The 903,224-nt window shown below is 59.3% G+C and carries 847 protein-coding genes, 25 tRNA genes, 3 rRNA genes, 17 pseudogenes, 4 riboswitches and 3 other annotated features (2 of these 899 only partly in view); of the genes and pseudogenes, 404 read left to right on the top strand and 488 right to left on the bottom strand.

What is annotated here, in order from left to right:
• The 19 genes from hcp to AACX78_RS06705 all read right to left on the bottom strand — a co-directional run.
• On the bottom strand, positions 1-844 hold the 5' portion of the coding sequence (gene hcp, locus AACX78_RS06795) for a hydroxylamine reductase (RefSeq protein WP_159167469.1). The gene continues 806 nt to the left of window position 1, outside the view; only the first 844 of its 1,650 coding nucleotides appear in the window; the start codon lies at positions 842-844; its stop codon lies beyond the left edge, outside the window.
• 218 nt (positions 845-1,062) lie between these two features.
• Complete coding sequence (locus AACX78_RS06790; RefSeq protein ID WP_159165743.1) at positions 1,063-1,530, bottom strand: Dps family protein; 468 nt, start codon at positions 1,528-1,530, stop codon at positions 1,063-1,065.
• Between the two features lie 131 nt (positions 1,531-1,661).
• Positions 1,662-2,204, bottom strand: coding sequence for a DUF3833 domain-containing protein (locus tag AACX78_RS06785; RefSeq protein ID WP_192896222.1), 543 nt, complete (start codon positions 2,202-2,204; stop codon positions 1,662-1,664).
• A 14-nt stretch (positions 2,205-2,218) separates the two neighbouring features.
• Positions 2,219-2,761, bottom strand: a complete 543-nt coding sequence (locus tag AACX78_RS06780; protein ID WP_201302801.1) for a chalcone isomerase family protein — start codon at positions 2,759-2,761, stop codon at positions 2,219-2,221.
• A complete protein-coding gene (locus AACX78_RS06775; protein ID WP_005311934.1) occupies positions 2,718-2,936 on the bottom strand; it encodes a TIGR02450 family Trp-rich protein in 219 nt (72 codons plus the stop codon). Before AACX78_RS06775 ends, AACX78_RS06780 begins: the two co-directional genes overlap by 44 nt.
• Positions 2,933-3,412 carry a DUF2878 domain-containing protein gene (locus AACX78_RS06770; RefSeq protein ID WP_159165742.1) on the bottom strand — a complete coding sequence of 160 codons (480 nt, stop codon included), beginning with the start codon at positions 3,410-3,412 and terminating at the stop codon, positions 2,933-2,935. The genes AACX78_RS06775 and AACX78_RS06770 overlap by 4 nt, the downstream gene beginning before the upstream one ends.
• Before the next feature lie 2 nt (positions 3,413-3,414).
• Complete coding sequence (locus tag AACX78_RS06765) at positions 3,415-4,671, bottom strand: SAM-dependent methyltransferase (protein WP_005311930.1); 1,257 nt, start codon at positions 4,669-4,671, stop codon at positions 3,415-3,417.
• A gap of 121 nt (positions 4,672-4,792) precedes the next feature.
• On the bottom strand, positions 4,793-5,545 hold the full coding sequence (locus AACX78_RS06760) for a DUF1365 domain-containing protein (protein WP_059112955.1): 753 nt from the start codon (positions 5,543-5,545) through the stop codon (positions 4,793-4,795).
• Positions 5,542-6,801: an NAD(P)/FAD-dependent oxidoreductase gene (locus tag AACX78_RS06755; protein WP_159165741.1), complete on the bottom strand. Its 1,260-nt coding sequence runs from the start codon at positions 6,799-6,801 to the stop codon at positions 5,542-5,544. The genes AACX78_RS06760 and AACX78_RS06755 overlap by 4 nt, the downstream gene beginning before the upstream one ends.
• Positions 6,798-7,532: an SDR family NAD(P)-dependent oxidoreductase gene (locus AACX78_RS06750; RefSeq protein ID WP_201302800.1), complete on the bottom strand. Its 735-nt coding sequence runs from the start codon at positions 7,530-7,532 to the stop codon at positions 6,798-6,800. Before AACX78_RS06750 ends, AACX78_RS06755 begins: the two co-directional genes overlap by 4 nt.
• A complete protein-coding gene (locus AACX78_RS06745) occupies positions 7,529-7,957 on the bottom strand; it encodes a nuclear transport factor 2 family protein (RefSeq protein WP_159165740.1) in 429 nt (142 codons plus the stop codon). Before AACX78_RS06745 ends, AACX78_RS06750 begins: the two co-directional genes overlap by 4 nt.
• 1 nt (position 7,958) lies before the next feature.
• Positions 7,959-9,380: a deoxyribodipyrimidine photo-lyase gene (phrB, locus tag AACX78_RS06740; RefSeq protein ID WP_159165739.1), complete on the bottom strand. Its 1,422-nt coding sequence runs from the start codon at positions 9,378-9,380 to the stop codon at positions 7,959-7,961.
• Positions 9,377-10,276, bottom strand: coding sequence for a MerR family transcriptional regulator (locus tag AACX78_RS06735; protein WP_159165738.1), 900 nt, complete (start codon positions 10,274-10,276; stop codon positions 9,377-9,379). The genes phrB and AACX78_RS06735 overlap by 4 nt, the downstream gene beginning before the upstream one ends.
• A 292-nt stretch (positions 10,277-10,568) precedes the next feature.
• The gene (locus AACX78_RS06730) at positions 10,569-11,513 is read right to left on the bottom strand and encodes a YbgA family protein (protein WP_159165737.1); all 945 of its coding nucleotides are present in this window, start codon (positions 11,511-11,513) and stop codon (positions 10,569-10,571) included.
• A gap of 174 nt (positions 11,514-11,687) precedes the next feature.
• A complete protein-coding gene (locus AACX78_RS06725) occupies positions 11,688-12,317 on the bottom strand; it encodes an outer membrane beta-barrel protein (RefSeq protein ID WP_159165736.1) in 630 nt (209 codons plus the stop codon).
• Between the two features lie 189 nt (positions 12,318-12,506).
• Positions 12,507-13,055 (bottom strand): DUF3157 family protein, encoded by a 549-nt coding sequence (locus AACX78_RS06720; protein WP_159165735.1) that lies wholly within the window; start codon positions 13,053-13,055, stop codon positions 12,507-12,509.
• 105 nt (positions 13,056-13,160) lie between these two features.
• On the bottom strand, positions 13,161-14,033 hold the full coding sequence (locus AACX78_RS06715) for a hypothetical protein (protein ID WP_017412863.1): 873 nt from the start codon (positions 14,031-14,033) through the stop codon (positions 13,161-13,163).
• Positions 14,034-14,077: 44 nt separating this feature from the next.
• Positions 14,078-14,356: a DUF6482 family protein gene (locus AACX78_RS06710; protein WP_005311907.1), complete on the bottom strand. Its 279-nt coding sequence runs from the start codon at positions 14,354-14,356 to the stop codon at positions 14,078-14,080.
• A gap of 31 nt (positions 14,357-14,387) precedes the next feature.
• A complete protein-coding gene (locus AACX78_RS06705) occupies positions 14,388-14,984 on the bottom strand; it encodes an HAD family hydrolase (RefSeq protein ID WP_159165734.1) in 597 nt (198 codons plus the stop codon).
• A gap of 170 nt (positions 14,985-15,154) precedes the next feature.
• Positions 15,155-15,278: a sequence feature (Phe leader region), on the top strand.
• Positions 15,279-15,314: 36 nt separating this feature from the next.
• On the opposite strand from AACX78_RS06705, the gene pheA reads away from it, so the two are divergent.
• A complete protein-coding gene (gene pheA / locus AACX78_RS06700; protein WP_058393536.1) occupies positions 15,315-16,487 on the top strand; it encodes a prephenate dehydratase in 1,173 nt (390 codons plus the stop codon).
• A 70-nt stretch (positions 16,488-16,557) separates the two neighbouring features.
• On the opposite strand, the gene AACX78_RS06695 is transcribed toward pheA, so the two are convergent.
• Together AACX78_RS06695 and AACX78_RS06690 are read right to left on the bottom strand one after the other, a co-directional pair.
• Complete coding sequence (locus AACX78_RS06695) at positions 16,558-16,983, bottom strand: LPP20 family lipoprotein (RefSeq protein WP_159165733.1); 426 nt, start codon at positions 16,981-16,983, stop codon at positions 16,558-16,560.
• A gap of 16 nt (positions 16,984-16,999) precedes the next feature.
• Positions 17,000-17,620: a FlgO family outer membrane protein gene (locus AACX78_RS06690; RefSeq protein ID WP_201302799.1), complete on the bottom strand. Its 621-nt coding sequence runs from the start codon at positions 17,618-17,620 to the stop codon at positions 17,000-17,002.
• A 194-nt stretch (positions 17,621-17,814) separates the two neighbouring features.
• Here AACX78_RS06690 and AACX78_RS06685 point away from each other — a divergent pair, with 194 nt between their 5' ends.
• The 3 genes from AACX78_RS06685 (at position 17,815) to AACX78_RS06675 (ending at position 20,419) form a co-directional block, all read left to right on the top strand.
• Entirely contained in the window at positions 17,815-18,969 is a 1,155-nt protein-coding gene (locus AACX78_RS06685; protein WP_159165731.1) for a flagellar assembly protein FlgT, read from the top strand.
• A 50-nt stretch (positions 18,970-19,019) separates the two neighbouring features.
• Positions 19,020-19,096: transfer RNA gene (locus tag AACX78_RS06680), tRNA-Arg, on the top strand.
• Positions 19,097-19,360: 264 nt separating this feature from the next.
• Entirely contained in the window at positions 19,361-20,419 is a 1,059-nt protein-coding gene (locus tag AACX78_RS06675; RefSeq protein ID WP_159165730.1) for a PQQ-dependent sugar dehydrogenase, read from the top strand.
• On the opposite strand, the pseudogene AACX78_RS06670 reads toward AACX78_RS06675, so the two are convergent.
• Positions 20,416-20,544: pseudogene (locus tag AACX78_RS06670) on the bottom strand (integrase core domain-containing protein); the annotation flags it as partial. The gene AACX78_RS06675 and the pseudogene AACX78_RS06670 sit on opposite strands and share 4 nt — an antisense overlap.
• 150 nt (positions 20,545-20,694) lie before the next feature.
• Here AACX78_RS06670 and AACX78_RS06665 point away from each other — a divergent pair.
• The 5 genes from AACX78_RS06665 (at position 20,695) to AACX78_RS06645 (ending at position 26,761) form a co-directional block, all read left to right on the top strand.
• Positions 20,695-20,820 carry an entericidin A/B family lipoprotein gene (locus tag AACX78_RS06665; RefSeq protein ID WP_021140529.1) on the top strand — a complete coding sequence of 42 codons (126 nt, stop codon included), beginning with the start codon at positions 20,695-20,697 and terminating at the stop codon, positions 20,818-20,820.
• Between the two features lie 100 nt (positions 20,821-20,920).
• Complete coding sequence (locus AACX78_RS06660) at positions 20,921-21,823, top strand: DMT family transporter (RefSeq protein ID WP_159165729.1); 903 nt, start codon at positions 20,921-20,923, stop codon at positions 21,821-21,823.
• 95 nt (positions 21,824-21,918) lie between these two features.
• Entirely contained in the window at positions 21,919-23,862 is a 1,944-nt protein-coding gene (locus AACX78_RS06655) for a methyl-accepting chemotaxis protein (RefSeq protein ID WP_159165728.1), read from the top strand.
• Positions 23,863-24,370: 508 nt separating this feature from the next.
• Positions 24,371-25,816, top strand: a complete 1,446-nt coding sequence (locus AACX78_RS06650; RefSeq protein WP_021140526.1) for an OprD family outer membrane porin — start codon at positions 24,371-24,373, stop codon at positions 25,814-25,816.
• Between the two features lie 114 nt (positions 25,817-25,930).
• Positions 25,931-26,761 (top strand): SDR family oxidoreductase, encoded by an 831-nt coding sequence (locus tag AACX78_RS06645; RefSeq protein ID WP_021140525.1) that lies wholly within the window; start codon positions 25,931-25,933, stop codon positions 26,759-26,761.
• Positions 26,762-26,879: 118 nt separating this feature from the next.
• On the opposite strand, the gene AACX78_RS06640 is transcribed toward AACX78_RS06645, so the two are convergent.
• Positions 26,880-27,212: a DUF1904 family protein gene (locus AACX78_RS06640; protein WP_159165727.1), complete on the bottom strand. Its 333-nt coding sequence runs from the start codon at positions 27,210-27,212 to the stop codon at positions 26,880-26,882.
• 70 nt (positions 27,213-27,282) lie between these two features.
• Between AACX78_RS06640 and AACX78_RS06635 the strand changes: the two genes are divergently transcribed.
• The 4 genes from AACX78_RS06635 to AACX78_RS06620 all read left to right on the top strand — a co-directional run bounded on the left by AACX78_RS06635 (position 27,283) and on the right by AACX78_RS06620 (position 30,862).
• Complete coding sequence (locus AACX78_RS06635) at positions 27,283-28,161, top strand: TraB/GumN family protein (protein WP_021140524.1); 879 nt, start codon at positions 27,283-27,285, stop codon at positions 28,159-28,161.
• 157 nt (positions 28,162-28,318) lie between these two features.
• Positions 28,319-28,504, top strand: coding sequence for a DUF3149 domain-containing protein (locus tag AACX78_RS06630; RefSeq protein WP_085941496.1), 186 nt, complete (start codon positions 28,319-28,321; stop codon positions 28,502-28,504).
• Between the two features lie 164 nt (positions 28,505-28,668).
• Positions 28,669-29,250 carry a DNA endonuclease SmrA gene (gene smrA / locus AACX78_RS06625; RefSeq protein WP_159165726.1) on the top strand — a complete coding sequence of 194 codons (582 nt, stop codon included), beginning with the start codon at positions 28,669-28,671 and terminating at the stop codon, positions 29,248-29,250.
• 133 nt (positions 29,251-29,383) lie between these two features.
• The gene (locus AACX78_RS06620) at positions 29,384-30,862 is read left to right on the top strand and encodes a carboxypeptidase M32 (protein ID WP_201302798.1); all 1,479 of its coding nucleotides are present in this window, start codon (positions 29,384-29,386) and stop codon (positions 30,860-30,862) included.
• A gap of 69 nt (positions 30,863-30,931) precedes the next feature.
• Here the strand turns inward: AACX78_RS06620 and AACX78_RS06615 are convergent, their stop codons facing one another.
• Positions 30,932-31,333, bottom strand: coding sequence for a VOC family protein (locus tag AACX78_RS06615; protein WP_058393543.1), 402 nt, complete (start codon positions 31,331-31,333; stop codon positions 30,932-30,934).
• Between the two features lie 170 nt (positions 31,334-31,503).
• On the opposite strand from AACX78_RS06615, the gene AACX78_RS06610 reads away from it, so the two are divergent.
• A complete protein-coding gene (locus AACX78_RS06610; protein WP_407704425.1) occupies positions 31,504-33,090 on the top strand; it encodes an AlkA N-terminal domain-containing protein in 1,587 nt (528 codons plus the stop codon).
• The gene (locus AACX78_RS06605; RefSeq protein ID WP_159165723.1) at positions 33,077-33,571 is read left to right on the top strand and encodes a methylated-DNA--[protein]-cysteine S-methyltransferase; all 495 of its coding nucleotides are present in this window, start codon (positions 33,077-33,079) and stop codon (positions 33,569-33,571) included. The genes AACX78_RS06610 and AACX78_RS06605 overlap by 14 nt, the downstream gene beginning before the upstream one ends.
• On the opposite strand, the gene AACX78_RS06600 is transcribed toward AACX78_RS06605, so the two are convergent.
• From AACX78_RS06600 to AACX78_RS06575, 6 genes are all read right to left on the bottom strand, one after another.
• Positions 33,544-34,209, bottom strand: coding sequence for a class I SAM-dependent methyltransferase (locus tag AACX78_RS06600; RefSeq protein WP_201302797.1), 666 nt, complete (start codon positions 34,207-34,209; stop codon positions 33,544-33,546). The genes AACX78_RS06605 and AACX78_RS06600 overlap by 28 nt on opposite strands.
• A 124-nt stretch (positions 34,210-34,333) precedes the next feature.
• Positions 34,334-34,585, bottom strand: coding sequence for a DUF1272 domain-containing protein (locus AACX78_RS06595; RefSeq protein ID WP_159165722.1), 252 nt, complete (start codon positions 34,583-34,585; stop codon positions 34,334-34,336).
• A gap of 39 nt (positions 34,586-34,624) precedes the next feature.
• Entirely contained in the window at positions 34,625-34,954 is a 330-nt protein-coding gene (locus tag AACX78_RS06590) for a DHCW motif cupin fold protein (protein ID WP_159165721.1), read from the bottom strand.
• 180 nt (positions 34,955-35,134) lie between these two features.
• Positions 35,135-37,003, bottom strand: coding sequence for a peptidase U32 family protein (locus AACX78_RS06585; protein ID WP_159165720.1), 1,869 nt, complete (start codon positions 37,001-37,003; stop codon positions 35,135-35,137).
• 190 nt (positions 37,004-37,193) lie between these two features.
• On the bottom strand, positions 37,194-37,802 hold the full coding sequence (locus tag AACX78_RS06580; protein ID WP_159165719.1) for a LysE family translocator: 609 nt from the start codon (positions 37,800-37,802) through the stop codon (positions 37,194-37,196).
• A gap of 129 nt (positions 37,803-37,931) precedes the next feature.
• Complete coding sequence (locus tag AACX78_RS06575) at positions 37,932-38,873, bottom strand: LysR family transcriptional regulator (protein ID WP_159165718.1); 942 nt, start codon at positions 38,871-38,873, stop codon at positions 37,932-37,934.
• Between the two features lie 238 nt (positions 38,874-39,111).
• Between AACX78_RS06575 and AACX78_RS06570 the strand changes: the two genes are divergently transcribed.
• From AACX78_RS06570 to AACX78_RS06520, 11 genes are all read left to right on the top strand, one after another.
• Complete coding sequence (locus AACX78_RS06570; protein WP_159165717.1) at positions 39,112-40,200, top strand: ketoacyl-ACP synthase III; 1,089 nt, start codon at positions 39,112-39,114, stop codon at positions 40,198-40,200.
• A gap of 303 nt (positions 40,201-40,503) precedes the next feature.
• Positions 40,504-41,721: a methyl-accepting chemotaxis protein gene (locus AACX78_RS06565; protein WP_159165716.1), complete on the top strand. Its 1,218-nt coding sequence runs from the start codon at positions 40,504-40,506 to the stop codon at positions 41,719-41,721.
• A 9-nt stretch (positions 41,722-41,730) separates the two neighbouring features.
• On the top strand, positions 41,731-42,099 hold the full coding sequence (locus AACX78_RS06560; protein WP_021140510.1) for a response regulator: 369 nt from the start codon (positions 41,731-41,733) through the stop codon (positions 42,097-42,099).
• 14 nt (positions 42,100-42,113) lie between these two features.
• Positions 42,114-42,440, top strand: a complete 327-nt coding sequence (locus AACX78_RS06555; protein WP_159165715.1) for an STAS domain-containing protein — start codon at positions 42,114-42,116, stop codon at positions 42,438-42,440.
• 26 nt (positions 42,441-42,466) lie between these two features.
• Positions 42,467-44,680: a chemotaxis protein CheA gene (locus AACX78_RS06550; protein ID WP_159165714.1), complete on the top strand. Its 2,214-nt coding sequence runs from the start codon at positions 42,467-42,469 to the stop codon at positions 44,678-44,680.
• A 15-nt stretch (positions 44,681-44,695) separates the two neighbouring features.
• Positions 44,696-46,618, top strand: coding sequence for a methyl-accepting chemotaxis protein (locus tag AACX78_RS06545; protein WP_159165713.1), 1,923 nt, complete (start codon positions 44,696-44,698; stop codon positions 46,616-46,618).
• A gap of 12 nt (positions 46,619-46,630) precedes the next feature.
• Complete coding sequence (locus AACX78_RS06540) at positions 46,631-47,203, top strand: chemotaxis protein CheW (RefSeq protein ID WP_159165712.1); 573 nt, start codon at positions 46,631-46,633, stop codon at positions 47,201-47,203.
• A 72-nt stretch (positions 47,204-47,275) separates the two neighbouring features.
• Positions 47,276-49,447, top strand: a complete 2,172-nt coding sequence (locus AACX78_RS06535; RefSeq protein ID WP_159165711.1) for a methyl-accepting chemotaxis protein — start codon at positions 47,276-47,278, stop codon at positions 49,445-49,447.
• Between the two features lie 61 nt (positions 49,448-49,508).
• Complete coding sequence (locus AACX78_RS06530; RefSeq protein WP_059169776.1) at positions 49,509-50,312, top strand: CheR family methyltransferase; 804 nt, start codon at positions 49,509-49,511, stop codon at positions 50,310-50,312.
• A 10-nt stretch (positions 50,313-50,322) separates the two neighbouring features.
• Complete coding sequence (gene cheD / locus AACX78_RS06525) at positions 50,323-50,793, top strand: chemoreceptor glutamine deamidase CheD (RefSeq protein ID WP_005311846.1); 471 nt, start codon at positions 50,323-50,325, stop codon at positions 50,791-50,793.
• A gap of 10 nt (positions 50,794-50,803) precedes the next feature.
• Positions 50,804-51,865: a protein-glutamate methylesterase/protein-glutamine glutaminase gene (locus AACX78_RS06520; RefSeq protein ID WP_005311844.1), complete on the top strand. Its 1,062-nt coding sequence runs from the start codon at positions 50,804-50,806 to the stop codon at positions 51,863-51,865.
• 53 nt (positions 51,866-51,918) lie between these two features.
• Here AACX78_RS06520 and AACX78_RS06515 read toward each other — a convergent pair whose 3' ends face one another.
• Entirely contained in the window at positions 51,919-53,151 is a 1,233-nt protein-coding gene (locus AACX78_RS06515) for a cysteine desulfurase-like protein (protein ID WP_159165710.1), read from the bottom strand.
• Between the two features lie 345 nt (positions 53,152-53,496).
• Here AACX78_RS06515 and AACX78_RS06510 point away from each other — a divergent pair.
• From AACX78_RS06510 to AACX78_RS06495, 4 genes are all read left to right on the top strand, one after another.
• A tRNA-Tyr gene (locus AACX78_RS06510) sits at positions 53,497-53,581 on the top strand.
• Between the two features lie 39 nt (positions 53,582-53,620).
• A tRNA-Tyr gene (locus AACX78_RS06505) sits at positions 53,621-53,705 on the top strand.
• 44 nt (positions 53,706-53,749) lie between these two features.
• A tRNA-Tyr gene (locus AACX78_RS06500) sits at positions 53,750-53,834 on the top strand.
• A gap of 138 nt (positions 53,835-53,972) precedes the next feature.
• Complete coding sequence (locus AACX78_RS06495; RefSeq protein ID WP_125606018.1) at positions 53,973-54,248, top strand: hypothetical protein; 276 nt, start codon at positions 53,973-53,975, stop codon at positions 54,246-54,248.
• Here AACX78_RS06495 and AACX78_RS06490 read toward each other — a convergent pair.
• A complete protein-coding gene (locus tag AACX78_RS06490; RefSeq protein WP_159165709.1) occupies positions 54,234-57,674 on the bottom strand; it encodes a response regulator in 3,441 nt (1,146 codons plus the stop codon). The genes AACX78_RS06495 and AACX78_RS06490 overlap by 15 nt on opposite strands.
• 123 nt (positions 57,675-57,797) lie before the next feature.
• On the opposite strand from AACX78_RS06490, the gene AACX78_RS06485 reads away from it, so the two are divergent.
• The gene (locus AACX78_RS06485; protein ID WP_159165708.1) at positions 57,798-58,436 is read left to right on the top strand and encodes a response regulator; all 639 of its coding nucleotides are present in this window, start codon (positions 57,798-57,800) and stop codon (positions 58,434-58,436) included.
• Here the strand turns inward: AACX78_RS06485 and AACX78_RS06480 are convergent.
• The 4 genes from AACX78_RS06480 to AACX78_RS06465 form a co-directional block, all read right to left on the bottom strand.
• Complete coding sequence (locus tag AACX78_RS06480; RefSeq protein WP_159165707.1) at positions 58,433-59,698, bottom strand: hypothetical protein; 1,266 nt, start codon at positions 59,696-59,698, stop codon at positions 58,433-58,435. The two genes, AACX78_RS06485 and AACX78_RS06480, sit on opposite strands and share 4 nt — an antisense overlap.
• Complete coding sequence (locus AACX78_RS06475; protein WP_236556293.1) at positions 59,668-61,950, bottom strand: TcfC E-set like domain-containing protein; 2,283 nt, start codon at positions 61,948-61,950, stop codon at positions 59,668-59,670. The genes AACX78_RS06480 and AACX78_RS06475 overlap by 31 nt, the downstream gene beginning before the upstream one ends.
• Before the next feature lie 196 nt (positions 61,951-62,146).
• On the bottom strand, positions 62,147-62,635 hold the full coding sequence (locus tag AACX78_RS06470) for a CS1 type fimbrial major subunit (RefSeq protein ID WP_321167801.1): 489 nt from the start codon (positions 62,633-62,635) through the stop codon (positions 62,147-62,149).
• A gap of 93 nt (positions 62,636-62,728) precedes the next feature.
• Entirely contained in the window at positions 62,729-63,433 is a 705-nt protein-coding gene (locus AACX78_RS06465) for a hypothetical protein (RefSeq protein ID WP_159165704.1), read from the bottom strand.
• A gap of 235 nt (positions 63,434-63,668) precedes the next feature.
• On the opposite strand from AACX78_RS06465, the gene AACX78_RS06460 reads away from it, so the two are divergent.
• The 3 genes from AACX78_RS06460 (at position 63,669) to AACX78_RS06450 (ending at position 66,257) form a co-directional block, all read left to right on the top strand.
• Positions 63,669-64,406: an EAL domain-containing protein gene (locus AACX78_RS06460; protein ID WP_099991711.1), complete on the top strand. Its 738-nt coding sequence runs from the start codon at positions 63,669-63,671 to the stop codon at positions 64,404-64,406.
• A gap of 239 nt (positions 64,407-64,645) precedes the next feature.
• The gene (trhP, locus tag AACX78_RS06455) at positions 64,646-66,007 is read left to right on the top strand and encodes a prephenate-dependent tRNA uridine(34) hydroxylase TrhP (RefSeq protein ID WP_005311829.1); all 1,362 of its coding nucleotides are present in this window, start codon (positions 64,646-64,648) and stop codon (positions 66,005-66,007) included.
• 1 nt (position 66,008) lies between these two features.
• Positions 66,009-66,257: a YfhL family 4Fe-4S dicluster ferredoxin gene (locus AACX78_RS06450; RefSeq protein ID WP_021140912.1), complete on the top strand. Its 249-nt coding sequence runs from the start codon at positions 66,009-66,011 to the stop codon at positions 66,255-66,257.
• A gap of 163 nt (positions 66,258-66,420) precedes the next feature.
• Here AACX78_RS06450 and alr read toward each other — a convergent pair whose 3' ends face one another.
• From alr to dnaB, 3 genes and pseudogenes are all read right to left on the bottom strand, one after another.
• The gene (gene alr / locus AACX78_RS06440) at positions 66,421-67,494 is read right to left on the bottom strand and encodes an alanine racemase (RefSeq protein WP_159165703.1); all 1,074 of its coding nucleotides are present in this window, start codon (positions 67,492-67,494) and stop codon (positions 66,421-66,423) included.
• Between the two features lie 172 nt (positions 67,495-67,666).
• A pseudogene (locus tag AACX78_RS22170) lies at positions 67,667-67,813 on the bottom strand (replicative DNA helicase); the annotation flags it as partial.
• A gap of 28 nt (positions 67,814-67,841) precedes the next feature.
• Positions 67,842-69,236 carry a replicative DNA helicase gene (gene dnaB, locus AACX78_RS06435; protein ID WP_021140911.1) on the bottom strand — a complete coding sequence of 465 codons (1,395 nt, stop codon included), beginning with the start codon at positions 69,234-69,236 and terminating at the stop codon, positions 67,842-67,844.
• A gap of 437 nt (positions 69,237-69,673) precedes the next feature.
• Between dnaB and AACX78_RS06430 the strand changes: the two genes are divergently transcribed.
• The 6 genes from AACX78_RS06430 to AACX78_RS06405 all read left to right on the top strand — a co-directional run bounded on the left by AACX78_RS06430 (position 69,674) and on the right by AACX78_RS06405 (position 76,207).
• Positions 69,674-70,528: a Tim44 domain-containing protein gene (locus AACX78_RS06430; RefSeq protein ID WP_087756369.1), complete on the top strand. Its 855-nt coding sequence runs from the start codon at positions 69,674-69,676 to the stop codon at positions 70,526-70,528.
• A gap of 198 nt (positions 70,529-70,726) precedes the next feature.
• Complete coding sequence (locus AACX78_RS06425; RefSeq protein WP_159165702.1) at positions 70,727-72,292, top strand: EAL domain-containing protein; 1,566 nt, start codon at positions 70,727-70,729, stop codon at positions 72,290-72,292.
• Between the two features lie 225 nt (positions 72,293-72,517).
• A complete protein-coding gene (locus AACX78_RS06420) occupies positions 72,518-74,356 on the top strand; it encodes a bifunctional metallophosphatase/5'-nucleotidase (RefSeq protein ID WP_159165701.1) in 1,839 nt (612 codons plus the stop codon).
• A gap of 86 nt (positions 74,357-74,442) precedes the next feature.
• Positions 74,443-74,781, top strand: a complete 339-nt coding sequence (locus AACX78_RS06415; RefSeq protein WP_159165700.1) for a DUF2956 domain-containing protein — start codon at positions 74,443-74,445, stop codon at positions 74,779-74,781.
• A 107-nt stretch (positions 74,782-74,888) separates the two neighbouring features.
• Complete coding sequence (locus AACX78_RS06410) at positions 74,889-75,224, top strand: hypothetical protein (protein ID WP_017412614.1); 336 nt, start codon at positions 74,889-74,891, stop codon at positions 75,222-75,224.
• Positions 75,225-75,337: 113 nt separating this feature from the next.
• The gene (locus AACX78_RS06405; RefSeq protein WP_159165699.1) at positions 75,338-76,207 is read left to right on the top strand and encodes a tetratricopeptide repeat protein; all 870 of its coding nucleotides are present in this window, start codon (positions 75,338-75,340) and stop codon (positions 76,205-76,207) included.
• A 95-nt stretch (positions 76,208-76,302) separates the two neighbouring features.
• Here AACX78_RS06405 and AACX78_RS06400 read toward each other — a convergent pair whose 3' ends face one another.
• Both AACX78_RS06400 and fkpA read right to left on the bottom strand, forming a co-directional pair.
• On the bottom strand, positions 76,303-77,709 hold the full coding sequence (locus AACX78_RS06400) for a sigma-54-dependent transcriptional regulator (RefSeq protein WP_159165698.1): 1,407 nt from the start codon (positions 77,707-77,709) through the stop codon (positions 76,303-76,305).
• Positions 77,710-77,861: 152 nt separating this feature from the next.
• The gene (gene fkpA / locus AACX78_RS06395) at positions 77,862-78,668 is read right to left on the bottom strand and encodes an FKBP-type peptidyl-prolyl cis-trans isomerase (RefSeq protein ID WP_011899028.1); all 807 of its coding nucleotides are present in this window, start codon (positions 78,666-78,668) and stop codon (positions 77,862-77,864) included.
• Between the two features lie 119 nt (positions 78,669-78,787).
• Between fkpA and AACX78_RS06390 the strand changes: the two genes are divergently transcribed.
• Complete coding sequence (locus tag AACX78_RS06390) at positions 78,788-79,756, top strand: WD40 repeat domain-containing protein (protein ID WP_099991706.1); 969 nt, start codon at positions 78,788-78,790, stop codon at positions 79,754-79,756.
• 14 nt (positions 79,757-79,770) lie between these two features.
• Positions 79,771-79,986, top strand: coding sequence for a SlyX family protein (locus AACX78_RS06385; protein WP_005311800.1), 216 nt, complete (start codon positions 79,771-79,773; stop codon positions 79,984-79,986).
• 74 nt (positions 79,987-80,060) lie between these two features.
• On the opposite strand, the gene slyD is transcribed toward AACX78_RS06385, so the two are convergent.
• On the bottom strand, positions 80,061-80,684 hold the full coding sequence (slyD, locus tag AACX78_RS06380) for a peptidylprolyl isomerase (RefSeq protein WP_155602803.1): 624 nt from the start codon (positions 80,682-80,684) through the stop codon (positions 80,061-80,063).
• 153 nt (positions 80,685-80,837) lie between these two features.
• Positions 80,838-81,044, bottom strand: a complete 207-nt coding sequence (locus AACX78_RS06375) for a YheV family putative zinc ribbon protein (RefSeq protein WP_034523471.1) — start codon at positions 81,042-81,044, stop codon at positions 80,838-80,840.
• 39 nt (positions 81,045-81,083) lie between these two features.
• On the opposite strand from AACX78_RS06375, the gene AACX78_RS06370 reads away from it, so the two are divergent.
• The 3 genes from AACX78_RS06370 (at position 81,084) to AACX78_RS06360 (ending at position 83,910) form a co-directional block, all read left to right on the top strand.
• A complete protein-coding gene (locus AACX78_RS06370) occupies positions 81,084-81,770 on the top strand; it encodes a hypothetical protein (RefSeq protein WP_159165697.1) in 687 nt (228 codons plus the stop codon).
• 182 nt (positions 81,771-81,952) lie between these two features.
• Entirely contained in the window at positions 81,953-82,852 is a 900-nt protein-coding gene (locus AACX78_RS06365; RefSeq protein WP_005311791.1) for a chemotaxis protein, read from the top strand.
• 71 nt (positions 82,853-82,923) lie between these two features.
• Positions 82,924-83,910, top strand: a complete 987-nt coding sequence (locus AACX78_RS06360) for a hydrolase (RefSeq protein ID WP_159165696.1) — start codon at positions 82,924-82,926, stop codon at positions 83,908-83,910.
• Here the strand turns inward: AACX78_RS06360 and AACX78_RS06355 are convergent.
• Positions 83,889-85,040, bottom strand: a complete 1,152-nt coding sequence (locus AACX78_RS06355) for a GGDEF domain-containing protein (protein WP_159165695.1) — start codon at positions 85,038-85,040, stop codon at positions 83,889-83,891. The two genes, AACX78_RS06360 and AACX78_RS06355, sit on opposite strands and share 22 nt — an antisense overlap.
• Positions 85,041-85,133: 93 nt before the next feature.
• Between AACX78_RS06355 and AACX78_RS06350 the strand changes: the two genes are divergently transcribed.
• The gene (locus AACX78_RS06350) at positions 85,134-85,376 is read left to right on the top strand and encodes a YheU family protein (RefSeq protein WP_159165694.1); all 243 of its coding nucleotides are present in this window, start codon (positions 85,134-85,136) and stop codon (positions 85,374-85,376) included.
• Positions 85,377-85,879: 503 nt separating this feature from the next.
• Here the strand turns inward: AACX78_RS06350 and AACX78_RS06345 are convergent.
• Positions 85,880-87,226, bottom strand: coding sequence for a UDP-glucose dehydrogenase family protein (locus AACX78_RS06345; RefSeq protein ID WP_159165693.1), 1,347 nt, complete (start codon positions 87,224-87,226; stop codon positions 85,880-85,882).
• Between the two features lie 280 nt (positions 87,227-87,506).
• Here AACX78_RS06345 and arnB point away from each other — a divergent pair, with 280 nt between their 5' ends.
• The 9 genes from arnB (at position 87,507) to AACX78_RS06300 (ending at position 96,653) form a co-directional block, all read left to right on the top strand.
• Complete coding sequence (gene arnB / locus AACX78_RS06340; RefSeq protein ID WP_159165692.1) at positions 87,507-88,643, top strand: UDP-4-amino-4-deoxy-L-arabinose aminotransferase; 1,137 nt, start codon at positions 87,507-87,509, stop codon at positions 88,641-88,643.
• Positions 88,644-88,649: 6 nt separating this feature from the next.
• Positions 88,650-89,627 carry an undecaprenyl-phosphate 4-deoxy-4-formamido-L-arabinose transferase gene (gene arnC / locus AACX78_RS06335; RefSeq protein ID WP_017412056.1) on the top strand — a complete coding sequence of 326 codons (978 nt, stop codon included), beginning with the start codon at positions 88,650-88,652 and terminating at the stop codon, positions 89,625-89,627.
• A complete protein-coding gene (gene arnA, locus AACX78_RS06330) occupies positions 89,624-91,615 on the top strand; it encodes a bifunctional UDP-4-amino-4-deoxy-L-arabinose formyltransferase/UDP-glucuronic acid oxidase ArnA (protein ID WP_159165691.1) in 1,992 nt (663 codons plus the stop codon). Before arnC ends, arnA begins: the two co-directional genes overlap by 4 nt.
• Positions 91,608-92,507 (top strand): 4-deoxy-4-formamido-L-arabinose-phosphoundecaprenol deformylase, encoded by a 900-nt coding sequence (gene arnD / locus AACX78_RS06325; protein WP_159165690.1) that lies wholly within the window; start codon positions 91,608-91,610, stop codon positions 92,505-92,507. Before arnA ends, arnD begins: the two co-directional genes overlap by 8 nt.
• 68 nt (positions 92,508-92,575) lie before the next feature.
• On the top strand, positions 92,576-94,219 hold the full coding sequence (gene arnT / locus AACX78_RS06320) for a lipid IV(A) 4-amino-4-deoxy-L-arabinosyltransferase (protein ID WP_159165689.1): 1,644 nt from the start codon (positions 92,576-92,578) through the stop codon (positions 94,217-94,219).
• Positions 94,219-94,563 (top strand): EamA family transporter, encoded by a 345-nt coding sequence (locus AACX78_RS06315; RefSeq protein ID WP_059113079.1) that lies wholly within the window; start codon positions 94,219-94,221, stop codon positions 94,561-94,563. The genes arnT and AACX78_RS06315 overlap by 1 nt, the downstream gene beginning before the upstream one ends.
• Positions 94,560-95,006 carry a 4-amino-4-deoxy-L-arabinose-phosphoundecaprenol flippase subunit ArnF gene (gene arnF / locus AACX78_RS06310; protein WP_159165688.1) on the top strand — a complete coding sequence of 149 codons (447 nt, stop codon included), beginning with the start codon at positions 94,560-94,562 and terminating at the stop codon, positions 95,004-95,006. Before AACX78_RS06315 ends, arnF begins: the two co-directional genes overlap by 4 nt.
• Positions 95,007-95,234: 228 nt before the next feature.
• Positions 95,235-96,104 (top strand): phosphoribulokinase, encoded by an 870-nt coding sequence (locus tag AACX78_RS06305; protein ID WP_005311770.1) that lies wholly within the window; start codon positions 95,235-95,237, stop codon positions 96,102-96,104.
• A gap of 15 nt (positions 96,105-96,119) precedes the next feature.
• Positions 96,120-96,653, top strand: coding sequence for a DUF4136 domain-containing protein (locus tag AACX78_RS06300; protein WP_021138329.1), 534 nt, complete (start codon positions 96,120-96,122; stop codon positions 96,651-96,653).
• A 67-nt stretch (positions 96,654-96,720) separates the two neighbouring features.
• Here the strand turns inward: AACX78_RS06300 and AACX78_RS06295 are convergent, their stop codons facing one another.
• Together AACX78_RS06295 and AACX78_RS06290 are read right to left on the bottom strand one after the other, a co-directional pair.
• Entirely contained in the window at positions 96,721-97,017 is a 297-nt protein-coding gene (locus AACX78_RS06295; RefSeq protein ID WP_021138330.1) for an MliC family protein, read from the bottom strand.
• A 48-nt stretch (positions 97,018-97,065) separates the two neighbouring features.
• On the bottom strand, positions 97,066-97,470 hold the full coding sequence (locus AACX78_RS06290; protein ID WP_005311765.1) for an OsmC family protein: 405 nt from the start codon (positions 97,468-97,470) through the stop codon (positions 97,066-97,068).
• Positions 97,471-97,779: 309 nt separating this feature from the next.
• On the opposite strand from AACX78_RS06290, the gene crp reads away from it, so the two are divergent.
• Complete coding sequence (gene crp / locus AACX78_RS06285) at positions 97,780-98,418, top strand: cAMP-activated global transcriptional regulator CRP (RefSeq protein WP_005311762.1); 639 nt, start codon at positions 97,780-97,782, stop codon at positions 98,416-98,418.
• A 122-nt stretch (positions 98,419-98,540) separates the two neighbouring features.
• Positions 98,541-99,341 carry a putative RNA methyltransferase gene (locus AACX78_RS06280; RefSeq protein ID WP_021138331.1) on the top strand — a complete coding sequence of 267 codons (801 nt, stop codon included), beginning with the start codon at positions 98,541-98,543 and terminating at the stop codon, positions 99,339-99,341.
• Between the two features lie 61 nt (positions 99,342-99,402).
• Here the strand turns inward: AACX78_RS06280 and AACX78_RS06275 are convergent, their stop codons facing one another.
• The 4 genes from AACX78_RS06275 to AACX78_RS06260 form a co-directional block, all read right to left on the bottom strand.
• On the bottom strand, positions 99,403-101,325 hold the full coding sequence (locus AACX78_RS06275) for a glycoside hydrolase family 19 protein (RefSeq protein ID WP_276529316.1): 1,923 nt from the start codon (positions 101,323-101,325) through the stop codon (positions 99,403-99,405).
• A gap of 76 nt (positions 101,326-101,401) precedes the next feature.
• A complete protein-coding gene (locus AACX78_RS06270) occupies positions 101,402-103,777 on the bottom strand; it encodes a M66 family metalloprotease (RefSeq protein WP_159167465.1) in 2,376 nt (791 codons plus the stop codon).
• A gap of 87 nt (positions 103,778-103,864) precedes the next feature.
• On the bottom strand, positions 103,865-106,477 hold the full coding sequence (locus AACX78_RS06265; protein ID WP_159165686.1) for a glycosyl hydrolase family 18 protein: 2,613 nt from the start codon (positions 106,475-106,477) through the stop codon (positions 103,865-103,867).
• Positions 106,478-106,588: 111 nt separating this feature from the next.
• Positions 106,589-106,676: riboswitch (cyclic di-GMP riboswitch) on the bottom strand.
• A 173-nt stretch (positions 106,677-106,849) separates the two neighbouring features.
• Positions 106,850-110,350 (bottom strand): hybrid sensor histidine kinase/response regulator, encoded by a 3,501-nt coding sequence (locus tag AACX78_RS06260; protein WP_159165685.1) that lies wholly within the window; start codon positions 110,348-110,350, stop codon positions 106,850-106,852.
• 223 nt (positions 110,351-110,573) lie between these two features.
• Between AACX78_RS06260 and AACX78_RS06255 the strand changes: the two genes are divergently transcribed.
• From AACX78_RS06255 to AACX78_RS06245, 3 genes are read left to right on the top strand one after another with little or no spacing between them, the layout of a single operon-like run.
• Positions 110,574-111,194 (top strand): DUF2975 domain-containing protein, encoded by a 621-nt coding sequence (locus AACX78_RS06255; RefSeq protein WP_159165684.1) that lies wholly within the window; start codon positions 110,574-110,576, stop codon positions 111,192-111,194.
• Positions 111,195-111,201: 7 nt separating this feature from the next.
• Positions 111,202-111,411, top strand: a complete 210-nt coding sequence (locus tag AACX78_RS06250; protein ID WP_159165683.1) for a helix-turn-helix domain-containing protein — start codon at positions 111,202-111,204, stop codon at positions 111,409-111,411.
• Between the two features lie 17 nt (positions 111,412-111,428).
• Positions 111,429-112,637 (top strand): hypothetical protein, encoded by a 1,209-nt coding sequence (locus AACX78_RS06245; protein WP_201302796.1) that lies wholly within the window; start codon positions 111,429-111,431, stop codon positions 112,635-112,637.
• A gap of 72 nt (positions 112,638-112,709) precedes the next feature.
• On the opposite strand, the gene AACX78_RS06240 is transcribed toward AACX78_RS06245, so the two are convergent.
• On the bottom strand, positions 112,710-113,849 hold the full coding sequence (locus AACX78_RS06240; RefSeq protein ID WP_159165682.1) for a 3-phenylpropionate MFS transporter: 1,140 nt from the start codon (positions 113,847-113,849) through the stop codon (positions 112,710-112,712).
• Between the two features lie 279 nt (positions 113,850-114,128).
• Positions 114,129-116,222: a TonB-dependent hemoglobin/transferrin/lactoferrin family receptor gene (locus AACX78_RS06235; protein ID WP_159165681.1), complete on the bottom strand. Its 2,094-nt coding sequence runs from the start codon at positions 116,220-116,222 to the stop codon at positions 114,129-114,131.
• 187 nt (positions 116,223-116,409) lie between these two features.
• Here AACX78_RS06235 and AACX78_RS06230 point away from each other — a divergent pair, with 187 nt between their 5' ends.
• Genes AACX78_RS06230 through AACX78_RS06220 form a run of 3 tightly spaced genes read left to right on the top strand, consistent with a single transcriptional unit; the run spans position 116,410 to position 118,409 of the window.
• On the top strand, positions 116,410-117,393 hold the full coding sequence (locus AACX78_RS06230; RefSeq protein WP_159165680.1) for a ChaN family lipoprotein: 984 nt from the start codon (positions 116,410-116,412) through the stop codon (positions 117,391-117,393).
• A gap of 20 nt (positions 117,394-117,413) precedes the next feature.
• Positions 117,414-117,965 (top strand): cysteine hydrolase family protein, encoded by a 552-nt coding sequence (locus AACX78_RS06225; protein WP_159165679.1) that lies wholly within the window; start codon positions 117,414-117,416, stop codon positions 117,963-117,965.
• 39 nt (positions 117,966-118,004) lie between these two features.
• On the top strand, positions 118,005-118,409 hold the full coding sequence (locus AACX78_RS06220) for a hypothetical protein (protein ID WP_005311736.1): 405 nt from the start codon (positions 118,005-118,007) through the stop codon (positions 118,407-118,409).
• Between the two features lie 72 nt (positions 118,410-118,481).
• Here AACX78_RS06220 and hutZ read toward each other — a convergent pair whose 3' ends face one another.
• Together hutZ and hutX are read right to left on the bottom strand one after the other, a co-directional pair.
• Positions 118,482-119,039 (bottom strand): heme utilization protein HutZ, encoded by a 558-nt coding sequence (hutZ, locus tag AACX78_RS06215; protein ID WP_005311733.1) that lies wholly within the window; start codon positions 119,037-119,039, stop codon positions 118,482-118,484.
• A complete protein-coding gene (gene hutX, locus AACX78_RS06210; protein WP_021138344.1) occupies positions 119,036-119,548 on the bottom strand; it encodes a heme utilization cystosolic carrier protein HutX in 513 nt (170 codons plus the stop codon). The genes hutZ and hutX overlap by 4 nt, the downstream gene beginning before the upstream one ends.
• A gap of 168 nt (positions 119,549-119,716) precedes the next feature.
• Between hutX and AACX78_RS06205 the strand changes: the two genes are divergently transcribed.
• The 3 genes from AACX78_RS06205 to AACX78_RS06195 are packed head-to-tail and all read left to right on the top strand — an operon-like array spanning position 119,717 to position 122,387.
• Positions 119,717-120,556 carry a heme/hemin ABC transporter substrate-binding protein gene (locus AACX78_RS06205; RefSeq protein WP_159165678.1) on the top strand — a complete coding sequence of 280 codons (840 nt, stop codon included), beginning with the start codon at positions 119,717-119,719 and terminating at the stop codon, positions 120,554-120,556.
• On the top strand, positions 120,553-121,584 hold the full coding sequence (locus AACX78_RS06200; RefSeq protein WP_201302795.1) for a FecCD family ABC transporter permease: 1,032 nt from the start codon (positions 120,553-120,555) through the stop codon (positions 121,582-121,584). Before AACX78_RS06205 ends, AACX78_RS06200 begins: the two co-directional genes overlap by 4 nt.
• Before the next feature lie 14 nt (positions 121,585-121,598).
• Positions 121,599-122,387 (top strand): heme ABC transporter ATP-binding protein, encoded by a 789-nt coding sequence (locus AACX78_RS06195; protein ID WP_159165677.1) that lies wholly within the window; start codon positions 121,599-121,601, stop codon positions 122,385-122,387.
• 252 nt (positions 122,388-122,639) lie between these two features.
• On the opposite strand, the gene AACX78_RS06190 is transcribed toward AACX78_RS06195, so the two are convergent.
• Positions 122,640-123,266: a YitT family protein gene (locus AACX78_RS06190; protein ID WP_159165676.1), complete on the bottom strand. Its 627-nt coding sequence runs from the start codon at positions 123,264-123,266 to the stop codon at positions 122,640-122,642.
• A 332-nt stretch (positions 123,267-123,598) separates the two neighbouring features.
• Between AACX78_RS06190 and AACX78_RS06185 the strand changes: the two genes are divergently transcribed.
• From AACX78_RS06185 to AACX78_RS06165, 5 genes are all read left to right on the top strand, one after another.
• On the top strand, positions 123,599-124,609 hold the full coding sequence (locus AACX78_RS06185) for an NAD-dependent epimerase (RefSeq protein ID WP_159165675.1): 1,011 nt from the start codon (positions 123,599-123,601) through the stop codon (positions 124,607-124,609).
• Positions 124,610-124,885: 276 nt separating this feature from the next.
• Entirely contained in the window at positions 124,886-125,743 is an 858-nt protein-coding gene (locus AACX78_RS06180) for a lytic transglycosylase domain-containing protein (RefSeq protein ID WP_159165674.1), read from the top strand.
• A 391-nt stretch (positions 125,744-126,134) separates the two neighbouring features.
• Positions 126,135-127,802: an energy-dependent translational throttle protein EttA gene (gene ettA, locus AACX78_RS06175; RefSeq protein ID WP_159165673.1), complete on the top strand. Its 1,668-nt coding sequence runs from the start codon at positions 126,135-126,137 to the stop codon at positions 127,800-127,802.
• 93 nt (positions 127,803-127,895) lie between these two features.
• On the top strand, positions 127,896-128,225 hold the full coding sequence (locus AACX78_RS06170; protein ID WP_159165672.1) for a hypothetical protein: 330 nt from the start codon (positions 127,896-127,898) through the stop codon (positions 128,223-128,225).
• Positions 128,226-128,493: 268 nt separating this feature from the next.
• On the top strand, positions 128,494-129,837 hold the full coding sequence (locus AACX78_RS06165) for an NCS2 family permease (protein WP_159165671.1): 1,344 nt from the start codon (positions 128,494-128,496) through the stop codon (positions 129,835-129,837).
• Between the two features lie 68 nt (positions 129,838-129,905).
• Here the strand turns inward: AACX78_RS06165 and djlA are convergent, their stop codons facing one another.
• From djlA to AACX78_RS06150, 3 genes are read right to left on the bottom strand one after another with little or no spacing between them, the layout of a single operon-like run.
• Positions 129,906-130,742 carry a co-chaperone DjlA gene (gene djlA, locus AACX78_RS06160; protein WP_058393605.1) on the bottom strand — a complete coding sequence of 279 codons (837 nt, stop codon included), beginning with the start codon at positions 130,740-130,742 and terminating at the stop codon, positions 129,906-129,908.
• Positions 130,743-130,761: 19 nt separating this feature from the next.
• The gene (murU, locus tag AACX78_RS06155) at positions 130,762-131,430 is read right to left on the bottom strand and encodes an N-acetylmuramate alpha-1-phosphate uridylyltransferase MurU (RefSeq protein WP_159165670.1); all 669 of its coding nucleotides are present in this window, start codon (positions 131,428-131,430) and stop codon (positions 130,762-130,764) included.
• Complete coding sequence (locus AACX78_RS06150) at positions 131,427-132,440, bottom strand: aminoglycoside phosphotransferase family protein (RefSeq protein WP_005311710.1); 1,014 nt, start codon at positions 132,438-132,440, stop codon at positions 131,427-131,429. Before AACX78_RS06150 ends, murU begins: the two co-directional genes overlap by 4 nt.
• A gap of 174 nt (positions 132,441-132,614) precedes the next feature.
• On the opposite strand from AACX78_RS06150, the gene lptD reads away from it, so the two are divergent.
• Genes lptD through AACX78_RS06120 form a run of 6 tightly spaced genes read left to right on the top strand, consistent with a single transcriptional unit; the run spans position 132,615 to position 139,383 of the window.
• Positions 132,615-135,047: an LPS assembly protein LptD gene (gene lptD, locus AACX78_RS06145; RefSeq protein WP_159165669.1), complete on the top strand. Its 2,433-nt coding sequence runs from the start codon at positions 132,615-132,617 to the stop codon at positions 135,045-135,047.
• A gap of 30 nt (positions 135,048-135,077) precedes the next feature.
• A complete protein-coding gene (surA, locus tag AACX78_RS06140; RefSeq protein WP_159165668.1) occupies positions 135,078-136,376 on the top strand; it encodes a peptidylprolyl isomerase SurA in 1,299 nt (432 codons plus the stop codon).
• Entirely contained in the window at positions 136,376-137,371 is a 996-nt protein-coding gene (gene pdxA / locus AACX78_RS06135) for a 4-hydroxythreonine-4-phosphate dehydrogenase PdxA (RefSeq protein WP_159165667.1), read from the top strand. Before surA ends, pdxA begins: the two co-directional genes overlap by 1 nt.
• Positions 137,361-138,188: a 16S rRNA (adenine(1518)-N(6)/adenine(1519)-N(6))-dimethyltransferase RsmA gene (gene rsmA / locus AACX78_RS06130; RefSeq protein WP_011899041.1), complete on the top strand. Its 828-nt coding sequence runs from the start codon at positions 137,361-137,363 to the stop codon at positions 138,186-138,188. The genes pdxA and rsmA overlap by 11 nt, the downstream gene beginning before the upstream one ends.
• Before the next feature lie 4 nt (positions 138,189-138,192).
• Positions 138,193-138,555: a Co2+/Mg2+ efflux protein ApaG gene (apaG, locus tag AACX78_RS06125; RefSeq protein ID WP_159165666.1), complete on the top strand. Its 363-nt coding sequence runs from the start codon at positions 138,193-138,195 to the stop codon at positions 138,553-138,555.
• Between the two features lie 6 nt (positions 138,556-138,561).
• Positions 138,562-139,383, top strand: coding sequence for a symmetrical bis(5'-nucleosyl)-tetraphosphatase (locus tag AACX78_RS06120; RefSeq protein WP_099991687.1), 822 nt, complete (start codon positions 138,562-138,564; stop codon positions 139,381-139,383).
• Between the two features lie 102 nt (positions 139,384-139,485).
• On the opposite strand, the gene AACX78_RS06115 is transcribed toward AACX78_RS06120, so the two are convergent.
• From AACX78_RS06115 to AACX78_RS06105, 3 genes are all read right to left on the bottom strand, one after another.
• Positions 139,486-139,986 (bottom strand): 2TM domain-containing protein, encoded by a 501-nt coding sequence (locus AACX78_RS06115; protein ID WP_021138360.1) that lies wholly within the window; start codon positions 139,984-139,986, stop codon positions 139,486-139,488.
• A 231-nt stretch (positions 139,987-140,217) separates the two neighbouring features.
• Positions 140,218-140,535, bottom strand: coding sequence for a VOC family protein (locus AACX78_RS06110; protein WP_236556292.1), 318 nt, complete (start codon positions 140,533-140,535; stop codon positions 140,218-140,220).
• A gap of 3 nt (positions 140,536-140,538) precedes the next feature.
• Entirely contained in the window at positions 140,539-141,528 is a 990-nt protein-coding gene (locus AACX78_RS06105) for a luciferase-like monooxygenase (RefSeq protein WP_159165665.1), read from the bottom strand.
• Between the two features lie 311 nt (positions 141,529-141,839).
• On the opposite strand from AACX78_RS06105, the gene AACX78_RS06100 reads away from it, so the two are divergent.
• The 3 genes from AACX78_RS06100 (at position 141,840) to AACX78_RS06090 (ending at position 145,795) form a co-directional block, all read left to right on the top strand.
• Complete coding sequence (locus tag AACX78_RS06100; protein ID WP_021138363.1) at positions 141,840-142,280, top strand: DUF1842 domain-containing protein; 441 nt, start codon at positions 141,840-141,842, stop codon at positions 142,278-142,280.
• Between the two features lie 143 nt (positions 142,281-142,423).
• Positions 142,424-145,312, top strand: a complete 2,889-nt coding sequence (locus tag AACX78_RS06095) for an HD domain-containing phosphohydrolase (protein WP_201302794.1) — start codon at positions 142,424-142,426, stop codon at positions 145,310-145,312.
• Positions 145,313-145,444: 132 nt separating this feature from the next.
• Positions 145,445-145,795: a hypothetical protein gene (locus AACX78_RS06090; protein ID WP_159165664.1), complete on the top strand. Its 351-nt coding sequence runs from the start codon at positions 145,445-145,447 to the stop codon at positions 145,793-145,795.
• A gap of 63 nt (positions 145,796-145,858) precedes the next feature.
• Here AACX78_RS06090 and AACX78_RS06085 read toward each other — a convergent pair whose 3' ends face one another.
• The 5 genes from AACX78_RS06085 to rplU form a co-directional block, all read right to left on the bottom strand.
• Positions 145,859-147,553 (bottom strand): AMP-binding protein, encoded by a 1,695-nt coding sequence (locus tag AACX78_RS06085; protein WP_159165663.1) that lies wholly within the window; start codon positions 147,551-147,553, stop codon positions 145,859-145,861.
• A gap of 174 nt (positions 147,554-147,727) precedes the next feature.
• On the bottom strand, positions 147,728-149,098 hold the full coding sequence (locus AACX78_RS06080) for a YjiH family protein (RefSeq protein WP_159165662.1): 1,371 nt from the start codon (positions 149,096-149,098) through the stop codon (positions 147,728-147,730).
• Between the two features lie 408 nt (positions 149,099-149,506).
• Positions 149,507-150,709 (bottom strand): Obg family GTPase CgtA, encoded by a 1,203-nt coding sequence (cgtA, locus tag AACX78_RS06075; protein WP_159165661.1) that lies wholly within the window; start codon positions 150,707-150,709, stop codon positions 149,507-149,509.
• Positions 150,710-150,901: 192 nt separating this feature from the next.
• A complete protein-coding gene (rpmA, locus tag AACX78_RS06070) occupies positions 150,902-151,159 on the bottom strand; it encodes a 50S ribosomal protein L27 (protein WP_005311678.1) in 258 nt (85 codons plus the stop codon).
• A 17-nt stretch (positions 151,160-151,176) separates the two neighbouring features.
• Entirely contained in the window at positions 151,177-151,488 is a 312-nt protein-coding gene (gene rplU / locus AACX78_RS06065) for a 50S ribosomal protein L21 (RefSeq protein WP_005304210.1), read from the bottom strand.
• Between the two features lie 242 nt (positions 151,489-151,730).
• Between rplU and ispB the strand changes: the two genes are divergently transcribed.
• A complete protein-coding gene (gene ispB, locus AACX78_RS06060) occupies positions 151,731-152,702 on the top strand; it encodes an octaprenyl diphosphate synthase (RefSeq protein ID WP_005311674.1) in 972 nt (323 codons plus the stop codon).
• Between the two features lie 93 nt (positions 152,703-152,795).
• On the opposite strand, the gene AACX78_RS06055 is transcribed toward ispB, so the two are convergent.
• The 10 genes from AACX78_RS06055 to AACX78_RS06010 form a co-directional block, all read right to left on the bottom strand.
• Positions 152,796-152,984, bottom strand: coding sequence for a DUF2065 domain-containing protein (locus AACX78_RS06055; RefSeq protein WP_005311672.1), 189 nt, complete (start codon positions 152,982-152,984; stop codon positions 152,796-152,798).
• A 102-nt stretch (positions 152,985-153,086) separates the two neighbouring features.
• Positions 153,087-153,971, bottom strand: a complete 885-nt coding sequence (gene hflC, locus AACX78_RS06050; protein WP_021138371.1) for a protease modulator HflC — start codon at positions 153,969-153,971, stop codon at positions 153,087-153,089.
• 3 nt (positions 153,972-153,974) lie between these two features.
• Complete coding sequence (hflK, locus tag AACX78_RS06045; RefSeq protein WP_021138372.1) at positions 153,975-155,126, bottom strand: FtsH protease activity modulator HflK; 1,152 nt, start codon at positions 155,124-155,126, stop codon at positions 153,975-153,977.
• A 92-nt stretch (positions 155,127-155,218) separates the two neighbouring features.
• Positions 155,219-156,505, bottom strand: a complete 1,287-nt coding sequence (hflX, locus tag AACX78_RS06040) for a ribosome rescue GTPase HflX (protein ID WP_021138373.1) — start codon at positions 156,503-156,505, stop codon at positions 155,219-155,221.
• 63 nt (positions 156,506-156,568) lie between these two features.
• Positions 156,569-156,832, bottom strand: a complete 264-nt coding sequence (gene hfq / locus AACX78_RS06035; RefSeq protein ID WP_005311664.1) for an RNA chaperone Hfq — start codon at positions 156,830-156,832, stop codon at positions 156,569-156,571.
• Positions 156,833-156,902: 70 nt separating this feature from the next.
• On the bottom strand, positions 156,903-157,820 hold the full coding sequence (gene miaA / locus AACX78_RS06030; protein WP_080697378.1) for a tRNA (adenosine(37)-N6)-dimethylallyltransferase MiaA: 918 nt from the start codon (positions 157,818-157,820) through the stop codon (positions 156,903-156,905).
• A gap of 98 nt (positions 157,821-157,918) precedes the next feature.
• Complete coding sequence (mutL, locus tag AACX78_RS06025) at positions 157,919-159,802, bottom strand: DNA mismatch repair endonuclease MutL (RefSeq protein ID WP_159165660.1); 1,884 nt, start codon at positions 159,800-159,802, stop codon at positions 157,919-157,921.
• A 72-nt stretch (positions 159,803-159,874) separates the two neighbouring features.
• Positions 159,875-161,566 carry an N-acetylmuramoyl-L-alanine amidase gene (locus AACX78_RS06020; protein WP_236556291.1) on the bottom strand — a complete coding sequence of 564 codons (1,692 nt, stop codon included), beginning with the start codon at positions 161,564-161,566 and terminating at the stop codon, positions 159,875-159,877.
• Positions 161,567-161,589: 23 nt separating this feature from the next.
• Positions 161,590-162,063 (bottom strand): tRNA (adenosine(37)-N6)-threonylcarbamoyltransferase complex ATPase subunit type 1 TsaE, encoded by a 474-nt coding sequence (gene tsaE, locus AACX78_RS06015; RefSeq protein WP_005311656.1) that lies wholly within the window; start codon positions 162,061-162,063, stop codon positions 161,590-161,592.
• An 8-nt stretch (positions 162,064-162,071) separates the two neighbouring features.
• Positions 162,072-163,583: an NAD(P)H-hydrate dehydratase gene (locus tag AACX78_RS06010; protein ID WP_159165658.1), complete on the bottom strand. Its 1,512-nt coding sequence runs from the start codon at positions 163,581-163,583 to the stop codon at positions 162,072-162,074.
• Positions 163,584-163,773: 190 nt separating this feature from the next.
• On the opposite strand from AACX78_RS06010, the gene queG reads away from it, so the two are divergent.
• Together queG and ppgK are read left to right on the top strand one after the other, a co-directional pair.
• Positions 163,774-164,928: a tRNA epoxyqueuosine(34) reductase QueG gene (gene queG / locus AACX78_RS06005; RefSeq protein WP_159165657.1), complete on the top strand. Its 1,155-nt coding sequence runs from the start codon at positions 163,774-163,776 to the stop codon at positions 164,926-164,928.
• Between the two features lie 92 nt (positions 164,929-165,020).
• Positions 165,021-165,770 (top strand): polyphosphate--glucose phosphotransferase, encoded by a 750-nt coding sequence (ppgK, locus tag AACX78_RS06000; protein ID WP_159165656.1) that lies wholly within the window; start codon positions 165,021-165,023, stop codon positions 165,768-165,770.
• Between the two features lie 80 nt (positions 165,771-165,850).
• On the opposite strand, the gene AACX78_RS05995 is transcribed toward ppgK, so the two are convergent.
• Complete coding sequence (locus AACX78_RS05995; RefSeq protein ID WP_059113136.1) at positions 165,851-166,306, bottom strand: hypothetical protein; 456 nt, start codon at positions 166,304-166,306, stop codon at positions 165,851-165,853.
• A gap of 461 nt (positions 166,307-166,767) precedes the next feature.
• Here AACX78_RS05995 and metN point away from each other — a divergent pair, with 461 nt between their 5' ends.
• From metN to rfaH, 4 genes are all read left to right on the top strand, one after another.
• Positions 166,768-167,811, top strand: a complete 1,044-nt coding sequence (gene metN / locus AACX78_RS05990) for a methionine ABC transporter ATP-binding protein MetN (RefSeq protein ID WP_021138381.1) — start codon at positions 166,768-166,770, stop codon at positions 167,809-167,811.
• Positions 167,812-167,887: 76 nt separating this feature from the next.
• Positions 167,888-168,541 (top strand): methionine ABC transporter permease, encoded by a 654-nt coding sequence (locus tag AACX78_RS05985; RefSeq protein ID WP_159165655.1) that lies wholly within the window; start codon positions 167,888-167,890, stop codon positions 168,539-168,541.
• A 26-nt stretch (positions 168,542-168,567) separates the two neighbouring features.
• Positions 168,568-169,368, top strand: a complete 801-nt coding sequence (gene metQ / locus AACX78_RS05980) for a methionine ABC transporter substrate-binding lipoprotein MetQ (RefSeq protein WP_005311642.1) — start codon at positions 168,568-168,570, stop codon at positions 169,366-169,368.
• 95 nt (positions 169,369-169,463) lie between these two features.
• Complete coding sequence (rfaH, locus tag AACX78_RS05975) at positions 169,464-169,961, top strand: transcription/translation regulatory transformer protein RfaH (RefSeq protein WP_005311640.1); 498 nt, start codon at positions 169,464-169,466, stop codon at positions 169,959-169,961.
• A 180-nt stretch (positions 169,962-170,141) separates the two neighbouring features.
• Here the strand turns inward: rfaH and AACX78_RS05970 are convergent, their stop codons facing one another.
• The 6 genes from AACX78_RS05970 to arcB form a co-directional block, all read right to left on the bottom strand.
• Complete coding sequence (locus AACX78_RS05970) at positions 170,142-172,118, bottom strand: methyl-accepting chemotaxis protein (RefSeq protein WP_159165654.1); 1,977 nt, start codon at positions 172,116-172,118, stop codon at positions 170,142-170,144.
• Between the two features lie 38 nt (positions 172,119-172,156).
• Positions 172,157-173,368, bottom strand: coding sequence for an EAL domain-containing response regulator (locus AACX78_RS05965; protein WP_058393629.1), 1,212 nt, complete (start codon positions 173,366-173,368; stop codon positions 172,157-172,159).
• Entirely contained in the window at positions 173,349-177,629 is a 4,281-nt protein-coding gene (locus tag AACX78_RS05960) for an ATP-binding protein (RefSeq protein WP_159165653.1), read from the bottom strand. The genes AACX78_RS05965 and AACX78_RS05960 overlap by 20 nt, the downstream gene beginning before the upstream one ends.
• A 147-nt stretch (positions 177,630-177,776) precedes the next feature.
• Positions 177,777-177,980 (bottom strand): hypothetical protein, encoded by a 204-nt coding sequence (locus AACX78_RS05955; RefSeq protein WP_005311635.1) that lies wholly within the window; start codon positions 177,978-177,980, stop codon positions 177,777-177,779.
• Positions 177,981-178,302: 322 nt separating this feature from the next.
• A complete protein-coding gene (dgt, locus tag AACX78_RS05950) occupies positions 178,303-179,667 on the bottom strand; it encodes a dGTPase (RefSeq protein WP_159165652.1) in 1,365 nt (454 codons plus the stop codon).
• A gap of 55 nt (positions 179,668-179,722) precedes the next feature.
• Positions 179,723-182,035: an aerobic respiration two-component sensor histidine kinase ArcB gene (gene arcB / locus AACX78_RS05945; RefSeq protein ID WP_005311630.1), complete on the bottom strand. Its 2,313-nt coding sequence runs from the start codon at positions 182,033-182,035 to the stop codon at positions 179,723-179,725.
• Positions 182,036-182,242: 207 nt separating this feature from the next.
• Between arcB and AACX78_RS05940 the strand changes: the two genes are divergently transcribed.
• Entirely contained in the window at positions 182,243-183,241 is a 999-nt protein-coding gene (locus AACX78_RS05940; RefSeq protein ID WP_034283655.1) for a DUF2860 family protein, read from the top strand.
• Between the two features lie 69 nt (positions 183,242-183,310).
• Here the strand turns inward: AACX78_RS05940 and AACX78_RS05935 are convergent, their stop codons facing one another.
• The 4 genes from AACX78_RS05935 to AACX78_RS05920 all read right to left on the bottom strand — a co-directional run bounded on the left by AACX78_RS05935 (position 183,311) and on the right by AACX78_RS05920 (position 186,220).
• Positions 183,311-184,009 carry a DUF3334 family protein gene (locus tag AACX78_RS05935; protein ID WP_159165651.1) on the bottom strand — a complete coding sequence of 233 codons (699 nt, stop codon included), beginning with the start codon at positions 184,007-184,009 and terminating at the stop codon, positions 183,311-183,313.
• 98 nt (positions 184,010-184,107) lie between these two features.
• Positions 184,108-184,545, bottom strand: coding sequence for an HIT domain-containing protein (locus AACX78_RS05930; protein ID WP_159165650.1), 438 nt, complete (start codon positions 184,543-184,545; stop codon positions 184,108-184,110).
• A 71-nt stretch (positions 184,546-184,616) separates the two neighbouring features.
• On the bottom strand, positions 184,617-185,249 hold the full coding sequence (locus tag AACX78_RS05925) for a DUF2057 domain-containing protein (protein WP_159165649.1): 633 nt from the start codon (positions 185,247-185,249) through the stop codon (positions 184,617-184,619).
• Positions 185,250-185,320: 71 nt separating this feature from the next.
• Positions 185,321-186,220, bottom strand: a complete 900-nt coding sequence (locus AACX78_RS05920) for a LysR family transcriptional regulator (RefSeq protein ID WP_085941500.1) — start codon at positions 186,218-186,220, stop codon at positions 185,321-185,323.
• A gap of 97 nt (positions 186,221-186,317) precedes the next feature.
• On the opposite strand from AACX78_RS05920, the gene AACX78_RS05915 reads away from it, so the two are divergent.
• On the top strand, positions 186,318-186,920 hold the full coding sequence (locus tag AACX78_RS05915; RefSeq protein WP_159165648.1) for a short chain dehydrogenase: 603 nt from the start codon (positions 186,318-186,320) through the stop codon (positions 186,918-186,920).
• Between the two features lie 131 nt (positions 186,921-187,051).
• Here the strand turns inward: AACX78_RS05915 and AACX78_RS05910 are convergent, their stop codons facing one another.
• The 3 genes from AACX78_RS05910 to dapA (AACX78_RS05900) form a co-directional block, all read right to left on the bottom strand.
• Complete coding sequence (locus AACX78_RS05910) at positions 187,052-188,155, bottom strand: phosphoribosylaminoimidazolesuccinocarboxamide synthase (RefSeq protein ID WP_201302793.1); 1,104 nt, start codon at positions 188,153-188,155, stop codon at positions 187,052-187,054.
• Between the two features lie 143 nt (positions 188,156-188,298).
• Positions 188,299-189,423 carry an outer membrane protein assembly factor BamC gene (gene bamC / locus AACX78_RS05905; protein ID WP_159165646.1) on the bottom strand — a complete coding sequence of 375 codons (1,125 nt, stop codon included), beginning with the start codon at positions 189,421-189,423 and terminating at the stop codon, positions 188,299-188,301.
• Entirely contained in the window at positions 189,416-190,303 is an 888-nt protein-coding gene (dapA, locus tag AACX78_RS05900) for a 4-hydroxy-tetrahydrodipicolinate synthase (protein WP_021139756.1), read from the bottom strand. The genes bamC and dapA (AACX78_RS05900) overlap by 8 nt, the downstream gene beginning before the upstream one ends.
• Before the next feature lie 273 nt (positions 190,304-190,576).
• On the opposite strand from dapA (AACX78_RS05900), the gene AACX78_RS05895 reads away from it, so the two are divergent.
• From AACX78_RS05895 to AACX78_RS05885, 3 genes are all read left to right on the top strand, one after another.
• Complete coding sequence (locus AACX78_RS05895; protein ID WP_005311611.1) at positions 190,577-191,110, top strand: glycine cleavage system protein R; 534 nt, start codon at positions 190,577-190,579, stop codon at positions 191,108-191,110.
• Between the two features lie 22 nt (positions 191,111-191,132).
• The gene (bcp, locus tag AACX78_RS05890) at positions 191,133-191,597 is read left to right on the top strand and encodes a thioredoxin-dependent thiol peroxidase (RefSeq protein WP_159165645.1); all 465 of its coding nucleotides are present in this window, start codon (positions 191,133-191,135) and stop codon (positions 191,595-191,597) included.
• A 443-nt stretch (positions 191,598-192,040) separates the two neighbouring features.
• Positions 192,041-192,541, top strand: coding sequence for a YfbU family protein (locus AACX78_RS05885; protein WP_017412149.1), 501 nt, complete (start codon positions 192,041-192,043; stop codon positions 192,539-192,541).
• Positions 192,542-192,601: 60 nt separating this feature from the next.
• On the opposite strand, the gene yfbV is transcribed toward AACX78_RS05885, so the two are convergent.
• Positions 192,602-193,042, bottom strand: a complete 441-nt coding sequence (gene yfbV / locus AACX78_RS05880) for a terminus macrodomain insulation protein YfbV (protein WP_159165644.1) — start codon at positions 193,040-193,042, stop codon at positions 192,602-192,604.
• A 302-nt stretch (positions 193,043-193,344) separates the two neighbouring features.
• Between yfbV and AACX78_RS05875 the strand changes: the two genes are divergently transcribed.
• Together AACX78_RS05875 and pta are read left to right on the top strand one after the other, a co-directional pair.
• Complete coding sequence (locus AACX78_RS05875) at positions 193,345-194,547, top strand: acetate kinase (protein ID WP_159165643.1); 1,203 nt, start codon at positions 193,345-193,347, stop codon at positions 194,545-194,547.
• Positions 194,548-194,617: 70 nt separating this feature from the next.
• Complete coding sequence (gene pta / locus AACX78_RS05870) at positions 194,618-196,771, top strand: phosphate acetyltransferase (RefSeq protein WP_042467240.1); 2,154 nt, start codon at positions 194,618-194,620, stop codon at positions 196,769-196,771.
• Positions 196,772-197,176: 405 nt separating this feature from the next.
• Here pta and ilvN read toward each other — a convergent pair whose 3' ends face one another.
• The 6 genes from ilvN to AACX78_RS05840 all read right to left on the bottom strand — a co-directional run bounded on the left by ilvN (position 197,177) and on the right by AACX78_RS05840 (position 202,420).
• Complete coding sequence (gene ilvN, locus AACX78_RS05865; protein ID WP_005311605.1) at positions 197,177-197,671, bottom strand: acetolactate synthase small subunit; 495 nt, start codon at positions 197,669-197,671, stop codon at positions 197,177-197,179.
• A 91-nt stretch (positions 197,672-197,762) separates the two neighbouring features.
• Positions 197,763-199,481 carry an acetolactate synthase 3 large subunit gene (locus AACX78_RS05860; protein ID WP_159165642.1) on the bottom strand — a complete coding sequence of 573 codons (1,719 nt, stop codon included), beginning with the start codon at positions 199,479-199,481 and terminating at the stop codon, positions 197,763-197,765.
• A gap of 390 nt (positions 199,482-199,871) precedes the next feature.
• A complete protein-coding gene (locus tag AACX78_RS05855) occupies positions 199,872-200,024 on the bottom strand; it encodes a hypothetical protein (protein WP_010673158.1) in 153 nt (50 codons plus the stop codon).
• A gap of 36 nt (positions 200,025-200,060) precedes the next feature.
• Entirely contained in the window at positions 200,061-201,170 is a 1,110-nt protein-coding gene (locus tag AACX78_RS05850) for an MJ1255/VC2487 family glycosyltransferase (protein ID WP_159165641.1), read from the bottom strand.
• Positions 201,167-201,670 carry a phosphatase PAP2 family protein gene (locus tag AACX78_RS05845; RefSeq protein ID WP_021139762.1) on the bottom strand — a complete coding sequence of 168 codons (504 nt, stop codon included), beginning with the start codon at positions 201,668-201,670 and terminating at the stop codon, positions 201,167-201,169. The genes AACX78_RS05850 and AACX78_RS05845 overlap by 4 nt, the downstream gene beginning before the upstream one ends.
• Before the next feature lie 126 nt (positions 201,671-201,796).
• Positions 201,797-202,420, bottom strand: a complete 624-nt coding sequence (locus tag AACX78_RS05840; RefSeq protein ID WP_021139763.1) for a TetR/AcrR family transcriptional regulator — start codon at positions 202,418-202,420, stop codon at positions 201,797-201,799.
• Between the two features lie 407 nt (positions 202,421-202,827).
• On the opposite strand from AACX78_RS05840, the gene leuA reads away from it, so the two are divergent.
• From leuA to AACX78_RS05815, 5 genes are all read left to right on the top strand, one after another.
• On the top strand, positions 202,828-204,402 hold the full coding sequence (leuA, locus tag AACX78_RS05835; RefSeq protein ID WP_159165640.1) for a 2-isopropylmalate synthase: 1,575 nt from the start codon (positions 202,828-202,830) through the stop codon (positions 204,400-204,402).
• Positions 204,403-204,404: 2 nt separating this feature from the next.
• The gene (leuB, locus tag AACX78_RS05830) at positions 204,405-205,490 is read left to right on the top strand and encodes a 3-isopropylmalate dehydrogenase (RefSeq protein ID WP_005311590.1); all 1,086 of its coding nucleotides are present in this window, start codon (positions 204,405-204,407) and stop codon (positions 205,488-205,490) included.
• A 32-nt stretch (positions 205,491-205,522) separates the two neighbouring features.
• Complete coding sequence (gene leuC / locus AACX78_RS05825) at positions 205,523-206,920, top strand: 3-isopropylmalate dehydratase large subunit (protein WP_159165639.1); 1,398 nt, start codon at positions 205,523-205,525, stop codon at positions 206,918-206,920.
• Positions 206,921-206,932: 12 nt separating this feature from the next.
• Positions 206,933-207,532: a 3-isopropylmalate dehydratase small subunit gene (gene leuD, locus AACX78_RS05820; protein ID WP_005311585.1), complete on the top strand. Its 600-nt coding sequence runs from the start codon at positions 206,933-206,935 to the stop codon at positions 207,530-207,532.
• Positions 207,533-207,677: 145 nt separating this feature from the next.
• On the top strand, positions 207,678-208,607 hold the full coding sequence (locus AACX78_RS05815) for a transglutaminase domain-containing protein (protein ID WP_159165638.1): 930 nt from the start codon (positions 207,678-207,680) through the stop codon (positions 208,605-208,607).
• A 132-nt stretch (positions 208,608-208,739) separates the two neighbouring features.
• Here the strand turns inward: AACX78_RS05815 and AACX78_RS05810 are convergent, their stop codons facing one another.
• Positions 208,740-209,030 (bottom strand): PilZ domain-containing protein, encoded by a 291-nt coding sequence (locus AACX78_RS05810; RefSeq protein ID WP_021139767.1) that lies wholly within the window; start codon positions 209,028-209,030, stop codon positions 208,740-208,742.
• 92 nt (positions 209,031-209,122) lie between these two features.
• Positions 209,123-209,213: riboswitch (TPP riboswitch) on the top strand.
• A 105-nt stretch (positions 209,214-209,318) separates the two neighbouring features.
• On the opposite strand from AACX78_RS05810, the gene thiB reads away from it, so the two are divergent.
• Genes thiB through thiQ form a run of 3 tightly spaced genes read left to right on the top strand, consistent with a single transcriptional unit; the run spans position 209,319 to position 212,585 of the window.
• Entirely contained in the window at positions 209,319-210,299 is a 981-nt protein-coding gene (gene thiB / locus AACX78_RS05805; protein WP_159165637.1) for a thiamine ABC transporter substrate binding subunit, read from the top strand.
• Entirely contained in the window at positions 210,296-211,903 is a 1,608-nt protein-coding gene (gene thiP, locus AACX78_RS05800) for a thiamine/thiamine pyrophosphate ABC transporter permease (protein WP_159167460.1), read from the top strand. The genes thiB and thiP overlap by 4 nt, the downstream gene beginning before the upstream one ends.
• Entirely contained in the window at positions 211,890-212,585 is a 696-nt protein-coding gene (thiQ, locus tag AACX78_RS05795) for a thiamine ABC transporter ATP-binding protein (RefSeq protein ID WP_159165636.1), read from the top strand. Before thiP ends, thiQ begins: the two co-directional genes overlap by 14 nt.
• A gap of 84 nt (positions 212,586-212,669) precedes the next feature.
• Here the strand turns inward: thiQ and AACX78_RS05790 are convergent, their stop codons facing one another.
• The 10 genes and pseudogenes from AACX78_RS05790 to clcA form a co-directional block, all read right to left on the bottom strand.
• On the bottom strand, positions 212,670-214,040 hold the full coding sequence (locus AACX78_RS05790; protein ID WP_159165635.1) for a PhoH family protein: 1,371 nt from the start codon (positions 214,038-214,040) through the stop codon (positions 212,670-212,672).
• A gap of 304 nt (positions 214,041-214,344) precedes the next feature.
• Positions 214,345-214,494 (bottom strand): annotated as a pseudogene (locus AACX78_RS05785) (transposase domain-containing protein); the annotation flags it as partial.
• Between the two features lie 122 nt (positions 214,495-214,616).
• Positions 214,617-215,285, bottom strand: a complete 669-nt coding sequence (locus tag AACX78_RS05780; RefSeq protein WP_159165633.1) for a TSCPD domain-containing protein — start codon at positions 215,283-215,285, stop codon at positions 214,617-214,619.
• Between the two features lie 9 nt (positions 215,286-215,294).
• Positions 215,295-217,442, bottom strand: coding sequence for an adenosylcobalamin-dependent ribonucleoside-diphosphate reductase (locus tag AACX78_RS05775; protein ID WP_159165632.1), 2,148 nt, complete (start codon positions 217,440-217,442; stop codon positions 215,295-215,297).
• 209 nt (positions 217,443-217,651) lie between these two features.
• Positions 217,652-218,101: a pullulanase gene (locus AACX78_RS05770; RefSeq protein WP_034523914.1), complete on the bottom strand. Its 450-nt coding sequence runs from the start codon at positions 218,099-218,101 to the stop codon at positions 217,652-217,654.
• 301 nt (positions 218,102-218,402) lie between these two features.
• Positions 218,403-218,517: ribosomal RNA gene (rrf, locus tag AACX78_RS05765) — 5S ribosomal RNA — on the bottom strand.
• Between the two features lie 207 nt (positions 218,518-218,724).
• Positions 218,725-218,800, bottom strand: a tRNA-Glu gene (locus AACX78_RS05760).
• A 225-nt stretch (positions 218,801-219,025) separates the two neighbouring features.
• Positions 219,026-219,294, bottom strand: a sequence feature (16S ribosomal RNA rRNA prediction is too short).
• Between the two features lie 594 nt (positions 219,295-219,888).
• Positions 219,889-220,239 (bottom strand): iron-sulfur cluster insertion protein ErpA, encoded by a 351-nt coding sequence (gene erpA / locus AACX78_RS05755; RefSeq protein WP_005313135.1) that lies wholly within the window; start codon positions 220,237-220,239, stop codon positions 219,889-219,891.
• A gap of 90 nt (positions 220,240-220,329) precedes the next feature.
• Complete coding sequence (locus AACX78_RS05750) at positions 220,330-221,013, bottom strand: DUF6776 family protein (protein ID WP_059169863.1); 684 nt, start codon at positions 221,011-221,013, stop codon at positions 220,330-220,332.
• An 87-nt stretch (positions 221,014-221,100) separates the two neighbouring features.
• Positions 221,101-222,495 carry a H(+)/Cl(-) exchange transporter ClcA gene (gene clcA, locus AACX78_RS05745; protein WP_159165631.1) on the bottom strand — a complete coding sequence of 465 codons (1,395 nt, stop codon included), beginning with the start codon at positions 222,493-222,495 and terminating at the stop codon, positions 221,101-221,103.
• 235 nt (positions 222,496-222,730) lie between these two features.
• Here clcA and hemL point away from each other — a divergent pair, with 235 nt between their 5' ends.
• Positions 222,731-224,017 carry a glutamate-1-semialdehyde 2,1-aminomutase gene (gene hemL, locus AACX78_RS05740; protein WP_159165630.1) on the top strand — a complete coding sequence of 429 codons (1,287 nt, stop codon included), beginning with the start codon at positions 222,731-222,733 and terminating at the stop codon, positions 224,015-224,017.
• Between the two features lie 208 nt (positions 224,018-224,225).
• The gene (locus tag AACX78_RS05735) at positions 224,226-225,041 is read left to right on the top strand and encodes a hypothetical protein (RefSeq protein WP_011898378.1); all 816 of its coding nucleotides are present in this window, start codon (positions 224,226-224,228) and stop codon (positions 225,039-225,041) included.
• Here the strand turns inward: AACX78_RS05735 and AACX78_RS05730 are convergent.
• Positions 224,956-225,858 (bottom strand): sulfite exporter TauE/SafE family protein, encoded by a 903-nt coding sequence (locus AACX78_RS05730; RefSeq protein ID WP_058395893.1) that lies wholly within the window; start codon positions 225,856-225,858, stop codon positions 224,956-224,958. The two genes, AACX78_RS05735 and AACX78_RS05730, sit on opposite strands and share 86 nt — an antisense overlap.
• Before the next feature lie 262 nt (positions 225,859-226,120).
• Positions 226,121-226,831 (bottom strand): phosphatase PAP2 family protein, encoded by a 711-nt coding sequence (locus AACX78_RS05725; protein WP_159165629.1) that lies wholly within the window; start codon positions 226,829-226,831, stop codon positions 226,121-226,123.
• 210 nt (positions 226,832-227,041) lie between these two features.
• Between AACX78_RS05725 and AACX78_RS05720 the strand changes: the two genes are divergently transcribed.
• Complete coding sequence (locus AACX78_RS05720) at positions 227,042-227,569, top strand: DUF2937 family protein (RefSeq protein ID WP_017411649.1); 528 nt, start codon at positions 227,042-227,044, stop codon at positions 227,567-227,569.
• A gap of 83 nt (positions 227,570-227,652) precedes the next feature.
• Here AACX78_RS05720 and AACX78_RS05715 read toward each other — a convergent pair whose 3' ends face one another.
• Both AACX78_RS05715 and AACX78_RS05710 read right to left on the bottom strand, forming a co-directional pair.
• Positions 227,653-229,233, bottom strand: coding sequence for a DUF3369 domain-containing protein (locus AACX78_RS05715; RefSeq protein ID WP_159165628.1), 1,581 nt, complete (start codon positions 229,231-229,233; stop codon positions 227,653-227,655).
• Positions 229,234-229,357: 124 nt separating this feature from the next.
• Entirely contained in the window at positions 229,358-230,239 is an 882-nt protein-coding gene (locus tag AACX78_RS05710; RefSeq protein ID WP_005313161.1) for a LysR family transcriptional regulator, read from the bottom strand.
• Positions 230,240-230,397: 158 nt separating this feature from the next.
• Here AACX78_RS05710 and AACX78_RS05705 point away from each other — a divergent pair, with 158 nt between their 5' ends.
• On the top strand, positions 230,398-230,802 hold the full coding sequence (locus tag AACX78_RS05705) for an SMR family transporter (protein WP_063639046.1): 405 nt from the start codon (positions 230,398-230,400) through the stop codon (positions 230,800-230,802).
• Positions 230,799-231,119, top strand: a complete 321-nt coding sequence (locus tag AACX78_RS05700) for an SMR family transporter (RefSeq protein WP_058395897.1) — start codon at positions 230,799-230,801, stop codon at positions 231,117-231,119. The genes AACX78_RS05705 and AACX78_RS05700 overlap by 4 nt, the downstream gene beginning before the upstream one ends.
• Before the next feature lie 83 nt (positions 231,120-231,202).
• Here AACX78_RS05700 and gloA2 read toward each other — a convergent pair whose 3' ends face one another.
• The 3 genes from gloA2 to hrpB all read right to left on the bottom strand — a co-directional run bounded on the left by gloA2 (position 231,203) and on the right by hrpB (position 236,581).
• Positions 231,203-231,601, bottom strand: coding sequence for an SMU1112c/YaeR family gloxylase I-like metalloprotein (gene gloA2 / locus AACX78_RS05695; RefSeq protein ID WP_159165627.1), 399 nt, complete (start codon positions 231,599-231,601; stop codon positions 231,203-231,205).
• 45 nt (positions 231,602-231,646) lie between these two features.
• Entirely contained in the window at positions 231,647-233,962 is a 2,316-nt protein-coding gene (mrcB, locus tag AACX78_RS05690) for a penicillin-binding protein 1B (RefSeq protein ID WP_159165626.1), read from the bottom strand.
• 153 nt (positions 233,963-234,115) lie between these two features.
• Positions 234,116-236,581: an ATP-dependent helicase HrpB gene (hrpB, locus tag AACX78_RS05685; RefSeq protein ID WP_159165625.1), complete on the bottom strand. Its 2,466-nt coding sequence runs from the start codon at positions 236,579-236,581 to the stop codon at positions 234,116-234,118.
• A 230-nt stretch (positions 236,582-236,811) separates the two neighbouring features.
• Between hrpB and thpR the strand changes: the two genes are divergently transcribed.
• The 9 genes from thpR to AACX78_RS05640 all read left to right on the top strand — a co-directional run bounded on the left by thpR (position 236,812) and on the right by AACX78_RS05640 (position 243,999).
• The gene (thpR, locus tag AACX78_RS05680) at positions 236,812-237,339 is read left to right on the top strand and encodes an RNA 2',3'-cyclic phosphodiesterase (RefSeq protein WP_201302792.1); all 528 of its coding nucleotides are present in this window, start codon (positions 236,812-236,814) and stop codon (positions 237,337-237,339) included.
• Positions 237,340-237,385: 46 nt separating this feature from the next.
• Positions 237,386-238,129, top strand: a complete 744-nt coding sequence (gene sfsA, locus AACX78_RS05675) for a DNA/RNA nuclease SfsA (protein ID WP_111587954.1) — start codon at positions 237,386-237,388, stop codon at positions 238,127-238,129.
• 119 nt (positions 238,130-238,248) lie between these two features.
• Complete coding sequence (gene dksA / locus AACX78_RS05670) at positions 238,249-238,698, top strand: RNA polymerase-binding protein DksA (RefSeq protein ID WP_005313182.1); 450 nt, start codon at positions 238,249-238,251, stop codon at positions 238,696-238,698.
• A 114-nt stretch (positions 238,699-238,812) separates the two neighbouring features.
• A complete protein-coding gene (gene gluQRS, locus AACX78_RS05665; protein WP_201302791.1) occupies positions 238,813-239,724 on the top strand; it encodes a tRNA glutamyl-Q(34) synthetase GluQRS in 912 nt (303 codons plus the stop codon).
• Positions 239,725-239,845: 121 nt separating this feature from the next.
• A complete protein-coding gene (gene pcnB, locus AACX78_RS05660) occupies positions 239,846-241,321 on the top strand; it encodes a polynucleotide adenylyltransferase PcnB (RefSeq protein WP_159165624.1) in 1,476 nt (491 codons plus the stop codon).
• Between the two features lie 11 nt (positions 241,322-241,332).
• Positions 241,333-241,830, top strand: a complete 498-nt coding sequence (folK, locus tag AACX78_RS05655) for a 2-amino-4-hydroxy-6-hydroxymethyldihydropteridine diphosphokinase (RefSeq protein ID WP_159167457.1) — start codon at positions 241,333-241,335, stop codon at positions 241,828-241,830.
• Positions 241,831-241,845: 15 nt separating this feature from the next.
• Complete coding sequence (gene panB, locus AACX78_RS05650; RefSeq protein WP_058395902.1) at positions 241,846-242,640, top strand: 3-methyl-2-oxobutanoate hydroxymethyltransferase; 795 nt, start codon at positions 241,846-241,848, stop codon at positions 242,638-242,640.
• Between the two features lie 127 nt (positions 242,641-242,767).
• Positions 242,768-243,622 carry a pantoate--beta-alanine ligase gene (gene panC / locus AACX78_RS05645; protein WP_159165623.1) on the top strand — a complete coding sequence of 285 codons (855 nt, stop codon included), beginning with the start codon at positions 242,768-242,770 and terminating at the stop codon, positions 243,620-243,622.
• A gap of 23 nt (positions 243,623-243,645) precedes the next feature.
• On the top strand, positions 243,646-243,999 hold the full coding sequence (locus tag AACX78_RS05640; RefSeq protein ID WP_021139408.1) for a putative quinol monooxygenase: 354 nt from the start codon (positions 243,646-243,648) through the stop codon (positions 243,997-243,999).
• 50 nt (positions 244,000-244,049) lie between these two features.
• On the opposite strand, the gene AACX78_RS05635 is transcribed toward AACX78_RS05640, so the two are convergent.
• The 3 genes from AACX78_RS05635 to hpt all read right to left on the bottom strand — a co-directional run bounded on the left by AACX78_RS05635 (position 244,050) and on the right by hpt (position 246,379).
• On the bottom strand, positions 244,050-244,823 hold the full coding sequence (locus AACX78_RS05635) for an ABC transporter permease (RefSeq protein ID WP_005313201.1): 774 nt from the start codon (positions 244,821-244,823) through the stop codon (positions 244,050-244,052).
• Entirely contained in the window at positions 244,820-245,737 is a 918-nt protein-coding gene (locus tag AACX78_RS05630; RefSeq protein WP_005313204.1) for an ABC transporter ATP-binding protein, read from the bottom strand. The genes AACX78_RS05635 and AACX78_RS05630 overlap by 4 nt, the downstream gene beginning before the upstream one ends.
• A 111-nt stretch (positions 245,738-245,848) precedes the next feature.
• Entirely contained in the window at positions 245,849-246,379 is a 531-nt protein-coding gene (hpt, locus tag AACX78_RS05625; protein WP_005313207.1) for a hypoxanthine phosphoribosyltransferase, read from the bottom strand.
• A 200-nt stretch (positions 246,380-246,579) separates the two neighbouring features.
• On the opposite strand from hpt, the gene AACX78_RS05620 reads away from it, so the two are divergent.
• Positions 246,580-247,194 carry a TetR/AcrR family transcriptional regulator gene (locus AACX78_RS05620; protein ID WP_011898368.1) on the top strand — a complete coding sequence of 205 codons (615 nt, stop codon included), beginning with the start codon at positions 246,580-246,582 and terminating at the stop codon, positions 247,192-247,194.
• An 82-nt stretch (positions 247,195-247,276) separates the two neighbouring features.
• Here the strand turns inward: AACX78_RS05620 and AACX78_RS05615 are convergent, their stop codons facing one another.
• Positions 247,277-247,888, bottom strand: a complete 612-nt coding sequence (locus tag AACX78_RS05615; RefSeq protein WP_021139410.1) for a flavin prenyltransferase UbiX — start codon at positions 247,886-247,888, stop codon at positions 247,277-247,279.
• A 58-nt stretch (positions 247,889-247,946) separates the two neighbouring features.
• Positions 247,947-249,317, bottom strand: a complete 1,371-nt coding sequence (mpl, locus tag AACX78_RS05610) for a UDP-N-acetylmuramate:L-alanyl-gamma-D-glutamyl-meso-diaminopimelate ligase (RefSeq protein ID WP_159165622.1) — start codon at positions 249,315-249,317, stop codon at positions 247,947-247,949.
• A gap of 234 nt (positions 249,318-249,551) precedes the next feature.
• On the opposite strand from mpl, the gene ppa reads away from it, so the two are divergent.
• Entirely contained in the window at positions 249,552-250,082 is a 531-nt protein-coding gene (ppa, locus tag AACX78_RS05605; protein ID WP_005313216.1) for an inorganic diphosphatase, read from the top strand.
• Positions 250,083-250,170: 88 nt separating this feature from the next.
• Here ppa and hemE read toward each other — a convergent pair whose 3' ends face one another.
• The 5 genes from hemE to AACX78_RS05580 form a co-directional block, all read right to left on the bottom strand.
• The gene (gene hemE / locus AACX78_RS05600; RefSeq protein ID WP_005313219.1) at positions 250,171-251,238 is read right to left on the bottom strand and encodes a uroporphyrinogen decarboxylase; all 1,068 of its coding nucleotides are present in this window, start codon (positions 251,236-251,238) and stop codon (positions 250,171-250,173) included.
• Between the two features lie 163 nt (positions 251,239-251,401).
• Positions 251,402-252,181, bottom strand: a complete 780-nt coding sequence (gene nudC / locus AACX78_RS05595; RefSeq protein ID WP_159165621.1) for an NAD(+) diphosphatase — start codon at positions 252,179-252,181, stop codon at positions 251,402-251,404.
• 193 nt (positions 252,182-252,374) lie between these two features.
• Positions 252,375-255,539: a bifunctional proline dehydrogenase/L-glutamate gamma-semialdehyde dehydrogenase PutA gene (gene putA, locus AACX78_RS05590; RefSeq protein WP_159165620.1), complete on the bottom strand. Its 3,165-nt coding sequence runs from the start codon at positions 255,537-255,539 to the stop codon at positions 252,375-252,377.
• 268 nt (positions 255,540-255,807) lie between these two features.
• The gene (locus tag AACX78_RS05585; protein WP_159165619.1) at positions 255,808-256,413 is read right to left on the bottom strand and encodes a TIGR04211 family SH3 domain-containing protein; all 606 of its coding nucleotides are present in this window, start codon (positions 256,411-256,413) and stop codon (positions 255,808-255,810) included.
• A 152-nt stretch (positions 256,414-256,565) separates the two neighbouring features.
• Positions 256,566-257,318 (bottom strand): potassium channel family protein, encoded by a 753-nt coding sequence (locus tag AACX78_RS05580; RefSeq protein WP_169046745.1) that lies wholly within the window; start codon positions 257,316-257,318, stop codon positions 256,566-256,568.
• Positions 257,319-257,418: 100 nt separating this feature from the next.
• Here AACX78_RS05580 and AACX78_RS05575 point away from each other — a divergent pair, with 100 nt between their 5' ends.
• Positions 257,419-258,669 (top strand): methyl-accepting chemotaxis protein, encoded by a 1,251-nt coding sequence (locus AACX78_RS05575; protein ID WP_159165617.1) that lies wholly within the window; start codon positions 257,419-257,421, stop codon positions 258,667-258,669.
• Between the two features lie 167 nt (positions 258,670-258,836).
• Here the strand turns inward: AACX78_RS05575 and msrB are convergent, their stop codons facing one another.
• From msrB to malQ, 4 genes are all read right to left on the bottom strand, one after another.
• Entirely contained in the window at positions 258,837-259,223 is a 387-nt protein-coding gene (gene msrB / locus AACX78_RS05570) for a peptide-methionine (R)-S-oxide reductase MsrB (protein ID WP_059113056.1), read from the bottom strand.
• Between the two features lie 56 nt (positions 259,224-259,279).
• Positions 259,280-261,427, bottom strand: a complete 2,148-nt coding sequence (gene glgX, locus AACX78_RS05565; protein ID WP_159165616.1) for a glycogen debranching protein GlgX — start codon at positions 261,425-261,427, stop codon at positions 259,280-259,282.
• On the bottom strand, positions 261,427-263,604 hold the full coding sequence (gene glgB, locus AACX78_RS05560; RefSeq protein ID WP_159165615.1) for a 1,4-alpha-glucan branching protein GlgB: 2,178 nt from the start codon (positions 263,602-263,604) through the stop codon (positions 261,427-261,429). Before glgB ends, glgX begins: the two co-directional genes overlap by 1 nt.
• Before the next feature lie 82 nt (positions 263,605-263,686).
• A complete protein-coding gene (gene malQ, locus AACX78_RS05555) occupies positions 263,687-265,876 on the bottom strand; it encodes a 4-alpha-glucanotransferase (RefSeq protein WP_201302790.1) in 2,190 nt (729 codons plus the stop codon).
• A 345-nt stretch (positions 265,877-266,221) separates the two neighbouring features.
• On the opposite strand from malQ, the gene gap reads away from it, so the two are divergent.
• Both gap and AACX78_RS05545 read left to right on the top strand, forming a co-directional pair.
• The gene (gene gap, locus AACX78_RS05550; RefSeq protein WP_005313250.1) at positions 266,222-267,217 is read left to right on the top strand and encodes a type I glyceraldehyde-3-phosphate dehydrogenase; all 996 of its coding nucleotides are present in this window, start codon (positions 266,222-266,224) and stop codon (positions 267,215-267,217) included.
• A gap of 115 nt (positions 267,218-267,332) precedes the next feature.
• On the top strand, positions 267,333-268,199 hold the full coding sequence (locus AACX78_RS05545; protein ID WP_159165614.1) for a D-hexose-6-phosphate mutarotase: 867 nt from the start codon (positions 267,333-267,335) through the stop codon (positions 268,197-268,199).
• Positions 268,200-268,286: 87 nt separating this feature from the next.
• Here the strand turns inward: AACX78_RS05545 and nadA are convergent, their stop codons facing one another.
• Positions 268,287-269,360 (bottom strand): quinolinate synthase NadA, encoded by a 1,074-nt coding sequence (gene nadA / locus AACX78_RS05540; RefSeq protein ID WP_005313257.1) that lies wholly within the window; start codon positions 269,358-269,360, stop codon positions 268,287-268,289.
• A 141-nt stretch (positions 269,361-269,501) separates the two neighbouring features.
• Between nadA and AACX78_RS05535 the strand changes: the two genes are divergently transcribed.
• The gene (locus AACX78_RS05535; RefSeq protein WP_159165613.1) at positions 269,502-271,607 is read left to right on the top strand and encodes a methyl-accepting chemotaxis protein; all 2,106 of its coding nucleotides are present in this window, start codon (positions 269,502-269,504) and stop codon (positions 271,605-271,607) included.
• A 48-nt stretch (positions 271,608-271,655) separates the two neighbouring features.
• On the opposite strand, the gene AACX78_RS05530 is transcribed toward AACX78_RS05535, so the two are convergent.
• The 17 genes from AACX78_RS05530 to ruvA all read right to left on the bottom strand — a co-directional run bounded on the left by AACX78_RS05530 (position 271,656) and on the right by ruvA (position 283,648).
• Positions 271,656-271,731: transfer RNA gene (locus AACX78_RS05530), tRNA-Val, on the bottom strand.
• 101 nt (positions 271,732-271,832) lie between these two features.
• A tRNA-Lys gene (locus AACX78_RS05525) sits at positions 271,833-271,908 on the bottom strand.
• A gap of 24 nt (positions 271,909-271,932) precedes the next feature.
• Positions 271,933-272,008, bottom strand: a tRNA-Val gene (locus AACX78_RS05520).
• Between the two features lie 17 nt (positions 272,009-272,025).
• Positions 272,026-272,101: transfer RNA gene (locus AACX78_RS05515), tRNA-Lys, on the bottom strand.
• A 174-nt stretch (positions 272,102-272,275) separates the two neighbouring features.
• Positions 272,276-273,076 carry a tol-pal system protein YbgF gene (gene ybgF, locus AACX78_RS05510; protein WP_159165612.1) on the bottom strand — a complete coding sequence of 267 codons (801 nt, stop codon included), beginning with the start codon at positions 273,074-273,076 and terminating at the stop codon, positions 272,276-272,278.
• Positions 273,077-273,162: 86 nt separating this feature from the next.
• Entirely contained in the window at positions 273,163-273,687 is a 525-nt protein-coding gene (gene pal / locus AACX78_RS05505) for a peptidoglycan-associated lipoprotein Pal (RefSeq protein WP_005313284.1), read from the bottom strand.
• Between the two features lie 49 nt (positions 273,688-273,736).
• Positions 273,737-275,062, bottom strand: coding sequence for a Tol-Pal system beta propeller repeat protein TolB (gene tolB / locus AACX78_RS05500; RefSeq protein ID WP_096119680.1), 1,326 nt, complete (start codon positions 275,060-275,062; stop codon positions 273,737-273,739).
• A gap of 77 nt (positions 275,063-275,139) precedes the next feature.
• The gene (gene tolA / locus AACX78_RS05495; protein WP_159165611.1) at positions 275,140-276,303 is read right to left on the bottom strand and encodes a cell envelope integrity protein TolA; all 1,164 of its coding nucleotides are present in this window, start codon (positions 276,301-276,303) and stop codon (positions 275,140-275,142) included.
• Positions 276,304-276,308: 5 nt separating this feature from the next.
• On the bottom strand, positions 276,309-276,755 hold the full coding sequence (tolR, locus tag AACX78_RS05490; RefSeq protein ID WP_005313291.1) for a protein TolR: 447 nt from the start codon (positions 276,753-276,755) through the stop codon (positions 276,309-276,311).
• Entirely contained in the window at positions 276,755-277,444 is a 690-nt protein-coding gene (gene tolQ / locus AACX78_RS05485; RefSeq protein ID WP_005313294.1) for a protein TolQ, read from the bottom strand. The genes tolR and tolQ overlap by 1 nt, the downstream gene beginning before the upstream one ends.
• A complete protein-coding gene (gene ybgC, locus AACX78_RS05480; RefSeq protein WP_005313296.1) occupies positions 277,434-277,841 on the bottom strand; it encodes a tol-pal system-associated acyl-CoA thioesterase in 408 nt (135 codons plus the stop codon). The genes tolQ and ybgC overlap by 11 nt, the downstream gene beginning before the upstream one ends.
• Before the next feature lie 105 nt (positions 277,842-277,946).
• Positions 277,947-278,258 carry a cyd operon YbgE family protein gene (locus AACX78_RS05475; protein ID WP_005313299.1) on the bottom strand — a complete coding sequence of 104 codons (312 nt, stop codon included), beginning with the start codon at positions 278,256-278,258 and terminating at the stop codon, positions 277,947-277,949.
• A complete protein-coding gene (cydX, locus tag AACX78_RS05470) occupies positions 278,245-278,361 on the bottom strand; it encodes a cytochrome bd-I oxidase subunit CydX (protein WP_005313303.1) in 117 nt (38 codons plus the stop codon). The genes AACX78_RS05475 and cydX overlap by 14 nt, the downstream gene beginning before the upstream one ends.
• Positions 278,362-278,375: 14 nt before the next feature.
• A complete protein-coding gene (gene cydB / locus AACX78_RS05465; protein ID WP_159165610.1) occupies positions 278,376-279,512 on the bottom strand; it encodes a cytochrome d ubiquinol oxidase subunit II in 1,137 nt (378 codons plus the stop codon).
• Positions 279,513-279,524: 12 nt separating this feature from the next.
• Positions 279,525-281,081 carry a cytochrome ubiquinol oxidase subunit I gene (locus AACX78_RS05460; protein WP_005313307.1) on the bottom strand — a complete coding sequence of 519 codons (1,557 nt, stop codon included), beginning with the start codon at positions 281,079-281,081 and terminating at the stop codon, positions 279,525-279,527.
• A gap of 933 nt (positions 281,082-282,014) precedes the next feature.
• Entirely contained in the window at positions 282,015-283,025 is a 1,011-nt protein-coding gene (gene ruvB, locus AACX78_RS05455; RefSeq protein ID WP_005313309.1) for a Holliday junction branch migration DNA helicase RuvB, read from the bottom strand.
• 8 nt (positions 283,026-283,033) lie between these two features.
• On the bottom strand, positions 283,034-283,648 hold the full coding sequence (gene ruvA, locus AACX78_RS05450; protein WP_005313314.1) for a Holliday junction branch migration protein RuvA: 615 nt from the start codon (positions 283,646-283,648) through the stop codon (positions 283,034-283,036).
• 239 nt (positions 283,649-283,887) lie between these two features.
• Between ruvA and AACX78_RS05445 the strand changes: the two genes are divergently transcribed.
• Together AACX78_RS05445 and AACX78_RS05440 are read left to right on the top strand one after the other, a co-directional pair.
• Positions 283,888-285,897 (top strand): methyl-accepting chemotaxis protein, encoded by a 2,010-nt coding sequence (locus AACX78_RS05445; protein WP_159165609.1) that lies wholly within the window; start codon positions 283,888-283,890, stop codon positions 285,895-285,897.
• Between the two features lie 136 nt (positions 285,898-286,033).
• The gene (locus AACX78_RS05440; RefSeq protein ID WP_159165608.1) at positions 286,034-287,758 is read left to right on the top strand and encodes a proline--tRNA ligase; all 1,725 of its coding nucleotides are present in this window, start codon (positions 286,034-286,036) and stop codon (positions 287,756-287,758) included.
• A gap of 108 nt (positions 287,759-287,866) precedes the next feature.
• On the opposite strand, the gene AACX78_RS05435 is transcribed toward AACX78_RS05440, so the two are convergent.
• Complete coding sequence (locus tag AACX78_RS05435) at positions 287,867-288,433, bottom strand: TetR/AcrR family transcriptional regulator (protein ID WP_159165607.1); 567 nt, start codon at positions 288,431-288,433, stop codon at positions 287,867-287,869.
• Between the two features lie 187 nt (positions 288,434-288,620).
• Between AACX78_RS05435 and AACX78_RS05430 the strand changes: the two genes are divergently transcribed.
• Together AACX78_RS05430 and AACX78_RS05425 are read left to right on the top strand one after the other, a co-directional pair.
• Positions 288,621-289,658, top strand: coding sequence for an alkene reductase (locus AACX78_RS05430; protein ID WP_201302789.1), 1,038 nt, complete (start codon positions 288,621-288,623; stop codon positions 289,656-289,658).
• Positions 289,659-289,863: 205 nt separating this feature from the next.
• The gene (locus AACX78_RS05425; protein WP_159165605.1) at positions 289,864-290,778 is read left to right on the top strand and encodes a bifunctional helix-turn-helix transcriptional regulator/GNAT family N-acetyltransferase; all 915 of its coding nucleotides are present in this window, start codon (positions 289,864-289,866) and stop codon (positions 290,776-290,778) included.
• Between the two features lie 85 nt (positions 290,779-290,863).
• Here AACX78_RS05425 and AACX78_RS05420 read toward each other — a convergent pair whose 3' ends face one another.
• The 4 genes from AACX78_RS05420 to AACX78_RS05405 form a co-directional block, all read right to left on the bottom strand.
• Positions 290,864-291,130, bottom strand: a complete 267-nt coding sequence (locus tag AACX78_RS05420) for a GNAT family N-acetyltransferase (RefSeq protein ID WP_236556290.1) — start codon at positions 291,128-291,130, stop codon at positions 290,864-290,866.
• 32 nt (positions 291,131-291,162) lie between these two features.
• Positions 291,163-291,306, bottom strand: coding sequence for a hypothetical protein (locus AACX78_RS05415; RefSeq protein WP_236556289.1), 144 nt, complete (start codon positions 291,304-291,306; stop codon positions 291,163-291,165).
• Positions 291,307-291,517: 211 nt separating this feature from the next.
• Complete coding sequence (gene prfC / locus AACX78_RS05410) at positions 291,518-293,107, bottom strand: peptide chain release factor 3 (RefSeq protein ID WP_159167455.1); 1,590 nt, start codon at positions 293,105-293,107, stop codon at positions 291,518-291,520.
• Between the two features lie 250 nt (positions 293,108-293,357).
• The gene (locus AACX78_RS05405) at positions 293,358-295,238 is read right to left on the bottom strand and encodes a tetratricopeptide repeat-containing diguanylate cyclase (protein ID WP_201302788.1); all 1,881 of its coding nucleotides are present in this window, start codon (positions 295,236-295,238) and stop codon (positions 293,358-293,360) included.
• 241 nt (positions 295,239-295,479) lie between these two features.
• On the opposite strand from AACX78_RS05405, the gene AACX78_RS05400 reads away from it, so the two are divergent.
• The gene (locus AACX78_RS05400) at positions 295,480-296,484 is read left to right on the top strand and encodes a sensor domain-containing diguanylate cyclase (RefSeq protein ID WP_021138621.1); all 1,005 of its coding nucleotides are present in this window, start codon (positions 295,480-295,482) and stop codon (positions 296,482-296,484) included.
• 6 nt (positions 296,485-296,490) lie between these two features.
• Here the strand turns inward: AACX78_RS05400 and AACX78_RS05395 are convergent, their stop codons facing one another.
• Entirely contained in the window at positions 296,491-296,943 is a 453-nt protein-coding gene (locus AACX78_RS05395; RefSeq protein ID WP_021138620.1) for an Lrp/AsnC family transcriptional regulator, read from the bottom strand.
• Between the two features lie 138 nt (positions 296,944-297,081).
• Between AACX78_RS05395 and AACX78_RS05390 the strand changes: the two genes are divergently transcribed.
• Positions 297,082-298,020 carry a DMT family transporter gene (locus tag AACX78_RS05390; RefSeq protein WP_159165604.1) on the top strand — a complete coding sequence of 313 codons (939 nt, stop codon included), beginning with the start codon at positions 297,082-297,084 and terminating at the stop codon, positions 298,018-298,020.
• On the opposite strand, the gene viaA is transcribed toward AACX78_RS05390, so the two are convergent.
• Entirely contained in the window at positions 297,967-299,421 is a 1,455-nt protein-coding gene (gene viaA, locus AACX78_RS05385) for an ATPase RavA stimulator ViaA (protein ID WP_005313338.1), read from the bottom strand. The two genes, AACX78_RS05390 and viaA, sit on opposite strands and share 54 nt — an antisense overlap.
• A complete protein-coding gene (locus AACX78_RS05380) occupies positions 299,422-301,047 on the bottom strand; it encodes an ATPase RavA domain-containing protein (protein WP_159165603.1) in 1,626 nt (541 codons plus the stop codon).
• Between the two features lie 238 nt (positions 301,048-301,285).
• Between AACX78_RS05380 and AACX78_RS05375 the strand changes: the two genes are divergently transcribed.
• Together AACX78_RS05375 and rimI are read left to right on the top strand one after the other, a co-directional pair.
• On the top strand, positions 301,286-301,702 hold the full coding sequence (locus AACX78_RS05375; protein WP_236556287.1) for a DNA polymerase III subunit psi: 417 nt from the start codon (positions 301,286-301,288) through the stop codon (positions 301,700-301,702).
• Between the two features lie 97 nt (positions 301,703-301,799).
• A complete protein-coding gene (rimI, locus tag AACX78_RS05370) occupies positions 301,800-302,249 on the top strand; it encodes a ribosomal protein S18-alanine N-acetyltransferase (RefSeq protein ID WP_159165601.1) in 450 nt (149 codons plus the stop codon).
• 9 nt (positions 302,250-302,258) lie between these two features.
• Here rimI and AACX78_RS05365 read toward each other — a convergent pair whose 3' ends face one another.
• Positions 302,259-302,813: a thioredoxin family protein gene (locus AACX78_RS05365; RefSeq protein ID WP_265422223.1), complete on the bottom strand. Its 555-nt coding sequence runs from the start codon at positions 302,811-302,813 to the stop codon at positions 302,259-302,261.
• Positions 302,814-302,995: 182 nt separating this feature from the next.
• Here AACX78_RS05365 and AACX78_RS05360 point away from each other — a divergent pair, with 182 nt between their 5' ends.
• Complete coding sequence (locus AACX78_RS05360) at positions 302,996-304,786, top strand: AMP-dependent synthetase/ligase (protein WP_159165600.1); 1,791 nt, start codon at positions 302,996-302,998, stop codon at positions 304,784-304,786.
• Between the two features lie 82 nt (positions 304,787-304,868).
• Here the strand turns inward: AACX78_RS05360 and AACX78_RS05355 are convergent, their stop codons facing one another.
• From AACX78_RS05355 to AACX78_RS05335, 5 genes are all read right to left on the bottom strand, one after another.
• Positions 304,869-306,083, bottom strand: a complete 1,215-nt coding sequence (locus AACX78_RS05355) for an aldose 1-epimerase family protein (protein ID WP_159165599.1) — start codon at positions 306,081-306,083, stop codon at positions 304,869-304,871.
• Positions 306,084-306,364: 281 nt separating this feature from the next.
• Positions 306,365-307,963 carry a glutamate--cysteine ligase gene (gene gshA / locus AACX78_RS05350; RefSeq protein ID WP_159165598.1) on the bottom strand — a complete coding sequence of 533 codons (1,599 nt, stop codon included), beginning with the start codon at positions 307,961-307,963 and terminating at the stop codon, positions 306,365-306,367.
• Positions 307,964-308,022: 59 nt separating this feature from the next.
• Entirely contained in the window at positions 308,023-310,836 is a 2,814-nt protein-coding gene (locus AACX78_RS05345) for a M16 family metallopeptidase (protein ID WP_159165597.1), read from the bottom strand.
• Between the two features lie 26 nt (positions 310,837-310,862).
• Positions 310,863-311,300 (bottom strand): YqaA family protein, encoded by a 438-nt coding sequence (locus tag AACX78_RS05340; protein ID WP_021138609.1) that lies wholly within the window; start codon positions 311,298-311,300, stop codon positions 310,863-310,865.
• Between the two features lie 68 nt (positions 311,301-311,368).
• Positions 311,369-312,367: an NADP-dependent oxidoreductase gene (locus AACX78_RS05335; RefSeq protein ID WP_159165596.1), complete on the bottom strand. Its 999-nt coding sequence runs from the start codon at positions 312,365-312,367 to the stop codon at positions 311,369-311,371.
• A gap of 44 nt (positions 312,368-312,411) precedes the next feature.
• Between AACX78_RS05335 and AACX78_RS05330 the strand changes: the two genes are divergently transcribed.
• Entirely contained in the window at positions 312,412-312,579 is a 168-nt protein-coding gene (locus tag AACX78_RS05330) for a hypothetical protein (RefSeq protein ID WP_162096735.1), read from the top strand.
• A gap of 52 nt (positions 312,580-312,631) precedes the next feature.
• On the opposite strand, the gene AACX78_RS05325 is transcribed toward AACX78_RS05330, so the two are convergent.
• Positions 312,632-313,630, bottom strand: coding sequence for a Preprotein translocase subunit SecY (locus tag AACX78_RS05325; protein WP_201302787.1), 999 nt, complete (start codon positions 313,628-313,630; stop codon positions 312,632-312,634).
• 258 nt (positions 313,631-313,888) lie between these two features.
• Here AACX78_RS05325 and AACX78_RS05320 point away from each other — a divergent pair, with 258 nt between their 5' ends.
• Both AACX78_RS05320 and AACX78_RS05315 read left to right on the top strand, forming a co-directional pair.
• Positions 313,889-314,182, top strand: coding sequence for a hypothetical protein (locus AACX78_RS05320; protein WP_201302786.1), 294 nt, complete (start codon positions 313,889-313,891; stop codon positions 314,180-314,182).
• Positions 314,183-314,201: 19 nt separating this feature from the next.
• Positions 314,202-314,564: a hypothetical protein gene (locus AACX78_RS05315; protein ID WP_201302930.1), complete on the top strand. Its 363-nt coding sequence runs from the start codon at positions 314,202-314,204 to the stop codon at positions 314,562-314,564.
• A gap of 51 nt (positions 314,565-314,615) precedes the next feature.
• Here the strand turns inward: AACX78_RS05315 and AACX78_RS05310 are convergent, their stop codons facing one another.
• The 4 genes from AACX78_RS05310 to rpsF all read right to left on the bottom strand — a co-directional run bounded on the left by AACX78_RS05310 (position 314,616) and on the right by rpsF (position 316,606).
• Positions 314,616-315,359, bottom strand: a complete 744-nt coding sequence (locus AACX78_RS05310; RefSeq protein ID WP_113720925.1) for a ferredoxin--NADP reductase — start codon at positions 315,357-315,359, stop codon at positions 314,616-314,618.
• Between the two features lie 100 nt (positions 315,360-315,459).
• A complete protein-coding gene (gene rplI / locus AACX78_RS05305; protein WP_005313386.1) occupies positions 315,460-315,906 on the bottom strand; it encodes a 50S ribosomal protein L9 in 447 nt (148 codons plus the stop codon).
• Between the two features lie 49 nt (positions 315,907-315,955).
• Positions 315,956-316,186 carry a 30S ribosomal protein S18 gene (rpsR, locus tag AACX78_RS05300; RefSeq protein ID WP_005313392.1) on the bottom strand — a complete coding sequence of 77 codons (231 nt, stop codon included), beginning with the start codon at positions 316,184-316,186 and terminating at the stop codon, positions 315,956-315,958.
• A gap of 30 nt (positions 316,187-316,216) precedes the next feature.
• Positions 316,217-316,606: a 30S ribosomal protein S6 gene (gene rpsF / locus AACX78_RS05295; RefSeq protein WP_005313395.1), complete on the bottom strand. Its 390-nt coding sequence runs from the start codon at positions 316,604-316,606 to the stop codon at positions 316,217-316,219.
• Positions 316,607-316,843: 237 nt separating this feature from the next.
• Here rpsF and AACX78_RS05290 point away from each other — a divergent pair, with 237 nt between their 5' ends.
• Positions 316,844-318,067, top strand: a complete 1,224-nt coding sequence (locus AACX78_RS05290) for an Nramp family divalent metal transporter (RefSeq protein ID WP_021138602.1) — start codon at positions 316,844-316,846, stop codon at positions 318,065-318,067.
• 107 nt (positions 318,068-318,174) lie between these two features.
• Positions 318,175-319,023, top strand: coding sequence for a hypothetical protein (locus tag AACX78_RS05285; RefSeq protein ID WP_159165595.1), 849 nt, complete (start codon positions 318,175-318,177; stop codon positions 319,021-319,023).
• Positions 319,024-319,068: 45 nt separating this feature from the next.
• Here AACX78_RS05285 and AACX78_RS05280 read toward each other — a convergent pair whose 3' ends face one another.
• From AACX78_RS05280 to rnr, 6 genes are all read right to left on the bottom strand, one after another.
• Complete coding sequence (locus tag AACX78_RS05280) at positions 319,069-319,905, bottom strand: DMT family transporter (protein ID WP_159165594.1); 837 nt, start codon at positions 319,903-319,905, stop codon at positions 319,069-319,071.
• Positions 319,906-320,042: 137 nt separating this feature from the next.
• Positions 320,043-320,903 carry a DMT family transporter gene (locus AACX78_RS05275; RefSeq protein WP_021138599.1) on the bottom strand — a complete coding sequence of 287 codons (861 nt, stop codon included), beginning with the start codon at positions 320,901-320,903 and terminating at the stop codon, positions 320,043-320,045.
• Between the two features lie 217 nt (positions 320,904-321,120).
• Positions 321,121-321,570 carry a GNAT family N-acetyltransferase gene (locus AACX78_RS05270; RefSeq protein ID WP_005313409.1) on the bottom strand — a complete coding sequence of 150 codons (450 nt, stop codon included), beginning with the start codon at positions 321,568-321,570 and terminating at the stop codon, positions 321,121-321,123.
• 55 nt (positions 321,571-321,625) lie between these two features.
• A complete protein-coding gene (locus AACX78_RS05265; protein WP_059111720.1) occupies positions 321,626-322,192 on the bottom strand; it encodes a Crp/Fnr family transcriptional regulator in 567 nt (188 codons plus the stop codon).
• Between the two features lie 9 nt (positions 322,193-322,201).
• Positions 322,202-322,951 carry a 23S rRNA (guanosine(2251)-2'-O)-methyltransferase RlmB gene (gene rlmB, locus AACX78_RS05260; RefSeq protein ID WP_159165593.1) on the bottom strand — a complete coding sequence of 250 codons (750 nt, stop codon included), beginning with the start codon at positions 322,949-322,951 and terminating at the stop codon, positions 322,202-322,204.
• Positions 322,948-325,341, bottom strand: coding sequence for a ribonuclease R (rnr, locus tag AACX78_RS05255; RefSeq protein WP_021138596.1), 2,394 nt, complete (start codon positions 325,339-325,341; stop codon positions 322,948-322,950). Before rnr ends, rlmB begins: the two co-directional genes overlap by 4 nt.
• Before the next feature lie 134 nt (positions 325,342-325,475).
• Here rnr and AACX78_RS05250 point away from each other — a divergent pair, with 134 nt between their 5' ends.
• Positions 325,476-326,498 carry a GGDEF domain-containing protein gene (locus AACX78_RS05250; protein WP_201302785.1) on the top strand — a complete coding sequence of 341 codons (1,023 nt, stop codon included), beginning with the start codon at positions 325,476-325,478 and terminating at the stop codon, positions 326,496-326,498.
• 61 nt (positions 326,499-326,559) lie between these two features.
• Here the strand turns inward: AACX78_RS05250 and luxS are convergent, their stop codons facing one another.
• The 8 genes from luxS to AACX78_RS05210 form a co-directional block, all read right to left on the bottom strand.
• Positions 326,560-327,069 (bottom strand): S-ribosylhomocysteine lyase, encoded by a 510-nt coding sequence (gene luxS, locus AACX78_RS05245; protein ID WP_159165591.1) that lies wholly within the window; start codon positions 327,067-327,069, stop codon positions 326,560-326,562.
• Positions 327,070-327,087: 18 nt separating this feature from the next.
• Positions 327,088-327,681, bottom strand: a complete 594-nt coding sequence (locus tag AACX78_RS05240) for a transglycosylase SLT domain-containing protein (RefSeq protein ID WP_005313426.1) — start codon at positions 327,679-327,681, stop codon at positions 327,088-327,090.
• A gap of 61 nt (positions 327,682-327,742) precedes the next feature.
• The gene (glnB, locus tag AACX78_RS05235) at positions 327,743-328,081 is read right to left on the bottom strand and encodes a nitrogen regulatory protein P-II (protein ID WP_005313429.1); all 339 of its coding nucleotides are present in this window, start codon (positions 328,079-328,081) and stop codon (positions 327,743-327,745) included.
• 9 nt (positions 328,082-328,090) lie between these two features.
• Entirely contained in the window at positions 328,091-329,713 is a 1,623-nt protein-coding gene (locus AACX78_RS05230; RefSeq protein ID WP_159165589.1) for an NAD+ synthase, read from the bottom strand.
• Between the two features lie 73 nt (positions 329,714-329,786).
• On the bottom strand, positions 329,787-331,886 hold the full coding sequence (locus tag AACX78_RS05225) for a type IV pilus modification PilV family protein (RefSeq protein WP_159165588.1): 2,100 nt from the start codon (positions 331,884-331,886) through the stop codon (positions 329,787-329,789).
• 12 nt (positions 331,887-331,898) lie between these two features.
• Positions 331,899-332,996, bottom strand: a complete 1,098-nt coding sequence (locus AACX78_RS05220) for a PilX N-terminal domain-containing pilus assembly protein (RefSeq protein WP_159165587.1) — start codon at positions 332,994-332,996, stop codon at positions 331,899-331,901.
• Between the two features lies 1 nt (position 332,997).
• Entirely contained in the window at positions 332,998-333,621 is a 624-nt protein-coding gene (locus AACX78_RS05215; RefSeq protein WP_159165586.1) for a PilW family protein, read from the bottom strand.
• On the bottom strand, positions 333,612-334,148 hold the full coding sequence (locus AACX78_RS05210) for a GspH/FimT family pseudopilin (RefSeq protein WP_021138590.1): 537 nt from the start codon (positions 334,146-334,148) through the stop codon (positions 333,612-333,614). The genes AACX78_RS05215 and AACX78_RS05210 overlap by 10 nt, the downstream gene beginning before the upstream one ends.
• 93 nt (positions 334,149-334,241) lie before the next feature.
• Between AACX78_RS05210 and AACX78_RS05205 the strand changes: the two genes are divergently transcribed.
• Positions 334,242-334,628: a type IV pilin protein gene (locus AACX78_RS05205; protein WP_159165585.1), complete on the top strand. Its 387-nt coding sequence runs from the start codon at positions 334,242-334,244 to the stop codon at positions 334,626-334,628.
• A 21-nt stretch (positions 334,629-334,649) separates the two neighbouring features.
• Here AACX78_RS05205 and tppA read toward each other — a convergent pair whose 3' ends face one another.
• From tppA to murJ, 12 genes are all read right to left on the bottom strand, one after another.
• Positions 334,650-335,051 carry a type IVa pilus pseudopilin TppA gene (gene tppA, locus AACX78_RS05200; protein ID WP_034523553.1) on the bottom strand — a complete coding sequence of 134 codons (402 nt, stop codon included), beginning with the start codon at positions 335,049-335,051 and terminating at the stop codon, positions 334,650-334,652.
• An 8-nt stretch (positions 335,052-335,059) separates the two neighbouring features.
• Complete coding sequence (locus AACX78_RS05195; RefSeq protein WP_159165584.1) at positions 335,060-338,413, bottom strand: pilus assembly protein; 3,354 nt, start codon at positions 338,411-338,413, stop codon at positions 335,060-335,062.
• Between the two features lie 11 nt (positions 338,414-338,424).
• Positions 338,425-338,901 (bottom strand): pilus assembly PilX family protein, encoded by a 477-nt coding sequence (locus tag AACX78_RS05190; RefSeq protein ID WP_111588082.1) that lies wholly within the window; start codon positions 338,899-338,901, stop codon positions 338,425-338,427.
• Positions 338,902-338,912: 11 nt separating this feature from the next.
• Positions 338,913-340,007, bottom strand: coding sequence for a PilW family protein (locus tag AACX78_RS05185; protein WP_159165583.1), 1,095 nt, complete (start codon positions 340,005-340,007; stop codon positions 338,913-338,915).
• Positions 340,004-340,417: a type IV pilus modification protein PilV gene (gene pilV / locus AACX78_RS05180; protein WP_159165582.1), complete on the bottom strand. Its 414-nt coding sequence runs from the start codon at positions 340,415-340,417 to the stop codon at positions 340,004-340,006. The genes AACX78_RS05185 and pilV overlap by 4 nt, the downstream gene beginning before the upstream one ends.
• Positions 340,414-340,917: a type IVa pilus pseudopilin TppE gene (tppE, locus tag AACX78_RS05175; RefSeq protein WP_159165581.1), complete on the bottom strand. Its 504-nt coding sequence runs from the start codon at positions 340,915-340,917 to the stop codon at positions 340,414-340,416. The genes pilV and tppE overlap by 4 nt, the downstream gene beginning before the upstream one ends.
• A gap of 260 nt (positions 340,918-341,177) precedes the next feature.
• A complete protein-coding gene (gene ispH / locus AACX78_RS05170) occupies positions 341,178-342,113 on the bottom strand; it encodes a 4-hydroxy-3-methylbut-2-enyl diphosphate reductase (RefSeq protein WP_059111730.1) in 936 nt (311 codons plus the stop codon).
• The gene (gene fkpB / locus AACX78_RS05165) at positions 342,113-342,565 is read right to left on the bottom strand and encodes an FKBP-type peptidyl-prolyl cis-trans isomerase (RefSeq protein ID WP_159165580.1); all 453 of its coding nucleotides are present in this window, start codon (positions 342,563-342,565) and stop codon (positions 342,113-342,115) included. The genes ispH and fkpB overlap by 1 nt, the downstream gene beginning before the upstream one ends.
• Complete coding sequence (gene lspA / locus AACX78_RS05160) at positions 342,562-343,062, bottom strand: signal peptidase II (RefSeq protein WP_159165579.1); 501 nt, start codon at positions 343,060-343,062, stop codon at positions 342,562-342,564. The genes fkpB and lspA overlap by 4 nt, the downstream gene beginning before the upstream one ends.
• On the bottom strand, positions 343,062-345,923 hold the full coding sequence (ileS, locus tag AACX78_RS05155; protein ID WP_159165578.1) for an isoleucine--tRNA ligase: 2,862 nt from the start codon (positions 345,921-345,923) through the stop codon (positions 343,062-343,064). The genes lspA and ileS overlap by 1 nt, the downstream gene beginning before the upstream one ends.
• Positions 345,923-346,897: a bifunctional riboflavin kinase/FAD synthetase gene (ribF, locus tag AACX78_RS05150; protein WP_059111817.1), complete on the bottom strand. Its 975-nt coding sequence runs from the start codon at positions 346,895-346,897 to the stop codon at positions 345,923-345,925. The genes ileS and ribF overlap by 1 nt, the downstream gene beginning before the upstream one ends.
• Before the next feature lie 139 nt (positions 346,898-347,036).
• The gene (gene murJ, locus AACX78_RS05145) at positions 347,037-348,605 is read right to left on the bottom strand and encodes a murein biosynthesis integral membrane protein MurJ (protein ID WP_159165577.1); all 1,569 of its coding nucleotides are present in this window, start codon (positions 348,603-348,605) and stop codon (positions 347,037-347,039) included.
• A gap of 191 nt (positions 348,606-348,796) precedes the next feature.
• On the opposite strand from murJ, the gene rpsT reads away from it, so the two are divergent.
• The gene (gene rpsT / locus AACX78_RS05140; RefSeq protein WP_005892298.1) at positions 348,797-349,060 is read left to right on the top strand and encodes a 30S ribosomal protein S20; all 264 of its coding nucleotides are present in this window, start codon (positions 348,797-348,799) and stop codon (positions 349,058-349,060) included.
• A 49-nt stretch (positions 349,061-349,109) separates the two neighbouring features.
• On the opposite strand, the gene AACX78_RS05135 is transcribed toward rpsT, so the two are convergent.
• From AACX78_RS05135 to rppH, 8 genes are all read right to left on the bottom strand, one after another.
• Positions 349,110-349,412, bottom strand: a complete 303-nt coding sequence (locus AACX78_RS05135; protein WP_005313481.1) for an ArsR/SmtB family transcription factor — start codon at positions 349,410-349,412, stop codon at positions 349,110-349,112.
• 49 nt (positions 349,413-349,461) lie between these two features.
• Positions 349,462-350,394 (bottom strand): transcriptional activator NhaR, encoded by a 933-nt coding sequence (nhaR, locus tag AACX78_RS05130; protein ID WP_021138578.1) that lies wholly within the window; start codon positions 350,392-350,394, stop codon positions 349,462-349,464.
• Positions 350,381-350,788 (bottom strand): hypothetical protein, encoded by a 408-nt coding sequence (locus tag AACX78_RS05125; protein ID WP_021138577.1) that lies wholly within the window; start codon positions 350,786-350,788, stop codon positions 350,381-350,383. Before AACX78_RS05125 ends, nhaR begins: the two co-directional genes overlap by 14 nt.
• Positions 350,785-351,975: a Na+/H+ antiporter NhaA gene (gene nhaA / locus AACX78_RS05120; RefSeq protein WP_159165576.1), complete on the bottom strand. Its 1,191-nt coding sequence runs from the start codon at positions 351,973-351,975 to the stop codon at positions 350,785-350,787. The genes AACX78_RS05125 and nhaA overlap by 4 nt, the downstream gene beginning before the upstream one ends.
• A 207-nt stretch (positions 351,976-352,182) precedes the next feature.
• Positions 352,183-352,977: a thymidylate synthase gene (gene thyA / locus AACX78_RS05115; RefSeq protein ID WP_159165575.1), complete on the bottom strand. Its 795-nt coding sequence runs from the start codon at positions 352,975-352,977 to the stop codon at positions 352,183-352,185.
• Positions 352,977-353,801 carry a prolipoprotein diacylglyceryl transferase gene (gene lgt / locus AACX78_RS05110; RefSeq protein ID WP_159165574.1) on the bottom strand — a complete coding sequence of 275 codons (825 nt, stop codon included), beginning with the start codon at positions 353,799-353,801 and terminating at the stop codon, positions 352,977-352,979. The genes thyA and lgt overlap by 1 nt, the downstream gene beginning before the upstream one ends.
• A 67-nt stretch (positions 353,802-353,868) precedes the next feature.
• Complete coding sequence (gene ptsP / locus AACX78_RS05105; protein WP_159165573.1) at positions 353,869-356,148, bottom strand: phosphoenolpyruvate--protein phosphotransferase; 2,280 nt, start codon at positions 356,146-356,148, stop codon at positions 353,869-353,871.
• A gap of 12 nt (positions 356,149-356,160) precedes the next feature.
• Positions 356,161-356,688, bottom strand: coding sequence for an RNA pyrophosphohydrolase (gene rppH, locus AACX78_RS05100; protein ID WP_005313497.1), 528 nt, complete (start codon positions 356,686-356,688; stop codon positions 356,161-356,163).
• A 273-nt stretch (positions 356,689-356,961) separates the two neighbouring features.
• Between rppH and AACX78_RS05095 the strand changes: the two are divergent.
• Positions 356,962-357,135 (top strand): annotated as a pseudogene (locus AACX78_RS05095) (IS3 family transposase); the annotation flags it as partial.
• Positions 357,136-357,721: 586 nt separating this feature from the next.
• Here the strand turns inward: AACX78_RS05095 and AACX78_RS05090 are convergent.
• Positions 357,722-358,054: a hypothetical protein gene (locus AACX78_RS05090; RefSeq protein WP_159165572.1), complete on the bottom strand. Its 333-nt coding sequence runs from the start codon at positions 358,052-358,054 to the stop codon at positions 357,722-357,724.
• 130 nt (positions 358,055-358,184) lie between these two features.
• Between AACX78_RS05090 and AACX78_RS05085 the strand changes: the two genes are divergently transcribed.
• Complete coding sequence (locus AACX78_RS05085; protein ID WP_159165571.1) at positions 358,185-358,700, top strand: ClbS/DfsB family four-helix bundle protein; 516 nt, start codon at positions 358,185-358,187, stop codon at positions 358,698-358,700.
• A gap of 306 nt (positions 358,701-359,006) precedes the next feature.
• Positions 359,007-360,179 carry a CD0519/CD1768 family membrane protein gene (locus AACX78_RS05080; RefSeq protein ID WP_059113481.1) on the top strand — a complete coding sequence of 391 codons (1,173 nt, stop codon included), beginning with the start codon at positions 359,007-359,009 and terminating at the stop codon, positions 360,177-360,179.
• 101 nt (positions 360,180-360,280) lie between these two features.
• On the opposite strand, the gene AACX78_RS05075 is transcribed toward AACX78_RS05080, so the two are convergent.
• Positions 360,281-360,973, bottom strand: coding sequence for a B3/B4 domain-containing protein (locus AACX78_RS05075; protein WP_159165570.1), 693 nt, complete (start codon positions 360,971-360,973; stop codon positions 360,281-360,283).
• Between the two features lie 334 nt (positions 360,974-361,307).
• Positions 361,308-362,321 (bottom strand): chemotaxis protein, encoded by a 1,014-nt coding sequence (locus AACX78_RS05070; protein ID WP_005314079.1) that lies wholly within the window; start codon positions 362,319-362,321, stop codon positions 361,308-361,310.
• 208 nt (positions 362,322-362,529) lie between these two features.
• On the opposite strand from AACX78_RS05070, the gene AACX78_RS05065 reads away from it, so the two are divergent.
• Positions 362,530-363,249, top strand: coding sequence for an SDR family NAD(P)-dependent oxidoreductase (locus AACX78_RS05065; RefSeq protein ID WP_159165569.1), 720 nt, complete (start codon positions 362,530-362,532; stop codon positions 363,247-363,249).
• On the opposite strand, the gene AACX78_RS05060 is transcribed toward AACX78_RS05065, so the two are convergent.
• A complete protein-coding gene (locus AACX78_RS05060; protein WP_159165568.1) occupies positions 363,236-365,302 on the bottom strand; it encodes a tRNA(Met) cytidine acetyltransferase TmcA in 2,067 nt (688 codons plus the stop codon). The two genes, AACX78_RS05065 and AACX78_RS05060, sit on opposite strands and share 14 nt — an antisense overlap.
• Entirely contained in the window at positions 365,299-365,613 is a 315-nt protein-coding gene (locus AACX78_RS05055) for an HlyU family transcriptional regulator (protein ID WP_159165567.1), read from the bottom strand. Before AACX78_RS05055 ends, AACX78_RS05060 begins: the two co-directional genes overlap by 4 nt.
• A 138-nt stretch (positions 365,614-365,751) precedes the next feature.
• Between AACX78_RS05055 and AACX78_RS05050 the strand changes: the two genes are divergently transcribed.
• The 4 genes from AACX78_RS05050 (at position 365,752) to AACX78_RS05035 (ending at position 369,437) form a co-directional block, all read left to right on the top strand.
• Positions 365,752-365,958, top strand: coding sequence for a bacterioferritin-associated ferredoxin (locus tag AACX78_RS05050; protein WP_005314070.1), 207 nt, complete (start codon positions 365,752-365,754; stop codon positions 365,956-365,958).
• A 145-nt stretch (positions 365,959-366,103) separates the two neighbouring features.
• A complete protein-coding gene (bfr, locus tag AACX78_RS05045) occupies positions 366,104-366,583 on the top strand; it encodes a bacterioferritin (protein WP_005314068.1) in 480 nt (159 codons plus the stop codon).
• Between the two features lie 201 nt (positions 366,584-366,784).
• Complete coding sequence (locus AACX78_RS05040) at positions 366,785-368,890, top strand: DUF885 domain-containing protein (RefSeq protein ID WP_159165566.1); 2,106 nt, start codon at positions 366,785-366,787, stop codon at positions 368,888-368,890.
• Positions 368,891-368,978: 88 nt separating this feature from the next.
• Positions 368,979-369,437 carry a methylglyoxal synthase gene (locus AACX78_RS05035; protein WP_021139003.1) on the top strand — a complete coding sequence of 153 codons (459 nt, stop codon included), beginning with the start codon at positions 368,979-368,981 and terminating at the stop codon, positions 369,435-369,437.
• Positions 369,438-369,509: 72 nt separating this feature from the next.
• Here AACX78_RS05035 and AACX78_RS05030 read toward each other — a convergent pair whose 3' ends face one another.
• Positions 369,510-370,097 (bottom strand): superinfection exclusion B family protein, encoded by a 588-nt coding sequence (locus tag AACX78_RS05030; protein ID WP_159165565.1) that lies wholly within the window; start codon positions 370,095-370,097, stop codon positions 369,510-369,512.
• A 204-nt stretch (positions 370,098-370,301) separates the two neighbouring features.
• Positions 370,302-370,409, top strand: a riboswitch (yybP-ykoY riboswitch).
• Positions 370,410-370,497: 88 nt separating this feature from the next.
• Here AACX78_RS05030 and AACX78_RS05025 point away from each other — a divergent pair.
• On the top strand, positions 370,498-371,484 hold the full coding sequence (locus tag AACX78_RS05025; protein WP_165484331.1) for a sodium:calcium antiporter: 987 nt from the start codon (positions 370,498-370,500) through the stop codon (positions 371,482-371,484).
• A 101-nt stretch (positions 371,485-371,585) separates the two neighbouring features.
• Here AACX78_RS05025 and ansB read toward each other — a convergent pair whose 3' ends face one another.
• The 9 genes from ansB to AACX78_RS04980 form a co-directional block, all read right to left on the bottom strand.
• Entirely contained in the window at positions 371,586-372,644 is a 1,059-nt protein-coding gene (ansB, locus tag AACX78_RS05020; protein WP_159165564.1) for an L-asparaginase 2, read from the bottom strand.
• A 131-nt stretch (positions 372,645-372,775) separates the two neighbouring features.
• Positions 372,776-372,970, bottom strand: coding sequence for a heavy-metal-associated domain-containing protein (locus tag AACX78_RS05015; RefSeq protein ID WP_159165563.1), 195 nt, complete (start codon positions 372,968-372,970; stop codon positions 372,776-372,778).
• A gap of 62 nt (positions 372,971-373,032) precedes the next feature.
• Positions 373,033-373,995, bottom strand: a complete 963-nt coding sequence (locus AACX78_RS05010; RefSeq protein ID WP_159165562.1) for a LacI family DNA-binding transcriptional regulator — start codon at positions 373,993-373,995, stop codon at positions 373,033-373,035.
• 132 nt (positions 373,996-374,127) lie between these two features.
• Complete coding sequence (locus AACX78_RS05005) at positions 374,128-375,267, bottom strand: carbohydrate porin (protein WP_201302784.1); 1,140 nt, start codon at positions 375,265-375,267, stop codon at positions 374,128-374,130.
• Between the two features lie 241 nt (positions 375,268-375,508).
• Positions 375,509-376,438, bottom strand: a complete 930-nt coding sequence (locus AACX78_RS05000; protein WP_159165560.1) for an ROK family protein — start codon at positions 376,436-376,438, stop codon at positions 375,509-375,511.
• A gap of 11 nt (positions 376,439-376,449) precedes the next feature.
• Complete coding sequence (gene chbA / locus AACX78_RS04995) at positions 376,450-376,761, bottom strand: PTS N,N'-diacetylchitobiose transporter subunit IIA (protein WP_059111934.1); 312 nt, start codon at positions 376,759-376,761, stop codon at positions 376,450-376,452.
• Positions 376,762-376,833: 72 nt separating this feature from the next.
• Positions 376,834-378,219: a glycoside hydrolase family 1 protein gene (locus AACX78_RS04990; protein ID WP_159165559.1), complete on the bottom strand. Its 1,386-nt coding sequence runs from the start codon at positions 378,217-378,219 to the stop codon at positions 376,834-376,836.
• 53 nt (positions 378,220-378,272) lie between these two features.
• On the bottom strand, positions 378,273-379,601 hold the full coding sequence (locus tag AACX78_RS04985) for a PTS sugar transporter subunit IIC (RefSeq protein WP_042467704.1): 1,329 nt from the start codon (positions 379,599-379,601) through the stop codon (positions 378,273-378,275).
• Between the two features lie 40 nt (positions 379,602-379,641).
• Positions 379,642-380,022: a PTS sugar transporter subunit IIB gene (locus tag AACX78_RS04980; protein ID WP_407704414.1), complete on the bottom strand. Its 381-nt coding sequence runs from the start codon at positions 380,020-380,022 to the stop codon at positions 379,642-379,644.
• 189 nt (positions 380,023-380,211) lie between these two features.
• Between AACX78_RS04980 and AACX78_RS04975 the strand changes: the two genes are divergently transcribed.
• Complete coding sequence (locus AACX78_RS04975) at positions 380,212-381,504, top strand: PTS sugar transporter subunit IIC (protein ID WP_159165558.1); 1,293 nt, start codon at positions 380,212-380,214, stop codon at positions 381,502-381,504.
• Between the two features lie 9 nt (positions 381,505-381,513).
• On the opposite strand, the gene AACX78_RS04970 is transcribed toward AACX78_RS04975, so the two are convergent.
• Positions 381,514-382,464 (bottom strand): AEC family transporter, encoded by a 951-nt coding sequence (locus tag AACX78_RS04970; RefSeq protein ID WP_159165557.1) that lies wholly within the window; start codon positions 382,462-382,464, stop codon positions 381,514-381,516.
• A gap of 140 nt (positions 382,465-382,604) precedes the next feature.
• Here AACX78_RS04970 and treR point away from each other — a divergent pair, with 140 nt between their 5' ends.
• The 5 genes from treR (at position 382,605) to AACX78_RS04945 (ending at position 388,230) form a co-directional block, all read left to right on the top strand.
• Positions 382,605-383,552, top strand: a complete 948-nt coding sequence (gene treR / locus AACX78_RS04965) for a trehalose operon repressor TreR (RefSeq protein ID WP_159165556.1) — start codon at positions 382,605-382,607, stop codon at positions 383,550-383,552.
• 191 nt (positions 383,553-383,743) lie between these two features.
• Positions 383,744-385,174, top strand: a complete 1,431-nt coding sequence (treB, locus tag AACX78_RS04960) for a PTS trehalose transporter subunit IIBC (RefSeq protein WP_058394550.1) — start codon at positions 383,744-383,746, stop codon at positions 385,172-385,174.
• A gap of 70 nt (positions 385,175-385,244) precedes the next feature.
• Positions 385,245-386,906, top strand: coding sequence for an alpha,alpha-phosphotrehalase (gene treC / locus AACX78_RS04955; protein WP_159165555.1), 1,662 nt, complete (start codon positions 385,245-385,247; stop codon positions 386,904-386,906).
• Positions 386,907-386,909: 3 nt separating this feature from the next.
• A complete protein-coding gene (locus AACX78_RS04950; RefSeq protein ID WP_159165554.1) occupies positions 386,910-387,521 on the top strand; it encodes a maltose acetyltransferase domain-containing protein in 612 nt (203 codons plus the stop codon).
• A gap of 376 nt (positions 387,522-387,897) precedes the next feature.
• Positions 387,898-388,230, top strand: coding sequence for a hypothetical protein (locus tag AACX78_RS04945; RefSeq protein ID WP_017412399.1), 333 nt, complete (start codon positions 387,898-387,900; stop codon positions 388,228-388,230).
• 216 nt (positions 388,231-388,446) lie between these two features.
• Here AACX78_RS04945 and AACX78_RS04940 read toward each other — a convergent pair whose 3' ends face one another.
• Positions 388,447-389,952 (bottom strand): histidine-type phosphatase, encoded by a 1,506-nt coding sequence (locus tag AACX78_RS04940; RefSeq protein WP_407704531.1) that lies wholly within the window; start codon positions 389,950-389,952, stop codon positions 388,447-388,449.
• Between the two features lie 466 nt (positions 389,953-390,418).
• Here AACX78_RS04940 and AACX78_RS04935 point away from each other — a divergent pair, with 466 nt between their 5' ends.
• Positions 390,419-390,751 carry a hypothetical protein gene (locus AACX78_RS04935; protein ID WP_017412399.1) on the top strand — a complete coding sequence of 111 codons (333 nt, stop codon included), beginning with the start codon at positions 390,419-390,421 and terminating at the stop codon, positions 390,749-390,751.
• Positions 390,752-390,842: 91 nt separating this feature from the next.
• Here AACX78_RS04935 and nhaC read toward each other — a convergent pair whose 3' ends face one another.
• Positions 390,843-392,252, bottom strand: a complete 1,410-nt coding sequence (gene nhaC / locus AACX78_RS04930; RefSeq protein WP_159165552.1) for a Na+/H+ antiporter NhaC — start codon at positions 392,250-392,252, stop codon at positions 390,843-390,845.
• Positions 392,253-392,553: 301 nt separating this feature from the next.
• Here nhaC and AACX78_RS04925 point away from each other — a divergent pair, with 301 nt between their 5' ends.
• Positions 392,554-392,763 (top strand): hypothetical protein, encoded by a 210-nt coding sequence (locus AACX78_RS04925; RefSeq protein ID WP_005314021.1) that lies wholly within the window; start codon positions 392,554-392,556, stop codon positions 392,761-392,763.
• On the opposite strand, the gene AACX78_RS04920 is transcribed toward AACX78_RS04925, so the two are convergent.
• The 9 genes from AACX78_RS04920 to rsmC form a co-directional block, all read right to left on the bottom strand.
• Entirely contained in the window at positions 392,758-393,030 is a 273-nt protein-coding gene (locus AACX78_RS04920; RefSeq protein ID WP_170946462.1) for a late competence development ComFB family protein, read from the bottom strand. The genes AACX78_RS04925 and AACX78_RS04920 overlap by 6 nt on opposite strands.
• Positions 393,031-393,139: 109 nt before the next feature.
• A tRNA-Leu gene (locus AACX78_RS04915) sits at positions 393,140-393,225 on the bottom strand.
• Positions 393,226-393,296: 71 nt separating this feature from the next.
• Positions 393,297-393,382: transfer RNA gene (locus tag AACX78_RS04910), tRNA-Leu, on the bottom strand.
• A gap of 44 nt (positions 393,383-393,426) precedes the next feature.
• Positions 393,427-393,512 (bottom strand) — tRNA-Leu (locus AACX78_RS04905).
• A 44-nt stretch (positions 393,513-393,556) separates the two neighbouring features.
• A tRNA-Leu gene (locus tag AACX78_RS04900) sits at positions 393,557-393,642 on the bottom strand.
• Positions 393,643-393,695: 53 nt separating this feature from the next.
• Positions 393,696-393,781, bottom strand: a tRNA-Leu gene (locus AACX78_RS04895).
• A 116-nt stretch (positions 393,782-393,897) separates the two neighbouring features.
• On the bottom strand, positions 393,898-395,358 hold the full coding sequence (gene glgA, locus AACX78_RS04890) for a glycogen synthase GlgA (protein ID WP_113721519.1): 1,461 nt from the start codon (positions 395,356-395,358) through the stop codon (positions 393,898-393,900).
• Entirely contained in the window at positions 395,348-396,607 is a 1,260-nt protein-coding gene (gene glgC / locus AACX78_RS04885; protein ID WP_265342334.1) for a glucose-1-phosphate adenylyltransferase, read from the bottom strand. The genes glgA and glgC overlap by 11 nt, the downstream gene beginning before the upstream one ends.
• 107 nt (positions 396,608-396,714) lie before the next feature.
• Positions 396,715-397,743 carry a 16S rRNA (guanine(1207)-N(2))-methyltransferase RsmC gene (gene rsmC, locus AACX78_RS04880; RefSeq protein ID WP_159165550.1) on the bottom strand — a complete coding sequence of 343 codons (1,029 nt, stop codon included), beginning with the start codon at positions 397,741-397,743 and terminating at the stop codon, positions 396,715-396,717.
• Between the two features lie 279 nt (positions 397,744-398,022).
• Here rsmC and dapA (AACX78_RS04875) point away from each other — a divergent pair, with 279 nt between their 5' ends.
• From dapA (AACX78_RS04875) to AACX78_RS04860, 4 genes are all read left to right on the top strand, one after another.
• Positions 398,023-398,895 (top strand): 4-hydroxy-tetrahydrodipicolinate synthase, encoded by an 873-nt coding sequence (gene dapA, locus AACX78_RS04875; protein WP_159165549.1) that lies wholly within the window; start codon positions 398,023-398,025, stop codon positions 398,893-398,895.
• A gap of 94 nt (positions 398,896-398,989) precedes the next feature.
• A complete protein-coding gene (locus tag AACX78_RS04870) occupies positions 398,990-400,630 on the top strand; it encodes a GGDEF domain-containing protein (RefSeq protein ID WP_159165548.1) in 1,641 nt (546 codons plus the stop codon).
• A gap of 4 nt (positions 400,631-400,634) precedes the next feature.
• Positions 400,635-401,738 (top strand): EAL and HDOD domain-containing protein, encoded by a 1,104-nt coding sequence (locus AACX78_RS04865; RefSeq protein WP_159165547.1) that lies wholly within the window; start codon positions 400,635-400,637, stop codon positions 401,736-401,738.
• 65 nt (positions 401,739-401,803) lie between these two features.
• The gene (locus tag AACX78_RS04860; protein WP_201302783.1) at positions 401,804-402,394 is read left to right on the top strand and encodes an HAD family hydrolase; all 591 of its coding nucleotides are present in this window, start codon (positions 401,804-401,806) and stop codon (positions 402,392-402,394) included.
• Between the two features lie 134 nt (positions 402,395-402,528).
• On the opposite strand, the gene hfq (AACX78_RS04855) is transcribed toward AACX78_RS04860, so the two are convergent.
• Positions 402,529-402,888: an RNA chaperone Hfq gene (gene hfq, locus AACX78_RS04855; protein WP_005313994.1), complete on the bottom strand. Its 360-nt coding sequence runs from the start codon at positions 402,886-402,888 to the stop codon at positions 402,529-402,531.
• Between the two features lie 175 nt (positions 402,889-403,063).
• On the opposite strand from hfq (AACX78_RS04855), the gene AACX78_RS04850 reads away from it, so the two are divergent.
• From AACX78_RS04850 to AACX78_RS04840, 3 genes are read left to right on the top strand one after another with little or no spacing between them, the layout of a single operon-like run.
• Complete coding sequence (locus AACX78_RS04850; protein ID WP_159165545.1) at positions 403,064-404,341, top strand: paraquat-inducible protein A; 1,278 nt, start codon at positions 403,064-403,066, stop codon at positions 404,339-404,341.
• Positions 404,334-405,980: an intermembrane transport protein PqiB gene (gene pqiB / locus AACX78_RS04845; protein WP_159165544.1), complete on the top strand. Its 1,647-nt coding sequence runs from the start codon at positions 404,334-404,336 to the stop codon at positions 405,978-405,980. The genes AACX78_RS04850 and pqiB overlap by 8 nt, the downstream gene beginning before the upstream one ends.
• Entirely contained in the window at positions 405,980-406,567 is a 588-nt protein-coding gene (locus AACX78_RS04840) for a PqiC family protein (protein WP_159165543.1), read from the top strand. The genes pqiB and AACX78_RS04840 overlap by 1 nt, the downstream gene beginning before the upstream one ends.
• A 75-nt stretch (positions 406,568-406,642) precedes the next feature.
• Here AACX78_RS04840 and ompA read toward each other — a convergent pair whose 3' ends face one another.
• A complete protein-coding gene (gene ompA / locus AACX78_RS04835) occupies positions 406,643-407,674 on the bottom strand; it encodes a porin OmpA (RefSeq protein ID WP_159165542.1) in 1,032 nt (343 codons plus the stop codon).
• A gap of 233 nt (positions 407,675-407,907) precedes the next feature.
• Between ompA and AACX78_RS04830 the strand changes: the two genes are divergently transcribed.
• Positions 407,908-408,642, top strand: a complete 735-nt coding sequence (locus AACX78_RS04830; protein ID WP_201302782.1) for a substrate-binding periplasmic protein — start codon at positions 407,908-407,910, stop codon at positions 408,640-408,642.
• Positions 408,643-408,701: 59 nt separating this feature from the next.
• Here the strand turns inward: AACX78_RS04830 and AACX78_RS04825 are convergent, their stop codons facing one another.
• Positions 408,702-409,709, bottom strand: coding sequence for an SGNH/GDSL hydrolase family protein (locus AACX78_RS04825; RefSeq protein WP_159165541.1), 1,008 nt, complete (start codon positions 409,707-409,709; stop codon positions 408,702-408,704).
• Between the two features lie 239 nt (positions 409,710-409,948).
• Between AACX78_RS04825 and AACX78_RS04820 the strand changes: the two genes are divergently transcribed.
• Complete coding sequence (locus tag AACX78_RS04820; protein WP_005313975.1) at positions 409,949-410,329, top strand: YgiW/YdeI family stress tolerance OB fold protein; 381 nt, start codon at positions 409,949-409,951, stop codon at positions 410,327-410,329.
• Positions 410,330-410,397: 68 nt separating this feature from the next.
• On the opposite strand, the gene mltC is transcribed toward AACX78_RS04820, so the two are convergent.
• From mltC to AACX78_RS04795, 5 genes are all read right to left on the bottom strand, one after another.
• The gene (gene mltC, locus AACX78_RS04815; protein ID WP_159165540.1) at positions 410,398-411,498 is read right to left on the bottom strand and encodes a membrane-bound lytic murein transglycosylase MltC; all 1,101 of its coding nucleotides are present in this window, start codon (positions 411,496-411,498) and stop codon (positions 410,398-410,400) included.
• An 89-nt stretch (positions 411,499-411,587) separates the two neighbouring features.
• Positions 411,588-411,860 carry an oxidative damage protection protein gene (locus AACX78_RS04810; RefSeq protein ID WP_005313967.1) on the bottom strand — a complete coding sequence of 91 codons (273 nt, stop codon included), beginning with the start codon at positions 411,858-411,860 and terminating at the stop codon, positions 411,588-411,590.
• Positions 411,861-411,868: 8 nt separating this feature from the next.
• Positions 411,869-412,930, bottom strand: a complete 1,062-nt coding sequence (mutY, locus tag AACX78_RS04805) for an A/G-specific adenine glycosylase (RefSeq protein WP_159165539.1) — start codon at positions 412,928-412,930, stop codon at positions 411,869-411,871.
• A 101-nt stretch (positions 412,931-413,031) separates the two neighbouring features.
• Complete coding sequence (gene exeB / locus AACX78_RS04800) at positions 413,032-413,712, bottom strand: GspB family T2SS assembly factor variant ExeB (RefSeq protein WP_021140562.1); 681 nt, start codon at positions 413,710-413,712, stop codon at positions 413,032-413,034.
• Positions 413,712-415,355, bottom strand: coding sequence for an ExeA family protein (locus tag AACX78_RS04795; protein WP_201302781.1), 1,644 nt, complete (start codon positions 415,353-415,355; stop codon positions 413,712-413,714). Before AACX78_RS04795 ends, exeB begins: the two co-directional genes overlap by 1 nt.
• 291 nt (positions 415,356-415,646) lie before the next feature.
• Between AACX78_RS04795 and AACX78_RS04790 the strand changes: the two genes are divergently transcribed.
• A complete protein-coding gene (locus AACX78_RS04790; RefSeq protein ID WP_159165538.1) occupies positions 415,647-416,888 on the top strand; it encodes a multifunctional CCA addition/repair protein in 1,242 nt (413 codons plus the stop codon).
• 65 nt (positions 416,889-416,953) lie between these two features.
• On the opposite strand, the gene AACX78_RS04785 is transcribed toward AACX78_RS04790, so the two are convergent.
• Positions 416,954-418,219 carry an inorganic phosphate transporter gene (locus AACX78_RS04785; RefSeq protein ID WP_021140559.1) on the bottom strand — a complete coding sequence of 422 codons (1,266 nt, stop codon included), beginning with the start codon at positions 418,217-418,219 and terminating at the stop codon, positions 416,954-416,956.
• A 25-nt stretch (positions 418,220-418,244) separates the two neighbouring features.
• Positions 418,245-418,925: a TIGR00153 family protein gene (locus AACX78_RS04780; RefSeq protein ID WP_021140558.1), complete on the bottom strand. Its 681-nt coding sequence runs from the start codon at positions 418,923-418,925 to the stop codon at positions 418,245-418,247.
• 169 nt (positions 418,926-419,094) lie between these two features.
• Here AACX78_RS04780 and AACX78_RS04775 point away from each other — a divergent pair, with 169 nt between their 5' ends.
• Positions 419,095-420,063 carry a CYTH domain-containing protein gene (locus AACX78_RS04775; RefSeq protein WP_159165537.1) on the top strand — a complete coding sequence of 323 codons (969 nt, stop codon included), beginning with the start codon at positions 419,095-419,097 and terminating at the stop codon, positions 420,061-420,063.
• A gap of 94 nt (positions 420,064-420,157) precedes the next feature.
• Here AACX78_RS04775 and AACX78_RS04770 read toward each other — a convergent pair whose 3' ends face one another.
• Together AACX78_RS04770 and lpxL are read right to left on the bottom strand one after the other, a co-directional pair.
• The gene (locus AACX78_RS04770; RefSeq protein WP_159165536.1) at positions 420,158-420,625 is read right to left on the bottom strand and encodes an energy transducer TonB; all 468 of its coding nucleotides are present in this window, start codon (positions 420,623-420,625) and stop codon (positions 420,158-420,160) included.
• Positions 420,626-420,779: 154 nt separating this feature from the next.
• Positions 420,780-421,703 carry an LpxL/LpxP family Kdo(2)-lipid IV(A) lauroyl/palmitoleoyl acyltransferase gene (gene lpxL, locus AACX78_RS04765; RefSeq protein ID WP_159165535.1) on the bottom strand — a complete coding sequence of 308 codons (924 nt, stop codon included), beginning with the start codon at positions 421,701-421,703 and terminating at the stop codon, positions 420,780-420,782.
• 309 nt (positions 421,704-422,012) lie between these two features.
• Here lpxL and hldE point away from each other — a divergent pair, with 309 nt between their 5' ends.
• On the top strand, positions 422,013-423,440 hold the full coding sequence (gene hldE / locus AACX78_RS04760; RefSeq protein WP_058394529.1) for a bifunctional D-glycero-beta-D-manno-heptose-7-phosphate kinase/D-glycero-beta-D-manno-heptose 1-phosphate adenylyltransferase HldE: 1,428 nt from the start codon (positions 422,013-422,015) through the stop codon (positions 423,438-423,440).
• Positions 423,441-423,608: 168 nt separating this feature from the next.
• On the opposite strand, the gene tolC is transcribed toward hldE, so the two are convergent.
• On the bottom strand, positions 423,609-424,934 hold the full coding sequence (tolC, locus tag AACX78_RS04755) for an outer membrane channel protein TolC (protein WP_159165534.1): 1,326 nt from the start codon (positions 424,932-424,934) through the stop codon (positions 423,609-423,611).
• Positions 424,935-425,240: 306 nt separating this feature from the next.
• On the opposite strand from tolC, the gene nudF reads away from it, so the two are divergent.
• From nudF to parC, 8 genes are all read left to right on the top strand, one after another.
• Entirely contained in the window at positions 425,241-425,882 is a 642-nt protein-coding gene (gene nudF, locus AACX78_RS04750) for an ADP-ribose diphosphatase (protein ID WP_005313918.1), read from the top strand.
• A 108-nt stretch (positions 425,883-425,990) separates the two neighbouring features.
• Positions 425,991-426,437 (top strand): DUF1249 domain-containing protein, encoded by a 447-nt coding sequence (locus tag AACX78_RS04745; protein WP_159165533.1) that lies wholly within the window; start codon positions 425,991-425,993, stop codon positions 426,435-426,437.
• A gap of 26 nt (positions 426,438-426,463) precedes the next feature.
• A complete protein-coding gene (cpdA, locus tag AACX78_RS04740; protein ID WP_011898312.1) occupies positions 426,464-427,282 on the top strand; it encodes a 3',5'-cyclic-AMP phosphodiesterase in 819 nt (272 codons plus the stop codon).
• A gap of 12 nt (positions 427,283-427,294) precedes the next feature.
• Entirely contained in the window at positions 427,295-427,882 is a 588-nt protein-coding gene (locus AACX78_RS04735; protein ID WP_159165532.1) for a YqiA/YcfP family alpha/beta fold hydrolase, read from the top strand.
• A gap of 2 nt (positions 427,883-427,884) precedes the next feature.
• A complete protein-coding gene (locus AACX78_RS04730; RefSeq protein WP_159165531.1) occupies positions 427,885-428,508 on the top strand; it encodes an NUDIX hydrolase in 624 nt (207 codons plus the stop codon).
• A gap of 37 nt (positions 428,509-428,545) precedes the next feature.
• Positions 428,546-428,947: a GFA family protein gene (locus AACX78_RS04725; protein WP_159165530.1), complete on the top strand. Its 402-nt coding sequence runs from the start codon at positions 428,546-428,548 to the stop codon at positions 428,945-428,947.
• 228 nt (positions 428,948-429,175) lie between these two features.
• Positions 429,176-431,071, top strand: a complete 1,896-nt coding sequence (gene parE, locus AACX78_RS04720) for a DNA topoisomerase IV subunit B (RefSeq protein ID WP_021141154.1) — start codon at positions 429,176-429,178, stop codon at positions 431,069-431,071.
• 240 nt (positions 431,072-431,311) lie between these two features.
• A complete protein-coding gene (parC, locus tag AACX78_RS04715) occupies positions 431,312-433,603 on the top strand; it encodes a DNA topoisomerase IV subunit A (RefSeq protein ID WP_159165529.1) in 2,292 nt (763 codons plus the stop codon).
• A gap of 57 nt (positions 433,604-433,660) precedes the next feature.
• Here the strand turns inward: parC and AACX78_RS04710 are convergent, their stop codons facing one another.
• Positions 433,661-435,442 (bottom strand): anti-phage dCTP deaminase, encoded by a 1,782-nt coding sequence (locus tag AACX78_RS04710; protein ID WP_159165528.1) that lies wholly within the window; start codon positions 435,440-435,442, stop codon positions 433,661-433,663.
• A gap of 192 nt (positions 435,443-435,634) precedes the next feature.
• Positions 435,635-436,522, bottom strand: a pseudogene (locus AACX78_RS04705) (IS4-like element ISAeme3 family transposase); the annotation flags it as partial.
• An 82-nt stretch (positions 436,523-436,604) separates the two neighbouring features.
• Here AACX78_RS04705 and AACX78_RS04700 point away from each other — a divergent pair.
• Together AACX78_RS04700 and AACX78_RS04695 are read left to right on the top strand one after the other, a co-directional pair.
• On the top strand, positions 436,605-437,555 hold the full coding sequence (locus AACX78_RS04700) for a transposase (RefSeq protein WP_159165527.1): 951 nt from the start codon (positions 436,605-436,607) through the stop codon (positions 437,553-437,555).
• Between the two features lie 462 nt (positions 437,556-438,017).
• Entirely contained in the window at positions 438,018-438,341 is a 324-nt protein-coding gene (locus tag AACX78_RS04695; RefSeq protein WP_159165526.1) for a hypothetical protein, read from the top strand.
• A gap of 299 nt (positions 438,342-438,640) precedes the next feature.
• Here AACX78_RS04695 and atcC read toward each other — a convergent pair whose 3' ends face one another.
• The 8 genes from atcC to AACX78_RS04655 form a co-directional block, all read right to left on the bottom strand.
• Entirely contained in the window at positions 438,641-439,546 is a 906-nt protein-coding gene (atcC, locus tag AACX78_RS04690) for a cold adaptation protein AtcC (RefSeq protein ID WP_159165525.1), read from the bottom strand.
• A gap of 11 nt (positions 439,547-439,557) precedes the next feature.
• Entirely contained in the window at positions 439,558-440,319 is a 762-nt protein-coding gene (atcB, locus tag AACX78_RS04685; protein ID WP_005313872.1) for a cold adaptation protein AtcB, read from the bottom strand.
• Positions 440,320-440,332: 13 nt separating this feature from the next.
• Positions 440,333-440,875, bottom strand: a complete 543-nt coding sequence (gene atcA, locus AACX78_RS04680) for a cold adaptation protein AtcA (RefSeq protein WP_159165524.1) — start codon at positions 440,873-440,875, stop codon at positions 440,333-440,335.
• Between the two features lie 6 nt (positions 440,876-440,881).
• Positions 440,882-441,166 (bottom strand): cold adaptation protein ActJcold adaptation protein ActJ, encoded by a 285-nt coding sequence (gene atcJ, locus AACX78_RS04675; RefSeq protein WP_005313867.1) that lies wholly within the window; start codon positions 441,164-441,166, stop codon positions 440,882-440,884.
• A gap of 254 nt (positions 441,167-441,420) precedes the next feature.
• Positions 441,421-441,945: a protein disulfide oxidoreductase gene (locus tag AACX78_RS04670; RefSeq protein WP_159165523.1), complete on the bottom strand. Its 525-nt coding sequence runs from the start codon at positions 441,943-441,945 to the stop codon at positions 441,421-441,423.
• A 2-nt stretch (positions 441,946-441,947) separates the two neighbouring features.
• Positions 441,948-442,679 carry a DsbA family protein gene (locus AACX78_RS04665; protein WP_159165522.1) on the bottom strand — a complete coding sequence of 244 codons (732 nt, stop codon included), beginning with the start codon at positions 442,677-442,679 and terminating at the stop codon, positions 441,948-441,950.
• Positions 442,676-444,718: a protein-disulfide reductase DsbD family protein gene (locus tag AACX78_RS04660; RefSeq protein ID WP_159165521.1), complete on the bottom strand. Its 2,043-nt coding sequence runs from the start codon at positions 444,716-444,718 to the stop codon at positions 442,676-442,678. Before AACX78_RS04660 ends, AACX78_RS04665 begins: the two co-directional genes overlap by 4 nt.
• A 50-nt stretch (positions 444,719-444,768) precedes the next feature.
• Positions 444,769-445,146 (bottom strand): hypothetical protein, encoded by a 378-nt coding sequence (locus tag AACX78_RS04655; RefSeq protein WP_159165520.1) that lies wholly within the window; start codon positions 445,144-445,146, stop codon positions 444,769-444,771.
• 176 nt (positions 445,147-445,322) lie between these two features.
• Between AACX78_RS04655 and AACX78_RS04650 the strand changes: the two genes are divergently transcribed.
• From AACX78_RS04650 to pspG, 4 genes are all read left to right on the top strand, one after another.
• Positions 445,323-446,051, top strand: a complete 729-nt coding sequence (locus AACX78_RS04650; protein ID WP_159165519.1) for a 1-acylglycerol-3-phosphate O-acyltransferase — start codon at positions 445,323-445,325, stop codon at positions 446,049-446,051.
• 210 nt (positions 446,052-446,261) lie between these two features.
• Positions 446,262-446,924, top strand: coding sequence for a phage shock protein PspA (gene pspA / locus AACX78_RS04645; RefSeq protein WP_021139707.1), 663 nt, complete (start codon positions 446,262-446,264; stop codon positions 446,922-446,924).
• 2 nt (positions 446,925-446,926) lie between these two features.
• Positions 446,927-447,133 (top strand): PspC domain-containing protein, encoded by a 207-nt coding sequence (locus AACX78_RS04640; protein WP_021139706.1) that lies wholly within the window; start codon positions 446,927-446,929, stop codon positions 447,131-447,133.
• A gap of 46 nt (positions 447,134-447,179) precedes the next feature.
• On the top strand, positions 447,180-447,398 hold the full coding sequence (pspG, locus tag AACX78_RS04635; RefSeq protein WP_005313840.1) for an envelope stress response protein PspG: 219 nt from the start codon (positions 447,180-447,182) through the stop codon (positions 447,396-447,398).
• Here pspG and AACX78_RS04630 read toward each other — a convergent pair.
• Positions 447,395-447,805 (bottom strand): GIY-YIG nuclease family protein, encoded by a 411-nt coding sequence (locus tag AACX78_RS04630; protein WP_159165518.1) that lies wholly within the window; start codon positions 447,803-447,805, stop codon positions 447,395-447,397. The two genes, pspG and AACX78_RS04630, sit on opposite strands and share 4 nt — an antisense overlap.
• 44 nt (positions 447,806-447,849) lie before the next feature.
• Between AACX78_RS04630 and AACX78_RS04625 the strand changes: the two genes are divergently transcribed.
• Positions 447,850-448,581, top strand: coding sequence for a substrate-binding periplasmic protein (locus tag AACX78_RS04625; RefSeq protein ID WP_159165517.1), 732 nt, complete (start codon positions 447,850-447,852; stop codon positions 448,579-448,581).
• Here the strand turns inward: AACX78_RS04625 and rarD are convergent.
• Entirely contained in the window at positions 448,563-449,465 is a 903-nt protein-coding gene (gene rarD / locus AACX78_RS04620) for an EamA family transporter RarD (protein ID WP_159165516.1), read from the bottom strand. The genes AACX78_RS04625 and rarD overlap by 19 nt on opposite strands.
• A gap of 102 nt (positions 449,466-449,567) precedes the next feature.
• Between rarD and AACX78_RS04615 the strand changes: the two genes are divergently transcribed.
• The gene (locus AACX78_RS04615) at positions 449,568-450,149 is read left to right on the top strand and encodes a uracil-DNA glycosylase family protein (RefSeq protein ID WP_159165515.1); all 582 of its coding nucleotides are present in this window, start codon (positions 449,568-449,570) and stop codon (positions 450,147-450,149) included.
• Between the two features lies 1 nt (position 450,150).
• On the opposite strand, the gene AACX78_RS04610 is transcribed toward AACX78_RS04615, so the two are convergent.
• Positions 450,151-451,008: a DMT family transporter gene (locus AACX78_RS04610; RefSeq protein WP_159165514.1), complete on the bottom strand. Its 858-nt coding sequence runs from the start codon at positions 451,006-451,008 to the stop codon at positions 450,151-450,153.
• Between the two features lie 91 nt (positions 451,009-451,099).
• Between AACX78_RS04610 and AACX78_RS04605 the strand changes: the two genes are divergently transcribed.
• A complete protein-coding gene (locus AACX78_RS04605) occupies positions 451,100-452,008 on the top strand; it encodes a LysR substrate-binding domain-containing protein (protein ID WP_159165513.1) in 909 nt (302 codons plus the stop codon).
• Between the two features lie 108 nt (positions 452,009-452,116).
• Here AACX78_RS04605 and znuB read toward each other — a convergent pair whose 3' ends face one another.
• Both znuB and znuC read right to left on the bottom strand, forming a co-directional pair.
• The gene (gene znuB, locus AACX78_RS04600) at positions 452,117-452,896 is read right to left on the bottom strand and encodes a zinc ABC transporter permease subunit ZnuB (protein ID WP_005313824.1); all 780 of its coding nucleotides are present in this window, start codon (positions 452,894-452,896) and stop codon (positions 452,117-452,119) included.
• A gap of 20 nt (positions 452,897-452,916) precedes the next feature.
• Positions 452,917-453,681, bottom strand: coding sequence for a zinc ABC transporter ATP-binding protein ZnuC (znuC, locus tag AACX78_RS04595; RefSeq protein ID WP_159165512.1), 765 nt, complete (start codon positions 453,679-453,681; stop codon positions 452,917-452,919).
• A gap of 94 nt (positions 453,682-453,775) precedes the next feature.
• On the opposite strand from znuC, the gene znuA reads away from it, so the two are divergent.
• Together znuA and AACX78_RS04585 are read left to right on the top strand one after the other, a co-directional pair.
• Positions 453,776-454,711 carry a zinc ABC transporter substrate-binding protein ZnuA gene (gene znuA, locus AACX78_RS04590; RefSeq protein ID WP_159165511.1) on the top strand — a complete coding sequence of 312 codons (936 nt, stop codon included), beginning with the start codon at positions 453,776-453,778 and terminating at the stop codon, positions 454,709-454,711.
• A 75-nt stretch (positions 454,712-454,786) separates the two neighbouring features.
• Complete coding sequence (locus AACX78_RS04585; RefSeq protein ID WP_017411535.1) at positions 454,787-455,461, top strand: transglutaminase-like cysteine peptidase; 675 nt, start codon at positions 454,787-454,789, stop codon at positions 455,459-455,461.
• On the opposite strand, the gene AACX78_RS04580 is transcribed toward AACX78_RS04585, so the two are convergent.
• Together AACX78_RS04580 and AACX78_RS04575 are read right to left on the bottom strand one after the other, a co-directional pair.
• Positions 455,456-456,397 carry a TAXI family TRAP transporter solute-binding subunit gene (locus tag AACX78_RS04580; RefSeq protein WP_159165510.1) on the bottom strand — a complete coding sequence of 314 codons (942 nt, stop codon included), beginning with the start codon at positions 456,395-456,397 and terminating at the stop codon, positions 455,456-455,458. The genes AACX78_RS04585 and AACX78_RS04580 overlap by 6 nt on opposite strands.
• Positions 456,394-457,692, bottom strand: a complete 1,299-nt coding sequence (locus AACX78_RS04575; protein ID WP_159165509.1) for a LapD/MoxY N-terminal periplasmic domain-containing protein — start codon at positions 457,690-457,692, stop codon at positions 456,394-456,396. Before AACX78_RS04575 ends, AACX78_RS04580 begins: the two co-directional genes overlap by 4 nt.
• 260 nt (positions 457,693-457,952) lie before the next feature.
• Here AACX78_RS04575 and mepM point away from each other — a divergent pair, with 260 nt between their 5' ends.
• Positions 457,953-459,290, top strand: coding sequence for a murein DD-endopeptidase MepM (mepM, locus tag AACX78_RS04570; RefSeq protein ID WP_159165508.1), 1,338 nt, complete (start codon positions 457,953-457,955; stop codon positions 459,288-459,290).
• A 71-nt stretch (positions 459,291-459,361) separates the two neighbouring features.
• Here the strand turns inward: mepM and AACX78_RS04565 are convergent, their stop codons facing one another.
• Entirely contained in the window at positions 459,362-460,306 is a 945-nt protein-coding gene (locus AACX78_RS04565; protein ID WP_159165507.1) for a D-2-hydroxyacid dehydrogenase, read from the bottom strand.
• Positions 460,307-460,468: 162 nt separating this feature from the next.
• On the opposite strand from AACX78_RS04565, the gene AACX78_RS04560 reads away from it, so the two are divergent.
• Positions 460,469-461,050, top strand: coding sequence for a YjaG family protein (locus AACX78_RS04560; RefSeq protein WP_005313805.1), 582 nt, complete (start codon positions 460,469-460,471; stop codon positions 461,048-461,050).
• Positions 461,051-461,128: 78 nt separating this feature from the next.
• Here AACX78_RS04560 and AACX78_RS04555 read toward each other — a convergent pair whose 3' ends face one another.
• Positions 461,129-461,608, bottom strand: a complete 480-nt coding sequence (locus AACX78_RS04555) for a MarR family winged helix-turn-helix transcriptional regulator (RefSeq protein ID WP_005313803.1) — start codon at positions 461,606-461,608, stop codon at positions 461,129-461,131.
• A 161-nt stretch (positions 461,609-461,769) separates the two neighbouring features.
• Here AACX78_RS04555 and AACX78_RS04550 point away from each other — a divergent pair, with 161 nt between their 5' ends.
• Complete coding sequence (locus tag AACX78_RS04550; RefSeq protein ID WP_159165506.1) at positions 461,770-462,297, top strand: hypothetical protein; 528 nt, start codon at positions 461,770-461,772, stop codon at positions 462,295-462,297.
• Between the two features lie 9 nt (positions 462,298-462,306).
• Positions 462,307-463,905: a BCCT family transporter gene (locus AACX78_RS04545; protein ID WP_159165505.1), complete on the top strand. Its 1,599-nt coding sequence runs from the start codon at positions 462,307-462,309 to the stop codon at positions 463,903-463,905.
• Between the two features lie 80 nt (positions 463,906-463,985).
• Here AACX78_RS04545 and mutS read toward each other — a convergent pair whose 3' ends face one another.
• On the bottom strand, positions 463,986-466,541 hold the full coding sequence (mutS, locus tag AACX78_RS04540) for a DNA mismatch repair protein MutS (protein WP_159165504.1): 2,556 nt from the start codon (positions 466,539-466,541) through the stop codon (positions 463,986-463,988).
• A gap of 370 nt (positions 466,542-466,911) precedes the next feature.
• Between mutS and AACX78_RS04535 the strand changes: the two genes are divergently transcribed.
• The 5 genes from AACX78_RS04535 (at position 466,912) to arsC (ending at position 471,192) form a co-directional block, all read left to right on the top strand.
• Positions 466,912-467,280: an ArsR/SmtB family transcription factor gene (locus AACX78_RS04535; RefSeq protein ID WP_021139691.1), complete on the top strand. Its 369-nt coding sequence runs from the start codon at positions 466,912-466,914 to the stop codon at positions 467,278-467,280.
• Positions 467,281-467,284: 4 nt separating this feature from the next.
• Entirely contained in the window at positions 467,285-467,728 is a 444-nt protein-coding gene (arsD, locus tag AACX78_RS04530; protein ID WP_099991548.1) for an arsenite efflux transporter metallochaperone ArsD, read from the top strand.
• Positions 467,729-467,803: 75 nt separating this feature from the next.
• Positions 467,804-469,591: an arsenical pump-driving ATPase gene (gene arsA, locus AACX78_RS04525; protein ID WP_159165503.1), complete on the top strand. Its 1,788-nt coding sequence runs from the start codon at positions 467,804-467,806 to the stop codon at positions 469,589-469,591.
• Positions 469,592-469,687: 96 nt separating this feature from the next.
• Entirely contained in the window at positions 469,688-470,758 is a 1,071-nt protein-coding gene (gene arsB, locus AACX78_RS04520) for an ACR3 family arsenite efflux transporter (RefSeq protein ID WP_201302780.1), read from the top strand.
• A gap of 2 nt (positions 470,759-470,760) precedes the next feature.
• Positions 470,761-471,192, top strand: coding sequence for a glutaredoxin-dependent arsenate reductase (gene arsC / locus AACX78_RS04515; protein ID WP_159165502.1), 432 nt, complete (start codon positions 470,761-470,763; stop codon positions 471,190-471,192).
• Between the two features lie 161 nt (positions 471,193-471,353).
• Here arsC and ppc read toward each other — a convergent pair whose 3' ends face one another.
• Positions 471,354-473,987: a phosphoenolpyruvate carboxylase gene (gene ppc, locus AACX78_RS04510; RefSeq protein WP_021139685.1), complete on the bottom strand. Its 2,634-nt coding sequence runs from the start codon at positions 473,985-473,987 to the stop codon at positions 471,354-471,356.
• Positions 473,988-474,199: 212 nt separating this feature from the next.
• Positions 474,200-475,345, bottom strand: coding sequence for an acetylornithine deacetylase (argE, locus tag AACX78_RS04505; RefSeq protein WP_021139684.1), 1,146 nt, complete (start codon positions 475,343-475,345; stop codon positions 474,200-474,202).
• A 278-nt stretch (positions 475,346-475,623) separates the two neighbouring features.
• Between argE and argC the strand changes: the two genes are divergently transcribed.
• The 5 genes from argC to argH all read left to right on the top strand — a co-directional run bounded on the left by argC (position 475,624) and on the right by argH (position 481,248).
• A complete protein-coding gene (gene argC / locus AACX78_RS04500; protein WP_021139683.1) occupies positions 475,624-476,631 on the top strand; it encodes an N-acetyl-gamma-glutamyl-phosphate reductase in 1,008 nt (335 codons plus the stop codon).
• A gap of 16 nt (positions 476,632-476,647) precedes the next feature.
• Positions 476,648-477,427: an acetylglutamate kinase gene (argB, locus tag AACX78_RS04495; RefSeq protein WP_058395388.1), complete on the top strand. Its 780-nt coding sequence runs from the start codon at positions 476,648-476,650 to the stop codon at positions 477,425-477,427.
• Between the two features lie 25 nt (positions 477,428-477,452).
• Positions 477,453-478,364: an ornithine carbamoyltransferase gene (locus AACX78_RS04490; protein ID WP_201302779.1), complete on the top strand. Its 912-nt coding sequence runs from the start codon at positions 477,453-477,455 to the stop codon at positions 478,362-478,364.
• Positions 478,365-478,433: 69 nt separating this feature from the next.
• Positions 478,434-479,669, top strand: a complete 1,236-nt coding sequence (locus tag AACX78_RS04485) for an argininosuccinate synthase (RefSeq protein ID WP_005313759.1) — start codon at positions 478,434-478,436, stop codon at positions 479,667-479,669.
• 193 nt (positions 479,670-479,862) lie between these two features.
• Complete coding sequence (gene argH / locus AACX78_RS04480) at positions 479,863-481,248, top strand: argininosuccinate lyase (protein ID WP_111588055.1); 1,386 nt, start codon at positions 479,863-479,865, stop codon at positions 481,246-481,248.
• Positions 481,249-481,371: 123 nt separating this feature from the next.
• Here the strand turns inward: argH and AACX78_RS04475 are convergent, their stop codons facing one another.
• Positions 481,372-482,265 (bottom strand): LysR substrate-binding domain-containing protein, encoded by an 894-nt coding sequence (locus AACX78_RS04475; RefSeq protein WP_159165500.1) that lies wholly within the window; start codon positions 482,263-482,265, stop codon positions 481,372-481,374.
• Positions 482,266-482,361: 96 nt separating this feature from the next.
• Between AACX78_RS04475 and AACX78_RS04470 the strand changes: the two genes are divergently transcribed.
• From AACX78_RS04470 to AACX78_RS04455, 4 genes are all read left to right on the top strand, one after another.
• The gene (locus AACX78_RS04470) at positions 482,362-482,688 is read left to right on the top strand and encodes a carboxymuconolactone decarboxylase family protein (RefSeq protein ID WP_059168822.1); all 327 of its coding nucleotides are present in this window, start codon (positions 482,362-482,364) and stop codon (positions 482,686-482,688) included.
• Entirely contained in the window at positions 482,679-483,071 is a 393-nt protein-coding gene (locus AACX78_RS04465; RefSeq protein ID WP_159165499.1) for a tautomerase family protein, read from the top strand. Before AACX78_RS04470 ends, AACX78_RS04465 begins: the two co-directional genes overlap by 10 nt.
• Entirely contained in the window at positions 483,068-483,592 is a 525-nt protein-coding gene (locus AACX78_RS04460) for a DUF4865 family protein (RefSeq protein ID WP_159165498.1), read from the top strand. The genes AACX78_RS04465 and AACX78_RS04460 overlap by 4 nt, the downstream gene beginning before the upstream one ends.
• Before the next feature lie 252 nt (positions 483,593-483,844).
• Positions 483,845-484,480: an FMN-binding negative transcriptional regulator gene (locus tag AACX78_RS04455; protein WP_159165497.1), complete on the top strand. Its 636-nt coding sequence runs from the start codon at positions 483,845-483,847 to the stop codon at positions 484,478-484,480.
• A gap of 73 nt (positions 484,481-484,553) precedes the next feature.
• Here AACX78_RS04455 and AACX78_RS04450 read toward each other — a convergent pair whose 3' ends face one another.
• The 5 genes from AACX78_RS04450 to AACX78_RS04430 all read right to left on the bottom strand — a co-directional run bounded on the left by AACX78_RS04450 (position 484,554) and on the right by AACX78_RS04430 (position 487,870).
• The gene (locus tag AACX78_RS04450) at positions 484,554-485,009 is read right to left on the bottom strand and encodes a hypothetical protein (RefSeq protein ID WP_159165496.1); all 456 of its coding nucleotides are present in this window, start codon (positions 485,007-485,009) and stop codon (positions 484,554-484,556) included.
• Positions 485,010-485,211: 202 nt separating this feature from the next.
• A complete protein-coding gene (locus AACX78_RS04445) occupies positions 485,212-485,424 on the bottom strand; it encodes a hypothetical protein (protein WP_099991557.1) in 213 nt (70 codons plus the stop codon).
• Positions 485,425-485,599: 175 nt separating this feature from the next.
• Positions 485,600-485,941, bottom strand: a complete 342-nt coding sequence (locus AACX78_RS04440; RefSeq protein ID WP_059111779.1) for a DUF1294 domain-containing protein — start codon at positions 485,939-485,941, stop codon at positions 485,600-485,602.
• The gene (locus AACX78_RS04435) at positions 485,938-486,528 is read right to left on the bottom strand and encodes a sugar O-acetyltransferase (RefSeq protein WP_005313735.1); all 591 of its coding nucleotides are present in this window, start codon (positions 486,526-486,528) and stop codon (positions 485,938-485,940) included. The genes AACX78_RS04440 and AACX78_RS04435 overlap by 4 nt, the downstream gene beginning before the upstream one ends.
• Before the next feature lie 79 nt (positions 486,529-486,607).
• Complete coding sequence (locus AACX78_RS04430; protein WP_059111778.1) at positions 486,608-487,870, bottom strand: MgtC/SapB family protein; 1,263 nt, start codon at positions 487,868-487,870, stop codon at positions 486,608-486,610.
• Positions 487,871-488,078: 208 nt separating this feature from the next.
• Here AACX78_RS04430 and AACX78_RS04425 point away from each other — a divergent pair, with 208 nt between their 5' ends.
• The 6 genes from AACX78_RS04425 to cbl all read left to right on the top strand — a co-directional run bounded on the left by AACX78_RS04425 (position 488,079) and on the right by cbl (position 494,017).
• The gene (locus tag AACX78_RS04425) at positions 488,079-489,080 is read left to right on the top strand and encodes a sulfate ABC transporter substrate-binding protein (protein WP_159165495.1); all 1,002 of its coding nucleotides are present in this window, start codon (positions 488,079-488,081) and stop codon (positions 489,078-489,080) included.
• A 68-nt stretch (positions 489,081-489,148) separates the two neighbouring features.
• Positions 489,149-489,724, top strand: coding sequence for an RBBP9/YdeN family alpha/beta hydrolase (locus AACX78_RS04420; RefSeq protein WP_159165494.1), 576 nt, complete (start codon positions 489,149-489,151; stop codon positions 489,722-489,724).
• Between the two features lie 277 nt (positions 489,725-490,001).
• The gene (gene cysT, locus AACX78_RS04415) at positions 490,002-490,841 is read left to right on the top strand and encodes a sulfate ABC transporter permease subunit CysT (protein WP_192896063.1); all 840 of its coding nucleotides are present in this window, start codon (positions 490,002-490,004) and stop codon (positions 490,839-490,841) included.
• Positions 490,838-491,731: a sulfate ABC transporter permease subunit CysW gene (cysW, locus tag AACX78_RS04410; protein WP_159165493.1), complete on the top strand. Its 894-nt coding sequence runs from the start codon at positions 490,838-490,840 to the stop codon at positions 491,729-491,731. Before cysT ends, cysW begins: the two co-directional genes overlap by 4 nt.
• A gap of 85 nt (positions 491,732-491,816) precedes the next feature.
• On the top strand, positions 491,817-492,884 hold the full coding sequence (locus AACX78_RS04405) for a sulfate/molybdate ABC transporter ATP-binding protein (RefSeq protein ID WP_159165492.1): 1,068 nt from the start codon (positions 491,817-491,819) through the stop codon (positions 492,882-492,884).
• Positions 492,885-493,069: 185 nt separating this feature from the next.
• Positions 493,070-494,017, top strand: a complete 948-nt coding sequence (gene cbl / locus AACX78_RS04400) for an HTH-type transcriptional regulator Cbl (RefSeq protein WP_058395371.1) — start codon at positions 493,070-493,072, stop codon at positions 494,015-494,017.
• 259 nt (positions 494,018-494,276) lie between these two features.
• Here the strand turns inward: cbl and gbpA are convergent, their stop codons facing one another.
• Together gbpA and AACX78_RS04390 are read right to left on the bottom strand one after the other, a co-directional pair.
• A complete protein-coding gene (gene gbpA / locus AACX78_RS04395; protein ID WP_159165491.1) occupies positions 494,277-495,701 on the bottom strand; it encodes an N-acetylglucosamine-binding protein GbpA in 1,425 nt (474 codons plus the stop codon).
• Between the two features lie 66 nt (positions 495,702-495,767).
• Positions 495,768-495,853, bottom strand: a riboswitch (cyclic di-GMP riboswitch).
• A gap of 263 nt (positions 495,854-496,116) precedes the next feature.
• Positions 496,117-497,814, bottom strand: a complete 1,698-nt coding sequence (locus tag AACX78_RS04390; RefSeq protein ID WP_159165490.1) for a methyl-accepting chemotaxis protein — start codon at positions 497,812-497,814, stop codon at positions 496,117-496,119.
• 281 nt (positions 497,815-498,095) lie between these two features.
• Here AACX78_RS04390 and AACX78_RS04385 point away from each other — a divergent pair, with 281 nt between their 5' ends.
• The gene (locus AACX78_RS04385) at positions 498,096-499,946 is read left to right on the top strand and encodes a M3 family metallopeptidase (protein ID WP_159165489.1); all 1,851 of its coding nucleotides are present in this window, start codon (positions 498,096-498,098) and stop codon (positions 499,944-499,946) included.
• A 68-nt stretch (positions 499,947-500,014) separates the two neighbouring features.
• Here the strand turns inward: AACX78_RS04385 and AACX78_RS04380 are convergent, their stop codons facing one another.
• On the bottom strand, positions 500,015-502,204 hold the full coding sequence (locus tag AACX78_RS04380) for a glycoside hydrolase (RefSeq protein WP_159165488.1): 2,190 nt from the start codon (positions 502,202-502,204) through the stop codon (positions 500,015-500,017).
• A 668-nt stretch (positions 502,205-502,872) separates the two neighbouring features.
• Between AACX78_RS04380 and pgaA the strand changes: the two genes are divergently transcribed.
• From pgaA to AACX78_RS04355, 5 genes are all read left to right on the top strand, one after another.
• A complete protein-coding gene (gene pgaA, locus AACX78_RS04375) occupies positions 502,873-505,257 on the top strand; it encodes a poly-beta-1,6 N-acetyl-D-glucosamine export porin PgaA (protein WP_236556285.1) in 2,385 nt (794 codons plus the stop codon).
• Positions 505,257-507,221, top strand: coding sequence for a poly-beta-1,6-N-acetyl-D-glucosamine N-deacetylase PgaB (pgaB, locus tag AACX78_RS04370; RefSeq protein ID WP_159165486.1), 1,965 nt, complete (start codon positions 505,257-505,259; stop codon positions 507,219-507,221). Before pgaA ends, pgaB begins: the two co-directional genes overlap by 1 nt.
• Positions 507,218-508,468, top strand: coding sequence for a poly-beta-1,6-N-acetyl-D-glucosamine synthase (pgaC, locus tag AACX78_RS04365; protein WP_159165485.1), 1,251 nt, complete (start codon positions 507,218-507,220; stop codon positions 508,466-508,468). The genes pgaB and pgaC overlap by 4 nt, the downstream gene beginning before the upstream one ends.
• Positions 508,455-508,769 carry a hypothetical protein gene (locus AACX78_RS04360; protein WP_159165484.1) on the top strand — a complete coding sequence of 105 codons (315 nt, stop codon included), beginning with the start codon at positions 508,455-508,457 and terminating at the stop codon, positions 508,767-508,769. Before pgaC ends, AACX78_RS04360 begins: the two co-directional genes overlap by 14 nt.
• Before the next feature lie 178 nt (positions 508,770-508,947).
• Positions 508,948-510,243 carry a ferredoxin reductase family protein gene (locus AACX78_RS04355; protein WP_159165483.1) on the top strand — a complete coding sequence of 432 codons (1,296 nt, stop codon included), beginning with the start codon at positions 508,948-508,950 and terminating at the stop codon, positions 510,241-510,243.
• Here the strand turns inward: AACX78_RS04355 and AACX78_RS04350 are convergent.
• Complete coding sequence (locus tag AACX78_RS04350) at positions 510,226-513,375, bottom strand: S41 family peptidase (protein ID WP_159165482.1); 3,150 nt, start codon at positions 513,373-513,375, stop codon at positions 510,226-510,228. The genes AACX78_RS04355 and AACX78_RS04350 overlap by 18 nt on opposite strands.
• A 264-nt stretch (positions 513,376-513,639) precedes the next feature.
• On the opposite strand from AACX78_RS04350, the gene AACX78_RS04345 reads away from it, so the two are divergent.
• The 7 genes from AACX78_RS04345 (at position 513,640) to AACX78_RS04315 (ending at position 520,382) form a co-directional block, all read left to right on the top strand.
• On the top strand, positions 513,640-514,116 hold the full coding sequence (locus tag AACX78_RS04345; RefSeq protein ID WP_201302778.1) for a L,D-transpeptidase family protein: 477 nt from the start codon (positions 513,640-513,642) through the stop codon (positions 514,114-514,116).
• 136 nt (positions 514,117-514,252) lie between these two features.
• Positions 514,253-514,972, top strand: coding sequence for an AzlC family ABC transporter permease (locus AACX78_RS04340; RefSeq protein ID WP_159165480.1), 720 nt, complete (start codon positions 514,253-514,255; stop codon positions 514,970-514,972).
• A 2-nt stretch (positions 514,973-514,974) separates the two neighbouring features.
• Positions 514,975-515,316, top strand: a complete 342-nt coding sequence (locus tag AACX78_RS04335) for an AzlD domain-containing protein (RefSeq protein ID WP_125597591.1) — start codon at positions 514,975-514,977, stop codon at positions 515,314-515,316.
• Between the two features lie 116 nt (positions 515,317-515,432).
• Positions 515,433-516,959, top strand: coding sequence for a YjjI family glycine radical enzyme (locus AACX78_RS04330; protein WP_159165479.1), 1,527 nt, complete (start codon positions 515,433-515,435; stop codon positions 516,957-516,959).
• Positions 516,949-517,869, top strand: a complete 921-nt coding sequence (locus AACX78_RS04325; RefSeq protein ID WP_159165478.1) for a YjjW family glycine radical enzyme activase — start codon at positions 516,949-516,951, stop codon at positions 517,867-517,869. Before AACX78_RS04330 ends, AACX78_RS04325 begins: the two co-directional genes overlap by 11 nt.
• Positions 517,870-518,068: 199 nt before the next feature.
• Complete coding sequence (locus AACX78_RS04320) at positions 518,069-518,392, top strand: DUF1820 family protein (RefSeq protein ID WP_005313662.1); 324 nt, start codon at positions 518,069-518,071, stop codon at positions 518,390-518,392.
• A gap of 328 nt (positions 518,393-518,720) precedes the next feature.
• Positions 518,721-520,382, top strand: a complete 1,662-nt coding sequence (locus AACX78_RS04315) for a cation:proton antiporter (protein WP_159165477.1) — start codon at positions 518,721-518,723, stop codon at positions 520,380-520,382.
• On the opposite strand, the gene AACX78_RS04310 is transcribed toward AACX78_RS04315, so the two are convergent.
• The 3 genes from AACX78_RS04310 to AACX78_RS04300 form a co-directional block, all read right to left on the bottom strand.
• On the bottom strand, positions 520,351-521,316 hold the full coding sequence (locus AACX78_RS04310; protein WP_059111761.1) for a LysR family transcriptional regulator: 966 nt from the start codon (positions 521,314-521,316) through the stop codon (positions 520,351-520,353). The genes AACX78_RS04315 and AACX78_RS04310 overlap by 32 nt on opposite strands.
• Positions 521,317-521,374: 58 nt before the next feature.
• A complete protein-coding gene (locus tag AACX78_RS04305; protein ID WP_058394907.1) occupies positions 521,375-522,571 on the bottom strand; it encodes an amino acid aminotransferase in 1,197 nt (398 codons plus the stop codon).
• Positions 522,572-522,771: 200 nt separating this feature from the next.
• A complete protein-coding gene (locus AACX78_RS04300; RefSeq protein WP_021138847.1) occupies positions 522,772-523,047 on the bottom strand; it encodes a metal/formaldehyde-sensitive transcriptional repressor in 276 nt (91 codons plus the stop codon).
• A 71-nt stretch (positions 523,048-523,118) separates the two neighbouring features.
• Here AACX78_RS04300 and dmeF point away from each other — a divergent pair, with 71 nt between their 5' ends.
• A complete protein-coding gene (gene dmeF, locus AACX78_RS04295; protein ID WP_125608098.1) occupies positions 523,119-524,069 on the top strand; it encodes a CDF family Co(II)/Ni(II) efflux transporter DmeF in 951 nt (316 codons plus the stop codon).
• Between the two features lie 69 nt (positions 524,070-524,138).
• Here dmeF and AACX78_RS04290 read toward each other — a convergent pair whose 3' ends face one another.
• Positions 524,139-524,549, bottom strand: a complete 411-nt coding sequence (locus tag AACX78_RS04290) for a hypothetical protein (RefSeq protein ID WP_059111759.1) — start codon at positions 524,547-524,549, stop codon at positions 524,139-524,141.
• 266 nt (positions 524,550-524,815) lie between these two features.
• Here AACX78_RS04290 and pulA point away from each other — a divergent pair, with 266 nt between their 5' ends.
• Positions 524,816-528,850 (top strand): pullulanase-type alpha-1,6-glucosidase, encoded by a 4,035-nt coding sequence (pulA, locus tag AACX78_RS04285; RefSeq protein WP_159165476.1) that lies wholly within the window; start codon positions 524,816-524,818, stop codon positions 528,848-528,850.
• Positions 528,851-529,057: 207 nt separating this feature from the next.
• Here the strand turns inward: pulA and AACX78_RS04280 are convergent, their stop codons facing one another.
• Positions 529,058-531,469, bottom strand: coding sequence for a zinc/cadmium/mercury/lead-transporting ATPase (locus tag AACX78_RS04280; protein ID WP_201302777.1), 2,412 nt, complete (start codon positions 531,467-531,469; stop codon positions 529,058-529,060).
• 238 nt (positions 531,470-531,707) lie between these two features.
• On the opposite strand from AACX78_RS04280, the gene tpx reads away from it, so the two are divergent.
• Positions 531,708-532,208 carry a thiol peroxidase gene (gene tpx / locus AACX78_RS04275; protein ID WP_131731649.1) on the top strand — a complete coding sequence of 167 codons (501 nt, stop codon included), beginning with the start codon at positions 531,708-531,710 and terminating at the stop codon, positions 532,206-532,208.
• A 69-nt stretch (positions 532,209-532,277) separates the two neighbouring features.
• On the opposite strand, the gene AACX78_RS04270 is transcribed toward tpx, so the two are convergent.
• Positions 532,278-533,090: a transporter substrate-binding domain-containing protein gene (locus AACX78_RS04270; protein ID WP_159165474.1), complete on the bottom strand. Its 813-nt coding sequence runs from the start codon at positions 533,088-533,090 to the stop codon at positions 532,278-532,280.
• A 149-nt stretch (positions 533,091-533,239) separates the two neighbouring features.
• On the opposite strand from AACX78_RS04270, the gene AACX78_RS04265 reads away from it, so the two are divergent.
• Positions 533,240-534,460: a DEAD/DEAH box helicase gene (locus tag AACX78_RS04265; protein WP_159165473.1), complete on the top strand. Its 1,221-nt coding sequence runs from the start codon at positions 533,240-533,242 to the stop codon at positions 534,458-534,460.
• Positions 534,461-534,462: 2 nt separating this feature from the next.
• Here the strand turns inward: AACX78_RS04265 and AACX78_RS04260 are convergent, their stop codons facing one another.
• The 5 genes from AACX78_RS04260 to AACX78_RS04240 form a co-directional block, all read right to left on the bottom strand.
• Positions 534,463-535,254: a hypothetical protein gene (locus AACX78_RS04260; RefSeq protein ID WP_159165472.1), complete on the bottom strand. Its 792-nt coding sequence runs from the start codon at positions 535,252-535,254 to the stop codon at positions 534,463-534,465.
• A complete protein-coding gene (locus tag AACX78_RS04255) occupies positions 535,251-536,567 on the bottom strand; it encodes a sphingomyelin phosphodiesterase (protein ID WP_159165471.1) in 1,317 nt (438 codons plus the stop codon). Before AACX78_RS04255 ends, AACX78_RS04260 begins: the two co-directional genes overlap by 4 nt.
• Before the next feature lie 203 nt (positions 536,568-536,770).
• Positions 536,771-537,601 carry a CPBP family intramembrane glutamic endopeptidase gene (locus tag AACX78_RS04250; RefSeq protein WP_159165470.1) on the bottom strand — a complete coding sequence of 277 codons (831 nt, stop codon included), beginning with the start codon at positions 537,599-537,601 and terminating at the stop codon, positions 536,771-536,773.
• A 176-nt stretch (positions 537,602-537,777) separates the two neighbouring features.
• Positions 537,778-538,077, bottom strand: a complete 300-nt coding sequence (locus AACX78_RS04245; protein WP_005313598.1) for a hypothetical protein — start codon at positions 538,075-538,077, stop codon at positions 537,778-537,780.
• A gap of 50 nt (positions 538,078-538,127) precedes the next feature.
• The gene (locus tag AACX78_RS04240; RefSeq protein ID WP_005313595.1) at positions 538,128-538,502 is read right to left on the bottom strand and encodes a YacL family protein; all 375 of its coding nucleotides are present in this window, start codon (positions 538,500-538,502) and stop codon (positions 538,128-538,130) included.
• A gap of 208 nt (positions 538,503-538,710) precedes the next feature.
• Between AACX78_RS04240 and AACX78_RS04235 the strand changes: the two genes are divergently transcribed.
• From AACX78_RS04235 to AACX78_RS04205, 7 genes are all read left to right on the top strand, one after another.
• A complete protein-coding gene (locus AACX78_RS04235) occupies positions 538,711-539,826 on the top strand; it encodes a sugar diacid recognition domain-containing protein (protein WP_087756516.1) in 1,116 nt (371 codons plus the stop codon).
• Positions 539,827-539,945: 119 nt separating this feature from the next.
• Positions 539,946-541,208, top strand: a complete 1,263-nt coding sequence (locus AACX78_RS04230; protein ID WP_159165469.1) for a GntP family permease — start codon at positions 539,946-539,948, stop codon at positions 541,206-541,208.
• Positions 541,209-541,217: 9 nt separating this feature from the next.
• Positions 541,218-542,351 carry a glycerate kinase gene (locus tag AACX78_RS04225; RefSeq protein ID WP_159165468.1) on the top strand — a complete coding sequence of 378 codons (1,134 nt, stop codon included), beginning with the start codon at positions 541,218-541,220 and terminating at the stop codon, positions 542,349-542,351.
• 212 nt (positions 542,352-542,563) lie between these two features.
• Complete coding sequence (locus tag AACX78_RS04220) at positions 542,564-543,127, top strand: NnrU family protein (RefSeq protein ID WP_159165467.1); 564 nt, start codon at positions 542,564-542,566, stop codon at positions 543,125-543,127.
• 67 nt (positions 543,128-543,194) lie between these two features.
• Complete coding sequence (locus AACX78_RS04215; RefSeq protein WP_159165466.1) at positions 543,195-543,728, top strand: glutathione peroxidase; 534 nt, start codon at positions 543,195-543,197, stop codon at positions 543,726-543,728.
• Between the two features lie 82 nt (positions 543,729-543,810).
• A complete protein-coding gene (locus tag AACX78_RS04210) occupies positions 543,811-544,746 on the top strand; it encodes a LysR family transcriptional regulator (protein WP_059111818.1) in 936 nt (311 codons plus the stop codon).
• 182 nt (positions 544,747-544,928) lie between these two features.
• Positions 544,929-546,125 carry a NupC/NupG family nucleoside CNT transporter gene (locus AACX78_RS04205; protein ID WP_059111745.1) on the top strand — a complete coding sequence of 399 codons (1,197 nt, stop codon included), beginning with the start codon at positions 544,929-544,931 and terminating at the stop codon, positions 546,123-546,125.
• A 320-nt stretch (positions 546,126-546,445) separates the two neighbouring features.
• Here the strand turns inward: AACX78_RS04205 and AACX78_RS04200 are convergent, their stop codons facing one another.
• Positions 546,446-546,940: a methylated-DNA--[protein]-cysteine S-methyltransferase gene (locus AACX78_RS04200; protein ID WP_159165465.1), complete on the bottom strand. Its 495-nt coding sequence runs from the start codon at positions 546,938-546,940 to the stop codon at positions 546,446-546,448.
• Between the two features lie 43 nt (positions 546,941-546,983).
• Positions 546,984-547,400 carry an alternative ribosome rescue aminoacyl-tRNA hydrolase ArfB gene (arfB, locus tag AACX78_RS04195; protein WP_005313563.1) on the bottom strand — a complete coding sequence of 139 codons (417 nt, stop codon included), beginning with the start codon at positions 547,398-547,400 and terminating at the stop codon, positions 546,984-546,986.
• Positions 547,401-547,601: 201 nt separating this feature from the next.
• Between arfB and glnK the strand changes: the two genes are divergently transcribed.
• The 5 genes from glnK (at position 547,602) to AACX78_RS04170 (ending at position 552,966) form a co-directional block, all read left to right on the top strand.
• The gene (glnK, locus tag AACX78_RS04190; RefSeq protein WP_005313561.1) at positions 547,602-547,940 is read left to right on the top strand and encodes a P-II family nitrogen regulator; all 339 of its coding nucleotides are present in this window, start codon (positions 547,602-547,604) and stop codon (positions 547,938-547,940) included.
• A 251-nt stretch (positions 547,941-548,191) separates the two neighbouring features.
• Complete coding sequence (locus AACX78_RS04185; protein ID WP_021138827.1) at positions 548,192-549,199, top strand: Fe(3+) ABC transporter substrate-binding protein; 1,008 nt, start codon at positions 548,192-548,194, stop codon at positions 549,197-549,199.
• Between the two features lie 39 nt (positions 549,200-549,238).
• Positions 549,239-550,864 (top strand): ABC transporter permease, encoded by a 1,626-nt coding sequence (locus AACX78_RS04180; protein WP_159165464.1) that lies wholly within the window; start codon positions 549,239-549,241, stop codon positions 550,862-550,864.
• Positions 550,865-550,937: 73 nt separating this feature from the next.
• Positions 550,938-551,972, top strand: coding sequence for an ABC transporter ATP-binding protein (locus AACX78_RS04175; protein ID WP_159165463.1), 1,035 nt, complete (start codon positions 550,938-550,940; stop codon positions 551,970-551,972).
• A gap of 88 nt (positions 551,973-552,060) precedes the next feature.
• The gene (locus AACX78_RS04170; protein ID WP_099991596.1) at positions 552,061-552,966 is read left to right on the top strand and encodes a Dyp-type peroxidase; all 906 of its coding nucleotides are present in this window, start codon (positions 552,061-552,063) and stop codon (positions 552,964-552,966) included.
• A gap of 103 nt (positions 552,967-553,069) precedes the next feature.
• On the opposite strand, the gene argR is transcribed toward AACX78_RS04170, so the two are convergent.
• The gene (gene argR / locus AACX78_RS04165; protein WP_005308670.1) at positions 553,070-553,540 is read right to left on the bottom strand and encodes a transcriptional regulator ArgR; all 471 of its coding nucleotides are present in this window, start codon (positions 553,538-553,540) and stop codon (positions 553,070-553,072) included.
• 201 nt (positions 553,541-553,741) lie between these two features.
• On the opposite strand from argR, the gene AACX78_RS04160 reads away from it, so the two are divergent.
• The 7 genes from AACX78_RS04160 (at position 553,742) to AACX78_RS04130 (ending at position 558,798) form a co-directional block, all read left to right on the top strand.
• Positions 553,742-554,482 (top strand): ATP-binding cassette domain-containing protein, encoded by a 741-nt coding sequence (locus AACX78_RS04160; protein WP_159165462.1) that lies wholly within the window; start codon positions 553,742-553,744, stop codon positions 554,480-554,482.
• A 25-nt stretch (positions 554,483-554,507) separates the two neighbouring features.
• Positions 554,508-555,245, top strand: a complete 738-nt coding sequence (locus AACX78_RS04155; protein ID WP_005313547.1) for a transporter substrate-binding domain-containing protein — start codon at positions 554,508-554,510, stop codon at positions 555,243-555,245.
• 3 nt (positions 555,246-555,248) lie between these two features.
• The gene (gene artQ / locus AACX78_RS04150; protein WP_017411605.1) at positions 555,249-555,899 is read left to right on the top strand and encodes an arginine ABC transporter permease ArtQ; all 651 of its coding nucleotides are present in this window, start codon (positions 555,249-555,251) and stop codon (positions 555,897-555,899) included.
• Positions 555,900-555,901: 2 nt separating this feature from the next.
• Positions 555,902-556,027 carry a hypothetical protein gene (locus tag AACX78_RS04145; protein ID WP_265342325.1) on the top strand — a complete coding sequence of 42 codons (126 nt, stop codon included), beginning with the start codon at positions 555,902-555,904 and terminating at the stop codon, positions 556,025-556,027.
• A gap of 2 nt (positions 556,028-556,029) precedes the next feature.
• Positions 556,030-556,692 carry an arginine ABC transporter permease ArtM gene (gene artM, locus AACX78_RS04140; protein ID WP_005313537.1) on the top strand — a complete coding sequence of 221 codons (663 nt, stop codon included), beginning with the start codon at positions 556,030-556,032 and terminating at the stop codon, positions 556,690-556,692.
• Positions 556,693-556,913: 221 nt separating this feature from the next.
• A complete protein-coding gene (mdh, locus tag AACX78_RS04135; protein WP_017411604.1) occupies positions 556,914-557,849 on the top strand; it encodes a malate dehydrogenase in 936 nt (311 codons plus the stop codon).
• A gap of 358 nt (positions 557,850-558,207) precedes the next feature.
• A complete protein-coding gene (locus AACX78_RS04130) occupies positions 558,208-558,798 on the top strand; it encodes a tetratricopeptide repeat protein (protein ID WP_021138821.1) in 591 nt (196 codons plus the stop codon).
• A gap of 96 nt (positions 558,799-558,894) precedes the next feature.
• Here AACX78_RS04130 and hmpA read toward each other — a convergent pair whose 3' ends face one another.
• Positions 558,895-560,088, bottom strand: a complete 1,194-nt coding sequence (gene hmpA, locus AACX78_RS04125) for an NO-inducible flavohemoprotein (protein WP_159165460.1) — start codon at positions 560,086-560,088, stop codon at positions 558,895-558,897.
• 111 nt (positions 560,089-560,199) lie between these two features.
• Between hmpA and AACX78_RS04120 the strand changes: the two genes are divergently transcribed.
• A complete protein-coding gene (locus AACX78_RS04120; protein ID WP_034523613.1) occupies positions 560,200-560,673 on the top strand; it encodes an Rrf2 family transcriptional regulator in 474 nt (157 codons plus the stop codon).
• A 30-nt stretch (positions 560,674-560,703) separates the two neighbouring features.
• Here the strand turns inward: AACX78_RS04120 and AACX78_RS04115 are convergent, their stop codons facing one another.
• Both AACX78_RS04115 and AACX78_RS04110 read right to left on the bottom strand, forming a co-directional pair.
• A complete protein-coding gene (locus tag AACX78_RS04115; RefSeq protein WP_021138818.1) occupies positions 560,704-561,984 on the bottom strand; it encodes an HlyC/CorC family transporter in 1,281 nt (426 codons plus the stop codon).
• Between the two features lie 39 nt (positions 561,985-562,023).
• Positions 562,024-562,815 (bottom strand): cytochrome C assembly family protein, encoded by a 792-nt coding sequence (locus tag AACX78_RS04110; protein ID WP_034523623.1) that lies wholly within the window; start codon positions 562,813-562,815, stop codon positions 562,024-562,026.
• A 299-nt stretch (positions 562,816-563,114) separates the two neighbouring features.
• Here AACX78_RS04110 and ffh point away from each other — a divergent pair, with 299 nt between their 5' ends.
• From ffh to rplS, 5 genes are all read left to right on the top strand, one after another.
• Positions 563,115-564,494, top strand: coding sequence for a signal recognition particle protein (gene ffh, locus AACX78_RS04105; RefSeq protein ID WP_113720986.1), 1,380 nt, complete (start codon positions 563,115-563,117; stop codon positions 564,492-564,494).
• A 179-nt stretch (positions 564,495-564,673) separates the two neighbouring features.
• Positions 564,674-564,922 (top strand): 30S ribosomal protein S16, encoded by a 249-nt coding sequence (gene rpsP, locus AACX78_RS04100; RefSeq protein ID WP_021141082.1) that lies wholly within the window; start codon positions 564,674-564,676, stop codon positions 564,920-564,922.
• A 24-nt stretch (positions 564,923-564,946) separates the two neighbouring features.
• Complete coding sequence (gene rimM / locus AACX78_RS04095; protein ID WP_005313510.1) at positions 564,947-565,468, top strand: ribosome maturation factor RimM; 522 nt, start codon at positions 564,947-564,949, stop codon at positions 565,466-565,468.
• A gap of 34 nt (positions 565,469-565,502) precedes the next feature.
• Positions 565,503-566,252: a tRNA (guanosine(37)-N1)-methyltransferase TrmD gene (gene trmD, locus AACX78_RS04090; RefSeq protein ID WP_005313508.1), complete on the top strand. Its 750-nt coding sequence runs from the start codon at positions 565,503-565,505 to the stop codon at positions 566,250-566,252.
• 32 nt (positions 566,253-566,284) lie between these two features.
• A complete protein-coding gene (rplS, locus tag AACX78_RS04085; RefSeq protein WP_005313505.1) occupies positions 566,285-566,632 on the top strand; it encodes a 50S ribosomal protein L19 in 348 nt (115 codons plus the stop codon).
• Positions 566,633-566,760: 128 nt separating this feature from the next.
• Here the strand turns inward: rplS and AACX78_RS04080 are convergent, their stop codons facing one another.
• Both AACX78_RS04080 and mutH read right to left on the bottom strand, forming a co-directional pair.
• Positions 566,761-567,084, bottom strand: coding sequence for an isoamylase early set domain-containing protein (locus AACX78_RS04080; RefSeq protein ID WP_096119716.1), 324 nt, complete (start codon positions 567,082-567,084; stop codon positions 566,761-566,763).
• Between the two features lie 83 nt (positions 567,085-567,167).
• Entirely contained in the window at positions 567,168-567,842 is a 675-nt protein-coding gene (gene mutH, locus AACX78_RS04075; RefSeq protein WP_159165459.1) for a DNA mismatch repair endonuclease MutH, read from the bottom strand.
• A 1,293-nt stretch (positions 567,843-569,135) separates the two neighbouring features.
• Here mutH and rapA point away from each other — a divergent pair.
• Entirely contained in the window at positions 569,136-572,003 is a 2,868-nt protein-coding gene (gene rapA / locus AACX78_RS04070; RefSeq protein ID WP_159165458.1) for an RNA polymerase-associated protein RapA, read from the top strand.
• Positions 572,004-572,197: 194 nt separating this feature from the next.
• The gene (gene rluA / locus AACX78_RS04065; protein WP_159165457.1) at positions 572,198-572,854 is read left to right on the top strand and encodes a bifunctional tRNA pseudouridine(32) synthase/23S rRNA pseudouridine(746) synthase RluA; all 657 of its coding nucleotides are present in this window, start codon (positions 572,198-572,200) and stop codon (positions 572,852-572,854) included.
• Between the two features lie 72 nt (positions 572,855-572,926).
• Here the strand turns inward: rluA and AACX78_RS04060 are convergent, their stop codons facing one another.
• From AACX78_RS04060 to AACX78_RS04040, 5 genes are all read right to left on the bottom strand, one after another.
• Complete coding sequence (locus AACX78_RS04060; protein ID WP_021140099.1) at positions 572,927-573,115, bottom strand: hypothetical protein; 189 nt, start codon at positions 573,113-573,115, stop codon at positions 572,927-572,929.
• Positions 573,116-573,173: 58 nt separating this feature from the next.
• Complete coding sequence (locus tag AACX78_RS04055; RefSeq protein ID WP_159165456.1) at positions 573,174-575,105, bottom strand: putative bifunctional diguanylate cyclase/phosphodiesterase; 1,932 nt, start codon at positions 575,103-575,105, stop codon at positions 573,174-573,176.
• Positions 575,106-575,128: 23 nt separating this feature from the next.
• A complete protein-coding gene (locus AACX78_RS04050; RefSeq protein ID WP_201302928.1) occupies positions 575,129-575,626 on the bottom strand; it encodes a molybdopterin-binding oxidoreductase in 498 nt (165 codons plus the stop codon).
• 95 nt (positions 575,627-575,721) lie between these two features.
• Positions 575,722-577,356, bottom strand: a complete 1,635-nt coding sequence (groL, locus tag AACX78_RS04045) for a chaperonin GroEL (RefSeq protein ID WP_021140096.1) — start codon at positions 577,354-577,356, stop codon at positions 575,722-575,724.
• Positions 577,357-577,397: 41 nt separating this feature from the next.
• Positions 577,398-577,691, bottom strand: coding sequence for a co-chaperone GroES (locus AACX78_RS04040; protein WP_005318973.1), 294 nt, complete (start codon positions 577,689-577,691; stop codon positions 577,398-577,400).
• Between the two features lie 216 nt (positions 577,692-577,907).
• On the opposite strand from AACX78_RS04040, the gene AACX78_RS04035 reads away from it, so the two are divergent.
• Positions 577,908-579,278, top strand: coding sequence for an MATE family efflux transporter (locus AACX78_RS04035; protein WP_043151501.1), 1,371 nt, complete (start codon positions 577,908-577,910; stop codon positions 579,276-579,278).
• Positions 579,279-579,302: 24 nt separating this feature from the next.
• On the opposite strand, the gene AACX78_RS04030 is transcribed toward AACX78_RS04035, so the two are convergent.
• Positions 579,303-579,779, bottom strand: coding sequence for an FxsA family protein (locus AACX78_RS04030; RefSeq protein WP_005318970.1), 477 nt, complete (start codon positions 579,777-579,779; stop codon positions 579,303-579,305).
• 450 nt (positions 579,780-580,229) lie between these two features.
• On the opposite strand from AACX78_RS04030, the gene aspA reads away from it, so the two are divergent.
• The 3 genes from aspA (at position 580,230) to AACX78_RS04015 (ending at position 584,405) form a co-directional block, all read left to right on the top strand.
• Entirely contained in the window at positions 580,230-581,672 is a 1,443-nt protein-coding gene (aspA, locus tag AACX78_RS04025) for an aspartate ammonia-lyase (protein ID WP_159165455.1), read from the top strand.
• Between the two features lie 127 nt (positions 581,673-581,799).
• On the top strand, positions 581,800-583,119 hold the full coding sequence (locus AACX78_RS04020; RefSeq protein WP_021140093.1) for an anaerobic C4-dicarboxylate transporter: 1,320 nt from the start codon (positions 581,800-581,802) through the stop codon (positions 583,117-583,119).
• A 200-nt stretch (positions 583,120-583,319) separates the two neighbouring features.
• A complete protein-coding gene (locus AACX78_RS04015; protein WP_159165454.1) occupies positions 583,320-584,405 on the top strand; it encodes a porin in 1,086 nt (361 codons plus the stop codon).
• 62 nt (positions 584,406-584,467) lie between these two features.
• On the opposite strand, the gene mdtH is transcribed toward AACX78_RS04015, so the two are convergent.
• On the bottom strand, positions 584,468-585,661 hold the full coding sequence (gene mdtH / locus AACX78_RS04010; RefSeq protein ID WP_159165453.1) for a multidrug efflux MFS transporter MdtH: 1,194 nt from the start codon (positions 585,659-585,661) through the stop codon (positions 584,468-584,470).
• A 209-nt stretch (positions 585,662-585,870) separates the two neighbouring features.
• Between mdtH and AACX78_RS04005 the strand changes: the two genes are divergently transcribed.
• Positions 585,871-586,770 (top strand): LysR family transcriptional regulator, encoded by a 900-nt coding sequence (locus tag AACX78_RS04005; protein ID WP_201302776.1) that lies wholly within the window; start codon positions 585,871-585,873, stop codon positions 586,768-586,770.
• Positions 586,771-586,820: 50 nt separating this feature from the next.
• Here AACX78_RS04005 and AACX78_RS04000 read toward each other — a convergent pair whose 3' ends face one another.
• Positions 586,821-588,587: a M4 family metallopeptidase gene (locus tag AACX78_RS04000; RefSeq protein ID WP_159165452.1), complete on the bottom strand. Its 1,767-nt coding sequence runs from the start codon at positions 588,585-588,587 to the stop codon at positions 586,821-586,823.
• Positions 588,588-588,937: 350 nt separating this feature from the next.
• On the opposite strand from AACX78_RS04000, the gene AACX78_RS03995 reads away from it, so the two are divergent.
• Positions 588,938-589,492, top strand: coding sequence for a GNAT family N-acetyltransferase (locus AACX78_RS03995; RefSeq protein WP_159165451.1), 555 nt, complete (start codon positions 588,938-588,940; stop codon positions 589,490-589,492).
• A gap of 65 nt (positions 589,493-589,557) precedes the next feature.
• Positions 589,558-590,109 (top strand): GNAT family N-acetyltransferase, encoded by a 552-nt coding sequence (locus tag AACX78_RS03990; RefSeq protein WP_159165450.1) that lies wholly within the window; start codon positions 589,558-589,560, stop codon positions 590,107-590,109.
• Positions 590,110-590,134: 25 nt separating this feature from the next.
• On the opposite strand, the gene AACX78_RS22165 is transcribed toward AACX78_RS03990, so the two are convergent.
• Positions 590,135-590,275, bottom strand: coding sequence for a hypothetical protein (locus tag AACX78_RS22165; RefSeq protein WP_201302775.1), 141 nt, complete (start codon positions 590,273-590,275; stop codon positions 590,135-590,137).
• Between the two features lie 19 nt (positions 590,276-590,294).
• Positions 590,295-590,435: a hypothetical protein gene (locus AACX78_RS22160; RefSeq protein WP_201302774.1), complete on the bottom strand. Its 141-nt coding sequence runs from the start codon at positions 590,433-590,435 to the stop codon at positions 590,295-590,297.
• 31 nt (positions 590,436-590,466) lie between these two features.
• Between AACX78_RS22160 and AACX78_RS03975 the strand changes: the two are divergent.
• Positions 590,467-590,589 (top strand): annotated as a pseudogene (locus AACX78_RS03975) (30S ribosomal protein S5 alanine N-acetyltransferase); the annotation flags it as partial.
• A 132-nt stretch (positions 590,590-590,721) separates the two neighbouring features.
• Here the strand turns inward: AACX78_RS03975 and AACX78_RS03970 are convergent.
• The 3 genes from AACX78_RS03970 to AACX78_RS03960 all read right to left on the bottom strand — a co-directional run bounded on the left by AACX78_RS03970 (position 590,722) and on the right by AACX78_RS03960 (position 593,598).
• Positions 590,722-590,967, bottom strand: a complete 246-nt coding sequence (locus tag AACX78_RS03970; protein WP_005318949.1) for a hypothetical protein — start codon at positions 590,965-590,967, stop codon at positions 590,722-590,724.
• Between the two features lie 310 nt (positions 590,968-591,277).
• Positions 591,278-592,327, bottom strand: a complete 1,050-nt coding sequence (locus tag AACX78_RS03965) for an oxidoreductase (RefSeq protein WP_159165449.1) — start codon at positions 592,325-592,327, stop codon at positions 591,278-591,280.
• Positions 592,328-592,434: 107 nt separating this feature from the next.
• Positions 592,435-593,598 carry a multidrug effflux MFS transporter gene (locus tag AACX78_RS03960; protein WP_201302773.1) on the bottom strand — a complete coding sequence of 388 codons (1,164 nt, stop codon included), beginning with the start codon at positions 593,596-593,598 and terminating at the stop codon, positions 592,435-592,437.
• Between the two features lie 234 nt (positions 593,599-593,832).
• Between AACX78_RS03960 and rdgB the strand changes: the two genes are divergently transcribed.
• Together rdgB and hemW are read left to right on the top strand one after the other, a co-directional pair.
• Positions 593,833-594,429 carry an RdgB/HAM1 family non-canonical purine NTP pyrophosphatase gene (gene rdgB, locus AACX78_RS03955; protein WP_021140084.1) on the top strand — a complete coding sequence of 199 codons (597 nt, stop codon included), beginning with the start codon at positions 593,833-593,835 and terminating at the stop codon, positions 594,427-594,429.
• Between the two features lie 85 nt (positions 594,430-594,514).
• Positions 594,515-595,660, top strand: coding sequence for a radical SAM family heme chaperone HemW (hemW, locus tag AACX78_RS03950; protein ID WP_159165448.1), 1,146 nt, complete (start codon positions 594,515-594,517; stop codon positions 595,658-595,660).
• Positions 595,661-595,885: 225 nt separating this feature from the next.
• On the opposite strand, the gene AACX78_RS03945 is transcribed toward hemW, so the two are convergent.
• The 3 genes from AACX78_RS03945 to zntR form a co-directional block, all read right to left on the bottom strand.
• A complete protein-coding gene (locus AACX78_RS03945; RefSeq protein WP_159165447.1) occupies positions 595,886-596,122 on the bottom strand; it encodes an alternative ribosome-rescue factor A in 237 nt (78 codons plus the stop codon).
• 131 nt (positions 596,123-596,253) lie between these two features.
• On the bottom strand, positions 596,254-596,793 hold the full coding sequence (locus AACX78_RS03940; protein ID WP_111589076.1) for a dihydrofolate reductase family protein: 540 nt from the start codon (positions 596,791-596,793) through the stop codon (positions 596,254-596,256).
• An 81-nt stretch (positions 596,794-596,874) separates the two neighbouring features.
• Positions 596,875-597,315, bottom strand: coding sequence for a Zn(2+)-responsive transcriptional regulator (gene zntR, locus AACX78_RS03935; RefSeq protein ID WP_111589075.1), 441 nt, complete (start codon positions 597,313-597,315; stop codon positions 596,875-596,877).
• Between the two features lie 431 nt (positions 597,316-597,746).
• Here zntR and purH point away from each other — a divergent pair, with 431 nt between their 5' ends.
• The 6 genes from purH (at position 597,747) to AACX78_RS03905 (ending at position 605,237) form a co-directional block, all read left to right on the top strand.
• Entirely contained in the window at positions 597,747-599,354 is a 1,608-nt protein-coding gene (gene purH, locus AACX78_RS03930) for a bifunctional phosphoribosylaminoimidazolecarboxamide formyltransferase/IMP cyclohydrolase (RefSeq protein ID WP_159165446.1), read from the top strand.
• 116 nt (positions 599,355-599,470) lie between these two features.
• Positions 599,471-600,760: a phosphoribosylamine--glycine ligase gene (purD, locus tag AACX78_RS03925; protein ID WP_155603097.1), complete on the top strand. Its 1,290-nt coding sequence runs from the start codon at positions 599,471-599,473 to the stop codon at positions 600,758-600,760.
• Between the two features lie 299 nt (positions 600,761-601,059).
• Positions 601,060-601,434 carry a cytochrome b562 gene (locus tag AACX78_RS03920; protein ID WP_159165445.1) on the top strand — a complete coding sequence of 125 codons (375 nt, stop codon included), beginning with the start codon at positions 601,060-601,062 and terminating at the stop codon, positions 601,432-601,434.
• A complete protein-coding gene (locus tag AACX78_RS03915) occupies positions 601,415-601,966 on the top strand; it encodes a cytochrome b/b6 domain-containing protein (protein WP_159165444.1) in 552 nt (183 codons plus the stop codon). Before AACX78_RS03920 ends, AACX78_RS03915 begins: the two co-directional genes overlap by 20 nt.
• Before the next feature lie 345 nt (positions 601,967-602,311).
• Positions 602,312-604,576 carry an alpha amylase C-terminal domain-containing protein gene (locus AACX78_RS03910; protein WP_159165443.1) on the top strand — a complete coding sequence of 755 codons (2,265 nt, stop codon included), beginning with the start codon at positions 602,312-602,314 and terminating at the stop codon, positions 604,574-604,576.
• Positions 604,577-604,766: 190 nt separating this feature from the next.
• On the top strand, positions 604,767-605,237 hold the full coding sequence (locus tag AACX78_RS03905; RefSeq protein WP_159165442.1) for a tetratricopeptide repeat protein: 471 nt from the start codon (positions 604,767-604,769) through the stop codon (positions 605,235-605,237).
• A gap of 48 nt (positions 605,238-605,285) precedes the next feature.
• Here the strand turns inward: AACX78_RS03905 and AACX78_RS03900 are convergent.
• From AACX78_RS03900 to rpsU, 5 genes are all read right to left on the bottom strand, one after another.
• Positions 605,286-605,362 (bottom strand) — tRNA-Ile (locus tag AACX78_RS03900).
• Between the two features lie 193 nt (positions 605,363-605,555).
• Positions 605,556-607,421, bottom strand: a complete 1,866-nt coding sequence (rpoD, locus tag AACX78_RS03895) for an RNA polymerase sigma factor RpoD (protein ID WP_081100716.1) — start codon at positions 607,419-607,421, stop codon at positions 605,556-605,558.
• Between the two features lie 213 nt (positions 607,422-607,634).
• On the bottom strand, positions 607,635-609,422 hold the full coding sequence (gene dnaG, locus AACX78_RS03890) for a DNA primase (RefSeq protein ID WP_159165441.1): 1,788 nt from the start codon (positions 609,420-609,422) through the stop codon (positions 607,635-607,637).
• A gap of 88 nt (positions 609,423-609,510) precedes the next feature.
• The gene (locus tag AACX78_RS03885) at positions 609,511-609,954 is read right to left on the bottom strand and encodes a GatB/YqeY domain-containing protein (RefSeq protein ID WP_159165440.1); all 444 of its coding nucleotides are present in this window, start codon (positions 609,952-609,954) and stop codon (positions 609,511-609,513) included.
• A 15-nt stretch (positions 609,955-609,969) separates the two neighbouring features.
• Positions 609,970-610,185 carry a 30S ribosomal protein S21 gene (gene rpsU, locus AACX78_RS03880; protein WP_005309452.1) on the bottom strand — a complete coding sequence of 72 codons (216 nt, stop codon included), beginning with the start codon at positions 610,183-610,185 and terminating at the stop codon, positions 609,970-609,972.
• A 179-nt stretch (positions 610,186-610,364) separates the two neighbouring features.
• Between rpsU and tsaD the strand changes: the two genes are divergently transcribed.
• Complete coding sequence (gene tsaD, locus AACX78_RS03875; RefSeq protein WP_159165439.1) at positions 610,365-611,378, top strand: tRNA (adenosine(37)-N6)-threonylcarbamoyltransferase complex transferase subunit TsaD; 1,014 nt, start codon at positions 610,365-610,367, stop codon at positions 611,376-611,378.
• An 84-nt stretch (positions 611,379-611,462) separates the two neighbouring features.
• On the opposite strand, the gene rpoS is transcribed toward tsaD, so the two are convergent.
• From rpoS to rlmD (AACX78_RS03805), 14 genes are all read right to left on the bottom strand, one after another.
• Positions 611,463-612,446 (bottom strand): RNA polymerase sigma factor RpoS, encoded by a 984-nt coding sequence (gene rpoS / locus AACX78_RS03870; RefSeq protein WP_017411567.1) that lies wholly within the window; start codon positions 612,444-612,446, stop codon positions 611,463-611,465.
• Positions 612,447-612,493: 47 nt separating this feature from the next.
• On the bottom strand, positions 612,494-613,537 hold the full coding sequence (locus tag AACX78_RS03865) for a LysM peptidoglycan-binding domain-containing protein (protein ID WP_159165438.1): 1,044 nt from the start codon (positions 613,535-613,537) through the stop codon (positions 612,494-612,496).
• 9 nt (positions 613,538-613,546) lie between these two features.
• A complete protein-coding gene (locus AACX78_RS03860; protein WP_201302772.1) occupies positions 613,547-614,128 on the bottom strand; it encodes a YqaA family protein in 582 nt (193 codons plus the stop codon).
• Positions 614,125-614,742, bottom strand: a complete 618-nt coding sequence (locus AACX78_RS03855; protein WP_005318888.1) for a protein-L-isoaspartate(D-aspartate) O-methyltransferase — start codon at positions 614,740-614,742, stop codon at positions 614,125-614,127. Before AACX78_RS03855 ends, AACX78_RS03860 begins: the two co-directional genes overlap by 4 nt.
• 4 nt (positions 614,743-614,746) lie before the next feature.
• Entirely contained in the window at positions 614,747-615,493 is a 747-nt protein-coding gene (surE, locus tag AACX78_RS03850; protein ID WP_021139209.1) for a 5'/3'-nucleotidase SurE, read from the bottom strand.
• A complete protein-coding gene (gene truD, locus AACX78_RS03845) occupies positions 615,474-616,532 on the bottom strand; it encodes a tRNA pseudouridine(13) synthase TruD (RefSeq protein ID WP_159165437.1) in 1,059 nt (352 codons plus the stop codon). Before truD ends, surE begins: the two co-directional genes overlap by 20 nt.
• Positions 616,532-617,008: a 2-C-methyl-D-erythritol 2,4-cyclodiphosphate synthase gene (gene ispF / locus AACX78_RS03840; RefSeq protein ID WP_005318882.1), complete on the bottom strand. Its 477-nt coding sequence runs from the start codon at positions 617,006-617,008 to the stop codon at positions 616,532-616,534. The genes truD and ispF overlap by 1 nt, the downstream gene beginning before the upstream one ends.
• Before the next feature lie 133 nt (positions 617,009-617,141).
• Entirely contained in the window at positions 617,142-617,831 is a 690-nt protein-coding gene (ispD, locus tag AACX78_RS03835; RefSeq protein ID WP_159165436.1) for a 2-C-methyl-D-erythritol 4-phosphate cytidylyltransferase, read from the bottom strand.
• Positions 617,824-618,141, bottom strand: a complete 318-nt coding sequence (ftsB, locus tag AACX78_RS03830; RefSeq protein ID WP_005318876.1) for a cell division protein FtsB — start codon at positions 618,139-618,141, stop codon at positions 617,824-617,826. Before ftsB ends, ispD begins: the two co-directional genes overlap by 8 nt.
• A 179-nt stretch (positions 618,142-618,320) precedes the next feature.
• Entirely contained in the window at positions 618,321-619,622 is a 1,302-nt protein-coding gene (eno, locus tag AACX78_RS03825) for a phosphopyruvate hydratase (protein ID WP_005318874.1), read from the bottom strand.
• A gap of 89 nt (positions 619,623-619,711) precedes the next feature.
• Positions 619,712-621,349 carry a glutamine hydrolyzing CTP synthase gene (gene pyrG, locus AACX78_RS03820; protein ID WP_005318871.1) on the bottom strand — a complete coding sequence of 546 codons (1,638 nt, stop codon included), beginning with the start codon at positions 621,347-621,349 and terminating at the stop codon, positions 619,712-619,714.
• A gap of 141 nt (positions 621,350-621,490) precedes the next feature.
• A complete protein-coding gene (mazG, locus tag AACX78_RS03815) occupies positions 621,491-622,288 on the bottom strand; it encodes a nucleoside triphosphate pyrophosphohydrolase (protein WP_159165435.1) in 798 nt (265 codons plus the stop codon).
• A gap of 96 nt (positions 622,289-622,384) precedes the next feature.
• Positions 622,385-624,595, bottom strand: coding sequence for a GTP diphosphokinase (gene relA / locus AACX78_RS03810; RefSeq protein ID WP_159165434.1), 2,211 nt, complete (start codon positions 624,593-624,595; stop codon positions 622,385-622,387).
• 239 nt (positions 624,596-624,834) lie between these two features.
• Positions 624,835-626,157: a 23S rRNA (uracil(1939)-C(5))-methyltransferase RlmD gene (rlmD, locus tag AACX78_RS03805; protein ID WP_058406572.1), complete on the bottom strand. Its 1,323-nt coding sequence runs from the start codon at positions 626,155-626,157 to the stop codon at positions 624,835-624,837.
• A 230-nt stretch (positions 626,158-626,387) separates the two neighbouring features.
• Here rlmD (AACX78_RS03805) and barA point away from each other — a divergent pair, with 230 nt between their 5' ends.
• The 3 genes from barA to AACX78_RS03790 all read left to right on the top strand — a co-directional run bounded on the left by barA (position 626,388) and on the right by AACX78_RS03790 (position 630,630).
• The gene (gene barA / locus AACX78_RS03800; RefSeq protein WP_159165433.1) at positions 626,388-629,099 is read left to right on the top strand and encodes a two-component sensor histidine kinase BarA; all 2,712 of its coding nucleotides are present in this window, start codon (positions 626,388-626,390) and stop codon (positions 629,097-629,099) included.
• A 130-nt stretch (positions 629,100-629,229) separates the two neighbouring features.
• Positions 629,230-629,709 (top strand): YehS family protein, encoded by a 480-nt coding sequence (locus AACX78_RS03795; RefSeq protein WP_005318863.1) that lies wholly within the window; start codon positions 629,230-629,232, stop codon positions 629,707-629,709.
• A gap of 3 nt (positions 629,710-629,712) precedes the next feature.
• On the top strand, positions 629,713-630,630 hold the full coding sequence (locus AACX78_RS03790; protein WP_159165432.1) for an N-acetylmuramoyl-L-alanine amidase: 918 nt from the start codon (positions 629,713-629,715) through the stop codon (positions 630,628-630,630).
• Positions 630,631-630,716: 86 nt separating this feature from the next.
• On the opposite strand, the gene pdxJ is transcribed toward AACX78_RS03790, so the two are convergent.
• From pdxJ to rpoE, 10 genes are all read right to left on the bottom strand, one after another.
• Complete coding sequence (gene pdxJ, locus AACX78_RS03785; protein ID WP_159165431.1) at positions 630,717-631,454, bottom strand: pyridoxine 5'-phosphate synthase; 738 nt, start codon at positions 631,452-631,454, stop codon at positions 630,717-630,719.
• A gap of 140 nt (positions 631,455-631,594) precedes the next feature.
• Positions 631,595-632,302, bottom strand: coding sequence for a DNA repair protein RecO (gene recO, locus AACX78_RS03780; protein WP_159165430.1), 708 nt, complete (start codon positions 632,300-632,302; stop codon positions 631,595-631,597).
• Positions 632,303-633,202, bottom strand: a complete 900-nt coding sequence (gene era / locus AACX78_RS03775) for a GTPase Era (protein WP_005318854.1) — start codon at positions 633,200-633,202, stop codon at positions 632,303-632,305.
• Positions 633,203-633,260: 58 nt separating this feature from the next.
• Positions 633,261-633,932, bottom strand: a complete 672-nt coding sequence (gene rnc / locus AACX78_RS03770) for a ribonuclease III (RefSeq protein ID WP_159165429.1) — start codon at positions 633,930-633,932, stop codon at positions 633,261-633,263.
• The gene (gene lepB / locus AACX78_RS03765; protein WP_005318850.1) at positions 633,933-634,856 is read right to left on the bottom strand and encodes a signal peptidase I; all 924 of its coding nucleotides are present in this window, start codon (positions 634,854-634,856) and stop codon (positions 633,933-633,935) included.
• A gap of 3 nt (positions 634,857-634,859) precedes the next feature.
• Entirely contained in the window at positions 634,860-636,653 is a 1,794-nt protein-coding gene (gene lepA / locus AACX78_RS03760; protein WP_159165428.1) for a translation elongation factor 4, read from the bottom strand.
• A gap of 118 nt (positions 636,654-636,771) precedes the next feature.
• Positions 636,772-637,233, bottom strand: a complete 462-nt coding sequence (locus AACX78_RS03755) for a SoxR reducing system RseC family protein (protein ID WP_159167444.1) — start codon at positions 637,231-637,233, stop codon at positions 636,772-636,774.
• 93 nt (positions 637,234-637,326) lie between these two features.
• Positions 637,327-638,307 carry a MucB/RseB C-terminal domain-containing protein gene (locus AACX78_RS03750; RefSeq protein WP_021139198.1) on the bottom strand — a complete coding sequence of 327 codons (981 nt, stop codon included), beginning with the start codon at positions 638,305-638,307 and terminating at the stop codon, positions 637,327-637,329.
• 21 nt (positions 638,308-638,328) lie between these two features.
• On the bottom strand, positions 638,329-638,922 hold the full coding sequence (locus AACX78_RS03745; RefSeq protein ID WP_058395229.1) for an RseA family anti-sigma factor: 594 nt from the start codon (positions 638,920-638,922) through the stop codon (positions 638,329-638,331).
• Positions 638,923-638,943: 21 nt separating this feature from the next.
• Positions 638,944-639,525 carry an RNA polymerase sigma factor RpoE gene (gene rpoE, locus AACX78_RS03740; RefSeq protein WP_021139196.1) on the bottom strand — a complete coding sequence of 194 codons (582 nt, stop codon included), beginning with the start codon at positions 639,523-639,525 and terminating at the stop codon, positions 638,944-638,946.
• 182 nt (positions 639,526-639,707) lie between these two features.
• Here rpoE and nadB point away from each other — a divergent pair, with 182 nt between their 5' ends.
• On the top strand, positions 639,708-641,315 hold the full coding sequence (gene nadB, locus AACX78_RS03735; protein ID WP_005318835.1) for an L-aspartate oxidase: 1,608 nt from the start codon (positions 639,708-639,710) through the stop codon (positions 641,313-641,315).
• A gap of 162 nt (positions 641,316-641,477) precedes the next feature.
• Here the strand turns inward: nadB and AACX78_RS03730 are convergent, their stop codons facing one another.
• Entirely contained in the window at positions 641,478-641,855 is a 378-nt protein-coding gene (locus tag AACX78_RS03730) for a protein YgfX (RefSeq protein ID WP_159165427.1), read from the bottom strand.
• Positions 641,856-641,873: 18 nt separating this feature from the next.
• A complete protein-coding gene (gene sdhE / locus AACX78_RS03725) occupies positions 641,874-642,143 on the bottom strand; it encodes an FAD assembly factor SdhE (RefSeq protein ID WP_159165426.1) in 270 nt (89 codons plus the stop codon).
• Between the two features lie 113 nt (positions 642,144-642,256).
• Between sdhE and ygfZ the strand changes: the two genes are divergently transcribed.
• Positions 642,257-643,168 carry a tRNA-modifying protein YgfZ gene (ygfZ, locus tag AACX78_RS03720; protein ID WP_201302771.1) on the top strand — a complete coding sequence of 304 codons (912 nt, stop codon included), beginning with the start codon at positions 642,257-642,259 and terminating at the stop codon, positions 643,166-643,168.
• 6 nt (positions 643,169-643,174) lie between these two features.
• Here ygfZ and AACX78_RS03715 read toward each other — a convergent pair whose 3' ends face one another.
• On the bottom strand, positions 643,175-644,056 hold the full coding sequence (locus AACX78_RS03715) for a LysR family transcriptional regulator (RefSeq protein WP_159165425.1): 882 nt from the start codon (positions 644,054-644,056) through the stop codon (positions 643,175-643,177).
• 136 nt (positions 644,057-644,192) lie between these two features.
• Here AACX78_RS03715 and AACX78_RS03710 point away from each other — a divergent pair, with 136 nt between their 5' ends.
• Positions 644,193-644,630, top strand: coding sequence for a PACE efflux transporter (locus AACX78_RS03710; protein WP_159165424.1), 438 nt, complete (start codon positions 644,193-644,195; stop codon positions 644,628-644,630).
• Positions 644,631-644,725: 95 nt separating this feature from the next.
• Here the strand turns inward: AACX78_RS03710 and AACX78_RS03705 are convergent, their stop codons facing one another.
• Complete coding sequence (locus AACX78_RS03705) at positions 644,726-645,067, bottom strand: hypothetical protein (RefSeq protein WP_005318822.1); 342 nt, start codon at positions 645,065-645,067, stop codon at positions 644,726-644,728.
• A 193-nt stretch (positions 645,068-645,260) separates the two neighbouring features.
• Between AACX78_RS03705 and cutA the strand changes: the two genes are divergently transcribed.
• The 4 genes from cutA to AACX78_RS03685 all read left to right on the top strand — a co-directional run bounded on the left by cutA (position 645,261) and on the right by AACX78_RS03685 (position 648,336).
• The gene (gene cutA / locus AACX78_RS03700; protein ID WP_159165423.1) at positions 645,261-645,578 is read left to right on the top strand and encodes a divalent-cation tolerance protein CutA; all 318 of its coding nucleotides are present in this window, start codon (positions 645,261-645,263) and stop codon (positions 645,576-645,578) included.
• A complete protein-coding gene (locus AACX78_RS03695) occupies positions 645,575-647,371 on the top strand; it encodes a protein-disulfide reductase DsbD (protein WP_159165422.1) in 1,797 nt (598 codons plus the stop codon). Before cutA ends, AACX78_RS03695 begins: the two co-directional genes overlap by 4 nt.
• Positions 647,361-647,852: a GNAT family N-acetyltransferase gene (locus tag AACX78_RS03690; protein WP_159165421.1), complete on the top strand. Its 492-nt coding sequence runs from the start codon at positions 647,361-647,363 to the stop codon at positions 647,850-647,852. The genes AACX78_RS03695 and AACX78_RS03690 overlap by 11 nt, the downstream gene beginning before the upstream one ends.
• A gap of 70 nt (positions 647,853-647,922) precedes the next feature.
• Positions 647,923-648,336, top strand: a complete 414-nt coding sequence (locus tag AACX78_RS03685) for a hypothetical protein (RefSeq protein WP_159165420.1) — start codon at positions 647,923-647,925, stop codon at positions 648,334-648,336.
• 58 nt (positions 648,337-648,394) lie between these two features.
• Here the strand turns inward: AACX78_RS03685 and AACX78_RS03680 are convergent, their stop codons facing one another.
• The 6 genes from AACX78_RS03680 to AACX78_RS03655 form a co-directional block, all read right to left on the bottom strand.
• On the bottom strand, positions 648,395-649,699 hold the full coding sequence (locus AACX78_RS03680; protein ID WP_159165419.1) for an NAD(P)/FAD-dependent oxidoreductase: 1,305 nt from the start codon (positions 649,697-649,699) through the stop codon (positions 648,395-648,397).
• Between the two features lie 239 nt (positions 649,700-649,938).
• A complete protein-coding gene (gene fbaA, locus AACX78_RS03675; protein ID WP_005318811.1) occupies positions 649,939-651,018 on the bottom strand; it encodes a class II fructose-bisphosphate aldolase in 1,080 nt (359 codons plus the stop codon).
• 116 nt (positions 651,019-651,134) lie between these two features.
• On the bottom strand, positions 651,135-652,298 hold the full coding sequence (locus tag AACX78_RS03670; RefSeq protein WP_005318809.1) for a phosphoglycerate kinase: 1,164 nt from the start codon (positions 652,296-652,298) through the stop codon (positions 651,135-651,137).
• Positions 652,299-652,359: 61 nt separating this feature from the next.
• Complete coding sequence (gene epd, locus AACX78_RS03665; RefSeq protein ID WP_159165418.1) at positions 652,360-653,370, bottom strand: erythrose-4-phosphate dehydrogenase; 1,011 nt, start codon at positions 653,368-653,370, stop codon at positions 652,360-652,362.
• A 49-nt stretch (positions 653,371-653,419) separates the two neighbouring features.
• The gene (locus tag AACX78_RS03660; RefSeq protein WP_159165417.1) at positions 653,420-654,349 is read right to left on the bottom strand and encodes an ROK family protein; all 930 of its coding nucleotides are present in this window, start codon (positions 654,347-654,349) and stop codon (positions 653,420-653,422) included.
• A gap of 362 nt (positions 654,350-654,711) precedes the next feature.
• Positions 654,712-655,059: a hypothetical protein gene (locus AACX78_RS03655; protein ID WP_159165416.1), complete on the bottom strand. Its 348-nt coding sequence runs from the start codon at positions 655,057-655,059 to the stop codon at positions 654,712-654,714.
• A gap of 140 nt (positions 655,060-655,199) precedes the next feature.
• Here AACX78_RS03655 and AACX78_RS03650 point away from each other — a divergent pair, with 140 nt between their 5' ends.
• From AACX78_RS03650 to AACX78_RS03595, 12 genes are all read left to right on the top strand, one after another.
• The gene (locus tag AACX78_RS03650; RefSeq protein ID WP_159165415.1) at positions 655,200-656,078 is read left to right on the top strand and encodes a hypothetical protein; all 879 of its coding nucleotides are present in this window, start codon (positions 655,200-655,202) and stop codon (positions 656,076-656,078) included.
• A gap of 223 nt (positions 656,079-656,301) precedes the next feature.
• A complete protein-coding gene (locus tag AACX78_RS03645; protein ID WP_005318797.1) occupies positions 656,302-656,844 on the top strand; it encodes a YtfJ family protein in 543 nt (180 codons plus the stop codon).
• Positions 656,845-656,887: 43 nt separating this feature from the next.
• Positions 656,888-657,193, top strand: coding sequence for a hypothetical protein (locus AACX78_RS03640; RefSeq protein WP_081097863.1), 306 nt, complete (start codon positions 656,888-656,890; stop codon positions 657,191-657,193).
• Positions 657,194-657,213: 20 nt separating this feature from the next.
• The gene (locus AACX78_RS03635; RefSeq protein WP_159165414.1) at positions 657,214-657,798 is read left to right on the top strand and encodes a DUF2796 domain-containing protein; all 585 of its coding nucleotides are present in this window, start codon (positions 657,214-657,216) and stop codon (positions 657,796-657,798) included.
• A 4-nt stretch (positions 657,799-657,802) separates the two neighbouring features.
• Positions 657,803-658,492, top strand: a complete 690-nt coding sequence (locus tag AACX78_RS03630; RefSeq protein WP_159165413.1) for an ABC transporter ATP-binding protein — start codon at positions 657,803-657,805, stop codon at positions 658,490-658,492.
• A gap of 76 nt (positions 658,493-658,568) precedes the next feature.
• Positions 658,569-659,816: an ABC transporter permease gene (locus AACX78_RS03625; RefSeq protein WP_159165412.1), complete on the top strand. Its 1,248-nt coding sequence runs from the start codon at positions 658,569-658,571 to the stop codon at positions 659,814-659,816.
• Positions 659,817-659,838: 22 nt separating this feature from the next.
• Entirely contained in the window at positions 659,839-660,312 is a 474-nt protein-coding gene (locus AACX78_RS03620) for a DUF3299 domain-containing protein (RefSeq protein ID WP_159165411.1), read from the top strand.
• A gap of 207 nt (positions 660,313-660,519) precedes the next feature.
• On the top strand, positions 660,520-661,386 hold the full coding sequence (locus AACX78_RS03615; protein WP_159165410.1) for a TIGR03899 family protein: 867 nt from the start codon (positions 660,520-660,522) through the stop codon (positions 661,384-661,386).
• 266 nt (positions 661,387-661,652) lie between these two features.
• Positions 661,653-663,290, top strand: a complete 1,638-nt coding sequence (locus tag AACX78_RS03610; RefSeq protein WP_159165409.1) for a methyl-accepting chemotaxis protein — start codon at positions 661,653-661,655, stop codon at positions 663,288-663,290.
• A gap of 403 nt (positions 663,291-663,693) precedes the next feature.
• On the top strand, positions 663,694-664,053 hold the full coding sequence (locus AACX78_RS03605) for a hypothetical protein (protein ID WP_159165408.1): 360 nt from the start codon (positions 663,694-663,696) through the stop codon (positions 664,051-664,053).
• A gap of 268 nt (positions 664,054-664,321) precedes the next feature.
• A complete protein-coding gene (locus AACX78_RS03600) occupies positions 664,322-665,338 on the top strand; it encodes a hypothetical protein (RefSeq protein ID WP_159165407.1) in 1,017 nt (338 codons plus the stop codon).
• On the top strand, positions 665,335-665,805 hold the full coding sequence (locus AACX78_RS03595; protein WP_159165406.1) for a Panacea domain-containing protein: 471 nt from the start codon (positions 665,335-665,337) through the stop codon (positions 665,803-665,805). Before AACX78_RS03600 ends, AACX78_RS03595 begins: the two co-directional genes overlap by 4 nt.
• A 187-nt stretch (positions 665,806-665,992) precedes the next feature.
• Here the strand turns inward: AACX78_RS03595 and cysC are convergent, their stop codons facing one another.
• From cysC to cysG, 5 genes are all read right to left on the bottom strand, one after another.
• Positions 665,993-666,583 (bottom strand): adenylyl-sulfate kinase, encoded by a 591-nt coding sequence (gene cysC, locus AACX78_RS03590; protein WP_159165405.1) that lies wholly within the window; start codon positions 666,581-666,583, stop codon positions 665,993-665,995.
• 171 nt (positions 666,584-666,754) lie between these two features.
• Complete coding sequence (locus AACX78_RS03585; RefSeq protein ID WP_021140965.1) at positions 666,755-668,479, bottom strand: SLC13 family permease; 1,725 nt, start codon at positions 668,477-668,479, stop codon at positions 666,755-666,757.
• 4 nt (positions 668,480-668,483) lie between these two features.
• Entirely contained in the window at positions 668,484-669,914 is a 1,431-nt protein-coding gene (cysN, locus tag AACX78_RS03580) for a sulfate adenylyltransferase subunit CysN (RefSeq protein ID WP_159165404.1), read from the bottom strand.
• A 24-nt stretch (positions 669,915-669,938) separates the two neighbouring features.
• Positions 669,939-670,883, bottom strand: a complete 945-nt coding sequence (gene cysD, locus AACX78_RS03575) for a sulfate adenylyltransferase subunit CysD (protein ID WP_257982474.1) — start codon at positions 670,881-670,883, stop codon at positions 669,939-669,941.
• 80 nt (positions 670,884-670,963) lie between these two features.
• The gene (gene cysG / locus AACX78_RS03570) at positions 670,964-672,406 is read right to left on the bottom strand and encodes a siroheme synthase CysG (protein WP_159165403.1); all 1,443 of its coding nucleotides are present in this window, start codon (positions 672,404-672,406) and stop codon (positions 670,964-670,966) included.
• Positions 672,407-672,603: 197 nt separating this feature from the next.
• On the opposite strand from cysG, the gene AACX78_RS03565 reads away from it, so the two are divergent.
• Positions 672,604-673,527 (top strand): SPFH domain-containing protein, encoded by a 924-nt coding sequence (locus AACX78_RS03565; protein ID WP_005318765.1) that lies wholly within the window; start codon positions 672,604-672,606, stop codon positions 673,525-673,527.
• Entirely contained in the window at positions 673,524-673,979 is a 456-nt protein-coding gene (locus AACX78_RS03560; protein ID WP_005318764.1) for an NfeD family protein, read from the top strand. Before AACX78_RS03565 ends, AACX78_RS03560 begins: the two co-directional genes overlap by 4 nt.
• Before the next feature lie 76 nt (positions 673,980-674,055).
• Here AACX78_RS03560 and AACX78_RS03555 read toward each other — a convergent pair whose 3' ends face one another.
• Positions 674,056-674,466, bottom strand: coding sequence for a CBS domain-containing protein (locus AACX78_RS03555; RefSeq protein WP_021140960.1), 411 nt, complete (start codon positions 674,464-674,466; stop codon positions 674,056-674,058).
• Between the two features lie 154 nt (positions 674,467-674,620).
• Here AACX78_RS03555 and AACX78_RS03550 point away from each other — a divergent pair, with 154 nt between their 5' ends.
• From AACX78_RS03550 to AACX78_RS03540, 3 genes are read left to right on the top strand one after another with little or no spacing between them, the layout of a single operon-like run.
• Complete coding sequence (locus tag AACX78_RS03550; protein ID WP_021140959.1) at positions 674,621-676,531, top strand: ABC transporter ATP-binding protein; 1,911 nt, start codon at positions 674,621-674,623, stop codon at positions 676,529-676,531.
• Complete coding sequence (locus AACX78_RS03545) at positions 676,524-676,985, top strand: DUF2390 domain-containing protein (protein ID WP_059168304.1); 462 nt, start codon at positions 676,524-676,526, stop codon at positions 676,983-676,985. Before AACX78_RS03550 ends, AACX78_RS03545 begins: the two co-directional genes overlap by 8 nt.
• Complete coding sequence (locus AACX78_RS03540) at positions 676,979-677,833, top strand: 23S rRNA (adenine(2030)-N(6))-methyltransferase RlmJ (protein WP_159165402.1); 855 nt, start codon at positions 676,979-676,981, stop codon at positions 677,831-677,833. The genes AACX78_RS03545 and AACX78_RS03540 overlap by 7 nt, the downstream gene beginning before the upstream one ends.
• Before the next feature lie 66 nt (positions 677,834-677,899).
• Here AACX78_RS03540 and AACX78_RS03535 read toward each other — a convergent pair whose 3' ends face one another.
• Complete coding sequence (locus AACX78_RS03535; RefSeq protein WP_201302770.1) at positions 677,900-678,109, bottom strand: hypothetical protein; 210 nt, start codon at positions 678,107-678,109, stop codon at positions 677,900-677,902.
• Positions 678,110-678,292: 183 nt separating this feature from the next.
• Here AACX78_RS03535 and AACX78_RS03530 point away from each other — a divergent pair, with 183 nt between their 5' ends.
• Together AACX78_RS03530 and AACX78_RS03525 are read left to right on the top strand one after the other, a co-directional pair.
• Entirely contained in the window at positions 678,293-678,655 is a 363-nt protein-coding gene (locus AACX78_RS03530; protein ID WP_159165401.1) for a DUF2061 domain-containing protein, read from the top strand.
• A gap of 118 nt (positions 678,656-678,773) precedes the next feature.
• Entirely contained in the window at positions 678,774-679,370 is a 597-nt protein-coding gene (locus tag AACX78_RS03525) for an MliC family protein (RefSeq protein ID WP_159165400.1), read from the top strand.
• Positions 679,371-679,408: 38 nt separating this feature from the next.
• On the opposite strand, the gene AACX78_RS03520 is transcribed toward AACX78_RS03525, so the two are convergent.
• The gene (locus AACX78_RS03520; protein ID WP_159165399.1) at positions 679,409-680,587 is read right to left on the bottom strand and encodes a retropepsin-like aspartic protease; all 1,179 of its coding nucleotides are present in this window, start codon (positions 680,585-680,587) and stop codon (positions 679,409-679,411) included.
• A 656-nt stretch (positions 680,588-681,243) separates the two neighbouring features.
• On the opposite strand from AACX78_RS03520, the gene AACX78_RS03515 reads away from it, so the two are divergent.
• The 7 genes from AACX78_RS03515 (at position 681,244) to AACX78_RS03485 (ending at position 686,585) form a co-directional block, all read left to right on the top strand.
• On the top strand, positions 681,244-681,870 hold the full coding sequence (locus tag AACX78_RS03515) for a hypothetical protein (RefSeq protein ID WP_201302769.1): 627 nt from the start codon (positions 681,244-681,246) through the stop codon (positions 681,868-681,870).
• Positions 681,871-682,203: 333 nt separating this feature from the next.
• Positions 682,204-682,911, top strand: a complete 708-nt coding sequence (locus AACX78_RS03510; protein WP_201302768.1) for a hypothetical protein — start codon at positions 682,204-682,206, stop codon at positions 682,909-682,911.
• A 99-nt stretch (positions 682,912-683,010) separates the two neighbouring features.
• Complete coding sequence (locus AACX78_RS03505) at positions 683,011-683,808, top strand: hypothetical protein (RefSeq protein ID WP_159165398.1); 798 nt, start codon at positions 683,011-683,013, stop codon at positions 683,806-683,808.
• Positions 683,809-684,105: 297 nt separating this feature from the next.
• Positions 684,106-684,543, top strand: a complete 438-nt coding sequence (locus tag AACX78_RS03500; protein WP_011789173.1) for a GNAT family N-acetyltransferase — start codon at positions 684,106-684,108, stop codon at positions 684,541-684,543.
• Positions 684,544-684,847: 304 nt separating this feature from the next.
• Positions 684,848-685,306 carry a hypothetical protein gene (locus AACX78_RS03495; protein ID WP_111589027.1) on the top strand — a complete coding sequence of 153 codons (459 nt, stop codon included), beginning with the start codon at positions 684,848-684,850 and terminating at the stop codon, positions 685,304-685,306.
• Between the two features lie 161 nt (positions 685,307-685,467).
• Positions 685,468-685,845 carry a MerR family transcriptional regulator gene (locus AACX78_RS03490; RefSeq protein ID WP_159165397.1) on the top strand — a complete coding sequence of 126 codons (378 nt, stop codon included), beginning with the start codon at positions 685,468-685,470 and terminating at the stop codon, positions 685,843-685,845.
• A 137-nt stretch (positions 685,846-685,982) separates the two neighbouring features.
• A complete protein-coding gene (locus tag AACX78_RS03485) occupies positions 685,983-686,585 on the top strand; it encodes an NAD(P)H-dependent oxidoreductase (protein ID WP_159165396.1) in 603 nt (200 codons plus the stop codon).
• 45 nt (positions 686,586-686,630) lie between these two features.
• On the opposite strand, the gene putP is transcribed toward AACX78_RS03485, so the two are convergent.
• The 9 genes from putP to AACX78_RS03440 form a co-directional block, all read right to left on the bottom strand.
• The gene (putP, locus tag AACX78_RS03480) at positions 686,631-688,151 is read right to left on the bottom strand and encodes a sodium/proline symporter PutP (RefSeq protein ID WP_159165395.1); all 1,521 of its coding nucleotides are present in this window, start codon (positions 688,149-688,151) and stop codon (positions 686,631-686,633) included.
• A 288-nt stretch (positions 688,152-688,439) separates the two neighbouring features.
• On the bottom strand, positions 688,440-689,366 hold the full coding sequence (locus tag AACX78_RS03475) for a L,D-transpeptidase family protein (protein WP_159165394.1): 927 nt from the start codon (positions 689,364-689,366) through the stop codon (positions 688,440-688,442).
• 177 nt (positions 689,367-689,543) lie between these two features.
• The gene (locus AACX78_RS03470) at positions 689,544-690,794 is read right to left on the bottom strand and encodes a mechanosensitive ion channel family protein (protein WP_159165393.1); all 1,251 of its coding nucleotides are present in this window, start codon (positions 690,792-690,794) and stop codon (positions 689,544-689,546) included.
• 133 nt (positions 690,795-690,927) lie between these two features.
• Entirely contained in the window at positions 690,928-692,127 is a 1,200-nt protein-coding gene (locus AACX78_RS03465; RefSeq protein WP_159165392.1) for an acetate kinase, read from the bottom strand.
• A gap of 217 nt (positions 692,128-692,344) precedes the next feature.
• Positions 692,345-692,815: a YhcH/YjgK/YiaL family protein gene (locus AACX78_RS03460; protein ID WP_159165391.1), complete on the bottom strand. Its 471-nt coding sequence runs from the start codon at positions 692,813-692,815 to the stop codon at positions 692,345-692,347.
• A 302-nt stretch (positions 692,816-693,117) separates the two neighbouring features.
• The gene (locus AACX78_RS03455) at positions 693,118-694,224 is read right to left on the bottom strand and encodes a 1-acyl-sn-glycerol-3-phosphate acyltransferase (RefSeq protein ID WP_021139500.1); all 1,107 of its coding nucleotides are present in this window, start codon (positions 694,222-694,224) and stop codon (positions 693,118-693,120) included.
• A 122-nt stretch (positions 694,225-694,346) separates the two neighbouring features.
• Positions 694,347-695,045 carry an aspartate/glutamate racemase family protein gene (locus AACX78_RS03450; RefSeq protein WP_159165390.1) on the bottom strand — a complete coding sequence of 233 codons (699 nt, stop codon included), beginning with the start codon at positions 695,043-695,045 and terminating at the stop codon, positions 694,347-694,349.
• Positions 695,046-695,198: 153 nt separating this feature from the next.
• Positions 695,199-695,789, bottom strand: a complete 591-nt coding sequence (locus AACX78_RS03445) for a LysE family translocator (protein ID WP_021139498.1) — start codon at positions 695,787-695,789, stop codon at positions 695,199-695,201.
• Between the two features lie 115 nt (positions 695,790-695,904).
• Positions 695,905-696,501 carry a LysE family translocator gene (locus AACX78_RS03440; protein WP_159165389.1) on the bottom strand — a complete coding sequence of 199 codons (597 nt, stop codon included), beginning with the start codon at positions 696,499-696,501 and terminating at the stop codon, positions 695,905-695,907.
• A 116-nt stretch (positions 696,502-696,617) separates the two neighbouring features.
• Here AACX78_RS03440 and AACX78_RS03435 point away from each other — a divergent pair, with 116 nt between their 5' ends.
• The 5 genes from AACX78_RS03435 (at position 696,618) to AACX78_RS03415 (ending at position 703,131) form a co-directional block, all read left to right on the top strand.
• Positions 696,618-697,994, top strand: coding sequence for an aminotransferase-like domain-containing protein (locus tag AACX78_RS03435; protein ID WP_159165388.1), 1,377 nt, complete (start codon positions 696,618-696,620; stop codon positions 697,992-697,994).
• 67 nt (positions 697,995-698,061) lie between these two features.
• Positions 698,062-698,526, top strand: coding sequence for a hypothetical protein (locus AACX78_RS03430; protein ID WP_159165387.1), 465 nt, complete (start codon positions 698,062-698,064; stop codon positions 698,524-698,526).
• Between the two features lie 111 nt (positions 698,527-698,637).
• The gene (locus AACX78_RS03425) at positions 698,638-700,698 is read left to right on the top strand and encodes a hypothetical protein (RefSeq protein WP_159165386.1); all 2,061 of its coding nucleotides are present in this window, start codon (positions 698,638-698,640) and stop codon (positions 700,696-700,698) included.
• Positions 700,668-701,393, top strand: coding sequence for a DUF3142 domain-containing protein (locus tag AACX78_RS03420; RefSeq protein WP_159165385.1), 726 nt, complete (start codon positions 700,668-700,670; stop codon positions 701,391-701,393). Before AACX78_RS03425 ends, AACX78_RS03420 begins: the two co-directional genes overlap by 31 nt.
• 112 nt (positions 701,394-701,505) lie before the next feature.
• Positions 701,506-703,131, top strand: coding sequence for a hypothetical protein (locus AACX78_RS03415; protein WP_159165384.1), 1,626 nt, complete (start codon positions 701,506-701,508; stop codon positions 703,129-703,131).
• 42 nt (positions 703,132-703,173) lie between these two features.
• On the opposite strand, the gene AACX78_RS03410 is transcribed toward AACX78_RS03415, so the two are convergent.
• Entirely contained in the window at positions 703,174-704,487 is a 1,314-nt protein-coding gene (locus AACX78_RS03410; RefSeq protein ID WP_111589744.1) for a sodium-dependent transporter, read from the bottom strand.
• A 367-nt stretch (positions 704,488-704,854) separates the two neighbouring features.
• Between AACX78_RS03410 and AACX78_RS03405 the strand changes: the two genes are divergently transcribed.
• Positions 704,855-705,622: a substrate-binding periplasmic protein gene (locus AACX78_RS03405; protein WP_159167439.1), complete on the top strand. Its 768-nt coding sequence runs from the start codon at positions 704,855-704,857 to the stop codon at positions 705,620-705,622.
• Here AACX78_RS03405 and AACX78_RS03400 read toward each other — a convergent pair.
• Positions 705,584-706,897, bottom strand: a complete 1,314-nt coding sequence (locus AACX78_RS03400; RefSeq protein ID WP_159165383.1) for a sodium-dependent transporter — start codon at positions 706,895-706,897, stop codon at positions 705,584-705,586. The genes AACX78_RS03405 and AACX78_RS03400 overlap by 39 nt on opposite strands.
• Positions 706,898-707,110: 213 nt before the next feature.
• A complete protein-coding gene (locus AACX78_RS03395; RefSeq protein ID WP_159165382.1) occupies positions 707,111-707,950 on the bottom strand; it encodes an isopenicillin N synthase family dioxygenase in 840 nt (279 codons plus the stop codon).
• A 205-nt stretch (positions 707,951-708,155) separates the two neighbouring features.
• Here AACX78_RS03395 and AACX78_RS03390 point away from each other — a divergent pair, with 205 nt between their 5' ends.
• Positions 708,156-708,719 carry a DUF2799 domain-containing protein gene (locus AACX78_RS03390; RefSeq protein WP_159165381.1) on the top strand — a complete coding sequence of 188 codons (564 nt, stop codon included), beginning with the start codon at positions 708,156-708,158 and terminating at the stop codon, positions 708,717-708,719.
• Between the two features lie 140 nt (positions 708,720-708,859).
• Here the strand turns inward: AACX78_RS03390 and AACX78_RS03385 are convergent, their stop codons facing one another.
• Together AACX78_RS03385 and AACX78_RS03380 are read right to left on the bottom strand one after the other, a co-directional pair.
• A complete protein-coding gene (locus tag AACX78_RS03385) occupies positions 708,860-709,681 on the bottom strand; it encodes a Cof-type HAD-IIB family hydrolase (protein WP_159165380.1) in 822 nt (273 codons plus the stop codon).
• Between the two features lie 140 nt (positions 709,682-709,821).
• On the bottom strand, positions 709,822-711,060 hold the full coding sequence (locus tag AACX78_RS03380) for an MFS transporter (protein WP_159165379.1): 1,239 nt from the start codon (positions 711,058-711,060) through the stop codon (positions 709,822-709,824).
• Positions 711,061-711,243: 183 nt separating this feature from the next.
• On the opposite strand from AACX78_RS03380, the gene AACX78_RS03375 reads away from it, so the two are divergent.
• Complete coding sequence (locus tag AACX78_RS03375; RefSeq protein ID WP_087757181.1) at positions 711,244-711,867, top strand: helix-turn-helix transcriptional regulator; 624 nt, start codon at positions 711,244-711,246, stop codon at positions 711,865-711,867.
• Between the two features lie 308 nt (positions 711,868-712,175).
• The gene (locus tag AACX78_RS03370; protein WP_005318665.1) at positions 712,176-712,652 is read left to right on the top strand and encodes an Lrp/AsnC family transcriptional regulator; all 477 of its coding nucleotides are present in this window, start codon (positions 712,176-712,178) and stop codon (positions 712,650-712,652) included.
• A 167-nt stretch (positions 712,653-712,819) separates the two neighbouring features.
• Here the strand turns inward: AACX78_RS03370 and AACX78_RS03365 are convergent, their stop codons facing one another.
• The 3 genes from AACX78_RS03365 to AACX78_RS03355 all read right to left on the bottom strand — a co-directional run bounded on the left by AACX78_RS03365 (position 712,820) and on the right by AACX78_RS03355 (position 713,970).
• Positions 712,820-713,137 (bottom strand): hypothetical protein, encoded by a 318-nt coding sequence (locus tag AACX78_RS03365; RefSeq protein ID WP_159165378.1) that lies wholly within the window; start codon positions 713,135-713,137, stop codon positions 712,820-712,822.
• A 145-nt stretch (positions 713,138-713,282) separates the two neighbouring features.
• The gene (locus tag AACX78_RS03360) at positions 713,283-713,510 is read right to left on the bottom strand and encodes a hypothetical protein (protein WP_159165377.1); all 228 of its coding nucleotides are present in this window, start codon (positions 713,508-713,510) and stop codon (positions 713,283-713,285) included.
• Between the two features lie 34 nt (positions 713,511-713,544).
• On the bottom strand, positions 713,545-713,970 hold the full coding sequence (locus AACX78_RS03355; RefSeq protein WP_159165376.1) for a MarR family winged helix-turn-helix transcriptional regulator: 426 nt from the start codon (positions 713,968-713,970) through the stop codon (positions 713,545-713,547).
• A 143-nt stretch (positions 713,971-714,113) separates the two neighbouring features.
• Here AACX78_RS03355 and AACX78_RS03350 point away from each other — a divergent pair, with 143 nt between their 5' ends.
• The 4 genes and pseudogenes from AACX78_RS03350 to AACX78_RS03335 form a co-directional block, all read left to right on the top strand.
• Positions 714,114-714,560 (top strand): organic hydroperoxide resistance protein, encoded by a 447-nt coding sequence (locus AACX78_RS03350; RefSeq protein ID WP_201302767.1) that lies wholly within the window; start codon positions 714,114-714,116, stop codon positions 714,558-714,560.
• Complete coding sequence (locus AACX78_RS03345) at positions 714,557-715,561, top strand: NADP-dependent oxidoreductase (protein ID WP_159165374.1); 1,005 nt, start codon at positions 714,557-714,559, stop codon at positions 715,559-715,561. The genes AACX78_RS03350 and AACX78_RS03345 overlap by 4 nt, the downstream gene beginning before the upstream one ends.
• 203 nt (positions 715,562-715,764) lie before the next feature.
• Positions 715,765-716,208, top strand: a complete 444-nt coding sequence (locus AACX78_RS03340; RefSeq protein WP_159165373.1) for a nucleotide triphosphate diphosphatase NUDT15 — start codon at positions 715,765-715,767, stop codon at positions 716,206-716,208.
• Between the two features lie 98 nt (positions 716,209-716,306).
• A pseudogene (locus AACX78_RS03335) lies at positions 716,307-716,867 on the top strand (chromate transporter); the annotation flags it as partial.
• 8 nt (positions 716,868-716,875) lie between these two features.
• Here the strand turns inward: AACX78_RS03335 and AACX78_RS22155 are convergent.
• The 4 genes and pseudogenes from AACX78_RS22155 to rrf (AACX78_RS03320) all read right to left on the bottom strand — a co-directional run.
• Positions 716,876-716,950: pseudogene (locus tag AACX78_RS22155) on the bottom strand (leucine zipper domain-containing protein); the annotation flags it as partial.
• A 150-nt stretch (positions 716,951-717,100) separates the two neighbouring features.
• Positions 717,101-717,601, bottom strand: coding sequence for an NUDIX hydrolase (locus tag AACX78_RS03330; RefSeq protein WP_159165372.1), 501 nt, complete (start codon positions 717,599-717,601; stop codon positions 717,101-717,103).
• A 409-nt stretch (positions 717,602-718,010) separates the two neighbouring features.
• Positions 718,011-718,087 (bottom strand) — tRNA-Asp (locus AACX78_RS03325).
• Between the two features lie 97 nt (positions 718,088-718,184).
• Positions 718,185-718,299 (bottom strand): 5S ribosomal RNA (rrf, locus tag AACX78_RS03320).
• Positions 718,300-718,406: 107 nt separating this feature from the next.
• Here rrf (AACX78_RS03320) and AACX78_RS03315 point away from each other — a divergent pair.
• From AACX78_RS03315 to glnE, 3 genes and pseudogenes are all read left to right on the top strand, one after another.
• Positions 718,407-718,988, top strand: a pseudogene (locus AACX78_RS03315) (chromate transporter); the annotation flags it as partial.
• Between the two features lie 71 nt (positions 718,989-719,059).
• Positions 719,060-719,506, top strand: a complete 447-nt coding sequence (locus tag AACX78_RS03310) for a GNAT family N-acetyltransferase (protein WP_125608748.1) — start codon at positions 719,060-719,062, stop codon at positions 719,504-719,506.
• Positions 719,507-719,749: 243 nt separating this feature from the next.
• A complete protein-coding gene (gene glnE / locus AACX78_RS03305; protein WP_159165371.1) occupies positions 719,750-722,632 on the top strand; it encodes a bifunctional [glutamate--ammonia ligase]-adenylyl-L-tyrosine phosphorylase/[glutamate--ammonia-ligase] adenylyltransferase in 2,883 nt (960 codons plus the stop codon).
• Between the two features lie 234 nt (positions 722,633-722,866).
• Here the strand turns inward: glnE and srlR are convergent, their stop codons facing one another.
• The 6 genes from srlR to srlA form a co-directional block, all read right to left on the bottom strand.
• A complete protein-coding gene (gene srlR / locus AACX78_RS03300; RefSeq protein ID WP_159165370.1) occupies positions 722,867-723,631 on the bottom strand; it encodes a glucitol operon DNA-binding transcriptional repressor SrlR in 765 nt (254 codons plus the stop codon).
• A gap of 88 nt (positions 723,632-723,719) precedes the next feature.
• Positions 723,720-724,076, bottom strand: a complete 357-nt coding sequence (locus AACX78_RS03295) for a transcriptional regulator GutM (protein ID WP_005318643.1) — start codon at positions 724,074-724,076, stop codon at positions 723,720-723,722.
• 82 nt (positions 724,077-724,158) lie between these two features.
• On the bottom strand, positions 724,159-724,938 hold the full coding sequence (gene srlD, locus AACX78_RS03290; protein ID WP_021139477.1) for a sorbitol-6-phosphate dehydrogenase: 780 nt from the start codon (positions 724,936-724,938) through the stop codon (positions 724,159-724,161).
• A gap of 81 nt (positions 724,939-725,019) precedes the next feature.
• On the bottom strand, positions 725,020-725,382 hold the full coding sequence (locus AACX78_RS03285; protein ID WP_159165369.1) for a PTS glucitol/sorbitol transporter subunit IIA: 363 nt from the start codon (positions 725,380-725,382) through the stop codon (positions 725,020-725,022).
• 27 nt (positions 725,383-725,409) lie between these two features.
• On the bottom strand, positions 725,410-726,399 hold the full coding sequence (gene srlE, locus AACX78_RS03280; RefSeq protein ID WP_099994345.1) for a PTS glucitol/sorbitol transporter subunit IIB: 990 nt from the start codon (positions 726,397-726,399) through the stop codon (positions 725,410-725,412).
• 20 nt (positions 726,400-726,419) lie between these two features.
• Positions 726,420-726,977 carry a PTS glucitol/sorbitol transporter subunit IIC gene (gene srlA, locus AACX78_RS03275; protein WP_005318636.1) on the bottom strand — a complete coding sequence of 186 codons (558 nt, stop codon included), beginning with the start codon at positions 726,975-726,977 and terminating at the stop codon, positions 726,420-726,422.
• Positions 726,978-727,384: 407 nt separating this feature from the next.
• Here srlA and AACX78_RS22150 point away from each other — a divergent pair.
• Both AACX78_RS22150 and AACX78_RS03265 read left to right on the top strand, forming a co-directional pair.
• Positions 727,385-727,605: pseudogene (locus AACX78_RS22150) on the top strand (hypothetical protein); the annotation flags it as partial.
• 516 nt (positions 727,606-728,121) lie between these two features.
• Positions 728,122-729,213, top strand: a complete 1,092-nt coding sequence (locus tag AACX78_RS03265; protein ID WP_005318631.1) for a type I restriction endonuclease — start codon at positions 728,122-728,124, stop codon at positions 729,211-729,213.
• 60 nt (positions 729,214-729,273) lie between these two features.
• Here the strand turns inward: AACX78_RS03265 and AACX78_RS03260 are convergent, their stop codons facing one another.
• The 6 genes from AACX78_RS03260 to AACX78_RS03235 all read right to left on the bottom strand — a co-directional run bounded on the left by AACX78_RS03260 (position 729,274) and on the right by AACX78_RS03235 (position 738,697).
• Entirely contained in the window at positions 729,274-730,008 is a 735-nt protein-coding gene (locus tag AACX78_RS03260) for an SDR family oxidoreductase (protein WP_159165368.1), read from the bottom strand.
• A 72-nt stretch (positions 730,009-730,080) separates the two neighbouring features.
• The gene (locus tag AACX78_RS03255; RefSeq protein ID WP_125608751.1) at positions 730,081-730,620 is read right to left on the bottom strand and encodes a GNAT family N-acetyltransferase; all 540 of its coding nucleotides are present in this window, start codon (positions 730,618-730,620) and stop codon (positions 730,081-730,083) included.
• Between the two features lie 174 nt (positions 730,621-730,794).
• Positions 730,795-732,948 (bottom strand): AsmA family protein, encoded by a 2,154-nt coding sequence (locus AACX78_RS03250; RefSeq protein ID WP_159165367.1) that lies wholly within the window; start codon positions 732,946-732,948, stop codon positions 730,795-730,797.
• Positions 732,949-733,162: 214 nt separating this feature from the next.
• Positions 733,163-735,310, bottom strand: coding sequence for a prolyl oligopeptidase family serine peptidase (locus tag AACX78_RS03245; RefSeq protein WP_159165366.1), 2,148 nt, complete (start codon positions 735,308-735,310; stop codon positions 733,163-733,165).
• Between the two features lie 280 nt (positions 735,311-735,590).
• On the bottom strand, positions 735,591-737,540 hold the full coding sequence (locus AACX78_RS03240) for a MacB family efflux pump subunit (protein WP_159165365.1): 1,950 nt from the start codon (positions 737,538-737,540) through the stop codon (positions 735,591-735,593).
• Positions 737,541-737,542: 2 nt separating this feature from the next.
• The gene (locus AACX78_RS03235) at positions 737,543-738,697 is read right to left on the bottom strand and encodes an efflux RND transporter periplasmic adaptor subunit (protein WP_159165364.1); all 1,155 of its coding nucleotides are present in this window, start codon (positions 738,695-738,697) and stop codon (positions 737,543-737,545) included.
• A gap of 149 nt (positions 738,698-738,846) precedes the next feature.
• On the opposite strand from AACX78_RS03235, the gene AACX78_RS03230 reads away from it, so the two are divergent.
• Both AACX78_RS03230 and AACX78_RS03225 read left to right on the top strand, forming a co-directional pair.
• A complete protein-coding gene (locus AACX78_RS03230) occupies positions 738,847-739,527 on the top strand; it encodes a response regulator transcription factor (RefSeq protein WP_159165363.1) in 681 nt (226 codons plus the stop codon).
• The gene (locus AACX78_RS03225) at positions 739,524-740,813 is read left to right on the top strand and encodes a HAMP domain-containing sensor histidine kinase (RefSeq protein ID WP_201302766.1); all 1,290 of its coding nucleotides are present in this window, start codon (positions 739,524-739,526) and stop codon (positions 740,811-740,813) included. Before AACX78_RS03230 ends, AACX78_RS03225 begins: the two co-directional genes overlap by 4 nt.
• Here AACX78_RS03225 and AACX78_RS03220 read toward each other — a convergent pair.
• From AACX78_RS03220 to AACX78_RS03190, 7 genes and pseudogenes are all read right to left on the bottom strand, one after another.
• Positions 740,810-740,992 (bottom strand): annotated as a pseudogene (locus AACX78_RS03220) (integrase core domain-containing protein); the annotation flags it as partial. The gene AACX78_RS03225 and the pseudogene AACX78_RS03220 sit on opposite strands and share 4 nt — an antisense overlap.
• 106 nt (positions 740,993-741,098) lie before the next feature.
• A 5S ribosomal RNA gene (rrf, locus tag AACX78_RS03215) occupies positions 741,099-741,213 on the bottom strand.
• Between the two features lie 132 nt (positions 741,214-741,345).
• Positions 741,346-741,444 (bottom strand) — a sequence feature (23S ribosomal RNA rRNA prediction is too short).
• Between the two features lie 146 nt (positions 741,445-741,590).
• A tRNA-Glu gene (locus AACX78_RS03210) sits at positions 741,591-741,666 on the bottom strand.
• Positions 741,667-742,164: 498 nt separating this feature from the next.
• Positions 742,165-742,240 (bottom strand) — tRNA-Glu (locus AACX78_RS03205).
• A 651-nt stretch (positions 742,241-742,891) separates the two neighbouring features.
• A complete protein-coding gene (locus AACX78_RS03200) occupies positions 742,892-743,938 on the bottom strand; it encodes an NAD(P)H-dependent flavin oxidoreductase (protein ID WP_159165362.1) in 1,047 nt (348 codons plus the stop codon).
• Between the two features lie 2 nt (positions 743,939-743,940).
• On the bottom strand, positions 743,941-744,219 hold the full coding sequence (locus AACX78_RS03195) for a helix-hairpin-helix domain-containing protein (RefSeq protein WP_159165361.1): 279 nt from the start codon (positions 744,217-744,219) through the stop codon (positions 743,941-743,943).
• Between the two features lie 72 nt (positions 744,220-744,291).
• Complete coding sequence (locus AACX78_RS03190) at positions 744,292-744,942, bottom strand: ribonuclease T2 family protein (RefSeq protein ID WP_201302765.1); 651 nt, start codon at positions 744,940-744,942, stop codon at positions 744,292-744,294.
• A gap of 236 nt (positions 744,943-745,178) precedes the next feature.
• Here AACX78_RS03190 and AACX78_RS03185 point away from each other — a divergent pair, with 236 nt between their 5' ends.
• The 3 genes from AACX78_RS03185 (at position 745,179) to AACX78_RS03175 (ending at position 746,618) form a co-directional block, all read left to right on the top strand.
• On the top strand, positions 745,179-745,739 hold the full coding sequence (locus AACX78_RS03185) for a gamma carbonic anhydrase family protein (RefSeq protein ID WP_005320532.1): 561 nt from the start codon (positions 745,179-745,181) through the stop codon (positions 745,737-745,739).
• A 146-nt stretch (positions 745,740-745,885) separates the two neighbouring features.
• The gene (locus tag AACX78_RS03180; protein WP_201302764.1) at positions 745,886-746,176 is read left to right on the top strand and encodes a hypothetical protein; all 291 of its coding nucleotides are present in this window, start codon (positions 745,886-745,888) and stop codon (positions 746,174-746,176) included.
• Between the two features lies 1 nt (position 746,177).
• Positions 746,178-746,618: a DUF6515 family protein gene (locus AACX78_RS03175; RefSeq protein WP_159165360.1), complete on the top strand. Its 441-nt coding sequence runs from the start codon at positions 746,178-746,180 to the stop codon at positions 746,616-746,618.
• Between the two features lie 53 nt (positions 746,619-746,671).
• Here the strand turns inward: AACX78_RS03175 and AACX78_RS03170 are convergent, their stop codons facing one another.
• Positions 746,672-747,580: an SAM hydrolase/SAM-dependent halogenase family protein gene (locus AACX78_RS03170; protein WP_159165359.1), complete on the bottom strand. Its 909-nt coding sequence runs from the start codon at positions 747,578-747,580 to the stop codon at positions 746,672-746,674.
• A gap of 179 nt (positions 747,581-747,759) precedes the next feature.
• Here AACX78_RS03170 and AACX78_RS03165 point away from each other — a divergent pair, with 179 nt between their 5' ends.
• Entirely contained in the window at positions 747,760-748,218 is a 459-nt protein-coding gene (locus tag AACX78_RS03165; RefSeq protein ID WP_159165358.1) for a hypothetical protein, read from the top strand.
• 19 nt (positions 748,219-748,237) lie between these two features.
• Here the strand turns inward: AACX78_RS03165 and AACX78_RS03160 are convergent, their stop codons facing one another.
• Positions 748,238-749,470 (bottom strand): MFS transporter, encoded by a 1,233-nt coding sequence (locus AACX78_RS03160; RefSeq protein ID WP_159165357.1) that lies wholly within the window; start codon positions 749,468-749,470, stop codon positions 748,238-748,240.
• 224 nt (positions 749,471-749,694) lie between these two features.
• On the opposite strand from AACX78_RS03160, the gene AACX78_RS03155 reads away from it, so the two are divergent.
• Both AACX78_RS03155 and AACX78_RS03150 read left to right on the top strand, forming a co-directional pair.
• Positions 749,695-750,564, top strand: a complete 870-nt coding sequence (locus AACX78_RS03155) for a LysR family transcriptional regulator (RefSeq protein WP_159165356.1) — start codon at positions 749,695-749,697, stop codon at positions 750,562-750,564.
• 196 nt (positions 750,565-750,760) lie between these two features.
• A complete protein-coding gene (locus tag AACX78_RS03150) occupies positions 750,761-752,011 on the top strand; it encodes a DEAD/DEAH box helicase (RefSeq protein ID WP_159165355.1) in 1,251 nt (416 codons plus the stop codon).
• 89 nt (positions 752,012-752,100) lie between these two features.
• On the opposite strand, the pseudogene AACX78_RS03145 reads toward AACX78_RS03150, so the two are convergent.
• Positions 752,101-753,055, bottom strand: a pseudogene (locus tag AACX78_RS03145) (hypothetical protein); the annotation flags it as partial.
• 4 nt (positions 753,056-753,059) lie between these two features.
• On the opposite strand from AACX78_RS03145, the pseudogene AACX78_RS03140 reads away from it, so the two are divergent.
• Positions 753,060-753,284: pseudogene (locus AACX78_RS03140) on the top strand (aromatic amino acid transport family protein); the annotation flags it as partial.
• Between the two features lie 49 nt (positions 753,285-753,333).
• On the opposite strand, the gene AACX78_RS03135 reads toward AACX78_RS03140, so the two are convergent.
• Positions 753,334-754,233, bottom strand: a complete 900-nt coding sequence (locus tag AACX78_RS03135; protein WP_265342324.1) for a LysR family transcriptional regulator — start codon at positions 754,231-754,233, stop codon at positions 753,334-753,336.
• Between the two features lie 106 nt (positions 754,234-754,339).
• On the opposite strand from AACX78_RS03135, the gene AACX78_RS03130 reads away from it, so the two are divergent.
• From AACX78_RS03130 to AACX78_RS03120, 3 genes are all read left to right on the top strand, one after another.
• Positions 754,340-754,933 (top strand): cysteine hydrolase family protein, encoded by a 594-nt coding sequence (locus tag AACX78_RS03130; RefSeq protein ID WP_159165353.1) that lies wholly within the window; start codon positions 754,340-754,342, stop codon positions 754,931-754,933.
• A 157-nt stretch (positions 754,934-755,090) separates the two neighbouring features.
• A complete protein-coding gene (locus AACX78_RS03125) occupies positions 755,091-756,008 on the top strand; it encodes an IS5-like element ISAs4 family transposase (RefSeq protein ID WP_159165352.1) in 918 nt (305 codons plus the stop codon).
• Between the two features lie 546 nt (positions 756,009-756,554).
• Entirely contained in the window at positions 756,555-757,322 is a 768-nt protein-coding gene (locus AACX78_RS03120) for an FUSC family protein (protein WP_159165351.1), read from the top strand.
• A gap of 98 nt (positions 757,323-757,420) precedes the next feature.
• On the opposite strand, the pseudogene AACX78_RS03115 reads toward AACX78_RS03120, so the two are convergent.
• The 4 genes and pseudogenes from AACX78_RS03115 to aguA all read right to left on the bottom strand — a co-directional run bounded on the left by AACX78_RS03115 (position 757,421) and on the right by aguA (position 761,303).
• Positions 757,421-758,025, bottom strand: a pseudogene (locus AACX78_RS03115) (transposase).
• Between the two features lie 61 nt (positions 758,026-758,086).
• Positions 758,087-758,313 (bottom strand): annotated as a pseudogene (locus AACX78_RS03110) (IS1-like element transposase); the annotation flags it as partial.
• Between the two features lie 62 nt (positions 758,314-758,375).
• Positions 758,376-760,079, bottom strand: coding sequence for an amidase (locus AACX78_RS03105; RefSeq protein WP_159165350.1), 1,704 nt, complete (start codon positions 760,077-760,079; stop codon positions 758,376-758,378).
• A gap of 126 nt (positions 760,080-760,205) precedes the next feature.
• Positions 760,206-761,303 (bottom strand): agmatine deiminase, encoded by a 1,098-nt coding sequence (aguA, locus tag AACX78_RS03100; RefSeq protein ID WP_159165349.1) that lies wholly within the window; start codon positions 761,301-761,303, stop codon positions 760,206-760,208.
• Positions 761,304-761,520: 217 nt separating this feature from the next.
• Between aguA and AACX78_RS03095 the strand changes: the two genes are divergently transcribed.
• A complete protein-coding gene (locus AACX78_RS03095) occupies positions 761,521-762,432 on the top strand; it encodes a LysR family transcriptional regulator (RefSeq protein WP_099994364.1) in 912 nt (303 codons plus the stop codon).
• Between the two features lie 224 nt (positions 762,433-762,656).
• On the opposite strand, the gene AACX78_RS03090 is transcribed toward AACX78_RS03095, so the two are convergent.
• From AACX78_RS03090 to AACX78_RS03080, 3 genes are all read right to left on the bottom strand, one after another.
• Complete coding sequence (locus AACX78_RS03090; RefSeq protein ID WP_005320501.1) at positions 762,657-763,334, bottom strand: SDR family oxidoreductase; 678 nt, start codon at positions 763,332-763,334, stop codon at positions 762,657-762,659.
• Positions 763,335-763,355: 21 nt separating this feature from the next.
• The gene (locus AACX78_RS03085) at positions 763,356-763,985 is read right to left on the bottom strand and encodes a TIGR04219 family outer membrane beta-barrel protein (protein WP_059112536.1); all 630 of its coding nucleotides are present in this window, start codon (positions 763,983-763,985) and stop codon (positions 763,356-763,358) included.
• Between the two features lie 92 nt (positions 763,986-764,077).
• Positions 764,078-764,518 (bottom strand): copper chaperone PCu(A)C, encoded by a 441-nt coding sequence (locus AACX78_RS03080; protein ID WP_021140449.1) that lies wholly within the window; start codon positions 764,516-764,518, stop codon positions 764,078-764,080.
• Between the two features lie 89 nt (positions 764,519-764,607).
• Between AACX78_RS03080 and AACX78_RS03075 the strand changes: the two genes are divergently transcribed.
• Positions 764,608-765,357 (top strand): enoyl-CoA hydratase-related protein, encoded by a 750-nt coding sequence (locus AACX78_RS03075; protein WP_059169410.1) that lies wholly within the window; start codon positions 764,608-764,610, stop codon positions 765,355-765,357.
• A gap of 3 nt (positions 765,358-765,360) precedes the next feature.
• Here the strand turns inward: AACX78_RS03075 and AACX78_RS03070 are convergent, their stop codons facing one another.
• Entirely contained in the window at positions 765,361-765,789 is a 429-nt protein-coding gene (locus tag AACX78_RS03070) for a DUF2753 family protein (protein WP_159165348.1), read from the bottom strand.
• Positions 765,790-766,094: 305 nt separating this feature from the next.
• On the opposite strand from AACX78_RS03070, the gene AACX78_RS03065 reads away from it, so the two are divergent.
• Positions 766,095-766,757: a CatB-related O-acetyltransferase gene (locus AACX78_RS03065; RefSeq protein ID WP_159165347.1), complete on the top strand. Its 663-nt coding sequence runs from the start codon at positions 766,095-766,097 to the stop codon at positions 766,755-766,757.
• A 55-nt stretch (positions 766,758-766,812) separates the two neighbouring features.
• Here AACX78_RS03065 and AACX78_RS03060 read toward each other — a convergent pair whose 3' ends face one another.
• Positions 766,813-767,520 carry a ParB-like protein gene (locus AACX78_RS03060; protein ID WP_159165346.1) on the bottom strand — a complete coding sequence of 236 codons (708 nt, stop codon included), beginning with the start codon at positions 767,518-767,520 and terminating at the stop codon, positions 766,813-766,815.
• 181 nt (positions 767,521-767,701) lie between these two features.
• Between AACX78_RS03060 and AACX78_RS03055 the strand changes: the two genes are divergently transcribed.
• Both AACX78_RS03055 and AACX78_RS03050 read left to right on the top strand, forming a co-directional pair.
• Positions 767,702-769,306, top strand: a complete 1,605-nt coding sequence (locus AACX78_RS03055) for a peptide ABC transporter substrate-binding protein (RefSeq protein ID WP_159165345.1) — start codon at positions 767,702-767,704, stop codon at positions 769,304-769,306.
• A 109-nt stretch (positions 769,307-769,415) separates the two neighbouring features.
• Positions 769,416-769,715, top strand: coding sequence for a hypothetical protein (locus AACX78_RS03050; RefSeq protein ID WP_159165344.1), 300 nt, complete (start codon positions 769,416-769,418; stop codon positions 769,713-769,715).
• A gap of 68 nt (positions 769,716-769,783) precedes the next feature.
• Here the strand turns inward: AACX78_RS03050 and AACX78_RS03045 are convergent, their stop codons facing one another.
• From AACX78_RS03045 to AACX78_RS03025, 5 genes are all read right to left on the bottom strand, one after another.
• The gene (locus tag AACX78_RS03045; protein WP_005320482.1) at positions 769,784-770,203 is read right to left on the bottom strand and encodes a DUF4426 domain-containing protein; all 420 of its coding nucleotides are present in this window, start codon (positions 770,201-770,203) and stop codon (positions 769,784-769,786) included.
• A gap of 18 nt (positions 770,204-770,221) precedes the next feature.
• Positions 770,222-770,521, bottom strand: a complete 300-nt coding sequence (yggU, locus tag AACX78_RS03040) for a DUF167 family protein YggU (RefSeq protein WP_005320479.1) — start codon at positions 770,519-770,521, stop codon at positions 770,222-770,224.
• Positions 770,521-771,072, bottom strand: coding sequence for a YggT family protein (locus AACX78_RS03035; RefSeq protein WP_159165343.1), 552 nt, complete (start codon positions 771,070-771,072; stop codon positions 770,521-770,523). Before AACX78_RS03035 ends, yggU begins: the two co-directional genes overlap by 1 nt.
• A gap of 28 nt (positions 771,073-771,100) precedes the next feature.
• Positions 771,101-771,925 carry a pyrroline-5-carboxylate reductase gene (proC, locus tag AACX78_RS03030; RefSeq protein ID WP_159165342.1) on the bottom strand — a complete coding sequence of 275 codons (825 nt, stop codon included), beginning with the start codon at positions 771,923-771,925 and terminating at the stop codon, positions 771,101-771,103.
• A gap of 90 nt (positions 771,926-772,015) precedes the next feature.
• Positions 772,016-772,717 (bottom strand): YggS family pyridoxal phosphate-dependent enzyme, encoded by a 702-nt coding sequence (locus AACX78_RS03025; protein WP_159165341.1) that lies wholly within the window; start codon positions 772,715-772,717, stop codon positions 772,016-772,018.
• Between the two features lie 39 nt (positions 772,718-772,756).
• On the opposite strand from AACX78_RS03025, the gene tapT reads away from it, so the two are divergent.
• The 3 genes from tapT to yaaA are packed head-to-tail and all read left to right on the top strand — an operon-like array spanning position 772,757 to position 775,741.
• Positions 772,757-773,791 carry a type IVa pilus ATPase TapT gene (gene tapT, locus AACX78_RS03020; RefSeq protein ID WP_005320466.1) on the top strand — a complete coding sequence of 345 codons (1,035 nt, stop codon included), beginning with the start codon at positions 772,757-772,759 and terminating at the stop codon, positions 773,789-773,791.
• 35 nt (positions 773,792-773,826) lie between these two features.
• A complete protein-coding gene (tapU, locus tag AACX78_RS03015) occupies positions 773,827-774,936 on the top strand; it encodes a type IVa pilus ATPase TapU (protein ID WP_159165340.1) in 1,110 nt (369 codons plus the stop codon).
• 31 nt (positions 774,937-774,967) lie between these two features.
• Positions 774,968-775,741, top strand: coding sequence for a peroxide stress protein YaaA (gene yaaA, locus AACX78_RS03010; RefSeq protein ID WP_159165339.1), 774 nt, complete (start codon positions 774,968-774,970; stop codon positions 775,739-775,741).
• Positions 775,742-775,929: 188 nt separating this feature from the next.
• Here the strand turns inward: yaaA and srmB are convergent, their stop codons facing one another.
• Positions 775,930-777,153: an ATP-dependent RNA helicase SrmB gene (gene srmB, locus AACX78_RS03005; RefSeq protein WP_005320462.1), complete on the bottom strand. Its 1,224-nt coding sequence runs from the start codon at positions 777,151-777,153 to the stop codon at positions 775,930-775,932.
• 128 nt (positions 777,154-777,281) lie between these two features.
• Here srmB and AACX78_RS03000 point away from each other — a divergent pair, with 128 nt between their 5' ends.
• Positions 777,282-777,992 (top strand): tRNA1(Val) (adenine(37)-N6)-methyltransferase, encoded by a 711-nt coding sequence (locus AACX78_RS03000; RefSeq protein ID WP_159165338.1) that lies wholly within the window; start codon positions 777,282-777,284, stop codon positions 777,990-777,992.
• Positions 777,993-778,176: 184 nt separating this feature from the next.
• On the top strand, positions 778,177-779,490 hold the full coding sequence (gene brnQ / locus AACX78_RS02995) for a branched-chain amino acid transport system II carrier protein (RefSeq protein ID WP_265342323.1): 1,314 nt from the start codon (positions 778,177-778,179) through the stop codon (positions 779,488-779,490).
• 75 nt (positions 779,491-779,565) lie between these two features.
• Here brnQ and AACX78_RS02990 read toward each other — a convergent pair whose 3' ends face one another.
• The 3 genes from AACX78_RS02990 to zur are packed head-to-tail and all read right to left on the bottom strand — an operon-like array spanning position 779,566 to position 780,710.
• Positions 779,566-779,796, bottom strand: a complete 231-nt coding sequence (locus AACX78_RS02990) for a hypothetical protein (RefSeq protein WP_021140462.1) — start codon at positions 779,794-779,796, stop codon at positions 779,566-779,568.
• A gap of 4 nt (positions 779,797-779,800) precedes the next feature.
• Entirely contained in the window at positions 779,801-780,262 is a 462-nt protein-coding gene (locus AACX78_RS02985; RefSeq protein WP_005320452.1) for a chemotaxis protein CheX, read from the bottom strand.
• Complete coding sequence (gene zur, locus AACX78_RS02980) at positions 780,252-780,710, bottom strand: zinc uptake transcriptional repressor Zur (RefSeq protein ID WP_005320451.1); 459 nt, start codon at positions 780,708-780,710, stop codon at positions 780,252-780,254. The genes AACX78_RS02985 and zur overlap by 11 nt, the downstream gene beginning before the upstream one ends.
• A 138-nt stretch (positions 780,711-780,848) precedes the next feature.
• On the opposite strand from zur, the gene dusA reads away from it, so the two are divergent.
• Both dusA and AACX78_RS02970 read left to right on the top strand, forming a co-directional pair.
• Positions 780,849-781,835 carry a tRNA dihydrouridine(20/20a) synthase DusA gene (gene dusA / locus AACX78_RS02975; protein ID WP_059112468.1) on the top strand — a complete coding sequence of 329 codons (987 nt, stop codon included), beginning with the start codon at positions 780,849-780,851 and terminating at the stop codon, positions 781,833-781,835.
• Between the two features lie 2 nt (positions 781,836-781,837).
• On the top strand, positions 781,838-781,987 hold the full coding sequence (locus tag AACX78_RS02970) for a hypothetical protein (RefSeq protein WP_021140465.1): 150 nt from the start codon (positions 781,838-781,840) through the stop codon (positions 781,985-781,987).
• 85 nt (positions 781,988-782,072) lie between these two features.
• On the opposite strand, the gene AACX78_RS02965 is transcribed toward AACX78_RS02970, so the two are convergent.
• Entirely contained in the window at positions 782,073-782,498 is a 426-nt protein-coding gene (locus tag AACX78_RS02965; protein WP_159165336.1) for a hypothetical protein, read from the bottom strand.
• Between the two features lie 101 nt (positions 782,499-782,599).
• Positions 782,600-782,872 (bottom strand): nucleoid-associated protein HU-alpha, encoded by a 273-nt coding sequence (gene hupA, locus AACX78_RS02960; RefSeq protein WP_005305063.1) that lies wholly within the window; start codon positions 782,870-782,872, stop codon positions 782,600-782,602.
• Positions 782,873-783,213: 341 nt separating this feature from the next.
• Here hupA and AACX78_RS02955 point away from each other — a divergent pair, with 341 nt between their 5' ends.
• Both AACX78_RS02955 and AACX78_RS02950 read left to right on the top strand, forming a co-directional pair.
• On the top strand, positions 783,214-783,696 hold the full coding sequence (locus AACX78_RS02955; RefSeq protein ID WP_005320446.1) for an Rsd/AlgQ family anti-sigma factor: 483 nt from the start codon (positions 783,214-783,216) through the stop codon (positions 783,694-783,696).
• A gap of 102 nt (positions 783,697-783,798) precedes the next feature.
• Positions 783,799-784,179: a PilZ domain-containing protein gene (locus AACX78_RS02950; RefSeq protein ID WP_005320440.1), complete on the top strand. Its 381-nt coding sequence runs from the start codon at positions 783,799-783,801 to the stop codon at positions 784,177-784,179.
• A gap of 92 nt (positions 784,180-784,271) precedes the next feature.
• Here the strand turns inward: AACX78_RS02950 and radA are convergent, their stop codons facing one another.
• On the bottom strand, positions 784,272-785,636 hold the full coding sequence (gene radA / locus AACX78_RS02945; RefSeq protein WP_159165335.1) for a DNA repair protein RadA: 1,365 nt from the start codon (positions 785,634-785,636) through the stop codon (positions 784,272-784,274).
• A gap of 100 nt (positions 785,637-785,736) precedes the next feature.
• Between radA and AACX78_RS02940 the strand changes: the two genes are divergently transcribed.
• Positions 785,737-788,112 (top strand): PilZ domain-containing protein, encoded by a 2,376-nt coding sequence (locus AACX78_RS02940; RefSeq protein ID WP_159165334.1) that lies wholly within the window; start codon positions 785,737-785,739, stop codon positions 788,110-788,112.
• A gap of 45 nt (positions 788,113-788,157) precedes the next feature.
• Here the strand turns inward: AACX78_RS02940 and AACX78_RS02935 are convergent, their stop codons facing one another.
• Positions 788,158-789,063: an alpha/beta hydrolase family protein gene (locus tag AACX78_RS02935; RefSeq protein ID WP_159165333.1), complete on the bottom strand. Its 906-nt coding sequence runs from the start codon at positions 789,061-789,063 to the stop codon at positions 788,158-788,160.
• Between the two features lie 54 nt (positions 789,064-789,117).
• Positions 789,118-790,128 carry a phosphoserine phosphatase SerB gene (gene serB, locus AACX78_RS02930; RefSeq protein ID WP_159165332.1) on the bottom strand — a complete coding sequence of 337 codons (1,011 nt, stop codon included), beginning with the start codon at positions 790,126-790,128 and terminating at the stop codon, positions 789,118-789,120.
• 119 nt (positions 790,129-790,247) lie between these two features.
• Between serB and AACX78_RS02925 the strand changes: the two genes are divergently transcribed.
• Positions 790,248-790,865 carry an AhpA/YtjB family protein gene (locus AACX78_RS02925; RefSeq protein ID WP_021140887.1) on the top strand — a complete coding sequence of 206 codons (618 nt, stop codon included), beginning with the start codon at positions 790,248-790,250 and terminating at the stop codon, positions 790,863-790,865.
• Between the two features lie 73 nt (positions 790,866-790,938).
• On the opposite strand, the gene deoD is transcribed toward AACX78_RS02925, so the two are convergent.
• From deoD to AACX78_RS02890, 7 genes are all read right to left on the bottom strand, one after another.
• The gene (deoD, locus tag AACX78_RS02920) at positions 790,939-791,655 is read right to left on the bottom strand and encodes a purine-nucleoside phosphorylase (protein ID WP_005320418.1); all 717 of its coding nucleotides are present in this window, start codon (positions 791,653-791,655) and stop codon (positions 790,939-790,941) included.
• 77 nt (positions 791,656-791,732) lie between these two features.
• Positions 791,733-792,941, bottom strand: a complete 1,209-nt coding sequence (locus tag AACX78_RS02915) for a phosphopentomutase (protein ID WP_021140886.1) — start codon at positions 792,939-792,941, stop codon at positions 791,733-791,735.
• Positions 792,942-792,955: 14 nt separating this feature from the next.
• Positions 792,956-794,287: a thymidine phosphorylase gene (gene deoA, locus AACX78_RS02910; RefSeq protein WP_159165331.1), complete on the bottom strand. Its 1,332-nt coding sequence runs from the start codon at positions 794,285-794,287 to the stop codon at positions 792,956-792,958.
• 106 nt (positions 794,288-794,393) lie between these two features.
• Complete coding sequence (gene deoC, locus AACX78_RS02905) at positions 794,394-795,167, bottom strand: deoxyribose-phosphate aldolase (RefSeq protein WP_059112476.1); 774 nt, start codon at positions 795,165-795,167, stop codon at positions 794,394-794,396.
• Positions 795,168-795,570: 403 nt separating this feature from the next.
• Positions 795,571-795,741, bottom strand: coding sequence for a XapX domain-containing protein (locus AACX78_RS02900; RefSeq protein WP_005320410.1), 171 nt, complete (start codon positions 795,739-795,741; stop codon positions 795,571-795,573).
• Positions 795,742-795,864: 123 nt separating this feature from the next.
• Entirely contained in the window at positions 795,865-797,139 is a 1,275-nt protein-coding gene (locus tag AACX78_RS02895; RefSeq protein ID WP_021140884.1) for a NupC/NupG family nucleoside CNT transporter, read from the bottom strand.
• 213 nt (positions 797,140-797,352) lie between these two features.
• A complete protein-coding gene (locus AACX78_RS02890; RefSeq protein WP_159165330.1) occupies positions 797,353-798,141 on the bottom strand; it encodes a TatD family hydrolase in 789 nt (262 codons plus the stop codon).
• Positions 798,142-798,181: 40 nt separating this feature from the next.
• Here AACX78_RS02890 and tppF point away from each other — a divergent pair, with 40 nt between their 5' ends.
• Positions 798,182-798,796 carry a type IVa pilus pseudopilin TppF gene (gene tppF / locus AACX78_RS02885; protein ID WP_276529319.1) on the top strand — a complete coding sequence of 205 codons (615 nt, stop codon included), beginning with the start codon at positions 798,182-798,184 and terminating at the stop codon, positions 798,794-798,796.
• A gap of 236 nt (positions 798,797-799,032) precedes the next feature.
• Here tppF and AACX78_RS02880 read toward each other — a convergent pair whose 3' ends face one another.
• From AACX78_RS02880 to AACX78_RS02865, 4 genes are all read right to left on the bottom strand, one after another.
• Complete coding sequence (locus AACX78_RS02880) at positions 799,033-799,545, bottom strand: GNAT family N-acetyltransferase (RefSeq protein ID WP_159165328.1); 513 nt, start codon at positions 799,543-799,545, stop codon at positions 799,033-799,035.
• A 118-nt stretch (positions 799,546-799,663) separates the two neighbouring features.
• Positions 799,664-801,016 carry a 23S rRNA (uracil(1939)-C(5))-methyltransferase RlmD gene (rlmD, locus tag AACX78_RS02875; protein WP_159165327.1) on the bottom strand — a complete coding sequence of 451 codons (1,353 nt, stop codon included), beginning with the start codon at positions 801,014-801,016 and terminating at the stop codon, positions 799,664-799,666.
• Between the two features lie 191 nt (positions 801,017-801,207).
• The gene (gene amt / locus AACX78_RS02870) at positions 801,208-802,650 is read right to left on the bottom strand and encodes an ammonium transporter (RefSeq protein ID WP_159165326.1); all 1,443 of its coding nucleotides are present in this window, start codon (positions 802,648-802,650) and stop codon (positions 801,208-801,210) included.
• A 1,741-nt stretch (positions 802,651-804,391) separates the two neighbouring features.
• Positions 804,392-806,533: a nuclease-related domain-containing protein gene (locus AACX78_RS02865; protein ID WP_159165325.1), complete on the bottom strand. Its 2,142-nt coding sequence runs from the start codon at positions 806,531-806,533 to the stop codon at positions 804,392-804,394.
• 447 nt (positions 806,534-806,980) lie between these two features.
• Between AACX78_RS02865 and AACX78_RS02860 the strand changes: the two genes are divergently transcribed.
• A complete protein-coding gene (locus AACX78_RS02860) occupies positions 806,981-808,546 on the top strand; it encodes an LA2681 family HEPN domain-containing protein (RefSeq protein ID WP_159165324.1) in 1,566 nt (521 codons plus the stop codon).
• Positions 808,547-809,253: 707 nt separating this feature from the next.
• On the opposite strand, the gene AACX78_RS02855 is transcribed toward AACX78_RS02860, so the two are convergent.
• From AACX78_RS02855 to AACX78_RS02810, 10 genes are all read right to left on the bottom strand, one after another.
• Positions 809,254-811,518 (bottom strand): DUF927 domain-containing protein, encoded by a 2,265-nt coding sequence (locus AACX78_RS02855; protein ID WP_159165323.1) that lies wholly within the window; start codon positions 811,516-811,518, stop codon positions 809,254-809,256.
• On the bottom strand, positions 811,515-811,871 hold the full coding sequence (locus AACX78_RS02850; protein ID WP_159165322.1) for a hypothetical protein: 357 nt from the start codon (positions 811,869-811,871) through the stop codon (positions 811,515-811,517). The genes AACX78_RS02855 and AACX78_RS02850 overlap by 4 nt, the downstream gene beginning before the upstream one ends.
• Complete coding sequence (locus tag AACX78_RS02845) at positions 811,864-812,022, bottom strand: hypothetical protein (RefSeq protein ID WP_159165321.1); 159 nt, start codon at positions 812,020-812,022, stop codon at positions 811,864-811,866. The genes AACX78_RS02850 and AACX78_RS02845 overlap by 8 nt, the downstream gene beginning before the upstream one ends.
• A complete protein-coding gene (locus AACX78_RS02840) occupies positions 812,015-812,275 on the bottom strand; it encodes a hypothetical protein (protein ID WP_159165320.1) in 261 nt (86 codons plus the stop codon). Before AACX78_RS02840 ends, AACX78_RS02845 begins: the two co-directional genes overlap by 8 nt.
• A complete protein-coding gene (locus AACX78_RS02835) occupies positions 812,272-812,430 on the bottom strand; it encodes a hypothetical protein (protein ID WP_159165319.1) in 159 nt (52 codons plus the stop codon). Before AACX78_RS02835 ends, AACX78_RS02840 begins: the two co-directional genes overlap by 4 nt.
• Positions 812,427-813,011 (bottom strand): ash family protein, encoded by a 585-nt coding sequence (locus tag AACX78_RS02830; RefSeq protein WP_159165318.1) that lies wholly within the window; start codon positions 813,009-813,011, stop codon positions 812,427-812,429. Before AACX78_RS02830 ends, AACX78_RS02835 begins: the two co-directional genes overlap by 4 nt.
• A gap of 14 nt (positions 813,012-813,025) precedes the next feature.
• Positions 813,026-813,439 carry a hypothetical protein gene (locus AACX78_RS02825; protein ID WP_159165317.1) on the bottom strand — a complete coding sequence of 138 codons (414 nt, stop codon included), beginning with the start codon at positions 813,437-813,439 and terminating at the stop codon, positions 813,026-813,028.
• A gap of 10 nt (positions 813,440-813,449) precedes the next feature.
• The gene (locus AACX78_RS02820) at positions 813,450-813,659 is read right to left on the bottom strand and encodes a helix-turn-helix transcriptional regulator (protein WP_111588970.1); all 210 of its coding nucleotides are present in this window, start codon (positions 813,657-813,659) and stop codon (positions 813,450-813,452) included.
• 256 nt (positions 813,660-813,915) lie between these two features.
• Positions 813,916-815,124, bottom strand: a complete 1,209-nt coding sequence (locus tag AACX78_RS02815) for a tyrosine-type recombinase/integrase (RefSeq protein WP_005902375.1) — start codon at positions 815,122-815,124, stop codon at positions 813,916-813,918.
• A gap of 260 nt (positions 815,125-815,384) precedes the next feature.
• Positions 815,385-815,470: transfer RNA gene (locus AACX78_RS02810), tRNA-Leu, on the bottom strand.
• A 143-nt stretch (positions 815,471-815,613) separates the two neighbouring features.
• On the opposite strand from AACX78_RS02810, the gene AACX78_RS02805 reads away from it, so the two are divergent.
• Positions 815,614-816,135, top strand: coding sequence for an RDD family protein (locus tag AACX78_RS02805; RefSeq protein ID WP_021140994.1), 522 nt, complete (start codon positions 815,614-815,616; stop codon positions 816,133-816,135).
• Positions 816,136-816,207: 72 nt separating this feature from the next.
• Here AACX78_RS02805 and lptG read toward each other — a convergent pair whose 3' ends face one another.
• A complete protein-coding gene (lptG, locus tag AACX78_RS02800; protein WP_059112534.1) occupies positions 816,208-817,278 on the bottom strand; it encodes an LPS export ABC transporter permease LptG in 1,071 nt (356 codons plus the stop codon).
• A 25-nt stretch (positions 817,279-817,303) separates the two neighbouring features.
• Positions 817,304-818,416 (bottom strand): LPS export ABC transporter permease LptF, encoded by a 1,113-nt coding sequence (gene lptF, locus AACX78_RS02795; protein ID WP_201302763.1) that lies wholly within the window; start codon positions 818,414-818,416, stop codon positions 817,304-817,306.
• 172 nt (positions 818,417-818,588) lie between these two features.
• Here lptF and pepA point away from each other — a divergent pair, with 172 nt between their 5' ends.
• The 6 genes from pepA to pbpG all read left to right on the top strand — a co-directional run bounded on the left by pepA (position 818,589) and on the right by pbpG (position 826,784).
• Entirely contained in the window at positions 818,589-820,097 is a 1,509-nt protein-coding gene (gene pepA / locus AACX78_RS02790) for a leucyl aminopeptidase (protein ID WP_005315741.1), read from the top strand.
• Between the two features lie 174 nt (positions 820,098-820,271).
• Positions 820,272-820,727, top strand: a complete 456-nt coding sequence (locus AACX78_RS02785; RefSeq protein ID WP_021140996.1) for a DNA polymerase III subunit chi — start codon at positions 820,272-820,274, stop codon at positions 820,725-820,727.
• A 65-nt stretch (positions 820,728-820,792) separates the two neighbouring features.
• Positions 820,793-823,657 (top strand): valine--tRNA ligase, encoded by a 2,865-nt coding sequence (locus tag AACX78_RS02780; protein WP_159165314.1) that lies wholly within the window; start codon positions 820,793-820,795, stop codon positions 823,655-823,657.
• A gap of 184 nt (positions 823,658-823,841) precedes the next feature.
• A complete protein-coding gene (locus tag AACX78_RS02775; protein WP_159165313.1) occupies positions 823,842-825,134 on the top strand; it encodes a hemolysin family protein in 1,293 nt (430 codons plus the stop codon).
• 18 nt (positions 825,135-825,152) lie between these two features.
• Positions 825,153-825,818 (top strand): DedA family protein, encoded by a 666-nt coding sequence (locus AACX78_RS02770; protein WP_021140999.1) that lies wholly within the window; start codon positions 825,153-825,155, stop codon positions 825,816-825,818.
• Positions 825,819-825,956: 138 nt separating this feature from the next.
• Positions 825,957-826,784, top strand: a complete 828-nt coding sequence (pbpG, locus tag AACX78_RS02765; protein WP_059114191.1) for a D-alanyl-D-alanine endopeptidase — start codon at positions 825,957-825,959, stop codon at positions 826,782-826,784.
• Between the two features lie 327 nt (positions 826,785-827,111).
• On the opposite strand, the gene AACX78_RS02760 is transcribed toward pbpG, so the two are convergent.
• The 12 genes from AACX78_RS02760 to pncC all read right to left on the bottom strand — a co-directional run bounded on the left by AACX78_RS02760 (position 827,112) and on the right by pncC (position 834,733).
• A tRNA-Arg gene (locus tag AACX78_RS02760) sits at positions 827,112-827,188 on the bottom strand.
• 26 nt (positions 827,189-827,214) lie between these two features.
• Positions 827,215-827,291, bottom strand: a tRNA-Arg gene (locus tag AACX78_RS02755).
• 26 nt (positions 827,292-827,317) lie between these two features.
• Positions 827,318-827,394 (bottom strand) — tRNA-Arg (locus tag AACX78_RS02750).
• A 27-nt stretch (positions 827,395-827,421) separates the two neighbouring features.
• A tRNA-Arg gene (locus AACX78_RS02745) sits at positions 827,422-827,498 on the bottom strand.
• Between the two features lie 100 nt (positions 827,499-827,598).
• A tRNA-Arg gene (locus AACX78_RS02740) sits at positions 827,599-827,675 on the bottom strand.
• Positions 827,676-827,678: 3 nt separating this feature from the next.
• Positions 827,679-827,771: transfer RNA gene (locus AACX78_RS02735), tRNA-Ser, on the bottom strand.
• Between the two features lie 213 nt (positions 827,772-827,984).
• Complete coding sequence (gene csrA / locus AACX78_RS02730; protein WP_005315760.1) at positions 827,985-828,173, bottom strand: carbon storage regulator CsrA; 189 nt, start codon at positions 828,171-828,173, stop codon at positions 827,985-827,987.
• 93 nt (positions 828,174-828,266) lie between these two features.
• Positions 828,267-829,514, bottom strand: coding sequence for an aspartate kinase (locus AACX78_RS02725; protein WP_058395347.1), 1,248 nt, complete (start codon positions 829,512-829,514; stop codon positions 828,267-828,269).
• Between the two features lie 16 nt (positions 829,515-829,530).
• Entirely contained in the window at positions 829,531-832,155 is a 2,625-nt protein-coding gene (alaS, locus tag AACX78_RS02720) for an alanine--tRNA ligase (RefSeq protein WP_021139425.1), read from the bottom strand.
• Positions 832,156-832,554: 399 nt separating this feature from the next.
• Entirely contained in the window at positions 832,555-833,064 is a 510-nt protein-coding gene (locus tag AACX78_RS02715; RefSeq protein WP_159165312.1) for a regulatory protein RecX, read from the bottom strand.
• Between the two features lie 35 nt (positions 833,065-833,099).
• Positions 833,100-834,161, bottom strand: a complete 1,062-nt coding sequence (recA, locus tag AACX78_RS02710; protein ID WP_021139427.1) for a recombinase RecA — start codon at positions 834,159-834,161, stop codon at positions 833,100-833,102.
• Between the two features lie 80 nt (positions 834,162-834,241).
• Complete coding sequence (gene pncC / locus AACX78_RS02705; RefSeq protein ID WP_058395350.1) at positions 834,242-834,733, bottom strand: nicotinamide-nucleotide amidase; 492 nt, start codon at positions 834,731-834,733, stop codon at positions 834,242-834,244.
• Positions 834,734-835,338: 605 nt separating this feature from the next.
• Between pncC and AACX78_RS02700 the strand changes: the two genes are divergently transcribed.
• The 3 genes from AACX78_RS02700 (at position 835,339) to ybaK (ending at position 838,421) form a co-directional block, all read left to right on the top strand.
• Positions 835,339-836,829, top strand: coding sequence for a SulP family inorganic anion transporter (locus AACX78_RS02700; RefSeq protein ID WP_021139429.1), 1,491 nt, complete (start codon positions 835,339-835,341; stop codon positions 836,827-836,829).
• A gap of 19 nt (positions 836,830-836,848) precedes the next feature.
• Positions 836,849-837,700, top strand: coding sequence for a universal stress protein (locus tag AACX78_RS02695; protein WP_159165311.1), 852 nt, complete (start codon positions 836,849-836,851; stop codon positions 837,698-837,700).
• Positions 837,701-837,947: 247 nt separating this feature from the next.
• Entirely contained in the window at positions 837,948-838,421 is a 474-nt protein-coding gene (gene ybaK, locus AACX78_RS02690) for a Cys-tRNA(Pro) deacylase (protein ID WP_021139431.1), read from the top strand.
• On the opposite strand, the gene AACX78_RS02685 is transcribed toward ybaK, so the two are convergent.
• The 3 genes from AACX78_RS02685 to AACX78_RS02675 form a co-directional block, all read right to left on the bottom strand.
• On the bottom strand, positions 838,422-839,204 hold the full coding sequence (locus tag AACX78_RS02685) for a GNAT family N-acetyltransferase (protein ID WP_159165310.1): 783 nt from the start codon (positions 839,202-839,204) through the stop codon (positions 838,422-838,424).
• A complete protein-coding gene (locus AACX78_RS02680; RefSeq protein ID WP_113720610.1) occupies positions 839,194-839,631 on the bottom strand; it encodes a rhodanese-like domain-containing protein in 438 nt (145 codons plus the stop codon). Before AACX78_RS02680 ends, AACX78_RS02685 begins: the two co-directional genes overlap by 11 nt.
• Positions 839,632-839,716: 85 nt before the next feature.
• Positions 839,717-840,205 carry an OsmC family protein gene (locus AACX78_RS02675; protein WP_159165309.1) on the bottom strand — a complete coding sequence of 163 codons (489 nt, stop codon included), beginning with the start codon at positions 840,203-840,205 and terminating at the stop codon, positions 839,717-839,719.
• Positions 840,206-840,336: 131 nt separating this feature from the next.
• On the opposite strand from AACX78_RS02675, the gene pdxR reads away from it, so the two are divergent.
• Positions 840,337-841,764 (top strand): MocR-like pyridoxine biosynthesis transcription factor PdxR, encoded by a 1,428-nt coding sequence (gene pdxR, locus AACX78_RS02670; protein ID WP_159165308.1) that lies wholly within the window; start codon positions 840,337-840,339, stop codon positions 841,762-841,764.
• A gap of 48 nt (positions 841,765-841,812) precedes the next feature.
• Here pdxR and AACX78_RS02665 read toward each other — a convergent pair whose 3' ends face one another.
• Positions 841,813-842,688: a LysR family transcriptional regulator gene (locus tag AACX78_RS02665; protein ID WP_159165307.1), complete on the bottom strand. Its 876-nt coding sequence runs from the start codon at positions 842,686-842,688 to the stop codon at positions 841,813-841,815.
• Between the two features lie 126 nt (positions 842,689-842,814).
• On the opposite strand from AACX78_RS02665, the gene AACX78_RS02660 reads away from it, so the two are divergent.
• The 4 genes from AACX78_RS02660 (at position 842,815) to AACX78_RS02645 (ending at position 845,833) form a co-directional block, all read left to right on the top strand.
• Entirely contained in the window at positions 842,815-843,216 is a 402-nt protein-coding gene (locus tag AACX78_RS02660) for a CidA/LrgA family protein (RefSeq protein WP_017412989.1), read from the top strand.
• Positions 843,209-843,898: an LrgB family protein gene (locus AACX78_RS02655; RefSeq protein ID WP_005315798.1), complete on the top strand. Its 690-nt coding sequence runs from the start codon at positions 843,209-843,211 to the stop codon at positions 843,896-843,898. Before AACX78_RS02660 ends, AACX78_RS02655 begins: the two co-directional genes overlap by 8 nt.
• A 58-nt stretch (positions 843,899-843,956) precedes the next feature.
• A complete protein-coding gene (locus AACX78_RS02650) occupies positions 843,957-844,871 on the top strand; it encodes a hypothetical protein (protein WP_159165306.1) in 915 nt (304 codons plus the stop codon).
• A 77-nt stretch (positions 844,872-844,948) separates the two neighbouring features.
• Positions 844,949-845,833 carry a hypothetical protein gene (locus AACX78_RS02645; protein WP_159165305.1) on the top strand — a complete coding sequence of 295 codons (885 nt, stop codon included), beginning with the start codon at positions 844,949-844,951 and terminating at the stop codon, positions 845,831-845,833.
• 86 nt (positions 845,834-845,919) lie between these two features.
• On the opposite strand, the gene AACX78_RS02640 is transcribed toward AACX78_RS02645, so the two are convergent.
• Together AACX78_RS02640 and metB are read right to left on the bottom strand one after the other, a co-directional pair.
• On the bottom strand, positions 845,920-848,373 hold the full coding sequence (locus AACX78_RS02640) for a bifunctional aspartate kinase/homoserine dehydrogenase II (RefSeq protein ID WP_159165304.1): 2,454 nt from the start codon (positions 848,371-848,373) through the stop codon (positions 845,920-845,922).
• Entirely contained in the window at positions 848,373-849,545 is a 1,173-nt protein-coding gene (gene metB / locus AACX78_RS02635; RefSeq protein ID WP_159165303.1) for a cystathionine gamma-synthase, read from the bottom strand. Before metB ends, AACX78_RS02640 begins: the two co-directional genes overlap by 1 nt.
• A gap of 295 nt (positions 849,546-849,840) precedes the next feature.
• On the opposite strand from metB, the gene metJ reads away from it, so the two are divergent.
• From metJ to AACX78_RS02620, 3 genes are all read left to right on the top strand, one after another.
• Positions 849,841-850,164: a met regulon transcriptional regulator MetJ gene (gene metJ / locus AACX78_RS02630; RefSeq protein ID WP_005315809.1), complete on the top strand. Its 324-nt coding sequence runs from the start codon at positions 849,841-849,843 to the stop codon at positions 850,162-850,164.
• Between the two features lie 39 nt (positions 850,165-850,203).
• A complete protein-coding gene (locus AACX78_RS02625) occupies positions 850,204-850,962 on the top strand; it encodes an AraC family transcriptional regulator (RefSeq protein WP_159167433.1) in 759 nt (252 codons plus the stop codon).
• 84 nt (positions 850,963-851,046) lie between these two features.
• On the top strand, positions 851,047-851,385 hold the full coding sequence (locus AACX78_RS02620) for a tRNA-binding protein (protein ID WP_005315814.1): 339 nt from the start codon (positions 851,047-851,049) through the stop codon (positions 851,383-851,385).
• A 72-nt stretch (positions 851,386-851,457) separates the two neighbouring features.
• On the opposite strand, the gene AACX78_RS02615 is transcribed toward AACX78_RS02620, so the two are convergent.
• From AACX78_RS02615 to nudE, 3 genes are all read right to left on the bottom strand, one after another.
• Complete coding sequence (locus tag AACX78_RS02615; protein ID WP_125597580.1) at positions 851,458-852,729, bottom strand: aromatic amino acid transport family protein; 1,272 nt, start codon at positions 852,727-852,729, stop codon at positions 851,458-851,460.
• Between the two features lie 412 nt (positions 852,730-853,141).
• On the bottom strand, positions 853,142-853,954 hold the full coding sequence (gene cysQ, locus AACX78_RS02610; RefSeq protein ID WP_005315821.1) for a 3'(2'),5'-bisphosphate nucleotidase CysQ: 813 nt from the start codon (positions 853,952-853,954) through the stop codon (positions 853,142-853,144).
• A 17-nt stretch (positions 853,955-853,971) separates the two neighbouring features.
• Complete coding sequence (nudE, locus tag AACX78_RS02605) at positions 853,972-854,604, bottom strand: ADP compounds hydrolase NudE (RefSeq protein WP_201302762.1); 633 nt, start codon at positions 854,602-854,604, stop codon at positions 853,972-853,974.
• A gap of 148 nt (positions 854,605-854,752) precedes the next feature.
• Between nudE and yrfG the strand changes: the two genes are divergently transcribed.
• Entirely contained in the window at positions 854,753-855,421 is a 669-nt protein-coding gene (yrfG, locus tag AACX78_RS02600) for a GMP/IMP nucleotidase (RefSeq protein ID WP_159165302.1), read from the top strand.
• An 82-nt stretch (positions 855,422-855,503) separates the two neighbouring features.
• On the opposite strand, the gene tyrS is transcribed toward yrfG, so the two are convergent.
• On the bottom strand, positions 855,504-856,772 hold the full coding sequence (tyrS, locus tag AACX78_RS02595) for a tyrosine--tRNA ligase (RefSeq protein ID WP_159165301.1): 1,269 nt from the start codon (positions 856,770-856,772) through the stop codon (positions 855,504-855,506).
• A gap of 146 nt (positions 856,773-856,918) precedes the next feature.
• On the opposite strand from tyrS, the gene AACX78_RS02590 reads away from it, so the two are divergent.
• Positions 856,919-857,740 carry a helix-turn-helix domain-containing protein gene (locus AACX78_RS02590; RefSeq protein ID WP_159165300.1) on the top strand — a complete coding sequence of 274 codons (822 nt, stop codon included), beginning with the start codon at positions 856,919-856,921 and terminating at the stop codon, positions 857,738-857,740.
• Between the two features lie 62 nt (positions 857,741-857,802).
• Here the strand turns inward: AACX78_RS02590 and exeN are convergent, their stop codons facing one another.
• The 13 genes and pseudogenes from exeN to exeC all read right to left on the bottom strand — a co-directional run bounded on the left by exeN (position 857,803) and on the right by exeC (position 869,703).
• On the bottom strand, positions 857,803-858,561 hold the full coding sequence (exeN, locus tag AACX78_RS02585) for a GspN family type II secretion system protein ExeN (protein ID WP_058394896.1): 759 nt from the start codon (positions 858,559-858,561) through the stop codon (positions 857,803-857,805).
• Between the two features lie 97 nt (positions 858,562-858,658).
• Positions 858,659-859,150 (bottom strand): GspM family type II secretion system protein ExeM, encoded by a 492-nt coding sequence (exeM, locus tag AACX78_RS02580; protein WP_021139450.1) that lies wholly within the window; start codon positions 859,148-859,150, stop codon positions 858,659-858,661.
• Positions 859,147-860,331 carry a GspL family type II secretion system protein ExeL gene (exeL, locus tag AACX78_RS02575; protein WP_099994854.1) on the bottom strand — a complete coding sequence of 395 codons (1,185 nt, stop codon included), beginning with the start codon at positions 860,329-860,331 and terminating at the stop codon, positions 859,147-859,149. Before exeL ends, exeM begins: the two co-directional genes overlap by 4 nt.
• Before the next feature lie 120 nt (positions 860,332-860,451).
• Positions 860,452-861,477, bottom strand: coding sequence for a GspK family T2SS minor pseudopilin variant ExeK (exeK, locus tag AACX78_RS02570; RefSeq protein WP_159165299.1), 1,026 nt, complete (start codon positions 861,475-861,477; stop codon positions 860,452-860,454).
• 89 nt (positions 861,478-861,566) lie between these two features.
• Positions 861,567-861,641: pseudogene (locus AACX78_RS02560) on the bottom strand (type II secretion system protein GspJ); the annotation flags it as partial.
• Positions 861,642-861,766: 125 nt separating this feature from the next.
• Positions 861,767-862,426: a GspJ family T2SS minor pseudopilin variant ExeJ gene (exeJ, locus tag AACX78_RS02550; RefSeq protein WP_058394978.1), complete on the bottom strand. Its 660-nt coding sequence runs from the start codon at positions 862,424-862,426 to the stop codon at positions 861,767-861,769.
• Positions 862,427-862,488: 62 nt separating this feature from the next.
• Positions 862,489-862,848: a GspI family T2SS minor pseudopilin variant ExeI gene (gene exeI / locus AACX78_RS02545; protein WP_058394892.1), complete on the bottom strand. Its 360-nt coding sequence runs from the start codon at positions 862,846-862,848 to the stop codon at positions 862,489-862,491.
• A complete protein-coding gene (exeH, locus tag AACX78_RS02540; RefSeq protein ID WP_159165298.1) occupies positions 862,845-863,408 on the bottom strand; it encodes a GspH family T2SS minor pseudopilin variant ExeH in 564 nt (187 codons plus the stop codon). The genes exeI and exeH overlap by 4 nt, the downstream gene beginning before the upstream one ends.
• 44 nt (positions 863,409-863,452) lie before the next feature.
• Positions 863,453-863,884: a GspG family T2SS major pseudopilin variant ExeG gene (gene exeG / locus AACX78_RS02535; RefSeq protein WP_005315859.1), complete on the bottom strand. Its 432-nt coding sequence runs from the start codon at positions 863,882-863,884 to the stop codon at positions 863,453-863,455.
• 115 nt (positions 863,885-863,999) lie between these two features.
• Positions 864,000-865,220, bottom strand: coding sequence for a GspF family T2SS innner membrane protein variant ExeF (exeF, locus tag AACX78_RS02530; protein WP_021139456.1), 1,221 nt, complete (start codon positions 865,218-865,220; stop codon positions 864,000-864,002).
• 71 nt (positions 865,221-865,291) lie between these two features.
• Positions 865,292-866,797, bottom strand: coding sequence for a GspE family T2SS ATPase variant ExeE (gene exeE, locus AACX78_RS02525; protein ID WP_159165297.1), 1,506 nt, complete (start codon positions 866,795-866,797; stop codon positions 865,292-865,294).
• Positions 866,797-868,833, bottom strand: a complete 2,037-nt coding sequence (gene exeD / locus AACX78_RS02520) for a GspD family T2SS secretin variant ExeD (RefSeq protein ID WP_159165296.1) — start codon at positions 868,831-868,833, stop codon at positions 866,797-866,799. Before exeD ends, exeE begins: the two co-directional genes overlap by 1 nt.
• A 21-nt stretch (positions 868,834-868,854) precedes the next feature.
• Positions 868,855-869,703 (bottom strand): GspC family type II secretion system variant ExeC, encoded by an 849-nt coding sequence (gene exeC / locus AACX78_RS02515; protein WP_276529315.1) that lies wholly within the window; start codon positions 869,701-869,703, stop codon positions 868,855-868,857.
• A gap of 214 nt (positions 869,704-869,917) precedes the next feature.
• Here exeC and hslR point away from each other — a divergent pair, with 214 nt between their 5' ends.
• From hslR to AACX78_RS02470, 9 genes are all read left to right on the top strand, one after another.
• Positions 869,918-870,316, top strand: coding sequence for a ribosome-associated heat shock protein Hsp15 (hslR, locus tag AACX78_RS02510; RefSeq protein WP_005315870.1), 399 nt, complete (start codon positions 869,918-869,920; stop codon positions 870,314-870,316).
• A gap of 108 nt (positions 870,317-870,424) precedes the next feature.
• On the top strand, positions 870,425-871,309 hold the full coding sequence (hslO, locus tag AACX78_RS02505) for an Hsp33 family molecular chaperone HslO (protein ID WP_058394888.1): 885 nt from the start codon (positions 870,425-870,427) through the stop codon (positions 871,307-871,309).
• A gap of 149 nt (positions 871,310-871,458) precedes the next feature.
• Positions 871,459-873,084 carry a phosphoenolpyruvate carboxykinase (ATP) gene (gene pckA, locus AACX78_RS02500; protein WP_159165294.1) on the top strand — a complete coding sequence of 542 codons (1,626 nt, stop codon included), beginning with the start codon at positions 871,459-871,461 and terminating at the stop codon, positions 873,082-873,084.
• A gap of 178 nt (positions 873,085-873,262) precedes the next feature.
• The gene (locus AACX78_RS02495) at positions 873,263-873,928 is read left to right on the top strand and encodes a GntR family transcriptional regulator (RefSeq protein ID WP_021139462.1); all 666 of its coding nucleotides are present in this window, start codon (positions 873,263-873,265) and stop codon (positions 873,926-873,928) included.
• Positions 873,929-873,961: 33 nt separating this feature from the next.
• Positions 873,962-875,764 carry an aminopeptidase P family protein gene (locus AACX78_RS02490; protein WP_021139463.1) on the top strand — a complete coding sequence of 601 codons (1,803 nt, stop codon included), beginning with the start codon at positions 873,962-873,964 and terminating at the stop codon, positions 875,762-875,764.
• A gap of 78 nt (positions 875,765-875,842) precedes the next feature.
• Positions 875,843-876,247 (top strand): nitrous oxide-stimulated promoter family protein, encoded by a 405-nt coding sequence (locus tag AACX78_RS02485; RefSeq protein WP_407704397.1) that lies wholly within the window; start codon positions 875,843-875,845, stop codon positions 876,245-876,247.
• Between the two features lie 65 nt (positions 876,248-876,312).
• Positions 876,313-876,699: a DUF6559 family protein gene (locus AACX78_RS02480; RefSeq protein WP_159165292.1), complete on the top strand. Its 387-nt coding sequence runs from the start codon at positions 876,313-876,315 to the stop codon at positions 876,697-876,699.
• A gap of 13 nt (positions 876,700-876,712) precedes the next feature.
• Positions 876,713-877,165 (top strand): GNAT family N-acetyltransferase, encoded by a 453-nt coding sequence (locus AACX78_RS02475; protein WP_159165291.1) that lies wholly within the window; start codon positions 876,713-876,715, stop codon positions 877,163-877,165.
• Between the two features lie 139 nt (positions 877,166-877,304).
• Positions 877,305-877,781 carry an outer membrane lipoprotein gene (locus AACX78_RS02470; protein ID WP_005315904.1) on the top strand — a complete coding sequence of 159 codons (477 nt, stop codon included), beginning with the start codon at positions 877,305-877,307 and terminating at the stop codon, positions 877,779-877,781.
• 74 nt (positions 877,782-877,855) lie between these two features.
• On the opposite strand, the gene AACX78_RS02465 is transcribed toward AACX78_RS02470, so the two are convergent.
• The 3 genes from AACX78_RS02465 to AACX78_RS02455 form a co-directional block, all read right to left on the bottom strand.
• Positions 877,856-879,835 (bottom strand): bifunctional 2',3'-cyclic-nucleotide 2'-phosphodiesterase/3'-nucleotidase, encoded by a 1,980-nt coding sequence (locus tag AACX78_RS02465; RefSeq protein WP_201302926.1) that lies wholly within the window; start codon positions 879,833-879,835, stop codon positions 877,856-877,858.
• Positions 879,836-879,962: 127 nt separating this feature from the next.
• The gene (gene lysE / locus AACX78_RS02460) at positions 879,963-880,583 is read right to left on the bottom strand and encodes an L-lysine exporter (protein WP_059113733.1); all 621 of its coding nucleotides are present in this window, start codon (positions 880,581-880,583) and stop codon (positions 879,963-879,965) included.
• Positions 880,584-880,785: 202 nt separating this feature from the next.
• The gene (locus AACX78_RS02455; RefSeq protein ID WP_005315931.1) at positions 880,786-881,568 is read right to left on the bottom strand and encodes a LuxR family transcriptional regulator; all 783 of its coding nucleotides are present in this window, start codon (positions 881,566-881,568) and stop codon (positions 880,786-880,788) included.
• A 62-nt stretch (positions 881,569-881,630) separates the two neighbouring features.
• Here AACX78_RS02455 and AACX78_RS02450 point away from each other — a divergent pair, with 62 nt between their 5' ends.
• The 11 genes from AACX78_RS02450 to AACX78_RS02400 all read left to right on the top strand — a co-directional run bounded on the left by AACX78_RS02450 (position 881,631) and on the right by AACX78_RS02400 (position 894,708).
• Entirely contained in the window at positions 881,631-882,254 is a 624-nt protein-coding gene (locus AACX78_RS02450; RefSeq protein WP_058394881.1) for an acyl-homoserine-lactone synthase, read from the top strand.
• Between the two features lie 265 nt (positions 882,255-882,519).
• Positions 882,520-883,419 (top strand): LysR family transcriptional regulator ArgP, encoded by a 900-nt coding sequence (locus AACX78_RS02445; RefSeq protein WP_159165289.1) that lies wholly within the window; start codon positions 882,520-882,522, stop codon positions 883,417-883,419.
• Between the two features lie 100 nt (positions 883,420-883,519).
• Positions 883,520-885,571, top strand: coding sequence for an exoribonuclease II (locus AACX78_RS02440; RefSeq protein WP_087757103.1), 2,052 nt, complete (start codon positions 883,520-883,522; stop codon positions 885,569-885,571).
• 393 nt (positions 885,572-885,964) lie between these two features.
• Positions 885,965-886,558 carry a TetR/AcrR family transcriptional regulator gene (locus AACX78_RS02435; RefSeq protein ID WP_159165288.1) on the top strand — a complete coding sequence of 198 codons (594 nt, stop codon included), beginning with the start codon at positions 885,965-885,967 and terminating at the stop codon, positions 886,556-886,558.
• A 34-nt stretch (positions 886,559-886,592) separates the two neighbouring features.
• Positions 886,593-887,639 (top strand): DUF418 domain-containing protein, encoded by a 1,047-nt coding sequence (locus tag AACX78_RS02430; RefSeq protein WP_159165287.1) that lies wholly within the window; start codon positions 886,593-886,595, stop codon positions 887,637-887,639.
• Between the two features lie 455 nt (positions 887,640-888,094).
• Positions 888,095-890,017, top strand: coding sequence for a PTS mannitol transporter subunit IICBA (locus AACX78_RS02425; RefSeq protein WP_059111577.1), 1,923 nt, complete (start codon positions 888,095-888,097; stop codon positions 890,015-890,017).
• A 37-nt stretch (positions 890,018-890,054) separates the two neighbouring features.
• Positions 890,055-891,197, top strand: a complete 1,143-nt coding sequence (locus tag AACX78_RS02420; RefSeq protein WP_201302761.1) for a mannitol-1-phosphate 5-dehydrogenase — start codon at positions 890,055-890,057, stop codon at positions 891,195-891,197.
• Between the two features lie 133 nt (positions 891,198-891,330).
• Positions 891,331-891,852, top strand: a complete 522-nt coding sequence (locus AACX78_RS02415) for an MltR family transcriptional regulator (protein WP_159165285.1) — start codon at positions 891,331-891,333, stop codon at positions 891,850-891,852.
• Between the two features lie 181 nt (positions 891,853-892,033).
• Positions 892,034-893,821 (top strand): cation:proton antiporter, encoded by a 1,788-nt coding sequence (locus AACX78_RS02410; RefSeq protein ID WP_159165284.1) that lies wholly within the window; start codon positions 892,034-892,036, stop codon positions 893,819-893,821.
• Entirely contained in the window at positions 893,818-894,402 is a 585-nt protein-coding gene (locus tag AACX78_RS02405) for a DNA-J related domain-containing protein (RefSeq protein ID WP_159165283.1), read from the top strand. Before AACX78_RS02410 ends, AACX78_RS02405 begins: the two co-directional genes overlap by 4 nt.
• A 57-nt stretch (positions 894,403-894,459) precedes the next feature.
• Positions 894,460-894,708 (top strand): hypothetical protein, encoded by a 249-nt coding sequence (locus AACX78_RS02400; RefSeq protein ID WP_159165282.1) that lies wholly within the window; start codon positions 894,460-894,462, stop codon positions 894,706-894,708.
• 42 nt (positions 894,709-894,750) lie between these two features.
• Here AACX78_RS02400 and AACX78_RS02395 read toward each other — a convergent pair whose 3' ends face one another.
• Both AACX78_RS02395 and zntB read right to left on the bottom strand, forming a co-directional pair.
• Positions 894,751-895,269, bottom strand: coding sequence for a mechanosensitive ion channel domain-containing protein (locus AACX78_RS02395; RefSeq protein WP_017412795.1), 519 nt, complete (start codon positions 895,267-895,269; stop codon positions 894,751-894,753).
• Between the two features lie 9 nt (positions 895,270-895,278).
• Positions 895,279-896,271 carry a zinc transporter ZntB gene (zntB, locus tag AACX78_RS02390; protein ID WP_201302760.1) on the bottom strand — a complete coding sequence of 331 codons (993 nt, stop codon included), beginning with the start codon at positions 896,269-896,271 and terminating at the stop codon, positions 895,279-895,281.
• A gap of 105 nt (positions 896,272-896,376) precedes the next feature.
• On the opposite strand from zntB, the gene AACX78_RS02385 reads away from it, so the two are divergent.
• The 7 genes and pseudogenes from AACX78_RS02385 to AACX78_RS02350 form a co-directional block, all read left to right on the top strand.
• On the top strand, positions 896,377-896,829 hold the full coding sequence (locus AACX78_RS02385) for a YaiI/YqxD family protein (RefSeq protein WP_005315979.1): 453 nt from the start codon (positions 896,377-896,379) through the stop codon (positions 896,827-896,829).
• Between the two features lie 119 nt (positions 896,830-896,948).
• Positions 896,949-897,218, top strand: a complete 270-nt coding sequence (locus AACX78_RS02380; protein WP_159165281.1) for a PepSY domain-containing protein — start codon at positions 896,949-896,951, stop codon at positions 897,216-897,218.
• 48 nt (positions 897,219-897,266) lie between these two features.
• Entirely contained in the window at positions 897,267-897,824 is a 558-nt protein-coding gene (locus tag AACX78_RS02375; protein ID WP_159165280.1) for a cytochrome b/b6 domain-containing protein, read from the top strand.
• 91 nt (positions 897,825-897,915) lie between these two features.
• Positions 897,916-898,422 carry a metal-dependent hydrolase gene (locus tag AACX78_RS02370; RefSeq protein WP_021140117.1) on the top strand — a complete coding sequence of 169 codons (507 nt, stop codon included), beginning with the start codon at positions 897,916-897,918 and terminating at the stop codon, positions 898,420-898,422.
• Between the two features lie 110 nt (positions 898,423-898,532).
• Positions 898,533-899,912: an ATP-dependent RNA helicase DbpA gene (gene dbpA / locus AACX78_RS02365; RefSeq protein WP_021140116.1), complete on the top strand. Its 1,380-nt coding sequence runs from the start codon at positions 898,533-898,535 to the stop codon at positions 899,910-899,912.
• A 114-nt stretch (positions 899,913-900,026) separates the two neighbouring features.
• Positions 900,027-900,317, top strand: coding sequence for a YkgJ family cysteine cluster protein (locus AACX78_RS02360; protein ID WP_005315990.1), 291 nt, complete (start codon positions 900,027-900,029; stop codon positions 900,315-900,317).
• Between the two features lie 183 nt (positions 900,318-900,500).
• Positions 900,501-900,605: pseudogene (locus tag AACX78_RS02350) on the top strand (YkgJ family cysteine cluster protein); the annotation flags it as partial.
• A 21-nt stretch (positions 900,606-900,626) separates the two neighbouring features.
• Here AACX78_RS02350 and AACX78_RS02345 read toward each other — a convergent pair.
• Positions 900,627-900,995 carry a hypothetical protein gene (locus AACX78_RS02345; protein ID WP_249217753.1) on the bottom strand — a complete coding sequence of 123 codons (369 nt, stop codon included), beginning with the start codon at positions 900,993-900,995 and terminating at the stop codon, positions 900,627-900,629.
• Positions 900,996-901,297: 302 nt separating this feature from the next.
• On the opposite strand from AACX78_RS02345, the gene AACX78_RS02340 reads away from it, so the two are divergent.
• On the top strand, positions 901,298-902,725 hold the full coding sequence (locus AACX78_RS02340; protein ID WP_021140114.1) for a PepSY-associated TM helix domain-containing protein: 1,428 nt from the start codon (positions 901,298-901,300) through the stop codon (positions 902,723-902,725).
• Positions 902,726-902,808: 83 nt separating this feature from the next.
• Here AACX78_RS02340 and AACX78_RS02335 read toward each other — a convergent pair whose 3' ends face one another.
• The gene (locus tag AACX78_RS02335; RefSeq protein ID WP_005315999.1) at positions 902,809-903,027 is read right to left on the bottom strand and encodes a DUF6500 family protein; all 219 of its coding nucleotides are present in this window, start codon (positions 903,025-903,027) and stop codon (positions 902,809-902,811) included.
• Between the two features lie 108 nt (positions 903,028-903,135).
• Positions 903,136-903,224, bottom strand: partial view of a 1,4-dihydroxy-2-naphthoate polyprenyltransferase gene (locus AACX78_RS02330; protein WP_058394859.1) — the final stretch only. 817 nt of this gene lie beyond the right edge of the window; the window shows 89 of its 906 coding nt (coding positions 818-906); the start codon falls outside the window, past its right edge; it ends in the stop codon at positions 903,136-903,138.

The following is a 903,224-nucleotide window of genomic DNA, read 5'->3' as shown; positions in this document are numbered from 1 at the left end:
AGAAGGGGTAGGCCAGCGCCGGCAGCATCTCGCCGTGGGTGTAGACATGGATGCCAGTGCCTGCGGTCTGCTCCAGGATCAGCTTGAGATCCACCATGTCGTGGCCGGAGACCAGGATGCACTTGTCAGGCACAGGGGTGACCCTTGCTTGAGTCGGCTCGGGGTGGCCAAACGCCGTGGTTTCGCCCAGATCCAGCATCTCCATGACACGGAAGTTGAGCAGACCAATCTCCATGGCGCAGTTGAACAGGGGATCCAACTCGCTCGGGTCAGTGCTGAGCCAGCTCATGATGCGATGGAACTCGGCGGCTACCTCGCTATCCTGCTGACCCAGTACCCGGGCATGTTCCATGTAGGCGGCAGCCCCCTTGAGGCCGTAGAGGCAGAGCAGACGCAACCCCATGATGTCTTCGTGCACCTCGCTCTTGCCGCGATTGACCGCGGTTTGCGGCGCATGAGCCAGCTGGGCGAGCAGCTCGTCACCCGGCTCGAAACCGGCGGCCTCGGGCAAGCCGGTGACTTGCACCGCCAGTGCAGTCAGACGGTCGGCCAGCTGCTGACGATGAGCCAGCGCCTGGTTGACATAGCCAACGATGCGGGCGGAGTCGAAGTTGACGTTGGTGAGGGTGGCGAAGAAGGCCTTGGGCACGAAGGCATCGATCTCGTTGTCGATGACACCGTGCTCGCGGGCAGCCAGCGCCCAGGCGCTGAGGCCCTGCAGCGCATAGATCAGCACATCCTGCAGATCCGAGGTTTCGGCCGTCTTGCCGCACATGCCTTGTGCATAAGCACAGCCATTGCCTGCCGGGGTACGAATTGTCTGTTCACATTGCACACAAAACATCATGCCTCTCCTAATTGGACATTTCAGTTGCTTGTTTTGTGGCGATTCTATGCCCCTCGCCAAAAACTTAATAGGCATTCAATTTGCCAATTAAGTTTTCATTGATGCAGATCAAAAACAAAAAAGCCGCCCAAACAGGGCGGCAAGCGGGTGGATAAAAGGAGAGACAACTCAGGTTTACAACAAAGGTTTACAACAAAACTCACATCAACAAGCGGTCAGGCCAGATAGGCGCGCAGCATCCAGACCAATTTTTCCTGCTGCTGCACATAGTCGGAGAGGATGGATGCCGTCCCCTCGTCACCGGCCTCGGCGGCTTGACCCAGGATCCGGCGCTGGGCGACCAGCAGCTCGCGGAAGCTCTCGAGCAGGGATTCGACACAGGCACGACCGTCATGCAGCCCCTTCTGCTCCGGGATGGCAGAGACTTTCAGGTAGTCGCTGAAACTGTGCATGGGTACCCCATCCAGGGTGAGGGTGCGCTCAGCCAAGGCATCGACCTTCAGCAGCAGATCGTTATAGATCTCTTCAAATTTCAGGTGCAGTTCGAAGAACTGGTTGCCGCGGATATTCCAGTGGAAGCCACGGACGTTCATGTAGAGGATCTGGTAGCTGGCCAGCAACTTGTTCAGCTCGGCGGCCAGGGTTTGTGATTGAACGGTATCAAGACCAATCGGACTTTTCATGTTTCACCTCCAGATTTGACGACGGAGCCAGATTAACGCCATCCAGACTCAAGAGGTAATCGTTGCTACCTGAGTGATTGATAGGGAATGACTATCGCCTGGTGTGACAACTCGCTGATTATCCAGATTTATCACCCTTGAATGCGTTCGATATAGAGGATCACCTCGCCCAGATGAATGCCGAACTTGCTGATCTCGGCCCGATTGATCAGGCGATCTTCATCCAGCAGGTACATCCAGTCATCAAAGCTCACCCTCACCACCTGCTCATCCGGCAGTACCAGATCGAGCTGATAGCGCCAGTTGAGAGCAAAACCTTCCGTCTTGCCTACCGCCTCCCCCACTACGTCGGATGCGGTACCGCGCCAGTGACCATCGGCCCCCTTGCTCAAAAACCAGGTCCGGGTCTGCTGACGGCCGTCATCAAAGTAGAACTGCTCAAACAGTTCGCCCTTGCCATCCTGCCAGCGCCCCACCATCTCGACCCGAAAGCGACTGGTCACTTCGCCGCTGCGGTCTGTCACCAGGCCATGAGCCACCAGTTTGCCATTGAAGAAACGGGCGAGATCCCAGTTCGGCCCCTGACCGCGATAGTCATCCAGGCTGGCGCCACAGCCAGTGAGCAACAGGAGTGGCAACAAGAGCAGAAAACGACAGCAACGATAGAAAGACATTGAGTACTCCAGCATCAGAGTTGACCGCGCAGGCGGCGGGTAAGGGCAGGATCGCGACTGTTGTCGGCAAGCCAGATGGCCAGAAAGGCGACGGCAAATTGTGGATCAGCAAGGGTGCCGAGGGGTTTGTCCTGCCACCAGAAGTGGCCAACCCCGGCTTCATCCACATAGAAGGTCAGTGTGTCCCCAGCCGCCACATCAGGCCAGAAGGCTGCCAGTTGCCCAAGCCACTGCTGGCGCTGCGTTTCGCTGCCAAGCCCCAGCCGTTGCCACTCCTCTGCGGTGGCGGTCAGAAGGTCATCCCGCTCGATATCTCTGGCGTAGGTGAGGGTCAGTGCCTGGGGATAGTGGCCCGGCTGATAGCGGCCACTCTGGCTGTAGAGAGTGGCATCATAGAGTTTGAACCAGAGCCAGTTCATCTCCCCCTGTCCGACCGTGCGCAGCTGTTGCCAGGGGGCGGCAGAGGCCTGCACAGAGAGTGCCGTCATGGCGCCAAGCGCGGCAATCAGGAGGCTAATTCCACCCCATGTGCCAATTCGCGGGATCTTCCAGTTCATGCCAATCCATCTCCTGTTCCAGCAAGGTGTTGATATCCTGCATCACCACGCGCGCCAGTCGCCCCTGCGCATCACGCTGGCAGGCAACCACCAGATAGTAACGCTCGGTCAGCTCATGCTGGCTCTCTTTGGTCCACTTGGAAAACAACAAGGCGTCGGTCGAAAAGGTGTTCATCTTGATTCACCCTCAAGCTTGACCGTTACCCACAGGAGTACGGGTAACCACCACATCCAGATCACCGCCAATAGTGCTGTGCTGATCCAGATGCCCCAGGGTAAGTGTACTGCGCCCATGGCCGCTCCCGCCACATAGGAGGAGGCGCCACCTACCATGCCAAACAGCGCCTGCTGCCAGCGGGGCAAGGGGCGCAACCAGCGCAGTCCATGGCTGAGGCTCAAGGCAAATCCCAGCCACAGCAGCACCAGCCAGAGAGGAAAGCCGGCCGGGAATTGAAACAGCCCCAGTTGCCAGAGCAGGCCATCAAGCAGACAGCCGGCCAGAGCCACCGGCAATAGCCACAGATCCCCCTTGCGGCTTGGAGAGAAGATGAAGTGGAGCAGCAGCATCAGCAGCAGCGGACCCGGCTGCTGCCATTTCACCGCCAGCAGCCAGTAGAGGTTGAACCCCAGCAGATGGGCCCACTGCCACATGGTCAGTGACCGCTCACTGGCACATCACCCCGCCAGCCCGTTGGTCCTGGTTTGGCCGCCTCCAGCTGGACCAGACTGATGGCCCGCTCCCAGAAGCCCCCCTCGCAATAGGCGAAATAGAAGTGCCACAACCGGATGAAATCCTGGCTGTAACCCAGCTTGGGCAGCTCGGGGGCCAACGCCAGAAAGCGCTCGCACCAGTGCGCCAGGGTGCGGGCATAGTGATGACCGTGATCATGCAGCCGCACCAGCTGCATGTCGGTCTCGCGGGCAATCAGTCCCGCCATCTGGGAGACACTCGGCAGGCAGCCGCCCGGGAAGATGTAACGCTGGATGAAGTCGACACTGCGCACATACTGGGCGTGACGCTGATCGGCAATGGTGATGGCCTGAATAAGCAGGCGGCCACCGGGTTTGAGCAACCGTGACAACTGGCGGAAGTAATCGGGCAGGAAGGCGTGGCCCACCGCCTCTATCATCTCGATGGAGACCAGCTTGTCGAAGGTCCCCTCCAGTTTGCGATAATCCTCCAGCAGCAAGGTGATGCGATCCCCGAGTCCCTCACGCTCGATCCACTCGCGCGCATAGTCATGCTGGGCCTGGGAGATGGTCGTCGTGGTCACCCGGCAGCCATAGTGACGGGCCGCATAAATGGCCAGCCCGCCCCAGCCTGTGCCTATCTCCAGCAGGTGATCGTCCGGTCCCAGCTCCAGGCGCTCGCAGATGGTATGCAGCTTGGCCTGTTGTGCCTCCTCCAGAGTGGACTCTGTCCCCGGATAGATGGCACTCGAATACTGCATATGGCTGTCGAGAAAACCCTGATAGAGGGTATTGCCCAGATCGTAGTGGGCGGCGATGTTGGATCGTGAACCTGTCAGGGTATTGCGATTGAGCCAGTGGCGCGCCTTGTTGAAGGGGAAACTCAGCCAACTGAGCCGCCGCTCCAGGCTGTCGAGCAGTGACATGTTGCGGGCCAGCAAGCGCACCAGCGCCACCGGATCCGGGCTGGTCCAAAGCCCTTCTACCCAGGTTTCACCGGCGGCAATGCTGCCTCCCAGCAGCAAGCGGCGATAGAAGGCCGGATCCTTTACCACCACTTCGGCGTGCAGGTCAGTGCCCGCCACCCCGAAACTATGACGATCGCTGCCGTCCCGCAGCAGCAGTTGACCGTGCTCGAGACGCCCCAGCAGCTTGAGCAGCAGTTGCCTTGCGCCTTTGTCGATGAAAGAGGCCGAACTTGTTGATTGCACCAGTTCCATTAGCGAGTCTCCGGATGGCTGAAGAATAAGTGGCAGAGAGTCTGAATTGAATCTGCTTCATGAATTGAGCTGGCCTCCGGATAGGAAATTGAGGCTGCGGAAGTGGATTGTATCTGCTCCATTAGCGCGTCTCCGGATGGCTGAAAATAGGTGTTCGCTTGATAAAAAGACGCAGGGCCTGCCAGTAGATACCAAGCAGCACCTTCAGGGTCATCCAGGGCCAGCGAGCGAGCAGCGCCATCAGTCCCTTGCGGGACAGGGGCTCGCGGCTCAGCGCCAGGGTGGCGTCAAACAGCTTGGCCTCGCCGGACTGGGGATGACTCTCTATGTGGATCAATGTCTCCTGCTCCGGTGGGCGAATGCGCCAGTGGTAGCGCATGGCCAGTCCCATAAACGGGGAGACGTGAAAATCCTTGTCGTGGGGCGCCAGTGCCGCCAGATCCAGCAGGTAATAGTGACGCTCGTTCCAGGGAGTGTTCGACACCTCGGCCAGCAGGTAACGCGCCTCACCCTGTCGGTAGCAGAAGTAGAAGTTGACCGGGCTGAAGTAAAAGCCCATGCAGCGTACATTGCCGAGCAGCAGCACTCGCCCGTCCTGCTCGGCTGTGCCCCCCAGCTCTGCCACCTTGTGCCACACCGCCTGCTTGAGGCTCCCTTCGCTGCCTTTGAGATAGTCTTTGCGATGAAAGGAGAGCAACCCGGCCCGCTCCACGCCGAACCAGCGCCCTTGGCTGAGGCTCGGCAGCTCATCCAGATCCAGCCCCAGCATGAAGAGGCTGTAGGAGAAGGCGTGGGCCCTGGGTGCGAAGCGGCGATGGCGCACCGAGCCCTGCCAGATGGCGCTGACTGTCTGAGCCATGGTGACAGCACTCATAGCTCGGCTCCGAAGCGTCTGGCGACGTCCAGGGCGCTGCGCACCCCGTCTTCATGAAAACCGTTGTACCAGTAGGCACCGCAAAAGTGGGTGTGATGCTGACCACAGATCTCCAGGCGTGCCTGCTGCGCCTGGATGGATGCCTGATTGAACACAGGGTGGTGATAAACGAAGCGGCGCAGCACCTTGCTCTCATCCACCTTTCCTTTGGGATTGAGGCTGACGCAGAAGGGCTGCGGTGAGTTCACCCCTTGCAATATGTTCATGTTGTAACTCACCAGCGGCCGCGCCTCGTCGTCCCCGTCCAGCTGATAGTTCCAGCTGGCCCAGGCCTTGCGGCGAGTGGGCAAACAGCTGACATCGGTATGGAGCCAGACATCGTTGGCCTGATAGGCCATGTCGCCCAGAATCGCCTGCTCCCGCTCGCTGACATCCTGCAACAGGGCCAGCGCCTGATCGCTATGGCAGGCGAGGATCACCTCGTCAAACTGCTCCTCGCCATAGCTGCTTTGGATCAGCACCCCCTCGGCCAGCCGCCGGATCCCCTGTACCGGGCAGGCGAGGCGGATCTGCTGTTGCCAACCTGCGGTCAGCGGGCCTATGTACTCCCGCGAGCCGCCGGGGATCACGTACCACTGAGGGCGATTGGCCACATCGAGCAGGCCATGGTTGGCAAAAAAACGCAGGAAAAAGCCAAGGGGAAAGGCGCGCATGTCCGCCAGGGTGGATGACCAGATGGCCGCCCCCATGGGCAGAATGTAATGGCGGGCGAAGTAGTCACTGAAATCCCCCACCAGCAAGAAATCCCCGAGTGTCAGCTCAGGACTGTCTTGCTGCCGTTGACTGTCGGCCAGCCAGGCACGCGCTTCCCGGTTGAAACGCAGGATCTCGGCGACGAAGCGGTAAAAACCCGGGCTCAGCAAATTGCTGCGCTGGGCAAACAGGGTATCCAGGTTGTGGCCGTTGTACTCGAGCCCCTCCGGGCTTTTCACCGAAAAGCTCATCTCGGCGTCCTGGCGCGCCACGCCGATCCGCTCCAGCAATTTGAGGAAATTGGGATAGGTGCGATCGTTGAATACGATAAAGCCGGTGTCGATGGCATAGCTGCGCCCCCCCTGGCTCACATCGACGGTCGCTGTGTGGCCGCCCAGAGTGGGCGCGGCTTCAAACAGGGTCACGTCGTGCAACCTGTGCAGCAGAAAACCGGCGGTGAGGCCCGAGATACCCGAGCCGACGATGGCAATCTTTTTCTTCATGAATGGCGTCCTTTCGAAACAAGCGAGCTGCCAAGGCGCAGCCACAACCACACCGGCAGCGCCCCCAGCGCACGCAGCAGCCAGATAAAGCGGCGGGGGAAATGGATCTGATGCCGACCCGCAGCAAGCCCTGTCATGATGACCCGGGAGGCTTGCTCCACCGGTACCAGACAAGGCATGGGAAAGTCATTCTTGGCGGTTAGCGGCGTCCGTACAAAGCCGGGGCGGATCAGGGTTACCGCGATTCCCCTGGCCTTGAGATCGAGTCGCAGGGTAGCGGCCAGATAGTCGAGTGCCGCCTTGGAGGCGCCATAGGCTTCGGCCCTTGGCAGCGGCAACCAGCTCACTGACGAGCTGACGATGGCGAGCCGCGCGCCCTCGCCAAGCAGCGGCAAAAAGGCGGCAAGCGCATGGCCGGTAGCGATGAGGTTGGTCTCGATCACCCTGGCGAACAGTTCGCCGTCAAAGCCATCCGCCACATCCATGTACTCGCAGTTGCCCGCATTGAGGATCAGCAGATCGAGGGGTGGCAAGCTGGCCGCTACCTCTGCCATGGCAGCCGCATCCCGTGCATCGAACTGCAAGGGGGTGATGCCGTCCAGGGCCAACTGCGCCAGCCGCTCGCCATCGCGACCACAACCCCATACCTGCCAGCCCGCCTGCCGGTAATCCATCGCCAACTGGCGACCCAGCCCGGAGCTGGCACCCGTGATCAACACACGTCCGCTCATGATCCCAACCTCCCCTTGATGGTGCGCACCAGGGCGCCCAGCAGCGGCAACTGCTCGTAGAGCATGGCCCCGAGATCGAAGTAGTCGCGATGCAGACACACCTTGTCTTCGGCATCGAACTCAAGCCGGGTGGCCCCCTCCACCCTCACCGGCTGACCCGCGGCCAGTCTTGGGTGAGAGAAGGTCATGACCCAACTAATCCAGGCCTCACGACCCTGTTGCTGCTGGCTGGTTATCTCGAAGCGGCAATGAGCGAGGCGCTGGTACATGGCAGCAAAGTAGTCGGTGAGCGCGGCCAGCCCGTCGATGCGGTGCGCCGGATCGATGAAGATCACCTGCTCGGCATAAACCTCTGGCAAGCGGTGCAGTTGCTGCTTGTCCAGTTGCTGGTAAAGGGCAATAAAGCGGGCCAGCGGCTCCTTCATCCTATTTCTCCAGATTTCGAAACATCTCGATGGCTCTCACCCGTGCAAGGGCGTGATCCACCATGGGGGCAGGATATCCCCTTCCTCCTTTGAGTCGCAACCAGTCATGGGGCTGATGCGCATAAGCAGAGGGAATATCGGCAAGTTCAGACACCCAGGTACGGATAAAGTCTCCTTGTGGATCAAATCGTTGCCCCTGAGTGGTGGGATTGAACACCCGAAAGTAGGGGGCCGCATCGGCGCCTGTGCCTGCGGCCCATTGCCAGCCACCGTTGTTGGCCGCCAGATCCCCGTCAATTAGCTGGCTCATGAAGTAATCTTCCCCAAGGCGCCAGTGAATATGCAGATCCTTGGTGAGGAAGCTCGCCACTATCATCCGCAACCGGTTGTGCATCCAGCCGGTGGCATTGAGGCAGCGCATGGCCGCATCGACGATGGGATAACCGGTACGTCCCTCGCACCAGGCGGCAAAGGCCACGGGATCCCAGCTCCAAGGCAGAGCCGCGGTCTCGGGTTTGAAGGGCAGGTTCATGGAGAGGGTTGGCACCAGCACCAGCAGATGACGATAAAATTCGCGCCAGACAAGCTCGTTGAGCCAGACGAAACCGGGTTGTGCCTTGGATTGAGGCCGGTGGCCTAGCCGTTGTTGCAGCGCCCCGACGCACTGGCGCGGACTTATGATGCCAGCGGCCAGATAAGGCGAGAGGATGGAGGTGCCTGCCTGCGCCGGAAAGTCCCGGGTCTCCCCATAGCCAAGCACCGCCTGTTCCAGAAAGGCGTGTAGACGGCGCAGTGCCTCGGCCTCCCCCACTGGCCAGCGCGGATCCGGCGTCACTTCACCGAGATCTGCATCGACAAATGCCCTGTCGGCCAGCGGCTGCCACGGCAGCAGCTCGCCCCGTGGCGCGGGGGCTCTGTGAATGACGAAGCCGTCCTCCTCCAGCGCCTTGAGCCAGGCGCGGCTGAAGGGGGTAAAGACCTTGAACATCTCCCCCGACCCGGTCAGCACCCGCCCCGGTGGCAGTACGCAGCAGCCGTTGAACCAGTGGCAGCTCACCTCCTGTTCGGCCAGCATGGCACTGACGGCCTGGTCGCGGCGCTGCTCGTCGATCTCGATGGCCTGATTGGCATACAGCTGGCTGACACCCAGCTCACTGCTGAGGCTCGCCAACGCCGTTGGCATCTCGGCAAAGGTCTCCACTCGAAGTAGATGGAGCGGGATGCCGAGCGCCGCCAGCGCCCTGCCCAGCTCATCCACCTGCGCCAGCAGGAACTGCTGACGGATAGGGGCCATCTTGTGCTGCTGCCACTGGGTCGGAGAGATGACAAACAGGGCGGCCACCTCTCCCGCCTCGGCGCAAGCGTGTCGCAAAGCCGGATTGTCGGCGAGGCGCAAGTCATTGCGAAACCAGACCAGCTTCATGATGCCTTCCTCCCGCGAGTGCGCTTGCCCTGGACTGGCGTCTCTGCCGACTGTGCAGCCAGCCAGTCGGCAAGGGTGGGCTGCCACCCCTGGGTCGCCAGCCACTGGGCGTCATAGAGACTGCCCAGCTCACCAAACAGACAAGTACCATCGGGCCAGCTGGCAGTCAGCTCCTGCTTGCCAAGTCCGGCACCCAGCAACACCAGCCAGGGCGTCACGGCACGCCCTTCGAGCAAGGTGGTCAGCCTGGGCTCGACGGCCCCCAGCAGTTGCACCTCATAACCCTGGCTTACCAGCTCATAGGCGCTCCAGACCAAGTCGAGGGGACCAAGCTGCCCCCAGCTTGCGAGGGTAACCGGGCGTCCCTTCTCTTGTTCGATGAGGTGGCGAGCGAAGCGGGTATGGAGCCAGCCCAGCCAGACCTGTTGCAGCAGCTCGCCATCGAGCCGCTCACGCCACAGGCCGAGCAGTTGATCCACCAAGGGTTGCAGCACCCGGCTGCGCACCAGCTCGAACGGGTAGCTCGCCAGCAGTTCGTTAAGCTGCGCTTCGACCTTGCGCTGATTGAAACCAAGCACAGCCTGGCCGATCTGCTCCAGGGTCTGCTGCCAGTGATCGCTGACCAGTTGGGTCTGAGGCTCACTCAACAGTCCCTTGACCTGACCTATGCTCACCCCCCGCTCCAGCCAGCTCAGGATCTCGCCGATCTGGCGAATATCCTGCTCGCTGTAGAGGCGGTGCCCCTTCTCGGTACGGGCCGGTTGCACCAGACCATAGCGGCGCTGCCAGGCACGCAGGGTGACGGGGTTGACACCGGTCAGGCGGGAAACGTCGCGGATGGGATAGATCCCCTCATCCGGCTGGGTGACATCATCTTGTTTGGGTAGGTCAGACATAACGACTTCCATCAATCTATGGGGCGCCCCGGCCCAAGGGGCCGGGGTCGCAAAACAGGGATCAGAGCCCGTAGCGCAGCTTGAGCGTATCGGGATGCAGGTCGGGATAGACCTGCTCGACCATACCAAGCCGCACTTTCAGAGCCCGTAGCGCAGCTTGAACGTATCGGGATGCAGGTCGGGATAGACCTGCTCGACCATACCAAGCCGCACTTTCAGAGCCCGTAGCGAAGCTTGAGCGTATCGGGATGCAGGTCGGGATAGACCTGCTCGACCATACCAAGCCGCACTTTCAGAGCCCGTAACGAAGCTTGAGCGTATCGGGATGAGGATTGAGATAAACCTGCCCGGACAGATAGGGATTGGGGTATTCGCGCAGGTAGTGGCGGATCAGGGTCAGCGGCACCAGCAGCGGGAAAATGCCGGTGCGGTACTTGTCGATGGTCTCGGCCAGCTCCTGCTTCTGGGAAGGAGTCAATACCCGCTTGAAGTAACCCTGCAGGTGCATAAGCACATTGGTGTGGCTGCGGCGATTGGCTCTCAGGGTCAGCGCTGTCATCAGCCCCTTGATGTAGCTGTCGGCCACCTCCTGCAAGTTGGCCTTGCCGAGGTTGCCAAGCAGTTTGCCCAGCGCCCGATAGTGGGTAGTGGCATGGGAGAGCACCAGATACTTGTAACGGGAGTGAAAGCGGATGAGCGCCGCGGAACTGAGCCCCTGGGCGCAGAGTTGCTGCCAGTCGTGGTAGGCGAAGACCCGCAGCACGAAATTTTCCCGCAGTATGGGATCGCACAGCCGACCGTCTTCCTCCACCGGCAGCAGGGGATTGGCTTCCATCAACGCCTTGGCGAACAGACCAATCCCCTCCTTGGCACTCCCCTCGTTGTTGGAGCCATAGATGCGCACCCGCTCCATGCCACAACTGGGTGACTTGGCGCAGAGGATATAGCCGGAGATGAAGTCGAGCTGGCGAGCCTTCTGCTCGCTGAAGGCGATCAGCTGCTCGGTGACATCGAAGCTGCCGTTGCTCGCCTCGGCGCGTATTTCGCCGTTGCGCTTGACCAGCCGGATGGCGGCGCGGGGCGATCCCAGACCAATGGCCATCTCGGGACAGACGGGGTGATAGTCAAAGTGAGCGCCAAGATCCCGTTCGCAAAAACTGGAGCGCTTGTGGCCCCCATCGAACCGTACTTCCTGTCCCAGCAAGCAGGCACTGATACCGACTTTAATCTTGTACATGTTGGCGCTCCTTGTATAAGCCTTGATTCAGTTATAGCAGTTATACAAAAAAATGGAAGCTGTATAACTATTGCGGACTGAATACGGCACAAGGGCGACATCTGGATCACCAGAAACCAAAAAGCCCATGACTGACGTCATGGGCAAACAATCAAGACACTACGGGAGGGAAGATCAGAAGCTGTACTTCACACCCAGGCTGGAGATGGAACCTTTTTGCAGATCCCAGTTGCGATAGGTGTAGTCGGCGGTAAGGGCCAGGTTCTGGCTCACCTTGTAGGCGGCGCCCACTTTGAAGTCCTGCATGTCGTCGGTCATGTTGGCGTAACGGTAGCCGGTGGAGAGCTCGACGGCGCCAATGTCATAGCGCAGGCCCACTTCACCATACATGCTGCCGCTGTTCTTACGGGTGATCAGGTCCCAACCGCTGTCCCTCACGTTGGCGGCCACTTGGCGCTCCATGGTGTAACCCATCAGACCCGCTTCACCGTACAGGTTCAGACCCGTGCTGAGCGGGGTGTAGACACCCAGACCCAGGCTGGAGATGCCCATGCTGTCATTGCCGTCGTTGCGGGAGGTGTATTCACTGCCCATGCGGCCATAGAAATTGGAACCGAAGCTCTTGGAGACGTCCAGGTTCAGACCACCGAAGTCGCGGTTGTTGCTGTCTTTGCCACCGATGTAGTCGGATTTGGTGTGGGCCCAGGTCAGGCCGCCCTTGGCGTAGCTGAAGGCATCCTGTGCCAGAGCGGAAGTAGAAGCGAAACCGGCCAGAACCAGAACAGAAAGTGCAACTTTTTTCATTTTGATGACTCCTCGTGTTGAGCTAGTTGAGACCTAGCTGGAATGGAGTCATTGTGCCGAGGGGCGTGCAGAATGCCGAGCGGCAAGCTGTTGCCAAATCATGTCAGATGTAAGCAACTGTTGCTGGCGGTTACCGGGTTAACAATTGAGCTGAAACAGGCTCCGTAACGGAGCCTGTTTGGCAAGGGCTTAGCGAAACTCCACTTCCTCAATCTCGACCCGCACCAGGGGTTTGCCGGTCAGGCCGGCCGGGCGAGGCATTTCGAGCACCAGGGAGGGACGCTGCTGCCCCTTGCGCAGATAGGATTCCGGCAGGCGGTTCTCGCCCACCCAGAAACGGGCCTCCTGTCTGGCCAGCTGCACACCCTGTTCGCTGAACAGGGTGACAGTGCCACGCACCCGAACCACGCTGCGGGTGCCGGTGTTGCTCACGGTAAATTGCAGCAGCAAGGGATCCGAGCCCTCGACCTTGTCGAGCTTGACGCCGATGCCGTCCTTCACCGCCTGAGCCAGCAGGTCCGGATTGGTTATCGCCTGCTCGGTCAGCACAGGCACGGCAACCGCACCCGTGACCCTCTCGCCGCTCGCCGTCGGCTTGATCAGCAGATATTCCCAGGTGAAGTCATCGTTGAGCTGCACCTGGCGGCCATCCGGCAGGGTCACCTGGGTCATGGGGGCGGCCTGAGCCAACAAGGGGGACAGGCAAAGGGCAACCAGCAGGCGGGACAAGGGGTTCATAGGGTGATGGCTCGGCGTCGATGGAAAAGGGTGTCAGTATAAAGAGTCGGCTTCGGCTTGCCTATGACCCGACTCACGTTCTTGCCCTCTGCCGTGGCGCTCGTCTCAGCGCAGAGACTCCTGTCGCTCCTCTTCCTGCACCATGTCCAGGGTCACCAGATCGAACTCTGTGCTCTTGAGGGCATTGAGGATATCCGGTTGCAGATCAAAGGCCTGAGCACGAAGCTTCGGTGGCACCCTCACCCGAGCCAGTGTGGTCGCCTGATCGGAGAGGGTATGAAAGAACACCTGCGCCTCCTCCAACCCCATGTCGGCCAGCATCTGCTCCGCCATGTCCACCATCCGCAGATGATGCTTGTCCACCAGTTCGGGATCGGAGAAACGGCGGCTCAAACAGCCATAGGCACTCTTGCCCCAGCGCCCCAATTGTCGCTTGTTGAAACCATAGCGAAAATCCCTGTGGGTCATACCCTGCTCGGCAAACAGCCAGAGGGTGTTGGCCGGCAGGCTGCCAAAACGACGCAGGTACTCCTGTTGCTCCTCGACCGGTGCGGGCAACAGCATGGGCAGATGGCTCCAGTCGGTTTCCTGCGCCATAAGGTGGCAGATGTAGCGCACAGGGTCGATGACCTCGTTGAGGTGACGCAGGTGATCGCAGAAGATCATCTCGTCGGTCTTGATGACGATCTGCTCGATACCGTAGCGCTGGCAGTAGCGCTTGGCCCGCGCTATCTCCTTGCGATGGCGGGTCGGGCTGTCCAGGGTGATGGCCCGGATCCGGACGCCGCTGGCACGGCACAAATCCATGCTGTAGCAGGATTCCAGTCGGCCAGAAAAGGAGACCACCAGCTCGCCGTAACTGGCCAGGGTCTCGATAAGTGACTGTTCCCTGGTCTGAAAGGTCTGATCGTATCCTCGATTCAGCACAACTATATTGGCAGCCATAACGACAGCACCGGATGATGAATTGGCGGCCATTGTGCCGCTGCAATCCTGAATACACCCTTAAAAAACAAGTTTAATCAGAATTTAATTATAATTTCATGACAGTTATCTTCATTTTCATCTTGGATGGAGTCATAAATCCGCAGTTTCGCCTGATGCACTCTGTGTGCTCGCAAAAAGCCTTCGGCCTGTTCGAGGGAGCCGAATGTCAGCCGTGCCCCCTCACTGTCGGTGAGACATTGCATCTCGCCATCCACATCGACGCAGAGCTGGTAACCGCTGCCATCCTTGCAGGCAATCAGCAGGCCGGCATCCGGATAGTGACTCAACCAATTGCGAAACCGGCCATGCTCCATAACTTCTCCTCGAGCATTCCTGACAGTCAACTCAACCGGGCAGATAGCCCAGCGATACCAGCTGCTGACGACAGCTGTGCGCATCGGTAAACACCATACCCCTGATCCCCAGCGCTTCGGCAGCGGCCACATTGGCGGGGCTGTCATCGATAAACAGACACTCATCGGCCTTCAAATCAAACGACACCAGCAGGTAGCGGTAAATATCCGGCTCCGGCTTTATCATCCGCACCCGCGCAGATACCACCTTGCCGCTGAAGAAGCGCCAGAACGGCTGCTGCTCCAGCCAGTCGATGCTGGCATGACCCATATTGGAGAGCGCATAGAGAGTGTGGCCTGCGCCATGCAGCTCGGCTATCAGGGTCAGCATAGCGGGATCCGGCAAGAGCGAAGCGGGCACAGCCTGCAAAATGGCCAGATTCTCTGCCGCTGACAAACCTGTACGCTCCTGCGCCTGACGGGCCATGGTATGCAGTGACAGCGTGCCCCTGTCCACTTCCAGCCAGTCCGGGTGGTTGAACAGCCGATCCGCCAGCGCCTCAGCGCCATCCGGCCCCCTGACCGAGCGCACTATGGCCACAGGATCCCAACTCACCACTACCCGCCCCAGATCGAAAATAATCGCCATGTTCACTTCCTCCATATGCCTCTGCCGCCAGGCTGACAGTGCCAATCCAGCTCTTTAGCGCCCCGGCCAGCGCCAGCAAATACCCTGCTCCGTTCGCACCCCACGGGCAAGTTTTACTTGCATCCCGGGTCCAAATCCCTTAATGGTTATGACGATATTTTCAGGACAAGACCCATGCACGCACCATTCTTCTTTGCTTTCTCGTTTATCCGGCCCACATGAGGGAAGGCCCTGTCGTCGCGTGAACAGCAACCAAAGACGAATCGAGCCTCCCCTAGTGGAGGCTTTTTTTGCAGCTACAACAATCGATTACTTGGATAGGGAACAATCATGGCTACGCTCGACGAGATCAGACAAGACATCACCCGGTTGGATCAGGAGCTGCTTGCCCTGCTGGCCAAGCGCAAGACTCTCAGTATCGAGGTCGCCCGTGCCAAGCAGGCCAATCCCCGTCCCATTCGCGATACCCAGCGCGAGCAGGACTTGCTGGTCGCCCTGATCCAGCAGGGCCGGCTGCTGGGGCTGGATGCCCAGTACATCACCCGCATCTACCACACCATCATCGAAGATTCGGTGCTCTCCCAGCAGGCCTATCTGCAGAGCTTGATCAACCCGGAGCAGCAGGAGCCCATGACCAGCGTCGCCTATCTGGGCCCGCGAGGCTCCTACTCCAGCCTGGCGGCCCGCAAGTATCTGGCCCGCTACAAGGATCAGGTGATAGAGGTGAATTGCCAGAACTTCCGCGAGGTGCTGGATGCGGTGGAGTCAGGGCGCGCCGCCTTTGGCGTCTTGCCCATCGAGAACACCAGCTCGGGCTCCATCAACGAGGTGTACGATGTGATGCAGCACACCAGCCTCTCCATCGTCGGTGAGCTGACCTACCCCATAGAGCACTGCATCCTCACCGCAGTGCCGACAGAGCTGGGTCGCATCAAGACCTTCTATGCCCACCCCCAGGTATTCCAGCAGTGCTCCCACTACCTCAGCAAGCTGGAAGGGGCACGCCACGAGATCTGTGATTCTTCTTCCAGCGCCATGATGAAGGTGAAAGAGCTGGCCAGCCCCGATGCCGCCGCCATCGGCAGCGCGGCCGGCGGTGAGCTCTATGGCCTGAACGTGCTGGCCGAACAGCTCGCCAACCAGAAGGAGAACTACAGCCGCTTTATCGTAGTGGCGCGCAAACCCATCGACGTAGCGCCGCAAATTCCGGCCAAGACCACCCTCATCATGTCCACCTCCCAGAAACCGGGTTCCCTGGTAGAGGCGCTGCTGGTGCTGCGCAACAACGAGATCAACATGACCAAGCTCGAATCCCGGCCGGTACAGGGCAACCCCTGGGAAGAGATGTTCTATCTGGATGTCTCCGCCAACCTGCAGACGCCGGCCATGCAAGCCGCATTGATCGAGCTGACCAAGCTCACCCGCTACATCAAGGTGCTGGGCTGCTACCCGAGCGAAGACGTCAAGCCGACCACAGTGCCGCCGGTCCTGATGGGCAACTGACCGTAACTGCAAACAAAAAAGGCGAACATCATGTTCGCCTTTTTTGTTTTTACCTCAGCTCGGCACGCCGTCAGAACTGACCCGCCATCAACTGGTTGATGTTGTAGAGGGCACGGGTATCGAGCTCCATCTCGGTGGCATAGGTATTGCCACGGGGATAGGAGGCCACGACCCGGGCGCCGCGCACCATGCCGGCCACGGACACATCCAGCGAGTTGGAGGTCTGGGTCAGGTCCTTGTAGCTGCTCTGCCCCCGCACCTGCTGGCCATTAAGCTGTTCAGCCAGCTCGCGGTAGGCATCCATCTTGGAAGCCCGGATGGCTTGCAGCATCTTCTCAGACTGGGACGGGCCAGGCTGGATATCGATCACCGCATAACCGACCGCCTTGAGCACCGGGAAGTCATCGGGCTTGTTGTTGCCACCGTAGTTGACCACCCGATTGCCACTGCATGCGGTCAGCAGCAGGACCAGCAGGCATCCAAACAGGATTTTCATTGTGCTCACTCCTATATCAGGGCGTCAGGTTGACCAGATGGCCGCCGGGACGCGCCTGACTATCGCGCATCAGATAACCACGGTTGATGGAGGCCCGGCCGAACGAATTGTTGGCGCCAAACAGGTATTTTTGCGGTATCAGGCTCTGGGCTGTGGTCTCCACCATCTTGGTCCGCAGATCTATGATGCGGGCATTGACCAGGATCCCCTTGCCATTGCGGCTGAAGGTGCCGGTCAGGATGCGGGAGATGGGCAGACGGGGGGAAAGGTCCTTGTAATTGCGGCTCATCACGAAGTCACCCTGAGGGGTTACCTTGATGCTGCCGGTCATCTTGAAGTCCACCACCACTTCCCCACGGCGGTTCAGCTCGTAAATAAAGCTCTCCTCAATCTGCTGCCCCATCCAGTTGGTGTCCTGCAGGGTATCGAGATCGACGAAGGAGGAGACAGCGATGGGCTCGGTCAGGGTCGTGAGCGACTTGCGCTCCATCAGCTGATCGGTCATGCGGGCCACCAGCCAGTTGAGCTCCATGCCAGCAACGGCCTGGCGAGGGTCACCCTGATCCCGGTTGATGGGGTCGGAACTACAGCTGGTCAGGGCCAGCGCAAGGGCCAACGCCGTGATGAGTTTGTTCATGGATACCTTTCCTGTATCTGCACCTGATTCGTTATCGGTTCGACCGGCCAAAGCTTGAGTCAGGAATGAGGCATGAATCTTGCTTTTGATTTGCAGTGTGCTGTGCAACTGACACGGTTCTGTGGTCTGTATCGGCCGGCGCCGTCACTTCGACAGGAGTGAATGCGCCGACCCGCATATTCAAGGTGTTTGTCATGAAATTACCGCTGCTGTTAATCCTGCTGCTGGCCAGCCTGTCAGCCCGGGCCGAGCTTATCGAAGCCCAGGGCAGTGCCGCCATTTTGGGGGGCGACGAGGCCTATGCCCGTGAGCAGGCGACCCGCGACGCCCTGCGCCAGGCCCTGCTGGCGAGCGGCGCTGCCGTCTCCAGCATACAGCGCCTGGAAAACGGCAGCCTGCGCTCCGAGCAGATCCAGATCCGCTCCGGCGGCGACATTCGCCAGTACCGGCTCAAACGGGAAGAGGTGCGCAACGGCCGCATGTACATCACGGTACAGGCCGATATCCAGGCCGAGCGCCAGATCTGCCAGACCCAGCATTACGCCAAGGATTTGACACTGGCCAGGCTGCGGCTGCGCTATCCGGATCAGGCGAGCTATGGCGCCCTCGATGACATGCCTGCCAACCTGTCACGCCGCATGTTCGAGACGCTGGCCAACGCACCGCAAGGCGTGGCAGCCCGTCAGTGGCTGGACGAGAACCTGCGCATCGACCCGCTCCACCTGCAACAGGGAGATCGCAGCGCCCTGGAGGAGATCAAGGCCCTCAGCCTGCGCACCGACAGCCAGTATCTGGTGCTCGGCAGCATAGACGACCTCTCCCTCGAGCCTCAGGGCAACCAGCTGACCAGCTGGTATGAAGACCCCATCCGCAATTTTCGCATGCAGCTCTACCTGTTCGATGGCATCAACGGCAGCCTGATCAGCCGCAAAGAGTATCAGGGGCGTGCCAACTGGACCTTCGGCAAGCGGGATCAGGTCGGCAGCAGCAGCGGCCAGTTCTGGCAATCGAGCTATGGCCAGGAGGTGAATTATCAGTTGCAGGAAGCGGTGCAGGATCTGGTTGCCCAGCTGAACTGTGCCCCGGTTACCGCCCGGGTGATAGGTCAGAACGAGCGGGGCCCCCACATCAATCTCGGCCGACGCAACGGCGTCAGGCTGGGGGATCAGTACCGGATCCAGCACAGCGCCGACTTCATCGATCCTTACGGCAAATCCCGCATGATGCGCAACCCGGCCGACGGCCTGTTCGAAGTGGTACAGGTGTTCGAGGATGGCGCCATCATCAGCAGCCAGAACAAATATTCACCGTTTAACATCCAGATCGGGGATCTGGCAGTATTGGAATAAGAATCAAGGGTTTAAAAGGGAGCTGCTTCTTGTATAATGCCCGCCACAAGGCTCCCGTAGCTCAGTAGGATAGAGCGGTCCCCTCCTAAGGGACAGGCCACTGGTTCGACTCCAGTCGGGAGCACCATATAAAACAAGGGGTTGGCATCGTCATGGTGCCAACCCCTTGTTTTATGAACTCTTCATCGTTAACCCAAAAGCACAAACCTTTCACTCCCCTTCTTCGTCAACACACACCAGACATCTGACAGACACTCCCGAATCCCGGCTCGTACAGGGGCGCATTGCTCCTGATTCTTCTGTCACGTCTCTCTATACTTCAGCGATCTTCAGCGATATTGACCCAACCCGGAAACCTGTATTTTGACCGCTCATTGTAGAGGAGGCCCACATGTTCAGGCTGCTGGTAGTGTTGCTCTGTCTGATATCGCCCGTCCGGGCCATCACCCTGATCCCGTTGGTCGAGGGGCTTTCTCATCCCTGGGGTCTGGTGCTGTTGCCTGGCGGGGAGTTTCTGATCAGCGAACGAACAGGCCGTTTGCTGCGCATCGACCCGCAAGGGAAGCGCCATACAGTGCAGGGACTGCCTCCCATCGCCAGCTCCGGCCAGGGGGGATTGCTCGACCTGGCCCAGGACAAGGAGGGCTGGATCTATCTGAGCTACAGCGAACCGGGTCAGGGCGGTGCTGGCACGGCAGTGGCCCGTGCCAGATTGCAAGATGACCGGCTGCACCAGTGGCAACTGCTGTTTCGCCAGCAGCCGAAAATGGGCGGGAGTGCCCACTTTGGTTCCAGGCTGCTGACGGGGGACGATGGCTACCTCTATATCACGCTGGGAGATCGCTATCGGGGGCGGGATCAGGCCCAGTCCCTCGATAACCACCTGGGCAAGACCATACGCCTGCATCTCGATGGCCGGGTGCCACAAGACAACCCCTTTGTGCAGCAAGCCGGTGCCCTGCCCGAGATCTGGAGTCTGGGTCATCGCAACATGCAGGGGGCTGCCCTGCACCCCGTCACAGGCCAGTTCTGGGCCCACGAACACGGTCCCCAGGGCGGCGATGAGGTCAACCTGATCCAGCCCGGCCGCAACTATGGCTGGCCCAGCGTCAGTTTTGGCGAAGAGTATGGCGGCGGCAAAATTGGTTCGGGCACTGCGGCCCCCGGCATGGTGCCGCCGAAGTGGATCTGGGTCCCCTCCATCGCCCCCTCCGGCATGACGTTTTATCAAGGCACCCTGTTCAAGGCGTGGCAGGGAGACCTGCTGGTCGGTGCCTTGCGAAGTCAGGCCCTGTTGCGCCTGAAGATGGAGGGAGACAAGATAGTCTCGCAAGAGCGTTTGCTGACCGAGCTGGGTGCCAGGATCCGCACCGTCAAGGAAGGACCGGATGGCGCCATCTATCTGCTAACCGATGCCCCTGACGGACGCTTGCTGAAACTGATGCCCTAGCTGTGTAAACCCACCAGGTTGTTCACAGATTGAAGACGGCTGATGGGGGGCTTATAGCCCAGACTTGCATGAGGACGATGCCAGTTGTACTCATGCAGCCACGGTTGCAGGTGTTCTGCCCGTTGTCGACCAAAGACGGTTAATCGGGCATTTTTATGGTTGTTCACTGGGGCACCTCGGATGATTGGTTTGGTTGGCGCCTCCAGTTTTCCGGGAATGCCCCGAGTGAACAACCTACAGAGAGATCACACCTAGCTCACCCGGGAGGAGACAAGATGAAACAGATGAAATATGGGCTGCTGCTCTGCTGCGCCCTCTTGATGGGCTGCAACACCGTCAGTGGTGTCGGCAGGGATATCGAAAAAGCGGGGGAAGTGATCCAGCGCTCCGCCAGTAAATAGTCGACAACCAGACCAAAACAGGGATGGTCAGGATGGAGGGTCGGTCTGCTAGACTGGCCCTCTTTTTATCCATCTTATTCATCTTGCAAAGGAGTGTTGGATGTCGGGTTCTTCGTGGTGGGACAAGTCCACCGGCCTTGCGCTGTTGACCATACTGCTGTGGGCCTCGCTGGCGGCGCTCACCTCCCGGGTCACCAGCGTGTCGCCACTGGTGCTGGTGGGCCTGGTGCTGTTTTTCTGTGGTGTCGGCGCCCTGCCGTTCTGGCGCCAGTGGCGGGCCCGTCCGGTCAGCTGGCTGGTGACCATCACAGCGCTGCTGCTCTATCACCTGCTGCTGTTCATGAGCTTTCGCCACGCCCCCGTGCTGGAGGCGAACCTCATCAACTACCTCTGGCCCCTGTTCATCATATTGTTCACCCCCTTGCTGCTGCCCGGTCACCCGCTGCACAGCCGTCACTTGCTGGCCGGCGCGCTCGGTCTGGCCGGATCCGTACTGGTGATGGTCAACGGCGAGTTGCAACTGCAGGTCGCCTATCTGCCGGGCTACCTGCTGGCACTGGGTGCCGCCATCATCTGGGGGGCCTATTCGGTGCTCTCCCGCCGTCTGCCACCTGCACCGGCCGTGGTGACGGCGGCGGCCTGCCTGCCCGCCGGGCTACTGGCGTTGCTGCTCGCCTGGTGGCTGGAAGGGCCGCTGCCCATTGCGCAGATCCCCGCCGACGACTGGTGGCTCATCGTCGGGCTCGCCCTCGGCCCCATGGGTGCGACCTTCGTTACCTGGTATCTGGCATTGCGGGACGGGGATCCGCGCCGCATCGGGGCGCTTGCCTACCTGACACCGCTGCTGAGCACACTGTTGCTGGTGCTGCTCAACGGAGAGGAGCTGACTTCCCGCCACCTGCTGGCCGGTGCCTTCATCATGGGTGGGGCCCTGCTTGGCATGCTGGGCAAGTCGCCTGCGGCCCGCAAGCAGGAGGAGCCCGCAGCAGCATCATTGTCATAACTTCGCAGCCATGAACCGGATGTCATAAAAACGCCATCTTTCCTGCTTAAGCTCACGGCGACTTCCAGTCCCCTGGCTCAAGCAGGAATTCTGACGTGAAAATTGCCCACTATGCCTCCCTCTCCTCCCTGGTACTGCTGCTGGTCGCTGGCGTACAGGTCGGCGCCCTGTTTCATGGCTGGCAACAGCTGGATCAGGCCGAGCAAGCCCAGCATCAACATGAACGGCTGCAACAACGGCTGACCGATACCCTGCAAGGCACCTTGCGCGACTACCTGAGCAGCGGCGATCCCCTGCGCCTGGCCGAAGCCCAGACGGTGCGCCAGCTGGCGCTCGGCCAACTGGCACAGCAGGACGAGCAGCTGACAGCCCCGCTGCGCGCCCTGCTCGAGAAGATGGGAGAGCGCATCAATGGCGATTATCTGGCGGCAGGCAAGCTCTCTGGCAACAGCCAGTGGCTGTTGCAAAATGCCGAGAACGAACTGACCACCCAGGCCAGGGCGCTGCTGCGCTACGGCCAGCAGGGAGCCATGGATCCGAGTGCGGATCAGGCCAGTGCCGAGGCTTACCGCAAAGGGGCGGCCGATCTGCTGGCTGCCCTGCCGGGGCTGGGCCACCTGCGCCAGAACTACATGGAGCAGGCCAGCCCCAAACTGCTGGAGGGGCTGCAATTCGAGCTCGCCGCCTTGCAAAAACAGGCTGAGCAATTGGCCGCCCTGCCGCCGCTTGGCCTGTTTGAGGCCCCCCCTGTCGACGAGTTCACCCTGGGCGAGCCGGTGCGCAAAGAGCTCGGCACCCAGCCGCGCAGCGAACTGCTCTCCCTGCTCAAGCGCTATCCGCAAGAGCTGGAAAACAGCCGCAAGGCACTGCAACAACAACAGGCGGCCCACCAGGCAGTGCAACAGGACATCACTCGCATGCTGCAAGCAAGCGGGGAGATGGGAGAGCAGCTCACCGCCGGGCGGCAGGCCGTCAACCAGGAGCTGGCTCTCATCCTCGGCAGTCTGGCGCTCTGTCTGGTACTGGTCGCCCTGCTGTTTGCACTGGTGCAGCGTCGCTGGCTGGTCAAACCGCTGCTGCGGCTGCGCGGTGCTTTTCTGCAACTTGACGAAACAGGCCAGGCCGAAACCCTGCCACCGGGGCGCGAGCGCAACGAACTCAGCGACATAGTCGAGAGCTACAACCGGCTCATCGTTCGCCTGCAACTGGATCAGCAGCAGAAAGAGGGCCAACTGTCGGCGGTCTCATTGAGCCTGCAGGGCATGGTCAATCAGGTCGAAGAGATCCACCACAGCACCCGCACGACCGAGCAGGCGGTGGACGAGAGCGACCTGATGATGAGCGAGTTGAACCAGCTGGCCGGCGAAGTCCATCAGGTGGCCGCCGAGATAGCGCAGCATGCCCAGCACAACGAACACTCCATGAGCCAGAGCGAGCTGCTGGTGGGGGGCATGTTGCAGGCCACCGCCCAGACCGGTCTTGCCATCGATGAAAGCGACGGCGCCCTGACCCAGCTCAAGCGTTCGGTGGATGACGTCACCGCCATCGTCGACGTGATCGGCCACATCGCCCAGCAAACCAACCTGCTGGCACTCAATGCGGCCATCGAAGCGGCCAGGGCGGGCGAGCAGGGGCGCGGTTTTGCGGTGGTGGCCGACGAGGTACGCCACCTCTCCGCCGATACCCAGCGCTCACTTGGCCAGATCACCGAGATCCTGGTGCGACTCACCCAATCCGGCGATCAACTCGGCACTGTGCTGGCGCGGATCACCACAGAAGCAGCCGCCCAGCGCCAGCAGGCGGAGCAGTTGCGCCAGACCACCCAGGCGGTGAGAGAGATGGCGCGCAGCACCGCCGTCATCGCCCTGCAAGGGGCGGACAATGCCAAGAGCCAGGAGCACAAGCTGGCCAGCTTCGCCGACCTGATTGCTCGCATCAGCCAGCATGCCCGCCAGGGCAGCCGGCTCTCGGTTCAGGTGTCTGAACACATCCATCATCAAGCCAGCCAGATCCCCCGCATCCTCGGCCATCAGGCCTGAATCAGCCGCTGGACTCCCCTCCCAAACGCCCTGCCCCCGCGTCCCGACGCGGGGGCATATCTTTTTTTGTGCCACAAAATTATCTGTTGCATACAGGTTAACGAAAAAAGTTATGCCCCTTGTAAGAGATCCGCCCACATCGGCAGGTCATTTCACTTGAAAACGCTATCAGCGGCGATATGAGCGGGCTGGGAGTGTCCACACCAAGATCCATGATTATTTGCACTCGGTCATATTTTTGAAACTTGGTGGGAACTTTCCATTGATATTTCGCACCGCGAACGTACTCTTGGGATTGTCCGATAGCCAAGAATCGGAACATAAAAAATAAATGATGTGATGAACAGAACTGCACCACCGCAGATGTGCCAAGACGTCGCGGCCGCAGCAGACATAGAAAGAATTTTTTGCCCTACGGGGTCTTGATTGCAATGCCAATACCGAGCGGCGGGCCCTTGCCTGACTGCCGGACAAAAAGCTAAGTCCATAAAATCAGGAGCAATACAAAATGGAAAAAGTGATCTTCAAGCGTGCCGCATTGAGCGCAGCTGTTGTTGCCGCCTTGGTCGCCCCCGGTATGGCATTTGCTGCCGACGAAGCCGGTCCTGCCTATGCTGCCGCCGCCAGCAAATTCTATGAAGAAGGCAAACTCAACGGTGGCCTCTTCTACTTCCAGCGTGATCGTCAGCGTATCGATGGTGACCCGACTGCCGCCAAGAAAGAAGGCAAGTACCAGTCCAACCTGAGCCACGCCACCACTCAAGCCGCTCTCAACTTCAACTCGGGTTATGCCTGGGATATCGTCGGTATCGACGTGGGTGGTTTTGGTGCCTATGACCTGGCCGTGACCGAGAACCATGCGGTCAACCAGGAGAACGAATTCTCCTTCGCCGGCAACAAATGGGGCGAAAACTACAAGGATGGCTCCCCCAAAGGGGGCTTCAGCCTGGCCAATGCCTCCCTGAAACTGAAAGCACTGGACGGCGCCGTCACCGCCAAGGGCGGTCTGACCCAGCTCTACGTACCGGGCGTGATCGGTGTGAACTGGTCATATCAGCCGGGTACCTACCGTGGCGGCCAGATCGAGGGTAACGTCGGTGGTCTCTACCTGACCTACGCCATCGCCGACGAATACAAGTCCCCCTGGTACAAGGAGACCCAGAAGTTCTCCCGTGCCAAGGCATGGATGGATCCGTTCGCCGATGAAAACGTCATCGACTACATCCAGGGTGTAGCCGCACGTTATACCTTCGAAAACGGCACAGCCGTGACCGGTTCTTACGGCAACTCCGAAAACTACATGGACAGCTACCACTTCAAGCTGGCCCACAAGTTTGACGTGCTGAACGGTCTCTCCACCAGCTACCAGTTCTACGGTTCCGAAACCGACACCTATCAGAAGGGTGGTGCCGACATCGAAACTTATGACGGCATGGCATGGCAGCAAGCCCTGACCGCCGCCTGGGGCATGGGTCCGTACGGCTTCCGTGTGGAAGGGCTGTGGACCAAGGCCGAGGGTAGCGAAGGCAACTACCTGCCCCGTCTGACCCGTGGCTACGGCAACTCCCAGGGCGCGAACGAAATCTGGTGGGACTCCCGCTCCGACTGGAACGCGAACAACGAAAAAGCCCTGTTCTTCGGCGTGACCCGTTCCCTGGATGATCTGGTGGGTGCACCAGGCTGGTCCGTCGGTGTCTCCGGCGCCTACGGCTGGGATATCCAGAAAGGCGACGGCACCAAGGCCACCAACGGTGAAGATACTGAATGGGCAGCCAACTTCGACGTCATGTACACAGTGCAAGATGGCAAGCTGAAAGGCACCCTCTTCAAACTGCACTACACAGATTACAACAACGACATCAGCCAGGGCGGCGGTTGGACCGAATACCCCAACATCTTCGCCTCCGAGCATGACGTCAAGTTCCACATCATAATGCCGTTCACCATACTGTAAGCAGGCGGTGCAACCTCAGCAAACCGGGCCCCTTGGCCCGGTTTTCTTTTTGGTCGCACTCAGGCTACCATGCCCACCTTGGCCACACTCAGGCCGCCACCATGGATGATTTTTATGCCCAACCCCTTCGTGCTCATCACCGGCTGTTCCAGTGGTATCGGCCTCGCCGCCGCCAAGGCGCTCGGTGACCACGGCTTTACCGTGATCGCCTCCGCTCGCAAGGCCGACGATGTAGCACAGCTGCAACAGCAGGGTTTACTGGCTGTACAACTGGATCTGGCCGATACCGCCAGCATTGAGCAGGGTGCCGCCGAGGCACTGGCGCTGGCCGGAGGCCGTCTCTACGGCCTATTCAACAACGGTGCCTATGGCCAGCCTGGCGCACTGGAAGACTTGCCCACAGAGGCGCTGCGTGCCCAGTTCGACACCAATCTGTTTGGCTGGCATCACCTGATCCGCCAGATACTACCGACCATGCTGGCAGCCCGGGAGGGGCGCATAGTGCAGAACAGCTCGGTACTGGGGCTGGTGGCCATGAAGTATCGCGGCGCCTACAACGCCAGCAAGTTTGCCCTTGAAGGCTATACCGACACCCTGCGCCTCGAACTTGAGGGAAGCGGCGTGCACATCAGCCTGATCGAACCCGGCCCCATCGATACCCGCTTTCGTGCCAATGCCCACGCCGCCTTCGTGCGCCATATCGATCCGGCCCAGAGTCGTCATCAGGGCGCCTATCGCCAGACCCTGACCCGGTTGGAAAAAGAGGGGGCCACCAGCGGCTTCACGCTGCCAAGCGATGCCTGCATTCCGCCACTGCTCCATGCACTGCAGAGCAAGCGCCCCAAGCATCGCTACCCTGTCACCTTCCCGACCCGGTTGTTTGCGATACTGCGCCGCCTGCTGCCAAGCAGCTGGCTTGACCGGATCCTCTCCAAGTCGGCCTGATCCTTGATTCACACAGGGTGAGTGGCACCGCCTGCTCGCCCTGCGGTTGATGATGTGGCCCCCGTCTGCCACTTGTCCGCCATCTGTCCCGCAGCCAGGATGAACGTCGATACTCCCCTCAATAGTGCTGGCCGTTGCTGTAATAGTGACTTTTTACGATGGGCAGCACCTGCACCACCACATAAGTCTGCTCCCCCAGCACCGCCTTCAGATGGCGTGTGATGAGCGCAGCGGCGGCATCTTGCATCGCCTGCGGCCGCTCGAACCAGACCAGCTCCACGAACGGGAAGCCAGCTTCGATAGCACCATTGCGCACCCAGCTGCTGTCGACACACTCCAGGGTGACAAATTCAGGCTTGCCGCCAGTGAGGGCGCACAGCTCAGCCAACAAAGGGGTGCTGATCTGCAGGAGGGTATCGACTGAAACGGCCCTAAAACGAAGATGGGGCATGGGAAACCTCTTGGCTGTGACGAATGAGGACTTATCATAGAGAACTCAATCCGCTCACATAAGGTGCCTCATGAGATTTCATCGCACTCTGATTTCCTTCCTGCTCTGCCTGTTGCTGCCTTTGACCGCCTTTGCCGATCCCGCCTTCTATCGGGTGAACAAGGGTGACCAGCAGCACTGGCTGCTGGGCTCCATCCATGCGGGCAAACCCTCCCTCTATCCGCTGCCCGACCCCATAGAGCGCGCCTGGCAACAGAGCCATGCCCTGGTGATGGAAGCTGACCTGACCCACATAGGTGAGGAGCAGTGGCAGGATATGGGCACCATCACCCGCCTGACCGATGGCAAGACGCTCAAGGATCATGTCTCAGCCGATCTCTACCGACGCACCATCATAGCAGCCGGTCAGAATGGCCTGACCGAGACCATGCTCTCCCCGCTGCGCCCCTGGTTTGCCGCCATCACCCTGACCCAGGCCGCGCTCGAGCGCACCGGTTTCAGCAGTGCACTCGGGGTTGATCAGCACTTTGCCAAACGTGCCACCGAGAGTGGCAAGCCCATAGTGGGCTTCGAGACCCTGCTCGAACAGCTCGGCTATCTTGCCAGCGTCGGCGACAACCAGACGCTGATGCTATCCACCACCCTGGATGAGCTGCCCCAGCTGGAAACCGGCTTTCGCGATGTGATGAAAGCCTGGCAGGACGGGGATCAGGCCGCCCTCGTCAGCCTGCTGAAAGCGGAGATGGCGCCGCCCAAGCTGCAAGCCTGGCTGGAGCAAACCCTGCTGGCGGAACGCAACCACAACTGGCTGAAAAAGTGGCCAACCCTGCCAAACGAGAGCTTTATCGTGGTAGGTGCCCTGCACCTTTACGGCGACCAGGGCCTGATCGCCCTGCTGGAGCAGCAAGGGTGGCGCGTGACGCCGCTCACCAATCCAGCCGCTAAGTAAACGACCAGTACATGACGTGAAGGCCCTGCCAAACCGGGGGAGTGTCCCCACACGTACTGGGCCGAATGGGAGGCGGCTCACAGATCAGGCTGCCGATTAAATAACCGCAAGGGGACTTGATCGAGATCATCCCATCAGGCCCAAAGAGGTATCTATCATGCCTGTCATCAATGGGATGACAGGAGTGTGTGAGATGGAATTCTGGATGAACCTGATGTTCGGCAACAGCGTGGGACTCATGTCCATGTTGGTGATTATCGGCACCTTCCTGCTGATCAGTTCCTATGCGGTCTATTTCATCTACAAGGTGATGAGCGCCAAGCCGCCGAAAGAAGAGCAGTAACGCCCCTGCGGCAGGCGATCCCCCGATCGCCTGCCCATGTCTCTTGGCTGGCATTGTCTATCGGCCAATAGTGCCTGCCTGTCGGCCGGCTGATGTTGGTTGCCATTTTCTGACTCGCCCCCGCCCGCTATAATGCCCGCTCATTCCAATGCGGGGAGCCTGCCGTGTCTTGCAACGACGAACTCTCACTGTTTCGCAATGAAGTGGCCGATGTGCGCCCCATTCGCAGCGACAATATCCATTCCCCTGCGGGCAAGCCCGTCCCGACGGAAGCGCAACTGGCCCGCCGTCAGGCGGCTACCGCCGAGCAACTGGCACTCGACCACCTCACCATGGAGGCGGTGGAGATGCGTGATCCCCATGACATCATCGGCTTCAAGCGCGATGGGGTGCAGGAGGGGGTCTACAAGAAGCTGCGACTCGGTAAATATGAGTTGCAGGCGAGCCTGGATCTGCATCAGAAGACCCTCAATGAGGCGCGTCAGGCGCTGGTGCAATTCATTGCGGATTGCGAGGTGCGGGACATCCGCTGCCTGCTGATCCTGCACGGCAAGGGGGAGCGCAGCACGCCGCGTGCCCTGCTCAAAAGCTATGTCAGCACCTGGTTGCCGCAACTGCCCGCCGTCATGGCCATCCACAGCGCCGAGCGCCGCCACGGCGGCAGCGGTGCCCTATATGTGCTGCTGCGAAAAAACGAGCGCCAGAAGGCGGAGAACCGCGAGCGACACCAGAAGCGGCTCGGCTAGTCCGCAACCGTCATCTGGTCAGGCCCCTTCAGCCAGGGTGGTAAAACGCGCGATGGCAGTGTTAGCATCGATCGGCCCCGATCATGCCAGGTACGGGGTGCATACCATCAGGGACGATAACAAGGACAATCCCATGTCATATCAAAAACTTGAACAACATCAGCAACAGCTGCACCGGCTCTCCCACCTCAGCGCCATCTGCGGCTGGGATCAGGCCGCCATGATGCCGGAGGGCGGCAACGAGGCACGCGCCGAGGCCATGGCCGAACTCGGCGTGCTGATCCACCACAAACGCACAGCCCCCGAGCTTGGCGACTGGATAGCCAAGGCCGAAAGCGAGCCGCTGGATGACGTTCAGCGCGCCAATCTCGCCGAGATAAAACGCCACTGGCAGGATGCGAGCCTGCTGCCCACGGATCTGGTAGAGGCCTTGTCCCTCGCGGGCAGCAAGTGCGAGCACGCCTGGCGCAGCCAGCGCAAAAATAACGACTGGGCAGGCTTCGCCCCCAATCTGAAGGAAGTGGTGGCCCTGTCGCGGGAAGTGGCGCGCCTTCGCGCCGAGGCACTTGATGTGCGCCCCTACGACGCCATGCTGGCGCTGTACGAACCCGGCATGACGAGTGCGCGGCTCGATCAGATCTTCGGCGATCTCACCGGCTGGCTGCCCGGCCTGATCCAGCAAGTGAGTGAACAGCAGAAACATGAATCCATCTTGATCCCGCAAGGTCCCTTCCCCATCGCAAATCAGCAGGCGCTCGGCCAGGAGGTGATGGGGCTGCTCGGCTTTGATTTTGCCCACGGCCGGCTCGATGTGAGCAGCCACCCCTTCTGTGGCGGCGTGCCGACCGATGTGCGCATCACCACCCGCTACAACGAGCAGGAGTTTGTCTCCAGCCTGATGGGCATAGTGCATGAAACCGGTCACGCCCGTTACGAGCAGGGGCTGCCGCGTCAGCTGCTGGGCCAGCCGGTGGCCGAAGCGCGCTCCATGGGCATTCACGAGAGCCAGAGCCTGTTTTGCGAAATGCAGCTCGGCCACGATACGGCCTTCCTGGCTCTGCTGGCGCCGCGCATTCGCGCCCACTTTGGCGAGCAGGCGGCGTTTGACCCGGCGAACCTGGCGAAGATCTACAACCGGGTCGAGCCTGGCTTTATCCGGGTCGATGCGGACGAGGTGACCTACCCGGCTCACGTGATCCTGCGCTACGAGCTGGAGCGTGACCTTATCGAAGGGCGCATCGAGGTGGCGGATCTGCCCGAGCTGTGGGATGCCAAGATGCAGCAGTGGCTCGGCCTCTCCACCCAGGGCAACTACCAGAATGGCTGCATGCAGGACATTCACTGGACAGACGGCTCGTTTGGCTACTTCCCGAGCTACACGCTCGGCGCCATGTATGCGGCGCAGTTGCGTTTTGCGCTCGAGAAAGAGCTGGGGAACATGAGCAGCGTGATCGAGGCGGGTCGCCTGCCGGAGGTGCTCGCCTGGCTTGGTCGCCACATCTGGTCACAGGGCAGCCTGCACAGCACGGATGAGCTCATCCGCCGCGCGACCGGTGAGGCACTGAACCCGCGCTGGCTGCGCCAGCATCTGGAGCAGCGCTATCTGAAATAACGGATGCGGCGACAGCAAATGAAGAGGGCAACGGGGCAGCGAGACTGCCCCGTTTTTATGGGCAATCCATCACAGCGGGTCGGGGGTGGTGAGAAGCTCGCGCAATTGCAGGATATTGCCTTCCGGATCGAACGCATTGCGCAGCACCAAACCCGGTCCCGGCCACTGCTGCGGCAACAGGCCGCCACCGAGGTCGGCCGCCTTCGCCTCGGCCCAGGCGAGGCTTGGCACGGTAAAGAACAATTTGATCGCCCCCTCTTCCCGCAGGATCGGTGGCACCTGGATATCGATATCGCAGGCAATCGACTCGGGGATCGCGTGGATCAGCAACTGGATGTCGTGATTTTCCATCACCACTAAGCCAGCTTCCTGACTGCGAATATCCATCTGCAGCAAGGTGCGATAGAAATGGGTCAGCAGGCCGAGATCCTTGGCGTAGATCAGGGCGCCGGCGCGAGCGGGTCCGGGCATGGTGCAATCCTCCTTGGATGTTGTCACCCCAGATTCTCACACTTGCCCGCCCGGTTCGACCGCTTTCAACCTCGTCATCGGGTCTCTCCCGACGATAATTTTATTTCAATTCCTGTCCGTTTCTGGCTAGTCACTGCGTCCCCTCCCCCTTACTCTCAGCCATACACCCAATGCAGAGCTTGCATCCCATGACCCCACAGCCCGTCAGTGACAACCCTCAGGATGAGGGGATCCCGAGCCTCAGCCGCGAACAGTGCCATGCTGCTCGCCTCGCCCGCGATGCGCGCTTCGATGGCCGTTTCTTTACCGGCGTGCTCTCCACCGGCATCTACTGCCGCCCCGTCTGCCCCGCGCGGCCACCGCACGAGCACAACGTGCGCTACTTCCGAAGCGCAGCCGCCGCCGAGCAGCATGGTCTGCGCCCGTGTCTGCGCTGTCGCCCCGAGCTGGCCCCTGCCGCCAGCGGCGATCTGCCGCCCGGACTCGCCCGTTTGCTGGCGCGGATCGAACGTGGCGAGCTGGCAGACACAACGCTCGCAATGCTCGCGCAGCAGGCCGGGATCACGGAGCGCACGCTGCGCCGCCAGTTCGAACAGCACCTTGGTGCCTCGCCAAAACAGGTGGAGCAGACGCGCCGCCTGCTGCTCGCGAAACGGCTGCTGACCGAAACTGCACTGCCCATCACGGATATCGCATTTGCGGCAGGCTTTGCGAGCATCCGCCGCTTCAACGATGCCTGGAGCCAGGCGTATGGCCTCGCGCCCCGTGCACTGCGGCAGCAGCAAGGGAATGAGGGGGCGGCAGAAGGTGGCGCTGCACTCACGCTGCAATTACCGTATCGCCCGCCCTACGATGTGGCGGCCATGCTGGCGTTCTACCAGCTGCGAGCGATACCCGGGCTGGAGCGGGTTGATGGAAATGTGTATGAACGGCGCCACAGGGTCGGCGATCAGTCTGGATGGATCCGCATCGAGCAGGGCAAGGGCCATAGCATCAGGCTCACAGTGCATGATCTGCCGCCCGCTGCACTGCCTGATCTCTTGTATCGCGTGCGCCGCATGTGGGATCTCGATGCCGACATGCAGCGTATCGGCGAGCGGCTCGGCCAGGATCCGCTGCTGGCCCGCTTGCAGTCACGCTGGCCCGGGGTGCGATTGCCCGCCGGTTGGGATGAGTACGAAGTGATGCTGCGCGCCATCGTTGGCCAGCAGGTATCGGTCAAGGGCGCCATCACCATCATGGGTCGGCTACTGGCGCGTACCGAGGCGCAATTCGGCGTGGCCCAGCTGCCCACACCGGCGCAGCTGTGTGCACTGGATTTGGATGGCATCGGCATGCCCGGCAGTCGCATCCGCACGCTGCAAGGGCTCGCCGCTGCGCTCGCGAGCGGTGCGCTTTCCCTGACCACGGCCAGCGACGAGCAATTATTGGCCTTGCCGGGCATAGGCCCCTGGACTGTCGCCTACTGGCGGCTGCGCTGCGGGCAGGATCCGGACGCCTTCCCCGCCTCCGATCTGGTGCTGCAAAAGGCGCTGGGGGGCGGCGACAAGCTGCCGGTGAAGGAGGTATTGGCGCAAAGCGCAGCATGGCAACCCTGGCGCGGCTATGCCGCGAGCTGGCTGTGGCACGCCATGAGCGAACAACCGGCACTGCTCATCAAGCAGCCATCGACCCCCACTGCGAGCCTGGTTTCACCCACAACGGGGAGCAATGCGCCCCAAAGCCATGACGAGGAGATAACCCATGATCCGCTATGACGTGTTGCCAACAGACTGCGGCGATCTGCTGGTCGCCATCAACGCCCGCGGCCTGGTGCACGTTGACTTTGTGGCTGGCCTGCGAACACTGCCCGATATGAGCGGCTGGCAACAAGACAGTGAGGCGCTCGCCCCCTATCTTGCCGAATTTGCCGCCTATTTCGCCGGGCGTCTGCAGCGCTTTACCCTGCCGCTCGCCGCCCACGGCACGGCTTTTCAGCAAGCGGTATGGCAGGCGCTGTGCGACATTCCCTATGGCGAGACCCGCAGTTACGGCGATATCGCCCGCGCCATCGACAAACCGGCGGCGGTACGGGCAGTGGGCGCTGCGAACGGGCGCAATCCGCTCTCGATCATAGTGCCCTGTCATCGCGTGATAGGCCAAAACGGCAGCCTGACCGGTTATGCGGGCGGCCTGCCCATCAAGCAGCAGTTGCTGGCGCTGGAATGTGATCAGTCACGTTCAGCCAACCAGCCATGAAAACCGAGCGCCTGAAAATAGCGCCAGCCAGTGCCAAACCCGGCGGCCCCCAGCAGTTGCCGGGTTTGCTCCTCATTCAAGGGGAAAAAGTCCCGATCCAGACGCTGTACCATCTGCTCGCTGGCCGAGAGCGGTAAGCCGGCCAGATGGGCATGCAGGCCCATAACCGCTCGCTCGGTGTCATCTTGCGCCGCCATCAAGTCGGCCATCAGCAAGGGAGATCCCGCCCTGAGCTGACGGGCAATATCCCGCAGTAGCGCCGTTTTTTGCTCAAGGGGAAGGAAGTGCAGCACCAGCAGACAGAGCGCACCGTCACACCCCAGGCTCTGCACCGGTAGCGGCCCCTCCCACCATGTGACCCGCTCGGCCATGTCTGCCAGCTCCGCCCGCTGGCGGGCCTGTGTCAGCATGTCCGCCGAAATATCCTGGGCAATAAACTGCCATTCGGGACAGGACTGGCCCAGCAGCAAGAGTTCACTGCCGGTGCCGACCCCCACCAGCAGCACACGGGCGCGAGGGCCAAGCCTCGTCATCAGCTGGGCCGCACTGAGCTGATGCAGCAGCGCATAACCGGGTACCAGCCGCGAGATGCGCTGATCATAATCTTGTGCCCCGTCACCTTTGAATCGTTCCACCATCTGCCCCTCCTTGCTCGTTGAAACCCTTGATACGGGCTCCTGTCGGGAGAAGGTAAAGCGCCATGATGACGCCAGGGTTCAGACCTTGTACGCCGCCCACGAGACGACCCGGGGACGGCGACCGCTAGCTATCTCTCTTGTTTCTCAGGGTTGGATTGAATATTCGCTTGATGGAAGCCGGACTGTTCGCCAGCTTGGCCGTGGGGCGGCGGGGACGCCTGACCAGTTCACCGCCGCAGTTGGGGCAAGTCAGTTGCAGATAGTGCTCGCTGCAATCGGCGCAGAAGGTGCACTCGAAAGAGCAGATATAGGCAAGCCCGGTATCGGCGGGCAGATCCTGGTCACAACATTCACAGTTGGGCCTGAGTTCGAGCATGGTGGTTGACCTCAGTGGCAGCGGAAGAAGGTGAGCGGCTCAGTCGACGATAAAGAGCTTGGCACCCAGCTCGGTGAAGGATCGATGGGGCTCGGCGTTGTCGGCCACCTGATAGCTCATGCCCGCCGTCAGGGTGAAAACCCGGCCATCCTGCAACTCTGTGTGCAGCTCCCCCTCGATGCAGAGCAGGACGTGCCCCTTGCTGCACCAGTGATCCGCCAGGTAGCCAGCAGAATATTCCACCATCCGAACCCGCAGCGCACCAAAGGTTTGGGTATGCCAACGGGCAACGCCGGTTTCCCCCTTGTGCTCGGTCGGCGCTATATCGGCCCAGCGGGTCGTGCAAAACGGCAGGTCTTTGATTTCCATCACAACTCCATTTGTCGAAAAAACGGGGATCCCAAGGACGACTCGCTTGCCCCCACAGAAGGCATCGTCATGCCAGCCGTTGACCGCGGCATCTCGGGCAAGCGGGCCCTCTCTCGAGCGTCTTATACTGCCATCAAACCCACTCCTGTGGCATGCCCCGTCTGGTCCCTTGATGGGCCATTAACGCTTGAGGCTCCCCATCACCTGCATTTCGCAGCGGTGGCAGTCAAAGCGCAGGCGGAAGCTGTCCTTGCCCATCTTGAGCTCCAGCGGTTCGGCCTTGAGGCCGGGCACCTCTTTCGGGCAGAGGTTCTGGCTGTAGCGGATGCAGTGCTTGGTGATCATCAGTACCACTTCTCCCTCCTCCCTGTTCGCCTCATAGGCGGGGGCGATGCGCTCGACCCCGTGCTCGCGGAAGAACTGCTCGGTGGCACTGTTCAGCACATTGCCAAGGTAGGAGAGGCGGTGCTGGGGATAGCTGACATCCCGCAGGGCAATGCGCCGCTCGGGCCTCTGGTAGCTGGCCACACGTGCGGCCTCCAGCGCGGCTATGCCGTCCCGACGAAGACCGTTGAGCATGGACGCGGCGATGAATAGCGGGTAAGTGAATGCCAACTCAATCTTGCGCGCCACAAACAAGGTATTGCCGAGTTTGCCGAGTTGATCCCGCGCCTGTTGTAGTGCCCGCTCCGGATTGTCGGCAGGTTGTTTGTCACAGGGAAGCGTCACCGCGGCGCTGATGCCCTGCTCGTCAGTGAGCATGAGGCACAAGCCCTCATCGCATTCAGAGAGCTGCATATCGACCCGAATGCGACGATCCGCACTGGCCTTCTCTAGTATCTTGCTGAATGCCTGATCGTGGTTGCGATATATCTCGGTGCCCACTTTCAGACCAGGAATGGACTCGGAGAAGAGTAACTGCTTACGTCCTGCCCTCTCTCCCACCTTGTTGAGGCGCATCCCCACCAGCTCCTTGTTCAGCTTGAAGAAGCCCAGACCGTCGCCGTTGTTGAGGGTGAGCTGCTTGCCGTCTATCTCGATACCGTCACGAGTCACCTTGGTGACTCGCCCCAGCGGCTCACCCACGTATTTCGGACTTTGGGTGGAGTCGATCCCCTGTTGGCGACCATGGAGGAAATAGTCGGTAGCGCCACGGTTGAAGCTCTTTTTCGGATCCGGCTCGAAGCTGTAGCTGCAACGACCCGCCGAGGCGGCCACCAGATCGGAGCGGCTGTCGAGAATGGCGTCGAGCTTCTTGCGATACCAGGCGGTGACGTTCTTGACGTAATCGAGCCCCTTGAGGCGCCCCTCAATCTTGAAGGAGCGAATACCTGCCGCGATCAGCGCCTCCAGATTGTCGGTCTGATCCATGTCCTTGAGCGACAACAGGTGACTGTCAGCCACCAGCACTTCCCCATCGGGCTTTTGCAGCGAACAGGGCAGCCGGCAGAGCTGGGCACACTCGCCACGATTGGCGCTGCGGCCGGTACGGGCATGGCTGATATTGCACTGGCCGCTGTAAGAGACACAGAGCGCACCGTGGATAAAGAACTCCAGCTGCACATTGGTCGCAGCGCTTATTTCTCGGATCTGCACAAGGGACAGTTCGCGCGCCAACACCACCTGAGAGAAGCCCACATCCTGCAGAAACTTCACCTTCTGTGGCGTGCGGTTGTCGGTCTGGGTACTGGCATGGAGCGCTATGGGAGGCAGATCGAGCGCCAGCAGCCCCATGTCCTGCACGATAAGTGCATCGGCCCCCGCTTGGTAGATCTGGTGGGTCAGGCGCCGGGCCTGCTCCAGTTCGTGATCGTGCAGCAAGGTGTTGAAGGCAACAAAGACCTGGGCGCCAAAACGGTGGGCATGGCGCGCCAGCGCTTCGATATCGTCGAGGGAGTTGCCCGCCGCGCTGCGGGCACCAAAGGCAGGGCCGCCTATATAGACGGCATCGGCGCCATGGTTGATCGCTTCGATGCCGTAGGCGAGATTCTTGGCCGGAGCCAGCAGTTCGAGGCGGTTCAGGGTGTGGTGATGAGTCTGTGGATGCATGGTCTCTGAATCTATCGGCAGACAGAAAATGCCCGTCACTCTAGGCCAGTCACCCTGGGTTTGCCTTGATCCCGCTTAAGATCACCGCGACATACAGGATTGAACGTCTGGCGCTCGCAGTCCCGCCCATGGAGCCGGGAATTCGTTCAGCGGCCCTGCCCTCATGGCGCGAGCCGCTGACAAGCGAACCTCAGAGCACCACTTTGAGCGCCAGCCCCAACAGCACCAGACCACTCACCTTGTCGATGACAAAGGACTTGGCCTTGAGCCAGGCCAGCACTGGACCGCGGGAGAGTACCAGCGCCACCAGCACGTACCAGACAGCATCTATGCCGCCAGCGGTGAGCATCATGATCCCCCCCTCGTTCCAGCCAGTGTCGGCCCGCACAAACTGGCTGAACAGGGCGATAAAGAAGATGGCAAGCTGGGGGTTGAGAAAGGCCACCATAAAGCCTTCGAATGCCCCCTGACGGCCACGCAGTTGATGAACCACCTCCTCGGTCTTGGCGCTGACGGGCTTGGCAAGCAACGCCTTGATGCCGAGCCAGGCGAGAAACGCGGCGCCGCCGTAGCGGATCAGATCAAACAGCAGCGGCGTCTGGGTGATCAGCACCGACAGCCCCAGCGCAGTAATGAGCGCATAGATCCCCACCCCAAAGCCGTGACCGAGGGCGGTCGCCACCCCGTGCTCCTGCCCACCCTGCACAGTGTTGCGAATGATCAACGCCAGACTCGGCCCCGGGCTGATGGCCCCCATTACACAGATCGCGGCCAGTGCCAGCCAGCTCGTCAATTCCATACCCTTTCCTTGTCTGCACGCTGAATGTAAATACCTAGGCTCAGGGTAAGGGGCGGCGTGTTATGCCAGAAGTGAAAGTTGTGAATAGACCCCATAGTCAATGGCTATAGTCTGGTACAACTGACTGGGCTAGCGGGCGCGAACCAGCAGCTTGCGGCTCTCGGCAACGGTGCGCTGCAGGTGCTCCCTCAGGAAGGGGTAAGCCAGCTCGCGAAACCACTTGTGGGCAGGATCCTGATGATGGCGCTGATGCCACAGCAGATGATACTGCTGGGATCGAGTCGCAAACGGCAGATCCTGAAAGGTGAGCCCGTGCTCGCGGGAGAGCTGCCAGGCAATATGGGCAGGCGTCGTCATCAGGCAATCGGTGCGCAGCAACACCTCCACCGCAGCCTGAAAGAAAGGCACACGGGCAAACCAGCGCCGAAGCAGCCCCTGCGGCGCCAACACCTGCTCTACCGGGCTGTCCTTGTCTCCGCCGCCGCTCACCTGCAGATGGGGCCAGGCGAGATACTCATCCAGGCCTAGAGGATTGCCTGCCAACGGGTGGTGGCTGCCCATCAACACCACCAGCCGATCTTCTCCCTGATGCAGACCACGGATCTGCTCAGGCACCAGATCTGTGATAGTGGAGACCAGATCCAGCTCGGATTGCCACAACTGTGGCAGCTGGCGCTTGTCCCACAGACTGTATTCCAGCGCAGCCAGGGGCGCTTCCCTGGCCAGTGCCGCACAGATATCCGGCAAAATATGCTGGGCCACGTAATCGGACGAGGCGAGTCTGAATACCCGCTCACAGTGGCCAGGGTCAAACCCGGGCGCCTCATAGAGCCGCTCCAGCGCACAGAGGGAGTCAGACAGCTGAGCCGCCAGCGTCTCGGCCCTGGGCGTCAGCAGCCAGCGCTGCCCTTCACGCACCAGCAGTTCATCACCAAACTCGTTGCGCAACTGGCCGAGCTGCTTGCTGATGGAAGGTTGGCTCAGGTGCAGCAGCTCCGCCGCCCGGCTGATGTTGCGAGTCTCCAGCAACACCTTGAGGGTCGGCAACAGGTTGAGATTGGCTTTGTGCAAGGGGTGACCCCATCCATGGTGGAAAGCCCTATCTTAGGGCAGAGGCGTCTTTCGTTTTAAGCAAAATTTCCCGCTATTTTCGGCCACAGACGCCACCTGTCGAGCCGCCTTGCAGCCAGATGACCACTCAGGTAACCCTTCAGATAACGATGACCACAAGATGACAGTGGTTGTCTCGTGCGGCATAATTGCGCGATTTTCCGCCCGCGGGCGATCCACTTTGAGAAGCGGTAACAAGATGAAATACGCCAATATCACCGGTTGGGGCAAATGTCTGCCTCCCTCTGTGCTGACCAACGATGACCTCAGCACCATCATGGATACGTCGGATGAGTGGATCTATCCGCGTACCGGTATCAAGGCCCGCCGGATCTCCCATGTCAGCACCTCGGATCTCGCCACCCTGGCCGGTCGGCGCGCCCTCGCCTGTGCCGGTCTCGACGCCAGCGATCTCGATGGCATCATACTGGCCACAGCCACCCCGGATAATCTGCTGCCGAGCGCGGCCTCTGCGGTGCAGAAGAAGCTCGGCGCCGTCAACGCCGCCGTGTTCGACCTCAACGCCGCCTGTACCGGTTTCGTCTACTCCCTCTCCGTAGCCACCTCGCTGGTACAGACTGGCATGATGAAGAGGGTGCTGGTGATCGGCGCCGAGCGCCTGACCTATCTGCTGGACTGGGCACGCCGGGACACTGCCGTGCTGTTTGGCGATGGAGCAGGTGCCGTGGTGATCGAAGCAAGCGAGCAGGAGTGCGGCCTTATCGCCAACAAGCTCGGTTGTGACAGCGAAGCGCGGGAAATACTGCACGTCCCGAACTTTGGTACCGATCGAGTGCGTTTTGCCGATGTCGATGGCCTCTTCACCTTCAACTTCGAAGGCCCTGAGATCTTCAAACGCGCCGTGCGCGGCATGGGAGAAGCCACCAGCTCAGTGTTGGCTCAAGCTGGCATAGACCCAGAACAGGTCGATCTCATAGTGCCGCACCAGGCCAACATCCGCATCATCGAGACTCTGGCCAAGCGCATGAACGCCCCCATGGAAAAGGTGATGGTCAACATCGAAAACTACGGCAATACCTCCGCCGCTACCGTGCCCATCGCCCTGTGCGAAGCGCTGGAGCAAGGCCGCGTCAAGCCGAACTCCTACCTGCTCACCGCCGCCTTCGGTGCCGGTCTGACCTGGGGCGCCGCCATCATCAAATGGGGCGATCGCGTCACTCCTCTCGGCCAATGCGATGCCGAACTGCCCCCATGCGACAAGAGTGCGCTGGAGCTGATTGCCCATGCCGTCGAAGGCTGCCAGAAGGCCCACGCCAACCAGGCCTGATCCTCATCGGGAGCCTGATCATCAGGCTCCTTTTCATCTGCGTTTGTTTCGCGCTAGCCTGCCGTGAGGTTCTTCGCCTCCGCACACCCTTCTCACTCAGTCAAATCTCCCTTCGCAACGTCTATATTCCAGTTTTCTCAGTAGTCCCCCCCGAATAAGACCGATTCGCAACCAAGTACTTTTTTTGCGCTAACCTTACTGAGCCATTTGTAACTATGGGTTCAGGCGCAGCTCATCCTTCTTGTCACCAGCGGGAGAGCGGCGGGTTCCCATCTCAACTCACGTGCAGGGATGAGTTCGCGTATGACAGATCACAAGACGGCAGAGACCACTGCATTCTGGGACCCGGTGAGCTGGGCATCTTGCCTGGGCATAGGCCTGCTCAGCACCCTCTTGCTGGTGCTGGCCGGCAGCCCCCTGCCTTATCTGCTTGCCAACGGCGTGCTGGCGCTGGGCGCCGCCGTGTGGAACTCACACCACTATCACAGCAAGCAGGAGTCAGGACCCCACGAAGAGGAGCAGGCTCATACTTGGTCAGCAGCCCAGCTCAACCACTCCATCATCGGGCTCGAGCAGGTGTGTGAAAAGGCCGTCCCCATCTGGTCACAACAGATTGAAAACTCTCGGCTGCAAACCGAAGAGGCCATGATCGATTTGACCCAGCGCTTTGCGGGGCTCACCACCAAGCTGGAAGAGGCAGTAGCCGCCTCACACGATGCTGCCGGGGATCTGGGGGGGGCAAAGTCGGCAGGTATGGCTGCCGTACTGGCCGAGAGTCAGGCCCAGCTCAATCAGGTGCTCACCATCATGCATTCGGCGCAGGCCAATCGCGACGCCATGCTGGCAGAGATCAAGACCCTTACTGCCTACACCATAGAACTCAATACCATGGCGCTCGACGTGGCCAAGATAGCCTCCCAGACCAACTTGCTGGCGCTCAATGCCGCCATCGAAGCCGCGCGGGCCGGTGAGGCAGGTCGTGGTTTTGCCGTGGTGGCCGACGAAGTCCGCACCCTCTCACGCCTCTCCAGCGAGACGGCGAAAAAGATGACGGACAAGGTGGACACCATCAACACAGGTATTGGTCGCGCCTTCCAGATCGCAGAAAGCGCCGCCGCCCGGGACCAGGCAGCGGTCAGCGACTCTGAGCGTGCCATCGAGCAAGTGCTGGAGCGCTTTCACATGGCCACCACCAGCCTGGCGGAGTCGGCCGCCCTGCTGCAGAGCGAAAGCGCAGGGATCCACAGCGAGATCTCCGATGTCATAGTGTCGTTACAGTTCCAGGATAGAGTCAGTCAAATTCTCAGCCACGTACGCCAGAACATGGACAGTCTCTATGGCCACCTGGTTTCTTCCCGCAACAGGTCCCATCAATCCGGTCCCCTCCAGATTGATGCAGACAGCTGGCTGGCGGACATGGAGCTCTCCTATGCCACCGATGAACAGCGCAATATTCACCACGGCCACCGCCAAACCGCTGCGGTCAACCCATCCAGCAATGCAGACGTCACTTTTTTCTAGGAGACAACTATGCCCAAAACAGTCCTGATCGTGGATGACTCGGCAACCATTCGCCAAGTGGTCGGCATGACACTCAAGGGAGCCGGATACGAGGTGATGGAAGCCTGCGATGGCAAGGATGCCCTCAGAAAACTCGACGGCAAGAAGATCAATCTCATCATCAGCGACGTCAACATGCCGAACATGGACGGCATCAGCTTCGTCAAGGAGGCCAAGAAACTGGCCAGCTACAAGTTCACCCCCGTCATCATGCTGACCACGGAATCCCAGGACAGCAAGAAGCAGGAAGGGCAAGCAGCCGGGGCCAAGGCCTGGGTCGTCAAGCCGTTCCAGCCAGACCAGATGCTGGCAGCCGTCGCCAAGCTCATCATGCCCTGAGCCTGGAGGCGACCATGCCGCTGCACATAGAGACGGGTGAGCAAAAGACCCTGGTCAAAGTATCAGGGGAGATGACCATCTATACCGCCGCCGAGCTCAAGCAGGCACTCACGCCCCTGCTCTACCGCCAGCAGGCGCTGGAGCTGGATCTTTCTGGGGTATCCGAGATGGATAGCGCCGGGCTGCAACTGCTGCTGGCCGCCAAGAAAACGATGCTGCAAGGGGGTTATCCGCTGCATCTGGTCATGCACAGCCATGCGGTGCTCGATGCGCTGGAGCTGTGCCAGCTGGCTGCTTTCTTTGGCGATCCCACCCTTATTCCCCACGCAGATCACGCCTAGGCAGTCCCAGTGACAAGGAGGCATTCGTGAGCATCAATCTTGATCAGGCCCTGCAAACCTATATAGCCGAGGCACGCGAACTGCTGGAAGAGATGGAGTCTTCCCTGCTGACCCTGGAAAACGACCCGGAGAACAGCGAGCTGATCGGTGCCATCTTTCGGGCGGCACATACCATCAAGGGCTCCGCTGGCCTGTTCGGCTTGCAGCCCATCGTCAGCTTTACCCACATAGTCGAGGATCTGCTCGATCAGGTGCGCAATCAGCAACTGGGGATCACGACTGCGCTCATCAAGGATCTGCTGGAGAGCCGGGATCATATCGAGCGGCTGGTCTATCTGGTTGCAGAGCTAGGGTCGGCGCCAGGGGACGATGAACTGGCGCAAGACGCTCAACTGAGGCTCAACCTGGCCAGGCATCAGACTGCCAGCCAGAGCCGGCTGCCGGAGCGCACTGCGTCAACCACCCCGGACCCGGTCAGCAAGGAGGAGGGGCACACCAGCGCCACTTCCCTCTGGCACATCTCCCTGCGCTTTGGCCCGGATGTTCTGCGTAACGGCATGGATCCCACCTCGTTTTTACGTTATCTCGGCACCATGGGTACCCTCTGCGCCATCGAAACCCTCCACGATGCCCTGCCCGACTGGGAACATTTTGATCCGGAAACCTGCTACCTCGGCTATGAGCTCGATGTCGATACCCAGGCCGACAAAAGCACCCTGAGCGATGTGTTTGAATTCGTGCGTGACGACTGCCGCATCACCATACTGCCCCCGCATAGCAAGATTGCTGAATACATAGACCTCATCAATGAATTGCCGGAAGACAACGACATGCTGGGGCAACTGCTGGTCAAGACAGGAGCGTTGACGGCAAGCGAACTGGCTCTGGGCCTGCAAACTCAGCATGACGACCAGCGAAAAGAGAACAGCAAGCTGGGAGAAATACTGGTCGCTCAGGGCGCAGTCGACGGAGTCGTGGTGGACGCGGCGCTCAAGAAACAGAACCAGAACAAGGAGAACAAAAACAAGGAGGGACGCTACGTTCGGGTGCACGCCGACAAACTGGATGAGCTGATCAATCTGGTCGGCGAGCTGGTGGTCGCCAGCTCGGGTGCCAGCCTGCTGGCACAGCGCTCGCGGGACAGCCAGCTGCAGGAGGCCAACTCCACCATCGCCATGCTGGTTGAAGAGATCCGGGACGGGGCCTTGCACCTGCGCATGGTGCCCATCGGCGACACCTTCAACCGCTTCCAGCGGGTCGTGCGGGATGTCAGTCACGAGCTGAACAAGGACATTGCGCTGGTCATCACGGGCGGAGATACCGAGCTCGACAAGTCAGTGGTGGAGAAGATTGGCGATCCCCTGATGCATCTGGTTCGCAACTCCATGGATCACGGCATAGAGTCGGCCGAGCAGCGCCTCGCGGCCGGCAAACCGGCAAGAGGCACCTTGACCCTCAACGCCTATCACGACTCCGGTAGCATCGTCATCGAGATCCTGGACGACGGTGCCGGACTCAACAAGGCAAGGATCCTGCAAAAGGCGCAGGAGCGAGGGCTGGTGGCCGCCGGCGCAACATTGACGGATCAGGAGATCTATCAGCTCATCTTCGAGGCAGGCTTCTCAACCGCCGAGGCCGTTACCAACCTCTCGGGCCGGGGCGTCGGGATGGACGTGGTCAAACGCAACATCACGGCCCTGCGCGGCAGCGTCGAGCTGGACAGCAAGCCGGGACAAGGCACCCGGGTTCAAATCAGACTGCCACTGACTTTGGCCATCATCGACGGCTTCCTGGTTCGAGTCAGCACCACCCATTACGTCATCCCGCTCGACATGGTGATCGAATGCGTGGAGCTGACCCAGAGTGCACTGGCTGACACCCAGGGACGCAACTACATCAATCTGCGTGGCGAGGTGCTGCCATTTGTCCGGCTTCAGCACTACTTCGACGTCGAGGGGGCAAGAGGACGCAGGGAAAACATCGTCGTCGTCAGTCACGGCGGCAAGAAGTCCGGGCTGGTGGTCGACGAGCTGCTGGGGGAGTTCCAGACCGTCATCAAGCCGCTCGGCAAGCTGTTTCAACGCCTGCAGGGGATCAGTGGCTCCACCATTTTGGGGGGGGGCGAGGTCGCCCTGATCCTGGACATCCCCTCCCTCATTCAACATGCCATCGATCAGGAGCTGGGTCAGCTGAGCCAGTACGCCATTCCTCGCATGCAAACCCAACCAAGAGCCAATTAACGCCAGGAGCCAGTCATGTTCAAAAACTCCACCATTAAAATGCGCCTCACCATCTTGCTCTGCCTGTTATGCGTGCTGCTGCTGGCGGTGGGCGGGCTGGGACTTTACAACATGCAGAGCAGCAATCAGGGCCTGCAGCGGGTGTATAACGACCGGGTGGTACCGCTCAAACAGTTGAAAACCATCTCCGACAATTACGCCGTCGCCATCATAGACAACGTCAACAAGGCCAATGCCGGTCTCATCAATGCGGAAAAGGCGCTGCAACATATCCAGCAAGCCCAGCAGCAGATCAAGCTGGAGTGGCAGCGCTACCAATCCACAGACCTGACCGACGCTGAACAGACACTGTCGGCGGAAGCCGGCAGCCTGTTCAGCGCGGCGGATCGCGATATCGCCCAGCTGGATCAATTTCTCTCAACCCAGAGCGGCATCATCACAGGTGCTCTCAATGAGTTTGACGGCAAGCTTTATGGCTCCATTGATCCCATCGGCAACAAGATAACCGAGCTGGTCAACCTGCAACTGGATGTCGCCAAATCCGAATATGAGCAGGCCCAATCCTGGTATGACACCATGCTGCTCACCATGATGGGGGTGATAACAGCAGGCATAGTGGCAGCGGCCTGGTTTGGCATCGTCCTCATCCGCAGCATCATTGCCCCCATCAATCAGGCGCTGCAGGTAGCCAACCACCTGGCAGAAGGCAATCTGGATGTCACCATCACCATTGGTGCCCATGATGAAGCAGGCCAACTGCTGATGGCCATGCAGAACATGGTCAACAAGCTGACCTCTCTCATCAATGACATTGAAACTCTGGTCACAGCGGCCGTCGAGAAGGGGGATTTCAGCTACAAGATAGCGCTGGACAACCGGCAGGGGTACATCAAGCGCCTGTCCGAGTTGCTGAACCAGTTGTCCAATGTTACCGACACCAGCCTCAAGGATGTGATGCGCATCGCCACCGCCCTGTCTCAGGGAGACCTGACCCAGAAAATTGAGCAACCCTACCCGGGCATTTTTGGTCAGACCAAGGATGGCCTCAACAGCACCATAGACGCCTTGACCGCCATTATCGAAGAGGTGCGCAACGCCGCCGACAACCTCACCAACGCCTCCAATCAGGTCAGTACCACGGCCCAATCCCTGAGCCAGGCCACCAGCGAACAGGCCGCAAGCGTCGAGGAGACCAGCGCCTCCATCGAACAGATGAGTGCCAGCATCAACCAGAATACCGACAACGCCAAGGTCACCGACAACATGGCGAGCGGCGCCGTGCTTGAGGCCACCGAAGGGGGTCGCTCGGTGCAGCAAACCGTGGCGGCGATGCAACAAATCGCCCGCAAGGTGAGCATCATCGATGACATCGCCTACCAGACCAATCTGCTGGCACTCAATGCCGCCATTGAGGCGGCACGGGCCGGTGAACACGGCAAGGGATTTGCCGTGGTGGCCGCCGAGGTGCGCAAACTGGCCGAACGCAGCCAGATAGCGGCGCAGGAGATAGGCGAGCTCTCTTCCAGCAGCGTCGATACCGCGGAAAAGGCGGGCAGCCTGCTCGACAAGATAGTGCCTTCCATCCGCAAGACATCCGATCTGGTGCAGGAGATCAATGCGGCATCCGGCGAACAGGCCAGCGCCGCCAACCAGATCAGCATGGCCATGAGTCAACTTAATCAGGTGACCCAGCAGAACGCGGCCAGCAGCGAAGAACTCGCCGCCACCGCCGAGGAGATGAGCTCCCAGGCCAACGAGCTGCAGCAAACCATGGATTTCTTCTCGCTGGCAAACCTGGCCAAGCCCTCAAAGCCGAGTGACAATTCGCACAGAGGCTCGGCCCCCAGAGGCAAGTTTGTCATGCCTGCCCAACACCCGCTGCACGGCAACACGGCGCCGCAACCCCTGGTTGACGAAGCCGACTTTGTCCGCTTTTAACCGGAGAGACCCATGAGCATGTCAACCGAAGTGGCCGCGCCCCCCAGCATACTGGCCCATGACAATCAGGGCGACGCCCAATACCTGACATTCCTGATCAATGGCGAGATGTTTGCCATCAATATTCTCGGGGTCAAAGAGATCATCGAGTACGGCAACATCACTCCTATCCCCATGATGCCAAGCTTCATCCGGGGCGTGATCAACCTCAGGGGAGCTGTGGTATCAGTGGTGGATCTCAACGCCCGCTTTGGCAACGCCCCCTCCAGCATCACTCGCCGCAGCTGCATCGTCATTATCGAAGGAATACATCCGGATGACTCGGAGCATGGCAATCAGGACATCGGCGTCGTGGTGGATTCGGTATCTGAGGTGCTGACCATTCCCTGCGACGAGATAGAGCCGCCCCCCAGCTTCGGGGCTCACATCCGGGCCGACTTCATCAGCGGCATGGGCAAGGTGAATGGCAAGTTCGTCATTCTCATCAATACCGAGAAGGTGCTCTCCATCGACGAAATGGCACAACTCAGCGAACTGACCCAGCAGCAGGAACGGCAGCTGGAGCACAGAGTGCAAACCCCTTGAGCAGGGTATTAAAAACAGCAAGGGTGACGCTCACACCACACAGCAATGGCATGTCGCACAAGGATAAGGCTCATGACTCAATCATTCTTTGGCAATCTCTTCGGCAACGGCAGCGCGCATGCCTTGCTGCAAACAGAACTGACCCAGCTGATAGGCGCCACACGCACCCTGCAGCAAGGGATAGCGCAGGGTGACCTGCCAGCCCAGCTTGAACTGGGCACACTCAGCGGCCCACTGCGAGAGCTCTGTCAGGAGTTCAATGCCGTGATCACGCTGCTCGGGCAGCGACTCAGCAGCAGCCTCACTACCATCAGTGACAATCAGGCACTCTATGACGAGAACCTGCGAGTACGCAAGGCGCTGGATGGCGCCTCGACCAATGTGATGATCGCCGATAACAACCTCGACATCGTCTACATGAATGAAGCCGTGCTCGCCATGCTGGGGCAGGCGGAATCCGACATCCGCAAGGATCTGCCCAACTTCGACACCAGACAACTGATGGGCAAGAACATAGATACCTTTCACAAGGATCCGTCCCACCAGCGCAGCATGCTGGCCAAGCTGGACAAGACCTACCGCGCACAGATCTCGGTCGGTGGCCGCATCTTCTCCCTCATTGCCAACCCTGTCTTCAACGACAGCGGGGAGCGGCTCGGTTCAGTGGTGGAGTGGGCCGACCGGACCAAGGAAATCGCCATCGAAAACGAGGTGAAAGCGGCAAACACAGCGGCCAAGCTCGCCGCCGCCGAAAGCCTGCGGGTCAAGAAGGCGCTCGATGGTGCCACTACCAACGTGATGATTGCCGACAAAGACCTCAACATCATCTACATGAACGAGTCTGTCAGGGCAATGCTGAGCGAGGCCGAATCAGACATTAAAAAAGAGCTCTACAGCTTCAACTCCGCCACCCTGATGGGTGCCAACATCGACAGCTTCCACAAAAATCCCGGCCATCAACGCAGCATGCTGGCCAAGCTGAACAACACCTACCAAACCCAGATACTGCTCGGCGGGCGCACCTTCTCCCTCATCGCCAACCCTGTGTTTGGCGACGATGGCGAGCGGTTGGGATCCGTGGTCGAGTGGTCGGATCGCACCAAAGAGGTCGCTATCGAGCGGGAAATGTCGGAGATAGTGCAGGCAGTGATCAAGGGCGAGCTGCACCGCCGCATGGATCTGACCGGCAAGAGCGGCTTCTTCCAGACACTGGGGGAAGGTATCAATCACATTGCCGAGGTAATAGACACCAGCCTCAACGACGTCATCAGGGTAGTGCAATGCCTGGCCAGGGGCGATCTGACCCAGACGATCGAGGCCGACTATCCTGGTGTGTTCGGCACCACCAAGGACTCCCTCAATCAGACCATAGTCTCGCTGACCAACATAGTCACAGAGGTAAGGGGGGCTTCTGACAACCTGTCCAGCGCCTCTGAGCAAGTCAGCGCCACCGCCCAATCCATCAGCCAGTCGAGCAGCGAGCAGGCATCCAGCATGGAGCAGACCAGCGCCTCCATAGAGCAGATGAGTGCCAGCATCAACCAGAACACAGACAACGCCCAGATCACGGATGGCATGGCCAGCAAGGCCGCCAAAGAGGCGATGGAAGGGGGTGAAGCGGTCAAGCTCACGGTCGATGCCATGAAGCAGATCGCCAAGCGGATCGGCATCATAGATGACATCGCGTACCAGACCAATCTGCTGGCCCTCAACGCCGCCATCGAGGCGGCGCGGGCGGGAGATCATGGCAAAGGCTTTGCGGTGGTTGCCGCCGAGGTACGAAAGCTGGCGGAGCGCAGTCAGGTAGCCGCCCAGGAGATAGGCGAGCTGGCGTCCAGCAGCGTCGACATGGCGGAGAAAGCGGGTCGCCTGCTCGACCAGATGGTGCCCTCCATCAACAAGACCTCGGATCTGGTGCAGGAGATCAGCGCCGCCTCCGCCGAACAATCCACCGGCGTCAGCCAGATCAACATCGCCATGAATCAGTTAAGCCAAGTGACCCAGCAAAATGCTTCCTGCAGCGAGGAGCTGGCCGCCACCGCAGAGGAGATGAGCAGCCAGGCCGAGCAACTGCAACTAGCCATGGAGTTCTTCACCCTGGAGCAACACAAAAGCGGCGCGAGTCAGAAAGCCGCGCCCCCCCGTGCTGCTACGCGAGGACGATTCATGACTGACGGCAATGGGCAGGATGGATTCGGCGCCTCCCCTCGCCCCCGCAACGATGGGGATTTTGTCCGGTTTTAATCGAAGGGTCGGGTGAGCATGGCTCCCCCGACCCGACCCTATCACCACAGGGAGTCCGACCGTGTATCAGACCCAGTTGCATGATGATGAATTTACGCAGTTTCAACGCTGGATCCACCAGACGGCGGGCATTGATCTGTCACCGGCCAAAAAAGCCCTGGTCGCCAGCCGGCTGTCAAAACGGCTCTGTCACTATGAGCTGGAGAGCTATGGGGACTATTTCAGCCTGATCATGAACCAGAGGGGGGCAGAGCTGCAGGTCGCGCTGGATCTGCTCACCACCAACGAGACCTACTTTTTCCGAGAGCCAAAGCACTTCGAGTTTCTCAGCGAGAAGGTACTGGCACGACTGCCAAAAGAGAGGGGGGTGAGAGTCTGGAGCGCGGCCAGCTCATCGGGCGAAGAGCCTTACAGCCTGGCCATGACCCTGGCCGAGACATTGAGCCAGGGCAATTGGGAAGTCATCGCCTCGGATATTTCGACCAGGGTGCTGGAACAGGCGAGAGCGGGGCAATATCCCATGGAGCGAGCCCACAATATTCCGCTCTCCTTCCTGATGAAGTACTGCCTGAAGGGCGTAGGCTTTCAGGAAGGCACCTTCATCATCGATCGCAAGCTCAGGGACAAGGTACAGTTTCGTCACATCAATCTGAATCAGGAACTGCCCGACATCGGCATGTTCGACATTATTCTGATCCGCAATGTGATGATCTATTTCAACCGTGATACCAAGGGACAAGTGCTGCAGCGTCTGGTGCCGCGCTTGAAGAAGGGGGGCTACCTCATCGTCAGCCATGCGGAAAGCCTGAACGGCCTGCCCCACGGCTTGCAACTGGTGTCGCCGTCCATCTATCTGAAACCATAAGGGTTTCAGAATGAAAGAGATCATGCTGCAACCAGGAGAGTTCTTTTTTGGCCAGGATGACACCATCATTCGCACCCATCTGGGCTCCTGTGTCGCCATTACCATGTGGCATCCGGAGCAGAAACGGGGTGGCATGTGCCACTACATGCTGCCAAGCCGGGCTCGCAGCGATGACCCACTGGATGGCCGCTATGCCGATGAAGCAATCCAGTTATTTATCAATGAAATAAGCAAGTACCCCGCCCCCATTCACGACTATGAGGTCAAACTGTTCGGCGGCGGCAACATGTTTATCGAACAGCAGACACTCACCACCATGAATGTGGCCATCAAGAACATCAAGGCAGCCTGGCAACTGACGCAGCACCTGGGCCTGACCATCAAGGCCCATCATCTCGGACATGCAGGACACAGAAGCCTGATCTTTGAACTGGCCAGCGGCAATGTCTGGGTTCGTCATCATCGGCTGCCACATCGTTAAGGGAACGGGAATGAAACAGATCAAGGTCATGCTGGTGGACGACTCCGCCGTGGTCAGGCAGGTGTTACAGGCCATTCTCGAACAGGAGCCGGATATCAAGGTGATAGCCACCGCCTCGGATCCGCTGTTTGCACTGGAAAAACTGAAAAAAGAGTGGCCCGACGTGATAGTGCTGGACGTGGAGATGCCACGCATGGATGGCATCACCTTCCTCACCAAGATCATGGCCGAACACCCTACCCCGGTAGTCATCTGCTCGTCCCTGACAGAGAAAGGCGCGGAAACCACGCTGCAGGCCATGGCCGCCGGAGCGGTGGACATCATCACCAAGCCCACGGTCGGCCTCAAAAGCTTCTTGCAGGAGTCGGCACAAGCCTTGGCCATGGCGGTGCGCGCAGCCGCCCAGGCCAATGTCAAACGGCTGGGCAAGGCGCCCCCGTTAATCGTGGCGGCCAAACTCAGCGCCGATGCCATCATGCCGCCAGCCAGCCAGCATGCCATGGCCCAAACCACGGAGCGGATCGTGGCGATCGGTACCTCTACCGGCGGTACCCAGGCACTTGAAGCCGTGCTGACGAACCTGCCGCGGGTCTGTCCCGGCATCGTCATAGTGCAGCACATGCCGGAGAAGTTCACCGCCTCCTTTGCCGAGCGGCTCAACAACCTGTGCCAAATCGAGGTAAGAGAGGCCAAAAGCAACGACAGGGTCATTCCGGGTCTGGCACTCATAGCCCCCGGCGGCAAGCACATGCTGCTCAAGCGCAGCGGCGCCTATTATCACGTCGATGTCATGGATGGCCCCCTCATCAACCGCCATCGCCCCTCGGTGGACGTACTGTTTCGCTCGGTCGCCAAGTTTGCCGGCGGCAATGCCACCGGCATAATAATGACGGGCATGGGAGATGACGGCGCTCGCGGGTTACGGGAAATGCTGGAGGCGGGGGCCAACACCTTCGCCCAGGATGAGGCGTCCTGCGTGGTGTTCGGCATGCCCAAGGAGGCCATCAAGCTCGGGGCCGCCCGCCACATACTGCCGCTGCAGGATATTCACCACGCCATAGTGGGTCGATAAAGCGCGCGTTCAATCACTTGCGAGCTGTGCCCGGCCTGCCGGGCACAGCTGTTTCAAGCGGGCATGTCGTCGAGCAGGGCAAACAGCCGGTCGATCTCGGCCGACGTGTTGTAGTGCATGCAACCTATCCGCAAGACCCCCTCGCTCACCCCCAACTGTTCCACCAGCGCCAGCGCATAGAAGTGGCCGGCCCAGCTACAGACCTGATGCTGACCGAGAAATTCCGCCATCTCGACCGGCGTATGGCGGTTCGAGGTGAGGGCGAAGGTGGGGGTGCGCCCCTTGCTGTCGTTGATGCCATGCAGGGTAAACCAGGGACGCTCGGCCAGCTTGGCCAGCAGATGGGCGCTGAGCTGTTGCTCATGGGCATGGCTGCGGGCAAATGCCAGATCGAGACGGGCCTCCAGATCATGTTCGGCCGCATCCAGCCCGGAGAGGGAGGCCAGATACCCTATGGTAGCCTCGACCCCGGCCAGTGCTTCCCAGCTCTGGGTGCCGGTTTCCCACTTGCCGGGCGCCACATTCTTCGCAGGCTCCACCTTGTAAGGGGTGAAATGCTCCAGATGGCGGTGCTTGCCATACAGGATACCAAGGTGCGGACCGAAGAACTTGTAGGCGGAGCAGCCGAGAAAGTCACAATCCCAGGCCTGCACGTCGATGCGCTCGTGAGGGGCAAAATGAACAGCGTCCACATAGAGCAGCGCCCCGACCCCGTGCACGGCATCGGCGATGCGAGGGATATCGACCAGAGTGCCAGTCGTATTGGAAGCCGCCGTCACCGCGACCAGCCGGGTCTTGGGGCCCAGCAGGCTGAACAGATGCCCGTAGTCGAGCCCGCCGTTCGCCACATCCACCCTCACCTGATGCACCACAACGCCGCGATCAGCCGCCGCCTGCTGCCAGCTCGACACATTGGAGTAGTGATCCAGCCCGCTGACGATGATTTCGTCCCCCGCCTGCCACTCACGTGACAGAGCACGGCTGACCGCAAACGTCAGTGTGGTGAAGTTGGCGCCAAAGACGATCTCCTCAGCTCTGTCCGCCCCAAGCAGGGTCGCCACTGCCTCTCTGGCTCGCTGTGCCTGCTGCTCCGTGGCTCGGGCCGAGAAAAAAGGCCCCCCCAGATTGGCGTTGAAGTGGCCGAGATAGTCAGTCATGGCGCTGAGCACTGAGTGAGGCACCTGGGCGCCGCCCGGGCCGTCGAAGAAGATGGGGGTCTTGCCATCAACCAGTTGATTGAGGGCGGGAAACTGGCCGCGCAACACGGCAATATCGAGAGGCTGCATAGAAGAGTCCACAGTCCATGTTAACAGTTGAATAACATGGTGAGAGTAAAATGGCGCAGCAGCAATGTCCATCCATGAACCGGTCAGCCATCACAGTTACATGATGAGGCCATATTTTCAGTATAAAATGCTGGCAAGCTCTCCATGGCATGCTTCTCCATCAAGGCTGGGACGCGCGGGCGACTCGCCGCTTTCATGCCGGTAATCAGCGTAGAAGTCGTTGATAAGGATGAAAAATGAGCGAAAGATATCAAAAAATGACCGACTCGCACTTTTTTGTCGCCAGATATCACCAGAAGGGGTTCACAAAGCTGCCGGATCTGATAGTATGCGCCTCGCACTTGGGGAGGGGTTCCCGAGCGGCCAAAGGGATCAGACTGTAAATCTGACGGCTCTGCCTTCGAAGGTTCGAATCCTTCTCCCTCCACCATTCAAGTGCAAATGTAGTGACAATCAGGAAATACCCCGTGGAGGGGTTCCCGAGCGGCCAAAGGGATCAGACTGTAAATCTGACGGCTCTGCCTTCGAAGGTTCGAATCCTTCTCCCTCCACCATTTTCCCGATTGCAATGGCTGAATAACCTATGCTTTACCCCTGTGGAGGGGTTCCCGAGCGGCCAAAGGGATCAGACTGTAAATCTGACGGCTCTGCCTTCGAAGGTTCGAATCCTTCTCCCTCCACCATCATTTAGAAGACCCGGCCTGGTGCCGGGTTTTTGCTTTTTAAAATTGCATCCATTTGACACTGTCAGATCTGACAATTGCATCATCCGCTACTTTTAGAAACAGTAGCCTTCATACCTTTCAGGGACATAGCACGCCATGTTTGAGATTTGGGATGAGACGGGACAAGCAAGCGGCTTGACGCTGCCACAGCTGCAACAGCGGCTGGTCAGCTATCAGGGCGACGTCATGGTGCGCTACACCAACCGCATCGGCCTGCCGACCACGCTGTTCCTGACCATAGCCAAGGGTCAGGCCTACCAGCGCTTCAAGGCGAATACCCCCCTGCTCGACTGGTCGTGGCTGGCACAAGCCGTGCACCCGGATGTCATCCATGAGCCCCGGTTCTCCTATCTAAGCTCAGTCTCTTCCTGATCCCTCTTCCCGGGGACTGGCCAGCAGTAGAGTCAACTCATCGACTATCTGCTGCAACACAGCTCTGAACCCGGCCAATTCGGCCCCACACAGCTCGGCCCCCTCCTTGCGGATCTTCTCCTCCAGATGCCAGGCCTGCTGCGCCAAGTCCTCTACCATCATCATGGAGATGGTACCGGCCTGACGGTGCACCCAGTTTGCCAGCCCCTTGTCGTCGTCATGTACCAAAGCAAGGGATTGTTCCAGCTCCTGGCGAAACAGCGTCATCATCTGCTCAAAAGGCTCCCCAACTCCGAAAAACGTCTGCAGTGATGTCACATCAAGCCGTTTGGAGGCGGACAATATGCGCCACTTCATCAACATCTGGCGAAGCCCGTCCAACAGCACGGGTTTGCCCAGCACATCATTCATGCCTGCCGCCAGGCAGCGCTGCGCCTGCTCCGGCATCACATTGGCGGTCATGGCGATGATGGGGAGCTGCGCCAGTCCCTCGACAATGCGCACCTGGCGGGTAAAGTCGTAGCCATCCATCACCGGCATCTGGCAATCACACAGGATCAGGTCGTAACTGTGCTGTGCCAGCATGGCGAGCGCCTGCTGGCCATTCTCGGCCAGATCGCACACCAGATTCAGCTGCTTGAGCTGGCGCTGCACCAATACCTGATTAAGATGATGATCCTCGACCACCAGCAGCCGGTATGGCAAAGGCCGGGAAGTTGGCTCCACGGGAATATGATCGGGCAGCAGTTGCTCACCCTGGTCCAGCTGGCGATAGCACACCTCCCGCACCGCCTGCCAGGTCAAGGGATTGCTGTTGAGCCAGTAACACCCTTCACGCAACTGATAACCCAGCGCATTGCTCAGTGGGGCAACAGAGATGCAGGGCTCAGAGAGATCCGCCCCATCGGCAAATAGCAAGTCGACCCCCTGCCGTTCATCGCTTATCTGCACGCCCAACGACAGCAGGTGCAGGCGCAAGGTATGGCGCAGCTTGCCATCCTCCAGTTCCATAAAGGCACACAACCCCATGAGAATGGGGTCATATTCATGGCGCAGCTCAAGGGGCAAGGTGACCGAGAGTCCGATGAAAGTCCCAAGCCCGGGGGCGCTTTCCAGCCTGAGTTCTCCCCCCATCAATTCGGCTAGGGTATGACTGATGCTAAGACCAAGCCCAGTCCCGCCATAACTGCGGGTGGTGGCGCCATCTGCCTGCTCAAAGGCGTTGAAGATACGGGCCTGCGCCTCGGTACTCATGCCGATGCCGGTATCCTGCACCCCGATCAGCAGCTGCTGCTCCCCGTCTGTTTGCGCCTCCAGCTTGATGGAGAGTTCGATAAAGCCGCGCTCGGTGAACTTGATGGCATTGCTGACCAGGTTGAACAACACCTGCTTGAGTCGCAGCACATCCCCAGTGAAGCGGGCACCCACCTCATCATCGACGCGCAGGTAACACTGCAGCCCCTTGCGCTGTACCTCGCTGCTGAGCATGGTCAACACGCAGTCACTCAATTCGCGCAGCAAAAAAGAGCTCGGCGCCAGCGCCATCTTGCCCACATCCAGCTTGGAGTAATCGAGCACATTGCCGATCAGTTGCAACAGTCCCTCGGCCCCCTGGTTGATGATGGCAACCATCTGCCGCTGCTCCAGGTCGAGGGACGTAAAGCTCAGCTGCTCCGCCATGCCGACGATGCTGTTCATGGGGGTACGGATCTCATGGCTCATGGTGGCCAGAAATTCAGCCTTCTTGCTGGCCGCATGCTCGGCGCACTCCTTGGCCCGCGCCAGAGCCTCCTCCACCTGACGGCGGTGCAGGATCTCCTGGCGCAAACGCCAGTAGGCGATGGAGAGTGCGAGAATAAACAAGGTGACACCCGTGCCAATGGGGATCAGAGTTTGTATCAGCCTTTGCCACGGGATCCCCTCGCTGTAGTTCACCGCCAGCCAGCTATTGCGGATCTGCTGCTTCTCCTTGTCACTCATGCTGGCCAGCACCCGATTGATCAGCGGCAGCAGGGGAGCATAGGTGTCACGCACAGCAACCGCCAGTTCATCCTGGAAGGGGGTGGGCGCCACTATATGCAGGCTGTCATCGAACCGCTCATTGATAAGCCGTGATATGACGGCCAGATTGCCCATATAGGCATCCCCTGACCCTGCGGCTACCATGGCCAGACCGGCTTGTGGACCTGATACCACACTCACCCTGATATCGGGAATGCGATTCTTTAGCTCGGCAACGAGCATGCTGTCGGTCACGATCAGATGCTTGCCAGCCAGTTCTGCAAAACCAGCGACAGTGCTACTGCCACGAGCCATGGCCATAACCACAGGGAAAGAGGCAATGGGCTGACTCAACTGCCAACCCACCATCTGCTGGTTGATCCGGGTGGGAATAATGGTCAGATCGACCTCCTGATGCAGCAACGCCTGCAACAGCTCGGGCCAGCTTTGATCCGTATCGTAGAGATACACCAGCCCCAGCGTCTCCTTGAACAGCGCAAGATAGTCACCGACAAGACCTGCCACCTTGCCTTGGCTGTCCGTATAGGAAAAAGGCATCCAGCCCTGAATAAAGCCCAATCTCAACGGTGGTAAATGAGAAAGCCACTCCCGTTCATCAGGCCTCAAGAGAAAGGCACTGTGGCCTTGAAAACTCAGACTGTTGTCACCCAGCCAGCGCTGCTCCAGGATGCTGCGCGCTTCCACCGTCAGCGCCTGAATGGCAGTATCAAACCGAACCCCCAGCCTGGACTTCTGCTTGCTGATGCCCAGATAGAGGCTCTCCATCAGCAAAGGGGACTGGGCCACCACGGCCAATTCGGGGTGCGAGGCAATAAATTGATTGCTGACATGCAGATTGCCGATATAGGCATCGGCCTGCCTATCGAGCACCGCCTGCAAGGCAGCACTGGAGTCCTGAAACAGAATACGGGAGACATCGGGATAATGAAGCTTAACCAGTTTTTCGGTAAGGACTCCAGCTTCAATGGCGATCTTGGATTGATTCAAGCCACTGACATCACGAAAGAAAGGGGAATCATGGCGTACCACGACCACGGTCGGTGACGAATAATAAGGGCGGGTGTATGAAATACACTCCCGTTCTTCCGAGCGAAAGGCATCCAGTAAAATATCGACCTCACCTTTGCAACTGGCCGCATATAACCGGTTCCAGTCGGGGTATGCTTTCCACTCAATCTGGTAGTCAAGGTTCTTGGCCAAGATACTTATCAGCTCGACACTGAAGCCGCTGCCATTATGGCCATCCCACTGCTGAAATGGCCCCCAGCCGCCCACCAATAACCCGACTTTTATTACCGATATGGGGGATTTATTTGCAGCGAGGAGTGGCTGGCAGAATATACATATATTAAATGCCAATATGACGACGGTGCATCTAAATATCGCCACGAGAGGACACCTCATAGCACCAATCCTGAAGGAAATGACATCATATTAACGCTCGAAAAAATGCGGGGCGCAAAGTAGTATAGAAATGAGATGTTTGATAGTTTAAATATTATTCACTGTTTTATATGGGGCTCACCTATGTCTTTCAAGATCATTCTTGCCGACGACCACCCACTCATACTAACCGGGATCCGCAGCCTTATTGCACATAACCAACCTGGTTGCGAGATTGTTGCCGAGGCGCATCAAGTCTCTGAACTATTAAACACATTGCAGCAACATAGCTGCGATCTGTTGATCACCGATTTCAGCATGCCAGGGGATAAACGCAGCGATGGACTGAGCATGATCCAGCAATTGAAACGGGATTATCCCACTCTGCCTATTCTGGTGCTGACCCAGATCCACAATGCCGGTATTTTGCAGTCACTGATCCAGCTGGGAGTGAGCGGTGTCCTACTCAAAAAAGCGGTGATCAGTGAATTGTCCGATGCCATTCGTCAGATATTATCCGGGCACAGCTATATCGGCAGTTCGGTGAAAACCCTGCTGGCCGAAGCCGGACTGGATCATCACACCACATCGATTCAACTCACCCCCAAGGAGAGCGAAGTGATACGGCTCCTGGCCGGTGGCATGTCCGTCACTCAGGTGGCCGAGTACCTGCACCGCAGCGTCAAGACCATCAGCACCCAGAAAAATAGTGCTATGACTCGACTGGGAATTAGTAGCGATAGCGCTCTTTTTGAGTATGCCAAAAGCAGTGGACTCTGCTAGTCGATAGCGGCATCAAAAACTAGAGTGACATCTCCTTGATACGTGGAACCAGGGTTTCGAAGCATTTCTCGAACAGGGTTCCCATCTATCTGAAAAAGAATACTTTTTTGTATATTTACTTGCGGCGCACCTGATTGCACAACAAAACGAGTTGCGTTAATAGATAATTTAGTCTTATCTCTCGGTCCATTTACATAGTAAGTATTTAACCCTACAATATGATTACGATTGTTTTTTAATGCGCAACCATTATTAGACATATACTGACAGTAAAGTTTAATTGTAAAATCAGCACTCGAAGATTGTCGAAATTTCATCTCATGCTCTAGCACAGTTAAGTTATCACCCTGTTTATGATTTAATGAATCCCATCCATTAGGCGGTAACAAAAAAACTCTTTGCCACCCCTCCTCAACCCTCTCAAAATCAATTTTTAATTGATGACGAACCGTAAGAGTTAAATTAATTGTCAAACTAGGATCACTACTGTAGTTGCCATTGCCAAAGCTGATATCTCCAGTAGGGTTTATCGAAAATTTTATTGTTCCATTATACACGCCATTCGGCATATTTAGTGGTGAAGGGTGCTTTATTTTAAAACCCAAAAACATACCCACAATGTTGACTCTGCGATCAACCGAAAGCGGGGTGTAACATGAATTACCAGCAACATTACCAAATAATACCTGAAAAGCCTTAATCCGGTCTGCAGTAGGGCCACCTCCCAGACTATCCAGATATGTACACCCACCTACTGGATGTTTAAAAGATTCCCAAATCAATCCCGATTGAGGTGGAAATAAGTCTAGAAACTCTATGTGAACACCCAATTTATCTGGAGTAAATAGTACCGGATATTGTGTTCCTCTTTCTGATTTTAACAGCATAATTTTATCAGTAGGTGCTTGCATAAAAATAAAATTATCGCGTGGATTCGTTGGCTGAGCCCGAACGTCACGTATACCTCTTCGACTAACATAAAAAAGAACGCTATCTAATCTAGATGTAGGCGTAGCACATGATTGAATTGACATAAACGGAGCAGGTACACTGCACGTTGTCGTGTTGACAAATGTTCCATTGTCAAAATCGTTTGATTCATATGGTGCAGGCTTATACTCTGCAGTTACATCAATACTTTGTGAGCAAACATTACCTGAAAGTAAAAAAAATGATAAAAGCATCACCTTGCTTAAAAAAACTCCCCCCTTCTCCCCCAGATAACATTCAATTATTTTTTTACGATTGCTCGGACTGAACATTTTAGCTCCCCTAATATAATGACATCTGATTCTTGTATGTCACCCAACTCTTTATTCAAATTCTCACAATGGAGGGAACCATTATATTCCACGTTAAATTCTGGCTGTCGTCGGCTTGCCTCCAGCGCAAAGAAACCATCATTTTCAGTAAATGCCCGCCCAATAGGGCTAATAACCATGGCACCACCCAGCGGCCGATTTTGTTCATCCAACAGACGGCCTATCACAGTGACGGTACTCACAGCGTTTACATGACCATAACCCACACCACCACGATTAAGGTGATAGGGAAGCACGGCAGGTTTGATGGTGAGCGGCGTCCCATTTTGCTCGACCATCCCCAATTGCAAGGCGCCACTTTGCAAGGCGGGTACAGAGACCAGATGGCGACCGGGTCCCAGAGTCTGCGTCTGCACACCGCCCTGATCGTTGCTGACCCGAATACGCGCCGCCTCATCATCGGCATCGATATCAAGGATCATCGCCGCCTCATTGCCCAAGCCGTACATATTGCGGGAGCCGAGTGCCAGCTCCCCTTCCTGCCCAAGTGCCACCACGCTCTCCAGATTGATGCCACCGGTCACCTCTGCGTTATAGGAAGAGTGCTGGGCAAACATGTCGCCTCCCAACCAGGGCGACGCGAAACGGCCATAGCCTGACAGACCGGTGCCATAGTTGTCATGAGTGCTACCCACACCTATCTGGCGCAGGGGTCCCAAATCCACCTCCTGCTGATAATTGAGATAGGCGCTGCGCTGGGCACCGCCCGAGCGTGAGGTATTGCTGCCCAACCCCAGCGACAACTGGCCATCGTCTCCCCCCAGATTAACTGTGAGGCTCAGGACACTGCCGCGATCCCGCTGCTGCGCCGTGCTCTCGTTGCCTGGGCGATCGAACAAACTCACGCTCCAGGTTACCTGGCGCCCCCACAACCGATCGCTATAGTGCCACCCCAGATCAACACCGTTACCACTATTAGATTGGTGAGACAGATAAACACCGAGGGAGCCCCACTTTTCCAGCGACTGCTGCAGTGACAGGCTGGACACCGAACTCGCTTCCCCCTGTTTGTGTAAATCGCGCGAATAGCTGGCCACAAAGCTACTGTTACCGTGCCAATAAACCCCTTGCAAATCATATCCCCCCCCCTTTCCGACGCTCTGGTTCACGGAAGCAAAGCCCTGCAGCTGGCTGGTTGCCTGCCAATCGAGTGAGAGGAAATATTGGGCACCTCTGTCCAAATACTGGCTACCCGCCCCCACCACCAACGAGGGGAACAGCAGGTGGTTCACAGCCGCGCCGCCACTAATAACACCATCAAGGTCACTATCTCCCTGTCGCACCAACCAACGGGTCTGGCGCCCGGCAAACAGGTTGAAGCGCCACGGCTCCTCCGGCGTCTGCCAATTGGAAGGCTTGTAGATCCACTCGCGCCAACGGCGGGTCTCCTGACCATCCTCCAGTAGCCGCAGATCCACCTCGTAGATGCCATCGGGCAGCGATCTGGTATCGAGTGCCTGCAAACCGGCTACAACCGGCTGGGACTGGATCAGGTTGCCGTCACGGTAGATCTCCACCATGCCCGGCCTGGCTGGCGCCACCTGGATCGGTGCCAAGCTGGGCTGCCCGCGCTCCTGGCGCAGCAGATCCGAACTACCCCACATCATCCCGAGCACGGTAGGCGTCGCGCCACTGTAGTAGTTCGGCTGACGTACCAACCCCTGCGCCGAGGGGAAAAAGAAGCCAAGACGATAAAAGTTGGCCTCATGGAGCCGTTCTCCATAGATCTGGGCCATCCCCAGCTCGGTTGACTCCCCTTCCTGCCAGGTGGCATCCCCCTCCATAAAGGGGGTCCACTGCCCCCAGCTGCCCTCCAACTTCAGGTTGTAGTGTCCATTGCGCTGAGTGCCCTGCACCAGGTTCAACTGGTTCTGGACCAGCAGCCCCTTGCTCTCTTGAGGCAATGTCATAAAGCGCTGATCCCGCGCCGCCTGCTCCACCTCACCGGTCAGTACCGAGAGCTGTGACTCCTCCAGACTGTATTGCAGGCCTACAATGCCTTCAGGACAGGCTCGACCACACTCGCCGAGCTTCAGTTTTGTGCCTAGCCTGCTCAACCAGCGTTCACGCGCCCCCTCATCAAACTCGCTCTCCTGCACATCCACCAGTGAAAGCAGCTGTACCGAGTTATCCCGCCCAAGCATTACTTCACCATCCCCCAGCAGGCGACTGTCAACAGTGACACTCACCATTAGTGGCACTCCAAAAAAATGCTCTTCAAACCCCTCTGGCAACTGCTGAGCTTGTTGCTGCAACAATGCTGAGTCCGCAGCATTTAAGGGAGCAGAAAAAATCAACCACAACAAAAAGAGATGCTCTCGAACCATAAATAAACAGCCTTGACAACAAGGGGCTGAGCAGCCCCTTGTGTCTTAATTTTCCTTGAGCTTAAGTTTGCGGAGGTGCTGGTGGAGCTTCCGATTCAAAAATCATACTAACTATTCCTTGATAATTTCCTGGAATATAACCTCCTGTGGGCCCAGCAGCGGGAATAAATTCAATGCTACCCTGCCGCCCAACTCGAGCATCAGCCAAGTTAAGTAATTCCGTTGAAGTCGTTGTCAGTTCTACTCCAGCAACCTTTATGGTCAACCCAATATTATTGGCACCACTAACAATGACTGGAGGGTAGGAAAGAAACCCTTTAATTGGACCAATAGTGCTTTTCATATTAAGCTCTTTCACTATAGGTTCTAGCTTCTGACTAGATGGGTTAACAGATAGTTTTAGCTGACTACTCATCCAATCACCAACTGGTAATACATAGAAAGTTCCAGTTGGAATCTGAGCTGTCACTGTCACTGTATGTGTTACACGCTCAGCAGCTAGTGACGACAAGCTTACCAACAGCGTAGTAATAAAAAACATAGATTTCATATGCATACTCCATGGATGGCATTAAAATCGACGATAAGAAGTAAAAAAATAAAATATTTTTTTAGCTTAATTAATTTATAGATAGAACTGCTTTTAGCTTGACAGTTCTTTATCTACGTGCTTTTTTCCCTCGACCAGTTCAAATCTAACTATTTTAGTACCTCCTTTACTAATTTGTTTTTTAACCCCAGGTAATATATGTATTATTTCGGGCTCACTACACCCACCACCATTAATATCGCACCGTTCCAGATAGTCTAAAACTACGGTTGAATTACCTCTATTTTCTACATAGATCGAACCATTTTCCCGGATGAATCTGGTGTCATAGTTTGCTTTTTTTGGGGCAACGAACAGGATCGAGCCAAAACCTGTCATAATATTAACACCCGCACTAATCTGATTTTTAAATGGCAATGCTTCTATATCATTACTTTGTGGCTTAACCGGTATAAAACGCACCCTAAAGTATCGCTCAGTATCTCGTTCACCCATATAGATAAATCTAGAAGACTGTGAACCACCTGCTGGAATAATAAGTCGTGATGGACTTGTTACCAACTGACGTAAACCCTCTTCCTGCAGTTGCCGCTCTTTTGGCACTCCATCAGCCCCATATACGATCTCGGCCAGCGTTATTTTGACAAAAGCAGTTTCATCTCCAAAATTCCTCACACGCTTAAGCAGTGTATTTTTTTCTGCAAACATATAGTCATATAAGGTGCCAACACTGATATCGGCAAATGCAAACACGTGACCGCTGAACATCAGCAGCAGGATGAGATATATTCTTTTCATTTTTATTCCAGACTGGTTTTCACATGCCGACGTTCATTTAATAAATGCCATTTATTAAAAAAGGAGTCAGTTGCATATCGCTGGAGCCAGTCTAGGTAGAATGACGGGGGAAGTTAATCAGAATAGTCCTATATTGACTACGCCAAATCACGCCAATTATCAGACTATTCCTACGGTGTTTTGATCTTTCCCTCCTGTATTATGCGCAGCCATATCCGTCTATCAGGTGAGTGCCATGTTTGCGTTCAAAGAAGAGTATCCGATGAGTGACATGGCAACCGTGGCGGTGGCCGAGGTAGCCGTGCCCTTTTATCAGCCGATCATAGGTCGCGACCGTCAGGTCAAGGGTTATGAAGTTCTGGCCCGACGCTGGGATCCACAACGTCAGAGCTATCAGGGCATCGACTTTCTCTCCCTCAGCCAGGATGAGTCCTTGCATGTGGATATCGTCATGCTCAGGGCCATCATGCGCGATCTGCCAACCCTGGCGAAGGGCGGGCCCTATGCCCTCTCCATCAACCTCAACCCCATGCTGTGCAGCCCGACCTATCAGAATCTCTTGCTGCTGGTGCTGCTCCAGGCGCGCAAGGCAGGGATCGAGATCTGGTTCGAGGTGTTGGAACACGCGCCACTGCACAGCCAGCACAGAGCCTTGATCGAAGTGCTGCGGGATCATGGCGCCCATATCGCCTGCGATGATTTCGGCACTCTGGAATGCAACTTCCAGCGGGTGATGGCGTTGCCTTACGAGATCATCAAGCTGGATCGCTCCCTGCTGCTGCAGGCGGCGCGCACGCCCCATGCCCTCAAGATGTTGACCGGTCTGGTGGAATACCTGCAGCGACTCGGCATGAAGGTGGTGTGTGAAGGGGTGGAAACCCTGACCCATATCGAGGTCGCCAACCGGCTGGGCTGCGATTATCAGCAGGGCTACGCCTACGCCATGCCCTCCCCCCTCTCCCGCTGGGCCTGATCGGGCTCACACATTCATTGCGACTCGCACTGGTATCAGCTACCTGCCAAATTGCATGATGGCGTGGGGGCGAGTACAATCTCGCACCCCGTATATCAGGTGCATCCCCTGTGATCCTGCATAATGATGTACGCCATCGGGTAGTTGTGACGCGAGCGCCGTCTCGCACCACGACTCAACCAATCCGGCGCCATCAGGTGGCGTCGTCCTGATTTGCAATCAGATACTAAGAGTCCAACATGTTTAGACCAGAATTGCTCTCCCCCGCCGGGACCCTCAAGAATATGCGTTACGCCTATGCCTATGGCGCCGACGCCGTCTATGCGGGCCAGCCGCGCTACAGCCTGCGGGTGCGCAACAACGAATTCGATCACGAGAATCTGCAGCTCGGCATCAACGAGGCCCACGCATTGGGCAAGCAGTTCTATGTGGTGGCCAACATCCAGCCCCACAACTCCAAGCTCAAGACCTTTATCCGCGACATGCGCCCCGTGGTGGAGATGAAGCCGGATGCGCTGATCATGTCAGACCCGGGCCTTATCATGATGATGCGCGAAGCCTTCCCGGACATGCCCATTCACCTCTCGGTGCAGGCCAACGCGGTCAACTGGGCGACGGTGAAGTTCTGGCATCAGATGGGCCTGACCCGCGCCATCCTGTCACGCGAGCTGTCGCTTGACGAGATCGAAGAGATCCGCATGCAGGTGCCGGAGATGGAGCTGGAAGTCTTCGTCCACGGCGCCCTGTGCATGGCCTACTCGGGTCGCTGCCTGCTCTCCGGTTACATCAACAAGCGCGACCCCAACCAGGGTACCTGCACCAACTCCTGCCGCTGGGAGTACAAGGTGCACGAAGGCAAGGAAGATGACGTGGGCCAGATAGTCCACCGCCAGGAGCCCATCGCCGTGCGTCCTGACAACACCCTGGGCCTTGGCAAACCGAGTGATGCGCTGGTGCTGCTGGAAGAGTCCAACCGTCCCGGTGAATACATGACGGCGTTCGAGGATGAGCACGGCACCTACATCATGAACTCCAAGGATCTGCGCGCCGTCGAGCACGTGGAGCGCCTGACCAAGATGGGCGTGCATTCGCTGAAAATTGAAGGCCGCACCAAGTCCTTCTACTACTGCGCCCGCACCGCCCAGGTCTATCGCAAGGCCATCGACGATGCAGTCGCAGGTCGTCCGTTCGATCCGACCCTGATGGGTACCCTCGAAAATCTGGCCCACCGTGGCTACACCGAGGGCTTCCTGCGCCGTCACAACCACAGCGAGTACCAGAACTACGATTACGGCTACTCGGTTTCCGACACCCAGCAGTTCGTCGGCGAGATCACCGGTCGCCAGGGCGACATGGTGGAAGTGGAAGTGAAGAACAAGTTCCTGGTGGGCAACAGCCTGGAGCTGATGACGCCGCAGGGCAACGTCAGCTTCAATCTGGAGCAGATGCAGAACCGCAAGGGCGAGCTCATCGACACGGCGCCGGGCAACGGCCACGTTGTCTATGTGCCAGTCCCCAAAGAGATCGACATCAACTACGGCATATTGCTGCGCAACCTCGGCGATCGCCAGGACACCCGTCAGCCGCACTCGGCGGCCTGATATGTCCCTGCTCATCACCGACAAGTGCATCAACTGCGACATGTGTGATCCCGAGTGTCCGAACCAGGCCATCAGTCTGGGTGAGGAGATCTACGAGATAGACCCCAGTCGCTGTACCGAGTGCGTCGGTCACTATGAGAAGCCGACCTGCATCAGTGTCTGCCCCATCGATTGCATCATCTGGGATCCCGCCCATGTGGAGACCGAGGAGCAATTGCTGGAGAAGTTTGTGCGGATGCACCGGCAGTAGCGTCTGCGTCTCACAGACTGCATCATCCGGGATCCCGCCTACGTGGAAACCGAAGATCAGTTGCTGGAGAAGTTTGTGCGGATGCACAGGCAGTAAAACTCCTACAGACAGTCGTAAAAAAGCCCCGCATGCGGGGCTTTTTTACGTTTGGTGCTGGCCGAGCCTAGACGTATTCCATAAAGACGCGGGAAGTAAGCTTGGTGATGAGCTCGTAGGGGATGGTGCCAATCTCGTCGGCGACCCGCTCCACCGGCAGTCCCTCACCCCAGAGCACGGCTTCGTCACCGGCCTTGTCGGTGGCGCCCGGTCCCAGATCCACTGTGGTCATGTCCATGGAGACGCGGCCCACCAGCGGCACTATGCGGCCATTGACCAGCACTGAGGTGCCGTTGGGCGCCATGCGCGGATAGCCATCACCGTAGCCGATGGCGATGACGCCGAGCCGGGTATCCCGGTCAGACACCCAATTGGCGCCGTATCCCACAGGCTCGCCCGCCTTGTGATCCCGCACCGCGATGAGCTGGGTCTTGAGGGTCATCACAGGCTGCAGGTCATAATCCGCCGCCACCGTATTGGGGAAGGGGGATACGCCGTACAGGATGACGCCGGGGCGTACCCAGTCGCAGTGGGAATCGGGCCAGGCCAGAATGCCCGCCGAGTTCGCCATGGCCCGCTCGCCCAGGAGCGGTGCCGTGAGGCGACTGAACAAGTCGATCTGCTCGCGGGTGGTCGATTGTTCAAGCTCATCTGAGCGGCTGAAGTGGGTCATGATGTTGAACGGCTGCACCACGTTATTGCACTTGGCAAGACGCGCGATAAAGGCGGGCATCTCATCGGCGCGCACCCCGAGCCGGTGCATGCCGGTGTCGAGCTTGAGCCAGGCCACCACGGGAGCCGGCAGTTCGGCCTGCTCCAGCGCTTCGAGCTGCTCCCAGGTGTGCACCGCCGTTTGCAAATTGTTGGCCGCAAGCACCGGCAGATCGGCGCTCGAGAAGAAGCCTTCCAGCAGCACTATGGGCTTGACCACGGCGCAGGAACGCAGCATCAGCGCCTCTTCGATGCGGGCAACTGCGTAGGCATCCGCATCCACCAAGGTACGGGCGACCGGCAGCAGACCATGGCCATAGGCGTTGGCCTTGACCACGGCAATGATCTTGCAATCGGGGGCATGCCGTTTGACCACGGCGAGGTTGTGGCGCAGGGCCGCTGTATTGATTTGGGCAATAGCCGCTTTCATCTGTTTTCCCTTACGAGGACATGATGGCGCGTGAATGCACCAGGCACCGTGTGGTGTCAGCCCTTAATTGTCATCATCGAAAGCCGGACCGGCATAATTGTCGAACCGGGAAAACTGTGTCTTGGAGCTGGGGGACCCAGGCACCGATATGGGTGCGCAGACCGACCCCTACTTAGTAATCGTCATCAAACGCCGGACCGGCGTAATTATCGAACCGGGAGAACTGCCCCTGGAAGGTAAGGCGCACGCGGCCCTATTGGCACCGTTACGCGGTTGACCGATGAGAACTCGGCTACCTTTCAGGGCTTTCGTGGTGGTATCTAATCCGCCATCACCACGGGTTTTCATCAATAGTCGTCATCAAACGCCGGGCCGGCGTAATTATCGAACCGGGAGAACTGCCCCTGGAAAGTGAGTCGCACTCTTCCGATGGGGCCGTTACGCTGCTTGCCGATGATGATCTCGGCAATCCCCTTGTCGGGACTGTCATCGTGATACACCTCATCACGGTAGATAAACATGATCAAATCCGCATCCTGCTCGATGGAGCCGGATTCCCGCAGATCCGAGTTGACCGGGCGCTTGTCCGCACGCTGTTCCAGGCTTCGGTTTAGCTGGGAGAGCGCCACCACAGGGCACTGCAACTCTTTTGCCAGCGCCTTGAGAGAGCGGGAGATTTCACCTATCTCCAGGGTCCGGTTATCGGAGAGCGCGGGCACCCGCATCAGCTGCAGGTAGTCGATCATGATCATGGAGAGGCCGCCGTGCTCACGGGCGATACGGCGCGCGCGGGAGCGCACGTCGGTCGGGGTGAGGCCGGAGGCGTCATCGATATACATCTTGCCCTTCTCGAGCAGCAATCCCATGGTGGAGGAGAGGCGTGCCCAATCCTCGTCGTCAAGCTGACCGGTACGCACCTTGGTCTGGTCGATACGCCCCACCGAGGCGAGCATACGCATGATGATCTGCTCGGAGGGCATCTCCAGCGAGAAGATGAGTACCGGTTTCTCGGCGGTGAGGGCCGCGTGCTCGCACAGGTTCATGGCAAAGGTGGTCTTGCCCATGGAGGGACGGGCTGCCACGATAATCAGATCCGAGCGCTGCAGACCGGCTGTCATCTTGTCCAGATCCCCATAACCGCTCGACACCCCGGTCACGCCGTTGTGAGGGGTCTTGAACAGCTCTTCAATCTTGTCGACCGTCTGCTCGAGGATCAGCTTGAGCGGCTGCGGCCCCTCGTTGGCGCTGGTACGCTGTTCGGCGATCTGGAACACCTTGCTCTCGGCCAGATCGAGCAGATCGCCCGAGGTGCGCCCCTGCGGCTCGTAGCCTGCTTCGACTATCTCGTTGGCGACCGAGATCATCTCCCGCACGACCGCCCGCTCACGCACGATTTCGGCGTAGGCATTGATGTTGGCGGCACTCGGGGTGTTCTTGGCGATCTCCACCAGATAGGCGAAACCACCGGACTCCTCCAGCTGCTCCGAGCGCTCCAGCTCCTCCTGCAGCGTGATGAGATCGATGGGATTGCCCGCGTTGGAGAGGCGGGTCATAGCCTGGAAGATCAGCCGGTGAGGGCGGCTGTAGAAATCCTTGTCGATCACCCGTTCGGCAACCCGATCCCAAGCCTCGTTATCCAGCATCAGGCCGCCCAGTACGGACTGTTCGGCCTCAAAAGAGTGGGGAGGAACTTTCAGCTGTTGTGTCTTGGCGTCTTTTTTCGCCGTCACTTGCTCTGCCATACACATAAAAACCGCAGCGGGAAGGGGACGGGAATTTTACAAAAGAAACCCCGCCATCGCGAGTGCTAATGCACGCTATTCACTTCTGTCTGACACAAGCGCCCTCCTGATGGTCAATGGCGCCGCTTGCTGATGAAATATGCCGCTGTCTCATACCATGATGAAGGGCCAGACCAGGGTCTGATCCTGCTGCTTGGCTCTCGTTTTGTTGCGCAGCTTGCGCTCCTTGCGGCTCGGTCGTCGATTTTTCATTGCCATTCTCTCCTCTGATTGCCCCGGAATGGGGTGTAATCTGTTCATGAATAATTCATGCCAACGATGTTAATCATAGCCGCAAGCTGCACTACAACGAGGGACAGGCAGCCTGTCATGCACCTCGCTGAGCTTGCTAAAGCAGACCATGTCCCCATCCACTGATGAGAGTGAAAAGAGTCAAAATGAAAAAGATGCTGACCCTGTTTGCCGTGATCCTGGCCATTGGCCTGGGGGCACCCATTGCCGAGGCCAAGAAATTTGGCGGCGGTAAATCCTTTGGCAAGAGCTACAAAACAGCTCCGGCCCAACCGGCGGCCAAACCCGTCGACACCAAGAACCCGGCGGTCGGGGCTCAGGCCGCACCGAAGAAAGGCGGCATGATGGGCGGCCTGCTCGGCGGCCTGCTGGCCGGTGGTCTGTTCGCTTACCTGCTGGGTAGCGGCGCCTTCGAAGGTCTGCAAGGCATGGACATGCTGCTGATCGCGCTGCTGGCGTTGGGCGCCGTCTTCCTGTTCCGCGCCATGCGCAAGAGCAAGGCCCCCTCGCCTCAACCACAGACGGCCTACGCCGGCTATCAGCCGCCATCGGCTGCGCCGCAGCAGTTCGAACAGAGCAGCAGTGCGCCGCAAGCGACCGGCTTTGCCGACAGCGACGTGCCGTTCCGTCTGCCGCCAGGTTTTGACATGAACAGTTTCCTGTCCGGTGCCCGCGATCACTATCGCACTCTGCAAGAAGCCTGGAACACAAACGATCTCGAAAAAGTGCGTGAGTATGTGAGCCCTGAGTTGTTCGAACAGCTCAAAGCCGAACGCGCTGAGCTGACCGGCGAGCAGCATACCGAAGTCATGTATGTGGATACCCAGCTGGTGCGTGCCGACTACGGCAGCGACTGGGCCCAGGTCAGCGTACGCTTCAGCGGCCGTTACATGGACCGTCAGGAGCAGGTCGAGGAAGACATCAAAGAGGTGTGGCACCTCGAGCGTAACCTGGCCAAGGACAATGCACCCTGGCACATTGTCGGTATCGAGCAGCTGTAAACGCTCTTTATCCTGCGAAGACTACAGAGGCGGCCCAAGGCCGCCTCTGTTATTTTTAACTCCCTGCGTGCCCTCTCCAACCCCCTCCCCTGCAAGTCCAGCCACAGCCCCTCAATATGGTCGCTATGAGAATGGTTCGTGATTGTGTAGTATGACCGCCCTTTTTTTGTTCAATTTCCGTTCACCGAGGCGTGGTTCATGGCTCTCTCTTTTCTGCGTAGCGGCAACATGCCTCGTTTGCTGGCCAGCCTGCTGTGCTGCGCAACCCTGATCCTGGTTTCCCTCGCCACTCTCTATTGGCAGACCTGGTCCATGACCCGCCAGCAGGCGCAAAATGCCGCCGAGCGTGCCATGGTGCAGATAGACAGCGCCCTCTACCACTCTACCCAGGCGGCCCGGGCCGCACTGCCGCTGGTGGGCCGCCCCTGTCACGAGGTTGCCCGCGAGCTGAGAGTACTGGTTGCCACCTCCCCCTATGTACGCTCGGTCAACCTCTCACGCCATGGTCGCCTCTACTGCTCTTCCATCTTCGACGAGATCAACCTGAAAGATGAGCTGCAAAACGGCCAGCACCAGCAGCTCAAGCTCAAAGCCGTCACCCGGCTCGGACTCAAGCCCTCGCTGCTGTTCTATCGCCTGAGCGAAGGCGATCATGGGGTAGTGGTTGCCATCAACCCCTACCACCTGAGCAAACCGCTGCAATGGCGACTTGGCGGGCCCAACAGCTGGGTGCAGATAGGTGAGCAGTGGCTCGATATCAAAGGCCGGATCCACAACGGTATCGCCCCTGTTTTTCGGGGGTTCAACTACCCGCTCAGTTCGACGGTATTCGGCTACAGCCTCAATCAGGGATTCCCGCTGGAAGCCGTGTTGCTGCTCACGCTGAAAAAGCAGAGCACCGTCATCATCTTGATCCTGACTCTGGGCGGGCTGGCCGGCCTTGCCACCTATCGCTGGTGGAGCCATATCTCCACCCCGACCCAGGAGCTCAAGCGCGCCATCATCAAGCAGGAGTTCATTCCCTACCTGCAACCCATCGTTTACAGCAAGAGCGGTCAGCTCCATGGCTGCGAGGTGCTGATGCGCTGGCAGCACCATCGTCAGGGGTTGATCCGGCCGGATCTCTTCATCCCGCTGGCGGAGGAGAGCGGCCTCATCATACTGATGACCCAGACCCTGATGCAGCAGGTTCGTCTGGAGTTTGCCCCCCATGTGGCGCAACTGCCGCCCAGCTTTCACTTCGGTTTCAACATCTGTGCCCAGCACTGCCAAGAGATGAGCCTGATCGACGACTGCCGCCGATTCCTGGCTGCCTTCGCCAGCAATCCGGTCACGCTGGTGCTGGAGCTGACCGAGCGGGAACTGATCACCCCCTGCCAACTGACCGACCAGCTATTCGGCGAGCTGCGCCAGATGGGGGTCAAGATAGGTCTGGACGACTTTGGCACAGGCCACTCCAGCCTCACCTATCTGCAACAGTTTCACGTGGACTACCTCAAGATCGACCAGAGCTTCGTCGCCATGATAGGCACCAATGCCCTCTCTCGTCATATTCTTGACAGCACCATCAGTCTGGCCACCCGGCTGGGACTGGAAACCGTCGCCGAAGGGGTCGAAACCCAGGAGCAGGCTGACTTCCTGACAGAGCGCAACGTCAACTACCTGCAAGGCTACCTCTATGGCCGTCCGCTCACCCCGGCCCAGTTCCTGCGGCTGCTGCCCGCCCCGGTGCCGGAGCAGACAGACCCCTATCAAGCGGCATGATCCCTCAGCGACGCTCGGGTGCCGATGCAACAATGTGAAACTTGTCATTAGTCTGTGGCAATGGCGTTAAACAATCTGGCAAACGTTTGTTTGCTTTATTAATGTGCAGTAGCTCAAAGGAATCAGCTCTCTTTATTTCCAATTACTGCTTTTTGCCTAGAATCGCCACACTCCTGTCATACAGGAACGATATACAGGACAATAACAACAAGAGGATTATTACCAATGAAGAAGACGTTACTGGCCGTCACCGTCTCTATTACTCTGCTCGGGCTGACCGCCTGCAATTCAGAAAACAGCAGCAAGGAGCATATTCCGCTGGATCTGACCATTGCCCATATCAATGATACCCACGCCCACCTCGACCCGACCGAAAATGCGCTGGCCATCCAGCCCACCGGCCAGGAGCTGTTCAAATTCTACGCCAAACTGGGCGGCTATCCCCGTCTGAAGTTCAAGCTGGACGAGCTGCGCAGCCAGGCCGCCAATGAAGGCCGCAACTTTATGGTGCTCAACGGTGGTGATGCCTTCCAGGGCACTCTCTACTTCACCCAGTTCAAGGGGGAAGAGGAGTCTCGCCTGCTCTCCGACATGGGTATCGATGCCATGGTGCTGGGCAACCACGAATTTGATTTGGGCAATCAGGCCATTAAAGATTTCGTCTCACGGGTGAATTTCCCTGTATTGGCTTCCAACATGGTGAAATCCAGTAGCGCCACCCTGAAAGACAGTGAAAATATTCATGAATATGTCATTAAAGAAATAAATGGCGAGAGCGTGGGTATTTTCGGGCTGGTGCTGGAAAATATGCATGATATCTCTTCACCGGATACCGATACCCAATTCCTGCCGATGATTGAAACCGCCCAGAAAATGGTCGACACCCTCAAGTCAAAAGGCGCCAACAAGATCATCATGGTCACTCATATCGGTCTGCAAAATGACCAGGCCGTCGCCAAGGCGGTCAACGGTATCGACCTGATTGTCGGCGGTCACTCCCAGACCTTCCTCGGTGACATCAACGAGATCAACACCATAGGCTACACGGCCCACAACCAGAATCCGGACGACGACAACACCTATGCCCAGCTGGTCAGTAATCCGGACGGTGGCAAGACCTGTATCGTGCAGGCCGGTGAATGGGCCAAAGGCTATGGCCTGGTCAACGTCTCCCTGAGCAAGGAAGGCCAGATCACCAAGTGTGAGGGGCGCAATACCCTGATGACGGGCGACGATTTCACCAAGGACGTGGCCAAGAAGAAAGAGCCCCTGAGCGGCAGCGAGCAGACCAATGTGGTCGACTTCATTACCAAGTCACCCGTCATCGAGATAGTGCCGGAGAACACCGCCATGCGCGATGTGATCGACACAGAGTACAAACCGGCCGTGGCCGAGCTCGAGGCCAAGATCATCGCCGAGGTGCCGACCAAGTTGCCCCATGTGCGCGTGCCGGCCACCCCGGATGGCGCGGGTCTGATCGATCCTCTGGTAGCCGAATCCCTCTACTGGAAGCTCAACAAACTCAATACCAAGGTGGACTTCACCATCCAGAACGCCGGTGGTGTGCGCGCCGATGTGAACGCGGGCCCGCTCTCCGTCGGTTACGTGATGGGCACCTTGCTGCCGTTTGGCAACAAGATCGCCGCCTTCAACCTCAAGGGCAAGGACGTGCGCGCCACCCTGGAGTACGCCGTTGACTATTCCATCGGCCACGAGACCGGGATTGGTGCCTCCAGCGGTGCTTTCCCTTACGTCGGCCACCTGAGCTACACCTATGACGGCAAACTGGCCAAGGGTTCCCGCATCATCAAGCTGGAGCTGCTGGACGCCAACGGCCAGTGGCAGCCGCTGGACGATGACAAGGTGTACCGCGTCGGTGCCAACACCTATATCGCCTCCGGCAAGGATGGCTACAGCGGTCTGCTCAAGCGCGAAGAGCTGCCCAACAAGGGTGACTACGTCGACTCTGGCGTCGGTGAGAACGAGATGTTCATGGAGTACGCCGAGTCCCTGGGCACCCTCAATCCGCTGCCCTATGCGACCGTGACCTACTTCAAGCCCTGATCCGGCTCACACGCTATTGCAACGGCGCCTGAGGGCGCCGTTTTTATGGCATACTCCCCGCCCATCGATGCCGAGGAGAATGTTTGATGGCCAAGTACGACAAGATTTCCCCCGAGACCCAGCAAGAGGCGCAGAAAATTGCTCGCGCCAACCAGAAACCGGGACAGACCAAAGAACAGACCCAGCTGATCGCCCAGGGGATCCAGAAAGGCATAGACGAATACAAGAAGCAGATGAAGGCGCGGGCTCGCGAGGCCAGTCGCCAGAAGAAGTTGCAAACCAAGGCAAAACAGCAGCCGCAAGTCGGACATGAGGAGGAGGGCGACATTGAGCTTGTCGAGGTCTCCCGCCAGCATCCCCTGCCCTGGATCCTGTTGCTGCTGAGCTGGGTTGGCTTTGCCGCTGCCTGGCTAGGGTTGCACTGAGCGCGCAAACCTTTACCTGGGATCCTCTTCACAGGCTGGGGGCAGCATGCTGGTCATCTTCCCTTCCGACTGATTAAATCCCGCCTCTTGTCGTCTGGAGACTTGCCATGAACCCGGCCCCCTTCTATCTGCTGGCACCCCTGGTGCTGTTTATCGTGACCCTGGTGCTCTATCGCATCTCTCCGCTGCGGGCCGTCGCCGCCGGCAGTGCCCGCTGGTTTATCCTGCCCGCCTTCACTCTGTTCATCCTGCTCATAGTGATCAACGGCGCCGCCGATCCCGCCCTGCGCAGCCCAGCCTTTCACTGGCTGATGCCCGGGCTTGGCTTTGCCCTGACCCTGTTTCCGGCCCTGCCCAAGGCGCTGGTGCCGCGTCTTGCCATCAAGGAGGGTGCCTTCGCCGCCCTCGGCCTGATGCTGATGAGCCTCGCCATGGTTTACTGATCGGCTGGCCGCTGGCGTTGACATGACTCAAGGGGCGCTCTGTGACGGGCGTCCCTTGTACAAACAATGGTCCGTAGGCATATTGGTGACAATATCACCGGCAAGGAGGCCAGATGGACAAGTCACACGATTTTATGGCGCAGTGGAATTATCAGGATCCCGCCGCCAGTGCCCTGCGTTTTCATGCACTTCTTCCCGAGGCGCGTGCTGCTGCCGACCTGCAACTCGAGCTGGAGTTGCTGACCCAGATCGCCCGTACCCATTCCCTGCAGCGCCAGTTTGCCGAAGCCCACCAGCTGCTCGACGAGATAGAACCCCGCCTCACCGATGCCACCCCGCGAGCCCGCCTTCGCGCCCTGCTGGAGCGCGGCCGCACCTTCAACTCCGCCGGCGACAAAGCCACTGCCAGAACCCTGTTCGAACAAGCCTGGCAATGGGGGCTCAAGAGCAAGGAGCGCTATCTGGCCATCGATGCCGCACACATGATAGCCATAGCCGCGCCACTGGATGAGCAGAGCCGCTGGCATCAGCTGGCCATGGAGCTGGCGGAACGCAGTCAGGATGAAAAGGTGCGCGGTTGGCTCGCCAGCCTCTACAACAATCAGGGCTGGACCCTGTTCGAGCTGGGACGCTTTGATGAAGCCAGAGTATTCCAGCAAAAGTGTCTGGCCTGGCACGAACAACATAACAATACGGCCAAGGCCTTCATCGCCCGCTGGAGTCTGGCGCGACTGACCCGGGCACAGGGGTTGCACGAGCAGGCGCTGGCCGAGCTGAAGCAGCTGCAGCTGGAAATGACAGAGGCCGGAGAGCCGGAGGATGGCTATCTGTTCGAGGAGCTGGGGGAAAATGCATTGGTGCTGGACGATCCGGCTGCGCCCGAATACTTCTCCCGCGCCTGGTTTCTGCTGTCACAGGATCGCTGGTTCAAGGCCAACGAGGCGGAGCGACTGGCCAGACTCAAGCAGCTGGCCAAGCTCTAGCAAACAGCCTCTAACAAAGCAGCAGGGCGGCCAGTTGGCCGCCCTGCGCACAAGCTCATCTGCCCAAGATGACGGATGCCATCCCGACACCTGCTTCAGACCAGGCTCGTCTCTTCCCAGCCCTGCTTTTTGCGATAGATGGTGGAGGGACTGATCTCCAGCAGTGCCGCTGCCTTGGGGATGTTGCCGTCACAGCTGGCGATAGCCTGCTCTATGGTCTCTTTTTCCACCAGCCAGAGCGGGCGTATCGGCGCGTTGAAAGAAGGCAAGGTGGCACTGCCAGCCGCGGCCAGCGGCGCTGTTGCGGCCAGCATGCTACCCCGACTGCCGTTCAGCGGCGGTGGCAAGATGTCAGGACTCACCAGCTCTCTGTCGTTGAGCACCACTATGTTGCGCACCACGTTTTGCAACTCGCGCACGTTGCCAGGCCAGGGGTAATCGAGCAGCACCCGCGCCGCCTCCACATCGAAATCCTTGAAGCGCTTGTTCTCTTCCTTTGCGTAGCTCTGCAACAGGTTACGCGCCAGCAGCAGTATATCCTCGCCGCGCTCGCGCAGCGGTGGCAGGCTCAGCGGGATCACGTGCAGGCGGTAGTAAAGATCCTCCCGAAAACGTCCCGCCTTCACCTCCACCAGCGGATCCCGGTTGGTGGCGCAGACGAAGCGCACATCCACCGTCTCCAGCTTGCCGCTGCCGACCCGTTGCAGGGTGCCGGTCTGGATGAAGCGCAGCAGCTTGCTCTGCAGGTCGAGATCCATCTCGCAGATCTCGTCCAGGAACAGGGTACCGCCATCAGCCAGACTGGCCGCCCCCTTGCGATCCCCCTGGGCGCCGGTGAAGGAGCCTTTGACGTGACCGAAGATCTCGCTCTCCATCAGGTCATGGGGAATGGCGGCGCAATTGAGCGCTATGAAGGGTTGCTCGCTGCGGGGGCTGCACTGGTGAATGGCCTCTGCGCACACCTCCTTGCCGGTGCCGCTCTCCCCCGTGATGAAGACGGTCGCCTTGCTCGGCGCCGCGCTCTCGATGATGCGATAGACGGCCTGCATCGGCATGGAGGCACCGATAAAGCCGGCGAACGAGCTGCGTTCGAAATTTTCCCGATACTGGGCCACCAGCGAACTGAGTTGCTGATGTTTCAGGGCATTGCGGGCAGTGGCACAGAGCCGCTTGCCGTCGAACGGTTTGGTCAGAAAGTCGAAGGCACCGAGGCGCATCGCCTCCACCGCCACATCCACCGAGCCGTGAGCGGTGATCACCACCACTGAACAGGGCAACTGCTGTTCGGTGATCTGCTGCAAAATGTCCATGCCGGACATGTCGGGCAGTTCAAGGTCGAGCAGTACCACAGGTGGCGGGCTGGTCAGCAGTTGCGCCAACGCCTGCTGACCACAATCGGCCAACAGCACCTCATAGCCATCCTGGGCCAGATACTGTTCATAAACCACCGCCAGACTGCGGGTATCTTCCACCAACAGGACTCGAGGTTTGCTTTCAGCCACGGGAGCCATCCTTGCGATTGATTTTGTTGTCTATTTCAGGTCTTGCCCGCCATGTTACCACAGCTGGCGCGGCCTCTCTTTTATCCCGCCATTCGCAGGGAGATACAAGTAAAAACGGCTCCCTAAGGAGCCGTTTTTTCAACGATGGGCGCTTACTTCTTGGCGTTGTCGCCATCAGCAGCCGGCTTCTCGATCGCCAGCAGCTCAACATCGAACACCAGCACGGCATTGGCCGGGATGGAACCTGCACCGTGCTCGCCATAAGCCAGCTTGGACGGCAGGAAGAACTTGAACTTGGAACCGACCGGCATCAGCTGCACGCCTTCAGTCCAGCCAGGGATAACCTGGTTGAGCGGGAAGGTAGCCGGCTCACCGCGATCGACGGAGCTGTCGAACTTGGTGCCGTCGGTCAGGGTACCGGTATAGTGAACCTTGACGATGTCAGTGGCTTTCGGCTTGGCGCCGTCACCCATCTTCTCGACCAGATACTGCAGACCAGATTCGGTGCTCTTCACACCTTCTTTCTTGGCGTTGGCAGTCAGGTACTCTTCACCCTTCTTCTGGTTATCCACGGCATCCTTGTCAGCCTTGGCCTTGGTCAACTCGTTGATCTTGGCATCGTATTGCTGCAGAACCTTCTGGATCTCCTCGTCAGTCATGCTGGCTTCTTTACCCAGACCGTCGGTCACACCCTTGAGGATGACGCTGTTGTCCAGTTTGATGCCGAGTTCCTGCTGACGTTCCAGGGTATTGGCGATATAACGACCCATGGAGAGGCCAATTGCATAGCCGGATTGCTCTTCAAAGCTCTTGGCATCAGCCTTGGGGGCCTCTGCCGGCTTGCTGGCTTCTGCCTTGACCTCTGCGTTGTTCGCAGCCGGCTTCTCATCTTTTTGGCAAGCAGTCAGACTCACGGCAACCGCCGCAGCCAACAGGGACACCTTCAGAAAATTGTTCATCAGTTTCTCCAAAACTCTAAATACCGCTCTCGGTTCCTTCGTGAAATGAGAGGTTTATCGTGATAAGCGCCTTATACTAACGCCGTGATCGCAGGTAACGAAAGCATGAGACAGGAAAAATGATAAAAAGTGCCATTTATCTCATCGGTATTTGTCTGATACTGACCGGTTGCGAGCGGAGCGCCCAACCGGGCCAGCAAGTCATCCTCGACAGCCAGGGGCTGCTGAGTGCGGACCTTGCCAGTGACGGCAAACAGGCCGTCGTCTCCAGTCTGGACCAGGGCACAGTCGTGTGGGACCTGGAGCAGGGCAAGGAGCGCTGGCGCTGGCGTCAGTCCGACAATCCGGACAATGTCCCCATAGTGACCCGTTTCTCGGCAGACAACAGTCATGCGGTGACCGCTACCCTGGATACCTTCGCCATCTGGCGCCTGCAAGATGGCCAGTCCCAGGGCTACTACTCGCTACCTGAATCCAAACTGAGGGACATAGCGCTGTCGGCCAATGGCCGCCAGGTGTTGATCGGGCGTGAAGATGGCAAGGCGGAGGTGGTCGACACCCAGAGCGGCCGCCGACTGCAATTTCTCGGCCACACAGAGCAGGTCAATACGGTGGATCTCTCCGCCAATGGTCGCTACGCCCTCACCGGCGGCAACGACTACAGCGCCTATTTGTGGGATACCCGCTCAGGTCAGGTGGTATGGCGTTTCAACCACGCCGGTCGGGTGGTAATGGCAAGGCTCGATCCCCAGGGCCGTTTCGCCTTCACCGCCGACAGCCGTCAGGCCAGCATCTGGGATCTCAAGACAGGCAAGGAGGTGAGCCGCTTGCAGTTCGCGCATCGCTTCGAGGTCTACACCAGTGCCCGCTTCGCCAACGACGGCAAATGGCTCATCACGGGCGCCCCCTCCCGCCAGCTCTCCCTGTGGCAGGTGAGCGATGGCACCCAGCTGCAAAGCTGGCGCGTCTCGCCCCATCCCAAGGTGAAACCGCCGAGTGCAGTGGTCTACGGCGTGGCTTTGCGCGACAATAGCCACCTTGTCAGCGCCAGCTCCAGTGGTCTGGCCGAAATCTGGACTATCAAGTAAGGACCTAAAGGCCCATGAGTCAGCAACTTAACGATCGCATCGAAACCCTGGAAAGCCGTCTCGCTTTCGCCGAATACACGGTGGAACAGCTCAACGACGAGGTCACCACCCAGGGCCGTGAGCTGGATCGACTCAAGCACCAGATCCAGCTGCTGGTAGATAAACTGCAAAGCGTACAACCTAGCCAGATTGCCAGCATGGCCGAAGAGACGCCGCCCCCGCACTACTGAGCGGTTGTCTCGGCACCATAAAAAAACCCGCGATAAACGCGGGTTTTTTTATCGGGTCAGGCCCGGGGCAGAGATCAGTGCTGGTGACCCTTGCCACCGCAGCCGCCGCCACCGCAGCAACCGCCATGACCCTGCTCATCGCCATGGTCATGACCGTGATCGTGACCATGGCCACCACCGCAGCAACCACCGTGCTCATGGCCGTGATCGTGGTCATGGTCGTGACCGCAACCACCGGCACCGTGAACGTGGCCGTGAGCCAGCTCTTCGGCAGTGGCGGCACGGACGTCCTTGATCTCGACCTTGAAGCCCAGGGTCACACCAGCCAGCGGATGGTTACCATCTACCTTGACGAACGCTTCGGACACTTCGATAACGGTCACCGGGCGGTGACCATCGTCAGTCTCGGCCACAAAAGTATCCCCTTCAGACACTTCCATGCCGTCAAACAACTCGCCAGGTACTTCTTGCACCAGGGTTTCGTCGTATTCGCCATAGGCCTGGCTCGGTGCCAGAGTAAGGTCGAACGCCTCGCCCACGCTACGGCCTTCCAGCTCGGCTTCGAGGCCGGAGACCAGATAACGGGTACCGTGCAGATACACCAGAGGCTCTTTACCGACAGTGGTGTCGATGACTTCACCATGTTCGTCAGTGACTGTGTATTCCAGCGTAACCACGCTCAGGGGAGCTACTTTCATGTCAGGGATCCTGCGGATAGAAAAAAACGGGCTCAGAATACCTCAAAAAGGTGGCCAAGCATATGGTCGGGGCCCCTCCGTCATGATGAAAAAGTCATCACTGCGAAACGGGATGAGCCTGACTTACGCCCCTTTCTGGTACTGCTGATGACCTCACTCGGGACGAAACACCCCTATGACCTGTTCGGTCTCACGGGTTAGCTTGTCCACCTCGGCCTGAGTCTGCACCTGGGTATCCCCGCAGTCGACACAGGTCACCTTCTCGACTCCATGCTCCATATACAGCATCATGGTGTCCATTTTGCCACATGCTGGGCACACAGCGCCGGCAATGAAGCGTTTTTTACGTCTGGTTTCCATTTTTGTTACCTCCAGGCAGCATCATATCAGGGTTTTTACATGCATCACGCCATCGAATGTCAGCATTTTTCCTCCCCTCACCTGCAGGTTGGCGGCCGCAAACGCGCGCCACTGGGCCAGTTGCTGCGAATAACCTGGGGCGGGGCGCTGCTGCGACTTGGCCAGCATGAATTGCTGCTGACAGCGGGCAACAGTTTCTGGCTCTGCGCCGATGCCCTCGCCGCCTTCAGCCCGCTGGCAGGCTGCCATTATGATTTGCTGACTTGTTCCCCGCGGGTTGCCCAACCTGCACAGGCAGGCTGGTTGCACCCGACACCGCTACTTGATGCCCTGTTCGACAGCCTGACTCAGTGGCAACGCCCACGCGACTGGCAAGGGGCCTATGGTTATCGCCTGCAGGTGATGCTCGACGAGCTGCAGGCCTGCCCGCTCGCGCAACATGGTGACCAGATGCTGCAAGGCGCCTGGCGGGCACTGGCAGGCCAGCAAACGGGCAGTGACGCCGCCTGGCAGGCGTGCCTCTCCCATCGAGGCATGACAGATCAGGGTATCGCGGCCGATGCCCTGAGCGCCCAGTGGCAGCTGCTGCAAGCTGTGCGCCTGCTCAAAAGCGGCAGCAAACGGGAACAGGTGATAGCCAAGCTCGGCTACCGGGACGAAGAGGCTCTCGCCCAAGCGTGTCAGCACTGGCTTGGCGCCAGCCTGGACCAGCAAGTACCCGCCTGATCTCCCCTGATTGCCATGACCCGCACAGACACGCCATAGGGTCAGGAAGGTGAATAAATGGGTGAAATGAGTCCAGTTTTACGGCGCGCGGTCGCTAATAACGGGAGGGCCATTTCGCCTATAATCCTTTATGCTAGGGGCCTGAATTGACTGATACCGTTTTGACTCACAGGACATCTGCCATGAAAAGCAAGGCCAACCAATCCCAGGGCATGTTGCTGTTTCATCTCTCGGCCAAACAATCCTTTGCCATCGGCACCCTCAAGGTGAAGGAGATAGTGCCTTACACCCAGCTCACGGCCATGCCACACTCGCACCCGACCGTGCTCGGCGCCGCCAGCATGCGGGGCACCACAATCCCGGTGATCGACATGGCCATGGCGGTGGGTTATCGCCCTATCAGCAAGGAGGAGATGCCGAGCTGCTTCATCATCATCACCGACTGTCGCCGCACCCTGGTGGGCTTTCTGGTGCGCGGCATCGACAAGATCACCGAGTGCAACTGGCGCGATATCGAGTCCCCTCCCGCGGCTCTCGGCCATAACGTGTTCGTGACCGGGGTGACCCGGGTCAACGACCAGCTGATCCAGTTGCTGGATGTGGAACTGATACTGTCACGGGTCTACCCGGACGACCCCAGCCACCTCTATCCGGTGCTGACCGATGTGCAGCGGGAGCGGATCAAGCCGATGCGGATCCTGCTGGTGGATGACTCCTCCGTCGCCCGCCGCCAGCTGATGGCCGCCCTCGACTACATCAATATTCCCTACGAAGTCTGCACCAACGGCAAGGATGCACTTGCACTGATGCAGGCTCGCGCCAGCCAGAAGACTCCCATCGACATACTGGTGAGCGACATAGAGATGCCGGGACTCGACGGCTATGAACTGGCCTTCGAGGTACAGAGCGACGCGACGCTGGCGGGTGCCTACATCATCCTGCACACCTCGCTCTCCAGCGAGATCAGCGTGGAGCGGGCCCATCAGGTGGGTGCCCACGAGGCGCTGACCAAGTTTGAGGCCAACGAAATGGTCCAGGCCATGTTGCGCGGTGCCGAGCACCACGACAGCCTGCTGGCCTGACCAAAATCGGCGAGAAGCGTCCCTTCTCGCCGTGCTTTTCATTGCCCTGATACCTGCTTCGGATCCCCATCATGCTCATAGAGAGTCACTTCCATGCCCCATGGTGGGCGCGCAATCCCCATCTGCAAACCATATTGCCAAAGTGGCTGCGACGAGCCCCCGCCCGTTTCGTGCCAGAACGTTTTGAACTGGCAGACGGGGACTTCGTCGATCTCGCCTGGAGCGGTGACATCAGCCAGGGGGAGCGGCCACTGATAGTGCTGTTTCACGGCCTGGAGGGGAGCATTCACTCCCACTATGCCAAAGGGTTGTTTGCCCATCTGCAGCGCCAGGGGGACGAGGCGGTACTGATGCATTTTCGCGGCTGTAGCGGCGAGCCCAACCGCCTGCTGCAAGCCTATCACTCCGGTGCCATCGAGGATGCACAGGCGCTGATCGCCGAGCTGGGGCGGCGTTTTCTCGGCAAGCCGATGATCGCCATCGGCTATTCACTGGGGGGCAACATGCTGGTCAATCTGCTGGCGCGGGCCTGCCCGAAGGAATTGAAGGCAGCCGTGGTGATCTCGGCACCGCTACAGCTCGACAGCTGCGCCGATCGGGTCAATCAGGGATTCTCGCGGGTGTACCAAAACTATCTGCTGCGCACCATGCGCCATAACCTGCAAAGCAAGATCCGTCGCCAGGCCGAGGCGGGCAAACGCTGGCAACCCCAGCAAGTACAAGCGATTGCTACCCTGCGCGACTTCGACGAGCAGGTCACGGCTCCCCTGCACGGCTTTGCCAGTGCGGACCACTATTACCAGAGCTGCTCGGGTCTGGGGCTACTGGCACGCATTCCCATTCCTACCCTGGTGATCCACGCCGCCGACGATCCCTTCATGACGGATGCCGTGATCCCGCGGCCGGAGCAACTCTCACCCATGGTGCGTTACGAGTTGAGCCGGCGGGGAGGCCATGTGGGCTTCCTGCACGGCACGCCTTGGCGGCCCCGCTTCTGGCTGGATGAACGGATCAGTCGTTGGATTGCCAAACAGAGTCACTCTGCGACACAGAACTGATTGCGCCCCCTCTCTTTGGCCCGATAGAGCGCCTGATCGGCACGTTCCAACAGCTGGTTCGCCCCTTCGCCGGATACTGTGCCGGCAATCCCCTGACTCACAGTCACCCAGGCGGCAACATCGGAAGCCAGATGTTCCAGCTGCAAGCTCGCCAAGCCATCTTGCAGCCGCTGTGCAACGCTTGCCGCCATCTGACGATCTGCATTGGGCAGCAGCAGCACAAACTCTTCCCCGCCATAACGAGCCACCAAATCAGATGGAGTGCGTATCGCACGGTTGAGCGCTTGTGCCACCTCCTTGAGACAAATATCCCCCATCAGGTGGCCGTAGTGATCATTGAAGCGCTTGAAATAGTCCACGTCGATCAGGATGAGCGAAAGAGGAGCGCCACTTTTTAGGCTATCGGCCAGCGCCCGCTCCAACTCGATATTGAAATGCCGTCGGTTGGCAACACCGGTCAAGGGATCTTGTTTGGCGAGCAGATCAAGTTGCTGCAGCAGCGTCAGATTTTCATGCTCCCGCACGATCGCCAGCTCAAACCAGCGGTGCAGCATCCGGCGGCCAACCTCCAATACCACTAGACCACAACCTAATCCCAGCATGTATAACAGCGGAAAATCAACCCGCAGGTAAATCTCATTCCATATCCCTAACAGCAATGAGCCGAACACGTATCCGTAAAATACCTTCCACGAAGGATAGAAAGCGATCATCGCAGCTAACAGATTGAGCCGCATGATGCCATTTGAAAAACTGAGGCCGCCTCGCAGCTCGACCTGCCCCAATGTATAAAGATGAACAGCCCACACACAACCCCAGCCAAGAGTGACCAGAGAGGCGGCCCGCAACCAGGCCCTGTCATTGAGACAATCACAGAACAGAGAAACAACAGGCAGCAGTAGCAAGACAACAATGAACAAGGCCACTTCATTCTGGAAGCGCCACGGGAGTGCATCCTCAATGGTAAGACCCGCTTGACGATATACTTCATAACGGATCCACAGAAACAGAATGGTCACCCAGTTCAACAACCAGAACCACACCATACCGCGCCAAATCGCTTGACGGCGCGCCTGATCAAGGTGGGCAACCAGCGTTGGCGGTGTACTCAGTTGTGCAGCAGACAGCATGCATGGACTCCAAAGACAATAAAAAGGTTGCACTGACGGGATTCAACACAACAATAGCCTGACGATTACCTCTTTATACTTTGAGACCTTTAAATGATCATTCCCTGGCAAGACTTGGACTCCGATACCCTCAACAGCCTGCTCGAGCACTTCGTCCTGCGGGAAGGCACCGAGTACGGTGAGCATGATGTCAGTCTGGCTGACAAGGTCGACGATGTCAGACAACAGTTGCAACAAGGCCTGGCCGTGATCGTCTACAGCGAGCTGCACGAGAGCATCAACATAGTGTCAAAAGCGACCTTCAGCAGCGCACCGATGGACGATATACCGGAATAGCCAGGTGATTGCCATCCCAATCTGGGCCTTGCCAGCGCAACTGGCATGATGGCGCAACAAACCTGACAGTTCCCGCCCGGGGTCAGGCCTTTATACCGGACATAAAAATGGCCCGCCGAATCATCGACAGGCCATTTGGGGCAAGTATGGGTACCTTTATAAGCATATAATTAAGCGAACCACACCTTCCGAATAAATAAATTCGCACTGATGAAAAACAGATAAATAAGATACCGGTCATCCCGGGATAAACCTGCCCCCATATTTTCCGGTCAGGGGATAATCCATAGCAATTACATGAGTATAAAGAAGGCGCTCACACCACCCTATTTACAAGATGTGAGCATGCCATCACCTCATAGAATTTCACGCTCATAGCGTTATTCAGCCAGGTCAGCTCAAGGTGCGTCTCTGTTTATTTTTGACGGTAAAACCGACTCTGCTGGTTGGTAAAAAGACATGGGTGAGATGAGCGATAAATTTTCATTCAACGCCCGCCTCCATTATCTATTTACCGACTCGCCCCGCCCAATACCATAGTAATGAAAGCCATGATCCCGCATGCGACCCGGATCAAACAGGTTCCGGCCATCCACGATCAGCGGTTGCTTCAATGCCTGCTTGATGGTGGCAAAATTGGGTGCTTTGAAATGGTTCCACTCGGTGCAGATCACCAGGGCATCGGCCCCAAACACGGCGGCCTCCTTGGTCCCCATCAGCCTCAGGTTGTCACAATAGCCATAGAGCTGCTGGGTCTCCTGCATGGCTTCCGGATCATAGGCCTGCACTGTGGCGCCAGCACGCCAGAGGGCCTCCATCAGGGCACGACTCGGGGCCTCGCGCATGTCGTCGGTATTGGGTTTGAATGCCAGCCCCCACAGAGCGATCGTCTTGCCCGCCAGGGATTCCCCCTGGGCGCTGAAGAAGTCTGACAGTATCTCGTAGAGTCGCGATTTTTGCTGCTCGTTGATGCGCTCCACCGCCCGGATCAGCGGCATGTCATATTGCAGTTCCTGGGCTGTTGCCAGCAAGGCTTTGACATCCTTGGGGAAACAGGAGCCGCCGTAGCCACAGCCAGGGTAGATGAACTGATAACCGATGCGCTGATCCGACCCTATCCCCTGACGCACCATCTCGATGTCGGCCCCGACCCGCTCGGCCAGGCCAGCCATCTCGTTGATGAAACTTATCTTGGTGGCCAGCATGCAGTTGGCGGCGTACTTGGTCAGCTCGGCACTGCGCACATCCATGAACAGGATGCGGTCATGGTTGCGATTGAACGGCTCGTAAAGCTCGCGCATCAGCTGGCGGGACGCCTCGTTGCGAGTGCCGACCACGATGCGATCCGGCCGCAGACAGTCCTGGATGGCGGAGCCCTCCTTCAGAAATTCGGGGTTGGAAACCACATCGAAGGCAAACGACTTGTCCAGTTGCTGCTGAACCAGCTTCACCCTGGCTGTCACCTTGTCGGCTGTGCCCACCGGTACGGTCGACTTGTTGACTATGATGACGGGCTCATCACGATGACGAGCTATGGTGTCAGCCACCTCCAGCACGTGGCAAAGATCGGCAGAGCCATCTTCTCCCGGCGGGGTGCCCACCGCCAAAAACTGCACCTCACCGTGCTTGACGGCCAGGATTGCATCCGTGGTACATACCAGGGCACCACTCTTGATATTGCGCTGGAGCAGCGCCTCCAATCCGGGTTCATAGATGGGAACCTGACCAGCCATCAAGTCAGCCACCTTCTGTTCATCGACATCGACACAGATAACCTGATGACCAATATCGGCCAGTACAGTGGCCAACACCAGCCCCACGTAACCACTTCCAAATACAGTAATGTTCATATTGATACAACCAGAATGTCAGAGATGATGCAGTGTTGAAAAATGAGCATTTTTCGGATTTTAAATATTTACCACCCCCCTATAAATGGTCGCAGCGTTTAATTGTTACCAGCTGTTTCTGCCCCCTTGCCACCCCGCTTTTATATGGATTTTGACAGTGAATTGTTACCAGCTGTTGCTGAGCCATTGCGGGGCCAATTTTATATACGCTATGTTGAAATTAATGTTTAAGGCCGCCTGTTCTGATGGGCACTGATTAATATTCATTGTTGGATCTCTTATGCAAGACTTTCTGCCATTTTCGAAGCCAGCCATCGGCGACGCCGAAATAAGTGCTGTCTGTGAGGTGCTGAAATCGGGATGGATCACCACGGGCCCGAAGAGTCACGAACTGGAACAGCAATTCTGTGACACATACGGCTGCCAGCATGCCGTTGCGCTCAACTCTGCCACCGCTGGCATGCACGTCACCCTGATGGCGCTGGGCATAGGCCCGGGGGATGAGGTGATTACCCCGTCACAGACCTGGGTGTCCACCATCAACCTCATCACACTGCTCGGCGCCGAACCCGTTTTCGTCGACGTGGACAGAGACACACTGATGACCAGCGCAGAGCTTATCGCGCCGCTCATCACAGTCAACACCAAGGCCATCATTCCGGTTCACTACGCCGGCGCCCCCGTCGATCTGGACCCTATTCTCAAGCTGGCCAGACAATACGACATCCCCGTCATCGAAGACGCCGCCCATGCCATTGGCACCCGCTATCGGGATCGCTGGATTGGCGCCACCGGCACCGCCATCTTCTCCTTCCATGCCATCAAGAACCTGACCTGCGCCGAAGGGGGCATGCTGGTGACCGATGACAAGGCGCTGGCGGACAAGGTACGCATGCTCAAGTTTCATGGTCTCGGGGTGGATGCCTTCGATCGCATGACGCTGGGCCGCAAACCGCAGGCGGAGGTAATAACGCCGGGCTTCAAGTACAACCTGACCGACATCAACGCCGCCATCGCCCTGGTCCAGCTGGCACGCCTGCCCGAGCTCAATGCCAGGCGCGCCGGGCTGGTCGCCCGTTATCAGGAAAATCTGGCAGGGCTGCCGCTGGCGCCACTCGCCATCCCAACCTATCCCCATCTGCACGCCTGGCACCTCTTCATGGTGCGGGTCGACCCCGAGCGCTGCGGTCTCGACAGGGATCAACTGATGCAGGCGCTGCAGGAGCGCGGCATCGGCACCGGCCTGCACTTTCGCGCCGCCCATACCCAGAAATATTACCGCGAGCGCTACCCCGCCCTCAGCCTGCCTCATACCGAGTGGAACTCATCGCGCCTGTGCACACTGCCACTCTTCCCGGACATGACGCTGGCCGACGTTGACCGTGTGGTCGCGGCACTCACCGACATATTGGAGTAACGACACGTGAACAACACAGATATCAAGCTGGTTTCGGTGATCATCCCCGTTTACAACGAGGAGGCCAGTCTGCCCGTGCTGCTGAGCCGGGTCACCGCCGCCTGTGAGCTCCTGCCCCAGGATTACGAGGTGATCCTGATCGACGACGGCAGCCACGACGGCTCCACCGAGATCATCAGCGAGGCCGCCGCCAACAGTGACAGCAAGCTGGTCGGCGTGTTGCTCAATCGCAACTATGGCCAGCATGCCGCCATCATGGCCGGCTTCGAAACCGCCAAGGGAGACCTGGTGATCACCCTGGATGCGGACCTGCAGAACCCGCCGGAGGAGATCCCCCGTCTGGTGGAGGCCGCCATGCAGGGCTATGACGTGGTGGGCACAGTGCGCCGCAACCGCCAGGACTCCTGGTTTCGCAAGACGGCCTCCCGACTCATCAACAAGTCGGTGCAAAAGGCGACCGGCGTCCACATGAGCGACTACGGCTGCATGCTGCGGGCCTACCGCCGCCACATCATAGACGCCATGCTCTGCTGCCAGGAACGCAGTACCTTCATCCCCATCCTGGCCAACAGCTTCGCCCGGCGCACCATAGAGCTGGAAGTCGGCCATGCCGAGCGGGCTCATGGCGAATCCAAATACGGCCTGATGCACCTCATCAATCTGATGTATGACCTGGTCACCTGCATGACCACCACACCGTTGCGCCTGCTCAGCATCGTCGGCAGCCTGGTGGCGGGACTCGGCTTCACCTTCTCCATACTGCTGGTCCTGATGCGCCTCGTCATGGGTGCCGACTGGGCCGCCGATGGTGTCTTCACCCTCTTTGCCATTCTCTTCACCTTCGTCGGCGTGCAACTGCTGGGCATGGGGCTGCTGGGGGAATACATAGGCCGCATGTACACAGATGTGCGTGCCCGCCCCCGTTACTTCATCCATCAGATAGTGCGCACCGCCACCCCTTCGCAACAGGAAACTGAACAATGAAAGCTGTCGTCTTTGCTTATCATGATATCGGCTGCACCGGTATCGAGGCCCTGCTCGAGGCAGGTTACAAGATCCAGGCCGTCTTCACCCATGCCGACGACCCGGGCGAGAACCGCTTCTTCGGCTCCGTGGCCCAGCTCTGTGCCGAACACGGTCTGCCGGTCTACTCCCCCGAAGATGTCAACCATCCGCTCTGGGTCGAGCACATCAAGGGGTTGGCGCCCCAGGCTCTCTTCTCTTTTTATTACCGCCACATGCTCAAGCAGGAGATCCTGGATATCCCCTCCGCCGGCGCCTTCAACCTCCATGGCTCCCTGTTGCCTGCCTATCGCGGCCGTGCCCCCATCAACTGGTGTCTGGTCAATGGTGAACAGCAAACAGGTATCACACTGCACCAGATGACGATGCGGCCCGATGCCGGCGCCATCGTCGCCCAGCAGGCCGTCGCCATCAAGGAGGCCGACACTGCGCTGACCCTGCACGGCAAGGTGCGCCTCGCCGCCAAAGCCTTGCTGGACGCCGAACTGCCCAAGCTGCGGACGGGCGACATCAGCCTCACCCCGCAGGATGAGTCCAGAGCCAGCTACTATGGTCGCCGCACCCCGGCCGATGGCGAGCTGCACTGGGATAAATCCGCCAGGGATCTCTACAACCTGGTGCGCGCCGTCACCCAGCCCTATCCGGGCGCCTTCAGCTTCGCCGGTGATCGCAAGCTGACGGTGTGGAAGGCAACCCACATAGCCCAGGATAGCGACATGCTGCCCGGCACCATCCTCAGCCAGGATCCGCTGCGCATTGCCTGCGGTGAAGGGGTACTGGAAATCGTGGCCGGTCAGGCGGAAGGGGGACTCTATGTGCGCGGTGCCCAGCTCGCCCGTGAACTGGGCCTGGTGGCAGGCATGCGGCTCGGCGCCAAAGCCAGCAGTGCCCTGCGCAAGGAGCGATTGACCCGGGTGCTGATCCTCGGGGTCAACGGCTTCATCGGCAACCACCTGACCGAGCGTCTGCTCAAGGATGGCCGTTACGAGGTCTATGGGCTGGATATCAGCGCCAGCGCGCTCGGACGCTTCATCGACCACCCCCATTTCCATTTCGTGGAAGGGGACATCAGCATCCACACAGAGTGGATCGAGTATCACATCAAGAAGTGCGACGTGATCCTGCCGCTGGTGGCCATCGCCACCCCCATCGAATACACCCGCAACCCGCTGCGCGTGTTCGAGCTCGATTTTGAAGAGAACCTCAAGATCGTCCGCTACTGCGTGAAGTACAACAAGCGCATCATATTTCCCTCCACCTCCGAGGTGTACGGGATGTGCGACGATCACAGCTTCGATGAAGACGAGTCCCGCCTCATCGTCGGCCCCATCCACAAGCAGCGCTGGATCTACTCCGTCTCCAAGCAGCTGCTGGATCGGGTGATCTGGGCCTATGGCAAGAAAGAGGGGCTCAATTTCACACTGTTCCGCCCCTTCAACTGGATGGGACCGCGGCTGGATAGCCTGGACTCAGCCCGCATCGGCAGCTCCCGCGCCATCACCCAGCTGATCCTGAATCTGGTGGACGGCACCCCGATCCAGCTGGTGGATGGCGGCGCCCAGAAGCGCTGCTTCACCGACATAGAGGACGGCATCGAGGCCCTGTTCCGCATCATAGAGAACAAGGGCAACCGCTGTGATGGCCAGATCATCAACATCGGCAGCCCGGACAACGAGGCCAGCATCCTCCAGATGGCCGAAGTGCTGCTCGGCAAGTTCGAGGCTCACCCGCTGCGCCACCACTTCCCGCCGTTTGCCGGTTTCAAGCGAGTGGAGAGCAAGTCCTTCTACGGTGACGGCTATCAGGATGTTTCCCACCGCCGTCCCAGCATCAAGAATGCCCGTCGCCTGCTCAACTGGGAACCGACCATCGAAATGGAAGAGACCATCGGCAAGACCCTGGACTTCTTCCTGCAAGGGGCGGTCAGCACGGGAGTCGAGCATGATTGATGTGGGTCTGCGGATCGACGTTGATACCTTCAGGGGGACCCGTGACGGGGTTCCCCGCTTGCTGCAAACCCTCGACCGGCATCAGATCAAGGCCAGCTTCTTCTTCTCCGTGGGCCCCGACAACATGGGGCGCCACCTGTGGCGCCTGCTCAAACCCCGCTTCCTGCTCAAGATGCTGCGCTCCAACGCGGCATCCCTCTATGGGCTGGATATTCTGCTGGCCGGCACCGCCTGGCCCGGCAAGTCCATCGGCAAGCAGCTGGGCTCCCTGATGCGCGATACCGACAGCGCCCGCCATGAGGTGGGCCTGCATGCCTGGGATCACCACGGCTGGCAGGCCAATACGGGCCGCTGGAATGAAGCAACGCTTATTCACCAGACAAGGCTGGGGGTGGATGCCCTCAACCAGATCCTGGGGCGGGAGGTGGATTGCTCCGCCGCCGCCGGCTGGCGGGCAGATCCGCTCACCACCCAGGCCAAGGAGGCGTTCGGCTTTCGCTACAACAGCGATTGCCGTGGCAGCGGCCTGTTTCGACCCCTGCTGCAAGATGGCCGACCGGGTACGCCGCAGATCCCGGTCAACCTGCCCACCTTCGACGAGGTGGTCGGCACAAAGGTGACAACGGCGCAGTTCAACGCCTTCATGCTGGACAGGCTCTGCACCCCGCCGCAGGTGGCTCCTCACGTCTACACCATTCACGCCGAGGTGGAAGGGATCGTCATGGCGGATCAGTTCGATGCGCTGCTGGCCGAGGCTAGCGCTCGCGGCATCCGCTTTGTCCCGCTGGGAAGTCTGTTACCCCCTGAACCCGCTCAATTGGATGCCGGACGGCTGGTGCGCGGCACCCTGCCGGGGCGAGAGGGATGGCTTGGCTGCAAGGCCGATGTCTAGACCCTTACTCACATCGCGGACGTCATGATGCGCCATTGCGCTCACCACACAATGCTACAGAGGATGTCATGAAGTTGACCAAGTGGGCCCTGCCCCTGTTCTTTCTCTTGTTTTACCTGCTGCCCCTCGACCAGCGGCCGCTTTGGAGCCCCGACGAGAACCGTTACGCCGAGATAAGCCGGGAGATGGTGAGCACGGGGGATTGGGTCGTGCCCCACTTCCTGGGCTTGCGCTATTTCGAGAAGCCCATCGCCGGTTACTGGTTCAACAGCATCAGCCAGCAGCTGTTTGGTGACACCAACTTCGCCGTGCGCTTCGCCTCGGCCGCCGCCACAGGCCTGAGCGCCCTGCTGATCGTCTGGTTTGCGCTGCAGCTTTGGCAATGCCGGCGCAAGGCCTTCCTTGCCGGGCTCATCTATCTGTCACTGTTGATCGTCTATGGCATAGGCACCTACAGCGTGCTCGATGCCATGGTCACCCTCTGGCTCAACGCGGCCATGGTCAGCTTCTATCTCATCCGGCAGGAGAGTCCGCTGCGAACCCGGGTCGCCGGCTACCTGCTGTTTGGCCTGGCCTGCGGCATGGGCTTTCTCACCAAGGGCTTCATCGCCCTGGCGGTGCCTGTCATCGTCATAGTGCCCTACGTCATTTATCAGCGCCGCCTGCCCGAACTGCTGCGCTTCGGCCCATTGGCGATGGTGAGTGCCGCCCTGCTGGCCGCCCCCTGGGCCATCGCCGTACACCTGCGGGAGCCCGATTACTGGCACTACTTCTTCTGGGTCGAACACATACAGCGCTTCGCGGCGGATAACGCCCAGCACAAGGCGCCGTTCTGGTACTACCTGCCCATGGGGCTGCTCGGCACCCTGCCCTGGCTGGGCCTGCTGCCCGGCGCACTGCGCAAGGGCTGGCAGGATCGCAAGATAAGTCCGGAGACCCTCTATCTGCTGGCCTGGGTGGTACTGCCATTGCTGTTCTTCAGCGTTGCCAAGGGCAAGCTGCTCACCTATATCCTGCCCTGCTTCGCTCCCCTGGCCATGCTGCTGGCCGCCAGCGCCATGGACAAACTCAAGGAGGGGAAAGCACAGCCATTCAGGCTCAACGCCTGGTTGAACGGCCTGTTCGGCCTGCTGTGCATGGGTATCCTCGCCGTGCTGGCCTTCTCCCCCAGCCACGCCGTCTATGGCACCGAAGATAATGGCGCCCTGGCGGTGGCCATGATCATCTTCGCCGGCTGGGCCCTGCTCGGTTTCATACAGTTGAAGGATGTCAGCCGCCGCTGGATCCTGAGCGCGCTCTGCCCCATGGTGCTGGCGGTGGGTCTGCCCTGGGCATTGCCGCAATCCTTGATCGATTCCAAGCTGCCGGAGCGCTTCATCGAGGCCAACCAGGCCGTGCTGATGGACTCCAGCGCCCTGCTGGCCAACGATGTGGGGCTGGCCTCCTCCCTCGCCTGGGGCACCCGGCGCAGCGAGATCCAACTATTCGACAGCAAGGGGGAAGTGCATTACGGCTTGAGTTACCCGGATGCCAAGGAGCGCTACGTGACCCGGGCCGACTTCCCGGCCTGGCTGGCCGAGGCACGTAAAAAAGGTCAGGTGGCCCTGTTGCTGAAAACGGATAAAGACGGCAGCACGGGATCTCTGCCACCGGCCGACGAGACGATAGTGAGCCACCGACTGACCCTGCTTGTCTACCACGGGGCCCGCTGATGGACATGCTGCTGCTTCTGCTGGTGTGCCTGCTGACCTGCGGCGGCCAGATGCTGCAAAAACAGGCGGTCATCAGCTGGCAGCGCCAGCCCTGCAGCCACTGGCAGAAGCTATTTTCACCCTGGCTCATCGCCAGCGTGGCGGCCCTCGGCAGCGGCATGCTGCTCTGGATCTACCTGCTGCAACGACTGCCGCTGAGCATGGCTTACCCCATGCTCAGCATCAATCTGGTGCTGGTGCTGATTGGCTCGCGGCTGTTTTTTCACGAGCAGATCAGCTACCACAACTGGCTGGGGGCCGGTGCCATCATCATTGGCGCCCTCTTGCTGGGAGGCTTGCTATGAAAGGTGACAATACCGGGGTTGGCAAAGAACCTGCGGTGACGGGGAGGCCCGCGATCAAGGGCTATCTCTATGTGCTGGGCAGCATACTGCTGGTGACCCTGGCCCAGCTCGCCATGAAGTGGGGTGTCATGCAGCTGCCAGCCTGGCAGGCCAGCCTCGATATCATGCTGGCTCACCCGGTGCCGCTGCTGGTCATCACAGCCGGAGTGGGCTGCTATGCTCTGTCGCTGCTCTGCTGGCTGGCGGCGCTGCACTTCACCCCGCTCAATATCGCCTACCCCCTGCTCAGCACCAGCTATGCGCTGGTCTACCTGCTGGCTGTCACCATACCGAGCTTTGCCGAACCGCTGGAGCCGGGCAAGGCGGTGGGAGTGATCTTCATCCTGCTGGGAGCCGTGCTGGTGGGGATAAAACCGGTGGGCAGGAAGCGCAACGCCCATTAACCCATCACGGGTTGGGCTCGCTATCCTCCCTGTGCAAGGGCTGCTTCGGCAGCCCTTTTCTTATGATGCGGACCCTCTGCTCACCCGGCTCACCTCCCTTCGTCGCTGCGCGCCTGAGAACAAGTGTCACGCCAGTGAACCAGTCGGGCGGCGGTACTGACAAGCGGCGTACTTGACCGCACTCGGAACATGCCTTTATAACGGAACTCCCAAGGAAGAGAGAATTCTATGTCGGCCAAGCATCCCATCATTGCAGTCACCGGTTCGTCCGGTGCCGGCACCTCCACCTCCACCAACGCCTTTCGCTCCATGTTTCATCAGCTTGGTTACAAAGCGGCCGTGGTGGAAGGGGACAGTTTTCATCGCTACACCCGACCGGAAATGGACGTGGCGATCCGCAAGGCGCGCGAGCAGGGGCGCCACATCAGCTATTTCGGCCCCGAGGCCAACGACTTCGCGCTGCTGGAATCCTTCTTCCAGGAGTACGGCCAGAACGGCAGCGGCCAGTATCGGCGCTATCTGCACAGCTTCGACGAGGCGGTCCCCTTCAATCAGATGCCGGGAACCTTCACCCCCTGGCAAAATCTGCCGAGCGAAACCGATCTGCTGTTTTACGAGGGACTGCACGGCGGCGTGGTCACAGATGACCACAATGTGGCGCGTCACGTGGACTTTCTCATCGGCGTGGTGCCCATCGTCAACCTGGAGTGGATCCAGAAGCTCATCCGCGATACCTCGGAGCGAGGTCACTCGCGCGAAGCGGTCACCGACTCCATAGTCCGCTCCATGGATGACTACATCAACTTCATCACACCGCAGTTTTCCCGCACCCATATCAACTTCCAGCGGGTGCCGACCGTGGATACCTCCAACCCCTTCAGTGCCAAGGTGATCCCGAGTCTGGACGAGAGTATGCTGGTGATCCGGTTTCGTGGCATCAAGCAGGTGGACTTCCCTTACCTGTTGTCGATGATAGATGGCTCCTTCATCTCACGGATGAACACTATCGTGGTTCCGGGTGGCAAAATGGGCTTCGCGATGGAGCTGATCCTGCGCCCGCTGATCCAGCAACTGCTCGAAACCGGCAAGATCACTTAAGCCAAGGAGCTTATGATGCGGTTAGCGTTTATCTCTGTGGTATTGGCCGCCCTGCTGGGCGGTTGCAGCAGCGGCCCGGCCGCTCCGACCCTGGAGTCGGGCACCATGGTGGTGCGACCGGCTGCGAGCTGGCCGTTTGGTGCGACGCCGCGCTACGCGCTGGCCGAGCAGTTCCAGTATGCGGGTGAGAGTGCCGAGGGCTGGCTGGTGCCGGTTCAGCAGGCGGTCAATCAGGAGCTGGGCAGCAAGGGCTGGCAGAGCGTGCCCCTCGATGAAGCGGATCTCTGGGTCGCCATCGGTGTCGCAGGCAGCAAGGACTTGAGCGATGGCGAGATTTTCGCCCGCCTCGGCATGACCCCCGGGCTGCAAGCCAAAGTGGGGGCACGCAAAGGCACCCTGGCCATAGTCCTGCTCGACCGGCGTACCCAGCAGGCGGTGTGGAGCAGTGCCATCCAGCTCGCCAGTGACGTCGCCATCCCCGACGAGTCACGCCGCCAGCTGAGCCAGCAACTGGCCGGCCAGATGCTGGACTCCCTGCCCGCCCGCTAGCACGGGTCTTTTCCCCTTGAAACAAAACGGCCTGCGAGAGCAGGCCGTTGTGATCACACCATGACGATTACTTGCGCTGACAGGTCAGCAGGGTCACATCTTTCTGACTGAGGATGGCCTGTTTCTCCTGATTCCAGAAGGTGGTGACACCATCGGAATACTTGGCGCCAGACTCTGCTTCTACCCGGCCCAGCTTGTGATACACACCGGCGTACGGGAACTGCACCATGTCGGCCTGAGCATCATAGGTAATGGCCAACAGCTCTTCTCCGCACTGGTACTGGCTGTACTGGTACTGGGTCGGCTGGGGCATGCTGCAGGCCGCCAGCCCCAGCAGGGGAAGTAACACTATCAAGTTTTTCATTGCACTTTCCTTATGTCATGGCGTTATCGACGGGACAAATCACAGCTATCAGGCTTCAAGAATTTGATAACTATGGGTAATTTCTACCGCTTTTTCCAACATCAGGGAGACGGAACAATACTTTTCCATCGACAGGTCCACCGCGCGGGCCACCTGCTTCTCGGCCAGCCCCTTGCCGGTGACCACAAAGTTGAGGTGGATCTTCTCGAACACCCGCGGCACCGACTCCACCCGCTGCCCTTCCAGTTCCACATGGCAGGCGGTCACGGATTGACGTGCCTTCTCCAAAATGGAGACAACGTCGATCGAGCTGCAGCCGCCCACCGCCAGCAGGATCATCTCCATCGGGCTGGCACCTTCGCCGGGGTTGGCGCCGTCCAGGGTCACCTGATGACCGGACTCACTCTCGCCGACAAACTTCATGCCTTCCACCCAGCTGACCTTGGCTTTCATCTCACATTTCCTCTTAATGACGACATATCTGACTGACATAGCATACCCCAGACGACGCCCAATCGGCATATGTGAGCCATTTTCGGGAACTTCGGTGCTAACTAGATCAAAATCAACATCTGATGCCCCCAAGTTCCCTAAAATGGCGCAGATAGCGCAGCAGGCATCAAGGGGATCTGGCAAAAGCCCTCAAAGCCTTGTCAGCACAGACAAAGGCTCTTATCCTACTGCGACTAATACAAGGAATGGCAAGGTTGGCAGCTTGCCCGGACGCACGAGTCCATAAAAAGACACTACAGAGGAATTCTCATGGTCATTGGCAAACCGCAAAGCGATCCCACCCTGGAATGGTTCTTGTCGCACTGCCACATTCATAAGTATCCCGCCAAGAGCACCCTGATCCATGCGGGTGAGAAAGCGGAGACCCTCTACTACATCGTCAAGGGCACTGTGGCCGTCTTGATCAAGGACGATGAAGGCAAGGAGATGATCCTCTCCTATCTGAACCAGGGCGACTTCCTGGGCGAGATGGGCATGTTCGAGGAGAGCGAGAATCCAGAGCGTTCCGCCTGGGTGCGCGCCAAGGGCTCCTGTGAAGTAGCCGAGATCTCTTACAAGAAGTTCCGTCAGCTGATCCAGGTCAACCCGGACATACTGATGCGTCTCTCCGGCCAGATGGCGACCCGACTGCAGCACACCAGTCAGAAAGTCGGCAACTTGGCCTTCCTGGACGTGACAGGCCGGATCGCCCAGACCCTGCTCAATCTGGCCAAACAGCCGGACGCCATGACCCACCCGGATGGCATGCAGATCAAGATCACCCGTCAGGAGATTGGCCAGATCGTCGGCTGCTCCCGTGAAACCGTTGGCCGGATCCTCAAGATGCTCGAAGAGCAGGAGCTGATCTCCGCCCACGGCAAGACCATAGTGGTGTTTGGTACCCGCTGACAGGGTTCCCTGACGGCTCAGCACAGAGCCGTTGGATAAAAAAGGCTGCCACGGCAGCCTTTTCTGATCGTCTCCCCTATAATCGCGAACGCCCTTCCCCAGCCTCAATCAAGCGAGTGTGTATGCATCTTCAATGTCCCGTTTGCCGCAGCCCCCTGCATCTTCACGAAGCATCCCGCGGGGTCTATTGCGACAACAAGCACCATTTCGATCCGGCCCCGGAAGGGTATCTGGATCTCATTCCCGGCAAGAAGAATCCCAAGGACAGCGACAGCCGCGCCCTGATGCGTGCCAAGCGCCACTTCCTGGAACAGGGCCATCAGGCGCCGCTGGTAGACGCCATGGCGGCCTTGTTAGCCCCCCTCGGTGCCCATGAACTGATCCACCTCGGCTGCGGCGAAGGTTACTACTGCCGTGCCCTGGCCGAGCGCCTGCCCGAATGGCAATTTGGCGGATTCGATCTGGCCAAGAACGCCATCTTCGCCGCCAACAAGGTACAGCCTGAAGCTCAGTTCATCATCGCCGATCCGGCTCGTGCCCCGCTGCAACCGGGCACGGCCCAGGTGCTGCTGGTCAATGATCTCAAGGTCAAGACAGAGCTGCTGGTCAGCTGGCTGGCACCGGGTGGTTACCTGCTTTACCTGCAGCCAGGCCCGCGCCACCAGTGGCAGCTGAGGGTCAGCCTCAACCCTGTCAGCATGGAGCACCCCCTCAGCTGGCCAGCCCTCGGCGGCCTCAACCCCGTGGGTCAGGAGCGTTGCCAGTTCACCATGACCATGGATCAGAGCCTGCGCAGCTTCATTCTGGAAACCAGCCGACTCGGCTGGCGGGCCAGCGCGGAGCAGCGTCACGCCTTTACCCAGCAGGGACCGGATGAACTGGAGCAGGATCTGCTGTTGAGCCTGTGGCAAAAGCCGCTCTGATTGCGCTCATTCCCATGAAAAAATGCCCTGACGGGCCTTTTTTATTGAACGAATACAGAGGTCACAGCTTGATCCAGGCATCCCCCCAGGCCGTGCCCTTGCCAGGCTCATAGGCCCAGGCCGCGCCCGCACACCAACCGGTATAGGGGTGGGGCTTGCACTGGTAGTTGCCCCCCAGATTGCTTACCTTGTCCCCCGCCTTGTAGGCCGTCCCTGCTTGGTAAGGGGGGTTGCCATCCGGCGGCGTAGTACCGCCACTGCCCTTGATCAGGATCTCGTGGGTCGCACTGCGACTGAGCCCCTGCTCGTCGGTCACCTTGAGCACGAAACCGTAGCGGGTATCGCTGACCGGCGTGGCAGGCAGGGTAGCGCTCAGGGTGGACTGGGTCAGATCCGAGGCGCTGGCCCCGGCGGGCAGGGTCCAGGCATAGCCGAGCGGTTTGCCTTCCGGATCGCTCGACCCCTGGCCGGAGAGCAGCACGGTCGCACCGCCCAGCGCCTCGCTCGGGCCGCTGATGTTGGCCACTGGCGGCAGGTTGGTGCCGCCGCCGTTGTCCTCGATCACCACCTCGGGGAAGAAGTGCTGCACGCACTGGCTGTAGTCCCGCGCCTTGAAGGCACTGAAGCGGGTCTGGTAACCCACCAGCTTGCAGGCGTAGCTCTTGCCGCCATTGGGATTGCCCGGCACATAGCTCCAGTCATTCTCCCAATAGATGGGCAGGGCGCCGGCGCCCGCCTCGTCAAAGTACTTCATGTTCTTGCAACCAAGCACCTCGTCTGCCGGCACGGGTACCCCCAGATACTGGGCCTGGGCCTGGTAGTAGGTGATGCGGTTCTGGGACTGGGCGTGCTCGGCCGTGCCACCGCACTCCACCCCGCCGTTGATGATCTGGGTGGTCACCCCGAAGCCCGGCACCAGACCATTCTGCCTGTCGTGGTCATTGGGCTGCCAGGTGCCGTCGATCACGTGCAGCATGGAGGGCTTGGGCGGCTGCGGATAGACGAAGAAGAAGACGGCGCTGGCGAGGTTGAGCCAGGTGTCCGCCACTTTTTCCGGGTTGTCCAGCAGGGTGCGCACTGTGCCGAACATGGCCTCGGAGAAGGGGCCATAGTTGTAGTTGTAAGAGAGCTGCTTGGCGCCACGACCGAAGTAGCTCTTGAACTCGCCGTTCTCGAACTTGCCGCACGGCCACTGCTGACCCTGCCACACATCCGGCCGACACTCGGCGTTATAGCCACCGCGCATCTGCTCGGTCCAGCCCATCTCCCGCACCCAGACCAGGCCCTGACGCCATTCGGGTTCGGGTCGCCAGCTCTCGTGACCGCCGGTCTCCTGGGCGAAGTGGGCAAACATGATGGCCAGCGACTTGCGGCAGATGGCCTCGGCATTGCGCCCGTCGCTGTAATCACCGCAAAAAGCCGGGAACTTGGCCACCGCCTGCAGGAAGCCGCGATAGGTGTATTCCGGGGCCCGCAGCGGGAACAGGAAGTTGAACTGGGACTCGCTGAGCAATCCCTCGACCCGCTTGACGTTGGCAGGGTTGAGCGCAAGCCCGGGGGCCACCGCCTCGACCACGGCATTGTCGCGGGTCGCGATGGAGGCCTTGACCGCCGCCATGGCAGGGAAGTCGGTGAGCGCCTGCTCCCTGGCGTCCAGCTCGCTCTGGCTCAGGTAGACGGGCGTGCCTTCGGTGGCGCCGCTGCCCCCCTCCACCGGAGGCGTGATGCCAGTGCCACCATCAGGCGGAGTCGCTTCCCCATCCCCCATCAGGGCCCACGGAGAGTCCCATTCATTGGCCACTTGTACCCCCGGGCTCTGGCCCGGATTGGCGTACCACTTGGCTTCATAGATCTTGCCGTTGAAACTGACCTGGCTGCCGCCACTGTAACCCTGATTGATGTCATACAGGGTGGCGGCCCACAGCTGACCGCTCAGACAGAGTCCGGCCAGCAGGCTGGCCACAGAGGACTTTCTTATCATCATCGTTACCTCTTGCTAGATAAAAGGCGGGGCTTGGCCCCCGCCTGTGGTACCTCGCATTGCGCGAGGAAAAAGCGTCTCAGCGCGTCAACGGCATGCCGTTGACCGTGTAGCCGAGACCGGCCGGTGCAGGCGTGAGCAGAGCGTCACTCTGCACCTGATTGCGGCACAGCACGCTGGCGCTGCGCGGCTCACTGGCAGTGGGCACGTTGACGTGGAACTTGTTCATCACGCTGGCGCTCAGGCGATGGTTGGCCAATCTGAAACGCAGCAGCCCATCACGGGTCTCCACCTGCAATTGGCAATCCCCCGTCCCGAGCCGCTCGCTGTCATCGCCATAGGTAAAGCCATAAGCACCGTGCAAGGCCGGATAGAGGTAACCGGGCAGCTGCCTCTGCGGATCGTAGTAACCGACCAGGGTCGTCACCGGCACCCCGAAGGCGTCAGGTTTGCGCTCCACCGCCAGGTCCGCCAGCGGCCCCTCGTTCCAGCGTGCACCGTCCGAGGTGTAACTCTTCTTGAAGCCACGGGAGACGGTGATCTGCTGACCGTTGATGAAGAGGGTACTGTTGTAGCCAGCGTCGTGATCGACAGTGACGATGCGGCCACGATTGACCGCCGAGGCCAACGGCAGCTGGATGTTGCGGGTCCAGTTGCCATCCCACATGGCCACCTTGACCAGGTCGTACTCGGCCAGCAGGGCGGCCAGTTTCACTTCTCCCAGATCACTCACGGGTGCCGTGATCTGCTCGGAAAGGTCGACCTTGTGACGGTAGGGCTCCATTTTGGCGCGGCTCTCGTTCCACTTGCTGAAACCCGTGGCGGAACTGGCATCAAACACTGCCTTGCTCTCGAGGAAGCGCTGGATGATGGCCGCCGAGTTGGGGGTGTAGAGCGTAAAACGGTTGAAACCGGAGAGCGGCGCACCGCCAGCCATGGCATCGAGACCAAAGGTGCGGCTGTGGAACGGCGCCTGACACTGGCCATCCAGACAGGTGCTCTGGCCGCTGCGGGTTGCGAAGAAGTTGGGAATGAAGCGGTTCTTGTCGCCATCCCAGCCCCAGGTGGCATTGTTCTGGTCGGCGCTGCGATGCACAGAGCCGGCAAAGCCCCCCACATAATGACCAAGGCCGTAGTTGTGACCCACCTCGTGGCTGAACTCGTTGCCAAGGGACGCGTCCAGGGTGACTATGCCGCCCCCGCCGGAGCCGCCATGTACCTTCACCCCGTTGGCGTACTTGCCGCGACTGTTGTGGGCAGCCAGCTGGGCCACCACATAGGGGTGGCTGCTCTCCCCCTCCCCCGCCGTGCTGTTGATGCCGTAGTTGGCATTGTCGATGCCATGGGAGATGAGCTCTTTACCGATGCGCTGGCGCATGGTGCCGTCGTGCCAGCCCCCTTCACTCGGATCAAAGTCGGTGAGCAGGGTGCCATCCGGCAGCATCACCTCGGGCAGCGACAGGGGGGCATATTGACTCACGATGAGACGGCTGGCAGGTATGGTCTGGAAGTACTCCCGATGTGCCTCAGGATCCTTGGCAAAGGCAAACTGGTTGCGCGGTGTGGTCAGCATACCGATGTCGATGGTGTGGATCAGCAGCTCCCCCGGTGCCCCCACCTTGAGGCCCGTCAGCTCGCCGTGGAGCTGGTTATGGCTGAACCACAAGCTGAGTCCAGGTACTATCCATTTGGAGGGTAATACCCCGCTCCAGGCATCGCTGGCGTAGGTGATGCCGTTATTTTCCAGCTCACCGTCACGGATCCACTGACCGCGCACAAATTTGAACTGCTGACTCTGACCACGGGAGAGTGTCACCTGACGGCCACTGAAAGTGACAGTCGAGTCGTAGCCGGCATTGGAAGCGAGGCGCACCATCTTGCCTTCCAACGCCGCATCCGTCGGCAAATAAACGTTGCGCACCCAGCGCCCGTCTGCGGTCTGGATGGACACAAGCGCATGGACTCGCAACTTGCTCAGCAGGAAGGCGCCGGCCGGATCACCCAGCTTTGCCAGTTCGCTGCTGCTGTTGATGACGCCTGTGGTACCGGGGCCCGGGGTGAAATCGACCCCCTCTTCGGGGGAACCCTCCAGGTAGTAAGCCGTTTTGGGTAGTTTTGAGGGCAGATTGAGTCCCATTGAGCCGAGCAACTTACCCGTCCCATCATAGGCCATCACCACCATGGGAGCTGTGCTGTCGGCTTGCATCGGCCTGACCAGCAACAGGCTCTTGCGCAGGGCGGTGAGATGGGGCTGATTGTCCCCCTCACGAGGATGGGCGGGCAGGATCTGGCTCTGGGCAAACTGCACCCTGGCCGCCAAGGATCCTTGCAAGTCATTCTGTGGGGTTGTGCCGTCGAATATCAGGGCAGGGACTGCCTGAGTAGCGGCCAGCAGAGAACCGCTTGCCAGCACTGCGGTGATCAGGCTGGCAATACGGGTAGTGTGTATGGTCATCATGACGCTCGCTGTTGTTGTGGGAAAAAGAAGGGGCATGCCAAGCATGCCCCGGTTGGTTCACAGAAAGGCTAGTTGACAAAAAAGTTAATTACAGATGGCAGCGCCCAGGTCCTGCCAGACGTCGTGCTGGCCGGGCTCATTACCCTTGGTCCAGTACTGGGCCTTCCACTGGTGGCCGTTGTGGGTGGTCAGGTCACCGGCGTTGTAGGCTACCCCCGCATCCCAGCCCAGCTGCACCTGGCTTGTCAGCTTCCACTGATCGGCGCTGCGACTCGGCTCATTGCCCTGGGTCCAGTACTTGGCCTGCCACACCAGCTGGTTGTGGCTCACCTTCTCGCCACCGTTGTAGGTGGTCGCGGCTTTCCAGGCCGGCCAGTTGGCCGCATCTGGATCGGTCGCCCCGCACTCGCCTCCCCCGCTGACCGGCGTCACGGTGAGACGGGTCTTGCCCTGGGCATCCAGCACGCCGTCGGTCACTGTGACAGTGAGGTCGTAGCCGGTCGACTCGGTCACGCTGGGACCGGTAACCACCAAAGTGCTGCTGTTCTGACCGCTGGCCGTCAGGCCTGCCGGCACGCTCCACTGATAGCTGAGGGTGTCACCGTTGGGATCGGTGGCGTTGGCAGTGATGCTCACCTGCTTGCCTGCCTGTACCGAGACCTTGTCCTGCACTGTCACCACCGGCGGCAGATTGGGTTGCGGCGCCTTGTTGGTCACCACTACCTGATCCTTGGCACTGAGGTTGTGGTCGTCGGTCACCGTCAGTTCGAACACCAGATTCACGTCCTGGCTGACCGCATCGACGCTCACCTTGGCCTTGGCCAGGTTGGCATCGCTCAGGGTCGCCTTGGGACCCGAGACCTGAGTCCAGTTGTAGCCGAGCACAGCGCCTTCCGGATCGCGGGAGGAGGAACCGTCCAGCACCAGCTCTGCCGGGCCGGTCACGGCAAGATCATTGCCAGCGTTGGCAACAGGCGGCTTGTTGGTGGGCGGCGTTGTGCCTTCCCCGTTGCCCAGCCCCTCGTGCATGGCGTTGAGAATGTCGCCGTTGTCGGCGTCGATTTCCCAGGCAAACAGGCCGCCGAGCTGGTTGGCCAGCACGTACTGTCCCTTGGCCTTGACCGAACGGTCGTCATCGAAGGTGATGAGCTCACCGGTGGATGCCTTGAACACATAGGGTGCCTCGGCAACTTCGTCATAGCTGTACTGCCAGTCACCGGCCATCTTGCCCTTGGCGATGCCACGGTAGTCGATGACCCCCTTCTCCCAGATCCCTTCCGCTTCGGTGCCCGCTATGGGGCCGGTGGCGGTGCCGGTGAAGGGATTGTTGCCCTGATAACCGCTGACGCCGGTCCAGCCACGGCCATACATGGCCGCGCCGACCACCACCTTGCCCGGTTCGACGCCCTGACCCAGCAGTGCCTTCACCCCCTTGTCCGTGGTGTAGCGGGTATCGGGATCCCAGCTAGCGTCATACAAGGCGGTCTGGTGCCCCAGCTCGGTGTTGGTCCAAGCGCCGTTGAAGTCGTAGCTCATCAGGAAGATGTGATTCATGTATTGCTGGGCGGCGCGGTAATCCACCTTGGCAATCTTGTCATCGCCGGCGCTGATGGCGGAGGTGAGCTCGTAGGTGCGGCCCGTCTCTGCGCTCAGCTCGTCGAGCATGGCGCGCAGCTCCTTCATCAATAGCACATAGGTCTCGCCGTCGGAGGCATTACCAAGATCCGGATTGGCTCCCTGGCCACCCGGGAACTCCCAGTCGATGTCCACCCCGTCGAAGAATTTCCAGGTTTGCAGGTACTCTTTCACCGAGGCGACGAAGGTGTCGCGCTTGGTCTTGTCACCAAAGAAGAAGAAGGGGTCGGAGAGGGTCCAGCCGCCGATGGAGGGGAGAATCTTCAGGTCAGGATAGGCCTGTTTGAGCGCCATCAGGTTGCCGAAGTTGCCCTTGTACGGCTCGTCATAGGCGGTGAGATTGCCCTGCCCCATCTGGATGGCAGCCCAGGGATCGTGGATGGAGACCTTGAAGTCCTCCCGCCCGGCGCAGGAGCGTTGCAGCGCCTCGAAACTGCCGGAGATGGACTTGAGACTGTCGTTGATGCCATTGCCGCCACAGATGGGGGTAAAGCCGTAAAGAATGTGAGTCAGGTTCTGGGCCGGGACCTTGTCCACGGTGAACTTGCGGCCATAGACGCCCCACTCCACATAGTAGGCCCCCACCACCTTGCCGGATTTGTTGGCGTAAGGTTTGTTGTTCTCCTGCAACGGCGCCTTGAGCGGCACCAGATGGCTGCCATCTGTGTCGGCCACCAGAATTTCTTTCTTGTCGGAGAGAGTGCAACCATCGGCATTGCACAGGGCCACCTGCATCTGGTAGCGGCCTCCCTTGGTCACCTTGAAGTTGGCGGTGCCAGAGGCTGACGCGGCGCCGGACCACACCTCCTGGCCATCGAGCAGTACCTTGGCCGTCTGGCCGACATCACCGGACCAGAGGTTCCAGCTCACGCTGACCGGCGCGCCATCGGCATGTACCTTGACCAGTTTGTTGTAGGAGGTGGCGGCTTGATCGACTTCGACGATGGCGAACTTGGTTTCGCCCCAGCCGATGGTGGGTTTGCCGGGGGCTGCAGCGAAGGCGGAGGAGGCACACAGACCCCCGACCAACAACGCCAGTACTGAGGGTTTTGGACTTAACATAGTTGAATATCCTTATTTCGTTCTTGGAATTAACAACGAAAAAGGCAACGCCAACCAGACAGGTAACGCAGACAACATCGCGCCATGGCTTGGCCCATGGACGAAACAACCTGTGGTGGCCCCGCTATCTTAGGTACTGCTGACCCTTAGACCGGAAGCTTTGCGTCCCGGACTTTCGTCCGGTTTGCCTTTTGCACAACTTGATTTGCGACAAAAAATAATCGCCGGTTGAATATAAGGAGTTAAAAGAGGAAGGGCAAACCTCTGGCAGGTTATTAATAAGCCACTTTTTATCGAAAAATAGCCCCAAACGAGAAGAAAAGACGCTTTGCTGTGTAAGAAAGCGCCGATCTTGACGTCTCGGGGCTGAGATTAAAAATCAGACGAATTACTTGTTTCGTGATCATCATCAAGTTTGGCCGGCCGCAATATGCTGTTCATCAGCGCACGCAACTTGAGCGGTTTGACCGGTTTGCTGATGTAGCCGTAGCCGTGTTCACGGATCTGCGCCTGCAACTCGCTCTTGCGATCCGCACTGATGATGATGCCGCCAATGTCGTTGCCATGGGCGAGGCGCAGCATGTGCAGGGCCTGCAACCCTGTCTTGCCGTCATCCAGGTGGTAATCGGAGAGCACCAGCTGCGGCAGGAAACCGCCGGCGATGAGATCCTCCGCCTGAGCCTGGCTCTGGGCACACACCACCTCGCAGCCCCAACGCCCCAGCAGGGAGTGCATGGCGATGAGAATATCGCCCTCGTTGTCGATGCAAAGCACCCGAACGCCTTCCAGTTGGCTATCCCGCAGGGCGGGTGCCGCCACTTGCGTCGTTGCGACAGGGCGGGTCGCCAGATTGAGGGTGATGGCAAACACGGATCCCGCCCCCGGCCAACTGCGCAGGGTCAGGTTGTGGCCCAGCACCAGAGCGATGCCGCGGGCGATGGCGAGCCCCAGACCCAATCCCTGCTCCTTGGCGGTGCGGGAGTGATCGAGGCGCGAAAATTCGTCGAAAATCGCTTCCTGCTTGTCGAGCGGTATGCCGGGGCCGTTATCCCACACCTCGATGCGCACCTTGTCCCCCAGCCGACGGCAACCGAGCAGCACACGGCCGCCCGGGTTGTAGCGAAACGCATTGGTGAGGAAGTTTTGCAGCACCCGCCGCAGCAGGCGCACGTCGCTGTACACGGCCAGCTTGCTCTCCACCACCGAGAACTGTATGCCCCCCGCCTGGGCCAGCACCCCGAACTCCGCCTTGAGGTTGTCGAACACGTCGTGCAGGGCGAAATCGAGCTTTTTGGCCTTGAACTTGCCCGCCTCGAGCCGCGAGATGTCGAGCAGATCCGTGATGAGATCCTCGGTCGCCCCCAGCGCATCGTCGATGTGACGGGCGATGCGGGCCGTCTCATCCCGGGGGGGCAGCATCTCCAGCAGGGAAGAGGTAAACAGCTTGGCCGCATTGAGGGGCTGGGTCAGATCGTGGCTCACCGCCGCCAGGAAGCGACTCTTGGAGTGGTTGGCCCGCTCCACCTGCTGGTTCACCAGCAGCAGCTGGCGGTTCAGCTCCGATAGCTCGTGGGTACGCTCGGCCACCCGCGCCTCCAGGTGTTCGTTGGCTTCCCGCAGCACCCGTTCGGCGTCGCGAAACGGGGTGATGTCGGTAAAGGTCATGACGAAACCGCCGGCCGGCATGGGGTTGCCCTGCATCTCGATCACCCGGCCATCGGGTCGCTCCCGCGCCGAAATATGAGGGCTGCCACGCTGCATGAAGGCCACCCGCCGCGCCACCTGGGCCTCGATATCTCCCGGGCCGCACAACCCCTGCTCGGCGTTGTAGCGGATGATCTCCTCGATGGAACGCCCCATCTGGATGAGGCCGGGCGGGTAGTGGAACAGCTCTATGTAGCGCCGGTTCCAGGCCACCAGCTTGAGCTCTCTGTCCACCACGGAAATCCCCTGCCCCATGTGCTCTATGGCCCCCTGCAGCAGGCCGCGGTTGAAGCGAAACACGTCGGAGGCCTCGTCCACTATGGTGGCGATCTCTTCGAGCTGCATGTTGCGCCCCTGCAGGGCCGAGGCCAGCACCAGCCGGGCAGACGAGGTGCCAAATACCCCGGCCAGCAGCCGCTCCGTATGGGCGATAAGCTCAGCCGAGGCCTGCATCTGGGGCGCCAGGGTGCCGCCCCGCTCGCCGGCGAAACGACCGAAGGCGCGCTTGACCCGGCTCGAGCCGACGAAGCGGGCCGCCAGCATCTCCAGCTCCTTGACCGAGACCCGCGCCTGATAGAGGGCCGTGGTATCGCGGCTCGGCTTGCCAACGAAGTTGGCCGCCTGCAGCCGCTCGCTCACCGCCGCCCGCGACAGCAGGGAGCCAGCCACATAACCGAGCAGGTTGAGCAAGAGGCTCAGAAAGATGCACCAGGCCCCCAGGCTCAGATCGCGAAATGCGGGCCAGTCAGGTGGCGCCAGCAGGGATTCCAGCGGCGAGCCGGCCAGCAGGCCGCTCTCCGCCAGCAGGGTCGCAAACCAGAGGCTGACCCCGAGTGCGAGGCCAAGATAGACCCCCTTGCGGTTGCCGTGCCGCCAGTAGAGGCCGAGCAACAGGGCCGGCGCAAACTGGGCCACGGCACCGAACGACAGATAGCCGATGCGTGACAGACTGGTGAGATCCCCAAGCCAGAGGTAGAGCCCCCAGGCCGCCAGCAGGATCAACAGGATGGCGCCCCGGCGTACCTGCAGCAGCAGTCGCACCAGCCGCTCGTCCCGCCCCTGCTGCCAGAAGCGACGCAATAGTATCGGCAGCACAAGGTCGTTGCTGACCATGATGGCCAGGGCGATGGTGGAGACGATCACCATGCCGGTGGCCGCCGAAGTACCGCCGAGAAACGCCAGCATCGCCATGCCGTCGAAGCCGAGCGACATGGGCAGGCTGATCACATAGGTATCGGAGGCCATGCCGGCCCCCACCCACTGCTTGCCCGCCAGCGCCAGCGGCCAGATGAAGAGTCCCATCAGGAACAGGTAGAGCGGAAACAGCCAGCGCGCCCAGTGCAGATCCTGGCCCTGGTTGTTCTCCACCACTGTCACGTGAAACTGGCGCGGCAAGCAGATGACAGCGCACATGGCGACCAGGGTGTAGATGGCAAGCTCCAGCAGGCTGCCCGGCGTCACCGCCACCACGGCATCGAGAAAGTCGCTGGCCACCAGAGTGCGGGCCTGACTCGGCTTGCTGAGGATAAGCCAGAGCGCAAAGCCCCCCACCGCCATGAAGGCGAGCAGCTTGACCACGGATTCGAAGGCGATGGCCACCACCATGCCTCTGTGGTGCTCGGTGGCGTCCAGATGGCGGGTACCGAACAGTATGCTGAACAGGGCCAGCAGCAGGGTGACCCCCAGTGCCAGCTCGGCCGTGTTGCCAGTCGGTCCCGCTGGCACCGAGTTGGCCATCAGCAGATCCAGCCCGGTGACGATCGCCTTGAGCTGCAATACCAGATAGGGCAGCACCCCTATGATGGCAACCAGACTTATCAACATGGCCAGACGCTGGGACTTGCCATAGCGGGCAGCGATGAAGTCGGCGATGGAGGTGATGTGCTCGCGCTTGGCCACCAGGATGAGGCGGGCCAGCAGACGCCAGCCGAACAGGAACACCAGCATGGGGCCCAGATAGATGGGCACCGGCGACCAGGGGGATTCGCTGGCCTGACCGACGGTGCCGAAGAAGGTCCAGGAGGTGCAGTAGACCGCCAGCGACAGGCTGTAGAGCAGGGGTTGCCCCTTGAGACGGCGGCGCTTGCTCTTGTCAGCCACATAGGCGATGAGAAACAGCAGCCCCAGATAGGCGAGCGACAACCCGATCAGCAGCCATCCCTGGTGCATCTGTAACCTCTTGTCCATGTTGAATATTTAAGCGCGGCAGCTGCCAGTCTAGAGAGGAGCCCGGAAAATGTCATCTCCTTCTTGCCAGTCAATCCTTATCGTTTTTCAATAAAAAACCCCTTGACGCAATCTCGAAAAACGATAAACATTGGCGTCAGGTTATCGATAAACAGTAAGCAAACGCCGCCTTGTGCGGCCCATGGCGTCTATCACGAGGTATAGGATGAAATACAACAAGCTCGAACGCATGAGCAGCCTGATCGAATGGATCCTGCTGTTCGCCCTGCTGGCCACCCCGATCATGACAGTGCTGGTTACCTGGTCCCATCTGCTTGGCGGTAGCGACTACCTGCAGGATCAGCTTATCAATGCGCTGGCTCTGGAGGGTGACAAGGTGCTCAATGGCGTGCCACTGACCATGGGGGAGACTACCGCCACCCAACAGGCCGCCCCCACCCCCTCGCTCAGCGACTATCCGCTTGACCTGGGCACGCGCCTGCTGGCTACCCTGGTCATGCTGCTGCCGGATCTGGTGTTCATGCTGATCCTGTGGCAACTGCACCAGCTGTTTCGCGGCTATCGGCACGCCATGCTGTTCACCTTCAGCCAGATCCGCCGCTACCGGCTGATCGGCCTGCTGCTGTGTGCCAGCTTCGTCACCAAGATCATCACGACACCGCTGCTGGACACAGTGCTCACCCTGCCAGGCCCCGAGCTGCACGGCACTATCAACATCAGCTCATCGGACTTCCAGTTGCTGCTGGCAGGCTTGATTGTCTCGGCACTGGCCCTGGTGATGCGCGAGGCCAAACAACTGGCCGACGAACAACAACTGACGGTGTGAGGATCCCATGCCCATCATAATCCGGCTCGATGCCCTGCTGGCCGAGCGCAAGATGACAGCCCGTGAACTGGCCCAGCGGGTCGACATCACAGAGGCCAACCTCTCCATTCTCAAGAACGGCCATGCCAAAGCGGTCCGCTTCTCCACCCTGGAAGCCATCTGCCGCGAGCTGGACTGCCAGCCGGGCGACCTGCTGGGCTATGAGCAAGCGCGCTAACCCGCAGGAACGACGCCATGACCCTTCCACCCGTCATCCAGAGTCTGTTGCTGCTCCCCTTCTGGGGAGCAGCCGTCGAGGCCCCGCCCGGCCCAAGCTATCAGCTCATGGCCAGCGCCAAACCCGACACCCTGCTGATCCGCTTCATCCCGGAAGGGACACAGCCTTTCACTCTTCTGCCTGCCCGTACCTTGCGCGGCACACCACAACAGGGGTTGCCTGCTCTTACCTGCCTGGAGAGCGGCGCCAGGGTCAAGCCGGGCCAGCCCATCCGGTGCCGCGAGCTGAGCTGGCAGGTGACGCTCAAGCCTGTGCCTGCTACCGGGGCCGATGCCTCTGCCCAGCAGAGCCTCTACTTTCCGCAAGGCGGCTGGCTGGTCACCGAATGGGGGAATTTCCCGCGCCAGCAGGGTGCACAACCGGGCCGGGTTTGCCTGCCGGATGGCCAGTGCCACCCCATGCCCCGCATGGACGAGCCGCCACTGATCCTGCCCTTCGCCCTGCCAGCGACAACCCAGTCTCGGCAGGGAGCACGTCTGCAGATCCATCACGACGGGGTGGCCGGGGCGCTGAATATCGCCAGCCTGCAAAAGAAGCTGGAGGCCATCATCGATTACCTCGCCTTTCAGCTCGATGCCCCGCCCCCACGCCAGCCCTGGCAACTGGTGTGGCTGGCGCGCGACATCAGTACCCACTCGCTGGGAGGCGCCGCCGGTGCCGGGGCTTTTGTCGCCAACTATCCGGTCAGCGACAACCAGCCCACTGCCGATGCCCCACTGCGCCTGCTACGCACCAGTGCCCACGAGGCAGTGCACATGCTCGACACCCGGGCCAGACCGACCTGGGTCGCCGAGAGCCTGGCGGAGTACCTTGCCATCAAGTCGCTGCACCGCTTCCGTCTGGACACCACCACGGCCGCCGACGAGCTGGCGCACCGCGAAGACCACCTGCCCCATGCCAAGGCAGGCCTCTATCGGGCCAGTGATGCGGTCAAGGCGGGAGATCTCTCCTACTATCCCCTTTTCCACGTGAAAGGGAGCGCCTTCTGGGAGGCGCTGGATCTGGCCCTGCAACGCCATCACCGTACCCTGTCGGCACTCTTGCCGCATCTCTCCTGGCAAAAGGATGGTCGCTTCGACGCGGCCTCCAGCACCTTGCTGGCGGGCACCCTGGGTGCCGAGGTCTGGCATTCCCTGATCGGCCGCTATCTGAGCGAGCCAGCGTGAGGCGAGCGACATGCAAAAAGGGGAACACATGCTCCCCTTCACTTTGTCTGGCACCTTCATCCTCCACCGGGATCAGGCTGACGCTGCCTCGCCAGTGCGCAGCCGCAGGAAGAAAACGGGCACCACCACCAGCACCATGATGAAGAAGATGCCGCCACCGAGAGGCTCGAACAGCAGGCCAGAGAGTGTCATCAGGGCGGCCACCGTCATGCCGAGACCGAGCGCCGCGTAGAGTGCCTGGGTGGGGATCAGCTGCTCCGTTGGCAACTGACGGGTCATGAAGCGCACGGCGCCTAGGTGGCTGACGCAGAAGGTGACCGCATGGAGCAACTGACCCGCCACCAGCACCACCATATCGGTGGAAGCGCCGAGCAGGCTCCAGCGCATCACGCACCCAATCGCCCCCACCAGAAACAGCGTCTGGGCACCGAAGCGGTTGAGGAAGCGCTTGTCGGCGGCGAACATGCCGATCTCCGCCACCACCCCCAGCGCCCACAGATAGCCTATGGTGGTACCGCTGTAACCTGCCGCCTTCCAGTACATGGCGCTGAAGCCGTAGTAGGCGGCATGGCTGCCCTGCAGCAGGGCCGAGATCAACAGAAAGCGGCGCACCGAAGGGGACTTGAGGGTATCGAGCAGGGAGGCTTTCGCCCGCTCCCCCTGAATGTCGCGGGGCGCCGGATCCAACGGCAACCAGCTGAGCAACAGCATGAGCAGCAATCCCGCCACCATGGTATGCAGCACCCAGTCGCTGCCAAAATTCCCCACCAGCGATCCCACCAAAGTAGATGCAACGATGAAAACGAACGAGCCACACAGCCGCACCTTGCCGTAGTCGAGATGGGCCTGCACCACCATGCGGGTGGCCAGTGCCTCCCCCACCGGCATCAGGGTCGGGTAGATGAAGTTCGCCACCAGGGTCAATCCCACCAGCCACCAGAGGTTATGGCTCAGATAAAAACCGAGGAAAGCCAGCAGACTCAGCAGACAGAGCAGCCGGGTGATGGGCAGCAGGTGCCCCGCCCCCTTGATCTGCCCCATCACCATCAGGTTGCCGGCGAAGCGGATCGCCATCCCGGCTCCCAGCAACAGGCCTATCATCTCGGCGCTCACGCCGATCCCCTCCAGCCAGAGCGACCAGAACGGCAGATAGGCACCATAGACGAAGTAGAAGGCGCCAAAGAACAGGGCTAACCAGGAGAAGGCGGGCATAGATCCTCGACAGCGGGAAGAAGGGGCACAAATGATAACCGATTTGCAGGGGAGGATCCTGCGATCCTGAGGGGAAGCAAAAATGAAAAACATCAATAAAATTGAACTATTGCCACAAGAGCGGAGTCTATTGAGTAACACCACCTCCTGGTTAGTGTTGCAATCTTTCCACCCGCTTCTGGCGGGTTTCTTTTTTTAGTGGTCATGGGCCGGTTTCAGCCCACAGAAAAGGGGCCTTGCGGCCCCTGAGTCATAAGATGTGCGTGCTGCTCACCGGCATTAGAAGACGTACTTGACCCGTGCGCTCAGGTTGCGGCCCGGCTCTGTCTTGTTGCTGGTGTTGGCGGTAGCGCTCTGCCCAGTGATGTTCTCGTAGCTGACATACTCCTTGTCAAACAGGTTGAAGACACCGACGTTGAGCTGCACATCCTGTATGGGCTTGAACTGGGCGTAGAGATCCACCACACCCCAGCCGGCGCTCTTGATGTTGTCGTTGCCTCTGGCATCCTTGCCCACCTTGTCCATGTCATCGGCAAAGCGCAGCGCCGTGTTGATGTTCCAGTTCGCCTGTTCCAGGCGCACACCCACACTACCGTTGAGCGGGCTCAGGCTGTTGATGTAGTTGCCATCCCCATCCTTGCCTTCGATGTAAGCCAGATTGCCCCAGACGTTGACCAGGTCATTCAACCAGTAGTCAGCCTTGGCCTCGACCCCCTTGGTGGTCGCCTTGTCCAGGTTCTGGTACTGATAAAGCGCAGTGCGACCCTCGGTGCCGACCTGGGTCAGCTCGATGAAGTCGTCAAACTTGTTGTAGAAAGTCGCCACTTCGTAGCTGAAGCCGCCTGCATCGCCGCGTACCCCCAGATCGATGCCATCGCTGCTCTCGGGCTTGAGGTTGGCATTTGGCTCGATACGATAGCCATACGCCTGGTGGTTCAGGGTCGAGAAGGCGTTGTCATACATGGGGGTCTTGTAGCCATGGCTGTACTGGGCAAACAGATTGGCCGCCTCGTGTGCCTTGAACACCAGCCCCAGCTTGGGTGAGAACTCCCCTTCGGAGAACTTCTTGAGGTTTTCGCCCGTGTAGGCGGGATCCTGATCCGGGGTCATACGGTAGTAGTCGTAGCGAACACCCGGCGTCAGTACCCAGCGCTCGCCAAACTTCAGCTCGTCGAAGGCCCACAGGGCACCGTGTTCCGTGGTAGTGGACGGGAAGCTCAGCTCGCTGTAGCCAACGAAATCACCCGGCGTGGTCGGCGCTTTGAAACGGGTGCGCTCGTTGTCGGTATGCTCATACTCCAGGCCCCAGGCGAGGCGCTGACTGGCCAGTGCCTTGCTGAATTTCACCTGGGCCCCCAGGCTCTCTTGCTCGAAGCCGTTGCTGTCCAGCGAGTTCTTGGTCACATAGGGGTTGCCAGGTCTGACCGGATACTTGGAAGAGGCGTACTGATCCAGGGTCTGCTTGGTGCGGGCATAATAGACCTTGCTGTCGATGCGATCGACCCAGGGCGCGTTCAGGGCGATGCCGTGATCCAGCATCAGGGAGAGGTTGTCCGTGTCCTTGTCGGTGATCGGCTGATTGAAGACGGAGCCTGCCTTGGTGAGATCGACGGCATCCGGATCCTGCCCTTCGTTGAAGTAGTCGACGGTCAGTTTCAGGAACTGATCGTCGCTCAGGTTCCACTGGCTCTTGAACAGCACGGCCTGGCTGACGATGTCGAACTCCTTCTTGTCGCCATCGTAGTTCTGGGTCACGCCGCCGTCACGCCAGGTGTAGCGCAGCAGGTTTTCGAACTCGCCGCTGCGCAGGGCACCGGTAAAACCGGCCATGTTCTGATGACTGCTGGAGGCGTAACCACTGGTCACGTCCAGATAGCTGTCGCGGCCCCGGAGGAAATCGCTGGCATCCTTGGTGGTGATGGCGATGACGCCGCCCAGGGCATCGGAGCCGTAGGCCGCCGACGCAGGCCCCTTGACCACTTCTATCTGCTTGATCATGTCGGTGTCGAAGTAGCTCTGGCCGACCCCGCCGTTCTTGTAGGCATCGTTCTGGCGCACACCGTCACGCACCATCTTCACCCGGTTTTCACCCATGCCACGGATGACGAAGGTCTGGGCATCACCAGCACCGCCTATCGCAGTCACGCCCGGCTCGTAACGGAACAGGTCGGCAACGTTGCTCACCGCCTGCTCTTCAATCTGCCTGGCCGTGATCACAGTGATGGGACCGGAAACATCTTCCAGTTTTTGCTCCATCCGTGAGCCGCTGACGACCATGACTTCATCTGCTTTCTTGTCCGCCGCAAAAACCGGGGAAGCGAGGCCGGTCGCCACGGCAAGGGCAACCAGCGAGAGGGTGTTGTTGTGCGCCACTGTGAATCCTTATTGAGAACTGTTATCAAACAGCTGGCATATTACTTAGCTCGCAACAAAGATCAACAATAAAAGGAATCATTCTCATTTTCTTTTGTCATAGTTAGGTTCTACACTATTCCCCTCTGTTTTCCAGCTCGCCATGCTGTCATCGTATGGCCCCGGCTCTTCTTCGTTGTGAGATACCATGACCCGACTACTGCCCCTGCTCACCCTTCCCCTGCTGCTGGCCGCCTGCGCCACACCGCCAAGTGACGATGCCGGCACCCTCTACCACTATCAGCTCAGCGCAGGCCAGTCAGATGCAGGCCAAGGTGAGCTGACGCTGACACAGGCGGTGGATCGGGTGGCGGACGCCGACATAGTGCTGGTGGGCGAGCTGCATACCCATACTGCCATACACCTGCTGCAGGCCCGTCTGCAGGCGGGGCTGGAAGAAGCATCCCGGGCCGATGGTCGTGCCCTTGTGCTCTCCATGGAGCAGTTCAGCCGTGCCGATCAAGCCGTGGTGGATGCCTATCTGGCCGGGCGCATAGGTGAGGCGGCCCTCATTCGCGATGGCAACGCCTGGCCCAACTACCAGAGCGACTATCGCCCGCTGGTGGAGTTTGCCAAACAGCACCATCTGCCGGTCATCGCAGCCAACGCCCCCAAGCCGCTGGTGAGCTGTATCGGTCAGGAGGGGCCACAGTGGCTCGACAAGCTCCCCGCCAACCGCCGCAGCCAGCTTGCCCGCGAGCTGACGCTCACCGACGATGGCTATCGCCAGAAATTCATGGCCTCGCTCCACCACGGTGATGCCGACGGCAATGCCCGCCGCTTCGCCGCCCAGACCAGCTGGGATGACACCATGGCCGAAAGCATGGTCGATTATCTCAAGCAGCATCCCGGCCGGCGCATCATGCACATCGCCGGCAACTTCCACGTCGAGGGGGGCCTGGGGCTCGCCAGCCGCATCGCCAGTCGCAACCCTGCGCTCAAAGTCGCGCTGGTGGTGCCAGAGACTCTATCGCAGACGAATGCACAGATCCCAGCCGGGCAAGTTGCCGATATACGGGCCCGGATCACACCTCTGCCAGAACGCTGGCTAAATGCAGATGAAATGAAGCAAGATATGGGCGCACTGCATCAATCCCGAAGCCGTGACTGCAGCCAATGGCTGCAACCCTGAAAATCGCCTAAGGATTCCATATGGATGTGTTACTGGTCATCGACATGCAACAAGGGCTGTTTGCTCATCCCCGCCATCAGGACGCGCAGGTCATTGCCAATATCAATCGCTTGGCAGACAGCGTGCGGGCCAATCAGGGCCGTGTCATCTATGTGCAGCACGACGCACCGGGTTCTGAACTGGAACCCGGCAGTGCAGCCTGGCAGCTTCACGCCGATTTGATCCCGGCGCGCAGCGACAGCAGGGTGAGCAAGACCGCCTGCGACAGCTTCCTCGATACAGAGCTCGGCTTTCTGCTGGCGGAACAGGCTGTGGATCGCCTGCTGATCTGCGGCTGTGCCACCGATTTTTGTGTCGACACCACGCTGCGCAGCGCCGCCGCCCGGGGATTTGACGTATTCGCGGTGACGGATGCCCACACCACGGCGGATCGTCCTCATCTGAGTGCGGAAAAAATCATCGAGCATCACCACTGGATGTGGGAGCACCTGAGCCTGCCAAAGGGCAGAACCGTGACCCTGCTCACGACGGATGCGTTGCTCGAAGCCACCCAGCCCGAGCTGACGTGTTAATCTGCCAGCCTTGAAGTGATCACCGGATTGGAGTCTTGTGTGCGTCTACTGTCTGCCGTTGCATTCATGCTGTTGTTACCAGCAATTTCTGCCTGCTCCGGTTTGCCGGGGCGTCAGCCGGATGGCCCGGCCCCCCTGTTTAGAACCCAGATCAACGAAGAGGGGAGCAAGCGTTTCACGTTTGAAGCCGCACCGTTCGACACCCTGCCTACCCGGCTGGAGGAGAACGACGGCAATCGCCTGAGTCGCAGCAAAAGTCTGCTGGAACGGCGTGAAGCTCTGCAGGATGCACAGTTGACCCAGACCCTGGCCGAACGGAAGTATTGCCACAATGGCTATATCATCCTCAGCCAGACCTCCTGGAAGATCCGGGGCGAGTGCAACGAGACGGCCAGCCAGGCCGATCGCGATGCCTTCCCCAACAAGGCTTCCTGGCAGGACTAGCTCTCTGGCGTGACACGCAATAAAAAAACGGGCAGCCTGGGCTGCCCGTTTTTTTATTGCAAAGGCCTGTCGTCAGACTGGCGCATCGGCCGGGCTGGTCAGCTCGGCACCGTTGTCGACCCGTTTGTGCCCTTCCACCAGATGCACGAAATCCACCAGCTCGTCACCTGAGACGCGAAATGCCTGGCCGAAGCCTTTGACGAACAAACCCTGCTCGGGTTTGAGGCGAAACAGCACGAAATCCTTGAGATTGGACAGCCCTTTGACTATCTCGCCAAAACGCCCTTCCAGCGCGGCAATCGCCTGACTCCAGCGCACGTCGTCACGGGCCACTACTTCGGCCAGTGCATCAAAGGTGAGACGCTTGCGGGCGAACAGCTCACGGGCACCTGTCTCGTCCTCGATCAGCATCAGCGATACCTTGGGTACCTGTTGCAGGTTGCGGGCGTGACGGGCGATTTCAGAGATGAGCACATAGTAGCCATCTTCCTGCAGCACGAAGGGGGCATAGCTGGCGTTGGGGTTGCCTTCGCTGTCCACCGTCGCCAGTTGCAGGGTGCGGCAACCGTCGCGAAACTCGCGGATCTCCGGTTGCAGACGATTCTGCAGACGCTCCTGACGTTCACTCATGCTTTTACTTCCTCTTGGTACTGGTGGCGCAAGGCCATGAAACGCTCCACCTGGGCAGGCAACAGCTTGCGCTGCTCATCACGTCCCAGATAGACCTTGAAAATACAGCGGCCGCTGTGGCCGAAGAACTGGAAAGAGTGGCCTTCTTTACCCATAAACAACTTGCTGACCAGGGCAATGCCGACCACGTTGTCGAGCTTGAGATGGCCGTGCATCTCGCCGTCACGCCCCATCAGGTTGTAGTAGCCGCGGGCGTTCTTGCCCCTGGGAAAGGGCGCCTTCACCTCGAAAATGGAGCCATCGGATTCGACGATGGTAGTCACCTGACCCCAGTCGGCCAGATCCGCCAGCAGAGCTTCAGCCTGCTCGGCGGGGACCAGGGTCACCAGCTCGTCGGGCAGGTGGCGCACCACCTCCCACTCGCTGACCGCCAGCTGAGTGGCAATGCTGGAAGGATGGGCGCTGGGATCTTGCTCCAGCAGCTCATGAATGCGTTGTGCAATGCTCATCGGTTCTCCCTGGGGATGCGTTCTGCATCCCTCTTCTGTCATGGCGAATACTGTAATAAAGCGCCCAAACCAATGCAATTGATAATCGCTTTCATTCTCAGTGCATTTTTTTCACCGACTTGATATTCTCGGCGCAAACCCAACTTCATTCACCCTTCGGAGGTTAGCATGGGTCGTCGTTTTGCCCTCGCACTCACCCTGCTGAGCTGCTCAGCTCTTTCCCTGCCAGCAAGCGCGCAGGAACGTATCGTCAGCATAGGTCCTGCCACCACAGAGCTCATTCTGGCGCTGGGCGGTGAACAGAGCCTCGTCGCCACCGACATCAGCAGCGTTGAACCGAAAAATCTACCCAGGGTCGGTTATCACCGTGCCCTCTCCGCTGAGGGGATCCTCAGTCTGGCGCCGACCCGGCTGGTCGGCAGCGACGAGATGGGGCCGCCGCCTGCGCTGGATCAACTGCGCCGTGCAGGCGTCGCAGTGAGTGTGCTGGAGACGGCACCGACCCTGGCCAACCTCAACCAGCGTATCGATACCCTGGCCAAGCTGCTCAATGACCCGGCCGCCGGGGCGGCACTCAAGGCCGAGATCCAGACCCAGACCGATCAGCTGGCCGCGCAGGCTAAACAGAACAAGCCGCTCAAGGTCGCCTTCCTGCTGCTGCACAAGGGGCAACCCACCAGCATAGCTGGCGGCAACACCACCGCCAGCGCACTGCTCACCCTGGCGGGCGGCATCAATCCGGTAGACCAGCTGAGCGACTACAAACCCGTCTCTGCCGAAGCCCTGATCAAGCTGCAGCCGGACTTGGTGCTGGTGAGCGGCCGCGACTGGCAGCAATATCAGGATCCACAAACCGTGCTGGCACAGGTGCCCGCGCTCGCAGCGACGCCGGCAGGCAAGAATCGAGCCATCCACGCTATCGACGGCCACGCCCTGCAAGGGGGTCTCAGTCTCACCTCGCTGCAACAGGCGAACCAGATCGCCAAGTGGATCAAGCTGGGCTCATGATGCGTCTGCCACTGCCCTGGTTGCTTTGCCTCACCAGCGCCGCGCTGGCACTGCTGCTGGTCGGATCCCTGGCGACCGGCCCAATGGCGCTCTCCCTCGGCGAGAGTCTTCGCGCTCTGTTTGCCGGGCAGGAAAGCGGCATTGAAGCCCACAAGCTGCTGATCGTGCAGGAGATCCGCCTGCCCCGTACCCTGCTCTGCATCGCAGTGGGCGGCATTCTCGGTCTCTGTGGCGCCGTCATGCAGGGGCTGTTTCGCAATCCGCTGGCCGATCCCGGCATCATAGGCGTCTCCGGCGGGGCCGCCCTCGGTGCCGCGCTGGCCATAGTGCTGCTGGCCCCTCTCGGCCAGCAGTGGCAGAGTCTGCTCGGCATCGGCCTGTTGCCGCTGCTCGCCTTCCTCGGCGGGGCGCTCACCACCACGCTGGTATATTTGCTCGGCACCCGGGAAGGGGGCACCTCCGTCACCGTCATGTTGCTGGCCGGTGTGGCCATCACGGCGCTTGCCGGCGCCGTGATCGGTCTGCTCACCTATCTGGCCGACGATCAGATGTTGCGCAACCTGAGTCTGTGGCAGATGGGCACACTGGCGGCAGGCAAACCGGTGGACGTGGCACTGGCGCTGCTGACCCTGGCCGCTCTGCTGCTGCTGTTCATGCGCGATGCCAATCCCCTCAACGCCCTGTTGCTGGGGGAAGGGGAAGCCCGTCATCTGGGAGTGAATGTGCAATCCCTCAAGCGGCGCCTCATCTTGCTCACCGCCGCTGGGGTCGGTGTCGCCGTCGCCGTGGCGGGCATGATCGGCTTCGTCGGCCTGGTGGTGCCCCATCTGGTGCGACTGCTGGCCGGGCCCAACCATGTCAGACTGTTGCCGCTTTCAGCTTTGCTCGGCGCCGCCCTGCTGCTGGGCGCCGACATGCTGGCTCGCACCCTGATGGCGCCGGCCGAGTTGCCGGTGGGCATCATTACTGCCCTGCTGGGCGCCCCCTTCTTTATCTGGCTGCTGGTCAAGGGCCGCCGGACGCTTTAACCAGAGGTCTCACCTTGTCAATATCATCCCCTCTGCTGCGCTGCCACCAGCTCAGCCTCACCCGTGGTTGCCGCCCCATCCTGGACAGACTCGACCTCACACTGCAAGGTGGCACGCTCACCGCCCTGCTGGGGCCAAACGGCGCAGGCAAGAGCTCACTGCTCAAATGCCTGACCGGCGAGCTGGAGTACGAAGGGGAAATCAATCTGTTTGACCGGGAGCGGCAAGCCTGGGCCAGCAGAGAGCTGGCCCACCGCGTCGGCGTGCTGCCGCAGAGCTCCTCTCTCAACTTTCCGTTTCTGTGCGAAGAGGTGGTCGCCATGGGGCGCCTGCCCCACACAGAGCCCGGCAGCCGACGGGACGAGATAGTGCGGGCCGCCATGACCCACGCCGGGGTCGAGCACCTGGCCAGACGTCTCTATCCCGGCCTCTCCGGGGGGGAGCGACAGCGGGTGCAGTTCGCCAGAGTGCTGGCCCAGATCTGGCAAGCACCGGACGATCCCCAGCAGGCGCGCCTGTTGTTGCTGGACGAACCCACCTCGGCGCTCGACCTCAAATATCAGCACCAGCTGCTCACCATGGCTCGTGCCCTGGCCGCCCGCAATACCGCCGTACTGGTGGTGCTGCACGACCTCAATCTGGCGGCGCGCTACGCCGATCGGCTGGTGATGCTGGATCAGGGCAGGCTGATGGCCGATGGTACCCCGGCCGAGGTACTGACCCCGGCCTTGATCGACCGCCTCTATGATTATCCCGCTCAGGTGATCCATCACCCTGAGACAGGCCTGCCCATGGTGGTGTGAAGGGAGGGAGAGATACCGGACTCACAGCCCCAGTGGTATCACGACTCTCCCCTAAGTGATTCGTCACACCGAGACGGCTCTACCCATTGTGGTGGGGGGTGGCTCGGGATCCTGGATAGCAAAAGAGCGCCATCAGGCGCTCTGTTTTATTTGCGAGAAACGTCTCGACTCAGGCTATCTGATAACGGCCCGGCTTGTGTCGTTGAACGTCAACACCCGATACGGATATCGGATGAACGTAATATCGGGTTCTCACGCTATCTGATAGCGGCCCGGCTTGTGATTGAGTGTCAACACCAGGTTACAGATGATGGCCGCCACCACCGAGAGGGCCAGGATCCAGGGCTGCACCACGAAGCAGGAGGCAACGACTATGGTGCAATCCAGCCCCATTTGCAGCTTGCCGGCGCGGATGCCAAAGCGGTCCTGAATAAACAGCGCCAGTATGTTGAAGCCACCCAGGCTGGATTTGTGGCGGAACATGATGAGCAGCCCCATGCCAATCAGGGTGCCGCCGATCAGGGCCGCATAGACGGGCTCAATCTTGCCGATCTGCAACACGGCGTTGAGGTGATCCGTCATGAAGGAGACAGCCGCCACAGAGACGAAGGTATTGAGGGTGAAGCGGGGCCCCATCCTCAGCCAGGCCAGGGCGTAGAACGGCAGATTGATACCGAAGAACAGCAGGCCGAAGCTCAGGCCCGTCACCTGTTGCAGCAAGAGCGCCAGCCCGGCGGTACCGCCGGTGAGCAGGCCAACCTGATGAAACAGGAAGATACCGAGAGAAACGAAACCGGCAGCCGTCAGCAGGGCGAGTACATCTTCATAAAGCGGGTGCACAGAAGCGTGCAGGTCCGCAGAGCCCGGGGTGTTGTCCATAACCTGTATCCAATAGCGAAGTGAAAAGAGTGTTTTTGCCGCCATGGCGGACGCGAGCCCTGTCCGCAGGGCTTCGTTATGGGGTCCAGTCTATTTTTTGCGACCATGATCACAATAGCCCCGGGAAACGCCCCGTTTTGGTGCCTGTCATTCTCCATTGACAGGCCGTGCACCAAGATGCAGCATGCCGCGCCTGACGAGCTCCGCCATCGCCCACTATGTCGCCGGAACGACGTGGCGCCGGCGTGCACACTCTGGTAAAAAGCCGACAGCCACCTTCCAGTCCCCGTTCAGGACCAGAGACCCCCAATGATCAGCACAGGACAACACTCATGAAGTATCTGGTGACAGGCGCCGCCGGCTTTATCGGCTTTCACGTGGCCAAACGGCTATGCGAGGCAGGCCATCAGGTGGTGGGGCTGGATAATCTGAACGACTACTACGAGGTAAGCCTGAAACAGGCGCGACTGGCCCGGCTGCTCCCCTTCCCCCACTTCCAATTCGAACAGCGGGAGCTGGCAGATCGGGATGCCATGGCAAACCTGTTCACCAGCGGCCAGTTCGAGCGGGTGATCCACCTGGGCGCCCAGGCGGGGGTACGTCACTCACTGGAAAACCCGTTCGCCTATGCCGACAGCAATCTCACCGGCATGCTGACTGTACTGGAAGGGTGCCGCCAGCACGGCATAAACCATCTGATCTACGCCTCCTCCAGCTCCGTCTATGGCCTGAGCGATCTGATGCCCTTCTGTGCCGAACAGCGGGTAGATCACCCCGTCTCTCTCTATGCCGCCACCAAGAAGAGTGGCGAACTGATGGCCCACGCCTACTCTGCGATCTATGGTCTGCCTACCACAGGCCTGCGCTTTTTCACCGTCTATGGCCCCTGGGGTCGCCCCGACATGGCCATCGCCAAGTTCACCCGCGCCATCCTGGCGGGCGAGCCCATCGATGTGTACAACCACGGGGATCTCAGCCGCGACTTTACCTATATAGATGACATAGTGGACGGCATACTCGCCATCGCCGAGCTGCCACCCCGCGCCAATCCGCACTGGCATGCCAGCCAGGACTGTCAGGCCGAGAGCGCTGCCCCCTATCGCATCCTCAACATAGGCAACGGCCAGCCAGTGCGGCTGCTCGATTTTATCGAGGCGCTGGAGCAGGCGCTGGATAAGCCCGCCATCAAGCGGATGCTACCCATGCAGGCAGGCGACATGCACGCCACCTGGGCCGACAGCGAGCCCCTTCACACCCTCACGGGCCCCCACCCCGCCACCCCGCTCAGGCAGGGCGTCGCCGAGTTCGTGCGCTGGTATCTCGACTATTACCGGCAGGGGTGAGCCACGGTGACATGAATGTACAATCCTGACTAAATAGCGCGGCGTGGAACATGAGTCATCACAGGCTTCCCCCATCGCAAGCCACTTTTGCTACCCCTTGTGATTGGACTGTCCCTTCCAATGCCCACCGGCATCCCACACGGGCCTGTATTTGCCATTGGTTCCATACCATTTTGATCTCTGGGCAGGTGGCGTCATAACAACAGGATCCACTGGATTAATGGCAGAGAAGGCCATGTTCCCCTATATCTTCTGTACCCCAACAGGAGAGAATCCATGGCGAGCCTCAGCGAAAACAGGCTGTTTTTGCTGCTTTTTTTATCGCTGTTGCTGGCCGGTATTACGCAGGCTGCAGCGCAAAGCAGGGATTTCAGACAAGCCCCCAAGGCGCTCACTGCCCTGAAAAAGGGTCAGGTGGCGCAGAGCCAGGGCAATTTGACCCAAGCCATCCACTTCTATTGTGCCGCCGCTACGACGGGCAACCCGGAAGGCTATTTTCGCATCGGTCGTCTGCTTGCCACCGGCCCGGGCTCGGTGCGCAATCCCAAGATGGCCAACGCCTACCTCGCCATGGCAATGCGCCTTGGCAATCAGCAAGCCGCCCGCTACTACAATGCCCGCATCGGCAACGCCATCATGGGGGATCAGTGTGGCGCCGGCGTCGGCGGGAGAGCAGGCAGTTACTTTGCCGAGATCCCCAATACCCCTTTCAATCTGGATGCCTACCTGGCCCGCCAGTCACCAACCAAACAGAAACTGGCCACCATGTTGCGCCACGCCGCCAAGCACCACAGCCTCGATGAGCGGCTGGTGTTGGCCATCGCCATTGCCGAATCCAACCTCAACAGCCGCGCCGTCTCCCCCAAGAATGCCCAGGGGCTGATGCAACTCATACCGGAAACCCAGCAGCGCTTCGGCGTGACTCGCCCCTTCGATCCGGCACAGAACATCAAGGGGGGCGTGACCTATCTCAAGTGGCTGGATCGCCGGTTTGATGGCAACTGGATACTGATGTCGGCAGCCTACAACGCCGGAGAGAGAGCGGTGGAACAGTACGGCGGCATTCCCCCCTATCAGGAGACCCAACAATATGTGCGGCGAGTGCTCTACTTCGCCGGTCACAAGGGGAAGTAGTCCTCACCCGTTCATGCCCGATCTGGAAATAGACGTCGGCCCCTTCCCAACCCTCGGTCGGCAAAAAGAGCTATACAAAACCCAGTATCTCGCTCGCAGCCAGCAAAAATGTTGCCCGGCAAGGCTGTTCAGCGACGAACAGCCAAATATGGCGGCTTTGGCACAAAAAGAGCCCTCATCATGCCAGGCGTGCCTCCAGCGCACAGCCGGATGTGACGGCTGCGGCAAAGAGGGCTACAAGCCGGGCCCTGCCTTTGCCCCCCTTCCCCCATTGGTTTACAATCGGAGCGTTTTTTGGAACCGGGTTGACGGCGTGTCGACCTGGCCCCACCACGACATCAGTCTGTTAGTGCCAAGACATTAACCTGCTGAATAGGAAGAGAATTAGCCAATGGCTCAATTTATTTACACCATGAACCGGGTCGGCAAGGTAGTGCCGCCCAAGCGTCATATCCTCAAGAACATCTCCTTGAGCTTCTTCCCGGGCGCCAAGATAGGCGTACTGGGCCTGAACGGTGCCGGTAAGTCCACCCTGCTGCGCATCATGGCCGGCATAGATACCGAGATCGAAGGGGAAGCCCGTCCGCAGCCCGGCATCAAGATCGGCTACCTGCCCCAGGAGCCGAAGCTGGATCCGGAGCAGACAGTCCGTGAAGCGGTGGAAGAGGCCGTCGGCGACGTCAAACGCGCCATGGCTCGCCTCGACGAGGTCTATGCGGCCTACGCCGATCCCGATGCAGATTTTGACAAGCTGGCCCGCGAACAGGGCGAGCTGGAAGCCATCATCCAGGCCCAGGGTGGCCACAACATGGAAAACCAGCTGGAGCGCGCGGCCGATGCCCTGCGTCTACCGGCTTGGGACGCCAAGATCCAGCACCTCTCGGGTGGTGAGCGCCGCCGCGTGGCGCTGTGCCGTCTGCTGCTGGAAAAGCCGGACATGCTGCTGCTGGACGAACCGACCAACCACCTGGATGCGGAATCCGTGGCTTGGCTGGAGCGCTTCCTGCACGACTACGAAGGCACAGTGGTGGCCATCACCCACGACCGCTACTTCCTCGACAACGTGGCAGGCTGGATCCTGGAACTGGACCGCGGCGAGGGTATCCCGTGGGAAGGCAACTACTCCTCCTGGCTGGAGCAGAAGGACGCCCGTCTGGCCCAGGAAGCAAGTTCCGAAGCGGCCCGTCGCAAGTCCATCGAGAAAGAGCTGGAGTGGGTGCGTCAAAACCCGAAAGGCCGTCAGGCCAAGTCCAAGGCCCGTATGGCTCGCTTCGAAGAGCTCAACACCAACGACTACCAGAAGCGCAACGAGACCAACGAGCTGTTCATTCCGCCCGGACCGCGCCTCGGCGACAAGGTGCTGGAAGTGGCCAACCTGCGCAAATCCTACGGTGATCGGGTGTTGATCGACGATCTGTCGTTTGCCATTCCGAAGGGTGCCATCGTCGGCATTATCGGCCCGAACGGTGCCGGTAAGTCCACCCTGTTCCGCATGATGTCGGGTCAGGAGCAGCCGGATTCCGGCGCCATCACCCTGGGTGAAACCGTGGTACTGGCCTCCGTGGATCAGTTCCGCGACAGCATGGATGACAAGAAGACGGTATTCGAAGAGGTCGCTGACGGTCAGGATATCCTGCGCATCGGCAACTACGAGTTCCCGAGCCGCGCCTATATCGGCCGCTTCAACTTCAAGGGCGCCGATCAGCAGAAGCGGGTCGGCGAGCTCTCCGGTGGTGAACGTGGCCGTCTGCATCTGGCCAAGCTGCTGCAGACCGGTGGCAACGTGCTGCTGCTGGATGAACCGACCAACGATCTGGACATCGAAACCCTGCGCGCCCTCGAGAACGCCCTGCTGGAGTTCCCGGGTTGTGCCATGGTCATCTCCCACGATCGCTGGTTCCTCGACCGCATCGCCACTCACATCCTGGACTACCAGGACGAGGGTAATATTGCCTTCTTCGAAGGCAACTTTACCGAATACGAAGAGTGGAAGAAGAAGACCTACGGCGCCGAGGCGATCCAGCCCCATCGCGCAAAATACAAACGCATCACCAAATAAGGGTGACGGCGTCACAAGGGGAGCTTCGGCTCCCCTTTCTATTGCCTTTTGGCATACAATCCAAGACGGATGCCTTTGCATGGATGTATCGAAATGACGACCCCAATAGAGAAAAAACTGACCATCCAGATCCGGGTCGAACCCGGCTGCCTCGGACCGGATGGCAAGGAGCACATCGAGACCTTCTGTGTCGCCGCCGCCAAGATTTTCGCCGCCATCTATCCTGAGCTGGTGAGTTGGGTGCTGATCCCGCGCTATGACAAGCAGTTGCCGGAGCAGGAGTTCTTCATCGAGGGACGCAAGTTGACCGAGGAGCAGGCCAGTCTGTTCCTGCGTCGTGTCGGTAGGGAGCTGGGGGAAGTACAAGACAAACTCGACTCCGTGCTGGCCCAGCTGGTGGAGCGTTACTTCAAGACCCTCTGACGCGGCATCTGTCAGTCATAAAAGGTTCTCTATCGAGGACCTTTTTTATTGCTCAAAAAGAAAACGTTTGAATTTTTGCTCTATTCATTGATCCGCTTCGCAGATCCGGGGTTTGTAAACGCCGCCGCCTGTGTGAAAATGTGCGCGCTGTCACGGTAGCAGGACGAGTCTGGTCACTTAGCCACCAGAAAAACAGCCCTCTTGCCCACGCATGGATGGGGTGCCGACTCTCCTGCTGCTTATTTCACGTCACCTATTGGAATCCAACATGAACCAACAACACCAAGCTGCCAATCAGGCCGCCGGGCAAGGATTGCTTGAGCGTCTGTTTGCCCTGCAAGGCCATGGCACTACCGCCCGCACCGAGGTCATCGCCGGGATCACCACCTTCCTGACCATGGTCTATATCGTGTTCGTCAACCCGCAGATCCTCTCTGCGGCGGGCATGGACACCCAGGCAGTGTTCGTCACTACCTGCCTCATCGCTGGCATCGGCAGCATACTGATGGGCCTGTTGGCCAATCTGCCCATCGCCCTGGCCCCGGCCATGGGACTGAACGCCTTCTTCGCCTTCGTGGTGGTGGCCGGCATGGGCTATTCCTGGCAAGTCGGCATGGGCACCATCTTCTGGGGTGCCATGGGTCTGCTGATCCTCACCCTGCTGCGGGTTCGTTACTGGCTGATCGCCAATATCCCGCTCACCCTGCGGGTCGGTATCACAGCCGGTATCGGTCTGCTGATTGCTCTGCTCGGCCTGCACAACGCAGGTATCGTAGTGGCGAGCCCGGCCACCATGGTGACGGTGGGCGATCTCACCTCCCTGCCCTGCCTGCTGGGGCTGCTCGGTTTCTTCCTGATCTGCATCTTCTCAGCCCGCGGCGTTCACTCCGCCGTGCTGATCGCCATAGTGGTGACCACCACCCTGGGCTGGCTGTTTGGTGATGTGACCTTCAAGGGCTTCGTCTCCATGCCCCCCAGCATAGAGCCGGTGTTTGGCCAGCTGGATTTGATGGGGTCGCTCGACATCAGCCTGGCGGGGATCATCTTCTCCTTCATGCTGGTCAACCTGTTCGACTCTTCCGGTACCCTGATAGGCGTCACCAACCGCGCCAAGCTGGCGGACGACAAGGGTCACTTCCCGCGCATGAAGCAGGCGCTTCTGGTGGATAGCGTGAGCTCGGTCGGCGGCGCCTTCATGGGCACCTCCTCTGTCACCGCCTTTATCGAGAGCAGCTCCGGCGTCGCCGTCGGTGGCCGCACCGGCCTGACCGCCATCGTGGTCGGCCTGCTGTTCCTGCTGGCGATCTTCTTCTCCCCCGTCGCGGCCATGGTACCTGCCTATGCCGCCGCCGGTGCCCTCATCTATGTGGGTGTGCTGATGTGCTCCGAGCTGACCCGGGTGAAGTGGGAAGACCTGACCGAAGCTGTGCCCGCCTTCATGACAGCTGTCATGATGCCGTTCAGTTTCTCCATCACCGAGGGGATCGCCATCGGCTTTATCTCCTACTGCGTGATGAAGGCAGGTACAGGCCGCTGGCGCGAGATCAACCCCTGCGTACTGGTGGTCGCCCTGCTGTTCGTGCTCAAGTTTGTCTGGGCCGACAGCCACTAAACCTGACTTTCGCAAACGAAAATGCCCGTCATCGACGGGCATTTTTTATGGCGGACAGATAGCGGCACTCAACGGATGCCGCGGGCCTCGCGGATCCACTCCCAGGCCTGCTGTATCTCCTGGGTCTTCTCCTTCGCCATCTCCATCATCTCAGGTGGCAGCCCCTTGGCGGCCAGCTTGTCGGGGTGATGCTTGCTCATCTCCTTGCGGTAGGCGCGCTTGATGTCCTGATCGCTGTCGCTCTCGCTCACCCCGAGCAACTGGTAGGCATCCTTGAGGCGATCCGCTGACGGCGCCTCCTGCCGATACTGCTGCCCACCGTGCTCACCGCCCTGATACTGGCCGCCATGCGCCCGGTTGAAGAAGTTCATCTGCGCTTCGGCCATCGCCAGGATGCGGGCCAGCTCGATGCGGCTGAAGCCCAGCTCATCGGCGATGGTATGCAAAATGGCGCGCTCGTCGGCCTCGACCTTGCCATCGGCAAAGGCTGCCTGCAGTTGCACCTCCAGGAAGAAGCGCAGTATGTCCCGCTGCCCCAGGCTGGCACGACGGAACTCGGCCAGGGTTTCCCGCAACGGGAACTCGGCCTCCTTGCCCAGACGGAACGACTCCTGGGCGCGCGCTCGCTGATCTCCCACCAGTCGCATCCGATCCATCAGGTTGGAGGCAACCCGGATCTCCTGCTCTGTAACCTGGCCATTCGCCTTGGCGATATGACCCATGACGGCGAAAGTGGCATGGAAAAATACTGCCTGTTGTTGCTGGCTGGGGCCACGCTGAAACGCGCCCCGAATACCCATGCCCCGATCGAAACGATGGCCGATCCAGAGGCCAAGCAGGGCACCAAAGATGTTGCCGAGCAGAAAACCGAAGAAGGCGCCCAGCACCTTACCCCAAATACGCATGGTTCAAGACCTCGTGATGTTAATGAGTGCGCCGTTGCAGCTGATCATCCAGCTCGCGCAGCCGCTCTGTGGTGCCAATGTCGCGCCACTCGCCGGCCAGCATGGCGCCACCGACCCGGCCTTGCGCCATCCAGTCGCGCAGCAGGGGGGCCAGCTTGCGCGCCCCCGACGGCAAATCGGCAAAGGCGGCGGGGTCATAGAGCCCGACACCGCTGAAGGTGAAGGCTGGCGCATCCTGCACCCGACCGGCGTGAAGCGAGAAATCCCCATGAGGATGCTGGGGCGGATTGGGCACCAGCCAGAGATGGGCCAGATCCGTACCCAGTGGCTGGTTGACCAGGGTGCGATAGTCCAGACTGAGCCATGTATCGCCGTTGATCACCAGAAACGGATCGGCGCCAAGCAGGGGCAGCGCCTGCACTATGCCACCGGCGGTTTCCAGCGCACTCACCTCTGCCGACCAGTGAATGCTGACCCCGAACGCACTGCCATCACCGAGCGCTTCCACCAGCTTGTGGCCGAGCCAGGCGTGGTTGATCACCAGTTCAGTCACTCCGGCAGCCTTGAGCTTTTCGATATGGTGCACTATGAGCGGCTTGCCCCCTGCCGCCAGCAACGGCTTGGGCAAGGTGTCAGTGAGCGGTCGCATCCGCTCGCCACGCCCGGCAGCCAGGATCATCGCCTTCATACCGGGGCTCCGGCCACTCGGGCCAGCCCGGGCAACACCACTTGCTGCAACCAGGCACCGAAGCGGGCCAGCTCCGGATAGCTGGCGCCATGTTGCTGGCACACATCCACCACATAGCCCAGGGTGCGGGGAATGTCCTTGAGGTAACCGGACTTGCCATCCCTGTGATAGAGGCGGGTGAAGAGACCCGCCGCCTTCAGGTGACGCTGCATGCCGGTCAGGTCGGCATGACGACGGAAACTGGCATAGTCGAGCCCGCCAAGCAGACCCGCCTGCTGCAGCGTATCGAAGCCATGGCGCATGCCCTGCTCGATCACATCGTCGGGCCAGCGCACGTAACAGTCTTTCAGGAGGGAGACGAGGTCATAGCTGAGGGGACCTATCACCATGTCTTGAAAATCGATGATGGCCAATTCGCTGCCGTTTGGAGTATCACCACCACAGACCATCAGGTTGCGGCTGTGAAAGTCACGGTGCATCACCCCCTGGGGTTGAGCCAGATTGCTGGCAGTGAGGCAGGCAAACATATCATCCAGCAGCTGTTGTTCCGACTCGCTCAGGGCCAGCTGCAGATGATGGCCCAGCAGCCACTCGGGGAAAATACTGTTTTCACGGGCCATAAAGGCAGCGTCGAAGGGCTCCAGCGCCAGTGCTACCGCCCCCAGTCTGGGTAGCAAGGCGATGGCTTTGCCATACCAGGCCAGCACATTCTGTGCATCCAGACAGCTGATAAGCTGGGTATCCCCCAGATCTGTCACAGCCAGCAGGCCATCATCATAGTCCACCCCCTTTACCTCGGGCGCCAGCAGCCCCATGGCATGCAAAGCAGAGGCATTGCGGACAAACTCATGATTTTTTTCGGTTTTTGGATTGGCATCAACCCACACCAAGCCACCGCCACGGTAGTAGCGGCGAAAACTGGCGTCACCGGAAATCAGGGTCAACTCAAGGTTGGCATCACCGGAAATCCGGCGGGCCCATTGCAATAGCAGGGAATCGCGATCGTACATAAGTCGGGGACCGAATTGGAAAGCAGCACTTGGCTGTTAGCCCTGGCCGCAATAATGCTTTATCATTGCCGGCTAACATAAAGCAATGACATGCAATGTCAACTCGATGAATCCTGTCGTAAAATGCATGTCTTGAATCAGCCGTATCTACCACGGATTGCGCGAGTCTTTCACATGACAAAATGGACACTGGGGTACTCATATCCCATCGCCCTGACCATCAGCCTTATCCCAGCCCTGACCCCGGCAATAGTGCAGGCGGCTCCGCTGACGCCGCCGCCCGCCACCGGAATCCTGGACGGGCTCTGCTATGACTATGTACCCAAGGTAGAGAAACTGGCCCCTGGAAAGGATGCCAACGCCCAACCTGTCGAAGTGGATGCCGATCGGCTAGAGGCCAAGCAGGGCGGTACCGCCGTCTATCAGGGCGATGTCAAAGTTCGCCAGGGTGTGCGCAAATTTGACTCGGATTATGCCGAGCTCGATCAGAAGAGCCGGGATGTCATCGCCATCGGCAACATCTATTACAACGATGGCCAGATCACTGTCACCAGTGACAAGACCCTGAAATCCAACCTGGATACCAAAAACTCCGAGCTGGAAGAAGGCAAATACCAGGTTCATGGCTCACCGGTACGCGGCTCTGCCGACCGGGTCACCATGACCAACAACAACCAGAACATCACTCTGGAAGGGGCTCAGTACACCACCTGCCCACCGGGCCAGGAAGTGTGGACCCTGAAAGCGGGCAGCATCGACATCGATCAGACAGAGGTGTTCGGGGAAGCCTGGAACGCCAGTCTCTGGCTCTATGACTATCCGGTGTTCTATTTCCCGTATATCAACTTCCCCATCAAGGATGAGCGCAAAACCGGCCTGCTCTACCCGGGTTATACCCAGAGCTCCAAGAACGGCATGGACATCACCCAGCCGTTCTACTGGAACATAGCGCCCAACTACGATGCCACCATCACTTCCCGTTTCATGGACAGACGGGGCCTGATGGAGCAGGTCGAGTTCCGCTATATGCCGGATCCGGCCCATGTCGGCAGCCTCTATTTCGAAAATCTGGCAGACGACAAACAGTATGATGAAACCCCCAGCCTGAACGAAAAGCTGTCTGACGGGCATCGCTATCTGCTCAATGCGCGCCACACCTCGCGGTTTGCCGACAATGCCATGCGGGTGTCAATCGACTACACCAAGGTCCGGGATCGGGATTACAACTACTTCAACGACTTCTCCCCCAAGGTGGGCACCCAGGTCGAGAACCAGTTGCAGCAATCCCTGATGGCCGGCTACTTCCAGCAAAACTGGAACCTCAACACAGAGGTGCGGACCTACCAGATACTGCTGGCAAGCGCCCAGCAGCCTCACGAACTGATGCCACGGATCAACCACAACTACTACCATCAGGGCAACTGGTACGATCTGGCCTGGAATACCGAAGTCACCCGGTTCGGTTACAACAATACCCAGGCCTCAGCGCAAAACCTGGGGGATGCCTATACCGGCACCCGGGTCTACACGGCGCCGACCCTGACCATGCCGCTCATCGACGAGGCGGGCTACTACCTCGACAGCCAGTACAAGCTGATGTACACCCGTTACGATCAGGAAGTACCGGATAACATGAGCTCCACCTTCACCAAGCGGTTCACTCCTGAAGGTGCGAGCGGCGTCACTCTGGATGAGGGCATCATCACCCGGACCCTGCCTTCCTTCCGCCTAAAGGGCGGCATGACATTCGAACGCAACCAGGACTGGTTTGGTGGCAACGCCAATCAAACCCTGGAGCCCGAGTTCCAGTACCTCTATGTGCCCTACAAGGATCAGGACAACATAGGTGTCTATGACTCCACCACCATGCGTCAGGACTACTACAGCCTGTTCAGCGACCGCCGTTATGCCGGTCTGGACCGCATCAGCGACTCCAACAGGGTCTCACTCGGTGTTACCACCCGGGTTTATGATCAGGCTGGCGATGAACGAATTCGACTGGCCGTTGCCCAAGCCTTCGACTTTGTTGCCCCCAGGGTCAAGCTCTACCCCAGCGAGTCACTGGCGACCAACACCCGCTCCCCGCTCTCGTTTGAGGGGGATGCCAAGATCAACGAGCAGTGGTTTGCCCATGCCGGGGCGCAATATGATATGGATCAGAGCGAGATCAGCTCTGCCAACAGCGCCCTCGAGTATCGCCGCGAGAAGCTGATCAGCCAGCTGAACTACCGCTTCGTGCGCAATGCCAACTACGACCTGTCGAACACCAATCAGGTCGCCGACCTCAATCAAGTCGGCATGCTGTTGACCACACCGCTCAATGATCAGTGGCACCTCTACGGTGGCTACTATCACGACCTTGACCAAGGAGTGAAGGTGGATCGCAAGGTGGGCCTGAAATATGACTCCTGCTGCTGGAGCATCAACTTCAACCTGGAGTGGGTCAATACACCGGATAACGTGACCATGCGTCCGACCTCGGAGCGCAGCCTGGGCATTCAGTTTGAAATGAAAGGATTGGGTAGCGTGGGTACCGGCTCCAAGGGCACCTCCCTGGATACCGAAGCACTGCCTTACATTCGTCCGTTTAACCTGCGAGACCAATAACCGGTCTGGCAAACGCCTTGAGAGATGGATATGAAGAAGACGTTGATTTCCCTGCTGACTGCAGGCCTGTTCGGAGCCATGAGTCAGGGGGCCTTCGCCGCCCCCGAGCTGATGGACAAGGTGCTTGCCGTGGTCAACAAGGACGTGGTGCTGGCCAGCCAGCAGGAAGCCCTGGTACAGAAAGTCAAAAGCTCTGCCCAGGAGAGCGGCCAGTCCCTGCCCGATGATGCCACCCTGCGCAAGCAGGCGCTGGATCGCCTGATCCAGGAGAGCCTGCAACTGCAACTGGCGGATCGCCAGGGCCTCAAGATCAGCGACACCCAGCTGGAGCAAGCCATCCAGAGCATAGCCGCCGACAACAAGATGACCCTGGATCAGCTGCGAGCCCAACTGGCCCGCGAAGGCCTGACCTATGCCCAGTATCGGGAAGAGGTGCGCCGCGAGATCCTGATGGACGAGGTGCGCCGCAACCAGGTGCGCCGTCGCATCAACATCTCCGATCAGGAGGTCAAGCAGGTGGTGGATATCCTCGCCAAGCAGGGCCAGCAGCAACAGCAGTACCATGTCGGCCATATCCAGATTGCCCTGCCGGACAACCCGAGCGCCGAGCAGCTCAACGCAGCCAAGAGCAAGATAGAGCGCATCCTGGCTGCCCTGAAACAGGGCGCCGACTTCCGCAAGCTGGCCATTGCCGAGAGTAATGGTCCGAAGGCACTGGAAGGGGGCGACTGGGGCTGGATGAGCCCGCAAGAGATGCCGACCCTGATGGCCGAAGCGGTACAAGGCGCGGCCAAGGGTGACATAGTTGGCCCGCTGCGCTCTGGCGCCGGTCTGCACATCGTCAAGGTGTTCGATGCCAAGGGTCAGCAGCAGGTGCTGCAGACCGAGGTGAAAGCACGCCACATACTGATCAAGCCTTCCATCATCCTCAGCGAAGAGAAAGCCAAGGGCATGCTGGATGGCATACTGCACGACATCAAGAGCGGCAAGGCGACCTTCGCCAGTCTGGCGGAAAAATACTCCGAAGATCCGGGCTCTGCGGTGCAGGGCGGCGAGCTGGGCTGGTCCGATCCCAACGTCTATGTGCCGGAGTTCCGCGACATGGTCAACCGCCTCAAGCCGGGTGAGCTGAGCGCCCCCTTCCGTACTACACACGGCTGGCACATAGTGCAGCTGGAAGAGCGTCGCAGCCAGGATGCCACCAGCAAGGCCCAGGAGCAGCGTGCCTATCAGCTCATCTTCAACCGCCGCTTCACCGAAGAGTCCCAGGCGTGGCTGGATGAGCTGCGTGACGAGGCCTACATCCAGATCGAAGGCGCTGGCAGCTGATGAGCTGTCGTCGTCTCGCCATTACCCCGGGCGAGCCCGCCGGAATAGGCCCGGATCTGGTGTTGCAGATAGCCCAGCAGGATTGGCCCCACCAGCTGGTGGTGATCGCCGATCCCGCCCTGCTGCTCGAACGGGCGGCCCTGCTGGGGCTGCCCATCGAGCTGCAACCCTATGATGCCGAGGCCCCTGCCAAGCCGCAGCGGGCGGGTACCCTGAGCATCTGTCCAGTCAGCCTCGGCGCCCCTGTGGTGCCGGGTGAGCTGAACGAGGGCAACGGCGCCTATGTGCTGGCAACCCTGCAGCGTGCCTGTGACGGCAACCTCAGCGGTGAATTTTCCGCTGTGGTGACCGGGCCGGTGCACAAGGGGATCATCAATCAGGCGGGCGTGTCATTCAGTGGTCATACCGAGTTCTTCGCCCAGCAGTCAGGTACCGCCGACGTGGTGATGCTGCTGGCGACCGAAGGCTTGCGGGTGGCGCTGGCCACCACCCATATACCGCTCGCCTACGTCGCCATGGCCATCACGGAGGATCGCCTCGGCAAGGTGATCCGTATTCTGGATGCGGATCTCAAAACCAAGTTTGGCATCGCCAAGCCCCGGATTTACGTCTGCGGCCTCAATCCCCACGCAGGGGAAGGGGGTCATCTCGGCCGTGAAGAGATTGACGTGATCGAACCCGCCCTGGCCGGCTTGCGCCAGGAGGGTATCGATCTGGTCGGCCCGCTGCCGGCCGATACCCTGTTCCAGGACAAATACCTCAAGGATGCGGATGCGGTACTCGCCATGTACCACGACCAGGGGCTGCCCGTGCTCAAATACAAGGGGTTCGGCAGTTCGGTCAATATCACCCTTGGACTTCCTTTCATCCGCACTTCGGTGGATCACGGCACTGCGCTGGATCTGGCAGGCAAAAGCCTGGCGGACCCGGGCAGTCTGATCACCGCGATTAACCACGCCATCAAGATGGTAGAGAAAAAAAGATATGAGCAGTAAGGTGCAGAGCAACAAGGTGCACATGGGTCACACGGCCCGTAAGCGTTTCGGTCAGAACTTCTTGCATGACCGCTATGTGATCGATCAGATAGTGGCCGCCATCAATCCGCAGCCGGGTCAGAATCTGGTGGAGATAGGCCCGGGCCTCGCCGCCCTGACCGAACCGGTCGCCTCCCAGATGGACAAGATGACAGTGGTCGAGCTGGACCGGGACTTGGCCGCGCGCCTGCGCGAGCACCCGACCCTCAAGGACAAGCTGACCGTGATCGAGGCCGATGCCATGCGCTTCGACTTCGGCACTCTGATGGGGGAAGGCAAGGGGCCGCTACGCATCTTCGGCAACCTGCCCTACAACATCTCCACGCCGCTCATCTTCCACCTGTGCGATTTCGCCGACCGGGTAGAAGACATGCACTTCATGCTGCAAAAAGAAGTGGTATTGCGGATGTCTGCCGGCCCGGGCAGCAAGGCCTATGGCCGCCTGAGCGTCATGGTGCAGTACTACTGCCAGGTGATCCCCGTGCTGGAAGTGGGCCCTGGCGCCTTCAAACCGGCACCGAAAGTGGATTCAGCCGTGGTCCGTCTGGTGCCGCACAAGAACCCGACCATAGTCGCCAAAGACATCCGCTGCCTGAGCCGCGTCTGTACCGAAGGCTTTGGCCAGCGCCGCAAGACCATCCGCAACAGCTTCGCTAACTTCATCACGGACGCTCAGCTGACCGAGCTTGGTATCGATGGCAACCTGCGCCCGGAGAATCTCTCCTTGGAGCAGTTCGTCATGATCGCCAACTGGCTGGCGGATCAACAACAGGCCTGATCCCGTGGCATACCCGTATATCGTTATCCGCCCATACCCCCATTATGTGGCGGATACCCAGGACCCTTACCAGTTCCACTATCTGATCGAGATCGAGAATCTGGGGCCGGGGCCGGCGCAGTTGCTGCACCGGCGCTGGCTCATCACGGATGCCAACGGCAAGATGCTGGAAGTCGAGGGCCCCGGCGTGGTCGGGGAGCTGCCCGTGATTGCCGAAGGGGAGACCTTTCGCTATCAGAGCGGCGTGCCACTCGACACCCCATTTGGGGTGATGGAAGGGAGCTATACCCTGCAAGATGAGTCAGGGCAGCCGTTCGAGGTGCCCATAGCGCCTTTTACCCTGGCCGTCCCAAACATTATTAACTGAGGTTTCATGGCGAACTGTTTTGTTGGCGATATCCAGGGCTGTTATGACGACTTGCGTCGTCTGCTGGATCTCGCAAAGTTCGATCCAGCCAAGGACGTGCTCTGGCTCTGCGGCGACCTGGTCGCCCGCGGCCCGGACTCCCTGAAGACACTGCGCTACGTCAAGTCGCTGGGCCAGCGGGCCGTCACAGTGCTCGGCAACCACGACCTTCACCTGCTGGCGGTCGCCGATGGCGTTGCGCCGCTCAAGAAGAAAGACAAGCTGCAAGCCCTGATGGAAGCGCCGGATCGGGACGAGCTGCTGACGTGGTTGCGCCATCGCCCCCTGCTGGCGGAGCACCCGGATCTGCCCATCATGATGGTGCATGCCGGTATCTCCCCCGCCTGGGACGCTCGAACGGCACGCAACTGTGCCCGCGAAGTGGAGAGTCAGCTGCGCGGCGATCAGTACAGCTGGTTGTTGCACAACATGTATGGCGATCTGCCCGATGGCTGGAGTGAAGATCTGGCAGGGATCGAACGTTACCGCTACATCATCAACACCTTCACCCGGATGCGCTTCTGCTATTTCGATGGCCGACTCGAGTTCAAGTGCAAGAAAGGCCCCACAGAGTCTACTCCCGGCCTGCGCCCCTGGTTCGAGCAGCGCGAGCACCATATGGATGACCCCATACTGGTGTTCGGCCACTGGGCTGCCCTGATGGGCAACACAGGCAGGAACGACATCAAGGCGCTCGACACCGGCTGCGTGTGGGGCAACAGCCTCACCCTGTGGCGTTATGAAGACGATGCCCTGATAGCGACGCCCTGCCCCACTCACGCCAAGTGATGGTTAAGGGCTGCTCCTGAGCGACGAGAGCCTCACTCTGTCGCGTTATACAAGAACAAAGCCCGGCAAGTTGCCGGGCTTTGTTTTATTCGCACCAATGAGTTACAGCTTGCGCCCCAGTCGCTTCTCGATCTGGCGTCGCTCCCATTCCGGACCAAACAGCTTGAAGGGCTGGAACAAGTTGATGGCATGGGAGATCAACCCCAGACCCCACCCCAGCGCCGGCCACCAGGCCCAGATATAGTCCGGGTTGCTGAGGTAGTTGATGACAAACAGCCCGCAGATCACCAGTACATAGCTGAAAATGTGGTAGTAGAAGCCTTTGAGCCCCTCCACATATCCCATGGCGGCCCGCTCCTCTGCCGACACCTGCACCCTGTCCTGACCCATAGTTTCATTCCCTCTCATCTCGCGCTCCTGTTGTTGTGTCCCATCCAGTTGAGCCACATCAAGTTCAAAGACGGAGGCCAGGGCCTTGAGAGATTCCAGTCCGGGCTGCTGACCCTGTTCGATCCGCTGTATGGTGCGAACACTCAAGCCAGTCAGGGTCGCCAACTGATCCTGTGACCAACCCCGTTGCAATCTCAATTTCCTGACGATCATCATGAGCTCCTTGTGGTGGTAGACAGGGCCAGCATAGGGCCAGCGCGAAGAAAGGTGACACGACAGATGGCCGACACCAACCTGACTATTGTTTAAAATCAATGAATTAGATGTAATCCTGGATCAGGAAACCGGTCGCTCCCCCAGATGCTGGACGAACCGCAGCAGATAACCGTCGGGGTCCTGTACCAGAAACTCCCGCTGACCCGAGCTCATATTTCCCACCGGATATCAGGATTCACGCAGTGGCCGATAGAGCACCACCCCGGCCAGCGCCAGCCGAGCGAGCAGGGGCTGGATGTCGGTCAGCTCCATCTGCAAATTTATGCCGCGTCCCAGCGGAGGCTCCAGCACACCGGTCAGCCATCCTGCCGGATGGATCTGTTCCAGCATCAGCTGCACCTGTTGCTGCTCCAGATAGGCGAAGGGGGGATAGTCGCGCTGATAGCGCACAGCAAACCCCAATAGCCCGGTATAGAAAGGCAAGGAAGTTGCCAGGCTGGTCACCGACAGATCGGGCACCATGGGGTTCCAGTAGACCTCATCCATGGATCACAGGCTCTGCATCAGCTCGGCCGCGATCTCGAACGAGCGCAGCCGCGCCCCCTGATCAACGATGGGGCCGTTGAACATCAGCTCATCGGCACCCGTCTCGGCCAGCAGCGCCTTGAGTCCGTGACGCACCTGATCGCGATCTCCCACCAGTGAGCGGGCCAGAGTCTGCTCCATCGCCATCAGCTCACGGGGCGACCACTCTTCCCCCAGCTCGACCACAGGTGCGGGCAGCTTGCCAGCGTTACCCCGGTAGAGACGCAGGAACTGTTGCTGCACAGTGGTGAACTGGAAACGGGCCTCCCGCTCGCTGTCGGCGGCGATCATGTTGATGCAGACCACCGCATAGGGCTTGGGCCAGCGCACCGAGGGGCGGTACTGGGCGCGGTAGATCTCCAGCGCCTGCAACAACAGGCCGGGAGCAAAGTGAGAGGCAAAACCAAATGGCAGCCCCATAGAAGCGGCAAGCTGGGCACTGTAAAGGCTGGAACCCAGCAGCCAGATGGGCAGATGCAGCCCCTGACCCGGCACGGCCTGTACCGCCCCTGTCTCGTCACCGAAATAACTCATCAACTCACGCACATCCGCCGGAAACTCATCCACGTCGCCGCTGCGCTGACGTCGCAGTGCCTGCATGGTGCGCTGATCCGTGCCGGGGGCACGACCCAGCCCAAGATCGATGCGATCAGGGTAAAGCAAAGCCAAGGTGCCAAACTGCTCGGCAATCACCAGCGGTGCATGGTTCGGCAGCATGATGCCGCCGGCGCCCAGTCGCAGGGTCTTGGTGCCCCCCGCCAGATGACCGATCAGCACAGCGGTGGCAGCACTGGCGATGCCCGGCATGTTGTGATGCTCCGCCAGCCAGTAACGCTGATACCCCCAGCGCTCAGCATGCTGGGCCAGGTCCAGCGAACGGCGAAACGACTCGGCCGGGTGGGAGCCTTCGGGCACGGGGACCAGATCGAGCACTGAATAGGGGATGGCAGACATGGGTCACTCCATTGATTTACAGACCAGTAACAAAGGAGGCAATGTAGCACGGGATACCTGAACGAATCACGCGCCAGTCCAACGAATTGACCCTGGCTCTTTGCTGGCAACCGATAATCGAAATCACCGCACCGCCTGAGTTCCCTGAGCCTCCTGCCTTGCCAGGGGTGCAGATGGCCCTATGCCAGCCCGGGCTGTGCGTCAAGTGACAATATCCACAGTTACCTGCTCTGACCGCAAGCGCTAGCATGCTGTGGCTCGTTGTCTGGTTGTGAGCTCAACCCATCCTCTTCTTGCAGGAGAATACAGGCATGAATGCAATCACAGACACCAAGACCGGCCTCTTCCTCGCCTCTTTCGAGATCGGTAAAGCCATGCCGGGGGCGCAACTGCTGCACCTGAACCTGGCAGTCTATACGCCAGGGGAGACAATCAATGGCGTCGCCCATCTGACCCAGGCAACCAATCCACCGCTCGACATGGCCTCCGAACTGAAAGGCCAATACACCTATATGTGCGTCATGCCCAAGCAGTGCCATATCCTGGTGACTGCGCAGGGCTACCCCATTATCAAATGGCCCCAGAGCGGCGGGATCGGGCCGGTGATCCAGCCCAACTTCGAGCTGCGCATGGTGCTCGGGGAAGACTGGAAATCAGGCACGGCCAACTACAAATATCAGGACAATCATCAGGTGTGGCATGAAGTGAAAGACGCCCCCGTCACCCTGGTGCCCGCCGCAGTACTGGCTTGATCCCCTCAAGACGGCCCCGATGGGGCCGTCACGTTTATGCCATATCCTGATATATCTGAACGGGTTATTGTGTTTTCTGTCATCCTGTTGGCACACTGATAGTAGATCGTCTCTGCAATCGCCCGTGTGACAAGGATGTGTCCATGACAAGTGCCAGGCCAGGTCGTAAACCCTTCTATGTGCATATCGCCACCCTCTTCATCCTGCTGTTTACCCTGCTGGGCAGCGCCCTTATCGCGTTGCAATTCCAGCAAGCGGCACAACAGGGACTGGAGCATGAACGGCAAAATTTCCTGCAATACCGGGAGCAGCTCGCCCTCGCCCTTCAATTGAACGAGCGGCCGGCCCGCATGTCCCTCAGTCTGCTGCGCAGCGGTCAGCTGGCGGCCATGAACAGTCTGGATGCCCGGCTCGGCTACCTGCCACAACTGGCAGAGGTGCTGGCCAACAGCCCCAGTTATGGCGCCGTCTATGCCGGCTACGCGGATGGTGACTTCTTCCTGGTGCGCAAGTTGACCGAGCGGGCCCGAGCCCAACTGGACAGGGTCCCAGCGGCCAGCACCTTGCTGGTGCAAAGCCTGCACCAGGGCAAGGGGGAGTTTCTCTACTTCGACCAGCGGCTGACCCTGCTCGAGCGCCGGGCCATGCCTCAATACCAGTTTGATCCCCGCAGCCGCGACTGGTACAAGCAGGCACGCTGGCGTTCAGGCATCGCCACCACCCACCCCTATCTCTTCTTTACCACCAAGGAGCCAGGCATGACGCTGGCGGTGGAAAGCGACAACAGAAGGGCGGTGATCGGGCTGGATACCAGCGTCGAGGGACTGTCGGCCCTCATCGGTGAACTGCGGTTGCCAGAGCAGAGTCAGGTGGTTCTGTTCGACGAATACGCCACTCTGCTTGCCACGGATCCCAAACAGCTTCCCAGCTTCGAGCAACTGAGCCAGCTACCCCTGCTGTCGGCGCTGTCTCATCCCGTGCTGACCCAGCTGCAACAACAGGTCACCAGCCAACCCGCCTTGCTGAGCAGCCCGGTGGAGCTGAATCTGACCGCCGCCGATCAGAGTGACTGGCTGGTCAATCTCTCTCCCCTCGGCGAGGGATCCCCCTTTTATATTGCCTTGCTGGTCTCGGCCGACCTGCTCTACCAGCAGGCTCGCAACGAAGCGCTGATCAACCTCGGCTGGGCACTGGCAGGCTTGCTGCTGCTGTTGCCGGTGATCTGGCTGGTCTCCCGCCGCACCGCGACCCCCCTGCTGGCCCTGACTCAAGAGGCGGAGCGGATCCAGCACTTCGACTTCGGCGAGAGCCGGGTGCCGGAATCGGCGATCCGCGAGATCGACGATCTGGCCCGTACCATGTCCGGCATGCGACTGACCCTGGGCAACTTCATGAACATGGGCCGGGCACTGGCGGCGGAACACCGTTTCGACTCCCTGCTCAGTCGCATACTGCACGAGACCATAGCCGCCGTACAGGCCGAGGGGGGCTGCCTCTACCTGGCGCAAGAGCAGAGCATGGTGGCAGTCCAGGCGCTCTGGCGGCAACAGCCTTTGCCTGCCGACCAGGCTCCCTGGCAGGAGGCGCTGCTCGGCAAGCTGGCTCATGGCGAGCGGCTTACCCTGGCCGTCGACGAACGGGGCTGGCAGCAACATCTGGCAAGCTGGGGTCCCTTCCCCGGCCCTTGCCAGCTGGTCGCCGAGCCACTGTGCAATCATAGACAGGAGCTGATCGGCTGCCTGCTGTTGATCCTGCCCGGCTGCTCTGCGCGCGAACTGGCCTCGCGCATCAGCCTGATCGAGGCGCTGGCAGGCACGTCTGCTTCCGCCATCGAGAACCAGCGCCTGCTGGAGGAGCAGAAACAGCTGCTGGAGTCCTTCATCGAGCTGATGGCAGGGGCCATCGATGCCAAGAGTCCCTACACGGGTGGCCACTGCCAGCGGGTACCCGAGCTGACCCGGATGCTGACCGAAGCCGCCTGCGCCCAGCAGCAGGGGCCGTTCGCCGAGTTTAGGCTCAACGAGGAGGAGTGGGAGGCCATTCACATCGCGAGCTGGCTGCACGACTGCGGCAAGGTCACCACGCCGGAGTTTGTGGTCGACAAGGCCACCAAGCTGGAGACTATCTACGATCGGATCCACGAGATCCGTACCCGCTTCGAAGTGCTCAAACGCGACGCCTATATCGAGGTGCTGGCGGCCCGTCTGCCGGCGTCAGAACGGGAAGCGGCAAGAGCGGAGGTGGCGACACTCTGGAGTACCCTGGATCAGGAGTTCGCCTTCGTCGCCGAGTGCAACCTGGGCGGGGAATGGATGGCACCGGAGAAGCTGACACGGCTCGATGCCATCGCCAACCGCACCTGGTTGCGCACCCTGGACGACAGGCTCGGCATCAGCCGGGAGGAACTCAAGCTGCACCAGAACGAACCGGCCTCCCATTTGCCCTGTATCGAGCCACTGCTGGCTGACAAGACAGTCCACCTCATACCCCGCCCCGTCCACGACAGCCTGGATGAGCGCAATCCCTGGGGCTTCAAGGTCAGGGTGCCAACCTATCTCTACAACCGTGGAGAACGTTACAACCTGGCCATCGGCCGCGGCACCCTCACAGAAGAGGAGCGCTACAAGATCAACGAGCACATCATCCAGACCATCCGCATGCTGGAGCGGCTCCCCTTCCCGCGCCATTTGCGCAATGTGCCCGAGATCGCCGGTGGACATCATGAACGCATGGACGGCAAGGGTTACCCCCGCCAGTTGCTTGGGCAACAGATGAGCATCCCGGCCCGCATCATGGCCATCGCCGACATCTTCGAGGCGCTGACCGCCAGCGATCGCCCCTACAAGTCGGGCAAGACGGTGGCTCAATCCCTGGCCATCATGCAGAACATGGTGCGTGAGCAGCACATAGACCCGGCACTGTTTGCCCTGTTCGTCAGCAGCGGTATCTGGCGCGACTATGCCGAGCGTTTTCTGGCGCCGGAACAGCTGGATCAGGTGGATGAAGAGGCTCTGCTGGCCACACAGGCATAGACAGGGTTCATATTTTCTTACATTTGTATGCTGGTTTGAGCAGGCCCGCTTGGTTATAACTGTGCCCTACAGCGAAGGGGGAGCAAAAGACTCCCCCTCACTCTTTATCACACCACATGGTTCAGGTTATTTATGTCAAAACGTCTCATCATGCTGGGCGCGCTGGCGCTGTCCGGCTGCTCCCTGTTGTCGCCACCCCCGCCCACCGTTACCCCTGTCCATCTGGCCGATGCCAGCCAGCGGGGTTTCTATATCGAGTGCAGCAGCATGACGGCCTGCTTCCAGCAGGCAAACCAGACCTGCCCCCAGGGCTACAAAGAGACGGATCGTCGTCAGCAGACGCTCTACTCCACCCAGTACACAACGGGCAGCTATGACGAAGAGAAGAAAATATACAAGGCGGGCACACCCCACCGCATCGCCAATACGGTCCATTCGTTGACCATTCAGTGCCCCACGGATGTGAGCATCACGCCGCGCTAGCAGCCTGCTGGCAACAACGAACAAAGGGCCCGCAGGCCCTTTTCTCATCGCGGTAACACCACCTCAACGCGTCGCCTCGGCATGCTGGCGGGCCAGCTCGCGGGTCATGGCCTCCCGCATCTTGAACTTCTGCAGCTTGCCGGTCACCGTCATGGGGTACTCCTCCACGAAACGTATGTATCTTGGCACCTTGAAGTAGGCGATGCGGGCCGAGAGGAAGTGCTTAATCTCCTCCTCGCTGACCATCTGATCCGGCCTCAGCTTGACCCAGGCACACACCTCCTCCCCGTAACGCTCGCTGTCGACACCAAACACGGCGGCATCCTGCACCGCAGGATGATCGTAGAGCCGATCCTCTATCTCGCGGGGATAGATGTTCTCGCCACCGCGGATGATCAGCTCCTTGCTGCGCCCCACTATCTGCACATAACCCTCTTCATCCATGATGCCGATATCACCCGAGTGCAACCAGCCTTCATCATCTATGGTTTCCGCTGTCTTGACCGGATCCTGCCAGTAACCCTGCATGACCCCCTTGCTGCGGCAGCAGATCTCACCCCGCTCGCCAATGGGCACCAATTCACCGCTCGGGTCAATCAGCTTGATCTCGGTGTGGTCAAGGGCGCGGCCCACAGTGGTGACCCGCTTGTTCAGCGGCGCATCGATGGCGGTCATGTGATTGATGGGGCTGCACTCGGTCTGACCATAGGCGATGGTCACCTCTGTCATGTGCATCAGAGTCTGCACCTTGCGCATCAAGGGCTCCGGGCAGATAGCTCCTGCCATAATGCCGGTGCGCAAAGAGGAGAGATCAAACTCGCCAAAAACGGGCAGCTCCAGCTCGGCGATGAACATCGTCGGCACGCCATGCAAGGCGGTGCAATGCTCCTCACTCACCGTCTGCAGGGTCGCCACAGGATCGAACGCTTCCGATGGAAACAGGGCGCAGGCCCCCACGCTGATGCACACCAGATTGCCAAGCACCATGCCAAAGCAATGGTAGAGCGGCACGGGTATGCAGAGCCTGTCCTGCTCGCTGAACGCCATGCCCCGCGCCACCTGCCGGCCATTGTTGAGTATGTTGCCATGGCTCAGGGTCGCGCCCTTGGGGCTGCCCGTGGTACCCGAGGTGAACTGGATGTTGATGGCATCATCCGGTTTGAGGGTAGCCGCCACCCGGGCAAGCCAGGCCGGATCCTGCACATCCCCCAGGGCCTGCACGGCGCTGAAGTTCAGCATACCCGGCGTTTGCGCCTCCCCGAGCCGGATCACCATCTCCAGGCTCGGCAAGCGGGCGCTGGCCAGCTGCCCCGGCGACGAGCTTGCCAGCTCGGGGGCCAGCTCATTGAGCATGGAGAGGTAGTCACTCCCCTTGAAGGCACTGGCACAGATGAGGGCGCGGCAACCCACATTGTTGATGGCAAACTCCAGCTCGTAGTTGCGATAGGCTGGGTTGATGCAGACCATGATGGCGCCGATGCGGGCCGTGGCGAACTGCACCAGGCACCACTCTATGTTGTTTGGTGACCAGATGCCGACCCTGTCCCCCGGCTGGATGCCTAGCGCCAGCAAGCCCAGTGCCAGCCTGTCTATCTGGATGAGGTATTCACGGTAGCTCCAGCGGATCTGCTGGTGACGCACTACAACGGCGGGGCGGTCGGGGAAACGTTCGGCTATCTCTTGCAGATATTCGCCAATGGTCTGGTGAAGCAAGGGCTGGTCGCAAGGACCGGTCCGGTAGCTGAGCAGTGAGGTCATGGGGTGACTCCTGGCCACATTCGATGGGTATTGCCTACTGCTCGGCTGGCACGCTTTTTTCAGCTTGTTACGTTAATGTAAAAACCACCCATTAAAAAGAGTCACTTTGGTCTAATACTCACCATAAAAAAACGGCCAACCCAAGTTGACCGTTTTAAATCCCAGACTCTTGCCTTAGAACAGCAGATGCGCCACACCGGCAATGACCGGCAGGGTCACCAGGGTGCGCAGCAGGAAGATGACAAACAGCTCCCACAGCTTGACCGGGATCTTGCTGCCCAGCAGCAGGGCACCCACTTCCGACATATAGATGAGCTGGGTGACCGACATGGCGGCAATCACGAAGCGGGTGATATCGCTCTCTATGGTCGAGGCCAGCACGGCCGGGATGAACATGTCGGCAAAACCAACCATGATGGTCCTGGAGGCGGCCTCGGCCTCCGGCAGTTGCAGCAGCTCCAGCAAGGGAACAAATGGCGCACCCAGCCAGTTGAAGATGGGGGTATGCTCGGCCAGCATCAGGGCACAGGTGCCGATCGCCATCACCACCGGCAACACGCCAAACACCATGTCCAGTGCATTCTTCACCCCTTCCCGCGCGACCGCACCAAGATCGGTGACACTCTCCGCCTTGGTCAGCGCACGCTCGTAGCCATAGCTCATCACGCTGTGCTGATGGGGTACTGACTCCTGCTTGCGGCACAGGGGCGTGCCATCGGCATAGATGTCCTTCTTCCAGGAGAGCGGCGGCAGGCGCGGCACCACTATGGCGGCGACCACACCCGCCAGACAGACAGTCAGGTAGAAGGGCACGAACATATGCTCCAGCTTCACCTGGGAGATCACCACCAGGCAGAAGGTGATGGAGACAGCTGAGAAGGTGGTGCCGATAACGGCGGCCTCACGCTGGGTATAGAACTTGCCTTCGTACTGTTTGCTGGTTAGCAAGATGCCAACGCTGCCATCCCCCAGCCAGGAGGCGAAGCAATCCACGGCGGAGCGCCCCGGCAAACGAAACACAGGGCGCATGATGCGGGTCATCATGGTACCGACAAACTCCAGCAGACCGAAATCCAGCAGCAGAGGCAACAACAGACCGGCGAAGATGAACACCGAGAACAGCACAGGCAGCAGATCGTGCAGTACCAGACCGCCGGTAGCACCGGAACGCAGCACCTCGGGCCCCGCATTGAAGAAGGTCAGCAGCACGAACACGCCACCCAGTACCCGCACACAGGCCCAGAAAGGGGAGACGTTGAACAAGCTGTTGAGGAAGGGGCGACGCACCAGGATCGCTGGCTTGAACAGCCAGGCGATCAGCGTCATCAGCATGGTGGTGGTAATGATGGCACTGACCATGGCCACCAGATAATCGGCAAATACCGTTTGCACCAGCTTCGCCAGCACGGCAACCGGAATGGTGACGTTCTCGTCATAGATGACGGGGGTCATGAACAGCAGGATCCCGATGAGTGACGGGACCAGGAACATCAGCACGTTGCGACGAGTATTGAGCGCAGGCGCTTGCAGAGTCTTTTCCAGCATGGTCTACAGCCTTAATGTTACTTTTCCTTAGCCAGGTCAACTTGCATATTCATGCTCTCACCCGACAAAACGGGCGCAAGAATACTCCAAAAAAATGCACAAACAAGCCCTTAATGGATCATTTCAAGCATAAATATTTTTGCAGGCGAACCTTCCATAAGAACGACCTCAAACAGATACGCATATCAATTCATTACGAATGGTTAGCATATTGTTTCAGCAAGGTTACATTCAGGTGCGCAGTATAATCCGTTGCGGTTGGCAGGCAATAAGTGACATAAGAAATATATCTATGTGGTGATCCGATCGATCCAGATGCGCCCCATAAAAAACCGGAGCCTGTTGCCAGGCTCCGGTTTTTCTCATCGGTGGGCAGAGGTACTGCACCGATCAGGCAGGACAGAGTGATCAGTCACGAACATAGATGACTTCAACGCCATCATCTTCGTCATCATCCCAGTCTTCCTCATCGAGCCCCTCATCGAAGGCCATGGAGGCGGCCAGCGCTTCAGCTTCAGCTTGGGCCAGCTGGTTCTTGTGGTAGTCATCCCACTTGAACTCCACCTTCTCGATGGCGTCCCTGGCATCTTCCGCCAGTTGACGAGGCATGCTATCCAGCAGATCCAGGATGTCGTAGCACACCTTCTTGGTGCCTTCCTTGCTGATGGCGGAGATCTGGTAGACAGGGCCTTCGTAGGCCAGCGCCGTCTTGACGCGCTCCATCACCTCGACCGCCTCTTCTTCCAGGATCAGATCCATCTTGTTGAACACCAACCAGCGCGGCTTGCCAGCCAGCTCAGGGCTGTATTTTTCCAGCTCCTTGACGATTGTCACGGCGTTCTCGGCAGGATCCGAGTCATCGACCGGGCAGATATCGACCAGGTGGATCAAGACCCGGCAGCGCTCGAGATGCTTGAGGAAGCGAATACCCAGGCCTGCGCCCTCGGCGGCACCTTCGATCAGACCCGGAATGTCGGCTATCACGAAGGAGCGGGAGTTCTCGCCACGCACCACACCCAGGTTCGGCACCAGAGTAGTGAAGGGGTAATCGGCTACCTTGGGACGAGCGGCAGACACGGCGCGGATAAAGGTGGACTTGCCAGCATTGGGCAGACCCAGCATGCCGACATCGGCCAGCAGCAGCAGTTCCAGCTTCAGGGTACGCACTTCACCCGGCGTACCGCTGCTCTTCTGGCGCGGCGCCCGGTTGACTGAGCTCTTGAAACGGGTGTTGCCCAGACCGTGGAAGCCACCTTTGGCGACCAGCAGCTTCTGACCATGATGAGTCAGATCACCCAGCAGTTCGCCTGTGTCTTCATCGCTGGCACGGGTACCGACCGGCACACGCAGTATCCTGTCCTTGCCGCGACGGCCGGTACAGTTGGCGCTCTGGCCATTCTCACCGCGCTCGGCCGCGTGAAAACGCTCGAAACGGTAGTCGATCAGGGTATTCAGGTTTTCGTCGGCAATAAGATAGACATCGCCACCGTCACCACCGTCACCGCCATCCGGGCCGCCGTTCGGGATGTACTTTTCACGGCGAAAGCTCACACAACCGTTACCACCGTCACCGGCATCGACTCGAATCTGGACTTCATCAACAAACTTCATAGGTAACCGTCACCTTAATTCGAAAAACCGATACGCAATTATAGTGGTACAGGCCCCTGCGGGCGATACGCATCTTAGCGATGAATGCCCCGCGCAACACCAGGCACATCTACGTTCCGTTTTTTCGTAAACTGCGTCAGAAAAACAAAAGCCCCGCCTGTTGGCGGGGCTTCGGATCCTTGCGGTCCGTAATTACTCAGCAACGATGCTAACGTACTTACGATTCAGCGGACCTTTAACTTCGAACAGGATCTTGCCAGTCGCTTTCGCGTACAGGGTGTGATCAGTGCCCAGACCAACGTTGGTGCCAGCGTGGAACTTGGTGCCACGTTGACGAACGATGATGCTGCCTGCCAGAACTGTTTCGCCGCCGAAACGCTTAACGCCAAGGCGTTTAGCTTCAGAATCGCGACCGTTGCGGGATGAACCGCCAGCTTTTTTGTGTGCCATTTATCGGACTCCTCTAATTAAGCGCTGATGCCAGTGATTTTGACTTCAGTGAACCACTGACGGTGGCCCGCTTGCTTACGATGGTGCTTACGACGACGGAACTTGACGATAGTCACTTTCTCGCCACGGCCGTGAGCCACAACTTCAGCTACAACCTTGCCACCTTCAACGAAAGGAGCACCTACTTTAAAAGTGTCGCCTGCAGCAACCATCAGAACTTCATTGAAGTCGATAGTAGCGCCAGTCTCAACGTTCAGCTTTTCCAGACGAACGATTTGACCTTCGGCCACACGGTGTTGTTTTCCGCCGCTTTGGAATACCGCGTACATTTGATTAACTCCGTAAAGGCGTGTCTTTTGCTCAAGGCCAGACACGCGCAAAAACCTATAACAATGGGCCGGCATTCTACGCAAATCGATTTGCTCAGGCAAGGCCAATTTAGCAAAAAGTTTATTTTGTGCGCATATCTGCCGCCGTGAATAAACGCTTAACTGTAACCCATTGTGAAATCGTGTAGAATCCCCGCCATTACTAAAACCGCAGTTATTGCTGCCGTCACGTTACGAGACTTATGGACCAACAGACTATCCGTGCGCTCTGTGCTGCCGACATGACGGCGGTGAATGAACTGATCCTGGCGAGACTTCAGTCCGATGTCAGCCTGATCAACCAGCTGGGTTTCTATATTGTCAGTGCAGGCGGGAAACGGATGCGCCCCATGCTGACAGTGATGGCCGCCCGCGCACTGGGATATGAAGGTCAGGATCATCTCAAACTCGCCGCCATCATCGAATTCATTCATACCTCTACCCTGCTGCACGACGACGTGGTCGACGAATCCGATCTGCGCCGTGGCCGGGAGACCGCCAATGCGCTGTTTGGCAATGCTGCCAGCGTGCTGGTCGGCGACTACCTCTACAGCCGCTCCTTCCAGATGATGAGCGAGCTTTCCAACCTGCGAGTGATGGAAATCCTGTCGGATGCCACCAATACCATCGCAGAGGGGGAAGTGTTGCAGCTGATGAACTGCAACGATCCGGACACCACGGAACAGAGCTACATGACGGTCATCTACTGCAAGACCGCCAAACTGTTCGAGGCCGCCACCCGCCTCGCGGCCGTGCTGACCCATCAGCCCGAGCCCGTCGAGCAGGCCATGACCGACTACGGCAAGTATCTGGGCACAGCATTCCAGATCATCGATGACGTCATGGACTACTGCTCCCAAAGCGATGAGATGGGCAAGAACGTCGGTGACGATCTGGCCGAAGGCAAACCGACCCTGCCGCTGCTGCGGGCCATGGAAGTGGGCTCACCCGAAGAGCGCCAGCTGGTGCGTGATGCCATCGAGCATCGCAACGGCATGGAGCATCTCGACCAGATTCTCGGGATTCTCGACCGCACCGGTGCGCTGGAATACTCACGCATGCGAGCCCGGGAAGAGGCTGACAAGGCCATTGCCGCTCTCGCCATCCTGCCGGACTCCCAGCACAAGCAGGCGCTGGAAACCCTGGCCCAGATGGCGGTACAACGCAGCGCCTGAGTCAACGACTCCTGCTTGCTGGATGAAAAAAGAGGCCTCGGGCCTCTTTTTTATTGTCTGCGCTGCAATGGAACTCAGAGCCAGCCACATGATTCAGTGACCCAGCATCCAGAGGATGACGGCGCCCGCCACCACCAGAGATCCACCGATACGGCGCAGTTGTTCCGGTGGCTGTTCGCTCAGCAGCCGCAGCATCTGTTGCCAAGCTTTGGGCATCAGCAAGGGGCCAAGCCCTTCAAACAGCAATAGCAGCCCCAATCCCATCAAAATGGATGTCAGCATCCCATCTCCTCGCGCAAAAAAGCCGCCCGTATCGGCGGTTGGTCTCATGCCATAAAGCAAAAGGGCCTGAATCATCAGGCCCTTTGGTCTTATGCTTGTCTCTTACTGCTTGGCGCCGTGAGGAGACTTGAGGTAGCGGAAGAACTCGCTGTCTGGTTTGAGCACCATCAGGTCGTTACCACCGGCAAAACTCTTGCGATAGGCCTCCATGCTACGCACGAAGCTGAAAAACTCGGGGTCTTTCTTGTAGCTGTCGGCATAGATTTTGGCGGCTTCGGCATCACCTTCACCACGCAGCTGACGCGCATTACTCTCGGCATCGGCGATCATGACGGTCACTTTGCGGTCGATGTCAGCACGCAGGATTTCAGCCTGCTCGCGACCCTGGGAGCGATGCTCACGGGCTACCGCATTACGTTCGGCACGCATCCGCTGATAGATGGAGTTGGAGACCTCGACCGGCAGGTTGATCTGCTTGATCCGCACGTCTACCACTCTGATGCCGAGCTCGGAGGAGCGCGCCATCTTCATCAGGGCATCTTCCATCACGGTACTGCGCTCACCGGAGACGATGTCCTTGATGGTGCGGTTACCGATCTCGGAACGCAGACCGTTGTTGATCTTGCGCTTGAGCAGGTCTTCAGCCTGGATCTTGTTGCCACCACCCGTTGCCAGGTAGTACCGGGAGAAATCCTCGATCTTCCACTTCACGTAGGAGTCGATGATGAGATCTTTCTTCTCGGAGGTCACGAAACGGTCAGCCTGGCTGTCGATAGTCTGGATGCGAGCATCCATCTTGCGAACCTGATCGATGAAGGGCACCTTGAAGTGCAGGCCCGGCTCATAGAGCCGAGCTTCACCGGATTCAACCCGCTTCACCTTGCCAAACTGCACCACTATCCCTTTTTGCCCTTCATCAACAACAAAGATGGAGGAGAAGCAGACCATGGCAGCCACAGCGATGACACCAATAGCTATTTTTTTCATCTATTAGTTTCTCCCTGAGCTGAAACGATCACCGCTACGCAGCGGAGTCGGAGTGGAGTTTGCACCGTCATTGGTGACCGGTGCCGCATCGGCGGCAGTCACTGCACTGGCAGATCGCGCAGGCGAGACAGCATTGGCTTGACCAGACAGCTTATCGAGAGGCAGATAGATCATGCTGTTGTTACCATCAGGCATGTCGACCAGCACCTTGTTGGCCTGTTGATAGAGCTCTTCCATGGTTTCCAGGTAGATACGCTCACGAGTCAAGTCAGGCGCGGCCTGGTACTGGGGCAACAGCTCGTTGAAACGAGCAACTTCACCCTTGGCCTTCAGCACAATCTGGGACTTGTAACCCTCGGCTTCCTGTTCCAGCCGCTTGACAGTACCACGTGCTTTTGGCTCGACTTCACGGGCATAGGCTTCCGCTTCACGAATGAAGCGTTGCTCATCTTCCTGGGCTGAGATGGCATCATCGAAGGCGTCTTTAACCTCTTCTGGCGGACGAGCCGGCAAGAAGTTGACGTCGACAATCTGCAAACCCATCTGATAAGGCGTGACTATCTTTTCGATGCCATCCCAGGTTTCACGACGAACTTGCTCACGCCCTGTGGTCAAAATATCATCCATACGGGTATGGCCGACGACATAACGCAGTGAACTGTCGGTAGCCTGGCCCAGACTCTCTTCAGCATTGGTCACGCTGAACAGATACTGTTCGGGATCGACGACTCGGTACTGCACGTCCATCTCGACCCGCACCACGTTTTCATCCTGAGTCAGCATAAAACCTGAAGCAGGCAGAGAACGCACTGACTCCACATCCACCGGGATCACCCGATCGATGAAGGTCGGCTTCCAGCGCAAGCCGGGCTCTACGTTGTGAGAGTACTCGCCAAAACGCAGAATAACCCCTCGTTCAGCTTCGCGAATGGTGTAGAAGCCGCTGACGACCCACACCACCACAGCGATCACCAAGGCGATAGAGAGACCGAAACGGCCCATCTCGCCACCTGACTTGCCACCACCCAGCAAACCACCAAAACGGCGGCTTACCTTGCGCAACATCTCGTCCAGATCAGGGGGTCCCTGATTCTTGCCGTTGTTCCCCCAAGGGTCACGGTCTTTGCCGTTGTTTCCAGGCTCATTCCAAGCCATCAGCATCTCCATTAATACAAGCGGATGGATATCACCTCTATCTGATCATCAATCGTGGATGAAGCCTGTAAACATTCATCTTCATCCACGACTCAATGCCTGATAAAGCGTTGTAAATTCTCGCCTTCCTGTTTCACGAGGCGGTTCCAGTCGGCCAATTGCAGCCGAACTTGCAACACAAAATCCCCCTCCTCGCTGAAACCTTCCTGCTCAATGCCTTTGAGACGATAGAGCGCACTTCGCAATCTGGCGGCCGAAGGGGGCAACTGCAAGGTGTGATGCACCATGGATCCGGCCAGCAACTCGGTCAGGGCCGTAAACAGGTATTCACAGCCTTCACCGCTCTGGGCAGACAACCAGAGTCGCACCGGGCGCCCCTCATCATCCCGCTCCAGACCTGCCGGACGATCCGCCAGCTTGTCTATCTTGTTACAGATCATCAACTGGGGTCGGTCATCCGCCTCAATTTCGGCCAACACTTGCTGTACCGAATCGATATTCTCTTGCATCTGTTCGTCGGCACAGTCCACCACGTGCAGCAACAAGTCCGCTTCGCGGGTCTCCTGCAGCGTCGCTTTGAAGGCCGCGACCAGATCATGGGGCAAGTGTCGAATAAATCCAACTGTATCCGCCAAAATCACATCACCCACATCCCGGATCACCAATTTACGCAAGGTGGGATCCAGTGTTGCGAACAATTGGTCGGCAGCATACACGCTGGCAGCTGTAAGTTGGTTGAACAAAGTGGACTTTCCGGCGTTGGTGTAACCAACCAGTGATACGGTCGGTACCTCATTGCGGTTACGGGCACGACGGCCCTGTTCCCGCTGTTTGGCCACTTTGTCGAGCCGACGCAAAATCGCCTTGATGCGCTCACGCAACAGGCGACGGTCGGTTTCCAGCTGGGTTTCACCCGGGCCGCGCAGACCGATCCCGCCCTTCTGACGTTCAAGGTGGGTCCAGCCTCGCACCAGGCGAGTAGAAAGATGGCGTAACTGGGCAAGTTCGACCTGCAACTTGCCTTCGTGGGTTCGGGCGCGCTGGGCAAAGATATCCAGGATCAGGCCGGTTCTGTCCACGACACGGCACTGGAACAGGCGTTCCAGATTGCGTTCCTGGGCAGGGGTCAGGGCATGGTTGAAGATCACCACGTCTGCGCCCAGCATCTGCACCTGGGACGCGATCTCTTCAGCCTTGCCGCTGCCGACAAAGAGTTTGGCGCTGGGGGCACTGCGGTTGGTGGTCACCACCCCCAATGCATTGACGCCGGCCGAGCTCACCAACATCTTGAGCTCTTCCAGATCCTCCCGCTCACCCTCATCACTGAAGTTGACGTGCACCAGAACGGCCTGTTCGCCGGCTTCATAACGGTCAAACAAGCGCTTGCTCCTTGGCAGGAATCATGACGAATCTGAATTGGCGAGTCGTCTCGCCTCGAGATATCACGCTTCAGCTTCACCCTGTTCTTCGCCAGCTGCGCCAGGGACGTGCTGGTGATGGTTGACGGCGCGGGCCGGCACCACGGTGGAAATAGCGTGCTTGTAGACCATCTGGCTCACGGTGTTCTTCAGCAAAATGACAAACTGGTCAAACGATTCGATCTGACCCTGCAGTTTGATGCCGTTCACCAAATAAATAGAAACAGGAATCCGCTCACGGCGCAGCGCATTCAAAAACGGGTCTTGGAGAGATTGCCCCTTAGCCATCTTCTTTTCCTTATAGTTTGTTGTTTTTAAACACCGGATATCAATATAACAACCTGATTATACAGGAGTGTCAAGCCACTCCGGCACGGGCAACGACCCTTGCCAGATTGCCAGACTCACCAGATTCCAGCCAGGTGACTTCAGGCCAACCGCGCAACCAGGTCATTTGACGCTTGGCCAACTGGCGGGTGGCAACAATACCGCGATAGCGCATCTCATCATACTCCACTTCCCCTGCCAGGTAGTCCCACATTTGGCGGTAGCCAACGCAGCGAATAGCTGGCAGGTCGGGGGTGAGATCGCCTCGTTCATAAAGCGCACGCACCTCTTGCTCGAAGCCACTTTGCAACATCTTGTCAAAGCGCTGTTCGATGCGCTTGTGCAACAGGGCGCGATCGCTCGGGGCAATGGCAAACTGGTGCACCCGATATGGCAACCCTTCTCCCTGCACCTGGGTCAGCTCGGTCAGGGTCTTGCCACTGATGCGATACACCTCCAAGGCCCGGCTAAGACGCTGCGGATCATTGGGATGAATGCGCGCGCCGGCGACCGGATCGATCCGCACCAGCTCATCGTGCAGCGCCTGCCAGCCGAGGCGTGCAGCCTCCTCTTCCAGCTCGGCGCGAATGGCCGGATCGGCGGATGGCAGCGGAGAAAGCCCCTCCAGCAGTGCCTTGAAATAGAGCATTGTGCCCCCCACCAGCAGCGGAATGCGGCCACGGGCGACAATATCGTTCATCTCCCGCAGGGCATCGCGGCAAAAGTCGGCGGCCGAATAGCTCAGGGCAGGATCGATAATATCGATCAACTTGTGGGGAGCCAGAGCCAACTCTTGCGCCGTCGGCTTGGCAGTTCCTATATCCATGCCGCGATAGATAAGCGCAGAGTCCACGCTGATGATGTCGCAAGGCAGGGTTTGGCACAGGGCGATGGCGAGATCCGTCTTGCCGGAGGCCGTTGGCCCCATCAAAAAAATTGCATTCGGCAAGTCAGCCACGTTCAAATTCCTCGATCAGATTTACCAGCAACAGCGAGCACATCACGGGCTTATTGCCAGACTGTGTGTTGGAACAAGCACTCGGCAACTCAGCCACCATCTGCAAACGCCTCCAGCACTGTCGTCAGCGACACGGGGCGCACCATGCGAATATCTGCCAATTGGTCACTGAAATCGGCCACAAGTTCCGTCAGCAAGCGATTGGCTGTTGAAAAATCGTATATTTTTTCGTGGCTTACCCCCTGCTCAACCAGCCATTGGCATAATACTTCAGCCAGCTGGCTCGCATCACTGTCAGATCCGCTCTCGATAATTTGCAACAATTCGGGTAATAGCCGCACCAGATCGGTCTGGCGCAGCAAGGCTGGCACCCGAGTCAGGATCATGGTGTCACGCCCCCCGCTTTTCAACTCCAGCCCCATCCGTTTGAGCAAACGTTCCTGCTCTTCAACCAGCGCTATCAGGTTTTTCGGCAGCTTGAACGAAACTGGCAGCAACAGGGGTTGCGCAGCCAGCCCCTGGCCCCAGGCTTCCAGCAACCAGTTGCGCAGCAACAGGCGTTCGGCCCGCACCAGGGAGAGCAGCGCCAGCTGGCCATCTCGCACCAACAACAGATAGGCCTGCTCCACCAGGGTGAGTGCCTGCCAGATTCCAGGCGCTGTCTGAGCTGCTGCACTGGGCACCATTGCAGCGGTAGCGGATGCAGCAGACGCGGGCCCGGCACCAGGCAAGGTGGTGAGCAGTGCGCCCATGCCCCGCATCGCCTCCCGGCTGGGCGGCTCGGGCGGTTGGTAGTTGCCGGCACGTGCCGCGCCCCTTTCTCGTACTTCATTCGTCGAGGCAGGAGCCCGATAGCTGTGTTCGGCGCCATACCACTCGGGACGAGGTGCCTGCCCTGGGTATTCAATCTGCCCGCTGACAGGCAGCTCGACCAAGGTTTCGGCCAGCGGCTCTTCCTGATGAGCGGCGCAGACCCCTTCGCGGCGCAGCGCAGTAAACAACGCCTGAAAGATAAAGTCGTGGATCAGCCGCGCCTGATGAAAGCGCACCTCGTGCTTGGCAGGATGGACGTTCACATCCACCTGGTGGGGATCCAGCTCGATATAGAGCACATAGGCGGCGAAGCGGTCGGTGGGCAGCAGCTCGTCATAGGCCTGGCGGATGGCATGATTGATGAGCTTGTCGCGCATCATGCGACCGTTGACATAGGTATATTGCAGGTCGTTCTGCGGTCTGGCCCCCTCAGGCAGCGCCAGCCACCCCCACAGACGTACGTCGCTATGTTCGCTCTCCACCGCCAGCGCATGGTGCATGAAGGGGGTGCCACAAACAGTGGCGAGCCGGCGCTCCTGCTCCGCCACCGTATTGGCAGCCTTGTACTGGCGCATTACCTTGCCGTTGTGACGCAAGATCAGGGTGACATCGAAACGGGAGAGCGCAATGCGGCGCACCAGCTCATCGATATGGGCAAATTCGGTCTTTTCACTGCGCATGAACTTGCGCCGCGCCGGGGTATTGAAGAAGAGATCTACCACTTCCACTGTGGTGCCCACCGGGTGGGCCGCCGGTTTGACGGTGACGTTCATCTCTCGCCCTTCCGCCTGTGCCTGCCAGGCTTCGGACTGATCCTGGGTGCGGGAGGTAAATGTGAGACGGGAGACAGAGCTGATGGAGGCGAGCGCCTCCCCGCGAAAGCCGAGACTGCAGATCCCTTCCAGATCATCCAGGGTCGCCACCTTGGAGGTCGCGTGCCGTGACAACGCCAGCACCAGCTCGTCTTTGGCGACGCCGCAGCCGTTGTCACGGATGCGGATCAGCTTGGCACCCCCCTTGTCGATGTCGATTTCGACCCGGTCGGCCCCCGCGTCCAGGCTGTTTTCCACCAGCTCTTTCACCACAGAAGAGGGCCGCTCCACCACCTCTCCGGCGGCAATCTGGTTGGCCAGGATAGGGGGTAATATACGGATCGGCATCACTTACTCCTGAATTTCAATCTTGCGATGGTATACGCCAACACGGGGTGCGGCATCGCCAGCTCCCGCGCGTCAGTTTTGGGGAATGTAGAGCACCTGCCCTACTTGGATATCCCGCGACTTGAGCTTGTTGATCTCCACCAGCCGCGCCTGACTCACCCCATTCTTCTCGGCAAGGCGGGAGAGACTCTCGCCCCGCTTGACCACATGGCGGATCATCTGCGACTTGTCGTCACTGCGAACGGGGGCGGCACTGCGGCTCTGTCCCTGCTGGGGGATATATATTGTCTGACCAATCTGAATATCCCGGCTGCGCAGCTGGTTGATTTCAACCAATGTGGACTGACTCACCCCATGCCTCTCGGCAAGGCGGGAGAGGCTCTCGCCCCGTTTGACCACATGGCGGAGCATCCGCGATTTGTCATAGTCGCCCACATTACTGACCGGCGCACCCGTCTCTTGCGCTGCCGCCGAGTAAGGCTTGATCACCCCGGCTCCGGAGCTGGTCGCAGCACCACCGTCGCGGGCAGTGGCGGGCATCTTGTTGGTCACGACCGGCTGCGACTGTACTTGCCTGGGCTGGCTCACCGACTGCTGGGCCACAGGCGCAGGGCGAGTGGTAGCTGCCGGCCGACTGGCCTGCCCCTTGCCGCTCAGCAAGGCGCCCTTGGTCGGATGAGCGCGGTAGTAATTGCGGATCCCCTCGAAGATGGCACGGGCCAGCTTGTCTTGATAGGCGGGGGTAGCCAGCAGCTTCTCTTCCGCATGGTTGGAGATAAAACCTGTCTCTACCAGCACGGAAGGAATGTCCGGGGCTTTCAGCACTGCCAGACTGGCATGCTCCGGCGCCTTTTTGTGCAATCTGGCCACCTTGCCCATGGAGCGCAGGATCTGGCGACTGACGTCATAGCCCTCGGCACGGGACTTGTCCATGGAGAGATCGAGGAAGGTTTGCGCCAGATAGGGATTAGGGTCGGATTCGGCCAATACCTTGCCTACCCCGCCCAGCAGTTCCCCCTGTTTCTCCTGCTTCTCCAGCCAGCTGCCCATCTCGCGGTTGGCACGGTTGGTAGACAGCACCCAGACAGAAGCGCCGCGCGGCGTCGAGTTGTGGAAGCTGTCCGCGTGGACGGAGACCAGCAGATCCGCCTTGGCCTTGCGGGCAATTTCGGAGCGCTTGTTCAGATCCACGAAGTAGTCCCCGCGGCGAGTCAGCACGGCGCGCATGCCAGGTTCCCTGTCAATAAGTGCCGCCAGCTTCTGGGATACCGCCAGGGTAACTCGCTTCTCATAGGTGCGACGGGGGCCGATGGAGCCCGGATCTTCCCCGCCGTGGCCCGGATCGATGGCGATCACCACCCCCTTGCCCTTGCCCCCCACAGGGGTGGCTTGCACGGCGGCGGCAGAGCGTTTCTCTTCATAAGGCAGGTCTATCACCAACCTGTGGCCATAGGGGCCTGCCGGTGCCAGCGGAAATACCACGGGTTTGATGGTGGAACTGAGATCCAGCACCAGCCGCAGTCCACCCTTCTCCAACGGCGAGCTCTCGCGGATCTTGCGCACCAGCTCGCTGTTGTTCCCGATACTGGCCAGATTGGCGACGTTGTTCGCCCCTTTGAGGTCGATCACCAGTCGATCCGGGCCGGTCAGGGTGAAGTAGTTGTAATTGGGAGCACTGCTCATGTCGAGCACCACCCGGGTGTTATCCGGCGATGGCCATACCCGCACACTCTTGAGCTGATTCGCCCAGGAGGGTAAGGCCATCAGAGAGAGGGCAATAACAAGGATCAAGCGCACGTAGATGACAACCGTTCCAGAATGGCTTCGCCAATAGCAGTGCGGGCTTCTATCAGAGCCTCACGCTGCTCGTTTACATAAGTCAGAGTAATGTCCAGATCGGGCGCCGGCAGCCAGCCTTCCCCCTTCTCCGGCCACTCCACCAGGCAGAGGGTATTGGCAGCAAAGTAGTCCCGGATCCCCATGAACTCCAGCTCTTCCGGATCAGCCAGACGATAGAGATCAAAGTGATAAACCTGCCAATCGGCCAGTTCATAGGGTTCAACCAGTGTATAGGTCGGGCTCTTGACCTTGCCCTGATGCCCCAGCCCTTGCACCCAGCCACGGGTCAAGGTGGTTTTTCCGGCCCCGAGGGAGCCGTGCAAGAACACCGTGGTCGCCTGCAGGCAGGCATGTGCCAGACGGCCACCCAGTGCCACTGTTGCTGCCTCATCCGGCAGTGTCATCATCAACTGTTTTGCCATGTTCTTCTTTAACTTGTTATGGAGTCGGGATTAACCAGTCGACGGATAAAGGGCAGCAGGTCTGATGCCAGCATACCCCTCTCTCCGTCTGCGGCGGCCAGATCGGCCGCTTCCCCGTGGATCACGGCTCCAAGCCGGGTTGCCTCGACGGCAGACCAGCCCTGAGCCAACAGGGCGGCGATTATACCAGACAAGAGATCGCCCATACCGCCACTGGCCATGCCGGGATTGCCCTCATCACAGAGCGCGATTTGCTTGCCGTCATCAATGAGCGACCCAGCGCCCTTGAGCAGCACTACGCCGCCAAAGCGTTGCTGCAGGCGCCGCACAGCGGCAAAACGATCCGCTGCAATATCGGCAATGGAGCAGCCCAACAGGCGTGCCGCCTCACCCGGGTGAGGCGTGAGCACCCAATTATCCTGATGACGGGGACATAGCGCCAGCCAATTCAATCCATCGGCATCCAATACCAGCGGTAACCTGTCATTGACCAATAATTCAAAATGGCGCCGACCCCATTCGTCCTGACCGAGTCCCGGCCCCACCAGCCGCACCGTGGCCCACTGCTCATCCGTATCAACCACTGAGTTCATAAACTCGGCTTGATAGAGGCTGACGGGCCCATGACTCGGATGCTGGCACACCCGTACCAGACCCGCTCCCGCCCGCAGGCAGGCAAGACCCGCCAGCACTATGGCTCCCTGCATGCCCACATTGCCCCCGGCCAGCAGCACCTTGCCGTGGGAGCCCTTGTGAGCCGAGCGCTGGCGCGGGGTAAGCAGGTGTTTGAGGCCGGGATAATCAATCCGCTCAGCCGCCGCTTGCAGCGTCTCCTCTGGCATGACCCCGAGGGGATCGCAGTCGAGCTGGCCCACCCCATCCACACCATCGCTGGTAAGCATGCCCTGCTTGATGCCGATGAAGGTGAGGGTGCGAGTGGCACGCACCAGCGCCCCCATGGCGCAGCCGGTATCGGCATTGAGGCCGGAGGGCAGATCCACCGCCAACACAGGCGCGCCCAAGCGATTGATTGTTGCGACGATCTTTGTCAGAAGCGGCGATAGGTGGGTATGGACACCCGTGCCAAGCAGTGCATCTATCACCAGGTCCGGCGGCGGCAGTGAGTCCAGCTCGCTGGCGCCTGCCATCAGCACAGTCCCCCCCAGCGCCAGCCAGTCATCGGCGGCTCGCCTGGCATCCCCTTTCAGCTCGTCAGGCGCTCTGGCGGCGATCACCCGGGGTTCAAAGCCTATCTGTCTGGCGAGACGCGCCAGCACATAGCCATCCCCGCCGTTGTTGCCCGGGCCGACAAAGATCCACCATCGGCGGCTCTGCGGCCAATGATGAGCGGCATAGGTACGCAGCGCCGCACCGGCACGCTCCATCAGGGCGTAGCGTTCCTGCCCTTCTCGCTCGGCCCAGCGCTGCTCCAGCGCGCGGATCTGTTCAGTCCGCCACAGTGATTGTGGTAAACTGCGCACCTCTTTCCCGCTGATAGCATCCCCGATGACCTTTACCATGATGGCTCCTGACTTTCATCCATTAGCCCTGGCTGAGACGCTTCGGGCACGCGATGCGACATGACCACATCTGATTTTCACTGCCGGTTGACCCAGGACATCAAGCCTTTCGGACCAGATGCAGCATGACCATACCTGATTTTCACCGTCGATTGACTCTGGATATCAAGCCTGTGGGGCTCGATGCCGCATGACTACGCCTGATTTTCAGCAGTTGGCTCACGATATCAAGCTATGGGCAGGCGAGCTAGGATTTGACCAGGTCGGTATCACGGACACGGATCTTACCCTCGAGGAGCCCAGGCTGCAGGCTTGGCTCGATGCAGGCCATCACGGCAGCATGGACTACATGGCCCGACACGGCATGATGCGGGCCCGCCCCCATGAGCTGCTGCCGGGCACACTGCGGGTAGTGTCGGTGCGCATGAACTACCTCCCCTTCGAGGCGGGTTTTGCCGCCACCCTGCGCGATCCGACCCTCGGATACATCAGCCGCTACGCTCTCGGCCGCGACTACCACAAAGTGCTGCGCAACCGCCTCAAGCAACTGGGGGAGCGGATCGAACAGCGTTGTCAGGCGCTGTTTCAAACCACCCAGGACACAATGGGAGAGTGGCGCCCCTTCGTCGACTCGGCCCCCATACTGGAGCGGCCGCTGGCCGCCAAGGCCGGGCTGGGCTGGGTCGGCAAGCATTCGCTACTGCTCAACGAATCGGCCGGTTCTTTCTTTTTTCTGGGGGAGCTGCTGCTCGGCCTGCCCCTGCCCATCGATGCCCCGGTGGAAAAAGAGCAGTGCGGCAAGTGCGTGGCCTGCATCAATATTTGCCCGACCGGTGCCATAGTCGCGCCCTATGTGGTGGATGGGCGCCGCTGCATCTCCTACCTCACCATAGAGAACGACGGTCCCATCCCGAAAGAGTTCAGGCCGCTCATGGGCAATCGCATCTATGGTTGTGATGACTGCCAGCTCATCTGCCCCTGGAATCGCTATGCAGATGCAAGCCCGGAACCCGACTTCAAAGCGCGCCCCAACCTGCACCGCCCGCCCCTGCTGGAGCTGTGGCGCTGGGCCGAGAGCGAATTTCTCAAGCACACTGAGGGGAGCCCGATCCGGCGCATCGGCTATCAACGCTGGCGCCGCAACCTGGCGGTGGCGCTTGGCAACGGCCCGGCTACACCAGAGGTGATCGCCGCCCTGCAACTGGCGCTCACCAGCGCAGAGCCCATGGTGGCCGAACACATAGCGTGGGCACTGACGACCCTGGCCAAACGCCAGCAGGATGACAACAAAAAGACACGCTTGCTGATCCGTTGCATCGAAAAAGGTCTGCCGGATCACGCATAAGCGATCTGCCCCTTGCCGGATGCACGCCATTTTTTCATGCTCTGTCGGCGGTTAACCGTCGGCACCATAAGCACTATAAAAGGAACAATCTGATGCAGATGTTGGGAGTGGATATCGGTGGCTCAGGGATCAAGGGATGCCTGGTCGATACCGAAACAGGCGAGCTGATTGGCGAACGCCACCGTCTGGCAACACCGCAACCGGCTACCCCGGCGGCCGTGGCACATACCCTCAAGGCACTGGTAGAACACTTCCAATGGAAGGGCCCTGTGGGTTGCGGCTTTCCCGCCACCATCCACAACGGCATCGCCAAGAGCGCGGCCAACATCGACAAGAGCTGGATCGAAACCGATGCTGTACACCTGTTTTCGGATGTGACCGGCCTGCCCTGCCATGTGCTCAACGATGCCGATGCGGCGGGCCTGGCCGAGATGCGCTTTGGTGCCGGCAAGGATCGCAAGGGGATCATCATCCTCATCACTGTCGGTACCGGCATAGGTACTGCCGTGTTCGTCAACGGCCAGCTGCTGCCCAACACCGAGCTGGGTCACCTGATGCTGGAAGGCATGGTAGCCGAGCACTACTGCTCGGATGCGGTGCGCAAGCGGGAGGATCTCTCCTGGAATCGCTGGGGAAAACGCTTCAACAAGTATTTGGCACGACTGGAGTTTTTGTTTTCCCCCGACCTCTTTATCCTGGGGGGCGGCAGCTCAGCCAAGCTCGACAAATTCATCGATCGCATCGAGACCCGGGCACCGCTGGTGGCAGCCGCCAGCCTCAATCAGGCTGGCATCATAGGGGCTGCCCTTCATGCGGCCGAACGCAGCGCCGAACAGCAGTAAGGCGGCATCCCCTCTTTGGGTCGATGATAGAAAAGAGGCCCGGCAAATGCCGGGCCTCTTTCGTTGCACCTTTACCGCGGCTAGATGTCGTCGAGCCGATGCACACCGTGTACCAGTCGGGTCAAGCGGGTTTGTTCCAGCGACGCCAGCGAGGTCAGCAAGGCAGCCGTCTCGTCGGTCGGGCACTCACGGGCCAGATGGCTCAGCTCGCCGATGAGTTTTTCTTCCTGACGACACACCTGCTGCACTATGTCCTGAGTCTGGGCAGTGGCAGGTAGTGCCAACCGCTGGATCTCGGGCAACAGATCCTCGCTGAAGCCCCGCTCCAGCCAGGTTTCCTTGACGCCCTGACTCAGCTGTCCCTGATAATCGTGCAGATGGGCACTCGCTTCATCCTCCCGCCCTTGCAGATACGCCAGCAACATGCGGCTACGTTCGCCATCCACTTCTGCCATCAGTCGCCCATAACAGAGTCCGAGCTGGTGATGAACCTGTTCGAGGTAAGACAGCAAATCCTTGATCTGTTGAAATCGCATCACTCACTCCTCCTGCCATGCCACACCTGTTGAGTATAAAAAACAACCACACATATCCCAAACCAAAGGCGGTCACTTTTTGTGCTGCATCAAGGGGATGGATAACAAAAGAGATAAAGGAACAAAGTGGAACGATTTGTGCCATCTTGGTGGCAGCCAAAGAGTGCGAACAGCACTCCTGCTCTCATGACCAACAAAACAGAAATGGAAAGCTATATTCGGAGAAAATCAACAATAGCCAAATACAATATTGCAGCCTGATAAACCACTGTCGTCGTTAGTCATCCGGCGAGAATCCTTATCACTTTTTTAGACGTCTAGACGTAGAAACATGCGTTGACATAGCCATCCAGACATCTTAGCATCATCCTCCATGATGACAGAGTAACCCAGTGGAACCTCTGCCCAATTCACCCGCCTGTAGCGCCCTGTGCTTTAAGGCTGTTAGCACGGAAGAATCCATGATTAAGTTGATCGGTCTCAACAAAGTCTACGGTAAAGGCAGTGATGCCGTGCACGCCCTGCGTGACGTGAGCCTGCATGTGCCACAAGGCAAAATTTTCGGGGTGATCGGTGCCTCCGGTGCCGGCAAGAGTACCCTCATCCGTTGTGTCAACCTGCTGGAGCGCCCGACAGAGGGGCAGGTCATCGTCGACGGCCAGGACCTGACAGCGCTGCCGGAGCGGGAGCTGACCCAGGCCCGCCGCCAGATCGGCATGATTTTTCAGCACTTCAACCTGCTCTCCTCCCGCACAGTGTTCGCCAATATCGCGTTCCCGCTGGAACTGGCAGGCTGGAGCAAGGCCCAAATCCAGACCCGGGTCTTTGAGCTGCTGGCGCTGGTCGGGCTGGAAGCCCGCGCCCACGCTTATCCGTCCGAGCTGTCCGGCGGTCAGAAGCAGCGTGTCGCCATCGCCCGCGCCCTGGCACCAGCTCCCAAGGTATTGCTGTGTGACGAAGCCACCTCGGCCCTCGACCCGCAGACCACACGTTCGATCCTGAGCTTGCTCAAGGAGATCAACGTCAAGCTGGGGCTCACCATCTTGCTCATCACCCACGAGATGGATGTGGTGAAGGGGATCTGTGATGACGTGGCCATCATCAGCGACGGCAGTCTGATCGAGCAGGGCGAGGTCGCCTGGTTCTTCAGCAATGCCAAGACCCAGCTGGCCCGTGATTTCATCCACTCCACCATCCATCTGGAGGTGCCGCAGGAGTATCAGGACCGCATGAGCAGCGAGCGAGTGGCGGGCAGTTATCCGCTGGTGAAGCTCGGCTTTACCGGCAGCACCGTCGATACACCGCTGATTTCAGAGGCGAGTCGTCGCTTCAACATCGATATCAGCATACTGAGCGCCGATATCGAGTACGCCGGGGGCGTCAAGTTCGGCTTCCTGCTGGCAGAATTGTTCGGGGATGAGGCCCAGTGCGAGGCGACTCAGCAATTCCTGATAGACAACCATATTCAGCTGGAGGTCATGGGTTATGTCCGCAGCAACGACTGATCTGCTCATCACTGCCCTCAAGGGCTGCCAGACGCAGTCCCTGATCACAATCGCATTCAGCTGGAGGTAATGGGTTATGTCCGAAGCCATGATTAATCTGCTGGTCACCGCCCTCGGTGATACCCTGCTGATGGTGCTTGCCTCCGCCCTGTTTGGCTGCCTGCTTGGCCTGCCCCTTGGAGTGGCACTGCATGTCACCAAGGCGGGCCAGATCCTGGCCAACCCGGCCCTGAACAAGCTGCTCGGCATCCTTGTCAACATTGGCCGCTCCGTGCCCTTCATCATTCTGCTGGTGGCCATCATTCCGCTGACCCGGCTGATCGTCGGCACCAGCATAGGCACCATAGCCGCCATAGTACCGCTGACCATAGGTGCCGTGCCCTTCATCGCCCGCTTGGTGGAAGGTGCTCTGATGGAGGTGCCGGACGGCTTGCTGGAAGCGGCCAAGGCCATGGGTGCCAAACCTTTGCAGATCATCACCAAGGTGCTGCTGCCAGAAGCCCTGCCCGGCATCATCAACAGCGTCACCATTACCCTGGTCACGCTGGTGAACTACTCCGCCATGGCCGGTGCCATCGGAGGGGGTGGCCTGGGCGATGTGGGTATTCGCTACGGTTATCAGCGCTTTGACCCCACCGTCATGCTGGCAACCGTTGTGATTCTGGTTTTACTGGTTCAAATCATCCAGAGCGCGGGTGAGCGCCTGGTCAACACATGTGATCATCGTTAATCGTCGATTTCTGACAGGAGGTTTTTATGAAATTTGGCATTAAATCCGTTGCGGCAGCCTTGTTGGCTGGCCTGGTACTGGCCGGTTGCGGTCAAAAAGAAGAGAGCAAGACCCTGAAAGTGGGCGCCATTGCCGGGGCGGAATCCCAGCTGGTGGAAGCCGCGGCCAAGGTCGCCAAGGACAAGTTCGGTCTGGATGTCGAAGTGGTCACCTTCTCCGACTTTGCCACCCCGAACGTGGCCCTGAACGATGGCAGCATCGATCTGAACGCCTTCCAGCACAAACCGTATCTGGATAGCCAGGTCAAGGATCGCGGCTTCGATCTGGTACCGGTTGGCAACACCTTCGTCTACCCCATCGCCGGCTACTCCAAGAAGATCAAGGCCCTGGCCGATCTGAAAGAGGGCGCGCAAATCGCCGTGCCGAACGACCCGACCAACCTGGGCCGCTCTCTGATCCTGCTGCAAAAGCAGGGCCTGCTGACCCTGAAAGAAGGCACAGGTCTGGAAGCGACAGTGCTCGACATCGCCAGCAACCCGAAAAAGCTGAAGATTGTTGAACTGGAAGCGGCACAACTGCCCCGCTCCCTGGAAGATGTGGACCTGGCCATCATCAATACCGTGTATGCCTCCCAGATCGATCTGCTGCCAGGCCGTGACGGTCTGTTCGTGGAAGACAAGGATTCTCCCTATGTCAACCTGCTCGTCTCCCGTGGCAACAACAAGGATGACGCCAAGGTGAAGGAGTTCGTCCAGGCCTTCCAGAGCGACGAAGTGTACAAAACTGCTGACGAATTGTTCAAAGGCGGCATCGTCAAAGGTTGGTAATCACTCACTCAGCAAAAAAGGCCACGCCAAGCGTGGCCTTTTTTATTGCCGCGGTTATCATAACCGGGAGCACGGCAACACGAACGTAACAGAACATGAAAAAATGGTATCTGGCCTACTGCAAGCCAAAGGAAGAGGCCCGCGCACGCGCCCATCTCGAAGCCCAGGGGATTGAGTCCTATTACCCCATGGTCGAGATCGAGAAGCTGCGACGGGGCAAGCGTGTCCCTGTGCGGGAACCCATGTTTCCCAACTATCTGTTTATCTATGTGGATCTGGAGGAGGTCACGCCGGTCACCCTGAAGTCGACCCGTGGCATCAGCCGCATCATCCACTTCGGCAAGGAGTGGACCGCCATCAGCAGCCAGCTGGTTTATCAGTTGATGAGCCGTGACGACAGCGACGAGGCGAGAGCCAGCTACGCCAACCTGCCGACCCAGGGCGACAAGGTATTGATCGAATCGGGCCCATTGGCCGGATTCGAGGCGATTTATCTGGAACCGGATGGAGAGAAACGCGCCATCCTGCTGGTCAGCCTGCTCAACCAGGAGACCTCCAGCAGCTTCGACAATCAGGCTTTTCGCCGCCTGTAATGACCCTCATCAGGCAGGCGTTCATGACAAACAACGCCTCATTCCTCCTGGTGAGCCGGCTCAACTAGGAGGCCTCCAGCAGCTTCGATAATCAGGCTGTCTGCCGCTTGTACCAATGCTGAGGCGGGCCATCTGGCCCGCCTCATTTATTTATCCAGATCATCCGCCTTGGCGGCGTTATCAGGCCCCCAGTTCGAAGCGACTGATGACGGACGTCAAACGACCCGTATCCTGTGCCAGTCTGGCCACTATCTCTTCCCCCTGCTGGCTGCGCTGGCTCGATTGCCGGCTCAGCCCGGCGATCTCTTCCACTGTGCCCGCCACCTCCTGGGCAACCCGCGACTGCTGCTCGGTAGCGGTGGCAATGGCCCCCAGCTGACCGGACAGATCCTGCACCAGCTGCAGCATGGTATCCAGGGTCTGCGTCACAGAGGCAACGGCGTTGCGGCCCTGTTCGACCAACTGGGTACCGCTGCCGACCGTGCTCACCGTCTGGCGGGTCTGTTGCTGAATGCTGGCGATGGTCTGACTGATCTCCTCGGTTGATTGACTGGTGCGACTGGCAAGCAGACGCACCTCATCAGCCACCACGGCAAAGCCACGCCCCTGCTCCCCGGCTCGCGCCGCCTCGATGGCAGCATTGAGCGCCAGCAGATTGGTCTGCTCGGCTATGGTAGCGATCACCTCGGTCACCCGGCCGACCTGTTCGCTCTGGGCACTGAGCAGCCCCATGGCCTGATTGGCCTGAGCTATCATGGCGGCAATCTCCTGCATTGTGGTGGTCATGCGACCGAGGGCGCTGCCCCCTTGCTGTGTCTGTCCCTCAGCCTGGTGGGCCACTCGAGCCGCCTCGGCTATGTTCCCCGCCACATCACGGGTGCTGACCGACATCTGTTCGATCGCCGCCGCCACCGTATCCACCCGCTGATTCTGGCTCGCCAGATCGTCGACGATGGCCCTGGTGGTGTTACCCACCTCGACACACGCCCCTTCCACCTGCCCCACGGCGCCCTGGATCTCGCCGACCAGCTGACGCAGCTGCAGCGACATCTGGTTGATGGATCCCGTCAATCCACCCAGCTCATCCTGACTCTGCACCGGCAGAGGGCGGGACGGCAGACGGCCGTTGGCCACCAGATCGGCCCGCACCACCAGACTGGCGATGTCCCGGGTCAGACGGCGACTGAACAGCAGGGCGACCAGGGTGCCCAGCACTATGACGGTCAGGGTAGCCAGCAACAGGGTACGGTTGATGGTCTGACCGGCACTGGCCATCTTCTCCCCCATGCTGTCCACTTCAGAGCGAGTCTGGGTCACCTGGGCGGCCAGCTGACTGGCCAGCTGGGTCAACGCAGGTTCTATGTCGGTTGCCATCAGATGATTGGCCTGATCCCAGTCCGGGGCCTGACGCTTGCTTATCACCTGACCGACCAGTTCGGCAAAGGGCGCTGACATCTCTTCAAACAGCGACCAGAGGCTCTTCTGGGCCTCGGAGAAATTGGCCTGCTGCTGTTTCAGCTCGGCGACCCGCTGCTGATGGAACTGGTAGTAATCCTGATACTTGGTGCCATATTCGGGGTCACCCGAGATGAGGAAGTCGCGCAGGGCTGAGAGGGCATTGGAGAGGCTGTTATACGCATCCCCCACCTGCTTGAGCAGCAGGCGGCGATCCCCTGGCAACTGATCCTGCGGGGTGGCCACTTCTTCATTGGCGAATGACTGCAACTGATCGAGGGCCGCTTCTGCCAGCGGGCCCGCCTCCAGCAGCATGAGCGTGTGGGCGGGCAGGTTCTCCTCTGTGTGGGCGATGGCCCATACCTGCTCCTGGCGTCCTTTGAAGGCCTTGAGCGACTGGGCAAGTGCGGGAGTGAACTGCTGCTGCTCGATGGCTTGCCAGGCCCCTTCCCACTCCTGTTTGAGGCGGGAGGCCTGGACCGGATCCTTGCCAAGAATGAGATAACCACGCAAGGAGGAGACGGTGGCCACCAGCGCCTTCTGGCTCGCCTCATCCCGTTGCAGGGCAGGCAGCGCCTGCTCCAGCAGCGCTGTCTCGACCTCGCCGATCCGGCCGAGCTGGTGATAGACAAGGCCGGAGGAGAGGATCACCAACAGATTGATAAAACAGAAACTAAACAACAACTTGCTTGAAATTTTCATGAACGTCCTTGTTCAACTGCGGGCATGCCGCCTGGCGATCAGTCCCCGATCAGGCCGGGTAACCGTTCGCGCCAGGTGTCGTGCCACCCCATCAATTCATCCCGCGGCATGGGCCGGGCGGAGAAGAAGCCCTGACACACGTCGCACCCCAATCTGGCCAGCAGCCGCCAGGTCAATTCATCCTCCACCCCTTCGGCGACCGACTTGAGTCCCAACTTGCGGGCCAGTTCGATACTTGACTCTATTATGGCCAAGCGGGAGGGGTCCTCATAGCAGCGATCGACGAAAGAGCGATCCAGTTTGAGCTCGGTGAAGGGCAGCAGCGCCAGCTGCTGCATGGAGGAGTAGCCGGTCCCGAAGTCATCGATGGAGAGGCCAAAGCCGTGCATCCGCAGCCGGGTCAGCACTTCCAGCGACTTGCCCAGATCCTTGACGAACGAGCTTTCGGTCACCTCCAGGGTGATGAGCTCGGGGTTGATGCTCCAGCGCTGGCACTGGTTGATCAGGGTATTGCAGAGATCCCCCTCGATGAGGGAGGTGGTTGAGAGGTTCATCGACAGATTGAGGGAGAGACCTGTCTGCTCCCACAGGTGGCCGTCACGCAACGACTTGCTGATGATCACCTCGGTCAGTTGATCGATGAGGCCGTTGTTCTCCGCCAGGGGGATGAAGCGCACCGGCGAGATGAGGCCGTAGTCAGGGTGCTGCCAACGGGCAAGCGCCTCCATGCCGACCCAGTGCCCCGAGCCAAAACTCACCTTGGGCTGATACCAGGGCAGCAGTTGATCCTGCTCCAGCGCCCGGCTCAGCTCATCCAGCGTCAGGCTGTGGCCATCTTCCTCCTGGGCCCGCTCCTGCTGTGGGCGCCAGGCGCCGATCAGCTGGCTGATCTGCTGCTGGCTGGAGGGCTTTTCGATGCGCCCAAGCACCTGCAGGCCATAGGCGGCACTCATCCGCAACACGGCCTCGACCACGTCATCTTCCAGTGCGCTGGAAAGGATGATACCGCCACGAAAGCCCCCGAGGGACAGACGGCGAAGCAACGCCATGCCATCCATGCCGGGCATGCGCAGATCGCAAAACAGAATGTCGACCTGATGGCGCTGACACATTGCCAGTGCCTCCACGCCATCCTGAGCCTCCAGCAGTGAGGTATACCCGAGCCCACGGATCTGGTGCATCAGTGCCTTGCGCTGAAACGCGTGGTCTTCCACCACCATGATCGCCAACTCATGCTGTGTCTTGTTCATCGAGCCATAGTCCAATTTCGCGTGTTATAGAGTTCATCAGCGCCTGTACTGTCTGGCTCAACTCGGTGAGTTCTTCCAGTTGTTTCAGTCGGGCCGCCGCTTCGAGTCGGGCAGCTTCCTCTGCCAATGGTAGCTGTCCTACCATGCGGGCAGCCCCCTTGATGCGGTGCGCAGTCTCTACCAGAGCATACGTATCCTGACGGGCCAATGCCTGCATCATGTCATCACTATCCTGGCGGTTGGAATCCAGATACTCCCGCGCCATGCTGCGGGCCACCGCCTCATCGCCAAACAGCGAGATCCAGCATGCCCCCAGATCCGCAGCGGGTTCGGCAGGCACAGGTATCACCTCGGCGACCGGTGCAACGACCGGCAACCAGTCCTCCAGCATCTGGCGCAAGGTATCCAGGGTGTAAGGCTTGAACAGCATGTCGTTCATGCCGGCCTCCTGCATCTGCAGACTGGCTTCTTCTGACGTATCCGCCGTGACGCCAATGATGGGCGCCTGCTCCCCCTGTCCTCGCAGGGTCCGCGTCAGGGTATAGCCATCCATCACCGGCATGTGGCAATCGGTGAGCAGCAAGGCAAAATCTTGCCCCTGCCAGGTGCGCAGCGCCTTCTCGCCATCATCCACCACCTCGGCATCCACCCCCAGAATGGCGAGCTGACGGGCCAGCAGGGCACGGTTGATGGGATGATCATCGGCCACCAGCACGCGTCCTTGCAACTTGGCCGTATGGGCCTCGACCGGATTGATCGCTTTCTCTCCCAGCAGCTGATGGCAGGTTTCCAGCAACAGATCCGGATAGAGCGGGGATTGCCCCAGGCGCCACCAGGCATCCGACCCCATGCGTCCGCGCAGTGCCTCCAGCGGGGAGAGCACTATGCCCTTGAGCGCGGATTGCTGTAAACGTGTCAGCCAGTCACTGCCCTGGGCCTGTTCCAGCCAGCCCTCCTCCGCGAACAGCAAGCCACTCAGTGGCTGTTGCCACTGCTGAGGATCCAGACGATTCAGCTTGGCCCCCAGCCGCTGCATGGCAGACTGCAAGGCGGCATCCTCGCCAAACAGCCACCATTCCTGACCCGCCAGCGCAGGTGCATCCCATCGACTCTCGGTCAACGGAAAGCTGAACGTCAGGCGGGTTCCCTGGCCGGGTTTGCTCTCAAGGGCCAGGCTGCCTCCCATTTTCTGGGCCAGCTGATGACAGATGGCCAGCCCCAGCCCTGTGCCGCCAAAGCGTCGATTTATGTCGGATTCCACCTGCTCGAATGGGGTAAACAGGCGATCCTGCTTCGCTTCGGCAATGCCGATACCGGTATCACTGACAGCGATGAGCAGTTGTTCGGCGCGATAACTGACCTGAATGCGGATCTCCCCCCGCTCGGTGAACTTGACCGCATTGTTGAGCAGATTGGAGAGCACCTGTCCCACCCGCACAGCATCGATACGCGCCTGGTCCGGCACGTCTGGCGCCCAATCCAGTGTCACTTTGAGCCCCTTGCCATGGGCCAGGGTGGCATGACCACGGATCACATCACAGATCACGGAGGCGAGACGGCAGGCTTGATAATGCAGTTGCAGCTGGCCCGCCTCTATCTTGGAAAAGTCGAGCACATCGTTGACCAAATAGAGCAGGTTGTTGGTTGAGGTGATGACGTTGCGCAGCATGTAACGCTGATCTTCATTCAATTCGCTCATCTGCAGCAGCTCCAGCATGCCGTGCATGCCGGAGATGGGGGTTCTGAGTTCGTGGCTCATGGTGGCGAGGAAACGGCTGCGCACCTGCATCGCCTGCTCCGCATAGGCGCGCGCCTCCCTCAGCTCATGCTCCTGACGCTTGAGGGCAGTGATGTCCTGGATCACGCCGTTGAGGATAAGATTCCCCTCCTCCTGCGGCACGAAACTGCCGCGCACCTGCAGGTAGCGATCCCCCTCAGGGCGCTCTACCTTTACCTCCAGGTCGAGCGGTGCCAGTGTCTCGGCGTGGTTGGCGACCTTGCTGACAAAATCCTGCAGCGCCTCTTCGGTAAAGCCGAACACCTCGCCCCCGGACTCTGCCGACAGCATCTCCTGCTGGCTGGCCCCCAGGATCTCGTTCGCCCCTTGCGAGGCATAGAGGAAGCGCCCCTGGCCCGGCCCCTGCCACAGGTACTGATATACGATACCCGGCATGCTGTCGGTGATCTGGGTGAGCCGGGTCTCTGCCTTGCGGGCCCGCGCCTCGGCTTCCTTGATACGGGTCACATCGGTGAGCACCGTCAGTACACCCAGCATATCGCCGCTCGGTGAGCGGTAGGGGCGCTTGGCATAGATGACGTGAAACAGGGTGCCATCCTGGCGGCGACTGTAACCAGCCCCTTCCAGCTGCTTGCCGCTGTGCCACACATCCTGTTCCTCTTTGAGCACACGCTCACGCTCCTGGGGCGGCATGCCGTCAAGATCGATACACTCCTCGCCCACGCAGGCACCAAGGAAAGCATCCCGATAAGCCTGGTTGCACAGCGTGATGCTCTGCTCCCGGTCACGCAGTGCCACCATGTTGGGCAGGGAGTTGAGCAGGGTCTGTACGAAGGTCAGCTGCTCGTTCAATTTGCGCTCGGCCAGCTGGCGCTGGACTATCTGGCGACGCAGCGTGCGGTTCCAGCCCATGAACAACAGCACGCAGAGCAGGAAGGCCCCCATACCGAAAGAGGACCAGAGCAGAACGGTCGCCGGGTTGATGCCGGTCTGGATGGTGAGGGAGAGCCACTTCTGTTCCAGCCTCGACAACTCGTCAGGCCGGATGGAGAGCAAGACCTTGGTCAGGATCTGCTGCAACATGGGATCTTGCTGATGGGCCGCCATGGCGATGGGCACTCGCAACTCGTTGCCGGAGAAAACTACCTGATAGCGGTTGTTGAACCCTTTCTGCAACGCCAGTTGCAGCGTCGTCATGCTCATCAGCACATAATCGACCTCATTCTGATCGAGCAGGGGAAGCAACTGGGTGTCACTGCTGACCGTTACCGGATAGGCTCCCACCTCCTTGAGCACCAGCTCCTCCACAGAACCACCGACTATGCCTACCTTGCGCCCTTTGAGCTGATTGAGATCCTCAAGCTCAGCCACCCCCTGTCTGGCCGCGATCACTCTGTGGATGAAGGCGTACTCAGGGGTAAACAGAGAGAATTGGCGGCGCTCGGGCGTCGGCGTCATGGCCGGAATGAAATCCAGTTTGCGCGCCTGGAACAGCGCCTGGGTTTCGGTCCAGCTGCTGGTCGGTACCAGAGTGAACTTGAGACCGGACCGGGTGCTCATCACATTGAGCAGGTCGGCGATGAACCCCTTGAGCTGACCCGCACTGTCGATCTCGCTCACCGCTGGCCAGTCAGGTGCAACGCCGAACTTGAGCGAGGGATGCAAGGCCAGCCAATTGAGCTCGCTCTGGTTGAAGACAATCTGGCGAGGGCCATGGGCCAGTTCATAGTCGACTATGCCCCCCGTCTCCAGAATGCGGCGCCGATCCTCAAGGGGGATGTCGTTGAGCGCCAGCTCCAGCAGCTCCAGCAGTCCCTGATTATTGGGTCCCACTGCCATGGCCAGAGAGGCATCCGTCACCCAGTCCGGGGTGATCACTTTCAGGCCGGCCTGCTGCTGCAGGCGTTGCAAGCGTACCAGGGCAGGCAGATCGGCCAGATAGGCGTCTGCCAACCCCTTTTTCACCATGAAGACGGCCTCGTCGCTGCTGTCTGCCTGCGCCAGCTGGTCCATGCCCAGCTTCTCAAGGTCCTCACAGGAGTTGAATCCCTGTTCACACACCCAGCGTAATTGACGAGCCGCCGCCAGGGAGAGGGTGTCGTTCCCCTTCGCCAGCAGCACACCGCGAGGCAACCCCATGAGATCCGAGGTAAACCGCATTTTCTGTTGCCGCGAGGCACTGGGGGTCACGCCGATCAGCATGTCGACCTCGCCATCAAGCAGCGCTTGCTGGGCACCAGCGTAGTAGGGATAGGTCTTGTAGCGCAGCGTCAGTCCCAGCCGACCTGCAACCAGAGAGGCAAAATCATCCAGCGGACCACTGAACCCCCCTCGGCTATTGGCATAGACGTAAGGGGGCCAGGCCACAGAGGGCATGCCGACAACCAGATCGCTGCGCGAGGCGAGCCACAGGCGCTCAGACAGCCCCAGCCGGTCCTTGTCCAGACTGGTTTGTGCCACAGCCAAATGGCCCCAGCAGGCAAGCCAGCACAGCAGGAAGGCGCGATAGCAAAGACGCAACATGGATAACTCCTGAACAGATCGGAGAGCGATAATAGGGATTTTGGCAAAATGTGCGAATGAAAATTCGTAATCAAACTCAACCGGATACAAAAATGGCAGGCCCAAGCCTGCCATTTTCCTGCAAGAAGGGGGCCAAGCCCCTTCTTGTCAGGTTATTCGATTCCCAAGTCGGAAGCCGGTTTGATATTCCTGCTCACGGATGTGGGCGATCTGCACATTTTGCCCTTCCAGGCCGATATCTTTCAGCAAGGCAGGTGAGAGGTGCAGGTAGCTGATGCGGCGCTCCAGCCGGGTGATCCGTTTCTGAACCAGGGATTCGACAGTGCGCAGCAGAGCCAGTTCGATAGACATGATATTCTCCAGTTGAACGTGCGGTTCTCCCGGAGAGAAGAGATCACCCTGCGGGACAACCGCGGGTGATAAAAAGACAGGGGTTACCTGTTTCCTCCACGCGGTAAAAAAAGAGCACGAGTCTTCGCGCTGCCAATGCAGCGATCGGACGCAACGTTTAGCATTGAATGTTGCATATTCGTCTCCTTACCAAGTGAAAGTTGAACAAGTTGCCACAGTCTAAAAAAAGACCGAATTTTATACAATAACCTCACCCCCATATGGGTGGTGAGTCATCTATCAATGCCTGCGCGCGTTCATTTCTGCCCTTCTCGCGGGCGTATCAGATCCCGGACAGCAAGCGGAACTCTTCCAGCGCATAGGTATCCGTCATGCCGCTGACATAGTCGAGCAACAGCCGTACCCTGTAGTACCACTCCTGCTCTGCACCGCTGTCGAAACGGGGATCTCTGTTGGCCACGGCCAGCCGGTATGCCTTGAGATGACGGGCCGACAAGCGGTGAAACAGGCGACGGGCGAAGAAGAGCTCGCTGCCCCCCTGCCCGGCCAGCAGGCGCTCGAACTGACTGGCGGGCAATGCCAGCAGGCAGGCATAGGTAGAGAGCACACCGCGCAAGGCGGCATAGCCTTCCAGCTCCAGCGCCTCGACCTCGGGGCGCATGAAGACTTGCTCGCGAGCCACCTGCTTGAGGGTGTCGAGCACCATGGCCGCCGGAGCCTGACCATGCAGCAGTGCCTGGGGATAGGCACCGCTCAGTATGATCTCGTGCTCGCTCACATAGGTGTGGGCGGCCAGCACGATCAAGTCGTGAGTCAGATGCTGGCGAAAATGGGGGAAGAAGCCCCTGTCCGAGGCGGTGGCATCCACCAGCAGTCCGGCCATGTAGCTGCCTTCATCGGCCAGACGCAGCGCCTGTTGCAGCTCGCTCAGGCTGAGAATGCGTCTGTCCACCGCATCTTCGAGATCGGCGATGCAGTAAGAGATGTCGTCAGCCGCCTCCATGATGTAGACCAGCGGATGGCGGCAACCGGGTGCCAGCCCCAGGCTCTGGCTCAGGGAACGGTAGAGGGGTTGCTCACTGAAGAAGATGCCGCGCTTGCTGGTCCAGCCGTGATGCTGGCCGTAATGAAGCCCCGGTAGGGGTTGCTGCGGATACTTGCACAGGGCGGCCAGCTGCCCCAGGGTCAGGTTCAGCTCATGCAGACTGTGCACCAGCCGCAGGCTCTGGGCATTGCCGTCAAACACCAGCAGATCCTGGCGCAGCTCAGCCCACTGCGGACTGGGCGTCTGGCCAAGGGCTGCAGCGAACAGGGTATCCAGCTCCTGTGCCAGCCACTGGCTCATCACCTGTTCGCCAAAGTGGCCGAACGGCGGGTTGCCGACATCGTGCAGCAGGCATGACATCTCCACCAGATTGATGAAGGCCCCCTCGCACACAGCACCCGCGGGCAGCGCCGCCAGAATGCGGCGGCTGATCTGGCGGCCTGTCTCCTGCACCTCCAGCGAATGGGTCAGACGGCTGCGTACCGAGGCCTTCACATCGAGCGGGAAAACCTGGGTCTTCTGTTGCAGCCGGCGCACCGGTGCCGCCTGTACGATGCGGGCACGATCCAGCTCGGTCGCCTCAAGCAAGTCTTCCTCACCCCAGGGGTGACTGCGCAGTGACGGGATCAGGCGCTGATACATATTATTCATCTCCTTCTGTGCCTGAAGCGGCAACGTAATGAGGCGGCAGACAGGCTCAGGAGAGCAGCCAGCGCTTCAGCCGGGCTATGTCACCCGGGCACTCGCGGCGCAGCGACTCTATCCAGTCCTCCACGTTCTCCCACCAGGCGGGGTGATCCGGGCTCTGGATCAGCTGGGCCAGCTGTTGCAGCCGGCGCAGACCGATGGAACCGGCCGCGCCCTTGATCTTGTGCGCCTCTTCCACCACGCCAGCCTGATCCTTGGCAATCATATTGGAGTCGAGCACAGCCATGTAGTCCGGCATCATTTTCTCGAACAGTTCGACGCTGGAGAGCAGCACCGGCTTGCCCACTGTATCGGCGTAATCGGTAAGAAAGGCCAGGTCCAGCAGCGCATCCTGATTGCCTGCATCGGCTTGCTCGTCGGCCTCATCGTCGGCCAGATCCGCAAACAGGTGACCAATCACTTCGCGCACCGCCCTGGAGCCCAGCGGCTTGCTGATCACATCCTGCAGGCCGCGATCCCGATAATACTGGCGATCGCCAGTGGCATTGGCAGTGAGCGCCACCATGGGTGGCAAACTGTCGCCGTAGCGCGCCAGCAACTGGGCCGCCACATCGAAGCCGGTCATGTCCGGCAGCTGGATGTCGAGCAGGATCAGGTCAAAGTCATCGGGATTGGCCATGGCCAGCGCCTGGGCGCCGTCCCGGGCCACCTTGACCTCATGCCCCAACTTGTTGAGCAGGGCGCAGGCCACTGTCACGTTCAGCTCCACGTCCTCCACCAGCAGGATGTCGAGGGTCGGCATCTCCTGTTCGGAGGTGGCCACCTGAGGTTCGACGCAATCCACTTCCAGCTCGGCGGTGAAGCAGGAGCCTTCACCCGGGTCGCTGTCCACATAGAGCTGACCACCCATGGCCTGCACCAGCTGGCGGGAGACCGCCAGACCAATGCCGGTGCCGGTGGCGTGCTTCTTGCCTTGCACCTGATAGTACATGGCAAAAATTTTCTCCTGCTGGGCGCGAGGTATGCCGACACCGGTATCCTCCACCTCGAAGTGCAATGCCAACTTGCCCGGCACATCGGCCGCATGGGAGAGGCAACGCACAGTCACGCCGCCCTCATCGGTAAATTTGACCGCATTGCCCACCAGATTCCACAGCACCTGGCGCAGGCGGGTGCCATCGGCCATCACGAACTGCGGCATGTCGCCATCCCGATCGAAATGCAGATAAAGCCCCTTCTGCTCCGCCTGGATGCGCGACAGCGTCTCCAGCTCGTCCAGGAAGGCGGGCAGGTCGATGGGGGTCGGCGCTATCTCCAACCGGCGCCGGTCCAGCTTGTCCAGATCTATGATGTCATTGAAGATATTGCCCAGGGTCACGGCACTCAGGTGGATGGTCTTGAGCTGCTGATGCTGCCGGGGATCGAGGGGAGTATCCATCAGCATGCGACTGAGGCCCACTATGCCGTTGAGCGGAGTGCGCAGCTCATGGCTGATGGTGGAGATGAAAGTGGTCTTGTCGCGGCTCGCCTTCTCCAGCTTGTCCTGATATTGCTTGCGCTCTGTGATGTCGCGCCCAAAGCCGAGCAGGCCGAGCCGTTTGCCAAAGCGATCGAAGAAAGGCACCTTGCGCAGCTCGAAGTAGGCCTTGCGACCATCCGGGTATTCCAGCCACTGCTCATAGGTGAGCGGCTCGTTGCTGGTAAAGACCTGTTTGTCGGTCTCCACCACCTTGTTGGCAATCTCCTGCTTGTAGACATCGAACGGGGTCAGCCCGATGAGCTCAGCCTCCACCCGGCCGGTCAGCTCCTCCATGGCGCGATTGCAGCCGGAGAACTGCTCGTCTTCATTGCGGTAGTAGACCAGATCGGGGGAGCAGTCGATGAAGGAGCGCAGCAAGGCGGTACGCTCGCCCAGGTGCAACTGGGCTTTTTCGCGCTGAAACACCTCGTTCTCCAGATCCTCGATCGCTTGCTGGCGCAGTGTCTCGGCCCGGTTGGTTTCGGCAATCTGGGCGTTGAGGCGGCTGATGTTCTCCTGCAGCTGGCTGTTGAGCTCCAGATCCCGTTCGCGCATGTCTTGCAGCTTGCGCACCATGCGGGTCAGTCGCTGGCGGGAATCCTCCAGCTGATCCACGACGATGGAGAGAAAATAGACGGCCCAGGGGGTCACCAGCAGGCCGAAAAAGACGGAGCGCACCAGGTCGACTATGTCTACGGTGCCGCGCAGAAACAGGGTTACCCCCATCTGGATGGAGACGGCCAGCACTATGATGCCCGTCGCCAGGAACATGCTGAAGCGCACCAGACCCAGCTTGGTCATCAGATCGACGTAATATTGCGCCCAGGATTTGATTTGTTTCATCTTGTTGTTTTCTCCCCGATATTCGCCGAACAGAATACCAGCACGGCGCGCCGAACTCTTGTGCCGTCACGCTATTAATTATTGATTAACGCCATCTGCCAACTGGGATAGCATGCGTTGGTGGACTCAGTCAGCCGCAGTTCAGCTTGCTGTCCTATCATCCCGAGCCATTTCATCCAACAGCTTGTTAGTTCAGGAGTCTTATCGATGCGCACTCTCACCCTGCTGAGTCTTGGCCTGCTGGCAGCCAATGCCGCCCACGCCGATCTGGGGGAGATCCCCAAGCAGTCCGGCTGGTCCGGTTTCCTGCTCGGCGGGGTCAACGCCGTCAGCTACAAGTCCAACTTCTATGCGGGCGATGACAGCAACAGCCGCATCAATGACCTCGGCTCTCCCGACAGTGAAAGCGGTCTGACTCCCCTCATCAACGCCGACATCCGTTACACCTTTGCCGACACCCGTACCCAGGTGTTCCTCGGCAACCTGATCCAGGATGCGATCCGCTTCGACTTCACCCAGCAGCTGGGTCTGCGCCAAGAGATGGGCGACAAGGGAATCGTCGCCACCTCCCTGGTGTTCAACGCCATGCCGGTCGAGCTGTGGAGTGATCCCTTCGCCACCAATGTGGATCGCAGCTCCACCGATGTGAAATCAAAAGGGGTTCGCTTCACCTGGGACAAGATCTGGGGCAGCAACTTCCATGGCAGCCTCACCAGCCGGGAAGTTGATCTGGATGAAGAGCGCAGCGGGCAGCAGTATGACCTGACCCACGGCACCCACTATGCCTCCATGCTGGATCGCAACGGCAAGGTGCACGACATGGAGATCTCCTATCAGTGGCACTTTGGCGGCAACCAGCTGCTGGAGCCCGCGATCCTCTACAAGCAGGCCAGACTTGATGGCAGCGCCGAGAGCTTCAAGAATACGGGTCTACAGCTGACCTACGCCAAGCGTGGCCCCCAGTGGTCCATCGTCAGCAACGTCTATGCCGGCAAGCGCAACTATGACGAGGCGAATCCCATCTTCGGCCAGAGCGCCGATGCAAACGAGTTCGCCATCAACGGCACCTTCTTCTGGCACAGTCTGTTCGGCGTCAAGGATCTCGCCGCCACCTTTACCGCAGCCTACTCCACCGCCAACTCCGACATCAGCTTCTACGACAGTCAGGCCACCCGCGTCAGCACCGGCCTGCTCTACAACTTCTAAACCGGTCCATCCCAGCAACAACAAGGCCACCCCATGGGGTGGCCTTGGCATTTGTGCACGGGGCTGACGTCAGATACCGAGCGAATCGAGCAGATCGTCGTGCTCATTGGCCACCTTGGCGGCAACCGGCGTCAGCTTGGATGCCGCCAGCTTGGTCTGGGCGATCAGCGCATCCGGATCCAGCTCCTCTTCGTCCATGCCATCACTGTGAATGCGGATGAACTCTGTCCTGTCCATCGCCAGCTCCAGATAGAAGATGTTGTTGCGCGAGGTGAAGAAGGTAACCCGCCGCGCTTCCGGGTTGTCGAGGTTGGTGTCGACGCTCAGCATCACCTGCTTGTTCAGCGCCAGCATTTTAGGCTGGTTCTGGGTAATGTGAGTCTGCAGATCACGGCCCACCTTGACGGTGAAACTGCCGACTATCTGGTTCATCAACTCGCCCATGACGTTGCTTACCTCGTCCGAGGTGTGGGAGATGGCGAGATCTTCCTTGGAGAGGCCCATGCTGAGCATGTAGCTCTCGTACAGCTCCATGGCAGCAGAGGCGGAGAAGTTGATCACGACCAGGCCGGAGAAACCACCGTCGAACAGCACGAAACAGCCGATATCCGGCTTGAGGCAGGTCTTGCTGATGCGCTGCACCATGCCGGAGAAACGCACCTGACTCTGGGTCGCCGCACTCAATACCCCCGTGACCGAATGGCACAGACTCAGCAACACATCCTCTGTGGTCAATACGGCGTCGTTGTCGGCTCTTGTCACTATCATGGGACCTTCCTGAACATCGAAAATGGGCTTATCTATATCATAACTCTAACAGATAGCGCGGCTTGAGCTCTGAAATAGCGAGCCGCCTCTCACTTGACTCAATTATCAACGCAAAGCGGGATGAAACCGGCCAGATGGGCAAGCCGGGCACGCCAGCTATCGGCTTGGGTCCGCAAGGCCTGCGGGTCATATGGCAAAGCGGGGTGAGCCCCCCAGATGGTGCCGGGCCAGGCTTTGTCCGTGGTGAAGCGGGCAACATGGTGCAGATGCAGTTGCGGCACCAGATTACCCAGTGCCGCCACGTTGATTTTGTCCGGGCTGAGGGCCTGTTCCATCAGGGTGGCGACGGCGCAGGACTCCTGCATCAGCTGTTGCTGCTGAGCGGGCGCCAGATGGTGGATCTCGCGCAAGTTGTCTACCCGTGGCACCAGGATAAGCCAGGGATACTGGCTGTCCTTGGCGAGCAGGACACGGCAAAGCGGCAGATCCCCGAGCAGCTGGGTATCCGCCTGCAGGCGAGTGTGCAATTCAAACATGAAGACCTCGTTGGATAAGGTGGGCGCTATGCACGATGAGAGCCCCCACGTTACTGCAACGGGCTGCAAACTTAAAGTCGCGGCACGGCCCAGCCGACGAAGCGCTTGCGAAGCTCCGGGTCCGCCTGCAAGAAGAGTTGCTGCAACCGCCCCTCCAGTTCGCTGGTTGCCACAGCAGGTACAGCCTTGCCCGCTGCTACTGTGGTTGCCGCTCCGGCCATCGTCAACGCTGCCTTGCCACCGCTGCGGTTGTACTCCTCAAGCCGGGCACGCCAGTCCATACCGATCAGCATGCCGCTGGTCATCAGTGCATCCTGCTGAGTATCGAGCGCCTGACCATTGGCCTGCAGCGTCACAACTGGCGCCTTGGCATAGGCCACCATCGCCTGCTCATCGGCTGGCTGTTGGGCCACCAGCGTCAAGCGCTGGTTGCTGGCCTGATAGCGCACCACCTGGGGCTCGGATCGCACCTGCCGATCGTTCTCGCTGCTATTGCGACTCGGGATCACCCCCTCATATCGCACCAGCAGCTGCTGCTCCCCATCCGCCAGAGTCGCGTGCTGCTCATCTTGCAGCTTGCCCGCACTTACTGCCAGGATCTGGAAATCCGGTGGCACCACCACCTCGACAGCGGCCTGCGCCGTACTCATGCCCAGCGCCGACCAAAGCAGTGTCAAACCACTCCACTTCTGATAACCCTTCATGCTCGCTCATCTTCCTGATCGCTACGATGGGCGCAGGGTAGCAGCCGAAGATGACAGAAAAATAACGCAGGTCAGAGCAGGTAGCGGGGCCGCTCGGCAAACCACTGGGCCAGCACCTGCTTGAACAACCGGATCTTGCGTGGCACCCGCCGCTGCTGGGCGTGCAGCACATGGAGCTGATGCAGGCCACTCTGCCACCCGTCGAGCACGGTCACCAGCTCTCCCGCGGCCAGCGCTGGCTCCACCAGCATCAGAGGGCACTTGGCATATCCCATGCCAGCACGTGCAAGTTGCAGTACGGTACTGTAATGATTGGCCCGCACCTTGCCTTGCACCAGAATGTGGGCCTCTTCCTCTCCTCTGCGAAAGTGCCACTGCTCCCAGGCGGGGTTGCTCCCCTGCAACAGGCAGGGGCGGCTACTCAGCTCATAGGGGGTGGCTGGAATCCCTTCCCGCACCAGCAGAGCGGGGCTTGCCACCACCACGTCCTTGAGCTGACCGAGTGGCAACGCCACCAGGTTGTCGGGGATGCTGCTCATGGCGCGCAGCGCTATGTCGTTCTCCCCCTGACTCATGTCGACCATGGCATTGGTGAAGTTGAGTTCGACCTCGACACCCGGGCAGAGCACTGCAAAATGGCCAAGCAGCTCGCTCACCATGCGATCCCCTGTGCTGACCGCACAGGTAAAGCGCAAGCGGCCAGCATCCTCCTCGGTCAGTGCCTGGATATCCTCTTCCGCCTGCCGGACTAGCGCGAAGATCTGCCCCGTCTGCAAATAGAGGGTCTTGCCCGCCTCGGTGAGGCTGAGCCGGCGGGTAGTGCGCTGCAACAACTGGGCATTGAGAGCGGCTTCCAGGGCGCTGACATGGCGGCTCAACATCCCCTTGCTCACCCCCAGCACATCGGCAGCGGCAGAGAAGCTGCCTCGCTGCACCACCTCGTAAAAGCTGGCCAAATGGGCGATATCCATCATTAGCTCCAATATGGAAACAATGAGTTTATTTTACGCGCTTTTTCCCCCGTTTCATCGCGCTAGAATCAACCTATCCCAACCAGGAGTGAAATAGATGAAGATTGTGATTGTGGGTGCCTCCGGCACCGTCGGCTCTGCGGTCAGTGAACTGCTTGCCAGGGACCATCAGGTGATCCGGGTCGGTCACAGCCGTGGCGATGCCACTGTCGACATGCGCGATCCCGCCTCCATCAAGGCGCTGTTTGCCCTAGTGGGCCAGTTTGATGCGCTGGTCGTCGCCAGCGGCAGCGTGGCCTTCAACGGTCTGACCGAGATGACCGACGAGCAGTGGCAAGTGGGGCTCCAGAGCAAGCTGATGGGCCAGATCAACCTGACCCGCGCCGCCATCCCCTATCTGAATGACAAGGGCTCCATCACCCTGATCAGCGGTATTTTGAGCGAGGAACCCATCCACTGGGGGGTCAGTGCGACCACCATCAATGGCGCCATCGAGCACTTTGTGAAGGCCGCCGCCTGCGAGCTGCCAAAGGGCTTGCGCATCAATGTGGTGAGCCCGACCGTGCTGACCGAGTCAATGGACAAATACGCCGACTTCTTCCCGGGCTTCGTGCCGGTTCCCGCCGCCAAAGTGGCACTGGCCTACCAGAAATCCGTGCTGGGCGTGCAGACCGGGCAGGTGTTCAAGGTCAACGGCTGATAGCCGCCGCCCTCTTGCCGCCAGACCACCAATAAAAACGGGCCCCGCACTGGGGCCCGTCTGTTTGTCGGCTTGTGCCTTTTGCCACCAGCAAACGTTTGTTTTTCGATGACAAAAAAAGGCGGCAACCCTTAGTCGATCAGACCGTACTGATCCCGCAGCACCTCGATGATCTCCTGCTTTGGATTGGCGGAGCGCACCAGCGGGTGACCGATGATCTTCTCGGCGATCCCGACATAGGTGTTGGAGATATCCATCATCACCTCGGTCGGCAGCTTGTTTTCGCGGGCCAAGGCGAAGCGTTCCGGCATGCGGTTCTTGTTGAGCAGGATATCCGGATCCGGGAAGTGGTTGAGCAGCCACTGACGGAAACCCTCTTTGGACTTCTCGACGATCTGGCCATCACGCAGCGCCGCGCCATCCCAGATGCGGGAGCTGTCGGGGGTACCCACTTCATCCATGTAGATCAGCTTCTCGTTGCCGGCAGCATCCTGGACATAGCCAAACTCGAACTTGGTGTCGACGAAGATCTGATCCAGCGAGGCCAACGCATCGCTGATGACGTTGAAGCCCTCTTTGAGCAGCACTTCGTAGCGATCGATGTCAGCCGGTTTGCTGAAGTTGAAGCCTTTGTAGTGGCGTTCGATATCCGCACGGGAGACGTTGACGTCATCGGCTTCCGGCACACCATCCAGCCCGGTCAGCACACCCTTGGTGGAGGGAGTGATAAGGATCTCCGGCAACTTCTGATCCTTTTTGAGCCCTTCTGGCAGAGTAATACCGCAGAACTCACGCTCGCCATCCTTGTAGGCACGCCACATGGAACCAGTGATGTACTGGCGGGCGATCGCTTCGATCATCACGGGGCGGGCTTTTTGCACGATCCAGACGAAGGGGTGCGGAATATCCAGGATGTGGCTGTCGGCCAGTCCCTTCTCCTTGAACAGCTTGAACCAGTGGCTGGAGATGGCGTTGAGCGCAGCTCCTTTGCCCGGTACGCCATTCAGCCCGTCGACACCTTGCCAGATGCAGTCGAAGGCCGAGATGCGGTCGCTGATCACCATGAGGGCGAGCGGCGCATCAGCAGGCACATCATAGCCGTTCTCTTTTATGAGCCGGGCACTGTCTTCGGGGGTCAACCAGTAGACGCTGCGCACTTTGCCGGAATGGACAGGTTTATCGGTACGGATCGGCAAATCGTCATTCACCGCCAATACTTGATCTGCAAGACTCATGGCTAATAACACTTCCTGTTTGTGGGAGGAATAAAACAGGGGCACCAAGCCCCTGTTTCTGGGGGGTTAACATATCAAGCGCATCAGACCCTGTATTTACAGGGGGATTAACCTAACAAAACAGGGGCACTAGGCCCCTGTTTCTATTCTGTTTTTGCTGCCTGGTCAGCCAAGCCCTTGGCAAAGGCCTCGGACAGGCTGATGTACATCTGGGAGATGACGCCGGACGCCACTGGCTTCTTGTCCTTGTCGAACAGGGTAATGGAGGTCTTGCCCCCCGCCATCTCGCCCAACTGGAAGCGATACTTCTCCTCTTCCAGCTTGAACGGCTCGCCACCCTTGGCTTTCCAGAAATCGCTGCCCGGTTCGTCGTATTCGACGTCGATCCAGCCCAGGGACTGCTGGGTATCCTTGATGGTGAAACCATAGGCCGGCAGCACCTGATTGAGGCGACGCCAGACCAGATCAAAGGAACCGTCCGCAATCCAGGCACTCAGCTCGTTGTTGTCCAGACCCAGCTGCAAGCCCATGCCATCGTTGGCCTTGTGCTGCTCGCGGGACTTGAGCTGCTTGTCGTAATAGAGGGAGAACTGGTTCAGGGCGCGGGTCGCGTAGCGCTGGGCATCGGCTGGCGTCAACACATTGGCGGTCTCGCCATCAATGGTCTCTTCGTGATCCAGCACCCGCACCGACATGTTGACGGCATGACGCTGGGCATCGTTGCGCACTGTGAACTGGTAACGCTGTCGGATGTTGAAATCATCATCCTCTTCACTCCAGCCATCGAGGGCCTTGGTGTTGTCAAACCAGCCGGTCTGCAAGACGCCAGCCTGCTGATCCAGCTTCTCTGTGGTCACCTTGTACTGGGCCAGGAAGTTCATCAGGAAGGCCCAGGTATCGCGCTCCACACTCTGATTGGTGCTCAGGGCATAGAAGGCCACTGTGGGTTCGCTGGCATTGGGCACGACCTGGCTGCCCGGTACCACTGTCAGCAGCTGGGCAGGCGGACGCACGTCAATCTTGGCGCCAAGAGCACCGTCACGGCTGCTCTCTGGCAATGCCGGGATGTCGAAATTGCTGTTAAAGGCGGGGGTACTCAACCCGGACGGCACCAGAAACGCACGACCTTCAAGGCGGGCATCCTCGTACTCGAAACCACGATTGGCCATCTTGCGATCCTGGGGTGAACTACAGGCTGCCAACACGGCAACGGTCGCTACACTCAGCACCAGGCGCACTGCATTTCCCTTTCCATTTGCTTTAAACACTCGCCATCAACTCCGCAGTCGTCAGTGCTCGCGTCATCGCTTGTTCGCCCTCTGGGGTGAGGTCGGTGAGCGGCAGACGCAAGGTCGCCGTCGCAATCAATCCCAGTCGGGCACAGGCCCACTTCACCGGGATGGGACTCGGTTCGCAGAACAGAGTCTGATGCAACGGCATCAATCGATTGTTGATGTCATGCGCCTGCCCGGCATCACCGGCCAGAGCAGCACGACACATGTCGGCCATCTGGGCCGCTGCAATATTGGTGGTGACCGAAATGACTCCGTCTCCCCCTTGCAGCATAAAATCACATCCACTGGCATCATCGCCACTATAAAGCGCGAATTCCTCTCCGCACAGCTCACGCAACAGCGGAGTACGGCTCAGATCCCCGGTGGCCTCTTTCAGACCTATGATGCCGGGTACCCTGGCTAACCGGGCTACCGTCTCCGGTTTGAGATCGCAACAGGTGCGACCGGGCACATTATAAAGAATTTGGGGCAGACCACTAGCCTCGGCGATCGCACAATAGTGACGATAGAGGCCTTCTTGGGTGGGTTTGTTGTAATAAGGGGTAACCGAGAGACCTGCCACCACGCCCGTTTCGGCGAATCGTTTGGCAAGGGCGATGGCATGAGCGGTATTGTTGGATCCGCAACCGGCGATGACGGGAATGCGTCCGGCGGCCAGTTCCACGGTTTTTTCCACGACGGCGATGTGCTCCTGCTCGCTCAGGGTCACCGATTCCCCTGTGGTACCGACCGCAACTATAGCGGCTGTGCCCGCGCTGACATGATAATCGACCAAGGTGGCCAGACTGGCCCAGTCGACTTCACCTGAAGCCAGCATGGGGGTAACGAGCGCAACAAGACTACCGCGTAACATGGATATTTCTCCCGATTTTCAGGGGCGTTATGGTAAAGCTGCCCCCTTGGAAAAACAAGGGAGGCAGGGGGCAAGCCATGATACCATCCGGCACAAAACGCTGTGCGCGAGCGCAACAGCATGCGCCAAATCGTGGTCGTGACCACCACAGGCAGGGCTCGCCGCAACAACATTCTCAACAAGGTTGTCATGTCAGAGTGCAGAGAGTCGCCAGAGCGCTCCCGCTCTACTCACATTCACATTCACAACCAGCTAATGGACGAGAGAAGATTTATGACTCACTACCTGGTCGTAACGGCCATAGGCACGGACAGGCCTGGCATCGTCAATGAAGTCACTCGCCACGTCAGTGGGTGTGGCTGTAACATTGTCGATAGCCGTCTTGGTATCTTCGGTAATGAATTCACCTTCATCATGCTGCTGTCCGGTGACTGGAACAGCCTGATGCAACTCGAGATAAGCCTGCCCCTGCGCAGTCAGGAGTGGGAGCTCATCACCATGATGAAGCGCACCGAGCGTCACCATTCGCTGCAATACGACATCAGCGCCAACGCCGAGATCCTGATCCGGGATCAGCCTGGCATCGTAAGTCAGTGCACCCAGTTCTTCAGCGACCACGGCTGGGACATCCAGGCCATGCAGACCATGACGTTGGAGCAACAGCCCTACAACCTGCTCAAGGCAAGCTTCCAGCTCAATCTGGCCAAGCAGGGAGAAGCCGCCGGTTCGGATACGGCCTTCGCCGGATTCTGTCGTGAACTGGGCGCCGAATCGTTCGAATTCATCGTCAACAACAAACACGCCTGACGACCAACCCCAAGGAGAATCCATGCAACCTTTATCCGCTGGCACCCTGGCCCCCGACTTTTCCCTGTCAGATCAGAATGGCAATCCGGTTCGTCTATCCGACCTGCGCGGCAAGAAAGTGCTCATTTATTTCTATCCCAAGGCGATGACCCCTGGCTGCACCACCCAGGCCTGCGGTCTGCGTGACGTCAATAGCGAGCTGGCCGCTCTCAACGTGGTGGTGCTCGGCATCAGCCCGGATCCGGCCAAGCGCCTGAAGAAGTTCGAGGAGCGCGACAGCCTCAACTTCCGCCTGCTGGCCGATGAAGATCACGCCGTCGCCGATGCTTTTGGCGTCTGGGGCCCGAAGAAGTTCATGGGCAAGGAGTATGACGGCATTCACCGTCTGAGCTTCCTCATCGATGAAGAGGGCAAGGTCGTCCACCGCTTCGACAAGTTCAAGACCAGCGACCACCATCAGGTGGTGCTCGACCTCATCAAGGGTTGAGCCCAAAGACATATAAAACACACCATGCAAAAAGGGCCTGCAACTGCAGGCCCTTCGCTTGTCTCGCTCGCCGAGCTCACAGTGTGATGATGGCATCACCTGATGAGTCAAGGCCGGGTCGCCATCTTGGCGGCCCCGTTTTCGTTGCCCCGTCTGCCAGGACCTGTGGCCACAGCGACGGAGTCATGTTTGTGATGGTCTGGCATGCACCTGTGTCGGGTGCCTTGGTGGCGAGTCATCCGGGCACAAGCCAGATGACTCCTTTATTGTTACCAGCTCAAGCCGCAATGCAAGCACGCAACCGCTGCTTTTAATTAACCAGAAACCGCTCCGTTTTGATTTCCCGATCCGGCTTTCTCACCAACCTCCCCTGCCAGATCAAAAAATTCATCTGAGATATGGGTTAACGTGACCCCAGTTTCATTTTCCAGTGAGAAAAGCCCATGAACATGAGCCACACCGAACGCCTGATCCTGAGCAACCAGTACGAGATCCTGGCCAAACTCAATCCGGAGAAAGCGGCGTCTTACCAGCGGGCAAGCACCATCATAGCCCGCGGTTACTGCCTGCAGATCCTCGAACTGGAGAAGAGCTTCGGTCATCTGGATCTGGCCACCTGTCAGGAGGTGATCGACACCCTGGAACTGCACCATGCGCTGGCCATCTCCTGGGGCAATCTTGATGGAGCCGATCAGAGTGAAATCACCGCCAGCCGGCTGGAATTCAACGGCTACAGCCGCAGCCAGGAGCGGGAGCTGGCCGACTACGTCTGCTTCCTGCTGGAAGTGGACAAGCGCTTCCCCGAGCTCAAGTGCCCATGTGACGAGCTTTCGAGCGACATTGCCATGCGCGACAAGTACCAGCGCATGCTGACCGTATGGCGCCAGTGCCCCCGTCAATACAAGCTCTCCATCCAGGAGATCCGCAAAGTATTGGCGGCCTGATCGACATAGATGGAAAAGGCGCCTCTGGGCGCCTTTGTCTGATTGGAAAACCTTGTTCGCCTATTCGTAGAGAAAAGATTTGTCCAGCTGCTTGAAAGCAGCATTGAGGGTATCGGCCAGCTCTTCGTAACGGGGCTGGGCCACCAGTTGGCGATGACTGCCCTGCTCGTTCATCTTGCCGTTGATCTCGCGATACCAGCTGGCAAGGGAGGGTGGCAAACGGGTATCAGCACGCTGACCGAGCCAGTAGTAACCTTGCAGCGGCAGACTGAGCAGAAACAGCACTGAGGTCATGACGGAAGGCCAGTAGTGCAGCTCACCGAGCTGGAACTGCAACATGACGCTGAGCACCGCCAGCGCCGGAATGATCTTGAAGGCGAATTCGGTGGCCTTGATCACCCGATTCTCCGGAAACATGGAATTAAGCTCGGGACGGCGGGGCCAAAGGGTCATATAATGACGGCCTTGCTGTAACTTAGTTCCAAAAATGTTCATGCTCATGCTACCTCCGAGCTTTTTTTGAACGTATTAACGGCAAAACCTCGACTATATTTGATGCGCAATAACAAAGGTTGAGGATGACTTTGTTATTTTTCAACAATCGAGTTATCCTTTGTACGCCCAATTTTTGCACCAACGGCCTGCCGTTGAGCTGTCAGGGACGTCTGGATTTCGGGTCTTGTATCACTATACAAGGGGCAAGCAACAGATTGCCAACCCTCATAAGGATAAGTTGAAAGTTTTTGGACGCAACGCGTCCAACGCATCCTCCTACACAACCCAATCTGCGATAGGATTTATTCATGAGTAAGCTGGTTCTTGTACTTAACTGTGGCAGCTCGTCCCTGAAGTTTGCTGTCATTGACGCAACCACCGGTGATGACCTGTTGTCCGGCCTGGCCGAGTGTTTCAACCTCGACGACGCCCGCATCAAGTGGAAACTGAATGGCGAGAAAGGCAGTGCCGATCTGGGCGCTGGTGCCGCTCACCAGGAAGCGCTGGACTACATCGTCAACAAGATCCTGCCGCTCAATCCGGAACTGTCCCAGAATCTGATCGCCATTGGTCACCGTGTTGTTCACGGTGGTGAGTGCTTCACCTCCTCCGTTGTGATCTGTGATGACGTCATCGCCGGCATCGAAGCCGCCGTACCTTATGCACCGCTGCACAACCCGGCTCACCTGATCGGTATCCGTGAAGCCCGTCGTATCTTCCCGGCCCTGGCCGACAAGAACGTGGCCGTGTTCGACACCGCCTTCCACCAGACCATGCCGGAAGAAGCCTTCCTGTACGCCCTGCCGTACAAACTCTACAAAGAGAACGGCATCCGTCGCTACGGCGCCCACGGCACCAGCCACTACTACATCAGCCTGGAAGCCGCCAAGCAGCTGAACAAGCCGGTTGACGAGCTGAACATCATCAACTGCCACCTGGGCAACGGCGGTTCCGTCTGCGCCATCAAGAACGGCAAATCCGTTGATACCTCCATGGGTCTGACCCCGCTGGAAGGCCTGGTCATGGGTACCCGCTCCGGCGATCTGGATCCGGCCATCATCTTCTTCCTGCACGACAAGCTGGGCATGAGCGTGGCGGATATCAACACCATGCTGACCAAAGAGTCCGGCCTGCAGGGTCTGACCGAAGTGACTTCCGACTGCCGTTTCGTTGAAGACAACTACGACAGCAAAGAAGAAGCCAAGCGTGCCATGGATGTTTACTGCTATCGCCTGGCCAAGTACATCGGCGCCTACGCCGCCGCCATGGACGGTCGTCTGGATGCCGTGGTCTTCACCGGTGGTATCGGTGAAAACTCAGCTCCGATCCGTGAAATCACCCTGAACAAGCTGGGTCTGCTGGGCTTCGACGTCGATCACGAAGCCAACCTGGCTGCCCGCTTCGGCAAGGGTGGCGAGATCACCAAGGCTGGTTCCACCAAGGCCCTGGTTATCCCGACCAACGAGGAGTGGGTCATTGCCCACGACGCGCTGGAACTGGTCGGCGCATAAATTCGCTGTAGAGCAAGGCCGCCCCAGGGCGGCCTTTTCCTGATCCCAAAAAATGAACAAGGGGTATTAAGTGGCACGCACTATTATGCTTATCCCGGTCGGCACTGGTGTCGGCGTAACTTCCGTGAGTCTTGGCGTTGTCCGCGCCATGGAACGTCACGGTGTCAATGTCAGCTTCTTCAAACCGGTCGCTCAGCCGCGTCCGGGTGAAACCGGTACCGAGCGCTCCACCGCCGTGATCCGCGCTGCTGCCAACATCAACCCGCCCGAGCCATTCGCCCTCTCCTACGCCGAGAACATGATCACCTCCAGCAACACCGACATCCTGCTGGAAGAGATAGTGGCTCGCTTTGAAGAGCACGTGAAGGCCAGCGGTGCCGAAGTGCTGGTCATCGAAGGCATGGTACCGACCGACAAGCAGCCGTTTGCCAACAAGCTGAACTATGACGTCGCCAAGGCGCTGGATGCCGACATGGTGTTCGTGACCCATCCGGGCAACGACTCCAGCCAGAAGCTCAAAGAGCGCATCGAGCTGGCCTGCTCCAACTTCGGTGGCGTCAACAACCCCCGTATCGTTGGTTGCGTCATCAACAAGGTAGGTGCTCCGGTTGACGAGCACGGCGTGACCCGCCCGGACCTGACCGAGATGTTCGAGGCGCACCACCACGCTTCTGAAGCGGCCCACAATCTGGAAGTGCTGCAAGTGTTCGGCAAGAGCCCGCTGCGCATCCTGGGTTGCATCCCCTGGAATACCCAGCTGATCGCCCCGCGCGCCAAGGATCTCGCCAAACATCTGGCCGCCAAGATCCTGCACAAGGGTGAGTTGGACAGCCGTCGCCTGCAAACCGTGACCTTCTGTGCCCGCTCCATCCACAACATGGTTGAGCACTTCCGTCCTGGCAGCCTGCTGGTCACCTCCGGCGACCGTTCCGACGTCATCGTCTCCGCCTGCCTCTCCGCCATGAACGGCGTCAAGCTGGGCGCACTGCTGCTGACCGGCAACTATCATCCCGAACCGCAAGTGATGGCCCTGTGCCAACAGGCCATGGCCACCGGCCTGCCGATCATGATCACCGGCACCAACACCTGGCAGACCGCCGTCAGCCTGCAAAACTTCAACGTCGACATTCCGGAAGATGACCGCGAGCGTATTGAGCTGGTGCAGGACTATGTGGCTGGCCACATCGACAAGCACTGGATCGAGTCTCTCTCAGCCAAGTCTACCCGTTCCCGTCGTCTGAGCCCGCCGGCGTTCCGTTATCAGCTGACCGAGCTGGCCCGTCAGGCCAACAAGCGTGTCGTGCTGCCGGAAGGCGAAGAGCCGCGTACCATCAAGGCAGCTTCCATCTGTGCCGAACGTGGTATCGCCCGTCCTGTGCTGCTGGGTAACCCGGAAGAGATCCGTCGCGTTGCAGAGCAGCAGGGTGTGGTGCTGACCGACCGTGTCGAGATCATCGACCCGCTGGAAGTGCGTGAGCGCTATGTGCCGCGTCTGGTCGAACTGCGCAAGAACAAGGGCATGACCGAAGTGGTTGCCCGCGAACAGCTGGAAGACAACGTGGTGCTGGGCACCATGATGCTGGAGCGTGGCGAAGTAGACGGTCTGGTATCCGGCGCGGTACACACCACCGCCAACACCATCCGTCCGCCGATGCAGATCATCAAGACTGCCCCGGGCTCTTCCCTGATCTCCTCCATTTTCTTCATGCTGCTGCCTGATCAGGTGCTGGTGTACGGTGACTGCGCCATCAACCCGGATCCCACTGCCGAGCAGCTGGCCGAGATTGCCATCCAGTCCGCCGACTCCGCTGCCGCCTTCGGCATCGAGCCGCGCGTCGCCATGATCTCCTACTCTACCGGTACCTCTGGCGCCGGTGCCGATGTAGAGAAAGTACGTGAAGCGACCGAGCTGGCCAAGGCCAAGCGCCCCGACCTCATCATCGACGGTCCGCTGCAATACGACGCGGCCATCATGGAGAACGTGGCCAAGTCCAAGGCCCCTAACTCGCCGGTAGCAGGTAAAGCCACAGTGTTCGTCTTCCCGGATCTGAACACAGGCAACACCACCTACAAGGCGGTACAGCGTTCCGCAGATCTGGTCTCCATCGGCCCCATGCTGCAAGGCATGCGCAAGCCGGTCAACGACCTGTCCCGTGGCGCCCTGGTTGACGACATCGTCTACACCATCGCCCTGACCGGTATCCAGGCAGCTCAGGCCGAGTAATCGACCTTCAGCCAACCCTGTGAAAAACCCGCCGAGAGGCGGGTTTTTTTATAGTGGGCGGGCGACATGTTGATCCGCAAGATCAAATCAGGATCCTGACCGGATCACTATGCCTCTCTCCATGGCTTGTCTGGCAAGGCTGGCAGGATAAGCAAACACTCACACCCGCCACAGGGGATTGCACAATTGCACCTCAGCAGAGATCAGATCCAAATACCCCTTTAAGATCAGCTCACTAACACTAGACACACCGCTAATCTACAGAGTTTTCCACAGCTTTTGTGGATAGTTTACTGATCATTTGAAAGAAAATGACAGACTCGCTCTTCCCCCTGGCCCAGCTTGCGCCCGTGAAAAAGGGCTCCGAAGAGCCCCTTTGGGATAACAAATCCACCTGCCGAACAATCAGGGGCGCAGTGCCTTGTCCGCCCGGGAGATACCGCACACCCCGGAACGCACCACCTCGATGATCTCGTTGGTCTGGGCCGCGGTCTTGATGAAGGCGTCCAGCTTCTCGCTGGTGCCCACCAGCTGCACAGTGTACTGCTCCGGGGTCACGTCGACGATCTGGCCACGGAAGATGTCCGCCAGCCGTTTCAGCTCGTCGCGAGCACCACCGGCGGCGCGCGCCTTGACCAGCGCAATCTCCCGCTCGATATGTTCCCCTTCGCTCAGGTCACACACCTTGAGCACGTCCACCAGCTTGTGCAGTTGCTTCTGGATCTGCTCCAGCACCCGCTCGTCACCCATGGTGACGATTGTCATGCGCGACAGGGTGGGATCCTCGGTGGGGGCCACCGTCAGGGTCTCGATGTTGTAGCCGCGCTGGGAGAAGAGACCCACCACACGACTCAGGGCGCCGGACTCGTTCTCCAACAGAACGGAAATAATATGTCTCATCAGATTTCCCCCGCCTTGCTCAGCCACATCTCGTCATTGATGGAACCAAACTTGAGCTCCATGAGTACGACCGTAATAATGTGTCCCATTGTCAGGTCCTCTCCGTCTTGCTCAGCCACATCTCGTCCATGGCACCAAACTTGATCTGCATCGGGTAGACATGCTCATCCGGATCGACCGAGATATCCATGAACACCAGCCTATCCTTGATGGCGAAGGCTTTCTCCATGGCGCTCTCCAGCTCCGCCGGATCGCTCACCGCGATACCGACGTGGCCGTAGGCTTCCGCCAACTTGACGAAGTCGGGCAGGGATTCCATGTAGGAGTGGCTGTGGCGACCGCCATAGAACATCTTCTGCCACTGCTTGACCATGCCAAGGGCACGGTTGTTGATGGAGATGATCTTGATGGGCACACCGTACTGCATGCAGGTGGAGAGCTCCTGAATGTTCATCTGCACCGAACCGTCACCGGTCACGCAACAGACCACAGCCCCAGGATTGGCAAACTGGGCGCCCATGGCGGCCGGAATACCGAAGCCCATGGTGCCGAGGCCTCCGGAGTTTATCCACTGGCGCGGCTTGGCAAAGGGGTAGTAGAGGGCGGCGAACATCTGGTGCTGGCCCACGTCGGAGGCAACAAATGCCTCCCCCTTAGTCACCTTGTACAGGGTCTCGATCACCTGCTGGGGCTTGATCAGGGTGGGGTGGGTCTCATAGGCCAGGCAGTTGCGGGAACGCCACTGGGCGATCTGGCTCCACCAGTCTGTCAGCGCCTGCTTGTCGTTGTCGAAGCCGCACTCGCGGATCACTTCCAGTATCTGCTCCAGCACGGTTTCCACCGAGCCGACGATGGGCACATGGGCCTGTACCGTCTTGGAGATGGAAGTGGGATCGATATCGATGTGCACTATGGTGGCATTGGGACAAAACTTGGCCACGTTGTTGGTGACACGATCATCGAAGCGGGCACCCACGGCAAAAATCAGATCCGCATTGTGCATTGTCTTGTTGGCTTCGAAGGTGCCGTGCATCCCCAGCATGCCGACAAACTGCGGATGGGTGCCAGAGAAGGCTCCCAGCCCCATCAGGGTGGTGGTCACTGGCAGGTTCAGCAGCTCGGCCAGCTTGGTCACCAGATGATCCGCATTGGCATTGATGGCACCGCCACCCACGTACATCACAGGGCGCTGGGCATCTACCAGCAATTTGGCAGCCCGCTTGATCTGGCCCTTGTGTCCGGCCTTGGTCGGATTGTAGGAGCGCAGGGAGACAGTCTCGGGATACTGATAAGGGAATTTCTCTTTCGGGTTCTGCACGTCTTTGGGCAGATCCACCACCACAGGCCCCGGGCGGCCGCTGGCGGCAATGTAGTAGGCCTTCTTGATGGCATCGGGAATGTCGCTGGCTTTCTTGCACAGGAAGCTGTGCTTCACCACAGGACGGGAGATGCCGATCATGTCGGTCTCCTGGAATGCATCCTCCCCGATCATGCTGGTCGGTACCTGACCGGACAGGATCACCAGGGGGATGGAGTCCATGTAGGCGGTCGCGATCCCCGTGATGCAGTTGGTCGCGCCAGGACCCGAGGTCACCAGCACTGTGCCCACCTTGCCGGTGGAGCGGGCGTAACCGTCCGCCATATGCACCGCGGCTTGCTCGTGCCGCACCAGGACATGCTCCATCTTGCCGTTTTCAAAGAGAGCGTCATAGATGTCGAGCACTGAGCCACCAGGGTAGCCGAAAACGTGCTCAACTCCCTGATCTTCCAGCGCTCTAACCACCATCTGGGCGCCTGATAACATCTCCATGATAAAGCCCTCCAGGCTTTGCTCCGTTAAGCGAAAGCTATCGACAGTCCGCTGCTTCCCGGCAGCGCCGGCCCCGTGTCTTGTTGTTGTCTGAATACGGGCCAGGCGAGTTCGGTGCCGTCGATAGTAGAAAAATAGGTTTTTTCCATCATTCACCCGAAAAGCGGGTGAAAATCCAACTTAACCCGCTTGCGAACGCTTGTCCACGGCTTTGTCTGACCAGAACAGTCATAAATTTCAAACAGCTATTAACATTCAGTGACTTGGTGAAAAGGGTGGGAACAAAGCGGGCAAGATGGGGGACTGGCTAGCGGATCATGCTGTCACTATGAGAAAAACAAGAAAAAAATAGCCCACCCATAGGGGTGGGCCGTCGAGCAGAGCACAGACTTACTGTTCGTCTTCCGGCTCCGCCAGCCAGATCTGTTGATCCGGATCCGTCTCTTCACAGACCGAGATGCTGACCCCCATGTCCAGCAGCTCGTGCAGTGTCAGATTGTCTGCCAGTGTCATGGTATCGCCGTTTTCATTGGTAAAGCGCATTGTGTCCGTCCTCTCCTTGGTGGGATCCCTTTCAGTCTAGTCAAAGGCGCTCACTTGCGATAACCAAGTGCTGTTTAATGCGCAGCCCCCTTCCAGCTCGCTCAAGCGATCACACACCTCTTCCGGAAACAGGGTGCGAGCCCACAGTCGGCGCGAGAGCTGTGCCACGCTCTCCTCTGCCCCATTCGCAAGCCAGCTCGCCAGCTCGCCCGCCACATCAGGGTAGAGGATCTGGCCTGGAGCCGACGCATCCAGCCAGGCGCGCACCGCATTGGCATCCAGTCCATCCATCAAGTGGGCCAGCCCCATCAGCTCCAGCGTCTTGCTGTTGGTCAGTTGCTCGAACTGCCCCCCCAGCGGCTTGACCAGCAGCTTCTTGCCAAGGGAAAGCGCCTCCGACGCCAGCTCAAATCCCCCGTTGGTAATGACACCGCGGCAACCTGCCAGAACCTGCTTGAATCCTTCCCGTGCCTGCGGCTCGAAACGTATGTTGCGCCACTGGCTGGCGCTGCGAATGGCCGGGTGAAAGCAGACGAAACGCTGTTGATTGAAGCGCGACAAGAGAGCGGCGATGGCTTCAGTCTGTTCAAACGGCAGATAGACCAGGATCTGCTGATTGTCGGGCTGTACAACGATGGGATCTATGATGGGGGGCAGCAGTGGCTGACCGAAGTGAAACCAGTGCAGTCCGAGGGACTGGCGAACCGGGGCAAAATGGCGCATCAGCTGGCGATTGAAGCCGCTCTCCCCCCAACGCGGGATCGGCCAGTCAAAACTGGCCTGATGGCTGATGGTGAGGCTGGGCTTGCCCCAGCGATGGGCCGCGTGAGCACTGAGCGGTTCGAAATCGCTGATCACCAGATCGTAATCGCGGCAATCCAGGGCCCGCATATCCCGCCAGAAGCGCAGGGGTGAGAGCCCCTTGAGGGTACGCCAGCCAGAAATGGCACCCTCGTGGCTGACAAAGGTGATGCCGGCAAAGGTACGGTAGTCGCCGAACTCATCCATCTCGAAGTAACCATCGGCGGGGCGACCGCTGAACAGGTAATCGACCTCCAGCCCCTGCGCTCGCAGTGCACGAGCCAGGGTACGGCTGCGGCTGATATGACCGTTGCCGGTACCCTGCACGCCAAACAGTATCCTCATCCCTGATGCCAGCTGAGCGCAAGCAGGGCGCAGCCACCGCCGAGCAGGGCGCCGGCCACCAGATCGCTCAGGTAATGTACCCCGAGCAACAGACGCGATGCCCCCACCAGCGCGGCCCAGACAAACAACAAGGGCGCCCAGAGCGGGAAGCTGGCGGCCAGTACGGTCGCCATCAGGAAGGCGGCGGCGGTATGACCGGAGGGCAAGCTGTAACGATCGGAGGGGGTGATGAAAACCGGCAAGCCCACCGGCCGCTGACGTTTCAGCGCATTCTTGAGCAGCAGATAGAGCGGTAATTCGATGGCAAAGGCGAGCAGAGCCACCCCGACCAGTTCACGTTCCGCCTCACCCTGCCACCAGAGCAGTGTCGCCAGTACGGCGTAGAGGGGCCCGTCACCGGTGCGGGAGATGAGCCGACTGATCCTGGCCTGTGGCCGGTTGTAGGAGTGGAGCAGGCAGATGCGGCACACCTGCAGGTCCCATTGCTGGATCTTGTTCATAACCCCTCCTTCCCTGAAGTCTCTGTGCAGACTAGGGCAATGGAGTGACACTAAATTGAACAAGGGATAACAGATTTATGAAAAAAGGGCCGAATGGCCCTTTTTTACCGCAAGCGAGGCAAATGATCAGTTCAGGGTGCCACGCAGGCCGTTTTCCATCAGCCGGCAGTTGTGATCCGCCAGACGGGCCATGAAGTGCTCATCCACGGTCAGACCAAACACCTGCTCGTAGAGATCCTTCATCACGAACGGCTGCCACATCATGCTGAGAAAGGAGATCTTCAGCATCTCGGGATCCAGGTTGTCACCCAGCTCGCCATTGCTCTTCATGGACTCCAGCAAGGCATCAAACTGGGGCAGTTGACGTTCCAGCAGACGATTCAGCACAAAATCCCGCCCGGGACTCTTCTCGGTCGATAATGCGCTGGAGATGGCGGAAGTGAGTTCGCTGTTGGGCGCCATCACCTGATAGTAGGTATTGAGCAGCTCATTGAGGCTGCGGTTGCCAATCTCGTCTTGCCATGCCTGGTCCAGCGGCTCGGCCACATCGCCCAGCACTGCCTTGTAAAGACCCTCTTTACTGCCGAAGTAATAATGGATCATCGCCAGATTGGAGCCGGCCAGCTCGGCGATCTCGCGGGTAGTGACTTTGCTGTAGGGCGTATTGAGAAAACGCTCACGAGCGGCACAGAGCAACTTGTCACGAATGTCAGAACGTCCGACCGGACGACCAGGTCTGCGTTTTTCCATTGGATACCTCAGATAATTCAGCAAAAACTGATAAGTCGATCTGATTGCATAGATGATCGAGTACAGCAGGAATGACCAGATAATCGGGCAAGGGCCGAATATGGGACAAGTAAATTTGCACTCCTTTACAATCCGATTAAATAAACCAGCGGATTGAACCGGTGAGTCCGGGTTGACACAGCATAAAAATCTCGATATTGGTAACAGCGTTATCGACTGGAAGGATTGAGTCATCATGCATATTGCCGCTCCGCTACTACTACTCTCCCTAATCGCGACCAGTCGCGCGGGATCCTTGTAGCCGGGCTCAGGCATAGCCGGAATTTACAAAAACCCGTGCACCCTGCACGGGTTTTTTTATGCCGCCGCAGGATGCACGTTACCGAACTTAGGAAGAGGGAAGTCACATGTCAGATCGGGTCATCATTTTCGACACCACCTTGCGCGATGGTGAGCAGGCCCTGGCGGCCAGTTTGACCGTCAAGGAGAAGCTGCAGATCGCCCAGGCGCTGGAGCGGCTCGGCGTCGACATCATGGAAGTGGGATTCCCTGTCTCCTCCCCCGGCGATTTTCAATCGGTGCAGACCATAGCCCGCCACATCAAGAACAGCCGGGTCTGCGCCCTCGCCCGCGCCCTGCCCCAGGATATCGACGCCGCCGGTGAAGCCTTGCGGGTCGCAGAAGCTTTTCGCATCCATACCTTTATCTCCACCTCCTCCATTCACGTCGAGAGCAAGCTGAAAAAGAGCTTCGAGGATGTGCTGGAGATGGGAGTCAGCGCCATCAAGCACGCTTTGCGCTACACCGACGACGTGGAGTTCTCCTGCGAGGATGCAGGACGCACCCCGATTGATAATCTCTGTCGCATGGTGGAAGCGGCCATCAAGGCCGGCGCCCGCACCATCAATATCCCGGATACCGTCGGCTACACGGTTCCGACCGAGTTCTCCGGTATCATCCAGACCCTGTTCAACCGGGTGCCCAACATCGACAAGGCCATCATCTCTGTGCACTGCCACGATGACCTGGGACTGTCGGTGGCCAACTCCATCGGCGCCGTGCAGATGGGAGCCCGCCAGATCGAGTGCACCATCAACGGCATCGGCGAGCGGGCCGGCAACTGCTCCCTGGAAGAGGTCGCGATGATCCTGAAAACCCGCGCCGACCTGCTTGGGGTCCATACCAACATCCGCCACAGCGAAATTCATCGCACCAGCGCCCTGGTCAGCCAGCTGTGCAACATGCCGGTGCAGCCGAACAAGGCCATCGTCGGGGCCAACGCCTTCTCCCACAGCTCAGGCATCCATCAGGACGGCGTGCTCAAGGCGAAGAACACCTATGAAATCATCACCCCCGAGAGCATTGGCCTGCCCCAGAACAACCTCAACATGACCTCCCGCTCCGGCCGTCACGTCATCAAGCACAGAATGGAGTCCATGGGCTATGCCGAGAGCAGCTACGATCTCGACCACCTCTACGGCAAGTTCCTGACCCTGGCCGACAAGAAGGGGCAAGTATTCGACTACGACCTGGAGGCGCTGGCCTTCTTCAGCCAAATCCACGAAGAGCCGGAGCACTTCAAGCTGGAGTATCTGGGTGTACAAAGCGGCAGTTCGGTACTGGCCACCGCCTCGGTCAAATTGAAGGTCGGGCAGGATCTGGTCTGCGAAGCGGCTACCGGCAATGGTCCTGTGGATGCGGTCTACCAGTGCATCAACCGCATCACCGGCTACGAGATCGGCATCGACAAATACGCCCTCAAAGCCAAGGGTGAGGGCAAGAATGCCCTCGGCCAGGTCGACATAGTCGCCGAATACAAGGGACGAAAATTCCACGGCATGGGCCTGGCTACCGATATCATAGAGTCCTCTGCCCAGGCGTTGATCCACGTGATCAACAGCATCTGGCGCGCCGATCAGGTGGCCGAACAGATGGAACGCAACGTCACAAAAACAGACAAGATCAATACGGAGAGTGTATGAGTATGAGCAGTTATCGGATCGCAGTGTTGCCGGGTGACGGCATTGGCCCGGAAGTGATGGCCGAGGCCGTCAAGGTGCTGGAAAAAGTGCAGGCCAAGTTTGGCTTCTCCCTCGAGTATGATCGCCATGACGTGGGTGGCATCGCCATCGACAACCATGGCACCCCGCTGCCACAAAGTACCATCAAGGGCTGTGAGGCGGCCGATGCCGTGCTGTTTGGCTCGGTGGGCGGTCCCAAGTGGGAGCACCTGGCCCCCAACGATCAACCCGAGCGCGGCGCCCTGCTGCCCCTGCGTGCCCACTTCAAGCTGTTCTGCAACCTGCGCCCTGCCCGCATCTACACAGGTCTTGAGCAATTCTCCCCGCTGCGCGCCGACATCTCGGATCGTGGTTTTGACATCGCCTGCGTGCGCGAGCTCACCGGCGGCATCTACTTCGGCCAGCCAAAGGGGCGTGAAGGTGAAGGGGCGAATGAGAAAGCATTCGACACCGAGGTGTATCACCGCTTCGAGATTGAACGCATCGCCAGGATAGCGTTTGAATCGGCCCGTGTTCGCAAAGCCAAGGTCACCTCCATCGACAAGGCCAACGTGCTCGCCTCCTCCATTCTGTGGCGCGAGGTGGTGACGCAAGTCGCCAAGTCCTACCCGGACGTGGCCCTCAACCACATGTACATAGACAACGCCACCATGCAGCTCATCAAGGATCCGTCCCAGTTCGACGTGCTGCTCTGCTCCAACCTGTTTGGCGACATCCTCTCCGACGAGTGCGCCATGATCACCGGCTCCATGGGGCTGCTCCCTTCAGCCAGCCTGAACGAATCCGGTTTTGGCCTGTTCGAACCGGCCGGTGGCTCGGCCCCCGATATCGCCGGCAAAGGCATCGCCAATCCCATCGCCCAGATCCTCTCCGCCGCCCTGATGCTGCGCTACAGCCTGGGACAAGAAGCCGCAGCTCAAGCCATCGAGCAGGCCGTAGCCCAGACATTGGCAGAGGGATACTTCACCGCCGACCTGCATCAGGCAGATGCTCGCCATCCGGTGCAGAGTACCGCCGACATGGGCACCCAGATCGCCGCACGGATCTGAGCCACCCAGCACATAACAAGGAATACAGAGCAATGGCCAAAACCCTTTATCAGAAAGTATTCGACGCCCACGTGGTACGCGAAGTGGACGGCGAAACCCCGCTCATCTATATCGACCGCCACCTGGTGCACGAAGTGACCAGCCCGCAGGCATTCGATGGCCTGCGCGCCATGAACCGCCCGCTGCGCCGCCCGGACCTGACCTGGGCCACCATGGATCACAACGTCTCCACCACCACCAAGGACATAGCCGCCTCCGGCGAGATGGCCCGCATCCAGATGGAGACGCTCGCCGACAACTGCAAGGAGTTCGGGGTTCGCCTCTACGATCTCAACCACAAATATCAGGGGATCGTCCATGTGATGGGCCCCGAGCTCGGCATCACATTGCCCGGCACCACCATCGTCTGCGGCGACTCCCACACCGCCACCCACGGCGCCTTCGGTTCCCTGGCCTTCGGCATCGGCACCTCGGAAGTGGAACATGTGATGGCCACCCAGACCCTGAAACAGGGCCGCGCCAAGACAATGCGCATTTCGGTCAACGGCAAGCTGGCGGAGGGCATCAGCGCCAAGGACGTGGTGCTGGCCATCATAGGCCGGGTTGGCCATGCCGGTGGTACCGGCTACGTGGTGGAATTCGCTGGCGAGGCCATTGCGGGCCTCTCCATGGAAGGGCGGATGACGGTGTGCAACATGGCCATCGAGCTGGGCGCCAAGGCGGGCATGATAGCCCCCGACCAGACCACCCTCGACTACATCCGTGGCAAGGAGTTCGCCCCCAAGGGTGAATCACTGGATCAGGCCATCGCCTACTGGCTGAGCCTCAAGAGCGACCAGGGCGCCCACTTCGATGCCGAAGTGATCCTCGACGCCGCCGATATCGCCCCGCAGGTCACCTGGGGTACCAACCCGGGTCAGGTGATTGCCGTCAATGAACCGATCCCGGCACCGGAATCCTTCAGCGATCTGATGGAGCAGCAATCCGCCCGCAAGGCGCTCGCCTACATGGACCTGCAACCGGGCCAGAAGCTCACCGATGTCGCCATCGACAAGGTGTTCATCGGTTCCTGTACCAACAGCCGCATCGAGGATCTGCGTGCCGCCGCCGCCATCGCCCGTGGCCGCAAGGTGGCCGCTGGCGTACAAGCGCTGGTGGTGCCGGGCTCCGAACAGGTGAAGGCCCAGGCCGAAGCCGAGGGTCTGGACAAGATCTTCCTCGAGGCAGGTTTTGAATGGCGTCTGCCCGGCTGTTCCATGTGCCTGGCCATGAACAACGACCGGCTGCAACCGGGGGAGCGCTGCGCCTCCACCAGCAACCGCAACTTCGAAGGGCGTCAGGGCCGTGCCGGCCGCACCCATCTGGTGAGCCCGGCCATGGCCGCCGCCGCCGCCGTCACCGGTCGCTTTGCCGACATTCGCGCACTGTAAGAGGAAATAGCGATGACAGGATTCAAACAACATAAAGGGATCGCCGTTCCCCTCGACAGCGCCAACGTCGACACCGACGCCATCATTCCCAAGCAGTTTTTGCAGAAGGTCAACCGCATCGGTTTTGGCAAGCACCTGTTCCACGACTGGCGCTTTCTCGATGATGCGGGCCAGCAGCCCAATCCCGAGTTCGTGCTCAACCAGCCTCGCTATGCCGGTGCCAGCATCTTGCTGGCCCGGGAAAACTTCGGCTGTGGTTCGAGCCGTGAGCACGCCCCCTGGGCGCTGGCGGATTACGGCTTCAAAACCCTGATCGCCTCAAGCTTTGCCGATATCTTCTATGGCAACGCCATCAACAACGGTCTGGTACCGGTGCGGTTGAAAGAAGAGGAGGTGGATCTCCTGTTCCAGCTGGTTGCCACACAGCCGGGCATCGAAATCGAGGTAGATCTGGAAGCCAATCAGGTGCGTGCCGGCGAGCTCAGCTTTGGTTTCGAGATCGACGAGTTTCGTCGCTATTGCCTGCTCAACGGGCTGGATGCCATCGGTCTGACCCTGCAGCACGAGGCCACCATCAGCGCCTTCGAAGCAAAGCAGCCAAGCTGGATCTGAACTGATCGCATCCCCTTGTAACAAGACGCGGCCATCAAAAAGAAAGCGAGTAGAATCAACAGGGAGCCTTGGCTCCCTGTTTTATTATCCCGCCGCCATGGGCGCCGATAGCGGGCTATCACGACACCACCGACAGGAAAGGATGATGAAGAGACCGACGGCTATCCCCCTGCTGTTCAGCTTGTTGTTCACGCTTTCGGCTAGTGCCGGGCAGACCTATTTCAACAGCAACGGCGGTCAACTCAATGTCGGCTGGCAAGACAAGGAGGGCAAAGCCCAGCAGCTCAGCTATCGCCTGGACGCTGGCAAGTTGCCGCCGCTCATCGCCTATCGCCCTGCCCGTATGCAGGAGGACGTGTTGCAGAGCCTGCTGCAACAAGCCAGCACCGAATTTCCCGAGGTGCAATTCACCCTCTCCCGCCCCGATATGAAGCTGCACCTGAAGAGCCGCAATCAGGACAAAGCCCGGGAGGCTCTGGCCTGGGCCACCCTCCAGCGCAGCAAGCTGGAGGCACAATGGCTCATGCAGCACTACTTCCAGCCCTTCACCCCGCCCGACGGCGGCCCAGCCATCAAGCAGGATCATGTACGCATCGCGCTGGAAAGCCGGGCCGAGCTGGCCCCGCTGGCCGAACAGCTCAAGCAGGAGGGCGCTACCGAGACGGAGGCTCGCCAGAAGACGGTGGCCCATATGCTCGACTTCATCCAGGCCATCCCCTATCAGCTGCTCGACAGCCAGTCAGGGCGCTCGGGCAAGGGCTTCTTGAGCCCCCGTCAGGTGTTGGAGCAGAACCGGGGGGATTGCGACAGCAAGGTTACCCTGATGGCGGCCATGCTGGCCCAGCTCTTTCCCGAACTGAAACAGGCCATGGTGTTCGTGCCGGGGCATGCTCTGCTGGGCGTCGCCCTGCCAGCCAAACCGGGCGATGAGACATTGATGTGGGAAGGCGAAAGCTATCTGTTGCTGGAACCGACCGGCCCGGGCCAGTTTGCGATGGGGCAAATAGCATCGACCAGCAAGACGCTGATCGATAGCAAGCAACTGAACGTTCAGCCAGTTCAAGCCAGGGAATAAACACGGGGCGGGTCACTCGGGTAAAAGTCGATAACAAGCGGCCAAGTGGGCAGCCCAAGTATTTAACTGGGGGCTAAATAGCATCGACCAGCAAGCGCTGGTCGATAACAGGCAATGGCGTCTTCAGCCGGTTCAGGCCTGGGATTGAAACTCGATGGCGAGCAGCAGGCCGTCCTCCTCCTCCAGCACCCGAATGATGCGGGCCTGGGCCTCGAACGGCGGCAACAGGTTGTTGTTGGTGGCCAGACTGACCCGGATGGGCTGGCTGACATCGAGCTGATGCTCGGCGACGGCGATCCCCATGCCATTGGCGCTGAGATCCCGACAGACCCCCTCCAGCACTTGCTGTTGCTGAAAGACGGTGACGGGGGCGTTGATTATCATGCGCTGGAAGGCGCGTCTTTCCTTGGTACTGGTGATCACGCGAACATCCTCTGTTATGCCGAAGCCATCTCGATGGCCCGCAGGAACAATTGTGCTGGCCTCCCCCCAAGAACGTTAATACAATGCGGTTCGTTTCTCAAACGGGGTGCGGTTTACCGCTGAGATTATACCCGTGAACCTGATCCAGATAATGCTGGCGGAGGAATTTGAGGCATGGCGCTCATTTTTTGCGCTCTCATCCGCTGGCACCTCATGACTCATAGCAAGAAGTGCCATTGATGACATTTCCTCAGTTGGCACTTCACTACTAACAGGGAGTGCCGCTTGATGAAAATCCTGCTGCTGGTTGCCACCAGCCTGCTCAGTACCCAGGCCTTCGCGGCTGACACCCTCACCGTTTATACCTACAGCTCCTTCACCGCCGAGTGGGGACCCGGTCCCAAGATCAAGCAGGCGTTCGAGAAAGAGTGCGGTTGCAACCTCAATCTCGTAGCGCTGGAAGATGGCGTCGCCATCCTCAACCGGCTGCGGCTGGAAGGCAGGCACAGCAAGGCCGATCTGGTGCTGGGGCTGGACGATGCCCTGTTGAGCGAAGCCAAGCAGAGCGGCCTGTTCGCCCCGCACACCACCAGGCTAGATGGCATCAAGGTGCCGGGCGGCTGGCAGGATGACACCTTCGTCCCCTATGACTACGGCTACTTCGCCTTCGTCTACAACAAGGACAAACTTAAAGCGCCCCCCAAGAGCCTGAAAGAGCTGGTAGAACGCCAGGATCTCAAGGTGATCTATCAGGATCCCCGCACCTCTACCCCGGGTCAGGGGCTGATGCTGTGGATGAAGTCCGTCTATGGCGATCAGGCGCCTGCCGCCTGGACCCAGCTTGCCAATAAGACGGTCACAGTCACCAAGGGCTGGTCCGAAGCCTATGGCATGTTCCTCGATGGGGAAGCGGACATGGTGCTCTCCTACACCAGCTCCCCCGCCTATCACCTGATTGCCGAGAACAAGCCCCAGTATCAGGCCGCCGCCTTCGAAGAGGGGCACTACCGTCAGGTGGAAGTGGCCGCCAAGCTGAAAAGCGCCAAACAGGGCAAGCTGGCCGACCAGTTTCTGCAGTTCATGATAAGCCCCGCCTTCCAGCAGGAGATCCCTGCCGGCAACTGGATGTATCCGGTAACAGATGCGCCGCTGCCCAAGGGCTTCGAGCAGATGATCACAGTCAGCAAGCCGCTGAGTTTCACCAGCAATGAGGTGGCCGCCAATCGCAAGAACTGGATCCGCGAGTGGCTGCAAGCCGTCACCCAGTGAGCACCAGCGTTCGTCCCCTCTGGTGGCTGCCGGGTAGCGCAGCCACCCTGTTGATCCTGCTGTTGTCCCTGGGGCCGCTCGTCGCCCTGCTGTGGCAGGCCGGTTCGCTGGCCCCCCGCACCCTGCTGGCCGATCCCTATCTGCGCCATGTGCTGGGCTTCAGCCTGGGGCAGGCGCTGCTCTCCACCCTGCTGAGCTTAGGTATCGCCATTCCGGTGGCAAGAGCGCTGGCGCGGCGCCGCTTCATCGGTCGACGCCTGTTGCTCAAGCTGTTTGGGCTCTCCCTGGTGCTGCCGGTCATCATCGCCATCTTCGGCATAGTGGCGGTTCACGGCAAACAGGGTTGGCTGTCACAGCTGCTGCGCGGCCTGGGCCTGGATCCCGGCAACTACCTGTACGGCCTGTTTGGCATACTGCTGGCCCACGTCTTCTTCAACATGCCGCTGGCGGCGCGCCTCATGCTGCAGAGCATAGAGAGCATCCCCGAATCGAGCTGGCGTCTCGCCAGTCAGCTGGGCATGCGCTCCTCCCACATCTTCCGGCTGTTGGAGTGGCCGCTCATTCGCGGCATACTGCCGGGGCTTGCCAGCCTCATCTTCATGCTCTGTTTCACCAGCTTCACCACAGTGCTGGCGCTGGGGGGTGGACCCAGGTCCACCACACTGGAGGTGGCCGTCTATCAGGCGCTGCGCTTTGATTTCGACCTCGCCACCGCCGGCGGCCTGGCGCTGGTGCAGCTGATCCTGACCGCCACCCTGCTCCTGCTGCAACACAAGCTGCAGACCACACCGGCCAGCCGGATCAGCAGCCATCGCCCCTGTCTTCGACCGGATCGCCATCAACCGGGGACAGTGCTGGTGGATGCCGTGGCGCTCTGCACCGGGCTCGCCATCTTCCTGCCGCCTCTGCTGGCAATCCTGGTGGCCGGTTTCAATCCCGGCCTGCTGACGGCGCTGGCCTCGGCGCAGCTGTGGCAGGCCAGCGGCCAGTCGCTGCTGATCGCGCTGGCGGCGGGTACCCTGGCCACCCTGCTCGGCAGCGGCCTGCTGCTCACCAGCCGTCACCTCAAGGTACGCACCCGTCAGCGGCGTGCCGCAGCTCTGTGGGAAGCCAGTGGATCCATGATCCTGATGATACCGGCGGTGGTGCTCTCCACTGGCCTCTTCATCATGTTTATGCCTTTTACCGATGTCTTTGCCCTCGGCCCCTGGCTGGTGGTACTGGTCAACGCTCTGATGGCGCTGCCCTATGTGCTGCGCACCCTCTCAGCCCCCATGCAGCTGGTGGTGCGCCAGTACGATAGACTGGCCGACAGCCTGGGGGTGCGCGGGCTGCATCGCCTGCGGCTGGTGGAGTGGCCCCTGCTGCGCCGCCCGCTGGCACTGGCCATGGCGCTCTCGATGATACTGTCGCTCGGGGATCTCGGCGCCATCGCCATGTTTGGCAGCCAGGAGCTCACCACATTGCCCTGGCTGCTCTATCAGCAGCTCGGCAGTTACCGGCTGACTGAGGCGGCCGCCACCGCCCTGCTGCTGCTCACGCTCTGTTTTTCCCTGTTCTGGCTGGTAGAACGCGGGCTTGGAGGAAAAAATGCTGAACATTGATGGGCTGGTCACCAGCTACCCCGATTGGCGAGTCAGCTTCAGCGCGACCCTGCCCAAGGGAGAGATCACCGCGCTGATAGGGCCAAGCGGGGCGGGCAAGTCAACCCTGCTCGGCATGATCGCCGGTTTCGTGCCGGTGGAGTCCGGCACCCTCAGCTTCGACGGCGAAGATCTGCTGCCACTGGGGCCTGCCGAGCGGCCGGTCACTACCCTGTTTCAGGATCACAACCTCTTCCTGCACCTGTCGGTGTTCGACAATATCGCCATCGGCCTGCACCCTGGCCTGCGTTTGAGCCCGGCTCAGCAGGCGCAGGTGAAACAGGCCGCAGAGCGGGTCAGCCTTGGCGACATGCTGGCGCGGCTGCCGGAGCAGCTCTCCGGCGGCCAGCAACAGCGGGTCGGGCTGGCGCGCGCCCTGGTGCGTGGCAAGCCCTTGCTGCTGCTGGATGAACCTTTCTCGGCGCTCGATCCCGCCCTGCGCCGGGAGATGCTGGCGGAGGTGGCCAGACTCGCCTGCGAGCAGGCCATCACAGTGCTGATGGTCTCTCACAACCCGGAGGATGCCCAGCTCATCGCCGATCAGGTGCTGTTTGTCGACGAGGGCCGCATCGCCCTGCAGGGCACACCCGATATACTGCAAAACAGCGATCATCCCGGCCTGCTGCGCTACCTTGGGCAATGACCCCGGGACACTGAACCGGTGACGGGATCAAAAAAGGGGAAGCCAAGTGGCTTCCCCTTTTTCATATGAAGATAGTGAGTTAAATCAGAGATTTTCCTCGGCGAAGGAGGCGAGCTTGCTGCGCACCACCCCGTTCAGGAAGATGTTGGCACTGCCATCGAAATCCTTGAAACGCTCGACTATGTAGGTCAGACCCGAGGTCACCGGGCTCAGGTAGTTGGAGTCGATCTGGGCCAAGTTGCCGGAGCAGACGATCTTGGTCCCCTCGCCGCAACGGGTGATGATGGTCTTGATCTGGGACGCGGTCAGGTTCTGGCACTCGTCCAGCAGCACGAAGGTGTTCTGGATACTGCGCCCGCGCATGAAGTTGACCGATTTGAACTGGATGTTGGCCTTCTCCATGATGTAGCTCAGCGAGCCACTCATGTTCTCGTCCTGCTTGTGCAGCACCTCCAGGGTATCTGTCACCGCCGCCAGCCAGGGCATCATCTTCTCTTCTTCGGTGCCGGGCAGGAAGCCGATGCTCTCGGCAATCTCCGGGGTATTGCGGGTGACGATGACTTTCTCGTAAATCCCCTTCTCAATCACCAGCTCCAGTGCGGCAGCCATGGCCAGCAAGGTCTTGCCGCAACCGGCCGGGCCGGTCAGGATCACCAGATCGATGTGCGGATCGAGCAGGGCATCCAGCGCCATGCCCTGATAGACGTTCTTGGGATGGACACCCCAGGCCTTGCGTGACATCAGTCGCTCGCGGCCCAGATCCTTGATGCGGATCTTGTGGCCATCGTTGCTCAATACCCGGGCGGCGAAGAAGTTCTCCTCGTCGAGCAAGTACTGGTTGACGTGTACCCCTTCCAGCAAGTTCGAGTCGATCACATGGACGGTATCGCGGCCATGGGTCTCGCTGTCACACTCGCCGACCCGCTCCCAGAAGCTGCCGGGCACCACCTGAAAGCCTTTGGCCAGCAGACGGATATCGTCGATCAGCTGGTCGCTGCGATAGTCCTCGACGTGCGCCAACCCGGCCCCCTTGGCCTTGAGGCGCATGTTGATGTCCTTGGTCACCAGCACCACCTGGCGTTTCATCTCATGCTTTTGCAGATAGAGGGCCGCGTTGATGATGCGGTTGTCCGCCTCCTTGTCGGTGAACACCTCGGCATCCTGGGGCAGATGGTGGTCACTGAAGATACAGATATTGCCGCTCGCCTCACCCGCCAGCGGTACGCCCAGGGTGATTTGCTCCGGCGTTGCATCGCGGAACACGTCTTCCAGCGCACGAATGGCCACCCGCGCGTCGCGGCTGACATCCTTGTGGCGATCCTTGATGTTGTCGAGCTCTTCCAGCACCGTCATGGGGATGAGCACGTCGTGCTCTTTGAAGGAGTAGATGGCGAGGGGTTCGTGAAGCAGAACGTTGGTATCCAGGATAAACAGCTTTCGGTCCGTATTGTCCATAAGCATCCTCCTTGGCACTGAAGGTGCCACGTGTGTGAATCTCAGATGTCATTGAAACCACACGAGCGTGACATTTTTATTACCCCCAACGCTACGCCCGATTTTACTATCGCGCAACAAATCGCTTGAGCGGCAGGATCGTTCGAACAGAAAAGCAGCAATAAAAAGACCGGCACTGTGGCCTAATGCCAGTCAGTTAAGCCTGACTGGCATTGTTTTTATTGGCTTTTTTTACACTGTATTTCTGTGGCCTTGGCTTCACGCAGCGGGGGTAACTTCGTTCCCTTCGTGCCGGCAGCACAAACTGCCNGGGCATGCGGCGACGGCGCAGGGTAGCGACGCCCTCTTCGGCGAGCAGAGTGGTGATGAGCTCGTTGGGAATGAGGTCGGAGAGTGACTCAAACTGGGCAGCATTGCTGGCGTGAAGGAAGTCGAGGGCCTGTTCGATACGCATAAAAAATCCGAAACCAATCAATAGGTTTCGGATTTTTACACATCAGCAGGATCGGTCAATGGATCCTTAACTGATCGGCATTAGGCACTGTGGCCGGTCTTGTTCAAGTGCTCAGTGGCTTGTCAACCACACTTGGAGTCACCGCAGTTGAGACAGGTCATGCAGCCATCCTTTTGCACCAGCGCCTTGGTATTGCACTTGTAGCAGAGTGCCGCACTGACCGGGAAACCACTGCCGGCCTGCTGTGGGAGCTGCAATTCAGCCTGTTTCTCGGCCAGAAATGCCTGCTGATGCTCATCCAGCCCCGGCAGCTTGATCATGCCGATCTCGGTGAGATGGGTCTCGATCACGTTGCCAATTTCGGCGATAAGGGAGGGAACATACTTGCCCTTGTTCCAATAGCCGCCCTTGGGATCGAACACGGATCTCAGCTCCTCCACCAGGAAGGTGACATCCCCGCCCTTGCGAAACACCGCCGAGATGATGCGGGTCAGCGCCACTATCCACTGATAGTGTTCCAGGCTCTTGGAGTTGATGAAGATCTCAAACGGGCGGCGGGTCTCGTGAACCGTGCCCTCGTTGAGAATGATGTCGTTGATGGTGATGAACAGCGAGTGCTCGGAGACATGCTCCGGCGTCTTCAGCTTGTAGGTGGTGCCCATCAACCGCTCCGGGCGCAGCACCGTCTCGTGCATGTGCACCACGTCATCCTGAGGAGCCAGATCTTCCTGCGGCTCATCCCGGGTTTTCACCTTGTAGGCGACGATTTTCTTGTCGATCTTCTTGACCATAATCTGTTCTCAGAATTTACCGTAATAGCCTTCTTTCAAGGCGTCATAGAGGTTGGCGGCAGTGTGCAGCTCGCCATCGTATTCGATCTCTTCGTTCCCCTTGACGGAGATGACGGAACCATCCTCCAGGGTGAACTCGTACTGAGTGTTCTCCAGATCCTTCTCCTTCACCAGCACGCCCTGGAAGGCCTCAGGGTTGAAGCGGAAGGTGGTGCAGCCCTTGAGCCCCGAGTCCGAGGCATACATGTAGATGTCCTTGAACTGCTCGAACGGGAAATCGGTCGGCACGTTGGCCGTCTTGGAGATGGAGGAATCAATCCAGCGCTGGGCCGCCGCCTGAATGTCTACGTGCTGGGCCGGGCTGATGTCGTCGGCCGTGATGAAGTAGTCCGGCAGGCGGCTGGCGTCATCCTCCGAGTAAGGCATGGCTCCGGCGTTGACCAACTCGCGGTAGGCGAGCAGCTCGAACGAGTAGACATCCACGCTCTCCTTGCTCTTTTTGCCCGGCTTGATGACGTTGCGGCTGTAGTGATGGGCAAAGCTCGGCTCGATACCATTGCTGGCGTTGTTGGCCAACGACAATGAGATGGTGCCGGTTGGCGCTATGCTGCTGTGGTGGGTGAAACGCCCCCCCACCTCGGCCAGCTCGGCCACCAGGGCGGGATCTACCTCGGCCACCTGCTGCATATAGCGGCTGTAGCGCGCATGCAGCACCTTGCCCTTCACCTTGTCGCCCAGCTTGATGCCATCGGCCGCCATTTCGGGGCGCAGGCGCAGCATCTTGCCGGTTACCTCGAACTCCTGCTCCATGATAGGGGCCGGGCCCTTCTCTTTCGCCAGGCGCAGGGACTCCTGCCAGCCAGTCATGGCCAGCTCCTGGGATACCTGCTCGGTGAAGGCGACGGAAGCCGCTGAGCCGTATTTTATCTGCAGCATGGTGAGGGTCGAGCCAAGGCCGAGGAAGCCCATGCCGTGACGGCGTTTGGCTGTGATCTCCTCGCGCTGCTTGGGCAATGGCAGCTGGTTGATCTCCACCACGTTGTCCAGCATGCGGGTGAAGATGGCCACCACCTTGCGAAACCCCTGCCAGTCGAAAGCAGCTTGCTCGGTGAAGGGGGCGCGCACAAACCGGGTCAGATTGACCGACCCCAGCAGGCAGGCACCGTAGGGGGGCAAGGGCTGCTCACCGCAGGGGTTGGTCGCGCGGATCTCTTCACAGAACCAGTTGTTGTTCATCTGGTTGACCTTGTCGATCAGAATGAAGCCGGGCTCTGCATAGTCATAGGTGGAGGTCATGATGACATTCCACAGCTTGCGGGCAGGCATGGTCTTGTAGACCTTGCAGGCCACCTGCCCCAACTCGTTGAACACGACCCCTTCCTTGTTGGGCCAGTCGGCCCAGAACACCACTTCGGGATCGTCCAGCGCAATACCGTCCTGTTCCACCTCTTTGGCCGTGTAGGGGAAGATCAGCGACCAGGGAGCATCCTCCTTCACCGCCTTGACGAAATCTTCGGTGATGAGCAGGGAGAGGTTGAACTGGCGCAGACGACCATCTTCACGCTTGGCCTGAATAAACTCGATCACATCGGGGTGACGGATATCCATGGTGCCCATCTGGGCGCCGCGACGGCCACCGGCTGACGAGACGGTGAAACACATCTTGTCATAAATATCCATGAAGGAGAGTGGGCCGGAGGTGTAGGCACCGGCACCGGAGACAAAGGCACCACGCGGGCGCAGGGTCGAGAAGTCATAGCCGATACCGCACCCGGCTTTCAGGGTCAGGCCAGCCTCGTGCACCTTGCCGAGGATATCGTCCATCGAATCTTCAATGGTACCGGAGACAGTGCAGTTGATGGTTGAAGTTGCAGGCTTGTGCTCAAACGCCCCCGCATTGGAGGTGATGCGGCCCGCCGGAATGGCCCCATTGCGCAGCGCCCACAGGAAGGGTTCATACCAGGCATCAGGCTCCAACTCCTGCTGGGCCAGGGCGCGGGCAACCCGCTGGTAGGTCTCGTCGATGGAGCCATCTATGGGGGCCCCATCCTTGCTCTTGAGACGATACTTGCTGTCCCAGATCTCGAGGGACGTTTCCTGCAAGGGGATGAGGCGGGAGCCGAGTTCACTCTCCAGCACCGGGTTGGATTTAGCCATTTTCAATCAACCTTATGTGAATGCATCAACGTCATGACAGCGAAAAAACACAACCAATAGTGACATTTATAAAAAATAACACAATATATAGTAAACCCACTGCCATGAGGGCGCCGATTCTATCCTAAAAAAATGCCCCGGCCAGCAGGTTTCTGGGCCGAGGCATTTAACTGATTCATTTCCTGAAAGATTTAGCGATCAGAAAGCACTCAGGGTTTCTTGACGTACACGCTCGGCGTCTCGCCAGCCATATTCAGATAGAACTCGTAAACCCCATCCGCATCCGGCGAGAACTTCATATCCTCGTACTTGGAGCAGGGGTTGACCGGCACGGCTTCCCCACCCAGCACGGCGACACCATCACTCGGGCTCTTGTAACCGAAGTTGGTGCCACAGCTCCAGCCCGAGTCAGCAAACTTGAACTTGTAGGGAGCCCACTCTTTCTTGAGCGTGCCTTTGGCCATGTAAAGCTTGTCAGCGACCTTGACCACCTTGCTCGCATCGGTTGCCATCCAGTCGTTCATCTCCCCACGCAGGTAGATGGACTTGCCACCGAAATCGCTATTGTCTGCCGCCTGTTCTGCACCACCATGGGATGCGCAACCGCCTAATACCAGGGTTCCCGCCGCCAGCATCATCGTTACTGTTCTTTTGAACATGTGTCCATTCCTCAAATTATTGTGATTCCTTGGCCCATCGAACGTGAGCAGACGAATTAAAGCAGAGCGGGCATCGCAAGAAAGGTAGAGGCATCACATTCTGTGTTTTTTATATCCAACCAGTGGGATAAATGGATGAGTTTCGAGCGAAACGATGCAAAAAATGCGGGACAAGACAAGATACGGGGAGGGAATCGAGCGAAAGTCTCGTAAGGGGGCTATCACATGGCGATGAGTGCCAAAGACTCAAATTTCAAATAATAAAAAACCCCGCTCGATGAGCGGGGTTTTCGTGTTGGGTGCCTGGCAGTGTCCTACTCTCGCATGGCGAATGCCACACTACCATCGGCGCTACCGCGTTTCACTTCTGAGTTCGGCATGGGATCAGGTGGTTCCACGGCGCTATGGCCGCCACACAACTGTCTTCCCGAAGGAAGGTGACCAAAATAAATTTTGGTTTTCGCCAAGAAGTTTCCAAAGCACTTGTAACAAATGTTTGAGAACTACTTTTTAAATCAGCTTTCCAGATTGTTAAAGAGCATGTTTGCAACGGCTCAAGGCCGAAGAAAACAGACATAAACATTACATGCTTATGTCTGCATTCTTGTTAGCAAGAAGAGAAGTGGCGTCCCCTAGGGGATTCGAACCCCTGTTACCGCCGTGAAAGGGCGGTGTCCTAGGCCTCTAGACGAAGGGGACCCAAAATCATCTTTGCGCTGCGTTAGCAGTGCAGATTTTGGGTAATGGCGAGTGCTGAGCCTGCGAGGCCGAGCGCCATTATTCACATCCCAAAACCCAATGACAGGGCTTCTCTCATCTGACCTAAGCCAGATAAGCACTGACGCTTGCGCATCAGGTCTTTGCTCTAACTACTTTGAATCAAGGCAATCTGTGTGAACACTCAACAACGTCGACATCTTAAGGTAAGGAGGTGATCCAACCCCAGGTTCCCCTAGGGTTACCTTGTTACGACTTCACCCCAGTCATGAATCACACCGTGGTAAACGCCCTCCCGAAGGTTAAGCTATCTACTTCTGNGTTATCCCCCTCGACTGGGCAGATCCCCAGGCATTACTCACCCGTCCGCCGCTCGCCGGCAAAAGTAGCAAGCTACTTTCCCGCTGCCGCTCGACTTGCATGTGTTAGGCCTGCCGCCAGCGTTCAATCTGAGCCATGATCAAACTCTTCAATTTAAGTTTGGTTTGCGTTCATTCATTACCGAGGCAATGAACTTCAGCGGCTCAATGAATTGCTGAAATAAACTGCTCGACTTCTTATTGCTAAGAAATCGTTTTGGTCACTTCACCAGACATTGAAAATCAACAAAATTGTTTGATGTTCGATGCTGTGAGTGCCCACACAGATTGCTTGATTCAAATTGTTAAAGAGCGTCACGCTTGTCGCGCTGAGGAGGCGCACATTACGCTCCTCACTTCGAAAGTCAAGCGGTTGTTTTCGCTTTTCTTTCGGCGCCGGCTTCGCAAGGAAGCTGGCTCATCAGGTTGGCGTGTTCCGCCGTGCTGGTAGGGGCGCATTATAGGGAGCTGAATCTTTCTGGCAAGCAAAAACACTGTGTTTTATTGAGGAAGACGTTCAAGTGTTTAATCAATAGCCAGATCGTGCAAGATGCATCCATTTATGTGCTTCAGAAGAAGCTCCGTCCCCCTTTTACAGGCCAAGAACTCCGTTGATGCCTTTATGAGGATGCGACACTTTATATAGGAAGGCAGAGAGGGATAAATAGAAAAGGGCCCTGTTGGGCCCTTCAATCGCGCTGTTACGACACATCAGATGGAGAAACTGGAACCACAGCCACAGGTCGTGCTGGCATTGGGGTTGGTCACGGTGAAGCGGGAACCTTCCAGGCCTTCGGTGTAGTCCACGCTGCCGCCTACCAGATATTGCAGGCTCATGGGATCGATCACCATGGTGACGCCACTCTTCTCGACCACAGTGTCCCCTTCATTGATCTTCTCATCAAAGGTGAAACCGTACTGGAAACCGGAGCAGCCACCACCCGTGATGTACACCCGCAGCTTGAGCTCGGGATTTTCTTCTTCGGTGATCAGGTTCTTCACCTTGTTGGCTGCCGCATCCGTCATCTGGATTGGCAACGGGGCTTCTGCTACTGCACTCATTACTGACCTCACAACCGTTAAATCCACAAACATGGAAACCGCGAAATTATCTAATACCCGACTGTTTAGTTCAAGTATTCACCAATCTTCTTACTGCGCAGCAGGCGGAGCAACCACCAAGGGCTTGATCAGGTCACCCCATTCGGCCAGCAGCTCCTGGGCCGGCTGTCTGCCCTCTTTGCCAATAGTGACACGCACCCGGTCCGGTATAAAGCCTTCCGGCAGCTGCCAGTTGCCCTCCAGCAGCTGGAAGTAACGCAAGGCATAGCGCCCCTCCCCCACTTTCATGCCAAGCTCACGGCTACCGAGGGTCTTTGGTTTGTCACCCAGGCTGCCCTCTACCTTTATCTGTACCTGGCCGCGAAACAGCTCCCGCTTCTTGGCCGGCTGGGTCAGCGCCAAGCGGTAGTGATAACGGCCGGGGATGCTGGTCTCCTGCAATGTGAGGTTATCGATCACCACCCCTACCTGTTCACCCGTGGGTCGCATGATCCGCTCGAAGAAGGCCAACTGGCGCTTCTGCTCCTGCACCTGGGCTTCCTGCTCCTTGAGCGTCTTTTGCAATTGCTCGAACGCGGCCCTCTGTGTGGCCAGCAGGGTCTCCTTGATGGCAAGGTCGCTCTTGAGCTGACCTATCGCCTTGCCCTGACGCTCCAGGGTTTCTTGCTGCACCGTCAGGAGGCTACTCTGGGCCAGCTCCTGTCGATTACCGACGAAATAACCGATGAGCGCCCCCACGCACAGCACAGTCAACAACTTCAATATCTGGGACATAAGGCCTCTTTTGTTACTACGCCATACAGCGGCCATGCTCCCTTCACTATACGCGACCCGACCGGATTCGCGCTGACATACAAGGAGTTAACTGGCAGTAGCGCCGCTGTCTCCCCGCTTTTGACGCGCAGCAAGCCGTAAAGTTCGCTCCAGGATCTGGGAATAGATAGGGCGCCCCCCCAGCCACTGGGCCACCAGAGTTGCTCCGACCGTGGTGATCATCATGGGCAGGATCAGCTGATAGTTATCGGTCATCTCGGTCACCAGCACTATCCCCGTGATGGGAGCACGCACAGTGGCGGCAAACAAGGCCCCCATGCCGGCGATGGCAAAGGCGCCGGGTTCGATGCCAAGCTCCGGAAAAGCCGCATGAAACAGATGACCAAACACCACACCAAACAGGGTGCCAAGGGCCAGGGTCGGGGCAAACACGCCACCTGGGGCGCCAGAGCAGAAGCAGATAAGAGTGGCCACCAGCCGTACAGAGAAGATGAGGAACAGGGTCGCCATTGCATACTCTCCGCCCATCAGATGGGGGATGAGCTCTGTCCCTCCGCCTGTCACCGAGGGGGCAAACAGCGACAGTACGCCAAAGGTCCCTGCCACCAGCATGCCGATGGCCACGAAGCGATGACGCTTGTTCTGGTGCAGTGCCAGATAGCCATCCTGGCAGGCCAGCACCAGCTTGTTGAAGACAAAACCAAGCACCCCGAAGATAGCCCCCATAAAGAGGAACAGCCAAAGCGCCTTCAGTGCAGGAGCATCGTAGTGGGGCAAGGTGATCACCGCCCCCTGCCCTTTCATGTTCTGCAGCATCAGGGTTGCCATGATGGCGGAGATCCCCACCGCCTTGATGGCCAGAAAGGAGTAGCGAAACTGCGGCCGCATCTCTTCCATCACGAACAGGATCCCGGCCAGCGGTGCATTGAAAGCGGCGGCCAGACCACCCGCGGCACCGGCGGCCAGCAAAGCATGACCATGCTCCTTGGGTAGCCGGCAGATATCCGCCACCATCTTGCCAAGGTTGCCACCTATCTGCACCGAGGGTCCCTCCCGTCCCAGCACCATGCCGGAGCTCAGGGTACAGATGCCGCCGAAGAACTTGACCGGCAGCACCCGCCACCAGCGTACCGGACGCAGATCATCCATGGCCCCTTCGATTTCAGGGATCCCTGACCCGCCCGCTTCCGGAGCAAAGGCATGAGTGAGAAAGTAACCGACAAGGCCCAACAAGGCGCTGAAGCCAAATCCGAGCAGGCCGAGCTGCCACCAGGGACGGTCGGCCAGCAGCTCGAGTCGCTGCTCGGCCAGCCAGTGCACACCGGACTCGAACAGTCCGCACACCAACCCAGCCAAGGTACCGACCAGGGCCGCCAGCAATAACACCAGCAGTGGCATTTTGTCTTGATGGATCATGCGCAGCAAGACGGGGCTGCGTGGATAAGAGGGAGCGTCAGAAGAGGAGATAACTTGTTGTGCCATCTTGTTGCACCATGTTGGAAAGACCACATTTGTCTGCCTGGTGAGGAGCACCTGGCAGACAGCCCGGCTGCCCAGCACAGAGCCTTTCTGCTATAGTCGGCCCGTTTCATTTAGCACGGGGCAGGCCTGGGCCAGGTAACGAGAGCGCAAAGCATACTCCAGCTCCCCCTGGCTGCCGAGCCGCAATAGGCCACCTGCACCTGTGCGACGACCAAAATCCCATTAAGGATGATCCATGTCAAAATCAGATCAGCTGTTTGAACAGGCCCGCCAGACCATTCCGGGTGGCGTCAACTCACCGGTCCGCGCCTTCAATGGGGTCGGCGGTACACCCCGCTTCATCGATCACGCCGATGGTGCCTACCTCTATGACGTGGATGGTCAGGCCTATGTGGACTACATCGGCTCCTGGGGCCCCATGCTGCTCGGTCACAACCACCCGGCCATCAAGGCTGCCGTCATCAAGGCAGTGGAGAAGGGTCTGAGCTATGGTGCGCCCACCGAGATCGAAGTGCTGATGGCCGAGAAGGTACGCCAGATTGTGCCTTCCATGGAGCAGGTGCGGATGGTGAACTCCGGCACTGAGGCAACCATGAGCGCCATCCGGCTGGCTCGCGGTTATACGGGTCGCGACAAGATCGTCAAGTTTGAAGGCTGCTATCACGGCCATGCCGATTCCCTGCTGGTCAAGGCCGGCTCCGGCGCCCTCACCCTGGGTCAGCCCAACAGCCCGGGCGTGCCGGCCGACTTTGCCAAACACACCCTGACCTGCGTGTTCAACGACCTCGATTCGGTACGCGAAGCCTTCACCCAGTACGGTTGCGATATCGCCTGCATCATAGTCGAGCCGGTCGCCGGCAACATGAACTGCATCCCGCCTGTGCCCGGTTTTCTGGAAGGGCTGCGCACCATCTGCGACGAGTTCGGTGCCCTGTTGATCCTGGACGAGGTGATGACCGGCTTCCGTGTCTCGCTGCGCGGTGCTCAGGGTTACTACAACATAGACCCGGACCTTACCACTCTCGGCAAGATCATCGGTGCTGGCATGCCGGTTGGCGCTTTCGGCGGCAAGAAGAAGGTGATGCAGCATATAGCCCCGACCGGTCCGGTTTATCAGGCGGGTACTCTCTCCGGCAACCCGGTCGCCATGGCCGCAGGCCTGACCATGCTGGATCTGCTGCTGGAGCCGGGTCTCTATGAGCAGCTGAATACCAAGACTGCCCGGGTTGCCGAGGGGCTGAAAGCCGCTGCCGCCAAGCACGGCATCCCGCTCGCCATCAACTATGTGGGCGGCATGTTCGGCTTCTTCTTTACTGACGAGCCGGAGATCACCCGCTATGAGCAGGTTACCCGCTGCGACATGGAACGTTTCAAGCGCTTCTATCATCTGATGCTGGAAGAGGGTGTTTACCTGGCGCCGAGTGCCTACGAGGCAGGCTTCCTGTCACTGGCCCACGGCGACAAGGAGATCGAACATACCTTGGCCGCCGCCGAACGCAGCTTCGCCAAACTGGCGGGTTAATCCAGCCAGAGATTAACGAGAGGGCCCTTTGCGGGCCCTTTTCTCTATCTGATGTGTCTGACTTCCCCCAGCGCCTCTTTCTGGTGCAGCTATCTGCTTACCCCCTCTGTTTTGTCATCCCCTGGTGCAATATCCCATACCATCCCTGTCATAAAACGGGCCCACTATTTGCACATCTTCAGCAGGAGCCCACTTGACTGAGGTCCATATGGCAGAGATGAGCCCCATCGATGTGCTGCGGCGCTATCAGGAATACGAAACCGAACTGGCCCCCCTGTTGCTGGGGCTGCTCACCGCCCCCCGTGATTCCCTAAAGGGCTACCCCTTTATTCTGACCATAGGCCAGAGCCGTGAGTCTGCGAGGATCCTTCCCCCCGTACCCGCGCCACAGGCTCAGCTACGTCTGGTTGTGCAGGGTCATGGTCGGGAACTGACACTTTGCCTCAATCAGCTGATTGCCTGGCTGATGGGCGATCGTGAGCGGCGCCGCGCCATGCCCTGGTTCAAGGCTGTCTATGTGGTGCTGAGCATGGCGCTGTTTCTCATCGTCGCCACCCTGATATGGCATGGATTGGAGCAGCTCTATCTGCTGCTGTGCGGGGAGCAGCAGAACCAGCTAGGTGCCTTTAGCGCCATCATATTCCTGACCCTGGCGCTGGCGGTATTCGATCTGGGCAAGACGATTCTGGAGGAGGAGGTGCTGCTGCATAAGGACATCTTTCGCCACAGCGCCGTTCGCCGCACCATCACCCGCTTTATCGCCGCCATCCTGATTGCGGTCTCAATAGAGGGATTGTTGCTGCTGTTCAAAGGGTCGCTTGGCCAGAGCGAACTGCTCTGGCCTGCGGTAGGTGTGATGGGATGTGCCGTGGGACTGCTGCTGGCACTGGGGCTCTATGTGTTTCTGGGGGCCAAAGCCGAGGCGGCACTGGTCCAGGCTAACCTGCGATCTCCACCAGCCGGGGTTGAGCCTTGCGTCGCTCTGCCCGCCAGGAGGCGTACATGGTCCAGGAGGTATAGATGACGATAAAGGCCACCAGCCACTTCAACATCTCCATGTCCATGGACTGTACCAGCAGGGCAGCCAGCACCACGCCGATGGGGCCAAAAATTGCCACCGCCAGCACGGCCCTGGCATCAAAGGCCCCCTTGCGAATGAAGGTACCCGCCGAGAAGACGCTGAGCACGGCGGTGGATCCCATCATGATGGGAAACGCCGCCATGGGGTTCATCCCCAGCAGATAGACGAGCGTCATGCAGGGGGCGAACAGCCCGATCCCCACATTCATCAAGACCCCGAAGATGAAATTGCCGAGCAGGGCAATTCCCAGCTTGTAACCTGTCAGCCCCATGGCATCGCCACCGAGGGGGAACAGACCCAGCAAGCCCGCAAAGATGAGGCCGGCCACCACCAGCAGAGAGACAGCCATCACCAGCCGTATGGTCTGACGATCAAATGAAGCCACATGACGCGCCCCCCAGGCCGCCCCCGCGGCGGCTGCCACCATCATGCTGATGAGCGTGATCGGGTCCACCTTGACCACACCGATAAAGATGAGGGACTGGGCAACCGTCGGCAGCACGCACTGGCCATTGAGGGTACCGGGTAGCAGCCGATCGTCGATCAACTTGAACTGCTTGAAACAGGCTGTCTTCACGGCAAAGCTGCCAACCCCCAGGGTATCGAGAAAATTGGCAACAAATCCGATGGCGGCCACCGGCCAGAACGGGGTTGGCTCCAGTGAGCCCTGCTGCCGTTTATGCCACCAGGCCCGTACCAGCATGAAAACGAACGCCAGGGCACAGACGATGAATATCAGGCGTAAAAGATTAATTAGCATACCGACCTCTCCTGCAAGGGCCGGCGATTCTAAGGCAGCGGAAATTAAAAGTCCTGACCAGAATCAATCACGCCCCCATGCAAACGATTGTCTGGATAAAGCTGGGGCAAGCGCGTTCGAATGACTCTGCTAATACTTATCCATGAGGGCCAGCAGGCCTGGGGCCATCGGTGGTAGTCATGGTCATTTCGCGACGACCACAGTCATCGATGGGCAGTAGCCAAAAAGAAGGCCGGTGTAAACCGACCTTCTTTTTTTGATATTAATCGGACGGATGCCCGGTACTGCGCCGTCGTGGCCCAAGAGGCAGCCGGGAGGCAAGCCAGCCGATCAGCGCATCCGACAGCCCCGTCAGCAACAACAAGGGCAGACAGATCAGAGTCAGCCCCAAGGCGCCAACATAGACATCCGTCAGCCAGTGGGCACCAGACAAAATACGGGGCGCCGAGAACAGCGGCACCATCAAGATGGCCAGCACACCTGCCCAGCGTGGCAGATAACGCAGGGCGAAACCGGCAAAGATCATCAAAAACAGGGCATGATCGCCGGGAAAGCTGTCGCTGGAGGAATCCTTGGTCGGGATCGCGCTGAGCTGGGTGACTCGCAGTGCATCCGCAACGGTCAGGGTCGGACTGGGACGACTGACCGGCAGCAGGTGACCAAACTGGTTGATAACCAGGGCCCCCAACAACATGACGATCCCCATGGCGACAAGGCGACGACGATCTCCATCCTCAGAACGGAAGAAGCACATCGCCAGGATGAGCCCCATGCAGCCCAATACGAGCAGGTCAAACAGACGATTATTGGTCACGGCCACCACATCGGCCCACAACGAAGACTGGCCCAGCCAGCCATTGACCAGATGAAAGACGGCAAGATCCCACTGATCCCAGGGGCCATGGGCAGGCAAGGCGGCCCAACTGATGGCAATGAGGCCCCCAATCAAATAGCACGGCACGAACTTGCTCATGCAGACTCTCCTCTCCCGGAAAAAACGCGGCATTCTAGAACATAATGGGCGCGATTTGAATCCTTAACATTGGAGAGGGGATAACCGGACAAGGCGCTATTACAACCGGGCTGTGAAGCCGCCATATCGACACAAGGTCCACTGGATGACGGAACACTACCTTGGTCAGAACCAGGCTTGCGGCTAGTATGAGAGCTCTTTTTTAACGAGATGATGAGGAATATGCGCAGCTACCTTCGCATTATGCTGTTTGCCCTGGGTTTATTGGCCGGCGTTCAGGTACCGGGTCTGATCGACCTCTATTACCAGCGGCTGGATGCGCGCCTGCAACAGGCCAACCTCAGCCTGGTGCCATTTCAGGGCACGGCGGATCAGCACTTCAACGGCGATCTGACCGCCCTGGTCAACCACTATCGCACCAACCCGGACCCCGTATTCGCCCGGGATGCCGTCAGTCTGCAACACCTGGTGAGCCAGCAGCAGATGCTGTTGCAGGAGAGTGCTTTCAAGGATCATCCCTGGTATCAGCAGCTGACACACCTGCTGCTGCGCGCCGATCCCCAACTTTGGCAAGATACCCTGCAAAACTACAGCTATCTGGTGCCGCTCAAACAGTCCGCCATCATCTGTGGCATGTCGGTGGGGTTCATCGCGGCCTTGCTGGGAGACCTGCTGCTCGGCCTCATACTGTTGCCGTTTCGAAAGCGCCAACCGAGATCGCGCCATGCCCTGCGCTAGCTGCAACCTATAAAAATCGCTACAGAGACCAAAGCAGAAGGGGCCTGATGGCCCCTTCTGCTTTTTCGCCAGCCCTGTCACGCTCACAACTCGTATGGCAATCGCGACTCCGTCACCAGCCGATTGAGCGCCTGGACCACATGAGGATCGAACTGACTGCCGGAGCGGGACTGGATATATTCCATGGTCTGCGCCAGCGACCAGGGCTCCTTGTAGGGCCGCTTGCTGAGCAGAGCATCAAACACATCGACCACGGCCACGATACGGGCCGACAGCGGGATCTGCTGGCCGGCCAGCTGCTCCGGGTAGCCCTTGCCATCGAAGTGCTCGTGATGACCACGGGCAATCTCGGCCCCCAGCGACAGGTAGCTGGTGCCTTCCACCATCTCGCCCGCCTTGTGCAATATGCTGGCCCCTATGTCTGCATGCTGCTCCATGATGACCCGCTCATCCGGCTCGAACCGGCCAGGCTTGTGCAGAATGTGGTCCGGTGTACCGACCTTGCCGACATCGTGCAATATGCTGGCCATGCCGATCATGTCGACAAAGCCGGGAGTCAGTTCATTGGGGTAAGCACCCGCCTGCTGCATCTCGGCCACTATGGCATCGGAGAGTTTCTGTACTCGCAGCACATGTTCACCGGTATCAGAATCACGAAACTCCGCCAGCGCAGCGAGCGCCACCACTGTTGCCTCCTGGGCACGCAGCAGCTGGTTGTAGAGATAGAGGTTGTCGTAAGCAGCTGAAATCCGCTGGCAAAATATATCCAGCAGATCGCACTCCAGAGGATCGAGAGGTTGGGTCGGCGTGAAATTGAGCACGAACTCGCGACCATTCTGGGCCGCGATATAGAGGGCATCTTGCGGGTGCTCAAAGCGGTTTCGACGGTTGGCCAGCGCACTCATCACAGAGTCGTTCAAAGCAGGAAATGCAGCAAGGGATACACCATTGAGCAGAGATTCATAGTCACCTGTGGCCGCCAGCACTTCCAGTTCCTGAGAATCGGGCCTGCGCTCGACGCAGATGGCCCCTTCAGTGCCGACATCCAGAATGGCGCTGATCTGTTTCAGTACGCCGGAGGCAAATTCCCGCAGGGAGTGCAGATGATAGAGATCCCCCGCACCTTCCAGGATCTTGCCAAGCCCCTGGCGACTCTTGTCGATGGCGCAGAGGGTCTCGTAGGAGCGTAAAGACGCTATGACAGTGGTGAAAAGCTTCTGCACTGTCAGCTCAGTCTTGGTCTTGTAGTCGTTGATGTCGTAATCGAGGATCACCCGCTGCTCAGGGGCCTGACCGGGCTGGCCGGTGCGCAGCACTATGCGCACTAGGCTGTTGTGCATCTCGTTGCGGATCTGGTGTACCAGTCGTAGACCGGCATCTTCGGTCTCCATCACCACATCCAGCAAGATGAGGGCGATACGTGGATTGGCCAGCAGCATTTGGGCCGCTTCGGCGCCACTGTAGGCATTGAGCAGTTCGAGGGGGCGGGACTTGTATTGAATGTTGGAAAGCGCCAATCGGGTAGCATGATGAATGTCAGGTTCATCGTCCACGATCAGCACTTTCCAGGGGTTGATCGCCTTGACCACCACGGCCTCATCATCATCCAGCTCTATGATGTCGTCATCCAGCCAGATTTCGTCCTTGTCTTGGGCACTGCTCATATCGTTCACGCCTCCAGGCGCTGCATGAGTGTATTGACAGTATGTACCATCAGGCCGTGTTGGATCACAAGAACCCGCTGCGTTCTCCCCCTCGCCAAGGCCAGAAGGCATGACGCTTGCCAGCTTATTCAAAAGGTTCAAGGTAGGCCTGAATCGCCTTCTTCAACCACGCCAGTACCTTGCCATGATAGGCGTTTTCCGACAGATAGACGCCGTAGTCACGCCATTGCAGACTGAATTTGTGCTTCAGGGTCAATAATTCCCCCTGCCGCAGCTGGCTCTGGATCAAGGGAGAAGGCAGCACGGCCCACCCCAGTCCATCCAGCACAGCATCCCGCATCAGTTCGAAGCTCGACAGACCTATATGTTGACCCCCTATGGGGAGCAGGCTCTTGACCGAAAATTCGTCCACGTAGGAGAGGGTGACCTGAGTATGGCCGGTCAAATCCTGCTGCAATACCCGCTTCAGACTGGCCAGCGGGTGGCTCGGCGCTACCACCATCAGGGTGCGGATAGGATTGAGCACATCGATATTGAGGCCACTGCGCTCCTGCTCCTCCGTGATGAGACCGAAGGCGGCATCGACAAACCCCTCTTCCACCAGCGCTGGCAGTTCAGGGGGAGAAGCCAGCACCAGTGAGATACTGGTGCCGGGAAACTGGCGGCGCAGCGCCCCCAGCATGTCGCGCCACACCAGCTCGGGAATGGCATCATCCCGCGCCACCCGCAGCGCCACCTCGGCACCGGAGGCATAGTGCTCGCACTTGAGCTTGAGGCTGTTGGCAGCCTGCAACAGCCGCTTGCAATCATCCAGCACCAGCTCACCGATCTCGGTCAATCGACTCTGGTTGGCCCCCCGTTCAAAAAGTTCGACGCCAAGCTCTACCTCCAGCGCCGCAATCGCCGTGCTGACCGCACTGCGACTTTTGCCAAGACGACGAGCCGTGTTGGCAATGGAGCCACTGTTAGCTGATTCGACAAAGAGTTGTATCTGATAAAGCTTCATGACAACGGGCTGATGGCAGAATATCCGATGTTCACATTACCTCGCCTCCGTTTGGCAAGGCAAACCATTAGCGTCTGAATAATCGACGCTCAGCGATTCCTGACTCAAGTATCACTAGGGTTATCCTCTCATCCGTCTTAGCCACAGAAGGAAATTTTATGTTACTCAGTCGAATGCTGTTAGCCCGAATATTTTTGACGGCAGCCATTTTCACCGAGGTCGCGGGCACCTCAAGCATGGCCATGATCCCCGCCAATGATGCCGGCTGGATCAACTATCTGCCGATGTGGATCCTGATCACCGTCTCTTACATGTTGTTGGCCAAAGCCGCCAAAACAATCTCCATTGGTATTGCGTTTGCCCTGTGGGAAGGACTGGGGATCGGCTTGATCACCATCATCTCCATCCTGTTTCTGGGCTATGACCTCAACACTCAGGAGTTGATCGGTCTGGCATTGGCAATAGTGGGTATTGTTATGGTGACAATGGGTGAGACCCATGATGATCCGGCACCCCGTCGCCGCAGACCCATTGCCCCCGTCAAGATTGAAGGTGCGGTATGAGCCCGATAGTCATCATACTCGGCGCCGCCCTGCTGGATATTGGCGCCAACATGGCGATCAATCGCTCGGTGGGCTTTCGTCACAAGGGTTGGGGTTTCTTCGGTATTCTGCTGGTGCTCTGCGCCTTCACCCTGCTCTCCGAAGCCGTGGGTACCGGCAAGATTGACCTTGCTGTCGCTTATGCCACCTGGGGTGCCATCGGCATTCTCGGTACGGCGCTTGGTGGCTTGCTGCTGTTTGGCGAGCGCCTCAAGCCCATCGGCTGGGTCGGCATAGTGGTCATGGCTGTCGCAGTGGCGCTGCTGACCACGGCTTGATGAACTTGACCCCACAATGAAGAAAGCCGCCCGGTCACAGACCGGGCGGCTTTTTTACTGGTAGCGACGGCATCACAGAAACGCTAGCTCACCTCGTACAGCTCCAGCGGCAGACCGTCCGGGTCGGCGAAAAAGGTAAAGCGCTTGCCGGTCAATTCATCCACCCGCACCGGCTCCACCTCTATCTGATGATGCTGCAAATGCCGCACGACCCTGTCCAGGTCGCTCACCCTGAACGCCAGATGGCGCAGGCCGCAGGCCTCCGGGCGTGAGGGACGCTCAGGGGGGGCCGGAAAGCTGAACAGCTCCAGCTGACTGCCATCGGGTAGCCCCAAGTCCAGCTTCCAGGATTGGCGCGCCTTACGCAGGGTTTCAGCAATGATGGGCAGTCCCAACACCTGGTGATAGAAGTGACGCGAGCGGTCGTAGTCGCTGGCGATGATGGCCACATGGTGGATGGCGTCAAACAATGGAAAAGACATGAGGACTCCAGTCACACGGGCAGCCTGCGCTGCCCGTTTCATCTATCAGTTGAAGAAACCACCGAACCAATCATCCAGTGCGCTGCGGGGCGACGGGCTGCTGCAGCTCATGGGCTCGGCCAGCCCGGCCAGCTTGGCAGGCACCTGCAGGCTGCCCGGGCAATCACTGGCCACTCTGGCCCCGCTGGCGCGGGAGAAGTTGGCCCAGCTCACCCCTTGCGGCATCTTGATGGCAAGGCTGTTGACGCCACGCTGACCCATGTAACCGCTAAACAGTTGCAGGGCGCCGTTGGAACCTGTCAGCCCCGCCGGTGTGTTGTCGTCACGCCCCACCCAGACACTGACCAGCTCGTTGTTGTCCAGCCCTGCAAACCAGGAGTCACGCAGCTCGTTGGTGGTGCCTGTCTTGCCCGCCATGGTGGCACCGGGGAACTTGGCGTTGAGTGAGCGGGCCGTGCCCTGGCTCACCGTCTTGGTCATGGCAAACAGGGTGAGCCAGCTGGCCTGCTCGTCCGTGACCCGCTTGGCGGTCTGATCATGCTGATAGAGAGTACTGCCATCGCTGTTGACCACGGCGCGGATGGCCGACAAGGGCTGGGTCATCCCCTGGTTGGCGATGGGCAGATACATCTGGTTCACCTCCATGGGGGAGAGCGCCACAGCACCCAACACCAGCGACGGATAGGGCTGGATCTCCTGCTCTACCCCCAGCTTGTGCAATGTGTCCACCACCTTCTCCAGCCCCACTTGCAGACCCAGATTGACGGTCGGCACGTTGAGGGAGCTGGCCAGCGCATCCATCAAGGGCACGCTCTGGCGGAACTTGCGATCATAGTTCTGCGGTGTCCAGAGCTGGCCATCCTTGCCACGGATGCGGATCGGTTGGTCCTTGAGCGGACTCGCCAACGTCAGGCCGTTGGAGAGGCCGGTCAGATAGACGGCAGGCTTGACCAGAGAGCCAATCTGTCGGCGGGCATCCACCGCCCGGTTGAAACCGGCGTAGCGCGGATCCCGGCCACCCACCAGTGCAACCACTTCACCCTTGTGCCAGTCGGAGACCACCATGGCCGCCTCCAGCTTCTTCTTGCCACGCTGCTTCTCGATGAGCGCCAGTCCCGATGCGACCGCCTGCTCGGCGGCATGCTGGGCGATGGGATCCAGGCTGGTGAAGATCTTGAGGCCGGACTGCTTGAGCAGATCAGGCCCGAAACGGCTCTGGATCTCGCGCTTGAGCAGGCCCATGAAGGCCGGGGTGCGGCCATAGCTCATCTGGCCACGGGTAATGATGCCGAGCGGCTGCTTGCTGGCCAGCTCGTACTCTGCCGCTTGCAGGCTGCCGTGATCCATCAGCAGCTTGAGCACCAGGTCACGACGGGCTTTGGCCCGCTCCGGGAAGCGCCAGGGATCGTAATAGGAGGGTCCCTTCACCAGCCCCACCAGCAGGGCGACCTGATCGATGTCCAGCTCGTTGACCGGAATGCCGAAGTAGAAGTAGGAGGCGAGCCCGAAGCCATACACCCCCTGGGAGAAGTTCTGCCCCAGATAGACCTCGTTGAGATAGGCCTCCAGGATCTCGTCCTTGCTGTAGCGGTAGTCAATCAGCACCGCCATGTAAGCTTCCTGCAGTTTGCGCCACAGGCTGCGTTCGCGGGTCAGGAAGAAGTTCTTGGCCAGCTGCTGAGTCAGGGTACTGCCCCCTTGCACGGTACGACCGGCCAGCACGTTGGCCACCATGGCACGCATGATGGCCACCGGCGAGACGCCGCCATGCTGGTAAAAGTCGCGATCCTCAGTGGTCAGCAGCGTGATGAGCAGGCTGTCCGGCACCTCGGCGATGCGCACCAGCAGACGATCTTCCCGATCCTCGGTATTGAGGCGATCGAGCAGTACCGGGTCCATCTGGGCATAACCGAGTTGACGCTGGTTCTCCAGCGACTGGATCCCCTCCAGGCGAGCGCCACTGAAGGTAAGGCGCAGGCCACGGGCACCATCGGCGCCGTCATGGAAGGCGAATGGACGGCGGATGAGCTCGATACGATTGCCACTCACGGCGTACTCGCCCGGAGTATGGGGCTGGCGCACCTGCTTGTAGCTCAGCATGTTGAGCTCGCGCAGCATCTGGGCCTGGGAGAGGCGCTGGCTGGGATAGAGCTCCAGCGGACGACTGTAAACCATCACCGGCAGTTGCCACTTCTCCCCGTCAAAGCGCTCGCGCACCTTGGTATCGAGATAGATGCCAAATACCACCATGAAGGCCGCCACCACCAGGGAGAGCTTGAAGCCAAGCCAGAACAGCTTGCGCCAGATGGTGCGTTTGGGCGCCACCTTCTTGGGGGTGCGCTTGCGTCGTTGCGTTGCCATGAATCCTCTTTGCTATTCGTTATATCGCCATCGCGGGCATGATTACCGGTCGACCCATGCCGTCGACCCGACGAAAACCAAGGCTTTCGTCCCTGAACTCGTTTTTACTCTGTTGTCAGGCCCCTGATATGGCTCTGACCTTAATGGGAGAGGTTAATCCTGCAATCCCATCTTCTTCTTGGTGACTCTGGTTGGCATGGCTTCCAGCGGGTTATCCGGCCAGTAGTGACGAGGATAACGCCCCTTCATCTCTTTTTTTACCAAGGCGTAGGAGCCTGCCCAGAAGGCGGCGAGATCGGCGGTGATCTGCAGCGGCCGCTGGGCCGGGGAGAGCAACTCCACCACCAGCACCACCCGTCCATCGGCCACGCACGGGGTAGTGCCTTGCCCGAACATCTCCTGAATACGCACCGGGATCACTGGCGCCTGGCCCGGCTGATAACGGATGCGTACCCGGCTGCCGGTCGGTGCCGTGAAATGGCTCGGCAACGCCTCATCCAGCCGTTTGGGCAGCGGCCAGGACAGGGATTGACGCAGCACGTCGCAGAGATTGAGCCTTTTTAGCTGCTCCAGCCGGGTCATGCCACTCACCGCAGACAGCAACCACTCCTCGAGGCCCGCCAGCAGGCTTTCGTCGTCCATGGCAGGCCAGCCATCATCCGGCAGCCAGTCGCGGGCGCAACGCAATCGGGCCAGCAGCCCTTCACTCTGCTCATCCCAGGGCAACACATGCAGCCCCTTGCGACGTATGCCCTGCAGCAAACAGCGCCCCTTCTGTTCATCGGAGAGATCCGTCAGCGGCCGCTGGCTCAGCACCAGCTCGCCGATCACCTGCTGGCGCTCGGCCCGCACCCGCTCCTCCCGCTCGTCCCAGTCGAACCACTGGCGCTCGCTTACCAGCTCAGGCAGCTGGCGCGCCAGCTCGTCCAGCTCCACCGGCTCGGCGATGAAGATGCGGCTGCCACGATCGTTTTGCCCCATCTCGATGGCGATCAGGGCCCCTTGTCCTTGGCATGGATGACCTTCTACCAGATCGCAGCTCACCCCACCACTGAGTTGATAGCGGCTGCCACTGCGCAACTTGCCGATCCGATCCGGCCAGGCGAGGGCGCAGAGCAACCCGAGCCACTCCCCCCGGGATTGGCGTTGAGAAGCGTCGGACCTGACACCGAGGCGTTCGAACCAGCGGGCCGCCCCCTGACGCAGGGCGCCCTGTCGGCGATGAAACAGCACGGAGAGGCGCTCCGATCCTCGTAGATCTTCTTCCAGCAGCGCCACCAGGAAAGCCGCATCGGCGACAATCCCTGTCAGACCCTCTGTTTCCAGCTCGCGGGCTCGCAGCAGCATGCGCGCCAACCGGGGGTGTGTGCCGAAGGCCGCCATGGCGCGGCCGGCGGGGGTAAGTTGTTGCTCACCCTCCGGCGTCATGGCGCCTAGGCTGACCAGCAGCCGCTGGGCGCTGGCCACGGCGGCGGCGGGAGGCATGTCCAGCAGTGGCAAGCTTTCTACTTTTGCCCCCCACTGGGCGGCATCCAGCAGCAGACCGGTCAGCTCCTGGGTCAGAATGTCGGGCGGACTCTGCTCGGCGAGCCGCTCTTGCACCTCGCCGCTCCAGAGTCGGTAGCAGACCCCGGGACCGAGACGGCCAGCACGGCCCGTACGCTGGGTGGCAGATGCCCTGGCGATCTGGCGGGTCTCCAGCCGGGTGACGCCGCTTTTCAGATCAAAGCTGGCACGCCGCTCCAATCCGCTGTCGATGACCAAACTGATGCCTTCGATGGTAAGGGAGGTCTCAGCCACATTGGTGGTGAGCACCAGCTTACGCTGCCCCGCAGGGGCCGGCTCGATGGCGGCCTGCTGGGCTGCCATGTCAAGGCGACCATAGAGGGGAGCCAGGCGCACGTCATCCGGCAAGCGCCCCTCCAGCCATTGCGCCAGCCGTTCTATCTCCCCCTGGCCTGGCAAGAATACCAGAGCACTGCCGGTATGGCTGGCCAGCGCTTCCAGCACCACTGCGCCCACCTGAGGATCCAGCCACTGCTGACGGTTGGCGGGACGGTAGTGGTAGTCGATGGGAAAGCCGCGCCCTTCGGAGCGGATGACGGGAGCATGGGGTAACAGACTCTCGAGCGCCATGCCATCCAGGGTGGCGGACATGATGAGCAGCTTGAGATCATCCCGCAGCCCCTGCTGGCTCTCGATGGCAAACGCCAGCGCGGTATCCGCATGCAGGCTGCGCTCGTGGAACTCATCGAAAATGACCAGGGAGATGCCGCTGAGCTCGGGATCCTGCTGCAACATCCGGGTCAGCACCCCCTCGGTGACAATCTCGAGTCGGGTCCGGGCGCTGGTACGACTCTCGCCCCGGACCCGCAAGCCGATGCGCTCCCCGACTTTCTCCCCCAACTGGCGAGCCAGGAAGCTGGCGATATTGCGCGCCGCCAGCCGACGGGGCTCCAGCATTATGATGCGACCGGGCAGCCGGTTCTGGCGCACCAGCTCCAGCGGCAGCAGAGTTGACTTGCCCGCGCCGGGAGGGGCCTGCAGGATCACGCTGGCATGGGCATCGATGGCGGCAAACAGCGCTGGCAGCACCGAAACAATGGGGAGTTGGGACAAAGCGGCAAACACCTTACGTTAGCGACCTTAAAACGGCGCCCATTCTGCCATAGCATTCGCGGCCACCGTGAGCAGATGTCGCCGGCACAGGCGACGGCAAGATGATCATCATGGCCGTCATCCCACTCGAACCATAGATATAAACGGGATAACAGGATGGCGAGACATGGCAGCGATGGCTGCCATAGAATGGCGCCATGTTATGAGCGTAAAAAGGCATCCTCACCAAGATGGCCAAACTTTTCTTTGCCCTGCCCCTGCAACAGCTCGCCCCCGAGCTCATCGACTGGCGTGATCAGCGCCCCTGGCCCGGCCAACCTGTGCCTGAAGCAAACCTCCACCTGACGCTGGCCTTTCTGGGTGAAGCAGATCAAGTCACCACTGCCCGCCTGATGGCCGCCGCCGAACGTCAGCACTGTCCACCCCTTGCCATCACCCTCGATGAAACCGGCTGGTTCAGCCGCGCCAAGGCCGCCTGGGTGGCCCCCAAAGCATGGCCCAACGAGCTCAATGTACTGGCTAGGGCCTTGCGCCGTCACGGCGAAAAGCTGGGGCTGGGCAATGGGGAACAGGGTTACCGCCCTCATGTGACCCTGTCACGCAAGGCGGGCGAGGCCCCCGCAGATCTGCCAGCACCTGACTTTGTGTTGCAGGCAGACCACTTCTGCCTCTATCAATCGGTCACGACGCCGGACGGGGTTCGCTATGAACCGCTCGCCTGCTGGCCCCTGCGCGCCAGAGAGAAGATGGCGTCATGACAGTCGATCGCCCTCGCTTCCTGCCTATAAAAGAGAGAACCGCACCATGATCTTCGATCCTCCCCTGCAGTCCGGGCAGCTTATCTCCCGCTACAAGCGCTTCCTGACCGATGTGCGGCTCGACAATGGCGAGGTGATCACAATTCACTGCGCCAATACCGGCGCCATGACCGGCTGCGCAGACCCTGGTACCCGGGTCTGGTACTCCACCTCCGACAACCCCAAGCGCAAGCTGCCCCACAGCTGGGAGATCGCCGAGAGCCCGGCGGGCCACTTTATTTGCGTCAACACGGCGCGCGCCAACCAGATAGCCCGCGAGCTTATCGAACAAGGGGCACTGGCTCCGCTCACCGGTTATGCAAGGCTGCGCACCGAGGTGAAATATGGCGAAGAGAACAGTCGCATCGACCTGCTGCTGGAAGATGACGGCAAGCCGGATTGCTACATAGAGGTCAAGTCGGTAACCCTGCTCGATGAGCGGGAGCAGCCCGGCATGGGCTACTTTCCCGATGCGGTCACTGCCCGCGGTGCCAAGCACTTGCGTGAATTGATGGTCATGAAGGCAGCAGGTCACAGAGCCGTGCTGTTATTTATGGTTTTACACTCCGGAATCGTGAGAATGCGCCCTGCAGCACACATAGATCCGCACTATAGTCTGCTTATTGAGCAAGCAATGACGGCAGGGGTTGAAATTTTATGCTATCGACCCCATGTTGGGGTGCAGAGCATGGTGGCCCAAGATTTTATCCCGTTTGAATCTTGTCACCTGCTACCCGAGGGCAGCGAATAAATGTAGGTGTGGGTAACATAATTGGTACGGCTTGTTTGCCTACGCGTTACCCTTCTGCTATAGATGTCGCCCTCAATTTATGGATGGCACGGGTAGCGTGCTGAATTAGGAGACAGGGCATGCCAACAGGCGAAAACAGGAAATCTCTGGGCCCCCTGGCCGTTGCGGGTGTGGCGCCTTACCAGGAAAAACCGGGTGAGGAGTACATGAATGACCAACAAAAGGCACATTTTCGCAAGATCCTGGGAGCCTGGCGCAATCAACTGATGCAGGAAGTTGACCGCACCGTTGACCATATGAAGGATGAGGCAGCCAACTTTCCGGATCCCGTGGATCGTGCCGCGCAGGAAGAAGAGTTCGCTCTTGAACTGCGTACCCGCGACCGTGAGCGCAAGCTGATCAAGAAGATCGAAAAGACCTTGGTGCTGCTCGAAGACGATGACTTCGGTTACTGCGAACACTGCGGTATCGAGATCGGCATCCGTCGTCTGGAAGCCCGTCCGACAGCCGACCTCTGTGTCGACTGCAAGACACTCGCTGAAATCAAGGAAAAACAGATGGCCGGTTGATACCGACCACTGGCATAACTGAAAAAAGGGAGCTTGCATGCTCCCTTTTTTTATTGAGCTTTTCGCTGGTGCGTCCCAGAATGCAGCCTCAATGAACCGTTTGCCCGAATTGCCATGTCCGTGAATACAGTCCCGTCTCCCCAGACTCGCCCTTATATAGGCCGCTTTGCTCCCTCCCCGTCAGGCCCGCTCCACTTTGGTTCCCTGATAGCGGCGCTCGGCAGTTTCTTGCAGGCCAGGGCGCAGCAAGGACGCTGGCTGGTGCGGATCGAAGATATAGATCCGCCACGGGAGATGGCCGGTGCCGCCCCTCTTATCCTGCAGACACTGGAGGCCTATGGCCTGGAGTGGGATGGGGAGGTCATGTACCAGAGCCAGCGCCACGGCCGCTATGACGACGTCATAGCGCAGCTCTATCAGGCAGGGGATCTCTACTGGTGCCGCTGTACCCGGCGCGAGATCATGGCAGGCGGCGGCTTTTACAACGGTCACTGCCGCGCACTGGGGCTGGCGGCAGAAGGTTGCGCCGCCCGGCTGCGCCAGCGCCATCCCGTCTACCATTTCGACGATGCGCTGCAGGGACACGTCTCTGTGCCCGCCGGTCTTGCCGATGAGGACTTCATCATCCGCCGCCGGGACGGCCTCTATGCCTATAACCTGGCGGTGGTGATAGATGACATGGACTGCGGCATCACTGAGATAGTGCGCGGCGCCGATCTGCTGGAGCCCACAGTGCGCCAGATTGCCCTCTACCAGACTCTGGGGGCAAACGTGCCTGCCTGGGTACACCTGCCGCTGGCGGTGCTGGCGGATGGCCACAAACTGTCGAAGCAGAACCATGCTCCGGCACTGGCGCTTGACGAGGTCAGGCCAGCCCTGTGGCAGGCACTCGAGTTTCTCGGCCAATGCCCGCCACCCGAGCTGATGGCAAGCAGGATTGACGAGGTGATCGGCTGGGGTATTGCCCACTGGCGGCTCGACCAAGTCCCATCCAGAGAGAAGATCAGCCTGGGCTCTCTGACATAGACAGCACAAATTTTTATTTAGCCAAGCCTGAAATTGTTGAATGAAGCACATCGTTTTTCATTTGGTCAGGCCTGAGCTATGATAGGCCGCTATTTTTTGGCCTCCCGTCAATTTAGAAGTCATGAAGAGGTGTACCATTTTTTCCCAGATCGCAAACTTTTGCCGCAAGGTGCTCGGCAAGGAAGACGGCGAGCAGTCGGTGGAGTCTCCCATCCCAGCCCACGTAACCGGGCAGCGTCGTACTTTAAGCCGTGACCAGCACCCTATCTCGCGCAAAGAGATCAGCGAGAATGCGCTCAAGGTGCTCTATCGCCTGAACAAGGGTGGCTATGATGCCTACCTGGTCGGCGGAGGTGTCCGGGATATTCTGCTCGGGAGAACGCCAAAGGATTTCGACATTGCCACCAACGCAACGCCGGAGCAGATCAAGGCGCTGTTCAGCAACTGCCGCCTGATTGGCCGCCGCTTCCGCCTGGCCCACATCGTCTTTGGTCGTGACGTGATCGAAGTGGCCACCTTCCGGGGTCACCACCATCAGGTCAATACCAGCAAGCATGTCTCGGCCCAGTCTGATGAAGGCATGCTGCTGCGCGACAACGTCTACGGCACCATCGAAGAGGATGCCGAGCGCCGCGACTTTACCGTCAATGCCCTCTATTACAGTGCCCGGGATTTCACCCTGCACGATTTCGAAGGTGGCATAGAGGATCTCGCCCAGCGCAAACTGGAGCTGATCGGCGACCCCGAGACCCGCTATCGCGAGGATCCGGTGCGGATGCTGCGCGCCATGCGTTTTGCAGCCAAGCTGGACATGACCATCAGCCCGCGCAGCGCCGCCCCCATCAAGGAGCTGGCCCCGCTGCTGCAGGATATTCCGCCCGCCCGTCTGTTTGAGGAGACGCTCAAGCTGTTCCTGGCTGGTGATGGTCTGGCGACCTACAAGCTGATGCGTGAATACGGGCTGTTCCAGCCGCTGTTCCCGCAAGTGGCCGCCCTGTTCACCCCGCACGGCACCTCGCCGTTCGAGCAGTTCATCGAGCTGGCGCTGATCGATACCGACACCCGGGTGCGGGAAGACAAACGGGTCACCCCCGCCTTCCTCTACGCCACCCTGCTGTGGGGCTGTGTCGAAGCCCGTGCCCGCGTGCTGGAAAACGAAAGCGGCCTGCCCTGGCACGACGCCTTCATGCTGGCGATCAACGAGGTGCTGGACAATCAGGTGCGTATCATCGCAGTACCACGCCGCTTCACCACGGATGTCCGCGACATCTGGGCACTGCAGCAGCGCCTGACCCGCCGTCAGGGCCGTCATCCCGAGCGTGCCATGGAGCACCCGAAATTCCGCGCCGCCTACGACTTCCTGTTGCTGCGCAACCGGGTCGAGCGAGGCCTTGGCGAGCTCGCCAGCTGGTGGGAACGTTATGTGGAGTCCAACCCTGACGTACGCCCACAACTGCAACGGGAAGCGACCCGCCGCCCTGCGAGTGGCGAGCATGCCCAAGCCGGTGAACCCCGCAGCGGTGACGGCGAGAAACGTGATAGCAAGAGTCGCAGCCGTCGTCGCCCGCGCCGTCGCAAACCGAAAGCGGCGCAGTGACCACCAGCGTCATGACCGAGGTCTTCGTTGCCATCGGCTCCAATCTGGCTGACCCACTCGGTCAGGCTCGCCGCGCCGTCGCCGCACTGGCGGCGCTGCCGGAGTCCCGGTTGCAACAGGCGTCCTCGTTTTACAGCAGCCGCCCCATGGGCCCTGCGGATCAGCCGGACTACGTCAATGCCGTAGTGCGGCTGACGACCTGGCTAGGCCCTTTGGCCTTGCTGGATCAATTGCAAAAAATCGAGCTGGAACAGGGACGTGTGCGCAAGGATGAGCGTTGGGGCCCGAGAACTCTGGATCTGGATCTGCTGCTCTATGGCGATCAGATCATAGGGCACGAGCGCCTCGTCGTTCCCCATTACGGCATGAAGGAGCGGGAGTTCGTGCTGCTGCCCCTGGCCGAGATTGCGCCCGCTCTGGTGCTGCCCTGCGGCACCCCGCTCGCGGAACTGGTTGCCCGCTGCCCGACCAATGATCTTGCCATCATTGCCCCCGGTGCAGACGTTTAGGAGCCCTGAAACGTTATGAGCAAGATCACCACCGCCAGCCTGCTGAAGATGAAGCAGGATGACCAAAAAATCACCGCCATCACCGCCTATGATGCCAGTTTCGCCAAGCTGTTCGACGATGAGGGCGCCCACGTGCTGCTCATCGGGGATTCCCTGGGCATGGTACTGCAAGGGGGTCAGGATACCCTGGCCGTCAGCGTGGATGAAATGGTCTATCACACCCGTTGTGTCACTCGTGGTGCCAGCAATGCACTGATCATCGCAGACATGCCGTTCATGAGCTATGCCACCCCGGAGCAGACCTACCAGACAGCCGCTCGCCTGATGGCGGCCGGTGCCCGCATGGTGAAGATGGAGGGGGGCGACTGGCTGTGTGACAGCATTCGCCACCTGACCCGCAACGGCGTGCCTGTCTGTGGTCACCTCGGTCTCACCCCCCAGTCCGTCCATGTGTTTGGCGGCTTCAAGGTGCAGGGGCGTGACGAGTATCAGGCCCAGGAGATCTACCGTCAGGCGCTCTGCCTGCAAGAAGCCGGCATCCAGCTGCTGGTGCTCGAGTGCGTGCCGGTCGCCCTGGCCGAGCGCATCACCAAGGCACTGCGGATCCCGGTGATCGGCATTGGTGCAGGCCCGGCCACCGACGGCCAGATCCTGGTGATGCACGATGCCTTTGGCATCACCTCCGGTTATGTGCCCAAGTTCACCAAGAACTTCCTGGCCGAAACCGGTGACATGCATGCAGCCATCCGGCTCTATGTGCAACAGGTGAGCGAGGGTACCTTCCCCGGCCCGGAGCACAGCTTCAACTGATCCAGGCCTCATGGACTGCAACGGGGGCGAAAGCCCCCGTTTCGCCATTCATGGCAGGCTGATTTAATCCGTATCCCTTTGATTTATTAACCCATATCTCTTTGATTAATCCGAAGGTGCACTGCTGATGTTGGTCGTTAACAATCCTCTCGTTTTACGTGAACAGATTAGCCTTTGGCGCCGTGAAGGGCGTTCCATCGCATTTGTGCCCACCATGGGCAATCTGCATCAGGGCCATCTCACTCTGGTTGAGCAGGCGCACAGCCACGCCGAGAAGGTGGTGGTCAGCATCTTCGTCAACCCGATGCAGTTCGACAAGGCCGAAGATCTCGCCAACTATCCCCGTACGCTGGAAGAGGATTGCGCCGCCCTGAACGCTGCGGGGGTCGACCTGGTGTTCACCCCGACGCCGGAGATCATGTATCCGCAAGGACTGGCCAGCCAGACCTTCGTCGAAGTGCCGGGTCTCTCCGGCTTGCTGGAAGGGGCGCTGCGCCCGGGCCATTTTCGTGGCGTCAGTACCGTAGTGACCAAGCTGTTCAACCTGGTACAGCCGGATGTGGCCTGTTTCGGCCAGAAGGATTACCAGCAGCTGGCGCTCATTCGCAAGATGGTGGCGGACATGGCCATGCCCATCGAGATCGTCGGCGTGCCCACGGTGCGGGCTGAAGACGGGCTGGCGCTCTCGTCACGCAACGGCTATCTGACGACGGCCGAGCGTGCGCTGGCACCCGAGCTGGCGCGTACCATGAACTGGATTGCCGAGCAGATTGAAGGAGGCGATCACCACCTGCCCTCCCTGGTGGCCCAGGCCAGCCAGCGTCTCGACAACGCAGGTTTTCGCACCGACGCCATCGACATCGTGGATGCCACTACCCTGGAGTCGGCCACCGACAAGAGCCGGCATCTGGTGATCCTGATGGCGGCTTACCTGGGCAAGGCCCGTCTCATCGACAACCGAGTGGTGATGCTCAGCGCCTGAGCAACCCCGATCAGGAGAACTATATGTCCAAGAAGGTTTATTGCATCGCCCAGTTCCTGCCCAAGCCCGGCCAGGAACAGGCCCTGTTTCAGGTGCTGCAAGCGCTCGAGCCAAACACGCTGCGCGAAGATGGCTGCCAGCAGTACATTGTCACCCGCCATATCCCCAGCCCCTTTGCCGAAGGGGAGAGCTTCCCCATCGTCTTCAACGAGATCTGGCGTGACATGGCCAGCTTCGAGGCCCACTGCCAGCGCGCCGAGATCAAATCCTTCTTCGAGCGTTACTGCCTGGCCGAGGATGGCCTGGCTGCCAAGTGGAACGTCTGCGTCTACAGCGACGAACCGGCGCAATATGACGCTCCCCTCCTCCGGGGCTAACCCTCATGCAGTAAAAAGGCGCCAACAGGCGCCTTTTTCATGGTTGCAACTCAGTGCCTCAATCCGGTACCCCGGGAAATAAGCCACCAGGCCAACCCGTAGAGCGCGACTATGAAGCCGATGATGATGAGGTAGGCGGTGCCGAGCGGCACATCGGAGATACCGAGGAAGCCGTAACGGAAGGCGTTCACCATGTAGATGATGGGGTTCACCTGGGAGACCCCCTGCCAGAAGGGCGGCAGCAGGCTGATGGAGTAAAACACCCCGCCCAGATAGGTGAGTGGCGTCAGCACGAAAGTGGGGATGATGCTGATGTCGTCAAAAGTCTTGGCAAATATCGCATTGATGAGGCCACCCAGGGAGAACAGGATCGAGGTGAGCAGCACGGTGAAGCAGACGCTGAACAGGTGATGGATCTGCAACGGCACGAAGAACAGCGACACCAGGGTGACGATGAGACCGACACAGATACCCCGCGCCACGCCACCACCCACGTAACCGGCGATGATGATGTAGTTGGGCACAGGGGCTACCAGCAACTCTTCCACGTTGCGCTGGAACTTGGCGCTGAAGAAGGAGGAGGCAACGTTGGAGTAAGAGTTGGTGATCACCGACATCATGATGAGACCGGGCACGATGAACTCCATGTAACTGAAGCCCCCCATGTCACCGATGCGCGAGCCGATGAGGTTGCCGAAGATGACAAAATAAAGGCTCATTGTGATGGCGGGCGGCACCAGAGTCTGGATCCAGATCCGGGTGAAGCGGCTTATCTCCTTGGCCAGAATGCTCTTGAAGGCGATGTAGTAGGTGGTCAGATTCATGCTTTTCTCCCCTCCTCGACCAGGTTGACGAACAACTCTTCCAGTCGGTTGGCCTTGTTGCGCATACTCAGCACCTGCACTTGCTGGCTAGACAACTGCTCGAACAGGCTGTTGAGGGACTGGCTCTTTTCCAGATCCACTTCCAGGGTGCGTTCATCCTGCATGCGGCCATTGAACTCGGGCACGTTTGGCACGGCGGAGCCCGGTGCCAGATCCAGCATGAAGGTCTCCCGGCCCAGCTTGCCCAGCAGGTTTTTCATGCTGGTGTTCTCGATCAGCCGACCCTTGTCGATGATGCCGATGTTGCGGCACAGCATCTCGGCCTCTTCCAGATAGTGGGTGGTGAGAATGATGGTGACGCCCTGTTCGTTGAGCTCTTTGAGGAAGGTCCACATGGAGCGGCGGATCTCGATATCCACCCCGGCGGTCGGTTCATCCAGGATCAGCAGTCTGGGCTCATGCATCAGGGCTCGGGCTATCATCAGCCGACGCTTCATGCCGCCGGAGAGGGTGCGGGCCGGCATGTCCCGTTTGTCCCACAAGTCGAGCTGGCGCAGGTACTTCTCGGCGCGGATCTTGGCTTCCGCCCTGGGCACGCCGTAGAAACCGGCCTGATGGGTGACTATCTGACTCACCTTCTCGAACTGGCTGAAGTTGAACTCCTGCGGTACCAAACCGAGCTGGGCCTTGGCCTGTTCGAGATCGCTGTCGATGTCGTAGCCAAACACCTTCACCTTGCCGGCGCTCTTGTTCACCAGTGAACTGATGACACCGATGGTGGTGGACTTGCCCGCGCCGTTAGGACCGAGCAGGGCGAAGAAATCCCCCTGCTTGACGGTGAGATCTATGCCTTTCAGGGCTTCGACGCCCCCCTGATAGGTCTTTTTCAGGCCGCTGATTTCCAATGCGTTCATTGCAACCTCTGTGATGGCGGATCCCATCTCGATACAGAAAAGGCGGCCAAGGCCGCCTGCAGACAGAAGATGGCGCAAGGCCACCTCGCCCGGGATCTTCCTGGACCTTGCTTACTCTTGCGGAACTACTTTGCCGATAAACGGCAGATTGCGGTACTTCTGGGCGTAGTCAATGCCACAACCCACCACGAATTCGTCCGGAATGGAGAAACCGATCCAGTCCACCGGCACCTGCACCTCGCGGCGGGACGGTTTGTCCAGCAGGGTGCAGATGGCCAGGGATTTCGGCTCGCGCAGTGACAGGATTTCACGCACCTTGTTGAGGGTGTAACCGGTGTCAATGATGTCCTCGACGATCACCACATCCTTGCCCTTGATGTCATCATCCAGGTCTTTCAGGATACGAACGTCACGGGTGCTGCGCATGCCGGAGCCGTAGCTGGAGGCAGTCATAAAATCCAGGGTAATGGGCAGCGGGGTCTGGCGGCACAAGTCGGCCAGGAAGACGCAGGAACCACGCAGCAGGCCAATCATGACCACTTCGTCAGAACCCTGATAACGGGCGGTGATCTCTTCACCCAATTTGGCGATCCGGGCGGCAACATCGGCCTCGGAGATCATCACCTCGACAGTGTGTTTCATCACTTACTCCCTCATGGCCAAAGGGGATTTGGCCGTTCATTAACGTCAAAACCGAGGATTCTACCATCCAAGCCGGGAGGCGTCAGGCATACGTGATGCTTTTATCGGCTTATTTTAATTGATAGAGTTAGCAGGCCCTCGGGCATTATCGGTGACAATACTATAAACACCATAATCAATAACTATTAGATGAAAAAACTATGGAACCACGCGCAGAAATTAGACGTCGAACCCGGCTTTCTCCGGAAGCTCGGCGCAATCAATTGATGGAATGTGCCATCGAAGTGTTTTCCCGTCGCGGCATTGGCCGTGCGGGTCACGCCGAAATTGCAGAACAGGCCAAAGTCTCGGTAGCTACCGTGTTCAACTATTTCAACACCCGCGAAGAGTTGGTGGATGAGGTGTTGGCCGAGATCGAACGTTTCGTTCACCAGATGCTGGAACAGGCCTATACCGGCCAGGGCCCGGTCAAGGAGAGCATTCACCGTCACGTGAAGCTGTTTGTTGACGCCGCTTACGATCAGCCCGACCACGCCAGTATCTGGCTGGAGTGGAGCTCATCGGTGCGGGAAGAGGTCTGGCCCCGTTACGCCAAGTTGCTGGACAAGGCGCTGGAACGCATAGCGCCCCACTTGCAACAAGCCATGGATGCCGGTGAGATCCAGAGTGTGCTGTCCGCCCAGGACCTGGCTCGCTCCCTGACCGGCTTTGGTTACGTCATGATGCAGATGATCAATCAGCCACAACGCCCCTCACGGGAAGATGTGACTGATTTTCTGTTCAAGTACGTGACGGCCCCCATCCAGGCTGCATAACCCGCCTCGTGAATAAAAAGCGGCGCCGGACTGTTCAGGTCGACGCCGCTTTTGTTTGTCTGCTATTCGTTCACATCTCGCCTCAAGATTTGGCGTAACCCCAACGCTCTGTCAGGCCATGCTCGATACCGAGGTGATCCAGGATCCGCGCCACCATGAAGTCCACCAGATCTTCGATGCTTTTGGGCTCATGATAAAAACCGGGGGCGGCCGGCATGATAGTCACCCCGAGCCGCGCCAGTTTGAGCATGTTCTCCAGATGGATGGCGGAGAAGGGGCTCTCGCGGGGCACCAGGATCAGCTGGCCGCGCTCCTTGATCACCACATCCGCCGCCCGCTCCAGCAGGTTGTCGGAGGCACCGTTGGCAATGGCCGACACTGTACCCATGGAGCAGGGACAGACCACCATCTGTTTCGGGGCTGCCGAGCCGGAGGCCACCGGCGAGAACCACTCCTCCTTGCCGCAGGCCACTATCTGACCCTCTTTGGCGCCGTACTGGCGACAGAGGTAGGCGGATAGCTCCCTGGGGGAGCCCGGCCAATCCTGCTGCTGCTCTGTCTTGAGCACGACTCTGGCCGCCGATGAGGCCAGCAGATAAACCCGATAGTCCGCCTGCACCAGACACTGGAGCAGGCGCAGGGCATAAGGGGCGCCGGAGGCGCCGGTCAGCGCCAGGGTGACTTGTTTCAGCATGATGGTCCTTGGCTCTTCTGGCATGGGAACAAACAACCGCAAGGGATCAGCAACGACGTCATAGTTCGCCGTGGTAATCCTTGAGACGGGCGATCAGCTTGTCATGAATGCCGCCGAAACCGCCGTTGCTCATGATCAGAATATGATCGCCGTCGCGGCACTCGGCCACCAGACGGTTGATCAGGGTCTCCAGCTCGTTGAACACCTTGGCCGGACGGCTCATGTGAGCGGTCACCTCCCCGAGATCCCAACCTATGTTGGGTGGCTGGAAGAAGAACACCTCGTCGGCGCCGTCAAAGCAGGCTGCCAGCTCCTCTTTGTGGACACCCAGCTTCATGGTGTTGGAACGGGGCTCCAGCACCGCCAGGATGCGGGCCTTGCCCACCTTGGCGCGCAGACCGCCGAGAGTGGTCTCGATAGCGGTGGGGTGGTGGGCAAAATCGTCATAGACGCTGATGCCCGCCACCTCGCCCTTGAGCTCCATCCGCCGCTTGGGTGACTTGAACTGGCACAGGGCAGCTATGCCGTGCTCCACCATGACACCGGCGTGACGGGCAGCAGCGATGGCCATCAGACCGTTGTTGACGTTGTGCTCGCCGATGCACTCCCAGTGCACCTCACCCTGTTTTTCGCCATCCAGCCACACTTCGAAGGCGGAGCCGTCGTCGGTCAGCTTGACCGCCTTCCACTTGGCGTCGTCCTGACCCACCAGCTCGATTTCGCTCCAGCAGCCCATCTTGCGCACCGCAGTGAGGTTGTCATCGGCCTGAGGGAACAGCACCCGGCCATTGCTCGGCACTGTGCGCATCAGGTGGTGGAACTGGCGCTGGATGGCGGCGAGATCCGGGAATATGTCCGCGTGATCGAACTCCAGATTGTTCATTACCAGAGTGCGCGGGTGGTAGTGCACAAACTTGGAGCGCTTGTCGAAGAAGGCGCAGTCATACTCGTCCGCTTCGATGACGAAGAAGGGCGCAGAGCCCAGGCGGGCCGAGACCGGGAAGTTGCCCGGCACGCCACCGATAAGGAAACCCGGCTCCAGCTTGGCGTATTCCAGCACCCAGGCCAGCATGCTGGCGGTGGTGGTCTTGCCATGGGTGCCCGCCACGGCCAGCACCCAGCGATCCTGCAGCACATGCTCCAGCAGCCACTGAGGACCGGAGATATAGGGCAGATTGCGATCCAGCACATACTCCACACAGGGATTGCCACGGCTCATGGCGTTGCCGATCACCACCAGATCCGGTGCCGGATCGAGCTGGGAGGGATCATAACCCTCGGTCAACTCTATGCCCTGTTGCTCGAGCTGGGTACTCATGGGGGGATAGACGTTGGCATCCGAGCCGGTCACCCGATAGCCAAGCTGTTTTGCCAACACCGCCAGACCACCCATGAAGGTGCCGCAGATCCCGAGAATGTGAATATGCATACCGCTGCCTTTTCCAGTAAAGGGAGTGCGCATTCTAGGGGTTGTTGAGGTTGCGGCACAAGCCGCGGTCGCGACGAGAAATCACCAACCCCGGAGAAGGTGACAGCAATTTGGCAGACCCAGGCTGCGCGACATCAGCCAACTCTGTCACAGTGCCCTCGAAATATGGTCATTTGACGCGACATCGCTATAATATCGGCCTGCAAACTTGACTCCAACACTGAAGGAAACGTCATGAGCCTGAACCTGGTACCGGCTGGCAAGAGCCTGCCCGACGACATCTATGTCATCATCGAAATCCCGCAGAATGCCGATCCGATCAAATACGAAGTCGACAAGGACAGCGGTGCCATCTTTGTTGATCGCTTCATGTCTACCCCTATGTTCTACCCGTGCAACTACGGTTACGTGAACGCCACTCTATCTCTGGATGGGGATCCGGTCGACGTGCTGGTGCCGACTCCTTACCCGCTGCTGGCTGGCTCCGTCATTCGTTGCCGCCCGGTTGGCGTGCTGAAGATGACCGACGAATCTGGCGAAGATGCCAAGATCGTGGCCGTTCCGCACTCCAAGCTGACCAAGCAGTACGACCACATCAAGGATGTGAACGATCTGCCCGAGCTGCTGAAAGCCCAGATCCAGCACTTCTTCGAGCGTTACAAAGAGCTGGAAGCGGGCAAGTGGGTCAAGGTTGAAGGTTGGGGCGACAAGGCCGCTGCCGAAGCCGAGATCGTTACCTCTGCCGAGCGTTACGCTGCCAAGTAAGCGTCTCTCTCGTTAAAAGGCCCCTGTGGGCCAATACCAAAAATTAAGGCGCCAATGGCGCCTTAATTTTTTAGGGCTTTCGCCCACCTCAACGGCCGTGGTATTGAGCAGAAAGCTCGTGCACAGCGTTGACGAACACGCCCGCGTGTTCCGGATCCACATCCTGATGGATACCGTGCCCCAGGTTGAAGACGTGGCCGTTGCCGCTGCCAAAGCCCGCCAGTATGGTCGCGACCTCTTCACGAATACGCGCAGGTGCCGCATAGAGCATGGAAGGATCCATGTTGCCCTGCAACGCCACCTTGTCACCGACCCGGCGCTTGGCGTCCGCTATGTCTATGGTCCAGTCCAGCCCCAGGGCATCGCAGCCGGTGGCAGCGATCTGCTCCAGCCACTGGCCGCCGTTTTTGGTGAACAGAGTGACCGGTACGCGGCGACCTTCGTTTTCGCGGATCAGACCGTCGACGATCTTGTGCATGTATTGCAGGGAGAAGTCGCGGTAATCCCGCGGGGTCAGCACGCCGCCCCAGGTGTCGAACACCATGACGGACTGGGCACCGGCCTTGATCTGGGCATTGAGATACCCGATCACGCTGTCGGCCAGCTTGTCCAGCAGCAGGTGCAGTGTCTGCGGCTCTGCATACATCATCTGCTTGATCTTGGTGAAGGCCTTGGAGCTGCCCCCCTCCACCATGTAGGTGGCCAGGGTCCAGGGACTGCCGGAGAAGCCGATGAGCGGCACTTCGCCCTTGAGCTCGCGGCGTATGGTGCGCACCGCATTCATCACGTAGCCGAGCTCGTCTTCCGGATCCGGAATGGGCAGCGCCTGCACGTCGGCCATGGATTTGATGGGTCGCTCGAAGCGCGGGCCTTCACCCTGCTCGAAATAGAGACCCAGCCCCATGGCGTCGGGCACGGTCAGGATGTCGGAGAAGAGGATGGCGGCATCGAGCGGATAGCGGCGCAGGGGCTGCAAGGTGACTTCACAAGCCAGCTCGGCGTTGCGGCACAGGGACATGAAGTCCCCCGCGACGGCGCGGGTCGCCTTGTATTCCGGCAGATAACGGCCAGCCTGGCGCATCATCCATACTGGTGTCATGTCCACGTCCTGGCGCAGCAGGGCACGCAGGTATCGATCGTTCTTCAGCTCTTTCATCCCATTTCCTGAGTCATGTCATGCATAAAATGGCGGATATGATACCACTTTGTACGCGGCGGGGGACGGCCCAAAGATACGGCCGGGCCGCTGCAAGCGCAAAGATGTGAAGGGGCGCAAACAAGCGCCCCGTTTTTACCCTGATGACAAGGTCAGACCGGCCTCAACCCTCTTCGGCAAGGCTCTGCTCAATCAAACGCCGCGCTATGGTGCCATGAGGCGGCAACCGTGGCAGCCGGTCAGCGGTGAAGAAATCAGCTGCCACCAGTTCATCGTCCTGTACCCGGATCTCGCCGCTCTCGTAGTCGGCGGTAAACCCCATCATCAGGCTATGGGGGAAGGGCCAGGGCTGGCTGGCCACATAGCGCACGTTGCGCACCCGGATGCCGCTCTCCTCGAACACCTCCCGCGCCACGCACTGCTCCAGGTTCTCCCCCGCTTCCACGAAGCCTGCCAGCACCGTATACATGGGGTCCTCCACCTGATAGTGACGGCGATGGGCCGCTAGCAGTATCTCGGGCCCCTTGCGCACCGCCACTATGATGCAGGGGGAGATGCGCGGATAGACGGTATGGCCAAGCTGGCACACCTGGGCCCACTCACCCGCCTTGGGGGCCATGGCGGCACCACACTCGCCGCAGAAGCGGTGGCTGTGCCGAAAGGTAGCCAGCTGCCAGGCGCGACCCGCGAGACGAAATCCCTCTTCATCCCCCGCTACCATCAGCTGGCGCAACGGAGTGAAATGGCTGGCATCGGCATCTGCCCCCAGGTCCAGCAAATAGCAGGGCAGGCCATCCCACTCATCGAAACGCTCGAATGACGCCGGGTGAAAATGGGCAGGCAAACAGGCTCGGGGGCCTTGCGGAATATGGCCCTGTTCATCCAGCAGGACGAGGTGATCGCCCCCCAGTACGAACCAGCGGGCCTGTTCGGTTAATGGCATCAGATGCAGACTCTCGTTGAAAATCAGGTTGAAATCCCTTGTCGAAAACAGTGTGCAAGGCACGGACAAGTGACCACCATATTACGGCCGGGCAGGTACCTTGGCGACCCCAGGATGGCGGATCCACCCCACTCCACGGTCAAGAAAAAGGCTGCCCGCAGGCAGCCTTGATGCAAAGACCTCAAAACGTCAATCAGGCATCGCCCATCGCCAGCAGGGAGGCATTGCCGCCCACCGCAGTGGTGTTGATGGTGCGGGTCTTCTCGGTGACGAAGCGGCCGAGGTAGTGGGGACCGCCCGCCTTGGGGCCTGTGCCGGAGAGGCCCTGACCACCGAACGGCTGCACCCCGACCATGGCGCCGATCTGGTTGCGGTTGATGTAGACGTTGCCCACGTTGATGCGGCTGGCCAGCTCCTCGGCGTGGGATTCGTTGCGGCTGTGGATCCCCAGCGTCAGGCCGTAGCCGGTGCCGTTGATATCCGCAATCACCTTGTCCAGCTCACGGGCAGCGTAGCGCACCACATGGAGGATGGGACCGAACTGCTCCTTCACCAGCTCACGGATAGAACCAATCTCCAGCGCCGTCGGTTGCACGAAGTGACCCGCCAGCGTTGCGGATGGCATGGGGGCCTGAGCGATCAGACGTGAGCGCGGGATCATGTGCGCCAGGTGCGCATCCAGCCCGGCCTTGGCCTCGGCGTCGATGACGGGCCCCACGTCCGTGTTGTGCTCGGCCGGATTGCCCACTTTCAGCTCCTGCAGGGCGCCGGTCAGGATCTCCAGCACCCGCGGCGCTATCTCCTCCTGCAGGTAGAGTACCCGCAAGGCTGAGCAACGCTGACCGGCACTCTGGAAGGCGGCGCTCACCACGTCGCGCACCACCTGCTCCGGCAGAGCGGTGGAGTCGACTATCATGGCGTTCTGGCCGCCGGTCTCGGCGATGAGCGGCAGTATGGCACCATCACGCTGGGCCAGCGTCAGGTTGATGAGCTTGGCGGTCTCGGTGGAGCCGGTGAAACAGACGCCGCCAATGCGGGCATCCGCCGTCAGCTTGGCCCCCACTGTGGCGCCATCGCCCGGCAGCAGTTGCAGCACATCACCCGGGATGCCCGCCTGATGAGCCAGGGTCACTGCCAGATGGGCGATGAGGCCGGTCTGCTCCGCCGGTTTGGCGATGACGGTATTGCCGGTGGCCAGCGCCGCCGCGACTTGCCCGAGGAAAATGGCCAGCGGGAAGTTCCACGGGCTGATGCAGACGAAGACGCCCCGGCCCTGCAGGAACAGCTCGTTCTGCTCGCCGGTGTAGCCGGGCAGCAGGGTCGCCTGTCCCATCAAACCACGGGCCTGCAGCGCGTAGTAACGGCAGAAGTCCACCGCCTCGCGCACCTCGTCGATCCCATCCTGCAGCAGCTTGCCCGCCTCGCGAGTACAGAGCGAGATGAACTGCTCGCGGTTGGCTTCCAGCAGATCTGCCAGCTTCTCCAGCGCAGCGGCACGCACGCTTACCGGCGTCTCGCGCCAGCGCGGGAAGGCGGTATGAGCCGAGGCCAGCGCCTGCTCTACCGCCTGTGCGTCGGCCCAGTGGATCTTGCCCACCAGTTGGCTCACATCCTGCGGACTCAGCACTGTACGGGCTTCGCTGCGCTTGAGGGTTTCGCCATCAACGATGGGCCCCGCCAGCCACTGCTTGCTCTCCAGCTCTTTCAAACGGGCAAAGAAGGGGCGCTGGATGGAGACGATATTCATGTTGACGCCGCTGGAGTTCTTGCGGTCGCTGAACAGATTCACCGGCTGTGGAATGCGATCGTTGGCCAGACTGGTGTAGCGCTTGAGGGTGCGCAGCGGGTGTTCGGCCAGTGAATCCACAGGGGTGTTCGGGTCCACCAGCTTGTGAACGAAGGAGGTGTTGGCCCCGTTTTCCAGCAGGCGACGCACCAGATAGGGCAGCAGATCCTTGTGGGCACCGACCGGGGCATAGATGCGGCAGTGCAGGCCGGGATGGTCGTTCAGCACGGCATTGTGCAACTCCTCCCCCATGCCGTGCAGGCGCTGGAACTCAAACTGGCGATCACCGGCCATTTCCAGAATGCAGACCACGGTATTGGCGTTGTGGGTCGCAAACTGGGGAGAGATGAAGCCGCGGGTCGGCTCGTTCAGCAGATAGCGGGCGCAGGCCAGATAGGAGATGTCGGTACCCGCCTTGCGGGTAAAGAGCGGGTAGCCGGGCAGGCCAGCCTGCTGGGCATATTTCAGCTCGCTGTCCCAGTAGGCCCCCTTCACCAGCCGCACCGGGATCAGGTCCCCCTGCTCCCGGGCCAGCGCCGTCAGCCAGCAGAGCACCGGCAGAGCGCGCTTGGAATAAGCCTGCACTACCATGCCGAGCTTGCCCCAGCCACGATTGGCGTCAGAGCGGTAGAGCTGCTCGAAGAGATCCAGTGACAGCTCGAGGCGGTCCATCTCCTCGGCATCGATGCTGATGGCCACATCCTTGTCGCGGGCCAGGCGCACCAGACCCACCAACCGCTCGCTCATTTCGCCGAGCACCCGCTCGCGGTTCGCCACGTCATAGCGCGGATGCAGGGCCGACAGCTTGATGGAGATGGACGGCGCCGGGCCGCCGTCGCTGATGCGCTCATTGCCGACCGCCTCGATGGCGCGCTGGTAGTCGCCGAAATACTTGTCCGCATCGGCCAGGGTCAGGGCGGACTCCCCCAACATGTCATAGGTATGGGTGTAACCCTTCTCGCGGGACTTGCGGCTCGCCTTGAGGGCCTCTTTCATATCGCGCCCCAGCACGAACTGCTTGCCCATTATCTTCATGGCGGCATACATGGCGGAGCGCACCACAGGCTCGCCGAGCTTGTTGACCATGCGCCCCAGCATGTTGGTCGGATTGCCGTCCAGCTTCTTGTCCAGCTTGATGATCTTGCCGGTCAGCATCAGGCCCCAGGTGGAGGCATTGACCAGGGTGGAGTCGCTCTTGCGAAAATGGGAGGACCAGTTGGCGCCGGAGAGCTTGTCCTTGATGAGGGCGTCGGCGGTCTCTGCATCGGGGATGCGCAGCAGGGCCTCTGCCAGGCACATCAGTATGATCCCCTCCTGGGTATCCAGGCTGTACTCCTGCAAGAAGGCATCGATGCCATCTCCCGAACCACTCTCCTTGCGCACCTTGGTGACCAGGGCGCGGGCGCGCTGGGTCACCTGCTCCAGCGAGGCGCCATCCCCCGGTAACATGGCGGAAAGCTCCGCCAGATAGGCGTTTTCATCCACCACGTAATTCTGGGTGATGGCTTCGCGCAAGGCGGCCAGATCGGAGGGAATGTAGTCAGCAGCAAGCACTTGAGTAGCTTTGAACATAGGGGGTCTTCCTGTACGCCCGCAGGCTATATCGACGAAGGCGGTCGTGCCGCCGAAACGCCGATAATGTATACAATATCCACCCATAGATGAAATGAAATTGTTGCCTTCTATTAACAAAAATCGCTGACTGGCCAATTTAGCCTGTATACAGACCAGGAGACGGCGAGATAGACAAGTTTATCGCCTTATTTTGTATACAATTTTATGCGAGGCAAAAAAGAGGGGCCGCTATTGCGACCCCTCTTCATCCGACCGACAGGAACCGTCAGTTCATCCAGCGCTCACCGCGACTGCGGCGGCGGGGCAGCATGGGCAACAGTATGCCAAGCAATATGCCGCCACCCACCATGGCACCACCGCGGATGAACCAGTCCATCTGCATGTCGTGCTCCTGGTTGTCATAGCTGCGGGTCAGGGCCTCGTTCTGCTCCTTGAGGTTACCCATCTCCTCGCTCTGGCTGGCAAGCTGGGTCTTCAGGCTGTCGATCTCCTTGCTCTGCTCGGCGATCTTGCCATCCTTCTCGGTGAAGCGTTTTTCATTGTCACCGTTGAGGTTCTGCAGGCGAGCCTTGAGATCTTCCAGCTCTTGCTGGACCTGGGGCAGACGCTCGCGCAGGCTGATCTCGCCCTGCAGCTCGGCGTTCTTGATCCAGCCTTCACGGCCACGACCGTCCACCACCTGGGTGAAACCGGCTTCGTTGTTCACCGCCTTTACTTCCAGCGGTTCACCCGCCTTGACGCTGCCGAGGATCCGGAACTGGGTACCCGGACCATTGTGGATGAAGGTAAAGATGTTGTCTGAGACATAACGGGTGTCGGCCAGTGCCTGTTGGGCACACAAGCAGATAAGGATCCCGAGAAGGGCGCGCATGGTCGATCGGTTCTCTTCTTTTGGTTAGGTGACAGGCCGAATGTTAAGCCGCCAGCGGGTCAAAGGACAAGCAAAGAAAAGCGCTTCCCCCCGAGCTGAGAGCTGACTCGCAACTTGCCCCTCACTGACGCGACCATTCCGGACGTCGCAGGCTATTTCTGTTTCAGTGCCTTCACCTCTTCGCGCAGGGCACGCAGCTCCTGCAGCAGCAGATCCTGCTGCGCACTCTGTTGATGGCGCCACTTTTCCAGTTCGTTGTCACCCCGCCCGTGTTGCAGGAACAGGCTGGCCATGAAGCCGCTCAGGGCGCTGAACAGACCGACCCCGAAGATGATCATCAGGCTGGCGACGAAACGCCCCTCCTCGGTTTGCGGCACTATGTCGCCGTAACCGATGGTAGAGAGCGTCACCAGGGTCCACCAAAAGGCGTCATAGGCGTTGTGGATCTGGCTACCGGGTCTGTCTCCCTCGACCCAGTAGATGAGTGCCGTGCCCACCCCGATTTGCAGGAAAAAGATCAGCAGTATCCCGGCCAGACGGCTCTCGTTTCGCCCCCTGCGCACTATGGCAAGCAGGTCCGGGTTGCTGCGCAGCAGCTGGATCACCCGGTAGAGCTGGATCAGCCTGGCCCAGCGCAACTGCTCCACCATGGGCAGACTGCCCGGCAGATAGAACCAGTTCGCCTTGAAGAAGGCTCGCTTGTCACTGGCACGGAACCAGCCATAGGTGAAATGGGCGAGGAAGACGTAGCAGATCAAACTGTCCAGATCATAAAAGAGGGAGAGCGTCTCGGGAGTGAAGTGGCGAGTCCCCAGCCAGCGGAATCCCACCAGCACCACTGAGACGATGGAGAGCAGGGCCATGAGTAGATCCATGGATCTCAGGCCAGAAGAGTGATGTCGCATACATTTTCCTACTTTAGGCACGGTGCGAATTAATAAAAAGGAAGATAATGCCGATAGTCCTGAGGGCAAAGGAAAACCGGTCATTAAAAGGAGAAAAATTATGCAGTTAAACCCGCTGGAGAGGCGAATGAGCAATATCCGGCTGGTACCCAAAGTGGTACTGCTCATGGTGTTCAGTACTGTGCTGCTGCTGGCCAAGCTCTGGTTCGATGCCAGCAATCTGGAAACCACACTGCTGAGTGAGGGCATCGACGCGGACAAGGCTAACGCCATTGCCGATCGCCTGCTCTGGAGCGGCGTGATGGAAACCGCCGTGATGGGGATCGTCTTCGTCGTGTTGTTGCTGACCGGCTCCCGCCTCATGGTCAAGCAGGTGCACTATCTGGTGGGCCTGCTTGAGCGTTTCGCCCGCAAGGATCTGAGCCACAAGGTGCTGCTCAAGTCTCGTGATGAGTTCGGCGACATCGCCAAGGCCGTGGCCCACTCACAGGAGAACCTCAAGGAGGTGTTCGGCACCCAGCGCGTCGCCTGCAAGGAGCTCAATGACATCGCCTCCCAGGTCACCCTTTGCATGGAAGAGGCCAACGAGGCCATCAACGAAGAGTTCACCCAGATAGAACAACTGGCCAGCGCCATGAGCCAGATGGTGGGTGCCATCCGCGAGGTGGCCGCCCATGCGGAACAAGCTTCCCATGCCACCGCCGAAACCAGCCTGCTGGCCGAAGAGGGCAGCCGCTGCGTGGCGGCGACCGTCAGCACCATTGATACCCTCTCCGGCAACATCCAGCGCTCCTCCAACGTGGTCAATCAGGTGGAACAGGGGGTCGAGCAGATAGGCTCAGTGGTGGATACCATTCGCAGCATTTCGGAGCAGACCAACCTGTTGGCCCTCAACGCCGCCATCGAGGCCGCCCGTGCCGGTGAAGCGGGTCGCGGCTTTGCCGTGGTCGCCTCCGAGGTGCGCGAGCTGGCCAATCGGGCCCAGGCGGCTACCGTCGAGATCCAGAAGATGATCGAGCAGTTGCAGGGCAATGCCCACCAGGCAGCCGAGTTGATGGCCCAGAGCGTGCAACAGGCCGACAAGGGGGTGGAGCAGGTGACCCAGGCCGGCGATCAGCTCGCCACCATAGTGCAGCGGGTACAGGGTGTGGCGGACATGAATCGCCAGATCGCGGCCGCCTCCGAGCAACAGAGCTCGGTGGCCGAGGAGATGAGCGGCAATCTGGAGCAGGTAAAACAAGTCGTGGAAGGTTCAGTGGTGGTACTGCGGGAGCTGCAGGAAGCCTCCGAGCTAGTGGAACATCACAGCCAGACGCTGGATACCCATATTCAGGCCTTCAAACTGGCCTGATGGCATCACGTGAGCCAACCTGTGGGCTCGTGGTGCCCGCTACCGAATGCCGGATAACCCCAGGTCTGGCCCAGACAGGCCTCCGGCAATGCGGCGGCGGTAAGGACACAAAAAAACGGCGCCTCTGTTAACAGAGGCGCCGTTTTTCATATCAGTGGGTGAGCCCGTCAGGCATCCGGGTCGAAATCCAGACTCAGGCTGTTGACGCAGTAACGCTGGCCTGTCTCGGTCGGTCCGTCGGGGAAGACGTGACCCAGATGGGAGCCGCACTGGCTGCAGGTGATCTCCACCCGCTTCATGCCGTGGCTGCTGTCTTCTGTGTAGGTCACTGTGCCTTCGATGGCTCGATCGAACGAGGGCCAGCCGCAGCCGGAGTCAAACTTGGCATCCGAGTGAAACAGCACGCTCTTGCAGCAGACGCAGAGATAGTCACCACTCTTGCGGTTGTGGAGCAAGGCACCGCTGTAGGGCTGCTCGGTGCCTTTCTCCCAGCAGACGCGAAACTGTTCCGAACTCAGCTTGTTGCGCCACTGCTCGGGATTGTTGTTGCTCATACCGACTCCTTGCCATTAATCACGGCGCCCAGCATACCCAGTCAGGCCGCTTTGCTCTACCCCGCCAGCGGGAACTGTGATCCCGTTGGCAACACGGTGGCAACATCCGGTGTAACGGCGACCTCCTCTTTGGCCAAGGCAACCGCCGGCAACGAAACCCGCTCCAGCAACTTGAGGGAGTGGGCGCGGCCAACCGCCACCTGACGCTTGATGTCATCGGGCAGGAAGGGCAGGCCGTCATTGGTGGCCGTGTCTATGGTCTGGATCCACTCCATGCCATCCCCGGGTGGCGGCAGACGGAACTGGATGTCGTAGTCGCTGGCATTGAACAGCACGAACCAGCGCTCCCCGCCGCAGTCAATCATGCCGATGTCCATGGCGAACGCCTGCCCCATGGGGGCGTGCCAGTCCTGATCGGTGAGCTGATGGCCATCCGGGTGATACCAGTTGACCTGGTGGCAGCTGCTGGGGGCCCCGTTCCAGCTGTCGTCGCTCAGTTGCAGGTTGGAGAAGACGGTGGACTCCGCCCGCAGCGCCATCATCTGCTGAGTGAAGGCGAGCAGCCGCTCATCCTCCGGTCGCCACTGCCAGTTGACCCAGCTGATCTGGTTGTCCTGGCAATAGGCGTTGTTGTTGCCCAGCTGGCTGCGGCCCATCTCGTCCCCGGCCAGGAAGTGCGGTGTACCCTGGGAGAGCAGCAGGGTGGCAATCAGGTTGCGCTTCTGCTGCTGACGCAGGTTGTTGACACGGGGATCCAGGGTCGGCCCCTCGACACCATGGTTGCTGGAGAGGTTGTTGCCGTGGCCATCCCGGTTGTCCTCGCCATTGGCCTGGTTGTGGCGCTGGTTGTAGGAGACCAGATCCTCCAGGGTGAAACCGTCGTGATAGCAGAGGTAGTTGACGCTGGTATGGGGAGCGCGCCAGTTCTTCGGGAAGAGATCCCGCGAGCCCACCAGCCGGGTGGCAAAATCCCCCATCTTGCCGGCATCGCCGCGCCAAAAAGCGCGCACAGTGTCGCGATAGCGGTCGTTGATCTCCAGCCACTGGCTCGGGAACTGACCGAGGCGATAGCCGAACGGCCCTATGTCCCAGGGCTCGGCGATGAGCTTGACCCGCGCCAGCACGGGATCCGCCATCATGGCCTTGAAGAAGGCCCCCATGGGATCGAACTCCCCCGCCTCCCGTGCCAGGGTGACGGCAAGGTCGAAGCGAAAACCATCCACCTGCATCTCCGTGACCCAGTAACGCAGGGCATCCAGCACCAGCCGCAGGCTGTTGGGGTGATCCAGATTGACGCTGTTGCCGCAGCCTGTGACGTTGGCATGACGACTGTAGTCGGGGCCGTGAGCCCCCGCCTCGAAGGCATAGTAGCCCGCATTGTCAAAGCCCTTGAATGACAAGGTGGGGCCATCGAAACCGGATTCGGCTGTGTGGTTGTAGACAACGTCGAGTATCACTTCGAGTCCTGCCCTGTGCAGCTCCCGCACCATGGTCTTGAACTCGGTGACTGCCTCGCCGGCATCAGTGCTGTAACGGGGTTCGGGAGCGAAGAAAGCAATAGGGTTGTAGCCCCAGTAGTTGGTGAGCCCCAGTTGCTCGAGCCTGGGCTCGGACATGAAGGCAGCCACCGGCATCAGTTGCACCGAGGTGACGCCGAGGCTCTTCATATGCTCGATGATCAGCGGATGGCTGATGCCCAGATAAGTACCCTGCAGCGCTTTGGGGACACCCGGATGTAGTTTGGTAAAGCCCTTGACATGGGTCTCATAGAGGATGGTACGGGCCGGGCTGACGTTGGGTTTGCCAACCCCCTGCCAGTCAAAGCTGTCATCAATGACCACCGATTTGGCAATCATCTCTGCACTGTCCCCCTGGTAGAGTGCTTCATCCCAGTAAGTAGGGCGACTGAGTGCCCTGGCATAGGGGTCGATCAGCAGCTTTTGCGGATCAAACAGCATCCCCTCCTGGGGCGCACCATGTACCCGATAACCGTAACGCTGACCGGCCTTGACGCCGCGCACATAGCCGAAGCGATATTGGCCACGCCGGCCGGGCAATGCCAGCCGGACCAGCTCCTGCTCCTGCTCGTCGAACAGGCAGAGCTCTACCATGTCCGATTGGGGGGCCCAGACGCAGAAGTGACAACCCGTCTCATCGAGCAGGACACCCAGCGGGTGGTCCTGCCCCTTTTCCATTGCAAACATCAAGACTCCTGTTTGATGAACAAGGTCGCGAGCGGCGGCAGATCCAGCACTATGCTGTGCCCCAATCCCTGCCAGGGGGTTGGCTCGGCGACGAAGACCAGACCCACATCATAGTTGCTGCCCCAGTAATGCTCGCTATCCGTATTGAGCACCACGCGGTAATTGCCGGCGGCAGGCACCCCGAGTCGATAGGCGATGCGCGGTACCGGCGTGAAGTTGCAGGCCACCATGATCGGGTGGGCCCCCTGCTTGTCAGCCCGCAGCCAGGCAAAGACACTGTTGTCGGCGTCGTTGTGATCCAGCCAGCGGAAACCGGTCTGCTCATAATCGGCCTGATACAAGGCAGCTTCATGACGGTAGAGGTGGTTGAGATCGCGGATCAGGCGCTGCTGACCGCCGTGCTTGGGATACTGCAGCAGGTGCCAGGGTAGCTGGGCATCGTGGTTCCATTCGTTGCTCTGGGCGATTTCGGTGCCCATGAAGTTGAGCTTCTTGCCCGGGTGGGCATACATGAAGCCCATGTAGGCGCGCAAGTTGGCCGATTGCTGCCACTCGTCGCCGGGCATCTTGTAGAGCATGGAGTGCTTGCCGTGCACCACCTCGTCGTGGGAGAGCGACAGGATGAAGTTCTCGTCATAGTGGTAAACCATGGAGAAAGTCATGTCGTTGTGGTGATAGCGGCGGTGAATAGGCTCTTTCTGCATATAGGTGAGAGTGTCGTGCATCCAGCCCATATTCCACTTGAAGCCAAAGCCGAGGCCACCGAGAAAGGTGGGACGAGACACGCCGGCAAAGGCGGTGGACTCTTCGGCTATGGTCATGGCGTGGGGATACTTGCCGTACACCTCTTCGTTGGTCCACTTCAGCAGGCTTATCGCCTCGTAGTTGTGGTTGCCACCGTCGACGTTCGGCACCCACTCGCCGGCATTGCGCGAGTAATCCAGATAGAGCATGGAGGCGACCGCATCCACCCGCAGGCCGTCGATGTGGAACTTGTCGAGCCAGAACAGGGCGCTCGCCACCAGGAACTGGCGCACCGTATTGCGGCCAAAGTCGTAGATATAGGAGTTCCAGTCCGGGTGCCAGCCACGGCGCGGATCTTCGTACTCATAGAGCGGCGTGCCGTCGAAACGGGCCAGACCGTGGGCATCGGACGGGAAGTGAGCCGGTACCCAGTCCAGGATGACGCCTATGCCGGCCTGGTGGCACTGATCCACGAAATATTTGAAGTCATCGGCACTGCCGTAACGGCTGGTGGGAGAGAACATGCCCACCGGCTGATAGCCCCAGGAACCGCTGAACGGATGCTCGGAGACTGGCAGCAATTCGATATGGGTGTACTCCATCTCCTTGATGTAGGACACCAGATCCACCGCCAGCTCGCGCCAGCTCAGGCTGTCGCCGTTGGAGTGACGCTTCCAGGAGCCGACATGCAGTTCATAGATGGAGAGGGGCTGATCCCGCTTGTCATTGTGCTGGCTGGCAATCCAGGCGGCATCTTGCCACTGGTATTGATCGTGGTCATACACCACTGAGGCGAACGACGGATACTGTTCGCAGTAGAAACCGACAGGGTCGCTCTTGTGAGGCAGACGATGACCGGCAGGATCCTTGAGTTCAAACTTGTAGCGATCCCCGGCCTTGAGTCCCGGTACGAACAGCACCCAGTGACCACACTGGCTGCGTTGCATGGGGTGACGACGGCCGTCCCAGAAGTTGAAATCACCGATCAGGCTCACAGCGGTGGCGCTCGGCGCATAGACGGCAAAACGCACCCCTTCAACCTGCACGCCAAGATGCTCCACGCTGCGCAGTTGCGCACCCAGGGTGTGGTAGATGTTTTCCGGCTGTGAAGTCAGTTCTGCCAGACCGGCCCAACCCGCATCCTGAAACTGATAGGGGTCGACAAATTCAGTACTGGCATCGGGGTAGCTGGCGAGCAGCTGATAGGGAAAGGGATTTTTACGGCGGGTGAAAACAGTTTCAAAAAGGCCCGATTCATCGGTGGGTGCCAGGGTGGCAACGACTTTGCCCGACTTGAGATCCTTGACGCGCACCTCGAGGGCATCCGGCAACCAGGCGGTCAGTTTGAGGCCAGGCCCATCCGGATTGGCCTGCAGGCCTAAATGAGAGAAGGGATCGGCACAGCGGGCAGCAACCAAACGTTCAACGAGCATCGAGATTTCCTTTCATAGCTGAGCATCCGCTCCGGCCAGGGCCGAAGCGGATGTAAGTGAGTCACGTTTTGTCGGCAGTGGCTCAACGACTGGCCTCATCACGGGCCTGGCTCATCTTGCCTGCCAGCGCCTTGAGCGCTTCATTGGCAAAAATATCCTCCAGATCGGTGGACAGCTTGCGACGCCAGTTGGGGTATTCGTAACTGGTGCCCGGCACGTTGACCGGCTTGTCCATCTCCAGCCAGTCTTCCAGCTGGGTGCTGAACAGGGCGCAGCTGCCGCGGGACATATGCAGTTGCAGACCATGGTTGAGCTCGGTATTCATGCCGACCCAGTTCACGTCATGGCTGATGTCGTCAGAGATGACCCCATGGGCATGCAGGCTGTCGAGGATCCGCTGCTTGGCCTGATGGCGATCAGCATACAGTGTCTTGAGAACGTCTTCATCCGGATACAATCCCAACTCGCGACCCAGCGCCAGATCGTCGCAATGCCAGAAGCCCTTCAGGGTCGGCATGTCGTGGGTGGTCAGGGCCGACATCGCCTGCTCGGTGTAGTGCGCCGGAGAGATAAAGCCGCCATCGGCCTTGGAGCGCTCGAAGAAGAACACCTTGTAAGAATGGACGCCGTTCTCTTTCAGGGTCACGTCTATGCCTTCCGGTACAGTCCCCAGGTCTTCACCGATCAGCAGGCACTGATTGCGGTGGGATTCGAGCGCCAGGATACCCAGCAGATCGTTGACCGGATAATAAATGTAGGCTCCCTTGGCGGCAGACTCTCCGGGCGGTACCCACCACAGGCGCAGCAAGGCCATCACGTGGTCGATGCGCAGCGCGCCGCAGGAGCGCATATTGGCGCGGAACAGATCCACCATGGGCTGGTAGGCCGCTTCAAACAGCTGGTTCGGGTTCATGGGAGGCAGGCCCCAGTTCTGACCAAGCGGGCCCAGAATGTCAGGCGGTGCACCGACCGAGGCTTTCGGGCAGTAGAGATCCCGGTTGGCCCAGATCTCGGTGGAGCCTTCGGAGACGCCGACCGCCAGATCCCGATAGATCCCCATCACCATGCCAGCGGCCTTGGCGCGAGCATCGGCTTGCGCCAGCTGCTCATCGGCCAGGAACTGCAAGTAGAGATAGAAGTTCACATCCTGGCTGTGCGCGGCCATCCAGGCAGCCACCTCGGAGTTGTGGTAATCCCGCAACTCTTCTGCCCATACCGGCCAGCCCCAGGCATTTTCGCCCTTGGCATAGAAGTGGGCCTGCAGGGCATCAAACGCCGCCTGCTGTTGCAGGCTGTCACCACCGGCCGCCACGAAGGCATCGAACTCTGCCCGACGCTCGGCACTGAAGCTGGCTTCATCGAACACCTGACGTAGCATGCCGATCTTGGTCTGGATAACGCCGGTGTAATCCACGTTGCTCTTGGCACGCAGCTCGTTCAGGTGCTGCTGAAAAGCCGGATTGGCCACTTCGGCCTTGAGGCGATCGTTGGCCAGAAACTCGGGCACGGCTTCCACGTTGATATAGGCCACATTGAGCCAGCGACGGGAAGAGGGGCTGTAAGGGCTGGCACTCTCGGGGTTGGCCGGATAGAGGGCATGAATGGGATTCAGACCCACGAAGTGGGCGCCCCAGGCGGCCGCTTTCTCGACCAACTGGCCGAGATCGCTGAAATCGCCTATGCCCCAGTTGTGGCGGCTGCGCAGACAGTAGAGCTGCACGCTCGGCCCCCACACCTTGCGGCCTTCGGCGATCGGAGCCTGCTTGTAGCACGCCTTGGGCGCGACGATGAGACGCATGCTGGCAAGTGGCTCATCGTTGCCCTCCTCCAGCAAGGTCAGCTGGTGATAGCCAAGCGCTGGCTGTACATCCAGCGCGACCTGGTAGGCCTGGCACTCCATCTCTTCGAATTCAGCCACGCCAACCAGCTCACCCTCAATGGGGGTGATTTGGCCGGACAACACAGTCCCCTGCTCCAGCGCAAGCTGCCAGGTAAGGGCGTCATTGACGAAATCGATGGGCAGACGGACTTCAAGGGTGATGGGCTCACCGCTGCGGACCACCATGACGGGATCCAGCGCGCGCAGCCAGTGCTGACGGTGCTCCTCTTCCAGCTGCTCGGTCAGGGCGGCCTCGTCATCGACGCGGTAACCCATGGCGCCCAGCATGGCAGACTTGCTCTCTTCGGATACCTGGGCCGGGTGGCCCCAGGCATCAACATACTCGCTGGCGATACCTTTGGCGGCAGCCAGCTGTTCAATCAGGGTGGTCATAGTTTGAGAATTCCCGCTGTGGATTCTATCTATACTATTTTGATTAATTTTTATGGGTGGTACTTGAACAGTGGCTCTGTGGCCATGCTAAACCGCGCACATTTTTACACATCTGCCGGGCTGGTTGTGTGACAGAGCAGGCACTATTGTTGATCTCTGTGACGCTGACCAATAGATAGTTATTTCGACAAAAACTGGTAGTCAGTTACATAAACAGAAAATAAATTTCACAGTTTTTCATGATATAGCGCAATTTCAGACAGATTGTTGGTTGACTCACAGGGGAGTTCTAGTAAATTTACAAACGGAATTTTCTTTGACTACTGAACAGTTAGGTAACCAAATATGACTATCAAAGTAGGTATTAACGGTTTTGGCCGCATCGGTCGTTTCGTGTTCCGTCTGGCCGCTGAGCGTGCTGACATCGAAGTGGTTGGCATCAACGACCTGATCGACGTTGACTACATGGCTTACATGCTGAAGTACGATTCAACTCACGGTCGTTTCAATGGTACCGTTGAAGTTAAAGACGGCAACCTGGTTGTTAACGGCAAAACCGTACGTGTTACCGCTGAGCGTGACCCGGCCAACCTGAAATGGGATGCCATCGGTGTTGACGTTGTTGCCGAAGCCACCGGTCTGTTCCTGGACGACGCAACTGCTCGCAAGCACATCGCTGCCGGCGCCAAGAAAGTCGTTCTGACTGGCCCGTCCAAAGACGCCACTCCTATGTTCGTCATGGGTGTCAACGACGCTACCTACGCTGGCCAGGACATCGTTTCCAACGCTTCCTGCACCACCAACTGCCTGGCTCCGATCGCCAAGGTTCTGAACGATACCTTCGGTATCGAATCCGGCCTGATGACCACTGTCCACGCTACCACTGCTACCCAGAAGACCGTTGATGGTCCGTCTGCCAAAGACTGGCGCGGTGGCCGCGGTGCGGCTCAGAACATCATCCCGTCCTCTACCGGTGCTGCCAAAGCTGTTGGCGTTGTTATCCCGGAACTGAACGGCAAGCTGACCGGCATGGCCTTCCGCGTACCGACTCCGGACGTGTCCGTTGTTGACCTGACCGTCAACCTGAAGAAAGCCGCTACCTACGCCGAAATCTGTGCAGCCATGAAAGCAGCCTCTGAAGGCTCCATGAAGGGTGTGCTGGGCTACACCGAAGATCAAGTGGTCTCCACTGACTTCCTGGGTGAGCGTCAAACTTCCGTGTTCGATGCCAAGGCTGGTATCGCACTGAACGACAAATTCGTTAAAGTTGTATCCTGGTACGACAACGAAATGGGCTACTCCAGCAAAGTTCTGGACCTGATCGCTCACATCTCCAAGTAATTTGGGATGCGCAATCAAGTAGCTTGAAAAAGGCGGCCATTGGCCGCCTTTTTGTATTTCGGCCCCTGGATTTTCCGACCCTCTCTTCTGAATGTGCGCGAGCACAGGAGTCCTCATGCAACCGATACGCTCTCTGACTGCCCACTGTACCCTCAGCCATAACGCGGCTGGCCAACCCCTGCTCACCATCGACAATGGCGATGCCAAGGCCGAGATCAGCCTGTTTGGCGCCCATGTGTTGCGCTATCAGCGTCACGGCGAACCCGCCTCGATCTGGCTCAGCGACAAGGCAGTGCTGGATGGCAGCAAGCCCATCCGCGGCGGTATCCCCGTCTGCTGGCCCTGGTTTGGCCCGGCGCCAGCCCGCGTTGGCAGTGGCAAGCCTTCCCATGGCTTTGCCCGCACCACTCTCTGGACCCTGGACGGCGTCTCCGATCACGGCGATGGCACCCTGGTACATCTCTCTCTGCGTGACAATGAGTCAACCCGTGCCCTCTGGCCGCACCCTTTCGAACTGGAACTGGACGTGCTGATAGGCAAGGAACTCTCGCTGGTGCTGACGACCCGCAATACGGGTAAAACCCCCGTCGCCTATAATGCCGCCTTGCACACCTATCTGCAGATAAGCGCCCCAGAGGCTGTCAGCGTGACCGGGCTGGGTGAGCCTTACGCCGACAAGCTGACGGGTCAGGATGGGCAGCAGCAGGGCGCTCTGACGCTCACAGCTGCCATTGATCGGGTCTACCACCAAGCCGAGGCCATGGTGATGGTCAAGGACGGCGATCGCACCACTAAAGTGGTGAGCGGCAACAACGACAGCGTCGTGGTCTGGACCCCCTGGCTGAAAGGGGCCACCGCCATGGCGGACATGAGCGACGATGGCTACCGCACCATGCTCTGCGTCGAAGCGGCCATCACGGCCGAGGCTGGCGTCGTTATCGCACCGGATGAGGAGCACAGCCTCTCTACCGTGATCATCTGATCTTCGTCTTCGCGAACCCCATAACGAAAGAGGGCACCCAACGGGTGCCCTCTTCTATTCAGCCTTTCTATTCAACTCTTCGCGCACTCAGGCGTTACCCCGTGTCTTTAGCTTGAGTTCCGCAGCGAAGTCCAGCATGCGATCCAGCGGGATCAGCGCCTTCACCCGCAGGGCTTCATCCACCAGGATCTCGTGACGCTCGGCGCCATCGGTCAACGCCTCCTTGATCGCCACCAGGCCGTTCATCGCCATCCAGGGACAGTGGGCGCAGCTACGGCAGGTGGCACCATCGCCACCGGTCGGCGCCTCGACCATCTCCTTGTCCGGACAAGCCTGCTGCATCTTGTAGAAGATGCCGCGATCGGTCGCCACTATCAGCTTCTGCTGGGGCAGCTCTTTGGCCGCCTTGATCAGCTGACTGGTGGAGCCCACCGCATCGGCCAGCTCGATGACGGAAGCCGGAGATTCCGGGTGCACCAGCACGGCCGCATCCGGGTTCTGCTCCTTGAGCTCGCGCAGGGCCTTGGCCTTGAATTCGTCATGGACGATGCAGTGGCCCTGCCAGCGCAGCATCTGGGCCCCCGTCTTCTTCTCGATATAGGCACCGAGGTGCCTGTCCGGGCCCCAGATGATCTTGTGGCCCTGGCTGTCGAGGTGTTCGACTATCTCAAGCGCAATGCTGGACGTCACCACCCAGTCAGCCCGTGCCTTCACCGCAGCCGAGGTATTGGCATAGACCACCACTATGTGGTCGGGGTGGGCATCGCAGAAGGCCGAGAATTTATCGATGGGACAACCCAGATCGAGGGAACACTCGGCCTCCAGAGTCGGCATCAGTACCCGCTTGTGAGGGCTCAGGATCTTGGAGGTCTCCCCCATGAAGCGCACCCCGGCGACGATCAGGGTCTGCGCGGCATGATCCCGACCAAAGCGGGCCATCTCGAGAGAGTCACCGACGAAACCGCCACTGGCCTCGGCCAGCGCCTGGATCTCGGGATCCGTGTAGTAGTGGGCAACCAGCACGGCCTGACGCTCTTTCAGCAGTGCCTTGATGTCTGCGATCAGGGTCGTTTTCTGCTCGGCGGTCAGCGGGGCCGGTTTGACCGGGAACGGGTAGTCCATCTCGACCACCGGAGGGATATTGCTCAGTGCATTGCTCATTGCGACTGTTCCATCAAGGCTCGGAAAGGCAAAAATTATAACCAGAAGCCGGCCACAAACCCATCAACAAATCCGGTGATACGCAAGTGTCCGAATATACTCAAGTAATTCGTTGTCATTCTTGCCAAAAGGAGTTGTCGAATGAAACAACGCTCTCTCAAAACCAAGCTGCTGTTGCTCACCATGGGCCTCTTTCTGTCCAGTGGACTGGCCATGACACTGATGCAATCTTCCTCCTTGCAATCCCTGCGCAGCGACATCATGGCCCAGACCCGCAGTGCGCTGGAGCAGGAGGTCTCTCGCACCCTGCAGTTCCAGGCCGAACGTTACGCAGTACAAATAGGGGCCCTGTTGCAACAGTCCTATCAGGTACCGCTGGGGATCGCCGCCCAGCTCGAGGGCAGCATGGCTCAGCCTGATCGCGCCCTCTCCCGTCCCCAGGTCGAAACCCTGCTGGGCAGCCGCTTGCAGCAGGCGAGCGGGATCAGCTCCATTTATGCCCAGTTTGAAGCCGATGGCTATGATGGCCAGGATGCCAGCTGGCAATCCGGCGCATCCCACTCAGTGCCCGACAAGGGCAGTCTGGAGATCTATTTCGTCCGGGACCAGGGTGGCCAGATCTCGCAACAGCAAGTGGACGCTGCCTCCAGCGAGGCCAAGTACGACACCTCGGTCAACGAATTCGGTATTCGCAACAGCGAATGGTACCTGTGCGGCCGGGATACTCGTCGCCCCTGCCTGATGGAACCCTATCTCTACGAGATAAGCCCGGGCAACCAGATGCTGATGACCAGCCTGACGGTACCCATCCTCAAGGAGGGCAAGTTCGTTGGCATAACCGGTGTCGACATGAACTTGCCCATTTTCCAGCAACTGGCAGAAAGCCTGGGTAAAAGCCTGTATGACAATCAGGCCGACGTGACCCTGGTCAGCAAGATGGGTCTCATCGTCGGCAGCAACCGCCATGCCGACAAGCTGGGCCGCCCGCTGACGGAGGTCGGTCTGAGCGCCCCCACAGGACAAACCCTGGATACCGATACCGACTTTATCCTGCAACAACCGGTGCGGATCGAGGCGGCCGATACCCAGTGGTGGCTGCTGATCAAGGTACCCAAGGCGCTGGCACTGAGTCAGGCCAATACCATCAGCACTCAGCTGGGGGATCTGATGCAGGCGGCCCAGCGCCAACAGCTGATCACAGTGACCCTCATCACCCTGCTGGCACTGGGCCTGCTCATCTGGTTCATCCAGACCATCACGGCCCCCTTGTCGCTCATCAGCCGCCATGTCTCCCACCTCTCCAGCAACGAGGGAGATTTGACCCAGCAGATGCAGATCGACACCCACCAGGAGCTGATCGAGCTGGCAGGACATCTCAATGCCTTTCTCGGCAAGCTGCGCGGCATGGTGCAGGGCAGCAAACTGATAGGCCAGCAGGTACACCAGCAGGCACAGGGCATGAAGCAGACGGCCGACACCATGCGCACCAGTCTGGATGAGCAGAGCATAGAACTGGAGAGCGTGGTCAGCGCCATGCACCAGATGAGCACCACTGCGGTCAGCGTGGCGGGTTACGCGGAACAGGCCGCCCAGGAGTCAGAAGCAGCCACCCATCACATCAATACCGCCCAGCAGACCCTGAGCAATGCCCGCAACGAGATCCATACCCTGGTTGAAGACATGCATCAGGCTGACAAGGCGGTGGCGCTGGTGGCACAGCGCAGCACCAATATCAGTCGAATTCTGGATGTGATCCGGGCCATTGCCGAGCAGACCAACCTGCTGGCACTGAACGCCGCTATAGAGGCAGCAAGGGCGGGAGACATGGGACGAGGTTTTGCGGTGGTGGCAGACGAAGTACGGGCCCTTGCCAACAAGACCCGGGAGTCCACCGACGAGATAGGGCAGCTCATCGGCAGCCTGCAAACCGAGGTGAGCAGCAGCCAGCAGCTGATGAGCACAGGCATCACCCGCTCGGCCAGTACGGTCGAGGGCACGGAACAGGCATTCGAGGCCCTCAACTGGGTGGTCGCCCAGATCCAGCAGATCCACGATCACATCAGCCAGGTGGCCACTGCCGCCGAGCAGCAGAGTGCGGTCAGCGACGACATCAACCAGAACCTGATGCGCATTGGTGATGCTGCCACCACCATTGGCCAGGAGGCCAGTGCCAGCCATCGCCTGAGCGAAGAGCTGGAGCAGGCCTCAACTGCACTGGCAACCCAGCTGGAGCGCTTGAGAACCTGATGACAAACGACCATAAAAAAAGCCCGCATCGTTGCGGGCTTTTTGATCTGGTGGTCGTTACTGGGATCGAACCAGTGACCCCCTCCTTGTAAGGGAGGTGCTCTCCCAGCTGAGCTAAACGACCTGGGATTCTGGAAATGATGGTGGGTCGTGCTGGATTCGAACCAGCGACCAAAGGGAGGTGCTCTCCCAGCTGAGCTAAACGACCTGGGATTCTGGAAATGATGGTGGGTCGTGCTGGATTCGAACCAGCGACCAATTGATTAAAAGTCAACTGCTCTACCGACTGAGCTAACGACCCATCTAAATCATTTTTTTTACAAACTGGTGGTCGTTACTGGGATCGAACCAGTGACCCCCTCCTTGTAAGGGAGGTGCTCTCCCAGCTGAGCTAAACGACCTGGGATTCTGGAAATGATGGTGGGTCGTGCTGGATTCGAACCAGCGACCAATTGATTAAAAGTCAACTGCTCTACCGACTGAGCTAACGACCCTCACCACGACCAGGACCGGCTGCAATACTGCTCCGGCTCTGACGGCGGCCTATATTACGGATTTATCATCCTGGCGCAATAGAAAATTCTTAAATTAAATCTGTTTGTTCACTGCGCATACAAAGCAGGGCCGTATTTACAAGATTGTTACGAAAACAGTGACCTACGGTAATGTTACAACTTGCTCAGACTCTGCTTGGCCAATTGGGCTGGCGAGGTATTGGGATAGCCCTTAATCACCTGCTCATAGAAGGTTTTGGCTTCCGCTTTCTTGCCATCGAGTTGTGCCAGCATACCCAGTTTCAGCAGGGCATCGGCCCGCTTGGGAGACTTGCTGAACTTGTTCGCTACCGTGGAGAACTGCGCCGCGGCACCGGTCCTGTCCCCCTTGTTGAACAGCAGTTGACCGAGCCAGTAGTGGGCATTCGGCACATAGCTCGAACTCGGGTACTGCTTGATGAACCCTTCGAAGGCAGGAATGGCCTTGTCGTAGTTCTTGTCCTTGAGCACCATGTTCACGGCCGCATCGTAGGCCTGGTTCTCATCCAGATTGGCTGAATAGTTTGCAGCTGGGGCTGCACTCGCTCCGGCCGCAGGCGTGGCGGGGGCAGCAGCAGGCTTGCTGTTGGCTACCTTGTCCAGCTCTTGATAGAGCTGACGCTGACGCTCTTGCGACTGTTCCATCTGGTAGGTTTGCTGCTCCAGCTGGCCACGCAGCTCAGAGACCTCCCCTTGCAGGGAATCCACCTGTTGCTGCAATTCGGCCTGCAGGCGCAGACGGGCATTGAGGGTGCGTTCCAGCAAGGCAACCCTGTCTTCCAGGCTGCCTGTGGGCATGATGGCGCCATTGTTGCCGCTGAGGGCCACGCCACCACTGCCATTGCCACTGAGGTCGCTCACAGGCGCAGCCGCCTGAGCACTCAGTGCAAATAAGACGGCCATCACAATAGTCGCTTGCTTATACACGAGCTTCATTCGGAATAAACCTTAGCGTTTAGTGCAAATAAAACGGCCATCGAAATGGCCGCTTGCTTATATACGAATTAAATTCGGATCAAACCTTAGTAAACCAGAACCGCACGGCGGTTTTTGGCAAAGGCATCCTCGGTGTGAGACAGATCCAGCGGCTTCTCTTCGCCATAGCTGACGATGGAGAGCTGCTCAGCCTGCACACCCAGGGTTTGCAGATACTTGGCAACAGCCTTGGCACGACGCTCGCCCAGCGCGATGTTGTATTCCGGAGTACCGCGCTCATCGGCGTGGCCTTCGATCAACACCTTGACGGACGGACGCTCACGCAGGTAGCTGGCGTGTGCATCCAGCAGGTCAGCGTACTGACCCTGAATGTCATAACCATCAAACGGGAAGTAGATCACGTTGTCACGTTGCAGTGCTTCAAACTTCTGACGCATCTGCTCTTCCGGGGACAACATACCGTTGGCGCCACCGGTTTGTACACCGCCCATGCCGTCGGTCATACCTGACTCGGCGCCAGCGGCGTCAGAATCAGAAGAGGAGCTACAAGCGGCCAGGGTGAACAGTGGCAGTGCGATGGCCAAACCCTTGAGCAGTTTATTGAGTTGCATGCTATTTCCTTAAACCTTTATAACAAAACAAAAAACAATCGAATTTTTATCAATTCAAAAAGGGCGACCAAGCTGGTGCACGAATTTCACCGCTACTGGTCGGAAGGACCGCCTTGAAACGACCATCGGTCGATACCAACGCCAGGCTCTTGCGACCTTGATAGATGGTGGCATAAATGATCATGCTGCCATTGGGAGCCACACTTGGCGACTCATCCAGAGCACTCTGGGTCAATACCAACATTGCTCCGCTTTCCATATCTTGACGAGCGATGCGATATTGTCCCTGAACCCGGGTCACCATCACCATGGACTTGCCGTCCGGCGTGACAGAGGCACCCTGGTTGGATTCTCCTTCCCAGGTCATCCGGCGAGTGACGCCAGTCGCCAAATTTACGCTATAAATCTGGGGTTTGCCACCACGTTCAGAGGTGAAAATCAAAGTTTGCCCGTCAGGCATCCAGGCCGGTTCAGTATCGATCACCCGGGTATTTGTCACCCTTGTCAGCTGCTTGCTTGCAACATCAATGACATAGATATCGGGCTGACCATCTTTGGACAGCACGATAGCCAATCGACGACCATCAGGAGACCACTTTGGCGCCCCGTTGATGCCGCGGAAACTGGAGATCAGGCTGCGCTGCTGGTTGTAGATGTCCTGCACATAGATTTCAGACTTCTGGTTCTCGAAACTCACGTAAGCCAGCTTGCTGCCATCCGGCGACCAGGCCGGTGACATCAGCGGCTCACGGGAGCGCAGCAGTGTTTTCTCGTTGTAACCGTCGTAATCGGCAATGCGCAGCTGATACGGGAATTGGGTACCGTGCTCTATGGAGACATAGGCAATCCGCGTCAGGAAGGCACCACGCTCGCCCGTCAGACGCTCATAGACGATGTCGGAGATACGGTGAGCAAACTGGCGCATCTGGGCACCCGGTATGGTCGCCATTCGGCTGTCCAGGATGTAACCGTTGCTCTCCCCGCCCTGAGTCTTGGCCAGCTGGCCCTTCAGTACGTCGACCAGCTCGAAGTTGATCTTGTAAGTACCGTCGCCGACGGCAGCAATGGAACCGACCACGACGGCCTCAACCCCCTGGGACGCCCAGGGTGCGAAGTTGATCTCGCCACTTGAGCTAGGGGTTTGCGGCATCTGGCCACGGGCCAGCGGTTTGAACTTGCCACTGCGCATCAGGTCGTTGGAGACCACTTCCGCGATATCCTGCGGCAACTGGCCATTGCCTTCCCACTTGAAAGGGGCAATGGCAATGGGCCGCGCACTGTCGATACCGCCAGTGATAACGATGTCCAAGGCCGCCTGGGCACTCTGGCTCAGCAACAAGCAGCCAACCAAAGCAAAAAACACTTTTCTTATCATGGCTTAAACTCTCAGTTCCAATTTGAGACTCAGTTCTCTGATCAACAACACTTGCCAATCAAAGCAGAAACACTTTCTTAAATCATTGGCGCTAGCTGAAGGCGCAGATCCTTCATCAATTCGAACGCTGCCGGAGCTTTAGGTACCGGCAACTGGTTTGCCTTCAATACGGCCGCTTTGCCGGAACGACATACTGCCGGGTCACCCTGGCCGTTATCTACCGAGATGACAAAACCAGTGCTGGCAAGCCGTACGCCGATAGTACATGTTTTGCCCCGCATGGTGGGGTCCAAAATCATATAACGCTCAACAGTGGCCTTGATGAGTGCCGCATATTTGTCGACCTCACCTTGCGCTGCCGCCGATGCAGCCTGACTGCGAGCATTGGCCTCAGCCGCCAGCTGCTGCTGCATCATGTCTTCCATCTCTTTTTGCAACTTGGCTTGCTCGGCTGCTTTACGCTTGCGCTCGGCCGCTATCTTAGCCTGCTTGTCGGCTTCAGCCTTGGCTTTCTTCTCTGCGTCAGCTTTTGCCTTCTTGGCAGCTTCTTCCTTGGCCTCCTTGGCTTTCTTGTCCGCTTCCGCCTTGGCCTTTTTCTCGGCCTCTGCTTTGGCTTTCTTGTCCGCTTCGGCTTTGGCTTTCTGCTCGGCTTCCTGCTTGGCCTTCTTGTCCGCTTCTGCTTTCTTGGCCGCCTCAGCCTTGGCTTGCGTCTCCTCGGCCTCTTTCTTCTCTTGTTCCTTTTTCTTCTTCAGCGCCAGCGCCTTGCTCTCGGCTTCTGCCGCCTTGCGTTCAGCCTCGGCTTGCTTGGTTTTCTGCTCTTCCAGCTTGCGGGTTTCCTCGGCTTTCTGCGCCTTCTCTTCCGCCAGCTTCTGCTCGGCGACTTTTTTCTGCTTCTCAGCCTCGGCCTTGCGGGTCGCCTCTTCGGCTTCCTTGCGCTTGGTCTCGGCGATACGCAGCCGCTCCTGCTGCTGGGCCAGCTCACGCTTGGCGAGGTCCGTGTCTTCCTTATCCTGCTCTTTCTCTACCTTCTGGGGCTTGGGCTGAGACTTCTGCTGCTGGATCTGCTTGGCCTGTTCGTTGAGGAAGTTCTCGTCAAGCATGACGGCATTGATGATCTGCCCCTTGGACTCTGGCCGCTTCGGTTTGCTGAAGTCGACCCCGACCAGCAAAATGATGCCGACGATCAGGTGCAGCAGCAGCGACGCGATGAGATAACCGGAAATACCACGCTTCACATCCATCTCCGTCAGTTCACCGGATCTGTCATCAGGCCAACCTGAGGCACGCCCGCATTCTTGAGGGCCACCATCAGCAGTATCACCTCTTCGTAGCGCACGGACTTGTCACCCGCCACCACGACGGGGGCGTTCTGGTTGATGGCCAGATAGCCCATGGCCTTTTCGGTGATGTATTGCTGCATCGCCTCGGGCGTCCCGGCCGGCACCGGCTCATCGTCGGCCTCACCGGCCTTGATGACGTACTCGCCTTCGGTATTGACGCTGACAATGAAGGGGGGCTTGGCATCTTCCGGCAACTGCTCGGATTCTGCTTGCGGCAGGTCAACCTTGACCCCTTGCGTGATCACCGGCGTCACCGCCATGAAGATGATAAGCAGCACCAGCATGACGTCGATATAGGGAACCACGTTGATCTCGCACACCTTCTTGCGCCGGATCCGCTGATAGGTTTGCATTACTGATCACCCTGCTGCTGTGCAATTTGACGGTTCAGTATGGTGGTGAACTCGTCCATGAAGTTGGCGTAGGCGTTCTCCAGCTTCTCTACCTTGTTGGTAAACCGGTTATAGAAAATAACCGCAGGAATGGCGGCAAACAGGCCCATGGCGGTCGCGATCAGCGCTTCCGCGATACCTGGAGCCACCATCTGCAAAGTAGCCTGCTGTACCTGGCCAAGGGCGATAAAGGCGTTCATGATGCCCCATACGGTACCAAACAGGCCGATATAGGGGCTAATGGAGCCGACGGTTGCCAGCACGGGCAGGTTGGATTCCAGCTCGTCCACCGCGCGGGAAAGCGATACCCGCATGGCACGATAGGTACCGTCCATCACCGCATCCTGGCCACGGGCGCCCGCCTTGAGCAGGCGAGCATACTCCTTGAAGCCGGAATAGAAGATGTCTTCCATGCCTTCGATATCATCGCGGCGGGAGGAAGACTCCTGATAGAGGCGGTTGAGATCGACACCGGACCAGAAGCGGTCTTCAAACTGCTCGGATGCCAGATTGGCCGCCTTGATGACCTTGGAGCGTTGAAAGATCAGCGCCCAGGAGACAACCGACATCCCCATCAGGGTCATCATGACCAGTTTTACCAACAGGCTGGCTTGCCAAAACAGGCCAATAAACGAAATTTCAGCGTGCACTTAACAGCACTCCCTTCACATTTTCTGGTATTGCAACAGGTTTCATATGCGGATGACTGACACAGGCTATCTGTACCATGGCCTGGGTGATCAGTCGTCCATCAGCCGCCAGGATCTGCTGTGAGAAGCGCATGGATGCACGTTTCACTTCAGTCACTTGCGTTATTACGGTCAACAATTCATTAAAACGGGCCGCCGAGCGGAAATCGATCTCTGTTCGACTCACCACAAACGCGAATCCGGCTTGCAGCAAGACATCCTGTTCGATGCCGCCGCTGCGCAGAAACTCGGTGCGAGCACGTTCCATAAACTTGAGATAATTGGCGTTGTAGACGATGCCCCCGGCATCTGTGTCTTCGTAGTAGACACGTACCGGAAACTCAGAGACTTCCCCCATAAAAATCTGTGATCCATTCGACAGTCAGATGGGGGGCTATCATAGCGCAGGGCTGAATAGGAAAGAAGCAGGGGGAGACAGGGAAATCCTGCCTCCCCCCGTTTTTTATGAAAGGAAATAGCCTTGGGTCAACCAGAGCCCATACAACAAACTGGGCAAGGCGAGCCAGGGGCAAAACAGCACTCGGCCAATGAGGCTGCGGGGATGGAATCCCAGCCCATGCATGACGCCGCAACAGACCGCCCACATCAGCCAGGGAGCGAGCAACAGCCCGTGCTCACTGGTGTTGGCGGCCACAAGGTTGGGGGCCTGTAAAATAGCGACGGCCAACAGGGCCGCCGCTACCAACATCAACCCCTGCCAGGGTTGGCGCTCCAGAGGAGCGGCCAACCGGGCGAGCCGATCACTTGTCTTCATCGATCTGACGATCCATGTTCTCGCTGTGTTCCAGCCAGAGCGCATTGATGATGCCAAATGAACACGCCAGCAACAGACCCAGGATCCAGGTGAAATACCACATATCAGGGCACCTTCTTAGTAGAGCGATTGTTGGTTGTCTTCGATGTGCTTGCTGGTCACCCGACCAAACATCTTGACGTAGGTCCAGATGGTATAAGCCAGCACAATCGGTACCAAGATAGCTGCCGCCACCGTCATCACCTTCAGGGTGTTGAACGATGCGGTGGCATCCCACATGGTCAGGCTCAGTGACGGCTCGAGGCTCGAGGGCATCACGAACGGGAACATGGAGAAGCCTGCAGTCAGGATCACGCCGGCAACCGCCAATGAAGAACAGGTAAACGCCACCCAGCCTTTATTCAGCTTGGCAAACAGCGCAGTGAGCAGGCTCATGGAGAGGCCCAGTACCGGCGCGGCTATCATCCAGGGATAGAGTGCGTAGTTGTTCATCCAGGCACCGGCCTGGCGCACCACTTCCTTGTTCATGGGATTGGAGACCGCATCGGTCGCAGCCGCCTTGACGACCACGTAGCCGTCCATGCCACTCACCCACCAGCCAGCCAGGCCGAACAGCACCAGGGTCAGCAGGGAGCAGATCATGGCTGCAGTGCAGGAACGCGCCAGCACCTCACCATCGGTCTTCATCATCAGCCAGGTCGCACCCTGGGTGACCAGCATGAACAGACTCACCAGACCGGCCAGAATACCGAACGGATTGAGCAGGCCGAAGAAGTTGCCGTGATAGGTCAGCATCATGAACTGGTTGAATTCGAACGGCACCCCCTGCAACAAGTTGCCAAAGGCCACCCCGAACACTATGGGGGGAACCGCACTACCGGCGAACAGTGCCCAGTCCCAGTTGCTGCGCCACTTGGCGTCTTCACGCAGGGAGCGATACTTGAAACCGACCGGACGGAAGAAGAGCGCCATCAGGGTCAGGATCATGGCGATGTAGAAGCCCGAGAAGGCCGCCGCATAGACCATGGGCCAGGCCGCGAACAGGGCACCGCCCGCCGTGACCAGCCATACCTGGTTGCCTTCCCAGTGCGGGCCCATGGTGTTGAGCATCACCCGACGCTCCACATCCTTCTTGCCGACGAAGGGGAGCAGTGCGCCCACCCCCATATCGAAACCGTCGGTGATGGCGAAGCCGATCAGCAAGACGCCAACCAGTACCCACCAGACCAGACGCAACATTTCGTAATCAAACATGGGTTACTCTCCTTATACCTTGCTCTGTTCGAAGTGGTACTTGCCCGTCTTCAGGCTGCTTGGGCCCAGACGCGCATACTTGAACATCAGGTACATCTCGATGATCAGCAGTACGGTATAGAACAGGAAGATCCCAATCAGGGAGAACCAGATCTCGGACGCAGGCACGTTGGATGCAGAGAGCGAGGTCGGCAGCACTTCGGCTATGGTCCAGGGTTGACGGCCATACTCGGCGACAAACCAGCCCGCCTCGATGGCGATCCAGGGCAGCGGGATACCCCACAGCAGGGCTTTGAGCAGCCACTTGCGCTCACCGATACGGTGACGAGCACTGTCATAGAAGGCCAGACCGATCAGTACCAGCATCAGCATGCCGCAGGCAACCATGATGCGGAAGGCGAAGAACAGCGGCAGAACCTGCGGGATGGAGTCATCCACGGCGGCCTTGATCTGTTCGTCGGTCGCGTCGGTCACATTGCTGGTGTAACGCTTGAGCAGCAGACCGTAGCCGAGATCCTGTTTCACTTCATCGAAGCGTGCCAGGGTATCTTCCGACTTGTCGCCGGATTGCAGCTTGGTCAGCAGGTCGTAAGCGTTCATGCCGTTACGCACACGCAGCTCGTGCTCGCTCTTCAGATCCTTGAGGCCGGTCACCTGGCCGTCCAGAGAGCGGGTAGCAATGATGCCGAGCGCATAGGGGATCTTGATGGCGTAATCGGTACGCATCTCTTCCTGATTCGGAATGCCGAACAGGGTAAATGCAGCCGGTGCAGGTTCTGTGTCCCACTCGGCTTCGATGGCCGCCAGCTTCACCTTCTGCACTTCACCTGTCTCGTAGCCGGACTCGTCACCCAGGATCAGCACAGAGAGGATGGAGGCCATACCGAAGGCCGCTGCGATGGCGAAGGAGCGACGGGCGAAGGCCACATCACGATTCTTCAGCAGGTAGTAAGAAGAGATGCCCAGCACGAACATGGCGCCCGTGGTGTAGCCAGCCGCGACCGTATGGACGAACTTGACCTGAGCGACCGGGTTGAAGACCAGCTCAGCGAAGCTCACCATCTCCATCCGCATGGACTCGAAGTTGAACTCGGCACCGACCGGGTTCTGCATCCAGCCGTTGGCAACCAGGATCCAGAGGGCGGAAAGGTTGGTTCCCAGCGCCATCAACCAGGTGGCAGCCAGATGCTGACGCTTGGTCAGGCGGTCCCAACCAAAGAAGAACATGCCGACAAAGGTGGATTCCAGGAAGAACGCCATCAGCCCTTCGATGGCCAGCGGGGCCCCGAAGATATCGCCGACATAGTGGGAGTAGTAAGCCCAGTTGGTACCGAACTGAAACTCCATGGTCAGCCCTGTGGTAACCCCGAGGGCGAAGTTAATACCAAACAACTTGCCCCAGAACTTGGTCATGTCCCGGTAGACAGTGTTGTTGGTCATCACATAGACAGATTCCATGATCGCCAGAATGAAGGCCATTCCGAGCGTCAGGGGCACAAACAGGAAGTGATAAAGGGCCGTCGCAGCAAATTGGAACCGCGATAGGTCTACCACATGCTCAGCAATCATGATGTTTCCTCACCGATTATTGGCACGGCTATTTTAAGTTTTAAGGACAAAGCTTCCGTTGGAAGTCCCCGAATGATCGGTCATGTTCCAGTTTGCACTGACGACCGGTTTCGACTGCTACCAGCATTAACAACAAGGCAATATCGATGAACAAAAAAAGCTAATGTTTAACAATTGCAAAACAATCTAGCTTGCTTTATTCCTGCCCATAATGACCGGTGTTTTATATCACCTTTATTTGATTGAAATCAATGTAAAACCACCATGAATACATGCCTTTTAAAGGCATTTTCACGCTCAATTCCATTTAATTTGTAGAGCTGTGTCACAAAAAACTGAAAATCACAAATCATTGATTTAAATCAATTTTATTATCTCGATCAATAAGTGGCAGTTCTGTTAAAAAATGACTTACAACGTGAATTTCATTATGTTTCCCCCGCCTGCCAACGCTGCCAACCAACTCAATTTAAAACCAGTAAAAACGCATTTTCATGCTAATTGAACAGACCAGATAAATGATTAGTTAATCTAATCTGATATGCTCAATTTTTCTTGTTTGTCCGAGTCAGACAGAGCCCCTACAATGCGCCTCGCAGTGAGGGCATCCCTTGGATACAGGCCGGTCAATCCGGGTTCCCGGCACGTATTCGATGAACATTTCGAACCTGTCTATTGGAATTTAAGATGAAAAAGTTTGTTGCTAAAACCATCCGTTACTACAAGCTTTCGTTCGTTCAGCTCTATCAAATGAACCGACTCTGAGGCCTCGCGACGGCTCCTCTGTTTTTTCCGGTCTGTGTCCAGACGCACTCACTGTCTGTGAACATCCATCCTGAATTGTCTTTGCCCACCGCCTGTGCCGTGGGCTTTTTTATGTCCGGATAACAAAAAACCGCCCTTGATGGCGGTTTTTTGTTCAAACAGCTGTTTTCACCTTTCATCTGGCCGTTGCAGGCCAAAATGTGCATAAGCTCTTGGTGTCGCCATCCGCCCTCTGGGTGTACGTTGCAGGTAGCCCTGCTGGATCAAATAAGGTTCCAGTACATCCTCGATAGTATCTTTTTCTTCACCTATGGCAGCCGCCAGGTTATCGAGACCCACAGGGCCCCCCATAAACTTGTCTATGACAGCCAACAATAGCTTGCGGTCCATGAAGTCGAAACCTTCATTGTCCACGTCCAGCATGTCCATGGCACGGGCCGCTATGGGTCCATCGATCCGGCCATCAGACTTGACCTGGGCAAAGTCGCGTACCCGGCGCAACAAGCGGTTAGCAATACGCGGCGTACCGCGAGAGCGACGGGCCAACTCCAGGGCCCCGTCACCTGTCATCTCCAGTCCCAGACAGCGAGCACTGCGAGAGACGATATCGGTCAGATCCTTGACGTTGTAAAACTCCAGCCGCTGGACGATGCCGAAACGATCCCGCAGCGGGCTGGTCAGGGAGCCGGCCCGGGTGGTGGCCCCGATCAGGGTAAAGGGTGGCAAGTCGAGCTTGATGGAGCGAGCGGCAGGGCCCTCCCCTATCATGATGTCGAGCTGGTAATCCTCCATCGCCGGATAGAGCACCTCCTCCACCACAGGGCTGAGACGGTGGATCTCATCGATGAACAAGACGTCGTTCGGTTCGAGGTTGGTGAGCAGGGCCGCCAGATCACCGGCTTTCTCCAGCACAGGGCCCGAGGTGGTCTTGATGTTGACCCCCATCTCGTTGGCGACTATGTTCGCAAGTGTTGTCTTGCCCAGACCCGGCGGGCCGAAGATCAACAGGTGATCGAGTGCCTCACCACGCTGGCGGGCCGCCTCGATGAAGATCTCCATCTGCTCGCAGACGGGATCCTGACCTGTGTAATCGGCCAGCATCTTTGGCCGTATGGCCCTATCGATGATCTCATCCTCACGCACGCCAGTGGCAGAAATGAGACGGTCCGCTTCAATCATTGCCTACCTCACACCAGACTACGCAGGGATTCACGGATGATATCTTCCACCGACATTCCCTCTTTGGCTATCTTGCTGACGATCTGGCTGGCCTGCTGCGGCTTGTAGCCAAGCGCCACCAGTGCACTGGCCGCCTCTTCGCTCGAATCCGGAGCACGCAGGACGCTCTCCCTGGCTGGCAGGCTGATCTCGGCCGGCGAGAAGAGATCGTGGCTGACCCAGCCCTTGAGCCTGTCCTTCATCTCCACCACCAGCCGCTCGGCGGTCTTCTTGCCCACGCCTGGCAACTTGATCAGGGAGCTTATCTCCTCACGCTCGACACTCAGCACAAACTGGGTGGCGGTCATGCCGGAGAGAATGGCCAGCGCCAGCTTGGGGCCGACGCCATTGGTTTTGATCAGCTCGCGAAACAGCGCCCGCTCCTGCTTGTGATTGAAGCCGTACAGCAGCTGGGCATCTTCACGCACCACGAAGTGAGTGTGGATGGTCACTTCCTTGCCGATCTCGGGCAGATCATAGAAGCAGCTCATGGGCATCTGTACTTCATAACCCAGGCCCCCGACTTCCAGCAGCACCTCGGGGGGTTGTTTCTCAATGACTACGCCTCTCAAGCGACCAATCACAGCTCTCTCCTCGCCAAACCATCTATCTGTAAATTGGGTCATAGCATAAAGAATAACTGGATAAGTATCCAGCATAGGGCGGTGACGGATGACAGAGGATTCTCGGCATTCTGGCGCTTTCGGAGCCATGCTTGGATCGGATCTGGGCAGTAACTTTATTTTCCACCGGGAATGGCGGATCTTGGCCATTGATAGAACACTGAATTGGGTTTGTTCGGAACCAGGGAAGGTCCTGCATCATGAAAATTGTCACTACATCGACTCTTGGGCTGACTATCCTGCTCGGTTGCACACTGGGCATGGGCGCGATCGGCTGGTATGGCAGCCAGCGGCTGGCCGACTTGCTCTCCTATGTATTGGGTGCCGCCTGGCAAACCGCCGATGGCGCCATGGAGGGATCCATCGAGCTGGGCAACCAGTCCCTGTATATCCAGAAAATGCTCAGAGGCATGCCCCTCGACGAGCCCGAGCTGCAGCGAGCCAAACAGGCAGCCACCGAGGCCCTGCAACGGGTTGAAGAAGGCAAGCTCATCGATGCGACGGCCATCAATGCCATGAAGCAGCATGAGCAGACGTATCAGCAACAGCAGGAAAAACTGCTGACGCTCTACCGCACCTTTACCGGTATCGATCAGGCACTGCGCGCCAGTTCGGAGCGCATGTCACGCCTTTCAACCCAGCTGGAGGTGATCGGTGATGGCGCGGTCGAGAGCCTCACCCAGTCACCCGATCAGGCCATCAGCTGGAACGGCGGCCTCTCCACCCGCTGGCAGGCGGCTGACGGCGGCATGGAGGCCAACATAGGTTTCCTGCGTCAGCTCTATGCCCTGGAGAAGATGCAGAGTGAAGGCCCCACCCCCGCCATCCAGGCCGAACTGACGGAGGCAAACCGCTTCTATCAGGAAGCGGTGGACGGCATGCTGGCGACCGGCCTGTTCGATGTGCCCGGTGAAGGGGAGTTTACCGGCCAGTCGCTCTCCACTCAGTATCGCGCCCTGCTGGCCGACAGCACGCGGCTGACAAGTGAGTGGATCGCGGCCCTGACTGATTACCAGCGCCATCTGGCTCTTTACGAGAGCAGTGCCGAACAACTCAAACAGGCGCTGGTCGAGGTCGAGACCCAGGGCGATGCGACCGTCGAGGATCAGGTGAACCAGCTCAATACCATCATCGGCTATACCAAAAACCTGATCCTGGGCGCTCTGGTGCTGAGCCTGCTGATTGTCACTCTGTGTGGCTTCTGGCTGGTACGCACCATAGTCAACCCCCTGCTGCAAGTTGACAAACGCATGCAGGACATAGCCGCGGGCGACGGGGATCTCAACGATCGCATCAACCTCAAGCGGGACGATGAACTAGGCTCGCTGGCGGGCAGCGTGGATCGCTTCATCGAAAAGCTGCAAAAGATGATCAGCTCCACCATGGACAACAATCAGCACATCAGCGACCACGTGCACACCTCGGTCAACCGGGTCGAGGCCATCAGCCAGAGCAGCCGTCAGACCGCCGAACACGCCCAGGCGCTGCACCACGACAGCGAGCAGATGGTACAGGTCGCCACCTCCATCTCGGATAACTGCAGTCTGGCCGCGCAAAATGCCAATCAGGTCCGTCAGCTGACAACGGAGAGCAGTCAGTATGTGACCTCTGCCAGCGCAGGCATGCAGCGAGTGGTGGTGGAAGTGGGGGAATGTGCCAATGCCATCAACGCCCTCAAGGAGCAGGCCAGCCAGATTGGCCAGATCATCTCCACCATCAGCAGTATCTCGGAGCAGACCAACCTGCTGGCCCTCAACGCCGCCATCGAGGCAGCCCGGGCCGGCGAAATGGGCCGGGGCTTTGCCGTAGTGGCGGACGAGGTACGTACCCTGGCCAACCGCACCGCCGCCTCCAGCGCCGAGATAACCGAGGTGATCAACAGCATTCAGCAGCAGACCGAGAAGGCTTATCTGATGATGCAGCGCAACCTGAAAACCGTGGAATCGGGGATGGAGGACTCCGACAACACCAAGCAAATCCTGTTCAAGGTGGAGGAGGCCATCGACCATCTGGCCGACATGGTGCAGCAGGTGGCGGATGCCACAGGTCAGCTCTCCCACACCCTGAGCCACACCTCGGACAAGGTCTCCGGCATCAGCCTGCAGGCCAAGACAGGGGAGCAGGAGGCACAGGAGTGTCTGCAGCTCGCCTCCTCCCTCCATCAGGCCAGCCTGCTGCAACAGCGACTGCTGTCGCAATTTCGGGTCTGACACAGGCGGGGGCACCGCCCCCGCTTTCTCCCGCTGCGCTAAATTTAGCCCTTGGGCCACAGGGCCCTCCCTGTTAAAATTCCGCTCTTGAATTTATCCAGGGCCCCGCGGCCCGTCTTATCTAAGGTCACGAGCGATGCGTACCAGCCAATACCTGCTTTCCACTCTCAAGGAAACCCCGTCCGACGCCGAAGTCGTCAGTCATCAGCTGATGCTGCGCGCCGGCATGATCCGCAAACTGGCCTCCGGCATGTATGCCTGGCTGCCGTCCGGCCTGCGGGTACTGAAAAAGATCGAGAACATTGTTCGCGAAGAGATGAACAATGCTGGCGCCATCGAAGTCTCCATGCCGGTGGTACAACCCGCCGAGCTGTGGCAGGAGTCCGGCCGCTGGGACGACTACGGCCCCGAGCTGTGCCGCCTGACCGACCGCCACAACCGCCCCTTCGTACTGGGTCCGACCCACGAAGAGGTGATCACCTCCCTGGTCCGTTACGAAGTGAACAGCTACAAGCAGCTGCCGCTCAACCTCTACCAGATCCAGACCAAGTTCCGCGATGAAGTGCGTCCCCGTTTCGGCGTGATGCGCGGTCGCGAGTTCCTGATGAAGGACGCCTACTCCTTCCACATCGACAAGGCCTCGCTGATCGAGACCTACGAGCGGATGCACGCCGCCTACTGCGCCGCCTTTACCCGCATGGGGCTGAACTTCCGTCCTGTACAGGCCGATACCGGCTCCATCGGCGGCACCGGCTCCCACGAATTCCAGGTACTGGCCGAGAGCGGTGAAGACTTGATTGCCTTCTCCGATACCTCAGATTACGCCGCCAACATAGAGATGGCCGAAGCGCTGGCGCCGGCTGGCGCGCGTCCTGCCGCAACCAAAGCCCTGACCAAGGTTGCCACTCCAAACGTCCACACCATCGACGACGTCGCTGCTTTCCTGAGCGTGGCCCCGACCGCCATCGCCAAGACCCTGCTGGTACTGGCTGAAGCGGACGAACACGGCAATCAGGCCGTCATCGCCCTGGTGCTGCGTGGCGATCACGAGCTGAACGAGATCAAGGCCGAGAAGCTCCCGGGTGTTGCCAACCCGCTGACCTTCGCCAACGACGAGCAGATCAAGGCTGCCGCTGGTTGCGATGCGGGCTCCATCGGTCCGGTCGGCTTTGCTGGTCGCATCATTGCCGATCGCAGCGCCGCCCATCTGGCGGACTTCGTCTGCGGCGCCAACGAGACCGGCTTCCACCTGACCGGTGCCAACTGGGATCGCGACATCGCTACCTATGAAGTTGCCGACCTGCGCAACGTGGTGGAAGGCGACCCGAGCCCGTGCGGCCAGGGCAAGCTGCTGCTCAAGCGCGGCATCGAAGTGGGCCACATCTTCCAGCTGGGTACCAAGTACTCCGAAGCCATGAAGGCGAGCGTGCTGAACGAGGGCGGCAAGTCCGTCACCATGGAGATGGGTTGCTACGGTATCGGGGTTTCCCGTCTGGTGGCTGCGGCCATCGAGCAGAACAACGACCAGTACGGCATCATCTGGCCGGACGCCATCGCTCCGTTCGAAGTGGCCATAGTGCCGATGAACATGCACAAATCCGAGCGAGTGGCCGAACAGGCACAGCAGTTCTACGCCGAGCTGAAAGCCGCCGGTGTGGACGTGCTGTTCGACGACCGTAAAGAGCGCCCGGGCGTGATGTTCGCCGACATGGAGCTGCTGGGTGTGCCGCACGCCATCGTCATCGGCGATCGGGGTCTGGACAACGGTGTGGTGGAATACAAGTGCCGCCGCTCCGGCGAGAAGCAGGAAGTGGCGATCAAAGAGATCGTTGCCATGCTCAAGGCCAAGCTGGGTCGTTAATCCCACGTCGCCACTGCTGGTATAAAAAAGCGCGCCAATCGGCGCGCTTTTTGTTTTCTGCTGACCCTGAGCCTGACAGGCCGAAGGGCCATCAGCTCCCCCTACGACTCAGGCTCGCAGGGCTGTCATCAGCTGGGTGACGACGCCATCGAGCAGGGCGTGGTCGGGACGACACTGGGCAAAAGTGACCAGACCCTGGATGTTGATCAGCAGGAAGGCGGTCAGGGTCGGGATATCGCGGTCGGCCATCAGCTCGCCACGCTGCTGGGCGAGAGTCAGGATCTGCGCCAGATCGGCGTCCAGCTCGGCATAGATGGCCTTGAGCCGCAGGTGCAGCTCTTCGTCCTGCTCCGCCAGCTCCATCAGGGTACGCGTCACCAGACAGGTACCGCACAGAGCATCGTTCACTATCTGGCTGAGGTAAGCCTGCACCCCCGCCAGCGGACTTGCGGCGGCAAAGAAACCGCGGCGCAGCACGCTTTTTTCCTGCACATAGTGATCGACCGCCGCCAGCAGCAGGCCACGTTTATTGCCAAACGCCGCGTAGAGGCTGCCCGGATGCAACCCGGTCGCCGCCACCAGCTCCTGCATGGTGGTCTTGGCGTAACCCTTGGCACGAAATGCCTCCATGGCATTTCGCAAGACGTCGTCCCGGTTGAACTCGGCGCTGCGCATGGTTTCTCCGTTGAAAAAGCGATCACCGGCGCAGAGCCGATGAGGGGGAACAAAAAGGGCGGCAAGTTTACCCCAGCGGGCAGGCAAGACCAACCCATGTTGAATGCTCGTTCAAAAAAGACTTGCACACAAAACAAAAAACGTCTTGAATGCACGTTCAAGAATCACTCCCTTAGGACAGACGATCATGAATACCCTGTTTCAGCCCTATCGCCTCAACGACACCCTCACCCTCGCGAATCGCTTCATGATGGCACCGCTTACCCGTTGCATGGCCGGCCCGGGCCTGGTGCCCACCGAACAGATGGCCGCCTATTACGCCCGTCGTGCCGATATCGGCCTCATCATCTCCGAAGCCACCATCATACGCCCGGATGGCCAGGGCTATCCCAATACCCCCGGACTCTACAGCCCGGAGCAGATCGAAGGCTGGAAAAAAGTCACCAGCGCCGTACACGCCAATGGCGGCAAAATCTTCGCCCAACTGTGGCACGTGGGTCGCCTCTCCCACCCCTTCTTCCATCATGGCGAAGTGCTGGCACCGTCAGCCATCGCCCATGAGGGCACGGTACCGCGCATGCGCGAGCTGGAGTATCAGGTGCCCCGTCCCCTGACAGTGGCCGAGATAGGCCAGCTGGCCGAGGATTACGCCCAGGCCGCCGCCAACGCCATTGAAGCAGGTTTTGACGGGGTGGAGATCCACGGCGCCAACGGCTACCTCATTGACCAGTTCCTGCACCATTCGAGCAACCTGCGCAGCGACCAGTACGGTGGCAGCCCGGAAAACATGAGCCGCTTCGCACTGGAAGTAGTGGATGCGGTCAACGCCCGCATCGGGGCAGATCGAGTGGGACTGCGTCTCTCCCCCGGTGCCTATGTGCATCTGGAAGGTGACAAGCGGGATCGCGCCGTGTTCGATTATCTGCTGGCCGAGCTGAACCAGCGCGTCCTGGCCTATGTGCATCTGGGCATCTTCGATGACAGCCTTACCTTCGACTATCTGGATGGCCGCGCTTCCGACTACCTGCGCGCCCACTATGACGGCCATCTGGTCGGGGTTGGCAACTACAGCGCCGACACCGCTCTGGATGCCATCAAGGCCAACCGGTTCGACCTCGTCGCCATCGGCCGCCCGCTGATCGCCAACCCGGACTATCTCGCCAAAGTGCAGAAGGGCGAGGCACTGACCCCTTATGCCGACGCCATGCTGACAGAGCTGGTGTAAACACGCCGGTTCATGACCAACCAAGGATGGGATCCGCGCCCCCGGGCGCGGGTTTCCAATGTTTGGGCCCCTTTCGGGCCTTTTTTATGTTCGGCCTCTCCTTGTCCGCCTCATGATCCACCACTCACCCCCCATAAAAAAGGTTGCCAGTGACAACTAGTTAGCTATATTGGTTGTTGAAGACAACCAAATAGGAAGCCCTGATATGGATCCCCGTCCCCTGCGCGCCCTGTCGCGCGATCTGGTTCGCGAACTCGGCATGCTCTCCCAGCAGTGTGGCGAGCTGGCGCTGACCCCGCTCGAAGCACATCTGCTGATCGAACTGGAGAGCGGCCCCGCCACCAACCAGCAACTGGCCGAGCGGCTGCGCATCGACAAATCCAACGCCAGCCGCCCGCTGGCCCGCCTCGCCGAGCGCGAGCTCATCAGCTGGCACCCCCATCCGTCCGATGGCCGCAGCAAGGAGGCGCGCCTCACCATCGCCGGCCAGGCCCAACTGCTGGTGCTGCATCAGGAGATGGACAGCGCCATGGAAGAGACACTGGCCCAGCTCACCCTGAGCGAACGTGAGCAACTGTGGGCCGGTCTGCGCCTCTATCGCAGCGCCCTCTCCCGCGCCCGCCGTCAGCAGGGCTACCGCATCCGTCCCATCACAGCCGCCGACAATCCCCATATCGCCGCCGTGGTGCGCGCCGTCTCTGCCGAGTACGGTCTCACCGCCGACAAGGGCTACGGGGTGGCCGACCCTGACCTCGATCGACTGCACGAGACCTATCTGGGCAAGAAGAGCCGCTACTGGGTGATCGAAGGGCCGGATGGCACCATCCTCGGCGGTGGCGGCATAGCGCCGCTGGCGGGGGAAGAGGATAAGGTCTGCGAGCTGCAGAAGATGTACTTCATGCCCTCCCTGCGCGGGTTGGGGCTGGGTCGACGGCTGGTGCTGCAGGCACTGGACGAGGCACGCACCCTCGGTTACCAGCGCTGCTATCTGGAAACTACAGAGGTACTGCGCGAGGCGACCACGCTCTACGAATCCCTTGGCTTCGAACATCTGCCAGAGCCGCTTGGCTGTACCGGCCACGATGCCTGCGAGATCTGCATGCTGCTGGAACTGGAATAGAGCGCTCCCTCATCCCCAGCCCTTCTCCCGCGAGGGGAGAAGGGGGTCAGTAATAACTGATGGTGGATGATCCCTCTGTCCTCACCTAAACCCGTTGGGTGTAGTGATCAAAGGCGATGACCTTCTGATATCCCTCTGATTCGTAGAGCGATTTCGCGGGATGATTGGATACGGCTGTAGCCAGTTTAACAGTCAGCGCATCTGTCTCTTTGGCAAAGCTGGCCACCCGTTTTAACAGAGCTCTTGCCACTCCCTGCTGGCGGACTGATTCGGCGACGAAGAGATCGTTGAGATACCACATTCGCCTCATGGCAACGGATGAAAATGCAGGGTAAAGCTGGGCAAACCCCATGCTTTCCCCCACCTCATTGCGAGCAAGAAAGATCACTGAATCGGCGTTGGTGAGGCGCTCGGCAATAAACCCGTTGCGGCACTATGATCCGGCGCCTGCCCATAAAACTGACGGTAGGCATCAAACAGGTAGCTGGTTTCTTCAAGATGGGCTGGGGTGGCTTGGAGAATATGCATGCAATGTCCTTATTCTGTTCATGCTGAAAGCTTCGTGGCGAAGAGGAATCGTATATTGGTTCCATATGGGGCGCCACTAGCTATTGGACTCAGGAGGGGAAATAGAACTAGGTGGTCTTGATAAGGCCAGCATCCACTGGCCGGCACAATCTCCGGATAAAGAAAGACCCCGCCGAAGCGAGGTCTTTTTTATCTTGCAGGCAAGCCATTATCAATGCTCGCGAGTCTGACGGAAGTGAACGTCCGGATGACGTTCCTGAGACAGACGCAGGTTGACCATGGTCGGGGCTATGTAGGTGAGGTTGTCACCGCCATCCAGCGCCAGGTTCAACTCGTTCTTGCGCTTGAACTCTTCGAACTTCTTGACGTCAGTCCCTTCCACCCAGCGGGCAGTGGAAACGTTGACCGCCTCGTACAGGGCCTCGACGTTGTATTCGCTCTTCAGACGCGAAACTACTACGTCAAACTGCAGCACACCGACCGCACCGACGATGAGATCGTTGCTGATGAGCGGACGGAACACCTGCACTGCGCCCTCTTCGGAGAGCTGGACCAGCCCCTTGAGCAGCTGCTTCTGCTTGAGCGGGTCGCGCAGGCGGATGCGGCGGAACAGCTCGGGCGCAAAGTTCGGGATGCCGGTGAACTTGAGATCCTCACCCTGGGTGAAGGTGTCGCCTATCTGTATGGTGCCGTGGTTGTGCAGACCTATGATATCGCCCGCGACGGCCTCGATGGCCTGCTCCCGATCACCGGCCATAAAGGTGACGGCGTCTGAGATGTTCACGTCCTTGCCGATCCGCACGTGGCGCATCTTCATGCCCTTGCTGTAAGTGCCGGACACCACGCGCATGAAGGCGATACGGTCGCGGTGTTTCGGATCCATGTTCGCCTGGATCTTGAACACGAAGCCGGAGAATTTCTCCTCGGTCGCCTCGACCAGACGGCTCTCTGCCTTGCGCGGCATAGGCGCAGGGGCCCAATCGGTCAGGCCGTCCAGCATGTGGTCGACGCCAAAGTTACCCAGCGCAGTACCGAAGAAGACCGGGGTCATGTCGCCGGCGATAAAGGACTCGTGATCGAACTCGGGAGAGGCGCCCTGCACCAGCTCCAGTTCACCACGCAGCTGGGCTGCCAGATCTTCGCCGATGGCGGCGTCCAGATCCGGGTTGTGCAGGCCCTTGACCACCCGCTTCTCCTGGATGGTATGGCCCTGACCGGTCTGATACAGGTAGGTCTCATCCTTGTAGAGGTGATAGACACCCTTGAAGGATTTGCCGCAGCCGATGGGCCAGGTGATGGGAGCACACATGATCTTCAGCTCGCGTTCCACCTCGTCCATCACTTCCATCGGATCGCGCACTTCGCGGTCCAGCTTGTTCATGAAGGTGAGGATGGGGGTATCGCGCAGCCGGGTCACTTCCATCAGCTTGCGAGTACGATCTTCGACACCCTTGGCGGCATCGATGACCATCAGGCAGCAGTCGACCGCCGTCAGAGTACGGTAGGTATCTTCGGAGAAGTCCTCGTGACCCGGGGTATCGAGCAGGTTGACCAGGCAATCCGCATAGGGAAACTGCATCACAGAGGTGGTGATGGAGATACCACGCTGCTTCTCCATCTCCATCCAGTCGGATTTGGCGTGCTGGCCTGAGCCACGGCCCTTGACGGTACCGGCGCGCTGAATGGCATGTCCGAACAGCAGGACCTTTTCGGTGATGGTGGTTTTACCCGCATCCGGGTGCGAGATGATCGCAAAAGTGCGTCTCTTGGAGACTTCACTCAGAAATTCAGCTGACATAATTCAACGTTCTTCTATTGGGCGGCGGCCTTGGCCACCATGGGAATAAATACGGGATGCCGCTCACGGCACATGTATACGCAACGAAAGCCACGCCAGCTGGCGTTTTGCCAACCCGGTGGAGAGAGGGAGGAGGGCTGCGTTACATGGGTCTTCTCGCCTGAGTCAAAGCAAAATTGCGCGACATTATACCCGCGCGAGTGAAAAATACCCAGCCCGGCTTAGGGCCGTTCGCGAAGGGCGTCAGATCGCTCTATTCGGCCCGCATTACCTGGTTGCGACCGGCCTGCTTGGCTCTGTACATGGCCTCATCAGCCCGTTTGATCAGGTCCCCCAGACTGTCATCGAGCAGGCTGCATTCGGCACAGCCGATGCTGACATGCACCGGATGACCCTCCGGCATCTCCTCTATGTGCAACCGGGAGACCTCATGACGGATCCGCTCAGCCACCTCGAGTGCCTCCTCCATACTGGTATCAGGCAGCAGCACCAGAAACTCTTCGCCACCGTGCCGCCCGACCCTGTCCAGATGACGCATCTGGGCGCCGATGCACCTGGCCACGGCAGTCAGCACCCTGTCTCCCATGTGGTGACCCAGGGTGTCATTGACCTGCTTGAAGTGGTCTATGTCCAGGATCAGCACGCACAGTGGCTTGCCATTGTCTCTGGCCTGCCTGAACCACACTTCTCCCTTGGCCTGGATCTGGCGACGATTGTGGATGCCGGTCAGCTCGTCGGTCATGGCAAGCTGACGCAGCTTGCGGGAGCGATTTAACAGGTAGAGCGCCAGCATCCCCATAACGACCAGCAACAGTACCACCACGATATATTGCCACTGGCGCCGTTCCTGCAACTGCTTCAACCGCTCGGCCTGAACCAGCTGCCGGGTCTTGAGGGTCTGGTTCTCCAGCTCCTTGCGCGCCAGATCGAACTCCAGACGGATCTGGGCCGAACGCTGTTCGTTCAGCAAGCGATCCAGCTCGCTCTTTATCTGCACATACTGCTGGAGCGCCGCCAGCGCACCATTGACCTGACCCTGCTGCTCAAGAATTCTGGCCCTTGCCTGATAGATCCAGGCGAGAAAGCGCTGGTTCTGCTCCTGACTGAAGATGGACTCGGCCCTGGCCAGATAGTGCAGGGCCTTGTCCCACTCCTTTTTGGCATCCAGCGTCAATCCCATCACCAGTTGCCATAGCCCCAGCGTCGCCTCGTCCGTATCTTTTTCATGTCGATACAGAACAGGTTTCGCCTGCTCCAGCTTGGTCAGCGCCTCGTCAACCCGCTTCAGATTCAGCAGGCACCAGGACAACTCGACCCTGAGCCAGGCGAGATCCATCTCTCTCTGCTGCTGACGGTAATAACGCTCCCCCGCTTCTAGCAGGGGCAGGGCTTGCTCGTAACGGCCCTGATCGGTATAGAGGATGGCCAGCTGGGTACCGACATCGATCAGGTTGCTCTGATCGTGCCGTTGCAGATAGGCCTCCATCAGCTCTTCAAAATACTCATGGGCTCGCGCGTATATCCCCATTCGCCGGTAGGTGTTGGCAATCTGGGCCAACACCTGCAGCCTCATCCCCTCCAGTCCCAGCGCAACATAGCCGTCATAGGCGGCGAGCAGGTCTATCAAGCCCTGTGCCAATGCCCCCTGATAGGCAAACATATCGCCCCGATAACTGAGTGCATCGCTCTTCAGACGAGGATCCTCGAGAGCCTCAGCCAGTACCAGGGCGGCATCATAATCCGCCTTGGCCTGGGTCATATTGCCCAGCATCTGCTGATTGAAGCCCCGGCAGATAAAGAGCCCGGCCTCCGTCTCTCTGTCCTGCTGCTTGCGAGCCGACGCCAACTGCTCACTGGCAAACGCAATGGTCGCCTCATATTCGCTGGTACGCTCGGAATCGCGCGCCCAGCACTGCAACCGGGCGATGCGCCCCTGCAACTGTGGTGAGTAGCTCTCCCTGTGGGCCGCCAGGGCGGCAACCCGCAACCGGAAGACGCGAGGGGGAAGAGCATCATTTTCCAACTGGCTCAGCTCCCCGACGAGCACAGGTTCCGGCAAGGGGCCACGGGCTGCCCACACCGGCGCGGCCCACCCTGCGAGCAGGAGCAGCGGCATCAGACAAAGTGAAGCCATTTTAGGAATCATGAGAGGAAACAAGCTCATTGCTGCGCAAACATGGACTTATCATATCGCTCCTTGGGTGGCTCGCCAGCAAAACCTGTCTATGCGGTACCACTCACGGGCGATCAGCCCTGGCCAGAAGCTTTGCAGAGTGCAAGACGAGAGGAGGGCTGCATTATCGTTTTGTCGCACTTTACAGGCTCACAGCCAGCATCGACTATAGGCCGCAACGACCACAGGGAAGAACGAGTTCATGACATACGAGGAGCTGCAGGCCGCCTATGACAAGCTGCTGCAGGAGAATGAGCGCCTGAAGCGGGTGGCCGACGATGCACGGGAGAAACTGGATGCCGCCATGGACGGCACTGGCCTGTGTATCTGGCAGAATCACCTTCCCACCGGCAAGCTCATCATCTTCAACCGACGCTGGGGGGCCATGCTCGGCTACCAGCCCAAGGAGCTGTCGGCCCACTTCGATGTGTGGCGTGAACACCTGCATCCGGAAGACAGGGAGCGGGTACTGCAGGCCTTCTTCGATCATCTGAGCGGCAAAAGCCCCTTCTATCAGGTGATGCACCGCATGATCGCCAAGGATGGCAAGACCACCTGGGTGCTGGACAGGGGCCGGGTGGTGGAGTGGGATGAGCAGGGCCAACCGCTGCGGGTGATGGGTACCCACATCGACATCACCCATGAGAAGGAGTACGAACAGCAGCTCGCCCAGCTCGCCCATCGGGATCCTCTCACTGGCCTGCTCAATCGCACTGCATTGCAACGCCAGTTCCCGCAGGAGTTCAGGGCCATCTGCTTCATCGATCTCGATAACTTCAAGCAGGTGAACGACAACCTGGGCCACAGGGCAGGTGATGAGCTGCTGATCGCCCTCACCCAGCGGATCAAGGCCTGTTGTGACGAAGGGGTGAAGTTGGGCCGCCTCGGCGGGGACGAGTTCGTGTTGCTGCTGCCCTGGCACAGTGACGATCCCCGCACCCATCACCTGGCCCACCAGTGCGTCAATGTCATCTCGACTCCGTTCGAGCTGCCCAACGGCGAAGCCGAGGTGGGATTGAGCATGGGGATAGCGCAGATCCGGCCACAGGATGACTTCAGCACGGCGCTGGCCAGAGCCGATCAGGCCATGTATCGGGTCAAACGCAGCGGCAAGAGGGGTTTTTATGTCTCCCAGCCCAGCGGCCAGCCCCTGCTGGATCAGGATCAGGTCAACGAGCGGGGTCTCGGCCACCAGCCCGGTGCCTGAAAAAGGTCAAATGGGCAGCGGCCCCATCACCTTGACCGCGCGAATGGCGAAGTGGCTGCTGATGTCATTGACCATGTCCTGAGACTGCAATCGTCTGATCCACTGCTCATAGGCAGGCAGATCCGGCACCACCACCTCCAGCAGATAGTCGTAATTGCCGGAGACGGTGTGGCAGCTGATCACCTCAGCCATGGCCGCCACCGCCTGCTCGAAGGCATCTACCAAGGGCTCCTTGTGCTGGCTAAGCCGCACGTTGACGAAGATGGTGATGCCAAGGCCAAGTTTCTCCCGCGCCAGCACGGCGCGATACCCCTGAATGTGTCCCTCCCCCTCCAGCCGCCTCAGGCGCCGCGCACAGGGGGAGGCTGACAAACCAACCTGCTCCGCCAGCTCCACTGTGGAGAGGCGACCATCCTGTTGCAGCAACCGCAGCAGATGTAAATCAATTCTGTCGAGCATCTTGGCGATATCCGGTAAAAATCCCTGTTGGATTGGCTGAAGCTAGCAACTACATCTGGATTTCTCAAACAGTTTGCCCTGAAACACCCTCCCTCCTGGCCGGATAATGGTGCAGGACATTCCATGGAGGGAGCCCTTATGTCATTCACCCTGTCACCCCGTTGCAGCGGCTGGGCCGCCGCCCTCGCCACTGTGCTGCTCTGGTCCGGTTTCTTCCTCTCCCTGCGCCTTGGTGCCGAGGAGAAGCTCCCGCCACAGGCGCTGGCGCTGCTGCGATTTGGTATCCCCGCCTTGCTGCTGCTTCCCTACTACTGGCGCCACCGCACCCGGCTGCACAGCATTCCCCTGCGCTGGCAGCTGGCCATGCTGGCCGGGGCCGGTTTGCCCTTCTTCTGGCTCGGAGCCACCGGCATGCAGCTGGCTCCGGTCGCCCAGGGCAGCGCCCTGATACCGGGCACAGCCCCCCTCATGGTCAGCCTGCTGGGCCTGCTGCTGTGGCGTGAACCTTGTCCCGCCCAACGGCGCTGCGGGCTCTCCCTCATCGCCCTGGCCACAGCGACCCTGCTGCTGAGCGGGGAGCCCGGTTTATGGCAGGGGCAAGTCTGTTTTCTGGGGGCGGCCCTGCTGTGGGCCCTGTTTACCCTGGCAGTCAGGCACAGCGGACTCGCGGCACTGGATGCCGCCGCCCTGGTGGCGGTGCCCTCAGGCCTGTTGCTGCTGCCGACACTCCTGTGGAGCCCCTTGCCCACTGTGAGTCATGCCAGCATCTGGTTATGGCAGGGTTTATTGCAGGGAATTGGGGCCGGTTTGCTGGCGGCGCTCTGTTACGCCCACGCCATTCGCACCCTGGGGGCCGAGGTCAGCTCGGCACTCGGCTCCCTGACCCCTGTGATGGCGGCCATGCTGGCCTGGTGGCTGCTGGGAGAGACCCTCTCCCAGCCGGTATGGCTGGCCATGGGCCTCTTGTGTGTCGGCGTTGTGCTGGCCAGTCTGCCAGTATGGCGCGGATCAGGGGGGGCAATATCAGCTACGCAACCAGCGGCGCAGCAGGCGACCGCGCAGACCGCAGTCGAGTAGCCAGCTTTTATCGAACACCCGCAGCAGGGCCGGCTTGGCGTGACGAGACATGGCAACGGCGTTGAACCGGGTGCCACGGCCACGCTGGCGATCCATCAGCTCCACCAACGAAGCGGGCAGACGCTGGGCAATGAAGTCGGAGATCACCAGCACATCCGCCAGCTCGAAACCGGGCGCCTGTAACTGTTGCAGGGTGGCGCTCAGGCAGGGCAGCAGATCCGTGCCGCCATTGAAGGTCATGGCCAGAAAACGCTGAGCTTCATCGAGGCCGTTGGCATCGGTCAGCTCGAAGGTCGCCACATCGGTGGAGAAGAGCATCACGAAGCAGCGCCGCTGCTCGGTCAAGGCAAGCTGCAACAGCGCCAGCGCCAGCGCCTTGGCACACTGCTCAGGGTAACCCCCCATGGAACCGGACGTGTCGATACAGACAATCACTGGCCCCATGGGCTGCAACTCCTGATCACCCCGATCCGTGGTACGAGGCAGCAACTGATGCCTCGGCAGGGTGCCTCTGGCCTGATAGCTGAGCAGACGCCGCTCCAGATAGCGGCGGTAAAACTCCAGCTCCAGCTCGGGCACCCCCAGCATGACGGCCTCACTCGGCAGCATTCTCATCAGATCATTGGCCGGGTGGATCCCGACCAGATCATCGGGCACATCGTCACTTAACACCGGCTCCTGGATCAGGGTGGGCTGCGGCGGCTGGGGCCGCTGCAACTGCTCGCTATCGTGCAGACTGCGCCCCATGCTGTCTGCGATCTCCTGCAACATGGGCTCTTTGCGCAGCATGGCGGCATATTGGCGGATCAGCACCAGAGAGGCAGGCTGCCAGCGTCCCTGAGCCAGGTTCCACAAGCCACCGGCCGTGCGCCGCTGGGGATCCAGCACTTGTTCCAGCTCCTCGCTGGCGCCTATCTGTTCCTCCAGCTCCTGCTGCAACCTGAGCCGCTCCGCCTCGGCCAGCTCCTGCTGCAAACGCAGCAAGGCCCCCACCAGGCTGGCTCGCCACTTCTCAAGCATCAGCCGCCTGGCACCCTCGGTGGGATGATCCACCAACTGATGGGCCAGCTGTCGCCCCTCATCGGCAAAGTCGCTACCCCGCTCCAGAGCACTGAGCAGGGTAGGCAACTCGGCCACAAGGCGAGCGAGGGAAAGGGAGATAAAGTGCTGATAGAGCAGAAACTCCTGTTCCAGCACGGGAGGCACAGGAGTATGGGCTATGGTGTCGTTCACCTGATGGCGCCAGCGCTGCAACCGCTGTTTCAGGGAACGGCCCTGTGCCTTGCCTATCCGGATGAAGCGGGAGATCTGGGTACTGGCCAGCAGGGCGACCACCATCTCGGACACCATCTCTCCCTCCGAGATCGCCAGCAAGGCGCTCATGGTGCCAATTTCGATCATTTACCCCTGCTCCCCGCACAGCAGTGGCAGGCGCTGCTGCCACTGGGCCAGCTGCTCAGCCGTTTGATCAAGTTCACGGGCCAGGGTGAAGAAGCCCTCCTCGATGGCAACCAGCCAGCGCGAACCGATGAAATGGTGGGGTTGGTGGTCATCAAAACGATGACGCTGGCGACGCAGATCGGTGCGCAAGGCCGCCAGCTGGTCACTGAGGTTGGCAAGGGTCTTGTACCAGGGGGCGCTTATCAGACCAGGCAAGGGCTCACGGCACACCAGCACCAGAGGAATGGGGTGACGCTGGCTGTCGAGCAGATTGAGACGCTGGCTGCTGTCGAGCTCAAGCTCCAGCGTCAATCCTGTCTTGCTGCCAACGGGATGGAACATCACCTTGTCGCCACCGAACTGCCAGTGACCCAGCACCACCTTGTCACACTCCAGTGTCTCTACCAGCAGATCCGGCTCCTCCGGGCTGAGTCGGGCCGGGGTAAGCAGGTGCAGCTGGATTTGCAGACCCCGCTCCCCCTGCTTGCGGGCCTCCTCCAGGGGCAATTGCCAGCCCTTGCTGCGCTTGCCCAGCATCCCCTTGCGGGGATCAGCCTTGAGCGCCAGCCGGATACTCATCTGCTGTTGCAACTCCTGCAAGGCCGAGGTGACGGCCATATGACGGGAAATCAATGCCTGCTGCCGGTAGCAGTGCAGGCGGGCAAACTCCTCCATCAGCGTCAGCAGGGCGGTGCGGCTCTCTTCGTTATGCCAGAGACAATCTTTCAGCAGCAGCAGATCCAGCGGCGCTACCTCCCGCCGGCCATGGAAGAAGGCACTGGCCTTGCACAGGCGCACCGCCTTTTTCCAGCGCCGATCCGAGACATAGCAGGGTTCGTCGCCCATGCTGTCGAGCCGCTGTCGCAGCTGATAGACAAGCTCGAAGACCTCGTCAGGCAACACCACCTGCTCGATCTGCCGCTGCCACAGCAGATATTCCTCGCTTTGCACCTGCAGGGCGGGAGAGAGGTGACGGGGGGAAGCGCCATCACTGGACAACATGGCCTGGAAGTTGGATTTCTCTTGCACCCTGTCCATCCAGACACGCACCAGCATGCGGTCGTAGAGCGCATCCAGCCCGCTGTCCGGGGCGGGCAGCTCGTTGGAGGCGCTGATCAGCAGACGCATCGGAATGGGGAGTGTCTCGTCGCCATTACGGAACTGACGCTCGTTGATGGCAGTCAGCAGGGTGTTGAGGATGGCCGGGCCCGCCTTCCAGATCTCGTCGAGAAAGACCACCTCGGCCTGGGGCAGATATCCGGCGGTCAGGCGCAGGTACTTGCCATCTTCCTTCAGGGCCTGGATAGACAAGGGGCCAAACACCTCCTCCGGCGTGCTGAAGCGGGTCATCAGGTACTCGAAATGACGGGCTTCATGGAAGGCAAGCTTGAGACGACGGGCAATCAGGCTCTTGGCAATCCCGGGGGGGCCCAGCAGAAACACGCTCTCGCCGCTCAGTGCCGCCAGCAGGCCTAGCCGCAAGGCATCCTGGCGTTCATAAAGCCCCTCGCCGAGGGCGGCCAGCAGGTTGGGCAGGCGTTCATGAATGGGCACGGCACGGGCAGAACTGTGAGCAGATAATGACATAGAGAGCATTCCGAAGCTGGGATCACGATAATTCCGGGTCACGTCATGACGATCAGATTGCCCGGGGTTGGTTTTATTATGATGTTGTCTGTTATGGTCTGCCTGCCAACCCCATCCCGACTGACCGGACTGGAAGCACAGCAGAATGGCAAAGGGCAAAGAGTGCAGAAAAAGGCGTTCGAGTGTACCCTTCGCAGCACATTTTTCACCAACTCAGATCAAGAGTGAGTCATCATCCATGCAAGATCCCGTTCGCCAGCACATCTTGGCCAGAATCGGTATTCAAGGCTGGCAACTCAGACGCCCCCAGTTACTTGCTGGCTCTCGTGATGAGGCAGCACAGACCGGGCAGCCAGATCCCCGGCCTCATGTCGACCTGCCCACCGGCAAGCTCTGGGTGCGGGCACCGGCGCTGCCGGATACCGCTCTGCTCCATGACATCTGCCAGCTGCTGGGGATTGCCCCCCATGAGGTGAGCCTGCTGCAGGAGATGCCGGAGCAAGCCGCGCCCCCGCTGCTCTGGCTCACCGAGCCGGATCCTCGCTGGCCAGAGGCGCTGATCTGTCCGCTCTCCCCCGATGCGCCCCACAAACGGGCGCTGTGGCAACAGTTGCGCCAACGGGTGCCATCCTGCCAGGAGCAGGGCTCATTGTGATCGGCTCCGGGCCGCAATGCAGCCCGGCCATCTCATCTTTACCAAACTTTACATTTGGCCGACCGGGCCAGCCGACCCCGCATTAACCGGAGTGATCATGCACCTCTTTCGCCCCCTGCTCGAATCCGACTTCGAGCTTGTCTATCCCATAGAACAAGCCGCCCACAAGGAGCCCTGGAGCCAGGCCAATCTGCTCTCCTGTTTCGGGCCGCGCTATCTCAATGGTTTGACGCTGGTGGATGGACGTCCTGCGGGGTTCTACATCTCGGATCTGGTGGCGGGCGACAGTTCGCTGATGAACATCTGCGTGCACCCCGATTTTCAGGGCAAGGGGCTGGGACGGGCACTGCTGAAGGAGTATCTCGCCCGCAGCAAGGAAAAGAGAGCCGAGGCCTGGTTTCTGGAGGTGCGCGCCAGCAACAAGACAGCCATCGGCCTCTACGAGAGTGAAGGGTTTGCCGAGTATTGCCGCCGGGTCGACTACTATGGCACCGGCAACGAGCGGGAAGATGCCGTGCTCATGTCCCGCCTGTTCGACTTCAGCTGATACGGGCTGTCATTCCAGCGGTGCATCGTTTACCGCAGGATCTTGCAACGCCAGCGTGGTGTGGACCACAGCAGCGAAAGCCGCCGGAGAGAGCGGCATGAAATAACCCCTCTGCCAAGTCACACCGGGCATCCAGATCTGCTGGATATCTGGGACTATCTTGATGGGTTTGAAAGGGCCACCACTCTCTTGCAAGTAAACGCCAGGCAAGGTGGCCGTTTTGGGGAAATAGCTCAAGACCAGTTCACTGCCATCTTTATTGTCAGCCTTGAGCCGCACCCTGACCACCTCCCCATACACCTTCGCCATGGCAGGATCACGCCACAGCAGCTTGTCCAGCAGCTCGCATCTACGGCATTTTTTACCTTCCAGAAGATAGAGCAACGGCTTGCCACTGCTTGCTGCCTGCTGTTGGGCCTGGTTATATCCCTTGATGCCGTAGTACCAGGGCGAGGTCACCTGACGATTTGCCCAGAGCCACCAGGTGACCCCAACCATCAATAATGACACCACCACCACAACCGCAACGACTATCACTACCAGCCGGCCTTTCAATACCATCATCTGCTCCTGTTAACCGGATCCTTATGGTTATCAAGCATCATGCCTCAGCTCGATCTGGTTGGCGACTTTGTGATCCAGAACAAACAGCGAACACTTGTAAGCTGTAATGTTGGAGTTTAAACTCTAGCGCGAATTTTAGTGCCCTCGCGGGCGTACAACTGTTACTTGAGGATGTTTGACTGATGCCGAAACTCCATCTGGTTCGACTGATGCGTGAACGTATTGCCCGGCTTGGCAACAAGGCCGCCCTGCGCGTACAACAGGATGGCCAGTGGCGCGCCATCGGCTGGCGTACCCTGGGACAGGCCATGGACTACTGTGCCCAGGCGCTGATCCGCGCCGGCCACCAGCCAACCGAAATGGTCGGTCTCTACGCTCGCAATATGCCGGAGTGGACCCAGGCAGATCTCGGCATCCTCGCCGCCCGCGGCGTCAGCGTGCCCATCTACCCCACCAGCACCCTTGAGCAACTCAGGTACATAGTGCGCGATGCCAGTATCGGCCTACTGTTCGTGGGTGAGCAGCCCCAGTTCGATCAGGCGCTGACCTTGTTGAATGATGGCGAGATCCGCCAGATTGTCGCCCTCGATGGCAAGGTCAATCTGCGCGGCTGCGCCCAGGCCAGCCACTTTCAGGAATTTCTCGCTTCCGGCAACCATCAGGCCAGCGAGCAGGAGCTGCAGGTGCGGGAAAGCCAGTACCGGATGGATGACCTGCTGACCCTGATCTACACCTCGGGCACCACTGGCGAACCCAAGGGGGTCATGCTCGATTTTGCCAACATCGCCGCCTGTTTCGAGATGCACAACAATCGCCTCGACCTCAACGAGCAGGATGTGTCGCTCTGCATGCTGCCGCTGAGCCATGTGTTCGAACGCGCCTGGACCTACTATGTGCTCTACTGCGGCGCCGAGAACGTCTACATTCGCGACCCGCAGAAGGTGATGGACGTCATCGGCGAGGTGCAGCCGACCGTGATGTGCGCCGTACCGCGCCTCTACGAGAAGGCCTACGCCATGATCCAGGCCAGGGTTGCCCAGGCGCCGCGCCTGCGCCGCGCCCTGTTTGGCTGGGCCACCCGCGTCGGCAAGCAGATGGTGGCGACCCGTCAGGCGGGCAAATCAGCCTCTCCCCTGCTCTGTGCCCAGCTCGCGCTGGCGGAGCGACTGGTGTTTCGCAAGCTGCGCGCCCGCTTTGGCGGCCATACCCGCTTCCTGCCGGTGGCTGGCGCTCGTCTGGCCGACGACGTGAATCTCTTCTTCCAGGCCATGGGGCTCAACCTCAAGTACGGCTATGGCATGACGGAGACCACAGCTACCGTCTGCTGCTACGAAGATCAACAATTCAAGCTGGGCTCCATCGGCACCGCCCTCAATGGCATCGAAGTGAAGCTGGGGGAGAACAACGAGCTGCTGGTTCGCTCACCGACAGTGATGCGCGGCTACTACAACAAGCCGGAAGCCACTGCCGAGGTGATGACCGCAGATGGCTTTCTCTGTACCGGTGATGCGGGCGAGCTGGACAAGGATGGCAACATCTACTTCACCGAACGGCTGAAGGAGCTGATGAAAACCTCCAACGGCAAATACGTGGCACCGCAACTGGTGGAAGGGACCATCGGCAAGGATCGCTTCATCGAGCAGATCGCCATCGTCGCCGATGCCCGCCACTTCGTCTCGGCGCTGATCGTACCCTGCTTCGAATCGCTGGAAGAGTACGCCCGCTCCATAAACCTGCACTACCAGTGCAAGACGGAGCTGCTGCGCCACTCCCGGGTGATGGAGTTCTTCGATGCCCGCATCCAGGATCTGCAAAAGGAGCTGGCCAAGTTCGAGCAGGTGAAGAAGTTCACCCTGCTGCCGAGCGCCTTCTCCATGGAGCTGGGAGAGATCACCCCCACCATGAAGCTGCGCCGCAAGATCATTGAATCCAAGTACCAAAGCGAGATCGAGGCCATGTACAACCATGTCTGAGTACAACCACGTCTGATCCCGCCCGCCATGAAATCAAAAAGCCGCTCATAGAGCGGCTTTTTGCTGTCTGTCTGACAAGTGATCAGGGCAGTTTGACCAGTGGCAGCTCGCGCATCTCGGTGGGACGGCCCCCCTGGATCTTGTCGACCTCTGCCAGCGCCTGCTTCACCTCATCCCCATTGCGCAGCAGACGATAGGTCAGATCGAAGGTCTTGGTCTCCCCCGGCTGGATCTTGGGCACCAGCCCCAGCGGACGCTGGTACTTGGTACTGTAGGCATAGCTGGTGCCAGGCTCGATACCCGTCACATACCCCTGGGCCCGGGTGTCGGTGTTCTTCCACAGGGTCAGCACGGGCAGCTGGTGGGTATTGTAGGCCACCGCCACACCGGCGCTGCCCTGCCGGTTGTTGAGCACAGCCAGCGTATTGCCATCGGCATCGCTGTAAGGCACCAGGTTGAACACCATCTCGTCGAAACCCTTGGTCGGCCCCAGATAGGTTTGCCAGCTCTTCAGGCCCGCCTTGGCGTAGTCGTTGAACGGGGAGATCTGCTTCACCGGCGTGCTGACTTGCGCCCCCTCTTCCAGGATCGGCGCCCCGAAATTGCTGTGGTAGATGATCTGGTACTCGTTCTCATAATCCGCGTGGTTGGTCAGCTTGTCCTGCAGGGAAAATTCCGCCTGACCGGGCACTACACTCAGCTGGGTCCAGGTAACCAGCTCGCTCATCTTGAAGGTGCGCTCATCCACCCGTCCCAGCACATGAATGGCATAGGGCGGCTCCTCATCTATGGTCACGCTGACCACGGATGCCGGTATGTTCTGCACCCGACCATGCAGGCTCTTGAGTCGGCCGTCATCGTCCACCCCGGGGTGGCCTGTCCACTCGTAACCGCAGCGCACCAGCATCTCATTGAAGCCATCGAGCCAGCCGAGACCGGCGCGGCTCTCCAGATCGATGAAGGCCGGGTTGACCACCTCCTTGACGGGAGAATCCCAGCCGAGGCGCAGATCGGCGCCCTTGACCTCCTTGATCCCCATGCCTCGGGTCGGCACCAGGGTAATTTTCATTACGCCGTTGTCGACGATCAGCAGATCCACCCCCTCCTGCCGTCCGCCGTGCAGCCGCTTCTTCTCGATGGAGAAGGGTACCGGGCTCTTGATCCCCAGCTTGTCGCTGGTGATCTTCCAGTCCCCCACATCCAGCCCCTGCTGGGAGTCGGTCAACAGGAATTCGGCGGCCTGGCCAGAGCTCGCGCCCAGGGCGAGCAGAACGGCAATGGAGAGTTTCTTCAACATGGATTTATCCTCGTGTCTCTTGTTCTTGTGAATGGTTTTCGTGAAAGCTGAATCGTTTCAGTTAGCGAGACGTTAGGCCCCCATCCCACAAGACTCAAGCTGTAAAAGGGCGAAATGTGAGCCGATTGACAATAAAAGCCCCACCCACCCTGCTGAAGTGAAGGCTGACTCACACTTATTTTCGGGTACTTTTTGGACGCGTTGGCGTGCTGGCTGGAATGACAAACCGCGCAATAAAAAGCCGCTCCCGAGAGCGGCTTGCAAACAGAGAAGCAGAGGGATCAGGTCGTGGTCTGACGGATACCGAAGTAGTCGGCCAGGAAGTCGTCGAACGACAGGCTGTCGCTGCGTTCACGCTCGCGCTGCTTGGCCAGGGATTCCCGCGCCTCGGCGGCGAAATAGGCTTGATCCCAGTACTGCAGCTCACCGGCCAGCATCTCTTCCCGGTAGCGGCTCGCCAGCTCGTCGCCGAAGCAGCCGTTGTCCTGGCCGCTCTCCAGCAACTGCTTGAGCAGACGGGCAGAGTAGGTCAGATCCGGGTTGAGCAGCTTCTCCCTGTGCATAGCCAGCGTCTCGCGGTAGCGATTGCGGCCACAGCAGCGGTCCAGCAGCTCGGCCACCTGGGCCAGCTCGTCAAACAGCTGGAGGCCGTACTCCTTGAGGCCGATGGCGTTGCCCTGCTCGTCTTCCAGTTCCAGTCCGGGGCGACGCCCTTCCAGCACTACCTTGTTCTGGTTGCGGCGATTGCGGGCAATCTCCTCGTCCCCCAGCACGGGAGACGGGCGCAGCAGACACCAGACCAAGAAGAGGTCGAAGAAGCGGATCTGATCCGCATCGATACCAAATGGCGTGAAGGGATTCACGTCCACGGTGCGCAGCTCGATATACTCGATGCCACGCTGCTCGAGCGCATCTGAGGGCTTCTCGCCGCTGCGCGGCGTGCGCTTGGGCCGGATCGGGGCGTACAGCTCGTTCTCCAGCTGCAACACATTGTCGTTGAGCTGACGATACTCGCCGTTTACCTTGACCCCAATCTTGGCGAAGTCGGGATCATGGGTGTTGATGGCACGACGCAGGCTGTTCACATAGTCGGGCAGGCTGTCGTGGCTTATCTTCAAGCCTGCCTGGGCGCTGTTGGTGTAACCAAGGTCGGACAGGCGCAGGGCCGTGGCATAGGGTAGATAGAGGGTGCCCTTGCCGGTTTTCTGGAACGGCAGGCTGCTCTTGCGCCCCTTGAGGAAAGAGTCGCAGATGGCCGGCGAGGCGCCAAACAGATAGGGCACCAGCCAGCCGAAGCGGTAGACGTTGCGAATAAGCCCCATGTACTTGTCGGAGATGAAGCGCTGGCTGCAGCAGCCCTCGCCCACCAGATCCTGCCACTCGCACCAGAAGCTGTCCGGCATGGAGAAGTTGAAGTGTACCCCGGCAATCACCTGCATCAGGCTGCCGTAACGGTTCTTCAGCCCCTGCCGGTAGAGGGTCTTCATCCGCCCTATGTTGGAGCTGCCGTACTGGGCCAGCCGTATGCTCTCCTCGTCGCCGACGAAGCAGGGCATGGAAAGCGGCCAGATCCGCTCATCACCGAGATGGTGGATGGCGTGACGATGAATGTCGCCCAACTGCTCCATCAGGCTGTCGATGGAGTCGGTCGCCGGTGTGATGAACTCCAGCAGGCTCTCGGAGTAGTCGGTAGTGATGTTGGCGTGGGTCAGCGCAGAACCCAGACTACTGGGATGATCCGTCTGGGAGAGAGTCCCTTGCGGGGTAATGCGCAGACATTCACGTTCGATCCCGCGCCGGATCCCCTTGAGGGCCGTCAGCCGATCAGGCGAACCCAGGGCGGTCAACAACTCGGTGAGTGACAAGCTAGTCGTAGTCATATTCACGGCTCATGTGTGGCCGCCCCTCAGGGGGGCGACACTATATTTATGAAACGCCCTCAGGGCAGCTGCAACGGATAGATGGGAAGATGAAGCTCCTTCAGGGGTTTTTCAAGCTTTTGCTTGTCACCCACCACCACAATCACCATGTCAGCCGGATCGAGCCAACGGGCGGCACTGGCTTTGAGCACCTCGGGTGACACCGTTTTGATCAGCTGGTTCTGGGCCTGCACATAGTCCGGCTTCAGGTCATACATGATCATCTGCAGCAGGAAACCGGCCTTCTGACCGAGGGTTTCGTAGGAGAGGGCATCCTGCTGGGAGACGGCACTGCGCATATAGGCCAGCTCCACCGGCGTCGGGCCGCTCTTGCGGTAGTTGTCCATCTCCTTGAGGAACTGACGGATGGCATCCACGGTCGCATCGGCCCGCACATTGGCGCCGGTGGCGAAGGTACCCACCTCGCGATTGGCGGAGAAGCCCGAGCTGGCGCCATAGGTGTAGCCCTTGTCTTCCCGCAGATTGAGGTTGATACGGCTGTTGAAGTTGCCACCCAGGTTGAAGTTCATCAGCCCGGCGGTGAAGTAATCCCCCGTGGTATCAAACGGCATGGCGCGACGGCCAATGCGGATCACCGACTGGGGAGCCCCGGGCTTGTCAACCAGATAGATACCCGGCTTGGCCTGCTCGCCCTCGGGCTTGAGGCTGCCAAGGGTTGGCGCTGCCCCCTTCCACTGGGTCAGGAAGCCAAGTTGCTCCTCCACCTGCTGCTGGGCTACGTCACCCACCACCACCACCTTGGCGTTGGTTGGGTTGTAGTAGTTCTGATAGAAGCGCTTCACATCCGCCAAAGTCAGCTTCTCGACATCGGCCAGCACACCGTCGCCCGGTTGACCGAGGCGGTTCTCCTTGCCATAGACCAGCTCACGGAAAGCCTGGCCTGCCAGCCACTCGGGCTGCTGCTGGCTCTGCTTCATGCCTTGCAGCATCTGCGCCTTGACCCGCTCGAAGTCAGCTTCCCGCATGCCGGGACGCTCGAATACCTCGCGTACCAGACCCAGGGTCTGGGGCAGCTTGTCGGTCAGGCTGCTGATGGTGACCAGGTTGCTGTACTGGGCACTGGAGACGCTGACGCTGGAACCGAGCTTTTGCAGCTCGTCGCTGAGCTGGGCCTCGGTCAGGCGCACCGAGCCCTGACCCAGCATGCTGGCGGTGAGGCTGGCGAGTCCAAGCTCTCCCTTGCCCTCGGCACGGATGCCACCCGGCAGGGCGATCATGATGGAGACAGCCGGGATCTCGTCACTCTGGGTACCTATGATCTCGATGTTCTTGTCTAGCTTGCCGTGCCAGATGGCAGGTACCTTGACGCTGACCGCCTCGCTCGCCTTGGGCTGCACGCTGCGATCGAAGTTGTCCTTGACCGGACGCAGCGCCAGCGGTTCGTCGTGCTGGCTGTAATCCGGCAACACCCGCTTGGCAGGGGTGAAGTTCGGCTTGGCCACCTGCCAATCCGTCTTGCCCTTGGGCACGACGCTCAGCACGACCGCCGGCTTGCCCAGGATGAACTTGTCGTAGGCCGCCTTGACCTGCTCAGGTGTCACCTTGCCGATGGCATCCAGGCTCTTGAACACATAGTTGGGGTCCTGGGCAAACACCTGGCCCATGGCGAGCTGGCTCACCTTGCCGGAGACGCTGTCCAGACCCCAGATGGCGGAGGCACGGTAGCTGCTGATGGCCTTTTCCAGGTCCTCCGGTTTGAGCCCGCGACCGGCAAACTCGCCGATCACCTTGTCCACTTCCCCCTTGAGGGTCTTGAGGCTGCCATCTACCGTAGGGTTGGGATAGGCATAGACGGTCAGGGTGCAGGCCAGCTCCTCGCAGTAGTGGGAAGCGCCCACGTCGATGGCCTTGCCGGTTTTCACCAGCGACTGATAGAGCATGGAGCTGGCGGAGCCGCCGAGCACGTCGGCAAACATGTCCAGCGCCGGCTCCTGCGGATCTCCGAGCGACACGGTCGGATAGCTGATATAGAGCAGCGGCAGGTGAACCTTGTCTTCCAGCGTCACGTAGCGGGTCTCTGGCAGGGTCACGGGGGCCGGGGTCGGCTCTGCCACGTCAGGGCCACGGGGAATGGAGCCAAAGTATTGCTCAATCCAGGCCAGCGCCTGCTTGGTATCGAAGTCGCCACCCAGGGTCAGGGTGGCATTGTTGGGGCCGTACCAGCGCAGGAAGAACTGCTTGAGGTCATCTACCCCGACCCGGTCCAGATCCTCCACATAACCAATGGGCTGCCAGGAGTAGGGATGGGTGCGCGGATAGAGCGCCTCCCCCACTTTCTCACTCACCAGACCGTAGGGTTGGTTGTCGATGCGCTGGGCCCGCTCGTTCTTGACGGTGGCGCGCTGGATCTCGAACTTCTTCTGGCTGACCGCATCGAGCAGGAAGCCCATGCGATCCGCCTCAAGCCAGAGCACCTTTTCCAGCTGATTGGCCGGCACAGTCTCGAAATAGTTGGTTCTGTCCTTGTTGGTGGTGCCGTTCATGTCGCCACCGGCCTCGTTGATGATCCGCATATGCTCCTGATCACCGACGTGCTTCGAGCCCTGGAACATCATGTGTTCGAAGAAATGGGCGAAGCCGGATTTGCCCACCTGTTCACGGGCCGAGCCCACGTGATAGGTCACATCCAGGTGTACCAGGGGATCGGACTTGTCGGGCGCCAGGATCACGGTCAGACCGTTGTCCAGCTTGTACATCTGATAAGGAATACCGAGCTTGCCCTCTTCCTTGACCTGCTCCGACACCAGGGTAGGTGCCGCGAGCGCCGGCAGGGTGAAGCCCAGAAGAATGCTGAATGGAATGAGTTTGTTCACGGTTACCTCGTGAGTGAAGAAAAGGGCTAGAAAATGTGACTGGCCAGCAGAAAAATCAGGGCATAACGCAACAATTTGCCGAGCCCGATCAGGATGAGAGAGCGCCAGAAGGAGAGGCGCAGCCAACCGGCCAGCAGACAGAGACCATCGCCGACCACGGGTGTCCAGGCCAGCAGCAGACACCAATGACCATGTTGTTTGAGCCAGCCGAGGGCTTTTTGTTCCCCACGGCCTTGAAAATCTTCCGGTTTTTTCTTGAAGGTGGCGAGCCAGCCAAGCCACCAGGTGGTCATGGAGCCGAGGGTATTGCCCAGCGTCGCCCACAGCAGCAGGCTGGTCATGCTCCACTGCCCCTTGGCGGCCATGGCCCCCAGCAAGACCTCCGAGCTGCCAGGCAGCAGGGTAGCGGAGGTGAAGGCGCTCAAAAACAGCCAGCCCAGCCCCATCTCCATCAGGTCATTCATGGGGGATCACCATAGGCAGCAAACTGACGACGCTGGGTGACCCAGTCGACCATCGGGCACGGCCGCCATCATGACCTTCCTATGAGGTCGTGCTCGGCCGCAGGCATGCGCAGCAGCAGCTTGCCACGAACGTGGCCCTCCTCGATGGCCTGATGGGCCAGCCCGCCGTCTGCCAGTGCAAACTCGGCAGAGACGGTCACCTGCACCTGCCCCTGACGCAGCAGGATCAGTATCTTGGCCAGTTGCTCGCGGTCGGGGTGCACCAGCATGCCAAGCACCTCAACGCCAGATCCCGCCGCCAAGTCCTTGATCTGCTGGGCCGTGATGGTGGGTACAGTCACCAGTTTGCCACCGGGCTTGACACAGGCCAGCGCCGCCTTGCCGCTCTCGCCCCCCATCAGATCCAGCACCAGATCAACCTGACCGGTGTGGTCCACGATCTGGGCAACCCAGTCAGGGTCGTGATAATCCACCATCTGACTGGCTCCCAGACTATGGAGGAAACTGTGATTGTCGCGGCCGGCCGTTGCCACCACCTCGGCACCATCGGCAGCAGCAAACTGCACCGCCAGATGGCCCACGCCGCCCGCACCGGCCAGGATCAGCACTCGCTGTCCCGGCTTGAGGCCACCGTGCTCAAACAACCCTTGCCAGGCGGTGAGGCCCGCCAGCGGCAAGGCAGCCCCTTGCCCCAGGGGCACGCCATCGAGCTTGATCAGCTCCCCCTCACTCGCCACGACGGATTCGGCATAGGCGCCCCCCGCCAGCGGAAAACCCACCATGCCGCACACTAGATCACCCTCTACCAGTGACGTGACGCCAGGGCCGACTTTCTCTATCACGCCCGCCACATCATAGCCGGGTGTCCAGGGCAACTTGTCCTTGTTTTCGGCCGCCGCCCAGCCAAGGCCGGCGCGGGTCTTGGCATCGATGGGATTGACGCCCGCAAAGCAGATGCGCACCCGGACCTCCCCTTCTGCAGGCACCTTATCGAGGGAAGGGTTGAGCTTGAGTACCGAGGGGTCGCCGAATGCGGTAATCTGTAGCTGCGTCATTGCACAATCCATCCTGTTGATTGATCAAGGGTCAACAGAATAACAGCGAGGACACCATGGCTCGAATGTTTCTTATTCCTCTGTTGCTGGCTCTGGGGTGGTGGGCCTTGCTGCTCTACTTCCGTATCCCGCTCAAACAGGGGGCCAAGGGGTTTTACTGGATCATCGGCATAGGTGGCGGTATCGCAGGCTTTCTCAGCCTGATGATGGTGCTGACTCACTAGCCAGGCGCAGCTCACGTCGCAAAAGAAGGGCCACCCAGAGGTGGCCCTGATGTCAACCGGCTTGCGAGCTGAGGTGGTAGTGACGGTTGCTGCCCTGCCCCAGCACCCCCTCCGCCAGCAGATGCTGAAATACCCTGTCCACCTCCTCCAGCGACAGCGAAAGGGCCTGCGCCACCGAGCGCTTGCTGCACTTTAGCTCGCCGCTCTCCAGCACTGAGCGTACCTGGGCCACCACAGCCGGCTCGGGTTCCGGCTTGCTCGCCACCATGGGTACTGTGGCCGCCAATTCAGCCTGCCGCGCGGCGGCCTGTTCCCGCGCCTGCTGCCAATGCCACATGCGGCGAAAGCGGTTCTCCTCGCCAATCAGGCTGACGAAGAAGGCGCCGAATACATCCAGCAGCACGGAGAGGAAGCAAACCAGCAGAAACTGTACCTGGCTGAGGCTCATGCCCACCCCGTCCGCCAGGCTGCTCATCAGCCCCAGCATGGAGGATTGCTCGTTGACCGGCTTGGCGTCACGCTCCTGGCGCAACTCATCCTGCTGCAACCTGAGCTTGGTGTTGGCCTGCTGCAAGCCGCTGACGCCGCTGGAGATCCGCGCCATCTCTATGTACTTGCGCGCCGCCTCCTCGTTGAGCTGGATCTGGCGCTCTATGCTGGCGATTTGCTCGTCGAAACGGGCCAGCTCCCGCTCGTGTCGCGCCTGCTGACTCAGCACAGTGTTGGTGGCACTGTTGATGCCACCTATGCTGCCGCCGATGGAGATGGCCGCCAGCACGCTGTAGAACAGCAGCGACCAGAAGGCACCGCCGAGATCCCGCCGCGCCTTGCACTCGCCATATTCGTACCAGACATAAAACTTGCCCAGCTCGAAGATGATGGCCAGGCCGCCGAACAGCCACTTCATCAACGGGTTGTCATCGATGGAGAGAAACAGCAGCAGGGAGAAGACGATGGAGGCCAGAATGGCCAACCCGGTAAAACTGTACACCGTGGTCAGTGCGAACCACCCCTTGGGGTAGCGCAATACGGCAGCAGCCTGTGTGGTCATAATGAAGAGGGGATGCCGTGCAGGAAAAGTTGGCTGCCGATTATAGTCGCCGGACTCACAGAGAGAAGGGCAAACTCTTGAATTCCTTCAGATAGAGAACCAGCTGCCCAGAGTGCGACCAAATCGAACAAATCGGCAACAGAGACGCGCTACAATCGCTCCTCTGACTTAATCCCGTTATGCGGTTATATGCGGTTCCGCCCAGGTTCAGCCCGGCAGAGCTACACTGATCCGCTACTGTCACTACCCGAGGCCATCATGAACAAAACGACCACTATGCTGCTGTCCCTACTGCTGGTCAGCGGTGCCCCCGCTGCGCAACAATCACAGGATAATGGCGGTTCAACCTTCTCCGTTGATGAGCTGTCATTCAATCTGGACTGGGACGACAAGCAGTTCAACTGGTCGCAAACTGACTGCCTTGATCTTGAAACCGGGGGCGCTCTCCCTGCCGATTGCAACAAGGTAAGGCTCAATCTGGACGATCAGGAAAACCGCAACCAGCCCCCCAGCACCAACGAGATGCCGGCCAACCAGCAGAGTGGCCAGTAACAATGGGAGTATTCTTGCCATAAATCCATGCAAGCGCTACCCCACGATTAACCGCAGCGCACTGCTGCTCTCCCTGCTCGTAGTGCAGGGCACCGCTCTTGCTGCGCCCCCCTCCAAAGGAGGCGACGGCATCAACATCTCCGGCAATGACATCAAGATCGATCTCGACTGGGATGACAAAGAGTACGACTGGTGGCAGAACCACTGCCTTGATCTCGATATTGGCGATGGCCGCATCAAACTCAACTGCGACAAGATGGATGGCAAGTACCGGGATCACTACAACCGCAGCATCCACAGCGGCAATAACCCGGGACAAGGTCACGACAAACACAAGGACAAGAGCAACGGCAACGGCAACGGCAACGGCAAGAAAAACTGACCGTCCCTTTCCTCAATACAGCAGGGGCTTCTGGCCCCAGTGCTCATTTCGTTACCAGTAATTCTCCGCACTGATGTTGCCGGGGGCTCGCCGCAGGTTCTTGGCCAGCCCGAGTTCCAGCAAGGTCTGCTGGGTCTCCTTCACCATGGCTGGATTGCCACAGATAAGCACCTGGCTCTGCTCGGGTGAAAATGCGAGCCCGACTCGCGCCTGCAGTCGCCCGTCGGCGATGGCAGCCGGGATCCTGCCAGCCATTGCCCCTGGCCACCCTTCGCGACTGACGAAGGGGACATAATGGAAGCGCGCCCCGTGCTGCTCGGCAAAGCTGGCGATCAGCCCCTGGTAGCTAAGCTCTTCTCCTCTTCTCACCCCATGCACCAGCACCAGGTTCTCGAAGCGCTCAAACGCCTCGCCGTCCGCCAGCATGGAGAGGAAGGGGCCTATGGCAGTGCCGGTGGAGAGCAACCAGAGATCACGGCCGGACGGCACCTCGTCAAGGATCAGAAAGCCGGTCGCCTGGGATTGCACCAGCAGGGTGTCGCCCTCTTGCAGAGAGCCAAGAGATGGCGTCAGCTCACCGTCAGGGATCTCGACCAGATAGAATTCGTGATAGGGGGCTGAGGGGGGATTGACGAAGGAATAGGCGCGCTGGATGCGGCGCTCGCCCTGCGCGAGGGCCAGTTTGGTAAATTGTCCTGCCTTGTAGGGGGCAAGCTCTGCCGCCACGCGCAGGGAAAACAGGGTTGGGGTCCATTCGATGCGCTCGATGACCCGACCTTCGACCCATGCTGCCATAGGGATCTCCTCAAGAGGAACAGAGCTTCACTCTACCCTTTGATCCCAAAATAAAAAACCCGCGCAAATGCGCGGGTTTTTTTGCAACAGCGAATCGCTATTACAGGGCAACAACCTGAACTTGTACGGTTGCTTTGACGTCAGCGTGCAGCTGAACAACAACTTCGTACTCGCCGGTGTTACGCAGAACGTTGCCCATGCGGACCTCGCTCTTGGCAACAGCAACGCCGGCAGCAGTGATGGCATCAGCCACGTCACGGGTACCGATGGAACCGAACAGCTTGCCTTCGTCGCCAGCTTTGGAGGCGATAACAACAGCAGCCAGTTCACCCAGCTTGGCAGCGCGCTCTTCAGCGGCAGCTTTACCGGCAGCCAGCTTGGCTTCCAGTTCAGCACGGCGAGCATCGAAAGTCTCGATGTTGGCCTTGGTAGCCATAACGGCTTTGCCTTGCGGGATCAGATAGTTACGGGCGTAGCCAGCTTTAACAGCGACTTGATCACCCAGACCGCCCAGTTTGGCGATTTTGTCGAGCAGGATAACTTGCATTACCTTTCCTCTATGGAAGTTGAGTTAGGCTTAAGTGCCGGGCCGATTCTTACTTGTTGTGCAGATCGGTGTACGGCAGCAGAGCCAGGTAACGAGCACGCTTGATGGCGCGTGCCAGCTGACGCTGATACTTGGCGCGGGTACCGGTGATACGGCTCGGTACGATCTTGCCAGATTCAGTGACGTAGTTTTTCAGAGTAACGATATCTTTGTAATCGATCTCGGTAACGTTCTCGGCAGTGAAGCGGCAGAACTTACGACGACGGAAATAACGTGCCATGGCCTTTATCCTCTATTCAGTGATCCAGAATTACTCTTCGGAAGACGCTGCTTCAACAGTATCTTCGCGGCGCTCGTCGTCACGACGGACGAAGCGCTCTTCCTTGGCCTTGGCCATCGGAGAAACTTCAGTCACGGCGTGCTTGGTGCGCATGATCATGTTGCGGATAACGGCATCGTTGAAACGGAAGTTGGTTTCCAGTTCATCGATAACGGCTTGCTCTGCTTCCACGTTCATCAGAACGTAGTGAGCTTTGTGCAGCTTGTCGATCGGGTAAGCCAGTTGACGACGGCCCCAATCTTCCATGCGATGGATAGTACCACCCGCGGTGGTGATAGCACCGGTGTAACGCTCGATCATACCGGGTACTTGCTCGCTCTGGTCCGGATGAACCATGAAGACGATTTCGTAATGACGCATTTTAGCTCCTTACGGATTAATTCAGCCTCCGCCCAGGTGCAGCCAGACCTCGGAGGCAAGGAACGTATGGTGTGTTTAGACGCTGCTTTCTAGGGCGGCGTATTGTACGAAATCACATCCCTCACTGCAACTGGCCGCCGCAGATGTTTTTATCTATGGGTATGATACAAAACATCAATTGATAACAATTATCATTTAGATCTATTCTATCTCCATAATTTTATGGAGGGTGTTTCCATGCAACCCGCGCTGACCACGGCCATTCCGGCCCGCAAATTCAAGCTTACCCTGCTCGGGCCCGCCTTTATCGCCGCCATCGGCTATATCGATCCGGGCAACTTCGCCACCAATATCCAGGCAGGCTCGACCTTCGGTTATCAGCTGCTGTGGGTGGTGGTGTGGGCCAATCTGATGGCCATGCTGGTGCAGACCCTCTCCGCCAAGCTCGGCATCGTTACCGGCAAGAACCTGGCGGAACACATACGCGACAGGCTGCCCAAACCGGCAGTCTGGGCCTACTGGGTACAGGCGGAGATCATCGCCATGGCGACCGATCTGGCCGAATTCATCGGCGCAGCGGTCGGCTTCAAGCTGCTGCTCGGCGTCACCCTGCTGGAAGGCGCCGGCATAACGGCCGTGGTGACCTGGGGCATTCTCATGCTGCAGAGCCGCGGCCAGAAGCCACTTGAGTTCGTGGTTGGCGGCCTGCTGCTGTTCGTGGCGGCGGCCTATATCGTCGAGCTGGTGTTCTCCCGCCCCCATCTGCCGAGCCTGCTGGAAGGGGCCCTCTTCCCCGGCCTGCCCAACAGCGACGCCGTCTATCTGGCCGCTGGCGTGTTGGGTGCAACCGTGATGCCCCATGTCATCTATCTGCACTCGGCGCTGACCCAGCACACCCAGGATCAGGGCACAGTGCCTCAGCGGCTTCACACCACACGAGTAGACGTAGCCATTGCCATGACCATAGCCGGCTTCGTCAACCTGGCCATGATGGCGATGGCGGCCGCCGCCTTTCACAGTTCTGGCAACCAGCAGGTGGCCGAACTCGAATCTGCCTACCAGACTCTCACTCCCTTGCTCGGGCAAGCCGCCGCCACTCTGTTCGGCCTGTCCCTGGTGGCCTCGGGTATCTCCTCCACAGTGGTCGGGACCCTGGCAGGACAAGTAGTAATGCAGGGTTTCGTGCGTTTCACCATACCGCTCTGGCTACGCCGTGCCATCACAATGGCTCCCGCCTTCGTGGTGATCGCCATGGGGCTCAATACCACCGAGATCCTGGTGCTGAGCCAGGTGGTGCTCAGTTTTGGTATAGCGCTGGCACTCATTCCGCTGCTGATCCTGACCGGCGATCGGGCGCTGATGGGAGAGTATCGCAACCATCCGGTGACTCAGGCTGTCGGTCGCCTTATCGTCGCACTGGTGATCGGCCTCAACGCCTACCTGCTGGTCGCCATGATCTAGCGCTCACGACCCGTTGCTCAGGCCGGCTCATTAACCCAGGTTAATGAGCCGGCCTGCGCTTTGGCGTATGCTGCTCTCTTTTCATCTGCGATTAGCGGGAGCCATCCATGGAACATACCCGAGCCAGCTTCGTGCTGGGCCATCATCATGAACCGGCCAGCGTGGTCTTCTGCCAGAGCGGCGACACCAGCCTGCTGGTCACCGATCTCACCCCCTTTCATCCGCAAAGCCACCTCTGGCCCGATCAACCGGGGGATGTGGGCACGGTTTGCTGGGATGGCGGTGACGCCAGTGTCGGCCCCTGCCGGATGGGCGCGATCAGCCCGGAGGGCGAATTGTTCGTGGACAAGGATATACCAGTCAAGCGGGGCGCCGAAGGGTGGGCCTTCGTGGTGGTGCATCCCCTGGCAGGCCATCACACTCTGGCCGTAGGCTCCCGGGTTGAACTGAAGGTGGATGCCGTTGCCCGCCACTCCTTAAGCCTGGGTCACAGCGGCTGCCATCTGGCGGCGCTGGCCCTCAATCGGATGCTGACCCCCTACTGGCGCAAGGAGGTGAGCGAGCGCGATGCACTCGATCAGCCCGACTTTGACCGCCTCGCCATTCAAACCTCGCGGGTCGAGCCCATGGGCTCCCGGGAGCAGTACCGCATCGGCAAGAGTCTGCGCAAGAAGGGGGTCAATAGTGACGCTTTGTTGGCGGAACTGGCGCAGATAGAGACCAGCGTAAACCAGCAGCTGGCCGACTGGCTGGCGGCCGATGGCGAGATCCGCCGCAGCCGTGCTGGCGAGGCCATCATAGACTCGCGCTACTGGCACTGCATGCTTGAAGGTAAAGAGGTGACCATTCCCTGCGGCGGCACCCATGTGGCCACACTGGCCGAGCTGGGCAAGGTGCGGGTACAGCTCGCCCCCTGCGAGGAGGGCTTTACCCTGACGACTCTGGTCACCCCTTGAGCCAACCATCAGGCCGGGCGGCGCCCGGTCTGATGCAGCCAGGGATCAGGCAAGACGGATCAACAAGATACCGCAGAGGATCACCAAGGCGGCGCACAGTCGTACCCGCCCCAGTGTCTCCCCCAGCCAGCACCAGGAGAGCAGCACGGCAAACAGCACGCTGCTCTCGCGCAGCGCCGCCACCAGCCCGATGGGCGCCTGGGTCATGGCCCAGATGACGATGCCGTAGGCAAGCAGGGAGAGGGCGCCGCCGAGCGCTCCGGTACGCCACGCCGCAAGATCAAGCGCGCGCCAGGCGGTGCGACTCTGCCAGCGCATCAGCAGTGGCATCATCAGCGCAGTCAGGGCAAACAGCCAGAGGGTGTAACGCAGCGGTGCACCGGCCGAGCGGGCACCCGCCCCGTCCGAGAGGGTGTAGGCTGCGGTAAACAGCGCCGTGATCAGCACGGCGCTCAGGGCCCCAGACGCCAGTTTGATGCCGCCGCGCCAGGCCATCAGCAGCACACCGCTCACCAGCACCAGAGCGCCCGCCACCGCCAGCACTCCCGGCACTTCCCCCAATAACAAAGCCCCGAACAGCAAAGTCACCAAGGGCGCACTGCCACGCGCCAACGGGTAGATCTGGCCGAATTCCCCCAGCCGATAGGCCCGACCGAGAAACAGACAATAGCCACAATGCAGCAGGATGGAGAGCGCCAGCCAGGGGTATTCGGCAGGCACAGGCAGCCCGACCAGCGGCAAGAAAGGGGCGGCAAATAACCCGGAACAGAGGGAGACAAGAAGCACGCTGACACGCCCCTCGGCCTGGCGTTTGGCCAGCGCATTCCAGAGGGCGTGCAGGAGCGCGGCCAGCAAGATGGCCGCAAAGATGGTTGGCGTCATGACAGGGTTCCGATAATCACAAGCCGCCAAGCCTAACCGATTTCCTGTGCGGCAACCGAGACAGGCTTCATAAGCTGCCCATATGATAAACCGGCCATCCGCCGGTTTATCATATATATGGAGTCAAGTTGACTGGGCTAGCGCAAACGCCGCTGCCAATGGATGGCCAGCAAGATAAAACTCACCCCGACCCAGAGGTTCCAGGCCGGGATCTCGCCAAACAGCCAGATTCCCATCAGTACCACAAACATCAGGCCTGAGTATTCGGTTGCCGCAATACGGTTGGCCTCCACCTGCCGATAGGCGTAGATGCAGCTGGCATGATAGAGCAGTTGCATCACGCCGCTGCCGCCGATCAGTGCCAGCAGATGCCAGTCCACAGGTTGCCATTGATTCACCGCCAACCCAGCCGTCAATGGCAGCGCCAGCAAGTTTGCCCAGAACAGGGTCGCCACCACAGAGATCCCCGCTGGCAGCTTGCGGCCGGTGACATTGAACAGCGCCAGAGTGAAGGCGGTCACCAGCGCGCCCAGACCCGCCAGATGAAAATCCCCCGGCTTGAGCACGAACACGACGCCAAGCAGCCCCATGCCCCCCAGCAGCCAGACCCGGGAATTGATCTTCTCCTTGAGCAGCCAGGCCGCCAGCGGCAATGTCAGCAAGGGTGAGACATAGAAGATGGCGTTGGCCGTGGCCAGCGGCAGCTGGGTCAGCGCCAGCATCATGCCGCCGCCACCGAGCAGGCAGAGGTGACCACGCAGCAGGTGCCATTTCCAGGCACCCAGTCCCCAGGCCGATCTCGGCACTCTCAGCATAAAGGGCAGCAGCACCAGCAGGGTCAGCAGCTGGCGCAGGAACATGTATTGGAAGGGGCTGAAACCGGGGCCGATCAGCTTGACCAGCACATCGGAGAAGGCCTGGGCCAGATTGCCCAGTACCAGAGTGATGATGGCGAAGGTTTGCAGGTCCAGAGCGAACCGCTTGCGCAACAACTCCATCAGCGACAGCCACTCGAGTGACGAACGCAGATAAAATGGCTCAACGGCTTAATTGCTGAATCTTGTTTTGTATTAATGGGATAAAAAACCATTTTTAAACCTATCCATCAACGGTTGCCGATTAATCACTCAAAGGGTACCCAGTAATATGGCGTCGAGCACCCGTTTTCTTTACTACCTCAAGACATAATAATTTCATTGTTATGCTTTAAAGGTATTAAGACGAGGTCATGCCAATGTGGGGAATGTCATCTTCCAGATAGGGTTCACCCACGGCGGTGAAGCCATGGCGACCATAAAAACCCTGCAGATGGGCCTGGGCTCCCAGATAGATGCTGACCCCGGGCCACAATTGTTCGCACTCCACCAACGCCTGCTGCATCAGTCGATGACCGAGACCGTCGCCTCTGGCCTCCGGCGATGTCACCACCCGGCCGATCACCACCTGACTCGCCTTGGCGACACCAGGTGCCATCAGTCTGGCGTACGCCACCAGCACGCCATCCTGCCAGCCGAGCAGGTGCTGCACGTCGGGACGCTTGTCGACGCCATCCAGATCGAGGAAGACGCAAGTCTGCTCCACCACGAAAACGCGGGATCTCAGCACGAGCAATTCATAAAGCTCATTGACGTCGAGTTGTTCAAAAGATTTGAGGGACCAGTTCATGGGAACTCCTTGCTCATCGAGAAAAGCAGCATAGCCAGCCGCGCGGGCGCAGGCATTAACCTTTGTTAAGATCCTTCAGCCGCTTGCGAATGCGGCTCAGGCTGATGGGAGTGATGCCCAGATAAGCGGCGATCTGGTGATCCGGCACCCTGGCATCCAGCGCGGGGAAACATTGCAGGAAGTGTTGATAACGGGCCTGGGGGCTCTCGGTCAACAGCAGCAACTCTTTCTCTTCCTTGATACGCAACTGCACCGCCAGCAAGTGGTGATACCAAGCGGACCAGCAAGGGAGCTGACGCAAATCCCTCAGGTTGAAGAGTTGCAGGCGGCATGGCTCCAGCGCCTCCACACTGTAGCGGGCGGGTTCACCACTGAGCAGATGGTGGAAGTCGATAAACTCATCCCCCTCCCAATAGAACTCCTTGATGTACTCGCGGCCATCCGCCAGCACCACCTTGGCTCGCAGCAGCCCCTGCTCCACCTTGACCAGCAGATCGGGCTTGTCACCGGCATGCCAGAGGCAAGTACGAGGGCTCAGGGTCAAAGGCCGGGCAAAAGAGAGGAGGCGCGCGGCCTCCTGCTCATTTGTGACCTGATCCCGACTGAACGGGGGTCTGTCCATCCCGTTCCCTTAAGCGCGACGCTGACGCACGGCTTCGAACAGACAGACACCGGTCGCCACCGAGACGTTGAGACTGGATACAGCCCCCGCCATCGGAATGCTGACCAGCTCGTCGCAGTGTTCGCGAGTCAGGCGGCGCATGCCCTTGCCTTCGGCGCCCATGACCAGCGCCATGGGGCCGGTCAGCTTGGCCTGATAGACATCGTGATCCGCCTCACCGGTAGTACCGACGATCCAGACTCCGCGATCCTTCAACTCCCGCAGGCTGCGGGCCAGATTGGTGACCTGGATAAGCGGCACCACTTCGGCGGCGCCACAGGCAACCTTGCGCACCACCGAGGTCAGGCCGCTGGCCTTATCACGCGGCACTATCACCGCATGGACTCCGGCCGCATCGGCACTGCGCAGGCAGGCGCCAAGGTTGTGCGGATCTGTCACCCCGTCCAGCACCAGCAGGAAGGGTTGAGCCTTTTGCTCGGCCAGGTTGTCCAGCAAGCTGGCCAGATCGTGCTCGGCCAGCTTGGGCGCCTCTATCACCTTGGCCATGATGCCCTGGTGATTGTTACCTTCCGCTTTGTCATCAAGGGTCTTGCGGTTCACGCTCTGCACCTTGAGGCCGAGAGATTCCATCTCGGCCAACAGGGGGTGCAGCCGGTCGTCATCCCGGCCCTTGAGGGCCCACACTTCGATGAAACGCTCCGGGGTGCGCTCAAGCAGCGCGGATACAGCGTGAATGCCGTAGATCAGTTCAGTACTCATTTAGTGCTCTTGGCCTTATCGTGAGCCTTTTTGCTCGGTCGTCTGTTGCTGGGCTTGGCACGGCCACCCTTGTCGGATTTGCCGATATTCTTGCCCTCTTTGCGTTTCTCGTGGCGCTGGGCGCTCTTGGCTTTCTCGCTCTTGATCTCGGCCTGCTTGCGCGCCATCTCTTTGGCGTTCTTGCCGGTGGCCTGGAGCGGCTCTTCCACCATCACGAAGTCGATCTTGCGATCGTCCAGGTTCACGCCCATCACCTTGACGCGTACCTTGTCACCCAGACGGTAGCGACGGCGGAAGTTCTCGCCGATCAGCTGCATGTGCAGGGGATCAAACTGGTAGTAGTCGTTGGTCAGGGTGCTGACGTGGACCAGACCGTCGATGTGGATTTCCGCCAGACGGACGAAGAAACCAAAGCCGGTGACGCTGGCGATGACGCCGTCAAACTCGTCACCCACGTGATCCAGCATGTACTCGCACTTGAGCCAGTCGGCCACGTCGCGGGTCGCATCGTCGGCACGGCGCTCGGTCATGGAGCAGTGCTCGCCCATGGGGTCCACTTCTTCCAGCTGGTAGTGATAACCACCGCTCGGGGTCCACTTGTGGCGCAGGTTGGGCTGCTGCTCCTTGGCCGCCTGATACTTGATGGCACGGTGCAGGATAAGGTCGGGGTAACGACGGATCGGCGAGGTGAAGTGGGCATATGACTTCAATGCCAGACCGAAGTGGCCGATATTGTCTGCCTGATAAACAGCCTGACGCATGGAGCGCAGCAGCATGGTGGAGAGCAGCTCGGCATCCGGGCGCCCTTCAAACTTGGCGGCCAGCTCGGCAAAATCTTTCGGCTCGGGCTCGAGGCCGCCCTTGAGCTCCAGACCCAGTTCGGCCAGGAAATCACGGAAACCGGTCAGGCGCTCTTCACCCGGACGGTCGTGCACCCGGAACAGCGCTGAGGCTTCGTTCTTCTCTATGTAACGGGCCGCAGCCACGTTCGCCTGGATCATGCACTCTTCGATGATCTTGTGGGCGTCGTTGCGCACCAGCGGCACTATCTGGTCGATCTTGCGCTGGGCGTTGAAGATGAAGCGGGTCTCTTCGCTCTCGAACTCCACCGCACCACGCTGGTGACGGGCGTGCTTGAGCGCCTTGTAGAGGTTGTTGAGCTCTTCGATGTGGCCCACCAGCGGGTCATATTGCTGACGCAGCTTGGGATCCCCATCCAGAATGGCCGCGACCTTGCTGTAGGTCATGCGGGCATGGGAGTTCATCACGGCTTCGTAGAACTTGTAACCGGACATGCGACCGGCGGCGGAGATAGTCATCTCGCACACCATGCAGAGACGGTCGACCTGCGGGTTCAGGGAACACAGACCGTTGGAGAGCACCTCCGGCAGCATGGGCACCACGAACTCGGGGAAATAGACGGAGTTGCCGCGCTGATAGGCTTCAGCATCCAGTGCAGTGCCGGGCTTCACATAGGCAGAAACATCCGCAATGGCAACCCACAGACGCCAGCCGCCACCGCGCTTGGCTTCACAGAAGACGGCGTCATCGAAGTCGCGGGCATCTTCCCCATCGATGGTTACCAGCGGCAGGGCGCGCAGATCGATACGACCCTCTTTGGCCTTTTCCGGCACCTGTTCGCCGAGACCGGCAACCTCTTTGGTCACCTCTTCCGGCCAGGTATGCGGGATACCGTGGGTACGCAGGGCGATTTCAATCTCCATGCCCGGCGCCATGTTCTCGCCCAGCACGTCCAGCACTGTACCGACCGCGTTGATGCGGGAGTTGGCGCGCTGGTTGATGCGCACCACCACGACCTGGCTCTGGCGAGCGCCCTTGTTTTCACCTTCCGGGATTATGATGTCCTGGCCGATGCGGCTGTCATCCGGCACCACGAAACCCACGCCATTTTCGACGAAGTAACGGCCGACGATATCCGCTTCACGAGACTTGAGCAGACGCACCAGCCGCGCTTCCTGACGACCCTTGCGATCGATCTCGGTCGGTTGCACCAGCGCATAGTCGCCATGCATCAGGCGCTGCATCTCGCGGTTGTTCAAATAAAGATCCGGTCCACCACCTTCCGGGCGCAGAAAACCGAAACCATCTTTGTGGCCGAGTACATACCCTTTTACCAGATTCAGACGATCCGGCAGGGCGTAACATTGGTTGCGAGTGAATACCAGTTGCCCATCGCGCTCCATGGCGCGCAGACGACGGCGCAAAGCTTCCAACGGCTCTTCGTCGGTCAGCTTTAGGGCCTTGGCCAACTCCTCACGGGTCATGGGTTTTTCATGACCCTTGATGAGCTCCAGCAGCATCTCGCGACTGGCGATGGGGTTTTCGTATTTTTCGGCCTCGCGTTGGAGGAAAGGATCTTTTTGAGACATAAGCAGGCCTTAGGGTAGGTAGTAACGCAGACATTATATCGAAGGGGGGAGCTAATGGCATCCATCGACTGCCTTTTGGCCAATCTCTCTGTCATACTATGCAAAGTTTGCAGGCATGATGAGACACGGAACTCATGAGCAAGGACTCGTTCGCGCAATCCGCCGCCTATCTTAAGCAGGCGGTTCCACTGATGATCAAGTATCAAATTCCCACGACGCCGGATAACTATACCCTTTGGTATAACTACGTGTCGGCCAGCATGCCAGAGCTCAATCAGGCCATCGATCAGGCGATCAAGCTGCAGGGCACCTGCTCACTCACCACCTGCGAGCGGCTCTATCATCAGCACCTCGCCGCCCAGGATGAGCAACAGATGGAGGCCATGAAACTCAGTCTGGCCGCCATGGCCAACGAGCTCGGCCACACCATGCAAGACGCCATTTCCGACACAGGCATGTTTCAGGAGATGCTCGACAAGAGCTTCGATCGACTGAGTCTCATCGACGATGAAGGGCTTAGCCTTGACGACACCATGGGCATCTTGCGGGATCTGGTACGCGAATCGCGAGATGTGCGCATGTCGACCATGCACTTTCGCAATCAGCTCAGCAATGCAGAGAAAGAGATCAAAGAGCTACGTGAGGCACTGAACGAAACCCGCAAGCTGGCCAACGAGGATGCCCTCACCTCCCTGCTCAATCGCCGCGCCTTCGATCTGGAGATCGATGGCTTGATCCGCAGCAAGCAGCCCTTCTCCCTCATTCTGTCGGACATCGACCGCTTCAAGAATTTCAACGATGAATATGGTCACCTGCTTGGGGATCAGGTACTGCGTGCCTTCAGCAAGCGGCTGCGGGAAACGTGCAAGGAGGGCGTCACCGCCTATCGGCTCGGTGGTGAGGAGTTCGCCCTGCTGGTGCCCATGCGCAACCTGGCCCTGAGCCGCCAGATGGCCGAGAGTCTGCGCCGTGCCATAGAGAAGATGTCCATCCTGGATCGCAAGTCCGGCCGCCGCATCGACCACATCACAGCCTCGTTCGGAGTGGGTGAGTACAATGGTCAGGAAACAGGCGATGCGCTGGTCGAGCGCACCGACAAACTGCTCTACAAGGCAAAAGAGCTGGGTCGCAACCGGGTCATGCCCTTGCCGTCCTGAATCCTCCAGACAACAAAAGGCCGGTCAATGACCGGCCTTTTTCATTTTTGCCATGCACAACCTAGAGGCTTTTCAGCTTCTCTTCCGGCAGTGCCAGCTCGTCGTTGTGGTTGACGCCGATACCACGCGCCAGCACGTTACGAGCGATCTCATGGGCTTCCTCCAGCGAATGCATGCTGAAGGTGCCGCACTGATATTCGTTCAGCTCCGGGATCTTGGCCTGCTCCTGCACGGCCAACACATCGCTCATGGCAGCCTGCCAGGCGGCGCCCACACGGGCTTCGTCCGGTGCGCCAATCAGGCTCATGTAGAAACCGGTACGGCACCCCATGGGGGAGATGTCGATGATCTCCACACCATTGCCGTTCAGGTGATCACGCATGAAACCGGCAAAGAGGTGCTCGAGGGTGTGAATGCCGCGTTCGGAGAGGATCTCCTGGTTCGGCACACAGAAACGCAGATCGAACACGGTTATGGTGTCCTTGCTCGGGGTCTGCATAGTCTTGGCCACGCGCACTGCAGGCGCTTCCATACGTGTGTGGTCAACGGTAAAACTGTCCAATAACGGCATTTCTGACTCCTGATTTGGTTACCAGAACCAGCCCCCGCTGGAGAGCTGATCCTTGCATTGTCGATACTGGGCGCCGTAGCGCTGGGCACGCGCCTCTACCTTGCGGGAGGTCTTCATCAGCCACCCCTTGCTGCGGTAGCTGCCACGCCGGTAGCCACCCCACCCTTCGTGATAGTTGAGATACTGGCCATAGGCATCCCACTTGGAAGTGCCATTCAGCCGCTGGGCCTTGTTAGTGTACCAGCCCATGAAATCGATGGCGTCGGCAAAGTCGTCGCGGCTGCTCCAGCTGTTGCCGGTTTCCCGTTGGTAATCGTCCCAGGTCTCATCTTTCACCTGGGCATAACCATAGGCGGAGCTGGCTCGCCCGGTCGGAATGAAGAGGAAATAGCCCATTGGCGGCTGGGCATCGTGTACGAAGGAGGACTCCTGATACATCATGGCCATCACCACCTGAACAGGTGTACCCCACTTTTCGTTCATCTTGAGCGCCGCCTTGTGCCAGTCGGGCTTTTCCCGAAAGATCTGGCATAGATTTTCCGGCTGGGCCGGCGGGCGGGTACTGCAGGCGGTCAGACCAATCAGCAGGCCCGCCGCCACGAAGAGGCGCATCCATGACATCTGAAGGCTTGTCTCTTCGTTCTCCTGGTCGATACGAGGCACATCCATCACATCAAATCGCGTCTTCGTTCTCTTCGCCGGTACGGATACGAATGACACGCTCCACCTCGCAAACGAAGATCTTGCCGTCACCAATCTTGCCGGTACGGGCCGTGTTCTGGATGGCTTCGATGCAGGCATCCAGATCCTCGTCCTGCACCACCAGCTCCACCTTCACCTTCGGCAGGAAATCCACCATGTACTCGGCACCGCGATAGAGCTCGGTATGCCCCTTCTGACGGCCGAAGCCTTTGACTTCGGATACCGTCATGCCGTTGATGCCGATCTCGGCCAGGGCCTCGCGCACATCGTCCAGCTTGAACGGTTTGATGATGGCTTCAATCTTCTTCATGGTGACTCCTTACCAGTTCTGTTTGCCGAACCCGGATGTGATGGGGTAACGACGATCCTTACCAAAGTTACGGGCCGTAATACGGGGCCCGACGGCAGCCTGACGGCGTTTGTATTCGTTGAGATCCACCAACCGGATCACCTTGCGCACCACCGCTTCCTCGAAGCCTTCTGCCACCATGTCGGCGACAGAGGCATCCTCTTCCACATAGCGCTTGAGGATGGCATCCAGGATATCGTAGGGGGGCAGGCTGTCCTGATCCACCTGATCCGGCGCCAATTCTGCCGAAGGAGGACGGTCGATGACCCGCTGCGGGATCACATAATCGACTGAATTGCGATATTCGCACAGCTTGAAGACCAGGGTCTTGGGTACGTCTTTCAGCACATCAAAACCGCCAGCCATGTCACCATACAGGGTGGCATAGCCCACGGCCATCTCGCTCTTGTTGCCCGTGGTCAGCACTATGCGACGACGCTTGTTTGAGAGCGCCATCAAGAGTACCCCACGGCAGCGTGCCTGCAGGTTCTCTTCTGTCGTATCGCGAGCCGTGCCGGCAAACAGCGGTGCCAGCTGGGTCATAAAGCCTTCAAACATGGGCTCGATGGAGATGATGTCAAACTCGACCCCCATCCGTTCGGCCTGCTCCTTGGCATCCTCCACGCTCATCTGGGCGGTGTAACGGAACGGCATCATCACCGCCTGCACCTTGTCAGCCCCGATGGCGTCAGCAGCGATTGCCAGGGTCAGAGCTGAGTCGATACCACCTGAGAGACCCAATACGGCGCCCTGGAAGCCGTTTTTGGTGATGTAGTCGCGCACCGCCAGCACCAGCGCCTGATAGGTCTCGGCCAATGGCTCGAGCGGGGCGGCCGGTTCACGCTCTTTCACCGGTTGACCATCGGCAAAGCGCACCAAGGCCAGCTCTTCGGCAAAAGGGGCCAGCTTGTGGGTCAGCTCACCCAGGCTGTTGAACACCTTGGAACAGCCATCGAAGATCAGTTCGTCCTGGCCGCACACCTGATTGAGGTAGACCAGCGGCAAACCGGTCTGGCTGCAACGCTCCGTCATCAGTTCACGACGGATCCAGGGTTTCTCCTGATCGTAGGGCGAGGCGTTGATGGTGAGCAGTAGCTCGGCCCCTGCCGCCTTGGCGGCCAGCACCGGGCCCGGTTGCCACAGATCTTCGCAGATGAGCAGTCCCAGCTGATGGCCACGGAAGGGCACCACGCAGGTATCCGTGCCCGCGGTGAAATAGCGCTTCTCGTCAAATACGCCGTAGTTGGGCAGGTCTTGCTTGAAGTAGCGGGCGACCAGCTTGCCCTGCTCATAGAGGGAAGCGGCGTTATAGAGCGCCGCCCCTTCACGCCAGGGATGCCCCACCAGAATGGCGCAGCTGCCCTGCCAGGTCGCGATGCGAGCCAGCGCAACATCGACACGGATCATCAGGTCGCTGCGCAGCAACAGGTCTTCCGGCGGATAGCCGGTCAAGGCGAGCTCGGAGCACACCAGGAGGTCGGCGCCTTGTTGCTCGGCCTGAACGGCCGCAGCCAGCACCTTGTCACAGTTATCTTCGATGGCGCCTACCGTCAGATTCAACTGGGCAAGCATCAGAGAGAGGGCTTTTGCCATGGCGATACATCTTAAAATCGAAAATGATGGGGAATGATAAAGAAAAGGCGCTGGCTGTGCCAGCGCCCAAGGCTCAAGGGGTGCAAGTCAGGTTGGCTGCGTTGGTGACGCCATTGTCCACCAGCAGGGAACAGGGCCCGCTCAACACCTGATTGCTGGGCTGTGGCGTCATCTGCACGCTGAAAGAGGGCGGCTGCAGCATATAGGTAGTACTGCCCTGATTGGTGTAGGAAAGATTGATGACCAGCGTCGAATTCTCTGGAGCCTCACACAGATAGGCTGCTGGCTGGTTATTGGCCTGCGGCTTGTCAACACGGCATGTCGCCCCCGAGTTGGGAGTGCTGATGCTCAGGTTGTTGAAGGCATTCTTGCCACACGCCTCTGGCGGTGGATTGTTGTTCCCCTTGCCCCGCTCAAGACACTGGATCCGCCCGCTGACCTTCATGGTCGGCGAGGCCTGCTGCTCGACATCAATCTTGACCTCCATGTCGGCACTGAGAGCCAATGACTGGTCCCGAGGCGAGATCAACGAGGCAGTGATGCCGGAGTTGCCCTGATAGGCAGTAACCCTGACGACCACGTCACGAAGGATCTGGCTGCTGTCTTTGGTCGACTTCTTTGCCGTCATATAACCACGGCTGTAACTGCCAAAATAGTAGTTGTTAAGATCGACAACGGTTTTTACCGCTTCATTGGTGACCACCGCATAATCGATGGCGCTGCCGGTCAGCAGGGTCAGCGGTCCCATGGTCCACTCTGCCAACATGGTCAGGTTGATATCCTGAAACGGCACCTTGGTCAGATAGTCCGTAACGCTGGTGTCGATGCCAACCAGATAGGCAGGGTCGAGCACGTCAACATAGATACCCCGTGCAATCAGCTGCGCCGTGCCGGTGCTGACTGTGATGCCTGTCGTGGTATCCCCCCCCGTCTCTGCATTTGAGGCCAGCCAGGCTGAAAAGTCGGTGATCGTAGGGAGCGTAGCGGAGGCGCCTTGCGTCCAGTTCAGGGTCGACTTCTGCCAATCTATGTAAGTCTTGACCACGTACTTGATATATTTCTGATAGCTGGCCTGATTGGCCGGTTTGGCCAAAAAATCGGCCGTTGTCACCACTACCTTGACCAGATTCCAGTCAGGCAACGGCCGATAATAACCATCCAGTCTGACGAAACGGCAAGCATCCACATATTTACCGCTGGTCGCTGTGCTCAAGGTGCTGTTGTAGCGCACCCTGCTGGTATTGAGTTGCGCATAGAAATTGCCGAAACTCGACCCGCTGCCATCAAAGTGATCCTTGCAGCAACTGGCGCAAAGCGTCGGCTGATTCTTAACACTGCTATCGAGCGTACCGCTCTGCTTGATCTGTATTGCACCGACTTTCCAGAACAACTGATTGCTTGCCGAACTGTAGGCCTGACCGGGCAGATAAGCAGCCAGGCTGCCCCCATACTGGCATGAGCAAGAGACCGAAGCCATATCCTGCAACACCTGTTGGGTATTGCCCCCTGTATCAGGCTTGTAGGTTACTGTCTCGAACTGAACAAGTTTCCCTACTTGACCATCATTGGAAGTCACTGTGGGGAGCGGCTTGCTGGTCTCCTGCTTGTTACCATCTCCCAGCTCAACCGAGATGACGTCCGGCGCGATCCCTGGTGTATAGTTGACCTTGGGTCCTTGCCTGGCAGTGTTCAAGCCGCCGTTCAGCTGATCTGTGCTCAAGGACTCTATCGGCGAGATATTACCGATGAGCTGCAGCGTATGGGATTGCCCTTCGCTATCCGACCAACCTACATTGACTGTCACCGCCTTTCGCCCCGGATAGCTGAGGCGATAACCGGCTGGCGCGGCGCCTTGCCAAGTTGAGCCATTCAGGTACTGACTGGTCACGGTCCAGGCCAGAGAATAGGGCTCCCCCGACAGAGTAACAGCGGCACTGGCCGAGGTTATCTGGTTGTAAGCAGTGAGGGGAGCCGTCGCCGTCATCACACCATTGAAGTTGCGGAACTCATCGAGTTTTGACTCCGCCAACCGCATCGCCGTCTCGTAACGACGACCATCCTGAGACACCTTCAGTGCCGATTTCGACATGCTAACCAGGCCGACAATCCCAACACCCAAGACCACCAAGGTGATCAGTATCTCCAGCAGGCCAAATCCTTTTTGCCTATTCATGATCATTTTCCTCTACCAGTCCCGCCAGCTGCCGGGAACCTGATTGACTATCTGGAAAGAGGCTCCGTTCGAAATATTACTCAGTACGCTAGCATCAAACTTCGCATCATAAGTGCCATTAGAGTTACCCAACTGATAATTGGATACCATGGCACCATGTACTATGGCCCCCCCGGTCAGCTTCACATCCGTGCCAGCCGCGGCCGGGTTGGACGAGTAGGCAAAGACCAGACCGTACAATACGGTGTTGCCATTTACCGCCAGATTGCCGTTGCGCACGATCAGGATCACGGGGGCAGCCTCGGAGCCGACGTTGGCTGAAGGCTTGCAGTCGCCATCCACTATGATGAGCCCGGTAGAGGCAGGGCCGAGGGAGCTGCAATCGGTCAACCGCTGGGTGGCCCTGGCCTCCAGATTGATCCACCCTGCAGCATCATCCTTTTCATTGAACAGATACCAGACCAGATCGGTCGGAAAGGCGGCATCGTTGTCCTTGATGTCTGACTGCTTGTCACCTTTCTGGCTGATATTGGCCGAACAGCCACCGCTGTAATCCCCCTGATGACAAGTTTGCCCCGTACCCGTAATGAGGTCGACGTTGCCACTGGTCCAGACCGACAGGGGTACCCCCAACCCACCACCATTAGGGTTGGCCACTATGGTGAAATTGCCTCCCACTGCCATGCCGCCGGCAACGGTCAAGGGGGCCGCAGGCGACCCAGCCAACACGCTGAAGCGAACTACCTTGGTCTCTACTGCTGCCTGCGCCTGATCATTGCTCAGCGTCGCCTGGGAGCGCACCCGGATCGGGGTCACCACCACGGACCCTACGGTAATGGCTGTGTCATCCACAGACGAGAGCGTGTAACTGCCCGTGGTCAACGTGGTCGTCGCCAAACTGGTGCGCCAACCCGGATCTAGCGTCAACCGCCCCAATCCATCCGCCATGCCCTGCTCTGCCATCGCCATGGCTTGACGATAGAGCACCTCATTGAGGGTCACGCGGCGATCGGCCACCAGCATCTTGCCGACCAGCAGTGAGATACCCAACAAGATCAGCACCAGCAGCAACGTGATGGTGAAGGTGGTAAAACCCGACTGGCGACTCATATCAGTACCCATCATTACGCAGTTTGATGTCCCGCTGCAGATTCAGGGTCAGTGCGGGCGCAGACTTGAAGCGACCGTTCATCACCAACTGCAGTGCCCGCGCCCCGCTGACCTGGCTGCTCGGCAGCAATCTGAGGGTCATGGCGGTTATCTCTATGGTGTCATCGGTAGAAACAAGGCTTCCGTTGCCACATGTCGTCGTGCCAGCCCCCTGCTTGATCCCCTTGTCAGCACTGCTGTAGCTGTAGATCCGGGCGTCATCCGTGTTCAGTACACCGTTCTCATCATTGTCATAGCGGACCCTGATACAGGTGTAGAGGCCGGAACCCGTCGCCGTTTCACTCATCAGATCCGTTGCCGCATCAAAGTAGAAACTGGAGCGGCTGCCGGATGCTGCGGCAAGAAATTGAGTCGCATTAGTGTCATATCCGGTTCGCTGGATATCGCGCGCTATCATGTCCGTCAGCAGCTGGATCTCCTGATTCAGGCGACTGGTCTGCATGGCGGTATGATTGGCCTTGAGGATGGTGGCAAACAGCGAGGTGACGGCCGCGACCAGCAGCAGCCCGGCCACCATGGCGACCATCAGTTCGACCAGGTTGAAGCCATGGGCCCTCAATCGCATGCCACCTCCCCGACCAGGCTGCTGACGGCACAGGTGCGTACCCGTCCGAGGTTGTTGGTCACCACCTTCATGCTGGCAACGGATGAAGCAACCGTGATGCTGCCGCTGGGCAGGGTGCCGCGACGGGGAGAAAACGTGATGGGTCGCACCTGGTTCGATGATTCGGTATAGGTCGCAGTCAGGACAATCCCCGGGAACTCGCTGGCATCAGCCCCCTTGCGACCCTCGATACTGGAGCAAGCATCGCCGCAACTGCCGCAAGTCCCGTCGATACTGATGCGATAGCACCAGTTGTTGGTACCACTGTTGAACAGGATCATCTGCAAGTTGCGATTGCGCTTGAGTGCTTCGGACTTGAGCAGCATCACGTCCGTATAGACGGCCTGAGTCGCCGCCTTGACCATCTGGTCCTGGCGCAATGACTGATAACTGGGGATGGCAACGGTCAACAGCAGGGCGACCAGGGCCAGGGCAACCATCAGTTCGATCAGGGTAAAACCGGCGGATCTGCCCTCTGTGCATTCCATTAGCTCAAGACTCCTTTCTTTTTGCTCATGCCAGTAGAGCGTACTGTGAGTACTATCCTATAGTATCAACCTGTTTCACGAACCATGCCGTCCATGAGAATCAAACAATCAGGTATCACACTGCTGGAGTTGATGGTCGTGATCGCCATTGTCGCCATCATTGCCTCTGTCGCCTACCCCAGCTTCACCGATGGGTTGCGCAAATCCCGCCGGGCAGAAGCCTTCAAGGGATTGCTCAGCATGCAGCTCAAGCAAGAGGAGTTTCGGGTCTCCAACACCAGCTACAGCGCCACCCCCTCCCAGGTGGGCAACCCTGCCAGCGATTACTACACCTTCAGCATTTCAGGGGCGACCGCAACCACCTATACCCTGATCGCCACCACCAAAGGGGCTCAGGTCGGGGACAAGGCCGGCAGCACCGCCTGCGATACCCTGACACTCAACAAGGCCGACACCAAGACCCCTGCCGATTGCTGGTAACAGGCGACCGGTATCGACGTCCTACCAGCACTCCGCCGCCGTCATGGTGGCACCAGATACCCCCTGCTGCCCGCCCTGATCCAGGGTCAGCAGGCCGCAGGGGTCACCATTCATGGCTCCGGTTGGAATTGCCGTCAGTGTATAACGCCCCCCGCTGGCATTGAGCGCCAGGTTGTAATAAGCCCCGCCCCCCTCCTTTGGCAGGGTCGCCAGTCCGGCAGAGGCCAGATTCCCGCCATCATAGTTGCCCTCCGCGGTAAACTGCCGCTCCAGATATTGCGCGGCCTCCAGCAGGGCCGCCTTGGCTTCGGCCCGTTTGGCCGAGGCGATGTAGTTGTTGTAACTGGGGTAGGCGATCACGGTCAGGATGGCCATCACGGCCACCGCAATCATCAACTCCATCAGGGAAAATCCACGTTCCATGCCAGCCTCTAGTCCAGTTGCAACCAGGATTGACGACCACCCAGATCGCCCGCCCCCTCTTCCAGCGTGACCGATATGTTGCCACTGGACCCGCTGATGTATTTACGCTCCATGTCCGCATCCTCCACCACGCTCGGGGTCGTGGTGAGTTCGTCAAATTGCTTGCCACTGACCGGCACCTTGACGTCATTGCCGGCATCATCCTTGATTCCCACATAGTCATCATCGTTGACGGCACCGTCACCATTGACGTCAAACACCGAATAGGTCAAACGGGCCCCCGACACGGGATCCAGCTCCATCAACCAGGAACGGCCACCGAAGTCACACGCATCTGCCGAGGGGATCAGGGTGTTGAAGATCAGCCGCTTGTTCCGAGACAGCATCTCTGATACGGCGCGCTCCCCTACCCCCTTGCTCAGCCCGGGTGACTTCAAGATCAGGTACCACCCCTTCTGGCTGGTGTAGTTAACCGCCTTGCTGGACACCACCCGCACGTTGAACTTGATGGAGGTGCCATTGGCCGGATACTCGTGGGTGATGCTCTGTTGCAACAACTGGCTGCTGCTCACCCCTGCCCCCGTGTCCCAGATGCCATAGACGGCCTCCAGCCTCGGAGTTGCAGGCAACAGCTTGTCATCGTTGGTGAAATAGCTCCCCGTCCCCATCAGCACCATGATGCCCCCCTTGGGATGGCGGATCGCCAATGGCCGCATGGTGATGGGTTGGCGCGTACTGGCCGAGCAGGTGCCATTGCAGGCCTGGAACAGCGGCTTTGGCTTGTTGCCGGTCTTGAAAGCACTGCCCCACTGGGCGCTGTTGTTGTCCGTCAGATCGAACTTCCACAGGTTACCCTGCAGATCACCGGCATACACATAGTCAGCCACCCGATCACCATCCTCATCCACCGGCAAGGGGGAGGAGAGACCATTGGGCTCACTGGCAGACCCCACCTGGGTATCCAGCTCCCTGATCACGGCGCCGGTTGCCAGATCCAGCACAAACAGACGCGCCGTCTGGCTGGTACTGTTGTAGCCATTGGCCACCAGCGCCACCCACTTGCTGCCGGACTTGACCCTGACCAGGGTCGGCGCCGCCAGTGCAACCCCCATCTCGGTGTTGGTGAACTCCCACAGCATCTTGTCGGCGCTGAAATTGTCCGGCGCCGTCACGTCTATGGCAAATACCGCCTTGCCACCGGCCCCCGTCGACCCCAGCAGAACCGTCTTCCAGCTACTGCCCAGGTAGGCATCGCCGACCTTGGGCGTCCCATCCACATAGTAGCGATGGCTGTAATCAGGCTTGGTCAACAGGCTCAGTTCCCCCAGCAGGCTAGCGGGAATGTATGCCAGCTTCTCGACCCCGTTGGCGACGCGAAACCCATGCAACATGCCATCATTGGCCCCCACATAGAGCATGGGTGTACGGCGACTGATCGCCGGCGAGCCGAGGAATGTCTGGTAGCTGTCACGCTCTGTCTGGTTCAGCCCGGTAGCACTGGCATAGCCGTAATCCCGGACGCCGACATAGACGGGATCCGAGTTGATGATGTCCCCCAGCAGATCGCTGCGACTGCGAAACAGGCCGCCATTGCTCTGTTCACGGCTACGATCACCGCGCAGATAGGCGACCCGGCTCTCCCCCTGGTTGTCACCGGAAATGTTGAACAGGGCACGGTTGGTGTTATCAAGATCGGCCCAGGTAAAAGGGATGCCGACCCCGTTTTGCCGGGTGAAAATAGTGCGGGCCGAATGAGCCGGGATCAGGGTCGCCGCATCCCAGGCCATAGTGCCCAGTGAGCCATCGCTGTTGAGCGGAATGGAAACCAGTTGTCCCGACCAGTCCCCGCTGTTGTAACGTGCCTGATAAATGTGGGTATTGCTGTCCAGCCGAGTCGCGTTGGCGGTCACCGAACTGGCGGAGCTGTTGCGGGCCGCGATCTGGGCCAGGGTACTGCTCAGGGCGGAGGCAAAGGTATCCGGGTCGGCAGCACTGAAGAAGCTGCCCTTGCTGTTGAGCGCCGCATGCCAGAGATCATCGATCTTATACTCCGGAATGTAGGTCGGGTTTTTGTACTCCTTGTCATCCGGATCATGGGGATTGGGCCAGCTGCTCGGGGTGCCGCTGGCCGGATTGAGTGAGCCATTCACCCCCAGCCCGACGGTAAAATTGACCAGATGCTGCCAGTTGGCAGGATCCACGGTGCTAGTTGGTACCTTGTCGGCCAGGTCGGTACGCAGATCCGTCTTCCAATACCGGTAGGCTACGTCGGCCAGGGTATTGCTGTAACCGTCCTTGTCCTGATCCCCCACCGAAGGGGTGTCTCCGTTCCAGTAGCCGTCCGTCATCAGGATGTTGTAACTCTGGCGGCAGGTGAGGTGCGGCAGTGTGCTGCCCGCACTGGCGGCCCAAGGGCCTTTGTTGTCGGTACGGGAGAAGTACTCCCCCACATCCTTCAGACTGGTGCGCAGCGGTGTGCCGGACGCCGGAATGTCGCGGCTGTAGAGGTCGCTGAAAAATGCACTGCGATCGGTACCGGAGAAGGGGGCCACACCACGGATCACGCTGCCACTAGCGTTGATGGTGGCAAAGCCGACCCGAATGGCCTGCCCCTGACTGGCAAAGGCCCGCCCAACCCCGGCCCGGGCCGCCAGGATCCTGGAGCGGTAGTAGGTATACCAGTTGGCGAAGTTCTGGATCTCCTCGTCATAGGTGCAGACGGGTGCACTCTTGCAGTCGCTACGGTTGGGGCGTCCACCATAGGTGCTGCCCGACTTGATCTCGACCCTGGTGTAGCTACCCACCTTCTTCACATCGCCACTGCCCTTGTAGGCAAAGTAGACAGCGGGCCAGAACGTCTCGTCATCGTTGTAGTCGCTGGAGGAGAATCCGGTGTAGTAACGCAGCGATCTCGATCGGTTGTTCTTGGTCAGGTCACGGCAACCGGCTGCCGTATTGAAGGGATTGTGCGGCGCACAGCTGATGCTGGCATTCGCCATCAGGGTGCCATCCGCCTTGGCCCAGGGGCGGTAGCTCTGCAGCGGGTTGTAGTAGAGCTTGTTGTTGTTGCTCGAGCGGGTATAGGCGTTGCGGTTGTTGTTGCTGGTGAAGGTGACGGTCCGGTTGTCATAGTCCTCGCTGCCATACACGTTGTCGACGCGGGGATAGACGTAGCGGGCACTGTTCTCGATCAGTCCCTCCGGCATCAGCTCGAAGTGCATGGAGCCGGAGTCATCGAGGCTGAACATGATGTTGGGCTCAGCCCGGGTGCCGAGATAGAGGGGAACCTGGGCAATATCGAGCGCGGCCTGCACCGACGAGCAGAGCAGCAGGACCGAGAGTCCGTAGCCAGATGTGCGCATGGGTTGCCCTCCTAGCGGCTGTAGGTCGATTGCAACAGCACCCGGCTCTCATCCGAGAGACCGAATCCCCTTGCCGTGATGCGATAGAGGCGACGCTCGCCTATGGGTTCGTCGACCGCCAGACTCTCGTTGCCAGCCTGGGTGTAGGGCAGTCGCTCGATGAAGTACTCGGGGGCGCGCCCCGCCAGACCGCTGTTGGCATAGGTACGCCAGGCCGTGGACACAGACGTGGGATCCACCGCCACGGTGACGAACTCGTACAAACCGGCGCTGTTGTCATAGGGACCTGAATTACCGGCTTCCAGATAGCGTTCGGCGGCACGCAAGCCGGCCTCCGCCGCCTGCAACGCCTGCTGCGATTCCTTCTGGTTGCCCGCCATCTTCTCCTGCAACAGTGCGCCCTGCATGCTGGCCATCGCCAGCAGGCTCACCATGGCCAGAAAAATCAGGCTGATCGCCAGTGCCATTCCCTGTTGTCTAGGCATCATGGGTTCCATCCTCATGGCAGCCGGTTGCGCAGGGCGACCGTGGTCTCGGCTACCCAGTACCAGTGATTGTCGCCCGCCTGGAAGGTCGAGCCCGCGAAGCTCAAGGCCTGGGGCGCGGAGACCAGATTGCCCTGAGCGCTGCGCATCAAGAGCTGGACACCAATCCCCAGCACGTTGTCCCAGTTCGGATTGCTGGCGGCGCTCACGTAACGATCCGCCGCCCGATCCCGGTTCTGATCCTCGCCGAAGGTCAGCTGAATATCGGCCACTCCTTCGACCAGCGGCATGCCGGCGGCGAGACCACTCTTGCGATAGAGGGCGTAGGGGGCGGTGGTCGAAGCCCGGGCAATGTAGTAGAGCCGGGTCTCCATCCGGCTCAGTATCGAACCGGCACCAAAGCGTTCCTCAACCGGGCTGCTGGCCCCCCCCCAGGAGCTGACAGCATTCCCGGGAACAAACTTGTTGTCATTGGAGTGACCTATGTTGACCTCGGTCCCCGCCCCCACCACCTGAGTTTGGGTGATCTGGAATATCCGGGCCTTCTGACAATCGGATACCATGACGATGTCCCCCTCGCACAGGTCGCTGTAACCCTGCTTGCCGGTGCCGCAGTAGTTCGCCTTGCTGGAGATCTGCTGCACGAACAGCTGGGCAGCGCTGTTATTGCGAGTCACCGGCACCCCGGCCCCGGTCGGTCCCTGGATCAACAAGACGTCACTACCCGATCTGGGCTTGGGCTCGGCCGCGGTGAACAGGGCCGACAAGGCAGCGGGCAGAGTGGCAGTGACATTGTCATAGCCACGCAGATAGACGGTGAAGTTGTAGGGTAGTGCAGCCCCGCCGGTGAGGGTATTGGTGATGTTGACCCCCTGCTTGCTCAAACACCCCTGATAGCCCACCATTCGCAGCTCTTTTTGCAGCAAGTTGACGGCAAACCGGCTGTCTTCCTGCACCCGGGCGATGGCCTCGCCTATCAGATAGGTCTTATGGTTGCCGAGAAAGACCTGAATGATGATACCCACCGTCAGCAGAGACAGCACTAGGGCTATCATGACCTCCACCAGACCGACCCCGCCCTGCCGTCGCAGTGACTGCCGCCCGCTCATAGATCCGTCCTCAGTGTCATGCTGCGCAACGAAGGCTCGGTCGCCAGCCGGCTTGCATCCCACTGAATAGTGATGGTGGCCTGCCCCGCGCTGATCACAATGGCACCATCGCCGCTCGGCAGACCGGTCAGCGCCTGTTTCCAGTACTGCAGATCCAACATGGCCATCGAGCTGCCGGAGACGGCCTCCCCCAGCCCCACGTTGTACTGGCCGAGCAGGGCCGCGCTGCGGTTGGCTCGCATCATGTCGGTGATCATGTCGGCGTATTGGGTCGCCTCGGTACGGGTCAGCGCCGACTGGTTGCTCTTGAGCGCCTGCAGTTGCAGGGTCGCCATGCCGAGGATACCAACCGACAGTACCAGCACGGAGATCAGAATTTCGAGCAGTGACAGCCCTCGTTGACGCTTCATATGCAGCTGGTCTCCTGGATGGAGGGACGGCCGGCGGGAGTGATCATGATGTCCCGTGCCGGCTCGGCGGCGCAGTCAGGTGGTTGCAGGGAAAACACCTGCGTCGCCTGCTGGCGGCCATCGAGAAAGCCGTTACCACTGAAACGCAAGAGCGAAGTATTGCTGATCAGAGTGCCTGACCCCATGTCGGGGAAGAGGCGCAGCAGCTCACCGTTATCCAGGGTGCCATTGCCGTTGCTATCGACCCAGATCTGCCAGCCCGACTCCCAATGATGCTGGGTTAGGTTGCTGGCTGAGGCGGAAAGGGTCACCGTCGTATTGCGGCGAATGGCTTCGGAGCGGGCAAGGTTGATGGCGGCCACGAAATTGTTGGCCTGGGTGGTCAGCGTGATGTTGCGCAATACCGCACTTAGAGAAGGGATTCCCAGGGTCAGCAGGATCGATACGATCGCTATGGTGACCATCAGCTCGATAAGACTAAAACCTGAACGCAAAAACATCCTGTTTCGCTCTGATTTTGTTGGGGGCTTGTCTGCTTATCCGTGTGCCATCAAGTCAGATGATAAGATCATCAGCAGTCTAGACTGCGGCTCTTCGCTTGCAATTCAATCTACTCAAATCTTGGACATACATCATCAATTTTCGCTGGGTTCCTGCGGCCCCCGGGTAAACAAGATTCATAAGAATCGTGCATAAAAAAGCCACCTCGCAGGAGGTGGCTCGGGGACTCATCATCTCATCCCGACCAACAGGATGCGGATCAAAGGATCCGCAGCTCCGGCGGCACTTCAAACACCACGTTCTCTTCACGACCCGGGTGCTCGACGACCATATTGCCACCCAGCTCGCGCAGGCGGGCGATGACGTTCTGCACCAGCACGTCCGGCGCGGAGGCTCCCGCAGTGACGCCGATCGCCTTGACGCCCTCCAGCCAGCCGGTTTCGATCATGGAAGCATCGTCGATAAGATAGGCTTTGCTGCCCACCTTCTCGGCCAGCTCGCGCAGGCGGTTGGAGTTGGAAGAGTTGCGTGACCCGACCACCAGCATGACGTCTACCAGTCCAGCCATCTCCCGCACCGCATCCTGGCGGTTCTGGGTGGCGTAGCAGATGTCGTCCTTGCGTGGCCCCTGGATCTTGGGGAACTGCTTGCGCAGGGCGTCGATCACATCCGAGGTCTCATCGACACTCAGGGTGGTCTGGGTGACGAAGCAGAGATCATCCGGATTCTTCACCTTGAGCCTGGCCACATCGTCAGGCGTTTCCACCAGATACATGCCACCTTCGCGGTTTTCGTACTGGCCCATGGTGCCGATCACCTCCGGGTGACCCGCGTGACCAATGAGCACGGCTTCGGAGCCCTTGCGGCTGGCACGATGGACTTCCATGTGTACCTTGGTCACCAGCGGACAGGTGGCATCGAACACCTTGAGGGCACGGGACTTGGCCATTTCGCGCACCGTCTTGGCCACGCCGTGGGCGGAGAAGATGACGATACTGTCATCCGGCACCTCGTCCAGCTCCTCGACGAACACGGCCCCCGCCTCTTTCAGCTTGTTCACCACATAACGGTTGTGTACCACTTCATGGCGGACATAGATGGGTGCACCGAACTTCTCAAGCGCGCTCTCGACAATGCTGATGGCGCGATCAACACCGGCACAAAAGCCACGAGGATTAGCCAGTAGTATATCCATCAGATCACCTTTTCCTCGTCATCAACGCCCAGGATCTCCACCTCGAAGGTGACGGTATGGCCGGCCAGGGGGTGGTTGAAATCGACCGTCACCGACATGCCTTCCACCGCCCGTATGATACCGGGCAGTTCGCTGCCATTGGGTTGGTCGAACAGAATGATGGTGCCAATCTTGGGCTCCACATCGGCGCCGAACTTGGCTCTGTCCAGATGATAGATGTTGTCGGGATTGGAGAGACCAAACGCCTGCTCAGGGGTCAGCGTGAAGCTCTTGCTCTCACCTGCACACAGCCCCAGCAGACACTGCTCGAAGCTGGCTGTCAGGCTGCCATCTCCCATCCGCAGGCGTGCCGGTTTGCCTTGCAGCGCAGTGCTGTCAGCAACTGAACCATCTTCCAGCTTGATGGCAAAGTGGAACAGCACACGGCTGTCAGCGGCTATCTGCTGGCTCATGGCGCCTCCTTCTTCTTTTCGGAGCGGAAGCCTTCCAGCACTATCATGACTGCACCGATGAAGATGAAGCTGTCGGCCAGGTTGAACGCCGGCCAATGGGAACGCTGCCAGTAGAAATCGAGGAAATCGACCACATGGCCCAGTACCAGTCGATCAAACACGTTGCCAAGGGCACCGCCGATGATGAGCGAATAGGCGATACCGCTCCAGCGTTGGGTGACGGATTGCTTGCGCAACCAGTGGATCAGCAAACCACAGATGGCAAACGCCAGCACGGCGAAGAACCAACGCTGCCAGCCACCTTGATCGGCCAGGAAGCTGAATGCCGCCCCCTTGTTGTAAACGTGGACCAGATTGAAAAAGGGGGTGATCTCCACCCCCGGGTAGCCAAATGGCAGCATCTTGACCACAGCGAGCTTGCTCACCTGGTCCAGTACGAATGCCAGCACCGCCAGCCACAGCCAACGCAGGCCGCTTTTATGTTGAGTCATGTTCATCAGGCAAATTGACGTGTTTCGCCGTCACCCTCGACGTTGGTGACGCAGCGGCCACAGATCTCTTCGTGACCGGCAATGGTGCCAACGTCTTCCACATGATGCCAGCAGCGGTCGCACTTGGCGGCGGCGGACTGGGCCACGCTCAGCCAGAGGTCAGCACGCTCCGTCGCAACGGAACCTTCCGGTGCGGTGTCAGCAGTGACGACCTTGGCCTTGGAGGTGAGCAGCACGAAGCGCAGCTCATCGGCCAGGGCATTCAGGCGCTCAGCCAACTCCGGCTTGGCGAACAGGGTCAGTTCGGCCTGCAGGGAGCCGCCGATGCGTTTCTCGCCCCGGGCCGCTTCCAGCGCCTTGTTCACTTCCCCGCGCACTGTGAGGATCTCGGCCCAGAAGGCATCGTCCATCTGCTCGCCGGCATCCAGCCCGAACAGGCCGTCATACCACTCCTCGGTGAACACGAACTCGCTGCGCTCGCCGGGCAGCAGGGCCCAGATTTCATCCGCGGTAAAGCTCATGATGGGTGCCATCCAGCGCACCATGGCCTGGGCGATGTGATAGAGCGCAGTCTGGCAGGAACGACGAGCCAGGCTGTCTGCCTTGGCGGTGTACTGCCTGTCTTTGATGACATCCAGATAGAATGAACCCATCTCGATGGAGCAGAACTGCATCAGCTTCTGGGTCACGCCGTGGAAGTTGTACTCTTCAAAGGCCGTCACTATCTCGGCTTGCGCTGCCTTGGCACGACCCACTGCCCAGCGATCTACCACCACCATGTCGGCGGCAGCCACCATGTCGGTTGCTGGATTGAAACCATTCAGGTTGGCCAGCAGGAAGCGGGCTGTGTTGCGAATGCGGCGATAAGCATCGGCAGAGCGCTTGAGGATCTCGTCGGAGACCGTCATCTCGCCGGTGTAATCGGTACTGGCGACCCACAGACGCAGTATGTCGGCTCCCAGCTTGTTCATCACATCCTGCGGGCTGACTACGTTGCCGATGGACTTGGACATCTTGCGACCCTGACCATCCACGGTAAAGCCGTGAGTCAGCACCTGGTTGTAGGGAGCCTTGTCTTTCATGGCCACGCCGATCATGAGCGACGACATGAACCAGCCGCGGTGCTGGTCGGAGCCTTCCAGATAGAGATCGGCGGAATGACCGTTGAACTCGGGACGAGAATCTACCACTGAGGAGTGGGTCGAGCCTGAGTCAAACCAGACGTCCAGGGTGTCGGGCACCTTGTCGTACATGTCTGCGTCGCTGCCCAGCAGCTCGGCCTTGTCCAGATCCCACCAGGCCTGGATGCCGGACTGCTCGACACGCTTGGCGACTTCGTGCATCAGGCGCACGGATTCCGGGTGAAGTTGCTGGGTCTCCTTGTGAACGAACAGGGAGATTGGCACACCCCAGGTACGCTGACGAGAGATGCACCAGTCAGGACGGTTCTCGACCATGGCCTGAATGCGGTTCTTGCCCCAGGCAGGTACCCAGCCGCTCTGTCCGTGCTGGGTGATCCCGTCTTTCTCGATGCGCTCTATCTCTTCCAGCGCGCGCTGACGCAGACCCTTCTGCTCCATGCTGATGAACCACTGCGGGGTGGCACGGAAGATGATAGGAGTCTTGTGACGCCAGCAGTGCGGGTAGGAGTGGTTGAACACCATGTGATGCAGCAAGGCGCCGCGCTCGGTCAACACCTCAACCACGGCCGCATTGGCCTTGAACACGTGCTGGCCGGCAAACAGTTCGGTATCCGGCAGGTAAACGCCGTTGCTGCCAACCGGATTGGCCACTTCCAGACCGTACTTCTGACCGACCACAAAGTCTTCCTGACCATGGCCAGGGGCGGTGTGAACGGCGCCGGTACCGGCATCAAGGGTGACGTGATCACCCAGTACCACAGGCACATCGAAGCTATAGAAGGGGTGGTTGAAGCGCAGCAGCTCGAGCGCGGCACCCTTGGTGTAACCCAGATTGTGGAACTTCTCGATACCGGCCCTGTCCATCACATCCTTGACCAGCTCGGCGGCCAGGATCAGGCGCTCGGGGTGCTCACCTTCGACTTGCACCAGGGCATAGTCCAGATCGGCGTGCATGGCGATGGCGCGGTTGGCCGGCAGAGTCCAGGGAGTCGTGGTCCAGATCACCGCAGAGATCGGGCCCTTGCCAAGGTGGCCTTCAGGACAATCAAACTTGGCGGCCACGGTCGCCTCGTCAACGGCCTTGAAGCGCACGTCGATGGAGGGGGAGTTCTTGTCGTAGTACTCCACTTCCGCTTCTGCCAGCGCAGAACCGCAATCGGTACACCAGTGCACCGGCTTGGAGCCTTTGTGCAGGTGGCCATTTTCAACGATCTTGGCCATGGAACGGATGATGTTGGCTTCGGTGCCAAAGTCCATGGTCAGGTAGGGGTGTTCCCAGTCACCCAACACACCCAGACGGATGAAGTCGGTCTTCTGCGCTTCGATCTGGGTTTTGGCATATTTGCGACACTCGGCGCGGAACTCGGCAGCGGAGACTTTCTCACCCGGCTTGCCAACCATGCCTTCCACTTTCAGCTCTATGGGCAGACCGTGACAATCCCAGCCAGGCACATAGGGAGAATCGAAGCCGGAGAGGCCCTTGGACTTGATGATGACGTCTTTGAGGATCTTGTTGACCGAGTGACCGATGTGAATGCTGCCGTTCGCGTAGGGGGGGCCATCATGCAGAATGAAAGAAGGCTTGCCCGCTTTGGCGCGGCGAATGGCGCCGTAAAGATCCTGATCGTACCAACGTTTCAGCATGTTGGGTTCGCGTTTGGCCAGATCGCCACGCATCGGAAACTCGGTTTCCGGAAGATTCAGGGTGTGTTTATAGTCGCTCATCAGTCCTGGGTTCCCTTCTTTTCTAAAAGAGTGCTGGGTAAATTGAGTAGTGGCAGCCCGAACCAGGCTCGGGCCGCCAAGGCATCTCGTTCGATCTGCTCTTTCAAGGCGGTGAAAGAGGCAAACTTCTGCTCTTCGCGCAGCTTGTGGCGAAGCAGCACCTTGACCTGCTGACCATATAGATCACCAGAAAAATCAAATAGATGTACTTCCAATCTGGCTTGTGTGCCATTCACTGTCGGCCGTACACCCACATTGGCTACGCCGGGGAAGGTCTTGCCGGAACATAACACTTCCACTGCGAACACGCCACCGACCGGGATGACCTGGCGCTTGAGTGCCAGATTGGCGGTGGGAAAACCTATGGTGCGGCCCAGCTTGTCACCGTGGGCCACCCGACCGCTGATGGTATAAGGGCGGCCGAGCATCATCTCCACCTCCGCCATCCGGCCCGCTTTCAGGGCCTCGCGTACGAGTGTGCTGCTGACTCGCTGCCGTTCGAGCTGGAAGCTCTGGGTACTGATCACCTCGAAACCGAAGCGATGGCCCGCCTCCTCCAGCAGGTGGAAGTCCCCTTCCCGCCCCTTGCCGAAGCGAAAATCATCGCCGACCACCAGATAACGCACCCCCAGTTTTTCGACCAGCAACTGCTCGATGAAGCTGTTGGGGGACTGCTCGGCGAAACGATGGTTGAAGCGCACGCAGAGCATGCGGTCGATCTGCATGCTCTTGAGCGCTTCGTATTTCTCCCGCAGCCGGCTGAGGCGAGCAGGCGCAGCCGATCCGGCAAACAGTTCCAGTGGCTGGGGCTCGAACAGCATGACGCAGGCTGGCAACTCCAGTTGAACGGCTTTTTCCTGCAAGCGCGCCAACACGGCATGATGACCCTGATGGACCCCATCAAAGTTGCCTATGGTCAATACACATCCCCGGTGACGGGGCTTGATATTGTGAATACCGCGGATAAGCTCCATCAGTGCCTTGTGCGTTGCTGCCATGGAAATCGGCGGATTATATATCAGCCAGCTGGCAGGGTCAGCCCTCATGGCCCGATTTCAGGCATCTTGCCCAGATCCCCTGCCCGCCGAGGCAATCCCGTATGGTGCAGCAGGGTCAGTCCTGCTGCTGACCTGCTTTCAGGTGTCTTGGCCGAATGCCAAGTACCAGCAGGATGACCCCGTACATTCCCCCTCCCAGGCAGAGCAGCATGGTCAGCTGCAAGCTGGCCTTGCCCATGCTCCAGGCAGCCCACTGGGCGAGATCCGGTGACAGATAGGCAAGCACGCCTCCCATCAGCACGGTCGCCACCAGCAACTTGAGGCAGAACAGCCCGGTATTGCGGGACGGACGGTAAACCCCTTGTTGATACAAGCCCTTGAACAACAGAGCCGCATTCAACGAGCCTGAACAGGCGGTGGATAGCGCCAGCCCCACATAGCCAAGGGGGAAGATGAAGATGAGGTTGCACACCATGTTGGCGATCATGGACATCACCCCGATCCGCACTGGCGTTCTGGTGTCCTGGCGAGCGTAGTAGCCCGGTGCCAGCACCTTGATCAACATCAGCGACAACAGGCCAGTGGTGGAAGCCAGCAGACTGGCACTGGACATGCTCACTTCATGCATGCCGAACTCGCCGCGCATGAAGAGCACTCGCAGTATGGGCTCGCGCAGCACGGCTATCCCCACCATGGCCGGCAGGCCGAGCAGCATCACCATTCGTACCCCCCAGTCCATGGTGCGAGAGAAGTCGGCCGGGTCCGCATCCACATGCTTCTTGGCCAGCGCAGGCAAGATAACGGTACTGATGGCCACCGCAAACAGGCCGAGGGGAAACTCCAGCAGGCGATCCGAGTAATAGAGATAGCTGATGGCGCCGGTGGCAAGAAAGGATGCAAGCATGGTGTTGATCAGCAGGTTGATCTGACTGACCGACACCCCGAACAGCGCCGGGATCATCAGGGTGCGGATCTTGATCACCCCAGGATGATGCCAACCCCACTTGGGCCACACCAGCATGTTGATCTGGCGCAGGAAGGGGTACTGGAACAGGAACTGCACCAGACCGCCGAGAAAGACACCGATGGCGAGGGCTATCTCTGGCCGCTCCATCAAGGGCGCTATCCACCAGGCCGCCCCTATCATGGTGAGGTTGAGAAACACAGGGGTGAACGAGGATACCGCGAAACGGCCAAAGGTGTTGAGGATGGCCCCCGCCATGGCGGTGAAGGTGATGAACCAGAGGTAGGGAAAGGTGATTTTGAGCATCAGGCTGGCCAGCTCGAACTTCTCTGCAGCGGGTCCGCCGTGCAACCAGTCCCAGAACCAGCCCCAGCCGAACAGCGCCGTCAGTACACCCGAACCCAACACACCCAGCAGGGTCACGACTGTCACTATCCCCCCCAGCGTACCCGCTACCGCGGCCAGCAATTCGCGCACTTCACGCTCGTCGCCATTTTTCTTGTACTCCGTCATCACGGGAACAAATGCCTGGTTGAAAGCACCTTCAGCGAACAAGCGACGCAGAAAGTTGGGAATGCGATTGGCAAAGAAGAAGACGTCTGCGGCCACCCCGGCACCGAGCAGATTGGCGATGACTACATCGCGAACCAAGCCCATCACACGGGACATCAGCGTCATTCCGGACACTATCATGCCGGATTTGATCAATTTCTTACTCAAGACGAGGCCTCTGGAACTGTCAGAATGAAAAGAATGCTGCTAGAATCGGCCGACAGTTTAACCGCCTCCCAACTGACACACCACCGGGGGGCGGTGTTTATTTGCACAAATCATTTGACAATATGTGGTTGAGAAGGCATATTTCCGGGCCTTTTCAATACACTCGCTAAGACAGTTTTAGGAGTTTTACCTTGGCTAATATCAAATCTGCTAAGAAGCGCGCGATTCAATCAGAGAAACGTCGTCAACACAACGCCAGCCGTCGTTCAATGACCCGTACCTATCTGAAGAAAGTAATTGCTGCCATCGCTTCTGGCGACAAAGCTGCTGCCGTTGCTGCTTTTGCTACCGCTCAGCCGATCATGGATCGCATGGCTACCAAAGGCCTGATCCACAAGAACAAAGCTGCTCGTCACAAGAGCCGCCTGTCTGCCCAGATCAAAGCTATGGCTTAATCAGCTCAGGCTGAATAACGCTAAAAAAACCGGCCTTAGTGCCGGTTTTTTATTTATCTGCGCTGCAATACAGTCTGTGCAGCAAGCCTATCATCTCGCGCACCTCGTGGCTTCGCAACGAATAGTAGACCGTCTGGGCCTCTTTTCGCGTCTCCACCAACTCATCCCGCCGAAGCACGGCCAAGTGCTGTGACAGGGCTGACTGGCTCAATCCGAGAACCTCGTTAAGCTCCCCTACAGACAGTTCCCTGTCCAGCAGCTGGCACAGAATAAACAGTCTTCGCTCGTTGGCCAGCGCCTTGAGCAGTGCCACTGCACGGCTTGCATTCGCCTCCATCTCTTCCAGTTGCATCTCATCCCCTTTCGCTCGAGGCAAGAATCATACTCTGTGAGCCGTCGATTTAAAATGACAGGGTTGCCGGTTGAATCGTGGCAAAGTCCTCCTGACCTGCAAACAGGAAGGAGAAATCACTCTCGCACACCCGTTTTACCGCCGGATGCTGGATCATGCGCTCGGCAAAGATGACGTAATACTCTTCCATCAGATCCTGGGTCTCCCCAATCAGCATCACCTCTTCCCCTTCCAGGATCTCTTCCCGGTAGATGGTCGGCGCCATGAAGATGCCCTGATTGAAGAAGCCGAACGCCTTCATCAGGGCAGCATCATCGAACTCGCCGAGAATGCTGGGGGAGATCCCCTGCTGTTCGAACCACTGGGTTAACTGGCGACCCATGGCGGTGCGGCGACCCGGGATCAGCAACTTACGCTCCTCCAGACAGGCCGGAAAGGCTTTCTCAGGCAAAGGCGCCTTGCAGAAGAAGCTGACGCCACAACCGCCGAGTCGCTTGGAGAGCAGGCCTGCATGCTGGCTGGAGTCAACCGGACAGTCGGAGAGGATCATGTCGAGCTTGTGCTCGCTCAGCTGCTCCAGCAAGAGCTCATGGGTTGATTCGAAGCAGCGCAGGTGGATGGAGCCATCGTTGGGAATGACAGAGAGCAATACCCGGCTGGCGAGGCGCTTGGAGAGTGCATCGGCGATGCCGACGTCAAACAGGATCTGGCTCTCCTTGCGATAGTTGACGATATCCAGCATCTCGTAGGAGAGGCTGAACATCTTGTCTGCGTAGCGAAACACCAACTGGCCGAGCTCGGTAGCCTCCAGGGATCGCCCCTTTCGCTTCAACAGCTTGCCGCCAAGACGTTGCTCCAGCAGTTTAATCTGACCGGTCACTGTCTGCGGCGTCAAAAAAAGGGCCTCTGCCGCCTGAGTGACAGTGCCCTTCTTCTGAGTCATCCAGAAATAGTAGAGGTGATTGTAATTAAGGTGTGACATCCGATGGGATTCCCGCTTTACGCGGACTCCGGTAGCAGCTGAGTTCAGCCGCCAGAATGTCATACATGTCGCTGATCGAGTCAACCTTGTTTGCTGCAAACTGCTCCATCAGACTGGCTTTAAGACGGCTCTTGTCAGGCAATCGATCACCACAATAACGCTTATTGGACTGTTTGAATCGCTCTCCAACCCGGCTGCTGAGGGCGCGTTCGGAGAAGGTTTCACCAAATTGGGCTTTGGCCTGCCTGTCACTGAGCAACATTGCACTGTCGACCACACCGTTGAGATAAGCGTTGCATCCGATGGAAACCACATCTTGCTTGCAATCATCAAACGTCTCGGCCTGTAGGCCAAAAGGCGCAAGAAGAGAACACAATATCAGAACCTTTCTCATAATCCCTCCAAAGTCTGGTTGGCAGGTTTATTAGGCAGACTCAAACGCAGGGCTGTGTAACCTGCAAAAGCTGCCAACGTTGACCCCAACAAGATACCGAGGCGCGCATAGTTACCATACTCCATTCCGGAGTGCTGGAAAGCCAGTGATGCGATAAACATCGACATGGTAAATCCGATACCGCACAGCACACTCACTGCAAAGATCTGCTTGAAGTCGGTACCCGCCGGAAGCTTGGCCAGCCCGAGTTTGACCACCAACCAACTGATGGTAAAAATACCAAGAGGCTTGCCCACGAAGAGCCCGACAATAATGCCAAGGGACACAGGGTTCGTCAGTGCCTCTAGCCCCATTCCATCCAGAGAGACACCTGCGTTGGAAAAGGCAAACAGTGGCAGGATCAAATAGGCACACCAAGGGTTTAGCTGGTGCTCAAGATACTTGAGTGGAGACTCGGTACGCTCTCCTTTGAGCGGGATCATAAAGGCCACGACCACACCGGCCAGTGTCGCATGTACCCCAGACTTGAGTACCGCCACCCAGGCAATCAGACCAATCAGCATATAAAAGGAGAGACGCTCTACCTTCATTCGATTGAACAGGAACAACACCACAGTGGCTGCTGCAGCAACGCCGATAGCGGAGAGCGAGAGCTGCTGGGTATAGAAGAGCGCAATGATGATGATGACGCCCAAGTCATCCATGATTGCCAGCGCCAGCAGGAAGACTTTGAGGCTGGTAGGAACCCGTTTGCCAAGCAACGCCATGACGCCCAACGCAAAAGCGATATCAGTGGCTGCAGGAATAGCCCAGCCAGCACGAGTCACCTCGTTGTCATAGTTAAAGAAGGCGTAAAGCAGCGCCGGCGCCAGCATGCCTCCCACCGCAGCAATCGCAGGAAAAGTGGCCTGCTCGCGACTGGACAGGGCACCTTCCATCATTTCGCGCTTCACTTCCAGACCGATGAAAAGGAAGAAGAGGGCCATCAGACCATCGTTGATCCAGAGCAGCAAAGGCTTGTCGATATCCAGACTGGCAATACGCATCTGGACGGGTGTATCGAGGAAAGCGTGATAGAGAGAGGCGAGACCGCTGTTGGCCAGGACCATGGCCAAAATAGCAGAGATGATCAGAATAATGCCGGAGGCACTCTCCATTTTCAGAAATTTTTTCATGGTTTCGCTCATATTAAAACAGTCCTGTTGCAATCAAGAAGGGCAGTCTATGGCAGTATCTAGAGTAATGAAAAATCGTTTCTAATTACCCAATACATCGAAAAAACCGAACAATCAAGCATTTAACCCAGATCATATCGATACCAACAGTAAACTGACTGAGTATAGTACGAACAATAAAGGCGCCTCTTGGCGCCTTTATTGTTGAGCTTCTCCGACTCAGATTGCAACCGGAGCTTTTATTCCAGGATGGGGGTCATACCCCAGGATTTCGAAATCCTCGAACCGATAGTCGAAGATGGAATCGGGCTTTCGCTTGATCGCCAGCCGAGGCAAAGACCTCGGCTCACGAGAGAGCTGCAGCGCAGTCTGCTCCATATGGTTGGAGTAGAGGTGCACATCACCACCGGTCCAGACGAAGTCGCCCACTTCCAGGTCACACTGCTGAGCCATCATGTGAGTCAGCAGAGCATAGCTGGCGATGTTGAACGGCAGGCCGAGGAAGACATCACAGCTGCGCTGGTAGAGCTGACACGAGAGCTTGCCGTCCGCCACGTAGAACTGGAAGAAAGCGTGGCAGGGAGCCAGCGCCATTTTGTCCAGCTCACCCACGTTCCAGGCTGAGACTATGATGCGGCGCGAATCCGGATTGTGCTTGATGTCATCTACAGCGCGCTGGATCTGATCGATGACAGCGCCATCGGCCGTCGGCCAAGAGCGCCACTGGGCGCCATAAACCGGCCCCAGATCGCCATTCTCGTCCGCCCACTCATCCCAGATGCTGACACCCTGCTCTTTCAGATAGGCGGTATTGGTGTCGCCATTGAGGAACCAGAGCAGCTCGTGAATGATGGAACGCAGGTGACATTTCTTGGTGGTGACCAGCGGGAAACCCTGCGCCAGATTGAAGCGCATCTGATGACCGAACAAGGAGACGGTACCAGTGCCAGTCCTATCGGACTTGACGGTGCCCTCATCCAGGATCTTCTGCATCAGGTCGAGATAAGTTCTCATTATTTCGCCTCCTTCACGGCATTACCGAACAACTGCGGACGCTTGTAGGCAACCCAGATCATCAGGGCGCCGATGATGATCATCGGGGTGGAGAGGATCTGGCCCATGCTGATCTCCTGGAAGTAGAGACCCAGCTGACTGTCAGGCTGGCGTACGAACTCCACCAGGAAGCGGAACAGGCCGTAGAACAGCAGGAACATACCGGAGATGGCGCCCCGTGGCGGGTTCTTGCGCCAGAACAGGTTCAGGATGATGAAGAGCACCACCCCTTCCAGCGCGAACTGGTAGAGCTGGGAGGGGTGACGCGGCTCGGGGCCTGCCTCCGGGAAGATGATGGCCCAGGGCACGTCCGTGACCCGGCCCCACAGCTCGCCGTTCATGAAGTTGCCGATGCGGCCGACGCCGAGACCGAACGGAATGAGCGGTGCCACAAAGTCCGCCACAGTAAAGAAGTGACGCTTGGTCTTGTGCGCAAACCAGATCATGGCGGTGATGACCCCGATCAGACCGCCGTGGAACGACATGCCCCCGGTCCAGATCTTGAACAGGTAGGTGGGATCGGCCAGGAACATGTCGAAGTTGTAAAACAGTACATAACCAACCCGGCCACCGAGGATCACCCCGAGGAAGCCGTAGAACAGCAGGTCAGACACCTCGTTGCGAGTCCAGCCACTGTTGGGTGCGTCGGCGCGTCGGCCTGCAAGCCACATGGCAAAAGCGAAACCAAACAAATACATGAGACCATACCAGCGTACCGATAGTGGTCCCAAACTGAATGCTACGGGATCAATCTGCGAGAAAACCCAATATCCGTCGTGCTGCATGGCGCGGCCCCAGTCATAAGAAAAGCCGCATTCTCCGATCATTCGTCAGCAGGAACAAGACTGAATATCAATCGGGCAGCTTGCTCTTGTGGCCCGCTCGCAGCAAACCGCCCAGACCGTGCTCTTCTAGGTAGCGGGCAAACAGGCCACGAAGCACGTGGGGATTGTCGTGCTTGAGGCCATCGGCCATCAGCGCCTTCAGCTCGCCGAGATCGGATTGACGCAGCACGTACTTGATGCGGGATATGTTGTGGGTGTTCATGCTGAAACGGCGATAGCCCATGGCCAGCAACAGCAGTACGCCAACAGGATCGCCCGCCAGCTCGCCGCACACGGACACAGGTTTCTGGTAACGATGGGATGCATCGACCAGCAGTTGCAGGGCGCGGATCACAGCGGGATGGAAAGCATCGTAGATGTTGGCAACACGGGCATTGTTGCGATCCACTGCCAGCAGATATTGGGTCAGGTCGTTGCTGCCCACCGACCAGAAGTCGATGAGCGGCGCCATCTCCGGCAGGATATAGAGAGCGGAGGGCACCTCTATCATCACCCCCAGACTGGGGTAGCGGATCACCGCATCGCGGCTCGCCGCCTCTTCCGACACTTCACGCCAGGCCTGATCCAGCAGCCGGCGGGAGGCCTTGATTTCACTGACGCTGCTGATCATCGGCAGCATGATGGCCAGATTGTCCAGCCCTTCGCTGGCCCGCAGCATGGCCTTGAGCTGTACCAGGAACAGTTCGGGGTGATCCAGCGTGAGCCGGATCCCCCGCCAGCCAAGGAAGGGATTTTCCTCGACGATGGGGAAATAGGGCAGTTGCTTGTCCCCCCCCACGTCCAGGGTCCGCATGCAGACAGGGCGGTTGCGATAGGTTTCCAGAATGCTGCGATAGCGGGCAGTCTGCTCCCACTCGGAGGGGAAGCTGTCTTGCAGCATGAAGGGGATCTCGGTGCGATAAAGCCCGACCCCGTCCGCCAGATGATTAAGGGAGATCTCGGTATCGGCACTCAGCCCCGCATTGAGCAGCAATGACACAGGGGTACCGTCGGCAGTTTCCGATGGCTGGTTGTCGACGCTGCGCACCAGGGTATCCAGCGCCCGCTCCTCATTGAGCAGTTGCCGATACTCGGTCAGGATCACCTGATTGGGCTCGATGAAGAGATCGCCGCTGTAGCCATCGACCACCAGCATGCGACCACCTATGTCGCCGAGCGGCAAATCCACCCCCATGATGGCCGCCACCCCCATGGCGCGGGCCAGTATGGCGGCATGGGAGTTGGTACCGCCCTTGAGCGATACCACACCGGTCAGGAACTCTCGCGGCACCTCGGCGAGGATGGTGGCCGTCACCTCGTCGGCAACCAGCACCACAGGCTCGCCGACCGTGATGTGTTCGGGTTCATTCTGCACCAGTCGGCTGATGAGCCGCTGGGCTATGTCCTTCACATCGGTGGATCGCTCCTGCAGATAGGGGTCTTTCATCCCCTTGAACTGCTCGATAAGCCGATCACTGATGAGTTTCACCGCTGACACGGCCGTCCAGTGCTCTTTGCTGACCTTGTTGCGGATGGGCTTGATGTAACCGGGATCATTGAGCAGATGCAGATAGATGTCGAAGATGGCGACCGAGTCCTGGCTGTAGCTCTCGCGAAAACGCAGGGCCAGACTCTCCAGATCGTGGCGCACCACTTCCACTGCCACGTTCAACCGTTCCAGCTGCTTGGCGTGCTCCTCATCCTTGCGCGGTGTGATGGCGCTGAGTTCCTTGCGAGGCCGCCACACCCAGGCCTTGGCCATGGCGATGCCACTGGCACCGGCGATACCACGCAGTGGCTTGCTCCAGTCGGTTTTCTGCAACCAGCCCTTGGCCTGGGCCTGGGCGATGCGCGCGGCCAGCTGGGCTGCCAGCGTCACCATGAAGGACTCCTCCCCCTCATCGAAACGGCGGCTATCTTTTTGTTGCACCACCAAAATGCCCACCACCTGGCGCTGGTGCATGATGGGAGCACCGAGGAAGGAGCGGAACGCCTCTTCCGCAACATCGGGCAGGAACTTGAAACTGGGGTGGGAGGGGGCATCGGCCAGGTTGATCAGCTCTTCGCGCTGGCCCACCAGACCGACGATACCCTGCTCGAACGGCAGGGTTGCCTTGCCCACCGCCGACTCGGCCAGACCATCGGTCGCAGCCAGTCGGTAGCGGCGCATGTCCGGCTCAGACACATAGACGGAACAGCAGTCCACCGTCATGGCCCGCCGGGTCTGGCTGACCAATGCCTGCAAAGCCAACTCCAGAGTGTTGGCTTCGGCCATGCTTTCGACGATGCGTCTGAGATCCGTCAGCAACGAATGTGCTCCTTAGCGAGAGCGGTTGCGCCGCCCATCTTTCCGATTTACTTGCACCACAGGCACTGGCATCGCCAACGGGGCAAACTCCGTCATCACCCGTCGATAGACTTCCCGTTTGAAGGAGACAACCTGGCGTACCGGGTACCAGAAACTGACCCAACGCCAATCATCAAACTCGGGGTGACCATGACAGCCGAACTGGATCCTGGACTCCCTGCCCGGATCCAGCTGTAGCAAGAACCATTTTTGTTTTTGGCCAATACAGACCGGTGAACTGTCCCAACGAACAAGGCGTTTTGGCAAGCGGTACTTCAGCCAGTTGCGACTGGTGGCCATGATGGTCACATCCTCGGGCTTGAGGCCTATCTCCTCATACAGCTCACGATACATGGCCTGCTCTGGCGTCTCACCGTCATCAACTCCCCCCTGCGGAAACTGCCAGGAGTGCTGCCCATAGCGCTTAGCCCACAATACTTGCCCGTCACGGTTACAGATCACGATTCCGACATTGGGACGAAACCCGTCGCCATCTATCACGTGATCACCTTATAAAGGCTGAATCTATAAGGAGATTGTTCCACATTCACTCCGTGGCAGCAAACAAGGACTGCAATCCCCCACGCATGAATAACTTTCAATTTCAAGCCGACTTATAAACAAACCCAAGGATCAAGCCCAGCAAGTTGCCCACCCAGGCTGTGCATAAACCTGTTAGCAAGCGGGTATATACAGTAGTTTTGGTTATCTACTCTAAATTAAACATCAGCATACAGTATGTTAATAAAAACAAAATATGTATTTAAATACATTCTTAAAAATGAACTGGTTCATCACCATAGATTCAAGACGAGAGCGGAGGCCAAGGCAGCGATTCAGGAATACATAGAGATTTTTTACAACCGCCAACGTCGGCATTCACGACTTGGCAATGTCAGCCCGGCGGAGTTTAACAAGAGGTATAGGAAAACTACTCAGGCTGCTTGATCCGGGACTGTCCGATCTTGTCAGGATACCTCAGTCGGAGCACTGGTTCAGTAAGATCTCATCATCGGCCCGAAAAAGCTAAAAAGAAACAGAGGGGAAGGCACCACAGAGTGGCCGTTTCCTCCATCAATGTTGGGTGTCGGCACCCGATTGCTCGAACTACTTTAAGGTATCTGTGCAGTTGGTAGAACCGCGCACTATTCACTCTGATTTATTGATGCTTATTATGGGGCTTGGTGGCAAAGAAGTGAGCACTTTGCCCTTGGTTTAGCCTCAGATTGGGCTCATAAGGTTACTGAGCGCGGCTTCAATTGAAGTGAGCAATCAGATTGGATGCCTTTGGCTGATTTGAACCGGTACATGGACTGTTAATCCGTATGTCGCTGGTTCAAGTCCAGCAGGAGGAGCCAACACAAAAGCCCAGCTGCAATGCTGGGCTTTTTCTTTGCCTGTTTTTTACGGCTGACCAGATTCGCATGAGAGGTTCGGTTGTTGTTTGTCGATGGAGATGATGGCCTGCCGGTGATCGTTGAGTCTACTAAGTCCCTCCTCCCTGCTGTTGTTTCACCTGTGGATCAGTCCTACGTCACCTTGCCGGCGTAATGCCCTGCATCTTCAGCCAGAACGCCTCCTGACAGGGGTTGTGGAACAGCTTGCGTGGCGGTGTGATGGAGATGGGGCTGGTGTCGACCCGATAGCTTATCCAGCATTCGGCGCACAGCTGCGCCGAGGGGACATGGTCCTGCTCTCTCTGATGACAGATGACGACCCCATTGGCGAACCAATAGGTGGTTTGCTGGTGCTGGATCAGGGTGCCACTCTCGTCATTCTCGCTATAGTGCTCACTCTGCTGATGAGTGATGGTTGCTGGCCCAGGTTGCCGATGGATGGCCTTGATATAGGTAATGAGCTGATTCATTGCTGTTCTTGCTTGTGACGGGAGTGGTGGCGTGGGAACGCAGGTTGCAGATGCCGCGAGCTTAGCGCTCGGCGCCGCTGGCGGCAATCCCGACCGGGCAGCTGGGTGGCCGGCATGAAGGAGAAAAGTGATGGGGATCCCCAGCAACAAGGCCGAGCTGCTGCTCGCCATCGACACGAATTTTGGCAAGCTGCTCAAGGCGTTGCAGGCCGTACCCGAGAGCCGGGTGCAGGAGCTGGTGATGGAGGGGCACAGCAAGGGCACCTCCATGAGCGTGGCCAATCTGGTGGCCTACCTCATCGGCTGGAATGAGTTGGTGATCAAGTGGATAGAGCGGGATACGGCGGGCTGGCCGGTAGATTTTCCCGAGACGGGCTGTAAGTGGAACGAGCTGGGCAGGCTGGCCCAAAAGTTCTATCGGGATTATGAGGGGCTGGCCTATCCGGTATTGCTGGCCCGGCTGATGGCGGCCAGGGCCCGCATCGTCGAGCTGATCGTGACGCGCGGTGACGATGAGCTGTATGGTCGCCCCTGGTATGAGCAGTGGACCCTGGGGCGGATGATCCAGTTCAATACCGCCTCTCCCTACCACAATGCCAACGGGCGATTGCGCAAATGGTTGAAGGGGAACTGCATTCGGGTATGAATGTTCCCGGTGTTGCAGGTGGCAATGCTGGCTGAGGCGGCCCGTATTCTTTCGCTGACTTGCCCCGGTTGTTATACTCCCACCCCTCAATTTTCCCGGGTGCCGGGTTTATCGTCCCCCTTGCGTGAGGCGGTTTGCCATGCTGCCTTGTCTGGCAAACGGGTGTTTCCTCCTGAGTTCAGTCGCCAGTTCGGCGGGCTGTTCATCTGGATATCACCGGAGCCCTTGTTGCGAGACGAGGGCTCCGGCGTCACGAGTTCAATAACAAAAACAACGATTCACACAGAGACAGTCATCAGGATTGGTATGGAAAATCAAGCAGTTAAAGATTCGCATGCAACGCAAACCTCCCTTCGCCGCTGGCTGGAGCCGGTACTGGTACTGGCCATTCTGGGCAGCCTGTTCGGTTACCTCGGTAGCCTGATGGGGCTCTCCGCCCTGGTCAACACCCTGTTCAATACGGCCCATCAGCTGCTGCTCAATACTGTGCTCTTCATCATGGGGATTACAGTGCTATCCGGGGCGCTGAGCCAGCTGCTCAGCGAGTTCGGAGTGATCCGCTTGCTGGAGGTGCTGCTGGCGCCACTGATGAAGCCCATCTTCCGTCTGCCGGGCCGCACCGCCCTGGCGGCTCTGATGACGTTCTTTTCCGACAACCCGGCGGTGATCAGCCTCGCCAAAGACAGTCGCTTTCGCAAGGGCTTCACCCCCTGGCAACTGGTGTCGCTGACCAACTTCGGGACGGCTTTTGGCATGGGGCTGATTGTGGTGACCTTCATGGCCACCCTGCAACTGCCGAGCGGCGAATCCACTGCCAGTGCGGCCTTGATAGGTCTGCTCGGCGCCCTCATCGGCTCAGTGGTCTCGACCCGGCTGATGCAGCGCATGATCAGGCCGCTGGTGGGGGAGACCCTGATTGATGACGAAGTGGTGAGTGTGGGCGCCAAGCCCGGGCTGAGTCAGGAAGCGGCTCCCACTTGGCTCCGGGTGCTCAATGCCCTGCTCGATGGTGGTAAATCGGGGGTGGAGCTCGGCATGGCGGTGATCCCGGGTGTGCTCATCATCAGTACCTTCGTCATGTTGCTGACCTTTGGTCCTGGCGACAAGGGCTATACCGGCGAGGCCTTCCAGGGGGTGGCACTGCTGCCCGTGCTGGCGGCCAAGGTGGGCTGGTTGTTCGAGATGCTGTTCGGTTTTACCCATGCCGAGCTGGTGGCCTTCCCCGTAACTTCACTGGGAGCGGTCGGGGCCGCCATGTCGCTGGTGCCTCCTTTCATCGGCAAGGGTTGGATCACCGGCAACGAGGTGGCGGTATTCACCGCCATGGGCATGTGCTGGAGCGGCTTTCTGAGTACTCACACCGCTATGCTGGATGCGCTCGGTTATCGCCATCTCACCTCCCGCGCCATAGTGGCTCATACCATAGGTGGTCTCTGCGCCGGTGTGGCGGCCCATCAGCTCTACCTGCTGCTGGGCTGAGTCGGGTTCAGATAACAAAAGAGGCTCTTCGGAGCCTCTTTGCATTGCTCGTTGCGATCACGCTGGCAGCATCGAGACGGCCAGCCCGGCGTTGTGGTCGGTCACTCGACATGGCCAATGACGGTTTGTTCTATCACGGCTCCGGGCATCATCTGTTGTATGCCGTCAATCAGCTTGTTCCCGGCTGCTTGCAAAGCTTCCAGGGGCATTTCGGGCAAGCTCTCCAGAATGAACCACATCATGCTCGACTCCACACTGAGCCTGGTCCTGACCCCCTGTCTCCAGTTCCAGCGTCGGCACGTCACCCCCTTGTCATCCCGCCATACCACTTCGCCGGGTTCTGGAGATTCATGAGCCACTTCGCCGCCCTTCATTGTGTCGAATAGCTCGCTGCCATCGGCAACTACCAACCTTGGCATCCCTTCATAGGTAGTCAGGTTTTCGCCCCCGACCGGTATGGCGTACTCAATGCTGATGGCGTTATAGAGGTCAACGACAGGATCGATACTCGGCAGGCTGCCATCACGGGCAACCCGTTTTCTCAGGGCTTCGGCGGAGCAGGGAGTGCGCTGTGGTTTGGCACCAAACTTTCTAAAGAGGTCCGCCCAGGCAGAGAGGTGTGCATCAGCCCAGGGTGCATCTTCTCTGGCCATGGCAAGGGAGGCTTGTTCCAGAGCCCGCGTCCCCACAGTGGGGTCTGCAATGGCAGCCGCCTGGACAGTGATACTCAAGGCCCGGAATCCGGGGGCCATATCGGTCACTTCAGGGGTGATTAACGGCTTGAACAACGGCATAGAGACTCCAGGGGATCCATTGATAGAGACGACATTTGATGTCCCGATGGCGCATGGCATCAGCCACATCAAACTCAATTTGAGAGCCATCTTGCTTGGGGGATGGCAATAAGAAAATTGACAAAATCTTAAGGCCAATAAGGATTTGGAATGACTAGCAGCCCGTCAGTGAACGACTGGCCTGGGATCTCGATCCAGAAGGAAGCTCTGGCTTTTCGTTGATCTCTCGCGAAATGGGATGAGCCGCTCAGGAGCGCTATCTCTGATGCTGCTGAACAACATCAACAACAAGGGCGCCGAGGCGCCCGTTTGCTTGAGTGTCAGACTGACGACATTACAGATTGCCCGGTTTGGGAATGGGGATGCCGAGCAGCAAGTTATCCATCATGCCGACCATGCGGCCCAGCTCGGGTTTGGTGATGGTGTCATTGGCCCCCAGCTGCAATGCCTTCTGGCGGTTGTCATCACTCATCAGCGACGAGAACATTATGATGGGGGTGGTCTTGAAGGCGGGGGTGTCCCGCAGCCGTTTGAGCAGATGCATGCCATCCATTCGGGGCATCTCGACGTCAGTGATGATGCCGCTGACGAACTCGGACACAGGTATCTTCTCCTCCTGTGACAGACGGTCAAACTCCGTCAGCATCTCCAGCCCTTCTCCCCCGTCCTTGGCCGTCACCACGTTGTAGCCAGCGGTGCGCAACGTTGTCTCTATCATCTTGCGGATGAAGGCAGAGTCGTCGACCACCAGAATGCTCTTGGCCTGGCGCAGTGCCATCATGCGATCGTCGATGATGACCTTGCGATCCTGGGTCACATCGTATTTCTCCATGCTGAGCTCTGGGTTGATGTCGGCGATGATCTTCTCGAAGTCGAGGATCATGATGAGGTTGCCATCGCGCCTGACCACGGCGACCACGCAGTCGTTCTCGCCCGCTTCCAGAAACTGGCTGGGGGATTCCACATCCTCCCAGGAGACTCTGTGGATCCTGCTGACACTGTCGATGAGAAAACCGTTCGCCATCTTGTTGAAGTCGGTGACGATAACCACTTTGTTGCTGTTGTCCGGGTTGGTGCGGATCCCGAGCCAGCCCGCCAGATCCACCAGGGGGATCAGCCGTTCACGCAGCGAGAAAACCCCGACCATGTGGCGCTGGGCATTGGGGTAGTCGGTAGTTTCCGGTACCCGGATCACCTCGCGCACCTTGGCGACGTTGATACCGTAATAGGCAATCTTCTCCCTGCCATCGGGCAGATGCTTCTTGAGATGAAACTCGATGATTTCGAGCTCGTTGGTCCCGCTCTCAGTCAGGATGGATTTACGCTCTTCCCCGTTTTTGGACATCATGGCGACTCTCGTGCTTCTGGTTGCGCTGGCAGCACCGGCTGCGGTTTTCCCTCAGTATAGGAATGGATCCGTCCACACCGGAGAGATCCACACAACATAACCCTCATAACTGCTTGATCCCGCAAGTAGGAAGGCACGTAACAGCTTAACAGGGAAACAAAGATGTGATGGAGAAGACCATCACACTCACCACAAACAGGAGCGGAGCATGACAGAGGCTGTGGTTGTGATAGGGGCAGGGGGCGGAATCGGGCAGGCACTGGTGGCGCACTGGCTGGCGGCAGGAGCCAACCCAGTCATTGCTGTCAGCCGACAGCAAGCTCCCGCCGGGTGTGATGACCCTCGCTTGCATTGGCTGCCCTGCGATTACAGCGACCAGCAGATGAGCCACTGTGTCAGCCATATTGCCGGACTGACACCTGGTTTGCGCCATCTGGTGATCTGCAATGGCGTTTTGCATCAAGGGGAGATCAAGCCGGAAAAACGGCTGGAAGCGCTCAATGTCGAGGCCATGACCCGCCTCTACCAGACTAATGCCTTGCTGCCGCTGCGCTGGATCAACCAGCTGCTCCCGCTGTTTGGCACCTCACCCTGCACCCTGGCGGTACTCAGTGCCAGGGTCGGCAGCATTGGCGACAACCGCGCTGGTGGTTGGTATGGCTATCGTGCTGCCAAGGCCGCGCTCAATATGTTGCTCAAGTGCGCGTCCATCGAGCTCGCCCGGCGTGCCCCGGGCGTCAAGCTGCTGGCGTTTCATCCGGGCACTGTGGATACCCAGCTCTCGCGCCCGTTTCACGCCAATGTGCCGGCCGGCAGCTTGCAGACGCCAGAGCAGGTTGCTCATCATCTGGTGAGTTTGATGGATCGGCTGATGCCTGACGGCGAACTCAGCTATCTCGACTGGCAGGGCAAGACTATCGAGTGGTAGGGGCATCCAGCAGGCGAGCCAGCAGGGCTCGCAGCGCCTTGATGATGGCTGGCTTGCCCGCCAGTTGCAGCCTGGCAGCCAGTCGACTCCAGTCCGCGTATTGCCAGATGGTGGCGATCAGCAGCTGGCATTCGCTTGGCGTCAGGGAGGCCAGTCGCGGCAGATTGCCTGTCAGCCAGCGCTGTAGAGTGGATTGGCACAGCTCGAACGGCTTGTGGTGATGGGCGAAGCAATCAAGCTCATCCCGTTCAAACTCATCCAGCTCAGGCACGGCCAGCTCTTGTCCCTTCACACATTGCCACACCAGTGCGGGATCCAGCTCTTTCAATTCCCCGGCCAGCAGGGTAGGTAGCTGTTGTACGAAGCGCTGGCGCCACAGGTCCAGCTCGGCTTGCCACTCGGGTTTTAACACCTTGAGCAGCAGGGCGGCATGGCTGCCGCTGGCGGCATCCCGCTGCAAACCGATGCGCAGTGTCACCAGCCCGGCCTTGCGCCAGAAGGGCAACAAGTCGGCGCTGGCCGAGAAAGCGGAGCCGAGATAATCGAGCCCTTCCTCCCGGTAGTAGTCCTCCAGCTGGCTAAGCAGTCGTGAGCCGAGCCCGTGGCGATGCAGCGCCGGGTGGATGGCGATGCGCATCACCCGGGCGTAGCTGCGTCCCCCGGCTGTCTTGAAACCTGCGTGGGCAAGCAGGGACTGGGGCAGCAGATGGCCGCGCGGGCGCCGTCGGCCCGCCCAGATAGCCTCGGCGAGTTCGGGGGCGATATTGCCCTCCCGCGCTACCAGCGCGACCCCCAGCAGGTTCTGCGCCTGTTCCAGCAGGTGGATGTCGAGATCCGGACTCTCCAGCAGAGATCTCAGGTCGCTCGGCGTGGTCTGGTAGTGGGCCAGCACCAGCAGGCCGAATACTTGATTCAGCAGTTCCTCATCGGCGGCCAGCGTCCCTTGCCCGATCAGCCGCCAGCTCGGGTTGGTCGGTGGTTGGGGAGCATCTACCTCGGTATTGAGGCCAAGGAGGCGAAACACCAGTGGTTCCAGCGGGTCGCGAGTGCTCCAGCGGATGGGCTCGGCCAGGTGGATCTCCTGCCAATCCGGCGTCTGGCGGTCAAGCACTCGCTTGAAACGCAGGTGAAAGCCGCGCCCCGTCCCCTCGTAGCCGTGTTCCGTGGTGGCGAAGACGATGCGACTGTGGCGGGCCAACATGGCCTCCAGCAGCGGCGTTGGGATGGCGGCGGCTTCATCCACCAGCAACAGGTCGGGTTGCAGCGCCTCATGTACCAGTCGATCCGGTGAACAGAACACGAGGCCCACAAGCTGCTCTTGGGTGGTCTCGAGCGCCCGGGCGGCGTGGGCGAACAGGGTGGCGACAGTGGCCTGAGAGGGTGCCGTCACCACTATCTTCAGGTCGGGTTGCTGGCGCAGCAGCCCGGCGGCGGCGAGGCCCAGCAGGCTGCTCTTGCCGCGTCCCCGATCGGCGCTCAGCACCAGGGGGCGGCGGCGATGGCCGTGCAGCACCCTGTGGATGGCGGGCAGAGCAAGAATCTGATCGTCACTTAATGGCCGTTCGGCGCCTATCGGTTGCCAGGGCTGTGGGCTGGTGGGCGGGAGCAGGGAGAGCGCAGGATCGCCTGTCAGCAGCCGCACCAGCCGGGCGATAAAGCCGTGACCCGCCCGGCTTGCCTCCTCCGGCTGGGCCACCAATCTGATCCGGTCGGGATCCGGCCATGCTGGCCACAGCTCTCTGGGTGGCGTCAGCAGCAGCAGCAGGCCACCCGCCCGCAGTGTGCCCGCCAGGGCGCCGAAGGCGTCGGGATGAAAGCCGCTGAAAGCGTTGAACACCAGCGTGTCGCACTCCTGACCCAGCCGTTGCAGCGCCTTGGCGGCGGGAACGGGCCCGTGGTGGGCGGGGCCTTCCCCTAGCCAGAAGATGGCACCGTCCAGCAGCAGCTCGGTACGGACGATGCAATCAGCCTCATCCCCTTCCAGCCAGATCAGTCGCCGCTCGCCAGCATGGGCGAGGGTCTGGCGCAGGGCTTTCACCTCGGCGGGGCTCATGAGGCTGAACTGTCGCCCGCTTTGACGCGAGGTTCAAACATGCGATCCCCTGTCTGGTCGATAAAGGTATGGGCCTTTTGCACCATGAAATGCTCCGCATCGGCCGGGTTGGCAAACAGATCGGATCGGATAAACCGATGGGTTTGCAGCACACCATCCAGCTCCTTGGTGATGCGGCCCGCCAACCGGTACTGACCCCCTTCCGCCATGGGCTCTGGATAGATGAGATAACCGGCGTATTCGGTGGGAGTGACGTCGACGGCTTGTGCTGGTTGGCCCCCGAACAGTGCAGTGAACAGTTTCTTGAGCATGATGTTTTCCTCTGTGACAGAGGTATTGTCCCCAAGGGGCTGATGGCTGGCAAGCGGGGGATCTTATTACTAATTGTTATTTGCACTACGAACCATTCTCATTTAGATTTCATGGCATTCCAGCATGAGGTAAACACTATGTACGTCTGTTTGTGCCGTGGCATCACAGATACCCAGATCCGCAAGGCGGTACAGGCAGGCAAGAGCGAGTTTCGTCAACTCAAACAGTCGCTGGAGGTAGGTGCCCAGTGTGGCAAGTGCGTGCGCATGACCATGGAGATCATCGCCGCCGAACTCGACAAGGCAGAGCTGGAAACGGCCCCGCTCTACTACGAAGTGGCCTGATCAAGACCAGGCGTTTTCCAACCCGACCCGGCAGCAGGGTCACCCTTCCTTTCAGGCGAGCAGGCTCGCCAGACCTCTTGTTGTCACTTTTCTGGACTAAGCTCTAACGATCGAAGCCTCAGGCACGAACCAAGGAGCAGAGTCGATGAAAGGAGATCCCAAGATCATTGCCCACCTCAACAAGGTGCTGGCCAATGAGCTGATAGCCATCAACCAATACTTCCTGCACGCCCGCATCTACGATGACTGGGGCCTCAAGGCGCTCGGGCACAAGGAGTATCACGAGTCCATCGATGAGATGAAGCACGCCGACGAGCTGGTCAAACGGGTGTTGTTTCTAGAAGGGCTGCCCAACTTGCAGGATCTGGGCAAGCTGCGCATCGGTGAGACGGTGGAGGAGATGCTGCGCTGCGATTTGTCGCTGGAGATGGACGCCATCCCCGACCTGAAAGTGGCCATCGCCTATGCCGAGTCGGTGCAGGACTATATCAGCCGTGACCTGTTCCAGGACATTCTGGAAGATGAAGAGGAGCACGTAGATTGGCTAGAGACCCAGCTCGATCTCATCGATCGCATCGGATTGGAGAACTATCAGCAGTCACAGCTGCATCACGGCTCATCCTGAATAGTTATGGCATGAAAAGCTGACTTAAAAACCCGCCAAGGCGGGTTTTTTCATATCCGTTGCATAGCTTTTCATCCGGTTTATCCATATGAAAAATAAGCTTATTTTTGTTAATCAGGTCGCAAAAATATGTTGAGTAGATGTGCACTATTGGAACCCCTGTCGGGGGCACACAATAACAACAGGTTAAAGGACTACACCATGCACTTCTTGCCCAACAAGCTTGCGCTGGCTTGCGCCATCGCACTCTCTCTCGCTGCCTGCAATGACAACAGCTCCAACGCGCCGGCGGATCCCGCCGCTACCAAGGCATCCCTGATGCAAATCATGGACGAGGCCCAGCGTGCGAGTCAGGCGCTGGACCCTTACGGATTTGCCATTGATGCGCCAGGGATCGCCCAGCGCAAGGCGCTCGACGGTTCGCTGCTCACCCGGCTGGATGCCATGGATCCGAGCGTGTTGAGCGAGCGGGACCGACTGTTCTACGACATGATCCGCTGGGATTTGCAGATCAACCTGGCGGGCTACGAGCTGCCTCAATCCCAGATCCCGATCCATCACTTCCGCAATCGGGTGGTGGATCTGGCCGATGAGGTCGGGGCTGCGCCCGCCAGCGGCAAGGCCGCCCGCACTGTCAGCAGCGGCTTCGATTACTTCGAGCAGAGCTCTGCCGAGCGAGTCGCGCCGGGAGATGCAGCCTGGCGGCGTGATCTGGACCGTACACCTGCGGGGACTGTTGTAGCCACGCGGGCGAAGGCGGTGACGGCACCGCTGGCCTGGTATCAGGAACACCTCACCTGGCTCAAGGCCTACGACGCCTATCTGGCCGACGTGAAGCATCAGTTCGAGCTTGGCAGCACCCAGGGCAACACTTTGCCGAATGAGCTGGTGGACAGGCTGCTGGCCCAGCTCGACAGCAAGCTGGACGGTGAAGCCATCTCCGGTGCCTACCTCGGCTGGCAACAGCTGCCAGGGGAGGCCGACGAGGTACTGCGCACCGATTACAAGGCGGTGCTGGACAGCATCAACGGCCGCTATCTGGCGCTGCGGGACTATCTGGATTATCAGCATGGCGGCGCTTATGCAGTGCGTCTTGGCAGCGGCGAGTGTGATGATGGCTTCTGCGGCATGACCAATGGCCGTGACTGGTATCGCTGGTTGCTGAAGAAGCACACCACCACAGAGATGACGCCGGAGCAGGTGCATGCGCTGGGGCTGAGCGAGGTGGAGCGGATCTTCGGCGCCATGGTCAAGGTGTGTCATACCGTCGGCAAGTGCGACAGCGAGGAGGTGGCCCAGAGCAAGCAAAGCGGCCAGATCTATGACTTCTTCCGCTATCTCAACGAGCCTGCCTTCTTCTACCAGAACCCGCTGACTGTCTGGTCTGCCGGTTTGAACCCGAGCACTGCGGCAGGGGCGGCGCTGAGTGAGCCACAACAGCAGGCGCTGGCCGAACATGAGCGGGCACTGCGGGAGTACAACGCCTTCAAGAGCAAGGCAGCGTTGGTGTTGCCGGACTTCTTCGATGCCGAGCGCACCATCCCCAAACTGGATTACGAGGTGGTGCCCGTTTCCTATGAGGATGCGCCCTATGGCGGCGTTGCCTGGTATCAGGACGGCAACCCGCAGACCGGTCGCAAGGGGCAGTTCTTCCTCAATACCTACTATCCCTATGGTTTGCAGAGCTGGAACATCAGCACCTTGCTGGCCCATGAGGCGGCGCCTGGCCACCACTTCCAGATCACCATAGCCCAGGAGCTGGCGGCCAAGGATCCCGACTTCCCGCAGTATGTGGCGAACGCTTCCTATACCGCCTATGCGGAGGGCTGGGCGCTCTACACCGAATACCTGGCGGATCACGACATGGGGCTCTATCAGGGGCGCGGCCTCTACGATCCGGCCGTGGGAGATGTGAAGGTCGAGGGCTCGTCCGCGTTCAATAACCAGCTGCAGTATTTCGGACGCCTCAACGAGGAGATGCTCAGGGCCATGCGGCTGGTGGTGGATACCGGCATTCACTGGTATGGCTGGAGCCACGACAAGGCCGTCAATTACATGCAGGAGAATTCGGCGTTGGGGGCGGGAGACATAGGATCAGAGGTGCCGCGCTACATGGCCTATACCGGTCAGGCCACGTCTTACAAGGCGGGTCAGCTGGCGCTGATCCGGATGCGGGAGTCCGCCGAGCAGGCCCTTGGCAGCCAGTTTGACCTCAAGGCCTTCCACCACCATGTACTGGAGTACGGCATGTTGCCCATCTCTGTGCTGGAGCAGAAGAACCGGCAGTGGATTGAACAGTCGAAGTGATCACAGTTACGGCGCCCGACAAGGCAGCGGGCGCCGCTTTCGATTAGGATACGGCTCTATTTCCATCACAATGCTACGGATGATTTACATGGAACTGATTGCACGTGAGATGGCCCCCCACAAGCGGGTGGCGCTGGTGGCTCACGACAACATGAAGACCCCTTTGCTGAACTGGGTGATGCGCCGCAAGGAGGAGCTCAAGCTCCACCATCTCTATGCGACCGGCACCACGGGCACCATGCTCGGCAAGCAGGCGCAACTGCCCATTACCTGCCTCTTCTCCGGCCCCATGGGCGGTGACCAGCAGCTCGGTGCCCTGATTGCCGAAGGCAAGATAGATGTGCTGATCTTCTTCTGGGATCCCCTCAATGCGGTGCCCCACGATCCGGATGTGAAAGCGCTGCTGCGCCTCGCTGCGGTATGGAACATTCCAGTTGCCACCAACGAGGCGACCGCAGATTTCATCATGGACTGCCCCCATATGCGGCAGGCATTCAGCGTACAGATCCCGGATTATGCTGGCTATTTGAAAGCCAGGACTGAATAAAAACAAACAGATATAACAGAGAGCAAAGAGCCGGACACAGTCCGGCTCTTTTATTTGAAAGATGGCAGCACGTTAACGCTGGAAACCCTTCTGGGCGAATTTGGGTCTGGCGCTCATGATCTGCTCCACTTGCTCTTCACTCATCTTGCCGCGCGATAGCCCCAGCACCTTGTAGGTGAGCAGTGGCCGTGCCGGCAGGGCAATCATCAGTGCCCGGATCTGGTTCTCGTCCTCTTTCTCCCGCACCGGCTTGCCGTAGGCGTAGGTCAGTACGCCGGCATCCATCAGGTTTTTGACGGCAGGCTCGGTGATCGGCAAGTTTATGACGCTTTTGCGTTGCAGCACGAACTCGCGCAGCACCGCTTTCTCGTTGAAGTCGAGGAAGGCGATCATCTGGGCCAGCAGATCCTGCTGGCGGCGGGACTGCCACTCTTCACAGGCCCACTCCCAGGCGATCAGAAATGCCTGACTGCAGAAGTAGGAGATGGCGATCAGCATGCCGACCCCGAGCCAGGCCGCGTGGAGCGTTGCCCACTGGCTGACGGCGCCCTTCATCAGGCCGGCCGGAAACAGCAATATGATGCTGCAGCAGAGTAACAACCAGACCATGAGCCAGTTGAGGCGGTTCAGTTGATAGAAATGTTGGATCCACCGTTTCATCGTTCATCCTTCCCAAACTATTGTGGACAGTAATCAACTCATAGCAATCGTTGTGCCAAGGCGTGGATGCCAGGGGAAAGAGTGGAGATCCGGACGGAGAAATCGAGGGTACTGACCGAGTGGTGTGTTACATTCTCTTACAACTTACTGAGCTAACAGTCATTAGTTTGCCTTGTGAGCTGGCCGCCGGTTTGGTAAAAAGCCCGCACTGTCATTGGGGAGTAGCAACCCGCCCGTGATCCGGGCAGGGCTCATGTCAACATTCTTGGATCTTCCGATCCATGGCATGGGCGGCGATAGCATCTATCGCTCTGCAAGACCTTTGGCCTCGATACGCAAGCCAGCCGGGCGAGCCGTATCGGGTCCATCGGTTGTTCTGCTCGCCTGGCGGTTGCCTATTATGTTGATCACCCTGCTGTTATTTCTGCTCTCTGCCGTCACCATCTACCTGGCCTGCGAATATTTCGTCAATGGTATCGAATGGACTGGCCATCATTTCAAGTTCTCCCAGAGTGCCACCGGCTCCCTGCTGGCAGCCCTGGGTACGGCCTTGCCCGAATGCATCGTCACCCTGACCGCCTTGCTGATGGGGGATGCTCCCGCCCAGCAACAGATTGGGATTGGCGCTGCCCTCGGTGGCCCTCTTGTACTCTCCACCATAGGCTATGCCGCCGTCGGCGTGACCCTGTTGCTGTGCATGAGTCGTGCCCATCGAGTCATCGACGGCGAGGTGCAGCGCGAGATAGGTCGGGATCAAGCCTGGTTTGTCGGTATCTTCCTGGTGGCGGTGGCCCTCGGTATGGTGGCCTTCACTGGCAAGGCCTGGCTGGCGCCGCTGTTCGTGCTGGTTTATCTGGTCTATGTGCGGCGCGAGCTGAAGCAGACCGACAGCCACGAGGTCGAGTTGCCCGAGCCCCTCAAGCTGGATCCCGAGGCCGAGATCCCGGCGCTCGGCAAGGTGCTGCTGCAGACCCTGGTGGCGCTGGTGGTGGTGGCGCTGGCTGCCCAGCTGTTTGTGCACCAGCTGGAAAGCATGGGCGAGCTGTTTGGTCTCTCCCCCGTATTGGCGGCCTTGCTGCTGAGCCCGGTGGCGACCGAGATGCCGGAGCTGATGAACGTGCTGATCTGGGTGCGGCAGGGCAAGAGCCGGCTGGCGCTGGCCAACATCTCAGGCGCCATGATGATCCAGGGCACGATCCCCAAGGCGTTCTGCCTGCTGTTTACCCCCTGGTTGCTGGACAGCACCATGATGGTTTCCTCGCTGGTGACCCTGCTGGCGGTAGTGCTGCTGTGGTGGGGCTTCAGCCGTGCGCAGATGACGGCGGGCAGGCTGGCCTGGGTTGGGCTGGTCTATCTCGGTTTTTGTGGCTGGCTGGTGGTGAGCTGACGGTGCGCTCTATGTGAAGATGACGCCATGAGAAAGGGCAGGATTCCATCCTGCCCTTTTTATTGTCATCAAAATATCTCAGCTGACGCTGAGCACCGGGATCAGAACTGCTGGAACCAGCGCTGGATCTGGGCCGGATCCTTGCTCTGGGTCAGGGAGAGCATCAGCAGGATGCGCGCCTTCTGCGGGTTCAGGGTGCCGGCTGCCACGAAGCCGTACTTGGCATCGTCGATCTCGGCATCCAGGGTGGTGGCGCCGGTCGGTACGCGGGCGGAACGCACCACGCGGATGCCGTCCTTGCTCGCCTTGGCCAGGGTATCGAACAGGGTATGGTAGAGGTTGCCGTTGCCCACGCCAGCGCTGACGATACCGTCAAACTTGGCATCCACCATGGCCTTGGCCGGCAGATCGGTGGCGTTGGCATAGCTGTAAACGATGCCCACTTGCGGCAGCTTGTCGAGCTTGCTCACGTCGAACGGTGTCTTGCTGGTGTGCAGACGCGCCGGTGTGCGCTGATAGTCGATTTTGCCGTTGTGGATGTAACCCAGCGGGCCGAAGTTGGGGGCGGCAAAGGTCTGCACCCCTGTGGTGTTGGTCTTGGTGACGTCGCGGGCATCCAGCACTGTATCGTTCATGGCGACCATGACGCCACGGCCCTTGGAGCTGGGGTCGGAGGCGGTGACGACAGCGTTGTAGAGGTTGAGCGGGCCATCGGCACTCATGGCGGTGGAGGGGCGCATGGCACCGACCAGCACCACAGGCTTGACGCTTTTGACGGTGAGGTTGAGGAAGTAGGCAGTCTCTTCCATGGTGTCGGTGCCGTGGGTGATGACGATGCCATCGACGTCATCCTTGGCCAGCAGCTCGTTGACCCGCTTGGCCAACGTCAGCCACACCTCGTCGTTCATGTCCTGGGAGCCGATCTTGACCACCTGCTCACCCTGCACGTCAGCGACGTTCTTCATCTCGGGAACGGCAGCAATCAGGGTCTCGATGGCTACCTTGCCCGCTTCATAGTTGGATTGGGTAGCGGACTGTCCCGCTCCGGCTATGGTGCCACCGGTAGCCAGGATATGAACCTGTGGCAGGGCCATGGCCATCGGGGAGAGGGTCAGGCCAAGTACGGTGGCGATCAGTGTCTTGCGGATAGGGAGAGTCATGCTGCAAATCCTTCTGAGTGATAAAAATTGCAGCAAGTTTGCGCTTTCTGTTGAGGGGGTCTGTGATGACTCTCACCAAAAAACAGCTGGGTACAGAATTTTAACCTGATTTATACCTCTATATAGATAATTTAACTTGCTGAGAAACCCTTGGCTTCAATCAGGGCGATCAGCTCCGCCTTGCTCAGATCGCTTTCGATGACGGCCTTGCTGCTGGCGAAATCCACCCGGGCCTGGCTAACAGCGCTCTGGGCCAGCAGGGCGTTTTGCAGGCTGGCGGCGCAGCCACCACAGGACATGCCGGAAATGGTGAGTTCGATGGTCATGGGATCACTCCTCTGTTGATGTGCAGCCAGCCTAAAGCTGCCGCCCGCAGCAAGGTCAAGCCCTAGCGAGCCACCACGGATTCACGCACCATCAGACGACCATGGAACTTCTGTTGCTCGTCGGCGGGGAGCAGGCTCTGCGTCAATTGGGCTTGCAGCACGCGCACGCTCTCCTGTGCCAAGCGTTCGCTCGGATATTCGATGCAGGTCAGCGGGGGCGTCAGCTGATCTGCCAGGGCCGATCCTTCCAGGCTGATGACGGAGACATCCTGAGGAATATTGAGGTTGAATTCGCGCAGCAGACGCATGGCATCCGCGGCCTGGGCATCTTGCTGCACCACCAGTGCGGTAAAGGGCAGATAGCGGTTGAGCAAGCCGAGCAACGCCTGCTGTTTGTCGGTACCATCGATCACCAGCTGACTGTTGTAGGGCAGGGATTGCTGCTGAAGTGCCTGCTGATAACCCTGGATGGCACTCTTGCCGGCTGGGGATAGTTTGTCATCCAGCATCAGCACCATCTGGCGATGGCCTTTGCCAAGCAAAAAGCGGCAGGCGCTCTCGGTGGCGAAGGTCAGGTCGTAGCAGATATTGAGGTTGCTCGAATCACTCACCCCATCCAGCTGAAGGAGGCGCTCGTCCTGGTTCAGTGACTGCTTGGCACCGATCACCAGCACGCCATCACAACGGCCGCCCAGCAGTTCGTCTACTGCCAGCTGTTGTTGCTGCGCCTCGTCGGCAAAGCGCACCAGCATGCTCTTGCCCGCCTTGGCCAGCGCCCCTTCCAGCAGCGGCAGCATGCTGGCCAGACGGTTGCCGAGCTGGGGGGAGAGTATGATGCCGATGCAATCCGTCGCCTGAGTCGCCAGCGATCGGGCCGTGGCATTGGGGCGGAAGTTCAGTTGTTCTGCGGCTTGCAGCACAGCCAGCCGACTCTCTTCACGCACGCCGCGGGAGCCGCTCAAGACGCGGGAAACGGTGGCTTTTGATACATTCGCGAGGCGCGACACATCGGTAATATTGGCCATGGCTTCATCAACGGTAACCGGTTAACAGAAGTTCATCCTAACATAGGCCGATACCACCCGGTAAGGTTTGCCTGTTGGGCAGCATGGAAAAGGGTGGCCATCGCCACCCTCTGCCATCTCTGACCCCGTCCATCAGAAGAAGTATTTGAAACGGACCCGGCCGCCGTAACGATCTATGTTGTCCTCTTCGTTGCTGTCGACATTCAGCTGTGACCAATAGGCACCCAGATAGATGTCAAAGTTGTTCAGATCCAGCACCTTGGGGATCTTGTAGGAGGCATAGACGGTGTTGATGGTGTGCTTGCCGACCATCTTGCCGAAATCGGCGCTGGCATTGCCCAGGTTGGCGCTGCTGATGTCGTTGATGGTGTAGATGTAACCCAGACCGGCGTTGTGCCAGAGCAGGTTGGCGCCCAGGGTTGTATCGGTTTCAGCTTCGGCATCCATGCGGGCGGCATTGACGTTGACCGTCAGGGCATCCTGGATCCAGCTGGTGGTGAGGCCATAGCCCATGCGGTCGGAAACGGAGACATCATCCGTGGTGACGATGGCATCGTTGATTGCGTTGCCCTCGGCGCCCAGCGCTACTTTCAGGTTTTCACCTTTCCAGGCAATGACAGGGCGGACTATGACGGAGTCCTTGGCCTTGGTCAGCGCATAGCCGTGGTACTGCTGGCCTGCGAACAGATTGGTGCGATCCCCCAGCAGGGTGGAGAGTTCCAGATACCAGTTGCCTGCCTCCTTGTTGAGCTGCAGCTGGCCGCCCTTGCCAGCCCGGCCACGGCCCTCTTTGAGCATGTAAACGTAACCATTGCCATCGGAGTAGAGGTCGTTGGCGCTATCCCCCGAGTGTTCGACAAAGATGTCCTGTCCCAGCGGGAACATGTCATAGGCCTCGAAACGACCCACCTTCATCCCCCAGTTGCTGCGCTGGCCGAACCCAAGATATGCATCATCGGCACCGGCACCGCCATTGGTGCCTATGGTGGGCTGGATCTGGATCTGGCCATAGCGGCCATCTTCCAGCTCTCGTACGCCGACGAAGTTCAGCAGCAGGCGACCATCCTCATCCCAGCGATCGGTGCGGGTTTCGCTGGTCTGCCCCAGCACATTGCCACGGGTGGTGTTGGAGGCATTGAGGTTGATCTCCGCATCTCCCCCCAGGCTGAGCCGGCCGAAATCCGTATTGGTTTCGACCACGGCACTGACCATGAAAGGAGCGCTCAGGGCCAGGATGGCAAGGAGCTGGACGGACAGGTTTGTCAGTTTCATTATTATCATTCCTTGAGTTTTATGATTTTGATATATAAGCGTTTATTTATTTGTCTCTCCAAAGAGAGGGCAAATTCGGTCATGCCTGTCCCCCATCGGCCAGGCAATGTGGGATTGTGGAGCATGGATTGTTCAGTAGAGGGCCAGGGTGGGTGGCCGCGCTCGACTCAGGGTCTACATCGACAGTCAGGTGCAACGGCGATGGCGCACTGTGGACGATATCCGCCTTGTGCCGGGGGAATCATATTGCCCATGTGGCAATCCCTTCGGCGCAGCTTGGCAGCCAGGCTGCGCCTCGTACACCACTGCTGTCACCATGGCGGGCGGGCACTATGGGGGTGATGCACCCATCCGAAAACAGATAGGGATCCAGCGCCCGGGGCAGGTCTCGGTAGAGGAGGTCGATGTTGGAGAGACCGCCTCCCAGTACTATGACATCCGGGTCCAGTACGTTGATAAGGCTTGCCACGCTGCGGGCCAGAGCCTGGATGAAGTGGCCATAATGGGCCAGCGCCTGGTGGTCTCCCTCTGCGGCTGCCGTGATGATCCCCCGAGGCGAGAGGCTGCGGCCATGGCGTTCGACAAAGCGGCCCGCAAACCCAGTGCCCGAGATGAAGCGCTCGATGCAGTTATGGCGGCCGCAGTAGCAGGGCTGGCTTGGGCCATCCTGTGCCGGGTCATAGCCGGGCAAGGGGTTGTGTCCCCATTCGCCTGTGATGGCGTTGGGCCCGACGATAAGCTGGCGATTGACCACCAGACCGCCGCCACACCCGGTCCCCAGTATGATGCCAAACACCAGTCGTCCTGCATCGCCTGCGCCGTCGACGGCTTCTGACAAGGTGAAGCAGTCGGCATCATTGGCCAGCCAGACCGGTTGGCCCAGCACCCGCGTCAGATCCCCTTTGAGATCCTGCCCGTTGAGAAACAGGCAGTTGGCATTCTTGATGCGGCCGGTTTGCGGGCTGATCGCCCCGGGCAGTCCTATGCCGATGGTGAAGGTGCCGTCCAGCTCCTGGTGTATCTCGTTCACCAGGTCGGTGATGGCGGCAAGAAAATCGCCGTACCCCGTGGTCGGGGTCGCAATGCGTTTGCACAGCAGGCTTACACCCTGGCTATCGAGCAATTGAGCCTCGATTTTGGTGCCGCCGATGTCGAGTCCGAGTCGCAACATGGTTATCTTCCTCAGGCGGCCAGCTTGCGATGCAGCTCAATGAGCTCGGTGACCAGCTCCTTGGCAAGCATGGCGGTCATCAGGTGATCCTGGGCATGCACCAGAATCAGCTTGACCGGGATCTTGCCTTCCCCTTCATCCGCTTCAATCAGCCTGGTCTGCACCGCGTGAGCGGCGTTGGCGGCCTCACCGGCCTGGCGCAGCAGATCGTCGGCTTCGGAAAACTGGCCTGCCTTGGCTTGGCGCAGCGCTTCAAAGCAGAGGCTGCGGCTCATGCCGGCATTGATGATAAGACCCATCACTGTCTCTTCAAGATCGAACATATACGCTCCTTGGTCATGAGTGCCGGCCCCTTGTGCCGGCGCTGTGTCTTTACCGGTCTCGTGACGAGACCATCAGTTGAAGCCATGCTCGCGGGCTGCGGTCGCAAACCACTGACCGCTCTTCTTGATGCGTCGGGTCTGGCTCTCCAGCTCCAGTTCGATAAAGCCATAGCGGTTCTTGTAGGCGTTGCTCCACGACCAGTTGTCGATGAAGGTCCAGAGGTGATAACCCCGGCACTGACAGCCTTCTTCCAGCGCCTTGTGCAACCAGATGAGGTGATCCCGTATAAAGCCGATGCGGTAGTCATCCTGGATCTGGCCATCCGGCCCCTTGAACTTGGCCTCGCTTTCTACCCCCATGCCGTTCTCCGAGATGTAGCTCGGGATGTTGCCGTAGTGGTCGCGCAAGTTGACGAGGATGTCGTAGATCCCCTGTTCGTAGATCTCCCAGCCCCGGTGCGGGTTCATCTTGCGACCCGGCATCTCGTAGTAGTCGAAGAACCACTCCGGCATGAAGGGGCTGGCAGGGTTGACCGCATTGCTGCGGGCCTTGACCCGGCGTGGCTGGTAATAGTTGATCCCCAGCAGGTCGATCTTGCCTGCTGCCAGCAGTGCCTGATCTCCCGCTTCGCAGGCGGGCAGCTGGTCATACTCCTTGAGCAGTGACACCAGTTCGGCCGGGTACTCTCCTTTGACCGCCGGATCCAGGAAGCTGCGGTTGAACATCAGATCGGCAATGTTGGCCGCCTTCAGATCCGCCGGATGCTGCGAGCGCGGATAGGAGGGCGTCAGGTTGAGGATGATGCCGATCTGGCCATCCTGGCCGAGGGCACGGTAACGCTGCACTGCCATGGCATGGGCCAGCATGGTGTGATAGGCCACTGTGGCGGCGCGGCGAAAATCCACCACGTTCGGGTAGTGGAAGTCGTAGAGGTAACCTCCCTCCACCGGCACTATGGGTTCGTTGAAAGTGAACCAGTGCTTGACCTTGTGACCGAACAATCTGAAGCAGGTCTCGGCAAATTCGGCGTATGCGGCGACCACCTCCCGACTCTCCCAGCCCCCCAGTGACTGCATGCTCATCGGCATGTCGAAGTGGAACAAGCAGATGAAGGGCTCGATCCCCTCGGCCTTGAGTTCGTCGAGCATGGCGTCATAGAAAGCCACTGCTTCGGGATTGGGCTCTCCCCGCCCTGCCGGGATGAGCCGTGCCCAGGCGATGGAGGTGCGAAAGCTGTTGTGACCGAGCTGGCGCAGCAAGCGAACATCGTCGCGAAAATGTTCATAGAAACCGGAGGTCTGAGCCGGGCCAATCTGCTGGTGAAAGCGGTTGGGGGCCTGTTCGAACCAGTGATCCCAGATGGTCGGGGCCTTGCCACCCTGCAGGCTGGCGCCTTCGGCTTGTGCGGCTGAGGAGGCGCTGCCCCACCAGAACGTTTCAGGAAAACGGTATTGCATCTCGTGTTACTCCAATCTTGAAAAAGAGGCCGCCAGGCGGCCCCGGCAGGCAATCAACGGCTGGTGGCGACCGCCAGCGTCGGCGCTTCCTCGTTCTTTTCTTGCTCTTCCTGCTTGAGCAGGGTGCGCTCATAGGCTTTCAGGAAGGGGTAATACATGGCCGCGGCAGAGCACATGCAAAGCAGGCTCAACACCATGGGGCTGATGGCCCAGTTGGCGGCCCAGGAGGCGCCGATGGGACCCGGTGTAGTCCAGGGGGTGAGGGAGACCACCCGTTCCACCAGACCGAAATCCAGGGCAAACCAGGCCAGGGTGGCGTTGATCATGGGCACCAGGATGAAGGGCAGGAAGAACACGGGGTTCATGACGATGGGCGCACCGAACAGTATGGGTTCGTTGATGTTGAACAGGCCCGGCACCACACCCATCTTGCCGATGGATCTCAGGTGCGCTGCCTTGCTGCGCAGCAGCAGGAAGGCCAGTGGCAGGGTGGATCCGACACCGCCGATCAGCAGGTAGTGATCCCAGAAGCCCTGCAGGAAGATGTGGGGCAAGGCTTCACCTGCCGCCATGGCGGTCTGGTTATTGGCCAGATTGGCCATCCAGAACGGGTTCATGATGCCGGTGACGATGAGGGCGCCGTGGATCCCGGCGAACCAGAGCACCTGGCACACCAGCACAGCCAGCAACATGGCAGGCAGGGAGTCGGAGGCAGCGACCAGCGGCTTGACCAGCGACATGATGGCTTCCGGCAATATCATGCCGGTGCTGTTTTCCAGCAGCAGGTTGAGGGGATGCAGGGTCAGGATGATCACCAGCACGGGGATCAGCACCTCGAACGAGCGGGCAACACCGGTTGGTACCTGGGGGGGCAGCTTGATGGTGATGTTGTTGCGTTTGAGGAAGGCGTACACCTCAGCCGCATAGATGGCGGTGATCAGGGCCGTGAAGATCCCCTGACCGGAGAAGTACTGCATGGAGATGGCGCCATCCTTGACGGGGGCGGCTACCAGCATGAAGGACATCAGGCAGAGCAGGCCTGTGGTGACAGGGTCGAGCCCGTTCTGACGGGCCAGACTGGCGCCTATTCCCACCGAGATGAACAGAGTCATCAGGCCCATGCTCAGCTGGAATGGGAGCAGCAACTGGGCTTGGTAGGTGGACGAGAAGTCGAGCCAGGCGCGGGCAAATCCCCACTGGGTCTGGGGTGAGAAGGGGGGAAAGATGAACACCAGCATGAAGCTGCCGACGATCATGAAGGGCAGAGCTGCGATGAAGCCATCACGGATGGCCTGCACATATTTTTGCTGGCCAATTCGCCCGGCCAGCGGACTGACCCGGTTCTCTATGGTACTGACAAAGCGTTCGTATAGGGTGTTCATGAAGGTTTCCTTGTGACATTCACTGGTTGGGGCCTGCGCATCAGCGGATGAGAGAGAGGGCGTGGTCGAGGACCTTGTCACCCCGCTGCATGCCGTAATCCATCATGTTGATGGTCTCGACCGGCACGCCGTGAGCCGCCGCTCGCTGCTGCAGCTCGGCCTGCATGTATTTGACCTGTGGCCCCAGCAGCACCACCTGGTAATGAGGCATCTGCAGATCGAACTCTGCCGCACCGAAGGCTTGTATCTCGGCGCTCACCCCCCGCTTGTCCGCTTCCTCTTTCATCTTCTTGACCAGCAGGCTGGTCGACATGCCCGAGGAGCAGCACAACATGATTTTTTTCATTTCCAGATTCTCCAGTCGTTCGTAACGGATGGCGCATTCTGGATCGATGGATTTAATTTGGAAACCGGTTTCCATATCGCGTCCGTATATGTGTGAACAGGATCGGTAATTTGGGGTTGAAAGCAGTGGAAAATGTGAGCTAGGTAAAGAAACGGCAAAATGGTTGCGGATACTACGGAAACAAAACCACAAAGCCGTCAAAATGGCGTCCAAGCCTCAAGATGACAGGGGCCAACACACAGCGAAGGGACGGGAAATCGAGTGATGAATCTGCAATGGATGGCAATGCTGGTCGGCATGATCGAGCAGCGCATGGTACCGTTTGCCAATTGGCTGACCCGCAGTCGCCATGTGCTCTCATTGCGCGATGGTTTTCAGTTGGCCATGCCTTTTGTCATCGTCGGCAGCCTGCTGGTGCCCATACTGTTTCCCCCCATCGCCCCCGATACCCCCCACGTATTCGGCCAGTGGCTGCACTGGCTGGCCCATGAGCTGCACCCTTTCCTGTTTCCCGTCTATTCCCACACTCTTGGACTGGTGGCACTGATCATTGCGTTTGGGGCGGCCTCAAGCCTGGCAAAGGCATACGAAATGCCGGAGCGACTGTGCGGTCTGGGGGGGTGCATGGCGTTTCTGATGTTGATCGACTTTCGTTCGCTGCAACCCGGGGTGTTTGGCTATCTGGGTGGGGCTGGGATTTTCACGGCCTTGCTGATGGCGTTCTATTCGGTGGAGGTGACTCGCTTCTTCTATCGGCGTGGCTGGTATATCCATATGCCGGACGAGGTACCAGTGATGACGAGGCGGGGGTTCCAGCTGATAGTGCCTCTGCTGTTCACCATGCTCTCCCTCAGCCTGATGCGACTCTGGTTGCAGCAGCAGTTCGGGATCAGTCTGCCGGATTTCATGGCTTCCCTGTTCCGGCCATTGATAGTCGGGGCCGACACCTTGCCAGCCCTGCTGATCACCTTGCTGATTGCCCATCTGCTCTGGTTTATGGGGATCCATGGAGCCCTGATAGTGACCGGTTTGCTGTCACCTTTCTGGATGGCCGGCGTGAGTGCCAATCAGGCGGCCTTGATGGCGGGGGAGCCCTTGCCTCATATTTTCCTGCAAGGGTTCTGGGACTATTACCTGCTGATCGGGGGGATTGGGACTACCTTGCCACTGGTGTTTATGGCCATGCGCAGTCGCTCTCACTCGATTCAGTCGGTGGGCAAACTGGGGTTCATCCCGTCCCTGTTCAATATCAATGAGCCACTGCTGTTTGGCTTTCCTATCATCATGAACCCGCTGTTCTTTTTGCCGTTCATCAGCGTGCCGCTGATCAATGCGGTGCTGGCCTGGCAGTTGACTCAGTGGGGTTTTCTAGACCGCTTCATCGCCTTGCTGCCCTGGTCGATGCCCTCGCCGCTGGGGGCCGCATGGGCGGCCAATGGCAGCTGGAGCAATGGCCTTATGAGTCTGGTCTGTATCCTCAACAGCTATGTACTCTATCGCCCCTTTTTTCTGGCCCACGAGAAGATGGTGATGGAGCAAGAACATGAAAGAGCCTGACCAAATGGATTACCCCATCAAGCCCAGATAGTTCATCAGAGCGGCGCCCAGGCTGGTGGTGATGAGCGAGCCCAGCGTGGTGGTGGCTATGATGTTGGCGGCCAGTGCGCTGTCACCCCCCATGGCGCGGGTCATTACATAGCTGGCGGCGGCAGTGGGGGTGGAACTTATCAAAAACAGTATGCCGAGTGCCTGCTGGCTGAAGCCCAGCGCCCAGGCCCCAAGCACCAGCAACAAGGGAATGCAGAACAACCGGTTGACGGTGGCCCAGCCGGTCAGCATGGCGCCGCCGCGCAGGGCTTTAAGATTGAGACTGGCGCCGGTGCAGAGCAGGGCCAGTGGCAGTGTCATGTTGGCGAAGTAGTTGCCCGTCGTGATGACCAGCTGGGGCAACTCAATGCCGAGCAGGCCAAATGGCAGGGCCGAGAGGATGGCGATGATGAGAGGGTTTTTGGCGATCCCGTTAAGAATGGGTTTGATCCCTTTGCCGCCCCCCAGACTGCGGGTGAGGGTGATGACGGCCAGGATGTTGTAGAGCACGGTTACCGAGCCCACCAGCAGGGCGGCGGCACCAATTCCCTCTGGCCCGTAGGCGTTTTGCACATAGGCCAGCCCCATGATCCCCATATTGCCGCGAAAGCTGCCCTGCACGAAGATGCCGCGCTGACGCCGCTCCGGGATGAAGCGGGCCGCCAGTGTCTCAAGGATCAGAAAGCCGGTGAGAGTGCCGAGCAAGCCATAGACGATGAGCCATGGGCTCGGCATGGTGGAAAAATCGGTACGTACCATGCTGAGAAACAGCAGGGCCGGCAGTGTGACCTGAAACACCAGGCGGGAGGCGGATTCGACGAAGCTGTCGGGCAGCAGACCCAGCTGTTTTAGCCAGATGCCGAGCAGCAGCACCACACAGATGGGGCCTGTGATGGAGAGGGAGAAGTGCAGACTTGCCAACAGATCCATGATGCGCGTCCTGTGCAATGGCGAGCGGTGCGGCGTTCGCCGGGGCAAAAAAGGCATTCTAACGCCATGGGCTTGTATTCACAGGGCTTAATCACAACAATGTGGGCAATTCCACCGCCGATCCCCCTGTGAGCCAATTCATGGACAAGAAACTGACCATCCTCGATATCGCCCGCCTCTCGGGTGTCGGCAAGTCGACCGTCTCCCGGGTGCTCAACCAGGATCCCAAGGTGAAGCAGGCGACCCGCGAGCGGGTGGAGCAGGTCATCGCCGAGCACGGCTTCGTGCCGAGCAAGTCGGCCCGGGCCATGCGCAGCCAGAGCCAGCAGGTAGTGGGGATCATCGTCTCGCGGCTCGATTCCAGCTCGGAGAATCAGGCGGTGCGCGGCATGCTGGAAACCCTCTACCAGCACGGCTATGACGCAGTGCTGATGGAGAGCAAGTTTTCCCCCGCCAAGGTGCAGGAACATCTGGCTGTGCTGGAGCGGCGCGGGGTGGATGGCATTATCCTGTTTGCTTTCAACGATCTGGACTATGCGGCTATGGCCAGGCTCAAGGACAAACTGGTGCTGGTGGCGCGCGAATATCCCGGTTTCTCCTCGGTCTGCTTCGACGATGGGGGGGCTGTGCGCTCCATGCTGGCAGAGCTGGCCATCCGCGGGATAAGCGACATCGCTTATCTCGGGGTCGATACCTCGGATCTCACCACGGGTCAGCGCCGGCTCGATGCCTATCTGGCGCACTGCCGGAAACAGGGGCTGGAGCCTCGCAGTGCCCTCGGCGATCTCAGCCTGCAGAGTGGCTACCGGCTGGCTGCCGACTTGCTTGCCCCCACCACCCAGGCGCTGGTCTGCGCCAGTGACACCCTCGCCATAGGTGCAGCAAAATACTTGCAAGAACAAGGGCGTAGCGAAGTGCTGGTGACCGGCCTTGGCAACAACCCCATGCTCAGTTTTCTCTTTCCCAATGCCCTTAGCCTGGATCTTGGCTACAAAAGGGCAGGGGAGCAGGCGGCCCGTCAGCTGCTCGGCCAGATTGAGCAGGGCCGTTGCCCGCTGGCGACCATAGCACCTTGCCACACACTGTGAGCACCATCACTTAGCCCTGAACAAAAAACGCGCTTTCTGTGATGTTGACCACGAAATGGGAACGTTCCCATTTCGGTCTGACCAAATTGCCTGCATGCTTAATGGGAACGATACCAAAAACGCTCCGGCCGACAGACTGGCCCAAAAGGGCGAGGCAGACCAATATCAATGGAGTCACAGAGGGAAGACTCATGTCCAAGATCAACGCACAGCAGCTTGCCACCCTGATCGACAAGATCGGCGGCAAGGAGAACATCGCCACCGTCAGCCACTGCTTGACCCGATTGCGCTTCGTCCTGAACGATCCGGCGAAAGCAGACAGCAAGGCCATCGAGACCATACCGGCGGTAAAGGGTTGCTTCACCAACGCCGGCCAGTTCCAGGTGGTGATCGGCAACGAGGTGGATGACTGGTACAAGGCGCTCACCGAAGAGCTCGGCGTCAGCGGTGGCAGCAAAGATGCCGCCAAGTTGGCTGCCCGTCAGAACATGAATCCGCTGGAGCGCGGCATCTCCCACTTGGCGGAGATCTTCGTGCCCTTGTTGCCCGCCATCATCACAGGCGGTTTGATCCTGGGTTTTCGCAACGTCATCGGCGACATCAAGATGTTCGACGACGGGACCCACACTCTGGTCGAGATCAGCCAGTTTTGGGCCCAGGTGCATGCCTTCCTCTGGCTGCTGGGTGAGGCCATCTTCCATTTCCTGCCGGTGGGCGTCTGCTGGTCCGCGGTCAAGAAGATGGGCGGCTCCGAGATCCTCGGTATTGTGCTGGGTATCACACTGGTGTCGCCGCAGCTGATGAATGCCTATGGCATCGGCCAGCAGACCCCGGAAGTGTGGGACTTCGGCCTCTTTGTCATCCAGAAGGTGGGTTATCAGGCCCAGGTCATTCCGGCTCTGCTGGCGGGGGTATTCCTGGCCTGGGTGGAGACCAACCTCAAGCGGATCATTCCGGCGTATCTCTATCTGGTGATAGTGCCCTTTATCTCCCTGCTGCTGGCGGTGATAGTGGCGCACGCCTTTATCGGCCCCTTCGGTCGCTGGATTGGTGACGGTGTCGGCTTTGCCGCCAAGGCGGCCATGACGGGTTCATTTGCGCCTATTGGTGCCGCCCTGTTCGGCTTCCTCTATGCGCCCCTGGTCATCACCGGCATCCACCACACCACCAACGCGGTGGACTTGCAGCTGATGCAGAGCATGGGGGGCACCCCGATATGGCCGCTGATCGCCCTGTCCAATATCGCCCAGGCCTCTGCCGTGGTAGGGATCATCCTCATCAGCCGCAAGGAGAACGAGCGGGAGATCTCAGTGCCTGCCGCTATCTCGGCTTACCTGGGGGTGACAGAACCGGCCATGTACGGCATCAACCTCAAGTACAAGTTCCCCATGCTGTGCGCCATGGTGGGCTCGAGCTGCGCGGCTCTCATCTGCGGCTTCGCCGGTGTGATGGCCAACGGCATAGGGGTAGGGGGCCTGCCGGGTATCCTCTCCATCCAGCCGCAATACTGGGCCATCTACGCCATCGCCATGCTGGTGGCGATTGTGGTGCCCCTGGTGCTGACCCTGCTGGTCTACAAGCGTCAACAGGCCTCGGGCAAACTGGCTCAAGCCATCGCTTGAGTGCACTCATCAGGGCGGCCTTGCAAGGGGCCGCCCTCTCCATTTTTTATTCGAGACAAGAGAAAGACCCATGAGCCAAACTCCCTGGTGGCAGAGTGCCGTGATTTACCAGATCTACCCCAAGAGCTTTCAGGATTCGGGTGCCCGTGGCACCGGCGATCTCAAGGGGATCATGGCCCGCCTCGATTATCTCAAAACCCTGGGAGTCGATGCCCTCTGGCTGACCCCGGTTTATGTTTCCCCCCAGGTGGATAACGGCTATGACATTGCCGATTACTACCAGATTGATCCCGCCTACGGCACCATGGCCGATTTCGAGGCGCTGCTGGCGGCCGCCCATGCCCGTAACATTCGTATCGTGATGGACATAGTGGTCAACCACACCTCCACCGAGCACGCCTGGTTCAAATCGGCGCTGGGGGATAAAAACAGCCCCTACCGCGACTACTACATCTGGAAAGATCCTGTGGATGGCGGTGTGCCGAACAACTGGCAATCCAAGTTTGGTGGCAGTGCATGGGAGCTGGATGCCGCCACCGGCCAGTACTATCTGCACCTGTTTGCCCGCGAGCAGGCGGATCTCAACTGGGAAAACCCGGCGGTGCGCGCCGAGGTCAAAAACATCATTCACTTCTGGGCCGGCAAGGGGGTTGATGGCTTCCGCCTTGATGTCATCAACCTGATTTCCAAGGATCAGACTTTCCCTAACGACGACGTGGGCGATGGCCGCCGCTTTTATACCGACGGGCCGCGCATCCACGAATTCCTGCAGGATGTGAGCCGCGACGTATTCGCTCCGGTCGGAGCCATGACGGTGGGTGAGATGTCCTCCACTTCGCTGGCGCACTGCCAGCGCTACGGTGCCCTTGATGGCTCCGAACTCTCCATGGTATTCAACTTCCACCATCTGAAAGTCGATTACCCCAACGGCGACAAGTGGACAAAAGCGCCGTTCGATTTCCTCGAACTGAAGCGTATCTTCAACCACTGGCAGAGCGGCATGCATGGCAAGGGCTGGTCGGCCCTGTTCTGGTGCAACCACGATCAGCCGCGCATTGTCTCCCGCTTCGGGGATGAGGGCGAGCATCGCGTTGCCGCCGCCAAGATGCTGGCCAGCACGCTGCACGGGCTGCAGGGCACCCCCTACATCTATCAGGGGGAGGAGATCGGCATGACCAACCCCGGTTATCAGAGCATCGACGATTACCAGGATGTGGAGAGCCGCAACATCTTCGCCATCAAGCATACCGAAGGCATGAACGAAGCCGAGATCCTCGCCATTCTCGGTGCCAAGTCTCGCGACAACTCACGCACTCCGATGCAATGGAGCACAGCCCCCAATGCCGGCTTCACCCAGGGCACGCCCTGGCTCAGGCCCGCTGCCAATTACACCGAGATCAACGCCGAAGCGGCACTGGCCGACCAGGGCTCAGTGTTCTGGCACTACCGGGATCTGATCGCGCTTCGCAAGGCGCATCCCATCTTTACGCAGGGGGATTATCAGGAGCAGTTGCCAGACCATCAGCACATCTGGGCCTATACCCGCAGTGCCAAGGGTCAGACCCTGCTGGTGGTAAGCAATTTCTACGGTGAGCCTGTGGCCTTCGACTTGCCGCAAGATCTGCAAGAGAGGGAAGGCAGTCTGCTGCTTGGCAACTACCCCGATAGTCCGGCAATGCCGCAATCTTGTATGCTGCGTCCCTATGAATCCCTGATCTGGCTGGTGGAGTAGGTGGTGAGCGAGGTGATGGCAAAAGCAATGGCCCCGGTGCACGGCACCGAGTGGCAAAAGATGGTGGCGGGTCAGCCCTATGATGCGGGGGATCCCGAGCTCAAGGCGGCGCGCGAGCGCTGTCGTTTCCTCTATCACACCTTCAATACCAGTTGGCAGGAGAAACCGGCGCGGGATGCGCTGCTGCGGGAACTGCTCGGCAGCCGAGGCAATGTGTGTGCTATCAACCCGCCTTTCTTCTGCGACTATGGCGCCAATATCCATGTGGGAGAGAACTTCTACGCCAACGTCAACTGCACCATCCTCGACGTGTGCGAGGTGCATATCGGCGACAACGTGCTGTTGGCCCCCGGGGTGCAGATCTACACCGCCGCTCACCCAGTTGCCCTTGTCCCTCGGGTGGCGGGGGTCGAGTTTGGCAAACCAGTGCGCATAGGCAACAACGTCTGGATCGGCGGCAGCACAGTTATCTGCCCCGGTGTCACCATAGGAGACAATAGCGTGATCGGCGCAGGCTCTGTGGTCACCAGAGACATTCCGGCCGATGTGGTTGCCGTCGGCAATCCTTGCAGGGTCTTGCGGCCCATGACGGCAGAGGAGCTGGCGAGCATCTAAATATCAAGGGGCAGGGGATCCTGCCCTTTATGCTTGAAGTTTTTCCCCTCATCCCGGTCCTTATCCCCTCCGAAGTTCAGTGTCAGTTGCGTCGTGAGCTGTATCTGAACCTGTGATTTACATCACGGTCAGTTTTTTTGAACATCTAGGCCAGTTTATCTCGCTAACAAGTATGGGGGGATATGTTTAATATTCACTCAACGCTTAGGCAGGAACGCCAGGTGGCCAAATAACAGCTCTTCATGGGCGATGACACCAGAAATCAGAGTGTCAGACGTCGGTGAAAGAACTACATACTATTTGAATAACCTCTTGCAAGGATGCATTGATTCAGGCCGAACCGGCCTTGGCAATGACACAAAAACCAAGAGAGTGAATGAACATGAAAAACGTAATCAAGATGCTGGCCGTTGCAGGCCTGATGACTGCCGGTTTTGCTCAGGCTTCCGTTCCCGCTGACTTCAACGCTGCACCGGGCGTGCTGTTTGTGAACTGGCATGCAACCGCCGCTGTGGATGGCAAAACCAACCCCATGCTGGAAGTGCGTAACGAGTCCGGGGATGTGGTGGCTTCCGTTCACGCCAATCTGATGGGCACCCAGCAGGTACGTATTCCGAGCCGCACTCAGGGCAACCTGACCGTGAGTCTGGGTGAGCAGAGCAGCGACTACCGCATCCCGTTCGGTATCGGCAGCGGCAAGCAGCGCTAAGAGTGGTTGTTGCCGGTCAGCTCCCGGCTAGCGTTATCCCCACCGGGAGTCACGAGACACTGCGTTCAGAGAGAGGGCCCCGCATGGCGGGGCCCTCTGCTTTTGTGCATCGAGCGCATGTTAGAGCCAGGTGGGGCTCAGGGCTGGCTCGTTCCCTTGCCGCTGAAATAAAAAGCAAGGGCGTGCCTTTGGTCTGTGCCTGTTGGCGTGACGGATTTAGCCACCGTATTGATAACAGCGTTTAAGCTCGCTGAAGTCATAGAAGAAACTGTCGGCCTTGATGGGCTCGCAGCCCGCCTTGAAGGCGAGCTCTTTCTCGTTGTAGAGCATCTTGACCAGCACCCGGCCTGCGTCGTTGCGGTAAGCATCCCATTGGATATTGGCCGTATAGGGCGAAACCCAGCCGCCGCGCCATTCGTTGTTCTCCTGACTGTAGAGAACTCCTTCCTGGGCACCTTGTTGGCTCCCTTCCAGCCTCATCAGCGCTGCCAGTGGAATGATGGCCTCTGCATGGGCAAAGCGCAGCGTAGCGATCCGCTCGCTGGCATTCTCCACCACCTGATGTTGTACCTCCTTGAACATGCCATCCAGCAGGGCCTGAGCGATATCATAGGTCGCACTCTGACTGGCAAAGCTTGGGCCCTTCTCATAAAAATCTTCCGCATCAGAGAGATAGGAAAACCAGGTCGACTCTTCTGGCGTGAGGTACTGCTCCAGATCCCAAGGGGCGCCCTGGGCCTCGGCTTCGCGGATCATGCCCGGGCCTATGATGAAGAGGTTGTAGAGCATCAGGGCCGCATCCACTTCATCGCGTACATAGGTCTTGCCGCCATCCTCAGGGTTGATGGCCACGAACTCGACGCCACCTGCCAGATAATCGACAAAGGCCTTGCTGTAGATACGCTCAAGCATGGTGCGCGCCATGGCCCTGGTCTTGTCCAGTACCTTGAGATCGTTGAGAGCCTTGCTGAGTGCTGGATTGGACGCTATGCCGGCCTCCTCGTCCCCAACGAAAGCCTGGTATGCCTGGAAGGCGGGCAGGTACTTGAGATAATCCCCTTCCGGTTCCGTCTTGTGAAAGTAGAGTTCGAACTTGTTGCGTAACCCCTTGTCGATGACAGAGGGATCATCCTGGCTGATGTAGCACTGGGCGTCATCGTTCACATAGTCGACCCGCTTGGCCAGGCTCTGCATGAAGTAAAAGGCGCTCTCGTTGGCCCTGTCTTTGCCCGAGGTCTCGACCCGGATGCAGCCGGGAGTCGCGCTCTTGCCTAGCAGGGTCGGTAGCCGTTCGGCCAGGTGGGTGGCGAGCGTCGCATGTTCTTCCTTGCCTATGACAGTGAGCAGGCCATAGCCGAGTTGCTGGTTGGCTGCTGTGACCGCATCCACTTTGGCGCCCAATCCCTGCCCCAGTTCAGTGAGGGCACCCTGCCGGTAGGCGGCATCCCAGACCTGCTTGGTGAGTACATCGTATTTGGGGCTGGACAGGGATCGGGAGCCATGCCGAGCCACCAGTTCAGTAAAGACGGGGTCGAATCCCGCCGGAGCCGCTTCATAGCTGGCCGCATCCTGGCGGGCTGCGTAGACAGCTTTGGTGCTGTACTGATAGTCGATACCGGGGTTGGCATCAGGAGTGGTGTCGTTGTCTGAGTTGCAACCGGCCAACAGCGTCATTGTCAGGCTGGCAGAGAGGGCGATGGTGAGAGAAGAGAGGCGAAACATAGGCATCCTTGAACCATATTGAAAATGAGGCTGCACATTAAGCGCTGCATATGACAGCCCGGTGTCAGCAGCAGGTTTGAGTGCCCAAGCCTGAGCAAATACATGCGATATGGAAGGCTATCTGGTGATTACCCCTTGCCATCCCGTTCCCCACCCCTCTGCTGAAAAGGAAGAACGGGAGCCTGTTTACTATGTCGGGTCCTCCTTTCTTGTTACCTTCATATTTTTTGAACATCTAGGCCAGTTTATCTCGCTAACAAGTGTGGGGGGATATGTTTAATATTCACTCAACGCTTAGGCAGGAACGCCAGGTGGCCAAATAACAGCTCTTCATGGGCGATGACACCAGAAATCAGAGTGTCAGACGTCGGTGAAAGAACTACATACTATTTGAATAACCTCTTGCAAGGATGCATTGATTCAGGCCGAACCGGCCTTGGCAATGACACAAAAACCAAGAGAGTGAATGAACATGAAAAACGTAATCAAGATGCTGGCCGTTGCAGGCCTGATGACTGCCGGTTTTGCTCAGGCTTCCGTTCCCGCTGACTTCAACGCTGCACCGGGCGTGCTGTTTGTGAACTGGCATGCAACCGCCGCTGTGGATGGCAAAACCAACCCCATGCTGGAAGTGCGTAACGAGTCCGGGGATGTGGTGGCTTCCGTTCACGCCAATCTGATGGGCACCCAGCAGGTACGTATTCCGAGCCGCACTCAGGGCAACCTGACCGTGAGTCTGGGTGAGCAGAGCAGCGACTACCGCATCCCGTTCGGCATCGGCAGCGGCAAGCAGCGCTAAGCCGAGCCACATCAGCCGCGGTTTCTACCCCTGAAAACTGTCCAGACACAACAAAGGCGCCCTGAGGCGCCTTTGTTGTTTGCTGTGTGGATCAGCGGGAGCTGGCCGCTTCGATGACGGGAACCCGGTTCACCGCCTTGCCCAGATAGGCGAGGGTGATGGTCACTATGATGCAGGTGAAGCTGAGCCACATGTAGGGCAGGTAGTCGAGGGTCGCCACCCCCAGTACCCCGGCCATGAAGATGCCGTTGTCGCTCCAGGGCACCATGCCGCAGGTGAGGGTACCGCCGAACTCGGCGTTGCGGGAGAGGTTCTTGCGTGCCAGTCCCAGCCGGTCGTAGTTCTTGGCCATGATCTTGGGAGTCAGGATCAGTGACACATACATGGCCGAACCAAATACGTTGGCCAGGAAGGCTGTCCCTATGGTGTGGCTGGTCAGGCTGCCGACACTGTTGATGCGCTTCTCGCAGGCATTGGCGATCACTTCCAGAATACCTACCTTCTCCAGCAGGCCACCAAAGCCCAGACCGAAGATGATGACGGCGACCGAACCCAGCATGGATTCCATGCCGCCGCGCCCCAGTATGTTGTCGATAAAGCCGATGCCTGAGGTAATGGGGAAGGGGCTGTAGGCGGAATGCATCGCCTTGACCGGATCCATGTCCTGGAACGCTATGGCCCAGACAAGCCCCAGCAGGGCGCCGAAACTGATCACCGGGAAGGCGGGTTTGCGGTTGGCGAGCAGACCCAGTACCAGTACGACCGGCACTATGGCCAGCGGGGTGATGTTGAACTGGTTGTCGAGCGCCTCCATCACCAGATTGACCTGCTCCAGGCTGACGTTGCCCGAATACTGCATGCCGACCACGGTAAACAGTACGGCCGTAATGATGTAGGAGAGCAGGCTGATAGGCAGCATCCCCTTGATGTGTTCTACCACGTCGACATTGGACATGGTGGAGGCCAGTACCACTGAGTCGGAGAGGGGGGAGAGCTTGTCACCGAAGTAGACGCCGGAGAGCACGGCACCCGCCACCAGTGGCGCAGGGACGCCAAGACTGTGGCCTATCCCCATCATGGCGATGCCGGCGGTGGCGGCAGAGCCCCAGGAGGTACCGGTGGCCAGCGAGGTGAGGGAGCAGATGATCAGCGTTGCCAGCAGGAAGATGGACGGGTGTATTACCTTGAGGCCGAAGTAGATGATGCTGGGGACTATACCGCCCGCGATCCAGGTGCCGACCAGGGCGCCGACGGAGACCAGGATCAGGATAGCCCCCATCCCTTTGGAAACACCGTCAACGGCAGCTTGCTCCAGGGATTTGTAATCATGACCCAGCTTGATGCCGAGCCCCATGATGACGAACCAGGCGATGAACAGTGCCAACTGAATTGGCAGATCCAGCACGCTGGTGAACGAGAATGCCAGGGCCAGGAAAATGGCCAGACAGCCAAATACCTGCAACATGCCCGGTAATCGAATTTGGTTTTGCTGGTGTTGCATAGATGCTCCCTAAACTCTTGCTCGCCAAAGTCGGTCCCTCTCGTCCTGTGGATACCTGTATCCCGAGGGGCCAACCCAAAAGAGGCCGCAATCTACCACAAACCTGAGGGGGCAAATCCAAACTGATTTAGCAAAAATGCAATTTTGATTGAAAAAATTACAAATTAGTTGATCTAATAACCTGTATTTGAGCGCTCTATTGGCCCGAATGTGACATTCGACACAGATAGCAAAGTCCGATTGCATACTGATAAAATACAAATGATAATCGTTATCAAGTAATGCAAGAGGATATATCACCATGATCTGGATCGTGAGAGTCGTGCTGCTGGTCGGACTGCTGGCCGTGCTGGGCTGGGGTCAGGAAAAGGAGTACGGCATCTGGAGTCTGGGTTTTGTGCTGGCTGCCTGGGTCATGCTGGAACCCAGGCTGAGACCTGTCCTGATACTACTGCCGGTGGCCGGGATGACAGGCATAGCGGCTTTGCTCTGGCAGCAACCCTGGTTATGACTGGGCTGGGGGGGCGTTCTTGACCTTCTCTTGCGCCTGTTTGAGCGATGCGATGACGTTGTTTTCCATCTCGGTACGCTTGGCGTCGGTCAGGAAGTAGATCATGTCGACATCGTGGCGAATATAGTGGGAAGGCAGCTGGTTCAGGGTCAGGCAGCAGAGATCGGCCATTTGCTCGCTGTTCAGTTTCTGATTCAGCCCCTGCTTTTCGATCTCCTTGAGCACCAGATGTTCATAGAAGTTGTGAATATCGGTATCCAGTATCATATGCGCTCCTTGGCATGACGATGGGCGGTAAGTTGTCAAAAGCATAGTCATAACAAGGAGTAAAAACAAAAGGCCCATCACTCTCGTGATGGGCCTTTTATATAAGGAATGGTGCGAAGAGAGGGACTCGAACCCTCACATCCGTGGGACACTAACACCTGAAGCTAGCGCGTCTACCAATTCCGCCACCTTCGCACACTGATTTTCTCCAGCTGGTTTTTAAATGCGGTTGGAACGCATTGCTCTGTTTTTACATGTCAGAATCATGGTGCGAAGAGAGGGACTCGAACCCTCACACCCGGGGGGCACTAACACCTGAAGCTAGCGCGTCTACCAATTCCGCCACCTTCGCACATTGTGTTACCAGTTTTGATTTACATGCTGTCTGGAGAAGCATGGTGCGAAGAGAGGGACTCGAACCCTCACATCCGTGGGACACTAACACCTGAAGCTAGCGCGTCTACCAATTCCGCCACCTTCGCACATTGTGTTACCAGTTTTGATTTACATGCTGTCTGGAGAAGCATGGTGCGAAGAGAGGGACTCGAACCCTCACACCCGGGGGGCACTAACACCTGAAGCTAGCGCGTCTACCAATTCCGCCACCTTCGCACATTCGGGTTTTCCAGTTGGATTTACATGCTGCTGAATCAGCATGGCAGTATTGGTGCGAAGAGAGGGACTCGAACCCTCACATCCGTGGGACACTAACACCTGAAGCTAGCGCGTCTACCAATTCCGCCACCTTCGCATCACTGCGGTGGGGGATTCTATAGAGTTTTGGATGAGCGTCAACAGCCAAAGGGGACTTTTTTCGCTGTTGACGTTCAAAGCGGCATCAAGGGCACAAAAGTTCAGCAATGAGCATCACTGCCGGGCCAGTGCATCCTGATACATCTGCTCGTATTGAGTGACCGAATCCGGCCAGTTGAAGCGGGTATTCATGGCATTGCGCTGTACCTGAGCAAATCGCTCGGGATCCTGCAGGTAATAGAGCAGGCTGCGGCGCATGGCATCGAGCAGGATATTGGCGGTTGGATCGTTGAAGCAGAAGCCGGTGGCATGCTCAGGTTCCGCATCCCAGTCCACGACGGTGTCCTTGAGGCCACCGACGGCCCGTACCAGCGGCAAGGTGCCGTAGGCGAGGCTGTACATCTGGTTGAGGCCGCAAGGCTCGAACAGAGAGGGCATCAGGAAGAAGTCGGCGCCCGCTTCCACCAGATGGGCCAGTCTGTCGTCATAGGTGTTGAGGAAGGCGAGCTTGTCCGGGTATCGCTGTGCCGTGGCCTGCAACTGGGCGGCGAGGGAGGGATCACCCGACCCCACTATCACCACCTGCACCTTGTGATGCAGGAACTTGTCCAGCACGGGTAGCAGCAGGTGTACCCCTTTCTGCTCTGTCAGGCGGCACACCATGCCGTAGATGGGCAAGTCCGTGACCGGCAGGCCTGCTTCCCGCTGCAGCGTCTGTTTGCAGACCCGTTTCCCAGCGAGGTTGTCCACGTCATAGGTGGCGGGCAGGAAGTCGTCAAATGCCGGATCCCAATCCTTATAGTCACAGCCATTGAGAATGCCGCGCAAGTCGGCAGCCCGCTGCTGGAAGATATTGGCCATGCCGTGGGCGCCCAGGTGGGTCAGCAATTCACTGGCATAGTTGGGACTGACTGCATTGATTTTGTCGGCATAGAGCACACCGCATTTGAGCAGATTGACGTGACCATAGTCGTAGCTGATGCGCTGTTCATAGTCAGCAATTTCGGGCATGGCCCAGAACTGCTCCCGACCGAATACCCCCTGAAAGGCCGCATTGTGAATGCTGATCACGCTGCGGGTGTGCTGGAAGAAGGGGTTGTGAGCATGGCGGGTCTTGAGCAGCAGCGGCAGCAGACCGGTATGCCAGTCGTTGCAGTGCACTATCTCGGGGGCGAAGTCCAGCTGCTCGCAGGCATGCAGGGCAGCTGCCGAGAAGAAGGCGAACCGCTCACCGTTGTCGCCATAGGCCTGGTTGTTCTCGGCGTAGAGCTGGGGTCGATCGAAATACTGCGGGCAGTCGATCAGGTAGACACAGACCCCTTCCAGCTCCATCTGATAGATGCGATAGCCGATGTCCGGCAGTCCCGGATGGGTTGGCAACCAGCGAGAGGCGATCAGTCTGGCCTCATCACGGCGCTTGATCGTCTTGTAGAAGGGCAAGATGATCCTGACGTCATGGCCCTTCTGGGCCAGATACAATGGCAGGGCTCTGGCTACATCTGCCAGGCCCCCGGTCTTCACAAGCCCCTCAACTTCCGAGGCAACAAACAGGATTTTCAGTGGGTTAATAGCCAACTCTTGCTCCCTTAGGTACCACGACGATACCGCCTTCGGATACGGTAAATCTCTCTCTGTCATGGTCCAGATTTTCACCGATCACGGTGTCGGGTGCAATTTCAACGTTCTTGTCAATGATGGCGCGCCTGATGGAGCAACCTTCGCCTATCTTCACATCTCCGAGCAACACTGACTCGCTGATGTGGCTGCAAGGGCCTATGTTGCAGCGAAATCCCAGTATGGAGCGCTGGATCTGGCTGCCCTGAATGAAGCAACCGCCGGAGATCAGGGAGTTGGCAATCTTGACCTTGCAGTCATCGGTATCGACGAAGGTGGCCGGTGGCAAGGGCGGATAGTGAGTATGCAGTGGCCACTTGCGGTTATAGAGGGAGAAGGGGGCATCGTCGGCGACCAGGTCCATGTGTGCCTGCCAATAAGAGTCAAGCGTGCCCACATCGCGCCAGTAGACGGTGGGTTTCTCGCCAGGGATCACGTTGGTGCTGTAGTCATAGACATAGACGGGGGCGCGGGGGAACATGCTGGGAATGATGTTCTTGCCAAAATCGTGGCTGGAGTTCTCCTCGGCGGCATCACGCTTCAGCTCGCGATAAAGCGCTTCGGTTTCGAAGATGTAGTTGCCCATGGAAACCAGCGCCTGTGTGGGGTCGCCAGGAATGTGCTTGGGATGTTTGGGCTTTTCTTCGAAGCCGATCATGCGGCCTTCCTGATCCACTTCTATCACCCCGAAGGCGCTCGCCTCCTCGATGGGCATGCGCAGGGCGGCGACGGTCAGGGCGGCGGCCTTCTGTTTGTGGAAGGTCACCATCTGGCTCACGTCCATCTTGTAGATGTGGTCGGAGCCGAAGATGCAGACGTGCTCCGGGTCCGAGATCTCGATGAAACGCAGGTTCTGATAGATGGCGTCGGCTGTGCCGTCATACCAGCGTTTTCCCATTCGCATCTGGGCTGGAATAGGGTCGATGAAGCGGTCCGTGATGCCGACTATGTTCCAGCCCTTCTTCATGTGCAGATAGAGGGACTGGGACTTGAATTGGGTCAAGACGTAGATGCGCAGGAAGTCCGCGTTGACGAAGTTGTTGAGGACGAAATCGATCAGTCGATAACTGCCACCGAACGGGACAGAGGGCTTGCTGCGGGTGGTGGTAAGCGGCTGGAGACGGGTTCCTTCTCCGCCCGCCAGTATCATGGTGAGTATGCCTGCCATCGTATTTCTCTCCCTGAGTTGATGATGTGAAAAGGTTTTCAGATCACTGCAAAAAAACACCCCTAAAGGGGTGGTTTGCGGTGTGGCAATTACCTTATCAGATCCCGGATGGGGCTCACTACCTGTTTCCGGTGACTGGTTACACTTATTTACACTTTGCTCAGATAGACCTTGAATTTGGCATCGCTGCTGATTATGTCGGTCTGTTTGAAGTGCGTTTCCAGTATAGGTTGATATCGCAGGAAGGCGTTGGCGACTATGGTCAGGCCACCATTCGCCGACAGGTATTCAGGTGCCTTGGCGAGGAAGGTTTCGGTGGCCGCATAGAAGGTCTTGAGGCCGGCGTGGAAGGGGGGGTTGGAGACGATGTGGTCAAACTTTCCGCTGATGTCGGAATAGACGTCGGAGGCCTGGACCTGCCCCTGCAAACCATTGATGGCCAGGGTGCGGCGGCTCGACTCCAGAGCAAGGGCGCTGATATCCACCATCTTGACCTCCAGCCCCAGATTGCGTTTGGCCAGCACAGATCCAATGACGCCGGCACCACAGCCAAAATCGAGCAAGTTGCCGCCCATGGGAGGCAGACTGGCCAGCAGCATCTGGCTGCCCGGATCCAGCTCGTCTGCACTGAATACGCCGGGCAGCGCCAGCACCGTCAGCTCGGTATCACCGGCTTTGCACTCATAACGGCTGAACCAGGCATCCAATTCGAACGGGATAACCGGCTTGCTGAGTTCGCCGTGATAGAGAGAGCAGCGGCGGGCCGAGTCGCGCTTGACTGGCTTGTTGCCATAGGCGGCCAGCAGCTTGTCAGCGCCATTGATGCCGCCGCGGTTGTCACCGGCCAGAAACAGGTCTGCACCCGCCTCCAGCAAGGGGGTCATCATGGCCAGCAGGTATTGGGCCTCTGCCTTGGCCTTGGGCATCAGCAGCAGCAGGGCATCGAAACGGGGGGCACCGCCCAGTTGGTGGTCGAACAGGATAGCGTCCCCCAACGTTGCCTGCTGGCTGCGGTAGTAGCAATAATCCGTGGTAAACACAGTCAGGGAACTGGCCAGCTCAGCCAGCTGGCGGGGATAGTCATCCTCCAGGGTGCCGCAGACAAGTAGCCGCTTGCCGACAAAGAGGGCTTGGTTTCGTTCCAGCATCTGGCTGACGGCACTGATAGGGCTGCTCATCGGGTCTCTCCACGCAATTTTGGGCGGCCATTATACATAGCCCCTTTCGCCTTGACATTTATGCCGTGTTCCCGAAATATGCCCAGACACCATTTTTTGACCAGAGATGATGAAATGCGGTCCAACGAGTTGAAACGAAAGCACAAAAAAAGCCTGACATTCGGGCCTGCCGACGTTCGCGCGTAACCTCTCATCCCTGAGAAGATTCAACCCCGGTTGCGCAACCCGTACCGGGGTTTTTTATTAGTATTTTTACCGTATCCAGGAGAAGGAAATCCCATGTTTCAAGGTTCGATAGTTGCCCTGATCACCCCATTTCGACAGGGCCAGCTGGATGAGGCCGCACTGGCCCGCCTGGTGGAGTGGCAAATAGAGCAGGGCACCCACGGCATAGTGCCGGTCGGTACGACGGGCGAGAGTCCGACCCTGACCCACGACGAGCATTGCCGCGTGGTGGAGTTGGTGGTCAAGCAGGTAGCCGGCCGGGTGCCGGTGATCGCCGGGGCCGGTTCCAACAACCCGGTCGAGGCCATTGAATATACCCGTCATGCCGAGCAGGCGGGGGCCGATGCCACCCTGCACGTGGCCGGTTATTACAACCGTCCCAATCAGGAGGGACTCTATCACCACTTCAAGGCGGTACACGACGCCACCAGCAAGCCCATCATCGTCTACAACATTCCGCCGCGCGCCATCGTTGACGTGCAACCTGCCACCCTGGCCCGTCTGGCCGAACTGCCGCGCATCGCCGGCGTGAAAGATGCCACCGGTGACCTGGCTCGTCCCTGGACCGAGCGTCAGCTCATCAAGAAGCCGTTTGCCTGGCTCTCAGGTGAAGATGCTACCGCAGTGGCTTACAACATAGGTGGCGGGCAAGGCTGTATCTCTGTTACCGCCAACGTGGCGCCCAGACTGGTGGCCGAGGTGCAAAACCTGACCCTGGCCGGCAAGTGGCAGGAAGCGCGTGAACTGCAGGACAAACTCATCCCGCTGCATCAGGCCATGTTTGCCGAGCCGAGTCCGGCAGGTGCCAAGTATGCGGTCTCCCTGCTGGGCTTTTGCAGCGAAGAGTGCCGCCTGCCGGTGATGCCGTTGTCCGAGGCGACTCGCGAGCGCATCCGTAGTGCGATGCAGGCATTGAATTTGTTATAAAAAGTGGGCTCTGGATCGCGCTTTTGACTGCCTAGTCAATTAATGTGCAATGTTTGCCGATATACTCGCTTGGATACAACCAAGGATGGCAGGCATGCAGGAATGGGATCCAGAGCACTTCACCAGTTTTGAACACCTCTGTGAAGTGACACTGGCAGCAGTCAGGGAAAAGACAGAAGCCGAACAGATTTACCTCTGGTTGCGGGCGCCCGAGTCCCAACTTTACAGTTTTCAACTGGAGCAGGGGCTGATCTGCCTGAATGCAGAGGCCCTGGCGCCCGCCAAACTCCCCATCATCTTCATCGAACATGCGCTCGACAAGGGTCAGCTGGTGGTGGAGAAGACAGCCCCGACCGCCGATGTCTGGGAAACCGTCGAACCGGAAACGCCGCGCCTGCGCGCCTGCTTCCCGCTCAAGCGCCACAAGGGGCTGGAGGCAGTGGTCTATCTGGAGACCCGCCGCCGTCTCGATCGCCTCTCCCGACGCCAGCAGCAGAGTATCCAGTTGCTGATGCACTACCTGGCCGCCGAGCTGGAGAGTCGGTTGCTCGCCAGCCAGATCGATCAGGAGCGGGATCAACGCAGACACACCCAGGCCGACCTCATCCGCAGCCAGGCGTTGCAGGACTCCTTCCTCAGCATGTTGCAGGCGCTCCATCAGGTGGGGGTCAAGCTTTCCCGCTGCGATAGCGAGCAGCAGCTGCTGCACGATGCGGTGGCGCTGGCGCGTCAGGATCTGCAGTTTGATCGCATCGCCATCTTCCTGGTCGACGCCGAGTTCAAGACCATGCACGGAACCTGGGGCACCAACGAGGCGGGTGAGCTCATCGACGAGCACCACTTCGTCAGCCCCATCCCGGAGCACCCCACTGTGCAGGAGGCGCTGCGTCGCAAGGATTATGTGCTGGTGCTGGAAGATGCGCCGCTCTACTACGAGAAGCAGGAGGTGGGTCGCGGCTGGAATGCCATGGTTTCGCTGTGGGACGGTGACATGCCCATCGGCTGGATCGCTGCCGACAACCTGTTGTGGCGTCGGCCACTCAAGGCCTACCAGAGCGAGATCTTCAAGCAGTACGCCGCCATGCTCTCCCAGCTGTTGATCCGCCAACGCACCCAGGCCGCGCTGGAGCATTTCAACCGGGAACTGGAGCTGAGGGTCAGCGAGCGCACCATGCAGCTGGCTGAAACCAACCGGGCACTGGAGGAGGCCAACAAACGACTGTCCATGCTGTCGCTGGAAGACCCCTTGACCGGCATTGCCAACCGTCGCCACTGGGATCTCACCATGCAACGGGAGTGGGAGTGGGCCCGTCGTCATCAGAGCTTGCTGGCGGTGTTGATGATCGATGTGGATGAGTTCAAGTCCTATAACGATCACTTCGGTCATGCCAAGGGAGACCTGTGTCTGCAACAGGTGGCCAGCCTGCTGCAGGAGGCGGAGCGACGACGCACCAATCTGGTGGCGCGCTACGGCGGGGAGGAGTTCGTGATCCTGCTGTGCGGTCCGCAGCCTGGTGAAGCCGAGCGGTTGGCCGAACAGATTCACCAGGGGCTGAGTGAATTAAAGATCCCGCATCCGGCTTCCCGAGTTGCTGATTTCATTACGGTTAGCATAGGCTTTAGCTATCTGGTTCCCTCGCTGGATGGAACATGGCAGAGCTTGACCGAACAGGCCGATCAGGCGCTCTATCATGCCAAGTCGCAGGGGAGGGCGTGTACGCTAGCCTATCGGTGAGCCCATGTTGTTACGTCGCTATCCCATCTTCAATCGTCGTCTCGCCCTCGTTGCCTATGGCATGGACTATCAGCTTGCCGACCCCGCCGAATGGACTCTTCTCGCAGCGCAATGCCGTCTGCTGGCCCAGGGGCGTCAATACTTGTTGCCCTTCAGCCATGAACAGCTCGATGAGCAACGTCCCTTGCTGTTTGATCCGGATACCATTCCGCTGGTCGAGGCATCTGCCGAGCGCCTGCCCGCCTCGTTTCCCGTATTGACCCAGTGGCGTGACTACCGGCGGCGTCTGGCCGTGCACTGCGCCCAGCGCGAACCACGTTGGCTCAACGCCTGCCGTCTGCTGGTGTTCTGGATGGGAGAGGAGGGGATCAGCCAGCCGACCGAGCACAAGCGAATGGCTCTGGACATCGAGACCTGGGGGGATTTTTTGCCGCTCAAGGAGGCCGGGGTCGATTTCTTCGCCGGTGGTTTTCTCGCCCGTCCCGAACTGGTCAATCAGCGCGCTGCCCAGCCGGACATGAAGCTGGTGCAGGAGATACTGCAAGTCATCTGCCACGAGGAGTTCTCTTTTGCCAGGGTCGCCAGCCTGCTGGAGCAGGACGCCTGGCTGCCGGGCCAGCTGCTTACCTATGTCAATGCTCCCGGCTTTGATCACGTCAGCTCCATTACTTCTGTGCCGAGAGCCCTCTCCTATCTGGGGGAGCAGGAGATCCGCAAGTTCGTCCTCATCTACGGGCTGGCGCGGGTCAGCCATCACATGCCGGAAGCCTGTACCCGCATGGCCATCGCCCGTGGCCGCTTCTGCGAGCTGATTGCCATGACTGCGCTTGGCAAGGATGCCGCCAGCTGGGCTTTTCTGGTGGGATTGGTGCTGGATGGTTCACTGCTCTCTGCCCAGCTCAAGGCTCATCTGCCCAAGGATGTGCAGCGGGCGCTGGAGTTCCATGAGGGGCCACTCTTTCATCTGTTCCAACTGGTGAAAACCTACGAGCAAGGAGACTGGCCGCTGCTTGCCCAGCTGGCACCGCACTACCAGCTGGATCCTGCCAGGCTGACCCCCATCTATTTTCAGGCACAAATGTGGGGGCAAGCGTTTCTCGCCACCTAGGTCATGGCGATGAGGAGTGGCTCTGGCTAGAATGGAGACCCATTTTCAGACACAGATCCTGCACCATGACCCTATCCGGATTTCAAGGCCTGGTATTTGACCTCGATGGCACCTTGGTGGACTCAATGCCGCTGCATCTTGCCGCCTGGGAACACACTTCCCGTGAGTTTGGCTTTCGCTTCGATGCTGACTGGTTCTATGAGCTGGGCGGCATGCCGAGTCGAAAAATTGCCCTGCTGGTTGCCGAGCAGCAGCAGATCGCCCTGGATCCCGTGGTCGTGACCCGTTGCAAGACAGAGCACTATGTGGCCAATCTGCACAAGGTGGCCGTCTTTCCGGCCATGCTGGAACTGGTTGAGCGTTATCACGGCCAGATCCCCATGGGGATAGGCACAGGGTCGCCGCGTATAAATGCCGAGGCTGTGCTGCGCAATACCGGACTGGATCGCTACTTCTCCGTGGTGGTGACCGCTGACGATGTGGAGTTGCACAAGCCCCATCCAGATACTTTCCTGCTGGTAGCGAGTCGTTTAGCACTCGACCCGACGACCTGTCTGGTATTCGAGGATACGGGAATTGGTGTGCAGGCCGGTCAGGCTGCCGGGATGCAGACCTGCATGGTCAGGGATGGCAAGCCGGTCGACTTGCAGTACTGAAGAGAAAGCGGTGAGGGAGAGACACGAGGGCCAAGCATAGAGTCCATTCTCATACGGGACAGACATAATCAATGAGAATGGACTCGGTCATCCTTTGACGCAGCAATGGTCTCGGAGTGATTCAGGCAAGCCAGTTACTGCTCGCTGCTGCCGCCCTGATTGTCGTCGTAACGACTCGGGGCTCCGTGGGGGCGCGGCGCCATGGAGACGCGTGGCTTGCGGGCGCGCTGTATGCTGACCTGGGGACGGCCGGAATGCATGGCGATGGTGGAGATCTTGGCCTTGTAGACCAGCTGCTGGTTACCATGGGCATCGGTCAACAGTACGCTGTACTGGTCGAAGCCGCTGATGGTTCCTTCCAGCTTGATGCCGCTCACCAGGAAGATGGCGACCTGACTGCGATTTTTACGCAACCAGTTGAGGGCAGAATCTTGCCCGTTCCCGAGGGAGAAGGCTTGCTCAATCGTGGAGTAGCTTGGGGATTCAGTTGTCATAAATTATTGTCCCGCGGAAAAAAGTGGCGTTTGATTGTGCTAAATGGCTACTGGCTTGTCAAAGTCATTCTCACGCCCATCCCGTATGGTGTAACGACAGTACTGGTCGGCGGGGGCCGCGGCTGTAATAATTGGCGCCTCTGGCCCGTGGCGGGCCTCATCTTGGGGTTTCATCTTGCATCCGGTTTCAAACCTACACAAACCCACCTATACCCACGACGCGACCGCATGTGAAGAGTGTGACCTGCTGGTACCGGCCACAGTGCTGGCCGTGGGGGAGAAGAGCAGCTGTCCGCGCTGTGGCCATGTCCTGAGCGTCCATCTGCCGGAGCAGGAACGCAGGCCCATCTCCTATGGCTTTGCGGCCATCATCATGTTTGTACTCTCCAACGCCTTCACCTTTATGTCCTTCTCGGCCAAAGGGATAGGGCAGGAGATGACGTTTCTGCAGTGCATCACCACTCTGGTGGATCAGGGCTACCTGTTTCTTGGGGCTGTGCTGAGTTTGACTCTTATCGGCCTGCCGCTGGTCTATGTGGGCTCCATCATGCTGGTGCTGTGGCGGGTCGACAAGGATCTGCACAGCAATTCCCTGCGTGCGCTAGGCCGTTTGCTTTGCCGGATAAAACCCTGGCTGATGGTGGATGTGTTCCTCATCGGGGTGCTCATTTCGCTGGTAAAACTGATGGGGATGGCTGACATCAAGATGGGGCTGTCGTTCTGGGCCTTCGTCGGATACACGGTACTGCTCATCAAGACGATCTCGTCGCTGGATCGCATGTGGCTGTGGCAGCGGCTGTTCGGGCCGACCGAACCCCGCGAGCTGGATGCTGATGCCGAGGCCAGCGCCATGGCATCCGGGCTGGTGGGGTGCCACATCTGCGGCGCTCTTGGCGAGGTGGGGGAGCACAGCTGCAAGCGTTGCGGTGAGCACCTGCACTGCCGCAAGCCGGGTGGCATCAACCGGACCTGGGCCCTGCTCTTCACCTCGGTGATCCTCTACGTGCCAGCCAACCTCTATCCCATCATGGATACCGTCTTCCTCGGGGATGACAGCCCTTCCACTATCATGGGCGGCGTGGTTTTGTTGTGGGCCATGGGGTCTTACCCCATAGCTGCAGTGATCTTCATCGCCAGCGTTGTGGTGCCGCTGGTGAAAATCCTGGCGCTGCTGTGGCTTTGCTATATGGTACAGCGCGGCCACGGGGCCTCGCCCCTTGGCAAGCTCAAGCTCTATCGCATGACTGAATTTGTGGGACGCTGGTCGATGATCGACGTCTTCGTGGTGGCCATATTGGCGGGCCTGATCCGGCTCGACAACCTGATGACCGTCTATCCGGGCCCTGCAGCCGTTGCATTTGCGGGTGTGGTGTTGATCACCATGGTGGCCGCCATGAGTTTCGACTCCCGCCTGATCTGGGATTTACAACAAGGAGAGCGCGAACGTGAGTGAGCGTAAGAAAAGGTGGAAACCCGGCTCTGATTTTTTGAGCTCGGCCGCCGCAATCTGGATGGTGCCGCTGCTGGCGCTGTTCATCGGGGTCTGGATGCTGTTCCAGCATTGGTATTCGCAAGGTCCCAGCTTCACCCTGACAGTGGCTACCGCCGAAGGGATAGTGGCGGGCAAGACGGTGATCCGCTCCCGCGAGGTGGAAGTGGGTCGTATCGAGGCAGTGGAGCTCAGTGAGGATTACAGCCATGCGGTGCTGAAGGCTCGCCTGACCAACGCTGCTGCCGGCATGCTCAAGAAAGACAGTCAATTCTGGGTGGTCAAGCCCAGGGTTGGGCGGGAAGGGGTCTCCGGTCTTAGCACTCTGCTCTCCGGTGCCTATATCGAGCTGGCGCCTGGCAGAAAGGGCAAGCCTCTTGACGAATACGCCATGCTGGACAAGCCGCCACTGGCCTCCCAGGATGCCAAGGGGCTGCGGCTCTCCCTGAGCAGCCGGGATACCCGTGCGCTCGGGGTGGGGTCGCCCATCAACTATCAGGGCTTTACCATAGGCCAGGTGGAAGAGGCGAAATTCCTGCCCGAGAAGAGCGAGATGCAGTACCAGATCTTCATCAACACCCCCTATGACGTGCTGGTGAGCGCCAACACCCGCTTCTGGATGACCCCAGGTTTCGAGGTTTCCATGAGCAGCGAGGGGATGAAGGTGAAGATGGATTCTCTGGAGAGTCTGCTCGACGGTGGCATCACAATGGGGTTGCCGCCCGGCTGGGCCCCCGGTGAGCCGGTCAAGCAGATGGATGGTTTCACACTCTTCCAGGATGAAGCTAGTGTGCTTGCCGGTAGTCTGGATCAGTTCATCGATTACGTGTTTCTGTTTGAAGACAGTGTCGGTGGCCTGCATCCGGGGGCTGCGGTGGAATATCGCGGCATCCGGGTCGGCACCGTCATCTCGGCCCCCTACCTCATTGACGAGAAAGGGGTACAGATGTTCCAAAGCCGACAGATACCGGTACTGGCGCGCATCGAGGTGCAGCGGCTCTCTCACCGCTATGCCAATGCTGAGAAGGAGCAGTGGCGTGCCCTGTTCGGCAAGCAGTTCAAGGAAGGGTTGCGGGCGACGCTCAAGACCTCCAGCCTGCTGACCGGGGGCAAGGTGGTGGATCTGAACTTCTATCCGGATGCACCCAAGTATCAGGCCGTCAAGCTGGCCGGCTATCAGGTGTTCCCGACCGTTCAGGCCGGGTTGGATCAGATCGAGCGCAAGGTGAACCAGATCCTCGACAAGTTCGTCGACATGGACACGGCCAAGACGCTGGCGCAGGTCAACAGCACCCTGGCCACGCTGGATCAGACCCTCAAGAGCATCAGGGCCGTGAGTTCCAATCTGAACAAGTTTACCGGTCAGCGCTCGACCCAGCAGTTGCCGGCGTCCCTGAACGACAGCCTGAAGCAGCTGCAGAGCACGTTGCAAGAGTACGATGCCAACTCCCAGACCAATCAGGATCTGCGCCAGTCGGTACAGTCGCTCAATCAGCTGATGCGTGAGTTGCAGCCTCTGGTGCATTCACTCAACGAACAACCGAGTTCGTTGATCTTTGATCGCGCCCGTCCCCGTGATCCTGAGCCCAAGCGAGGTCAATGATGAAAAAACAGATACTGACGCTGGCCTTGCTGGCCTTGCTGGCCTTGCTGGGCCTGCTGGCGGGTTGCAGTTCGGCCCCGACGGCGCTGCACTACTACTCTCTCGATGCCGAGGCACAGCCGGCGGCTGCGGTGACGGCGCAACCCCAGCATCAGCTGGTGTTGCGTCCGGTTGCGCTGTCGGGCCAGCTGGACAGGGTCAGTCTGGTCTATCAGCTGGAAGGCAATGAGCTGCACTTCGCCGAGTATCATCGCTGGGCAGGCTTCCTCGATGCCCAGCTCAATCAGCTGACCCTGAGTGGCTTGTCCAACCGTCTGCCCGGCTGGGTGGTGCGCCAGGACGGTGCCCGCAAGGGGCCTGTCCTGAGCATCTCGGTCGAACGTTTCCAGGGGCGCCACGATGGACGTGCCGTGCTGAGCGGCCGCTGGCGCTTGTTGACGGAAGAGGGCTCAGTCTTGCGTGATGTTCCCTTCCAGCAGGTGCGAGTGCTGCCAGCCGACGGCTATGGTTCCCTGGTCAGCGAGCTGGGGCAAGGCTGGCAACAGCTGCTTGACCAGATTGCGGCAGAGGTGCGCAAAGGCGCCTGAGTCTGACGTGAATGAAAACGGGAGGCCGAGGCCTCCCGTTTTTTATCGTGGCGCCACCAGAGTGGCGTCATGAGACTATTGCTGAACTTCCGATACTCCCTCCACCTTGACCTCGACCCGGCGATCCGGAGCCAGGCAGACGATCAGCTCATGCTTGGATTTGCTGGTGCAGCTGTCGCCGGTGACAGGGGACCCTTTGCCACGCCCCTCCACGTTGACCTTGCCCGCTGGCAGGCCTTTGCCGACCAGATAGTCGGCGACCGTCTGGGCACGTTGCTCCGAGAGCCGCTGGTTATAGGCATCCGAGCCGATGCGGTCGGTATAGCCGATCACGGTAGCGACGCCATCCGTGGGCCGGGCTGCCTCAATCTCACCGTAGAGGGTATCCAGCGCCTGCCCGCCTTCCGGTTTGAGGGTCGCCTTGTTGAAGTCAAACAGTACGTCCGAGCTCAGGGTGAATTGCTTCTCGACCATGACGGGCTCCGGGGCCGGTGTAGGCGCCGGGGCTGCTACCACAGGGGCGACTTGGCCGAAGCGATAAACCACGGCGACGGCCAGCAGACCATTGTCCATGCGCAAACCCGTATCTTCGCGGTCGCCGTATGGCGAGCTGTATTGGTATTCGAGGCGGGCGGCCCAATCCAGATTAAAGGCGTATTCTGCGCCGAGTGCCCCGACGAAGTTGAATCGCCCGTCGTTATCCAGCTTGTCACTGCTGGCCCAACCGTATCCGCCGCCAAGGCGACCGTATAGGTCCAGATTCTCTGCCACCGGGAAGCCGAGTTTGAGGGTAAGCTGAGCCAGTTGAGCCTCTACTTTATCATTGAAGGCCGCGCCGCTACGGGTACCGCTGTACTTGTAGTTGCCCAAGTAGTCGTAACCCAGCTCGATCCCCAGATTCTGGTTTATCTGATAACCGGCGAAAGCACCGGCGCCCACTTCATCGTTGTCTTCATCGAGCAGGGTGGTGGTGTTGTTTTCATCGACACCGTAGAAATTGGACCAACCCAATTTGGCGCCGCCATACCAGGTGTTGTCTTGTCCGGCTGCGTGGGCGTTGGCCGCAAGCAAGCCTGAAACCAGTAAGGTAATCAGTGATTTATTCATGTTGAGCCTCTGCAATTGCATGTTGGGTGAGGGGGGATCTTGTGTCGCCTCTCCTCTATGGGTCGGGGCTTGTAGCACAGCCACAACAGATTAACAGTAGTCCCTTTCCTCAGGTTCTCAAGCAACTGATATAAAACATATTGTGATTATTATTCCCACAGCCGGTTGGCGTGATTTGATCTCTGGAGCGGGGCAGCAATAGTTAAGCGAGGCAGGATCACACCGAGGTGGAGATGAACGGCAAATGGATATGGCTGTGCTGGTCGCTGTGGTTGGCCCCTGGTTGGGCCGTCGAAACCTTGCATGTGGTGACCGAGGATTATGCGCCTTACAACTATCTGGAGGAGGCCGAGATCAAGGGGCTGGGCACAGAAGTGGTGGAGGCCATGCTGGAGGAGGCGGGGTTTGAGTACAATCTGGATATCTACCCCTGGGCGAGAGCCATTTCACTGGCTCGCAGTCGGCCCAATGTGCTTATTTACAGCATCAGTCGCTTCCCCGAGCGTGAGGCGCAATTTCAGTGGATAGGGGTGATCGCTAAGATCAACTTTTATGTGTTTGCCCTGGCCAAGCGTGACGACATAAAGCCATTCAGCGAGTTGTCGCAGGCGCGAACCTGGTCCATCGGCACTGTGCGCAATGATGCGCTGGAGCAGTATCTGATGGGGCGCAATTTTTCCAACCTGCAGCGCAACAACAATAACGAGGCCAATATGTTGAAGCTGTTGATGGGGCGGATAGACCTCTGGCCCGTGTCGCAGGAGTCGGCAAATTACTATGTGCGTCAGGCGGGCTACGATCCCAGCACCCTCAAGATAGTGCACGACATTGAGGACTTTACCGGAGGAGAACTCTATGTGGCGGCGAGCCTGGAGACGGCGCCGGAGGTCATCAAGCGGCTGCAGGAGGCGCTGGCCACCATCAGGCAGAACGGCATCTATGACGGTATCGTGAAACGTTACCGTTGAGCCAATAGGGGAGCGAAGGAGCAAAAAGAAGGGGCCGACCATGTGTCGGCCCCTTGTCATCAGTGGGCGAGGAACTCGTACTGGTTCTCGATGAAGGTGGCGGCGCGCTCGCTCAGGGCTGCGTGCACGACAGTGGTCGGGTGGACCTGATCCCAGAACATCTTGCCCTCACAGTTGAGGGGGCTGGTGCTGCGGCGGGCCATAGGACTGGCAACGGCCTGTGCCAGCAGCGGGTTGCCGGCGATGGCGAGGCGTTCCTGCGGACTGAAGGCGGAGAGCTGGCGGTCGGTGCTGGCGCTGCGGGTGGCAAACGGCTTCCACATATAGCCGCCGTCGTAGCAGGGGTTCTCGACGTCGCTCAGGCCGAAATTCTGCGGATCACGCAGCATCTCGGCAAATTGCTTGTCGATCTCGAACAGCTTTACCATGCCGGTGGGGGCCAGCTGGCGTGCCAGGTTCAGCAGCAGCTGGTTGTGATAGGCGGAGACATGGCTGACCGCCTCGACCACCTTCTGACTGCGGGCTGACGGGTTCTGGCCCAGATCCGGCAGGTTGAACAGCAGTATCTGCTTGGCACCGTTCAGTACCATGCGGTTGGCCGCATCGCTGATGGCATCGCGAACCCGCTTGGCATCCTGCTCCGTATTCCAGCCATAGGCCAGATAGTCGTTGGCACCGACCCAGAGGATCACCAGATCGTCCGGCTTGAAGCTGTCTTTCTGCAAGAACTGGGTGACCTCGTAGTCCAGGTTGTTGATGACCTGATACTTGGGATTCCAGGAGATCTTGTTGTAAGCCACGGCAGTTGCACCGCCTTCCGCTTCGTTGGCTATGGTCAGCCCCGGGAACTGTTTGGTCAGCTGCTCCAGCCAGACGGGTCCGTTGGAGAAGCGGCCCTCATAGTAGGGCGGGCTGGAGGGGAGGTAACCGCGCATCTTGCTGTACATTTTGCCAGTATCGGAGAGGCTGTCGCCGAACATCACGATCCGGGAGAAGGCGGGGCGAGTGTCGGCTGCCTGAACTGTCAGCGCGATCAGCCCCAATAAACACACAAACCATTTTTTCATCTTGTTGTTCTCATTGATGTGAAGCAGGTGGTGCCTGCAGGCTTTTCCTCGATAGGGCAAGCTGGGCTGGGAACCCTTTTTGCCATTTTACAGCGTAACCAGCCGAATTAAATTTCGCAGCATGTGGGGTTGATTAAATCGATTACGGTCACATGTCCTTCACCCAGATGGGGAGGCTTCACGTTTGTTTCACGCACCAGGCCTCACACTCATCTCGTACCCAATCACAGGAGCATGAAATGAACAAGGCAAGCGTAATCGGTCTGTTGACCCTGATGTCCATCTCTTCTTTCACCATGGCGGCCTTCACAGGTCCGCAGGAGCAGAACAAGGTATCCGTTGCCCAGTTGAAGGATCTGGCCGATGACAGCTGGGCGACCCTGGAGGGTAACCTGGTCAAACACCTGGGCGGCGAGAACTATATGTTCCGCGATGCCAGTGGCGAAGTGGAAGTGGAAGTGGATCAGGATGTGTGGCGTGGCACCGAAGTGGGCCCGGACGATCTGATCCGTATCCGTGGTGAAGTGGACCACAGCTGGAACAAGACCGAAGTGGAAGTGGAGAGCCTGGAGAAGGTAGGCGCCACACCGCAGAGCAAGGGCGGGTTTATCGCCAAGTAAGGCACAACCGCAGCACAGGTCATATGTAAAAAGGGCGCCTCCAAAGAGGCGCCCTTCTGTTTTGGCCGCTAGCCGGTGCGGGCCAGCGAGCGCTTGAACCCTTTTTCGGCCTGATTGACCTTGTAGAGGTAGCGGCGCGCTTCCGCCTTGGGATGCTGCTCTGTCAGGATCTGGTAGACCACTTCTGGCGAGAGCTGGTTGATCTTGCCGGGCGCAGCTTTGCGATCGCTGGAGAAGGTGTTCAGCACCCCGCCGGCACCACCGTTGTAAGCCGAGATGACCGCATAGCGACGGGAGAGCGGGTCCTGGATATCCGCCAGATAGACGGTCTGCAACAGATGCAGGTAGGCGGTTCCCACGTCTATGTTGTAGGCCGGATTGAACAGATCATCCCGGGTTGGCTGGCCATTCTTGCCCTTGACCCTTACATAGACATCCCGTCCTGCGGTGGCCGGGATCACCTGCATCAGGCCGTAGGCATTGGCGTGGCTGACCGCATAGGGGTTGAAACTGCTCTCTGTCTTGATCACCGCATAGATCAGGCTCTCTGCCACCCCGTACTTGCGGGACGCTTGACGAATAATGCTGGCGTACTTGTAACCCCGCTTGTCTTCATGGTTGGCCACCATGGGAATATCGACGAAGAAGATGGTACGGATCCCCAGAGTGCGTTTCTTCATCGCCGTACTGATCAGGTAGTCGGCGTAACGCTCGGCGCGCCAGTCGAATCGGATTGGCTGCCCCTGGTTGTCCAGCACCTGACCATAGAGGAAGGGCTCGCCACCGGGCAGGATTTCCCGGTCGGAGTACAGATCCACCTCAGCCGGATCGTCCGGAGTCAGCAGTGTCTCTATGATGGCGCGGCGCAGGTGAGCCTGGGGGTCGAGTCCGGAGACCGTCTCCACCATGATGTGGCCGCTGGAGAAGTCGATGTGGGCACGGCTCTTGTATTGATCCGTGTATTTGACATAGTCAAACTTGCCCGCAAACAGCGCCTCACGCCCCCATATCTCGTTCACGTTATGGGAGAGCGCACTGATCATGTGTTCGAAACCGCGAATGTCCTTGCCGTTGACCAGGGTGTCATCCTCGCTCCCGCTGGGCTTGGGGGAAGATGAGCAGGCAGAGAGAAACAGCAGGGTGCAAAGCAGCCAAAAAATTCGGCCCATAGGATCCTCAAACAGGGCGGCGAAGCCGCCCGTCATTCATTGGCTGTGAGCTAAGAGATGCATAGCCGTCGCTGGCTCACAGGTACAACTCATTGGCTGGGAGGGGTATAACCATCGATGGCCACTTCGCCCGCTTCAAACAGGTAGCTCACCATCTCTTTTTCCAGCAGCTGACGATGCTCCAGGTTCATCATGTTCAGCTTCTTCTCGTTGATCAGCATCACCTGCTTCTTCTGCCATTCGGTCCAGGCTTCCTTGCTGATGTTGTCAAAAATCCGCTTGCCGAGTTCACCGGGGTAGAGTTGGAAATCCAGGCCCGGGCCCTCTTTTTTCAGGCGTTGGCAAAATACAGTACGGCTCATGTTGACCTCTATGGTTGTAAGTCCGGGTAGGCAAGCAGGCGGGCCGTGGCGGCTGCCAGTCCCACCTCTGCAGGATGGCGTAAGTTATACCAGAGTCGGTTATCCGCTTCCATGAGCTGGGGGGCCGGTGGCGCATCCATTTCAATCAGAAAAGGCTGAATATCGAGATGGAAGTGGCTGAATGTATGCCTAAATCCGCTCAGCTCCCGATAATCGTGCCCGCTCAGCCCGAGCCGCTGCAAGAGTCCGTCGATTTCGGCTGGTGACTCCACCTGCGGGAAGCAGTAGAGCCCGCCCCAGATCCCCTGCGGCGGCCGCTTCTCCAGCAGCAGCTCGTCGCCGTGACGAATAAGCAGCATGATGCCGGTGCGGGCCGGAATGCTCTTCTTCGGCTTTGAGTTGGGGTAGGCGGTGGGCTTGCCCTGCGACAGCCCCTGGCAATCGGTCTGCACCGGACAGCGGTCACAGGCGGGCTTGCTGCGGGTGCAGACAGTGGCGCCCATGTCCATCATGGCCTGGTTGTAGTGGGCCACGCCGAGTTTGGGGGTGAGGCGGATGGCGAGCTCCCACAGATCGTTCTCCACCTGTTTCTGGCCGGGCCAGCCCGGCAGCGCCAGCCAGCGGGTGAGTACCCGCTTCACGTTGCCATCCAGAATGGCGTGGGGCTGCCCAAGGGACAGGGAGAGCACGGCACCCGCGGTGGAGCGGCCAATGCCGGGCAGGGCCATCACCTCTTCCAGCCGGTCCGGAAACAGGCCGCCGTGCAGTTCGCAGATCTGCTGTGCCGCCTTGTGCAGGTTGCGGGCGCGGGCGTAATAGCCGAGCCCGGTCCAGTGGTGCAGCACCTCGTCGATGGGGGCGTCAGCCAGGGCCTGCACGTCGGGGAAGCGGGCCATGAAGCGTTGGTAATACGGGATCACTGTGGCGACCTGGGTCTGCTGCAGCATGATCTCGGAGACCCAAACCCGATAGGGGGTTTTGTCTTGCTGCCAGGGTAGTGTCTTGCGGCCATGGACCTGATACCAGTCGAGGATCCGGGTGGCGAAAGTCGCGTTGTCTGAGTTGTTCACATTATGCTCATGTTATTGATTAAAAAGGGGAGCTCTCGGGCTCCCTCTTGAAATTGACATCAGGTCAGCGGGGCTGCCCCGGTTTTTGGATAACGATTGGCTCAGCCGCGCCAGTCCTGCAGAGCCTTGAGGCTGGCGTTCTGACCCGCCACCTGCAATATGATGTAGTCCTGTGCTATGGCGATCAGGGTCACCCCGGAGGCGACCTCGCTCCCCTCGCGAAACTCACGTCCGTTCAGCATCACGGCCCGTTTGGCCGGATTGGAAGAGAAGACGTGGGAGCCGTAGGAGAGGGCGGGGATCCGTTGCTTCAGCTCCAGCGGCAGGGCGCTGATCGGCATGGCCTGCGCCTCGGGTTGGGCCTGCGGGACAGCCTCTTCCATCAGCGGCGTGTTGTTGAGGGCATTCATGATGCGCTCTGCAAGCCCCTGGCTGCTGTTGGCAGCCGGCGTTTTGTTCTCGGGTACCGCTCTGGGACGGACCACGGGTTCAGGCAGCGGCGGGGGCAGCGGGCGGGTAATCATGGGCCTGGGCTCGATGCGCACGAAGGGGGGAGTGACCACCTCTTTCACTTCGATTGTCTTCTCGATGGGGCGGTTGTTGAGCAGGTGCCAGCCATAGTTGGCGCCAGCGCCCATCAGCAACGCAAGCGGGGCCAGCAGCCACCAGATCCAGCGCCGGTTCTGTTCCTCTTCCTGGGTGACGGGCAACCCCATCGCCGGAATATGCGAGGTGAACTGGGGCTGATCGGCCCGGCGCAGCGCCTTGAGCAGGGTAGACATCAGGAAGCCTCCTCGGACAGTGTGACCATGGACTCGTCGTCCATGGCATCCAGTTTGGCCGGTGTGCCGGTGCGCTTGGACTCATCTTCCAGTCTGGGCATGGGTTCACCGGCCATCACGTTGAGGCGCAGCAGGGTATTGCTGCCGGCGATGCCGTCCGGATTGAGCCCTTGCTCGCGCTGGAATTGCTGCAGCTTGTTCTTGAGCTCGGCATCGAAGCGACGCACCTTGCGATCCGGCTGTTGCAGGGCGCGGCTGAGAGCGTTGTCCAGCCACTGTACCTGGGTCGCGCCGGCATTGTTGCCGATCAGGGCGACGCCGCCCTTGGGCATGCGCCACAGCAGGGTGTAGCTGCCGCCCCAGAAGTCGGACAGCCACTGCCTGTCCACTTGCCAGCTCTGGTTGCCGATGAGCAGGTTGGCTTTGTCCGGCCCCAGGCTCACCAGCGTCGCGTAGTAGATGCCGCCGGTTTCGTCGGTCAGGCTGATGAGGGCCGGGTGCTGCAGGGCCTGCAGATCCGCCAGCGAGGCGTCGCCCTCTTGGCAGCGCAAGCCGGCGCGCGGTGCGTTGTCACAGGTCGCCTCTTCCAGTTCGGTCTGGTAACCCCACACCTTGTAAAGATTCTGCATGGCACTGTCCGGTTCCAGCGCCTGATTGATGGCGCGTGTCAGCTGTTCCTGCTGCTCCGGGGTGTCGTCCACCTTGACCGGCACCTCTACCTTGACCACGGGGCGCTCGGGGAAGAAGCCGAAGAACTGCCAGCCCCACCAGCCGGTGGCGACCAGCAAGGCCCCCGCCAGAGCGACCATGAGGCCGGACTGCCAGGTGCCCTCGTCGCGAATGCCGCTCACCTCATAGGCCGCCAGGCTGATGTCGCCGTGAACTATCTTGTGGCTGCCACGGGCGAAGGCGGCGATCAGGGCGCGATCGCAGATAAGGTTGATGAGGCGGGGAATGCCGCCGGAGAGGCGGTGCAGGGTCTGAGTCGCCTTGGGGGTAAAGATGGGCTGAACACAGCCTGCGACCTGCAGCCGGAAGCGCACATAGGCATCCACGTCCTGATGCGAAAGGGGCAGCAGATGGTAACGGGCCGTGATGCGCTGTGCCAGTTGGCGTAGCAGGGGCTGGCGCAGCATCTGTTGCAGCTCGGGCTGGCCGATGAGCACCACTTGCAGCAACTTCTTCTCGTCGGTTTCCAGGTTGGTGAGCAGGCGCAGCTGCTCCAGCACACCGGGCAGCAGATGCTGGGCTTCATCCACCAGCACAACGCTGCGCTTGCCTGCCGCCAGGTTGGCCAGCAGGTGATCGCGAATGAGATCGAACAGCAGCTTGAGGCCGGCGTCCTTGTCGTATGGCAGCTGGAACTCGTCGCAGATGGCCGCCAGCAGGTCGCGCTCGGTCAGGGATGGATTGAGGATATAGGCGATCTCGGTCTCGGCCGGCAACTGCTGCAACAGGCAGCGGGAGACGGTGGTTTTACCTGTTCCCACTTCCCCGGTCAGCAGCACGAAGCCGCCGCCATCCTGCAACCCGTAGTTGAGATGGGCCAAGGCTTCCCCGTGACGTTCACTCATATAGAGATATTTGGGGTTGGGCGAGATGGAGAACGGGGGCTCCGACAGACCGAAGAACTGTGTGTACATAAGGATCCATTCCATTGTTATGGGCGGCAGGTTAAAGCCTCCCCACTGGGATGTCAAAGACCCGGATGCCATAAGGGGGGCTGGCGCCGGCCTTGCTCCACTTCGGCATTTTTGATCGGGGCCAAGGGATCGAAAGTGCCGCCATGGTGTGAGCCGGGAGGTCAGTGCATCTGCTGGCGAAAGCTGTAGTTTGCAGCACGGCTGGGTTATCGCCGGCGAGGCGGGGAGCAGGCATAGTCTCTGCTGGCTAAACCGGTATAATCGGGGCAGGTTTATCAAGGGAGACGCAGATTGCAGACTTATCTGGTTGGGGGCGCGGTGCGGGATCGCCTGCTGGGATTGCCGCAAGGGGATAGAGACCACCTGGTGGTGGGGGCAACCGTGGAGCAGATGCTGGCGCTGGGGTTCACTCAGGTTGGCCGGGATTTCCCCGTGTTTCTCCATCCCAAGACCCAGCAGGAGTACGCGCTGGCCCGCACCGAACGAAAGCAGGGCCGCGGTTACACCGGGTTTGTCTGCCACGCATCCCCCGAGGTGACGCTGGAGCAGGATCTGCTGCGCCGGGATCTCACCATCAATGCCATCGCCGAGGATGAAGAGGGCCAGCTGCACGACCCCTACGGCGGTATCCAGGATCTGGAACAGCGTATGCTGCGTCACGTCTCCCCGGCCTTTGCCGAGGATCCGCTGCGCATCCTGCGGCTTGCCCGCTTCGCCGCCCGCTTCCACGCCCAGGGCTTCGTGGTGGCCCCCGAGACGCTGGCGCTAATGCGCGAGATGACCGACGCTGGCGAGCTGGCTCACCTGACCCCGGAGCGGGTCTGGAAGGAGCTGGAGAAGGTGCTGCTGGGGCAGACTCCTCAGGTCTTCTTCGAGGTGCTGCGTGAATGTGGCGCCCTCAAGGCGCTGTTCCCCGAGCTGGACGCCCTGTTCGGTGTGCCGGCACCGGCCAAGTGGCATCCGGAGATCGACACTGGTATCCATACGCTTATGGTGCTGGCGCAGGCGTGTCGTCTCTCCCCCGAGCTGGCGGTGCGCTTCGCCGCCCTGTGTCATGACTTTGGCAAGGGGCTGACGCCGCCCGCCTTCTGGCCGAGTCATCATGGGCATGGCCAGAAGGGACTGCCGCTGATCCGCGACTTTTGCGAGCGCTTTCGGGTGCCGAACGACTGCCGCGATCTGGCGTTGCTGGTGAGCGATCTGCACACCCATATCCACATCGCCTTCGAACTCAAGCCCGCGACCCTGCTCAAGGTGTTCGACAAGGCGGATGCCTGGCGCAGACCCGAGCGTTTCGCCCAGCTGCTGGACGCCTGCCGCGCCGACTTCCACGGCCGTACTGGCTTCGAGGAGCGGGTCTATGCCGAGCCCGACTATGCGGCACAGGCGCTCGGCGCGGCCCAGGCCGTGCCCGTGAAGGAGATTGTGGCAGCCGGTTTCAAGGGGGAGGCCATTCGCGAGCAGCTCGCCAAGCGCCGGCTCGATGCCATCAGTCGGGTGCGCGACGAGTGGACTTTTATCGACGAGGAGTAGCCTCTTTTGCCGCCAGATATAAAAAAGCCCGGGTCAGTGACCCGGGCTTTTTGCTGCGGCTTGCGTCAAGAGAAGCAAGCTTGCAAGACGTAGAAAATGGCGATGGCCAGGATGGCACCGGCGGGCAGGGTAATGATCCAGGAGACCACTATGTTGCGCAGCACACCCAGGTTCAGGGCGGCGATGCCACGGGCCAGACCGACACCCATGACGGCACCGACCAGAGTCTGGGTGGTGGAGATGGGCAGACCGGTACCGGAGGCAATCACCACGGTCGCGGCAGTTGCCAGCTGGGCGGCGAAACCACGGCTCGGGGTCAGGTGAGTAATACCGGTACCGACCGTTGCCATTACCTTGCCCCCCATGGTCGCCAGACCAATGACGATACCTATGCCGCCAAGGGGCAGGATCCACCAGGCGATGGAGGACTGACCGGCGATCTCGCCACCTGACGCCACTATAGAGGCGACAGCAGAGAGCGGACCTATGGCGTTGGCCACGTCGTTGGAGCCGTGAGCAAAGGCCATGGCACAGGCAGTGATCACCATCAGGATGCCAAATACCTTCTCCACGTTGGCGAAGTGCATCTTGCTGTCATCTTGCGGGTTGTACTTCTGGCCGCGAATGTAGAGCCAGCCGGCAAACGCCACGGCGATGGAGATGGCGACGGATAGCATGATCCCTTCGCCGTCGGTGAGGTGCAGACCGACGTGGGTCAGCCCCTTCTTGATGGTGACCAGACAGATCACCAGCGCTGTCAGGAACATGTAGAAGGGCACGTAACGCTTGGCGTTGGCCAGAGGATCATCTGTGTTGAAGATGAGCTTCTGCACGCTGATGAACATGAAGTAGGCGATGATGCCGGAGATGGCCGGAGTGATGATCCAGGAGCCGACGATGCCGCCGAACTTGCTCCATTGCACCGCTTCCGGACCAATGCTCACCATCGCAAAACCGACGATGGCGCCAATGATGGAGTGGGTGGTCGAGACAGGCCAGCCAAAGTAGGAGGCCAGGATCAACCAGGAGCCCGCCGCCAGCAGAGAGGCGATCATGCCGAGCACCAGCAGATCCGGTGTATCGGCAAAGGCATTGGTATCTATGATGCCATTGCGGATGGTGGCGGTCACTTCACCGCCCGCCAGATACGCACCGGCAAACTCGAAGATCATGGCGATGATGATTGCCTGACGTATGGTCAGGGACTTGGTGCCGACCGATGTGCCCATGGCGTTGGCCACGTCATTCGCGCCTATACCCCAGGCCATCAAAAAGCCGAACAAGGCCGCCACGAGCACCAGAGTAGTGCCGTAATTCGCGATAATGTCCATTAATAGTGTTTACCCAGTCAGTCGATTACGAACGAGCCAGCATCAGTTCCAGACGGGCGCCAACGCGCTCGGCCTGGTCTGCCAGGTCACCTACCCATTCGAGGATCTTGTAGAGGAACATAACGTCGATCGGATTGTACTTCTGCTCAACGGCTTGCAGCTGTTGGCGCAGCCCGATCTGCATGGTGTCAGTATCGTCCTCGATAAGATCCAGCTGGTGGATCATCTCGGCAACCATTTCTACTTCTCGTCCTTTGAAGCCGGTTTCGAGCAGCTCATCGAGTTCTCCGATGGCTTTTTCGGCTTGGGCGGTCGCATCGATACAACGTTTGAGATAAGCCATGAAATCGGCGCGCATCTCGGCAGGGAATTCCATTTTACGGCCAAGCATGCGACCGGAGATATCCTTGGCACGGTTGGCAATCTTGTCTTGCTGAGTCAGCAGCTCCAGCAGGTCGGTACGGGCGACCGGCAGGAAGAGACCACGAGGCAGTTTCAGACGAATTTCACGTTTGAGGATGTCCGCCTCTTTTTCCAGCTGGGCGATATGTTCCCGAATCTTCTCGGCATCTTCCCAACGGTCTTCGGCCACGGCATCAAAGAAGGGGATGAGCTGCTCGCAGCACACGTGAACCTTGACGATATGCTTCTGTAAGGGCTTGATGGGGGACTTGGCAAAAAGCCCCAAAATAGTATTTACTGGCATGGTCAAACCTGTGTCGGTGAAAAAACACTCGATACGATGTTATGAGGCGCGCATGGTAACCGAACTGCGCCATCAATAAAACCGTGAATTAATCCTGATGTATCGCAGGCATTATATCCTCGCGTTCAGTATCATGCCCCCCCAAGTTGCCTGCCAGCCCGGAATGACTATGCAAACTGAGATCGAGATAAAGTTTTTTGTCTCACAAGACATTCAACAATCATTATCCAACCTGCTGAATTCTATTGAAATTACATCCAATGCCCAGGTGGAGCTTGGCAATGTCTATTTTGATACGCCGACCCTGGATTTACGTCGGCTCGAAATGGGATTACGTATTCGTCGCAGTGACGATTTTGCCGAGCAGACGATTAAATGCCGGGGTCAGGTGGTGGGGGGATTGCACGCCAGGCCTGAATACAATGCCCCTGTGCATGGGGATGTTCCGATGCTATCTGCCTTTCCGGACGATATCTTCCCGAGTCTGGCTGTCCGCGACGAGATCCAGGGCAAGCTGGTTGCCCAGTTCCGTACCGATTTCCTGCGTCGTCACTGGCTGATTGCCTTCGAGGGAGCCGAGATCGAGCTGGCCTGGGATCAGGGCGAGATCGTCGGCTCGCTGGGAAAAACGGCCATCAACGAACTGGAACTTGAGCTTAAATCCGGCGATGCCAGCGCCCTGTTCGCGCTGGCAGAACGGCTGGCCGGGCTGGGTGGTGTCAGGCTGGGCGCGCAATCCAAGGCGCAGCGCGGCTATCGGTTGGCAGGGCTCGGCAAGCCGCTGGCGTTGCAATCCTTGCCTGTGGTCAATGGGGTCGATGCCGCTATGCGCATCACCTCGGGCCTGCAGCATTGGCAACATCATGAGCAGTATTGGCTGGAACAGGCGGGCCCCGAGCAGCGACGCCTGGCGCTGCAAGAAATCCGCCAAGGTATTGCGCTTGTCATCGAGGCGGCCGGCATGCTGGTGGCACCGACCTGGCTGGATGCCTTGATCACGCAGTCCGCCCATCTGGCCTTGCTGGCGCAAGACGTGGTCGAACCTGAATGGCAGATGGCACTGTCTGCTCTCTTCCATCGGGCTGAGTATGTTCGGCTCCAACTGGCCATCGCCGCCTGGTTGCACGCAACTGCATGATGCTTGTGCCCGGCGGGCGTGACGGGTAGTGACGAAAAAGGTGAGCCCGGGCTCACCTTTTTCATGGTCGACACTCTCATCACAGATGAAGGCTTCAGACTTGGGTGTAGACCAGTCCTGTGCTGCGAACCATGTCTTCCCCCTGGCAGAGTTGCGCCAGCCCGCTAGTGTCACAGGGCTGGCCGTTGTGCTCGATACAGAACTCGAATCGGGTCTGGGACTTGATGGGGGTATGGTCCGGATTGGCGGTAGTCGCCTGCCACTGCCACTGTTGCAGCGTCTCTATGGCGACCTCGCTGAACTGTTCGTCACTGCGAGCCAGTACGCGGATCTGCTCGGCCTGACCCGCTTCATTAATCACATACTCGAGTGAGGTGCATCCCATCTTTTCGGCCAGAATGGCCTCCTTGGGATAGCGTGACTCCACTCTGGTCAGGGGGGTCCACTGGGCATTCACATCCTTGATGTTGCTCAGGGGGAGTGAGCTGAGGTGCACGCTCTGGGTCTGGTGACTGCAACCGGTCAATACGCACAGGGCGCCCAGTAAAAGAGTGGCTTTCATGTTCGCTTCCCTTCGTTCGCTTTATTGTTCCTGGCGGGGCCCGCCCGCCGCTCGGCAGGGTTATTAATAAAATATTCAGCTACGAATGAAAACCCTTTGCGGGCGGCAGGCCATAAAAAACCGCCTTTCGGCGGTCTTTTCATCCTTTTCTGACTCAGTAGTAGCCAGTGTCATCCGGGCTCGGTCTGGTCTTGAAGCGGCGATGTAGCCACATGTACTGCTCGGGGGCCTTGCGTACTGCGGCCTCTATCTCTTTGTTGGCACGGGTGGCATCGACCACGTCATCGCCGCTGGGGTAGTCCGCCAGAGGGGCGTCTATGTGCAAGACATAGCCCTCTTTGGTGCGAATGTTGTAGCAGGGCAGGGTAACTGTGTTTTTCACCCGGGCCAGGGTGGCGGTCCCCGTGATGGTGGCCGCCTGCTCAACGGCGAAGTAGGGGACGAACACGCTGGCGTGGGAGCCGTAGTCGTGATCCGGGGCATACCAGAGAGCATCGCCGTTGCGCAGCGCCTTGATCATTCCCTTCACGTCCATGCGGTCCACCAGATATTTGTTGGAGGCGCAGCGACCGTGGTACTGGGCATATTCCAGGACAGGATTGGTGTTGGGGCGGTAGACGCCAACCCCCGGCCTGACCAGGCCGAAGCAGCGGGCGTTGAGCTCCAGCGTCAGAAAATGGCAGGAGAGCAGCAGCATGCCCTGACCCTTTTCCATGGCGGCGATGACGTGCTCTTCCCCTTCTACCTTCATCAGGTTGCGCATGCGCCAGTCGGGCCAGAACCAGGCCATACCCACTTCGAAGATGGCGCAGCCCACGCTCTCGAAATTCTGCCTGAGCAGCTTCTCCCGCTCATCCTTGGTCAATTCCGGCATGGCCAGTTCAAGGTTGCGACGGGCAATTTTGACGCGGGATTTCAACAATACGCGGGCCAGGGTGCCCAGTTGACGGCCCAACCACATCTGGCTGCGCCAGGGCAACAATACCAGCAGCCAAAGCAGGCTGAGGCCGATCCAGCTCCCCCAATAACGGGGATGGAACAGATGGGGTTCGAGGCGAGGGGCGTGTTCGTGGGCCATGAAAAATCTCTTGTTCGCAATCGCCATGATCTGGAGAGTCCAGCCAAAAAGGGGAGGCGATAAAGGCTCGTGGATATCCTGATTGGATAGTTTTACTGGCAATCGGGGGATTCTAGCCGAAAAGCGGGGTCGGGTGCGAATCGCCTCTCGCCTGGTCAGAGCTGACATGGCTGGTCCATGTCTGCTCATTGTGTCTGCTCACTGTGTCGGCTCGCGGTAGCGAAGCAGGGCCGCGTGCTTTTTTCACACCCCGCAAAAGAGTGTGATAAAATCGGCGGCTGATTTTTCAGGTTTTGAGAGTCGATACAGATGAAAATCACCCTGCCCGAGTTTGGAAAAGCCCGCGTTCTGGTCGTTGGCGATGTCATGTTGGACCGCTATTGGCATGGCCCCACCGGCCGGATATCGCCCGAGGCACCAGTGCCCGTGGTCAAGGTTGAGCATATTGAGGAGCGCCCGGGTGGCGCTGCCAACGTGGCTCTCAACTCCGCCGCTCTGGGCGCCCATGCCGTTCTGCTTGGCCTGACCGGTCAGGATGAAGCGGCCGATGCCCTTGCTGGTCAGATGGCTGGCGTCAAGGTCGCCTGTGATTTCGTTCGTCTGGCCGACTATCCGACCATCACCAAGCTGCGTGTGCTCTCCCGCAACCAGCAACTGCTGCGCCTCGACTTCGAAGAGGCTTTCCACGATGTCGACTCCACTCTGCTGATGAACAAGGTGGAGCAGGCGTTGCCCAGCAGCGACGTGATGATCCTCTCCGATTATGGCAAGGGTGCTCTCAACGACGTACCCGGCATGATCCAGCGTGCCCGCGCCGCCGGCATTCCCGTACTGGTCGACCCCAAGGGGACCGAGTTTGAGAAATATCGCGGCGCCACCCTGCTGACCCCCAACATGTCCGAGTTCGAGGCCGTGGTGGGCAAGGTGAAGGGTGAAGAGGATCTGGTTGCCAAGGGGCTGGCGCTGGTCAAGCGTTTCGAGCTGGAGGCCCTGCTGGTTACCCGTTCCGAAAACGGCATGACCCTGATCCGCGAAGGTCAGCCAGAGCTGCACCTGCCGGCCCAGGCCCACGAGGTCTACGACGTGACCGGTGCCGGTGATACCGTCATCTCCACCCTGGCCACCTCGCTGGCCGCCGGCATGAGCCTGGACGAGGCGTGTGCCTTGGCCAACACCGCCGCCGGTATCGTGGTCGGCAAGCTGGGTACTTCCACCGTCAGCCCGGTGGAGCTTGCCAATGCTCTTTACACCGAGCAGGAGACCGGTTTCGGCGTCATGTCCGAGGCCCAGCTCAAGATTGCCGTGCAGGCTGCCCGCCTGCGTGGCGAGAAGGTGGTGATGACCAACGGTTGCTTCGACATACTGCATGCCGGTCACGTCTCTTACCTCGCCAATGCCGGCAAATTAGGGGATCGCCTGATAGTGGCGGTCAATACCGATGACTCCGTCCGTCGCCTGAAAGGACCCGGTCGTCCGGTCAATTCGACCGACCGTCGCATGGCCGTGCTGGCCGCGTTGGGTGCCGTGGACTGGGTGGTGCCCTTCGCTGAGGATACGCCCCAACGGCTGATCGCCGAAGTGCTGCCCGACCTGCTGGTCAAGGGCGGTGACTACAAGCCGAAGGATATCGCCGGTTACGATGAAGTGACCGCCAACGGCGGTGAAGTGCGCGTGCTCAACTTCGAAGATGGCTGCTCCACCAGCGATATCATCAAGACCATCCGCGAACGAGGCTGAGTCAAAACCCGGCCCAGGCCGGGTTTTTTATGTCTGGCCCGCACCTGAGTATGGAAGTCTCGCGGCGTTCACCAGCCTGTGGCAAGAGAACCGGCCGGTGCGGGCAACAGAAAGCGGATAACAAAAAGGCGACCCTGGGGTCGCCTTTTTACTGGATACGAGTCGGGATCAGGACTTGTTCTTGACCTGAGCGGCGGGTATCAGCCCCTGGTTTACTTCCTCCAGATCTTTCTGCTCCAGCGTGCCTGCGGCCTGCTTGAGGGAGAGGATGCTGAGAATGTAGTTGTAACGGGCTTCGGAGAGTTTCTGCTTGGCCTGGTACAGCTTGCGGGTAGAGTCCAGCACGTCGACTATGGTGCGGGTACCGACTTCATAGCCCGCTTCGGTGGCCTTGAGGGCGCTGTCGGCGGAGATGACGGACTGGCCGTAGGCACGTACCGAACCTATGCTGGCGTTCACGTTGTTATAGGAGGAGCGCACCGTGCTCTGCACAGAGCGGAAGCTGCGCTCCAACTGCTCGCTGGCCGCCACGTAATTGAACTGGGACTGCTTGACCTGGGAGGTGGTCGCGCCACCCGTGTAGAGCGGCAGCTTGAAGTTCAGGCCTATGTTGCCCTGATTGCTGTTGCTCTCGGGGTTGCGGATCTCGTCCTTGTAATCGCTGTAGGTGCTGGAGAGACCGGCACCCAGATCCAGCGTCGGCTCGTGACCGGTCTTGGCCAGATCGATCTGCTCCTTGGCGATATCCTTGCCGATGCGGGCGCTGTGCAGTTGCAGGTTCTTGTCCAGTGCCAGCTCCAGCCATTTGTCGGAGTTGAACGGCGTCTTCTGCGGGCTGAAACGCTCAGTATTGAGTACGTCCAGCTGACGGTGGTCGATGCCGGTCAGCTCGCGCAGACTCTCGTAGCTGTTGTCCAGCGTGTTCTCGGCATTGATCTCGTCCGCCAGTGCCTGATCGCGCTCGGCCTCGGCCTCATGCACGTCCGTGATGGCGGTCAGGCCCACTTCGAAGCGCTGCTGGGTCTGTTCCAGCTGACGTTCTACGGCGGCCTTGTTGGCGCGGACGAATTCCAGTGTGTCCATTGCCTTGAGCACGTTGAAATAGGCCTGGGCGGTGCGCAGCATCAGATTCTGGATTTCGAGGTTGTAGGCCACGTCGGACTGGGTAGCGCTCTTCTCGGTCAGGTCCAGGTTGACCCAGTTGCTGCGACGATAGATAGATTGATCCAGCGAGAGGGAGCCAGTGGCGTTGCTGTTGGTCTGGGTATCACCCTTGTTTTGCAGGTAGTTCAGGCCGGCTCCCAGCTTGATTTGCGGCAAGAGGGCTGCGCGGGATTCATTGATCTTCTCGAAGGCTTGGTCACGCTTGGCCTTGGATTCCTGCAGTTGGGTGTCCTTGATCTGGGCTTGTTGGTAAATGTCGAGCAGGTTCTCGGCGTGGGCGCCGGCGCTGACGCCCAGCAACACCATGGCTGACAAGAGTGTTCTTTTCATAGATCGTTTTAACCTTATGTATTAACCCAAAGCTGTCGCTGGATGAAGGAGGGGTATTGTCACTGAGCAAGCTTGATTTCAGCTTAATCACTCTACTATAAGCAAAATATTATGATAACTGTCTCTTTTCCAGCGACAGGAACGTCAAGCACGAGGGGGAGTTTTCTCCCCCTCGTGCCTAGCCAAATGCCCTGTGACTGCTAAAATCCATCCCTCATCTCCGTCGGGAACGAGTGAATGAATGTTCATTCATGTTCTCGGATTTTATGGTCAAACCGAGCCAAGTCAAGCTGGCGGGAGTCTCGTATGTCGCAGCAAGCCTTGCCCCAAACCCGTCACTATTCTGCTGATGATGTAAAAATTATCGAGAAATCATCGGGATATAACGGCTTCTTCAAAGTAAATGTCTATCGCCTGCAACACAGGTTATTTGCTGGGGGCTGGAATGAGCCCATAGTGCGCGAGCTGTTCGAGCGCGGCCATGCGGCCGCGCTGCTGCCCTATGATCCTGTGCGCGACCAGATAGTGCTGGTGGAGCAGTTTCGCATCGGCGCCATCGAGACCAGTTCCACCCCCTGGCTGCTGGAGCTGGTGGCCGGCATCATAGATGAAGGGGAGACTGCCGAGGTGGTGGTGCGCCGGGAAGCGGTGGAAGAGGCGGGGATTGAGGTCGGTCGCTGCGAGCATGCCATCAGTTATCTGGTGAGCCCGGGCGGCAGTACCGAGCGTATAGAGGTCTATGTGGGCGAGGTGGATGCCAGCAAGGCCGAAGGGATCCACGGTTTGGCGGAAGAGGGCGAAGATATCCGGGTTCACGTGGTGAGTCGTGAGCAGGCCTATGCCTGGCTCAAGGAGGGGCGCATCGACAATGCGGCTTCCGTCATCGCACTGCAGTGGCTGGCCCTCAATCACGGCGAGCTGCGGGCTCGCTGGCTGGCGGAGCGCTGAGGTGGTGAGCGTCCAGCAGCAGGGCAAGCGCTATGTGCCTGACTTGATGTCCTTGCAGCGTACCTGCGAGGTGAATTACTCACGGGTGTTGATTGATGGAGCTGCGAGATGCCGTTAGTCCAGAGCCCGATGAAACGCTATGTGCCTGATTTGATGTCCTTGCAGCGTACCTGTGAGGTGAACTATATGGCCTTGATGAAGCTGCTGCCACCCGGTGGCACAGTCGGGGCCGAGCGTCGCTATCAGGTGGGTAACGGCCTGCAGTTCCAGCTCACTGTCAGCGAGGAGAGCCGCTTCACCAGCCAGGTGATCCTGGCACAGCACAACCCGGAATTGCCGAGCTACTTGCAGGCTAGCATCGAGATTCGTTTGTATCATGACGTGCGGATGGCGGAAGTGTGTGCGGCGCAACAGATTTCGAGGTTGCAACCACGTTATGATTATCCCAATAAAAAAATGCACCAGCGGGATGAAAAGGAGCAGGTAAATCTGTTTCTGGCCGATTGGCTAAGATTTTGTCTCAGACATGGTACCAGCCTGATCAACATCCTCTAGTTGAACTTATACAAAGAAGCGTGATTTTGGAAACAGAGCTACCCCAGGCGCAGGACGGCAGTGTGCGCCTGTTACAAATTACCGACACCCATCTCTTCGCGAGTGCCGAGGGGAGGCTATTGGCTGTGCGCACTGCGGAGAGCCTGGCTGCCGTGCTGGAACAGGTGCAGGTCAATGAGCACCCGTTCGACCTGATCCTGGCGACTGGCGATCTGTCGCAGGATCACAGTCCGGAGTCCTACCAGCGCTTTGCCAGCATGATGGCTCCGCTGGCGCGCCCCATCTACTGGTTGCCCGGCAACCACGACGATGGCCCCCTGATGACCGAGTACCTGCATGCGGCCGGGATCAGCGAGGCCAAGCAACTGGTGGGCGAACACTGGCAAGTGATGCTGCTGGATACCCAGGTACGCGGCAAACCCCATGGCGTGCTGGGGGATCACCAACTGGCGGCGCTGGACAGTGCACTGCGTCAACATCCCGAGCGCCACGCCCTGATTGCCCTGCACCATCAGGCTGTGCCGGTCGGTTGCGCCTGGCTGGATCAGCACAATCTCAAGAATGCCGACGACTTGTTCGCCGTGCTGGCTCGTCATCCCCAGCAGAAAACCATCTTGTTTGGCCATGTCCATCAGGAGTTTGACGAGGTGCACCGCGGGGTGCGGCTGATTGCCAGCCCCTCTACCTGCATCCAGTTCAAACCGCTCAGCGATGGTTTCGCGCTGGATGAGTCCGGCCCGGGCTGGCGCTATCTCACCCTGCATCCCGATGGCCGGGTGGCGAGCCAGGTGTGGCGCCTGCCAGTGGGGCAGTTTGTGCCAGACCCCGATGCCACCGGTTATTGAGGAGAGCATTGCATGAAGTCGGTTCTCCTTTATCTGCACGGTTTCAACTCTTCGCCAGGTTCTGCCAAGGCGCAGCAGATGGCTGCCTGGGTCGCCGAATACAGACCCGACATCGAGGTCATTATTCCGGCCCAGCCCAATACGCCTGCCGCTGCCTGGGCTGCCATCGAAAAAATCATCGAAGATGTCAGTGCCCGTCATGGTGCCCATCTCAAGCTCGGCGCCGTTGGCAGCTCGCTCGGCGGTTTTATGGCGACCCGGGTGGCCGAGCGTTATGGCTGCCGCGCAGCCCTGATCAATCCGGCAGTGCGCCCCCATGAGCTGCTCTGCGACTACCTGGGCCCCCAGACCAATCCTTATACCAACGAGTGCTTTGAGCTGCTGCCGGTACACATGGACGAACTGCGGGCGTTGGCGGTACCTGTGACGGCGCCTGAACGGCTCTGGATCCTGCAACAGCAGGAGGACGAGGTGCTCGACTATCGCAAGGCGCTGACCGAATATCAGTTCGCCCGTCTCTCGCTGGAGTGCGGCGGCAATCACGCCTTCACCGGGTTTGAACGCTATCCCGCCCAGATCATCCACTTTCTCGGGCTCTAGCGATGCAACCGCCGTTGGCCACCTTTCTGGAACAGGTGCTGGCCACGGCGCAAGCAGGTCTCATCTACTCCAGGGATCCCTTCGATATTGGCCGCTTTGAGGCGCTCAGAGCGGCCACGGTCGCCCTGATTGCCAGTCATAGCGACCTGAAACCGGACGCCATCGCAGAGTGGATCGACCTCGATCGCGGCTACCCCACTCCCAAGCTGGATGTGCGAGCCCTTATCGTTGATAAGGCTGGCCATATCCTGCTGGTGCAGGAGCGCAGCGACGGTTGCTGGACCCTGCCCGGCGGCTGGTGTGATATAGGTGACTCGCCAGCCGATGCAGTGGTGCGCGAGGTCGTTGAAGAGACTGGCCTCGAATGTCGGGCCGTGCAGCTGCTGGCTCTGTTCGACAAGCTCAAGCACCCCCATCCGCCCCAGCTGCCCCACGCCCACAAGGCTTTCTTTTTGTGCGAGGTGATCGGTGGCCAGCTGCTCGGCGAGACCGATGAAACACAAGGTGCCGGTTACTTCCCCATCGACGACTTGCCTGAACTCTCCTGTCATCGGGTGGTGGCGTCCCAACTGCGCACCCTGCATGCCCATCTGTTGCAAGGGCGGCGCGAGACCCTGTTCGACTGACCCGATTGGAGGGCGCATCAGCTAGCAAGGAGGCTGGATGATCAAACGCATTGGCAATACCTGGATTGAGGAAAAGCACAGGGCCAGCTGTCACTGCGGGGCCGTGGTACTGGAACTTACCTTGCCGGATGGGGTGGTGGATCCCCGTCGCTGCGACTGCTCCCTCTGCCGACGGCGTGGCGCCATCGTCGCCTCTGTGCCGCTGGATGGCATACGCATCCTGCAGGGAGAGTCGGAGCTGCGCTGCTACCAGTTCAACACCCGTACCGCAAAGCACTACTTCTGCAGCGTCTGCGGCATTTATACCCATCACCAGCGTCGCTCCAATCCGGCCGAGTATGGTTACAACCTTGCCTGTCTGGAGGGGGTCAATCCGTTCGAGCTGGCTGAGGTGCCGCTGCGCGACGGGGTAAACCATCCGGCCGATCGAGGGAAATAGCCACAAGGGCGTCATCCGCAGATGTCATCATCAGGGTGGCAGCGTCTTTTGGTTTCCATGTCTCCTTCTCCAGGCTGACACAGGCGCCCTCTGTGGCGTCAGGCGCATCTGATCCCGGCTCAGTATCTTGTCGGCCCCTGTCTGGATCACCCTTTCCCGCCGTCGGGTTTGTCCAAGGCCCTCCCAACGAGTAAGATTCCCTCCAAACGTCAATTCGCAAGGCCCTCCATGTCCACTCAATACAATGCGGATGCCATTGAGGTCCTCAATGGCCTCGAACCGGTGCGTCGTCGCCCCGGCATGTACACAGACACCACCCGGCCCAATCACCTCGGCCAGGAGGTCATCGACAACAGCGTCGATGAGGCGCTGGCGGGCCACGCCCGTACCCTGGAGGTGACCCTGTTTGAAGACCAGTCCCTCGAGGTGATCGATGACGGCCGCGGCATGCCGGTCGACATTCACCCGGAGGAGGGGGTATCCGGCGTGGAGCTGATCCTCTGCAAGCTGCACGCGGGGGGCAAGTTCTCCAACAAGAACTATCAGTTCTCCGGCGGTCTGCACGGGGTGGGCATTTCTGTGGTGAACGCCCTCTCCGATCGGGTCGAGGTGACGGTGCGTCGCGACGGCCAAGTCTATGACATCGCCTTCGAGCGCGGCGACAAGGTGCAGGAGCTGACCATAACCGGCACCTGCGGGCGCCGCAACACTGGTACCCGAGTGCGATTCTGGCCGCAGGCTAGCTATTTCGACTCGCCCCGCTTCTCGGTCACCAAGCTGGAGCACCTGCTCAAGGCCAAGGCCGTGCTCTGCCCCGGCCTCACCATCAAGTTCCTCGACAAGAACACCGGCATCAAGCTGGAGTGGTGCTACGAAGATGGCCTCAAGGATTATCTGGTCGATGCGGTCAAGCAGTTCACCTGCTTGCCGGAGCAGCCCTTCGTCGGCGCCTTCAGCACCGAACAGTCTGCGGTGGACTGGGCGCTGTGCTGGCTGCCGGAAGGGGGGGAGTGCCTCGCTGAATCCTATGTGAACCTGATCCCGACGCCGCAGGGCGGTACTCATGTCAACGGCCTGCGCCAGGGGCTGCTCGACGCCATGCGCGAGTTCTGCGAGTTCCGCAACCTGTTGCCGCGCGGGGTCAAACTGACCCCGGAAGATATCTGGGATCGCTGCGCCTACATCCTCTCCATCAAGATGCAGGATCCCCAGTTCGCCGGTCAGACCAAGGAGCGGCTGTCGTCGCGCCAGAGCTCGGCCTTCGTGTCGGGGGTGGTGAAGGACTCCTTCAGCCTGTTCCTCAACAGCAACACCGAGCTGGCGGAGCAGATCGCCGAGATCTGCATCTCCAGCGCCCAGCGCCGGTTACGCGCCGCCAAGACGGTGGTGCGCAAGAAAATCACCCAGGGCCCGGCCCTGCCCGGCAAGCTGACCGACTGCAACTGCGCTGACCCCATGCAGGGGGAACTGTTTCTGGTGGAGGGTGACTCGGCGGGCGGTAGCGCCAAGCAGGCGCGAGATCGCGAATTTCAGGCCATCATGCCCCTGCGCGGCAAGATCCTGAACACCTGGGAGGTGGAGGCCGGCCAGGTGCTCGCCTCCCAAGAGGTACATGATATCTCGGTGGCCATCGGGCTCGATCCCGACTCCGAAGATCTCAGCGGCCTGCGCTACGGCAAGGTGTGCATCCTCGCGGATGCGGACTCGGACGGTCTGCACATCGCGACTCTGCTCTGCGCCCTGTTTGTGAGGCACTTCCGCACCCTGGTCAACAAGGGCCACGTCTATGTGGCCATGCCGCCGCTCTACCGGATCGACATCGGCAAGGAGGTCTACTACGCCCTCGACGAGGACGAGAAGAACGGCGTGCTGCAGCGGGTCGAGGCCGAGAAGAAGAAGGGTAAGGTGATGGTGACCCGATTCAAGGGTCTGGGCGAGATGAACCCGAAACAGCTGCGGGAAACCACCATGGATCCCAACACCCGCCGTCTGGTGCAGCTCACCATGGGCGAGATGGAGGAGGGGGACGAGACCCTGCAACTGATGGACATGCTGCTGGCCAAGAAGCGTGCCCCGGATCGTCGCGAGTGGCTGGAAGAGAAGGGCAACCTCGCCATCATCTAAGCCGTCGGCTGGCCCTGTACGGGCCGGCAAGCATTTAGCCGGAGTCGCCCTGTGGCGGCTCCCGAACCGAAAGAGAACTATCACATGAGTGATGCTATCGAGCTCAGTCTGTTGGATGAAGTAGAGCGCCAACCAGCTCTATAACCGAAAGAGAACAATCCAATGAGTGATGCTATCGAGCTCAGTCTGTTGGATGAAGTAGAGCGCCAGCCGGCTCTATAACCGAAAGAGAACAAATCTATGAGCGATCTAGAGCTCAGTCTGGACGGGGTAGAGCGCCAGCCAATGCGCACCTTTACCGAACAGGCTTACTTGAACTACTCCATGTACGTCATCATGGACCGGGCCCTGCCCCACATAGGTGACGGCCTCAAACCCGTGCAGCGGCGGATCATCTACGCCATGAGCGAGCTGGGTCTGTCCGCGCTCTCCAAGCACAAGAAATCCGCCCGTACCGTGGGTGACGTGCTGGGTAAATACCACCCTCACGGCGACAGCGCCTGTTATGAAGCCATGGTGCTGATGGCCCAGCCCTTCTCCTACCGCTACCCGCTGGTGGACGGTCAGGGCAACTGGGGTGCGCCGGACGATCCCAAGTCCTTCGCCGCCATGCGTTATACCGAGGCGCGCCTGTCGCGCTTCTCCGAGCTGCTGCTCTCGGAGCTTGGCCAGGGCACTGTGGACTGGACGCCGAACTTCGACGGCACCATGAAAGAGCCGGTAGTGCTGCCCGCCCGCCTGCCACACATACTGCTCAACGGCATCACAGGCATAGCCGTGGGCATGGCGACCGACATTCCGCCCCACAACGCGCGGGAAGTGGCCTACGCCTGCGCCGAGCTGCTCGACAACCCCAATGCAGGGCTGGATGCGCTGATGGCGCACATTCAGGGGCCGGACTACCCGACCAGCGCCGAGATCATCACACCGCGCGATGACATCCGCAAAATCTACGAGACCGGCAAGGGCTCCATCAAGCAGCGTGCTGTGTGGAACGAGGAGGATGGCGACATCGTCATCACGGCGCTGCCCCATCAGGCCTCCGGCGCCAAGATCATGGAGCAGATCGCAGCCCAGATGGTGGCCAAGAAGCTGCCCATGGTCACCGACCTGCGCGACGAATCGGACCATGAAAATCCGACCCGTCTGGTGATCATTCCCCGCTCCAACCGGGTGGACATGGAGGCGCTGATGGCCCACCTGTTCGCCACCACGGATCTGGAGAAGAACTACAGGGTCAACCTCAACATACTGGGGCTGGACAACCGCCCCCAGGTGAAGACCCTCAAGATGATCCTCTCCGAGTGGATCATCTTCCGCCGCGAGACGGTGCGTCGTCGCTTGCAGTATCGCCTCGACAAGGTGCTGGCTCGCCTGCACATCCTCGAAGGCTTGCTGGTGGCCTATCTCAACATCGACGAGGTGATTGAGATCATCCGTACCGAGGATGAGCCGGGCAAGGTGATGGTGGAGCGCTTCAACATCAGCGAGACCCAGGCCGAGGCGATCCTCGAGCTGAAACTGCGCCATCTGGCCAAGCTGGAAGAGTTCAAACTGCGTGCCGAGCAGGACGAACTGGCCATAGAGCGCGACAAGCTCGAACTGCTGCTGGGCTCCGAGCGTCGCCTCAACACCCTGCTCAAGAAAGAGCTGCTGGCGGATGCCGAGAAGTACGGCGACGATCGCCGCACCCCGCTGGTGGAGCGTGCCACTGCCGTGGCCCTGACCGAAAAAGAGTTGACCCCGAGCGAGCCTGTCACCGTCATCCTCTCTGACAAGGGTTGGGTGCGTGCTGCCAAGGGCCACGACGTGGATGTGGCGGGACTCTCCTACAAGGCGGGGGATAACTATCTGGTCCACGCCTGTGGCCGCAGTAACCAGCAGGCTGTGTTCCTCTCCACCCTGGGGCGTACCTATGCACTGGAAGCGCACACACTGCCATCTGCCCGCAGTCAGGGCGAGCCGCTCACCGGCCGCTTTGCGTTGGGGGCGGGGGAAGAGGTGCGCCATCTGGTGATGGGCAATGAAGGCGAGCCGTATCTGATCGCGAGCGATGCCGGTTACGGTTTCGTCTGCACCTATGACGATCTCATCGGCAAGAACAAGAACGGCAAGGCGCTGCTCACAGTGCCGGAAGGGGGCCAGGTGATGGCACCCCAGAAGATTGGCTCGCCAGAAACCGATCTCTGCATGGCTATCTCCAACGAGGGGCGCATGCTGTTGTTCCCGCTCAATACTCTGCCGGTGCTCGGCAAGGGCAAGGGCAACAAGCTGATCAGCATACCGTCGGCTCGCGTCAAGGCGCGGGAAGAGTTTATGGTGATGGCCGCCATTATCCCGCAGGGGCAATATGTCACCCTGTTTGCCGGCAAGCGCAAGCTGACCCTCAAACCCTCTGATCTCGACTACTACCGCGGCGAGCGTGGCCGCCGTGGCGCCAAGCTACCCCGCGGTTTGCAGCGGGTGGACAGGATAGAGATTGAACCCGCCGCCGGTGCTGAGCCGGTTGCGGAGGAAAGTCAGGAAGGGTAATAAAGAGAAGGGAGCAATTCATTGCTCCCACTTTTTTAAGAATAAACCTGTAGTGATTTATTTTACATTATCCCACAACTCTGAAGCAGCAGATTCTATTTCCTTGTATGATTTTGGCACCAAAGGTGACCTAATCGGTGCTTTAGTTTTATCCCATTCTAAAACCGAACCACCTTTATCTTTTCGTTTCAATTTAGCCCCTCCGCCTAAGCTCATAGAGAACAGGTCAAGAAATCGACGTGGACCAATACCAATAAATGGTTCAAATGCTACTGTTGCTTTGTTGTCTGGGGTGGATTCCTCGAATTCAGATTTCAATGTTATTGATTCAGAATGGAAATCCAAAGCTCGACTTTTAGGATATGGCTCTACATAAACAACCCGCTGTACTCCACTGGCTATAATATGTTTTGCACAGTTATGGCATGGGAACGTAGTACAATAAATAGTTGAGCCACTGGTAGGAATTCCTGCTCTACCACAAGAAAGTAAAGCATCCATTTCTGCATGTACGACACGTCCAAACTCAGTGAGGTCAGAAATTTTGCTGTCCTTTAATATTTTAATTATTTCAAATTGGCTTTCTTCTTTAAGTAGCCCCTTACTTAGAAGATTGCTAGCAATCTCTTCTATTATTTCTGCCTGTGCTTGCTTGTTGGAATCTATTTCTCGAGTGTAATCTTTACCATCGGGAAGATCCTCTACTTTTCCAGTTTTGGGGTCCACCTCTGCCCAATATAATCCCCCACCAGATTTCGGCACATCATTAGCGCCTGTTGCAATTATTTGTTTTTCCCTACTAATTACAGCGCCAACCTGACGTGACAAGTCACCAGAACGAACAGAGCTGTTAAATGCCATGAACATTGCAAACTCATCAAAGGTAGGGTTTTTATATGGATGAGAGAAAATTAATTCCAGAAAACGTTGTAGTCCATTTTTAACTTGATCGCTATTACTGCCAAAATTAAGAAAGAAATCAGACAGATGATAAGTATCACGAGTTTTTTGGCCATGATCTACGCTTTCATCTTCATCGATTTTTATTAACTCGTTAGCTTCGCTTTGAGTCAGTCCTTTGTCTTCGCATAGGTGCTGCCTTCGTCTTTTTTCATCAGCATGTATACCAATTAAATAAAACCCATCACCATAAATTTTTCGTAAAAGCTCAACTTCACTAGGATGCTTTAATGAATTAACTATATATGCTGTTTTGGGAGCACCAGTAGTTCTCGAGTTAGAGATCTCTTTAGCTACACCGGCAGATAAAATCGCATTGTTTCCACTTATATCTCTAAGTGTATCTCCAGCATTCATGTAATGCTTTATTCTTTCATATTCATTTTTACCATCGTATTTTGGTAGTATGCTCGAGACACGGATATCTTTAACGGTATAGCCAAACCCTTGTAACTTGTCAGTTAATGGCTCTGTTACTCTTTTGTATTCCGTCCCGACGGAGCTGACAATTCCAATTATTAACTCACTTTCATTTATGCCTGTTGTTAAATATTGTAGCTCTAAAGATAATAGATTATCCTGTTGAGGTTTTTTCTCTCTTTGTTCGCCGCTGGCGAATGTGTCCATAGAGATACTATTGGTTTCTTTTAGTTGTTGAGGTTCACTAGGGTATAACAGCTTGGGAACATCTGTCTCTAATTTTAATTTGTCTGGTTCCTTACCTTGAAAATTTATAGAACCAGTGCTCTCAAACCAGTTCATGACGCCATGACCTAATCTCAAGACTTTCTTATTAGGCTGATTCTTATCCCAAGCTCCACCTAAAGAAGCTAGCCGGCTTTCCAGGTCATCAAAAGTACCAGTGAACTTCAATGCCATTTCGTTTACCTCGCAAGTTCCATTTTCATGATTAAAACATAACCAGCATGTTCATCAATTTTACTAATCAGTATATCTGTAGAAAGGTTTTGTCCGAAGCCTTTCAGGTTAGAGGTGTGAGCATTATCTGTTTTATTGCTTATCGTTGTGGCTCCTCAATGAGGGCCGTAGGTTTAATTCATGTACAGGACCTTAAGCGTTGAGTCCCTTTAAAACTCCTTCCAAGGTCCTGTTCTGTATCGATTTTCTCTGCTTGGTTCGGCAAGCGTTCTTGGCCAAATAATCGGCTGCCCATTCCAGTCTTTCCCTTATTTCTGTCAGCGCCCTATGGGCCACTGCTTCCAATAGCGGCAACCACCATGTCGTACTGTTCTTTGACGCTTTCAACATCGATAGCTTCCCTGTCATCACACTTTGCGCGACCCGCCTTTTCATCACCAGCGATAGCAGGCTCGTCCATACCAATCCCTCGGCGATGGCTTTCTCCCCCGTCACAAACCCCTTGAGCCGGTTGTGCGATTTCCACTCTTTAAATAACAACTCCACCTGCCAACGGCAGCGATACAGGCTCATCACCTGCTCTGCTGACCATGCCGCTCGCGGCAGGTTGGTCATCCACAAGCAGAACCGCTTTTCCTCGGCAAACCAGCGTCGGATCAAGCGGTACTCGACCTTGCCGGACTTCACCACCATATCCAGCACCTCGGCCCGACAGCGCCGCCGTCCTGCCTCTTTCAGTGACAGTCCCGCCAGTTTTGGCACTTCCCGTCCATCACCGCGCCAGGCCTGGATTATCTTGGGGTTCAGGCTTTGCGTTCCTCGCACCAGATAAAATCCGCCAGCGTCGTTCACCTGCTCAAACCAGGCCCTGTCAATGTAACCCGCGTCAGCCAGCAGCAGGCAGTTGGCCAGCTTGTGAGCCTCAGGGAGAAATTGCCGCTCCCCTGCGGTATCGGCAGACACACTCATGCACAGTGGGCTCTGCTCCGACAGAGACATGGTCATATGGCACTCGATAGCCGCCGGACTGATGGTCTTGAACCGGCCGGGAAAGTCAGCCGCCAGACGCCGGTGCACCGCAACGAAAAACTGGGACACCCACCTTTTTGACAGCGGCGTAACCTTGTACTTGGCTTGAGGAGTCACTGTCGAGGGATACGCCATGACCATTGCCCGTTCACGTCAAATCAGTTTGCAGGATACGCCTTACTACCATGTGGTCAGTCGCTGTGTGCGGCGGGCTTTCTTGTGTGGTGAAGACACCCATTCTGGTCAGAGCTACGAACATCGGCGCCAGTGGGTGGTCGACAAGCTGGGCCAGCTGTCGAGGCTGTTTGCCATCGGCATCTGCGCCTATGCAGTGATGAGCAACCATTACCACCTGGTGCTCAAGGTTGAGCCCGATACTGCCGCCAACTGGAGTGAAAGGGAGGTGGCCGAGCGCTGGGCTGGTTTGTTCCAATGGCCGCTATTGGTGCGGCGCTGGTATCAGGGGGAATCCCTGATTGAACCTGAGATTGCAGTGGTTAAACAATTGATAGGGGAGTGGCGCGAGCGGCTTTACTCCATCAGCTGGTTTGTGCGGCTGCTCAATGAAACTCTGGCTCGCCAGGCCAATCTGGAAGATGGCTGCAAGGGCCATTTCTGGGAAGGGCGCTTTAAAAGTCAGGCGCTGCTCACCGAATCAGCTTTGCTGGCTTGCATGACTTATGTAGATCTCAATCCGGTGCGGGCAGCCCTTGTCGACCGACCAGAGCAGAGCGACTACACAAGTATCAAGCAACGCCTTGATAATACGCCCCTAGCTGAAGCCTTGCCCCCGCTGTTGCTACCGTTTGCCGATAAGGAGAAGTCCGGCTGCTTACCCTATGCCTTCACCGATTATCTGATGCTGGTCGATTGGACAGGGCGCGCCATCAGGGCAGACAAGCGCGGCTACATTCCGGTTCACCTTGCTTCCATTATGGAACGACTAGGACTTGATAGAACTGTCTGGCTTCGACAGGTGACTCTGTTCCGGCGGCGGGGTATCAGAGCGATAGGTGATCATCAGCATCGCAAACAGTTTGCACTGCATTGTGGTCAGCTGCGTTGTTACCAACCTAGCGACTAGAAAGCCTGCAGTTCCTCACTTTCACCACGGCCCCACTTGTCATAGCGCCGTTGAGCCTGTTTTTTACTCGTACTTCCTGAACAGGAGACAGAGCTGAGATATTGTTGCTGCAGCCACGTCTATAAAGTGTCGAGTAATTGAACTCGTGATGGCCTGTCCAAAAAGATGGGTGTCCTCGTATTGCTCGATTGACCTAGTGATGGCTTGTCCAAAAAGGTGGGTGTCCTGATATTGCTGATTATATCCCTGATAAAAATGGGGCCAATGACGCTAATTAGGTAGTTCCTATGGGGATTCGATAGGAATACCGGACTTTCCCCCGTCTTCGGCTCACCATCTGGGAAGGAGGCATCGGCTTGATAATCCCTTCCTTGCACCGAGAGAGATTTTGTTTAGGAGTGTTTCAGTGCATCATGAAAGCCCCAAACGAACCAATTTTTTCGATTGCCTGCTGGAGATCTGATGATGAAATATGTCCCGCTCTTGTTTTGCTGCTGGGCCTTGTATGCGCAAGCCGAGACACCCGAACCGGTGCAGGAGGGAACCCTGGCCAATCAGCAGTTGATCCAGGATGCCATGGTCGGTGTGGCGGGCTGGGTAGCAACCAAGGGCTGTGAGGCGCCAGAGCGCTTTGTGCCGGTTGTGTTGCAGCCGCCAAAGGGAGATCCGGGTAGCCGTTATTGGCAAGAGCGCTGGACGGTGGAAGGGTGTGGTAAACAGTATCCGGTGATCATCGACTTTCGTGAAACCGGGGTAGATAGCGCCATGTGGACTATTGCGCACTGAGGTCTTGAGGGGCGTGGCTGAGACGGCCCTCTCATTCAAACCCTGCTCCCATAGCCCACGGGGACGTGAACGGGGGGAGTTGCATCACCCTTGATACGCGGGTTTGTCGGTGCAATGCGCTTCGCTTATTGCACCCTACCTGGATGGCCTGACCTCGTCCCCCAGTGTTTCCCGCTCGTCACTGTGGTGGTCAGATATAACAACGCCCGGCAAGCCGGGCGTTGTTGGGTCATGACGGGGCAGATCCTGCTTGCTGCCACCAGCGGTGGCGTTGGCAGTGGCCCCGAGCCAAAGCTGGCCTAGAAGTCGTGGTAGAGCGGCCAGCCGAGCAGGGGGTGCTTGAGACCGGCGCGCATCTCGAAATTGTCGAGCTTCTCCGGCTCGGCGTTCTCTTGTTGCAACAGCTGGTACTGGCGCACAAAGCCCAGGGTGTGCAGCAGGTTGGGGACAAACCCCTTGCTGAGTTCCTGACGCAGACCGGCGATCAGCTCGCCCGGCAGCTCCGCCAGCAGCAGCTCCAGCTGGGCGGCCAGATAGTCGGTGTCGTACCACTTCTCTTGCAGCTCAATCTCCCGCGCCAATTTGCGCTTGAGATCCTGCTTTACCTTCAGTTTGGCGGCGCCGCTGCCATTGCCGCAGAGAATGCGGTAGAGCAGGGCTTCGGCCAGCTTGTCCTCCATGGTGGGGTGGTCGTTCTCGCAGGCGAAGAAGTGCTGATCGATCAGGCTCATCAGGCGGGCCTTGTTATGCTCCACCAGCGCCTTCTCGTACTCCTGCCAGCCTTGCCACTCTTCTACATCGGGCGGGCTGGAGATCTTGTCCAAGAGCCGAGCATCCACATCGCCATAGAGGCTGTTGCCACCGGGCTGCTTGGCGCTGACCGAGATCAGCATGGACCAGCCCTTCTGGAACGGCTTGATGGGCCCCTCCGGCGCCTGCAGCAGGGCCAGTGCCTTGGCGGTATCCCGTTGCGACAGCTCCAGCAGGCCCAGGCTGATCACGCCGATGACGTCGTGGGCGGCCTGTTCCAGCAGATGCATCTTGTACTTGTTGTAGTACTTGTCGGCGAACTTCAGGCTCATCAGCACCGCCTTGCCCTTGATCTGGCCCAGCTGCTGATCGCTCAAGTGTTCGCTCTCGCGGCCAAAGCGCAGCACCTGAGTGAGAAAGGGGCCCTGATTGACATCGCGTATGGCTAGTTGCATGACGGGGTTCCTCAATCCAGGAAGCTGAACATGTCGTCGACTTCGGCGTACTCGTCGGAGGCATCGTTCTTATCTTTGGCCTGCATCACCAGCTCGCTGGCGAACTTGCTGATGATCCCTTCCCAGGATGAGTGCTCATTGCGCAGCAGTGCCTTGATGGCTTTTTCCACGTCCGGGGTCAGCTCGCGGATCAGCATCAAGAGGCTGCGCGGGTCATCCAGCGGGTAGTCGTGGGCATTTTCACTCTGCTGGCGGTCGCTGTAGGAAAGCGCCTCTTCCAAGTCTTCCTCTTCGGCGTGCAGCGTGTCGTGGAAGCCCTCTTCATCCTCGAAGCGCTCACCGCGATAGAACTCGATGAAGGGGATGGCGAGGTAGAAGAGACCGGCCGGATCCTCGGCGATGCACTCCAGGATCTCCGCCTGCTTGGCGTCGCTGTCCTGAGTGCGGATCAGATAGTTGAGGAAGTCGAAGGTGTGCTGCTGCAGCTCTTCGGCGTTGTTCTTGATCGCCTCTTCCCAGTAAAGGGGCTGCTGGCAGACGATGTCGCGGATCCGCTCCGGGGTCATCAGCTCGGAGATGATCGACGGGAACGACATGTCGTGCTGGCCGTTGATCTGGGTCAGGGTGACAATATCAATCTGTTCAATGACTTCGGCCAACTGATCGTCAGACATTGTCTTGGCGATCAGCTCGAACTTCTCGCTGGCCTGTTTCGGCTCGATCACGGCCAGCTCTTTGATCTCGATGGCGGTAATTTCTATCAGACTGTGCATGCTTTGCCCCAAGTTAGAAACGTACTTCGTCGTACATGTCTTGATCGCCGTCGTCGTCACCATCACCGTTGTAGTCGGCGTCAGCGTTTTCCCCGTCGTCATCGTCGTCGTCACGCAGTTCGTAGTCGTCATCGGCACGGCGGCCGCCGCGCGGCTGCGGGCTCTCTTTTGGATGGCAGAGCTGGAACAGCACGGCGCAGGCTTCGATCAGCTGATCTTCGCTCTGGGCCCGTACCGCTTTCACCAGTGGCAGGTCGGCATTGTTGAACGCTACCGACACCTTGAATTCGTCCCATGAGGGTTGTACGCCGCTGCCGAGCCACTTGTTCCACTCGGGTTTGGCCTTGGCCGGGAACTGCACCCGGCCATAGAGGACCAGCGGCAGGTATTCGGGCATGAATTCCAGCATGCTCATGTCAGCCAGCAGCAGTGTCTTCATCTTGTCGGTGAATTGCTCCAGCGCCTTGGGGTCGTCCTGATCCCGGTAGGATTCGATGTTCTCACTGGCATCACTCATCAGCGCTTTGATCCGCGCCTGGTCCCATTTTTTCTGCATAGCGCCTCAGGGGTAAAATTGGTCCCACATCTCCTGCATGGCAGAAGCGGGATCGGTCACGATGACGTTGTTGAAATCCTTGATGAAAGCGGCCCGTTGTTTCGGGTCTGACAGCACTTCATAGGCCTGCTTTACCTGGTGCAGCTTGATGGCTGCCAGCTCCCGCTCTTCTTCGCTCGCCCCCAACAGCTTGTCTGGGTGGTACTGGTTCGACAGCCGTCGATAGGCTTTTTTGATGTCGTTTTCGCTGGCATTGGACTTGACGCCCAGTACCCGAAAGTAGTTGTTCATGGCAGATCCTGCATCACTGGCATCTTGGAATTCACAATGCGGGCGCCTGATGGTGGAGCTTGAGAAACCAGGCACGGCAAAAACCCGTCATTTTAACGGAAACAGGCCAGCTCCGCCATGAATAGGAGGCGATATGGCAAGCAAGTTGCTAATGCGAGAAAAGCTCCGATCGCCGCCATTTTGGCAAGAAGAGGGTGGGGCATGTGTGATGGCGGTTGAAAAAACGCCCGGCAGGCCGGGCGTTGTCACAGAGGTTACTGAAGGCTGGCCCAGGCCAGGCGCAATTTCAGCCCCAGACCCGAACTCCAGCCTGTGGTGGTACTCACCACCTTGCCGTCCTTGACGATGAGGAAGCTGGGGGTGACGCTCACCTGCCAGCGGGCGGCGAGGTCCCCTCGCTCATCGTTATGGGTCGGGAAGGTCAGCCCCTTTTTGCCCATCCCCTTGCTCAACTGCTGCGCGTTGCCGGAGCGCAGTGCCACCGTCAGCACGTTTTCACCGTCCTGCCAGAGCTGCTCCACCGTCGGTGTGGTGAAGCGGCAGACGGCGCACCAGCTGGCCCAGTAGTAGACCAGTAGCGGCCTTTCCCGGCTCATGGCCTGCAGGTCGGCGGTGGTGCCATCTTGCAGGGTGAGGGTGGGCAGAGGGCTGCCTTCTGGCAGCGCCGGGCTGCGCCAGAAGTCCAGCGCCGTCGAAATAACCACGCCAAACAGCAGCAGCCAGAGTGCCTCTTTGCCCCAGCGTCGCAGGCGATGGGGGAGGGATGGTTTGGCTTCCATGATCACCCCTTCCTGGCCAGCTCGGCTTTCACGATTTGCTCAAGCTCTTCATAGGGGATGGCGCCCGATACCAGCTGGTTGCCGACAAGGGTCGCCGGTGTGCCCTGCACGCCGAGCAAGGTGCCGATGCGAAGGCTGTTGCGCAGCTCCTCGGTGGCCCTGGCTTCGGGTTTGAGCGCAGTGTTGCCGGTAGCCGCCAGCGCCTTGTTGATGTCAGCCTCGGTCAGCATGCCCTGCTTGCTCATCAGCTTGTCGTGCAGGGCTAGGAAGCGGGCGGGATCTTGTTGCCACAGGGTCAGGCTGTATTGGGCCGCCTTGGCAGAGGTCTGCCCCTTGAACGGCAACAGCTTGATCACAAGCCCGACATCATTTGGGTAGGCCTTCAGCAGTCTGGCCAGATGGGGATCGAACTGTTTGCAGAAGGGGCAGTTGTAGTCGGTGAACGACACCAGGGTCAGCTTGGGGTTTTTGGCGCCCAGGCGCGGGCTGGTAGCGCTGTTGAACAGCACATCCTGGTTGCCCTTGATGAAGTTGCCAAGCTGGCTGGCCTGATCCGCCGCATTCTGTTTCTCCCAGGCATCGGCCACCTCATCGAGGATTTTGGGGTTGGCCACCAGGGTCTCGCGGATCAGCTCCTTGATGCGGGACTCCTGCTCCAGGGTGAACGGGGCTGCGTGCAGGGCCGGGGTCAGCAGGGTGCCCAGCAGGGTCAGGGTGAGCAGGGGCGATCTCATTTGGTGTCTCCTTGATAGGGGGCTATGGCTGCTTGCTTCAGGGTGCCAAGCAGAGTCGGTCGGTCCAGCAGGGGGGAGAGGATCTCGCCACCCTGCAGGCCCGGCCCATAAATCTGGTTGAAGGGAATGGCCACGCTGCCGCGCTGGCGCAAGAAGTCGGCGATGCTGGTGGAGGGACGGCTCCAGTCCCCGCGCAGGGCCACCACATCGGGGGCGCTCAGCGCTTTTTGTACATCATCTCGCAGCAGCACGTTGAATTTGTTGGCTTTACAGGTAATGCACCAGTCGGCGGTGACATCGACAAAAACCCGCTTGTTCTGCGCCAGCGCGTCTTGGATGGCTTGCTCAGAGAGCGGCTGCCAGTTGACGGTATCTCGCTGGGGTTTTCCTTCCATCGTAAAGGCGCCGCCCAGCAGCAGGGCTCCACCCAGTAGACAGGTGAGGGCCAGTCCCAGGGTCACCCCCCGAATGCCATGGCGCCACACCACGGCTAGCAGCAGGGCAGCCAGCATCAGCGCCATCAGGATCAGCATCCAGAACTGACCGATATGGTTGCCGAGCAGGCTGAGCAGCCAGAGGCTGGAGCCCAGCATCATCAGACCGAGCAGAATGCGCAGGCGGCCCATCCAGCGGCCCGGCTTCGGCAGCCAGAGTGCAAGGCGGGGGAAGGCGGCGATCAGCAGCCAGGGCAGGCTCATGCCAATCCCCAGTGCGGTGAAGATGAGCCAGAGTTGACCCAAGGGGGCCCCGAGCGCAAAGGCGACCGCTGTGCCGAGGAAGGGGGCGGAGCAGGGGGTGGCCAGCAGGGTGGCAAAGCACCCTTGCAGGAAGTGACCGCCCAGGCCGTTGCCGCCCGTGGTGGCGAGGCGGGTATTGAGGTTGCTTGGCAGCCTTAACTCGAACAGCCCCAGCAAGTTGGCACAAAACAGCAGGGTGACCACCACCATAAAGCCGATAAACCAGACGCTCTGGAACTGGATACCCCAGCCGACCGCTCCCTGGGTGGCGCGCAGCAGTGTGCTCATCAGTGCCAGCGCCCAGAAGGAGACCAGGATGCCGGCACTGGCTGCCAGGAATTGCAAACGAACTGGACGGCGATCGCGGGTTTCCAGTTGCAACACAGATCCCAGCTTGAGCGCCAGCACCGGCAGCACGCAGGGCATCAGATTGAGGATAAGGCCACCCAGCAGGGCGGCGCCCAGCAACCAGACAAGGGAGTGAGCGCTCTGGGGCAGGGTCAGCGGGTCACCTATGCTGGCGTCACTCTGCCAGGCCTGTTCACCACTGCTCAGTACAAACCCGAGTTGCTGGCTACGGATGTCGGGCGCATCGCCCTGCCAGCCATCGCTGACCGGAATGCGGGCGATCAGGGTGTTGCCTTGCACTTCCAGCTCGGGTTTGCCAAATTCGGCGCCCTCCAGCTTCTGGAGGAAAATCTGGGGATCCTGCCAGCCTTGCGGGTTGTCGGCGGTCAGCTGCAGCTGGTTTTGCTGATAACCCGCTTTGAGAATGACGGTATCCGCCAGGGTTTGTGGCAGCTTGCTCATCGCCTGGGCGTAGGCAAAGTCGAACCCTTCCGGCGCAGTGCCATCGAGCGCAAGGGTAAAAGGGTAGTCGGTCAGAATGCAGACATTGCTGCAAGTCGAGAGGCGCAGGGTGCCAGTCAGCGCATCGCTGCTGCTGTGAGCAAGCGTGATGGGGAGGCTGACGGTCTTCTGATAGCCCTGGGTCGAGATACCACTGACGTCAAATCGCTCCGGCACGGGCCAGTGCCACTGCTGGGTGGCTTGAGGGGCATCCCAGAAGATTTCAGGGGCAATGCCGCCTTCCCCCGGGTTTTGCCAATAGGTCTTCCAGCCGGACTCGAGCTCCAGGCTGAGCAGCACGCGAGTTTGGGCGGGATCTCGGGTATCCGCTTGCAGCCGCACTTTGGCGTGATCGTTCTGGGGGCTGGCAAGCCAGCCGGTATCGCTGGCCAATCCCATGGATTGCCACAGCAGGCCGCCCATCAACAGGGCGGTCTTGATGATGTTTGACATTTTTTTGTCTCTTGAAAATGAAAGTTAGGGTGGTGTAAACCGCGGCTAACTCATTCTCGCCAGACACAGAGAGTAAGATGAAGTCGCCGTTCAGGCGGAGATATGTTTCTGGGTGGGGGCAAGGCGGGGGCGCGGCGCGACAGCGGCGCCAGCAGGGCAATCACGAAGGCGATGGCAAAGAAGATCTGTTCGACGCAGAGCAGGGTGGCGGCACTGAGCCACTTGCCGTTGAGCTGGCAACTGCTCGGCTGGGGTGTCGCAGTTTGGGCATCGTCGTCTTCGGAACCGGAAGATGGGACAGGCAGCAGCTGGCAACTCAGGGCCTGATCGAGCTGAGCCAGCCGGGCCAGCGGCTGGGCCGCACAGTTGAGCACCAGAATGCAGACCAGCAGCAGGAGTCTTGTCGCCACGCGTTGTCGCAAAATCATGCTCGCCCTACCCTGTTGAATGGTGCATATCCTATCGATCAATAATGGCAGGGGCAAGTCAGCAGGATTCGATACGACCATATGTGCGATGCAGGGTGGTCAGATCTATTTGGCGAACACTTGTTCGCTAAAAGGGGGATCAGTATACTGCGCCGAGTTAAAATCCGAGGTGTTCGATGCTCAAACTTGCCCGTGTGCTGCTGCTAACCCTGCTGCTCGTCTTCTGGTTCGTGTTCGGTCTGTTGCTCTGTCTGGTGCGTCCGCGTCATCCCAACAACGTCTTTGTATTCGCCCGCATGTACCATGCGGTTTGCCCGCTGCTCGGGCTCAAGGTCAAGGTAACCATACCGGACGAGATCAAGTCGCTCGGCCCGGCGGTTTACGTCTGCAACCACCAGAGCAACTTCGACATCTTCACCGTGACCGGTGCCGTCATGCCGGGCGTGGTGGCGGTAGGCAAGAAGAGTCTGCTGTGGCTGCCCTTCTTCGGTCTTATCTTCTGGCTCTCCGGCAACGTGCTGATCGATCGCTCCAACCGCTCTCGTGCCATCGGCACCATAGGTCAGGTGGTGGATCGCATCAAGCATCACGGTACCTCCATCTGGATGTTCCCTGAAGGCACTCGTTCCAAGGGCCGTGGCCTGCTGCCGTTCAAGGCAGGCGCCTTCCACACCGCCGTGCAGGCCGAGGTGCCCGTGGTGCCCATCGTCTGCTCCAGCTACTTCGGTCAGGTTGACCTGAACCGCTGGGACAATGGTGAAGTGCTGGTCGAGGTGATGGCTCCGCTGTGCAGCAAGGAGCACGGCGCCGCCGGCATTCGTGATCTGTCCGATACCTGTCGTGCTGCGATGGAAAGCAAGCTGGTCGAACTGGACAGCAAGCTGGGTCGTCATCAGGCCGTCTGAATCTGAACAGAAGACGACATAGAGGGAGCCGCCGGCTCCCTTTTTTGTTGGTTAAAATCACCACTTTATTGGTTATTTTAACCAATGTCCTCGCCTTGAATCTCAGTATAAAATCCATATCTACCTGTAAAACAACAATAAATTATTTTGGCACGGCTCTTGTAATGCTATGGGAAGAGATAGCCATCCCAATGAACAAGGAGCCAGACCATGAGCGTATTCAGCCGCCTGACCGACGTGATCAATGCCAACTTGCACAGCCTGCTCGACAAGAGTGAAGAGCCGGAGAAGATGCTGCGGTTGATGATCGAAGAGATGGAGCAGGTGCAGGTCGAGATGAGAACTCAGGCCGCCCGCGTCATCGCCGAGCAGAAACAGCTGGAGCGTCACCAGCAGGCGTTGCAACACCAGATCCTGGAGTGGTCGGCCAAGGCCGAGCTCGCCATCCAGAAGGGACGTGAGGATCTGGCCCGTGCCGCTCTCACAGAGAAGCTGGCCGAGGTCAAAAAATGCGAGCAGCTGGAGCAGGACAAGGCCCGTGTGGCCGAGGTGCTGGCCCAGCTCACCGCCGACAGCGAGCGACTGGCGGCCAAGCTGAGCGAGGCCCGCGAGAAGCAAAAGATGCTGACCCTGCGCGAGCAGACAGCCCACAGTCGCATCCGTGCCCGTGCTCAGGTCGACAATCAGCGCATGCATGAGCTGATGGCCCGTTTTGACGGTTTTCAGGGGCGGGTGGATCAGCTGGAAGCCCAGCTGGAGGCGGCGACCCTGGGGCAGAATCCCTCGCTGGAGGCTCAGTTTCGCGAGCTGGAACTCAATGACGAGATTGAACGCGAGCTGGCCCGTCTGAAGGGTCAGAAGGTGGAGGCATAATCATGACGCCCTGGCCGAAAGACCTTGCCCATCGCAAGTTGACCGGGGTCTGCGCCGGCATTGCCAGCCGGCTGGGGCTCTCCAGGGTGACGGTACGGATAGTGGCGCTGATCGCCCTGATCCTGATGCCGCCGCTGACCCTGGCCGCCTATCTGCTGGCGGTGCTGATCATGCCGCCCCGTCGTGAATTGAAGCGTTGGCTGGACTGACCCCGGGGTCATTCAGCCAGCAAGAGAAGCCTGTGAGGAGCAGAACATGCTGGAATTTATCGTCTTGATGCTGGTGTTGGTCGCCATGGCGCTGACGGGGTTCACCGTGCTGGCCATGTTGGTGGTGAGCGGTGTCTTCGTGCTGTTCGGCGCCCTGGCCGGCATGTTTGCTCTCATCATCAAGCTGGCGCCCTGGTTGCTGGTGCTGCTGGTGGTGTGCTGGTTCATCAGCAACAGGCGCAAGCAATCCAATACCTACCGTTAACCCTCCCTGTTATCGGATCCTTCCTTGGCCACTGCTTGCAGTGGCCTTTTTTGTGGTGCTTCCAGGGGCGGCGTGACGACCGTCAGCCAGGGCTGACTCCAGTCGGCCCAGCCATCCGGCTCTTGCACCAGGCGCTCCTTGAAGGCTTTGCTCTGCTGCTTGAGGCGATATTCGAGCCGCAGCGCGGCCCCCTTGTCACCAACTGTCTGCTGCCACACCAGCACCAATGGCCCCTTGCCGCGCAGGGCGCGTGAGCCTTTGCCGCTCTGGTGCTGGCGAAGTCGCCTGATCGGGTCTGTGCTGATCCCCGTATAGAGCAGGCCGGCCGCAGTGCGAACCAGATAGATGGACCACTGGCTGGGGGCGGGCAGGGGAGTCGGTTTGGCATCCATCACGGGTTTTCTCATTCGATCTGTCTGTGCCAAACTCAAGATCAGCCCAAGGAGGTGCGATGCGAGTCTGGTGTTGGTTGTGGTGTCTGTTGTCGATGTCGGCTCATGGAGAGACGCTGCGTCTCTACGACTATCATCAGCACCCCCCTTTCGTGACGGGGGAGAAGACGGGGCTGAGCCAGGATCTGGTCAAGTATCTCAACGAAAAGCTTGGCGGAGAACCCAAGCTTGAGCTTTGGTTGGTGAATCGCGCCAGATTGGCGCTTGAGATGTCGGATCCTGGCTTTGACGGCCTGGTGATCTGGGTCAATCCCACCTGGGTCGGGGATCCCCAGCGCGAGCACTATCTGTGGACCTTCCCTATCATGCGGGACACCAACGAGCTTATCTCCAGCATGAATAAACCCATCACCTATCGTGGCCCGGATTCACTCAAGGGGCTGAACTTTGGTGGTATAGAGGGCTACCGCTATCAGGGCATCGATGATGCTGTGGCCCGGGGCGAGCTGGTGCGTCACGATGCCAAGAAGGTCAAAACCAATTTCAGCCTGCTGATACGTGGCCGCATTGATGTGACCCTGGTGCCGGGCTCGGCCCTCGCTTTTTTCACCCATGATGCTTATGAGGGCAAGCTGTTTGTCTCGCCCTTTGCCCAATCCAGCTATACCCGTCACCTCTTGCTGCCCAAGTCCCGCCACGAGCTGCATACCAGACTGAACGACATCGCCGAGCAGATGGACAAGGACCCCAAGTGGCACACCATTCTGGAGTCTTACCGCAGCAGACCCTGAGCATCATTGCTGCCGCCGCGCCTGAGGCGGTGCAGCGGCAGCAGGCTCACCAGCAGGCCTGCCCAGACGAAGGCAAATCCCACCGACTTCACCGGATCCGCCGTCTCGCCAAACCAGAAGATGGCGAGCAGGAAGGCGAGGCTGGGTTCTATGTATTGCAGCAGGCCAACCGTGCTCATGCGGGTGCGCATCATGCCGTAACAGAACAGCCCCACCGGCAGCAGGGTGGCGGGAGCGCTGCCCATCAGCAGCAGTCGGTCGGCCCAGTCACCGGCCATGAACTGGCTCATGCCGTTGAGCGTCAGAGCGCCAATGATCAGCAGGGCGACGGGAAGCTGGACCAGGGCTTCGAGGTAGAGGCTGACACCGGCGTCGTAGTGCACTTTCTTTTTGAGCAGACCATAGAAGGCGAAGTTGGCCCCCATGATGAGGGAGAACCAGGGCAGCTGACCGTAGGAGAAGAGCATGTAGGCGAGTCCGGCCAGTGCCAGGGCGACTGCCAGGTGCTTTTGCACTGTGAGCTTCTCTTTGAGGAAGATGACGGCGAACACGATATTGAACAGCGGCGTCATGAAGAAGGCGAGGCTGGTGGCCAGCACCTGACCCGTGGTCAGACACCAGGTGAACATGCACCAGCTGATGGACATGACCGGGCCCGCCAGCAGTATGAGGCCCAGCTGGCGCGGTTCACTGCGAAGCCGTGCCCAGGGCACCTGATAGCCGAGGAGAGCAAAGAGCGCAGCCAGCAGAACGACAGACCAGAGTACACGGTGGGAGAGCAGCTCCCACATGTTGACCTCGGGCATGAACTGGTAATAGAGGGGCAGCATGCCCCACAGCGCGAATGAGAGGGCCGCGCTGCCGGTGCCCATCCAGTTTTTCATCGGTTTTCGTTTATTAAATTAAACATTCGTGGCCGCATGATAAGTATCTGTTGAATCTTTCACAAGCAGGATCAGGGGGTAAACTCTGTTACCATCGGGCCCATGAACCGACTCGATATGCTGTTTGAACAGATCCGGGCCTGCCGGTTGTGCGAGGCTCATTTGCCGCTGGGCCCGCGCCCTGTGATCCGCGGGAAAGAGAGTGCTCGTCTGCTGATCATCGGTCAGGCTCCCGGCACCCGAGTGCATGCCAGTGGCATCCCCTGGGATGACCCCTCTGGCGATCGGCTGCGTCACTGGCTCGGCGTGGATAAAACGACCTTCTACGACGAGTCCCGCATCGCCATCATGCCGATGGGGCTCTGCTACCCCGGCAAGGGCAAGTCGGGGGATCTGCCCCCTCGTCCTGAATGTGCGCCCACCTGGCACGACAAGGTATTGATGCTGCTGCCCAATATCGAGCTGACCCTGCTCATCGGCCAGTATTCCCAACAGTACTATCTGGGCAAGGCCGGCAAAGGTTCGCTGACCGAGACGGTAAGACAATGGGCCGACTATGGTCCCGCCTGGTTGCCGTTGCCGCACCCGTCTCCCCGCAATACCTTCTGGCTCAGGAAGAACCCCTGGTTCGAGCAGGACGTGCTCCCCCATCTGCAGCAAAGGGTCGCCCCCTTGCTGCTTTGATTCAGGCCGCCGGTTCTGCCAGGGGGTTTGGCTTGCTGCGGGCCATGGCAAGCAGCGGGATTATGATGCACAAGCACCCCAGCAGCAGCGGCAGACCCGGTTGCTCGTCAAACAGCCAGACCCCGATGGCAACCGCCATCAAGAGGCCGGTATATTCCGCCGAGGCGATCTTGCTTGCCTCCGCCTTGCGATAGGCCACCACGCACAAGCCGGCATAGACCATGATCAGCGCCGATGAGCCGAAGGCGGGCCACCACATCTGCCACTGCCAGTCGCCCCCTTCCCATAGCGCCAGCGCCAGTATGAAAGGCATGCTCAGCACGTTGGTGAAGAACAGGGTCTGGGCGATGGGCTGCTTGAGCGGGATCCGCTTGATCAGCAAGTTGTTGAGCGCCATGGAGAGCGCCACCCCGAGTGCCGCCAGCGCGGCCCAGTTCACCTCGGTCGGCCGCAGCACGATCAGCACTCCGATAAAACCGATGAGCGCGGTCAGCACCTTCTGGCGCGAGATGGCTTCCCCCGCCATCCACACTGCCAACGGTACCATCATCAGGGGCGCCGCATAGAAGAGGGCATTGGCGGTGGCGAGTGGCAGACGAGTGAGGGCGATCACCATCAGGCAGACGCCAACCGCCCAGATATGGGCCCGCAGCAGATGCCACTTGATGGCGACCGGTGGATTGCGACGCCATGACCAGAGCAGCCAGGGAGTCAGCAAGAGGGCGGCGGAGAGCTGGCGAAAGAAGACAAACTGGAACACGGGCTGGCTCGGCTCCAGCACCTTGACCAGCGCATCGGAAAAGACCGCCACCATATTGCCCAGCACCAGATAGAGGATCCCGATCCCGACTGCATTCATACCACCTCCCACGTCAGATGAGGGCAGGGTAGCGCGGGGCCAGTTATCCAGTAAAATGATAAAAAATCACCATCCATGAGATTTTTGGATAATGAAACTGCCTCCCCTGCGTGCCGTTCAATATTTCGAGGCGGTCGCCCGCCTGCTCAGTTTTTCTCGCGCGGCCCTTGAGCTGAACGTCAGCCAGAGTGCGGTCAGCCATCAGATCCGGTTGCTTGAGGATTTTCTGGGGGAGCGGCTGCTGCTGCGCCAGGGGCGGCTGTTGTCATTGACCGCCCAGGGGGAGGTGTATTTTGAGGGCATAGCGGCCGGGCTCGGCCAGATCGCCCAGAGCAGCGAACAACTGCGCGGCGGTGGCGAGATGCGAGTCCGGCTTGCCGTCTACAGTTCGTTCGCGGTGAAGTGGTTGATCCCGCGCCTGGCGGGCTTGCGTCAGCTCTATCCCGAGCTGGATCTGAGCCTGGAGATGGTGGCGGAAGACCCCGAACTTTCCGATCGGGTGGCGGACTGCTTTATCACTGTCTCGCCCCATGGCCGTGGCTATTGCCACGATCTCATCTATCGGGAGCGGCTCTTTCCGGTTTGCAGCCGGCGGTTGTTGCAGCAAGTTGAAGGGGAATGGCCGCAGGCCATCTGGCAACTGCCGCTCCTGTCGGTACAGTCCATCTACAAGGCGCGGGGAGAGGATTGGCAGCGCTGGGCCAAGGCGGGTGAGCTGGTCATTCCCGGTGAGGCGCGCATGCACCACTTCAGTCATGTGTTGCTGGCGATGGAGGCGGCGGCCTGGGATCAGGGGGTTGCCTTTGTTAACGACTACATGTTGCGGCCGGATGATCCCCAGCTGGTGGCCTTGCCGGTACACCAGCTGGAGACGGGGGATGCCTTCTATTTCACCTGCAAACGATCCCGGGCCCATGAGCCCGCCATCAGCCGGTTGCGCCAATGGCTGATGATGGAGACGCGCCAGAGCATGGCCTTGCAAACAAAAGCCCAGCCCTGATGCTCAGGTTGGGCTTGTTTGAACTGGCTCAGAATAAACAGGCTGGCGGCACAGACGCCCCCGAGGGATTTGCAGTGGCCTGATGGCAAGCATCAGGCCATACGATACTCAGGCTTTCTTGAACTGGCTCAGAATAAACATGCTGGTGGCACAGACCACGACGGAAGGGCCCGCAGGCGTGTCCTGATACCAGGAGAGGCTGAGCCCGCCCAGCACAGCCAGACAGCCGATCAACGCCGCAAAACCGGCCATCTGCTCCGGCGTCTGGCTGAAACGGCGAGCGGTGGCGGCGGGAATGATCAGCAAGGAGGTGATGATCAACGCCCCGACAAACTTCATCGCCACGGCGATCACCAGCCCAATCAGCAGCATCAGCACACAGCGCAGCACATCGACCCTGACCCCTTCCACTCGCGCCAGCTCTTCCGAGATGGTCATGGAGAGCAGGGGATCCCACAGTCGCCACAGGGTCAGCAGCACCAGGGCGCCACCGCCGTAGATCCAGAGCAGATCCACCGGCTGTACCGAGAGCAGGTCGCCGAACAGGTAGGCCATCAGATCCACTCGCACGTTATCCATAAAACTCAAGGTGACCAGGCCCAGCGACAGGGCACTGTGGGCCAGGATGCCGAGCAGGGTATCGGTTGCTACCTGCTGGTTGCGGCTCATGATCACCAGCAGCATGGCCATGGCGAGGCAGCAGACCACCACGGCCAGGGTGAGATCCACCTGCAGCAGTATCCCCAGCGCTATGCCAAACAGGCAGGCGTGGGAGAGGGTGTCGCCGAAATAGGCCATCTTGCGCCACACCACAAAGCTGCCCAGAGGCCCAGCCAGCAGGGCGATGCCGAGACCTGCCGCGAGGGCATATAACAGAAAGCTGTCCACTTGAATGTCCTTAGCTGCGCTTATTGATTGCGAGACGGCAGGCGGATGACGGGCGCCTGCGGTTCGTGATGATGATGTTCGCCGTCGCAGTGATGATGGTGGGTGTAGACCGCCAGCACCTCCTGTTCAGGGCGTCCGAACAGGCGGGCAAATTCGGGATGGCGGGCCACGCTTTCCGGTTCACCGTGACAGCAGACGTGGCGATTGAGACAGATCACCTCATGGGTGCTGGCCATCACCAGATGCAGGTCGTGGGAGACCATCAGTACGGCGCAGTTGAGCTCGGCCGCCAGCTGGCTGATGAGGGCGTAGAGCTCGATCTGGCCCGTGATATCCACGCCCTGAACCGGCTCATCCAGCACCAGCAGCTCGGGTTTGACCAGCAGGGCGCGGGCTAGCAGCACCCGCTGCATTTCGCCGCCGGAGAGTTTCTGCATCCGGTTGTCCAGCAGGTCCCCCGCGCCGACCCGATCCAGCGCCTCATTGATGGAGAGGCGGCCATTCTTGCCGAGCTGCAGAAAGCGACGCACCGTCAGCGGCAGGGTAGGGTCCAGATAGAGGCGCTGGGGGACATAGCCGACCCTCAGGTCCCGACTGCGATGGATCTCGCCGGAATCCGGTGTGAGCAGGCCCAGCACCAGCTTGCTCAATGTGCTCTTGCCCGCCCCGTTGGGGCCGACCAGGGTAGTGATTTTGCCTTTATTCAGGGTAAAGGAGACCTTGTCGAGCACGGATCGTCCGTCGAACGAAAGACAGACCTCTTTCAGCTCCACCAGTTGGGTCATGACAGCTCCGGGGTTTACAGCCTGTGAGAGTTATAATATAACAGCAGTATTGGTTTGTTATATTATCACACACTCACTTCCTGACGAGATCTCTATGCGAATTCTTACACTGATCACTGCCCTGCTGGCGGTGAGTCTGCCTGTCCGTGCCCTCGAGGTGCTGACTACCATCAAGCCGCTCGGCTTTATCGCGGCCGCGATCACCGATGGCGTGAGCGAGCCCAAGGTACTGTTGCCGACTGGTGCCTCTCCCCACGATTTTGCCCTGCGCCCCTCCGATATTCGCAGCATCAACGGCGCCGATCTGGTGGTGTGGGTGGGTCCCGAGCTGGAAGGTTTCATGGCCAAGCCGCTGGCCAAGCATCCTCACGTGCTGACCCTTACCCAGGTTGAAGGGATGCCGCTGTTCAATTACGCAACTCAGGAGAGCCATGACAGCCATCATCATGATGCCGATGAGCACGACCATGCTGCCCATGATCACGCAGACCATGACGGACACGAAGGGCATCATCATGAAGGGGTCGACCCGCATATCTGGCTGGGGCCGACCCAGGCGCTGGTCATCGCCAGCGCATTGAGCGAAACCTTGAGCGCCCAGGATCCGGCCAATGCCGAGCGCTATCGTGCCAACCTGCTGACCTTCAAGGGCAAGGTGGATGCCAAGGACAAGCTGATTGCCGGGCAGATGAAGGCGGTGAGCCAGAAGGGCTATTTCGTGTTTCACGAGGCCTATGGTTACTGGGAACGTCACTACGGCATGAGCTCCAAGGGGCACTTTACCGTGAGCCCGGAGCGTCGCCCTGGCGCCAAGACGCTGGTCGATATCCGCAAGGCGCTGCAGGAGAAACAGGCGAGTTGCATCTATGCCGAGCCGCAGTTCTCGCCGGCAGTGATCGAGTCGGTCGCCCGCAATACCGGTGCCAAGGTGCTGCTGTTGGACGAAGTGGGTGAGCAGGTGCCGCTCGGGCCGGATGGCTATCCGCAGTTCATGCAGCAACTGGCCGATGCCTTCGCCCAGTGCCGCTGAGCCAGGGCGGGTTGATCGATAGGGCAACCGTGGCCAACTATACTGACCTTCATCATCTGACATGGAGTGTCTCGTATGAAATGGCTGCTCATTCCCACCTGCACGCTGGCGCTGCTCTGCGCCAGCGTGCAGGCCTCTCGCCTCTCCGAATATATCGCCAGCCCTGAACTGCGGGCAAAATTGCAGGAGGTCTATGGTGGCAGGGCGATCCAGCGGGCCGAGGCGTTCTCCCGTTTGCTGTCACCGAGGGCTGGCACCACGGATCAGCAGAAAATAGAGCTGGTGAACAACTACTTCAACAACCTGACCTACAGCGAGGATCCCAGACTGTGGGGAGATGAGGATTATTGGGCCAATCCGCTGGAGTTCATCGGTGCCCGGGGTGGGGATTGCGAGGATTACAGCATCTCCAAGTACTACACCCTGATGGAGCTGGGGGTGGATGAGAAAAAGCTGCGGCTGGCTTATGTCAAGGCGGTGAAATACAACCAGTTTCACATGGTGACGCTTTATTTCCCGACTCCCAAGTCTGACCCTATGGTGCTCGACAACATCAACAGCCGGATCCTGCCCGGTAGCCAGCGGACCGATCTCATCCCTGTTTACAGCTTCGATGCCAAGAGCATCTGGATCATGAAATCCCGCCGTGAGGGAACTCTGGCGGGCAGTGCTGACCGGTTGGCGCAGTGGACATCGATGAAGACCCGTTTTTCCAGCGAGCAACTGCGCTCTCCCCGTCGTCAGTTATAGTTTTCCCGCTGTTTTCAGCTCCTCGAAATATTTGGCTGCGCCCGGGTGCTGTTCGATGCTCAGCACCGGGCCTGTCTTGTTGCGCGCCTTGTGAAACAGGTTGGCATAGCCATAGGTTTGTTCGTTGAAGTTGGTCTGCTGGGTCAGCATGGCCCTGGTCAGGTGATAGACATCGGCCTCTGGCGTAGCGGCATTGGTCACCAGGGTCGCCGCGATGGCAAAGGTGGGGGTCGCTTTCAGGTTGCCGGGATAGATGCGAGCCGGCACCTGACTGCGCTGGTAGTACTTGACCCCCTTGATCAGTTGCTCCCGTAGCGTTCCCTCAATCGGCAGAAAGCGGATGGAGCAGCGCTTGGCGGTATCGAGCACGATCCGGTTCGGGTGGCCCATCACCAGGCCATAGGCATCTATCTGTTTGCTGCAGAGTGCATCGACCAGATTGCCTGAACTCTTCAGATCGAGATCCTGCTCCTTTGCACCCAGCAGGTCGAACAGCGCCAGCGCCGTCTGGCGGGTACCCGAGCTCTTCAGCCCCATGTCGATGGGAGCCAGCTTGAGTTGCTCCAGGCTGGTGATATCGCTATCGGCCCGCACCACTATGGTGAAGGGTTCTGCATGAGTGGCAAACAAGGCTCTCAGCTCGGGTTGCGGCTGGCTGACATAGGGACCCAGCCCCTTGCTGGCCTGATAGAGCCAGTCCGATTGCACCAGAGCGTAGCTTGTCTGGCCAGCCTGCAATTGGCGAAGATTCTCGATGGAACCTGATGTGGCCTGCGGCTTGCATTGCAGCTCGGGGTCACTCTTGTTGGCCAGTCGGCAGAACTCTCTGGCGACCTGATGATAGATCCCCTGCTCACCGCCGGTGGCGAGGGTAACGGGGTTGGCCAGCAGCGGCAGCGACCACAGCAGGGCGAGCAACGACCAGGTTCTGTTCATGATGCCTCCTTGCTGGCATAGCCATCGATACCCCAGGCGCGCAGGGTATTTATATCCTGGATCTCGCTGGCTTCAGCCAGCAGGGTGTAGCCCGAACTGTGCAGGCATTGAGCGACCAGATTCCAATAGAGGGGATCCTGTGACGGCTGGCAGCTGATGAAGACGGGATTGATGGGGTCGAGCTGGTTGAAGGTGTCGTTGGTCATGGGAATGGCGCTAAATGCCATCTCGACGCCCTGCTCCTGCAAGGTAGCGAGCCGTTCCTCCCCGAGAGGCGGGAAGCTTGCCAGATCCCAGCGCCAGTCGAGGGTCTTTCCCCTTGCTTTGGCCAGTAGCGGCGCAAATTGTGTCCAGTCGGCATGATTGAGCAGGCTGAGGGGCAGTTGCAGCCCTTCCGCCGGGTTGCGCAGCCAGAGTTCAAGCAGGTGCTGGATTTCGTCCGGCGAGCTGTCCAGAGAGGGGGAAATGGGTGGGACAAGGCGGCTGTAGAGGCGGATCTTGCCCTGGGTGGAGAAGAAATATTGTTGCTGCATGCCCTCTTCTTCGTCCATCAGCCCTTGCAGCGGAAGTTCAGCTGTCACTGCCTGTTGCTTGCCAAGCTGGGTGACCTTGAGCCTTTGTTGCAGCAGGTCACGCTTGCGCTCGGAGACCAGCTGATTGACCGAGATGACCAGCTCCTTGAGGTCCTGCAGCCAGGGGGATTCCAGACTGCCGCTGAACTGGCGTTTGCGGATCCTGACCAGTTGCTGGTTGATTTGCTCGAGGGGGCGAAGCAGGCGTCTGCATACCCAGGAGATCACCAGGGTGAATACCAGCAGGCCGGCGAGCAGGGCCAGTCCGGTACGGCTGATGGCATTCCACAGATGCTGGTAGGCGTAGCCGGTATGTCCCTCCAGGGTGAGGGTGCCCAGCATGCGCCAGCCATCGGTCAGTTCCTGCTCAATGTTGACTGGCGGCATGTCGATAACAGAAGGGAGCCAGCTTGGTACGTTCTGCTGCGCTGTGTGGAAGACCTTCTGAAACAGCGGCTGACCGTCAGGATCCAGCAGGGTGACCGAGCTGACGAAACCGCCGTCAAACATGGCATTAACGATGGTTTCTGCCAGCACCTTGTCATCGTTGAGCAGCGTACCTTGCAGTACCAGCCCGAGTGCCGTGATGGCCGTTTCAAGATTGGCGGACATCTGGTCGAGGATGGATTGACGTACCGTGGTGACTTCCAGCATGAACAGCAGGGCGGCACCGATAACGAACAGGATCAGGATGATTCGGTTTAACAGTTTTGCTAACGACATATCCACTCCATGGAAAAGTTATCGCAACATCATGAAACCTTGGGTCAAACACGATCGGACCCGGTTCTTAAAAATAGGAAAAAATAGTTAAAAAAGACGATCATTTCTGCCCATAAAGGAATGTTATGCATAAAATGTGAGGTTCATGCAGATTGGTATGAACTTATTGTGAGTATTTAGGTCAAACAATCAGTTTTATACGGTTTTATAACAATCAGACCGACCACTAACACCCATTGGATCTAATGACAGGATAGCGGATGAAACGTCTCCGTCCCTTGGTAGCACAGGCTGCCAATTGGGAACCCCCGGTTCCCCGCAAGCATTTTTATGCCATGTTACTGCTCACAGCCATGACGCTGTCAGCGGTAGCCATATTGCCGGCACCAGGTGACATCCTGGAGCGGCCATTGCGTCTTGAGTTGCCGATTGCGACCCATGGCACAGCAACCAACGAAGACAATACGGACTTTAACGACATCCCGGATCACGAGCTGGTGGAAGCCGCGACCCCGGAAGATGACATCCCGACCGATGCCACTCCCCAGTGGCAGGATTATCGGGTGCGCAGTGGCGAGAATCTGACCACCATCTTCAACAATCTGGGACTTTCTACCACCACCCTCTACAAGGTGCTGGATGCGGACAGCAAGAATAACCTTGCCCGCCTCAAGCCTGGCCAGACCATAGAGTTGCTGATCGATCAGGACAACATACTGCAACAGATGAAGATTCGTCTGAACATCAAGCAGACCCTGGTCCTGGAACGTACCGACGACACTTATAGCGCCAATATGCTCAATGAAGAGGTGGAGTGGCAGCAGAAGAGTTATGACGGCGTCATCAACGGCAGTTTCTATGTCAGTGCCCGCAATGCGGGTATCCCGGCCAGTCATATCCAGAAGATTGCCAACCTGTTCCAGTGGCGGCTGAATTTCGCCAAGGATTTGAAAAAAGGCGACAAGTTCAGGGTGCTGGTTCGTCAGGAGACGGTCGAGGGCAAGAGCACGGGCAACACCCAGCTGCTGGGCGTCGAAGTGTTCAATCAGGGCAAGGGCGTCTCGGCCTGGTTGTCCGAAGATGGCAACTACTATGACGGCCAAGGCAACAGCCTGGAGCGCGGCTTCCGCCGCTATCCGACCCACAGCCGCTATCGTGTGAGCTCCAGTTTCAACCCGAACCGCCGTCACCCCATCACTGGCCAGGTCCGACCCCACGAGGGCACCGATTTTGCCTTGCCGGTGGGCACGCCTGTACTGGCTACCGGTGACGGTGTCGTACTCAAGGCGACCAGCCACCCACTGGCCGGTACCTATGTGGTGATCAAGCACGGTCGTACCCTGATGACCCGTTATCTGCACCTGAGCAAGCTGCTGGTGAAAACCGGCCAGAAGGTGAAGATGGGTGACAAGATTGCGCTCTCCGGCAACACGGGCCGGTCCACCGGTGCTCACCTGCACTACGAGGTGCGGATCAACAACCGCCCGGTCGATGCCATGAAGGTCAAGTTGCCGATGGCGGAGCCGCTCTCCGGCAAGGCCAAGCGCCAGTTCCTCGCCAAGGTGAAGAGCTATCGCAAGGAGATGGAGGCAGGCTGAAGCCGGTTTCCAGCCAAATAGAAAAGGCCCCGCCACATTGGCGGGGCCTTTTCATTGGTGTCATGGGCGTATCAGTAACCCTTGTCGAAGTCTATCTTGCCATCCAACGGCTGGCCGTCGATGAAGCGGATGTAGTTGCGCACGAAGATCTGGGCCACATCATCGGGGAAGCTGTAGGCGCTGTTGTGCGGCGTGATGATGAGGTTGGGCTGGCCCCAGAGCGGACTGTCAGCGGGCAGGGGCTCCTGCTCGAACACATCCAGCACCGCCATGCCCAGCTTGCCGGTACGCAGGGCAGTGAGCAGATCGCCTTCGTTGATGGCATTGCCGCGACCGACGTTGAACAGGATGGCGCCCGGCTTGCAATGCTCGAAACGAGATGCGGTGAACAGATGATGGGTCTCGCGGGTGGCGGGCAGGACGCTGACGATGACGTCGGCCTGGGTCAGCATCTTGTTGAGTGCGGGTAGCTGATACACCTGATCGAAGCCGGCTCGCTCGCGGCCGCTGCGGCTGACGCCGAGCACCCTCATGCCAAAGTGCTTGCCGGTGTGGGCTATGTGTTGGCCTATGCTGCCTGTGCCCAGGATCAACAAGGTGCGCCCCTTGAGCCCCTGATAGGGATGGCTCTGCCACAGTCGCTGTTTTTGCTGTTCCCGATAGAGTGGCAACTGACGCATCAGGCCGAGCAGGTGGCCGAAGACATATTCGCTCATCAGCGGGCCGAAGATGCCGCGCACATTGGTGAGCTGGTAATCGCGGCGGCAGCGTGCATCCAGCAACACGTCGACCCCGGCATAGGTGGACTGAAACCAGCTCAACTTGTTGGCCTTGGCCAGCAGCGGCTTGGCACGTGCCGGCTCGGCCATCAGGATATGGGCATCCCCGATCAGTTTCTCGGCATCGCTCTGGTTGTCGGCTCTCAGAATGCGCAAATGGGGGAGGTGAGCCGCCTTGAGCAGACGCTCGTAGTGCGCGTTGTCCTGGCTGAGCAAAAGAAGGGTACGTTGACTCATACTTTTGTTCCTTATCAGATTTGCGGCGTGGGAGAGAGGCCGCTCTGTCTTCATCTTACCCGAGTTGATCGGGCAAGATAGTCGACCAGGCCGCTTTTTCGTTTTCGTGCGGCCCCTCGTGGGCTACAATCTGCCCCACATTTTGCAAAGGATCCGACCCCAGTGTTTGGTGACAAGTTTTATAAGCGACTGGCCGAGCTACAGCCTTGGCAACAGACCGTCTACACTCTGGCGCTGGCAGAGCGCATGTACCCCAACTATGCGTTGTTTGCCCAGGCGTCCGGCTTTGGTGATGCTAAGGCTTTTCGACACGCGCTGGATCAGATGTGGAACTACCTGACGGTGAAGGGATCCCGCGTCAATCTGGGGGCTATCCTGGAGGCGTTTGAAGTTTATATTCCGGAGCCCAGCAAGTTTGAATCCTACGGTGCCTATCCGGCGCTGGATGCCTGCGTGGCACTCGGCAGCGCCTACAACTCGGTGATCTGCCGGGTCGGTGAAGAGGCCGAAGATGCCAGCCATGCCTCAGTGGGAACCGTGGCCGGTTTCATCGAGATGCTGGAAGAGCGCGAGCTGACCGAAGAGGAACTCTACGAGCACGAGTACATCGAGGCCGAGCTGGAGTTTCAGGTTGAGCTGCTCAAGCGGGTGGCCCACGAGCGTGACAGTGACCGCATCCTGGCGATCAAGGTATTTGCAGCCCAGGACGGAGTGTCCAACATCGGCATCAGCCTGGACGACTGATATCGCCACTGGGTCTGTAGAAAACGCCTCCATAGAAAAAAAGCTCCCGTCGGGAGCTTTTTTATGCCCGTACCCTTTTCATGCCCGTTCTTCGGTGAGCGGCCGAACGCTCAGTACGGGAGCGGCATCTATCGCGTCGGCATTCATCATCGACGAGATGCGCTGCAGGGAGGAGAGCAACAGGGTCTGCTCCCAGGCTTCCAGTGCCTGAAAGCGCTGGATGAAACGCTCTTGCAGCGGGGTGGGCGCCTGGGCCAGCAGGGCACGGCCTGCGTCAGTCAGTGTCGCGTGAACCTTTCGCTTGTCGGTTTCACTGCGAATGCGCTGTACCAGCTGGCGGCTCTCGAGACGGTCCATGATGGTGGTCGCAGTAGCCTGACTCATGTTGGTGTGGTCGGCCAGCTGACGCATGGAAATCTGTCCCAGCTCGTTGATCCCCTTGAGCAGCAAGAGCTGCGGCGACGTCAGCCCGGCTTCCTTGATCAAGCGCTTGGAGTGCATATCGATGGCACGAATAATCTGGCGCAGTGCAACCAGCACTTCATCATGTTTTTCCATGGGTGTGAGTCATTGCAGGGCTGTTGAGAGGCGCAAAATTCTCCGCCTATTTCATCACAAGATCAATATGGTTTTGGTCTAATAATTTCTGCTCTAATGGTTTTTGTGTTAGATTATCGGCCGTTCACCGAATTTTAACCTGATATTTGAGGAGTAAAATGATGAATGACTATCTGGACATCAGGTCTCTGGTGGCTGATTTACGTGTGGTCAGAGTCCGTTACGAACTGCCTGACACCTCGGCGTTCGTACGTTATCAGCCTGCCTATGAAGAGGATCCCAATACCCTCAAGGTGCATCATTACGACGGTGAGCTGCCGCTCTCTTGTAGCGAGACTGGTGCTTTCAACCTAAAGGAATTGGTGAACGAGTTGCGCTATGCCTATGTGCTGGTCCACCTGTTCCCTGACGAGAGTGCCATGAATTTCTACCTGACCGGCCTCGATACCGGTCTGGCCCAACTGGAGTTTATCGGCGGATCCTACGACTTCAACCGGCTCTGGATCACCAGCGGCATCTCCAATCTGGGTGTGCCCATGGCCATCTTCCTGGGCAAGCGCCATGCCGTGAATGGTCAACCTTCCGTCACTCTGGTAGATCATCGCGAACTTGCTGCCGGCCAGATGGTCTATCGCGCCATCGGCGGTGCAGGCGAGCATGTGGGTGAAGACTTTTTCAACAACGACTAAGGAGGCCCGATGAGAGCAACCAAAGGGCTATTGAAAGGCCTGAACCCGACCATGGCCATGACGGCCCTCACCGTCATCACACTGTTCCTGCTGTTTGGCGTCTTTGTGCCCGAGACGGCCGCCGCCTGGTTTACCGGCGCCAAGGATCAGATCATTGCCGGGTTCAAGTGGTACTACATTCTGGTGGTCGCCCTGTTCCTGTTCTTCGCCGTCTATCTGATGTTCAGCCGCTTTGGCAGCATCCGTCTGGGTGACGACGATCAGGTACCGGAGTTCGGCTACTTTGCCTGGTTCTCCATGCTGTTCAGCGCCGGCATGGGCATAGGTCTGGTGTTCTGGAGCATTGCAGAACCCATGAATCACCTGCAGGGCAACCCCTTCATCACCGAAGGGATGACGCCGGAGGCGGCCCAGATCGCCATGCGGCTGACCTTCTTCCATTGGGGTCTGCACCCCTGGGCCATCTATGTGATCGTCGGCCTGTCGCTGGCCTTCTTCAGTTATCGCCGCAAGTTGCCCCTGGCCATTCGCTCCGTGCTTTACCCCATTCTCGGTGAGCGCATCTATGGCTTCTGGGGTCATGCCGCCGACGTGCTGGCGGTGTTCGGTACCGTGTTCGGGGTGGCGACCTCCCTCGGTCTCGGCGTCTCCCAGATGAATACCGGTCTGAACCAGATGTTCGGCATGGCAGTATCGCAGTCCAATCAGCTCTGGCTCATCGGCGGCATCAGCCTGATCGCGACCCTGTCTGCGGTCTCCGGTGTGGGGCGCGGGGTCAAGCTCCTCTCCGAGCTCAACATCTGGCTGAGCGTCTTCGTGCTTGGCCTCTTCCTGGTACTGGGACCGACCACCTATATCCTCAACGCCTATGTGCAGAACATCGGTGACTACCTGCAAAACATCGTCAAACTGAGCTTCTGGACCAACACCGAAGCCAACGGTACCTCGGCCTGGCAGTCGAGCTGGACCGCGTTTTACTGGGGTTGGTGGATCGCCTGGGCACCGTTTGTCGGCATGTTTATCGCCCGTATTTCCAAGGGCCGTACCATTCGCGAGTTCGTGCTCGGCGTGCTGCTGGTACCCTCCCTGCTCGGCATGCTCTGGCTGACAGTGTTTGGCGGTACTGCCATGAACCTGGAGCTGTTCGGCGCTGGTGGCGTGGTGGCGGCGGTCAATCAGGACGTGACCATGGCACTCTACAAGACGGTGGACCTGATGCAGTGGGAGACCTTCGGCTGGATAGCCAAGGCGGTACTGACCCTGCTGATCTGCACCTACTTCATTACCTCCAGCGATTCGGGCACCCTGGTCATCACCACGCTGCTCTCCATCGGCGATCAGGATCCTCCTGTGTTGCACCGCGCCATCTGGGGCCTGGGGCAGGGGCTGGTCGCCGCTATTTTGCTGGTGTCCGGTGGATTGGCAGCCTTGCAGGCGGCCAGCATCATAGCTGCACTGCCGTTCTCGGTGATCATGCTGGCCATGTGTTACTCCCTGGTGCTGGGGCTCAAGCAAGAGAGTCAGCATCAGTTCGAGTATCGACAGAAGCTCAAGCGTCACCCCGGCTCGGTCAACCTGAGCCTGATGGATCGGATAGGTCCGGGCTGATGGCCTGACAGTCAAACCGTGCAAAGTAAAAGGGGAACCGTGAGGTTCCCCTTTTGTATGCTGCTGTAGTCGGCTGGCGGTTACAGCATCTGCTTGAGGCGATAGACGAGATCCAGCGCCTGACGAGGGGTGAGCTCGTCCGGCCGTACCGCTTCCAGCTCATCCACCACAGGGTGGGATTGGGGCAGCAGCGGTCTGGGGGCAGGGCGAACTTCCCCTGTGGCCAGGGGCGTGGCGCTTTCGAGCTCCGCCAGCTTGTGGCGAGCCTGATTGATCACCGACTTCGGTACCCCCGCCAGCGCTGCCACTTGCAGGCCGTAAGAGCGGCTGGCCGCGCCTTCCTGCACCGCGTGCATAAAGGCGATGGTGTCGCCGTGCTCCACCGCATCCAGATGGACGTTGGCCAGCCCCTCCATCAGCTCCGGCAGCCGGGTCAGCTCGAAGTAGTGGGTGGCGAACAGCGTATAGGCGCCAATCTTGCTCGCCAGCTGCTCGGCGCAAGCCCACGCCAGGGAGAGCCCATCGTAGGTGCTGGTGCCGCGGCCAATTTCGTCCATCAGCACCAGACTGCGGGCGGTGGCGTTGTTGAGGATGTTGGCTGTTTCGGTCATCTCCACCATAAAGGTGGATCTGCCCGATGCCAGGTCATCCGACGCCCCGATCCGGGTGAAGATGCGGTCTATGGGGCCGATGCGGGCGCTGTCAGCGGGCACGAAGGCACCGATATGGGCCAGCAGCACGATAAGGGCCGTCTGGCGCATATAGGTGGATTTACCCCCCATGTTGGGGCCCGTGATGATCAGCATCCGCCGCTCCCGTTCAAGCCGGATCGGGTTGGCGATAAAGGGATCGCTCATCACCTGCTCCACCACCGGATGACGGCCCGCCTCGATCAGGATCTGATCCTCGTCAATCAGGGTCGGGCAGCGGTAGTCGAGGCTCTCGGCCCGCTCCGCCAGGTTGGCCAGCACGTCCAGCTCCGCCAGTGCAGCGGCGGACTCCTGCAGATCGCCGAGGTGGGGCAGCAGGGTGTCGAGCAGCTCTTCGTAGAGCCGTTTCTCCAGCGCCAGCGCCTGGGCCTGAGCGGTGAGCACCTTGTCCTCGTATTTTTTAAGCTCGTCTATGATGTAGCGTTCGTTGTTCTTGAGGGTCTGACGGCGGATGTAGTGGGCCGGCACCAGATGGCTGTTGGCGCGGCTCACCTCGATATAGAAGCCGTGCACCCTGTTGTAGCCCACCTTGAGGGTGTTGATGCCGGTCAGCGCCTTCTCGCGCTCCTCGATGCGGGCCAGACTGGCGGTAGCGCCGTTGGCCAGATCCCGCAGCTCGTCCAGCTCCTGATTGAAGCCGTCACGGATGACGCCCCCATCACGGATCAGCACGGGCGGCACCTCCATTACGGCGCGCTCCAGCAGGCTCAGCAATTCGGGGAAGGTGCTTGCCCGCTCGGCCAGTTGCTGTACCGCTTCGTGCCGGTTGTCCGCCAGCAGGCGCTGCAACTCTGGCAACTGGGCAAACGCCTGACGCAAGCGAGTGAGGTCGCGGGGGCGGGCAGAGCGCAAGGCGAGGCGAGCCAATACCCGCTCCACGTCGCCGACCTGGCGCAGCAGGCCGCCCAGCTCGTCATAAAGGTTCTGCTCGATCAGCTCCTTGATGGTGCTCTGGCGCCCTTTCAGGATCACCCGATCGCGGATCGGCTGGTGGATCCAGCGCTTGAGCAAACGGCTGCCCATGGGGGTGGCGGTGCGATCCAGCACTTCGGCCAGGGTATTTTCATAGCCACCCGCCAGATTCTGGGTCAGCTCCAGGTTGCGGCGGGTGGCGGCATCCATGATGACCGCATAGTCCGGCTGCTCGAGGCGCACGCTGCGGATGTGGGGCAGGGCGGTGCGCTGGGTGTCCTTGACGTACTGCATCAGGCAGCCGGCGGCGCACAGGGCAGTCTCGCTCTTGTCGACCCCAAAGCCTACCAGATCCTGAGTGCCGAACTGCTGGCACAGCAGCTTGCGGGCTGTGCCCAGTTCAAACTCCCACTCGGGACGGCGGCGCAGGCCACGGCGGCCCTCGACGTGCTGCAAAAACGCGAAGGATTCGGGATAGAGCAGCTCGGCCGGGTTGGTGCGTTGCAGCTCCGCCAGTAACGTCTCTTCCTTGTCGAACTGGTTGATGAAGAAGCGGCCCGAGCCTATGTCCATGGTGCCGTAGCCGAAGCGGCGGCCATCGTGATAGACGGCGGCGATCAGGTTGTCCTGTCGCTCCGAGAGCAGCGCCTCATCGGAGACGGTCCCCGGAGTGATGATGCGAATGACCTTGCGCTCCACCGGCCCCTTGCTGGTAGCGGGATCCCCCACCTGTTCGCAGATGGCGGCGGATTCACCGAGCTGTATCAGCTTGGCCAGGTAGCCTTCGATGGCGTGATAGGGCACCCCCGCCATCGGAATGGGGTTGCCTGCCGACTGGCCGCGCTTGGTCAGGGAGATATCGAGCAGCTGGGAGGCCTTGCGGGCATCGTCGTAGAAGAGTTCGTAGAAGTCACCCATCCGGTAGAACAGCAATATCTCGGGGTTCTCGGCCTTGAGGCCAAGGTACTGCTGCATCATGGGGGTGTGCTGCTGGATGTTTTCTATGTTAATCAATGTGCATCCACCATTAAGTCGTTGTTTTTGAGCTGTGTTGTCATCTGGCATCGGGTCTGTAATGTGCTGTTTTTCCACGGATGAGCGTCTGTCTGAATGAGAGGCTCGATGAGGCGATCATCCGGGGAGGACATTGAGTCCGGTGCGCGTCAGCCCGGGTGGCAAGGCGTCACACCACAACCAGGGCCACGAGTTGGTGCCAATCTTATCATCCCTGCCGCGCCAACAAAGGCCATGCATTCACAAAATCATCCGGACTACCCGCAACAGGGAAGATGCCAAAAACAGAGTGCAGAGATAGTGCAGGCATATTGATCATTTCAACTATTCTTGTATAGTTGAATCCATTCCGTGGGTTGAGGGGTTTCAAATGCACAAAGATGTGGCCACCAGGGTGTTCGAGTCTCTCGCATCCGGCATCCGTCTCGATGTATGGCGCTTGCTGGTCAAGGCCGGGTTGGAAGGGCGGGTGGCCGGTGAGCTCGCTGGCGAGCTCGACATTGCACCGAACAGCCTCTCGTTTCACTTGAAGGCTCTGCTTCACGCCGGACTGGTATCGGTGGAGCAGGAGGGGCGTTTTCTGCGCTATCGCGCCAATATCCCCCTGATGCTCGATTTGATCGGTTATCTCACCGAGGAGTGCTGTGCCGGTCACCCCGAAGCCTGTGGCGTAATGCGGGCCGAATCCGGCTGCTCGCCCCATGTATTGCCCGAGCAATCTTGCTGCAATAAGGAGTAATACCATGTCAGTTATCCAGATTTTCGATCCGGCACTGTGCTGTGCCAGCGGTGTGTGCGGAACCGAAGTTGAACAGCGCCTGGTGAGCTTCGCCGCCGACCTCGCCTGGGCCAAGGGGCAGGGGGTTGCCATAGAGCGATTCAATCTGGCCCAGCAACCCATGGTGTTTGCCGAGACTGCGGCGGTGAGTGCCTTTCTTGTCCACGCGGGGGAGGAAGGCTTGCCGCTGGTGCTGGTCGATGGTCAGGTGGTGCTGACAGGCCGTTACCCCAGCCGCGCAGAGTTGACCCGCTATGCCGGTCTTGCGTCACCGAAAGCGGCTGAAAGCGGTGGTACAGACATCCATGATGCTGAAGCCAATCCGCCAGCAGCCGGGTCGGGCAAAGCGGGCGCCATCAAAGGGATCGTCAAGGGTGGATGCTGCTCCGGCAGCAGCGGTTGCTGCTAAGCGTGATCCTTTAGTTGGCCGCATCCCTGCCGCCTGCGGGGTTGATTGCCTTGTTCTGCCTGATAGGAGTCTCTTATGTCCTCGTTTCTGAGCTATTCGTTTCTGACTGATGCACCGTCGTTTCTCTTTTTTACCGGCAAGGGCGGGGTGGGTAAAACCTCGCTGGCCTGTGCCAGTGCGGTTGCCTTGTGTGACAGTGGCAAACGGGTACTGCTGGTCAGCACGGATCCGGCATCAAACGTAGGCCAGGTGTTCGACACCCAGATAGGCAACAGCATTACCGCCATCGCGGCAGTCAGTGGGTTATCAGCACTGGAGATTGACCCGCAATCCGCCGCACAAGCCTATCGGGAAAGGATCGTCGGCCCGGTGCGTGGCAAATTGCCCGACAGCGTGGTGCGCAGCATTGAAGAGCAGCTCTCCGGTGCCTGCACCACAGAGATTGCCGCCTTTGACGAGTTCACTGCACTGCTGACCGACAGCAAGCTGGTTGGGGAATACGACCATATCGTTTTCGACACGGCGCCCACAGGTCACACCATACGTCTGTTGCAACTGCCGGGGGCATGGAGCGAGTTTCTGGAGCAGGGCAAGGGAGATGCTTCCTGTCTGGGGCCATTGGCCGGGCTGGAAAAACAGCGTAGCCAATATGCAGAGGCTGTTGCGGCCCTCTCAGATGCCGGGAAAACCAGGCTTGTTCTGGTGGCCCGGGCGCAAGCCTCAACCTTGCGGGAAGTGGCGCGTACCCATGACGAACTGGCGACCATAGGCCTTGCCAATCAGCAACTGGTCATCAATGGCATCTTCCCCCAAAGCGAGCTGGCGGATGACCCCCTGGCGACTGCCGTCTGGCAGCGAGAGCAGCAGGCGATGGCGCAGATGCCAGGATTGCTGGCCAGGTTGCCACAAGACAGAGTGCCGCTGTTGGCCACTAATCTGGTGGGGGTGGAGAGCCTGCGCCAGCTGCTCGGTGCAAGCCCCGTCAGTGGGGTTAATGAGATCGAATGCGCTGCTACTGAACAACACCCCGGATTGCAGCAGCTGGTCGATGAATTGGCCACAGATGGCCACGGGCTCATCATGCTGATGGGCAAGGGCGGTGTGGGTAAAACCACCCTGGCGGCAGCGGTGGCGGTGGAGCTTGCCAGTCGGGGCCTGCCGGTTCACCTGACCACCTCAGATCCCGCTGCCCATCTGGGAGAGACCCTGGTTGGAGCCTTGCCCAGCCTGGAGGTCAGTCGTATCGATCCCCACGCCGAGACCGAGCGTTACCGTGCCCAGGTACTGGCCACCAAGGGGGCGAGTCTGGATGCCCAGGGCCGGGCCCTGCTGGAAGAAGACTTGCGCTCCCCCTGTACCGAAGAGATAGCCGTGTTTCAGGCCTTCTCGCGGATCATTCGCGAAGCGGGCAAGCGCTTCGTGGTGATGGATACGGCGCCCACCGGCCACACTCTCTTGCTGCTCGATGCGACCGGTGCCTACCACAGGGAAATTGCCCGTCAGATGGGGGGCAAGGGGATGCACTTCACTACCCCCATGATGCAGTTGCAAGACCCGAAACAGACCAAGGTGATGATAGTCACCCTGCCCGAGCCCACCCCGGTACAGGAGGCGGCCAACCTGCAAGCCGACCTGCGCCGCGCCGGTATCGAGCCTTGGTCCTGGGTGGTCAATCACATGCTGGCCCCGGCCAGCGTCACCTCGCCTCTGCTGGTTCAGCGAGCGTATCGCCAGCAGCCCCATATCGAAGCGGTCAAAGGTGAGCATGCCCGGCGTTATGCCGTTGTACCCTTGCAAGCTGTCGAGCCGGTGGGTGTCACGGCGCTGCAAGCGCTGTGTCACCCTGTCCACAGGGCGGGGTGACATGCATCAGAGCGAGTTTACTGCCAAGGCTCAACCAACAGAGGCATTTGCCCGTGTTGAGTCCTTCGTTTCATCCAACCTCCATGGAGTCTCTTGATGAGTACCAATGCCTGCTGCGATCTGCCCGTCAGCAAAAAAATGAGCTTTCTCGACCGCAATCTCACCCTCTGGATCTTTGTCGCCATGGGCATGGGGGTGGGGATTGGCTATTTGTTCCCCCAGGTGGCTCAGTGGAACGAGGCCATGTCGATCGGCACCACCAATATCCCGCTGGCCATCGGCCTTATCCTGATGATGTATCCGCCGCTGGCCAAGGTGAATTACGGCACCATGGGCGCCATGACCCGCGACCGTCAGGCGATTACCCTCTCACTGGTGATGAACTGGCTGGTCGGCCCCATCCTGATGTTCGTGATAGCCCTGACATTCTTGCATGACTACCCGGACTACATGGTGGGCCTGATCCTGATCGGTCTGGCACGTTGCATCGCCATGGTGCTGGTGTGGAACGATCTGGGCGGCGGCAACAAGGAGTACGGTGCGGGTCTGGTGGCGCTCAACAGCGGTTTTCAGATCCTTACCTACAGCTTCATGGCCTGGTTGTTTATTACAGTGCTGCCACCCCTGTTTGGTTTGCAGGGTTTCGCGGTGGACATCACCATGCTGGATATCGCGCAAAGCGTGCTGATCTATCTGGGGATCCCCTTCCTGGCAGGCTTCCTGAGCCGGAAATACCTGGTCAAGGCCAAGGGTGAGCAGTGGTATAACGAGCGTTTTATCCCCGCCATTTCGCCCATCACACTGATCGCCTTGCTGGCCACCATAGTGCTGATGTTCAGCCTCAAGGGCGAGATGATCGTCGAGCTGCCGATGGATGTGGTCCGTGTTGCCATCCCGCTGGTTGTCTACTTTGTGCTGATGTTCTTCACCAGTTTCCTGGTCGGCAAGAAGCTGGGTATTCCCTATGACAAGAATGCTTCCATTGCCTTCACTGCCACCGGCAACAACTTCGAGCTGGCCATTGCGGTTTCCATCGCCGTGTTCGGCCTGAATTCGGATCAGGCGTTTGCCGGTGTGATAGGCCCTCTGGTGGAGGTGCCTGTCTTGATCGCCCTGGTCAATGTGGCTCTTAGAATGAAACGCAACTATCTCAACGCAGAGGCTTAATCATGCATGACACCCAGATCACCATTTACCACAACCCGGCTTGCGGCACCTCCCGCAATACGCTGGAACTTATCCGCAACTCAGGGGTTGAACCGACCGTCGTTCACTACCTGGAGACACCGCCGAGCCGCGAGACGCTGGTTGCGCTGATTGGGGCCATGGGGATGCCGGTGCGCGACTTGTTGCGCAAGAACGTGCCGCCTTTTGAAGCGTTAGGGCTGGCCGAGGATAGATTTAGTGATGACCAGCTAATCGACGCCATGCTGGCCCATCCCATCCTGATCAACCGCCCCATAGTGGTGACCCCGCTTGGCACTAAGCTGTGCCGCCCGTCAGAAGTGGTGCTGGATATTTTGCCGAACCCCCAGCAAGGCGCCTTTACCAAGGAAGATGGGGAGAGGGTGGTTGATGCAGAGGGGAAGCGCATCAAGTAAAGGTCGAGAGCAGGCCTTGGAGTTGATGACGTTTTGCGAATCGAACCTTGTCTCTTGTCGCTCTTATCATCAGGCCACCACCTGTGTCTAGCTGCAAGAAAACAACAAAGGGCGCTGAGGCGCCCTTTGGTTTGATCGAGATGGCTAAAGCCTGCTGTCAATCAACCCGTGTTGCGCATGCCTGCGGCAATACCGGCGATGGTGACCATCAGCGCCTGATCCAGCTCGGGATGCAGGGTTTCGGTATGGTTGCGCGAGCGTCCCAGCAGTTCGACCTGCAGCACGTTGAGGGGATCCGTGTAGGGGTTGCGCAGATTGATGGACTCCTTGATCCAGGGCTGGTCGTCCAGCAGGTCCCCTTGTGGGCGCAGCTGCAGCACGATCTGGATGGCGTCGGCAAGCTCCTGGCGCAACTGCTTGCCCAGATTCCACAGCTCTTGCGGTACCAGACGGGTGTCGTAGTACTCCGCCAGCCAGAGGTCGGCCTTGAGGAATACCATCTCCAGCATCTCGAGGCGGGTGCGGAAGAAGGGCCACTGGCGGCTCATCTCTTCCAGCACGCTCTTCTGACCGTCCGTGATGGCATGCTCCAGCCCCTTGTGGGCGCCAAGCCAGGCCGGCAACATCAGCCGGTTCTGGGTCCAGGCGAAGATCCAGGGGATGGCGCGCAGACTCTCGACGCCGCCGTTGGGCTTGCGCTTGGCCGGGCGTGAGCCGAGCGGCAGCTTGCCAAGTTCCATTTCAGGAGTGGCGGCGCGGAAGTAGGGCACGAAGTCCGGATGACCGCGCACTATGCTGCGGTAGTGATCGCAGGAGACGGTGGCAAGTTGCTCCATCACGGCGCGCCAGCTCTCTTTGGGCTTGGGCGGCGGCAGCAGGTTCCCTTCCAGCACGGCGCTGGTGTAGAGGTTCAGGCTGTGAATGGCGACTTTCGGCAGACCGAACTTGAAGCGGATCATCTCGCCCTGTTCGGTCACTCGCAGCCCACCGCGCAGGGATCCCGGCGGTTGGGAGAGGATCGCCTGATGGGCGGGGGCGCCGCCACGGCCGACGGTGCCGCCACGGCCATGGAACAGGGTCAGGCGCAGATTGCTGGCTTCGGCCAGTGCCACCAGAGATTCCATGGCAGCGTACTGGGCCCAGCCTGCGGCCATCATGCCTGCATCCTTGGCGGAATCCGAGTAGCCGATCATCACGTACTGGCGACCCTGGATATAACCGCGATACCAGTCCACCGACAACAGGCGCTCCATCACGGCGGTGCCCGCCATCAGGTCTTCCTGGGTTTCGAACAGGGGGGCGACCGGCATGCGGAACTTGCAACCGGCTTCTTTCAGCAGCAGCTGTACCGCCAGTACATCGGACGGGGCGCCCGCCATGGAGATGATGTAGATGCCGAACGCATCCGGGTCGTGTTGGGCGATCACCCGGCAGGTGTCTATGGTCTCGCGGGTCTCGTCGCTCGGCTCCCAGTCGGTCGGGATCAGGGGGCGGCGGGAGTTGAGCTCATTGAGCAGGAAGGCCTGCTTGTCGTCTTCGCTCCACTCTGCGTAGTCGCCCATGCCCAGATAACGGGTCAGCTCGGAGAAGACCTGACCGTGGCGCTCGCCATCCTGACGTATGTCCAGCTTGACCAGATGGATGCCGAAACAGGCCAGCTTGCGCAGCACGTCCAGCAGCATGCCGTCGGCGATGTTGCCCATGCCGCAGGCGTGCATTGAGTGGTAGCAGAGCTCCAGCGGCTCGCGCAGCTGGGCTGTGGTGGTGATCAGGTCGCGGCTCTCGCTCACCTGACCCTGCACCTTGGCGGTAAGGTATTCCTGGGTCTCGCGCAGCGCTTCACGCAGCTCGCGCACCAGAGCGCGATAGGGCTCGGGGTGATCGCCCACCCGCTCGCGTACGGCGTCGGTGCAGTCGGACATGGAGAGCTCGGAGGTGAGCTCCTTGATGTCCTTGTAGAAAAGGCTCACCGCCATCCAGCGGCCCAGTTCCAGTACCTCTGCGGTCACCTTGGCCGTGACGAAGGGGTTGCCGTCGCGGTCACCGCCCATCCAGGAGGTGAACTTGACCGGCGCGGCATCCAGCGGCAGCCGCACACCCAGGTGCTGTTGCAGACGTTCGTCCAGATTGCGCATGAATTCGGGAATGGCCGGCCAGAGGCTGTTTTCCACCACTGCGAAGCCCCACTTGGCTTCGTCTACCGGGGTCGGGCGCTGCTCGCGGATCTCGTTGGTGTGCCAGGCCTGATTGACCAGCTGTTCAATGCGATTGAGGATCTTGTCCCGCTCGCGGGGCAGCAGATCGGAGAGTTCCAGCGCTTCCAGGCAGTCGTTGAGCTGGACGTGTTTGTGGATCAGGGTTCGACGGGTCACCTCGGTCGGGTGAGCGGTCAGCACCAGATCGATATCCAGCTCGCGCACGGCCTGGATGATGGCCTCCTGCGACAGGTTGGATGCCTTGAGTTTGGCGAACATCTGCTCCAGCGGATCCGGCGTGCAGACCTGCTCTTCGCAGCGGCGGGAGATGGTGTGGAACTGTTCGGCCACGTTGGCCAGGTTGAGGAACTGGCTGAAGGCGCGGGCCACCGGCAACAGCTCGTCATCGCTCAGGGTGCGCAGGGTTTCGAGCAGACGTTCCCGGTCTGCCTCATTGCCTTTGCGGGAGGACTTGGCCAACTGGCGAATGGTTTCGATCTTGTCGAGGAAGGCTTGTCCCTGATGATCCTTGATGGACTTGCCCAGCAGTTGACCCAGCATGCCTACGTTGGCGCGTAGAGCGGCGTACTTTTCGTTCATTCCACATCCTTATCTGGTTGGTGTCTCTCTCCATCCGAGGTGAGAGACAGCCTCACTTATTGTTGTGTGATTACAACATATGCTCCGTCATCTTAGGGTGACAATCTACCCAGATTGTCTGCGCAAGGTCAAATAACAGGCCGATTCAGAACATGTATTTCCTTCACCTGTCCTGGGCAGACTGTCAGTAACTTACTTACATACCCTATGGCTTACAGGCAGAACCGGCGGATCAGGTGTTGGAGCACTGCCGTGGTGGGTTTGACGAACGACAGATCCAGGTATTCGTCCGGCTGGTGGGCCTGGGCTATGTGACCAGGGCCCATCACAATTGTCTGGCATCCCAACTGCTGGATAAAGGGCGCTTCGGTGCAGTAGTTCACCGATTCCGCCTTGTGTCCGCTTGCCTGCTCCGCCTCGCGCACCAGTACTGAGTCGTCCGCGCAGGCATAGGCGGGAATGGGCTCGTGCAGGTGTTGCAGGTGCAGGCAGCCTGGCTGGTGAACCTCTATGGGCGCGAGCGCCTCTTTGAGCATGCCCATCAGCTCGTCCGGCCCCACTTGCGGGGTGGGACGCATGTCGATGTGCAGCTCGCAGCAGCCGCAGATGCGGTTCGGGCTGTCTCCCCCATGTATGTATCCCAGATTCAGCGTGGGTTGCGGCACCGCGAACCGGTAGTCGGCATAGGTCTCTTCCAGACGCAGTTGCAGGCGCAGCACCCGCCCCATGGCCTGATGCATGATCTCCAGCGCATTGACGCCGTTGGCGGGATCCGAGCTGTGACCGCTCTTGCCGGTAATGCGGATCGCTTCCGACATGTGGCCCTTGTGGGCCACCACGGGCACCAGCCCGGTCGGTTCGCCGATCACCGCATAGTCGGGTTTGATCTCGGCCGCGGCGGCGATGGCGCGTGCCCCCGCCATTGTGGTCTCTTCATCAGCGGTGGCCAGAATGCGCAGCGGCTTGGTGAGTTTGGTGAGGTCGATCTCTTTGAGCGCTTCCACTATGAAGGCGAAGAAGCCCTTCATGTCGATGGTGCCGAGGCCGTACAGGCGGTTGCCCTCTTCGGTCACCTTGAAGGGATCCTTGCTCCAGCCCCCTTCATCGAACGGCACTGTGTCAGTGTGGCCCGCCAGCAGCAGGCCGCCTTCTCCCTGGCCTATGGTGGCCACCAGATTGAACTTGCCGGGCAGCTCCGGCAGCGCCGTCACTTCACACTGAAAGCCGAGTTGGCCGAACCAGTCGGCCAGCAGCCGGATCACCGCCTCGTTGCTCTGATCCCAGTGCGGATCTGTGCTGCTAATAGAGGGAATCGCAATAATGTTCTTATAAAGTGCAAAAAAATCCAGATTGGCCATCAGCTGCTCCTTGCGTCCCCGGAACGTTTCTGTTAGAAAATACAAATGCAAAGTGAGTGCATGAATATTCTGTTAGTTTGCCTGAATTCGTGGCTCATCAACAAGGCTTCTAGTTGTAAGGGAAAGTTAATGTTCTGTCACCTGATCTATAACCGACGACACAACCCCGCCTGAATTGCCCCTCCGCACTCGTTGCATTGAAGGGGCGGTTCCTCACCCCTTGCACTGTCTGCAGCGCCATGCTGTGAATTTCGAACTCTGACTTGGAATACTCAAAAATGCTTAACACCGTTATCGTCGGTGCCAGTGGCTACGCGGGAGCCGAACTGGCCGCACTGGTCCAGAACCATCCTCAACTCAAGCTGTTCGGTCTCTATGTTTCCGCCGGCAGCCAGGATGCCCACAAGCGCTTCTCTTCTCTGCATCCCCAGTGGGTCGGCGCGCTGGATCAGCCGCTGCTGCCGCTGGATGAAGATGGCATGACCCGGATCCTGACCCAGGCCGACCTGGTGTTGCTGGCGACCGCCCATGAGGTGAGTGCCGAGCTCGCACCCAAGTTCCTGGCCAAGGGGCTGCCGGTGTTCGATCTCTCCGGCGCCTTCCGGGTCAAGGACCAGCAATTCTACTCCTCCTTCTACGGCTTCACCCACGAGAACGAGCAGTTGCTGGAGCAGGCCGCCTACGGTCTGGCGGAATGGAACAGCGATGCCATTGCCGCCGCCCAGCTGATTGCTGTGCCAGGTTGCTACCCGACTGCTTCTCTGTGCGCCCTCAAACCGCTGCAACAGGCCGGTCTGATTGCCGAGGGGTGGCAGCCCATCATCAATGCGGTATCCGGCGTCTCCGGGGCCGGTCGCAAGGCCGCCATCAATACCAGTTTTTGCGAAGTGAGCCTGAGTCCCTACGGCACCTTCAACCACAGGCATCAGCCGGAGATCAGCCACCACCTGGGTAAGGAGGTGTTGTTCCAGCCCCACCTTGGCAACTATGTGCGCGGCATCCTGGCCACCATTTATGTGCAGCTGGCGGATGGCGTGACGCCGACCCAGGTGGATCAGGCATTCCTCAAGGCCTACGAAGGAAAACCCCTGGTGCGCCTCACTGGCCAGATGCCCTCCATCCGTGGCGTGGCAAGCACTCCCTACTGCGATATCGCCTGGCAGCAGCAGGGCAATATGCTGGTGGTGGTCTCTGCCATCGACAACTTGCTCAAGGGCGCTGCCTCCCAGGCAATGCAATGCATAAATATTAAATTCGGTTTTGACCCGGCCACCGGCCTGATTTAAGAAAGGATTGAGAGATATGGACAAGCAGACACTGGTTATCAAGTTGGGTGGCGCCCTGATCGAGAACGACGAGGCGCTGACAGCCCTGTTCGGCACCCTCAAAACGTTTCTGGATGAGCAACACAGACCCCTGGTGCTGGTGCACGGTGGCGGCTGTCTGGTGGATGACCTGCTCAAGGGGTTGGGCCTGAGTTCCACCAAGAAGAACGGCCTGCGGGTCACCCCGTTCGAGCAGATCCCCTTCATTGCGGGTGCGCTGGCCGGGACGGCCAACAAGCAGATGATGGCCAAGGCCATTGCCACCGGCATTCCGGCCGTGGGTCTGTGCCTCGCCGATGGCGGTCTGTGCCAGGTGACCCAGCTCGATCCGGATCTCGGTGCGGTCGGTGATTGCCAGCCGGGCAACCCGGCACTGGTGACCGGTATCCTGGGGCAGGGCTTCCTGCCCGTGGTGAGCTCCATCGGCATCACGGCCGACGGCCAGCTGATGAACGTCAACGCGGATCAGGCTGCCACCGCCATCGCCGAGGCGCTCGGCGCCGATCTAGTGATGCTGTCGGACGTGAGCGGCATCCTGGATGGCAAGGGCAAGCTGGTGCCGCAGCTGAACAAGGCAACCGCACTGGATCTGATGGAGAAGGGCGTGATCAGCGATGGCATGGCGGTCAAGGTGAAAGCCGCCTTGCACGCCGCCGAGACGCTCGGCAAGCCGGTTTGTGTCGCCAGCTGGCGTTACCCGGATCAACTGCTCAAGCTGCTGGCTGGCGGTGCCGTCGGCACCCAAGTCACCCTCTAACCCTGGCTGGAAAAAGGAACCTCCGATGCAACATCTTCTGAAAGATAGCGATCTGAGCAAGGCTCAAATCGAGGCGCTGATCGCGCTGGGGAAAGCGGTCAAGGCCGACCCGAAAAAGTACAGCCAGGCGCTGGCGGGCAAGAGTGTGGTTACCCTGTTCGAGAAGCCTTCTTTACGCACCCGGGTGACCTTCGACATCGGCATCGCCAAACTGGGCGGCCATAGCGTCTATCTGGATCAACAGAACGGTGCCCTGGGCAAGCGGGAATCGGTGAAGGATTTCGCCGCCAACCTGTCCCGCTGGTGTGACGCCATCGTCGCGCGGGTATTCGATCACCAGACCCTGGTTGACCTGCAAGCCTACGGCTCTGTGCCCGTGGTCAACAGCCTGTGTAATCTTTACCACCCCTGTCAGGGGCTGGCCGACTTTATGACCATTGCCGAGCATTACGACGATCTGTCGAAGGTGAAGCTTGCCTACCTCGGCGATGGCAACAACGTCAGCCACTCTCTGCTGCTGCTGGGGGCCACTCTGGGTACAGACGTGACTCTGATCTGCCCGAAAGGCTATGGCCCGGATACCCAGATCTTCCTGCAGGCCCAGGCGCTGGCGGCCGATTCCGGTGCCACCATTCACATCAGCGATGACGTGGGCGACATTGAAGGGTTTGACGTGGTTTATACCGATACCTGGGTCTCCATGGGTGACAACACACCAATGGAGCAGGTAAAAGATATCTTCATGCCTTATCAGATCAACCAGGCCCTGCTTGAGCGCACCGGCATCCAGCACGTGCTGCATTGCCAGCCGGCGCACCGGGAGCTGGAGGTCACTTCCGACGTCATGGACGGGCCTGCTTCCCTCATCATGGATGAGGCAGAGAACCGGATGCATATCCAGAACGCCGTACTGCTGACCCTGCTTGGCAACAAGTAGCGGAATAAGCAACGCGGCCACCGACCCTGAATTACAACACCTTATCGAATCATCATGGAGAGAAGTAAAATGAGCGGAATCAACAAGATCGTACTGGCTTACTCGGGCGGACTGGATACCTCGGCCATCATTCCCTGGCTCAAAGAGCACTACGATGCCGAAATCATCGCCTTCGTCGCCGACGTGGGTCAGGAGCGTGACGATCTGGAAGGGATAGAGCAGAAGGCCATCGCGTCCGGCGCGGTCAAATGCATCGTCAAGGATCTGCGGGAAGAGTTCGTCAAAGAGTACGTCTATCCGACCCTGAAAACCGGCGCCGTCTATGAAGGCACCTACCTGCTGGGCACCTCGATGGCCCGTCCCATCATTGCCAAGGCGATGGTGGAAGCGGCCCTGGCGGAAGGCGCCGATGCCATCTCCCACGGTTGTACCGGCAAGGGCAACGATCAGGTGCGTTTCGAAGGTGCCGTGGCTGCCCTGGCACCCCAGTTGAAAGTGATTGCCCCCTGGCGGTTGTGGGACATGCGCTCCCGGGAAGATCTGCTGGCCTATCTGGAAGCCCGCGACATTCCCTGCAAGGCGACCCTGAAGAAGATCTACAGCCGTGATGCCAACGCCTGGCACATCTCCACCGAGGGTGGCGAGCTGGAGAGCACCTGGAACGAGCCGTCCGAAGCGGTCTGGCAGTGGACAGTCTCTGCCGAGCAGGCACCGAACGAGCCGGAATACGTCAAGCTGACCGTCGCCAAAGGCGAAGTGGTTGCCGTGGACGACCAGCCGCTGAGCCCGCACCAGATCCTGACCACCCTGAACGAGCGTGCCGGCAAGCACGGCGTGGGCCGGATCGACATCACCGAAAACCGCATGGTGGGCATGAAGTCCCGTGGCTGCTACGAAACTCCGGGCGGTACCGTCATGGTGGCGGCACTGCGCGCGGTGGAAGAGCTGGTACTGGACAGACCGACTCGCGCCTGGCGGGAAAAGCTGGGTGCCGAGTTCTCTCACCTGGTCTATGACGGTCGCTGGTTCACTCCGCTGTGCAAGGCCATCGTCGCCTCCGCCAATGCCATCGCCGAGGATCTCGACGGTGAAGTCATTCTGAAGATGTACAAGGGTCAGGTCACTGCGGTGCAGAAGAAGTCGCCGAACAGCCTCTACTCCGAAGACTTCGCCACCTTCGGTGCCGATGAAGTGTATGACCAGAGCCATGCAGAAGGCTTTATCCGTCTCTACACCCTGGCCAGCCGGATCCGCGCCATGAAGGAGCAGCATCAGGCGATCGGCGGTGACCATACCCACGGCTAAGCTGACGCCAATCCGTTGATACTGGTGAGGGGGCATGGCCCCCTCTTTTATCAGCCCTCCCATATGGTGGGGTGTGAGCAGAGCGGCAGCGCCTCGGCCGCTTCTGTGAGATAACAGGCTCGCAGAAAAACAGGGCACGATTTCAAGCTCGACGGCGCAAGACGCCGCCGACAACGCATTCAAGGAGAGCAGTATGGCACTTTGGGGTGGACGCTTCAGTCAGGGAGCCGATAGCAGGTTCAAGCAGTTCAACGATTCGCTGCGGTTCGATTACCGGCTGGCGGAGCAGGATATCCAGGGCTCCATGGCCTGGGCCAAGGCGCTGGTGAAAGTGGGCGTATTGACCGCCGACGAGCAAGGAAAGCTGCAACAGGCGATGGAAGTGCTGCTCGCCTCGGTGCAGCAGGATCCCCACCAGATCCTCAATTCCGATGCCGAAGATATTCACTCCTGGGTCGAAAGTCAGCTGATCGCCGCCGTCGGCGATCTTGGCAAGAAGCTGCACACCGGCCGCTCGCGCAACGATCAGGTCGCCACCGACCTGAAACTCTGGTGCAAGGCGCAAGGGGAGCTGCTGCTCGGATCCATCAGTGCTCTGCAATCCGGGCTGGTTGCCTCTGCCCGTGCCAATCAGGCTGCCGTGCTGCCGGGCTACACCCATTTGCAGCGCGCCCAGCCTGTCACCTTCGCCCACTGGGCGCTGGCCTATGTGGAGATGCTGGAGCGGGACTATTCCCGTCTGCAGGATGCCCTGAAGCGCCTCGACACCAGCCCGCTCGGCTGCGGCGCCCTGGCCGGAACCGCCTATGCCATTGACCGTGAAGCGCTGGCGCTGGATATGGGCTTTGGCGGCGCCACCCGCAACAGCCTGGATTCGGTATCGGACAGGGATCACGTGGTGGAGCTGATGCACGTGGCGTCCCTCTCCATGACCCACCTGTCGCGCTTTGCCGAAGACCTTATCTTCTACAACACGGGCGAGGCGGGCTTTGTCGAGCTGTCCGATGCGGTCACCTCGGGTTCCTCCCTGATGCCGCAGAAGAAGAATCCGGATGCGCTTGAGCTGATCCGTGGCAAGACAGGGCGGGTAGTCGGCGCCCAGATGGGCATGCTGATGAGCCTGAAGGCGCTGCCGCTGGCCTACAACAAGGACATGCAGGAAGACAAGGAAGGGCTGTTCGATGCCCTCGACACCTGGCACGACTGCCTCGACATGGCGGCGCTGGTGCTGATCGACTTGAAGGTGAACGTCGAGCGCACCAAGGCGGCGGCCCAGGGCGGCTATGCCAATGCCACCGAGCTGGCGGACTATCTGGTGGCCAAAGGGATACCCTTCCGTGAGGCGCACCATATCGTCGGCGAGACTGTGGTTTATGCGCTTGAGGTGAAGAAGCCGCTGGAAGATCTCTCGCTGCCCGAGTTCCAGCGCTTCAGCCCCGTCATCGGCGAGGATGTCTATCCCAACCTGGAGCTGGAAGCGACGCTGGCCAAGCGGGTCGCCAAAGGCGGCGTCGCCCGCGAGCTGGTGGATGCGGCCCTCACCGCCGCCGAACAGTGGCTGGCCAAACGGGCGGGTTAAGTCGAACCTGCCCGGACTAGTGAACAACGGCAACCCCAGAGGTTGCCGTTTTTTGTTTGCCTGATGATGAATGAAGGGGAGGGGGATTGCCTGCCCAGATGCCAGGAAAAAGAGACCGTATCCTCAGCTCTGGTGCGTGGCATGGGCCCGCTGCACCGCCTGGGTGAGCAGGCTTTGCAACTGGCGTTCGGCCTCACCGGATCCATTGCCTGCTCCCAGCAGTACGACCCCCAGCGTGCCCGGCGACGGCAGCGCATCGGCCAACGGGGAGAGAGACGCCGGCATACCGATGGCAGAGCGCACTGTGATCCCGAGCCCTGCCTGCAAGGCCGCCCAGATCCCGCCCAGGCTCTGGCTGGTGAAGGCGATGCGCCACGGGATACCTGCATCGTCCAGAGCCTTGAGGGCTCGTGAACGCATCAGGCAGGGGGCATCGAAGAGCACCAGGGGCAAGGGCTCTCCGCGTGCCAGCAGGGGCGCCGGATCCCAGTTCGGGTGAGCAATCCACTGGAGTGACACCAAGTCGATGAGATGGGCGTCCATCTTCTCTTCCGGGTGCTGCCAGGCCAGGGCCATGTCGAGGGTTCCCTCCCTGATCCCTTTCATCAGCTGTGCATTGCGATCGATGCGCGTCGTCATGCGAAGCGCGGGGTGCTGACGACAGAGGGGGCCCAGCACGGCGGGCAGTAGGGATTCACCAAAGTCTTCCTGAACCCCCAGCCTGATCTCCCCTTGCAGCAGTTCCCCTTTCAGGGCAAGCACGGCTTCGTCATTGAGCTCAAGCAGCCGTTTGGCATATCCCAGCAGTCGTTCGCCACTGGCCGTTGGGACCAGGTGGCGGCCCCTCTTCATGACCAGTTCGGTACCGCATTGCTGTTCGAGTTTTTTCAACTGGGCGCTGACCGCCGAGGTGGAACGGCACAGCCGCTGCGCCGCCAGCGCAAAGCTGCCACAGTCCAGTCCAAGGACATAGCTGCGCAGAGCATCGAGATCCAGGTTCAGGGGAAGGGGTTGCATGATAGTCCTGATAATCGGGATTGTTTGTCTTGAACGTTTTGATTTTTAAAATTGTAGCAGTGATAGAGAGTGGCTTCACCAACCAAGGAGATTGCCATGACCCATCCTGTTCTTGATCGTGACGACCTGGCGCGGGCAGCGCCGAGACTGTCCCAGCTGGCGGAAGAGACGCTGTTTGGCGATATCTGGCAGCGACCCGCATTGTCTGCGCGTGAACGCAGCCTGATCACCCTGGCCATACTGGCGTCGCTGGGCCGGGTGCAACAGCTGCCGTGGCACATAGCGTTTGCCCAGCATAACGGCCTGACACGGGAGCAGCTGGAGGAGCTGTTCACCCATCTCGCTTTCTACGCCGGATTGCCTGCGGCGGTCACCGCTGTGAGCTACCTGCCCAGTCGTGAGGAGCCGCACCCATGCCGCTGACCCGTATCACTCTGCGCGAGGGGATGAGTGACGCGCGCCTGCAGCAAGTCTCCGATCTCTATCATGAGACCCTGGTGGAGGTGTTTGATGTACCGCGGGAGGACAAATTCCAGATCCTGGAGGCCTTGCCAGCCAAGGCGCTTGTTTATCATCCCCACTATCAGACCGGCCGCCGGGACGGAGACTTCATCCTCTTCCAGATCCTGGCGGGGAAGCCGCGCAGCACTGAGGTCAAGCAGCGGCTCTATCTGCGGCTTGCCGAGCGTCTGCACGCAGACATGGGCATTCACCCCGACAACCTCATGGTGGTCATTCAGCTGAACGGCAGCGAGGAGTGGAGTTTCGGACGAGGTCTCATGTTTCGGCAGGAGGTGATCTTATGATCGCCATGCATTACAGATTCACCCTGCCGGCGGATTACGACATGTGGCTTATCGAAGAGCGTATCGCCAGCAATGGCGCCAAACTCGACGGCTTCCCCGGCTTGCTGTTCAAGGCCTATCTCTATGGCCGCCATGACGAGGCCGCGCTGCCATGCCGGGAGAATCGCTATGCCCCCTTCTATGTGTGGCAAAGCGTCGAGGCGATGCACAGTTTCCTTGTCAGCGAGGGCTTCGCGGCGCTCACAAGGCAGTTTGGCTGGCCCCATATCGAGACCTGGCATCTGCTGTCAGCCCCGCAGATGGAGGCGCTTGACCAGGCCAGGGTGGCCATCTTGCGGCGCACCTGCATTGCGCCGCATTGCAGCCTGGCCGAGCTGCAAACCGGGGCCATGCTGAGCGGATGGGATGTTTCCCGTTGGCAATGGCTGGAGGTGGATCTCCTGCCGTCGCTGCCGCCGACGATACCGGCAGGGGCCGACGTCTATCACATTGGTTATCTCGCCAAAGGCGTTTCAGCCTGAGTGGGGGACGATGATATGAGGGGGATCCATGTCATCACTCGTCATTTGACCTGATGCTTCACCAGCATACGGTGTTAAATCTGGTGTGCAGTGAAGTGCTGGTGTTGAGCGCCTGATGGTCGTTGCCAGCCTCAGACGATCAAGGCTCTCGTGGGATGCCGGCAGGCAGATTCGAGATGACGGCGCTCGCCAGGCGGGGCATGATCTCGAGACATTGCGTACGGACACACTACCCCGGATAAAGGAGCCAGCATGTATCTGCCATCCCATTTCGAAACACCCGACCTCGCGTCGCTGCACCAACTGATCCTGGCTCACCCGCTGGGGGCCCTGATCACCCACGGTGAGCGGGGGCTGGATGCGAACCATCTGCCGTTCGAGCTGGACGCCGGCAGTGGCGAGCAGGGCGTATTGCGCGCCCATGTCGCCCGCAACAACCCGCTCTGGCAAGAGGCCAGCAATGGCGACGAGGTGTTGGTGATCTTCAAGGCTGCAGATGCCTATATCTCCCCCAGCTGGTATCCGAGCAAGCAAGTGCATCACCAGCAGGTGCCGACCTGGAATTACAGCGTGGTACACGCCCATGGCCGAATTCGTATCCACGATGATGCGCGCTTCGTTCGCCGTCTGCTGGCGAACCTGACACGGCGTCATGAGGCCGCCGAGCCCGCCCCCTGGAAGATGGCGGATGCGCCGAGGGAATATATTGAGGCCATGGTGCAGGCTGTTGTTGGTATCGAAATCGAGATAACCGAGCTGGTCGGCAAGTTCAAACTGAGTCAAAACAAGGCGGAGGCGGATCGTCAGGGCGCGGCAGACACCTTGCAAGCGCGTGGGCAGGTAGAGATAGCGGAGGCGATGCTGAGTCCACCTCCTTCACTACCCTAGCGTTGCATCCTGCGATCCGGGCCGACAAAAACGGCAACCCCCGAGGTTGCCGTTTTTATGTGTTTATTTTCAATCAGGCACTGGCATTGAGCAGCTTGCCGACCCCTTCGCCCTTGCCATTGGGCAGGGTCTGCTTGAAGGCGCTTAGCAGTTGATCCAGGTTCAGATCGCTGTTGCCCAGTGTGCCCTTGAGGGTATCGAGTCTGCTTTGCAGGGCATCCAAGCGGGTGCTCTGGGTGCCGTTAGCGAGCTGGTTGCGGGCTGTGTCTATGGCCTCGGTCAGAGAGTGGCCATTGTTTTCCTGACCCAGGGTCTGCATCAGCTCGCTCATAAACTGGTTGATGGCGGGGCGGTTCTGCTCGCTGTCGGCATCCTTGACCCCCAGCCGCTGGAACAGGCTCTGGACTGTGGGGGGCAGGCGTTCTTCCTGTACCGGCTCAGGTTCGGGCTGGGCTTTGGCATTGCTGCTCAGCAGATAGCTGCCCAGCTTGAGGGCTATCGAGGCGATGGGAAGCAGGGTGCTGATCATGATGTCACTCTCCGGTACGGCTGATGACAATGACAGAGCAGGGATTGAGCCAGGTTGGCGAAAAATGCAGCAATCTAAGACAGGGTGCTGATCCTGCTGTGAATTTAGTTTTTGGGGCTATATGGGGGAGGGGAAGGATTGCGGGAGAAGCGGCAAACCCTTGCAGCGCCAGGCTGGCCGGTTTGCCGCCGAGGTCGCCGGATCAGAGGTCCTTGAAGGGGCGACGCTTCTCCTCTTCGATGACGATGGCTTCCAGGTTGGCAATACGCTCCTGCAACTTGTTGATGATCACATCCTGCTTGCCGAGGCGGTCAGTGATGCGGGCATCTCCCAGCTGGTAACGGGCACGTTTGGTGAGATAGCCGAACAGCATGCTGATAAAGACGATCAGGACTATGCCTGTCCACATGGTCATGAGTGACTCCTTGTCGATAAATACGCGAGAAATGGCTCTGTTGTCTCATACCCGGTGAGGGGCCGCAATGCCCGCTCTGGTGGTGAGCATGAGCCCTGTGATACCCGGGCTCATGCCATCCGTTGCCCGGAACTTGATGCCAGCCAGGTTTGTCGTGGCGGCGGGTCTTGTCCCCTCAGACCCCCTGCCAGAGGGGGCGTCCGAGCCAGAGTCCCCACAGGGTGAGGTGCAGCAGCACGATAAACCAGAACACCAGCCGGTAGCTGCCCTTCTGGGTCTTGTGGCGTAGCCAGTGACGGGCGACCAGCGCCCCGGGCCAGCCACCGCACAGCTCCAGCAGATGGAGGCGAGATTCGGGGATGCGCCAGCCGCCGCGAATGGCCTGCCGCTTGTCGTGGGCGTAGGCCAGTACCGTCAGCAGGCTCATGGTGGTGAGGATGGCGAGCGGCCACCAGTTGGCGTCAGCCAGGCCAAGCCAGGCGGTCCAGAGCAGGGGAAACAGGGCGAGCCAGATCACAGTGCCAGCTCCCAGCCACGGGGGGCGTCAGGGCTCAGACTGCGGATCACGCGAGCGGGGTTGCCTACTGCCACCGAGTCGGCGGGGATGTCGCGAGTCACAACGGCGCCAGCCCCTATGATGGAGCGTGCCCCTATGGTGACACCGGGGCAGATGATGGCGCCGCCGCCAATCCAGCAGTCATCGCCTATGTGTACCGGCTTGTTGTAAGCGGTCCAGTTGCGGCGCTCCAGGTAATCCATGCTGTGGGTGGCCGTGTAGATCTGCACGTTGGGGGCCAGCAGCACATGGTTGCCGATATGCACTTCACCCACGTCGAGAATGGTGACGTTGAAGTTGAAGAAGGTCTGCTCGCCTATGTGGATATTGCGGCCAAATTCACAAGTGAAAGGAGTGCTTATCCAGCTGGAAGCGGGACAGTGGCCGAACAGCTCGCCGCACAGGCGCTGGCGCAGGGGGTGATCCCCGGCGGATGACGCATTGAGTTGTGCCAGCAGCGCCTGACCCCGGATCCTGTCATTCGCTATCTCCTCGCTCTGGCTATCCAGGGCGCCGCCCGCCAGTATCTTGTCCCAGTCGCTTGCCATGCTCGTCTCTCCTCATGTGCCAAGAGGAGCCAGTATACGCCACCCGTCTTGCAGCGTCAGGCTGTCACTTGCTGCAAGATCAGGCGCTTGGCCAGATGAGCGGCAGGATCAGCAGGGCAGAAACCAGATAGGGCAGCAGCACCATGAGTCCCAGCCGGCGCCCGCCGATACCCAGTGCCAACACGCCTTTCACCAGCGAGTTGACCAGCCCTGCCAGCAGTATGCCCCGGGCTGCGACCTCCAGCCCCAGCTCCTTGTGGGAGAGCTGGGAGAGAGAAAGCGTAATGGCGTCCACGTCCGTGATCCCCGACACCAGTGCCAGCAAATAGACACCCGAGTCACCCACCCGGCTTTGCAGCAGTGTTGCCATGAAACCTATCAGCGCCAGCAGCAGGCCAAACTTGATGGCGGTGGCGAGATCCAGCGGATTGCTGGTTTGGGGCTGCACTGGCCCGTCGGTCAGCGCTTCCCGCTGGCGCCAGAACCAGAATGCAAAGCCGTAGACAATGACTGCCAGCAGCAGCAGGGGAGCGGCGAGGCGCATCGCCAGCTCCTTGTGGATCAGCAATACCAGCACCAGCAGCCGCACCCACATGGTGGCCCCCGCCAGCAGTATGCCGGTGGCCAGCAGCCGCTCCAGCCCGCCCTGCTCCTTGTTGAGGCGGGCAAACTGCAAGGTGAGAGCGGTAGAGGAGGCGAGTCCCGCCAGCATGCTGGTGAGCACCAGCCCGGCGCGGGTGCCGAGCAGACGCACCGCGAAGTGGCCACAAAACGAGATGCCGGCGATCACCACTACCATCAGCCAGATCTTGAAGGGGTTGAAGGCATCGAGGGGCCCCATCTCCTCGTTGGGCAGCACCGGCAGCAGCACCAGGGAGATAAGCAGAAAGCGCAGTGTGGCGTGAAATTCGGTTTCGCTGAGAAACAGCATCCCTTGCTGGATCTTGCCCTTGAGCCCCATCAAGAGAGCGGCCAGTACGGCGCAGGCCACCGCCTCGCTCGGGCTCAGCAGCACGGACATCAGCCCCAGCAGATAAGTGAGCAGCATGGCCACCGAGCTGGTGAGGCCGAACTCTCCTTGCCAGCGCTGGGCCAGCCAGACCGAGAGGCCGCAGCCCATGACCACAGCCAGCAGACCGAGCAGCGGCAGCCAGGGGCCCAGGGTCGGCAACAGCAGGGCGCAGACGCCGCCGAGCAGGCCGATGAGGCCATAGGTTCGCATCCCGGCGATGCGCTGGTTGTCCCCCAGCTGGCGCACCTGCCAGCCACGCTCCAGCCCTATGATGAGGCCGATGGCCAGCGATACCAGGGCGCCATTGACGGGGTCTGCATTGATCCACATAACGACTTCCTTTTCGCTGTGTGATTGCCTTGAACCCATGATGGCACATGCTGTACCGGGGCAGAGAGGCATGGCTCACAGAGTGTGCGAGTGGGGCCGTGCGGCGGATTGATATGAGCAAAAGAGATAAGCAAAGCGTTATTTCTTGGTTCTCGGCATAACAAGCCCGCGGCATGCTGTATTCAACCCAAGGATATGGAGTATCACTATGAAACTGCGAATGACAGCCCTCACCCTGCTCTCCCTGTTGGCCCTCGGTCAGGCCAATGCCGCCGAGATCCGTCTGCTCAACGTCTCCTACGATCCGACTCGCGAGCTGTTCCAGGAGTACAACGCCGCTTTTGCCAAAGAGTGGAAAGCGAAGACGGGTGACGATGTTGTGGTGAGCCAGTCTCACGGTGGTTCCGGCAAGCAGGCGCGGGCCGTGGTGGATGGGCTGGAGGCGGATCTGGTGTCGCTGGCGCTGGCCTATGACGTCGATGCTGTCGCCAAGGAGGGGCTTATCGCCGCCGACTGGCAGAGTCGCCTTGCCAACAACGCGTCCCCTTACACCTCCACCATCGTCTTCCTGGTACGCAAGGACAATCCCAAGCAGATCAAGGATTGGGGCGATCTGGTGCGCAAGGATGTGGCCATCGTCACCCCCAACCCCAAGACCTCCGGCGGGGCGCGCTGGAACTACCTGGCGGCCTGGGGCTATGCCCTGAAGAAAAGCGGCAGTGAGGAGGGGGCCAGACAGTTCGTCGGCGATCTCTACAAGAACGTCAAGGTGCTGGATTCAGGGGCCCGTGGCGCCACTACCAGCTTTATCGAGCGCGGTCTCGGCGATGTCTTGCTGGCGTGGGAAAACGAAGCCCTGCTGGTGCTGGGTCAGGCAGGCAACAGCGACAAATTTGAACTTGTGGTGCCGTCTGTCTCCATCCTGGCGGAGCCGCCGGTGGCCGTGGTCGACAAGGTGGCCAGGAAGCATGGCACCGAGGCTGTCGCCAAGGGGTACCTTGAGTATCTCTACTCGGACGAGGGGCAGCGCATCATCGCTAAGTATCACTACCGTCCCAGCAATCCGGCGATCCAGAAGGAGACGGCAGCCCAGTTCCCGCAACTGACCCTGTTTACCGTCAAGGATCTGGAAGGGGATTGGGACAAGGCCCAGCAGAAGCACTTCGCCCAAGGCGCGCTGTTTGACCAGATTTACCAGCCGGGCGGCTAAGGCCCCCTGCTTCCTTGTGGCATGTTCACCCCGCACTGGCCCCTGTGCCAGCTGATAGGAGCACCAAGATGAACAAGATCCTCCTGGTTCCCGGTCTGCACAACAGTGGGCCGGATCATTGGCAGAGCCGCTGGCATCAATATTTCCCCCACTGGCAGCGCATGGTTGGCCTGCCGTGGGACAAGCCGGACCTGACGGTCTGGAGCGCCAAGCTGGCGAGCAAGCTGCGCAGCCGGCGCGGCCGGGCCCATCTGGTGGCCCACTCCTTCGGCGCCCTGGCGGCCATCACGGCGGCGCGCCAGCAGCCTGACAAGGTGGCCTCGCTCTTAATCGTGGCGCCGGCGGACCCCGCCCACTTCGGCATAGTGGATGAGGCGCTGGCCGGTTCGCTCAAGGTATCGGCCCAGCTGATCGCCAGTCGTAACGATCCCTGGCTCAGTTTCGAGCGAGCCGAATACTGGAGTCGCCAGTGGCAGGTGCCGCTGTTCGATGCCGGTGAGGTGGGCCATATCAATGCCCAGTCCGGTCATGGGGAGTGGAGTCAGGGACTCAACCTGCTCGGCACCCTCTATCGCCGGGCCGAGATGGTGGTCGAGCCTGCGCCTGCTGTGTGGGAGCGACGTGCGGCCCTCAGTTTTCGGTGAAAGGGTTGCCAATAGCCGTTCAATTTGCAGAGAAGGAGAGAGAGCACCCGACATGACAACAGCCTGATTTTGATTGCTTGGTACATTGCACGACGCTCCATTTTTTAGGTCTTTTATTTATATAAAAGACCTTTTTTTCATTTTATGGCGCTAAAAACCAGTGCCGCCCTGGTTAGATAAAAAAGTGCTTAGCAAAGGCGTTATTGGTGTTTGTTGTCTCAAACAGGCGTGCGCAGAATCGCTGTATCGAATGTTTTTCATAACAAACGGAAGCGTTATGCGATTTGGTTCTTACTCCGTCTTGCCAGGCTTTGGTCCGACCCTCGGCTTCAGCCTGCTCTATCTCGGTATCCTGGTGCTGCTGCCGCTCTCGGCGCTGGTGTTGTTCGCGGTGAACAATCTTACTGCGGGGGAATTCTGGCAGGTGATCGGCTCACCCCGGGTGCTCGCCTCCTTTCGCCTGAGTTTCGGTGCCGCTTTCATCGCGGCGCTGCTGAACAGCCTGTTTGGCCTGATCCTCGCCTGGGTACTGGTGCGTTACAGCTTCCCCGGTCGCCGGCTGGTGGATGCGCTGATCGATCTGCCGTTCGCCATGCCCACCGCCGTCTCCGGTATTGCCCTGTGCGCCATCTTCGCCCCTAACGGCTGGATCGGGCAGTGGGTCGCCCCACTGGGCATAGAGCTTGCCTACAACCCCATCGGCGTGGTGATTGCCCTCACCTTCATCGGGTTGCCTTTCGTGGTACGCACCCTGCAGCCAGTGCTGCGGGAGGCAGAGACGGAACAGGAAGAGGCCGCCGCCAGCCTGGGGGCTGACCGTTGGCAAACCTTTTTGCGGGTGCTGTGGCCAACCCTGATCCCGGCACTGCTCACAGGTTTTGCCCTGGCGTTTGCCCGTGGCGTGGGGGAGTACGGCTCCGTCATCTTTATCGCCGGCAATCTGCCCATGGTTTCCGAGATTGCCCCCCTGATGATCATGAGTCATCTGGAGGAGTACGACTATGCAGGCGCTTCTGCCATCGCCGTGGTCATGCTGCTGGTATCATTCATTTTGTTATTGCTCATCAACAAGTTGCAGGCCTGGAGCTGGGCACGCATAGGAGGGACTCGCGTATGAGCGCATCCAACTCGACACTGGATCTGGTCCAGGGTGTGGCGCCAGCCCCGCTGCTCCGCCACCCTTCCGTCACGCGTGAGCCCGTCTGGGTCAAATGGCTGCTCATTGCCCTTGGGCTGGGCTGGTTTGCCGCTCTGCTGCTGTTGCCGCTGGCTACCGTCTTCATTCAGGCGCTGAGCCCGGGCCTCACCTTCTTCTGGCACGCCATCAGCGAGCCGGATGCCCTGAGCGCACTGGGCTTGACCGCCCTGGTCACGCTTTGCGCCGTGCCCCTCAACCTGCTGTTCGGGCTGGCGGCGGCCTGGGCCATAGCCCGCTTCCGCTTCCCAGGTCGGCAGCTGCTCATCACCCTCATCGACCTGCCGTTCTCTGTCTCGCCGGTGATCGCCGGGCTCATGCTGGTGCTGCTGTTCGGCAGTCGCGGCTGGTTTGGCGACTGGCTGAGCGAGCACGACATCAAGGTCATCTTCGCCACCCCGGGCATCATTCTGGCCACCACCTTTATTACCGTGCCCTTCGTGGTGCGCGAGCTGTTGCCCCAGATGGAGGCGCGCGGCCCGGAAGAGGAGGAGGCGGCCATCATGCTGGGGGCGAGCGGTTTGCAAATGTTCTGGCGAGTGACCCTGCCCGGCATCCGCTGGAGCCTGATGTATGGCCTGCTGCTCTGTACCGCCCGGGCTGTGGGGGAGTTTGGAGCTGTCTCAGTGGTCTCCGGCCATATTCGCGGCCAGACCAATACCCTGCCGCTGCATATCGAGATCCTCTACAACGAGTACCAGACCGGCGCCGCCTTCGCGGTGGCAAGCCTGCTGGCGCTGTTCGGGATCTTCACCCTGCTGGGAGAAACCCTGCTGGCCCGGCTACGCGGGCAGCCTGACAAGCCCCACTGATATTGCGAGAGAGGCCCGGCTGCGCGACCTGCCGGGCCCCATACCCCATTGATCTCGATATAACGATTATTGAAAAGAGGCATCTATGAGCATTCAGGTTCAAGGGCTCAACAAGCATTTCAATCAGTACGCGGCGCTGGCCGACATCAACCTCGACTTTCACGATGGCGAGCTGGTGGCGCTGCTGGGCCCCTCCGGCTGTGGCAAAACCACCTTGCTGCGCATCATAGCCGGGCTGGAGCAGGCCGACTCTGGCCACGTCATCATCCGCGGTGAGCATGCAACCGACCTTGATGTGCGTGAGCGCAACGTGGGTTTCGTGTTCCAGCACTACGCCCTGTTTCGCCACATGACGGTGTTCGAGAACGTGGCATTCGGCCTGCGGGTCAAGCCGAGGTCAGAGCGTCCCACCGAGGCTGTCATCCGCGCACGGGTCAAGGAGCTGCTGGATCTGGTGCAGCTCAGCCATGTGGCCGATCGCCACCCGACCCAGCTCTCCGGCGGTCAGCGCCAGCGGGTCGCCCTGGCCCGCGCCCTGGCGGTGCAACCCAAGGTGTTGCTGCTGGATGAGCCCTTCGGTGCCCTCGATGCCCAGGTACGCAAGGAGCTGCGCCGCTGGTTGCGCGAACTGCATGACGAGTTGCATGTCACCAGCCTGTTCGTGACCCACGATCAGGAGGAGGCGCTGGAGGTGGCGGATCGGGTGGTGCTGATGAACGCCGGCCGGGTCGAGCAGATAGGCACACCGGCCGAGGTCTATGACCAGCCCGCCAGTGCCTTTGTGCACAGCTTTCTCGGCAGCGTGAACCTGTTTCGCGGTCGGGTGGCAGGTCAGGGGCTCGGCATTGGCGAACAGTGGCTGGGAGGCCCCATCAGCTCCCATCTGGCAGAGGGCAGCGCTGCGATCGCCTATGTGCGTCCCCACGAGCTGGAGATAGTGCCTGCGGATGCAAGCGGGGGGATCCGCGCCACCATCACCCGACTGCTGCCCATGGGACCCCGTATCCGGGTGGAGTTGCGTGGCATTGGGGATACAAACGGTGCACACTTCGAGGCCGAATTGAGCAAAGAGGCGGCCAGGGCATTTGTCCCGGGGCAGGGGGTGCGGCTGGTAGCCAGGCAGGCCCAGCTCTATCCGGACTACCAGATTTGATGGCCAGGGTTTGCATCCAGGCGAGAGCGACGCGCCGCCACCCTTGCCAACCGAGAGGATCAAGGTGTGACCCTTTTATCGCGATAACCGTATCAGGCTTGCAGTCCGGCACAGGGTCGGGCTGGCAATAACAAAAACGGCGGCGGGACCAACCCGACCGGCTTGTCAGCGCAGGAGGCGATGGCGTGAATTTTCAGCAGTTACGCATTATACGGGAAGCGGCGCGGCGGGATTACAACCTGACCGAGGTGGCCAATGCCCTGTTTACCTCCCAGTCCGGGGTCAGCCGCCATATTCGCGAGCTGGAGGAGGAGCTGGGGATAGAGCTGTTCATCCGCTATGGCAAGCGGCTGCTCGGCATGACGGAGCCGGGCAAGGAGTTGCTGGTGATCGCCGAGCGCATCCTCAATGACGCCAACAATATCCGCAAACTGGCCAGCACCTTTGCCAACCGCGAGTCCGGCAGGCTGCTGGTGGCCACCACTCACACCCAGGCCCGTTACGCCCTGCCGCGGGTGGTGAAGGCGTTTCGCGAACAGTTTCCGCTGGTGCAACTGGAGTTGCGTCAGGGCAGCCCTGAGGAGATAGTGCGGCTGGTGCAGACCGGCGAGGTGGATATCGGCATCAGCAGCGAGCGGCTCGACAAGAGCGAAGGGGTGGTGGCGTTTCCCTACTACCGCTGGCATCACAACATAGTGGTGCCCGAGCAGCACCCCCTCACCGCCGAGCGGGAGCTGACCCTGGCGGCGTTGGCACATTGGCCCATCATCACCTATCAGGCCGGCTTGACCGGACGGGCGCGGGTGGATGAGGCATTTGCCGAAGCGGGGATCACGCCGCAGATATTGCTGACTGCCCAGGATTCGGACGTCATCAAGACCTATGTCGAGCTGGAGATGGGGGTCGGCATATTGGCGGACATGGCATTTGATACCCAGCGCGACAGGGGGCTGGTGCAGCTTGACGGCAGCCGACTGTTTGCGCCACATACCGCCTGGATCGGGCTCAAGCAGGGGCAGTTCCAGCACAATTTCGCCTGGCAGTTTATCCAGCTCTGCAATCCGGAGCTGGCGCTGGCAGACATTCAGGCCCGCGCCATGGGCGGTGAGCCTGTCATCGACTACCAGATCTGAACCTTGCCAGACGATGTGAAACGGGGAGCGAATGGCTCCCCGTTTTGTTTATGGCGTTATCACTCTGTGCCGGGTCAGTTCAGCGCAATCCAGGCGTCCTGCCAGTTGGTGCCGATACCCGGCTTATCCGGGCGGGCGCTGGCCGACTTCAGGTCGGCAATCCCGCCATCGACTACCCGATCCGAGCCTTGCCAGAGTACGTAAAACGGGGAGCCATTAGCTCCCCGTTTTGTTTATGGCGTTATCACTCTGTGCCGGATCAGTTCAGCGCAATCCAGGCATCCTGCCAGTTGGTGCCAATACCAGGTTCATACTGGGTGGCGCTGGCCGACCACTGGCTGCACCAACCTCGGTAGGGGAAGGGCTTGCACTGATAGACCTTGCCGTTCTTGGGCTGCAACACCTTGGTGCCGTCCGTGTAGGAGGTCAGTCCCTGCGGGAAGGTGAACTGGTAGTCACCGCCACCTGCCGAGTCCTTGAGCATCAGGTCCAGGGTTTGTTGCAGGGCTTCGCCACCCGCCTTCGGCTTGGCCTCGATCACCAGTTGGTGGTGACCTGCGCTGAGCCCGGTGAGCGGCATGGTGAAGCTCTGGCTGCTGTCCTTGATGTCGGCGGCAGACTGCCCCCTGGCCACACCACCATGGTCATACAAGGTATTGGTGACAGTCAGATCCCCCTGGGCAGTGATGGTGAAGTCGAGGGTCACCTTGCCGTCGTCGAGCAGGTATTCACTCTCCAGACCGCTCACGCTGATGTCGTTGCCCACCGGCGGTTGCAGCTGTTCGAGCTGGATCTCGACCCGTTCCAGTGCGCTGCCTGCCTTGAGGTAGACAGGGTTCTGGCCGTAGACGGGGTTGAACTGATTGTCGGCGTTCTGCTGACCGGCGCGGATCTGGCTCTGCTCCGCATTGATCTTGCTGGCCAGGGCATGGGCCCAGTTGTTTTTCTGGCCCTGTTCCGTGGTGGTGATGGTCAACTCGGTCTGCAGATCGGGGCGCACGCCATTGGCGTCGAACACCAGAGCTCTGGCCTTGTCACCGGCCGCCAGATCGGTGGAGGGATAAATGGTGCCCCCCTGGCTCCAGCTCAAGGGGGGCTGGGTGCCGCCCTTGAAGTTGGCATCGATCAGGTTGTAGAAGCTGTTGCTGGTATCGCCCACTTCCCACACCCCCAGGATCAGCTGATAACCGGTGCGCTCCGGCAGGTTGCAGTTGTGAGTGACCTGCTTGGGCGGCTGTACCATGTTGCCATCCACCACGCAGAAAGGGGTTAGATCGAAGGCGGCACGGGTTAGCGGCTGGTTCGGGTTCCAGTCCTGTTTGGTGAGGTAGTAACGCCAGTTGCGGGTGACATGGTTGGCGGTGAAGGTCCAGCTGATGGCGAATGGCCCTGCCTGTACTTCACGTCGGGTCCAGCGATCGCTGGTCTGGGCGTTGAGTTCACTCCAGTTCGGGCTGCCCGCCGAGGCAATCTGACCATCCTGAGGGCCGGATTGCGGGAAGCCGGAGGGGCCCTCCACGCTCTGGGGCTCCCACTGCACTGCGCCACACTGGCTGTTGCCACCGGTCTTGCACAGATAGTTGCGCGATTCCGGCTGACTGATGTAGCCGTGGGCGAGTACGCCACCACTGGCCAGCAGCGCCAGCGCTGCCGCGACGTGATTGAGTTGGATTTTTGCTGCCATACATTCCTCTGTTCGATAGATGTGGGCAGTCAAGTTGGCAGGGGAGTTCCCCGATACACACCTGAGTGTGGCAACCCCGCTATCCTGGACGACATGTCTTTAGACCGGAGGCTTTGCGTCCTGGCCTTTCAACCAGTTTGCCAAATGACTACATAAAGGGTCATGGTGTCGCGTATTGCGACACCATCATCATGGCCAATTTTGATTAGTTAATTAAGTGTAAATGTTTACAGCTTGACTCATCGGAGTAGAGCTAAAGCTTAACGCTATGTTTTTAATGGTGTATTTAATCGGCAAGGCAGGCTGAATGTCGCCCATCATGTCGATAAGATGCAAAAATTCGACATTTTTCATCAATGAAAAAATCCTCTGCCAGCGGGCTGGCAGAGGATGAGTTGCGACAGGGCAAGACGGATCAGTGGCGAGCGCGGGGGCGTTCGGCCTGATGTGATTGCTGATGCAGGGGGGCCAGCCGCTGTGCCAGGGTCTGATCGATGGCAGTGCCCAGTTTGAACACCGCCAGTCGCTCATCCAGACTGCGGGAGAGGTCTGCCAGCAGCTCGCTCTCTTTCGCCAGATAGGTGGCGGATTGTGACATCTCCTGGGCCGAATCATTGATGCCACTGACGTTGCGGTTCATATCTTCGGCCACCACGCTCTGCTGTTCCGCCGCTGTGGCTATCTGGATCGCCATGTCGCTCACATGCTGGATGTGGTTGACGATGAGGGAGAGATCCTGCCCTGCCTTTTGGGACTGGCTGACGCTGTTCTCCGCCAGCTTGCGGCTGGCATCCATGGCATTGGCGGCGGTCACTGCCCGCTGCTGCAGTTGGGCTATGGTGCTCTGTATCTCTTCGGTGGACTGGCGGGTGCGGCTCGCCAGCTGGCGTACCTCGTCGGCGACCACGGCAAAGCCGCGTCCCTGTTCCCCGGCCCTGGCTGCTTCAATGGCGGCGTTGAGGGCCAGCAGGTTGGTCTGCTCGGAGATGGCGCTGATGACGGCGGTCACCTCGCTTATCTGCATCACTCCCTCCTTGAGCTGATTGACCTGCTGGGTGGCCTGTTCCACCTCTGTGGCCAGCGCCTGTATGCCATTGACACTGGCATGCACATCACGGTTGCCCAGCCCGGCCTCGCTGGTGGCTTCCTGGGTATCCCGGGCGGTATTTTCGGCGTGACCCGCTACATCGGCAATGGTGGCGCTCATCTCGTTCATGGCGGTGGCGAGCTGGGAGAGCTGGTCCCGCTGGCTGTTGACCGCCTGATTGGTCTCCTCCGCCGAGGAGGCGATCCGCAGGGCAGCATCCGCCACATTGCGGGCCCCCTGGCTGGCTTCAAGCAAGGCGTGGCGAATGGCATCGAGCCCCTGGTTGGTACATGCGGCGACGACCCCCATCTCATCCTTGCCGTGTACCGGTATGCTGATCACCAGATCCCCGGCCGCCACCTGCTGCATGGCTCGCTTGATCTCGGCCAGGGGAGTGACGATGGAGCGGCTGATGGCAAACCCCAGCAGCCCCATCAGCAGGATCACCAGCAGGGTGGCGCCCCCCATCAGCTGGTACTGGGACCAGATGGTGGCTTCAATGTCCTGCAGCAGTACGCCAGAGCCCAGGATCCAGCCCCAGGGCTGATAGCCGGCGACCAGCGACATCTTCTGGGCGGCATCACCGGAGGGTCCGATCCACTGGTATTCAAGGCGGCCATGCTGGCCACCCTTGCCGAGTTCCACCATGCGTTGCCAGTGATCCCCGGCCGTCTCGGTGCCGCTCTGGCCCATCTGCTGGCCGACCAGCTCCGGTTTGACGGGGTGTACCACGACGTGGCGCGTTTCATCGAGTACAAACAGATAGTTGTCACCATCGAAGCGCATGCTGTTGAGCATGGCCTTGGCTTCTGCCTGAGCCTGGGCTGCTGGCAAGGTGGTGGCGAGTGACTGGATGCGGCTCATGGCGAGATCCAGCACGGCCTGCAGCCGGGCCTCCCGCTCACTCATCAGATTGCGATGCAAGGCACTGGCCGAAATAAGCAGCAGTGCGATGAAACCGACTAGCGCCAGTGAGAGCAGCAACATCAATTTGCGGCTCACAGCGATATCACCAAGCTTGAACATAAGGTCTCCCTGATTTCCCTGTGGGTCTTGTTGTGGCCAGACATGACAATGGCCCTGATTATTTAATTATTAACATTTAATTAACTTTCAATAACTTGTTGTGACTGAATGCTAATTGAGTGTTTTGACAACCAGTATAGCCAGCAGACAGAAACCGTCGCTTTTGGTAGCGTGGTTGTGCGCATCCCGGCGCATCATTTGCCAAAAAATGTGAATGGCTTGGCATTTCACCAAAAAGGAGCGGGCACCCGTGCGGGTCAGCCCCATACAAGAGGGAATTTATGCATTCCATTGCCAGGAATTATTTGAATCAGCTCAATGCCGATTACCTGCAGGTACACAGGCGCAAGGAGGACCTGTTCTGGTCCACTTACATGGGCACCAGTGACGATCAGGCAGGTTTCACCGCCGCCGAGCAGGCCTACAAGGCGTTTTGCGCCAACCCGGCCCGACTGCCGGAGCTCAGAGAGATGCTGTCCCGGGCCGAAGAGGCGGATCTCAAGCGTGGTCTGGGGGGCTGGATTGCCTTCTTCGAGTGCAACGTCATCGAGGATCCGGCTGCCGCCGCCCTGATGGACGAGCTGGTGGCGGCCGAGGCGGTGCTGTTTGCCCGTCGCCGGGAGCTGAAACTCAGCTTGCTGGATGAGCAGGGTCAGCAGGTCGCCGGCAGTCTGCCCGCCGCCAGCACCTCCCTTGCCGCCAGCCCGAACGAGGCGGTGCGCCAGAGCGCGCTGGCCATGTTCCATACCCTGGAACAGTGGGTGGTCGACAACGGCTTTCTCGAGGTAGTGGCGATCCGCAATCGCTTCGCCCGTGCCATGGGGTATCGCGACTATTTCGATTACAAGGTGCGCAAGAACGAGCAGATGAGCCCGGAACAGCTGTTTGCCGTGCTGGATGATTTTATCGCCCGCACCGAGCAGCGGGTGCAGCAGAGTCTGGCAGAGCTGAAAAGCGCCAAGGGAGAGGCGGCGCTGCAGCCCCACAACCTGCGCTATTTCGTCAGCGGCGACGTGACCCGCCAGCTCGACCCCTATGTGCCTTTCTCGCGGGCGCTGAAGGACTGGGTCGAGAGCTTCCGCCGGCTCGGCATCCAGTATCGCGATGCGACCCTGACCCTGGATCTGTTGACCCGGGAGGGGAAATACGAGAACGGCTTCTGCCACGGCCCTGTGCCCAGCTTCTGGCAGGAGGACAAGTGGGTTCCCGCCGTGGTCAACTTCACCAGTCTGGCCAACCCGGCTCAGGTGGGCAGCGGCTGGAGTGGCCTCAATACCCTGTTCCACGAGGGGGGCCACGCCGCTCACTTTGCCAATGTGACCGGCAACGCCCCCTGCTTCTCTCAGGAGTTTCCACCCACCTCCATGGCCTATGCCGAGACCCAGTCCATGTTCTGCGACAGCCTGCTGGACGATGCGGACTGGCTCAAGCGCTATGCCAGGAACGCGGAGGGAGAGGTGATCCCAGATTCGCTCATCAAGGCCATGATAGCGGCGCGTCAGCCGTTTCGTGCCTTCAACGAGCGCCAGATAGCGCTGGTTTCCTACTTCGAGCGGGATCTCTACGCCATGGAGGAGAGCGATCGCACTCCGGACGCCGTGCTGGCGCTGGCCCGTCAGTGGGAGCGCAAGATACTGGGGACAGAGAGCCCGAGGCCGCTGCTGGCCATTCCGCATCTGCTGAATCAGGAGTCGGCTTGTGCCTATCACGGCTATCTGCTGGCACTGATGGCGGTGGAGCAGACCCGCGCCTATTTCCTTCAGCGCGATGGTTATCTCACCGACAACCCGCGTATCGGTCCGGATCTGGCGGCTCACTACTGGGGGCCGGGCAACGGCATGACCCACGATGAGACGCTGCGCAGCCTGACCGGCGAGGGATTCAGCGCAGTGCCGCTGGCCGAGGTATGCAACCAGAGCGTGGCCGACGCCTGGGCGCAGGCCCAAGCCTGCATGGCGGCGGCGCAGCAAAGGCCGCCGGCCGGTGAGGGGGCGCCCCTCAATGCCCGCATCCGGGTGGTGCATGGCAGTGAGCTGATTGCCGACAACAGCGAGTCGGAGGCGCGCATGCTGGCGGACTTCGAGGGCTGGATCCGGCGCCAGAGCGAAGTCGAGCCCGCCACCCTGGGCTAGATGAACCCCGCCTGCAAAAGAGCCCTGCCAATTGGCAGGGCTCTCTCTTTATATGGCGAGCGAGTCGATCACATCGTCAGCAGGGTGACCGGCTTGCCCTTGAGGGCGACGAGCAGGTGCTTGCCCGGCAGTTTCTGGCCATCGAGCATGATGGAGCTGTTGCTGAAGTTGGCTACCAGGCGGCTGCCATCCGAGAAGCGGGTCTCCTGCACCCGGCCCGGCCCGTCGCGCCAGCGAAATCCCACCAGCGCCTTGTCCCACAATGCCTCGTGCAGCGGCGCGAATTGATCGCTCAGTCTGACCAGCTCGGGCAGGCGGCTCTCCAGGGTGCTGCGGCTCAGGTTGACCAGCGGCGGTGTGTTGTAAAGCAGGCCGAGCAGGGCGCGCTCCTCCTTGATGCCCGGGAACTTGAGGTTGTCCAGCAGCCAGTGATGGCTGTTGAGCACTGAGTCGTGGAACACAGCCTGATAGAGGGGCAACCTGTCTGCCGGCTTGAACACGGTTTTCAGGTAGCGCGGCTTGAGGCGCGCGGGCTGAAAGAAGACCTGCGGCGCCTCGTCCGGCCACCACTTGCCGAGGTAATAGGGAGACTTGGCCTGCTTGCGCATGCTGGCGTCCTGCCAGCCGAACCCCCAGCTCTGGATGCCGTGGGCAAACATCAGCGGCTTGCTGGTGAGGGCATTGCCATCCTCCGAGCCCAGCACCAGTCCGAGCCGCTCTCCCACCCAGGCCATGCGGGCATTGCGGGCGGCGATCATGGCCTGGCTCCCCTGCTGATGAGCCGGGTTGTAATCGTTGGAGGCCATGGCGGTGCCATCCACGTCGAGGAACAAGCTGTTGATGCCGCTGGCTTTGGCCAGCTCGCTCATGCGGCTCTTGGCGAAGGGCAGGGTGCAACCGGGATTGAGGTAGGCGCCCTCGCCACCAAAGCCGGGTTTGGGTTTGCCGTTGGCCTCCATGATGGCGCAGCGCTTGCCGATCTTGGGAGGGATCTGGGCGGTGAGCCAGCTGTCGTTGCTGCCGGGGAGGATGGCGGTATCGTAGGAGTCATAGCTGCCCACCAGATAGCCCAGGCGCTGGGCGGCGGTGACGGCATAACCCTGTTGCAGAGCCGCCGTCCATTGCGGGGTGCCGAGCCAGAGCTTGTGCAGTCCCGCCTGTTGCAGGGCTTCTATCACCGGCAGTGACAGGCCCTGCCCCCAGCGAGTCTGCGCAACCAGCAGATCCCCCAGTTGACCCCTGACCCACTGCTGGCGCAGGGCCAGCACCTTGCTCTGGCTGACGGGGCCCTGCTGGGCGGGCAGGGGGAGCTGGCTGGCAATCAGCCGGTTGAGCCCGGCCATGATCAATGTCTGCTGCCAGGGTTCGGGAGCCGTTGCGGCCAGCGCTTCCCGCTCCTCGCCGCTGAACGTTTGCAGCCAGGCCGGCTTTTGATTGAGTCTGGCCTGCAGGCCAGGCCAATCCTTCACATCCTGTCGATCCAGCAGGGCATCTCCCCACAGATAGACATGGCTGGCACCAATCAGGCGGCGGCCAGCGGGGATCCGGGCAAACTTGTCGGCGAGGGATTGCCACTCCCCCTCGGCCTGCAACCACTCCCGATAGCGACGGGCCCCTGCCAGCCAGTCATCCCCCACGCTCAGACGCACCACCATGGGAGCCTGCTGGTTGAAGCTGCTGAATTCGTGGCGGGCGCTCAGTTGCAGGCGCCCCCCCTTGCGGGTGAAGTTGAGCTGGTTGTCGTAGGGGGTTTGCAGGATCCAGCTGTAGGTCTGTTTGCCTGCATCCTGGCTCCACAGCGGCAGCTTGAGGTCGTAATGGGTGTTGAGTTCGGCCAGTTCGTCGCCGACATAGCCGAGCCAGTCGCTGTCACGCACCGAGAAGCGGCTGCCCTCGCCAAAGGCCATGGAGAGGTGGGTCTGGTTTTTCGGCAGACTGTACCAGGCCAGCTGACGGGGCGTGTCGCTGACAAGGGTCAGCAGCAGATCATCACCATCCAGTTTGACCTCGACCCTGGCGTCCTGGGCAGGCCAGTGCCAGCTGGCCTCTTGCTCCCCCCGGGTCAGCTTGTCGACCTGACGGGCGGGTTGGCCGTCACTGACCGGCACCTTGTTGACCGAGATGGCCAGGGTATCGGGGGCGATGCGATAGCTCAGCGTCTCCCCTTGCAGTATCAGGGGGGCGGCGGCCAGAGGCGCCGCCAGCAGTGAAATCAGCAGGCAGCCCAGTACTGGCGCCTTTATCCGTAAACCCTTCATTCAAGATCCTTGGCCAAGTCGATGGCATCAGGGTACGCCCTTGCCCGTTCTGCGGTACAGCCAAATTTGCCCGCACCAGCGGCGGCAAGCCATAGCCTCTTGCCTGGAGCCAGAAGCGGTTGAGGTCGATGATTTCCTGTCAGGGGGTTATCAGATGGGGCTTGTTTGTGGTCGTGACGTAGTCTGTCGTAGTCAGCCAATACTGGATTCGGATGCGCCAGATTCGCTGCAGGGGGCAATCAAGGGGAGAAGCTTAACCCCATTGCTTGATGAACCTCCGATGCAGGCCAATCAAAATGGAATTCTGTTAATTACCTCAATAGTAATAGTGAAAAATTGAGTCCACAGGGACAGGCAACAGACGGTGGCTTATCGAGAATGGTTCCTGTCTGACTCGATTGACTAACTCGCCTACCGCTGCAGAATTGGCCGCCTCGCCACCCCCGATGCGAATCGGGTTCGGAAAGTCACAGGTCTCTTCCCGGAGACAGCTGGACCGCGCATTGAGGAAGGCGTTGGTTCATCCCTCGCCTTTCACCATCACAACCGCACATCCGTCAGGAAGTCACCCTGCGTTGCCACGGCAGCAGGGTCGGACATATGTGCGTAATCGTCAGGGCATTCAAGGACCGATCTGCCCGGCGCGTGTCAAAGGTGGAATGTTGCGAATGAATCGCATCTTTTGGTTATTGGCGCTCTTGCCTCTGCTGGCGTTTGCCGGCGGGGTAGATAGCGCACGGGAAGCCTGGGTCATCCAGGCCAGGGCAGGGGAGCTTGACGCCGCGGCGCAAGGACTGGATGCCCTCTATCGACAAACCGGCGACGGCAAGGTGCTGGACGATCTGATCGCCGTGCAGCTGTGGCGCGGGGATCGCAAGGGGGCGCTGGCAGCCTGCGCCCCCTGCGAGTTCAGTCCCATTGCCAACAGCACGCTGGAAGGGGTGGCCCGCGCCGCCCGGGACGAGAAGCGCTACTTTGAGGCGATCAGCTATTACCGGGTGTTGCAGGGGCGTGACCCGGGCAATCCCACCGGTTGGCTTGGCCTGTTTCTCACCGCCAGCGATCAGGGCAACCGTGTGCTGGCCCATCAGGCGGCAGGAGAGTACGAGGCCCGTTTCGGTCGCGATCGGGCCGTGCTGGAGGCGCGTATCTATGCCGCCCGTCAGGCCGAGGACCCCATGGGGGAGATGCTGGCCCGCCAGCAGTTGCTGGCGCTGGAACCCGGCAACAGTGAACAGGTGCTGGCGCTCTATCGGGTAGCGGTGAGCCTGGGGGCGGGTCCCGCCGCTGCCGACTTGATGGGGCAGTATCCTGCCCTGTTCAAGCCGGTGGATCGGCTCTGGCTCGACTACTACCAGGCGGTCAACTTGCTGCGGATCTCGGCGCAGACCGAGGATCCGGCGCTGGCTCGCACCTCCCTCACTCACACCCTGGCCCTGCAGGACAAGATCCTGGCCCGGGCCCCCCGCGATCATGTGCTCTACCTCAGTGCCCGCCGTGATCTGGTGGTGACCCTGGTGGCCCTCGGTGAGTTTGCCCAGGCGGAGCGGGAGTCTGCCGCCCTGCAAGCCGAGGGGCCGTTGCCGGAATACGTGCAGGAGGCGCGGGCCGATGCGCTGGTTGGGCTCGGGCGGGTGGATGAGGCTTCCCTTATCTATCGGCAACTGGCGACCCCGCAGCGGGCCAAAGACAAGACGCTGCTGGAGAAGCGTTTCTACGCCTACTCGGATGCGGAGCGTTACGGCGCCGCCCAGGGGTTGCTGGCGGGTTGGCAAGAGCCGCCGACCCGCTGGGATTTCACCGGCAATATGCGCATGCCCAACGATGACTACGAGAAGGTGCTGCAGCTCAGAACTCTGCTGCTGGCCTGGCGGGGTCAGGCCGGGATGGCTGAGGCGCAGCTGGAAGGCTGGCTGAAAACGGCCCCTGCCAATCCCTGGCTCTGGTTGCAGCTGGGGGACATCCGTCGTTGGCGCGGTCACCCGGATGGCGCCGAGCAGGCCTATCAGCAGGCGGTGCGCTGGCTGCCGACTGGCCGTACCCGGCTCGCCGAGCCGGGTCTCCTCCACGCCCGCCTCGATCAGGGGCAGTGGCAACAGACACCGCAGGCGGTGCGGGCCCTCGGCAACCTGACCAAGGATCGCCGGGAGTTGCAACAGCGGCTGGCACTGGAGCAGGCCCCCATGCTGACCACTGAGCTGACCCATGGTCGCAATGAAGGGGGCTCGGTACAGGCCAGTCGTGACTGGAGCTACGACAGCCGCCTTTACAGCGCTCGCAATGATGGCGGCGATCGACTGTTTGTCCGTCGTCAGGGCAGCTTCGGTGAATTTGACGGGCAGCCGGAGCGTGCCGCCTACAGCGGGCTCGGGGCCGAAGTCTCCTTCTATCCGCTGCTGTTGACTCTGGAAGGGGGGATGGGCAGTGATCTCAATCACAAGGGCTATCTGTGGAGCCGCCTCGACGGGCGGCTGGGCGATCGCTGGACCCTGGGGGCTGCCATCAACCTCAACAGCGCCGATACGCCACTGCGGGCGCTGGCGCGCGGCAACTACGCCGATCAATATCAGCTCGATCTGGGTTGGCGCCAGGACGAGACCCGGGAGGCGGGCCTGCGGCTGGAACGGATGGACATCAGTGATGGCAATCGGCGGCTCACCGCCTCCGGCTGGCTGCGTCAGGATCTCTGGCGTCGGGATCGCTGGTGGTTCGACACCACACTGCGGGCTGCCATCTCCCGCAACGAGGCGGTGGCGGTGGATTACTTCAATCCCCTGCGGGATCGCAATCTGGAGCTGGAACTGGCGGGGCGTTACCGGCTGCCGCTGGATGGCCGTCGCGCCCTGCTGCAGAGCCTTGTCATCGGTGGCAATCAGTACTGGCAGCAGGAGTATGGCGGCGACCCGGGCTGGCAACTCAGCTATCGCCACGACTGGGTGCTCTCCCCGGCACTGAGCCTGGGCTATGGCCTGGGCCGGCGCCAGGCCGTCTACGACGGCAACCCCGAATATGGAAATTTCGTCTTCGCCAATCTGCAATGGAGTTTCATGTGATGAGACGCTGGCTTGCCCCTCTATTCCTGTTGTTGTCCGTGCTCATGCCGCTGGCCGCACAGGCTGCCCGTCAACCCGATGACTATGTGGTGCTCTGCTACCACGATATCGTCGATCTGAAATTGACCCCCAACCTCAAGATCTATCCCCAGACCATACGGCGCGACACCCTGATCCGCCACTTCAACTGGATCAAGCAGCAGGGCTATCACCCGGTCAGCTTCCAGCAGGTGCTGGATGCCAAGGCTGGCAAGACACCGCTGCCGGAGAAGGCCATTTTGCTCAGCTTCGACGATGGCTACGAGAGCTTCTACCGGCTGGTCTACCCGCTGCTCAAGCTCTACAACTATCCGGCCGTCTATGCCCTGGTGGGCAGCTGGCTGGATGTGCCCGACGACAAGCTGGTGCCCTATGGCAACGACAGGCTGCCGCGCAGCTACTTCGTCGGCTGGCCGCAGATCCGCGAGATGCAGGACTCCGGACTGGTGGAGCTGGCCTCCCACACCTTCGCCTCCCACTACGGCTTGCTCGCCAATCCCCAGGGCAATGTGCAGCCGGCGGTGACCACGGCGGGCTGGAGTCCGGCCGGTTACGAAACCATGGCGGACTATCAGGTGCGGGTGAAAGCCGACTTCGACGCGTCTGTCCGCCAGCTCAAGGAGCAGACCGGCCGGGCACCGCGCATCATGGTCTGGCCCTATGGCGCCTTCAACCAGACGGTGCTGAACCTGGCCCGTGACAGCGGCATGCCCTACAGCTTCACCCTGATTGAGGGGCTCAACACCCTGGGGGATTCCGGAGCCACTGTGCGCCGCTATCTGCTGGAGGAGGACACCAGCCTGGAGACTCTGGACGAGATCATGGGGGGCAACACCTGGGAGCGGCAGGAGGAGCGACTGGTGCACGTGGATCTGGACTATGTCTATGACAAGGATCCGCTGCAGCTGAACAAGAACATCGACCTGCTGCTGGAGCGGATCAAGGGATACGGCATCACCACCGTCTATCTGCAGGCCTATGCCGATGACAACGGTGACGGGGTCGCGGAGGCGCTCTACTTCCCCAATCGCCACATGCCGGTCAGGGCGGATCTGTTCAACCGGGTCGCCTGGCAGCTCAAGACCCGGGTCGGGGTCAAGGTGTATGCCTGGATGCCGGTGATGGCCTATGACATGGGGCCGAACCACACCTATGTGACCGACAGTCGCACCGGCGCCCCCGCCAGGGGTCAGTATCTGCGCCTCTCGCCCTGGGATGCCGCCAGCCGTCAGCTGCTGCTGGATATCTACGAGGATCTCGGTTTTTACACCAAGTTCGACGGCCTGCTGTTCCACGATGACGCCTTCCTCAGCGATTACGAAGGGCCCATGCCGCTGGCGCGCTCCACCCAGGCCCTGCGGGCGCAGGGTGAGCACAAGACTGACCTACTGATCGACTTTACGCTGGCGCTGCGCGACGCCGCCGCCCGTTATCGCCAGGGAGGGGCTGACGGCCTCAAGACAGCCCGCAACATCTACGCGGCCCTGGTGACCGAGCCTGACGCCCAGCAGTGGTTTGCCCAGAGCATGGCGGCGTTCGCCAAGGCCTATGACTACACGGCCGTGATGGCCATGCCCTACATGGAGCAGGCAGAAAATCCGGATGAGTGGCTGGCCCAGCTGGCGGAAACATCCCTGGCCCAGGTGCCGGCCGAGCGGCTGGTGTTCGAGCTGCAAAGCCGCAACTGGCGCACCGAACAGCCGATCCCGGATGAGGAGCTGGCGCGCTGGATGCAGATCATCCAGCGCAAGGGGGTGAAAAACTTCGGCTACTACCCGGACGATTTTCACAACAATCAGCCGGATCCCGCCGTGCTGAAACCCGTCTTCTCGGTGCAGACCCAGCCTCAGCCAGTCCAGCTGCCGGTGGCCCCCGCCGTGCCCGTCAGTGCGGCCATGGCCACACAAGCGGGGGCGGCACGGTGAGCGGATTTCTCTCAGGCATTGCGATTTTTACCCTGGCCTACCCCAGCATGATGGCCATGGTGTGGATCTGTGGCGGCCTCTATTACTACTTCCAGTGGGAGCAGCGGGACATAGCGCTCGCCAGAACCGGGCTGGTGTTGCCTCGCTATCCCAAGGTGACCCTGATGGTGCCCTGCTACAACGAGGGGGCCAATGTGGAGGAGACCATCAGCCACCTGCTGCGCCAGCGTTATCCCGATTTCGAGGTGCTGGCCATCAATGATGGCAGCAAGGATGACACGGGGCAGCGACTGGATCGGCTGGCGGCGCAGGATGCGCGCCTTACCGTGCTGCACCAGCACAATCAGGGCAAGGCCATGGCCCTCAACAATGGTCTAGAACGGGCGAAGGGGGAGATACTGGTGGGCATAGACGGCGATGCCGTGCTCGACCATGACGCTGTGCGCTGGATGGTGAAACACTTCATCGAGAGCCCCAAGGTGGGGGCCGTCACCGGCAACCCGCGGGTGCGTACCCGCTCCACCATCATCGGCAAGATCCAGACTGGCGAGTTCAGCTCCATCATAGGTCTCATCAAGCGGGCCCAGCGCATCTATGGCACCGTCTTTACCGTGTCCGGGGTGGTGGTGGCCTTTCGCAAGTCGGCGGTGGAGGCGGTGGGTGGCTGGAGCACGGACATGGTGACCGAAGACATCGACATCAGCTGGAAACTCCAGCTGGCGGGCTGGCTCATCCATTACCAGCCCCAGGCATTGTGCTGGGTGCTGATGCCGGAGACGGTGCGCGGCCTCTACAAGCAGCGGCTGCGCTGGGCCCAGGGCGGGGCCGAAGTGATACTGCGTTACGGCCTGCAGGCAATGCGCTGGCGCAACCGCCACTTCTGGTTGCTGCTGCTGGAGTATCTCTCCAGTGTCCTCTGGTGCTACAGCGTGCTGCTGCTGGCGCTGGTCTGGCTGATCCGGCCCGATCTGGGGGAGCTGGCCGAGGGTCGGCTGTTCCAGTGGACCGGTGTCATCATGACCGCCATCTGCCTGCTGCAGTTCGGGGTCAGCATCTTCATCGACAACCACTATGACAAGACAATGGCCCGCAGCTTCGTCTGGTGTATCTGGTATCCGCTTATCTACTGGCTGCTCAATCTGGTGACGGTGATCGTTGCCGTACCCAAGGCGATCCTGCGTCGCCGTGGCCAGCTTGCCGTATGGGAAAGCCCTGACAGAGGAGAGTCCTTCCGTGACAAAAAATAAGTTCGCCAACGAGATGATCATACGCAACGGTGCTCGTTGCAGCTGGCAGTACCGACTACGGGATCTGTTGATCCTGCTGGTGACCTGGATTGGCTGGTTGTTTCTGGCGTTGCAACCCTGGCTCAACTATCTGGATAAAGGGGAAGGGGACAGCTTTATCGGCTCGCTGGATGCGCAGGGCGCCGGGCAGCTATTTTTGGCCCTGCTGCTCGGCATCTTCCTGCTGATCCACTCCTGGGCCAAATACAATCAGCTCCTTTACCGCCTGATGCGCAAGCGGACACTGCGCAAAGCCGGTTAACCATGGGGCCATCAGGCCCCATTTTTGTATCTTCCCTCTTGTCACACTCTGTCACCAAGTCGCCGGTGGCTGGCAAAGTCTTGTCATGGCACAGGCGTGTAATGGGATCAGGATACCGGCGTGGCCATTGGGCGAGTCGGGTGAGCAATGCATGACATGACGGGACAAGGAGCAACAAATGGTGACCAAGCGGGCGTTATGGCTGCTGCCGGTGCTGGCGGCACTGATCTGGTGGGCGGGATATGCAGGGGATGCCAACGGCGTCTGGCCCTGGCGCCATGAGATGCTGTTGCTGACCGGCCTGCTGGGGCTGGGCTACATGGCGCTGACCCTGTTGCTGGCGCTGCGCTTGCCGAGGCTGGAAGTCTGGTGTGGCGGGCTGGATCGCATGTTGCGGCTCCATCGTCACAGCGCCATGGCCGCGACCCTGGCCCTGACCAGTCACTGGCTGCTGGTGGAAGCACCCAAGTGGGCGGTGACAGCCGGCTGGTTGACCCGGCCTGCCCGCCGGGGGGCTGGCGGCGGGGCGGGAGCAGGGGCTGGCAATGGCCTATCCCTGCATGCCCTTGGCAATACACTGGGGGAGTGGAGCTTCTATCTGCTGATAGCCCTGGTGGTGGTGAGCCTGTTGTCGCTGGTGAGCTATGGCCGCTTTCGGGTGATCCACCGTCTGGCGCCGCTCATCTATCTGGCGGGGTGGGTACACGGTCTCTGCCTGTTGCCTCAGGTTGGCCTGCTGACACCGGTGGGGCTCGGGATCTCGCTGCTGGGCGGCGCAGGGGCTGTGGCGGCGGTTTACTCCCTGCTGGGCTTGACCGGTCAGCGGGATCGCCATCAGGGCCGCATAGTGGCGCTGCGTACCCTGGCGGACAGTACCCGTGAATTCACCTTGCAGCTGGAGACGCCGCTGTCGCACTACAGACCAGGCCAGTTTGCCTTCTTCGAGTTTGATGCCAAGGAGGGGCCGCACCCCTTTACCCTGGTGCGGGTGTCGCCCGACAAGCGTCAGCTGGTGATTGCGGTGCGGGCGTTGGGGGATCATACCCGCCAACTGGTCGAGGCGGCCCGGGTCGACGGCCCAGTGACAGTGACGGGGCCTTATGGCGCCTTTGTCTGTCCCACCCGGCAGGGGCAGTCGCTCTGGCTTGGCGCCGGGATCGGCATTACCCCTTTTGTCGCCTGGCTGGAAGGGCTGGTGGCCCGTGGTGAACGGGGGGAGGGGATCACCTTGATCCAGTGTGCGCCGGACTTGGCCGGCGCCGTCTATCACCAGCGATTGGCCGAGTTGTGTCAGCGTACCGGGGTCCGTTATCGGCTGCATCTGGACAAGGAAGCGGGGCGGCTGGATTTGGCCGGCCTTGCACAGGGCAAGCCCGGTGACGTCTGGTTCTGCGGGCCGGAAGGAATGGCAGACGCCCTGACCCGGCTGTTGCCGGGCGGGCGCCTGCATCGCGAGCTATTTCGCTTTCGTTGACAGCTGGGCGAGGGCAGCCTCGACGGCTGCCTCCAGCTGGGGATCTCGTCCGCTTATCATGTCGGCTGGTGTGAGCGCGACCTGCAGATCCGGGATCAGCTCCTGATTTTCGTAGAAGCTGCCATCCGGGTTGCGCAGCCCCAGGGTCGGGATGCCGTAGGCGAGTCCGGGGATCAGTCTGGAGTCATGGGCATAGACCATGGTGCCCGTGCCCGGGACTGGCTCACCTATGATGGGGCCGACCTTGAGGGTGCGGTAGTACTGGGGGAAGGCCGAGCCTTCCGAGTAGCTGCCTGCATTGGCCAGCACCACAGAGGGCTTGGTCCACTGGCGGGTGGCGGCGTCTGTCTCCCCCTTGCCGTGGCGTGGCCAGCTGCGCGCCATCCCCTTGTCACTGCCGCTGCCGGTCAGGAACTCCACCAGGGTATTGGCCAGATAGCCCCCCTTGTTGAAGCGCACGTCCACGATCAGCGCCTCGCGGTTGCGCTGACGGCCGAGGGCATCGGCGACCATCTCCTCATACACGGCGCTGTTCATCTCCGGCAGATAGACGTAGCCGACCCGACCCTGACTCAACTGCGCCACCCGGGCGCGGCGCTTGGCGACCCAGCCATCCAGTTGCAACTTGTACTCCTGCTGCAAATCCATGGCGGTGACGTCGAGCTGCACCGGCGCCTTGCTCCCCTTGGGCAGCAGTGTGAGGGCCAGCCGCTGATCGGCCTGGTGGTTGAGCTGGGCATCCAGGGCGTTCAGGTCAGGGATCTCGGTGCCATTGATGGCCAGCAGACGGGCTCCCGGTGTCAGGTCTGTCTCCTGTTCCAGCGGGCCGCCGGCCAGCAGGGCGACCAGTTCAACCCCCGTCTTGCCATCTTGCCAGTAGCCGCCGAGGCTGGCGGTGTTGTCGGGCATTCGCGGGGATGACGCCGGACCCACTCCCCAGGTGTGGGAAACGTTCAGTTCACCGGCCAGCTCCGCCAGCAGATGACCGAAGTCCCTGCCATTGTTGATCCCGGCCAGTTGGCGGCGATAGGCTGCCACATAGCCATCCCAATCCACGCCGTTCATGTCGGCACGATAAAACTCGTCGCGGGTGAGCCGGGTTATCTGGTCATAGGCGGCGGTCATGAGCGCCAGCGAGCTTCCGGTCTGCAGCAGGTCGAAAGGGTGTGACCTTGCCTCGCCTGAACCTGTGTCTATCAGGGTCACTTCTCCTTCCCGCACCAGGGTGGCCAGGCTGGCATCCTGGTTGAGGCTGACCTGCGCCGGGCTGGGCTGGCCGTCAAACAGCACCCGGGTCTCGCCCTTGCGCAGATCCTGGGCGTAGCCCTTGATCTCGCTCTCGCCGTTGGTGTCACTCTCTTCCACCAGCGAGATAAGGTGATCATCGACGATGCGGCTGGCGAGGATGAGGCCTGGGGGCTGCAGTTGCAGCGCCTCTCTGTGTGCCAACCGGTCGGATTCGAAGCCGTAACCCGCTTTGGGGGGCGTCTGCTCGGCGATGAAGTCGCTCTTGGCTGCGCGGCTGCTGTAGAGGCCGAGCAGGCTGCCGCCAAGCGGCTCCCCATCGGCACCCAGAACCCCGTATTTGGTGGATTGCCAGTAGAGGATGCCGCCATCCTGGCTCCAGGCAGGACTCATATCCCGATAGCCGTTGAGGCTGACATTGATCGGCTCGGCTTTGGGGTCCGCGATGTCGATGACGGCGATCTCCTGCTGGGCCGAGTCAGGCTGTATGGTCAGCGCCAGATGACGGGAATCGGGGGCGAAGGCGAGCTCCACTGTGTGGCGGGAGGGGTTGAACTCGGCGGCGACCAGCGGTCGCTGTTTGCCGCTGGCGAGATCCAGCAGGTGGACGGCCTGACCATCCACCACGAAGGCGAGCTGCTTGCCATCGGGGGAGAGGGTCGGCTTGCTGATGGCTGCATCCGGCATGGCCAGCAGCTTCTGTTCCGTGAGGGTGCCGGGATCGCTGAACAAGCCATCCGGCTGCGCCTTGTTCAGGCGATAGAGGGCGGCCGGGCCATCCTGCTCCGAGAGATAAATGAGCCCCTTCTCTTTGTCCGCATACAGGGGGGATGACTGCTCGCTGGAATGACGGGTGAGCTGGCGCACTCGCTCGCGGCGGGTATCGATGGCATACAAGTTACCCTGGCTCACCAGTATCACCTCGTCACCATCCTGGCGGGCGAGGGCCTCGTTGATGGGGCCTGGCATCCAGCTCCTCTCGGCGGGCGCGTTGGCAAAGAGTGGCTGTATGGCCAGCTTGCGCGGTGTCTTGCTGCCCGCATCGAGACGGTACAGTTCCCCTTGCCAGGACCAGACCAGATCCCCTTGGCGGGAGGCGGAGAGGCCGCGCACAGGGTGACCCTGATAGTGGGTGAGTTGACGATCCTGACCGCTGGCCAGGTCCCGCCGCCAGACGTTGAAATCGCCGCTGCGCTCGCTCAGGTAATAGAGTGCCTCACCCTTGTCATCCCAGACGGGATCGCTGGCGGCGACCCTGTCTTCGGTCAGCTGGTGATGGGCTTTGCCATCGAACAGCCAGAGGCGGGAGACGGCAAACGAGTGCTGATGTTTGCGAAACGGCTGATCCATGCCCGGCATCTGATAGGCCAGTTGTTTGCCATGGGGGCGAGCCAGGGTGGCGGGCAGAGGTTGTGCCGGCGTCAGGGTGCCGCCACCGACCGGGGTCCAGTAGAGGGCGCTGGCTTGGAATCCTTCCGCCACGAAGTGATCCGATTCGGGCGTGGTCAGTCGCTGGCTGCTCAGCAGCAACTGCTTGCCATCGGCGCTGAATGCCTGGGGTAGATCGGGGCGGGAGTCACGGGTCAATCTCACCATCTCGCCCCCTGCGCTCGGCACCACGAACACATCTTCGTTGCCATATAAGTTGGCGGCGAAGGCGATCTGCTTGCCATCCGGTGACCAGAGCGGGCGCTGGCTCAGGTAGTCGCTGTCGGTGAGCGGCATGGCGAGTCCGCCATCCCCTGCGCTCAGGTAGACTCGGCCCTGCCAGGTGAACGCAAGTTGCTTGCCATCGGGGGAGAGCGCAGGCTCGCGCAGCCAGAGCGGTTCGGCCGCCTGCAAGGGGGAGCAGATCAGCAGGATCAGCAGGGAGAGTCGGCATCGCATGGTGGAAGTTTCCAAGTAGGTGAAAAAGCGCCTTATCTTCCCCCAATCGCCCGGGGGGCTCTATCCCGATATAGGGGGGATATCCCCTTGTTTTGGCTGTTAATTGTAACAATTTATAAAATATGGCACGGGATATGTTTCTCTGAATATATTGAGTATTGATGGCGATCCCATATGATGGCGCTCGCCTGCCCCACGGGGTGGTGCCATTCAGATGATTTGGTAACAAGAAAAGCCCTAACCAGAGGCTTGTCGAGGGATGGAATGAGAGCCGTATTACTGTGTTTGCTGGGGCTGTGGCCCGCCTTGAGTTTTGCCACCTTGTCTGCCGACATGGTGGTGGTAAAGAAGTCTTCCTACAGCCTGATCCTGATGAAGGATGGCAAGGAGATCAAACGCTACTGGGTTGCCCTGGGGCCGGCCCCAAAGGGACACAAGCAGCGTGAAGGGGATCAGCGTACGCCGGAAGGGCGTTATATCCTCGACTACAAGAAGAGCAATTCCGGCTTCTATAAGGCGATTCATATCAATTATCCGAATCTGGATGATATCAAGCGCGCCAATGAGCTGGGGGTGAGCCCGGGTGGCATGATCATGATCCACGGTCAGCGTAACAGCATGGGTAACCGCAGAGTACAACCATCCAACTGGACCAATGGTTGTATCGCTGTACTCAACCATGAGATGGACGAGATCTGGAACGCGATTGAACCCGGTACTCCCATCATCATCCAGCCCTGATTGCCTCTCTGTGCGCCCCCTTCATGGGGGCGCACTGCATTTCTGAACCCTTGCAGTATCCGTTTTAGTCCTTGGTCTGCGGCCTGGTGTCGTGCTAGTTTTTCCCGCTCGCCGTGGATGCAACAAGGATGACCCCATGCCGTCAGCAACGAGTGCCCTTCCCGCCGGTGCCGAGAGCGCCCGTACGCTCTGGTGGCGCGCCACCCTCGATATTTTGCCGCTCTCCATCTCGGTGATCCCCTGGGGGATACTGTGCGGCGCCCTGGCATTGCAGGTGGGGCTGAGCCCGCTACAGGCCCAATGCATGTCCCTGCTGGTCTATGCCGGTGCCGCCCAGCTTTCGGCTACCACACTGTTCGGGGCGGGTACGCCCCTGCTGCCCATCATGGGGTCCACCTTCGTCATCACCTCCCAGCATCTGCTCTATGGCTTTACCTTCCGTCGCGATGTCTTGCCGCTCTCCCTGCGCTGGCGTGCCAGTCTGGCGTTCTTTCTGACTGACGAGATGTTTGCGGTGGCGCTCAAGGACAGGGAGCGCAGCGGCCGCTTCGATCCCGGCTATGCCCTGATCGCGGGCTTCGTGTTCTACCTGTTCTGGAATCTGGCGACCCTGCTCGGTATCGCCGCCGGTCAGTACATAGACGGCCTGGATCAGATGGGGCTGGACTTTGCCATCGCCGCCACCTTCATCGCCATGACCATACCCGCCATGAAGAACCTGCCCATGGTGGCGGCGACCCTGGTGAGCGGCGGCACTGCGCTGCTCACCAAGCCGCTGCTGGCGGAGGTCTACATCATCATATCGGCGCTGGCCGGCATGGTGGTGGGCTATGTGCTGCACCGGATGAGGAGATGACAATGAGCTGGCTGATGATAGGCCTGCTGGCCCTGATCACCTTTTTCAACCGCTTCGCCTTCTTCTCGCGGCTGACCCGTTATCAACCCGGCGCCGAGATGGGGGCCTTCCTCAGCTTTTCGGCCCAGTCGGTGCTGACCGCCATCTGGTTGCCCATCGTCTTCAGCTATGAGCCGGGCAAGGGGCTGGACTGGGATCCGGACTACCTGGCCGCTACTCTGCTGGTGACGGCATTGACCCTGCTGCGGCTGCCGACCCTGCTGGTGGTCGTGGTGGGCATGGGGGGCTTCTTCCTGCTGCGCTGGCAGGGGGGCATGACCGCCCTCTTGCCCTGGCTGGGGTAGGTCCGTGATCTGGCATGGTGGATGTCCTTTATGGATATCCGCCATGTTGTGAATGTCACTTCAAAAAACACCTCTCAAGTGTGAGGATTTAGGGACTATCCGCCAAGGAGCTCCCCATGTCTTTCACCGAAACCTGTCAGCGCATAGTGCGCGATTCCCTGCTCTCGCCCGCTCAGAAGAACCATGCCCTGGCGCTGGCCGCCGAAAATGCGCTGCCTTACCCAGAGTTGCCACCGGCGGTCGCCGAGGCGCTGACGCAGGGTTTTCTCTGTGACATGTTCGAGGGACATGCTCCCTACAAGCCGCGCTACGTGCTGCCGGATTATGCAAAGTTCCTGAGTCAGGGATCCGCCTGGCTGGAGCTGGCGCCCCCCAAGGATTTTGACGAGGCGCTCGATGCCTTGCGCATCCTCTACCACCATGTGCCCTCCGTCACCGGCATGCCGGTCTGGCTGGGGCGCCTCGATCATCTGCTGCTGCCCTTTGTGGGTGAGCTGGATGACGAAACCCTCCATCGCAAGCTGAAAGGGTTCTGGATCTACCTGGATCGGGTCCTGCCGGACGCCTTTATGCACGTCAACATAGGCCCCGATGACAACCGTCTCTGCCGCCTGATCCTGCGCATCGACGGCGAGCTCAAGCAGGTGGCGCCGAACCTGACCCTGTTCCACGATCCGGCGCAGACTCCGGATAACCTGCTGATGCTGGCGGTGCAGAACATAGCCAGCTGCAGCAAGCCGCACATCGCCAACTATCCGCTCCATAGCAACACCTTCGACCAGCGTGGCTTTGGCATCGTCAGCTGCTACAACGCTCTGCCCCAGGCCGGTGGCGCCAATACCCTGGTGCGACTCTCCCTCAAGCGGGTGGCCGAGCAGGCCCACGGCATAGACGACTTCATGGGCTGTCTGCTGCCCCACTACTGCCGCCTCGCCTCTCAGTTGATCGGCGCGCGCGCCGCCTTCCTCCATCAGGAGTCCGGCTTCTTCGACAGCTTTTTGGTGCAGGAGGGCTTGATCGACGAAGACCGCTTCGTACCCATGTTCGGCATCTATGGCATGGCGGAGGCGGTCAATTTGCTGATGGACAAGGAGAATCTGCCCGAGCGCTACGGACATGACGAGGAGGCCAACCAGCTTGGCTATCGCATCTCGGCCCAGCTCTCCCGCCATGTGACCGAGATGCCACAGGTACACGCCTGGGGCGGTCGCGCCCTGCTCCACTCTCAGGGCGGGCTCAGCGTGGATCGCGATGTGACCCCCGGGGTGCGCATCCCTTACGGTCAGGAGCCGGATCCCGCCAGCCATGTGCTGGCCCTGGCACCGCACCACGGTTTCTATCACTCCGGGATCAGCGAGATCCTGACCCTGGATCCCACCATACGCCAGAACCCGCAGGCGCTGCTGCAGCTCTGCAAGGGGGCCCTCGCCATCGGCATGCGCGAGTTTACCGCCAACGTGGCGGACAGCGATCTGGTACGGGTGACCGGCTACATGATCCGCAAGAGCGACGTGGCCCGTTTCGCGACCGAAGGGTCGCGGCTGCAGACCACCTGTCTCGGTGCCGAGGCGAGTGAACTGACGGCCATTCGTCAGCGAGCGCCGAGAGTGGTTGGCCGTGAGGCGACCCTGTGTGACTACTGAATGTGGCAAGGAAAGGAGGGAGCCAACGGAGCGGACCGCAACGGTCAGCCGCTGGCTGCCCTTCTCCTGTGTGGACGGGCCGGGCAATCGGCTGGTGCTCTTCCTGCAGGGGTGCAACTTTCGCTGCCCCGGCTGTCATAACCCTTACACCATGGGGTTGTGCGATCACTGCGGTGACTGCGTGGCAACTTGTCCGAGCGGTGCCCTGACGCTCGTCGAGGGCCGTCCTGGCGAGAGAAGAGTGCGTTGGCAGGCGGCGCTCTGCACCGATTGCGATCGCTGCATCGACGGCTGCCCGCGCCATGCCAGCCCCAAGACCAGCCAGATGTCGGTTGCCGAGGTGCTGGCCCTGCTGCGCCGCTACGGCCCGCTGCTCATCGGCATTACCGTCTCCGGCGGCGAGGCCACTACCCAGCTGCCGTTCGTGATTGCCCTGTTCACGGCCATCAAGGCAGCGCCGGATCTGGCTCACCTCACTTGCCTGCTCGACAGCAACGGATCCCTTGGCGAAATGGGCTGGCAGCGGCTGCTGCCGGTACTGGACGGCGCCATGATAGACCTCAAGGGGTGGCGTGACTCGGTGCACCACTCACTCACAGGTGTTGGCCGCGAGCGGGTGCTGGCCTCGCTGCGCCTGCTGGCGAGTCATGGCAAGCTGGCCGAGCTGCGGCTGCTCCACGTGCCGGGACGCAGCGATTTTCTGGATGCCGACGGCAAGCTGGAGGCAGCGCTTGTCCTCTTCTTGCAGAGTCTGGGGCCAGTGCCCATCCGCCTCAACGGCTTTCGTCAGCATGGTGTGCGCGGAGTGGCGACGAGCTGGCCCGAGGCGGGCAGAGATGAGCTGACCCGCCTTGCCAGGGCGGTGAGCGACAGGGGACTTGGACCCGTTTCCCTGCCGGCCATTATCTGACCCTGTGTTTGCAGGCTAATTAACTGATCGCAAAGCAATTTGATGGGATGCTTTTGCCAGCACCCTGCTCTGATGTTGAGTCTGGTGGCGGCTTTTTTGCAGTCTGAGTCTGAAGATGACGTAACTGTGATTGCTGTCTATTTGAGCTCTGCGAGGGGGCGGCTAGAATGGGGCATTCGCCCACAATCAACAGACGAACATGAGTGAATCCAACGCCTTATACCGAGTGCAGTTCATTTGCCACAGCGAGCGTTATGAAGTCTATGTCAGGGAAGTGAGTCAGGGTCAGCTGTTCGGCTTTATCGAGATCGCTCACTTCGTGTGGGATAACCATACGGCATTGATCGTCGATCCCAGCCACGAGAAATTGAAGAGTGAATTTGCCGACGTCGACCGCACCATGATCCCCATGCACCATGTATTGCGGGTCGATCAGGTGCGCAAACAGGGTGCCGCCCGCATCACTGAGCTGGGCAACAACATCGCGCCCTTCCCCAACCCCATCTATACCAGGAAGCCCTGAATCGGCAGTGAGGCTGACCGGTGCCTTCGTCTGTTTATCGTCAAAAACCTGCCGATTTGCCGGGCTTGGCCAGCTAGGTGGCGTAGTGTTAATGGGTATACCTTTACCGGTAGTGGGAGCCGAGCTCCTCTGGTTGAGTTTCGGGCCTGTTTGATACGATTGATGGTGTGGCTGTTTTTTTCATCATAGGCCCTCAATGCCACGGGTATTGCACCGGTGTGACGCTATGCCTCCTCTTTTGCGTGATGTACCTGAGCACTGAGTGGGGAAAATGCCCTGGCGCCATACGTGGGGCGGACGGTTTGCATCTCGATGGGAGTGACCGACTATGCACCAGATGTTTGCAGATTTTGCCCTCTTGCTGCTGTTGTCGGCCTTGGCGGGCGGGGTTGCCCTCTGGTTGCGCCAGCCAGTCCTCATTGCCTACATAGTGGTGGGTATAGTGGTGGGGCCTGCTGTGCTTGGCCTGGTATCGGCCCATGACTCAGTGGCCCGCGACCAGATAGATCTGCTGGCTCAGATAGGGGTGGCCGTGCTGCTCTTCGTGGTAGGGCTCAAGCTTGATCTGCAACATGTGCGTCATCTTGGCCCTGTGGCCCTGGCAACCGGGCTGGGGCAGCTCTGTTTCACCATAGTGATCGGTTTTGGGTTGATCCTGCTGTTGGGCAAACCGCCACTGGAGGCGCTCTATGTGGCGGTGGCACTCACCTTCTCCAGTACCATCATCATCGTCAAATTGCTCTCGGACAAACGGGAGCTGGACTCGTTGCACGGCCGGATCGCGGTCGGTTTTCTGATCGTGCAGGATTTGGCCGTGGTGTTGGCCATGATGGCAATGAGTACCATGCGGGCAGAGAGCGGCAGCTGGGATCAGGTTGCGCTGTCATTGTTGCTCCGGCTCATGGTGGCAGCGCTGGCCATCTTTGTACTGATGCGCTACCTGCTGCCCTATCTGGTGCGGCGTATGGCCCGTTCCCAGGAGTTGCTGCTGATTTTTGCCATCGCCTGGGGCACCGGCTTGGCGGCGCTCGGGGAGTGGGCCGGTTTTTCCAAAGAAGCCGGGGCATTTCTGGCCGGTTTTACTCTGGCTTCCAACCCCTATCGGGATGCCATCAATGCGAGACTGACCGGGATCCGTGACTTCTTGCTGCTGTTTTTCTTTATCGATCTCGGGGCCAAGCTCGACTTCTCCACCCTTGGTGATGAGTTGCTGCCCGCCATACTGTTGTCGCTCTTTGTGCTGATAGGCAACCCTCTGATAGTGATGGTCATCATGGGCTATATGGGGTATCGCAGGCGCACTGGTTTCATGGCGGGGCTCACTGTGGCCCAGATCAGCGAATTCTCCATCATCTTTGTTGCCATGGGCATCTCCCTCGGGCATGTGGGGGGCGGAGCACTCGGCTTGACGACCCTGGTGGGCCTCATCACCATCGCCCTCTCCACCTACATGATCCTCAATGCCCAGTGGCTGTTTGAGCGGCTATCTCCCCTGCTGGGATGGGTCGAACGCACCCATCCCTATCGTGAACAACATGAACAGCACAATGAGATGCCGACGCCTGCGGTGGATCTGCTGGTGGTAGGGCTGGGGCGCTATGGTGAACATCTGCTCAAAGGGTTGCAGCAAGAGGGCGTCAACGTGATGGGGGTCGATTTCGATCCCGAGCAGGTGGATCGGCTGCGCAAGGAGGGGTGGCCAGTCCGTTATGGAGATGCCTGCGATGCCGGTTATCTCGATACCCTGCCGCTATCAGCCATTCGCGGCGTGGTGAGCACCCTGCCGGATCTGCACTCCACCATGAACTTGCTTCACTCCCTGCGGGAACACCACTATCAGGGGCAGGTGACTCTGGTGGCTCGTCATGAACAGGATGGTTGCCTGCTCGAACTGACGGGAGGAACCCATGTGATCTATCCCCACCGGGATGCGGTGCAGTTTGCCATTGGCGATCTGATCAGCCGGCTGGGAAAGGCGCCGGGTCGCTGAACCCGCTGCCAGACAGGGGACGTGCCAGAGCCAACAGTTGCTGGCGCAGCCCGCGATGGGCCGGATCTTCCCCGGCTGGGCCATACCACACCAGACTGTGGCTGATGGCGCCATAGTCGAAGGGGACAGGGCGGATGACCAGTGGATAATGGGCTGCCATCTGCTCTGCCCATCCCCCCAGAGCGGTCAGTATCAGGTCACTTCCCGCCAGCAGAGCAGCACCAGTACCAAAGTCCGGCACCATGGCACCAAGACGCCGCTGCACCTGTTGTTGAGTCAGCATCTGCTCGAAGAAGGGGCTGGCCAGATCCTGATCCCGGATGGCGATATGGCGCCAGCTCAGGTAGGCATCCAGATCCCAGGGTTTGTCGAGCGCAGGATGACCGGCCCGTAGCAGGCAAACCAGCTGATCGTCGCACAGTTTTTCCCACATCAGTGTGCTCTGGTGCTGCACTGGTTGGCTTTGGTCATGGGGCAGTATCACCAGATCGAGCTTGCCCTGAGCAAGGGCTGCCAGTCCCTGTTCATCCTTGTTCCAGATCTCGGGTATCAGGCCTGGCACTGCCCTCATCAGCTCGCCGAGCAAGGGGCCCATGGGCCAGATCATGCTGCTCTCCCGTAAACCCAGTCGAAATCGCCCCTGCCATTGGCTGGGCTCGAACTGTACCTGACTGGTGAGATTGTTCAGCTCGCTCAGCAGTCGGTGCAGGGTAGGGCCGAGTCGCTCGGCAAAGGGGGTCAGCAACAGCTGGTTGCCCTGGCGGTAGAGCAGCTGATCGCCGAGCAGATCCCGTAACTGGTTGAGGGTCTTGCTGACGGTGGAGGGGGTGGTGCAGAGCCGCTCGGCCGTGCGGGTGACGCTCTGGCTGTCGAGCAGCAGATGCAGGGTGACCAGATGACGGCCTCCCAGCCTGGACAGTGCAATCAGATCCATGACAGCTCCACAACATAGGGACAAACAAAAAGCCCCGCTTGAGCGGGGCTTGCACGGGTTAGCCCTTGAGCACGGCGGCCATGGCGTCGGCCACATAGTCGACGTTGCGGCTGTTGAGGCCCGCCACGCACATGCGACCGGAGCGCACCAGATAGACGGCGAACTCTTCGCGCAGGCGGTCAACCTGTTCCGGCGTGAAGCCGGTGTAGCTGAACATGCCGCGCTGGCTGATGAAGTAGCCAAAATCACGGCCAGGCACCTTGGCGCTCAGCACCTCGAACAGCTTCTGGCGCATGGCCTTGATGCGGATGCGCATCTCGCTCACCTCATCGACCCAGAGGGCGTGCAGGCTGGCATCGTTCATCACGGCCGCTGTGATCTGGCCGCCGTGGGTGGGGGGGCTGGAGTAGTTGCGACGTACTGTCGCCTTCATCTGGCCCAGCACCCGGCCCGCCTCTTCGGCATCTTTGCAGATGACCGACAGGCCGCCACAGCGTTCGCCGTAGAAGGAGAGGTTCTTGGAAAACGAGTTGCTGACGAAGAAGCTGACGCCGGCGGCCACCATGGCACGGATGGCGTAGGCATCCTCTTCCAGACCATCACCGAAGCCCTGATAGGCGATGTCCATAAAGGGAATTAGCCCCTTATCCACCACGAGCGCGATCACCTTGTCCCACTGGGCAGAGGAGAGATCCACGCCGGTCGGGTTGTGACAGCAGGGGTGGAGCAGCACGATGCTTTTCGCTGGCAGCTGGCTCAGGCAGTCGATCATGGCATCAAACTGGACGCCGCCGGTGGCTGCGTCGTAGTAGGGGTAGTCGTGCACCTGGATGCCGGCACCCTCGAACATGGCCTTGTGGTTGTCCCAGGTCGGATTGCTGACCCACACCTCTGAGGTCGGGAAGTAGCGCTTGAGCAGGTCGGCCCCGATCTTGAGCGCGCCGGAGCCGCCTATGGTCTGGATGGTGGCGATGCGGCCGGCCTTGACCGCTTCATGGTCGGCACCAAACAGCAGGTGCTGCACCGCGGTGCGGTAGTTGGCGGCACCCTCCATCGGTTGATAGGGGCGCGGAGCTGGTGCAGCGGCGCGCCGGGCTTCAGCCTGTTGCACGGACGCCAGCAGCGGGATGCGGCCCTGCTCATCGTAATAGAGGCCGATCCCCAGATTCACCTTTTGCTCACGGGTGTCTTTGTGGAAGGTCTCGACCAGGGTCAGTATGGGGTCGCCAGCGTAGGCATCGACGTGTTCAAACATGGGGGGTCCTTGCGAAGTGGAATCCAGGGTAAGGGGATCAATGATCGGCGGTCATGATGGCGTAAAGCGGGCGAGGGCTCAAGTCTGAAACGGGCCTGGGATGCCCGGTTGGCCCAGCACGGCTGTCAAGCGGGCCGCACTGCCGACGCGTTTCACCGCAGGCATGCAGGCTGGCCGCCAGCGCGCAGGCCGGGGAGCCTTTACTTCAGGTAGGATCTCAGCACCCGCACCACCTGATCCAGATCCTCCAGCCGCTCGGCCGGGGTGGCCTCTTCGGCGCCGAGATGCTCCCGCATATGACCCTCCAGCACCTCCAGCATCAGGCCGTTGACGGCACCGCGGATGGCGGCGATCTGCTGCAAAATGGCGGCGCAGTCACCCTCCTGCTCCAGTGCGGTTTCCAGCGCCCCAGTCTGGCCCTTGATGCGGCGCACCCGCGCCAGCAGCTTCTTCTTGCCGTGAATGGTGTGTGACATGGAGGATCCTCTCGATCAATAAAACTATACTGGGGTATAGTATATTGCATCATCGCCCTCAGGAGAAATCCATGTCATCCCTCGTCTCATCCCACTGCCATCAACCCGTCGTACACCAGGGTAATCCGCTGGCGGAACAGAAAACCCGCTGGGCCGTGCTGCTCACCGTCATTATGATGGTGGCGGAGATCAGCGGTGGCTGGTTCTACAACTCAATGGCGCTGCTGGCAGATGGCTGGCACATGAGCTCCCACGCGCTGGCGCTCGGCCTCTCCGTGCTGGCCTATCGTGCCGCCCGTCATTTTGCCCGCGACCACAGATTCAGCTTCGGTACCTGGAAGATAGAGGTGCTGGGGGGCTTCACCAGCGCCTTGCTGCTGGTGGGGGTGGCCGGGTTGATGCTGTTCGAGTCGGTGTTCCGGCTGCTGGATCCCAGTCCGATCCACTATCAACAGGCGATCGCCATCGCGCTGGTGGGCCTCTTGGTGAACCTCGCCTGTGCCTGGCTGCTCAAGGATGATCAGGGTCATCATCACGGTCACAGCCATGGTCATCATGATCACGATCACTCTCATCATGACCATGCTGATCATCACGGTCATCAGGATCTCAACCTGCGTGCCGCCTACATCCACGTGCTGGCGGATGCGGCCACCTCTGTGCTGGCCATCCTGGCGCTGGTGGGTGGCATGCTGTGGGGAGCCGACTGGCTGGATCCCCTGATGGGTATAGCGGGGGCCGTGCTGGTGGCGGTGTGGGCCTGGGGACTGCTGCGCGACTCGGGCCGGGTGCTGCTGGATGCCGAGATGGATACCCCGCTGGTGGCGGAGATCCGCGAGGTGATAGCCGACTTGCCGGACGCCGAGATCCGCGATCTGCACGTCTGGCGGGTGGGGCAGGAGCAGTATGCCTGCGTACTCTCTCTACTGATGGCGACGCCCATCCCGGCTGGCCAGATCCGTGAGCGGCTCGCCATCCACGAGGAGCTGGTCCACGTCACCATAGAGATCGCCCAGCCATAAGCAGACGCGTCTAGTGGATGCTCAAGACAGGATGTGAAGAAGGGGCCAAGGCCCCTTCTGTGGTTCGAGTCAGTGATGCTGGCTGTGGTCATCGTCCGGCTTGTGCTGCCAGATGGCCCCCAGCAGCAGCTTGAGCAGCAGCCCGGGCGGGTTGTCCAGCAAGTGTCCCGACTCCAGCAACAGGTGACCATCCGCCCGAAAACCCAGGCTGGCATGCACAGTACCATCCTCGCCGCGCACCTGGATGAGGCCGCTCAAGGTGCCGCGCTCTCCCGGCAGGCAGCGCAGCCGCAGTTCACGGGGTTCTCCCAGCAGGGTGAAGGCCCGACTCAGGGGCGGCGTGTCTTCAAAGTCGGGCCAGTTGAAGAAGTGATACTGCTCTGCGAGCCCGCCCGCCTGCTGGCAAAACTGGTCAAACAGCTGCGCAATCCCCTGATACTCCAGATCCAGCCGTTTGGCCTGCTCTTCAATCCTTTTCATCTGCTGCTCCTGCTCACGCTATCTGGCTGATTGAAAACTGGTTTTTTCAAGGTGCCAGCGGGTTCGACCAGATATGGCGCCAAATGGTGGCCGGGTCTGTGAGCCGGATCCAACTTTCGTTATGAAAACGTTATCTTGTTGAAAAGGGTTGGTTTTTTTGCCCTGCTGCTCACATTTGAAACGATTGCCGCTGATTAATATGGCATCGCTCGGCAATGACCGGGTACTCGGATATCGAGACTAACTACAGCGGGAATTATAAAAAAATGGATATGAAAAAGACCAAAGTGGCGCTGGTAACAGCCTCACTGCTCGCGCTTTTGTCCGGCTGCAATGACAACAGCTCTTCACCCTCCACCCCTGAACCCACGGATGGGCCTGTCGCCCGTCTGCCCGATGTGCAACCCCCTGCCGAGCAACTGGTTGCCGGTCCCGATCAGGCGGTGATCGCCCTGGTGGATACCCAGACCAGCGCGGCGCGCGGGATAGAAGGGCCTTTTGCCAATCACAGCCTGCACCTGTGGAACAACGACGCCTGTAACGCTACCGCCGAGAGCGGTCTGAATGCGGGCTGGGATGACAAGGCCAATACCCCGACGGCGGTCGACAGTTTTGGCCCCAGCTGGGTGGTTCCCCTGGCCAAGCTGGAAGGCTGTATCAACTTTATTGCCCGCAACGGCGATCTCGCCAACCTGACCGGCGCCGACATGAAGGTGGTCTTCAGCGATCACCCTGATCGCACTGTGGCCATAGTCGCGGGCAAGAGTGAAGTCTTCGACAGTCGTGCCGATGCCTTTACCGCCGCCTTTGGCGTGGCCGGGGCCAGCGCCCATCTGATTGACGGCAACACCCTGATCTGGCAAGGGGGCAAGGACAAGCCCCATGTGCGCCTCTATTACACGGAGTCGGGCACCATCAAGGCCAATGCCGAGGGTGTGTTCGACTTCCCCTATCTCAGCCTGACCGCGACCAGCCTGACCGCCGAGCAGCAGGCCAAGTACCCGCACCTCAAGGATGCAGCGGCCTTCGCCCTGCCATCCGGCAAAGATCTCAAGCCCCTGCTCAAGGGCGAGCTGGTGGCCATTGGCACGGATGCCGACGGCATTTTGCAGGGGGCGACCCTGGTGCAGAGCGCCGGCGCCCTCGATGCCCTCTACGCAGAGGAAGCCACCAAGCTGGCCTATGGCGCCATCGTTGAGGGGGGCAATGTCACCTTCCGGCTGTGGGCGCCAACCGCCAAGTCGGTCAAGCTGGCGTTGTTCGACGAGCAGCACAAGGCCCTCGGCGAGCGCACCATGACACAAGACGACGCCAGCGGCAGCTGGGGCGTGCAAGGGGGTCAGGAGCTGGTCGGAAAATTCTACCGCTATGATATCCAGGTCTATCACCCGCTCAGTCGCAAGCTTGAATCCTATCAGGTAACAGACCCCTACTCCGTGAGCCTGGCGATGAACTCCGAGTTCAGCCAGGTGGTGGATCTCGATGATCCGGCCCTCAAGCCGGAAGGGTGGGACAGCCTGAAGGCGCCCCACAGCCAGCAGAACCCTGCCGACATCACCATCTATGAGGCCCATGTCCGGGATCTGACCGGCAACGATGAGTCCACCAAGCCGGAACACAGAGGCAAGTTCCTCGGCCTGACCGACAGCGACAGCGTACCGGTCAAGCATCTGCAATCCCTTGCCCAAAGCGGCGTCAGCCATCTGCACCTGTTGCCTGTGTTCGACATCGCCACCGTCAACGAGGATCCGGCCAAGGTCGCCAACCTCCAGGATGACTTCAGCAAGCTGTGTCAGGTCAATGCCGAGGTGAAGGATTCCAAGTTTGGTGGTTACTGCGGCGGTGGCCAGACCATAGAAGCCGTGCTGGCCGATCTGCAAGGGGCCGATAGCAAGGAGAACCCCCTGGTGCAGGAGCTCTCCGGCTATCTGCGTGGCGTTGACTCCTTCAACTGGGGTTATGACCCTTATCACTACACGGCGCCGGAAGGCTCCTATGCCACCGATGCTGAAGGTAGCCAACGGATCCTGGAGTTTCGCGAGATGGTCAAGGCCATCAAGCAGAACATCGGCATGAACGTGGTGATGGATGTGGTCTACAACCACACCAACGAAGCCGGCCTCGGCCCCAAGTCGGTGCTCGACAAGATAGTGCCCTGGTACTACCAGCGCCTCAATCCGGAGACCGGCTCGGTCGAGAACTCCACCTGCTGCTCCAACACGGCGCCGGAACACGCCATGTTCGCCAAGCTGATGGATGACTCTCTGGTGACCTGGGCACGCGACTACAAGATCGACGCCTTCCGCTTCGACCTGATGGGTCACCACCCGAAAGATCAGATGGTGCAGGCGCTGGCCGCCGTGAAGCAGGTCAACCCCGAGATGTACTTCTACGGCGAGGGCTGGAACTTTGGCGAGGTGCAGGATGACAAGCGCTTCGTGCAGGCGACCCAGAAGCACCTGGCCGGCACCGGCATCGGCTCTTTCTCAGACCGCTTGCGTGATGCGGTGCGCGGTGGCAGCCCGTTTGACGGCGGCGATACCATTCGCAAGACCCAGGGCTTTGGCAACGGCGCCCTGGTGGATGCCAACGAGATGGACGGCGTCGAGCTGGCTACCGCGCTGCACCAATCCGACCTGGTTCGCCTCGGCATGGCCGGCAACCTCAAGGAGTTCGTGCTGACCGACAAGGACGGCATGCCGAAGAAGGGCTCCGACATCGACTACAACGGTCAACCTGCGGGTTATGCCCAAGATCCGACCGAGATCCAGAACTATGTCGACAAGCACGACAACCAGACCCTGTTCGACAACCTGATCTACAAGGCGCCGGAAGGAGCCGATCTGGTGCGGATGCAGGGGGTATCGCTGGCCACCGCCATGCTGGGGCAGGGCATTCCCTTTACCCACGCAGGTGTCGAGCTGCTGCGTTCCAAGTCCATGGAGCGGGACAGCTACGACTCGGGTGACTGGTACAACAGGGTCGACTACACCCTTGCCGACAACAACTTCGACAAGGGGTTGCCGCGCAAGGACAAGGATGGGGACAACTACCCGTTGATCGAGCAGGTACTTGGCAAGCACGTCAAGCCGAGCGGGGCCGACATGGCGACCATGGTGGGCTTCTATCAGGAGCTGGCCGAGCTGCGTCAATCCTCCCGTCTGCTGCGCCTTGGCAGCGGCGCCGAGGTGATCAAGCGGGTTGATTTCCGCAATACCGGGCCTGACCAGGTGCCGGGGCTTATCGTCATGACGGTGGATGATGGCGTCAATGCCGGTGCGGATCTGGATCCCGCCATCGAGGGCCTGGTGGTGATGATCAACGCCACCAACCAGCCCCAGAGCATCAGCGACTTCCGTGATGGCAAGGATCAGCCCATCGATCTGAGCACACTGCAGCTGAGCCCGGCCCACCATGCCGGTAGCAGCATCGCCGATGGCGCCGTTGCCAGTGGTGGTCAGCTGACCCTGGGAGCCTGGTCTGCCGCCGTGTTCGTCAAACCGCAGGCCGGAGCCCAGGGGGCGGGTCTGCCGGTGAGCAAGAAGATAGACCTGAGCACGGTTCCGCCCTTTGGTGACACAGATGTCTTCGTGCGTGGTTTCCTGAACGAGTGGGATCCGGTCAACAAAATGATCTTTGGTGGCAACTTTACCTACGAGTTCACCACCGAAGTGACGACGGATCAGCTTGGCACCACCCAGGTGAAGATTGCCGGTAGTGAGTGGGACGGCCCGATCAACTACGGCAAGTGCAGTGACACCGACCAGCTGGCGACTGGCCAGGTCAGCGTGCTCTGCGCCAATGGCGGGGATCTGCCGTTCAATGCTGACAAGGCGGGCAGCTACAAGTTTGTGTTCACGGCAATGAACAAGGACAAACCGACCCTGAGCGTCAGCTTCACCGAGCCGGTGCAGAGCTGCAAGGTGCTGGATACGGTGGCGGGCAACCCGCTCGGCTACAACCTGTTCGTCAAGGGTGAGCTGTCCGGTTGGGCTGCCCAGCCCCAGTATCAGCTGAGCTACAAGGGGATGGACGGCGACCTCGCCATCTATCAGGCCGCGTTCAACTACATGGGCACCAGCGAGTTCAAGGTCGCCAATGAAGACTGGAGCAAGGAGTACCTGCTCAACGGCGGTGGCGCTGTCACTGCCGAGACGGGCTACTCTCTCGGCTTCTCCCAGGCTGGCAGTGCCAACAACAGCATCACATTGCCGCAAGGATTGTGGAGCGTGCTGGTGAAGGTTGACCCGGCTGGTACCAAGGCCGGTACCGCCGTCATTCAGGAGTGCAGTGCCAAGTAAGCACACCCATAGAGTCCGGGGCTGGCTCGGCAGCCCCGGGTTGAATTCCACCTTGCCAAGGGTGGGATAACTCCGAGAGAGTAAACAAAGCGCGACTGCCAACCGGCAGCCGCGCTTTTTCTTTGCAGGTGTGAGGTGGGGGGAAAGAGAAAAGCCGTCCCTGTCGGGGGACGGCTTTGCATATGGAGGTCTCGCTTGCTGGCTGGATCAGCGCTTGCGCAGCAGACGCAGGGCGTTGGCCGTCACCAGGGCGGTGGCCCCGGTATCCGCCAGCACGGCAATCCACAGGCCCGTGATGCCGAGCAGACTGGTGACCAGGAAGATGGCCTTGAGTCCCAGCGCCAGCGCTATGTTCTGGTGGATGTTGGCCAGTGCTGCCCGCGACAGGCGGATCATGGCGGCGATGCCACCGAGCTGGTTGTGGGTCAGGGCGGCATCGGCCGTCTCCAGTGCCACGTCTGTGCCGCCACCCATGGCGATGCCAATGTTGGCCCGCTTCATGGCGGGGGCGTCGTTGATGCCATCCCCTATCATGGCGACCTTCTGGCTTGCGGCCAGCTTGGCGATCTCTTCCACCTTGTCTTCCGGCAGCAGGCTGGCGCGCCAGCCCATGCCGAGCTCGTTGGCAATCGCCTCGGCTGCGCGGGGGTTGTCGCCAGTCAGCATAATGCTGCGCAGTCCCAGCCCCTTGAGCTCCGCCAGGGCCGCTGCCGCTTCGGGCCGGATCTGGTCCCGCAGGGCCAACAGGGCCGCCGGCGCTGCGCCCGGTTGGCCGAGCACGACCACCGTCTTGCCCTGCTGCTCCAGGGTGGCTATCTGTGCGTTGAGGGCATTGCTCAGCGAGTCAATCCGGCTCGGTGCCAGCAGTTGCCAGAGGGTGCCGTCGATGTGTCCCTCCACCCCCATGCCTGGCAGGGCGCGCAGATCCCGGGCTGCGGCCAGGGTCAGCCCCTGCTCACGGGCGGCGGCCACCACGGCACGGGCCAGCGGGTGGTGGGAGCCTTGCTCTATGGCGGCGGCCAGTGCCAGCAGTTCGTCCTCCGGTTGGTCATTGAGGCTGACCAGTTCGGTCAGTTGCGGTTTGCCCAGGGTCAGGGTGCCTGTCTTGTCAAAGGCGACTGTGTCTATATGGGCCAGTCGCTCCAGCGCGGCACCGCCCTTGATCAGTGCCCCCTGGCGGGTTGCCGCCGCCAGGGCGGAGGTCACTGCCGCCGGGGTGGAGATCACCAGGGCGCAGGGGCAGCCGATGAGCAGCAGCGCCAGTCCGCGATAGACCCACTCGTCCCAGCTCTGGCCAAAGGCCAGCGGTGGCACTATCACCACCAGCAGGGCAACCAGCATCATGGCAGGGGTATACCAGCGGCTGAAGCGGTCGATGAAGCGCTCTATGGGGGCGCGCTGGGTCTCGGCTTCCTCGATCAGGTGCAGTATGCGGTCGATGGCGTTGTTGCCAGGTTCGGACACCACCTCGAGGCGCAACACCCGATCCGCCGCCAGACTGCCGGCGGGCACCTTGTCACCCTGGCGACGCTCCACCGGAATGGATTCACCGGTCAGGGCGCTCTCGTCAAACGCCCCAAGGGCGTCGAGCAAACGGGCATCCGCCGGCAGGCGGGCGCCCGGGGCTATCTCTATGATGTCGCCGGGACGCAGCTGGTCGGCCGCCACCTCTTCCCGTATGTCACCGTCAGCCCTGGTGCGGATACGCAGCGCCTTGTCGGGCACCAGCGCCATCAGGGCGGTGACGCCGGCGCGGGCACGGCCGGCGGCATAGGCCTCCAGATGCTCCCCCAGCATGAACAGCAGCAGCACCATGGCCGCCTCGGCGGTTTCACCGAGGAAGAGGGCGCCCAGCGCCGCCACCGTCATCAGGGTCTCGATGGCGAAGGGGGAGCCACTCTTGGTCAGGGCCCAGGCTTTGCGGGAGATGGGCCACAGGCCCCAGAGGGTGGCCAGGGTAAACAGCGGCTGGCCGAACTCTTTCGGCAGCAGGGCCGCCACCAGCATCAGGCCGGCCAGCGACAGGGGCTGCCAATATTTAGCGAGCAGGGCCATCTGCGGGCTGCGGCGCCTGGCGTTGTCGTCCCCGGGCTGAGTTGCGCCTTTGAGCCGGAAGCCCGCGGCCAGCACGGCGGCGGTGACGGGGTCGGGGGAGAGGCCGGGGGCGAGATCCACCACCAGCTTCTCGGTGGCAAACAGCACGCGGGCCTGCTGCACGCCCGCCACCCGGCTGACGGCGGTCTCTATCTTGCGGGCGCAGCTGGGGCAATCCATCCCCAGCACCTGCCAGCTGTGGCGGCGGCTGTCCTGCTCCGGCGCGACTAACGGCTCGGCGGTGTCGGTGGTGTGCTCATGGTGATCATGCTCATGATGGTCATGGTCATGAGGCGGCTGCGGGCTGCAGCAGCCCTGGCTTTGACAACTTCCTCTGGGGGGCTCTTCATCCCCCGGTGATTCACTCACCCCCTGATCCTGATGATCATGGGGTGCCTTGCTGGCGCAGCAACTGACCTGTTCGACATTGTCACAGCAGTGGCTGTCGTGTTGATGTTCGACTTGGCTGGTGACGGCCTTGCCGGTGGCCGCTGTGTGTTGATGGCTGCAGCAGGATTTGCTCATGATGAGTCCCTCTTGGATGGGTCCCGCCGGTGCGGAACCTTGGATAACTGAGCCGAGTGTAAACCTTGGTGTTAAGTCCAAGGTCAAGCCTCTTTATCTCCCTCTCTCGTTTGAGAGGGGCTGCCAGTTCGGTCCAGGAGCAAGTGCCGCTATATCCTTGTGATTGACGGGTGTTTGTCCTCGCCCGGCGCGCCTATACTGGGTGGCCCTATCCTCCCTCGATAATCAAGGACATAACATGAGCAATTCCGTTACCCTGCAAGGCAACCCCGTTTCCGTAGCCGGTCACTTCCCCGTTGCCGGTGAGCAGGCCAAGCCTTTCTCCCTGGTTGCCAAGGATCTGTCTGACGTGACCCTGGCGAGCTTCGCCGGTCAGCGCAAGATCCTGAACATATTCCCGAGCGTCGATACCCCGACTTGCGCCACCTCGGTGCGCAAATTCAACGAACAGGCCAGCGCGCTGGAGAACACAGTCGTGCTCTGCATCTCCGCCGATCTGCCGTTCGCCCAGTCCCGCTTCTGCGGCGCCGAAGGTCTGGACAAGGTGGTGACCCTCTCCACCCTGCGTGGTGCTGCCTTCATGCAGGATTACGGTGTGGCCTTCTCCTCCGGTCCGCTGGTGGGCCTGACTGCCCGCGCCATCGTGGTGCTGGATGCAGATGACAAGGTGCTGCACAGCGAGATGGTCGCCGAAGTAGCCGATGAGCCGAACTACGCGGCCGCCCTGGCTGCCCTGTAAGCTTCTGAGCGCAAAAATCCCGCCACGGCATGCCCGTGGCGGGATTTTTTTATGGATGGAACCCGGTTATCAGGGGGTCTTTACAGGCTGGGTGGCGGGTAATGGCTCAGGGTGTGGCTGCCAGTGTTCGTAGGGTCTGTGGATCTTGCTGTATATCTCCTCCAGCTTGCCTGATGCCGCCAACCTTTCTATGGCCTGTGCCAAAAACGCATCCATCTCATTGCCGGCTGCGCCCTTTTGAATAATAAACACATCTTCAAAGTCGCCAAAAAATTCTCGCTGGATATTGGTCAGCCCCAGCTGGCGCAGCATCAGGTCCGCTTCCTCCTGTGCCCAGATAAAGGCATCGATACGGCCACGGGAGAGCTTGCGAAGGGATTGCTCGATACTCATGGAACGTTGTACTTGAAAGGGGAGCTCACCGGGTACGGCCTCGATTAACAAATCCCGTTGCGTCGCTTCGATGCCATAGGCCATGTCGGTGGTGACAGGATTAGCAGTGTTGCTGTAGATGACATGGGCTACCTTGCCAAAGCTGCGGGTGCTGAAGCGATAGGGCAGCATGTCTGCATCGTGCAGATTGCGAATGGCGGGCAGGCTGAAATCGGCCTTGCCATTGATCACGCCCGCCATGGCGCGCGCAATGGGGTAGATGGTGATCTCGATAGTCATATCGGGGTAGAGCGCATCAATCCCATGGACCAGATCGACGAAGGGGCCTGTCTTGTCGGCGTTGATAAGGCCTGGCAATTCACCAAGGTGGGCCTTGATGACGCGGACCGGCTGGGCAGGGGGGCTGGAGGTGGTCGACGAGGTCTGGGAGAGACCTATGGTCGCGATACCGAGCAGGCCGAGCAGTAGCATGGGGATATGTCTGAGCATGGTCTGTCTGCCTTCAAGGTGAATAATACCATTGTAGACAGCCATGACCCGGGTACAGTGCTCTTCCTCTTGCCGCTTGCGGATAGGGTTTTACTTCTTATGCCCCGCTAACTAGACTTCGCCTCCCACTTCTTTATCCGCGTACCCCCATGACCTTTAGCGAACTCGACCTCCATCCCGCCTTGCTGGCTGCCCTGCCTGCCACCCTGCACACGCCGACTCGCATCCAGCAGCTTGCAATACCCCTGGTATTGGCGGGGCAGGATCTGCTGGCGCTGGCCCAGACCGGCAGCGGCAAGACACTGGCGTTCGGGTTGCCGTTGCTGCAACGGCTGGATCCCGCCTCCAGCCTGGTGCAGGGACTGGTAGTAGTGCCGACCCGCGAGCTGGCGATGCAGGTGAGCGCTGCGCTGCAAGGGATGGCTGACGCTCTGGGATTGCGGATCCTCACCCTTTGCGGTGGTGTGGCACAGGAGCGGCAACAGGTCGAGCTGGCGCTGGGGCCGCAACTGCTGGTGGCGACGCCGGGACGACTGCGGGATCTGCTCACTCAGCAAGTGCTGGGGCTGGATGGCCTGCAACAGCTGGTGCTGGATGAGGCGGATCGCCTGCTGGAGATGGGTTTCTGGCCCGATATCCAGTGGCTGATGAATGAGATGCCCGCCGAGCGCCAGACCCTGCTCTTCTCCGCCACCCTGCCTGCCGAGCTGGATGACCTTGCCAATGGCCTGCTGACAGCGCCGACTCGCATCGAGGCCAATCCCCTCAACAGCCTGGTCAACGAGATCGAGGAGCGGCTCTATCTGGTCAACAAGAGCAGCAAGGTGCCTGCGCTGCTCAGCTTGCTCAAGGAGCAGGCCTGGCCGCAGGTGCTGGTGTTCATCAGTGCGCGGGACGATGCCGACGGCGTGGCCAGGAAGCTGGCCAGGGCGGGGATCCCGGTTGCCGCCCTGCATGGGGAGAAGGAACAGGCGGTTAGAGAGCTGGCACTCGACGATTTCAAGGCTGGCAAGGTGCGGGTGCTGGTGGCCACCGACCTGATGGCGCGGGGCATACATGTGGAGGCATTGCCTGTGGTCATCAACCTGGACTTGCCCGCCAGCGCCCCCGTTTATGTTCACCGTATCGGCCGTACCGCTCGCGCCGGGTGCGAGGGGCTGGCCATCTCGCTGGTGTGTCACGGCGAGAGCGATATCTTGGCGGCGATCCGCACCCTGACCGGCCGTGAGCTGCCGCTGGGGGAACTCGCAGGTTTCCCGGTGACCGACCTGCCCGCCAGCGGGGAGGGCAAGCGCCCACCTCGCGACAAGCAGGCTAACCGTCGCACCGCCAACAAGCGCAGCGTCAAGCAGTTCAAGGGCAAGGTCTGATCTCAAGGTTTGCCTTGTTCCTGGGCGAAGAAGTCGCGCCGAAACTGGCTTAATACTTCCTCTCTGTGTTGCTGCCAGCGCTCGGGATCCATGCTCCCCTGACTGGCCGCCAGTTGCTGCTCCAGCTCGGCCAGCTGCTGCTGGTAGCGGCCGCGCTGATCCAGCTGCTGCTGGCGCGCACCGGCAAACGCCACGCTGGCCTCGGCCCGGTCGGCAGGCAGGAAGTGGCGGGCCAATGTCTCCAGCTCCTCATCCCCCCACAACTGGCGCGCCTGCAAGAGGCGGGCATCCGGGTTGAACAGATCCGCCGCCAGATCCGGGTGATCCGCTGCCCACTCATCCTGCAGCCGGGTCAGGGCGGCCAGCCGTTCGGCCAGCGCCAGCTGTTCGCTGTCGGCGGCCAACTGATCCAGGGCCTGGGCGTAGCGCCCCTGCAACCGGGTCAGGCTCTCCCCCTCACTCATCCACTGGGATTCCAGCGCGATCAGATTGACCAGCCGCTCGCTCAGCGGCTGGTCGGTGTCGCTTACCTCGCTGGCGAGCCGCTGGCTCAGCTCCTGTGGCATCTCTCGCCAGCTGGGGGGCTGTTGGGTGGACTGGCCCCCGCTGACCGCCGGGGTGAGCCGGGGCATGAGGGTTGTCATCGGCGCGGCTGGCGTCTGCTGCGGCTGACTTCCCCCATGCTGATTAACCTCGACGTTTGCCGGGGCAGACCCTGGCTCATTCTGCCAGCCGAGGTTGAGCAGCAAGAGCGAGAGGACTGCCAGGGCCAGGATCCCGTAGCGGCGCTTCATCGGCTGATCTCGCCCTTGACCGGGAAGTGATCGGAGAGGTTGCTGGCGGGCCAGAGGCTGCCATCGCTGCTGCGCGGGATCCAGACGCTGTTGAGGTTATGACTGGCTGCGCCGTACTCCCGGCTCACCACCAGATAGTCCAGATACTCGACGTTGGCACCTCCGGAGAGGGGGCCGCCTGCATAGGGGTTGATCCTGGGATCGAAGGTGGCTTCGGTATAGCCGCCATAGCCGGGTTCATAGGCGTCAAGGTTGGCCAGCATGCTGGCGTAGTCATCGGCAAACTTGCGCTTGTTGACGTTGAAGTCGCCGCCATAGATGACGGTGTCGCTGGCCGGGATCTTGAGGCTGGCGGCCAGGGTACGAATTTGGCCGAACTGGATCTGGCGCAGCCGTCTCGCCTCGTCGGTGTCGAAGCTGGCGGTGTGGGTGGCGAACAGATGCCAGGCTTTGCCCCCCTTGATCACCTCGGCATACATGACCCCCTTGTCGGCGAAACAGTCGGTGCCGGTGCACTGGGGATAGACCAGCTGGGCCTCCCGCACGATTGGGTAGCGGCTGACGATCACCACGCCGCCGTCGTGGATGTTGACCCCCGGCTTGTCGAGCACCTTGGTCTGATAGGGGTACTCTTTGGCCAGCTCCTGCAGGAAGCCCTCGCGGCGGCCGTCGAACACCTCTTGCAGCAGCAGGGCGTCATAGCCCTTGAGGTAATCGGGCAGCAAGGTTAACCGTTCGCCAATGCTGGAGGCGATTACCGGCAGGGCCCAGACGTTGTAGCTGGCCACCTTGAGCTTGCTCTGTGAAGGCTCCGGTTGTTCCCGTGGTTGTGGCGGGGTCAGCATGTAGTGCAGATCGTCGTAACGGCCGGTGAATTTGGCGGCAAAGGCCAGCTCCTGCGGCCCCTGGGTACGATGCAGGGCGCGGTCGCTCTTCCACCCCGAGCTGACGGTCGGGGTGTCGCCACCGTGCTGCAATGTGGTGTTCCACCAGGTGCCCTCCATCAACTGGTTGAGGCGATAGGTGTCGCCGCTGGCCGTGGTGACACGGGTTTCGAACAGATAGCTTTTGCCCGCCTTCACCCCCTCGTAGCGATTGAAGCTGAGCACCATGGCGCTCTCCCAGGGGCCCAGCTCCGTCCTGTGCTGGATCCATTGGTTGCCCGCTTGCAGCTGGCCGCTGCCGCTCTGGCTGATTGCCAGCTGCAAGGGTTCCGGGCCGTTGTTGGTGAGGTAGACATCGGTATCGGCCAGCGCCTGCAATGGAAACTGGCTGACCAGCAGCAGGGCGGCATAACTGAGGGGCTTGTGCATCATTAAGTCCTTTTGGTTGAGGCACGATGGAAAGTGACTGTTATGGCGGGCATAGAGGTCATTTCATTTACATTTTTGTTACAAATAAATGAAAGGCCCCATATGGGGAGAGGGAGGAATCAGCAAGAGAGAGAATGGGGGTGAGTGTTGTCGCAGTGACAGCACGCAGGAATAACAAGGGCGCCCGACCGGGGCGCCAGGGATCAGCGACTGGCCAATGGGTAGGTAAAAAGGGCCAGGTGGGCGAAGTTGAACAGGAAGTGGATGACGATGGCGACGCTCAGACGACCGCTGACGTGGAACGCCAGGCCGTAGCAGGCCCCCGCCAGTGCGGCAAACAGCATCAGCAGCGGGCCACCGGCCAGGTGAGCGGTGCCGAACAGCAGGCTTGCTACCAGGATGCCGAGCCAGAGCCGGCTGCGGGCGGCCACCCCTTGCTGGATGAAGCCGCGGAACAGTGCCTCTTCCGCCACGCAGGTGAACAGCAGATTGTTGAGGGCAAACAGCCACCACCAGTGGGGCAGACCCGCTTCGGGCTTGAGCGCCCCCAGCTGCCAGGCGGTGATCAGCAGGGCCGCCAGCGGCAACAGCAAGAGGGCCAGCGCTCGCCAGTGGATCGCACCGCCCTGGCCGAGCAAGGCGGGCCAGGCCAGCAGCAGGCCGAAGAAGACCAGCGGCTTGTCCAGATTGAGGTACATGTTGAAGGGCACGCTGGCGGGGCCTGCCTGTACCTGGTCCAGCACCTTCAGATTGTTGAAGCCGGGGATGAGGTGCAGCATCAGCGCTATGGCCCACAGCAGCACCAGCGTCAGGGCGGCGCCACGCCAGGGCTGGGGCAGGCTGGGGGTGCGCCAGGCCAGCAGCAGGCCCGCCAGCGTGATCAGCAGGGCGGAAGGGCTGAGGTGGTCTAGGTAGAGGGCGGCCAGCAGGGCGACCCCCAACAGGATCAGACCGGGCAGGCGTTGACGGACCAGACAGAGCAAGACGGCCAGCGCCAGTGCTCCCCAGATGAGCGAATCAGGTAGAGGTAACATTGAGTCTCCAAGGCTGATAAAAGTCCCGCACCTTAACAAGTCGTCACATCATGACACAAGCCTTAATAGGCTGGTCGGATCCCTGCAAGGGCGAGTCCGCTGCGGGGCGCAGCCATGAAAAAGCCGGAGCTGAGGCTCCGGCTTTTCTGAGACTGTGTTGCCAGTACCGGTGCCTTTTAGCGACCAGACTCTGCGATGACGCGGGCTATGATGTCGGCGCGCTTGGTGGCTTCCAGCTCGCCCAGGGCGATGAGGCCGGCCTTGAAGATGACGTTCTTCGGCAGGCTGACATCGTCCAGGGTGGTGATGGCTTCGACGTGCAGACCGTTCAGTCGGCTGGCATCGCGCGGGCTCAGGTTGACCTGAGTGTTCATCACCTGCTTGCCTTTCTTCTTGGCAGGCACGGCTTGTTTGGTCTGGTCCTGCTCGTCTTCCGGCTGTTCTGGTTGTTCGCCGTCAAAATCGTAAATAGACATAGTCAATCCTGTTGGGTTGCAAGGGGCATGCTCGCCCTAAATGTGGGTATTCAGCCCATATCCTCATTGCGGATAAAGGCGCGCCAGGAGCCTAGCACCTGGGCAAAGTCTTCCAGCCCGCACATGGCCAGCTGCTCATCATCGTAGTAGGCGAGATCGTCGAGATCCTCATCCTGTTCGATATTGAGGACGTTGGCTTTCACCTCGGCTTCCTCATGGGTGAGCAGCAGTGAATAGTCACCGCCGTGCAGCTGGTACTCTGTGCGGGTGCGATTGGACAGCTGGTCGATGATGGAGAAGAGCTCATCGAGCTTCTCCTCATCCTTGCCAACTTCATCGATCAACCACTGACCGATGGCCTCATGACCCATGGAGAACCGGGCGCGATAGCCACCGAACGGGTCGCGGCGAAATTCATAGTCCATAGCGGAGTCCATATCGGAAGGATGAGGCCACCACAAAGCGGACTGGCATAGCGTCAGATCCATGATCCATGGTGGGTCACACATAGCGTAAAGTGGCCTATTCTAGCGATCCCTCCCGCGCTTGTCTTGATGATGTGGGATCTTTGCACGTCGGCCCGTGTGATTGTGAGCCACCAGGCGTCATGCCAGCTTGTTGTCCGGAGATGTTATGCAGCTAAACGATACCCTGGCCCGTCAGATAGTGAGCAGGGCGATGAAGATACTGTCGTTCTCGGTCAACGTGATGGATGAACACGGTTTGATCATTGCCTCCGGCAATCCCGAGCGCCTCCATCAGCGCCACGAGGGTGCCGTGCTGGCGCTGACCGAGAACCGGGTGGTGGAGATAAGCGAGGCGACCGCCCAGCAGCTCAAGGGGGTGCGCCCTGGCATCAATTTGCCCATTGCCTATCAGGGGGAATTGCTCGGGGTCATCGGCATCTCGGGCGATCCGGACATAGTGCGTGCTTACGCCGAGCTGGTGCGCATGACGGCCGAGCTCATTCTGGAGCAGGCGGCGCTCACCGAGCAGTTGCAGTGGGACAAGCGCCACAAGGAGGAGCTGGTACTGCAGCTCATCCGCGGTGAGGGGCGGGTCGATCAACTGCAACAGGCGGCCCGTTTCCTCGAGCTGGATCTGGCCCAGCCTCGGGTGGTGGCGGTACTGGCGCTGGAGGAGGCGGATCCCGCCCGCCTGCGGGAGCTGGTGCATCTGCTGGAAAATCCGGAGCGGGACAATCTGGTGGCCATCAACGGCCTCGACGAAATAGTGGTGCTCAAACCGGCCCAGCTGAGCGACGGCGTCTGGCAATCTGAGCAGGAGCGCAGCCGCATCAAGCAGTTGCTGGCCCGCATTCCCCACTTCAAGGTACGGATCGGGGTGGGTGATTACTTCGGCGGCATAGATGGTCTGGCGCGCTCCTACCAGACGGCGCGGGATACTCTGCGCCGGGGCATGCGGCAGGCTCCGCGCAAGCAGGTCTACTTCTTCGAGGATTACCGGTTGCCGGTACTGCTTGGCAGTCTGGCGGACTCCTGGCAGGCGGATCAGTTGCGGGCGCCCCTGCTCAGGCTGGCGCAGGAGGATACAAAGGGAACGCTGCAAAAGACGCTGCGCCAATATTTCTTGCAGGATTGTGATCTGCATCCCTGTGCCGAGGCGCTCTTCATCCACCCCAATACACTGCGCTATCGGCTGACCCGGATCGAGCAGATAACCGGTTTGAATTTCAACAAGTTAGACGACAAGTTCCTGCTCTACCTCGGACTCAATCTCGACAGCTGATTTGTTGTAATGAACAAAAAGTCTCTCTTTCAAGAGGCTTTATTTGGCTTTTCAGCCAACGCATTCCGATCCCGGATCACCATAATGGCCACCACTCACTCCCATTCAAGGTGCCCGTCATGATCCCTGTATCCGCGCTCGGCGCTCTCGCCGCGCTCTCCATCGCCATCTTCCTCATCCTGAAGAAGGTGCCGCCCGCCTACGGCATGATAGTCGGCGCCCTGGCTGGTGGCCTGATCGGCGGGGCCGATCTGACCCAGACCGTCGCCCTGATGATAGGTGGCGCCCAGGGGATCACCACGGCCGTGATGCGGATCCTGGCGGCCGGTGTGCTGGCGGGCGTGCTGATCGAATCGGGCGCGGCCACCACCATCGCCGAGACCATAGTCAAGAAGCTCGGCGAGACCCGCGCCCTGCTGGCGCTGGCGCTCGCCACTCTGATCCTGACTGCGGTCGGCGTCTTCGTGGACGTGGCCGTCATCACGGTCGCCCCCATAGCGCTGGCCATAGCGCGCCGTGCCGACCTATCCAAGGCGGCCATACTGCTGGCCATGATAGGCGGTGGCAAGGCGGGCAACGTCATGTCCCCCAACCCGAACGCCATCGCCGCGGCCGATGCCTTCCATCTCCCCCTCACCTCCGTCATGGCGGCCGGCATCATACCGGGTCTGTTCGGGCTGGTGATGGCCTACTGGCTGGCCAAGCGTCTGAACAACAAGGGCAGCAAGGTCGCCGCCGACGAGGTGGTGAGCTTCAGTGGCAGCAAGCTGCCGGGATTTGGCGCCGCCATCAGCGCGCCCCTGGTTGCCATACTGCTGCTGGCCCTGCGCCCACTGGCCGGTATCGTCGTGGATCCGCTCATCGCTCTGCCCCTCGGCGGCCTGGTCGGGGCCCTTATGATGGGCAAGTTCAGCAAGGTGAACCAGTTTGCGGTCTCGGGCCTGGCCCGTATGGCGCCGGTGGCCATCATGCTGCTGGGGACAGGTACTCTGGCGGGCATCATTGCCAACTCCGGTCTGAAGGATGTGCTGATCAGCGGCCTGACCGCCTCCGGTCTGCCCTCCTACCTGCTGGCCCCCATCTCGGGCGCTTTGATGTCGCTGGCGACTGCCTCGACCACCGCCGGGACAGTGGTGGCTTCCAACGTGTTCAGCTCCACCCTGATTGAGCTCGGCATCAGCAGTCTGGCGGGGGCCGCCATGATCCATGCCGGTGCTACCGTGTTTGACCACATGCCCCACGGCTCATTCTTCCATGCCACCGGTGGCAGCGTCCACATGGGCGTGGGGGAGCGCCTCAAGCTCATCCCTTATGAAACAGCCGTCGGTCTGACCATAGCAGCCGTCTCCACCCTGATGTTTGGCGTGTTTGGTCTCGCCTGAGGAACTGATATGAAAATTGTTATCGCACCGGATTCATTCAAGGAGAGCCTGAGCGCCATGGCGGTGGCTGATGCCATCGAGGCGGGTTTCAAGCAGGTGTTGCCAGAGGCCACCTACATCAAGCTGCCCATGGCCGATGGCGGCGAGGGCACAGTGCAATCCCTGGTGGATGCCACCGGGGGTCGCATACTGCCGTTTTATGTGACAGCGCCGCTCGGCAACCAGGTGCAGGGCTTCGTCGGCCTGCTGGGGGATGGCGAGCGCGCCGTCATCGAGATGGCGGCAGCCTCCGGCCTGCACCTTGTCCCCCCCGAGCTGCGCAATCCGCTGCACACCTCCAGCTTCGGTACCGGTGAGCTGATCCTGGCGGCCCTCGACATGGGGGTGAAGCACCTGATCCTCGGCATAGGCGGCAGTGCCACCAACGATGGCGGTGCCGGCATGATCCAGGCGCTCGGCGGCAAGTTGCTCCAACGCGATGGCACCCCCATAGTGCCGGGCGGCGCCGGACTGGCGGATCTGGCCACCATAGATCTGAGCGATCTGGATTCCCGTCTGAGCAGGATCACCATAGAGGTGGCCTGTGACGTGGACAATCCGCTGTGCGGCCCGACAGGAGCCTCCGCCGTGTTTGGCCCGCAAAAAGGGGCCAACGCCGATATGGTGACCCAGCTGGATGCCAACCTCTCCCGCTACGCCGACTGCATCGAGCAGGCCCTTGGCAAACAGGTGAGAGAAATCCCGGGGGCGGGCGCCGCCGGTGGCATGGGGGCGGCCTTGGTGGGCCTGCTCGGTGCCGAGCTCAAGCCCGGCATCGAGATCGTCATAGCGGCGTTGAAACTGGCCGAGGCTGTGGCCGATGCGGATCTCGTCATCACGGGGGAGGGGCGTATCGACAGCCAGACAATTTACGGCAAAACGCCAATCGGTGTCGCACGCTGTGCCAAGCAGTTTGGCAAGCCGGTGATAGGTATTTCAGGGTGTCTCACCGACGACTACGGTGTGGTGCATGAGCACGGGCTGGATGCGGTGTTCGCCGTGGTCAACCGCGCCATGTCCCTGCCGGAGGCATTGGCCACTGCCACCACCAACCTGCAGCTCACGGCCCGCAACGTGGCCGCGCTCTATATGCTGCGACGCTGATCCTCTTTTGGCCGGTGCCGGGCACCGGCTTTACCCTGCCCCGTGTCGCGGTGATGACCTGTCTTTGTTGCAGATCTGACCGCAATACCTTGCCGATCTCCCGATCGGCTTTTTTCATTATCTTGCTGTATCTCCATCGCTTTTCTACGGTTTCTATATTTTGGCTGACCACTTTGCGGCATAGTGATCCCCCATAGTACAAGGAGCCACCCATGATCTTGCTGACCCTGGGGGTACTGCTGTTTACCCTTATCCATCTCTATCCCTGCTTCGCTGCGGCCCATCGAACCCGCCTGCGCGACCGGTTGGGGGAGAACCGTTACAAGGGACTCTTCTCGCTGCTGGTGTTCGTCGCTTTCGGCTTGATTCTGGCTGGCTGGCGTTCGTCCAGCCCCATGCCACTCTATTTTCCGCCCGCCTGGGGCCCGGCTCTGGTGATGGGCGTGCTGCCAGTCGCGCTCATTCTTTTCTTCTCGGGCCAGGGGCCCAACCACTTCCGGCGCTGGCTGGTTCATCCCCAGCTGCTTGGTACCCTGCTCTGGGCTGGCGCCCATCTTGCGGTCAACAGCGAGGCCCGCTCCCTGGTGTTGTTCGGCGGTATCGGTCTGTGGGCCCTGGTCAGCATCATCTGGATTTCGGTGCGGGACTGGCAGCGTCATCCCCGTCCCGCAGCAAACTGGGTTGGTACTGGTATCAGCGTGGGAGCTGGACTTGCGGTCACGGCTATCTTGATCTTCTGGGGTCATGGCTGGCTGACCGGCATACCCTTGCGCTAAATGATGGGGATGAACCGGCTGCGCCACCTGTGCGTATGACGCTCATCTGTTCAAAAGGAGTTGCCCGATGAAATGGTTCACTTTGTTATTGCTGCTTGGTGTCGGGATGGCCTCTGCCGCCTGCCCTGATTATTTCAATGTGGAGCAACGGGAGCTCAACAGCACCCAGCGCCACAACCTCTGCCAGTTGACCGAAGGCAAGGTGGTGCTGGTGGTAAACACAGCGTCTTATTGCGGTTATCGCGGCCAGTTTAGGGATCTGGAGACGCTTTATCAGACCTACAAGGACAAGGGGCTGATAGTGCTGGGTTTTCCGTCCAATGACTTCTGGCAGGAGTCGGGGGATGAGGACAAAACCGCCGCTGTTTGCCGCCGTGACTACGGGGTGACCTTCCCCATGTTCAACCGGCTGGCGGTACGCGGTGACGATGCGAGCCCGCTCTACAAGGGGTTGGCCGCGGCCGCGGGCGAGGCGCCGGGCTGGAACTTTCACAAATACCTGATAGGGCGCGATGGCAAGCTGATTGCAAGCTATGGTGCGAACCAGAATCCGGCCGACGATCCTCTGCAAAAAGAGGTCAAACGGGCGCTTGGGCTTTAGGTCTACCCCCCTGCGGGCCGCTCTGGAATAATGGAGGCCCGCTTTTCTGTCTGGTAACTCTGTGCTGCAACGTCTGCCCCAAATGGTGATCTTCGATGCCCTGGTCCGTGAACAGGGCATCTCGGCGGCCGCACGGCGGCTCGGCGTCTCCAAATCCCACATCAGCAAACAGCTGGCCCAGCTTGAGGCCGAACTCGGTGCCCAGTTGGTGCAGCGCACCACTCGCCGCTTCTCCCTGACCGAACTCGGTCAGGAGTATGCCCGTCACTGCCGCGCTTTAGTGGCGGTGGCGCTGGAGGCGGACTCCATGGTGGCGGAGCGCCGTGGCAAGGTGAGTGGCGTGCTTCATCTTGGGGTTGGCCAGTCGTTTGGCCGGCTGCACGTGATCCCGCGTCTCAAGGCGTTTCAGGATCGCTACCCCGAGCTGGAGCTGGAAGTCTCCCTGTTCGATCACAGAACCAACCTGGTGGATGAGGGGCTGGATCTCTGGATCACCACCTATGAAGACAAGCCCGAAGCGCTGGTGGGGCAGCGGCTGGCGGATATCCACTTCGTGCTGGTGGCCTCGCCTGACTATCTGCTGAGCCACGGCACACCCTTGCACCCGAAAGATCTGGCCCAGCACAACTGCATCACCTACCAGAGCCGGGAGCGGCGCTACCACGAGTGGTCGTTTCGCCAGGGCAAGGAGCGCCAGACGGTGCAGGTGGCCGGCAACTACCGGGTGGATCTGGCGGAGGCGGTGCGCGATGCCGCCCTGGCCGGGCTCGGCATCGCCTATGTCGCCAACTACTTGCTGGACAAGGAGTTGCAGTCCGGTCAGCTGATCCCCCTGCTGCCCCAGTGGCGGCCGAACCAGAAGATGGCGGTGCACGCCGTCTACGCCAGGCGCGAACATCTGGATCCCAAGATCCGTCTCTTCATCGATTTCCTCAAGGAGAGCTTCGGCCCCAATCCCTATTGGGAGCAGCGACTTGCCCCCTGGCTTGGCGGCAAATTGTCCGGCACAGAGGAATGATCGTTTCTATATAAGAACACTGGCTTTCGCATGATACCAAAATTGAACCAAATCAGCGGGTTGGCGCAACCGATATCGTGCAAACGTTTTTGCTAACAGGGCTGTAACCAGGCGGGCTTGCAGTAGTGGGGCGGGGGGAGCAGAATCCGCACCCATCTTTTGCCTCACCTGATGGAGTCCCTATGATTGCCCTGCTCGGCATACTGAGTATCCTGGCCCTGGCCGTACTCTGCTCTGATAATCGTCGTCGTATCCCTTTGCGAACAGTGGGTCTCGCCCTCTGCCTGCAAGTCCTCTTTGCCGGTCTGGTGCTCTGGCTGCCTGCCGGTCAGCACGTGCTGAACGGGGTCAGCGAGAGCGTCAGCAGCGTGATCGGTTACGGTCAGGAGGGGATCGCCTTCCTGTTCGGGGATCTGGCCAAGTTCAAGCTGGGCTTCATCTTTGCGTTCAACGTGCTGCCGGTCATCATCTTCTTCTCTGCGGTGATCGCGATCCTCTATCACATAGGCCTGATGCCGCGGGTCATCGCCCTGCTGGGCGGCGGTCTGCAGAAGCTGCTGGGTACCGGCCGTGCCGAGAGCCTCTCCGCCACCGCCAACATCTTCGTCGGCATGGTGGAAGCGCCGCTGGTGGTCAAGCCCTACCTCTCCAAGATGTCCGACTCCCAGTTCTTCGCCGTGATGAGCTGCGGTCTCGCCTCCGTGGCTGGCGGCACCCTGGTGGGCTACGCCAGTATCGGGGTTGAGCTCAAGTACCTGATAGCGGCTGCCTTCATGTCGGCACCTGCCGGTCTGGCCATGGCCAAGATCCTGGTGCCGCCTGCGGCTGAAGACGTTGACCATTGTCAGGACGTGGAGATCCCCCGTGCGACCAATGTGATCGAAGCGGCGGCCGATGGCGCCATGGCAGGCCTCAACATAGCGGTCGCGGTCGGCGCGACTCTGCTGGCTTTTGTCGGGGTGATCGCCATGCTCAACGGCCTGCTAGGCTGGGCCGGTGATCTGGTGGGACTGGAGCTGAGCTTCCAGATCATACTGGGCTGGCTGTTCGCCCCCGTCTCCTGGCTGATCGGCGTGCCCTGGGATCAGGCCCAGGCGGCTGGCGCCCTGATCGGGACCAAGATAGTCATCAACGAATTTGTCGCCTTCATCGCCCTGGTGCAGGATCAGACGTTGAATGAATCGAGCAAGGCCATCGTCACCTTCGCTCTGTGCGGTTTCGCCAACATCTCCTCCATGGCGATCCTCATCGGTGGCCTGGGCGCCATGGTGCCGGAGCGCAAATCCTTCATCGCCCGTTACGGCATGCGCGCCATACTGGCGGGTGTGCTGGCGAACCTGATGAGCGCCTCGCTGGCGGGGCTGTTCCTCGCCCTCTGATTGACCTTGAAGCTGGCACCTTCCGGTCAGAGCCCGCTTCGGCGGGCTTTTTTGTGGCTGTTTTTCAGACAAAAAAAGCGCCTCAGAGGAGGCGCGGGGAAAAAGACAGATTGGAAGCGTCACATGGGTGCCACTTGAATGAGGGATGAGCCATGCCATCCAAGTGTGAAGCCATGATGCCTGACCCTGTCTGAAGCCCTTATGAGGCGATTCTTCATACTATGTTCATTTTTATAAACGCAAAACGGCTCCACTCGAACAAGCCGGATCTCTGTTGTTCCAGTGGCTGAAGTGAGTGTTTTACAGGGATGGGGCCACTATCAAGGAGTCAACTCGAACGAACCGGCGTTCTGTTGTTCCAGTGCCAGCAACCAGCGTTTGATGGGGATGCCGCCGGCATAACCGGTCAGCTCGCCACTGCGCCCTATCACCCTGTGACAGGGCACTATGATGCTGAGAGGATTGCGGCCATTGGCGGCACCCACGGCTCGCACCGCCTTGTGGTTGCCGATGGACTGGGCTATTTCGAGATAGCTGACGGTCTTGCCGTAGGGAATGTCGCACAGAGCGCGCCACACCGACTGCTGGAAGGGGGTTCCCTTGGCGGCTAGCGGCAGATCGAAGCGTTGCAGACGGCCGGCGAAATAGGCGGCAAACTGCTCGACGTAAGGGGCCAGAGCCAGATCATCCTGACGCCACTGCGGTGTTGGCATTATGGGGCGCTCGCCCTGCATGAACTCCACGTGGCGCAGGCCATCCCGATCGATGGCGATGAGCAGGGGGCCGTGGGCGCTGTCGCAAAAACTGTATCTCATCTTCTCTCATCCTTGGCGTGGGCAAGTCGTAAGGCTGGCAGTATCACTCCAGCACGGGTTTGCCGCGGGCCGACTTGATGTCGCCCTTGCGCTTCTTGGCGTCGATCCGCTTGCGCTGGGAGCTGCGGGTCGGCTTGGTGGCATGACGGGCCTTGGGGCGCCAGGCGGCTTTCTTGAGCAGCTCCACCAAGCGGCTCATGGCCTCTTTTCGGTTCATGTCCTGGCTGCGATGGGTCTCGACCCGGATCTGGATAAAACCATCGTGTACCCGGCTGTCGCTCAGCTTGTCGAGCCCCTCTTTGTAGAGCGGGGGCAGACTGGGAGAGCTGCGGTAATCAAAGCGCAACCAGACGGCGGAGTCAGTCTTGTTGACGTGCTGGCCGCCGGCCCCCTGGGCCCGCATGGCCTGAAATTGCAGCTCATGCCAGGGGAGGGTGACGCTGTTGGAGATGACTAGCATACTGCTGTGCTCTTGTTTGGTGCATAGGGAGAGGCTGGTTCAGCTTGGTGCCTCATTATGGGGCGAGATGTGCTCCCTTGGTGATGCCGGGGGGGATTCATCCAGGGCATAAACGCTATCTTTTTGAAATTAAACAATAAAAAGACTTGGCACAAGAATTGATACCCAATTCATCACATACCATGGATTGGGAGCAACCAGATGAAGCTGATTACTGCGATTATCAAACCCTTCAAGTTGGACGATGTGCGTGAAGCCGTCGCCAGCCTGGGAGTCGAAGGACTGACAGTGTCCGAGGTCAAGGGGTTTGGCCGCCAGAAAGGGCACACCGAATTATACCGGGGAGCCGAGTACCAGGTCGACTTCTTACCCAAAGTGAAGCTGGAAATTGCGACGGCCGATGACAACGTCGAAGGGGTCATAGAGGCGATCTGCAAGGCGGCCTACACCGGCAAGATCGGCGATGGCAAGATTTTTGTCTACGATTTGTTGCAGGCGGTGCGCATTCGTACCGGTGAGAGCGATGACGAGGCGCTCTGATCGCTCGGGTGTCCTGGCGGCTTGAGCATGGGTAACCCTGTTTCGGATTGCCAGACCGGGCGGGTTGCCGACAGGTAGTCGCTGATTGACTCCATGGTGGGGCTGGATAGGATTCTATCCGGCCCTTTTGTTTGAACGGCGTTTAAATATGTGATCCCGCACTCGATGTTTTCTTGATCCGGTTGGCGAGGCCAATGCAAAATACAAACAGCAATGGTTATCACTCGATATAGCAACTCAAGGAATGGATGATGAAAATGAAGATGCTGGCACTGGCTTTTTCTACCCTGGCTGCTCAGGGTGCGTTTGCGGCAGGAGAGGTGAATGTCTACTCCAACCGTCAGGATGAACTGATCAAGCCCATCATCCAACAGTTCGAGAAGGAATCGGGTATCAAGGTCAACGTGGTGTTCGCCAAAGAGGGGCTGAACGAGCGTCTGGAGCGGGAAGGCAAGCTCTCTCCGGCCGATCTCATGCTGACTGTGGACATCAGCCGTCTGACCGATCTGGTGGACAAGGGGCTGGTGCAGCCGGTGGACAGCAAGATACTGCAGGAGAATATCCCTTCCATCTATCGTGACCCGGAGAATCGCTGGTTTGCCCTGACCACCCGCGTGCGAGCCATCTATTCGAGCAAGGAACGCCTCGGCAAACTCGACACCATCAGCTACGAAGATCTGGTCAAGCCTGAATTCAAAGGGAAAATTTGTACCCGTAGCGGCAAGCATGAGTACAATGTGGCGCTGGTCTCCTCCATGATCGCCCATCACGGCATGGCGGATGCAAAAACCTGGCTGGAAGGGGTCAAGGCCAACCTGGCGCGCAAGCCGCAAGGCAACGACAGGGATCAGGTCAAGGCGATCAAGGATGGCATCTGCGATCTGTCCCTCGGCAACAGCTACTACCTGGGTGCCATGTTGAAAGATCCGGCTCAGAAGTCCTGGGCTGATGCTGTCTACATCAACTTCCCGAACCAGGCTGACCGTGGTGCCCACGTCAACGTGAGCGGCGTGGCCATGACCAAGCATGCCAAGAACAAGGAAGCCGCCCAGAAGCTGATGGAGTTCCTGGCTGGTGATACTGCCCAGCACATGTATGCGGACGTGAATGCCGAGTACCCGGTCAAGGTCGGGGTCGAGCCTTCCGCTATGGTCAAGTCCTGGGGCAGTTTCAAGTCTGACCCCATGCCGGTCAGCGAGTACGCCAAGCACCGCAAGGATGCCTTGCAGTTGCTGGATGAAGTAAAATTCGACTTGTAATCAGATGGGGCCAAGGGCCCCATCCACTTCTGTGGTCTCATGAAAAATTGTGGATGGATTGTCAGCAGCTGGGCCACCGCCCTGCTGCTGGGTTTGCCGGTACTTGCCCTGATCTTCTCAGCCTTCTCGGCAGACGGAGACCTGTTTCGTCACCTCGCCGATACTGTGCTGTTAGACTACCTTGCCAATACGCTGGGACTGGTTGTGGGTGTGGTGCTGCTCAGCCTGTTGTTCGGCGTACCTACCGCCTGGCTGGTAGCCATGTGTCAGGTACCGGGGCGCCGAGCCCTGCAGTGGGCGCTGATGCTGCCCATGGCCATGCCCTCCTACATCGTTGCCTACGTCTACACCGACCTGCTTGACTACTCGGGGCCGCTGCAGGCGGGGCTGCGCACCCTGTTTGAGTGGAGCAGACCGGCGGATTACTGGTTCCCGGCCATTCGATCCCTGGGCGGCGCCGCCTGGGTACTGGCGCTGGTGCTCTTTCCCTACGTCTATCTGCTGGCCCGCGCCTCGTTCTTGGAGCAGTCGGTCAGCCTCATTCACTCCAGCCGCTTGCTCGGCTGCACCCCCTGGCAGAGCTTTCGCCGCCTCAGTTTGCCACTGGCCCGCCCCGCCATCATGGTGGCGGTTTCCCTGGTAGCGATGGAGACCCTGGCCGACTTTGCCACTGTCCACTTCTTTGCCATCAACACCCTGACCACGGCGGTTTATGATACTTGGCTCGGCTATGGCAGCCTGGCCACCGCCGCCAAGCTCTCCTGCATGATGCTGCTGGCCGTGGTGCTGCTCATCGCGCTGGAGCGCCGCTCCCGCCAGCGTCAGCAGGTGTTTCAGAAATCCATGGGTCATGAGCAGCCGCTGCGTTATCCACTCAAGGGAGTCAGCCGTTGGCTGGCCGGACTCTGGTGCTGGGGACTGGTGCTGGCGGGTTTCTGCCTGCCATTTGTCATCCTGCTCGATTACGGCGTGCGCTATTTCGAACTCTCCTGGACGCCGGAGTTTGTCCGCTTCGCCGGCAACAGTCTGCTCATCTCGGCGCTGACCGCCCTGCTGGCCATGGGTATCGCCCTGCTGCTCGGTTTCTTCCGCCGCCTCGATGGCGGCGTCAAGAGCCTGCTGCCCCTGCGCATCGCCGCCATGGGATACGCCATGCCAGGTACAGTGCTTGCCATCGGCGTGCTGGTGCCGCTGACAGCCCTCGATTTTGGTATCAATGATCTGGCCGAGTGGCTTGGGGGGCAGGGGCCTGGCTTGCTGCTGACCGGTACCCTCACTGCCATCGTATTCGGCTATCTGGTGCGCTTCGTGGCCATTGCCATCGGTTCGGTGGAGAGCAGCATGGGCAAGATCTCCCCCAGCCTCGACATGGCGGCCCGCTCCCTGGGACAGGGAGCGGGCGGTATGCTGCGGCGGGTTCATCTGCCGCTGGTGCGACGGGGTCTGTTTGCCGGTGCCATGCTGGTATTCATCGAATCCATGAAGGAGCTGCCCGCCGCCCTGCTGCTGCGGCCGTTCAATTTCGATACCCTGGCGACCCACGTCTATCAATTTGTCTCGGACGAGATGCTGGAACGCGGCGCCCTGGGGGCCATCGTTATCGTGCTGGTAGGACTGTTGCCGCTCATCTGGGTCAACCGCAGCCTGGATAGCCAGGGGCACTGAGTCTGCAAATCACTCCCTGAATTGTTGTCCGGCGCAGGTCGGCCTGAATCAAAAGAATATGAGGAAGTCAGCCGTGTCTTGCTTGCAGGTTGAGAACGTCAGTTGCCGTTATAACGGTCGCAATGTGCTGGAGCAGTTGTCTCTGTCGGTGGCCGACAACGAGATTGTCTGTCTGCTGGGGGCCAGTGGCTGCGGTAAAACCACGCTGCTCAAGGCCGTTGCAGGCCTGTTGCCGCTGGCCGAAGGGGAGATCCGCCTCGGTGCTACCCTGCTGGATGGGCCGGGCGTCAGCGTGCCACCCGAGGCGCGCAACATCGGCATGATCTTCCAGGATTATGCCCTCTTCCCCCATCTGACGGTGGCCGACAACGTCGGTTTCGGGCTGACTCGCCTTGACCGCTCCGCCCGTCAGCAGCAGGTGGAGGAGGCGCTGACGCTGGTCAAGCTGCAGGGGCTGGGAGATCGCTATCCCCATCAACTCTCTGGCGGGCAGCAGCAAAGGGTTGCCATCGCTCGCGCTCTGGTGTGCAAGCCGAAGTTGATGCTGCTGGATGAGCCCTTCTCCAACATCGACACCCAAGTGCGGATGAAGCTGATCCTCGAGATCCGCACCCTGCTCAAGCAGCAGGGGATCGGCGCCATCTTCGTCAGCCACAGCAAGGAGGAGGCGTTTGCCTTCGCCGACCGGCTGGCCCTGTTTCGGGCTGGTCACATCGAGCAGGTGGGACAGCCGGAGCAGCTTTATCGCCGCCCGCAGAACCGCTTCGTTGCCGAGTTTTTGGGCGGGGTGAACTATCTGGCCGCCGAGGTGGTGGACAGTCACTGCGTGCAGACGGCGCTCGGGGTTATCTGTGGCAGCGAGCCTCATGGTCGCAACCTGGGCGAGCTGCTGCAACTGATGCTCAGACCCCAGCAACTGTTGCTGGAGGCCGTTGTGGACGGCGAACTGACTGTGCTGGAGCAGCAGTTTCTCGGTCATCACTGTCGGGTGTTGTTCGAGTGTGGCGGTCAGCGACTGGAGGCGAGCATAGGTGAGCCACTCGGCGGGGATCGCGCTCGGGTCAAGGTCGCTCCCCATGGGTTGGTGTTGTTTGAACCAGTGCAGTGAACAACTTGATATCGTTATGAAATCAATGAATTGAATTCACTCTGGTTTATAATCGCGCCACGCTAATGCCTATACAGGGGAGAGACAAATGAAAGCCCAAGCCGGGATCTGCGCAGAGCCGAATCTGCACGCCCTCTATCTGATGTTCAATCGCACAGGAGAGGCGACCGCACTGGTTGCCCGTCTGGCCAGCTTGCCTGCCCTGTGGGAAGCGGTTGCCGCCGATTTCCCCGATGCCGGTTTCACCGGCCTGGTCGCCGTCGGCGCCGATGCCTGGGATGACCTCTACCCTGTGGCCCGTCCGCCCCAGTTTCGCGGCTTTATGACGCAATCAGCCAACGGTCAGCAGGCGCCAAATACGCCGTTCGACCTCTTCGTGCAATTGCGTGCCGATCGGGTCGATGTTTTGCATCACGCCGGTCAAAGGGTAATGGCACTGCTGGCCGGATTGGTGGCGCTGGTGGAAGAGGTGCGTGGTTTCCGCAATCTGGATTGCCGGGATCTGACCGGCTTCGTCGACGGCACCGAGAACCCGCAAGATGAACACCGCGCTGAGGTGGCCTTGCTTGAGGGTGGCGAGTTTGCCGGTGGCTCCTATGTCCATGTGCAGCGTTGGGTACATGCCATGAGCGACTGGGAGAAGCTCGCCCTGAAGGAACAGGAAGACATCATTGGCCGCACCAAGCGCGACAACATCGAATACGAGTCGGCTGACAAGCCGCTGACCTCCCATATCAAGCGGGTCAACCTCAAGACGCCCAAGGGCGAATCCATGGAGATACTGCGTCAGAGCATGCCCTGGGGAACCATGACGGAGCAGGGACTCTATTTCATCTCCTGCTGCCGCACGCCGTTGCACTTCAATGCCATGATGGCCAGCATGTACAAGGGGGAGGGCGGCCATTTCGATCACCTGCTGCGCTTCACCACGGCAGTGACTGGTGCGGCCTTCTTTGCCCCCTCGGAAGATTTTCTGGTGGCACAGGGTCAATAAGTCAGCATTTACCTGTGCGCAGAAAACAAAAATCCCGGCCTTGGCCGGGATTTTGCGTTCTGGCGGTACCGCCAAGAGGCGGTGGCCTGCGCATTGGCTGACATTAAGGGGTCTGTTCGAACAGCTCGAGGGCGGAGAGATAGAGCTCTTCGATATCGGTGTCGCTGGTCGGAGTGATGAAGATGGTGTCATCACCGGCGATGGTGCCGAGGATCCCTTCTGCCTTGCCGAGTGAGTCGAGCAGGCGGGCGATCAGCTGGGCTGCACCCGGGCTGGTGTGGATCACGACCAGGGCGCCGTTGTGGTCGACGTCGAGTACCAGGTTCTTGAGCGGGCTGGAAGTAGTGGGTACACCCAGTTCCACCGGCAGGCAGTAAACCATCTCCATCTTGGCATTGCGGGTGCGAACGGCGCCGAAGCGGCTCAGCATGCGCGATACCTTGGACTGGTTGATGTTTTCGAAGCCCATCTCTTGCAGGGCAGTCACTATCTCTGCCTGGGAGCCAAATCGTTCTTCTTTCAGCAAGGCTTTAAAGGCCTTGGCCAGTTTTTCTTGCTTGTCGTTGTGTTTCATCTTGGACTCACGAATGAGGAGGTGTGGCTGCCTGTCACGCTCAGGCGGCAGATATGAACAGCGTGCCCATTTTGCATTCATGTGCCTATTTTTGCAAGGAAGCGGCGGTTGTTCTGCATATTGATTCAAAATTAGCTTGCATCCCCTCATGTTGGGGCTAAAATCGGGACGAAATTTTGAAAACTTATTCAATTGGGCTGTATGGGTATTGAACTAATCGGTATCGCAAAATCCTGGCACAAGGTGCCGGTACTGCAAGATGTCAGCTTTCGGACTGAGCCCGGTGAAACCTTGGTGCTGCTGGGCCCGAGCGGTGCTGGCAAGAGCTCGCTGCTACGCATGATGAACTTGCTGGACACGCCGGATGCAGGCGTATTGCGCATCGGTGAAAGTGAATTTTCTTTCCCGTCCGGCCTGTCTGCTGCCGAATTCAACCGTCAGGCGCAGGTACTGCGTCGCAAGGTGGGCATGGTGTTCCAGCAGTACAATCTCTGGCCACATCTGACCGTGATGGAGAACCTCATAGAGGCACCCGTCAAGTTGCTCGGCATGAGCAAGGCCGCGGCTATCGAGAAGGGCGCCTACCTGTTGACCCAGTTGCAACTGGCCGATAAGCGTGATGCCTGGCCTGCCCGCCTCTCCGGCGGCCAGCAGCAACGGGTGGCCATTGCCCGTACCCTGATGATGGATCCGCAAGTGCTGCTGTTTGACGAGCCGACGGCCGCACTCGATCCCGAGATCACCAAAGAGGTGGCCGAGATCATCCGCAATCTGGGCCAGACCGGTATTACCCAGGTGGTGGTGACCCACGAGGTGGAGTTTGCCCGCAAGGTGGCCAGTCAGGTGATTTATCTGGAAAAGGGGCGGATCATCGAGTCCGGTACCGCCGCCATTTTCCAATCCCCGCAAACCAGCCGGTTTGCCGAATTCTTGATGCATTGATATTCAAATCGATAAGGAAGCTGTCATGAAAAAGAGTCTGTTGCTGGTTGCTGCTATGGGTTTGCTGAGCACCTCAGTGCTGGCCAAAGAGATCAAGTTCGCCACCGAGGCGACTTATGCACCGTTTGAATACCTGGACGACAAAAACGAGTTTCAGGGCTTTGACATCGACCTGGCCCGTGCCATCTGTACCCAGGTCAAGCTGGAGTGCAGCTTCCACAACCAGGCCTTCGACAGCCTGATCCCCAGCCTCAAGTTCCGTCGCTATGATGCTGCCATCGCAGCCATGGATGTGACCCCGGAGCGGGCAGCCCAGGTCGACTTCTCCGACATCTATTACGAGAACTCAGCCGTGTTCGTGGCCAAGAAAGGGACCTTCAAGGGACCGGAAGACTTGGTCGACAAGACGGTCGGCGTGCAGAATGGTTCCTCCCATCAGTCCTATCTGGTGGATAACTGGATCAGCAAAGGCTTGCTGACCGTACCCTATGCCAGCTACCAGAGTGCCTTCCTCGACATGATGAATGGCCGTACCGATGGTGTGTTTGCCGATACTGCCGTGGCGGCCGACTGGCTCAAGCAGCACAAGGAGTACGTCGTGATCGGTGCGCCTGTGACCGATGCCAAGTACTTCGGCACCGGCTTTGGCATCGCAGTGGCCAAGGGCAACCTGGAGCTGCTGACCCAGCTGAACAAGGGGCTGGCCGAGATCAAGGCCAACGGCACCTATCAGAAAATCTTCGACAAATACTTCGCGCAGTAAGCCATGTTGAGCCTGTTGTTGGATGCAGCCTGGATGACCCTCGGGCTGGCCTTGGCATCACTGGTCGGTGGCATGGTATTGGCGCTGGGATTGAGCGCCGCCGAGCTGAGTAAACAGCCTTGGCTGGTGTGGCCTGTGGCTACACTGACCACCTTGATCCGTGGCTTGCCCGAGCTGTTGGTGGTGCTGTTCATCTACTTCGGCTCGACCCAGGTGCTGTTTCTCATCACAGGCGAGTATGTGGAGTTCAGCCCGTTCGCCTGTGGCGTGCTCGCACTCTCTCTGCTGTTTGCCAGCTATGCCACCCAGACTCTGCGGGCGGCGCTCAATGCGGTGCCCGCCGGACAGCGGTTGGCGGCGCTGGCGCTCGGTCTTGGCAAGGGGCACATCTTCTTTCGTATCGTGTTGCCCCAAGCCTGGCGTCATGCCCTGCCGGGCCTCGGCAATCAGTGGCTGGTGTTGCTCAAGGATACGGCGCTGGTCTCTCTCATAGGGGTGAACGAGATGATGCGTCAGGCCCAGATGGCCTCGGCCAGCACCTATGAACCCTTTACCTGGTATGCCGCCGCGGCCCTCATCTATCTTGCCATCAGCTTGGTGAGTGAATTCGGCCTCAAGCAGGCTGCCCGCTATACCCGCCGCTACGGAGGTTGACCATGCAGGACTATTTCATGACTCTGCTGGGGGGATTCGTGATCACCCTGCAACCGACCGTCTTCAGTCAGCTGAGTGAATTCGGGTTTAAGCAGACAGCCAGCTATACCCGCCGCTACGGAGGTTGACCATGCAGGACTATTTCATGACTCTGCTGGGTGGTCTGGCAATCACCTTGCAATTAACTGCCCTCAGTCTGCTGCTCGGCGTACTGATGGCGGCTGCCATGACATGGGTGCTGGAGCAGCGCATTCCGGTGGCGACCCAGCTGGTACAGCTGTGGGTGCTGATCTTCACCGGCACGCCGCTGCTGATCCAGATCTTCCTTATCTACTACGGGCCGGGACAGTTCGAGTGGCTCAAGTCCGGGCCGCTCTGGCCTCTGCTCAAGCAGCCCTGGTTCTGCGCCGTGCTGGCCCTTGGTTTCAACACCGCGGCCTATTCAACCCGCTTGTTCAAGGGGGCGCTCGATGCCATTCCGTCCGGTGAGGTGGAGGCCTGCCGCGCCCTCGGCTTTTCGGCCGGGCAGACCCTGTGGATGAAGGTGCGCCACGCCGCCCGGCGACTGGTGCCCGCCTACTCCAACGAGGTGATCCTGGTGCTCAAGGGGAGTTCGCTCGCCAGCACCATCACCATCATGGACGTGATGGGTCTGGCCCAGCGCCTCAACGCCCAGACCTATGACACCCTGGCTGTGTTCACTGTGGCCGGTGCGCTTTACCTGACCATGAACGGATTGTTAACAATTGGGTTTCGCTGGTGTGAACGGCGAGCCTTGGCATTCCAGGCCTGAACTCGGTATGTCTACCTCTTTGTGGTAGGTGTAAATGCGGGAAATCTGTGCTTCTCCTCTGATTTTTTGCATTTCCCCCCATTTTTATGCGCCGCCTGTTTATTGGCTCACAGAACCCGTGATTGCAACTGTTATCAGATTGTTTTTTATGGGGGGATCCATTAAGGTTGGGCCCACAACAAGAAACAACCTTAAACCTACGCTTAAACATGGAGTTGATCATGAAAGTTGCCGTTCTGGGTGCCGCCGGTGGCATCGGCCAAGCCCTCGCTCTGCTGTTGAAAAATCGCCTTCCTGCTGGTTCCGAACTGAGCCTGTATGACATAGCCCCGGTCACTCCGGGTGTGGCGGTCGATCTGAGCCATATCCCGACTGACGTGAAAGTGAAAGGTTTCTGCGGTGAAGATCCGAGCCCGGCTCTGGTCGGCGCCGATGTGGTGCTGATCTCCGCCGGTGTGGCGCGTAAGCCCGGCATGGATCGTTCCGATCTATTCAATATCAACGCCGGTATCGTCAAGAATCTGGTCGAAAAATGTGCCGCCTCCTGCCCGAAAGCGCTGATCGGCATCATCACCAACCCGGTCAACACCACGGTCGCCATCGCGGCTGAAGTGCTGAAAAAAGCCGGTGTCTACGACAAGCGTCGCCTGTTTGGCGTCACCACCCTGGATGTGATCCGCGCCGAGACCTTCGTGGCCGACGCCAAGGGTTTGAATGTCGACAAGGTGCGTGTCAACGTGATCGGTGGCCACAGTGGCGTGACCATACTGCCGCTGCTGTCCCAGATCGAAGGGGCTTCCTTCTCTGCAGAAGAAGTGGCAGCCATGACCAAGCGTATCCAGAACGCCGGCACCGAAGTGGTTGAAGCCAAGGCCGGTGGTGGTTCTGCCACCCTTTCCATGGGGCAGGCTGCCTGCCGTTTTGGGCTGTCGCTCATCAAGGGTCTGCAGGGCGAAGCCAACGTCATCGAGTGCGCTTATGTGGAAGGGGATGGCAAGCACGCTACCTTCTTCGCACAGCCCATCTTGCTGGGCAAGAACGGCGTCGAAACCGTGCTGGACTACGGCAAGCTGAGTGCCTTCGAGCAAGAGGCGATGGAGGGCATGCTGGCCACTCTGAAAGCCGATATCCAGCTGGGTGTCGAGTTCGTCAAGTAAGCCGCATGGCTGACAACAAGGGGAGCTTCGGCTCCCCTTTGTCATTGCTGCAGGGTGCTGACGGTGACGGGCTAAGGGGATGGGCCTGGCTGCCGATAACAGAGAGCAGCAGGAGAACCTTATGATGAAACCCCTTACCCTTTTTGGCCTTGCTTGTTTGCTGACGACCCAGGCACAGGGCGCGGAGCCACAGGTATCCGCCGCCGGACCGGTCGCGTCATATCAGCCTGAGGTGTCTGCAGCCGGGCCAGCAGCACCACTGCCAGTCGCTCCTTCAATGGCGCAGCCAGCTGCGGCTGCCTCATCAGCCGCGTCTGCCACAGCGTCGGATGGCGGGCTCTCTCCAACCAGTCAACCCATGACCAGCACGCCGACGAGCGGTGCAGATGACAGCGGCAACCTGCAGGCTGTGCCCCTCTATCGTCAGGACGAGCTGCTCAACTGGATTGAGCAGGGGCGTCATTTACAGCAGGTAAAACAGGACAGATGCCAGCTTACCCAGGATATAGAGGTGCGGGCCGAGGTAATGAAGGTGCCTGCCTATCAGTTCCTGTGGGGAGACATGCTGGCCTGGGGAGTGTGCATCAAGCCCAATGCGGAGCTCGGGGTCAAATTCATGTGGGATGCCGCCAATCAGGGGTTGGCACCTGCGCTGGAACAGCTGGGCCGTTATTACTGGAAGGGCACCCTGGTGCAAAAAGATCTGCTCAAGGCCGAAACCCTGATGCGTGAAGCGGCCAGTCTAGGGTTTCAACGGGCACAGATAGAGTGGGTCGAGATGTTGCTGCAGGGGCTGGGCAGCCCGCTGGATTATGAAGAGGCGTATCACTGGCTGCACAGCACTGTCATTGGTGACAAGGCCTTGCATCAGAAGGCGACCAGCCTGCTGAATCGACTGGGCAACCGCATGCCTGCCAACGCCATTGCCCGTGCCAAGGCGATGCGTTAAATAAAAATGACCCACAGGTTTTCACCTGTGGGTCCGGATCCGGCCGCCGTGCCATGACAGGCCGGGTCCTCATTGCTTTATATGGTGCAACCCCGATTAAAGATCCTGGTGGGGGCCAAAAACTTCGTAGTGCAACTGTTCGGTCGGGATACCCGCCGCGCTGAGTTGTGTCTTGATCTCCTGCATGAAGCCGAGCGGGCCGCAGAAGTAGTAGTGGGCCTGCGGTACCAGCAACCCGGATACCTGACTCAAGTCCATGGTGCCGCTGAAGTCGTAGTCCTTCCCTTGCTCATCCTGATCACTTGGCTCCCGATACCAGACCCGGCTCTGCAGCTTGTGGTGCTGTTGGCGTTTGCGTTGGATATCCTCCTTGAAGGCATGCAGCGAACCCCGTTCACAAGCGTGCAGCCAGCAGACATCGGCATCATGGCCCGTTCTCAGCAGTTGGTTGAGCATGCTCAGCATGGGGGTGAGGCCCACGCCGGCGGAGAGCAGCACCACTGGGGTGCTGGCGCTGGCTTGCAGGAAGAAATCACCGGTTGGCGGCATCAGATCCACCTTGTCACCAATTTGTAGATGGTCATGCAGCAGGTTGGAAACCTGACCCTGCGGCTCGCGCTTGACGCTGATACGGTAATCGCGGCCATTGGGGGCATCGGAGAGGGAGTACTGACGGATCTCCTGATATTCCAGTTCCGGGTGGTTGAGCTGGATGCTGAGGTACTGGCCCGGCTTGAAATGCAGCACGGGTTTGCCATCGATCGGCGCCAGCATGAAGGAAGTGATGAGCTCGCTCTCGACCCGCTTCTCTTTGATGATGAAGGGGCGAGGGCCTTGCCAGCCACCGATCTCGCTCGCCTTCTCCTGATAGATCTCGCTCTCCCGGCCGATGAAAATACTGGCCAGTACCCCATAAGCCTTGCCCCAGGCATCCAGCACTTCGTCGGTGACTGCACTTCCGCCCAATTCTTTGAGCGTGGCCAAGAGATGACTACCTACAATGTGATATTGTTCCGGCTGGATCATGAAACCCGTGTGTTTGTGGGCGATACGTTCTACTGCACCTGCCAGGGCCCCCAGGTTGTCGATGTTCTTGGCATAAGCCGCCACTGCGTTGAACAGGGCCAGCGGTTGGCCGCCGCTGCGCTGGTGAGCCAGGTTGAAAATATCCTTCAGCTCGGGGTTGTGACTGAACATGCGCTGATAGAAGTGCTGGGTGAGTGCAGGGCCCGCCGATTCGAGCAAAGGTATGGTGCTTTTGATGACGGCGATGGTGGCTTGATCTAACATAAGGGGTCCTTTCTAATTAAACATTTAAAATGTCACTTAATAAGCTGCATCCTAGATGTTTATTTGATCTGGATCAATAATCAATTTTCCGCGTGATGCGACACAGGCCCTATGAGACTAACTAGCTATACCGATTTTGGGTTGAGAGCCCTGCTCTATCTGGCGACCTTGCCACAGGGGGAATTGTCGAGCGTGGCCAAGGTTTCCGCCTTGTATGACGTCTCTCGCAACCACATGGTGAAGGTGGTGAATCAGCTGGTGAAGCTGGGTTATCTGCAGTCACAGCGGGGCAAGAATGGCGGGATCCGCATGGCTTGCGCGCCAGAGACAGTCAATATCGGCCAGGTGATCCGTGCGCTGGAGGGCAACCTGGACGGCATCGACTGCAACTCGCCCGTTTGCCATATTGTCTCTGTCTGTCTGCTGAAAAGCGCCCTGAAGGAGGCGATGAACGCTTTCCTGGCGGTGATGGACAGCTACACGCTGCAAGACCTGCTGGCCAATCGCGACGAGCTGCAGAAGGTGTTCGGTGAGCTGATCCCGACCCTGGTGCTGGAACCAGAGCCTGACGACGAGAATGAGTGAGATAAAAAAGGCTGCCATCGGCAGCTTTTTTCAATCTTCGAAACCCGATACGTTGCGGTATAAATCTGGCATGATCCGCGCCATCTTCACCATGTTGTTCTCTACTTCCATGATCTCGATGGGATAGCCAGCCAGCCGCAGGCTGATGTTGGGCTGGGGGATCTCCTCCAGATATTCCAGAATTGCGCCATTGAGGGTTCTCGGCCCGTCGATGGGCAGTTGCCAGTTCATCTCCTTGTTCAGCTCGCGGATGCTGGCCGAGCCTTCCACCAGGAAAGAACCGTCCGGCTGAGGATGGATCTCTTCGCTGGGCGCGGGAGTAATGGTGGTGGTGAAATCGCCCACTATCTCCTCCAGGATGTCGTCCAGGGTGATCAGCCCCTGAATGTCACCGTACTCATCCACAATGAGGCCGATCCGCTCCTTGTTGCGCTGGAACTTGGCCAGTTGCACGTTGAGCGGTGTCCCCTCCGGGATGAAGTAGATCTCGTCCACTTCCCGCAGCAGGCTCGACTTGTTGAACTGATCCCTGGCCATCAGCCGCAGCGCATCGCGGGCGTGCAGAAAGCCCACCACGTCATCGATGTTGTCTCGATAGAGCAGTATTTTGGTGTGGGCGCCGTGGGCCAGCTGGCGCAGTATGCTTTTCCAGTCATCGTTGATGTCGATGGCGTAGATCTCGCTGCGTGGCACCATGATGTGCTCCACCGTCATCTTGTCCAGGTCCAGGATACTAAGCAGCATCTCCTGATGGCGCTGGGGGATGAGACTTCCGGCCTCGTTGACTATGGTGCGCAGCTCCTCGGTATTGAGAGCATCATTCTTGTTGGGAGTGACTCGCAGCAGCTTGAGCAGGCCGCTGGTGATGCCATTGATCAGCCAGACGAAGGGGTAGAGCGGCACCATCAGCCCCTTGAGGATCCAGGAGGCGGGGTAGGCAATTCTTTCGGGGAACATGGCCGCCAGGGTTTTGGGGGTGACTTCGCCAAATACCAGCACGACCAGGGTCAGACCAAAGGTGGCGATGGCAACACCCAGATCGCCAAACAGCCGGATACAGACAATGGTGGCGATGGCCGAGGCGAAGATGTTGACCAGGTTGTTGCCTATCAGGATCAGGCCCAGCAGACGATCAGGGCGGGCGAGCAGTTGCTCGACACGGCGTGCGGCTTTGTGTTTGGTCTGTGCCAGATGCCGCAGCTTGTAGCGGTTGATGGACATCAGGCCGGTTTCGGAGCTGGAGAAGAAAGCGGATAGAAAGATCAAGATAACGAGGACAATCAGTAGTGTACTCGTTGAGATGCTGTCCAAAAAGGGCTCCTTTTGGGGCTAGGTGAGTAAAAGTGAATATCAGCTCAGCAGCACTTCTTTCACGAAGCGGCTGCCGAAATAGGCCAGCGTCAGGATGACACTGCCGACAAAACTCAGGGTAATGACCCTGCGGCCACGCCAACCACGAGTATGGTGACCCCATAACAGCAATACGTAGACGCACCAGGCAAGGATCGAGAGGATTGCCTTGTGGGATTTACCCTGGGCGAACATGTCCTCCAGAAAGAACAGACCGGAGGCGATGGAAAGCGTCAGCAGGAACAGACCTGCCGAGATGAGCTGGAACAGACGCTTCTCTACCGTCATCAAGGGGGGCATGGACGGTAGCTGGCTGATCTTGCGGGACTTCAACTGACGGTCCAGACAAGCAAGCTGCAGTGCAAAAAGACCGGCGATCATCAGCACCGAATAGGCCATCAGCGCAAGACCTATGTGCAGCAGCAACTGGGGGTGAGCTTCCAGATGGGTGATATAGCGACCTGGTATCAGGGCACTGGCGGCCAGCAGCAGGGCGGAAAAACTGTAGACCACGGGCAGCAGGATCCAGCCGTTGAAGCGACGGGTGACGCAGGTCATGAAGCAACTGATGATAAGGCTGACCAGAGACGCAACGTTGAGCATGCTGAGATTCTGGCCGGAATGGGTCACCAGCACTTCGCTGGCAACCGACGCGCCATGGGCGACCAGAGCCAGTCCTATGCAGGCAAACAGGGGCGCTTGCCCGACTTGTTTGGCATTGAGCAGCAGGTGCAGCGAGGCGACGATGGCGAGCAGATAGAATGCCAAGGCCAGAATAGAGATCACGATCATAACCAGGTCGTTGTTGAACAAGCGGTTGGAACAGGAGTGGCAGTATACCTTGCACAAGATATGCTCGCCAGTTGTGCTACCGCCGATCTGCCCATATATAGGCAGCAGGCGACCGCTTTGCGCGGTGAATAATTGTCCTCCAGCGCTACCTCACGCTGGCAGAGGTATTATAATGCCCCCATTTGTTAAGCTTGCCCGTTAGCTGGCTGATGACCGCTACGAGCGGTGAATAATCGTCCTCACAGGGCTGACTGGGGTATAATCCCCCCCATTTGTTACGCCAAGAACCGGAATGCGTCATGTTTGAGAATTTGACTGAACGACTCTCGCGCACCTTGCGCAATGTCAGTGGCCGTGGCCGGCTGACCGAAGAGAACATCAAGGATACCTTGCGCGAAGTGCGCATGGCGCTGCTCGAGGCGGACGTCGCCCTGCCGGTAGTGCGTGACTTCGTTGCCCGCGTGAAAGAACGTGCCGTGGGCCAGGAAGTGGCCAAGTCCCTGAGCCCGGGCCAGGCCTTCATCAAGATAGTGCACGGCGAGCTGGTCTCTGTGATGGGGGAGGCCAATGAACAGCTCAACCTGGCTGCCCAGCCGCCCGCCATCATACTGATGGCGGGTCTGCAGGGTGCCGGTAAGACCACTACGGTCGGTAAACTGGCCAAGTTGCTCAAAGAGCGAAGCAAGAAGAAGGTGCTGGTCGTCAGTGCCGACGTCTATCGCCCTGCGGCGATCAAGCAGCTGGAAACCTTGGCAAGCGACGTCGGCGTCGACTTCTTCCCGAGTGATGCCAGCCAGAAACCGGTCGATATCGCCACCGCGGCCATCGATCAGGCGCGCAAGAAGTTCTATGACGTTGTGATCGTGGATACCGCCGGCCGTCTGCACGTCGACAGCGACATGATGGACGAGATCATCCATCTCCACGCCACCATCAAGCCTATCGAGACCCTGTTCGTGGTGGATGCCATGACGGGTCAGGATGCCGCCAACACTGCCAAGGCGTTCAACGAGGCGCTGCCGCTCACTGGCGTGATCCTCACCAAGGCCGACGGTGATGCCCGTGGTGGTGCCGCTCTTTCCGTGCGCCATATCACCGGCAAGCCAGTCAAGTTCATCGGTATGGGTGAGAAGACAGACGCGCTGGAGCCATTCCATCCGGATCGCCTCGCTTCCCGTATCCTCGGCATGGGTGATGTACTGTCGCTTATCGAGGAAGTGGAGCGCACGGTCGACAAGGAGAAGGCAGCCAAACTGGCCAACAAGGTCAAGAGTGGCAAAGGCTTCGATCTGGAGGACTTCCGTGAACAGCTGGCTCAGATGCGCAACATGGGCGGCATGATGGGCATGCTCGACAAGCTGCCGGGCATGTCCGGCCTGCCGGATAACGTGAAAGATCAGATGGATGACAAGCTGACAGTGCGGATGGAGGCCATCATCAGCTCCATGACGCCCAAGGAGCGCGCCCATCCTGATCTCATCAAGGGCTCCCGCAAGCGCCGCATCGCTGCGGGCTCCGGTATGCAGGTGCAGGACGTGAACAAGCTGCTCAAGCAGTTCACCGAAATGCAGCGCATGATGAAAAAGATGTCCGGCAAGGGCGGCATGCGCAAGATGATGGGGCAGATGAAGAACATGCTGCCGCCCGGATTTGGTGGCGGTGGTCGCGGTCCGTTCTGATTTTCCTGCTTGTCAGGCAGAAAGGCTCACCGAGGTGAGCCTTTTTCATGCCAACCCTTGCGCAAAAAATAGCTGGCTTGGTTGCAATTATTACGAATCCAAGTAGAATTACGCGGCTTATTTTAAGCTAGGGTCTGCGTATTTGCAGGCCTTGTTCATTAGATGTTTATGAGGACGATATGGTAACCATTCGTTTACAACGTGGTGGCGCGAAAAAGCGTCCGTTTTACCAGGTAGTAGTTTCTGACAGCCGTTGCGCTCGTGACGGTCGCTTCATCGAGCGCGTTGGTTTCTTCAACCCGGTCGCTTCTGGTTCTGCTGAAAAGCTGAATCTGGACCTGGCTCGTATCGAGCATTGGGTTGCTACTGGTGCCGCTGTTTCTGACCGCGTTGCCAAGCTGATCAAAGACGCTGCCAAAGCTGCTTAATCAGCCCAACGGTAAGGAGTTAAGGTGGAAAAACCTGTAGTTCTGGGCACTCTGGGTACCGTTTATGGCATCAAGGGCTGGCTTAAAGTGAACTCCTTCACCGATGTTGCCGAAGCGATTTTCGATTACAACCCCTGGATGATCAATCAGAACGGGGTGTGGCGTGAACTCAAGGTCTCGGCCTGGAAACGTCACAACAAGGGTCTGATTTGCAAGATCGATGGTATCGATCTGCGTGAAGATGCCCTGGCATTGACCAATGTCGAGATTGGCGTCCCCGCCGATCTGTTGCCTGCGTTGCCCGAAGGTGAGTTCTACTGGCGTGACCTGATTGGTTGCTCGGTATCGACCACCAAGGGATACGACCTGGGCAAGGTGACCGAATTGATGGAAACCGGCTCCAACGATGTGTTGGTGGTTGAAGCCAATGTAAAAGATGCCTTTGGCGCGAAGGAGCGGTTGATTCCGTTCCTGGAAGAGCAGGTGATCAAGCATATTGATCTGACTGCTCGAACAATCGAAGTTGATTGGGATCCTGGTTTCTAGTTTCCCGCGGTAACACGAGTGCCGGAGGTTTCTTATGTGGATTGGGGTGATTAGCCTCTTCCCGGAAATGTTCCGAGCCATTACCGAGCACGGGGTAACGGGTCGGGCCGTCAAGAGTGGCCTGCTGCAGATTGAGTGCTGGAACCCCCGGGAGTTTACCCACGACAAACATCGTACGGTCGATGATCGTCCTTATGGTGGTGGGCCCGGCATGTTGATGATGGTTCAGCCGCTGCGTGACGCGATTCATGCAGCCAAGCAAGCGGCGGGAGACGGGGCGAAAGTCATCTATCTTTCTCCTCAGGGACGCAAGCTGACTCAAGCGGGCGTAACCGAGTTGGCGACGAATCAGAAACTGATTCTGGTAGCCGGTCGATACGAAGGTATCGATGAACGCGTGATACAAACCGAAGTCGACGAAGAGTGGTCTATCGGGGATTACGTGTTAAGTGGTGGCGAGTTGCCTGCCATGACCCTGATCGATGCGGTTTCGCGTCTGGTCCCTGGGGTTTTGGGTGATCAGGCCAGTGCCGAGCAAGACTCCTTCACGGATGGCTTGCTGGATCATCCCCACTACACTCGGCCGGAGTTGTTGGATGGATTGGCGGTGCCCGAGGCGCTGACAAGCGGCAATCACGAAGTGATCAGGCGCTGGCGTCTCAAACAGTCGCTCGGACGAACCTGGCAAAGAAGGCCGGAACTTATTAACAACCTAGCTCTGACTGACGAGCAAGAATCACTTCTTGCCGAGTATGTCCGCGAAGTGCGTGACAGCGTTAAGTAGAGTTTTCAGTTTATCCTAGGTAAGGAAAGACAATGAGCAAGATTATTCAGCAGCTTGAACAAGAGCAACTGCGTACCGACATCCCGGCATTTGCCCAGGGCGACACCGTACGTGTTCAAGTTCGTGTTAAAGAAGGTGGCAAAGAGCGTCTGCAGGCTTTCGAAGGCATCGTTATTGCCAAGCGTAACCGCGGTCTGCACTCTGCTTTCACCGTTCGCAAGATCTCCAACGGCGAAGGTGTTGAGCGTGTATTCCAGACTCACTCTCCGCTGATCCACAGTGTAGAACTGAAGCGTCGTGGTGATGTTCGCCGCGCCAAACTGTACTACCTGCGCAACCTGTCCGGTAAAGCTGCTCGTATCAAAGAGAAGCTCAACTAATTCGATTCGAATTGGTGTCGATATGTCGGCAAATAGCTCGACAGGTAGTGAAAAGGCTCGCCAATGGCGAGCCTTTTTTGTGTCTGCAATTCGGGTGCCGGCCAGACGCGCCAGTGTTCTGCTCGTCGCTACTGACTGACCCGCACCACAGAGTTGTCCCGTCCGAAGGGGCCTGGCACATAGTCGTCCGCCTCCCAGTCGTTGTCGTAGAGCGTCTCTCCGTTCGGTTTCACCAGCTGGTAGCAGTATTCGAAATGGCTGGGGCCATCGGTGGGCAAGTTGAGAGTGGTCCTGAACTCCCCGCTCTTCATCCGTTTGAGCTCTATGGGTTGCCACTGGCTGAACTCTCCCAGCAGCAATACCTGCTCAGCTTCACCTGCAGCCTCTTTTTCCACCGCGAAGGTCACCTTGACCTCGGGGCGGGACTTGAGAAATTGCTTGTTGATCGGCATGACGCCTCCTTGTCATTGATTGCGAAGAAATAGCTACTGGCTATTTTTATATCACTTTATGACAAGGATGTTTATAACGGAGATCAAAGGGGCAGGGCAAAGTGGCGCTGCAGCAGGCCATGAGTGAACCCTATTTTGAGGTAAAAGCCTCGTGGCAGTGTCAGAATTGGCTGACCATTGCGACCGATGGCACGGGTCAGCGCCTTGTTGTTGGCTGCCTTGGGGCGTAACTGCATCACCTGACCATGGCGAGCACTTATCTGCTCGACCTCTCCCAGCACTATCATGTCCATCAACTCTTCCCAGTCCTGGCGCAGCAATTCATCTTCCTCTTCACTCGGACTCCACATCAGCGGCATGCCGATCCGGCGCTCTCCTACGGGGATGTCACGGCTGCCCTCCACCGGGATCCAGAGTACCCGCGAGAGCTTGTTGCGCACATTCGACTCTTCCCAGCGCTGACCGCTGACGCCGATCAGTGGTGCTACGCAAACGAAGGTGGTTTCCAGCGGCTTGCCATAAGGATCGATGGGGATCGTCTTGAGCTCGATGCCGAGCTCGGGGAAGTCCTGCTCCGGCTTGCTGCCGGCGCTGGCCCCCAGTTGCCACTCGATAAGTTGACCGACCCAGCCCTTGTCCCGCCTCAAATCGCGAGGGACAGCAATGCCTGCATCGGTGGCCAGCTGTGCCAGCGAGAAGCCAGCCATGGCGTCGGCACGGGCCAGCAGTTCCTGTTCTGACTGGGGATTGGTGGGCATGAATGACTCCTGCAAAGGGGAATTATTTTAGCAAGTCTGATCCTTGATGAGGATCGCTGTTTTTATAACCGTTCCTGGCAGGGGGCTGCGCAGGGGGGGGCGTTTTGTAGGTGAGGACTTATCATAATGATTTTTAAAGAGTTTGTCTTTATAGCGCAGATCTTCCTGGCACAGGATCCTGAGTTGAAATAGTTGTCCAAGGGTTTGCTCATGCTGTTGCACACAGTTATCCACAGAAATCTTGGATAACTGCCGTAAAGTGGTAATAGTCAGGGTGTTGTTACAAAAAAATGTGAAACTGCACCGATTTTTGCTGCGATGGCAGGGCAGATAGTGTGCCACTCCTGTGGATAAATTGGCCGTGGTGGATCTTTGAACAGTTGAACTTGTTCACAATCGGGATCCCGGATCTCCGGCGGGGAAAGACATGGATCTTGATCCAGCGCTGTTCATTTAACACTATGTATTTAAATACNAAGGTCCCCTCCTTTCCCCCGTAGGGCGTATGCGGTATTAGCAGTCGTTTCCAACTGTTATCCCCCTCGACTGGGCAGATCCCCAGGCATTACTCACCCGTCCGCCGCTCGCCGGCAAAAGTAGCAAGCTACTTTCCCGCTGCCGCTCGACTTGCATGTGTTAGGCCTGCCGCCAGCGTTCAATCTGAGCCATGATCAAACTCTTCAATTTAAGTTTGGTTTGCGTTCATTCATTACCGAGGCAATGAACTTCAGCGGCTCAATGAATTGCTGAAATAAACTGTTCGACTTCTTATTGCTAAGAAATCGTTTTGGTCACTTCACCAGACATTGAAAATCAACAAAATTGTTTGATGTTCGATGCTGTGAGTGCCCACACAGATTGCTTGATTCAAATTGTTAAAGAGCGTCGCAACAGTGTGTTGCTGCGGGAGTGGAATTCTACTCAACCGCCTTCTCGAGTCAAGCCTTATTTTCAAAGGCTTTTCGAAGTTATCGACGAGGTTGTTTGCGTTGCCGCTTGCCCTGTCGATGTGGCGCATTATAGGGATCTGGATCACGCTTGCAAGAGGCGTTTCGAATTAAATTCGAATTATTATCTCAATAGCTCATCAATTCACCAAAAAGACTGTTTATCCCGCAACAACACACTCATATGGCGACATATGCCTATCTTCAATGATGTCTTGGCAGCGATAGATCAAACTTGTAGCGAATTGGCACCACCCACTTCTATATGCATGGTGATCGAGGTCACGCCTTCGGGTAACATAGCGCCCCTTTGCGATTCACACACTCTTGGGCTTTGGAGAGTTTAATGCCTTTTGCACTTGGCCAGCGTTGGATTAGTGATACAGAGACGGATCTGGGGTTGGGGACTGTCGTTGCTGTTGAAGGACGCATGGTTACCCTGTTGTTTCCGGCTACCGGTGAAAACCGCATGTATGCCAAAGAAGAGGCGCCGGTAACCCGGGTCAGCTTCAATGTGGGCGATCAGATCGCCACTCACGAAGACTGGACCATGACGGTCGAAGAAGTGCAGGAAAAAGACGGTCTGCTTATATATATAGGTGTACGCACCGACAATGATGAGCCCGTTGCCCTCAAGGAAGTGTTTCTCAGCAACTTTATCAAATTCAACAAGCCGCAGGATCGCCTGTTCGCCGGTCAGATTGACCGTATGTCCCGCTTTACCCTGCGTTACGAAGCGCTGATCAACCAGCATAAACGTCGCCTTAACCCGACTCGCGGTCTGGCCGGTGGCCGGGTCAGCCTGATCCCGCACCAGCTTTATATCGCCCATGAAGTGGGACACCGCTATGCTCCGCGCGTATTGCTGGCCGATGAAGTGGGCCTGGGCAAGACCATTGAAGCGGGCATGATCATCCATCAGCAACTGCTCTCCGGTCGCGCCCATCGCGTGCTCATACTGCTGCCCGAGACTCTCCAGCACCAGTGGCTGGTCGAGATGCTGCGCCGCTTCAACCTGCACTTCTCCCTGTTTGACGAGGAGCGCTGCATCGAGGCCTTCGCCGACGCGGAGAACCCCTTCGAGACCGAGCAGCTGGTGATCTGCAGTCTCGACTTCCTGCGCAAGAAGCGTCGTCGTTTCGAGCAGGTGCTGGAAGCCGAGTGGGATCTGCTGGTTGTCGACGAGGCGCATCATCTTGAGTGGAGCATCGATGCCCCAAGCCGCGCCTACGAAATGGTGGAGGCGCTGGCCGAACAAGTGCCGGGTGTGCTGCTGCTGACCGCCACCCCGGATCAGTTGGGCCACCAGAGCCACTTTGCCCGTCTGCGCCTGCTCGACCCGGAGCGCTTCTACGATTACGAGGCCTTCCTCGCCGAGGAGCAAGCTTACGGCAAGGTCGCCAGCGCGGCGCAAGAACTGCTGGATGGCGAGACCCTGAGCGATGAAGCCAGGCAGATCCTAGCCAGCCAGCTGGAAGGGCTGGATATGAGCGATGCTGCTGCCCGCCAACAAGCGGTCGCCAAGCTGCTGGATCAGCACGGCACCGGCCGGGTGCTGTTCCGTAACAGCCGCGCCAATATTCAGGGCTTCCCCGAGCGCCACCTCAACGTTTATCCCATGCCACTGCCGGAGCAGTACAAGACAGCCATCAAGGTGATGGGCATGATGGGTGGCAATGGCGGCGATCTGCAGACCCGCGCCCTGCGCTATCTCTATCCCGAGAAGATCTTCCAGCAGTTCGAAGGGGAAAATGCCACCTGGACCCAGTTCGATCCCCGCGTCGACTGGTTGCTGGAGCTGCTGCTCTCTGCTCGCCAGCAAAAAGTGCTGGTAATCTGCTCCGAAGCGGCCACCGCCATAGCGCTGGAAGAGGCGCTGCGTACCCGTGAAGGGATCCGCGGCACAGTGTTCCATGAAGGAATGTCTATCCTCGAGCGGGACAAGGCGTCCGCCTATTTCGCGCAAGAGGATGGTGGCGCCCAGGTGCTGCTCTGCTCAGAAATCGGTTCAGAAGGTCGTAACTTCCAATTTGCCAGCCATCTGGTGCTGTTCGATCTACCCCTCAATCCGGATCTGCTGGAACAGCGCATCGGTCGTCTGGACCGTATCGGTCAGCAGAATACCGTCGAGATCCACGTTCCTTATCTGGAAGGGACTGCCCAGCGCGCCCTGCAGCTCTGGTATCACGATGGTCTGGATGCGTTCGAGCAGACCTGCCCGACTGCCCGCCCGGTATTCGAAGCTGTGCGTGACGAACTGTTCGAGCTGCTGGCCGCCAACACTGGCGTTCAGGCAACCCTCGACAGTCTGCTCATCAAGACCCGCGAGCTGCACGAGCCGCTCAAAGCCCGACTGGAACAGGGTCGCGATCGCCTGCTGGAGATCCACTCCAGCGGTGGCGCCGCAGCCCAGCAGCTGGTCGACAAGCTGGCTGCCGAAGATGATGACACCGGCATGGTCTCCTTCGCCCTCAAGATGTTCGATGAGATCGGTGTCAATCAGGATGACAGAGGCGAAAACGCGCTGGTGCTGACCCCGGGGGATCACATGCTGGTATCCAGCTTCCCGGGCCTGCCGCAGGATGGCATGACCATCACCTTCGATCGCCCGACCGCCTTGTCACGGGATGACATGGCGCTGCTCTCCTGGGATCACCCCATGATGCGCGGCGGTATCGACCTCATTCTGGGCTCCGAGATCGGCGCAACGTCTGTAGCGCTGCTCAAGAACAAGGCGCTGCCCATCGGCTCCATCCTGCTTGAGCTGATCTTCGTCGCCGAGTCTGCGGCCCATCCCCAGCTCTACCGCTTCATGCCGCCGACACCGATCCGTCTGCTGATGGACAAGAACGGTCAGAATCTGGGCGAGAAGGTGGCATTCGATGCCTTCAACCGCCAGCTGACCCCGGTCAACCGCCACCTTGGCAGCAAGCTGGTCACCGCTTCCCAGCCGGTGATCCACGGTCTGATTGGCAAGGGCCAGGTCATTGCCGAAGAGCTGAAAGCCGGGATTGTCGACAAGGCCCGTGCCCGGATGGCGCAGACCCTGCAGCAGGATCTCGATCGTCTGGAAGCGCTCAAGGCAGTCAATCCGAACGTGCGTGACAGCGAACTGGATTATCTGCGCAATCTGCAGGCAGAATTGCACCACCTGATCGATCAGACCCAACTCAAGCTGGATGCAATCCGCTTTATCGTGGTCACCCATAACTGACGCGGCAATGAAGAGACATGACCTGAGCCAGCTCAGGCTGGATGCCATGCACTTTATTATCGTGGTCATCCATAACTGACAAGGCAGTGAAGAGACATGACCGGCTCCGGCTCACGCGGGATCCCATGCCCTTTATGATTGTGGTTACCCATAACTGATGGGGGCTTGCCCCCACCTTTTGATGCGAGACACTTATGTTTGAATACTCACCGCCTCTGGAACCCTGGCTCGATATCCTGTTCAAGGACAAGGACATCATGGTGGTCAACAAGCCCACCGGCCTGCTGAGCGTCCCCGGGCGCGGCCCCGAGAATGAAGACAGCGTCCTGCATCGGGTGAAGCAGCAGCACCCCAAGGCGGCGGCAGCCCATCGCCTCGACATGTCCACCACTGGCGTCATTGTCATACCCCTCACCCCCAATTCTCATCGGGAGCTGAGTCGGCAATTTCGCGAGCGGGAGACCGAGAAGCACTACCTCGCCTGGGTGTGGGGCGAGCCAGAAGCAGACTCGGGTCAGGTTGACCTGCCACTTTGCGTCGACTGGCCCAACCGCCCGAAGCAGAAGGTGGATTTCGAAGAGGGGCGCCACGCCCTGACCCTGTGGGAAAAGCTGAAGGTGGAGAACGGCAACAGCCTGATCAAGCTGACCCCCATCACGGGTCGCTCCCACCAGCTGCGCGTCCATATGCTGGAGCTGGGGCACCCCATTCTGGGTGACAACCTCTATGCCCATCCGGATGCACTGGCGGCCGCCCCCCATCTCTACCTCCATGCGGCCATGCTGACCATCAGCCACCCCCGCAGTGGCGAGCGGATGACCTTCGAGGCGCCAGCTCCCTTCCCGCTCTGATCCGAAGGGATGCGAAGCAAATCGCAGATATAAAAAAGCCCCCATCGCGAGATGGGGGCTTTTTCATTAGGGTCAGACGCGAATATCGATCTTGCTTCCCAGCGAGCCGCTGGCCGATGTCGGTGCAACCGGCGCGGATTGGGCTGCATTTTGCAACAGCTTCAGCGCAGCTTCGCCCTCTTGAGTCTGCTGTTTTTTGGCCAGACTGGCCGTCATCAACGCAGAACCAAACGACGCATTAGCAGAACTAGATATATCCATGGTGTACCTCCTGCCCTAAGACTATCGGCCATCTTGCGCCAAACATGAACTGTTTTGGCTAAATTAAATACGCCTTACCCGGCTGGCTCCGCTTTAACCACGCCTCCTCCATCTCCAGAAGAGTCTGATATATCTTCTCGGCCTGCTCGGGGCGACTGAACAGATAACCTTGTCCATACAGATGCATATCCGTGAGTGTACGCAAAACATCGAGCTGCGCCTGGGTTTCAATCCCTTCGCACACCAGACTCTTGCCCAGCATGGAACCCATACGGCAAATGTTGGCGACCAGTTCAGATGCTTCTATCGAGGTATCGATCCCCTGGATGAAGGAGCGATCGATCTTCACCTTGCTGACCGGCAATTTCTGCAGATAGCTGAGAGATGAGTAGCCGGTACCGAAATCATCCAGCGCCAACTGCACCCCTTGTTGATTCAGATCCTGCATCAGCTGCAGGGAATTCTTCACCTCGCGCATTGTGGTGTCTTCCGTCACCTCCAACACCAGGCTGGCGGCCGGGATATGGTGATCCATCAACGCCTTGGCGACCAGTTTCAACAAATTGCGCTGGTACATGCCAGGCGAGATATTCACGCACATTTGCAAGTCGACCAGTCCAAGCTGCTGCCACTGATAGAGCTGCTCACAGGCGGTGTTCAGCACCCAGCTGCCCAGTTTCTCGGCCAGCTGGAACTCTTCCGCCACCTGGATCACCTCGTTGGGCGGAATGAACCCCAATTCAGGGTGACGCCAGCGCAGCAGCGCTTCGACAGCCTCGCAGCGACCGCTTTCAAGATTGACGATGGGCTGGTAATACAATTCGAGTGCGTTGTGCTCCAGCGCCATGATCATGTCGCTTGCCAGATGCTTGCGCCGCGCCGTTTCATTGAGCAGCGAGTTGTCATAGATGACATAAGGGACATGAGTCTTGCGACTGTGGAACAGCGCCTGCTCGGCCCGACTGAGCAGCTCCTGGGTCAGCTTGCTGTCCATCGGGAAGAAGGCGATACCTATCCCCACCTCCAGCCGGAAGGGGTAGTTGTCGATAATGATGTCCTGCTTGAGCGCATGAAGCAGGCGTACAACCAGCTCTCTCACCTGCCGCAGGTCACTGCTCTCGCGCTGGATAATGGCAAACTGATCTCCACCCAGACGCGCCACCCACTCACCGTTTTCACACAGGCCGCGAACCCGCTTTGCCATCTCCTGCAGCAAGAAGTCGCCGGTGTTGTAGCCAAATTTGCTGTTGATATCCCGAAAATCGTTGATATCGACCAGTACCAAACCAAATGGTATCTCCTTGGTTGCGTACGATTCCATCTTCTCCAGCAACGCCAACCGATTGACCAGCCCGGTCAGTGGATCGACTCTTGCAGCCCGGAAATGGCGGCGCGCCTCGCGGATCAGCAGGCCACTGAGCAACATCACGGACAACACCAGACCGGAAACCATAAACAGCAAGGCGTTGCGCAGTTGGCCAAAGCGTTTGTCATTACCGGAATAGACATTGATGTTCTTTTGCATCACAGAGGCGAGAGAGTAAGAGAGAGGTTCTTGCAGAGGGGCCAGTCGCATCATGATTTGTTGATAATCTGGCGTACCCGACTTCAGATTGGTGATGTTGGACTCCATCTCGCGGATGTTGCTTTCAATCAGCTGCACCAGACGCAGGGTCTTTTGCTTGTCTTTCATGCTCTGGCGCAACTGCCCGCTGAGCAGGATTGGCGTGCGGCTCCAGAGGATGTCGTAACGCAGCATCAGAGTGTCGTGATCGATGCCACCATAATGGTAGATCTCGACGGAGTTGAGGAAGCGCCCCAACTCCAGCTGCAACTGCATCAGCGCCCAAGAGACGTCATAGGTGTACTTTTCCATCACCCGGGTCGCATTCTGTATCTGCGCGAGGCAATACAGGGTACTTCCCGTAAACAACAGGATGGATAGGTAAAGAACGACAAGTAAAGGCCACGCCTTGGTCTTTGCTTTCACTCGCACTCCCGCACGCCGTTATATCAATGTTGAACGTCAACCGCATTCAACTGCCAGATCATCATGTCAGTGAACTCTGATCGTTTCAGCTCCGGATGCTGATCAAGCGGTAGGATAAACCAAAGCGGCCCCTTATTCCGTACCCGCATGGTCACACCGTCATCTTGCCAGGCCAGAATGGGATCGTATTTGCTGACCTTGTCCCAGTTGATCCGTATCTGAAAACTGTTCAGGGCGGTCAGGGTAATGGATTTGCCATCCGCTCCGACGGCAGCCAGTACATCTGCCAGCTTGGGTCCCACATACTTGTGCGGTTTGTCGACCCAGGGATTTCCCGTCACTATTTCATGCTGGGGCAAGGCTTTGAGCATGGCCAGATCGAAAGCCACCTCTCCCTCTGTTGCCTCGGCCGGCTTCACATTGCCGGTCACCGTCAAGATGACGGGACCCTGCGGCGCCTCAAGGGCCATGACCGGCATCGCCAGAAAAAACAGTAATGGAATCAAACCCGCTACTCGCATACTCACCTCAGAAAAAGTCACCAACAATAGACTCAGTTTAGTCGCCATAAAAAAAACGGCCCGCAAAAGCGAGCCGTTTGGTAACCGGGACTGAATTACATCATGCCCATGCCACCCATGCCGCCCATGTCAGGCATGGCAGGGGTATCTTTCTTCGGCAGCTCGGTGATCATGCACTCTGTGGTGATCATCAGGCCGGCGATGGAAGAGGCGAACTGCAGAGCAGAACGGGTGACCTTGGTCGGATCCAGGATCCCCATGGCCAGCATGTCACCGTACTGTTCGGTGTAAGCGTTATAGCCGAAGTTGCCTTCACCATTTTTCACGGCGTTGGCAATGACGGAGGCTTCTTCGCCAGCGTTGATGACGATTTGACGCAGCGGGGCTTCCATGGCGCGCAAGGCAACCTTGATACCCACGTTCTGATCTTCGTTGTCACCACGCAGACCGGCCAGTTTGGCGGCAACGCGTACCAGCGCCACACCACCACCAGCAACAACGCCTTCTTCTACGGCAGCGCGAGTTGCGTGCAGGGCATCGTCAACACGGGCTTTCTTCTCTTTCATCTCGACTTCGGTCGCAGCACCGACCTTGATCACGGCAACGCCACCCGCCAGTTTGGCTACGCGCTCTTGCAGCTTCTCACGGTCGTAATCGGAAGAGGTCTCTTCGATTTGCTGACGGATCTGGGCCACACGGCTTTCGATCAGGGCAGCATCACCCACGCCATCGATGATGGTGGTGTTCTCTTTGGTGATGACGATACGCTTGGCACGGCCCAGATCTTCCAGGGTCGCTTTTTCCAGCTCCATGCCCACTTCTTCAGAGATCACGGTACCACCGGTCAGCATGGCGATATCCTGCAGCATGGCCTTGCGACGGTCACCGAAGCCCGGCGCCTTGACGGCAGCCACTTTCACAATGCCACGCATGGTGTTGACTACCAGGGTCGCCAGCGCTTCGCCTTCCACGTCTTCGGCAACGATCAGCAGCGGCTTGCCTGCTTTGGCAACGCCTTCCAGCACCGGCAGCATTTCGCGGATGTTGGATACTTTCTTGTCCACCAGCAGGATGAAGGGATCATCCAGCTCAACGGCACCGGTTTCCGGCTTGTTGACGAAGTAGGGGGAGAGGTAGCCACGGTCGAACTGCATGCCTTCTACCACAGCCAGCTCGTCGTCCAGGCCCTGACCATCTTCAACCGTGATGACGCCATCACGGCCGACTTTGTCCATGGCTTCAGCAATCAGCTTGCCCACTTTCTCGTCGGAGTTGGCGGAGATGGTGCCTACCTGAGCGATGGCGTTGTTGTCAGCGCACGGCTGGGACAGCACTTGCAGCTCGGCAACGGCGGCGATCACTGCCTTGTCGATACCGCGCTTCAGATCCATGGGGTTCATGCCGGCAGCAACGGCCTTCAGACCTTCGTTGACGATGGCCTGAGCCAGTACGGTTGCTGTGGTGGTACCGTCACCGGCAGCATCGTTGGCCTTGGAAGCAACTTCCTTGACCATCTGGGCGCCCATGTTCTGGAACTTGTCTTCCAGTTCGATTTCACGCGCCACGGAGACGCCATCCTTGGTGATGGTCGGTGCACCGAAGGACTTGTCCAGTACCACGTTGCGGCCTTTAGGACCCAGGGTAACCTTGACGGCATCGGCCAGGATGTTTACGCCTTCCAGCATCTTGATGCGGGCTTCGTTGCCAAATTTGACTTCTTTAGCTGCCATTTTCTTCAATCCTTCAATCAATTCGCAGGGGAAAGGGTGGATTACGCTTCGACAATCGCCAGGATGTCGGTTTCAGACAGGATCAGTACATCCTGACCATCCAGCTTCTCGGTCTTCACACCGTAGCCCTCGTTGAAGATCACCTTGTCACCAACCTTGACGGCGAGGGCTTTGACATCGCCATTATCCAGAATTCGGCCAGTCCCCACGGCAAGTACTTCACCACGGGTGGACTTCTGGGCCGCAGTACCAGTCAAGACAATGCCGCCAGCGGATTTGGCTTCAGCTTCGATGCGCTTGATGATGACGCGGTCGTGCAGTGGACGAATTTTCATCGATAACTCTCCCAAAATGAGTCTCTGTGTTGCTTTGAGGAATGGCCATTCCTGGCCAAATTAGATATGTCTCTGATGTGGGGCGTTTTTGTTAACCCTTCAAGGGCAAATACAAAAAAAATATTTTCACGTACTATGAATATCTTCGATGGATCGCCCGTGTCCCGGTCAGGAAACCGGGTTTGTGCTGCCTGCAGCCAGAACTCACTTCGCCAGATGTATAGAGACGAGCTCGTGACCCGACCCAACCCCCTGCTGACCGCCCCCATGACGTCCGTACTGCTGCGCATGACGGGCCCCATGATCCTCGGCATCATCGCCATACTGGCATTCAATCTGGTCGATACCTTCTTCATCGGCATGCTGGGCACCCAGGCACTCGCCGCCATCAGCTTCACCTTCCCGGTCACCTTCGTGGTCACCTCGCTGGCAATGGGGCTGGGGGCCGGGCTCTCCGCCGTCATCGGCCATGCCCTCGGTCAGGGCAAACATGACGAAGCCGCCCGCATCACCACCGACTGCCTGTTTCTGGCCGTGGTGCTGGTCACGCTCCTCTCGCTGCTGGGAGCATTCACCATACAACCCCTGTTTCGGCTGCTCGGCGCCAGCGACCAGCTGATCCGCCTTATCTATGACTACATGCTTATCTGGTATCTGACCGTGCCCATGCTGGTGCTGCCCATGGTGGGCAATGCCGCCATTCGGGCCACCGGGGATACCAAGACGCCCAGCCTGGTGATGACGGTGGCGGGGCTGGTGAACGGCGTGCTGGATCCCCTGCTCATTTTTGGCATAGGCCCCTTTCCCGAATGGGGGATCCGCGGGGCGGCCATCGCCACGTCGATCTCCTGGTTGATGGCCATGCTGGTCAGCCTCTACATATTGCGCCATCGGGAAGGCTTGCTGCGATGGCGCCTGTCCCCTCGCCCACAATTGCTGGCCCACTGGCGCGCCTTGCTCCACGTGGCCGTGCCGGCCTCTTTCACCAACATGCTCAACCCCCTGGCCAATGCGGTGCTGATGATCATCTTCGCCGGTCTGGGCACCGAAGTGGTGGCCGCCTACGGCGCCGCCTCCCGGGTCGAGGCACTGCTGCTCATAGTGATGATGGCGCTCTCCTCAGTGCTGGCCCCCTTCATCTCGCAAAACTGCGGGGCTGGCAACCCGGCCCGCGCCAGGGCCGCATTGCAATTTTGCATGCGCTTCGCTTTGCTGTTCCAGCTCGGGGTATACGGGCTGACCTGGTTGCTGGCACCGCTTATCGCCAACCTGTTCAGCGATCATCCACAAGTAGTGCGCCTCATCATTCTGTATTTGCACCTGGTACCCATAGGGTATGGCTTCCAGGGCATGGTGATGCTGCTGGCCTCGGCACTCAACGGCGTCAGGGCATCGAGTATCTCGTTTCTGTTCAACGGATTGCGGCTGTTTGTCTTCTTGTTGCCAGGGGCCTGGCTGGGGGCGGAGCTGGGAGGGGAACAGGGAGTCTATCTGGGGATACTGCTGGCAAATCTGGCAGCGGGCACTCTGGCATGGTGGTATGCCCGCCACCGTTTCGAGCGATTGTGCCATCAGGGCAAACCCTGACAGGCACAGCTTCGCTACAGAGGCTTACTCTTTACGCTCGAATTCGCCTTCGATGGTGGTCCCGCCACGATTGACCTGACCCGGTTGTTCCTCGCCTGGACGCGCCTCGAATGGAGGCTGCTGGGCATGAAAACCGCCCATCTGCATCCGGAACTGATTGCTGCCAATGAGTTTGTCAGCCAGCTTGTTGCGCAGCCAGGGTTGCAACAACAGGATACCGAAGAAGTCGGTCACAAAGCCCGGGATGATCAGCAGCAAGCCGGCCAGCGCCAGCATCATGCCCCCCATCACCTCACGACCCGGCATCTCCCCTTGCTGCATTTTTTGCTGCGCATTGAGCAGGGTCTTGATGCCTTCACTGCGAACCAGCGATGACCCGAGCACGGCGGTCAGCACCAGCAAGCCTACGGTTGGCAAGGCGCCAATCACGGAGCCCACCTCGATCATCACGGTGAGCTCGAGCAGCACCAGACCGACCAACAACAGAAATAACTTGCCCATAACAACCTCAGTGCGAGTGAATTTGGATGAACCCGTGAACTCTTGCAGCAAACGCATATTTCGCTGCCAACACGCTACAAAGCCGGTTCCTGAATATTAAAGTGGGGGTCGACACCCATTTTTCAAGTGTGAAGGGTGACAGAGCGCCAGATATTCAGAAAAACCGGCATGGCAGACTGTGATTGAAATCCTTGTTCTGTCAAAGTTAATCGCTCAATTGCAATATCTGTTTAATGACCACAAGTTATTTGAGGTTGTCTCAAATTTAGTGATCCAGGTCTAATATCAGATACCTCAATTGAGGTAATATCGACGCTAGTAATTAAGGGAGCAAAAAACGCTCCCAACTGCCCCACTCGATGTGTGGTGCTTCAGGATGAGCCGTGCGTAAGGAACTCGCGACCACTCGGTGAGGATCGTTTCCATTTATCTGATTTCTGAGGCATTACAATGAGCGACATCAAGAACGTCCGCATTGAAGAAGACCTGCTGGGCACCAAAGAAGTTTCCAATGAGCTCTACTACGGCGTGCATACCCAGCGCGCAGTCGAAAACTTCAAGCTGAGCACTCAGAAGATTTCTGACGTTCCGGAATTTGTCCGCGGCATGGTGCTGACCAAGAAGGCCGCCGCCCTGGCGAACGGCGAACTGGGCACCATCCGTCCTGAAATTGCTGACAAGATCGTAGAAGCCTGCGACCTGATGCTGAACACCGGCAAATGTTTCGACCAGTTCCCGGTCGACGTTTACCAGGGTGGTGCAGGCACCTCCGTCAACATGAACACCAACGAAGTGCTGGCCAACATCGCCCTCGAGATCATGGGTCTGGAGAAGGGCCGTTACGACGTCATCAACCCCAATGACCACGTCAACAAGTGCCAATCCACCAACGACGCCTACCCTACCGGCTTCCGCGTTGCCGTGGTAAACAGCACAGACACCACACTGCATGCCCTGGAAGCACTGATCGCCGCCTTTGATGGCAAGGCCAAGGAGTTCAAAAGCATCCTGAAGATGGGTCGTACCCAGCTGCAGGACGCGGTTCCCATGACACTGGGTCAGGAGTTCCACGCCTTCGCCGTTACCCTGCGTGAAGAGATCAAGTCCATCAAGCGTTGCCAGGAGCTGCTGCTGGAAGTGAACCTGGGCGCAACCGCCATCGGTACCGGCCTGAACACCCCGCCCGAGTACTCAGCGCTGGCCATCAAACGCCTGGCCGAGATCACCGGTCGTGCTTATGTTCCGGCAGAAGACCTGATCGAAGCAACCTCCGACTGTGGCGCCTATGTGATGCTGCACGGTGCCATCAAGCGTCTGGCCATGAAAATGTCCAAGATCTGTAATGACCTGCGCCTGCTCTCCTCAGGTCCGCGCACTGCACTCAAAGAGATCAACCTGCCGGAAATGCAGGCGGGTTCTTCCATCATGCCGGCCAAGGTCAACCCGGTTATCCCGGAAGTGGTCAACCAGACCTGCTTCAAGGTATTCGGTAACGATGTCACCATCACTTTCGCCGCCGAAGCCGGTCAGCTGCAGCTGAACGTCATGGAGCCTGTGATTGGTCAGGCCATGTTCGAATCCCTGAGCCTGATGGAAAAAGCCTGTATCTCCCTGCACGAGAAGTGTGTGGAAGGGATCACCGCCAACCCGGAAATCTGCATGAACCACGTGCTGAACTCCATCGGTATCGTGACCTACCTGAACCCCTTCATCGGCCACCACGAGGGGGATATCGTCGGCAAGATCTGCGCCCAGACCGGCAAGAACGTTCGTGAGGTCGTGCTGGAACGCGGCCTGCTGACCGCCGAACAGCTGGACGAAATCCTCTCCATCGAGAACCTGATGAACCCGCAATACAAAGCCAAGCGCTACACCCGCGAAGCCACCGTATAAGCGAGAAAATGGGTCGGGTTTATCCCGGCCCATAAAGTCAGTTCCCGATCGGTCTCACCCAGTCCCATCGGGAATTGGCTTTTCTGCCAAATAAAACCTAAAAAAACTGGAAAATGGAGTGTTCGCTATGATTGTTATCGAGTTACTTGTCGTGCTCGCCGCTATCTATCTGGGGGCCCGGATAGGCAGTATCGGTATCGGCTTTGCCGGTGGTCTGGGTGTGCTGGTGCTGACCTGGGGCCTGGGGGTACAAATTCCGAGCGACCAGCTGGTCACCTTCATCCCCTGGGACGTGATCATGATCATCGCGTCCGTCATCTGTGCCATTGCCTGTATGCAACTGGCCGGTGGCATGGACTACCTAGTTTCGCTGGCAGAAAAGGCTCTGCGCAAGAATCCCAAGTACATCACCTTCGCCGCCCCCATCGTCACCTATCTGATGACAATGCTGGCCGGTACCGGTCACACCGCCTTCTCCACCCTGCCGGTAATCGCCGAAGTGGCCAAGGAGCAGGGCATTCGTCCTTCCCGTCCGCTCTCCATCGCGGTCGTCGCCTCCCAGATTGCCATCACCGCCTCCCCGATCTCGGCGGCCGTGGTTGCCTTCTCCGGCATGCTTGAGCCGTTCGGTGTCGACTACCTGACCCTGCTGGCCATCTGCATTCCGTCCACCTTCATCGCCTGTATCCTGGGCGCCTTCATTGCCAACATGATGGGCAAACCGCTGGATCAGGATGAAGTCTATCTGGAGCGTAAAGCCAAAGGGCTGATCAAGCTGCGCGGCACCACCAAGCTGGAGCTGAAACCTTACGCCAAGGTGTCTGTCTGGATCTTCATCGCCGCCATCGTGGCCGTCATGGCTTATGCCACCGCCATCTCAGGCAAAGTGGGGCTGATCACCAACCCGCCAATTCCCCGTGACGGTGCCATCATGGGCATCATGCTGGCTGCTGCTACCATCATGACCCTGGTCTGCAAACTGGACGCCACTCAAATCACCAACATGCCGACCTTCAAGTCCGGTATGTCCGCCTGTATCTGTGTACTGGGTGTGGCCTGGCTGGGCAACGTCTTCGTGAAAGGCAACATGGACACCATTCAGCTGATTGCTGGTGATCTGCTGAACCAGTACTCCTGGCTGCTGGCCGTGGTGCTGTTCTTCGCCGCCATGCTGCTCTACTCACAAGGCGCCACCACCAAGGCCCTGATGCCGGCCGCGCTGGCACTGGGTGTCAGCCCGCTGACCGCCATCGCCTCCTTCGCCGCCGTGAGTGCCCTGTTCGTGCTGCCGACCTACCCGACCCTGCTGGCAGCGGTCGAAATGGACGACACCGGCTCGACCCGGATCGGCAAGGCCGTGTTCAACCACCCCTTCTTCATCCCCGGCACCGCCACCATAGCGTTCGCCGTGGCACTGGGCTTCTTCTTTGGCGGTATGATGCTCTAATCAGCATTTAATGCCATAAAAACTCAAACGGCCCTCATTGGGCCGTTTTTTATTCCTCGTTTTTCCCTTTCTCAGTCAATTAATCCTCGACTGCTTCAGTTCCTATCAAGGTTCACAGATCTACTCTGGGCCATCGGAACAGCAACCGATCCTGCAGGACCGAGCACAGGTCCGACATTGTTTACACAGAGGAAAAAACGATGAAGAAGACAGCATTGACTATGGCCATCTCCAGCGTGCTGCTGGCCGGCGGCGCCCAAGCCGCAACCGTCTATGACCAGAACGACACCAAACTCGAGATAGGTGGCCGTGCTCAAGGCATGTACTACGGCACTGATAACAACGGTTCTGAAGGCGACAAGAGCTATCTGCGTCTGCACATTGCCGGCGAAACCAAGATCGACAACGAGCTGACCGCTTTCGGCTTTGCCGAGTACAACCTGCCGGTATCCGGTTCTGACAACGACGAACTGCGTTATGCCTTCGCCGGTATCAAGCACGATCGTTTCGGCGCCTTCAGCTATGGTCGTCAGGATGGCCTGTTCACCAAGGCGGTGAACAACTACACGGACGTGCTGCCGGAATGGGGTGGCGATGGCCTGGGTAAAGACACCGAAGTATTCGGCACCGGCCGCACCAATGGTCTGGCTCAGTACATCTACACCTATCAGGGTCTGACCCTGGGTGCCCAGTTCACCGGCAACAACGATCCGCAGAACGCCGATCGCTCCAACCTGACTGGCATCAGCAGCACCTGGAATCCGAAGGGCTCCGCCGAAGGCTTCGCCCTGTCCGCCAACTATGACTTCGACATGGGTCTGAGTCTGGGTGCAGCCTACAACCAGGCTGGCAAGACCGACGAGCAGGCTGACAACGCTGCCTTCGGTGGCGACCGCGATGCCAAGCTGTACGGTGTGGGTGCCAAGTACGAAGCCGGTGACCTCTACCTGGCCGCTACTTACTCCCACGGTGAAGACCACCTGTTCGTCAACAACGGCTACGCCGAGAAGATGGATGGCTACGAAGCCGTGGCCCAGTACACCTTCGGCAAGTTCAAGCCGTCTCTGGCCTACCTGCGTACCGACGTGAAAGACAATGCCCGCGGCATTGACGATACCGCCACCGAATATGTTTCCATCGGTGCCTGGTACAACTTCACCGACAACTTCAATGCCTATGTTGATTACAAGATCAACCTGCTGGACAACGTCAACGGTACCCACACCAACTCGCTCGGCAAGAACACCGACGACGTGGTCGCCGTGGCCCTGCAGTACAACTTCTAAGTTTTCCCTGAATTGCCTACTGTATTTTACCGGCCGCCCTGCGGCCGGTTTTTTATTGCCTGTCAGATGTTGACCCGCGCCAGACTCGGCTCGCGGTGAAAGCAGTTCACCAGCAGCAACAAGCTAGTCACGCCAACCGTTCCCAGCACCAGCCAGGGTAACCAGGGCTGCCCCTGGACATTGGCGTAGTCATGCAGAGCCCCGCCCCCCACGTATCCCGTCATGCCGCCGAGCGCCAACCCCAGCCGGCTGAATCCCATGTAACTGCCACGTGCCCCAGGCTGTGCCAACTTGGTCATGAGCGTCTCTCTCGCCGGCTCGGCGATGACGATCCCCAGATAGAAGCAGGCCAGCAATACGAAGACGGCTGGCAGCGTAGTGGCAAACGCCACCAGCCCGATCCCGGTTGTCATCAGCAGTACGCCCGCCATCAGGCGATTTTCCAGCTTGAAGTGCTTCTCCCCATAGCGAGCAAGCGGATAGAGCAGCGTCAGCGAGATGGCGGTCTCCAGGGTATACATCCAGCCCACAGCCGTGGTGGTGCCCGCCATCTGTTTGACCAGGATGGGGAAAATCAGCATCACCTGCACCCAGAGCGCGTAGTAGCCGCTCAGGATCAGCACCAGCCGGCAGAAGGCTTTGTCCGCCAGCACCTGGCCGAGACCAGCCCGGATAGGCGTCGGCCGCTGCGAGAGCTTGTAGGGGGGCAGGATCAGCAGGTTGCACAGGGCCGCACAGACAAACAGACCCGCCCCCAGCAGGCAGACATACTCGAAGTCGAAGTTGAGCAGCCAGCTGCCAAGCAGGGCCCCCACCACGGCGCCGGCGCTCTCCAGCATCATCAGCAAGGAGATGTAACGGCCCCGCTGACGCGGGCGGGTAAACTTGATCACCAGGGCGGCACGGGGTGGATCGAACAGGCAACCGCCCAGCCCCGAGATGATGCAGGAGAGGATCAGCTCAAGCCCGCTCTGAGCATAGGCCAGACTGGCAAACCCCGCGGCCCGCAACAGCATGCCCCCCACTATGAGTGGCCGGGCACCGAACTTGTCTGCCAGCGATCCCCCCAGCACTCCCAATCCCTGCTGGGTCAACTGACGCAACCCCAGCGCCAGACCGACCACACCGGCCGCCCAGCCCAGCTGATCCACGAAGCGCAGACTGATCATGGGCATCACCACGAAAAATCCCAGGATCACCAAGAGGGAATCCAACGCCAAAAACCACCGCCCCAACCGCCTCGCCCGCTCCACCATGACTGCCTGACCCCTGCTTTGCTAATGACAACCAACTCGCTCGTCTCATCGCCCGGATGACACCGTCGTCAAATCGGGCAAAGGGTAACTGCAACCCTCTGACCCGGCATGGCAATATGCCAATTCGCAACAATTGAGACTGCTATTCTGGAAGGGCGCCAGATATAGTGGTAGCCGACAACTGGCTATATTTCATATTGGATTACGTTATGGCTATGACCCTGGATGACTTGCAATTACTACTGGATGTGGTCAATCGCGGCAGCTTCAGCAAGGCGGCAGCCATTCGTGGCTGGTCGCAACCCATGGTCAGCCAGCGGATCGCCGTATTGGAGCAGGCGCTGGGCCAGCCCCTGTTTCGCCGCCACAGACGTGGGGCCACGCCCACTCCGGCTTGCGAGCAGTTTTTGCCTGCGGCGGCAGCCGCCCTGAGTGCACTTGAAGGGGGACGCCTGGCGATGCAGGGAGCACCGGCCCTGCCACGCATCAAGCTCTCCTGCCTGCCCTCCCTGACCACGGTAGTGTTTGGCCCCCTGCTGCTGGCATTGGTAGACGAAGCGTTCGAGATCCGCTGCAACACGGATCACTCCGGCATCATAATGCAGGAACTGCTGACCGGGGAAACCGACGTCGGCTTCATCCTCAAGTGCCCCGCCATAGCCGGTATCCAGCTCGAACTGCTCTACCGCTCCCCCATCATAGCGGTGGCCTGCGCCACCCATCCGCTGGCAGGAAGACAAGGTTTGACCCTGCAGGATATCGCCAACGAGCGACTGGCACCCCAGCAGTGGGGCATCGGCTGTGACGAGCTGATCCTGCAACTGCGGCTGCTGCGTCAGGTAACGAGCCCGCTGCACGCCATTCAGCCCGCCAGCGCGGCGCGGGAACTGGCGCTGGAGCACGGCTTCATCACACTGATGCCGGCACTCGCCATCAGCCGGGATCTGGAGTTTGGCCGCTTGGTCCAGCTGGATGTGGTGGACCTGCCGCTGGATCACTGGGATGTCATGATGGCCTGGCGTAGCGGCAAGCGGCCCAATCCGGCCAAGGAGCGGGTGCTGGAGGCAGCCAGAGCCCTTGCCCGGCGCTGGTCGGGCAAATCTGCATAAAAAAGCGCCGGACAAGTCCGGCGCCAAACACTCGATCACATAGCTCAGGATCAGTAGCTTGCCTTGAGGGTCACCCCCGAGAAGGCGCTGTAACCACTCAGCTGTACATGCCAGGTACCCGCCTGGGGCGAGTTCAGGGTACAGGTCTCTGCATTACCCCCCTTGTAAGGACGGCAGTCATAGCTGGTGCTGGTCGGAGCCGAACCAAACTTGACGTAGAGATCCGCATCCCCGGTGCCACCACTGCTGGCGACCACCAGCTGGCTCTTGCCGGCCGGCACGTCGATAGTGAAGTTCACCTTGCCACCCTTGGCGGCGGAGAGGCCGGTCACAGGTACCCCGTTTTGCAGCACGCTGCCGCTCGGCGGCGTGGTACCGCAGGAGGCATTGACCCCGACAGTGGTAAAGGCTGCCGCCACGTCAGTCAGGCTGTAGCCCAGGTCGGTGGCCGCCTTGGTCACGCCACAGGCGCCTTGATCGAAGGTGGTATTGGCGCCCCAGTAAAGCCGGTTGGCCAGCACGAACACTTCGAATGCCTTGCGGGTGTTCCAGCCACTGGTGTTGGCCAGCAGGTAGAAGGCGCGGTTGTAGACACCCGAGCTGTGGTGAACATCCATTCCTGCCCGGTAGTCGGCAGCATGACCGATGGAGCGGCCATCCCGGGTCGGATCCTCGAAGTAGCGCAGGGAGCCGTTGCCCTTGAAGATCTGGGCGCCCACCAGCCAGTCATTGCTGCCCTTCATGAAGTTCTCGGCAGCCTCCCCCGCCATGTCGGAGAAAGCCTCGTTGATGCCACCCGACTGACCGGAATAGACCAGCCCGGAGTTCTGTTCAGTAAAGCCGTGGCTCACCTCGTGGGCAGCCACGTCCAGGCTCACCAGCGGATAGAAGGTGGTAGCACCATCCCCGAAGGTCATCTGGCTGCCGTCCCAGAAGGCATTCTCATAGTTGCGACTGTAGTGCACCCGCATCTTCAGCTTGAAGTTGAGCGGCGCCGTGTTGTACCAGTTGCGATACATGTTGAACACTACGTTACCGAAGTAGTGGGCATCGTTGAGCGGCGAGTAGGCGCCATTGATCTCCTTGACCGTGTTCTCCGGGCAAGTGAACTGGTGCACGGCGCCACCCGAGGTAGCGTGATTGAGGTTGATGGTATCCACGTTCGGGCTGGTCATGCGGCAGTTGTCATCCACCAGCAGGGGGCCGAAGTCCGCGCCATAGAAGTACTTGCCAGTCTTGATGTTGCCACCCGGACCTGTGGCATCCTTGTGGTTGATCCCCTCCCAACGCTTGAGCTCGGCGCCGCTCTGGGCATCGATCACCACGAAGGGGCGGCTCGGCTCTTCGCTTGCCGCCAGCCAGGAGACCAGATAGACCAGACGGGCCTGACCTGCCTCATCCTGCATCACGAACAGCTTGACCCGCTCGTTGCTGCCCTTGGCACCGGCACGGGCCTTGCCAGCAGCGTCAGCCGGCGACAGGGCGGTGGTAGGGCTGGCCACGTCGGCATCAATCTGGCGCAACATCTGGCCGGAAACCTGGCTTATCTGCCCACCGAGAGACTGTTCGGCCACCAGCACCTGACCCCACACCGGAATGCCGCGCCAGGTTTGCTCATAGCGAACCCGCTGCTGGCCATTGGGCAACTTGACGACCCGTACCTGACGAAACTCGCCATCTCCGGCCAGTGCGCTGACACCGGCAGCGCCGCTCGGTGCCCCCTGAATACCCGCGACCTGATGCACTTCTACCTGTTCTGCAGCCAAGGCTGCGCTTCCCCAGCAGGCCAATAACACGGCCAAATACACTTTTTTCATCTCGTCTTTCCTTAGGTCGATGAAGGTTACACGCCGGATCCGTTGCCCAGCGTTCCTACACTAGTTGTCGAGATCAAAATTGCTGCCTGTCATATGTGACAGAGCAGCATGAACCCGTAGCAGGATCTGCTGTTACACCTGTTCAGTAGCGAAAACCAAATCGAAAGTAGTGAATCGCGCTGAAAAAGGGCGGAGAATGGCAAGGCCTCGAACAACCCCGCATATGGGCCCCTCCATATGGGGATAGCGGACGCAGACGAGAGGATGAAAGTCCTTGGCGCACAAGGGGTTGATTGGCTACATTGGCTGTTTGGCGGCCAGCAAAGGCCTAGTTCGGGTGGGAGGTAAGGATGTTTTCATGGCAACTGGACGACGAGTTGGCGCTGCTGTTTTTGCAGCCCGACATGGCCAGCGAACTTTTCGGCCTGTGCCGGGAGAACCGCGACTACCTCACCCAGTGGCTGCCCTGGCCCCCCTACATACAGCAGCCGGCTGACAGCGCCACCTTCATCCGCCACGCCATCGAGAAATTTGCCCGGGGCGAGGGGCTGACCACCGCCATCGAATATCAGGGGGAAGTGGTTGGCGTCATCGGCTACAACCAGATCGATCAGGCGCTGGCCAAGGTCACCATAGGCTACTGGCTGGCAGAGCGCTGGCAGGGCAACGGCATCATCACCCGCGCCTGTCAGGCATTGATCCATCACGCCTTTGAAGAGATGGGGATGGAGAAGGTCGAGATCAGCGCGGCGGCAGAGAACGAGCCAAGCCGGGCGGTGTGCGAGCGACTCGGCATGCAGCAGGAGGGGATCACACGGCGGGCCGAGCGGCTGGCAGATCGGGTGGTGGATCACGTCCACTACGGTCTGCTGCGCGATGACTGGCTAAGGCAACGGGAGCACTGATGGCCGCTGGCGGCCCTGTCCCCAGCGGCCGGCACCAGGCTCATGAATCCACAGAGGGAACCTTGATGGCACTACCACACCTCAGCACGGCCCGCACCCGAGTCACTCTTCTGCCGCCCGAACGGGCCGACCTGATGCTGGATTTCTATCTGCGCAACCGCGCTCACCTCACCCCCTGGGAACCCAGCCGTGACGAGAGCTTCTATACCCTGAGTCACTGGCATGGTCGATTGCGCGACAGCTATGGCCAGTTCTTCAACGGCAGCGCCATCCATCTGGTGGCGCTCGACCTCAAGGGCGAGCAGGTGATCGCCACCTGCAACTTCACCAACATCATGATGGGCATGTTCAAGGCCTGTCACCTCGGTTATGCCGTCGATAAAGCCCATGAGGGTCAGGGTCTGATGCAAGAGGTGGTCGGTGCCGGAATAGCCTATCTGTTTCGGGAACACGGCCTGCACCGCGTCATGGCAAGCTATATGCCAGCCAATCTGCGCAGCGCCGCCCTGCTCGAGCGCCTTGGCTTTGAGCGGGAAGGCTATGCCCGGGATTACCTGATGATCAATGGCAGCTGGGAGGATCATGTTCTCACCGCCCGGCTCAACCCCTCGGTCTAGTGCCATAAAGTAAGCCATATGCCAGTCAATTACCCTGCGCAGCGGCACCCTGCTCGAGCGCCTTGGCTTTGAGCGGGAAGGCTATGCCCGGGATTACCTGATGATCAATGGCAGCTGGGAGGATCATGTTCTCACCGCCCGGCTCAACCCCTCGGTCTAGTGCCATAAAGTGAGCCATATGCCAGTCAATTACCCTGCGCAGCGGCACCCTGCTCGAGCGCCTTGGCTTTGAGCGGGAGGGCTATGCCCGGGACTATCTGATGATCAATGGCCGCTGGGAGGATCATGTTCTCACCGCCCGGCTCAACCCCGCGGTCTAGCACCATAAAGCGAGCCATATGCCAGGCAATCACCCTGCGCTGCGCCGCCCTGCTCGAGCGCCTTGGCTTTGAGCGGGAAGGCTATGCCCGGGATTACCTGATGATCAATGGCCGCTGGGAGGATCATGTTCTCACCGCCCGGCTCAACCCCGCGGTCTAGCACCATAAAGCGAGCCATATGCCAGGCAATCACCCTGCGCAGCGGCACCCTGCTCAATCCGGCCGTCTGATCAGGCCATAAAAAAACGGGCCCGGAGTTGCCTCCGGGCCCGTCTTCAGATGAGGTGCAGGCTTAGTTGGCCTTGGCATCGCTCACTGCGGCTTCAGCCTTGGTGGCTACGTCAGCAGCAGCTTTCTCAACAGTTGCAGTCGCTTCGGAAGCAGCCTTCTCTACAGTAGCAGTGGCTTCGCTAGCGGCTTTCTCAACAGTTGCAGCAACGTCGGCGGCCGGAGTCGCAGCCGGAGCAGCGGCTTCTTCTTTCTGACCACAGGCGGTCAACATCAGACCCAGGATACCGGCTACCAGTACTTTGTTCATGTGCATACCCTCAAAAAAATATGGAGAGATGGTTCATTCAACCATCACAATGCGTCCTTTCACCCGGTTAGAAACCCATTAGGCCGGGAGCCAAGAGGCGCGCGAAATATATCCCCATACGCGGCCAATGGAAACGAGTATCACAATGATATTTTCTCGTTGGCTAGATGAAAAGAACTACTACAACGAAAAACATTAACACAAAACACTCACCAAACTGCCGCTTCGCATAATAAACCACCAAGAATGGCACATTCACTGGCAGCAAGTGGTGATTGCATCTGGCCGAATGATACCCACGACAGAAGTATCAATCAGACAAAACCTGACAAACCAGCCGTTTCCCCTGCTGGTGGCTGTCACGGGCCAGATCCAGCAGCGCCATCACGGCCAGTGCCTCGCTGGCCGGGACGGGATTCTCTCCCTCCCCCAGAATGGCGGCGCAAACACCGCGATAGTAGGCACCGTAATCCCCTGCCTCACCGGCCACTGTCTCTTGCTGCAACTGCCCCTCCCGAATACGGCTGAGCTGACCGGGCTCACCATCCAGACCCCAGTCGGCCGCCGGGGGCCGCTTGCCAAGTTTGAGCTGATCTTCCTGCACGTCCATGCCGAATTTGATGAAGGATCCTTCACTGCCGTGAATGACGAAGCGAGGCATGGTGGCCGACACCAGACAGCTGCCGTGCAATATCACTCTCAATTCGCCATAGCCCAGCGTCACATGGAAGTAGTCATCGCTCAATGCACCCGGCCGCTGAAGGGCCAAGTCCGCCTGCAACCAGTCGGGCTGGCCAAACAGTTGCAGCGCCTGATCCAAAATATGAGGACCAAGATCGAACCACAGACCCGAGCCGGGGCCGCCCGCTTCGCGCCAGCGCTGGCGCACTTCGGGGCGATAGCGGTCGAAGTGGGATTCGAACTGGGCAATTTGCCCCAGGGCCCCCTCTGCCAGCAGACGGCGCACAGTAAGAAAATCCCCGTCCCAGCGCCGATTGTGGAAGATGCTGAGCAGCCGCTGCTGCTCCCCGGCCAGCTCAACCAGCGCCTTCGCCTCGGCCAGATCCAGCGCGAACGGCTTGTCGATCACCACGTGCTTGCCGGCCAGCAGCGCCTGGCGGGCAATGGGGGCATGGGTGTCGTTGGGGGTGGCGATCACCACCAGATCCACAGCGCTGTCGGCCAACACCTCTTCCAGCGAGCCAACCCGGCAACCGGGCAGATCGGCCTGCACCTTGGCCGCATCGCGGCTCACGACCCAACCGAGGGAGAGGCCCGGAGTACTGGTCAGGAAGGGGGCGTGAAAGGTCTTGCCTGCAAAGCCATAGCCCACCAGGGCGGCGTTGAGAGTCTGGCTCATCCGGTTTTCTCCACGGGTCTGTGTGTCATGAGAGTCAGGCGAGATGTCGCCTGCAAAAAGAACAGGGGGCTCATGGCCCCCTGAGTGTGCCCATCAGAGCACAGGATTTATTGCAAACACAAGTGCCGGCCCTGACGGGTCAGCAGCAACAGCAATGGCGGCAACAGCAGCCACATGTGCAACGCCAGCTGGTTGAGCGGATCCGGCATCAACCAGCCCGTGATCCCCACCAGGGCGCCGGAGCCGCTCATCTGGAACAGGCCGAGCAGGGCCGCTGCCGTACCGGCACAGTGGCCGAACGGTGCCAGTGCCATGCCGGCCGCCGCCCCCAGCACCATGGCAAAGCCTATGCTGGAGAAGAACACGGGCCCCATCATGGCCAGCGGGTGGTCGATATGCTGCACCAGGGTCAGCGCCATGGCTGACAGTGTGATCACCAGCAGACCGATACGCAGTGTGCGTCTCGGCCCGACTCTGGCGATGAAACGGGGCGCCAGGAAGCAGGCGAGGATGTTCAGCGCCGCATTGGCCGTGAACCAGTAGCTGAAACCGCTCATATCCAGCCCCAGTTTCACCATCAGCTGCACAGGGGCGGCCGTGACATAGGCCAGGATCACAGCCATCGCCAACATGCACAGACAGGCGTTGAACAGAAAGCTGGGAGAGCGCAGCACAGGGCTGTAGCGGGACCAGCTGATAAGCGGACCACTGCTGCTGGTCTCGCCCGGGCGGGTCTCCGGCATCCGCCACAGCAACCAGCTGCCAACGATGGCCGCGTAACCTGCCATGAACCAGAAGTTGGCAGACCAGCCCGCCTTGGCAGTGAGCCAGCCCCCCAGCAGCGGTGCCAGCGCCGGAATAAAGCAGATGGCGCCATTGAGATAGGAGATCATCTGGCCGCTCTTCTTGGGGCCATAGCTGTCACGCACCACAGAAAAAGCGGCGACTGAGGTGGCACAGGCGCCGAAGCCTTGCAGCACCCGCGCCAGCATCAGCTCACCCAGGCTGGCGGCAAAACCGGCCGCCAGAGCACTCAGGCCATAGAGCAGCACACCACCCTGGGCGATGGGCTTGCGGCCATAACGATCGGCGAGCGGCCCCACCAGCAGTTGACCCAGCCCCATGCTGAACAGGAACCAGGTGATGGTGCCCTGCATCAGTGTCACTTCGGCACCTAGCTGCTCGGCCATCTGCGGAATGGCGGGCAGGTAGATGTCAATGGCCAGCGGACTGAACAGCACCAGTAGTACAAGCAGAAGAATCAATGGCATCAGTCACCTCATGGCTTACGGAAAATCGATTGGGGCGCGAGTCTACTGACTCACAGTAATGAATTGAAATGGTATTTAATCACTTTGGTTATTCCTATACGGAAACATGTATGTTATTCGCACCTCCACCGGGGTCAAAGTAGTGGCAAGCCTCGGAGGTATTGAGGGCAATTGGCGCTTTTACTCAAGGCGTGCCCCGCATAGAATGCGCAGATTATTTTGCGGAGGTGCTCGATGAACAAGCTTGTCCTGGCAACAGGGAACCAGAAAAAGGTGAAGGAATTGGCCACCATGCTGGCCGATATGAAGATCCAGGTGATCCCGCAGAGCGAGTTTGCTGTGCCTGATGCCGACGAGACCGGCACCACCTTCGTCGAGAATGCCATCATCAAGGCCCGTCACGCCGCCCGCATCACAGGTCTGCCCGCCGTCGCCGACGACTCGGGACTGGAAGTAGATCTGCTGCACGGTCGCCCCGGCGTCTACTCCGCCCGCTTTGCAGGCGCAGGTGCCAGCGACAAGGAGAACATCGACAAGCTGCTGGCCGAGCTCAAGGGTGCCCCCGACTATCTCAAGAGTGCCCGCTTCTGGTGCGTGCTGGTCTACATGCGTCACGCCGACGATCCCACCCCCATCATCTGCCAGGCAAGCTGGGAGGGGATGATCATCGACGAGCCCCGCGGCCAGCACGGCTTTGGCTATGATCCCGTGTTCTTTGTCCCCGACCATGACTGCACTTCGGCCCAGATGCCGAGCGAGCTGAAAAACCAGCTGAGTCATCGCGGCCAGGCGCTGGCCAAGCTGAAAGCCGCTCTGGCTGCGACTCACTGAGTTCGCCGCCTCTCGCCAATCAAGCATTGTCATCTACAATGGGGGCCGTCAGCCCCCGTTTTTATTTTTGATTATTGGAAGCCCCATGCTGCAACTGCCGCCCCTCTCCCTCTATATCCATGTGCCCTGGTGCGTCCAGAAGTGCCCCTACTGCGACTTCAACTCCCACGCCCAGAAAGGGGAGCTGCCCCACCTCGAGTATGTGGCCGCTCTGCTGGAGGATCTGGATCTGGATCTGAAGTGGGCCCAAGGACGTCCGCTCTCCTCCATTTTTATCGGCGGTGGCACCCCCAGCCTGCTGACGGTAGAGGCCATGCAGACCCTGCTGGACGGGGTGCGTGCCCGCATCCCCCTGACGCCGGATTGCGAGATCACCATGGAGGCCAACCCGGGCACTGTGGAGGCGGACAAGTTCGCCGGCTTCAAGCAGGCAGGCATCAACCGCATCTCCATCGGGGTGCAGAGCTTCCAGCAAGAAAAATTGACCCGGCTCGGTCGCATCCACGGCCCCGAAGAGGCCCGCAAGGCCGCAGCGCTGGCCCACGCCATCGCGCTTCCCACCTTCAACCTGGACCTGATGCACGGCCTGCCGGATCAGAGCCTGGACGACGCCCTCTATGATCTGCAGCAGGCCATCGACTGCGCGCCGCCGCATCTCTCCTGGTATCAGCTCACCATAGAGCCGAACACGGCCTTTGCCTCCAAGCCGCCACGGCTGCCGGAGGATGACACCCTGTGGGACATCTACGAGCAGGGGCACGCCATGCTCACCGCCCGGGGCTATCAGCAGTACGAGATCTCGGCCTATGCCAAAGCGGGCTACCAGTGCCGCCACAATCTCAACTACTGGCGTTTCGGCGATTATCTCGGGATAGGTTGCGGCGCCCACGGCAAGATGACGGACCTTGCCAGCGGCCAGATACTGCGCAGCGCCAAGGTGAAGCACCCGAAAGGCTATCTGGATCCCGCCCGCCCCTACCTGGACAAGCAGTGGCAGGTGACCGAGGACGAACTGCCGCTGGAGTACTTCATGAACCGGTTCAGATTATTCGAGCCGGCCCCCAAGGCGGAGTTCGAGGCTTACACCGGCTTGGGCCTGGAGCGGGTGGAGACTATGCTCGCGATTGCCCAGACCAAGGAGCTGATCGAAGACCTGGGGGATTGCTGGCAGCTCACCTCCCTCGGCCATCGCTACCTGAATGTGCTGCTGGAACTCTTTATGGACGAGTAAAAACTTGTTCACGATCTTGCTGCGAAACCGTGATCAAGGCTCATGCGCTGCTCGGAATCCTCACGTATGCCTATACGCTCCGGTTCCTGCGCTGCTCTTCACCTTGTTGACCGTTTCTCGCGACAGGTCGTGAGCCAAGTATTGGCGAGCCGTTTTCGCCATAAAACAATCAGGGCGCCATTGGCGCCCTGATTGTTTTGAATCCTGCCTATGGCAGAAACCCGCTCAGCAACAGACGCGTCCCATCTGCTGTTGGCCGGGCTCCCACCGCTTGCCATATTTGGCCTTGCGCTGGTAACTCCCCTTGCCCTTTTTGTTTTGCTCGACCCGGCTGCGAAACAGCGGATCCGTGAGCAGGGCTTGCAAGTGGTTATCCTTTATCTCCCCGCGCCTGTGGGCATAGCCTGCCTGAGCGGCGATATCCTGCACGATGACGGGTTCATCAACCCTTCTCTTGACCATAGTGGCTCCTTCTCTTCTCTCTCGTTATTGGCTGGATGGCGGTTTTCTCTGCAGGCCCTGTGGCCCAGGTCAAAAACGCAGCGATTTTGTCACCAAATCGCCGCCGTCACAATGGCATCCTGGCAAACTGATCAGCCCTTTTGCTCTCGCTGGTAACTCACCTGAACAATCCCGCTTGGCAGCGTCTTCACCTGAGCTGGATGCCAATGACTCACCGGGATATCAGCCCCGAACAGCGGAATGCCTTTGCCAAGCAGCACCGGGACGCTGGACAGCGTCAGCGTATCGACCAGGTCGGCCTGCAGAGCCTGGCGCACCAGGTTGCCACCATCCAGATAGACATGACGGGCCCCTTCATCCCACAGCCTGGCCAGTACCTGCCTCAGTTCACCACTGACAAATTGTTCCTGATAGCGAGGCTCGACGGGATTGTGCGTCATCACCCTGACTCTCAATCCGTCATAGGGCCAGACGCCGAACCCCATGATGGCATCATAGGTATTGCGCCCCATCAGCAGCGTATCACTATGCTCCATCAGCGCATTGAACCCGGTTTCATCGGGGGGATCGGAAGAATAAGGCGTCAACCAGTCGAGTGAGTGGGCCTCCCCCGCGATGAAGCCATCAAGGGAAAGCGCCAGAAAGACGGTGACTTCGGGTCTTGTCATCATGATGTTTGTCTCTGTGCGCAAACGGCTGATAGGGCGCTATCTGGATGCTCGCCACCAGCAACCGCTGTCGGGTCAATGGGTTTATTCATGAGCGTGGGCATGATGCTCATGCTGGGCGGGGGCGCCGGATTCGAGCACCTCCAGGATGGCACAGTGCTCCGCCGAGCGTGGACCGCCGCAGCAGATGTTGGAGAGCTCGCGCAGATTTTCGCGAAAGCGGGTCAGCTCCATGATCTTCTGCTCCACCTGGGCCAGCTTGGTGTCGGCCACCGCCTTCACCTCCTGACAGGTCACCTTGGCCTTGTGGGTGTCGAGATCGAGCAACTCACCTATGTCGGCAAGGGAGAAGCCCACCGACTTGGCACGTATGATGAACTCGAGTCGCCGCCTGTCCTGCTCGCCGTAGAGGCGGTAGCCGGACTCGTTGCGGATCCCCGGCGAGATGAGGCCGTTCTTCTCGTAAAAGCGCAGGGTATCCGCCTTTACCCCGCACGCCTTGGCCAGTTCACCGATCCGATACATGCCCTGCCTCCCTTCTGGTTTGCCACTCGAAAAAACCGGAACCTACTATCGCCCCTTTGCCCCTTGATTGCCAGCCAAGGGCAGGAAAGGGGCAAGCAAAAGGTGAGTCCGCCGCTTTTTTTCATCAAAACACTGAAAAGACAAACGTTTCACAAAAAACAACCAGAAAACGTTTAACACCGCACCAGACAAGGCTTTGTCACTTTAAAAAATCCACCACAGGTCACATTTTTTGTGTAGAATACGCGCCCACAAGAGAGCGTCGCGTCAAGCGGGCATTTCCTAAAACGCTTTTGCCAGAAACGGGTCTTTCAGGCGAGAGTGGTTTGCGAAATCCCCCACTTACATTTATTTGGGGACTCTCTGTGTTTGGTGCGACCCAGTGCGCTTGCCTGCCATAGAAGTTCCCGCATGCTGAGGACGATAGTGTGATGGAACAAGCTCGACCCATTCGCCGTGCACTGCTGAGTGTGTCTGACAAGACTGGCATCCTGGAATTTGCCAAGGCACTCAACGAACGTGGCGTGGCCCTGCTCTCCACTGGCGGCACCGCCAAGCTGCTCGGCGACGCGGGTCTGCCGGTGACCGAGGTCTCCGACTACACGGGTTTCCCTGAAATGATGGATGGTCGGGTCAAGACCCTGCATCCCAAGGTTCATGGCGGCATTCTCGGCCGTCGGGATCAGGATGACGCCATCATGGCCCAGCACAATATCTCCCCCATCGACATGGTTGTCGTCAACCTCTACCCCTTTGCCGCTACCGTGGCCAAAGCCGGTTGTACCCTGGCCGATGCAGTCGAAAACATCGACATCGGCGGCCCGACCATGGTGCGCTCCGCCGCCAAGAACCACAAAGACGTGGCAATCGTGGTCAAGGCAGCCGACTACGCACGCGTGATCATCGAGATGGATGCCAACGGCAACAGCCTGAAACTGGCTACCCGTTTTGACCTTGCCATCGCCGCCTTCGAGCACACTGCCGCCTACGACGGCATGATCGCCAACTACTTCGGTACCCTTGTTCCTAGTTATGGGGTGCCCTCGTATGGCGACAACAAGGAGGGCGACGCCGAGTCCCGCTTCCCGCGCACCTTCAACAGCCAGTTCATCAAGAAGCAGGACATGCGCTACGGCGAGAACAGCCATCAGGCTGCCGCCTTCTATGCCGAGGAGCATGCCACTCCGGGTTCTGTGTCCAGCGCCATCCAGCTGCAGGGCAAGGCGCTCTCCTACAACAACATCGCCGATACCGATGCGGCGCTGGAGTGCGTGAAAGAGTTCAGTGAGCCCGCCTGCGTCATCGTCAAGCACGCCAACCCCTGCGGCGTGGCCATCGGCGATGACCTGCTGACTGCCTACGATCGCGCCTACCAGACCGACCCCACTTCCGCCTTTGGCGGCATCATCGCCTTCAACCGCGAACTGGATGGGGCCACCGCCGCCGCCATAGTCGCGCGCCAGTTCGTGGAAGTGATCATTGCCCCGAGCGTGAGCCAGGAGGCTCGCGATGTGGTCGCCGCCAAGCAGAACGTTCGTCTGCTCGAGTGCGGCCAGTGGACTGCACCGGCCCAGGGGTTTGACCTCAAACGGGTCAATGGCGGCCTGCTGGTACAAGAGCGGGATCTCGGCATGGTGACCCAGGGCGACCTGAAAGTGGTCAGCAAGCGCCAGCCAACCGAAGCCGAACTGAAAGATCTGCTGTTTTGCTGGAAAGTGGCCAAGTTCGTCAAATCCAACGCCATCGTCTACGCCAAAGAGGGCCAGACCATAGGCGTCGGCGCCGGCCAGATGAGCCGGGTCTACTCCGCCAAGATCGCCGGCATCAAAGCCGAGGATGAAGAGCTGACAGTCGCGGGCTCCGTCATGGCGTCCGATGCCTTCTTCCCGTTCCGTGACGGCATCGATGCCGCCGCGGCCGCCGGTATCGCCTGCGTCATCCAGCCAGGTGGCTCGATGCGCGATCAGGAGGTGATCGACGCCGCCGACGAACACGGCATGACAATGGTGTTCACCAACATGCGCCATTTCCGTCACTGATGAGTCAGGGTCGCCCTAGCGACCCTTCTGTTGTCTCTTTTCAACTGACTATTTTCAACCGGCGACGCGCCATCTGCGGGCCGAGCCGGTTACCACAAATAGAAGCGAGCGATACGATGAAAGTACTGATCATTGGCAACGGCGGTCGTGAACACGCCCTGGCCTGGAAGGCCAAACACTCTCCACTGGTGCACCACGTCTTCGTCGCACCGGGCAATGCGGGCACCCAGCTGGAGCCTGGCGTCGAGAACGTCGCCATCGAGGCGACCGACATCGAGGGGCTGCTGGCCTTTGCCAAAGAGAAACAGGTCGGTCTCACCATAGTCGGGCCTGAAGCCCCGCTGGTGAAGGGGGTGGTCGATGCCTTCCGCGCCGCCGGTCAGCCCATCTTCGGCCCAACCGCCGCCGCCGCCCAGCTGGAAGGCTCCAAGGCCTTCACCAAGGATTTCCTGGCCCGTCACGCCATTCCGACCGCCGACTACCAGAACTTCACCGAGGTGGATCCTGCGCTCGCCTATCTGCGTGAGAAGGGTGCTCCCATCGTCATCAAGGCCGATGGTCTGGCGGCAGGTAAAGGCGTGATCGTCGCCATGACCCTGCAAGAAGCGGAAGACGCCGTGCGTGACATGCTCTCCGGCAATGCATTCGGCGATGCCGGTGCCCGTGTGGTGATCGAAGAGTTTCTGGATGGGGAAGAAGCGAGCTTCATCGTCATGGTGGATGGCGAACATGTGCTGCCCATGGCCACCAGTCAGGATCACAAGCGGGTCGGCGATGGCGACACAGGCCCCAACACCGGCGGCATGGGCGCATACTCCCCCGCACCCGTGGTCACCGATGCGGTGCACAAGAAGGTGATGGAGCAGGTGATCATGCCAACCGTGCGTGGCATGGCGGCCGAAGGCAATGTCTACACCGGCTTCCTCTACGCCGGCTTGATGATCGATGGCCAGGGCAACCCCAAGGTGATCGAGTTCAATTGCCGCTTCGGCGACCCCGAGACCCAGCCCATCATGCTGCGGATGCAGTCCGATCTGGTGGAGCTCTGCCTGGCCGCCTGCGAAGGCAAGCTGGATCAGAAAGAGGCCATCTATGATCCTCGCGCCGCCATCGGTGTTGTGCTGGCAGCGGGTGGTTATCCTGGCGACTACAGCAGCAATCACCCCATCAGCGGCTTGCCGGTGGATGAAGTGGCCGGTGAGAAGGTGTTCCATGCCGGTACCCGACTGGAAGGGGATACCAGCCTGACCCAGGGTGGCCGCGTGCTGTGCGCCACCGCGCTGGGCTACACGGTTGCCGAGGCGCAGCAACGCGCCTATCAGCTGGCTGGTCGCATCAAGTGGGATGGCATCTTCTACCGCAAGGACATCGGCTGGCGTGCCATAGAGCGCGAGCAGGAGCAGTAATTCCCGCCTTCGCCACCATCATGATCATCAGGGCCTGCGGGCCCTTTTTTCTGCCCGGCACCGCCCGATTACCAGCAACGGGGTTGTGATGTCGCTATTCCTCCCCTCACCAACGTCCATCGTCTGACAAACCAGGTGCCATTCGGCGTGCTACATGTGATCAGCACAATGGACACACTTGGACACAATTGGTCGTACTTTCTTCATACAATTGCCCAATCTTCATGGCATCATGTTAAATTAACCGCACTCAAAAGAGTGCCATAAGAAACCGTAATGTCGTCCAATAAGGAAATTCCATGTTGAAAACTGTTCGCCCCCTGTTGCTGCCCCTGATGTTTGGCCTGATGGCCCTGCCTGCCATGGCGGGTGATCTGGAACAGCCGATGAAGAAGATCGGCTTCAACTACAAGCAGGCTGTCAAAGCTGACGATGCAGCCACCATGGAGAAGCACATCAACGAGATGAAGGCTCAGCTCGACGTCGCCAAGCAGAAGAACATGCCAACAGCCAAGAAAGAGAAGTTCCTGGAAGGCATGAACGAGGTGCAGACCGAGCTGGATGCCAGCCTGGCCGCCCTCAAGGCAGGTGACGAGGCCAAGGCGCGCGAGCACCTGGCCAAGGTCAATGACCTGAAGAAGGAGTACCACAAATATGCCAAGCAAAAAGGCTGATCCCTTTCACTGGGATAGTCTGGTCCGCCTCACCCATTGGGGTGTGGCGGCTGCCTGTATCGGCAATCTCTGGCTCAACGAAGCCGGGGAGGAGTGGCATGAATGGCTGGGGTACGCAGCCATGGCACTGATTGTCCTGCGCCTGCTGTGGGGACTCTCTTTCGCCAAAGACCATGCCCGGTTGCGAGCCCTGATCCCGAGCCGGGAAGATTTTCGCCAGCAGGCCGTGGAGCTGCGGGAACGAGCTCCTGCCGCCCCCGGTCATCATGGCAGCGGCAAACTGGCGGTATGGGCGCTCTGGCTGACCGTACTGGCCACCGCAGGTAGCGGCTGGTTCCAGAACACGGAGATGGGGTTTGAGCTGGGTGCCGATGACTGGCACGTCTGGTGTACCTGGGGGCTGCAGGGGCTGATTGCTCTACACCTGACGGCCCTGGCGTTCACCTCCTGGCGTCAGCGCAGCAACCTGGTGGCTCGCATGTTGCCGATGCGCCAGCGTACCGCAACAGTCCGGCAAGAGCCGCACTCTTGACCCAGACGGGCATCCTCCCCGGGTGCCCGTCTCCCGACACCATTTAGATCCAGCCATGTTGCATCGGCAAACCCGCACCTGCTACCCAGTCATCCTTCCCCTGCTTAACGCCAGCATCTATACCGAATGACTCCGACGCTGGAAAGCCCTATACCTTGTCATCGATAACCGTTCAAACGGCGCATGAAAGCATTTTCATTCACAATTATTAACTAAATAAAATTGTTTGATTTTCAACCAGATCGATTTCATTGATGCTACTGAGCCGAACGAGGATTGTTCGTTGGCCGTTCGAAATTCCGACAGTGACACATCAATAACAGCAAAATCGAAGGGAAAATCGTCATGCACAACACACTGTTTCGAACTGCCATGCTCGCTGCGGTGCTGAGCTCATTCAGCCACACAACCGCCGCCGAAGGCGTCATGGTTCACCTGTTCCAATGGAAGTTCAACGACATCGCCAACGAGTGCGAGAATGTCCTCGGCCCAAAGGGATTCGGAAGCGTTCAGATCACGCCGCCAGCCGAGCACAAGCAAGGAAGTCAGGTCTGGTGGACCGTCTATCAACCTGTCAGCTTCAAAAATTTCAACAGCTTCGGCGGCAACGAGGCTGAACTCAGGAGCATGATCGCCCGCTGTAACGCCGCCGGGGTCAAGATCTACGCCGATGCCGTCTTCAACCAGCTGGCATCGGGCACGGGAACCGCCACTGGCGGCGGCAGCTACAACTCGGGGCAATATCAGTATCCCCAGTTCGGCTACAACGACTTCCACCATAGCGGTGACATCACCAACTACGGCGACAGCAACAACGTCTGGAATGGCGCCCTCTACGGGATGCCGGACCTGAAAACCGAGTCGCCCTATGTGCAGGATCAGATTGCCACCTATATGAAGACCCTGCTCGGTTGGGGAGTTGCAGGTTTTCGGGTTGACGCGGCCAAACACATGGCCCCTGCCGATGTGAAGGCCATCCTCGTCAAGGCCGGCTCCCCAAAAGCCTATCTGGAAGTGATCGGTGCAGGTGGTGAATCCGCCGAGATCCAGCCCAATCGCTACACCCATATCGACACAGTCACCGAGTTCAAGTACGGCACCGATCTCGCCGCCAACTTCAACGGCAAGATCAAGAATCTCAAGACCCTGGGAGAGAGCTGGGGCCTGCTCCCTTCCGACAAGTCCTTCATCTTCGTGGTCAACCACGACCGCGAGCGCGGTCACGGTGGCGGCGGCATGCTCACTTTCATGAACGGTGCCCACTATGAGCTGGCCAACGTCTTCATGATGGCCTGGCCCTATGGCTGGAAGCAGGTAATGTCGGGATATCGCTTCGAGAACATGGGTACCTACGAAACCGACAAGGGCGCCCCTGGCAGCACACCTTGCTCCGATACCCAGTGGAACTGTGAACAACGCCGTCCACAGATCATGAACATGGCCATGTTCCACAACCAGACCAAGGATCTGCCGGTCAACAACTGGTGGGATAACGGCAACAACCAGATTGCCTTCGGTCGGGGTAACAAAGGTTTCGTCGCCATCAACAACGAAAGCGGCAACCTGGTAGCCTCAGTTCAGACCGGACTGCCCGCTGGTGAGTACTGCAACATCCTGAGTGGCAATGATTACTGCAGCGGCGCCTACATCAAGGTCGACGGCAGCGGCAAGGCCAACCTGAACCTCACCGGCATGAAGGCCGCCGCCATCCTGGCCGGCTGTACCAAGGCAGCCCCTTGCGGTGGCGTCATACCGGGTAACCGATTCAGCAGCCTGAACCTGCGCGGTACTCATAATGCCTGGGGCAACACGGCAATGCAGGTGGATGACAACCGCATCTGGTCGGCCATCATCAACTTCACCGGCACCGGTGACACCAGCGGTGCCCAGCGTTTCAAGTTCGATGTGTTTGGCAATTGGACCGAGAACTACGGTGACAACGAAGGGGACGGCATTGCCGACAAGGGCAGCACCAGGGATATCTACTTCAATGGTGCAGGCCAGTATCGCATCGCTCTCAAGGAGAGCGATCTCAGCTACACGGTCACGGCGTTGAACAACAACCAGGCGCCAGTTGCGGTCATCTCGCCCAAAAACCCCAGCGTCAAGCTGAGTGAGAGCCTGGTGTTTGACGCCTCAGGTTCCACCGATGATGCCGGTGTTGCGAGTTACAGCTGGTCCACAGGTGGCAGCGGCAAGACAGAGACTGTCCAGTTCGATATCCTGGGTTCCCGCACAGTGACAGTCACTGTCACCGATACAGAAGGGCTGACAGCCAGTGCCAGCGCGACCGTGAACGTGACCGACGGCAGTGACGCCTACACCAGCGAGCTGCCGACCCTGCACTTTCGCGGAACCCCGAACGGCTGGGGTGTTCTTGCCATGACCCTGGTCGCCGACAATCAGTGGGAAGCACGAGTCACCTTCGATGGCCAGACCAACCAGCGCTTCAAGTTCGATGTAAAGGGTGACTGGAGCCAGAACTACGGGGATACCAACAAGGATGGCGTCGCCGAGCTGACCGGTGCAGACATCACTACCCCGGTGGTGGGAGCCTATGTGGTCCGCTTCAACGATCAAACCCTGACCTACAGCCTGAACGCCCAGTAAACCCCGAGGGGTTGCGACGCTTTCAGGTTGCTGCCAACCAGCAGGGCCTCCTTCCCATCCGGGCAGGAGGCCCTGCTCATGTGGGGCCATCTCAACTGCCCCTTGCCCCCACACGATAGCGCGCCCTCTGTCATTTCCCGGTCGCCGACTCGCAGGCATACTGAGTCGACATTCCCATGCAGGAGCCCATATGGAACAGCTACAAAATCTGAAAGCCGAGGGACGGATCGAAGAGGCTCGTCAACACGGCCTGCTTCAGCTCGCAGAGCGTCCGCAAGACGCCAAGCTGCATTATGAAGTGGCTGGCCTGCACGATAACCTGGGGCGAGAGGCACAAGCGATCCCCCTCTATCAGCGGGCCATCGTACTGGGGCTGGCGGGTGAGGCGCTGCGCGGAGCCTGGCTCGGCCTTGGCAGCTCTTATCGCACCACAGGACAGTATCCGGAGGCGCTGGCGGCCTTAGAGCAGGGTCTGGCCTGCTTCCCGAATGCCAATGAGTTCAAGGTATTTCGCGCCTTGGTTTACTACAACCTGGGGCGCCACAAGGAGGGAATGGAGAGCCTGCTGGCGGTGCTGGCAGAGACGACAACCACTCCCGATCTGAGCCCTTATCGACGCGCCATGGCGCTCTACGCCACCGATCTGGATCGGCGATGGTAAGCGCCAGAAACGACAACGCCGCTCATGATGAGCGGCGTTGTCTGGATTTGGTGGCCCCTGCCCGACTTGAACGGGCGACCAATCGATTATGAGTCGACTGCTCTAACCAACTGAGCTAAGGGGCCAGAATGTTGGTTTGCGGCGTGGATTATAGGGGATGTCTGCTAGTCAGTCCATAGGCAGATCAATCACTTGGCGACATTTTGTCCACTCGGCTATCAATATGTCTGTTCCCCCGGTCTCTTCGTCAAACCCGCATAAAACAAAGCCCCGCATGGCGGGGCTTTTGAGACGGCAACTCGGGCAGATACCTAGGGACTATTCGTCCAGGAAGCTGCGCAGCACTTCCGAGCGGCTCGGATGACGCAGTTTGCGCAGCGCCTTGGCTTCGATCTGGCGAATACGCTCGCGGGTAACGTCGAACTGTTTGCCCACTTCCTCAAGGGTGTGGTCAGTGTTCATGTCGATCCCGAAACGCATCCGCAGCACCTTGGCTTCGCGTGCGGTCAGACCGGCCAGCACTTCGCGGGTAGCGTTGCGCAAACTCTCGCTGGTCGCAGCGTCAGCTGGCAAAGCAAGCGTATTATCTTCGATGAAGTCGCCCAGATGGGAATCTTCATCATCACCAATGGGCGTCTCCATGGAGATGGGCTCTTTGGCGATCTTCAGTACCTTGCGGATCTTGTCTTCCGGCATGCCCATGCGCATGGCCAGCTCTTCCGGGTTCGGTTCACGACCCATCTCCTGCAGCATCTGACGGGAGATACGGTTGAGCTTGTTGATGGTCTCGATCATGTGCACCGGGATACGGATAGTACGGGCCTGATCCGCGATGGAGCGGGTAATGGCCTGACGGATCCACCAGGTGGCATAGGTCGAGAACTTGTAGCCGCGACGGTATTCAAACTTGTCTACCGCTTTCATCAAACCTATGTTGCCTTCCTGGATCAGATCCAGGAACTGCAGACCACGGTTGGTGTACTTCTTGGCGATAGAGATAACCAGACGCAAGTTGGCCTCAACCATCTCTTTCTTCGCACGGCGGGCCTTGGCCTCACCAATGCTCATGCGACGGTTTATATCTTTGATCTGGGCGATGGACAGCCCCGTCTCTTCTTCAATCTGCTGCAGTTTGCCGATGGAACGCAGTACTTCTTCGTCCATCTCAAGCAGACGTGGAGACCAAGCCTTGCCAGCCTGTTTCTGGTATTCAAACCAAGCAGTTTCACACTCATTGTTGGTGAAGGCCGCAACGAAGGTTTTCTTCGGCATCTTGGCCTGCTCAACGCAGAGCTTCATGATGATGCGTTCCTGCACGCGGACACGCTCCATCATTTCGCGCATGTTGTTGACCAGGCGATCGAACTGCTTGGGCATCAGGCGGAATTGACGGAACACATCGGCCAGCTGGGCAATCGCAGCCTGGGTATCTTCGTGAGCACGGCCATTCTTCTGAATGGAGAGGCGAGTTACCTCATACTGGGCACGCAGATCACCAAACTTCTCGCGAGCAACTTCCGGATCAGGGCCACCGTCACCTTCGTCATCCGAGCTGTCACCATCGTCGTCTTCATCTTCGTCTTCGTCTTCGTCTTCGTCGGCCAGATCGTCTTCGCCGAGTTCGGAACCGATATGGGTAGCAGTCGGTGCTACATCATCGGCCTCGTTGGGATCGATAAAACCTGAGATGATGTCGGACAGACGCAGCTGTTCGGCTTCGTATTTATCATACTGCTCAAGCAGATAGGTAATCGCTTCCGGGTACTCTGCCACAGAGCTTTGTACCTGGTTGATACCGTCTTCGATCCGCTTGGCGATGTCGATTTCGCCTTCGCGGGTCAGCAGTTCGACGGTACCCATTTCCCGCATGTACATGCGGACGGGATCGGTCGTACGACCAATCTCAGATTCAACAGATGCCAGTGCCTGGGCAGCTGCTTCGGCAGCGTCCTCATCGGCGGTACCGCCTTCAGCCATGATAAGGTCATCGGCATCCGGGGCGTTTTCAACCACCTGAATACCCATGTCGTTGATCATCTGGATGATGTCTTCGATCTGGTCAGAGTCGACAATGTCTTGCGGGAGGTGATCGTTCACCTCGGCATAGGTCAGGTAGCCCTGTTCTTTACCTTTGGCAACGAGGAGTTTAAGCTGAGACTGCGGGGTTTGCTCCATAGAACTCATCCGGTTGGTGATGCTAGGTTGCGCGTACAGTGCGCTGCTGCGCAAATAGCCAATTCTAATAGAAAACCGCCAGACATGCTATGTCTGGTTGCGGCGTCGGTCGTGAGAAACCCCTGCCCGCAGTATTGTCGGGGCCAGGCGGTCATAAAGTGTTTGCTTTTAATCCCGTCGATTCGGGCAACGCTATTTATATTGGGACTAATCACTCAATTATCAAGCCCCACTCTCATTTCTTTTCTCAATCTGTACTTCTCTGATCAGCATCATCAGCTCCTGTGTTTCCTCAGAGCTTAGCCCTTCCTGAGCCACCTTGGCCTGCAATTCTTCAATTCGTTGCTTCAGAAACTGGTTGATAAAGCCGACAAAGGTATCCTGCAATTCTCCCAGAATATCCGGCTCCTGGTCGAGCTTTACCTCTTCAAACAAGTCGTGCATTGCCAACTGGGCCAGGATCTCGCCTTCTTTGGTACCACGCCAATGTTCCAGCAAGATACCGGTAGTAATGCCGGATTGCGCCAAGATCTGCTGATGCAGCTGCAGCAGAAACTTGATGCCTTGTACCCGCAATCCTGCCAGCTCAGGCATGGCCGGCAGTTCGGCGGTGACCGACGGATACTGCACCATCAGCGCCAGTGCTCGGCGCAATGGCGTCAGCTTGGCAGCTTTGGGTTTGGTGAGTTCTGCCTTCGGCTGGCTATTGCGGGCGAACAATTCGGCAATACGCTGTTTATTCTCCCCCCAGCGCATCATGCTGGAGAGGCGGGTGATCAGCCCCTCGCGGGTAAACCCTTCCGGTACGCGGCGAATAAGCTCGGCCGCCTTGTTGGCCACCTCGAACTTGCCCGCCTCACCGGAGAGGGCAGCATCCCGCCCCAGACGCTCGAACATGAAGTCGGCGAAGGGCTGAGCTTGATCCAGCAAGGCCTCAAAACCTTCCTTGCCAATCTGACGCACCAGCGAATCCGGATCTTCTCCATCGGGCAGGAACACGAACTTGAGTTCACGTCCATCCTGCAGATGGGACAGTGCATTATCCAGCGCTCGCCAGGCCGCTTCACGACCGGCATTGTCACCGTCGTAGCAGCAAACCACCTCTGCCGTGGTGCGAAACAGGGTGTGGATATGGTCAGTGGTGGTGGCGGTTCCCAAGGCAGCAACGGCATAGTCGATGTCGTATTGACCGAGCGCCACCACATCCATGTAGCCTTCGACTACAAGGATCCTGCGAGGATCCTTGTGGGCCTGCTTTACCTCGTAGAGGCCGAACAGCTCTCGCCCCTTGTGAAAGATCGGGGTTTCCGGCGAATTCAGGTACTTGGGCGTGCCATCACCCAGCACCCGGCCACCGAAACCTATGACTCGCCCCCGCTTGTCCCGGATCGGGAACATGATGCGATCGCGGAAGCGATCATAGCTGCCGGCACCGCTGTCACGAGTGATCAACATGCCACCCGAGATGAGCAACTGCTCGTGATCGCGGCTGGCGCCAAAACGGCGTCTCACCTGATCCCAATCTGCTGGGGCATAACCAATATTGAAACGCTTGACCACTTCCCCTGTCAGCCCGCGCCCCTTCAAGTATTCCACCGCCTGGGGGGCACTCTTCAGGTTGCTTTCATAGAAGCGGGCGATCTGGCTCATCAGCTCATAGAGATCCTTGCTGACGGCGGGTTGGGAACTGGCGGAGCCACCCATGCTCTGATCGCGAGGTACCTGCATGCCCTGCATGCTGGCGAGCTCTTCGATTGCATCGGGAAATTCGAGACCGTCGTACTCCATGACAAAACCGATGGCATTGCCGTGGGCACCACAACCGAAACAGTGATAGAACTGTTTTTCCTGGCTGACGGTAAAAGAAGGGCTTTTTTCGTTATGAAAAGGGCAGCAAGCCTGGTAGTTCTTACCGGCTTTTTTCAGCCGCACTCGCGAGTCGATCAGCTCGACTATGTCTGTGCGTACGAGCAGATCATCGATAAAGGATTGTGGGATCCTGCCTGCCATAACCGTCCTGTTTCACTGCGTAGAAAATAAAAAAGCCGCGCATTCCCAGGGAAGCACGGCTTCTTCGACCAAACAAGAGAGTTGCCTGTTACGCCAAGCGGGTTTTCACCTGAGCACTGACGGCGCCGACATCGGCACGCCCCTGAATTTTCGGCTTCAAAACAGCCATGACCTTGCCCATATCAGCCATGACGGCAGCACCACTTTCAGTGATGGCTTGCTCAATCAGTGCGGCAATTTCGTCTGCGGTCAGCTGTTGTGGCAGGAATTCCTGCAGCACAATGATCTCGGCGGACTCTTTGTCGGCGAGATCCTGGCGACCGGCAGCTTCAAATTGGCTGATGGAATCGCGGCGCTGTTTGACCATTTTGGTCACGACAGCGAGGATATCCTCATCATTGAGCTCGATACGGGAATCAACTTCACGTTGCTTGATTTCTGCCATCAACAAACGGATCGCCCCCAAGCGAGCCTTATCTCTGGCAAGCATGGCAAGTTTTTGTTGATCCTTGAGTTGATCCTTCAGAGACACGGCATTATCTCCTGATTAGTACAGGCGGATACGACGTGCGTTTTCGCGAGACAGCTTCTTGGCGTGACGCTTTACAGCAGACGCTTTGGCGCGCTTACGAATGGTAGTCGGCTTCTCGTAGAACTCACGGCTACGAACTTCAGACAGGATACCGGCCTTTTCGCAAGAACGCTTGAAGCGACGCAGAGCAACGTCAAACGGCTCATTTTCACGGACTTTGATTACTGGCATGTGCCTTTCACCTCAGTGATATATTGTTAGCTGACCATCAGTCGATCAGCATGTCTTAAAATGGTGCGAAATTATACTCTGGACAGGGAATGAAAGTAAACCCGCAGAGATCGCTCTGGTTTAAAAAACCCGCGAAGGTTACCATAGCCGTCTCATTTTAGCAGTGAAATTTTTTAGCAATGCGTGTATTGGGCATAGAGACATCCTGTGACGAAACCGGGATCGCGATCTTCGACGATCAAAAAGGGATCCTTTCCCATCAGTTGTACAGCCAGGTCAAGCTGCATGCGGACTACGGTGGCGTTGTCCCCGAGCTCGCCAGCCGGGATCACGTTCGCAAGACGATCCCCTTGATCCAGGCCGCATTGCAAGAGGCGGGACTGGGTAAAGATGACATAGATGGCATCGCCTATACAGCGGGGCCGGGTCTGGTTGGCGCCATTCTGGTAGGGGCCACCATAGGCCGCTCGCTGGCGATGGCGTGGAACAAACCGGCCATCGCCGTGCATCATATGGAAGGCCACCTGCTGGCTCCCATGCTGGAAGAGAGAGCCCCCGAGTTTCCCTTCGTGGCGCTGCTGGTCTCCGGTGGTCACTCCATGCTGGTGCGGGTCGACGGTATCGGCAGTTATCAGCTGTTGGGTGAATCCATCGACGATGCGGCTGGCGAAGCCTTTGACAAGACTGCCAAGCTGATGGGACTGGACTACCCGGGTGGCCCACTGCTTTCCAGGCTGGCAGAAAAGGGCACCACCGGACGTTTCCACTTCCCCCGTCCCATGACTGACCGCCCGGGGCTCGACATGAGCTTCTCCGGTCTCAAGACCTTTGCCGCCAACACCATAGCTGCCAACGGTGATGATGAGCAGACCCATGCCGATATCGCCCGTGCGTTTGAAGATGCGGTGGTCGATACCCTGGCCATCAAGTGCCGCCGCGCCTTGAAGGAAACCGGCCTCAAGCGGCTGGTGGTAGCCGGTGGCGTCAGCGCCAACCGTCACCTGCGTGCCCAGCTGGCCGAGCTGATGGAAAGTCTCAAAGGCGAGGTGTTCTATCCGCGTACCGAGTATTGCACCGATAACGGCGCCATGATCGCCTATGCTGGCATGCAGCGCCTGAAGGCAGGGGTGTTCGAGCCGCTGGCTGTCAAAGCAGTGCCACGCTGGCCACTGGACACTCTGGATCCGGTGTGATCCTGCGGATCCGATTGCAATGAAGAAGGGGCCCATGGCCCCTTCTTCATTTCTATCAGCAGTATCAGACTGCCTTGGTACTAACTAATTGGTACGAAACAGCGCCTCAATGGAGAGCCCCTGGCCCAGCAGGATCTCCCGCAAGCGACGCAGTCCTTCCACCTGGATCTGGCGTACCCGCTCCCGGGTCAAGCCTATCTCGGATCCAACATCTTCCAGCGTGGCCGGTTCATAACCGAGCAGACCGAAACGACGTGCCAGTACTTCGCGCTGCTTGGGGTTAAGCTCTTCCAGCCAGTGCACTATGCTGGCACGCATGTCGTCATCCTGCGACTCCAGCTCGGGCCCCATGCCACGTTCATCAGAGAGCACATCCAGCAGCGCCTTGTCACGATCGCCACCGATGGGGGTATCCACAGAGGTGATCTTCTCGTTGAGCTTGAGCATACGATTTACGTCGTCTACCGAGCGATCCAGTGCAAAGGCGATGTCCTCTGCAGTCGGTTCATGATCGAGACGATGGGAGAGTTCACGAGCAGTACGCAGATAAACGTTCAGCTCTTTGACCACATGGATAGGCAGACGGATGGTGCGGGTCTGGTTCATGATGGCCCGCTCTATGGTCTGGCGGATCCACCAGGTGGCATAGGTGGAAAAACGAAAGCCGCGTTCCGGGTCGAATTTCTCTACCGCGCGGATGAGGCCAAGGTTGCCCTCTTCGATGAGATCCAGCAGTACCAGGCCGCGGTTGTTGTAGCGACGGGCGATCTTGACCACCAATCGCAGGTTGGACTCAATCATGCGCTTGCGGGCGGCTTTGTCGCCTCGCAACGCACGACGAGCGTAATAGACTTCTTCTTCGGCGGTGAGCAAGGGGGAGAAGCCAATCTCCCCCAAATAGAGCTGGGTAGCATCCATCACCTTGTTGACTTCTGGAGCCATCAGTTCATCGGAAATAGTCTCTTCAACTTCAGCGGCTACTTCCTGAACCTCTTCTTCCTCACGGGTCTCCAGCTCTTCGTCGAACTCTAACTCGGCATCCTGCATAACCAGTTGTTCTTGGCTCATGGTGTGTCTCCCTGACCTGAACCAGAGTAAGACTTAACTCTCTGGGGTTAACGCTTTGGCAAATAGCTCATCGGGTTTATCGACTTGCCTCGATACCGGATTTCAAAGTGCAAACGCACATCCGGCGCGTCCGTGCTACCCATGTTGGCAATGACCGCTCCGCCTTTGACGCTATCCCCTTCCTTTACTCGCAACTCGTCGTTGTGAGCATAAGCCGAGAGGTAGTCATCATCATGCTTGAGGATGATCAGCTTGCCATAACCCCTTAGTGCGCTACCCGCATAGACGACTTTTCCGCCACTCGCAGCGTAGACGGGTTGCCCCTTCTGGCCAGCGATATCTATGCCTTTGTTTCCCTGTTCTGCAACGGAGAAACCCTCGACGATCTGGCCTTTGGTCGGCCAGTGCCAAGATAGCTTGCTGTAGGATTTGTCTGATTTTTGTTCTTTTACCTGAGCGTATTCTTTTGAAGATGGCTGAGCAATCGTTTTCTGTTTGATAAATGGAGTGGTCGTACCTGATGGTGCCATTGCTAGCGGTTTGGGGCCGCTACTTTGAGGTGTGACAGGACGCGTCACGGCAACCATCTGGCCACCGCCCATAGCGGCAGACTGTACGTTCAGCACCTGACCAACATGGAGCCCATAGGGTGCCTGCAGGTTGTTGCGCTGTGCAAGTGTTTGATTCGACATGCCAAACTGACGGCCAATACTGCTTAACGTGTCGCCACGACGCACTTGATAGGTGCTGGCGCTGCGATTGGCAGTCAGGGTATTGCTACCGGATGCATCGAGCCTGAGTTGCTGTCCCGGGTAGATGTTATAGGGAGGGCTGATACCGTTGAGGCTGGCCAGTGATGGCACATCGTTACCCGAATTGAAGGCGATGGAGTAGAGGGTATCCCCTTTTTTCACCGTGTAGCTGTTGCCCTGAATAGCAGGTTGGGCCGCCCCATGACGAGCCGGTATGGTGGAGACAAGGCGATCATTGCTCAATCCCTGTACCGGAGCAGCAGTCTTGCTGGAAGAGCAAGCGAGCAGCAGCCATGACAACACGACGATACTGCTTCCTTGCCAGACACGCGAACGCATAGTGGATCCTTAACGACTAAACCAGAAATAGGCCGCAACGGCCAAACCAATACAGAGCCAGCCCAGCACATCCACATAGTGCATCAGCTTGCGCTCCATTTTCTCACCGCCCCAGCGCATCAGGCCTGCCACCAGGAAGAAGCGCATGCCACGGCCGATCAGCGAGGTCACAATGAAGGGCAACAGTGCCATATGCAGCAAGCCCGCCGTGACGGTAAACACCTTGTAGGGGATTGGCGTGAAGCTGGCAATAAAAATCACCCAGATGCCCCACTGCTCGAACCACTGCTGTGCCAGGGCAATCTTGCCTTCATACCCCACAGAGACCACCAACGGCTGTGCCAGCGGCTCCCACAGGGCATAGCCGAGCGCATAGCCGAACACGGCCCCCAATACGGAGAAGATCGTCGCCAGGGTAGCGTAGTGCCACGCCTTGTGCGGCTTGGCCAGCGCCATGGGCGCCAGCATGACGTCAACCGGAATAGGCCAGAACACCGACTCGATGAAAGCAGTGATCGCCAGATAATAAGGGGCATACCTGTGACGAGCCCACTGCATCACCAGCACATACAGACGAGAAAACAGCTTCACTCAACATCTCCATCAATTAGGGGAACAAAGCGCACAGGCTCCAGGATCCGGCTGGTCAGCTGGGAGCCGGCCCGTTCGATCAGTTGCAAGGTCTGATGACTATCACCCACCGGCAGCACCAGACGGCCACCATCGGCCAGTTGATCGGTGAGAGCAGTAGGCACCTCACTGGCCGCTGCCGTCACCAGGATTGCATCGAACGGCCCTTTATTGGGCCACCCCAGCCAGCCGTTGCCGTGCTTGGCCGAGACGTTGTGCAGATCAAGCTGGCGCAGTCGGCGCCGGGCCTGGAACTGCAGCGACTTGATCCGCTCCACCGTATAGACGTGCTCCACCAGATGTGCCAGCACGGCGGTCTGGTAACCGGAACCAGTACCAATCTCCAGCACGTGGGCCGGATCATTCTGGATCAGCAGCTCGGTCATCCGCGCCACCATGTAAGGCTGGGAGATGGTCTGACCATTGCCGATGGGCAACGCCGTGTTATCCCATGCCTTGTGGGCCATGGCTTCATCCACAAACAGCTGACGCGGCACTTTCGCAATCGCCGCGAGTACGCGGAAATCACGAATGTCCTGTGCGATCAGCTGGTTCAACAGGCGCTGTACTATCACACCTTCATCCCTGCAGGTCTAACCAAGCCCCCAGACCCGCCAGACTGCTGTATGCAGTCATATCGATGGTCAGGGGGGTGATCGAGACATAGCCCTGCTCGATGGCGGCGAAATCCGTGCCTTCTCCCGCATCTTGCTGGTTGCCGGGGGGACCAATCCAGTAGATCGGCTGACCACGGGGATCCTCGGTACAGATCACCGACTCCGCCCGATGTCGATTGCCAAGGCGTGTCACCTTGATCCCCTTTACCTGATCAAGGGGCAGGTCGGGCACGTTCACATTGAGGATCTGATCGGCAGGCAGCGGATGCACCATCACCCCCCTCACCAGTTGGGCTGCATAATGGGCCGCCGTGGCGAAGTGGGTCCGTCCTACCAGTGAGATAGCAAGGGAGGGAAAACCGAGATGGCGTCCTTCGGTCGCCGCCGCGACCGTGCCTGAGTAGATGACATCATCTCCCAGGTTGGCGCCATGATTGATGCCTGCAACGACCATGTCCGGCTCTGGGCGCACCAGTTCGTTGACCGCCAGATGCACACAGTCGGTCGGGGTGCCCTTCACCGCATAGTAACCGTTTTCGCTGATACGGGAGACCCGTAGCGGTACTTCCAGCGTCAGGGAGTGACTCGCGCCGCTGCGATTGCGATCCGGCGCCACCACAGTAACCTCGCCACACGCCCTCAGTGCATCGCTGAGCGCGCGAATACCCTCGGCATGCACACCATCGTCATTACTGACCAGAATTCGCATCGGACTGATTCCTGAAACCATGATCGGCCTCTTCGGCCTGCATTAATTCACGTACCACGCTGGTCGCAAAGGCGCCGGCCGGCAAGAAGAAGGACAAGGTCAACACCTCGCCGTCCAGCTGCCAGCTCATCTGCTCCGGCTTGAGCAGCAGCGGGCGGCGATCCTGATCCAGTCTTGCTTTTTCCAGCCCGTCACACCACTCGGCATAAGGAGCCAACACCGCCTGCTCAAACTCGGCGGCAGCGCCCTGGCTTGCCAGGCGGCCGCGTCCCCACTGGGGGGCGGTCAGTTGCACGTCACCGGAAGCCAGCCGTGCAGCCAGCTCAGGGCTCAGCACCTCTTCACTGAAGATGGAATGGCTGCCTTTGAGCATCACGCAGTCGCCGGCCAACAGCTGATGGGCCAACCCCTGCTCGATACGGGCACTGACGATGGCATTGAACAGCATGCTGCGGGCGGCGGAGAGATAGAGGGAGCGCTTGTTGCGATCCTTGATCCGCTTGCCGGCAAACATCGCCTTGGCCGCTTCCAGGTTGTTGCCACCCCGGCCGAAACGCTGCTCGCCATAGTAATTGGGCACCCCCTGAGTGGCGATGGCTTGCAGGCGGGCCTCCAGCCCGTCGGCCTGCGCCAGACCGGTGAGACGCAGGGTGAAATGGTTGCCCTTGAGGTAGCCGACCCGCAATTTGCGGTTGTGGCGCCTGGCTTGCAAGATCTGGATGCTGTCGCTCTCGACCACCGACAAGTTCGGCTCGGCTTTGCCCGGCAAGTGGATGCCGAACCACTGCTCGGTCACAGCGTGGCGATCTTTGAGGCCAGCCCACGTCACCGCATTGCGGTTAACCCCGGCTGCATCGGCCAGCAGGCCCGCAACCCAGGCAGTGTTCTCGCCGGTTTTGCGAACCCGGACGAAGATGTGCTCACCTTCACCACAAGGCTCGAAGCCCAGATCCTCAACCACCACAAAATCGCTGGCCTCGGCCTTGAGAATACCCTTGGCGGCAGGCACACCATGCAAATAACTGAGCTGTTCCAACATTATTGTTTCACCAGTAAGACGACGGCTTCGGTGGCGATCCCTTCCTTGCGCCCCGTAAAGCCGAGTTGTTCTGTGGTAGTCGCCTTGACATTCACCCGGTTCAAATCACATTGCAGGTCTGCGGCCAGCACGGCGCACATGGCGTCGATATGGGGCGCCATCTTGGGGGCCTGGGCTATGATGGTCACATCCAGATTGCCGATGGCATAGCCCGCGGTTTTTACCCGGGCAAACACGTCCCGCAGCAGGATACGACTGTCGATCCCCTTGAATTGCGCAGCGGTATCGGGAAAGTGACGGCCTATGTCACCGGCGCCGATGGCGCCCAGCAAGGCATCGCTCACAGCGTGCAGCACCACGTCACCGTCGGAGTGAGCAAGCAGTCCTTGCTCGTACGGCACAGCAACCCCGCCCAGCATACAGGGACCCACTCCACCAAACTTGTGTACATCAAAACCATGACCAATTCGCATCATGCTTGGCGTCCTCTCAACATACAGGGACCTACCTCGTCAATTTTGTGCACGTCAAAACCACGTCCAATCCGGATCATGCCTGCTCCTTTAAGTCACTTTCATCGCCAGTGGACACATCCGTCGCAACAACGGCTTATGTCTGCTGGCTTAAAAACAGCCCAGCCAGAGAGAGATCCTCAGGCCGGGTTACCTTGATATTGTCAGCACGTCCTTCCACCATACGCACCGTGAAACCGGCACGCTCCATGGCAGAGGCCTCGTCAGTGATGGTGGCCCCCAGTGCCAGTCCCTCCTCCAGCGCTCGCTTCAGGGTGCGAGCGGGGAACATCTGCGGCGTCAGCGCATGCCAGAGCTGCTCGCGATCGACGGTACCAATGATGTTGCCTGCAGCATCAGAGCGCTTCATGGTATCGCGCACCCGGCTGCCGAGAATGGCGCCCCCACACTGGATGGCGGCGGCGATCAGGGCATCGAGATCGCCATGGGTCAGACAGGGGCGGGCGGCATCGTGAACCAACACCCAGTCACTGTCGGCCGCATGTAACGCATTGAGAACGGAAAAGGCGCGCTCGGCGCCCCCCTCTACCCGCAGGATACGCGAGTCGGCCGCCACGGGCAGGGTTTCAAACCAGCGATCATGAGGCGCCAGCGCCACTATCACCTGCGCTATCGCCGGGTGAGAGAGCAGCCGCTCCAGGGTATGTTCGAGAATGGTCCTGCCCGCCAGGTGCAGGTACTGCTTGGGACAATCGGCCCCCATCCGGCTGCCGATGCCAGCGGCCGGAACGATAGCGATCACACCAGTGATTTTCGCATCAGTCATCGTAGGGCTCATCGTCCGGCGCCGTCTCCTGATCTTTATCCTTGGGGATAATCCGGTAGAAGGTCTCGCCCTGCTTGATGTAACCAAGATCGTTGCGCGACAACTCCTCGATGGCCTCAAGGCCCGAGGTTAAATCATCAATCTCGCGATAAATCAGGTTATTACGATCCTTGAGTACCAGATTATCCTGCTGCTGCCGGGAGATGGCATCAGACAATTCGTGATAATCGGACAGGCCATTCTTCCCCAGCCAGAGGTCGTATTGAAGCCCTCCCAACAGGAAGAGCAGGATAAGAGTGAGTAGCCGCATGCACTGAGTCTCCTTCAAGCGGCCTAGTTTCCCATATTCGCAGGCAAGACAAAAGGAAGCCTGTGCCCCGTATGGGTTGGGCCGGAATAAAAAATGCAGAAACCGCAAACGGCTGAGGCGGATACGAAAAAGCCCCGCCAGATTAGCGGGGCTTTGAGCAGATTAAGGGCAGGCTGGAATTAAGCCTGGCCTTTCACTTCTTTCAGACCGTTGAAAGGAGCTTTGGCACCCAGAGCTTCTTCGATACGGATCAGCTGGTTGTACTTGGCAACACGGTCAGAACGGCTCATGGAACCTGTCTTGATCTGGCCAGCAGCGGTACCCACAGCCAGGTCGGCGATGGTCGCGTCTTCGGTCTCACCGGAACGGTGGGAGATGACGGCAGTGTAACCAGCGTCTTTGGCCATCTTGATGGCAGCCAGAGTTTCGGTCAGGGAACCGATCTGGTTGAACTTGATCAGGATGGAGTTGGCGATGCCGTTGTCGATGCCGCGCTTCAGGATCTTGGTGTTGGTTACGAACAGGTCGTCACCCACGATCTGGATCTTTTTGCCCAGCTCTTTGGTCTGGTAAGCGAAACCGTCCCAGTCAGATTCGTCCAGGCCATCTTCGATGGAGACGATCGGGAACTTGGTGGTCAGATCAGCCAGGTAGTCAGAGAACTCGTTGGAGGTGAAGATACGACCTTCGCCTTTCAGGTTGTACTCTTTCTTCTCGGCGTCGTAGAACTCCGAAGCAGCGCAGTCCATGGCCAGGGTGATGTCTTTACCCAGTACATAGCCAGCAGCAGCAACGGCTTCTGCGATCACTTCCAGCGCTTCGGCGTTGGATTTCAGGTTGGGAGCGAAACCACCTTCGTCACCAACAGCAGTGTTGTAGCCCTTGGACTTCAGCACTTTGGCCAGGTTGTGGAACACTTCAGCACCCATGCGAACGGCTTCTTTCAGGGTCTTGGCGCCAACCGGCTGGATCATGAACTCCTGGATGTCGACGTTGTTGTCGGCGTGCTCACCACCATTGATGATGTTCATCATCGGCAGCGGCATGGAGTAAACACCCGCAGTGCCGTTCAGCTCGGCGATGTGAGCATACAGCGGCATGCCTTTGGCAGCAGCAGCGGCCTTGGCGTTGGCCAGGGAAACAGCCAGGATGGCGTTAGCGCCAAACTTGGATTTGTTCTCGGTGCCGTCGAGGTCGATCATGATCTGGTCGATAGCAGCCTGGTCCTTGGCATCTTTACCCAGCAGAGCTTGAGCGATCGGGCCGTTTACGGCTTCGAGGGCTTTCAGCACGCCTTTACCCAGGAAACGGCTCTTGTCGCCGTCACGCAGTTCCAGCGCTTCGCGGGAACCAGTGGACGCGCCAGACGGAGCAGCTGCCATACCAACAAAACCACCTTCCAGGTGAACTTCGGCCTCAACGGTCGGGTTACCACGGGAGTCGATGATTTCACGACCGATCACTTTAACGATCTTGGACATGTGTATTTCCTCAGGTTTCGTAAAAAAACAACAAAAATATGCCAAAAAAAGCGGCTGTGGCACAGAGCCTCAACCGCATTTATTTTCAATTACTTCAGATTACGCTTCTGATACTCGCCTGCCGCCTTCACAAAACCGGCAAACAGGGCGTGGCCATCACGGGGAGTTGAGGTGAACTCCGGGTGGAACTGCGCCGCCACAAACCAGGGGTGATCCGGGATCTCGATAATTTCCACCAGTTTCTTGTCGGCGGAGAGACCGGTCACTTTCAGACCTGCCGCTTCAATCTGCGGCAGCAGCTTGTTGTTCACTTCGTAACGGTGACGATGGCGCTCGTAAATGGTCGGGCTGCCGTACATCTGACGCACCTTGGAATCCTCGACCAGGTGGCAGAGCTGGGAGCCCAGACGCATGGTGCCACCCAGATCGGACTTCTCGGTACGGGTCTCGACGTTGCCTTCGTCATCCACCCACTCAGTGATGAGACCGACAACCGGATAGGCGCAATCTTTCTTGAATTCAGAGGAGTGAGCACCTGTCATGCCAGCGACGTTGCGCGCGAATTCGATCATGGCAACCTGCATGCCGAGACAGATCCCCAGGTAAGGGATCTTGTTCTCACGGGCATACTGGGCAGCCAGGATCTTGCCTTCCACACCACGCTCACCGAAACCACCCGGAACCAGGATCGCATCCAGGCCTTCCAGCAGCTCGAAGCCGCGGGTCTCGATGTCTTGAGAGTCGATGTACTTGATGGTGACGGAGAGACGGGTCTTCAGGCCACCGTGCTTGAGCGCCTCGTTGACGGACTTGTAGGCATCCGGCAGAGAAACATACTTGCCGACCATGCCGATGGTCACTTCCGCAGTCGAGTTGGCCTCTTCGAAGACAACCTGTTCCCACTCGGACAAGTCGGCCTCCTTGCACTCCAGACCGAAACGCTCGGTGAAGTAGGAGTCCAGATTCTGGGACTTGAGCAGTGCCGGGATCTTGTAGATGGAGTCGACGTCTTTCATGGAGATGACGGCGCGCTCCGGCACGTTGCAGAACAGACCGATCTTGGCACGCTCGTTGGCCGGAATGGTGCGATCGGAACGGCAGATCAGCACATCCGGCTGAATACCGATGGAGAGCAACTCTTTCACGGAGTGCTGGGTCGGCTTGGTCTTCAGTTCACCGGCAGCCGCCAGGTAAGGAACCAGAGTCAGGTGCATGAACATGGCGCTGTTGCGGCCCACTTCAGCCGCCAGCTGACGAATGGCTTCGAGGAACGGCAGGGACTCGATGTCACCCACGGTACCGCCCACTTCGACGATGGCAACCTGATGGCCTTCGGCACCGGCAATCACCCGCTCCTTGATGGCGTTGGTGATGTGCGGGATAACCTGAATAGTGGCGCCCAGATAGTCGCCACGGCGCTCTTTGCGCAGCACGTCAGCGTAGATGCGGCCAGTGGTAAAGTTGTTGCGGCGAGTCATCTTGGTGCGGATGAAACGCTCGTAGTGGCCCAGATCCAGATCGGTCTCGGCCCCGTCCTCGGTTACGAACACTTCACCGTGCTGGGTCGGGCTCATTGTGCCCGGATCCACGTTGATATAGGGGTCCAGTTTCATGATGGTCACATCCAGACCACGGGCTTCCAGAATGGCTGCCAGAGAAGCTGCGGCAATGCCTTTGCCGAGGGATGAAACAACGCCACCAGTTACAAAAATATATTTTGTCGTCATGCTGAACCTGAAAGAAGTTTAGGGAATTTTAAGGGGTGCTTCGGGGATGAAGCAGGACGGGGAAACAGTATACCAAAACCCCCACTCCCAAACAATGAACAAAAATCTATCAGGCTCACAGCGCCATCGTCTTGCGCCAAATCAACTTTGTTCGGTTTCCTTGGCCTTGTCCCAGGCGGAGTCCAGCTTTTCGAGCGAACAATCGATCATTTTCAAGCCTTCCGCAGCGATAAATTGCTCAACCTGCCGAAAGCGACGCTCGAACTTGGCGTTGGCGCCCCGCAGCACCTGCTCCGGATCCTTGCCCAAGTGACGCACCAGATTGACGGTGGCAAACAGGAGATCACCAAGCTCATCGCTCACCCGCGCCTCGTCCACGTCGGCCATCAGTGCCTCTTCCATCACTTCGTCGATCTCTTCGTGGATCTTGTCCACCACAGGCCCCAGGGTTTTCCAGTCAAAGCCGACTGTGGCGCAGCGCTTCTGGATCTTGGCGGCGCGAGTCAGGGCCGGCAGCGAGAGCGGTATGTCATCCAGCACGCTCTCTTTATCGAGTGCCGCCCGCTCTTTGGCTTTTTCCGCCTCCCAGTTCACCTTGACCGCCTGCTCATCGCCAAGATCCGCATCGGAAAACACATGGGGATGACGGCGAATGAGCTTCTCGCTCACCGCATCGACGATATCGGCGAAATCGAACAGTCCCTGCTCCTTGCCAAGCTGGGCATAGAAGACCACCTGAAATAGCAGATCGCCGAGCTCCCCCTTCAACCCCTGCCAATCCTGCGTTTCGATGGCATCGGCTACCTCATAGGCCTCTTCCAGGGTGTGGGGCACTATGGTCTGGAAGCTCTGCTTGAGATCCCAGGGGCAACCCCCTTGCGGGTCACGCAGACGAGACATGATATCGAGCAGTTGGGGCAGGTCGTAACGTTGGGACATGGGATGTTAACTTTCCATTCGTGGTTGCAGGGGGCGTGATCAGGAGGAAAACAGTGACCGACCTTGCGGTCGGTCATTGCTGCGGGCGGGTCACCATCAGAGGCGCTTGGCGCTGATCACGTCATTTAGCTGGCTCAACTTGGCCAAGGCCCGGTTGAAGGCGTTGATGTTGTAGATCTCCAGCTCCATGTCGATCTCGGCAGTCTGCTCGCGCACATTGGAGCGCGAACGCACCCCCATCACGTTGATCTTCTCGTTGGCCAGCACTGTGGTGATGTCCCGCAGCAGACCAGAGCGATCATTGGAGAGGATACGGATGGTAAGGCCATAGCCACCTGAGTAATTCTCTCCCCACACCGCATCGATCAACCGCTCCGGGTTGCGGCGGGAGAGCTCCTTGAGCTGCTCGCAATCATCTCTGTGGATGGAGACCCCGCGCCCCATTGTGATGAAACCCTGTATGGTGTCGCCCGGAATGGGCTGGCAGCAACGGGCTATGTGGGTCATCAGATTGCCGACCCCTTCCACCACTATGTGATCCTTGGGCTTGGGCCTGATCGGGGTATTGGCCTTCTGCTCCAGTTTTTCCAGCACCCGGCGATCTTCTTCCTCCGCCGTCGGCTTGTTGTAACGAGTGTCGAGGTAGTTGAGCAGCTGGTTGATGCGAATGTCACCGCTACCAATGCCGGCCAGCAGGTCTTCCAGCTCCTCGGCGTGGAAACGCTCCAGCACCACCTTGTCGACCTTGGAGAGGGTCAGGTTGTGTCTGTCCAGCTCTTTTTCCAGCAGTTCCTTGCCAGCGGCTATGTTCTTGTCCTTGTCCAGTTTCCTGAACCAGGTGGCCACCTTGGCCCGTGCCCGGCTGGAGCGCAGGAAGCCGGAGTTGGGGTTCATCCAGTCGCGGCTCGGGTTCGGCTCCTTCTGGGTGATCACCTCCACCTGATCGCCGGTCTGCAGTGCATAGGTGAACGGCACTATGCGGCCGTCAATCTTGGCACCGATGCAGCGGTGGCCGATCATGCTGTGGACGTGATAGGCAAAATCGAGTGGGGTGGCGCCCGCCGGCAGGTCGATAACATCCCCTTTCGGGGTGAACACATAGACCCTGTCCTCGAATACCTGACTGCGCAGATCTTCGAGCAAGGATCCGCTCTCGGAGAGATCCTCCTGCCAGGCGAGCAGCTTGCGCAGCCACTCGATCTTGTCTTCAAAGTTGTTGGCTTTGTTGGCAGCCTGCGCCCCTTCCTTGTAACGCCAATGCGCGGCAACGCCGAGCTCGGCATCCTGATGCATCTGGTCGGTACGGATCTGGATCTCCACCGTCTTGCCCTCTGGCCCCACCACGACAGTGTGGATGGACTGGTAACCATTGGGTTTGGGGTTGGCGACATAGTCGTCAAACTCGCGGGGAATATGGTGGAAATGGGTATGAACGATACCGAGTGCCGCATAGCAATCCTGCAGCCGCTTGGTCACCACCCGCACGGCACGCACGTCAAACAGCTCGTTAAACTCGAGGTGCTTCTTCTGCATCTTGCGCCAGATGCTGTAGATGTGTTTCGGGCGGCCATAGACTTCCGCCTCCACTCCGGCCTCTTTGAGCCCGTCGCGCAGGGACTGCACGAACTCGCGGATGTAGCGCTCCCGGTCGAGCCGCTTCTCGTCGAGCTGCTTGGCGATCTGCTTGTAAGTATCCGGGTGCAGGTAACGGAAGGCGAGATCTTCCAGCTCCCATTTGAGCTGACCAATGCCAAGCCGGTTGGCCAGCGGGGCATAGATGTTGGTGATCTCCTGGGCCATCAACACCCGGGTCTCTTCATCTGCCTTCTTGGCTTCCCGCAGGCAGGCAATCCGCTCCGCCAGCTTGATGACAACGGCGCGCACATCCTCGACCATGGCGAGCAACATGCGTCGCACATTGTCGACCTGCTCCGGTGAGGTTTCGCTGCGGTGCAGAGTCTGCAGGGAGCGGATGGCCTCCATCTCCAGCACCCCTTCCACCAGCTTGGCGATCTTGGGGCCGAAGTCTTCGTCCATCCGCTCCTGGCTGATGAGGCCGGCTTCGACGAAGGGGTAGATGATGGCGGCCTTGAGAGTGCCGAGATCCATGCTGAGCATCAGCAAAATACCCGCCATCTCGACACCACGCACCAGCAGACGGTTGGTGATCGCCTCGTCACCGAGCGTCAGACAGTACTGATAAACGGTTCGCAGTTGATCCTTGTCACTGTCACTCAGGTTGAGCGAGCTGACCCACTCTTCCAGGGTGAAGTTGTCTTTCAAATGAATATCGCGAACCGCAACCATGGTATCAATCCTTTAAATTATTGGGCCGAAAGCTGCCGCTTCCTCCCCCTCACCTGATGAGACTGCCTCAAATGGGGATATCTGGAGAACTTTTCAAGGCATATTGTCAATAAAGACAATAGAGTTCTCCAACAGGCCCTGCCGATTTACGAGGGTCTAGATTACCTCAATCATTACTGCTCAAACAGCGCAATGGCGTCCAGATGGCCGCAGCGACGGAACATCCGGACATCCTCTGCTTAGCCCCGCTCAAACAGCGCCATTGACTCGAGATGACCCGTGTGCGGGAACATGTCGAGCATCCCCAGGCGCACCAGTCGGTAGCCCCCTTTCACCAGCACCTGACTGTCACGGGCCAGGGTGACCGGGTTACAGGAAACGTAGACCACTCGCTTGGGTGAAAGTTTCACGACGTGACCCATCACCTCCAGCGCACCGGGGCGAGCCGGATCCAGCAGCACCAGATCGAACCCTTCCCGCGCCCAGGACATGCCGACTATGTCGCCGCTCAAGTCCGCCTTGTAGAAACGGGCGTTGTCGATGCCGTTGCGACGGGCGTTCTCCTCGGCGCGGGCCACCATGGCCAGATCCCCTTCCACTCCCACCACTTCACGGGCCTGACGGGCCAGTGGCAGGGTGAAGTTGCCGATGCCGCAGAACAGATCCAGTACCTTGTCATCCTTGCTCGCACCGAGCCACGCCAGCGCCTGGGCCACCATGCTCTGGTTGATGGGGCCATTGACCTGAATGAAGTCACCGGGAGCGAATGCAAGAGACAGGCCATCCAGTGAGTAGGATGGCTGGAATACTTGGTGCAGTGGCTCGATGCGTTCATCGGCCGCCTGCAGATAGAGGTCTATCCCCTGCGACTTCGCAAACGCCACCAGCAGGGCGCGATCCGCCTCGTTGGGACGACCGGTGTGGCGCAGCAGCATCATGATCCCCTGCTCTGCCTGGATAAGCTCCGCATGGCCCAGCTCACGCTGACTCTTGAGGCGATTGAGGCACTCGCGCAGCGGTGCTATGAGGGCAGAGAGCGGCTCGGCCAGCACGGGGCAACCCTCAATCTCCACCAGATCGTTGGACTGGCGGCGACGAAAACCGACCCGGGTGCAGCGGCCATTCTTGTCAAACTTGATGGCCAGCCGGCAGACCCGACGGTAGGCGCGGGACTCCCCAGTCAGCACGGGCTCCAGCACTGGCGCCTTGATCTGCCCCAGTCGTTCGAACAGGCTGACCAGCCCGGCCTCTTTGGCAGCCTGCTGATCCGCTTCGCCGAGGTGCTGGGCATTGCAGCCGCCGCACTCGCGGTAGTGGTTGCAGAAGGGGGCGATGCGGTTCGCCGCCGGGGTCACTACCTGTTGCAAGGCGGCGTGAGCATACTGCTTCTTGTCGTCGAGGATGCGGGCCTTGACCTGCTCGCCGGGCAAAGCCCCTTCGATGAAGATCGCCTTGCCCTGATGACGGCCGATACCGACGCAGTGGTGATCCAGACTGTCTACCGTAAATTCAATACGTTGGGGCTGGGTGGATTTCTTTTGGGGCTTGAAAAACTGGGCCATAAAACTTGGTGCCTATAGGTGGCTATGTCATGATTGTGGAATCTGCAGCAGGCTATTGTCCCACAAGAATAATAGTATGACCAAATCCGGCCTGCGGGCCCGCCCACTGTCGTTTGCCCTCTTGCCTACCCTGATGATCGGGGGACTATCCGCATGACCCAATCCGGCCTGCGCGCTCATGCCGTGTCATTGACCATCTTGCCCACCCTGATGATCGGGGGACCATTCGCATGACCAAGTACGGCCTTCGAGCCCGGGTGCTGGCCTTTACCATATTGCCGACCCTGATCATTGGCGGCCTGATGGCAGGTTATTTTACTTTCCACCGCTACCAGCAGCTGGAAAACAACCTGATCGATCAGGGCATCAACATCATAGAGCCCCTGGCCATCGCCAGTGAGTACGGCATGACCCAGCACAGTCGCGAGTCGCTCAAGCGGCTGATTGGCCTGACCCACCGCAAAAACTCGCCGCTCATCAAGTCCATTGCCGTCTTCACCCAGGACAACCAGCTGTTCGTGACGTCCAACTATCACAGGGACTTCACCCGACTGCGGCTGCCCGATGGCAGCCAGATCCCCGAGCTGACCAGCGTCACCCTGTACGGTGACGACATCATATTGCGCACCCCGATCCAGGCCGAAACCAGCATGGATGGCTTCCCGCTGCCCAGCGACGTGGAGCCGCCGATGATCGGCTACATCTCCATGCAGATGACCACGGACAGGGCCATGATCCTGCAGTATCGCGACACCTTCTTCGCGGTGATCATGGTGCTCATCGGCATCGCCTTCAGTACCCTGTTTGGCTTCAGGCTGGTCAAGAGCGTGACCCAGCCCATCACCGATATGGTGCAAGCGGTGCACAAGATCAGGGAGGGGCGCCTCGATACCCGGGTCAGCGGTCAGCTCACCGGCGAGCTGGACATGCTGAAAAACGGCATCAACGCCATGGCCAAGGCGCTCTCCGAATATCACGAGGAGATGCAGCAGAATATCGATCAGGCTACCTCGGATCTGCGGGAAACACTTGAACAGATAGAGATCCAGAACGTCGAGCTCGACATGGCCAAGAAGCGGGCGCAGGAGGCTGCGCGGGTCAAATCCGAGTTCCTGGCCAACATGTCCCACGAGCTGCGCACCCCGCTCAATGGCGTCATCGGCTTCACCCGCCAGCTGCTCAAGACGGCGCTGACTCCGAGCCAGACCGACTACATGCAGACCATAGAGAAGTCGGCCCGCAACCTGCTAGGCATCATCAACGACATCCTCGACTTCTCCAAGCTGGAGGCAGGCAAGCTGCAGCTGGAGCATATCCCGTTCAGCCTGCGCGACACCCTCAACGAGACCATGCACCTGCTCGGCCCTAGTGCTCACGACAAGCAGCTCGAACTCTCCCTGCAGGTAGATGCCGAGGTGCCGGACTATCTCACTGGCGATCCCATGCGCCTGCAGCAGGTGCTGACCAACCTCGCCGGCAACGCCATCAAGTTCACCGAGCGTGGCAACGTGGATGTCCACATAGAGCAGACCGGCGGCAGCAACGGCAACAAGGTGCGGCTCAACGTACTGATCCGCGATACCGGTATCGGCATCTCTGAAGAGCAGCAGCGCCAGTTGTTCCAGGCCTTCAATCAGGCCGACTCCTCCATCTCGCGCCGTTATGGCGGCACCGGTCTCGGTCTGGTCATCACCCAGAAGCTGGTACAGCAGATGGGAGGCCAGATCCGTTTTGAATCCGAGCTGGGCAAGGGGTCCATCTTCTCCTTCAGCCTGGACATGGACGTCTCTCCCCTGCCCCAGACCGAGAAGCTGCCGCTGGATCGCATTCAGGGCAAGCGGGTCTGGCTGCTGGAGCCGGATCCCTTCAGCCACTCTTCCCTGTGTGCCCTGCTGGCCGAATGGCAGCTGGATGTGCAATCTCTCGCCATCGATACCATCTGGCCCGAGATGAGCAATCAGGACATGGTGATCATCGGCAGCAGCACACTGCACACTCCGCAGCAGGTGATCGCTCGCCTCGATGCGCTGGACGGCCAGCAGAACACCATAGTGTTGCTCAGCAGCCACGAGCCATCGCTCTATGAGGCCATGCTGGCCCACGGTGCCCAGCACTGTCTCTCCAAGCCCACCAACCACCGCAAGCTGCTGCACGCCCTGCTCTCCCCCGAGGCGACCAAGAGCGCGCCGCTGCCCACCCCCTCCCCACGCAGCGTGCAGGCAATCAAGGTGCTGGCGGTGGACGACAATGCGGCCAATCTCAAGCTGATCGCCGCTATGCTCAAGGAGATGGTGAGCCAGGTGGTGGTGTGCAAGAACGGCAAGGAGGCCGTCAGACTGGCCCAGAGTCAGCCGTTCGACATCATTTTCATGGATATACAGATGCCGATCATGGATGGCATCAGTGCTACCCAGGCGATCCGCAGCCAGTCCCTCAACACTGAGACGCCCATAGTGGCGGTCACCGCCCACGCCATTCCCGGCGAGCGGGAACGGCTGATCCGGCAGGGGATGGATGACTATCTGGCCAAGCCCATCGACGAGAGCATGCTGGCCCAGCTGATCACCGACTTCGCCAACCGTCGCCACCAGAACCACGGGGATCAGCAGATCGACTGGTCCCTGGCGGTGCGTCAGGCCGCTGGCAAGCTGGATCTCGCCAAAGAGATGCTGACCATGCTGATGGCCAGCTTCGACGAGGTGGACCCGGTTCTGGAGGCAGCGTTCGCCGGTCAGGTGGAGGATGCCGAGGTGCTGGCACAGCTGCATCGCCTCAATGGCGGCTGTGCCTATTCCGGGGTGCCCGGCCTGCAACGATTGCTCTCCCAGCTGGAGCAACAACTGCGCGACGGGGTGCCGGTCAGCGAGCTGGAGCCCGAGTTGCTGGAGTTGCAAGATGCGATGGAGCAGGTGCGTCGGGAGGCGCCCCTTTACCTCGCCTGAATGCCGTGGATGCAGCGTGGCGCCGGTTGGCAGCCGCTATCAGCCTCCGTTAATGAACAGAGTCGGCCCTGCTTTTTCTGACGCGGGGCGCGCCAGATGATAAAGTTGCGCCGTTTCTACAGGAGTCAACATGACCAACAACGATATTCTGCGCCGTCTGCGCTACGCCCTCACCATCAGCAACGACCAGATGGTCGAGATGTTTGCCAAAGGCAATCTGACGGTCACTCACGCCCAGTTGCACAGCTGGCTGATGAAAGAGGCGGCTGAAGGGGAAGAGCAGGAAGCGGGCTATGTCGCCTGTCCCGATGCAGCCCTGAGCCAGTTCCTCGACGGCTTCATCATAGCGCGCCGCGGTGTGCGGGAAGATGCCCCGGCCCAGGTGATCCCGAACCGGATCAACAACAACATGATACTGCGCAAGCTGCGCATCGGCCTGAACTACAAAGAAGAGGACATGCTCGGCACCCTCAAGCTCGCCGACTTCAACCTCTCCAAGTCCGAACTGAGTGCCCTGTTCCGCTCCAAGGATCACAAGCACTATCAGGATTGCGGGGATCAGATCCTGCGCAACTTCCTCATCGGCCTCACCGCCAAGTACCGCGCCTGAGTCATGGGCCAGCGTATCTGCTCACTGTCAGCCCGTGTCCCGCTGGCCAGTGGGCGGCGCTGGCCGTCGCGCCTTCCCGAACCGAGCTCGAACAGGGCCATATGGCTGCGGTTATGGTCACTCTGCCTCATACTGCTGCTGAGCGCCTGCCAGCCTGCCCCCTATCAGCTCTCTTCCCGTTACCCCAGCGCCAGCCAGAATGAACGCATCGCTTTCCTGATCCTGCACTACACGGACGAGGACGACGCCCACTCACTGCGCCTGCTGACCGAACCAGCCCATCAGGTGAGCGCTCACTACCTGATCCCCCGCGACACCGACCAGACACCGCTGCCCGTCTACCAACTGGTGCCCGACAGCCAGCGCGCCTGGCATGCGGGCCGCAGTCGCTGGCACCAGTATGCGGGGCTCAACGCCAGCTCCCTCGGCATCGAAATCGTCAACCTGGGCTATCCGCCGGAAGATGCGCTGCTACCCGCCCACCAGCGGCGCTGGCAGCCCTACACCCAGGCGCAGATCGCCGCCATCGGCGCCCTTACTCAGAAGCTGGTGCAACGCTACCGGATTCCGCCAACTCAGGTGCTGGCCCACAGCGATGTCGCCCCCGAACGCAAGCAGGATCCAGGCCCCCACTTCCCCTGGCGCGAGCTCGCCCTGCACTACGGGGTCGGCGCCTGGCCTGATGAAGCCAGGGTCACAGCACTGCGCCAGCAGCCAGCACCCGCCTGGAATGCCCTCAACTGGCAACAGCAACTCGCCCGTTACGGTTATTGGGTCGCCCCCAGCGGCACCTGGGATGAACAGAGCCGCGCCGCCCTGCGCGCCTTCCAGCTCCATTTCCGCCCGGCCCTGGTCAGCGGCGAGCCCGACGAGCAGAGCCAGGCCATCCTCACCGCCCTGCTGGAACGTTACTTCCCCTAAGTGCCAGAAATAATAAAGGGACGCCGCAGCGTCCCTTTATTATTTCATGCAACCAGTTCGTCTATGGCCGCTAGCTTATCCGACGGTCAGATCCCCTGACGGGCTTCCTGCATCAACAGGCGCATGTCGCTGACCGCCTTGGTCAGGCCGTCGAAGGCGGCCCGGCCTATGATGGCGTGGCCTATGTTGAGCTCATAGAGCTCGGGGATGGCGGCGATGGCCTTGACGTTGTGGTAGTGCAGGCCATGACCTGCATTGACCTTGAGCCCCTTGCCGGCAGCATAGGAAGCGCCGGCGGCGATGCGCTTGAACTCGGCGTTGCGATCGGCATCCGTGGTGGCATCGGCGTAACGGCCTGTGTGGATCTCGATGAAGGGAGCGCCACTGTCGGCGGCCGCGTCGATCTGCAGCGGGTCGGCATCGATAAACAGCGACACCTTGGCCCCCACGGCCGACAGGCGAGTCACCGCATCCGTGATTTTGTCGAGCTGACCAGCCACGTCCAGACCACCCTCTGTGGTCACCTCGGTACGCTTCTCCGGCACCAGGCAGACGAAGTGGGGCTTGATACGACAGGCGATGCCGATCATCTCCTCGGTCACCGCCATCTCCAGGTTCATTCTGGTTTGTATGGTCTGGCGCAGTATCTCCACATCGCGGTCCGTGATGTGGCGGCGGTCTTCCCGCAGGTGGACGGTAATGCCGTCGGCACCGGCCTGCTCGGCCACGAAGGCAGCTTGTACCGGATCCGGATACTGGGTGCCACGGGCATTGCGCAGGGTGGCGATATGATCGATGTTCACACCCAGATAGATTTCACTCATTGAGAACTCCTTGAAAAGCTTCATCTGTTGACTGCGCGGCTACCGCGCGGATATCCATATATCAGCTAGTAGGTTCGATTAGCGCAGCGTAATCGGACGTAGGTAACATTCTTACCGTGCCGGGTAACGCCGCAGGATGGTTAACCCAATCTATTGCGGCGTTTTAAAAACAGCTCCCGGCTCTTCAACTGCCGTCTGCCCAGATAGGGTTGCAGCGCCAGTCGGCTGAAACGTTTGGCCGCCTGCAGCAAGGGAGGGGTATCGAAACGTCCCTCGGCGAAGGCCAGCAGGTGGGCACCGAGGAACAGGGTACGGGGATCCGGCGCCCGCTCGCAAGCAACAAAGCCCAATTCGCGCTCGAAGCCGTAGAGCTGCTCGGGCTGGATCGCGGACTCGTCGTCGGCAGCGTATTCGAAGTCCACCGCATAGCCAAGCGCCTGCAACAGCAGGAACTCGAAGCGGCGCAACGGCAGCTCGGGCGTCTCGCCATCCGCCAGCGCCATCAGGGCACGGGCATAGGCGTCAAACACCTCGGGAAAAGGGGTATGGGCTTCCAGCAGGTAGTAGACCAGCTCGTTGAGGTAGAGGCCGTAGAAGAGGCGATCGCCACCGAGTCGCAAGGAGTGATCCGGACATTCGACCTGGGCGAGATTCTTGAGATCCCCCTTGCCACGCCAGCTGATGGTGAGCAGGGAAAAAGGTTGAAGCAGCCCTTTCAGAGGGGAGCGTGGCCCGCGAGAACCGCGAGCCACCAGAGTAAATCGGCCACTATCCTGGGTAAACACCTCGACCAGCTGACTGGTCTCCCGATAGGGCCGACTGTGGATGACGAAGGCTGGACTCAGCAATCAGTCATCGCCATAACCGAGACTGCGCAGAGCGCGCTCGTCATCGGCCCAGCCTGCCTTGACCTTGACCCACAGCTCAAGGAACACCTTGTTCTGGAACAGGCGTTCCATGTCGATGCGTGCCTCTGTGCCTATGGTCTTGATCTTCTCACCCTTGTTGCCGATGACCATCTTCTTCTGGCCATCGCGCTCTACCAGGATCAGGGCATTGATGTGATAGATGCCGCTCTCTTCCACCTTGAAGCGCTCGATCTCCACGGTCACAGAGTAAGGCAGCTCCTCACCGGTGAAACGCATCAGCTTCTCGCGGATGATCTCGGAGGCCATGAAGCGGGAAGAGCGGTCGGTCACGTAATCTTCCGGGAAGAAGAAGTTGTTCTCTGGCAGCAGATCCTTGGACCACTCGCGGATCTTCTCCACGTTGGTGCCCTTCTCGGCACTGATGGGCAGGATATGGGAGAACTTCATCTGCTGGCCCAGCCACTCCAGGTGGGGCAGCAGGTCTTCCTTGTCCTTGACGTTGTCGATCTTGTTGACCGCCAGCACAACGGGACAGGGCAGATGGCGCAACTTGCCGAGCACCATCTCGTCATCCTTGGTCCAGTGGGTACCGTCAACCACGAACACCACCATGGCCACATCCCCCAGCGAACTGGTGGCGGCGCGGTTCATCAGGCGGTTGATGGCCCGCTTCTCTTCGATGTGCAGACCCGGGGTATCCACATAGATGGTCTGATGGTTGTCCTCGGTGTCGATCCCCAAAATCCGGTGACGGGTAGTCTGGGGTTTCTTCGAGGTGATGCTGACCTTCTGGCCAAGCAGCTTGTTGAGCAGGGTGGACTTGCCCACGTTGGGGCGGCCCACGATGGCGACAAAGCCGCAGTAAGTCGTATCTGTCATGACAGTTTTTCCAATGCCTGTTGTGTTGAAAGACCGCGGCCTCTTGCATCAATAGCAGTCATGACAGTCTTTCCAATGCTTGCTGCGCCGCAGCCTGTTCGGCCTTGCGACGGCTGGTGCCGACCCCGACCAGCGGACCATCCAGCCCTTCCACGTCGCACTGGACGGTGAACTCCTGGTTGTGGGCCTCGCCCTTGACGTTGGTCACAGTGTAGGTCGGCAGGGATTTGCGGCTTCCCTGCAAAATTTCCTGCAGGCGGGTCTTGGGATCCTTCTGCTCTATGCCTGGCTTGATCTCATCCAGACGGCTGGCATACCAGCTCAGCAGCAGCACCCGCACCGTCTCAAGACCAGTATCCAGATAGACGGCGCCGATCACCGCCTCGACCGTGTCGGCCAGAATGGATTCGCGGCGAAAACCGCCACTCTTGAGTTCGCCGGGCCCGAGGATCAGGTCATCCCCAAGGTCAAACTCCCGGCCCAGTTCGGCCAGGGTCTTCTCACGCACCAGAGTGGCGCGCATCCGGCTGAGATCTCCTTCCGCCGCTTGCGGGAAGCGGTGGAACAGAGCATCGGCAATCACCAGACTCAGGATGGAGTCACCCAGAAATTCCAGTCGCTCATTATGACGGGAACCGGCGCTGCGGTGAGTCAGCGCCCGGGTCAACAGCTCTTTATCGTGAAAGACATGCCCGAGACGGGACTGCAGTCTGTTCATTTTGATATTCATTTACTTGATTCCGCCAATGCGGTTGAAGCGCACACCTGTCGGTACCCAGCTTGGCAGCAGGGAGCCTTCTTCACGCTCAAATTCAAAACTTATCCAGATAGCGACCGCCTTGCCCACCAGATTCTGCTCGGGCACAAAGCCCCAGAAACGGCTGTCGGTACTGTTGTCACGGTTGTCACCCATCACGAAGTACTGACCTTCCGGTACCACCCACTCATCGGGGTAAGTACCGGGCTGGCGATAATAGCGGCCGACCATATCGGGCATCAGCGGGTTACGCAGGGTCTCATGAGACACCTCACCCAGCTGCTCGGTATAGCGATCAAGCGGGATCCCCATCTGGGTAAATTCACCCCTTTGTTCAAACTTGACGTCGAGCTTCTTGAAGCCCGGGCACGTTTTCCCTTCCTGCTCCTCGCACTTGGGCCGGATCATCAGCTCCTTGTTGCGATAGATGACCCTGTCCCCCGGCATGCCGACCACTCGCTTGATGTAGTCCACCCGGGTATCCAGCGGATACTTGAACACCACCACATCGCCGCGTTTAGGTTCACCAGTCTCGAGGAATCGGGTGTTGGTCACCGGATCCTTGAGGCCATAGGCAAACTTCTGCACCAGAATGAAGTCGCCCACCAGCAGGGTCGGCATCATGGAGCCTGACGGGATCTGGAACGGCTCAAACAGGAAGGAGCGCAGTATCAGCACCAGGGTAATGACCGGAAACACACCTGCGGTCTGTTCAATCCAGACCGGCATGGGGGCAACCTTGGCCAGGGTTTTCTCATCCAGATGAGCACCGCCGTGGGCACGGGCCACGGCAATCTTGGCGGCCCGCTGCTTGGACCAGATCATCTTGTCCAGACACCAGATAATACCGGTGATCACGCAGACCACCACCAGGATCAGGGAAAACGTGCTTGCCATCGATTAATCCTTTCCTACATGGAGAATTGCGAGGAAGGCTTCCTGCGGCACGTCGACACGGCCCAGGGACTTCATCCGCTTCTTGCCTTCTTTCTGCTTGTTCAGCAGCTTTTTCTTCCGGCTCACGTCACCGCCATAACACTTGGCGGTCACGTCTTTACGCAGGGCCTTGACGGTGCTGCGGGCGATGATCTGGTTGCCAATGGATGCCTGAATGGCGATATCAAACATCTGGCGCGGGATCAGCTCACGCATCTTCTCCACCACCTGGCGACCGCGATACTGGGCGTTCTCCTTGTGGGTGATGATGGCCAGCGCATCGACACGCTCACCGTTGATCATGATATCCAGACGGACCATCTCGGAGGTTTCGAAGCGCTTGAAGCCGTAATCCAGCGAGGCGTAACCACGGCTGGTAGATTTCAGGCGGTCGAAGAAATCGAGCACCACTTCCGCCATCGGGATTTCGTAGGTCAGTGCAACCTGATTGCCGTGATAGACCATGTTGGTCTGCACGCCACGCTTCTCGATACAGAGAGTGATGACGTTGCCCATGTACTCCTGCGGCAGCAATATGTTGCACTCGGCGATCGGCTCACGCATCTCTTTGATGTTGTTGACCGGCGGCATGGCAGACGGGCTGTCGATGTGGATGGTTGAGCCATCATTGAGCTCAATCTGGTAGACCACGGTCGGGGCCGTGGTGATGAGATCCAGATCGTATTCCCGCTCCAGACGCTCCTGGATGATCTCCATGTGCAGCATACCGAGGAAGCCACAACGGAAACCGAAGCCCAGCGCGGTGGAACTCTCGGGTTCGAAGAACAGGGAAGCATCGTTCAGGGACAGTTTGTCGAGGGCATCACGGAATGACTCATAGTCATCGCTGGAGATGGGGAACAGACCCGCATACACCTGTGGCTTCACCTTTTTGAAACCCGCCAGCGCTTTTTCGGCGCCATTCTTGGCCTGAGTCAGGGTATCGCCCACAGGGGCACCGTGGATGTCCTTGATGCCGCAGACGACCCAACCTACCTCGCCACAGCCCAGACCCTGGGTATCCACCTGCTTGGGCGTGAAGATACCGATACGATCGACACCCCACACCTGACCGGTGCTCATCACCTTGATCTTGTCGTTTTTCTTGAGGGAGCCGTTCTTGATCCGCACCAGAGAGACGACGCCCAGATAGGAGTCAAACCAGGAGTCGATGATCAGCGCTTGCAGCGGTGCATCGGGATCACCGACCGGCGCCGGAATGCGAGCCACTATCTCTTCCAGCACAAGGTCAACGCCCAGGCCGGTCTTGGCGGAGCAACGGACAGCATCGATGGCGTCGATGCCGACTATGTCTTCGATCTCCTCGGCAACCCGCTCGGGCTCTGCGGCCGGCAGGTCAATCTTGTTCAGCACCGGCACCACTTCCAGCTCCATTTCCATGGCGGTGTAGCAGTTGGCCAGAGTCTGTGCCTCAACCCCCTGGCCGGCATCTACCACCAGCAGCGCCCCTTCACAGGCCGCCAATGAGCGGGAGACTTCGTAGGAGAAATCTACGTGGCCCGGGGTGTCGATAAAGTTCAGCTGGTAGGTGTTACCGTCTTGTGCCTGGTAGTTCAGGGTCACACTCTGTGCTTTGATGGTAATGCCGCGCTCGCGCTCCAAATCCATGGAGTCAAGCACCTGAGCCTGCATCTCGCGGGAGGACAGGCCGCCGCAAGTCTGGATCAGACGGTCCGACAGGGTCGATTTACCGTGGTCGATGTGCGCAATAATCGAAAAGTTACGAATGTGTTTCATCGAGCAAGAATCACTCAAAATTAGGTTAGGGCCGGATATGGAGGCAGGATTTTACTGGATAACCCGGTCGACGGCCAATCTTTAGTCGACGGAGCACCAGAAATACAGGCCTGCACGCTCAGGAGAGGTTGCGGGTATGGAGTACCACACCCAGCATGCGGGGGCCGTATGCCCCCTGTTCGAGTCGAGTGGAAAAGTAACGAACCAGTGAAAATCCGATGACGCCACCCAGCAGGCAACTGAGGATGGTGATCCCCTCCCCGCCCGCCAGCAAGGGTACCAACCAGAGCTGACCGAGCAGGGCGCCCGCCAGCAGACAGAACAGCGGCAATACATACACCAGTGCTGCACCCCGCAGGATACTCGCCTGGGGAATACCGAGTCTCACTTGCTGACCAACGCTCACCTTGGCGGTGAGGGCAATCCGCAGTCGTTGCTGCTTCATCACAAACGCCTTGGCAACCGTGCCGGTACCGCAGTTGGATTGTTGATGGCAACTGCTGCAGGCAGAGCGCCGTTCGCACTCCACCCAGGCATGCTGTCCATCAATGGCCACCACGGTTGCCAGCTCTTCGCTCATTTCACTCACAAGACGGTTCCACAATAACGAGGGAAAGATTGACCCCATCTGAACATGACTGACCCGCTCGGGCAAGCAAGCATGTGCAGACGACTACTGTACAGTCTCATTGCGAGCCAACGGTTGCACCGACTCAGCGATACGTTTCGCTGTGTCGGCCGGTACTTCACCGACGACTGTGATCTCGACCCCCACATCGTTGACGTAGCTCACCAGCGAAGTAGCGCCCTGACGGATCAGCTGCTGACGCACCGCCTGCTTGGGGTCAACCCTGGCCACATAGACGGAGAGATCCACCAGCCCATCGGAGAGCATCATATAATCGACCGGCAAACTGGTGGTCACCAGTTGATGCCTGTCCTGAGACAATACCTTGAAACCATCCGGCAACCAGGTCAGGTGCCAGTTAAGCGTCTGCTGCGGTGCCGGATAGGCATCTTCCAGCGCCAGCGCCTGGGGCAGCTTGCTGCCGGCCAGCTTCACCAGCCAGGGCGCAGGCGCGCTCAGCCTGTCCAGATCCACCCCCAGCACCTGCTCGACCAGATTGCCTTCCCGATCCACCATGTCCACCCGCAGCAAGAGGCTGCTCTGTTCATCGATCCAGAGCATGAAGCCATACTTGTCTGCCTCTTTGGGGACCAGCCTGACCACTTGCGCCACCAGACCGGCTACCCGACTGCGGCCGGCCAGCACGGGATCATAACTTTCCAGCACACGGGGCAGCGGCATATTCACCAGCGTCGCCCAGACACCGGGGAAGCGGGCGCCTTTGAGGGTGTAGGGTTCGTGGGTATTTTCGAAGAAGGTGAACTCATCCTGGCGCTGCAGGTACTCTATGGTCTTGCCGTCGAGATAGCTCAGATGAGCCACCTCCTTGCCATCGATCACCCCATGGCTGAAACGTATGGGTTCGAGGCGCCCCTGACGGGCCTTGACCATGGATAATTCGAAATTTTGTTGCGAAACGGCACTCTGCATCTGCTGCAACAAGGCCTCGGCCGACTTATCGTCGGCCGAGGCCTTGGCACAAATCAGCAGGAGAGAGGCCAGCAAAATACGGCTGGACTGGCGCACGGTCTGATCCCTAAAAATGCGTTATTCCTGAATCTGCTTGTCTTGCAGCAGACGCTGTTGCAACTGGTGGTCACGCAGGAAGGCATTGATACGCTCACGCTGCTCCTGCATCTGTTGCTCGCTCAACCCTTGCTGGCGGGTGGAAGCCCGGTTGCCATCTTGCGGGTAGTGCACACTCACTGGCGAGGCACTGCCACCGACAGGAATGGTGTTGAGCACAGGATTGGTCGGTATGCCGTCCTGACCCTGATACTGCTGCACCCCGAAGATGACGGCAGCGGCGACCGACGCGGCGATGGCGTATTGCCCCACCTGTTGACCGACCCGGCGAAAAAGCGGAACCACCTTGGCTGCAGTGTGAACCTGCGGTGCAGTTGGCTTGCTCTCCACCGGTTTGGGCGCCAGTATGGTGGGCTCGTCTTCCAGTGCAGCCATGATACTGTCACTGAGATCCAGTTGCAGATTGACCGGCAGGTCGCCCCGCATGGCATCACCGATCAAGTGGTAACGAGACCAGGTATCTTGCAGCGCCGGATCCATTCCCAGCTCGCCAAGAACCTCAACATCGCTCAAGTCACCATCCATCAGGGCCGAGAGTTGCTCTTTAGTTGCCATAGTTAACCTGTCTTTCCCCAGTTAATTCTCGATCAGAGGTTTCAGCTTTTTATCGATTGCTTCCCTCGCCCGGAAGATGCGGGATCTCACCGTACCCACCGGACAATCCATGATTTCGGCAATCTCTTCGTAGCTCAGCCCTTCCATTTCGCGAAGGGTGATGGCTGTCCTCAAGTCTTCAGGCAAAGCTTCTATGGCGGAAAACACGGTACGCTTGATCTCGTCGGTCAGCGCCAGGTTTTCCGGTGTGGCAACCTCTTGCAAGGCTTCGCCACCACCATAGTATTCTGCCTCGTCCGCCTCTACATCACTGCTAGGCGGCCTGCGCCCCTGAGAGGTCAGATAATTTTTGGCCGTATTCACGGCGATTCGGTACAACCAGGTGTAAAACGCGCTCTCGCCACGGAATGTCGGCAACGCCCGGTAGGCTTTGATAAACGCCTCCTGCGCTACATCCGGCACATCGCCCGGATTGTTGACATACCTGGCAACCAGGTTGACCACTTTATGCTGGTATTTTTTTACCAACAGGTTGAATGCATTTTTATCGCCACGCTGGACCCGTTCAACCAGCTGTTCGTCCAGTAGATTCTGGTCGCTCATCAGAGCCGTAAAACCCCCATCAGGTTATCGTTTTTCTTTTCCGGCCCTTCCTAAGCGCACAAGTTCAGACAGGAGGAATCAGGGAAAGTTCGGTTGCATTGAAAAAAATGTGACGCAGGCTGCATCACCGCCCTCGCTTGGGCTACCATGGTGCCAGTTCTTAATCCAGGCCAATGATACTTATGAAAGCAAGTGTTGAATACCTTTGCGATGTACTGATCATTGGCAGCGGTGCCGCTGGTCTGTCCCTCGCGTTGCGGTTGGCAGACCAGGCCAAAGTCCTGGTTCTGAGCAAGGGGCCCATCAGTGAGGGGGCCACTCTCTATGCGCAAGGAGGCATCGCTGCCGTTTTCGACGAAACCGACAGCATCGAATCCCACGTGAGCGACACGCTCAACGCCGGGGCAGGGTTGTGTGACCCTGCCGTGGTGGAGTTCACCGCCCGCAACGCCCGCGAATCCATCCAGTGGCTGATCAAGCAGGGGGTTCCCTTCGATCAGGAGGAGGACGCCGAGGGCGAATCCCACTATCACCTGACCCGTGAAGGGGGCCACAGCCATCGCCGCATCTTCCACGCGGCCGATGCCACCGGCAAGGCGGTGCAGCTCACCCTGATCGATCAGGTACGCTCCCACCCCAACATCCAGCTGATGGAGCGCTTCAACGCGGTCGACCTCATCACCACCCGCAAGCTCAACCTGCCGGGCAACAAGGTGCTGGGCGCCTACGTCTGGAACCGCAACGCAGAGCAAGTCGAGGTGATCCGCGCCCGCTTCGTGGCACTGGCCACCGGCGGTGCCTCCAAGGTGTATCAGTACACCTCCAACCCGGACGTGAGTTCGGGGGACGGTATCGCCATGGCGTGGCGCGCCGGCTGCCGGGTGGCGAACCTGGAGTTCAACCAGTTCCACCCCACCAGCCTGTTCCACCCCGATGACCCCAACTTCCTGCTGACCGAAGCCCTGCGCGGGGAAGGCGCCTATCTGCGCCGTCCCGACGGCAGCCGCTTCATGCTGGAGTTCGACGAGCGGGCCGAGCTGGCCCCGCGGGACATAGTCGCACGCGCCATCGACCACGAGATGAAACGCCTCGGTGCCGACTGCATGTATCTGGACATCAGCCACAAGCCGGCTGATTTCATCATCAAGCACTTCCCGACAATCCACGAGCGCTGCATGGCGGTCGGCATCGACATCACTAGGGAGCCGATGCCCATAGTCCCGGCGGCCCACTACACCTGTGGTGGCGTGATGATCGACAACAATGGCCAGACCGACATTCCCGGTCTCTATGCCATTGGCGAAGTGACCTACACGGGTCTGCACGGTGCCAACCGCATGGCCTCCAACTCCCTGCTCGAGTGCGTGGTCTATGCCCATCAGGCGGGAGCCGACATCATGGCCAAGTTGCCCATGAGTGTGGAACCGCCCCATCTGCCCGCCTGGGATGAGAGCAAGGTGGACGACTCGGACGAACAGGTCGTTATCCAGCACAACTGGCATGAGCTGCGGCTGATGATGTGGGACTATGTGGGGATAGTGCGTACCAACAAACGCCTCGCCCGTGCCAAGCGCCGTATCGACCTGCTCAAGCAGGAAGTGCAGGAGTACTACGCCAACTTCCGCGTATCCAACAACCTGCTGGAACTGCGCAACCTGCTGCAGGTGGCCGAGCTCATCGTCAACTGCGCACTGCAGCGCAAGGAGTCACGCGGACTGCACTACAACCTGGATTATCCGGACATGCAGCCAGACTCCAAACCCACGGTACTAACCCCGGAGCGGGAGTGATCCTGCACCCCACATCCCGGACTACCCGGACATGCAGCCTAACTCCAGGCCCACAGTACTGACGCAAGATCGGGAGTAATGACCCGCTAGCAGTCACCCAAATGACCTCGCCCCGGCGGGGTCATTTGCTATGAGGGAGAAGGGTTGAAACAGGCAGGATGATTAACGGACGGGTGGCGTTAGCCTGATGGCGCGGGCCAGCGCCCTGTAATGTTCCGGCGCGAGTGCGTCGGAGAAGAGCCAGAGACGGGCATCAGGTCTGTCGCTTGCCACCAGTTGCAGCCAGAGTACACCGGGCAGGACGCGACTGCGCGCCCCCAGCTGGTAGCGATAACCCTGCCACACCAGCCATTGCCCATCCCATTCCAGCAAACCGGCCATACGGCTGGCATCCTGCCAGGCAAGCCAGAGCCCCACCAACCAGCAGGGGAGCAGCAGTGCCCACTGCCAACCATGGAGCAGGCTGGCAACCGGCCACAACAGCAGCAGAAACAGGATCAGCAGCAGGACACGCTGCTGCCGGGAGGGAATGACGGGCATGTAAACCCGCATACGGGATCAGCTCAGGCTATCGTGGCGAGCCTGGTTGCGCTCCAGGATCAGAGCGATCATGGCGGCAAATGCGGGATCGGCAGGAACGCCGTGGCCCATGCACCACTTGAACAGGTCAGGGTCATCGCTCTCCAGCAAGCGGATGAAGGTCTGCTGCTGATCGTCACTCAAGCTGTCGAACTCGTGTTCAAAGAACGGCATAAAGATCACATCCAGCTCGAGCATGCCACGACGGCAGGCCCACTTCAGGCGGGATTTTTCAATTGGGCTCAACATGGAACTCTCCTTACAAAGACCCGAGGATGGTAACAGCTGGATTTTCCGGCTGACAAACATTCCTTACGTCTTTACCATGCAGGTCACATACTTTCTGTCTCTGGAATACCATCGTGAGCCTGCAAACGCCTGTTTTTCCTGCCGAGCCAACCCTTTTCCCCCTGACCGATCTGGCCATCACCAGCCTGACCGGTGCAGATCGCGTCAAGTATCTGCAAGGCCAGGTCACCTGCGATGTCAATGCACTGCAACCGGGCCAAAGCACGCTGGGCGGCCACTGCGATGCCAAGGGCAAGCTGTGGAGCGACTTTCGTCTGCTCTGCCTGAGCGATCGCCTGCTGATGCTGACCAAGCCCTCTGTGCTGGCGCGTCAGTTGCCCGAACTCAAGAAGTTTGCGGTGTTTGCCAAGGTCGAGATCGCCGAGAACCATGGTCAGGCAGTTGGCGTGGCTGGCCAGGGCACAGATGAGTGGATGGCGGCCCGATTTGCCGTGTCACAAACCGGCATGATCGACGATGGCATGGCAGTGCAGATTGAAACGGATCGCTGGCTGCTGGTGAGCGAGCAACCACTGACCATAGACTTGCCTGCCGGTAGCGAATCACTCTGGTGGGGACTGGATATCAAGGCTGGCATCCCCCATCTGGAATCCGTGCATCAGGGGGAGTACATACCCCAGATGTTGAACCTGCAGGCACTGGATGGCATCAGCTTCACTAAGGGCTGCTACATGGGGCAGGAGACTGTCGCCCGCGCCAAGTATCGCGGGGCCAACAATCGCGCCCTGTTCGTGCTGGCCGGGACTGCCAGCGAGCCCGTCGCCTGTGGCGATGCTCTGGAGATCCAGCTCGGTGACAACTGGCGACGCAGCGGCATGGTGCTCAACGTCTGGCAACAGGCAGATCAGGTGTGGATCACGGCCGTGCTGCCCAAGGATACAGAGGCCGATGCCCGTTTTCGTTTCAAGCAGGAGGAGGCTTCCAGCCTTGCTCTGCAAGCCCTGCCCTACTCGCTGACCGAGTAAGGTCGGCTAACGAGGCACCCGCGCCAGCAGTGCCTCCTTGAGCCAGCGCCCCGCCTGCCCCAGCGGGCGGGCGCGATACCATTGCAGCTCCAGTGCCAGCTCAGCCAGCGCAATGAAGTCCGGATTGAGCACCACTACCTCCCCTCGCGCCAGCGGCCGGTGCAACAGAAAGTCCGGCACTGATGCCCAACCCAACCCCAGCTTGACCAGCTCCAAAATGCCCAGATCCCCCTCCACCCACCACACCTGTGCCGAGAGGCGAAAACGGTGACGTTCCGTGCCTTCCCGTCGCCCCGTCACCATCAGCTGACGGGCCCCTTGCAAGTCGCTCTCTCGCAGTGGCGTCTTGCGGGCCAGCGGATGATCGGGGGAGACCACCAACGGCATCTTGACGGAGCCCAGTGAACAGGAAGCGAGCTCCCGCTCAGGCCGCTCCTTCTGATAGCTGATGCCAAGCTGGGCCCGGCCGCTTTTGAGCAGTTCGGTCACATCCTCCATCAGCGGAAACAGCAACTCCAGCTCGACGCCGGGGTAGCGGGTGGCGAACGCCTCCAACAGGGAGCCAAGCCAGGGCAGATGGGAGTCATCATCGATGGCCAGGGTGAGCCTCGACTCTACGCCTGCGGCCAGCTCACCGGCGATCGCCTGCAAGCGCTCGCTTTGGGCCAGCAAGATAGTGGCCTCCTGATGGATACGGGTGCCCGCCTCCGTCAGCACGGGATAGCGGGCAGAGCGATCAAACAGCTCCAGCCCGAGATCTATCTCCAGGTTGGAGATGGCCGTACTGACCACGGACTGCGCCTTGCCCAGCTTGCGGGCAGCCGCCGAGAAGGAGCCCGTCTCTGCTGCCGCCAGCAGCGCCTTGAGTTGTTCCAGCGAGGGGTTCATCCGGTTGCTCCTGTCATGACCTGGTTGTGCGTCAACCTATCTATTTAATCGATAGATACCAACGTGAACCTATCACAAATTCGCGATAAATTGGCCACCATAGACACTCAGACACAGATAGATAGAGAGACAGATCATGCGTAATACCCGTGACCGCCTGCGCCATGCCATTGGCTTCGAACTGATTGGCCTGCTGATCGCCGCCCCCCTGGCAAGCTGGATCACTGGCGTAGGACTCAACCATATGGGGCCGCTGGCGTTGTTCTTCTCGGTGCTCGCCACCGTCTGGAACTACGTCTACAACATCGGCGTGGACAAACTGCTGCTCAAGTATCAGGGTCACACCCACAAGACGCTCTGGCAACGGGTATGGCATGCCATGGGCTTCGAGGGTGGATTGCTGTTTGTCGCCTTGCCAGTGATGGCCTGGTGGCTCGAAATCAGCATGATGGAGGCGCTGGTGCTGGATCTGGGCTTCGTGCTGTTCTATCTGGTCTATGCCTTCATCTACAACTGGAGCTATGACAAGGTCTTCCCGATACCGGGCCAGATACAGCAGAACGCACTGGGCTAAACGGCAGGAAAATAAAGCGGGGAACACTAGGCACCATCATGCAACTGGCATGATGGTGCTGGAGGAAGACAAGCCCGCAAGACCTGCCGCAGCGTTCAGGCTTGCGCCTTCAGCTCTTCGGTCGGGGCATCCGCCTCGGCCGACTCCTGGGTCAGCATGGCCTCGAGGTCGCTCTGGTACTGGTTCAGCAGGCGCTGGGCCGCCACCATGTCACCCTTGTGCAGACGCTCGAACAGATGGTGCTGCACCACGCCGTTGAGATACTCCACCGTGACGGGTTGCTCCAGGGTAGCCAGCAGCTCCTCTTTTTCCAGCTCGGCATTGATTTCATCGGCACTGGTACGCAGCAGACCGGCCAGTTGCACCAACATACGGCGCTCACCTTCGCGCAACAGGCTCAACATGCGGTTTCTCTGCTGCTCATTCTGTTGGGTCATACATTTCCTTACGTCGAATGGGAACAAGCCCGCTCATTCTGCCCTGTCCCTTTGACAGCGTCTATCTCATGCCCCCCACTTATTTTCATGTCGAGCCGATAAAGGCCGCCAGATGCTATTTACCCCGTCGCTAGGTATAGTAGCCACTGGTTTACGGGCGTCGTGCCGCCTCGAACGGACGAGAAATTTCACCATGACAGATGCCATTCTGGTGCTTTGCACCTGCCCGGATGAGGCCAGTGCCGACCTCATCAGCGAACAACTGCTGAACCAGCGGCTGGCGGCCTGCATCAATCAGCTGCCCGGTCTCACCTCCGTCTATCGCTGGCAGGGGCAGATCGAACGGGCACGGGAGATCCAGCTCATCATCAAGTCGCGGGCCTCGCTGTTTGAACTCTTGCGCCAATGCATTCTCAGCCATCACCCCTATGAGGTGCCGGAGATCCTGGCACTCCCGACAAGCCAGGGCCATCGGCCCTATCTCGACTGGTTAACACAGGAAACCTCATGACACTGTCTCGCCTGCTCTTCCCCCTGCTTGTGCTCTTCGCCCTGCTGCTGTCCACCCTAAGTGTGACGCCGGTTCAGGCCAGCAGTGACAGTCTGCTGAGCGCTCTTGGCATCGAGGCCAACGCCCAGCCCAAGTTTCTGAAAGTCGACGACGCCTTCGTGCTCGAGAGTGAACAGCAAGGCAACCAGATGTTGCTGACCCTGCGCATCGCCGATGACTACTACCTCTACCGCCACAGTTTTCGCTTCAAGGGCGAGACCCTCGCCTTCAATGAACCCGTCTTGCCTGCCGGGGCAGAGCATGAGGATGACTTCTTCGGCAAGACCCGGGTCTACTACCGTGAGGTGCAGATCCCCGTCACCCTGACCGAGGCGAGCCAGCAGGCCAGCCTCACCGTCAGCTATCAGGGCTGTACCGACGGCCTCTGCTATCCGCCCACCGACAAGCAGATTGCGGTGCAGCCTGTCGTCGCTAACGATACAGATCCGGCCACCACCGATGACATGACACGCGCCCCAGCCAGCAGTCAGCAGGATCAACTGGCCGCGGCCCTCGGCAGCCAGGGCTTCTGGCTCAGCATCGCCGCCTTCTTCGCGCTGGGGCTCGGCCTCGCCTTCACCCCCTGCGTCTTCCCCATGTACCCGATCCTGACCGGTATCATAGCCGGCGCGGGTCATAGGCTCTCCACCCGCCGCGCCTTCCTGCTCTCCTTCGTCTATGTGCAGGGAATGGCGGTGACCTACACCCTGCTCGGGCTGGTGGTGGCGTCGGCGGGCTTGAAATTCCAGGCGGCGCTGCAGCACCCCTATGTGCTGATCGGGCTCTCCGTCATGTTCGTGCTGCTGGCGTTCTCCATGTTCGGGCTCTACACCCTGCAACTGCCGAGCAGCCTGCAAACCCGCTTGAGCGGCCTCTCCAACCGCCAACAGGGAGGCTCTGTACTCGGGGTCGGCATCATGGGGATGATCTCGGGCCTGGTTTGTTCCCCCTGCACCACGGCACCGCTCTCCGGCGCCCTGATTTACGTGGCTCAAAGCGGCGATCTCTGGCTCGGCGGTGCGGCCCTCTATGCCCTCTCCTTGGGGATGGGACTGCCGTTGCTGCTGCTCGGCACCTCAGGGGGCAAGTTGCTGCCCAGAGCGGGCGCCTGGATGGATGTGATCAAGCAACTCTTTGGTTTTGCACTGCTGGCGGTACCCATACTGCTGCTGTCACGGCTGTGGAGCGATCAGATGGCCACCCTGGCCTGGCTGGGTTGGGGATTGGTGCTGTGCGGCTATCTCTATCACCACAACCAGCATCGCGCCCACTCGGTCGGCAAGAGTCTCGGCGGCTTCGTGCTGCTGCTGGCGATGATCAGCGCCGTTGTGGTGGGCAAGGATCTGCTGCTGCCCGTGCCCGGCGTCAAGGCCAGCGCCGAGACCCAGGCCCCTAAATTTATCCACATCAAGACCCTGGATGACCTCAAGACGCAACTCGCCGCCGCCCGTGGCACACCTGTGCTGCTGGATCTTTATGCCGACTGGTGCGTGGCCTGCAAGGAGTTCGAGCACAAGACCTTCAGCGATCCCGCCGTGCGTGAGCGCTTCGGCCAGATGGTGCTGTTGCAGGCGGACGTCACCGCCAACGACGATGCCGATGTGGAGCTGCTCAACGGCCTGAACGTGCTGGGCCTGCCGACCCTGATCTTCTTCGACAGTGCCGGCCAGGAAGTGAGTGGCCAGCGGGTGACCGGCTTTATGGGGCCGGAAGCATTTGCCGGACACCTCGATAGGGTGCGCGATGCAAACTGAGTTGCGTCGGCTGCTGGCAACCGATGGTCCAGCCTTGCAGCGTCTGTTCGAACTTGCCCCTGCCTATCAGGCGGCCGTGAGTCATGAGCCCCTCTCCGCGCGAGCTGCGGAGGAAGCGCTAGTGGCATGTCCGCCCAACCTGTCGCTCTCTGACAAACATCTCATCGGTCGCTGGGAAGATGGGGAACTCACCGCAGTGGTCGATCTGCTGCGCGGCTATCCCGATCCTGCCACCGCTTATCTGGGTCTGTTGCTGGTGGGCGAACCCTGGCAAGGTAACGGCCGGGGTCAGGCGTTTTATCTCCACGCCTGCATGATGGCGCGCACCTGGGGGGCAACCCGGCTGCGCCTGTCGGTGATTGCCAGCAATGAGGCCGCCGTATCCTTTTGGCTGCGCAGAGGGTTCACCGAGTGCTATCGCCGCGAGCTGGCTGTCTATCGGGCCAAGGCCATAGTGCTGGAACGCACTCTGGAACCGTGAGCCGAGGTTTGCCACCGCACGTTGGCGTGGCACAATCTGCCCTCCCGTTTTGCACTTGTCCGGAGTTTTGATGAAAAAGTGGTTCATCCCCCTGCTGGCCCTCTGGCTATATGGTTGTTACGCAGGACCCGGTGAAGAGGCAATCCAGCATCAGGTCACCGCCAAACTCCAGTCCGACACAGACGACAATCTGTTCGAGATCAGTGACTTCGCCATTCTCGGTAAAGAAGAGCGGATGGAGGGCGTCTATCTGATCAAGGTGAGCTACCAGCTCTATTTCAAGCTGGGGCTGGATCAGTTGCAGGTACTGCACGACGAGGACCTGGTCTATGACAGGGTCGGCCCCTTCCAGCAAGAGATGAGACTGATGGAGCTGGAGCGCAAATATGGCGACTTCGAAGCCGGTCAGGTGCTGCAGCAAGAGACCGACGTCTGGATGATGAAAACCGAACAGGGCTGGCGTCTGGCCGAACCCGCTCAATAACGCCTCCCCACGAGCCCCTTGTGAAAGCCGCCCCCTTCGGGGTGCTTGCGCTTGCCCTTTACAACAGATCCTTCATCCGGTGCCACAGCATGCCGAGCGCCAGCAGGGGGGAGCGCAACGCCGGGCCACCGGGGAAGGTCATGTGGGGCACGCTACTGAACAGATCGAAGCCCCGGCTCTCGCCGCGGATCGCCTCTGCCACCAGCTTGGCCGCCATATGCGTGGCGTTGAGGCCATGACCTGAATAAGCCTGGGCATAGAAGACGTTGGGATGATCCTGCAAGCGGCCGATCTGCGGCAAGCGATTGGCCCCTATCCCTATCATGCCGCCCCACTGAAACTCGATGGCCGTCCCCGCCAACTCGGGAAAGACTCTCAGCAGCTTGGGCAACATAAAGGCCTTGATGTCCCGCGGGTCCCTTCCCGAGTAGTTGCAGGCACCACCAAACAACAGGCGACCATCGGCGGAGAGGCGATAGTAGTCAAGCGCCACGTTCTGATCGCACACCGCCATATTCTGCGGCAACAAGCGCTGGCGCAGCCGCTTTTCCAGCACCTCAGTGGCGAGAATGTAAGAGCCCGCCGGTAGCACCCTGCCCCCCAATTCGGGATTGAGATCATTGAGGTAGGCGTTGCAACCTATCACCAGATAATCGGCACTCACCCGGCCACGGGCCGTGGTGATCTGCACCCGCTTGCCATAGTCGATATGGGCCACTCGGGAGTGCTCGAACAGAGCAACACCCAGGCTGGCGGCGGCGCGCGCTTCACCCAGTGCCAGATTGAGGGGATGCAGGTGACCCGAGCCCATGTCGATCATGCCGCCGATATAGCGATCCGACCCCACCACTGAGTGGATCTCCTCCCGTGGCACCAGCGTAATCTCGTGCTGATAACCCAGGCTGGCCAGATGTGCCGCCTCTTCCTCAAATCCGGCAAGATGGCGCTGACGGGTAGCGAGGTCGCAGTAACCCCAGGTGAGATCGCAGTCGATGTTGAAGTGCTCGATGCGCTCTCGCACCAGCTGTACCGCCTCCAACCCCATCAGATCCAGCTCCCGTACTCCCTGCTCGCCGATACAGCGGGCGAACTGGCTGGTATCGTGGCCAATGCCACGAATGAGCTGGCCGCCGTTGCGACCGGACGCCCCCCAGCCGACGCGGTTTGCCTCCAGCAGGGCCACCTTGTAGCCCGCCTGTGCCAGGTTGATGGCGGTATTGAGGCCGGTAAAGCCGCCACCAATGATGCAGACATCGACATTCAGCTCACCGCCAAGTTCTGGCCACTGCTGATTGTCGTTGCGGGTGGCCGCATAATAGGAGGCCACATGTTCCTGATATCCGTTGAACTTTCCTGCCTGCATACTCAGCATCCCGCCTTGGTGACCATGTGTTTACTAAAATAAACGACCTGTTATCGATAATACCCAGCCCCCCGCCACCAATCCAGTCAATGAGGATCACAGAAATGCAAAAGGCATCCCGGAGGATACCTTTTGCTTCGGTCACACCATGGGCTGATGGCCACGGCACTCTATTGACCCACATACACAAAAGGCGCCCCGAAGGACGCCTTTGCATGCAATCAAGATACGGTAACGAATTACAGTACGTTGATGGCGTTCAGGTCGGAGAAGGCTTTCTCCAGACGGGCGATCATGGAAGTCTGACCGGCACGCAGCCATACGCGCGGATCGTAGAACTTCTTGTTCGGCTTGTCAGCGCCTTCCGGGTTGCCCAGCTGACCTTGCAGGTAAGCTTCGTTGGTCTTGTAGAAGTGCAGCAGACCTTCCCAAGTAGCCCACTGGGTGTCGGTGTCGATGTTCATCTTCACTACGCCGTAGGAGATGGACTCGCGGATCTCTTCCAGAGTGGAACCTGAACCACCGTGGAATACGAAGTCCAGAGACTTGGCAGGCAGACCAAACTTCTCGGAAACGAATTTCTGGGAAGCGTCCAGGATGGACGGGGTCAGCTTGACGTTACCCGGCTTGTATACACCGTGTACGTTGCCGAAGGAGGCAGCGATGGTGAAACGCGGGCTGATCTTGGACAGACGCTCGTAGGCGTAAGCCACGTCTTCCGGCTGGGTGTACAGGGCGGATTGATCCATGTGGCTGTTGTCCACACCGTCTTCTTCGCCACCGGTGCAACCCAGTTCCAGCTCCAGAGTCATGTTCATCTTGGCCATGCGGGTCAGGTACTCGCAGCAGATGTCGATGTTCTCTTCCAGAGACTCTTCGGACAGATCCAGCATGTGGGAGGAGAACAGCGGCTTGCCGGTTTCAGCAAAGTGCTTCTCGCCTGCTTCCAGCAGACCGTCGATCCACGGCAGCAGCTTCTTGGCAGCGTGGTCGGTGTGCAGGATGACAGGTACACCGTAGGCTTCGGCAACGGCGTGAACATGCTTGGCACCAGAGATGGCACCTATGATGGCGGCTTGCTGGCCTTCCAGCTTCAGACCCTTGCCGGCGGTGAACACGGCACCACCGTTGGAGAACTGAACGATAACCGGCGCTTTGACCTTGGCAGCAGCTTCCAGTACGGCGTTGACGGAGTCGGTACCAACGCAGTTTACAGCTGGCAGAGCGAAGCCGTTCTCTTTGGCGATGGCGAACACTTTCTGAACGTCATCACCAGTGATCACGCCGGGTTTTACGAAGTCGAAAATTTTCTTAGACATGTTTAATCGTCCTGTTCTCGTATGCCGTTAATAAAAAATGGGGGGTTCATCATGAACCGGCACAGCGGCCACATGATAAACGAAACGGGAGGCTTTTGCCCCCCGTCCCGGGTCAATTAGGCTTTGGCGCGCTGTTCCAGCATCGCAACAGCCGGCAGTACCTTGCCTTCTACAAACTCCAGGAAGGCGCCGCCGCCAGTGGAGATGTAGGAGACTTTGTCGGCGATGCCGAACTTGTCGATGGCAGCCAGGGTGTCACCACCGCCAGCGATGGAGAAAGCCGGAGAAGCAGCGATGGCTTCGGCGATCACCTTGGTACCTGCGGAGAACTGGTCGAACTCGAACACGCCGACCGGGCCGTTCCACAGAATGGTCTTGGCGTTCATGATGATGTCGGCCAGAGCCTTGGCAGAGTCAGGGCCGATGTCGAAGATCATGTCGCCGTCGGTCACGTCGGAGACGGACTTGATGGTGGCCGGAGTGCTTTCTGAGAACTCGGTACCCACGACCACGTCTGTGGTGACCGGAATGTTGGTCTCGGCAGCCAGTTTCTTGGCGGTGTCGAGCAAGTCGTGTTCACACAGGGACTTGCCGACGTTGTGACCGGCAGCGGCGATGAAGGTGTTGGCGATGCCACCACCGACCACCAGCTGGTCAGCGATCTTGGAGAGGGATTCCAGTACAGTGAGCTTGGTGGAGACCTTGGAGCCGCCAACGATGGCAACCATGGGGCGCTCGGGTTTCAGCATGGCTTTGCCCAGGGCTTCCAGTTCACCGGCCAGCAGCGGGCCTGCACAGGCGATCGGGGCAAATTGAGCCACACCGTAGGTAGAACCTTCGGCGCGGTGAGCGGTGCCGAACGCATCCATTACAAAGACGTCACACAGGGCGGCGTATTTTTTGGCCAGCTCTTCGGTGTTCTTCTTCTCGCCTTTGTTGAAACGGCAGTTTTCCAGCACGACCAGCTCACCGGCGGCCACGTCTACGCCATCCAGGTAATCCTTGGCCAGGCGGACCGGGCAGGACAGAGCGTCTTTCAGATAGTTGACAACCGGAGCCAGGGAGAACTCTTCGTTGTATTCACCCTCGGTCGGGCGACCCAGGTGGGAGGTGATCATCAGCTTGGCGCCCTTTTCCAGAGCCAGCTTGATGGTCGGCAGCGTCGCCACGATACGTGCGTCGGAAGTGACCTTGCCGTCTTTTACCGGTACGTTCAGGTCAGCACGGATCAGAACGCGTTTACCCGCCAGATCCAGGTCGGTCATCTTGATAACAGACATATTCAGTCCTCTATATTTTCAGGTAATGTTAAAAACAGTAACCTTGCGCCCGTTCAGGCTCTCAGCCTGCGGCCATCATGGCCCGGGTGGTATCCAGCATACGGTTGGCGAAGCCCCATTCGTTATCGCACCACATCAACATCTTGACGAGGTTGGCATCGCTTACCCGTGTCTGGGTACCATCGATGATGCAGGAGTGTGCATCATGATTGAAGTCTACGGAGACCAATGGCTCCTCCGTGTAATCCAGAATACCGCTTAATGTACCTCTGGATGCCCGTTGCAGGGCTTGATTTACGTCAGTAACCGTCACTTTTTTACGAACAGTAATACTGAGATCCATTGCCGTTACGTTGATGGTCGGCACCCGTACCGCGATCGCCTCGAACTTGCCGGCGAAGTGGGGGAGGATTCGCTCCAACCCCTTTGCCAGCTTGGTATCCACAGGAATGATGGACTGGCTGGCAGCACGGGTTCGACGCAAGTCGCTGTGGTAGGCATCGATGACTTGCTGATCATGCATGGCCGAATGAATTGTCGTAATAGTACCACAATTTATCTCGAATTCTCGATGCAATGTTTCGATGACGGGCACCACGCAATTGGTGGTGCAGGAAGCGTTGGAGACGATCCGCTCCCTTCCCGTCAGCAGCTGATGGTTCACTCCGTAGACGATGGTGGCATCCACATCCGCATCCGCCGGATGGGAGAAGAGCACCTTGCCCGCCCCCGCGCCCAGATGCAGTTCGGCGTCGGCCCGCGAGCCGAATACACCGGTGCAATCGAGCACCACGTCCACCCCCAGCGCCCGCCAGGGCAGATTGGCGGGGTCCCGCTCGGCAAACAGGGAAATGAGATCCTCCCCCACCAGCATGCTGTGACCCGCCAATTGTACCGGATAGCGGAAACGACCGTGGCTGGTGTCAAAACGCGTGAGGTGCACCATGGCTTCAGGCGCCGCCAGCTCGTTGATGGCAACTATCTTGATGTTCTTGTCGCGCCCGCTTTCATAAAGAGCACGTAGCACGTTGCGGCCGATCCGCCCGTACCCATTGATGGCAATCTTGATCATGAAAAAAGTGTGTCCTTACCTGCAACAAAGGGACGAACGGATGGATGACTCACGACAGCAGGGCGTCCTGGAATACGCCACGGGCCAGCAGTGCGGCCCCGAACACACCGGCGCTGTCTCCCAGGGCTGGAGCAATAATGGGGGTGGCGAAGCGGGGATTAAAGAGGAAGGGCAAAATTGTCTGCCGCCCGGCGCTGTAGAGGCTCTGCACATTGCCGACGCCACCACCGATGACGATGACATCCGGATCGAGAATATTGACCACGTTGGCCAGCGCCTGACCGAACAGCAAGTGCAAGCGATCGATAGTGAGTTTGGCCACATGATCATAAGCCGTCGCCGCCGCAATCTGGGCCAGCGACAGATGACGCTTGGTCTTGGCCTGATACCAGGCCTCCAGCGCCGGGCCGCTGATGAGGGTCTCGACACAGCCACGCTTGCCACAGTAGCACTCGGGACCATCGGGGGAGAGCACATTGTGGCCCCACTCACCGGCGATGCCGTGATGGCCATTCAAGATACTGCCATTGATGACGATGCCGGAGCCCACGCCGGTGCCCATTATGATGCCGAACACCACCTTCGCATCGGGATGGTGCTGGCGCACCGCACCGAGATGGGTTTCCGCCAGGGCAAAGCAGTTGGCGTCGTTGGCGATGAGCACGGGAACGCCGAGCCTGCGTTCCAGATCTTCCTTGAACGGCTTGCCGTTGAGCTCGGTGGTATTGCAGTTCTTCATTACCCCTGTCTGGGGATCACGCGCGCCAGGCGTGCCCATGCCTATGATGGTTGGGCGCTGACCCAGTTTGAGCGCGCACTCCTCTACCAGTTTCGCAATCTGGCCGATCATATGCTGATAACCGCCCTGACGTTCAGTGGGGATGCGATGACGCAGCAGCACCTCGTCGCCATCCAGCACCACACACTCGCACTTGGTACCACCGAGATCGATACCCCAATCCAACGATTTCTTGCTCATCCTGTCTCCTGCCATGGCCAAGGATACTGCCGTGAGGACGCCACTTGTCCGGCCTCCTCACGGTCGCTCATCTTGCTTTTTCTGCGCCCAACGATGGCACAGTGTAACCCGAGCCCGAGCCATGATGCAGCACCAAACAAAGGCGTCTCCGGTCACCCAAAAAAGGTCCGGCACCAAAGCGCCAATAGCGCCTTTGCTTCATTTATGTGTTGAACAAGAGGTGGAAACGGTTGAGGTGATATCCCTTGGCCGAGAGATAGCAACACGAGCATTGAAGAGGTATGACGGGACCGCCATCGATGCCTTGATGCCGTGCAGATAAAGCAGAATATCTGCCCAGTCTTGACTGAACGGCACTGGCCTCAGGGCGCCTTCTTCATTGGATCCGACGGAGGCTGACCCGGCGTCACACCGGCTGGATCACCCTGGATGTAAATCTCCCGTCCATCCTGCTGATAGGACCGGTAATGGTTGCTGCCACAGCGATAACCACCGCCCGGCTGACTCATCAACTCACAGTTGACCGGCAATACTTCCAGCCACTTGATGGCCTGCTGGAAACGCAGCCACTCCTGCCATTCATGCTCCCGCGCCAGCTTGTCTCGCAGCGCGAAAGTGTCCTCAATGGACATGCCCTTGTTGACGATCACCTGGCCCGCCGCCGCAGGCAAGGCCGCCAACAGCAGCAAGAGTATGGGAATTCGCTTCATGGCAGTTTCCTGTATGACTTATTTCGAGAATTAAATTTAAAGCCTTATCAGGCTGTTACCCAGATCACAAAAACTAAACCAATCCAAATCCGGTCGGCTCACCTAGTTGTTTAGTATCACCCCGAGCAGGATGCACCATCATGAAACTGGCACAAGGTCTGTTGTTGAGTCTAGTGGTCGCATCGACGGTCGGGGCAAGCGAGGTCAACCTGAGCTGGCAGTGGCAATCTGCCGACGGGCAACAGAAGCGACTGCAACTGAATACCAACGAACGCATCATGTCGGTCAGCCGCCACGAAATGACCCTGCTCGATGCCGCCCTCAACTATCCGCTGGAGACACTCTACTCCTACATAAGCCCGCGCCTTTACAACAGTATCAACCTCATCAATCAGAACAGTCCCGAGACCGCCACCAAGTTTCGCAATCTGGAGCAGGCCTTCACTCTGCGCGACGACAGCATGGAGTCGACCCTGTTCTGGCAGGCTTACCAGCAATATCAGGACGACGCCTTCTATCAGATGCGAGTCGTGCCCTGCGTTCATCCATCCAACCGCAAGCTGCCCTGCGTGCGCCCCAATTACTCCCAGTTGTTCTACCAGTTCAAGGGGGATCTCAAACCCCTGGCAAAACAGTTTTCCGCCAAGGATCTGGCCACCAGCGTCGGCCTGTTGCAGGAGTGGCTGAGCGGGATACCCACGCCACCGGAACAGATGGATCACTTCGCCCCGCCCCTGCAGGCATTGCAGAACAACAAGGCAGACAGCGATGAGAAGGCACTGCTGATGGCAAGCCTGCTGGCAGAGCTGGCACCGCAATACATGCTCAGCATCATCTACCCGAATATCAGCATCGGCAGCGTCTCGCCAGCCTGGCTGGCCATCACGGCCGACAGTGGATTGAAAGGGGATACGGTAGTGATCGGCAATCAGCGCCACGTCTTGCTGACAGGTTCGCCCCTGCTGGTCGAACAGATGACCATGGCCAAGATCCCGCTGGTCAGCGAACCCTTGTACTAAGCTCTACACTCATCAAACCAGTTGATAACCAATTGATTTTTATCGACTGCGTGCCATCCTTGCCGCCTTTGTCCGCCGAGCTCAGCGCTGACGGGCGGCATCGTCGACGCCCTTGCGAGTTTATTTAACACTTTTTAAACAGATCCGATCAGTTTAGGATGAGTTCTGCCCCATTCCCTCAAGTGAAAAATCGTTATAACATAACAAAAGGAGTGTCATCAGGATGAAACATCTCGTACTTACTCTGGCGCTGCTGCCGACCCTGGCCATGGCTCACAACATCAAGGAGTCTGCCCAGGTGCCGCTGGTCAATATCAGCGACAAGGGTGAACTGGTGCTGAAAGAGAAAGAGGTCAGCTACCAACCCTGGCAAAGCAAGGTACTGACTGGCAAAGTTTTTCTGATCCAGCACATAGCGGGTCGCTCCAGTGCCAAGGAACTGAACGCCCCCATGATCGAGGCGATCAAAGCGGCCAAGCTACCCCACGACAAGTACCAGACCGTCACCATCATCAACAGCAATGACGCCATCTGGGGTACTTCCGGCTTTGTGAAGAGCAGTGCCGAAGACAGCAAGAAAGAGTTCCCCTGGTCCGCCATGGTACTGGATGCCAAAGGCATGGCTCGCAACGCCTGGGATCTCGCGCCGGAAAGTTCGGCCATCATACTGCTGGATAAAGAGGGCAAGGTGCTGTTCGCCAAAGACGGCCAGCTCGATGCCACCAATATTGCTACCGTGATGGGGCTCATCCAGTCCCATCTCTGAATCAGAGAGAAGGGGCGCTGACGGCGCCTTTTCATAAGGGTCTATGGGTCGTTCCAAGCTGAAAATCGGGTTGTTGCTGCTGGGCTGGTTGTGGATACAACCGGCGCTGGCACAACACCCGCTGGAAGCAGACCTGCCGGACCACAATCACAGCTGCCTTCTCTGCGCCCTCCATCTGGATGGCAAGCTGGCTCTGACGCCGACACTGCCAGTCCCACAGCCACTCTTTGTCGCAGGTCATCTCGCCCCCATCACTTTCACCACCCCGCAGCACAGGACCACAGGTCATTGCCGCATCCGCGCGCCTCCACCCCTCATCGCTTTTCCCTCTGAACATTCCTCTTATTAATTGTTTCGCAAGGATTAACGATGAAAGCAGTCACCTTATTACTGGCAGCCGCCGCCTTTGGCGTGCAAGCAAACCACGACGAGCATGAAAGCCACGGCCACGGTGCCCACGAGCACGGTCACGCTCACCTCAATCTGGTGCTCGATGGCAACCAGCTGATGATAGAGTTGCAGGCACCCGGCGCCGATCTGGTCGGATTCGAGCACGCAGCCAACAGCGATGCGGACAAGGCGCAATACGCCAAGGCCATGGCTCAGCTCAAGCAGCCTGATGCTCTGTTCAGTTTAGACCCGGCGGCGGGCTGCACCTTGACTCACCAGGAGCTGCGGGCGGCCAAGGAAGATCACGACCATGACCATGACCATGACCATGACCATGAAAAGGCTGGCAGCGATCACGATGAACACCACCATGACGAGGCGGGTCACGCCGATCTGGGGGCCATGTACACCTACACCTGCCAGACACCTGCCAAGCTGACCGGCCTGGAAGCCACCCTGTTCAGCGTCTACCCGAGCCTGGAAAAGCTGAGCGTGCAGGGCATCTTGCCCAGCGGCCAGACTGCGGCCGAGCTGACCCCATCCGCCAACAAGCTGAGCTGGTAATCCCATGAAAAAAGCCGTGGTTGAGATCCGCGATCTGGCCTTTTCCTGGCCGGGTCACGAGCCTGTACTCGATCTGCCCGCCCTCACCATATCCCAAGGTGAGCGGGTGTTTATCAAGGGGCCGTCGGGCTCTGGCAAGTCGACCCTGCTCGGCTTGCTGGCCGGGATCCAGACCGCCAACCACGGCACCCTGGAGGTACTGGGCCAACCATTGGCCCAGCTATCTGGCCGTGCCCGTGACCACTTCCGGGCGGCCAATCTGGGTTATATCTTCCAGCAGTTCAATCTGCTGCCATTTTTATCCGTGCTGGACAACGTCACCGCCGCCCTCACCTTCTCGTCCGAGAAACGGGCTCGTCTGCAGGGGAGCCCCGAACAGGAGGCGCACCGCCTGCTGGCAGAGCTGCAACTGCCGGCCGAAGCACTGCATCGCCCTGTTCACGCCCTCAGTATCGGTCAACAGCAACGGGTTGCCGCCGCACGGGCGCTGATAGGTTCGCCGCCGCTGGTGATCGCCGATGAACCCACCTCGGCCCTGGATACCGACAACCGGGCCGCCTTTATCAAGCTCTTGTTCGAAGAGTGTGACAAGCAGGGTTCGACCCTCATCTTCGTCAGTCACGATCCCTACCTCGAACCTCTCTTCCCGCGGGTTGAAAACCTGCAACAGCTCAACCGGAGGGCCATATGCTGACCATTCATCACCACGGCATGCGCCCGGCCAGATCCGCATGCGCAGATGCATCGCAACAACAAAACCGGAGGCTAACGTGCTGAAACTTGCTCTGCAAAGTCTCTGGGCCCGTCGTCTCACCGCCGGGCTGACCCTGCTGGCCGTGGCCATCAGCGTCACCCTGCTGCTCGGGGTGGAGCGGGTTCGTACCCAGGCCCGCGAGAGCTTTTCCAATACGGTATCTGGCACAGACCTTATCGTCGGCGCCCGCTCCGGCCAGGTGAACCTGCTGCTCTACTCGGTATTTCGCATCGGCAATCCCACCAACAACGTAGGCTGGGATGCCTATCAAGCCATCAAGCAGAAACCCGGCATGGCCTGGACCATTCCCCTCTCCCTCGGTGATTCCCACAAGGGCTTTCGGGTGCTCGGTACCAATGGCGACTACTTCACTCATTTGAAGTACGGCCAGCAGCAGTCACTGCAACTGCGGGAGGGGCGGCCGTTCGACACGCCATTCGAGGCGGTACTTGGCGCCCAGGTGGCAGAGAAGCTGGGCTACCAGCTGGATCAATCCATCATCATCGCCCACGGCGCCGGCAATACCTCCTTCAGCCAGCATGACAACCTGCCGTTCAAGGTGGTGGGAATACTGGCACCGACCGGCACCCCCATCGATCGCACCATTCATGTGCCGCTGGCCGGTATCGAGGCCATCCACCTCGGCTGGGATACGGGTCGTCACAGCAAGAATGTGACCGCCGAGCAGGCACTGGCGCAGGATCTGACGCCTAAGACCATTACTGCCTTCATGGTGGGGCTGAGCAACCGCATCCTGGCGTTCCAGCTCCAGCGCAGCGTCAATACCTACAGAGGCGAGCCGCTGATGGCGATCCTGCCGGGGGCGGCCCTGCAGGAGTTGTGGAGCCTGATGAGCGTGGCAGAAACCGCGCTCTCGGTGATCGCCGGATTTGTGGTGGTGGCGGGCCTCATCGGCATGCTGACCACACTGCTGGCGGGGCTCAACGAGCGGCGGCGCGAGCTGGCCATATTGAGATCCCTCGGCGCGGGTCCGGCCCACCTCTTCCTGCTGCTGGCGCTGGAGGCGATGGCCCTCACCACAGCGGGCATAGCCGTCGGGGTAGCCGCGCTCTATCTGGGGCAAGGGCTTGCCACTCCCTGGTTGCTCAGCCACTATGGCCTGCAATTGAGCCTGGGGCTGCCCAGCGCCTATGAATGGCAACTGCTGGGGCTGGTGTGGCTGGCTGGCATGGTGATCGGCCTGCTGCCAGCGGCCCGCGCCTACCGTTACAGCCTGAGCGATGGCATGAGCATCCGGGTCTAGTGAGCGACAAACAGAAGGACAGATGATGAAGTGGAAAATAATGGCGCTGCTGGCCAGCCTGCTGGTGCTGCCGGCAGTGGCCGCCGATTACAAGACCATCGACTGGGATGTGCTGATCCCGGAAGGGGAAAGGCTGCTGCCACCGCCCCAGGTCAACCATGAAGATCCCATGTCGGTTCCTCAACCCGTGGGGGGCGTCAATCAGAAGCTGGATCAGCAGGATGTGCGTATTCCGGGGTTCGTGGTGCCGCTGGAGGGAGATGCCAAGAAGATCACCGCCTTCCTGCTGGTGCCCTACTTCGGCGCCTGCATCCATGTGCCGCCACCCCCGACCAATCAGGTGATCTATGTGAGCTATCCCAAGGGCGCCCCCGTGGATGATCTCTGGGACGCCATCTGGGTGAAGGGCAAGATGCGCACCATCAGTTCCAGCCATGAAATGGCGACCGCCTCCTACTCCATGGAAGGGATCGAGGTCAGCGTCTACGAAGAGTGATCCTGGCCATGAAAGGTGCTCGGGCACTGGCCACCATGACGCACACCCCGGCCCTGCAATAACGCCAGTCACGAGACGGCCTCCGTTCGGAGGCCATTTTTTGTCCCGTCACGGGCAAAAATCCAGACATAGTCCCTGCCTGAGGGATTGCCCGCCATGCCGGTTGGAGTAACATTCAAGGCCAAACCTTGCGATCACGGAGCCAGCATGGCTGACCTGCCCCCGCCCAAGAAAGAGAGTGCCATCCTGAGCAGCCAGGAGCAGACCCTGCGCCTGGCCCGCAGCCGCGGCATCGATGGCATGCTCACTCGCAACAGCGACAGCACCTTCGAGCAACGCGCCACCTTTCGCCATCTGGCGGATCAAGCCGCTCGCCAGCGCAACTTGGAAGCCATCATGGTGATGGCCTCCCGTCACTGTGAGGAGACGGCTGCCGGCGGCGAGATGGACAGCGACTGGCTGACCCGCTTCCTGCAACTGGCGGAAGACATCAGCATGGTGCCCATGCAGCAGCTGTGGGGCCGCATCTTCGCCATCGAGGTCGCCACTCCCGGCCGCTTCTCCATCCGCGCCCTGACCACCCTCAAAGAGATGACCCAGCGCGAAGCCATGCTGTTTCAGCGAGTCTGCGCCCTCTCCTGCCACTATGCGGGCAGCGATGAGCAGCGTCTGCTGCTGGGGCTGCACAAGGGTGCCAGCCTGCTCACCCGCGCCAAGGTGACCCGTCTTGGCCTTGGCAAATACCGGCTCCCCTACAACGCCATGTTGCAACTGTTCGAACTGGGCTTGCTGCACAGAGGGGAGCTGGAATCCGGTCCGCTGCCCGCCGATGGGGTGGAGCTGGCCTTCGGCAACCAGCACTGGCGCCTGCAACGCAAGCAGGCCAACATCACCCTGCTTTACTACCGCCTGACGCCTGTGGGCAATGAACTCGCCCATCTGCTGCAAGAGTCGCCACTGGAGGAGTACTTGCAGGACTTGAAAACCGTGCTGGTGCAGGGGCTGCAGATAGAGACCATGACGCTGCCCCCGCCGCCCGAACAAGATCCCCTCTCGCCGACACCCACCGTCTGATCCCAGGGGAGCCCGTGGCGGGCTCCCCTGTCATGACACGCCTGTCCCCCCATCTTGCGAAATTCCCCCTGTTGCTCCCAAATCGGTTCTCGAAATGCGAATCGATCTGTTTGATCACCCCTCCATGATCCGGACTCCCGGCAAAGTCTGACCATTTTGGTCGGATAAAGCCTCTATTTACAAAATTATCACCAAAGGTGTCACCTTGGTGCGCCACTTGCACTGGCAATACGTCTTTCCTAACAACCCCATTCTGGAGCAGCTCCATGAGAGTCAACCAACCCGTTACTCAGCGCGAACGCCTCTATCCGGACCACCAGAACCTGATCTCCACCACGGATCTGGAAAGTCGCATTACCTATGCCAACGATGAATTCTGTGACATCGCAGGATTCAGCCCTGACGAGTTACGAGGTCAACATCACAATCTGGTGCGCCATCCGGATATGCCCAAACAGGCCTTTGCAGATATGTGGCACCACATCAAGGAGGGAAAGAGCTGGATGGGGCCGGTCAAGAACCGCTGCAAGAATGGCGACCACTACTGGGTCAGCGCCTTTGTCACCCCGATCAAAGACACAAATGGACGGATAGCCGAATTTCAATCGGTACGTACTGCACCGAGCGAAGCGCTCAAACAGCGTGCTGAGGGCGTCTATGCCGACCTGCGCAATGACAAGGTTCCACTGGCTCTCAGGCTGCCCACCTTCTCCCATACCCTGACCATCAACCTCTGCCTGTTGCTAAGTCTGGCAACCATGCTTGGCCTGGGTTACAGCCAGGGCATTAACTGGCAACTGACGCTGGCAGCCCTCCCGCTGGCACTCGCGGCTGTGGTTATCCATGCCCTCTCCCGCCGTCTGGGCAAGCTTAACAAGATGGCTCGCAGCCGCTTTGACAACCCGCTGATGCAGCTGCTCTATACCAACAAGGTCGACAACATCGCCGCCATCGAGCTCGCCATGTTGATGAATCAGGCCGAGTTCAATGCCGTACTGGCCCGCACCCAGCAAACCTGCACTCAAATACTGCAGGCCGCAGAAGGGGATCTGCGCAACGCCGAATCCATCACCGACAACCTGCAACAGCAGCAAGCCGAGACCAATCAGGTGGCCACCGCCATCACAGAGATGTCGGAGTCCATCCGCGAGGTATCGCAAAGCTCCAGCGACGCCTCCAGCCTGCTGGACGAGACGACCGACCTGTTCAGGAACGGCAACAGCAGCGTCGCCGAGACAGTGGCGGCCGTGGCAGGCATGAACAGCGAGCTGACTACCTCAAAGACGGTCATCAGCGAACTGGTTGGCCACTGCCGCGATATCGACGGCATTCTCGATGTGATCAACAACATCGCCAATCAGACCAACCTGCTGGCGCTCAATGCGGCAATTGAAGCGGCCCGCGCCGGTGAAGCGGGTCGGGGATTCTCGGTGGTGGCGGACGAAATCCGCTCGCTTGCCATCAAGACCCAAGCCTCCACCAGCGAAATTCAGAAGATGATCACCGAGCTGCAAACCAGCGCCGGGGATGCTGAGCAGGCAATGGAGAAAGGGTGTCAACTCTCGGAGAGCTGCCAGCAAAAAGCGTCGGCTACCGGCAGCATACTGCAGCAGATCAACAGCATGTTGCAGCAGGTTGCATCTGGCAGCGGCCAGATTGCCCAGGCGGTACAGGAACAATCTCATGTGACTGCCGAGATCAACCGCAATGTACTCAGCATCAAGACCCTGGCCGATGACTCCAGCACAGGCAGCCAGCACGCCGTGCACGGCATCACCCAGCTGGTGGATCAGTTGAGCGATCTCGACCGGCTGGTACGCCAGTTCCAGAAAACCGCCCCGGCGAGCCAAAGCCGCTACGAAGTGGCCACCACCCGCGCCGTGCCGGTACGCCAAGCCAGATAACCACTACACAAACAATCACCGCAGACAAACCCTATGGGCCTTTGGGCCCATAGGGTTTTTAATGCCCGCCAGCAAGAGGACGGCACAGCCGTTTCCTCGTCCGCTCTCCCTCTGTGCTGATGGCCGCCGCGGTTGAGCGACCACATTTAAACCCATTGCTGATTAATTTATTGATCTTGCTCAGGAAATGGCCCGCTTACGCTTTTCACCCCAGCCCCATTCGGTAACATATCCGCCTGGCAACCTCTTGTCGGAGTCAACCATGAGTCAAGCCAGTTCCAAATCGCCGGTAAAAGCAGCAGACTGGAGGCTGGAATTCAGGGGCGGTAGCGTGGTTTTTGTAAGTTGGCACAGCGCGTAGCGAAGACCAACAGACAAGTTCTTCAGCGTTAAAGGGAAAAATATGGATGTCATTAAGGCTTTAGAAATCATCTCAGCATTGTCAGAAGGTGTTAATCCTGAAACCGGTGAAGAGTTATCTGAAGAAAGCTGCTTCAATCAGCCGGAAGTCATTAGAGCTTTATTTATCGCAAAACAGAGCCTCGAAGCATCAATCATTTCTGAAAAGCGTAAATCTGATTTACCAGAAAATGCTGGGAAGCCGTGGAAGCCAGACGAAGATGAGCTATTGGCAAATAGCTTTGATTCAGGCTTAGGTGTTGATGAATTATCAAGAATCCATAAAAGAACAAAAGGTTCCATTGCCTCCAGGTTAGTTCGTCTAGGTAAAATAAATGAGCGTTCCGATATTTATACTCGGTAGCCTCGCTCTTGTAGGTTGGCGCAGAGCGTAGCGAAGCCCAACAGACTAGCATTATTACGCCAACCAGAGCGAAATAATCATGAAATAGGTCATTTGGTAAAATAATTTGCAGATACGTTTCGCGGTAAACGTTGGGCTTTACTTCGTTCAGCACCAACCTACGACTTTGTCAGCCCAACATACGAGATGTATCGAAAAGTATTCGAAAATCGCCTCTATTTATTGTATATTTGAACGGTGGTTTTGTGTTTGTTAAGGGTTGATACGAGTGTCAAATAGATTTGGATTTACAGGAAAGTCTAACTTTTTCAAAGACCTAGGAGTGTCTTTTGGAAAGGGGGCTTATATCGTGTCGTCTGCAATTGGAACAATTTCTTTATCGCTGGGGTGTGCCTTTGTAGGTTCTTATGTCATCAAGACTGAATGGGGTAAATTTCAAGATTTTTCCGGCTTTACTAAGTTTCTTCTACACAACCCATGGGGTTATATCTTAGTTGGTATTGTTTTATTTTGTGTTGGCGCACTAGGAATCTATAAAGATCAAAGTGAAATGGCATCTGATAACAAACGATTAAATAACGAAAACTCAGCATTGAAAGAAAATAAAACAAATTTTGAACGCTCTAAAGAAGACGAAATACAAGCATTAAAAATAAAGGTTGACAGGTCGCAAGAAGAAGCACAATTACACAGGTCCAAAGTTAGTGAAATTCATAGCAGTTTAGTGGAGTCTTGGCTTAAAGGTATTGCCAAGTCTATAGACTTGGATACGCACTCTAGAGTTTCTATTTACCATGAAGATGATGAAAGCTTTTCAATATTAGCTAGATACTCTCAAAACCCTGCACTATCAAAGATGCATAAGCAACGATTTGCGCTTAATCAAGGTGTAATAAGTCAGAGTTGGGAGCATGGACGCTGGTATGAATGTGAAGCACCATCATATACTACAGATAAAGATGAATATGATAAGTATATGATGGCTCGCTACAAATATACTCAAGAAGAGTTAGATGCTATTAAGATGAAAAGCTGCCGATATTTCGGCCTCGCGATAGTAGATGTTGATGATCATATTGGTGTAATTCTTTTTGAAAGTACAAAAGAAGAAAGCTTTAATGACGAAGTGCGAGAAAGCATCATTAGTTATTGTGAAAAATATCAAAGCCATTTGTGTGCATTTGTAAGAAATGGTCGAAACTACGATAAGGCTTCATCGAGAAATCATCATAAATCTCAAGTTAACATGGAAGATATAGCCTCCTTAAAGGAGATATTGAAATGAATAGACTTCAAAAAATTATTGCATATTTCTGCGTTAAATATCCTCATAAAGGTGAATTATCAAAAGCTAGACTAACAAAGCTAGTTTACCTAGCAGATTGGTTTAGCGCTTTAATCGATGATCGTCAGCTCACTGATATTGACTGGTTGTTTAACCATTACGGACCTTATGTAGATGATGTGGTTGAAGTAGCTAGCCGCAGCCCTTATTTTTCCATAGTTTCAGAACAAACCATGTACGGTTCTGACAAGTACCTCATTAGCTTTAATGGTCACTTTGATGAAAGTTCCCTGCCATATAGAGAGCGTCAAATATTAGATTTTGTAATTAATAAAACCAAGAATTTATATTTTGACGACTTTATTGACTATGTATATTCAACATACCCTGTTGAATCCAGAAACCGTTATTCAAGACTCGATCTAGTGTCACTTGCTCGTGAGTACAATGACCTAACTAACAATTAAAAATTGATTCGCAACGCATGGGGTTTTTACTATGCGTTGCGTTCAGCCCGTAGGTTCGAATAGCGCAGCATATTCGGACAATCGCGAATAACCCCGCCGCGATATAAGCAAGGATAGGAAGATCCTCTTGCGGGGTTGCTATCGACCGCTTTGAAGCAGCTCAAGGCTCGCTGGCGCCACTCAACAACTACAGGTAGTTCCCCTGCCGCAGTGCAGTCAATAGCTCATCCACCAGCGCTTCCACCGATTTACCGGCGTTCAGCAGATGAATTTCAGGCTGCTCCGGCGCCTCATAGGCAGAGTCGATACCGGTGAAGTTGCGAATTTCCCCTGCCCTAGCCTTCTTGTAGAGCCCCTTGGGGTCACGCTCTTCACAGACGGCGAGCGGCGCATCGACAAAGACCTCGACAAACTCGTCAGCGCCCAACAGATTGCGCACCAGTTCCCGTTCGGCACGGAACGGCGAGATAAAGGCGGTGAGCACGATTAAGCCCGCATCCACCATGAGTTTTGCCACCTCGCCGACCCGGCGGATATTCTCCTGGCGGGCCGCATCATCGAAACCGAGATCCCCGCACAGGCCGTGGCGCACATTGTCCCCATCCAGCAGGTAGGTGTGCTTGCCCTCGGCCGCCAGCGCCTGTTCCAGCGCCCCTGCCAGGGTGGATTTGCCCGCCCCGGAGAGCCCGGTAAACCAGATCACCAGCGGCTTTTGCCCCTTCAATTCGGCCCGGCTCTGTTTGCTGACAGCATGCTGGTGCCACACTATATTGCTCATCTAAAACTCCTTGTTTGGCATTGACGCTGCCACGCTGAAACTCTCTCTGACCCCCCGCAGCCAAGCCGCTGCCCATCAATGGACGGCTTGCCGGTGCCATGGTCATGATTGCTCATCTCAACCCCTTGGATCGCGACGCATGACCCGGCCTTTATCACCCGCCATCACGCCTCAGAACGGAAACAGCAGGGGCACCATGATAATCACCCCCAGGCTGTAGGCCAGGGAGACCGGCAGCGCCAGCTTGAGGTAATCCGGCATCTTGTAATTGCCCGCCGCATAGACCATCAGATTGGTCTGGTAGCCATAGGGCAGGATAAAGCTGGAACTTGCGCCAAACAGCACCGCCAGAATAAACGGCATGGTCGAGACGTCCATGCTGAGCGCCAGCTGGTAGCCCATGGGGAAGGCCAGCGCAGCAGCGGCGTTGTTGCTCATCAGCTCGGTCAGTACCAGGGTAAACAGGTAAATGCCGATAAAGGCGATGATGGGGCTGGAACCGTTGAACTCCCCCATCAGCCAGTCGGCAATCAGTTTGGCCAGACCGCTCTTCTCAAGCTGATCGGCGATGGCGAGCGCACCGCCCACCACCAGCCAGATATCGAGCGGAAAGCGGCGGCGGATCTCGTCCAGGGTCAGGATGCGGGAGAACAGCAACGCCACCAGCATCATGAGCAGCCCCTTGAACAGCGGCACCAGCTCAAACACCGACAGTGCCAGCACACCGAGGAAGCCCAGCACAACGGCGGCGCTGCGCTTGCCATCGAGGCGGGTGGAGGCCTCTAGCCCGCTCACCACCACGAACTCCCGCGACAGGGACTTGTTGCTGGCAAACTTGGGACCAGGGGCCAGCAGCAGGGTATCGCCGGCGTGCAGCTCAATCTGGCCGAGGCCGCCGGTAAGCTGGGTCTCGCCCCGGCGCACCGCCAGCACCACGGCATCGAAGTGGGTACGGAACTCGGCATCCTTGATGGATTGCCCCACCAGTCGCGAGCTGTGGCTGACGATCACCTCCACCAGATGCTGGCCGTTGAGACGATGCTGGCCGTAGAGATCCAGCCCCTTCATCTCCTGCAACACGCCAACGCTCTCCACCTCGCCGCAAAACAGCAGCACGTCCCCTTCGTGCAGCTCGTGTTCCGGTTGCACCGGGCAGATCACCTGGTCGCCACGAATTACTTCCGCCAGATAGAGGCTTTTGAGGCTGCGCAGGCCGTTCTCCTTGACGCTGCGCCCCGCCAGCGGCGAACCGGCGCCTACCTTGGCTTCGAGAAAATAGCCGGACTCCCGGCTCATCTCGGTATCCTGCTCCGGCAGATAGCGGGCAAACAGCAGCACGGCCGCCAGACCGGTCAGCAGGGTGCCGCCCCCCACCATAAAGAAATCGAACATGCCCAGTGGCTCGGCGCCCATCTTCTCGAGGAAGCTGTTGACGATGAGATTGGTGGAGGTGCCGATCAGGGTCAGCACGCCGCCAAAGGTGGCGGCGAAGCACATGGGCAGCAGCAGCCGGGAAGGCGCATGATTGGGATTGCGTTTGATCGCCCCCAGCATGGAGGCCACCACGGCCGTGTTGTTGACGAAGGCCGACAGGAAAGCAGTGGAAAACCACAGCTTGATCAATACCTTGTTGAATGAGCCCGAACCCACCAGATTGGCGAACCAGCTCATGATGCGGGTTTTTTCCACTGCCAGCGATACCAGCAGCAACAGCACCAGCGTCAGCAGGGCGCTGTTGGTGTAACCCGCCGCCACGGCGTTGATGTCCGCCAGTCCACTCAAATAGGTGATGAGCACGGCGCCCGAGAAGAGCAGCGCCGGGCGGAGTTTGCCCTGGATCAGCAGGGCGACGAGGGCAGCCAGCAGACCCAGCACCAGGGATTGTTGCCAGGTCATGGGGTTACTCCTTGCCGATGGCGAGTGCTTGCCAGTGCGGGAAGTGCTTGCGTACCAGGGCGTTGAGCTCGATTTCAAACTCGCTGTATTGCTCCGCTTTGCCACCAAGAGTCACTGCTTTCGCAGCCAGGCCTTCCACTATCATGCCCGCCCCGACGGTGACGTTGGTCAACCGGTCGATCAGGATGAAGCTGCCGGTATCGCGGATATCCGTGTATGGATCAAACGCCACAGGGTCGGTCAGGCTCACTTCGCACAGACCGATTTCGTTAAGATGCAGTTCGCTCGCCTCCAGCTCGTCCAGCTTGTTGATTTCGATGCGATGACGGATGACCTCCACCTGACCACGGGTCTTCTTGGTGGCCAGCTTGACGTCATAGACACGGCCCGGTTGCAGGGACTCCTCCCCCATCCAGACGATGTGGGCCAGCAGGTTCTGGGTCACCTGAGGCTTTTTCGCCGCATCCACCAGCAAATCGCCGCGGCTGATGTCGATTTCATCGGCAAAAGTCACAGTGATGGCCTGACCCGGCAGGGCGTACTCCAGATCCCCGTCGAAGGTCACGATGCGGGTGACTGTGCTCTCTTTGCCGGACGGCAGCACCGCCAGCTTGTCGTCGACCCGCAAAATACCGGCCGCGAGCGTACCCGCAAAGCCGCGAAAATCCAGGTTCGGGCGGTTCACGTACTGCACCGGCAGACGGACCGGATGGCGCTCCAGCTCACGCTCAACGTCGGCAGACTCAAGCAGTGAAAGCAGAGTCTCACCCTGATACCAGGCCAGCTTGTCGCTTTGGTTGACCACGTTGTCGCCGTCCAGCGCCGAGACAGGCACTATCTGTATGGTGTCGACGTTGAGCTTTTTGGCAAATTCGCGGTAATCGGCACTGATGCGATCGAACACCTCCTGGCTGAACTCCACCAGATCCATCTTGTTGACCGCGACCACGAACTGCTTGATGCCCAAGAGGCTGGCGATAAAGCTGTGACGACGGGTCTGATCCAGCACGCCCTTGCGGGCATCGATCAGAATGATGGCCAGATCGCAGGTGGAGGCACCGGTGGCCATGTTGCGGGTGTACTGCTCGTGGCCCGGGGTATCCGAGATGATAAATTTGCGTTTCGCCGTCGAAAAATAGCGGTAGGCCACGTCTATGGTGATGCCCTGCTCGCGCTCGGCCTGCAGGCCATCCACCAGCAGCGCCAGATCCAGCTTCTCGCCTGTGGTGCCAAGCTTCTGGCTGTCGGACTCCAGCGCTTTGAGCTGATCTTCATAGATCTGCTGGGAGTCATGCAGCAGGCGACCGATCAGGGTGCTCTTGCCGTCGTCCACGCTGCCGCAGGTGAGAAAACGCAGCAGGCTCTTGTGCTGCTGGGCGTGCAGGTAGGCTTCAATGCCCTGTTCGCTGATGGCGGTCTGAATATGGTTGTTCATGATGCGATTCCTTAGAACATTTTTTTAGAAATAGCCCTGACGCTTCTTCTGCTCCATGGAGCCTGCCTGATCGTGGTCAATCAGCCGTCCCTGCCGCTCGCTCGAAGTGGTGAGCAGCATCTCTTCGATGATCTCCGGCAGCGTGGTGGCATCAGATTCGATGGCCCCGGTCAGCGGGTAGCAGCCGAGGGTACGGAAGCGCACCAGCTCCTGCTTCACTTCATCTTCAGGGCCGATGGGCATGCGCTCGTCATCCACCATGATCTTGATGCCATTGCGCTCAACGACCGGGCGCACGGCCGCGAAGTAGAGCGGCACTATGTCGATGTTCTCGAGATAGATGTATTGCCAGATATCCAGCTCGGTCCAGTTGGAGAGCGGGAACACCCGGATGCTCTCCCCCTTGTTGACCTGGCTGTTGTAGACGCGCCACAGCTCGGGACGCTGGTTTTTAGGATCCCAGCGGTGAGACTTGTCACGGAAGGAGTAGACCCGCTCCTTGGCACGGGACTTCTCCTCGTCACGACGGGCACCGCCGAAGGCAGCATCGAAGCCGTGCTGGTTGAGCGCCTGCTTGAGCCCTTCGGTCTTCATGATGTCGGTGTGCTTGCCGCTGCCGTGCACGAAGGGGTTGATCCCCATGGCGAGGCCGTCCGGGTTCTTGTGGACGATGAGATCCAGCCCGTACTTTTTGGCGGTCTCGTCGCGAAACTTGATCATCTCCTTGAACTTCCAGTCGGTGTCGACGTGCAGCAAGGGGAACGGGATCTTGCCCGGATAGAAGGCCTTGCGGGCCAGGTGCAGCATGACGGAGGAGTCCTTGCCGATGGAGTACATCATCACCGGGTTTTCAAATTCGGCAGCCACCTCGCGGATGATATGGATGCTCTCGGCCTCCAGTTGCTGCAAATGCGTCAGTCTTTCACGGTCCATGTCGGGTCCTCTGGTCTGGCTAACGCGCCGGGTCAGGGCGCGATTCGGGTTCAGGTCGGTGCCGCTGTCGCCGCACCGTCAAATCGATTCATGGTCACAACATTCAGGAGTGGGGATCAGGCCAGGTTGACCAGCTTGAGGTCGCAGCCATTCATGTCAGCACCGGCTTGCACATCGCACTTTTCACCACTCTTTTCCCCAAACCAGGCCAGCTGTTTGCGCAGGGAGACCACTTCACCGATGACGATGAGGGACGGACTCACTGCTTGCTGGGCCAGCACAGCCAACTCAGCCAGGGTGCCGGTCAGCACGCGCTGACGGGCCGTGGTGCCCCGCTCTATGATGGCGATGGGGGTTTGGCTGCTGCGGCCGTGGCTCACCAGTTGCAGCTGGATATGTTCGGAGCGCATCAGCCCCATGTAGATAACCAGGGTCTGCTGGGTCATGGCGAGCTGCTGCCAGTCAGGCTCCTTGCCCTCTTTCTGGCAGTGGCCGGTAATAAAGACGGCACTCTGAGCGTGGTCGCGGTGGGTAAGCGGGATACCGGCATAAGCGGTGGCGCCAGCGGCGGCCGTGATGCCGGGCACCACAGAGAAGGGGATCCCCTCTGCCGCCAGCACCTCCAGCTCCTCGCCGCCACGGCCAAACATGAAGGGATCACCGCCCTTGAGGCGCACCACACGGTTACCCGCCCTGGCGTACTCCACCAAGAGACGGTTGGTCTCTTCCTGGGGCACGCTGTGGGCACCGGCCTTCTTGCCGACCGAGACCAGGGTGGCATCACGGCGCACCAGATCCAGGATCTCCGGAGAGACCAGCTGGTCATAGAGCACCACTTCCGCCTGCTGAATTTGTTGCAGCGCCTTGAGGGTCAACAGGCCCGGATCGCCCGGGCCCGCACCGACCAGCACCACCTCGCCCACCTCGCTCTGGGCCTTGTCGAGCCCGTCATTGAGCCAGGTTTCGGCACTCTGCCAATCCTGCTTTTCGATAAGCCCGGCCAGAGTGTTGGAGGCAAAGGCCCGCTCCCAGAAGCGGCGGCGATCAGAAATGGATGAGAGCACCTGCTTGGCCTTGTCACGCACCCGACCGGAGAGCTCGGTGAGCCCCCCCAGGTGGCGGGGCAGCAGACTCTCGAGTCGCTCGCGCAACAGACGCACCAGGACAGGGGCCTTGCCACCGCTGGAGACGGCAACCATCAGGGGCGAGCGATCTATGATGGAGGGAAAGATGAAACTGGAGCGTTTGGGGTCATCCACCACATTGACGAACAGACCCAGCTGGTTGGCACTCTGATAGACAAGCGCGTTGACTTCGAGATTGTCGGTGGCGGCCACCACCAGCAGCTGACCGGCCAGGTGCGCCGGGGTGAAGCGCTCGACCAGATGGGTGAAACGGCCAGCAAATTCGGCGAATTCGGGTTCAATCTCGGGGGAGACCAGGGTCAGCCTTGCGCCTGCCGCCAGCAGCAGACGCGCCTTGCGCAGGGCAACCTCGCCCCCGCCTACCAGCAAGACGGGGCAGCCTTCCAACCTGGCAAACATAGGTAAATAATCCATTTCGGCCCATCCCTCGGAACACGACTAATATGGGGCGACTATAGGCAGGGCTGCTTATCCCTCAAAATAATAAAAAATGCTTTTTAATGCATTTTAGTAATTAGCAAAGCCATATGATGACAAAGGCGGACGATCATCCTTGTGGTGCTCGGCGCAAGGCCATAGGCTAGTGAATGTGTTTCATAAGGAGCTAGATAATGAATGAGTCATTGATTGTGCTAGGGATCTTCGTGTTCCTGGTGATCGTCACCCTGGGTGCCGGCATCAAGATAGTGCCGCAAGGCTACAACTGGACAGTGGAGCGCTTCGGCCGCTACACCCGCACACTCTCCCCCGGCCTCAACCTGCTTATCCCCTATGTGGATAGAGTCGGTCACAAGATCATCATGATGGAGCAGGTGCTGGACATACCGGCGCAAGAGGTGATCTCCCGCGACAACGCCAACGTCACCATAGACGCCATCAGCTTCGTGCAGGTGGTGGATGCCCGCAAAGCCGCCTACGAGGTCAACGATCTCACCAGCGCCATTCGCAATCTCACCATGACCAATATGCGGACAGTGCTGGGCGCCATGGAGCTGGACGAGATGCTCTCCCAGCGCGACACCATCAACGAGAAGCTGCTGCGCACCATGGATGCCGCCACCGCCCCCTGGGGCATCAAGGTGACCCGGATCGAGATCAAGGATGTCCGTCCGCCGCTGGCACTGGTGGAAGCCATGAACGCCCAGATGAAGGCCGAGCGCCAGAAACGGGCCGAAGTGCTGGAAGCCGAAGGGGTGCGTCAATCCAAGATCCTCAAAGCCGAGGGGGAGAAGCAGTCCCAGATCCTCAAGGCCGAGGGTGAGCGTCAGGCCGCCTTCCTCGCCGCCGAAGCACGGGAACGGGCTGCCGAGGCGGAAGCCAAGGCGACTCATATGGTCTCCAAGGCCATTGCCGAGGGGGATATGCAGGCCATCAACTACTTCGTGGCCCAGAAGTACACGGAAGCACTGGCCCGTATCGGCGAAGGCCCCAACAGCAAGATCATCATGATGCCGCTGGAAGCGGGCAGCCTGATCGGCTCGATAGCCGGCATGGCCGAGATGTTCAACAAAGATGGCAAGGGTAACAAGTCATGACAGCCCTGCTCGAGGGGCTGACCCACTGGCACTGGCTGGGGCTGGGTTTCATCCTCTTGGCCATAGAAGTGCTGGGGTCGGTGGGCTTTCTGCTCTGGACCGGCATAGCCGCGCTGGAAGTGGGGCTGCTGCTGCTGCTGTGGCCCTTCGGCTGGCAGGCGCAACTGCTGTTGTTTGCGGTGCAATCCCTGCTCACCACCTGGGCCTGGTGGCGCTGGCAGCACAAGCGCGACCGCTCGGGCCGTGATGCGGCCGCTCCCATCAATGAACGGATGCAGGGTTATGTGGGTCGGGAGCTGGTGTTGCTGGATGACGTGGTGCAGGGGCTGAGCCGGGTCCATCTGGATGACACCGTCTGGACGGTGCGCAGCCAGATGCCGCTCACCGCTGGCAGCCGGGTCAAGGTGGTCGGGACGGATTCCCATATCCTGCTGGTGGAACCCTTGCCCTGACCCGGCGAGCGAACACCGGCTTCACCACACCAAAAAGGGCTCCACGGAGCCCTTTTTCATGAAGTGACGCAGCGGGTTAGAAGCCATCATCTTCGAGGGCAGCGCGCAGCAGATCCTTCCAGCTGATGATGCCGACCAGGGCGCCATTTTCCAGCACCGGCAGGCAGGAGACCCCCTTCTTCAGCATCAGCTTGACGCCGTCACGGACCGGCAGGTGGGAAGCAATGGTGACGGGCTGGCGACTCATGATCTGGTGGGCCCGCCGGTTGAGGGTCTCGGTATCTCGGCTCATCTCGGCCTCGGAGTCGAGGTAGGGGCTGATGGCGCGGAACAGATCCCTGTCCGAGATGACTCCCACCAGTTGATCCTCTTCCAGCACCAGCAGGTGGCGAAAGCGGGCCTGCTCGAAGATATCCTTGATGACACTGAGCCGATCGTCCATGGAGACAGTGGCGACCCGGGTCGTCATGATGTCCTTGATAAGCATGCTAACCTCCCGTAACCCGACTGGTTTCTCTGTTATGGCATCTTTTTACCACGCCAGCCAGTCGCCCGTCCTTAGCCCAAGTGCAAATCTGCGCCATTTCACGTAAGATCCGCGCCAGATTTTCTCCTCCATTTTGAGCAAGCAGACCCCACCCATGATAGTTGCCAGTCAAATCGAACTGATCCGCGGCGGCCGCAAGCTGCTGGACAACGCTTCCGCCACCATTCACCCGGGCCACAAGGTGGGCCTGGTGGGTAAAAATGGCAGTGGCAAGTCCACCTTTTTTGCACTGGTACGGGGCGAGCTGGCCATCGACAGCGGCAGCTTCAGCCTGCCCGCCGGCTGGCAGATTGCCGGTGTGGCCCAGGAGACGCCGGCGCTGGACTGCTCTGCGCTGGACTACGTGATCGACGGCGACAAGGAGTTCCGCTCACTGGAAGCCCAGCTGGCCCAGGCCGAGCTGGATGACAACGGCATACTGGTGGCCGAGCTGCACGGCAAGCTCGATACCATAGGCGCCTACAGCATTCGGGCCCGCGCCGCCGAGCTGCTGCACGGTCTGGGTTTTGGCGACGAGCAACTCGGCTCGCCGGTACGCAGCTTCTCCGGTGGCTGGCGCATGCGTCTGAACCTGGCCCAGGCCCTGCTCTGCCGCTCCGACCTGCTGCTGCTCGATGAACCGACCAACCACCTGGATCTCGATGCCGTCATCTGGCTGGAGAAGTGGCTCAAGGGCTATCAGGGCACGCTCGTGCTGATTTCGCACGACCGCGACTTCCTCGATTCTGTCATCAGCCGCATCATCCATATCGAGAACGGCAAGCTCAACGAATACACTGGCGGCTACTCCGACTTCGAACTGCAGCGTGCCGAGCAGCTGGCCCAGCAGCAGTCCATGTACGAGAAGCAGCAGCGGGAGGTGTCCCACATGCAGGCCTATGTGGACCGCTTCCGCTACAAGGCCTCCAAGGCCCGTCAGGCCCAGAGTCGCCTCAAAGCCATGGAGCGGATGGAGAAACTCCTGCCCGCCCACGCCGATTCCGAGTTCAGCTTCGAGTTTCGCGAACCGTCGGCTCTGCCGACCCCGCTCATCGCCATGGAGAACCTCAGCGCCGGTTACGGCGACAAAGTGATCCTGGAGAAGATAAAGATGAACCTGGTGCCGGGTTCGCGCATCGGCCTGCTCGGTCGCAACGGCGCCGGCAAGTCCACCTTCATCAAGATGCTGTCGGGCACCAATCCGCCCCTGTCGGGCAAGCTGGAAGTGAGCGCCGGCGTCAGCATCGGCTATTTCGCCCAGCATCAGCTCGAAACCCTGCGTCTGGACGATACCCCCCTCGATCACCTGGCCCGCCTCGCGCCGGACAAGTCCGAGCAGGAGCTGCGCAACTATCTGGGCAGTTTTGGTTTTCACGGTGACAAGGCGCTCGACAAGGTGGCTCCCTTCTCCGGCGGCGAAAAGGCACGGCTGGTGCTGGCACTCGTCACCTGGCAAAAACCGAACCTCCTGCTGCTGGATGAACCGACCAACCACCTGGATCTGGAGATGCGCCACGCCCTGACCATGGCGCTGCAAGGCTTCGAGGGCGCCATGGTGGTGGTCTCTCACGACCGTCACCTGCTGCGCACCACCACGGATGACTTCTATCTGGTCCACGGTGGCCGGGTCGAAGCCTTCGACGGCGATCTGGACGACTACCACAAGTGGCTCGGTGAGCAGGAGAAAGAGGCCAACGCCAAGCCAAGCGACGGCATCATCTCCGCCAACTCGGCGCTGGCGCGCAAGGATCAGAAGCGGCGCGAGGCGGAATTCCGCCAGCAGACCCGCCCCCTGCGCCAGAAGCTGGAGAAGCTGGAAGCCAGCATGGCGAAATTGCAGACGCGATTGGCGGCCGTGGAAGAGCAACTGGCCGACCCCGCCATCTATGAAGAGGCGGCCAAGAACAAGCTCTCTGAGCTGCTCAAATCCCAGGGGCCCATCAAGGAAGAGCTGGATGGTGTCGAGCTGGAGTGGATGAGCCTCTCTGAAGAGCTGGAAACCATGGAGCAGACCTTCCTTGCATGATGACCCGCTGATAGCGACCGAGCGGGTCGCCGTACACGAATTGCCGACGCCCATCGGCTTCTGGCACTGGAGCGGCAAGGTCTATGGCGAGCGCAGCCAGGACTGGCTTACGGTGCAGGCACAAGGGGGCAACGTCAACCTGGCCCTGCTTCTGCATCGACTGGATCAGACAGGCATAGCCGTCGACTTGACCGATCTGCAGCCGGCACTGGTACAGACAGAAGCGGTATTGGCTCCCTGGCGCGCCCTGCGCCAGAACGCCAAATCGCGACTCGATGAGCAGGAATACCAGGCCATGCTGGCCCATGAGCTGGAGCTGGAGCGCTTGCAACAAGGGGTCCTGCTGCAGACACTGCGCGGCCTCACCCTGTTTCGCGGCAAGGGCCGCAATCTGTTGAACTATTTATCGTTACTGGGTGCCCAGCAGGGCCCCCTCAGAGATCTGACATGCTGAGTTATCGCCACGCCTTTCACGCCGGCAACCACGCCGACGTGCTGAAACACGCCGTTCAGGCCCTGATCATCGAGTCCCTCAAGAAGAAGGAGAAACCCTTCATCGTGCTGGACACCCATGCCGGCGGCGGTCTCTACGACCTGCGCGGCGACTGGTCCCAGAAAAAGGCCGAGTATGCCGATGGCATAGGCCGGTTGTGGGATGAGCGGGCCCAATGGCCCGCCATGGCCCCTTATCTTGGCGTCATCGACGAGATGAATCAGGGCGGTGAGCTGCACTACTACCCGGGCTCCCCCGAGCTGTCGCGCCGTCTTGCCCGCGAGCAGGACAAGCTGGCCCTGATGGAGCTGCACAACAACGAGGTGGAAGACCTGCGCGCCAACATGGGCTATGACCCTCGCGTCGTCGTGCACCACCGTGACGGCTTCGAAGGGCTGGTAGCCCTGCTGCCACCGACCCCGCGCCGCGGGCTTGTGCTGATCGACCCACCCTATGAGCTCAAAGAAGATTACTTCGCCGTGGTCGATACCCTGAAAAAAGCGCAGAAGCGCTGGGCCACCGGCATCTACGCCCTCTGGTATCCGATCTTGGGGCAAGAGGCGGACAAATCACGCGACATGCTGCGCGCCATCAAGCGGGAAAACTTCGGCAACGTGCTGGTGGCAGAGCTGGAAGTCGCCGGTCAGACCGCCGACTGGGGCATGAACGGCTCCGGCATGCTCATTATCAGCCCCCCCTGGATGCTGGACGAGCAGATAGAAGCCTTCCTCAAACCCTTGTGCGCCAAGCTGGCACAGGGGGCTGGCGCCAAGTACAAGGTGGAATGGTTAAGCAAAACGGAAGCCTGAGGCCAGCCCTGAGATTTGAAACAAAAAGCCCCTTTCGGGGCTTTTTGTCATTCCGGGCCGGGATATTCATGACTGGGCGACTGGCAGATCCCGCCGCAGCGCCAATATCAGCAAGGCCAATATGGCAAATGGCGGGAACAGACAGAGCAGAACGCACAGCGAAGTAATCAGGGCAGGATGCTCACTCTTGCGACGCGCCAGCCGATAGGCAACAACGCCAACGATGATCATCAGCAGCACGATAAACTGCCCAAACAGGGTGGTATTGAGACTCATGAAAGCTCCTTTTTCATGGCAAAAGCCCAGTTTAGCGGTGCTGTGGTCTGCGGCAACTCCCCATCATGGTGGCAGAACCATCACCCTTGATAGGTTCTCCCTATCCAACCATTAGATGAGAATAGTTTTCATTTAAAGTGATTCTGGTGGATACTGCTGTCATCACCAGAGGGAGTCACCATCATGAAAAAGACCATCAGCTTTGCCATCTTGCACTTCGGTGTCGCCTTTACCGTGGCTTACCTGCTGACCGGTGAGCTGCTGACCGCCAGCCTGATCGCCCTGATAGAGCCCGCAGTCAACACGGTCGCCTTCTACTTTCATGATCTGGGCTGGCACAAGCTCAAGCCCAGTCACAGCCTGCAGGCCAAGACCAGCAGCTTCGCCCTGGTACACTTCAGCGTAGCCTTTGCCGTCGCCTTCCTGCTGAGCGGCGAACTGCTCACCGGCGGCGTGATGGCCATCATAGAGCCCGCCATCAACACTGTTGTCTTCTTCTTCCACGAGCGGCTGTGGCGCGCCCGCCAGCAACTGGCGCTGGCCTGACCCCCTTGCCTTGTTCGGGGCCGCCCGGCGCAAAAAGCGCTCGGTGGCCCTGCTGCATTGTGCTGTAGAGTGTGCTGTAGTAGCCGGGTATCCCACTCTTTCTACTGGAGTCTTTCCGATGAACAAGCTGCTGCTTGGCCCCCTTCTCTTTGCCCCTCTGCTGGCCTGTGCCGCTACCCCTTCCTTTGATTGTGCCAAGGCAGCCGGCGCGGCCGAAACCCTGATCTGCAAGGATGCCGCGCTGGCGGCGCTGGATAACGAGCTGGCCGCCCTCTACCCCAAGGCGCTCGCCAACCTCTCCCCCGAACAGCTCAAAACACAGAAGGCCATGCAGCGCGGCTGGATCAAGGGTCGCAACGACTGCTGGAAGGCCAAGGACCTGCGCCAATGCGTGGAGGAGAACTACCAGCAGCGGATCACTGAGTTGCAGATAAAAGGTGGCCAGCTGATGGTCACGACGCCGGTCGACTACCAGTGCGGCAACAAGGTCACCCTCTCGACCTACTTCTACAACGATGCCAAGCTGCCCGCCGCCGTGATCAACCTGAGCGAAGGGGATAGCCAGCAACAGGTGCTCGCCTATGAAGTGCCCAGCGCCAGTGGCGCCCGTTATGAAGGCCAGAACCTCAGCCTCTTCACCAAAGGGGACGAGGCCAGTCTGGAGCGTTACGGCCAGCCAACCCTCACCTGCATGGAAAATCCGACCAAGGGCTGAGGCTCATAGGGGCGGCTCGTCTTGCCGCCCCACCTTGACTAGATAGCGATATCCAGCGGTTTTCCTTCCCGCACAATCCGCAACTTGAGCGACCCCGGCTTGCTGGTGCTGAGCAGTTCACGCACCTTATCGATCTCGAGGGGACGATAAGCCACCCCGTTGATCTGTTCCAGAATGTCGCCGTTGGCCAGACCATAGGGGGCAAGATCCCGTTCGTCGCTGTAGTAGACCTGCAGATGCTCGCCATCAAAACGCACCGCTATATTGCGCAGGACTGGCGGCACTTTCCGCGCCAGGCTGTCGGCGTCGTAGCAGAGCATCATCCGCGCGGGCATGATCGCAAAGCGATTGAAGCGGTTAACAAAATCCAGACCCAGACCATACTGCTCATTGCTGTTTTCCGACACGCGCAGCTCACCGAGCTGGCGCTCATCAAAGTGCAGGCCGGTGAGGATATGGTCACGCCCCTCCACCATACCGCTGGCATCCACCCCTTTGCGTGGTGTGGCATCTTCGCCAGAGATCGCCTTCTGGCTGGCCATAAAGTCGATAAAGGCATGGTCGGCATAGCTCTGATCGGCCCCGGTATCCAGATACATGCGCACACTGCTCTCGCCGTGGGTCAGATACATTGCCGGGGAGCGGTTGTAGCTGTCTTCATAGCCGATGCAACGCTCGAAGGTGGCTGCCGAGGGTGCCGTCAGCGAAGCAGTGAGCTGATGCTTGTCGCGATCAAACACCCAGTTGAAACGGCGGATGGTGTCGATCCCGAGGATGCCATCGATACGGCTGCCAAGAGACTGGGAGATGAGATCGAAATCAATAGTTGCCCACAGCTCGCTGTCATCAATGGTGACCGACCCCACCGAGAAGGGCTGCGGCTCAACAAAGCCAAGCTGCTCGCTGCCCAGTTGGCTCGAAACGCTGCTCACAGTGGCAAAATCAGCCTGATAGGCCCTGGGCAATTCGCTTAAGGTCAGCGCCTTGAAGCGGCTGGCCAGACGACGATCGATAAAGGTGATACTGGCCCCGGTATCGAGCAGAAACTGGTACTGCTCACCGGCTATGGTGACGGGTATCAGGGGAGCACTTTCGTAATGAACAGCCAGTACTGGCGCGGATGGGGTTGCCGTGGCGGACGAGTCAGGGTCGCGGCAGCCCTGAACGGCGGAGAGGATCAATATGGCCAGTGCCATTGCGTTGAACTGCAATGTCATAACACTCCTTACGATAGTGAGTGCGCTGCCCCCACCACGGCATCACAGAACACTATCTTGTTGATTTATAGATAAATAAACTATATTCACCGGTGATAGCGACAATAACAAAGAGTTTTATGCTAACTCAAGCTTATTATTACCACGAATCCTCTGCGGCTATCCGTCAGGAGATGTCATCCACCGCCTCCCGGCTATCCACAGTTCCCCCTGGCCTATCGATTAATTTATTGATCTTGCACAGAAATCCGACATCTTGCCCTTCCCCTCTGCACTACCACCGCTAATATATTCGATTGGCAACACTCGCCTCGTCGGAGTCTCCCCCATGAGCCCTGCCAGCCAAATCCCTTTGGTCAATCGCGGCAAGCTGGAAGCTGAAATCCAGTGCGGTAGCCATGCCGGCATTTGCCATGGTCAAGGTCAAGGTCAAGGTCACACTGATTTTCTATACAGTCGTATAGGTTGTGCAAAAAGAAGAGGTCAAGCGAATATACTCAGCTTCAGAGACCGGAAGGTAAGCTATTGATTTAAAACATTATTTATAACACACTGAATCAAGGTGAAGCGGAGTTAGATAGAAGGCGGTATTAATGTGTTAGTACCGCCCTCCATCTAATCATTGTTATGTATAATTTTTGGACTTTGTGAGAACCATGAATAATAAACTTATTCCAATGCTGAAGTATTTTTCTGTTTTTTGCTTAGGCTTCCTTACAAACTTTAGTGGTTTTTTGGATAATGTGACTAATATACCAAGTTCATATAAAGAATTTAAAAAGGTCTATCTGTATGATGCAGAGCTACTTTCTGGCAATTGGTCTACGAATACTGAGTACCTTCTAGACGGTGAAGAGCTTGGTCTAGGTCTTGAACAACCAACAATTACAATGAGTCTTAATGTTAACGAATTTGGTGAAGTCAACGGTGAAATTCTAAGCAATACAGTGTGTGATGCTTTGCCTCTTACATGGGTAATTTCCATGGAAAGTCCTGAGCCTGGGTTGAGCTCATTTATTTTTGAACGGCGATTCTTCCTCAAGCAGCTGAAAGGCGGGGAAATGGAAATTGTTGCGGAGTATCAGTTGGTGTATGTTGATGAACGGAAAAACGTAATTGAATTTGAGCGTATTGACGATAAACGAAACGTTTTGCCTGAAAAATTTAAGTTAGCAAAAAACCTTCCTGCTTACGATGCAGATTTTAAAGAGCTTAGTGACTATTGTTCTAAGTCACCACAACGATTTCGTGAAAGACTAAACAAGCTTAGTGAGGCCGAGTAATATACATAACAAAAAGTTTAAGTCGTTCGCTTCGCTCACTGGGACGGGCTAAAGCCCGCCCCTTAACTAAACGTTAGGCTTGTCATGCAAAAGATGACCCACAGATTGACTCTAGAGCTTCGTCGCCTAGCATCTGAGAACCACGACCACTGTGTATCTTGCAATTATCAATTTAAAGAGGGTGATACATCCCACCTTGGATATTGCAAGAGCAATGCTCCCCTCTATGTTTGCGACGCTTGCTCAAAGCAGTTGAAAGAAACAGCTATACGTCACTATTTCTCACCAAGACCCTACTCAGTTCCCGAGCCATCAAGCAAACTTTGGCGATATATGGACTTCACGAAGTATGTAAGCCTCCTCTCCTCTGGAGGGTTGTACTTTGCCCGTGCGAATTGCTTCGAAGACACGTTTGAGGGTGCAAAAGGCCTTAAGCGGAACAAGGCGCGATGGGATGATTACTATCTAAAATTCTTTCGTGCAGCAATAGAAAACCCACCGAAAGGCTATGAATGCAAACTTTCAAATAGTGAAATCGATGAGCAGGCTCAGAAACTGCTACGAGATATGGAAGTTGGGGGAGAATACCATCGAAAACGAACCTTTATCAGCTGCTGGCATGCAAGCGAACACGAGTCGGAGGCGATGTGGCGCCTTTACTCGAGCTTCCTTTCCAACGCAGTAGCAGTGCGAACATCTTATGAAAGTCTATATATGGCCTTGGGGCAAAATCCTTCGATAAGCATTGGCCGCATTGAATATATAGATATGAAAGAAAGTTATGCAGGGGTAAACGACGTATTCTGGAGGAAGCGAAAATATTTTGAGCATGAAAGAGAGGTCAGAGCTATTGTCACTGACTATGAAAGCCAGGAGATCGGGAAAATTATTCCCTGCGATTTAAGTGTTCTTATCGAAGAAGTCTTTGTTTCTCCAAAGGCGCCAAGCTGGTTCGTTGACTTGGTGAATGATGTTAATGACAAGTACTCCGTCAAGGTAAAGGTTAGCTCCTCGGAACTTATCGAAGAGCCGTTCTTTTGAGGGTCAACCGCCTAACAACTGGTTCAAACCGTTCGCTGCGCTCACTGGGACGGACTAAAGCCCGCCCCTTAACCAAACGTTAAGTCTCAAGGAGAGAACATGCCAAAATATGAAACTGCATATTTTTTGAATGATGACAACGTTTGGGAACCAGTATCATATCGTGAGTTAAGGGATGAGAATATGCGTGCCCGCCTTCGTGATAAAGACTTGCGAGAAAGAAAAAGCGGGGAAATATTACTCGGGATAAGAAATCACCCCGATACGCCTCATTTCTTCAGGAAACGATTAATTCGTAAAAACATCGAAAAAGGTATGAATGAGTCGGAAAAACATAATAATGTAGTTGGGTTTTTAGAGAAATATCTCGACCAAAAATTCAGCAAGCACGATTTTGGTTACTATGAAAGGCCGTGGGCTAAAGACAAAGGTTTTGGAAGTATTGTTAAAGCAAAATCATTTAAATGGGGTAAGGAAGTAGGCTTTGGGCTAGCCTATGGGAAGTACGTCATATTTGACATTCTCGGTCGTTCATCAGAGAATATTTCTCTGTTAGATTCATCTCCATATGTAGCTATAGAGGTGATTGATACACACTTTCATTCGAAGGATGCTTTTATCGCTCTGTTGGAGTTATCAAAAAATCTACCTTTTATTATTCTTTATTACTATGTAAACAAGTTTCCGCTATTTAATCAGCATAAAGATCCACTTCGATCCAATGGTTACTCTAAGATTAGAATTCATAGCTATATTGCAGACGGCTCATTCTGGATACGAGACAGTCGTATTGAAGAGGGGGACGATGTTATGGTATCTCCTGATCTGCCCAGTGAGTATTACAATCTCATCAAAGAGCGACTACTCACAGAGGGTTTTATTCGTAAAGAAACTTAACAAATTTCTGCACGCGGAAAAATTACTCACTGCGATCGATGAGAATGATGAAAGCCTGTTCTATGAACACCTCCAGTTTATTCTTATCCTTGGGCGTAAGGCGGATACTTCACAAGATCCTGAAAGCCTCATAAATAACATTGCCAAACTTGAAGAAATGGTAAAAATTTTGGTCAACCACAGCTATCTTCGCTCAAAGAAATTTGCGCATGGTTCGGGCTGCCATTTAACAAGCGCGTCAATTAGGACGCTCGCAAGCTCACGCCTATTACGCGGGCTTTAGAGCTAAGGAAAGTCATGAATATCACATTGGAAGAGATTACAAGTTCAAATTATGAAGACGTATGTGACTTAGATGTCACGGATGAGCAACAGGAATATGTTGCGAGCAATATGTGGTCTTTGGTTGAATCACATTACTGCCAAGGGCATACCTGCAGAGCTATCTATCAGAACGATAAGCCTGTCGGTTTTTTCATGTGGGTATCTGAAACGCCTGAAAAAGTTTCTATCTGGCGCTTTATGGTGGATCAACGCTATCAACAATCTGGTATTGGCAGAGTTGCACTAAATTTGGCGCTCAATGAAATCAAAGCCAGTGACAAAGTAAAAGAAATAGAAATTTGCTATGACCCTGAAAACCCAGTGGCCAAAAATTTTTATTCAAGTTTTGGCTTTCAGGAAGTGGGGTTGGATGAAGATGGTGAAGATATGTTGGCAGTCATCAAGCTGTGAGCTCTAACAATCGCCTTAAACATCGCGGCCTACGGCCGCTGGACTCGCAACAAGTTGCTCGCCGTTTAGGCGAGCGTTAGATTTCACGGAGCCCGCAGGTTAGAATAGCTAATAATATTCGAGCTATCGCGAAAAAAAATACCAAACAACAATTAACCAGATAATGATAAGGCCTTCCCCTGTCAATGGATGATGATCGCCCCCCCATGAATTGGCGTGGTTACGGCTGTTACATTTTAGTTTGGTGGTAGTACCTTGGCAGCCTATTCAATGGGCGTTATTTATTAATCCAACAGGAACAGTGATGAAGTATTCATTAAATTGGAAGCAGCCATTACTCTCAATGAGCAAGCGCTTCTTTATATTTATCACATTGATGTTTGCAGGATGCGCTGCGCTCAGTACATACAAAACTCAACTCAGCATGGAGCTGGGTGTCTGGCTCTTTTACCAATATCTGAAAATACTGCTAGCAGCCTTCGCTGTATTGTTCGTGATGGCGCAAGCGTCCAGGTTGTGTTCAGTCGAATTGAGAAGTGAGGATGTTGCTGGTAGAAACCGATTTTTCCGAAAAGTATCCATACCATATGCGGAAATGGTGGGGGTGAGTATGGGAAAACTGCTCATCGTCAACTGCATGGTCATTCGAACCAACAGCCTCAAGCACATTTACGCCCCTTTTGATCTGGACGGTTTCTCGGATCTTTCGGATAAAATCGATGCCAAGTTAAAGCATCGAAAAGCATCAAGGAATGACTCGTAACCTAAACAAAAATTAGGACACCCACTATCTCGATAGCAGACTTGTCTGGCAAGGTGGGTGCCCCCTGCCAATCCAACTCTCCCCTCCCCCACGGGGATTCTCTCCCGCCAGCCACTGACCTATAGTGAGCCCCTACTCGAACAACCTTTGCGAGCAGCAATATGTATATCGGCGAATTTGCCCGTCTGGCGGGCACCACACCCAAGGCGATCCGTCTCTACGAGCAGCTCGGGCTGCTGCCAGAACCCAGGCGGCGCGGCAAGTATCGCGTCTACCGTGCGGAAGACTTGGAGTGGGTCGGGTTTATTCGCCAGGCCCAGCAGCTGGGTTGCAAACTGAGTGAGCTCAGATCCCTGCTGGCTGGCCTGACCGATATGGCGCAATTTCCCTGGCAGGAAGCCGAACGCCTGATCGCCTGCAAGCTGGCCCAGCTCGCCGCCGAGACTGCCCGCCTGCAACACCAGCACCAGCAGCTGGAACAGTTCGCCGAGCTGCTGCAACAGCATCCCTGCCGCACGCCACTCCTCCAGCAAGACTAAGCCCTGACAAACGCCCTTCAATAGCAGGCCGGTTGCACTGACCAGCGATCTCATGAAAGAGGGCAACTACCCCCCCTTGACTCTGTCCCATGGGACAGAGGGTCTAATGCGGGCTCACCCCATCAGGAGTCCTGCCCATGCCACCCCGTCTGCTTGTCATCAACGGCAATCCCAAACCCGACAGCTTCTGCCATGCCCTGGCCAGCGAGTATGCTCGCAGCGCCGAGGAGGCTGGCGCAGAGGTCACACTGCTGCACGTGGGGGAGCTGGCCTTCGAGCCGGACTTGCGCCATGGCTATGACCTTATGCCGCCGCTGGAGCCGGCTCTGCTGGCGTTGCAGCAGAGCCTGAGTGCCGCCCATCATCTGGTGATCGTCTCCCCCCTCTGGTGGGGCAGCATGCCGGCCCGTCTCAAGGGTCTGCTGGATCGCACCCTGCTCTCCGGCTTCGCCTTTCAATATGTCAAGGGCAAGGCCCAGCCCCTGCGCCTGCTCGCGGGCAAGACGGCGCGCCTGCTGCTTACCATGGACAGCCCTGTCTGGTATTACCGCTGGTGGCTGGGGGATCCCGCCTCGCGCATCCTCGACAAGCAGGTACTGGGGCTGTGCGGCATCCGGCTTACCCACCGCCAGCACCTGGGGCCCATGCACACAGCCAGCGATCAGGACAGGGCCCGCTGGCTGACAGAGACCAGCGCTGCGGCCCGCGCCGATGTGCGCCGGCTAAGTCGCCGCACATGAAAAAGCCCCGCATCGCGGGGCTTTTTGTTATTGGCGGTGGCCGACTCAGTTGACGGCGACCGGCTCGCTCATGCTGGCAGGCGGCGGAGTCTGAAACTCGCGCTCGGCCTCGTTGAAGCGATCCACCATGGCCTTGGAGGGCGCCTTGTCCAGCAAGCTGAACACCACAATCGCCAGAGCGGAGAAGAGGAAGCCCGGGATGATCTCATACAGCCCCAGCCAGCCGAACTGCTTCCAGACGATGACGGTGATGGCACCGACCAGCATGCCTGCGAGGGCGCCGTTGCGGGTCATGCGCGACCAGAGCACGGAGAGCAGCACAACGGGACCGAAGGCGGCACCAAAGCCAGCCCAGGCGTAACTCACCAGCCCCAGTACCCGGTTCTCCGGGTTCACGGCCACGGCAATGGCGATAAGCGCAATCACCAGCACCATGGCACGGCCAACCCATACCAGCTCCTGCTGGGAGGCGTTCTTGCGCAGGAAGGGCTTGTAGAGATCTTCGGTAATGGCGCTGGAACAGACCAGCAGCTGACAGCTTAGCGTGCTCATCACGGCCGCCAGAATGGCGGAGAGCAGCACGCCGGCAATCCAGGGGTTGAACAGTATCTTGGAGAGCTCGATAAAGACCCGCTCCGGATTGCCGGTGACACCGGCGGCTTGCTCGGTGAAGGTGGAGAAGTAGGAGAGGCCGAAGAAGCCGATGGCCACGGCGCCGCCGAGGCAGAACACCATCCAGGTCATGCTGATGCGGCGGGCATTGACCATGGAGTGGTGGGAGTCCGCCGCCATGAAGCGCGCCAGTATGTGGGGCTGGCCGAAGTAGCCCAGGCCCCAGGCCATCAGCGAGATGATGGCGATGAGGTCCAGGTTCTTGAACATGTCGAGGTTGCTGGCGTTCTGCGCCGCTACCTGCACCATGGCGGTGTCGATGCCGCCGACGGCGATGATGACGAATACCGGGGTGAGGATCAGGGCGAAGATCATCAGGGTCGCCTGCACCGTATCAGTCCAGCTCACCGCGAGGAAGCCGCCGAAGAAGGTGTAAGTGATGGTGGCCGCGGCACCGACCCAGAGGGCGGTCTCATAGCTCATGCCGAAGGTGCTCTCGAACAGGCGGGCACCGGCCACCACGCCGGAGGCGCAGTAGATGGTGAAGAACAGCAGTATCACCAGGGCGGAGAGGATGCGCAGCACCCGGCTCTTGTCCTCGAAGCGGTAGGTAAAGTAGTCCGGCAGGGTCAGGGCGTTGCGGTTCTTCTCGGTGTGAACCCGCAAGCGACCGGCCACCCAGCGCCAGTTGAGATAGGCCCCTATGGTGAGGCCGATGGCGATCCAGCTCTCTGAAATACCGCCGATGAAAACGGCGCCCGGCAAGCCCATCAGGAGCCAGCCACTCATGTCGGAGGCCCCGGCGGAGAGGGCGGTGACCCAGCTCCCCATTCGGCGGCCGCCGAGAATGTAGTCGTCAAAGTTGCGGGTGGCGCGATAGGCGATAAAACCGATCAAGACCATCCCGAGGATATACACCAGAAAGGTGATAAGCATGGGGGTGCTGGCTGTCATTCAAAACTCCATTAGGTGACGTGTGTACCCGTTCTGACGACGGGCTCTTCCTTAAAAAACCGCCCTAGCTTAATCAGCAGATCCCATGACCTCAACCACTTTTAACAAATAAAAAACACAATATAAACGTTTCATCTCTAACTAACGAACCACTCAAGGAGAGATGCGCCGGATTTTATCCTGAGACAGCAAGGGCTTGTCTGCTCCCCCCGCCCCCTGGCGCCAAGTGGCATGAGCGCAAAAAAAGCCCCGACCAAAGATTGGGGCTTGAGACGATGAACGACAGGATCAGCGATTGATGGCGATCGGCATGCCGCTGCGCTGCTCCAGCGCCTGCTTGACCAACTGGGAGTCGCTGTCGGCATGGGCGATAAAGCGGGTCGCGGCCTGGGTCATGGGCAGCGGAGCAGGCAGACTGGAGTTGAACTCGGCTTCGCTGCGGGAGAGCGGCTGATGTACTTCCAGATAACGGCGGCCATCGGGCTCGACGGTGGCCTTGATGGGCTGGTTGACGAACTGCACTCGCGTGCCGACCGGTATCTGCTTGAACAGGTACTCTATGTCTTCGTTACGCAGCCGCACGCAACCGTGGCTCACCCGCAGACCTATGCCGAACTGGGCATTGGTGCCGTGGATGGCGTACATCTTGCCGATGTAGAGCGCAAACAGCCCCATGGGGTTGTCCGGGCCGGCGGGCCAGACTGCCGGCAGGCTCTCGCCACGGGCGGCATACTCGGCATGCATCTTAGGCGTAGGGGTCCAGGTCGGGCCCGCCTTCTTGCGCTGCACGCTGGTCACCCAGTTTTCCGGGGTGTCGGTGCCGAGCTGACCTATGCCGATGGGCAGCACTTCCACCACCTTCTTGCCTTTCGGGTAGTAGTAGAGGCGCATCTCGGCCACGTTCAGCACTATGCCTTCGCGGGGGGCATCCGGCAGTATCAGCTGATGGGGGATGACCAGCTTCTCGCCGGTCTGCAGCAGCAGGGGATCCGCCTTGGGGTTGGCTTCGAGCATATTGGTCAGCCCCAGCTGGAATTTGGCGGCCACGGCCTCCAGCGGCTGGCCGTTTTCGGCGGCCGGCACCACGTATTCCATATTCTCACCCACCAGACGGCTGTTGGCCCCGGGCAGATCGTATTGAACGGCAAACACAGGCGCGGCGGCCAGAACAAGGCTGCAGCACAGAGCAGCCGCACTATTGCGAAGGAGCTTCATAACTTTCCCATGATGATGACTTGATTGACGTCTCAGGGCTGACAGCTGATTCAAGAGGGATCAGGGGCGCGAAGAGAAGGCCGCCATTTTTCTCCTCTGCACACCAAATTTCAACTGACAACTGGATACGGGTCGATGATTAATATGGCGTTTCCCCTGCCACCTCGACCCGTGTCCTCACTCCTTTTGTCCCCTCTGCCAGGCACGCATATCGTAACCTGTGGGAGATTGATGCAACCGCAGATGAAATTGCTCAATGATGGCGAAGATATGGTCGAAAATATCGGCCTGGATCCCTTCGTAATCCGCCCAGGCCGTGGTCGCGGTGAAGCAGTAAATCTCCAGCGGCAGACCGTTGGTAGTCGGTGCCAGCTGGCGCACCATCAGCGTCATGTCCTTGCGAATACCGGTATGGGCGCGCAGGTAGGCGTCCAGATAGGCGCGCAGGGTCCCAAGATTGGTAAGGTGACGCCCGTTGATGGGGCAACTGAGGGCATCGCTGAGCTGCTGGTTATAGGCGCTCAACTCCTGCTCCTTGCGGCTCAGGTAGGGTGCCAGCAACTGGGCCTGCTTGAGCTGCAACTGCTCGTCGGCGGTCAGGAAACGCACACTGGTCATGTCGATATTGACGCTGCGCTTGATGCGGCGGCCGCCGGATTCTGTCATCCCCTGCCAGTTCTTGAAGGAGTCGGAGATGAGCGCATAGGTGGGGATGGTGGTGATGGTCTTGTCCCAGTTCGACACCTTGACGGTGGTGAGGCCGATATCGGTCACCTCGCCGTCGGCGCCGTACTTGTCCATCTGCAACCAGTCGCCGACGCTGAGCATGCGGTTGGCGGAGAGCTGGATCCCCGCCACCAGGCCGAGGATGGGGTCCTTGAACACCAACATCAACACGGCTGTCATGGCACCCAGGCCACTGAACAGGAAGAGCGGTGACTTGCCGAGCAGCAGGGCGATCATCAGGATGCCGACCAGTATGCTGGCCACCAGCTTCACCCCCTGAAAGATGCCGCGCAGGGGCAAGTCTCGCCCGAGCCGAGTGTAACGACTCACCGACAACAGGCAATCGAGCAGGGCAAACAGGGCCAGCAGCAGGAACAGCAGGATCCAGAGCTGGGCCAGCATCTCGATCCATTGCAGACTCTCGGATCGGTGCGGCAGCCAGAGTTCGGCCTGACCGAGCAGCACGGCTCCCTGCAACACGAACGCCAAGCGGTAGAAGAGCCGCTGTTGCAGATGAGATGGCAGCCACACCTGCTTGGTCTTGCCAAGGATACCCACCAGCCGCACCAGCAACACCCGGTGCAACAACACATGCAATATCAGCGAGGTAAGGACGATAAAGCCCAGGGCGATCACCAGCGCCATCAGGCTGGTTACCTCCACCCCGAGGCCAGCCAACCAATTGAAAAACATCTCTTTCATCCCTACCTCCTCGTGCTGAAACAGTGGTCAGGGTACGTATCTGCCATCCCATGTCAAATGACAAGTCGCTCAGCCGGAAGCCTGAAACGACAACGCCCGGCGCAGGCCGGGCGTTGTATCGGAGCTAGGGGCGTTAGCCGACCAGACTCAGGGCATCGCGGGCAATGACCAGCTCTTCATTGGTGGGCATCACCAGCGCCAGACGGCTGCCTTCAGTCGTGATGGGGCCTTCTCCACCGAGCACGGCGGCATTGTTGGCTTCTTTATCTACCTTGAAGCCGAACAGGGCCAGACGATCCAGCACCATCTCGCGCACCATGGCGGCGTTTTCACCGATACCGCCGGTGAACACCAGGGCGTCGAGGCGACCCTCCATGGCAGCAGCGTAAGCGCCAACATACTTGGCAACTCTGTAGGTGAAGACATCCAGCGCACGCTTGGCACCGGCGTCGGTCGCATAGTTGGAGGTGACATAGCGGCAATCGCTGCTCACCTCGGTCAGACCCAACAGACCGGACTCGCGGGTAAGGGTGTGGTTGATCTCGTCCACGCTGTAACCGAGCTGATCGTGCATGAAGAAGACGACGGCGGGGTCGATGTCACCGGAGCGGGTGCCCATCGCCAGCCCTTCCAGCGGGGTCAGCCCCATGGACGTATCGACGGACTCGCCGTTCTTGATGGCGCAGACGGAGGCACCGTTGCCCAGGTGGCAGTTGATGATGTTGAGCTCGGCCAACGGCTTGCCCAGCGCCTTGGCGGTCTCTTCCGCGATAAAGCGGTGAGAGGTGCCGTGAGCGCCATAACGACGGATACCGTTCTCTTTATAGAGCTTGTAGGGCAGCGCGTAGAGATAGGCTTCCTGCGGCAGCGTCTGGTGGAAGGCGGTGTCGAACACGGCCACGTTCTTCTCGGCAAGCTGCGGGAAGACCTTGAGCGCGGCACGAATGCCGATGAGGTGCGCCGGGTTGTGCAGGGGGGCGAACGGAATGGCGGCCTCGATGCCGGCGATCACGCCATCATCGATGCGAACGGAGCGGGAGAACTGCTCGCCACCGTGCACGATGCGATGGCCGATGGCCACCAGCTGCTCGGCCAGAGTCGGATCCTGAGGCAGGATGTGGCCCACTATGTGGTCGAGGGCGGCCTGGTGAGCGGCACCCGCTCCCAGCATGGCTTCGCCCTTGACCCCGTGGAGTTTCCATTTGATACGTGCATCATCCAGATTGAAGCATTCGGCCAGGCCGGACAGCATGTCCTCACCTGTTTCGGCGTCCATTACGGCAAATTTCAGGGAAGAGCTACCGCAGTTAAGGATCAATACCAACTTGCTCATGTTCTACATCTTCCTGTGCTTCGGCTTTATGCCGACAGTGTCGTGTCATCCAACAATGGATGGGATTCCCCTGCCGGGGGCTTATGGTCGCAGGAAAGTGCGCCCAATTTTTCAATACGTTAAGTGCGGGTCCCGAAGACGCTGTGCACTCGATTCATCATGGGGTCGGTGTGAACCCGGAGGGTGCCGCGCACCCGTTGAGCTGCCGTGCTGACGGCTACAGGCCAGCCAGCAAATCCTTGTGCACCTTGACCACCAGCTTCTTCACGTGAGCCGGCTGGTTGGGGGTACAGAGAGGGCGATGCAGTTCTCCCGGCCAGAAGATGGCAAAATCACCGGGCTGCAACGCCAGATAACTGGTCTGTTCGTCGTCGACGAACCAGAGATCGGGGTGGGGATAATCGGCGCCGTCATTGACGTAACTGTGAGGCCCGACACCTATCCACTCTTCCCCGCGCAGCAGCAGTTGTATATCCAGATACTGCTGATGGAACTCGCCACGGCGATCCGCTGCCGGCTCGGTCAGCTCTTCGCTCACCAGACAGAACAGCGTGAGGCCGTCGATCTCTGTCTTGCCGAGCGGCGCACTCAGCCAATGGTCGACGCTTTTCACCACCTCGACCATGATGCGGGCCAGCGGGGCGGGCAGCGGCGTTCGCTGCAGGGTATTCAGACTGCCGGTGATCATGGCGAGCGGATCCTTAGGTGTATTCAGGCGGCATCTTTGCCGCAAAATGAAAAAGGACCCTGTTCAGGTCCTTGTGTCGCACCATCTGCAATCCATGCAGACAGGAAGCGCCTATTTGCTCGTGCCGAGCGTCTGAGGTCACTGTTACACACTCATCCGCTGCTTGCCAAGAGACGAAAACGCATTCGTCCGGTGATCGTACCAGCTGAAACAATATTATTCACTACTCCATCGTCGTCGACTTTGACCAGACGCAAAAACGGGAGCATCTGCTCCCGTTTTTTTCACACAACCGGTGTCATTCAAGCCTTGCGAGCGTTTTCCACCGGCTTGGCATACATGGCGCGCCAGATGGCCTTGTGCTCTTGTGGCACCTCTGACTGACGAGTCAGGAAGGCCGCCTGCTCTATGGTATTGGCCTTGCCGGACACATCTGCGGCCAGGTAGTTGCCCGGGAAGAGGCGATAATTGCCCCAGATTGCCTTGTCGATCAGCGCAGCCAGCTCGTCCGGATCGCTGAAACCCTCGCTGATGGGGGCGCCGAAGGAGACATGTACCCGCCCCTTCTGGCCGACGATGCCGGCAACTATGCTCTCGATATCCTCGAACTCGCCTTTTTCGTAGCTGCCGTTGACCGACTTCTCGTACAGCTCGCGCGCCTTGGCCTTGTCGGTGGGATCCAGCTCATAACTGATGCTGACCGGCACTATGTTGAGGCTGCGCATGTAGTCGACGAAGTCGATTTTCTGCTTCTTGCCGTCTACATAGAACATCTTGAGGATGGCGGGATCCGTCTTGTCATCGCCATTCTTGGCGCGCCCTTCCTTCTGGGCGATCCAGATGGAGTGGCCTTCGTGCACCGACTGGCCGATATAGGCGGACAGCTCGCCGAGCATTTTCATCATCTCCCGCGGCCCCTTGGCGGAGCGCTTGACGATGAAGCTCTTGTTGAGCTTCATCAGCTCGGTGGCGCAGGGTTTGCGCAGCAGGTTGTCACCGATGGCGATGCGCACCGTATCAAAACCATGGGTATGCAGCCCCCAGTTGACGAACGCCGGATCCATGGCGATGTCCCTGTGGTTGGAGACAAACAGGTAACCCTGCTCTTTCTTGAGGTGTTCGAGGCCGGAGAAGGTCACGCCCTTGGTGGAGGTGGCGATCATGCGGGACATGTAACGGGTCACCCCCATCTGCACCTGATGGATGGTGGTCACCTTGGACCACTTGTAGCGCAGGAATTGGCGGATCAGCGGGCGAATGGCCCAGCCCAGCCAGCTCATCAGGGAACCGAAACGATACTTGGCGATGGCGCCGATAAATTCATCATCCTGGATCAGCCGTTCGATGGCTGCCGGCACTTCTTCATCGCGGTAGGGACGAATGTCCGCGAATCTATCTACTTCAGTCACAATGTCAGCCTTGCGTGTAAGGAGTCGCGGCCAACCGAGTTGGCCGGGAAATTCAGGGCGCAATTTTACACGCTTTTATGGCAAGGGGTATGGAGCGAGTACGAATAGTGAGATCTGACCAGTTAATCAGGCTGCAATGCCAGTGTCACCGCCGCTTCGGCATGAATCGCAGTGGTGTCATAGAGCGGAACGCCTGCTTTTGAGTCACCCACCAGCAAGGCAATCTCGGTACATCCCAGGATCACGGCCTGGGCACCCGCCTCGGCCAGCCCGGCGATGATGGCGAGATACTCGGCGCGCGATGACGCACGGATCTCGCCAAGACAGAGCTCGTCATAAATGATGCTGTGTATCCGCTGCCGCTGCGCCGCTGGCGGCACCAGCACCTCAAGCCCGAACAGGGTTTGCAGGCGGCCCTTGTAGAAATCCTGCTCCATGGTGAAACGGGTACCAAGCAGCCCGACTCTTTGCACCCCGTCCGCCAGCAACTGGCGGGCGGTGGCATCGGCGATATGAAGCAAAGGGATCTCGATGGCAGCCTCAATCTCGGGCGCCACCTTGTGCATTGTGTTGGTGCCGATCAGCAGAAAATCGGCGCCGCCAGCCTGCAGCTTGCGCGCCTCGGCAGCCAGCAGGCGCGCGGTCGCGGGCCAGTCACCGACATGCTGCAACCGCTCTATCTCGGCAAAGTCGACGCTGCTCAGCAGCACCCGCGCCGAGTGCAGGCCGCCGAGCCGTGCCCGCACATCCCGGTTGAACGCCTGATAGTAACTGACGGTGGATTCCCAGCTCATGCCACCCAGCAGACCGATACATTTCATGGGGACTCCTTTAATACAGTGCCAGTGCAGTACGGCGCTGCCAGCGAGATAAAAAAGGCCCCGAAGGGCCAACAAGACAGAAGGTAAGGCCAAAGGTCCAGGGTCTGTTGACGTCTGTCGCGCCGGACCGACACGTCAAGGGATCCTGGACGCCTAAATCCAGATCATCAGCACGCAGGCTGCCGTGGCGAGCCCCATGCCAAGGTTAAAACGACGCCAACCTGTGGCGGTGCGGATGAGGCGGCGCACCTGGGCACCGAACAGCACCCAAAAGGCACCGGTATACAGGCCAGTCACAAAAAAGATGCCGAGCACCCAGCTGGCCGAGGGCCAGTAAGCCTCCCCCGCCAGGGTAAAGCCACTGATGGCGGAGAGCGCCATCATCCAGGCCTTGGGGTTGAGCAGTTGCAGCATGGCTCCCTGATGGGCCGGAATGAGCGGTCGGTTGCCCTCGGCCGGGCCACTGGCGGTCGCCACCTTCCAGGCCAGCCAGAGCAGATAGGCCGAGCCAATCAGCTTGAGGCCATCGTGCAGCAGCGGCACCTTTTCAAACATCACCCCAAGCCCCAGCGCCGTGGCCAGGATCATCAGGTTGATCCCCCCCACCACCCCCACCAGCAGGGGAAGAGTGCGGCGAAATCCCTGGGCGGCACCGGCACTGGTGAGCAACATGTTATTGGGGCCCGGCGTGCCACAGGTAATGAGGGCAAAGCCCGCCAGGGGAAGCAACCAGTTCAGATCCATCTCAACCTCTTGGTGATACAAAGCGTCCGATATACGGCAAGCCTTCTAATATGCAGAGCCAGCCCAGTGGCGACAAGTCAGAAATGGCTCTTTCTTGCCTGCCAGCGGCGCGCGCTCAATACCAGAGCATCACCACGCAAAGCGCCGTCAGCACACCAAGGGAGCCGTTGAGGCGCCGCCAGCCCCGATCCGTGCTGATCCAGTTGCTCAGCTGGTGACCGAACAATACCCAGATAAAACAGACCGGGAAGCCCACCAGCGGAAACACCAGCATGATCCCCCACAGGCTAGGCCAGTAACTGGCACCTGGCAGACTGAACAGACTGATGGCGGAGATGGCCATCATCCAGGCCTTGGGATTGAGAAACTGAAAGCCCAGCCCTTCCAGCAGGGTCAACGGACGGGCCCGCCGGGCCGGATCACCGGGGGCACCGGCCACGGCGATACGCCATGCCAGCCACAGCAGATAGAGGCTGCCGAAGATCTGCAGCCCCAACCGCAGCAGAGGCCAGCTCTCGAACAGGGGATAGAGCCCCAATGCCATTACCAGTTGCAACACGGGCTGACCCACAGCCACGCCGGTCAGGTGTGGCAGGGTACGGCGCACCCCGAAGTTTGCGCCAGATGCCGTCAGCATCAGATTGTTGGGGCCCGGCGTACCGCAGGTGAGCACGGCAAAGCCGAACAGGGTGACATACCATTCCATCGTCATCTTGTGACTCCTTTATTGCTACATTGTATCGATACAATGTGCTGTATTTGATTGTGAACAGGTTGGATTTCACGCTATATTGAGGACAATTTTGGATCAATGGATTTATTGTCACCATGACAATCTGGACCCCGAACCTTGCCCCCTTCGATGGCCCCCTCTATCTCAAGCTGGTGAAAGCCATAGAACAGGCCATTCTCAGTGGCGACCTGCCACCCCTGACCCGCTTGCCGACCCACAGGGCGCTGGCGGATCAGCTGGGAGTGACCGTCGGCACCATCACCCGTGCCTATGGCGAGGCGGAACGGCGCGGCCTGCTGGCTGCCAAAGTGGGACACGGCACCTGGGTCAAAGGGACAGGCACGGATCCGGCCAATGAGTGGGTGATCCGTAAGGAAGAGGGACATCGCATCGAGCTGTGGCAAAACCTGCCGGTACAACTGGACAGGGCCGCCATCATTCGCCCCATGCTGGGGGAAGTGGCCGACGGGGATCTCAATGCCCTGCTCGGCTATGACAAGGAGGCGGGTCAGCCCGGCCAGCGTCAGCTGTTCATCGACTGGCTGGCCGAGCAGGGGGTGCACGGCAGCGAGGATCGCCTGCTGTTCAGCCACGGCGCCCAGCACGGCATCATGCTCTCTCTGCTGGCCACCGGCTGCGTGGGGGAGACCATTTTATGTGAAGGCCTCAGCTACCCCGGCATGCTGGGCAATGCCCGCCAGCTGAAGAACCAGGTGGTGGGGCTGGCGATGGACGAGGAGGGGTTGATCCCCGCCGCGCTGGAGGCCGCCTGCCGCACGCGGCGGGCCAAGCTGCTCTACCTCACCCCTACTCTGCAAAACCCCACCACCGCCATCATGAGCCAGGCACGGCGCGAGGCCGTCGTCGCCATCGCACGCCACCATGACCTGCTGATCATCGAAGATGACGTCAACGGCCTGCTGCCCAGTATCCCGGTAGCCCCCCTGGTCAATCTGGCGCCGGAGCGGGTCATCTATCTGGGCAGCCTGGCCAAGATCGCCTGTGGCGGGCTCAGGGTCGGCTTCGTGCTGGCGCCGCCCGCCCTGCGCAACGCCTTCGCCCAGGCGATGCGGTTGTCGAGCTGGATGGTGAGCCCGCTCTTGATCGAGCTGGCCTGCAAGCTGGTCAGCCAGCGCCAGATAATGCCATTGGTCGAGCAGCAGCGGCAGATCCTGGCACGTCGCGGCGAGCTGTTGCGCCACCTGTTGCCGGGGGCTCACTGGCAGGCTGGCTCAATGCACGCCTGGCTGCCATTGCCGGAACCGTGGCGCAGTCAGGAATTCGCCGAGGCTGCCAACGCCCTTGACGTCGGGGTGGCGAGCGGAGAACACTTCGCCGCCGGCCAGTTCGCCGCGCCGCAAGGGGTACGGTTGAGCCTGAGCCAACCGGCCACAGATGCCCGTGTCGCCGAGGGACTGGAGCGACTGGCACAGCTGCTGCGCGCCGCGCCGCCCACCAATCCCCTGCTATAGTCAGCCACCATCAGTCAGCCACTATCCGGCCCGGCACGCCCAGATCCGGGCGCCCAAAGGAGAGCCCATGCACCCGACCCGCGTCTCGCTTCTGCTTGTCACCCTGCTGCTGGGGGGCTGCGCTGCACCTGGTCATCAACAGCTGGGCACGGCACTGAGCGGGCTGGAGGGGGAGCTGCAACGGCTGGAAGAGGAGCTGGCCGCCATGAACGGCCTCCATTACCAGAAGGCGATCGATGCCCCCTTGAGCCTGCGCCGCCATCTGGTTGCCGCCTCCCCTCAGGTAGCAGGAGTAAGGCTCGAACGTCGCCAGTTGCAGGATGGGCCACGGCTCAATTATCACTACCGGCTGCCGGATGGCATGACGGCCCTGCCCCTCGACAATCCCTGCCTGCGTTATGAGTTCGAGTTGCGCCATCTGGGTCGTCTGGGCCAGCTTGCGCTCAGCTGGCAGGGACGCAACGCTCAGGGCTCCCGCCTGATCCACCAGCGCGATTGCCCCTTCTCGGCCAGTGGGCCCGGCCTGCAATAAGCCGCCTTTGCTCAATCCGAGCGCCCCCTATGGTCAGTTGAAAGGCGCCCCTACATCTTGTAGCTTGCCTCCATCCCCTTCTCTTGACTCCCTTGGCCGGAAACCGCCCTCATGAAACTGACTCCCCTGTGGCTGGCGCTGTGCAGCCTGCCTGTGCTGGCCTGTGGCCCGGATGGCTGCGAAACACCGCTCACCCTGCAACTGACCGCAGCCCAGTGCCATCTGAACGGACTGCCATTTCTCTCCCCCGATAACGACACCCGTACCAATCTGGCCTTGCTGCTGGCCGATGAGCAGGCTTTCTCCCTGCCCGGTGGGGCGCTGCCTCTGCCATTTCGGGTCGATGAGCTGATAAGCCCGGCCGCTGGCGATACCGCACCTGCCGGACCGGATCCGCTGCTGGCGCTGGCCGCGTCGCTGGGCATAGAGGCCGCCACCACTGAAGCGGCCATCACCCGGGCCGGCAGCTGGAGCGAGGGGCGCTGCATCAGCAACAATCCAGTCTCTGCCGAGGCCTTCTTGCAGGCACTGGTGCAAACGCCCGACCTTACCGCCAGTGATCGCAGCCAGCTGGCAAGCCAGCGGCTCGCCATGCTGGGTCAGTGCGGCCAGGCGCTGGACGCGGCAGAAAGCATGCCCCAGGGCGAAAGCAAGACGGCGCCGCTGTCCGCCGCCGCCAAGGGGTTTGCCGACTACCTGACCGCCAGCCAGCACTTCTATCAGGGGGAGTTTGCGCAAGCCGACGCCCTGTTTGCCACCCTCGCCGAACAGGACCAGCCCTGGCTCAAGGAGACGGCCGACTACATGAAGATCCGGGTCGCCCTCAACCAGTCCCAGCAAAGCGCCTTCGACGATTGGGGCAGCCTGGACCGCAGCCGGATCGATCAGGCTCAGCTGCAGCGCTGCGAGCAGCTCATCACCGACTACCGTACCCGCTACCCACAGGGGCGCTATCTGGATTCCGCCACCGGCTTGTTGCGTCGGCTGGCCTGGTTCAAGGGAGACAACGAGCTGCTGGCCAGTCACTATCTGCAGGCGAGCCAACAGCAGAGCGAGCCGGATCTGGTCAACGAGATCGATCTCAAACTGCTGATGCAACCCGGCTTCACCGGCTCGGCAACCATGCCCATGCTGACCCTGGTGCAGGATCTGCGCCGGCTGCGGATCCATGACAGCTGGGATGAGTGGCAGCCGCTGCTCGCCGCCGAGATCGGCCAGCAGGCCCCCCAGTTTGCCCGGCACGCCCCCTGGCTGGCCTATCTGGAGCAGTCCAGCCGCTACTATCTCGCCAAGGATTATGCCGCCGTGGTCGCTGCCGCCCCTGCGCTGGCCAACGGCCCCCTGAATAATCTGGCCTTCAGCCAGCAGGTATTGAAAGGGATGGCACTGGCTGCCCAGCAGCAGTGGGCCAACGCCGAACAGCAGTGGCGCGCCCTGCTCGCCAACCAGCCAACCCCCTTGCAGGATCAGCTGTTGCAGCTTGCCCTGGCCATGACCCTGGAACGGGCAGGCCAGCTGGAGCAGGTGTTTGCCAAGGAAAGCCCCATCAAGAGCGATCACTACCGCATCCCGCTGCTGGAGTATGTGGCACCGGCGCCCCTGCTGCGCCGCATGGCCCGGGATGAAACCGCCTCCGAGCCCCTGCGTCAGCGTGCCAGTTACACCCTGAGTTACAAGCAGCTGACCCATGGCGACTACCAGGGCTTCCTGCAAGATGTGGCGGGCGCTCCCCCTGCGGCACCGTTCAACTGGCAAGGCAGCCAGGGTTATCAGTGCCCGGCCCTGACCGAGGTGGTCGCCACCCTCGCCAAGGCGCCTGGTACGCCCAGAGCCCTCAACTGCCTGGGCGAGTTTTTCCTGGCACAAGGGCTGGATTGGGATCCCCTGCTCCATCGACCGGGAGCCGATACCCTGGCGGGGAGCCAGGACCTGTTTGCCGGCAAGCAGCGCAGCCGCCTCGACTGGTATCAGCAGGTCATCGCCAATCCCAAAGCAGCCAAGGACGACAAGGCCTACGCCCTCTATCGCGCCATCAACTGCTACGCCCCGAGCGGCAGCAACGGTTGCGGCAGTCGGGATCTGCCCGTCAGCCAGCGCAAGGCCTGGTTCAACACCCTCAAGCAGCAACACGGGGCAAGCCAGTGGGCAAAACAGCTCAAATATTACTGGTGATGCTGACCCTGCTCGGCACCGAGGCCAGGGCAAGCGTCGAGGCAAGCCAGTACCGCCAGTTCTGGTTGTGGGCCGGGGTCAGACCCCAACCCGTGTTGCAGCAGGTAGATCGCCTCTATCTGCATCAAGGGGAGATAGGCCCCCTGAACCCGGCCCTGCCCCTGCGCTTTCAGGGGCAGGGCATAGCGCCGAGCAAGCTGCCGGTGGGCGAACTCTGGCTCGCCTATCGGGTGGAACGGCTCGACTGGGATGACACCCTGTTGCAGAACTTGCAAAACCAGCTGGCGGCCTGGCAGCGAAAGGGCAATGAAGTGCGCGGCGTCCAGATAGATTTCGATGCCCGCACCCACCAGCTGGCCGACTATGGGCACTTCCTGCGTCAGCTGCGACAACAGTTGCCCGCTCGCTACGCCATCAGCATCACAGGCTTGCTGGACTGGACCCGCACCGGTGACATCAGGGAGCTGAATGCCCTGACAGCTGTGGTCGACGAGCTGGTGGTGCAGACCTATCGGGGCCGTCATACCGAACCGGGCTATGCCCGCTATCTGCAGACGCTGCACCGGCTGACACTGCCATTCAAGCTGGGGCTGGCGCAGGGGGGAGAGTGGGATCCCGCCTGGGAAGCGAGATTGGCACAGATCCCCGCCTACGGGGGAGCTGTGGTGTTTCTGATCAATCCGCCCCCTCCTTGACCCCGGCGGGGTATTGACCCGAGTACAATTTACAGACAATAGTGGAAGCTCTTTTTGACTCCATCCCATGCCATACTTTTTCATATCGTGAACCAGCAAGGGAGCGCCAAGGATGCAGATCCTTTTGATCGCAGACGATGCCATGCTCAGCTCGGCCCTCTCCCAAGGACTGAGTGATCATGGCGTCACGCCATCCCAACTGACCTATTGCAAAGAGCTCACCACACTGCCCGCCCTGCTGCGTCAGCAGCCGTTCGACGCCATCATTTGCCGCCAATCTCGTCATCAGGCCCATGAGGGGATCCGCCTGCTGCAGGAGGCCCACTATCTGGGGCTGCTCGAACCTGGCTGCGTACTCTTGTTGCTGGATGGGGACGATGAATTGCTTCAGTACCCCCCTTCCGATCTCTATTTTCCACTGCGTCTATCCATGCCCTTCAACACGGATCAGCTGACGCGCTGTTTGCACGAACTGGTGTTGCTGACCGGGCTGACCCGCCACTTGGCCGCACCGATGAAACTCAGGGAGTGGCGCCTCGCCTGCTCCCTGTGCGAAGACCTGCTCTATCAGCACCAGAAGAACAAGGCGCTGGGCCCGCTGCTGGACAGGGTCAAGGGTTACATGTTGTTGCAGGAGCAGGATCACTTCCATGCTACCCAGCACTATGCCATGTGTACCACTGAGCACGACGCCTGGTGGCCACGCAAGGGGCTGATCCACTCTCTGCTAGGGCTGAACAAGCTGGACAGCGCCCGCAAGGACCTGACCCGCAATCAGGAACGGCTGCCGCCGACAATCCAGCTGGAGCTGATGCTGGCCTGCCTGCTGCACGAAGCGCAGTGGGAATCGGCCTGGGAAGTACTCGGCAAGCTGCTGCAAAAACAGCCCTGGTCACCCGAGTGGTGCCAGGCGGCCATCTTGCTGGCTCTGCTGCTGAAAGATGAAGGGAAGGCGCTCGAACAGGCCAACGCGCTCAGCCTGCGTTTTTTCAGCGAGCACAGGTTCCGCCTGTCTATCGAGAATTTCGTCCTGAATGCCAGTCTGGCCGTGCTCTGGCACTACCCCACGGCAGCCAGGATCAGTGCCCTGCAACAGGAGTTTGACTATCTCAGCAAGGCCACCACACTGCGGGCCCACGAGGCTGCCTTGTTGCAGGCCCTTATGCTGGGTCTGGATTATCGCTTCGATGACGCCATAGTGCTGCTGGCCAAACACCCGCCTGAGGCGGCGCGGGACAATCATCTCAACCAGTTGCTCGGCTTTGCCGTCAGCCAGTTTTGCGGCCTGCCCCACCACGCCCAACGCTATCTGGCAAAGCTCGGCCAGTACCAGGCCAAAGTGGCGCCATCACCGCTGCTCCAGCGACTGTTCACGCAGGTGGTCATCGACCTGAAAGTGCAACTGGACCGGCGTGAACAGCGCCTGACCTATCTGCGTCAGGAGCGGCAACGGGCCAGCGTATCGGGTCAGCATCAGCTGGCTGTGCAATACGCCCTGACGTTGCAGGAAGAGTTCCCGGCACTGCCGGGGGATGCCTGGCAACTGCTGGAGTTGCTGCAGCTGTGCTGGCCTGCCGGCATGCCGGCACCCAAGGTGGCACTGCTGGTTGATCGGCTGGAGCGGCGCCTGACCCACAGCGCCACCTTCATGGAGCACCATGCCGATGCATACCAGAAGACCTTGCTGCAGATCCGATCACACCTGCACCCCAAGTCATCCTCTTCCCCGCCCAACTGAGCCCGGTGATGGCCGGGCTGGCGGACCTCGCAAGAAGCCCTCTTAAAACAGACCCCGCACCAGAATACCGGCGATCAGCAGCGGTGCGACCAGTCGCCAGCACCAGAGCAGGCCGAATCGCAGCACGGGTGACAGACCGGCGGGCAGTATGGTGTCACCCAGTCGCCAGCCCAGCAGCAGAGTCAGCACCAGGCCAAACAGCGGCATCATCAGGTTGGAGGTGAGGTAGTCGAGCAGATCGAAAATCGTCTTGCCAAACAGGGTCAGCTCGCTCCAGAGGCCGAATGAGAGGCTGACCGGAATACCTGACACCATGATGAGCAGGGTCAGCACCCGACAGGCACCGCGCCGTGACCAACCCCACTCCTCCGTGGTGAAACGCACCAGATGCTCCAGCATGGAGATGGAAGAGGAGAGTGCCGCCACCAGCAGCAGCAGGAAGAAGACCACTCCCAGCCCCTGACCGAACGGCAGATGACTGAACACGGCGGGCATTGTCATGAAGGTGAGGCCGGGACCGGCAGTGGGATCGATACCAGTCGAGGCCAGCGCCGGGAAGATCATCAGACCCGCCAGCACGGAGATAAGACTCGCCAGCGTCACCACCCAGACCCCGGAGCGCAGCACACCATCGCTGCTCGGCAGGTAGGCACCATAGGTGGTATGCACCCCGAGGCCAATGGAGAGGGAGAAGAAAGCCAGCCCCAGCGCATCCAGCACGCTCTGGCCGGTCAGCATGGAGAAGTCCGGCACCAGCAACTGACGCACCCCGGCCATGGAACCCGGCATGGAGAGACCCACCCCCACCAGCAGCAACATCATGATGAACAGCGCCGGCATCATCCAGCGCAGTGCCCGCTCCACCCCTTTCTGAATGCCACCCTGCACGAACCACCAGGTCAGTCCGGCGAACACCAGATGGGTCAGCACGGGCCACCAGGGGTCACTGACATAACCGTTGAACAGGGCGGTGAGGGCGCTGCCCTCGCTCAGGTTGAGCTTGCCCGCCACCGCCAGCGCCGCATACCCCACGGTCCAGCCGCCCACCACGCTGTAGAAGCTGTAGATGAAGAAGCCGCACAGTATCCCCATGTAGCCCATCCAGCGCCAGTTCGGGCCGACCAGCTTGTGGAAGGCACCGAGCACACCACGTTGACTGCGGCTGCCGAGCAATGTCTCCCCCACCAGTACGGCTACCCCCAGGGTGAAGCTGAACAGCAGGAACACCAGCAGGAAGGCACCGCCACCATTGGTGGCCGTCACATAGGGAAACTTCCAGATGGCGCCAAGGCCGATCGCCGTACCGGCCGCCGCCAGCACATGACCGAGACGGGAAGACCACTGAACCTGGCTCATACAACCTCCGGGGAACACAACATCGAATCGATACTCCATGGGTAAACATCAAACGGGTAACCACAAAAAAGGCCGCCTGGCGGCGACCTTTGCAATGAACATTCTGACAAACTGCGCGTGCAAGGTCACCTCTCCTGAGAGCTGCAAAATCGGCCTGACAGCGCGAAAACGGGTGACATGAATAGGATGACCTGAACGCCAAAAAGGAGCCACAGCCTAAACCATGGCAAGAAAAATTGACATAATGAGAAATAAAATTTTTCAACTCCCATTGAAAACCCTATATTTATCAATCAGGGACGCCCTGTTGACCATGATAATGTCACCCCTGCGGCCACTTGATTCAGCATATGCAACAGGACAGCGCATGAAACGAACTCTGCTCATCGGAGCACTCTTCAGCCTCAGCCTGACACTGTCGGCACAACCCTCGCTGACCCTGCTCAGCCATGAACTCGTCCCTTTCACTCACCACCATGATGACAAGCTCGACGGGCTCGCCGTTCGCCTGATCCAGCAAATTCAAGATGAACTGGGAGAAACGTATCCCATCCGGATTTACCCCTTCAAACGGGCCCTGGCACTGACCAGACTGGAGCCGGGATATGCGCTGTTTGTTACCCAGTGGGCACCCGAGAGAGAACCCTTCTTTAAATGGGTAGGACCACTGTTTCGGAACAAAGTGATCATCTATCAGCCCCCGTCACCCAGACACAAACTGAAGAGCCTCGACGACTTGCGTCATTTGCCAAGGGTCGGGGTTGTGCTCGGTAATGCCGATGACGAACGGCTCACCCGCGAGGGATATACCAATCTGGTGCGCTACCAATCGGTTGAGGAAGCCTTGCAACGCTTGGTACTGGGCAAAATTGATGCATTTCCGGTAGGCGAAATGGTGCTGGATGCCACCTTGGCACAGCGAGGGTTATCACATAGCAGCGTGACAAACTCGGGGGTAGTCCTTCATGAGTCATGGCTCTACCTCGCCTTTTCCAGGGATCAGGATGATGCCGTCATAGCCCGTTGGCAGTCCGCGCTCGACAAGGTCAGGTTGAAAAGTGGGAGGGGCATGCTGCCCCCCCATCAAGATCGAACCTCACATCAAGCCGCGCAACAGGATCCCGCCGATCAATAAGGGTGCCAGCCAGCGCCAGCAGCCCATTACCAGGGTCCGCCAGTGCTGCGCCAATCCCTGGGGCAAGGCTCGCTGACCCAGCTTCCACCCCAGCAACAGGGTGAGCGCCAGCCCGAACATGGGCATCATCAGGTTGGAGGTGACAAAATCCAGCAGCTCGAAGATGTTCTTGCCAAACAGGGTCACATCCGCCCAGGGGCCGAACGACAGGCTGACGGGAATGCCGTTCACCATCACCAGCAGAGTAATGAGGCTGCAGGCCGCGCGGCGTGACCAGCTCAGACTCTCGCAGATGAAGCACTGCAGATGCTCCAGCAGCGAGATGGCCGAAGAGAGCGCCGCCACCACCAGCAGGGAGAAGAAGATCACCGCCAGTCCCTGACCAAACGGCAACTGCTGGAACACCGCCGGCATCGTCATGAAGGTGAGGCCAGGGCCGGAGGCGGGATCTATGCCGGTCGCCGCCAGCACAGGGAAAATCATCAAGCCCGCCAGCACGGCGATCAGGCTCGCCAGCAGCACCACCCAGAGGCTGGAACGACCTACCCCTTCGCTGGAAGGCAAGTAGGCACCATAAGTGGTGTGAATGCCGAGCCCGATGGAGAGGGAGAAGAAGGCCAGCCCCATGGCATCGAGCACGCCGGACATGCCGAGCTTGCTGAAGTCCGGCATCAGGAAGTGGCGTACCCCGGCCATGGCATTGGGCAGGGTAAGACCGAAGGCCACCAGCAGCAGTATCATGATGAACAGGGCCGGCATCATCCAGCGCAAGGTACGTTCCACCCCCTGCTGCACGCCCCCCTGCACGAACCACCAGGTGAGGGCGGCAAACAGCAGGTGGGTCAACACGGGCCAGAGCGGATCGCCGACATAGTCGTTGAAGCGGGCGGTCAGGGCGGCACCATCCCCATGCTGCAGGCTACCGGCCAGCGCCATGCCGGTGTAGCCCAGGGTCCAGCCGCCCACCACGCTGTAGAAGCTGAAGATAAGCAGGCTGCAGAGCAGGCCCATGGCCCCGACCCAGCGCCAGCGCTTGCCCATCAGGGCGCTAAACGCCCCCACCACACCACGGCGGCTCATGCTGCCGAGCAGTGTCTCTCCCATCAGCACCGCCACCCCCAGGGTGAAACTGAACAGCAAAAAGACCAGCAGGAAGGCACCGCCACCATTGGCGGCGGTCACGTAGGGAAACTTCCAGATAGCGCCGAGACCGACGGCGGAGCCTGCGGCGGCCAGAATATAACCAAGCCGGGATGACCATTGGGACTGCTTCATAAGAACTCCAATACAGGTGCCCACGAGCTGGGCCCAAAACGGCGCTCAGAGTACGGTCAAGGCCACGCAATCACAACGCCGCTTATCGGGCTAAAAAACGATTTATTGGCATCATTACCTAATAATATTCAGTTTTACGCGTTATCGTGCCGAAAAATAAAAACCGGAGCATTTTTGCTCCGGTTTTGACTGTCATGGACTCGCATTGAGCGCCTAGATAACCCCCAGTTCCCGCAGTCGCTCCATCAGGTAGCTGTGGGCGGTATGACGCTCGGAGAGCACCACATCCGGCCGCGGGTGAAGGAACAGCGGCAGGGAGATGCGGGACTTAGCGGCGCTGCCGCCGGTCGGATTGATGACGCGGTGGGTGGTGGAGGGGTAGTAGCCACGGGAGGCCTCCTGCAGCATGTCACCGATGTTGATGATGAGGGTGCCAAAATCGCAGGGCACATCCATCCACTCCCCATCGGCTCCCTTCACCTGCAGGCCCGGCTCGTTGGCCGCAGGCAGAATGGTCAGCAGGTTGATGTCCTCGTGGGCGGCGGCGCGGATGGCACCCGGCGCTTCGGTGCCGTCGAACGGCGGATAGTGCAGCACCCGCAGCAGTGTCTTCTGGCTCTCTTCAATCATGGAAGAGAGCGGGCAGCTGTAGTGAGTGGCGATGTCGCTCGGGGTGTATTGCTCCACCCAGCCCAGCAGCTCGGCGGCCAGGTCATTGGCGAGGCGATAGTACTCCATCGCCTGCTCCCTGAGCGCTTCCGGCATCTGGCCCCAGGGATAGAGGTGGAAGTACTCCTTGATGTCCTTCTGGCTGTGACCCTTGGCCACCTCGGACACAGACGGCGGGAAGTAGCCATCCTGGGTCTCGCGGTTGAACAGGAAATCCTGCTTCTGTTCGCTCATGAAGAAGCGATACCAATTGTCATAGATGGACTGCACCAGCTCTTTCGGGATGGGGTGGTGGGTCAATACCCCGAAGCCCGTAGTACGCAGGGATTCGGTGAAGCGCTGCGCCGCATCGGGCGAGCGGTAATCGACGGTCAGGACTTTCATTGTTTTTGTTACGCGCCAGTTAAAAGTTGGCGCAGTTTACCTCGCCTATGACCACAAGGAAAGTGAGCCGCCCCTCCCACCCCGGCCTGTCGCAAATAGTGACAAAAACGTCAAAAAACGGCGCCAGCCAAGACCCGAGATCCTCCCTTGTCCTGACCCGGCATCCTCACTAGAATGCCCCCATCATCCACGCTGGAGCCCGTTTATGTCCCCCAAGATCCTGTTGCTGACCCTGCCTTTTCTGCTCGCCGGTTGCAGCTCGCTGTCGGAAGAGGAGTGCCGTGCCATGAGCTGGTACAACCTGGGCTATCAGGATGGGGAGCAGGGCAAGACCCGTCAGGCAACCCGTGACTATGTCTCGACCTGTGGCGAGTACGGCCTCAAGGTGGATGAAGCCGAGTGGAAACGGGGCTATGCCAAGGGGCTGGAGCTCTACTGCATTCCTGAACTGGCCTACAGCAAGGCCAAGTCAGGTCATGAGTATCTGGGGGTTTGTCCCAACGATGCCAGCTTCCTCACCCAGTACGATCGTGGTCGCAAGGAGTACCTGCTGGAGAAGCAGCTCAACGAGATCAAGAGCGACTTGCAGCAGACAGAACGGGATATCGAACAGCTGGAGCGCCAGATCCGCAACGAAAACGACAGCAAGCAGCGCGACTACTACCGCGCCAAACGAGAGCGGGCCATCCGTCATTACGAGGGACTGCGCCGAGACTACAACCGGATCCGCTTCCCTGATCGGGTGATCCAGTTCTCTTTCGGCAATTAAGACTCGGGCTGCACCGAGTACAGCCGGCACCTCCTCCCGGCCCGGATGATCCCCTTATCTTTCGGGCATGAATGCGAAAAGAAAAGGCCATCCGGGCTATTTCCCAGCCTGGATGGCCCCTTTCCTCTGGCCGCGGATCCTTACGAGGGCAACACCCAGCGCTGCAGCGCCAGCGCGATCCCGTCTTCGTTATGATCGGCGGTCACAAGGTCGGCATGGGCCTGCACATGGGCGGCGGCATTGCCCATGGCAACCGCCAGCCCCACCTGCTCGAACATGCTGATGTCGTTGTTGTTGTCACCAAACGCCACCACGTTTTCCATCGCTATCCCCTCGCTCTCGGCCCACAGGGCCAGCCGGTTGCCCTTGCTGCACCCCGGTTGCACCAGCTCCACCACATAAGGCGCCGCCCAGTCACGGGTAAAGGGCATGGCCTCGACCACCTCCCCCATGAACTGATGCAGCAGGGCAGGATCTTGGTTGAACAGCTCCAGCTTCCAGATCGGATTTTTCAGCCAGCTCACCAGATCGTCCGCAGGCAGCAGGGATATCTTGAGATGATCCGGCTGGTTGGCCGACCAGTGGCGCATCCGGGTGATGTGATCCTCGCAGCCGATATAGCCGATCCCTTCGCTAAGGTGGAACAGGGCCCCCATCTGCTGCGCCTCGACCTGAGCCAACAGCTCGGTGAGCGGGGCCACCGCCAGCGGATCCCCCGCCAGGATCCTCTCCTGTGCCGGATCATAGAGGTAGGCACCGTTGCTGCAGATGATGGGGGTATCGAGGGCCAGCTCGTGATGGAAGGGGCGCGCCGTCATGAAGTGGCGGCCCGTTACCAGCAACACCTTGATGCCGTGGGCCCGTGCCTGGGCCAGCGCCGCTCGGGTCGCGGACGAGATCTTGTGATCCCGGGTCAGCAGGGTACCATCCATATCCAGCGCGATGGCCTTGTACTCACTCATAGCTCCTCCAGCCTCAAACAAATCAGCAAAGAGCCTTACCGTCCCAGAGCCGGCGCCCCGATGCAAGCCCTGTCAGGGACCGGGCCCCCAATCTGTGATCTGACCGGGGCACACGGCAAGTCCCTCCCGTCCACGGCTCCTCAACCCGGCTCGGCACAGCTAGCCAGACGCTGGCGTCGATCGGCCCGTTTGCGCAGACCGTAGAAACCGATGGCACAAACCACACCTGAGAGGGCAGCCAGATAGAAGGGCCACTCTGTCCCTGCCAGCAGCACCAGACTGCCCACCAGCACAGCCAGGATCTCGCTGCCTACCGCCAGACCACGGTAGATCCCCATCGCCTGCCCCTGCTGCTCGGCATGGCTGCGGTTGGAGACGGCTACCGAGGTCGCCAGTTCCCCCAGGCTCATGCCGATCCCTGCTGGAATGAAGGTGAGTGCCAACCCCCACCAGTGATCCGGCAGCACAAACATCAGCATGCCCGCCGCCATCACCAGATGACCGACGACCCCCAGGCTGCTACCACGCCAGTGGCGAGCGAGGCGGGATCCCAGCCAGGATCCCAGCATCATGGGCACGCTCACCAGCACGGCCGCCTGCGCCAGCTGTACCGGATCCCAGGCCAGCCGATCCACCAGCCAGACGTTGAAGTAGGTGAAGTAAAGCTGCACTGCGCCGTAGCTGAGCAGGGTCAGCACGAAATAGGGCAACAGAGCCGGTTGCAGCAAGAGCTGACGGGAAGAGAGCGACGGCGCCTGCTGGCTGGGGGCAACCGGGGCCTTATTGGGCAACAACCAGAGCACCAGCAACAGGTTGACCAGGGTCATGGCCACCGCCAGCCAGGCGGCCAGGCTGTAATCTCCCGATACCACGGCCGCATAACCCCCTATCATGGGGCCAAGCACCCAGCCCAGGTTCATGCCGATGTTGATCCAGGCGAAGCTGCGGGCCTTGGTCTTGGTGGTGCTCATGTCAGCCGCCATGGCCTGCACTATGGCGATATCCCCGTTGAAAAAGCCCTCCACCACCCGGCTCAACAACAACAGTGGCAAGGATCGCCATGCGATCCCCAACGCCATCAGGGCATAACCGACCAGCACGCCAACCAGACAGACTGTCAGGATCGGCTTGCGGCCGTGGCGATCGGAAAGCCGTCCCAGCCAAGGGGATCCCACCAGTTGAAACAGCGGGTAGAGCCCCATAATGACCCCCAGCCACACCTTGCGACTCCAGTCAGACGCCTGTGGCGTCAACATGCCCTGCGCCGGATCCAGCATCAGCGGCGCCAGCACGGGCGAGGGCAGGCTGAAACCCGCCACAGCCAGCGTCACCGTCATCACCAATACCCAGAGGGTTGCCTGCCCCTTGATCCCTTCCATGTCAGCCTCATTAAGTAAAGTTATTGGTTTATTTATACTGAGCAAGGCGCATTATTAAGTAAAGTGAATTGTTGATTTAAAAACGGCCGCTATCCATAATGACCCCATGAACATCCGTACTGACAAGATCCTCCTCCGATATCCTGGATCCTTGGCGTACCTGTCGATAACGGGAAGCCCTCAATGAACGCCAGCACCGACAAGATACTGTTTCTGCTCAAGAGCCACGGCCCCCAGAGCGCAGCAGCGCTGGGGGAGCAGTTGCAGATGACCTCCATGGGCGCCCGCCAGCATCTGATCGCGCTGGAATCCGACGGCTGGGTGGGTTTTAGCGATGAAGCGCGCGGCCGTGGCCGTCCCGTACGCCTGTGGCATCTGACCGAACAGGCCTGGCAGCGCTTCCCCGATACCCACAGCGAACTGACCTTGCAGCTTATCGACAATATCCAGCAGCTGTTTGGCGAGGTGGGCATGGAGCGACTGATCCAGCAGCGGGAACAGCAACAGCTGGGCCGTTATCAGGCACAGCTGACCCAGCCTGCGCTGGCAGACAGGCTGGCCACGTTGAAAGAGCAGCGCACGCGAGAGGGCTATATGGCAGATATGCGCCAGGAGGAGGACGGCAGCTGGTTGCTATGGGAGAGCCACTGCCCCATCTGCGCCGCAGCGCGGGCCTGTCGGGGGTTTTGTCGCAGCGAGCTGGAGATGTTTCGCCAGTTGCTGGCACCGGCCAGGGTGGAGCGGGAACAATACCTGCTGGACGGGGATCACCGCTGCCTCTACCGCATCACGCCGCCGACTCCGTGATCGCCGAATGCCAGAAACAACAAAGCAGGCGCCGGGATGCCTGCTTTGTTGCCTTCGGGGAGGAGGTGCTCTCGTTCCAGCCCGTCGTTTCCCGATAAGGTCGGACGGCTGATGGGGTGTGTGACCCGGTAAGGTCCTTCACCACAGAGACCGGGTTGGGTATCTGTCTTGCCACCGGAAGATGCAACCATAGTATCCCTCCCGGTGCGGTGAGTGGTTGCGAAGTAGCATGTATTTTCAGTTGTTTTTGCAATAGTTCACCCTTAATCTAGGAAAAGTGAATTAATAATTGCAACGAGGAACGGAGAATGCTGAAACTTGATCGCATAGACAGGCATATTCTGGAGTTGATGCAGGAGAATGGCCGCATCAGCAACCTGGAGCTGGCCGAGCTGGTCGGGCTCTCCCCCTCCCCCTGCTCCCGCCGGGTCAAGGCGCTGGAGGATGCCGGTCTCATCGATACCCACGTCACCCTGCTCAACGCTCGTCAGCTGGGGCTCACCCTCACCGCTTATATCCATATCTCCATGGACAGACACACGCCGGAACGGTTCGAGAACTTCGACAAGGCCATCAAGGAGCTGCCCGAAGTGCTGGAGTGCGACCTCATCACGGGCAACGATGCCGACTATCAGCTCAAGGTAGTGGTGCGGGACATGGAACACTACCAGCACTTCCTGCTGGACAAGCTGACCCACATACCAGGCGTGACCGGCGTCCGTTCCAGCTTCGTGCTGCGCCGCATCAAGCACAAGACGGCACTGCCGCTGAACCATCTGGGGTAAGGGATCAGCATGCTGCCATGTGTCCACCTCGACACGCGAGGTGTGGCGGATTGGAGCATGAGAGACACCTGACGAAGAGAGGAGGCCCCGGGGCCTCCTCTCTTTATTGATTGCTATCTATTGACACTCGCTCATGTCGCGACTCAATGCCCTGATACGGAGTCTGATCAGACCGCGACCTGGCTGACATCCTGCACCTGCAGCAGCCAACCAGCCTGCTCCTGCTGGGGCTCACCGCTCACCCGCAATCGCTCACCGGTCGGTATCCACTGCCCCTGGGGCAGGGAGACCAGCAGACTCTCGCTGCCATTGTCGAATAGCCAGCGATCTTCCCCCAGCGACTCTATCAGATAACCTTCCATCTCCACTCTGGACTCGGCTTGCCAGGAAGGCGCAACGGAATCACGGCTCTCGATGAAATCCCCCTGAACACCAAAACTGGCTAGCCCCCACAGAATGGAGAGCCCGACCAAAGATGTTTGCATCTTGTCTCTCCTCTTTTGGAACTGTGGAGCCAGTATGGGAAGAGAAGCGTGAGCACACCATGAACAAGGTAGCAAAGTGCAGGCGGGATCGCGAAAAAAACCGGCCAATGGGCCGGTTATGTCATTTTATGGCGCCGAGATCACACTATTTGGCGGCTTCCTCTGCCATCCGGGCCGCTCTTGGCTTATTCGTCCACATGGCAACGCCTCTATGATCTGCGCAGATCCCCTCTTCGATCACGGCACGTACCCGGGTGCCATCCTTACAGATGGCCTGCCAGGCATCTGCATCATCGATCGCCATCGAAGGAGAGCGAGAACCTGTGCTGCAGGCGGTCAGCAACAGGGTAAACAGGGGCAACAGGATTTTCATGGGGTGGATCCTCAGCTGTATGGGTCGGCCGAACTCAGCGCCCCAGCTGCGCCGAAATGCGATCGCAGAGCTGCTTGAGCTGGGCCAGTTCAGCATCGGCCAGATCCACCTGATTGCGCAAGTTGTCTGCCAGGCAACACGCTTTGACCTCCCGTTGCAGCTGGCACCCCGCTTCGGTCAGGCAGATGCATTTTTGTCGCTCGTCCTCGCTGGAGACGGTGCGGGTCAGCCAACCCTTGCTCTCCAGCCGCTTGACGATGGGGGTCAGAGTGCCCGCATCCAGCCCGGTCTCCTGACCAATCTCCTTGAGGCTGACCTCATCCCGCGCCCACAGCGACAACATCACCAGATACTGGGTATAGGTCAGGTCCAATTTGTCCAGCAGCGGCCGATAGGCGCGCATCACGGCGTTGGAGGCGCTGTAGAGGGCAAAACAGACCTGCTTTTTCAATTCACTCATGGGGGCACCTCATTGGCAAGTGGGGCCAGTATACCCCAGCAAGGTGGAGGGAAAAATGATTTGCACACAAAACAGTTGCCAACCTTCGCGTTCAGGACTAGTCTGATTTTACTTTGCACACAAAACAAATCAGAGCACCCGACATGAAGACACTCTATCGCACACAGGCCATCGCCCAGGCGGGCCGCAACGGCGAAGTTCACACCCTGGACAACAGCCTGCAACTGGCACTGGCCCTGCCAACCGCCCTCGGCGGCAACGGCAAGGGCAACAATCCGGAGCAACTGCTGGCCGCTGGCTACGCAGCCTGTTTCTCCAACGCCCTGATCCACGTGGCCCAGAAACTCGGCGCGCCCATCACCAGCGCACAGGTCACGGCCAGCGTCGAGTTGCTGGCACTGGCCGATGGCCGCTTCAACTTCGCCATCACGCTGGACGTGGCGCTCGCCGCAGCGCAGCCTGAACAGACGGCACAGGCCGAGCAGCTAGTGCGGCTGGCCCACCAGACCTGCCCCTTCTCAAATGCCATGCGGGGCAATGTCGTCACCCGCCTGCGGCTAAACGATATCGAACTGGAGGAAAAACAATGAGTCTGCTCAGTCATCAAATCCAGCTGCTGCGCCGCCCGGTCGGTATGCCCAGACAGGACGATTTCATCCAGGCCGAGGTCGCGCTGCCCGAGTTACAGGAAGGGGAAGTGCTGGTCGCCAACCAATGGCTGTCAGTGGACCCCTACATGCGCGGTCGCATGACAGAGGCCAAGAGCTATGTGCCGCCCTTTGCCCTGAACAGTGCGCTCGATGGCGGTGCCATCGGTACTGTGCAGGACTCGCGCCATCCCGACTTTGCTGTTGGTGATCGGGTGAGCAGCATGCTGGGCTGGCGCGATAGCCTGGTCGCCAAGGCCGATCAGCTGACCCGCCTGCCCGACACAACACTGCCAGCCCAGTTATTCTTGGGAGCCCTCGGCATGCCGGGCATGACCGCCTGGGTCGGGCTCAAGCGCATCGCCAAGCTGCAAGCCGGCGAAACCGTGCTGGTGTCGGCGGCCTCAGGTGCGGTCGGATCCATGGTGGTGCAACTCGCCAAGCGGGTGGGGGCCAGAGTGATCGGTTCCACCGGCTCGGCCGACAAGGTCGCCTACCTCAAGACGCTGGGGGCTGACGAGGTGATCAACTACCGTGAAAACCCGGATCTCGACGCCGAGCTGACGCGACTCGCCCCGGAAGGCATCAATGTCTACTTCGAGAACGTGGGCGGCGCCATGCTGGATGCCGCCCTTAACAACATGGCGGTGCACGGTCGCATAGTGCTGTGTGGCCTCATTGAGCAGTACAACAGCAAGGGCGAGGCAAGCGGCCCGCGCAACCTCTCTCAGGTGATCCGCAAACGCCTCACCATGCAGGGGCTTATCGTGTTTGAACACTGGCAGCACTACGGCGAGTTTCTGGCCGAGGTGATCCCGGCATTCGAGGCCGGTGCACTGCAAGCCGAAGAGACCATCTATCAGGGGCTGGCCAGCATGCCGCAGGCCTTCATCGGTCTGTTCGAAGGACGCAATACCGGCAAGATGCTGGTCAAGCTGGACTAAGTCACCGGACTGGACCATCACACAGCAAGCAACTTGCATGACGGGCCCAACCGACCTAAGGTGGGCCCGTTTTTTATGGGGCAATTCCGTTTCGGCCAGGAGCCTCACATATGTCCACTCTCTCCCCCCGCGTCGGTGGTCGATGACAGTGTTATCTTGACCAACCCGTTTGTCCCACATAACCACAGCAAGGAGCCTCGCATATGTCCGCTCTCTACCCCCGCGTCGGTGTCGGCGTTATTCTGACCAACAGTCAGGGCCAGGTGCTGCTTGGCAAGCGCAAGGGCAGCCATGCCCCCTACTGGTCCATCGCAGGCGGCCATCTGGAACTGGGGGAGAGCTTCGAGTCAGCGGCGATCCGGGAAGTGGCGGAGGAGACCGGCTTTGTCATCACGGCGCCCAGCGTCATCGCCGTCACCAACAACCTGGAGACATGGCGCGAGAGCGGGTTGCACTACATCTCCGTCACCCTGCTGGCCCTGGTGGGAGGAGAGCCGCAACTGCTGGAGCCGGAAAAATGCGAGGGCTGGATATGGTGCGATCCCCGCGATCTGCCAGAGCCCCACTTCGATGCCAGTCGCCAATCGATAGCCTGCTGGCTTGCCGGTCGTTGCTATCTGCCACAACCAGGCCAACCGACAGAGTGACCATTGCCTGCCATCAGCCCCCTGATTTGTCATAAAAAAGTCACCGCTTTGTCATATCATCCCAACCGGCTCGACAAGGACAACAAGGGAGTGACGAGATGGGGCAGGTATTCATTCAATTTCTATGGCTGGGCTGTGTCAGCTTCGGTGGGCCCGCCGCCCATATCGGCTATTTCCAGCGCACCTTCGTCGAGCGGCTGGGCTGGCTGAGTCAGGCCGAGTTTGCCCAGCTGCTGGCCCTGTGCCAATTGCTGCCGGGCCCCGCGTCCAGCCAGCTCGGCTTTGCCATCGGGCGCCACAGGGCCGGCCTGACGGGGGCGCTGGCCGCCTTTGTCGGCTTTACCCTGCCCTCTTTCCTGCTGTTGCTGGCCGCCGCCATCGGTCTGGGACAGCTGACCGCCAATGTATGGCTTGAGGCCGCCCTGCACGGCCTCAAGCTGTTGGCACTGGTGGTGGTGGCGGATGCGGTGCTCACCATGAGCCGCCAGTTCTGCAAGACACAGTTGCAACAGGGCGTCATGGTGGCCACCGCCGCAGTACTCTGGTGGCAACCCGAGCTCTTGACCCAGCTAGGCCTCTTGCTCGGCGCCGCCCTGCTCTGTGCCCGGTTCAGTGCGCAGCAACCAGCAACGCCGCTCTCATCGCAGCCTCACCCCCCTGTCGCCCACCCCTGCTCAAGGATACGCTGGACAAGGAGCTGTCGACCAAAGACGGTTAATCGGGCATTTTTATGGTTGTTCACTGGGGCACCTCGGATGATTGGTTTGGTTGGCGCCTCCAGTTTTCCGGGAATGCTCCGAGTGAACAACCTACAGAGAGATCACAGCTAGCCATTCATCCTCAGCATTCTCGCTGCCCTAGTTCGCGGTGCCTGAAACAGTGGATCAGCTGCTTACCCCCGCAAGCGTTGCAGTTGGGTGATGGCAGCAGCGGTGGAGCAAAAGGCAAACTCGGCGGGCGAAATCCCGGCCAGCTTGCGCCACTCACAGGCGGCCACATCATCGGCCGCAACGACAGAAGGTTTGTGCACCAGCTCCAGCATGAAGACGGTATCGCAGGTGTGATAGACAACATCGTCATAGGGGTAGACGTTGGCAAAGGAGCCTAGATAGCGAGGCGCCTCTCTCCCCAGATCCAGCCCCAGTTCCTCTTTCAGCTCCCTAACCAATGCGGCCTCCAGTGACTCACCAGGATCGACGAAACCACCGGGCAGATCCAGCAGTCCTTTGCCAGGCTCCCGCCCTCGCACCGCAACCAGCACTTCATCCTGCCAGCAAAGCGCCACCATCACGGCCGACGCCACATTCTGGAAATAGTGGAAACCACAACCACAGGCAAACTCTTTCTCGCTGCGTTTTTGCAGCGATTCGATACCACAGCGCGGGCAAAACATAGAGGCCACCTCCCATTTGAAACCAAAGTGCATTGTATGCCGCAAACCTCTTCAAATCAGCCTGCATAGAGCCCACTGCTCGGCAGATACTACAAGCAAGTGAGCCCCAGAACCGAAATACAAAAGGCCCTCCCAAGCGGGAAAGCCTTGTTGTGATGGAGCCTAGCTGTGATGCACATTGGCAAAAAACAGACGAAAACAAGCCCAGTCTTTCGACTGGGCTTCTCAACTTAGTGGCGGAGCGGACGGGGAGATGGACGCAGTCCAGCTCAAGCACAAGGGACTGCAGGCAGGGACCGAGTTGCCAGCGGCAAGTCGCAGCCCTGTCTGCTGCCCCTTGTTTCCTTATCCCGTTCGCAAATGCTAAAAAGAAAAAAGGCCTTCCCGATTGGGAAGGCCTTCAAATTAGTGGCGGAGCGGACGGGACTCGAACCCGCGACCCCCGGCGTGACAGGCCGGTATTCTAACCAACTGAACTACCGCTCCGCTATTTGGTTAGCCTTTCGCTAAATCTTTTGCCGATTATCAGAGGTGTCATCCTCTCGGCCAACGTCGTGATGTGCACGTCGCTGTTTAATTGGGTGCCTGGCAGTGTCCTACTCTCGCATGGCGAATGCCACACTACCATCGGCGCTACCGCGTTTCACTTCTGAGTTCGGCATGGGATCAGGTGGTTCCACGGCGCTATGGCCGCCAGGCAAATTACTTCAATCTGAGAAAGCTGACGTGAATAACGAGTTGCCTGTTGGCTTCGCTATCACTGAATTAGTTAGTAGTTCGTTCATTCGCTACAAGGCCNCACCCGCCCCACTGGCCTGCCTTGATCCTGTTTGCGCTGCTGTTTATCGGCCTGCCACTGCTGGCTCACGGCTCCGTCAGCCGCCTTGTCGCCGATTTCTATCAGGCGGGCAGCCTGGTATTCGGTGGCGGCCACGTGGTGCTGCCCCTGTTGCAAGAGAGCGTGGGCCATACCCTCACTCAACAACAGTTCCTGACCGGCTACAGTCTGGCCCAGCTGGTGCCCGGCCCCATGTTCACACTGGCAAGCTACCTTGGTGCCCAGTTGCAGCCAACAACACCACTGCTTGGCGCACTGCTGGCAACCCTGGCGCTGTTCCTGCCGGGCTTTCTGCTGCTGTGGGCCCTGGGGCCAAGCTGGCAGAGCTGGCTGGCCCGCCCCCGGCTGGCAGGTGCAGTGACAGGGATCAACGCCGCCGTGGTGGGGCTGCTGCTGGCCGCCCTCTACCAGCCGGTATGGCTGGGCGCCGTGCAGGCCCCTAGCGATCTCGCACTCGCCGCCATCGGCTTCTATCTGTTGCGCGTCTTGAAGCTGCCCATTCTGGCCCTTGCGGGACTGCTGGTCGGCGCCGCCATGCTGCTGGCCTGATGCCGCGATTTGAGTAAACTGGAAGGCCCCGTCAGGGGCCTTTCTTATTCATGTGACGGCAAGGAGCCAGGATGCAGCACCCACAAGATCACTCCCAACTGGAGATAAGCGACGACAAGGGGCGGCTAGACGTGCCGCTGATCCACCGATTTTTGTCCGAGGAGGCCTACTGGTGCCTCGGCATTCCACAGGCAACGGTACAGAGAGCCATCAACCACTCCCTCTGTTTCGGTGGCTACGTGGCAGGCCAGCAGGTGGCCTTCGCCCGGGTCATCACGGACAGGGCCACCTTCGGCTATCTGGCGGATGTATTCGTGCTGCCCGCCCATCGCGGCCGGGGTCACAGCAAGGCGCTGGTGGCGGCCATCCTGGCTCACCCGCAATTGCAGGGACTGCGCCGCCTCAGTCTGGCGACCTCGGATGCCCACGGCCTCTATGCCGGTTTTGGCTTCGAACCGCCGCGCAAACCGGCCAGCCTGATGGAAAAGTACGATCCCGAGATTTATCTGCGCCCTTGAGCTCTGCCACGCAGGCGGCCCGTGGCGCTCGTCGGTTCATGCAGCACGTCCCTGCGCTTGTAGCGCAGGGGCGTGGCAGTGCCTGATGAGGGTGTCCGCGACTTGATTGTCCTTGGGTCAGGTCACTGAACCCCCTGGTCTAATTGACCTCTGTCGTACTGTGCCGAGCAGCGCGACAGTGCTAGATTGGCTGCCAGGATTTTCATTCACTCTGCAGACCCGTTAACCACAAGGACGGCAACCGTGGCCCAGCATTTTTCTTCTCTCTCTTCTCCCTCCTCTCTTCCGCCCTTGCTACAGGATCAGGCCGAGCGCCAGTGGCAACGGCTGATCGAGCTGGCGCCCGATTATGGCGCCCTGCCCGATACGATTCGCCAGACCCTGCTGACCCTGCTTGGCCTCTCCGATTTTGTCTCCGATTCGCTCATCAAGCAGCCCGAACTGGTGACGCAGATCCTCGCCTCGGGGGATCTCGAGCGGTCCGAACGCTGGCCCGCCTACCAGCGCGATCTGACCACTCTGCTCGCCGAGGTGGATGATGAAGAGGCGCTCAAGCGCACCCTGCGCCAGTTCCGCCGCAGCCGCATGCTGGTGATCGCCTGGCGCGAGCTGTTGGGGCACTCGGCGGTGGAAGAGAGCTTTATCCATCTCACCAAACTGGCGGATGCCCTGATTTGCTCCGCCCGCGACTGGCTCTACGAGAGGCAGTGCGGCGAGCTGGGCACCCCCATGGACGGGGATGGCAACCCGCAGCCGCTGCTGATCCTCGGCATGGGCAAGCTGGGGGGCGGCGAGCTGAATTTTTCCTCGGATATCGATCTTATCTTCACCTTCCCCGAGAACGGCTACACGGTCGGCGGACGGCGCGAACTCGCCAACCAGCCCTTCTTCATCAAGCTGGGGCAGCGGCTGATCAATGCCCTCCACCAGCCCACCCAGGATGGTCAGGTATTCCGGGTCGATATGCGGTTGCGCCCCTTCGGCGATGCGGGCCCGCTCGCCATCTCCTTTGCCGCCATGGAGGACTATTACCAGCACCACGGCCGCAACTGGGAGCGCTACGCCATGGTCAAGGCGCGGGTGCTGGGCCCCCAGTGCGAGCACGGGGTCGCGCTGGCCGAAATGCTGCGCCCCTTCGTGTTTCGCCGCTACATCGACTTTGGCGTCATCGACGGCCTGCGCCAGATGAAGGCGATGATCGCCGCCGAGGTGCGCCGCAAAGGGCTGGAGGGCAACATCAAGCTGGGGGCCGGCGGCATTCGCGAGGTGGAGTTCATCGCCCAGGCGCTGCAGCTTATTCGCGGCGGTCGCGAGCCTGCGCTGCGGGTGCGCCACCTGCCGGAGGCGCTGGCCGCCATCGCCCAGTGCGGCGCCCTCGAGGCAGAGCATTGCGACCGCTTGCTGGTGGCGTACCGCTTCCTGCGTCGGGTCGAGAACATTCTGCAGGAGATAGGCGATCAGCAGACCCAAACCCTGCCCACCGAGGAGCGGGATCGGTTGCGGCTGCTCACCGCCCTGGGTTTTACGGACTGGGGCGCCTTTATGGCCCATCTGGATGAGGAGATGGCCGCCGTTCATCAGGAGTTCGCCGCCGTGGTAGGCGAAGAGAAAGAGGCCCCCGCCCATCTGGAACAACTCTGGCTCGATCTCTGGCGCACCGAACTCGATGCTGCCGAGCTGGAGACATTGCTTATCGCTCAAGGCGTCCAGGATCCAGTTCCACTCTGCACCGCCCTGCTGCGCTTCAAGGAAGAGTACAAGCGCCGCCAGGTGGGCCCGCAGGGGCGCATCGCCCTGGACTGGCTGATGCCTGAGTTGCTGCGACTGGTGGTGGCAAGCCGTGAGCCTGCCCGCCTGTTCGAGCGAGTGTGCGAGCTGCTGACCCGCATCTTCACCCGCAGCGCCTATCTGCAACTGCTGGCGGAGAACCCCGCCGCCCTGCGCCAGCTGGTACGGCTGTGCGATGCCAGCCATCTGGTGAGCGAGCAGCTGGCCCGCTACCCCATACTGCTGGACGAGCTGCTGGATCCCCAGCACCTCTACCACCCGACCCCGCTGGATCAGTACAAGCCCCAGCTGCGCCAGTTCCTGCTGCGCATCCCCGAGGAGGACGTCGAGCAGCAGATGGAGGCATTGCGCCAGTTCAAGCAGGTGCAGCTGCTGCGCATCGTCGCAGCCGACATCGCTGGCGCCCTGCCGCTGATGAAGGTGAGCGACCACCTCACCTGGCTGGCGGAGGCAATCACCGAAGAGGTGGTCAATCAAGCCTGGACCCAGATGAGCGAACGCTACGGAGTACCGCCCGAAGTGACTGCCACCGGCCAGCGCGGTTTCGCCGTGGTGGCCTATGGCAAGCTGGGCGGTATCGAGCTCGGCTACGGCTCGGATCTGGATCTCGTCTTCCTGCACGGCGGCGATCCCAACAGCTACACAGACGGGCGCAAACCCATCGACAGCCGCCAGTTCTACCTGCGCCTGGCCCAGCGGATCCTGCACCTGTTCAGCACCCGCACTCCGTCCGGTATCCTCTACGACATCGACATGCGACTGCGTCCCTCAGGCGACTCGGGCCTGCTGGTCTCGTCGCTGACCGCCTATGAGCAGTATCAGCGCAGCGAGGCCTGGACCTGGGAGCATCAGGCACTGGTGCGGGCCCGCCCCATCTACGGCGATGAGACCGTCATCGCCGAGTTTGGGAGGATCCGCCGCGCCGTGCTGGCCAAGGAGCGAGACCTCGCCATCCTCGCAAAAGAGGTGCGCGAGATGCGCCACAAGATGCGGGATCACCTGCTCAAGGCCGGCGAGGGGGAGCTCGATCTCAAGCAATCCCCCGGCGGCATGGTGGATATCGAGTTCATCGCCCAGTATCTGGTGCTGGCTCACGCCAACGGCGAACCCGAGGCCCTGACCCGCTGGTCCGATAACGTGCGTATCTTCGATGAGTGCGTGATGGCGGGAGTGCTCACCCTGGAGCAGGCTGAAGGGCTGAAACACGCCTATCTGGAGATCCGCAACCTCGGTCATCGCCTAAATCTCTCGGAGATCTCCCGCAAGGTGGGTGACGACCAGTTGCTGACCGAACGAGGCCATGTGCTGGCGGTCTGGCAACTGCTGTTGGGAGAGTGACGCAAGGCTTGGCCGGAGCAATGAAAAGGGGCGCTTCAGCGCCCCTTGTACTTTCCGGAATGGTCGGTGGCATCTGGCCCTATCGCCCTGCGGCCAGCTCGATAAAAGTCGGCAGCATAAGCGGTATCTCTTCAGAAGCGCACACAGGCCAATCGACGGAATCATGATTCTGTCCCTGAGAGCCTATACCTGCCTCTCAGGCATATTCTGGAGGCCATTGCCCTGGATCGGGCGTCAAACCAGCAAGATCTCGATACCCTGTCGTTCCAGTGCCTGACGGTCCGCATCGCTAATTCCGGGGTCGGTAATGATGATGTCTATCTTGTCGATCGGCACGACCACGTTGGGGGTTCGCTGGCCAAATTTGCAGGAGTCGGTCACCACTATGATCTTTTTCGCTGACTGGCACATGGCCTGACTCACCTGATATGCCTCGTTGAAGGTGGTGATCCCCTGTTCAACATCAAAACCATCAGCACCGATAAAGAGTTTGTCGAAGGTGAAGTCCCGAAAAGCCTGCTCGGCCGACCTGCCATGAAAGGAAGCGGAGCGTTTGCGATAGGTGCCGCCAGGCATCAGCAATGTCAGGGAACTCTCAAGGGCAGCCGCTTCATTCATGATGTGCAGGCTGTTGGTCATCAGCTTGAGTCCGACATGTTCAGCCAGCCAGGGCACCATCTGCAAGGTGGTACTGCCACTGTCGAGCACGATGGACTCACCATTTTGCACAAGGCTGGCAGCCTTGGCCCCGATACGCTGCTTGATGTTCAAATTGAGCGTGGTTTTCTCGTCCATGGTACGGTCTTCCAGAGCGGCACCATTGAATGCCTCCGCCCCGCCATACCGCCTCATCACCAGCTGTGCCTGCTCCAGAAAGCGAAGATCGCTACGAACTGTGGCTCCTGTGATGTTGAAATAGTCAGCCAGCTCCTTCACTGACGTTCTGCCATTTTCACGTAGATAACGAACCAGCATATCGCGTCGAGTTTCTATAGACATTCAGGATTCTCACAGTGATTAAAAGTCTGACCAGTTCAGGAATCTACCTCCATTTTTTCAAAATGAAAACAAATGTACAGGAAAAACGTCACTTAGTTGATAAAGCGCACGCTATCGCCTCCCGGATGGAGGGAGATAACCCAGTCACATCCTGCTCACTCAGGGGCAAACTGGCGTGCAATAACGCGGTTAGTGGCTTGGGGCGTGTAAAGGTGCTGATCCCTTTCATCAGGCGAGCATCAAGGATCACGCCTTCTGCATCATGGACGAGTACCACCAGGGTGCGTGGCCGCCAACGGGAAGCTGTTCGGCCTATCCTGACCACTCCCTTTCGGCTCAGCTCCTGCAACATACGGTTGAAAGATTTTAATTGGAAAAATCCCAAGACCATTTGCAAAATCCATGCAGTCAATGCAACAAAAATCAAGGCATTTACCGTATCCATTAGTTACCTCACTGACGAAAAAAAAGTGAAACGGCAGTGCCTCATGCACTGCCGAAATATCTGGTGACAAGCCATGATGGACTTAAAACATGACCTGACCACCAGTAATATTGATGGACTGGCCAGTACAGTAAGAAGCATTGTCGCTGGCATAGAATTTCAACACATTGAGTACATCTTGAAAGTCACAGCCACGTTTGAGGGGAACTTTATCGATATAAGCCTGTTCCACTTGATCCTCTGGAATGCCGAGCTTTACCGCATACTGGGGTTTTAGCGATTGGAACATGGGACTCTTGAGCAAATTTCCCAACATCAGTGAATGCACTGTGATGTTGTGCTCTGCCAGATCCAGAGCCAGAGATTGCGTCAGCCCTATACCACCAAACTTTGCAGCTGAATAAGCCGAGTTATGCTTGGAACCCACTTTGCCAGACTTGGAGTTTATCTGGATGATACGACCACCGTGAGATTCCCGTATCATGATCCGCGCCACTTCTTTTGCACAAAGGAAATAACCTGTCAGGTTGATATCCAGTGAGCGATGCCAATCAGCGAGAGGAAAGCTGTCGATCTTGGCGGCGGTAGCCGTTCCCGCATTGTATACCAGCAGATCGATACGACCGAAGCGCTCATCAATGGCGTTTACCATACGGATGACATCTTCTTCCTGAATCGCATTGGCCTGAATCGACATGACATTTTCTGCACCATGGTCATGAGCCACTTCATCCGCTGTTTTCCGGGCAGCCTCGCCATCCAGATCGGCGACGACCACACGATAGCCATCATCAGCCAACCCTTTGGCCAGAAAAGCTCCCAGGCTTTTACCGCTACCAACTATCAGCGCTACTTTAGACATGTTATTCTCCCAAGGTTGTATCTCACCCTCCTCTACATCAGAGCGACCAAACTCAATAATGTGTAGAGGGGGTGTGAGTTTTCAGTGATTCGATGTAAATATGATTTCTGTGCCAATCTCCAGAGCCTTTGGGCATGTGCCATTGACATGGACAGTCCCCGGATATTCAGCTTCTGAAGCGCCATCAAATCGAATGGTAATATGACCCAATGCATCAAGGTTGTGGCTTACTACACAGCCAACCGCCGTAATGGGATAGCTGATTGCGCCTAATAAAAATTGTCCACCTACCAGAATCTCACCATTCAACTCGGCATCTGGATGAATGAAGCAATAGTCAGCGACATCCTTTGGTGCATTGTCATTGAAGATAATCATCATATTTTCATTGAGTGATTCTGTTGCGAATTCCCCAATTTTAGTTACTTGCGTCCGATAGAGCATTGTCTGTGTCCTTCTCTACAAGCGTGATTACTGATAAATGAAAAATGAAATAAACCAGGCAAAAGCAACCGTAGGTGCTCCCGTTAGAAAACGGGAATAAAGTACCGATGGGACACCTACCTGTACCGTGTCTGGTTTTGCCTCTGCCAGGCTTAGCCCAACCGGTATGAAGTCACAAGCAGCCTGGGCGTTGATAGCAAACAGAGCGGGCAATGCCAGATGAGGCGGTATGTTACCCAAACCGATCTGGGTTCCTACCAAGACACCAATGACTTGTGCAATAACGGCCCCTGGTCCAAGAAAGGGAGAGAGGAACGGAAAAGAGCAAATAAGTGCCAGTATGATTAGACCAACCGGATTCTGAGCTAGCGGAATAAGTGCATGCGCTATCACATCACCGATTCCAGAAGCCAGTATTACCCCAATCAACATTGATACAAATGCCATGAAGGGAATAATGGAGTTGATGACAGTGTTGATGGTTTCCCGACCAGCCTGAAAGAAGGTTGCCATGACCCCGCCCATGCCAATCCCTATTTTTGCAAGCAAGCTGTCACTTTGCTCACTCAGTTTTTTGCTACTGTCGTATTGAGGTTTGTCTGCATTCTGAACCAAGGTCTGTGGGGCTGCCTCTGTAGACACATCCCCGCTGGCATTTTGCAACCTGATATTATCAGGCGTGACTCCGGAAACATAAATATCCTCAACGATAAACTGTGCCATTGGCCCGCTTTTACCGGTTGAATGAATATTCACAGTAGGAATTTTCTTTTTAGGATAGAGACCACAACGCAGCGTACCACCACAATCGATGATGACGACTGCGATCTCTTCCTCGGGTACAGAAGACTTGAAGCCATCCACTGCCTCCATACCGGACAACTCTACCATTCTGTCAACAATATCGGGGCGGGTACCTGCCGTTATATACAGAATTTTATTGCCAGGCTTGATCGGCACAATCAGTGGACCACCCCAACCCGAAGCGCCTTTTGTTATATAGAGTACATTATCCATGATGAAACTCCTGAGTGAACTTAAGCAGTGACTTTAATATTGACTTCGCCACTAAGATAAATCCCTTGCTGACGCTCAACAAATGCCGTCGTCAAATCTGTTACCCAGCCGCGGAAGAAATTACTTATCATGCCAACCAATAAATAACTCATGGCCAAAGGTGCCAATGGTAAACCAAGCTGAGTCAGCCCACTTGCGATACCCAGATAAACGAACAGCTCACCAGGATTAACATGAGGAAATAGACCATTCATCGAATGGCAACTGTAGGAGGCTGCTGCATAATAAGATGGCTTATATCGTTCAGGCAGAAAACGCCCCAAACTGAGGGTCATCGGGTTCATAAAAACAAATGTACCAATGACCGGCAGTATCAAATATCTGGAAATGGGATTGCCAGCGCTTTTTGCGGCCAAGCGCTCCACCCGCTCCTGACCAATGAATGCAATCAAGGCATTCATTGCGATCATCAGGGATATGAGCAAGGGAAGAATGCCAGTCATCATGCCGACAAATACCTCACCTCCTTTATGGAACAGTCCAATGAACCATTCCGCTGCATGAATAATGATATCCATGGTGTAGTCCTCAAGTAACTCCAGTGGTTGATAAGGGCACACAGAATGTGGATGACTTCAGCTGTGTGACGGGGGTTTGGCTGCTTCCTTGATAGCGTGCGACCCCAGCAACCCAATACTTTCACAATGAAAGGCAATTTTCACAAAATGATTTTCAATGTGTGATTTCAGTAGCACTTTTTCCGTTTTTACCCTTGAGTTTCGCTAACGATGCCACCTGTGGCGAGCAAGCCAAGGCTGACAATCTCAAAAATTGTTAAACACAACAAGCTGAATCGTTACAGCAGAAATTCTACATCTATCGAGTTTTTCATATTGAAAATCAAAGCTAGCTCCCATCGTTCAACTACATGGCAATTCACTGAAAAACGGGCGCACTTATTGGGCTTCAAGCTGAGCAGTGAAGCCTGCAAACCCTGTATGAGAGCGCCACGACTGATGCCCTGGTGGTCAATCAGGCCGCTGGACCAAGATGAGCAAACTCTCGCCCAAAGTGGCTGTGAGAGACCAACGCGGTTTCGCCGTGGTGGCTTATGGCAAGATCGGCGGTATCGCGCTCGGCTACGGCTCGGGTCTGGTGTTCTTGCACGGCGGCAACCCCGACAGCGACAAAGACGGGCACGAGCCATCGACAGCCGCCGCCTGTGAGCAGTACCAGCAGGCTGCTGGTACGAGCCCGTTCCATCTAGGGCGATGACCGAGTTTGTCATGGGGGGCATCCCCCAGGAGCAGACGAAAGGGCTGAAACACGCCTATCTGGAGATCCGCCACCCGGGTCATCACCGCAATCTCCCGGAGACCTCCCGCAAGGTGGGTGAAAACCAGTTGCTGACCGAACGGAGCTGTCTGGCAACGGCTGTTGGGGGAGTGAAACAAGGCTCGGCTGGATCAATGAAAAGGGGCGCTTCAGCGCCCCTTTTCATTATGAATATCAGCCCGGAACCCGAGTTTCCTTCACATAATACTCAATAGCGGTGAGCTGGATCCTGTTTCAAGCATTCACAACTTGGCATCGTATGACACTTTGCTGAATATAAGTGGAGATCAACTATGTCTACGTTATCACCCGATTTCTAGCCCGAAATGGTGAAAGGGGAATGTCAATTCAGCCATGCCAACACCCAGTGTCCATGTGGAGATAAAAATGGATTTTTCAGAACAGTTACAGAGCCTAGCCAAAAAGATTGCTCAACAGTCGTCGATGATCACGACCGAAGAGGCAACCAAGAATGCGTTTGTAATGCCATTTCTCAACCGCGTACTGGGGTATGATGTATTCGACCCCACCGAAGTAATTCCAGAATTCACCGCAGATACTGGTATCAAAAAGGGGGAAAAAGTTGACTATGCCATTCTTAAGGATGGACAGATTCAGATTCTGGTTGAGTGCAAAAAGTACAGTGAGAAACTGTCAACCAAGCACTCGGGGCAACTCTTTCGTTATTTTTCTGTCACTAATGCCCGCATCGGCATCCTGACCAATGGTGCTCAATATGAGTTTTATACCGACCTTGATGCACCAAACAAGATGGACGAGAAACCATTTCTAACGCTCGATTTAGAAGACATTGATGAACACATAGTGCCTGAGGTATTGAAGCTGACCAAGACCTCCTTTGATGTAGAGTCGGTTGTCGATGCAGCAGGAGAGCTAAAATATCTCAGTCAAATCAAGAGACTACTGGCTGAGCAGTTTGGTTCGCCAGAAGAGGACTTTGTTAAGTTCTTTGCATCCAGGATCTATGATGGTGTGCTTACCGCAAGGGTCAAGCAGTCCTTTACCGATATAACCAAGAAAGCCCTCAGTCAGTTTCTCAATGACAGCATCAATGCACGGTTAAAATCAGCAATTGGTAGCACAGTTAGCTCCTCGGCTATCCAGCCTGCATTTGATAGTGGCCTATCAAGTGATAACAATGAAGTCGATAATAGTGAGGAAAAATCAAAGGTAGATACCACAATTGAAGAGATGGAAGGTTTCAATGTCGTCAAGGCCATCTTGAGACAACAGTTTGATGTAACCAGGATCGCAGCCAGAGATACTCAAAGCTACTTTGGCATACTGCTCGATGACAATAACCGCAAGCCACTATGCCGGTTACATTTCAATGCAAAGCAAAAATATATTGGTTTGTTTGACGCTGACAAAAAAGAAACCAGGCATCCCATTAGCTCTATCGATGAAATATTTACCTTTGCCGACCAGCTACTGACGGCCACTGCCGTCTACGAATAATCCTGATTGGGGGCGGATTAATTCCGTCCCCCCTCCTTCAACCAAGTCTGCGCAAAATGCCTATCGCCCCCCGGCAAGATCGATAAAGGTGCCGGTGGCGTAGGAGGCTTCGTCAGACAGCAGCCAGGCAATGGCGGCGGCCACCTCGGCTGGCTGGCCGCCCCGCTGCAGCGGGATCTGGTTTTTCACCCTCTCCACCCGGTCGGGTTCACCGCCGTCGGCATGCATCTCTGTGTAGATAAAGCCAGGGCGTACCCCGTTGACCCGGATCCCCTGCGCCGCCACCTCCAGCGACAAGCCTTTGGTCAGCACGTCTATGGCCCCCTTGGAGGCGGCATAGTCCACGTATTCACCCGCCGAACCGAGGCGAGCGGCAGCCGAGGAGACATTGACGATGGCGCTGCCCGCCGTCATGCGGCGCACCGCCTCACGGCAGCAGAGAAAATAGCCGGTCACATTGGTGGCCAGTGTCTTGTTGATGCGCTCGGCGCTCATCTCCAGCACCTTCATCTGTGGCTGCAAGATACCGGCGTTGTTGACCAGATGGGTGACCACCCCGAGCCGCTCGTCCATCTCCTCGAACAGGCGCACCACCTCGGCCTCGACGCTGATATCCGCCTGCACCGCCATGCAGGATACCGGATGTTGCGCCCGGATCTGTGCCACCAGCGTCTCGGCAGCCTGCCAGTCATGGCGATAGTTGATGCAGATATGATAACCCTGCCCCGCCAGATAGCGGGCAGTGGCCGCCCCTATCCCACGGCTGCCACCCGTGATCAGCACATTCCTGTTCATTGAACCTCCTTGTTCTTCACCCTGATTGCCGGTCTCCGATACTGGCCGATAGCGGGCCAACCAGGATGCCGGTCAGGCGGTCACGCCATGGTCCATCACCCGCGCCACCAGCATCCGGTTGAACTGCTGGTACTCATAGAGGTTGATGGGATTTGGGTAGCTCAACACCCGCAGCTCGTGCCCCTGATAGTCAGGATGATAGGGCGGATGCACATGGTCATGGTCGTTGAGACAAAAGCCCAGCGACTGGTAGAAGCGCAGCCGCCGGATGGCAATCTCATCCTCTGGCGGATCAATCTCCAGGATAACGGAGCGCCCCGCCGTCTCGCAGAAGTCAGCCAGCAGGCGGGAGCCATGGTTCTGGCCGCGCAGGGCCGGATTGATGGCCAGATGCTCGATATAGATCTGCTCGCCGCAGGCCCACCAGAAGATGAAGCCGAGCAGCAAGTCGCCTTGATAAAAGAGCTGACAGTGAAAGTGAGGATCCGCCATCTTGACCTGCTGATGTTGCGGCTGGCGTTGCTCGTAGTGCGGAAAGCTGCTGCCATAGATCTGCCAGACCAGAGGCCAGTCTGGATGGGATATCTCTCTCACTACTTCACTTCGACTCATTCATCTACTCCTTGGCAAAACAACAGTGATATCACCTTTGGGACAAGGGTACATCCCCATTTTTAACCAGAAGCAGCCATGGCTCTCTTGCCGCCTGCCCTCCGACGCATGGACAAGCGGCAGCAAAGAGCCCGCACGGGGCGGGCTCTGAATGGCAATAACAGGAAGGAGTTGCTACTTGAACAGCCCCTTGAGCAGCTGATCGGCCACCCCTTTGACAGCGTCGTTGTCAGCCTTGTCACCCAACAGCTTCTTGAGACCGCGCTCGGCCTCCTTGCGGGCCTTCTCCTCCAGTACCTTGTTGTTGGTGAGCAGCTCTTTCACATCCAGCCGATAGGTAGGGGCCTGCCAGTGGCCGCCGATGCGTACCGGTATTGTGATGTCCTTCAGCTCATCCACCCCCTTGCCCCCCTGGCCCTTGCTGCTCTCCACTATGGAGGTGAGGAACAGAAAATCGAGGGTTTGGGGCACCAATGCCGTCTGACCCTGACCCCGCACTCGCAGTGCCGGGGCGAACAGCTGGATATCGTCGCTGCGCGCCACGCCGTTCGCCAATTGGAAGCTGGCGGTGAGGGCACTGAAGTCGGTCTTGCGTGCCTCCTTGACCTGATCTGTCCCCTTGCCGGTCAGAGTGGCTCGCGCCTCGCGGATCATCTCCGCCAGGTTGATGCCATGCAGGGCACCATCGCTCAACTTGAGGCTCACCTTGCCCTGCATCTTGTCGCGCAGCGCCTGCTCAGACAGTCCAGTGCCCTGCACCTGTACCTCGAGATCCCCCTTGCCTTCCAGCAGATCGCTCTGGGCCAGGGTTTGCAGCAGCGGGCGCACATTCACCCCTTGCACCCGTTTGTGTACCTGATAACGAGCTGGTTGCTGACGCGCATCTATTGCACCCTCGGCGGTCACCTGACCACCGGCCACACCGGCACTGAATTGCTTGAGGGTGAGCTGGCCACCGGCCAGGGCAAGTTGCAGATCGACGGCGCTCAAGTCCAGCCCCTTCAACCGCAGGCTATCAAGCTGCAAGCGCCCGGCAAGATCGAATGCCTTGAGCGCGCTCAGGTCCGGTTCTACCGTCGAGAGCCCCTTGGCAGCCTTGGCGGGCACTGCGCCTTTATCATCCGCTTTCGCCGCAGCGGGCTGCGCCGGAGCGGCTGCCTTGACCGTTGCCGGTTCGCCGAGCCAGCTGTCGAGATCCAGCTTGTCGCCCTTGAGATCAAATTCAATCTTGGGCACGGCACCGAGTCGCACCGTCCCTTCACCACGGAGCAGGGCATCGTCGGCGCTCATCACCAGCTTGCTCAGGGTGATCTTCTGCTGATCCAGCTCGGCGCGGGCAAACCCTGCCAGTTTGAGGTTCATCTGCGGGCGTGGCAGTGCTTTACCTTGCAGATTGGCCGCCAGCTTCGCATCCGAGACTTCGACCAGTTGCAAACCCTTGTCTACTCGCACCTTGAGAGTTCCCTCCAGCGAGCCGGCCAGAGTCGGTTGGTCACCTTCCAGCTGGGCGCCTTGCAGGTTCAGGGTGAGGCTGCTCCACTCTCCCAGTGCCAGCCGATCGGCCTTGACCGAGAAGCTATCCAGCCGCTGTTGCGGCTGGCTGAGGCTGCCGCTCAGACTCAGGTTTTTCAGCTCGCTGGCCAGCGCATCCTGTGCCAGCTTGACCTCTCCTTCCCCCTTGATATCGAAGGCAAGCTTGCCTTGCGCCCCCTTGGCGGCCAGGGTCACCGGCACCCACTGACCCGGCGTCAGCTGGCCGAGAGCGAGATCGAGCTGATCGAGCCGGGAGAGAGTGCCGTTGCGATCGTCCTGTACCAGAGCGCTGGCCTGCTCCAGCACCACCCCCTGCAAAGTGATCTGCCAGGTCTGGCCATTGCTCTCAGGGGGCTGGCTCTGGCCACCTGGCGCGGGCTCGCTGTCCTTTGCCGCCTCAGGCGTCTTGATGAGATCGTTCAGGTTTGAGCTGCCATCGGCCTTGGTCTGGATAAACAGATGGGCACCGGTCAGGGTCACCTCGCCAATGTCCAGTCGATGGGAGAGCAGGGGCAACACGGCGACCGAGGCATCCCCCCGCTCGAAGCGCACCAGATCCGGCTCGGCAAAACCGGCCGGGTTGCGAAGCGCCACCCGCTCGAGGGAGAGACCCAGACTCGGCCAGAAACGCCAGCCGATATCCCCCTCCATCACCAGCTCGCGGCCTGTGCTCTTGCGTACCTGCTCCACCAGTTGTGGCTTGAACTCATTGGGGTCAATCAGCTTGACCAGGGCTGTGATGACTACCAGGGCGGCCAATGCCAGCCCCAGCAAGATGTAAATGATCTTCTTCACGATGGACTCCTTGAATGCTGATCCTGTGGCTGACTATACCACCGGGGACGGGACAGATGGCCCCCTCCACCCAAAACGGGAGAATGGCGAGACAGGGATGGTCGCGACATGGGAGCACAAGGCGTGAGTCGCTCACCGGCCACAAGAAAAGGGCCCCGCAAGGCCCTTATGTCATGGTCTGGTCGGCAACGGCCAGTAGCCCATCTCGCATGGGTCAGGGTAGACGCGGCAACTGCCGGTAGCCCATCTCATACAAGGTGAAGGCGTAGATGTCCGCGCTCTGCTCGATCAGCTTGGCCACCGGCGTACCTGCTCCATGCCCGGCATTGGTCTCGATGCGAATGAGCTGGGGGTTGGGCCCAGTGTTCTCGGCCTGCAAGGTGGCGGCAAACTTGAAGGAGTGGGCTGGCACCACACGGTCGTCGTGATCCGCCGTGGTCACCATGGTAGAGGGGTAGCTGACACCGGCCCGCACATTGTGCAGCGGTGAGTAGCCCTTCAGGTAGCCGAACATGGCCTCGCTGTCGGCGCTGGTACCGTAGTCGTAGGCCCAGCCAGCCCCGGCGGTAAAGGTGTGATAGCGCAGCATGTCGAGCACCCCCACCGCAGGCAAGGCAACACGCATCAGATCCGGCCGCTGGGTCATGACGGCACCCACCAGCAGACCGCCGTTGGAACCACCCCGCACAGCCAGCCTGTCGCTGGAGGTATAGCCTTCGGCCTTCAGGTATTCGGCCGCCGCGATAAAGTCGTCGAACACGTTCTGCTTGTTCATCTGGGTGCCCGCCAGGTGCCAGGCCTGACCATACTCGCCGCCGCCCCGCAGGTTTGCCACCGCATAGACGCCTCCCAGATCCAGCCAGTTGGCGACCGCCACGCTGAAGCTCGGGGTCAGGCTCACGTCAAAACCGCCATAGCCATAGAGGATGGTGGGATGGCTGCCATCGAGTTTCAGCCCCTTGCGGTAGCTGATGATGAGCGGCACCCGGGTGCCGTCCTTGCTCTGGTAGAAGCGCTGCTCACAGACGTAATCCTCTGGCTTGAACGGCGCCGCCGAGGCGCGATAAAGGCTGATGGCCCCGCTTTTTGGCTCGAACCGGTAGAGAGTGGGGGGCTGGGCATAGTTCTCGAAACCGAAGTAGAGCGCGGGATCATCCTGCTTGCCGTTGAAACCGCTGACGCTGCCAAGACCGGGCAGCGCCACCTCACGAATCCGTGTGCCGTCATGGTCGAACTGCTCGACCCGGGCGGTGGCATCCACCATGTATTCGGCAAACAGATAGCCGCTGCCGCGGTGCACCGTCAGCACCTGCTGGCGCTCGGGGATAAGGTCACGCCAACGGGCGGGGCCGGGGTTGCCCGCATCCACCGTCACCAGCCGGCGGTTGGGAGCATCCCGATTGGTCAGCAAGTAAAGCGTGCTGCCCTTGTTGTCCACCAGGCTCACGTCCGCATCCAGATCCCCCTGCACCGTCAGCAGCGGCGCGTTCTCCTTGCTCAGGTCCTTCACATAGAGGCGGTTGCCGGAGGTGGAGTTCGCCGCCGAGATGAGCAGGTAGCGATCATCTTCGGTCACGGTTGCCCCCACGTAGCGGTGCTGCTGGTCCGGGATGGCACCGAACACCAGGCGGTCATCCTGCTGCGCCGTGCCGAGCCGGTGGAAGTAGAGCTTGTGCTGATCTGTCCTGGCCGACAGCTCGCTGCCATCGGGTTTGTCGTAGCTCGAGTAGAAGAAGCCCTCGTTGCCCAGCCAGCTGATGCCGCTGAACTTCACGTCCTTGAGGGGGGCCTCAAGGGGCTGTTTGCTCTCCACGTCCATCAGGTGGATCTCGCGCCAGTCGCTGCCGGCCAGGGACAAGGAATAGGCCAGCAGCTTGCCATCCCGGGAGAAACTCAGCTGATCCAGCGCCGTGGTGCCATCGGTGCTCAAGCGGTTGGGATCGAGGAACACCTCGGCGGGTTTGCCCGCCTGCTGGCGCCACAAGACATGCTGGTTTTGCAGGCCGTCGTTCTTGAAGAAGTAGTGGTAGCGCCCCTCGCGAAACGGCGCCCCCTCCTTGGCGTAGTTCCAGGAGGCGGCCAGTTTGTCCTTGATGGCATCGCGAAACGGAATACGTGCCAGATAATCCCGGGTGACACTGTTCTGGGCCTTGACCCAGGCCTCGGTCTCCGCGCTGCGGTCGTCTTCCAGCCAGCGATAGGGGTCGGCCACGGCGTGACCGAAGTAGTGAGCCACCTGATCGCTCTGGCGGCTGACGGGGTAGTGAAGGCGCTCTTTCCCTGACATGACATCCTCTCGGGTTGAGTGGCTGCTGCAAGCACACAACAGTGACAAAGCCAGCAGGCTGACAATGGATCGCATCGATGCAGCTCCCTGCGGTTCGGGTGAAACAGGCAGGTTAACAAAGAGCCGCGTCCATCGCATCCCCCTCAATACGGTAAAGGAGGGCGTAAAAAAACCGGGCACGGGGCCCGGTTGAAAAACCTGCGCAGAGCAGGGCGTGTCACGTCAATGACACAGTTCAGGCTTGCCAGACTGGCAGTCCATGCCGTCCGGCCAATCCGCATCCGGGGGTTGAAGAGGGATGATCTCCCGCCCCCGGATGCGAATGAGTTGGCGCACAAAGGCGCCGAAAGTCTGGCTACTCCCGCTCAAGTGCATGGATGGGATCCATCCTCGCCGCCCGGCGAGCCGGGAAAAAACCGAACAGCACGCCGATCAGGCTCGAGCAGAAGAAGGCAGCCAGCACGGCGCTTGCGGAGTAACGCATGGCAAACTGGCTGCTGAAGTGCTCGAACAAGACGCCGACCAGCAGGGAGAGCAGCACACCGGCGGCGCCCCCCAGCAGGCAGACCAGCACAGCCTCGATCAGAAACTGCTGCATGATGTCGCTGGCCCTGGCACCTACCGCCATCCGCACACCTATCTCGCGAGTACGCTCCGTCACCGACACCAGCATGATGTTCATCACCCCTATGCCGCCCACCACCAGGGAGATGAGCGCTATCATGGCAACCAGCTGCGTCATGGTGGCAGTGGTGCTGGTGATGGCCTGACGGATGCTGTCGGTGTTGAGCACGAAGAAATCCTGGCTGCCATGGCGCTGGCGCAGCAGCCGGGTGAGACCATCCTCGGCGGCGGCCAGGGATACTTCATCCTGCACCCGCACGCTGATGCTGCGCAGATAGCTCTGACCCAGCATCCGCTTCATGGCCGTGGTGTGAGGGATCCAGACATTGAGGTTCTCGTCGCTGCCAAAGCCGCTCTGATTGCGGGCCACCACACCGATCACCCGGCACGGCAGCTTGCCCAGCAGGATCACCTGCCCGAGTGGTGATTCCCCCGCATCGAACAGTCGATCCCGGCTGTTCGCGTCTATCACCACCTCCTGCGCCAGACTGGCCACGCTGCCGGCATCGAACAACATGCCCTGCAACACCCGATAGCCGCGCACCTGAAAGAACTGATCCCCCACCCCGTTTACCGTGCCGGAGACAGCCTGACTGCCCCGGCGCAGCGTGGTGCTGGTCGCCAGACTGGGGGTCACACTGTGAACATAATCGAGCCCGGCCAGGGCATCGGCATCCTCTGTCCGCAAGGTCTGTATCGCCTCGGCCCGCCTATCCCCGAAGCCGCTGCCGGGAAAGATCTCCAGTGTGCTGGTGCCCATGGCATTGATATTGGCCAGCACCTGTTGCTGGGAGCCACGCCCCAGCGCCACCACGGAAACCACGGAGGCGATACCTATGATGATGCCGAGCATGGTGAGGAAGGTGCGCATCCGCTGAGCCTGCATGGCCCGCAGCGCCATCCTGAAGGCAGAGGCAAACCTGTCCAGCCCGCCACCCCATGCAGAGCGGCCAGGCCGGGGTTTATCCTGAAAAGGTGGGGAGTCAGATGCCGGCACGCGGCGGCGATCGGCCACCACTTCCCCGTCCTTGAGCTCTATGATGCGCTCGGCCTGCTCGGCAATGCGCATGTCATGGGTCACTATCACCAGAGTGTGGCCCTGCTCATGCAAGGCATGCAGTATGCCGAGCACCTCTGTGCCACTGTGGCTGTCGAGCGCGCCGGTCGGTTCATCCGCCAGTATCACCTGACCACCGTTGATGAGGGCACGGGCTATGCTGACCCGCTGCTGCTGGCCACCGGAGAGCTGGCTCGGCTTGTAGTCGAGCCGCGCACCCAGCCCCAGCCTGCGCAGCAGCGTCTCTGCCCTGGCCTGTCGCTCACCGGCAGCCAGACCGGCATAAATGGCTGGCAACGCCACATTGTCGCGGGCACTGAGATCCCCCAGCAGGTGGTAGCGCTGGAAGATGAAACCGAAATGCTCGCGGCGCAGCGCCGCCAGTTGATCCGCGGCCAGCTTGCTCGTCTCCTGACCGGCAACCCGGTAGAGACCGTCGCTCGGCTGGTCGAGGCAGCCCAGAATATTGAGCAGGGTCGACTTGCCGGAGCCGGAGGCACCGACGATGGCCACCATCTCCCCCCTCTCTATGGTCAGGTCAATCCCCTTGAGCACCAGTACACGCTGATCCCCCTCGCCGAAGTGACGCTGGATCCCGCTCAGTTGCAGCAGTGGCTGGGTCATGATCACATCCCCATGGGCGGGCCCATGCGCCCGCTCTGCTGGTTCTGGGCCGTCAACTGGCTCACCACCACGGATTCCCCCGCCTCGAGGCCGCTCAGGATCTGGGCATCCACCTTGTTGTTGAGGCCCACTTTCACCTGACGCCACTGCAGCTTGCCCGCACCATCCACCACCTGCACCCTGTCACCGCTCAGGGCGATGGCCGGGATCACCAGCGCATTGCGCTCGGTCGCCAGCACCAGGTGTACCTGAGCCGTCATGCCGATGCGTAGGGCACCTTCCGGATTGCTCACCTCGAACAGGCCGTTGTAATAGACGGCTGTGGTGGTCGAACTGCTGGTGTCATCATTGATGGAGTCCGGCGCGGGCTCGATGGCGCGCAACCTGGCCTCGTAACGATGCTCGGGTGCCCCCAGTATGGTGAAGTAGATGGGCAGGCCCGTGCTCACCCTGATCACGTCCGCCTCCGAGATCTGGGCCTCCACCGTCATGGTGTCGAGCCGTGCCACCTTGACGATGGTCGGGGTACTCTGCACCGCATTGACCGTCTGTCCCTGTTCCACCGGAATGGCCACTATGGTGCCCGCCATGGGGGCGACGATGCGGGTATAGCCCAGATTGACTCTGGCGGTATCCACGGCGATGCGGGCCTGCACCGCCTGCGCAGTCAGTGCCCGGATATCGGCGCGAGTGGCGATCAGGGTCGCCTCTGCGCTGTCATAGTCGGCCTGGCTACCGAGCCCCCGAGCCAGCACCTTGCGCTGACGATCGAACACCAGCCCATTGTTGCGCAGGGTCGCCCGACGCGAGGCCAGCTGGGCCTGCACATTGTCGAGGGCGGCCTCGGCATCCTTGAGGGCGTTCTGCTGGGTGAGATCGTCGATCTCGACCAGCAGATCGCCCTGCTTAACCTGATCCCCGAGCGCAACGTGCAAGACCTTGATCTGGCCGGAGACCTGCGCCCCCACACTCACCAGCTTCTGGGCCTGCAGGGTACCGTCAGCCAGCACGCTCTGCTCCAGATCGCGCCGCTCGGCGGTGGCTGTGATATAGGAGGCCACCGGCGCCGCACCGGTCGCGCTGAAAAACCAGCCCACCGCAATCAGCAAGAGGGCTGGCAGCAGCAGACGGACAACGAACAGACGGGTATGGGTCATCGGGGATATCCTTGGATGAAACAAGCCAGCGCAATGTACCCCAATGCCCGGTTAAGCCTCCTGCAGGGCAGTGTAAGGATTGCGTAAAAGCAGCTGCCAGCCGCATGCAGACACGAGAAAATGGCGCCGACTCGAGAGGGAGAAGAGCAATGAAGATCCTGTTGGTGGACGATGACCTGGAGCTTGGCACCATGCTGAGTGAATACCTGGGCGGCGAAGGCTTTGTCACCACCCATGTGCTGACCGGCAAAAGCGGTGTGCAACACGCTCTTTCCGGCAACTATGTGGCCGTGGTGCTCGACATCATGCTGCCCGATATCAACGGCAGCGAGGTGCTGCGCCAGATCCGCCACGACAGCAAGATCCCCGTCATCATGCTCACCGCCAAGGGGGACAACATCGACCGGGTGATCGGACTGGAGATGGGGGCCGACGACTATGTGCCCAAGCCTTGTTACCCCAGAGAGCTGGTCGCCAGGCTGAGGGCCGTGCTGCGACGAGTCGAACCTGCACCGGCGCCAGCAGGCCAGGGTGACGGTTTGCGGCTGGCGGAACTGACCCTCTCCCCCGCCACTCGCCAGTGTCACTGGCAAGGCGAGCCACTGGAGCTGACCGCCACGGAATTCAATCTGCTGGAACTGCTGCTGCGGGCGCCGGAGCGGGTAGTCAGCAAGGATGAACTCTCCCTGCACGGGCTGGGCCGCCCGCGCGAGCCCTATGATCGCAGCGTCGACGTGCACATCTGCAATATCCGCCAGAAGCTGCAGGCGCTGGCGGGTGAGGCCATCGGCATAGAGACGGTGCGCAGCATAGGATACCGGCTGACATGATCCTCAAGGGCCACCTGTTCTGGAAGATACTGTTCGGCTTCTGGTTCACCATCATAATGATGAGCCAGCTGCTGTGGGTCGCTTTCAGTCTCTACAGCCATGAAGGGCCGCCAGAGGAGAGAATGACGCGGCAGCTGGCCGGGCGGCAACTGAACTCGGCGGCGACCCTGTTGCAAGAAAAGGGGCCCGCAGCCCTGAACAGCCTGACGACCAGCTGGCCCGCAGGGGAACGCCCGCTTCTGCATATCCAGCAGAGTGAAGCCGCCCAATCCCCTTTCCCCCATCTGCTTACCCGCACTGTCAAAGGAGCCGATGGCCAGCATTACTGGCTCGGTTACGACACGTCCGGCCTGCAGCAACAACTGGCACCGCCGCCGCGACGCAACGACTGGCTCAACATGCCGCCGCCCATGTGGTGGATAGGCGGCCTCGGCGGTCTCTTCTTCAGCGCCCTGCTCGCCTGGCATCTGACCCGACCCATGAACCAGTTTCGGCAGGGATTCGAGCGTCTCGCCCAGGGTGATCTGGGCGTGCGTCTCTATCCTCTGATGCGACGACGCCACGACGAGATCAGCGAGGCGGCCCGTGACTTCGATGCCATGGCCGAGCGGTTGCAACTGCTGGTCGAGAGCCGTGAACAGCTGCTGCACGACGTCTCCCACGAGCTGCGATCTCCCCTCGCACGTCTGCAACTGGCTATCGGTCTGGCCCAGCAGGATCCGGCCAGGATCGAGGGATCCCTGGTGCGGATCCAGCTCGAAACCCATCGCATGGACAAGATGATCGGCGAACTGCTCACCCTCACCCGCGCCAGCCACGGCGAACGGGACTGTGAGGAGTATTACGATCTGCAAGCCCTAGTTGAGGCAGTGGTGAGCGATGCCCGCTACGAGGCGCAGCACATGGGTGTCGAGATTAGGCAACTGGTGGATGAGGCGGTGGACCACACCATCTGTGGTCAGGCTGAGCTTATCCGCCGCGCGCTCGACAATGTGGTGCGCAATGCCCTACGCTTCTCTCACCCGGGTCACGCCATCACCCTGACCCTGTACAGGCAAGGGGGAGAGTTCTCCATCGAGGTGGCTGATCAGGGCATGGGGGTGGACGAGACCAGGCTCTCCAGCATGTTCGATCCCTTTGTGCGGATCGGGTCCCCTTCTGCAGGCAAGGGCTATGGGCTGGGGCTCGCCATCACTCGCAAGGCCATTCAGGCACAGGGCGGCCGGGTCGAGGCCAAAAACGGCGATAACGGCGGTTTGATAGTCACCCTCTCCCTGCCGGGCTAGCTGTGTAAACCCACTAGGTTGTTCACAGATTGAAGACGGCTGATGGGGGGCTGGTAGCCCAGACTTGCATGAGGACGATGCCAGTTGTACTCATGCAGCCACGGTTGCAGGTGTTCTGCCCGTTGCGCTGACGAGTCATAGCTCCGTGCATAAGCCCATTCACGCAGCGCTGTCTGAATGANTGCGGAGAGAGCCTAAGGGGCATAGCGCAGAGGACACCGCAGGAATGATAAATTTCAGGAAATAAAAAACCCCGCTCGGTGAGCGGGGTTTTTCGTGTTGGGTGCCTGGCAGTGTCCTACTCTCGCATGGCGAATGCCACACTACCATCGGCGCTACCGCGTTTCACTTCTGAGTTCGGCATGGGATCAGGTGGTTCCACGGCGCTATGGCCGCCAGGCAAATTCTTAATCCAGAAAGCTGACGTGAATAACGAGTTGCCTGTTGGCTTCGCTATCACTGAATTTGTAAGTAGCTCGTTCACTTGCTACAAGGCCCAGAACACTTCTTGGGTGTTGTATGGTTAAGCCTCACGGGTAATTAGTATGGGTTAGCTCAACACATCACTGCGCTTACACACCCCACCTATCAACGTTGTGGTCTCCAACGGCCCTTTAGGACCCTCNTTCCAAAGCACTTGTAACAAATGTTTGAGAACTACTTTTTAAATCAGCTTTCCAGATTGTTAAAGAGCATATTTGCAACGGCTCAAGGCCGAAGAAAACAGACATAAACATTACATGCTTATGTCTGCATTCTTGTTAGCAAGAAGAGAAGTGGCGTCCCCTAGGGGATTCGAACCCCTGTTACCGCCGTGAAAGGGCGGTGTCCTAGGCCTCTAGACGAAGGGGACGAAAATCATGTTTTGCGAAGTAAACTTCGCAATGATTTTCGTAAAGGCGATGTGCCGAGCCGGCGAGGCCGAGCGACATGTCGTCTTTAGCGCAGCTCGTTGTTATCGCTAACTCTGAATTGGGTAGCAACTTGCGCCGCTATTCACATAACTTCGCAATGATTTTCGTAAAGGCGATGTGCCGAGCCGGCGAGGCCGAGCGACATGTCGTCTTTAGCGCAGCTCGTTGTTATCGCTAACTCTGAATTGGGTAGCAACTTGCGCCGCTATTCACATCCCAACCCAACGAACGGGCTTCTCTCGTTTGGCTTTCACCAAACAAGCACTGACGCTTGCGCATCAGGTCTTTGCTCTAACTACTTTGAATCAAGGCAATCTGTGTGAACACTCAACAACGTCGACATCTTAAGGTAAGGAGGTGATCCAACCCCAGGTTCCCCTAGGGTTGACATAAACATTACATGCTTATGTCTGCATTCTTTGAGCTGCGAAGAGAAGTGGCGTCCCCTAGGGGATTCGAACCCCTGTTACCGCCGTGAAAGGGCGGTGTCCTAGGCCTCTAGACGAAGGGGACGAAAATCATGTTTTGCGAAGGTAACTTCGCAATGATTTTCGTAAAGGCGATGTGCCGAGCCGGCGAGGCCGAGCGACATGTCGTCTTTAGCGCAGCTCGTTGTTATCGCTAACTCTGAATTGGGTAGCAACTTGCGCCGCTATTCACATNAATTGCTGAAATAAACTGTTCGACTTCTTATTGCTAAGAAATCGTCTTGGTCACTTCACCAGACATTGAAAATCAAAAATTGTTTTTGATGTTCGATGCTGTGAGTGCCCACACAGATTGCTTGATTCAAATTGTTAAAGAGCGACGCAACAGTGTGTTGCTGCGGGAGTGGAATTCTACTCAACCGCCTTCTCGAGTCAAGCCTTATTTTCAAAGGCTTTTCGAGGTTACCGACGAGGTTGTTTGCGTTGCCGCTTGCCCTGTCGATGGAGGCGCATTATAGAGAGATTGATCGCGTTGGCAAGGGCCGCAATGCAATAAAACTGCAAAAATCGGCACTTTTTTAGTTATTCATAACCAACCACAGCTTTTGTACAAACTTATCCACAGAAAGACCGTAAAACGGCACTATTGGCATCATGAGTGCCCCACATTTAGCCGGTGGAAGTGCCACTCCTTGCATGCCGACCCTCCCGCTCATCTACCTATATAAAGAAGCGATCACGCCAGGCCCACTTCTTTCACCCATGCGTCGATCAACTCGGCGGCCGGGAGGTCACGGCAACCCGATACATTCTGCCCCGCCCACAATGGCGAGAGGCCACTATCACCCACCTTTTCAGCGGCCGCACGCAACGGAGCCAGCGCACTGCTGGCATGGGGGAAGTCAGGTGCCAGATCCGAGAGCGAGCCCAGCTCCCGCATCAGCCGGTTGACTATCCCTCGCGCCGGGCGGCCGCTGAACACCTTGGTCAGGGCAGTGTGCTGGCTCTGGGCAGAACGAATAGCGGCACGATGCAGAGCAGAGGTCGTCGCCTCATGACAGCAGAGGAAGGCAGTTCCCGTCTGGACGGCGCTGGCGCCCAACGCCAGGGCGGCCCTGATACCTTTGCCATCGACTATGCCACCGGCAGCGATGACCGGCAGTTCTACCGCCGCGACTATTTGTGGCAGCAAGGTAAAGGTACCTTGCTGCAAGGCGAGATCCTCATTGAGGAAATGGCCGCGATGGCCGCCTGCCTCCAGCCCCTGCGCTATGATGGCATCGGCGCCATGGCGGGCCAGCCACTTCGCTTCAGCTACCGTGGTCGCACTGGCAAACACTTTTGCTCCCGTGGCTTTCACCCGGGCCAGCAGGCCCGGTTCGGGCAGGCCGAAATGGAAGCTGACTACGGCGGGGTTGAACTCGGTCAGGATGGCGGCATGCTCGGCGTTGAACGGGGCGCGACCTGGCCCATTCGATACAGCATCGGTACTTACACCGAACTCGGCATAAAAAGGCGCCAGCGCCTGTTGCCAGCGTGCAACCTGCTGCGGATCGGGACCCCCTTGCTGATGACAGAAGAAGTTGATGTTGAATGGCCCCAGACCGCTGGCGGCAAGCCGAGCGAGCTCGCTTCGCAGGTCGCTCGGACTGAGCATGGCCGCCGGCAAGGAGCCCAGACAACCTGCGCCGGTGACGGCCAGCGCCAGAGCACTGTTTTGCACTCCCGCCATGGGGGCCTGAATGATGGGATAACGCATCCCGAGCTCTGCAAACAGGTCCATGGCTATGTACCCCGCGTACAGTCCGAAACAGCAGCGACCTGGCTGCGCGCCAGCGCTATGGCGCCATCGATGGCGCCGCGGGCCTGCGGGCTGTTCTGCCAGCAGGTCGACCCCAGCATGCTGGCCACCAGCTGGACTATATGGGCTCTATCCGCCCCGGCCAGCTCGCTCAGTGTGTGGTAACCCAGCTGTTCGAGCCGCCCTATGACGGTGGGACCCACCCCTTTAACCCCTAGCAGCAAGCTTCGTTCCTGTGCCGAGAACTGTTTCATGTCGGTCATTGCCCAGACTCCTTTCCTATGGCGGTATTTGAACATCAGGCCCGCAAGGGGCCCGATGAAGATAGAGAGTGATCAGCGCACGCTGCGCAGCAGGAAGTCCGGCTGACCGCAGGAGCGCAGTTCACGCTTTTGCATCTCGTCGGAACAGGTGACGGCATCCGTCCCCTCCTTGTTGATGCAGATGTAGACCTCCCGCAGGAAGCGACCGCCGTCGGCACAGGCAACCGTGATGTTGTCTGGCGCCAGCCAGTCGTTGGCACTGGCCAGATCCGCCTTGAGCTGGAAGCGGCTTTTGCGCAGAGGCTCGGCAGGGGACTGATACGCGGCCGGGATCTTCACCTTCTGACGCAGGTCGCTGGCCAGCTGATGATACTGGCGCTGGCTGAGGCCTGAGCAGGTACCGTGTTTCTCCCACTCATGGCGATAGAGAAAGCGGCTGGGGTAGAGCCCGGCAAACTGCTGCTCCATGTCAGGATCTAGCCGTTCGCGGGAACAGCTGCTCGGGTAGCCGCGCTGGTACTGGGGCCAGAGGCCGTGCAACACGAAGCCCAGCTGGCGGGAGCATTGATCCCGATCGGCCGGCTTGATGGCGCAATGCTCCGGCGACCAGGAGAGCGCCAGGGCATAATAGTCAAACTCGCCCGCTTGCCCCCTGGCCTGCACGGCAGAAGAGTACAAGGGGGAGAGCAGCAGGGTGCCGAGCAGCACAACAATCTTCTTCATCTTGGGTTCCAGCGTTATATCAAAAGAGTGCCAACGCAGCAGCGCAGCCCCGTCGGCAAACGTCATGCTCCCATATTTTGAGAAGGGGGAACACCCCGGCAAGATGACAGCGCGCCACTGGGGGTCAGACCAGTAAAGGGTTCCCCCTCCCGTTCCACAGGCGTAAGCTGACCCACCGGCAGGCCCTCGTGCCTCGCCCTTTCCCCATCCCGATTTCATCTTCAACAGGATGCAACATGATCCGCAAGAATCCATCCGGCCACCTGCCGGTCATCGACGAGTCCGCCTATATCGACAAGACAGCCATCATCTGTGGCAAGGTGATCATCAAGGAAAACGTGTTTGTCGGCCCCTATGTGGTGATCCGCGCCGACGAGGTGGATGCCAATGGCGACATGGAGCCCATTGTCATCGGCGCCAACTCCAACATTCAGGACGGGGTGGTGATCCACTCCAAGTCCGGCGCTGCCGTCACCATAGGCGAGTACACCTCCATCGCCCACCGCAGCATAGTGCACGGGCCCTGCGAAGTCGGTAACCGGGTCTTCATCGGCTTCAACAGCGTGCTATTCAACTGCCATATAGGTGAAGGTTCCGTAGTGCGCCACAACTCTGTGGTGGATGGCTGCGATCTGCCCCCCGGCTTCTATGTGCCCTCCACGACCCGCATCAACCAGCAGAGCGATCTGGCCGAGATCCCAAGAGTCACTGTGGATGCCACCGAGTTTTCCGAAGATGTGGCTCACACCAACATAGACCTGGTCAAAGGTTACAAGGCGCTCTCCAACGAGTTTTGAGGCCGACCCGGTTTCATGACACACAACGGGCGCCCAGGCGCCCGTTGTCACAACTGTAAAGGGGGTGAAAAGGGTGTGTAAAAGCGATTGAGCGCAGCATGGGTGTGGCGTTTGATGGGCCATATTCACCCGGATGGAGTCATCCCATGTCATGCAAAGCCCTCCTATTGCCCCTGCTGCTCGGCAGCCTGTCTGTGCACGCCAGCGACATGCAGCCTCCCCTTCCCGATCGCCCCGGCGCTCATATGCCGCCACCCTCGGTTCTCTACCAGGCCAGCAAGCAGAGCAAGGATCCTCAGACGACTGCTCAGGAGCTGTTCAAGAACATCCCTGCCGCCGAGACAGACAAACGCTATGAGGTGGTGATCAGTGTGCGGGAGTTGCCGCCGCAAGCCATCCGGGCCCAGCCCACCACTGCCCCGCTCAAGGGCCAATAAGGTGAACAAGGATCGCTTCTGGCCCTGGGCGCTGGCGCTGTTCATCACCCTTCCTGCGCTCGCGGGCCCGGGCGAGATGGGCAGACCGGGCGGCCCGCCGGGACGAGACATGTCACCTTCCGCCCTCCGCCATGGTCACTATGCGGGCCCCTGGTCAGCTCCAGCGCCGGGCCATCGCATCGACAGGCTGCCAGGCGGGGTGGAGACCATATTACTGGCGGGGCTCACCTACTATGTGCTCGGCGGCATCTATTACCAGCAACAGGAGAGCCACTATGTGGTGGTCACGCCACCCACTCAAGCCATCTTGGTGCAAACGGAGACCCACCTCATCCCGCTGGATCTGGATGGTCGCCGCTACTACGTCAGAGACGGCCACTACTATCAGCGGGAGATTGACGGGCACTACACGGAAGTGCCGCCCCCCGCCGCGCTGCGGTAAGCAGCAACAAAACGGGCGCCAAGGCGCCCGTTTTTATGTGTGTCAGCGGATGATCATGAGCACTTTTTCAAACTGATATGCCAGTTGGCACCCGACTGCACCTGATGTTTGGCGGCGAAGCTGTCCATGTTGAGGGCGACCGAGACCTGCAACAAGCTGTTGAGGTAGACCAGCGGCTGGCCTTCCGGCACGTCGCCGAAGCTGCTGACATAAGGGGCCTTGCCGTCATACCTGACCACATCCCCTTCACTGATCTTGATACAGGCCTTGTCCCCCTTGTTGACCCCCACCTGGGTCAGCAGTGTCTCGTCGATATTGGTCCAGACGTTGCCGTACTGCACATCCAGGATCGGGATTGTGCCCTTGAGGGTGCCATCTTTCTCGGCCACAGCCGGCTGGTAAGGGATCTTCACCACGTCGGCGGGCAGCAGCGGGCCCACCTGCTCATAGCTGATGGCACCAGAGGCGAGCCGTGCGCCCGTATAGGCGTAAACATCGCGGCCGTGGAAGGTGTAAGACTTCTCGGATCCCTTGAGGCGGTTGGTTTTCTCATCGATCTGACGCACAGCGTCTATGCCGAAGTGCTCGGCCACCAGGGTCAGGGTGCCGTTATCCGGGGTGACTATGTAGTGGCCACTCCTGGTCTTGAGCACCACAGAGTGGCGATCTGTGCCCACACCGGGATCTACCACGCTGACAAACACAGTGCCCTTGGGCCAATACTGCAGGGTCTGATAGAGGCGGTAAGCCCCTTCCCAGATGTTGTAAGCCGGTATCTCGTGGGTCAGATCATAGAGCGGCAGAGTGCGGTCCACACCGAAGGCAACCCCCTTCATGGCTGACACTGCGCCATCTTTGAGGCCAAAGTCGGTCTGGATCACCAGTGCCTCGTTGGCGGCGGCGATGCCGCTGGTCAGCAGGAGGGCGAGCGCAAGGGCCCGGGGAGCGGTACGAATATCCATATCAGAACTCCTGAATCGTGATAGATGAACAAAATAGCCATTTAGACATCCAGAATGCCACCTATCATTAGCATTGCAAGTCGTTTCACCTGTATGGGGGAAACAGAAAAGCACTCGCCAGTGCATGCTGGCGGGTGTATGGATAGGCTTTGCCGTGACGGGATCACAGAGGAAGCAACATGACCAGACCCCAAGCCCCCACCCTGGCGTTGAATCTGGGTGAACAGATCAGCAAGGTGCTGATCACCCAGGCCGATGGCATCACCATCACCTACAAGCTGGCATTTGGTCTCGACGCCATGACGCCGGGGCCGTTTCGCCAGGATCCGCCGACGGCGCACGAGCTGGAACGGGCCATCATGGTGGTGGAAGATGCGCTCATGCCGCTGGCGGCCCGCATTCCGGCCCACGAGCTGGTGACGCTGCACAGCCCGATCCCGCTGGCTGGCGAGCTCGGCAGCCATGAGCTGAGTCGGGAGAGCATAGAGCAGCTGTTCGGCCAGTTTGCCGCCATGGTGGAAGGGGACCCACTGGCGGCGGCCCACTTGCCCAAGGGGCGGCACTTTGCCGCCGTTTTGTTGATCCTGCGGGAATGGATGCACCACCTGGATGCCAAACGGGTAGTCGTGGCGGAGTAAGTGCTGGCGGATAAATGGCTCAGGCCGCGGCTCGCTCGAAGCGGGTTCGCGACACAACCCAGGCCAGCCCAAGGCTGATCAGAATGCTGCCGACGGCAAGCACATCCACCGCTGCCAGCAGGCCGACGCTGTCGCTCACCCAGCCCAGCAGCACAGGTACCCAGTTGGCCACATAGGCGATCACATAGAAGAGCGACACCAGCCGGGCGTGGCTGGAGCTGGGGGCAATGCGATTGACCAAAGTCGCGCTGCCGACAAAGGCGGCGCCCTGGGCATAACCGGACACCAGCAGCCCGAACCCTGCCAACCACAACGACTGATAGTGAACGGCGCCGGTAAACAGCAGCACGCTGAGCGCCAGGGCAAGGCAGCCGCTCTGCAGTGTGTGGCGGGCATCGAGGCGGCGAGCCCATAGCTGGCACAGGCCGGAGAACACCAGATAGGCTGCGATGAGATAGCCGAACAGGCCGAGATCCCGCATCCCCAGCAACTGGCTCGCCACCTTGGGGCCGATTGCCAGCAGACTGGCCGCCACCGCCCAGGTGGTAAACAGAGCCACGGCGCAGAGGAAGAACGCCGCCCCCGTGGCTTTGAGCCCCTCCCCCAAGGAGCCCTTGCCCTGCCCCGATGCCACTGGCGGCTGCGCTCGTGCGCTGGCGGGCCAGCTCAGCACAACGCCGACCATGGCGCAGGTCGCCAGCCCCATGATGAGCAGGAAGGGCAGTTGAGTCGGATAGAAGTCCAGTTGCAGCGCCAAGCCGCTGAATACCGGGCCGAGCGCCAGCCCGACGGTGAAAGAGAGGGTCGCACTGAGCGCCGCCCGCTTGCCGCCATCCCGGGGACCGAAGCGCAGCAAGGCCACATTGGCGGCGCCGGTCAGCGCACCCGTGCCAATGCCAGCCAAGACCCGCGCCAGCAGCAGCGACCAGAACGAATCGGCCAGGGAGAAGAGCAGGGCTCCCCCCAGCACCGCCAGCAGCGCAGGCAATATCATGGCACGCAGGTCCGTCACCCGGCCTGCCAGATTGCCCACTCCGAACAGCGAGATCAGCACGCCGGCCGCATAGCCACCATAAATCAGGGTGAGGCTCACATCGCTCAACGCCAGCATCTGCTGATAGTGGGGATAGAGCGGCGTAGGCACGCTGCTGTTGAGCAGCGCCGACATCAGGGCCAGCGGCAGAAACAGTAGAATGGCGCCATGGGCAGCGCCCGACTGGCAGGGCCCGGGGGTAGACAAGGGTGATGACATGCACGGCTCCGATGGGCGCGGGGCCAAACCCCGCTGGTGAGAGGCGGCCATGATAGCGCCCGCACAGCGCCGCCGACAGCAGCACAAATGCATCATGCGGCTTCAATAATGCATGCGATCGGCATCTATTTGCACGCACACCAGGGCACACTTGGCTTGTGATCCCGCCTGTGCTGGCTTCTAATGGGCTCGCCCCAGCGGGGGGAACTTGAGTGGGAGGCTCGATGATCAACTGGGATGACGCGCGTTTTTTTCTGGCATTGGCAAGACAGGGCACACTGCGTGGCGCGGCCGGGGTGCTGGGGGTCGATCAGGCTACCGTCGGGCGACGCATCACGGCGCTGGAGCAGAATCTGGGCTCCAAACTCTTTATCCGCACACCAAAACTCTATGATCTGAGCCCGCTCGGCGAAACCATGCTGGCCGATGCCAGCGCCATGGAGCAGGCCATCCAGGCCATAGAACGCAAGGCAAGCGCAGGGGATCAGAGCCTGTGCGGCGAGGTACGCATCGCCACCACCGACACCCTGGCACAAGCCTTCGTGCTGCCTGCCCTCACCCTGCTGCGCGAGCGCCATCCCGGCATTCGTCTCAGCCTGCAGACGGCGGTCAACGTCAGTGATATCGCCTGTCTCGAGGCCGATCTCGCCATTCGGGGCCTGCGCCCCGACAACGACGAGCTGGTGATCAAGCGCCTCACCACCATAGAGATGGGGCTCTACGCCTCTCACGACTATCTGGCCAGACACGGCACGCCCAAGTGCGGCCTCGGCCTGAGCCAGCATGCCCTGCTGCTGTTTGCCAAAGAGCTGGTCTCCCGCCACTGGCACAGCCTGTGCGGGGAGCCGCTGCACGAGCCGAATGTGGTGCTGCAGTGCAATGCCCAGCTGCTGTTGTTGGCGGCGGCCCGTCAGGGGCTGGGGATAGCGCTGCTCTCCACCTTTCTGGCAGACAAAGAAACCGAGCTGGTACGGGTGCTGCCCGCCCTCAGCGATCCGGTCGATATCTGGCTGGTGCTCCACCCCGACCTGCAGAAGGCCAGCCGGGTACGCGCCGTAGTGGATGTGCTGGAAGAGGTGTTTCACTGCCGTTAACCAGCACAGCGTGTTCCAGCACAGGGAGCTGCTCGCCATGGCGCAGCTCCCGAGCCCGAGCAGGGGAATATGGCGAGGGATAGAGGCCAGTCCCCTCCCCGCCTTCTGCCCATGCCCCCGCTTCTGTTAACATGCCGGCCACTATGATTGTTTCCATCGTGGCCCTGGCCGCGATAACCCCACACTGGTGCCTTCTATGTCCATTGCCTCCTTTGCCGAACTGGCCCTCTCCACCCGTTTGCAGCAGACTCTGAGCGAGCTCGGTTATGCCGCGCCCACTCCCATTCAGGCTCGCGCCATCCCCGTCATTCTGGCGGGGCGGGATCTGATGGCGGGGGCTCAGACCGGCACAGGCAAGACCGCTGCCTTCGTGCTGCCGCTGTTGGAGCAACTGATGCAACACCCGGCGAGCGACGCTCCCCGCCCGATCCGCGCCCTGGTGCTGGTGCCGACCCGCGAGCTGGCGGTGCAGGTCTTTGATAGCGTGGTGCGCTACGGGCAAGGTACGGGTCTCATCAGCGCCCTGGTCTACGGCGGGGTGAGTATCGCGGCGCAGGTGGAGGCGCTGAAAGCCGGTGTGGATCTGCTGATCGCCACGCCGGGCCGGCTGCTCGACCATCTGCGTCAGGGGGCCTTAAGTCTGGCCGCACTGCGCCATCTGGTGTTTGACGAGGCGGATCGCATGCTCGACATGGGCTTTATGGACGAGATCAAAGCGCTGCTGAAACAGATACCGGCGGATCGCCAAACCCTGCTGTTTTCGGCCACCTGCGATGACAACCTGTTTGCCTTGAGCAAGGTGCTGCTGCGTGACCCGGAACTGATCGAAGTGGCCCCGCGCAACACCACGGCGGCCGAGGTGGAGCAGCGGGTCTATGCGGTGGATGGCGATCGCAAGCTGGCGTTGGTGGAGCACCTGATCAAGGTGAAGGGCTGGGCGCCTGTACTTATCTTCAGTCGTACCCGGCAGGGGGCCGACAAGCTGGCCCAGCAGCTGGGCAAGGCGGGCATCAATGCGCTGGCTTTCCATGGCGATCTGTCGCAAAGCGCGCGGGAGAAGGTACTGCTGGAGTTTCGTGCCGGCACCCTACAGGCGCTGGTTGCCACCGACGTGGCGGCCCGCGGCCTCGACATCAGTGACCTCAACTACGTGATCAACCTCGAATTCCCCTTTGTGGCCGAGGATTACGTCCACCGTATCGGTCGCACCGGCCGCGCAGGCAACAAGGGGCTGGCCATCACTCTATTTAGCCCGGAAGATGCGCCGCTCTTGGAGAAGGTGGAAGCAGTGCTCGACACCCGATTGCCCCAGCAGTGGTTCCCGGGCTTTGAGCCAGACCTCACCCGTTTCGAGCCCGAGCCACGCCGCAGCGGCAAGGCAGCCCAGAAGCAGCGTGCCAGAAAGCAGGCCCTCGGCGGCAACAAGAGTGGCAAGGGCCAGCGTTAAGCCGCCTCAACGCCGCCCATAAAAAACGCCCGCATGGGCGTTTTTTATTATCCAATACAGACCAGCGCCACCCTTGGCTACTGAACACCCTAGCGGGTCGCCAGCACCAATGGCAGGGATTTCAGGATCTGCCGCTCCGCCAGGGTGGAGAGAATAAACATCGCCATATAACCGAGACCGAGCGCCACGATAATGGCCACCACATTGGTGGTGAAGCGGGCTACCAGATAGTAGGCCGCCACCAGCGCCACTATGCCCGCCAGCCGGATCAGCAGGCTCTGGGTAAAGTGGCCGTGGGCCTTGATATAGGCGAGCTGATAGCCGTTGAGCATCATGAAGATGAAGAAGATGGAGAAGTGGAACAGCACGGGCACGGCCCCCCCGTATTCGGCCGGGAACAGCAGCAACACCAGCGGCTTGCCCGCCAGCAGCATCAGCACAAAGAACACCAGGCTGACGATGGCGGAGAGACGGAAGATCCAGCGGCGGATCATCCTGATCTGGCGGTGATCACCGTTGCGCAGATTGACCGCCAGCTCTGGCAGCACGAAGCGGTAGATGGGGAAGACAAACAGCAGCGTCATATAGGTGAAGATGGGGCGCACCACCACCTGGAAATCCCCCAGCTCGTCGATGCTGAAGTGGCGTATGGTGAGCAGCACTGTGATGTAGATCATCAGGATACTGGCCCCCGCCTCGAGGGACGCGGTAAAGCTCTTCTTCACATAGCTGCGCATCTCCGGGCCGAGCGCCACCCTGGCGAGCGGTCGGGTGGCGATAAAGATACATATAGAGGGCAATGCCCAGCGACGAGAGCGTCAGCCCATAGAAAAGCGACGAGAGTGCATCCATCCCCAGCCCGAAGTTGCAGGCCATAAACATCAGGGCGTTGGCGAGCGGCTCCAGCCAGGTGACCTTGTTGGAAATGTCATACATGCGGTACATGGCCACCAGATTGGTGAAGTAGACCTTGAGCCCCAGCCCGAAGATGATCCCCACCAGTTGCAGGTACTCCACCCGGATATGGAGCCCGTGCTTGATATAGCACGTGCCACCCCTGCTTTTCGCCCTCTACTTTCCCCAAGGGTTTATCATGGCGCTGGGCTATGCCGCCATCGCCCTGGCCGTGCTGGCGGTGCTGCTGCCGGTTGTCCTGGTGTGGCAGGCACGCAAGGCAGGGGTACAGGGGGCGTACAGCGCCCCGGGCGGTAACCTGGCTCTGGCCGGCGCCGCCACTCTGGGGGGGCTTATCGTCGCCGTACAGATTGGCGTCTCGGCGGACGGCTACCGACCCTGTGAGCCTAATGGCGTGCGGGTAAGACTCACACGCCATCATCCTCTTGCCACCCACGTTCACACTCTTTCACCTCCTGCTGTAGCCACTCCAACACCTGCCGAGCAGGCTTACTCAAGCCGCCAGGTGTATGCACCACCAGATGATGAGCACCGGCCACCACCGCATCCCCCAATTGGACCAACAGCCCTGCCTCCAGTTCTTCGACCACAAAGAGATGATGGGTCACCAGAAGGCCCAAGCCCGCGATGGTTGCCTGAATCGCCAGAGGCGAGCTTTTGAACATCAGGCTATGCTCGCTAGCCTCCAATCCGCTGACCCCAAGCCAGATTGACCAATCCCTCTCCCGGAGTGGGTCATTCACGCAAATACGAGGCAAATGGCTCAGCAGATGCTCAAGAGGCAGTGGCTGTGTGTCGCGTGCCGCGACCAAGATCAGTCTCTCAGGACACAAGGGGTAGGTCTCGTATATTTCCAGAGCTGACGGTTCGCCACTCACTAGCGCCATATCTAGGCCACCGCTGCGGCCGACCAGCTCATCATTGCGGTAGGTGCTAAGACGCAACGCGACATCAGGTAGATCTCTCTGTAAGGCAGGCAGGCGCGGGATCAGCCAACGCAGCGCCAGCGTGGGTGCCACATTGAGTCTAACCTCTCCCTCTTGCGTCTTCATGATCTGGTGAGTCGCCTGAGAGATCCCCCCCAGCGCCTCCTCTACCGCCACCAAGAAGCGGCGGCCAGGCTCTGTCAGACGCATGCCCCGGGTATTGCGATCCAGCAGCTTGCATCCCAAAAATGCCTCCAGGCTCTTGAGACTCTGGCTGACGGCTGAGTGGGTGAGGCAGAGCTCATCGGCAGCCTGACTGATGCTTAAGTGACGACAAATGCTGATAAATACCGGCAATGTTTTGAGTGGAGGAAGAGGCATCGCGTTTGATTTGTTAGATTTACTTACATAGTGTTCACTATATGTCGATTCTCAAACCCCTCGCAATCAGTACATTTGTATTACAAACCAACCAAGGAGGCATCCCATGACGCAGACATCCAATCAGGCACTACTTGTCATCGATTTCATCAATGATATCGTTCATCCCCAAGGCAAACTCGCAAGCTGTGCAGCACACAGTGAGGAGCAGCAGGCAATCCATCATGCAAATCAGGCCATCAGTTACGCACGCGAGCGGGGTTGGAAGGTCATCTTTGTTAAAATCGGCTTCGAGCCGCACTACCACGCACAACCAAAACACTCCCCCATGTTTGGCAAGGCGCACCAATACAAGGCGCTTATGCTGGGTAGTATCGGCACCGACTTCCACGAGGCACTGGATGTGGACACGACCAGTGATATCATCATAAGCAAGCCTCGTGTGAACCCTTTTTATGCAACCTCTCTTGAAGCAGTGCTCAGAGCCAATAATGTCTCACACCTCTGGATCTGTGGCGTCAGTACCGAATGGGCGATCCAGTCTGCGGTTCGCGATGCGCATGACAGAGACTATGAGGTCACGGTGCTTGAAGATGCCTGCGCCGCAGGAAACGCGTCACAGCATCAGCACTCGATCACCATGCTCTCTCGAATCGCACGCATCATGACCGTGGAAGAGATGCTCAGCGCCCAACCATGATCGCGCCTAATCAGCCCCTCATTTAAGCGAGGCGTGGCGTGAGTTTAAGTTGAAGCAGGCCATTTTCGAGGCGTTGTTTCCTAAATCGATGCAGCTTGAATGGAACTAATTGAAAACCCAGTGATCTGATCACCACCATCCCCCTCAAGTCTGCATCATGGGCAAAGCGCTTCACCCCATCACCAATTGGCCTCAATACAACAGGTCTCTGATCAACCGTGGCTCTCTCACTTTCTGGGTTGATGCCGAGGCCATGGATAACTGGTTCCACCAAGACCATCACGGAAAACGGGGACGCAGCCAGCTCTACACCGACCAGAGCATCTGTACCTTCCTGATGCTCAAAGGGATTTTCAGCCTCACGCTGCGAGCCACTCAGGGGCTACTCGATTCCCTGTTCGAGCTGATGAATGTGCCGCTGTGTGCCCCGGACTACACCTGTGTCAGCAAGCGCGCACGCACAGTTAAGGTGGCCTATCGGCAGCCCCCCAAGGGGCGGATCACCGACCTGGTTATCGACTCAACGGGTCTGAAAGTGTTTGGTGAAGGCGAGTGGAAAGTCAGAAAACACGGCGCTGAGAAACGTCGAGTCTGGCGTAAGTTGCATCTGGCGGTAGATCCGGTGACTCACGATATCGTGGCGGCAGAAGTGTCGCTGGAGAATGTGCATGACGCAGAGGTGTTGCCGACCTTGCTCAATCCTCTGCGTCGCAAGCTGGGGCGTGTTTACGCAGATAGCGCCTATGACAGCAAAGCCAGCCATCGGTTGATTGCGCGTAAAGGGGCGACGGCGTGTATCCCGCCTCGCAAGAACGCAGGGCTATGGAAAAAGGGCCATCCGAGAAATGAGGCGGTGCAGGTGATGCGCAAGGAAGGGCTGGCGCACTGGAAGAAGATATCGGGGTATCACCGTCGTTCGCTGGCAGAGACAGTTATGTTCCGGTTCAAACAGTTAATGGCAGGCCAAATCACCCTGCGAAAATACAATGGTCAAGTGGGAGAAGTGATGGCGTATGTGAGCGCGATAAACAAACTGAGCACCCTTGGCTTACCTGTAAGAAAGCCCCGATTGTAGCGGTCACCCGGGGCAGGGGAAGTCATGACTTGCTGGCTGATTTGGGAAACAACGCCCATTTTCGACCAAGAATCAGCCTCTGTCACTTGAGTAATAAAACCCCCAGGGCGAGAGCATGTGTGAGCAAAACCACCCAAGATGGACGGTTTGCAAGCCCCCCTGATGCACGCAAAGTTATTTCTGATGCCTCTTTGGCCGATTTGTGCAATTCCCACGTCCAAATAGCTCAATAACATTCGCAATCTCGCCCTGAGAAGGCCCCAGCTTTATATGCGGCTTGTGGAGCCCCTGTGGGCAGTCATTCCGACGGTGCATATTAACATTTGTAGCGAACGCGCTTACATCATGCTTTAAAAATGAGGAAGTGATGAGATGATAACGTGGCGCAAGCTAGACCCGCAGGGAGAGTTACTGCTAACGGCATTGACTCTTTTACCAGGAGTATTCTGCTATCTTATTGCACCAAGCCGTACGGGGTTAGAAATGCTCCTGGTCTGTGTAGCACTTCAGCGGGCAGCAGATGCTCTGGGCTGGGGTAGGCGAGGAATGTTAACGCATCTGCTACTGCTGATGACATCGCTTGCAGTGCTCTCAGTGCTTATTCCCTATCCGTGGCCGTTCGCACTTCTTACAACCGTGCTTGCTATGGGTTGCATAGGAATCAGCCACTGGGGAAACCACTGGCGGTCACTGGGGACCTGGATTTTTATACCCGCTCTCTATGTTGCCTACGACCATCCCAGCTTCCTTCTCGATATTACCGCTTCACCACTCTTGCTTCTTCCCCTGGCAGGGCCATTTTTATTATTGCGCACCAAGAAGCGGGTTGAGATTAAGCAGAGCAGTACCCACTCAATGACAAACACCGTCTATGCCACTGTAGGCCTGGGATGTGCTGTCCTGATCTGTTCGCTCTGGGTCGCCTACCACCGCCCTCCCCACGGGCAGTGGATCATCTGGTCGTCGATGAGTGTTAGCATGGTGGATATATCCGGGATCTATAAAAAGCTCAAAACACGCATCTTGGGAGCATTCACGGGAGGAGGAATTGGCGTTGCGTTAATGGCGCTACACCCTGCGCACTATGTGGCCACGATAGGAAGCCTGCTGATCCCGCTCACATTGGCGATGCGCCCATATGGCGTATCCTTCGCCAGTCGCTGCCTACTGATTGTCATCAGCGCAGGAGCCTTCCAGGGAAGCCAAGCCGTGCTCATTGAACGGGTGATGGAGGTCGTTGCCGGTGGCATCTTGGGTGCCCTCTTTACCCATATCGGCCTGTATCTGTGCCGCCGTCGCCCCGCACTACTGTGATCTGAAAAAGCCGCTAAAAGGCAGGGAGGCATAATGCCTCCCTCTTGGTTCTTTTACCCCCTGGGTGAGGTGTCCTGACAAGATCGGACAGTCCCGGATCAAGTAGCCTGAGCCGTTCTCCAATATCTCTTTGTGAATTCTGCCGAGCTGACATTGCCAAGTCGTGAATGCCGACGTTGGCGGTTGTAAAAAATCTCTATGTATTCCTGAATCGCTGCCTTGGCCTCCGCTCTCGTCTTGAATCTATGGTGATGAACCAGTTCATTTTTAAGACGTTCATCTTCTTGTTGGCGCTGTGACGGTGGACGCTGGCGCCAGTGGTAGAAGCCCGCACGAGAGACCTCCAGCACACGACAGATAACGGAAATGGGATAGAGGTCCTGCTGCTTGGCTATCCACGTGTACTTGGCAGTGACTCCTGAGCAAAGTACGCGGCGGCCTTTTTTATGATGTCGCGCTCCATGTTGGCTTGTGCGAGAGCTTTGCGTAGCTGGGCCACTTCAGCCTCCAGCTCGGCGACAGAACGCGCTCCGGGAATGACCGAGATATCCTTTCCTCCTTTGGCTGCGACCACCCAGTTGCTCAGTGTGCCTTTGGCAATACCCAACCTTCTGGCGGCTTCAGCTTGGCTAAGGCCTTGCTCCAACACCAGTCGAACCGCCTCTGCCCGAAACTCTGGTGAATAGTGTTCTCTCGATTTCATTCAATACCCCCGATTGTCTCATCGTAACAATCGGGACTGTCTGTGAAAATCAGGATACCTCAGTATCACGAACACCTGAGCCGTTGAACGCCATATCAACAATCTTCTCTTTGACGCCAGGCTTGCGGGCTTCATAGGTGTAGGTGAGCTGAAAGACGTGGGGACAGGCAGGGCAACGATAGCGAACATGGCCGGTAGGGGTCTTCCCATGGCGATATACGTGGTCAGAGTTTCAACGAGGACAGTAAACGGTGATGGATGCCATGAAGCTATGAGTCTCAAAGGCACCCATGACACCAGTTCAACCGATTGAAGGCACTGCCCACGGGCTATTTAGCCCCAGTAACCACTCACCCCAACGGTGGTGTCCGTGGCGGCACCCTGCGTTTGCTGCCGGTGGACTCGAAGGCCGAGGCAACGCGCAGCAGCTTGTTGTCGTCATAGGCACGACCGGCGAAGGTCAGGCCCACCGGCATGCCGATATCGGCCATGACGCCCATGGGGACGGTGACGGTCGGCACGCCGAGGTGGCGAATGGCGAGGTTGCCGTTGGCAACCCAGATGCCGTTGCTCCAGGCGATATCGGCGGAGGCCGGATTCACATCCGCGTCAGCCGGGCCGACGTCGGCAACGGTGGGGAACAGCACGGCGTCGAGTTTGAGCTCGTCCATCCAGTCTTCCAAGTCCAGCTTGCGGGTCTTTTCAAGGCCACGCAGGCCATCCGGCACGGAGGCAATCTCGTCAAAACGCTTGAGGCCGCGCTTGGCCATCTTGACGTACTCGTCCATGCCCGCCGCCAGATCGCCCTCGCGGTTCGGCAAGGTGCCCGGATCGTGGGGGAAGATCTTGGGGCCATCCACATCGGCCAATTTATTGAGCTTGGGATCGCCGTTGGCGCGCAGGAAGTCGTCGAATGCCCAACCGGAGAGCTCCCACAGCTCGTCGTTGAGAAACTCAGGTGAAACGATGCCGCGGTTGAACACGGTCGGCGCGCCGGGTCTGTCCCCTTCGCAGTTGGAGACCAGCGGGAAGTCCACTTCGATCACCTCGGCGCCAGCGGCTTCCAGCGCCTGACGGGCCTGTTCCCACAAGGCGATCACCGATGGACGGGTATGGATACGCTGGCCGGTCGGGCCGCCGATGCCGGGGTTTTCGCTGGTGCCAGCCAGTTCATCCTTGTTGATAAACATGCGCGGCACGCCGAGGCGCTTGCCCTTGAGGGCAGAGGCACCGGCGGCCAGCTCAAGATAGGAGGCCGGACGCACCTCGGAGGCCTTGGGGATCTTGACCCAGGGCTGCATGCGCCACAGATCGCCACGGGTATCGGCATCATCGGCGACCACTACGTCGAGCACTTCCAGCAGATCCGCCATGGTGCGGGCGTAGGGCACAACAACATCCATGGTCGGGGTCAGTGGCCAGTTGCCGCGCACCGAAATCACGCCACGGGACGGTGTGTAGGCGCACAGACCGTTGTTGGAAGCAGGGCCACGGCCGCTCGACCAGGTCTCTTCCGCCAGACCGAAGGCGGAGAAGCTGGCGGCTGTGCCGGTACCGGCACCGTTGGAGGAGCCGGAGGCAAACGGCGCTGTCAGGTAGTCGGCGTTATAGGGGCTCTCGGCACGGCCATAAACGCCGCGCTGCATGCCGCCATTGGCCATCGGCGGCATATTGGTTTTGCCAAGGCAGATGGCACCTGCGGCGCGCAGCCGCTCAACGGTAAAGGCATCACGCTGGGCTACCAGATCCTTGAAGGCCGGGCTGCCGGAAGCGGCCGTCAGCCCTTTGACCAGATAGCTGTCTTTGGCGGTGTAGGGGATGCCGTCGAGCGGACTCAGGATCTCACCACGGGCGCGGCGGGCATCAGAATCCTGCGCCTCTTTCAGCGCATCGGGGTTGTGTACCACGACGGCGTTGAGGCGGGTTTGTGTCTCGGGGCCGTTGTAGGCCTCGATACGGGCCAGATAGGCCTTGACCAGTTCGACCGCTGTGGTGCGGCCTGATTCGAGCGCACCGCGCAGCTCGGCAATGGAAACCTCTGTCACTTCGATCATTTGGATCTCCTGTAAAGGGTGACGGTTTGTCATGATGATCGCCGCATCAGCGCCTTCGACCATCACGTCATCAAGAGATAAAACCCCACGGCGTGGGGTTTTGAATGTCTACACTCTTCGGCCAGATTACTGACCAGATGGGATCTGCTGAGTAATGCAGTGGATATTGCCACCGCCCAGCAGGATCTCGCGAGCCGGTACGCCGACCACTTTATGCTGCGGGAAAATCTCTTCCAGAATGCGCTGGGCTTCGCCATCGGTGGCGGCATCCAGCAGCGGGTAAACGATGCGATCGTTGGTGATGAGGAAGTTCACATAGGAACCGGCCAGACGACCTTCAGCCTCGCGCGGCACACCGGTACCGCTCTCGACACCGGCAGACTCCTCTTCAGTGCAGTAGAGCGGGCCCGGCTGGGGCAGCTTCCACACTTTCAGCTTGCGACCCCTGGCATCGACCGCCGCTTCCAGCACCTTGAGGGCTGCCAGGGAGCGGGCGTACTGGGGATCGTTCTCATCGTCAGTCCAGTGCAGGGCCACTTCACCCGGGCGCACGAAGCAGCACATGTTGTCGATGTGGCCGTCGGTTTCGTCCATGTAGACGCCTTCGTCCAGCCAGATAAAGCTCTTCACGCCCAGATAGTCGCGCAGATAAGCTTCGATCTGATCCTTGGTCAGGTGCGGGTTGCGGTTTTCGTTGAGCAGACACTCGGCTGTGGTCATGCAGGTGCCTTCGCCATCGACGTGGATGGAGCCTCCTTCCAGAATGAGCGGCGCGTCGTAGCGATCCATGCCGTGCTGTTCCAGCATCTGGGCCGCCACCTTTTCATCCTGATCCCAGGGATAGTAGAGCCCGCCCTTGTGGCCGCCCCAGGCGTTGAAGCCCCAATCCACGCCACGGCACTCGCCAGCGGCATTGGTCACGATAGTGGGGCCCGTATCGCGGGCCCAGCAGTCATCGCTGGCCATTTCGACCAGGGTCACATGAGCGGGCATGATGGCGCGGGCCTGCGCCATAAACTGGGCGGGCACGCCCATAAAGACAGGGGTGGCCTGCCCTATGGCATCGGCTACCTTGGCGAAGGTGGCTTGCGCGAAGCGACCGGCCTCACGCCAGTTGTCCGGGCGAAACGGCCAGATCATCCAGACGGCCTGCTGGTGTGCCCACTCGGCGGGCATGGTGAAGCCGTCAGCAGCAGGGGTGGAGTCAATAGTCTTGATGCTCATCGCAATATCCTTGCGGGCCTCACAGGGCCGGTAAGAGGGAAAACGGGCGGTCGATCGCCCCGGCAGCGTGCCGGACGGCCCACCAGTTGGTCATCGGCTGCGCAACCGCCTGGCGCACCCGGGAAAAAATGAGTGTGGCCGCAGTGTAAGAAGTTGCGCTCACATCCATCAAATGAATAGGATGGATTGTCCCATAAGCAAGGCAAATAATCCCTCCATGAAACTGCACCAGCTCGACCTCAATCTGCTGCTCGCCTTTGACGCCCTGATGACACAGGGCAGCGTCACCCGCGCCGCCGAAGCGCTGTTTATCAGTCAGCCCGCCATGAGCCACGCCCTCGGCCGGCTGCGCACCTTTTTTGGCGACCCGCTGCTGGTCCGAACCCCGCAAGGCATGCTGCCCACTCCCCGCGCCCAGCGACTGCATCTGGGGGTACAGCAGGCGCTGCGGCTGCTGGAGCAACAACTGAGCGACGAGGAGGTGTTCGAACCGAGCCAGTCCAAACGGCGCTTCGTGCTCTGTACCACTGACTATGTGGAGTGCGTGCTGATCCCGCCGCTTATGCAGCGCCTCAAGAAGCTGGCACCCGGCGTCACCATAGAGATCCGCATACTGCGCGACACGCTGCCGGAAGCCGAGCTGGCGAGCGGCGAAATCGATCTGGTGCTGGGGTTTGACGAATACATGCAGGTGCCGAGGTATCTGGGCAAGGAGACCTGGCTCACCGAGCCCCTGGCCGGTCTGGTGCGAGCCACTCTGGAGCTGGAGGAGGAGCGGATCACCTTGCAGCAGCTTATCGAGATGCCCCATGTGTTCCACTCGCCGCTGGGCACCTCGGAGGCGAGTCTGGATCGCTACCTCAGCACTCAGGGCCACAGCCGCACCATCTCGGTCAACAGCCAGAGCTATATGTCGGCAGCGACCATCGTCAGCCAGAGCGACCATCTGCTGGTGCTGCCGAGCATGGTGGCCGAACTGCTCGCCAACCACTGGCCGCTGAAAAGCCTGCCCCTGCCTGCGGATGTACCGGATTACCACCTCAACTGCGTCTGGCACCCGGTGCATGCACAGCAACCCGCTCTGATATGGCTGAAAGACCTGATGAAAGAACTGGTGAGCCAGCCATAAACAGCTGGCGTGCAAATGGTGTTGGGGAGATTGGCGTAGCGGGAAGGGGTTGAACGGGCGCCTGGCAGGCAGTAGGAAGCAAGGCATTCGAGGAGAAGCAGCCCGTGTTTGACGTGAGGCAACTCGATGCACCATCTGGGCGCTGTGATAAGGCCCGCCGCCCAGAGGTGGGCAGCGGGCCTTGAAGTGCATCACAGCAGTGGCGTACTGGCTGACGACGGGGCCTAGTTGCGACCGATAAAGAGGTCGGTCACATGACAGCTGCTTCTGGCTTCCAGCGCATCCAGCATGTAGGCGGCCGCATCTTCCGGTGTCATGAAACCGCTCGGGTCGACGTGATCCGTGTTGTCCCAGAATTCGCTGCGGATCCCGCTCGGATAGAGGTTCACCAGTCGCAATGGAGAGTCCTTTAGCTCGGCGCGCAAGGACTCCAAAAAGCCGCGCATGCCCCACTTGGAAGCACAGTAGAGACTCTCGTTGGCCTTGCCTACCTGAGCAGCGGAGGAGAGCACATTGGCCAGCACGCCGCCCCTCTCGCCGATGAGGCGTACCGTCTGCTGGGCCACCAGTATGGTGGAGACCAGATTGCTCTCCATCACCCGGCGGATCTGCTCGGCGGTGTAGACACCGACCGGGCCGAACTCGCCAGTGCCGGCACAGTGCAGCACCAGCTCCGGCAGACCACCCCACTCCACGGCGGCGGCAAACGCCACATCCACGTCTTCGTGGTGCGCCAAATCGGCGACTATGCCGATTACGGCGCTCCCGAGCAGCAGTTCCTGCTGCTGCAGTCGCTGATAACGACGCCCCATCATGGAGACTTGATGGCCCCGTTCAACCAGTCCTATGGTCAGGGCTCGGCCCAGACCGGACCCGGCCCCCGTCACTATGATGTGACCCATTATCAGCTCCTGTCAGTCAGATCAGAATGTGAATTCGCCGCCGATGAACCAGCCATCTACACGCTGATCAACGCGATCGAAGTCCATGCTCGCATCACGCCAGCCGGCACGGACCTTGAGAGGTACGGCAGCGAACTTGTAGGAGCCACCCAGACGGTAGTCATAGTTGTCGGCATCCTGCACGCGGGCATCGCCAAAGGCGGCAAAGCCGGTACCCGGAATGCGCACTTCGGCACCGGTGTAAGCCATCAGCACATCCTTGTCATAGGAGTAGTGCTGGGTGTTGAAATCGCCATCGTAACGACGACCGGTCAGGCCCAGATCGATCTGGAACAGGTCGTTGTTGAACAGGCGATAGTAGAGGCTCAGGTCGTAGGCCATCAGATCGTTGTTGAGGGCACCACCGCTGGTACCGAAATCGGAGATCTCGAACTTGGCGTTGGGCAGCAGAATGATACCGTGCTCCAGTTGCAGGTAGCCGCTCCAGTTGTAGTTCTCGTCATAGCTGCCGTTGGCCCCGATACCGTCAATCTGGCCGCTGCCCTGAGCGTTCCATACATCGGCACCGGCAGCGATACGCCAGTCATCAGCGGCCATGGCAGCCTGGCTGAACAAGGCCAGCACACAACCGGCAATCAAGGTCTTCTTCATCATTTCACTCTCTTATGGACTGGAAAGGCCATCATTTTACCCAGTGTGACGGGAATACACAGTGCAAAAAGCTGAACAAGCGTCCATTAATGTCAGTGCTGCATCCCTGCCATGGGTTCAATCGGCTTCACTGGCAGGTTCAATTCCAGCGTCTGGCCATCATCCATGGTCAGGGTCAGCGGGAAAGGAGTGCCTTGTGACAACTCGCGTACCTCGAACAACATCACATGAAAGCTGCCGGGTTTCAGTGCCACTTCCCCCTTGGCCGGGATCGCTATGCTCTCGACCTGACGCATCCTCATGACGCCATTTTCATGCAGATGGGTGTGCAGCTCGGCGCGCCCCACCTCGGGCGAGGCCGCGGCCACCAGCTTCACCGGCTTGTCGGCGTCATTTTTCAGCACCAGAAAAGCCGCGGTATTGGGGGATCCCGGAGGCAACAGGCGCACATAACCATCGACGGCTTCGACCTTGGCCAGGGCCGGTGCGGCCAGACCGAGCGCCAGCAGGGAGTAAAACGCACGTTTAAACATGGTTGAAATCCTTTTATGATGTTGTTAAACGCCGTGAAGCTTACCGCAGCAGTAATCTTTTGGCAGCCTGTGATAACAAGGATTTAGACATGGACCCCATTATCGTTGCCGAGCAGCAGGATGGCTTGCTCACCCTGACCTTCAATCGCCCCGACAAGCGCAATGCCCTCAATACCGACATGTATCGTGCGCTCACTCAAGCACTGCGGCAAGCGACACAAGATGACGCCGTACACGTGTTGCTGATACAGGGACAAAGCGATTGTTTCACCGCCGGCAACGATCTGGCGGACTTCATGGGCAAATCGAGTCTGGATGCCGATGACCCCATACTGCAGTTCCTGCACACACTGGCGGATTTTCCCAAGCCCGTCATCGCCGCCGTCGGTGGCCCTGCCGTCGGGATCGGCACCACCTTGCTGCTGCACTGCGATCTTGTCTATCTGGGGGATAATGCCCGGCTACAACTGCCGTTCGTCGAACTGGGGCTGGTGCCGGAGTTTGCCTCCAGCCTGCTGCTGCCCCGCGCCGTGGGTCATCTGAAGGCGGCGGAACTCTTGCTGCTGGCCGAGGCCATCGATGCTGATGAAGCACTGCGCCTGGGTCTGGCCAACCGGGTAGTTGCCGCCGATGAGCTGCTGGCACTGGCTCGGGATCAGGGATTGAAGCTGGCGGCCAAGCCGCCCAAGGCGCTGCAAAAGAGCAAGGCACTGCTCAAACAGGAGCTGAAACAGGCGGTACACTTCGTCATCGATCTGGAGGCGCGCGCCTTCTCCCTCGCCTTGCAGGGGGAAGAGGCGCAACACAGGATCGCGCAAAGGCTCAAACCCAGGGCCTGATCCTCAGTTGAGACGAAACCGACCTATCAGCTCGCAGCCCTGTACCTTGTCCTGCAGCTGGATCAGTCGGGCGATCTCGGGATTGGGGTGGCGCTTGAGGAAGGAGATGAGCGCCGCCTGGCAGCAACCCAGCTCGCTGACAAGGGACTCGCACTCCCGGTTCGGGCACTGGGGCACCAGCGCCGTCACCAGCTCGGAGGCAAGTTTCAGGTAGCGCAGCTCATAGGCAGGCTCTTCCATGGCGCGCCAGAAATCCGCCAGTCGATGGCAGGTTGCCACCCGCATGCTGGCCAGATCATCCAGATCATCGCTGGCCAGTTCGTACACTTCGGCAAGGGCTTGCTGATAGAGGCAAATAGCCGCACCCAGCGCCCCCGCGCCCAGTGCGTTTTCCGCCTCCAGCATGTAACGCTGCCAGATATGATGGGTCATGCTGATCTCCCGAGTCTATGGGTGGGATCCTTATCATGCCCAGTTGAGAATGAATATCAACCGGACCTTTTGTGCAGGATTTAACCAGCAAGGCGTTCAACCGGTTGGCATCGTCCTTCTCATGTCTTACCATCCGGTCCCATTATCTGGCCTCCACTGTCAGGATCCCCTTTTCATGTTGCGACCCCGTTTACCCCAGGCGCTGGGCTGCTCGACACTGTGCGTGCCCCGCCTGCTGGTCTGGATTTATTAGCTGCGCTCCTCGTGCCATTTATCCCTTTATCCATTGAACGAGGAACACAGCCATGAAGCACTGCCAACACTGGTCGCAGGTCGAGTACCTGCATCTGACGGTGACCAATCCCAACACCAGCCTCAAGGGGCAGCACAGCTACTACTCGGGGGCCTGGGACGGTCCTTTTGAAGAGGAGGCCGTGCGCTATCTGCACGGTGACAGCTGGAGCCGCTCACCCGACACCGGCTGGGAGCCACTCTGGCACATAGACAGGCTCCATATCGGCGACTATGTGCAAATCGCCGCGGGCGTGAAGATCATCATGGGAGGCAACCACACCCACAACCCGGCGTTTATCAGCACCTATCCGTTTGCCGATCCGGATGCCCTCAAGCGCAGCTACCGCCCCGCCGGCGATACCCGTATCGGCAACGATGTCTGGATCGGGATGGACGCCATGATAATGCCGGGGGTCACTATCGGGGATGGTGCCATTATCGCCGCCCGCAGCCTGGTGACACAGGACGTGCCACCTTACTGCATGGTGGCGGGTACGCCCGCCAGGGTGATCCGCCAGCGCTTTGCTGTGCAAGAAACAACACGGCTGCAAGCGCTGGCCTGGTGGGACTGGCCGGATGAGCAGGTGCAAGCCCTGCTGCCGCTGATCCAGCAAGGAGAGGTGGCGCTGCTGGAACAGGCCGCCGCTCGCTGGCACTCAGCCGAACAGGAGTAAAAACACGAGTAAGGGGCGCCTGGGCGCCCCTTACTCGACCTGCCGTTCCCCTGATTCAGCTGCCGCTGCGTGACTGGTTGACCCGACACTGCTTGCCGGGATAACCGGGCAGATCACTGGCCTTGCTGCTGCACGCCAGCCGTTTGGCCTGATTGAGGCGTTCCATCAAGCTGGCACTATCGACCGGTAGCCAGTTCAGCTGCTGGCCGAGCCAGCTGGCCCAGGCAAACTCGACAAAATAGACCTGATCCCGCTTCTCGAAATAACCCGCATCCTGCAGCATGCCCGCCACAGTCCGGTAGGGGTAATCGGGCAAGTCGCCGATATGGGCAGGCAACTGCTCCGGTGTCAGGGGCGATCCCTTCTCATCCTTGAGCCAGGCCCAGTGATTGCCCTGCATCTGACTCCAGAAGCTGGACTTGTCCTGCAGCCGCGCTATCACCTTGACCCTGGCCTGCTTCACTCCCAGTTGCCACAGCGCCTTGGTGAGGTGATGCCTGTCCACCAGCCAGTAGCCGCCATCCGGTGCTATGACGATGGGGATCTCTTTCTTTTTCATCACTTTATCGAGCTGCTTCTCGCTCTTGCCCGCCAGTTCTGCCTGAGTATTGTCGACCTGGATCTGGCCAACACCGCCCTGGGTCGGATGCAACTGATCTATGTTCACCTCGCACCAGCTGCCGACCTGAGTCTCGCGCTCACAAGGCGCCAGCGCCCAGGCGCCCTGACTGATGGCCAAGGCCAACAGGATCCATGCTCTCATCGTTCACTCCTCTTCCCCTGATCGCAGATCAGCGGGTCAAATAAGGTTCCATACCGTCCCTGAAATACCGGGACTCATACTGGCGGTCTGACCAGCAAAGGGGATATCATGATTTCCCGTCTGCCGGCGATCATTTCTCGCCGAGTTTTCTCCCCGCTTCACACTATTTGAAGGATTAACCATGAAAGGATGGAGTCCCTTGCTGGCCCTGCTGGGTTGTGCCTGTGTCCAGGCCGCCGATGTTCCGCCCGGCACCCAACTCGCCGCCGAACAGGCCGTCGTGCGTCACCTGAAAGATGAACCGGCAAGCCTGAGCCCGCTCAAGCTGGTCGGCCTGCCCGAACTGCAGGTATTGCGAGACCTCTACGAGGGGCTGCTGACCCAGGGGCCGGATGGCAAGGTGCTGCCTGGCGTCGCGACGCGGTGGGACAACAAGGATAATCAGCAGTTTACCTTCCATTTGCGACCGGATGCACGCTGGTCCAACGGTGACAAGGTCAAGGCTGCCGACTTCGTCTACGGCTGGCGCAAGCTGGTTGATCCAAAGGAGGCCGCCACCTTCGCCTGGTTTGCCCAGCTGGCTCACTTCACCAAGGTGGACGAGATAGTGGCTGGCAAGCTGCCGCCCGAGGCGCTCGGGGTAAAAGCCCTCGACGAGCACACGCTGCAGGTGACCCTCTCCCAGCCGGTCCCCTATTTCCTGAGCCTGCTGACCCACCCCAGCCTGTCACCCCTGCATCAGGCCAGCATGGAACAGTACGGCAACCAGTGGACCCAGCCGGGCAAGCTGGTCGGCAACGGCGCCTTCGTGCTGAGCCAACGGGTGGTGAACGAGAAGCTGGAGCTGTCCCCCAATCCCCATTACTGGGACAGGGCTCATACAGTGCTGACCAAGGTCACCTTCGTCCCCATCAACCAGGAAACCGCCGCCACCAATCGCTACCTGGCAGGGGATCTGCACATCACGGAATCCTTCCCCAAGGAGCAGTATCACAAGCTGATGCAGCAGATCCCGGGTGAGGTCCATACCCCTGATCAACTCGGCACCTACTACTACGCCTTCAATACCCAGCTGCCACCACTGAACGATGTGCGGGTGCGCAAGGCGCTCTCCTACACCATCGACCGCGGCCTCATTGCCGCCAAGGTACTGGGCACTGGCGAGAAACCGGCTTATCGCTTCACGCCGGATGTGACGGCCGATTTTGAACCCAAGGCCAACCTGCTCTCCAGCACCAGCCAGCAAGCTCTCGATGCCAGGGCCAGAGCATTGCTGCAAGAGGCGGGCTATGGCCCGGCCAAGCCGCTCAAGCTGACCCTGCTTTACAACACCGCCGAAATCCACAAGAAGATGGCGCTGGCCATCGCCAACCTGTGGAAGCAGAAACTGGGGGCGCAAGTCGAGCTCACCAATCAGGAATGGAAGACCTATCTCGACAGCCGCCAGAGCGGTCAGTTCGAGGTGATCCGCTCCTCCTGGGTGGCCGATTACAACGATCCTTCCGCCTTCCTCGGCCTGTGGGGCTCCCGACACAGTGGCAACATGGCCCGCTTTGCAAACGCACGCTACGACGAGATCCTGACTCAAGCGGCCAAGAGCCGGGATCCCGGTGAGCGCGCCCGCCTGTTCGACGAAGCCGAGTCCATCTTGCAAGATGAGGCGCCGATCGCCCCCATCTATCAGTACACCAATGCACGGCTGATCAAACCCTGGCTCAAGGGGTATCCCATCAACAACCCGGAAGACGTGGCCTATAGCCGCCAGCTCTACCTCATCAAGCACTGATCATGCGGGGGCCAGCCTGACTGGCCCCCATTCAGGGCTGTTCATGCTCAAGTTTTCGGCATAAAATGCCGCCCTTTCCATCAACCTCCACTCTCTTATCCGGTTTGTTATGCGTTTCTTATTGATGATCCCCCTGCTGGTCACACTGCCTACCCACGCTGCAAGCGAGTCACAATGCCGTCAGGCGTTCACGGACTGGATGCTGACCCAGCACCAGCAATTCAGCGATCGCAATGCCAGCAAGATGAAGCGACGCCTGGCCGAGCGGGCCATCGATCAGATGCGCGACGAATTTGCCAAGCAGGAGAGCTTCTGTCAGGCCATGGAGTGGGCGACGCATCACCAGGATCAGGACCCCCGCTTCAACCCGAGACCGGGGGAGATCCACGACTTCACGCCCGCCAGCTGAATCAGCCAAATGAAAAAGCCCCGAACCAGAGTTCGGGGCTTTTTCATTTATCGAACGAGACACTTGCCTCAGTCGACGTAGAAGGTCTGCTGGAAGGTGAGCGTCTGTTGCTGCCCCTCCCCCATGATCTTCAAGGTGAACTGGTAGGTATCCTGGTTGCGATAGGGCAGCACCGCCAGATAGTAGATGGCGTCCCCCTCCTTGACCTCCTGGAAGGTCAGGGTGCGCAGGGTGCCGGTGAGGTTCTTGGCCTCGCCCGTGATCCCCACCGCCTGTGCCACCCCTTGCTTGTTCTGCACAGCGATATTGATGATGCCGTTGTAACGACTGCGCTCCAGACCGTAGGCCTTGGCTACGTCCGGAGTAAGGAAGCTGGAGTTGAAGGCGCTGTAGTGCACTTGCCAGGGCCCCAGCTCCTTCATCTGTTCTGCCCGCAGCGGCAACGTCATCAGCAGTGCCAGCAGGCAGCTTATCCAGGCTGTTTTCATGGTGTCATCCTTCTCTTGTTATCCCTGAGTCTCCAGCAGGGCATGGATCTCGGCGGGGATCTGCCTGGGCGACTCGATGGCAACCGTCTTGTGCCGTCCCAGCTCTCCGCGCACTATGCGAACCTGTCCCTTGGCCACCTTGAACTGCTTGGCCAGGTACTTGATCAAGTGGCTGTTGGCCTGGCCATCCACCGGCGGCGCCGTGATGGCCACTTTCAACTCGTCTCCGTGCAATCCGACGATCTGATCCCGGCTCGCCTTGGGCTGGATCATCAGATGCAATATCAGCTCATCCCCTTCCCGCAGGACGGCTGGCATCAAATCATCCACCACAGCTGGCCGAACAGATCACCCAGCAGATAGTTGATGGCCTGTAGCCCGATAAAAGCGACCAGCACGGAGAGATCCAGCCCGCCCAGTGCCGGCAGGATGCGGCGGATAGGGGCCAGGAAGGGCTCGGTCAGCTGGTGCATCACGTGTTCGATGGGGTTGCGACCCTGGCTGACCCAGCTCAGAATGGCGCGGATCAGCAGTACCCAGAAGATCATGGAACCCGCTTTTTTCAGCACTGTCAGGGCGGCAAACAGGCTGATGGTGAGCCAGTCGGCCAGCAGCACGTTCATGCTCTTGAGCAGTGCCAGTTTGGCGAAGGCAATGATAATCGCCAGCAGCACCGAGGCCATGTCCAGGCCGCCGAAGCCAGGAATCACCCGGCGCAGCGGTATCACCAGCGGATTGGTCACCTTGACCACCATCTGGCTCATGGGGTTGTAGAAGTCGGCGCGGGCCCACTGCAACCAGACGCGCAGCAGCACCACCATGAGGTAGAGATCAAAAATCGTGTTAATCAGAAAGTAAGCGGTGTTCATCTGAGCTCCAGCGGTAAGAGAAGAGTGTTCAGAAAAGAGTTTCCATCTCGGCAGCCCGTGCAACAGCTGCCTGCATGGCGTGAGCGGTCAGCGGCATCAGCCCCTGTTCCTGGAATGTCTTGATGGCCTCGGCTGTGGTGCCCCCCTTGCTGGTCACCTGCTCGCGCAGGGTTTGCAGCGACAAATCGGGATTCTGCTCCACCATGGCGGCGGCGCCAAGGGCGGTCTGCTGCACCAGCAGGCGCGCCTGCTCGGGCGAGAAGCCCAGGGCCTCCGCTTCTTCGGCAATCGCCTGCATGAACAGGAAGAAGTAGGCAGGTGCACTGCCGGCCGCCGCTATCACGCCATTGATGCCGGACTCTTGCGCTGTCCAGAGGGTCTTGCCCACGGCCTGCATCATCTGTTCGGCAAAGTCGCGGTCGGCTTGCTCAACCCCGAGTGGGGCATAGAGACCCGTCATGCCCAACCCCAATAGAGAAGGGGTATTGGGCATGGTGCGGATGATGCGAGCGTGACCGCCCGCCATCTCGCCAAGACGCGCCACCTTGATGCCGGCCGCGATGGAGATGAGCAGCTTGCCCTCAAGGGACCCCAGCTCACCGACCAGCGCACTCAGCATGCCCGCCATCAGCTGGGGCTTGACCGCCAGCACTATGACGTCGGCCTCGCGGGCCGCCTCGGCATTATTCTGGGTGATGCGAATGCCATATTCGCTCGCCAGCGCATCCAGCTTGGGGCGGCTGGGATTGGCGGCGATGATACGCTCGGCCGGATAACCCGCCTGGACAAGGCCGGCAATGATACTGCGGCTCATATTGCCTGCGCCGATAAAGGCGAGGATTCTCTGCTGCATCAAACACTCCTGTGGATGAAATGGCTGCAAACACCTGCACTGCCTGCGCCGATAAAGGCGAGGGTTCCATATTGCATCAGGTGGTCTTGCTTATGAATAGTCACGGGCACCGAAGATGGCGGTACCGACCCGCACCATGGTGCTGCCATGGGCGATGGCCAGTTCGAGATCCTCGGTCATCCCCATCGAGAGGGTATCGACGCTCGGGTATTGTTGCGCAAGCTCGGTGAACAGAGTCTGCATGCGCACCATCTGGGCAGCCAATACCGCTTCGTCACTGGTATGTTCCGGAATAGCCATCACCCCCCGCAATACCAGCCTTTCACTGTGGGAGACCAGCTCGGCCAGCCGGAAAATCTCTTGCTCCGACGTTCCGGATTTGCTGCTCTCTCCGCTAATATTGATTTGCAGACAGATATTTAGCGGCGCCAACTCGGCTGGACGCTGGTTGTTGAGACGCTCGATCAGCTTGTCACGATCCACGCTCTGTACCCAGTCGAACCGTTCGGCCACCAGCCTGGACTTGTTCGATTGCAAGGGGCCGATAAAGTGCCACTCTATGTCTGTACAGACGGCTTGCTCGCGCAGTGTATCTATCTTGGTCGCCGCTTCCTGGGCATAGGACTCACCGAAGCGTCGCTGACCGGCGGTATAGGCCTCGCGAATGGCCTCAAGCGGCTTGGTTTTGCTGACCGCAAGCAAGTTGATGTGATCGACACAGCGATCCGCCTGGCGAGCGGCCTGTACAATACGTTCCTTTACCTGAAGCAGGTGCTGGGCAATCTGGCTCATATTTCGTTAGTGATCTTGTGATGGGAGAATGACAAGTCTATGGATATCACAGAGTTATTGGCTTTCAGTGTAAAGCATAAAGCCTCGGATCTACACCTCTCGGCCGGGGTTCCCCCGATGATCAGGGTTGATGGTGAGGTTCGCAAGATCAATTTGCCCGCCCTGGAACACAGGGAAGTGCATGCCCTCATTTACGACATCATGAACGACCACCAGCGCAAGGAACTGGAAGAGAACTTCGAGGTCGACTTCTCGTTCGAAGTCCCCAATCTGGCCCGCTTCCGGGTCAATGCCTTCCAGCAATCCCGCGGCTCGGGCGCCGTATTCCGTACCATCCCCAGCACAGTGCTGAGCCTGGAGGATCTCGATGCCCCCGAAATCTTCCGCAAGATCTCCGAATACCCGCGCGGCCTGGTACTGGTGACAGGACCGACCGGCTCGGGCAAGTCCACCACACTGGCAGCCATGGTCAACTACATCAACGAGAACTTCCATCACCACATACTCACCATCGAAGACCCCATCGAATTCGTGCACGAGAACAAACGCTGTCTGGTGAACCAGCGGGAAGTTCACAGGGACACCAAGAGCTTCAGCAACGCCCTGCGTTCGGCACTGCGGGAAGACCCGGACATCATACTGGTGGGCGAGATGCGTGACCTCGAGACCATTCGTCTGGCAATGACGGCGGCCGAGACCGGCCACCTGGTATTCGGCACCCTGCACACCTCGTCGGCAGCCAAGACCATAGACCGTATCATCGACGTCTTCCCAGGTGCGGAAAAAGACATGGTGCGCTCCATGCTCTCCGAATCCCTGCGGGCGGTTATCTCCCAGACCCTGCTCAAACGGATAGGCGGCGGCCGGGTAGCGGCCCATGAGATCATGATGGGCATACCCGCTGTGCGCAACCTCATACGGGAAGACAAGATCGCCCAGCTCTACTCGGTGATCCAGACCGGGATGACCCATGGCATGCAGACCATGGATCAGAGCCTCAAGCAGCTGGTCAGCCGTGGTGTGGTCGCCTCACTTGATGCCAAGGCCAAGGCGGTCGACCCCAATAGCGTGTAACCACAATGAAAAACGAATCTAAGGAAGGAGTCGTTATGAATCTGGATGTCCTGTTGGCCGAACTGGTCGCACGCAAAGGCTCGGATCTGTTCATCACGGTTGGTACGCCCCCCACCCTCAAGATCAACGGGCATCTGTCCTCCCTCGGCAGCGAAGCGCTCGACAAGCAGAGCGCGCTGACCCTGGTCAGGGAGACGCTCAGCCCTGAGCATTTCGAGCGCTACATCCGCACCAGGGAGGGCAACTACGCCATCCACCGCGAGGCACTGGGACGCTTTCGGGTGAGTGCCTTCTGGCAGCAGGAGCTGCCGGGCATGGTGGTGCGCCGTATCGAGACCCGCATTCCAACCTTCGACGAACTGACCCTGCCGCCCATCTTGCAGGAGGTGGCCATGGCCAAACGCGGTCTGGTGCTGTTCGTCGGCGCCACCGGAACAGGCAAATCCACCACTCAGGCAGCTATGATCGGCTATCGAAACCAGAATGCGGATGGCCATATCCTGACGGTGGAAGATCCGGTGGAGTTCGTGCATCAGCACGGCCGCAGCCTGATCACCCAGCGGGAAGTGGGCATAGATACGGAATCATTCGATGTGGCGCTGAAGAGCTCCCTGCGCCAGGCACCTGACGTTATCCTCATCGGCGAGATCCGAAGCCAGGAAACCATGGAGTTCGCACTGCAATTTGCCGAGACCGGCCATCTTTGCCTAGCGACCCTGCACGCCAACAATGCCAACCAGGCGCTGGATCGCATCCTCCATCTGGTGCCGCAGGAGAAACACCGCCAGTTACTGTTCGATCTCTCCTTCAACCTGCGCGCCATCGTCGCCCAGCAACTGGTGCCAAGCCTGGATGGTCGCCGCCGCTTCGCGGCCTTTGAAGTGCTGCTCAACACGCCGCTCATCACGGATATCATCCGCAAAGGCGAGGTTCATCGTCTCAAGGAGGTGATGACCAAGTCCACCGAGCTTGGCATGCAGACCTTCGATCAGGCGCTGTTTACCCTGTTTTGTGCCGGCCAAATTGGCTACAGTGAGGCCCTTGCCCATGCCGACTCGGCCAACGACCTGAGACTGCTGATCAAACTGTCCGGCCGTGAGCAGATGGGTGCAGGCACACTCGACAACGTCACCCTGGATGAATGAGGGGCGTGTGTCACCGCTATAAAGGATCGTTATGCTGATTGTGGTTTCCCCGGCCAAGACGCTGGATTACGAGTCACCTCTGGTGACACCCCGTTTTACCCAACCCCAATTACTGGATCACTCGGCTGAGCTGATCACCCGGGCCCGCCAGCTGAGCCCGGATCAAATCGCCAGCCTGATGAAGATCAGCGACAAGCTGGCCGGCCTCAACGCCGCCCGTTTTGCCCAGTGGCAACCTGATTTCCATCCGGACAAGGCCCGCCAGGCGCTGCTTGCGTTCAAAGGAGATGTCTACACAGGGCTTGCTGTGGAAGATTTCAGCGACGGGGATTTCGACTTTGCCCAGGCGCACCTTCGCATGCTCTCCGGCCTCTACGGCGTACTGCGCCCGCTCGATCTCATGATGCCCTATCGGCTGGAGATGGGGACCCGGCTCGATAACAGCCGCGGCAAGGACCTCTACCAGTTCTGGGGGGATGTGATTACCCAGCACATCAATGCAGCGCTGGCGGCGCAGGGGGACGAGGTGCTGATCAACCTGGCCTCTGACGAGTATTTCAAGTCGGTACGACCGAAAGCACTGAAGGGCAGGATCGTCACCCCTGTGTTCAAGGACGAGAAGAATGGCCAGTTCAAGATCATCAGCTTCTACGCCAAGAAGGCGCGCGGCATGATGGCCCGCCACATCATCAAACACAGGCTGACCGAGGTTGAGCAACTGACTGGTTTCAACGTCGATGGTTACTACTTCGTGCCAGAAGAGTCTGACGCTCATACCCTGATGTTTAAACGTGCCGAAAATTAATTACAGAAAGAGGGAACCAAATTCAGGATCCCCGGGTCTGAATACGTGAATCCTCTGTTGTAAGCACTTTTTATCAGCCGACGTCTATGCGTCGGCTTTTTTCTGCGCGTGATTCCCGCGCTACTACCCCATCCAGGATCCACTTGGCAAAACGGCCATCCGAGGATGGCCGTTGCTGCAGGTATGGCTTACTTCTTTTTCTTCTTGGCACTCTTCTTCTTGCCATCCTTCGGCTTTTTCTTCTTCACCGGCACTCGTGCTTCTTTGTGCTTGGGACGCAGCTCGTCGATCACCCGACGCTTGAGACGCTCTTCGGTGTAACGCTCAATCTTGGCGACCATGCCCATGTCGTGGGCTTCCACCAGGCTGATGGCGCAACCACGGTTGCCGGCACGACCGGTACGGCCGATGCGGTGCACATAGACGTCTGTACCATAGGGCATGTCGTAGTTGATGACATGGCTGACGTTGGGCAGGTCAATGCCACGGGCGGCAACGTCGGTGGCAACGAGGAAGGGGACTTCCCCTGCATGGAACTTGCGGATCGACTCGACACGCTTGCTCTGTTCCATCTCGCCACGGATCCAGGCACATGGAATACCCGCAGCCTGCAATTGGCCAGAGAGTTCGGCCAGGCGCTCGCGGGTTCTGACGAAGACGATGGCTTTCTGGGTTTCCGGATCCTTGAGGATGTGGATCAACAAGGCCAGCTTGTGGGCGGCGTCATCGGCCAGATGTACCCACTGGGTAATTGGGCGACGTTCGCTGCGGGGCGGCTCGGCATGGAGTTCAACCGGCTCGTTGAGGATCTCGTTGGCAAACTTCTCCAGACCTGCCCCTTCCAGGGTCGCAGAGAACAGCATGGTGTGCTTGCGATAGCGCGCCTCCGCCACTATCCGATTCACATCCTTGACAAACCCCATGTCCAGCATGCGGTCAGCTTCATCCAGCACCAGCACTTCGATGTCGTGGCTCTCGAACTCTTCTTTATCTATGTACTCGAGCAGACGGCCCGGAGTCGCGACCACTATGTCGGTGGTCTTGGTCAGGGCAGGCAGCTGCTCTTCGTGGCTGACGCCGCCAATGATGGTCTCGATGCTGAGGTTGGTGTGCACCGCCAGCGCCTTGGCGTGGGCAGTGACCTGCAACGCCAGTTCGCGGGTCGGGGTCAGGATCAGCATGCGGCACGGGCCCGGCTTGCGGCGCGGGAAATCCAGCAGATGTTGCAGGGCTGGCAACACGAAGGCAGCCGTCTTGCCGGTACCGGTTGGAGCGGATGCCAGAATATCGCGGCCGTCCAGGGCTGGCTCCAACACCATCTGCTGGATGGTGGTCGGGCGGGTGAATCCCATCTCGGCCAAGGCCCGGTTGAGGGCTGGATGCAGGTCGAAATCATCAAAGGACTGGCTCATGGCAATACTCGGTCATTAAGGAAACGGCAGATTATAGGCGATTATGCCGTCGGCTCCTATGGTGACTGTGGCTTAGTCGCTATAATCGCCGACCATTTTGTGTGTAACTGGCATATGGCAAGGGTCAGATGGGACGAAACAGCGGCTTTACCTTCAAACAGTTTCACGTCGAGCACGACCGCTGCGCCATGAAAGTCGGCACGGACGGCATACTGCTGGGCGCCTGGGCACCGGTGGCCGACACCCGCCGGGTGCTGGACATAGGTACCGGTAGCGGCCTGGTTGCACTCATGCTGGCCCAGCGCAGCAGATCCGACTGCATCATAGATGCGGTGGAGCTGGATATGAATGCAGCGACTCAGGCCAGAGAAAATGTGGCTGCCTCCCCCTGGGCAACCCGGATCAACATCATGGAGGGTGCCATTCAGGATTATCAGGCGACCCCCTATGACCTCATCGTCTCCAACCCCCCCTACTTTGGGGCAGGCCAGTCTCTGCGCGACCCGGCCAGGGCACTGGCTCGACACACAGGCTCCCTCGACAGCCGGGATCTGCTGGCCGCATGCGATCGCTTGCTGACCCCTGTCGGACAAATCGCGCTGGTGTTACCGACCGCCATGGCCGATGAAATTTTATGCATCTCGGCAGATTATGATCTGCATGGAGTTTGTTATACAGCTGTTATCACCAGAGCTGGGAAAGAGGCAAATCGTGTTTTATTGCTACTTGGCAGAGGATTAAACAGGTGCGAGCAGGGTGAGATTGTGATCCATTCTGCTGGGGGAGCCTATTCCGACAGATACATCCAACTGACCCACCCCTTCTATTTGAAGATGTAAATTTCGTCTTGAACTATTTTTTCACGCCATTATGCTGACTCTCAAACGAGCGCCCGCTCCAGACCAGCTCAAACCACTGGTTGTGATGAAAAAACACGCGGGGCTCTTTTTTTTACCCCTGAACAACGCCGGTCACTGACCAATAAAAAACTATAACAAGCAATAGTTTACAAGACAGACGAGGTTGAACTTGACGAAATCACTCACATTATCCGATGTACTCGGATTGGGCTTCATGACCTTTGCGTTCTATCTGGGCGCCGGTAACATCATTTTCCCGCCATTGGCAGGCTACATGGCAGGTGAGCACCTCTCCCTTGCCATGCTGGGCTTCCTGGTCACAGCCGTGGGCCTGCCCCTCATCACCATCATTGCCGTCGCCAAAGCGGGCAATGGCTGGGCTGGCATGACCAAATTGCTGCCTGCCGGTCTGGCAACCGCACTGGCCGTGGCCATCTACATCATCATTGGCCCGGCCTTTGCTGCTCCCCGTACCGGTCTGGTGGCCTATGAAATGGGCCTCAAGCCCTTCATCGGTGATATGGGTCAAGCCGGTCTTGCCGCCTATACAGTGATCTTCTTCGGCATTGCCATACTGGTCTCCCTCAATCAGGGCAAGCTGATGGATAACATCGGCAAGTACCTGATGCCACTGCTGATGGTACTGCTGCTGACCCTGGCCGTCGGCGTCTTCGTCGCGCCGCAAGGCACAATGCCAAGCGCCACCGGTGACTATCTCGAGGGCCCGTTCGTGAAGGGGATCCTGGAAGGCTACAACACCATGGATACCCTGGCTTCCCTAATGTTTGGCGCCCTCATCATCGATCTGTTGCGCCAGAAGGGGATCAACGACTACAAGAGCCAGTTCAAGTATCTGGCCATTGCGGGTGTTATCTCTGCCATCGGTCTGTCCGTGGTCTATGTTTCCCTGTTCCAGCTGGGTAATACCGCAGCCGGGGTTGCCACCGACGTCAGCAATGGCGGCGCCATCGTCAACGCCTATGTGCTGAGCCTGTTCGGTCAACCGGGTCAGTTCATTCTGGCCGGCATCATCACCCTGGCTTGCTTCACCACCGCAGTGGGCCTCATCTCCGCCTGCTCCGACTTCTTCCACAATCTCACTGGCATGAGCTACAAGAAGCTGGTTGTCCTGCTGGGTACCATCTGCGCCATCGTCGCCAACGTGGGTCTGAGCCAGCTTATCAGCCTCTCCATCCCTGTGCTGGTCGCCATCTATCCGGTCGCAGTGGCTCTGGTGCTGGTCACCTTCCTGAAGGGATACTTCGGGCGCCCTCGCCTAGTGTTCCGTGGCGTACTCCTGGTGGCATTCCTGTTCGGTTGCCTGGATGGTCTGGGTGCTGCAGGCATGAAGATGGATGCTTTTGCCTTCCTGCCACTGTTTGACAAGGGCCTGGCCTGGTTGCTGCCGACCCTGCTGGCCTGTGGCTTGGGCATGGCGGTGCGCTCCAGCGAGAAGCTGGCTGCCGAAGCCGCCTGACAACAATTTGTTCCGATATAAAAAGAGGCCAGCATATGCTGGCCTCTCTCTTTTCTCTGATCCGTCACCACAACATCAAAGCAGCGGGACTATCGGTTTGGGTTTGCCTTCCAGGCCATACCAGCGCGTCTCGATCCGACCGGCATGCCACTGAAACGTGCCCCAGGGCCTGTCTGCCTGCCAGCGCGGAAAACTCACAACCACCTTGTTGTCGTCGTACTTGTAGAGCGAAGTGCTGATCTGGACATCAGACAATATGAGTAGCAAGACCCCGCCGATGACAAGCCATTTCAGCACTTTCCACATGGGATTACTCGAAACAGATTTCGATGGTGGCACGACCGTAGTCTGACTCGAACGGCATCATGATCTTGGTACCGTCGGCCCTGTGGGTAATGGTGTGGTTGGGGCCTGAAACTATGATGGGGGTCGCCATATCAAACTCGTACCCCTTCTCTCCCAGCATGCGCTTGGCGCCGCCGGTCACCATGTTGGTGATCTCGCCCACCATGTCGGTCACTTCTTCGTTGATGGTCGCCGGAGCTTCACCCAGCATGCGGCGCATGATCTCCAGTGCCAGTCCTTTCTCGAAACTGATGGAGAGGGAACCACGGGTCTGCGGGCCGACCATGCCGATAAGACCAGAGACATCGCCGCGCGCCAGTTCGTCCATCTTGCGCTTGGGTTTCCCTGGTCTGAGCTCCAGCTGTGCCATGGTAGAAAGCACATTGAGCAGGGAAAGCAGGAATGGGTTTACAAAATCAGCCTTCATGTTGACTTCCTACGGTGGGCGTACAGCGAGCACATTGTCCATGTGCCTCTATTGTCTTATTGGTAATAGTAAAACCATGCTGGTGGGCCTGCTCGGAAAACGCGCTATCGATGGCAGTGTCATGAAGCTCTACCACATCCCCGCACTCGTCACAGATCAGCAACTGCATCGGGTGGGCATGGTCAAAATGACAGCAGAATATGAAAGCGTTGAGCGACTCCACCTTGTGGGCAAAACCCTGCTCGAGCAAAAAGTCGAGCGCTCGATAGACAGTCGGCGGCTTGGCATGAGCCTCGGTTTGCTGCAGTTGAGCCAGCAGATCATAGGCGCTAATGGCGTTGCCGTGGGCGGCCAGCAGAGTGAATACCTGGCGCCGGGTAGGGGTGAAGCGGATCCCGCGTTGTTCGCAGAGTCGTTCGGCTCGTTGTAAAAGTTGGTCTTGATTCATGATCACGCAAATACCCTTTCTATTAGCCGGATACTACCACAGGGCCTCGCATGGCGCGGCGACAAAATTCATTTTCTGGGGCTGCCTCACGTTGTGATAAAATCCCGCCCCTTTGTTTAGCCAACCCGGATGATTTTTATGCAGGCGCAGCGTTTTTCCATCGCCCCCATGCTGGACTGGACCGATCGGCATTGCCGTTATTTCCACCGTCTGATGACCCGCCAGACCTTGCTTTATACCGAAATGGTGACCACGGGTGCCATTATCCATGGCAAAGGAGATTATCTGGGTTACAGCGAGCAGGAGCACCCCGTCTCTCTGCAACTGGGTGGCAGCAATCCGGCGGATCTGGCCCACTGCGCCAAGCTGGCCCGGGAGCGCGGCTATGACGAGATCAACCTCAACGTCGGCTGCCCGTCAGATCGGGTTCAAAATGGCCGCTTCGGTGCCTGCCTGATGGGTGAACCGGCGCTGGTGGCCGACTGCGTCAAGGCGATGCGCGATGTGGTCGATATCCCGGTGACGGTCAAGACCCGGATCGGTATCGACGATCAGGACTCCTACGAATTTTTGCAGGCCTTTATCGAGCAGGTGCGCGATGCCGGTTGCGATACCTTTATCGTCCATGCCCGCAAGGCATGGCTCAGTGGTCTGAGCCCACGTGAAAACCGCGAGATACCGCCACTCGACTATCCCCGCGTCTATCGGGTCAAACAGGATTATCCCGAACTGACCATAGCCCTCAACGGCGGTGTCACCAGCCTCGAGCAAACGCTGGAACATCTGCAGCAGGTGGATGGGGTCATGATGGGACGCGAAGCCTACCAGAACCCCTACATACTGGCGCAGGTAGACAGCCAGCTGTTCGGTCTGACGAGCGAGATCCCGAGCCGCCATGAAGTGGTGCGAATGATGCTTCCCTACATGGAGCAGGAGCTGGCCAAAGGCAACTATCTCTCCCACATGACCCGCCACATGCTGGGCCTGTTCCAGAATATGCAGGGAGCCCGTGCCTGGCGTCGTCACCTTAGCGAGAACGCCTGCAAGCCGGGTGCCGGCATTCAAGTCGTGCTGGATGCCATGGCCAAGGTACCGGAATTTGCCAGCGCCGAATCGGTAGAGTGATCATGTACCGCTTCACGGGTTCATGGCTGCACAAGGCAGTTGTCCGGCTCTGTGCCGGACTGTTGGCCATCCTCGGCATCAAGCTCAGCGCCTTCTACTTTCTCGGTCTGCTGATCGTGCTGGGCCTGCACAAGGATCATTTGCTGAGCTGATCCTTGTCACCTCCCTGCCAACGAATGAAAAAGCGGGTAACACCAGGTGTTACCCGCTTTTCTCTATGGGGCCATCGCTCCTGAGTTACTCCCCCTTGTCCACAAACTGCAGTTCGGGCGCAAATGACGTTAACACATCAGCACAGTAGTCCCAGGTCGAGATGCGATAGTGCTGCAGATCCTCATCCAGATGCAGACCCTCCGACTCCTGATGGAACCAGCTGGCGAAACGGGACGGGGTGATGAGCTGGATCTGCTCCTCGATGGCATGGCTCTCCTTGCCTTCCGACAGATCACAGTCCTCAATGACCCGAACGGCGAAGATATGACGAAAATAGACTCGACACAGGATCTGTGGCGGCAGATCGATACTGCGCGCCCGACCCAGCATGACGGTCAGGGAGTCACTCCAGATATCCTGATGAAGCTCGGCCACAACTAAGCCTGGGGGGAGTTGGCGGGACGGAGCCCAAGGTACGGCAACCTGCCGAATGGCATTTTTCTGTTCCATCATCCACCTCACTACGGCGCACGCCATATCTTGAGTGTATCTGAAACAAATTCCGCTGACGATGGCAATAAAAAACCCGGCTGGCGCCGGGTTTTACACGATTACTTGACGGCGTCTTTCAGCGCCTTGCCTGCCACAAAGGACGGCACATTCGCGGCTGCAATCTGGATTTCTTTACCAGTCTGCGGGTTACGACCAGTACGGCCAGCGCGATGGTTCACCTTGAAGGTACCAAAACCCACCAACTGCACGGCATCGCCTTCTTTCAGGCTCTGGGTAATACCATTGATGATCTCTTCCAGAGCCACTTTGGCCTGAGCTTTGCTCAGATCTGCTTTGGCTGCAATTGCATCGACAAGTTGAGCTTTGTTCATAACATTTCCTTTATGATCGGGCATTTAGCACCGGGCCACTCTATTCAAAAAAAAACACTCAGGCAAAGGCTTTATCAGCCAGATTGGCTTGAATGCTGGGGTTTTCATCAAGATCTGCGGAAATAGTCACATATCTCGCCACTTCGTTATCGTGAGCGACAGGAAGGGGAGAACAAATGATGACGTCTTGTAGCCAAAACACCACCTGACGTAACAATATCCCCATACACCTATTGACGGTCAACCGGATTTTCCCTAGTTATAGGGAGTGTCGTCAGTCAATAAGAAAGGCCGGAGGCCTGTAGCGATAGCACTCCATGCCTATGCCCCACGGAGGGATTATGTTAACTGAACTGGAAAAAACAAAGCGCGCATTGGCAGGAAAACACCGTGCTATCGATGACTGGCTGGATGCCAGGCAGGCACTGCTGGTCGAATACATGCGGCTCGCCGGGCTGACCCCCGCCCGCAACAAACAACGCTCACTGCCCAGTCCATCCGAGCTGCAACGCTTTTGCGATCAGCTGGTCGACTACGTCAGCGCCGGTCACTTCGAGATCTACAACCATGTGGTCGCCGCCTTTGAACAGGCCAGCGGTGACAAGCTGGAACTGGCCAAGCGCATCTATCCCCACATTCGGGAATGCACTGAATTCGCACTGGAATTCAACGACAAGTACAGCAACGCAGACGAAGCTCAAATGTTGCTGCTTGATGAGGATTTGAATCAGTTGGGACCTGTACTGGAGGATCGCTTCAAACAGGAAGATCGGCTGGTCAAGGCACTGCAAGTGGTAGAGTCACTCAGCGCCCAACGGGTTTGATATCCAATTTCGGAGCCAGTTCAAGATCCTGATGCGCAAGGTGCATTACACTCTATGTCATGACCTTATAGCGCTAATCCCTATTGCTGACAGGAGATGATAATGTCCGAGCGTCGCCGTTTCTCACGGATCCTCTACTTGACCATGGCCGACCTCGTCCAGGGAGATAAAACATGGCGGACCCAACTGGTCGATGTCTCTCTGCAAGGGGCGCTTCTGATCCGGCCCGATGACTGGGAGAGCCGTGATAACAAAGAGTATGAACTCGGCTTTGTCCTGAGCGGCAGCGACATCGAGATCAAGATGCAGGTGGAGCTGACCCATGAAGCCAGCAAGAAACTGGGGTTCTACTGCCACCATATCGATATCGACAGTGCGACCCACCTCAAGCGGATGATAGAGCTCAATGTCGGCGACGAGGACTTGCTCCACCGTGAACTGGAGCAACTGCTGGACGAGCACCTGGAACATCCTCATCCCTGAGCCCCAGTCCAGAATCAATAAAAAGGAGCGCCAGTTTGCGCTCCTTTTTATTGCTGAATCTTCACGCTGTGCAAACTGCGCTGGATGGGGGGTTACAACGCCTCAAGCGCATCTGCCAGCTTCTTCACCGGTACCACTTCCATCCCCTCGATAGGGTACTTGGGTGCGTTGGCATAGGGCACTATGGCACGGCGAAAACCGTGTTTGGCCGCTTCCTGCAACCGCTCCTGACCGGACGGCACGGGTCGGATCTCGCCGGACAGACCCACTTCGCCAAAGACCACCAGATCCTTGGGCAGGGCCTGGTCACGAAAACTGGAGACCATGGCCAACAACAGAGCCAGATCCGCACTGGTCTCTTCAACCTTGACGCCCCCCACCACGTTGATGAAGACATCCTGATCCGCCATCTGCAGCCCGCCGTGGCGGTGCAGCACGGCCAGCAGCATGGCGAGCCGGTTGTGATCCATCCCCACAGCTACCCGACGCGGATTGGAGAGCTGGGAGTAATCCACCAGCGCCTGCAGCTCGACCAGAAGTGGCCGGGTGCCCTCCCAGATCACCATGACGATGGAGCCAGGCGCCTGCTCTTCACCCCGGCTGAGGAAGATGGCTGAGGGATTGCTCACCTCGCGCATGCCCTGCCCCGTCATGGCGAACACACCGAGTTCGTTGACGGCACCGAAGCGGTTCTTGTGGGAGCGCAGGGTGCGAAAACGCGAGTCATTGGCCCCATCCAGCAGCACTGAGCAGTCGACACAGTGCTCCAGCACCTTGGGGCCCGCCAGGGTGCCGTCCTTGGTGACGTGGCCCACCATGAAGATGGCGACGTGATTCTGCTTGGCATAACGGGTCAACAGGGCCGCGGCCTCCCGCACCTGGGAGACGGAGCCGGGAGATGACTGCACATCCGCCACATGCATCACCTGGATGGAGTCGATGACCATGATCTGCGGCTGCTCCTGCTGAGCTATGATGCAGATCTGCTCGACGCTGGTCTCCGACAGCATCCGCAGCTTGTCGGTGGGCAATCCCAGCCGGCCGGCGCGCATCGCCACCTGCTGCAACGACTCTTCACCCGTGACATAAAGGGTCTTCATCCGCTCGGCCAGGCCACACATGGTCTGCAGCAACAGAGTGGACTTGCCCGCCCCCGGATTACCGCCGATCAGGATGGCAGAACCCGGCACGACACCGCCGCCGAGCACCCGATCCAGCTCCTTGAAACCGGAGGAGAAACGGGGGATCTCTGTGGTGGCGATCTCCGCCAGCGTCTGTACCTGACTGCCGATGGCGCCAGCATAGCCGGTATAGCGGGCGTTCTTGCCTGGCGTCACCGACCCCAGACGAACCTCGGTAATGGTGTTCCACTCCTTGCACTCACCACACTGGCCTTGCCAGCGTGTGAAGTCGGCACCACATTCGGTACAAACATAGGCAGTTTTATTTTTGGCCATGGATAACTCGGGGACAGGATGAATTCCTGCTTGATATACTTGTTTGCGACCGACAGATCAAACCCAGAATCGGAAAAATGACTTTCCGTGGCAGGAACACATGGATTCAGAACAACAACACCTGATCGAACAGCTCATTCCTCTGCTCAGAGAAAAAGATTTCGATGACATTTTCAACCGCCTGACTCAAGGTGAAAACAGCAACAGCCGCTTTCTGATCAAGATGGAGATCAAGCGCAGATGTACTCTCTGCCGGCGGGTCATCGACATGCGTGACGAGCTGGGAGACGCCTGCCTGGTGCATGAGTTTGAAGGGGTCACCCACTTCATGCCTGCCGAAGCCATAGGCCTGTTCCAGTCACAATGCTATCTCTATCGCGATCTGTACACTCTTGGCGTGTACGAGACGCTGCAATATTGGCAGAAACACCACCAGCACAAGAGCGACAATCAGTTGCAACCGCCCACCAGCCCATTTCGGCAGTTCGACGTCAATGCCATTCCCTTCGCCAGCTACTATGGTCGACGTCAGGAGCGAATGCACTTCAGCTCTCCCGTGGTGATCAAGTTTGCCGATGGAGAAAAGCTGTTTGCCAAGAGCTCGGATCTCTCCATCGGCGGCATTCGCGTCTCGGTCTCCTATCTGCCCAATTACCAGACCGGGGCCCAGGTCGAAGTCTTCTTTACCGGCCTGGAACGGGACCATCCCAACCCAGTGCTGCACCAACCGGTCAGCTACCAAATCCTGGGGGAAGAGAGCAAGGAGGGGAAATATTGGCTGAGGCTGGTCAAGACAGGTGAGCACCCAGGTTTTGATGCCTTCCTCACGGAATTTATCGAGAATAACAAGAGCCGCTATCGGGTCAGTGTCGACTACCTGCTGTCGGCCGCCATCATCAAGGGCTACGAGCAGTTCTACCTGCCTCGCATGACCGGCATGCCGCTGTTCTTCGGCTCGGGAGACAGCCCCAGCCTCGAGATTGCCCTTCGCACCGAGAATAACCAGCACATCCTCGAATACTGGCGCGATGCCAAGAACCGCGACATGCTCGCCAGCCTCTTTTCGGCAGCCCGCATGCAATCCCTGCTGCCCGCAGCGGGCACCTTGCGTGAGACCCTGATCTACTGCTTCACCCACTCGGTTCGCAGCCACCTCTATTTTTTCTCCGCCACCCGGGAAGAGTTGCAGCAGAGCGGCCTGACCTCACTGTTTTTCCAGGTTGGTGCTCGTCGGCCCAGCTGGCGCGTCTATAAATTCAGCCTCGAACGCTGCGCGCTGCACGAGGCCGATCTCGCCAGCCAGCAGAACCAGGAGAACCTGCAGTTGCAGGACATGCTGCTGCAAGAGCGGCTCAAACAGATAAGCCATGTCGGCTTGCTGCAGGAGATTGGCCTTGAAAACCAGCGGGAAGAGTTTCAATACGACGCCACTTTGCAGCACAACGCCAACGAGTTGCAGCGCTTCGGCCACGATACCGGGGCGGCCCCCTTTGAAATCGAGACGCTGCACTATGTTCAACTGCGCAAAGAGGCACGCTACATCCACAAGACTGCCGTTGCCATCAAGCATAATGGCAAAGCCTGGCTGGGTTGGACCCGCGACATCTCGGCCCACGGCATGCAGATAGAGCTGGAAGAGGCGATCGATGGCGCGAAAGACGACATCGTCACCATCGCCTTGCCCCGTTTGCAGGAGCTCTCCAAGAGCATGGACTTGCAACACCTCTCCTACCGGCTGGTCAGCATCAACCAGACACGGACTGTGCTGCATCTCTGCATCGAGGGGGACCCGGAGCGCCATACCGGCCGCCAGTTCTTCAGCCTGCTGATTGAAAGCAACCAGAACAAACTCAAGGCGGCGCAGGAACAGCGCCGTTATCGCGGCATGGCCAGGGCGCTGCGCAACATCTACACCCACCATGTCTTCAGTACTCCTGTGTACATCAACAAGCTGAAAGGAGCCCCGAGACCGGCCTCCATCGGCCATGCCCCTCATACACGCAGCCTGTCACGTCTGCTGCGGGCCTATGCCGAGCGCAGCGATCAAGACAACCTCTATCCCCTGTTCCAGGGGGACCTGCTCAAACAGCTGGTCATGAACCCGCTGCGCGCCATCGAGCGGGAGGACAAGCCCCAGGAGGAAGAGGTCTACATCGCCAGCCTGCATACGCCAGCCGGCCTGCCCGTGTTTACCAGCCGACTGGCCAGCAGCTTTCAGAACCTGGCGGAAAAACGCAGCTTCATCGAACAGGCCTTACGCCAGGGGGAGTTCTACTCTGTGCTGGTCGGCATCTCCCGCACCGGCCGACCCGACACCAACTTTATCGCCAACGAGCTGGACTACATCGCCAAGTTCGCCATTCACAAGGCCAAAAAGCTGGAAGAGGAGCTGTGGAGCGTGGTGGGGGTAGGCGAGCTGACAGATACCAGTCAGGCCACCCTGTTCCGGCTCGGCATCACTTCGCCGCAACACTGAGCCCGCCTGAACGAAACAGGGCGCAACATGCGCCCTTTTTTATTGTCATGCCGCCTGCGGGTTGAGCAGCCATGCGAGGATCTGCGGGAAGTGATCCTCCTGCGCCTGCGGCGCAGTCAGCATATTGATGTGATCGTAATCGAGCCGGTTGCCGTTATCCTTGCCAAGCCTCGTGTGGCGCGCAGCTGTCCCCATCTCGGCAGTGAAGCGGCGCACATCGGTCGGGTGACCCAGCACCTTGTCAGCCTTGGCCGAGATCATCCAGAGCGGCGGCCAGTTGACCCGCGCCGCGGCTTCGTCATAGGCAAAGCCGTCGTACGGGTCCTGCCAGGGACCGCATTTGACCCAGGGAATCGTTTCCTGCAAGTAGCGCAGCGGTTCGTCATCCGCCCCCATCTTCAGACGGCGGGCCGCCAGAAAACCGGTGCGACGGGCCAGCCAGGGCGCCAGTCGATTCCAGATAAGATCCACCTTCAACCAGCGCTCAGGGTTTTGTACCGATACCCCGCGCTTGGTGCCAAAAAACACCAGGCTGGCGATCTGCTCGATCAGCTCAGGAAAACGCACCAGGGTAGACGCCATGATGACGCCACCCCAGGAGTGGGCCATCCAGTGCAGCTTGAAACCGCTGTGACGCGCCGCAATCCAGCGGTGCAAAGCGGGCAGATCCTCGGTGATCAACTCATGCTGACCATGCTCCGACTGCTCGGCGATAGCCGGTGTGCTCAAGCCCCGCCCCCGCAGATCGGCCACATAGACCTGATAACCGTGGCGTGCCAGAAAGCAGGCCAGCCCCTTGCCCGATTCGGTGTAGAAGATGCGGCCATTCTCGATGGCGCCATGCACCATCAGGATCGGCTCGCCATGTACCGCCACCCGCGGCTGTATGTGGCGCACATGCAGTTGATGTGCGCCACAGGGGATAAACAGGGATTGCTGTAACAGTTCCATCTCGATGTGACGTCCTCCGTGACGTGGGGTCAGTTGTTCGCGGCTAATCAGGTATCAGTTGCGATCCCAGCGGCGATCGCGACAGGCAAGAGCCCCCAGCAGGCAGATCACCCCTTCCAAGTCATGATGGTTCAGGGTGGCCGCAGCATGGGCCCGCACCAGCGGTTTGGCGTGAATGGCGATGCCGAGTCCGGCCACCCCCATCATTTTCAGATCATTGGCGCCATCGCCAATGGCCACTGTCTGGGCAGGACGAATACCGAACTCTGTCGCCAGCTGTTGCAGCACTTCTGCCTTGACGCTGGCATCGACGATGCGCCCGCTCACCTGGCCGGTCAGCTGTGCCCCCTCGACTGCCAACTCGTTGGCGAAGATGGCATCCAGCCCCAGCGCCTGCTGCAACTCACCAGCGAAACGGGTGAAACCGCCCGAGGCGATCGCCACCCTCCAACCGGCCTGCTTGAGGGTATCGACCATCAGCTGCAGCCCTGGCATCCAGGGCATCTGGGCCGCCACCTCATCGAGAATGGTCACTGGTGCCCCCGCCAACAGGGCGACCCGATTACGCAAGCTGTCGGAAAACTCCAGCTTGCCCTGCATGGCGGCGGCCGTCACGGCGGCCACCTGATCTCCCACGCCAGCCAGACGGGCAATCTCGTCGATGCACTCGATCTGGATGGCGGTGGAGTCCATGTCCATTACCAGCAAACCGGGCTCGTTCAGGGTAGGCAGCGCGGACAGATGGCAGATGTCGATGTCCCACTCCTCGGCCTTGAGCAACTGCACCAGCTCGGGGGAAAACCTGTCCGCGCCCAGCAACAGCAAGGGCACCCCGGCTGGTGTACTCGGCGGATAGAGCTGCGCCTGAATATCCTGCGCCGCCAGCAGCTCGGCCAGACGCGCCAGATGCCGGGCGGCAAGAGACTTGCCAAACAGCACCAGCCAGGCGCCGTCCAGCGGCTGGGCAACGGGCAGCAAGGCTTGTGGCGTCAACTGCCACCAGGGGGCGCTGTGCAGACACTCTGGCCACTCGGACAAGGCAGCGGGTAATTGGGACAACAGCATAGGGATAGAACCTTCCTTGGTGATCATGGGGTTACAAAACTGGCCCAGAGTAGCGTATTGCTTTTTGTACAGGCAAGCGCCAAGATCCCGCCACCGCTTGCCATCAGGAGGCTCAACGCTTGCGTCATCTTCCCATCAAACGCGTTCTCAGCCTGGGCGCCGGTATACTGCTCGGCCTCTGGGTGCTCGGTGTGCTCATCCACATGCAGAGCGAGAGCCAGGCATCGCTGCACAGCGAGGCGCGCAACCGGGCCCAGGCACTGGTCGCCTATGCTGCCCGCGACATGAAACGCTGGATCAAGGAGGACAAGAACAGCGAGCTGGAACGGCTGGCCCAGGATCTGGCCGCCGAGCCCGAGATCCTCGATGCCACCCTCTATGATGCCCGTGGCATTCCCCTCGCCCAATCGGATCAGGCCGTGCCACTGGACAGCCTGCTCCCCATCGGCGGTGACAACAAGTCGCTGCCTGAGCAGGGCAAGGGACGTATCCAGTTTGTGCAGGAGATACTGGATGAGGAACAGACGCTGGGTTACCTGCGCATCACGCTGGAAGAGCATCAATTACTGGCGGAGAAGGACACCCGGCTCAAGGTGATCCAAGAAAAACAGCGGCTGATGCTGCTGGTGGCGCTGCTGGCCGGTCTGCTTATCTCCTATGGTGTACGCCGCAACTACATGCGGGTGCGCAAACACAAGAAGAAGAGTCCGCCCTCATCGGATACGCCGGCAAGCTGAACCGGCAACAGGCAGTCGGCTCATAAAAAAACGGCGACCCTAGGGTCGCCGTTTTGCATGATGTAAATGGGGATTACTTGTCGCCCAGCAGGACGGAGTCCAGCGCGATTTCGATCATGTCGTTGAAGGTCAGCTGACGCTCTTCGGAGGTGGTCTGCTCGCCGGTACGGATATGGTCGGAGACGGTGCAGATGGTCAGTGCCTTGGCACCGTACTCTGCGGCCACGCCGTAGATACCGGCAGCTTCCATCTCGACACCCAGGATGCCGTATTTTTCCATGACATCGAACATGGAGGGATCCGGGGTATAGAACAGGTCGGCGGAGAAGATGTTACCCACGCGCACCGGCACGCCCTTGTTCTTGGCGGCTTGCACTGCATTGGCGACCAGGTCGAAGTCGGCGATGGCAGCGAAGTCGTGATCCTTGAAGCGCAGACGGTTGACCTTGGAATCGGTGCAGGCACCCATGCCGATCACTACATCGCGCAGTTTCACGTCTTCACGCACGGCACCACAGGAACCCACGCGGATCAGGGTCTTCACACCGTAGTCGGTGATCAGCTCTTTGGCGTAGATGGAGCAGGACGGAATGCCCATGCCGTGGCCCATGACGGAGATGCGACGACCCTTGTAGGTGCCGGTAAAGCCGAGCATGCTGCGCACGTCACACACCTGCTCGACGTTCTCCAGGAAGGTTTCGGCGATGTACTTGGCGCGCAGGGGGTCACCCGGCATCAGTACGGTATCAGCAAAGGCGCCATCTTTCGCATTGATATGAGGAGTTGCCATTCTCTTGATTCCTTCACACTAGGTTGAGTTTTATTGTCTTTATTGGTTGCCCGCCACCTGGGTGACGGGCGGGTAAATTACAGGAAGCTGGTACCGTATTCCAATTTCGGCAAACCGTGGTAGGCCGCTATGCTCTGGCCAATGTCGGCAAAGGTCTCGCGACGACCGACGGAACCCGCCTTGACCGGCTTGCCGAAGAACAGCACGGGGATGTATTCACGGGTGTGATCCGTGCCACCCCAGGTCGGATCGCAGCCGTGGTCGGCGGTCAGCACCACCACATCGCCGTCCTGCAGTATCTCGAACAGCTCCGGCAGACGGGAGTCGAAGTACTCCAGCGCATCGGCGTAGCCCTTGACGTCACGACGGTGACCGTAGGAGGAGTCGAAGTCGACGAAGTTGGTGAAGACGATGGTGTTGTCACCGGCCGCTTTCACCTCTTCCAGAGTGCGATCCCACAGCTCGGTTAAACCCGTGCCCTTCACCTGCTTGGTGATGCCCTGGTTGGCATAGATGTCGGCGATCTTGCCGATGGAGACCACCTGGCCACCCGCTTCTTTCATGTAGTCCAGCACTGTCGGCGCCGGCGGCAGCACAGAGTAGTCGTGACGGTTGCCGGTACGCTTGAAGTTGCCCTTGCCGCTACCCACGAACGGACGCGCGATGACGCGGCCTATGTTGTAGGGCTCCAGCAGCTCACGCACTATGTGGCACAGCTCATAGAGCTTCTCGAGGCCATAGGTCTCTTCGTGACAGGCGATCTGGAACACGGAGTCGGCAGAGGTGTAGAGGATCGGCTTGCCGGTGCGCATATGCTCTTCGCCAAGGTCATCCAGCACCTGGGTACCGGAGGCATGGCAGTTGCCGAGGTAACCCGACAGCCCAGCCTTCTCGACGATGGCGTCCAGCAGCTCCTGCGGGAAGCTGTTGTGGTGATCCTTGAAGTAGCCCCACTCGAACAGCACGGGCACACCTGCAATCTCCCAGTGGCCGGACGGTGTGTCCTTGCCGGAAGAGAGCTCCTGAGCGAAACCGTAGGCACCGACAACCTCGATATCCTTCTTCAACCCTTCCGGGAAGTAGCCGGAAGCGAGTTCGCCCGCATGGCCCAGGCCCAGCTTGTTCAGGTTCGGCAGATTGAGGGCGCCACGGCCTTCAATGTCACCCGCCGCGCAGGCCTTGGCGATATGGCCAAGGGTGTTGGCGCCCACATCTCCGAACTTGTCGGCATCGGCAGCAGCGCCAATACCGAAAGAGTCCATCATCAGAATAAAGGTACGTTTCATGGGTTTTCCCCTTGTTACAAATCAGCCAGACCGATGCGACGGTAAACCTCAGGCAACGCCTGGGGCTGGGTATCACCGATCTTGACAGCTGCCTGCACCATGCTGGCAGCCTGAGCAAATTGATCTTCAGTTTGAGCGTGGATCAGCGCGAGCGGCTTGTCAGCATCGACGCTTTGACCCAGTCGGATAAAGTCGGTCAGACCGACGGCGTAATCGAGCTTGTCACCCGCCGCGCGGCGACCGCCACCCATGGCAACCACGGCCAGACCCAGTTCGCGGGTATCCATGGCGGTCACGAAGCCGGCATTGGCAGCATACACAGGGCGCACAATAGCAGCCTTGGGCAAGTGACTGTCATAACGTTCCATGAAATCGGACGGACCACCAAGACCAGTGACCATGCGCCCGAAGATCTCGGCCGCTTTGCCGTTGTCCAGTACCGCCTGCAGTTGGCGGCGAGCATCGGCGTCATCGCTGGCCAGATGGGCAGAGATCAGCATCTCGGCACACAGACTCATGGTGACTTCGTGAATGCGCGGGTTGCGATATTCACCGGTCAGATAACGTACCGCTTCACGCACTTCCACCCCGTTACCAGCGCTGGAGGCCAGCACCTGGTTCATGTCGGTCAAGAGCGCTGAAGTGCGGCAGCCAGCCCCGTTGGCCACGGCCACTATGCTCTTGGCCAGCTCTTCGGACGCTTCAAAGGTCGGCATGAAGGCGCCTGACCCCACCTTGACGTCCATCACCAGCGCTTCCAGCCCGGAGGCAAGCTTCTTGGAGAGGATGGAGCCGGTGATCATGGCGATGGATTCAACGGTCGCCGTGATGTCGCGTACCGCATAGATGCGCTTGTCGGCGGGCGCCAGATCGCCGGTCTGGCCTATGATGGCCACACCCGCCTCTTTCACTACTTTCAAGAAACGATCGTTGTCGACCGAGGTCTGGTAGCCGGGAATGGCATCCAGCTTGTCCAGAGTACCACCGGTATGACCCAGACCGCGGCCGGAGATCATGGGCACGAAACCACCGCAGGCGGCGACCATGGGGCCCAGCATCAGGGAGACCACATCACCCACGCCACCGGTGGAGTGCTTGTCGACAATGGGGCCACCCAGATTGAGGTGCTCCCAGTTCAATACCATGCCGGAATCACGCATGGCGCAGGTCAGGGCGACCCGTTCATCCATGGTCATGTCTTTGAAGTAGACCGCCATCGCCAGCGCCGCAATCTGGCCCTCGCCTATGGTGTTGTTGGTAATGCCCTGAACGAAGAATTGAATCTCTTGGGTACTGAGCGCTTCACCGTTGCGCTTCTTGCGAATAATTTCTTGAGGCAAAAACATCTTTCATTCCCTCCGCCATTGCTGGCGTTACCTAAGCCGTTATCCCTGCCCGCACGCCATCTGGCGGGGGCATAACAGGGCGAGCCGCGCTCGCCCTCTCATCAACTTAGTAACCGCTGGTGTTGGCAGGCTTGTCGCCATGCCCCAGCGTGGCCAGCAGGCTGGCCAACAGGCTGGATGCACCAAAGCGGAAGGTGCGGGCGGATACCCAGTCCTTGCCCAGGATCTCTTCGGCCATAGCCAGATACTGACCGGCAACGGCTGCATCCTTCACGCCACCCGCTGGCTTGAAGCCGACTTTCGGGTTCTTGGCCTTGATCACTTCCATCATGATGCGGGCCGCTTCCGGGGTCGCATTGACCGGCACTTTACCGGTGGAGGTCTTGATGAAATCGGCACCGGCATCGATACAGATCTCGGAAGCACGACGGATCAGTGCTTCTTCCTTCAGCTCGCCGGTCTCGATGATCACTTTCAGCAGAGCCTTGTCGCCACAGGCTTCCTTACAAGCTTTGACCAGATCGAAGCCAACCTGTTCATTGCCAGCCATGAAGGCGCGGTACGGGAATACCACGTCCACCTCATCGGCACCGTAGGCGACGGCGGCGCGGGTCTCGGCCACGGCGATCTCGATGTCGTCGTTGCCATGGGGGAAGTTGGTCACGGTCGCAATGCGCACGTCGGCGGCACCGATTTCACGCAGAGTTTTGCGAGCGATGGGGATGAAACGGGGATAAATGCAGACAGCGGCGGTCAGGCCAGCCGGTGACTTGGCCTTGCGGCACAGGTCGACAACCTTCTGATCGGTGTCATCATCGTTCAGGGTGGTCAGGTCCATCAGGTTCAGGGCGCGTTGGGCGGCCAGTTTCAGATCAGTCATTCTATTCTCCAAAGTCTCGATTTAATCCAGATCTCAAGGGCGAGCGTCTGCTTGTCGCAACGCAACCAGCAAGACACGACTTCCCAGGATACGGGAATGGAATTACAGCGCGAATGCACAGGCACCATGCAGGCACTACGACTGTAAATAAGGCAAGAGCCCTGTCACTTTCTTACAAAAGTGCGGACTTGGTTCCATGAAGACTTGAGAAAGGCCGACGACTTCTGACCCGACTTCCCAATCAATTCCATTTGACCGCCAACACCCGACTTGATCGGGCATTAGTCAATGCCAGCACCCTGCTGGCAATGCCTATTTCAGCCGAGATACCCCGTGTTTGCAAGCCGGATTTGCCAATTTCAGAGGTACCTCACATCTGGCAAATCCGGTACTGGAAAGTGCGTCAAGAGAAGAAACGTGTGAGTACCCAGGAGTAAGCAATGCCCCCAAGATAGACTCCAACGATCCCCATCACCCCGGACAGGACGGGTGGTGCAGGGATCGGCAATTTGAGGAAAGAAAACAACAAGCCAACGATAAAGCCGGCCGCCATCGCCAGTAGCACTTCATTCATATAACCTCCGATTTGACTCATTTTATTATTAGTTTAGAAAGGAAAACGGTTGTCACCGCCCCAAACGCGAACGCCACAGCATTTCGCTGTGGCGTTCGTCTTTACCTGTGTGTCAGGCAAATATTACATGGCAGTCAGTGCCAGGAAGAAGCCTGCGATAGTGGCAGACATCAGGTTGGACAGAGAGCCAGCCAGTACGGCTTTCAGACCAAACTTGGCAATGGTGCTGCGACGGTTCGGTGCCATTGATCCCAGACCACCCAGCAGGATGGCAACGGAGGACAGGTTGGCAAAGCCGCACAGGGAGAAGGAGATGATGGCCTTGGTGTGCTCTGACATGGCCACACCGTTGATCAGTACTTCATCCTTCAGATACGGGGCAAAGTTCAGGTAAGCCACGAATTCGTTCACCACCAGTTTCTGGCCGATGAAGGAACCGGCAACCACGGCTTCGCTCCAGGGTACACCGATCAGGAAGGCCAGCGGGGAGAACAACCAGCCCAGCAGCAGTTCCAGAGAAAGCTCCGGCATGCCGAACCAACCACCCACACCAGAGAAGATACCGTTGATCATGGCGATGAGGCCGATGAAGGCCAGCAGCATGGCACCTACGTTCAGAGCCAGTTGCAGACCGGCGGATGCACCGGCAGCGGCGGCATCGATCACGTTGGCAGGCTTGTCTTCCAGATCGCCTTCAGCAGAGTTTTCGTCATAGCTGGGGGATTCGGTCTCCGGCACCAGCAGCTTGGCGAACAGGAGACCACCCGGCGCGGCCATGAAGGAGGCGGCAATCAGGTATTCCATCTTGACGCCCATGGAGGCGTAACCTGCCAGCACGGAACCGGCAACGGAGGCCAGACCACCACACATGACGGCGAACAGCTCGGAGTCAGTCATCTTGGAGATGAAAGGACGCACAACCAGCGGCGCTTCAGTCTGACCAACGAAGATGTTGGCAGTCGCAGAGAGGGATTCGGTACGGGAAGTGCCCAGTACTTTTTGCAGGCCACCACCCAGCAGCTTGATCACCCACTGCATGATGCCCAGATAATAAAGAACTGCGATCAGGGAAGAGAAGAAGATGATGACGGGCAGAACGCGGAAGGCAAAGATAAAGCCGCCGCCACCGAACACTTCAAACATCTTGTTGCTGACCAGGCCACCGAACAGGAAGTCGATACCATTCTGGCCATAACCGATGACGCTGGAAACGGCATCAGATACACCCACCAGAATATCGCGACCCACAGGGACATACAGTACAAATGCACCCAGACCAGCCTGGATTGCGAAGGCACCGGCCACGGTGCGAATTCTTATTGCCTTGCGGTTGCTGGAGAACAGCACCGCGATAAGGATGAGCGTTGCCATCCCCACCAGACCCATTATCAAATTCATTATTAACACTTCCTCTTTAGTAGCACCTTCCAGCTTGTTAACAACTTGTGTGTTTCTGCTGTCAATCAAGGGTGCGCATTATACTAATTACAGGAAGACAAAGTAGAATGCTGGTCACATTTTATAAGCATGAAATACGCTGGAGGTCGCCAAATTAGACCGCAAACGATTTTTACTCCCTGCAACTTTCAGCACAACGCAACCTGACGTTAATCAAATGTTGCCAAACCCTCTTTCGATCTGGAAAGCACGCAAAGTGGATTCATGTAACACCGAAGCAACATGAGACAATGGCTGTTGCCGCAACTCGGCCAATAGTTGCGCAATTTTTGGCAAGTTGGCGGGGGTGTTTGGTCGCCCCTGCAGCCCTTGCAACGGCATGTCCGGCGCGTCCGTCTCCAGCAGCAAGGCTTCCAGCGGCAGATCGCGGATCGCCTCTCGTGTCTTGTTGGCCCGATCAAAGCTGATCACTCCTCCGACCCCCAATCGAAACCCCAATTGCCAGAATGCCTGTCCTTGTTGCAGCGAACCGCTAAAGGCATGAATGACGCCGCCTCTGGCCGGTTTGAAGCGGCGCAATATTTTCGCGACCGTATCATTGGCCCGCACCGAGTGGATAATCAGTGGCAGCTCATGATCCATGGCCAGCCTGATCTGCGCCTCGAACAGTTCAAGCTGCCCCTCCTGCGGCACATGGGAGCGCAGATCCAGCCCGCATTCCCCAACCGCCACCAGACCGCGAGGCCGGGCAGCCAGCAATCCTTGCAACCGGGTCAATACCCCTGGCGTCTGGGCGCCTACGTACCAGGGATGAATACCCAGTCCATAGGCAATGCCCGCATGCTGTTCGCTCAGCGCCATCACCCGGGCCCAGTTTTCCTCCCCCACGGCGGGAATGATATACTCGCCGACCCCCAGCTGCCGGCACTCGGCCAGCAGCGCCGCCCGGTCGGGATCGAAGACCGGAAAGTCGAGATGGCAATGGGTGTCGATCAGTTGCATGTCACTTTCACCTGTTTGTCGTATTTGATGGGTCTACTCAATAATGAAACGCTCGAACCTTGGCTTTACCCTGATTGAACTGGTGCTGGTCATCATAGTGCTGGGGATCCTGGCCGTCACCGCCCTGCCCCGCTTCATCAATATCAAGGATGATGCGCTCAAGAGCACTGTCTCCACCACCTCAGCCAGCTTTGCCGGTGCGGTGCAACTGGCCCACGCTGGCTGGGCGGTCAAGACGAAAGGGGAGCCGCTGGCACTCTATAACTTTAGCGGCATGGGTAAGCAGGATCTCGATATCAACCGGTTTGGCTGGCCGGTGGGCACCAAGGAAGACCAGGGAGGCCAGAGCCCCGATACCATTTTCCCGGGTGGCGACAGTGATCAGATCTCCGTCAGCAGTCCGGATGATTGCGAGTCCCTTTTCACCGCCATACTGGACACCGATCAAACCGTGGCTGACCAGGGCAAGAAGAGCGCTGACACCCATTACATCTCGCAAGAGCTCAATGTGCCGGATCAGGCCGATAACGGACTCAGTCACAACAACTGCCGCTATATCCTGCGCGCCTCCATCGACCGCTTCCCGGCCTATCCGGATGGCCTCTCCTTCGACTACAACAGCGTTACCGGGGCCGTGACTCGCAATTTTGATTGAGAGACTCTGCATCGCACTCTGGCTCAGCCTTCTTTGTCTCATCTTCATCATAACGAACCGGCATGCAGCAGCGCCGGTTCTCCGGGGTGAGTCCCCACTCCTGACACCAGCCATCGTAACGGGCCAACCAGCGTAACAAGACACCTTTCATCGTCTGCTCCTTGGGGTTGCTATAAAGCGGTTCTATACCCTGCTCCATTGCCTCATACCGGCCAAGCACAATCGGGCCAACGGCATCATGGCGCTTCGGACGGCAACAGCAGCCCCATGCTGATCTCGTCGACATAGCCCTCGTCCAGCCGATACGCCTGCCGCCGCAACCCCTCATCCCTGAAACCACACTTGCGGTAGAGTGAATGAGCCACCTCGTTATGGGCCATGACACCCAGCTCCAGCCGGTTGATACCCAGATCGCTGGCCGCCTCAATAAGCGTGCGCAGTAACCGCTCTCCCCAGCCCTGACCGCGCGCACTCGGCCGCAGCCCCATCACCACCAGTCCACAATGGCGATTGCGATGCATGTTCCCTCCCAACAGGACGGCAAAACCCTGCACCTCACCGCCCTGGCTCAGCAGCAACATCCGCTGATTGAGGCTGGCCTGCATAGCCGCCAGACGCTGGCGCTGTCCCTCGACATCGGAGGGGCGCTCCCCTGCCTCATACAGCATGAAGCGGGTCTCCCGATCCAGCTGCTGAAAGAAGTGATCCAGCGCCGCCGCATCCTCCACGTTTGCCAGACGAATCGTCATGCTCCCCCTCCCTGTTTGACTGCAGTGCCGGATCACAGTCATAAAAAAACGACTCCATTTGGAGTCGTTTTTTTATGACTGTGATCCGGCCAGTTCAATCAATGGCGATACCGGCAGATCAGTTGCCGGCAGGCAGACTGAGTCTGGCAACCGCTTCAACGTGCATGGAGTGAGGGAACATGTCTACCGGCTGCACCTCATCCAGCACGAAGCCCTGCTTGACCAACCAGGCGAGGTCGCGGGCCAGAGTCTGCGGGTTGCAGGAGACATAGACCAGACGGCGCGGCGCCATGGCGACCAGGGTCTGCAGTACCGCCTTGTCACAACCCTTGCGGGGCGGATCCATCACCACCACATCGGCGGTCACGCCCTGGGCGTACAGCTCGGGCATCAGCTGCTCGGCCTTGCCCACATGGAATTCGGTGTGCTCTATGCCGTTGAGGGCCGCGTTGCGACGGGCATCGCTGATGGCGCTCTCGACCGATTCTATCCCCACCACCTTGGCGGCCTTGCCAGCCAGGAAGAGGGAGATGGTGCCGATACCGCAATAGATGTCGAACACAGTCTCGTTGCCGGTCAGCTCGGCATACTCGAGGGCGCTGGAGTAGAGCACGTCAGTCTGGGTCGGGTTGTTCTGGAAGAAGGAGAGCGGCGAGATCTCGAACTCGAGTTCATGGATCTTGTCGCGGATCACTCCTTCACCCAGCAGCACCCGGTTGTTGGCCCCCAGAATGCGGTTGGTACGCTCATCGTTGATGCTCTGCACCAGGGTGGTAATGGGCAGATCGCTCAGGGCAGCCAGCAGCTCCGCTTCGAACGGCAGCGTTTCACCCAGGGTGACCAGCACCACCATCAGCTCGCCGCTCTTGAAGCCCTTGCGGGTCATCAGGTTGCGCACACAGCCGGTGTGGTTCACCTCGTCATAGGCCGCGATGTCATGCTCGCGCATCCAGTTGCGCACCCGGGCATTGAGCTCCACGTGCAACGAGTCCTGCACAGCGCAATCGTCGGCGGTGATGAGGTCGTGAGAGTGCTTGCGATAAAAGCCAATCTCGGCACCGGCGTCGCAGCCACGCACCGCATATTGCGCCTTGTTGCGATAGGCGAACGGGCTCTCCATGCCAAGGATCGCCTTGACCGGAGTATCACCCAGCCCGGCCTGCTCCAGTGCGCTCTGCACCAGAGCCTGCTTGAGCTTGAGCTGGGCCGGATAGGCCAGCGGGCGTACCTGACAACCACCGCACTCTGTGTTGGGGCAAAAGTCGGCGACCCGATCGGCAGAGGGCTGGAGCAGCTCGGTGACCTTGCCGTGCAGATAGTTCGGCTTGACCTCGGTCAGCTCCACCAGCGCCTGCTCACCGGGCAGCAGACCCTCGACGAACAGGGGGCGGTCGAACAGGCGTCCTTTGCCATCTCCCTTGTCAGTCAGTTCCAGGATCTCGATCTGGTGTTGATGTCCCACTAACGGCATGAGCGGCTCCAAAGGCATAGAAAATGATGGGGAAAATGGGGCAAGCCCATTAAGGGTGGCAGAGTTTAGCGGAGATCTGCCCAAATTGCAGGCATAAAAGGTTGGGTAAAGCGCACTCTACTTTTGCAGGCATAAAAACGCCGCCGGCATAACCGGCGGCGCACTCTTGTTGGCACATGGCCACGACTGGGTTACAGGCTATAGGCTTTCTCACCGTGGGTGGTGACATCCAGCCCTTCACGCTCCGCATCTTCTTTGACTCGCAGACCGACCATCAGATCCACCAGCTTGAAAGCCACCACAGAGATAACACCGGACCAGAGGATGGTGATCCCGACCCCGATGGCCTGGATCTTCACCTGAGCCAGGATGGAGTAACCCTCCGCAACCTGGTTGGTGACATAGTCCCACACACCGGTACCGCCCAGATCCGGGCTGGCGAAGACGCCAGTCAGCAGGGCACCGAGAATGCCGCACACACCATGCACACCAAACACGTCAAGACTGTCATCGGCGCCAAGCAAGCGCTTGAGACCGTGAACTCCCCACAACCCCGCCACGCCACCCATCAGGCCCATCACCAGGCCACCACCCACACCGACAAAACCGGCCGCCGGGGTGATCACCACCAGACCTGAGACGGCACCTGAGGCTGCGCCCAGCAAGGAGGGACGCCCCTTCATCACCCACTCGGCCAAGGTCCAGGAGAGCGCAGCGGCCGCCGGGGCCACCCAGGTGTTGATAAAGGCCAGCGCGGCGGTACCATTGGCTTCCAGCGCGGATCCTGCGTTGAACCCGAACCAGCCGAACCAGAGCAGGGAGGCACCTATCATGGTCATGGTGAGGCTGTGCGGTGTCATGGGATCACGACCGTAACCCAGACGCTTGCCCACCAGATAAGCCCCTACCAGACCGGCTACGGCGGCGTTGATGTGCACCACAGTGCCACCGGCAAAATCCAGTGCGCCATGCTGGAACAGATAACCGGCCGTCGCCGTTGCTGCGGCTGCAGCATCAACCGTGGTATAGGCATCCGGGCCCGCCCAGTACCACACCATGTGGGCCAGCGGTATGTAGGCGAAGGTGAACCAGATCACCGAGAACAGCAAGACGGCGGCGAACTTGATGCGCTCGGCGAAGGCCCCCACGATGAGGCCGCAGGTAATGGCCGCGAAAGCCCCCTGGAACACCACATAGATAAACTCGCTGATACCGACGCCTTTGCTGAAAGTGGCCGCGATGGAATCAGGGGTTACCCCCTTGAGCAGCACCTTGCTGAAAGAACCGTAAAGGCTGTTGCCCTCGGTAAAGGCCAGTGAATAACCGTAGATCACCCACAGCACGCAGATGAGCGAGAACAGGGTGAACACCTGCATCAGTACGCTCAACATGTTCTTGCTACGTACCAGACCGCCATAAAACAACGCCAACCCGGGGATCGACATCAGGATCACCAAAGCTGCAGAGAGCAGCATCCAGGTATTGTCACCCTTGTTGATGGTCACGGCAGCCACCACTGGCGCCGCTGCCTGCACAACATCGACCGATGCGGCCACCAGCTCTTCAGCCCAACTGGGGCTGGCCAGCAAGGCGGCAAGCGCCAACCAGCCTGTCATCACGAGTCTCTTGAGCATACTGCCTTCTCCTTCCCTGTCGTCCCGGCACCAGTCCGGGTCCATTTCCTGATATGAATATCGAATCCATGAGTCGCGCCGCACACTGAATTCACTTTGTTGCACCACTGTTACTCGGCAGTGCATCGACTTGTCCAGCATCATGGCAATTTCAAAGCATAAAACAGGCCAACTCATTAAATCATTTAAGATCAATATCTTGTGGTCATACAGGCTGAGCAATGCACCAGAGTTGATCACAAGGTACGTCAGCATGGGAGCAAGGGGCGCACTTATGCTGTGCAGGGTAACCCGCTCGCACCGAAATAGAGCAGAGCATAAGCTAGGGCAGATGACAGACCGGTGACGACAAAACCGCAGGTGACAACGGGATATACCTGGCTACCGCCAGTGATGAATGCGGACACAGAGAGAAAGCAGTGAAGAGAGGTAAGCATTGACACAATATCCAAGGCCATCAGCAAGGATGGTCTTTGATATTGGTAGGGATCTGACAGGGCACAGTCATGAACATGCCGCCACTTTGGCGTCATAACACAATGTTCAGACACTGAAAAAACGTAAGGCCACCCGCTTGGGTGGCCTTACGTCATTGAATTAGTTGATGGTGCCGGGGTCTCTATCGAAATTAGGAGTTACATACATGATTTTAAAGGAAAATGTCACATGTGATTTTTATTTATACCCCCACAAGTACCCCCACCACAGTGACGGTGGCGTCTGTATCTCTGGATCATTACGGGATATCTCAAGGCTAAGCCCCTTCCCTGTCTCGGGGAAATGCTCCCTGTTTGGGGGCAGTGAGGGGCCGGGCCGTCCAGATAAGCGCCCCTACATTTGGTCACCGGCATACCGGTCCGCGAGCCACCATACCCAGCTAAGTCCATGGCCGGAGTGGCCACCAGTGTATCGGTCGGCGTACCAGTCTGCCCCGCCGAAATGTCGGGTCAGGTCACCAGCTACACCAAGAGCAACTGGGTAGAGGTCAGTTCCCTATTGCACTCCCCCCTGTTTCATAACTCACCGAGTTGTTCTTCGCGCCGATGTATTTCGTTTTGCGCAGTTCTGCGCAATTGCGCAATATCTAAGCCTCCACCAACGCCTCCAGCCCTTACCACACTTAGCTCTTCCAGTATTGGACCACCATTGTTTTTCGATTTTGCACAACGGCTTGTGCGCAGAAAGATGCACAATTTGCGCAGTTTGTAGTGCGCAGTTCTGAGGGGATTGCCCAAGTGGTGAGAGGGGCAAGTGACTGGCCCAGGAGGGTGATTCATTCGGTAGCGGTGGGAGGTCGTTTCACCTGCCGTGGCAGACGCGCTCCATCACCCCTTGGCTTTCTGCCGGCTTAGGCGTGGAGTTTGCGGTCAGTGGTGGCACCGGGTGTAACGGAGCCCTGTCGAGTTAGGTGCGGAGTTGCTGCTATCGGAGCGGTGAAACATGGACAGTGTCAGGAAACCCACGACACAGCCATTGAATAGGGCCACCTGGTGAGCACAGCTAATGGCCAGGGAATGGCGCCGCATGAACAGGGCCCATCAGGTGGCGGCAGGAAGCATAGCCGACTTCGGTTAAGAACATGAGCACTTTAACCAGTAACGCATGTCCTAAAATGAGCAAAGAAAGGGGGTTACTAGATGCCTGGTTGGACAACCCCGCCCCCCCTAGTGGCTCAATCAGCAGGCCTCCCTGGTTCTGGACATTATCTCTTGATATGTACGCCTCTCTTTGCGCTCTATGTCTACTTCAAACAGCACTTTTTGTACTTGCGCCCACTACCACAGTGGCACGGGTCATTCCGACCAAGCTTAGATGCTTGCAGAGGTTGAGGAAGTAAATTGCGAACATGAGACGCTGGCTTCATGTTCGCAGTTAACCGATCCATTTCGTCCGACTGCTCCCACGGAAAGTCTAATGTGACTCCAAATTGAACCTGCCCATCTGGATTCACAGAGACACCAAACCATTGTGAGGCCTGTTGCTGGTATTTACGTTTTGTACAATGGGCCCTCAACGTTGTAATCGCTTCAGGAGATATCGTTGGATTACAGTGGAAGCTAACCCCACATGATGCGGTACTAGAACCAAGTGTTGCGTCGTGTCGATTTCCATCACGTAACGCCGCCTGTGTAATTATCTCAAGCAGACGATGGATATTAATACACGCATCTTCATCCATCGAAAGGAGGTGGAATCCAAGCTCTAAGATGGCAGGGTCAGCTTTTGTTTCTATTTCTTTTATTAGACTTTCGTATCGGGTCCCACGCATTTTTGTAAGGATACCTGTTGGCGTATCATCACCAGGCAACTTATCCCTACGAACCATCATTGCAGTGTCTAGTTCTTGCGCTATGGAATCCTCAAGCACGACAAAGTCGTGTTTCTCCTCCAACCACAGGTTCATTTTCAAGTGGTAGCCGAGCACGGTCAGTTCATGCCCACTCATTAGTTTATCTAAGACAGCCACACGCAGTTTTACATAGCTCAGTAGCCTCAGCGGGGTCGTCAACATCTCTGTTAGTGTGTCCAGCAGAAACACATCCATGACGAATGGGGGCCGGATAACATCTGTGGTCTGGGATTGCAGAAACTGGCTTGCTTGGAAGGCCAACGCCGGATAGTGTTCCGACACAAGATTGAATATGAAGACCTCTTTGATTCTTGGGGGTAAGCTAATTTGGTTTTCTTCGTCGTCCACTAAGCGACATCCACCAGCCAGGATTTCATTGGCGCAAGTCCAACCTTGGTCATAAGAGTCTTGGATGGCGGCAGCAAAATCGGCTTTTAACTGGTTGTCGTTTCCCTTTCGTGCCTCAATAGTCAGCTTCTTGGCCTTCGCTTGAACGATAATGAGTCGGTCTGCATAAATAACTAAGACATCAGCTTCACCCACAATACCCTTACCACGATGCAGATTCACATTCGTATAGACATTCTCGCGACCGAAAACTCTTGCTAATCGGTGCGCTGCGAATTGCTCAGTAAAGGCACCTCGGTGCTTGGAAGCTGTTGCTTGGTAAGACTTATCGCCTAACATCCAGAAGAAAGGCGATTCGTAAAGAGCCTCATAAATCGCGTATTGAGAAAAAAGAATCACGGTATTGCGACCGGTTGGAATTAGTGGCCAAGCCGAGACCTCGTTGAAATCTCCCACCTCTCTAAACGCAGCGTTGTCACCTTTGAAGAGAAAGGCATCAAAGAACGCCTCGACTACATTTTGAGGAACTTGGCTTCGGATCGTTACTTCTTCTACAGAAAACTCGAATGAAGGCAGCCATGTTTCAGGTTGAACTTTTTCCGCGATAGCGTCCCTAAACAGTTGTGTTCCCTTTTCTTCCATCAAGTCACACATAGTCTTTGCGATGGTTCTTGCTTGATCAGAAGTAAAACCTTTTACCCTGAGGAACCACTCGTCATCGGCCCCATACTTTTCAGGCACTAGATCCCTGTACTGGAAAGCGTAGGCCGATTCAGAACCATAAAATATGGGCTCTCGCATCCCAGGGCCATGCCATGGGTCGGGCGGCGCAATCCCCGCCTGAACACCCTCAAACATGGCAGCAAACATAGGATAAGAAATTGAATTATGGAGTTCAGCCATCAGCGTATCAGTCTGCTGGATGTACTTTTTGACTACATCTGGCGATGGTAGAGATAAGTCCAAAGGTTTCTTCACCATTAGACCCATAACAGTTGTTAGTTCTGTCCGAATCAGTCGATCTCGACTAAATAAGCGGTCCATATCGGATGGCTTAACTTTATCCTTAAAGTAAATGACATTATCTCGCTGGCATATATTTGCGACCGCATGAACGTATCCAGGTGACGTTGTTAATGCGATTAAATCATCCAGAATGTCTGATTCATTTCGTGGCTTTTGCATGATCTCTCCTTCATATCTCCATCACAAAATCTGCGTTGATCACCGCATGTTGTAAGCTAGAAAATTACAAGTATCTGCTCTATATGCTGGTTTTATTTATGGTCCGGTGGTGAACATTATGCTTCGTCGGTTAAGGATTCAGTCCACCATGGCGCCATGTCTGAGTTCAACGGTTGTTCTGACCATCATTTCATAGAACTAACCCAATTTGGTTGATCTTGAGCCCATTAAGGATACGAATTGAAATGCCTTGGAACGACATAGCCCCCAAGCATCACTAGCCCACGCTAGCTGACAAGGTTCTCCAGAAGCAGCTCTGCTTCTGTCATACTTTGGTGATCGCTGGCCATCAAGTAGCGAAGCGAATTCTTGGCTTATTCCCGTGTCCGAGGCTGCAGTTGTGGAATGAAGCTTATCAAGTCTGATACCAACAACTGAGGTGCTGTCGTGCCATCAATACAAGACAAATTCAATGAGCTTTCCTCCCACCTGAGTGCCTTACTGGACTGCAATCCTATCGAGGCAGTAAAACAAGCCCAGGAAATAGACCTCAATGCATACCTCGACGGCCCTCAACGAGTCAACTTGATGAGTTTAAAAGCGGCGATTTTGGTTGATGGTGGTACGTTAACTAAACAGCAAGATGCGATTGAAGAAGGACTCGCTCTATTTTGCGAACTTCACAACTTATTCCCAATTGTTAGCTTCACCTATAACTTAGGTAACGCGCTGACCGCCGCGACAGGTTATCCACCGCGAAATGCTGATTGGTTGAGCCATCAGGAGTTAACAAGAGAGCGTCGCGCAGAAGCCCGGCGATGCTTCTGGAAAGTAGCTCAAGATGTGGATGCTGATTTAGCACTTCGAACTCAAGCTTGGACAAACCTCGCAAACCAGTTCAGCAATAGCTATCGACTTGGGGAAGCTCAAGACGGATGGCTTTCCGCATTAGGTCTTGATCCGCAAAATGGAGTCGCTGCATGTGCTGCAGCCCGTAATCTGCTTTGGCTCTATGAGCTTGGTGGCTGTTCAGAACTGACTCGTATCGAGGCGGTCATGCTAGCCAAGATTGCAGATCAGCATAAGGAACGAGTTATTCAATATGCCGGCGTACAAGCTGCAGAACAGATCGCAAAATTTGCATGTCAGTTGGAAGAGCCGCCAACACGCTCACCGCATTTAGACCCTTTTATTAGTTGGGTAGAACGTGAACGTTTAACACTTGCACCAGCTGTGGAGCTCATCGATCCCTCCATGGGAAAGCTGGATTGGCTTATGCTACCAGGGATAATGGAGAGAGAGCCCAGTGTAGCCGTGATGCCCCCTCCGGTGTTTGCAATGTTCAACATGCTAAAAAGCGATTTTATCCTAGCACGTGACTTGTTATGGAGGGCACTTGACGAAAATGCGTGGCCAACTACAGGTCGATTTGGGGATACCCTTGACTATGCGACCTATGGACCAGATACGTCAGCACTGATCTTGGTTCATCGCACTGCTCTTGATCTGCTCGATAAAATAGCCGTAGTGGCAAACCATTACTTTGAGTTGGGATTACCGCCGGACAAGGTCTACTTTGGCAAAGTTTGGCGAGGTAATATTGACAAGACAACAGGCATTAGACCGCTCCATGTAAAGGTGGAGCGAGTAATTCGTGGGGGCACTCCTGCCCTATATGGTCTTGTTGAGCTTGCCGAAGATTATGACAACAGTTCCGGGATTTTACGCTCTCAAAAGGATCTTCGTAACGCAGGAACGCACCGGTTCGTAGTGTTACATGACTTTGGCGACCCAGCACAAAGTAGACAGTCTCCTGAGGTTGAGCATCATCGACGGGAGTCGTTTACACAAGAGGTCTTGCGTGCTTTACGTGTTGCTAGATCAGCTATCCAGATGCTTGCACTTTCGATTTCACAACACGAACAAGTCTTGGCACTCCGGGCTGATGGCGTTATCGGCTCGATGCTTGTTCCCGACCACGATTGGGTTCGTGGACGTAGCGACGAGATTTGAAAATCGTAGATATAGCGCTCAATCACCAGATGCAGCCAAAGTAAGTTATTAGTCTCCTTGCCATCAGTCACCACCTGCTGGGGAGGCAGCTCAGGAGCCGCCGGTAAGGTCTCCCTGCTGCTTTGCCGTGGAGGCAAGGTGAACATGGCCCGGTGCCTTGGGTTATCGGCAAACAGCCCCGACCGGCTGATGATGGACTTCACGGTACCCAATGGCAGGCCGGCTATGTCAGACACCTCCCTCATTGAGTGCTGGCGGCGCAGTTCGAACACCCGCTCTCGTTGTTCGTTGGTCAATCTCAAGGCAACCCCCTGTTGCAGTAAAAGTGTGATCTCGATCGGCTGTCTGCACTCTATGTATGAAAAAAACGGTGGCTACAGTGGCTACGCGGCTACAACTCCCCTCTAGGCCGCGCCATTGCTGGGTTTGTCGTGTAGCCACTACCCAAAAAGGTGGTGGCTACAGGTGGCTACACACCTCTTACTCGGTGGCTACAGCCCCCTTTTGTAGCCACTGTAGCCAATGTGTAGCCACTAAAAATCAGCCTAGTGGCTACACCTCTATCCCTTGATACATAAGGCCTACAGAGGTGTTTTGTTGTGGTGTAGCCACTGTAGCCACCATTTTTTTTCTTCTTTCACGCGCGCGCCTGAGGCAGAAAAGGCAAGGGCCACACTCGGTGGCCCTCTGGTTCCAGTTGGCTGAGGTTATTCATCCTCCAAGCCATCCCCTTCATCACCCAATACTCGCTCACCCAGCACATAGACCCTCATCCCCTTACCCATGCCTGGCAATCTGACCTGTCGCTGGAGCCGCTTCTTGTCTTTGCCTGTCAGCAGATAGCCAGCCTCAAGGCTCAAGATGGCCGCTCGCTTGGGATCTCGCCCCTTGGTGATCTCAAGCCAGCCCTGGGGCAGCACAAAGAAGCTCACCCCATCCGACTCCACCTTGCGAAAGCCCACCATGTTGGCTGGACGATGGCTAGAGTCGAACCAGTCAGCAAAGCGCGTGAACTGGTGGGCAAAGACAAATCCACGAACCTGCATCAAGGTGGCTGCGTCCTCCTGGTTGCCCAGGTGCCCCCGTTCTGCCAGCCAAGCTTTGAGACAGACCCTCACCGCCCTGATGGCTTCCCCCTCTGGCCAGCCGGTCACCCCCAATCGGGTGGCCAGCTCCCCGGCTGCGGCCACCAGCGCAAACCGGTTGATGGCCCGCCCAACCTGATTACCCGCGCCCTTGGGAGTCAGCTCGGCTGCCAATTGCTTAATCTCGGCCCTCAGCCGCTCGCTCTGCTCCTCCATAGCCTGAGTCAGGGCATGGGCATAGGTGCGAAAAGCGATGCCGTGGTGTGCTTCTGTATTGGCTTTCAGGGTGTCGGCAAAGCTGCGGCCTCCATCCATGCCATGCAGCCACTCAAACGCGCCATGGTGCCCGGTATCGCTGGGGATCTGGATTGTCCGCACCTCCATCCCGGCCTGGGTACTCTTCCCAGCACTGGCGGCATGGTCCTCGAGGCTCAACTCACCGGTGGAGAGGAACAGCAACCGCCAGGCCTTACGCTCTCTCAGCTCGCCGTCCTGCTTACTGCGGCCCTTGCCTTGGCCGTTGGCCAGCATGTAGGCAGTCTGTCCTGCTTCCCGGCCGTCCAGCTCGCCCAGTTCATCCAGACAGAGCAAGGCATCATTACGCCGGCTAGCGATCCCCTCGATGGCATTACCTGTGGCACGCCAGGTTTGGGAATACCGATCCGGGTACCCATAAACACTCGCGGCCGCCTTCATCACGGTGGTCTTGCCGTCGGTACTCTCACCCTTGAGGTGGAAGCCACCGCCCTCCATGCCTACCAAGGAGAGCAAGGGAGCAGCAAAAGCGAGTGACAGCGCAAAGCAGAGCCGGGAGTTGCCCACGGCCAACCCTGCAACCCCCTGTTGCCAGCCGGCCAAGGTACCGCGCTCGGTAAAGTCGCTGGCGGTGTAGCCGGCGGTCTGCAGAATGACCCCTTCCGCATCCGGCCCAATGGCTCCACCAGGTAACACATAGGCATGGCCATGCCACCCAGTGCGCTCGACACAGGTGATCCGCCGCCTGGGCTGGCAGCTCATCAGGTAGGATGCAAGTTTGCGCTTATGACCAAGCTCGATGAAGGGCAAGCCCGCATCCAGCAGCGCGGCAAACACCTCCTCACCGTTGCGCGGGACCAGGGAACGCACCGGCATGGCCCACTGGCGCACCCGCCCCACGCTGTCCCGCCACTCCAACAAGCGGCCATAGCCGCGGCCTTGCTCATCAGCTGTCTCTGCCAGTACATGGACGGGGCTGGCAATGGGTACCCACTCTTGCCGGGCATCCTCCCCCCGGCCCACCATCGTTAAGGCACACAGGCGCGATCCCCGAACCTCGAACCCGGCAGGTAGATCTTGTCCATCCTCTGGATTGCCTTTCACCAAATGGAGTGGAGCCACATTGTCTGACCAGGGCGCGTCGTCCGATTGAGTGCCTGCCGCCAGTCTCTGCTCAAAGGCCACCACATCCACCAGCTGCCAAGGCTCGGCGTTCTGGCTCTGATGACCACGGTAAAGCTCTGCCCTAGGGGCTTGCTTGCGCAGTGCCACGATCAACCGCTTGGCTTTCTCGGGGGCCAGGTTGCCAAACTGGTGAATGATGACCCGCTTGGTGGCATCCCGATCGGCCATCTTGTAGAGGCGGGCCTCCTCATCCAGCTGGGCAGGCCCCACATACAGCGCCTGCTCTGGTTCCACCTCCGGATCAATAGGGTTATCTGTGGTTATAGCCTCGTTGTGGGCGCGCTGCAGGGTGGCCCTGATACCTGCATCCCGACTGGCTTGCTCACCGGTGTGGATCACGACCACCTGCAGATCGTCCAGGTCTGCAAACTTGAGGAAGGTACCGGCCCGGGATGGGGGACTGTTTTGATGACTAGAGCCTGAAGTTCCTTGGTATACCACTGTCATTGCATCGCCCTCCGCTTGCTCTCCTGGGTCAGCTCAACCACGGGGTCCTTTCCCTCTTCAAGCATCTGGTGAACATCGGCGCAGAAGGCGCAATACATCTGATCCACCACCAAGGCTCCCAGAGGAGTGAGCTCATCGTTCACCACCATATGCCGCAGCATCAGCAAAGCATCAGCTTGCCCCTGCTGCGCCCCGGCATGCTCCAGGTGAGCGCCCACGATGTTGTTATGGATGGCCATCGTCAGTGAGTCTGTAGCAAGGGGGAGCTGGATCCCCAGGTGGGTAAACACATTGCCCCGGGCGACCAAGTAGGCCTGTGCCAACTGATCCACCAGCTTATTTATCTCAGTCATGGTATCCCCCTGTTGCATTGCTCTCGCCTGTTTGTTTCTGGGCCTTGGTCAGACGCCTGAACAGCTCTCGCAGCACCGCGGGACGCTGCGGATTGCGCGATAACTCGTGCCACATACGGACATTGAGGGCATTGATCAGTCGATTACTCATGGCGGGCACCTCCCAGCAGAACAACAACCAGCTCCTTGAACGCCCGATCATCTAAACCGGCTTTCAGTTCTCGAGCCTCTTTAGCGGTGACAGCCACCGCGGCGCCTTTGGTTTGGGCAAGAAAATGATCCCGGTCACTTCGACACATGAAGGCACTCAGGCTGCCTTGTTGTGACCGTTTCCCAGTACGTGGATGAGTCGGGCCGATGAAGGTGGCCGGCGAGCTGCCATTGGCCCATGCGAAGTAGGTCATGCCAGCACCTCCTGGCAGAGCCCAACCTCAATACGCAGGGCATCGAGCAAAGCATGGAACTGAGCCCGCTCCTGGCGGCATAAATCGGTTTGTTCCAGAACGTTGGCAAACTGCTCGAGCAGGGAATCCAGACGGGATGGGGTGAACTTGGTCATGCTGCCACCTCCTTGCTAGGGGTGCGGGACATAAACACCAACGACAAGCCAGGCAAGTTGGCGCGGGCTTGAGCCTCGGTGTTGGCGATGATGCAGACAATGCGGATACGACGAAGCTCTGCCAAGCGGCAGACACGGGGACACTGGATCAGGAAGGTGAATATTTTGGGTAAAGCTGGGATGGGGACAGTAGCCATGATGGCAGCCTCCGTAGTGGTCAGATTTTCTCTGCCACCGGAAGACGCCAATCTCCAACTGGTGGCAGCCCGGACAAGGTTGGCGTAACTGGTCACTACGGAACCCAGCGCCCCTTGCGAGGCCCTCGCCCGAACCGCCATAACACTGTAGGGGCCACCGACCAGGTAGGCCAGCAGCGCCCCAAGAAATGAGGAACGAGTACCGACAAAAAACCACGCTAGAGCGTGGGTCGGCTCCGTAGATATTTTCGAGACGCCAATCTCGGCAGCGGATTTTGCCGTTGCGTGGAGAATCGTACCCTGTTGGAAGTTGTGGGACAAGCCCACCCCTTGGAATTTGGGCAAAGCTTCGCCCTGGGCAATGAGCCCATAATGTTTTGGCATGAAATACCTCGGGGTTAAGCGGCGGGAGGAAGGGGGACTGCTGCCGGCGTGCGAGCGCACAGAGTGGCAGCGTAGTCATCTGCCAATGGGGCAGCCTGGCGCTGGTGTCGCCAGTGGTTGATCAGTGCCACCAACTTATGGGCTTGATCACGGTCAGCCAGCCAATAGCGCTTGAAGCGAGTCGTCCCGCCGCCGCTATGCTGGTGCTCAAAAAACGCATCAGTGATAGCTACCCCGTGGTTTCGACGGAGTAGGCCAATGCTGTTACGCAAGTTGAGGTCATGGAGCCCAGCCAGGCCTGACAAAGCGCTGACGCCCTGGGCTCCCTGCTCCAGCAGGTGGGTGGCGACCAATTCGTACTTGGTAATATGCTGACCCTGCTCAAGCTGGGTCGTGCCGTTCGCGGTACGGCCTTTTTCGTTTTGCATCTTTCCCTCCTTACGCTGCTTGACCTTGAGCGTTGATCCACTCGTGAACCTCTTCACAGCGCCAGGCTGTGACCCGGACTCCCAGCTTGATTGGCTTAGGGAACTTGCCTTCACCAACCATCCTCCACAGCGTTGACTTGCTGAACGGTAACGGGCCCACCTTGCTTGCCGTGGTAACCAGTTGTGCCTCTCGAATAAACCCTGTTTCCGGTATTTTCATGTGAGTTCTCCTGAAATGAAAAAGCCCGACACAGTGGTCGGGCTTGAAAGGGATAAAGCAGTTGTTGTTGATGATGAATGATGCTGATTTTGACTTGGGATTCTCCAACGCAAAAACTCGGCACGATGGCCGAGTTTGGATATGTTTGGGTATGAAAAAGGCCCAATCTCTAAAGAATGGGCCATGATGGGTAAATCCTAACGCTGGTGTGATAACGAGTCAAGCGGTCGCTTAACGTCCCGCCCCCTCCTACCGCTTACCCTGCTCTGTGGAAGTTCACCGGGCGAACATTGCCACCCTGTTGCGATTCATAGAAATCAGCCAGCCACTGCAAGAGCTTGCGCCGGTCGTCCAGGTACTCCGCTCGATGGTAGGCCGCCCGCACCTTGTTACGCTCAGCATGGGCAAGCTGACGCTCAATGACATCCGGATCAAAGCCTTCCTCGTTGAGGGTGGTGGATGCCAAAGCCCGAAAGCCGTGTGGGGTGGCAATCCCCTTGTAGCCCATCCGTCCCATGGCATAACTCAGCGTGTTCTCACTCATGGGGTCGGTCAGCTTACGCTCACTCGGGAACAGCAGCTCACAATGCCCTGATACCTGGCGCAGCTCCTCAAGCACAGCAAGAGCCTGTCGGGATAGCGGTACGATATGGGGAGCCCGCATCTTCATCCGCTCAGCCGGGATCCGCCATTCGGCTCGCTCGATGTCGAACTCATCCCAGCGAGCAAAACGGACCTCACCAGGGCGAGTCATAGTCAGCATCAGCAGATGGAAAGCTAGACGGGTTGCGGGGTTCAACGGCTCAGCAGCCAAGCGTCGGTAAAATTCCGGCAGTTCAGCCCGCGGCAGTGCCGGCCGATGTTCCTGCTTGGTGGCCCTGAGAGCCCCTTTCAAATCCTGGGCCGGGTTGTAGCTTGCCCGCCCAGTCTGGATGGCATAACGCATGATTGAACTGATCCGCTGCAGTACCCGTCCAGCGGTCTCGGTGGCTCCCCTTGCCTCTACCTTGCGCAGAGCATCCAACATGATGGGAGCTGTCAGCTCAGAAACTGGCACCAGCCCTAAGTCTGGAAAGGCATCCACTTCCAAGGACTCGATCACCCTCTTGGCATGACCTGGACTCCAGATAGCTAACTGACTCTGGTGCCACTCTCTGGCTATGGCCTCAAAGTTGTGCTCGCTGGCAAGCCGGCTGGCAACCTTGCTCTGCTTACGAGCAAGGCTGGGGTCGATACCTTCCGCCAATTGCCTGCGGGCATCCTCACGCTTAACTCTTGCCTCTTTCAGAGAAACCTCTGGGTAGACCCCCAGAGCCAGCACCTTCTCTTTGCCACCGAAGCGGAACTTGAGGCGCCAGTATTTTCCGGACGAAGTGACCAGCAAGAACAGGCCCTTTTCATCAGACAGCTTCTGCTGTTTGCCATTGAACTTGGCTTGTCGGGCAGCGGTATCGGATAGCGGCATGGGGGTATCTCCCGTTTTAACTTGGGGGTACGTGACAGACGCTGGGGGTATAAGTCGCAACTCCACAGGCCAGGAATGGCAAGGGATAGCGAGCTGTGGGGGTACTTTTTACCCCTTCTAGGGACTGTACCCCCAGAGATACCCCCAGAAATGGGGGGATGTCATGAGGCTTTATGATACGACAAGAGACAACAAAAAACCCGCAAGCCTTACGCTATGCGGGTTTCTGGTCTGCCGTGGTACGGCATGAAACTGTAATATGGTGCCCGGGGTCGGACTCGAACCGACACGATTATTCATCGGCGGATTTTGAATCCGCTGCGTCTACCGATTTCGCCACCCGGGCAACTGCGAGGGATTATACGAATGGCGCGATGCCATGCAAGGTGTTTTTCTTGTGCACGCTCTCGTTTGCTCATTTATTCAACGCCTTGCCGATGCAAGGTCAGTTACATAGAATGCCCGCATCATATTAATGGAATAAAAACGATGGCCAAGCGTACACCCGTTTCACCAAAACCTGTCTCTACCGCTACCCCGCACTACCCGTCGGCGGGTCTGCTACGCCGCCTCGGCGCTCTGCTCTATGACTATCTGGTGGTCATCTCTTTGCTGATCATCGCAGGCTTTATCGGTATGGGGGTAGCGCATCTGCTGCTGGCAACCGGCGCAGCTACCCTTCCGGAAGGCAAAGACGCGTCCTGGTTGCTGACCAGTCCGATCTACAGCGCCTGGCTCGCCTTCATCATCTGCGGTTTCTACACCTGGTTCTGGACCCGTGCCGGTCAGACCATAGGCATGCGCGCCTGGCGACTGCGCATCCAGAATGCGGATGGCAGCAACATCCGCATCACCCAGGCCCTGATCCGGCTGGCGACGGCGGCATTCGGCCTTGGCAACCTGATGTGTCTGTTCAACCGCAAGGCACCCCGCGCCTTTCAGGACATCTGGTCCGAGTGCGAAGTGGTGGTGTTGAGCAAGCAGGAGAACCTGGAGCAGCTGAACAAGTGAGCTGGCGAGCAGGATATGAATAACAAGAAGGGCACCCAGTGGGTGCCCTTCTTGTTTGGTCTATGCAGGCCGCTACTGTTTGCGGCTCAAGATATAGAAGGAGATACCGCCAAACAACAGACTGGGAGCAATGGCGGCCAGGATCGGCGGCACTGCGTACACCAGACTGATGGGCCCGAACACACGATCGCTCACATAGACGGCGAAACCTGTCATGATCCCCATCAGCATGCGAGCCCCCATGCTCACCGAGCGCAGCGGGCCGAAGATGAAGGAGGAAGCGAGCAGTATCATGGCCACCACGGAGAGCGGCGACAACAGCTTGCGCCACATCTCCAGCTTGTAACGCCCGGCGTCCTGCTTGTTGGCATCGAGATAGCCGATGTAGTCGAGCAGACCGGCAACCGGCAGGTTTTCTGGGTCGATACTCACCACCCCGAGCTGCTTGGGCGTGAGCTCGGAGCTCCACTCCATCTGGGCCTGCGTCTCGCTCAGGATCTGCGCGGGATCGTCAAAACGGGTGATCTGAACCTGCTTGAGCAGCCAGTGATGCTGCTCAAACACGCCTTCGCGAGCCTGGAGGATATCGATCAGTTTACGCTCTGGCGTGAAGCGATAGAGGGTGATGCCGGTCAGTGCACCATCGTTGCGCACCCCATTGATATTGACGAAGTTGTTGCCATCACGTGCCCAGACCCCATAAGCAGAAACAGTCAATCTTCCCTCTGACAGCGCGCCAGCCTTGACGTCGTCGGCCATCCGCTTGGCGATGGGCGCCACGTATTCACCCATCAATCCCACCAGTATCATCAAGGGAATAGCGGTTTTGAGCGCCGCCATCACGATACTGATCTTGGAGCGGCCCGCCGCCTGCATCACCACCAGCTCAGAGCTGGTCGCCAGTTGGCCCAGCCCTATGAGTCCGCCCAGCAGGGCAGCCAGCGGGAAGAACTGAACCGCCTCCTTGGGCATGGAGAGCAGGACGTAATAGAGGGCATTGATCATGTCGTAGTTGCCTTCCCCGACCGACCTGAGCTGCTCCACATACTTGATGAGTGCAGCCAATCCGACCAGGGTCAGTTCACACAGCAGGATCGACATGAAAATGACCCTGCCGATATATCTATCGAGAATGCCAAACATCAGGCGAGATTCCTAAGTTGCAGCATCATGCTGATTTTCTGTTGAAATAACGCCCTTTCACTCCGTTCCACCAACTGGTGCCCTGCAAGTTGAGCGGCAGACCGATCAACAGCAGATAGACCAGGGGCACCAGGAACATACCCGGCCAATGGGGCAGACGTCCGCTGTCGATGGCCGAGCGCGCCGCGCTGAGCAACAGGAAGTAGGAGAGATAGAGCAAGATGGCCGGCAGCAGCTTGGCATAACGGCCCTGACGGGGGTTGACCCGCGCCAGTGGCACCACCAGGAAGGTGAGCACCAGAATGGAGAGCGGCAACGAGATACGCCACTGCAGCTCGGCCATCATGCTGTTGTCCTGAGTCCCCAGCAGCTCGACCGTCGGCCTGGCGGCCGCCTTGCGGTTGGAACGCTCCATCTCCTGCTGACGGATCACCAGACTGTACTCGTCAAATTCGGAGATCTGGAACTGCCTGGTGCTGAAGTGCCCCTCATACCGAGAACCATCTTTCAGGGTCAACCATTGCAGGCCATTGCTGTCGAGGGTCACCACCCCTTCCGTCGCGACCACCACAGAGGGCGGCTTGCCATCATGGGAACGTTGCAGCACGAAGATTTTCTGCAGCAGAGACCCCTTGTCATTCAACTCCTGGATGTAGGCAACGAGGCGTCCCTTGTCGAGCTCCATGAAGCGACCCGCCTGCAGGAAGGAGATACCCGGATCGGCCTTGAATTCATCGATCACCTGATACTCCCGCTCCTTGGCCTGGGGAGCTATCCAGCCGGTGTTGAAGGCCGCAACGGCGGCCGTCAACAGGGCCAGTACCATGGCGCAGCGCATCACGAAGCGGTGGCTGAATCCCACCGCATGCAGCACCGTCATCTCACTTTCGGCATACAGGCGCCCGTGAGCAAACAAGATGGCTAAAAACAGGCTGATAGGCAGCATCAACAACGCCATATTGGGCAGGTTGAGCAGCAACAGGGTGGAAACCAGGCGTGTCGGTACCTCGCCATCGGCGGCATCGCCGATGATCTTGATAAATTGTTGGCTGACAAAGATAAGCAGCAATACGAATAACACTGCCAGCTGCGTTTTCAGGGTTTCCCTGAACAAATATCGGAAAACGATCACAGTCATTCCCAAGTAAACTTGTGTTTTTAGTCGAATGCCTGAAAAATAGGGCCGTATATTGGATTTTTACCAGTTTGAACTGCGGAGCCTATGGCTGTTCGCTCCGCCTCTGATACCCCAACAAGCACCGCATTATTCAATAAAAGGTGCCTTTTGTCTTTAGGATGTAGGAGATTCCATGGAGTTCAGTGTAAAGAGTGGCAGTCCTGAGAAGCAACGCAGTGCTTGCGTCGTGGTCGGCGTATTCGAGCCCCGTCGTCTCTCTCCGGTTGCCGAACAACTGGACAAGATCAGCGATGGCTACATCAGCTCGCTGCTGCGCCGTGGCGACCTGGAAGGGAAACCAGGCCAGATGCTGTTGCTGCATCAAGTACCAGGCGTGCTCAGTGAGCGCGTGCTGCTGGTCGGTTGTGGCAAGGAGCGGGAACTCGACGAACGCCAGTACAAGCAGATCATCAACAAGACCATCACCACCCTGAACGAAACCGGCTCCATGGAGGCTGTCTGCTTCCTGACCGAGTTGCACGTCAAGGGGCGGGATACCTATTGGAAGGTGCGTCAGGCGGTAGAAACCACCAAGGCGGGCCTCTACAACTTTGATCAGTTCAAGACCAACAAGGCCGAGCCGCGCCGCCCGCTGCGCAAGCTGGTATTCAATGTGCCGACGCGTCGGGAACTGACCATTGGTGAAAAAGCCATCGCCCACGGTCTGGCCGTGGCGAAAGGAGTCCGAGTCTGCCGCGACGTGGCCAACATGCCGCCCAACGTCTGCAATCCGGCCTATCTGGCCTCCCAGGCCCGCCGTCTGGCAGACTCTTTCGACAATATCACCACCAAGGTGATCGGCGAGCAGGAGATGGCCGAGCTCGGCATGAACTCCTATCTGGCGGTAGCCCGTGGCTCCGAAAATGAAGCCATGATGGCCATCATCGAATACAAGGGCAACGCCGATGCCAAGCCCATAGTGCTGGTCGGCAAGGGTCTGACCTTCGATTCGGGCGGCATCTCCATCAAGCCGGCCGAAGGCATGGACGAGATGAAGTACGACATGGGCGGCGCCGCCTCCGTGCTCGGTACCATGCATGCCCTGGCACAGTTGCAGCTGCCCATCAATGTCATCGGCGTACTGGCGGGTTGCGAGAACATGCCGGGTGGCAACGCCTATCGCCCGGGTGACATCCTCACCTCCATGTCCGGCCAGACCATTGAAGTGCTGAACACGGATGCGGAAGGCCGTCTGGTGCTGTGCGATGCGCTGACCTATGTGGACCGTTACGATCCCGAGACCGTCATCGACGTGGCCACCCTGACCGGTGCCTGCATCATAGCGCTGGGCCACCACACCACGGGTCTGCTGGCCAACCACAACCCGCTGGCTCACGAACTGCTCAATGCCTCCGAGCAGGCTGGCGATCGCGCCTGGCGCCTGCCGCTGTTCGACGAGTATCAGGAACAGCTGGAGAGCCCGTTTGCCGACATGGCCAACATAGGCGGGCGTCCGGCCGGCACCATTACCGCTGCCGCCTTCCTGTCACGCTTCACCAAGAAGTACAACTGGGCCCACCTGGATATCGCCGGGACTGCCTGGAAGAGTGGCAAGGACAAAGGCTCCACCGGTCGTCCGGTTCCCCTGCTGACCCAGTTCCTGCTCAACCGGGCAGGCGTGGATATCGAAGAAAAAGAGTAACTCCCCTGCCCCTTTCGATGAATGCATCGGAAGCCCGGGAGTTGCCCAGTACCACAAGGAAGAGGCCCGCCTCTTCCTTGTTTCATTCTTGAATCAGTGAGCAGCAGGCGGGAAAACTCCCTGTCAGCCTCTTCGGCGGTCAATAGTCCGTCACCGCAAAACGGGATCAACCTGATGAGCCAAGTGACTTTTTACCTGATGAACGAACAGGATGACGCACAGGCCAGCGCCGTCGAATGGCTCGCCTGCCAACTGGCGGCCGAGTCGTGGGGCGCAGGCCACCTCTACCTGTTTTGCGACGATGAGGCCCAGGCACTGCGCCTGGACGAGCTGCTGTGGCAACTGCCACCGGAGCGTTTCGTGCCGCACCAGTTGCAAGGCGAGAGCGGTCAGGCGCCGGTGGAGATAGGCCATCAGCCGCCGAAACGGCGCTACGCCCGCCTCATCAATCTGGCCAGAGAGACACCTTTGTTTGCAGGACACTTCGCTCAAGTGGTAGATTTTGTCCCCACTGACGAAACGCAAAAGCAGCAAGCCCGCGAGCGCTACAAGCACTATCGCCAGGCAGGCCATGCCCTCGAGATGAGGGATCAGCCCGTCCTTGCCGCACCGGATCCGGCGCAGCCCTGACTGCACCACCCTCGATCCACGACGAATCAACACCAGACTTCATCCATCCAGATTACGGCGAGACCATGGAAAAGACTTTTAATCACAACGCCATCGAACAGGCGCTCTATCAGCACTGGGAAGCCCAGGGTTACTTCAAGCCCCACGGCGACACCAGCAAAGACTCCTTCTGCATCATGATCCCGCCGCCGAACGTCACCGGCAGCCTGCACATGGGTCACGCCTTCCAGCAAACCCTGATGGATACCCTGATCCGCTACAACCGCATGCAGGGCAAGAACACCCTGTGGCAGGCGGGCACCGACCACGCCGGTATCGCCACCCAGATGGTGGTGGAACGCAAGATCGCCGCCGAAGAGGGCAAGACCCGTCACGATTACGGCCGTGATGCCTTCATCGACAAGATCTGGCAGTGGAAGGAAGAGTCCGGTGGCACCATCACCCGCCAGATGCGCCGTCTGGGCGACTCCGTGGACTGGGAGCGCGAGCGCTTCACCATGGATGAGGGTCTCTCGAGCGCCGTGCAGGAAGTGTTCGTCCGTCTCTACGAAGATGGCCTCATGTACCGCGGCAAGCGTCTGGTGAACTGGGATCCGAAACTCAACACCGCCATCTCCGACCTGGAAGTGGAAAACCGCGAGATCAAGGGCCACATGTGGCACCTTCGCTATCCGCTGGCCAACGGCGCCAAGACCGCCGAGGGTCAGGATCACCTGATCGTCGCCACCACCCGTCCGGAAACCATGCTGGGCGATACCGCCGTGGCCGTGAACCCGGAAGATCCCCGTTACAAAGCGCTGATCGGCCAGCACATACTGCTGCCACTGGTGAACCGTCTGATCCCCATCGTTGCCGACGAGCACGCCGACATGGAGAAGGGCACCGGCTGCGTGAAGATCACCCCGGCTCACGACTTCAACGATAACGAAGTGGGCAAGCGCCACAACCTGCCGATGATCAACATCTTCACCCTGGACGCCCACGTGCGCGCCGAGGCCGAAGTGGTCGACACCAACGGCAACCCCAGCACCGCTTACGACGCCACCCTGCCGAGCGAGTTCGCCGGAATGGAGCGCTTCGCCGCCCGCAAGGCCATTGTGGCCAAGCTGGATGAGCTGGGCCTGTTGGCTGAAATCAAGGATCACGTGCTGCAGCAGCCTTACGGCGATCGCGGTGGCGTGCCCATCGAGCCGATGCTGACCGACCAGTGGTACGTGCGCGTGGCGCCGATGGCCAAGACCGCCATCGAAGCGGTGGAAGATGGCCGCATCCAGTTCGTACCCAAGCAGTACGAGAACATGTACTTCTCCTGGATGCGCGACATTCAGGACTGGTGCGTCTCCCGCCAGCTGTGGTGGGGTCACCGCATCCCTGCCTGGTATGACGACGCCGGCAACGTCTACGTGGGCCGTGACGAGGCAGAAGTGCGTGCCAAGCACAGCATACCGTCCGTGACAGTGCTGCGTCAGGACGAAGACGTGCTCGACACCTGGTTCAGCTCCGCTCTGTGGACCTTCTCCACCCTGGGCTGGCCGAACAACACCGAAGCGCTCAAGACCTTCCACCCGACCGACGTACTGATGAGCGGCTTCGACATCATCTTCTTCTGGATCGCCCGGATGATCATGATGACCATGCACTTCATCAAGGACGAAAACGGCCAGCCGCAAGTCCCGTTCAAGACCGTCTACATCACGGGTCTGATCCGTGACGAAGAAGGCCAGAAGATGTCCAAGTCCAAGGGCAACGTGCTGGATCCCCTCGACATGATCGACGGCATCTCGCTGGAAGACCTGATGGAGAAACGCACCGGCAACATGATGCAGCCGCAGATGGCCGAGAAGATCGGCAAGCGTACCGCCAAGCAGTTCCCGGAAGGGATCGAGGCTCACGGCACCGATGCCCTGCGCTTCACCCTGGCGGCGCTGGCCTCTACCGGTCGTGACATCAACTGGGACATGAAGCGCCTGGACGGTTACAACAACTTCTGCAACAAGCTGTGGAACGCCTCCCGCTACGTGTTGATGAACACCGAAGATCAGGATTGCGGCTTCTCTTCACAAGGCAATGGCGGCGAAATGCAGTTCAGCCTGGCGGATCGCTGGATCCAGTCCCAGCTGCAGGTCGCCATCCGCGACTTCCGCACCGCGCTCGATACCTACCGCTTCGACATCGCGGCTGGCGTGCTGTACGAATTTATCTGGAACCAGTTCTGCGACTGGTATCTGGAGCTGACCAAGCCGGTACTGGGCAAAGGCTCCGAGGCCGAGCAGCGCGCCACCCGTCACACCTTGGTGACTGTGCTGGAAACCCTGCTGCGTCTGGCGCACCCGATCATCCCGTTCATCACCGAAACCATCTGGAAATCGGTGGCGCCGCTGACCGGCGTGCACGCCGACACCATCATGCTGCAAGCCTTCCCCGAGTTCGATGCCGCCAAGGTAGACGACGCTGCGATGGCGGATCAGGAGTGGGTGAAGGAGTTTATCGTCGGCATTCGCAACATCCGCGCCGAGATGAACGTGGCGCCGAGCGTGGCCTTGAACGTGCTGCTCAAGTGCGATGCCAAGGACACCCAGCGCGCCGGTGACAACGAGGCTTTCCTCAAGTCCCTGGCCCGTCTGGAGTCCATCCGCGTACTGGCGGACGGCGAAGTGGCGCCCCTGTCGGTGAAGAAGCTGATCGGTGCCACCGAGCTGATGATCCCCATGGCTGGCCTCATCGACAAGGATGCCGAACTGACCCGTCTGGCCAAAGAAGTGGCCAAGCTGGTCGGTGAATGCGCCCGTATCGAAGGCAAGCTCGGCAACGAAGCCTTCGTGGCCAAGGCACCGGAAGCCGTCATTGCCAAGGAGCGCGAGAAGCTGGAAGAGTACCGTGCCCAGCTGGTGACGCTCGAGGCACAGCAGGTAGAGATCGCCGCCCTGTAAGTCGGCTGCAGTCCTGACAAAGCCCCCTTTTCACAGGGGGCTTTTGTTTATCTGCCCCATCCCTGCGGGTTTGCTCACATTTTCATACAAATTTAGCGAGCCAAATCACCTGCTTTCACAAGCGAATTTCCCCCAAATTCATTACACTGCCAGCGATCTTTTCTATCGGGAGTGCAGTGGCAGTATGGAAATATTGATCCTGTTTGGATTGATTTTGCTCAATGGCGTCTTTGCCATGTCGGAAATCGCCATTGTTACCGCACGCAAGGCCCGCCTCGGCAAGATGGCGAGCGAAGGGAGTCGTTCTGCTGCCATAGCCCTCAGACTGAGCGAAGATCCGACCAACTTCCTCTCCGCCGTCCAGATAGGCATTACCAGCATAGGTCTGCTCAACGGCATCTACGGCGAATCACTGCTGGCCCAACCGCTGGCGCTCTGGCTGCAGGAGTGGGGCATGGCCGCCAAGAGCAGCAGCATGCTTGCGACCGTGCTGGTGATCGTCATCGTCACCTACCTCTCCATCGTTGTCGGTGAACTGGTGCCCAAACGCCTCGGTCAGCTCAACGCCGAACGCCTCGCCTGTCTGGTCGCGCGCCCCATGATGTGGCTGGCTGCCGTCACCCGCCCCTTCGTCTGGCTGCTGTCGGCCTCCACCAACGCCAGCCTGCGTATTCTCAGGGCCAAGCAGGATGGTGGTGCCAACGTGACCCAGGAGGAGATCCACGCCATGCTGGCGGAGGGTTCGGAAGCCGGGGTCATCGAAGATCATGAACACACTATGCTGCGCAACGTGTTTCGTCTCGACGAACGCAGTCTGGCCTCCCTGATGGTGCCGCGCAGCGACATCCGTTATCTGGATCTCGCGCTGCCACTGGAGGTGAATCTGCAGCGCCTGGTGGAATATCGCCACAGCTGCTTCCCCGTCTGTGATGGCAGCCTTTCCGACCTGGTGGGCATCATCAACGTCAGCAAGGTGCTGCACGCCTACATCAAGGGGGAGCCAATCGATCTGGCGGCCCTGACCCAGGATGGCAGCCTGTTGCCGGAGACCCTCAACGGACTCGAGCTGCTCAATCATTTTCGCACCCACGCCGAGCACATGGTGCTGGTAGTGGACGAATATGGCGAGTTGCAGGGGCTGGTCACTCAGCAGGATCTGCTGGAGACGCTGGCAGGCGATTTTCAGCAGGAAGACAGTGAAGATAACTGGGCATTCCAGCGAGCCGACGGCAGCTGGCTGCTGGACGGCCTCATTCCCCTGCCGGAGTTGAAAGACTGCCTGGGACTGGCTCAACTGCCGGAAGAAGAAAAACATCACTACCACACCCTCGGAGGGCTTATTATGCTGCTCCTTGGCCGTGTTCCCAGGATCGGAGATCTGGTCACACTGGGACAGTGGCAACTGGAAATTGTTGACATGGATGGTCTGCGCATCGACAAGGTGATCGCTATGCCTTTGCTCGATCAACCCAGCTAACCTGCGGAGTTTGCAAGAATGGAGCAGTTTTACCAACTGGCTCACGCCTTTATGCATCAGGATCTGGTGACCTTGTCCGATCCCAAAATGGCCTTTATGGTCTGCGGCGTGTTATTGACGTTTCTGGTGCTGGAGAATGGCTTCATCCCTACCGCCTTCTTGCCCGGTGATAGCCTGCTTATCCTCACGGGGGTACTCATCTATCAGGATGTGCTCTCCCTGAGCATAGTGCCGCTACTTATCCTGGCTACCTTCGTCGGTACCTGGCTGGGCTATATGCAGGGTCGCTTCCTCGGCCACACCCAGATGTACCATCGTCTCTTGTCCCATGTGGAAGAGAGGCACAAGGAGAAGGTCTTCTATTTGCTGGACAAGTACGGCATCCTGACCCTGATCACTGCCCGCTATATTGCTTTCGTACGCACTGCCTATCCCTATATCGTCGGGGCGACCGAGATCCCCCAGGGACGCTTTCTCATCGTCAATCTGATCAGCTCCATCATGTGGATCTGCCCGCTGGTCGGGCTGGGTTACTATCTGAGCCACACCAAGCTTGCAGCCCAGTATGAGTCACAGTTTCTCAGCATCATTCTCTACCTGCCGCTGGTGCTCTTGCTGGGGGGCATTGTCGCCCTGCTCTGGCGCTGGCTGAGCAAACGCAAAGCCGTTCTCCCACGGGATTGAGTCAAACGAACAGAGCCATCGCAAGATGGCTCTTTTTTTTACCAAAATAGTGGCGAATTCCCACGGGCACCCTTGTAAAACCAGAGTAAAAATGCGTGAATCTAGCGCCTTTTTTTCGATGTAAACGGAGTCGGTAGTATGCGGTGTCGGGTTAGCGCAATGGCGCTGGTATATGCATTGGTTGGACTGCTGGGTTTGCCAGCAGCATTGGCTGCCCCCAACCCGGCCAAACTGCAACTGCGATCGAGCAGTGCCCTTGTAGTGGACGTCAACACGGGCAAGACTCTGTATCAGAAGAACGCCACCCGGGTTCGGCCGATCGCCTCGCTGACCAAGCTGATGACGGCGCTGGTGGTACTGGAGGGGCGACAGAACCTCAACCAGACCCTGACCATAGATCAGAATGACAGGGACAACGTCAAGCACACCTATTCACGCATCCGTTTCGGCACCAAGGTGACGCGTCGTGATGCCCTGCATTTGACCTTGATGTCCTCCGAAAACCGCATGGCTTCGGCCCTGGCACGCCACTATCCCGGCGGCCGCCAAGCCTTCATCCGCGCCATGAACAACAAAGCCAGACAGCTTGGCATGCGCAACAGCCGCTTCCACGACTCCACCGGCCTGTCGACGCGCAACGTCTCCACCGCCCAGGATCTGGCCAAACTCGTCTCCGCCGCCTATCGCCAGCCACTGATCCGCCAGTTCACTCAGGATGCAAACCGGGATATGCGCTTCAGTACCCCCGCCTATCGCCTGATGTTCAACAACACCAACCCGCTGGTGAAGAACCCTGACTGGGGTGTGCGCCTCTCCAAAACGGGCTTCACCGATGAGGCAGGCCGCTGTCTGGTGATGCGCGCCAAACCCGACAGCCGTGAGCTGGCCATAGTACTGCTCAACTCTGTGGGCAAGCGCACCCCCATCGGCGATGCCAACCGCATTCGCAAATGGCTGAAAAGCTGAGTCTCTGAACAGGTGTGAGAAAAAGGATGCTGCGGCATCCTTTTTTATTGGCCGCAGCTCTACGGGTCTCGTCACGTCGAGCCTGCCACGCTTGCCCATCGGCTTGGCTCATCCCGCTATTTGGCAGAGGAGCGCAGAATGGCGCTAGGGTGCAAGGTATTCAGGGGCATCAGCAAGACGAGGGGTACGCAGGGGTGAGGCCGGGTGGAAACCCATAGATGAGGGGAGAGAAAGGGGACGATTGGTCATGTTGCCAGGCATCAAGGGCTGTCTGGCCAGACCCGGCACATAAAAAAACAGCCCCGACCTAAGTCGAGGCTGTCTGTATGGTGCGCCCGGGAGGATTCGAACCTCCGACCACCTGGTTCGTAGCCAGGTACTCTATCCAGCTGAGCTACGGGCGCTCATCAACTTTTGGTACTGCTCAAAATGGTGCGCCCGGGAGGATTCGAACCTCCGACCACCTGGTTCGTAGCCAGGTACTCTATCCAGCTGAGCTACGGGCGCTCACAAACTTTTGGTACTGCTCAAAATGGTGCGCCCGGGAGGATTCGAACCTCCGACCACCTGGTTCGTAGCCAGGTACTCTATCCAGCTGAGCTACGGGCGCTCACAAACTTTTGTGTACTGCTCAAAATGGTGCGCCCGGGAGGATTCGAACCTCCGACCACCTGGTTCGTAGCCAGGTACTCTATCCAGCTGAGCTACGGGCGCCCTGATTTAAAACGATAAAAAAAGCTTACTTATCAGTAAGCCTTTTCCAAAGTGTCGACTTGCTGATGGTCAACACATGACTCTTGCTTGAGTCGTAATATGGTGCGCCCGGGAGGATTCGAACCTCCGACCACCTGGTTCGTAGCCAGGTACTCTATCCAGCTGAGCTACGGGCGCAAATGGCGGAGAAGGGGGGATTCGAACCCCCGATGCGGGTATAAGCCGCATACTCCCTTAGCAGGGGAGCGCCTTCAGCCTCTCGGCCACCTCTCCGTTTGCGGGGCTGATAATACTTCACAGGGATTTTTAGTCAAACACTTTTTTGGAGAAAAAAGCGTGTTCGCTCAGCATTTGGACAAAGCGTGGAATATTCAAACAATATCGGCACTTACCCCGCAGTTTAGTGCCTTGCAGGGCCATTTCAGACGCGCAAAAAAACAAAAGGCGACACAACCAGTGTCGCCTTAAAGCAGCTATCGATGCGGCTTAGAAATTCGGTTGGCCCGGCACTTTCTCGGCCTGTATCCGCATGTAGATCTCTTCACGGTGTACGGAGACCTCTTTCGGTGCGTTAACACCGATACGAACCTGATTGCCTTTAACGCCCAGTACGGTGACAGTCACTTCGTCACCAATCATCAGGGTTTCCCCTACACGACGAGTCAAAATAAGCATTCGCTTGCTCCTGTATCCTGTTTTGTATTTATATCGATATGCGACATTATCTTACAAAGATACCGATATGGTAAATGGTTGAAACTAAATCAATCAGGGATTGTTCCCCAAGGGCTGCTCATGAGGCTCATTATCCAGCCCGAAAGCGGCGTGCAAGGCGCGCACGGCCAGCTCCAGGTACTTCTCGTCAATCACCACGGATATTTTGATTTCAGAGGTGGAAATCAACTGCATGTTGATCCCCTCCTCGCCCAATACCTTGAACATGGTGCGGGCGACACCGGGGTGGTTCCACATGCCGACACCGACAATGGACACCTTGGCTATCTCGCCGTTGCCCTGCACGCAGGCGGCCCCCAGTTCACTGGCGGTCTCCTCCAGCAAGGCGCGCGCCCGGCGATAGTCATCGCGATTCACCGTAAAGGTGAAGTCGGCTGTGCCATCTCCCAGCGTGTTCTGCACTATCATGTCGACATCTATGTTGGCGTCGCTGATCGGATTCAGGATCTGCGCCGCAACTGTGGGCCTGTCCGGCACACCCAGAATGGTCAGACTGGCCTCGTTGCGATTGAAGGCTATCCCGGATACCAGGGGAGCTTCCATCCTCTCACCTCCATATGTGATTAAGGTTCCCTCTCCATCGACAAAGCTCGACAGCACCCGTAGTGGTACGCGGTACTTGCCCGCGAACTCCACCGAACGGATCTGCAGCACCTTGGCCCCCAGGCTCGCCATCTCCAGCATCTCCTCGAAGGTGATGGTGGAAAGACGACGGGCCTTGGGCTCGATGCGCGGATCCGTGGTATAGACCCCATCCACATCGGTAAAGATCTGGCATTCATCGGCCTTGATGGCCGCGGCTACCGCTACTGCCGTGGTATCAGACCCACCGCGCCCCAGGGTCGTGATGGCATTGTGCTCATCACGGCCTTGGAAACCGGCGATCACCACCACCTTGCCCGCCCCCAGTTCAGCCTGAACCTGTTCGGTGTCGATGTGGGTGATACGTGCCTTGCCATAGGCGGAGTCGGTATGAATGCGTACCTGATCGCCGGTCATAGAGACCGCAGCGCAACCGCGTTTGTTCAACGCGATCGCCAGCAGCGCTATGGTGACCTGCTCACCGGTGGAGACGAGCACATCCATCTCGCGCCGGTTGGCATCAGGATCCAGCCGCTGGGCCATACCCAGCAACCGGTTGGTTTCCCCCGACATGGCAGAGACCACTACCACCACGTCGTGCCCCTGGGCGCGGGTCAGTTGAACCCGCTCAGCCACCGCCTCGATCCGCTCCAGCGTGCCGACCGAGGTGCCGCCGTACTTCTGTACATAGAGTGCCACAGATCACCTCGCCCTTTTACAGGCGCTCTTCCAGCCAGGAGTGAACGGATTGCAGTGCCGCAGGCACAGCTTCCGGCTGAGTGCCACCCGCCTGAGCCATGTCAGGACGACCACCACCCTTGCCACCCACCTGCTGGGCCACCAGATTGACCAGCTCACCGGCCTTGACCTTGCCGGTCAAATCGCTGGTCACGCCGGCGATCAGGTTGACCTTGTCATCGCTGCTTGTTGCCAGCAACACAACACCGGACTTCATCCGGTTTTTCAGCTCATCCAGCATGCCACGCAGTGACTTGGGATCCGCCCCTTCCAGCGCCGCTATCAGCACCTTCTGACCGTTGATCTCGATCACCTGGCTCAACAGGTCGCTACCAGCCTGGGCGGCCAGCTTGGCCTTGAGCTGCTCCAGCTCGCGCTCCATCATCTTGGACTTGTCCAGTATCTGGCGCACTTTATCGGCGATGGAGAACTGATCCCCCTTCACCAGAGCCGCTGCCTCTTCGATCTGCTCACCCATCTGGTGCATGAAATCGATGGCGCCCTTGCCGGTCACGGCTTCGATGCGACGCACACCGGCGGCAATGCCGCTCTCGGCGATGATCTTGAAGAAGCCGATGTCACCGGTACGCTTGGCGTGAGTACCGCCGCACAGCTCGGTGGAGTAGTCGCCCATGCGCACTACGCGCACGTCGTCTTCATATTTTTCACCAAACAGCGCCATGGCACCGGCCGACTTGGCCGCTTCCAGATCCATTACCTGGGTAGCGATGTCGTGGTTGGCACGGATCTGGGCATTGACCAGCTCCTCGACCCGACGAATGGTCGCCATGGTCAGCCCTTCGAAGTGGGAGAAATCGAAGCGCATGCGCTCAGCCCCCACCAGAGACCCTTTCTGAGTCACGTGATCCCCCAGCGCCTGGCGCAGGGCTGCGTGCAGCAGGTGAGTCACAGAGTGGTTCAGGGCCACAGCCTGACGACGCTCGCCATCGACAACGGCTTCGACCAGGGCGCCTTTCTCCAGGGTACCCAGCTCCAGATAACCCTTGTGGATGATGGCCTTGCCCGCTTTCTGGGTATCGGTCACGGCGAAGATGCCGTCATCTACCTTGAGCACGCCGCAATCACCCACCTGACCACCTGACTCGGCGTAGAAGGGAGTCTCGGCCAGTACCACTACGGCTTCTTCACCGGCGATGAGGCCATTCACTTCGACGCCATCCTTGTAGATGCCGACGACGCTGGTTTTCTGGCTCAGCTGCTTGTAACCGGTAAACGGGGTCTCGAAGTCCAGCTTGAGCACCTCGTTGTAGTTCACACCAAAGCTGGAGGCCTCTTTCGCGCGGGCGCGCTGCTTCTCCATCTCGGCATTGAAGCCCTCTTCGTCGATGCCGATCTCGCGCTCGCGCACCACGTCGGCGGTCAGGTCAGCCGGGAAGCCGTAGGTGTCATACAGCTTGAACACCACCTCGCCAGGTATGACCTTGGCATCACCCAGATTGGCCAGCACGTCTTCCAGCAGCAGCAGGCCGCGATCCAGGGTGCGGACGAACTGCTCTTCCTCGATGCGCAGCACGCGCTCGACCAGCGGCAGCTGGGCAATCAGCTCGGCGCCCACGTCTTTCATCTGCACCGCCAGTTCGGCAGCCAGCTTGTAGAAGAAGACGTCGGTGGCACCCAGCTTGCGACCGTGACGCACGGCGCGACGGATAATGCGGCGCAGCACATAGCCACGACCTTCGTTGGACGGCATGACGCCGTCAGCGATCAGGAAGGCGCAGGAGCGGATGTGGTCGGCGATGACGCGCAGGGACTGATTGCTGAGATCGGTAGTGCCGACGATCTCGGCCGCTTTCTTGATCAGCGCCTGGAAGATGTCGATCTCGTAGTTGGAGTGCACGCCCTGCATGATGGCGGAGATACGCTCCAGACCCATGCCGGTATCCACGGATGGACGGGGCAGCGGTTCCATGGTGCCGTCAGCCTGACGGTTGAACTGCATGAACACCACGTTCCAGATCTCGATGAAACGGTCGCCATCTTCTTCCGGTGAGCCGGGAGGGCCACCCCAGATGTGATCGCCGTGGTCATAGAAGATCTCGGTGCAGGGGCCACACGGACCTGTATCACCCATCTGCCAGAAGTTATCGGAAGCAAAGGCTGCCCCTTTGTTGTCACCGATGCGCACTATGCGCTCAACCGGCACACCCACTTCGTTTGCCCAGATATTGAAGGCTTCATCGTCCGTTTCATACACGGTTACCAGCAAGCGCTCTTTGGGCAGCTGGAGAGTACCGGTCAGGAATTCCCAGGCAAAACGAATGGCGTCCTGCTTGAAGTAGTCACCGAAGCTGAAGTTGCCCAGCATTTCGAAGAAGGTGTGGTGACGAGCGGTATAGCCGACGTTTTCCAGGTCATTGTGTTTACCACCGGCACGAACACAACGCTGGGAAGTGGTTGCCCGATTGTAGGCACGCTTGTCTGCACCAAGGAACACATCCTTGAACTGGTTCATGCCTGCGTTGGTAAACAACAGGGTCGGGTCGTTATGCGGTACCAGCGAGCTGGAAGAGACAACCTGGTGCCCCTGAGAGCGGAAATACTCGAGAAACGCAGCGCGTATCTCTGACGTGGACATATACATGGAAAATCCTGCTTGATTCGAATACGGACTTTTAACCGCATTAATGTAAGTTTTCTGCGGGGTAAAGTAAAACGTGCCAGCTGGTCACGGGTGAAAAAGTGCGCATAAATGTGTGTTGGCGGGCAATGGAGGCAGACAAGCCGTTTTTGCAGAGAAATTACGGCCACACGCGGGGGAATATTCGTGGCAAAACGGGTCGGTGAGCCTACAGAAAAAAGGAACCCACCCTCAATACCCGGACGTGGACCTGCCGTTCGAACTGTGCACCGCTTGGTGGCTTGATGTGACGCGACCTGTGGCCTCATAGGCTGACTGGCGGTCACCCAGAACAATGCAGGAACAAGGCCTGTATCGGGATAATGGCGCAATCAGCACGGTTGATGGCATGCCGCTTCCAGATCAATCGTCTTGAGTTTCGCTCTCCATCATGGTCGCGATGGCATAACGGGCCTGATCCTGATTAAACCCGCGTCCCAGCAGATACTTGAGCCACTTCATCCGCAGTTTGAAGTCTCCCAGATCGCAGACTCTGGCTCGTCGCTCAAGCAGGGCAAGAGCCAGCTCGAACCAGTCCAGTTCAGGTTGATCGAACGCGGCCTCTATCTGGCCATCGTCCAGCCCCTTGCGACGCAGCTCAAAGCGGATCTTGATGGGACCATGACCCTTGGCAGCACCAGATCGCACCGCCATGGCGCCATAACGCTCGTCATTGACCCAGTTATACCCTCGGCAGTAGTCGACGACAGCGCAGGCGACATCTTCGTTGAAGCCCTGCTGGCGCAGCCGGTTGGCCAGTTCAGACTCGGCGCTCTCACGGCGAGCCAGACTGCGCATGGCAAAAGCGCGGGCGGCAGCAAACTGCTCTTCGAAGGAGGGTTCAGTGGGTTCGCAGTTAGGTGTATCAGTCATAAATGACAAGGCCGGGGGTTAGCCCGGCCTCACTGTTATTCGAACTCTTGTTCGCTTTCGGCTTCGAGCTCGTCGGCATCCGCCACGACCGGCTTCTCGGCCGGCGCATCACCGGAGAGCAGCAACTCACGCAGTCTGGCTTCCACCTCGGCCGCCATCACCTTGTTCTCGGTGAACAGCTTCATCACGTTGGCCTTGCCCTGACCTATCTTCTCGCCGTTGTAGCTGTACCAGGCACCGGCCTTGTCGATCAGCTTGTGCTTGACGCCGAGATCCACCAGCTCACCTTCCTTGGAGATACCGACACCATAGAAAATCTGGAATTCAGCCTGCTTGAAGGGAGGGGCAACCTTGTTCTTCACCACCTTGACGCGGGTCTCGTTACCGACCACTTCGTCACCTTCCTTGATGGCGCCGATGCGACGGATGTCCAGACGCACTGAGGCGTAGAACTTGAGCGCGTTACCACCGGTAGTGGTTTCCGGGCTGCCGAACATGACACCAATCTTCATCCGGATTTGGTTGATGAAGATACAGAGGCAGTTGGCGTTCTTGATGTTGGCGGTCAGCTTGCGCAGCGCCTGAGACATCAGACGAGCCTGCAGGCCGACGTGGGAATCACCCATCTCGCCTTCGATTTCTGCTTTCGGCGTCAGAGCGGCCACCGAGTCGACGATGATGACGTCAACGGCGTTGGATCGCACCAGCATGTCGCAGATTTCCAGCGCCTGCTCACCGGTATCCGGCTGGGAGATCAGCAGGTCATCGACGTTGACGCCCAGCTTGGCTGCATAGATGGGGTCGAGGGCGTGTTCCGCATCGATAAAGGCACAGACCTTGCCTTTCTTCTGGGCTTCCGCAATCACTTGCAGGGTGAGGGTGGTTTTACCGGAAGATTCCGGGCCATAGATCTCGACGATACGGCCGCACGGCAGACCGCCGATACCCAGCGCCACGTCCAGGGAGAGGGAACCGGTAGAGATGGCTTCGATATCCATGGTCTTGCTGTCGCCCAGACGCATGATGGAGCCTTTGCCGAACTGCTTTTCAATCTGACCCAGCGCAGCCGCCAGTGCCTTCTGTTTGTTCTGATCCATGCCAATCTCCGCTGGAAATCGTGAGTAATAAGTGAAGTTGGGCTAAGTATACTGTCTATTCATACAGTATCAAGCCCAATTTATCTGAGCAGGGCCAAGAGTCCGGACAAGGCCTGTCTGACCGCCTGCTGGCGCACCTGACGCCGGTCACCGTCGAAACGGGCCAGCAGGGAGTGATGGCGGCCACCCTGTTCCGCCCAGGCGAACCAGACGGTACCGACAGGTTTGTCTTCGGTTGCACCACCCGGGCCTGCGATACCACTGATGGCCACGCTGATGGCGGCCGACGAGTGGGCCAAGGCGCCACGGGCCATCTCAAGCACCACGGCCTCGCTTACGGCGCCGTGCTGCTGCAGACTCTCGTCACTCACCCCCAGCATCTGCTGCTTGGCTTGGTTGGTATAGGTGACGAAGCCGCGATCGAACCAGCCAGAGCTGCCGGCAATGTCGGTGATGGCCGTTGCCACGCCACCGCCGGTACAGGATTCGGCGGTAGCCGCCAGCCAGCCTCGCTGGCCCAGGGCCTTGCCCAGTTCGGTGGCGAGGTGCTCTATCTCTGCGTCCAGTTTCATCCCGGCTCCCTAGCTCATTGAGGAGGCTCATTATGCGATCCTGCCGCCATCCCCCGCAACCGCAGCAGGGCAGCAGCCCGCCTTGCCCGTCCCAGCACGGACATACTGGCAGCCTGATGTCATTCGTTCAGAGCTCATCATTGCGCCAATGGGCGGGAAAACGGGAGGAAAGCCTGAGTCACGGCAGACATAGATCAAGGTGATGATGAAATATCTGCCGCCATCATAAGGCGATGGAGCCAATAAAACAGTTTTCGACTATATATCAACTGGTTGAAATCAATACAGCCAGCCAGGCTCAACGTGATCGGCACCGCTATCACAACAAACGCACAGTGCTATCGTGATGCCAACCACACTTTCCTGTGGATGCAATGGCTGTTAACATGCCGCCTCCATGATTAATTTATGCTCTGGCGTGACTGTAACGCCGCCTTAACCCCTCCTTAGCGGCTGCTGCCGCCAGACTCTGGTCATCCCAACCGGAGCGCTTTTGTTTACCCCTTGAATACCAACAAAACTATCTGTTCATGCCCTCACTCCATCTGACTTCAGGTTGGTGGATGCGTGCGGCTATGGACACATAACAAGCGAGAAAATCCCGAATGCTAGAACGTGCAAGACAAGAGTGGTTCTCCAACATCCGTGGCGACCTGCTGGCCGGTACAGTGGTGGCGCTGGCGCTGATCCCGGAGGCCATCGCCTTCTCCATCATCGCCGGCGTTGATCCCAAGGTCGGCCTGTATGCCTCCTTCTGTATCGCTGTCGTCATCGCCTTCGTCGGTGGCCGCCCGGGCATGATCTCCGCCGCCACCGGCGCCATGGCGCTGCTGATGGTGACCCTGGTCAAAGATCATGGTCTGCAATATCTGCTGGCCGCCACCCTGCTGACCGGCCTCTTCCAGATAGCGGCGGGTTACCTGAAGCTGGGCAGCCTGATGCGGTTTGTCTCTCGCTCCGTGGTCACCGGCTTCGTCAATGCGCTGGCGATCCTCATCTTCATGGCCCAGTTGCCGGAGCTGACCAACGTCACCTGGCAGGTCTATGCCATGACGGCAGCCGGGCTTGGCATCATCTATCTGTTTCCACTCATTCCCGTGGTGGGCAAGCTGGTTCCCTCCCCGCTGCTCTGCATCGTCATACTGACGGCGATTGCCATCACAATGGGTATCGATATCCGCACCGTGGGTGACATGGGCGAACTGCCTGATACCCTGCCCATCTTCCTGTGGCCAGAAGTCCCCCTCAACTTCGAGACGCTGGCCATCATATTCCCCTATTCTGCGGCGCTTGCAGTCGTTGGTCTGCTCGAATCCATGATGACGGCGGCCATTGTCGATGACCTGACCGATACCCAGAGCGATCGCAATCGCGAGTGCAAGGGCCAGGGGATCGCCAACATAGGCGCGGGTCTGATGGGCGGCATGGCGGGGTGCGCCATGATTGGCCAGTCGATCATCAACATCAAATCCGGCGGCCGTGGCCGTCTCTCCACATTTTTCGCAGGCACCCTGCTGATCCTGATGGTGGTGTTCATGGATGAGTGGATCCGCCAGATCCCCATGGCGGCACTGGTGGCCGTGATGATCATGGTCTCTATCGGTACCTTCTCTTGGGAGTCGGTTCGCAATCTCAAAAAGCACCCGCTCTCCACCAATATAGTGATGGTCGCGACAGTGGCCGTGGTCGTGGCTACCCATAACCTGGCACTCGGGGTATTTGTCGGTGTGCTGCTGGCGTCCCTGTTCTTCGCCAACAAGGTCGCTCGCTTCATGCTGGTCAAGAGCGACAGTGAGCGCAGTGGCGAGGTGCGCACCTATCAGGTGCGGGGCCAGGTTTTCTTCGCCAGTGCCGAGCAATTCTTTGCCGGTTTCGATTTCAAGGAAGTGCTGGACAAGGTGGTGATAGATCTGACCCATGCCCATTTCTGGGACATCACCTCCGTCACGGCACTGGACAAGGTGGTCATCAAGTTCCGTCGTGAAGGAACCGACGTGGAACTCATTGGCCTGAACGAAGCGAGCGCCACCATAGTCGACCGCTTCGGTGTGCACGACAAACCCGAAGAAGTTGAAAAGCTGCTGGCTGGCCACTGATAACAAGAAGGGATTTACCATGACACGAATTTTTGCCTGTATCGATGGCTCCAATGCCATGACGGCGGTATGCGACGCAGCCGTTTGGGCCAGCGCCACGACCGACTTGCCAGTCACCCTGCTGCATGTGCTGGAAAAGAACGAGTTTGAAGGGCAAGCCGATCTCTCCGGCAACATTGGCCTGGGCAGCCGTGAGCACCTGCTCAAGGAGCTCGCCGAGCTGGATCATCAACGCAGCCGTCTCGCCCAGGAGCAGGGACGCATCTTGCTCAAGAGCGGCCAGGCGTATCTGGCTGGCTTGGGGATGACAGAGGTCGATACCCTGCAACGCCACGGGCAACTGGTGGAGGCGGCCCAGGTGCTGTCACCCGGGATGCGTATGATGATCATGGGCAAGAGAGGGACGACCCACTCCCATGATCACGACCTGATTGGCAGCAATATCGAGAACGTCATCCGCACCCTGGCCAATCCCATCATGGTGGTGCAGCCGGGATTTGAGGCGCCAGGCCGCTTCCTGTTTGCCTATGACGCCAGCCCGACCGCCAAAAAGGTGCTGGAGTTGATCGCAAGCAGTCCCCTGCTCAAAGGACTTGAATGTGACCTGGTGATGGTCGCCGAGCCGAGTGACGAGCACGAGCGTCAGCTGGCGCAGGCCAAACAGGTATTGAAGAGTGGCGGCATCAGGGTCGAAGCCAAACTGCTTCAGGGAGAGGTTGTCTCCGGGATTTGTCAGTATGCCACCGAGATGGGGATCAACCTTATCGTCATGGGGGCTTACGGTCATTCACGGATCAGGCAATTCATCGTGGGCAGTACCACCACTGGCATAGTGAAAACCACGCAGGCATCCGTTCTGCTGCTGCGATAACGCTGTTATTGGCAACTCATGATGAGGGGAACTGCGGTTCCCCTTTTTTATGGCGCTATCTTGTGCTCATGGCACACGGGAAACCGGATCGCAGTGTGCGTCAAGCTCAACACCTTACAGTCAGACATACTGCACCTTTCCCTTCTGACGAAACCTCGGCACTCATCAGAACAGACCAGCGGTGGCTTGCATCCATCGACTCGCGAGAGCAGACTGTTTGGCCTTGTTTTGACTCAAGGCAACCAACATGACTCCTGCCATCAACCTGCTGAAAAAGCTCAAGATACCCCACAAGCTCTACCCCTATGAGTGCGATGCTCACGACGATTTCGGCAAGCACGCCGCGACCCGGCTCGGCCTGCCGGAAGCCCAGGTGTTCAAGACCCTGATCGCCCATCATGACAAGCAGGCAGTGGTGGCCATAGTGCCTTCATCCGGCATGTGCAGTCTCAAACAGCTGGCCAAGGCCACGGGTTTGAAAAAGGTGGAGATGATGACACCGGCGGAGGCCGAGAAGCTGACCGGTTACAAGGTGGGGGGCATCAGCCCGCTGGCCCAGAAGAAGTTGTTGCCAACCGTACTCGATGACTCCGCCATGGCGTTTGACGAGATCCTGGTGAGCGGCGGCAAACGCGGCCTCTCGGTCGGGGTGGCGCCGCAAGATATGCTGACGCTGATGAAATGGATTGCGGCCCCGATTGGTGAACACCAGGGGGACTAGTCAAAAAGAGAGGCCCAGGCCGGCCCTGAGCCTCTCCATGTCACTCGGCTTTCCCATGTGACAGGCGGTGGTCAGATCGGATAACCGCAGCAGCTGCCTGCCAGCCTCATCGAAGTTCTCCTCTGCCAACCAGCGCGCGAAACACGCCTGCAGGGCGGGCCACTCGCTGTCGATCACCGAGAACCAGGCGGTATCCCGACTGCGTCCCTTGTCTACCCTGTTCTGGCGAAATGTTCCCTCATAACTGAAACCGAGCCGCAGCGCCGCCCGCCAGGAGGGCTTGTTGAGGGCATTGCACTTCCACTCGTAGCGCCGGTAGCCGAGGGCAAAGGCGTTGGCCATCATCAGCGCCATGGCCGCCGTCGCCAGACGCGACTGTTGCAGGGCCGGCGAGAAGTGCAGCCAACCCACCTCAATGCTGCCCGCCTGGGGATCGATGCGCAGGTAGCTGGCGAGCCCCAGCGCCTTGCCGCTGTCGGCGTCCGTTTTTGCGTCTACTATGGCGTAGAACTGGGGATCAGCCTTGGCGACGCACTGTTGCAGCCAGGCCTGCATGGCCGCCTCATCGGCGAAGGGACCACTGGTGAGATAGGTCCACATGGCCCCACTGTCGGTGCCGAACGCCTGCCAGAGAGCGGGTCCGTGGCGCTCGGGATCCAGCGGCTCCAGCCGGCAGCCCCAGCCTGACAGCTGCTGATGGGGAGGAAACTCGGCCCCGTGCCAGTCGGGCAAGGGGACGCCAACCGCTTGGCCGAACTCGTTCAGATGATGATCAGCAGCCACAGGTCATTCCTCCTTCCAGCAAAACGCCCGCATCTTCACCGAGGGCGACGGCAAAGCCGTCCTGACGCCACCAGTGCAGGCCACCGATCAACTCCTTGACCTGAAAGCCCAGCGCCGCCAGTTTGTAGGCCCCTTGAGTCGAGCCGTTGCAGCCTATGCCATCGCAGTAGCAGACATAAACCTTGTCCCGCGCAAGGGTGGCCGTCGTCGCCGGATTCATGGAGCCATGGGGGAAAGAGACGGCCCCTGGAATATGCCCCAGCCGGTAATGCTGCGCGGAGCGGGTGTCGATGACGACGATGCGCTCTTCTTTTTCCAGCAGATCGGCAGCCAGGTCCGCCGGGTCGGTGCGAAATCTCAGCTGGGCTTCGAAAAAGGCGCTGGCGTCCATCGGGCTGGCAAGACCCGTACTCAATACATGACTCATGGTGAAGCTCCTTGTGGCTAAACCCGGAACCGGGTGGTGACGATGGTGTTGACCTGGCTGATGAGGTCGGAGGCCAATACATGGCTCATAGGGAAGCCTCCCTTGGCCACAATACGATTTGGGTGGTCACTGTGGTCCTGACCGAGTTGGCGATGAAGCACTCCTCGTGGGCCTGGTGGTGCAGTTGCTCCAGCTCGGCCAGGGTCGGCTGGCGTGCGCCGCCAAACAACACCTGCGGACGCAGGGTCACCCGGGTAATCGACTGACGCCCCCGTTCATCCGTCTCCATGATGCCAATCGCCTGATCCCGATAGCGGTCCACCAGATAGCCTTGCTTGGCCACCAGCCAGAGAAAGGTCAGCATGTGGCAGCTGGAGAGGGCGGCCACAAAGGCCTCCTCCGGATCGACGTGCTCGGCCACCGACCAGGGCAAGGGCACGACCTGAGGGGATGAAGAAGCGGCCACCCTGACGCCGCCGTCGAATTCCCATTGATGGGCCCGACTGTAGCGCTGATCGAGGAAGCGCTCGCTGGCACCTCGCTCCCAGCTGATGATGGCGCTGTATTCCGACATGCAGACTCCTTTCGTTGCCAATATGGTTGATCATGTTCCTTGCGCACCAATGTAACGGGATAATGGCCTTGCCACGCCGACCAATTTTGCCAATATGGGCAGACCAATTATGCCAAGCGCCGGAGATAGCCATGCCCGCTCTGCCAACCCTGTTTGCCACTCAGCAAGCCAGCGAGCTGCCGCTGCACGAGCAGCTGGTGCGCACCCTGCGCGGTGCCATCCTGGCCGGCCATCTGCCCCAGCACAGCCGGCTGCCCGCCAGCCGTATGCTGGCAGGGGATCTGGGGGTCTCCCGCAGCACGGTAGAGCTGGCTTATGGTCGGCTGGAGGCGGAAGGTTATCTGGTGCGCAAGGTGGGGGCCGGCAGCTTCGTAGCCCTGGCAGCGGTGTGCCCGGCGCCACGTCCGCCCCAGTCGGCGGCCGGACTCTCCCGCCGTGGTCAGGAGATGGCCGCAGGCGGCGCCTGTCATGACACCCCACAAGTCGGCACCTCGTTTGCGTCCAGTCAGCCGGACTCCCGCCTCTTCCCTCATGCGCTCTGGGGTCGGCTGATGCAGCAGCAGTGGCGTCAGCAAGGCGAACGCTGGATGAACTATGGCGACCCGCAAGGCTTGCCTGAGCTGCGGGCCACCATCAGCAGCTATCTGGTGCAGTCCCGCGGCGTGGTGTGCGAACCGGATCAAATCCTGATCCTCACCAGCTCCCAGCAGGGGATACTGCTGGCGACCCAGCTGCTCATCGATGCCGGTGATACCGTCTGGGTAGAGGATCCCGGCTACCCCGGGGCCCGTACCGCCATGGAGAGCGCCGGTGCCAGGGTCCACCCCGTACCAGTGGATAGAGAAGGGCTCAATGCGCAGGGAGAACACCCGACGCCCCGCCTCATCTATACCACACCGGCCCACCAGTACCCCCTGGGCGTGCCCATGAGTCTCGCCCGCCGAATGGCGTTGCTGAGGGAAGCCGAGCGTCACGGCGCCTGGATCCTGGAGGACGATTACGATGGGGAATATCAGTACGATCAGCGCCCGCTGCCCGCCCTGCAGGGGCTGGATAACCAGGGGCGAGTCATCTATGTGGGGACCTTCAGCAAGGTGCTGTTCGGTTCGTTGCGACTCGCCTATCTGGTGCTGCCAAGGCCGCTGATGAGTGCCTTCTGCCAGGCCAGGGCGGCCTTTGATGGCCACAGCAACCAGTTGCAGCAAGCGGTCACGGCGGACTTCATCCGCGCCGGTCATTTTGCCGCCCACCTGCGCCAAAGCCGCCTCATCTACCAGAGTCGGCGAGATCTGTTGCTGGCCGAGCTGGCCAGCAACTGCCCGCAGCTCACCCCCATCCACAGCGGCGCCGGGCTGCAATGCGCCGTACTGTTGCCCGCTGGCGGCGAGACCCGCTGGACCAACCCCGCCAATGCCCGGGGCATAGGTCTGCGTCCACTCGGCCAGTTCTACCTCGGCGAGCCAAATCTGGAGGGCTGGCTGCTCGGCTTTGGCGCCCTCGACAACCAGACACTGCGTCAACTCTGTCGGCAGCTGGGGAAGCTGCTGCATTCCTGCTGATCCTCCGCTTGCCCAAAGCCCCTGGTGGGCCACAGGCCAAGTACGGGGTCAGCGCGATTCGCGGCAGAGCGCGAGCCAGGCTTCGGCGGTGCGGGAGAGATAGCGATCGCTCGGCCAGATCACCCCGAGCCGCCAGCTGAGTTCAGGCAAAAGCGGCCGCAGCACCAGCCCGTCCGGTGTCAACCGACGGCAGATGGGTTCGGGCAAAAAGGCGACGCCCATGCCGCTGCGCACCATGGCGGTGAGAAAATCCCACTGGCTGCTGCGGGCCGCCACCTGGGGCACGAAGCCCGCCTGCTGGCATGCCTGCTCCAGCCGCTCGCTCAGGGTGAAGGCCTGGGTGTAGAGCAGGAAGGGTTCATCACGCAAATCCTCCAGCCGGATCTCGCTGCATGCGCGCCAGCGCGGCAAGTCAGGCAGCACCACCTGAATGGGATACTGATCCAGCTCCAGCGCACTCAGGGCCCCCCCCTCCCGAGTCGGCAGCATGGTGATGGCGAGATCCAGCTCCCCCGCCAGCACAGCCTGCTCGATGCGCCGACCACCATATTCGACGATGGAGAGCTCCACCTTGGGGTAGCGGCTGCGATAGGTACGAATGAGATCCGCATAGACGTGGCCCACCATGGGCGGTATGCCGAGAGCCAACCGGCCAAATTGCAGGCTCTGCAGATCGGCAAGCTCGGCCTCCAGCTGCTGCATCTCGGCCAGTATGGTCTGGGCCCGATTGAACAGCACCTGGCCGCTGTCGGTCAGGGTGAAGCGGCGCCCCTCGCGGTTGAGCAAGGGTTGGCCCAGCTCCTCCTCAATATTGCGGATCATCTTGCTGATGGTGGGCTGGGTGACGAACAGCTTCTCGGAGGCTCGGGTGAAGCTCTGCTCCCGCACCAGTTCCACAAAGTAACGCAGGGCTCGGATATCCATGGTGCTCTCTATGCTGGCTGGAACCTTAATCATGCCTCTTTGGCATGAATTTGATAATTTAAATTCATTTTTTGCAGGTTTAACCCGTCTCTATACTGTGAGCCAGTTCACAGAAAGACACCCATCATGAAAGCCCTCTGCATTCGCTGGTTCCAGACTCCCTTTCAAATCGCCCTGCTGGCCGCCATCTGGCTGCTGGCCGATGCGGCGGTACGTACCTTCCACCTGCCGTTGCCCGCCAACCTCACCGGCATGCTGGCGCTGCTGGTCCTGATCCTGCTCGGCGTGGTCAAGACCCAGTGGTTCAGCGCCGGTGCCCGCTGGCTGCTGGCCGAGATGCTGCTGTTCTTCGTGCCGGCCGTGGTGGCCGTGGTCAACTATCAGGATCTGCTGTTGCAGGAGGGGTGGCGCATCATGCTGGTCTTGCTGATCAGCACCACTCTGGTGCTGGGCACCACTGCGCTGGTGGTGGACAGGGTCTATCGCCTCGAACTGAAGCTCGCCCGCCGGAGTCGCCGCCATGTCTGATACCCTGCTCGGCCTGCTCTGCTTCGCCCTTACCCTGCTGTTCTACTACGCCAGCAAATGGCTCTATGGTCGCAAGCGCATACTGCCCCTGATGCCGCTGCTGCTGGCGCCCACCCTGCTGGTGGCCGTGGTGCTGCTGTTTCACATCCCCTATCAGGACTACATGGCTCAATCCCACTGGCTGCTCTGGTTGCTGGGACCGGCCACCGTCGCCTTCGCCGTACCCGTCTATGAGAACCGCCAGCTGATCCACCGGCACTGGCTCTCCCTCTCGGTAGGCGTCGTCGCCTCCGTCATCATGGCCGTGGGCAGCACAGTGCTGCTGGCGCGCTGGTTGCACCTCTCCGACATGTTGCAGCGCAGCCTGGCGATGCGCTCCATCACCACACCGTTCGCGGTGGAAGCGACCCGCGCCATCGGCGGCCAGACCGATCTCACAGCGCTGTTTGTGGTGCTGACCGGGGTGATCGGTATGGCGGTGGGGGAGAGCGTGCTCACCCTGCTCGCCATTCGCAGCCGCCTCGGCAAGGGGGCCGGTTTCGGCGCCTCGGCCCATGGCGCCGGTACCGCCAAGGCGTACCAGATGGGTAACGAGGAGGGCGTCGTCTCCAGCATGGTGATGATGATAGCGGGCATGGTGACTGTGCTGCTCGCCCCACTGCTCGGCCGGATGTTCTGGTAGCACGGGCAAACAGGCTGGGCACACTACACTCAAACAAGTGTGTGTCTGGAAACATCGCATGATCCGTTATGGCCTGTTCTCGTTCTGGTTGCTGCTTGGCAACCTGCTGCTGACCCAGCCCTTGCTGGCGGTCGAGATTTTTACGCATGCCAGCCCGGAGAGCGAACAGGACAAGCGGGCATCTTATTACCGTGACCTGCTGCAGCTGACGCTGGATAAAACCCGTGACAGCTACGGCGAGTATGAGCTGCAGGCCGCCCCGCCCATGAATCGGGTACGGCTGCGGCTAGCCATACAGCAGGGAAGCTATCCCAACTTTTTTGCGGTGGATAGCCAGCGCCCGGCCAGTGAAGCCGAGTCTCTCGACTATGTTCCCTTCCCGGTAGACCTCGGCATACTGAGTTATCGGATCTGTTTTGTCAGTCCCCAGCGTCAACAGGCACTAGCCAGACTGACCCGCCTTGATGAGTTGAAAGGCTTCCTCCATGGCCAGGGGCGAGGCTGGCAGGATGTCACCATTTTGCGTCATGCAGGCATGCGAGTGCAGGAGGTCGACAACTACGAGCGCCTGTTCAAACTGGTAGAGCGGGGCCGGATCGACCTGTTCTGCCGGGGGGCCAACGAGCTGCTTACCGAGCTGGAAACCCACAGGGATCTCACCCGCCTCACAGTCGATCAACACATAGCCCTCCACTATCCCTTCATCCATCTCTTCTATACCCACAAGGGGAACAAGCACGCCCTCAAACGCATCCAGACAGGACTGTTACTGGCCTGGCAAGATGGCTCCTTGCAGACGCTCTGGCTCAAGACCTTCAAGCCTGCCCTCGACTTTGCCAGACTGGATAAACGACGGCTGTTCCGGTTGGACAATCCGCAACTCCGGGAGCTGGAGATTGACTACCGCGACTACACCTACGATCCGCTCAGGGGCACCTTTGGCTCAGGAGGCACGAGAAACGGCGAGCCCTGACGCCAGGTGACACAGACGCAGTAACACGGCCGCAGCCACTATATTCAGAAGAGTCTATTTTTCGACAGGAGGTCGTGATGATCTGGTTCTCTCTGCTTCTCCTCTTGTTGACCCTGTCAGCGCAGGCTGCCACACCGACTCTGTTCACCCATATGAGCCCGGAGAGTGAACGGGATCCCAGAGTCACCTATGACCGTGAACTGCTGCGACTGGCGCTGGAGAAGACTCGCGCCAGCCATGGTGACTTTAAACTGCGAGCCGCCCCACCCATGACATTGGCCAGGATGTGGATCAGCCTGCGCTTCAACCACTATCCCAACCTGTTTGCCATGGACAGCTACCGCTCAGACCGTGACATGACGGGGGTCGACTATGTTCGTTTCCCCATCCATCTCGGGATCGTCAGCTACCGCATCTGCTTCGTCAGCCCCCAACAGCAGGCAGCGGTCGCCAGCGTCACCACCCTGGATCAGCTGAAGAAGTTTACTCTCGGCCAGGGCAAGGGCTGGCTCGATGTACAGATCCTGAGGCAGGCAGGGTTCAAGGTGCAGGAAGTAGAAGGCTATGAGCTGCTGTTCAAGATGGTGGCGCGCGGTCGCTTCGATCTCTTCTGTCGCGGGATCAGCGAATTGCCGCAGGAAAAACTGAACCACAAGGAGATCAGGGACCTGGTCATGGATGAGAGCATAGCCCTCTACTATCCCCTGCCCCGGGTCTTCTTCGCCCACAATGCCAATCGGGAGGCCATACAGAGAGTAGAGGCCGGGCTGAAAGCTGCCTGGCAAGACGGTTCGTTGCAAACCCTCTGGCTCAACACCTTCAAACCTTCCCTCACCTTCGCCCACCTCGATACACGCCGCCTGTTTCGGCTTGAGAACCCCTTCATCAAGGGGATAGGCTTCAACTACCAGGCTTACTTCTACGATCCGGTCCACAGTCGGTTCGGGCCGGGCGAGCCATAGCAAGAGGGCGCCAACCGGGCGCCCTCTGTTTATTTGCGGTGACAGCACCAGATCCGAGCGCCACTTTCCCCACCTCAGCGATCTTCTCAGAGGCTGGCGCAGATCTGCCACAGGTCATACTGGATAGCGGCGGCCGTCACTTCACGCCCTGCCCCCGGCCCCTGTATCACCAGCGGGTTGGTACGATAGCTATCGCTCTCGATGGCGAACACATTGTCACAAGGCAGCAAATTGGCGAACGGGTGGTGAGGCTCCAGCGCCTCCAGCCCGACCCTGGCCTTGCCATCGTGCTCGAAGCGGGCGACGTAACGCAGCACCTTGCCGAGGCGCTTGGCTCCCTCGAAGGCGCTCTGGATCGGGCCGTCCAACTCTTTCAGCCTGTCCATGAACTGATCCGTACTCGCCTTGCGCAGGGACACGGGCACCAGGTTCTCCAGCTCGATATCGGCGGAGTCGAGCTCGAAGCCCGCCTCCCGCGCCAGGATCAGCAGCTTGCGCCGCACATCCTGGCCGGAGAGATCCTCGCGGGGATCCGGCTCGGTCAGGCCGTGCTGCCACGCCTCGTCCACCAGCTCGGAGAAGGGGCGCGTGCCGTCATACTGCTGGAACAGCCAGGAGAGGGTGCCGGAGAAAATACCCGAGACCCCCTGAATGCGGTCGCCGCTCTGGCGCAGCATCTGGATGCTGGACTGGATCGGCAGCCCGGCGCCCACGGTGGCGTTGTAGCGCCACTGCACCTGATGATCGCGGCAGGTCTGCTTGATGCGCTGGTAGAACTCGCTCTCGGCGGCACCGGCAAACTTGTTGGCGGCAATGATATGAATACCGAGCTGGGCGAAGTCCGGGTAGTAGCGACTCACCGTCTCGCTGGCGGTCAAGTCCAGGGCAATCAGCGTATCGAAACTGTGCTGCTCCAGCTGGGTCAGCAGTTCGGGCCAGATCAGCGGTTTGGGGTTGAACTTGTCCTGCACCTTGAGGGGATCCAGCCCCTCTTCGTCAAGCAGCCCCCCTTCAGAGCTGAACACCCCGTACAGTGTCAACGCCAGATTGAGCTCATGTTCGAGCCGCGCCTTCTCGCGGGCATAGAGGGTGAGCCAGTGGCCGCCTATGTTGCCCTTGCCAAATACCACCAGTCCGACCCGGGTCGGGCGGCTGAACAGGGCGCTGTGCAGGGCGATAAGCAGGGGCTCCAGCACCACCTGACGCACTACGGCCACCAGGCTCAGGCCATCTCTGGCCACCTGCACGAACTCCAGCGGCTGATCCGCCAGCAACTGATAGAAGCGGTGACACTGCTCTGCGTTATCGGTGACACCGGCGCCCACCAGGGCCACCAGACTGAACCCCTCTTTCTGGATGAGACCGGTGAAACTGCCCTGCAGCTGGAAGTCGCGCAGTATCTCGAACGCCCCTTCCGCCACTTCCAGGGTATAGGCCAGACGCAGTACCCGCCGATCAGGCTGACGCTGCAGGGTGAGCGGGTTGAGGCGGTGGCGGGCCAGATGGGCCTCGATAGCCGCCACCGTCTGCTCATAGTGGGTCTGCGGCAGCACTTTCAGCTCAATGAGAGCGATCTGATCCACAGAGGAGACGATGCGGGCACCACCGGAGCGCGGCGCCCGGCGCAGTATGTGAGTGCAGCCCTCATCCGGGTTGTAGCTGCAGCGCAGGGTGAGACGCTGGCGACTGTCCGCCACCGGTTGCAGGGTGCGCGAATGCAGCACGGACGAACCGAGGCGAGCCAGCTCGTTTGCTTCTGCCAGACTGAGACGCTCCAGCAGGCGCGCCTCCTTCACCCGGCGCGGATCGGCGCTGTAGACACCGGCCACGTCGCTCCAGATGGTGGTGGATTCGCCATCAGCCAGGGCTGCCAAGAGGCTGGCACTGTAGTCGGAGCCGTTGCGCCCGAGCAGCAGGGAGCGCCCCTCCATGTCGGCGGCGATGAAACCGGTCACCACGATGCGACCGGCATGTTCGGCCAGACGGGCCTTGAGCAGTTCACTGGAAAGGGCCGTATCCACCTTGACCAGGGCACCATCCTCGGCACGCAGGAAGCTGCGGGCATCGAGCCAGATGGCCTTCTCACCGCGGCTGGTGAGCAGGGCGGCCAGCAGGCGCGCCGACCACACTTCGCCAAAGGCGAGCAAGCCGTTGCGGGCGAAGCGGTCAAACTGCCCCTCCAGGGTCTTGGCGATCAGCTGCATGTCGTCGGCCAGCTGCTGGCTGAGATCGAGCTGCAGCTCTCCCTCCAGCAGGCCATCGATCAGGCTCTGCTGATAGGCTTGCAGCGCAGAGATGGCTTCACCGGCCGCCTCATCCCCCGCATCGGCCAGCTCCACCAGCTGGATCAAGCGGTTGGTGGTCTTGCCGGCGGCGGAGACCACGACGAGCTCATCCCCGCCAACCTGCTGTTCGACGATAGCGGCGACCCGGCGATAGCAGACCGGATCCGCCAGACTGCTGCCACCAAACTTGTGTACCTGCCGCCGCTTCAACCCTGCTTGTGTTGCCACCGCTATATCTCCTTGCTGCTGTTCCATTACTTCGCCACCTGTTCTGCCAGCTGCGCCTGTTCAAAAGCCTGAGCCAGATCGGCCACCAGATCTTCACCGTGTTCAATACCCACCGACAGACGCAGCAGCTGGGCGCTGATGCCCGCCGCCTGCTGCGCCGCCGGTGTCATGGCCCTGTGGGTCATGCTGGCCGGATGGGCCACCAGACTCTCCACCCCGCCGAGAGACTCGGCTACCGAGAAGAGGGTGAGGGCCGCGAGGAAGGTGCGTAATCCCGCCTCGCTGCAATCGAGTTCAAAACTTAGCATGGCGCCGAAGCCGGACTGTTGACGGCGCGCAATATCATGGCCTGGATGGCTCTGCAGGCTGGGATGATAGATTTTTTTGACCAGCGGCTGTTGCTGCAGGAAGGCGAGAATGCGGTCCGCGTTCTCCTGATGGGCGCGCAATCTGGGAGCCAGGGTGCGCAGGCCGCGCAGGGTAAGGTAGGAATCGAACGCCCCGGAGGTGAGCCCCAGACAGTTGGCCCACCACACCAGTGATTCAGCCAGCGCGGGATCCTTGGCAATGGCCACGCCCCCCACCACGTCGGAGTGGCCATTGATGTACTTGGTGGTGGAGTGCACCACAACATCGGCACCCAGCGACAACGGCTGTTGCAGCAGCGGAGAGAGGAAGGTGTTGTCCACCACCACCTGGGCACCCACCTCATGGGAGGCGGCGGCGATGGCGGTGATGTCCACTACCCGCAGCAAGGGGTTGGAAGGGGTCTCCACCCACACCAGCGCCGGCTTCTGTGTCAGCGCCTCTGCCAGTGCGGCCTCATCCCCCTGATCGACAAACTGCACCCGATAGTGGCCCTTGGCAGCCAGATACTCGAACAGGCGCCAGGTACCGCCGTAACAGTCGTGCGGGGCGATCAGCAGATCCCCCGCCTTGAGCAGAGCCGTGGTTACCAGATGGATGGCCCCCATGCCGGTGCCGGTCACAACGGCGCCAGCCCCCCCTTCCAGCGCCGCCAGGGCATCCGCCAGATTGGTGCGGGTCGGGTTGCCGGAGCGGGCATAATCGTATTGACGGGGCTCGCCAAAGTCGGCAAAGGTGTAATTGCTGGAGAGGTAAATGGGCGGCACCACGGCACCGTGCTGCGTGTCTGTTTCAATCCCGGTGCGTACCGCCAGGGTAGCCTTATGACTCATGCTGCTCTCCTTGGCTTTGTGACTGGGCGATTGATCCGGCTCGATTTCCGATGCAACGTACCGGCAGGGTAGCCTTGTGGGTCATTTCCGCTCTCCTTGATGTGTCTCGGGACTGTGTCTGCGGTTTCTCTGCCACACTCATCCCCGCCATTGCTGGCTCATGGTGAACCACACTACGCCACTGCAAAAAAGCCGTCAACACTTCTGGACGTCTAAATGGCTTTGCTGTTGGATTGCCATTAATTTCCTTAAGGGTTAAAATCCGCGCTCACGGCCAAATGAGAACAGGTGAATCATGGGTACAGAGTGGAACGGCGACTACGTCAGCCCCTACGCAGAACACGGCAAGAAGAGCGAACAGGTCAAGAAGATTACTGTCTCGATCCCGCTCAAGGTGTTGAAGGTGTTGACCGATGAGCGCACCCGTCGCCAGGTGAACAACCTGCGTCATGCGACCAACAGTGAGCTGCTCTGTGAAGCCTTCCTGCACGCTTTCACCGGTCAGCCGCTGCCCTGCGACGACGATCTGCGCAAGGATCATCCGGACAGCGTCCCCGCCGAGGTGCGCGCCATCATGGAAGCGCTGGGCAAAGAGATCGAAGATTTCGACGCAGAGTAATACCTGCGACCTATGCCAAACAGCAATCCCTCTTTGAAGATGACGCGGCCCCGGGCCGCGTCATTGCTATCCGCCGCCTCCCCCTTCAGCCTTCGCCACTACCAGAGCGACATCAGCAGCCACAGCCACGACTTCGCCCAGCTGGTGATCCCTCTCGGCGGTCCCATTGAGATCGAGGTGCAGGGCCAGGGGCGTCGCCTTGCCCCCGGTTTTGTTTGCGTGATAGCCCCCGGCGAACGGCACGACTACGCCGCCGATCCGGCCCTCTCGTTTCTGGTACAGGAGAGCGACTGGCTCCCCGGCGATCTGGCGGCCCGCCCCTTTATCGCGCTGGACGAGCCCCAGCGCCACTACCTCGCCTTCCTGCACCGCATGGTGGCCGAGGGGAGACAGGTCGCCGGGATGGAGCAGGTGTGGCTCTCCCTGCTGGCACAAGGGCAAGGGATGCACTCCTCTGCTCCCCCGCGCCTTGCCGCCCGTATCCTCAAGGTGCAGCACCATATCGAGGCCCACCTCGCCGAGCCCCTTGGCAATGAGCAGCTCGCCGCCATCGTCTGCCTCGGTCAGAGTCAGTTCAAGCACACCTTTCGCCAGCAGCTGGGGATGAGCGTCTCCCACTACATACGGGCACGGCGCATGACACTGGCACGCACCCTGCTTTCCCACACCCAACTGCCCATAGGCGAGATCGCCAGTCGCTGCGGCTACCAGAATCAGGGAGCCTTCGCCGAGCGCTTCCTGACAGAGAGCGGGCTGACCCCTTCCCTCTGGCGCCAGCAAAACGGCCTTTTGCCGTAACAGGGCGGCCAGTCACCGAAGACAGCCAGCGCCGTTTCGAGGCATGCTGAGGCCAATGCAAGGTGTATGAAACGAGGAGCCAAGATGCAGACCATAAGCTGGCAGCAGTTCGAGATGATAGAGCTGAGAGTAGGCACCCTGGTGCGGGTCGAGCCCTTCCCCGAGGCACGCCGGCCCGCCTACAAGGTATGGGCGGATTTCGGCCCCGAGCTCGGGGTGCGCAAGAGCAGCGCCCAGATAACGGATCTCTATCAGCCGGAGGATCTGGTGGGCCGCCAGATAGTCGCCGTGGTGAACTTTCCCCCCAAACAGATAGGCCCCATCCAGTCGGAGTTTCTACTGACCGGTTTCTACCGGGCTGACGGCGCGGTTGTGATGGCCATCCCTGAGCAGGCGGTGGAGAACGGCGCCAAGCTGGGCTGATGCCGTTGGCCCCATGAAAAAAGAGAGGCGACCCCGGGGTCGCCTCTCTCATTTTGTTGCCGCAGCTCGCTGTTACTTCAACAGGCTGAAGATCAGCGCCGAGACCGCCAGCGACCCGGTCAGCAGGATGAAGCCGTTGGTCCAGCCCTGGCGGAAGCGGGCCAGCGCCTCCACCTTGTAGACCGCTATCACAGGCATGATGAAGAGGATCATGGCGATGACGGGGCCGGAGAGGGTCTCCATCAGACCCAGGATACCCGGGTTGATGACGGCAGCCCCCCAGATGGCGAAGAACATCAGGGCGATGCCGAGCTTGTCGGCCTTGGCCAGCGACAGGCCGGTGGGCTTGGCAATCAGGCTCTTGAGGCTCTCGCGGGCACCGAGGAAGTGGCCGAGGAAGGAAGAGCTGATGGCGATAAAGGCGATGAGCGGCCCTAGCGTCACTATCACAGGGTTGTCAGTGATGTTGGCGAGATAGGAGAGCACTGAGACGTTCTGGGCCTTGGCTTCGGCAAGCTGGGCCGGAGTGAGGCTCAGCACGCAGGAGAAGACGAAGAAGAGCACGAAGCCCACCAGCATTATGGTGGTGTTGCGCAGGATCAGGCCGCTCTTGGCCTCGGCCTGCTCGCCATATTCCCGCCGCTGCACGTTGGCAAAGCCGGAGATGGCGGCGGCATGGCTGAAGGCAAAAACGGTCACCGGCAGTGCCAGCCAGACGGTATTAAGGAAGCTGCCGCCATCAAAGGCGGTGACTTCCGGCCACTGCCACTGGGGAATGAGATAGCAGGAGAGCGCCGCCAGAATGGCCGCCAGCGGATAGACCATGAAGGCAAAGGCGCGCAGCATCGCTTTCTCCCCCGCCATCATCACGGCGATCATGGCAAACACCAGCATGCCGGAGAGCATCACCCGGTTCGGGGTCGCCATGCCGAGCTGGTTGACCATGAAGCTCTCGACCGTGTTGGTCAACCCGACGCCGTAGATGAGCAGTATGGGGAAGATGGAGAGGAAATAGAGCGCCGAGATGAGCCGACCGGCCATCTTGCCGAAGTGCTCCTCGGCCACCTCGGTGAAGTCAGCATGGGGACGGGAGGAAGAAAGCACAAAGCGGGCCAGCCCGCGGTGAGCCAGGAAGGTCATGGGGCCGGCCAGTACGGCGACTATGACCAGGGGCCAGATACCGCCCAGACCCAGGTTGATGGGCAGAAAGAGTATGCCGGCGCCGACGGCGGTGCCAAACAGGCTGATCACCCAGTGGGTATCATGACTGCGCCAACGGGCAGTGCTGGTAACGGCTGGCTGGGAAGCAGACAGCTCCTTGACGACATCTACAGATAAACTCATTACTAATCCACTTTTTGTCAGTGTTTTAATCTGAGCATATTGTGGTTTATCAGGATTTAATTCTCAAAATAAGGGACTGAAACATATCACTACCATAACGCGCTCAAGCCAGTGAGATAGGGAATTCAATCGAGATTGGATAATCGCGTAAAACTACAAATAAGAAAAAATGCGATATATAAATCCAAATTTAAATTCATACTCACTTTTTTATTTTGACCAAATGATCGTTCGCAGGATTACCTGAAAATCCATGCCAAATCTTCCCGCTCGATGATGACGTTCCACTGTCATTCACGTTCTTTGCCAGTGGATACTCCTATGCATGCCGGATAAAAGCAGCGGATCACACCAGACAATCAGGCGACCATGAGGTCGCCTGATTGAGTCTTGCGATGAAATGTCAGCCAACTCAGTGAGCGAGGATAGTGCCCCAGGCGAGATCCGGATCTCCCATCACTATGAAGTCCGGGTTCTCCAGCGACTCGGTTTCGTTGTAGCTGAGCGGTTGCAACGCCAGGCTGAGGATACGGCCACCAGCCGCCTCGACGATGCACTGGGCAGCGGCGGTATCCCACTCGCCGGTGGGGCCGAGTCGCACATAGCAATCGGCAGCCCCTTCCGCCACCAGGCAGGACTTGAGGGAGCTGGAACCGAGCGGTATCAGCTCGTAGTTGATGGCCGGATTGAGGCGACGGGTCAGATTCTCCAGCTTCTGGCGACGGCTGATGGCTACCACAAGAGAGTCTGGCTGGTCATGTTCGTGATGCATGGCGCTGATGGGCAAGGTCTCGCCGTTCACCTCCTTGAAGGCGCCGTGACCACGCACCGCCCAGTAGAGCACGTCAGACTCGGGGGCGTAGATGACACCGAGCACGGGGACATTGTCCCGCACCAGGGCGATCAGGGTGGCGAAGTCGCCGCTGCCGGCAATGAACTCGCCGGTGCCGTCAAGGGGATCCACCAGCCAGTACTGCCGCCAGTTGGATCGCTGACTGAAGGGCACATCGGCCGCCTCTTCGGTCAGCACGGGTACATGGGGGGTGAGCGCCGACAGCGCCTGTTTGAGGTAGGCATCGGCAGCAAGATCGGCACTGGTGACCGGGGTCGCATCCTCCTTCAGCTGACGCTCGAACTGACCGCCGTGATAGATTTCGTGAAGGATACGTCCCGCTTCGCGGGCGATCTCCTTGACCCCTGGAACCCAGGCCAACAACTCCTGCATCTTGTTATCCTCTGTTTTTATTGCCTTTGCCCACGTTCGGGCTCGTTTTCCTGCTCCGCCAGCCACTTCTGGGCCAGCAGCAGGGCACTGATGCTGCGCGACTCGGTAAAGTCGGAACGCGCCAGCAATTCATCAATCTGGTTGAGCGGCCAGGGGATCACCTCCAGGGGCTCGGGTTCATCGCCGACTCGCTGCTCGGGGAAGAGATCCCGCGCCAGCAGTATGTCCATCCGGCTGGAGAAGTAACCCGGCGCCAGTGACACCTGCTTGAGGGGGATCAGGCTGTTGGCGCCAAAACCGGCCTCCTCCATCAGCTCCCGGTTGCCCGCCTCGAAGGCGCTCTCACCCGGGTCGATCAGCCCCTTGGGAAAGCCCAGCTCGTAAGAGTGAGTACCAGCCGCATACTCACGCACCAGCAGCAGGGTGTGGGCGTCATACAGGGGCACCACCATGACGGCGCCGCGGTTGCCACCCCGCATCCGCTCATAGACTCGCTCCTCGCCATTGGAGAATTTGAGGTGCAGGGATTCCACCTTGAACAGCCGGCTCTCGGCCACTATCTCGGCCTTGAGGATCTCCGGCTTGTTCTTGTCGAGATCCAGAGTCTCGACACAGATATGCTCGGGCTTGCTCTTGTGGTGGTCACTCATCGGGCGTTGGCTGCTCGTTAAAAAATAGTGCTTCAAGAGTAAACGACTCCCACACCGAACACCACGGGGCAAGGGTGGGAAAACGGACGGAAAAATCCGTTATAATGCCGCCCCGTTTTCCTCCCGAATATTGACACCAAGAGGCCCCATGCCGACCCAGCTGCCCTGGCACCAGATAGACACAGTCCTGCTCGATATGGATGGCACCCTGATCGATCTCCATTTTGACAACCACCTCTGGCAACAACTGGTGCCGGTACGCTACGCAGAGCGACTCGCCCTGCCGCTGGACCAAGCCAGAGCACAGATCGATGCCCACTATCACGCCGTCAGCGGCACCCTCGACTGGTACTGTGTGGATTACTGGAGCCAGACCCTGGGGCTGGATATTCGCGCCCTCAAGCAGGAGATCCTGGAGAAGATCCAGTGGCGGCCCAACGTCATCCCCTTCCTTGCCGAGCTGCGGGCGGCTGGCAAGCAGCTGGTGCTGTTTACCAACGCCCACCCCGCCAGCCTGTCGGTCAAGGATGCGCGACTCGGGCTCGCCGGGCATCTGGACCTGATGGTGAGCACCCACGAGCTGGGCTGGTCGAAGGAGAGCCAGCACTGCTGGCAGGCGCTGGCCGAGCGGCTGGCGTTCGATCCGGCCCGCACTCTGTTTGTGGATGACAGCGAGCGGATCCTGCGCGCCGCCGCCGACTACGGCATCGGCTACCAGCTCGCCATCCAGAACCCGGACAGCCGGCAGCCCGAGCAGAGCATCACAGCCTTCCCGGCAATCCGCGACTACGCCGAGCTGATGCCGCTGGCCGTGTGATGCCAGATGGGGGGCAGGGCTCTCCAAACTGACGGATAAACAGAAGGGCTGCCCAGGCAGCCCTTGTCGATCCCGGGTCGACTCACCCCTGCCACGCCACCAGCTGGTACTGCTTCTTGCCCCTACGCAGCAGCAGGTAGCGGTCAAACAGCCGATCCTCGGCACTCAGCTGCTCATCCTGCCTGATGGTGCCATTGAGGCTGATGGCCCCCGCCGCCAGCAGCTCGCGGGCAATGCGTTTGGAGTTCGCCAAACCGCAGCTGACCAGCAAGCTGACCAGATCGGTTTCGCCGCTGACTGTGCTGCTCGGCATGCCATCTTGCGCCAGCTGGGCGAGATCGCTCTCGCCGAGGCGGGCCACCTCGCCGCTAAACAGCAGCTCACTGATTCGCTGCACCGCCGCCAGTGCCGCCTTGCCATGCACCAGTTCGGTCAGCTCGTTCGCCAATACCTGCTGGGCCTGCTTGCGCCCCTGCCGCTGGGCATCTTCCGCCTCCAGTGCATCAATCTCGCTCAGCGACATAAAGCTGTAGTAGCGCAGGAAGCGGTAGACATCCTCATCCGCGGTGCCGAGCCAGAACTGGTAGAAGGCGTAAGGGGAGGTGAGCGCCGGATCCAGCCAGACGGCACCGCCCTCTGTCTTGCCGAACTTGGTGCCATCTGCCTTGGTGATAAGGGGCAGGGTCATGCCGTGCACCTGCGCCTGATGGAGGCGACGGGTGAGATCCATGCCACTGGTGATATTGCCCCACTGATCGTTGCCGCCAATCTGCAGGGTGCAGCCGAGCCGCTGGTGCAGCACCGCAAAGTCGTAGGATTGCAGCAGGGTGTAGGAGAACTCGGTGAACGAGATACCCTGATCCGGACGGGCCAGTCGCTGGCGCACCGATTCCCGCGCCAGCATGGCGTTGACCGAGAAGTGCTTGCCGATATCCCGCAGAAAATCGAGGGCGGACATCTGCCCCATCCAGTCGCCATTGTTGACCAGTTGCGGGGCCGACAGGCCGTCATCGGCGGGCAGCAGCGCCTTGATCTGGGCCAACAGGCTGGCGACCCAACCCAGCACGGTATCGGCACTGTTGAGGCTGCGCTCGGTTGCCTTGAAGCTGGGATCGCCGATAAGGCCGGTCGCCCCGCCCACCAGCGCCACCGGGGTGTGGCCTGCCAGCTGGAAGCGGCGCAGCATCAAGAGCGGCACCAGATGACCGATATGCAGGCTGCCAGCGGTGGGATCGAACCCGCAATAGACGGTGCGCGGGGTGGCGAGGTGGTCGGCCAGGGCCGCCGGGTCGGAATTCTGGGCCACCAGGCCGCGCTGGATCAGCTCATCGAGCAGGTGAGGGTTGATCATGGGTTCTCCAACAGCAGGGGGGAAAGCCGTCATCCTCGCCGTTCTGGTCGGTGGCGAATATGTCCCCTGAGGGACAGTTTTGTCACTCTCGTGCTAGCATCCAGCCATAGTAGGGAATAGCTCCCCGCCACCGGAAACGTGCCACCATGATCCAGCCATTCACCACAGATGCCTTGACCCGCAGCATGACCGAGGTGGTCGATGCCCTGCACAGCAGCGCCTTTCCTGCGGCGCTGGTGCGGCTGATCCAGCAGCAGGTAGAGTTTGATTGCGCCCTGCTGCTCGGGGTGGGGCAGCGGCCCGTCTACCTCTACGACAACCTCAATCATCAGCGGGCTCTGCTGTTTGATCGCTACCTCACCAGCCACTTCAGTCAGGATCCCTTTATGCAGGCGCTGGAACAGGGCTTGCCTGCCGGCGTCTGGACCCTGGCGCAGGTGTCACAAGGGCGGCTCGATCCCGAATATCGCCACCACTTCTATCAGGCCACCGGCTGGCAGGAGGAGGTGGGGCTGATCCTGCCGGTACGGGACGGACTGACGCTGATGCTGTTTCTCGGCCGCCTCGACAAGCGCAGCACCCTGAGCCAGCGCGAGCTGGCGAGGCTGGAGCAGCTGTTTCCGCTGGTACATTCGCTCTGTCGTCAGCAGTGGCAGCAGAGCCCGCCGCTGCTGCCCCAGAGCAGCGCGCAGCCGGACAGCGCAAGCCTCAAGAGTGCTGTGGAGCAAGCGATGGCAAGTGTGGGGGGCGATAGGCTCACCCGGCGCGAGCGGCAGGTGGCGGAGTTGCTGCTGCAGGGGCTGGATACCGAGGCGATTGCCGCGGCGCTCGGGATTGGCGGCGGCACTGTAAAGAATCACCGCAAGCACCTCTATGGCAAGCTGCGGCTCGGCTCGCGGGCAGAGCTGTTCAATCTCTTTCTGAACAATCTGATCACGGCGCCGGTTGGCGACATACAAACCCCATAACGACATAACCCCGCCGAAGCGGGGTTATTTTCATCATGCGTCCACAACACCAGACAGTATCGTCAGATACGCCCCTGATAGCGCAGCGGGAAACGGCCCTGACCGTCGGGTTGACCGAGGAAGGGCAGTCCCTGCTTCATCTCTTCCGGCAGCTCAGGGCCAGGTTTGAGGGAGCCCTGGAACAGGTACTGGCGATTGGCCTGCAGTTCCAGTTTGCCCATCACCTGCACCGCCTCCGAGCTCTGCTTGAGTTCGGCCACCAGACGGGAGTCGATGCAGGTCAGCTTGATCTCGGGATCCCCCAGCGGCAGCTTGCCGGCCGAGGTGTCTGCATCGGCGCCATACCAATAGAGATTGCCGTAAAGGTTGTCACACCAGGGGTTGCCCTGGGCAAACTGATCGACCTTGAGCTGCAACTGACCCGCCACCGTCAGCGGGAACGGCAGCCGCATGGGCACCCGATCCAGCACCCAGGGTGCGGGCACATTGAGGGTAATGTCGCGACCAAAGGCGGCGCCGTTCCAGCCGACCACACCCTGGCCATTGAGGCCGCTGCGATCGCCGAAACGCAGAGAGACCTCGGGGGCGAAGCGCAGCAGTGACCAGCCGTTGAGCTCCCAGCGCAGCTGGGTCAGCGATTCGCTGGCATATTGCAGCCGGGCGACCTGACCACTCCAGAGGGTGCCGCTCACCCCTTCCAGCTGCACCAGGTTGGGTGGCAGCGGCAGATGGCGCACCACCAGGGTTGCGGGCAACTTCACCAACAGAAAACCGAGATAGGCCACCAGAAACAGGGCGGCGATCAGTACTTTTTTCTTCATAGAAAATGACTCAACTGAAAATGTCTGGCCTTGACCAGGCCCGGAGCCCCACAGGGATGAAATACCGGGCACTCGGCGGCACTCAGTCCGCTGGATGTCATTGGGGACGACTCAACTGCAAGCGTCTGACCTTGACCAGACCCGGGGCCAGATTCTCACGGGCCACCTCGATCACCTGTACCTGGACACCGTGCTGATCGGCGAGGCTCGCCAGCCAGATCAGCAGATCATCGAACGGCACTGTGTCGATCCACACCTGCAGCTCCTGACCCTGGGGTTGCAGACGGGCAATCTTGATCTTCTGGTTGAAGGCAGTGCGGTTCACCACTCCTTCCAGGGTGCCGCTGGTGTCAAGCTGACGGCCCTGACCACCCTGCATCGCCAGCACCTCTTCCCCCTTTTCCTTGAGCCAAGCGAGCGTCTGTTGCTGACTCAGCACCTGCCGCTCGCGCTCGGCGATGCGGTTGGCGATGGGCTGCCAGACGACCCAGTAGCAGAGCCCGATCAGCAGGCAGCTGCCACCCACTGCCACCAGCCGCTGCTCGCGGGCGCTGATGCTGCGCCACCAGCCTTGTAGTTTATCCATCATGATGATTTACCCTTCAGCACCAGTGCCCCTTCAACCTTGCCTTCTGTGCTGCGCACCTCACCCTGCTGCACCTCGAAACGCTTGCCCGCCAGCTCGCGAAAACGCTCTATCTCGGTGAAACCGGGCGCAGTCACCTGCAATCTCAGCTCGCCCCGGGCGGCGTCAAAACGCAGCACCTGCGGCTTGAGACCCGGCACCTCGGCGAAGGTGGGAGCCAGTTCGGTCAGCAACAAGAGCACACCATCCTGCGGCGTCTGCCCCAGCAACTTGAGGTGCTGCGCCATCTGGCTGCGCACGTTCACTATGCGGGTCTCCCCCGGGAAGATGCGGGTGTAGACCTGCCGGATCTCGGCCTTGAGAGCCTTGTCTTGCTCCGCCAGCTGATAGAGATGCACACCGCGCTGGGTCAGCGCCACCAACAGCAGCAAGCCGGCGACCACGGCAACCTTGCGCCACTGCAACCAGTAACGGGAGTATTCGGTTTGCGGCCGGTAGGGGCCCTGCAACAGGTTGGCCTGACAGTTCAACGCCCCTTTGGCCAGCAGCAGCATGGGCAGTTCGGGATCTGCCGCCTGCCAGTTGGCAGTCGGGATCGGCGGTACCGGGGTATGGCTGTGGATGGTAACCGGTTCGGCTTCGACCGCCAGCAACATGGCCAGCAGCGGCTCGTCGGCCACTATGCCCTGGCAAGGGCCCTGGCGCAGCAGCCACTCCTTGCCCAGTTGCAGGGCTGACCAGCCATCGGCGGCCTGAGGCAGCGCCAGCACGTCCGGCAGCAGTTGCTGGCTCTTGAGGCCCGCCGCCTCCAGCCAGCCCAGCCAGGTCTGCATCTTCTCCTTGTCGACCGCCATCAGGTCCACATCGTGGCCCTCGTGGGCCAGCACCACCAGATGCAGCTCATCCACATCGGAGGCGATTTGCTCCTCCAGCAGATAGGGCAAGGCAGCCGCGGCCTGGCGACTGTATTTGCCCGGCAGGCTCACCCGCCGGAAGATAAGGTCGCTGCCCGGCACCAGGGTCACCACGGGGCGGCCACCGGCACGCTCCCGCAGCTCGCCGAGGGCATGGGCCGAGGCCAGAGTACCGGAGGCAATGATCTCCTCCTCCTTCGCCGACCACACCAGCCACTCGACCGGTTGCTGCGCATTGGTCCCCAGACGGATGACCAGACTCTCGCTCACAAATATCTCTCCTGCCATTCCCGTCCGCATCCAAGGGATGGGCGGGAGCGCAGCCTTTGGCTGCTGTCCAATACGGATTCAGAGCGGGTTCGGCCATCAGCCGTCACCCACACCTGTTTGTTATTCGGCGCCACCGCTGAGGCGGCGCAGCATCACCAGCTTGTTGTCCTTGCCACGCACGAAGACACTCTCCAGCCTGGCCCGGGTATCACCGACTTCGGCGATCAATTTGGCTTCGAAATAGCTGCTCTTGACGTCCAGCGCCGCATCCAGCCCCTGGATGGTGCTCACCTGCACCGGCATCTGATCCGTCATCGCTTTTTTATCCTTCCACCCCTTCTGGGGGCGGCTGGTCAGCACCCGTTTGGCGTCATCGAGACCAATTTTGTCCTGATAAAGCGCCACCAGCAGCGTGGCCTGCTCCGGCTTGATGGTGTTGATGTTCACCACCAGCTTGTCGGTCGGCAAGGCGCACACATAGGGCGCCAGCCGGGCATACAGTTTGGCACTCACACCGCGTACTGCCCTCAGCTCATCCGTGCTGATCATCCACTGGTTCGCTGTCAGATAAGGGGGAGTCAGCCCTTCGTAATAGGCATCTTCGGCACCGTAGCTCGAGACCAGCGCCGTATCCTTGTCGGTCCAGTCGCGGATGGCATCGGTCAGCTGCACCGCCTCGTAATCCTCGACTTCGAGCTGCTTGAGCAGGGCGCGAAACGCCTTGACCTGATAGGGCTGCTTCTCGAGATCATCGCCGCTCACCCCGTCTTTCAGGGGCACGCTCAGGCTGTTGAGGTTGAAGCAGGATTGCAGATCCCGCACCCGACCGGTCAGCTTGCCGTCATCCACCGGGAAGACAGCATCCTGCCTGGCCCAGTTCTGGCCCAGGCTCACCACATTGGGGTCGTCTTTGAAATCCTGAGCCAGCACCTTGCTCACCAGGGCTTCCGCCGACATGGCATACCACCATGCCTGCTTGCCGGCAGTGAGGTTGCCGGTGCGGCGCAGTTCCAGCTGCAAGCGACCGCTCATGTTGCTGGCGATGATCACCATCACCGACAAGATGAGCAGCACTACCAGCAGGGCCATGCCGCCCTGACGACCCGGTCTGGCTGCGTGCCATCCCCGATTGCCCCTAGTTGCCATTGTCAGCTCGCTGGCCACCGGCCCCGATGAGGAACTGACGACGACGAATTGTGCCGTCATCTTCAGTGACGGTCAGGAGAAAACGACGATCAATTACCATTGTCAGCCCTCTGGCCACCGGCCCCGATGAGGAACTGACGACGACGAATTGTGCCGTCATCTTCAGTGACGCTCAGGGGAAAACGGCGATCAATTACCATTGTCAGCCCTCTGGCCACCGGCCCCGATGAGGAACTGACGACGACGAATTGTGCCGTCATCTTCAGTGACGCTCAGGGGAAAACGGCGATCAATTACCATTGTCAGCCCTCTGGCCACCGGCCCCGATGAGGAACTGACGACGAATGGTGCCGTAATCCTCCAGATCCAGCTCCACCGCCAGGCCGTAAGGCAGCACGTTGCGCTGGGTCCACTCCTCCTTCCAGGCTCCCTTGTCGTAAAAATAGAGCCGCAGCGCCGTCACCCGATCCAGCATGGGCTGAATACGCGGCTCTGTGCCGATCACCGGATCCGGATAGAGGTAGCTCAGCCGCTCCAGCTTGTGATCCTTGAGACGCCAGCCAACCCGCTGCAAACCGGAGCGTGGCAGCATACCATCTGGATTGAGCCAGCCACCGCGAATGAAAGCCATGCCCCAATCATCGCTCTGCTGGCCGAAACGGGACGCCGCCAGCAGCACCTTGTTGTTCTCGCCATCGATACGGCCACTGCGGGGTACCATCTGGGTGATGTCCCGCTCCATCAGGGTGAAGGCCAGCTGCAACTCGGAGAGACGGGCCTCTTTCTTCTTGGCCACCTCGTCACTGGTGAGCACACCTTGCAACACCTGATAGGCGCCCATGCTGAGGCTGGCGAAGATGGCGATGGCCACCAGCATCTCCAGCAGAGTAAAACCACCCTGACGGCCATGATGCCGAGCTCGCGGCCTGGGTACTGGCGATGGCCTCATCGGCTTCTCCAGCAGAGTGAAATCGTCCTGACTGGACGTCATTTGGATATCGTTGGCCAGGCTCATCGGCTGATATAAGTCCGGATCATGGCCACAGGGCTATCGGCCTTGGGGGCAGTACGCACTTCCATATCCAGCGCCTTGAAGTTGTTGTCGGCGGTGGCGACGCCGCGATAGCGCCAATACCAGGTCTGCCCAGCCATCTTCTCGTCCCCTTCCACCCAGCTGTCGCCGGGCCACTTGGCTTCGAGTTTCTGCTGCACCAGCTGGTTTTCCACCACCCAGGTCGCCAGCGTCTTCTCTTCCAGATAACTGAGTGCAGAGAGGTGTTCGCTGGCGGTTTTCATCACGGCGAGACCCGCGATGGCAAACACCGCCAGTGCGACCATGACCTCGAGCAATGTCATGCCACGGGCGTTCACTCCTCTTCCTCCTCGTCCTGCAGCAGTCGCAAGCGACCGAATTCATCCGCCTTGACAGTCCGAAGGTAGCGCACGTCCTCATTCTGCTGGGTCAGGGTCAATACGAAAGGGCTGAGCTCGCCACCGGGGAAGATCAATACCTGAGGCGTGCGCTCCTTCTCGTCCCGACCCTGCTCGGTTTTCTCGTCGGACTCGGTCCGCCAGCTGAACCCTTCGAGCTCGATGGCCAGCGTCATCTCATCCGGCAGTGTGACCTGCCCCAGGATCTTGTCGTCGGTCAACGCCTGCCATTTGCGATCCTTGGCCCCGCGCTGCATGAACTGCCAGCCGTTCGCCTCGATACACAGCCCCACCAGCCGGCCATCCATCACCGAATACTCCTGTGCCTGTTGCAGGGTCGCCATGAAGCGGCGCGCCTGCTTGTCGAGCTCGCGATCGCCTCTGGCCCCCCCCATGCTGAGGGTGACGGCAGTGGCCACCAGCCCCATCAGCATGGCCACCAGCAATACTTCCAGCAGGGTGAAACCGGCTTGGCGATGACGAGACGAGGAGCCCCTCACGGCAGCCTCGCCCACAGCACCTTGATGGCAGCGCAATCAATCACTTATTGGAAATCCTTCAGATTCCAGTTGCCGATGTCGTCATCGGTACCGGCTTCGCCATCCAGCCCCATGGAGAAGATGTCGATCTTGCCGAACTGGCCCGGGCTCAGCAGCTGGTAAGGATTGCCCCAGGGATCCTGCGGCAGGCGCTTGATGTAGCCGCCGTCACGGTAGCTGCGCGGCTCGGGGGCGGCGGTCGGCTTGTTGACCAGCGCATCCAGGCCCTGCTCCGTGGTCGGATAACGGTTGTTGTCCAGCTTGTACATGTCGAGGGCATTTTCCAGCGCCACTATATCGGAGACGGCTTTCTGCTGGTCAGCCTTCTCCTTGTTGCCCATCAGGTTGGGCACCACCAGGCTGGCCAGGATCCCGAGGATCACTATGACCACCATGACTTCCAGCAGGGTAAAACCGGATTGACGACGCTTTTGCATGACTTACTCCCTAACGAAATGAGATGGCATGAACCATCAACGATTAACTGTTAAACCACGATCGTTCGATTGGATTTGTAGGTTCGAATAGCGAAGCGTATTCGGACACCCGAACCTACAGATTCACCATGTTGTTGAGCTCGAGGATCGGCTGCAGGATCGACATCACGATAAACAGCACAACCCCGGCCATGGAGACCACCAGCAGGGGCTCGAACACGCCGAGGGCTATGTTCACCTGGGTTTCAAATTCCCTGTCCTGGTTGTCCGCCGCCCGCTCCAGCATGTTGTCGAGCTCGCCACTCTGCTCGCCGGAGGCGATCATGTGCAGCATCATGGGCGGAAAAATCTTGGTTTCATCCAGCGCCTTGCGCAGGCTGGTCCCCTCGCGTACCCGTTCGGTAGCCTCACCAATGCGCGTACGGGCAAAGTCGTTGGAGAGCACTTCGCCGGCGATCTTCATCCCCTCCAGCAAGGGCACGGCACTGGCATTGAGGATGCTCAAGGTGCGGGCGAAGCGGGCTGTGTTGAGACCACGGCTGACCCGGCCTATGACCGGCAGGCGCAGTATCACCTGATGCCAGTGACGGCGACGCTTCTCGTCGGTCAGCCACCAGCGCCAGACAAAGCCACCCAGAAACAGCAGCAGCAGGAACCAGAGGCCGTAATGCTGCATCAGCTCGCTGGTGCCGATGAGGAAACGGGTCGTCGCAGGCAACTGCTGGCCCATGTGTTCAAACTGGGCCACCACCTTGGGTACCACGGCAGTGAGCAGGATCGAAATGACCCCGACCGCCACCAGAGTGAGGACTATGGGGTAGATCATCGCCTGCAGCAGCTTGGTGCGCATATGCTGGCGCTGCTCCGTGTAGTCGGCGAGCCGGTTCAGCACCTTCTCCAGATGGCCCGATTTTTCACCGGCCGCCACCATGGAGCGGAACAGCTGATCGAACACGTGGGGGAAGGCCCCCAGCGAATCGGCCAGCGAGTAGCCTTCTACGACCTTGCTGCGCACGGTTGCCACCAGGCTGCGCAGGTGGGCCTTTTCGCACTGCTCGGCCACTGCCCGCAGCGCCTCTTCGATAGTCAGGCCTGCACCCACCAGGGTCGCCAACTGGCGAGTAATGAGGGCCAGCTCGGAAGTGGAGGCACCACGGCGAAACAGCACGAAGCGATTCGCTTCCCGCTTTGCCTTCTCTGTGGTCTCGTTCACCTCGAGCGGGGTCAGCCCCTGCTCGCGCAGTTGCTGGCGTACCTGACGGGCCGAATCACCCTCGGTCACCCCCTGCTTCTGGCGCCCCTTGCTGTCGAGGGCTTTGTATTCAAATGCTGACAATACTCTTGCTCCTCTGCCCTAGCACTGTGACGTCTTGCTATCCCGATTCAAATCGCTTCCCTGACCGAACATCAATCTTCCCGGGTCACCCTCAGCACTTCTTCAAGGCTGGTCTGGCCCTTGAGCACCTTGTCGATGCCATCCCGGCGGATGCTGGGGGTATGGTCCCGGATCAGCCGCTCTATGGCCAGTTCGCCGCTGGCGCTGTGGATCGCCTCGCGCACCGCCTCGTCGATCACCACCAGCTCGTGAATGCCGGTCCGGCCGCGATAGCCGGTGTGGTTGCACTGCTCACAGCCAACCGGGCGCCACACCTGCTGATCCGGTGCCAGCTCCATGCCCATGGCCTCCCGCTCCTGCTCAGTGATGGGGCGTGGAGTGCGGCAATCCGGACAGAGGGTACGCACCAGCCGCTGGGCCAGTACCGCCAGCAAGGATGAGGAGAGCAGGAAAGGCTCTATCCCCATGTCCCGCATTCGGGTGATGGCACCGATGGCGGTGTTGGTGTGCAGGGTCGACATCACCAGGTGACCGGTCAGCGACGCCTGCACCGCTATCTGGGCGGTCTCAAGGTCGCGGATTTCCCCCACCATCACCACGTCCGGATCCTGACGCAAGATGGCACGCAGGCCGCGGGCGAAGGTCATGTCCACCTTGGTATTGACCTGGGTCTGACCTACCCCTTCGAGGTCATATTCGATAGGGTCCTCCACCGTGAGAATGTTGCGATCCCGCGAGTTGATCTCGGAGAGTGCCGCATACAGGGTGGTGGACTTGCCCGAACCGGTCGGACCCGTCACCAATATGATGCCGTGGGGCTTGCGAATGAGTTCGCTGATGATGTTGCGGTTGGCCAGCGTCATGCCGAGCTGCTTGAGCTCGAGGCGCACGTTGTTCTTGTCGAGCAGACGCAATACCACCCGCTCGCCGTAGCTGGACGGCATGGTCGAAACCCGCACGTCCACCGCCCGGCCACCGATACGCAATGAGATGCGGCCATCCTGCGGGACCCGCTTCTCGGCTATGTCCATCCGCGACATGACCTTGATGCGCGACACCAGCAGGGAGGCCAGCTTGCGATGGGGACGCAGTATCTCCCGCAGTACGCCATCGATGCGGAAGCGAATGACCAGCACCCGTTCGAAGGTCTCGATATGGATGTCGGACGCCTCCTCTTTTATCGCCTCGCTCAACATGGCGTTGATGAGACGAATGATGGGGGCATCGTCATCGGCGTCCAACAGGTCCTCGCTCTGGGGCAACTCTTCCGCCAGGGCAAAGAAGTCCATCTCGTTGCCGAGATCTTCCATCAGCTGGCGCGCCTCGGAAGAGTCGCGCTGGTAGTGAGCCATCAGCAACTCTTCAAACTCGTCACTGCCAAGCTGCTCCACCTCGAAGGCGCAGCCCGCTACCCGCCGGACTTCCAGCAGGGTTTGCGGCGCGACACCCTGACGACAGATCAGCAGGGGGGTCCCCTGCCGCTCGGTCAGAATGGCACCGAAGTTGCGGGCAAAGGCAAACGGCAGCTCTGGCAGGGCTGCAGGCAGACTCGTTCCGTCAAGCTGGTACGCCGCCATTACTTGTTACCCTGTACGAACGGCTGCACCCCGTCGGCCGTCGCCTGCTGGCGGGCCTTCATCTGTTCGATCTGCTTTTGTACCTCGGGCGACTGGGCCACATCCTGGCCATATTCAGGCAGCACCTGGCGTTTCGGTGAGGTGAGGTAACCCTCCTGTGCAGCCGCCTCCAGCTGCTCGGCCCGGAACATGGTGTACTTGTTGCTGGATATCCCCGAGTAGACGCTGGCATCGCGCAAAATGGTGGGGCGGATAAAGACCATCAGGTTACGCTTGGAGGTCGAATTGGAAGTAGAGCGGAACAGATAGCCCAACACAGGGATATCACCCAGCAAAGGCACCTTGGAAATCTTCTCCTGGGTTTTCTCATCCATCAAGCCACCCAGCACCACGGTTTCACCGCTTTTGACCAGCACGGCGTTCTTGATGGTGCGGGTATCAAAGGTTGGCCCTAGTGTACCGGTACCAGGCGCCTGGGTCTGAGCAACACTCGAGACCTCCTGCTCTATGGTAAGCAGCACCGAATCCCCTTCGTTGATCTGCGGCGTCACCGTCAACTTGGTGCCTACCGTCTTGCGCTCTATGGTGTTGAACACCTGATCGCTGGTGGTGGAACTCTGGGAGCCGCTCTGCACAGGCACTTCCTGGCCGACGTTGAAAGAGGCCTCTCTGTTATCCATGGTGACGATACTCGGGGTGGAGAGAATATCGTTCTTGGTGTTGGTGGAGAGCGCCGTCACCAGTGCTGCCCAATTACCCTTGTAGAAACCGGCGGCCATGCCGTTGAAGTCTTTCGCCAAGGCAGCCAGACCCGTGGTGGTGCCATTATCCTGGTAATCCTTGGCGGCGATGGCCACAGAGCCAATGGGCAGGCTAGTGTCGGTAAACTGGGTACCGCCACCGTTGGTATTGGCCCACTGAACCCCCAGGTTGAGACCGTCACCATCGGCGATTTCGACGATGATCGCCTCCACCAGCACCTGAGCACGGCGGATATCCAGCTTGGCAACCACCTGCTCCAGCTCGGCCATCACATCCGGCTGGGCCGTGATGACCAGCGCATTGGTGGTCTCGTCGGCCGAGATGGCCAGCTTGCCACCCCCTATGCTGGCGTTGCCGCCACCGGCCGTGGTGCCGCCCCCCTTCTTGTCCGCTTCTATGCTGGTGCTGACGCCCTTGAGCACCTCCACCATATCCTTGGCCTTGCCATATTTGAGGTAGAAGACCCGGGTATTGCCCTGGCTCTGCAGGTCGCGGTCGAGCTGGCGCACCATCTGTATGATGCGAGCCCGCGCCTTGGGTTCACCACTGACCACCACGGAATTGGTGCGCTCATCGGCCACTACCTTGGGAGCCAGCAGCAGGGAAGTGTTGCCGCCCTGGGTGTTGCCATCCTTGTTGAGGTTGGTCACCAGTCGCACCATCTCGCCGGCGGAGGCATATTTCAACTTGATGATGTCCACTTCCTGATCGCCCGCCTTGTCGACCCGGCGCACCACTTCCACCAGACGGTTGACCACGGCGGCACGGCCCGTAATGAGCAGCACGTTGGAGGGATCGTAATGCACCACGTTGCCGCCACCGGCGTTGTCGTTGAGCTGACGCAGCAAGGGGGCCAGTTCGCGCACCGAGACGTTGCGCACCGGCACCACCCGGGTCACCATCTCGTCGCCAATGCCCGGGTTGGTCTCATCCACCACGGGGATGGCCGAGGTCTTGGCATCCTTGGAGCGCACCACCTTGAGCACGCCGTTATCCATGGGCACAACGGCAAAGCCATAGACGTCGAGCACGCTCAGGAAGAACTGGTAATACTGCTCTTCATTGAGCAGGTCGTAGCTGCGGACGTTGATCTTGCCGCGCACCGAAGGCTCTATGATGATGGTCTTGCTCAGGTTCTTGCCGACCGTGTTGATGAACTCTTCGATGTCGGCATTCTTGAAGCTGGCAGAATACTCGGTGGCCCAGGCAGAGCCTGCCATTATCAGCGCCGCCGCGACCGTGGCAAGACGCCAGCTCTTCCCTTTATTTATCATTCTTGGTGCTACTCCAAATCATTATTCTGACAAGCCGACATAAACGTCGTAGAGCTGTCCCTGCCGTTCGACGGTGACGGTCATTTCCGTGGCGCCAGCCACCTGCTGCATCGCCTGCATGGCCTGAGCGTTATCCCGCAGATCCAGACCATTGATGCTGACCGCCATATCATTGGCGACCAGACCGAGTTGATTGAACAGTTCTGGATTGCTGCCCGGATTGAGGCGATAGCCGACCATGCGGCCATCCACTCGTACCGGTGAAATATTGAGGTAATCGGTGATCTTGCCGGGGTTGCCCAGCAATTCGCTGCGCACCGAGGAGAGCTTCTCATCCGGGTTGCCCTGCTTGGGCAGGGGTTTGCCGTACTCTTCCCCGTCTAGCATCAGGGTCTCGTCACGCGCGTCACGTTCTATGATGACGCGGTCGGCAAACACCTGGCGAACCTTGGCCTGGGTGCCATCGATGAAGTCACCTATGCCATAGGAATTTTGCACACCGCTGTGGGCTATGATGGCGATGGACTTGGCGGGATCGGAACTGGCCAGCACACCGTTGAGCTGCGCATTGAGCTGGGTCTTGGGTGCGTCGGCTGCGACAGCATCGGCCGCCCGGGCCTGCTGCTTCGCCTTGCCAAACAGTGCCAGCCGGCTGACGCCGCCGAGATCGAGCCGGGCCTTGTCCTGACCCTGACTGCCTGCCTCGGCCGGTTGCCAGGGCTGACTGCTCTGCTGGCTACCGAGATCCAGCAGACGCCAGGTGAGACCGGCGCACTGGTGGGCCAGCAACAGCAGCAAGAGCCAGAACAGGGGCTGGCTGAAACGGGAGAGCGGCACGGTTTTGCAACGGGCCAGAAGGGAGCTCAACAAGTCATCCCTGAACGGTAGCGTCATGTTTATCAATATATTCTGGCTTCCAAATCGGTTGGCTATTGTGTACGGCAATGGACCCAGAGACAACCGACCGGATGGTATCAAGCTGTGAAAATTGACATTCCGTCACACCATCAGCCCCCCTGTTTCTATCCCGAGGCCTGCCTCTGGTATAATCAGGCTCCCCTTTCAGCCATCCCGGAGTCGATTCATGCCGAATCCCGCAGAAACCACAACCCAGGTCCGCCTCGACAAATGGTTGTGGGCCGCGCGTTTTTACAAGACCCGCAGCCTGGCCCGCGATCAGATTGAAGGGGGCAAGGTGCACTATAACGGCCAGCGCAGCAAACCTGGCAAGGCCGTTGAAGCCGGCGCCCTCATCCGTGTCTGGCAGGGCCAGGACGAGCGGGAGGTACGGGTACTGCAAGTGAGCGAACAGCGCAAGTCCGCCCCGCTGGCCCAGCTGCTCTATGAAGAGACGGAAGCCAGCCTGAAAAAACGGGCCGAGAACAGCGAGGCGCGCCGCTTCAACAGCCAGTTTGCCCCGAGCCCCGAGCGTCGCCCCGACAAGCAGGAGCGGCGCCAGCTGATCAAGGTCAAGCAATACTGACTCGCCAACGTGGCCCTTTTATGACGACAGGCAGCGAGATAAGTTCCTAACCACCTGTTTATTATTGTTTTTATCTATTCACCTCACCTAAGAACCCAGGAATGCATGATGAGTAACCAAGATCTCCTGTATCGCTATCTGTTTGAAGAGTACGAAGTCCGGGGTGAGCTGGTCCAGCTGGATCACACCTACCGCCACGTGGTGGAAGCCCAGAGTTATCCGGTGCAGGTGCAAAAATTGTTGGGTGAACTGCTGGTCGCCACCAGCCTGCTGACCGCCACCCTCAAGTTCGAAGGCTCCATCACTGTGCAATTGCAGGGTGATGGCCCTGTCCGTCTGGCGGTGATCAATGGTGACAACAACCAGCAGTTGCGCGGCGTGGCCCGCTATGAGGGGGAGCTGCCGAGCGATGGCAAGCTGCAGAGCCTGATTGGCAACGGCCAGCTGATCATCACCATCACTCCGGAGCAGGGCGAGCGCTATCAGGGCATCATAGCCCTGGACGCCGATACCCTGGCGGGCTGTCTGGAGCACTACTTCGCCCAATCCGAACAGCTGGCCACCAAGCTCTGGATCCGTACCGGCTACCACCAGGGTGAACCGCGCGCTGCCGGCATATTGCTGCAGGCACTGCCCGCCCAGAGCGAGGATCACAGCGCAGATTTCGATCACCTGACCCAGCTCACCGCCACCATCAAGGATGAAGAGCTGTTCGGGCTGGAAGCGGAAGAGATCCTCTACCGCCTCTACCACCAGGACAAGGTGCGAGTGTTCGATCCCCAGGCAGTCGAATTCCGCTGCACCTGCTCCCGCGCACGCTGTGAAGGGGCCCTGCTGCAGATAGAAAAGGAAGAAGTCTTGGAGATGGTGCAGGAGCTCGGCAAGATCGACATGCACTGTGATTATTGCGGCGCCCAGTACCAATTTGATGGGATCGACGTCGAAACCCTGTTCAGCAGGGCTCCCGATAATGATGCAAACAAGTTACACTAATTGAAGGCGGGCAAAACCCGCCTTTAACTTAAATAACAAAAAAATACCCTATTTTATAAAGTTTGATGGCGATCTCTAAACTCTACCACCTAAGTGATAGGATGAATGCCAGATAGAACCCTACCAACCTCTGAACCCAGGAGAATACAATGACAATCGTGGCAGAACCCACCCTGGCCCAACAATTAGAACTGGACCAGTACGGCATCAAAAACAGCCAAGAAATCGTTCGCAACCCCTCTTACGACCAGCTTTTCGCGGAAGAGACACGTTCTGACCTGGAAGGGTTCGAGCGCGGTGTAGTGACCGAACTGGGCGCCGTTAATGTCAACACAGGTATCTTTACAGGCCGCTCCCCGAAAGATAAATATATCGTCAAAGACGCCACCACCCAGAATACTGTGTGGTGGTCTGACCAGGGTAAAAACGATAACAAAGCCATTACCCCGGAAGTGTGGTCACATCTGAAATCCCTGGTGACCAAACAGCTCTCCGGCAAGCGCCTGTTTGTGGTCGATGGCTTTTGCGGTGCCAACCCGGATACCCGTCTGGCCGTGCGCGTCATCACAGAGGTGGCCTGGCAGGCTCACTTCGTCAAGAACATGTTCATTCGCCCGAGCGATGAAGAGCTGAAAGCCTTCAAACCTGACTTCGTGGTGATGAACGGTGCCAAATGCACCAACCCGAACTGGAAGGAACAGGGTCTCAACTCCGAGAACTTCGTTGCCTTCAACCTCACCGAGAAGATCCAGCTCATCGGCGGCACCTGGTACGGTGGCGAGATGAAGAAAGGGATGTTCTCCATGATGAACTACTTCCTGCCCCTGCGCGGTATTGCCTCCATGCACTGCTCCGCCAACGTGGGTCAGGACGGCGACGTTGCCATCTTCTTCGGCCTCTCCGGCACCGGCAAGACCACCCTCTCCACCGATCCCAAGCGTCAGCTGATCGGCGATGACGAGCACGGCTGGGACGATGACGGCGTGTTCAACTTCGAAGGGGGCTGCTACGCCAAGACCATCAAGCTCTCCAAAGAAGCCGAGCCGGACATCTTCAACGCCATACGTCGCGATGCGCTGCTGGAAAACGTGACCGTTGCCGCCGATGGCACCATCGACTTCGATGATGGCTCCAAGACCGAGAACACTCGCGTCTCCTACCCCATCTATCACATCGAGAACATCGTCAAGCCGGTCTCCAAAGCGGGTCATGCCAACAAGGTGATCTTCCTGACTGCCGACGCTTTCGGCGTGCTGCCTCCTGTTTCCAAGCTGACCAAGGAGCAGACCAAGTACCACTTCCTGTCTGGCTTCACCGCCAAGCTGGCCGGTACCGAGCGCGGCATCACAGAGCCGACTCCGACCTTCTCCTCCTGCTTCGGTGCGGCCTTCCTCAGCCTGCATCCGACCAAGTACGGTCAGGAGCTGGTGAAGCGGATGGAAGCGGCCGGCGCGGAAGCCTATCTGGTCAACACCGGCTGGAACGGCACCGGCAAGCGCATCTCCATCAAGGATACCCGCGCCATCATTGACGCCATCCTGGACGGTTCCATCGAGAAGGCCGAGACCAAGATACTGCCGGTCTTCAATCTGGAAGTGCCGACCGCACTGCACGACGTGAACCCGGCGATCCTCGACCCGCGTGACACTTATGCCGACAAGGCCGAGTGGGATACCAAGGCAGAGGATCTGGCCCAGCGCTTCATCAAGAACTTCGAGCGCTTCACCGACAACGAAGAGGGCAAGCGCCTGGTCGCGGCAGGTCCGCAGCTGTAACGCCAGCACCCGTCTTCTTGCAAACTCCAATACCGGTCAGCCCTGCTGACCGGTATTTTTTTAACCAGATGGCGGCGTTTGATCCCCGCCAAACCTTGCCTTGTGGGCGGTTGCGCGTTAGATTCAGCCCAACTTTATACAATATACAATTTTGTAACGATTCCCCTGTGACCCGACCATGACCCCACCCTACAAGACCCGAACCCAGATGGTGATGGAGAACCTCCGCGGCCGGATCCTGCGTGGGGAGTTTGCCGCCGGCGCCCCTCTTCGTCAGGATGCCATCGCCAAGGAGCTGGCGGTGAGCCGCATTCCGGTGCGCGAAGCTCTGATGCAACTGGAGGCCCAGGGACTGGTGAAATTCGAGGCCCACCGCGGCGCCGTGGTCACCATGCTGGACGCCTCGGCCATCGAGGAACTCTTTTATTTGCGAGCCCTGCTGGAAGCCGATACCCTGTTTCACGCCGTCGACCTGATGACGGAGGAGACCTTTGCCAAGGCAGAGGCCATCCTGGCCCAGTTTGATCAGGCGCTCGAGTCAGGCACCCAGATCGAACACTGGGCAGAGTTGAACCACAGTTTTCACGCCACCCTCTATCAGGCTGCCGGTCGCCCCCAGGCGCTGGAGCTGATTGCCCAGATCAATCTGAGCTGTGACCGCTATGTACGCTTCGAGCTGCTGTTTGCCAGCGACGGAGTGGACAAGGCCGAACGTGAGCACGCCCAGTTGCTGGCGCTGTGTCGCGCCCGCCGCAAACACGAGGCTGTGGTGCTGCTCAAACAACATATCGAGGCGGCTGGCCAGTCGATCAAACGGATCCTGGACAGCGGCCACAACCACTGAACACTCACATCACTACAATCTGGCATTAACGACATGAATCATTTCGAGATTATTGAAACCCGCGTCGCCCAGGTCAGGGCCGCTCTGGCCATTCAAGAGCTGGACGCCTTCATAGTCCCCCACGATGACGAGCACCTGGGCGAATACATTCCCGCCTACGCAGAGCGTCTGGACTGGATCACGGGTTTCAACGGCTCCGCCGGGCTCGCCATCATAATGGCGCAGCGGGCGGCCCTGTTCATCGACGGTCGTTACACGGTGCAGGCCCGCATGCAGGCACCGGCCGAGCTATTCGAGTTTCTTCATCTGAACGAAGATCCCCATGTGCAGTGGCTGGCTGAACAACTGCCGTCCGGCTCCCGGGTCGGCTTTGACGCCCGCCTGCACAGCCTGGCCTGGTATCAACACGCCAAGGCCCTGCTGACCGAACGCGGCATCGAGCTGGTACGGGTCGATGAGAACCCCATCGACCTGCACTGGAGCGATCGCCCCGCGCCGACCAAAACCCCGGTCATTCTCTACAGCGAAGAGCTGGCAGGCCAGTCGAGCCAGGCCAAGCGCGAACTGCTGGCCACAGACCTGCGCAAGCGCGGGCTGGATGCCGTACTGCTGACCCAGGCCGAGCCCATCAACTGGCTGCTCAACCTGCGTGGCCGTGACGTGGAGCGTCTGCCGGTAGTGCTGGGTTTTGCGGTGCTCTACGCCAACACCAGCATGGATTTCTTCGTCGACACCGACAAGATTGACTGCATCGCCTTCTCCAGACATGTGGGACAGGATGTCTCCGTCTACCCCATCGACAAGCTGGGTGACGTGCTGCAACGCATTGGTGAAAACCAGCAAAGAGTACTGGCCGACCCCAACACGGCCAACGCCTGGACCCAGCTCATCATGGAAGAGGCAGGCGCCATCCTGGTGGCCGGTCAGGATCCGACCATGCTGCCGAAGGCGTGCAAGAACCCGGTGGAGCTGGCCGGTATGCAACGCGCCCACCTGCGTGACGGCGTCGCCGTTACCCGTTTCCTCGCCTGGCTGGATCGGCTGATCGCCTCCGGCGAATTCGAGGGGGTGGATGAAGGCACCCTGGCAGATCAGCTGGAAGCCTTCCGTCACGAGCAGGAACACTACGTCGAGCCGAGCTTTGACACCATTTCGGCGCTGGGGCCCAACGCCGCTATGTGCCACTACCGTCACACCAACGGCACACCACGCCCCTTCGGTCAGGACAGCATCTATCTGGTGGATTCCGGTGCCCAGTATCTGGACGGCACCACTGACATCACCCGCACCGTCAAGGTGGGTGAGGTGACTGACGAGCACAAGGCCATGTTTACCCGGGTGCTGCAGGGCCATATCGCGCTGGATCAGGCCCGCTTCCCGCGCGGTACCGCCGGCATCCAGCTCGACGTGCTGGCCCGCATGCCCCTGTGGCAGGCGGGTTACAACTATGACCACGGCACAGGCCATGGTGTCGGTCACTTCCTGAGCGTGCACGAAGGCCCCCAGCGCATCGCGCCCAAGGGGAGCCTGGTGGCGCTGCAACCGGGCATGGTGCTCTCCAACGAACCGGGTTACTACCGGGAAGATGCGTTCGGTATCCGCTGCGAAAACCTGGTGGTCGTGACCGAACAGGAACAGATGGGCGAACTGGCGATGCTGGGCTTCGAGCGCCTGACTTATGTGCCGTTCGATACCCGCCTCATCGATCGCAGCCTGCTGAGCCCGGCCGAGTTCCGCTGGATCAACGAATACCATGTCGAGGTGTTCCGCCGCCTGAGCCCCCTGCTGGAGGGCGAGGATCTCCTCTGGCTGGAACAAGCAACCAGCCTCATCTGATGACACAGGGCCTGCGGGCCCTGTTTTTTGCCTCCCGTCTTGACCTGTATCAACACCCAGTCCCCTCAGGTCAGGACAATGACCGCCATGAAACCCCATGATCCCGACTCAATGCACAGCACTCGTACCAGCAAGGTACCCGAGCACCCCAGGCTCAAGCGGGAGCAGCAAACGGTCAGCGCCATGATCCGCCTCTACTGCCACCACCACCATCAGGATCCCGCCTGTCGGCACTGCCAGCAGTTGCAAGCCTTCGCCCACCAGCGACTGCGGCGCTGCCGTTATGGTCACGGCCACAAACCGACCTGCGCCAACTGCCACATCCACTGCTATGCCCCCGCCATGCGCAAGCAGATCCAGCAGATCATGAAATGGAGCGGTCCGCGCATGCTGTGGCGTCACCCCTGGCTTGCAATCCGTCACCTGCTCGACCGCTGGCACAAGACTCCCAGATTGCCCAACAGCAGACCATTGCCACCCTAGTCGCTCATTCCCGATTCATCTTGCTGTTGCTAGAATGCGGACTCTCGGCTTTACGGAGGATAGAGATGGACTGGCTTATCCGCTTGCGTCAGCGCCGTGCACTGACTAGTTATCTGAAAATGGCTGTGGTCCTGGTCAAGGCATATGGCCCACAAGAGCAGTACAGCGCAGGTCAATTGCTGACCCAGGCGTTGCGGTACAAGCTGCGGACCCGCTGGCTGAGCTACTACTTTGCCCTCTACCGACATGAAACAGACCCGCAACTGGTCGAATCATGGCAGCTGAATCAGCACAGCCTGTCACTGTTGCGCCAAGAGCTGGCTGAGAGCCTGTTCCAGGGGAAAAATGCGTTCACTGCCCTGGATGTGTACCGGCTGAACAACTGCACATCATGGCATGGCGGCACAGACCGCAAAGTACAAACACCAGGCGCCACCTTCCGCCAATATTGACCCCGGAGTCCCGATGCATACCCCACCCATTCTGCGTGTCGCCACCCACGCCGACATGCACGCCATCTGGCAGATAGACGTCAACATCTTCGGGGAGGATGTCTATCCAGGCTTCTTCTTTCGCCAGGCCATGGATCTCTGGCCCGAGCTGCTGCTGGTGGCCGAACTGGATCGCAAGCTGCTTGGCTATGCCCTGGGTGGATTGGGACAGGATCGGTCGCAAGGCTGGCTGCTCTCCCTGGCTGTGTTGCCCGAGGCGCGTGGCTTCGGTCTCGCCGAGCGCATGATGCTGCAGCTGGAGCAGGCACTGACCCAGGTGTTGGTCGAACGGGTCAGACTGACGGTGGATCCGGCCAATCCGGCCAAACGCCTCTACTTTCGACTCGGTTATCAGCAAGTTGCCGAGGAGCGCGACTATTTCGGTCCGGGTGAAGATCGCCTGCTGCTTGAAAAAAGCCTCGGCTAATCCCGCTGCAGGCGTCGCCTCCCGCCAGTAAGCCTCATAATTGGTTACACTTTGCTGGTTTCATGCTCAATCCGGTTGGCGTAAAGTTGCACTCACTGACCGAATTAACCAGATTAGATGCTTGCCCAGGAGGCCCACCATGTTGAAACGTATGACCCTTATCGCCTTGTTGGCCGCCACCACTGCCACCACCCTCAGCGGCTGTGCCAACAGCGATGTCTACTCCGGCGATGTCTACACCAAGGATCGTGCCAAGCAAGTCCAGACAGTGAGCTACGGCACCATACTCTCCACCCGCCCGGTCAAGATCCAGGCCGATGAGAACTCTCTGGTCGGCACCATAGGCGGCGCCGTGGTCGGTGGCCTGCTCGGCAGCACCATTGGTGGTGGCCGGGGCAGCGACATCGCCGCCGCAGGGGGTGCCATCGCAGGTGCCGCCGCCGGTAAAGCTGCCGGCGACAAGCTCAATCAGGTTGACGGCGTCGAGCTCGAGATCAAGAAAGAGAACGGCGAATCCATCGTGGTGGTGCAAAAAGCCAGCCCCACCTTCGTACCTGGCGCTCGGGTACGCATGACCCAGGGCAACGGCAGCATCAACGTGGCAGTGGTGAACTAAGTACCAACCACCAAACGCCCACGAAAAAGCCCTCGCACTGCGAGGGCTTTTTTTATCGTGTTTTCCAGCCAGGGTTACTGACGGATCAGGCGGAAGATGGCGTAGCCCGGATGCTTGGCATCGTCCATCGGCAGCGTGGACTTGTACTCCAGATCCGCGCCGGCCAGTTGTTTGGCCTCCTCGCGGGGAGAGGAGTAGAGCCGCACGTCCACGTTGGCGGGCAGGGCCTTCATGTGCCAGTTGTTGTTGGCCGCCGGGCTGAAACCACCCGGGTTGTCGGCAGACTGGGCCTTCAGGTACTGGGCAATGATCTCCCGCGTCTCGAAGGGATCTTCATGCACTATGTTGCTGCCGTCTATGCCCGGGAAGTGGCCGCCACCGCTGGCGCGGTAGTTGTTGGTCACCACGTAGAACTTCTGGGCCGGGTCAATGGGCTGGCCGTTGAAGGTGAGTGCACTGATGCGCTGGCCGTCGCTGACCTTGTCCCCTTCCTTGTTGTAACGGGCCGGCTGGGTGATATCTACTTCATAGTTCACGCCATCGATCACATCGAAGTTGTAGGTGGGGAACTTCTCGTTCACCAGCCACTGCACCTCTGTCTTGCCGGTGTCGATCTGGTTGAACTGACCGGCGCTCATTTCCAGCCACTCCTTGACGGTGGCTCCGTTCACTTCGACCACCTGCAAGGTGTTCGGATAGATATAGAGGTCGGAGACGTTGCGCAGGGAGATGTCGCCCTGGGCCACATAAGTGAAATCATTGATGCCGTTGCGACCGCCACGGAAGGGGGCCGCCACCGACAAAATGGGGTAGGACTCCTTGAGCAGACCGTCTTGTTGCAGCTGTTCGGCATAGCGGCGCTGGGCATCGCTCACCAGTTGCACCGAAGGGTCGTCCTGTACCAGAGCGAAGAAGCTGTGGATGGAGGAGGTGATCTTGCCGAGCGGTTCATCCAGCCACTGGTTGGTGGCATCGTGATCCGCCTGCACCAGATCGACGACCCGCTGATCCACGGCGCTGCCTTCGCTGGAATCGATCTTGCGCAGGCTGGCCTGGCTTTGCTTCACCTGCCACTTGCCCTCAACCTGCTCCAGGGTGAGGTCTATGATGCCCAGATGGTTGCCCCAATAGCCTGGCATCACGGTCGGCACGCCGCTCAGGGTGCCGGCCTGGTTGTCCACCTCCGGCAGATCCGGGAAATCACCGGGGAAGTTCTTGTGGGCATGCCCCAGCATGAGGGCATCTACCCCTTTTACCTTGGCCAGGTGCCAGGCGGAGTTCTCCATCATGGCTTCGTAGCTGCTGGCGTTGATACCGGTGTGGGCGACCACGACCACTATGTCGGCGCCCTTGGCACGCAACTCGGGCACATAGTGGTTGGCGGTCTCGACCATGTCGGCCACCACCACCTTGCCTTCCAGATGACGCTTGTCCCACTGCAGCACCTGCGGCGGGGTCAGCCCCAATATCCCCACCTTGACGGTCTGCTCCTGCCCCTTGTCATCCTTCACCTTGCGCTCCAGCAGCAGGTAAGGGGTGAACTTGTTGCCACTCCAGTCTATTTGCCCCTTTGCATCGCGCTTGAAGGCGCCCGCCTCGAACACGTTGGCGTTCACATAGGGGAACTTGGCACCCTGCAGTGTCTTGGTGAGGTAATCCAGCCCGTAGTTGAATTCGTGGTTGCCCAGGTTTCCGGCGTCATAACCCAGCTCGTTCATGGCCTTGAACACGGGGTGGGCCTGCTTGTCGAGGTAACCGGCGCCCGATTGCTCGAAGATGTAATCCGCCAGCGGCGTGCCCTGGAGCAGGTCACCGTTGTCGAGCAGCAGGTTGTTGGGGTTTTCCGAGCGCGCAGCACGGATCAGCAAGGCGGTACGGGAGAGGCCAAATTTGCGATCTTCCTTGTTCTGGTAGTAATCGTATCCCAGCACATTGGAGTGGATATCGGAGGTCTGGATCAGACGCAGGGCAACCGCGCCCGGTTGCGTCTTGCTGTCGTTTTCATTGCTACAGGCAGACAACAGCACTATGGCTGCAATAGCACCCAGCTTCATGGTTTTATTCACTGTTTTTTCCCTTTTATTATGAGTGTCGCTTTACCAGCGACGGGAATTTAACAGACGAATATGTCATGGCATGAAGCCGGGATTAATTTTTATGAGGTGTGGCACAAAAATAGCCTTATGAGGCCAGCAAGGCCCCGCTCGCCAGTTGCAATGCCAACCCCAACATGATTAAACCAACAATAGTATCAATAGCTTGCTGCACCCGGCCCCGTGCAAGCCAGGGCGAGAGTGCGGCCGCACCAAAGGCGAGACTGTAGAACCAGACCAGGGAAGCCAGCATGGCCCCTGCCGCAAAAGCCGGGCGCAACGGTTCGGCAAACTGGCTGCCAAAGGAGCCGAGCAGCATCAGGGTATCCAGATAGACATGAGGATTGAGCAGGGTCACCCCGAGCGTCATGGCCAGCACGCTCTTGACCCCCATCAGCCGGGGTGAATCCACCAGCGCAGCCCCCTGCCCTTGCCAGGCACTGCGCAGGGAGCGAATGCCGAACCAGCAAAGAAACAGCACACCACCCCAGGTCAGCAGCGCCAGCCCGATGGGACTGGCTGCCAGCAGGTTGGCCCCGCCGAATACCCCAATCCCGATCAGGATGAGATCACACAGACAGCAGAGCGTCGCAGCCAGCAGATGGTGATTGCGATGTATGCCCCGGCTCAGCACGAAAGCGTTCTGGGCACCGATGGGAATGATCATGGCAAGGCCAAGGGTGAAGCCTTGCAGAGTGGTCGCGAACATGGATAAACCGTCCAGAAGAGTGAGTGGACGGCACTATAAAGGGCGGTGGGGTGTTCAGAGAAATTCATTAATCTGCTGAGTGATTCATTTCTCTAATCAAGCGGGATCCTGAGGGCAGGGATGAATTCCATCCGGCACCAACTGTCAATTGCATGATCTGACAATTGTGAGCCTGTCGCTCTGCCCCGAGAATCATTGGGTTTTATTGCATCAGCTTGGGGAAGTTGGTGACAACGACCTGCTCCAGATTGGGCAGCAAAATGCCACTGCTCACCCCCTTGGCGATGGCCTGGTAGCGATTCATCGACCCCGTTTTACGGGTGACCTGATTGAGGTGGTAGTTCACGGTACGTTCCGTGATCCCCAGGATGCAGGCAATTTCACCCGACGTTTTCCCTTCGCTGGCCCAGAACAGGCATTCGGTCTCACGGTCAGTCAGGGCCTCCTGAGGGTCATCTTCCCGCAGACTGACCCGCACAATCCGGATCGCCGCCTCGAAGATGTAGTTGGACATCCAGGAGAGGATGGGCGAGGACTCCAGCAGCAGATCGCTTGACGCCCGCTCGGCAGTGATGAACGACAGTATGCCGTTTTCCCCCGCCGCACCGTGCAGCGGAAACGAAATACCGTTTCGCAGCCCGAACTCCGCCGCCAACCCCATCACATCCAGACTGCCCTCTTGCAGAAAACGCGCCCGTTCATCCAGTCGGTTCCAATAAATGGGCAAGGTCTGCTTGCGGGCCAGCTGAATGATGGGATCACAGGCCAGCATATGGTTGGCCGTATAGGCCTGCACCCAGGAGTCAGGGCACTGATTGAACAGCACCACCTTGGGCCTTTGCATCGACATGGGAATGATCAGTGCGAACCGATAGTAGTCATAGCCCATACCGAGCGTGAATCGACCGATCAACTCGGCCAAACGATCCCCGTCTGTTACCGAAGTGAAATGTTCGAGGTACTCAAGCAGTTGGTCTTGTTTCATATGCTAGCCCCCCTGGCCAGGGCCTCGATTATAGCGCCGAACACTGAAATGGAGACATCTGAATGCTTGTTTTCAAAGGAAAATTAAAAGAACACCCCAGATGGGAGGTAGAAAACGAGCTTTATCGCTTCCGTAATCGCGTCTTCTCCGATCGTCTCGGCTGGGATGTGGAGTCTCACCGTGGTCTGGAGCAGGACAGCTTCGACACCCCGGACACCCATTGGGTGCTGATCGAGGACGAAGAAGGCCTGTGCGGCTGCATCCGTCTGCTCAGCTGCGCCCAGGATTACATGCTGCCCAGCATATTCCCCACCGCTCTCGCCGGGGAGATGGCACCACGCAGCAGCGATGTGTGGGAACTGACCCGCCTCGCCATCGACGCCAACCGGGCGCCGCGCATGGGCAACGGGGTGAGCGAGCTGACCTGCGTCATCTTCCGCGAGGTTTATGCCTTCGCCAGGGCGAAGGGGATCCGGGAACTGGTCGCCGTGGTCAGCCTGCCGGTGGAGCGTATCTTCCGCCGTCTCGGCCTGCCCATAGAGCGACTCGGTCACCGTCAGGCTGTGGATCTGGGTGCCGTGCGCGGGGTCGGAATCCGCTTTCATCTGGATGAACGTTTCGCCCGTGCCGTCGGCCACCCCATGCAGGGCGAGTATGCCGATGCCAGGGAACTGGTCACCGAGTAAACGCCACATAAAAAAATCCCGGGATAAGGCCCGGGATTAAAAGTTCTCGCTATGGCCCGTTTCCACCCCATGCAAAAACGGACGCAAAAGAGTATCTCCTGAATACCTTTTGACCACCACTGTCACATCTCGCAGTGACAAACCCGCTTTCACCCCGCACACCACGCCAGCCGTGCCTCTCGGCGATCCGGTCAGAGTTTCGTTGTCGTCCTGCCGTCACTCCAGTAGCATCTCTTCTCAATACCCTCTCTGATAAGGAATGCTGATGAAGGCGTTGGACTACAAGCTGCTGCTGGCGCTGGATGCCGTGATGCAGGAGCAGAACTTCGAGCGCGCCGCCCAGCGCCTGCACATCACCCAGTCCGCCATCTCACAGCGCATCAAGCAGCTGGAACAGCAGTTTGCCGAGCCGCTGCTCATTCGCAGCCAGCCACTGCAGGCGACCCCTCTTGGCCAAAAGCTGCTGGCCCACTACCGCCAGGTGCGCCAGCTGGAACTGGAGCTGGCCGGCGAGATCGCGCCCGACGAACCACAGGCCCCGATCCGGGTCAGCATAGCGGTCAACGCCGACAGCCTCGCAACCTGGTTCCTGCCAGCCCTCGCACCTCTGCTGGAGCAGCACCCCATAGAGCTGAACCTGCTGGTGGATGACGAATGCCGCACCCTGGATCGGGTACGCGAGGGTCAGGCCTTCGGTGCCGTCAGCCTGCACGGCCAGCCACTGGCGGGCTGCTGCGTGGACGAGCTCGGCGAGATGCGCTACCTGCTCACCGCCAGCCCCGCCTTCGTCGCCCGTCACTTTCCCGCCGGGCTCACCCCGGCGGCGCTGGCAAAGGCACCGGCGGTGGCCTTCGATCAGCGCGACGACATGCATGTGAGCTTCATGGCGCGCCACTTCGGGCTGGAACCCGGCGGCTATCCCTGCCACACGGTGCGCTCGTCAGAAGCCTTCGTCGCCATGGCCGAGCAGGGACTCGCCTACTGCCTCATCCCGGAACTGCAGATCCGCCAGCAGCTGGCACAGGGGAGACTGCTCGATCTCAGCCCGTCACATCACCTCATCGAGCGCCTCTACTGGCACCGCTGGTTACTGGAGCGCGGGTTGCACAAACGGATCTCCCAGCGTCTGATCAGCGAGGGGCGCCGCGCACTGCAACCCGGTTGACGGGGCCATTCACCTTGGCTTTGGAGGGGTAAAAACGTATAGTGCTGGGCGATCCTTCATCAGGTCTCCACCCAGTTTTTCCACTTCAGGTTCCTCACTTATGTTCCAAGACAATCCGCTGCTGGCCCAGCTCAAGCAACAAATCCGCGAAAACATCCCCAAGAAAGAGGGTGTTATCCGCGCCTCGGACCGGGGCTTCGGCTTTCTGGAAGTCGATGAGAAGACCAGCTATTTCGTGCCGCCCCCCTACATGAAAAAGGTGATGCACGGTGACCGGGTGAGCGCCCTGATCCGTACCGAAAAAGAGAAGGAAGTGGCCGAACCGGATGCCCTGCTGGAGCAGGCAGTGACCCGTTTCGTCGGTCGCGTCAAAATGTTCCGTGACCGCCTCAACGTGGTGCCGGACCATCCGCTGATCAAGGATGCCATCAAGGCCCGCGCCAAGAAGGGTCTGGATGAGAAGTCCTTCAAGGAAGGGGACTGGGTGGTTGCGACCCTCAAGCGCCACGCCCTGAGTGATGGCAACTTCTCTGCCGAGATCATCGAAAAGATCGCCGATCAGGAAGACCACAATGTGCCCTGGTGGGTAGTACTGGCTCGCCATAACCTGGCCCAGATAGAACCGGCGGATCTGCCGGAGTGGAAGGTTATCGAGGAAGAGGAGCTGCCACGTACCGACCTGACCGCGACCCCCTTCTTCACCATTGACGGCGCCAAGACCAAGGACATGGATGACGCCCTGGCCATCCGCAAACTGGACAACGGCTGGGAGCTGCTGGTCGCCATCGCCGACCCGACCGCCTATGTGGCCGAAGGCAGTGAGCTGGACAAGGAAGCCGCCCAGCGCGCCTTCACCGTCTACATGCCGGGTCGCAACGTGCCCATGATACCGCGCACCCTCTCGGACGAGCTCTGCTCCCTGAAAGAGGGCGAGGAGCGCAACACGCTCTGCGCCCGCCTGCTGATCGCCGAAGATGGCCTGCTGCTGGAGGAGACTGAGTTCTTCGCCGCCCGCATCATCTCCCATGCCCGTCTCAACTATGACGAGGTCTCCGACTGGGCCGAACAGGGTAAACCTCTCGAGATCGACGCCGGCGTGATGGCCCAGCTGCCGCTGATGAAGGCCATGACGGAGGCGCGGATCAAGTGGCGTACCGAGCACGCCCTGGTGTTCCCGGACAGACCCGACTACGACTTCGAGCTGGGGGAAAATGGCGCAGTGCTGGCCATTCACGTGGAACCGCGCCGCATCGCCAACCGCATGATCGAAGAGTCGATGATCGCCGCCAACATCTGCGCCGGTCGCGTGCTGGGCAAGAGCGTCGGCTACGGCATCTTCAACGTCCACACAGGGTTCGATGAAGAGTCCCTCGACGGCGCCATCGACCTGCTGAAAAGCGCCGAGGCCCCGTTCGAGCGCGACGAGATCGCCAGCCTGACCGGCTTCTGCGCCCTGCGCCGCTGGATAGACAACCTGGACACCCGCTGGCTGGATGGCAAGATCCGCCGCTTCCAGAGCTATGCGCTGATGTCCTCCGAACCGGGTGCCCACTACGGCCTGGGGCTGGATGCCTATGCGACCTGGACCTCCCCGATCCGCAAATACGGCGACATGGTCAACCATCGTCTGCTCAAGGCCGTCATCGCCGGCAAGACACCGGGCGATCGGCCGAGCCAGGAACTGACCGAGCACCTGACCGCCTGTCGTCGCCTGCACCGCATGGTGGAACGCGACATCGGCGACTGGCTCTATGTCCGTTACCTCAAGGCTGCCGCCGGCACCGATCAGGTGTTCAACGCCGAGATCATCGACGTGATGCGCGCCGGTCTCAAGCTGCGCCTGCGCGAAAACGGCGCCGTTGTCTTCATGCCAGCCCGTCACATCCTGGACAACAAGGATCGACTGGAGTGCAACTGGGACAACGGCCGTGTCTACCTGGACAAGACCGAAGTGGTCTATGAACTGGGTCAGGTTATCGAGGTCAAGCTGAGTGAAGCGGTGGAAGAGACTCGCTCCCTCATCGCCAAACCGGCAGTGGAGCTGGTACCAGGCCCGGCACCGGAAGCCCCGGTGGCCGACAGTGCCGTAACCGAGAACACGGTAGCCGAAAGCACTGAGACACCAGCCGAGGCCGCCCCCAAGGCGGAATAAGCCAAGCCTCTACAGCTCGATGCAAAAGCCCGCAACCCTGCGGGCTTTTTTATACCCCTTGTTTATGGCTGGCAGGAAGACGATGCCCTCGCCTTCAGCACCCTTGAGCCAACAGACGAGCGCTCTGATGAGCGGTTGGCCCGACGAGGAGATGGCCAGGAGTGCAATGACCTTCTAGCTGTCATGGCATTGACCGGCTTTGGGACCGGGTTATTCGGAAACCTCACTGACCGCTCGGCGGACGCATGGCTTGCCCCGGAGCCTGCCGACCGAGGAGGTGCGCCCCCTTGGCCACCTGTGGCTTGCTTATTTTTCACACCGGGGATAAGGTGAATACCGCAAACGAACGAACGTTCGCTCATAAATCTTGAACAAGCATAGGGGAAACCGGCCATGTCCATCAATCACAACCGCCTGGAGCAGAGGCGGGAGCTGATCATCCAGGCAGCCCTCGGCTGCTTCATCGAGCGGGGCTTCCACCAGACAGGGATGCGCGACATAGCCGCCGCCGCAGGGGTGAGTCTGGGCAACCTCTATAACCACTTCGCCCGCAAAGAGGAGCTGATCGCGCTGATCGCCTCGCTGGAAGCCGCCGAGTTGCAGCCCCTGCTGGATGAGCTGGATCAGGGCTCCGCCCACGCGGCACTGGCCCGCTTCGCCGCCGGCTATCTCGCCTGGTCGCAGACGCCGGAGAACCTGCTGCTCGGCACCGAGATCCTGGCCGAGCTGACCCGCCACCCCGAGATGGCCGCCACCTTCGCCAGCAACCAGCGCCAGCTGTGCGATGCCCTTGCCAATACGGTACGGCGGGGACAGCTGGAGGGATGTCTGGAGGCAAGACTGGACCCCGCTCTCACCGCCCAACTGCTGCTGGACGGGCTGGAAGGGCAGGCACTGCGCGATGCACTTGCTCTCCATCCGGATCAGCCCTCAACGGCGCAACGACTGCCACAGCTGCTGGACCTGCTGCTGGGACCGGCCAACTGAGACATGGATTCATCTCCTGCGAGGCAAGCCGATCATGACATCGTCATCCAATAGATTGGAGGGACTGGATCTGGCTCGCGCCATGGCCCTGCTCGGCATGGTGCTGGTGAACTTTCGCATCGCCATGGGTGTACTGACAGGCGGACCTGACTGGCTCAAACCCATGCTGGATGCGCTGGAGGGTCGTTCTGCCGCCAGCTTCGTGGTGCTGGCCGGCATAGGTCTCGGTCTCTCGACCCGCAAGCTGAGCTGGCCGACGGCCATGCAGCACACCGCCAAGCGGGCGCTGTTTCTGCTGATCCTGGGACTGCTCAACTATCTGGTGTTTCCAGCCGACATCATCCATTACTACGCCGTTTACTTCCTGCTGGGGGCTTGCTGCCTGCGGTTACCCTCCCTCTGGCTGCTCTCCCTGATCCCCCTGCTGGCAGCGGGCTTCGTCATCCTGCTGTTTCACTTCAATTACGATCAGGGCTGGCAGTGGCACAGCTTCAGCTACCCCGAGTTCTGGACCCTGAACGGCTTCGTCCGCAATCTGCTGTTCAATGGCTGGCACCCTGTGGTGCCCTGGCTGGGCTTTCTGCTCTACGGCCTCTGGCTGAGTCGTCAGGCCCTCGCGAACGCGAGCGTACAGAGATGGCTGCTGGCCGGCGGTGTGGGGGCCATGGTGCTGGCCAGGGGGCTGTCGCTCTGGCTGCTGACACTGTTCCCCCAGCCCGAACTGGCCCCCCTGCTCGCGACCGGGCCCATTCCTCCTGCCCCGCTCTACCTGCTGTTTGGCATGGGGGCGGCCAGCACCCTGATCGCGCTCTGCCTCTGGCTCGGCCGCGCCCTGCCCACTGCTCGCTGGTGGCGAGTCTGGCTGCCGGTCGGACGGCAGACGCTGACACTCTATATCGCCCATATCATGCTCGGTATGGGCGTACTGGAGGGGCTGGGCTGGCTGCAGGGGCAAGATCTGCCCGAAGTGGTACTGGCCGCCACCCTCTTTGCCCTGACGGCTCTGTTGTTCGCCAATCTGTGGAGCCTGCGCTTCGCCAGAGGACCACTGGAGGGGGTAATGCGCCGCTTGTGCGGTTGAATGCAAATCATGAAAAACTGAAAGTGGGTTACAAACCTACTGATTCATTGGCGATTAATGAGCAAATACTATCTATCCATCGTTATCCCTCTCGGATTTTGCATTTCACACATCGACCCGTTTGAATACAAATTAAGTATTCGTGACAGCCATCACATTGACAACGGGTTTGCGCAAACCAAAAAAGGTGACTCAAGTCACACTAAATGAATAATGGCGGCAAGAAAGATCGAAATGTAGCCAAACTACAGAGCCTGAATGTGATCAGGGTCACTACCGAGGGAGGGGGTATGGCTGGGTATTTGAGAGGTGCGTCACAAGACACCCCGTTTTCAGCCTAATTTGATCACAAGCTGGTAGATTGAAGTTGCTTAGACGACTGGGATGGGGGTTCGGCAAAACCCGTCATCCCGACTACCACTTTTAATCAAACAGGCTTAAAACGGGGTCCCGACATGTTATCACCGGATACCAAAGTCAAGATACAGAATTTTGGACGCTTCCTGTCCAATATGGTCATGCCCAACATAGGCGCTTTCATCGCCTGGGGCTTTATTACCGCTCTCTTCATTCCCACCGGCTGGCTGCCAAGCGAAACCTTGGCCAAGCTGGTCGGCCCCATGATCACCTATCTGCTGCCGCTGCTGATTGGCTATACAGGCGGCAAGCTGATGGGCGGTGAACGGGGCGGCGTGGTCGGTGCCATCACCACCATGGGCGTGATCGTCGGTACCGACATCCCCATGTTCATGGGTGCCATGATGGTCGGTCCGCTGGGTGGCTGGGCCATCAAGCGCTTCGACAAAGTGATGGAAGGGCGCGTCAAGAGCGGCTTCGAGATGCTGGTCAACAACTTCTCCGCCGGTCTCATCGGCATGTTGCTGGCTATCCTCGCCTTCTTCGTGATCGGTCCCTTCGTCAAGGTGCTCTCCGGCGTACTGGCGGGTGGCGTCGGCTTCCTGGTGGAAAACCACATGCTGCCGCTCACCTCCATCTTCGTTGAACCGGCCAAGATCCTGTTCCTCAACAACGCCATCAACCACGGCATCTTCTCGCCGCTGGGGATCCAGCAGGCGACCGAACAGGGCCGATCCATCTTCTTCCTGATCGAAGCGAACCCGGGCCCGGGCATGGGCGTGCTGCTGGCCTACATGGTATTCGGCCGTGGCGCCGCCAAGCAGTCCGCGGCTGGCGCCTCCATCATTCACTTCTTCGGCGGCATCCACGAGATCTACTTCCCGTATGTGCTGATGAACCCGCGCCTCATTCTGGCGGTGATCGCCGGTGGCATGACAGGGGTCTTCACCCTGACTCTGTTCAACGCTGGTCTGGTCTCCCCTGCCTCACCGGGTTCCATCTTCGCCGTGCTCTTGATGACGCCGAAAGCCTCCCTGATCGGGGTTGCCCTCTCCATCATCAGCTCGACCCTGGTCTCCTTCCTGGTCGCCGCCGTGTTCGTTCGCGCCCAGCAGCCGGAAGCCGACGAGGCCGATGCCCTGGGTGAAGCCACCCGCAAGATGAAGGCCATGAAGGGCGGCAAGCCCGAAACCGCGGCGGCCAAGAAGCCGGGCGGCGAGCTGATGGCGGTGCGCAATATCGTGGTCGCCTGCGATGCGGGCATGGGATCCAGCGCCATGGGTGCCGGCATGCTGCGCAAGCGGGTGCAGGCCGCCGGGCTCGATATCAGCGTCACCAACCGCGCCATCGATCAGCTCGACGATCAGGTGGACTGGGTCATCACCCACAAGGATCTGACCGAGCGGGCCCGTCGCCATGCGCCGAACGCCCACCATATTTCCCTGACCAACTTCCTCGACAACGGCCTCTATCAGGAGCTGGTGCAGAACCTGACACTGGCGGCCAACGATGACGTCGCCAACCCGCAACTGCTGGTCGCGGCCAACGACGACAACTACGAACTTCAAGCGGCTGAAGTGTTCACCCTGAGCCGTCACGACGTGCATCTGGGGCTCAAGGCCGACAACAAGGAGGCCGCCATCCTGACCGCTGGCAGACTGCTGGCGGAACGGGGCTATGTGGCACCTGATTACGTCAACGCCATGCTGGAGCGCGAGCAGCTGGTCTCCACCTACCTCGGCGAGTCCATCGCCGTGCCCCACGGCACCATAGCCGCCAAGGAGTTTGTGAAGCGTACCGGCATCGTCATCTGCCAGTATCCGGCCGGTGTCGCCTTTGGCGAGGCGGCGGACGAGGTGGCACGACTGGTGATCGGCATCGCCGCCCGCAACGACGAACACATGCAGGTAATAACCCGCCTGACCAATGCACTGGATGAACCCGGTCTCATCGACCGGCTGGCCAGCACCACGGATCCCCAGGAATTTCTGGATCTGCTGGGTGCCGAACAGGCTGCGTAATCATCCTTCATCGTCTTTGGTTGTAGAGGTTAATATCATGAAAACATTGCATTTTGGTGCCGGTAATATCGGTCGTGGCTTCATCGGAAAACTGCTGGCCGACGCCAGCCATCAGGTCACCTTCGCCGACGTCAACGAGACCCTGATCGATCAGCTCAACCACCGCCAGGAGTACAAGGTGCACGTGGTGGGGGCGGATCAAAAGCTGGACGTAGTACGCAACGTAGCGGCGGTCAGCTCCGCCGGACACGAGGTGATAGCCCGTATCATCACCGCCGATCTGGTCACCACGGCGGTCGGCCCCAACATTCTGGACAAGATTGCCAGCACCCTGGCCAAGGGGCTGCAGGCCCGTTTCGATGCCGGCAACCTGAGCCCGCTCAACGTCATCGCCTGCGAGAACATGGTGCGCGGCACCAGCCACCTCAAGCAGGAGGTACTCAAGTACCTGCCGGTCGCGTATCATGCCACGCTCGAATCCTGCGTCGGCTTCGTCGACTCGGCGGTGGATCGCATAGTGCCGCCTGCCGCGGCCAACGACGATCCGCTGGAAGTGACGGTGGAGAGCTTCAGCGAGTGGATCGTCGACCAGACCCAGTTCAAGGGCGAACTGCCCCAGGTGGCGGGCATGGAGCCCACCGACAACCTGATGGCCTTCGTCGAGCGCAAGCTGTTCACCCTCAACACCGGCCATATCGTCACCGCTTACCTCGGCAAGTTGCGGGGCTACCGCACCATTCGTGAGGCGATCGAGGATCCGGTGATCCGCAGCAAGGTGCGCCGCACCATGGAGGAGAGCGGTGCCGTGCTGGTGAAACGCTACGGCTTCGACCCGCGCCTGCATGCCGCCTACATCGAAAAGATCCTCTCCCGCTTCGCCAACCCCTATCTGGTGGACGAGATTGACCGGGTCGGTCGTCAGCCGCTGCGCAAGCTGGCGGCGGGGGATCGGCTGGTGAAGCCGCTGCTCGGCACGCTGGAATACGGCCTGCCCAACGAGCAGTTGCAGGAGGGGATCGCCGCTGCGCTGCACTATCGCAATGCCGATGACCCGCAGGCGGTGGAGTTGCAAGCCCTGCTGGCGGAGTTGGGCCCGGCCAAAGCGCTGGCCCGCGTCACCGGACTGGATGAAGAGAGCGAGGTGGTTCGCGCCATCGTCGCCCGTTACGAAACCCTGTAATGACCCTGCTTGCGGCGCATTCAGCCACCACTGATAGCGTCCCAAGCGCTTGAATGGCAAGGGAATGTGCCCCATATGATAAAAACCGGGAGAGAGGCCCACTCTCTCCCTGTCAGCTGGACCCTATACACCTATGACCACACACCAGGAAGATGAAGTACTGGAACGACTGAACGAGCAGGATGGCCCCCGCGGCTTCTTTCTCGAAGCCGTGACCATCCTGGAAGAGGCGGTCGACTCCCTGATGCGACGCGCGTTCCGTCAGGAGGAGTATGCCGTCAAATACGCCATCGAACCCCTGCTCAACCAGAGCGGCCCCCTCGGCCAGCTGGAGGTGCGCCTCAAGCTCATCTTCGCCCTCGGTCTCATCTCCCTCGAGCGCTATCAGGATATCGAAGCCTATATCAAGATCCGCGACTTTCTGGTGCGCGACACCAAGGATTACCGTTTCAGCGACAAGCCGATCCGCGACCTGCTCGACCGCCTGCACGGGGTCAATCAGGGCGGCATGATGAAGCTCGAGCCCCCCGCCAGCGAAGAGGATTGGGCCTTCTACCAGATGCAACTCAACCGGCTCGATCAGGTGGTGCGCTCGGCCCTGGTGCTGGCGGTGGCCGACTGTGTCACCGACCTTCACAAAGAGAGCCCCATCTAATTCGACGGATAATGGCTACGTAGCGCCCCCCACTCCTCTGCGGCCACGCCCTTTCCGGCCCACCATGACGCCGACTGTCGCGCAGCTCCCCGCGGCACTTGCTCCCGACCTCTGCGGGTGTCAATCTGGCCATCTTCCCCGCTACACTTCCTCCAAGCTCATTACCTGAATCGAGGTCTGCATGACTGCTCTTTCCCTGGCCGGGATCGCCCTGGTCTCAGTGCTGGCCCAGTGGCTCGCCTGGTCGCTACGAGTACCGGCCATCCTGTTTTTGCTGCTCACCGGCTTGACCCTGGGCCCGGTCAGCGGCCTGCTCGACCCCGATGCCCTGCTCGGGGATCTGCTGTTCCCACTGGTTTCCCTGTCGGTGGCCATCATCTTGTTCGAGGGTGCCCTGACCCTGCATCTGACGGAACTCAAGGGGATCGGCAAGGTAGTGCGCAACCTCTGCTCCACTGGCATGCTGGTCAGCTTCGCCGTCATCGGCAGCGCCAGTTACTTCCTGCTAGGACTGGACTGGCGGGTCGCCATGCTGCTCGGCGCCGTGCTGGTGGTGACCGGCCCCACTGTGGTTGCGCCCATGCTCAACGTGATCCGTCCCACCCGGGAAGTGGACCGCATACTGCGCTGGGAAGGGATAGTCATAGACCCCATCGGTGCCCTGTTTGCGGTACTGGTGTTCGAGGCGGTGCGCCTCGGCAGTCAGGGCGATCTGCTCAGTCACACCCTGCTGGCGCTGGCAAGAACCGTCGGAGTCGGTACCCTGATCGGGGTTGGAGCCGGCTGGCTCACCACACTGCTGATCCGCAAGGACTGGCTGCCGGTCAGCCTGCACAAGTTCGGGGTATTGGCGCTGGTGCTGGTCACCTTCAGCCTCTCCAACTGGCTCAGTCACGAATCCGGCCTGCTGGCGGTGACCGTGTTCGGCATCTGGCTCGCCAATCAGGAGGGGCTGGATCTGGAGGAGGTACTGGCGTTCAAGGAAGATCTCGCCGTCATCCTCATATCCAGCCTGTTTATCCTGCTGGCGGCCCGCCTCGATCTGGCCCAGCTCTGGCAGCTCGGCCCCATGGTGCTGGCACTGCTGTGCGTGGTGCAGTTCGTGGCGCGCCCGCTCTGCATCCTGGTCTCGACCTGGGGCTCAGATCTCTCCTGGCAGGCCCGCGCCCTGCTGAGCTGGATAGCGCCGCGGGGCATAGTGGCGGCGGCGGTCAGTGCCTCCTTCGCCATCAGCCTGCATCAGGCCGATATTCCCGATGCGGACAAGCTGGTGCCCCTGGTGTTTGCGGTGATCATCTCCACTGTGGTGTTGCAGAGCCTCACCTCGGCGCCGCTGGCGGGCCTGCTAGGTATGCGTCAGAGCGCCCCCAACACCTGGCTCATCATAGGTGCCAACTCTGTGGCCAGGGCCATAGGCAAGGCGCTGGCGGATCAGGGAGTCCCTGTCTATCTTTCTGATCCTGCTTGGGAATTTTACAAGCAGGCACGCATGAGCAACCTGCCCTGCTATTTCGGCAACCCCCAGTCGGAACATGCCGAGCTGCATCTGCCGCTCACCAGCATAAGTACAGTGCTGGCGCTCTCCCCCAACCGTCACAACAACGCCCTCGGCGTACTGCACTTCGCCCACCTCTACGGTGAAGAGAAGGTCTACTCCCTGCGCTCCAGCGAACAGCACGGCAAGGCGAACCGGGAGAGTGCCACCTTCCGCGCCCGCCAGAACCTGTTCGGGCCCGATATCAACTACGCCCGCTTGAGCGGCCTGCTGAGCCGGGGCGGCCAGATCAAGGCGACTCGTCTGAGCGACACCTTCGACTGGGTGCAATATCAGGATGCCAACCCCGGAGCCATACCGCTGTTCGTACTGGATGCCAGGGCGCAGCCCCGCATCGTCACAGGTCCAGTCACGCCCCTGTCAGGAGAGTTGCTGATCGCCCTGCAACCGCCCAAGGAGACCGCCAGCTCATGAGTGAGACAGAGCACTGTCACAACCCGCTGCTCGCCCCCCTGCTGACACTGCTACAAGAGGCGGCGGCCAGCTACAAGGTGCACGAACTGCTGGCCGCCCTGCGCCAGCAAGGGGCCATTCCCACCCTGGCCGGGGATGAACAGCTGCAGCTGTTTCGGGTCAACTTTCTGATCATGAATGCCCTCTACCAGTTGCAGGCTGAGCTCTATGACGCTGGGTGGTGGCTGGTGATCAGCTCCCTGGATATCCGGCTAGAGCCCCTTACCGGGGCAACAGATACTCGCCAGAGGTTGGCCCTCGGCCAGTCTCTGCGCAACTACTACCTCGACTGGCAGGTGTTCTGGCAGACCGACCGGGAAGAAGTGGAGGCTCTGCTCAACCGCTTCTGGCGCACTTATGACGGCGCGGGACACAGGGCGGAAGCGCTGGCCCTGTTCGAGCTGACTGCCGATGCCAGCCAGGAGACAGTCCGCCGACGCTGGCGGGAGCTTGCCCTGCAACACCATCCGGATCGGGGTGGCGATGCAGAGACCTTCATCCGCATGCGCTGGGCCTGGGAGTGTCTGAACACGGCCAGATGAATCAGGCAGATTCAGCCACTAGACTTGAAGAGGCGCTATGAGTCACAGGAGGACGTCATGACAGTCAATGAACTTCGCCAGCTCTATCAGCAGCAAGCCTTCAAGGAAGCCGAAATACTGCAAGATGCCATACTGCCGGGCTGGATCGTGGAGTTCAGAGGGCAAGATGGCCGCTTGTACGAGATGACTGACACCCTGGGTTGCCCCCTTTCGTTCGGATCGGTCGAAGAGGCCCGCCAGCACATTCATCTGGTGGCAGACTGCCCCATCCAGGTCGAGCATCTCTATCGCTTCTTCGAACGCTGATAGAGACACATGATCAAAAAAAGGCTCCTCGTGGAGCCTTTTTCATTCTGGCTGCAGGGGGTCTGCCACCTTGCCCTCCAGTCGCCTGACCGGCTTTTGCAGGATCAGGTTGGCGGGATAGGTGACCAGATCGCCGTTGTCATCCCGTACCCGCACATAGAAGAGACCGATCTCGGTGATGACGCCGGTGACGGAATCATCCTTGTCGAGGATGCGGATCCGGTCGCCAATCTTGTAGGGAAAGGCGAAGAAGATGGTGATGCTGGCGGTGATGTTGGAGAGGATCGACCACTGGGCCACCATGGCCACCCCGAGCACGGCGAAGAAGGAGGAGGCGAGCACCACCAGCCGTGAAAAATCGAGCCCCCATACCCCGGCCAGGATCAGCAGGGTGGCGCAGCCAAGCAAAAAGTGGAACACGTGCTCCACATAGAGCACCCGGTTTTCACTCACTTGTCGGGTATGGGCCAGCGCCAGCAGGCTCTTGTGAATGAGGCTGCGGATCAGGGTGTGGCCCAGCAACAGCAGCAGGGTCACGCCAAAAGATTGCCAGGTTGTCATGATTGTTCCTTACCACCAGCGTCTGTGTTTGAGCCAGACCGCCAGCCCGGTGGCCAGCGCCACCAAGGATCCGCAGAAGACCCAGAATGCGGTCGGGCTCTCGGCCCCAGGAATACCGCCCAGGTTGATGCCAAACAGACCGGTCAGGAAACTGGCGGGCAAGAACAGCAGCGCCATCACCGACATCTGGTAGGCGCGGCGGTTGGTCGCCTCCGCCATCAGGTTGTTGATCTCGTCCGCCAGCACACCGGTGCGGGCCACGCCGGCATCGAGATCATCGAGCCAGCGGCGCAGACGGTCAGCGATGTCGAGCAGGCGGCGGCGGTCATCTTCGTCCAGCCAGCTGATCTTCTCGTTGGCCAGACGCGCCACCAGATCCCGCTGGGGGGAGAGGTAGCGGCGGATCATGATGAGTTGCTTGCGGATCCGCGCCAGTCGGCCGTTGGCGGGCAGGTCGCGGGCCAGCACATGCTCCTCCAGCTCCAGGATCTGATCGTGTAGCTCTTCCACAAACTCCCCCGCCCTGTCAGTCAGGGCATCACACACCTCCACCAGCCAGTCGGCCGGGGTATCGGCACCACCGCCCTGCGTCAGCTGGTTGAACACGTCCTGCTCGGAGAGCAGCGGACGACGACGGCTGCTGATGATGAGATCCGGCGTGATGAAGATACGCAGCGCCACCATCTCTTCCGGCCTGTGATCATTGTTGTGATTGATGCCGCGCAGGATCAGCAGCACAGTCTCTCCCATCCGCACCAGCTTGGGCCTGTTGCTCTGGCCGAGCAGGGACTCCTTGGCCGCCTCATTGAGCAAGGGGGTTTGCAGCAGCCAGCGGGCCGCCTCCGGATTGCCGTAATCCAGATGCAGCCAGCCGGGGCTCTGCCCCGGGATCTCGCTCCCCGCCGCCAGTGGCTGCATGCCACCCTTGCCATCCAGGGTCAGGGCATAAATCACATCACTGGGTACCCGATCCATCCGCTCGTCCTTTTCATTCAGTCTCATCGGGCCAGCTTACACTAAAGCCCGGCCTGACTCAGCCCCGGGGCAGCCGCTCCTCACCAGCCGTGCTAAGATGCGGTCCTCGTTTCAGACACAGGAAACCATGCCATGCCCATCTGGGTTGATGCCGATGCCTGCCCCCTCCCGGTCAAGGAGATCCTTTACCGCGCCGCCCACCGCGCCCAGGTCGTCACCACCCTGGTGGCCAATCAGGGACTGCGAGTTCCGCCCTCCCCCTACATCAAAACCCAGCAGGTAGAGAAGGGGTTCGATGTGGCAGATCATGTCATTGCCCAGCAAGTCATACCGGGGGATCTGGTGATCACCGGCGACATTCCCCTCGCCTCCTGGGTCATAGATGCCGGTGGCGAGGCGCTCAATCCCCGTGGCGAGATCTACACCCGCGAGACCATACAGGCCAGACTCGGCATGCGTAACTTCATGGAAGAGCTGCGCTCGGCCGGGGTGCAGACAGGCGGCCCGGCTCCCTTCAACGCCGCCGACAAGCAGCGCTTCGCCAACGCTCTCGACAAGTGGCTGCTCAAGGGCAAGCTGAGCTGATCCCGCCTCCCCGGCTTGCGGCCGGGGATATTCATGCCTATCCCCTTTTGCTTAATTTTTCCTTAAGTCTGACGCCCTAACCTTGCGGCTGTTCATCCCCCACCCGCAAGGAACCCGCAATGAAACTGACACCACTGCTGTTACTGCTCCCCCTGTTTAGCGCCACTGTACTGGCCGGCCCCCAGTGTACCCAGACCGACAAGACGCAATGGCTGAGCGAAGCGGAGGCCCAGCAGCAGATCAAGGCCATGGGCTACGACATCAAGAAGTTCAAGGTGACCAAGACCCACTGCTACGAGATCTACGGTTGGGACAAGGACAAGCGCAGGGTCGAGATCTACTTCGACCCGACCGACCTGAAGAAAGTGAAAGAAGAGATCGACCAGTAGCGCAACCATGGGCCGGTCCGTCGCCGGCCTCTTTGACGGAGTCTTGCCATGACAACCTCGTCTGAAGTGAAGGTCTGGGATCCCCTCATCAGAGGGTTTCACTGGGCGACCGTGATCCTCTGCCTGCTCAACTTCTTCGTACTGGAAGAGGGCAGCAGGAACCACAGGTATGTCGGCTATGGGTTGGCTGCCCTGCTGCTGATCCGGCTGCTGTGGGGTCTGGTGGGTTCTTACTATGCCCGTTTCGGCCAATGGTGGCCGACCCCTACCCGCGTCCGTGACTACCTGCGCCAGCTGGCCCGGGGTCGTCACCCCTACTATCTGGGTCACAACCCGCTCGGGGCCCTGATGATCTGGGTGCTATTGCTGTCACTGGTCGGCACCATAACCACCGGCTGGCTCACCAGCTGGGATGCATTCTGGGGGGAAGAGTGGATGGAAGAGGCCCATGAGGTCGTCGCCAATACCCTGCTGGCCATCATAGCCGTGCACGCCGCCGTGGTGATCCTGACCGACCTCCTCACCCGCAGCGATCTGCTGCGTGCCATGGTGGTAGGGAAAAAACGGGTGCCCGCCGATGCCAGAGTGGAAGATCCGCGCAGTTAATGACCGGGCCGGCCCACCGGCCCCGGTTTTTTGCTGCAATGGCCCGCGACACTGGTAAGATGCGCCGCCATTTCTCCACGCCGTAATCACCATGACCGCCCAAGGGCATCTGCTGTTTTCCGTTACCTGCACCCTGCTCGCCCACAAACTCCAGCTCACGCCAGCCCTGTCGGATGCCAGCCTGTGGCAGACCATACCGGCGGCGCTGGCCAGCGCCCTGCTGCCGGATCTCGACCACCCCAAGTCCGTGCTGGGGCAGCGGCTGCCCTGGATCTCGAAACCGCTCTCGCGACTGTTTGGTCATCGCGGCTTCACTCACAGCCTGCTGGCGGTCGCCGCAGCCGTGTGGGGGCTGGATCAAAGCCTGGCGCCCGACCTGCTGCCCGCCGGGATCAAGGATGCGCTCATTATCGGCTACCTCAGCCACCTGCTGGGGGACTGGCTCACGCCGGCGGGTATTCCGCTGTTCTGGCCCATCAAGCGCCGCTACCGGCTGCCAGGCTGGCCCCTCAAGAGTGGGGGAGCCATCGAAACCGGCTTTTGCACTCTCACCCTGCTGGCGGCCGGCTGGTGGTCAGGCTGGCAGCCGATGGGATGAACAGCGTCAAACCAGCGTTCAAAAATCCGCCACATCCGGTGCCGCATTCTGGTACAATGCGCGCCCTTAGCGCTGTGCGCACCCCGTATTCTCCGAAATAGAGTCCTTTTGTGAACAACACCGAATTTAGCAGCCTCAATCTCTCCCCCGCCCTGCAAGAGAACCTCACCAGCCTGGGTTATCTGCAGATGACCCCGATCCAGGCCCAGAGCCTGCCCCTGGTGCTCGACGGCAAAGACCTGATCGCCAAGGCAAAAACCGGCAGCGGCAAGACAGCGGCCTTCGCCCTCGGCCTGCTCGCCAAGCTCAACGTCAACCGCCTCGAAGTGCAGGCGCTGGTACTCTGCCCGACCCGCGAACTGGCGGATCAGGTGGCTCAGGAGATCCGTCGTCTGGCCCGCGCCCTGCCCAACGTCAAGCTGGTCACCCTGTGCGGCGGTACCCAGACTGCCCCCCAGTCTGCCACCCTGAGCTTTGGTGCCCACATCGCCGTCGGCACCCCGGGTCGCATTCTCAAACACCTGGAGCAGGGCACTCTCGAACTCTCCGGCCTCAAGACGCTGGTGCTGGACGAAGCGGATCGCATGCTGGACATGGGTTTTGGCGAAGAGATCAACCGGGTCATCAGCTATGCACCCGAGCAGCGCCAGACCCTGCTCTTCTCCGCCACCTATCCGGAGGGGATCGCCCAGATGAGCCGCGGTGTGCAGCGCAATCCGGTCGAGGTCAGCGTGGAGTCCCTGCACGAGGGGAGCGCCATCGAACAGAAGCTGTATGAAGTCCCGGCCGGTCAGCGCCTCGACGCCCTCACCTGGCTGCTGAGCCACTATCAACCGGCCTCCTGCGTGGTGTTCTGCAACACCAAGCGGGCCTGCAACGACGTGGCCGATCATCTGGCCGCCAAGGGCTTCTCGGCGCTGGCACTGAACGGCGATCTGGAACAGCGGGAGCGGGATCAGGTGCTGGTGCGCTTTGCCAACGGCAGCGCCACCATTCTGGTGGCCACCGACGTGGCCGCCCGTGGGCTCGACATCAAGGAGCTGGGCGCCGTCATCAACTACGAGCTGACCTATGATCCGGAAGTGCACGTGCACCGCATCGGTCGTACCGGTCGCGCCGGCCAGCAGGGTCTGGCCCTGAGCCTCTACCAGCCGAACGAGGCCCAGCGCGTCAACCTCATCGAAGAGTACCAGCAGGCCCCCATGCCGCAGGGCGATCTGGCCGAGATTGGTCGCGAGATCAAGCCGATTGCGCCGCAGATGGTGACCCTCTCCATCGATGCAGGCCGCAAGACCAAGGTGCGCGCCGGTGACATTCTGGGCGCCCTGACCGGTGAAGGCGGCATTGCCGGTGCCGATGTAGGCAAGATCCAGATCTCCGAACAGTACTCCTACGTGGCGGTAAAGCGCAGCGTAGGAAGCGCCGCCCTCAAGCGGTTGCAGGAAGGCAAGATCAAGGGCCGTACCTACCGCGCCCGCAAACTGGGTTAACGACGCAGCTTGGCAGCTCATCTGCCGGGCTCAATCTTGACCACGACTCGGGCGCCTTTGCAGGCGCCTGTTTTTTATCGAACATGTGCCATTCCCATGGCATGGACAACACAGATGAACAGAGAACCCCAAGCCGAAGTCAGCTGTCAGAATTGCGAAGCCTGCTGCTGCCGCCTCGAAGTCATGCTGTTTACCGATACCGGCGTACCGGACCGCTACGTGGACGAGATAGAGGGACAGGTGCCCGTGATGCACCGGCTGGAAGATGGTTGGTGTGCGGCGCTCGATCGCAATACCATGATGTGCCGTATCTACGAAGTTCGCCCGCTTATCTGCCGCGAATTCGAGATGGGCGAGCCCGACTGCGTCGACGAACGGGATAAATGGTTTATCAATCTGAGTTGACCAAGGGATAGCAAGCGGCGCAGGATCGCACTCTCAACGATGTGCCGCTTCTACGAAGTTCGCCCGCTTATCTGCCGCGAATTCGAGATGGGCGAGCCCGACTGCGTCGACGAACGGGATAAATGGTTTATCAACCTGAGTTGATCAAGGGATAGCAAGCTGCGCTGGACCGCACTCTCAACGATGTGCCGCTTCTACGAAGTTCGCCCGCTTATCTGCCGTGAATTCGAGATGGGCGAGCCCGACTGCGTTGACGAGCGGGATAAATGGTTTATCAACCTGAGCTAGTCACGATACGAAGGTACTGACCTAAGCCGGTTTCGCGGCCAGTTGCTGCTTAAGCCAGTGAAGCGCCTCGTCGGTCTGCCCGAAGTAGCGAACCTCCTGAAACGGCAGGTCGTGGAATATCTGATCCGCCAGGTATTGCTTGAAGCTCCCCGCCAGCACCACAGCCAGAAAGGCGCAGCCGTTGGCGGCGCACCAGCCGAACTGGCGACGAAAACGGGCCAGTACCTCGGGCCCTGCTGCCTCAAATTCGGTTGCTACCTCGACAATTCCCCAGGGCGCATCACGCAACTGGGCGAACTGCTGGCTGAAGGCTGACTCATAGGCCATGGCCCCCATCAGATTGAAGGGACCACTCGGCTGACAGATCAGCACCTGTCCCTGCCGCTGCATCTTGAAATGACCGTGTGCTTGTAACGTCACGTCCGCCTCCTTCCATGGATTTTCACTGTGCCAGCACAGCCGGATGTTGCAACAAGGTAAGGATTTATCTACAAAAAGTCCATGCTACATCCAGCACCCTGACGCCGACAGCGCCACCTTTTGACTCCCCGAGCCTCACGCTGACGCTCTGTATCACTCCCAGAGTGAGCCCATCATGTTCTGTTGCAGTTAACAAAACGTTGCTGTTATCATCCGCGCCGCCACAAACATTCCACCAGCAGAAACGTTGGTCATTAGCGCAAGGATCAGAGATGAAAAACAGGGCCTCGAGCCATTACCAGCGGATCTGGCGCTGGCACTTCTACGCCGGCCTCTTCGTCGCCCCCTTCCTGATCCTGCTCTCACTGACAGGGATCGTTTATCTGTTCAAACCCCAGCTCGACAATTTGCTCTATCCCGAGCTGATGAAGGTACCCCCCGCCGCCCACATCCTGAGCGCCGATCAACTGCCGGGCAAGCCCCTTGGCGCCGATGCCCTGTGGGCCAAGGCACGGGCCACCATGCCGGACGCCAACCTGAGCAAATACCTGCCACCGGCCGCACCGGATCTGAGCGCCCAGTTTATCGTCACGCAACAAGGCAATGAACTCACCCTGTTTATGGATCCTGTCAGCGGCACCCTGCTAGGCACCATGGACAACAAGTGGAACTTGCAGGCGGTGGCTCGCGCCCTGCATGCCGATCTGCTGCTCGGCACCACAGGGGATCGGCTGATCGAGCTGGCCGCCGGCTGGGGCATAGTGCTGCTTGTCAGCGGCCTCTATCTCTGGTGGCCGCGCAAGGGCCCGGGTGTCGGCGGTATCCTGTGGCCACGACTGAACCAGCGAGGACGCCTCTGGTGGCGCGATCTGCACGCCGTGGTCGGCTTCTGGGGCGCGGGCTTCCTGCTGTTGCTGCTGCTGAGCGGCATGACCTGGACCGGATTCTGGGGAGCTCAATTCGCCGACCTCTGGAATCGCTTCCCCGCCGCCATGTGGAACGAGGTCCCAAAATCCGCCCCTCTCGTCCGCAACCTCAACCATTCCCATGAACAGACAGTGCCCTGGGCGGTGGAGACAATGCCGATGCCGAGTTCACAGCCAGCAGCCAAGCGTCATGATCACAGCGCCATGCACCAGGGCGGCGAGCAGGATGACATTGTCATGGCCAGCCACCGCATCCCGCTGCAACAGGTGGTTGAGATCGCACAGGCACGCCAGGTCAGCCCGGGTTATAGCATCACACCACCGGTCGGTGAGAGCGGCGTCTACACCATAGCCCTGTTCGCCGACGATCCGCGCAACGATGCCACCTTGCATATCGATCAGTACAGCGGCAAGGTACTGGCCGACGTGCGCTGGCAGGATTACGGCCCGGTCGCCAAGACGGTGGAAACCGGCGTCATGTTGCACATGGGCAAACTCTATGGCTGGCCCCATCAGCTCGCCATGCTGGTCATCTGCCTGATGGTGCTGCTGAGCTCGGTGAGCGGCCTCTGGATCTGGTGGAGCCGCCGCCCGCAGGGGCGTCTCGCCGCCCCGCCGCTGCCTGCCAAATTGCCCCCTATGCGCGGTGCCATCGCCCTGCTGATCCTGCTCGGTATCGCCTTCCCGCTGGTGGGCGCTTCCATGCTGGTCATCTGGCTGCTGGACAGCCTCTTCTTCTCCCGCCGGGCCCCCAGATTGGCCCAAGCCAGCTGAGTGTCACTCACCCGAACGATGGGGTGACAACGCCATATGCAGGCAGGGCTCCTTCTTGGAGCCCTGCTTGTTTCATCCCTGTCCTACTTGCTCCCCTCGACCAGCTGGAGGATCTTTCTGGCCTTCTCGAAATGGTCGAGTCTGTGAGTCTGGATCCACCAGGTCGCCGCCTCCATCAGCAAGTCGGGGTCGTCATTTCTGTTGGCGAAAAACGCATAAAAAGAGAGCCCGACCGTCTCCCCCTTCTGCGCTATTTTCTGGCGGCAAACCTGGATGATTTTCTGTTTGAGTGACTCGCGCATAAGGCGTTCTCCTGTCTGACTGGTAACGTGCCAACGAGTCGCGTCAGCACACAAAAAGGGCTCCCGCATCGGAAGCCCTTTTCACATAAAAAACAAGCAAGCATCCCATCAGGAGAGCGCCAACCCGATGGAGAGCAGCAGGCTGAACAGGAAGGCGCTGATGGCGGTCTTCTTGAGGGCACCGGTCAGCACCTCGC

This window comes from Aeromonas sp. 9A (assembly GCF_963900955.1).
Classification (GTDB): Bacteria; Pseudomonadota; Gammaproteobacteria; order Enterobacterales; family Aeromonadaceae; genus Aeromonas; species Aeromonas salmonicida.
The sequence above is the reverse complement of the archived record's forward strand: the minus strand, read 5'-3'. Positions and strand labels throughout refer to the sequence as shown.

What these genes read in the sequence shown, in the direction of transcription:
- AACX78_RS06790 (WP_159165743.1), bottom strand. Translation starts at nt 1,530, where the DNA reads ATGAAAAGTCCGATTGGTCTTGATACCGTTCAATCACAAACCCTGGCC.
- AACX78_RS06785 (WP_192896222.1), bottom strand. Translation starts at nt 2,204, where the DNA reads ATGTCTTTCTATCGTTGCTGTCGTTTTCTGCTCTTGTTGCCACTCCTG.
- AACX78_RS06780 (WP_201302801.1), bottom strand. Translation starts at nt 2,761, where the DNA reads ATGAACTGGAAGATCCCGCGAATTGGCACATGGGGTGGAATTAGCCTC.
- AACX78_RS06775 (WP_005311934.1), bottom strand. Translation starts at nt 2,936, where the DNA reads ATGAACACCTTTTCGACCGACGCCTTGTTGTTTTCCAAGTGGACCAAA.
- AACX78_RS06770 (WP_159165742.1), bottom strand. Translation starts at nt 3,412, where the DNA reads ATGTGGCAGTGGGCCCATCTGCTGGGGTTCAACCTCTACTGGCTGCTG.
- AACX78_RS06765 (WP_005311930.1), bottom strand. Translation starts at nt 4,671, where the DNA reads ATGGAACTGGTGCAATCAACAAGTTCGGCCTCTTTCATCGACAAAGGC.
- AACX78_RS06760 (WP_059112955.1), bottom strand. Translation starts at nt 5,545, where the DNA reads ATGAGTGCTGTCACCATGGCTCAGACAGTCAGCGCCATCTGGCAGGGC.
- AACX78_RS06755 (WP_159165741.1), bottom strand. Translation starts at nt 6,801, where the DNA reads ATGAAGAAAAAGATTGCCATCGTCGGCTCGGGTATCTCGGGCCTCACC.
- AACX78_RS06750 (WP_201302800.1), bottom strand. Translation starts at nt 7,532, where the DNA reads ATGAGCGGACGTGTGTTGATCACGGGTGCCAGCTCCGGGCTGGGTCGC.
- AACX78_RS06745 (WP_159165740.1), bottom strand. Translation starts at nt 7,957, where the DNA reads ATGAAGGAGCCGCTGGCCCGCTTTATTGCCCTTTACCAGCAACTGGAC.
- phrB (WP_159165739.1), bottom strand. Translation starts at nt 9,380, where the DNA reads ATGAAGCTGGTCTGGTTTCGCAATGACTTGCGCCTCGCCGACAATCCG.
- AACX78_RS06735 (WP_159165738.1), bottom strand. Translation starts at nt 10,276, where the DNA reads ATGTCTGACCTACCCAAACAAGATGATGTCACCCAGCCGGATGAGGGG.
- AACX78_RS06730 (WP_159165737.1), bottom strand. Translation starts at nt 11,513, where the DNA reads ATGTACAAGATTAAAGTCGGTATCAGTGCCTGCTTGCTGGGACAGGAA.
- AACX78_RS06725 (WP_159165736.1), bottom strand. Translation starts at nt 12,317, where the DNA reads ATGAAAAAAGTTGCACTTTCTGTTCTGGTTCTGGCCGGTTTCGCTTCT.
- AACX78_RS06720 (WP_159165735.1), bottom strand. Translation starts at nt 13,055, where the DNA reads ATGAACCCCTTGTCCCGCCTGCTGGTTGCCCTTTGCCTGTCCCCCTTG.
- AACX78_RS06715 (WP_017412863.1), bottom strand. Translation starts at nt 14,033, where the DNA reads ATGGCCGCCAATTCATCATCCGGTGCTGTCGTTATGGCTGCCAATATA.
- AACX78_RS06710 (WP_005311907.1), bottom strand. Translation starts at nt 14,356, where the DNA reads ATGGAGCATGGCCGGTTTCGCAATTGGTTGAGTCACTATCCGGATGCC.
- AACX78_RS06705 (WP_159165734.1), bottom strand. Translation starts at nt 14,984, where the DNA reads ATGGCGATTATTTTCGATCTGGGGCGGGTAGTGGTGAGTTGGGATCCT.
- pheA (WP_058393536.1), top strand. Translation starts at nt 15,315, where the DNA reads ATGGCTACGCTCGACGAGATCAGACAAGACATCACCCGGTTGGATCAG.
- AACX78_RS06695 (WP_159165733.1), bottom strand. Translation starts at nt 16,983, where the DNA reads ATGAAAATCCTGTTTGGATGCCTGCTGGTCCTGCTGCTGACCGCATGC.
- AACX78_RS06690 (WP_201302799.1), bottom strand. Translation starts at nt 17,620, where the DNA reads ATGAACAAACTCATCACGGCGTTGGCCCTTGCGCTGGCCCTGACCAGC.
- AACX78_RS06685 (WP_159165731.1), top strand. Translation starts at nt 17,815, where the DNA reads ATGAAATTACCGCTGCTGTTAATCCTGCTGCTGGCCAGCCTGTCAGCC.
- AACX78_RS06675 (WP_159165730.1), top strand. Translation starts at nt 19,361, where the DNA reads ATGTTCAGGCTGCTGGTAGTGTTGCTCTGTCTGATATCGCCCGTCCGG.
- AACX78_RS06665 (WP_021140529.1), top strand. Translation starts at nt 20,695, where the DNA reads ATGAAACAGATGAAATATGGGCTGCTGCTCTGCTGCGCCCTCTTGATG.
- AACX78_RS06660 (WP_159165729.1), top strand. Translation starts at nt 20,921, where the DNA reads ATGTCGGGTTCTTCGTGGTGGGACAAGTCCACCGGCCTTGCGCTGTTG.
- AACX78_RS06650 (WP_021140526.1), top strand. Translation starts at nt 24,371, where the DNA reads ATGGAAAAAGTGATCTTCAAGCGTGCCGCATTGAGCGCAGCTGTTGTT.
- AACX78_RS06645 (WP_021140525.1), top strand. Translation starts at nt 25,931, where the DNA reads ATGCCCAACCCCTTCGTGCTCATCACCGGCTGTTCCAGTGGTATCGGC.
- AACX78_RS06640 (WP_159165727.1), bottom strand. Translation starts at nt 27,212, where the DNA reads ATGCCCCATCTTCGTTTTAGGGCCGTTTCAGTCGATACCCTCCTGCAG.
- AACX78_RS06635 (WP_021140524.1), top strand. Translation starts at nt 27,283, where the DNA reads ATGAGATTTCATCGCACTCTGATTTCCTTCCTGCTCTGCCTGTTGCTG.
- AACX78_RS06630 (WP_085941496.1), top strand. Translation starts at nt 28,319, where the DNA reads ATGCCTGTCATCAATGGGATGACAGGAGTGTGTGAGATGGAATTCTGG.
- AACX78_RS06620 (WP_201302798.1), top strand. Translation starts at nt 29,384, where the DNA reads ATGTCATATCAAAAACTTGAACAACATCAGCAACAGCTGCACCGGCTC.
- AACX78_RS06615 (WP_058393543.1), bottom strand. Translation starts at nt 31,333, where the DNA reads ATGCCCGGACCCGCTCGCGCCGGCGCCCTGATCTACGCCAAGGATCTC.
- AACX78_RS06610 (WP_407704425.1), top strand. Translation starts at nt 31,504, where the DNA reads ATGCAGAGCTTGCATCCCATGACCCCACAGCCCGTCAGTGACAACCCT.
- AACX78_RS06605 (WP_159165723.1), top strand. Translation starts at nt 33,077, where the DNA reads ATGATCCGCTATGACGTGTTGCCAACAGACTGCGGCGATCTGCTGGTC.
- AACX78_RS06600 (WP_201302797.1), bottom strand. Translation starts at nt 34,209, where the DNA reads ATGGTGGAACGATTCAAAGGTGACGGGGCACAAGATTATGATCAGCGC.
- AACX78_RS06595 (WP_159165722.1), bottom strand. Translation starts at nt 34,585, where the DNA reads ATGCTCGAACTCAGGCCCAACTGTGAATGTTGTGACCAGGATCTGCCC.
- AACX78_RS06590 (WP_159165721.1), bottom strand. Translation starts at nt 34,954, where the DNA reads ATGGAAATCAAAGACCTGCCGTTTTGCACGACCCGCTGGGCCGATATA.
- AACX78_RS06585 (WP_159165720.1), bottom strand. Translation starts at nt 37,003, where the DNA reads ATGCATCCACAGACTCATCACCACACCCTGAACCGCCTCGAACTGCTG.
- AACX78_RS06580 (WP_159165719.1), bottom strand. Translation starts at nt 37,802, where the DNA reads ATGGAATTGACGAGCTGGCTGGCACTGGCCGCGATCTGTGTAATGGGG.
- AACX78_RS06570 (WP_159165717.1), top strand. Translation starts at nt 39,112, where the DNA reads ATGAAATACGCCAATATCACCGGTTGGGGCAAATGTCTGCCTCCCTCT.
- AACX78_RS06565 (WP_159165716.1), top strand. Translation starts at nt 40,504, where the DNA reads ATGACAGATCACAAGACGGCAGAGACCACTGCATTCTGGGACCCGGTG.
- AACX78_RS06560 (WP_021140510.1), top strand. Translation starts at nt 41,731, where the DNA reads ATGCCCAAAACAGTCCTGATCGTGGATGACTCGGCAACCATTCGCCAA.
- AACX78_RS06555 (WP_159165715.1), top strand. Translation starts at nt 42,114, where the DNA reads ATGCCGCTGCACATAGAGACGGGTGAGCAAAAGACCCTGGTCAAAGTA.
- AACX78_RS06545 (WP_159165713.1), top strand. Translation starts at nt 44,696, where the DNA reads ATGTTCAAAAACTCCACCATTAAAATGCGCCTCACCATCTTGCTCTGC.
- AACX78_RS06540 (WP_159165712.1), top strand. Translation starts at nt 46,631, where the DNA reads ATGAGCATGTCAACCGAAGTGGCCGCGCCCCCCAGCATACTGGCCCAT.
- AACX78_RS06535 (WP_159165711.1), top strand. Translation starts at nt 47,276, where the DNA reads ATGACTCAATCATTCTTTGGCAATCTCTTCGGCAACGGCAGCGCGCAT.
- cheD (WP_005311846.1), top strand. Translation starts at nt 50,323, where the DNA reads ATGAAAGAGATCATGCTGCAACCAGGAGAGTTCTTTTTTGGCCAGGAT.
- AACX78_RS06520 (WP_005311844.1), top strand. Translation starts at nt 50,804, where the DNA reads ATGAAACAGATCAAGGTCATGCTGGTGGACGACTCCGCCGTGGTCAGG.
- AACX78_RS06515 (WP_159165710.1), bottom strand. Translation starts at nt 53,151, where the DNA reads ATGCAGCCTCTCGATATTGCCGTGTTGCGCGGCCAGTTTCCCGCCCTC.
- AACX78_RS06495 (WP_125606018.1), top strand. Translation starts at nt 53,973, where the DNA reads ATGTTTGAGATTTGGGATGAGACGGGACAAGCAAGCGGCTTGACGCTG.
- AACX78_RS06490 (WP_159165709.1), bottom strand. Translation starts at nt 57,674, where the DNA reads ATGAGGTGTCCTCTCGTGGCGATATTTAGATGCACCGTCGTCATATTG.
- AACX78_RS06485 (WP_159165708.1), top strand. Translation starts at nt 57,798, where the DNA reads ATGTCTTTCAAGATCATTCTTGCCGACGACCACCCACTCATACTAACC.
- AACX78_RS06480 (WP_159165707.1), bottom strand. Translation starts at nt 59,698, where the DNA reads ATGTTCAGTCCGAGCAATCGTAAAAAAATAATTGAATGTTATCTGGGG.
- AACX78_RS06475 (WP_236556293.1), bottom strand. Translation starts at nt 61,950, where the DNA reads ATGGTGAGTGTCACTGTTGACAGTCGCCTGCTGGGGGATGGTGAAGTA.
- AACX78_RS06470 (WP_321167801.1), bottom strand. Translation starts at nt 62,635, where the DNA reads ATGAAATCTATGTTTTTTATTACTACGCTGTTGGTAAGCTTGTCGTCA.
- AACX78_RS06465 (WP_159165704.1), bottom strand. Translation starts at nt 63,433, where the DNA reads ATGAAAAGAATATATCTCATCCTGCTGCTGATGTTCAGCGGTCACGTG.
- AACX78_RS06460 (WP_099991711.1), top strand. Translation starts at nt 63,669, where the DNA reads ATGTTTGCGTTCAAAGAAGAGTATCCGATGAGTGACATGGCAACCGTG.
- trhP (WP_005311829.1), top strand. Translation starts at nt 64,646, where the DNA reads ATGTTTAGACCAGAATTGCTCTCCCCCGCCGGGACCCTCAAGAATATG.
- AACX78_RS06450 (WP_021140912.1), top strand. Translation starts at nt 66,009, where the DNA reads ATGTCCCTGCTCATCACCGACAAGTGCATCAACTGCGACATGTGTGAT.
- alr (WP_159165703.1), bottom strand. Translation starts at nt 67,494, where the DNA reads ATGAAAGCGGCTATTGCCCAAATCAATACAGCGGCCCTGCGCCACAAC.
- dnaB (WP_021140911.1), bottom strand. Translation starts at nt 69,236, where the DNA reads ATGGCAGAGCAAGTGACGGCGAAAAAAGACGCCAAGACACAACAGCTG.
- AACX78_RS06430 (WP_087756369.1), top strand. Translation starts at nt 69,674, where the DNA reads ATGAAAAAGATGCTGACCCTGTTTGCCGTGATCCTGGCCATTGGCCTG.
- AACX78_RS06425 (WP_159165702.1), top strand. Translation starts at nt 70,727, where the DNA reads ATGGCTCTCTCTTTTCTGCGTAGCGGCAACATGCCTCGTTTGCTGGCC.
- AACX78_RS06420 (WP_159165701.1), top strand. Translation starts at nt 72,518, where the DNA reads ATGAAGAAGACGTTACTGGCCGTCACCGTCTCTATTACTCTGCTCGGG.
- AACX78_RS06415 (WP_159165700.1), top strand. Translation starts at nt 74,443, where the DNA reads ATGGCCAAGTACGACAAGATTTCCCCCGAGACCCAGCAAGAGGCGCAG.
- AACX78_RS06410 (WP_017412614.1), top strand. Translation starts at nt 74,889, where the DNA reads ATGAACCCGGCCCCCTTCTATCTGCTGGCACCCCTGGTGCTGTTTATC.
- AACX78_RS06405 (WP_159165699.1), top strand. Translation starts at nt 75,338, where the DNA reads ATGGACAAGTCACACGATTTTATGGCGCAGTGGAATTATCAGGATCCC.
- fkpA (WP_011899028.1), bottom strand. Translation starts at nt 78,668, where the DNA reads ATGAACAATTTTCTGAAGGTGTCCCTGTTGGCTGCGGCGGTTGCCGTG.
- AACX78_RS06390 (WP_099991706.1), top strand. Translation starts at nt 78,788, where the DNA reads ATGATAAAAAGTGCCATTTATCTCATCGGTATTTGTCTGATACTGACC.
- AACX78_RS06385 (WP_005311800.1), top strand. Translation starts at nt 79,771, where the DNA reads ATGAGTCAGCAACTTAACGATCGCATCGAAACCCTGGAAAGCCGTCTC.
- slyD (WP_155602803.1), bottom strand. Translation starts at nt 80,684, where the DNA reads ATGAAAGTAGCTCCCCTGAGCGTGGTTACGCTGGAATACACAGTCACT.
- AACX78_RS06375 (WP_034523471.1), bottom strand. Translation starts at nt 81,044, where the DNA reads ATGGAAACCAGACGTAAAAAACGCTTCATTGCCGGCGCTGTGTGCCCA.
- AACX78_RS06370 (WP_159165697.1), top strand. Translation starts at nt 81,084, where the DNA reads ATGCATCACGCCATCGAATGTCAGCATTTTTCCTCCCCTCACCTGCAG.
- AACX78_RS06365 (WP_005311791.1), top strand. Translation starts at nt 81,953, where the DNA reads ATGAAAAGCAAGGCCAACCAATCCCAGGGCATGTTGCTGTTTCATCTC.
- AACX78_RS06360 (WP_159165696.1), top strand. Translation starts at nt 82,924, where the DNA reads ATGCTCATAGAGAGTCACTTCCATGCCCCATGGTGGGCGCGCAATCCC.
- AACX78_RS06355 (WP_159165695.1), bottom strand. Translation starts at nt 85,040, where the DNA reads ATGCTGTCTGCTGCACAACTGAGTACACCGCCAACGCTGGTTGCCCAC.
- AACX78_RS06350 (WP_159165694.1), top strand. Translation starts at nt 85,134, where the DNA reads ATGATCATTCCCTGGCAAGACTTGGACTCCGATACCCTCAACAGCCTG.
- AACX78_RS06345 (WP_159165693.1), bottom strand. Translation starts at nt 87,226, where the DNA reads ATGAACATTACTGTATTTGGAAGTGGTTACGTGGGGCTGGTGTTGGCC.
- arnB (WP_159165692.1), top strand. Translation starts at nt 87,507, where the DNA reads ATGCAAGACTTTCTGCCATTTTCGAAGCCAGCCATCGGCGACGCCGAA.
- arnA (WP_159165691.1), top strand. Translation starts at nt 89,624, where the DNA reads ATGAAAGCTGTCGTCTTTGCTTATCATGATATCGGCTGCACCGGTATC.
- arnD (WP_159165690.1), top strand. Translation starts at nt 91,608, where the DNA reads ATGATTGATGTGGGTCTGCGGATCGACGTTGATACCTTCAGGGGGACC.
- arnT (WP_159165689.1), top strand. Translation starts at nt 92,576, where the DNA reads ATGAAGTTGACCAAGTGGGCCCTGCCCCTGTTCTTTCTCTTGTTTTAC.
- AACX78_RS06315 (WP_059113079.1), top strand. Translation starts at nt 94,219, where the DNA reads ATGGACATGCTGCTGCTTCTGCTGGTGTGCCTGCTGACCTGCGGCGGC.
- arnF (WP_159165688.1), top strand. Translation starts at nt 94,560, where the DNA reads ATGAAAGGTGACAATACCGGGGTTGGCAAAGAACCTGCGGTGACGGGG.
- AACX78_RS06305 (WP_005311770.1), top strand. Translation starts at nt 95,235, where the DNA reads ATGTCGGCCAAGCATCCCATCATTGCAGTCACCGGTTCGTCCGGTGCC.
- AACX78_RS06300 (WP_021138329.1), top strand. Translation starts at nt 96,120, where the DNA reads ATGCGGTTAGCGTTTATCTCTGTGGTATTGGCCGCCCTGCTGGGCGGT.
- AACX78_RS06295 (WP_021138330.1), bottom strand. Translation starts at nt 97,017, where the DNA reads ATGAAAAACTTGATAGTGTTACTTCCCCTGCTGGGGCTGGCGGCCTGC.
- AACX78_RS06290 (WP_005311765.1), bottom strand. Translation starts at nt 97,470, where the DNA reads ATGAAAGCCAAGGTCAGCTGGGTGGAAGGCATGAAGTTTGTCGGCGAG.
- crp (WP_005311762.1), top strand. Translation starts at nt 97,780, where the DNA reads ATGGTCATTGGCAAACCGCAAAGCGATCCCACCCTGGAATGGTTCTTG.
- AACX78_RS06280 (WP_021138331.1), top strand. Translation starts at nt 98,541, where the DNA reads ATGCATCTTCAATGTCCCGTTTGCCGCAGCCCCCTGCATCTTCACGAA.
- AACX78_RS06275 (WP_276529316.1), bottom strand. Translation starts at nt 101,325, where the DNA reads ATGATGATAAGAAAGTCCTCTGTGGCCAGCCTGCTGGCCGGACTCTGT.
- AACX78_RS06270 (WP_159167465.1), bottom strand. Translation starts at nt 103,777, where the DNA reads ATGACCATACACACTACCCGTATTGCCAGCCTGATCACCGCAGTGCTG.
- AACX78_RS06265 (WP_159165686.1), bottom strand. Translation starts at nt 106,477, where the DNA reads ATGTTAAGTCCAAAACCCTCAGTACTGGCGTTGTTGGTCGGGGGTCTG.
- AACX78_RS06260 (WP_159165685.1), bottom strand. Translation starts at nt 110,350, where the DNA reads ATGCACCAGGGATGGCTGCTGATCGGGTTGTCGCTCGCCTATCTGGGG.
- AACX78_RS06255 (WP_159165684.1), top strand. Translation starts at nt 110,574, where the DNA reads ATGAAATACAACAAGCTCGAACGCATGAGCAGCCTGATCGAATGGATC.
- AACX78_RS06250 (WP_159165683.1), top strand. Translation starts at nt 111,202, where the DNA reads ATGCCCATCATAATCCGGCTCGATGCCCTGCTGGCCGAGCGCAAGATG.
- AACX78_RS06245 (WP_201302796.1), top strand. Translation starts at nt 111,429, where the DNA reads ATGACCCTTCCACCCGTCATCCAGAGTCTGTTGCTGCTCCCCTTCTGG.
- AACX78_RS06240 (WP_159165682.1), bottom strand. Translation starts at nt 113,849, where the DNA reads ATGCCCGCCTTCTCCTGGTTAGCCCTGTTCTTTGGCGCCTTCTACTTC.
- AACX78_RS06230 (WP_159165680.1), top strand. Translation starts at nt 116,410, where the DNA reads ATGACCCGACTACTGCCCCTGCTCACCCTTCCCCTGCTGCTGGCCGCC.
- AACX78_RS06225 (WP_159165679.1), top strand. Translation starts at nt 117,414, where the DNA reads ATGGATGTGTTACTGGTCATCGACATGCAACAAGGGCTGTTTGCTCAT.
- hutZ (WP_005311733.1), bottom strand. Translation starts at nt 119,039, where the DNA reads ATGAGTGAACGTCAGGAGCGTCTGCAGAATCGTCTGCAACCGGAGATC.
- hutX (WP_021138344.1), bottom strand. Translation starts at nt 119,548, where the DNA reads ATGAGCATTGCACAACGCATTCATGAGCTGCTGGAGCAAGATCCCAGC.
- AACX78_RS06205 (WP_159165678.1), top strand. Translation starts at nt 119,717, where the DNA reads ATGGGTCGTCGTTTTGCCCTCGCACTCACCCTGCTGAGCTGCTCAGCT.
- AACX78_RS06200 (WP_201302795.1), top strand. Translation starts at nt 120,553, where the DNA reads ATGATGCGTCTGCCACTGCCCTGGTTGCTTTGCCTCACCAGCGCCGCG.
- AACX78_RS06190 (WP_159165676.1), bottom strand. Translation starts at nt 123,266, where the DNA reads ATGGACAACACCCCGGGCTCTGCGGACCTGCACGCTTCTGTGCACCCG.
- AACX78_RS06185 (WP_159165675.1), top strand. Translation starts at nt 123,599, where the DNA reads ATGAAGTATCTGGTGACAGGCGCCGCCGGCTTTATCGGCTTTCACGTG.
- AACX78_RS06180 (WP_159165674.1), top strand. Translation starts at nt 124,886, where the DNA reads ATGGCGAGCCTCAGCGAAAACAGGCTGTTTTTGCTGCTTTTTTTATCG.
- ettA (WP_159165673.1), top strand. Translation starts at nt 126,135, where the DNA reads ATGGCTCAATTTATTTACACCATGAACCGGGTCGGCAAGGTAGTGCCG.
- AACX78_RS06170 (WP_159165672.1), top strand. Translation starts at nt 127,896, where the DNA reads ATGACGACCCCAATAGAGAAAAAACTGACCATCCAGATCCGGGTCGAA.
- AACX78_RS06165 (WP_159165671.1), top strand. Translation starts at nt 128,494, where the DNA reads ATGAACCAACAACACCAAGCTGCCAATCAGGCCGCCGGGCAAGGATTG.
- djlA (WP_058393605.1), bottom strand. Translation starts at nt 130,742, where the DNA reads ATGCGTATTTGGGGTAAGGTGCTGGGCGCCTTCTTCGGTTTTCTGCTC.
- murU (WP_159165670.1), bottom strand. Translation starts at nt 131,430, where the DNA reads ATGAAGGCGATGATCCTGGCTGCCGGGCGTGGCGAGCGGATGCGACCG.
- AACX78_RS06150 (WP_005311710.1), bottom strand. Translation starts at nt 132,440, where the DNA reads ATGTACGATCGCGATTCCCTGCTATTGCAATGGGCCCGCCGGATTTCC.
- lptD (WP_159165669.1), top strand. Translation starts at nt 132,615, where the DNA reads ATGACAAAATGGACACTGGGGTACTCATATCCCATCGCCCTGACCATC.
- surA (WP_159165668.1), top strand. Translation starts at nt 135,078, where the DNA reads ATGAAGAAGACGTTGATTTCCCTGCTGACTGCAGGCCTGTTCGGAGCC.
- pdxA (WP_159165667.1), top strand. Translation starts at nt 136,376, where the DNA reads ATGAGCTGTCGTCGTCTCGCCATTACCCCGGGCGAGCCCGCCGGAATA.
- rsmA (WP_011899041.1), top strand. Translation starts at nt 137,361, where the DNA reads ATGAGCAGTAAGGTGCAGAGCAACAAGGTGCACATGGGTCACACGGCC.
- AACX78_RS06120 (WP_099991687.1), top strand. Translation starts at nt 138,562, where the DNA reads ATGGCGAACTGTTTTGTTGGCGATATCCAGGGCTGTTATGACGACTTG.
- AACX78_RS06115 (WP_021138360.1), bottom strand. Translation starts at nt 139,986, where the DNA reads ATGATCGTCAGGAAATTGAGATTGCAACGGGGTTGGTCACAGGATCAG.
- AACX78_RS06110 (WP_236556292.1), bottom strand. Translation starts at nt 140,535, where the DNA reads ATGGATGAGGTCTACTGGAACCCCATGGTGCCCGATCTGTCGGTGACC.
- AACX78_RS06105 (WP_159165665.1), bottom strand. Translation starts at nt 141,528, where the DNA reads ATGTCTGCCATCCCCTATTCAGTGCTCGATCTGGTCCCCGTGCCCGAA.
- AACX78_RS06100 (WP_021138363.1), top strand. Translation starts at nt 141,840, where the DNA reads ATGAATGCAATCACAGACACCAAGACCGGCCTCTTCCTCGCCTCTTTC.
- AACX78_RS06095 (WP_201302794.1), top strand. Translation starts at nt 142,424, where the DNA reads ATGACAAGTGCCAGGCCAGGTCGTAAACCCTTCTATGTGCATATCGCC.
- AACX78_RS06090 (WP_159165664.1), top strand. Translation starts at nt 145,445, where the DNA reads ATGTCAAAACGTCTCATCATGCTGGGCGCGCTGGCGCTGTCCGGCTGC.
- AACX78_RS06085 (WP_159165663.1), bottom strand. Translation starts at nt 147,553, where the DNA reads ATGACCTCACTGCTCAGCTACCGGACCGGTCCTTGCGACCAGCCCTTG.
- AACX78_RS06080 (WP_159165662.1), bottom strand. Translation starts at nt 149,098, where the DNA reads ATGCTGGAAAAGACTCTGCAAGCGCCTGCGCTCAATACTCGTCGCAAC.
- cgtA (WP_159165661.1), bottom strand. Translation starts at nt 150,709, where the DNA reads ATGAAGTTTGTTGATGAAGTCCAGATTCGAGTCGATGCCGGTGACGGT.
- rpmA (WP_005311678.1), bottom strand. Translation starts at nt 151,159, where the DNA reads ATGGCACACAAAAAAGCTGGCGGTTCATCCCGCAACGGTCGCGATTCT.
- rplU (WP_005304210.1), bottom strand. Translation starts at nt 151,488, where the DNA reads ATGTACGCGGTATTCCAAAGCGGCGGAAAACAACACCGTGTGGCCGAA.
- ispB (WP_005311674.1), top strand. Translation starts at nt 151,731, where the DNA reads ATGGACCAACAGACTATCCGTGCGCTCTGTGCTGCCGACATGACGGCG.
- AACX78_RS06055 (WP_005311672.1), bottom strand. Translation starts at nt 152,984, where the DNA reads ATGCTGACATCCATTTTGATGGGATTGGGGCTGCTATTGCTGTTTGAA.
- hflC (WP_021138371.1), bottom strand. Translation starts at nt 153,971, where the DNA reads ATGAAAAAAATAGCTATTGGTGTCATCGCTGTGGCTGCCATGGTCTGC.
- hflK (WP_021138372.1), bottom strand. Translation starts at nt 155,126, where the DNA reads ATGGCTTGGAATGAGCCTGGAAACAACGGCAAAGACCGTGACCCTTGG.
- hfq (WP_005311664.1), bottom strand. Translation starts at nt 156,832, where the DNA reads ATGGCTAAGGGGCAATCTCTCCAAGACCCGTTTTTGAATGCGCTGCGC.
- mutL (WP_159165660.1), bottom strand. Translation starts at nt 159,802, where the DNA reads ATGCCGATCCGTATATTACCCCCTATCCTGGCCAACCAGATTGCCGCC.
- AACX78_RS06020 (WP_236556291.1), bottom strand. Translation starts at nt 161,566, where the DNA reads ATGGCCTTACCCTCCTGGGCGAATCAGCTCAAGAGTGTGCGGGTATGG.
- tsaE (WP_005311656.1), bottom strand. Translation starts at nt 162,063, where the DNA reads ATGGCAAAACAGTTGATGATGACACTGCCGGATGAGGCAGCAACAGTG.
- AACX78_RS06010 (WP_159165658.1), bottom strand. Translation starts at nt 163,583, where the DNA reads ATGGTAAAGGTCATCGGGGATGCTATCAGCGGGAAAGAGGTGCGCAGT.
- queG (WP_159165657.1), top strand. Translation starts at nt 163,774, where the DNA reads ATGACTACGCCTGATTTTCAGCAGTTGGCTCACGATATCAAGCTATGG.
- ppgK (WP_159165656.1), top strand. Translation starts at nt 165,021, where the DNA reads ATGCAGATGTTGGGAGTGGATATCGGTGGCTCAGGGATCAAGGGATGC.
- AACX78_RS05995 (WP_059113136.1), bottom strand. Translation starts at nt 166,306, where the DNA reads ATGCGATTTCAACAGATCAAGGATTTGCTGTCTTACCTCGAACAGGTT.
- metN (WP_021138381.1), top strand. Translation starts at nt 166,768, where the DNA reads ATGATTAAGTTGATCGGTCTCAACAAAGTCTACGGTAAAGGCAGTGAT.
- AACX78_RS05985 (WP_159165655.1), top strand. Translation starts at nt 167,888, where the DNA reads ATGTCCGAAGCCATGATTAATCTGCTGGTCACCGCCCTCGGTGATACC.
- metQ (WP_005311642.1), top strand. Translation starts at nt 168,568, where the DNA reads ATGAAATTTGGCATTAAATCCGTTGCGGCAGCCTTGTTGGCTGGCCTG.
- rfaH (WP_005311640.1), top strand. Translation starts at nt 169,464, where the DNA reads ATGAAAAAATGGTATCTGGCCTACTGCAAGCCAAAGGAAGAGGCCCGC.
- AACX78_RS05970 (WP_159165654.1), bottom strand. Translation starts at nt 172,118, where the DNA reads ATGAAAATTTCAAGCAAGTTGTTGTTTAGTTTCTGTTTTATCAATCTG.
- AACX78_RS05965 (WP_058393629.1), bottom strand. Translation starts at nt 173,368, where the DNA reads ATGAACAAGACACAGCATGAGTTGGCGATCATGGTGGTGGAAGACCAC.
- AACX78_RS05960 (WP_159165653.1), bottom strand. Translation starts at nt 177,629, where the DNA reads ATGTTGCGTCTTTGCTATCGCGCCTTCCTGCTGTGCTGGCTTGCCTGC.
- AACX78_RS05955 (WP_005311635.1), bottom strand. Translation starts at nt 177,980, where the DNA reads ATGTCTATCGAACTGGCTCTGCTGCGCACTGTCGAATCCCTGGTTCAG.
- dgt (WP_159165652.1), bottom strand. Translation starts at nt 179,667, where the DNA reads ATGTATCAGCGCCTGATCCCGTCACTGCGCAGTCACCCCTGGGGTGAG.
- arcB (WP_005311630.1), bottom strand. Translation starts at nt 182,035, where the DNA reads ATGAAACAAATCAAATCCTGGGCGCAATATTACGTCGATCTGATGACC.
- AACX78_RS05940 (WP_034283655.1), top strand. Translation starts at nt 182,243, where the DNA reads ATGCGCACTCTCACCCTGCTGAGTCTTGGCCTGCTGGCAGCCAATGCC.
- AACX78_RS05935 (WP_159165651.1), bottom strand. Translation starts at nt 184,009, where the DNA reads ATGATAGTGACAAGAGCCGACAACGACGCCGTATTGACCACAGAGGAT.
- AACX78_RS05930 (WP_159165650.1), bottom strand. Translation starts at nt 184,545, where the DNA reads ATGTTTGAATTGCACACTCGCCTGCAGGCGGATACCCAGCTGCTCGGG.
- AACX78_RS05925 (WP_159165649.1), bottom strand. Translation starts at nt 185,249, where the DNA reads ATGAAGGGTTATCAGAAGTGGAGTGGTTTGACACTGCTTTGGTCGGCG.
- AACX78_RS05920 (WP_085941500.1), bottom strand. Translation starts at nt 186,220, where the DNA reads ATGGATATCGCCCATTTGGCCAGCTTTTACGAGGTGGTGCAGCGAGGC.
- AACX78_RS05915 (WP_159165648.1), top strand. Translation starts at nt 186,318, where the DNA reads ATGAAGATTGTGATTGTGGGTGCCTCCGGCACCGTCGGCTCTGCGGTC.
- AACX78_RS05910 (WP_201302793.1), bottom strand. Translation starts at nt 188,155, where the DNA reads ATGAGTCTTGCAGATCAAGTATTGGCGGTGAATGACGATTTGCCGATC.
- dapA (WP_021139756.1), bottom strand. Translation starts at nt 190,303, where the DNA reads ATGTTACGCGGTAGTCTTGTTGCGCTCGTTACCCCCATGCTGGCTTCA.
- AACX78_RS05895 (WP_005311611.1), top strand. Translation starts at nt 190,577, where the DNA reads ATGACTCACTACCTGGTCGTAACGGCCATAGGCACGGACAGGCCTGGC.
- bcp (WP_159165645.1), top strand. Translation starts at nt 191,133, where the DNA reads ATGCAACCTTTATCCGCTGGCACCCTGGCCCCCGACTTTTCCCTGTCA.
- AACX78_RS05885 (WP_017412149.1), top strand. Translation starts at nt 192,041, where the DNA reads ATGAACATGAGCCACACCGAACGCCTGATCCTGAGCAACCAGTACGAG.
- yfbV (WP_159165644.1), bottom strand. Translation starts at nt 193,042, where the DNA reads ATGAGCATGAACATTTTTGGAACTAAGTTACAGCAAGGCCGTCATTAT.
- AACX78_RS05875 (WP_159165643.1), top strand. Translation starts at nt 193,345, where the DNA reads ATGAGTAAGCTGGTTCTTGTACTTAACTGTGGCAGCTCGTCCCTGAAG.
- ilvN (WP_005311605.1), bottom strand. Translation starts at nt 197,671, where the DNA reads ATGAGACATATTATTTCCGTTCTGTTGGAGAACGAGTCCGGCGCCCTG.
- AACX78_RS05860 (WP_159165642.1), bottom strand. Translation starts at nt 199,481, where the DNA reads ATGGAGATGTTATCAGGCGCCCAGATGGTGGTTAGAGCGCTGGAAGAT.
- AACX78_RS05855 (WP_010673158.1), bottom strand. Translation starts at nt 200,024, where the DNA reads ATGCGCTTTACCAATGAAAACGGCGATACCATGACACTGGCAGACAAT.
- AACX78_RS05850 (WP_159165641.1), bottom strand. Translation starts at nt 201,170, where the DNA reads ATGAGGATACTGTTTGGCGTGCAGGGTACCGGCAACGGTCATATCAGC.
- AACX78_RS05845 (WP_021139762.1), bottom strand. Translation starts at nt 201,670, where the DNA reads ATGAACAAGATCCAGCAATGGGACCTGCAGGTGTGCCGCATCTGCCTG.
- AACX78_RS05840 (WP_021139763.1), bottom strand. Translation starts at nt 202,420, where the DNA reads ATGGAAAAACGCAGACCTGGTCGTCCGGTCGGACGTTCTGACATTCGT.
- leuA (WP_159165640.1), top strand. Translation starts at nt 202,828, where the DNA reads ATGTCAGATCGGGTCATCATTTTCGACACCACCTTGCGCGATGGTGAG.
- leuB (WP_005311590.1), top strand. Translation starts at nt 204,405, where the DNA reads ATGAGCAGTTATCGGATCGCAGTGTTGCCGGGTGACGGCATTGGCCCG.
- leuC (WP_159165639.1), top strand. Translation starts at nt 205,523, where the DNA reads ATGGCCAAAACCCTTTATCAGAAAGTATTCGACGCCCACGTGGTACGC.
- leuD (WP_005311585.1), top strand. Translation starts at nt 206,933, where the DNA reads ATGACAGGATTCAAACAACATAAAGGGATCGCCGTTCCCCTCGACAGC.
- AACX78_RS05815 (WP_159165638.1), top strand. Translation starts at nt 207,678, where the DNA reads ATGAAGAGACCGACGGCTATCCCCCTGCTGTTCAGCTTGTTGTTCACG.
- thiB (WP_159165637.1), top strand. Translation starts at nt 209,319, where the DNA reads ATGAAAATCCTGCTGCTGGTTGCCACCAGCCTGCTCAGTACCCAGGCC.
- thiQ (WP_159165636.1), top strand. Translation starts at nt 211,890, where the DNA reads ATGCTGAACATTGATGGGCTGGTCACCAGCTACCCCGATTGGCGAGTC.
- AACX78_RS05790 (WP_159165635.1), bottom strand. Translation starts at nt 214,040, where the DNA reads ATGGACAATACGGACCGAAAGCTGTTTATCCTGGATACCAACGTTCTG.
- AACX78_RS05780 (WP_159165633.1), bottom strand. Translation starts at nt 215,285, where the DNA reads ATGGTCAAGAAGATCGACAAGAAAATCGTCGCCTACAAGGTGAAAACC.
- AACX78_RS05775 (WP_159165632.1), bottom strand. Translation starts at nt 217,442, where the DNA reads ATGGCTAAATCCAACCCGGTGCTGGAGAGTGAACTCGGCTCCCGCCTC.
- AACX78_RS05770 (WP_034523914.1), bottom strand. Translation starts at nt 218,101, where the DNA reads ATGTTCAAAAGAACAGTAACGATGATGCTGGCGGCGGGAACCCTGGTA.
- erpA (WP_005313135.1), bottom strand. Translation starts at nt 220,239, where the DNA reads ATGAGTGCAGTAGCAGAAGCCCCGTTGCCAATCCAGATGACGGATGCG.
- AACX78_RS05750 (WP_059169863.1), bottom strand. Translation starts at nt 221,013, where the DNA reads ATGTCCCAGATATTGAAGTTGTTGACTGTGCTGTGCGTGGGGGCGCTC.
- clcA (WP_159165631.1), bottom strand. Translation starts at nt 222,495, where the DNA reads ATGGCACAACAAGTTATCTCCTCTTCTGACGCTCCCTCTTATCCACGC.
- hemL (WP_159165630.1), top strand. Translation starts at nt 222,731, where the DNA reads ATGTCAAAATCAGATCAGCTGTTTGAACAGGCCCGCCAGACCATTCCG.
- AACX78_RS05735 (WP_011898378.1), top strand. Translation starts at nt 224,226, where the DNA reads ATGGCAGAGATGAGCCCCATCGATGTGCTGCGGCGCTATCAGGAATAC.
- AACX78_RS05730 (WP_058395893.1), bottom strand. Translation starts at nt 225,858, where the DNA reads ATGCTAATTAATCTTTTACGCCTGATATTCATCGTCTGTGCCCTGGCG.
- AACX78_RS05725 (WP_159165629.1), bottom strand. Translation starts at nt 226,831, where the DNA reads ATGAGCAAGTTCGTGCCGTGCTATTTGATTGGGGGCCTCATTGCCATC.
- AACX78_RS05720 (WP_017411649.1), top strand. Translation starts at nt 227,042, where the DNA reads ATGATGAGGAATATGCGCAGCTACCTTCGCATTATGCTGTTTGCCCTG.
- AACX78_RS05715 (WP_159165628.1), bottom strand. Translation starts at nt 229,233, where the DNA reads ATGAGCAGTGCCCAAGACAAGGACGAAATCTGGCTGGATGACGACATC.
- AACX78_RS05710 (WP_005313161.1), bottom strand. Translation starts at nt 230,239, where the DNA reads ATGAAGCTTTATCAGATACAACTCTTTGTCGAATCAGCTAACAGTGGC.
- AACX78_RS05705 (WP_063639046.1), top strand. Translation starts at nt 230,398, where the DNA reads ATGTTACTCAGTCGAATGCTGTTAGCCCGAATATTTTTGACGGCAGCC.
- AACX78_RS05700 (WP_058395897.1), top strand. Translation starts at nt 230,799, where the DNA reads ATGAGCCCGATAGTCATCATACTCGGCGCCGCCCTGCTGGATATTGGC.
- gloA2 (WP_159165627.1), bottom strand. Translation starts at nt 231,601, where the DNA reads ATGTCTTTTCCATTGTTTGACGCCATCCACCATGTGGCCATCATCGCC.
- mrcB (WP_159165626.1), bottom strand. Translation starts at nt 233,962, where the DNA reads ATGGCAACGCAACGACGCAAGCGCACCCCCAAGAAGGTGGCGCCCAAA.
- thpR (WP_201302792.1), top strand. Translation starts at nt 236,812, where the DNA reads ATGGCCAAACTTTTCTTTGCCCTGCCCCTGCAACAGCTCGCCCCCGAG.
- sfsA (WP_111587954.1), top strand. Translation starts at nt 237,386, where the DNA reads ATGATCTTCGATCCTCCCCTGCAGTCCGGGCAGCTTATCTCCCGCTAC.
- dksA (WP_005313182.1), top strand. Translation starts at nt 238,249, where the DNA reads ATGCCAACAGGCGAAAACAGGAAATCTCTGGGCCCCCTGGCCGTTGCG.
- gluQRS (WP_201302791.1), top strand. Translation starts at nt 238,813, where the DNA reads ATGTCCGTGAATACAGTCCCGTCTCCCCAGACTCGCCCTTATATAGGC.
- pcnB (WP_159165624.1), top strand. Translation starts at nt 239,846, where the DNA reads ATGAAGAGGTGTACCATTTTTTCCCAGATCGCAAACTTTTGCCGCAAG.
- folK (WP_159167457.1), top strand. Translation starts at nt 241,333, where the DNA reads ATGACCGAGGTCTTCGTTGCCATCGGCTCCAATCTGGCTGACCCACTC.
- panB (WP_058395902.1), top strand. Translation starts at nt 241,846, where the DNA reads ATGAGCAAGATCACCACCGCCAGCCTGCTGAAGATGAAGCAGGATGAC.
- panC (WP_159165623.1), top strand. Translation starts at nt 242,768, where the DNA reads ATGTTGGTCGTTAACAATCCTCTCGTTTTACGTGAACAGATTAGCCTT.
- AACX78_RS05640 (WP_021139408.1), top strand. Translation starts at nt 243,646, where the DNA reads ATGTCCAAGAAGGTTTATTGCATCGCCCAGTTCCTGCCCAAGCCCGGC.
- AACX78_RS05635 (WP_005313201.1), bottom strand. Translation starts at nt 244,823, where the DNA reads ATGAATCTGACCACCTACTACATCGCCTTCAAGAGCATTCTGGCCAAG.
- AACX78_RS05630 (WP_005313204.1), bottom strand. Translation starts at nt 245,737, where the DNA reads ATGAACGCATTGGAAATCAGCGGCCTGAAAAAGACCTATCAGGGGGGC.
- hpt (WP_005313207.1), bottom strand. Translation starts at nt 246,379, where the DNA reads ATGAAACACACTGTCGAGGTGATGATCTCCGAGGCCGATGTTGCCGCC.
- AACX78_RS05620 (WP_011898368.1), top strand. Translation starts at nt 246,580, where the DNA reads ATGGAACCACGCGCAGAAATTAGACGTCGAACCCGGCTTTCTCCGGAA.
- AACX78_RS05615 (WP_021139410.1), bottom strand. Translation starts at nt 247,888, where the DNA reads ATGCTGAAACAAGTCACCCTGGCGCTGACCGGCGCCTCCGGCGCCCCT.
- mpl (WP_159165622.1), bottom strand. Translation starts at nt 249,317, where the DNA reads ATGCATATTCACATTCTCGGGATCTGCGGCACCTTCATGGGTGGTCTG.
- ppa (WP_005313216.1), top strand. Translation starts at nt 249,552, where the DNA reads ATGAGCCTGAACCTGGTACCGGCTGGCAAGAGCCTGCCCGACGACATC.
- hemE (WP_005313219.1), bottom strand. Translation starts at nt 251,238, where the DNA reads ATGAAAGAGCTGAAGAACGATCGATACCTGCGTGCCCTGCTGCGCCAG.
- nudC (WP_159165621.1), bottom strand. Translation starts at nt 252,181, where the DNA reads ATGCCATTAACCGAACAGGCCCGCTGGTTCGTACTGGGGGGCGATCAC.
- putA (WP_159165620.1), bottom strand. Translation starts at nt 255,539, where the DNA reads ATGTTCAAAGCTACTCAAGTGCTTGCTGCTGACTACATTCCCTCCGAT.
- AACX78_RS05585 (WP_159165619.1), bottom strand. Translation starts at nt 256,413, where the DNA reads ATGCGCGCCCTTCTCGGGATCCTTATCTGCTTGTGTGCCCAACAGGCA.
- AACX78_RS05580 (WP_169046745.1), bottom strand. Translation starts at nt 257,318, where the DNA reads ATGCGACATCACTCTTCTGGCCTGAGATCCATGGATCTACTCATGGCC.
- AACX78_RS05575 (WP_159165617.1), top strand. Translation starts at nt 257,419, where the DNA reads ATGCAGTTAAACCCGCTGGAGAGGCGAATGAGCAATATCCGGCTGGTA.
- msrB (WP_059113056.1), bottom strand. Translation starts at nt 259,223, where the DNA reads ATGAGCAACAACAATCCCGAGCAGTGGCGCAACAAGCTGAGTTCGGAA.
- glgX (WP_159165616.1), bottom strand. Translation starts at nt 261,427, where the DNA reads ATGTTTGCAATGGAAAAGGGGCAGGACCACCCGCTGGGTGTCCTGCTC.
- glgB (WP_159165615.1), bottom strand. Translation starts at nt 263,604, where the DNA reads ATGCTCGTTGAACGTTTGGTTGCTGCCCGCTGTGCCGATCCCTTCTCT.
- malQ (WP_201302790.1), bottom strand. Translation starts at nt 265,876, where the DNA reads ATGACCACCCTGATTGAACAGCTGGCTGCCGCCAAAGGTATCGCCAGC.
- gap (WP_005313250.1), top strand. Translation starts at nt 266,222, where the DNA reads ATGACTATCAAAGTAGGTATTAACGGTTTTGGCCGCATCGGTCGTTTC.
- AACX78_RS05545 (WP_159165614.1), top strand. Translation starts at nt 267,333, where the DNA reads ATGCAACCGATACGCTCTCTGACTGCCCACTGTACCCTCAGCCATAAC.
- nadA (WP_005313257.1), bottom strand. Translation starts at nt 269,360, where the DNA reads ATGAGCAATGCACTGAGCAATATCCCTCCGGTGGTCGAGATGGACTAC.
- AACX78_RS05535 (WP_159165613.1), top strand. Translation starts at nt 269,502, where the DNA reads ATGAAACAACGCTCTCTCAAAACCAAGCTGCTGTTGCTCACCATGGGC.
- ybgF (WP_159165612.1), bottom strand. Translation starts at nt 273,076, where the DNA reads ATGAAGCTCGTGTATAAGCAAGCGACTATTGTGATGGCCGTCTTATTT.
- pal (WP_005313284.1), bottom strand. Translation starts at nt 273,687, where the DNA reads ATGCAACTCAATAAACTGCTCAAGGGTTTGGCCATCGCACTGCCACTG.
- tolB (WP_096119680.1), bottom strand. Translation starts at nt 275,062, where the DNA reads ATGATAAGAAAAGTGTTTTTTGCTTTGGTTGGCTGCTTGTTGCTGAGC.
- tolA (WP_159165611.1), bottom strand. Translation starts at nt 276,303, where the DNA reads ATGGATGTGAAGCGTGGTATTTCCGGTTATCTCATCGCGTCGCTGCTG.
- tolR (WP_005313291.1), bottom strand. Translation starts at nt 276,755, where the DNA reads ATGCAAACCTATCAGCGGATCCGGCGCAAGAAGGTGTGCGAGATCAAC.
- ybgC (WP_005313296.1), bottom strand. Translation starts at nt 277,841, where the DNA reads ATGGGGGAAGTCTCTGAGTTTCCGGTACGTGTCTACTACGAAGACACA.
- AACX78_RS05475 (WP_005313299.1), bottom strand. Translation starts at nt 278,258, where the DNA reads ATGAAGACAAGTGATCGGCTCGCCCGGTTGGCCGCTCCTCTGGAGCGC.
- cydX (WP_005313303.1), bottom strand. Translation starts at nt 278,361, where the DNA reads ATGTGGTATTTCACCTGGATCCTGGGTCTGTTGCTGGCGTGTTCATTT.
- cydB (WP_159165610.1), bottom strand. Translation starts at nt 279,512, where the DNA reads ATGTTTGATTACGAAATGTTGCGTCTGGTCTGGTGGGTACTGGTTGGC.
- AACX78_RS05460 (WP_005313307.1), bottom strand. Translation starts at nt 281,081, where the DNA reads ATGATTGCTGAGCATGTGGTAGACCTATCGCGGTTCCAATTTGCTGCG.
- ruvB (WP_005313309.1), bottom strand. Translation starts at nt 283,025, where the DNA reads ATGATTGAAGCGGACCGTCTCATTTCTGCCACTGGCGTGCGTGAGGAT.
- AACX78_RS05445 (WP_159165609.1), top strand. Translation starts at nt 283,888, where the DNA reads ATGAAAATTGTCACTACATCGACTCTTGGGCTGACTATCCTGCTCGGT.
- AACX78_RS05440 (WP_159165608.1), top strand. Translation starts at nt 286,034, where the DNA reads ATGCGTACCAGCCAATACCTGCTTTCCACTCTCAAGGAAACCCCGTCC.
- AACX78_RS05435 (WP_159165607.1), bottom strand. Translation starts at nt 288,433, where the DNA reads ATGCGCAGCGCCGAGTTCAACCGGGACGACGTCTTGCGAAATGCCATG.
- AACX78_RS05430 (WP_201302789.1), top strand. Translation starts at nt 288,621, where the DNA reads ATGAATACCCTGTTTCAGCCCTATCGCCTCAACGACACCCTCACCCTC.
- AACX78_RS05425 (WP_159165605.1), top strand. Translation starts at nt 289,864, where the DNA reads ATGGATCCCCGTCCCCTGCGCGCCCTGTCGCGCGATCTGGTTCGCGAA.
- AACX78_RS05420 (WP_236556290.1), bottom strand. Translation starts at nt 291,130, where the DNA reads ATGGGGTTTGCCCAGCTTTACCCTGCATTTTCATCCGTTGCCATGAGG.
- AACX78_RS05415 (WP_236556289.1), bottom strand. Translation starts at nt 291,306, where the DNA reads ATGCATATTCTCCAAGCCACCCCAGCCCATCTTGAAGAAACCAGCTAC.
- AACX78_RS05405 (WP_201302788.1), bottom strand. Translation starts at nt 295,238, where the DNA reads ATGGCTTCACTTTGTCTGATGCCGCTGCTCCTGCTCGCAGGGTGGGCC.
- AACX78_RS05400 (WP_021138621.1), top strand. Translation starts at nt 295,480, where the DNA reads ATGACATACGAGGAGCTGCAGGCCGCCTATGACAAGCTGCTGCAGGAG.
- AACX78_RS05395 (WP_021138620.1), bottom strand. Translation starts at nt 296,943, where the DNA reads ATGCTCGACAGAATTGATTTACATCTGCTGCGGTTGCTGCAACAGGAT.
- AACX78_RS05390 (WP_159165604.1), top strand. Translation starts at nt 297,082, where the DNA reads ATGTCATTCACCCTGTCACCCCGTTGCAGCGGCTGGGCCGCCGCCCTC.
- viaA (WP_005313338.1), bottom strand. Translation starts at nt 299,421, where the DNA reads ATGATCGAAATTGGCACCATGAGCGCCTTGCTGGCGATCTCGGAGGGA.
- AACX78_RS05380 (WP_159165603.1), bottom strand. Translation starts at nt 301,047, where the DNA reads ATGTCATTATCTGCTCACAGTTCTGCCCGTGCCGTGCCCATTCATGAA.
- AACX78_RS05375 (WP_236556287.1), top strand. Translation starts at nt 301,286, where the DNA reads ATGCAAGATCCCGTTCGCCAGCACATCTTGGCCAGAATCGGTATTCAA.
- rimI (WP_159165601.1), top strand. Translation starts at nt 301,800, where the DNA reads ATGCACCTCTTTCGCCCCCTGCTCGAATCCGACTTCGAGCTTGTCTAT.
- AACX78_RS05365 (WP_265422223.1), bottom strand. Translation starts at nt 302,813, where the DNA reads ATGATGGTATTGAAAGGCCGGCTGGTAGTGATAGTCGTTGCGGTTGTG.
- AACX78_RS05360 (WP_159165600.1), top strand. Translation starts at nt 302,996, where the DNA reads ATGCCGAAACTCCATCTGGTTCGACTGATGCGTGAACGTATTGCCCGG.
- AACX78_RS05355 (WP_159165599.1), bottom strand. Translation starts at nt 306,083, where the DNA reads ATGTTGAAGAAACTCTCCATTGCCGTTCTGCTCGCCCTGGGCGCGAGC.
- gshA (WP_159165598.1), bottom strand. Translation starts at nt 307,963, where the DNA reads ATGACTACGACTAGCTTGTCACTCACCGAGTTGTTGACCGCCCTGGGT.
- AACX78_RS05340 (WP_021138609.1), bottom strand. Translation starts at nt 311,300, where the DNA reads ATGAATGACCTGATGGAGATGGGGCTGGGCTGGCTGTTTTTGAGCGCC.
- AACX78_RS05335 (WP_159165596.1), bottom strand. Translation starts at nt 312,367, where the DNA reads ATGGATTGTGCAATGACGCAGCTACAGATTACCGCATTCGGCGACCCC.
- AACX78_RS05330 (WP_162096735.1), top strand. Translation starts at nt 312,412, where the DNA reads ATGGCTCGAATGTTTCTTATTCCTCTGTTGCTGGCTCTGGGGTGGTGG.
- AACX78_RS05325 (WP_201302787.1), bottom strand. Translation starts at nt 313,630, where the DNA reads ATGACCACACAGGCTGCTGCCGTATTGCGCTACCCCAAGGGGTGGTTC.
- AACX78_RS05320 (WP_201302786.1), top strand. Translation starts at nt 313,889, where the DNA reads ATGAACAAAACGACCACTATGCTGCTGTCCCTACTGCTGGTCAGCGGT.
- AACX78_RS05310 (WP_113720925.1), bottom strand. Translation starts at nt 315,359, where the DNA reads ATGGCAGCATGGGTCGAAGGTCGGGTCATCGAGCGCATCGAATGGACC.
- rplI (WP_005313386.1), bottom strand. Translation starts at nt 315,906, where the DNA reads ATGCAAGTTATCCTGCTCGACAAAATCGCCAAACTGGGCGGTCTGGGT.
- rpsR (WP_005313392.1), bottom strand. Translation starts at nt 316,186, where the DNA reads ATGGCACGTTATTTCCGTCGTCGTAAGTTCTGCCGCTTCACTGCCGAG.
- rpsF (WP_005313395.1), bottom strand. Translation starts at nt 316,606, where the DNA reads ATGCGTCATTACGAAATCGTCTTCATGGTTCATCCGGACCAGAGCGAG.
- AACX78_RS05290 (WP_021138602.1), top strand. Translation starts at nt 316,844, where the DNA reads ATGCAACCCGCGCTGACCACGGCCATTCCGGCCCGCAAATTCAAGCTT.
- AACX78_RS05285 (WP_159165595.1), top strand. Translation starts at nt 318,175, where the DNA reads ATGGAACATACCCGAGCCAGCTTCGTGCTGGGCCATCATCATGAACCG.
- AACX78_RS05280 (WP_159165594.1), bottom strand. Translation starts at nt 319,905, where the DNA reads ATGACGCCAACCATCTTTGCGGCCATCTTGCTGGCCGCGCTCCTGCAC.
- AACX78_RS05275 (WP_021138599.1), bottom strand. Translation starts at nt 320,903, where the DNA reads ATGGAGTTGTTGCGCAAGCGGTTCGCTCTGGACCTGCAAACCTTCGCC.
- AACX78_RS05270 (WP_005313409.1), bottom strand. Translation starts at nt 321,570, where the DNA reads ATGAACTGGTCCCTCAAATCTTTTGAACAACTCGACGTCAATGAGCTT.
- AACX78_RS05265 (WP_059111720.1), bottom strand. Translation starts at nt 322,192, where the DNA reads ATGGACAGACCCCCGTTCAGTCGGGATCAGGTCACAAATGAGCAGGAG.
- rlmB (WP_159165593.1), bottom strand. Translation starts at nt 322,951, where the DNA reads ATGAGTACTGAACTGATCTACGGCATTCACGCTGTATCCGCGCTGCTT.
- rnr (WP_021138596.1), bottom strand. Translation starts at nt 325,341, where the DNA reads ATGTCTCAAAAAGATCCTTTCCTCCAACGCGAGGCCGAAAAATACGAA.
- AACX78_RS05250 (WP_201302785.1), top strand. Translation starts at nt 325,476, where the DNA reads ATGAGCAAGGACTCGTTCGCGCAATCCGCCGCCTATCTTAAGCAGGCG.
- luxS (WP_159165591.1), bottom strand. Translation starts at nt 327,069, where the DNA reads ATGCCGTTATTGGACAGTTTTACCGTTGACCACACACGTATGGAAGCG.
- AACX78_RS05240 (WP_005313426.1), bottom strand. Translation starts at nt 327,681, where the DNA reads ATGCGCCTCTTCGTGGCGGCGGGCCTGCTGATTGGTCTGACCGCCTGC.
- glnB (WP_005313429.1), bottom strand. Translation starts at nt 328,081, where the DNA reads ATGAAGAAGATTGAAGCCATCATCAAACCGTTCAAGCTGGACGATGTG.
- AACX78_RS05230 (WP_159165589.1), bottom strand. Translation starts at nt 329,713, where the DNA reads ATGGCAAAAGCCCTCTCTCTGATGCTTGCCCAGTTGAATCTGACGGTA.
- AACX78_RS05225 (WP_159165588.1), bottom strand. Translation starts at nt 331,886, where the DNA reads ATGAATAGGCAAAAAGGATTTGGCCTGCTGGAGATACTGATCACCTTG.
- AACX78_RS05220 (WP_159165587.1), bottom strand. Translation starts at nt 332,996, where the DNA reads ATGAGTCGCCAGTCGGGTTTTACCACCTTCACCATCACGTTGCTGCTG.
- AACX78_RS05215 (WP_159165586.1), bottom strand. Translation starts at nt 333,621, where the DNA reads ATGCGATTGAGGGCCCATGGCTTCAACCTGGTCGAACTGATGGTCGCC.
- AACX78_RS05210 (WP_021138590.1), bottom strand. Translation starts at nt 334,148, where the DNA reads ATGGAATGCACAGAGGGCAGATCCGCCGGTTTTACCCTGATCGAACTG.
- AACX78_RS05205 (WP_159165585.1), top strand. Translation starts at nt 334,242, where the DNA reads ATGAGAATCAAACAATCAGGTATCACACTGCTGGAGTTGATGGTCGTG.
- tppA (WP_034523553.1), bottom strand. Translation starts at nt 335,051, where the DNA reads ATGGAACGTGGATTTTCCCTGATGGAGTTGATGATTGCGGTGGCCGTG.
- AACX78_RS05195 (WP_159165584.1), bottom strand. Translation starts at nt 338,413, where the DNA reads ATGCGCACATCTGGCTACGGACTCTCGGTCCTGCTGCTCTGCTCGTCG.
- AACX78_RS05190 (WP_111588082.1), bottom strand. Translation starts at nt 338,901, where the DNA reads ATGATGCCTAGACAACAGGGAATGGCACTGGCGATCAGCCTGATTTTT.
- AACX78_RS05185 (WP_159165583.1), bottom strand. Translation starts at nt 340,007, where the DNA reads ATGAGCGGGCGGCAGTCACTGCGACGGCAGGGCGGGGTCGGTCTGGTG.
- pilV (WP_159165582.1), bottom strand. Translation starts at nt 340,417, where the DNA reads ATGAAGCGTCAACGAGGGCTGTCACTGCTCGAAATTCTGATCTCCGTG.
- tppE (WP_159165581.1), bottom strand. Translation starts at nt 340,917, where the DNA reads ATGTTTTTGCGTTCAGGTTTTAGTCTTATCGAGCTGATGGTCACCATA.
- ispH (WP_059111730.1), bottom strand. Translation starts at nt 342,113, where the DNA reads ATGGATATACTACTGGCTAATCCTCGTGGCTTTTGTGCCGGTGTTGAT.
- fkpB (WP_159165580.1), bottom strand. Translation starts at nt 342,565, where the DNA reads ATGAGCCAGCAGATAGCCGCTGACAGCCGTGTGCTGTTCCACTTTGCC.
- lspA (WP_159165579.1), bottom strand. Translation starts at nt 343,062, where the DNA reads ATGAACATGACTCAACATAAAAGCGGCCTGCGTTGGCTGTGGCTGGCG.
- ileS (WP_159165578.1), bottom strand. Translation starts at nt 345,923, where the DNA reads ATGAGCGACTATAAACACACCCTGAATCTTCCGGAAACCGAGTTTCCG.
- ribF (WP_059111817.1), bottom strand. Translation starts at nt 346,897, where the DNA reads ATGGAGCTTATCCGCGGTATTCACAATATCAAGCCCCGTCACCGGGGA.
- AACX78_RS05135 (WP_005313481.1), bottom strand. Translation starts at nt 349,412, where the DNA reads ATGCAACTGGAAGAGATGGAGGCGAATGCAAGCCGTGCAGTGGCACTG.
- nhaR (WP_021138578.1), bottom strand. Translation starts at nt 350,394, where the DNA reads ATGTCACACCTTAATTACAATCACCTCTACTATTTCTGGATGACTCAG.
- AACX78_RS05125 (WP_021138577.1), bottom strand. Translation starts at nt 350,788, where the DNA reads ATGAGAAAGGTTCTGATATTGTGTTCTCTTCTTGCGCCTTTTGGCCTA.
- nhaA (WP_159165576.1), bottom strand. Translation starts at nt 351,975, where the DNA reads ATGAGCGAAACCATGAAAAAATTTCTGAAAATGGAGAGTGCCTCCGGC.
- thyA (WP_159165575.1), bottom strand. Translation starts at nt 352,977, where the DNA reads ATGAGAACTTATCTCGACCTGATGCAGAAGATCCTGGATGAGGGCACC.
- lgt (WP_159165574.1), bottom strand. Translation starts at nt 353,801, where the DNA reads ATGCAGCACGACGGATATTGGGTTTTCTCGCAGATTGATCCCGTAGCA.
- AACX78_RS05090 (WP_159165572.1), bottom strand. Translation starts at nt 358,054, where the DNA reads ATGAATCAGCTCATTACCTATATCAAGGCCATCCATCGGCAACCTGGG.
- AACX78_RS05085 (WP_159165571.1), top strand. Translation starts at nt 358,185, where the DNA reads ATGGGGATCCCCAGCAACAAGGCCGAGCTGCTGCTCGCCATCGACACG.
- AACX78_RS05080 (WP_059113481.1), top strand. Translation starts at nt 359,007, where the DNA reads ATGGAAAATCAAGCAGTTAAAGATTCGCATGCAACGCAAACCTCCCTT.
- AACX78_RS05075 (WP_159165570.1), bottom strand. Translation starts at nt 360,973, where the DNA reads ATGCCGTTGTTCAAGCCGTTAATCACCCCTGAAGTGACCGATATGGCC.
- AACX78_RS05070 (WP_005314079.1), bottom strand. Translation starts at nt 362,321, where the DNA reads ATGATGTCCAAAAACGGGGAAGAGCGTAAATCCATCCTGACTGAGAGC.
- AACX78_RS05065 (WP_159165569.1), top strand. Translation starts at nt 362,530, where the DNA reads ATGACAGAGGCTGTGGTTGTGATAGGGGCAGGGGGCGGAATCGGGCAG.
- AACX78_RS05060 (WP_159165568.1), bottom strand. Translation starts at nt 365,302, where the DNA reads ATGAGCCCCGCCGAGGTGAAAGCCCTGCGCCAGACCCTCGCCCATGCT.
- AACX78_RS05055 (WP_159165567.1), bottom strand. Translation starts at nt 365,613, where the DNA reads ATGCTCAAGAAACTGTTCACTGCACTGTTCGGGGGCCAACCAGCACAA.
- AACX78_RS05050 (WP_005314070.1), top strand. Translation starts at nt 365,752, where the DNA reads ATGTACGTCTGTTTGTGCCGTGGCATCACAGATACCCAGATCCGCAAG.
- bfr (WP_005314068.1), top strand. Translation starts at nt 366,104, where the DNA reads ATGAAAGGAGATCCCAAGATCATTGCCCACCTCAACAAGGTGCTGGCC.
- AACX78_RS05040 (WP_159165566.1), top strand. Translation starts at nt 366,785, where the DNA reads ATGCACTTCTTGCCCAACAAGCTTGCGCTGGCTTGCGCCATCGCACTC.
- AACX78_RS05035 (WP_021139003.1), top strand. Translation starts at nt 368,979, where the DNA reads ATGGAACTGATTGCACGTGAGATGGCCCCCCACAAGCGGGTGGCGCTG.
- AACX78_RS05030 (WP_159165565.1), bottom strand. Translation starts at nt 370,097, where the DNA reads ATGAAACGGTGGATCCAACATTTCTATCAACTGAACCGCCTCAACTGG.
- AACX78_RS05025 (WP_165484331.1), top strand. Translation starts at nt 370,498, where the DNA reads ATGTTGATCACCCTGCTGTTATTTCTGCTCTCTGCCGTCACCATCTAC.
- ansB (WP_159165564.1), bottom strand. Translation starts at nt 372,644, where the DNA reads ATGACTCTCCCTATCCGCAAGACACTGATCGCCACCGTACTTGGCCTG.
- AACX78_RS05015 (WP_159165563.1), bottom strand. Translation starts at nt 372,970, where the DNA reads ATGACCATCGAACTCACCATTTCCGGCATGTCCTGTGGTGGCTGCGCC.
- AACX78_RS05010 (WP_159165562.1), bottom strand. Translation starts at nt 373,995, where the DNA reads ATGGCCAATATTACCGATGTGTCGCGCCTCGCGAATGTATCAAAAGCC.
- AACX78_RS05005 (WP_201302784.1), bottom strand. Translation starts at nt 375,267, where the DNA reads ATGAAACTGACAAACCTGTCCGTCCAGCTCCTTGCCATCCTGGCCCTG.
- AACX78_RS05000 (WP_159165560.1), bottom strand. Translation starts at nt 376,438, where the DNA reads ATGTTGCGACTCGGACTCGACATCGGCGGCACCAAAATCGAGGCTCAA.
- chbA (WP_059111934.1), bottom strand. Translation starts at nt 376,761, where the DNA reads ATGTTCGATCTTGAAGAGACAGTGATGGGTCTTATCATCAATGCCGGC.
- AACX78_RS04990 (WP_159165559.1), bottom strand. Translation starts at nt 378,219, where the DNA reads ATGCAATACCGTTTTCCTGAAACGTTCTGGTGGGGCAGCGCCTCCTCA.
- AACX78_RS04985 (WP_042467704.1), bottom strand. Translation starts at nt 379,601, where the DNA reads ATGAACACCCTATACGAACGCTTTGTCAGTACCATAGAGAACCGGGTC.
- AACX78_RS04980 (WP_407704414.1), bottom strand. Translation starts at nt 380,022, where the DNA reads ATGGAAACCGGTTTCCAAATTAAATCCATCGATCCAGAATGCGCCATC.
- AACX78_RS04975 (WP_159165558.1), top strand. Translation starts at nt 380,212, where the DNA reads ATGAATCTGCAATGGATGGCAATGCTGGTCGGCATGATCGAGCAGCGC.
- AACX78_RS04970 (WP_159165557.1), bottom strand. Translation starts at nt 382,464, where the DNA reads ATGGATCTGTTGGCAAGTCTGCACTTCTCCCTCTCCATCACAGGCCCC.
- treR (WP_159165556.1), top strand. Translation starts at nt 382,605, where the DNA reads ATGGACAAGAAACTGACCATCCTCGATATCGCCCGCCTCTCGGGTGTC.
- treB (WP_058394550.1), top strand. Translation starts at nt 383,744, where the DNA reads ATGTCCAAGATCAACGCACAGCAGCTTGCCACCCTGATCGACAAGATC.
- treC (WP_159165555.1), top strand. Translation starts at nt 385,245, where the DNA reads ATGAGCCAAACTCCCTGGTGGCAGAGTGCCGTGATTTACCAGATCTAC.
- AACX78_RS04945 (WP_017412399.1), top strand. Translation starts at nt 387,898, where the DNA reads ATGAACATGAAAAACGTAATCAAGATGCTGGCCGTTGCAGGCCTGATG.
- AACX78_RS04940 (WP_407704531.1), bottom strand. Translation starts at nt 389,952, where the DNA reads ATGTTTCGCCTCTCTTCTCTCACCATCGCCCTCTCTGCCAGCCTGACA.
- AACX78_RS04935 (WP_017412399.1), top strand. Translation starts at nt 390,419, where the DNA reads ATGAACATGAAAAACGTAATCAAGATGCTGGCCGTTGCAGGCCTGATG.
- nhaC (WP_159165552.1), bottom strand. Translation starts at nt 392,252, where the DNA reads ATGCAACACCAGCAAAACCAAATTCGATTACCGGGCATGTTGCAGGTA.
- AACX78_RS04925 (WP_005314021.1), top strand. Translation starts at nt 392,554, where the DNA reads ATGATCTGGATCGTGAGAGTCGTGCTGCTGGTCGGACTGCTGGCCGTG.
- AACX78_RS04920 (WP_170946462.1), bottom strand. Translation starts at nt 393,030, where the DNA reads ATGATACTGGATACCGATATTCACAACTTCTATGAACATCTGGTGCTC.
- rsmC (WP_159165550.1), bottom strand. Translation starts at nt 397,743, where the DNA reads ATGAGCAGCCCTATCAGTGCCGTCAGCCAGATGCTGGAACGAAACCAA.
- dapA (WP_159165549.1), top strand. Translation starts at nt 398,023, where the DNA reads ATGTTTCAAGGTTCGATAGTTGCCCTGATCACCCCATTTCGACAGGGC.
- AACX78_RS04870 (WP_159165548.1), top strand. Translation starts at nt 398,990, where the DNA reads ATGCAGGAATGGGATCCAGAGCACTTCACCAGTTTTGAACACCTCTGT.
- AACX78_RS04865 (WP_159165547.1), top strand. Translation starts at nt 400,635, where the DNA reads ATGTTGTTACGTCGCTATCCCATCTTCAATCGTCGTCTCGCCCTCGTT.
- AACX78_RS04860 (WP_201302783.1), top strand. Translation starts at nt 401,804, where the DNA reads ATGACCCTATCCGGATTTCAAGGCCTGGTATTTGACCTCGATGGCACC.
- hfq (WP_005313994.1), bottom strand. Translation starts at nt 402,888, where the DNA reads ATGACAACTGAATCCCCAAGCTACTCCACGATTGAGCAAGCCTTCTCC.
- AACX78_RS04840 (WP_159165543.1), top strand. Translation starts at nt 405,980, where the DNA reads ATGAAAAAACAGATACTGACGCTGGCCTTGCTGGCCTTGCTGGCCTTG.
- ompA (WP_159165542.1), bottom strand. Translation starts at nt 407,674, where the DNA reads ATGAATAAATCACTGATTACCTTACTGGTTTCAGGCTTGCTTGCGGCC.
- AACX78_RS04830 (WP_201302782.1), top strand. Translation starts at nt 407,908, where the DNA reads ATGAACGGCAAATGGATATGGCTGTGCTGGTCGCTGTGGTTGGCCCCT.
- AACX78_RS04825 (WP_159165541.1), bottom strand. Translation starts at nt 409,709, where the DNA reads ATGAAAAAATGGTTTGTGTGTTTATTGGGGCTGATCGCGCTGACAGTT.
- AACX78_RS04820 (WP_005313975.1), top strand. Translation starts at nt 409,949, where the DNA reads ATGAACAAGGCAAGCGTAATCGGTCTGTTGACCCTGATGTCCATCTCT.
- mltC (WP_159165540.1), bottom strand. Translation starts at nt 411,498, where the DNA reads ATGGGCCGAATTTTTTGGCTGCTTTGCACCCTGCTGTTTCTCTCTGCC.
- AACX78_RS04810 (WP_005313967.1), bottom strand. Translation starts at nt 411,860, where the DNA reads ATGAGCCGTACTGTATTTTGCCAACGCCTGAAAAAAGAGGGCCCGGGC.
- exeB (WP_021140562.1), bottom strand. Translation starts at nt 413,712, where the DNA reads ATGTCTACCCTGCTCAAGGCGCTGCGCCGGGCCGATCAGCCCCAGTTC.
- AACX78_RS04795 (WP_201302781.1), bottom strand. Translation starts at nt 415,355, where the DNA reads ATGTACACACAGTTCTTCGGTCTGTCGGAGCCCCCGTTCTCCATCTCG.
- AACX78_RS04785 (WP_021140559.1), bottom strand. Translation starts at nt 418,219, where the DNA reads ATGGACATTATCGCGAATTACGGCACTACTCTGGTGCTCGTGGCGGCC.
- AACX78_RS04780 (WP_021140558.1), bottom strand. Translation starts at nt 418,925, where the DNA reads ATGCCAGTAAATACTATTTTGGGGCTTTTTGCCAAGTCCCCCATCAAG.
- AACX78_RS04775 (WP_159165537.1), top strand. Translation starts at nt 419,095, where the DNA reads ATGCAAACTGAGATCGAGATAAAGTTTTTTGTCTCACAAGACATTCAA.
- AACX78_RS04770 (WP_159165536.1), bottom strand. Translation starts at nt 420,625, where the DNA reads ATGAAAGCCACTCTTTTACTGGGCGCCCTGTGCGTATTGACCGGTTGC.
- lpxL (WP_159165535.1), bottom strand. Translation starts at nt 421,703, where the DNA reads ATGGCCCACGAACACGCCCCTCGCCTCGAACCCCATCTGTTCCATCCC.
- hldE (WP_058394529.1), top strand. Translation starts at nt 422,013, where the DNA reads ATGAAAATCACCCTGCCCGAGTTTGGAAAAGCCCGCGTTCTGGTCGTT.
- tolC (WP_159165534.1), bottom strand. Translation starts at nt 424,934, where the DNA reads ATGAAAAGAACACTCTTGTCAGCCATGGTGTTGCTGGGCGTCAGCGCC.
- nudF (WP_005313918.1), top strand. Translation starts at nt 425,241, where the DNA reads ATGTCGCAGCAAGCCTTGCCCCAAACCCGTCACTATTCTGCTGATGAT.
- AACX78_RS04745 (WP_159165533.1), top strand. Translation starts at nt 425,991, where the DNA reads ATGCCGTTAGTCCAGAGCCCGATGAAACGCTATGTGCCTGATTTGATG.
- AACX78_RS04735 (WP_159165532.1), top strand. Translation starts at nt 427,295, where the DNA reads ATGAAGTCGGTTCTCCTTTATCTGCACGGTTTCAACTCTTCGCCAGGT.
- AACX78_RS04730 (WP_159165531.1), top strand. Translation starts at nt 427,885, where the DNA reads ATGCAACCGCCGTTGGCCACCTTTCTGGAACAGGTGCTGGCCACGGCG.
- AACX78_RS04725 (WP_159165530.1), top strand. Translation starts at nt 428,546, where the DNA reads ATGATCAAACGCATTGGCAATACCTGGATTGAGGAAAAGCACAGGGCC.
- parE (WP_021141154.1), top strand. Translation starts at nt 429,176, where the DNA reads ATGTCCACTCAATACAATGCGGATGCCATTGAGGTCCTCAATGGCCTC.
- parC (WP_159165529.1), top strand. Translation starts at nt 431,312, where the DNA reads ATGAGCGATCTAGAGCTCAGTCTGGACGGGGTAGAGCGCCAGCCAATG.
- AACX78_RS04710 (WP_159165528.1), bottom strand. Translation starts at nt 435,442, where the DNA reads ATGGCATTGAAGTTCACTGGTACTTTTGATGACCTGGAAAGCCGGCTA.
- AACX78_RS04700 (WP_159165527.1), top strand. Translation starts at nt 436,605, where the DNA reads ATGACCATTGCCCGTTCACGTCAAATCAGTTTGCAGGATACGCCTTAC.
- AACX78_RS04695 (WP_159165526.1), top strand. Translation starts at nt 438,018, where the DNA reads ATGATGAAATATGTCCCGCTCTTGTTTTGCTGCTGGGCCTTGTATGCG.
- atcC (WP_159165525.1), bottom strand. Translation starts at nt 439,546, where the DNA reads ATGCAACTAGCCATACGCGATGTCAATCAGGGCCCCTTTCTCACTCAG.
- atcB (WP_005313872.1), bottom strand. Translation starts at nt 440,319, where the DNA reads ATGCACAGTCTGATAGAAATTACCGCCATCGAGATCAAAGAGCTGGCC.
- atcA (WP_159165524.1), bottom strand. Translation starts at nt 440,875, where the DNA reads ATGCAGAAAAAATGGGACCAGGCGCGGATCAAAGCGCTGATGAGTGAT.
- atcJ (WP_005313867.1), bottom strand. Translation starts at nt 441,166, where the DNA reads ATGAACAACTACTTTCGGGTACTGGGCGTCAAGTCCAATGCCAGCGAA.
- AACX78_RS04670 (WP_159165523.1), bottom strand. Translation starts at nt 441,945, where the DNA reads ATGGAAGCCAAACCATCCCTCCCCCATCGCCTGCGACGCTGGGGCAAA.
- AACX78_RS04665 (WP_159165522.1), bottom strand. Translation starts at nt 442,679, where the DNA reads ATGAGATCGCCCCTGCTCACCCTGACCCTGCTGGGCACCCTGCTGACC.
- AACX78_RS04660 (WP_159165521.1), bottom strand. Translation starts at nt 444,718, where the DNA reads ATGTCAAACATCATCAAGACCGCCCTGTTGATGGGCGGCCTGCTGTGG.
- AACX78_RS04655 (WP_159165520.1), bottom strand. Translation starts at nt 445,146, where the DNA reads ATGATTTTGCGACAACGCGTGGCGACAAGACTCCTGCTGCTGGTCTGC.
- AACX78_RS04650 (WP_159165519.1), top strand. Translation starts at nt 445,323, where the DNA reads ATGCTCAAACTTGCCCGTGTGCTGCTGCTAACCCTGCTGCTCGTCTTC.
- pspA (WP_021139707.1), top strand. Translation starts at nt 446,262, where the DNA reads ATGAGCGTATTCAGCCGCCTGACCGACGTGATCAATGCCAACTTGCAC.
- AACX78_RS04640 (WP_021139706.1), top strand. Translation starts at nt 446,927, where the DNA reads ATGACGCCCTGGCCGAAAGACCTTGCCCATCGCAAGTTGACCGGGGTC.
- pspG (WP_005313840.1), top strand. Translation starts at nt 447,180, where the DNA reads ATGCTGGAATTTATCGTCTTGATGCTGGTGTTGGTCGCCATGGCGCTG.
- AACX78_RS04630 (WP_159165518.1), bottom strand. Translation starts at nt 447,805, where the DNA reads ATGAGAAAACCCGTGATGGATGCCAAACCGACTCCCCTGCCCGCCCCC.
- AACX78_RS04625 (WP_159165517.1), top strand. Translation starts at nt 447,850, where the DNA reads ATGCGAGTCTGGTGTTGGTTGTGGTGTCTGTTGTCGATGTCGGCTCAT.
- rarD (WP_159165516.1), bottom strand. Translation starts at nt 449,465, where the DNA reads ATGAAAAACTGGATGGGCACCGGCAGCGCGGCCCTCTCATTCGCGCTG.
- AACX78_RS04615 (WP_159165515.1), top strand. Translation starts at nt 449,568, where the DNA reads ATGAACCGACTCGATATGCTGTTTGAACAGATCCGGGCCTGCCGGTTG.
- AACX78_RS04610 (WP_159165514.1), bottom strand. Translation starts at nt 451,008, where the DNA reads ATGAATGCAGTCGGGATCGGGATCCTCTATCTGGTGCTGGGCAATATG.
- AACX78_RS04605 (WP_159165513.1), top strand. Translation starts at nt 451,100, where the DNA reads ATGAAACTGCCTCCCCTGCGTGCCGTTCAATATTTCGAGGCGGTCGCC.
- znuC (WP_159165512.1), bottom strand. Translation starts at nt 453,681, where the DNA reads ATGACCCAACTGGTGGAGCTGAAAGAGGTCTGTCTTTCGTTCGACGGA.
- znuA (WP_159165511.1), top strand. Translation starts at nt 453,776, where the DNA reads ATGCGAATTCTTACACTGATCACTGCCCTGCTGGCGGTGAGTCTGCCT.
- AACX78_RS04585 (WP_017411535.1), top strand. Translation starts at nt 454,787, where the DNA reads ATGAAATGGCTGCTCATTCCCACCTGCACGCTGGCGCTGCTCTGCGCC.
- AACX78_RS04580 (WP_159165510.1), bottom strand. Translation starts at nt 456,397, where the DNA reads ATGAACAGAACCTGGTCGTTGCTCGCCCTGCTGTGGTCGCTGCCGCTG.
- AACX78_RS04575 (WP_159165509.1), bottom strand. Translation starts at nt 457,692, where the DNA reads ATGTCGTTAGCAAAACTGTTAAACCGAATCATCCTGATCCTGTTCGTT.
- mepM (WP_159165508.1), top strand. Translation starts at nt 457,953, where the DNA reads ATGAAACGTCTCCGTCCCTTGGTAGCACAGGCTGCCAATTGGGAACCC.
- AACX78_RS04565 (WP_159165507.1), bottom strand. Translation starts at nt 460,306, where the DNA reads ATGAGTCAACGTACCCTTCTTTTGCTCAGCCAGGACAACGCGCACTAC.
- AACX78_RS04555 (WP_005313803.1), bottom strand. Translation starts at nt 461,608, where the DNA reads ATGGAAAAACATGATGAAGTGCTGGTTGCACTGCGCCAGATTATTCGT.
- AACX78_RS04550 (WP_159165506.1), top strand. Translation starts at nt 461,770, where the DNA reads ATGAATGACTATCTGGACATCAGGTCTCTGGTGGCTGATTTACGTGTG.
- AACX78_RS04545 (WP_159165505.1), top strand. Translation starts at nt 462,307, where the DNA reads ATGAGAGCAACCAAAGGGCTATTGAAAGGCCTGAACCCGACCATGGCC.
- AACX78_RS04535 (WP_021139691.1), top strand. Translation starts at nt 466,912, where the DNA reads ATGCACAAAGATGTGGCCACCAGGGTGTTCGAGTCTCTCGCATCCGGC.
- arsD (WP_099991548.1), top strand. Translation starts at nt 467,285, where the DNA reads ATGTCAGTTATCCAGATTTTCGATCCGGCACTGTGCTGTGCCAGCGGT.
- arsA (WP_159165503.1), top strand. Translation starts at nt 467,804, where the DNA reads ATGTCCTCGTTTCTGAGCTATTCGTTTCTGACTGATGCACCGTCGTTT.
- arsB (WP_201302780.1), top strand. Translation starts at nt 469,688, where the DNA reads ATGAGTACCAATGCCTGCTGCGATCTGCCCGTCAGCAAAAAAATGAGC.
- arsC (WP_159165502.1), top strand. Translation starts at nt 470,761, where the DNA reads ATGCATGACACCCAGATCACCATTTACCACAACCCGGCTTGCGGCACC.
- ppc (WP_021139685.1), bottom strand. Translation starts at nt 473,987, where the DNA reads ATGAACGAAAAGTACGCCGCTCTACGCGCCAACGTAGGCATGCTGGGT.
- argE (WP_021139684.1), bottom strand. Translation starts at nt 475,345, where the DNA reads ATGGCCAATCTGGATTTTTTTGCACTTTATAAGAACATTATTGCGATT.
- argC (WP_021139683.1), top strand. Translation starts at nt 475,624, where the DNA reads ATGCTTAACACCGTTATCGTCGGTGCCAGTGGCTACGCGGGAGCCGAA.
- argB (WP_058395388.1), top strand. Translation starts at nt 476,648, where the DNA reads ATGGACAAGCAGACACTGGTTATCAAGTTGGGTGGCGCCCTGATCGAG.
- AACX78_RS04490 (WP_201302779.1), top strand. Translation starts at nt 477,453, where the DNA reads ATGCAACATCTTCTGAAAGATAGCGATCTGAGCAAGGCTCAAATCGAG.
- AACX78_RS04485 (WP_005313759.1), top strand. Translation starts at nt 478,434, where the DNA reads ATGAGCGGAATCAACAAGATCGTACTGGCTTACTCGGGCGGACTGGAT.
- argH (WP_111588055.1), top strand. Translation starts at nt 479,863, where the DNA reads ATGGCACTTTGGGGTGGACGCTTCAGTCAGGGAGCCGATAGCAGGTTC.
- AACX78_RS04475 (WP_159165500.1), bottom strand. Translation starts at nt 482,265, where the DNA reads ATGCAACCCCTTCCCCTGAACCTGGATCTCGATGCTCTGCGCAGCTAT.
- AACX78_RS04470 (WP_059168822.1), top strand. Translation starts at nt 482,362, where the DNA reads ATGACCCATCCTGTTCTTGATCGTGACGACCTGGCGCGGGCAGCGCCG.
- AACX78_RS04465 (WP_159165499.1), top strand. Translation starts at nt 482,679, where the DNA reads ATGCCGCTGACCCGTATCACTCTGCGCGAGGGGATGAGTGACGCGCGC.
- AACX78_RS04460 (WP_159165498.1), top strand. Translation starts at nt 483,068, where the DNA reads ATGATCGCCATGCATTACAGATTCACCCTGCCGGCGGATTACGACATG.
- AACX78_RS04455 (WP_159165497.1), top strand. Translation starts at nt 483,845, where the DNA reads ATGTATCTGCCATCCCATTTCGAAACACCCGACCTCGCGTCGCTGCAC.
- AACX78_RS04450 (WP_159165496.1), bottom strand. Translation starts at nt 485,009, where the DNA reads ATGATCAGCACCCTGCTTCCCATCGCCTCGATAGCCCTCAAGCTGGGC.
- AACX78_RS04445 (WP_099991557.1), bottom strand. Translation starts at nt 485,424, where the DNA reads ATGACCATGTGGACAGGCATAGTCCTGATCGTCTTTATCAGCATGCTG.
- AACX78_RS04435 (WP_005313735.1), bottom strand. Translation starts at nt 486,528, where the DNA reads ATGGCAAGCGACTGGGACAAGATACTGGCGGGCGGCGCCCTGGATAGC.
- AACX78_RS04430 (WP_059111778.1), bottom strand. Translation starts at nt 487,870, where the DNA reads ATGTGGATCAATGCAGACCCCGTCAATGGCGCCCTGGTATCGCTGGCC.
- AACX78_RS04425 (WP_159165495.1), top strand. Translation starts at nt 488,079, where the DNA reads ATGAAACTGCGAATGACAGCCCTCACCCTGCTCTCCCTGTTGGCCCTC.
- AACX78_RS04420 (WP_159165494.1), top strand. Translation starts at nt 489,149, where the DNA reads ATGAACAAGATCCTCCTGGTTCCCGGTCTGCACAACAGTGGGCCGGAT.
- cysT (WP_192896063.1), top strand. Translation starts at nt 490,002, where the DNA reads ATGCGATTTGGTTCTTACTCCGTCTTGCCAGGCTTTGGTCCGACCCTC.
- cysW (WP_159165493.1), top strand. Translation starts at nt 490,838, where the DNA reads ATGAGCGCATCCAACTCGACACTGGATCTGGTCCAGGGTGTGGCGCCA.
- AACX78_RS04405 (WP_159165492.1), top strand. Translation starts at nt 491,817, where the DNA reads ATGAGCATTCAGGTTCAAGGGCTCAACAAGCATTTCAATCAGTACGCG.
- gbpA (WP_159165491.1), bottom strand. Translation starts at nt 495,701, where the DNA reads ATGGCAGCAAAAATCCAACTCAATCACGTCGCGGCAGCGCTGGCGCTG.
- AACX78_RS04390 (WP_159165490.1), bottom strand. Translation starts at nt 497,814, where the DNA reads ATGTTCAAGCTTGGTGATATCGCTGTGAGCCGCAAATTGATGTTGCTG.
- AACX78_RS04385 (WP_159165489.1), top strand. Translation starts at nt 498,096, where the DNA reads ATGCATTCCATTGCCAGGAATTATTTGAATCAGCTCAATGCCGATTAC.
- AACX78_RS04380 (WP_159165488.1), bottom strand. Translation starts at nt 502,204, where the DNA reads ATGAAGGGTTTACGGATAAAGGCGCCAGTACTGGGCTGCCTGCTGATT.
- pgaA (WP_236556285.1), top strand. Translation starts at nt 502,873, where the DNA reads ATGAATCGCATCTTTTGGTTATTGGCGCTCTTGCCTCTGCTGGCGTTT.
- pgaB (WP_159165486.1), top strand. Translation starts at nt 505,257, where the DNA reads ATGAGACGCTGGCTTGCCCCTCTATTCCTGTTGTTGTCCGTGCTCATG.
- AACX78_RS04355 (WP_159165483.1), top strand. Translation starts at nt 508,948, where the DNA reads ATGGTGACCAAGCGGGCGTTATGGCTGCTGCCGGTGCTGGCGGCACTG.
- AACX78_RS04350 (WP_159165482.1), bottom strand. Translation starts at nt 513,375, where the DNA reads ATGCGATGCCGACTCTCCCTGCTGATCCTGCTGATCTGCTCCCCCTTG.
- AACX78_RS04345 (WP_201302778.1), top strand. Translation starts at nt 513,640, where the DNA reads ATGAGAGCCGTATTACTGTGTTTGCTGGGGCTGTGGCCCGCCTTGAGT.
- AACX78_RS04340 (WP_159165480.1), top strand. Translation starts at nt 514,253, where the DNA reads ATGCCGTCAGCAACGAGTGCCCTTCCCGCCGGTGCCGAGAGCGCCCGT.
- AACX78_RS04335 (WP_125597591.1), top strand. Translation starts at nt 514,975, where the DNA reads ATGAGCTGGCTGATGATAGGCCTGCTGGCCCTGATCACCTTTTTCAAC.
- AACX78_RS04330 (WP_159165479.1), top strand. Translation starts at nt 515,433, where the DNA reads ATGTCTTTCACCGAAACCTGTCAGCGCATAGTGCGCGATTCCCTGCTC.
- AACX78_RS04320 (WP_005313662.1), top strand. Translation starts at nt 518,069, where the DNA reads ATGAGTGAATCCAACGCCTTATACCGAGTGCAGTTCATTTGCCACAGC.
- AACX78_RS04315 (WP_159165477.1), top strand. Translation starts at nt 518,721, where the DNA reads ATGCACCAGATGTTTGCAGATTTTGCCCTCTTGCTGCTGTTGTCGGCC.
- AACX78_RS04310 (WP_059111761.1), bottom strand. Translation starts at nt 521,316, where the DNA reads ATGGATCTGATTGCACTGTCCAGGCTGGGAGGCCGTCATCTGGTCACC.
- AACX78_RS04305 (WP_058394907.1), bottom strand. Translation starts at nt 522,571, where the DNA reads ATGTTTGAACACGTCGATGCCTACGCTGGCGACCCCATACTGACCCTG.
- AACX78_RS04300 (WP_021138847.1), bottom strand. Translation starts at nt 523,047, where the DNA reads ATGTCACACACCATTCACGGCAAGAAGAAGCTGCTGGCGCGGGTGCGC.
- dmeF (WP_125608098.1), top strand. Translation starts at nt 523,119, where the DNA reads ATGTCATCCCTCGTCTCATCCCACTGCCATCAACCCGTCGTACACCAG.
- AACX78_RS04290 (WP_059111759.1), bottom strand. Translation starts at nt 524,549, where the DNA reads ATGAAAAGGATTGAAGAGCAGGCCAAACGGCTGGATCTGGAGTATCAG.
- pulA (WP_159165476.1), top strand. Translation starts at nt 524,816, where the DNA reads ATGGATATGAAAAAGACCAAAGTGGCGCTGGTAACAGCCTCACTGCTC.
- AACX78_RS04280 (WP_201302777.1), bottom strand. Translation starts at nt 531,469, where the DNA reads ATGAGCAAATCCTGCTGCAGCCATCAACACACAGCGGCCACCGGCAAG.
- tpx (WP_131731649.1), top strand. Translation starts at nt 531,708, where the DNA reads ATGAGCAATTCCGTTACCCTGCAAGGCAACCCCGTTTCCGTAGCCGGT.
- AACX78_RS04270 (WP_159165474.1), bottom strand. Translation starts at nt 533,090, where the DNA reads ATGCTCAGACATATCCCCATGCTACTGCTCGGCCTGCTCGGTATCGCG.
- AACX78_RS04265 (WP_159165473.1), top strand. Translation starts at nt 533,240, where the DNA reads ATGACCTTTAGCGAACTCGACCTCCATCCCGCCTTGCTGGCTGCCCTG.
- AACX78_RS04260 (WP_159165472.1), bottom strand. Translation starts at nt 535,254, where the DNA reads ATGAAGCGCCGCTACGGGATCCTGGCCCTGGCAGTCCTCTCGCTCTTG.
- AACX78_RS04255 (WP_159165471.1), bottom strand. Translation starts at nt 536,567, where the DNA reads ATGCACAAGCCCCTCAGTTATGCCGCCCTGCTGCTGGTCAGCCAGTTT.
- AACX78_RS04250 (WP_159165470.1), bottom strand. Translation starts at nt 537,601, where the DNA reads ATGTTACCTCTACCTGATTCGCTCATCTGGGGAGCACTGGCGCTGGCC.
- AACX78_RS04245 (WP_005313598.1), bottom strand. Translation starts at nt 538,077, where the DNA reads ATGTCTATTTACGATTTTGACGGCGAACAACCAGAACAGCCGGAAGAC.
- AACX78_RS04240 (WP_005313595.1), bottom strand. Translation starts at nt 538,502, where the DNA reads ATGGACTATGAATTTCGCCGCGACCCGTTCGGTGGCTATCGCGCCCGG.
- AACX78_RS04235 (WP_087756516.1), top strand. Translation starts at nt 538,711, where the DNA reads ATGCAGCTAAACGATACCCTGGCCCGTCAGATAGTGAGCAGGGCGATG.
- AACX78_RS04230 (WP_159165469.1), top strand. Translation starts at nt 539,946, where the DNA reads ATGATCCCTGTATCCGCGCTCGGCGCTCTCGCCGCGCTCTCCATCGCC.
- AACX78_RS04225 (WP_159165468.1), top strand. Translation starts at nt 541,218, where the DNA reads ATGAAAATTGTTATCGCACCGGATTCATTCAAGGAGAGCCTGAGCGCC.
- AACX78_RS04220 (WP_159165467.1), top strand. Translation starts at nt 542,564, where the DNA reads ATGATCTTGCTGACCCTGGGGGTACTGCTGTTTACCCTTATCCATCTC.
- AACX78_RS04215 (WP_159165466.1), top strand. Translation starts at nt 543,195, where the DNA reads ATGAAATGGTTCACTTTGTTATTGCTGCTTGGTGTCGGGATGGCCTCT.
- AACX78_RS04210 (WP_059111818.1), top strand. Translation starts at nt 543,811, where the DNA reads ATGGTGATCTTCGATGCCCTGGTCCGTGAACAGGGCATCTCGGCGGCC.
- AACX78_RS04205 (WP_059111745.1), top strand. Translation starts at nt 544,929, where the DNA reads ATGATTGCCCTGCTCGGCATACTGAGTATCCTGGCCCTGGCCGTACTC.
- AACX78_RS04200 (WP_159165465.1), bottom strand. Translation starts at nt 546,940, where the DNA reads ATGAGATACAGTTTTTGCGACAGCGCCCACGGCCCCCTGCTCATCGCC.
- arfB (WP_005313563.1), bottom strand. Translation starts at nt 547,400, where the DNA reads ATGCTAGTCATCTCCAACAGCGTCACCCTCCCCTGGCATGAGCTGCAA.
- glnK (WP_005313561.1), top strand. Translation starts at nt 547,602, where the DNA reads ATGAAGCTGATTACTGCGATTATCAAACCCTTCAAGTTGGACGATGTG.
- AACX78_RS04185 (WP_021138827.1), top strand. Translation starts at nt 548,192, where the DNA reads ATGAAAATGAAGATGCTGGCACTGGCTTTTTCTACCCTGGCTGCTCAG.
- AACX78_RS04180 (WP_159165464.1), top strand. Translation starts at nt 549,239, where the DNA reads ATGAAAAATTGTGGATGGATTGTCAGCAGCTGGGCCACCGCCCTGCTG.
- AACX78_RS04170 (WP_099991596.1), top strand. Translation starts at nt 552,061, where the DNA reads ATGAAAGCCCAAGCCGGGATCTGCGCAGAGCCGAATCTGCACGCCCTC.
- argR (WP_005308670.1), bottom strand. Translation starts at nt 553,540, where the DNA reads ATGAAACACAACGACAAGCAAGAAAAACTGGCCAAGGCCTTTAAAGCC.
- AACX78_RS04160 (WP_159165462.1), top strand. Translation starts at nt 553,742, where the DNA reads ATGGGTATTGAACTAATCGGTATCGCAAAATCCTGGCACAAGGTGCCG.
- AACX78_RS04155 (WP_005313547.1), top strand. Translation starts at nt 554,508, where the DNA reads ATGAAAAAGAGTCTGTTGCTGGTTGCTGCTATGGGTTTGCTGAGCACC.
- artQ (WP_017411605.1), top strand. Translation starts at nt 555,249, where the DNA reads ATGTTGAGCCTGTTGTTGGATGCAGCCTGGATGACCCTCGGGCTGGCC.
- AACX78_RS04145 (WP_265342325.1), top strand. Translation starts at nt 555,902, where the DNA reads ATGCAGGACTATTTCATGACTCTGCTGGGGGGATTCGTGATCACCCTG.
- artM (WP_005313537.1), top strand. Translation starts at nt 556,030, where the DNA reads ATGCAGGACTATTTCATGACTCTGCTGGGTGGTCTGGCAATCACCTTG.
- mdh (WP_017411604.1), top strand. Translation starts at nt 556,914, where the DNA reads ATGAAAGTTGCCGTTCTGGGTGCCGCCGGTGGCATCGGCCAAGCCCTC.
- AACX78_RS04130 (WP_021138821.1), top strand. Translation starts at nt 558,208, where the DNA reads ATGACCAGCACGCCGACGAGCGGTGCAGATGACAGCGGCAACCTGCAG.
- hmpA (WP_159165460.1), bottom strand. Translation starts at nt 560,088, where the DNA reads ATGTTAGATCAAGCCACCATCGCCGTCATCAAAAGCACCATACCTTTG.
- AACX78_RS04120 (WP_034523613.1), top strand. Translation starts at nt 560,200, where the DNA reads ATGAGACTAACTAGCTATACCGATTTTGGGTTGAGAGCCCTGCTCTAT.
- AACX78_RS04110 (WP_034523623.1), bottom strand. Translation starts at nt 562,815, where the DNA reads ATGATCGTGATCTCTATTCTGGCCTTGGCATTCTATCTGCTCGCCATC.
- ffh (WP_113720986.1), top strand. Translation starts at nt 563,115, where the DNA reads ATGTTTGAGAATTTGACTGAACGACTCTCGCGCACCTTGCGCAATGTC.
- rpsP (WP_021141082.1), top strand. Translation starts at nt 564,674, where the DNA reads ATGGTAACCATTCGTTTACAACGTGGTGGCGCGAAAAAGCGTCCGTTT.
- trmD (WP_005313508.1), top strand. Translation starts at nt 565,503, where the DNA reads ATGTGGATTGGGGTGATTAGCCTCTTCCCGGAAATGTTCCGAGCCATT.
- rplS (WP_005313505.1), top strand. Translation starts at nt 566,285, where the DNA reads ATGAGCAAGATTATTCAGCAGCTTGAACAAGAGCAACTGCGTACCGAC.
- AACX78_RS04080 (WP_096119716.1), bottom strand. Translation starts at nt 567,084, where the DNA reads ATGCCGATCAACAAGCAATTTCTCAAGTCCCGCCCCGAGGTCAAGGTG.
- mutH (WP_159165459.1), bottom strand. Translation starts at nt 567,842, where the DNA reads ATGCCCACCAATCCCCAGTCAGAACAGGAACTGCTGGCCCGTGCCGAC.
- rapA (WP_159165458.1), top strand. Translation starts at nt 569,136, where the DNA reads ATGCCTTTTGCACTTGGCCAGCGTTGGATTAGTGATACAGAGACGGAT.
- rluA (WP_159165457.1), top strand. Translation starts at nt 572,198, where the DNA reads ATGTTTGAATACTCACCGCCTCTGGAACCCTGGCTCGATATCCTGTTC.
- AACX78_RS04060 (WP_021140099.1), bottom strand. Translation starts at nt 573,115, where the DNA reads ATGGATATATCTAGTTCTGCTAATGCGTCGTTTGGTTCTGCGTTGATG.
- AACX78_RS04050 (WP_201302928.1), bottom strand. Translation starts at nt 575,626, where the DNA reads ATGCGAGTAGCGGGTTTGATTCCATTACTGTTTTTTCTGGCGATGCCG.
- groL (WP_021140096.1), bottom strand. Translation starts at nt 577,356, where the DNA reads ATGGCAGCTAAAGAAGTCAAATTTGGCAACGAAGCCCGCATCAAGATG.
- AACX78_RS04040 (WP_005318973.1), bottom strand. Translation starts at nt 577,691, where the DNA reads ATGAAAATTCGTCCACTGCACGACCGCGTCATCATCAAGCGCATCGAA.
- AACX78_RS04035 (WP_043151501.1), top strand. Translation starts at nt 577,908, where the DNA reads ATGTATAGAGACGAGCTCGTGACCCGACCCAACCCCCTGCTGACCGCC.
- AACX78_RS04030 (WP_005318970.1), bottom strand. Translation starts at nt 579,779, where the DNA reads ATGGGCAAGTTATTTCTGTTGTTGGTCGGTCTGGTGCTGCTCGAGCTC.
- aspA (WP_159165455.1), top strand. Translation starts at nt 580,230, where the DNA reads ATGAGCGACATCAAGAACGTCCGCATTGAAGAAGACCTGCTGGGCACC.
- AACX78_RS04020 (WP_021140093.1), top strand. Translation starts at nt 581,800, where the DNA reads ATGATTGTTATCGAGTTACTTGTCGTGCTCGCCGCTATCTATCTGGGG.
- AACX78_RS04015 (WP_159165454.1), top strand. Translation starts at nt 583,320, where the DNA reads ATGAAGAAGACAGCATTGACTATGGCCATCTCCAGCGTGCTGCTGGCC.
- mdtH (WP_159165453.1), bottom strand. Translation starts at nt 585,661, where the DNA reads ATGGTGGAGCGGGCGAGGCGGTTGGGGCGGTGGTTTTTGGCGTTGGAT.
- AACX78_RS04005 (WP_201302776.1), top strand. Translation starts at nt 585,871, where the DNA reads ATGGCTATGACCCTGGATGACTTGCAATTACTACTGGATGTGGTCAAT.
- AACX78_RS04000 (WP_159165452.1), bottom strand. Translation starts at nt 588,587, where the DNA reads ATGAAAAAAGTGTATTTGGCCGTGTTATTGGCCTGCTGGGGAAGCGCA.
- AACX78_RS03995 (WP_159165451.1), top strand. Translation starts at nt 588,938, where the DNA reads ATGTTTTCATGGCAACTGGACGACGAGTTGGCGCTGCTGTTTTTGCAG.
- AACX78_RS03990 (WP_159165450.1), top strand. Translation starts at nt 589,558, where the DNA reads ATGGCACTACCACACCTCAGCACGGCCCGCACCCGAGTCACTCTTCTG.
- AACX78_RS22165 (WP_201302775.1), bottom strand. Translation starts at nt 590,275, where the DNA reads ATGGCACTAGACCGAGGGGTTGAGCCGGGCGGTGAGAACATGATCCTC.
- AACX78_RS22160 (WP_201302774.1), bottom strand. Translation starts at nt 590,435, where the DNA reads ATGGTGCTAGACCGCGGGGTTGAGCCGGGCGGTGAGAACATGATCCTC.
- AACX78_RS03970 (WP_005318949.1), bottom strand. Translation starts at nt 590,967, where the DNA reads ATGAACAAAGTACTGGTAGCCGGTATCCTGGGTCTGATGTTGACCGCC.
- AACX78_RS03965 (WP_159165449.1), bottom strand. Translation starts at nt 592,327, where the DNA reads ATGAGCCAGACTCTCAACGCCGCCCTGGTGGGCTATGGCTTTGCAGGC.
- AACX78_RS03960 (WP_201302773.1), bottom strand. Translation starts at nt 593,598, where the DNA reads ATGCCATTGATTCTTCTGCTTGTACTACTGGTGCTGTTCAGTCCGCTG.
- rdgB (WP_021140084.1), top strand. Translation starts at nt 593,833, where the DNA reads ATGAACAAGCTTGTCCTGGCAACAGGGAACCAGAAAAAGGTGAAGGAA.
- hemW (WP_159165448.1), top strand. Translation starts at nt 594,515, where the DNA reads ATGCTGCAACTGCCGCCCCTCTCCCTCTATATCCATGTGCCCTGGTGC.
- AACX78_RS03945 (WP_159165447.1), bottom strand. Translation starts at nt 596,122, where the DNA reads ATGGTCAAGAGAAGGGTTGATGAACCCGTCATCGTGCAGGATATCGCC.
- AACX78_RS03940 (WP_111589076.1), bottom strand. Translation starts at nt 596,793, where the DNA reads ATGATGACAAGACCCGAAGTCACCGTCTTTCTGGCGCTTTCCCTTGAT.
- zntR (WP_111589075.1), bottom strand. Translation starts at nt 597,315, where the DNA reads ATGTATCGGATCGGTGAACTGGCCAAGGCGTGCGGGGTAAAGGCGGAT.
- purH (WP_159165446.1), top strand. Translation starts at nt 597,747, where the DNA reads ATGGAACAAGCTCGACCCATTCGCCGTGCACTGCTGAGTGTGTCTGAC.
- purD (WP_155603097.1), top strand. Translation starts at nt 599,471, where the DNA reads ATGAAAGTACTGATCATTGGCAACGGCGGTCGTGAACACGCCCTGGCC.
- AACX78_RS03920 (WP_159165445.1), top strand. Translation starts at nt 601,060, where the DNA reads ATGTTGAAAACTGTTCGCCCCCTGTTGCTGCCCCTGATGTTTGGCCTG.
- AACX78_RS03915 (WP_159165444.1), top strand. Translation starts at nt 601,415, where the DNA reads ATGCCAAGCAAAAAGGCTGATCCCTTTCACTGGGATAGTCTGGTCCGC.
- AACX78_RS03910 (WP_159165443.1), top strand. Translation starts at nt 602,312, where the DNA reads ATGCACAACACACTGTTTCGAACTGCCATGCTCGCTGCGGTGCTGAGC.
- AACX78_RS03905 (WP_159165442.1), top strand. Translation starts at nt 604,767, where the DNA reads ATGGAACAGCTACAAAATCTGAAAGCCGAGGGACGGATCGAAGAGGCT.
- rpoD (WP_081100716.1), bottom strand. Translation starts at nt 607,421, where the DNA reads ATGAGTTCTATGGAGCAAACCCCGCAGTCTCAGCTTAAACTCCTCGTT.
- dnaG (WP_159165441.1), bottom strand. Translation starts at nt 609,422, where the DNA reads ATGGCAGGCAGGATCCCACAATCCTTTATCGATGATCTGCTCGTACGC.
- rpsU (WP_005309452.1), bottom strand. Translation starts at nt 610,185, where the DNA reads ATGCCAGTAATCAAAGTCCGTGAAAATGAGCCGTTTGACGTTGCTCTG.
- tsaD (WP_159165439.1), top strand. Translation starts at nt 610,365, where the DNA reads ATGCGTGTATTGGGCATAGAGACATCCTGTGACGAAACCGGGATCGCG.
- rpoS (WP_017411567.1), bottom strand. Translation starts at nt 612,446, where the DNA reads ATGAGCCAAGAACAACTGGTTATGCAGGATGCCGAGTTAGAGTTCGAC.
- AACX78_RS03865 (WP_159165438.1), bottom strand. Translation starts at nt 613,537, where the DNA reads ATGCGTTCGCGTGTCTGGCAAGGAAGCAGTATCGTCGTGTTGTCATGG.
- surE (WP_021139209.1), bottom strand. Translation starts at nt 615,493, where the DNA reads ATGCGAATTCTGGTCAGTAATGACGATGGTGTGCATGCCGAGGGTATT.
- truD (WP_159165437.1), bottom strand. Translation starts at nt 616,532, where the DNA reads ATGTTGGAACAGCTCAGTTATTTGCATGGTGTGCCTGCCGCCAAGGGT.
- ispF (WP_005318882.1), bottom strand. Translation starts at nt 617,008, where the DNA reads ATGATGCGAATTGGTCATGGTTTTGATGTACACAAGTTTGGTGGAGTG.
- ispD (WP_159165436.1), bottom strand. Translation starts at nt 617,831, where the DNA reads ATGACTGATGCGAAAATCACTGGTGTGATCGCTATCGTTCCGGCCGCT.
- ftsB (WP_005318876.1), bottom strand. Translation starts at nt 618,141, where the DNA reads ATGCGGCTACTCACTCTTATCCTGCTCTTCCTGTTGGGAGGGCTTCAA.
- eno (WP_005318874.1), bottom strand. Translation starts at nt 619,622, where the DNA reads ATGTCCAAGATCGTTAAAGTGATCGGTCGTGAAATCATCGACTCCCGT.
- pyrG (WP_005318871.1), bottom strand. Translation starts at nt 621,349, where the DNA reads ATGACGACAAAATATATTTTTGTAACTGGTGGCGTTGTTTCATCCCTC.
- mazG (WP_159165435.1), bottom strand. Translation starts at nt 622,288, where the DNA reads ATGTCCCAACGTTACGACCTGCCCCAACTGCTCGATATCATGTCTCGT.
- relA (WP_159165434.1), bottom strand. Translation starts at nt 624,595, where the DNA reads ATGGTTGCGGTTCGCGATATTCATTTGAAAGACAACTTCACCCTGGAA.
- rlmD (WP_058406572.1), bottom strand. Translation starts at nt 626,157, where the DNA reads ATGGCCCAGTTTTTCAAGCCCCAAAAGAAATCCACCCAGCCCCAACGT.
- barA (WP_159165433.1), top strand. Translation starts at nt 626,388, where the DNA reads ATGACCAAGTACGGCCTTCGAGCCCGGGTGCTGGCCTTTACCATATTG.
- AACX78_RS03795 (WP_005318863.1), top strand. Translation starts at nt 629,230, where the DNA reads ATGACCAACAACGATATTCTGCGCCGTCTGCGCTACGCCCTCACCATC.
- AACX78_RS03790 (WP_159165432.1), top strand. Translation starts at nt 629,713, where the DNA reads ATGGGCCAGCGTATCTGCTCACTGTCAGCCCGTGTCCCGCTGGCCAGT.
- pdxJ (WP_159165431.1), bottom strand. Translation starts at nt 631,454, where the DNA reads ATGAGTGAAATCTATCTGGGTGTGAACATCGATCATATCGCCACCCTG.
- era (WP_005318854.1), bottom strand. Translation starts at nt 633,202, where the DNA reads ATGACAGATACGACTTACTGCGGCTTTGTCGCCATCGTGGGCCGCCCC.
- rnc (WP_159165429.1), bottom strand. Translation starts at nt 633,932, where the DNA reads ATGAATATCAAAATGAACAGACTGCAGTCCCGTCTCGGGCATGTCTTT.
- lepB (WP_005318850.1), bottom strand. Translation starts at nt 634,856, where the DNA reads ATGGCAAGCACGTTTTCCCTGATCCTGGTGGTGGTCTGCGTGATCACC.
- lepA (WP_159165428.1), bottom strand. Translation starts at nt 636,653, where the DNA reads ATGAAACACATTCGTAACTTTTCGATTATTGCGCACATCGACCACGGT.
- AACX78_RS03755 (WP_159167444.1), bottom strand. Translation starts at nt 637,233, where the DNA reads ATGAGCGAAGAGCTGGCAACCGTGGTGGCCATTGATGGACAGCATGCC.
- AACX78_RS03745 (WP_058395229.1), bottom strand. Translation starts at nt 638,922, where the DNA reads ATGGCAACTAAAGAGCAACTCTCGGCCCTGATGGATGGTGACTTGAGC.
- rpoE (WP_021139196.1), bottom strand. Translation starts at nt 639,525, where the DNA reads ATGAGCGACCAGAATCTACTGGACGAACAGCTGGTTGAACGGGTCCAG.
- nadB (WP_005318835.1), top strand. Translation starts at nt 639,708, where the DNA reads ATGAAAGCAAGTGTTGAATACCTTTGCGATGTACTGATCATTGGCAGC.
- AACX78_RS03730 (WP_159165427.1), bottom strand. Translation starts at nt 641,855, where the DNA reads ATGCCCGTCATTCCCTCCCGGCAGCAGCGTGTCCTGCTGCTGATCCTG.
- sdhE (WP_159165426.1), bottom strand. Translation starts at nt 642,143, where the DNA reads ATGTTGAGCCCAATTGAAAAATCCCGCCTGAAGTGGGCCTGCCGTCGT.
- AACX78_RS03715 (WP_159165425.1), bottom strand. Translation starts at nt 644,056, where the DNA reads ATGAACCCCTCGCTGGAACAACTCAAGGCGCTGCTGGCGGCAGCAGAG.
- AACX78_RS03710 (WP_159165424.1), top strand. Translation starts at nt 644,193, where the DNA reads ATGCGTAATACCCGTGACCGCCTGCGCCATGCCATTGGCTTCGAACTG.
- AACX78_RS03705 (WP_005318822.1), bottom strand. Translation starts at nt 645,067, where the DNA reads ATGACCCAACAGAATGAGCAGCAGAGAAACCGCATGTTGAGCCTGTTG.
- cutA (WP_159165423.1), top strand. Translation starts at nt 645,261, where the DNA reads ATGACAGATGCCATTCTGGTGCTTTGCACCTGCCCGGATGAGGCCAGT.
- AACX78_RS03695 (WP_159165422.1), top strand. Translation starts at nt 645,575, where the DNA reads ATGACACTGTCTCGCCTGCTCTTCCCCCTGCTTGTGCTCTTCGCCCTG.
- AACX78_RS03690 (WP_159165421.1), top strand. Translation starts at nt 647,361, where the DNA reads ATGCAAACTGAGTTGCGTCGGCTGCTGGCAACCGATGGTCCAGCCTTG.
- AACX78_RS03685 (WP_159165420.1), top strand. Translation starts at nt 647,923, where the DNA reads ATGAAAAAGTGGTTCATCCCCCTGCTGGCCCTCTGGCTATATGGTTGT.
- AACX78_RS03680 (WP_159165419.1), bottom strand. Translation starts at nt 649,699, where the DNA reads ATGCAGGCAGGAAAGTTCAACGGATATCAGGAACATGTGGCCTCCTAT.
- fbaA (WP_005318811.1), bottom strand. Translation starts at nt 651,018, where the DNA reads ATGTCTAAGAAAATTTTCGACTTCGTAAAACCCGGCGTGATCACTGGT.
- AACX78_RS03670 (WP_005318809.1), bottom strand. Translation starts at nt 652,298, where the DNA reads ATGTCTGTTATCAAGATGACCGACCTGGATCTGGCGGGTAAACGCGTT.
- epd (WP_159165418.1), bottom strand. Translation starts at nt 653,370, where the DNA reads ATGATCAAGATTGCCATCAATGGGTACGGGCGGATCGGCCGCAACGTG.
- AACX78_RS03660 (WP_159165417.1), bottom strand. Translation starts at nt 654,349, where the DNA reads ATGAGCAAGAAATCGTTGGATTGGGGTATCGATCTCGGTGGTACCAAG.
- AACX78_RS03655 (WP_159165416.1), bottom strand. Translation starts at nt 655,059, where the DNA reads ATGAAGCGAATTCCCATACTCTTGCTGCTGTTGGCGGCCTTGCCTGCG.
- AACX78_RS03650 (WP_159165415.1), top strand. Translation starts at nt 655,200, where the DNA reads ATGAAACTGGCACAAGGTCTGTTGTTGAGTCTAGTGGTCGCATCGACG.
- AACX78_RS03645 (WP_005318797.1), top strand. Translation starts at nt 656,302, where the DNA reads ATGAAACATCTCGTACTTACTCTGGCGCTGCTGCCGACCCTGGCCATG.
- AACX78_RS03640 (WP_081097863.1), top strand. Translation starts at nt 656,888, where the DNA reads ATGGGTCGTTCCAAGCTGAAAATCGGGTTGTTGCTGCTGGGCTGGTTG.
- AACX78_RS03635 (WP_159165414.1), top strand. Translation starts at nt 657,214, where the DNA reads ATGAAAGCAGTCACCTTATTACTGGCAGCCGCCGCCTTTGGCGTGCAA.
- AACX78_RS03630 (WP_159165413.1), top strand. Translation starts at nt 657,803, where the DNA reads ATGAAAAAAGCCGTGGTTGAGATCCGCGATCTGGCCTTTTCCTGGCCG.
- AACX78_RS03620 (WP_159165411.1), top strand. Translation starts at nt 659,839, where the DNA reads ATGATGAAGTGGAAAATAATGGCGCTGCTGGCCAGCCTGCTGGTGCTG.
- AACX78_RS03615 (WP_159165410.1), top strand. Translation starts at nt 660,520, where the DNA reads ATGGCTGACCTGCCCCCGCCCAAGAAAGAGAGTGCCATCCTGAGCAGC.
- AACX78_RS03610 (WP_159165409.1), top strand. Translation starts at nt 661,653, where the DNA reads ATGAGAGTCAACCAACCCGTTACTCAGCGCGAACGCCTCTATCCGGAC.
- AACX78_RS03605 (WP_159165408.1), top strand. Translation starts at nt 663,694, where the DNA reads ATGGATGTCATTAAGGCTTTAGAAATCATCTCAGCATTGTCAGAAGGT.
- AACX78_RS03595 (WP_159165406.1), top strand. Translation starts at nt 665,335, where the DNA reads ATGAATAGACTTCAAAAAATTATTGCATATTTCTGCGTTAAATATCCT.
- cysC (WP_159165405.1), bottom strand. Translation starts at nt 666,583, where the DNA reads ATGAGCAATATAGTGTGGCACCAGCATGCTGTCAGCAAACAGAGCCGG.
- AACX78_RS03585 (WP_021140965.1), bottom strand. Translation starts at nt 668,479, where the DNA reads ATGACCTGGCAACAATCCCTGGTGCTGGGTCTGCTGGCTGCCCTCGTC.
- cysN (WP_159165404.1), bottom strand. Translation starts at nt 669,914, where the DNA reads ATGAACAACCATATTCAGACCGCCATCAGCGAACAGGGCATTGAAGCC.
- cysG (WP_159165403.1), bottom strand. Translation starts at nt 672,406, where the DNA reads ATGGATTATTTACCTATGTTTGCCAGGTTGGAAGGCTGCCCCGTCTTG.
- AACX78_RS03565 (WP_005318765.1), top strand. Translation starts at nt 672,604, where the DNA reads ATGAATGAGTCATTGATTGTGCTAGGGATCTTCGTGTTCCTGGTGATC.
- AACX78_RS03560 (WP_005318764.1), top strand. Translation starts at nt 673,524, where the DNA reads ATGACAGCCCTGCTCGAGGGGCTGACCCACTGGCACTGGCTGGGGCTG.
- AACX78_RS03555 (WP_021140960.1), bottom strand. Translation starts at nt 674,466, where the DNA reads ATGCTTATCAAGGACATCATGACGACCCGGGTCGCCACTGTCTCCATG.
- AACX78_RS03550 (WP_021140959.1), top strand. Translation starts at nt 674,621, where the DNA reads ATGATAGTTGCCAGTCAAATCGAACTGATCCGCGGCGGCCGCAAGCTG.
- AACX78_RS03540 (WP_159165402.1), top strand. Translation starts at nt 676,979, where the DNA reads ATGCTGAGTTATCGCCACGCCTTTCACGCCGGCAACCACGCCGACGTG.
- AACX78_RS03535 (WP_201302770.1), bottom strand. Translation starts at nt 678,109, where the DNA reads ATGAGTCTCAATACCACCCTGTTTGGGCAGTTTATCGTGCTGCTGATG.
- AACX78_RS03530 (WP_159165401.1), top strand. Translation starts at nt 678,293, where the DNA reads ATGAAAAAGACCATCAGCTTTGCCATCTTGCACTTCGGTGTCGCCTTT.
- AACX78_RS03525 (WP_159165400.1), top strand. Translation starts at nt 678,774, where the DNA reads ATGAACAAGCTGCTGCTTGGCCCCCTTCTCTTTGCCCCTCTGCTGGCC.
- AACX78_RS03520 (WP_159165399.1), bottom strand. Translation starts at nt 680,587, where the DNA reads ATGACATTGCAGTTCAACGCAATGGCACTGGCCATATTGATCCTCTCC.
- AACX78_RS03515 (WP_201302769.1), top strand. Translation starts at nt 681,244, where the DNA reads ATGAATAATAAACTTATTCCAATGCTGAAGTATTTTTCTGTTTTTTGC.
- AACX78_RS03510 (WP_201302768.1), top strand. Translation starts at nt 682,204, where the DNA reads ATGGACTTCACGAAGTATGTAAGCCTCCTCTCCTCTGGAGGGTTGTAC.
- AACX78_RS03505 (WP_159165398.1), top strand. Translation starts at nt 683,011, where the DNA reads ATGCCAAAATATGAAACTGCATATTTTTTGAATGATGACAACGTTTGG.
- AACX78_RS03500 (WP_011789173.1), top strand. Translation starts at nt 684,106, where the DNA reads ATGAATATCACATTGGAAGAGATTACAAGTTCAAATTATGAAGACGTA.
- AACX78_RS03495 (WP_111589027.1), top strand. Translation starts at nt 684,848, where the DNA reads ATGAAGTATTCATTAAATTGGAAGCAGCCATTACTCTCAATGAGCAAG.
- AACX78_RS03490 (WP_159165397.1), top strand. Translation starts at nt 685,468, where the DNA reads ATGTATATCGGCGAATTTGCCCGTCTGGCGGGCACCACACCCAAGGCG.
- AACX78_RS03485 (WP_159165396.1), top strand. Translation starts at nt 685,983, where the DNA reads ATGCCACCCCGTCTGCTTGTCATCAACGGCAATCCCAAACCCGACAGC.
- putP (WP_159165395.1), bottom strand. Translation starts at nt 688,151, where the DNA reads ATGACAGCCAGCACCCCCATGCTTATCACCTTTCTGGTGTATATCCTC.
- AACX78_RS03475 (WP_159165394.1), bottom strand. Translation starts at nt 689,366, where the DNA reads ATGAAGCTCCTTCGCAATAGTGCGGCTGCTCTGTGCTGCAGCCTTGTT.
- AACX78_RS03470 (WP_159165393.1), bottom strand. Translation starts at nt 690,794, where the DNA reads ATGAAAGAGATGTTTTTCAATTGGTTGGCTGGCCTCGGGGTGGAGGTA.
- AACX78_RS03465 (WP_159165392.1), bottom strand. Translation starts at nt 692,127, where the DNA reads ATGAGCAAGTTGGTATTGATCCTTAACTGCGGTAGCTCTTCCCTGAAA.
- AACX78_RS03460 (WP_159165391.1), bottom strand. Translation starts at nt 692,815, where the DNA reads ATGATCACCGGCAGTCTGAATACCCTGCAGCGAACGCCGCTGCCCGCC.
- AACX78_RS03450 (WP_159165390.1), bottom strand. Translation starts at nt 695,045, where the DNA reads ATGAAATGTATCGGTCTGCTGGGTGGCATGAGCTGGGAATCCACCGTC.
- AACX78_RS03445 (WP_021139498.1), bottom strand. Translation starts at nt 695,789, where the DNA reads ATGGATCTGAACTGGTTGCTTCCCCTGGCGGGCTTTGCCCTCATTACC.
- AACX78_RS03440 (WP_159165389.1), bottom strand. Translation starts at nt 696,501, where the DNA reads ATGACGATGGAATGGTATGTCACCCTGTTCGGCTTTGCCGTGCTCACC.
- AACX78_RS03435 (WP_159165388.1), top strand. Translation starts at nt 696,618, where the DNA reads ATGACAATCTGGACCCCGAACCTTGCCCCCTTCGATGGCCCCCTCTAT.
- AACX78_RS03430 (WP_159165387.1), top strand. Translation starts at nt 698,062, where the DNA reads ATGCACCCGACCCGCGTCTCGCTTCTGCTTGTCACCCTGCTGCTGGGG.
- AACX78_RS03425 (WP_159165386.1), top strand. Translation starts at nt 698,638, where the DNA reads ATGAAACTGACTCCCCTGTGGCTGGCGCTGTGCAGCCTGCCTGTGCTG.
- AACX78_RS03415 (WP_159165384.1), top strand. Translation starts at nt 701,506, where the DNA reads ATGCAGATCCTTTTGATCGCAGACGATGCCATGCTCAGCTCGGCCCTC.
- AACX78_RS03410 (WP_111589744.1), bottom strand. Translation starts at nt 704,487, where the DNA reads ATGAGCCAGGTTCAGTGGTCTTCCCGTCTCGGTCATGTGCTGGCGGCG.
- AACX78_RS03405 (WP_159167439.1), top strand. Translation starts at nt 704,855, where the DNA reads ATGAAACGAACTCTGCTCATCGGAGCACTCTTCAGCCTCAGCCTGACA.
- AACX78_RS03400 (WP_159165383.1), bottom strand. Translation starts at nt 706,897, where the DNA reads ATGAAGCAGTCCCAATGGTCATCCCGGCTTGGTTATATTCTGGCCGCC.
- AACX78_RS03395 (WP_159165382.1), bottom strand. Translation starts at nt 707,950, where the DNA reads ATGAAAGTCCTGACCGTCGATTACCGCTCGCCCGATGCGGCGCAGCGC.
- AACX78_RS03390 (WP_159165381.1), top strand. Translation starts at nt 708,156, where the DNA reads ATGTCCCCCAAGATCCTGTTGCTGACCCTGCCTTTTCTGCTCGCCGGT.
- AACX78_RS03385 (WP_159165380.1), bottom strand. Translation starts at nt 709,681, where the DNA reads ATGAGTGAGTACAAGGCCATCGCGCTGGATATGGATGGTACCCTGCTG.
- AACX78_RS03380 (WP_159165379.1), bottom strand. Translation starts at nt 711,060, where the DNA reads ATGGAAGGGATCAAGGGGCAGGCAACCCTCTGGGTATTGGTGATGACG.
- AACX78_RS03375 (WP_087757181.1), top strand. Translation starts at nt 711,244, where the DNA reads ATGAACGCCAGCACCGACAAGATACTGTTTCTGCTCAAGAGCCACGGC.
- AACX78_RS03370 (WP_005318665.1), top strand. Translation starts at nt 712,176, where the DNA reads ATGCTGAAACTTGATCGCATAGACAGGCATATTCTGGAGTTGATGCAG.
- AACX78_RS03365 (WP_159165378.1), bottom strand. Translation starts at nt 713,137, where the DNA reads ATGCAAACATCTTTGGTCGGGCTCTCCATTCTGTGGGGGCTAGCCAGT.
- AACX78_RS03360 (WP_159165377.1), bottom strand. Translation starts at nt 713,510, where the DNA reads ATGAAAATCCTGTTGCCCCTGTTTACCCTGTTGCTGACCGCCTGCAGC.
- AACX78_RS03355 (WP_159165376.1), bottom strand. Translation starts at nt 713,970, where the DNA reads ATGAGTGAATTGAAAAAGCAGGTCTGTTTTGCCCTCTACAGCGCCTCC.
- AACX78_RS03350 (WP_201302767.1), top strand. Translation starts at nt 714,114, where the DNA reads ATGAAGACACTCTATCGCACACAGGCCATCGCCCAGGCGGGCCGCAAC.
- AACX78_RS03345 (WP_159165374.1), top strand. Translation starts at nt 714,557, where the DNA reads ATGAGTCTGCTCAGTCATCAAATCCAGCTGCTGCGCCGCCCGGTCGGT.
- AACX78_RS03340 (WP_159165373.1), top strand. Translation starts at nt 715,765, where the DNA reads ATGTCCGCTCTCTACCCCCGCGTCGGTGTCGGCGTTATTCTGACCAAC.
- AACX78_RS03330 (WP_159165372.1), bottom strand. Translation starts at nt 717,601, where the DNA reads ATGTTTTGCCCGCGCTGTGGTATCGAATCGCTGCAAAAACGCAGCGAG.
- AACX78_RS03310 (WP_125608748.1), top strand. Translation starts at nt 719,060, where the DNA reads ATGCAGCACCCACAAGATCACTCCCAACTGGAGATAAGCGACGACAAG.
- srlR (WP_159165370.1), bottom strand. Translation starts at nt 723,631, where the DNA reads ATGTCTATAGAAACTCGACGCGATATGCTGGTTCGTTATCTACGTGAA.
- AACX78_RS03295 (WP_005318643.1), bottom strand. Translation starts at nt 724,076, where the DNA reads ATGGATACGGTAAATGCCTTGATTTTTGTTGCATTGACTGCATGGATT.
- srlD (WP_021139477.1), bottom strand. Translation starts at nt 724,938, where the DNA reads ATGTCTAAAGTAGCGCTGATAGTTGGTAGCGGTAAAAGCCTGGGAGCT.
- AACX78_RS03285 (WP_159165369.1), bottom strand. Translation starts at nt 725,382, where the DNA reads ATGCTCTATCGGACGCAAGTAACTAAAATTGGGGAATTCGCAACAGAA.
- srlE (WP_099994345.1), bottom strand. Translation starts at nt 726,399, where the DNA reads ATGGATAATGTACTCTATATAACAAAAGGCGCTTCGGGTTGGGGTGGT.
- srlA (WP_005318636.1), bottom strand. Translation starts at nt 726,977, where the DNA reads ATGGATATCATTATTCATGCAGCGGAATGGTTCATTGGACTGTTCCAT.
- AACX78_RS03265 (WP_005318631.1), top strand. Translation starts at nt 728,122, where the DNA reads ATGGATTTTTCAGAACAGTTACAGAGCCTAGCCAAAAAGATTGCTCAA.
- AACX78_RS03260 (WP_159165368.1), bottom strand. Translation starts at nt 730,008, where the DNA reads ATGAACAGGAATGTGCTGATCACGGGTGGCAGCCGTGGGATAGGGGCG.
- AACX78_RS03255 (WP_125608751.1), bottom strand. Translation starts at nt 730,620, where the DNA reads ATGAGTCGAAGTGAAGTAGTGAGAGAGATATCCCATCCAGACTGGCCT.
- AACX78_RS03245 (WP_159165366.1), bottom strand. Translation starts at nt 735,310, where the DNA reads ATGCGATCCATTGTCAGCCTGCTGGCTTTGTCACTGTTGTGTGCTTGC.
- AACX78_RS03240 (WP_159165365.1), bottom strand. Translation starts at nt 737,540, where the DNA reads ATGACCCAGCCACTGCTGCAACTGAGCGGGATCCAGCGTCACTTCGGC.
- AACX78_RS03235 (WP_159165364.1), bottom strand. Translation starts at nt 738,697, where the DNA reads ATGACCCATACCCGTCTGTTCGTTGTCCGTCTGCTGCTGCCAGCCCTC.
- AACX78_RS03230 (WP_159165363.1), top strand. Translation starts at nt 738,847, where the DNA reads ATGAAGATCCTGTTGGTGGACGATGACCTGGAGCTTGGCACCATGCTG.
- AACX78_RS03225 (WP_201302766.1), top strand. Translation starts at nt 739,524, where the DNA reads ATGATCCTCAAGGGCCACCTGTTCTGGAAGATACTGTTCGGCTTCTGG.
- AACX78_RS03200 (WP_159165362.1), bottom strand. Translation starts at nt 743,938, where the DNA reads ATGGACCTGTTTGCAGAGCTCGGGATGCGTTATCCCATCATTCAGGCC.
- AACX78_RS03195 (WP_159165361.1), bottom strand. Translation starts at nt 744,219, where the DNA reads ATGACCGACATGAAACAGTTCTCGGCACAGGAACGAAGCTTGCTGCTA.
- AACX78_RS03190 (WP_201302765.1), bottom strand. Translation starts at nt 744,942, where the DNA reads ATGAAGAAGATTGTTGTGCTGCTCGGCACCCTGCTGCTCTCCCCCTTG.
- AACX78_RS03185 (WP_005320532.1), top strand. Translation starts at nt 745,179, where the DNA reads ATGATCCGCAAGAATCCATCCGGCCACCTGCCGGTCATCGACGAGTCC.
- AACX78_RS03180 (WP_201302764.1), top strand. Translation starts at nt 745,886, where the DNA reads ATGTCATGCAAAGCCCTCCTATTGCCCCTGCTGCTCGGCAGCCTGTCT.
- AACX78_RS03170 (WP_159165359.1), bottom strand. Translation starts at nt 747,580, where the DNA reads ATGGATATTCGTACCGCTCCCCGGGCCCTTGCGCTCGCCCTCCTGCTG.
- AACX78_RS03165 (WP_159165358.1), top strand. Translation starts at nt 747,760, where the DNA reads ATGACCAGACCCCAAGCCCCCACCCTGGCGTTGAATCTGGGTGAACAG.
- AACX78_RS03160 (WP_159165357.1), bottom strand. Translation starts at nt 749,470, where the DNA reads ATGTCATCACCCTTGTCTACCCCCGGGCCCTGCCAGTCGGGCGCTGCC.
- AACX78_RS03155 (WP_159165356.1), top strand. Translation starts at nt 749,695, where the DNA reads ATGATCAACTGGGATGACGCGCGTTTTTTTCTGGCATTGGCAAGACAG.
- AACX78_RS03150 (WP_159165355.1), top strand. Translation starts at nt 750,761, where the DNA reads ATGTCCATTGCCTCCTTTGCCGAACTGGCCCTCTCCACCCGTTTGCAG.
- AACX78_RS03135 (WP_265342324.1), bottom strand. Translation starts at nt 754,233, where the DNA reads ATGCCTCTTCCTCCACTCAAAACATTGCCGGTATTTATCAGCATTTGT.
- AACX78_RS03130 (WP_159165353.1), top strand. Translation starts at nt 754,340, where the DNA reads ATGACGCAGACATCCAATCAGGCACTACTTGTCATCGATTTCATCAAT.
- AACX78_RS03125 (WP_159165352.1), top strand. Translation starts at nt 755,091, where the DNA reads ATGGGCAAAGCGCTTCACCCCATCACCAATTGGCCTCAATACAACAGG.
- AACX78_RS03120 (WP_159165351.1), top strand. Translation starts at nt 756,555, where the DNA reads ATGTTAACGCATCTGCTACTGCTGATGACATCGCTTGCAGTGCTCTCA.
- AACX78_RS03105 (WP_159165350.1), bottom strand. Translation starts at nt 760,079, where the DNA reads ATGATCGAAGTGACAGAGGTTTCCATTGCCGAGCTGCGCGGTGCGCTC.
- aguA (WP_159165349.1), bottom strand. Translation starts at nt 761,303, where the DNA reads ATGAGCATCAAGACTATTGACTCCACCCCTGCTGCTGACGGCTTCACC.
- AACX78_RS03095 (WP_099994364.1), top strand. Translation starts at nt 761,521, where the DNA reads ATGAAACTGCACCAGCTCGACCTCAATCTGCTGCTCGCCTTTGACGCC.
- AACX78_RS03090 (WP_005320501.1), bottom strand. Translation starts at nt 763,334, where the DNA reads ATGGGTCACATCATAGTGACGGGGGCCGGGTCCGGTCTGGGCCGAGCC.
- AACX78_RS03085 (WP_059112536.1), bottom strand. Translation starts at nt 763,985, where the DNA reads ATGAAGAAGACCTTGATTGCCGGTTGTGTGCTGGCCTTGTTCAGCCAG.
- AACX78_RS03080 (WP_021140449.1), bottom strand. Translation starts at nt 764,518, where the DNA reads ATGTTTAAACGTGCGTTTTACTCCCTGCTGGCGCTCGGTCTGGCCGCA.
- AACX78_RS03075 (WP_059169410.1), top strand. Translation starts at nt 764,608, where the DNA reads ATGGACCCCATTATCGTTGCCGAGCAGCAGGATGGCTTGCTCACCCTG.
- AACX78_RS03070 (WP_159165348.1), bottom strand. Translation starts at nt 765,789, where the DNA reads ATGACCCATCATATCTGGCAGCGTTACATGCTGGAGGCGGAAAACGCA.
- AACX78_RS03065 (WP_159165347.1), top strand. Translation starts at nt 766,095, where the DNA reads ATGAAGCACTGCCAACACTGGTCGCAGGTCGAGTACCTGCATCTGACG.
- AACX78_RS03060 (WP_159165346.1), bottom strand. Translation starts at nt 767,520, where the DNA reads ATGAGAGCATGGATCCTGTTGGCCTTGGCCATCAGTCAGGGCGCCTGG.
- AACX78_RS03055 (WP_159165345.1), top strand. Translation starts at nt 767,702, where the DNA reads ATGAAAGGATGGAGTCCCTTGCTGGCCCTGCTGGGTTGTGCCTGTGTC.
- AACX78_RS03050 (WP_159165344.1), top strand. Translation starts at nt 769,416, where the DNA reads ATGCGTTTCTTATTGATGATCCCCCTGCTGGTCACACTGCCTACCCAC.
- AACX78_RS03045 (WP_005320482.1), bottom strand. Translation starts at nt 770,203, where the DNA reads ATGAAAACAGCCTGGATAAGCTGCCTGCTGGCACTGCTGATGACGTTG.
- yggU (WP_005320479.1), bottom strand. Translation starts at nt 770,521, where the DNA reads ATGCCAGCCGTCCTGCGGGAAGGGGATGAGCTGATATTGCATCTGATG.
- AACX78_RS03035 (WP_159165343.1), bottom strand. Translation starts at nt 771,072, where the DNA reads ATGAACACCGCTTACTTTCTGATTAACACGATTTTTGATCTCTACCTC.
- proC (WP_159165342.1), bottom strand. Translation starts at nt 771,925, where the DNA reads ATGCAGCAGAGAATCCTCGCCTTTATCGGCGCAGGCAATATGAGCCGC.
- AACX78_RS03025 (WP_159165341.1), bottom strand. Translation starts at nt 772,717, where the DNA reads ATGAGCCAGATTGCCCAGCACCTGCTTCAGGTAAAGGAACGTATTGTA.
- tapT (WP_005320466.1), top strand. Translation starts at nt 772,757, where the DNA reads ATGGATATCACAGAGTTATTGGCTTTCAGTGTAAAGCATAAAGCCTCG.
- tapU (WP_159165340.1), top strand. Translation starts at nt 773,827, where the DNA reads ATGAATCTGGATGTCCTGTTGGCCGAACTGGTCGCACGCAAAGGCTCG.
- yaaA (WP_159165339.1), top strand. Translation starts at nt 774,968, where the DNA reads ATGCTGATTGTGGTTTCCCCGGCCAAGACGCTGGATTACGAGTCACCT.
- srmB (WP_005320462.1), bottom strand. Translation starts at nt 777,153, where the DNA reads ATGAGCCAGTCCTTTGATGATTTCGACCTGCATCCAGCCCTCAACCGG.
- AACX78_RS03000 (WP_159165338.1), top strand. Translation starts at nt 777,282, where the DNA reads ATGGGACGAAACAGCGGCTTTACCTTCAAACAGTTTCACGTCGAGCAC.
- AACX78_RS02990 (WP_021140462.1), bottom strand. Translation starts at nt 779,796, where the DNA reads ATGTGGAAAGTGCTGAAATGGCTTGTCATCGGCGGGGTCTTGCTACTC.
- AACX78_RS02985 (WP_005320452.1), bottom strand. Translation starts at nt 780,262, where the DNA reads ATGAAGGCTGATTTTGTAAACCCATTCCTGCTTTCCCTGCTCAATGTG.
- zur (WP_005320451.1), bottom strand. Translation starts at nt 780,710, where the DNA reads ATGAATCAAGACCAACTTTTACAACGAGCCGAACGACTCTGCGAACAA.
- dusA (WP_059112468.1), top strand. Translation starts at nt 780,849, where the DNA reads ATGCAGGCGCAGCGTTTTTCCATCGCCCCCATGCTGGACTGGACCGAT.
- AACX78_RS02970 (WP_021140465.1), top strand. Translation starts at nt 781,838, where the DNA reads ATGTACCGCTTCACGGGTTCATGGCTGCACAAGGCAGTTGTCCGGCTC.
- AACX78_RS02965 (WP_159165336.1), bottom strand. Translation starts at nt 782,498, where the DNA reads ATGGAACAGAAAAATGCCATTCGGCAGGTTGCCGTACCTTGGGCTCCG.
- hupA (WP_005305063.1), bottom strand. Translation starts at nt 782,872, where the DNA reads ATGAACAAAGCTCAACTTGTCGATGCAATTGCAGCCAAAGCAGATCTG.
- AACX78_RS02955 (WP_005320446.1), top strand. Translation starts at nt 783,214, where the DNA reads ATGTTAACTGAACTGGAAAAAACAAAGCGCGCATTGGCAGGAAAACAC.
- AACX78_RS02950 (WP_005320440.1), top strand. Translation starts at nt 783,799, where the DNA reads ATGTCCGAGCGTCGCCGTTTCTCACGGATCCTCTACTTGACCATGGCC.
- radA (WP_159165335.1), bottom strand. Translation starts at nt 785,636, where the DNA reads ATGGCCAAAAATAAAACTGCCTATGTTTGTACCGAATGTGGTGCCGAC.
- AACX78_RS02940 (WP_159165334.1), top strand. Translation starts at nt 785,737, where the DNA reads ATGGATTCAGAACAACAACACCTGATCGAACAGCTCATTCCTCTGCTC.
- AACX78_RS02935 (WP_159165333.1), bottom strand. Translation starts at nt 789,063, where the DNA reads ATGGAACTGTTACAGCAATCCCTGTTTATCCCCTGTGGCGCACATCAA.
- serB (WP_159165332.1), bottom strand. Translation starts at nt 790,128, where the DNA reads ATGCTGTTGTCCCAATTACCCGCTGCCTTGTCCGAGTGGCCAGAGTGT.
- deoD (WP_005320418.1), bottom strand. Translation starts at nt 791,655, where the DNA reads ATGGCAACTCCTCATATCAATGCGAAAGATGGCGCCTTTGCTGATACC.
- AACX78_RS02915 (WP_021140886.1), bottom strand. Translation starts at nt 792,941, where the DNA reads ATGAAACGTACCTTTATTCTGATGATGGACTCTTTCGGTATTGGCGCT.
- deoA (WP_159165331.1), bottom strand. Translation starts at nt 794,287, where the DNA reads ATGTTTTTGCCTCAAGAAATTATTCGCAAGAAGCGCAACGGTGAAGCG.
- deoC (WP_059112476.1), bottom strand. Translation starts at nt 795,167, where the DNA reads ATGACTGATCTGAAACTGGCCGCCCAACGCGCCCTGAACCTGATGGAC.
- AACX78_RS02900 (WP_005320410.1), bottom strand. Translation starts at nt 795,741, where the DNA reads ATGAATGAAGTGCTACTGGCGATGGCGGCCGGCTTTATCGTTGGCTTG.
- AACX78_RS02895 (WP_021140884.1), bottom strand. Translation starts at nt 797,139, where the DNA reads ATGAATTTGATAATGGGTCTGGTGGGGATGGCAACGCTCATCCTTATC.
- AACX78_RS02890 (WP_159165330.1), bottom strand. Translation starts at nt 798,141, where the DNA reads ATGCAACTGATCGACACCCATTGCCATCTCGACTTTCCGGTCTTCGAT.
- AACX78_RS02880 (WP_159165328.1), bottom strand. Translation starts at nt 799,545, where the DNA reads ATGACGATTCGTCTGGCAAACGTGGAGGATGCGGCGGCGCTGGATCAC.
- rlmD (WP_159165327.1), bottom strand. Translation starts at nt 801,016, where the DNA reads ATGCCGTTAGTGGGACATCAACACCAGATCGAGATCCTGGAACTGACT.
- amt (WP_159165326.1), bottom strand. Translation starts at nt 802,650, where the DNA reads ATGCTCAAGAGACTCGTGATGACAGGCTGGTTGGCGCTTGCCGCCTTG.
- AACX78_RS02865 (WP_159165325.1), bottom strand. Translation starts at nt 806,533, where the DNA reads ATGCAAAAGCCACGAAATGAATCAGACATTCTGGATGATTTAATCGCA.
- AACX78_RS02855 (WP_159165323.1), bottom strand. Translation starts at nt 811,518, where the DNA reads ATGACAGTGGTATACCAAGGAACTTCAGGCTCTAGTCATCAAAACAGT.
- AACX78_RS02850 (WP_159165322.1), bottom strand. Translation starts at nt 811,871, where the DNA reads ATGACTGAGATAAATAAGCTGGTGGATCAGTTGGCACAGGCCTACTTG.
- AACX78_RS02845 (WP_159165321.1), bottom strand. Translation starts at nt 812,022, where the DNA reads ATGAGTAATCGACTGATCAATGCCCTCAATGTCCGTATGTGGCACGAG.
- AACX78_RS02840 (WP_159165320.1), bottom strand. Translation starts at nt 812,275, where the DNA reads ATGACCTACTTCGCATGGGCCAATGGCAGCTCGCCGGCCACCTTCATC.
- AACX78_RS02835 (WP_159165319.1), bottom strand. Translation starts at nt 812,430, where the DNA reads ATGACCAAGTTCACCCCATCCCGTCTGGATTCCCTGCTCGAGCAGTTT.
- AACX78_RS02830 (WP_159165318.1), bottom strand. Translation starts at nt 813,011, where the DNA reads ATGCCAAAACATTATGGGCTCATTGCCCAGGGCGAAGCTTTGCCCAAA.
- AACX78_RS02825 (WP_159165317.1), bottom strand. Translation starts at nt 813,439, where the DNA reads ATGCAAAACGAAAAAGGCCGTACCGCGAACGGCACGACCCAGCTTGAG.
- AACX78_RS02820 (WP_111588970.1), bottom strand. Translation starts at nt 813,659, where the DNA reads ATGAAAATACCGGAAACAGGGTTTATTCGAGAGGCACAACTGGTTACC.
- AACX78_RS02815 (WP_005902375.1), bottom strand. Translation starts at nt 815,124, where the DNA reads ATGCCGCTATCCGATACCGCTGCCCGACAAGCCAAGTTCAATGGCAAA.
- AACX78_RS02805 (WP_021140994.1), top strand. Translation starts at nt 815,614, where the DNA reads ATGGCCAAGCGTACACCCGTTTCACCAAAACCTGTCTCTACCGCTACC.
- lptG (WP_059112534.1), bottom strand. Translation starts at nt 817,278, where the DNA reads ATGTTTGGCATTCTCGATAGATATATCGGCAGGGTCATTTTCATGTCG.
- lptF (WP_201302763.1), bottom strand. Translation starts at nt 818,416, where the DNA reads ATGACTGTGATCGTTTTCCGATATTTGTTCAGGGAAACCCTGAAAACG.
- pepA (WP_005315741.1), top strand. Translation starts at nt 818,589, where the DNA reads ATGGAGTTCAGTGTAAAGAGTGGCAGTCCTGAGAAGCAACGCAGTGCT.
- AACX78_RS02785 (WP_021140996.1), top strand. Translation starts at nt 820,272, where the DNA reads ATGAGCCAAGTGACTTTTTACCTGATGAACGAACAGGATGACGCACAG.
- AACX78_RS02780 (WP_159165314.1), top strand. Translation starts at nt 820,793, where the DNA reads ATGGAAAAGACTTTTAATCACAACGCCATCGAACAGGCGCTCTATCAG.
- AACX78_RS02775 (WP_159165313.1), top strand. Translation starts at nt 823,842, where the DNA reads ATGGAAATATTGATCCTGTTTGGATTGATTTTGCTCAATGGCGTCTTT.
- AACX78_RS02770 (WP_021140999.1), top strand. Translation starts at nt 825,153, where the DNA reads ATGGAGCAGTTTTACCAACTGGCTCACGCCTTTATGCATCAGGATCTG.
- pbpG (WP_059114191.1), top strand. Translation starts at nt 825,957, where the DNA reads ATGCGGTGTCGGGTTAGCGCAATGGCGCTGGTATATGCATTGGTTGGA.
- csrA (WP_005315760.1), bottom strand. Translation starts at nt 828,173, where the DNA reads ATGCTTATTTTGACTCGTCGTGTAGGGGAAACCCTGATGATTGGTGAC.
- alaS (WP_021139425.1), bottom strand. Translation starts at nt 832,155, where the DNA reads ATGTATATGTCCACGTCAGAGATACGCGCTGCGTTTCTCGAGTATTTC.
- AACX78_RS02715 (WP_159165312.1), bottom strand. Translation starts at nt 833,064, where the DNA reads ATGACTGATACACCTAACTGCGAACCCACTGAACCCTCCTTCGAAGAG.
- recA (WP_021139427.1), bottom strand. Translation starts at nt 834,161, where the DNA reads ATGGATCAGAACAAACAGAAGGCACTGGCGGCTGCGCTGGGTCAGATT.
- pncC (WP_058395350.1), bottom strand. Translation starts at nt 834,733, where the DNA reads ATGAAACTGGACGCAGAGATAGAGCACCTCGCCACCGAACTGGGCAAG.
- AACX78_RS02700 (WP_021139429.1), top strand. Translation starts at nt 835,339, where the DNA reads ATGCTAGAACGTGCAAGACAAGAGTGGTTCTCCAACATCCGTGGCGAC.
- AACX78_RS02695 (WP_159165311.1), top strand. Translation starts at nt 836,849, where the DNA reads ATGACACGAATTTTTGCCTGTATCGATGGCTCCAATGCCATGACGGCG.
- ybaK (WP_021139431.1), top strand. Translation starts at nt 837,948, where the DNA reads ATGACTCCTGCCATCAACCTGCTGAAAAAGCTCAAGATACCCCACAAG.
- AACX78_RS02680 (WP_113720610.1), bottom strand. Translation starts at nt 839,631, where the DNA reads ATGAGTCATGTATTGAGTACGGGTCTTGCCAGCCCGATGGACGCCAGC.
- AACX78_RS02675 (WP_159165309.1), bottom strand. Translation starts at nt 840,205, where the DNA reads ATGTCGGAATACAGCGCCATCATCAGCTGGGAGCGAGGTGCCAGCGAG.
- pdxR (WP_159165308.1), top strand. Translation starts at nt 840,337, where the DNA reads ATGCCCGCTCTGCCAACCCTGTTTGCCACTCAGCAAGCCAGCGAGCTG.
- AACX78_RS02665 (WP_159165307.1), bottom strand. Translation starts at nt 842,688, where the DNA reads ATGGATATCCGAGCCCTGCGTTACTTTGTGGAACTGGTGCGGGAGCAG.
- AACX78_RS02660 (WP_017412989.1), top strand. Translation starts at nt 842,815, where the DNA reads ATGAAAGCCCTCTGCATTCGCTGGTTCCAGACTCCCTTTCAAATCGCC.
- AACX78_RS02655 (WP_005315798.1), top strand. Translation starts at nt 843,209, where the DNA reads ATGTCTGATACCCTGCTCGGCCTGCTCTGCTTCGCCCTTACCCTGCTG.
- AACX78_RS02650 (WP_159165306.1), top strand. Translation starts at nt 843,957, where the DNA reads ATGATCCGTTATGGCCTGTTCTCGTTCTGGTTGCTGCTTGGCAACCTG.
- AACX78_RS02645 (WP_159165305.1), top strand. Translation starts at nt 844,949, where the DNA reads ATGATCTGGTTCTCTCTGCTTCTCCTCTTGTTGACCCTGTCAGCGCAG.
- AACX78_RS02640 (WP_159165304.1), bottom strand. Translation starts at nt 848,373, where the DNA reads ATGGAACAGCAGCAAGGAGATATAGCGGTGGCAACACAAGCAGGGTTG.
- metB (WP_159165303.1), bottom strand. Translation starts at nt 849,545, where the DNA reads ATGAGTCATAAGGCTACCCTGGCGGTACGCACCGGGATTGAAACAGAC.
- metJ (WP_005315809.1), top strand. Translation starts at nt 849,841, where the DNA reads ATGGGTACAGAGTGGAACGGCGACTACGTCAGCCCCTACGCAGAACAC.
- AACX78_RS02625 (WP_159167433.1), top strand. Translation starts at nt 850,204, where the DNA reads ATGACGCGGCCCCGGGCCGCGTCATTGCTATCCGCCGCCTCCCCCTTC.
- AACX78_RS02620 (WP_005315814.1), top strand. Translation starts at nt 851,047, where the DNA reads ATGCAGACCATAAGCTGGCAGCAGTTCGAGATGATAGAGCTGAGAGTA.
- AACX78_RS02615 (WP_125597580.1), bottom strand. Translation starts at nt 852,729, where the DNA reads ATGAGTTTATCTGTAGATGTCGTCAAGGAGCTGTCTGCTTCCCAGCCA.
- cysQ (WP_005315821.1), bottom strand. Translation starts at nt 853,954, where the DNA reads ATGCAGGAGTTGTTGGCCTGGGTTCCAGGGGTCAAGGAGATCGCCCGC.
- nudE (WP_201302762.1), bottom strand. Translation starts at nt 854,604, where the DNA reads ATGAGTGACCACCACAAGAGCAAGCCCGAGCATATCTGTGTCGAGACT.
- yrfG (WP_159165302.1), top strand. Translation starts at nt 854,753, where the DNA reads ATGCCGACCCAGCTGCCCTGGCACCAGATAGACACAGTCCTGCTCGAT.
- tyrS (WP_159165301.1), bottom strand. Translation starts at nt 856,772, where the DNA reads ATGATCAACCCTCACCTGCTCGATGAGCTGATCCAGCGCGGCCTGGTG.
- AACX78_RS02590 (WP_159165300.1), top strand. Translation starts at nt 856,919, where the DNA reads ATGATCCAGCCATTCACCACAGATGCCTTGACCCGCAGCATGACCGAG.
- exeN (WP_058394896.1), bottom strand. Translation starts at nt 858,561, where the DNA reads ATGAAGAAAAAAGTACTGATCGCCGCCCTGTTTCTGGTGGCCTATCTC.
- exeM (WP_021139450.1), bottom strand. Translation starts at nt 859,150, where the DNA reads ATGATGGATAAACTACAAGGCTGGTGGCGCAGCATCAGCGCCCGCGAG.
- exeK (WP_159165299.1), bottom strand. Translation starts at nt 861,477, where the DNA reads ATGGCAACTAGGGGCAATCGGGGATGGCACGCAGCCAGACCGGGTCGT.
- exeJ (WP_058394978.1), bottom strand. Translation starts at nt 862,426, where the DNA reads ATGAGGCCATCGCCAGTACCCAGGCCGCGAGCTCGGCATCATGGCCGT.
- exeG (WP_005315859.1), bottom strand. Translation starts at nt 863,884, where the DNA reads ATGCAAAAGCGTCGTCAATCCGGTTTTACCCTGCTGGAAGTCATGGTG.
- exeE (WP_159165297.1), bottom strand. Translation starts at nt 866,797, where the DNA reads ATGGCGGCGTACCAGCTTGACGGAACGAGTCTGCCTGCAGCCCTGCCA.
- exeD (WP_159165296.1), bottom strand. Translation starts at nt 868,833, where the DNA reads ATGATAAATAAAGGGAAGAGCTGGCGTCTTGCCACGGTCGCGGCGGCG.
- hslR (WP_005315870.1), top strand. Translation starts at nt 869,918, where the DNA reads ATGCCGAATCCCGCAGAAACCACAACCCAGGTCCGCCTCGACAAATGG.
- hslO (WP_058394888.1), top strand. Translation starts at nt 870,425, where the DNA reads ATGAGTAACCAAGATCTCCTGTATCGCTATCTGTTTGAAGAGTACGAA.
- pckA (WP_159165294.1), top strand. Translation starts at nt 871,459, where the DNA reads ATGACAATCGTGGCAGAACCCACCCTGGCCCAACAATTAGAACTGGAC.
- AACX78_RS02495 (WP_021139462.1), top strand. Translation starts at nt 873,263, where the DNA reads ATGACCCCACCCTACAAGACCCGAACCCAGATGGTGATGGAGAACCTC.
- AACX78_RS02490 (WP_021139463.1), top strand. Translation starts at nt 873,962, where the DNA reads ATGAATCATTTCGAGATTATTGAAACCCGCGTCGCCCAGGTCAGGGCC.
- AACX78_RS02485 (WP_407704397.1), top strand. Translation starts at nt 875,843, where the DNA reads ATGACCGCCATGAAACCCCATGATCCCGACTCAATGCACAGCACTCGT.
- AACX78_RS02480 (WP_159165292.1), top strand. Translation starts at nt 876,313, where the DNA reads ATGGACTGGCTTATCCGCTTGCGTCAGCGCCGTGCACTGACTAGTTAT.
- AACX78_RS02475 (WP_159165291.1), top strand. Translation starts at nt 876,713, where the DNA reads ATGCATACCCCACCCATTCTGCGTGTCGCCACCCACGCCGACATGCAC.
- AACX78_RS02470 (WP_005315904.1), top strand. Translation starts at nt 877,305, where the DNA reads ATGTTGAAACGTATGACCCTTATCGCCTTGTTGGCCGCCACCACTGCC.
- AACX78_RS02465 (WP_201302926.1), bottom strand. Translation starts at nt 879,835, where the DNA reads ATGAAGCTGGGTGCTATTGCAGCCATAGTGCTGTTGTCTGCCTGTAGC.
- lysE (WP_059113733.1), bottom strand. Translation starts at nt 880,583, where the DNA reads ATGTTCGCGACCACTCTGCAAGGCTTCACCCTTGGCCTTGCCATGATC.
- AACX78_RS02455 (WP_005315931.1), bottom strand. Translation starts at nt 881,568, where the DNA reads ATGAAACAAGACCAACTGCTTGAGTACCTCGAACATTTCACTTCGGTA.
- AACX78_RS02450 (WP_058394881.1), top strand. Translation starts at nt 881,631, where the DNA reads ATGCTTGTTTTCAAAGGAAAATTAAAAGAACACCCCAGATGGGAGGTA.
- AACX78_RS02445 (WP_159165289.1), top strand. Translation starts at nt 882,520, where the DNA reads ATGAAGGCGTTGGACTACAAGCTGCTGCTGGCGCTGGATGCCGTGATG.
- AACX78_RS02440 (WP_087757103.1), top strand. Translation starts at nt 883,520, where the DNA reads ATGTTCCAAGACAATCCGCTGCTGGCCCAGCTCAAGCAACAAATCCGC.
- AACX78_RS02435 (WP_159165288.1), top strand. Translation starts at nt 885,965, where the DNA reads ATGTCCATCAATCACAACCGCCTGGAGCAGAGGCGGGAGCTGATCATC.
- AACX78_RS02430 (WP_159165287.1), top strand. Translation starts at nt 886,593, where the DNA reads ATGACATCGTCATCCAATAGATTGGAGGGACTGGATCTGGCTCGCGCC.
- AACX78_RS02425 (WP_059111577.1), top strand. Translation starts at nt 888,095, where the DNA reads ATGTTATCACCGGATACCAAAGTCAAGATACAGAATTTTGGACGCTTC.
- AACX78_RS02420 (WP_201302761.1), top strand. Translation starts at nt 890,055, where the DNA reads ATGAAAACATTGCATTTTGGTGCCGGTAATATCGGTCGTGGCTTCATC.
- AACX78_RS02415 (WP_159165285.1), top strand. Translation starts at nt 891,331, where the DNA reads ATGACCACACACCAGGAAGATGAAGTACTGGAACGACTGAACGAGCAG.
- AACX78_RS02410 (WP_159165284.1), top strand. Translation starts at nt 892,034, where the DNA reads ATGACTGCTCTTTCCCTGGCCGGGATCGCCCTGGTCTCAGTGCTGGCC.
- AACX78_RS02405 (WP_159165283.1), top strand. Translation starts at nt 893,818, where the DNA reads ATGAGTGAGACAGAGCACTGTCACAACCCGCTGCTCGCCCCCCTGCTG.
- AACX78_RS02400 (WP_159165282.1), top strand. Translation starts at nt 894,460, where the DNA reads ATGACAGTCAATGAACTTCGCCAGCTCTATCAGCAGCAAGCCTTCAAG.
- AACX78_RS02395 (WP_017412795.1), bottom strand. Translation starts at nt 895,269, where the DNA reads ATGACAACCTGGCAATCTTTTGGCGTGACCCTGCTGCTGTTGCTGGGC.
- zntB (WP_201302760.1), bottom strand. Translation starts at nt 896,271, where the DNA reads ATGAGACTGAATGAAAAGGACGAGCGGATGGATCGGGTACCCAGTGAT.
- AACX78_RS02385 (WP_005315979.1), top strand. Translation starts at nt 896,377, where the DNA reads ATGCCCATCTGGGTTGATGCCGATGCCTGCCCCCTCCCGGTCAAGGAG.
- AACX78_RS02380 (WP_159165281.1), top strand. Translation starts at nt 896,949, where the DNA reads ATGAAACTGACACCACTGCTGTTACTGCTCCCCCTGTTTAGCGCCACT.
- AACX78_RS02375 (WP_159165280.1), top strand. Translation starts at nt 897,267, where the DNA reads ATGACAACCTCGTCTGAAGTGAAGGTCTGGGATCCCCTCATCAGAGGG.
- AACX78_RS02370 (WP_021140117.1), top strand. Translation starts at nt 897,916, where the DNA reads ATGACCGCCCAAGGGCATCTGCTGTTTTCCGTTACCTGCACCCTGCTC.
- AACX78_RS02360 (WP_005315990.1), top strand. Translation starts at nt 900,027, where the DNA reads ATGAACAGAGAACCCCAAGCCGAAGTCAGCTGTCAGAATTGCGAAGCC.
- AACX78_RS02345 (WP_249217753.1), bottom strand. Translation starts at nt 900,995, where the DNA reads ATGCAGCGGCAGGGACAGGTGCTGATCTGTCAGCCGAGTGGTCCCTTC.
- AACX78_RS02340 (WP_021140114.1), top strand. Translation starts at nt 901,298, where the DNA reads ATGAAAAACAGGGCCTCGAGCCATTACCAGCGGATCTGGCGCTGGCAC.
- AACX78_RS02335 (WP_005315999.1), bottom strand. Translation starts at nt 903,027, where the DNA reads ATGCGCGAGTCACTCAAACAGAAAATCATCCAGGTTTGCCGCCAGAAA.